Origin of the sequence: Pseudalkalibacillus sp. A8 (genome assembly GCF_045920555.1) — a bacterium.
Lineage (GTDB): Bacteria > Bacillota > Bacilli > Bacillales > Fictibacillaceae > Pseudalkalibacillus.
On sequence record NZ_CP174509.1, the window covers coordinates 1,786,798 to 2,709,543 of the forward strand.

The window sequence follows — 922,746 nt, forward strand, 5'->3', positions numbered from 1 at the left end:
AAATGTCATTCAAAATATCGATTGCCGACAAAGAGAATTAAAAGAGCTCCAAAGGCATTAGCCTAATCAATTGGAAAAGTATGTCATTTTAGGGTTAACACCGAAAATACTTCCTGAAATCCGTTCTATAATCCAATGTAATCTTAAATCGAATGAATGAAGAATCGTGGGGCAGTCCCAAATAAAGTGTACAAACCTCTCCGCCACACTGACTAAAACAGAGTCAGGCACTATAACACAACTACTTATGAGAATGTTTGTTAATAGAGTGCCGAGCCCGATCTAGTCTTTAGTGAAGAACAGAGGGACTCAGACACTATTGGGACAGCCCTTTTCTATATTCTGGGCAATACATAAATCCGATGGTGATCTCAATGTTTTTAGAGGAGTTCTGAAAGGTGGGCACGGAGATATTTGTTACGGTTAGTGATGTACTTCAAAATGAACTCAGGTTCACTGTAAAATTGCTTAATGGTCCCCTTCAGATGGGGGTCCTTTTTTACATATGGCTCGATTTCGCGAAACATCAGCCCGATTTTCTTTCCGAGATATTCGGGTGTAAACTGATGTTCAAGTATCTTTTTCAGAGTGAGGTAGTATTGACTCCTGAATGAAGGGACATCGAGAACACGTGCTGTCAAGGTGTTATAGCCTTGTATCGGAATGTAGTCGTATTCCATTTCTTCACCATGGATATCCCGGCCAAACGTCGCATCATAGTCCCAAGGGAGAATCTCGAATAAACCTGTGTCACTTCTTCGGTACAACGCATAGTTGTGGATGAAGCCGTCAAAGTTCTGGGTGCAGACGACGCCTGCAAGCCATCTTAAATATTTATCCACATCCAAGTAGCGGTAGATTTCAGTTTCAAAATCTTTTTGAGAAATTGTATTAATCTGATAAACGAAATTACCTAGCTCAGCTGTGTCCACTTCATCCCCTTCTTTAAGGCTGTACCCTGATTCAAACCGTTGCTTGATCCCCTTTCGGATCGGGCTCATCAAAGAGAAGTTTGCATTGTCATTTTCCGCATAAAAAATAGGCCCTTTTGGAAGCTTCCTTCTCTTCAAAAAAAAGCGATCAACAGATTCAAGCTGAAGGTAGATCCCTTGGAATTCATCATTGATCGTTAAAAGAACATGATTAGACTTTGGGGAGAGGACACCAATCGACGAAAAGAAATCAAGAGAAAGCTTGTTCCGCATCAGTGATTTATCGATGTATTCTGCATTCAGGTGAAGTTCTTTCATTCCCGAAGTTACCTTTGGGAAAATGAATTGGTATGACTTCTTGGTCACTTTACGGATATGAGCTCCACGGTAAAGAAAGTCGATATCATAAACATTATCGCCGACCATCAATTCGGCATGTACCGGCTCCTCAGCCCATACGTCCTCTCTAAAGTATTTGTAATCATCATCATCTATGTGTACTTTGTAGCTTTGAATGTCATTGTAACTGTTCATCCAATCTTCCTTTACACTTTTCTACTCCTACCACTATATGAGAAAGGTTTGAATACGTACCTGGTTTGTAATAAGACGCCAGGGGGTATCCATAGTGACAGATAAAACAACCCAAGCCGCGTCTCAATACAATTAGGAGGAAATTGGAAGGGCGATATTTGACTTAAACACACAATACTTGACGAACACATATAAAAATCACCTTCCTGTAAACTCTAATATCTGGTAGAATAAGGAAGGTTGTGGTTGCAAAATGAAACAAGCAATCTTTTTGAACGTTTAATAATGAACACAAAGGTGAATGAAACATGCAAACGATCTTGTTAACCGTAGCAATAGGATTGCTCCTTTTTCTGCTGTATGGTATCCTACCGACAGTCTTGTTAAGAATGCTTACAATAGGTATGGTCAAAAAAGGGGAACAAAAGAAGATGCTGGCTTTGACTTTCGATGATGGTCCCCATCCGATCTATACACCTCAAGTATTGGATTTATTGAAAAAATATGATGTGAAAGCGACATTCTTTGTCGTTGCGGAAAAAGCAGTGAAGCATTCTGAGCTCATCAGACGGATGCATCAGGAAGGGCATACGATCGGTATCCATCACTATAGCCATACGAACAGCTGGTTTCTGACACCATTGGCTACAAAACATGAGATTCATGAAACTGCGAAAATCATCACGAATCTCATCGGGATAAAACCGTCCTTTTATCGGCCCCCTTATGGACGGTTCAATGTGTTTACGATGTGGTTTGCAAGAAAGTATTCGATCGTCCTTTGGTCCGCTATTTTTCAAGATTGGAAACAGGGGACGGATTCGAAAACCTTGCAAAAGGATTTAGTGGAACAGATTGCGGACGGTCAAATCTATCTTCTCCATGATGATGGGGAGAATAAAGGGGCGGATTCAGATGCCCCTGAACAGATGATCGAAGCCTTGAAAGGGTTCCTTCCGCATTTACGGCGTCGCGGGTTTCGGGGCGTTTCCTTAGAAGAACACTTGAATCTGAACACTACAGAAGAACAGAAGAGGTCCGTATGAATCTTGAGAACATCATGGCTGCTATCGAAAACTATGGTTATTGGATTATCTTATTAACATTATTTTGCGGTATTGTCGGCATTCCATCACCAGAAGAGACTTTTCTTGTATTGATTGGGATGCTTACTGCACAGGATCACTTGCAATTAGTATGGACGGTGATCAGCGCTTTTAGCGGAAGCCTGTCTGGAATGCTGATCGCCTATATTGCCGGTCGTTTTCTCGGCCTCCCTTTCCTCAATAAATACGGTCGTTTTTTAAAAATTACACCTGAGCTTTGGGAGAAGGCAAGTACCCAATTCCGGCGATATGGAACCTTGACCATTTTATTCGGCTTGTTCATTCCAGGTGTAAGACAGCTTGCTCCATATATTGCAGGTACAAGCCGTTACCCATTTACGGTTTATATCTTCTTTTCGATCATCGGCAGTGCGCTTTGGGCAATCAGTTATATTTTTGTCGGTTTCTTTATCGGGGACCAAATCCCTTTACATTATCTGCCGTGGATTGGTGTTGTAGCCCTGGTGGTCTTCATCGGAACGGTTTTCATCAAGAATAAGAGCTTGAAAGGAGGGAGCAGAGCATGAAGAAAATATTGTTTTTACCTTTATTTCAGATGCCGTCTGGACACCATCGGGCAGCAGATGCGCTCATTGATTCCATTCAAAGTTCAGATGAAACGATCACTTGTAGGAAGATTGATTTTCTCAGCTATTGGAATGAGCCTTTGGAAAAGACGATTGGGAACATGTATTTGAAATGGATCAGCTCGCTCCCGAAAACGTACCATTGGGTATACAGGCGTTTCATGTATGAACCGAAGAATCAACAGAATACCATGTTGATCGACTATGTGCAGATGCTTGGATTTGAAACGAAAATGCTTGAGTTGTTAAAGGAAGAGAAACCCGATCTAATCGTCTGTACACATTGTTTTCCATCCGCTATCGTAAGCCGTTTGAAACGGAAGCACCAACTCTCGATTCCCGTAGTGAATGTATATACGGATTTTTTCGTCAATGGCATTTGGGGAAAGGAGCACATTGATCTTCATCTCGTAAATGATGAAACGATGAAAAGAGTGCTGTTGGAGAAGCATAATGTAGCTGAAGAACAAATCTCGATCACTGGAATCCCGACAAGTGACGAAATGGTATCTTTAACAACCCGTTATCTGTCAGATAAAAAGCATATACTTGTAGCCGGAGGAAGCAGCGGAATCGGGAATATCCTTCCTTATTTGAGAAGTATCCGGGAAAATGCGCGATATCAATATACAGTTTTATGTGGAAAAAATGATAAGCTGTTCAAAGAATTGGAGTCTTGGAATCTAGCGCATATCAAGCCGAAAGGATATATAGAATGCAGGGAAGAGATGAACATGCTTTATGAACAGGCTGATGCAATCATTACAAAGCCAGGCGGTATCACGATCAGTGAAGCTTTGAAAAAGCGTTTGCTCATTTTTGTGCACACTGCTTTGCCAGGACAGGAGCAATACAACTTAAGAGGTTTGAAGGAGAAGGGGCTGATTATGGAGCTTGATGATCAGCCATCTGAAAACGAAATTGCACTTATTCTTGAAAATGAATGGCGAAGGAAGCAGATCTTCAGCAGAATGGATGACTATCTGATGTCAACAGAAAGCTCAGCTATGAAAGAAATCGTCAAGTTGATGGATTCTCCCGCCATGCTCAACATGCAACCGGGGTAAACGGAATAGCTTCAGCCTTTAATACGCGAATTGATCTATTTAAAAAGCCGACAGTTTTTTGTCGGCTTTTTGTGTTAGGATAATGGTAGAATATAGTAAAAAAGCGGTAAAAGTACGTAGGGGGAGAGATTGTTGAAAAATCGATTAAGTATATCCGGAAGTACGATCATGTCTGATCCTGATCAATTTGAAAAGTTGTTTTGGGAGGGGATCGAGGACGTTGAAATCGGTGAATTTGATAATCAACCATCGTTTGATCGATTTTTGAATTTGTGCAGAAAAAAGAATGCAGTTTTTGGTGTCCATTCTCCTCTTTTCAGGAACGGAAGCAAATACGATTTGATCGAAAAAGTTCAAGTGGAGCCGGAATATGCTTGGGCACAATTAGAAAAAGAAGCCGAAAAACTATCCAGGCTTGGAGTAGAATATATTCTTGTCCATTTTCCTTATTTTAAAAGCAAAAAGACTGAAAAAGATCCGAATATGCTGATTGAATATGGGTTGAAAAGGCTGAACGTAATCCAGGAAAAATACCAGATTTCTATCGTGTGTGAACCAAAGCTTGGTTTTCAGCGTTCTCCTGATGGCATCCGTTACCTGCATCAGTTTCCTGAAAACACGTGGAAGAAGTATGGTTTGAAACTTTGCATCGATATCGGGGATTACTTGATCGCAACCGGAAAACATGCAATGGATTACATTTCGAAATGGGAAAAACATATTCATGTCGCCCATATACATAACGTGGCGTTCATAGGTGATAAATATATTTGGACCCCCGTCCATCCTTCCTATGAGGGAAACCTTGAGCATTACGAGCTAGAACCGATTCTTCGTTATCTGGCGGGGATAGGAGGCATCAGATTCGTATTCGAGTATACTCCACATTTGACCCCAAGTGATGAGTTCGTTGCAGAAGGGTATGAGTGGGTGAAAAGCATAGTAAAAGATGAGACGTGCCGGGCGAGGTAGATCTTTGTTTTTGTTTGGCGTGATTAAGTGGGAAATCGGCGCGATTCTACCTGATATCCGCGTGATAATCTTGAAACCCGCGCGATTATCCGGAAATCTGCGTGAATCCATCCAGAACCCCCGTGATTTAAGACGGCGTGATTCCTTACCCCTGAACCTAACGGAGAAGGACGACGATTTGTCGTCCTTCTTTAGCGGTTATCTTTAAAAACTGGCTCTCTATCTTTAAAATATAAAATTATCTTTAAAAAACATAAATTATCTTTAATCCGACGAAAATATCTTGAAAACGGCGTAATGGCGGGTGTTCCAGGTTGGGAAAAGTCGATGGAAAAATTAAATTTCGCTGTTGACACGTTTTTTCCGTCATGCTAAGATTCAAATCAAATAATTTAAAAATTAAATGATTTCAACTCTTATCAAGAGAGGCTGAGGGACTGGCCCGATGAAGCCCGGCAACCATCAAACTTCGGTTTGAAAGGTGCTAATTCCTGCGGAACGCACTGGCGTTTCGGAAGATGAGAGAGACAAATGTATTGATAATTTGGCCTCTCTGTCTTTTACAGAGAGGCTTTTTGATTTTCATGAAAAACAAACGGCATTAAAAATAACAAAGGAGGCCTGACATTGAGGAAGCCCAATTTTTATAAAACAGGAACGGTGCAAATTCCGAACTTTATATTGGAATCCGGGGAAAAACTTGATGAAGTGGAACTCGCTTATGAAAGATGTGGCCCTCGGAATGCACCAGCCATTCTGGTTTGTCATGCGTTGACGGGGAACCAATATACAGTCGGCACCTCAGATGAACCTGGTTGGTGGCACGGATTGATCAAGGAAGGCGGCTACATCGATACGAGGCGCTATCAAGTCATCACTTTCAATGTACTCGGTGGCTGTAACGGTTCAACTGGTCCGGCATCAGTCAATCCGCAAAGGGGGGAGCCCTATCACAATAATTTCCCCAGCTTGACAGTCCGGGACCTGGTAGAAGCTCAGTTCGTAGCACTGAATATCCTCAATATCAATCATTTAAGGGCAGTTATTGGGGGATCGCTCGGCGGGATGCAGGTCCTCGAATGGGGAGTCATGTATCCTGAATTCATCGATAGTATTTTCCCGATTGCTGTCACGCCTCAGTTTAGTGATTACGCGATTGCATTCAACCATATTTCAAGTCTTGCGATCCAGCAAGATCCTGCCTGGAGCGAAGGAAAGCTTCCGAAACAGGGACTGAGCCTTGCACGGATGATCGGGATGATCACTTACCGCTCAGATGTCCTTTTTGAAGAACGCTTTGAGCGGAACCATATCATATCGGAAGGGCTCCCAACGTACGATATTGAATCATACTTATCCTATCAAGGCCAGAAGCTTACCGAGCGCTTTGACGCCAACAGTTATCTTCGTCTGCTCGAGGTGATGAACAGCCATGATCTGGGACGTGACCGAGGCGGCATAGACCATGCGATCCAGCAACTGCAAGTTCCTGTATTTGCGATCAGTTTTACAAGGGACCTGCTTTACCCGCCTGAAAAATTGCATGAATTCGTGAAAACCATCCAACAATTCGGTGGCACTGCAGAATTTTATGAAGTCGATTCGAAATTCGGTCACGATGGATTCTTGGTAGAGTTCGAAAAATGGGGGTACTTCGTCGAGGAGCAGTTGGCAGAACTGGATGTAGAAGATGCGAGATTAGAAGCTTGAAGGATTAATGATAAATCACAATATATAAAATATAAAAAATGAGGAGTGAATGACATGAGTGAAGAAAAAAAATATCGTTTTGAAACAGTAGGGGTACATGGAGGACTGCAACCTGATCCTGCTACAGGTGCACGAGCGTTGCCGATCTATCAATCAAATGCTTACAAGTTTGATAATACAGAACATGCTGCAGACCTTTTTGGACTTAAGGAAGAAGGGTACATCTATTCACGAATCGGTAATCCGACGGTCAATGTTGTCGAAGAACGGGTGACCGAGCTTGAAGGAGGGCTTGGTGGATTAGCGTTCGCAAGTGGAATGGCTGCTATCTCAGCAGCGATCTTCAACATTGCCGAGACAGGTGATGAAATCGTCTCAGCTTCGACTTTATACGGTGGGACGTATAACTTGTTCTCGACCACACTCCCTAAACATGGGATCACAACTCATTTTGTCGATCCGCAGGACGCAGAAAATTTCCGCCGTGCAATCACCCCGAAAACGAAAGCGATCTTTGCGGAAACGATTGGAAATCCTGGGCTGCATGTGCTTGATATTGAAGCAATCGCGAAAATCGCACATGAAGCCGGTATTCCACTCATCGTCGACAACACGCTTGCTACCCCTTATTTGTTAAGGCCGATCGAGCATGGTGCAGATATCGTCGTCCATTCAGCTACGAAATGGCTTGGTGGTAATGGAACGACCATGGGGGGGGTCATTGTCGATGCAGGGAAGTTCGATTGGAATTCGCCGAAATTCCCTGGATTCACAGAACCGGACCATAGCTACAACGGTATCGTATATGCGGAAGCGCTGCCTGAAGCTGCCTTCATTGTGAAAGCACGTGTCCAGCTTTTACGGGATACAGGAGCATCGTTAAGTCCATTCAATGCTTTTCAGCTTGCGTTAGGATTGGAGACATTGCATGTGCGGGTGAAAGAGCATGTAGCAAACGCTAGGAAGATTGTTGAATACCTCGAGGGACATCCAGGCGTGGATTGGGTGCTCTATCCTGAACAAGAGAGCCATCCATCGAAACAGCTTGCGAATAAATACTTGCCTCAAGGCGCTGGATCAGTCGTCGTTTTCGGAATCAAAGGCGGCCGGGATGCAGGCGCATCAGTGATCAACAATGTTGAATTATGGTCACACCTCGCCAATGTAGGGGACGCTAAGAGCCTGATCATCCACCCGGCAAGCACGACCCACCAGCAGTTGAGACCGGAGGAACTGCCATCTACAGGTGTAACGGAAGATCTTGTCAGATTGTCAGTGGGAATTGAAAATGTAGAGGATCTTATAGAAGATTTAGAGCAAGCGATAGAAGCGGCGACAGGATTGGCGTCCAAGGTTGAACAAGTGAATTGAGTTACATTTAAAAAAGAATAATTGACTTCTTATCCAGAGCGGTGGAGGGGCTGGCCCGATGAAACCCGGCAACCATCAAGTTTTTGATTGAACTTGAAAAGGTGCTAATTCCTGCAGGAGCAATCCTGATAGATAAGAAGAGTGGTCGAAGCCCTCTTCTTCTTATCGAAGAGGGCTTTTTTAAATAGAGAACACAACCAATCAGGGGGACTAACAAATGACAGATACATTCAACACTTACGATATTGAAACCTTATCACTGCACGGCGGGCAGGCGCCTGACCCGACAACCGGATCACGTGCCGTTCCGATCTACCAGACCAGTTCTTATGTATTCCATGACACCGAGCATGCAGAAAGGCTCTTTGCATTAGATGAGCCTGGAAACATCTACTCGAGAATCGGGAATCCGACGGTCGATGTATTCGAAAAGAGGCTCGCGCTCGTGGAAGACGGAGTAGCGGCAGTTGCAACTTCCTCAGGTCAGGCGGCGATCACTCTATCAATCTTGAACTTAGCGAGTGCCGGAGATGAAATCGTAGCTGCTACGAATCTATACGGCGGTACGTATAACTTGTTCTCGACGACATTGCCGAGATACGGAATTACAGTACGTTTCGTAGACCCATCCAACCCGGACAATTTTAAAGAAGCGATCAACGATAAAACCAAAGCTGTGTTTGCTGAAATTATCGGGAATCCGAGTTTGAACGTGCTGGATGTCGAAGCGGTTGCTTCGGTTGCACATGAGACAGGGGTTCCGCTCATCATTGATAACACGTTTGCAACACCGTATGTTTGTAAACCTATAACGCTCGGAGCGGATATCGTCGTCCACTCTGCAACAAAATGGATCGGTGGCCACGGAACATCCATCGGGGGAATCGTCGTAGATGGAGGACGTTTCAACTGGAATTCTCCTAAGTTTCCGGGATTCACTGAACCGGATCCAAGCTATAACGGACTTGTTTATGCCAATGATTTCGGAACACTTGCGTTCAGCACGAAGCTGCGGGTACAGCTCTTACGGGATTTCGGTGCATGCTTGAGTCCTTTCAACGCATTCCTGTTGCTGCAAGGTCTTGAAACGCTGCACCTCCGAGTTGAAAAACATAACCAGAATGCGCAAGAACTTGCAGAATTACTCGAAAAGCATCCTGCAGTGGAATGGGTCTCCTATCCTGGGTTGGAAAGCCATCCATCACATGAACTCGGTAAAAAAGTGTTGAAGAAAGGTTTCGGGGCAGTCGTCAATTTCGGAATCAAAGGCGGAAAAGAGGCTGGAAGCAAGCTGATAAACAATGTTGCATTGTGGTCTCACCTGGCCAACGTTGGAGATGCGAAATCCTTGATCATCCACCCGGCTTCGACCACACATCAACAACTGTCTCGTGAAGAGTTGGAGGCGACCGGGGTAAAAGAGGAACTAGTCCGTTTATCAGTAGGGGTCGAATCTGTCCGTGATCTCATCAATGATCTTGATCAGGCATTGTTCAAAGCGACAGGGCAATCAGCGAATGGTAAAACAGAAATCGTAATCAACGATGAGGGAGTGATTCGCTGGGCACTATCCTCTCCATATGTCCGTGAAGAAATCAACGGGAAAGAGGTCCAACGACAAAAGACACTCGCAATCGTAGGTTTGAGCGGGAAAGAAGCTCGACCAAGCCACCGTCTGGCTCGGAAGATGCAGCGTCTAGGTTATAAGATCATCCCGGTCAACCCACGTGAAAAAGAGATCCTTGGAGAACCATCATACCCAGATCTTAAGAGCATTCCAGGTCCTGTAGATGTCGTCCAGGTTTTCCGGAGCCCAGAAGCAGCGATTGAAATAGCAGCAGAAGCGGCGATCACACAACCGAGAGTTTTCTGGTTGCAAGAGGGGGTCGTTTCTGAAAAAGCTGCACAGATTGCGAAGGATGCAGGACTCCAGGTGGTCCATAATCGTTGCACGTATAAAGAAGCACAGCGGCTCCGTGGAACAATTTCCACATATGCCTGTGATATTTGAGGTTTGAGGCGAGTTACGGAAATCGCGAAACCATTGGGAAGTATCTCGACAAAAAATCACGACAAACATAAAAAAAGAGGTTAGGGGAGCGAGGAAGCAAGACCACGAAACCGCGGAAGCCAGAGTATGTCAAACTATAAAACAGAATTCTCAACCGCTTGGATCTGACAATGCCGAGGCGGTCCATTCATAAATCAAGAGGCTAGGAGAAGTGGATATGGGAAAAAGAGAAATCGATACATTACCACCGTTGAAGGGTGAGTACAATCTTAAAAGCTATGAGAAAGTGAAGGATTCTTTTTCATGGGAAAAAGTGATTGCAGGTTTGCCGTTCAGTACTGATGGGAAGCTTAACGCAGCCTATGAAGTCATCGATCGTCATGTGGAGGACGGATACGGGGAAAAGATGGCGTTACATTATGTAAATGGACCTGAAGAACGGACACTCACTTTCCGACAGGTGAAAAATAAAACCGATCAGTATGCTGCTGTTTTAAAAGAAAACGGTGTCCATAAGGGTGATAGGGTTTTCGTCTTCTTACCGAAAACGCCTGAGTGCTATATCTCAATCCTTTCGATTATCAAAGTGGGAGCGATTGCCGCACCGTTGTTCGAAGCGTTCATGGAGGATGCCGTAAAAGATCGGATCAATGATTGTGATGGATCTCTTTTGATTACGGATTCTGAGCTCGTGAAGCGAGTTCAGACAGAGGAAATCCCTTCCTTGAAAACAATCCTGCTGGCAGAGGAGATTGAAGCGGCTGACGTCTTGATCCCGGATGATCTGGTCGAATGGGTCGACCTGGAAGATGGCATGCTCATCCACTACACGAGCGGTTCCACCGGAAAACCCAAAGGCGTCCTGCATGCTCATCGTTCGATCGCCCATCATTACCAGACCGGGAAATGGGTGCTGGATATAAAAGATGAAGATGTGTACTGGTGCACATCACATCCTGGTTGGGTGACAGGCAGTGTGTATGGTGTGTTCGCACCATGGCTGAATCGGGCGACGATCGTCATTCATGGCGGCCGCTTCCAGGCGGAAGACTGGTATGAACTGATCGAATCGAAACGCGTGAGCATCTGGTACAGTGCACCGACAGCGTTCCGGTTTCTGATGGCTAAGGGGGACCTTTATAAAAAGTATGATCTATCCTCGATCCGCCACGTGTTGAGTGTCGGTGAACCGTTGAATCCTGAAGTGATCCACTGGGCATATGAAAACTGGGGTGTACGTGTAAATGATACATGGTGGATGACCGAAACAGGAGGCCATCTCATCGTCAATTTTCCGTCTGAAAATATCAAGCCGGGTTCGATGGGGCGGGCATTCCCAGGGATTGAAGTCGGTATCCTTGATGAAGAAGGCAACAAGCTTCCTACTGGCGAGACTGGACAGCTTGCTGTACGTGCTCCATGGCCCGGAATCATGAAAGAGATCTGGAAGAACGAGGAGAAATATCAATCTTATTTTAAATATCCAGGGTGGTACGTATCTGGTGACCTTGCAAAAAAAGATGAAGAGGGCTTTGTATTTTTCCAGGGCAGAAGTGATGACATGATCAACTCTGCTGGAGAACGGATCGGCCCATTCGAAGTGGAAAGCAAACTGATTGAGCATGATGCGGTATCTGAAGCAGGCGTGATCGGGAAACCGGACCAAGCACGCGGTGAAATCGTCAAAGCCTTCATCACTTTGAACGATGGATACACCGATTCACCGGATTTGCTGGAAGACATCCGTTTGTTCGTCCGAAAAGAGTTGTCCGCACACGCTGCTCCGAGAGAAATCAAAGTGGTCGAGGAGCTTCCGAAAACGAAAATCAGCGGTAAAATTTTACGACGTGAATTGAAGCAAAGGGAACAATTGAAACTAAGCGTATAAACAGGAGGGAAGAGCTTGGGAACAGTAAAAGTCGCAATACTCGGATTTGGAACGGTCGGCAGCGGTGTCTATGAAATCATCAAAAACTATCAAGACCGGTTAAAATTACTTCTCGGCAAAAATGTAGAAATTGCAGGGATTCTGGTCAATGACAGTACAAAGGAAAGAGGCATTGATCCGGGCATCCTTGTCACTCCAGATTTTAATGAAATCCTCGCAATACCGGATTTGGATGTCGTAATAGAGGCGATTGTCGGAATCGAGCCTGGTTACACATACTTATCAAAAGCCATCGATAAAGGCTGCCATATCATTACGGCAAATAAAGAACTGTTTGCCCACAAAGGAAGGGAATTGAAGCAGAAATCTCAAGAAAAGAATGTTGAAATTTCCTATGAAGCATCTGTCGCTGGCGGGGTTCCGGTGATTGGGACACTGCACCAATTGCTTCAGGTGAATTCCGTCGTGAAGATCGAAGCGATTTTGAACGGGACCTCCAATTACATTTTAAGTGAAATACGAAATAAGCGAACGGCGTTTTTAGAAGCGTTGCAATCCGCACAGGTTAAAGGATATGCTGAAGCAGATCCGTCCAATGATGTGGATGGTTATGATGCCTTTTATAAAATCGTCATCCTAACGGAGTTGTTGTTCGGACAGCGTCCAGAGTGGAAATGGATCGAGCGGAAAGGGATACGGGAAATCTCATTGAACCATATCCGGCTTGCTGAAACGTTTGGTTTCCGTTTGAAGCATGTTGCTTCACTTGTATATAAAGACGGAGCACTGAAAATCGATGTTGAACCGAAAGTAGTTTCTGAAGACCATCCATTGTATTCTGTAGAGGGCGTTGATAATGCAGTGGTCATTACGGGAGATCTTGTCGGTCAGTTGAAGCTACAGGGTCCTGGGGCAGGGAAGCTTCCAACTGCGAGCGCAATCATCGAGGATCTTGTGAATGTTTTCAACTCCGTCCACCATGCCCCAGTTATAAAAGATGTGAAGCTCCTGCATGATGTCGATGATCAAGAACAGACTTGGTTCGTGATTGGCAATTCCACTGATCAATTTGATGGAGTAGCCCTTTTCGAAGAATCGATTAAAGATCAAAACGAACTTATTACAGGAAGACTCGTCCAGGCGACTGGGCGTGAAATCAAAAAGCTGAAGGCGAAAGACAATGCCCTCACCGTATACCCATTCTCAGGTACACCTGCACAACAAGTCAAAAAAGCATTCGTATCAGCCTGATTGGATAAAGAAACAGCCTGCTTATGTAGGCTGTTTTCCTTTGAAGAGATTTGATCAAATTTTAGTTATGAGGACCTTACAGAGCGAAAAAAGGAAGTTGAGTTCCTCATGAAGGTGTCATATAAAAATCCTCTAGTAAAAAAAGTAGTTGGTCTAGGAGCTTTTTAACTTGAAATTGTCATGGAAATAGTGGAATATGGAAAAGTGTTAAATTTTGCATAAAATTTTTTGGGGGATAATCATGGAACCAAAAATCAATACGAAAATCATTCTTGCCACCTTCATGATTGGTGCTTTTTTCGCCGTTTTGAACGAAACGCTTCTCAATATTGCATTGACCGAGTTGATGGATGTATTCCAGATCAAAGCGCCGACGGTCCAATGGATGGCGACTGGCTTCATGCTTGTGATGGGTGTCCTGATGCCAATATCTGCCTTACTGATCCAGTGGTTCACGACTCGGCAGATGTTCATCGGTGTCATGTCGATCTTTTTAGGAGGGACTGTCATTGCCGCGTGTGCATTGAATTTTCCGATGTTGTTGACGGGGCGGATGATCCAGGCGGTAGGAACGGGGCTTTTGATTCCTGTTATTATGAATGCATTACTATTGCTTTACCCTCCTGAGGTCCGTGGACGGATTATGGGTACTTTCGGGCTTGTTATCATGTTTGCTCCAGCCATAGGACCAACGCTCTCTGGAGTGATCGTCGATTTTTTAGGCTGGCGCTGGCTGTTCATCACCGTCATCCCGTTCGCACTGTTCTCGATTCTTTTTGCATATAAATACTTGCAGAATGTCGGGGAGATCACACGTCCTAAAGCTGATGTACTGTCCATCATTCTATCGTCGATCGGAATCGGAGGGATCGTCTTTGGATTCAGCAGTGCAGGGGAAAGTGGAGAAGGATTTTCATCGGTTAAAATCCTTGTGATCATTGCAATCAGTCTCATCAGTTTGCTTTTCTTCGTTTTACGACAATTGAAAATCGATGAGCCATTGCTGGATGTCCGGGTCTTCGCTTATAAAAATTATACGCTGGGTGTCACGATCTTCGTTGTCGTGATCATGGCCATGTTCGCATCTGAAATCGTCATGCCGATGTATTTGCAAGGACCGCTCGGATATTCGGCTAAAATTGCGGGCTTATTGCTTCTTCCAGGTGCTTTACTCAATGGATTGATGTCTCCGGTGATGGGGACCTTGTTCGATAAATTCGGTCCTAGAAAGCTGATTATCCCTGGGACGGTCGTATTAATAGGGGTGATGATCTTCTTCAGCAACATCAGTCCGGCGATCCAAATCTGGTCATTCGTCCTCGTCTATATCGTGTTGATGCTCTCCATTTCAGCGATTCTGATGCCATCACAGACGAATGCGTTGAATGAATTGCCGAAACATCTATATCCACATGGGACTGCCATTGCGAATACGTTGCAGCCTATCGGTGGGGCATTGGGGGTAGCGATTTTTGTCAGTATCATGAGTCAAGGACAAACGAGTTATCTGGAAAAACAGACCGGCCAAATAACTCAGGAACTATTGGATAAGGCGATGACAGCTGGAGTCCATCATGCTTATTGGTTTGCGCTTACGCTTTGTATCGGTACGTTCGTGGTCGCTTTGTTCATCCGTAAAGCGATCTCGCCTGACTTTAAGCCAGAAGAAATGAAATAAAGTTTTGGAAAGGGGACTGACCCATAAGTGTCTGAGTCTCTCCGTACTTAACAACATTTTGAGAAATGTTGAGTTGGAGGTCTCACACTTTCTTTTGGGTCAGCCCCTTTTTTTATGAAGGGGTACTGGCTTATGAAATATAAGTAAAACTTTCTTAAAAGTTTCTTTACATACTACATAATTTCATCCTTATTTATTTTTCAAAAATCCTTTATTTTCAAATAAATTACCCTATAATCTTCCAATTTACAGTACTAAAGTCCTCTAAAAGCGTTTGAATCTATCGTAGTCTTACCTTTATCACCTAATCTTCCGGATTTTTAAATTTACTAAACACCTCCTTAACAATCTAACTCTATTATTTGATTTGTAAGACAAAGATTAAGGAGTGGATAAGGTTGTCAACAAAAATGGATAGAAAAAAATTCCTCACATACCTAGGTACAGGAACGGTGGCATTAGCAGCTGCCAGTACTGGACTAGACGGAATTACAGATAGAGTGAATGCACAGCAAGGCCATTTCCACAGACCGAATAAAAAAATTCCGAAAATGGGTCCATTGAAATTCAAGCCGATTGAACCTACAAGCAAGGATGATCTCGTATTGCCAAAAGGTTATTCATATAAGGTTGTTGCTGCATACGGGGACAAAATCAATGCAAAAGGGGACACTTTCGGATTCAACAATGACTATACGTTATTTTTCCCGATTGAAGGTAAAGACGAGCGTGGGTTGCTATGGGTAAACCATGAATACGTCGATGACAAATTCGTATTTGGAAAAGAGATTGAAGGAGACTATTCAAAAGCCCAGATGGAGAAAATGCTTTACAATCAAGGCGGCTCGATCATCGAGGTCGTAAAAGGACAAGACGGATGGACAATGGATACTTCATCCCAATATGCCCGCCGTGTCACTGGGTTGACTCCGATCGCTCTGACTGGTCCTGCAAAGGGAGCTGAAGCTGTCAACGGCGCATCGAAAGTACAGGGAACATTCGCAAACTGCTCTGGTGGTGCGACGCTTTGGGGTACGTTGCTGACATGTGAAGAAAACTATGAATCTACTTCAAAAGCAGCTAAACTCGATGAAACGCATTACGGTTGGGTCGTTGAAGTAGATCCGTTCGATGAAAAGTTCCAAGTCCGTAAGCATACCTCTCTTGGCCGTTTCAATCATGAAAATACATGCATGGGACTCGCAAAAGATGGACGGGTCGTCGTCTACATGGGTGATGACAAAAAGGATGCATGCGTCTACAAATTCATCAGCGAAGGTAAATATGATCCGAAGGCTGGTAAAAAGAACGCGAAACTTTTAGAAACAGGAACACTTTATGTGGCAGATTTCAGTAAAGGTGCGTGGGTACCGCTCACAATGAAAGAAGTCAAAAAAGCTGCGGGGGATGACAAGGAAGCGTTGGACAAGTTCCAATCGCAAGCGGACATTGTCGTCAACTGCCATGATGCTGCGCTTCTAGTTGGCGGAACTCCGACAGATCGTCCAGAAGACGTGGAAATCAGTCCGTTCGACGGTACAATCTATATCGCGCACACGAACAATGACAACCACGGAAACATGCACGGTCATATTACGAGATTTTACGAAAAGAATGACGACCATGGATCCCTTGAATTCCAATTCTCGATCTTTGCTGCAGGTGGAATCCAGAGTGGTTTCAGTGCACCGGATAATCTTACATTTGATGAAGACGGTAACCTTTGGACGGTGACGGATATCTCCAGCAGCAAGCTGAACAGCACAATTTGGGAGCCATTCAGGAATAACGGCATGTTCGTCATCCCTACCCATGGCAAGGATGAAGGGGTGGCATTCCAATTCGCTTCTGCCCCTGTAGAAGCTGAGTTGACTGGGCCATCGTTCACTCCTGATGAGAAAACATTGTTCCTATCGGTTCAGCATCCGGGTGAAGAAACCGAAGACCTTTCGAATCCCACTAGTAAATGGCCGCATCGTGCCGGGGAATCTATGCCTCGACCTAGTGTCGTAGCAATCACAGGATTTTAATAGAAAGGAGAATGCATCATGCCATTTAATATCGGAATTCCAGGATTGATCTTGATCTTGATCATTGCCCTCGTCATTTTTGGACCAGCAAAACTGCCTGAAATCGGGCGAGCATTCGGAAACACATTGAAAGAATTTAAAAACGCAACGAAGGACCTTGTATCTTCGGATGACTCCAGCGCAAAAGAAAAGAAAAATTAATCAAACGGGAGAAAAGAGGGCATCCTCTTTTCTTCTTCTTTATAAAAGCAGTTGAATGAGGTTTTGAAGACTAAAATGAGCCGAATTTAAGATTTATAAGCGGAATTCCGAATTTATGAGCCGATTTCTAAAATAAATAAGCCGAACGTAATTTTATGAGAGGAAAAGGAGCTGAGAGGATGGCCCAAGAATTGGAGCTGGTCGATCACCTCGATGAGTTAAGGAAACGGATTCTCATCGTAGGGGCTAGTTTTCTAGCATTTTTCATAGTAGGATTCATTTTCGTAGAACAAATCTATCAATTCCTTGTAAAAGATTTGAACACTGAACTGGCACTTTTAGGTCCGACGGATATTCTATGGATCTATTTTAAAATCGCCGGGGTTGTAGCGATCAGCTTGACGATCCCGCTGGCCGCCTATCATACATGGCGGTTCGTCCTCCCAGCTTTAGAGGTGAAACAGCGGAAGGCGACTTTGATGCTGATCCCTGCCTTATTTTTATTATTCATTACCGGGCTTGGATTCGGTTATGCAATTGTTTTTCCGACAGTCCTCAGCTTTTTGCAGGGACTATCCAACGAAGGTTTCCAGATGTTTTATACGACGGAAAAGTACTTCAATTTCCTATTCCAAATGACGGTTCCTTTCGGGATTTTGTTTGAAATGCCAGTGGTGGTGCTCTTCCTGACTGCCTTAGGAATCTTGAATCCGGATCGCCTTAAAAAGTCAAGGAAGATCTGTTACTTCGTCTTTACCGTCTTGGCGGTCATTTTGACACCACCGGACTTTTTATCCGATATCCTTGTACTCGTCTGTTTGATCGTTTTATTCGAAATCAGCATTACGATTTCCGCTTTCGTGTATCGGAAAAGGCTTGAGCGCGAAGAAAAACTGAATTTGGATTACTAAGGAAAAACAACAGGGACTGCTCCTGCGTCGAGCCAGTCCCTGTTTCAATTACATTTCCAATTTTGAGAATGGGAGAAAGAGTTTCACGCCTCTTTTGTTGACAGGCAGGAATTTCATGTCTCCAACCAAATGGCTCGCATACCCCGCAAGACTGGCTATGAACATGCCCTCAATCCCGATTGAAGCTTCGAATTGATGAGCGATGACACCGAAAAACACAATCCCCAGTATCGAGTGTGTATAGCTTCTATGAGGGACGAAGGAAGCGACGATTATGTAAATGCCAAGCAGGAACAGCCAATTTTCCTGGAGCATGAAGCCACCGATCGAAACACCCGCCCCGGATACCGTAAGCATATGCCTCCTCGTTATGAATGAAGAAACAGCCATGATCCCGACGCCTGTCCCCATGCCATACCACTTTTCCATCCCAGTCCCTTCCACAAAGCTGTATACGATCAGTAAAATACCGATGATCTGGGCAAGTGTCTGGATGAATTTGTGCGTATTTGTGATCTTGTTGCTTAACGTCCCATCGACATCAATGTCTGGAGCAAGACCGGCAATACCTCCACACGCGATTAGAATACCTGTCGTTGTCGGATCAGTTTGAAGAGCATTGGAAGTGATCAATCCTGCAACCCCTCCAACAAGCAGATGTGATGTTCCTTTCATGATGTTCCACCTATCTCTCTATTTTTTTGTGAATGTGGCAGTATTTATCATTTTAAAGAAAAAGGTTGAAGGAAGAAATGCTAAAGGGTGTATTTGTGTCCTTGTACTCATCAGTAGTTAGGTAATCTGTCACATATCTATCAGGGAAAGATTGTCTGGTGATGCTATAATAGATTTAAATCTGGAACTCGTTTACACAATTCATTATAATAACAAGGAAAAAGGTTCATTTTGAGAGGTGTTTTCATGTATACAATTTTAACCGCCATTGTTATCTTGGTAGGGGTCATTTCACTGGTAGGCACTATAATGGTCGGGAGAAAAGTTGATAGAACAAGTAAAGAATATGAAATGGAAGCTGATCGAACAGCTGCTCAATTGAAACGGTCTCATGATTATGAATCCCGATCCCTGAAGGTCAATCTAAAAGTGTTGACTTTGATATATGTAGTGACCTTCATCCTCAGCCTGCTTGCATTAGCTGTTTATATCCTTTATTTTAGATAGGATTACAAAAGGACTTACTGAAATTGAAGTAAGTCCTATTTAGATTAGTTTCACATATAAATCCCCTTCAGCTTAATAAACCTTCCTAAGAATCTTTCAATAAGCTTGGAGACTGTCGTAAAAGAAATAACCCCACCTATAAAAGGCTCCAAAAGAGTACGATTTTTTACCCAGGAACTTTTCTATTGCTAAACCGTAAATCCTCCGGGTCTTGTTAGATCATGACCGCCAAACTTCTTGAATTGATCAATCATCAAATCACCACCCACCTTATTATAGAATTCACACAAATATAGTCCATGATATGGAAATAAATGAATTCTATTCTGTAAAATTAGTATTTTCGCCGTTACAAATTTATCTTCCCTTTAATATTATGTAGCATCTGATAGAGAAGGGAGGAATGTTTGTGAGCGAAAAGGACAACCTTATCGAAGTAAATTCTTGTGACTGTAAGAAATGTAAAAAGAGCAGCGGCAAGCGAAGCAGCGGTTGTAGCAGCGGAAAACGAAGCAGCGGTTGTAGCAGCGGAAAACGAAGTAGTGGTTGTAGTAGCGGCAAGCGAAGCAGCGGCAAACATGATGATCACAAGAAAAAGCGAAGCAGTGGAAAACATGATGATCACAAGAAAAAGCGAAGCAGTGGAAAACATGACGATCACAAGAAAAAGCGAAGCAGCTGTAAACATGATGATCACAAGAAAAAGCGAAGCAGTGGAAAACATGACGATCACAAGAAAAAGCGAAGCAGCTGCAAACATGATGACCATAAGAAGAAGCATAGTAGTGGAAAACTTAAATACAACTACAGTATTGATATAACAAGTGGTAAGAAGGATAGTAAAAAGAAGCATAGCTTTGGAAAGTTTGACGACTGCGACATGAAGCATAGCATTGGAAAGTTTGACGACTGTGACATGAAGCATAGCATTGGAAAGTTTGACGACTTTGACAAAAAGCATAGCTTTGGAAAGTTTGACGATTTTGACAAAAAGCATAGTTTCGGCAAGCATGATGACTGCAAGAAGAAAAGAAGCTGTGGCTGTACCCAGGTTTGGGAACTATTCTAAAATTTCATCTTATCTTTAAACAGCGAGTGTGGGTATCTACACTCGTTTTATTTATATTCAAAAACTTCAAATTTTCTATTGTGAAATTGTGGAAGTTAAGGTAATGTATATAGAAATCTCTTCGGAAGGTGTGATGGATTTGGGACAACAATTTATCATTCATGGAAAAAGAAATGGAAGTATCCGTCTTTACTTTTAGCGGGAATCGGCATCTCTAATCTGGGGGACTGGATCTACCTCATTGCTTTGAACCTTATGATATTGAATGTGTATGGATCTGCGGTGGCTGTTGCGGGGCTCTACATGTTAAAACCATTTGCTTCGATGCTGACCAGCTTCTGGTCAGGTAGTGTGACAGACCGTTTCGACAAACGGCGCATCATGATTATGCTTGATGTGATCCGTGCTGTGATTGTCGCCATCATCCCGTTTTTTTCCTCGATCCTGTTGATCTATCTTTGTGTACTTTTGGTCAATATGGCGAGTTCATTTTTCCACCCGACGGCAACAACATACATTACTAAGCTAGTACCTGTAGACCGGAGGAAGCGGTTCAATTCGTTACATAATCTGATGTCTTCCGGTGCTTTTGTCATCGGGCCGGCAATCGCCGGTGCACTTGTCTTCATCGGCTCAGTAGAGCTGGCAATCTATATGAATGCATTGTCGTTTCTACTATCTGGTTTGATCGTCGCCTTTTTGCCAGGTATGGACACTGAAGGTTTTTCTGCAGGTGAACGACTTGACTTACAAGTGATAAAAGAAGATTGGAAAGCAGTCATGTCGTTCAGTAAAAAAGCTGCATATGTTATGGGAGTTTACGCTCTTTTCGAGATTACGATGGTGTTCACCGCAGCGTTGGATTCAACAGAAGTCGTATTTACAAGAAGGGTGCTGGGGCTCTCAGAAGGGGCTTATGGGGTATTAGTCAGTATCGCTGGAATCGGATTCATCGCAGGTTCTCTGTTTGTCACGATTCTTGCTTATAAAATCCCATTGCGGCATCTGATCGGAATAGGTACCTTGATGACAGCAACTGGATATCTCATTTATGCATTCTCGACATCTTTTATTGGAGGTTCAGTCGGTTTTTTTATCCTATCATTTGCATTGGCAGGCGCAAACACAGGATTCATCACTTTTTATCAAAAAAATCTGCCTATTGGAATCATGGGTCGGGTTGTAAGTATCATCAGTTTGTTCCAATCGACTTTCCAAATACTCCTCATTATAGTCATCGGATTGGTCGTAGAGGTTTTCACAGTCCAAACTGCTGTGATTTCAGGGTCATTACTCATGTTGATGATGTTGGTGTGGCTGACAACACTACCGGCTAAAACAAAGTATTTCACAGAGTCTAATCTCGCAAGTGAAGTGAATTAAGGGGGGAAGAGAATGTCAGAGAAAACGGAAAAGCTTGAGCAATTGTTTACGCATGTGGAGAACAAAAAATTGATCAGTGGTGCGGTCTTAGCTGCGGAACAAGGAAGCCCCATTTTTATCAAAACGCTGGGTAAAGCTGATGTGGATACAAATGAGGATATTCACGAGGAAACGATTAAGATCGCATTGATTAAAAGGAGGGCTCTTCATGGGAAAACAATTTTCAGAGATACAGAGAGATCACATGGATTTCATCAGGAAACAGCATCTGTTTTTTATCAGTACGGCACCTTTATCAGCTGATGGCCACGTGAACGTTTCACCAAAAGGTTATGATACATTGCGCATTCTTTCTTCAACTGAAGCTGCGTATCTGGATCTGACGGGGAGTGGCAATGAAACGAGCGGCCATATCGAGGAGAACGGACGGATTACCTTCATGTTCTGTGCATTCGAAGGACCTCCACAGATTTTGAGACTGTATGGTACAGGGAACGTGATTCTGCCTGATTCTGAAGACTGGGATGAATACATCAAGCATTTCGACCTTCTTCCAGGTACCCGGCAGATCATCACAGCAAAAATCCATAGAGTCTCGACTTCCTGTGGATACAGCATTCCGTTCATGGATTATGCAGGAGAACGGGAAACTTTGAATATCTCCAATACGAAAAAAGCACCGATGCTCGAAAACTACCGACGAGAAAAAAACGCCAAAACGATCGATGGTATGGATACGACGATCGGGAAAAACATGAGGAGTTGATAGTGATGTGCGGGATTATATGCCAGGGATTCAGGGCTGCCCGAAAAAAGAAACAAGATCATCCAGAAAATCGAAGATGATTTGATCAATGATAAAGACGTGCTAGGTCTATTTTATGGAGGCTCTATCGGATCAGGGCAAACCGATGTTTATTCTGACATTGATGTCCGTGTAGTCATCAAAGATGAAATGAATCAAACGGTCCTCCCTTAAAAGAAGAAAGAGCTAAAGCATGGGGTGACGTATTGTTCTTTGAAAGAAGTCCTGGACAGACGAACTATACGGTTGCTCACTACCGTCCATTTTTAAAAGTGGATTGTTTTTACTACCGCATGAAGGATTTGAAGCCATCTGTATGGATGAAAGACATCAAGATTGCATATGATCCAGCTGGTATGTTGAAAAATTGTAAAAATCTATCTGCTCGTCATTCATATCGAATGACGGAAGAGGAGTTTTTTATCTGGCAGGGGAAATTATTCGCCTATTTTCATGAAGTCTACCGTAGAGCAATGCGTGATGAGGAGTCGTACGTTCATACCCTGATCATTGGTCTGAAATGGTTGATAGCTGCAGGCTGGTATATAGAAAAAGGGATTCAGCCCAATTCATTCGGTGACTGGTCAAAGATAGAAGGAGAAAGGAGCCCTTTAGAAGCGTTCCAATTGAAGCTTTTAGAAAATTGGAGGATAGGATCAAACGCAAGTGGGAATCTTGAGACGATCCGTAAAATGGTCCCGGCGGCAAGACGGGTTCATCGATCTTTATGTATGAGGATCAACCAACCAGGCCAGGTTCATAAAATAGACGAAGTCCTTGAATTGATTTTATAGAAAGAGGCAATAGATGGAGAGTTTACTAGACAATCGTATTTTTTTAAGAGAATTTGTGGAAGAAGATTGGAAGTCAGTACATGCATATGCATCCCTTGAAAAAGTTTGTCGATTCCAGCCTTGGGGACCGAATAGTGAAGCAGATACCAAACTATATGTGAGGGAAATCATTGAATCGTCTAAAAAAACGCCGAGAACAAGATTTTCTTTTGCCGTGATTGAAATCAGATAGAACCGACTTATTGGTGCTGCTGAACTAAATCATGTGGACGGTGAGCACAAGAGCATGAATTAGCCTATATCATTCATCCGGAATATTGGGGAAGAGGTTACGCTACTGACGCCAGTAACGTCTTATTAGATTTTGGATTTTCAACACTTAGTTTACACCGGATTGTTGCAACGTACGACCCTGACAATTCCAGATCTGCAAAAGTTCTAACGAAATTAGGGATGAGCTATGAAGGACGACTACTTAATCATCTACGGATAAAAAACATATGACGGGATTCATCAATTTATAGCTTGTTGGAGCATGAATGGAGAGAGAAAAACGAAGTCGTACATCCAAAGTTGTAGAAAAGTTGATACCATGACACGATTCGTAAACAATGTACAAACCATACAATTGAGGTAACAAATAGAGAGAGAAGGTATACTATGAGATTCAGAGACTTTCACAAAAATATCAAGATCCGTATCATTGAAACGTTTATGAGTCGTTTTGTCGGAAGCATGATCTTTCCGTTCATGTCGATTTATTTGGCGGTCCATTTTGGTGCCAAAATGGCAGGGCTTTTATTGTTGATCAATGTTTTCATTGGAATCGGAATCAATTTTATCGGCGGTTACTTCGCCGATCAGTTCGGTCGCAAAAAGATTATGTTGTTTGCGGAGACCTTGCGATTCGCCGCCTTTTTTATTATGATGATCTGCAACTCGCCGTGGTTCTTTTCACCAGCTGTTACTTTCATGATGATGACCGTGAACAGCATTTGCTGGGGACTGGCTGGTCCAGCGAACTCTGCCATGCTCATCGATGTCAGTACACCTCAGCAGCGTAAGTTGATGTATTCGATCACCTACTGGGCGAATAACTTATCGATCGCGATTGGCGGTATATTAGGAGCATTCCTTTTCAAAGATTACTTGTTCCAGTTGTTCCTGGCATTGACTGTAGTCACAGGAGTGGTGGTCTATCTTGTCGCTTTCTTCATCGACGAGAGCTATGCTCCGGTCAGCTCGGTTCTAAAGCCGAAAGAGCATGTTAAGCAGTTGTTTTCGAATTATAAAAAAGTCTTGCATGATCGACTGTTTGTTATGTACGTCATCGCAGGGGTCTTGATTTTATCGATGGAGTTCCAGTTGACGAACTATGTAGGAATCCGGTTGAGTGCGGAAATGCCAGTTCAACAGTTTTTATTCTGGGAAATTGACGGTGTACAAATGATGGGCTTCTTGAGGAGTGAAAATACCATCCTCGTAGCACTGATGGCATTGTTTGCAGCAAAACTGATTACGCCGTTCAGAGACAAATCCATCCTGGTCGGAAGCTGCTTCATTTTTACGATTGGATATGGTGTGATCGCCTACTCGAATAACATACTTCTTTTATTGATCATGATGGCAGTCTTGACAGTCGGGGAAGTTTGCCGGGTGCCAGTAGAACAGTCGTACATGGCAGCTATTCCACCGGATGATGCCAGAAGCTCATATATGGCTTTCAACGGGCTGCAATATAACCTGGCGATGTTGATCGTCTCCATCACCGTAACAGTTGGTGCAATTCTGCCTTCCGGGATTATGGCTATTGTGATTACGGCAATCGGCTTGACGGGGACGGTGATCTACTACTTGATCAGTCCTGGTCTCGATTCAAGAAAACAGGAAGTGGAAATGAAACAAGCAGTATAATTTAAAAGCTCCCGATTCTGGGAGCTTTTCTTATGAAGTTTTGAAAGTTACGGAACTTGTCGCATGACCCCTTACTCCTGATAATATGAATATAAAAGAGGACAGAATGTTGATGGAGGATGGATATGGCGATTCATACAGTCGTTTACGGGGATACATTATGGAGGATTTCAAGCATTTACAGGGTTCCTATTCCAACGATTCAACTGGTGAATGGACTGGTTTCGGATGCACTCGTGCCTGGATTGAACCTATATATCCCTGATCAAAGCATGCCCGAAAGGTTTTATCAGATCAGGGCGGGGGATACGTACTGGAAGCTGTCACAGCAATTCCAGACGACAGTCCAGGCAATCACCTCTGCAAATCCTGGTGTCGACCCGAACGCCCTGCAAGTTGGCCAACGGATCCGGATCCCGACACCGTTAAAATACCCCATGCAAACGCTTATCTTCATTGATGCCTGGGATCAGTCGCCTTATCAGGATATTTTAAGAGAGATCTCGGGAAGTATAACCTACCTTGGTATTTTCACCTACTCATTCACCCGTGAAGGGGCTCTTATCCAACCGAATGATGAAGCGATTATACAGTTTAGTAAACAATTGAATATCAAACCTTTGTTGGTCATCAGCAACTATGAACAAAATAATTTCAGTCCGGTATTGGCTGAGGTTGTTTTACAAAGCACAACTGCCAGGGGGACGCTGATCAAAAATTTAGTTACCGCAGTTACCAACAAAGGCTTTGCAGGAGTAAGCATTGATTTTGAATTTGTACCGCCGACAAGACGAAATGAGTTCACTACCTTTTTGCGGGAATTGAAAAGTGCTCTTGGAACAAGGATTTTGCAGGTCAACGCTCACGCAAAAAGCAGCGATATGCCGACGAACCGCTTAGTCGGATTCCTGGATTACAGGGCGATCGGGGAAGTAGCCGATATTGTTTCGATCATGACTATCGATTATGGGTATGCGATCGGGCCTCCTAATCCCATCGCCCCTATTTGGTGGGTCGAGCAAGTGTTGATATATGCAACTGGGCAGATCAACCGCCGTAAAGTCATGATGGCAATGGCACTGTATGGGTATGACTGGACGCTTCCTTATCAGGAGGGGGATGTTGCTCGAGCTATTACCGTGAATAATGCCCAAAACCTGGCGATAGCGAATTGGATTCCGATTACATTTGATCTGACAGCACAAGCTCCGGGATATATTTATAGAAGAGATGGTATTGAGCATGCGGTATGGTTTGAGGATATAAAAAGTTATGTCGCAAAGTACACCCAATCGGAAGTATATAACCTTCTCGGAGCGACATATTGGCGCCTGCGTTACCGGTTTCCTCAGAACTGGGCGTATTTAACTAAAAATGTGGAAGTTGGTTGAACGGTGAGGGAATGCCGGTTAATGAGAGAAACCCACGGAGAAAATGAAACTTTTTCGTGGGTTTTGTCTATCTGTTCGGTTAGTATAATCAAGTTGTTATGAAATCTTTTTGGAGAGAGGCGTAATGATCACTTAACGGGCACTTTGACGTAATCGATTTCAAAGCCGAGATCCTCTAACATTTCGTGATCCTTTGTACTGTCCTGACCTGCTGTAGTCAGGTAGTCACCGACAAAGATCGAGTTGGCTGCATATAAACCGAGTGGCTGAAGGCTTCGTAAATTCACTTCACGTCCGCCCGATATCCGGATTTCTTTCGTCGGGTTGATGAAGCGGAACAGCGCCAGCACCTTAAGGCAGTGTCTAGGATCGAGCTCGTGAGTGCCTTCCAAGGGGGTGCCATCAATCGCGTGCAAGAAGTTGACCGGAATGGAGTCTGCATCAAGAACTTTCAAGTTTCGGGCGACATCGACGACTTCTTGTTTCGTTTCTTTCATGCCCACGATCACACCTGAACATGGTGAGATGCCAGCTTCTTTCGCAATATTGACAGTAGAGACACGATCATCATATGTATGGGAAGTTGTGATGTTTTCGTGATTCGTTTCAGCTGTATTCAAGTTATGATTATAGCGATCTACCCCAGCCGCCTTCAATCTTGCCGCCTGCTCAGGTTTCAAAATACCAAGGCACGCACAAATTTTCAAATTGTAATTCTCTTTTATTTCTTCAACTGCGGATACGACGGTATCGACATCGCGGTTCGTCGGACCACGACCGCTGGCAACAATGCAATATGTCCCGACATTCATTTTATGAGCTTGTTCTGCCCCGTTCAGAAGGGTTTGTTTTTCGACCATCGGATAAGAGTCGATGGGTGCTTTTGAAACGATCGATTGAGCACAATATCCGCAGTTTTCAGGGCATAAGCCGGATTTAGCATTCATGATCATATTGAGCTTCACTTTATTCCCATAGTAGGTCTTCCGGATTTGATAAGCTGCATAGAGTAAAAGCAAAAGTTCTTCATCAGGTGCTTCCAAAATAGATAAAGCTTCATCATCGGTAATTTCTCCGCCACCGATTACACGGTCTGCAAGGTCATTCCACTTCGTTGTCATATTAACACTCCTCTTTTATGCCGCTGATTTTTTAATTGTACGAGTGGTCTTCGAAAGAGTACGGTTGAGTCTTGGTGCAATCAGTCCTGCACAAACTGATAAAATGATGTCTTTCGGAAGGGGTGCAAGCATCCATGCCCAAGCCATTTTGTACGTGAATCCTTCAGGAGCAGCCGTCCAAACCTTCATCGCTACATACATCCAGTTTGTACCGGCTATGTAGTTTATCGCCATACCGACCAAGGCTGCAACCATGTATCTCTGCTTGCTGGAATTCGATTCAACGATTTTGCCAGCTACATAGGCTACTAGAATAAAAGAAAGGATGAACCCGAACGTCGGTTTCAGGAGCATGCCGAATCCACCGCTGAATTGGGCGAATACTGGTGCTCCTACCAGTCCGAGCAAGGCGTAAACGGTCATCGAAATCGCACCAAGACGACTTCCTAGAATCAAGCCGGTCAAAACACTGAAAAAGGTTTGTAAGGTTATTGGTACACTCCCGATTACAAGTAAAGAGGTCAGGTTCGCTCCGACCGCCATGAGGGCCGCAAATACAGCAGCAAGTGTAATATCAATCGGTTTCAGTTTCATAAAAGTCTCCCCCAAATCATAGTTGTCTCTCTAGTAGAATATAAGGAAACCAAGAAAATATGTCAACTCAAAAATAATATAGGTTAACAATATAGTGGTGCATGGGTATTTGTAGAATAATTTCTATGGTGGAGGTGTTTTAATAGATGAACGAAAAGCGTAATAAGCGGATTTTTTGGGAAGTGGTTAATGAAAGGACTTAGACTTAGGTGGTTGACCCACCACCTAAGCCTTTTCAAGAAGGGACGACTTCTTCAACCAATTTGCCCTTTGTTCGATAATGTTGGATCATTTCAAAGACGAGATCGGATTTGGTGACAAAGTGGAGTGTTCTCTTAAGAGCAGCAGGCTCCAAGCGGCGGTAAACGACACCATGATGCTGGACATGTTCGGCCTGGATTTCCGGTATGAATGATAGTCCGATTCCTTCTGCCGTATAACCGAGGATCGTTTCATAAGGCGTTTCGAGTGCCAGTTGAAATGAAATTCCATTTTCCTTAAACATGTTTTCTATTTTTAGGCGTGTTTCACAAGGGATCAGCGGAAGGATGATTTTTTCCTCATCAAGGTCATCAAGGTTGATCAGAGGTTTGCGAGCGAATGGATGATCGCTAGGAATCGCCACTAAGTATTCTTCCTCAAAAAGTGTCAGAGCACGGATTCCATCCCCTTCTTCAAAATCCTGAATGAACGCACCATCAATTTCACCTTTTTGAAGGGACTCCAATAATTGGGTGCTTCTGCTTTCTAGCACCGTAAACAGTTGATGGGATTTCATCTGTTTTGCGATTTTCGGAAAATAATAGGATGCCAGGGTCGGCAAGGAACCGAATCGAAACGTAGTGGGATTGATGGTTTCGCAAATGACAGAATTGAGTTGTTCGACTAACGGCCCGATTTTCGTAAGAAAGAGCCTTCCTTGTTCAGTAAGCCTGATGCCTATATTCGTCCGGATCATCAGAGTTTGGTTCAATGATTTTTCAAGCTGTTTCAATTGTTTGCTCAGCGCTGGCTGCGAGATGAAGAGACTGTTTGCGGCCTTTGACATGCTGCCTTTTTCGGCAACTTCAATAAAAAAACGCAACTGTTGTAAGGTCATCTGAACCACCTTCCTGGTTATAACGATTTGTTATATCAATTATATCATAATGATTATTCCGAGAGTCGGAATTTTGAATTAATATGAGGTTAGATGGGGGTGATATGATGAAGGGACCAGAAACAATCAGTGAGCAAGGACAGCAAACAGCTTATAACAAAAGAATACATTACGCATGGATCATCCTTGCCCTGGCATTCCTGACACTTTTGACCATACAGGGGATCCGTTTATCATTCGGTGCTTTTATTGAACCTTGGGAATCTTTTTTCCAGTCGAACCGTGGATTGATATCCATGGTCGGGATGGTCAGCTATATCATATTCGGTATTTCCCAACCAGTGGTCGGAAGAATTATCGATCATGTCGGTCCTCGAACGATCTTTGTTGGCAGTGTGATATTCGTCGGGACGGCAATGTTCATGACGGCATTTGCACATCACCCTTGGCAATTATTCCTTTTATATGGAATCATCGCATCAATCGGTTTTGGCGGTGCCTCGCAAGTAGCTGGAACTGTCGTCATTTCAAACTGGTTTCAGAAAAAACGCGGCCTGGCACTAGGTATTTTGTCTGCTGGGACGGCTGCAGGACAGTTATTGATCGTCCCATCAACACTCAATTTCATCAGCTGGACCACGTGGCAGACGACCGTGTTATCGTATGGATTGTTCTTGATGCTGATTTTCCTGCCATTGCTCGTGTTTTTCATCAAAAACCGGCCAGCTGAAATGGACTTGCAACCCTATGGGTATACAGTCAAAAGACCTGCTAAAACCGTTCAAATGCCAATTCGTGCAACAGGGACGTTCGTTTTCCTCAAAGTGCTGAAAAAGAAGGAGTTTTGGTTTTTGATGCTCCCTTTCTTCGTTTGCGGTGTAACGACAAGCGGGTTGATCGATACCCACTTGATTCCATTTTCAAAGCATCATGGTGTCTCGAATGCGGTCATCAGTTGGACGATCGGGCTATTAGCTGCATTCAATTTTGCAGGGACGATCACGTCAGGGTATTTTTCGGATAAGTGGGATTGCAGGAAGATGCTAGGTTTCTTATATGGAATTCGTGGTATGACATTGGTGTTGCTTCTCATCATCGGAGGTTTTTCAGATTTAGCGGTATTCTTTCATCATAACCCGGCAATGTTGATGTTTTTTGGCATTTCGTTTGGAATCGTCGACTTTTCCACGGTTGCCCCGACGATCAAGCTTGCTACAGAGTATTTTAAAACCTACAGTATCGGTCTTGTGGTAGGTGGTTTGTTTCTCAGTCACCAGATTGGTGCAGCGCTCGGTTCTTACTTGCCAGGAATGTTATACGACATGATGGGGAATTACCAGCAATCAATCATATATGCGATCATCATTCTTGTCGCAGCTGCAGTAATGAGCTTCCTGCTGCCAAATCCTGAAAACAGTTGATGAATAAGGAAGGGGGCGTATGATTGGATAAAAACGCTCACATTGGAAAATTCGATAAGCAAGCCAAAAAATATGAAAAGCTGCAAAAGAAAGATCCTACAGCAAAATTCCGGAAAAGGATCATTCCTGATGCAGAGGGAAAGACCCTGGAGGTTGCGATCGGCACCGGGCTGAACCTCCCTTATTATAAAAATGTAACCGAATTGACAGGGGTCGATTTCAGTTCAGAAATGCTTAATGCAGCTAGTAAGGCCATTAATTCCTATCCATTCACGATAGATTTGAAACAGGCAGATGTCGAAACGATCAATTTTGAAGAGAACAGCTTCGATACGATTGTTTCTTCCTTATCATTCTGCTCCTATGAAAACCCGGTGGAAGTGTTGAACCGCTTTCAGAGATGGTGTAAGCCGGACGGAAAAGTCTTGATGCTCGAGCATGGGAAAAGTACGAATCGAATTTTAAGAGGGATCCAAAAAGGAATCGATCGGATAGCATATAAAATGATCGGTTGCCATCAGGCTCGTGATATTCTTGGGTTTGTGGAGGAATCTCCACTGGAAGTCATGAAAATGGAAAGAGCTCTGGCTGGTTTTATGTATTTCATATGGGCAAGACCACAAAAATAGGAGGGGCTGTCCCAAACATAGTGCCAGACACTATCAGCACAACATTTTGTGTTTTTTCTCAAAATGTTATTAGGAACAGTGAGAGTCAGACACTTTTGGGTCAGCCCTTTTCCATTACATACTTTTAATGCCTTTTTTGACTAAGAGCCAGTTTGCTGGGAAACTGGATGCTGTTCCAAGTATCATTGCGATCTGCATCATGAACCAATAGGTCACCGTATCTGGTTTAGGCGGTTCTGTGAATAAGTAAAAATGAACGATGGCCATCCATCCAAACATACCGACTTCAAATGCGAGCAAGGCAAATGTATCTGCTTTAATCGCTTTTATCAATCCTGTTTTCCAACTAATATCATGTCCCATCTTTCTGCTCATTGGTACGATTGAAAAGACTTGGAAGAAGATCCCGAAAAGATATGCGAGAATGAATTCAACGGTGTAATGTGAAAATAGCACTGAACCAGCAATCGTCAAACCGGTCATTGTTACAATCGGCACACCAATAGCATCACCGAAAGCACATCCACTGGAACAATGACTTGTTGAAACGAATACCCCTTGCCAACGAGGTTTATCCCCATGCATCTTTTCGTGATCATCCACATTATCGCTTTTCTTCCTGGAATCGTTTTGATGCTCCGTTTGTTTTACCCTGCCGATTTTCCAATAAGCATATACCCCAAGAGGACCCAGGTATAGCCCGTTGATTGGCCATACGATATTCATGATCCCCATCGGTTGAGGATTTTTGACTACATCAATAAGGATGAAGAGAGCAGACAAAATTCCTAAAGTAACTGCAAAATACGAAAATACGGTTAAAAAAATGACAGATCCCTCCAAGAAAGCATGTCTCATAAAAAATACCCCATATGAGTATTCGGTAAACGGATAAAATCTCAAGAGGTTCCGATCGGCCAAAAAAGAAACCTGCCTTCATCATCTGAAAGCAGATCTTAACTTTAGAGTTTATTGTGTTTGATCCTTGCTGTAATCATAATCTGAAGGGTCTACAGGCTTGAATCCTTTTGGTTTGTAAAAACGCAAGAGGTCACTATAGACAATGTTATCTGATAACTCCAGCTCTTTTCTTCCGAATTCAACAGCATCTTTACAATATTTATTCTCCACAGCTTTACCGCTCGGATTTTCATAGCATTTATCATTGACGGATGAATATTCCGGCGTCATCACGTCACCGTTACGGAACGGGACGATTTCCCGATGCTCTGGTGAGAGCAGGTCAGACCCGAATGATAAAAATGGTTCATCTTCTATTCCGAGTAGATGTAATACTGTCGGACGAACGTCGACTTGCCCGCCATATTCATGGACTTGTTTTCCTTTTACACCCGGAATGTGAATATAAAGCGGCACTCTTTGAAGCTGTGCATTTTTATATGGTGTGATCGGTTCTCCTATCAATTGTTCCATCGCTTTGTTATGGTTTGTAGAAATTCCATAATGGTCGCCATACATGACAATCATGGTGTTATCATACAATCCAGCTTCCTTCAGATCATTGAAAAACTGTTCAACAGCCTGGTCTGTATAATGTACGGTCTGATAATATCCGTTCACAACTTCATCTTCCGTCTCTGGCGTTGGAAAGTCGACATCTCCTTCATGCGTTTTAAATGGGAAATGGTTCGACAATGTGATCATTTTTGCATGGAAAGGTTGTTCCAGATTTTTAAGATAAGGAATAGACTCTTCGAAAAACGGTTTATCCTTCAATCCATAGTTGATGACATCTTCATTATTCATGTCATAATACGCAGAGTCGAAAAATTTCTCGATTCCATATGCTTTGTAGATCTGGTCCCGGTTCCAGAATGTTTTGGTATTTCCATGGAAGGACGACGTCGTGTATCCATGCTGGTTTAAAATGGCAGGTTGAGATTGGTACGTATTTTGCGCCTTCTCCATAGAAACGGCCCCACTCGGTAATGGGAAAAGGGAATTGGCCATCATGAATTCTGCGTCTGATGTTTTCCCTTGACCTACCTGGTGGAAGAAATTATCAAAATAGAACGTATTCGGATCCTTCGTAAGGTTATTCAGGAATGGTGTTACTTCCTGCCCGTTGATTTTTTCATCGATGACGAATGTCTGTAAAGATTCCAAAGAAATATAGATGACGTTCATATCTTTTGCTGCACCGAAATAATTTTCATTCGGTGGTGTCTGATTCGCCTTGATGAATTCCTTGGCTTCGGACAAATCATCACTGCTCGCCATCGCACGTTGCGTTGATGATTTTGCCGTTACGATTGCATCGTAGATTTGATAATTGTATTGTCCGATATATTTCACAAGATAGTTCCGGTCGAATGAACGTGTAAGCAATTGCGGCCGGTCAGTTTCTGCCAAACCAAGGTTTGCAGAGAAAATCAGAATAGCCGAAACGAAAACCAACCCGATTTTTTTCCTTGAAATAGGTGCTTGGTGTTCGATGATCTTGAAGAGTGCCAAACCTAGCAAAATGAATGTGTCTGTAAAATAAAGCACATCTGTAAACTTCATAAGCGCTAGAGCACTGTCACCTAATTCGCCAGTACTATTTGTGTGAAGCACAGTCGGAAGCGTAATGAAATCATTGAAAAATCGGTAATAAGCTACATTGGCGTACAAAAGGATCGACAATAGAAAATTGATTAGCAGGATCGCCCTTATTCTCTTTTTACCAGCCATCAATAAGGCGATTCCAAAGAAGAATAGGGCTGAGCTGATCGGATTTATGAACAATAGGAATGATTGCAGTGCATTTTTGATTTCCAGTTTAAATTCAATATGGTAAACGACATAGGTCTTTAGCCAAAATAGAATGACCGCGACGAAAAAGAATGAATAGGGTTTATTGAAAAAATCTTTCCAATTCTTATTCACTTGTATCATTAAATTCACCCACTAAGATGTTTTTCGAATGTAAATAAATAATACCCATTGATGATGGGGTATAAACAGGCTGTCGCCTTGCATTCAACATTGATCCCATCTTAAAGTTATTTCGTATGTACTGCTGGAAAAATGAGTGTATGGAAAAAAATGAAAAAAGAAGGACTGGAAGTGATCCTTCAGCAGCTGGTGGTCTTCAGTCCCATTTATCAATTGGCGTGACTTCCTGCTCATTCAACCGGTTTAATAGTATTTCAGCCTCTTCTTCAATGACAGTTTGCTCAAGGTGCTGCTTTTTGACGAAGCCTTCCTTATACATATGCTGAAGCATTTGATATAGTGGATCGTAATAATGGTCGATATTGAAGAGCCCAAGCGGCTTTAAGTGATAACCTAGCTGGTTCCACGTCATGACCTCGAACATTTCTTCCATCGTCCCGATTCCACCAGGAAGGGCAATGAACCCATCTGCGAGCTGATACATAAGAGCTTTCCGTTCATGCATCGTATCGACGACTTTCAGATCTGACAACTCCAAATGTTCAACTTGCTCATTTATTTTTCGCGGAATGATACCGGTCGCTTTTCCGCCGGTGCTCATTACAGCATGGGCGAGTTCTCCCATCAATCCTGAGTTGCCGCCTCCGTATACGAGCTCAATTCCGTTCTGTGCCAATAAGGTACCTAACTTTTCAACGTTCTCCTGATAAACCGGGCTCGTCCCGAAACTGGATCCACAAAATACACAAATAGATGAAAACTTGTACATATCGTTTGTACCCCCTTCGAACAGTTACAAATGATTATTCTATCATATAAAAAAATTGGCGTTATAAGAACAAGATTCGGAGTAGACCTTTGAAATTCCTCTAGATAACTTATATATTAGTTATAAGTGGGTTTTGACTAATCTTATTGGAGAGAGGGGCTTTTTAATGCAACTATTAGATGAAATTCTGAACTATAATGAATCTTTCGTAGAAGAAAAAGCTTATGAACCTTATCAAACATCAAACCTTCCAGACAAACGGATGGTTGTTGTTTCTTGTATGGATACAAGATTGGTTGAACTGTTGCCACGTTCGATGAACTTGCGCAATGGTGATTTCAAATTGATCAAGAACGCTGGGGCAATCATTTCCCATCCATTTGGAAGTGTAATGAGGAGTATACTCGTCGCCGTTTATGAATTGAATGCGGATGAAGTTTTTGTGATCGGTCACCACCAATGCGGTATGAGTAATATTGAACCCCAAAAAATGATCGGCCACTTCAAAGAACGTGGGATTTCGGATGACACCATCAATACTTTGAAGCATTCCGGTCTTGACCTTGAAAAATGGTTGAGTGGCTTCAGCAGTGTTGAAGAAAGTGTGAGAAATAGTGTGGAAATGGTACGCAATCACCCCCTGTTGCCTGATGACATTCCAGTGCACGGGCTAGTAATCGCACCAGACACCGGAAAATTGGATCTCGTCGTTGATGGATATGACAGATGATCAAGACTAAGGGCTGAACACCAATGTGTTCAGCCTTTTTAATGTATTATCCCGACGAATGAGCGTATAACGCTACAATTTCAAGATTATCCCGAAGACTCCGGAATTATCTTAAAAACGGAATCGATCAAATCAAACAAGGCTCATCTTGAATGATCGACCGTACGATATGTTTCGAGTCCCACTCATTTTTTGAGACTTCTTTAATCGGTGATTCCTTTGGATATAGCTGTTTATCAATTTCTTCGATGGAACAGCCTTTCTCATGGAGACGTTTGATGGTTTGACTCATCTCCATCAGGTAATCCAGCTTCAACTGCAGCATTTCTTTTCCGTTCGGGACATATCCTGCATGAGCACAATACATTTCTTTTACGTCATATGACAAAACAGTGCGGATCGAGTCCATCAAAGTCGGAACTGACTCTTGCCACATACACACTTTCGGTCTCGGCGTGACGAACAGATCCCCTGAAAAAAGGATGCCCGTCTCTTCGTTGAAGAAGGCGAGGTGGTCACGTGAATGTCCTGGAGTATGGATCGCTTCCCAGGTATAGCTATCTGACTGAACGCTCGTTCGTAAAGGTCTCGACTGAAATGCCCTTCTCGGCCCCCAGAATTCTTGGCGGTAATCAGGATAGACGCCATCTTTTTTACATAATTCAATTGACATTGGATGGATATACAATGGCACACCAAGTTCGCTCTCAACCCAGCTTGCATTCCCTGTGTGGTCTTCATGGAAATGAGTCAATACGACGGAACGTATATCTTTCGACTCCAGAAAAGGCAGTATTTCATCCTGACAGCTGTTTGGTCCGGTATCGACAAGCATCCCATCGAAATAGTAAAGGTGATAGTTCAAATACATATGACCAGCGGTTGCTTTTACATGCAGACTTTCTACGTCTCCGTGTGTTGATGTCTTCAAAAATCTTACCTTCTTTCCCTCTGTTATGATTAAAATACTTAAATGAGTTAACAGCTTCTTCTATACACTTCCATAGACATGAGGAAATTCCTTTAATCGAAAAGATCCAGCGGACGACATAACTCCATCATTCAACTATATATAGAGAGGAAATGAACGTTCCGGTTAGTAAATCAAAGTTATTTAAGATAAATAATTAAATATGAAGTGAAATGGCGGTATTTGGCCTTAAATGATCCTTTACAGCATATGTAAGACAGGAGTAATATAAGGGACATCTTAAATATAGTAGTTGATTTTAGCGAAATTCCCGAAACTCCAGCCGGAAAAGTGAGCCAGGCAAGACCACGCACTCTTTAAAAAGGCTCTTCGACTATAATAATGAACTTCGACTAAATACCACCACGTCCTATGGTGAACGTCGAAGTCAGTACATCCTGTACAAGTACGTCCTGCGCCTGCGGTTACTCGGCGCAAAACTACAAGGATGGAAATTAATCCATGGTCTTATGGTGAACGTCGAAGCCGGCATAAGGAAAGCTCCTAAGAATTCTCATCGTAGACATGAAAATGATTTCATTTTTGTGTTGAGTCCATGTGCAAGAGTGGGGACTTGCGGAAAGGCTAATTCAGAGAAGTAATGTCTAGCTCAGCGACCAGTCACTTGGATCACTTCAGAATTCCTGCGGCGGCAACTGCCTCCTCGTCAGTCTTCCATTGACCTACGTGACTAAGCGTGGTCGCTTCCGCTTTTTTAAGCCCGCGGAAAGGGAGGAAGATCGTAAATATCAACAATAAAGTTTAAAAGAGCTTAAAATAAAGTGTTTCTTATTCTTATCGCTGAATTCGTTAATGGAGCGGGGGACCCGATTTCACGTGGCGGACGTCACTTGGGGTGAATCCTTTGTTAGAAAGGTAGGGCGACTCTTTACGCCCGAATCCGACAGCTAACCTCGTAAGCGTGTGAAGAGAGGATGATGAACGTGATCAAAAACAATGACCACGGGTATTCTGCCTCTGTGGTTTTTTGTATGCATTAATTTCATCATAACACTTTGATAAATGTAGCATTATAAGGATAACAGCTATGAAGGGGAAATCGTATATGGCCAACACTCAAAAACAAATCGGTTTAATCGGACTAGGAAACTTTGGAGGAAGCTTATGTAAGGAATTTGCAGATTTGAATGCTGAAATTCTTGCGATCGACAGGAATGCCGATAAAGTGGACGCCTATTCTTCTATTGCGACACATACTGTAGTCGCTGATTCAACTGACGAAGGAGTCTTGAAATCTCTAGGTATCCGCAACTTCGATCTCGTCATCGTCTCACTTGGTGATGACATCCAGTCAAGTATTCTGACGACCCTCGTTTTAAAAGAGATTGGAGTCAAAACGGTTTGGGCCAAAGCTCAATCCAAATATCACCGGATGGTATTAGAAAAAATAGGAGCAGACCGGATCATCCATCCTGAGAGGGATATCGCCAAACGGCTAGCTCACCATGTTGTTTCAGAAAAAATCATCGACTACATCGAGTTATCACCTGATCATAGTATCGTAGAACTGAGCGCTACAAGAAAAGTGAACGGAAAATCCCTGGGTGAGCTAGGGATACGTTCTAAATATGGATGCAATATCGTCGGCATCAAAAAAGGAATCGAAATCATCGTTTCCCCGGCTGCAGATGTCCGGTTGGAAGAAGGGGATACGTTGATCGTCATAGGGTCTAATAAGAATTTAAACCGGTTTGAGGAGAAAGGTTTGTAGAAATGAGAAGATTTCTAACGAATGTCAAACTAACTCCACCTCAGTTTTTAGTCTTCGTATTTCTTGGATTCATCCTTTTAGGGACTTTCCTTTTGAAGATCCCGTTTGCTAGTACTGAACCTATAAGTTGGGTGGATGCTCTGTTTACATCGACATCCGCCATGACGGTGACAGGGCTGATTACTGTCGATACAGGAACTGCTTTTACTGTGTTCGGAGAATGCGTGATCATGTTGTTGATCCAAGTTGGCGGTCTTGGAATCATGTCTTTTGCGATTTTGATCTTCATGATGATTGGGAAAAAAATCGGTATGAGACAAAGGATGTATGTCCAACAAGCACTGAATCAGACAACGATTGGCGGAGTCATCCTGCTCGTCAAAAGGCTTTTTGTTTTTTCAATTATTAGTGAATTAATCGCCGTCATACTCTTGACGATCAGATGGGCTCCTGAAATGGGCTTGGGTCAAGGTTTATATGCAAGCGTATTCCATGCTATTTCTGCTTTCAATAACGCTGGCTTTTCAATCTGGTCTGATAGTTTGATGGGTTTTGTTGGAGATCCGGTGGTCAATCTCATTATCACATTCTTATTCATTACGGGTGGTATTGGATTTACGGTATTAACTGATTTATGGGCCGAGAAAGAATTCCGGCACTTGAGTCTCCATACGAGATTGATGCTCATCGGTTCATTGATCATCAATGTGTTTGCCTTCCTGATCATTTTCATTTTCGAGTACAATAACCCTGCAACCCTGGGGCCGTTATCATCAGGTGAAAAAATTCTCGCTTCTTATTTCCAAGCTGTCACACCACGAACGGCAGGATTCAACACGTTGGATATCGGAAGTATGGAAGACTCTTCAATCATACTCATGCTCCTACTAATGTTTGTTGGAGGTGGGAGTGCTTCTACTGCTGGGGGGATAAAGCTGACAACCTTCTTGATCATCTGTTTCGCTGTCTATACTTTTTTAAGAGGAAAATATGAAATCGTCATTTGGAAGAGAACCATCGATCCTCACCTTTTATTAAAGGCATTGGCAATTGCTACGATAGGCCTTGCGTTTATTTTTACAGCCATCCTGTTGTTAAGTATTACCGAAAGGCATACTTCAATGCTTCCACTGATATTTGAGGTATTTTCCGCTTTCGGAACGGTAGGGTTGTCAATGGGGGTGACAGGTGAGCTTACAGCCATCGGAAAGGTCATTATCATTTTGATCATGTTCATAGGCAAAATAGGTCCGCTGACATTAGCATTCTCATTGGCAAGACAAAGTACTGAAAAAATAAGATACCCTAGAGGAGATATTCTTGCAGGATAATTGATAAATTGATGGGTCTTTAGTCTTAGTTATGATATCTGATGAAAAAATTTGATACTGAGAAGTGATAAGCACTGTCCTGACGGGCAGTGCTTTTTTATGTTGTATGTTTCGTGTGTAGGTTAATTGGACCTTAAGAATCAATAAAACAAGTTTCAGAACCCCCGAACATAATGAGAATAGTTCTCAAGTATGATTGACGATGATAATCATTTTCAATTAGTGTGGGGTTATCGCAAATGAAAATCATTATCAATAAGATCAGAAAGGAAGATTTAGATGACAGTAATGGAAAAGACTTCAAATAGATTTTTATTAGAACAACAAGAACGTCGGGAATCGAATGCAAGATCCTACCCTCGAAGGATACCGATCGCCATTGAAGAAGCGGAGGGGATTTTCGTTACAGATGTTGAGGGGAAACGCTACTATGATTGCCTTGCAGGTGCAGGGACACTGGCCCTTGGGCATAATCACCCGATCGTAATTAAAGCGTTGGAACAGGTAATCCGGGATAAAAGACCTTTACATACTTTGGATCTCACTACTCCTGTTAAAGAAGAGTTTGTGAATGAGATCTTTTCATCTCTTCCGGACGATATGAGAGACAGAGCGAAGATCCAATTTTGCGGTCCAACTGGCGGAGATGCGATTGAAGCTGCATTGAAGCTTGTGAAAACCGCGACTGGAAGAAGTTCGATCCTTTCCTTCCATGGTGGATATCATGGTTCAACACATGGAACGATGGCGATCAGCGGGAACCTGGGGCCGAAAGAACATGTTCAAGGTTTAATGCCGAATGTACATTTTCTTCCTTACCCATACGTGTATCGTTGTCCATTCGGAGTAAAAGGCGAAGACGGACATAGAATCAGCAGTCAATATATCGAGAACCTCCTGGATGATCCTGAGAGCGGCATTTTGCCTCCAGCAGCGATGATCTTGGAAGTCGTCCAAGGGGAGGGCGGATCGGTTCCGGCACCTATAGAATGGCTTCAAGAAATGAGACGGATAACGAAAGAAAGGGGCATACCTTTGATCATCGATGAAATCCAAACCGGTATCGGGCGGACGGGTAAATTCTTTGCTTTCGAACATGCCGGAATCGTACCTGATGTCATCGTGCTATCGAAAGCGATCGGGGGGAGCCTGCCATTATCAGTCGTGATTTATGATAAAGATCTCGATCAATGGGGACCTGGCGCACATATCGGAACGTTCAGAGGGAACCAGATGGCAATGGCCGCCGGTACAGCAACCCTCCAATACATCAAAGAAAACAACCTCTCAGAACATGCAGATCGTATGGGGGACAAGCTCCAAGCTATGCTTAAAGAATTGCAGAAAAAGTACCCGGAAATCGGTGATGTTCGGGGACGCGGTTTGATGATAGGAGCCGAAATGGTCGACCCCGCAGAAACACAGGCATCGAATGGAAGTCACGCGGCCAACCCGGAACTGGCAAGCCGGATCCAACGTGAATGCTTCAACCGTGGTCTCATTCTCGAGGTCGGAGGCCGTCATGGATGTGTCGTCCGGATTTTACCGCCGCTGATCATTACAGAACAACAAGTCGATGAAGTGGCTGCAATTTTCAAGAATGCAGTAACAGCTGTACTTGGAGAACGGTGATTCGATGATTACAAAAGTAATGAAACCTACATCCTTTCAATTTGAAGATACAGACAACCTTACAAATGATTTCGATCCATTCTTTTTCCATGGGGAAGGAGCAGGGGTGGCTGCCTACAGCCATGCAAGCCAGCTGGTGACCGAGAAGTTGATCGAGGCGTTTACAGATCAATCAAAACCTTACATCGGAAAAGCACCTGAAGACATCAGGCGTGAGATCCAAAGGCTCCAACTTGTAAAGGAAAATGGAGAATCTTTATATGAACTACTGGAGGATATCCAAGAACCTCTTCTAAAAAGCAATATCAATATCAGCAATACTAAAAGTATCGCGCACTTGCACTGTCCGCCTTTACTGCCGGCCTTAGCAGCTGAAATGATCATCAGCGCGTTCAATCAGTCGATGGATTCCTGGGATCAGAGTACAGCCGCTACATATTTGGAACATGAGCTGATACGCTGGCTGCTTCCGAAGTTCGGGTTTGGAGGACAGGCTGATGGCACCTTTACGAGCGGAGGAACACAATCGAATTATATGGGATTGCTTCTTGCAAGGGACCATTATTGTTGGAAGCAATGGGGTCATCATGTTCAAAAGGAAGGACTGCCGGAACAGGCTAATCGATTGAGGATCCTATGCTCTGAGCATGCTCATTTTACGGTGAAAAAGTCAGCATCACAGCTTGGTTTAGGCGAAAATGCGGTTATCGTCATCAAAACGGATGATCTGCAGCAAATTTGTATGAACGATCTCGAAGAAAAATTAACAGCTCTTGAAGAAAACGGATTATTGCCTTTCGCACTCGTCGCAACATGTGGAACGACTGATTTCGGCAGTATCGATCCAATGATAGAGATGGGGCAGGTTGCTGAGCGATATGGGCTCTGGTTCCATGTGGATGCAGCATATGGCGGGGCTTTGATCCTCAGCCACAGTCATTTTCAAAAGCTGACTGGTATTGAACAGGCTGACTCGATCACCGTCGATTTTCACAAGCTTTTCTATCAACCGATCAGCTGTGGCGCATTCCTTGTCAAAGATAAGCGTTCATTCCAGTATATCCAGCACCATGCAGACTATTTGAATCCGAGTGAGGATGAAGAGAATGGTATTCTTCACCTAGTAACGAAATCAACTCAGACGACGAGACGATTCGATGCTCTGAAGCTGATGATGTCCTTACGGATGATTGGGACGAAAACATTCGGTGACATGATCGATCATACGTTCAAGCTTGCCAAACAGACTGCAGATGAGCTTTATCTTCGTCCTGGTTTCAGGATCCTTAACCGGAATCCAGTTTTGAACACAGTCGTATTCCGATATGAACCGCTTGATGGAAAAGGACTTGACTTGGATTTGCTCAATAAAAAAATTCAACAAACGCTGTTCGAGAGCGGTGAGGCAATCATGGCGAAAACCACTGTTGAGGGAGAGATCTTTTTGAAATTCACTTTGTTGAATCCTAGAACGACACTGAATGACATCAAGGATATTCTTACATTGATTGAACAATATGGACAAATGTACTCAAGTAAACGGGGGTTGAACCATTGAAAAATTATAAAACTATTGCAGAACAAGCCACGATGCAAAGTTTTCTGAATTGCTATCTGAGGGAGACGGGAAATTTTGAAGAAGTAGCTGACCAAACGATTCTCCAATCGATCGAAAAAGAAGCAGAGCGTACGATCAAATGTGTGCTCCAGCATCAAGCAGTAGAATTGATCATCCCGGTCAAATACTGGTCTCTTACAGGCCGGCACATATTCACTTTTCCAATCCATTACCGTCATGAAGGCAGTCAGACGCTTAGAATCATCGATTACATCACGCTTGTTTCATTGATCACAAAAGAATTGTTGATCGAACAGAACCGGGAGTATGCCGTAGATGAATTCATGCTGCGGGTCATTCTAAGCTGCCGCAATGTCACAAAATACGTGGAAGAACGTGCGTTGGATGCAGACCAATTGTCCGATGCGAATTTCAGCTATATTGAATCAGAACAGTCGTTGTTGTTCGGACATTTGCTGCATCCGTCATCAAAAAGCAAGCAGGGGATTTCAGAGAAAGAAGAGCATCTGTATTCCCCTGAGCTCAAGGGTGAGTTTCAACTGCATTACTTCCGGGCGGATCCATCGATTGTCGCACAGGACTCTAGTTTGGATGAAAGTGCCGCAGCCATTGTAAAACGGGAATTGAAGGAATCGGCTGAGTTACACCGACTTCAAGGGAAGGAAGACGATCTCTTCATCCCGACGCATCCGCTACAGGCGAAACATCTGATTGAAAAGGAAAATGTACAATCCCTCATGGATAGACGATTGCTCGAATATATCGGTCCGTTAGGAAAAAAGTATACGGCTACATCGTCTTTCCGGACAGTTTACAGTAAAGATTCGAAGTATATGTTCAAGTTTTCTGTCCCGATCAAAATCACGAATTCATTGCGTGTCAGCCAGAAGAAAGAGCTTGACCGCGGAGTTGAAGTTTCGAGAGTGCTAGCCACGAAAGTAGGTCAGGATTTACGGGAACGATTTGATCATTTCCATATCATTGAGGATCCAGCTTACTTGAATCTGGATCTGGAGGGGGATTCTACTGGCTTTGAAGTCATCATCCGGGAAAACCCCTTCTATGAAAAAGATCAAAACACGAGTTTGATAGCGGGATTATGTCAGGATCATGCCTATGGCGGCAAAATGAGGATCCAAGCCATCGTGGAGGAAATCGCGAGACGTGAAGACCGGAGCACGGAAGAAGTGAGCATGAATTGGTTCGACCGGTATCTATCAATTTCCTTGGATCCGATTCTCTGGCTCTATGAAACATACGGAATCGCATTGGAAGCCCATCAGCAGAATTCGGTCCTCCAATTGGACGACGGTTATCCTCGGACTTTCTATTATCGTGACAATCAGGGCTATTACTACAGCGAATCGAAGGCTGATCTACTAGTAGCACAGCTTCCTGATCTGAATCGTAAAAGCAATACCATCTGCTCGGATGAAGTGGCAGAAGAAAGGCTTCGCTACTATTTCCTCATCAATCACCTGTTCGGGCTTATCAACAGTTTTGGCGTCAGTGGCTTGATAGGCGAGGAAAAGCTTTTACAGATTCTAAGATCACGACTTGAAAAACATATTGAAAAAGGAACTGCTGTTGGGTTCATCGACAGTCTGATCAATGTGCCAGTCTTACCTTGCAAAGCGAATCTGTTGACGCGTTTCCACGATATGGATGAGCTTGTCGGTTCTCTGGAAACGCAATCCGTCTATACGATGATCGGAAATCCAATCGTACAGGAGGTTGAACTTGCTTATGAGAGGTAGCTACCACTACTTCGATTCAAGGATCGAAAAAGAAATCTCTTTTGAAAAGGTCGATTATGACCGGGATCTCGAACTCATTCACAAATGGATGAATGAACCGCATGTCATTCCGTTCTGGCAGCTTGATTATCCAATTGAAAAATTTTCACAGCATTTACAGGAAGCGTTGGCTGATGAGCATCAAATGCTGTTGTTAGGAAGTCTAGATGGGGTGCCGATGAGCTACTGGGAATCCTATTGGGCCAAAGGGGATGTCGTAGAAAAAAGTTATGAAGCGGATACATTTGATCAGGGCATCCACCTGTTGATCGGAGACCCTGATTATCTTGGGAAAGGTTATTCGTTACCGATGCTTGAAGCAATCATTGAATATCAGTTCCAAGTACCTGAGACGCCGAAGATCATCGCAGAGCCTGATATCCGGAATGAAAAAATGATCCATGTGTTTGAGCGATGCAGTTTCGAACGGGTAAAACCGATTGAACTTCCTGATAAAACAGGATTGTTGATGTTCTGTCATCGAGACGTGTTTGAAAGGAGGCGGCAACATGACCGTCACGACAAAAGACTCCAAGCCCATACATGATGCCATCGGTATCGGGATCGGACCGTTCAACCTTGGTATGGGTGCGCTTTTAGAAGAGGTTCCGGAGATTGATGCGTTGTTTTTTGAACGTAAGCATGAATTCGATTGGCATCCAGGGATGCTGCTCGATGGGACGACACTCCAGGTCCCATTCTTTGCTGACCTGGTGAGTATGGCGGATGTCCGGAGCAAATACAGCTTTCTCCATTATCTGCAGGAGCATGAACGGATGTACAATTTTTATTTCTTAGAAAAGTTCCATATCCCCCGGAAAGAGTACAACCATTATTGCAAGTGGGTGTCAAATCAACTCGATACATGCCGGTTCGGAAGGTCAGTTGAAAATGTTCAGGTCCTTGTAGAAAATGGTGAGCAGATTTACGAGGTGGAAGTCTTGAACATGAGTGACCATACGAAGGAGACTTACCGGGCCCGCCACCTGTTGATCGGGATCGGTACGTCACCATCAGTTCCATCTTTCATGAAGGAGCATCTCGGGGATACTGTCTTCCATTCCTCCCAGTTCCTGAATCATAAGGACCGGTGCCTAGAAGCGGAAGCCATAACGGTGATCGGTTCAGGCCAGAGTGCTGCAGAGGTATTTTATGATCTTGCGAAAGAACAGGGACATAAAGGATATTCGCTGGACTGGTTCACCCGTTCGAAAGGATTCTTCCCGATGGAGTATTCCAAGCTTGGACTTGAATATTTTTCACCGGATTACACTGATTTCTTCTACAAGCTGCCACAGTATAAGAAGGACAAGCTGATACAGGAACAGGATCTCCTCTATAAAGGAATCAGCACAGATACGATTGCGGAAATCTATGATCTGCTCTATGAGCGTACTGTAGGTGAAGAACAGCCTGACATCCGTTTGCAGGCGATGACGGAAGCATCAGACATCAAGCGTATAGGTGATCGGTGGGAGCTGGAGTTTATCCACAGGTTGACGGAAGAATCATTTGTAAAAAAATCAGATATCGTCATTCTCGGCACAGGTTATCAACCGACCGTGCCAGGATTTTTAGAGGGGCTTCACCATCTGATTGATTGGGATGAGCATGGACGCTATCAAATCCAACAAAATTACGAATTGAAAATGAACCAACCGATGAATAATAAAATCTTCATCCAGAACGGCGAATTGCATACTCATGGCGTCGGCGCACCGGATTTGGGATTAGGAGCTCATCGGAATGCGGTCATCATCAATTCGCTGGTTGGACGGGAAGTTTATCCAATAAGGACGAAAAATGTGTTCCAGACATTCGGATTGGAAGCGTCATGTATGCCGGCCAACGTTTAAATACTATCATCCTGTTCAGTTGTATCTTCCTGTTTGTCGGAACAGAGGTATTATTATCGCCATTCTATCCGCAATTCTTTGAAAAAGTATTCGGGATTGACGATTTGAGCTTCACAGGTATGTATGTTTTTTTATGCCGCCTGACCGTCGTATTGATTTCTCCGATTTGGGGACTGCTCGCAAAACGGTTTGATGCCAAAAGTTTGCTGCTGATCGGTCAGACCGGCACGGCATTAGCTTGCGTCCTTATGGCAATGTCACAGACAGAACAGCAATTTCTCATTTTTTCAATCTGCCTGTTGGTTTTTAAAAGCAGTTACTTATTGCTGTACACGATTCTGATCCAGCATGCTGGGAAGGCGAAAAAGCGTGTGACCGGGCTTTATCACGCTGTTTTCCAGTCGTCAGTGGTTGTGGCTACTCTGGCAAGCAGCTGGGTGATCCAATTGGATGATCCGCTCGTCGTCTTCTGGTGGGCAGCAGCATTGGATGCCATCCAAGCGATAGTTTGCTTTCTCGTTTTCAGTAGGATGAGTGCTTTCGTTGCTGTTGCGAAAGAGCCAGAAGCAATCAGAAAACGGGTAACTGGCTTCGGCTTTCTTATAAAAATGGCCATGATCATTTTTACGCTGCATTTTTCAGTCACCCTTGTACGACCATTTTTCACGTTATTTTCGGAGCAGGAGCTTCATACATCCGTGTTTTCAAGCAGCTTGCTGTTCCTTGTGCCGAGTATCATGGCGGTGGCGGCTGCACCGTTGATCATAAAATGCAGGACAGAAAAGCTGTCGTCCTTGTATAAAATTGCAGGGATTATACTCGCAGTCAGTCTCCTTTTCCAAGGGATCGTGACCAGTTTGCCGCTATTCGTGTTGTTCAGGTGTCTGTTCGGGTTGGCACTGGCAATATGCCAGGCAAGCTTGGAAATCGTCCTATTCCAACGAGGCGGCAATGTCCACTATCAATACGGGATCATGTCTGCCTTTCAAAATATAGGGCTGTTGCTTGCGCCGTTAGCTGCGACATTTCTAGTAAATAACTACACTTTACAACATCCGTTCCTATATGCAAGTGTGGCTATCGCGGTTCATTTAGCTCTTGTATTAATGACCATCTACAGTAAGACCGGAATACAAGAGGAGGAAAAGATCGTAGCTGAACAAGAGAAACAACGTTATGTTGGATAACAAATAAGAAAGTAGGGATAACATGTTATATAGCAAGGAAATAGATCAAGTCTTGAACGAAGGGGTATGGCTTGAGGCCAACCAAAATCTGCTTGCAAAAATGTTAGCGGAATATACGTATGAAGAGATGATTCACCCTAATGTCATAGGGGTTAGCGAGGATTCGAACGATTACGAGCTGACCGTAACTGGCCAGAAAAAATACCGATTCACAGCGAACCCCCGCATGTTTGATAGCTTGGATATTGATTCTCAATCGATTGAAGTTTTAATTGATGGGTCATGGGTAAAAGTGAAAAGTGCAATCGAATTTTTACTTGATATTCAACCGATGATCGGGATGTCCGCTGATACGGCAGGGCATCTGATCAAGGAACTGAACCATACGCTGCTTGCAGATGCGCACTTGCTCATGAAGGAGTCAAAAACATCCGATGAATTGGTCCATGAAGATTATAGCAAAATTGAAGGGGAGATGAGCGGCCATCCTTGGATTACATATAACAAAGGGCGGATCGGTTTCGGCTATGATGATTACCTTGCGTTTGCCCCTGAAAACCAGCAAGAGGTGAAACTATTATGGATTGCCGTCCATAAAGATCGTGCAAGCTTCCAATCTGTTGAAGGGCTTACCTTTGAAAAAGTGATAGAAGACGAATTGGACAAGGCAGAAGTGTCGCGGTTTGAAGCTGTTTTATCGGAAAAAGGATTGAAGAGTGCGGACTATTTCTTCATGCCGATCCATGAATGGCAATGGAAGAATGTCATCATCCAGATGTTTCCCGAGGACCTTGCAATGAACCGGATCGTCGCTCTTGGGGAAGGTGATGATCTTTATCTACCGCAGCAATCGATCCGCACCTTCGCCAATCAGACGGATAAGAAAAAGAATCATGTAAAAGTCCCGATGAGCATCCTGAACACGCTCGTCTATCGCGGACTTCCGTCTGAACGGACCTTGATTGCTCCTCGCATTACCGAGTTCATCAAGGGCATCTATGAAAAGGATCCATTTTTAAATGAGGAATGCAGGGTGATCTTACCTGGAGAGATAGCGAGCATCAACTACGGCCATCCTCAGTACGAGCAGTTGAAGCATGCGCCTTATCAATACCTGGAGATGCTCGGTGTCATATGGCGGGAAAGCATTTACACATATCTGGAAGACGGGGAACAGGCGATTACGTTGGCAGCACTCAACCATGTCGATAAAAACGGGAAACCATTTGTCCAAAGCTTGATCGTGCAATCTGGATTGACGGCAGAAGAGTGGATGCAGGATTTCTTTCAGACGGTCATGGACCCGCTTCTACATTACTTATACCAATATGGTACCGTCTTTTCACCGCACGGGCAAAATACGATCCTCGTGCTGAAAAATCATAAGCCTCACAGGCTGGCGGTCAAGGATTTCGTCGATGATGTCAATATCAGTGACCAGCCTTTTGAGGAGCTTTCTGAGCTGACGGACGATTTGAAGGCTGTTTTACGCAGTGAGCCGCCAGAAGGTTTGACGCAGTTCATTTTTACAGGTCTATTCATCTGTCACTTACGCTATTTATCAAATGTGCTCGAACGTAATGATTTGATGTATGAACAGACATTCTGGGGGCTTTTAGTTCAATCGATCCTGGATTATCAAGCGAAATTCCCTGAGTTGGAGGAACGCTTCAAACTGTTCGACTTCTTCAAACCGCAATTGACGAAGTTATGCTTGAACCGGAACCGCATGGTCGATTATGGATATACAGAAGGCGATGACCGCCCGCACGCGTCTGAGTTCGGCAAAGTGAATAACGGACTTGCGCAGTTCCAGTTGATTGAAAGATAAGCGAAAACCACCTTCCTTATGAGCGGAAGGTGGTTTTTGAACATCTGACAGTCAAAAAGTTAGGAATAGGAGTCCCAAAGTCAGGAATAGGAGGAGCAAAGTTAGGAAAGAATTACTCCAGAATTAGAAGATGAACGATTACTCGTGATTCTTCTTCAACACGATTTTCCGGTACATCCCGTTCATCATGACCGGTGAGTCTTCCATTTTGGACAACAGTCGGTTGTTTTTGCGGTACAACTCTCCAAAATCGATTCCGATATCCGTTCCTAGCACTGAAATAAGAGGGCGGATCAGTTTTTTACCTAACGTTAACTTTCCTTCACCAGGTGCGAACTTATCAAATATGATCAACTGGCCATCTTTTTTTAGCACACGTTCCATTTCTTTAAAACATACATCTGGGTTCGGTACGACAGATAAGATCAAACTTGCAACAATAAAATCAAAGGACTCATCTTCAAAAGATAGATTTTGTACATCCATTTTTAAAAATTGAATCGAAGAATCTCTGAATTTCACCTTAGCTTTTTCCAACATTTCTAGCGAATTATCGACCGCCGTGATTCCAAGGTTATCGCGGTGGATATACTCCAAATCAGCCCCTGTCCCTACCCCTGTATAAAGAACAGTTTTCCCTTTTGAAAAAGGAGCATCCTGGAATACCTTAAGCCGTGCCTTTCGAAACCTCCCTGTATTAAAGATATTGTCATAAAGAGGGGACCATACTTTGTATACGATCTTGTTCCACGAATTGTTCATCGTTATTCTCCTAATCTTAGTCTATATACTAATATACAATATATGTAAGTGACTAGTAAGATAATAGTAGAGGGTTTTCTAAAGGGAGGCGGAAAAAGTGGATAAGCGTGAACAATGGCTTTTAACTTTTGGAGAGATGTGTGAATGGGTCAGTACTCTACGAACAATTCAACGTGAATTATGGCTCCAACCAATTGCTGAAGGGAAATGGTCGATCGGTGAAATCATAAGTCACTTCTATTTTTGGGACCGTTTTATTTATAATGATAGACTTTTAAAATTAGAAAGTAGCGACTTTAATCAAGCTAACGTCGAGGTTATGAATAAAAATGCTTCTGATTATGCCAGGTCTGGTATAAGCAGGGAGGAGCTTATTTCGATGTTCATCCAATCCCGGAAAGAGATTTGTCATTTCATTCAAAGTCTTCCTGGCCAACGGTATGAGGAACCATTGAAAATCGGAGATAACACGATCACGATTGAAAAATACATCGTAGGAATGAATGAACACGACCACCATCATAAAAAGCAAGTCAAATCCTTTTTGAAAAATAAGGCTCTTGTCCAGGAATAAAATATTGCATTCCGTTGAATTTCGTCAAGATAATCCAGACTGATCCACCCCGTTATAGGATCAGTCTTTTCATTATATCATTTATGTAACAGTTGACCGAAGGCTTTACCATATTCAAGGCATTCTTGTTCATCGTCTTCGTCTGGTGTCAGTTCGACTTTCAACCCATCAAGAACAATATCAGCGCCTCGTTCAGACAGCTTGTCCCTTAAGATGTCTACAGCTGCACCGTAGTGAGGGTACATAGAGTCGCAGGAACCGAATGTTGCTGCACGAATACCTGTCAGCTTAACATCTCCGAGATCATCATAAAACTCTTCTAATTCATCAGGAAGATCACCATCTCCCCACGTATACGAGCCGAAAAGAATCCCATCCAATTCCTTCAATTCATCCACGGAAACGTTATCAATATCAATCTGTTTCTTCACAATATCAATGTTTTGGCCATCCATTCCACGTTCAATGAGATCGGCCATTTCTTCAGTATTCCCAGACATACTCGTAAACAAGACCAATACACGTTTCATCTATACCACTCCTTATGATCAACCTCAAATGAGAATGATTATCAATATCTATACTATAATTGAGAAACATTCTCACTGTCAACAATATTAAAAGAAAAAATAAAAAGCCCCCTAACGAGGTGTAAAGAAAGACTTTCATTCTGTAAGGGTCAAATTGTTTACTTCAGCTGCAGCACGTATGCCAGATTCGATCGCCCCCTCGATCCACCCATGAAAGGAAGAGGTGTGTTCACCAGCGAAATGGATCCGCCCATCTGGTTGTTTGATCACTTCATTGAACCGTGTAAATTGATAAGGTTTGAACAAGGTGAAACATCCACCGGAAAATTGATTTTGTCCCCAGCTGAAGGAGGTGCCATTGAGGAATTGTTCGAATACGACAGGTCCGTGTACATAGGAAAGGATTTTCAGTGCTTCATAAATCCGTCTGCCTTCAGGTAACGCATCCCACAATGCCGTATTATCACCCCATGAATAGCTGCCGAGCATGACACCTGGTCCTGGAACGCCGATATCATGGCTTGGATAATAGGCGAATTGCGTCGGGAGATCTGTGGTCAGGCTTCCGCCGAAAAGCTTTTCTTTTTCCCAGAATTTTGTTTTGAATTCAAGGCCGATTTTGGTCGAAGCGACATAATTCAGTTCGGCAATCGCCTGTCTTTTATAAAAAGACATGGATTCAAACGGTTCGACCCTGACGAATTGGAAGATGGAGAAAGGAATGGTCGTGATGACATAATCGCCTTTTACCTCTTGTCTTTGACCCGATAATGGATTTCGCCCAGAAACGATGACCCCATCCGGGTATTGTTTGATTTTTTCAATTAGGTGATGAAAGAAGACATTTCGTTTCAGCTCGGACATGAACGACCATGGCAGCCGATCGTTTCCACCCTTGATCTCAAAATATTTCAGATCGGCACTATACAGATTCGTGACGATGTCTGTGACGATATCGCTGAAAGATAGTTCAGGGAATCCTTCAATGCCTAAAAGAACCTGGATGAAACGGATTTCTTCTGCGTTCAAGGACCTCCCGAAAGGATTATTCATCAAAAATGTTTCAAACGAGTATTGATCGTATTCTTCTCTAAGTTTCTTCCGTTCGGCAGGGGTAGCTTTTTGATATAACTCGAAAAACGGTTCGACCGCTTCGGTAAAAATGGCAAATGCGGTTTGCTTTTTATAGGCCTCCTGCACCGGAAACTGGAGTATTCCAGGGTCTTCTTCATACAATTTTTTTCGTGTCAATATGTTGTTGACATAAATAAGATCGTACGGCGTGGTGTTGATGAACTCGTTGACCGGAAGCTTGAACTTCTCGATGTATTCAAGTACCAATGGTTGTGTATTCGGGATCCTCATCGCCCCTGCATCAAGGTAATTCCCTCTTGTGAAAGGTTCGCGTAGTGTATAGACCCTGCCGCCGACCCGGTCATTCCCTTCAAGGATGACGATCTGATGACCAGCTGTTTTCAAAAGCGAGCCAGCAACGAGTCCAGACATTCCAGCTCCAAGGATGATTATCCTTTTAGGGTTTGCTGTAGATGGCAGCCCTTCCCGGATGATGGATAACATTTCATCAGGGTAAGAGGGTTCTTCTCTTGTGACAGAGGATACATACCGTTTGGCCATTTGGACCCCCTCCTTATCTTTATCAGTTTATTTTCCATAAAATAGGAATATTACAATAGGACGTTATTCCAGGAGAATTTTGAAAAATATGTTTGAGACAAGCTCATTTCTGACATCCTAATTCATAAAGAGACAAAGTTGTGACTTGTTGACATGGTGATGAAGGTCAAAAATCGAAAGGGGATAGGTGTATGGAACCTGCGAAAGCGATCGGATTAATGCTTCAGTTCGGGATGTACACGATCGGGGTAATAACTGTCACAATTTTGATTTTGAACGCGATAACATGAGAATGCTAAACCTTTATGAGACCTGCTGCTGAGGTCTTTCTTTTTTTGTCTTTTTCGCATAGTGTCTTGTCGCAATTTTACTATCGATTATTAAAGGAACCGTAGGACCAGCAGAGAAATCGTAAGTAAACCAATATGAAAAGGGGATAGCTATGAGTAGAACACTGAACGTCTGGTCCTTTCTGATTATGTTTATCTCTGTCGGTCTGTTTTTGGCTCAATCGTTTGTCGTTCAAATAATGCAACCTTCAATCGGTTATCAGCTTATGCTTGCTTTGGCCATGCTGGCGTTCTTTTTAGGTGTGATCGGGATGTTTTCAATCGATAATTGGAAGGCAGCATTCCGGAGTATCCTCACGGTTTTCTTCAGTGCTTCATTGTCTGTCGTGTTGACCTTCATCGTATTTATCGGATTACTTTTTGATTGATGCTGGTGACACGTCTCAGTTCTCTTTCATAATATGTAAGAACGTTTTATGAGGAGGGCTCAGGCATGGCCAAGAAACCAGCAAAGAAAACGAACAAAAAAGCCTCAAGATACGAATCGAGTATAAATAAATATGAGCACACGATGAAAATGGTGACAAGTGAAACGTGCATAGCCTGCAAAACACAATGCGCAAGAGGGATCGATTACATGGAAAGGATGTCAAAGCCCGGAGCGGTCGGTAAAGGTGTTCCATGCCATCTCACCAAAGGAAAGGGCATGAAATAGAGGAATTTTCAAGGGGCTGGAAAACAGCTCCTTTTCTTATGAATGGGTTTGAAAAAGTGAAAAGGCCAGTCTAGAAAGTAAAGAAGTTTATAGGTAGAGATACATACGAGTAAATCAATGAAACCTTCGCCGAATATTAAACGTATAACATAATAAAATTCAGGAGTTGTGGTTATGAGAAGTTTTTTTACACTATTTGGTGTGGTTATTGATCGTGGTAATGGTATTCAGTGAGATATTCGCCTTCATCTATTTATATCCATTTTCAGGAGCGGATTATGTTTCTTTCATATTCGGTTTCCTTGGAATCATATCTTTAATTTATCTCACTATCTCTACTAAAAGTAGAGGGGAAGAATCCAGTAGTTGATGGAGATCACAATGCAACGGAAATGGAGTTTTCTTCTATGGACAACAGGTATATCAATATTAAATTCCGCTACCTGATATTATGGTATGCCTTGGCTTTAGGCATTTTGGCTTTTAGTGGAATCAGTTTATCGATCATGAACGGGGGAGGTTCCTTGACCTCTTTCATCACATTTTCTCAATTCACACTTTATGCAGTGGCGATCTTTTGGTTGAGAAGGGCATTCAATAAGAATGATATGAGTGTAGGAGGATTGTTTAAACCGATACGTAAATCAAATGGGCTGGGTAAAAAAACCCTGTTCACGATTTTCCACATCACCTTTTCGTTATCCGCTGTAACTTTTATTTTTTATTTGTTTTCATTTTTAGTGCCAGACTTTCTAATTGAAATGCTGGAGGATGGAGACTCTACTCAATCGTTCATATCTGAAACCTCTATACCTTCTTTTTTCTTGATTGTATTTATCGCTCCGATTGTTGAAGAATTGGTGTTCAGGGGGACACTCCTCCAAAAGCTTCGTTTCAAATATGGAAATACAGCAGGTATCCTTGTTTCTTCGGCAATTTTCAGTTTGATCCATATGAACAGCGGCATGATCGGGCATTTTACACTTGGTGTATTCTTAAGCATCTTTTACTTGCAGACGAAGAATATTTGGGTACCGATCATCTGTCATGCACTGAACAATTTCCTGGCGTTTTTCGGTTTTATGGTTGATGGAAGTTCTTCTGAAGCAAGTATAGGAGAGGCCATTACTGAAATTCAGCAAGTGGGTCATTACTTTGGGATATATGCTTTTTTCTGTTTGATCTTCTTAATATGGCTTGCAGTTTCGCAGATCAAAAAGCTTAATAAGCGTGAAAAGAGTGAAGTTGAAACTCCTGAAGGCATCAACTATTCAAGTTGAGTTAGGAGGCGGAAATATGAAAAAAGGCTTGATTTCTGTTTTGAGCGGTCTAATTATTGGAGGTATGTTGTCGTATTTGTTCCTTGAATATAACGGATGGACATACCATGAAGTAACTGCAGAGGGAACCACATTCAATACCCTGCATGAATTGGATTACAACCTTTTATTAAACACAGGGCTGGTCATTCTTTGTGTTGGAGTAGGGATTTACAGATTTTCCGAACGGGAAAGCCCATGCAGGGCATAGCCCGCCTTTAGGCATGGGATGAGAGTGAGAACGGATACGGAGCACCGCTAAAACCGTATCATTAATCAACTATCATTTCGTTTTTTGTCCTCGATACAGAAGGAAAATATTTCTCCGTACTGATGTAGAGGAACGATTTAAACAGTTAGTACAGGAAATATGTGAAGAATTAGAAATTGTCATTGTTGCTTTAGAGTGCGACAAAGACCATACCCACATGTTCCTAAACACACTACCAACACTTAGTCCTGCTGATATTATGGCAAAAATCAAAGGAGTGACTTCTAGAAAGTTAAGAGAGGAATTTCCTCATCTTCAACATCTGCCGAGTCTTTGGACACGTTCCTATTTTGTATCGACCGCAGGAAATGTATCGAGTGCAACCATTAAGCGTTATGTTGAACAACAAAAAACAAGGGGGTGAGCGTTTTGGATAAACAGGAAATCACACTTAATGGACTTGTTGCAAGACAAGTTTCATGAATGGAAACACGAACACTTCCAGCTATATGATGAAGATGGAAACGAATTAAACGAAGTTTTGGAAATCGAAATCGACCAAACTCTACATGACTTTATAGAAAATACATCTCATGAGATCTATTCCAACAAAATTTTAAATAGAGACTCGGAAATTAAATAACTAATTCTGGGTCTAACGGGGGATTAAACTCAGATTCAGGAAGGACATATTGGAATTTTCAAAGTCATTTTTAAAATAATGCATACCAAATAAACCACATGTTATGGATTTTTTGAAAAATGTATTTTAAGATGACTTATAAGGACAAAAGTGCCTTGATTGATGGGTAAAGATTTGAAAAATTATTCTTTTTTGCTTCCTTTACCCACGCATCGGCATGCTGGCACATGCCGATGCAATATGAACGAATATTCCAGTGCCTAGAACTACGTCCTCTCGAATCCTCTAAACGATAATCAACTTTTTGACGTTTAATACAACGTTCAACCCCTGTACGTAATGAATACCTTTTATACCATTCCTTACTGTCACGCTTTACACGTGGAAAAAGACGAGGATTGTCTTTTGTTGAAGTGTAAAATGTACGACCATATGTAGAGTTGGAACATGGTGTTGGACATTCCCATTTTCCGACCGCAGCTGGGCATCGCCATTTACGGCGAAATCGTTTCTTATCAACTCCCCAATCTAGCATTTCTCGACCAATGGGGCAAACAGGAACACCGTCTAGATTAATGTTCATTTCGTTATACACGAAATGTTTAGAACGCCTTGGATTCAGATCAATAATTGCAGAGACATCGTAGTGCTCTAACATTTCATAGATAGGATACGCGTCTAGAGCTGAATCTAAAATGCATTCTCCAATTTTCCAATTGGGATACCAATACAAAAGTTCATGGAATGTACTAATAAACAAAACCGAGTCATGTTTACTAGCTCGATACATTCTTGGATAAATTGGTAAGTCATAGGGACTATCTGACGCAGTGATCATGAAAAGACTTCGACCATAATAATACTTTTCTCTTGAACTATCCCAACCGTAATCGGCATCAGGATCTGAAAATAGGCGGTTATATTGGCACTTCCAGTGCCCTCGTTTCCGACAGTCACAAAGAAACTGACCGAAAGGTCGACCTCCGGTCACTACGGGAGTTCCATCACCTAGAATACTTAGGGACTTTGTGTTTCCTAGTAACCCATCTGATTCAGATTTGTTTACGAAAAGTGATTGAAAAAGCACTTGGAGTTGATCATGTGCCTTTGGCGTATATCGAACGTTTTTATTTTTTAAGACACGTTTCACCAGCTTCTCTACAATGTGTGGATTTTTAGGCTCTAGTTTCTGATTCTTTTTGCCTTTCTTTTTCGATTTCTTTAACTTTCGTTTCTTTCGATTGGAAAGGTGTGGGGTTGACCTCAGCCAAAGACGATTGAAAAAGTCGTAAAACGTACCAACCCCAGGAACGTTGTCTGGAGAAAAGCCACTTAGGATGGCCAAAATGGGAGTTGTTTTTAAGGTGAACACCCATTGATTCACACTTGTTACTTGTTGTTGATGCATAAGCAGTAGACTGCGAAGCATATCACAAGGATTTCGTGGTTTCCTGCCTCTAGGGTCAGAGGAATACCGATGTTTAAGGAGAGCTGCGGTATCCGTTAGGTTCATTAATGAACACCAGATGATAGGTTCAAAGAAGAAGTCCTTTAAGAAGGTTTTGTTCTTGTAGTGGATATCGAGCTGTTCAACCACAAAGTGTAGATAAGATTCATGAGAACGAACGTTTTGAAGCATTAAAATTCCCCTTTCGAGTATTTTTTAGATCTTCAACTCGATTTTTGGGGCGAAATTGATTTGTCAAGAGGAAGGTTTGTTCGTACCTCTGTTTGGGGGTGAAACAATAAAAAAGCCCTAGTCAAAAGACTAGAGCGATCAGGAAAAATTAATTTCCGAGAGACTATTTTAAAGAAATGGGGGTGAATATATGCCGACAATCACGCTACGCTTAGAGCTACATAAACCGACTCTTGCCAAACAACAGATGTATAAACGAATGGCAGAGACAAATACAGGATTTGCGAACTGGTTATTGCTTCATCCAGACATAAATCAGGCAACCAGTCGAATCTTTAAGGAGTTTTCAGCAGAGAAATTTCCATCCGCAGTCATTAATCAAACCATTAGAGAAGTAAAATTTCAAAAGAAAAATCAGAAAGCAAAGACCTTCCGTAAAATGTGGTGCTGCTTTAATAATCAAAACTTAAAAATAGAAAAGAAGAGTAAATTATACACCGTTTCTTTTCCTACACTTGCAAAACGTATAGGGGTTCCAGTAATAGCAAAACCATTTCAAATAAAGTGGCTTGATCAAATGATCAGTGGAAGCGTAAAGATAGGGACTGGAAAGCTTTATCAAAAGAAAAAGAAATGGTATCTTGCCATTTCAATCACTTGGAATGTGGAATCATCACAAGGTAAAAAAGTCATGGGGATTGACTTGGGACTTCGATATCTCGCAGTTGCCAGTATTGGAACAAAGTCTTTCTTCTTTAAAGGCTCAAAAGTCGCATATACTCGTAGACACTTCTCGGCAAGAAGAAGGAGACTAGGAAAAGCGAAAAAACTACAAGCCATTAAGAATTCCAAAGGCAAAGAGTCTCGTTGGATGAAAGACCAGAACCATAAAATCAGCCGTCAAATCGTTAACCTTGCACTCGCCAACGGTGTTGGAGTGATTCGCATGGAAGACTTGACGGATATTCGAAATACTACCAAATCAAAGAAAAACGACCAAGGTAGGAGCCTGCATTCATGGTCGTTCTACCAACTTAAAGAGTTCATCAAATACAAAGCTGAGATGATAGGGATCCGTTTTGAATTGGTGAATCCAGAATACACCAGTCAAACTTGCAAATGTGGTCATCAAGCGAAAGAAAATCGAAACGGTCTCCATTTTCAATGTAGAGAATGTGGCTACACCTGTCATGCTGACCTCAATGGAGCCATTAATATATCGAAAGCGATTTCGGGTTTAGTAGCCTAGCATACTGGTAATAGGTATGCCGCCCATGTGGGTACATTTTAACTGCATGGGACGGGGTAATGAGATACCCTCATCTTGGAGGCTGTTCAAAACAGAAATGGACTGCGAACGCTTAGTCATTCAAGAATCCCACCCCTCACACCGTAAGGTGTAGGGCTTGCGGCTTTAGCCGTGGGAGTCTCAATCAAGCTGAAGTTTGGACTTTTTCAAAATGTGATGGATCAAATCCATACAGTTGAGGATATGCTTGTAATTGTTGCAATTCGTTTATACGTAATGGTAATGGCGGATGAGTGCTCATGACATGGGAGAACCATACAAAAAATCCTTTTTCCTTTTGGTGTTGCTCAAGGTAATCGAAGACGTTCATATCATTGAACAATACCTTACCGATCGCTAATAAACATAAGCTGCGGATTCCAGCGTCAACATTACGGACGGTTACGGCTGCAATGCGATCACACGTGTGTTCACACGCCCGTGAATAGGCATTTCCTAAAAAAGGAGTCCAAAGTGCCGGTAATATGATCAGTTGTTTCATTATGTGGTTTCTTTGGATATGGGCTAATTCATGCGCAATGATAAAGTCCAGCTCTTTGCTGTTTTGACGAAGATGGAGTTCGAAAATATCAGAATATAATACTACGAAGTTCCTTCCGAAAAAACGGGTAGCGAATGCGTTCAGAATTCCATCCGACTGCATCACATATACATCTGGCACTTTATCGAGCCCCATTTGATCACATAATACAAGAGTTCTCTCATAGACTTCCGGATATTGATTTTTGGTAAGTCTTACTCCGTTATTAAGGATGTTTCCGACCATCAATCCATGTAAAAGCGTCGTGATGAGGAGACCTCCTAAGATATAGAGGATCCCGATAATGGAAAAGATGAGGACAAGATACGTCACAACGCTTAGAACGAGAGCAAAAATAAAATATCCTTTTTCTTTATCGTGTACTAAACGATTCATCATTTTATAGAGCTGCTTTCTGATTCACTTGCTTGATTTCTTGAAGTATGGTCGCCTCGATTTCTTCATTCTTTTTCTTCAACATCCCATTGATGAAAAATGCATCAATCAATGCCCAGATCCCTAAACCGCCAAGCGTTAACGTCATCGCAACTCCAGAACCAACTCTTCCTAAATAGCAGCGATGCCCACCGAACCCGCCGAGGAACAACCATAGTAACCAGGTTACTACTGTGGACTTCTTTCTTTTTTCCATTTCTGAGCCTAACAGATGAAGCTCATGGTTGCTCAACTCTTTTTTCAATATTAAGTTTTCCATTTACTCTTTCTCCTTCTGGTATAAATGTATTATAACGATATAATAATAAGTCAATTTCCATCTCTTGTACATATTTTTTTGAGGGGGCCAAAAGAAATGTTTATCGACATTTTATGCTAAAGCATCTACCAGGACATTTAAATGAAGGGTTTATTGAGTTGGAATCGAATGATATATGTGACAAAAGTAATAAAAAACGAGATGAGGTCGATTATATGTTGTTTCAAGGAGAAAAAGTTTCCCTACGGAAAATGACTGTGGAAGATGCACCTGCATACCATAAATGGCAAAATGATATGAAGATTGCTCCGCTTGTTAATCCTTTCATCGATCTGTATTCGCTGGATGAAGCTGAGGAGAGCTTGAAGAGGATGCTACAGCCTGATAACCGGAAGAATTATGTTATTGTAGATATTAAAGATAAAAAGCCGATTGGTTATACCGGTTTGTTCAACATTAATCATTACCACAAAAATGCGGAATGTTATATCGCCATATGTGAAGCTGAATATCGTGGAAAAGGTGCTGGTCCCGAAGCAATGGGATTGTTGATGGAATATGTGTTTAAGGAAATGAACATGCATCGTCTTGCACTCAGAGTCTTTGCTGAAAACGAACATGCAATTGGAATGTATAAACGAATCGGCTTCCAGGTTGAAGGACACCTGCGCGAAACAAGGTTTCATAATGGATCCTGGCAAGATTCCTATATCATGAGTATTTTACAAAAGGGCTACCTGACTTAAGTGAAACATCCGCATTATTTAAAAATTAGAACCATGCCTACCAGGCATTGGTTTTTATTTTTTGATAAGGAGTATTTATCAGTAACACCATACAATGGTATAAAATATTAAAATTATATATACAAAAAAACATATAATATATTTACATTATATGGTACTATAATCCTAACTAAAGGAAAGGGGATTGTAGTGTAAACCGTGTTTTGCACCTTAGACCTTCAAACATAATCATTATTTGGGGGGTATTTATTATGGGGAATATGAAAGGTGAAGTTTATTTGATTAGTGATGGTGATTTTGCCTCATTTTGATTCTTTCGGCAATCTTTATTCACTTGTGATTGAATCCGAGCGTGAGTTTATCGTGAAACGGAAGCCGATTGATATCATGAAAGACAGTTGTTTGTATTTTGGTTCAAGCTTGCAAGGAAGAGTCGAAGGGGCTATACATGTCAAGAAGTTCAGCAGAATGGTCCCGATCAGAGTGTGCTATCGTTCAGGAATCTTTTTCTTTCCGACACAGTCATCAAAGAGTGAGTCATGTATTTGGATCGCACACAGTCATGTGAAGGAAATCCTTCGAGTTGACCCGGAACATTGTGAGGTTGTGTTGACGAATAACAAAACGGTTCCTGTACATGCGACGAAAGCAGTGATGGAAGCAAAGGTCAACAGGGTAGCACAATATCGCCATCTCGTTATTCAACAGTTATTGGAGCAACAGACGAATTCAAATCCAGTTAGCAATTAGTCGCTCTAGAATCCACCGGTGCTTACACTTTTACACTAGATCAAGACATGACCCTCTCCTGATCTGAAACTTTTATGAAAACATCCGTACATATAAGTAAGATAAGTCGGCAAGGAGTGTGGGGAAGTTGATCATTGGCGGAGCGTTAATGATAGGAATCGGTCTTGGTTTTCTTTTTGACCAGGTGCCAGCAGGAACTTTGCTAGGATTAGGGGTCGGAATGCTAGTGGAAGGCAGCCTGAAGTATAGTAAGAAGCGTTCATGACAGCTGCATAAATGTGGCTGTCTTTTTTTCTTGAAAATTTGGCTTTTTTATATAGTAATGTTGATGTTTTGCAGCAAATTTTCTGAAGCTAAATTCCCGCCACTCCTGGAAAACGATCGAGGAGGCTTGCGGATCGCCTGTGGAAAGGGAGTAAATTTTGCATATATCAACAATGAATTTTAACAGAGCCAAAAATTCACGTCATTCAAACGTTAAAGAAAGTTATAGGATTCTTCATATATCGTTCATAAAGATGATTTAACCTTTAAGAAGTCAAGCCTTTGGTAATGTTCTATAACATTTGATGCCTAAATAGATTGTATGGTAAGGAAGGTGTTAAGTGGCAATGCAAAAGTATTCAGTCCAAGAGTGGGAATTGCACGGAATTCATTTATATGGTAAAGAAAAAAGATACTGGAACTTTCAATGTTCCAACTGCTATGGCGTTCAATCGGTGGAGGATATTTTGAAGGCAGGGTATCCCCCGAACTTGGCGTATTCATACTGTCAGAACTGTCATCACGACGCTAAACAAGGGACGGATGGAAAAGGGAAAATCATTAAAGTCAATCAAGATCTTCAGGTGGAAATTTTTGATTTTGCATAATAAAAACAGGACTAGACTAGGAAGGATGCAAGATTCCTTTTGGAAGCAAAACATCGTCATAGTCAGTCCTATTATTTTTTAAATTTCCCAGTTTCCGTCTTTGAACAGTTGAACCTTTTGGCCGTCACTTGTTTGTGCGACAATATCCAAGTCAGCAGATCCGATCATAAAGTCGGTATGACCTCGGCTTTGGTTGACGCCTCGTTCTTCTAACTCTTCTTTGGAAAGTTTGCCAACGTCTTTGACAGACATGGTAATGGCAGTTCCAATTGCCAGGTGACAGGAGGCATTTTCATCATAAAGTGTGTTGTTGAAAATGATCCCGCTGTTCGAAATCGGCGAGTCGTATGGTACTAAAGCAACCTCACCCAGGAATTTCATACCTTCATCAATCTCAAGCAATTGTTTAAGTGTGTCATAACCTGTTTCTGCACTGAAATCAACAACTTTACCATCTTCAAAAGTGATGCTGAAGTTATCGATTATATTTCCCATTGCAGATAAAGGCTTTTTACTAGAGACCGTTCCATTCACACCATTTTTATGTGGGGTTGTGAAAACTTCTTCAGTCGGAAGGTTCGGTATGTAAGACGAATTGAAAGTCGATTCATGACCACCCCCGATCCATAGATGATCCGGATGAAGGTCAATGGTCAGGTCAGTCCCTTCTGATTGATAATGGAGCGTCTTAAAGCGCTTCTCATTCAAGTAATCTACTTTTTCAGAAAGAGCTTTACCATGTTCCTCCCAGGCTGCGACAGGGTCTTCCTGATCGATACGGACAGTTTTGAAAATTGCTTCCCAAAGCGCCTCGATTGCTTCCTCTTCACTTTTATCAGGGAAAACACTTTTTGCCCAACCTACAGTAGGAACACCAGCGATCGCCCAGTGAATATCCCCATTCAGCTGTGCTTTTGAGAATGATTGGAGCTTTTCACCGCGATTTTTCTGTACCCACATGATACGCTCTGGAGGTACTCCCTTGTATGCATTCGGGTCGTCTCCCGTAATGTTTAACAAGCAATCATTGTTTTCTGCGAAACTATTATACTTGTCGATTTCCCACTGTGGCAGATCATCTTTCAAAGTTTCTTCAGAAGCTCCTTCAAAGTGGAAGCGGCTGGTTTCGGTATCTTTCCAGTCAACAAATACCCGTTTACAACCATTATCATAAGCGTGCTTCGTAACTTTGCGTGTAAACTCTTTTGCTTCGATCGGCGAAAGAATCAACAAGCGTTGTCCTTCTTGTATATTCAATCCGGTTTTTACAACGAGTTCAGCGTATTGATCCAACTTTTCCTCAAACGATTTCATCTTAAAATCCCTCCTCTAGAAAAATATTATCATAGTTCGATGAAAGGTGTTAGGGAAGAGGCAGTGAATTGGAAAATTTCTGATAGCAACCTATCAGAATGGTATAATATAGGAAAAGAAGTGGCTGAGCGATATAGAGTTATAGGGTTAGGATCTTGAGGAAAAAGTGGAGGGAAGGGATTACTGAAAAGAAAACCCGGTGATCGCAAAGACTGGAAAAGATTACGGAAAGGCGGTACGGGCAAACATTTTTGGACACAGAAGAGTTCGAAGGATACATAACGTTATTGTAATCTTGACGAAATAACACATCCGTTATATGTAAAATATGGAGGTATAGAGATTTGTATCGTTGGAGATAGGAGATACTTAGACGGTTTTGCAAACCCGGAGAATATTAAACAAATTAGATGGCTCTGAAGTGTTCTATCCCTTTTGAGTGTCAAAACCATTCCTTGGGTTAAATTATGCATTGCTTCCGAAATGTAACGGTTTTCAAATATAGATCATGGTAGGAGCGATTGAAATGCCTGTTTATAGTAAATTGGTTCGTGTTCGGATTCCTGAAATCATTGATGCTGGTGGAGATGATTACGAGACTCGTATCCTGGATGAAAAAGAATACTTAAAAGCTCTAGAGGAAAAGGCGGGAGAGGAGCTTAAGGAATACCAGGATGCTGAGGATAGCGATTCTGTGCTTGAAGAGTTAGCTGATCTGATGGAAGTAGTCTATGCGCTTGCAAAAGCCCGAGGATTTACAATTGAAGAGCTTGAGTCGATCCGGAACAGAAAAGCTGATGTACGCGGGGGGGTTCAAAGCGGATCTTTCTACTCGATGTAAAAGAAGGCAGGGATTAATCATGGGAGGATATTCGTATTACGATAAGGATGATTTCTTTCATCGGTATCAAGAGAGGCGTCATCGAGCAGAAAGCCCGAACAATGTCATTGGAGGGCCTGCATTGATGGTCTTACTCGGTGATGTTAAAGGAAAAGACGTACTCGACCTTGGTTGCGGTGATGGCCAGACTGGGGTCGAACTTTTCGCTGGTGGGGCATCAAGTTACCATGGTATAGATGGATCAGAGAAAATGATTGAACTAGCTGAAGGAAATTTAAAGGATACGAATGCTTTGTTGGAGCAAATGGATTTAAATAATTTGAAGACTGGGAACAAGAAGTATGATCTCATTATTTCTCGGTTCGTTTTTCATTATTTAGCAGATCTTTTTGCGCTTTTTCAAAAGATCCATCAAATGTTGAGAGATGATGGGAAGTTTGTATTCAGTGTACAGCACCCTATTATCACGGCTTCAATGAAGAGTGCTGAAGGAAAGCAACGTACAGATTGGATTGTAGATGATTATTTCGCTATCGGAGAACGACACGAGCCTTGGATCAACCAAACGGTGACAAAATATCATCTGACCATAGAACGATATGTACAAGAATTGCTAGATGCTGGATTCATGCTCATAGACCTGAAGGAAGGAACCCCAGAACGTCATCGTTTCAGTACGATTGAGGAGTACGAGCGACGTAAAAGAATTCCATTATCCCTTATTTTATCAGCTAAAAAAGTGCCAGGAACCGAAATAAGACCTTAGAGCCACAAGAACTTTCATCCGGTGCCTGGCACCGTTCTGGAAGCGAGGTGTATAAAGAGGTTTGAAAGGGTACCTGGTACACTATGGGATGTACTGATCTGATTTGCCTCTTGGGATGCTCAATGTGTTCCAGTCGCCTCCTTTCAGTTGTTTTCCGATGTAAATGATTTGGCCGATGTGGGAAGAGTAATGTGTAATTTGTCTTTGGATTGCATTGACCACGTTCAAGGGTTCCTTTCGGATATAGACCGTCTTCATCAAGTCTTCTTCATTTAGGGAATCTATCGTATTCACGAAGACGTCCCATCCGTTTTCCCACATAGCCATTAATTCGTCTCGTGTATCCATATTATCAATGAACTCAGTATCACGATGACGATCGGGTTTCTCTCCATCTGTGTTCAAAAAGTCAGTCCATCTCGAAACCATATTCCCGCTCAAATGTTTGACAATGATTGCGATACTGTTGGATTCTTTATTGGGTGTCCAAAATAGCTCTTCTGTAGATAATTGCAAAAATACACGCTCACCCTGCGTTTTCAATCCTTTGATATTCGACTTCACTTCTTCTAAATAGATTACAGCTATAGATTCCATCTACTTCATCTCCTAAAAAATATATCTGACAAATATATTCCAACATAACCTTAAGGATTCCTTCTCATATATGAACGAACATATGTCAGACTTGCAGGGATTTTATTTGTTTCTGGAGAATTAATTAGGTAAATTATCATCAATAAAGGGGTAAAGGATACATGAATCATACAGAACAGACAGACAGAGTCTTTTATGTTGCTGAAAAAATTATAGAAAATAAACAGAGGATCGCTGATAAAATAGCCCTGCTCCGATTAGAGGCGGTCAATGTGGATAATGATTTCTTGACAGAAGAAGCAATGAAAGAAAGGGCATTGAAGTTGATCGAAATGATCGGTACCAACTTGAAAAAAGATGACCATGCAAATTTTAACGAAGCGATCGATTGGGGGATCGAAAAAGGAAAAGAAGCAGTCGTAAAAGATGTACCGATAACTGAAGCGCTTCAAAATACACAATATTATCGAAAAGCCCTTTGGATTTTCATCGCTGAAATAGTGGAACAAGAAAGGCTTGGTGGGGAAGATATCATTAAAATAGCAAACGGATTAGACCCTGTACTGGATCAAGCTGTCTTTGGCTACAGCAAAAGCTATGTCGAATACAATCTGCAAATCGCACAAAGATATCAAGATACATTACTGGAATTATCTGTTCCAGTCGTACCTTTATTCACTGGATTAGCGGTTCTTCCAATCATCGGTGATATCGATACAAACCGCGCAAAAATGATACAAGAAAAAGCTTTAGAGCGGTGTCAGGATATGAAACTGGAGCGATTGATCATCGATTTGTCTGGTTTAACAATCGTTGATACTATGGTTGCGCATCATATTTTTCAGCTAGTCACAACGCTAAAGCTTTTGGGAGTTAAAGCGGTGATTACAGGGATCCGTTCAGCAGTTGCGATTACTGCAGTTAACCTGGGAATTGATCTACACAATTTAAATATCTATACTACATTACAACAAGCTTTGGAAGCTCTGGGTTATGGCCTGGTAAAAAAGGAAACGATCAAGTAATAAGGAAGGTAGGAGCGTTGTATCAAAAAGTACATCAATTTGACTCCGATCGGAATCAATTATCCTGAAGACCTGGTTTTGGAACGTGTCCTGGTCGGACTCATCATCTTTTTGACCTTATTAATGAATGGAAGAATCTTATTCAAACTAAAATGATGTTTGGACTCTATGCTTCATTTTATATTTTCTTCATTACTCGTCCTTATCCGTGGACTTGTTATTAAAGGGGTATCAGTCATTTGTCTCAGCAATATTCGGCATCGGGCTATCAATTTTGTATACACAGATTCAAAAGTATTCAAAATGGAAAAAGAATTTCAACAGACTTGAAAAAATTACTGTTGAAGATAATCGTCTGTGTAATCCTGCCCAAGGGTTACACGGCCGATTCCTTCTTCAGCTAATTTTTTCTGAAGTTGATCAAGTATGAATAAAGTCACCATCTCGTTCAACTCCTCATCAGATAGTTCTTCCAAATGTTCGAAAATTTCTTCCCGCGATTTTTCCACGAGCAATCCATATACAATTGGATACATATCTTCTTCATCAGCTGAAAAGTGGTATTTAAACGTATCATATATTTCATCGACCAATCTCATCAGTCATCACCTCAAGGTTAATTTACCCCTGTAAGCGTCCATCATTCACACTTGAAATTCTTGAAATTTTTTAGCATATTTTTTAAAATAATAATCAATAATAGAAGATGTGTTCAACATTAATGGGCTATAGCCAAGCGGTAAGGCAACGGACTTTGACTCCGTCATGCGCTGGTTCGAATCCAGCTAGCCCAGCCATACATAATGACACCCCTAGTGGGTGTTTTTTCTTTGAGCTTATATCTTGATTCCGTATATATGCCCTGTTACCTTAAACAATAACTTAATAAAGTATATCCACTAACATTATGAAAGGGAGTGCGAGGATAATGGATCCATTATACAATATAGGAAAACTGGGAAAAGTGGAATTGAAAAATCGTTATTTGGTGGCCCCGATGACCCGTGTAAGTGCGGAAACCGACGGACAAGCTAATGAACGGATGGAAAAGTATTATGAACGCTATGCTGAAGGTGGTTTCGGGGCAATTATAACAGAAGGAATTTATCTTGATAAATCCTACAGTCAAGGTTATCATAACCAGCCAGGAATTACAGACGTTAAACAAATGGAAGCATGGAAACCGATCGTAGAAACTGTTCATCAACATGGTACGAAAATGATTGCACAACTTATGCATGCCGGAAGTCAGGCACAAGGTAACCGTTTTACAGATGAAACGGTAGCACCATCTTCAATCCGTCCAAAAGGGGAGCAACTTCCGTTTTACGGTGGATCCGGTCCATATAAAGAGCCGAAAGAAATCACGGTGAACGAGATTGCCGATGTGAAAAAGGCATTTGCAAACGCAGCAATTCTTTCCAAAGAGGCTGGTTTTGACGGCATTGAGATTCATGGAGCCAATGGCTATTTACTAGACCAATTCTTGACTGATTATTTAAACCATCGACAGGATCAATATGGAGGATCGCTTGAAAATCGCCTTCAGTTCAGTCTTGAAATCATTGAAGCAGTTCGAGAAGCAGTTGGAGAGGATTTCATGGTCGGTATTCGTATTTCACAAGGGAAGGTCGCGGATCAGGAACATAAGTGGCCGAATGGTGAGAAGGATGCTTATACGATCTTTTCAATGCTTGGAAAAACCACTCTAGACTATATCCATGTAACCGATGGAGATGGCGCTGCTCCAAGTTTTGGAGTCGGAACGAAAACAATGGCTAAGGCAGCCAAAGATTTCAGCGGCCTTCCGGTCATTGCCAATGGTGGTTTAGGAGAGCCAGATAAAGCACGGAAGCTGATTAATCAAGGTGAAGCTGATTATATAAGTCTCGGCACAAGTGCATTGGCAAATCCGGATGCACCCAATCGCATCAGCAACCATATGCCTTTAAAAGAATTCAATGCAAAAGAAATCCTAATGCCCCAAGCACAAATTAAAGACATTGAATTGAAGGAATAAATCCTGACTGAATAGCAATTTTTGAAGGCTGTCCAGTGTGAAATGAAGGGGGCAGCTTTTCATTTTTTATGCAATTTGAAGTTCGGCTGCATCTCTCAACCTCTTGTACAAGGGATGCTTTCACTGTCACTAGTGTAAGCGTTTCCTGAAATAATTGACAAATCAACCTTAAATCCCACATAATACAATTAAGAAGTAAATATATGTGCGAATGAAGATTGTGGGAGAGTCGGAGGTTCAAATCCCGACACCGAAGGAGCAAGTTTCAGAAAACCATGGAACAAATCTCTCAGGTAAACGAACTGCGATTGGACGCATCTCTGGAGAGCGCGAAAGCCACCAAAGGGGTAACCAATAATCTCTCAGGTAAAAAGGACAGAGCAGGTGAATTCACCTTCTTTGTCCTTTTTATTTTTGGCAATAGATGGAGAAAGTTCCCTGTGTTAAGGAGGCGTTTATATGGTCTACAATAGTTGTTTTGATATTATAGGACCGATCATGGTCGGTCCTTCGAGTTCCCATACAGCAGGTGCAGTTTGGATTGGCCGCGTTGCCTATGAACTTATAGGTGGTGTACCTTGTCAGGCTGAAATCAAGCTATATGATTCTTTTGCAGAGACCTACCAGGGACATGGCACTGATAAAGCTATACTTGGCGGCTTGCTTGGTTTTGATACGGAAGACATGCGAATCAAACATTCTTATGAATTAGCGGCAGAAGCAAATTTGGAGTACGATTTTGTATTAAAAGAAACCAGTAGTGAATTCGATCATCCGAATGTTGCAATCCTGACGGTGAAACTCGGATCCCGAAAAATGATTGTCGGCGGTGCTTCAGTTGGTGGTGGGCTTGCCAAGATCTTTAGAATCAATGATGAAAATGTCGATTTGTCTATTAGCAGTCATGACGATTTGAAAAAGATTCTTCAACATGATGCCCAGTATATGGGTTGATAGGAGGTGAGAGGTATGGATATCCAATCGACAGCGGCCTTGATCGATTATTGTGAACGTGAAAATAAGACGATTGCAGAAGCGATGATCGATCAGGAGCAAATAAAATCCGGCAGATCAAAGCAAGAGATTATCGACATGATGAAAGAGCGCTTGATCAAGATGCAGAATGCAGTTACGGAAGGATTGAACGATGCAACCGTAGCACCGAGTGGAATCTCAGGTGGAGATGCTGTCAAAATGAAGGCGTATATTGAAGCGGGAGACGTCCTATCTGGTTCAATTATCAGTGATGCAATGGCTTGCTCGATGGCGACATCTGAAAGCAATGCCCGTATGGGAGTGATCGTAGCGACACCAACCGCCGGGGCAGCAGGAATCTTACCAGGCGTATTGTTTTCCCTTCATAAAAACACGGATCTCGACCTTGACGACCTTGTGATGGGATTGTTTACAGCCAGTATGCTCGGTTATGTTATTGCTAACCGATCGTTCATATCAGGAGCTGCAGGTGGGTGCCAGGCAGAGGTAGGTTCAGCTACGGCTATGGCTGCAGGTACGATTGTCGAGCTGAAGGGTGGTTCGCCGCGCCAAGCGGTCCACGCAACGGCTATGGCTATGAAATCTTTACTAGGGCTCGTCTGTGACCCTGTTGCGGGATTGGTTGAAGTACCTTGCATCAAACGGAATGTGATCGGAACTTCAATCGCTTTTTCTTCAGCGGATATGGCACTGGCTGGGGTAGAAAGCCGAATACCATGTGACGAAGTGATTGATACGATGTATGATATAGGTAAAAGCTTGCCGCGATCTTTGAAAGAGACCGCATTAGGTGGATTGGCGATCACACCGACTGGCCAAAAGGTCAAAGAGCGATTGTTCTCAAAAACCAGTCTTATAGATCGGTTGGGAGGAGGAAATGAAGATGAACCTCAAAATAACCGAAATGGCACTTCACGAACTAAAAAAGTTGAAGCTTGCACCAGATAAAATCCTGCGTATCGATGCGGAAATGCAAGGTGGTTGCGGTACGATGATGAAGTTCAAGTTGATTGAGGACGATTCAAGGAAAAGCGATTCAGTCATTCGAGCAGAAGGAATCGAGTTTTACATCGATCATTTTACAAAAAGGAACTTAGATGACGAACTGACATTGGATTTCCATCCAGAATCAGGTTTTGTTTTCGAGTCTGAATGGGGTCCGATGGGGCTTGAATGTCATCTTGCTTGAATGAGTTAGAGGCTGTCCAACATGTGCCTGACTCTCGATGACTTATGTCGAAGAGGGCTGGTACTCAGCAATTGGACAGCCTCATTTTTATTGTTCCTTTAAAGTTAGCGGACATCTGTTCCTCTATTTGTGACAAAAAGTGGTGTTACCAGAAATTAGTGGACATCTGATCAGTTAATCAGCAGAAAAGCAGCTGGATTTTAATGATTTTATACGAATAAGGTCTCTGGAGTCCGCTAAATCCATCGCGACACCTCTAAGTCCTTTTAGCCCATTTAAAGCTGAAAAAGTACTGACCCGATCCGAGTCAGTACTTAACCAGTTTCTACTACTGCATTTGGTTTGTTCCTTGGTTGGCTTGTGTGTTACCACCCATTCCACCCATGTTCGTCATACCGGGAATAACGTTTTGAAGTTGACCTGCTTGTCTTCCAGACATCATACTGTAAGCGGCGGCACCAATACCTACAGATGCAATGACAGGCAACCATTGAATATTTCTTCTGTTCATTTTGTAAATACCTCCCTTACTAAAGTGAACGAAAGACATACTTATTTTGTTCTTCCTCAACCACAACATGTTAGTAGAACAATCCCAATTTTTCATGTAAAAAGCATTAAGACGAAAAATAGGATAGAAACATCTGGGCACCATAAGAATAAATTGCTGAACAAGGGATGTTTAAAGTTATGGTAAAGCGTGGCGCGCTCGTTCTTCTTATCGTATTGATTGTTTTTTCAATATACGTTTTCGGGTTTGCTACATCACCGAAAGCCTACGACAATGATGCGGGTGGTCCATCATCAAAGCCAGTCGTGCTTTTACTTGTTGATTCATTGATGGACAAACCGTTGCAGCAAGCGATCCAAGAAGGTAAAGCACCTGCGTTGGAATTCTTGATTCAAAAAGGACAGCTGCATACTGAGGTTATTAGCTCGTATCCAACCATGTCGGTAACAATCGACAGCACCCTTATGACCGGAACGTATCCGGATGGACATCAAGTACCAGGACTGGTGTGGTTCAATAAAGAGGAAAGTCGGTTGATCAATTATGGCAGCGGGAAAGGCGAGATTTTACGTTTAGGTATGAACCAAGTCCTTCAAGACGGATTATTCAATTTGAATCAGAAGCATTTGAGTGAAAAGACACCAACCTTATATGAAGTACTGTCGGAATCCAATAGGGCATCTGCTTCGATAAATGGGCTGATTTTTCGAGGAAAACAAAAACATGTTTTAAACGTCCCCCAGTTAGCCCGAATGGCCAACATTTTGCCGGAAAACTCAACCGTTGATGGGCCGTCCATATTGTCTTTAGGTGCCATGTCATACCATAATCCAGAAAACAGAATGAATATCAATGCGTGGCAAAACATGGGCTATAATGATAAGTTTTCTGCTAAAGAACTGAAGCATCTGATTCAACAGGATCGACTCCCAGCTTTTACACTGGCTTATTTTTCAGATATGGACCATGATGTACACAAAAATGGGCCGATGGATCGTAAAGGAATTGAGAAATTGGATGAGCAAATACAATCTATATTGAATCTGTACGATTCATGGGACGATGCGATTAAAAGCGCAATTTGGATCGTCTACGGTGACAGCGGGCAGTCTTCGATAAAGGATGACAAGAGGAAGGCCCTGATTGATTTGCGTAAGCTTTTAAATAAGTACCATCTCTGGGAAATCGGTAGTTCTCTAGAGAAACAAGATCAGGTTGTTCTGGCTGTTAATGAACGGATGACGTATATTTATCTGTTGGATGATAATATTCCAGAAACGGATGTCGTTTCGGAATTAAAAGAGGATCCAAGAATAAACTTCATCGCTTGGAAAAACGGACAGCTAAATCATGTCGTATCTACAGAGTCGGATCGTGAACTTATTTTCAGCCCTGGTGATAGTTATAAAGATGATTACAAACAAAAATGGGATTTGGACGGCGATTTATCAGTGATGGATCTTAAAATAAATGAAGGAAACAAAATTGAATACGGGGATTACCCTGATGGGCTTGCAAGGTTGTATGGAGCATTGCATTCCCATGAAGGTCGTTTTGTGATCGTGGATGCAAAACCTGGATATGAATTTGTTGATTCGCACACTCCCACCCATATCGGTGGTGCGGGGCACGGCTCCTTACACAAAGATGATTCCATCACCCCATTGATTATTACAGGTACTGACGAGACACCAAGATATGAACGCGTTGTAGACTTTAAAGAGTGGATCATATCAATGACCAAATAAATGTTACTATATTTTGGTATGATTGTTTAAAATCGGGGAAAGATGATCAAAATATTGACATCCTTTCAATGCCTTGCATTGATTTAGCAAATATCGGGAGTGTTTGATTAAATGGGATTTAAGAAGAGGGAAACAGAACGATTGGCCTGAGGTTGGAGCCTTTGGGATTTAAACAATCGCCGTGTTCGGATTTGTCTATTATAAAAATGGCGAGATTCTTATGATTTTCGGCTTGATTATCGGAAAAAGTCGCGCGATTTTGGTATATCTGCGTGATTAATCGTAAATCGGCGAGAATTACCCAGTCCAAATGAATACTCCATATTTTTACAATTTAATAAAGGAATCTCCTGATGGATGCAGAATCTACGTAGTGGATTCTAAATTATGAGGAGGTTTTTTATGCAAGCCCAATCTTTGATAGAAGAAATCAATCAATTAGGTGAAGAACTCCTTAAGAAAAAGAAACAGCTGGCTGAACTTAGAAGAGAGCTTCCTGAGGAACGAGTGGAAAATTACAGGTTCGAAGAAATAAGGAAAATGAAGAAGTGACACTTCAAGAATTGTTCCTGGATAAAGATGAGTTGATCGTCATTCACAATATGGGGAAAGGATGTAACTATTGTACGTTATGGGCTGATGGATTCAATGGCGTCTATCACCATCTGATCGAGCGTGCGGAGTTCGTCGTAAGTACACCTGATGAACCGAACGTGCAAGAGGATATTGCAGCAGAACGCGGTTGGCGATTCCCGATGGTTTCTACTAAAGGGACGACTTTCAAATCGGACATGGGATTCGAAAAGGACGGCTCATATTACCCTGGCGTTTCAACCTTTCGAAAAGGCGAAAACGGTGAAATTTATCACTATGCTCATGCGCCGTTAGGACCAGGGGATGATTTCTGTTCAGTCTGGCCTTTATTCGAGATGTTGCCGGATCGGGAGGGAACATTCAAACCGAACCGGAAAATCAATCAGAGATCTACTCTCCAATTGACCAATAACATCGCAATCCAGGTCAAAGATTACGAAAAGATCATCGGCATGAAGCCTGAAAGGACCTATGAGGATGAAACAAGGATGTCCTTCAACGGTACCAATTTCTATTTGGAACAATTGGATGGTGGGAATGTATTTTTCGAGTTTTCCACAGATGATTTTGAAGACATGAAACAGCGGCTTCTGAAACAAGGGTGTAAAATTACAAAGGAACATCATGAGAAAAGCATCATGGTCGCCGATCCTTTCGGGATGAACTTCCACCTGTATGAAAGCAGGAATCGATAGTATAAAGGAGCGCAGGGAATTCTCCCTGCGCTTTTATCAAATTAATTTAATACAAATAAACTCGTGCTTCGTAAGGCTTCAACGTTACAACCTTTTCACCTTCATCTATTTTACTGTAATTGACAAGGATCAGTTCTTTGTTGGAGCCTGCTTTGACCTCATTAAAATCAATTCCAGCTTCATTACCGCATAAGTTGGTAATAATCAGAGCAGTCTGTTTCCCATAAGTTCGCGTATACACGTATAGCTGTGGATGGTCCAGCAGCAACAGCTCATATTTACCATAAACGAACACAGCGTTTTCCTTGCGTATACGGATCAATTCTTTGTAATAGGACAAAATCGATTCTGGATCATTCAGCTGAACATGAACATTGATCTTTTCATAATTCGTATTGACACCCATCCATGGTTTCGAGGTTGAAAAGCCTGCGTACTCATGATCATTCCATTGCATTGGCGTCCGGGAGTTATCACGGCCCTTCGTCCAGATGACTTCCATCAATTCCTCCTGGGTTTTTCCTTCACGAATCCCTTCTTCATAAAAGTTCAACATCCCGACATCATTGTAATCTTCGATAGAAGGGAACTTTACATTGGTCATCCCGATTTCTTGCCCTTGATAGATATACGGTGTACCTTGCATCAGGAAGTAACAGGTAGCTAACGCTTTTGCTGACTCCTTATGAAAGTTTTGTTCGTCACCGAAACGGGATACCGAACGTGTCTGATCATGATTTTCAAGATACAGTGCATTCCAGCCGTGATCTTCCAATCCTTTTTGCCACTCAGTCAAGATCCTCTTAAAATTGATGAGGTCGAAAGATGTATCGTCCCCTTTTTCCCAGAGACCCATATGTTCGAATTGGAAGATCATATCGAAGTAACCTTTTTCTTCACCGACCCATTCCTCAGCATTGTCAATATTGACGCCATTTGCTTCGCCGACAGTCATGATGTCGTATTTATCAAAAGTCTCTTGCTTCAATTCCTTCAATAAAACCTCGATGCCTTCACGGTTCATATGTCCTTCGAAGGAAGGAACGTATTTTTTACCTTCGGGGTTTGGCATATCCGGGAAACCAGGTACTTTTTTTATATGGCTGATCGCATCGACTCTGAAACCATCTATCCCTTTATCCAACCACCAATTGATCATACTGTAGACTTCTTCACGGACCTTCGGATTCTCCCAGTTCAAATCGGGTTGCTTCACATCGAATATGTGCATGTAATATTCATTTGTCTTTTCGTCATATTTCCATGCCGAGCCACCGAAAATCGATTCCCAATTGTTCGGTTCCCGGCCATCTTTTCCAGGGTGCCAAATATAGTAATCACGATATGGATTATCTTTTGATTTACAGGATTCGATGAACCAGGGATGCTCATCAGATGTATGGTTGACGACCAGGTCCATGATCAACTTCATTCCACGCTTGTGTGTTTCAGCCAATAATCGATCAAAGTCCTCCATCGTACCGAATTCATCCATGATATCCTTATAGTCGCTGATATCATAACCGTTGTCAGCATTAGGAGATTGATAGATCGGGGAGATCCAGATGACATCGATGCCGAGATCTCTCAGGTAATCCAATTCTGAAATCACACCTTGAATGTCACCGATCCCATCGCCATTGCTGTCTTTAAAGCTTCGTGGATAGATCTGGTACACGACGCTTTCTTTCCACCATTTTTTAGCCATTTCATTTCTCTCCTCTATAACCAGGACTTATTCTTTATCTAATGCCTTCATGCAGTGCAAGCGTTTGCATCATTTAATATCCTTATGATACATCTTTCCTTTTTGTATTGCAATGACTTCAGAACGGATAAAAATTTGCCGTTATAAAAAAGAGTAGGAATCATAAAATTTGTGGAAATAAGTGAAAGTTTAATGTTAAGGGATTTTAACAGAATTGAAGGTGAGTGCATGTCCGAGGAACAAAGGATAAAAGAATTAGAAGAACGTGTAAGTAAGCTCGAGCATCAATTAGAAGAAATACAGAAAAACAATGCGGCTGAACGTCATACGGAAGTCAGACAAATTCATGAAGATACTGGGATAGCTCAACCAATAGAGAGACCCCGGAAGGCCGTTGAAGATCTTCCACCATGGGAACCACCCAAAGAACCGGTCGATTGGGAACGGGTCATAGGGCAGATCTGGTTACCTAGAATATTTATTTTTGTATTGCTGTTAGGGTTCATATGGGGGTTCAAAGCCGCTTCAGAAGTCGGAATCATTAATGAAGGTGTACGTTGTATCATCGGATTTGTTGCAGGAATCACTCTGATTATCTTGGGCGAATTTCAGGTTATGAAGGACCGCAATGCGCTTGGGCAGGTGCTTTTGGGCGGATCCGTAACTGTTCTGGTTGTCACAACGTTTGCTGCCCACGTTTTATACGGGTTTATTGGACTGATGTTAGCATTCTGCCTGAATCTTATATGGATCGGTCTCGGAATCTTCTATGCGATCAGGCACCGATCTGAGGTTCTCGCTGTGCTAGCAACTGTCGGCGGTTATTTGGTTCCTTTCCTTTTGAACAGTGATAATGCCAACACGTGGTTCTTCGTAAGCTATGAATCGATCTTTTCGATTATCATGCTTGGATTCGCATTATGGAAGAAATATGCGAAGTTGCATGTAGTAGCGATGGTTCTCTTACCGGTCGTGTTTATGCTTTACAATTTGTTTGTAATCTTGCCGGTTTATCCAGTCGCAAAAGGCGACCTTGAGATTTTGAGCTATGGCATGTTTTTGCAGCATTTATTTTTATTAGGTGTGCTCCTTAGCTGCAAAGTGTACCCCAAAGTGCAGCAGTCTGTCTTGTTCATCAGTTTTCTGGCGACGATTGGATTCCTGTATCAAGGGTTCGACAAAAGCGATTGGGCATCGATCTTGCTCTGGATTACCCTGGTTTATGCGTTAGTGTATGGCTATATCCAGTTTGAAAAGATGGTTGACACATGTACAGTATTTTTTCCGATCCTTCTCCTTAGTTTGTTTTTTTATTTCATGGAGTTATTTACAGGACGTGAACTCGGAATGGTATTGTTGCTTCAAGGTACAGCAGCCATCTATATCGGTTTGACTAATAAACTGAAACTGCAGCTTTGGAGCGGGGCTTTTATCTATATCATCGGTTTATTACATACGATAATTGTTCAAATTGAACAATTGAACTCAGCACCGATGTACAGCTGGACAATACTTATCACCACATTATGGTTGTTGACGTACCTTTCGAAAAAGGATAACAAGGTCGTTCCGAACGAGACTAGGAGACTATTATTCGGGACGACGGCTGTCGCACTCTTAGCGTATATCAGTCAATTAAGCTATGTGTTCACGAAATATGAATCGATCAACACTCAATTTCTGACGATGACGATATGTTGGATCGTCTATGCGGTTTGCGGCATCACTTATGGCGTGATCCGGAATAATCAGGCGGTCCGTATTGTCGGAATCATACTGATCTTCTTATCCCTCGGCAAATTGATTTTCATTGACTTGCCGAATGTCTCCATTGTCGTGCGTGCTATTTTATTCATGATTGTCGGTGCAACTGGGATTGTCATTTCACGTTTCTTTTATACAAAAGACAAAAGTGATGCTACATAAAAAGTCCCCTCCAGTCTTCATGCTGGGGGATTTTTCAAATTAAAGTAGAAATTTTTATAAAGATTGATAGGAATGGAACGGTAACGGCATCAATATGGTGAGACACGAACAGAGTTGAGGATGTGAACCATAATGGTTTTAGAACAGACACAGGTCAATGTAAAACAAGATGAACTTTCAGATTCACAATTAATCGAGCGTGCCCAGCTTGGGGATGAAGAGGCGTTTGGTGAACTGGTGAGGAGGCACCGTGCAAGGGCTTATGGCTTTGCCATCTCTGCGAGCAAAAAACATGACCTTGCAGACGAAATTGTACAAGAGGCATTGATCCATGCTTTAGGGGAGGGCCTTATCGAAGAGAGCAGCCTGTCTCCAGTTTAGTGAAAGAGACAGAGATTGATAGCTTTGATTCGATACTCAGCCTGGTATCGGCTTGAAAGCAACGATGACCTTGAACCAGAGAAGAAGCTGATGAAAGAGGTGACGCTTGAAGGGATCAGAGATATGCTCACTTGTTTCTCTCCGACTGAAAGAAATATGTTCATTGCATTCTTTTTCAAAGAGCTTTCGCCACAAGAGATCGCAGCAATGTATGAAACGACGACAAGCAGTGTCTATAACCATCTATCCCGTTCGAAGCGCAAGCTCCGGAATGAACGCATTCGTGTCCGAATCGACGCGCATCTCCAAAAAAGGCGGGAGCAAGGTAAACCGCGACGGAAGGTGCTAGATTTCTATCACTAAAGGGAGTGTAACAATGGATAGTACAAAAGCAAAGTATCATGTGATCGTGGACGACGATGGCCTTTGCGATTCATCGTGCCATTCAATCGAATACGAAGCTGTCATTGGTGGAATTGATGGGTTACGCGGGTTATGCCTTCAGATTGAACATCAATGTGGAGAAAGTGGATGTCGCCGGACCGACAGCGTTCGATTGGAATGTGTATAACAGGAAAGCATTGGATAACATCGGCGTGCAGTTTAAAAGTTTCGGGACAGCAGATTTCACCCCGCCAACACCAGATGAACTAGCAGACGCTATCAACATGATACAGGAGAGTATTGATAAGGAACAGCCTGTGATTGCCTGGGATTTATTCATACCGGAGTTCGGGGTCATCTATGGATACGATGATGACAGGAAAGAGCTCTATGCATTGGACGGAACCGGAAAAAAGGAGCTATCCCTTATGACAAGCTAGGTAATGGAAAACTAAAAGAACTTTACCTTATGACGATAACTGATTATTGCGAAGTCGATCGGAAGGAACGATTGAAAGGTGCACTTGAAATCATTCTTGAGCATGCATCGGAAAAAGAAGAAGGTTGCCCTCCCAACATGTCCTTCTAAAATGGTTTAAAGGGTTACGATGCATGGGTGAAAGCTTTTGGAAAAGGAGAGGTGCATCCATTCGGAAATGTCTATAATATCGCCGTACTCTATGATGCCAGACGTTTTGCAGCGAAGTTTTTGACAGATATTCAGAGTGAATGGTTACATGAAGATGAGGAGATCGATAAGTTCGCTGGTATTGCTAGTAAGCATTATGAAGATGTTTCGAAACAGCTTTTGGAATTTCGTAATATGTTCCCGTTTCCTGTTGGCGGCGAACCGAATGATCCTGATAACCGAAAACGGGCGATTGGCATTTTGAAGAAAACAAAGAAATACGAGCAACGGGGAATTGAAACATTAGAAAAAATGCATGCTGCATTGAAATAATTATTTTGTGAGTGGGGGACAGCCTCCACTCTTTTTTATTCATTTCTGAATCAAGTGTCACGACAAATCTACTTAAACTTTTTAACCGGAGAGAGGAATGTTTCTTATTTTCACGTATATATCCATAATGGAATGTTTTTCGTTTCAACATATTTTCCGAACCAAGAATCTCACATCAAGGTGAATACCTCTATTAAAAATAGGTGTAAAAGGGTGGGGTTTCTATGTCAATCTTGGATATGGATGCGTCCGAAATATCTGTTTGGATCAAAGACGGGAATATGACCTCTGAACAGGCTGTTGAATCGTATATCAAGCACATCGAAGCAATCAATCCCAAATTGAACTGTTTGACGGAGGACCGGTTTGAGGCTGCGCGGAAAGAAGCACGGCAATCAGATGTCTTATTAAAAGAAGGATTTGCTAAAGGGAAGTTGTTCGGTGTCCCGGTGAGCATCAAGGAATCTTTTAATATCGAAGGGATGAAAACGACCGGGGGGCTTATGCATCGTAAGGACTTTGTGGCGAACGACGATGCAGAAGTCGTACGTCTTTTAAAAGAGGAAGGGGCGATCGTCCTTGGTAAGACCAATACACCATCATTATGTTTTTATCAGGAGACAGATAACCCTGTGTACGGGCGGACGAATAATCCCTGGGATTTAGAAGCGACTGCTGGAGGGTCAAGTGGTGGTGAAGGCTCCTTGATAGGAGCAGGGGGAGCTGCTGTCGGTCTTGGCGCTGACATCGGTGGTTCGCTCAGGTTCCCTTGTCACTTTAACGGTGTGATCGGTTTTAAATCAGGGAATGATCAGGTATCACAAGAGGGTAATTATCCATATGTAGAGTTTGAAGAACAGAAACGGATGCTTGGGATTGGAGCTATGGGGAAAAGCGTACGGGATACCCGGCTCATCAATTCAATCATCTCAAAAAAACAACCAGATGCTGTCGATTTAAGTTCGTTCGAGCTTGTCGTCCCTCAGTTCTACTCCTGTCCATTAGGGGTTGAAACGGGCAGGGTCATTCGAACGATAAAAGAAGATTTCGAGCAAGATTTTGTAATGCAGAAAGATATGCCTCCATTGTTCGATGAGTCGTCTCTAATATGGCAGCAGTTGATGTCGCTTGATGGCGCAAAAGCATTACGAAAACAGTTGATGGTAAATGATAAACAACCAAGCCTGTATGTTGAATTCTTGAAATCAAAGTATTTTCGATCAGATATTCATACCTTCTTATCTTGGGCAATGATCGGAGCAAGATTATTCAAGCCATCCGGTAAACGATTGAACACTCTCCGGGAGATTTTGAGAAAAGGGGATGATCGACTTCAAAAATATCTTGATCATCGTCTGATTGTAATGCCGGTCTATCATTCGCCAGCTCCGCCACATGGCCAGTTGTATAAAGAACTCTTTTCATTCCAGAAAACGTTCCTTCGCTTTATGCCTTATATCGCTTATGGAAATACGTGGGGGCTGCCGTCTTTAATTGTTCCGGTCGGTGAAAGCTCAAAAGGAATGCCAATTTCAGTCCAAGTGATGAGCCGTGTCGGGAATGAATCGGCATTATTCGAGTTTGGTGAATTACTAGAAAAAAGATATAGAGGTTATGTACGATGTGATATACATGACGCGGTGAAAAAGGAACAAGCGGCAGCGCATTTGGCATAAAAATACTGACCCTTCGTCGTCCCGCTGAATTATCTTAGCAGAGTGACATCTAGGGTCAGTTTTGTTTTACAGGAGGTTCAAAATCTCTTTACAACGGTTGATCGAGACTTCAGTGGATCTGACAAGACTGTAGTCTCCTTTTTCTTTTCGGACCTTCAAAGCAACTTGAAAGAGGGAGTAGGCAGCTTCATACTCACCTTCCTCAAACTTACACTTCCCATAGTGCTGATAAAGAAAGTCTTTATAAGGTTCATAACGTTGATCATTATGTAGCCGTTTTATCAATTCATTAAAAAGTACGTTTGCTTTCTCGAATTCTTGTTGCCATTGATAGGTATGAGCTATTCTTAACTGATTGATGAAAACCGATGTCAGATTATTTCTCTGGCTATGAAGTCTGATCGCTTGTTTCAAAAATTGCTCACTTTCATCCAGTTCGCCGAGAATCCGTAAATACACCCCTATTTCACCATGAAGCATAGCTTTTTTGTCAAGGTCCTCCAATGATTCCAGGCCATCAATCATATGTTGAACGCCGTTTCTCATTTCCTTTTGATTTATAGGTTTTTCACGTAAATCCTTATCAAATGTGAACTCCATGTTAAATGACGAACAATTATTAACCATAGGATGTTCTCCCTTCATACGTTTGGAAAACAGTGTTGAATCAGCTTCAAATCCGTTCACGAATCTTGGAAAATCTTCACACCCCGGTCTTCTAAAAATGACACAGCACTCAGTGACACGTCTTCTTCTATACCAAATACCTGGTACACATTAGATGCCCAGCTTTTTTGATCAGTAAACTTCGATACTTCCTTTGTGTACTCATTTTTTCTTGTGATAGTCTCATTGTTCAGGTAATAACAATACCTCGGTTTGAAGATGGTTGCACTCAGCCTTCTCATTACGATGTTGTCGGGTTCATCCATATGGGAATGTGCGATATCTGCTTCAAAGTCTTCCAAAGAGAGGGGAATCCAGTCGATTTCTTTTTTTACGAATGATTTACCGTCTGCATGCCTGTCTATTTCAAAAAGGGAGGGAGCAATCTTTTTTATAAAAATTTCTTCTCCTAACTTTTTGATTCGCAACCTTCCTTCCTCCGGTAATTTTAGAGGAGAAAATAGAGGAGCACCGTATCCCACATCGACGTAGTAACTTTCGTTATCAAAGTGGACCATTATTGCGACATGGCCGTTCCGAACCCGTACTAATGAGGAGTTGTATCCAAGGGCAGCCAGAAGTTTCGCGAAATGGATGTTCAATGGATAGCAAGTGCCTCCCCAGCCGATTTTGGCACGATCAATGAACGCCTCTGTATTATGTATGTACCGTATACTTACATCATTTTTTACATAATGATATTTGCTGAAGTTCTCGTAAGGAATTGTATGTAAATGAGACCGGATCAACGTTCTCAAGAAAGCTAAATCTATTTGAGAAACGTCCTTTACATTTAAAATATTCAAATATTGTTTTGTGGTTTCTATCGAAAGGGGATGTTGGGACGTTTTCACGACAACCTCCTTAATGTGGGTGATCTTGATGTTATAGAAATAATTGTTAGGACCAAACAGTTTACACCGTTACCTTCGCCTCTGATTCTGCAAGTTCCTTTAATCTTGTCATTTGTTTGTGAAGGATTCTCTTAGTCAGCCAACCAAACAAGAAGCCCATGATCTTGGTAAACGTATTGGCAGTACCCATTTCCGCACGATAGTTCAGACGTGTCCCATTTGTGGTTTCTGAGAGTTGATAATAGACACTTACAGCAAAACTTTGATTACCGATTTTGACAGCGATCGAATCAGGACGGTCATAAGCAATCACTTCACCGACATATTCCACCACACGCCCGCCTTCTTTTATTTTCTGTTTGAAGTGCGATCCTACAGGATTTTCTGCATCATAGACCCCAACATATTCCGTTTCCTGTAAACCTTCCATCCAAATCTTTTGTTTTTCATTGTCATTGATGCAATCAAATACAGTTTCTCTCTGGGCGTGGATGTCTATTGTATAGGTGAAATCGCTCATACTAAACCCTCCTTTTTTCTCTTTTCAGTCTATTTCTACAATAATAGAATGAATCCTTTATTGTCCATTCATTTTTAACGTTTGGATACAAGAAAATAAGAGGATGAAGTATTTGATAATAGAAGTATCCATAAATTAATGAATTTCAGCGTAAACAACTAGAGAAAAATCCAAACGTTAGGCATGTATCAGATCGATCAATAACGTTTCAGCCAGAGTTCAAAGTAAAAGCTGTGAAGGAGAACTTAGAAGGAAAAGGTCCTATGGACATCTTCAAAGAGGCTGGGTTTGACGTAGACATCATTGGTCACAAAAAGCCAAACCAATGTTTAAAGCGCTGGAGAAAAACCTATCAAGAATTAGGCGAAGAAAGGTTCTTGGAAGAACGCCGAGGAAAAGGGAGCACTGGCCGTCCATCTTCGAAGGAACTGACAGCTGAACAAAAGCTTAAGAATGCAGAAGCACGTATTAAATTCCTGGAAGCAGAGAATGACTTCTTAAAAAAGCTCGAAGAACTGGAGAGGCAGGCGAAGAAGAAGAAATAGTCCCAACATCTGTAAAGTTTGAACTCATTGAGGCCACAGTGCGCAAACATCAAATGAAAGAGATGATTAGCTACCTGTGTAAATTGGCATCTGTAAATCGGAACAGCTATTATGCATGGTTAAAAGCAGAGACAAATCGCATGGAAAGAGAACGGAAAGATGAAGCCGACTTCAAACTAATTAAGGATATCCATGATTCCAAACACGGAAAATCGGGTGGACGGGCTATCAGAATGATTCTTGAGAATGTATATGGTGTAGTCATGAACCTAAAGAAGATCTATCGGCTAATGAAAAAATTCAATCTTCAAACCAAGATTAGACGCGCTAACCCTTATACAAAGCGACACAGGAACATAATACGTGTCCGAACCTATTGAATCGTCAGTTTGTCCAAACGGATCCAGGAATGGTTTTACTAACGGATATTACCTATCTCTATCTCGAAAATGGAACACCTGTCTATTTGTCTTGTGTCAAAGATGGAACCACACGTGAAATCTTAGCCAACTACTTATCAACATCATTAGAAATGGGTATTGTTTATCGTACGCTTGAAAAGCACCTAGTTTAACCGTGTCTACTTGACAGGGGTAAGACCACAATTCCGGGGTCACCTCCTAGCTGCTTAGGTCCTTTTATTAACCTGTCTATTTTTAAGGGTACAGTTCAAGTCCTCATCGAGGGCTTTTTCTTTTGCGTTTTTTTTTGGAAGAAATTTTATCGGCGCAATTGAAGTGGTTATCGGCGATTCTGGAATTATAACGGCTATTTTTGAGAAATATAGGCCAAACGACAAAAAACGACCTTTATCACAAAAATTAAAACTGTCGATCAACCACCTTTCAAACTAGTAAATGATTCCTTTTGAATGAAATTGAGTGAAAATGATTGAAATATGAGCGAAAATGAATTACATTTATAAAAAAGGTGGTGTGAAAGTGCTTACAACGAAACGGCATGAAATCATTTTGACCTTATTAAAAAAACAGAAAACAGCATCTATACATGAACTCAGTGAGCATACGGGTGCTTCCATCTCTACAATCCGTCGTGATCTTGAGAAGCTGGAGCAGGAAGAGAAGCTTAAACGAGTCCATGGTGGTGCTTCACATATAAATAATAATCGGTATGAACCAGAATTAGAGGAAAAACAAGGTCTTAATGAGCCAGCAAAAGCTCAGATTGGAAAAGCTGCTGCAGAATTGATAGAGGAAGGAGATAGTCTCTTTATCGATGCAGGGACCACTACCCAACATATCCTATCGCATTTGGAAAATAAAAATGTCGTTGTGGTCACAAACGCCTATCATTTTGTAACCCCGCTTTTGGAAATCGGGGTAGAAGTCCATCTGACAGGCGGACGTGCAAAATCGAAAACCGGTGCTCTTATCGGTGTCCAGGCAGAGGATACCCTCCAGTCTTTCCGGTTCGATAAATCTTTCATCGGGATGAACGGCATCCACTCCAAGCACGGGTACACGACACCGGACCCTGAAGAAGCGCGGATCAAACGACTTACGATGAAACTGTCCAAGCAAGCATTTGTCCTCGTGGATGATTCTAAATTCCAACAGGTGTCTTTTTCAAAAGTCGGAGACATCGAAGACGCAGAAATCATCACCAACAGGGAAGAGGATTCAATATTACGAGAATTCCAAAATACAACAACAGTAAAAGTGGTGAAAATATGATTTATACAGTTACGCTCAATCCTTCTTTGGATTATATCGTCGGGCTTGAAAACTTAGAGCTCGGAAAAGTCAACAGGACCGAAGAAACCTATAAATTCCCAGGTGGTAAAGGGATCAACGTGTCCAGGGTCCTCAAGCGATTGGGACACTCATCCTGTGCGCTCGGTTTTATTGGCGGTTTTACCGGTGATTTCATCAAATCGGCAATCGAAACGGAAGAAATTGAGACAGATTTTGTACAGGTGGAAGGCGATTCACGCATCAACGTGAAACTAAGAGCTGATCTCGAAACTGAAGTCAACGGTCCATCGCCTGGTATTGCTCCTCAACACCTGGATTTGCTTAAAAAGAAGTTCCGCGCTATTCGCAAAGACGATATGGTCATATTGGCAGGAAGCTTGCCTGAGAAATTGGAGCCTTCTTTTTACAGAGAGCTGATTGAACTGGTGCCTCATGGAACAAAGGTCATCGTTGACACGAAAGGCGTTCCGTTGAACCAGGCGATATTAGCAAAACCGTTTCTGATCAAACCGAATCATCATGAATTAGGCGATTTATTCAATGTCGAAATCGAAAACAGAGAAGATGCAGAGAAATATGCACGAAAGCTAGTGGAGGAAGGCGCTGAAAATGTCATCGTTTCAATGGCGGGTAATGGCGCACTCCTCGTTACAGGCACAGGAAGCTATACTTGCAATGTGCCGAAAGGGACAGTGGTGAATTCCGTCGGTGCAGGAGATTCGGTAGTTGCAGGCTTCGTATCGAGCTACTTGAACAACGGAAGCATCCTGGAAGCTTTCCAGTATGGTGTAGCAGCTGGAAGTGCATCGGCTTTCTCAATTGAATTTTGTACGAAAAATGAAGTAGAAGAACTGTTCAAAACAATCCAAGTCCGTGAATTCGAAAAAGGAGGAGAATAGACATGGCTGTATCTGAATTACTGTCAAAAGTGCAGTTGAACCTGAAGGCGACAAGTAAAAAAGACGTGATTGACGAGCTGGCAAGCGCACTTCATCAAGCTGGAAAGATTTCAGACCTGAATATATTCAAGGAAGCAATATTAAAACGGGAAATGGAAAGTACGACCGGTATTGGTGAAGGCATTGCCATTCCGCATGCGAAAAGCAGTGCAGTAAACGAGCCAAGCATCGTATTCGGACGTTCTGCAGAAGGACTGGACTATGAAGCACTTGACGGACAACCCAGTCATCTGTTTTTCATGATCGCGGTACCTGAAGGGGCTAACAATGAGCATTTGGAGGCATTGTCGAAGTTATCTACTTACCTGATGAACCCTGGGTTTAAGGAAACGCTATTGAAAGCAGAGACCGAAGAGGATGTCGTCTCTGCATTCAAAGCAAAAGAGCAAGAAGAGGGCGATACTGATACGGAGGAAAATGTCGATCAAGCCCCAGTTGAAGAAACAGTATCCCGAAAACGAATCGTTGCTGTAACAGCGTGCCCTACCGGAATTGCCCACACCTTCATGGCTGCTGATAATCTGAAAGCAAAGGCGAAAGAGTTGGGTTATGACATTAAGGTGCAGACGAACGGATCAAGCGGTGTGAAAAATAAACTGACGGAAAAAGACATCGAGGAAGCAGATGGTGTTATCGTTGCGGCGAGTACGAAGGTCGACCTTGAACCATTTGTCGGGAAACCCCTCGTTCAAGCACCAGTGACTGATGGAATTCGTGAACCAGAGCGACTTTTGAAAAAAGCTGCAGAAGGGGAAGCCTCTGTTTACCACGGCGATCCTTCCTCAAGCCGAAAAGGGGATGATTCAGGAGGTACAGAAAGTAGAAGCGGTTTTTACAAGCACTTGATGAACGGTGTTTCGAACATGCTTCCTCTTGTCGTCGGTGGAGGAATATTGATTGCTTTATCGTTCCTGATTGATATTGATGGAAACAACCCTGTTTCTCAAATGTTCATGACAATAGGTGGAGAAAATGCGTTCTTCCTGCTCGTTCCGGTCTTATCAGGATTCATCGCAATGAGTATTGCTGATCGTCCTGGATTGGCGCCAGGTCTTGTCGGTGGTCTAATGGCCGCTAATGGAGGGGCTGGATTTTTAGGTGGATTGATTTCCGGATTTCTTGCTGGCTATGTAGTTGTACTATTGAAAAAGGCATTCCGAAACTTGCCTCAATCACTTGAAGGTTTGAAACCGGTCTTGCTGTATCCGTTATTCGGAATCTTGATCACTGGCGTAGTTATGAGTTTCATTGTTGGACCGCTTGGAGGATTTAATGAGTGGTTGAAAGACGCGCTCAGCAGCTTAGGAACTGGAAATGCTGTTCTGCTCGGCGTAATCATCGGAGGTATGATGGCGATTGACATGGGTGGACCGATCAATAAGGCTGCGTACACGTTCGGAATTGCACTTATTGAAGCAGGAACCTATGGACCGATGGCTGCGATCATGGCGGGTGGTATGGTTCCTCCACTTGGAATGGCGATTGCCACAACCGTCTTCAAAAATCGCTTCAACAAACAAGAACGTGAAGCGGGAAAAACCGCTTATGTACTGGGAGCATCATTCATAACAGAAGCAGCAATCCCATTTGCAGCAGCTGATCCGGTACGTGTCATTTCGGCTTCAGTCGCAGGTTCCGCATTAGCTGGCGGGCTTTCAATGCTGTTTGGAAACGCGACACCAGCACCACATGGCGGTTTGTTCGTCATCTTGACGGTTGAAAATGCAATTCTTTACATCGTAGCTATTCTTGCAGGTGCATTATTGACAGCCTTCCTGACTGGCATTCTTAAAAAAACAAAAACCGTACAATAAAAAACTTCTATTAAGGTGATCCTAAATCAAGGGTCACCTTTATTTTTTGTGCATTGCAAATTAGTGTTCAGTCTTCTTCATCTTCGTTTTCCTGTGCTGATAACCATGACAAGGCTTCCCTGATAAGGTTGTTCATTTTTCTATTGATGAAGTCCTCGCCATATTTTTCCTTCGCTTCTTCTAATTCGGCCAACACCTTATCATCCAGTCGGATGATCGGTTTATCTTCTTCCAGTTCATTGAAGAGTTCGATAATCGCATCCAAACCTTCTGACATTTTATCGATTGAACGGCTGAATTCATTATATTCCCGTTTGATTGCTTTCATGGAATTCCCTCCGACATTTTAGGAATGGCTTTTTTGGTATTTAGTGTTGATTTCTGTGCAATTCACTATTTAAACTCAACATTAATATTCAACAAAGCCTAAAAATAAAAAGCACCCAGCATGAAGCTGGATGCTCTTCCCGGGGTAATTATCTCATACCGCCCATTGATTGTTGAGCCATTTGTACTAGACGCTTCGTAATTTCTCCACCAACAGAACCGTTAGCACGTGAAGCTGTGTCTGGCCCAAGTTGTACACCGAACTCTCCAGCAATTTCGCTCTTCATGGCGTCGATTGCTGCTCTTGCACCTTGAACTACCAATTGGTTATTATTTCCTTGCTGTGCCATTTGAATAGCCTCCTTCAATTGACGTTCTAGATTACTAAAAGGTAATTATGTACCTTTCAATCTAAGTATTTGAGAAATTGGAAAAACCATTCAAGGGAATTTATGGTAATATCTATCCATTTTTCTTTATATCTACAAAGCAGTTGAAAAAAGTTGCCCCTTTTCCTATATCAGATAAGCCATCCGGGGTAAGGAAGTTGATGGAATGTCGTTCTTTTTCTTCATCATCCCACCATAAGCCTTGCGTGATCAATAAACCTTCTGAGACATCCTCAGTTACCTCTGCCTGTAGACGAACGTTGCCTAATTCATTGAAAAGCTCCACGAAATTACCGGTTCGAAGGTCACGGGCTTCGGCATCTGAGGGATGTATATAGACGACTGGTTTCTCAAGTGCCTGTAAGCTTTCTAAGTTTGAAAAGATCGAATTGAGAAATTGATGGTTTGGCCCTGAAATCAACTGCAAAGGGAAATGACGATTCTCAGATTGTTCCATCTCACGCAATTGATCGTCAATAGGAGAAACCAGCTCGATCTTTCCAGATGCTGTCGGGATAGTTGCAGGAAAAGTCGTTTCCTTTTCCAATTTCAATTTTGCCCAGCCATCTTTTTTCAATTGGTCCAAGGTGAGACCATTCAGGTATGGACTGCCCGGGTTATCCAAAGCGTCACGGATCATATCTTCTTCCGTATTTTGAAAACATTGTTCTGTAAATCCCATACTGGCAGCAAGCTCTTTAAACATAGTGAAATTAGATTTGCATTCACCAATCGGATCCATGACTGGTTCGTTCAATTGCACATAAAGATGCCAATATGATTTATACAGGTCCAAATTCTCGAAATGACTCGTTGCAGGGAGTACGATATCGGCATAACGACAGCTATCAGTTAAAAATAAATCATGTACGACGGTAAATAAATCGTCTCTCATCAATCCTTTACGGACCAATTTCTGGTTAGGAGCCACTTGAGCCGGATTGCTGTTATATATGAACAAAGCTTTGATCGGATCTTCCTTTTCATGTAGCGCAAATCCGATTTGATTCATGTTAGTGGAGCGTACATTTGGATCAGGACGCAGGTCTGGTCGTTGAACCTTTTGCATGTTCCATTCAGCATAACGGCTGTTCCCTTTCAATGCACCTCCGCCAGTTTTTCCCCATTGTCCTGTCAATGCAGGCAGGCAAGTAATCAACCGAGTAATCCTCCCGCCATTTTTATGATGTTGAAGCCCATTGCCGATCCGGATGAAGGACGGTGAAATCGTTCCATACATTTGGGCTAGTTCGTTTAATTGCTCTACACTCAAGCCTGTTTGTTGCGCAACTTTCTCGGGTGGATATGCCATTGCCCGCCACTTCAATCCTTCAAATCCATTTGAATATTGATCGATGAACTCCTGATCAATCCAATCATTTTTTATAAGAAGATGCATAATTCCTAGGGCGAGAGAATCATCTGAGCCAGGTTTGATTTGATAAAAGTGATCGGCCCACTTCGCTGTCCGGTTCCGATGTACGTCAATGACGACGATTTCAGCGCCATTTTTCCGAGCTTTATTGGCATATATGACCTGATGAAGATTAGTGCTGATCAAGTTACATCCCCAAATGACAATTAACTTGGAATGAACCGTCTTCTCAGGATCGATTCCGACTGCTTTTCCCATTGTAATCTGATAACCTTCAGCGCCAGCGGTATTGCAGATGGTGCGTTCAAGTTTCCGTGCACCGAGACGATGGAAGAAGCGCCTGTCCATACCTTCGCTGTTGATGATCCCCATATTCCCGTAAAAACTGTATGGAAGGATTGCTTCGGCACCATACTCCTTGATAATTTCTTTAAACCGAGAAGTGATCTCTTTGTACGCTTCCTCCCAAGTTATACGCTCAAAAGAAAAATCACCTTTTTTACCGATTCGTTTCATGGGATGAAGGAGCCGTTCTTGATGATGAGTACGCTCAGGCATCTTTCGCACTTTATGGCAAATCATCCCTTTTGTGACAGGGTGATCTGGATTTCCATCTACTTTCGTTATTTTCCCATTTTCCTTTTCTACCAAAAGACTGCAAGTATCAGGGCAGTCAAGCGGGCAGACTGAGCGATGATAGGTTTTCGTAGTCATGCATGTGCCCCTTCCTAAATGTGAACATGATTTTTATCAAGATTAACATTTTTATAAAAAAAATATAAGAGTTTAGCAGGAAGTTGCTATACCGATGTCTAATTAATATTGCGAACATACGTTCTAATAAAATTCAGGAGGGTTTTTGATGAATCGAGTCGTACACTTTGAAATGCAGGTGCCTCATCCAGAAAAGTCAGTCGAATTTTTTAAAAATGTATTTGGTTGGCGTGTCGAAAAATGGGATGGTCCGGAGGATTACTGGCTTTTCCAAACGGGGGAAGGATCAGATGGTATTGATGGAGGCTTGATGAAATCTCCAGATGGTGAAACTCGAACCGTGAATGTCATTCAAGTAGGTTCAGTGGATGAATATTCTTCAAAAATAGAAGGGGAGGGAGGGAAAATCGTCGTACCGAAGATGCCTATACCTGGTGTGGGTTATGTAGCATACGCAAATGATGATAACGGTTTTCTTTTCGGTTTCATGCATGAGGATCCAGAGGCGAAATAATAACTAAATGAAGGGCAGAGCATACATCTGCCCTTCATCATCTTAATTTGGCATCGGTCCTATATATAAAGATGATGGGCGGATGATCCGATTATTATCGTTTTGCTCAAAGACATTTGCGATCCATCCGACGACGCGGCTCATCGTAAAAATTGCCGTGAAAAGTTCTGTCGGCAAGGCCAGGGCTTTTAATATTGCTGCTGCATAAAATTCTACATTGGTATGAAGTTTTCTTCCTGGCTTATACTCCTTCAGAAGTTTGATCGCTATTCTTTCAACTTGGTTGGCAAGTTCGAACCACGGGTCATCTTCTGCAAGATCGGTTGTGATCTCTTTAAGGGCTCTCGCACGAGGGTCCACGGTTTTATACACCCTGTGTCCGAATCCCATCAGTTTTTCACCTTTTTCAAGCAAATGTCTTAAATGATTCTCAGCATTTTCTACGGTACCGATATTCTGCAGAAGGTCTATAACGCCTGAAGGTGCTCCTCCATGAAGAGGACCTTTCATTGCTCCTATGGCACCGGTAACTGCTGAAACCAAATCCGATTGCGTCGAAGAGATGACCCTTGCAGTAAAGGTCGAAGCGTTCATTCCATGCTCCATCGTCAACACCAGGTATGCAGTCAACGCTTTGACATGGGATTCTTTCGGTTCACGGCCATTTAACATGTAAAGATAGTTGGCTACATGATCATATTTCGGATCAGGTTTTACTGGATCAAGGCCATTTAAAGTGCGATGACGATAAGCAATGATGGTAGGAATGATAGAGGTGATTTTTATCCCTTGTTCAATGGTTGATGACCAATTGAAATGCTTGTTTCCTTTAGATGACAAAACGGTCCTGATGACACTCATCATATCCATGCTATCGGGTAGACTTCCAAGGATGGTTTCATCAGATGGAGTTAATATTCGTTGTTGTTTCATTTTTTTTTGGAAATCTGTCAGCTGTGCATTTGTCGGAAAATGATTATTCCAGAGCAGATAGGTGACTTCCTCAAATGTTTTTGTCTTAGCGGTTTCTTCTGCCCAATGTCCTCGATATACCAGTAATCCTTTTTCACCATCCACTAAGCTGATTGTGGACTGTGCTGTGACGATGCCATCTAATCCTTCTTTAATCATTAAGACCACTCCTCTGGTAAATATTGCTTTAGTTTATTGTAAGACGATTTTATGATTATTACTAATAAACAATTAGTCTATAATTGATTATGAATCGTAATGATTAGGAGTGGAAAAGGATGCAAATAAGGTGGTTGCAGACATTTGTCATTTCAGCAAAATATGAAAACTATAGGGTGGCTGCAGAAAAGTTATTCATTGCACAACCTACGATTACTGTACATATTCAACATCTTGAAGAGACATTAGGCTGTAAATTGTTCAAGAGAAATGGAAGGAACATTTCTCTTACTGAGTCTGGAAAGCATTATCTCCCGTATGCACAGCGCATTTTAGACTCCTATAATGACGGATTGGAATCATTATCAAGCTGGCAGCAAGGCTATAAAAGGAAGTTGACCCTTGCAGTTTCACCCTTGATTGCCGCGTCAATCCTTTCTTATGTCATAAAAGAATTCATGAAGGAACACCCGCATATAGAAGTAGGAATACAAGTCGCTGAATCGAATGAGATCAGTTCGCTTGTCTATGAACAGAAAGCGGACTTAGGTATATCCAGGATGAGTGCAATTCATCCTGGGCTTGATTGTAGAACACTCTATAAGGATCCCATCATTGCCGTAGCAGCTCATGATGGGGGAGACAGTGAAACCAGTCCCCCGATAGAATTGAAAGAATTGCTGCGAAATGAAGTGCTTCTTACACACAACCATCCGTTGTACTGGGATGATTTGATTTCAAGAGTCAGAATGGTTGAACCTGCAGTCAGGACGATGGTTGTCACTCAAGTAAATGTTACGAAGCGTTTTATCGAAGAAGGGATCGGCTTTTCATTTTTACCTCATTCATCCGTCAAGAGGGAACTTATAGAAGGACGGATACTAGAAATGCATACGGGCAGGCTGGAACTGCCGGTGGCATACACGTATCTGATACAAAAGGAAGCCACAGAAGAAATTGAACAATTCATCACATTCATAAACCGATATCATTTTGGATCCTGAAAACATGGAGGAACTGGAAATGAACTATTCACAAAAAGAATTACAATCATATATTAGACAAACATTCTTTTATACTTAATTGTTGGTTTTTGCGAAATTCATTCCCTTTCCGTGGGCGATCCGTAAGCCTCCTCACTTGCACATGGATGTGCTGGCTTCGACGTTCACCACAAGACCAAAGACTTATATTCCATCCTTGTAGTTTTGCGCCGAGTAACCGCAGGCGCAGGACGTGGTGGCTTTTAGTCGAAGATCCTTTTAAAGACTGCGGGGTCTCGCCTGGCTCGCTTTTCCCGCTGGAGTGTCGTGAATTTCGCTTGAAGCAATTTTCTTACAAATCAATATTACATTCATCAAAACAAAAAGAGAAAGTGTATTATGTCTGCGCACCGGCGAATATTTATGATGTGGATTTGGAAAAATGCATGGCATATAAGGAAAATCTGAACAATCTGAAATATTCACAACCAGAATAAAAATGGTGCAATTTAACGGCAACCGTTTTATAATATATACATATATTTAGAGACTCGAAATACTTTTTTCGAATCTTGTGAGAGGGGATAGAAAACCGTGTGGAGAAACCGTAATTTCTTATTGCTCATGTTCGGTTTAGCGGTTTCAAGTACAGGACTATGGGTTGGGATCATCGGAAACCTAGAGTTCTTACAAAAGAATGTTGAATCATCATTTTTACAGGCACTCATCATATTATCAGGATTTCTGGTTGGAATTTTTCTTGCTCCGATGGCAGGTCGGGTAATCGACCGGAGTGTTAAACGTAACATTTTGATCTACGCGGGGATAGCACGATGTATCGCCATATTGTTCATGTACCTGGCCATTGCGACGAATTCGGTGTGGTGGATGTTGGTCTATACGTTTATCATTGGAATCTCTGGGACATTTTCCAATCCAGCCATGCAAACCATGATCCCATTGATTGTATCGAAAGAGCAGCTGCTTGATGCAAACAGCGTGAACGTGAACATTTTCACTGGTGCAAGGATCGTTGGTACTGCACTTGGGGGGCTCATGCTTGTCGGAATGTCCCTTTTTTCTCTTTATACCGTGACACTTATATCCTATGTACTTCTGCTGATCGGCACCTTTTTCATCAAAGTGGATGAAGGACCGAAGAAAGTGGATAAAAAAGACAAGAAGGAAAACTTCATCAGTACATTGCGTGAGTTGTACCCGATTGTACGAAAACAACCAATGGTGGTCTATGGAATCTTTCTCTTGATGCCTGCATTCCTGTTTTTAGCTGGATTCAATTTGATTGTTATCGAAATCAGTGAGTTGCAAGACAATCCAGGTATCAAAGGGATCCTATATACGGTAGAAGGGCTTTGTGTATTTGTGGGAACATTCCTGGCAGGGAAGTTTTTCAAAGAAAATCCAAAGCTCACCTATATGTTTGCTATTACTTTTATCATTGCAACCGCACAGACTACGTTGTTCCTGGCTGATCATCCGATGATATCAATCTTTTCCTTCGGGCTATTCGGGTTAGCAGCTGGAACACTCTTTCCGGTGGTCATGACCATTTTCCAAACGGATGTGCCATCTGACTATCATGGCCGGTTCTTTTCCATCAAAGGAATGGTTGATAATATCCTATTTCAAGCATTGATGCTATTGACTGGTTTGTTCCTTGATACGATCGGTTTCAAATACATGGTCATAGCATTTGGCGTCACTTCATTCATATTTGTGATCATCATCATGGTGCGCTACCTGACAATCACATCACGAAAAAAGAAGAAAACTGTCGCATTAACAAGATAAACGACGAACGATTTTAAGATGCAAAAAAATATTTTTTGCATCTTTTTTCATGTATGTAAAACTGTTGATATAAAAGGATTTTCGGTTCATTTACCTATAAATGATCAAGCATTTTATTTGACAAAAATTACAAATGATTAAATTTTCTTTAAAATATAATTGATTGTTTATTGGGATAATTTTATAATGTTTTAAATTAATCCAAAAAGTGTGAAAATTCCGCCTTCTTTCATGGTGGACCATTTGTGTATGTAATAACTTCTACAATTTGTTCACCAATCGTCAAAACCGGGGTTGAGAGAGGTCATGGTTTCAGCAGGATTGTATAAGGACGGCACGGGCGAAAGGCTTTAAAGAAAAAGAGTCTTGTATAAACATGGTCTCCATAATGGTCTGATTCCGATCATCACGATTTTCGGTCTTTTGCTACCTTCATTTTTTGTTGGTACTGTCATTGTGGAGAAAATCTTCAACTGGCCTGGAATTGGATTGATTATATTAGTATTGATCATCCTGGCAGAATCGGCTCTCAGTTATTTAGGATTAGGGGTACAACCACCAACACCAAGTTGGGGGAACATGCTCCAGGACGCCCAAAACTTGACGATCATGTATACAGCTCCATGGTATCCGTTTTTCCCTGGAGTAATGATTCTGATTACTGTTTTAGCTTTTAACTTTGTTGGTGATGGATTACGGGATGCGTTCGACCCAAAAATGAAATCATAATAATTTCGAAGGAGGATGAAATATGGATCAATTACATGGTATTAAAATTGACGATCTATACAACTTGAAATTTGTCAGTGATCCACAATTGTCTCCCGATGGAAACCGCTTGGCCTATGTTGTAAAAGAAATTAATGATCAAAAGAAATATCAATCGAACCTTTATTTGTTGGATATCGGGACGAATAAAGCTGTTCGATGGACGAGAAGCAATTCCATGGATACTTTTCCGAGATGGTCTCCAGATGGTATGTCATTGCTGTTTTTGTCAAACCGATCTGGAAAAAATCAAGTATGGCTGATTTCAACGGAGGGCGGTGAGCCAGAGCAACTTACTGATGAAGAAAATGGTGTGTCCAGCCCATCATGGCATCCAGAAGGAAAATCAGTCCTATATCAATACACTCTTGAGAAGAAGGATAAAGAAGAACCTAAGCCGATCGTGGTTGAGAAACTGAAATACAAGGCTGACGGGAAGGCAACTTTAACCTATCAATCTTATGTTCATATCAGCGAAATATCGTTACAATATCGAAAAATCAATAGGTTGTCTAACGGGGATCATGATCATCTGAATGCCAACTTTACGCCTGACGGACAGGCAATCGTCTATTCGAAATTTGAAGAAGATGTTCCCGGTTCGTACCGTCGTTCGAATGTCTATTATTGTAAGCATGAAGGGGATCCTGTAAAAATAACAGAAATGGAGGGAACATTTTCTCATCCGGTGTGTTCACCAGACGGGAGATACATTGCATATGTCGGCCATGATCAGCATTATGGTGGAGCGACATATAATGAAATTTTCGTTTATGATCGGGAACACTCCACTACTCAATGCTTGACTGAAAAACTCGATCTCCAAGTCGGGGATATGATGATCAGTGATTTGCATGCTGTCGAACCATCACCGAACTTGCGTTGGAGCAGCAATAGTGAAATGCTCTATTTTTTAGCAAGCGAGTTTGGTAACACAGAGCTTTATTCCATCGATTTATTTGGAAATGTCGATAAGATTGTAGAAGGTGACCGTCATATCTTCCAGTATGCTGTTGATGACAATAGGAAAGACGTGTACCTTGCTGTCAGTACTCCGACACACCCTGGGGAGCTCGTCCGACATGATATCAATAGTTTGATGGAAGAACCTCTTACTTTCCATAATGAATCGCTGATGAATAATACCAAGTTATCCGTCCCGGAGCCCGTCCAGTTTCCAAGCCAGGATGGCACGGTGATTCATGGATGGATCCTCAAACCGCATAATTTTAAAAAAGAGAAGAAATATCCGCTGGTCCTGGAGATACATGGCGGGCCACATATGATGTACGGGAATACTTTTTTCCACGAGTTCCAGGTGTTGACGTCAAAGGAATATACGGTGTTGTACTTGAACCCTAGAGGAGGCCATGGGTATGGGCAAACCTTTGTCAATGCTTGTTGTGGCGATTATGGCGGTGGAGACTATGAAGACCTTATGGCAGGAGTCGATCATGCTTTAGAAAGTTATGAATGGATCGACCCAGAGCAGCTGTTTGTTACCGGTGGAAGTTACGGTGGATTCATGACCAACTGGATCGTCGGAAATACAAATCGATTCAAAGCTGCTGTCACACAGCGCTCTATTTGTAACTGGCATAGTTTTTATGGTGTAAGTGATATCGGGTATTTCTTTACCCAATGGGAGATAGGTGCTCATATGGAGGACGATCCTGAAAAGTTATGGCACCATTCACCGATAAGACTCGTCAAACAAATAGAAACGCCACTCCTCATTTTGCATGGGGAGAGGGATTACCGATGTCCAATTGAGCAAGCAGAGCAATTATTCGTTGCTTTGAAGCAACAAAACAAGACGACACGCTTTGTTCGTTTTCCTGATGCGGATCACAACTTATCTCGCTCCGGAGACCCGGTAATGAGGGTTGCAAGGCTGGAACAAATTTCAGGTTGGTTTGACGACTACAGAATTTCCGTAAAATCCTCGGATATGGTAAACACACAATAAAAAGACCTAAAGTCTGACATTTAGCGTAGCAAATTTAAATTTATTACGCATATGCCAGACTTTATTATTGTGGTGGAAGGAACACCATCCTATGAACAGAAATAGTAGAAGTGGTCAAAGGGAAAACAACATCAAGAGAGGTGATTTATATGGAAGAATGTCCATTTTGTAATCCGCGTAAAGATCCTGATCAAAATATTGTTTTTGAGAATGAATTTTGCTATTACTTACAAAATCCGAAACACCAAGATGTCCTTGAAGGCACAGGGGTAATTGTTCCGAAAGCCCATCGAAAAGATGCATTTGCACTTAGTAAGAAAGAGTGGGAGGCGACACAAAATCTCCTTCAGAAAGCCAAGAGATATATTGAAGAGACGTTCAACCCAGACGGTTATACATTAGGATGGAATGTCGGAGAGGTTTCCAATCAGTTCATCTTCCATGCTCATTTTCATATCATACCAAGATATAACGACGAACCATATGCCGGAAGAGGTATACGGTACTGGCTGAAACAGCCTGAAAACAAACGTACATAATCACATAAGAAAGTAGTGTCAGCTTATGAATAAGGAAGAAAAAATGGGATATGCAATGGAAAAGCTGAGAAGGACTGGTTTCTCAATATAGTCAGCAAGAGAATCGTTTTCTTACAGCTGCTTCTATGACAATTCTCTATGACTTGAAGGCGGTGCTATTGCAAGTGCCGAACTTACTATCGAGTCTCATCAAGATGAATTGATGTAGATTGAAGATGAAATTGAAAAAGAGGTGTATATTGGATTGAAGGAACATCGATTCATCATTTCCACAGAAAAAACGGTGTGATGAAAAGAAAGGGGATGGTCCTAAAAACAATAGTGTCAGACACCACCAACCAAATATTTTGTATCAAAACTAGCTTTTTCTTAAAATGTTGTTAGAATCGGTGAGAGTCAGACAATTATGGGAAAGCCTCTCGTCATCTTTTCGGTTTAAGAATTTTGGGAAGAATGCTGTGAAAAACCGATTGATTCCAAAGCCTTTTGTAGATTGCTGAATGTTAAAATGTCCTTAAAGTTAATTCCTAGCGATACGACTGTTTGTGTCAACTCTGCACGCATCCCCCTCATCACCGGAAAGTGCTTCTCCCAAATATGTAATGAAAGTCGCTGTGAATTCTTGTGCTTCCTCTTGTGTCATCAAGGTGATCTCTTGTGACATGATTTTTTTTGCCAGTTCTGGTTCTTCTTCCATTCTCATTTCCATAGAAGTTTTCAAGATTTCTAAACGGTTATCTATTATACTTTCACCTATTATTCTTAAATTCTCACTAATTATGGTTCCCCCACTATTTGTCATCAATCAACATCTGCTCCTGTTATACCTTAAAAACTTATTTTTAAAATTCCTTTATGAGACATCCTGTATGAATCATATGATGAAAGAACAAGATGAGAAGGGTGGAGGGGCTGGTGAAGGGGTTAGACTGGCAGCTGATTGCATTTATGACAGTATCTCTTTTTCATGACCATTGGGTATATTCGAGGTTCCCGAAACTCTATTATTATGATGCCGCTTTTTCTAGACGAAATGGTGAAACAAAGGAATAAGAAAGGATTCTTACAATGGAATGTAGAAAGACGTATGGACCGGCAATTTGAAAAAAGGAGACTTCGTGTATGAAATTTTCAGATTATAAGTATGAAAGGCCTGATATGGAAAAGTTTCAACAAGCGTTTTTTTCTTTATTGAAAGAATTCGCACAAGCTGATAGTTACAAAGAACAGAATCAGCAGCTTGATCATATTGTAGAGCTTCGCAATGAGTTCGAGTCGATGATGAATATCTGTCATGTACGGCATACGATTGATACGAATGATGAGTATTATAAAGAAGAGCATGATTTTTTTGATGAAAATTCCCCGATCTATGAAGGGTACATATCAAAGTTTTATAAAAAGCTTGTTGATTCCAAATTTCGATCCGAATTGGAAAAGGAATGGGGACCACAGCTTTTCAAAATTGCAGAGTTATCATTAAAAACCTTTTCAGATGAAATTGTTGACGATTTGAAAAAAGAAAATAAACTTGCTTCAGAATATTCGAAGTTGATTGCTTCTGCAAAGATCGAGTTTGAAGGGGAGGAGCGAACGTTAGCACAGTTAAGCCCTTTCATACAATCAAAGGACAGGAATTTGAGGAAACGGGCAAGTGAAGCTCGATATGGATTCTTCCTGGAAAATGAAGAAAAGCTTGATGATATTTACGATCAGCTTGTAAAAGTACGAACAGTGATTGCGAAGAAATTAGGTTATGATACCTTCGTACAGCTTGGATATGATCGATTGACCAGGACTGACTACACGGCAATAGAGGTAGGTGTATTCAGGGATCAAGTAAAGGATCATATAATCCCCATCACCCAGAAATTATATGAACGGCAGAAGAAGCGGATCGGCCTTGACAGGTTGACTTATTATGACTTGCCTTTCAGTTTTAAATCAGGCAACCCAACTCCAAAAGGAAATCCAGAATGGATCATTGAAAATGGTAAAAAGATGTATGCGGAGTTTTCTTCTGAAACGGATGAATTCTTTCAATTCATGAATGAGAATGAGCTTATGGATCTCGTCAGTAAACGCGGGAAACGTTCGGGTGGATATTGCACCTATATAAGCAAATATAAAGCACCGTTCATCTTTTCTAATTTCGTTGGTACTTCTCATGACATCGATGTTCTGACCCATGAAGCAGGACATGCGTTTCAGGTATTTTCCAGCCGGCATTTGTCTGTCCCGGAATATAGTTTTCCGACATATGAAGCTGCTGAGATCCATTCAATGAGCATGGAGTTTTTTACATGGCCATGGATGAAGTTATTTTTTAAAGAGGATACGGAAAAATACAAGTTCAGCCATTTAAGCGGGGCACTGACGTTCATTCCATACGGAGTTGCTGTAGATGAGTTTCAACATTACGTTTACGAGAATCCGGAAACATCACCTGCTGATCGGAAATCCTCTTGGAGGGAAATAGAGCGGAAGTATCTTCCACACCGTGATTATACAGAAAATGAATACTTGGAACGAGGTGGGTTCTGGCATCAACAGGGTCATATCTTCCGGACTCCATTTTATTATATCGACTATACATTGGCTCAAATCTGCGCACTGCAATTTTGGAGAAAAGCAAACGAAAACAAGGAGCAGGCATGGTCTGAATATCTTCATTTATGTAAACAGGGAGGAAGCAAATCGTTCACAGAGCTAGTGGAGCTTGCAAACCTTCAAGCTCCTTTCGAGGAAACCTGTGTACAATCTGTCGTTTCTGAAATCGAGCAGTGGCTTGATTCTGTAGATGACCAAGCACTATAATAATGTAGGATTGTATTGTTTGAGTACAGATACCCTAAAGAACAGCGACTACACCAATGACTGAGATTTTATAGGAGGAATGGTTTTATGAGTATTCATATCGGAGCTAAAGAAGGCGAAATTGCAGAGACGATATTGCTTCCAGGAGATCCGCTTAGAGCGAAGTATATTGCGGAAACATTTTTAGAGGACGTAACTTGTTATAACGAAGTCCGAGGAATGCTTGGATTCACTGGAACCTATAAAGGCAAGCGTATTTCTGTCCAAGGGACGGGGATGGGAGTCCCATCCATTTCAATCTATGCTCATGAGTTGATGGATAATTACGGTGTTAAGAATCTGATCCGAGTCGGGACATGCGGGGCTTTCCAAAAGGATGTAAAAGTTCGTGACCTCATCATTGCAATGACAGCATCAACTGATTCTTCATCCAATCAGCACCGTTTCGGGATCGATTACTCTCCAACGGCTAATTTCGATCTCCTCCACAGCGCATATAAAAACGCAGTGGAACGCGGATTAGAAGTGAAGGTCGGTAATGTCTTCACAAGTGATACATTCTACAATGACACATTAGATTTGGCGAAAAAATTAGCTGATTATCAAGTCCTTGCTGTAGAAATGGAAACATCAGCATTATATACATTGGCTAACAAATTCGGGGTAAGAGCATTGTCTATCCTTACAGTGAGTGATCACGTCTTTACAGGGGAGTCGACTTCTTCAGAAGAAAGACAAAAAACATTCAATGAAATGATCGAGGTTGCACTCGATACAGCAGTAGAAAATCAATAATCAGTAATCCAAAAGCACCCGTCAAAGCGGTGCTTTTTTGATTGCAGATTTCAGGAGGCTGTGAACGTTTTTTTAATGTTCTTCAAAATAAAACTCCTTTAATAAATGTATTATGAAAAGAGGAATAGCTAAATGAAGATCGAATAAAATAAAGTGAGTAATCACTCACTTTATTTTATTCGGAGAGGTGAATAAGACATGAACAATACAATGGTGGTCGAACTGAAGGACTTGACCAAAGCGTTTGGAAAAACGACTGTCATAAAGAAAACGTCATTGGAAGTACAAGGTGGGGAGATTTTTGGAATGTTAGGACCGTCAGGGGCAGGAAAGACGACTCTTGTAAAAATGATTGCTGGAATCGAAAAGCCCACCAGCGGCGAGCTCCGGCTATTTAAGGAAAAAATGCCCTCCCATAGGTTGATCCGCAAGATCGGATATATGGCGCAGACCGATGGCCTCTACCAGGACCTTACTGGAAGCGAAAACCTAAAGTTCTTTTCTGCAATGTATGGGATGAAAGGGAAGAAACAAAAAGAGCGGATTGCTGAAGTACTTGAGCTTGTCGATCTCACCGCTCATAAAAAGAAGGTGGTATGTAATTATTCGGGAGGAATGAAGAGGAGGTTATCCTTGGCAGTCGCCTTGTTGCATGAGCCGATGTTGATCGTTTTGGATGAACCGACAGTAGGAATCGATCCTGTTCTCAGACAATCGATCTGGGATGAACTTAATAATCTGAAAGAAAAGGGGATGACGATCCTCGTGACGACACATGTCATGGATGAAGCTGACAAGTGCGATCGATTAGCGATGATGAGAGAGGGATCCATCATAGCTGTAGGAAGTCCCGATTCATTAAAGGAAGAGACGAAATCCGAATCGATCGAGGAAGCCTTTTTATATTATGGAGGTGGGAAACATGAGGGTTAGAGCACTGACCATCCGTATCATCAAGCAATTCTTCCATGATAAAAGGACGCTGGCAATGATGCTGGTTGCACCGTTATTGATCTTGACGATCATTTCCCTTGTATTCAATGGGGAAGATGTTGTGCCGTCGATAGGAATCGAACAAGTTTCAGCACCGATGAAAGATCTGTTGGAAGCGCAGGAAATTACCGTGAGTGAAATGGACCAAGGAGATGCTGAACAAAAATTTAGGGAAGGCAGTTTGGATGCTTGGATTACGTTAGAAGATAATCAACCGAAAATTCTTCTTGAAGGTAGTGATCCTGGAACAAATCAGATGGTGTTGAATATTGTCCAACAGGCTATTCAGTCACCAGATCAAGATATGAAGCCTGATGTGGAATACTACTATGGTTCTGAAGATATGACAAGCTTTGATAACTTTGGTCCGGTACTGATCGGTTTCTTTGCATTCTTTTTCGTATTCCTGATCGCTGGTGTTTCTTTTTTGAGAGAAAGAACGGGAGGAACTTTAGAGAGGTTGATGGGAAGCCCAGTCAAAAAATCAGAGGTCGTTATCGGATATCTGTTGGGGTTCGGCTTTTTTACGTTGATCCAATCCACCCTCATCGTCATTTATTCGATCTATGTCCTTGACCTGCTGATGATTGGAGATTTCATCTGGGTCCTGTCAGTAACCTTGCTCTGTGCATTCACAGCATTGTCCCTCGGAACCCTTTTATCAGCCTTTGCCCAAAATGAATTGCAAATCATTCAATTTATTCCAATTGTGATTGTTCCACAAGTGTTCTTTTCAGGATTGTTCGATTTGGAGGCGATATCGGATTGGGTCAGCTGGATCGGACCGATCACTCCGCTCTACTATGCAGCAGATGCGCTGCGCGATGTTATGATTAGGGGACTTGGTTTTGAAGAAATAGCGATAAACCTGGCCGTTTTATTAGGATTTTCCTTGTTCTTTTCAGCAGCAAACATTCTTGCGTTACGAAAATACCGCAGCTTTTAAAAGTAACAGAGTGTTCCTCCGGATAATTTGACATAACTAATTTTGACATAAGCCTTTACTTTTTTTACAAAACCGAAGACTTTTTAATGAAACTAACTATATTTTAGTCAAACAATAAGTTCTATAAAAAGGAGTCACCTGTATGGATTTGAACAAATGGGCGGATGATTTTTTCTTATTGATGGATGAAGAAAAAATGACTGAAAAACAAAAGAGGATCCTGATGGCATCGATAGAAGTATTCGCAGAAAAAGGTTATGCTGCTTCCTCAACCTCAGAGATTGCAAAGAAAGCAGGTGTGGCGGAAGGAACGATCTTCCGTCACTATAAAACGAAAAAAGATCTGCTCCTATCAATTGTTGCTCCAGTGATGGCGAAGTTCTTGGCGCCCTTGATCATAAAGGATTTTCATAAGGTGTTCAAACAGGATTTCAACTCATACGAAGAATTTTTAAGAGCATTATTCAACAATCGGTTAGCTTTCATAAAAGAACATTTATCCGTGGTGAAAATCATGATCCAAGAAATACCTTTCCATCCTGAGTTAAGACAGCATTTTGGCGAAAAGGTCATGGACCAGGTTGTTTCAAGGATCGAAACGATCATAACTCCATTTCAGGAAAAGGGTGAACTGATCAACCTGCCGCCTAAGTCGATTATCCGATTTACAGCCACATCTATAATAGGCCTATTGTTCGGGAGGTTTATCCTATTCCCTGATGGTGACTGGGATGAGGAGCGGACGATCGAAGAGACCATTCAGATGATTTTGCATGGGGTAGAGAAAAAGGAAGAATAAGACACACTTGTTAGAGGTATGTAAGAGGTAGAGGTGACAAAATGAACAAAAAAGTAATCGTTCTATACATTCTATCTGTACTATCTTATCTATTGATTATCGGTGTAAATACCTATGCGAACATACTGCCATTGAACAGACAGACCACCGGGGAAATCTCTACCCGTTTCGATGTATTATTTACCCCCGCAGGGTATGTTTTTTCAATCTGGTCTGTCATTTATACTTTATTAACTATTTGGCTTGTTTATCTTTTGTTTCCGAAAAGTGTGAACCATAACGTTTTTCAAAAAACAGGCTTCTGGTTTGTATTAAGCTCGTTGTTGAACACAAGCTGGATTGTGCTATGGCATTATGAATACTTCAATTGGACGATTGTCGTCATGATTGGCCTGTTAATATCGCTGCTCATCCTTTATTCTATGATCCAAAATTCATCCGGACGCCGATTGATGGACCGATTGCCATTCTCTGTATACCTTGGGTAGGTTTCAGCAGCTACGATCTTTAATGCGAGCATTGTACTCGATTATACAACTGGGACAGATGGGGACTCTCTGAATTGACATGGACGGTCATCTTGTTGGTTGCCGGTGCTCTAATTGCCTTTTTCTTTTCCTTAAAAAACGAGGATTTGATCTATCCGCTTGTGTTTGTATGGGCGTATACCGGGATAGCAGTCGAGCAGGCAGATGTTTCTCTCGTTAAAAATACCGCTCTGTTATCAGCCATCTTGTTTGCAGCGTTCGTCATCTTCCGATTCTTCACACGAAACCGGTAAAAGCGATAATAGTCAGAAGATTCTAAAATATACATTGACTCGTTTAATATGCTGTGTGTAATATGGAAGTTAAGAACGTGATGGACGGGGGAATCAATATGACGGTCGTTCAAACGGAAGAGAAGAGGCCAAGAATGCCTTACGGTGAAAAGGATTTTGATATGACAGAAGTACTTTCTAGCTATCGAATCGACCTAAGGAACCCTGGAAATGAATTGCCCGACAGATTTTTCAACGGTGATCTCGTAAAAGATTGGTCTAAGCTGTCATGGAAAGAGGTTGGAAAGCCTTACGAAGTGAAGACAATGTCGGTCGATCGGACCAATTGGGAGAAAGAACACAAACAAACAATGCCGGTTAAAACGTCTTGGGAATATTTCAATCGTTCGTTTCATGAATGGTTTGTAAAGGATGTGCCTAAAGAACGTAGTGAGGCAAATGAAAATCTTATAAAACACCTTAAACAATTCAAACTACATGAAGTAAAAGAGGGCGTAGGAGACCTGATCCGCCTTTCCCTCTGGAATTATGCTCACCGCATCGAGGACGGCATTTGGGATCCGAGAGGGAAAAGAGCTTTGTTCGAAGGGCTTGATGTTGAGAAGCCGAACATTCTATTCCTAGGTGCCGCAGAGGGATATGAGGCGATGCAACTGCAAGCGATGTATCCCGGTGGACAAGTGGTCATGGTTGATTATGATCCTTTCTGTAAGACAAACCGTTTCGCAGAGTTCCCAGATACATATCCATTCTTAGGTGTGAATCCTCAGACTGGAAGCCCAAGAGTATGGTATAAACACCAGATGAACATCGAGTATGTCGTTGAGGATATCCGTAATCTAAAATATGGAAAGGAATTCGATATCGTCATCAGCGTCGGATTACTGGAGCATGTGCCGGATACATATAAAGAAGAGATCCTTGATTTCCATCGCCGGTTTTTGAAGCCGGGAGGATATGTGATCATGACGACACCGCGGAATCAATGGAAATCCCGCATGTATTATCGCGTCATGGCGGACGTGATGAACCACACTTACCGTGAGTTGATGGATATCCGGCAAATGGGGTTGTACCTTTACCAATCAGGATTTGATATCTTAAGGCATGGCTACATGAAAGTCCATAATGGAATTGTTGCTAAGCCAAGGTAAAAGAAACGGGTGGATGCCCGTTTCTTTTTTCTTAAGTGATTTTTACTTGTATGGTGCGGAATTCAGATAAATAGACGTTCAGCAGGAACATTTTCGGTTCTTTTTCGGATAAGATCACGCTTTGTCCTTTAATAAGGGCTCTTTCCGCATCTATCAAATCATCTGTTTCATTTAAATGTGCAGTCGTAACTGTGTCAGGGATCGATCCTTCCTGGGCTTCCAACATAGGTTTGATGACAAGCTTGTTGATCTTATCTTTGTCAACTAATCTATAGGATCGTATAGTTTTGATTATTGAATGTAATGCTACGGGAGCTGAAGTCATCCGAATTGAAAAAAGCATTTTTCAAATACTCGATATTCTGGTCTTTATTTTCTGACATTGGTTGCTCTTTTACATTCAAGTCAGTCTCGTAGGATTTCATTTCATTTTGTCCATTGTTTTTGCTGATGTACTTCCTGGCCCGTTTCCTTCTCACTATGACCACTCCATCTGTTAAGTAGACTAATTATTAATCTTCCCAGTCAAGTTAATATTATCCAAATTCACATACAAAACACTTGATTAATATACTGTAGGGGGGTATAGTAATAATTAAGAAAAGATGAAAGAAGGTGGAACGATGGAAGAGCATGACTCGCCAATCATTCCAAGAACGGAAAATGAAAAGATCAAAATACAAAATCGTCTTAAGCGGATTGAAGGCCAGGTCCGGGGATTGCACAAAATGGTGGAAGAAGATCGTTATTGTATGGATATCCTCGTCCAAATCTCAGCGATCAATTCTGCTCTCAAGCAGGTGGGTTTTTCTTTGATGGAACGCCATGCCAATACATGCGTAAAGCATTCCATCGAATCCGGTAATGGTGATGAATATATCGAAGAATTGATGAAGATTGTAAGGCAGTTTTCAAAGTCATAAATAAAAGAAGGTGTACACATGAGTGAAGCACTAGAAAGACAAAAGCCGTGGAAGGATGAAAAAATACCTATCACAGGTATGACTTGTGCTGCGTGTTCCAGCCGTATCGAGAAAGTATTGAATAAAATGGACGGGGTGAACGCAACCGTCAATTTGTCGACTGAAGAAGCCACAATCAAATATGATCCGGACACGGTGAAAACCGAAGACATTATTAAAAGGATACAAAAGCTTGGATACGATGTACCGACTGAAGGTCTTGAACTTGACATACAAGGGATGACATGCGCTGCTTGTTCCAGCCGTATCGAGAAAGTGATTGGTAAAATGGAAGGCGTCCAAAGCATAAACGTCAATTTGACGACAGAAACGGGTAAAATCGAAATACAACCCGGGCTTGTTACGGAGGAAGACATTCTTCAGAGGATCGAAAAGCTTGGATACAAGGCAGAAGTGAAGCAAGATAGAAGCGCGAAAGAAGAGAAGAAAGATAAGGAACTGAAGAATAGACAGAGGAAGCTACTACTCTCAATCCTGCTTTCAGCGCCATTATTGTATACGATGTTCGGGCATTTACCTTTTACTACAGGTATCCCTGTGCCTCATTTCTTGATGAATCCCTGGGTACAGTTTTTATTAGCCACCCCAGTCCAGTTCTATATCGGTGGCCCGTTTTATGTCGGTGCATACCGGGCACTCAAAAATAAAAGCGCTAATATGGATGTACTTGTGGCATTAGGTACTTCCGCGGCCTACTTTTATAGCTTGTTGGAAACGCTGAGGGGTGCATACTGGCCAGGTTACCAACCCCAATTGTATTTTGAAACTAGTGCGATTTTGATCACTTTGATCTTAGTAGGAAAGTACTTCGAATTTCTTGCAAAGGGCCGTACGACTTTGGCGATCAAATCACTGCTCAATCTCCAGGCGAAAGACGCTACCATCATTGAAAATGGGGTGGAAAGGAAAGTAGCTGTCGATCAAGTCCGTGTAGGGGATCATTTGCTTGTAAAACCTGGAGAAAAGATTCCGGTAGACGGAGAAATCGTCAAAGGGCGATCATCGATAGATGAATCGATGATCACTGGTGAGTCGATTCCTGTTGAAAAAAACACTGGCGATTCAGTAATCGGTTCGACCATCAACAAGAATGGCACGTTGACAATCGAAGCGACAAAGGTCGGGAAAGATACAGCGCTTGCGGGCATCATCAAAATCGTGGAGGACGCACAAGGGTCCAAGGCTCCGATCCAAAGGATGGCCGATGTCATTTCTGGCATTTTCGTGCCGATTGTCGTAGCAATCAGTGTTGTCGTGTTCTTCATCTGGTATCTATTTGCAGCACCTGGGCAACTTACAATGGCTCTTGAAGCATCCATCGCAGTACTCGTCATCGCTTGTCCTTGTGCGCTAGGTCTTGCAACTCCGACTTCGATCATGGTGGGAACAGGAAAAGGTGCCGAACAGGGAATCCTTTTCAAAGGCGGAGAGTTTTTAGAAGGTACCCATCGGATCGACACCGTATTGTTCGATAAGACTGGAACGATCACGAAAGGTAAACCAGAAGTGACAGAATGGATTCCTTTAAGAGAGGACAATCAATTGCTGAGTTTGCTCGTATCAGCTGAAAAAGGATCAGAGCATCCATTGGCAAGTGCAATTGTCGCTTATGGTGAGGAACATCAGGTTGAAAGTTTGGAAGCCGACCATTTTGAGGCCGTACCAGGACACGGGATTATGGCAGATATCTCGTATCGTAAGGTTCTGGTCGGAACCCGCAAGCTGATGGAACAACATCTCATCCAAACTTCAAAGTATGAAGACAAAATAAAAGATTTGGAGCATGAAGGAAAAACAGTCATGCTTATGGCGGTCAATCAAGACTTGGTTGCTCTCGTTGCGGTGGCAGATACAATCAAAGATACTTCTAAAACAGCGATCGAACAATTGAAGCGAATGGGAATCGATGTTTACATGATCACGGGTGACAATCAACGGACCGCAAAAGCGATTGCAGATCAGATCGGAATTGAAGGTGTTTTTGCTGAGGTGCTTCCAGAAGATAAATCTGAAAAGGTGCGTGAACTGCAATCCCAGGGGAAAAAAGTGATGATGGTGGGCGACGGAATCAATGATGCGCCTGCCCTGGCACTTTCCGATATCGGGGTTGCGATCGGTACCGGTACGGATGTTGCTATTGAAACAGCAGACATCACCCTGGTCGGCGGAGACCTGACCCTTCTGGCTAAAGCGATTGGCCTCAGTAAAAAGACGATGAGGAATATACGCCAAAACCTATTTTGGGCACTATTTTATAACTCAGCAGGCATTCCGGTAGCCGCACTCGGACTATTAGCGCCATGGGTGGCTGGGGCGGCAATGGCCTTCAGTTCAGTTTCAGTGGTAAGTAACTCTCTTCGATTGAAAAGAGTGAAATTATAAAAACAAATTTTATAGGAGGTTTTAAAATGGAAAAGACTCTCGATATAAAGGGAATGACTTGCAACCATTGCAAGCAGGCAATCACGACTGCGCTGCAAGACTTAAACGGCGTTAACTACGTAGTAGTAGACTTGAAACAAGGTAAGGCACATGTGAATTATGAAGAAGGTAAAGTTACAGAGGCACAAATGAAAGAAGCAGTAGAAGATCAAGGCTACGATGTGAATTAAGTGATGAATGAACCGTCCAACAGGGCGGTTTTTTTGTGATCTGGACAAAAACCTCTTATATCGGTGCAAATCCAAAACTTGGTGGAACATAATCAAAATTGATCGGTGAAATCAATGGCGGGCAGCTTCATCAGTTAGTCAATCAGAAACATGGATAACCTTGACTGAATAGATTGTGGTAAAAGGGCGGTGATTCACTTGTCTAATTCAGAGTGGGATTATTATGACGGCTATTCAGGTTGGGGAGAATGGGTACCTCGTCTTCCGATTTCGACCGATCCTGAAGACGTGACGAAATTGAAGCATTCTGCAAAAAGCTTCTTGCGGCCAGCAAACGAGCTCCATGGATTTCTGGAAGCTGTGGCTGAAAAGAAAGGATTTGCAGAACAACTGAAAAAAGCTGCAGAGTTGAATCAGAATAAAAAAGTACACGACTTGATCAAGTCAACAGGTGTGGTAACCGATTTCGCCACAAACATGAATCCAGACGGTATCCGCATCACATTTCAGCCTGAAGCGGTAGATGCTTGTTTTCAAATCACACTCTCTTTATGTTGGTAAAATGCAACTTTAGACCTCAACAACCAAAAAAAATTGGGAAAATCCATGATAAAATATGTGGTTTTTCTGCATGAAATTCCACTTACTTTCCCAATACAACAGTAGTCCAGGCTGTGGTAGGATAAAAGTACCTTAAAAATAATTGATAAAGGATGTGGGAAAATGTCTAGAATGATTGTAACCGTAAAAAGAGGAAAGAAGTGGGCAAATATTTTAGACGGGAATTACCGATCCTCTAGTACGCATCTTACGCAGCAGGATGCAATTGAAGTTGCTAAGCACAGAGCACAGCAAAAAGGATATGAACATGTCATTTACCGTAAAGACGGCACGATCCGTGAAATCAACAAGTACTTACCTTTAACAATTCAACAATAATGGAAAAGAACAAACGAATTCAATACAAAGATCAAAGGAATGATCCTAAGGTGAACAATCTTTAAAGATCATTCCTTTTTTTCATGGACTGAGGTGTCGATTCACCGTCAAACTCGTTGCCTTCGTCGATATAACTGAAATCAAAACTTCAACTATAATACCTTAAATTACAATAACGGAAAAGCAAGAAATAACAAGATATCGAAAACAAGATGTGAAAGTAGGGGAACCAGGATATTCTTCGTCTTTTCATACAGTATTGCCCATACGATACCTGCAAACAGCGCTGCTAATACAAGCAGGATGCTGCCGGATGCAAGATGGGCGAGAGCATACAATAACACGGATAAAACTAATCGGAAACGTACGGATCCGGATAATCGACTCTGCACGTAACCTCTCCAGAAGAATTCCTCAGCTGGAATAATGATTGTGAACACGATCAGAGTGTGCCACCATATTTTAGGAGAAATCAATCCATACAGATTTTCCAATTCTTCAAATAAACCAGACATGAACACGTTCACCAGCAGTTTTCCAAAGGCAAAAAGTCCATAAAGTACAATCCCGCTTCCTACACCTATTGCAATCTGCTTTTTGCTTGGGAGCTTCAACATCAGTTTTCCTAATAAAAGAGCGAAAAGCAGCAAGCCACCCTGCACAAGAGGGAATAGAAACCAAAAATTTTCGGATGATTGGAAGGCATATCCCAACATAATCCATGCAATCAACACAATCATAAAAGGGAAGACGTTCTTAGACATATTGCTTCATGCCACCCTCTGCTCTTGTTTTTGGGAGGCGCTTCCGTTTTAAGAAAACATAGATTCCGAAAAGGATGATAGCACCACCGGTTATTTGTTCAATTCGTACGGTTTCATTCAAAATGAAATAAGCAAGGATCGATGCCCCTACAGGCTCTCCTAATATCGACATGGAAACAACGTTTGCACTTACATATTTCAATGCCCAGTTGAAGAGGGTATGCCCTAGTAATGTAGGGAATAGCGCCAAAAGCAAGAAATACACCCAGTCTTCTTTCGGGAAAGGACCCAGCGAGTATCCTAGAGATAAATCATAAATGAAAAGGGTACCTGTCGCCATTCCATAAACTAAGAAAGTGTATGTCATCAGATGGAGTCGTTTTCGTACCGTCTGACCGAATAGATAATAGACAGTTACTGCAACCGCCCCTAACAATGCAAGTAGATCCCCAAACAACGCCATTCCGCTGATCTTGAAATCTCCCCAGCTGATCAGGATGCTTCCGCCTATGGCTAATCCCCCGCCGACAAATGCTTTTAAGGAAAGCTTCTCTTTAAAAAAGATATAGGTTCCTACAAAGGCGAATACCGGTTGTAAAGTGACAAGGACGACTGAGCTTGCCACTGATGTGTAGTTCAAAGATTCGAACCATAAGATAAAATGAAATGCTAGAAAAATCCCCGAGAACAAGCAGAAGAGAAGATCCCTTTTCTCAATCTTCTTGAAATCCTCTCTAAAATATAAAAAGATGAAAGGCAGCATCAACAACGTTGTAAACAATAAGCGATAAGTAGCGATTACAGGTGCAGGTGCTGTTGAAAGCTTGACGAGTATGGCGGAAGTAGAAACGGATAATACACCGATACCTATTGCGAAATATGGATTGATGACTGGTTCTTGTTTCAAGAGAATGACCCCCATACTATTTCTATTAATAGTTGTAGTTTATCACGCTCGGATTCCAAGAGAAATACACAATTCAAAATAATTACAAAATATGCTAAAGAGAAGTCGATAATTGTCGATATAATGCGTATAAGAAGAAACAAGCTCAATGTTGGGGGTATTCATTTATGACTCTGTCTCGTGTTCAGATCGGTGTTGGATCGCTCGTTATCTGCATATTGATGACTTATCTCCTTAGTAGAGAAACAACGCCGCTTTTTACAGACTTCATACTTGTTGATTCATTGGACGGGACGGTCTTACGAGAAAAATATCTTTTGCTTGATGGGCTAGGCATTTTTATCATTGTCTCCTCGTTTCATCAGAAATAAGACAATCTTCTCATTCGATATCAGGACAGATTTACGATATCTTACTCACACTGGGAAATCATCAGGCCGATCATCCAATATACCGGTGTTTTTATTCTGCTTTATGATTTATTATTCGTATATCAAAATAACAAAGTATTATTTGGAAGTCTGGTCGTAACCTTTGTATTAGTTATCTGCCGTGACATCATCAGTATCATTCAGAATCAATCCCTTGTAAAACATCTGAAGCTTTTCAATCAACATCTTGAAAAGAAGATTGGCGAACGTACCCAGGAGTTGACGGATTCCCATAAAGACTTGGAGGATGCATTCAAGCAGATCGAGTACATCGCACGTCATGATACATTCAGTCGTCTACCTAACCGTAGATATCTTGAACAAATGATAGAATGGAAAATTATTGATTCAAGTCAGTCGCGTACGATGGCATCTCTTATTCTCCTGGATGTCGACCGTTTAAAGCATGTGAACGATACACTCGGCCATTCATTAGGCGACCAGCTCTTATTACAAGTCATTAAAAGAATTAAAAGCTGCCTTCCAGAGGGTACCTTCATGGCCCGGCATGGAGGGGACGAATTTGCCATATTGATAGACGGTTTTTATTATGAAGATGAAATCAAAGAATTAACGACCAAAATTATCAATACGATTGAACATCCCTTTCATATCAATGATAAAGAATTGTCCATCACCTTGAGGGTAGGGGTGTCAATCTACCCGGAACATGGTGATTCTGTTGAAGAGTTGATGAAACATGCAGACCTTGCTATGTATAAGGCTAAAGAGGATAGAAAAAGTAAAGTCGTCTTCTATTCAACTGAAATGGACGAGGAACTTGTTGGCAGAATGGAACTTTTGAAAGTCGAAGATTTCGATGCTTTTGACGGAGACACTCTTTCCAGCAGATAAATTAGTGATCGAAATTACGGAGAGTGTAGCGATGAATAAAGAGGAATGCTTAACAGCTCAATTACAAGAAATAGCTGCGATGGGAGTCCAGGTTTCGATTGATGATTTCGGGACTGGTTATTCTTCCTTAAGCTATGTCAAAAAATATCCATTGAACCAACTGAAAATTGCACGGCCGTTCATAATGGACGTACCGGGTAACTTTAATGACACCGCTATGATCAAAGCGATCATCGATTTATCTCATCATTTCAATTTATCTGTTGTTGTAGAAGGAGTCGAAACTATTGAGCAGTTAAATTTCCTTCGATCCATCAATTGTGAAGAAGTCCAAGGCTTCTATTTTTAACCCTTAAGCAATACAGACTTGGAACATAGTTATTTACTACCATTGAAACAAAGTGTTCATGGAAGGATTGACTTAACGTCTGTCCTTTTTTATTTATAGGTTTTTTTAGATTTTAATGTTGTTTTTGAAAATTACAGTAAGCAAAATTTACGACACTTCTGCAGGAAAAGCGAACCAGGAGAGATCCCGCAGTTTGGATGCAGAGAGATGATGTCCAGCTCAGCGACCAGTCACTTGGATCACTTCAAACTTCCTGCGGCGGTCGACACATTGATTTACATGTATGAGCCCACGCAGAACCAAGTCTTTGTTGGTTCAAGCCTCCTCGTCAGTTTTCCAGTGACCTACGTGCCTAAGCGGGTCGCTTCCTCTTTTCTTCAGCCCGCGGAAAGGGAGTGAATTTTCGCAACAACATAACCTATCATAAAAGCAAAATTACACTGGAAACGGTTTCATTTGGGCTGACATTTGGACGGCTGTTGAATACGATATTAAAGGCAATGCAGCACTATTGGTGGTTTTCATCCTCTTTTTCACAACCAAGAGTAAATTGTCGAATTAAGGGAATAAAGGGAGTAACAAGGTATAAGAAGAGGAAGGATTTAGATGATGGAAAAATCAAAACTATACGATGTGTTGGAGACGATGAGGCTTCCGAATGGAGCCTATCTCGCAAGTCCATCTAAGCATTATTCCTATGTGTGGATTCGTGATGTATGTTATGCGGCACTTCCATTTCTATATAACAACGATGACAGGTTCGAAAAAGCGTATTATGCCCTTTTAGACTTATTCAAGACCTATGAATGGAAAATCGATATTCATCGGTACCAAAGACCTGTATACCGCTATGAATATATCCATGCCCGTTATTCTACTGATCTCAAAGAACTTCCTGTCGAGTGGGGGCATGCCCAGCATGATGCGATCGGCAGCTTCTTGTGGGGAATCGGTGCCGGTTTAGCACGTGGGAAGAAGATGATTCGAGAGGAAAAAGACCGGGAAATCATTCAGAAACTCGTGGATTATTTGAACTGTGTGCAGTATTGGTCTGATGAGGATAACGGAATGTGGGAAGAATATCAAGAGCTTCATGCATCCAGTGTCGGAGCGTGTGTTGCAGGATTGAAACAGGTGCGAATGCTGGTCGATGTACCAGATGAGTTGATAAAAAAGGGAGAAGAGACTCTCAGATTCTTACTTCCAAGAGAAAGTCAGACAAAAGAAACAGATCTTGCGTTATTGTCTTTGATATATCCTTATCAAATTGTGTCCCGAAAGACTGCACTTGAAATATTAGCGAATGTAACAGGCCAGCTAGAAAGAAAATATGGCTGCCTCCGTTATAAAGGGGATCAGTATTTTAATGAAGGTTCAGAAGCTGAGTGGTGTTTCGGTTTCCCGTGGCTAGGTCTATGCTATGGACAGTTAGGAGACATACGTAAAGTTGAAGAGTATTTAAAAAAGACCAAGTCCATTGTCCCTGCGGATGGAAAAGTACCGGAACTTTACATCGGCGGTACAGACAAAGCGAATGAAAATACACCTTTGGCCTGGGCTGTATCGATGAGTATCCTGCTATTCGAATATGCAGAGGCCCTAAACAATGAAAAAATCGAGAACACAGAGACTTCCCTTGGATAGGGGAAGTTTTTTTATGGATATCCCTATCTTCTATTCATGCACCTTGTCTTATTCATTGCCCAGATCTATTCGACAGTCTATATTTCTATTGGCTCCAAAGGGTTCCGTGTGGGGATTTTTTCTTATAAATGGGAAAAGGTTGCACGTGCGGATATTATAACGGGGTTTCATGAAGATAATCATAAATACCCTTCTGGAGGGGTTTTACGATTTTTTGTAAGAGAGAAAATCTACCGAGTTGAATTAAAAAATACCGAAATTGAAGAACTGATCACGTTTTTAGGAGAATATGTCGAAACAGACACACACTGACATAAAAATTCAATTGAAAGAATTTTTTAAAATATCTAAATTTATACTTTTTTCTTGGGTAGAATCTGTTACAATAGAGTCAATCCAAAATAGGAGGGAAGCAAGTTTGGAAAAAATAAAACTAGGTCAACCTCCCCACTGTCACAAGGTTTCTTTCGATGGTAAAGCATTTAAGATCAAAGGATTAGAAAACGTTGTTGTACCGTTATCCGAGACAGAAACTGCGCAAATCGATGTTTTGAATGAAGAAACAGGAAATTTGAAACTTGTCGGAAAAGACACTATTTTGGCCCAATTAGAACTGCCACTCAGGTACTGTGAAGTAGGTCAAGGGTGGGTACTGAACAAATTATCAAAAAAGAAAAGGAAATCAGGATAATAAAAATAACACCAGGGCTGACACTTTTCGTCAGCCTTTTTAAGTTATAAAGAACTACGCTCTATTATTCAAATTAAGTATGAAAATCAATAATTAAGTCAAGGTTAGTAATAGATCATCTATGTAAGCGTAAAAATAAGAGTAGCTATACCTGTTTGATGGAAAGCCATCTCGCTGTAACAAAAGGCAATAAATAAGGCTCTACTTTAAAAGGAGTGATAGCAATGAATAAAGATTTTAAGCGTGAAAAAAGGCAGCCGGAGTTACAGTCCGATTCTGCCCTTAATCCTGGCTTCGATACGATCGCCGCAAATGAAGCTGAGCAGTATTTCATGGATGGATCAATGGGAAATTCAATTGTAGACTTTGATGAAAGCGATACTACGGTGGATGATATTGACGACAGAGATATCATTCAGTATACGAAAGACGGAAAAAGGAGCTGAAATAGTGAAAGATCAAAATTATCCAGTAGCAAATGTTTCGAAGGAAATGTTAGACAAGATCCAGAACTATGAAAGAGAACTGAAGAAAGAAAGCAATGAAGATATCATACTCATCGCATACCAAAAAGAACGTAGCTAAAACATAAAATGACCTTGAAGGATATAAAAAGTCCTTTGAGGTCATTTTTACATTATTATTAAATTCATGACCTGATTCAGAAGTCTGTGTTAAGTTAGTATATTGTACTCACTTGAATGGAATCAGTAGACTCTTTGTAATACGATAAGAATTGTCTTTACATCGCGCGTATCTTCGGTGTAGGTACTGAAGGAGATAGCTCAAAGCAGAAAGGGCATTGTTGATAAGATTTATGGATCAACAAATGGACATGTTCTTCATCTGTACTGTCTTCGCGAATATCACTTTCATAATAAGGGATGCGACATGCGTCGCAAACATAAGAGGAAAGATGAACCACTTTTTTCTTGTGGTTGATAATGTATTTGGACACAGTACACCTCCTGAATGAATGTTTTATATATAGATTCGTCAAAATTGGTTATTTTTCGGGTATAGATAGTTAGAATTTGGAAGATGGGTAAAAGCCTGCACTCTAAAGTTTCAATTGACATATGATAGTCTGAAACCCATATTGAAGGGGGAGTATGTCTTTGAATAATCGGCAAAACCCACTTGCTTCCATATTGCAAAATATTCTAGGCGGAGGAGGCCCACAGCAATCCGGCCCGCCACCTGGTCCGCCTTTTCCTGACGGAGGTGGACCACCGCCAGGTCCACCTCCGAGTTTTATACCGAACCAGTCACCATCCGCATTACAAGCTAGTCCAGGAGCGGGTACTTATGCGGTAGACCCAGGCGCATTGAGGCCTTGTATACGAAGATATGTCTATATTTGGTTGCAAGGGGGATATTCTTTCTGGGCTTGGCTTACATTCGTCGGAAGGAATTCTGTAGCAGGCTATCGATGGACAGGACGGAGATGGGTGTACTTCGGGATCGACCGTCGGCAGATCGTTTCATTCGTGTGTTATTAAGAAAAGAGCTGATCAAATATTAGAGCAATACTTCGAGTTGGAACTTTTTTGATAGAAATTTGTCGGAATGTTCTTAGCGCGTCAAGTATGCTCTCTGATTTGGTCAGTTTTTTATTTAGTATGAAAAGCCTTCCTAGTGAAAAAATAAATAACACTAATAAGACACGAATCAAATGGAGGATTTCCTTTGATACATAAATTTATACTTGTCATGTCCGGAATGATGTTTTTGGTAGCTTGCGGAACTGCTGATGGGGCCGATGACGTGCCTATAGATTCACCGGTGACAGTTATTGAAGTGAAGGCCGAAAATTGGGAGTTCAATAAGAAAGTATATAAAGTATTTGCTGACCAACCCATCACGATCAATTTCAAAAGTGAGGAGGGTAAGCATGAGTTTGCAATAAAAGGAATGAAAAAGGTTAGGATTAAAGGTGAAGGGTCCATCAAAAAGATATTTGAGCCGGGGGAATACCAGATCTATTGTCACCCATGCGAAAGGGCACTCCGAAATGGTGGCCACACTGATTGCTGTCCAAAAAAATTAAGTACAGCAAAAGGGGCAGACTACAGTCAGCCCCTTTGGGGTTTTAGGATAATCAATTATTGCTGTACTTCTTTTTAAATTGCTCAGCAAGACGGTAAAACGACTCCTGGTCATTGCGTGCAAGTGCATCATCAATTTTCTCTCTGAGTTTTTGGCTCTGGTGTTGGAATAATGATTCGTCCAGTTGAAGTTGGGCGGCAAGGGAAACAAAATACTGTTCGGCTTTTCTCTGTCTCAATTGTGCCTGCTCTTTCATTTTAGCCTGAAAAGATGAGGTGTGCTTATTCATGAGGATTCCTCCCAAACCCTTTTAGTTATTATCTAAGATATGCAGTTCAATGTCAATTAGTTTTCAGAATATTACATTAATTTATTTTTTTCTTATGCTTGAACAGTTTTTTAATTGGAATGTATTCGAATAAAACTGTCCAACTTGTCCAAAATAAGATAAAACAATCGGACTGGGGGTAGATTGGGTTGGAACGAAAGCCGTATTATATAACTGTTCAAGTTGGTATGCAAAATGCGGAAATTCGGAACAGTAAAGGTGAGTCAAGCTATGATTTCGAAATAAATGCAACGGAAGACGAAGCTGCGTTATTGAAGGACTTGATGGTAGAGGCTGATAATACTGATCGGATCGGTTATTTCCACTCGCACTTTTTTGCAAATGTCATTGATACTGCAGACCGCGACCATATGATTTATGATCGTCTCCTAAATGAAATTTACCTGACCATTTATGATTTAGGGTCGGATCAGACGAAAAAGGACATTGAAGAGATGGGAATACTTGAACGTCTTAAGGAAGTGAAACCTAGTCATAATCCTACAGACCCAAATCTCCTTCAATAAAAACTGGCTCAATCGATTGTAATCGGTTGAGTTTTTTCTATTATCCGTGGTTTCGGATGTATTTGATTTTGTATCTGAAAAATCAGCTTTTTCATGTATACTTTATTTGAAATACTCAAGTAAAGGTTGATGAAGATGATCAAAGGATTGATGTTTGATTTGGATGGGACGCTGTTGGATCGAACCAAATCGTTACAAGAGTTTGTTTGTAAGCAATACGACCGGTATATAGACTCATTGGAAAAAGTGACTTTACAAAGTTATATGGACGACTTTTTAAACTATGACCAAAACGGCTACAAGCATAAAAAAAAAGTTTATCGCAGTATTGTTGAAAAATATAAACTGAATCAAGAGTGGTATGATCTTCTTTTAGACGATTATTATAAGGAGTTTCATAACCATTGCCTGCCGGTGGATGGGTTAGATGAGGTGATCTCCTATCTTCAAAGATCTTCCCTGACGATTGGCTTGATAACTAATGGGGAAACCATGTTCCAAACAAAAACGATCGAAGCTCTTTCGCTTGAGGATGTTTTCCATTGTATTTTGATTTCTGAGAAAGAAGGGATCAAAAAACCCTCGGCAGAATTTTTTCTTAGAGGATTGCGACTGTTGGACCTTCAACCAATTGAAACAGTCTTAGTCGGTGATCATCCGACCAATGATATTCATGCAGCAAAAAAATTGGGGATGTACACGATTTGGGTTAAGAATGCTCATTACGAAAAGCCCAGGGACACGGATTTCACGATAGATTCTTTATCTGAAATACCCGAAATCATTCAGTCTTTTAATAAAGGAGAATCAACATGAAAATAAGTAATGCATGGCTCGCACTGATTTTATTATTAGTAGGATTCATTTTCGGGTTAAGCTATTGGATTTCAAAGGGTTTGTTAGGATAATGGGATTTATATACATCACTTTTCAAGTTGTTAGGGGTTTTTGAGTATGGATAGGACCCGTGAACGAAATTCTAATATCGTAATTACTTTCATAACAGTGATTGGCTGGTTATTAGCCTTCTATAGTATTTTTAAATTACACACCATCAATGATCTTTGGTCATTTACACTGCTGATTGGTTTCTTATTTATTACAGAACTGTTCCCGATCCCGGTTTGGAAGAGTATCACATCATTAAGTTTTCCGCTAATCTATACGATCATTATTTTATATGGACCATGGATGGGCGTTGTCACATTAGTCCTTGTCAGTTTTGTAGTCAATTTGATTAAAAGGCGGCATATCCAGATTGTTTGGTTCAATCCGGCACAGCTTGCTTTGACACTTGTCCTTACTCATATGGTTACAAGCGCTATTCTTTATTTGACTTGGACGGGGGGAACCGGAATAGGGTATCACTATTATAAATTGCTGCTGTTCACTTTGCTTTTTTACATAATAAATAATTTGTTGATCGATACGATTTTTTGGCTACGACCACACACATATTCCTGGAAAGATTGGAAGCAGAAGATGGTTCAGGAGACCGTGATCGTTGTGATTTCCATCAGTTATCTGATGTTGATGTTCGTATTGGGAAATCAAAACAGGGGCGGCGTCGTAGATGTTTTTTCATTCCTGTTTTTCTTTTCTCCACTAGTGGCCGCTTCAATCATCAGTGCTATCATAAACCGGTTGAACCGGGAGAAAAATCGTTTCAAATCCCTGGTTTCTCTAACAAAAGAATTGAACAGGATACTCCCCTCAGATGATTGGGTTTCTTCAGTAGAAAGATGGATCGATGAATTCATTACGACAGATGTGGCTTTATTCATCGTTAAAGAAAATGATAAGTGGAAAGGGTCTTTTAAAAAAGGAGGCATCATCCAAGGAATAGAAAGTGCATTCGGGGAAGAGTGGTTTACTCAATTAGATGAAGCAGTACACTTTTCCTCTCGTAAGGAATTTCCAGAGGGATTGGATGCTTACCTGGATTCCTCCGTTCGCTCGGTTGTCATCACTCCTTTACGAATCGAGAATGAAACCGTCGGTGTTTTGCTTGTCGGAAAGGAAAACAATAAATTATATCAATTGACGGATATTCAATTTTTGTCTACTTTAGCGAATCAACTTGCTGTTATAATAAAGACAAGAAATCTATTTACAGAAAGAGAACAGCGTATCGTATTGGAAGAACGAAACCGTATTGCAAGGGAAATTCATGATGGGATTGCACAATCACTTGCTGGTGCTGTCTTGAAGCTTGAGACCTCTAAACGATTGAAAACAGGAGACAATGAAAAGATCAAGTTAGTAAATGAAAGCATCAAAAAACTGAGGGGAAGCCTTGGGGAAGTTAGAGAATCCATTTATGCTTTGAGACCTAATCCTAGTGATAAGTTTGGCATGGTTGAAGCGATCCGAGCAAAAGGTGAAGAGGTTACGGAAGACTTTGACCTGAATGTTTCGATCAACACTCGAGGTGTTGCGCTAGAGGTCACGCCCCATGTAGAGAAGAATGTATATGAAGTCGTCTCTGAAGCATTGCAAAATGCTGGGAAACATTCTGAGGCTTCCAAAGTAGATGTCATGATCAGGTACTGTAAGGAGCATGTAATTGTACGGGTTAAAGATGATGGCAAAGGTTTTCAATTATATAAAGCATTGATGAGAGCCAAATCGGAAGCTCATTATGGTATCTTGAATATGAATGAATTAGCAGAACAGATCGATGCGTCGTTGAAAATAAATAGTACATCAGGCCGGGGCACCGAGATTCTCATGATTGTACCAGTAACAAATTAAAGTGGAGGAGACTCAACAATGATAAAACTACTTTTAATCGATGACCATGCAATTCTGAGAGACGGAATGAAAAACATTATTGCTATTGAAGAGGACATTGCCGTTGTCGGAGAGTTGACCTCTGGGGAAGAAATTTTAGAAACGATTGAAACGACTGAGCCAGATGTGATTTTGATGGATATCAATCTTCCAGATAGAAATGGAATAGAACTTACTAGTTTAGTAAAGAAAAGTTTCCCGAAATGTAAAGTGTTGATTTTGACGATGTACAAGCATGATGAATACTTCATGGCAGCTTTGAAAGCTGGAGCAGATGGATATCTCCTGAAAGATGCACCTTCAGAAGAGGTTATTGAGGCAATCCATGCTGTAGCAGAAGGGAAATCGATACTACACCCGAGCATGGCTAAAAAACTAGTAGACTATCATCAAAAGAAAAATCAAATCAGCCAAAATGGAAACGACCTGACGGATCGGGAAAAAGACGTGTTGATCTGTCTCGTGGAGGGTCTGAGCAATAAAGATATCGCTGATCGGTTATTTATCAGTGATAAGACTGTCAAGATCCATGTAAGCAACATACTTAAAAAACTTCAAGTGAAAAGCCGTTCACAAGCCATCATCTATGCTGTACAAAATCAAATCGTCCCGTTGCCATAACGATTTATAACCTATTAGTTGAACCTGAGTGAAGATTCTTCCCTCAGGTTTTTTTTATAAAAAAGATTAGTTCGCCCTGTCCCTGGATGCCTTCAACAATACTTCTAAGGATCCTCGAATGAATAGGGGCTTTGACACCCTGATAATGCAAAAAACGGAGAACGAGGTACTCAAAGAGGTGTTTTGACACCCTGATAATGCAAAAACGGAAAACGAGGCACTCAAAGAGGGGCTTTGACACCCTGAAAAAGCGAAAAACGGAAAACGAGGTACTCAAAGAAGGGTTTTGACACCCTGAAAAAGCGAAAAACGGAAAACGAGGCACTCGAAGAGGGGCTTTGACACCCTGAAAAAGCGAAAAACGGAAAACGAGGCACTCAAAGAGGGGCTTTGACACCCTGATAATGCAAAAAACGGAGAACGAGGTACTCAAAGAGGTGTTTTGACACCCTGAAAAAGCGAAAAATCGAAATCGAGGTACTCATGAAGCAGTCATGAGATCAGGAAAACACGAAAGAGGGCTTGTAAGCGGCACTTAAAGGCTATATTTGTGACTATTGGAACAATTCTGATATTTATCTTGAAATCATATATGATTTTATATATCATGAATTTATGAAAGCGCTTAATTCTAAATCCATGAATAAACAACAATTTGCGTATAAGTTGCTTCGTGCCCGCATTCTAGACGGGACATATGGGCCAGGTTATCGAATCGTGATCGACCAGATTGCTAGGGAAATTGAGACTAGTGCGATTCCAATAAGAGAGGCACTCCGCCAGCTTGAATCAGATGGATTGATCCAGTTCAAACCGTACAGTGGTGCGATCGTTACCCCTATCAATGAAAACGAGTATCTAGAAACGTTATCGGTTCTCGCCGTAATTGAAGGTTATGCGACAGCCATCAGCGGTCAACATTTCCCGCTGGACCGTATTCCGGATCTTAAAGAAATCAACCAATCTATGAAGCAAGCTTTAGAGGAACTCGATTTTGTCTCTTTCGGGAAGCATAATCGATTATTCCACGGACTTACATATGAGTATTGTGAAAACAAATATCTCGTGGAAAATATCCGGTCCACATGGAAACGCCTCGATTCAATCAGAAGGGCAGGATCTGCATTCATGCCTGTCCGGGCCAAAGAATCCGTCTTGGAGCACGATGAAATCATACGCTTACTCGAACAGAGGGCAGCTCCAGAAAAGATTGAAGCCTTCGTTCGAGAACACAAATTGAATACTGTCAAATCGTTTTACCATCAAAGGCATTGACCAGCACTTTTAAAATGATGAAGAAAGGAGCTGTAACCGTCCGACATTTTGTATTGTTCTTACTGTTCGACCGACCTGCTTCATAAGGTCAAAATACATTCAAAAGGAGAGGTTGTAATGTCTAAGTTAGATGAGTTGAAACAGCAATTGAGAGGATCGATCGCACCGATCATCACTCCGTTCAAGGAAGATGATTCTCTTGATCTTGATACGTTGAAAAGTTTGATTGAATGGCACATCGAAAGCGGTTCCCATGGTATTTCTGTTACAGGGACGACAGGTGAGCCGAGCTCTTTGACTCTAGAGGAAAGAGTCCAGGTCATGGAGACAGCAGCAAAAACAGTAAATGGCAGAATCCCGTTCGTGCCAGGTACAGGTTCCACTAATCACCAAGAAACGTTATACCTCACCAAGAAAGCAAAAGAAATTGGAGCAGACGCAGCAATGGTCATTGTTCCATACTACAACAAGCCCTCACAACATGCGCTTTACAAACATTTCAAAACAATCGCAGACACGGTAGATATTCCGATCATCATCTATAACATTCCAGGACGAACCGCCGTTAATATGGACGTGAAAACAATCGCAAGACTGAATGAGGATTGCGGAAATATCATCGGAATAAAAGAATCGAATAAGGACTTTGAACATGTCAATCGTGTCCTCCTGAATTGCGGAAGAGACTTCTTGCTCTATTCTGGAATAGAGCTTCTGTGTTACCCGATGCTTGCAATCGGTGGAGCGGGCTATATCAGTGCAACAGCAAACATCATGCCTGGCAGGGTGGCCGATGTCTATAACTATTGGGCTAATGGTGATGTAGCAAAAGCACAAGAGCTCCATTATGACTTGATGCCTTTGAATGATGTCCTGTTCAAGGATACGAACCCTTCTCCGTTAAAAGCTGCACTGGGAATGATGGATCGAATCCACCCAAATCTGCGGCTGCCGATGGATTTACCAAGCGATGAACTACAGAGGGAAATCCGTTCAGTATTGGATCATTACGGTTTATTATCTAAAAATGTTGGGAGTCATGCGTAATGAAACATGCACGTTTTATTGTAGAAGGTAGAGAACAATCAGGAACAGTTGTCGATGGAAAAATCCAAGCATCATCTGGAAAGATATACGACGAAAGCGAAATCGATGTCTGGTTGGTACCGTTCAAGCCGAATAAAATGGTCGGACTCGCATTGAACTATGCTGACCACGCAGATGAATTGGGACTCGAAAAGCCGAAGGAGCCTGTCCTTTTCATCAAGCCGAATTCTTCTATCGTAGGCCATAAATCTCCAGTCTACTATCCTGACGGCGCCACGTATATGCACTATGAAAATGAATTGGCTGTCGTCATTGGAAAAGAAGGGCGCACCATCAAAAAAGATGATGCGATGAATTATGTCAAAGGTTACACGATTGCCAATGACGTAACGGTCAGGGACTTCGTCAATAATATGTACCGTCCACCAGTACGCGCCAAAGGGCACGACACGTTCGGACCGATGGGGCCTTATTTTGTCGATAAGGAAGATATCCCGGATGTGAACAATATTGAATTACGATCTTATGTAAATGGGGAGCTTCGCCAGCAAGGGAATACGAAAGATCTCATCTACGGAATCGAAGAGTTGATCGAATTCATCAGTTCCTTTATGACTTTGGGGGAAAATGACGTCATCTGGACGGGAACGCCTAAAGGGATCTCTCACGTATATCCTGGAGACCACGTACGTCTTGAAATCGATTATCTAGGTGCTCTGGAAAACGATATTTTAGACGGAAGAACTGATCAAGTTGCGGCAGGAGGTGCCGAGAATGCAAGAGCCAACAATTAAAGATCCCATTCAACTTTACATCAATGGCAAATTCCAAAATGCACGGAATGAACAGACCTTTGAAAATCTCAGTCCTGTTACCGGGGAAGCGTTGAACAATGTTGCTGAAGGCCAGAAGGAGGACATCGAATTCGCGGTCGACGCAGCGAAGGATGCGCTCCGCAATGGTCCATGGGGTTCTATGAAACTTAGCGAACGGCTAAAATACATCTATAAAATTGCAGACTTGATCGATGAGCATATCGAAGAGATTGCACACCTTGAATCACTCGATACAGGGCTGCCGATCAAGCAAACAAAAAAAATGACCTCTAGAGCAGCGTCAAACTTCAGATTTTATGCTGAGATGGTGAAGAACAGGATGGTCGGTGAAGCTTATCAGGTCGATGATGAATTTTTAAATTATACGGTCCAGAAACCAGTCGGTGTCGCTGGATTGATCACACCCTGGAATGCTCCATTCATGCTTGAAACCTGGAAGGTAGCACCAGCACTGGCTACTGGGAATACCGTTGTGTTGAAACCGGCTGAATGGTCACCACTCACAGCAAATAAATTAGCAGAAATCATTGATGAAGCAGGATTGCCGAACGGGGTGTTCAATGTTGTTCACGGGTTTGGTGAAACTGCTGGTGCGTCCCTGGTAGCACATCCTGATGTCCAATTGATCTCTTTTACTGGAGAAACGACAACTGGCTCTGAAATCATGCGCAACGGTGCGGCAAGCTTGAAGCGTTTTTCCATGGAGCTCGGCGGTAAATCACCGATCATCGTTTTTGAGGATGCGGACATGGAAAGGGCACTTGATGCTTGTGTATGGGGGATTTTCTCTTTCAACGGAGAACGCTGCACGGCGAACTCTCGCCTGTTCATCCAAGAATCAGCAGCCGAATCTTTCATCGAACGGTTGAAGGAGCGTGTATCCAATATCACTGTCGGTGATCCGATGGATATGGAGACTGAAGTCGGCCCGCTTATCCATAAAGAACATTACAACAGGGTGAAAAATTACCTTGCGATTGCAGCACAAGAAGGTGCCGAGCTTTATCATGGGAATATCCCGTCAGGACTAGAAAAAGGGAATTTCGTAGCACCGACCTTGCTTCTTGATGTGAAAAATAACATGCGTGTTGCTCAGGAAGAGATTTTCGGACCTGTCTTGTCCGTGATGACTTTCAAAACAGAAGATGAGGTCATCCAGCAGGCGAACGATATCCGTTATGGTCTCGCAGGATACGTATGGACGAATGATATGAAAAAAGGTCATCGGGTCGCGCAAGCTGTCGAAGCAGGGATGCTATGGGTGAATTCCCAGAATGTCCGTGATCTGCGTATCCCATTCGGCGGGTCGAAAAGCTCGGGTATCGGCCGTGAGGGCGGACATTACGCATTTGAATTTTATACGGAAATGAAAGTGATCCATGTGGCAATGGGTGAACATCATATTCCGCAATTCGGAAAGAAATCCTTGACGTCTTCATCATCACAGCAAAATTAATCAAACACCTCCGGCGGATGACATAAATGATTAGCAACCAGACTGATTTGTCGGTGTAAGTTTGGAAAACGGAAATGATCAATTATTCAGGAGGGATCGGATTGGGTGCACGTAATGGTAAACAATATATAGAAGGCTTGAAAGCCGCGAACAATAATGTATGGATTCATGGGGAGAAAGTTGATGATGTCACTGAGCATCCGGCATTGAAAAATGTCATTCAATCAATGGCGAAGCTTTTGGATCTCCAGCATGAGAAACCTGACAAGATGCTTTATACCTCACCAACATCTGGTGAAAAGGTAGGCTTATCCTTCATCGCCCCGAAAACGAAAGAGGATCTGATGAAACGGAGCGGTATGTTTACGGAGTGGGCCCGGTATACTGGCGGGATGATGGGCCGCACACCGGATTACTTGAATACGAGTGTGATGGCTTTCGGTACATCTGAACAATTTTTCGCTGAACAAGATCCGATGTTTGGTGAGAATGTCCGTAAATATTATGATTATTGCCGAGAAAACGACGTTACATTGACACACACATTGATCCATCCACAGGTCAACCGTTCGAAAATGCAGCATGAGCAGAAGGATCCTGGCATTTCAGCGCATATCGTGGAAAAGAACAAGGATGGTATCGTCGTCAATGGGGCCCGTCTTCTTGCTACCCAGGGCGGGATCACTGATGAAATCGTCGTTTTCCCATCGACCTTGAATAAAGCTTCAACTGATGACGATCCATATGCGATGGCTTTTGCAATTCCGAATAATACGAAAGGCTTGAAATACGTCTGCCGGGAATCCTTCGATATCGGTCGTAACCAGTGGGATCACCCATTGAGCAGCCGTTTCGAGGAAAGTGATGCTATCGTCATTTTTGAAAACGTTTTCGTTCCGTGGGAGCGTGTCTTTGTAGCAGGAAACTCTGAAATTTGTAACCGTACCTATGTCGAGACGAATGCAATGGTTCATATGACACACCAAGTCATTGCCAAGAACACAGCGAAGACGGAATTCGTCCTCGGCGTCATTTTAAGTATGATCGATGCAATCGGAATTGAACGGTTCCAGCATGTAAAAGAAAAAGCTTCGGAAGTTATGATAATCCTCGAAACGATGCGTTCACATATGTTCCGAGCTGAACAAAATGCAGCGATAGACAAGTACGGTAATATGACGCCTGATTTTGCTCCGTTGAATGCTGCGCGGAACTGGTATCCGAAAGTGTACCAACGGATGGTCGAAATCGTAAGGATCCTTGGTGCTTCCGGTTTGATGGGAACACCGACACAGGATGACTTCAGCAATGAAGATATTGGAAAGCTTGTGCATCGCTATACGCAAGGCGGACAAATCGACGGGTATGAAAAAGTCCAATTATTCCGCTTGGCATGGGATATTTCATTAAGCTCTTTCGGTGGTCGTCAAGCTTTATACGAATATTATTTCTTTGGAGACCCTGTACGGATGTCGAATGTCTATTATGACGTCTATAATAAAGAGCCATATAAAGAAATGGTCAAGTCATTCCTTGATCGAGTCAAGCCGACAACGACCGAGAATGTTAATGTTTAGGGGGCAGCGATATGGACTTTAACATCATACGGGTAGCAAGAGTCGTCATGAATGTGAAAGACCTCGATAAGGCAAAAGCCTTTTATGTGGATGCGCTTGGGTTTGTAGAGACTGAGCGGGATGATGAACATCTATATCTGCGGGGATTGGAAGAGCACGTCCATCATAGTCTGGTTCTTAAAAAAGCGGAAGAGCCAGGCGTCCATGCGATGTCTTACAAGGTGATGGAAGAAAGCGATTTAGACCACCTATATAAGCTTTTCGAATCAAAAGGGATGAAACCGAAGTGGTTCGAACAAGGTTCACAAAGAGCTGTAGGCAGAACATTACGGGTTAAAGATCCAGCCGGTCTGCCACTTGAATTCTTCGCAAAAATGGAAGGTGTCGAACGTTTGCTTCAAAGGTTCGACCTATACCGGGGAGCACGTGTCCAGCGAATCGATCATGTCAATTGCATGGTTCAAAATGTGGAAGCAGCCCAGAGCTTTTATATCAATGAATTAGGTTTCCGATGTTCAGAATATACTGCCACCGAAGATGATCGGGTATGGGCGGCATGGTTACATCGCAAACCTACTGTCCACGACCACGCATTCATGAACGGCAAAGGACCGAGACTTCACCATGTCGGTTTTACCCTTAGTGATCCGATGAGTGTCATCCATTGCTGTGATGTCTTAGCATCGATGGGATATGCGAATGCGATTGAACGCGGACCAGGCAGGCACGGGTTATCCAACGCTTTCTTCTTGTACTTGAGAGATCCTGATGGAAACAGGATTGAAATGTATACAGGAGACTATTTGACGAGCGACCCGGATTTCTTGCCGATCCGTTGGGACCTGAATGATCCGAGAAGAGCTACATTCTGGGGCCACGCTGCACCCGACAGCTGGTTTAACGAAGCGACGGCTGTGCTTGATGTCCATACCGGTACAGAAATGGCGCAATCCGAACCGATCTTGCAGCAGGGTAAGCCTGATTTCATAACATGATGGAAATAAACTGGAGGCTGACAATTCTTTTGAATGTCAGCTTCTTTCTTACAGGCGAATGAGATTAATCTTGCCAGAATAATATAAGTTTGCAGTCGTTTGAATTGGGAAATTAGAGACAAGATCAATGAAAGAACCGGAACTTTTCAGTAATTCAACTTTGCAGCTTTTTTGACAAATGATATATTTAATCTAGCAACAGGTTAACAATTGAAAGGAGTTTTTGACTTGGCAAAACAAGAAATACCTACAGAACTTTCACCTGAGCTTGTTGAATTCTTTCAAGGTGAGAAACTGGTGAATATTGCAACCGTGGACGCAGAAACCGGGACTCCTAATGTAAATGCGATTTCTTGGGTGAAGAGTTTCGATGAAAAGCGGATTCGTTTTTCAGTTACGAACAATTCAAGGATTGTAGATAACATCAAAGCGAATCCAGGGGTTGTCTTGAATGTTATCGGGCTGGAGACAGTATATTCAATCCAGGGGAAAGCTGAGATCCTTGAAGATATCATGGAAGGTGTAAATCTTAAACTTTCAAAAATCGAAATCACTGTGGAAGCCGTCTTTGAAAGCATGTTCTGGGGAGCGAAAATTACACAAGAACCTGAATATGAAAAGACATACAACCCAGTAAAGGCAAAAGAATTGGATGATTCCGTATACGCGGCGTTGATGAAGTAGAGATCAAGGGCTGACTCACAAGTGTCAGCTCTTTTTTAATAATTGAAATTAATCAGGTTAAAAACCTTTTCTTTTGCCGTATGATAAAATAAGGGCTATACATACAGGATGAAGGAGTACAGTCATGGGTGCTTACTGGGAACGATTGAAATACTTTTTAACAGAATTGACGCAAGAAGATATCCTTCGATGGTTGGATGAGTATCAGAACCTGGGACCATTTCCGGGAATTCTATTACCGATGCTTGAAGCATTCCTGCCGATTTTGCCTCTCGTGTTATTCGTAGCAGGAAATGCAGCAGCGTATGGTTTTTTCTGGGGTGTCTTGTTTTCGTGGATCGGAACTGTTTTTGGTTCGATCTTTGTCTATATGTTAGTCAGGAATTATGCGCAAGCAAGGTTTTTGAAGTTTCTCACCCGGCATGATAAAACGAAATCATTGCTCGAATGGGTTGAAAAGAAAGGGTTCGGACTCTTGTTCGTATTGTACTGTTTTCCATTCACGCCATCCGCTTTGATCAATGTCATTTGCGGGTTGTCCAAGGTGAGCACCTTGACCTTTGTACTTGCAGTCAGTCTAGGAAAGCTTGTGATGGTGTTTTTCATTTCCTATATCGGTCATGATTTCTTTTCCATCATCAAGGAACCGATTAAAATGATCATCATCAGCATCATTATTTTCGTACTATGGTTGATAGGCAAATTGCTGGAACGGAAATTGCATCGTCCATTAAAAAAAGTCTCTCAGTAACAAGAATGTTTTTGTGTTAATAAAATGAGGTAATTCCATTGAATTATCTCATTTCTTTTTTGCACTCAAAGAAGCAAGATTTCTTTTCTGGAAAATCACATATACACGTTAGAGAGGTGGTCGGATGATCGTTCTTAAAACGAAAGAAGAAATCGAAATGATGCATGAAGCTGGTCGGTTACTCAGTGACTGTCATCATGCAATCAGGAGACTGATCAAGCCTGGAGTTTCAACTGAAGAAATTGATGACTTTGTTGAACAATACTTAAGGAAGCATGGGGCAACCCCCGAGCAGAAAGGCTACCAGGGCTATCGTCATTCGACGTGCGCCTCTATAAATGATGTCGTCTGTCATGGTATCCCTTCATCTTCTAAATTGAAAGAGGGAGACATCATAACGATCGATTTTGTTGTGAATTTGAATGGATGGCTGGCTGATTCCGCATGGTCTTATCCGGTGGGAAAAATAAATGGAAAGGCCCAGGCTCTCTTAGAAACGACTGAACAAGCATTATACAAAGGAATTGAGCAGGCGAGGGCAGGGAACCGGATCGGCCATATCGCCCATGCCATTGAACAATATGCTTCGAAGAAAGGCTTTTCAGTCGTCAGGGACTTCCTGGGTCATGGGATTGGACGAGAAATGCATGAACCTCCGATCGTTCCTCACTATGGACCGGTTGAACAAGGACCTGAATTAAAGGAAGGCATGGTCATTACAATCGAACCAATGCTGAATTGCGGAAGCCACTTGGTATATGTAGAAGAGGATGGCTGGACAGCGAAAACGGTTGATGGCCTATTGTCTGCAATATGAACATACAATTGCGATCACTAAAAAAGGGCCAATCATACTAACGAATCAAAACAGGTAAACTGCCTTGAAAGGAGGCGGTTTTTTCTTTTATATATTTCTTAAATGTTGATTTTGCGAAATTCACTCCCTTTCCGCGGGCTGAAGAAAAGCGGAAGCGACCCGCTAAGTCACGTAGGTCACTGGAAAACTGACGAGGAAGCTCGAACCAAACAAAGACTTGGTTCTGCGTGGGCTCGCACATAAGATGTAAATCAATGTGTCGACCGCCGCAGGAAGTTTGAAGTGATCACCTCTCTGTATCCAAGCTGCGGGGTCTCGCTTGGCTCGCTTTTCCCTGAGGAGTATCGCGAATTTCGCTAAAAGCAAAATTCTATAAAAGAATTAACAAATCCGTATAACAGATCAATGAATTTTAAAAGGTAACTTGACAAAAGTAAGTGACTTATAATAATATACTTACATAAAGTAAGTTAAAACAACTAGAACAAAGGAGAGATAAAGATGGATATAGCACTACTATTGCTTCGTCTCGTATTTGGCTTGACTTTCGCCGCACACGGGACTCAAAAACTGTTTAGCTGGTTCGGTGGCCATGGACTGAAAGGAACGGCAGGATTTTTTGAATCGCTTGGATTGAAGCCGGGTCACACCATGGCTCTTATGGCTGGTTTAGGTGAATTGGTTGGAGGGTTGTTGATCGCATTCGGCCTGCTTACTGAGGTTGGGGCAGTACTGATGATTTTCCCTATGCTCGTAGCGATCTTCAAAGTTCATGGTAAAAACGGCTACTGGGTTACAGATGGTGGGTATGAATACAACCTTGCGATCATAACTGTAGCGGTCGCCTTCGTTCTTGCAGGACCAGGCGCATATTCTCTTGATGCATGGCTGCTTGGTTAAAATAATGATATGAAGATGAGCTGATTCTGAGAGTCAGCTCATTTTTCGTTATTGATGGCCGGTATCAGCCACAATGTCTAAAAATTTTGGGTTAAGTCTAAAAATTTCAGAATAAGTCCAAAACTCCTGGAATAAGTCTGAACCTTTAACCTACAAAAAAGTTTATTGAAGTCTATTATTCGTTGAACTTGAATAAGGTGTAAATGACATTGTTTATAGGGAGGTTTTAACCGTTATGAGTACCTATAGAAAATCTTGGCGTCCCTATATTGGACCGAATGATCCATGTCCGCCAATAGAAATTAAATACTACGAAACACCGCCAAATCTTTATTTAGGTTTTCAACCATATGGTCTGAAGCAATTCGATCCATCCACAGCCTTGATGAAAGGTACCTTATGGCCGGCATTATATGCACCATACAGCAATCCTTATAAGAAGAAAAGAGAGGAGGAGGAGTAGGTGGCGAAACCAAAACAGATGCCGAATGAGTTTTATCAATGGATGAAACAGCTGCAGGAAATTGATTTCGTCCTTGTCGAATTGACCCTTTATCTTGACACACATCCTGAGGATTATGATTCGATCAAGCAATTCAATGAATTTGCTGAAAAGGGGATGAAGTTAAGACAACAGATTGAAAAGAAATACGGTCCTTTGATGCAATACGGTCAAAGCTACTCCGGATATCCGTGGAATTGGGATGATCCTCCTTGGCCTTGGCAGATGTGACCAAACGACTACTACTTGAAGGAGGTATGCGCTGAATCATGTGGGTCTATGAGAAGAAACTACAATATCCTGTCAAGGTAAGTAAATGTAATCCTATGTTGGCGAAATTTCTGATTGAACAATATGGTGGTGCCGATGGAGAACTGGCAGCAGCGTTGAGATATTTGAATCAACGTTACTCGATTCCTGATAAAGTCGTTGGCTTGTTGACGGATATCGGAACTGAAGAGTTTGCACACTTAGAGATGATTGCAACGATGGTCTATAAACTTACAAAAGATGCTACCCCGGATGAAATGAGGGAAGCAGGGCTCGGTGATCATTATGCGAACCATGATAACGCCTTATTCTACCATAATGCCGCGGGGGTTCCTTGGACTGCAACCTATATTCAAGCCAAGGGAGATCCGATTGCTGATTTGTATGAAGACATTGCCGCTGAAGAAAAGGCAAGGGCTACATATCAGTGGCTCATCAATATGAGTGATGATCCGGATATTAATGATGGCCTCAGCTTTCTGAGAGAACGAGAAGTTGTCCACTCACAACGTTTTAGGGAAGCAGTGGAAATTTTGAAAGAAGAACGTGACCGCAAGAAGATTTTCTAACATCAAAGCTCTGTTAAAGTTCATTGTTGATATATGCAAAATTCACTCCCTTTCCGCGGGCGTTCCGCAAAGCCTCCTCAATCACTTGCACATTGATCTCAACACAAAAATGAAATCATTTTCGTGTCTGCGATGAGAATTCTTAGAAGCTTTCCTTATGGTGGCTTCGACGTTCACCACAAGACCCACGGACTTAAATTCCATCCTTATAGTTTTGCGCCGAGTAACCGCAGGCGCAGGGACGTGGTGGTTGTTAGTCGAAGATCCTTAAATCGCTGCGGTATCCTGCCTGGCTCGCTTATCCCGCCGGAGTGTCGCGAATTTCGCTTTAAAATCAACACCAGTGCTTAGCTTTTAAAAAACACGTTTTCCACCTTTAAAACGGGTAAAACATCATTTAAGCCGTTCAAGATTAAGCGTTTCCTGTTTGTTCCCTTGAACGTTTCTGTTTCGTTTCAGGCTCTTTTTTCTGTCCAGACAGGAACCATCCAGCAACAGCAATTGCGACTAATATGCTGTAGAATGTAAACTTCCATGGGACACTGTGCGCAAAGTGTTCTGGAATGATGCCTATTTTTTCATGGGATAGTGTGAGTACGACAAGCTTCACACCGACCCAGGTGACGATGAGGTATGCGGCTGTTTCAAGGCCAGGACGCTTTTTCAGCACCTTAGATATATAAGTGGCAGCCGTCCGTATGAGTAATAATCCGATCAACCCTCCTAGGAAAATGACAGCAAACTGTCCTCCATCCATTCCACCGATTTGTGGAAGCGGGGTTCCGGGAAGCGCAAGTGCTAACGCGACGGCAGCCAAAATGGAATCGACAGCAAAGGCGATGTCTGCTAACTCAACCTGGACGACGGTCTTCCAGAACCCTTTTGCACTGACTTTCTCTTCTGTTTTTTCCTCTATGTGTCCTTGATTTTTTATCCGGCGCTGCTTATAAATATGTCTTAGGCCGATAAACATAAGATATGCAGCACCTAGTGCTTGGATCTGCCACACATTGACGAGAAAAGATATTACGAACAAAGCAGAAAATCTGAAAACAAATGCACCTAAGATACCATAAAAGAGTGCTTTTTTACGTTGTTCTTTAGGGAGGTGTTTCACCATAACGGCCATAACTAAGGCATTATCAGCGGATAGTAAGCCTTCAAGCCCGATCAATATGAGTAAAGTCCAAGCATACTCCAACCAAAGTGAATCCATAAAATACTGACTCCTTTCATAAGAAAGACTTGAATCCCTAATGGTACGAGTCTTGACATACAAAAAAGACCCTTACCATTAGAGGCAAAGGTCTTGCTAACAACGTCGAGTTGCCAATAACGCCGAAAGGAAATTCCTCTGAATTGACGACGAAATTGTTAAAGCTACTCCCCTTTGAAATTCTAAGGTAATTATAAGAATGGACAAGCTTTCTTGCCAATGGACTGGTTTTCTTGGATGTATAAGCTTATCTCTAAATTACCCTATACATTGATGATTAAACACCGAATTTTTCATCTGTTCATGTCAATATTGGAAGTTTGATTTCTGCAATGGTTCCAACATCAACTTTGCTTTGGAATGAAATCTTTCCATGATGATTTTCAACAATCTTGTAACAGATCATCAGACCTAAACCTGTGCCGCGTTCCTTCGTTGTATAGAATGGCTGCCCTAACGTCGGCAGACGGTCCTTTTCAATTCCACATCCTTCGTCCTGGAAACAGATGCGTAGTTCTCGGTCATCTGTTTTTTCAACTTTGATGAATACATTTCCGCCTGAATCCATCGATTCGATTGCATTCTTTAATAGATTGATGAACACTTGTTTCAGCTGATTGCCTTCCCCTTGAATCAAAACCTCTTCGATCTGATAGTCCTCATGGATATTTACTTTGTTCATCGTTGCTTCTGAATATAAAAAGGAAACGACTTCTTTAATAAGTAAGACAGGATTTTGTGGAGACATGCTTGATACCTGAGGTTTCGACAGCATCAGAAATTCTCCAACGATATTATTGACCCTTTCAAGTTCTTCAAGCATGATATCGCAATATTCAGTATAGCGATGATCAATCACGGTTTGAAACAATTGAATGAACCCTTTTAGGGAGGTGAGCGGATTGCGGATTTCATGAGCAATCCCTGCCGCTAGTTCTCCAAGAACGGACAACTTGTCAGAACGGATCATGATTTCGTTCAGTCTCTTTTGTTGAGTAATATCCTTAATGACAAGAACAGTCCCTTTCCTTTCTTGATTTTCTGTAATCGGGGTGATCGTGATGTCGGCAAGAATCGGCTCCCCTTTTCTTCGATTGATATACTGTTCATGTTCTTGATGGATCGTTTGTTTTTTTATTGATCGATTGATTTTACTAAGGAAATTACAGTTTGTATCTGAGGATTCCTGAAAAAGGATCGAAACAGGCTTACCGATCAATTCCCCGCGTTCATATCCTAACAGCTGTAAAGCAGCATCATTAGCGAAACTGATATGACCGCTAGGTGACAGGCTTAAGAATTCGTCACCCGCTGTATTTAAAATCAATTCATTTTGACGGTTGACTGTATCAACCTCATTTTCTGTTTTTTTACGTTCCCTGATATCATTCAGCATCAGAAGGACCGCTTTTTGGTGTTCAAAATCGATCGGAATGGCAGTCATCTCTATATCCACAGTTTGTCCATCCACCCTTACCAATTTGCTTTCAGCCGTAAAGGAAGGGATATTTGAATTAGAAATCTTACGCAATTTATCTGAGAAGTCACTTAAAACTTCAGAGTGAAGTACATCATGAATCGATTGTCCCAGTACAGATTTCTTGGATTCGATCTCTAATAATTTCAAGTAAGAAGGATTAACATACTTCAGTTTGTTTTCAACAAGGACTGCTATTGCGATTGGTGAATTTTCAACAAGGATCCGATATCGTTCTTCACTTAGTTCCAAGTCTCTCTTATATTCAAGCTGTTTCGTGATATCACGGGCAACACCATATACCCCGGTTACTTTCCCATGGATGACAATAGGGACAGCAGTAACCTTCAATTCCTTCCGTTCTTTCCTTTCATTTACGATGGCACAATGGAAAGTTAAGGATTCACCGCGCATCACTTGCTGAAACTTATGTAAAGTATCGAGCTGATGATCATGCGTGATGTAAGGCAAGAAGGTACGCTGTTTCATTTGTTCCTCAGAGTGACCGGTAAGTTCTTTCGCAGCATTATTGACACTGGTGAAGTACCCGTTTTGATCCAAAGAGAAGACGGGGTCCGAATTGAAGAGGAACAAAGACTTGAAATGCTGTTCACTGGTTTCAAGCATAAGTTCTCTTTGTTTACGTTCACCAATGTCGATACAGGTTCCGATTACTTGAATGACATGATTATCTACAATAACTGGATTCAGTGAACCCAGGTAAGAAACATCGAATACAGTATCTTCGTAAGAGACGGTTTCTCCACCCCATGCTTTTTCATATAACATCGTCTTTCGGATCGCTTTCTCTTCCGGTAGGAAATCCTTTAATTTATAGCCGACGACTTGGTCGGGATCAAGGTTCATTTTTTTTAGAAGCTGACCCTCGCAAAACGTATGTATGAACCGCCCATTATCAATTTTTGTAAAGGTGAAGTTAAAACCGTTCTGTTGCTGGATGATCTGTTGTAGATGATGTTTGATCAAAGCGTCGAGATGTTGAATCGTCATGTTTCATTCACCTCTCTTATGGGATTCTCATCTTTTTAAAATTTCCACTTTTATGAATGAAATCCTCCATATCCATATGACCATGAACTCCAAATGAGTCAAAAGATGCCGTATTGCCAAAAATGAAAAAAGAGCATAACACTATGCTGTCAAGCTCTTTTTCATAAACCATGCCATCATACCTATTTTTATTTTTCCTTCACCCGAGCAATCGTCAATCCATCGCCAAGCGGAACTAAAAGGCTTTCCAGTTGAGGATGATCAGACACTTTCCGGTTAAAGGCTTGTATAGCATTCGTTTCTTTATCTTCTGTATCCTCATTAAGGACTTCACCGCCCCATAAAGTATTGTCTGCTATGATCAGTGCACCTGGTCTAGCCAGTTCAATGCAATAGTCCAAATAGTTCCGATAGTTTCCTTTGTCGGCGTCAATAAAGAAGAAGTCATACGTAGCATCGTCTATTTTAAGGTTTTCCAATGAATCGAGAGCAGGACCGATTTTATACTGTACACGTCCTTTAAAACCAGCTTCTTCTACATGTTGTTTCGCCACATCCGCATAGGTTTCATGCAGTTCAAGTGAAGTCAGACGGGCATTGTCATTCCCTCTCAGCAGACAAATCCCGCTATAACCACCTAAAGCGCCGATTTCAAGAAGATTTTGCGCACCTGAAATGTTGACGAGCAGAGTTAGTAATTTGCCGGACTCAGGTGAAACAGAAATGGTCGGCATCCCGACTTGAAGCAACTTGTCGGTGATCCTTTCAAGTTCTTCATCTTTCTTGACAAAAAGTGTTTGGATGTATTTCTGTATATTCATCACCCTACATCCTTTCTTGAATCTTCTTCTAACTGTTCTCTTTCATCAATGCTGTTAACGATCGTAAAGCCGAACACGATCCCCGCAAAGAAGTGGAGCTTTTCATTTCCATAAAGCAAATCAGCAAATGGAATCAAGTCGCCCCAGCCGAAAAGTGAAAAATAATAAGCAGGAAAAAGCAAGACAAGAAGCGAAGGAATCCCGAATATAAACAGCTTTTTCCAATTGATTTTTAAATTCCGGCTATTTTTCAATGAAAAATCGCTCAGCGGAAACGCCAGTAACATACCGACTAGTATTGGAAACAAGATGGAGTAATAAAAGACAGGGGTGAGCAGGAAATTCTCTGTTGCTTTGATATGGAGCAATTCTTCAATCTTAAACCCAGCAATTAGTAAGGCGCTGTATAAAATCAAGTATATAATATAACGCAGTGTAGTTGAACGATTCATATGAAAGACCTCCATTTAAACGTTCTTTTGTCCAGAAAGGTTGATGACAATGATTGAATCAGGAAACTTTTTCATACGGCCATTGGAAAAAGAGGATGCTGTACTGCTCGTCAAATGGCTGAATGATCCAGAAGTTCTGCAATGGTATGAAGGTCGTGACCGCCCACATGACCTCCATAAAGTCTATGAGCATTTTTATGAAAATGATAATCGTGTTTCAAGAAATTTGGTGATGTGGAACCAAACACCGATTGGTTATGTTCAATATTACCCTTTATCCGAAAAAGAGAAAAGAATTTATAGCTATAAACTTCATGAATCAATATATGGAATGGATCAATTCATTGGAGAGCTTGATTATCAGAATCGAGGCGTCGGAACGGATCTTGTCAATGCGGTCGTTGATTACCTGTTCCATGAATTAGAAGCAGAAAAAGTGGTCATGGATCCGCAGGTGCGGAATCATCGTACCCTCCGCTGTTATGAAAAATGTGGTTTCCACCCTGTCCGATGTTTGGATTCTCATGAATTACACGAAGGAAAAAAAGAAGACTGCCTATTGATTGAAAGGGTCAGGAGTTGAAAAAGGAATGAAGGATTTGAAGATATCGGTTGCAGAAGCAATAAAAATTCATGACTGGGAAGAAATTATCATTTTATTGGAAAAAGAGAAGACGAAGCATGCAGGTACAGCACCTGCACAAGTTAAGCGAAAGGTGACCAATTGGATTTTGAAACAACTAAATGAGGATACCACTATCCTTTGGAAGATTGCGAGTCATTTAGGGGAATCTGAAAGTCCATCTGCGAAAGAAGTTTGTGCCCATTTGATCCCTGAATTGTATGGGTATTTTCCTGAAGAAAGCGTCAAGCTGTTACATAAGTTTGCGGATGATGATAATTGGGAGGTAAGGGAATGGGCTGCCGGTGGCTGTGGTGAGGTCTTAGCAAGACACTATGATGATTTCTATCGTGTCATCGATTCATGGAAAAAGGATGAATCTGAGAACGTCCGACGAGCAACAGTCTTATCAATCATGTATGCGAGTAAATCACTTAACGAATCCCATGCGCCAGAGCTGTTACAAATTCTGGAACCACTCATGCATGATGAAGCGGAATATGTGAAGAAAAATCTAGGAGCGTTTGCAATCGGGGATGCGTTGTTGAAACGATATCCGAACCATGTCATTACTTGGTTGAGATCGCTTGTTGAATCAGAGAATGAGATTGTACGCTGGAATATTGCGATGGTATTCTCGGCCGCGGCTGCAAGACCATTCCATGAAGAGGGTGAAAGGCTGTTAGCGATGATGGAAACGGATAATAGGAAGACGATCCAGCGTGCAGTGAAAAAAGCCCGTCGAAATTTAGAGAAGGTGGTTGAGGAAACAACAAAGTAAATTCATTGAATTTCCAAAAAACAGTTGATTCCAGCCTCTGAATCTGTAAAATAGTCTTAATACGTTTGGGGGAGGGGATATACTTGATTAGAAAACTGACAAAAAATGATCACGAAAAGGTAATGGGATTTTTAAGTGAAGAACGAGCTTTGAATCTTTTCATCATCGGAGATATAGAAAACTTCGGTTATGAAACAAATTTTCAGGAAATTTGGGGTGAATGGAATAAGGATGGCCATATGATCGCAGTCCTTCTTCGCTATAAAGGTAATTTCATCCCATACGCAAAAGGTCCATTCGACGTGGAAGGATTCGCGAAAATCATTTCTTCGGTCGAAAACTTTCAAATTTTATCCGGTAAGGAGGACATTATTGACCAATTCTCAGACTACATATATTCAAACAAGAAAAAAGGGATGTATTTTGCGGAAATGATCGATGGCGAGGCATTAGGACTCAATCTCGATCGTGAGGATATACGCATTGCTGAAGATGAAGATGTGGATACGATATTTTCATTGCGTGAAAGAATTGAAGAGTTCTCAGGATCAATGGCTTCACGGGACAGCATGCTGCATTCAATCCAATCAAAAACTGGACGTACTTATTTCATTAAAGAAGGAGACATTGCAATCACGAGTGTTTCCACGACTGCAGAAAATTCGATGTCGGCAATGGTCGTAGGGGTCTGTACTGACACGGACCACCGAAACAAAGGTCTTGCCTCCAGATGCTTAAGTGCACTCTGTGATGACGTTTTGAAAGAGGGGAAGACATAGTGTCTGTTTTACGATAACCCGGCTGCTGGCTCGATTTATAAGCGTTTGGGCTTCAAAGATATCGGTCGCTGGACGATGTGGCACAAAGCGATATAAATAGGCTTGCTGAACTGGAATTTTTCCAGTAATATAAAATTATTACGATTGAAATTAGGAGGTGTAAGGAATGCTTACAGGATTGTTTCGTATTTTGGATTGGTTGACAGTCGAAGTCCGTTCTATTACGCATGATTTTGCGTTCGACGGGAGAAGTATGTCCATTTTTCCAAATGCGGAATTGATCAAAACGTAAGCAGAACCTTACCCCTTTCATCCTTATAAATGGACGGATACCATGGGCAGGTCAGCTTGCTCATGGTTTTTTGTTGTACTTAAAGAAAGTATAAATACTTTCTTCAGGGTAAGGTCAACTATGGCTCAGCCTGCCAAAGGCTTGGCTTTGCCAAGTTTTCTTTATCTGAAAAACAAAAGAAAAGTTCCAAAATTCGTTTATGACACTTTGGAATATCATATCAAAGGAGACTAATTTCATGATCGTAACATCAGTAAACAATATAGCTAAAATGTACGCAGGTACTTGGATTTTTGAAGATATATCGTTGCAAATATATGAGAAGGACCGAATTGCACTGGTTGGTCCGAATGGTTCAGGAAAATCTACGTTGATGAAATGCATTGCTGGAATAGAGCACGTCGACAAAGGTAATGTCTCTTATAAGAAAGAACTGACAATCGGCATGCTCGATCAAATTCCGAATATAGAGGAAGACTTGAGGGTGGAAGAGGTTTTGAAGCAAGCCTTCCACGAAGTTTATGAAATCGAAATACAATTAAAACAGGTCACTGAAAAAATGGCAGATCCTGATGAGCAAGACAATCTTGAGAAGCATTTCAAGAAATTCAGTAAGCTTCAGGATCGCTTGGAAGAAGTGAACGGATATGCAATCGATTCGAAAATCAAAGGGGTATTGCATGGCCTCGGGCTCGAGCATCTAAATGATCATCCGTTCCAATCTCTGAGCGGGGGCGAACAAACGAAAGTCGGACTCGCTGCAATCCTACTTGAAGAGCCGGATTTACTATTACTTGATGAACCGACGAACCATCTCGACATGGAGGCACTTGACTGGTTGGAGGAGTATATCAGGAATTATGATAGTGCGGTAGTTCTCATCTCACATGACCGTTATTTCCTTGATGCAGTCGCCACAAAGACGATAGAGATCGATTCAGGGGTCATTGAAGAATACAAAGGGAATTATTCGACCTTCGTAAAAGAAAAAGAAAAACGCCTGATGCTTGAATTCCAGGCTTATCAGGATCAACAGAAAAAAATCAAAAAGATGAAGGAAGCGATCAAACGGATGCGGGATTGGGCGATCCGTGCTGACAATCCAAAAATGCATAAACGCGCCCGTAACATGGAACGGGCATTGGAACGCATGAATCAAATCGAATGTCCGAAACTTGAACGGCAGACGGCGGCCCTGGAGTTCAATTCCTCTAAACGAAGCGGGAAAGATGTGGTCATTTTTGAAGGTGTGTCGAAGACGATGGAAGAGAGAACCCTGTTTAATGATTTGAGTATGCTCCTTCAATATAAGGAACGTGCTGCGATCATCGGGAAGAACGGAGTCGGCAAATCGACGCTCCTCCGTCTGATATTAGGTGAAATCACCGCAGATCAAGGGATTGTCCGGATCGGGGCTTCTGTAAAGATCGGTTATCTCTCCCAAAAAGGGCTGACAGGCTACGAAAACTGGTCCGTCCTCGATGCCTATCGGGATATCGCAAACGTGGACGAAGGAGAGGCCCGATATCGTCTAAGCCGGTTCCTATTCTTCGGAAAAGACGTGTTTCAAAAGGTGTACAATTTAAGTGGTGGCGAGCGGACACGGTTGCGATTGGCACAAATGATGTCAGAGAATTATAACCTGTTATTGCTGGATGAGCCGACGAACCATCTTGATATCGAATCACGAGAAGCTCTGGAAGAGGCATTGGAAGGATTCAAAGGTACAATCCTTGTCGTATCACATGACAGGTACTTTTTGAATAAACTGATGGACCGAACGTACTGGCTGGAAGATCAGCAGTTGAAAAGCTATATCGGCAATTATGAAGCCGCAAAAGAAAAAAGGATGCAATTGAGTTGAATTAGTGAGGACTGGCATGGTGCCAGTCCTTTTTTATGTGAGCGGATTGATCTCCAACTCATACGGTTAACCCGCCGAGCCGTATTCCATAGATTTGAACCCCTAATGAGCGAGATATAAAGCCCTTAAAACGCGAAAAATGGAAAACGAGGCACTCAAAGCAAGAGTATGACACCCTGGTTTTGCGAAAATTGGAAAACGAGGTACTCAAAGCAGGTTTATGACACCCCGGTTTTGCGAAAAATGGAAAATGAGGTACCCAAAGCAGCTTTATGACACCTTGGTTTTGCGAAAAACGGAAAACGAGGTACTCAAAGCAGCTTTATGACACCCTGGTTTTGCGAAAATCGAAAAATGACGTACTCAAAAAAGGACTTTAACTCCCTGGAAACGTCAATAACCCAAAACGAAGCACTCAAAGAGCTACACCTTCGCGGTCACAGAGCGGGCCCATGCGTTTTCCTACTGGAAAACTTTCTCATCCAGAAACAGTTGCATATAGAACTTACGTTCGCATATAATAATAAAAAATGGAGGGTTGAGCATGAGAAGGATGTTATATCGATCTTTCGAACAGAATAAGCCGATTGAAATCGTCTATCTGTCCAACGACGGTTCGATTACACAACGTGTTGTCTGGATTACGTCGCTTACAGAAACGACGATGACTGGTTATTGCTCGTTAAGAAAGGAAACACGGACCTTCAGTATCGGTCAAATCTTGTCTGCTCGAATGCTTCCATTACGTAAAAACAGAAATAACAGCGCGGGATAAGGAGGGGCATAGGCTCGATGTATGCGACAAAAGAGGAAAGCCTGCTTATCGATCGTTTCATCTTGTACCCGATGTTATTGACGATCCTCAATCGGGACTTGCAAATCTTCCAACGTGCGCCATTCAAATTCACCCAGCCATACGTCCTCTGGATTGAAAACAGAATGAGGGAAATTTCTCTTGAACTGCATCAAATCCGTAAAGAGATGAAAGCGAAAAACGTTAAAGTCTCTTTCCACCGCAGATACGAGGATACGTCAGAGTATAACATCATCGTCCGCGGCTATCATGAGGTCATCAAATATTCCAATCTTCATCTTCGCAATCAGGCAGAGCTAACACTTCAAAAATTATTCCTGGATCATGAATGGAAAGAATACAAAAGCGACATTTAAAGTGCGGTGTTCTGGTAAAAGGTAAAACCTACAAAAGCGAAGGAAAACATGAGATAATAGATATTACGATTTGAGGATTCGGAAAGGAGAAATATACATGTCGGTCCGATTTTTGGTCGGAAGATCCGGTAGCGGTAAGACGACGGTCTGTTTAGACGAAATCAGAAAACATTTACATAACAACCCGAGAGGGAAACCACTCGTCATGCTTGTGCCTGATCAAATGACTTTCCAAATGGAATATGAACTGGTTAAAACACCTGGACTAGGCGGAATGATTCGTGCACAGGTGTTTAGTTTTTCCCGTATAGCATTGAAAGTCCTCCAAGAAGTGGGAGGTCTGACCCGATATCACCTGAATTCGACGGGGATGAACATGCTATTGCGGAAAGTCGTCGAAAAGCAGAAAGATCAATTGATACTTTTCCATAAATCGTCTGAACAAAGCGGTTTCTACGAGCTATTAGAAGAAATGATAACAGAGTTCAAACGCTATTGTTTTGGGGCAAGTGACCTTGAAGAACTGGAAAGAAACCTTTTGGGTGAGAATGAGGATCGTACTTTATTGAAGGATAAACTCCATGACTTACATATCATTTACAATCAGTTGGAAGAGTTGCTGGCTGATAAATATGTAGATTCAGAGGACTATCTACGTTTATTGGAAGAACGGATACCGGAGTCATCGTTCTTCGATGGCTGCGATGTTTGGGTTGATGGATTCCATAGCTATACACCACAAGAACTAGGAGCGCTCCGTGCATTGATGAAAAAAGCGGACCGTATGACGATCACGATGACATTGGATGAAGCAAGAGACCATCCACCGTCAGACTTGGACCTGTTCCGTATGACGACGTTAACCTACCAAAAGCTGAAGAGAATAGCTGAGGAAGAGGGAGTGGAGATCGAAAAGGTCCAGAAACTTGGCCAAAAACCGCGCTTTGAGGAATCACCGTCCATCAGACACCTGGAAAATTACTTCCACGAGCGTCCGGTCGTCCCTTTAAACGGTGAAAAATGCAATGTCCAGATCAGTGGTGCAGTGAACAGACGGGCAGAAATCGAAGGGATTGCAAGGGACATTCAAGAGATTATTCAGAAAAAGGGATATCGATACCGGGATATTGCAGTCTTGGTCCGTGATATATCCTCCTATTCCGATTTATTGAATACATTATTTGAAGATTACGAGATTCCGTATTTCCTAGACCAAAAGCGTTCAATGCTTCATCATCCACTAATCGAATGTATCCGTTCAAGTCTCGATATCATCCTCCAAAACTGGCGGTATGAAGCTGTTTTCCGTTGTGTGAAAACGGATTTGTTGATGGATCAGGATAGCTCGACCCAGCAATTCCGTGAACAGGTCGACCTGTTGGAAAACTATGTTCTGGCTCACGGGATCCATGGAAAAAAGAAATGGACGGGCAGTGAGGATTGGATCTACCGCAAATTCCGTTCACTCGATTTCAGCTTCGGAAGTCAAACAGATGAAGAACTGACAAAACAGCGTCTGATCAATGACGCTAGACAGAAGGTGGCCGATCCGTTATCTCGCTTAGAGCGTGATCTGAAAGCGGCGAAGGATGGAAAAGGGTTATGTGAAGCATTGTTCCTTTATCTCGAGTATCTGCAGGTGCCGGCTAAGCTGGAGGAATGGCGTTATCAGGCTGAAGAAGCAGGTGATCTGGCCCTTGCGAGAGAGCATGATCAGGTTTGGAATGCGGTCATCGATTTATTAGAACAAATGGTTGAAATCGTCGGAAATGAAAAATTGAGTCTCGATCTGTTCAGCAAGATGCTTGATGCAGGTATTGAGTCGATGAGATTTTCCCTCGTTCCTCCGGCTATTGACCAAGTATTAATCGGGAGCCTCGACAGGTCGAGGTTTTACCAGGTGAAATGCACTTTCATCATTGGGGTGAACGATGGTGTTTTACCAGCTAAGCCTGCTGAGGACGGTATCCTATCAGAGGATGATCGTGAGACTCTGGCTTCTATTGGAGCAGAAATGGCTCCGACGGCACGCGAAAATTTGCTCGATGAAAACTTTCTCATTTACATGGCTTTATCCAGTGCATCCGATCGTTTATATGTATCCTACCCGTTAGCGGATGAAGAAGGGAAATCACTTGTACCGTCGATTCTGATCAATCAACTGAAGGAATTGCTGCCAAAGCAGTCTGAGCGTCTATTGATGCAAGAGCCGAGCGAGAGCGAGGAGTCAAATGCTCGATTCATCGTTCGTCCTGGCCGTACCCTGTCGTTTCTGACGGTACAATTGCGGCAGTGGCAGAAGGGGTATCCGATTGCGGAGGATTGGTGGCACGTTTACAACTGGTTTGTCGAGAGTGACGAGTGGAGGAGCAAGGCGAAACGGACGATTCACAGTCTCTTTTACCAAAATAAAACGGATAAACTTACAGGGGAAACAAGCAAAGAATTATACGGGGATCATTTGAAAACAAGTGTTTCCAGAATGGAGAAGCATCAGTCCTGTCCGTTCTCCCATTTTGCCAGTTATGGGTTGAAACTTGAAGAAAGACAGATGTTCAGACTAGAAGCCCCGGATATCGGCCAGCTGTTTCATGCTGCTCTGAAAGAAGTTGCTGACTTCCTTCAGCAGCGGGGGATTGATTGGCGAGAACTCTCAGCCGGTGACTGTTATCGTATCGCAGGGGAAATGGTCGAAAAACTTGCCCCACGTTTGCAGAGCCAGATCCTGCTAAGTTCGAACCGCTATCAATATATCAAACGGAAACTGAAAAATGTCGTCGGACGAGCATCCTATGTACTCAGCCAACAAGCAAAGGCGAGTGGATTTTCACCTGTCGGACTTGAACTTGGATTCGGTAATTCAGATAAAATTCCACCGCTAAAATATATTTTGCCTAACGGAACGACGATGGAAGTCATCGGTCGAATCGACAGGGTAGACGCTGCCACCAATAAGGACGGTTTGTTCCTTCGTGTCATCGATTACAAGTCAAGCCAAAGAGTCTTGAATCTATCGGAGGTTTATTACGGCATCGCTTTACAAATGCTCACCTACCTTGATGTCGTGATCACCCATTCTGATCGGTGGCTTGGAAAAAGTGCAGATCCTGCGGGTGTACTCTATTTCCATGTGCATGATCCTGTCCATTCATCGAAAAAGCTATTGACTCTTGATGAGATTGAAAAAGAACTATTCAAGAAGTTCAAGATGAAAGGGTATGTGCTTGAAGATGAAGACGTCGTCCAGTTAATGGATGAAGGCATTGATGGACATTCGGAAATCATACCTGTCGCTACGAAAAAAGATGGCAGTTTCCGAAAAGGCTCCTCAATCATGAATAAAGAACAGTTCAATGAAGTCCGTTCTTACGTCCGTTCGATGATCGGTTCGATCGGGACAGATATCACGAATGGTAATATTGATATAGCACCTTATGAAATGCAAAAACGTACGCCATGTACATTTTGCTCGTTCCGTTCAGTTTGTCAGTTCGATCACTCCTTGGAAGAGAACAACTATCGATTATTGAAAAATATAAAAGACGATGAATTATTTGAACAAATACGTAAGAAAGGAGGAAGCCAGGATGCGTGAAGTCATTCCAAAGCCTGAGGGGGCACAGTGGACAGACGAACAGTGGCAGGCGATCACTGCAAGGGGAGAGGACATCCTCGTTGCAGCAGCAGCAGGTTCTGGTAAAACAGCAGTTCTCGTGGAACGGATCATCCGCAGGTTGACAGATCAGGATGGTGTTGACGTCGACAGATTGTTGATCGTGACATTCACGAATGCAGCCGCCGCTGAAATGAGGAAACGGATCGGGATCGCGCTTGAGAAAGCGTTACAAGAAAGACCTGGTTCCCTCCACTTGCGGCGGCAGTTGACCCTGTTGAACAGAGCATCGATTTCTACACTCCATTCATTTTGTATCGAAGTTTTACGCAAGTATTATTATCAGTTGGACCTGGATCCGAATTTCAGGATTGCAGATGAAACAGAAGCGGAATTGATCCGTCAGGAAGTTCTAGAAGAACTTTTGGAAGAGGAGTATAGCTTGGAAGATAACGAACCATTTTTCGATTTGGTCGACCGTTTCAGTAACGACCGTGCCGATGATGAAATACAGAACATGATCATCCGTCTCTATGACTTTTCCCGTAGTTATCCATGGCCAGATCAATGGCTTGATCAAATGGTTGGAAAGTATGCGACGAGTGAAAGTATTGAGACAATCGAGGAACTTTCCTGGACAAATGAATTAGTCCAGGACGTCCAATTGCAGCTCCGAGGCATGATTGAATTAATAGATCAGGCAAAACAATGGGCCTTCTTGCCGGCCGGTCCTGCGCCTTATTACGATACATTGGTCAATGATGAGCAAATGATCAGGAACCTTATCGAGGCAGGTGCGGAATCATGGGAAAAAGTGTATGAAACGTTCCAGGAGTCGTTTTTCTCCCGTTTAAAGCCTTGTAAAGGTGATGAGTATGATGAAGCCTTGAAAGAACGGGTCAAATCAATCCGTGACCGTGTAAAAAAGCAAGTGGAAAGCCTTCAGGAGGAACTGTTCAGCCGGCCTCCGGAATCGTTCATCAATCATATACGTGAACTTTCCCCTGTGATGCATACCCTGATCAGGCTTGTAAAAAGCTTCTCAGCACGTTTTCAATCTGCAAAGAAAGAAAAAGACCTTGTAGATTTTTCTGATCTGGAGCATTTTTGCCTTGAAGTTCTCACGGGTGAAGGATCATCAGAAGAACGATTGGCTCCTTCCCAGGCAGCACGGGAATACCGCAATAAGTTCATTGAGGTTCTCGTAGATGAATATCAGGATACGAACCTTGTGCAGGAATCGATCGTCCAACTCGTCACGAAGGAACAAGAAGAAGGATCGAATCTCTTTATGGTCGGGGATGTCAAACAAAGCATTTATCGTTTCCGTCTAGCTGAACCGACTTTATTTTTAAATAAGTATAAGCGTTTCTATGATTCAGACCCGGGAGAGGGTGTACGGATCGACTTGTCCCGTAACTTCCGAAGCCGTAGAGATGTCATCGACAGCACCAACTTCCTGTTCAAACAGATCATGAATGAAACAGTCGGGGAAATCGAGTACGATGAGGCGGCGAAATTACGACTTGGCGCTGATTATCCGGAAAATGAGCAGGCGACGACAGAACTTGTGCTGATCGATCGGAGTGAAGAGGATGGCGAGGACGAAGATATCGAGGGCCTGGAATCGATCCAGCTGGAAGCACGGTGGATGGCCAGCCGGATCAAAGAGTTGATCGGTCATAATGAATACCAGCAGCCTTACCAGGTCTATGATGGGAAACTGAAGCAATATCGGCCGATTGAATACAGGGACATCGTCATTCTGTTGCGTTCGACTTCGACGAATGCTCCTATCCTTCAAGAGGAATTTAAAAAGCAAGGAATCCCGGCATATGCTGATCTGTCAACAGGATATTTTGAAGCTGTTGAAGTATCCGTCATGCTTTCGCTGCTTCAAGTCATCGACAATCCATACCAGGATATCCCTTTAGCGTCAGTACTCCGTTCTCCGATCATAGCTTTGAGTGGAGAGGAACTGGCAGAAGTACGTATCGCCGACAAAAAAGGGTCCTATTATGAAGCGGTCCTGGCCTTCTTAAAACAAGCAGAGTCCTCTGAGACTTATGAGAAGGTCAATCTCTTCTATAAAAAACTACAGCATTGGCGTACAAAAGCTCGTCAAGGTGATTTGTCAGATCTGATCTGGCAGATCTACCGGGAAACGGGGTATTACGATTACGTTGGTGGAATGCCGGGCGGGCAGCAGCGTCAGGCGAACTTGAGAGCTTTATATGATCGGGCACGACAATATGAAAATACGTCCTTCCGTGGTTTATTCCGTTTTCTCAGGTTCATAGAACGAATGCGGGATCAAGGGAAGGATCTAGGTACAGCTAGAGCACTCGGAGAGCAGGAAGATGTCGTCCGGATCATGACCATACACAAGAGTAAAGGTTTGGAATTTCCTGTCGTATTCCTTTCGAATCTGAACAAGCGCTTTAATGAAATGGATTTGAGAGGCGGTTTCCTTCTTCATAAGGAGATCGGGTTTGGTGCGAAGTTCATGAATCCGAAGCATCGGATCAGTTATCCGACACTGCCCCAGCTTGCTATCCAGAAGCGCCTCCGGATGGAGATGGTGGCTGAAGAGATGCGGATCCTCTATGTGGCCCTTACACGTGCCCAGGAGAAGTTGATCCTTGTCGGAGCAGTCCGGGATCTCGACAAACAAGTGAAGCAATGGGAGCACCTCGTGTCTCGGAAAGGCTGGTTATTGCCTGACTTCGAAAGGGCATCAGCGAAATCCTATTTGGAGTGGATTGGTCCAGCCGTCATCCGTCACCCGAGTATGGAATTGTTACGAAACCGGTTGGGAAGCGGAAATGTAATTGATGAGGATGTTACCCAGACCCAACACAAATGGGAGCTGGCAATTATACAATCGCGTGATATTGCCGTAATTGATGACGAGAAAAAGGCTGATAAGAGTGAACGGCTGGAACAGATCAAGTCGTGGGAGCCGGTAAGCACTGATGGAGAAAGTGAAGTGACGGGATCTCTCTCCTGGCGTTATCCATATCGGTTATCTGAGCGACACATGTCCAAACAATCCGTAACAGAGTTGAAAAGGGGCATGGAAACAAGGGATGAGTATGGCGACACGTCTTATATCAGACAATACCGGAGTCTGATCGGTGAACGACCGAACTTTATGCAGGAAAAATCATTGAATGCAGCTGAACGCGGAACAGCGATGCACCTTGTCATGCAGCATCTGACGAAACCTTCAGAGACCATTTCGAAGGAAACCATTGTAGAGACAGTGGCGAAGCTCGTCAACAATGAACTGATGACAGAAGAACAAGCGGAGGTAATCGATATCCATTCGATCGAGCAGTTTTTTAAAACAGAATTGGGAACACGGATCCAACACTGTTCAACGGTCCATCGCGAGGTACCTTTCAGTCTTGCATTACCAGCACGGGATGCCTATTCTGATTGGGACAGATCAGTTGATGAACATGTTCTCGTCCAGGGTGTGATCGACTGTGTAATCGAAGAAGAGGATGGATTCGTATTGTTGGATTATAAAACAGATGCCATCAAAAACCGTTTCGAGAATTTTGAACGCGCTCGTCCAGTCCTCGAAAGTCGTTACACTGTACAGCTTGATCTGTATTCCAAAGCATTAGAACAGATTTGGAAAAAATCGTGCAAAGAGAAATATTTATACTTTTTTGATGGTGGGCATCTATTAAGCCTACCATGTTAGGGGGAGCCTATGAGATTACTTCATACTGCTGATTGGCATCTTGGAAGGACGCTTGAGGGTAGGAACCGCCTTTCCGAGCAGGAACAATTTCTAGAGGAATTATGTGATATTGTCGAAGACCAGAAAGTGGATGTCGTCTTGATGGCAGGTGATGTGTTTGACACAGTCAATCCCCCAGCGGCGGCAGAACAATTATTTTATGAATCAATGGCAAAATTGACGAAAACACAAAAGTGTAAAGTCATCATCATTGCAGGGAACCATGATAATCCGGATCGGTTGAGTGCCTCTGGACCACTTGCAGCCCTTCACGGGATCAGTATTTTTGGATACCCGACCATTCAACCGATCAGTCTAGGGATAGAATCGACTGGTGAACGGTTGAAGCTCGGATGTCTCCCTTATCCATCCGAATCCCGATTGAAAGAAATATTGACGGAAGCCTTTGATGAAGAAGCATTACGGAATGCCTATGATGTCCGGATTGAGAAATTGTTTGAAGAACTTTGCTGTGATTTCGATGCATCCAGCGTAAACATTGCGATGAGCCATATTTATGTCGCTGGTGGTCGTGAGAGCGAATCGGAAAGGCCGATCCAGGTCGGTGGTGCATTCACGGTATCGGCGAACGCTTTACCATCCAAAGCCCAGTATATCGCCTTAGGGCATTTACATCGTCCACAATCGATCCATCAGGCAAGCAGCCTAGCCAGGTATTCTGGTTCTCCACTGTGTTACAGCTTTTCAGAAGCTGGCCAATCGAAATCGGTCACTATCCTTGATGTCGAACCAGGTTCAGAACCAAGCATGGAGGAAATCTATTTATCATGCGGTAAGCCCCTGGTACAGTGGAAAGCAGAAGAGGGCCTTGCACAGGTCCATCGCTGGTTGGATGAAAAAAAGGACCCAAATGCTTGGATTGATTTAGAAATACATTTGAAAGATACATTGAGTATGGAACAGATCCACCGTCTCCGGAACGCTCATGATGGCTTCATCCATATCAGGCCGGTGTTTGAGGAGATGAATGAGATGAATATCGAGAAACGATCCTCCGATCTTCCGATTGATGAGCTGTTCAAGCGGTTTTATGAACGACAGACGAATGGTGGAACTCCTGATGAAGCAACAGTGAAGCTTTTCATGGAGCTCCTCCACGAAAATGAAGGGGGCGTATAACATTGAGACCTATACACCTCTCTGTAACAGGTTTACATAGCTTTAGGGAAAGGCAAGATGTCGATTTCGAATCACTTTGTGAAGGCGGCGTATTCGGAATCTTCGGTCCTACTGGAAGTGGAAAGTCATCCCTATTGGATGCGGTCACATTAGCCCTTTATGGAAAGATTGAACGTGCAGCGAATACGATCCAGGGGATCATGAACCATGCGGAAGATCAGTTGCATGTAAGCTTCACATTTGAATTGGGGAGAGAACAGACAAGGAAAAGATATAAGGTTGAGCGGACCTATAAAAAAGGGAAGAATGAATCAATCCGGACAAGTACTTGCCGTCTTATCGAAATCATACTGGATGAAACAAATGTCCTTGCTGATAAAGAGCGAGATGTAACTTCGCAGGTTGAAAGCATTTTAGGGTTGACGGTCACTGACTTCACAAGGGCAGTCGTTTTACCCCAAGGAAAGTTTGCCGAATTCCTTTCATTGAAAGGCGCTGAAAGAAGGCAGATGCTGCAACGCCTTTTTCATTTAGAGAAGTATGGGGATCACCTTAATCATCGCTTGAAGTTAAGGGTTGAAGAAACCAACATGCATTTAAAAGAGATTGTAGCTGAGCAGCAAGGCTTAGGCAATGCCTCGAAGGAAGCGATCGATGAACTTCAAAATCAGCTGGAAGAAGCGATCCAAACTGTAAAACGGAAAAATCTTAATCTGGACAAGAAGGAAGTCCAGTTTGAGCATTACAGGCAAATCTGGAGTTGGCAGGAAGAATTGAATGAAGTGAAACGGAAGCTGGCCCAGCTGGAGGAAAAAGCCCCTGTAATCAAAGAACTTGAGGAGAAATTGAAACTTGCGGAAGAAGCTGATTCATTGTTCCCTTTTATCCAAGAGCTTGAATCGATCCATACTGAGCAGCAGACATGGAAGGGGAATAATGAAAAACTGGATCGTGCCAGTGAACAATCGAAACATCTGGTTGAAGAAACGCAAAATCTCGTTAATGCTATCAAAAGTGAACGATCTGAAAAAGAGCCAGTTTTGTATGAACGTCTTCAACAATTGAAACAGGCAAAAGAGATGGAAGTTGAGTTTGAAAAAGAAAAACGATCACTTTCTGATGAGACAGTGAAATTGACGAAAGCAAAAGAAGAACTGGAAGCTGTAGAAACGAAACTCATCAAACTTAAAAGGAAAAAACAGCAAGCAATCGAGCGGCAAGCGGAAATCAAAGCTGCCATTAAAAAGAAGTCGATACCGATTGAACACCGGAATCGATTGAGAGATGCACTTAGTCTCAAACAAGAAATCAGCCGGATCAACGGAACAAAAACAGAATTGATCGAGGAGCAAACAAAAATCACTTCGACGGAAAAGAAATTGAATGATGGAATCTCTAAGCTTAAAAAACAGAAGAAAAATGTGAAACAGAATATCGGCTATCTTCTGCAGCATACAGAAACATTGTATAACCGTGTTTGTGAACATGAACGTGTGATTGAACGTGCCGAATACTCGATCGATCAATACTTGAAAGAAACGGCCCAAAAGCAGAAAAATATTGAGCTACATGCACTTTCAGCACAAATCGCTAAGGAATTGAGAGATGGAGAAGCCTGTCCTGTTTGCGGTTCGAAGGAACATCCAGCTCCCGTAAATGAAGCCGTGGATGATGAAGATTATCAAGAAGTCGTTGCAGATTTGGAAGCGATTTTCAAATCGTTGAAAGAAGAGGAGATGGCTGTCCATTATAGTAAAAAAGATTTAGAACACCTTTTTGAAGCGATGCAGGATTATGTGCAAAAAGGGGAGTTCAATGAAGATGAAATTGCCGCCGCCACTTTCGAGCCAATCGAGAACTCGCTCCAATCGGTAAAAGACCTGAATAATTACTTGCAATTACTGAAAACGGAAACGAAAGGCTTCAAGCAAGATGTAATTGAACTGAAAGAAAAACGCAGCAAATTCACCTCATTATTCGCTGAGTATGACAAAAAGCTATTGGAGAAAACCACTACATTGAACACGTGCAAGAGCGATTCGATTAAAGTGGAAGAAAAGCTGAACGAAATCAATCATAAAGCAACTGAACTGGAAAAACTTTGGAGCGAATCATTCAAGTCCTATGAATTTGATAATCTCGAACAATTGCAAAAAGAGATGGATGAGACCGAAGAAGAGGTCATAGACTTGAATCAACGTTATGATAGAAGCGTAAACTATTTGGTAGAGGTAGACGGTACAATCACAAGTGCTTCAGAAGATTACCAGACACTTAAGCTAAATGTAGCAGAGCTCTCCTCTAAAGTAACGAATATGGAAAAACGATGTAGCCAGCTGCTTGAAAAGATTGAAGAGATCTGCGGGAATGATAAAGCGGAGAAGCTTTATAAGTACGTCCAACTACAATTAGACGAGTTGAAACAAAAAGAACAAACTGCTCTGCAGCAGGCAGAAATGGAAAGTAAAAAGTTGCAGAAGATCGAGCAGGAGCTTGAAGTAGCAAAATCTACACTGCAAAATATCGAAGCCCGTTTATCAAAGGCAAAAGAAAAGTGGAAGCAAAAAGCTGAGGAAACTTCTTTCGACTCGAAGGAACAAGTAAAAAAGGCTCTCATCCCCAACCAGAAGCAAAAAGCCTGGGAAGAGGAAATAGAGCGATACCATAAATGGAAACAGAATCATCAGCATGACCAGGAACGGTTACTTGCTCATTTGAACAACCAAGAGGTCAGTATGGATGAATGGGAACGGGTTCAGGAAGAATTGAAACAAGCTAAACATGAAAAAGAGAATGCGCTATCTTACAAAGCGAAAATCGAGACAGCTTTATCGGATATGCAAAACAGAGCTGAGAAATTTGCTTTATTAGAGGAAAAGCGACTGAAAAATGAGGAGCTATCAGAAAGGCTCGGAAAATTACAGGCTGTTTTCCGGGGGAACAGCTTTGTCGAGTTCATTGCAGAAGAACAGCTGAATCAAGTGGCAAGGGATGCCTCGCAAAGATTAGGTGAACTGACGAGACAACGCTATGCCCTAGAAGTAGATTCATCAGGTGGTTTTGTCATCCGGGATGATGCGAATGGCGGGGTACGGAGGCCAGTCACCTCATTATCCGGCGGGGAAACATTCTTGACGTCTCTAGCACTGGCTTTATCTTTATCGGCACAAATCCAGTTACAAGGGGAATATCCATTAGAGTTCTTCTTCTTGGATGAAGGGTTTGGCACTCTTGATCAGTCATTGCTGGATGCAGTGATCTCAGCCCTGGAACGATTGCAAATGCAGAGAGTTTCAGTCGGTGTGATTTCTCACGTGCCTGACCTGCGTGCTCGTTTACCAAGGAAATTGATCGTAACCCCAGCAACACCCTCAGGAAAAGGAAGCAGTGTCGCCATCGAGACATTGTGAGCGATTAGGATTGGCCATTCTGGTCAATCCTTTTTCATTATTTAAATTTTATAAATCAAACTATTTTTGGAGAGGATGGTTTTATACAGACAAACGAGGTGCATTTTATGATGGAGATATTCTATGATTCGGTCAAAGTGATCGGACGTATCATTACAATCTTGCCATTCATGTTGTTCGTCACACTTTATATGGGAAAACGGTCGATTGGTGAACTTCCGGTGTTCGATTTTCTCGTCATTTTAGTTTTAGGTGCCGTGGTGGGTGCCGATATTGCCGACCCGAAGATCAATCATATTCACACAATTGTCGCGATGACTGCAATAGCCCTGCTTCAAAAGTCGATTATTTATATTAAAATGAAAAATCGCAGTCTTGGAAAACTGATGACCTTCGAACCAGCTGTTGTTATCTATAAAGGACAATTTCTCTATGAAAAGATGAAAAAGGAAAAATACTCGATTGATAATGTCCTGCAGATGCTTCGGGAAAAGGAGGTGTATAACGTAGGAGATGTCGAGATAGCCATTATTGAAGCGAATGGTAATTTATCGGTGAAAATGATTCCTTCGAAAGAAGTTGTAACAAGAGAGGATTTGAAGCTCACAGGAGAACCGGTAAATTATGAAATTCCAATCATTTTGGATGGCGAAGTCCAGCTCGACTTATTGAGATGGCTGAAAAAAAATGAGGTTTGGCTGGATGATAAACTGGCAGAACAAAATATAACAGATGTAAGTTCGGTATTTTATGGCTCCTATAATCGAAATGGTGAATTATTTTTGTCCATGAAGGATGCCACAACCAAAGACGTGCCTCCTATTGAACACTAGTTTTCAGTTGATTTTATGAATTTTATGGTAGAAAAACAAGGATATTGCTAAAAAATATCGAAGTGTAGCAGAACAATATTGTAAGTGGAGGATATCAGTTGCGAAAACAAGAGGAAACTGTACGTCTGTTTAATGAATGGGCAAAATCCTATGAAGAATTTGTTCAAAACCCAAAGGGGCCGTTACTTGGTTATGACTCAAGTTTAAGTGAGGCGGCAAGCGAGTTACAGGGGTTAAAATTTTCCACCCTTTTAGATATAGGGATCGGAACAGGAGGATTTGCCAAAAGATTTAATGCTGAAACCGTACATGGAATTGATTTGTCCGGTAAAATGCTAGAGGAATGCAAAAAGTTGCATCCTGATTATATCCTTTCAAACGGTACTTTTACAAAAAATCATCAAGCATCGGCTGCCTTTGAGGTAGTCGTTTCCAGTTTTACTTTCCATGAAGTTATACCGGAAGAACGAGACGTTGCTTGTAAAGAAACTTATCGTGTCCTAAAAGAAGGAGGACTTTTCCTATTAGTAGATATCATGTTCGCTTCGGAAACCGCTAGGAACCATGCGAGAAAAATGATAGGGAAATATTGGGACGATTCGGAAGATTATCCATTGATACAGGAAATGGATGAGAGGATGAGAAACTCAGGTTTCCAGGATGTCCAATGGAAACAGACGGGACCCTATCATTGGGCGTTATTTGCGAGAAAATAAATTGAAAATATATTGGAAAAATATGATATATTCATAGAAATCTGGTACGATAGATTATGTCATCATGTTCGACATAGAAGAGGGGGATACCGGTTGGAACACCAGGTACAGGTTTGGAAAGGGCTGTTCAGGCCTGAGGAAACATTGCATACGTTAAGAGAATCCTCATCGATCCATGGGTATAGGTTCAAAGTTTTGATTTTGTTGCTTTGTAGCTCGCTTGTATTTGGTTTTCTTTTATATATAAGCGCTGCAGAATGGTTGAAACTGCCAGAAGCTATGTCGATGGAATTGACTACAGATCAAAAGCAAGCAGCTTCGATTTATATCGGAATCGGTGGAGCAATCAGCGGATTCGCATTGCCATTCATCCTTATAGGAGCATCAGCTTTATCGTTCTGGGGCTTTTTCCGAGATATCGGTTTCAGAAAGTTATTCGTTTTACATACGTATTTGTACGTCATCATTTTAATTGGTTTAGCGGTGAACATTCCATACATGCTTGCTTTCGGTTCCACTGAAATGCTGTCACCATTTGGTGTTGGACCATGGGTGAATGCGATTACCGATGATGTATTTCTGACTAGCTTTTTCGGATGGATTACAATCTTTTTCATCTGGCATATCTATGCATCAATCAAACTATTGATGGAAGCTTCGTTGAAGTCGAAACGATATGTGTGCACAGTATCTATCGGATTACATCTACTGTTCATCATTATCGTCGCTGTTATCAATACTATGTACCATTTGCCATTGAACGGATAGAATTGGAGGGCTCAGGTTGAACCGGCATATAAAAAGAGCATTGATAGGGCTACCGATCCTATTATTTATCATTTTGAATACGTACTTGTTCCTTTTGAATGAATCATTGTTTGCCAGTGAAAAGCCTTATGAAATAGCGAAAATAGAAAAACGGGACCTCCGGGAAACGATTAAGTCTACAGGAACGATCATTCCAATAGAAACCCAGGAATTTTATAATGAAGCTCATCGGGGCACATTAGAAGAAGTCCTTGTCCAAGAAGGGGATGAGGTTTCTGCAGGGTCAGAAATATTAAAGTATCAATCAACGGATATTGAAAACCAGATTACGGCATTGGAAAATGAAATCGATGAGCTTGAGACAGAACAGGAATATTATGAAGATCGTGAAACAGTCCTAGCTGGGCAAATCCGTACAGAATCTAATAAGGATGAAGAAGAGAAGAACGAGCCCAACATCTTTTTACTTGAGCAGCAGAAAGCGGATGCTTCCTATCAAGCAAAGCGTATTGATCGGTTAATCTCAAGCAAAGAAAGTGAAGTTACACAATTGGAATCCAAGCTGGACGAGAAAGTGGTTAAAAACAAGGTTGCAGGAACTGTCCAAAAGGTGAATGTGAATGCAGGATCAGATGAAGAACCGGTCGTCGTCATTTTGAGTGAGAATCAGGTTATGGTTAGAGCTTATCTTTCTGAAGAAGATGTATTGCTTTTAAGAGAGGGAGATGAGGTAGCAGTAAGCTCCTCTCGGGGAGAAGGTAGGAAAGGGCTCATAACGGAAATAGGTCTTCCAGATCAGAAAAAGGAAGATTTAAGGTTTCCGGTGGAAATAGAGCTTGATTCTGAAGGGGAAAACCAATTGCCCGTCGGCACCACGGTTGAGGTTTCCGTAAATCCGGTCGCTGTTGAAGATGCAGTAGCTGTGAAGCACGAATGGGTTCTCCAAGATGATGGTGAAGAGTATGTCTTGGTTGTGAAGAATGATTATATCGACAAACGGAAGGTCAGCTTCGGTTTTGAAAATGAAACCTATAAAGAAGTGACCAAAGGATTGAAGGCAGAGGAAACGATCATGACTGAGCCGAATATTCTCCTTGTAGAAGACATGGAGATTAAAACGAAGAGTACAGGTAAAAAGAAGAGCGAGTCAGATGGACAACAGAATCCTGAAGGTGGAGAACAAGAAGGTGTCGATCCTTCAGAAGAGGAACCAACAATAGACATTACAGATAGGAAAGATACTTTGGATACTGACCCGGAAGATGAAGGAACAGAATAGAAAAATCAGAAAGAGGAAGGTTCGTAAAGACAACCATCCTCTTTCTTTCGTTATTGGGTTCCACCGATATTTTTCTGGATTGCACCGATAAATGGTTCAGGCCATTTGAATCGGAAGGATGTATAGGAGTATGGCAAAAAAGTGTGCCGCAGAACCTGCCAAGACGAAAAGGTGCCAGACTGCATGGTGATAAGGGAAGCCGCGCCATACATAAAACACGGTCCCGACTGTGTATAATACTCCGCCGATGATGAAAAGCTGCATGCCAGTACTTGGCATCGTCGTCATCAACGGTTTCCAAGCAATTAAAGCCAACCATCCCATCACGATGTATATGATGGTTGAAATGAACAGGAACTTTTTAACGAAAAATGCTTTGAAGAAGACCCCAACGATCGCAATCCCCCAGACGACTCCGAACAATGTCCATCCCAGTGCGCCTTTGACGACGATGAATAAAAAAGGTGTATACGTGCCGGCAATGAAGATATAGATGGCCGCATGATCGAAAATCTCAAAAAGATCTTTCGTTTTTCCTTCTGGAAAGCTATGCACCAATGTTGAAGCGGTGTATAGCAAAAGCATGGATGCACCGTAAATCGAGAAGCTGACCACATGCCAGACCGATCCATCCAATGCTGACATGACCACGAGGAATACAAGTCCAACAATGCTGAACAGTGCCCCTATCCCATGTGTGATCGCATTGGCTATTTCTTCTTTCCGGGTATACGTATGAGTATTCGCCATTATAGACCTCCTAAGGTTTATACGATTTCAGTTGTTTTCGTTCGTTCATCGCCAAGAGTGAAAGAAGTGGCGGTTTTTGTTTTAGGATCGAAATAGACGATCAGCAGTGTCTCTTTTCTAACAAGATTGCCTTCTTTCAAAAATGTATCTAGATCAAAGGACAAGCGTTCGATCATGACATGCTTGTGCAATTCCTTTTCACTCAAGTTGAGTTTATTAAAATCCTCTGAAACTTTTTCAGGATGTTCAGCCATTAAACGCAGGTATGCAGTTTGTGTCGCCTTATCCATCGAAAAATCCCACCATGGCTTGCGAGGTTTGTGCTTTTGGCGGATGAAATAATCATACTTCATCAAGCCTTCTACGATTTCAAGCTGCGGGATGCTCCGATCACTTAAGAAAGAATAGAGACGTTTGAACAAGTCTTCAAGCTGATGTCCGATCCGTGACCATCCACGTGTCTCCCAATAGTCTCCGAACTGCTGGAAGAAATCGAAAGCCGAAGGAAAGACGTGATCGATCAAATAACTGACAGTCGTGTCCATACGGTGGTCATTCCAGAATTTCTCCAACACATCTTCAACCCGTTTGATCTTGATGATTTCATCAAAGCTCAATACATTGTTACCGAGAATCTCATATGGCGCTTTTTCCATATAGATGTAATCATGGTTTTCCGCACGTATCCGCATACCTGTTCCTCTCAGCATTTTCAAAAATCCAAGCTGGACTTCCTCAATTCGGAAAGCAAACACATCGTTGAACGTTTTACGGAAAGAGTCGTAGTTTTCCTCTGGCAAACCGGCAATCAAATCCAGGTGCTGGACGATCTTACCGCCGTCACGCACCGTGGTCACAGTCCTTGTTAGTTTTTCGAAATTCTGGCGACGTTCAACAAGTTCATTTGTATTGTCATTCGTCGATTGGACACCGATTTCGAAACGGAACAATCCAACAGGTGCATGCTCATTCAAGAATTCGATGACTTCCGGGCGCATGATATCCGCTGTGATTTCAAACTGGAAAATGGTGCTAGGAAGGTGCTCTTTTATCAAGAAATCAAACATTTCCAACGCGTAATCCCTTCGGATGTTGAACGTCCGATCGACAAACTTGATCGTTCGGGCTCCATTTTTCATCAAGAAACGGATCTCTTCCTTCATCATTTCGATGTCGAAGTATCGGACACCTACCTCAATTGAAGACAAGCAAAACGCACAGGAATACGGGCAGCCCCTGCTTGTCTCGATGTATGTCACCCGTTTCGATAGCTGAGGAAGATCTTCTTCAACACGAAAAGGGGAAGGGACTCTTTTCAGATCGAGCTTCGGCCTGGGAGCAGTCCGGAATGGTTTCCCGCCTTTCATGTAGGCGAGTCCGGCAACAGATTCGATGTCTTCGTTTTCTTCTATCGCGTATAATAGGTCCTTGAAGGTTTCTTCCCCTTCCCCGATGACGATGTAATCGACATGATCGAGGCGTTCGAGCCAATGAGGGACATCATAAGAAACTTCCGGCCCGCCAAGGACGATTTTGATGTCAGGTTTGATCTTTTTCAACATTTCGATGATCGGAATCGTTTCTTCAATGTTCCAAATATAACAACTGAAACCGATCACATCAGGGTTTCGTGAATACAAATCACTGACGATGTTCATGACCGGATCTTTGATCGTGTATTCAGCCATATCGATATCGAAGTCAGGCTCGCAATAAGTTTTCAAATACCTTAAGGCGAGGCATGTATGGATGTATTTAGCATTCAAGGTGCTTACAACTATGTTCATTTTTTTCACTCCACTTCGGTTAATAATAAATTGCGAATTTTCGACGTACAGGACGTACTAGTACCGGTGTGAACATTGGACGTGACGTTTTTAACCGGTGCTTGCTTCTAATTAACCGAAAAAATAAATTGTACTATATAACAACTCATTTTATCACATTTTGCCAGGTAACTTCACTATTATTGCGAAAAGAGGATTTTTAAAGGGAGAATGGAAGTATATACGTGAGCCCAAGCGAATGGTTTTACATAAGCAATCGGTTTGCACAAGATCAGGTAAATATTCAGTAAAAAGGAGGCCTTTTAATTGGAACGATTTACGGAAGATCAAATAAATGTGAGACTTCAAGAGCTTGATGGCTGGAAACTGACCGATGAAAAATGGATTACGAAGAAATATCGATTCAGTGACTATTTGGATGGGATCGATTTTGTCACACAAATCGCCAATCTTTCTGAAGAGGTCCAGCATCATCCGCTCATTTCGATCGACTATAAACTCGTAACGGTCAAACTATGCTCTTGGCAGGCAAATGGCTTGACTGATGTGGATTTTAAGCTTGCTGCTGACTATGACCGTATCCATAATCAATAGGAGGAAGATATGAAATTCATCTATGGAAATCATCAAAATGTACCGATCGTTGCTGTTATTTTAGAAAATGAACCTGAGAAAGCACTTGATCTAACAAGTGCGGCCTCTGTGTTAAACGTGGATTTTCCGAGCACTCTGCTTGAAGCAATCGAGCTTGGTGATCAATTCTTGCAGCTTGTAGCGGATGTACAAGAGCAATTACGGGAACAGGGCCAAACAGGCAACTACACTGTTGATGTCGAATCTTTCGAACTGCTTGCTCCGATTCCGCGTCCGACGAAAAACATTTTTTGTGTAGGGAAAAATTACCTCGATCATGCCCTGGAACTTGGCACAGAAGCGGACGTCCCGGAAGTGCCGATGATTTTTTCTAAAGCCCCGACAACGGTGACCGGTCCTAATCAGCCAATCATCATCCCGACAGAGGTGTCGACCGATATCGATTATGAGGGAGAACTTGCTGTCGTCATCGGCAAGAAAGGGAAAGCCATCTCCAGGGAAGAAGCGTATGATTATGTGTTTGGCTACACCCTCATCAATGATGTAACCGCAAGAGACCTTCAGAGCAAGCATAAACAATTTTTAATCGGAAAAAGCTTGGACACTAGCTGCCCGATGGGACCAGTTCTGGTTCATAAATCTGCAGTCCCTGATCCTCATGATTTACATATCACTACTTACGTTAATGGTGAGACACGCCAAAGTTCTTCTACAGCCAAAATGATTTTTTCAATACCGGAATTGATTGAAGTCCTGTCGAAAGCGATGACCCTTGAGCCTGGTGACATCATTGCGACTGGGACGCCTGCTGGAGTAGGGAAGGGATTCAAACCGCCTAAATATCTTAAAGCAGATGACATCGTCGAAGTTGAAGTGGAAAACATCGGTGTTCTTTCAAATCCAGTATGTACTGATGTTTAATCGTCCGCACCAAATGGAATTGTAAAGTAGATACGATCATATTAAATATGGAGGCGTTACGATGGATAAAGGCATTTTTATCAATAATGAATGGTCTGATTATGATCTGGAAAAAGTCAAAGTAGTGAATCCTGCAACAGGTGATCTCGTTGGTACAGTTCCAAAGGGCGGGAAAAAAGAAGCGAAAATGGCAATCGATGCAGCACATGACGCGTTTCCATCGTGGTCGAATTTGACAGCTTATGATCGCGCAGCCTATCTAGAAAAATTGCATGATTTGATGCATGAACATGAAGATGAGCTGGCCAAGCTCATGACTGAAGAAATGGGTAAGCCATTGAAAGAATCCAAAGGTGAAGTCCAGTATGCCGCATCCTTCCTTAAATGGTTTGCTGAAGAAGGAAAACGTATTTACGGCCGGACGATCCCTTCATCAAAAGAGAATAAAAGAATGCAAGTCATCAAGCAACCAGTCGGTGTTGTCGGTGCGATTACACCATGGAACTTCCCGGCAGCCATGATTACCCGGAAGCTAGGTCCTGCGTTAGCTGCAGGATGTACGTTTGTCGTCAAACCACCGAATGAAACACCGTTGACTGCTGTCCGTCTAGTAGAGCTTTGTCAAGAAGCGGGTATTCCGAAGGGTGTCGTCAACCTGGTATCCGGTAAATCCTCTGAAATCGGGGAAGAGCTTCTATCGAACCCGAAAGTCAGAAAAGTAACATTCACTGGCTCGACAGAAGTCGGAAAGCTATTGATGAAACAAGGTGCAGAGCAGGTTAAAAATATGTCCTTAGAACTTGGTGGACATGCACCGATCGTCGTTCTGGATGATGCGGATATCAAGTACGCAGCCCAACAGACGGTTGCCTCTAAGTTCCGTAATGGTGGACAGACGTGTATATGCGGTAACCGGATTTATGTCCAGGAAAAGATTTATGATGAATTCATCGAGGAAGTCGTTGCTGTAACGGAAAAACTGAAGGTCGGCAATGGCTTTGAGGATGATACTGATATCGGACCAATGATCAATAAGGACGCATATGAAAAGGTTGAAAAGCATGTGCAGAATGCAATTAAACAGGGGGCGAAGTGTGTCGTCGGCGGAAAAGGCCAAGAAGCCGAAAACGGAACATACTTCTATGAACCGACTGTACTCATTGATGTAGAGCCAAGCATGTTGATCATGAACGAAGAGACCTTCGGCCCTGTAGCACCGATCCAGAAGGTGAAAACCGATGAAGAAGCTGTGAAGTATGCGAACATGACACCGTATGGATTAGCCGCTTATGTGTTCAGTGAGCATTACAGCCGTGGGTTGAAAGTCGTCGAGGCCCTTGATTATGGTATTGTCGGATGGAATGATGGCGTCCCATCAGCTGCACAAGCACCATTCGGAGGCATGAAACAGAGTGGACTAGGACGAGAAGGCGGAATTGAAGGTATTGAGGAATACCTCGAAACGAAATATATCTCGATCGGGTTGAAAGAATAGGTATGAAGAAGGAAAAAGGGTTGGCTAATGGGTGAACAACGCCCGGGGTCAACCCTTTTTCTACTTGCTTGCGGTAGATTTTTGTTTTTCCCTAAGTACCTTAGAGAGCAGAAAAACGGGTGCAAGGTACTTATCGGATTATAAGTTCACTTCAACACTGCCCGGTTATGGACACGGATGGTATTTTCTTTTTTCCTGTGAAACAATGGCGATGCCACAAGCAGCAGGGAAACAATCAAGGTCATATAGAATCCGAATGTGACGATGGTTCCCGAATTGGAGAGGATGTACAGACAGCTCAACACGGCGATCACACCTGCCGTACAATCCAGGTAGATGTTTGCATTGTACTTCGATAACAAGCGGACCAAAACAAATACGGAAATGACAGGTGCCAGGAGCATCAAATATAACGAATACATTTGTTCATTGTTGATAGTGATCACACCCAGGCTGCTCAATTGATTTGCGAGCGCATTCGTTTTATAAGGGATAGAGTAACCCGCGACTGGTACGACAGTGACAATGATAGGGATCTTCAGCCAGGGGAGTGCAAAACTTCCGAGCAGAGCGATATGTAACCAGATTCGTACGTTTATCATATGCGGACCCTCCAAAAGATGAAAATAAGATAAGCTATCATAGACATATTCACCTTTTTCCGCAATAAGAACTGAAGATAGTCCTAAAACTTAAAAGAACAGACCCAAAAATTGGCCTGTTCTTCATTAATGCTTCTTTTATGCTTCAAGCACTTCTTTGATTTTTCCGATTGCCCACTCGAGATCTTTCTTTTCAATGACAAGCGGTGGTGCGAAACGGATCACAGTGTCATGCGTTTCCTTACAAAGCAATCCTTTTTCTTTCAACTGTTCACAATAAGGGCGTGCAGCTTCAGTCAGTTCAACACCGATGAATAATCCTCGTCCGCGAACCTCTTTGATCTTCGGATTGTTGATTTTCTTCAATTCTTCTTGGAAGTAGTTCCCTAATTCTAAGGAACGTTCTACCAATTTTTCCTCTTCTAAAACCTCGAGAGAAGCTATGGATACCGCACATCCTAATGGGTTTCCTCCAAATGTGGAACCGTGGGAGCCTGGGTTGAAAACACCTAAGATATCTTTGTTGGCAGCAACGCAGGAAATAGGGAATACTCCACCTCCAAGTGCTTTACCAAGAATATACACGTCTGGCTCAACGTTTTCCCAATCACATGCGAACGTTTTGCCTGAGCGTCCTAAGCCGGATTGGATTTCATCGGCAACCATCAATACATTTTCTGATGTACATAATTTACGTGCTTCTTTCAAGTACCCATCAGCAGGGATGTTGATCCCGGCTTCACCCTGGATCGGTTCGAACAAGAATGCTGCCGTATTTTCCGTGATGGCATTACGTAAAGCTTCAATGTCACCGTATGGGATGACCTTGATGCCAGGAAGCATCGGGCCGAAGCCACGTTTATATTCTTCCTCTGAAGAGAGGGAAACTGCTGTCATCGTCCGACCGTGGAAGTTGCCTTCGCATGCAATGATTTCAGCCTGGTTATCAGCAACCCCTTTTACATCATAAGCCCAGCGGCGGGCTGTTTTGATCGCTGTTTCAACAGCTTCAGCGCCCGTGTTCATTGGAAGGATCATGTCTTTATTCGTCAGTTTTGATACTTTTTCATAAAATGGAGCTAACTGATCATTGTGGAATGCACGTGATGTGAGTGTTACACGATCAGCCTGTTGTTTAAGAGCTTTGATGATCTTCGGGTGACGGTGACCTTGGTTGACTGCAGAATAGGCACTCAGCATATCCATATATTCATTACCCTCAGGGTCCTTAACCCATACACCTTCAGCTTCTGAAATTACGATAGGGAGTGGGAGATAGTTCTTTGCTCCATATTGTTCTGTCTTCGAAATGATTTCTTCTGTTCCATGTTGGTTTCTTACTTTACTCATGTGGCTCACTCCATTCTTTTCATTTGTTTTTGGCTCTTTTTCCATTATAAATGAAAACGCTATTGCAATACACCCTCAGCATCAGATTTCCATTTTAGAAGGGGTTCTGATATGATGAAATCGATGAGTTCTAGAGGAGGAATGCTGGATGCTTCATGCACATGTCACGTCATGGGCGATTGCGATCATCCTGTTTTTTGTAGCGTATTTCTTAATGAAAGCAGGTAAAGCAAAAGGCCATAAGATCACAAGCATGATATTGAGATTATTTTATGTATTCATTATTGTCACCGGCGGAATGAAGTTCATCCAATATTTATCAGGTGGTTATTATGCAATCAGTCTATTTGTCAAAGCGTTGGCTGGTATTTGGGTGATCGGGAGCATGGAAATGGTACTTGCGAAAGCGAAAAAAGGTGCTTCTGTCACCGGAATGTGGATCATGTTCTTCATTTCCCTTATCCTTGTTTTATATTTAGGCTATAGTGTATTGTAAAACTTAAATCAATTAAGAAAGAGCTTTATCCAGAGCGGCAGCATGAGAACCAACAAGTGTGGCACACATGTCTAAGCCGGACGGACAAGCTCTTTTTTCATTCATTCAGTAAAACCATCCTCAGCAATGATGGCCATAATCGCTCTTTCGATTGTTTCATCTGTTGGATTCGCTTCATAATAATGATCGATTTTTTCAATGATTTGCTTTGGAGTTTCGATATTGATGTCCCTTTCCTTCAGTCCTTTTGCTAGATGGATTGCAAATGTTAGGCGGTCGCGGTCTGTGAATGACTGCCATTCCTGGCCGGTCTGTTTCAATATTTTTTCAGGTGAATTTGAAGGATAATCGGCTTGCTTTCGGTCTTCTTGTCTCTGTTCCTTCATTTGGTCCATGCGTTCATCATCTATAAAAATATTCGTCAACTCAGGACTTACGGCTATAGAAGACACTCCAAACAAAACTGCGATCGTAAGTATAGCGAATAAAAAATTTTTCATATGTATCAAGCCTTTATCTTTTTGAATGTATTTATCAGTATAACACTTTAGGACAGAGTGGTTAATGCTCATTTTTACAAATAGGGGAATTTTATCAATTAAAAAGGTGTTTTGATAGAAAGTGAAGATGACCAGAACAAAAGACCTAGTTGTCATGTGTAAAAGTGGTAAAATAGGAGTTTATACACCCCGGTGAAGGATGAAGAGATTGACTGGAATGGTCGATAAAAGAGGTAGATGTGTCTTAAATAACGAACAGGTCATTTCAATCGATGCTGGGGAAGGGTGTAAAAATGAAGACAGTCAGCACGATTTATCATAATAGAAAACAACTAGAATCATTTATAGAATCGAAAAAAATACAATCAGACAAAAACGTGTTGATCCAGATTTATACAGCTGAGGGGAAAGTCCGTGTTTCCAGACTCTGGGAGTTGCTTTCCCAGTCATTACCCGAGGCTGCAATCATAGGTGCCACAGTGGACGCCACTTATTGCAGTGCAATTAAGACAAGCGGGACAGCTGTCTCCTTCACTGTATTCGATAAAGTACAGGTTAAAAGTATCGGCGTTTCATTTAAAGAAAGTGTATCGGGGTATGAATACGGAGTCGAAATCGGCGCCCAGATCATCAAACCAGATACGAAAGCAGTCATTCTCTTTGGGAGCAGCCACACACTTACTAACAGGGCTGTGCTGAAGGCGTTGGAGGAACGTTTCCCACATACGGTTATGGCAGGCGGGAACGCAGTTCCGGTTGGAGAAAAGAACGTAGAATTTTTGGTGACTAATGACGGATTGATCGATTCAGGTGTTACAGCTGTCAGTCTATCAGGTGATGAGTTGATCGCCTCTGTCCACGCTTATTCGGAATGGAATACGGTAGGTCGGTCATTTACAGATTTTCCGAACGGGAAAGCCCATGCAGGGCATAGCCCGCCTTTAGGGATGGGATGAGAGTGAGAACGGATACGGAGCACCGCTAAAATCGGAAAGGTTTTGTGGTACTTCAAGTATCCGAAAATTTCACTCTCTTTTTGTTGTTACTCCCCCTAAAATTCTTGTTTTTCGATATAAATCCCTTTACATTTAGTCATTTACACTTTAACATAAATGATTAGAATTTTACGACAATTACACTTAAACTTTTCCGTACAGGAGGTTATCAGTTTGGCTCGTTTTCAACAATCAGAATCCATCAAACGTTTACCCGAACAATTTTTTGCAAAACTTGTAAATAAAATTGAACCTTACTACCAAGCAGGTTATGACATGATCAATTTAGGGCAGGGAAATCCAGACCAGCCGACACCAGAACATATTATCGAGGCTCTCCAAATATCGGCAACCAATCCGATTCATCATAAATATCCGCCTTTCCGCGGCCACACCTTTCTTAAAAAAGCTATCGCAGACTACTATAAACGTGAATACGATGTGGATTTGGATCCGGAAAAAGAAGTCGCCGTCCTATTCGGAGCAAAGGCTGGTCTCGTAGAAGTAAGCCAATGCCTTCTGAATCAAGGAGATACTGTATTGGTACCTGACCCAGGTTATCCTGACTATGAGTCAGGTATCGCCATCGCTGGGGCAAAACAATACAGAATGCCTTTGAAAAAGGAAAATGACTTCCTTCCTGATTATGATTCAATTCCTCAAGAAGTCCTACAACAAGCGAAGTTGATGTTCTTGAACTATCCGAACAATCCGACAGCAGGGATCGCAACCTCTGAATTCTTCGAAGAAACGGTCAGGCTTGGGGAAAAAACAGGATGCTGTATCGTGCATGACTTCGCTTATGGCTCGATCGGTTTTGACGGTAAAAAACCAATCAGCTTCCTCCAGACAAAAGGGGCGAAAGAAGTAGGTGTCGAAATGTACACCCTCTCAAAGACATACAATATGGCTGGTTGGCGTGTCGGATTTGCGTTAGGGAATGAGGAAGTTGTTGAAGCAATCAACCTTATCCAGGATCACTATTATTGCGGAATGTTCGGAGGTATACAAGAAGCGGCGGCCACGGCATTGAACGGACCGCAGGACTGTGTGCACGAGCTTACTGCGATATATGAAGACCGTCGTAATGGCTTCATTTCAATACTGAAAGACAATGGCTGGGATGTTGATTATCCTAAAGGATCCTTCTTCTCATGGCTTCCTGTCCCTGAAGGATATACATCGGAGGAATATGCTGAACTTTTGATTGAAAAAGCCCATGTCATCGTCGCGCCAGGAAACGGATTCGGAGAGACTGGAGAAGGATTCGTGAGGGTTGGCTTGAATTGTGAAAAGGACCGTTTGCTTGAAGCGGCAGACCGGATGATCAACGTACATTCCAAACATCTCTGATTCTAAAAATCAGAAACCATCGTGTGGGCACATTTCACTTTTCTGCGCATAAAGTGTGTAGAGAGATGTGAGGATTATCGAATCCCTGGAAGGATGAGGTAACAAAATGTGTGGGATCACAGGATGGATCAATTTCAAAGAAAATTTGGCGAAAGAAACGACAACGATACAAAAGATGGCATCGACATTAGGGAAACGTGGACCAGATGCTACTGCGAATTGGACCGATCCTCAGGTTGCATTCGGGCATGCTCGCCTGATTGTTGTGGATCCAGCTGGTGGCGGACAACCGATGAAGAAAGTCCAAAACTCTAACCATTATACAATGGTGTATAACGGCGAATTATACAACACGGAAGACATTCGTAAAGTTTTGCTATCAAAGGGTCATCAATTCGATTCGCATAGCGATACGGAAGTCCTTCTGTCCAGCTACATCGAATGGGGAGAGAACTGTGTCGATCACCTAAATGGCATTTTCGCTTTTGCAATCTGGGATGAGAAAAAGAAGCAGGTTTTCATGGCTCGGGATCGACTCGGGGTAAAACCTTTATTTTACAGTGAGAATGGCGGTTCCTTGCTCTTTGGTTCAGAATTGAAGGCGATTATTGCTCATCCTCTCATGAAAGCTGAGGTAGATCGGGAGGGTTTGCAAGAAATTTTCGGATTGGGACCTTCGAGGACACCAGGCCACGGAGTATATCGAGGGATCAAGGAGTTAAGGGCAGGGCATGCGTTAAGATTCGACCAGAATGGTTTGAAAAGCTGGCGCTATTGGGATGTGAAAAGTGAAGATCATACAGATTCGTTTGATGAAACGGTTGAAAAAGTGCGGTGGCTGCTGCAAGATGCCGTTGAACGACAATTGGTGGCCGACGTACCGGTCTGCACTTTCCTTTCAGGCGGTGTAGATTCCAGTGCGATCAGTGCATTTGCCTCTCGTTATTTTCAACAAGAAGGGCGTGGGACCCTACACACTTACTCGATTGATTATGAAGAGAATGAGAGGTATTTCAAAAAAAGCACTTTCCAGCCGAATTCTGACGGACCATGGATCAATATCATGAGGGAATATTTGAAAACCGTCCATCACACCTCCGTAATCGATAATGCAAAATTAAAGCACTACCTGAAAGCGGCGGTTCATATGCGGGACTTACCAGGGATGGCAGATGTCGATTCATCCCTGCTCTGGTTCTGCGAGGAAATCAAACGGCAATTCACAGTAGGTTTGTCGGGAGAATGTGCAGATGAAATATTCGGAGGTTATCCGTGGTTTTATCGACCGGAATTGCTGGATAGGGCAGCTTTTCCTTGGATGCATTCCACTGATGAACGTGAATCGATTTTACGTCCTGACTTACGAAAAAAGCTTGCGCTGAAAAATTACGTTCAAGATCGTTATCAACAGACAGTGAATGAAACCCCTAAGCTTGATGGCGAAAAACCTGCTGAAGCGAGAAGAAGAGAGATGTTCTATCTAAATATGCATTGGTTCATGGCCACACTACTAGATCGAAAAGATCGCATGAGCATGGGCGCTAGTCTCGAAGTAAGGGTTCCGTTTGCTGATCATAGGATTGTTGAATACGCATGGAATATCCCTTGGGAGATGAAGATGCATGAAGGCAGGGAGAAAGGGATTTTGCGAAAAGCACTTGAAGGTATCCTTCCGCATGAAATTTTGTATCGGAAAAAAAGTCCATATCCGAAAACGCATCATCCGGAATATACACGTCTTGTAAAAGAGTGGCTCAGCTCCATTATTGAAAAGGATTCTTCACCGATTTTAGAGTTAGTCGATCGAAATAAAGTGAAGGAAATCATCGAATCAGACGGTGAAGCATTTAAAACACCTTGGTTCGGCCAGTTGATGACAGGACCTCAATTGATCGCCAATCTTGCACAAATAAATACATGGTTAGAAGATTATAATGTGGATATTGTAGATTGATAAAATTGTTAGAAGCGACTCTTTACGGAGTTGCTTTTTTGTTTGGAAACTTTTTGAACGCAAAATTTACCGAAAAGGAAAAATAGGACCGAAAAACATTAAATCCGCCGAACTGACCGGTTAACTGGTATCTTTACGTTCGTTATATAGGATATCTGTAGATAAATAAACTTAACTTCAACAATGCACTCTCTTTTTCGACATTTCCTCCTCCAATCGGATTAGAAAAATATGTAAAACCATCGCTTTTAATACTACAGTCCTATTAAATACTGAATAAGTACTAGTTACGGCAACCCTTTGGCACTAGTGAGGTTGCGTGACTTCAATCACGTTTCGCAGGAGAGTAAAGTCCCAAACGAAATTTATCGACTAAACATTACCAATTCTTCATTCTTAGAAAATTATGTTAATTATATTAATTTCTTCAAAAAATTCCTTTATGATGGATTCAACATCAAAGGATACAGTCATTTCGCATTCGACATGAAAGGGGGAAAGGTCTGTACGTTTTGGTCAAGTTATATAACTTTTAGGAGGGGAAAAATGGTGCATTATCGGAGATTTTTGCTGAATCGACGTGCATTTGCGATCGTGTCAGCGATCATTTTACTAGTTTCAACATTTCTAGCTCCAACGGTGAATGCTAGAACGATAGAAAAGCAAGAATCGAATTCTATTACAACATCCTTTAAACAGGAAGCCCAGTCCAATAAAGTGAGTAAATCGCTACAAAACCAGTTCAAGAATGAAGAACAGGTCACGTTCCTGATCAAATTCCATGAACAGGCAGACACAACAAAAGTTGCGAAAAATGCTGTTGAAAAAGCTGAAAAGCAAAAGCTTACACCTTATAAAAAAGAGCTTGCACAGCGTTCAGCAGTCGTATCATCATTACGTTCCACCGCAATTGAAACACAAGGGAACGTTAAAAAATTCTTAGAGAAACAGAAAGAAAAAAAGGCAGTGAAAGACTATCAATCTTTCTTCATTGTCAATGCGATGGCTGTAACAGCGAACAAGGAAGTCATGGAGCAATTAGCTGCGTTTCCTGAGGTAGCGAAAGTGTTGCCTAATGAGGTGAGGCAGCTTCAACCGATGCCTGAAGCGGCAAAAGCGTCCACTCAACCGAAGGCAGACGTGAAAAATGAAACAAATTCAGTTGAGTGGAATGTAGAGCGGGTTGGTGCTCCAGCAGTATGGGAAATGGGAATCGATGGTTCAGGCACAGTTGTAGCGAACATCGATACGGGTGTCCAATGGAACCACCCAGGAATAGTGGAACAATATCGTGGATACGATCCGGCAAATCCAGACTCTCCAAGCCATGATATGAACTGGTTCGATGCAACGGCTGGACAAGATACCCCATACGATGATCAAGGACATGGTACACATACGATGGGGACTATGGTAGGCGCCGAGCCTGATGGTTCGAACCAAGTCGGTGTTGCACCTGGTGCCAAGTGGATTGCAGTCAAAGCATTCACAGCTGCAGGTGGAACGGATGTCGACCTCCTTGAAGCAGGGGAGTGGATCATCGCTCCGACTGATGCGGATGGGAACTTACATCCGGAAATGGCCCCGGATGTCGTCAACAACTCTTGGGGCGGCGGACCGGGACTTGACGAATGGTATCGTCCGATGGTCCAGAACTGGCGTGCAGCAGACATTTTCCCGGAGTTTTCAGCAGGGAACACGACAATCTTCAACCCTGGTGGTCCTGGATCTGTAGCAACACCAGCGAACTACCCTGAATCTTTTGCGACAGGTGCAACAGACATCAACGACAATTTGGCAAGCTTCTCATTGGAAGGACCATCTCCTTATGATGAAATTAAGCCGGATGTCAGTGCACCGGGTGTCAATATCCGCTCTACTGTTCCAGGAAGCGCATATGAAGGCGGATGGAATGGAACTTCAATGGCTGGTCCGCACGTATCGGCAGTCGTTGCGCTCCTTCGTCAAGTCGACTCTTCTCTGACTGTAGATGAAATCGAAGAAATTTTACTTAGCACGGCTGAACCGATGACGAATGGTGAATATCCAGAATCTCCGAACAACGGATTTGGATATGGACTGGTCAATGCATTTGATGCTGTATCTTCTGTCATCAGCGGACTTGGAGTCGTAAAAGGAAGTGTAACGAAGGAAGGAGACGATACTGAAGCTCCGACTTTCGAACATGATGCTCCATCTGAAACCTATGCAGGATTGAACTTGCCGTTAACCCTTTCAGCTTCTGATAACATCAGCGTCACAAATGTCCGTGTCGAATATGAAATCTCAAGGAACAATTGGGAATCTGTTGAAGCAGTCAGAACAGATGGTGATTATCAATCTGGAACGTATGAAGCGGTCATTCCTGGTGATGCAATCGAGGAATCAGTATTGCATTACCGTTTGGTGATCGAGGACTTCGGTGGCAACAATGTCACTTCAGAAGAATATGAAGTGTCTGTTCTACCAGGAATCTCGACCGGTTATTCAACTGATTTCGAAAGCCAGCCGACGGGTTGGATTTCTTGGGGAGACAACAACTCCTGGGGTTGGGGTGCACCAACATCAGGGCCAGGTGAAGCAGCATCTGGTGAAAAGGTCTATGCGACTAATCTTGATGGTGACTATGACAACAATGCTAACATGACGTTGATGATGCCGCCGATCGACCTGGGTGAGGGAGAAGCATATCTTCAATTCAATAGCTGGTACAACCTAGAGCGAAACTATGATTATGGCCATGTAGTGGTATCGACTGACCAAGAAACTTGGGAGCAAGTAGCACAATTCAACAATACGAGTGATGGTTGGATTGATGAAGAAATCGACCTTTCCGAGTATGCGAACCAGCGTGTTTATGTCGGTTTTAACGTTGATACAGACGGAAGTGTTTTACGTGAAGGCTGGTACATTGATGATGTACGACTGAGTGATACAACAAATGACACGTCATCAAAAGCTTCTTTGTTCAGTTCAAATAAAAAAGCTGATAAAGCTGAACCTGTTGAAAAAGCTAAGGATAAAACAGCAAAGAAAGAAAAAGTGAACCCAGCTGAATTGCTGCCGACGAAACGTATCGATCTTGGTAAAAAGAAAGATAAAGGCAAAGATGCAGGACCATCAGCATTACCGCTTGAGTCCGAGGTGAGCATCCTTGAATCTGGACGCTCGACCACAACAAGCCCGGTGGATGGAAGCTACTCGATCACGCATGCAGCTGGAGACTTTACCGTCCTCGCTGAAGCGTATGGTTACCATCCTCAAGAACAATCTGTCTCCATCCCGGATGATGGGGAAGTGGAAGCAGACTTTACCCTGGAAGAGATGGCACAAGGTACGGTTTCTGGTACAGTGACGAATGAGCAGACTGGTGAACCGATTGAAGGTGCAACCGTATTGCTTGAGGAAGATGCTGCTGTAACACCTGTAGAAACCGATGCTGCCGGAAATTACTCGTTGAACACGTATGTAGGTGACTATACGTTGAAAGTCATGGCATCAGGTTATTATGGAGAAGAATTAAGCATTACAATCGATGATGAAGAAGCGACGGTCCAAGATGCTCAATTAAAACCATTCATCGGATATCCTGGAGAAATCGGGTATGACGATGGAACTGCAGAGAATGCACGTGCTTTCTATGATGCAGGCAATGGTTGGGGTGTAAGGATGTCATTACCGGAAGGGAAAGAACAAGCACTTGTCACAGGTGGAATGTTCAGATTCTGGACGACTGATTGGCCGAACCCGGGTGGAACAGACTTCCAAGTTGAGATTTGGGATGCGGAAGAAGATGGTTCCCCTGGTGAGAAACTGGCCGGACCTATTGATGCGACTGCTCTCCGTACAGGAGAATGGACACACGTAGACCTTGCTGACCAAGGTGTGACGGTAGAAGGCGACTTCTTCATGGTTTACATCCAAACGGACCCGAACCCATACGCACCAGGTCTTGGTACAGATGAAAACGGTCCGAATGCAGAACGAAGCTGGCAATTCGTGGGTGGCGCATGGTCTCAATCACCTACGGCAGAAGGGAACTACATGATCCGTGCAACTGTTGATTATGAAGTTACAGCGCCAGTCATCGCTTCTCCAGCAGACGGAACTCATTCAAATGGTGAGAACGTGACTGTTGAAGGACAATCAGCACCAGGTGTAGATGTTCATTTGGAAAACAACGGAGAAGAAATAGCTGTAGTGGCTACTAATGAAGATGGATCCTTCAACGCAGATATCACACTTGTCGATGGTGAAAACGTCCTGACCGCAACAGCTGCCAATGAACGAGGAAAGACCAATCCTTCCGAGCCGGTGACGGTTATTCTGGATCAAACAAAACCTGAATTGACAATCGAGAGTCCTGAGGACGGTATGAAGACAAATCGAATGGCTGTTAACGTCACAGGTACTGTGGATGACGAGCACCTCGATTGGGTGAAAGTGAATGGTCAAAAAGCGACGGTCAACGAAGATGGCACATACACACACCGAATGCTCCTTGATGAAGGTGAAAATGTCATCAAAGTTGTCGCAAAAGATCTTGCTGGGAACCGCAAAAACCAAACGGTGACGGTGGATGCGAAGTTCGGTCCGATTGAAGTTACCAACGTGAAACCAGATACGGATAAAAACCTGGAAGCAGGACAATCCGTGATGATCGAATTCGATAGCGAACCAGGACTTGAAGCGCGATTCCGAATCCATATGCCGCTTACAAATATGGGTATGGTACAAAACGCGAATGAATTGTCGATGATGGAGACATCTCCAGGTCATTATGTAGGCTACTATACCGCAACTTCGAACGTTGTAGCTGATGGAGCAGTTGTAGAAGTAGTCGCAAGAGACGATTATGGAAACGAAACAGAGGAAATTGCAGATGGTAAACTTTACATCAACGTAGAGGAATAAAGGAAAAGAGGCTGCCGATTTTGAACAGCCCCCTGTAAAGTAGACAGTGGAATAATAAAAACAGCTTTAAGCGGCTTTAGCCCTATACTCCACAGGACTAAGGCCGTTTCGCCTTTTTTGTAGTCGTTCATAATTGTAAAAGTGTATGTATTCATCTATCGCTGCAGAAAGTGCTTCAAACGTCTCATACTTGTTTAAATAGGTTGTGACGAATTTATTAGCAATCTATCTTAAGGAGTGTTGTTATGATAAAAAAGAACTACAAATTCCATACAGCTTGTTGCAATTGATCGCATTAAGACGGAGAATTCCAGCCGATCATCCTAAAAGACAGTTGATTGATAGTAACTATTATAAATTGAAGGCTGGATTTAGAGGAGAACAGGCGATAGACTATCATTTTAACTATTTAGATCATGAAAGATACTACATTTTCCACGATATCAGACTACCTCTTGGAAAAACCTACTTTTAAATTGACTTCCTCTTGTTATCACCTTACTTTTATACAATTGTCGAAGTAAAAAATATTATGGGTACTTTATATTTCGACCCTGTTTTCAATCAATTGATACGGAAAAAGACATATGGTTATGAAGTCGGTTTTCCTGATCCCACTTTTCAAGTGAAAAGGCAACAATCGCAATTTTTCAAATGGTTGAAGCAATATAATCTACCAACCGCTCCCGTCCGCTATTTAATTGGAATAGGGGATTCAAAAACAATTCTTAAAACCTCGATCAATAATCATTACATCTCTAAATGGATCGTCCACAAATGGGCCGCTGCTTTCAAAATCGAAAGCTTTTGAAAAAATCTATCCAAAGGCAAGAGTCCAATCTTCTGATCTCAAAAAGACTTGTCGTAATATATTAAAGTATCATACTCCTTTAATCCCCGATATCTTGGAAAAATACGATGTTTTAAAGGAGGATTTATTTTATGGAGTGGAATGCTTAGATTGTTCTAGATTCAGCATGGAAAAAAGGAAGGCAAATTGGGTATGTAAAACGTGCGGAAAAAAAGATAAAAATGCACATTATAAAGCCATGGCAGATTACGGATTATTGGTTAAACCAACATTCCACAACGCTCAAATAAAGGACTTTCTCCAAATACCTTCATCAAATTCCACGACTTATTTACTTAGAAAAGCGGAAGTGCCAAAAGAGGGAAGGACATACAATTTACCAGTAGAATTTCTTTACAAACACTCTTTAAAGAGGATTTAGATCAAACAGAAGATTTTTCCGAATTGTGGTAAATTGCACATCCTGGTTTTTTCTTGTTATTTCTCTCTATAAATCCTGAATCCGTATGCCTCTACCTTAACATGTCCTCCGTCCACAATAGCGTCAGAATCCCACAAATCCTCATATTGACCTTCTGGGAAAACGACCTCATTAATATGCTTTGAATTATTGACGACCACAAAGATTTTCTCATCTTCTATACTTCTTTCATAAAAAACGATATCCGTAGCATTGTCCACCGGAATGAACTTGAAGTGTGAATCACCTTGCAATGCAGCATGCGTCCGACGTAATTCAATCAAGCAGGAAACGAATGAACGCAAAGCAATATCCTGTTCTTTATCATTCCATTCCATACATTTGCGGCAGCCGGGATCTTGAGCGCCAGTAAGTCCGATTTCATCCCCATAATAAATGCAAGGGGAGCCCGTAAACGTAAGCTGGAATAAGAAAAGCAGCTTTACACGACGAATATCATTTTCACAAATGGTCAAAATCCGAGGTGTATCATGACTGCCGAGCAGATTGAAAGCCACATCATTCGCGTTTTTCGGATAGGAGACCATCCATTTTGTAATCTGCGCTTTGAACTCCTCTGCTCCAATATCACCTTTTGCGAAAAAATTTAGTGCTGCATTCGTAAACGGATAATTCATGACTGCGTCAAATTGATCGCCTTGAAGCCAAGGCATCGCATCGTGCCATATCTCTCCGAGGATATATACGTCAGATTTCACCTCTTTGACCTCCCGGCGGAAATCTCGCCAAAAAGCATGGTCCACTTCGTTCGCAACATCCAAACGCCAACCGTCGATATCGAATTCTTCAACCCAATATCGTCCTACATTCAACAAATACTCACGGACTTCTTGCTTCTCTGTATTCAACTTCGGCATGGAGGATACGAAAGCAAAGGCATCATAAGACGGGGTAGGTTCTTCGACAATCGGGAATTCCCGAATACGGAACCAGTCCCTGAACCGGGATTTTTCCTGGTGCTTCAGTACATCCTGGAAAGGCTTAAAGAAATATCCGCTATGGTTGAATACCGCGTCAAGCATCACCTTGATGTCTCGCTTATGGCATTCCATTACCAACTTCCTGAACGTTTCCTTATCACCAAATTGAGGATCGATTTCCAAGTAATCGATCGTGTCATATTTGTGGTTGGAGTGTGCTTTGAAAATAGGTGTGAAGTAGATTCCGCTAATCCCAAGGTCCGCCAGGTAGTCAAGATGGTCGATCACACCCTGGAAATCCCCACCGAAAAAGTTATCTTTTTCAGGCGGTTTGCTTCCCCAATCCAATGTCCCTGGAGGATTTATTGATGGATCGCTATTCGCGAAGCGTTCGGGAAAAATTTGATACCATACTGTCCCGCTGACCCATTCCGGGGCTTTAAACACATCAATCTCATTCAAAAAAGGGAAGGCGAAGTAAAAATCTGTGTCCCGAGGATCAGCCTCCACGAATCCTTTTTCACCATATACGAGGCTATCATGGCCGTCTTCCAATTGAAAACCGTATCGTAATCTCTTGAATTCTGGTTCTACTTCAGCGATCCAGTAGTCGAAAAGGTCATCTGAACCTTCAATCTGCATTGGTATTTTGTTGCTTTTCCAGCCATTTTCATCCCATACGTAGGGGTCACCATATATCAAAAGGATTTGCTCAATGTCATTTTTGGCAGAGCGTAATCGAATATGGATTTTTTCAGTCGTACGTGCGTATGCGTAGTTGTTTTTGGGACGATGATAGATTGCAGTTTTCTCCATCGGTTTACACCTCATTTTTTAGAAGTTTGAGAGTTTAATCTTAAATCCATCATAATTTAATAAAAAAAGTTATGCAAACGGTTGCAGGATGTTCTCGGGGTATGTATAATACAAATAAATCAGTGCAAACGTTTTCACGAAATCAAGCAATCACTTAGTCTATCGATTCATATTATGGGGGAGGTCTTTTAATGTTAAAGAAGTTTTTAAATGTATCACTAACAGCTGGATTGGCAGTTTCAATGCTTGCAGCTTGTGGTCCGCAAGATTCAGGGGAAGAGACAGGCGGTAATACTGACAGCAATGAAAAGCCTGAAAAGCTAGTTGTTTGGGAAGACAAAGAGAAAGGGGTAGCACTTGAGCCTGCTATCAAAAGTTTTGAAGAAAAATACGGTATCAAAGTAGAATTCAAAGAATTAGGGATGGCTGATGAAATCCGCGAGCAGCTTCCATTGGATGCTCCGGCTGGGACAGGTCCTGACGTACTGACATTGCCTCATGACCAGATCGGTGCATTGGCCACTCAAGGTTTATTAGCGCCAATCGAAGTTGATCAAGAGGTGATTGATACATTTACTGAATCATCCATTCAAGCGCAATCTTTCGAAGGCCAGCTTTATGGACTGCCAAAAGCGACAGAGACACCAGTATTCATTTATAACAAGGAACACATGGATGCAGCACCTGAATCTTTTGATGAGCTGTATGATTTCTCAAAAGATTTCACTAACAATGGTAACTATGGATTCTTAGCTTTATGGGATAATTTCTATTTTGCGAATGCAATCATGGCTGCACATGGTGGTTATGTATTCAAGCAAACGGATGAAGGTCTTGATGCAGATGACATCGGTTTGAATAATGATGGCGCAGTTGAAGGAGCTCAATACATCCAAAAATGGTATGAGGAAGGCTTGTTCCCTAAAGGAATCGTCGGTGAAAATGGTGGTTCTGCGATGGATGGATTGTTCAACGAAGGGAAAGTCGCTTCAGTCATGAACGGACCATGGGCATTCCAAGGGATGCAAGATGCTGGTATTGAAATTGGAGTAGCACCACTTCCGAAGCTTACGAATGGTGAGTATCCACAAACGTTCATCGGGGTAAAAGGATGGCATGTCTCAGCTTATTCTGAAAACAAAGAATGGGCTACGAAACTAGTTGAGTGGATTACGAATGAAGAGAATGCAAAAGTCCGTTATGAAAAGACACAAGAAATCCCACCAGTTAAATCATTGATTGAAGATCCTGTCATCGCAGACAATGAAGGTGCAGCCGCGGTTGCTGTCCAATCGCAACGTGGTGTTCCAATGCCGAACATTCCGGAAATGGGGCAGGTTTGGGAGCCGATGGCAAATGCGCTTCAGTTGATTGTAACTGGAAAACAAGAACCGCAACCGGCACTTGAAGATTCAACGAAAACAATTAAACAACAAATTGAAGCTTCCGGAGCTAAATAAGCCATTAAAGAAAGAGATAAGCGGTACCTCGTAACCGGGGTACTGCTTCTATCTTTCTACAGTTAATAAATATAGAAAGAAAGGACAGGGGGTATCAATGATCGACACGAACGCAACCAAGCCAACTCATCGGAAAATAGCCTTTTTATTATCCCTCATTCCAGGTTTAGGGCAGCTTTACAACCGTCAATATCTTAAAGCATTTACATTCATCGTTTTAACATTTTCTTTCATCATCGCGTTTAAAGATTTGCTGAACATAGGACTTTGGGGGCTGGTGACACTAGGTGAACAGCTGCCTCGGGATCACTCAATCTTTTTATTAGTTGAAGGAATCATCGCAGTACTCGTTCTTTTACTCGGTCTTTGTGTCTATGCGCTAAATCTATATGATGCGCATTTGAATGGGAAGAGACGTGATTTAGGAATTCAACTGAATTCCATTCGTGAACAATACCGCAATGTAATCGACACCGGATTTCCGTATCTCATGCTCTCGCCAGGGTTTTTCCTGCTTATTTTCGTGGTGATTTTTCCGATTCTGTTCGTCATTCTACTATCGTTCACCAACTATGACCTTTATCATTCACCACCAGCTAGATTAGTAGATTGGGTCGGATTTCAAAACTTTATCGATATTTTCAAATTGGATATTTGGCGCAGAACGTTCATCGGTGCATTATCCTGGACAGTAGTCTGGACATTCGTTGCTACCACGATTCAAATTGCAATCGGAATCTTCCTTGCTGTCCTAATGAACCAAAAAGACCTGAAATTCAAAAAACTTTTCCGAACGATCTTGATTCTGCCATGGGCGATTCCTGCATTCGTTTCAATCCTTGTTTTTGCTGGAATGTTCAACGAATCTTTCGGAGCAATCAATAATGATTTGCTTGCTCTCTTCGGGATTGATCCGATCCCATGGCTTACGAGTCCGTTCTGGGCGAAAGTGGCGTTGATCCTGATTCAATCGTGGCTTGGGTTCCCGTTCATTTTTGCAATGGTGACCGGGGTCCTTCAATCAATACCGGATGAATTGTATGAGGCTTCAACTGTGGATGGTGCAACCATGTTGCAGAAGTTCCGTTCGATCACATTACCGCTGATCCTTTATGCAATCGCACCAATATTGATTACGCAATATACGTTCAATTTCAATAACTTCAATGTCATCTTCTTATTCAACGGAGGAGGGCCGCCGATGCCGGGACAGACGGCTGGATCGACCGACATTTTGATTTCTTGGATTTACAGCTTGACGTTAGAGTCTAAGCAATATGCGAAGGCTGCTGCAGTTACGATGATCCTGTCATTGATCGTCATTTCAGTAGCTCTCTGGCAGTTCAGAAGAACGAAATCGTTTAAAGAGGAGGATATGATGTGATATGAATATGAAAAAACAAAAACTCATCCGCCTCACGTTATCCTATATCGCTATTTTCATTGCAGTCTCCATCGTCATCTATCCGGTCCTTTGGATTGTCGGTTCTTCTTTCAATCCAGGAAATAGTTTATCTGGATCGACCATCATACCGAAAAACGCTACTTTGAAGCATTATCAGGAGCTGTTTGACCTTTCGTCAAGCCAATACTTGATCTGGTATTGGAACACATTGAAAATCTGCACCATCACGATGATCCTATCCGTGACGATGATCGCCTTGATGGGTTATTCTTTTTCCAGATATCGATTCATCGGCCGTAAAAATGGATTGATGACGTTTCTGATTTTGCAAATGATCCCGAACTTCGCGGCATTGATCGCTATTTATGTACTTGCAGTACAGACGAAATTGATCGATACCCATTTAGCTCTGATCCTGCTATATACCGGTGGATTGCTGCCGATGAATACCTGGCTTGCCAAGGGATATTTTGATACGATTCCAAAAGAGCTTGATGAATCAGCAAGAATTGATGGGGCAGGGCATTTCAGGATCTTTTTGCAGATCATCCTGCCGCTTGCAAAACCGATTCTTGCCGTAATTGCGCTATTCAGTTTCATTACACCATTTGCTGATTTCATTCTTGCAAAAGTGATTTTGAGAAGTGAAGAAAAGTTTACATTAGCAGTGGGACTATATAATCTGGTAGCGAAGCAATTCGGTGCAGAATTCACCAAATTCGCGGCTGGGGCTGTTTTGATCGCGATTCCGATTTCCTTGTTATTCCTATCCCTGCAACGTTATCTTATTTCAGGGTTGACTGCCGGCGGAACGAAAGGATAATCGATTTTATTAAAATAGAGGCTTGTTATACTTCATTTTAGATATTTGCGAAATACTTTCTTACAGTAAAAGAAATCAACATTAACCTTTAACAACGGCATAATAAAATATCAGGATGTATTAACAAATGAGTCTATTGGCTTATAATGGTAATATAGAATCAGTTAGAAAAACGAACAGGGGGAAGCAGACTTGGCTGTAACGATTAAAGATGTAGCAAAACTAGCAAATGTTGCTCCCTCGACTGTATCCCGTGTGGTAGCGAACAACCCGAGGATAAGTGAGGAAACAAAAAGGAAAGTCCGTGAAGCGATGGATTATTTAGGCTACCATCCGAACTTTACTGCTCGGAGCCTTGCAAACCGTAGTTCACGAGCAATCGGTCTTGTGATGCCGAGTTCTGCAGAGAAGGCGTTCCAAAATCCTTTCTTTCCCGAGGTGTTGCGCGGAATCAGCACGAAGGCGCATGAACAGGAATATACCTTGCTCATGTCAACTGGAACCACAGAAGAGGAAATATATCGAGCTGTTGTCGGAATGGTCCAAGGAAGAAGAGTGGATGGGATCGTTCTCTTATATTCAAGAGTAGATGACCGCATCATGAACTATTTGTATGAGCAGAAGTTCCCGTTCACTGTTATCGGGAAGCCGTATAAGAACGACAATCACATCAATCATGTGGATAATGACAACTACCGTGCAGCGAAAGAGTTGACCGAATATCATATTGAAAACGGCCATGAACGGATCGGCTTTGTTGGGGGAAGCCTCAACCTCGTAGTGACGACTGACCGGTTACTCGGCTATGAAAAAGCGTTACACAATGCGAAGATCCCATATCGAAAAGACTATGTCATCAGTGCTGATTTTGCATTGGAGGATGGGCGGAAGGCTGTTTCCGAATTAATGTCTTTAGAAGACCCGCCTAGTGCATTAGTAGTCACAGATGATCTCATGGCACTTGGTGTGTTGAGGATGCTTGATGATATGGGGATCACCGTTCCGGACGATGTTGCGGTAGCGAGCTTCAACAATGCGATGATTGCGGAGTTGGCGACACCGGCATTGACATCGGTTGAAATCAATATTTATGAGTTGGGGTATCAAGCAGTAGACGGATTGCTCAAATCGCTCGAAAAACCTGATGCACAAGCAAGCAGGGTGAAAGTCGATCACCAGATCATCATCAGACAATCGAGCGGGGGAATGACGAAATAGAATTTCCTCAAGTTAGAAAAGAGTTCACAGAGTGAGCTCTTTTCCTTTTTTGGAAGGATTCAAACAGGCGATTATGGAATGTTTAAATAAGGGAAAAGGCTTGACGTACGGGGAGGTAATACAGTTGTCACGAATAAACGGGTTTCCATTTCCATTCACAAAAAATCAATATGCATATTCGAATGATTCCGTACTTTTGGATCCGTTGAAAACAATAACCGTTACGGATGATTATAAAAGCGAAATTGAGCTGAAAAGAAAGCTGCTGCACAAACACCATGACCGATGCTTCCGATCGCTGCCACTTTCGATCGAGTCGCAATGGGAGACGTTGCTGCTTATATTCAGTGAGCTAGCTTCTCGAAAGCCAGACTCCTTCATTTTTGAAAAAAAGGGAAATGAATGCTTCTTTCAAAATCATTTCTTTGAAGAGGAGGTCACGTTTTTATTTCGTGATGCGTCAACGATTGATCTGGAGCCGTTAGACTTGGTCGGTCGACATGTACAGGAAGATCTGATCATCATGGGCGACCGGCATGATGGGCTTTTTCTCGAAGCTGGACAGTTGTGTTTTCCGTCCAATTGGTCACTGGCTTTCGTTCAAGGAATGGAGTTCAAATCCATCCACAGCCCTGTGCCTGGTATACAGAGTGACGGGTTTATCCAAAAGGTGGAACGTTTCATTTCGAAAATCCGTCCTGGCACAGCATGGGAGAGAAAGAACTGGTCCATAACGGTCACCAATAAACTTGATACACCGCTCGAGACTTATTCTGAATGGGGGAAACATCGCAAGGAGGTCACTGCTGAAAATGCAGGTGACCTTATCCATCTGCGAGTAGAGGTACAGAGGCTTTTCAGGCTGCCGATGAATCATGATGTCCTTTTTACCATACACACCTATTTATTGCAACTGAACGACTTGATTCAAAATGAATCCTGGCTTAAAACCTTCTACCAAAACATCAAGACCCTTTCAGAAGACATTACGGAATACAAAGGCATTTCCACGTATAGGACGGAATTACTTCGCTTTCTGGAAAATCATATGGAAAAAGAGCGGATGGAACGATGAAATACATTCTGATCTTAACCGAGGTACAATTCAAAAAGGATGCTGAACTCAAAGAAAAAGATCTTCAAAGAGAGAACATCACCGTTGAAATAAAACTCCTTGATCCACCGGTTGACCGTATGGAAATCGACCGAATGCTTGAGGCCATGCCTCTTGGTGCCATGGTGATCATCTTTACCGCTGGTGAAACACGTCAACTGATCAGACAGGCAGCCAATACAGCAGGGTTCTCTGATGAGGATATAAGGATCGAAAGAATGGATACAGGAAACTACCGTATCTTTTGTTCGAAATGTCATTTGATTAATGATACAGCAAGTCTGGAAAAATCATTAATATGTAAGAAATGTGGTCAACATCTCGAACCCTCTGATCATTATTCAAGATATCATGACTCTTATCTTGGGTACTCGATACTGTAATAACTGCATAAAACCAGCTTGAAGGATGAACTGAATGGAGTACACATTACGATTAACTGTTAAAAAAATTGAAAATGAGACCAATACAATTAAAAAATTCACCCTCACATCGGATCAGATCCTACCTGCCTTTGGAGCGGGTGCTCATGTGACGCTTCATTTACCAATGGGAAATCGGCAATATTCTTTAGTGAATAATCCATTCGAAATGAAAAATGAGTACGTAATCGCTGTAAAAAAGATCAGTGATCATAACAGTGGTTCAGGGTACCTGCACGAATGCATCAATCAAGGGGATTCCATTACCGCTTCACCACCGGACAACTTCTTTCCGCTGCGGACTGAAGCGAAACATCATGTCTTTTTTGCAGCCGGGATTGGCATAACCCCTTTCATTTCAATGATGGAGTACTTGAAGGCGATCGGCCACAGTTTTGAATTACATTATGCTGCACCTGGAGAAAGAGAATGTGGATTTTATCATTACATTAAAACGCGTTTTTCGAATGAGTCGACTTTTTATTTCATGAAAAGAGAAGAAAAAATCGAAACACTGAAAAAAGCCCTTCAAAACAGAACGATGGGGACCCATATCTATTTATGCGGACCGCAAACGTTCATGGACATGTTAGGGGATTATTCGCATAATCTTCGGTATCCTGAAAAGTTCATACATGAAGAACGTTTTCAGCCAGCAGCCCAGATCGAGGACCCTCAGCCTTTTATAGTGACTCTTGTAAAATCCGAGGAAACCTTCAGGGTGAATTCCGGTCAAACCTTACTGGATGCTCTTCATGAAAAAGGTTTCGATATACCTTATACGTGCAGGATGGGGGTTTGCGGTACGTGTGAAGCAGGGGTTGAAGAAGGAGAAGTTCTCCATTGTGACTCTTTTCTGACAGATGAAGAAAAGAAAGAAAAGATGCTTACTTGTGTATCTAGAGGTATCGAGCACATCAAGCTTCGCCTCTAATGAGGTTCATTTTTTCTGATTCAATAAACCAGTCAGGATTCTTCCGAACGGTTGTTTTTTCCGAACGGAGTCCATTCTGGAAAACGGACAGTCCTGATTTTCAATACGTTCCAAAACAGCGTCCATCGTAAACATATCAGGAGTGAGTTGCTGATCGACTTCCTCCCATTCTATTGGCGTGGCAACCAGTGCATCCTCATTTCCTCTTAATGAATAAGGAGCGATGATCGTCTTACCTTCTGCATGCTGAAGAAAATCGATATAACACTTCGCACCGCGTTTGTTTTTCATGCGTTCGATCGTAAATGAATCAGGTGATTGATCGACTAGATAATCTGCGATGAATTTAGTGAAGACTCTCGTATCATCGTATGTGAACTGATTTTCATCCAATGGAATGTAAATTTGCAATCCTTTGTTTCCAGAGGTTTTTACAAATGAATGTAATTCAAGACGGTCAAGAATGGTTTTGATTTGTATAGCGGCTTTAACGGCCAATGAGAAATGCTCTCTTGAAGGAGGGTCGAGGTCGAATACGATCTCTGTCGGACAGACGGAAGTCACTTTGTTGAATGGGATATGGAACTCCAAGGCTAGTTGATTCCCCATCCACACAAGAGTAGAAAGGTCGTTACAAAGAATGTAGCGAATGTCATCGTGTTGGATTGTTTCCACAAAAGACGGAGCGTAGTCCGGACAGTTCTTTTGATAGAAAAAATCATCGAACATACCATGTGGATAGCGTTTGACAGTTAAACAACGATTCTTTAAAAATGGGAGCATCAACCTGTTGATTTCAATCAAATATTGGAGGTAGGCTTGTTTGTTGATGTCCATCTTTGGATAAAGAATCTTATCTAAGCTTGTAATTTGGATCGTGTTGCCTTTTATTTTCAGTTGCCCATCTTTTTTTGAAGAGCCTGCCATGTGCAATCCTCCCAATGTATGTCGAGTCTGAATTGTATGAATCTAGGTTGTCTTAATTGATGTTTGTATATTTCAAGAAATGCCAGCTCAACACATATCCGAGGAGCTATTTCAATCAGAGAACCAGTTTTATAGATCTGATTGTTTTTGACGATTTGAATGAGGGCTTCTCTATCTTTACCTTCCAGTCCATGCGAAACGACTCCCATGGGCAGCCATTCCGAACCATCTCTTACTGCTACATGTGCATAACCATTTTTCTCATCAAACCCTACAATGATGAAAAAGCCCCTGAATAGACTTTTCACCTTCAACCAATCTTTCGTCCTTTTCCCCGGAAGCCAGAAGCTTTTATCCCTTTTTGCCACAACACCTTCACCATGATGTTTTTTGACTTGTTGAAATAATGTATGGCCATCAGGGCTAAACGGAATCCATTGAATCCTATTTGTTGAATTTTTAGTTACTTTGGAAAATTGTTGAATATCCATCCATTCTTGAAGAAGCTTCTTTCGTTGTGTGTAGGAAACATTCATAAGATTTTTTCCGTTTTGAATCAATAGGTCAAAAATCAAAAGGGTAGCAGGGACTATCGTCTGCTGCTGTTGGATTTTCGCTTCGTTCTTCAATCTTCCACGCTGTTGGATGGCAGAGAAACTCGCTTTGAAGTCAGATTCCAATATACAGAGCTCTCCATCAAATAACAACGGGAGTTCATTACTGACGTGTTCTCGGATCCGCTCGGCTTCTGTGATGATTTCCGGAAAATTAGCGTTCAACGATTTTAAATTTCTGCTATAAAAATCGATACCTGTTTGATCGATATAAAGGAGACTGCGAAAGCCGTCATATTTGATTTCATAATACCAATCCTCTCCTCCTGGAAGTCGGGAGGAGAGGGTTGGCAGCATTGGTTTATGACGCATCATTCACTGCTCGCTTTTTTCTTGCGAGTCGTTTTCTTTTTCTTTTTCGGTTTTGTATCATCGATGCTTGCTTGTAGGGCATCCATAAGATCCACAACGTTCGCTTTCGGTCTTTCTTTAGAAACTTTGATTTGCTCGCCCTTGATCTTGCTCTCAATGGCACCCATCAATTCTTCTCGGTAATCATCATGGTATTTTTCTGGGTCGAACTCAGCTGTCAATTGCTCGATCAATTGGATAGCCATATCTAATTCTTTTTGATTCAAATCTACGTCTTCTGGTATCTCAGGGACTAGATCGATACTTCTGACTTCATCTGGATAATAGATCGTTTCGAGTACGAGACCTTTATCATAGACCCTTACTACTGCTAAGTGTTGTTTGGATCGGATCATCACTTTTGCTATAGCGATTTTACCCGACTCGTCCATCGCTTTTTTGAGCAAAGAATAGGGTTTGGATCCATTTTCCCCGGGACCGATGAAATAAGAGCGATCGAAATAAATGGGGTCAACCTCTGAAAGATGAACAAAGTCGACGATTTCGATTGATTTCGTCTGCTCTTTCGTAAGAGCTTCCAGTTCTTCTTTTTCAAGCTCAACGAACTTATTCGGTTCATATTCATAAGCTTTGATAATATCGTTCTGCTCTAGTGATTCTTCACAAACAGGGCACTTTTTATCATACTTGATCGGGTTATGGCACTCTTTATGGAGCTGCCTCATTTTGATGTCTTTGTTTTCTGTTGCCGAAAAAAGTTTGATTGGTATGGTGACCAGGCCGAAGCTGATGGAACCTTTCCACATTGTGTGCATATCAAGGCATTCCCTTCATCCTTTTATACATAATGTGGACGAAGAGTGCCATAACCATAAATGCCACTTTTTAACATTTCTTAATTATTGCTATATATGAAATTCACTCCCTTTCCACGGATGATCCGCAAGCCTCTTCGCTTGTTCCTCACTGGGGGGTCTTGCCTGCTTTTCCTGCTGGAGTCTCGCAAATATCGCTTAAAGCAAAAAACACAATTACGATGGTGTTTGGGTCATCAGCTGTTTACGATGACGCCGCCGTTGACGTGGATCATTTGGCCAGAAATGTATGATGAATCATCACTAGCTAGGAACACATAGCTTGGTGCAACTTCATCCGGTTGGCCGGGTCTTCCCATCGGTGTGTTTTTACCAAATTCACCAACATGTTCAGCATCAAATGTAGAAGGAATAAGTGGTGTCCATATTGGACCTGGTGCAACGCCGTTCACACGTATTCCTTTGGAGACAAGGGATTCTGATAAAGAACGAGTGAACGCCACGATGGCCCCTTTTGTAGCAGAGTAATCGATTAAGTGATCGTTTCCTTTATAGGCAACTACCGAGGCGGTATTGATGATGGAGCTCCCTTCCTTCAAATGAGGGAGAGCAGCCTTGACCATATAAAAACACGAGAAGATGTTCGTCCGGAAGGTACGTTCAATCTGTTCTTGTGTAATTTCTTCAATCCCATTCCGTGGATGTTGTTCAGCTGCATTGTTGATCAATACATCTAGCGATCCGAATTCAGAAACCACTTTTGATACGGCTTCCTCACAAAAAGATTGATCGCCGATATCCCCTGGAATAAGAAGACATTTTTGGCCTTCTTCCTCAACTTCCTTTTTCGTATCTTTCGCATCCTCATGTTCATTTAAGTAAATGATCGCTACACTAGCGCCTTCTTTCGCAAAGAGGATTGCTGTGGATTTTCCGATCCCGCTGTCTCCGCCAGTAATGATGGCTGTCTTTCCTTTGAGCTTGCCACTGCCTTTATAATACGAATCTTCGGTTTGTGGAGTGGGGACCATTTCTTTTTCTGTTCCCGGTTGTTTATTCTGATGCTGTGGTGGTTGTCCTGTCGGTTTTTCCTGATGAGGTGAATGGTATTTCAAGTTATACATGAATCAAAACTCCCTCCATTGATTGTATTTACTATAAATCCTTTCTCTACTATTACCTCATCAAAAAAAAGTTAATCGTCCTTAATTTGCGAAATTAGCAATAACGATCTTTGGAAGGGATATTCTTGTACGTGTATCCATTATTAGGGCAGGAAAAGTCTGTTATAATGTCAGTAATAGTGGAATCGAGGGAGATAATGAAAAAATGAAATTAAAGCATCAATTGAGTGATGATGAAAGGAAAACATTGATCGAATTATTCCATTCATACCATAATACGATTCTTTCTGAATGGCTGAAGGCAGCCTCCATTTCTGAGGACGACCCATTTCGCCGTGAAATAACGATCAACGGTGGCCATACAATCCGTCTGATCGTCGCATATATTGAAGACCCAGAAACCGAGCTCGTGCAACAATTGACAAAAAAGATTGCACACGAACGAGTAAAAGCGAAAGTGGGAATCGGTGAATTCATCTCGAATATCAATCTCGGACGCTCTATCATCTATCGTGTTCTTGAAATGACGGAAGTCCCTAAAGAAGCCCAATTGAAATACCTACTAGTCGTTAATGACTTTTTTGATTTATATATGTACCATGCGTTAACAGAGTATACGACGGTGAAAGATGCGATCATCCATAACAAAAACCGGTTCATCCAGGAGATGCACAGTGATCGTTTATCGATTCTAGGACAGGTTGCCGCAAGCTTTGCCCATGAATTTCGTAACCCTTTAACGTCAATCAAAGGATTCATCCAGATGATAGAAAAGCAATCTAAAACTGAAGAAAATTCCACGTATTTTGATATTATCAATCATGAAATGGAAAGCTTGCAGGAGAAAATCACTCAATTTCTCTATCTTTCAAAAATGAAAGGACTGGATGATCAATCTGAAATCTTTTCATTGGACCGTATTGTGATGGGAATGCTCGATTTCCTTTATCCCCGATTTTTGGACGAAAATATAAATGTCCTTCATGATCCTTTTCTGCAAGTAAAGGTATATGGAGTAGAAGGACAAATTAAACAGGTCCTTCTCAATATTCTTAACAATGCAGTTGAAGAGCTTTCAGAAGTGGAGGGGGAAAGAAACGTAAATGTCAGCCTATTTGAAGAAGAAGAGAGTATTCAGCTTAAGATTTCCAATAACGGCTCCATGATTCCCGAGCATTTATTAGAGGATATTTTCGAACCATTCATCTCGACAAAACAGCTTGGGACTGGATTGGGATTATCCGTTTGTAAGCAAATTGTCGAGAAACACAAAGGTACCATCAATGTCATGTCAACAGAAACGGAAACAACCTTTCACCTTACGTTTCCAAAGGTGAATTAGAAAGGAGAACCAAATGGAAATCAATAAGACGATACACTATAACGCAATTGAATTGAAGCATGCAATCGAGAGTAATGAATTGGTAAGACAAAAACAGCCGGTTTTGATCTGTAATGCCCACATTACCGGTTTAGCTGTAGCGAGAGGATTAGGACGGGAAGGAATCCCTGTCATCGCACTTGATAGGGAAGACCGAGGACTAGGCTTCGCTTCAAAATACGTTACCTTACGTGGCGTCTGTCCGAATCCAGTAATTGCCGAGAAAGCTTTTGTCCAGTATCTGCTTGATATTGGTCCTGCCTTTAAAGAGAAATGTATCCTGATTCCATCGATGGACGAGTGGGCACTCTCCCTGGCAAAATATGCAGATGAATTATCCGAGTATTATATATGGCCTTTTTCGGCCTATAAAACACTTGAACAGATACTGGATAAGTCCCAGTTATACGAGCGGGCAGCAGAGTTGAACGTTTCAGTACCGAAGTACGAAATCATCAATGGGTCAAACCGCAAAACGATCGCTGAGAAGCTTTCCTTTCCGATGGTCCTTAAACCGATTAATAAACGTACCTTTTATGATGAATTCCAAGAAGGTTTATTTATCGTAAAAGACCAAAGTGAGTTTGAGGAAAAGACATGTGCTGCAAAAAAAGCAGGCCTCGATTTGATTGCTCAGGAATTTGTGAACGTAAGCCGGGATGGTTATGTGACTGTGGTAGTTTATATGGACGGCAATCAGATCGTACGGGGAACGTTGGCTGGCCAAAGGCTGGAAATTTATCCACCGAAAGTAGGAACTACTTGTCTTGTCGAGTCGATTCAAGCACCTGAATTGACTGAACGGGCAGTATCTGTATTGAAGGCGTTTTCGTATGAAGGGATTGCCGAATGTGAATTCATATTCGATGAAAACGATGGGGAATACAAGCTGTTAGATATCAATACGAGGCCTTGGAAATGGATCGGCTTGCCAATCGATTGCGGGGTCAATTTACCTCATCTTCTCTATTCTTATATCAATGGTGAACCATATTCAAACCTTAATCCAGAAATCGGGAGGAAATGGGTCTATCTTAATGACTATCAAAAATTGAAAGCTTCTCATCAAGGGCTGTTTGAAGGGGATGTCCTTACAAAAGAAGAGTGGATGGAAATCATTCTTCGTCGTTATGACGACAGCAAATTGATCACAACAGCGGTAGAGTCTCTCGACGATCCCGAACCAACATATCAACAATTACAAAATTCTTTTGCTAAACGATCATACTACTGTCCATGTTAGGAATAAATCCGAATATCAGCTTATGATATGGACGATTAGAGGCCAGTCATCCAACTGGCTTCTTTTTTATGTTCTGAAGCAAACATCAAGCTAACAAAATTATGATTGAACACTTTTAAGAACTTAGAAAAGAACTTGTATTGCTGTCATAATGGATCTTATCAACAGCATCGGCACTACTAAATCAACATTACTGGATATGCAGCAAAACATCTGCTTCTAGTAAGATCGGAATACCGCGGAATTACTTAGAAAGCATGCTTTCAGGAATGGAGTTTTTCTTGAAAGAACCATTTGAAAAAGTACTTGTCAATTTCGATACACTGATCAAATCCATGATCAGAAAATATTCCAAAGCCCTAGAATTCGATGAAATGTATCAGGTTGGCCGTATTGCACTTTGGGAAGCCTATGAACGATTCGATATCGAAAAGGGGTATTTTCCTGCATATACGAGACGCTATGTCTCTGGGAGATTCCTGCAATTATTCAATCAGAAAGGATTGGAAATTGTCCATTTAGAGGATCACTTCCTAGCAGAGCACCATTTCTTTCATCGTTCCTTTCCTCGACAACCTTGTCATAAAAGAGTATGTAGAAATCTATCGGAACGGGAACGACTATATGTAAATGCAATTATTCTGAAGCAGGGAAGTATGAAGGAATTGGCCCGTAGGGAAGGAGTTTCATATGAGACTGTCCGCTCCTGGAGAAAGAGTGCGCTAGTCAAATTAAGGAGAAAAGGAGAGGCCATGAAAAAAGGGTGGTAAAGAGAAAATAGAGGCTGACCTTGAACAGGTCGCCTCTATATGAGTAAAGACTTATAAATGATCCGTTTTCTTCGAATATTGTCGTGTTCCTTTATTGATATTCGTTTGTTCCATTTTATTTTTCAGCTCTTGCTGTGCTTGATTATCACGCTTTTTCTTATCGTTGTCTTTGGTGTTAGACATGCTGATTCCTCCTTATGGACGTCGTCACCCATTAGGCTTGACGTTTAACCGAGGATTTATTCGACATCCGGGGACCCGTTCAAGAAGAAGACAGCCAGTGTTCCTGGACCAGCATGGGCTCCAATGGCACATCCGACCGTATTGACCATCACGTTTTTAACCTTGAAAGTATTTTCAATCATTTCTTTGAGTTCATTTGAACGTGTCAGATCATCGGCATGGGAGATTGCAACTGTCTGATTTTCAAGATCGTTGCTGCGCTCACCAATCAATTCAATCAATCTGGAGAGCACTTTCTTGCTGCCTCTTACTTTTTCAAGAGGGAAGAGCTTTCCATCTTCCATATGCAGAATCGGTTTGATTTTAAGTAAACCACCGACAAAACCAGCTGTTTTCGATACACGGCCACCACGAACTAAATACTCTAAATCATCTACAGTAAAGATGTGTTTGATCTTGTCGATTAGGGTATGTGTGTAAGTAACGAGAGCATCAAGATCCTCTGAGCCGTTATGGATCGCTTGGGCTACATAATAGGCAACTAGACCATAACCGAGCGAAGCACTTTTGGAGTCAATGATTGTTATGTTTGTTTTCACGCCATCATCATGTAATTGATCCCTGATGAGGCAGGCTGTTTGATATGTACCAGATAACTCAGATGACAATGTAATATAGATTGCTGGTTGTCCGTTTTCAGCAATCTTTTCGAATAGAGCTTTCATACGGTCAGGAGGAACTTGAGAGGTCTTTGGAGCTGCTCCGTCTCTCATCAAAGTGTAAAGCCTCGATGGTTGAATGGATTCTTTGTCATAATATTCTTCATCATTCACATGGACGACTAAAGGAAGAACTTCTATCCTCTGCTCATCAATCACGTGCTGAGGTAGGTCGCAACCAGTATCGACAATCAATTGAATAGCCATTTTTACACCTCACATAATCGTTACATTTTCGACTTTTCTCTAAGTGTAGCCTTGGCTAGGTTAAAAAGCAATGAAATGTTGATTTTTGTTGTAAAAAATCCATTGACAAATCGAAACATCATTTGATAAAAATAATACGTTCTACTAGGAGAAGAAAGAAGGGATGCACATGTCGTTCGTTACTGAAATTAAAAAAATAATATTCATATTAATGGGTGCCGCCCTCGGTGCTTTATCACTTAATTACTTCTTGATTCCAGCAAACGTCTATGCCAGCGGTTTCACTGGAATCGCCCAATTGCTTGCTGGTGTATTGCGAAATACGCCCATTCCAGCATCCACTGGTATCTTATTATTCATCTTGAATATTCCTGTCGCAATCTTAGGTTGGATGAAGGTGGGTAAATCATTCACCATCTACAGTGTCATAAGTGTTGTAGCCACAACTTTTTTCCTTGAAATCATACCTATAAAAGTCATTTCAGAGGATATTCTGTTGAATGCTGTTTTCGGTGGTGTCATTGCAGCGATCGGGATTGGATTCACCTTGAAATGGGGTGCTTCTACAGGGGGGATGGATATCATAGCGATGGTGCTTTCCCGCATGAAAGACCGGCCGATCGGTATCTATTTCTTCACACTTAATGCAGCGATCATTTTAACAGCTGGGTTATTATATGGATGGGAAAAAGCATTATATACACTGGTGACGCTCTACGTAACCTCGCGTGTCATCGATGTCATCCATACTCGACATGAAAAACTTACAGCAATGATCATTACAAAGAAGGGGAAGGAAATCCAGCAAGCGATCCATCAAAAAATGGTTCGCGGAATCACCAAAATTCCTGCCAAAGGTGGATTTACTGATGAGGATAAAGAGCTTCTGATCATTGTCGTAACCCGTTATGAATTGTATGATCTTGAGCAAGCCATCAAAGAAGTTGATCCACATGCATTCACGAATATCGTCAACACGACGGGTATCTTCGGATTCTTCAGGCAGGATTAGACTTTTTAATTGCCTATGCAAAAATGATAAAAATGGGGAGATCACTTTAGATCTCCCCATTGGTTTGTTCAATATGAATTTTGGAATACTTCTTGTACTTTAGGCACGATCTGATCCCAATCACCATCAAGCGTTTTGTTCACTGTGATGAAATCTTGGAATCCGAAGATAGATTCTACCCCTTCAATATTGAGAAGTGCAGAAGCAACTTTATCCTCAGGGTCATCACCTTGTCGATAGGAAAGTCTTCCGTCAAATAAAGGTTGATTTGCTGAGAATTTAAGTGCATTCGGATTTGGAGTAGGGTCAATTGTAAATTCAACTGCCATTGTTTCATTGCTCCCTTCATTAGTTAATTCAATTGTATCAAAATTGACGGACCTTTAAAAAGAAAAGCCATAGCGCTTTGATACAACTTCATAGAAACCAAGAGAATGGTAAATGTGTTTGGTGACGGCGTTATTGATTCCTGTTTCAAGTTCGATCGACTTGATTCCATTTCTTTCAGCCCAATAGATCACATGAAGCAATAGCTTGCGGGCGATCCCTTTGTTCCGTAGATCCTCTTGAACATAAAGCTCATTCAGCCACATGTAATGTCCTCCGCGGGCTAAGCTGACTCCAATGTTAAAAAAGGCGACACCGACAATTTCATCTTCAATTTCTGCGACAACAATGTAAGCAGTGTCTTTGCTTTCAAGCGCAAGGTGGATACCAGTCAATATTTGATCGTACGTTCCGGAATTTTCGTGACTGATCCGTTGCTGCGTTAATAGGTTTGCAATACTTTGTCTTGTAGCATGAGAAATTTTTTGATCTACTTCATAAATTTTCATGGTGTAACCCTCCTATGACCCACTTTCCTAATTCAAGGTCAACTGCTAAATTCCTGCAAAAAAGGTTCATTAAACATAACTTTTACTTTTTACCTGAAAAAGGAAACCTTTTCGGTTGAACAATCGTCTATATAGAAGGGTACACGAACAAGTCATGTACGGAAAGCGGGACATTCGTTCGAACATATATGTAAAGAGAATTTAGCAAAGCTTAGCCAATGGTGAAATCTACGGCTGAACTTTGTTTTAACTGCAAACCAAAATCTGAAAAAAATGGTTAACCGATCTGTCCTATTCTGGAGCGGTGGCAAGGACTGTATGATGGCTCTCGATAAAGTACTTGAGTCAAAACATGCCAATGTCGCTTACCTTTTTACGACTTATGATGAGATGACAAATAGAGTCCCTTTTCATGGCATTCACATAGATTTGATCAAAGCCCAAGCAAACTCTCTTCGAATTCCGCTATTGACGGTTCCCTTACCACATAAACCTTCAAACACTGAATATCAGGACATAATACATAAACGATTTGCTTCAATTATAGATGAGGGATTGAATTCAGTAATTTTCGGGGACATTTTTCTCGAAGATTTACATGTATACCGAGAATCACTTTTGAACAATACTCCATTGGAAGCTTCATTTCCATTGTGGGGGGAATCAACCAGTGAATTAACTTCAAATTTCCTGTCACTTGGGTATAAAGCTGTCATCTGTGGGATAGATACTGAGGCGCTGGATGAAAATTATCTTGGTAAAGATTTTGATGAGGAGTTTCTTCTGAATCTTCCGAGTTACGTCGATCCCTGTGGCGAAAATGGAGAATTCCATACATTCACATACACTGGTCCGCTATTCAAAGAAACGATCCATCATGAAGCAAATCTAAAACCACAAAGTTTGTTTGGAAAGTATAAGTACATTGACTTGGATTAAACTACGTTGAAGGAGGGTTCGAATATGCCTACATTAGTATGTTTTGGAGACAGTCATACTGCTAAGGAAGAAAGCATAGAGGGTTACGAAAGGCTGACACCACGATTAAGAAATAACCTTACAGACTGGACAATCGTAAATTCAGGGATTTCGGGTGAGACGACAAGGGCAGCACTTGCACGTCTGCAAGATGATGTATTACGGCATTCACCAGATCTTGTGACAGTCCTGTTCGGCTCGAACGATGCGAGTGAACATAGGCGGATCAACCTGCCAGAATATGAACGGAATCTGGAAATCATGATTGACCGGATAACAGCTGAAAAGACGATCATCATCAGTCCGCCGCCGATCATCGAATCTCATCAAAAGAAACGAAGCAATAAAGACATTGAAAAGTATGCAGAAGCCGCGAAAAAGATTACATCTAAACGAGGCTGTCACTACATTGATTTATGGACCTATTTTTCTAAAAATAAATTGTATGAAAAGATGCTCGTGCAGGATGGATTACATTTCAATGAAAGAGCGTATTTATTCTTATCTGAACTTATTTTAGATGAAGTGAGAAGCATTTATGCGAAAGCAGTATGAAAGGATAGAAAGGACTGACTGGATCATCGGGAGATTTTGATGGTTCAGGACAGTCCTTTTTTATTGACTTAATTGTTGATTTTTGGGAAATCCGCTCCCTTTCCGCGGGCGATCCGCAAGCCTCCTCACTTGCACATGGATGTCAACACAAAAATGAAATCATTTTCGTGTCTGCGATGAGAGTTCTTAGAAGCTTTCCTTTATTAGAATAAAAATGACCACAAAAGGCATTCATTGCCCTTTGGGCCATCTAAAATCACATTTAGCTATTCTCCGCCCCTTGAAAGGAGTTCGGATCGGTCCTTCTGCCGATTGCGGTCTGCTTCAGACATGGTCGTCTTGATTTCATATGCATCATTTCCTTGAACTCGTTCTGCACCTTGTTCAGTTACACGCTTTGATTGGTTTTTCTTGCTCATAGTTGTAAACCCCCTTCAGGATTTAGTATCCCGCAAAAGGAGGTTCTATACACTTTCCTTTAAAGACAGTAAATCTTCTAGGAAATAGGCTATTCCGTCATCTTCATTGGACTTTGTGATTCCATTGGCAATATTTTTTAGTTCAGGAATTGCATTTCCCATGGCAATCCCATGCCCAGCATATTCAAGCATCTCCAAATCGTTATCTTCATCTCCGAAAGCGACAATCCTTTCTTGTGGAACGTTCAACGATTCAGCTACCCTTTTCAAACCAACAGCTTTATTCAATCCTGCTCTTACGACTTCGATGATGTTCCATGGGGCACCCCACACTCTATGGTCGATGACTTCAGCATGCTTAGCCTTGAGCAGCTCTCTCAATTCTTTTACATGGTGGTCATGAGGACGAACCAAAATTGAAGTTGGGTTATGTGGCAAGGCTTGTGTCAGATGGCCTACATTTACGCTTTCTTTGTCAATTAAAAAAGAATCGATGATAAATTCATCTTCGTAATGCATATAGACATCGTCAAGCACTTCTGCGATCACGTTTTTCACATCGAATTCCAAACAGGTCTCAACAATGCTTTGTGCAACTTCCATGTCCATCGGTGAATGAAAGTAGCCCCATCCAGGATTTTTCGGGTGATGGATAAATGCGCCATTAAAATTAATAATAGGAGTAGATAGACCAAGCTCATGATAGTATTGTTCACTGCCACGGAATGGCCTTCCAGTTGAGATTACGACATGATGACCATGATCCATTGCTTGTTTCAAAACATTTTTCGTTTGCATGGACACTGTTTTATCATCTTTCAACAATGTACCGTCAAGATCAACGGCAATCAAGTAGGGTTGTGACATCCCCAATCCCCCTTCTATATATTGTCTTGCTTTAATCGACCAGCCACTGGGTCAAAATACTTTATCAGCTGACCAAGGAACTGTTTTTTTACAGCGTACGTTTAATTTTACCTAGCTTATCTTAAAAAGTCCAATAAATGTAAGCTCCTCGAAAACTGTCGAATATTAAGAAAATATGTTATCATAGTTGCGCATGTTTCTATGAAATGGAGGAAGGTTTATGGGAAATGAACATCATACGAGCGAAGTGAAAGAGGCGATCGGTAAGAAAAGCATTGAACGCCTTGAATTTCGTGGAGGAGTCTTTGCAGCTACTATTCCTCTCATATTTTTCATCGTATGGGCTATTACCTTAAGTGTTCTTGAATTAGTAACAGAAGAAGCTCTTGTACTTGGGATGGTCCTCGGAATTTTGATTGGATTATTTTTTTGTAAATCAAAATGGTCTGATTATGCGCAAACCCTATTTGCAGGTATGGCTCAACCGATAGGGGTCATCGCTGTCATCGCGTGGTTTTGGGCTGGGATGTTTGCGAAACTGCTCTCTGCAGGAGGTTTGGTTGATGGACTGATCTGGTTCGGTTTCCAAACTGGGCTTGAAGGCGGCTTTTTTGTCGGGCTCACCTTTCTACTGGCAGCATTATTTTCAACTGCCGTCGGAACAGGTTACGGAACCGTTGCAACCTTTGGGATTCTCATGTATCCAGCTGGCCTTGTCCTGGGAGCAGATCCAGTTGTTTTATTAGCAGCAATATTAAGTGGTGCTGTTTTTGGAGATAACCTGGCTCCGGTTTCTGATACGACGATTGTATCGGCGACTACCCAAGAAGCGGATGTGCCAGGCGTCGTTCGCTCCAGATTCAAGTATTCGATTGCTGCGGCAATACCGTCTTTGATCTTGTTTATCATTTTCGGTGGAGGAGGCAGCATTGGAAACGCAGATGCACTTGCCCAGCTTGAACAACAGGTAGATCCAGCGGGCTTATGGTTGTTGTTGCCTTTCGTCCTCGTCCTTTACTTAGCGTTGAGCGGACATCATTTACTTACTTCCCTGACATGGGGGATTGTTTCATCGATAGCAGTCATTTTCATAACTGGAACGCCTTTGAGCGAAGTCATCTCGATTCATAAAGAAAATGGGACCCCGGTAGTTGAAGGAGCATTGATGAGTGGAATCGGTGGATACTTCAACATGGCTATCTTGATCTTATTCATTCTATCTGCAGCACATTTACTTGAAGTAGCAGGCACGATGGAAGCGATTCGCAACTTCTTCATGAAACTCATCAATAACGTAGTTCGTAGGGCTGAATTATCGATTTTTGCAATTGTCGCGTCATTGAATGTCTTCATCACGATCAATACAGCAGCAGAGATTGCGGCAGCACCATTTGTAAGAAAGCTTGGAAAAGAGTTCAACATCCATCCGTATCGCCGAGCTAATTTTCTTGATACCGTTTCTTCATCATTAGGTTATATATTCCCTTGGAGCGGTGGTGTATTACTTGCATGGGCGACGATTAAAGGAGCAGCAGAAGATTATGATTTCCTGACGATCGTTGAGCCGACAGATGTGTTCCCGTACGTCTTCCAAGGGTGGGGATTGTTGATCGTCATGTTCATAGCAGCATTTACAGGATGGGGTCTCCGATATACAGGTAAAAGCGGGGAAGAAATCCATCCGAAGAATTACCAAAATGAACAATAAGCATGATTAGGGCATTCAAATAGGAAGAACTTGGGTGTTTATTGTCTTTTAGAAAGGGTAATTAAGGAATAATACTACCTGAGGAGGTTGACTAGAAATGAAATTCACACCAAAAACAGCTATCATGTCAGGGGTTGCAGCAAGTGTAGCAGGAGCGGCTACTTACTATCTAAAAGATCGTTCAAACCGAATCAAGGTAAAAGAAACCCTGACGGACTTTTCAACGAAAGTCAAAGACCGTGCAAGTAAGTTCAGAAATTCAAATGTACCTATTGAAAAAGCTGGAGATCCAAAGGATATGGAAGACAGTAAAATGGTCTCAGAAGGCGCTCAAACAAGCGTTGACTATTACAACAAAACCCAACAATAGACTTATTTGAAAAAGCATCCGCTATTGGCGGGTGCTTTTCTCGCTTTAAGTTCCTCCATTTTAAATCCCTATCAACAGTTTGGTAAAATAATAATAATTAATCGATAGAGCAGGTGAACCATGATCCATATCAGTACAGAATACATTCAAGGGATCCCCATACTGAATGCAGCAAAAGAAGATGCATTTTCAGAACAACTACCGACACTCGTTTTTCTTCATGGCTTTACAAGTTCGAAGGAGCAGAACCTTTCATATGCTTATTTACTTGCCAAGAATGGCTTTCGTGTAATTCTGCCAGACTTTCCGCTGCACGGTGAACGAACAGTCCCATTATCTTCAGAAGAAAGGCAATGGAAATTTTGGGATATCGTCATGCAGGGGATTGTAGAGCTAAAAGTGATCACTGATCATTTGGTGAAAACCAATCAAACCGATCCTGGACGGATTGGAGTAGCTGGTACTTCTATGGGAAGCATCACGATGTTCGGGGCGCTTACCCAGTATGACTGGATAAAAACCGCTATTTCACTTATGGGAACGCCGAGCTATGAGCAGTTTGCAAATATGATGGTGTACTCAATCCAGAAGGATGGTGGAAAGCTCCCGCTATCGACGTCAGAACTCGAATCGAAAGTCAGAAGTTTAAAGCCTTATGATTTATCTTTGAATCCAAAACTGTTAGGAGATCGATCATTATTGATCTGGCATGGGAAATCCGATAATGTCGTTCCGTACCAACTGACGAAAAGATTTTATAAAAATATAATGGAATCTGGGCTGTTTAAAGAGAATCAAATTCAAATGGTGACTGACCCGTCTTCTGGCCATAAGGTTACTCGCGAAGCCTGTCATCAAGCAGTAAATTGGATAATGGAAAAATTATAAGATAAACACAAGGAGACCTGCAGAAGGTCTCTTTTTTGTTTTTATGATGAGGTGTTGTACTGTTTTGAAGGAACGGCACTTATAGTTGCTCGACTAACCTGAAAAGTTGCTCAACCAAACCCAAAAGTTGATCGACCAGGCCACGAAATCAAAAAAATGAAAAATTTCAAATCCACCTCCCCCTTTTTTCTTTCGACTTTGTATTTATAGAGTGAAAGGGGGTGGGAAAATGGCAACAGCAATCCTCAACGACACAAGATTGACGATCACCTTTGATGCTGGCATGGACCTTGAAGGAAAGCCGGTTTACAAACGGAAGAGTTTCACGAACGTGAAAAAGCAGTGCGACACATGACCAGCTTTTCGCCATCGTCGAGGCACTGGCACCGCTTCAACAGTATCCAATCAACGATGTCGAACGTACGAACTCATTTGACCTTAGTGCTTAACCCGCTCAACTAATCTGAGAAAGGAGGAATCTTCATGGCGAAGCAAATTGAATTGTTATTTGAAAATGAAGAGGGAAAGACAGTCCGTATATCCCTTGATGAACCAGTAGAACCTGTTGACACAGTAGCATTGGAAACAGCTATGGATCCGATATTAGCTGAAAATGCATTCGTATCATCGGGTGGAGACTTGATTGCGAAAAAAGGGGCTCGCATGGTCGAACGTAATGTCATAGATATTCCATTATCATAAGTTGTTACAGGGATCGGCTTATCTTCAGTCGGTCCCTTTTTAACTTTCTATAAAAAATATGACCTGAAAGGGGTGAGGAGATGGAACAATGGATTTCGATGATGAGTGAGTTCGGTTTCCCTGTTGTAGTAACCCTATATCTACTGCACAGGATAGAGCCGAAGCTTGAATCATTGAACCAATCGATCAACAATCTTCCCAACCAATTAAGAGGTTGAAGCGGAACATTTTATGTCCTCCTGACAATGGGTTATACTATTAATAGAAACTCGAAATGGAAGGGGTTCATTATGGGAAACGAAGAAGTTAAAGAAAAGTTGATGGAAGCATTGGAAGAAGTGGAAGACCCCGAATTAGGCGTGGATATCGTCAATCTAGGGCTTGTATATGATGTTGAGCTGGATGAAGAAGGCATGGCAAAAGTGACAATGACCCTGACTGCTATGGGCTGTCCATTAGCCGGGACGATCGCTAATGATGTCCGAAACGCATTGATCGACTTTCCAGAAGTGAAGGACGTAGACGTCAATATCGTCTGGAATCCGCCATGGACGAAAGACAAAATGTCCCGTTACGCGAAAATCGCCCTCGGGATCCAATAAGAATCCTAGCATGTGTAATGGATTGGTCCATCATGGATCGGTCCATTTTTTTGAGGATTGTTTAACTAACAATTGAACTCGTGAAACCAGGTTAAGTATTTGCTAAAATGAAGGTGGAATGAATAAAGGCGGTGACTACAATGGTCGTTGAACGGAGAAAACCAATGGAAATTGGAGAGGGGGTAAAAAGGGTCCTGGCTCATCCCCTGGAATTACAAGCAGAGGAACTGAACATAGAAGATGTCTTGGATCGAGTTTTAGCAGAACCGATTATCGCGGATCACGATGTCCCACCATTCAACCGCTCTCCATATGATGGATTCGCATTAAGAGCGGAGGATACTGTGAAGGCTTCTACTGAAACACCTGTTCATCTTGAGGTCATTGAAGAAATCGGCGCTGGTCAAGTAGCCAAGTCTCATTTACGGCAAGGACAAGCGATCCGTATCATGACTGGAGCAGCAATTCCAGAGGGAGCTGATGCAGTTTCGATGTTTGAAGTTGTCAAAGAATATGAAAAAGACTCTAAACCGATGATCGAGGTTGGAAGAAAGTTTAGACCTGGTCAAAACATTGCCCAACAAGGTGAGGATACAGGAAAAGGGACTGTCCTCATTGAAAAAGGAACCCGGATAAAGCCAGGCGTAACAGCAATATTAGCGACATTCGGCTACAAAACAATCAAAGTTTACCGTAAACCGAAAATTGGAATCTATGCAACTGGCACAGAGCTGCTGGATATCGATGAACCGTTGCAGCCCGGTAAGATCCGTAATTCCAATGCATACATGATCTCAGCCCAGATCAGGAAAATGGGTGGTGAACCACTGTATTTAGGTAAGTTAGCTGATGATTTTGAGGCATGTTTTGAGGCCGTTTCTGCGGTGTTGAATGATGTTGATGCCCTCGTCACAACAGGGGGAGTGTCAGTGGGGGACTATGACTATCTTCCAGCCATTTATGAGAAACTCGGCGCGAATACGCTTTTCAATAAAATTGCGATGCGCCCTGGAAGTGTGACAACTGTGGCAGAACATCAAGGTAAGTTGTTATTCGGGTTATCGGGGAACCCTTCAGCGTGTTTTGTCGGCGGTGAACTTTTCCTGAGGCCTTTTATAAAGCAAGCTGTGGAGAGTACGCCATTCCTTGCAAAAATAAAAGCTGTGTTAGCAAAGGATTTCCCTAAACCGAATCCTTTCACCAGATTGGTACGCGGAAAAATCGAATACACTACCGAAGGTGTCCGTGTCGCTCCGACAGGACTGGATAAATCGAGCTCTGTCACTTCAATTGCAGAAGCGGATACATTCATTGTCCTTCCGGGCGGAACGAGAGGCTTTAAAACTGGGGATGAAGTGGAAGTTTTATTGTTGGACAATGAAAGTGACTTGAATCCATGGGAAAAGTAAGCCATGACATTCCAGTCCTGCAAATTGCAGGCTATAAAAATAGTGGCAAAACGACCTTTATTAAAGAGCTCGTAAAGCAGTTATCAAATGAAGGATACCGTGTAGGTGTCATAAAACACCATGGGCATGGCGGATCACTTGATTTTAATGAGCCTGGGAATACAGATACAGCCCAATTTCAAAATGAAGGTGCCTATATGACTGCAGTTGAAGGAGAAGGCGTTCTCCATTTAAAGGTTAATGGGACGGTATCAATTCCCCTTGAAAAAATTGTGATGATGTATAAGGTGATACAGCTGGATTTTATTTTAATAGAAGGATTTAAAAAGGCTCAATACCCGAAATTCCTCATTGCAAGAGACGATCAAGACCTTCTGAGTCTATTGAAGCAAAGCGAAAATGTGGTAGGGGTTATAACTGATCATTTGGAAGAAAGATCTGGACTCCTCATCTTTAAACCCAGTCAAGCTGCGGAATTTACAGAGTATATTAAAGAAAAACTCTTAAAACGGAGATGAATCCATGGCTAAACATTTTTACATCACAAAAGAACCAATTCAAATAAATGAAGTTGTTGAAAAAGTTATCCACCCGCATGCAGGGGCAATCAATACATTCATCGGCACAGTGAGGGAGTTGACCAACGGTAAGCGGACATTGTTTCTGGAATATGATGCCTATATACCAATGGCTGAAAAGAAGCTGGAGCAGATCGGTTCAGAAATAACCAATAGATGGAGGGAAGCGCGTGTTTCAATCGTCCATCGGATTGGTCAATTGGAGATATCAGATATCGCAGTTGTCATTGTTGTCTCGACACCACATCGGGCAGATTCTTACGAGGCTAGTCGTTATGCGATCGAACGGATTAAAGAAATCGTCCCAATCTGGAAAAAAGAGCATTGGGACGATGGCGAAGAGTGGATTGGAGACCAGCTTGAAAAAACGGAATATCCATCTGGAAAACCTGGAAAGGAGCACTTGGATGATTAACGTATTACTTTTTGCGGGGTTACAGGAAAAGGTCGGAAAGAGTGAAATTTTGGTCAAAAAAGACGTATTGACAGTAGACGAACTCGTTTCCCATCTTCGTGAAACAGAATCTCATCTTGATTTGACAAATGTTATGGTGGCTGTGAATGAGGAATTCGTAAATGACCCTGACCAAGTTATCAGAGCTGGTGATACGGTTGCATTGTTACCGCCAGTCAGTGGAGGTTAGGACGAAGATTTCCGCTTTTGTCCACAATCGAAACAAAAAAGTCCTTGTTCTGTTTTGACTCCATTGAAAAATCCATCCATACAGTAAATAGGCTTTTGACATAGGTCGCATTTTCCGATGTATTCTTTCAATTAATATCCTCCTAATGACTGAATCATCGTTCAGTCATTTTTTTATCTCTTCATACACGTTTAGCCTTATAATAGTCTTTTTCTTTGTTAGTGAATCGAATATTTGGAAGAGACCGGTTATAACAAAGAATGCGATGATCCATATCCATACTCCTGCCATCAGATCCCCATCCTTAATCTATTTAATTCTTGAGAAACCAATCAGTTCCTTTTAAATGCACAAAAAAACGCTGATTGAACAGCGTTTTAAAATAACATTATACAGTATATAAGTTCAATTCTGGCTTAACCTGCTTTAAACTTGGCTTCTACATGAACAGGATCACTAAAGGTCCTACGATGAAGCAATATATAGCAAAGTATTTCAAATTTCCTCTAGCCATGATCCCCATAAGCCATTTCAATGAAATATATGAGGCAATAAAAGAGATTAAAAAGGCTATAAGATAAGGGATCAATAATTGATCAAGAAGTGGATCATCTTTAAGGTCACTGAAACTTAAAATCATTGTCCCGATACTGACTGGTATATATAGTAGAAACGAATAGCGTAGTGCCGTTTCTTGTTTCATTCCACGCCCCATTGCGGCCACAATCGTGGCACCTGACCGGCTGATCCCAGGAATCAATGCTGCTGCCTGTGCGAGTCCGACAATGAGTGCATCTTTAATTGACAAGTCTTGATCATATTTACGCCCGCGCAGGTTTCGGATCAACCATAACGCGATACCGGTGATGATCAGGGATACCCCGACAACCTTGATGTTTTTCAAATTCTTAGAAATGAAATCCTCAGCTAATATTCCAATAACCGCAGCAGGGATCGTTCCGATGATCAGATAAATGATGAACATGAAATCTGATTTGAATTTTCGTTCTCTTGTCATTGCAAAATTCACACCGTTGGTTGTGAGCCTGACAAGGTCTTCCCGATAGATTACAAGGACTGCAAGTAGCGATGCGAAATTCATGAACACTTCAAAACTGAATCCTTCAATATGTATGTCCAAAATCTTTTCTGCAAAGACCATATGTCCACTTGACGAAATCGGTATCGGTTCAGTAATACCTTGTACAAAACCGAAAAAAGCATATTTAAGCAATAAGATAAAGTATTCCATTTGGTTCCTCCACAAGATCTCTAGTTTCTACTTTCAAGGCACATGTAGTCATTAAACAATAAAACAATCCACTAGTAAATAGATAATTCGTGACAATTGTATTTAACATGTCCTTACACATTTTCTGACCTGTGTGAATATCATGAAAATGTGAGGGGGGAAGATCGTGCCTTATCGTAAATATATGAAAGCCATAAACAAGCATAACCAACTGATGCAAAAACAATGTAAGCAGCATATAAATCAATATGTTCAGTGCCATGTGATGGACGGTGGAGTGTATGAGGGATATGTCGAAAAAGTTGATAAACAGAACCTATACTTAATAATAGAAGTAAAATACAAGAAAAAACCTGGGATTCAACCTCGACAATATATGGGTTTCCCTGAGCCTGGCTTAGGGTTTGAACGGATCGTCTTACCTCTGCATTTCCTCACAGCTATTTCACTTGTTTCTTATTGATGATGGAAAGTCACCATTTAAAGGTGGCTTTTTTTGTGTCTTTTTTACATACTTGACGGGAGCATATAACCGATAATTTATGAGTGATGGGGTAATCCTACCTAATAAAAAGGAGGGATTTTAATGGGACAGAATCATCAATTCAACCCAGGGCAAAAAGCACCAAACAATGGAGTATACGTGGAAATCGGTGAAACAGGAAGCATGGTGAAGGACCCGAAAGAAATCAAATTACATGCAGGGGATTCTTTTCCTGAAACAAGTAACCATAATCGAAAGTGGACCTACAAACGGAAACCATGAAAGACACAATCTGAATGCTTGTTCAATTTTTTTGTTGAAAAAAACGGACTTTAATACTAGAATTAAATTATTGAAAATTTAGAAAATTATTAAAAGGAGCGGGTATAAAGTCATTTGTAAGGCAGTACTGTTTTAATTAATTTGGGGGAGGATTAATAAGATGAAGGTCATTAAGGTTCCGTTTATTGTAATAATGATCGGTTTGCTCGCAATTTTAGCTGCATGTGGCGGCAACGGGGAAAGTTCAGGCGGGGATGATAAGGAATTGGAAGTTGTCACTGATGCTGCTTATGCACCTTTCGAGTATATGGAAGGTGATAAAATCGTTGGTTTCGATATCGATTTCCTGGATGCTGTAATGGAAGAAGCGGGTTTTAAACCTAACTATAAAAATATCGGCTGGGACCCGTTATTTGTGGAAATACAAGGAGAGAAGGCAGACCTTGCCATCTCAGCAATCACGATCAATGATGATCGAAAACAGTCCTATGATTTTTCAACGCCGTATTTTGAATCCAGAAATATGATATTAGTCCCAGAAGACAGTGATATCCAAAGTGCTGAAGATCTGGAAGGCAAGAAAGTCGCTGTGCAGAATGGTACGACAGGACAAGCTGCCGTTGAAAAAATCCTTGGAACGAATCATAAAGACATAAAAAAGTTCGATAATAATACATTGGCTATCATGGAACTGGTTCAGGGTGGAGTGGATGCGGTCGTTGCAGATAACAGCGTCGTCCTCGAATATGCAAAAAATAATCCGGATAAAAAGCTGAAAACGATCAGTGATGAAGAAAACTTTGAATCTGAATTTTATGGCCTCATGTTCCCTAAAGGAAGCGACTTGAAAACGGATTTCGATAAAGCTGTGAAAGTAGTCATCAATAATGGTACTTATTCTGAAATCTATAAAGAATGGTTCGGTGATGAACCGGAACTTGATGCATTGAAACAGCAGATGGAAAAGGAATAACAAGTTTATGGGCTGACGGAAGTGTTGGAGATGTCTGACACACTGATTGTCAGCCCTTTCTTCAGTATCAATGCAGCTATGGCTCAGCCTGTGCAAAAAAGTTAGGCTTTGCCAATTCTTTAAGGGGAGAGGACAATGAATTTCAGATATGATCTAATTTTAGATTACGCACCATATTTCTTAAGGGGAACTCTTTATACAATCGGCTTTTCGTTTGTTGGTATTCTAATCGGTACAGTGCTGGGATTATTGATTGGCTTAGGGAAGCTCTCTCCGTATCGGGCTCTCAGGTATCCACTTGACTGGTACATTACATTCTTCAGAGGCACTCCATTTTTTGTTCAGATCTTATTGATTTACTTTGGATTTGTTCCGCTATTGATCGGTGATTCAAATGCAATATTGGCCGGAGTTTTGGGTCTATCTTTGAATGCAGGTGCTTATATCGCAGAAATTTTCAGAGCTGGGATCCAGTCCATTGATAAAGGCCAAATGGAAGCCTCACGTTCATTAGGAATGAATTATTATGAATCGATGCGGTATGTGATTTTACCTCAAGCTATTAAACGAATGATTCCTCCGTTAGGAAATGAATTCATCGTTCTGATTAAGGAGTCATCGATACTTGCGATCATCGCTGCTCCCGAATTGATGTATTGGGGAAGAGCGATGCAAGGACAATATTACCGGGCTTGGGAACCTTATCTAACTGTTGCACTGATCTATCTCGTTTTAACACTATCAGTAAGTACTGTGTTAAACTACATTGAGAGGAGATGGGCTACAGAATGATTAAAGTACAGAATTTGAAAAAATCCTTCGGTTCACTTGAAGTATTGAAGGACATCAGTGCAGAAATAAAGCCGCAAGAAGTGGTCTGTGTAATTGGGCCTTCTGGCTCCGGTAAATCTACTTTTCTTAGATGTCTGAACCTGCTCGAATCGATCACCGACGGGAAGGTTTATATAAAAGGCATTGACATAACCGATAAATCCACGGATATCAACAAGCTGCGGACAGATGTCGGAATGGTGTTCCAACAGTTCAATCTGTTTCCACATAAAACCGTTTTAGAAAATATCATCTTGTCCCCAATGAAAGTAAGGAAGTGGAATCGTAATAAAGCAGTAGAAAAGGCGAATGAACTTCTTGCGAAAGTCGGGTTATCTGAAAAAGCTGATGCATATCCGGATTCCCTTTCTGGTGGTCAGAAGCAGCGTGTAGCCATAGCACGGGCCCTGGCGATGGAACCTGAGATCATGCTCTTTGACGAACCGACATCTGCATTAGATCCAGAGATGGTCGGTGAAGTATTGGAAGTCATGAAGCAATTAGCTAAAGAGGGGATGACCATGATCGTCGTCACACATGAAATGGGATTTGCAAGAGAAGTCGGAGATCGGGTCATTTTCATGGATGAAGGATATATAGTCGAGGAAAATGAACCGAAAATGCTGTTTTCAGATCCACAACATATTCGGACAAAATCGTTCTTAAGTAAAATATTATGAAGTATGACGGGACTGGCTTGGATCAGTCTCGTTTTCTTATTTTGACTCTTTTATTATTGCGAAATTCACTCCCTTTCCACGGGCGATCCGTAATCCACCTCGCTCACTTGCACAGGATGTCAACACAAAAATGAAATCATTTTCGTGTCTGCGATGAGAATTCTTAGAAGCTTTCCTTATGCTGGCATCGACGTTCACCACAGGAACGTGGTGGTTGTTAGTCGAAGATCCTTAAATTGCTAAGGGGTCTTGCCTGGCTCGCTTTCCCGCAGGAGTGTCGAGAATTTCGCTAAAATCAATTTTCCAAAAGAAATCACCCATTAACCTATAACAAACCATGATTTCAGGAAATTTATCTCAACAACTCTGAAATTATCTCGAAAACTAGCCTATTATCTCAAAAACAGCAGCAAGACCATTCTATGTAAAATAAATAAGAGTGACTCAAAAGCTTGAGCCACTCCATTTCAATCCGTTGTCTCGTCCTTTATTCCCGCATCACCTAATACAAATACGAATAAAGCAAAAACAAGTCCGATTCCAGATGCAAGTCCGAAGCTGTATTCTCCACCTTGCATTGAGCTTAATACATAGAAAGCCATATTGCTCAACAATAATGCCCAGATTATTGTCCAAATGTAACGCATACGATCACCTCTAGAATAATATGTAGCAATTTACACTTAAAAAGTATAAGTGCAACTATGGCTCAGCCTTCGCCAAGGCTATGCCAAGTTTTCTTTATCCCTTTCATATTGTAGCACAAGTTCCCCACGATCAAAACGATTTCGCGAAACTTCCAAAAAAAGTTCATCTTTTGCTCTTACTGGACAAAAGGATAAGAAAATTGGGCGAATAACCTGTTCTCTTTTACTTTTCTCGCATACATTAACTAAGAATGAAGAATAAGGTGTGATTCAATTTGAGTAATAACACCCACCGATTTTTTAAAATGAATGATCAGCATGGAATCATTCATCTCCCTGAACGACCGAATGGTTTTGCAATTTCCATCATCGGTGATACAAATCATTTTGTATCAGATCACACAAGCTCATGGATTCATCATCCTGAGCGGAGGAAATTCATAGAAGAACTGTGCCTGCACGGCTATACGGTTTATTACTCGAACCTTTATGGACGTCACTGGGGTAATGAACGCAGTGTTGAGCTACTGCATAGGCTATATCATACTATCATCAAGCAAGAAATCCTCAATTTTAAAATCCATGTATTCGCTGAAGGGATGGGAGCGTTATCGGCACTGAAATGGATGCACCGTCATGAAGGGATCATCCGTTCAGCAGCTTTTATGAATCCATGTTTCAGCTTGAAAACACATGGTGAAGCGGTTATGGAGCAAAAGCTTTTTTATAAGCAGTTCCGCCGGGAAATCAGCAAAGCATATGAACTGTCGGAAGATGAAGCAACGATGTTATTGGTGAAGGACAAAGGAATGTACGAATATCCTTCTACATTACCAGTGAAAATATGGCACAATATGCAAGGGACACCTTACTCCTTTATAAAACACAGCAGGGCATATGAAAAGTTCAGAGAAGAAATAGGCGCACCGATTTCTTTGACGCTCCAGCTACCTGGTGGGAAATATGATCTGGTCCAAAAAGTAAAAATCTTTTATCAACAAAATGAGACTGAATTATAGGGATCGACCAATGTAAATAGAATTCTTCCAGAAGGTTATAATTTAGGAAGAATTCTAATGGACTACTTGGTGATCCCTAATATACTTATATGGGCAATGTACATAATAATCTCTCCGAAAGTATGGATATTCATCTATTAAGGTAGTAGGATTTAGTTCATAATTTCATTTTCATAAATAAGATAGTATTATACTGAAAAAAATGGAGGGCCCTGTACTATGAAGAATATCCTGATTACAGGAGTTGCAGGGGAGCTGGGAATACTCCTTTGTAATGAGTTCATCAATAAGGAAATTGACGTGTACGGTATTGACCATATAGATAGAGATGGACATATTGGCCTTGATTTTATCGGGAGGAATGCATTTTTCCACTTTTACAATAAATCAATAGAAGAGGTTGACTGGGAGGAATTCGAAAAGGTTGGCTTTATCTTTCACCTCGCTCAAAACTTTCCTAAAACAAATGAATTATCAGAGGTGAAATCAGTGATCCAGAACCATCAACGAAATATGAAGCAGGTTGTACAATATGCAGCTGAACAAAATAGTAAAATAATCCTTGTTTCTACGATGGATGTATACGGAAATGAAGATGAGCCTTTCTTAACCGAACGAGTCCCAAGCCCTGCCAATTTGTATGGCACATTGATGCTGACAGAGGAAACATTACTCTCCCAAGCTGCTGATCATTATGAAGTAGAGTATCAAATTATGAGAATCCCTAAAATTTTGGGCTGCAGCAACCCGATCATGGAGAGATGTTACACAATTGATAAATTAGAAAAAGGAGGAGATTCGGACCAAACTAGAGAATTCAGTAATAACTTTACAATTACAAAAGAGAAGTTTATCATGTCGTGTAATCAATTATTAACGGGGACTCCATCCGAAAAGATTGTCACCTTTTATGAGAAGACATAAGAAGTCTTTGCTTTTATATCGAAATCTTTAAACGGTCGAATATAGTACTCTTGTTATTTTTCGTTCCCATTTGTAAATCGATTATACTAGTAGTAATAATGTCTTAGTAGTAAAGAGGAGAGGAAATAGAATGACAAAGATGATCCCTTTCCTGATTGCATTTTTCCTTCTTACTCTTACTGGGTGTCAGCAAGCATTGAATACAGGAGAGTTAGAGAGTGTTGGACTTTTGATTGAGGATACCATTACCGATAAAGGCTGGGGTACAAAAGGGTATAAGGGTTTACTTCAGATTAAGGAAGAACTCGGTAAAGAAGTATATTATCGTGAAGAAGTAAAATCAAAAGCACAGGTTCTATCAGCAGTCAGAGAATTTCAAAAGAACGATGTAAATCTTGTCTTCGGTCATGGGAAGCTTTATGCCCCATTATTTATGGAAATCAAGTCAGAATTCCCAGACATGCATTTTGTAAGCTTTAATGGTAAGGTTAGCGGGGAGCGAATCACAAGTATCCATTTCGACTCTTATGCGATGGGTTACTTTGCTGGAATCATCTCCGGTGCGATGACTGAATCAGGACATGTTGGTATGATTGCAGCATTCCCTTGGCAGCCTGAGGCCACTGGTTTCCGTGAAGGAGCCAATGTATATAATGAAGAGGTGGAAACACATATCGACTTCGTTGAGGACTGGGAGGACGAAAACCGGGCTTTCAATATTTTAAGGGAAATGACGGGACAAGGTGTTGACGTCTTTTATCCTGCAGGGGATGGTTATACAGTGCCAGTCATCGAACGAATCAAAGAACAAGGGCATTATGCAATCGGCTTTGTTTCGAATATGGCCGATCTCGGTGAACAAACAGTCTTGACAAGTACCGTTCAACATGTCGATCGCCTCTATGTCAGGATTGCCGAGAAGTATAATGAAGGGCAGCTCCGAACCGGAAACATCCATTACGATTTTCAAGAAGAGGTCATATCACTAGCCCCATTCAGTAACGTGGTCCCGAAAGATCTCCAGGGCAGAATCAACGCATTAGTCACAGAATATAAAGAAACCGGTAAACTCCCACAACCATAAATTTATTGGAGGAATCACAAAATGGACCAAGAAAGAAGTATGAAGTTCATGCAAATCGCGATGACTCATTTGCCGGAAGCAAAGCAAATGATGGAGGAAAAAGGTGTAGAATTATCAATGGAAGACATTCAACCTATCGTAAACATCCTTATGAATGTAATGAATGATGCCTACGAATTAGGAAGAATTGAAGCATCCGAAAATAAGTAAAAAGATTTTATATATAGTACAAGGTATACATAACCTAGAAAGAGCCTTCAGAATGGAAATTACAGAAGGTTCTTTTTTATGAAAAAAGTATTGTTTAACGATATGATATGGATAAAAATAAATGATAATAACTGGACAATATATAAATATTGGATTAAAATTAGTACCAAGTCATAATATAAGATACTAAGAAAGTCATACAAAAAGGGGAAATAAGATGAATGCAGGCGTAATCGGAATTGGCAGATATGTCCCGGAACGTGTGATGACCAATGCAGACCTTGAAAAAATGGTTGATACATCAGATGAATGGATCCGTACTAGAACCGGAATTGAAGAGAGAAGAATTGCTGAAAATGATATGGATACATCCCACATGGCAGAAAGAGCAGGGAAAGAAGCATTAAGAGATGCAGGACTGGATGCTAGTGATATTGATTTGATTTTGGTGGCGACGGTAACCGGGGATTATGGATTCCCGTCTGTAGCCTGCCTGATCCAAGAACGATTGGGAGCCACAAATGCGGTTGCCATGGATATCAGTGCTGCATGTGCAGGTTTCATTTATGGTATGATAACGGCAAAGCAATATATCGATACAGATACTTATAAGAACGTGCTCGTCATCGGAGTAGAAAAGCTGTCCAAAATAACGGATTGGGAAGATCGGAACACTGCTGTGTTATTTGGGGATGGAGCAGGTGCGGCAGTCATTGCACCAGTAGATGATGATAAAGGTATCTTATCATTTGATATGGGTTCTGATGGTTCAGGAGCGAAATATTTATATCAAAATGGTGACCATTTATACATGAATGGACGTGAAGTCTTTAAATTCGCTGTTAGGCAAATGCCGGAATCATCAATGAAGGTCGTGGAGAAAGCTGGCCTGAAAAAAGAAGACGTAGATTTCCTGATCCCGCACCAGGCAAATATCCGAATTATGGAAGCGGCACGGGAGCGCCTAGGATTACCTCAAGAAAAAATGGCTTCGACAGTAGCAAAATACGGAAACACATCATCTTCTTCTATTCCGATTGCCTTAGTCGAAGCACGGGAATCAGGAAAGGTAAAAGACGGAGACGTACTGGTACTCGTAGGTTTTGGTGGTGGACTGACCTGGGGTGCAGTAGCGTTAAGATGGGGAAAATAGTTTTTTAAGGAGCTGAATTAGACTATGAGTAAACGAGTTGTTATCACAGGACTCGGTACCGTCTCTCCACTCGGTAATGATACAGAGACAACTTGGACGAATATTATCAACGGGAAATCAGGTATCGGGGAACTGACAAGAAGGGATAAAGATCAATTCCCTGTAAAAGTTGCCGGTGAAGCGACTGAGTTCGATCCTACACAATTCATGGATAAAAAAGATGTACGTAAGATGGACCGGTTCACTCAGTTTGCTATCGCTGCAACACAAATGGCTGTAAAGGATGCAGATTTGACGATAACAGAAGAAATCGCTCCAAGAGTAGGGGTTTGGATCGGTTCAGGGATTGGCGGTATGGAAACCTACGAACAACAATTCCAGATTTTTATGGAAAAAGGACAGCGTCGTGTCAGTCCTTTCTTCGTGCCGATGATGATTCCGGATATGGCTTCAGGTCAAGTATCGATCATGCTTGGCGCAAAAGGAATCAATTCATGTACCGTCACAGCTTGTGCATCAGGAGCGAATTCGATCGGAGATGCCTTTAAAGCGATCCAGCGGGGTGATGCAGATGTCATGATTACTGGAGGAACCGAAGCGCCGATCACAAGCATGGCATTGGCTGGATTCTCATCTGCTAAAGCATTATCCACGAATACAGATCCTTCCTCAGCAAGCCGACCGTTCGATGCAAACCGCGATGGCTTTGTAATGGGAGAAGGTGCAGGGATTCTCATACTTGAATCGTTGGAATCAGCACAAAAACGCGGAGCTCGGATTTATGCTGAAATTGTTGGTTATGGTTCTACAGGGGATGCCCACCATATCACACAGCCGGCTCCTGGTGGAGAAGGCGGCGTACGTGCGATGAATATCGCTTTACAAGATGCAGGGATGTCCCCGAATGAAGTTGATTACCTGAACGCGCATGGTACTAGTACTGACTTCAATGATAAATATGAGACGATGGCTATCAAGTCAGTATTTCGAGATTATGCCCAAAAGCTTGCTATCAGTTCTACCAAATCGATGACTGGTCATTTGCTAGGTGCCGCAGGTGGTTTGGAAGCGGTCCTATCAATTAAAGCGATTGAAAACAATATCATGCCACCGACGATCAACTACGAAACTCCAGATCCTGAATGTGATTTAGATTATGTACCGAATGAAGCCAGAAAAGGTGAAGTCAATGCAGTCATGAGTAACTCATTAGGCTTTGGAGGGCATAACGTAGCGCTATTATTCAAACGATTTACTAATTAAAATAATAATGGTTTAAAGCTAATGAGAAATTTTGTTCTCATTAGCTTTTTTAATATGTATAACTTTGTTTTTAAAAGTAATTTGTTTTTGCATACATTATAATAGAAGAAACTTGGAAAATATGAATTGTTGTCATAACCTGAGTCCATGTCCCATATAGTGAATTAACACGTATGTACAAGCACTCTGACGGGGGATGAGGGCTTTGATATTTCGATTATTTTTATTATTGCTCGGCTTCAGCTTTGCTGTATCAGGAGGGGTCAGTTTAATCGCGTTTCTAAATTTGATTACAACGGGGCATGGCTTCGTTAACTATTTTTACTTTATATTGACACGTGTAGAATCCATACTCTTCATTCTCGGACTTGTCTTGGTTTGGGGAAGTATTTATTTGCCTTCCCTGAACAATCGAAACGATGAATAATGACGAAAAGGTACAATTGTCGACTAAAAAAAGCCTGATTCTCGAATAATTTTACGGACCTCTGACTATACTGATTTTAACAAAACAGTAAATCCTGTAAAGCGAGGGGTATACATGTTGTATTTAAGAGACGTATGGGTCAATTGGTTCGAAGGTGAAGAGAACGGCTATAATGTCTGTGAATTCCATGAATGGAGAAAAGAGGACTTCATCGAGCTTCTCGATCAAGTGCCGATCATCAAGATGGAATCACCTCTTTTAAACTACATAGAAAATGACCTGAGTGAATTACCTGAAGAACTGCTGCGTGAAGTGAAAAACAAAAGCTACATCCGTAAAAACAACCAGAGAGAGCAAATCGAGTATTGCATGATAGCGACAGACGGAAAAAAATGCCTTGTGATCGATACGATGGGATATAAGATTCCAATCCGTAAGAGCAGGATGATACCGCGACAGGAACAATTGGTATATGAGATGGCAGAAGAATTGGACCCGAAGCATTTTTCATTCAATGGTACCAGTGATCAGAAAAAGGAATACCATATCCTATCACCCGACCCTAAGGATATGAAAGGACTGACACGTCGCGAACGACAGCTGAAACAATTGTTGTTCATGGCCCTTGACCAGATATACACAAGTGGAAATACAGCAGAGGCAAGATATTGGTATACTGAATGGATTCCGGAGAAATATAGCGACATTCAAATGATGAGTTTTGATGAAGCGTGGAGGGCTTTATACCTCGAAGTATGTCAGGGATGGACGCCTAAGCATCAATCGATCTGTGAGCGGTTAATTAAAGGACAACCTTATTTCGAGAAAATATGGGAATTAGAAAAAGGTACACATGTAAATTGATTGAGGAGCTGATTTTGATCAGTTCCTTTAATTATTTACAGATTTTCCGAACGGGAAAGCCCATGCAGGGCATAGCCCGCCTTTAGGGATGGGATGAGAGTGAGAACGGATACGGAGCACCGCTAAAATCGGAAAGGTTTTGTGGTACTTCAAGTATCCGAAAATTTCACTCTCTTTTTGTTGTATAACTGTTGTAGTTTATAAACAAAACTGATACATTGTGAATATGAACGAATACAGAAGAACAAACAAAACCGTATCATTAATCAACTATCATTTCGTTTTTTGTCCTCGATACAGAAGGAAAATATTTCTCCGTACTGATGTAGAGGAACGATTTAAACAGTTAGTACAGGAAATATGTGAAGAATTAGAAATTGTCATTGTTGCTTTAGAGTGCGACAAAGACCATACCCACATGTTCCTAAACACACTACCAACACTTAGTCCTGCTGATATTATGGCAAAAATCAAAGGAGTGACTTCTAGAAAGTTAAGAGAGGAATTTCCTCATCTTCAACATCTGCCGAGTCTTTGGACACGTTCCTATTTTGTATCGACCGCAGGAAATGTATCGAGTGCAACCATTAAGCGTTATGTTGAACAACAAAAAACAAGGGGGTGAGCGTTTTGGATAAACAGGAAATCACACTTAATGGATCCTGTATTTGTCTCTGCCATTCGTTTATACATCTGTTGTTTGGCAAGAGTCGGTTTATGTAGCTCTAAGCGTAGCGTGATTGTCGGCATATATTCACCCCCATTTCTAAAATTTTGTTGGAAGATCTCATGAGATGTATTTCTATAAAGTCATGTAGAGTTTGGTCGATTTCGATTTCCAAATCTTCGTTTAATTCGTTTCCATCTTCATCATATAGCTGGAAGTGTTCGTGTTTCCATTCATGAAACTTGTCTTGCAACAAGCAAAAAGGAAAAAAGCCACAGAGAATTTTCATTTTCTCCGTGGCTTTTTCTCATTTAAAAGGGCTTTTGGGACAGTATCCCACGATAAATTGATTTTCGGTCCCAGCTTGCACGTTATATCCAGGTTTCAATTGACCATTCTTCATGTGATCTTCTTTCATTCGTATAAACGTGGCATCGGTGTCCGTTTTCGAATAGCTGTTTCGATCGCCAAAGGTCGCTTGTTGGGTCTCATACTTCTGAAGGCGCGGGAGAAAATCTTCCTTCAGCTTTTTATGTACTTTACGTTTGGCTCGGAGGACGGATTTCTTCTCTTTTTTCTTTTCCTTATCTTTATCCTCATCAGCTTCGGTTTCGGCTTGGATGACCTGCTTTTTCACGTGTTGCACGACTTTTTCTAACTGTTCGGAAGTCACACGTTGAACCGATTCTTCCTCCTCTGAGAGGATCTTTTCATCTAAACGGATGGCGTCTTCAATGTCTTGGAAGGTTTAATGAATGTTCTGTTGAAGCTTTTCTTCGTATCGATCCGTTGCTTTTTTCCATACAAACGTGTACTTATTCGCGTTCGCTTCCAGCTTCGTCCCATCCAAAAAGTAATTTTCCATTGATATGTATTTTCGATCTAATAAGAGCTTGATGAGTTCTGTAAATAGAGGTTCGATCATTTCTTTCATCCGTTCCGAACGGAAACGGTTGATTGTTCGAAAATCTGGTGTTTGTTGGCCGGCTAACCACATCATCGGAAGATGTTCTCGAAGAGACTTCGCGATTTCACGGCAGGAATAGATCTTTTGCGTATAGGCATAGAGGATCACTTTTGTCATCATTTTGGGATGATAGGAACTGCGCCCGCCTCCTGGAAAGTGAGAAAAGAAAAGGCCATCGTTTACCTGATTAACCATAGAATTGATAACTCGTACCACATGATCTTCAGGAATTAAATCACTGTGATCCATTGGTAGAACCAATTGTCCCATGTTATAATCAATAAAAGTAGCTGAAGAGTTACTCAAAAGAATCGCCTCCGATTTTGTTTAATTGTGGGTTTGGTCGCTTACATTATAACGAATCAGGCGATTTTTTTGTATACATAAGAGGGGCTGCCCACAAAAGTCTATTGTGTAGACTTTTGGGACAGCCCCTTTACATTTTACTTCTTTCTCTTTTTACGTTCCAATCCCATTGCTCTTTCAGCTTTAGCGAGCATTTTGTTCGCTACGGATCCAGCTTTTTCAGCCCCTTTATCAAGGATGGCATCGAGTTCTTCAGACGCCAATAGTTCGTAATATCGCTCTTGAATCGGTTTGAGTTGGGAAATCACCGCATCGGCAACACCTTCTTTAAAGTCGCCATATCCTTTCCCTTCATACTCTGCTTCTAATTCTTCAATCGATTTTCCAGAACAAAGTGAATAGATGGTGAGCAGGTTGGCTACCCCTGGTTTATTTTCTTTGTCGTATTTTACCTTTGCCTCAGAATCAGTAGTCGCTCGCTTGATTTTTTTAAGGATTGTTTTCTCATCATCGAGCATTGAAATATATCCGTTGGAGTTTTCGGCAGACTTACTCATCTTTTTCGTTGGTTCTCCGAGATCCATGATGCGTGCCCCAACTTTCGGGATATGGACGTCAGGGATTGTGAAGATGTCATTATACTGTTTATTGAATCTCTCAGCCAAATCCCTCGTCAATTCAAGATGCTGTTTTTGATCATCCCCAACAGGCACGATATTCGTCCCGTACAACAGAATGTCTGCTGCCATTAATGGAGGATAGGTGAGCAGTCCAGAAGATACAGCTACACGATTTTGTGCTTTATCCTTGAATTGGGTCATTCTTTCAAGTTCGCCGATATAAGAGATACACTGCATGATCCAACCCATCTTCGTGTGAGCAGGAACCTCAGATTGGATGAAAATCGTCGACTTCTTTGGATCAATACCAATCGCAAGATACAAAGCAGCTAATTTCCTAGTATTATCTCTTAACTCCAGCTTATCTTGCGGTACTGTGATCGCGTGCTGGTTCACTACACAGAAATAACAATCGTGCTCCTCTTGGTAGGTTACAAAGTGCTTCAGCGCTCCGAGGTAATTACCTAGTGTAGGAAACCCAGACGGCTGTACACCTGAAAATATAGTTGCCATGAACATCACTCCTTTAATAAAATAACCAAAATAAAAAACGCGACACAACCGTCCATTATGGGACGATTGCACCGCGTTGCCACCCAGTTTATTCATACAGAATCTCTCAATCCTCTGCGTTCAAGCAAAAGCTTTTTTACAGAGTGTCCAGGATAACGTCAGGACCTTCGTCAAAGCCTAATCCACAACAACAGGTGTTTCAGTTTGAATGCTCAGAAGCCCATTCCACTTATGCCCTTATCTGTTCACACCAGCCACAGACTCTCTTGAAAGGGGAAATAAGTGTACTTTTCTTCCTCATCGCAATGGTTAATGATGATCGATTGAATTATCGATAGTATATCCAATTCGTAATCTAATTGCAACTTCAAATATTGAAGGAAATCAACACTGTTGACAAGAACCCGATCAGTCCAGTAATCAACAGTGGTTCCGAATAAGAATACTCGAAGGCTTCTGAAGGTAATTGCATATTCTCGACATCATCCATCATTTCTCCCATCTTCGTACCTTTCTTCATAAATCTTCTGAAGCTATGGGTAAAAGCATCGAAGAATCCGCCTCTTGTAACAAACATAAGTCCGCCGATCATGATGTAGAGCATTGAAACTAAGAAAGTGGAGTTTATGAATGTAACAACTGTAAAATTTTCGTAGTAAAAATACGTGAAACCAAATCCAATAATCAGTAAAATTGCTAAAAGATATGATGATCGCTTAATCAATTGCATCCTGTCACCTCATATCGATGATACACGATAGGAGATTATAGAAGCAATATCTTTACATAGGTAAACTCGATGTAATATGTCAGAATATTTGATAATAATTGACAATTGAATAAAACATTCACCCTTTAAACCGCTAAACCCTTTAAAATCAATACTTATATGTGTTTTCTATACAATATTTTCAATTTTTAAGCACCCAATACCCAAAAATACCAAATATTAAATTAGTCAAATAGTCCTAAATATTGTTATGAAACCGTAATGAACAAAGGGTTTTTGTAAAATATATTAAAAAAGTGCATGCAAAATTTTGTGAAAACTTGTATAATACAAAATGTGAACGGAATTCCTTAAAAAATCTGACATTTTATGAGGAATACGTTTTCATAATTTCACCAATATTTAGGGGAGGTCATTAAGACATGAGAAAGTCAAAATGGTCATTGCTTTTAACACTTACTCTAGTGTTGAGCATGTTCTTAGCTGCTTGTAGCGGCGGTGGAGGAAACGAAGGCGGTTCTTCCAGCGGTAACGGCGGCGAAGATGGAAAGGATGGCGGAAATACTGATGTACCTCAAGTATTGAACATACTTGAATCTGCAGAGATCCCGACTATGGACTCTGTAATGGGAACTGACGCAGTAGCGTTCCAAGTTATGGCTGAGACTATGGAAGGTCTTTACCGTCTTGGAGAAAACATGGAGCCTGTCGAAGGTATGGCTGAAAGCCATGAATTAAGCGACGATGAGAAGACTTACACATTCCACCTTCGTGACGCACAATGGTCAAACGGAACTTCAGTAACGGCAGACGATTTCGTATATGCTTGGAGAAAAGCTGTAAATCCTGACACTGGATCTCAATATAACTTCATCCTTGGAGACCTTAAGAACGCTAACGCTATCATGGCTGGCGACATGGATCCAGAGGAGCTTGGCGTTGAAGCAGTAGATGAAAAAACGTTAAAGGTTGAGCTAGAGCAACCAGTACCATATTTCATTAGCTTGACTACGTTTGCAACATTCTTGCCGCAAAACCAAGAATTCGTTGAAGAACAAGGCGATCAATACGCACTTGAAGATGAGAACCTTATCTACAACGGACCATTCACCCTTACTGATTGGAAACATGAAGAAGGATGGGTACTTAAGAAGAATCCTGATTACTGGGATGCTGAAACTGTAAAATTAGATGAAATCAACGTTAAAGTTGTAAAGGAAACTTCTACTGGAGTTAACCTTTATGAAACTGGAAAGATCGATCGCGTAGGTCTATCTTCTGAGTACGTTAACAAGTATAAAGAAAATGAAGAATACAAAACATTCGAAGAGCCTGTAATGTTCTACCTTAAGATGAACCAAGAACGTGAAGATCTTGCGAATGTAAATATCCGTAAAGCGATTCAAGCAGCAATCAACAAGGAAGACCTTGTCAACGTTATCTTGAACAACGGATCTCTTGCAGCTAACTACTTCGTTCCAAAAGGATTCGTCACTCACCCTGAGACTGGTGAAGACTTCCGTGAAATCAATGGAGATTTGATCTCTAACGATGTTGAAAAAGCACAAGAATATTGGGAAAAAGGTTTAGAAGAGTTAGGTAAAGAAGAAATCACTTTAGAAATCCTTGGTGGAGATTCTGAAGTAGCTAAGAAAATGGATGAATACCTCAAGAACCAACTTGAAACGAACCTTCCTGGTTTGAAAATCGAGTTGAAAGGTGTTCCTTTCCAACAACGTCTAGAACTTGATGAAAACATGAATTATGATCTGCAAAATGCTGGTTGGGGACCTGACTATGCTGATGCTATGACATTCATTGACATGTGGGTTACTGACGGCGGACATAACAAGACTGGATTCTCTAATGAAAAGTATGACAAGCTTGTTAAAGACGCTAAGACTACATTGACTTCAGATCCTGCGAAGCGTTTTGAAGCAATGCTAGAAGCTGAAAAGATCTTGATTGAAGAAGAAGCAGTACTTGCACCACTTTATCAACGTGCTCGTGCTCAGCTTTGGAAGCCATACGTGAAGAACGTTTACCAAAACTCATTTGGGCCTGACTACAGCTATAAGTGGGCTTACATCGAAAAGTAAGTTCAACTTTAAAGTTTAGTCAGTAATGGGAGAGTATCAGGAGAGTATATGTCGCCTGAATGACGTATACTCTCTTTTTCCCTGTTAACGGATAGTTTTCAGAAAATAACAAAACTACTTGATGGACTTCTTCAATAGACAAATAGGCATACATGGAGGTGGAAGAGGATGAAAGGGTATATTATAAAGCGTGTCATCTATATGTTAATCACCCTGTTCCTCATTGCATCAGCCACTTTCTTCTTGATGAAGATCATGCCGGGTACCCCTTTAAGTAACGCGGCAAAATTAACGGCTGAGCAAGAAGCGATAATACTAGAAAAATATGGACTTAATGACCCCGTCCCTGTTCAATATGTAAAATATATGGCTAATGTAGCTACTGGAGATCTAGGTGTTTCATTTCAATTTGATGGTCGGAATGTAACAGGATTGATCATGGATCGGATTGGTCCATCTGCTCAATTAGGTATCCAATCTGTTTTATTCGGAACGATTTTTGGGATTTTACTCGGAATTGTTTCTGCTATACGTTATAACTCTATTTGGGATTATAGCGCTACGTTTATCGCAGTTATAGGTAAATCGATTCCTAGTTTCGTATTTGCAGCATTGCTACAGTATTATGTTGGAGTTAAATTGCAATGGTTCCCGGTCGCATTCTGGGAAGGGTGGGAATATTCGGTCCTGCCGACGATTGCATTGGCTGTATTCGTAGTAGCAGTCGCAGCACGTTTCACGAGAACTGAAATGCTTGAGGTCATGAATCAGGATTATATCACGACTGCAAGAGCAAAGGGTGTAAGTGGTTTTGCTGTTGTATTCAAGCATGGTATCCGAAATGCAATGATTCCTTTAATTACGATTTTAGGACCACTTGCAGTAAGTCTTATGACCGGTACTCTAGTTGTGGAACGAATTTTCTCTGTACCTGGTCTTGGAGAACAGTTTGTACGTTCAATCCAAACAAATGACTATCCAGTCATCATGGGTACGACGCTGTTCTTCTCATTCTTCTTGATTTTGGTGATTCTGATCGTCGATATCCTTTACGGAGTCATCGATCCACGAATCCGTCTAGCAGGGGGGAAAGATTGATGAGCAAACGTGAAAACTATGTGAATGATGAGCTTTTCCAACCTGCTCATATCAGCAGTGACAAAAGTGAAAAAATTGCTGGTCCAAGTCTGAGCTTCTGGCAAGATGCGTGGATGAGGTTGCGTAAAAATAAATCGGCAATCGTTGGTTGTATCATTTTACTTGCATTAACAGTTCTTGCCATTTTTGGACCGATGATGAATGATTATGGATTTGATGATCAACAATTGACACGTGCTAATCTTCCAGCGAAAGTACCAGGAATCGAAAAACTCGGTATCATGGATGGTACGGATGATATGGGTAACGACATGTATGAGATGAAAGGTTTGGAAGAAGGGACGTATTTCTGGTTCGGTACAGATGGACTGGGTCGTGACCTTTGGACTCGTGTATGGCAAGGGACTCGTATCTCTTTATATATCGCTTTATTAGCTGCAGCGATTGATATGGTAATTGGGGTTATCTACGGTGGTATCTCAGCATATTACGGAGGACGTGTCGATAACGTACTTCAGCGTATTGTGGAAATTTTAGTCGGTATTCCTAACTTGGTTGTTGTTATTTTGATGATCCTCGTATTAGACCCAGGGATCATATCGATAACTGTCGCCTTGACGATAACCGGATGGATAGGAATGTCGCGGATTGTCCGTGGTCAGATCCTTAAGCTGAAAGGTCAAGAATTCGTATTAGCTTCAAGAACGCTTGGTTCTTCAGATAACAAGATCATTTCGAAGCACTTGATTCCGAACGTTATGGGCGTAATCATCATCAATACGATGTTTACGATTCCATCTGCAATATTCTTCGAGGCATTCTTGAGCTTTATCGGACTAGGCTTACAACCGCCCTTGGCATCCTTAGGAACTTTGATTGAAGAAGGATATCGTAATATGCAGATTTTCCCTCATATGATGATTTATCCATCAATCATCATTAGTTTGGTCATGATTGCATTCAACGTAGTGGCTGATGGTTTACGAGATGCGCTCGATCCGAAAATGAGAGAATAGTAGAAGGTGGGTGAAGAGGATGGAACACATTTTAGAAGTCAAGAACTTACACGTATCATTCGACACTTTTGCGGGTGAAGTCCAAGCCGTACGTGGTGTTGATATAAAGCTTAAAAAAGGAGAAACCCTGGCGATTGTTGGTGAATCAGGTTCAGGTAAATCCGTTACTTCCAAAAGTATTATGCGATTGATCCCTAACCCGCCTGGTAGAATAAAAGAAGGACAAATTCTCTTCCAAGGCAAGGATCTAGCACAATACTCGGAACGTCAAATGCAAAGGATCAGAGGATCTGAAATCTCAATGATTTTCCAGGATCCAATGACTTCATTGAATCCCACAATGACTGTCGGGAAACAAATCATGGAAGGCCTTCGCATCCATCAAAAGATGTCGAAATCACAAGCGACAACACGTGCTCTTGAACTATTGAAATTAGTTGGAATTCCAAATGCAGAAGCACGAATGAAGCAATATCCCCACCAATTTTCCGGTGGTATGAGACAACGTGTAGTCATCGCGATTGCACTTGCTTGTAATCCTAAGATTTTGATTGCGGATGAGCCTACAACTGCGCTTGATGTAACAATCCAAGCTCAAATCCTTGATTTGATGCGTGATCTACAAGACAAAACGGGAACAGCAATCATCCTGATCACACATGATTTAGGTGTTGTTGCGAATGCGGCACAACGTGTAGCAGTCATGTATGGTGGACAAATTGTTGAGACTGGAACGGTCGATGAAATTTTCTATAAACCAAAACACCCATATACATGGGGATTGTTGGCTTCAATGCCGAAACTTGGTGCTTCAGGAAGCGAGCTTATCGCGATCCCAGGATCTCCGCCTGACTTGAGTGATCCACCGAAAGGTTGTCCTTTCGCAGCACGCTGTCCACATGCGATGAAGGTCTGTGTGGATAACATGCCAGATCATACTGAAGTTTCAGGTACGCATAAAGCGGCATGCTGGTTACTTGATGAAAGAGCACCTAAAGTTGAGAAGCCAGTTGAGGCCTCTGTTGGAGGTGCAAGATAATGGCAACTAGAGAGAAATTAGTAGAAGTGAAAAACCTTAAGAAATACTTCAACATGGGCAAAGGCCAAATGTTAAAGGCAGTCGACGATGTTTCATTCGATATATATAAAGGTGAGACGTTAGGTCTTGTGGGTGAATCCGGATGCGGTAAATCCACAACCGGAAGAACAATCATCCGTTTATACGGTGCAACAGATGGATCTGTTACGTTTAACGGAGAAGATGTCCATGGTAAGAAAAATAAAGCGAAGTTGAAAGAGTTCAACCGTAAGATGCAGATGATCTTTCAGGATCCATATGCATCATTGAACCCGAGAATGACTGTAAAAGATATCATTGCTGAAGGTATTGATATCCACGGTCTAGCAAAGACGAAAGAAGAAAGATTGCAACGTGTTCATGAACTTCTTGAAACAGTTGGTTTGAATAAAGAGCATGCTAATCGTTATCCCCACGAGTTTAGTGGTGGACAGCGTCAACGTATCGGGATTGCACGCGCACTTGCAGTAGATCCTGATTTCATCATTGCCGATGAGCCTATCTCAGCATTGGATGTATCTATTCAAGCTCAGGTAGTAAACCTTATGCAAAAGCTGCAGCGTGAGCGCGGTTTGACATATTTGTTCATAGCTCATGACCTGTCGATGGTCAAGCATATCAGTGATCGCGTTGGGGTAATGTACCTTGGTAATCTTGTAGAGCTTACCGAAAGTGATACGCTTTACAATGAGCCATTGCATCCTTACACGCAAGCACTTTTATCGGCGATTCCTGTTCCAGATCCGGAACTTGAACGGAGCCGTGAACGTATCATTCTTGAAGGTGATGTACCATCTCCTGTATCACCACCAAGCGGATGCCGATTCCGCACAAGATGTCCTCATGCGATGGATGTATGTGCGAAAGTGGTACCGAAGTGGCAGGAAGCACGAGAAGGCCACTATGTAGCATGTCACCTTTATGATGAGGAATTAAAAGAAAATTAAGCTAGTAATGAGAACGATCTCTGTAAAAGGAGGTCGTTTTTGTTTTTTAGCTGTATAGCATCTTACCTTTTATTTTCAACCTAAAATAGTTGTAATTTGCTTGAAAACGCAATACGATAGAGTGAGAAACTATGCGTAGTAAGACAGGAAATGAGGACAGAGTATGAAGATTGCTTTAGTAGTCGATAGTGCGAGTGATTATTTAGGACAAGAAGAAACCATTGAAATAATTACTCCTATAAGAGTGGTTCCGTTGAATGTTAATTTTAAAGGCGAAGACACTTACCTGGATGGCACAACCATTACCCATGAAGAATTCTATGAAAAAATGCGTCATTCAAAAGTGCTCCCAAAAACGAGCCAGCCAGCACCCCAAAAATTTTTCGACACATTTAAAGGTTTGCTTACAGAAGGATATTCAGTCATTTATCTAGGGATTGCGAGCAATTTAAGCGGCACGTTTCAAAGTGCTAATGTAGCCAGAGAAATGTTTAATGAAGAAGAGCAAAATAGACTTTATTTAGTTGATACTGAAACAGTTTCAGCAGGAGTCATTTATTTGCTGGAATTTGCAGATCAACTTATTCAGAAAGGTCATACGGTCGAGGAAGTGTTTCGAGATGTTGAAGAACGCAAGAAAGACGTGACGGGTATTATCTTACTCGAAACGTTGGAAAACTTGAGAAAGGGCGGCCGAATTTCAGCATTACAGGGTAAAGTCGCTAACTTTTTGAACATCAAACCGCTTCTTAAAATAAAAGAGGGTGCAGTAGAGACACTGGAGAATTTCCGTGGAAAAAAGAAAGGGATCAAAAAATTGGCCGAAATGATCCATGAATCGAGAGAAGATCACGAAGAATTATTAATTGTACACAGCTTTACCTCAAAACAGGTTGTCATCGAGACGTTTAAAGAACAATTCTCCTTGGACACTTTTAAAAAAATCCGATGTATCAAATTAGGAAGCGTCATTGGTACATATGCCAGTGAAAATTCGATCGGGATAATAAAGTATTAACCGTTAAAGGCACTGTAGTGAAAAGAGTCTTACTGTAAAACATGTCGACTCCTTTTCCTCAGTGCCTTTTTTTCGTTTGGGAACAAAGTAGCAGAATCATCCAAGGTATTTCCGGGTTCTATGAAAGTGAGATGCGGAGATTACAAAGTAAAAGAGATTAAGATGAAGGAAATCCGGTAAGCAGCGTATAATACATAATGAGACTTCGTATATATGAACGAGGAGGATAAGCGGTGATTTATTATCAGTTTGATCCTGAAACAGATCGTGAAATCCTGAAATTCATACATGAGAGTGGAAAACTCCCAGATTCTTTATCAAATTATTTGATCAATCAACATATCGATATGAAAGAAAACGAAGAAGCATTTATATTTTCAAATGACGATGTGGAGACAGGTTTTTTATGGTTGACGCTCAGTGAAGGAGATCGGCTTGAAGTTACGTGTTTGTATATTGCAGAACAATCATACTCTGAAAGGTTTCAAAAGAAGTTAATAGGCTTTGCTGTGAAAAGAGCGAAGTATTTAGGTTTACCAAGTGTAGTCCTTAATATAGATGGTATGTATGAAAGGACTGAACTCACCCAGCTGAGAGATGAACTGGGATGCATGCGATTGGAGTCTAATGGTCATTTGATCGAATGCATTCTTGATTGATTGTTCAGCTTGTTTGTTGTAGTGGAGAAGACAGTCCTTTTCCTTTAAGCAGCAAAGAGTCCAGTTTATTAATCAACGCCACCGCTTTGTCATAAGAAATTTCCCGATAGTGATGGAGACCTCCTGGTTCTTCATCAGCCTCATCAGCTAACCTGACGACTTTCTGCAATGGATTTAGTTCTAACTGCCCTCCAGGTAAATACGAATCAGTATGCAAGAGAATGGCTAATGAAATCGCTTTTGCATTTTCCCGGTCCTCTCCAAGTTCAACGAGTAGCTTGTGTGCTCTTTCTGCACCTTTTATAGCGTGAATATCATTTGCTTTATACTGTTCATAATCCCACTTACCATCTCTATACCACGTGTAATGACCGATATCATGTAGAAGGGCTGCCTTACAGGCTAGTATAGGATCCACACCATATTGTGCGGACAGCTTATAGGAATGATAACTGGAGGCAATGGCATGCACAACTCCAGAACGTTGTAAATATTTTTGGGTTTTAGGATGCTCGAATATTTCAAGTAACGACGGTTTATGCATGGAAATTCCTCCTTTTTTAATATATTGCTCTCAAATATAGCATGTCCCAACCTCGAATTCAAGTGAAAAAATGTTCAATCATTTTTCTTATATATGGTATATCCTTAATTAGTCTTATTGACACTCCCAAGGGCTTAAGCCGCAAGCTGACTAACGGCATTGGGATTCTTGAATGGCTAAGCGTTCGCAGTCCACTCACTTGCATCCTATCCCTAAAGGCGGTCTAAAGACCATTATGGGCTTTCTCGTTCGAAAAATCTGTACACATGGGAAATTAGTTGGGAAAATGATGAAATTTATGTCGAAAGTTACTTTTCATGAAATGATTGGTTTCCTATAATAGTATTTGTAAAGAGATACAAGGGGGAGGAACAAAACAATGGGGATGCTGAAGGTATTCATGTCGGTTTTTCTTTTGTCGTTTCCATCTTGGGAGATGGCAGACGAAACACAGGATTATCAAGTAGCGTTTCACAAGGAAATTGAGACACATGTAATGAAAAGGGAACTTCCGGATCAACTGCCGAGGTTCGTTTACGATTCAGGCTTGAAGTTCCAATATCCAGATGCAGTAAGAGGAATTTATGTTACGGGGCATTCAGCTGGGGGAGGCAGATTCGAGAAACTGGTCTCCATGCTGGATGATACTGAATTGAATGCAATGGTAATCGATATTAAGGATGATAATGGGTATATCACATACATACCTGAAGAGGATTCGCCATTACGCTCTGCTGGTCAACCGTTTATAAAAGACCCAAGAAAAATGTTGGAGACACTAGAAGAGCATCAAATTTATCCGATTGCGCGTGTAGTCGTGTTCAAGGATTCCGTTCTTGCAAAACAGAAACCGGAATTGTCGTTTAAGGATGGGGGTACTGTTTGGAAAAATGGCCGTGGAGAAGCATTTGTGAATCCGTTCAGGAAAGAAGTATGGGATTACAATGTTCAAGTGGCGATTGGAGCAGCGAAGTTGGGATTCCAGGAGATACAATTCGATTATGTCCGTTTCCCAGAGGGCTTTGAAAAACGAGATAAGACATTGACATACAGCCAGGGAGATTTTGCTGACCTTGATATTGACGAAGTCCAAAAGCGGGTAACCGCCGTAACAGAATTTGTCGAGTATGCCAAAAAGAAACTTGAACCATATGGTGTAAAAGTTTCTGTAGATATTTTCGGCTATACCGCTACATTACCTGAAGCACCAGGAATCGGCCAGAACTTCACCAAAATCTCAAGCCATGTGGATGTCATTTCTTCTATGATCTATCCAAGTCACTGGACTTCCTATTTTGGCATCGCGAAGCCAGATTTGGAGCCATATCGCTTAGTTACGGAATATGCGAAGATGGAAAACAAGAAGTTGGGTGAACTAGAAAATCCGCCAATTTCAAGACCATGGATTCAAGATTTTACCGCATCTTATTTAGGGAGAGGGAATTACATGAACTATGGCAAAGCTGAAGTGGAAGCACAGATCCGAGCACTCAATGAAAATGGAATCGATGAGTTCCTGCTTTGGGATGCAGGCAACTCCTACACTCCGAATGTTGACTATACACCATAAAAACAAAGACCCAAAAGGAAATTATCCTATTGGGTCTTTTCTTGTTTCAGGTTCTCCTTTGAACCTTTCGCCAACCTGTTTGGGTATCTTTGCTTTTATTTAAGAAAAACTTCGCTTTTCCTCTCCCGAATAGTTTTGACGCAGCACCATGTGTGATGATTCCCATGAAAGCAGTCAGCCCAATGACAAATAAACCAAGTAAAGTGAGATCAATAAAAAACTGCATCTGCTTTACCTCCCTTGTATGTAACATCCATTATTTCCTTATACTACAATTGTAAAAGAAGTTTGAAGGCTTTGGAAGAGGGGAAATAATAAACGGTTTATAACCAATTTCCCACTAAAAATACCCCCAGAATGAGCCTAATGCCTATCTTTATTATAGCTTAAATCGTATTCAGTAGATACAAACAATCTCTTGATCATTGAATGTGCTGTTCCGATGATTTTTTTCAATAATCAAAATCTAATTTAGAGCCAAATGGAGGTTATGTTATAATGGAAGTGAAGAATCAAAATGGAAAGGGTAGATCAATGAATTGGTATGAAAAACTGAATGAATATTTTCCTGTTGAAGAAATGAAGTCAAAGAAGCACATGGAGCTCTTATTGAAAGAGAAAGGCGATGTATATCATAAGGATGAAGGAAAACATCACGTTCTTATGTATGCCGAGTTCGAAGATTTTATTTTCATCGATTATATTTATGTATCTGGAGCCGCACGGGGACAAGGGATCGGCCACAAAATCTTAGAAAAGCTGAAGAAAAAGGGCAAACCGATCATCTTGGAAGTAGAACCTGTTGACTATGAGGATACAGATACAGAAAAAAGACAACGCTTTTATAAACGTGAAGGATTTGTCCATGCGAAGTCGATCGGTTACAGACGGCGTTCACTCGCGACAAATGAAATTAATGAAATGGAAATTCTTTTCTGGGCTCCTGAAAATGAATCAGAAGAAATGGTTTATGAAAGCATGAAAAAAATGTATGAAAAAATTCATACGTATAAGGATGTAGAGTTATACGGGAAAGCCTATCAGGATGTAGATGATGTACTCACATTTGAAGAGTGAGTGAATGAAAGGACGGTGAGATACATGAAACGCCGTACAAAAAATAAGAAGAAACGTGAATGGATCAAAGATCTTCTTAAAAATAAGCTGCCTGGCTGGACACCAAAGCCGACAAAAGGTCCAGCTCAGTCAAAAAGACACACAGCTTAGTATCTACACAAAGGTTTATCACTGACAACAGGGGGCTTAGTCATGAGTGTTCAACACTTATGACTAAGCCCCTTATCTATTGGTCTATATTTTTGGCATATCCTCTGATTCAGCTTTCTTTAATCTTCTTTTTTCTTTTATCCTGTCAAATTGGTTATAGATGACTGGAATGAAAATTAAACTGATCACCGTTCCGAAAAGGAGACCGAATACGATCACGATTGCCATCGGTTGTTGGATTTCTGTTCCTTCGCCAATACCGATTATAAGCGGGATCAACCCGAGAATCGTGGTCAAGGCTGTCATCATGATCGGACGTAGTCGAGCTTCACCAGCTTTTACAATCGCCCTCGGCGTAGAGAGTCCTCTCTGTTTAAGTTGGTTGATATAGTCTACAAGGACAATAGCGTTGTTCACAATAATCCCAGTCAGAATCAATATACCGACTAATGATCCGACCCCGAAAGGTTGCCTGGTGACTAACAAGCCTAAAAGGATTCCAATTGCAGTAAGTGGTATGGAAAACATGATGATGAATGGGTAGAAATAGGATTCAAATTGCCCGGCCATCACCATATATATCAAGACGATGGCAAGTGCTAATGCACCAGTCAGCTTAAAGAATGCATCTTTCATTTGTTGGTTTTGGCCTCCGAAAGAAATTTCATAACCGGAGGGCAAAGACACATTTTCTTTTAGTTGTTTTTTTACATCATCAATGACATTTCCTAAATCCCGATCCAGAATAGAAGCAGTGACACGGATTTCCCGTAAGCGGTCTGTCCGATTGATCTGACTAGGACCTGTTCCTTGCTTGATTTCAGCAATGGATTTCAAAGTCACCAATTCACCGGTAGGTGATTCGATTTGTAAATTTTCAAGGTCCTCAACATTCTCAAGCTTAGCCGGATCGACTTGTACGCGGACCTCTACCTGATCCCCGCTCCGATTGAATACTGTCGCAACCCTTCCGTTTGTTGCATTTTCAACTGCTTGTGACACTTGAACGCTGGTCAGGCCGAAACTAGATGCTTTCGTACGATCCACCTGAATCTCAAGCTGTGGATTACCAATTTCATAATTGGAATCGATTTCACGGATTCCATCTACTTTACTGATTTCTTCTTTTATATTTTCAGAAATGGTTTCAAGTGTTCCTAGATCCGGACCAGACACTTCCAAGGACACAGGTGATTCAGAAAATCCTGAATCACTTGCTTGAACAGAAATCTCGGCATCTTCAATTTTACCAACTTTCGTTCGGATTGCTTCTGCGACTTGAACATCTGACTGCTCGCGATCCGAAATTGGCTTCAGTAATATGCTGTACATCGCTGTATTACTATTGGATCCTGCTTGGATAGAGAAGTCGTTCGAGCCTCCAATTGTGACATAGTAGAGATCGATTTCTTCAATATCATCCAATCTTTCATTAATGATTTCGGTTGTTCTATAGGTTGTATCCGTCGCACTTCCAGGAGGTAATTCTACTTCTATGTTCACATAACTTTGATCTTGTGCGGGTAAAAACTCTGTTCCTATGAAAGGTATCGCTGATAAAGAGATCAATAACAGGACAAGTGTTCCTAAAATCACCCTTTTCGGGTATCGAAGTGCTTTTCTTAAAAAGTAGACATACCGCAAATTCAAAAACTTTCCTTTTTGGGTAACGGTCTTATGTTTTCGGGTCATCAAGTTTGATGAAAGTAAAGGTACGATGATCAGAGCTGTTATGAGGGAAGCAGCAAGCGCGTAAGTGACACTGAGCGCTAAAGGTTTGAAAAGCTGTGCGGCTAACCCATCTACAAAAATGATCGGCAGGAAGACGACCACCGTCGTCAACGTGGACGCTATGACAGCACCGCCAACTTCTTTTGTCCCGGTGATGGCCGCTTCTTTTAACGGAACCCCTTTTTCCCTTAGCCTGTAAATGCTCTCTAAAATGACGATGGAATTATCGACTATCATTCCAACGCCGAGGGCTAAACCACCCAATGTCAAAAGATTCAACGTTTGGCCGGAAAAATACATAAAGATGAATGCAGTCATCACGGAAATCGGTATGGAGAACCCAACGATCAACGTACTGCGTATATTTCTTAAGAATAGATACAGGATACCTGCAGCAAGCAAACTACCGATGATCATATTGATCAGAACGGCTTTAATCGATTGCTTGATGAATTTCGCTTGGTTGAAGATCATTTTCACTTTTACATCTTCAGTCAGCGAAAGCTCATTTAACTTCTTCTCAACACTATTGGCGACAGTAACTGTATTCTCTCCTGATTGTTTAAGAATCGAAATACCGATGCTAGGTTCACCGTTCAGGTAGCTTATCTGATCAGCATTTACCGTCGTTTCTTCAATCTCTACAAGCTGCTCGAGCGCAACAACTCCGCTTTTGGTCGGAATCGGAAGTTGTTTCAAGGATGTGATCGAATCGAATTCACCTACGACACGCAACGGGTATTTTAATCCTTTGTCACTGATTTCTCCACTGGGTAACGTAACATTTTCTCCAGCTAAAATCTGTCTGAGCTGGTCGATGGTGATGCCGAAATCATTTAAAGCTGCAGGGTCCACCGAAACATTCACAACTTTCTCTGAACCACCTTCAATGGTGACTGAGGCGACACCATCTATGGAGTCGAGCACAGGTTTGATTTCATTTTCAACAAGCTTTTTAGCGGCGACCAGGTCACCTTCAGGTGCTTGTATCCCTAACCGTACGATGGGAAGGTCATTAGGATTGAAGCGTAAGACCCTGGGCTGTGGCACGTCGTTTGGAAGTTGCTCACGAACAGCGTCCAGCTGTTCCCGCATTTTTAAAGCAGCAAAATCCATATCTGTACCCCAATCATAGGACACAATAATAAGTGCCCCGCCTGTTCTTGAAACAGATGAAACACTTTCTACATTAGGAATGGTCCCCATTATATTTTCAATTGGTTGTGAAAGGAGTTTTTCTACTTCCTCAGGACTTGCCCCTTCATATGTAACTGTGACGGCGGCAACGGGGAATGTAAGATCAGGGAATAAATCGACCGGGGTATTTCGGACACTTACTGCCCCGATGATAAGCATAAATAAAATGACCATTCCCATGGCGATCGGTCGAAACACGGAAAGTTCAGTAATTTTCATCAGGTCCACTCACTTTTTAAGACTGATTTTCGAACGGTTTATCAATTGATATTTTCCATCAGTGACTACAACGTCATCGTCAGCTAATCCTTTTGTGACATGGCTCGTATGTTTGCCTTCAGCTTCAATCTCGATCTTTCGCTTGATAGCACGATCATCTTGTACCACAAATACGTATGGTTTGTTCTGATCATAAAGGATTGCTTGATTAGGAATCGTCAGGGCATTTTCTTTAATCTCTGTATCGATCATTGCGGTTGCTATGGTTTCCGCTTTGATGTTTTCTTGGTTTTCAGGCAACTCGACCGAAACTGTATACGTATTTGTTTCAGAGTTCGGCTCAGATGATACTGTCTCGATGGTTCCGTTGATCGTTTCACCAACTTCATCGAAACTTAATTTTACAGGCATACCTTCGGACAGTTCTAGTACTTGAAACTTGTTTACACTGAACACTGCTTTCAAGTCCAGTTTGCTAGAAACGACTGCTAGAGGAGTAGAAGGTACTGCAGGTACTCCGACTTGTGCATTCACTTGATCGATCGTCCCATCGATCGGTGATGTTATTTTAGTTGCCTGTAATGCGCGTTCTGCTTCTTTCACACCTCTTCTTGCTTGCTCAAGCTGGCCATTGATGAGCGGGAGAGTGGAGGAGGTTAGAGATGAACCTGAAGAAGTCAGTCCTTTTAGTTGTTCAAGCGTTTCTGTGATGGTTGCTGTAATATCATTTGTTTCTGCTTGCTCAGGTAATGGAATTTCTTCCAATTGGTCGATCGTTTCATCAATGACAGTATTTACACGAGACTGGGTTGCTCTTTGTTGTTCAATTGCTGTATTCAGTTGATTCCTGGATTGTTCTAAGGTTGTCACGGCTGATTGAGCTTGTTCGAGCTGTTGTCGAAGTTGTTGGTCTTCCAATGAAAAAAGCAGATCTCCAGACTTTACTGTTTCTCCTTCTTTTATATGTACTTCCTTTACAGGAGAAGGAATGGAAGAGGTTACGGGGGCCTGCTGAGATGGAACCGTTTTTCCGACAAGCTCAATCGTCTTTTTGAAAGTGGTTTTCTCCACGCTTTCTGTTTTCACTGGGATAGCGTTATCTGAAGCATTGTCGCTTGTAATGATATCTTCGGAACACGCCGTTAAAAGGATTATGAAAATACTAAACAAGGCTAATGACTTTTTCAAGAATACTCACTCCATTATCATCTACAAGCAAATTTCTGAGAAGCAATCTAAGTTTTATTATAGTTTAGGTTTAGAAAAAATAAACAAGGGAACAGTGTTTTAGGGAAGGTTTAACAAGATGGTCACAGTTTCTGAAGGAAATCCATTTATACCCTATCATCCACATAGAAATTGTTGTATAATATGAAATATGATTAATAATCTTTTTAAAGTAAGACTTCTTATAAATATGATTTTTTAAATCCTGAAAGGAGACGATCCTTATGGTTACATTATATACTTCTCCAAGCTGCACATCATGCAGAAAGGCTAGAGCATGGTTGGAAGAACACGAAATTCCTTTCCAAGAGCGTAATATCTTTTCTGAGCCATTGTCAATCAATGAGCTTAAAGAGATTTTGCGAATGACAGAGGAAGGTACTGACGAAATCATTTCTAAGCGTTCAAAAACGTTCCAAGAGTTGAATGTCAACCTTGAGACAATGCCACTGCAAGATTTGTTCGAGCTGATGAGCGAAAATCCTGGATTATTGCGTCGGCCGATTTTGATTGATGAAAAACGTCTGCAAGTAGGATACAACGAAGATGAAATCCGTCGCTTCCTACCACGTAAAGTACGTACATTCCAACTGCTCGAAGCTCAAAAAATGGTCAACTAATAATAAAAAAGACTGCTGCCAGTGGGCAACAGTCTTTTTTTGTTTTTGGTGGGAATTTTTGCGTGTCAGGAGTGGGTAGATTTAACTATGTTGCAAAATAAATACAGATAGTTAGGAATTGGACCATAGGAGTTAGGAATAGACACCCAAAGGTTAGGAAAAGTCTCTTCGAACCACGAACAGGCTATACTTTGAAGGGATTCACACTTTAAATGTAGAAGGAAAGATTACAAATAAGAAAGGTGTGATTTTTTGGCGCAAAAAATCTATTTTAAATCTCATAAAAGCAAAAAGCTGGAAGCAATATTAAGAAGAATCCCTCCTAGTCATCCGGCAAAAGCGTAAGCAGAAAGTTGGTTATCAATAAGTACTGCTGGGGAAAGGGGAGAGCGATCATTAGATTACTATTTGAGTTTCATAAATGAGAAAGAATATACCTTTTTCAATGGAATCCGTTTATCAAGCGGGAAATTCTACTTCCAGATCGATACTCTCTTAATTAACCCTAATTTTATTCTTATTTTAGAAGTGAAAAATTTATCAGGTACACTAATTTTTGATACCGATCATACTCAACTTATTCAGCAATTTGAAAGCAAAGAAGTGATGCACAAAGATCCGATACAACAATTGGATAATCAATTATTTCAATTCCAAGAATGGTTGGATCGGCATGAATTCCCCAGTAATATTCCCATTTACTCTTATGTAGTCATAACAAATGATAAATGTAAAATAGTACCTACAAATAACAATAGCCTCCTTACAAAAAAATTGATAAGGAAGGACGTCCTCAGAAATACAATTAGAAACCTCAAAGAACTCCATAAAAAAGAATTTCTCTCAATTATAAATCTCACTAAACTAAGGAATCTTCTGATCAAACAACATATCCCCCTTAACCCTGATTTGCTTAAACATCTTCAAATATCAAGGGATGAGCTAATAACTGGAGTACAGTGTCCACGATGTTACATAATCCCAATGGAAAGAGTTTATGGGAAATGGATTTGCCTCGAATGCAAAACCAATTCAAAAAATGCCCACATAGATACCCTGCGTGATTACTGCCTCTTAATTCAACCCACCATTACCAACCAACAATTACGGAAATACCTACATATAAAATCTGTTTAAACTGCTAATTACCTATTACAAAAGTTAAACATCAAGCACCATGGTAATAACCGATACCGTACTTATGACCTCACCTCTCTTTGTCCAGATAAAATCATACAAGAATAACTCCTCCCATAAAAAAAGACCCACCTGCCAGTACAGGTAAGCCCTTCTAGATTTAATTCATGCTTTCGCGGGTTTTCATCTGTTTTGTCAACCAGCCTGTAAAAAGTACGCCGCCGATTATGAATAGGTATAATAAGAAGACCATGAATTCGCTGTGGCCGATCCAATTGTGGATGATTCTTTCTTCAATGATCATTTTGGCTGCTGTAAAAGCGAGAATTCCAGAACCGATGTAAACGAGTGCCGGAAAACGTTCCATAAAATGAAGAATCAACTTACTTCCCCAAATAATGATCGGAACCGAAACAAGCAATCCGATGATTACCAATAAAATGTTTCCGTGAGCTGCCCCTGCGATGGCAAGTACATTATCAAGCCCCATGACGATGTCTGCCACGACAATCGTTTTGACCGCCTCTCTTAAAGTCGTGCCGGCCTTGATATCTGCCCCACCACTATCTTCAGCTAACAAGTTATAGGCGATGTAAACAAGCAGGACTCCGCCAATCAGCATCAGGTATGGTATTTTTAATAAGTACACGGCAACAATAGTTAGTAAAACCCTTACTGCAATCGCTAAGCCTGTACCTAATAAAATCGCTTTATTCCGCTGGTGTACGGGTAAATTACGGCTGGCCAACGCAATGACGATTGCATTATCACCGCCCAGTACGATATCGATGGCAATAATTGATAAAAGTGCAATGATGAATTCTGATTCAAACAAAAAAGTAAGCCCCTTTCTATAATGAAAACACTTGACGTTGGCTGATAATCCACGTACAATCAATCAAAATAGTTATGTACATGAAATTGAACGTTGAAATTATAAGATAGTTCAGCAATAGCGTCAAGCCAGGCACTATCGGTTATCGGCCTATTTATGGCAAGAAAGTAAAAATGGTCATGCATTTTTATTTCATTCCTCACCTATTTATCATAGAATAGAAGTACAAGAAACTCCAACATTTTATTATGGATTCAGCAGCACACAAATCGGGAACACTATACGAAAGACAATTATCTTTAGCGTACAGGGGTTCAAAATCTCTTCCAGGTGAGCAATCTGGATCGAAGGGAGAGAAACACCATGGAAATAGAACGTGTAAATGAGTATACCATTAAGTTTTTTATAACTTATAGCGATATAGAGACAAGAGGATTTGATAAAGAAGAGATTTGGCAAAACCGTGAGCGAGGAGAAGAGCTGTTCTGGGAGATGATGGATGAAGCGCATCAACAGGAACAATTTTCATTAGAAGGTCCGCTTTGGATTCAAGTCCAAGCGTTGGATAAAGGCCTTGAAATTCTGGTCACACGAGCTTCTTTATCACAAGACGGTTCGAAATTGGAGCTTCCAATCTCGGATGACAAGCAGGTCGATATACCAGTAGATGACAATATTGAAAAGATGCTTGACCATCAATTCAATTCGCATGTAGATAACGAAGACCCTTCGGAAGAGGACGATGGTGAAGATTACTTATCCTTCATGATCCGTTTTGATGACATTGAGGATGTCATCTCATTAAGTCACAATATTAATTCAGAGTCATTTGAAGACACCCTTCATCATTATGAAAATAAGTACTATTTGTACGTTACTTTCTATGATACGTTCAGTGAATCTGAGCAGGATGATGTGTTGAGCAGATTGCTCGAATACGGTGATGAAACGGATCTTACAGTCCATCGGATCGAAGAATATGGAAAAGTGATTCTTTCAGAGAATGCACTCGAACAATTGAACGAGTATTTTCCTAAGAAATAGTGGAGCGCCGATCTTCGTCATGAATATCGGCGTTTTCCTTTTCATATCCTTTCCTATATCGAACAAATTAGGGTTCAGCCATCCATTCAGCTTTAGATCTGGGAATGCTTATTATTTAATTTCAAAAAGCCATTATGTATTCAGAGGGATGAAATCATGTTAAAAAAGACATTGCAGCTTATGATGTTTTTAGCAATCCTAATAAGTGTATTCATCATTTCGAAGCCATACTTGGAAAATTGGATTCTTGGGGCCAATTGGATTCTTGGTGCATTGAGTATCTTTTTTTCAGTTTCAGCATTATTCATCGGTATTGTCATCTTTTTGGAGAACCGCCATCCGTCTCAAACGTTGACCTGGTTCGTCGTCCTCGCTGCTTTTCCATTGGTAGGCTTCTTTTTCTATATGATGTTCGGCCGGAATTACCGTAAAAAGAAAATGTTTGATCAAAAAGCCCTTACCGATGAAGAGGCTTTTTCACGATTTGAACAGAACCGTGCGATCAATGATGACCAGATGAAAATGATGGGGGATCATCAACGGCTCTTGTTCCAGCTTGCCCAAAGGCTAGGGAAAAGCCCGATTTCCTTCAATACAGATACAAAGATCCTCACAAACGGAAAAGAAACCTATACTTGTATTCTTGAAGCTTTGCGGAATGCAAAAGAACACATACATATGGAGTATTACATCGTTCGGCATGATAATATTGGAAAACAGATTCAATCGATCCTTATGGAAAAAGCCCGAGAGGGGGTCGAAGTCCGTTTTTTATATGATTCAGTAGGAAGCTGGAACCTGTCCCGCGATTACATCAATCAGCTCCGTAAGGCTGGTGTTCAAGCAGTTCCTTTTTTACCCGTTAAACTCCCTTTGTTCAATAACAAAATCAACTATCGTAACCATCGGAAGATCGTTGTGATTGATGGGAATGTCGGGTTCGTCGGTGGTCTCAATATCGGGGATGAGTACTTAGGCTTGAATCCTAATTACGGGTACTGGCGTGATACCCATCTGATGGTAAAGGGGGAGGCGGTAAGAAGCTTGCAGATCATTTTCCTGCAGGATTGGTATTCAATGACAGGGGAAACCTTGTTGGAACCTAATTATTTATCGCCTGAAATTCCGGGCGGCACGGTGTATGGCGGGGTACAGATGATTGCCGGGGGTCCTGACCACCAGTGGGACATTATAAAAAAACTATTTTTCTCGATGATCATCTCCGCCAAGAAGTCGATCTGGATTACGTCACCTTATTTCATACCCGATGAGGATATTTTGAATGCGTTGAGGGTTGCTGCATTAAGTGGAATCGATGTCCGATTGTTATTCCCTGCAAAACCTGATAAGAAGCTGCCGTTTCATGCATCCAGATCGTATTTTCCAAGTCTTCTCGAAGCTGGTGTTAAGATTTATGAATATCGGAAGGGTTTTTTGCACAGCAAGATCATCATTGTCGATAATGAACTTGCCTCAATCGGAACAGCGAATATGGATATGCGGAGCTTCCATCTGAATTTTGAAGTGAACGCATTCCTGTATCGGACGAAGAGCACATTGAGGCTTGTTGATGACTATATTCAGGACCTCGAGGATTCGACACCGATCATTTACGAGGCTTTCAACAAACGGGCCTTTTACTATAAAATCATCGAATCAACATCAAGGCTGCTGTCTCCATTGCTTTGATGATTTTCAAGAATCTTTCTCAACAGAGAAGGGTTCTGTTTTTTTATATAGAAATTTATTCAGGTATAAAAATTCACAAAATTGAGGTCATTCAATGCTGTTAGCGACTTCCAGCAGCGGGCAGTGCATCAATCTGGCCGAGGACTGGAAAAAGCCCGACTTGGAAAGGATCAGAACCCTGAACACTTTTCAATGTCCTGTATGTAAAAATAACGTTACCCTGAAACTTGGTACGAAACGTATCTGGCACTTTTCCCATCTGAAAGATGCTTCATGCAGGGTGGAAACCGAACCAGAATCGACCTACCATTTGTTAGGGAAAAGACAGTTATACCGATGGTTATCCGTCCAAAAGCTTCACCCCGGAAATGGAAAGGTATTTCCCTCATATGAAGCAACGTCCAGATCTATTCCTCCCCAACCTGTCAACTGCCTTCGAATTTCAATGTTCCACAATCCCGACCGAGGCTTTCGCCAAACGAACCTGCTCTTACCGTAAAGCAAATATGGATCCTCTATGGATTTTAGGTGCTAAAAGGCTTACCCGAATCAAGAACTCTAATTTTTATAGATTGGATGAACTCGCATTTCAATCTCTTCGCTTCAACACTGACTGCAGCTTTTCTCCATATCTCATTTATTTTTGCCCGCTTCCTTCTTCCTTCACTTTTCTTCATTCCATCATCCCGTACTCCTCTAGAACAGTCCTTGCCGCAAACCAATCGATTCCACTGAAACATACTCATTTTCCATTTTACATGAACGAACTTAAATCGCCTGTTTTCAAAAATTTTTATAAAGAGTGGATTGAAAAAGTCATAACCACGCGTCTCTATCTGCATGTAAACAAAGACCCTGCAGTGATCATGATGAAAAAGCACCTGCTGAATAAAGGAGTATCGATCAGTCTTTTTCCAATCGAAGCGGTTATTCCTTCCAAACACCTCTTCTGGTTCCATTCTCCTGCCTATGTATGGCAAACATGTTTCCTAATGGAGATTCTTCAGCCGCTCCCAATCGGCGCTTCATTCCAATTTCGTGAGGTCTACCGAACATTCATTTCCACTATCAAGTTTTTTTTATAAAATTAAAACACGATCCACACTTTCAAATCAGAATAGCCATATATCTTATGCACTAATGGATTACTTGCAGTGGCAGGTTTGGGATATTGAAAAGAATCGATGTGAATCATTTTTCAAAAGAAAAGGGACTCGATTATCCCGAATCGATGACTGAAGTGAGACAAAGGATGAAGGAATATTTTAAAATATAAATAATATGGGATTATCTGAAAAACCTAGGAGAGAAAGAAAGGAAATCAGAGCTATCCCTAGAACTTTATACAGATGTAGGGAATGTTTTTCGATAAGGAAGAGAATCCCTGATCCAGTAATACTGTTTAAGGAGATAAGGAGGATTTGATATGGCAGAGCAAGCAGTAATGTCATTACCAAAAAGAGATGAAATACCGGTTGAAGATACCTGGGATTTAGAAGATATTTTCGAAACTGATGATGTATGGGAGCAAGAATTCAAACAAGTAAAAGAATTGATTCCGCAAATCGATCAGTATCAAGGAAAACTTGGAGAATCCTCAGCAACACTTTATGAAGCCTTGCAGCTTCAGGATGAAATCACAAAGCGGCTAGGAAAGTTGTATACATATGCCCATATGAGAAATGACCAAGATACAACGAATTCCTTCTATCAAGGCTTGAATGATCGGATAGGGACACTAGCAACTGAAACGAGCAGTCACCTATCGTATATCGTTCCGGAAATCTTAACCTTAGAGGAGAGCCAGATCAAATCATTTGTAGAGGAAAATGATGATCTGAAGCTGTACGAGCATTTCTTGGATGAGATCAACAGGAGCAGACCACATGTATTATCTCAAAAAGAGGAAGCGCTTCTTGCAGGTGTAAGTGAAGTGACCAACAATGCGAGTAATACGTTCGGTATGCTGAATAACGCAGATCTCAAGTTCCCGACTGTAAAAGATGAAAATGGGGAAGACGTAGAACTTACTCATGGGCGTTATATCCGCTTCCTGGAAAGTGATGACCAAGAGGTCCGTAAGAATGCTTTCAAAGCGATGTATGGGACATATGACAAGTTCAAAAATACATTTGCAAGCACGTTGAGCGGAACGGTAAAGAGAGATAATTTCAATGCCAGAGTAAGAAGGTATGATTCTGCACGTCAGGCGGCTCTGGATGCGAATAACATACCTGAAACGGTCTATGACAATCTTGTGAAGACGGTTAACGACAACCTACATCTGTTACACCGATATATAAAATTACGCAAGAAATCACTAGGCTTGGATGAGCTTCATATGTATGACCTTTATACACCGATCGTAAAAGATGTGAAAATGGAGATTCCTTACGATGAGGCGAAGGAACTTGTCCTGAAGAGTCTTGCTCCGATGGGTGAAGAATACGTCAATATCGTCCGTGAAGGTTATGAGAAGCGCTGGGTTGATGTTCGGGAAAACGTAGGAAAGCGCAGTGGTGCCTATTCATCAGGAGCATACGGGACCATGCCTTATATCCTGATGAACTGGCAAGACAATGTAAACAACCTATTTACCCTTACACACGAAATCGGTCACTCTGTCCATAGCTACTATACGCGTGAGACACAGCCATATCCATATGCGAACTATTCGATTTTCGTTGCTGAAGTGGCATCGACTTGTAATGAAGCTTTGCTTAATGATTATATGCTCAAAAATACAGAAGACAAAAAGAAAAAGTTGTATTTATTAAACCACCACCTTGAAGGGTTCAGAGGAACCGTCTTCCGCCAGACCATGTTTGCTGAATTCGAGCAGATGATCCATGAACGTGTAGCATCTGGAGAAGCTTTGACACCTGACCTGTTCACAAAGTTATACTATGAGCTTAATCAAAAGTACTTTGGTGAAGATATCGTCATTGATGAGGAAATCGGCCTTGAGTGGGCACGTATCCCTCACTTCTATTACAACTACTATGTTTATCAGTATGCAACAGGTTTCAGTGCGGCGGCTTCACTTTCTAAACAGATCCTGGAAGAGGGAGCACCTGCAGTTGAAAGATATCTGGAGTTCTTGCAAGCGGGAAGTTCCGATTATCCGATTGAAGTCTTGAAGAAGACTGGCGTGGATATGACGAGCAGCAAACCGATTGAAGAAGCGCTTTCTGTTTTCGAATCCGTATTGAGTGAAATGGAAGAATTGCTCTTCGAAACTGAATAAACAAATTCGGGCTGGCTGAGATGTCAGCCCGTTTAAATTTTGAACCCTTTAAAACGGTTTCTACTGTTTATTCGGACAAGAATGAAGAGGACTGATACAAAAAGCATAGGGGTAGCAATGTATAAGGGAAATATATTAAGGAAACCGAACACGACTAGTACGAAACTGATAATGACACTAATGATGCCAATCAATATACCAATTTGCATAATAGCAATCTCCTTTCGTTAACAGTTTATGAAAACAAGAAGGAAACATGCTATTTTTGAAATAAAAAAGAGATTGAATTTTGAGAGATAGCAGCAGAATTATCATTCTACAGTCAGGGCAGATTGCACTGATCAACGTATAAAAGGGATAATCTATTATGTCATCCCTGGCGGCTGGATAGAGGAAGATGATCGATTGAAGGCTTGGTTCATAGAGAAAAAGGGCCTGACTTATGAGTCAGCCCCGCCATTATATCTCCAGAAGGTACCATGCTTTACTGGCACCCGTTCGACTTTTTGCTGTAATACAAGTTTCTTAAGATGTTTTTCTACATCGCGTTCAGTCAGGTTATAAACTTCGGAAATTTCTTTTGTAGCCACGAATCTATATTTCTTAAGAAAATACTCCAACGGTGGTGGAGGACACTTTCTCGGTAACTCTCCAAGCAGTTCTTCTAAGATATGAACGTAGATCTCGTATGAGTACATTCCTGTTATTTTAATTCCCTCATCTGAAGTATCACTGAAAAAGACGAGAGAGGGCAGTTGATTGACTTCCATTTCTTGAGTTGTCTTCACGTCACATTGGAAGGCTTTGACTGCACTTTCTGATTGAAGATCTTTTTTAAATTCTTCTACATCCAAACCGGCTTCATCAGCACAACCTATTAATACGTCCAACTTCGTGATGTTCTGCTTTTGCAAGAACAATTCTTCTCTTAACTTTCTCAAGAAGCGTACACCGTTGGATTTACCCTGCAATTCAGCAGCTTTTACAGCAATCGAAGCGATATAAGGAGTTTGGATAGGGTCTTCATACCATACATCACCATCACAAGACATTCCGGATCGATTAGCGGTGATCTCCCATCTCTTGGCAACATCTTCTTTTGACGAAAAGCCCTTACGTTTTTGAAAAGAAGAATTCCAGTAATCAAGCGTTCCGCCCATTAAATGTCTCAGTCGGATGTGATTGCCGAATTCGATCTGCAACTTTTTTATGACAGGTTCTAAACCCCAGCATTCAGGACATAAGGGATCGACGAACGAGTATATTTCAATAGGGCGGTTCTTATACGAAGTTGGCAGTTCACACTCGCATTGGATCGGATTGTCAGCGTTAGGTAATTCAGTCTTATGTTTAGCCAATGGTTATTCTCCTTTCTATCGCTCTTATTCAGGATTGTTAACCATATGATAGGCCGTCATCGTCAAACGGCTGTAGATTTGTTCTTTATAGGGACTTTCCAGGTTGACTTCATCCATAGCTTCTTTCATACATGAAAGCCAGGCCTCGGCTCGACGTCTTGTAATCGGGAACGGCATATGTCTAGCGCGTAACATTGGATGCCCATGTTCTTCAGTATATAGTGGTGGTCCCCCTAAAAACTGACTCAGAAATTGTTTTTGCTTACGCATGGTTTCAGTTAAATCATCGGGAAAAATAGGGGCAAGCTCTGGATGGGCTTGTACACGAGGATAGAATGCCTCGACAAGCTTTTCAACCATCTCCTGGCCGCCGATCGCCTCAAACGGCGAAACATTATTTGAATTCATAAGTTGTTACCTACCTTATTTTGTACCATAAATAAAAAGTGTAATCACACATTCTACTTTCCAAGAAGTTATTACTTATTTTAGCAATGCCAAGATTGTTTCGGCAAACAATCTGATTTTCAGTTCATTTGAACTTGTATTGGGATTACTGGAATTAAGGAAAAATAAAAGAAACTCATAAAAAGATGAGTTTCTACTAATGATTATGGATATTTTCCTTTGCGTCAGACCCGTTGGTAGGTGGACATTACTTTGCTGACGTAATTTTTTGTTTCGGTAAACGGCGGAATTCCATTGTATCGATCGACATTCCCTGGTCCTGCATTATAAGCCGCTAGTGCATTTTGGATATTACCATCATAACGATCCAACATCTGTCTTAAATATTTGGCGCCACCCATGATGTTTTCTTCAGGATTATACGGATTCCTGACACCAAGACCTTCCGCGATTTTAGGCATCAGCTGCATCAGTCCCATCGCTCCTGCAGGGCTTGTACTTAAAGCATTGAAGTTCGATTCTTGTTTGATGACCGCTTCAATCAATTTAGGTTCGAGGTTATACCTTGCCGCGCTTAAGCCCGCGGAAAGGGAGTGAATTTCGCATATACCAACAATGAACTTTAAGTGAGCCTCCGATTAAAAAAGCGTTCGATCTTATTTGCAGTCTTCCGCTGAGGGATGTCATACGTTTCAAGGAGGTGCCAGAATTCTTTTTCACCTTGTTTTCGTTCACTGACTTCAAATTCCAACTCGAAATCTTCCGTTCCGAGATAAACGGAGTGATCGAACACAAGCAATCCAGACTTATACGTTTGCTCAGCTCTTGTTGTGACGAGTGAACCTAAACAACATAATTGGCCAGACTCGATTCCGAATGTTTCTTCAAGAAACTGAAGCATATCGCTAGATGTAACCGAATCACCATTTATTAGTCGTAGAGCATTTTCCTCACTGAGGTTTTCATGTGATTCCATCAATCCATCTTTATGGGGACGTTTCAGTGTAAATGTATAGGTGTCCTTTTTCTGCCGGATACGGAGGGCGCACCCCTTTTCTTTTAACGTAAATGTATCCGTATCAAAGTAATAGTTGGTTTGTTTTGTATAAGAGTCGTCTGTAATTGAAAAGGCGGAGGTCAGCTCCTTGAATTCTTCCTCAGTGACTAGATTCTTCAGTTCGATTTCAATTTCTTGTTTCATATATGGATCACCTCATACGAACATTGTTTTCGTGTCATTATCTCACAACTGGAATATGGCTACAATTTTAATATACTAATTAAAATATGGTACACTTAAAAAGGGTTCAACCAAGTCAACAAACGGTAAACGGCGAATTTCCAATGTCTAATTCGTTGACTACTTGAACTTTAAACAGTAAAGGATATATATCGATTCATTTTTAGGAGGATCATAATGACTACAAGATTAGAAGTTACATCAAGTGAAATTTTTGAAGATAAGGTAGAGTTTGTATGCAACAGTGAAAATATTGCAGGAGAGGTTGCATTAGAACCTTCAGAGCAAGTATTGGTCGATTCTGATTCTTTATCTTTCATCTATATCTTAGAAACTCCAGATAGCTTCATCTACGTATCTTTTCCAAAAGAGAGTTGGACTGACTTGAAAACGGTCATCACAAATGAGAAAGATGCAATTTTGAAATTGTCTAACCATGAACCGATCCTTTTGAAAGGAATTAAAGGGGAATTGGAGTATCTTATCGAAAACATTTCTGGCAATGCAAATTACGGAAACGAAATGATGACTAGCGTTGAGGAGATCTTCCAACCAATAAACGGATGACATAAAGAGCTTCCGAAAAAATAGATTCGGTGGTGGTTAGATGGAATGGGATGTATTCTTGAACCCTTATAAACAATCAGTCGAAGAACTGAAGGTGAAATTTAAGGGGGTCCGTGAACAATATATCATCGAAAATAAACACTCCCCGATTGAATTTGTGACAGGAAGGGTTAAACCTGTGGCAAGCATTTTAGATAAGACAAAGCGTAAGAACATTTCACTCGATGATATCGAAACTGAAATCCAAGACATCGCTGGTATCAGGATCATGTGCCAGTTTGTAGATGATATTAGTACAGTCATCAACATGCTTAAGAAACGGAAGGATCTAGAAGTGATCGAAGAGAGGGACTATGTCAATCATAAAAAACCAAGCGGATATCGTTCCTTCCACGTCGTCATTTCATATCCAGTCCAAACCGTAAACGGCGAAAAGAAAATCTTAGTGGAAATACAAATCCGGACCCTTGCCATGAACTTCTGGGCGACAATTGAACATTCTTTAAATTATAAATATGCTGGTGCGATCCCGACAAATATCCAACAACGATTACAACGAGCTGCCGAAGCAGCGTTCCGCTTGGACGAGGAAATGTCCCTTATAAAAGGGGAAATACAAGAAGCCCAGAAAATATTCGAGCAAAAAGAACAACGGTGATATACATAGAGTAGGAATTTTGAAGGTAAGGAAGCGATGTTCAATGAATTTTTCGATAATCTCAAAAGGTGACGAGAAATCAGCTAAACTTGAAAAGCGGATCAAATCTTATCTGCAAGACTTTGATCTGGTATGGAATGAGGAAGAGCCGGATATTGTCATCTCCATTGGAGGCGATGGAACACTCCTTCACGCTTTCCATCACTATATTGAACGCGTCGATCAGACTGCATTCGTAGGAGTGCATACAGGACATCTTGGATTTTATGCCGATTGGACGCCAAGTGAGGTAGAAAAGCTTGTCATCCATATTGCGAAGACACCTTTCCAAATCGTCGAATATCCTCTTCTTGAGGTGACGGTACGTTATCTAGACGAAGATAAAGAAAGCCGGTATTTAGCGATGAATGAGTGTACGGTCAAAAGTGTTGAGGGGTCCCTCGTCATGAATGTAGAAATTAAAGGAGAGGAATTTGAAACATTCAGAGGCGATGGGTTGTGTATCTCTACACCTTCGGGAAGTACAGCCTATAATAAAGCCTTAGGAGGAGCAATCATCCATCCTTCGCTTCCATCAATCCAGTTGGCAGAGATGGCTTCGATCAACAATCGGGTGTTCCGTACGGTCGGATCCCCACTCGTTTTGCCGCAGCATCATACATGTATGTTAAAGCCAGTGAATGATGTTGATTTCCATATTACGATCGACCATCTATTCTTACTCCATGAAAAAGTGAAATCGATCCAATGCCGTGTTGCTGAAGAAAAGGTAAGATTTGCGAGATTCCGTCCGTTTCCATTCTGGAAGCGTGTAAGGGAATCATTCGTCAAAGAATGATAAGACTTGTTAAATTGGTGTTTGCTAGAGGAGACGTAGCATCATGACACAATTACAATTCACTTGGACTGTTGGGAAATCGTCCAGCGGAAAGCTTCTAAGAGAGTATCTTCTCGGCGAAAAGTTCATATCAAGACAAGCGCTCACTGACATCAAGTATGCGGGTGGCGCTCTTTTTGTAAACGCTAAGCCAGTGACGGTCCGATATCCGCTTAAAGAAGGGGATCGGGTCACTGTATGTTTCCCGAATGAAGAAGTCAGCGAATCTATGGTCCCAGTCAATATCCCGCTTTCGATTATATATGAAGATGAGCACTTCTTAGCGGTGAACAAACCTCCTGAGATGCCGACGATTCCGTCAAAGTTCCGGAGTACAGACTCTCTCGCACAAGCGGTACTGTTCTATTATCAGCAAAAAGGCATATATTCTACGATTCATGCAGTCAATCGGCTTGACCGTAATACGTCTGGCATCGTTTTGTTCGCTAAACATCGCTACGGCCATTCCTTGTTATCACGGTTGCAAAAAAGCGGTGAAATGAAACGGACGTATATTGCTCTTTGTCATGGTGTTCCTGTAAAAACACAAGGAATGATTGAACAGCCAATCGGAAGAAAAGAAGGAAGTATCATCGAGCGATGTGTGCGCGAAGACGGTCAACATGCGAAAACGCATTTTGAAGTATTAAAATCCTTTGGGGAATACGCAATGGTCCGTTTGAAGCTTGAAACTGGACGAACCCACCAAATCAGGGTCCATATGTCATCTATCGGGCATCCATTATTGGGAGATGATCTCTATGGAGGCAATGATATCTTTATAAAGAGGCAGGCTCTTCATAGTCAAACTCTGCAATTCGGCCATCCTTTCCTGGAACATTTGATAGAGATAGAGGCGTCAATCCCGGATGACATGTCACGCTTGATAGATGAAGGGGAAAAATAATAGTAGAGATGTCCCCAAAGCCTTTACAACAACCTTTAGGGGACAACAGAGACCTTATTAACTGAAAAACATTGAAAATCGGCTTCCTTTTACCCGGATAACGGAACGGATGCCCTGTAATGTCCATAAATACCATATATTGTAATGGGTGCCGGAATAGATGTCCGGTAAAAACAAATTCATGCCCATCTTATAAAACAGTCGACCACTTTTCAAACGGCCTCTACTTTGTCTGTATTCGCCTGTTTTGACCCCCTTCATCAATCTTCAAACGACCTGAATTTCTCTTCCACATACGGCATTCCAGAAGGTACGGAAACTGTCTGATCCTCTGGATAACGATAGGCAGTGAGGGATCCGCCGAAAACGCAACCTGTATCGATATTGATCGTGTTCCCGATGCGTCTTGGTTTTGAAACTGGGGTATGGCCGTAAACGATGATCCTTTGCCCTTTATAACTTTGAGCCCAATCTCTACGTACAGGCATACCATTATCATGTCGTTCTCCTGTAATATCTCCGTATAGAACAAAGGTCCGTACCCGTTTATGTGTGTGGCCGATGAAATCCTCCTTAATACCTGCATGAGCAACAATCAGCTTGGTATCATCAAGCTGGAGATACAGAGGAGCCTCTTCAAACAATTCCTTGAACATGCTTGAAATTTCCGCCTTTTCACTCTGTGGCAATACCTTGAATTCAGCAACAGTGGTTTCAAGACCATGACGGATTTGTACATCTCTTCCTAAAAAATAACGATACAATTTATCACAATGGTTTCCAGGTGAATAGAGCGCGATACCTTGCATTACAAATCTATATACGAGACGGATTACTTTTATAGAATCAGGACCGCGATCAGTCAAATCACCAAGAAACACAAGCTGACGGTTATCAGGGGGAAGATGGTTCCCGTTTTCATCTTTTCTATAGCCCAATTCGTCAATCAGCTGGATCAATTCGCTATAACAACCATGGATATCTCCGATGACATCATACTTCATTCTTTTTCTCACTCCACCTAATTCGTTCTACTTCCTATTAGTATATTTTAAAATAACAAAAATAAATGAAAAAAGCACCTTGAGAAAGGTGCTTTTTAGTCAAACATATATTTTCTTGTCCTTGAACGAACATTTAATACGAGGCCGATGGCGATCATACTTGCTAAAATCGAACTTCCTCCATAACTGATGAATGGAAGGGGGATCCCGGTGATTGGAAGTAATCCGATGACCATTCCAATGTTCTGGAAAACCTGGAATGTAATCATACCGATGACCCCGGCACATAAATAACTTCCAAATGGATCATTGCTTTCTAAAGCAGCATGGATGATTCGATAAATCAATAAGAAGAACAGGGAGATGACAAAACTTGTGCCCATGAACCCAAACTCCTCACCAATTACAGAAAAGATGAAATCTGTCTGTGCTTCTGGGAAGTAGACATTACCTTCACCGAACCCTTTTCCATATAATTGGCCGGACCCGATCGCCAATAAAGATTTTACGAGCTGGAACCCGAATCCTTGCTCGAATTCATAGGGTTGAAGCCATCCATAAAAGCGGTTCAACTGATATTCATCATGTAAGATATATTCAATCAATAATTCAGGGTTATACATATAGATGGCAACTAATCCCCCGATGCCCATCAATGAAATCAGCAAAAGGAGAAGGATAATTCGCCATCTGATGCCGGAAACTAATAAAAGACTCGCAATTATTGCAAAAAAGACGAGTGTTGTTCCAAGGTCAGGCTGCAGCATTACTAAAAATACTGGTGGTATCGAAATTAAGATGATCTTTCCAAGCAATAAAAAGTCTTCTTGTATGGATCTATCGATATATCTTTCGTTATGAAGTGTAATCGCATTGGCAATTGAAATGATGAGCGCCACCTTCATCAGCTCTGATGGCTGGAAGGCGATTCCTCCATATCTATACCAACTTTGAGCACCGTTGATATAGGGAACGATCGCTTCCTTCGTCCCAGCATTCGGGTCAACTAATGGAATCAGTACAATTCCAAGCAATAATAAGATCCCAAATCCATAAATGTACCAAGACAGTTTAAGGAATTGATCAAAATCAAGGATCATGACGACCGCAATGGCCCCAAATCCTACCGCATACCAGACTAACTGCTTCACAACGAAGTTGCCTTCATATTGTCCTACAGCACTATATATCGCAATACAGCTTGAACAGATTAAAAGAAATAAGATGAAAAGTAAGTTATAATCAATTTGTTGAAATGGAGTTTCTCTCTCTGGATTCGTCATAAGCTTTCCCTGCCTTAAAAAACTAGTTCATTGAAAATAATAACATTTTTTATGATAACGAACTATAAATAGTTTGAAAATGAGTCTTTAATCGCTTTTAAAATTGACAATCTTGGAACGCTTTTTTACTATTAGTGAGTCGTGGAAAATATTTTTTGTCAAATAAGCGATAAAAGAAGCTTATACTTGGTTGAATCACCCTAACTGAGAGGGGGAGAAGGACATGGAACAAGAACTGAATAACGAATTCAAGCATGTGGTGGAAGCCTTGAAAAAAGAGGATATCGATCTTTTCAGGGGAAAATTCTTAGAGATGCACCCTTACGATCAAACTCGTTTGTTCTCAGATTTGGAAGACAATGAAAGGATGCGTCTTTATGGTTACCTTTCACCAGAAGAAATGGCTGATATATTTGAAAAAATAGATCTTGAAGATACAAAAAGCTATCTGTTTGAAATGGAGCCCTTCTATGCTGCAAAAATGCTTGGGGACATGTACGCTGATGACGCCGTAGACGTATTGAATGATCTGGAGGCTGAACAGTTAGCCAGCTACTTGACGATCATGGATAATGAAGCGGCTCAGGAGATCAAAGAGCTCTTACATTATGAAGAGAAAACTGCCGGTAGTATCATGACAACGGAGTTCGTAGCAATCGGAGCCAACCAGACGGTGACTCAGGCGATGCAAATTCTTAGAAAAGAAGCTCCCGATGCGGAAACGATTTACTATGTATTCGTAGTTGATGAAAATAAAAAACTGGTCGGGGTCATATCCTTAAGGGACTTGATCATCGCTGAAGAAGACACACTAGTAACCGACGTGATGAATGAACGCGTAGTAGCGATTTCTGTTGGAGAAGACCAGGAAGAAGCGGCTCGTATGATGAAAGACTATGACTTCCTTGCATTGCCGGTTGTCGATTTTCAAAATCATCTACTGGGGATTATTACAGTCGATGATATTGTCGATGTCATCGATGAAGAGGCTTCGGAAGACTATTCAAAATTAGCTGCAGTTTCCGATATGGATTCTGCTGACCGGAGTCCGATGCAGGCAGCAAAAAGACGATTACCTTGGCTTATCATATTATTGTTTCTCGGCATGATAACAGCAAGTCTGATCGGACAATTTGAAGAAACCTTGAATCAAGTTGCCATTTTAGCCGTATTCATCCCTTTGATCGCTGGTATGGCAGGGAATACAGGGACTCAAGCGTTAGCAGTTGCGGTAAGAGGGATTGCGACAGGGGATACGGATAAACAAGATGTTCGGAGCCTTGTTTTGAGGGAAGCAGGTACAGGTGTAATCACTGGTACTTCTTGTGGGTTGGTGATCATGATCGTCGTATTTTTGTGGAAAGATTCGATCTATTTAGGATTGCTCGTCGGTGCGTCAATCTTCCTTACTTTGATCATTGCCACTCTAGCTGGAGCTCTTATCCCGCTCCTCATGCACAAAATGAAAATTGATCCAGCAGTAGCATCTGGTCCTTTCATTACTACAATCAATGATATTATCAGTGTCTTGATCTATTTTGGCTTAGCTTCGACATTCATCAATTATTTTACGTAAACGAAACAGGAGGAAAGTATGGAAGAGCATGTATCATTTACTTCATTAATAGTCGTTATTTTAACCGCTTTTCTCACACCCATCCTATTGAAGAAATTGAGACTGTCGATCATTCCAGTGGTGGTAGCTGAAATCATTGCCGGTCTGATCATCGGAAAGACAGGTTTCAATTTAGTACAGCCTGATGAGTGGATCACCATCCTCTCAAGCCTTGGATTTATATTTCTCATGTTCTTAAGTGGATTGGAAATTGATTTCAGCGTATTTTCGAGTAATAAAAATCGAGTGACGTTACCTTCAGGGAAGGTGGAACCGAACCGTTTTCTCGTTTCAATCATCGTGTTCGGGTTCATTCTGATCCTATCGTTTGTATTGTCATGGTTGCTCGTGTTATTCGACTTTACAAGCAATGCCTATTTCATGTGCCTTGTCATTTCGACGATATCCCTTGGTGTTGTCGTCCCAACATTGAAAGAAACCGGGATCATGAAATCAGGAATCGGCCAAATCATCCTGATTGTCACAGTCATTGCTGATCTTGTGACGATGATCCTATTGGCGGTTTTCGTTTCTTTATATGAAGGCGGCGGAAACATGTGGCTGTTGTTATTGCTATTCTGTGCAGGAATTCTTCTCTATTTCATCGGCAAATTCTTTAAACAGAGCACCTTTTTTGAAACCTTGTCGACAGGCACTGTTCAGATTGGAATGAGAGCCGTATTCGCCTTGATTATCCTTTTGGTCGGGTTGTCTGAACAAGTCGGAGCAGAAAGTATTCTCGGCGCTTTCCTTGCCGGAGTGCTTGTATCCTTGTTAGCACCTAACCGTGAAATGGTAAGACAATTGGATTCATTCGGGTATGGGTTCTTGATTCCGATCTTTTTCGTTATGGTAGGGGTAGAGCTGGACCTCTGGGCTTTATTCAGTGATCCGAGGATCGTCATTCTGATTCCATTATTGTTCATTGCCTTATTGATTTCCAAGCTGGTTCCTGTCCTGTATCTGAAAAAGTGGTTTGACTGGAATACAATCATAGGTTCTGGCTTCTTGCTGACAGCGACTTTATCTCTAGTGGTCGCAGCTGCCAAGATCGGGGAGCGTATCGGGGTCATTGATAACCAAATGTCGTCAGCTCTGATCCTGCTTGCTGTCATCACTTGTATTGTTACGCCAATCGTGTTCAAAAAGGTATTCCCTTTGAAACAGGTTGCTTCGAAAACAAAGAAGGTCAACGTTATTGGGGCGAACCAATTGACATTAAGGCTGCCGTTGGAACTTGATCCGAACCTGTTCAACACAACACTATACCATACGAAACAAGAAAAGCTTGAGGAAGGTATAGGAACTAACTTTGAAGTGAACGAAGTGGATGATTATGAAATAGAAAGATTGCTTCAAGACGATGTATTCAATACAGATGTACTGGTTGTAACGACAGGTAACGATACGATCAACGCCAAGATCGCATCCTATGCAAAAGAAACTGGAATCGATCGTGTCATAACGAGGATTGAAACATCAAAGCTAAGCGCTGAACTGAAAGAAAAAGACGTTGAGGTGTTTTCATCACTATTATCCGCTAAGACCATCCTAAGGTCGATGATTGAGACTCCTGATGTCGCGAAACTGATCATCGGCCAAGAGAACCGGTTATATCAAGTGAACGTCCAAAACAATAAATATGTTGGAATGATGCTTCGGAACTTCCCATTCATGGGAAATGCGATTATCATCCGAATTTTCAGGGGGAATGAATCCATTGTCCCTCACGGAGATACAGAACTTCAACTGCATGATCATCTGATCGTGACAGGAAGCAAAGAAAGCATCCAGGAATTAAGGAATGCTTTATCGTAATATAGTCATAAGAGTGTCAGACGCCCTGGCTGAACCATCAAATGGAAGAGCAGGGTGCCGACACTTTTCTTTTTATAGAGTGACTGCTATACTCTAATTAGGACTAGGTCATAAGAACAAACGTTAATGTCAATAATGTAAATATGTAAAGGAGGACCATTCATGAATTTATCATTAGAAAACCGTACATATGTGGTCATGGGAGTAGCGAATAAGAGGAGTATCGCATGGGGAATCGCGCGATCATTGAGTAATGCTGGAGCACGCCTTGTTTTCACGTATGCTGGTGAACGTTTTGAAAAAGGAGTACGTGATCTTGCTGAGTCTCTTGATCGGAAGGATTCTCTTGTCATTCCCTGTGATGTTACAGATGATGAACAAATCAAAGGTGCTTTCGCACGGATCAAGGAAGAAGTCGGAGTCATCCATGGACTGGCCCATTGTATCGCATTCGCTAATGTTGATGAACTAAAGGGAGAATATTTGAACACGACGCGAGACGGGTTCCTTTTGGCTCACAATATCAGCTCTTACTCACTCACAGCTGTAGCTAAGGAAGCGCGCGGACTGATGACTGAAGGCGGATCGATCGTTACGATGACGTATCTTGGCGGTGAGCGTGTCGTATCGAACTATAACGTCATGGGTGTTGCCAAAGCTTCTCTTGATGCAAGCGTAAAGTATCTTGCCAATGATTTAGGTAAAGATGGAATAAGAGTCAACGCGATTTCCGCAGGTCCTATCCGTACACTTGCTGCTAAAGGAGTAGGTGATTTCAACAGTATATTGAAAGAAATCGAGGAAAGGGCTCCACTTCGGCGCACCACAACCACAGAAGAAGTCGGCGATACGGCTCTTTACTTGATGAGTGATCTATCCAGAGGACTAACTGGTGAAATCCTTCATATCGACAGCGGCTACCACCTCTTAGCTAGATAATTAAGATTAAAGGGTTGACCTAAAAGAATAGTGGCAGAAAACCTACCAGACGATGTTTTTTCAAAATGTTGTTTGTAACGGAGAGATTCAGGCACTTAAGGATCAACCCTTTTTTGATCTAAATGAGAGTAACAGCTTTTCCTTCCTAAATAGAATTACCAATCTCACTCATTCCCTTCCATTTAAGTTCCGCTTCAAGGGATATACCTGTTATGACGTCCCTCTCTATGACTATCTCCTCTACAAATAATAAAGTATACATATGCACAAATAAAATAAAGTCTAATATCTTAATTCTAAAGTGTGTTATAATTTTTATCTTTTAGGCGGTGAAGGTTGCGAAGGAATTTGTTTCACTAGCTGGTTTTCATTTCAAAAGAATTCCTGACTCTAACCTGATAAATTAACTTTTACTGCCAGGAAGGGGAAATATGGTATCAGTCATTACTTGTACGATGAGAGAATCCTGTCTTGAAAATGTATTCCGTAATTATGAAAGGCAGCAGTTGGATGAAAAAGAACTGATCATTGTATTGACCAAGAAAGAAATGGATATGAGGAAATGGGAGAAGGAAGCAAAGAAATATAAAAACGTCTCCGTTTTCCAAGTGACCGATGGTTCTTCCTTAGGGAAATGTCTGAACTTCGCTGTAAAGAAAGCAAAATATGATGTGATTGCAAACTTTGATGATGATGACTATTACACTTCTGATTACTTGAAGGCATCATTAATTACAATGATGGAAACGAATGCACAAGTCATTGGGAAGACGACAATTTACTTATATCTGCCGGAAAGAAAGGTTTTGGCTATATTCAATTCGAATAATGAACATCAATATGTAAACGATCAGGATAGTATAGGTAAACAGTATGTAGGGGGTGCGACATTAGTATTCAAACGTCATGTATTGAATAAGGTTCTGTTTCGGAATCAGACCCAGGAGGTTGACAGATTATTCTGTAAGGATTGTGTGAGGGAAGGATTCCGGGTATACTCTGCTGGCAGAGAGAATTTCGTCTATTTACGTAAAGAAGCCAGTGACACACATACCTGGAAAGTCCAGAACGACATTATCCTGAATGTTTGTAAGATTGTTGCCTACACGGATGACTTTAAACCCTATATCACTAGAAAAGAGGGGGGATAATTCGTTGATCAGCGTTATTACATGTACGAATAAAGAGGATTGTTTACCTACTATACTTGAAAACTATAAGAGACAAACATGGAAGGATAAGGAACTGATTATTGTCTTGAACAAAGATTCACTCAGCCTTTCAGAATGGAAAAAACAAATAGCCGATGACCCAACTATTAAAGTTTTTCAAATAGACGAGGATACTACACTTGGAGAATGTTTGAATGCAGCAGTGGTTGAATCCAGATACGAATTCATTGCAAAATTCGATGATGATGATTACTACACGGAAGATTACTTGACTCGTAGTATGGAAACATTAGAGAAAAGTAAAGCAAGGGTTGTCGGGAAAACCACCATTTATATGTACTTTGAAGAAGATCGAACACTACATGTTTTCAACCCATACAAATTTGCTAGAGAGGAAGATCGAAAGACAGAAAAGCAATTTAACCCAAAGGTATTGATGGGAGGAACACTTCTGTTCGAAAAGAGTGTAAATGCCATTATACCTTTCCAGGCTTGTAATACAGGTGAAGATTCGAAGTTTTGTGAAGACTGTATTGGACATGGTATTCCAATTTACTCAGGTACTAAAGATAATTACGTTTACATTCGGAAGTCTATGGATGCTCATACCTGGCAGATAGAAAACAAAAAGCTAAAAAAGTTTTGTACACCAATTATTGAAACAGAGGATTTCCGTTCATATGTGAATAATACAAAAGATAATTAACTTTAAGAAAAAACCTGATTTGTCAGCCAAATCAGGTTTTTCTGATCAAGGAATATGAGTTAGGTTAGGATCCGGATCGCGTCGACTTTACGACAATCGACAATGAAAGGATAATCATTATCTAAGAAAGTAGCACAGCAAGTTTTTTTATCAAAGCATGCAAAAGTCAATGCCAAAAACTCTTCTCCATCAATGATTAAGTCAACTTCTTCGCCGGCACGCAATTTTCTCAATTGATCACAGACACATCCATCGCATTTATCGTCTCTAATACCAGCAACGTCTTTACATCCGCAATCTTTATCAAATAAACTCATTTTTTTTCCTCCTTTTAAAAAAATGTGTATGCACCCCAAAATGCATATTAGAAAGGGTTACTATACTATATTGCACTGGATGTCCTTTTGAATGGGTCAAGACCTACTACTATCAAAAATGGTTGTTAGCCTTGTCCGCATGTGACTATTTGTTAATAGGTGTATGATTGTCCATAGCATCTCATCCTTTGGCTTCATACATATAAGTAACCATCTATGTATTTAGTAGATTTTGAAAAACAATACCTCAACTGAGTCATCTTCAATTCTAATTTGGGATGAGTGGATATGAAAAAAAGACTGAAAATTCTATTTATAACCTGTCATATGGAGTCTTATATTGAAAAAAGTACTTACTATTTAGGAGAAGAGCTAAAAAAATCATGCAATCTGACATATTGGTATAAAGATGGAAAGCTACCGGACATTATAAATCAACTGCAACAACCCCCGGACTTTATCTTATTCAATGATCAGAGACCGAATTATTGTCCTCGAATCCGAAACATTGATAGAGTCCTTATTCCCAAAGGAACACTTGTTCACGATATCCATTATCGTAAAGGTTGGAGAAAGAAGTTCTATCAAAAAAACCAAATCGAACACTTATTCGTCCAATATCGGTATGCATTCCTAAAATGGTATCCAGAATTTCAAAATCAGATGATCTGGTTGCCTCATCACGTACCAGGTCATATATTCAAAGATTTAAAATTACAAAAGGATATCAATCTATTGATGCTAGGAAGTCTCATTAAAGGTTTTTATCCATTAAGGGTTCAAATGTTCAACCAGCTCTCAAAGAGACCTGACTTCCGTTATTTCCAACACCCAGGTTATCGGAACATCCAATCCCAAAAGGCTATTATAGGTGAAAACTATGCAAAATTGATGAACCGTTCTAAAATCTTTCTTACATGTGATTCAGTGTATAAATACCCTCTTTTAAAATACTTTGAATCTCTAGGATGCGGTACGTTACTGCTTGCACCTGGTTCCAAGGAGCTTCAAGAATTGGGATTCGTAAATGGAGAAACATTTGTTGAAGTGAATGAAAAGGATTTCTTAGAGAAAGTGAACTTTTATTTGAGAAATGAAGATCTTCGTAATCAAATCATAACTAATGGGAAGAAATTGATACAACAAAGGCATACCACAGAAATACGGGCCAGGCAACTCCTCAGACATATTGAAAGGATCATTAAAAATAAGAAAGGAGGATGAATGAGATTACACCTAAAGTTTCAATCATCATTCCGTTTTATAATTGTAGGTATATTGATAGGGCTATTGAGAGTGCTTTACAACAAACATACGAAAACTGTGAAGTTGTTGTCGTTGACGATGGATCAACACAACATGTTGACCGGATCACTCCTTATAAGGGGAAAATCACTTATATACGCAAACAAAATGGGGGCACCGCAAGTGCATTGAACCAGGGAATCCTTCATGCCAAGGGAGATTATTTTTCTTGGCTAAGTTCTGATGATCTATACCACCCTGAAAAAGTTAAACAGCAACTTCAGTTCATGTTGAAGCATGATACAATAATTTCCTATGGAAATTATCATTTAATAGATGAAAGGGATCGGACTACTAGTGGTTCTGTTGGAGTCGGATTTACTGATAAGTGGCATTTCTTAAGAAGGATGATCTCTGGTTGTGTAATAAATGGATGTACGGTCATGGCAAAGATAGACGCTCTCAAAGCAGTTGGACTGTTCGATGAATCATTGTTTTATACGCATGATTATGAACTTTGGTTAAGGTTGATCCCGAAATATGATTTCCATTATTTCCCCGATCCGTTAGTATTTTACCGGATTCATGGAAATATGGGGTCAAAAATTCATAAAAAAGCCATCGGGTATGAAATTAACACTGTAAAGAGAAGATATCGTAAACAAATGCGTAAATTGATCAATGTCATTACAAAAGAAAAAAGAAATATGTTTAAAAAAACTAATTAAAGCTGACTTGAAGAGACTATATCTTCATAAAGTCAGCTTTATTTTTTTACATTAAAGAAAGTATAAAAATGTTGTTTCGATGAAGGAATGTCTAGCTCCGACGCCCAACCACTTGGATCACTTCAGTCCTCCTACGGCGGCTACAGCCTCCTCGTCGGACTTCCAGTGACCTTCGTGGTTGAACAGGGCGTTTTCTTAGAGCCTCCAATACATTTTCATAAATTCATCAGCATAATTTTCAAGTGAAAAAATACTTCTGATACGGTTATAACCATTCCTTGTAAGCCTTTTTCGTAAATTAGCATTCTTCATTATTCGCTCTGCTTTTAATATGGCATCTTCGATAGAACTCTGACTTATGATCATACCTGTAACATTGTTTTCTACAATACTCCTTATACCATCTGAATCAGTGGTGAGGATCGGACAACCACAACTCATCGCCTCAACAAGTGTATAGCCGAATCCCTCAATTCCAGAGGTGGAACACAACAACCCTCCTGAATCTGCTATTTGAGAATAATAACCGGGCATCAATTCATTTCTTATATTTTTATAGACAGTAAGGTTATGGGATAGATTCCATTTGTCAATCTTCCTTGTAAAAAGATTCTTCTGTGATAGTTCAAAAAGCGAATCATCGATGAACATCCAAAGTTTAATATTACCGTTCCGTTCAATCAATCTTTTACCGATTTCCAGGAAAAGATCCCATTTCTTATTTTTCTCAATACGGCCAACCCAACCGGCTATTGGAGATATCGTTTTTGCTACAGGAACATGATGAAAGCTGTTTACATCGAAGCAATTGTGAAATGAAAATAACGGAAGAGCAGAGAAGTATTTTTTTGCAAGTTGAATTAAGTGTGCTGTTTTTGGTATGAGGATCGCATCAGCTGCTTTTGTGATGGTCGTTTTATGCCTGATGAAGAATCGTTCGGTAAACCTGTAATCACCAAGGCCTTGCAATTCAAAAACAAGTTTTCCAACATATCCAGATCTTTTTATCGATCGAAGTAATTGATGATCCGTACAAACGACGATTAGATCATACTCTTCCTTTTTGACTAATGCTAATATTTCAGATGTTTTTTTCATTAGAAACGTCTTGATACCTGTAATGTTGGGATGACCTGATCCTTGTTCCTTGTATAACAAATGGCATTCGATTCCAGCTTGACTAAGCGCTTTGCTCCGATGCCGATTCAATGTTTCCATCCCGCCACTGGATATAAAGTAGGTAAATAATACTTTCATTCTTTTCTTCTCCCATCTGCTATTTGAATTATAAGTATATATATGAAAATATCATCTCGAATAATAACAGGTCTAAAAAGTGGATTATGGGAAGTTGTCCAATCATCTATTACTTTTGCCGCATATGATGTAAAAAATTTTCATGAATAAAAAAAGAAAGTAAGAAAGAAAGGAGAAAGATTGGGCATGACTGAGTCACAAGGGTTGCAGCCATTTATACTGAATTCCATCCCTAAAAGTGGAACCCATTTGTTAAAACAGATTTTACTTGGCATACCAGAAATGAAACATCACCCAGATAAAGGAATGTTCGGACATATCCATTATCAGACACCCTTACAGCTTAATAGGATGAAAGATCTATCAAAACATGAATTTGTCAATGGCCATTTATTTTACAGCAAAGATTGGGAGACGTTTTTCAACAAATTAAATATGAAACAAATCTTCGTCTACCGGGATCCACGAGATGTCATCGTTTCCTATGCATATTTCATCCCGACACTCAAAATTCATCCCCTTTATGACACCTTCCATCAAGAAGGATTTACACATCGCGACAGGGTTAAATTCTTAATTGAAGGTGGCCAGCCGACGGATCCAAGGAGAGCTTATCAACCTAATGTATTCGAGTGGTACAAAAGCTTTTCAGATTGGATAGGTAAAAAACACGTCCACTCTGTAAGGTTCGAGGATTTAACTTCATCGAAAACAAAAAGAGTACAGGAAGTCCATAAAATCGTTAGATTCTTATGGGGGGAGGAACCTGTTCCTTTAACAAGACAGAAGATGGTTGGTAAAATGATTAACAATATTAATCCTCAGACCTCTCCAACATTTCGGAAGGGGAAAATTGGAGGGTGGAAAAACGAACTGGATGATGAACTTCGAACGTTATTCAAGGAAATCGCTGGACAATTATTAATTGATCTGAACTATGAAAAAAATAAAAACTGGCGATAATCGATCAGTCTACCCAATTATATTTATTTTACCAATTCTAGGGTCATGTCTATGCTCGTCTCATGGATGCCTCATAGGTTAATAGAAGAAAGCCTGAGGATAATGAAAGGGGTTTGGTATGAAAGTCTTGACGATTCTGGGTACACGACCAGAGATCATACGTTTAAGTCTGATTTTGAAAAAATTAGATCAATGGGCTGATCAACATACATTGGTCCATACTGGTCAGAATTTTGTTTATAACCTAAGTGAAATATTCTTTAAAGAACTGGATTTGCGGATGCCTGATTACATTTTACAAACTAAGCAACAGTCATTAGGGAGTCAATTAGCATCCATGTTTGAACGAATTGAAGAAATCCTGTTACGGGAAAAACCTGATAAAGTTCTCGTTCTAGGTGATACAAATAGTGCACTGAGTGCGGTGCTTGCTGAACGCATGAGTATCCCTGTCATCCATATGGAAGCTGGTAACAGATGCTTCGATTTAGCTGTCCCAGAGGAGAAAAACAGGAAAGTGATCGATGCAATTTCCACCTATAATCTCCCTTATACACCGAATAGCAGGGATAACTTACTACGTGAAGGGATTCCGAGCAATCGGATCATGTTGTTTGGAAATCCAATCTATGAAGTGCTTAAACATTACGAAAAAACAATTGATAACAGCAATATCCTCAATAAATTGAATCTTAAGCCACAGGAGTATTTTCTTGTGACAACCCATCGTGCAGAAAATGTAGATAATCCTGGCCATCTGATTGAAATTTTCGAAGGACTTAACTCAATCGCTGAAACCTACAATAAACCTATCATATGCAGTATCCATCCCCGTACGAGATCTAAGTTAGAAAACCAAACACAGTTGACCCACCATCCGAACATACGATTCTTTGATCCTTTTGGTTTTTTCGATTTTGTCCAGCTTGAGAAACAAGCTCTGTGCGTATTGACTGACAGCGGGACAGTACAGGAGGAATGTTGCATCTTCAAAGTTCCTACCGTCACGATCCGAAACAGTACCGAACGTCCAGAAACCGTCGATTGTGGAAGTAATGTCGTGTCTGGATTGAACAGGAAGGGCATATTGGGTGCAGTAACCATCATGATAAACAAAGATTCGGATTGGGAATGTCCAATTGGTTATCTTGAAAAGCAAGTCTCACATAAAGTAGTTCAATTCTTATTAGGAGGTCGCTGACTATTGAGAAATAAAACGATTTTGATTACTGGAGGAACAGGTTCGTGGGGACATGAACTTGTCAAACAGCTGCTTGAAAAAAATCCGAAAGAAATCCGGATATTTTCACGTAACGAGGCAAGTCAAGTCCACATGCAACATGAATTTGAATATAATCCGAAGTTGAATTTCATCATCGGGGATATTCGTGAATACCAAGGATTGGCAAAAGCTTCAGAAGGGGTGGATTATATTTACCATCTGGCTGCATTGAAACATGTGCCGATTTGTGAACATCAACCTTATGAGGCGCTCAAAACGAATGTGTTAGGAACACAACATGTCATTGAGGCCGCTATCCAAAACAATGTCGAGAAAGTCATTTACATCTCGACAGATAAAGCTGCAAATCCTTCCAACTTTTATGGAATGACGAAAGCAATCGGTGAAAAACTTATCATTTATGCGAATGTGCTCAGCCCATCAACCAGATTTGTCTGTGTAAGAGGGGGTAACGTACTCGGGACGAATGGAAGTGTCATCCATGTCTTCAAGCGTCAGATCCAGCAGAAAGGTGAAATCGGGATAACTGACAAGCGGATGACCAGGTTCTTTCTGACCTTACACGATGCCATTAAGCTTTTATTCAAAGCTACTGACGAAAGCAAGGGTGGAGAGATTTTCGTAATGAAGATGCCTACATGCAGTATCATCGATTTAGCTGAAGTATTGATAGAGGCATCAGGTAAAGAAGGAGTCACTATCAAAGAGTCTGGCATTCGTCCAGGTGAAAAATTGCATGAAATCCTTCTTTCTGAATATGAAAGCAACACAACAGTCTATTTTGACGAAGAATATTTTGTCATCCTTCCGACCATCGATCTTAAAGAGCTGAAAGAGCATTACCAAAGCTACAAAAAGATTGATCTGCACAGTTATAGCTCACATGAGATGCTGATGTCCAAAGCCGAAATCAAAGAGATGCTGCTCAAAGGTGGGTTTCTGTCATGAGGGTGCTTGTCTTGGGAGGATATGGGATGGCGGGTCATATGATCGTCAAATATTTTACCAGTTTGAAAGAATATGACCTTTACTATACCCATCGGAATCCGAAAGCCTCTGAGGGAATATACCTGGATGTCCGAAATACGGCAGAACTTCAAGGTGTCATTCGAAATGTGAAGCCTGATATTGTCATCAATTGTGTAGGTATCCTGAATGAAAGTGCAGCAAAACACACTAGGGATGCCATAATGGTGAACAGCCTATTACCGCATATTCTTAAAGATGAATTGTCTACAATCGGATCCAAGTTAATCCACATAAGTACGGATTGTGTTTTCATCGGTCAAAAGGGCAACTATACTGAAACGGATCTCCCGGACAGTACAAGTATATACGGCAGATCCAAGGCATTAGGAGAGGTGTCGGAGGAGCCGCATCTTACGATCAGGACGTCGATCATCGGACCGGAATTGAAAGATGGAATCGGTTTATTCAATTGGTTCATGAAGCAAACAGGAGAGATCAATGGATTCATTAATGTCTTTTGGAATGGCGTCACTACCCTTGAATTGGCTAAAGCGGTGCATGCTCTCATCATCCAGAATGTATCAGGGCTTTATCACCTCACCGCTAAAGAACCCCTTTCCAAATATTCACTACTTACGAAGATCCAGGCAATTTTCGAGAAGGATGATGTGAGCATAAAGCCATACGAAAAGATGATTTGCGATCGTACGCTTTTGAATACAAGAGAAGATGTCGAGTACGAGACTCCCTCTTATGATGCAATGCTGAGGGAATTAAGAGAATGGATGGACTGAAATGCCAGTCTCTAAAAAGAGGATCCTGATAACTGGAGCTTCCGGTTTTACTGGGGTACACGCTGTAAGACTAGCTAATCAGTCGGAATTAAAGGTCATCTGCACCAGCAGGAGCACTCAACCTTCTTCACCCATACCCTTTAAGCAGTGTGATTTGACCGACTATGCTCAGATTGAAAGGATCATTAAGATCGCAAAACCACATTATATCCTCCATCTTGCAGGGTTCAATAATGCTCGCCGCTCTTGGGAAACACCGCATTCTTGTTTAGAGAATAACATATTTGGAACACTTAATCTTCTAGAAGCTGCCCGGCTGCATATTCCGAAGTCTAAAATATTGATCATTGGTTCCGCTCTACAATATTCTTTATGCTCTGGGGAAAAACCACCTCATCCCTATAGTTTCAGTAAAACCCTCCAGACACTCCTGTCGAAAGAGTGGAAGCATTTTTACGATATGAACATTGCTGTTGCAAAGCCATCCAATCTTATCGGACCCGGACATTCCCAAGGTATTTGCTCTAAAGTGGCAAAAGAGATCGTTATCGCCGAAAAAAATAATGGACCTGTCCGTGTCCATCTTAACAATAGTCTATCGGAATGTGATTTTGTAGATGTCCGGGATGCAGTCAAGGCATATCTATTGATCCTGATGAGTGAAAGTGAATTTGATCATTTTGATATCGGTTCAGGACAGAGCAGGACGCTGGAGAACTTGATGGACAATTTCCAGATATTGACCACACAACCTATCCGAATCACTAAGGATCATTCCCTTGCAACCCACCCGGTCGACTTGGATTTACAGCCGGTAAGATCACTTGGATGGAAGCGGGAATATAAACTCCAATCAACTTTGAACGATATTCTTTCTTTCTATAAGTCTATTGTCCAATAACATTCATTACAGATTGAAATGAGGAAAACCACCTTGGAAAATATGCCGAAAATAAGTATCATCATACCTTTTTATAATTGTCCGTATGTCGATCAAGCGATCAAAAGTGCCCTTAGGCAGACCTATCGAAATAGGGAAGTGATCCTGGTAGATGATGGCTCGACACAACATACATCATTGATCAATCCATTTTTGAATCAAATATTATATATAAAAAAAGAAAATGGCGGAACAGCTAGTGCATTGAATACCGGAATCCAATCTTCCACCGGAGAATTGATCGCATGGTTGAGCTCAGATGATATATTTCTAAGGGAGAAGCTGACTAAGCAGGTTAAGTTCATGCGGGAGACGAAGGCGGATATGGTGTATACCAATTTCAACCTGATCGATGAGCATAGTGTCGTTTTCAAAAAGGATGTTGGGTTGATTCTCACGAGTAAGCTTGATTTATTCAAGCAGCTCCAAAAAAGCTGCCCGGTTAATGGAAGTACGGTATTGGTAAAGAAAGATATTTTCTCGTCGATCGGTTGGTTTGATGATACGTTGAAGTATACACAGGATTACGATATGTGGATAAGGATGGCGGCTAAGTACGAACTGAAAGTCCTGGATGAATCCTTACTCAATTATCGCATCCATGACAATATGGGTTCGAAAAGGTTCGTGGAAGGGCAGTGGAAAGAAATTAAGACAGTACAAGAAAAATATAAAGGGATGCTGGCCAGACTTATTCATTGTGAGGAGTCTGGAATAGATAAGGATTGTTCCCGAGACGAGAATCTGGAGTGAAATTTTGAAATGAAAAACAGGAGAGAAAAAAAGATTGGAAATGATATTGAAATCAGTATCATCATCCCGACGTACAATAAATACCCCCAAAACCTGCTGACCCTATATTCTATTGAAAACCAACAATTCGATCTATCCAAAGTGGAAGTCATCATGATTGATGATGGATCTACAGATCAGACTAGAACCTTGATAGAGCATACATTTCCTTTTCACTTCAAGTTATTACGGAGGGGTCATAACATTGGCAGACCAGCAGCAAGAAATCTAGGAATAAAGAATGCAAATGGTAAAATCCTCATTTTCCTGGACGCTGAGATTATCGTTCAGCCCGATTTTCTATCCATCCACCATCACTATCATAATAAACATTCGCATATGGTCGTTACAGGAGTCATGACAATCAGGAAATTATATTCTATTTTGTATCCTGGATTTTCCAAAATCCAATTACAAGAATGCAGAGGAATCATCCAAGCTTTACCAGAGTTGAAGGCGAAAGTTGACGTTTTTGAAAAGAAACCTCAAAAATTCCTGTTGTTAAACAAGCAACATATCTTTTCGGAGGAATACAAAAGATTATCCACGATTACACCTTATGAGAAATTTTATAACCGCGTGATCATCGCGAATTACGGTTATGAATTAAAAGGTTATCGAATTCCATGGCAAATGTTCGGAACAGGTCACGTGTCGGTTTCTAAAGATGCGATTGAGCAAGCAGGACTATTTTTAGAATACCCAGGATATGGATGGGATGATTGTGAAATGGGCTACCGTCTTTATAAAAACGGAGCTGTATTCACCAGTGATGAACGTCTAGTCAGCTACCATCAGGAACACCCGATAGCCAAAACGATACGGGACGAATCAAAAGAAAATTATTTCAGATTCCAGGAAACCTACAAAGAGGTGGACCAAATGATCATCAGCCTCACGTTTTTACCTGAACCATTCAATCTGCATAAAACGAATCAAATCTTAATCAATTATCATGATTTTTGCAAACAATATCCTGGTTCCTATAAATCTATCAAACAATGTTTCCATGGGATGTTAAGTGAAATAGGCAGGCTTAGGAGCCGGAATGAACCGATTACCAATCTCTCTAAACAAAAAATTGACAAAAATGCCCTCTCCAATGAAAAACGGCAATTAAGGACACTTTGCCAATATCAACGTTTTCTAGAGTGCTTTGAACGGCTTGAAAATTTATAAAAATGAAGAAAGGTGGTGGTATATTTGAAGATAACGTTTACAGCGATCACCCTTTGTAAGGGAGGAGCACAAAGAATGCTAGTGGAGCTTGCAAATGGTCTTTCCCAAAAAGGGTATGACGTGGTAGTCGTAATGCCGCCTCAAGGGGTTATCGAATATCCGTTACATGTAAGTGTGATCCGGACGAAGGGACCGAACATTACTGCAAATGATATACCGGTCAGTAACATCATCGTTTCTAATTTTTATACATTGACGCCCATATGCGAGCAAGCCAGTCGTGCTGGCAGAGGGACACATGTAAGGATCAGTCTTTGCTATGAACCTGTGTTCCTGCCTGATCATGAAGCTTCTTTTAAGAGCTATCATAGTAGTAAAAACCTAGTCGTCCTTTCCAATTGGCAGCAGCAACTTATTAAATTGAATCATGGTATCGAAGGGTCGATTGTACCTGTAGGTGTAAGTAGAAACTTTTATAATTTAGGTAAAAGACGCTCAAAAAAACGGTTGGAAGTAAGCGGGATTGTAAGAATGCAAGAGGGTGGATATTCATGGCATAGGGAACAGGAATATCTAATTGAAACTTTTACAGCATTAAAGAAGAAATACCCGCGAGTAACCTTCAATTTAATTTCTCCCCCAAATGAAGTCATAGTTTCCCAGGCCCTCCACTCATACCATTCGAACCGTTTATTCCAATCATTAAGGCCTCGTGACGATGTCCAGCTTAACAAATTCCTGAATAAGACAGATATCTTTGTGAGCTCTTCAACTTATGATACAGCTTCACTACCTGGACTTGAAGCGATGAAATGCGGAGCTGCATTAGCAACCGTCTATTCAGGTGGAAACACGGATTATTGCCGTCATGGAGAAAACTGTTTATTATCTTATCGCCATGAAAATAAGTTGTTTGAACACATTTCTACTCTCATAGAGAACGCCGAGCTTTGTCAAAAGCTTGCCAGCGAGGGAGAAAAAGAAGCCTCAAAATGGACCTGGGATCGAAGTGTAAACCTTTTCGAGCTGGCCATAAAAAGATTCATGAACAGGAGGTAACAACATGACAAGTGTTCCACATGGTGGGAGACTCATCAATAGATTCGACTTTACCAGTACGGAAGAATTCAGAAACTTGAAGATAATTGATCTCACGAAGGGTCAATTGAATGACCTGGACTGTATTGCATCGGGTGTATACAGTCCTTTAGAAGGTTTCATGACGAAGGACGATTATGAAAATGTACTGGAATACATGCGGTTGAGAACAGGGGAAATCTGGCCGATCCCGATCACCCTTCCGATTGCCGAAACACGTATCCCTGAATTGAAGGACGAAAAGCGGGTCTTACTTGTGTATGACAGTGATGTTTACGGGGTTCTAGAGGTTGATGAAATCTATCATGTCGATCTAAAACGGGAGGCGGAACTCGTCTATGGCACAGTGGATCCGGACCATCCAGGGGTGGAAAAACTATATAAACGATCGTCTGTCAATATCGGCGGCCAAATAACGATGTTCCAAAGGATCCCAGCCTCATTTCCAAACCATACCTATACTCCGGAAGAAACAAGGCATCTTTTCCAACAAAAAGGCTGGAAGACGATCGTCGGCTTCCAAACACGGAATCCGATCCATAGAGCACATGAGTATATTCAAAAAACAGCATTGGAGCATGTGGATGGTTTGTTTCTCCATCCTCTCGTAGGTGAGACGAAATCAGACGATGTGCCGGCAGAAGTTCGGATGAAGTGCTATGAGGTGCTATTGGCGAATTATTATCCGGAAGATCGATTTCTCCTTGGTGTGTTCTCCAGCTCTATGCGGTATGCAGGCCCGAGAGAGGCTGTTTTCCATGCAATCGTTCGGAAGAACTTTGGATGTACCCATTTCATTGTCGGAAGGGATCATGCAGGTGTAGGGGATTATTATGGAACATATGACGCTCAACGATTAATAGATCGGTTCAACCAAGATGATTTAGGTATCATCCCAGTTTGCCTTGAGCATAGCTTCTATTGTAAAAAGTGTGATCAAATGACCTCATCGAAGACATGCCCGCATGACGTAGAACATCATATCCATCTATCTGGTACGAAGGTACGGAAAATGTTGCAAGAGGGCAAGGTTCCTCCGCTACATTTCAGCAGAAAAGAAGTCGTTGATATCTTGATTGAATATTATCAGAAATTGAAGGACTGACATGATTGATCATTTCAGATATATGGATCACATACATTATCATCGGCTTAATGTTCCTATTCCTGTTGACAAACTTATATAGTGCAGAAGTTATCGTCCTCAGTGCTGTTTTGATTTTGGTGTGGAGCGGCGTTCTCTCTCTTTCTGAGGCATTTGGGGGGTTCATAAATGAAGGGGTACTTACGATTGCTTCATTATTCATCATTATGAATTCGATTCAGAAGCATCCTTCCTTTTCTAATATAACAAGAATAGTATTTGGAGATAAACAGACACTGAGAAGCGGAATGTCGCGTATGATGTTCGTGACAGGTGGGTTATCAAGTTTCATGAACAATACACCTCTTGTCGTACTCTTTACACCAATTGTGAAAAAATGGGCGGAAAAGCAATCGATCTTCCCATCGAAGCTATTGATCCCACTTTCTTATGCTTCCATCATCGGTGGGATGTGTACCCTGATAGGGACATCGACAAACCTGGTCCTCCATACATTATTACAACGAGAAGGTTATAAGGGGTTTTCTTTATTCGAATTAGCTTATGTCGGTGTTCCTTTCTTTATTATCGCACTCTTATATATGCTGTTTTTTGGATATAGGCTGCTTCCAAAGCACGACACGAATTATTTACAGACAATAAGAAGTCCAAAGTTCATCGTCGAAGTTCAAGTTAATGAACGATTTTCTGGAATCGGTAAAACGCTTGAGGACGCAGGCTTACGTCATCTGAAAAAATGCTATGTAATGGCTATTTTAAGGCAAGGAGACTGGATTTTCCCTGTATCTCCTACACAGAAAGTCAATATTGGTGATCACTTGTTGTTTGTAGGAGATGAGAGTTGTTCTGAAGAAATCGAACAAATCATTGGGTTGACAATTGAACATTCACGATATGATTTTACTGATCATCATAATGATTTTAAATTAGTTGAAGCAACCGTACCACAGTATTCATCTTATGTATCAGAAAGGATCAGTGAAATCAAATTTCGTACCAGATACGGGGGTGTAGTGGTCGCCGTATATCGTAAGGGAAGACGGATCAACGAAAAGATCGGTTCCATACGTCTGAGAGCTGGCGATATGTTGGTGATCCTTACGACCAGTGATTCCGTGAAAAACGATCGTTCTTCAAAAAACTTACTTGTTTTAGATGTATATCCAACCGACAAAAATGGGACATTCAGAGATTGGATTCCTGTTTGCTTATTTGGATTGATGCTTCTGATGGTCACTTTTGGCATTATGCAAATAGCCCATGCGGCGATCACGACTGCCATCATTTTGATCCTTTTGAAAGTGACTACCTTTGATGAAGCGATGGATTCGATCAAATGGGACATTCTCTTTATCATTGGAGGGGCGTTTGGTATTGCCACAGCCATGACGAAAACAGGGGCTGCAGATTACATGGTCAATCTTGTTTTCTTAAACTTGGAATACATGACTCCGTTTCTTCTGTTGATAGGTGTTTATCTTGTGACCAATATATTGACTGAAATCATCACCAATAATGCTGCCGCAGTGATCATGTTCCCGATTGTCCTTTCTTTTGTTAACGAGTTGTCCTTGAATCCACATCCGTTTGCTGTGGTCCTTGCAATTGCTGCATCTGCCAGCTTTTCAACTCCAATAGGCTACCAGACGAATTTACTTGTATACAGTTCAGGGCAATATCGATTCACTGATTTTGTCAAAGTTGGTATACCGCTTAATATCATAGGCTTCATAATAACGATGATCATCGTTCCGATCGTATGGCCATTAAGTTAGGGAGGTGCAAAGAATGTCTTCGAATTTATTTTGGCATCAACAGGATGTACCTAAGAAGGCGAGGCAATTGCTGCACGGCCATAAAAGCTTCATCATTTGGTTCACAGGATTGTCAGGGTCTGGGAAGTCTACCATTGCAAACCGCCTGGATCGTACATTATACCGTCACAATATTTCCACTTATATACTTGATGGAGATAATATTAGGATGGGCCTTAACAAAGACCTCAGTTTCAATGAGAAAGACAGGGAAGAAAATATCCGTAGAGTTGGAGAAGTAGCACGGTTATTCGTTGATGCTGGGGTCATTCTCCTGGCAACCTTTGTATCTCCATTTCGGAAAGACAGGGATTTGGTCAGAAACTTAGTCAATAAAGATGAGTTCATCGAAGTTTACGTGAAATGTAATTTAGATACTTTGAAAGCCCGCGACCCAAAAGGGCTTTATAAAAAAGCTTTAAAGGGAGAAATAAAAAATTTCACAGGCATCTCGGATCCATATGAACATCCTGAAAATCCAGAAATAATTGTTGATACTACAATGATGTCTCCTAACGTGTGTGTAAAACAAATCATGAACTATTTATTCAAAAATGGATATTTGAAAAAATAAATAATAAAAACCAACTTCCTTTTGATAGGTGTTGGTTTTTAATGGTGATCATCGATTTGGTTTCCATGTTACTTTTCCACAAGATTTACAACCCGATGTTTTTTTGGTTTTTGTAAAAAGATGGGCATTATTTTCCTTAATTCTTTTCTTCTTCACATAATTAAATAGCTCGATAACATCCTCTTTTTTCAAGTCACTCACCCCGATAATCTGATAATGCATCTTATTCGTACAAGGAAGGGAAGGTGTTCTAATTTTTGAAAAATGGATTAATACCGTTTTTTTTCTTCCCATCAGCTTTTTGTTTAAATGGATTGATGGTTGTTGATGATGTTTTCGGTTTTTCTTTAAAAGGATTAATCTGTGTGGAAGGAACACTATTCTTCCCTTTGAAAGGGTTAATCGGTTCTCTGGATTGTAGTTCATTTAAATTACTCGATGTCGGAATTTCCGGCCAGTAATGTTTAAGCTGATAAGATGATAAAAATGGATTGATCGGTACCAGGATATTTCTCAAAAGCTTTTCATAGGTTTTTGAAGGAACGTCCTGCAGAATGTCAGTAGTTTCATTAGATTGTAAAATCAAATATGCCAGCCATTCAGTGATATCCATACAATTGACAGGGTTCCAATAAATTTTCGCTTCAGTAGAGATGTTTGGTTCGAATCGCTTGTAAATCATATCTGAAACCGATTGGTATGGTTTATTGGCAGTTTCGAATTTATACACTTTGTTATTGGATTCTATTTTTATAGTAAGCTCAGGTTCCGTTTCCTTAAATATTGACAGTGTCAGATCCGCATGGCATGGATGTGTTTTTAAGATGGCTTGTGTATGTTCTAGCGAGCGGTCCAATCGGTTAAGTTCCTTTCTATTCAATCCTATGATACGAATTGTATGGTCTGATAATCTACCAATCAATTCATTCTTTGTATCATCCCAGCTTAATCCCCAGAAAACAGCTATTTGTTTGAGTACTAGAAAATCCTCCAGTGGGAGTTTACATACTTCTTTTCTATTAAATGAAACGCTGTACACAGCATTCCCTCCTTTAAAAATAGGCATTAATCTTTGTGTCATTGGTTATCGTATTCCCATAGTATGTATTGAATCTTCAGTTCATGATGAAGAAAGGAAGGGAAACTATGAGTAAGAAAAAACACGACATACCTAAAGCTGCCAACAGCTTGCAGGATGAGTGTATTCGCGTACAGAAAGTGTACGACTGGGTAACCGATGCACTTACCGTCAAAAAGACGGTATTGTTCACTCAAGAACAGCTCAGAGAGATAGAAGAAGCGATGGATGACCCTAGTCGCCGCCCCTTGCGTCTCGTCTGTGAACCGCCGAAACAACCTCCATTATTCCCTCTTAGCGATGGAAATGAAAATCACGACCACGACGACCACGACCACAAACACGAACATGATTTAGGTTTCATTTGTGAACAAGTGGGGGAAAAGCGTGATGTAACGATTTCTACGAACGGTGGTTTCATTGATGCACAATTAGTGGAGCTTTTAATAAGTACTGATGTCAAGGTGCTTGTTGTAGATAGACATGGCTGTGTGGTGACGAAAGCCCTTGTCAATGCTTCAGTGTTTGAATCTTTTGTACTTTGCTTTCCTGATGGAACAGACCTTTTCTGTAAAGTATCAAAGATCTTCTGCCGAATTCCGACTGGGACGGTACTTCTTAACACTCCAGCGTCAGACCGTTTTGATTTAGAGATTACATTCTGTCTCGATATCCAAGTAGAAGCAGAAGTCAAGCTTGAAGTCTTAGCGAAATTCTGTTCACCAAGAGACAATGACCTTATAGCAGAAGAAGATGTAATCGATGACCGATGTCCTAAGGTACAATTTCCAGAACAATGTCCAGGTATCTTCCCGAGACCGAATTGTGATTGTACTGCAGAAGGTGAAGCGAGTGGGGAGACTGGACCTGAGGCGACAGAGCATGGTCGTTTATCCGTACTAGTGAATATCTGCCCTGACTGCAGTCTGGTTGACAGTGAATTGAAGGCTAGTTTCAGGGATTCTGATACCGACGATGGTTCACAAAGCTTCAACTTTATTGCAAAAACATTCGATCAAGAGACATTATGCTGCGAAGAAACAAAAGAAGGTTTGAAACTGATCGTCAGCGGTACAGGTAAAGTTGATGGAAGAACAGTTGATTTCAACTTTGCAGTCGTTGATAGTGACTCGGATACGTTGTTCCAGCTCCAATTGATCAACCATAAAGGCAAAATCATCTTTGATTCAGATGTAGTTTGTGCTGATGAAGGCGAAATCGAAGTAGAGGATTGTGTAACGTTCGACGATCTCAAATTTAAAAAAGTATAAAAAATGGAGCGAGTGACCTCGCTCCATTTTTTTATGCTTTGGAAAAGTATCATGTATATAAATATTAAAAGGCGGGAAATCCGCCTATTTGTTTTGACCCTTTCAGAATAAAAATCCCTGATCTAATGTCTGCCTAATGCTAAATACTTCAAACCAGCCGAGCGTAAGGCTGAAGGGTTCAAACAATTTCGTGCATCTAATATGGTCGCCCCGCACATCTGTTCCTTTACCTTTTTCCAATCTGCATCAATGAAATCCTTCCAATCTGTTGCTATGATGAGCACGTCTGAACCTTTTACAGACTCATACTGATTTTTTGAAAATGCTGTATGTTTTGAAGTGTTGGTTGCAGCAGGATCATAAGCTGTCAATACAGCCCCTTTTTCATACAATTTATCGATTAAGCGGTATGAAGGAGAATCTCTTGTATCATCTGTATTTGGCTTGAAAGCAAGTCCCCAAATCGAAATTTTACGATCTTTCAGATTACCTATATTTTTTTCAAGCATGTCAATATAATTATCCACTTGAGAATTATTCACCCGTTCGACAGCATGCAATAAACTTGGAACAACCCCTTTTTCAATTGCAGAATGGCTTAGAGACTGAATATCCTTTGGTAAACAATACCCTCCATAACCTAAACCAGCATTCAAGAAATGGGGACCGATCCTTGGATCACAACCGATTGCTTCAGCTACGATCGAGACATCACCTCTATACGCTTCACAAATTCTCTGTATTTCATTGATAAATGAAATTTTTGTTGCAAGAAATGCATTGGATGCATACTTGATGATTTCGGCAGTGATTGGTGTGGTGAAGAAGTATTGGGAAGGAAGGCAAGCATACATTTTACGTATCAATTCAAGATCTATGGGATCTGTGCCTCCAACCACTATCTTATCGGGATGTAATAGATCATATAGTGCTGAGCCTTCTCGTAAAAATTCCGGGTTGGATATCACCGAGAAACTCTCGCTGTCTCTTCCAGATTGGATTAATCTGTTTTGGACATATTCATTTGTTCCAGGTGGAACGGTACTTTTGATCACGATCGGCTGAACTTGGTGGTCAGGTTTTGTTGATGCAATCCTTTCTATAACCCGTTCGATATATTTCAAATCGGTTTGTCCTGTTTCGTTTGATGGAGTCCCTACTGCTATGATGATGACCTCGCTTTTTTGCATGTATTCGTCAATACTGGTTGAAAAGTTAAGTGTGCCACACTCAATTTGTCTTTGAAGCATTGATTCCAGGCCGTCTTCGTGAATTATACAGATCCCATTATTGAGCGACTCGATTTTTTTACTGTCTATATCTAAACCGGTAACATCATGCCCCAAATGGGAGAGGGCCGTGGCTGTTGTCAATCCTACATACCCACACCCTACAACACAAATGTTCAATTTATATCACCTCATGGTTTAACTACAATCATCTTATATTTTATTTGCTTCGTATGCTTTAGGTGAGGAAGGCAGAAGTGATTTTTGAGGTGACCAAGCCTTATTTTCAGTTCAACTCATGCTTTTACTTAAAGATGGATAAGCTGTTATATGAATCTTAAGCAGGGGCAAGCATTCAGCAATCAAGGATGGCTCAGGGTCAGATTCTTAAATTTTAGGTTCTTGTAAAGTCTCAGACTTGATATACATAAGATAGATGTAAATGCCCTGTCAGGAGGGAGTCGTAATGAATTCTCAAAAAGAACTAAGCTATGATCGCTTAGCTTCCAGAACGAAATTTTATCAGGAAAAATCATTAGAATTGGAAAAGAAACTATTGTTTGCTGAAGACAAGATAGACCAGCTTGAACAACAATTGAAAGAAGCGTTGGAAAACGATGATTTGGAACGCCAACTGGAAACTAAAGAAAATAAAGTAAACCAATTACAGAGTGAATTGGATCAATTAAAGATTGAGGTCTCTCAGTCTAATCTCCAGGCTATGGAAAAGAAAGTTCAAGGATTCGAAGAGTTGTTAGAAGCGATTGAGAAAGAATTGAATGAAAAGGAAAAACAAATCGAAAGCTACAAATCGAAAATCAAAAGTTTAGAAAAACGAGTGAAGGTACAGAAATATACACCCGAAGAGGTCGAGACCGAAACAGAAGAAAAGGAACAAGCAGATTATCAGCTATCTTCCTATTTCAATTATAGTGTGATTTGTAAAAATGATGAATCCTATGTGATTCATGGAAGTTTCCACATGACCAATACCGGAGAGAAACCATTAGAGAATCCGCTAGTATGTTTCAGATTCCAGCCTGCCGATTATACGAATTTGAAAGGAAAAATCAGTTCCTTGGAACAAAGCAATATTAATCCAGAAGCGCAAGAAAGCATCCAATGGGTTTATTTGGATAATGAGTGGGCTAAAGAAGCCAAATCCAGAGGGGAAATCTGGATTGCATCAATGTATGATTTCCAAATACCTGTCAATCATACCATTTCCTTGACTGACTTTCAGATTCCGATCCAAAAGCAATTCGAGGACAGTGTGGCAGTCGAAGCGTTCGTCTATTTTCAAAAAGAAGATTACAGGGCGAGAGCTATGAATCAAATTTCGATAAATTTCTGAAAGCTCTACCCATAAAACACTCTTAACCACGAAAATTTTGAATATTACAAAATCTTAAAAGGTTTCAGTGAACGAATGACCGGGTAATAAATTTAAGAATAAGTTTTCCGGAGTGATGGAAAGAAAAAGTAAAGCAGGTGAAAAGATGGGTTATGTACCACCTTACGTTCCAGATCAAAAACTGATTTACGGAAGCCGTACTGAATCTTCTTATACCACTACAAAATTACAGTTGTATCCAGTTGAGCGGATATCGTTTAAAAATGTGACCGATAAAAGCAAGGATTACTCCTAACAATTCCAGCATATCAGTGATCCCCATCGATCTTTTCAAAAAATCTTTTCTGAGTTAACAGGAAAAGGGCAAAATATAAACGAAGTAATATAGGAAATGGACTTGACTCATACTGAGTCATTTCTCATTTCCTATTTTATTTCTAAAAGCAATTTTCTAAAAGAACTCTATATTAACGTTTGACAACTCCTTTATTAAAAAAGATTGGTGCGATGGACAATGAAACTATGTCAAATTGATCACAGATGCTATTATTTTCAAGGCCCTGTCAATGTCGGTTATATCAATGAAGGCGATTTTGGAGTCCTGATTGATACTGGAATCGATAAACAAGTGATGAAACATATTATCAGGCAATTGGACGAAAAGTCGCTGCCAATCACCCATTTGTTTATAACACACGCTCATGCAGACCATTATGGTGGGGCAAAATTTCTCCAGACTAAAAAAAACATACTGACCTTGGCACCACAAATTGAAGAAACAATACTACGGAACCCTGTGTTGGAACCGATGTATCTCATGCAAGGGAATCGCCCGTTAGATGAGATGCGTAACAAATTTTTGGAGGCACCGCCTATTGAAATTGATCATATCGTTTCAGAGGGATTAATGTACTTCGGCTCTATTGAAGTTGAACTGATTGCATTACCGGGGCATAGTGTCAATCAACTCGGCGTCAGAGCTGGAAACATCCTGTACGCAGCAGATGGTTATTTTGGGGCTGATCAACTGGATAAACACCGGATTCCATTTATCATTGATGCGGATGCTACGTTGGCTACTATTGAAAAACTTTTATCACTGAACAATGTAGGGATGGTTCCAGGCCATGGTATATATGAAGCAAACCCTGCTCAAACCCTGATTCGGAATTATGACCATCACGTATCAATCGTTGCGACTATGTATGAAACCCTTCAAGAATATGAAGATGGGTGCAGTTTTGAGGTATTCATGAAAGATATGTGTGAAAAGTGGGAGGTAACATTACCATCATTATCGATATGGTCACTATACCGGACCGCCCTTTATGCCTATATCATCAAAGGTATTGAAGATAAACGGATAACCTATGAAATCAAGGATTATTCTCCATGTTTCATGTTACTAGAAGAATAATCCGTTCATAAAAAACAGTTCCGAGTCCTGTTGGCAATTCAGCCGGCAGGCTTTTTCATTTTGGTCATCCAGGAGCGTTTAACCCCTAATGAATACGTACATACTAAGAAAACATGCAATGAGGGGGGAAGGAACATATGGAAGGACATATGCATATTTTATCCACTACAACGGAACTAATAGTAGGTTTTATTGCTCTATTTCTTATGACAAAAATATTGGGAAAAGTATCCCTCGCTCAAATTACGATTTTCGATTTCATTTCAGCTGTCGTTCTCGGTGAACTAGTTGGGAATGCGATTTATGATGATGAAGTAAATGCCGGCTCCATTCTTTTTGCTATAGGGTTGTGGGGTTCTTTGATCTTTATCATGGAATTTTTCACTCAAAAGTTCCGTGGGTCAAGGAAACTTCTAGAAGGAAGTCCATCTATCGTCATAAGAGATGGTCATTGTGATAAAAAAGAAATGAAAAAAAACAAAATGGATGTGAATCAGCTGCAAAATTTACTGCGGCAAAAAGGTGTATTCTCTATCAGAGAGGTAGCCTTTGCCATAATCGAAACAGATGGCTCTGTCAGTGTCATGAAAAAACCGGAATACGAAAACCCGACGCTTTCGGATATGGGGCTGCCGCAAAAGCCCGTTTATCTGCCATTTACATTCATTAATGATGGAAAAGTCGACTGGGAGAACCTGAAGAAGGCAGGATTTGACGAAGCATGGTTGAAGAAGACCCTTCAAAAACATCACATTGACCATTATGAAGAAGTATTCCATCTAGAATGGAAACAAGATGAAGGTGTCCACATCAGTAAAATGCCTGCTGAGAGTTAAGAATAAGATATGTTTACAATAAAAAACGACCTTCCAAGGTCGTTTTAAATTTCTTTTTTCATCGCTACATGTGGTATTCCTGCATCCATGAAGATATCTGAGTATGTGTGATAACCTAAACGTCGATAGAACTTTTCGGCATGAGTCTGTGCATAAAGGACAAACTTTTTATAACCTCTATCAGATGCTGTATGCTCTAATTTCTGCATCAGCATTTTACCTGCTCCTGTACCTCTGAATTCCTTGAATATACAAACCCTTTCCACTTTTCCATAATCCTCTACAAACCGCAATCTTGCGGCGCCGATAGCCTCATGGTCCTCGCTGTAGAGGACGAAATGAATGGATTCTTGCTCGTAATCATCAATTTCTTCTTCCTCAGGCACGTTTTGTTCATCAACGAATACTTTCTTACGTACTGTGAAGGCATCCTCTAATTGTCGGTCGGATTTGACAACTTCAACTTTCAAATTGATCAGCGGACCTTTCCTAAATGGAAGGTTTCATATACCGTCCAAGAGCCGTTTTCAAGTTGATATAATAATTGGAAACGATCAACCTCTTCTGAATGGTCGATATCCATCATTTTGAGCGATTCCAGAACATCATGATGCTCTTCGTCTGAGAGCTTTTGAGCAAGTGTTATATGAGGAACGAAGCTATACGGACGTTCGCTGTACAGTTCTTCTTGATATAATTGTTCATGAAGCTTCATCAATCTTTCTTCTTCTTTGACTTTGAAATAAATGACATTATTCACTGGATGAAATGATCCTACCTTATATACATGTAGGGTGAACGGTTGGATATTATCAGAAATTTCATGGACTTGTTGAGCTAATTCTTTCAATTCGGTCTCGTCCTCGACATGAAATGGTTCTTTTAGGGTCAAGTGAGGAGCGATCAATGCATAGTGAGGATCATAACGTTTACGATATGAATTTACAAGGTCTTGTAGTTTTTTTGATGGAAAAATCGCAATGCCGTATTTCATAATTACCCTCCTCTTACTAAATAACAAGTATGAACTCAATCTATTATAGCAAATTTTCTTACTATTTCATACTATATACAATAACCTATACGCAGAATTACTCTGAAAACATATATCTTAAAGCTTTTGGAATATCCGGTTGCCAGTATTTCCAGCTATGGCCTCCATCAAATTCTTCATAATGATATTCCAAAGATCGTTCCGAAAAAAGCCTATTCAGTTCACGATTCGGTTCAATGAAGTTTTTGACCTCTCCATTCGTCGTTTCTACTTCGGTCTCTTGCTTTCCTGCAACATGATAAATGGAGAGAAGCGAAGAATCCTTGATTTCCGAAACCTCTTTCAAAATACTCTCATCTACGTATGGTGATTGAAGGATGACCTTCCCAAACGTCCGTGGATAGGCTGCAGCGGTTTTTAAAGAAACAGTAGCACCAAGGGAATCACCAACCAAAACTCTGGCACTTGCAAGTTCGAGGGTAGAGAATTCGGCTTCAATATATGGCACGAGTTCATTGACAAGGAAACGTACGTATTGAGTATTTTGTTCACCGGATGGATGGTATTTCCTCCTGCGGTCCTTTACACTTTTGTATGGAAGCCCGATAATGATGAATTCGTCAATTTCACCTTCTTCAAATAACTCTTCAGAAGTACGCGCTAACCTTCCTAATCTGAAATAGTCATCTCCATCCTGTGCAATCAACACAGGGTACCTCAATAAAGGTGTGTAGGATGGAGGAAGGTAGACGAGCATTTTGATTTCCTCATTCAATATTTCACTATTGATCATTCTGTCTTCAGTGGTACCTTTTTGTTTCATCTCTAAATCATCCTCCATAATGAAAAGCACACATTTTAATCTGAGATACATTCTATCATAAATGATATAATGAATTTAAGTGTAAGCAATGGAACTCGCAGAGAGAGGAGACATACAATGAATAAACGTATTCACAGCAGAGAAGTGAAAGCTGCAACAATGAACCTTTTGAAGGAACGCGGAGTCAGTATCATGGATGTTGCGGAAATCGTTTACGACATGCAAAGTCCTTACGCACCCACGTTGAAAATGGATGATTGTATTGAAAGTGTCGAAGCGGTTTTGGATAAGAGAGAAATGCAACATGCCTTGTTGGTTGGTATTGAACTGGATAAATTGGCTGAACAGAACAAGTTGTCTGAGCCGCTTCAATCGATTGTTGAAACAGATGAAGGCTTGTTCGGTATCGATGAAACGATTGCAATGGGTGCCGTTTATGGATATGGAAGCATCGCGATTACAACATTCGGCCATCTTGATAAGCAAAAAGTCGGTATCATTCAAAAGTTGGATACGAAACATGGCAAAGGCGTCCATACTTTTCTAGATGACCTTATTGCAAGTTTAGCTGCCAATGCTTCAAGCCGATTAGCTCACCGTATCCGAGATCGTGAAGAAAATCTAAAAGAGGAAGAGATCCGGAAACGAGACGAAGAAGAGAGAATCGGTTAATGCATAATGTAGGTTGGCCGAAGTCCATAAGGTCAACCTATTGCCAAATTTCTTTTAAAATAACGTTGACAATTTCGGTGTTTATAAGTATAGTAATACTTGTCCGCTAAAAATGATCCGTTAGCTCAGTTGGGAGAGCGCCACCTTGACAGGGTGGAGGTCACTGGTTCGAGCCCAGTACGGGTCACCATACATACTTTGAAGTAAATAAGCACAAAGCTCAGATGATGAGCTTCTCAAACCTCTTTTGTGTACGCTGTACGGTTACAAAACCAAGCAGATACATGAAGGAGGTTTTTTTATTTGTGTTAATTGAAATGATGGAAAAAGACTTCATCCAAGACAAGAAATATGAAGGGCTTACTGAGAGTAGTTTGGGGAGCTATGTTGATTTCTTCAAGCTATGGAATGAGTGGCTATCTGAGGAAGGTATTGAACACACTGAGGAGTTGTCTCCAAGGGTAGCCAAGAAGTTCCTTATCTGGTGTCAAGAAGAGAAAGAGAATAAGCCACAGACAGTCAACACCAAGCTGAAGCTCTTGAGGGTATTCGCTCGCTGGCTCAAGGATGAAGGGGTCACTGATGAGCTATTCACCAAAGGGGTCAAAGCTCAGAGACAGGATGACTCCCCAAAGATTATGAGAGAGGAGGACCTTCAACAAGCTCTCAGACACCTCAGAAGAACTAAGCGAAGAGAGGACAGCTTCACAGCTCGCAGAAATTACGCTCTATTGATGTTCCTCGCTGGAACTGGCTTGAGACTGTCAGAGCTTGAAAGAGCCACTTGGAGAGACATTGACCTAAAGGATTACCTTATCAATATTCCTACAAGCAAAAGCAGAAAAACACAATCAGTACCACTCTCAGAGTCCCTTGCAAGGGAAATGCTTGATTGGAGACTGTACCTTGAGAGGAAATTCCAAGACAGATTCCCAGAAGCACTGTTTGTGACTAGAGAAGGGAAACCACTGAGCAAGTCAGCTGTCCAGAACTTCTTCAAGCGACTCAAGAAGAAGCTGGGACTACAAGGAGACTTCTCACCGCATTGTATGAGGAATTTCTACATTAAGCAGTTACTCAAGGGAGGAGCAAACCTGAGAGAAGTTCAGCTGTTAGCAAGACATGGAGGTATCCATGTGACAAAACGCTACATTGGCTATTTCAATCATGAACTGAAAGAGACATTGGACAAGGCAAATCCCTTGAGGAGCTTACTATGAAATTCCATGCTCCAATAACACTCTGGAAACAAGGTAACAGAATCAACGTCAAGATAGAGGTGGCTGATGTGCTCTTATCAGTGTCAGCTACCAAACAACCAAAACAGTATGAACGACTGAGACAGATACTTGATGGAGAAGTAATGCCAAACTACATTGTTTACGATAACGAGGAGGAATAGAAATGCTACAGATTAACCGTATGGGAAACACTTTGCAAGCTGAGGTACTTGATAAGAACTTTATCGTGAGAGCCTTTAATATTGGTCTTGAAGTAACAGTTATGGAGGGCAATAGAGCAATTAATACTGAGACAGTCCATACTACCAGAGAACAACTAAAGGAAATAGCTCACTCTGTACTCCTTGAGAAGATTCTCAACATTGTCTTTGAGGATATTTCTGAGCAAACAGATGAACTTCTGGAAGCCTTGGAGGATGAGTTGTCAGAGCACCTTTCAGAGCTTGCCTTGGAAGGCTCAGGAGCACAGAGGTGGATACAGTGAAACACATAAATGAGGGCTGGATTCTACTTATGGTGGAAGCTAAACAGCTGGGACTATCTCACCAAGACATAAGAGCTTTTCTCCATGAAATATCACTAAGGAAGGGACAAGATGAGGGAACTCTGGATAAGGAGGTGTGGGTAGAACTATGACCAAGACTGAACTCCATGAAGCTGTAGCTGATTTGATTCTCAATAACTGGACTTTTGAAAACGATGATGAAGCACTGGCTCAAATTGATGATTTTTTGAACCAGCTACTAAGTGAATAAGGAAAGAAAAATAAAAAGGAAGCCCCTGTGAACTTTGGCGAGTCTAGGGACTTCCTTAACCAATTCCGAGGGATAACCCTCAGGGTCAAGTTTACCACACCAGAGGTAGGCTTGTTAAGGGTTGTTCTCTCATGCTATGGGAGGATACATATTAATGAGGGAACTGTTGAAGTACAGTCAATTTGATTCAGTTAAAGAGATGGATGAAGCAGTTAATGAAGCACTGGAGAACTTACCCCTTAAGGAAAACGAGAGAAGAGTACTCTGGAAACTAGCACAGTACAGCTGTGTCTATTTTGGTGTGTCTTATCTTAAGACCCAGAAGCTTGCTGATGAGCTGGAGCTATCCAAGAGAACCATACAACGCTGTCTCAAGCGTCTATCTGAAATGGGGGTCATAACAAGGATAAGCAAATTCAGACCACTCTCTGGAGGTTTTGGAGCTTCAGTGACGGTCATTAATCCTATTAGTTGTCACCTCGATTTGTCACTTCGGGAGGACGCTGAGAAACAAGCTACAGAGCATACTGAAGGGGATACTGAGAAGAAAGAAACCATTCCCTCTCAAGCTAATTCTGAAAAAGATAAATACAACGTTAATAAGGAGCCAGAACTAGACCACAGCTACCTAGATGGTTCCATAGTACCCTCATCATTCGTTATGGCTGTGAAACCGTTCATTAATTCAGCTAAAGAAATTTATTGCTTATGGAGAAAGGTTCTTCACGCTGGTAAACTTTATTGCCCTGATTTGATTGAATATGATGAGATTGGAGCTAGAGCTTTCAAGGCTACCGTATTCGCTAAGAAACTGAACAAGATTAAGAAGTCCTTCAAGAGATATTTTTGGGGAGTTCTTTCTCAGATGATGACCCAAGAGCAAAGAAAAATGGTTATGTATGAAAAGGATAATTTCCTACCGTACAACTGGCTTGATTCATGAACTAGTTGCTAATCAAGACGGAATACACCGAGATGGAAATAGCGGTAAGACTCAGGATTAGCCCTATTGTTTGCATACGAGAGTTATTAATACTAGCAAGTTTTCTGTCCCCAGTTTGACGTATTTTTGACTCAATTAAGTCAAGGTAACGAGTTTGTTCTTGGAGTATGTCTGAGTAGTCAGTGTTATTGTGAATTTGTGACGCGAGGATACACTGTTGAAATTCGCTACAATCTGCCCTGAAGTTGTTCAGCTCATCGGTAAGAGAATGCAAGGAATCAAAGTGGCTATTTATCTTCTTCGTCTTCCCGAATAAACCCATGAAATTGGTTTTTGCATTCTCCATATCATTGTTTATTTCTTGGAGTTTCTTTATTAGTAATTGGCTTGCTGAGAAGAGTTCTTGAAACCAAACCATATAGGGAACATAATGTATGAAATCCTTGAGTTTTTCTGGGTTCTTAGTGAAAAGCAATTCTCTCTCTCTGGTATCCCATTTATTGTGGTCTGGGTTTTCTAGAGCCACCTTATGAGCCCTCTCAAAGGCTTGGTTTTGTTTGTATGTTGTTTCCATTCAATCATCCCCCCATTTGTTTTCCAATTAATCGTACCATACAGACTGGGAAATGGTAGAATTAATGGTAAAAGACGTTAAGGGGTGTAGAGTATGACCAAGCCAGAGATTTTGACCTGTGAACACTGTGGGAATAAGACTCCAATGAGGTTACTAAATAAGTATGAGCATGTGACAACACTAGAGTTAAGAGATGATTATGATATTCATTATCGTGATATTTTTGAGGTCTTTCAGTGTCCAGTATGTGAGGGTATTCAGTTAGTTCATACTTATTGGCACAGTGAAGACGCATATCATGAGGGTTTTGATATTTATGAGGAACATGGCAGTGTTTTGTTTCCAGTTAATGAAAGGATTCGACTAGGTATGTTACCATCAAACATCAAAGGAGCTTATGAGTCAGCACTAAAAGTAAAGAGCATAGATAAAACTATCTGTGTTATGTCACTAAGAAGAACACTTGAAATGGTATGCAAAGATAAAGGGGCTGTCAATGGTCAGCTTCATCAAAAATTGAATGAATTGCAACAAAAGGGTATTTTACCTCCATTAATAGGTGACATTTCAACGTTAATTAAGGATTTTGGAAATATGGCTGCTCATGGAGATGATGTTGAGTTTGATAGGTTATTAGTTGAAAGTATGTTTGGTTTTACTAATAGGATTCTTGAATATGTTTATGTCCTCCCTAGAGAGATTAAGAGAGCAAAGTCTGAAATGGAGAGACTTACTGGAGAGGAACTTATTGAGACTAGCTCAAGTAGTGAATCATAAAACCTGCTTAAAAAGGTAATCAAGAAAATCGTTAAAAGGGGAAAAATTATGAGTTTACCTATCAAACAGCATATTGTTCCAAAAACATACTTAAAACATTTCTCTTCTAGAGATAATAACATTTGGTTGTTCCAAAAGGATACAAAGCATTTTAGGGAACAAAGTATTAGTAAAGTACCAATAATAAAAGACTTTTACACCGTAACTGACCAAGAAAAAGGGGAAAAGCTTTATGATTTTGAACTTTTTTTAGCTAAGGACATAGAACCCCACTATCAGCCATACATTGAGCACTTAAAAGAAAGGAAATCTCTAGAGGGTTTGATGAAACAACATTTTGGTTATTACGTATCATCTCAAAAGTTAAGAACTGTAGGAATGAAAGATAAGATAATAAAGGAAATAGAAGAAGCGTTTAAGCACAAAAAAGCAGGAGAATGGTTTGATAAGACCTCAATAAAACAATTCACACAAGACTTTTATGTGGGTGGCAAAGAAATTACATACGAAGAGTTCCTTGAAAAGTCTGAAGGTAAACTTGATGAGGTTTCAATGGACATTAGCAAGGATTGCTTTGTTCAATTCTTACCAGAAAAAATGGTGGAGTATGGGGAAACACTTGCTTCTCAGAATTGGAGTTATCTAATAGCTCCAAAGGGTAGATACTTTATTACTTCTGATAACCCAGTCATTTTAGATACTGAAATTGATGATTCTAGCTTTCCATTTGAAGGTGGATTTTTCCCGTTGACCACACAGTTAGCACTTAACATTAACTCAACAGAAGAAAGATTTAGGACGATAGGAGCAAAAGAGGTAAGAAAAGTGAATCAACAAATAGTAAAACATGCAGATAGATTTATTTTCTCCCATGATGAACGCTTTCTTAAAAACAATATTAGAAAATATTATGAACCAGCTCCAGAGGTGGTCTCCAGAGGTGACTAGGAAGGTGAAACCCTTGATATGACTGGGTTCAAAGCTCTTACCCCGCCATCCTCACGAGCTTTCCTTGAATTTACCCTTTCAGAGACATTTACTTGACCACTTCCCACCCTCAGAACCAGCCTTGGAGACCACTTCCCTAGCACCCCTCAGAGAGAACCCTTGATATGAAGGGATTCTGTTGACCACGTCCTCCATAGGGAAGGAGTCGCCACCCTTCTGAGTCCAGCTCCAGAGGTACTCCAGTGATACAACCAGAGAGCCAGCTCAGTTTGTCTCATTTGACTACACTCATTTGACACACTTTTGAAGTGTTGATATTATTGACCTCATAGAGTCTCATTTACGAGTCTCAAAAATGGGGAGGAGATACATAATGATTTATGGATATGCCAGAGTGTCCTCCAGAGGACAGAACTTGGAAGCCCAGCTTAAAGCAATTTCTGAATCTGGAGCTGAGAAGGTATTCCAAGAGAAGCAGTCTGGGAGAAAAGCTGATAATAGGAAGCAGTTCCAAGCACTTCTTGAGACGGTCAAAGAGGGAGATACTATTGTTGTCACCAAGCTAGATAGATTCGCTAGAAGTACCAAGGACGCTCTCTCAACAGTTGAGCTATTGAATGACAAGGGTGTTGGTCTCATCGTTCTTAACATGGGAGGAGACAAAGTAGACACCACCACAGCTATTGGAAAACTCATGATAACTGTCCTCAGTGGGATAGCTGAATTTGAAGCTGACATGATTAAGGAACGTCAGCTGGAAGGCATTGAGGAAGCAAAGAAGCGAGGAGCCTACAAAGGGAGACCAGCCAAGTGGACAGAGAGGAATCCAGCTATGAAGCACGCTCTGGAGCTTTGCTCTGATAGGGACAATAATGGAATGACAATAAAGGAGATATGCCAAATCACTGGAGTAAGTAAAGCTACATTGTATCGTAAGCTCAAAGAAAAAAATGAAGCTTCATGAGAGAATGGTATTACGATATGGTTGAATTAGGAGTTGGACCTTAGCTGGTTTAGCTTCTTTTTTATGCCATGATGTAGCCAGCACCAGAGGACACCACTCCAAACTAGCCATTGAAATGCACACAAGAGCTTCTCAGAGGTTCTATGATGATTAAGGTGTATTCCCCTCCAAGATGACATCTATTGATACAGGGTACGTGAGAGGGGTTCTCGTAAGTGTTGTTATTAGATTACCCTGAGGAATACACTAAAGAACCAGCTTATGCGGTCCTATGAGTCCATACAAGGCTCATACAGCGTCTCTGTGGTACTCTTGAGGAAACAGCTGAGAAGGCTTCTGTGGGCTTCCTGTGAGTGTCCTGTGATTGGCTAGCTCAGAAGGTACTCCTGTTGTGCTTGCTCGAAAAAATACGGATAGGGGGCTGTTTCACATACACATGGAGCCATTTGTACAAAATATTATTATGAGAAACCCTCTGGAATCTACTTCCAATTGCCCCCTTCCGAGTCCACTTCAAACGAACACCCAAAGAGTTCACCTCCAGAGACCAGCTTAAAAGGTTATTCTTTTTCCAGTGCTCTTTTGTAGCAAGCGTCACAGATAGCTATTTCTCGTTCTTCATATGTTCTCAGTACAGCATTACACTTCATGCACCTATCGAGGTGATTCCCTCTTTCTTCTCTTTCGATGTACTGTTCCTTTGCTCTCCCCATTAGTTCACCCCCTTTGGTCCTTTGGAATACATTCTCCAGAGCTTCTCACATTCCTTCTGAGAAGCCTTGTGAGGTGCTTGAGGTCTATTGCTCTTGTTGAGTGGTGAGCTGAGAAGGCTGGCTCAAGGGGAAAGCTCGAATGGGTCATCTATTGGTAAAACGCCAATAAACCAAGAACTGAAAGCACAGCCCATACACCGAGTGCCATGTAAATAATTTGCTTAGTTTTTGGCTTGAGTTCCAAAATATCGCCCCCTTACTTGAATAGCTCTAGTCCTGCTTTAACTAAAGGTGTGAATCCATTTGCTACAGATTGAAGTGAATCTAATTTCTCTAAGAATGTCCTTTTGTTCTCTTCAGTTGGATTCTCTTGGAGCTTTTCAAGTTCCATTTCTAAAGATAATATTTGACTCTTCAACTCATTAATTTGTTCTTTTACTGATTCTTTTGTGACAATCGTTGTTTCTTCTTTAAAATAGTTTTCTCCTTCTGGTTTAATTATTGCTCGTTTTATTTTCCCTCTAGGACCAGTTACCTCAATGAGGTTATTCTCAGCTAGAACAGCCAGCTCAACCTCTATTTTCCCTACATCTCTTTTTACTTTATTAGCAATTTGAGAGACACTCATCCCTCTTTCTTTTCTGCTTTCCCTAAGCCAGTACAATATGTCCCTTTGTAGTTGTTTCATATTAGTTTGCCCCCTTTGGTCCTTAAATAGATTCTTCAGACACCTCCTGTATTCCTTTTGTGTACTTCCATATGAGCCAGAGTCTATGGTCCTTGCTTTATGAGAAACCTGATAGGGCTTATGTGGGCTTCTCTGGAGTGCTGGATCAAGGGGTAACTTGGTGTGGTGCTTGCTGAAAAAAATACGGATAGGGGGTTGTTCCTCATCCTCATGGAACCATTTCTACAAAATATTATTTTCACACATTGTCAATGGAAGCACCTTCCAAGTCGCCTCCAAGAGCCACCTTCCAGAGTCCACTCCATTCACACAAAGACCCAGAGAGTTCACCCCCAAGGGACAGCTCCAAGAGTCCAGCTCAGAACACCCCCCCATGAGTTGAACTAGGGAGGGGAGCCAGTTCAAAGGTAACTATTTTTATTTTTAATAAAATATTTTTTCTCAAAACCCCCAGAGACACTTCATATTTTTATTTACAATTTAAGGAAGGACATGCTGATGTAGGTTACTAATGAATTGTACTTATCAAGCAAAAGTTTCAGAAGGAAAATATTCCTAGTTAAAGAATATCTATTTAAAAGGAGGGATTAAATGAACAAAGTAGTTACTTATCAAGAAGAATTGAGAGAAATACTACTCACCATGAATGAGCTGTTAAGCAAACACGTTGAAATACATGACAAGGTCTTTAAAAGAGGTTTACTCTCCATATTCAAAAGGATTCCCTTTCAGGAGTATGCTAGAGAAGGGTCTAGGATTCAAAGTGATATTAAGGTTTTGCAATCAAACTTATCATTAATTGAAATGGATGGAACTAAGGAAGACATTCGTATTGTCAATGTGATTAAGGATTACCTCAGTAGGTTTGCTGAATCAGTTAATAAACTAACACAGATTACTAAATCGTTAACTAATAAAGCTAATGGAGTTGATTTTTCATACAAGGAGTACAACGCTCTTACAGAAGAATACAACGAGTGTGAACAGTACCGTCTTTTACTTGGAGATAAGATGAATTCAGTAGGTAGAGAGCTGTTGAATTAGCTCTTGAGTTGAACTCTGGGGATGGCAGAACCCTTGATATGGTTAACTTCAGAGTTCTTTGAGGTGATTGAGTGAGTCGATACAGATTGATTAATATTCTTTTATCACTGGTATTCATGGCAGTTATGCTCTTTGGTATGACCATGAGTAATAAACAAACAGGATTTACTATCATAGCCATAACAGCAGTAGTATTTTCAGCTATCTCAATAACCAATCATATCAAGAACAAACCCAAAAATGGAAATAGTGTTTGATACAGATTCCCTCTGAGACCTCTCAGGGGTTTTCTTGTTTCTTCCCCTCAAATACACCTCAAAACAACCAAAATAAATAAAATAGAAGGTGTCAAAGTAGGTTCCAGCTCAATAGACACCTTATTTTCTCTTTTATGATATGGAATAGAAACTAGATTCAAAAGTGAGCAAAAAGCTAATAATATTATTTATTAGGAAATTGCACACTTTATGGAGTCATCTTATTTTATTTTGGATTCATCTCAAAGTGAGCAAAAAGCTAATAATAATATTTTATTAGGAAATTGCACACTTTTACCCTTGAGCCAGAGAACAAAGAGTAAAACTCAAGGAGCTGGACCAATAAGGTCTGGCTCTCTGGAGCTGACTCCATTACAATAAAACCAAGGAGAGATTCAAAAGGAGGTAAAGTAATGCACTATGTGTCACCATCCATGACGGAAAAAGAAGTCATTCGGGTTCTAAAATGGATGCTGGAAATGGGTTTTATTAACACCAAAGAATATACAGAATCATATCTAAACTACTTAAAAACTTCAAAGAGAATAATATCGTAAGGCTCTATCTTTTTAGATAGGGTCTTTTTTTTGTCCAGACTCTACACTTGAGTAAAGGTATTAGTGAGAGGGTAATTTTCTGTCTCATAAACACTCCTTATTTGAGACTAGACACTTGACTAAAGGTATTAGTGAACAGGGAAAATAATTTGATTCCCAGAAAGGTCAAAACTCATCAGTCACCTTTGGAGGTGACACCTTTCTACTAGCTCAATGAGCATAACAGTAATAAATCAGACTCCCCTATCTTTGGGGTGTCCACTCCCTTAGTGTTCTCCTCAGTTTACTTGGAGGTGGCTGAGGGGAACACACTACATATTCAAAGAGTTACTAAATCAGCACCTATGAGGTGCACCTCTTTGAATGTTCATACAGACCACTGGGGAGCTGGTCTAAAATGCTCTCCTACTAAATCATGTTTTATTTCCCTTAATTACTTAATCATTTTCAAGTTCATCTCTAGTGCTGGCTCATAAGCCAGTCTCTCTTTTTTTCATTAGAGATTGACTTGAAATTAATCTAAAACAACAAAGGAGGTGTTTAATTGTGAACGCTAAGGTAGTTAGATTTGAGTTAAAAAAAATATTAAAAAACAGAAACTTAACTTATGAAGAGTTTGGGAAATTGTGTGGGGGCATGGATAAGGGACATATTTCAAGGCTAACAAAAAGAAACACTATTTCATTGGATACCATTGAAAAAATAGTAAATGCCCTTGATTTGGAACCCTCTGAGATAGCAGAGCTAATTAAAGTGTATGAGTGACCATGAACTGGAAAGCCCAGCGGGCTTGTCGGAGACAAGACCAAGATAATGAAATAGCATAAAAAGTCACTTGATCCCTTGTGGCTGTAGGTATGAAGCCACTTTTAATATGGGACATTTGAAGTGCGCTTTTTAGCTAATAGGGGACATTTGAGGTGCAATTTTGAAATAGGGGACATTTCAAGTGCATTGTTTCAAAAGAAATAACAACAGAAGCTCCTAGAGGAGCAGGGGGAAAAGGAACGTGATTAAGTATTCTAGTCAAATAACGCCAGATACAAAGGTAGGCGATTTACAAGGGTGGAAGCTCGTTTCACCAGCCAAACAGGAACGTAACAAAACATACTATGAGGGAGAACGAAAAAAGCACAAAGAAAAGGAGTTTGTGTTTATGAAAAGAGATTTTTTCACTGAAGCCAAGCAAGGTTTAGTACTTGGTGAGATAGGGTTATTACTATTCTTAGCTCGATACATGAAATATGGTGATGAAGGCAAGATTACACACAACAAAGAGAGAATTGGAGTCTCAGAAATTGCTAAGTTAATAAACAAGAGTACCAAACAAGTGAGACGGGTTCTTGACGAACTGGAGAAGCGAAGCTTAATTTTCCGAGTGAAACAAGGTAGGAAAGTTTATGTAGAGCTTTCAGATGACCTATTTGTTTGTGGTCCTCTCGATAACAAAGAATTGAGGACCGTTAAGATTTACAAAGTACGTCTCGCTGAGGTAGCAAAAGAGCTTTCACTTAATGAGCTGGGACTCTTCATGCAAATGTTAGAGAATATGCACTGGAAAACACATGTGCTTTGCCATAACCCAGATGAGGATGAAACTAGCCAATTAATTCTCTGGAAACGTGCTGATGTATGTGAAGCTTTTGTGGTGAAAAGAAACTTTGTCTCCAGAACTTTGGGGAAGTTGATGGATTTAAGGGCTATTGGTGAAGTAAGAACAGTAAACCAAGGAATTGTTCTCCACCCAAGTGTTGTAAGTCGCAAGGATGGTGGTATTACTTGGGATGAGATTTGTGAAGCCATTGATAGTGGACTAACAAAAGAGAACTTCAAAAAGAAAAAGAGAAAGTAAGATAGTGAGGTGAACTTGAAAATGGTTAAGGACGAATTTGTGATAAAGACAAATAAAAGGGGAAGAAAGTTCTTCTTGTATTTGATAATTTAGTTTTGAGCCACTCATCAAGAGTTTGATCACATAAAAAGTGAGCCACCCAATTTCCAAATTCAATAACCTCTTCTATGATAGAAAGTGACCAAACCATCTACATAGAGAGAGGAAGAAAAGGATGATTGACGTGGCTCAATTCCATCGTATCAAATATTTGAACGAGGTAGAAGGACAATCCCAAAGACAAATTGCCCAAAAACTGGGGATTTCAAGAAATACAGTCAGTAAGTATCTTAAGAAATCAGAATCTCCGACAACGCTGTATCGACAGAAAGTCTATAAAACCAAGGAGTCTTCAGACGAGACGAAACGAGTTTTACCGATAATTGATCAGTGGCTTGAAGATGATCTAAAACGGTGGGGAAAACAAAAGCATACAGCTGCCAAAATCTATCGAAGATTAGTAGATGAATATGATTTTGGAGGATCAGCATCAAACATTCGAAAGGTTGTCGCTAAGCGAAAGAAAAAGATGCAAGAAGTCTTTATCCCACTTGAATTTCAACTCGGGCAACAGTTTCAATTTGATTGGGGAGAAGCCGATATTATCCTTCAGGGAAAAACCCGAAGGGTCTTCCTCTTTTGTATTCAATTATCAGCTAGCCGTTTACGGTTTGTAAGGGCGTATCTACATGAAAAGCAAGAAGCGTTCCTGGATGGTTTTGTCCATGCGTTTGAATTCTTTGGAGGCGTTCCAACAGAAGGACTTTTTGATAACTTAAAAACAGCTGTTCAAAAAATACTTAAAGGTCGGGATCGATTAGAACAGGAAGCCTTCATGGCCTTACAAGCCCATTATCTCTTTAAGGCAGAGTTCTGTAATGTAAGATCCGGTAATGAAAAAGGACGAATTGAGGGAACTGTCGGATATATCAGGAGAAATGCCCTGGTCCCATATCCAGAAATACAGTCTTTGGAAGAACTAAATGACTACCTAGAGAAATGGTGTCTGAAAGAAGCTGGTCGGACAAAGGTTCCCTATACCAAAGAAACGGTTGAACAGATGTGGGTACAAGAAAAAGAGCAGCTCTATTCTCTTCCGAATAATAAGTTCGAAGCATGTAAACTTGTTTCTTGTCAGGTAAGTAAAACGTCATTAATCACTATTGAGACGAATCAATATTCGGTTCCATGTAGCTATGTAGGACAAGCTGTATGGGCCAAAATTTTTGTCGACCGTGTGATCGTTGTGGCTCAAAACCAAGTGATCGCAGAACACACTCGTTCTTACGAACGGAATGAAATGACCACTGTTCTTAATCATTATTTAGAAGCGTTATTGAAGAAACCACGAGCGATCCGGGATGCCCATGCCTTTCAATCAGATGAGATTCCAAATGTCTTCAGACGTTTTCATCGTAAGATGAGGGAACAAGAAGGAGCCATAGGGGATCGGAAGTTTATACGTCTTCTCCTCCTTCATCGTGAGATTGGTATGAACACATTAACGCTAGCTTTAGAAGAAGCTGAGAAAACAGAAATTTACCGTTATGAAGTGGTCCATGATAGGATTCAGAAACTTATGAATCGATCCTTCCCCATTCACGATCTATCTAAAGAAAAAATGCCTACGAGTCTACTAGACTATAAAATCCAGAAATCGAATGTCGAACAATACGGACAGTTGACTGGAGGGCGTATGAAATGAACGTAGAATTATTAGTGGATCACATTACCAAACAACTTAGAACTCCAACTATCTCACAAAATTATCGTTCTCTCGCAAGAGAGGCGGAAGAGCGAAACCTGCGATATGAAGAATATCTCCTGGCACTCTTAGAGATTGAGCTACAGAAGAGAGAAGAAAACAAGAAACAAAGACGGCTGAAACAAGCTTCCTTTCCAGTCCCAAAAACATTAGATGCCTATGATTTTAGTTTAATGCCTAGTTTAAATCGAAATCGTTTTCTCACGTTATCAAAAGGAGAATTTGTAGAGAAGAATGAGAACATCATCTTTCTTGGGAATAGTGGTACCGGAAAGACTCACTTGGCAACCGGACTTGGAATCGAAATGATTCAGAATGGATATAAGGTGAAATTTATTACAGCTTCTGAACTAGTGGAAGAATTATTGATGGCCAAAGAAGAACATCAATTAAATACGCTAGAAAAGAAGTGGCTCAAATTAGATGTGATCATCGTAGATGAGCTTGGATACGTTCCCTTCTCCAGAGTGGGGGCTGAATTACTATTTCAATTTTTCTCGAGTAGATATGAACGTGCCAGTACGATCATTACGACCAACTTAGAATTCACTGAATGGACAAGCATCTTTGGGGACGAAAAAATGACGGCAGCTCTCCTAGATCGGCTAACCCACCGTTCGCATATTCATCTACTAAATGGGGAGTCGTATCGCTTTAGGCAAAGTATGAACCAGCAATCAAAGGAAGAAGAGTAATACGGACAACAAGGTATAGGGGTCTTGCCCCTCTCCGGGGCAAGACCCCTATACCTTCCATTCATTCCCTTTACTGGGAGCAAGGAATATCAAAGTGGCTCACTTTTAAAGTGATCGTTCTGGCTCAAATTAATATTGACAAAAACACTTCTTCCTTAATGGGAGTTTAAAGATGGTTGAGTGTCACCAGTGCAAAGAAATTTTACCACAAGAACAATTCAACTACTCAAAAACTGGAGCTTTCAATAAAAACTCTTATTGTACTAATTGTAACGGTAAAGCCAATAAGCGATGGTCCAAAGAGAATGGGTTTAGGGTATTGGCTAACAGACAAAACAAGAGAGCTATGAAGTTTGGCAACAAAGGAAACTTGACAGAGAAACAAGTGAGGTGGCTTTACGAGTCAAATAGACACCCAGAAGTTGGTTTTTACTGTGAGATTACTGGAGAGCGATACACTCAAACACCTCATTTATGTCACGCTGTCCCAGTGAACGAGAAAGGGGGAGACTCCTCTATGACAAATATTTTTCTTGGGTCCCCGATGGCGAACAGGTGGCAAGATAACAAAATACTCTTTGAGTGGATTATTGACCCAGATGGTGGTCGGTACTGGTCTACGAGTGAACGAGTCAAGAGGTTGATAAAAAGACTAGCAGAGCATAAAGGGTGCTCCATTAAAGAATTGGCAAAACCTTATTTAACAGAAAAACAGCTAGAGGACTTTTGCTTGATTTTTGAAACACAAAAGGAGGTAGTGCAATTCCCAGAATGGAAGGAAGATGAACTTGGAATAAGAATGATTGACGTTAAGGTTATTGAAAAAAGATAAAGAAGCTGTAGAACAGCAGGAGAGAACTAAGGGAGATGGATAGTAAGATTAACGTTTTACGAATAATGAGCTTTGTAGTGATTGACAATGAGAAGGACGAAAAGAGGAGACTCTTGATAACTCAAGAGCTACACAGGGAAAAGCAGATGAAAGGACACCGACTCACTATGATTCACAAGTCAAAAGTGAAGAGGTTCCAGAAGTGGATTGATGAGATGGTCTCACAGGGACTCATTGAGCCAGACTTCTTTGAGGGTCAAGTGATGGTCCAGAACGACTTCAAGTATTATGACCCCTCACAAGATGGCATGAAGGAGAAGCTGATTAAGGAAGCCCAGAATAACCGCTTCAGTCATTTACACACTGAGGAGCGTCTTATGGATTTGTCTGGAATGGTTCAACTGGAGTTTAGATTCTTCAACAAGAATGACAACGAGATGAACAAGAAAAGAAAGTTCGTTTCAGTGGACTTGGAGAAGGAGAAAACAGACAGCTACGCTTTTAATAAATTGCTGGTACTCGAAAAGCTCCAAGCTGGTGAGTGGGACCTTCCAGAACCACCAAAGACAGCTGAGAGGTATGAGTGTCGATTGCTTTTTGAATTTGCTCCAGACGCTAGAGGGAGACATGGAGCGATGATTGAATGGTATGAGCTTGAACTGGCAAAGGAAGGAGAGCCAATAAAGCAAATGCTAAGCTGAGAAGCCCACAGGGCTTCACTGACACGTTTTGAAAGATTGCTAGACTGATAACACAAGGCTTGTGAGGATTCTCAGAAGCTTATTTGATGTGCAAAAAACTAATGGGAGTGATTTGAATGGGTATTAAAGAATTTTTCACAGGTAAAAAGAAAACGGAACTAGAGAAAAACATTGAAGAGCGTAACCTTTGCGGAAGTAAGCTTCAAGAGCTTCAAGCTGATTTGAGAGCCTTCAATGAAGCAAAAAAGCACGTTGAGACGGAGTTAAGGATTGACCAGAAGAATAACACCTTGAAAGGTAGACTCAATAAATTAAACCAAGCTATTGAGGAGACCCAGAGGGAGATTGATGAGACAAACAAGAGAGCTGGAGAGCTTGCTAATGAGATTTCCAAACTCAACAAGGATAAGAAAACACAAGAGATTCACGATGTAGCTAAAAGGGATATTGAGGTATTCAAGAGACAGCACAGAGCTTCAATTCTAAATAAAAAACTTTACCCGATTAATTTGGAGATTGAGTCAAGAGCTGGGAGTGCTGGTGCTTTGAGTCCAAACCATTTGACTAAGTACGCTGGCAAACAACGATTAGACAGAGGGAACCCAGAAGATATTGAATACCTTGATGTATTTGATGAAATGAAAAACGAAGTAAGTAAGGAAGCTCAAAAAGAGCTTGAAGAGGTACTTGAGAAGGTAGATAGCTACCTCAATGGATAATGGCTGATGGGGGGATTCCTCCCCTCTCATAACAAAAGAAAGGAGAGATAAAACCAAGGGGAGGGAGTCTGATGAGATTATTCAAAAGAAGAGAGCCAGTCATAAGTTTTGAGGAGAAAATGGAGCAAATACGGAGAGATATTGAGTTCAAGAGGAAAGCTTGTGATATTGCTCAAAAACAAATGGCTGTTGAAGTGGCACTGAGAGAGGTTCACTCAAGAGTAATGAAAGGTAACAACCAATAAAAACTGAGGTGATTAGAATGGCAAAGGAAAAGAAGAATGTATTAACTGATAAAGAGAAGGCTAGATTGAATGATTTACTAGAGAAGGCTCACTCCAGAATAGAGGGGCTTAATAAAGATGAGATTAAGGAATTGCATAAGCTTTTTCAAAAGCTGACAAAGGAAAAGGAAGAGAGGATTAATGAAAATGAGTCACTTTCAGAGGTGCTGGAACGTTCCTCAATACTGTTTTCTTGCAAGAAAGTTTTAGAGCTGGCTCAAGTAAAAGAACGTGAGGAAAAACATGAGTGGTTCAACTCTTTGAGCCTACAGAAAAAACACGACTTCTTGGAGTCCAAAGTTAAGGAGCTTGAGAAGTCTCCAGCTTCAAAGAAAGCTCAGAAGTTGTCAGAGCAAAAGAAGCAACAAAGCTTTGATGAGTTCTATGAAGCACACGCTAAAAAGTACGGTTATTCAATTGGTGAAGCACCACAAACACCCAATGAGCACAACTTCAAGCCAAACTTTGAGGAGGAAACTACAGAGCCAGCTCCAGAGGTTGATATGGATTCACTCTACAAGGAGCACTCAAAGAAGTTTGGAGATGATGTTTATTCTGATATTCCTTCCAGCTCAAGTGAAGATATTCATGAAATGGACCAAGAGACTAAAGACTTCTATGAGGAACACGCTAAAAAGTTTGGAAATGATGTTTGGTAAGAAAGGGAGCCACTTCAGAGGTGGCTTTTTTGAGTGAAAACCAGTGAGGTGAAGGTGATGGGGAACATAAGAGAAAATTACAAAGCTCTACTAATGGAATACAAAGAAGCTTCAGATTTTTACCAGAAAACAGGTCTTACAAGGCTACTGGCTCATTCCATGGATAACTTGGAGAAGTTTGAACGGTCATTCTCTGAATGTTATTCGCTGGAGGAGCTACTGGAGCTAAAGGATGAATTGGAGGTGTAAAACAAATGGCAAAGAAACGAGGTGTAGGAAGACCAAAGAAAAACAGTCTCCCAGAGGAGCTACAAAGGAAAATTGAAGCTCTGGAGGGTGAAACTGATGAGAATAAAATTAAGAAATTGAAAAAAATGTTCAAAAAGGAGCCACAGATTTGTGGAGCCATTAAAGGCAACGGTCAAGTATGTGTAAGAAAACCATGGTTACTTGAAGATGGAACGATAAACAACGGAAGGTGTGCTATCCATAAAGGAAAGCCAAATTCCAGCATTTCAAAAGACCCAATAAGGAGGGAAAAACAATTGGCAAATTTAAACCCAAAAGCAAGGCTGATTCATGGAATGTATTCCAGTGAGCTCAAGGAGCAGTTCACCAAGGAGGAAGTGGAGTTCTACAATGACACCATTGATTGGTTCGCTGAGAACTACCCAGAGAATGTTGACCCAGTGAACATGAACTTGCTTCATAGATACGCAATTAACACCATTAAAACAATGAGACAGGAAGCAACAAACTTCCTTAAGGAGTCACGCTCTCAGAACAGCTTTGAGAAGCTTATGATGAGCTTTTCTAATGACCTTGGACTCAATAAGCGTTACAAGGATAGCAAAGAGAATAAAGCTAACAAGGATGAGTTTAGCTTGGCTATGCTCTTTGATATGGATGAAGAAGGAAAATAAAAAAGGGGGAGTAGCTGGCGAACGTGTTCTAGCACTTCTTGGATAATTATTGATAACTAATTTACTAGCTCACAAGGCTCCTTTCTCTAAACGAGAAAGGGGTCTTTTTGAGTTGTTCAGATAGATACCAAAAATAGATGGAGGTGAGAAAATGGCAAACGCCATAAATATTGTAGTTAATGCTCAAGACAGAGCCAGCAAGAAGATTAAAAACATTACCAAGACCTTTGATAACCTTGAAAGTAAAGCTAAAAAGGTCTCTGGTGTTATTACTGGTGTAGGTGCTGTAGCTGGAGTAGCTTTGGCTGGAGTAGCTGTAGCTGGTGCTCAGCAAAACTCAGTCCTAGAACAGTCTGAAGCACGCTGGACAACGCTCTTGAAGTCCTCTGAAAAGGCTGAGAAGCAAATGGCATGGATGAAGAACTTTGCAAAGCAAACACCTTTTGACTACAAAGCTATTGATGAGACAGCCACAGCCATGAATGGTATGGGTCTTTCAATGAAACAGGTCAACAAATGGCTACCAGCTCTGGGAGACGCTTCAGCAACCCTTGGAGGTGGCTCTGAGACGGTTCAAGGACTTGGTAGAGCACTAGGTCAGATGAACGCTAAAGGTAAGGTAAGTGCTGAAGAAATGCAACAATTAGCGGAAAGAGGAGTCAACGCATGGGGTATGCTTGCTGATGGAATGAACATGACTCAAGGGGAAGTTAGAAAGCTCTCTGAGGATGGCAAACTCTTAGCTAAGGACGCTCTACCACTCATTTACGAAGGGATGAATAAGACCTTTGGAGGTGGGACTAAGAACTTAATGAAGTCCACTACAGGGCAAGCCATGCTTGCTAGAGAGAACTTCTCAAAGCTTGCTGGTACGCTCACTCAAGGAGCTTTTGACTGGTTTGGGGCTACAGTGCTCCCACTCATTAACACTGGAATGGAGAAGCTCACAAGTGTCTTTGAAGGTGGTATTACAAGTGGATTCCAGAAGCTTGCTACTGGCTCAACTAAGGCTCAAGCTGGTTTGGCTATTCTAGCTGGTGCAATTACTACCTTTATGATTCCAGCTCTCATAAACTTGAAGCGACAAGTCATAATGAGTGTCATTCCAATGCTCACAGCATTCGCTCCATTCATAGCCATTGGAGCTGTAGTCGCTGGGCTTGCTCTGATAATTATGAAAAACTGGGAGTCATTCGCACCATACTTCCAAGGAATATTCAATGTGGTTAAAACCGCTGTAGCTGGCTTCAAAGATTCCTTCATGGTTGCCTTTCAGAACTTGCAAGCTGGGCTTACTCCAATATGGGAAGCTGTAAAGCACTTGTTCAACACTCTGAAGCCAGTGATTCTGGCAGTAGGAGCTATTGTGGGTACGGTTCTGGGAGCTATGATTGTGACAGCCATGGCAGTATTCAACGGAATAATAACAGCGATTGCTCCACTAGTTGAAGCGTTCGTATGGCTTGGTGATATGGTCGCTAATGTAATTGGAGCTGTTGTAGCACTCCTCACAGGTGATATGAATAAAGCTTCTAAGCTCTGGCAAAATGCCACTGATTCAGCGATTAAGTTCGTACAGAAGCTCTGGGAAGCATTTAAAGGGTTCTTCTCTGGGTTTATTAATACCATTGTTCAGATATTCTCCAGCTTTGGAGTGGACATTGTGAGCAAGGCTCAAAAGATATGGTCCAAGGTCAAAAGTAAGTTCGTTGATGGTCTCAACAATGCGAAGTCAGCTGTCTCAGATGGACTTAAAAACATTGTCTCAACGATTACTGGCTGGGCTGGTGATTTTGTTGACTCTGGTAAGGGTCTCCTTAATTCTTTCACGAAGGGGATTAAGAAAGGTATTTCCAAGGCTGTTGGAGCTGTTCAAGATGGTATGAGTAAGATTCGAGACTTCTTACCATTCTCCCCAGCTAAGAAGGGAGCTTTGAGTGACCTTGATAAGTCTGGTAAGTCGTTCTTTCCAACGTTCGCTGGAGGATTAAGCAAAGGATTGTCTCCAATGTTGAAAATGGCTGAGAGAGGAATGGGTGAGCTGAGTAGTATGCTCGCTGAGCCACAAACTCAATTGGAGTCCATGAACAATTTCAGCTTTGGGAGACAAAGAGTTTCCATGACAGTCAACCACAAAATTAAAGGTTCAGTTGAAGTTAACGGTGGCAAAGGTACAAGTGAGACAGTAAAACTCGCTAGTAAGAAGGTTCAAGAAACCTTTGAGGATGGAGATTTTCTTTCTGACTTCAGAAGGGCTTCGAGGTCACTGTAATTAAATGACGAGCTGGAACAACTAGAGAGACAGAACGCAGAAGCCAACTTGGTGGAGTTCACACTCTCTGGGGTTCTATCTCCAATCATACTGAGCTACTGGCTCAGAAAATAATTCTCTTGAGGTGGTTGTTTGTTTGAATCAGACTTCTTGATGGACCAGATAGTTTTTCGACTTAATAAAGGTGTAGCACTGGAACAAGTGAAGGGTGCAATAGAGGACATTATGAGGAGGGACCGTTCAAGTAAAGCTCTCATAGTCACTGGTGAGGGTAAGAGGATTTGCATACAACTGAGCTGGCTCAAGGCTACAGACAACTAATGGAACACACAGGGGGCTACACAGCAGACGCAAGAAGCAGAAAGAGCAAAGCCATTGGTAGGGAGAGCAGCAAGACAATGGGAAAATAAAGAGTAATGGAGGGGATGAGAATGAAAATAGAAAAGGAGTTGTATTTCAAAAGAGAGTACTCATACCGTGGACCTGATGGGGAGGTCTTTGAGAAAGCTGGCTGTTTCTTACTACCTCAGAGGGGTCAGCACTCTGATGAGGAGCTTTACCAGATGATGTACGAAAAAGCTTACTCAGTAACTAAGGAAGTACTAGAGAAACATGGAGGAAAGCTTCTGGAGTTCTCTATGGAGCAAATTTCAGAATTCGAGTTCAAGAGGTACGAGAAACAAAATAAGTATGATGTGTTCAAGCAAAGAAGTCAATTCAAGGGGGAACAATGAGCTAGTTTATTCGCTGGTCTTTTTTTGTCAAGGTATGATTGCTCAAAAGCGTGTTTCATATGACCTCTCAGACGTAATTATCTTTGGTGAACTGGGTAGTAGGTCACTTAATTGCAAATGAAAGCGATTCTATTTTTGTGATGATGGGGTATGATTTCTCAAGTCCCTACTGAGCTATTAACACTAGTTTCTACTATTGAATATGTCCCTCACCATGTTTTACCTGATGAGCTTGACAACTCTTTTATGAGTCCTGTACAATAAAGACTCAAGGTTTTCAATCGTACAGAGCACAAACTAGAGGAAAGCCTTCAAAGTATTGACCTCAGCCACTTACTGTGGGTTTTATCACCTTGACAGGGTGGAGGTCACTGGTTCGAGCCCAGTACGGGTCACCATACATATGATTAACGAAACCTCTTTCAACTATTGAAAGAGGTTTTTTAATACCCTCGACGATCCAATGTCATCAAGGATGGTTTCGGGGTTTTGTGAATGATCAATTCCAATATCCAGCCCAGATTCTAAAAAGGTTCCTATTCATTTGCATACCTTTATCCTTAAGAGCTTGAAGGATGCTGAGATATTGTAACCCTTCCAATTGGATGACTCCATCAATGATATTTTTCCGAAAAGCTGATGGATTGTTTCGGGAGTATCCGAATCCGTTGATTGTAGGTAACAATCCACTTTCAGTTGACTTATCCTGCAAACTTGCTTGAATTCCTTGCATGCATTTGAATTTCCTATTACAAGGAATACCGGATCACGTTCGTCATGATGTTGTTCCTTCACTATTTTCTTTATGTGTGTTGAAGCGACAACCCAGTCTTCATTATAGGGTTGTTTTTCCCTCCTTATGGATTCAGGATGTCTTCTGTATTGATATAATACTTTGTTGATTTTATGGATCGATCCTGCTTCAAACATCCTCATTCATAAATCGTAATCGTAACAAATCTTTTAAGATGGATCAAAGCCACCGACCTTTTCGTAAACATCCTTAGAAAAAAGGACAGAACCGTGACATAAAGGGTTGATGTAGAAACGATAGGAATTCATATGATCACCAGATACAAGATAGTTACCGAATTCTTCAGTTTCTTAATCTTCTTTCCGGCACCTCAGTTTTACCGCTGATACATTTCTTTAACGTTCCCACGGCAGCTATCCCAAGATGTTCTTCAACATAAGATATCTGGTCTTCTAATCTTGTTGGACAGCTTAAGTCATCTGCATCTTGGATCGCAATCCATTTTCCTTTTGCGTTTTGAATCCCCATATTCAACGCAGATGCAGCTCCTCCATTCTGAGGAAGGTGAATGAGACGGACTCGTGGATCTTGTATGTCATTTAGGATTTCGATTGTTTTATCCGTAGAACCATCGTTTACAATAATGAATTCGAAGTCACGGTAAGTTTGTTGTAAAATACTATCTATTGCTTGCTGTACGTAAAGTTTACCGTTGTATACGGCCATAACAACACTTATCTGCATTCAGAAGATCCCCCACTCATTTTTAATTATGTATATTCCTTGGCTGTCTCTATATGAGAGAAGGACGGGTAAAGAAAAAGAAACCCCTTCGATCTTTGATCAAAGAGGTTTTATGTAATACACGACATAATAGAAGTGTGTTATGGATTCATTTTGGGTATAGTTGTTTTTATAGTGCCGCCAGATATTTATCGGAATCATAAGTTTCAAGTTCATTTGACTGTATTCCAATATATTAATATCAGGAAATCTTGAGTATGTTCAAGTTTCGTTCACGTATGTTGTTTACTAAATGTAGTTGTAGAAGCTTGTCCAACTCTTGGCTGCATTTAATGGTTTCGTTAGATGACATGCCATAAATTTTCGCTGTTTCTAGCATCTGTTCTCTCTTTCGTTCGATTGTGTGAACTAACATTTTTTTACCTCCATACCTAAGTTTCGAGTTGACCTTGTACATTATCTTACAAAGGAAAGATCTTTGGAAGTCTTTCGTCGAAACTTCTAATGATTCGACAATAATAGAAAAAAATTCACACATATTAACGTATCAACTAGATAATAAGTCGTAAATGGATTCGGAGATGATCGAATGGGTAAACAAGAAGATTTGGAAAAGAAAAAAGGACTGCCGCCAGGGTCCCTGGTGTACGTTGGAGATGAAGAGGCCTCGGTTACGAAGATTTCTGTCATTGATTATAAAGGTAATGTCATTGAAGAAAAATCTGTCGATACGATCGAGGAAGCTTTATCATATACCAAATTAGACAGTGTAACGTGGATCAATATCGAGGGGCTCCATAATAAAGAGGTCTTCAAGGGAGTGCGTGATATTTTCGGGGTTCATCCTTTACTCATCGAAGACATATTGAATACTGAACATCGACCAAAAATCAACGTGCTGGACAATTATGTGCTGATGATTTTGAAGATGGTGTGGTTTGACCCCGAGGAAATCGATATTGACGAAGAACAGATTAGTCTGATCATCAAAGATCAAACGATCATCACGTTTCAGGAAAAAGAGGGTGATGTACTCGATCCGGTCCGCCAAATGATACGCCAAAATCTAGGGAATATCCGCAATATGAGTACCGGTTACCTGGTCTATTCCATGTTAGATGCAATCGTCGATCAGTACTTGATTGAGTCAGAGCGGATTGCTTCAGACATAGAGAAGATAGAAGAGGAGATGGTGTTACATCCCGATCAAACGGTCCTACAAAAGATTTATAATTACAAAAATGTCGGAATGTTTCTTCGTAAGCAAGTATGGCCTGTGAAGGAAATCATTACAGGCTTGGAAAAAACGAAAATCATCGATTTGAATACCGGTTTTTATTTGAAGGATGTTTCCGATCATGTCATACATGTCATGGATATGGTGGAGATGACTCATTCGATGTCAACTAACCTCTTGGATGTCTATTTCTCAAGTGTAAGTAACAAAATGAATGAGGTCATGAAGGTTTTGACGATCGTTTCTACAATATTCATACCCCTCACTTTCATTGCTGGAATTTATGGAATGAATTTTCAATATATGCCGGAGTTGGATGAACATTGGGCATATCCGGTTGTTTGGGGTATTATGATCGCGATGACGATGGGTATGCTTATCTTTTTCAAAGTAAAACGTTGGTTCTGAATGAATTGTCTAACAAATTGTGGAATAAAGTTGCTATAATGGGAGGGCATTATTCAAATCGTAAAAAAATGGAAGTGAACATATGACGAAAGAAGATATTTTGGTAGGTATAAAAGAGAAGACCACACTCAGGCCACTTGTCTTGGCTGCAGTCATTTTGGCGATGTTCATGGCGGCGATTGAAGGAACGATCGTTTCTACTGCAATGCCGAGCATTGTCGCTGATCTGGGTGGTTTTAGATTGTACAGCTGGGTATTTTCTGCTTATTTGCTTATGCAGGCTGTAACGATATTGATTTATGGGAAATTATCCGATTTGTTCGGCCGTAAGCCTGTTTTTACATTCGGTATTGTCATGTTCATGACCGGCTCATTGATGTGTGGTTTTGCTGACACTATGGAAATGCTTATCATCTACAGGCTTATTCAAGGACTTGGCGCGGGTGCGGTGATGCCGATCGCGACTACGATTGTCGGTGACATGTATACAATGGAGGAACGTGCAAAGATCCAGGGGTACTTAGCGAGTGTGTGGGGTATCTCTGCCATCCTCGGTCCAGCTTTTGGAGGCTTCATCGTCCTTTATTGGGACTGGGCATGGGTGTTCTGGCTCAATCTTCCTCTTGGTATCTTAGCGATTTTGGGAACTAATTTATTTTTGCACGAAGACATTGAAAGGAAAAAGCATGAGATTGATTACATAGGAGCATTACTGATTTTTATTTCTGTCAGCAGCTTGATGATTGCTTTGATTCAAGGTGGGGTTTCGCTCCCTTGGACCTCATGGCAGATCGTCGGATTGATCGCAACCTTTGCTGTAAGTTTCATGTTGTTCATCTTCCAGGAACGTCGTGCCTCAGAGCCGACTATGCCACTTGGCATATGGAAGGACAGATTGATTACGTTAGCAAACCTAGCGTCTTTGACTACCGGTGCGATTTTATTCGGTATCTCTTCGTTCTTGCCTGCTTATGTGCAAGGTGTTATGGAGGAGTCACCGCTTGTAGCGGGCTTCACCCTTACAACAATGTCCATTGGTTGGCCGATCGCATCCACATTAGCTGGGAGATTGATCATAAAATTAGGTTTTCGGACAGTCGCTCTTGGAGGGGGAGTAGCTCTCGTTTTAGGCTCGCTCTTTTTTGTGTTCCTTGACCCAGTGAAAGGACCGGTTTGGGCTGCAATCGGTTCATTCATCATTGGAGTCGGGATGGGACTTTCAACGACGACCTTCATCGTTTCCATTCAATCATCAGTAAACTGGGAGAAACGCGGAGTTGCGACAGCTTCTAATATGTTCATGAGGATTCTTGGAAGCGCCATCGGGGCGACCCTTCTAGGCGGGATTCTCAATAATCGGCTACAGAACTATTTGGAGGCTCATGGAGCTAATCTGGATGAATCGTTATCAATCGATGCTGCAAACATCCTTCTCGAAAAATCACAACGAGAAAAATTGGCACCTGAAACACTGGAAATTCTTCAAAAAGGGCTTACATTTTCTCTTGATAGTGTTTATATCGGAGTTTGTATATTAGCCATCTTAAGCTTTGTCTTGATCGCCTTTCTACCGAAAAAGGAAGATCAAACACCTGAACAGAAATGAACAACCTATATTCCTTAGTAAGGGTGCAGTCTCTCTCCGGCTTAACAACACTTTAAAAATGACACGTCGAGTTGGGGAGGCTGATCCTATTTTTGTGCGCAGCTCCATTTTATTGGTGATTTACATTAATTTAGAGGACAGCTGTTCCGTTATTTGTGACAAAATGGGGTGTTTCTAAAAATTAGAGGTCATCTGTTCCGCTGATTGGGTTAAAGGAGAAATATTTCCAATGATTTTCAGCAAATAAGTCTCTGGTGTCCACTAAAATCACATCTTGACATCTTTTTGTAAGCTAAGGAGAAATAACCTTCGATTTAACGCATTTCACCCTGTGCATAATTCAAAATCAAATTAACCCCTCGTTTTTTCTAGGAATTCGATTCGATTTTGAAAAGGATCGAAGAAGGAGAACCGTTTCATACCTGGAATCTGCGTTTCTTCTTTAATGGTTACATGATTTTCTAGTAGATGGCTTTTCACCGTATCGAGATCGGCTATTTCAAAGGCTGGATGTCTTTTGCTTTTTTCTGTATAAGGTTCTGTGCCGATATGCAGTTCGATGTCTCCAACCTGATACCATAAGCCTCCATTCTTTTTCAACGCCTCAGGTTTCTCGATTTCAGTCAAGCCTAAAACAATACTGTAAAAGGTACGAGCTTTTTCCTCTTCACCAGTCGGTATACAAATTTGGACATGATGGAGTCTTTTGAATATGATCTTCATCTTATAAGTTCCCTCCTAGAAATTGATAGACGAGTTGAATCAAGAGTAAAACAGTGATAAACCGCAATATCAGTTTTACGACCGATTTTGAAAGTTTGCCAGCAAGCCGGACGGCGACTTGGGCCCCTATCAATGAACCGATCGATAAAGGGATAGCAACGTCCCACCGGACATAGCCAGTTACATAGAAGCTGATAAAACCCCCGAAACAACTTAAAAAAGTATTGAATCGGGTGTAGGCGATGGTTCGGAGGTAAGAGATACCCTGATAGAAAAATAGATACATCTGGAACGTTGCCTGACCGGGTCCGAACATGCCGTCATATGTGCCAATTCCGAATAAACTTGGGTAACTCCACAATGATAATCTTTCATGTCCGTCATTCTGCTGTGGTGGTTTCTTGATGAAGGATGTAAGAAAGGCTATGCCCAATAAACTGATCCCGATAATGATCATGGTTCGTTCTGATAAAGAGGAAGCGATCAACCCACCCATAATCCCGCCAATAAAACTGAATGGGGCTATTTTTAATGCAGCTTTCAGCTTCACTTCTTTCCGTTTCAATAGAACGAAAAAGCTTGAAAAAGAACTTAGCATATTAGAAAATTTGTTTGAAGCGATTGCGTTGTGTACCGGAACACCAGCTAGGAGCATGGCTGGAAGATTGATCAGTCCGCCGCTTCCAGCAAGTGTACCGATAAAAGTTGCAGCAAAACCAATGAATATCAATAATAGAGTCATAATGGTACCTTCTTCCATTTCAGCTTCTGTTGTTATCGTATGCTATATTCAGCTATAATAAAATGACAATTATTTTATGTTCTATGATAAGGAAAACTTATCAACAAAGGTGTGAGGGATTATGCAGATGACCGAGTTTAAAGTGTTGAATGTATTGGCAGCTGAATTGAATATGCGCAAAGCTTCTGAACGGCTTTATGTCTCACAGCCAGCATTGAGCCAGCGGCTTCAATCCATCGAACAACGATGGGGGGCGAAGCTTTTCATCCGATCACAAAAAGGGTTGACACTCACACCGGCAGGAGAAAAGGTTATTGAATTTGTCAACAAGACCCTCCAGACCGAAGAGGACCTGCAGGATGAAATTTTATCACTAGGAGACGTCGTACATGGAACTTTGAAGATTGCTGTTGCATCGATCATAGGTCAATATTGGCTGCCGAAGGTATTGAAGGAATATGTGGAACAGTTTCCGAACGTGAAAATTTCACTAGTTACAGGGTGGAGCAGTGAAGTTCAGCGGCAATTGTTCAGCGATCATTACCATGTAGGGATCATAAGAGGTTATCCTGATTGGAAGGGACCAAAAGAGTATTTGATGAAAGATGAACTGAACCTTGTCGATACAAAAATCCAGTCTTTGGAGGAATTGAAGGAGACGACAAGACCTTTCATCCAATTCAGAAGCCATTCTACTTATTATCAGGAAATCCAGGACTGGTGGGTGAAGAAATTCAAATCCCCACCGAAAAGGACGATTGTCGTGGATCAGATCGAGACCTGTAAACAGATGGCGTTGAACGGTATCGGTTATGCAATATTGCCTTCCATAAGCTTGACTAGTCAAGACCGGAATATCCATACGATTCCGATTTTGAATGAGCGGAATGAGCCGCTCAGCAGGGACACATGGATCATAAACAGTGAGGCTTCGCTCCAGTTGAAACAGGTCAGTGCCTTTATTGAACTGATCAAGTCGATGAAACAAAGTACGTAACACTTAACATCTTGGTGAAAATACGATAAAATGAACGCGATTGAAATGAAATAGACGAACTAGAAGCTCAGAGTTCATGAAGTGGAATGGACTAAGCAGCTTGTAATTTGGTCATAGGAGGAATTGGACATGAAAATGATGGATGCAAATGAAATCATCTCGTTTATTCAAAATAGTGAGAAGTCAACACCTGTAAAAGTACATATCAAGGGAGATCTTGAGGGAATTGATTTCGGAGCTGACACGAAGTCTTTCATTACAGGCAGTACCGGCGTGCTTTTTGGTGAGTGGAAAGAGATAAAGGCTGCAATAGAACAAAATGAATCTTCCATTGAAGATTATGTGGTAGAAAACGATCGACGGAACTCAGCAATTCCTTTGCTGGATCTTAAAGGTGTACAAGCACGAATTGAGCCAGGGGCAATTATCCGTGACCAGGTTGAAATCGGGAAGAATGCAGTGATCATGATGGGTGCTATGATCAACATCGGGTCTGTCGTCGGTGAAGGTACGATGATCGATATGAATGTTGTGCTTGGCGGTCGTGCAACCGTCGGAAAGAACTGCCATATCGGTGCAGGTTCAGTGCTAGCGGGAGTCATCGAGCCTCCGTCAGCCAGCCCTGTAGTCGTTGAAGACGGCGTTGTTGTTGGTGCTAATGCTGTTATTTTAGAAGGTGTAAGAGTCGGTGAAGGATCTGTGGTAGCAGCAGGAGCAGTTGTTACGGAAGATGTACCTCCATTGTCAGTGGTTGCTGGGACACCAGCCCGTGTCATCAAGAAGATTGATGAAAAGACGAAAGGCAAGACTGAAATCAAGCAAGAACTTCGCCAATTGAAAGAAGATTAGAAAAGGAGAGAGCGACATATGATGCCTCTCGAACAACTTATAAAAGTCCGACGTTCCTTACATCGGATTCCTGAGCTGGGTTTTCAAGAGGTGAAAACCCAGCAATTTTTATTAAAATACATTGGTTCCCTTCCTCAAGATTTTCTAGAGGTGAAGGAGTGGCGGACGGGGTTGCTTGTGAAAGTGATCGGGGCAACTCCAATGAAGACAATTGGTTATCGTACGGATATTGATGGGTTGCCAATTGAAGAGGAAACCACTTATGATTTTCGTTCGGAACACAAAGGTATGATGCATGCTTGTGGCCATGATTTTCATATGACGATTGCTTTGGGCGTGTTGACTCACTTTGCGACGAACCAGCCGAACGACAATCTGTTGTTTATTTTCCAGCCTGCTGAAGAAGGTCCTGGCGGAGCATTGCCGATGCTTGAAAGCGAAGTGTTCAATGAAGAGCGTCCTGACATGATGGTCGCTTTACACATTGCACCCAATCTTCCTGTTGGCACAATCGGCATTAAGGAAGGTTTGCTGTTTGCCAACACCTCTGAACTTTTCATCGACTTGAAAGGCAGAGGGGGACATGCAGCCTATCCGCATGAAGCAAATGACATGGTTGTGGCAGCGAGCCATCTTGTCACCCAACTTCAAACGATCGTATCGAGAAATATGGATCCGCTCGATTCAGCAGTCGTCACCATAGGGAAGATCACGGGTGGTACGAAGCAGAATATCATTGCTGAAAACGCAAGGATCGAAGGAACCATACGGACATTATCCCCTCAAGCGATGAACATCGTGAAAAAAAGGATCGAAGCTCTCGTGAGCGGAATTGAAAAGGGGTTTGAATGCCAGGCTCAAATTGATTATGGTGCCAACTACTACCAAGTCAACAATGACGCTAAGCTCACTCATGAGTTTTGTGAATATGTGAAAAAAAATAAACCGCAATTTTCAGTTTTAAAGGTCGATAAAGCGATGACAGGGGAAGATTTCGGCTATTTCTTGAAAGAGATACCTGGCTTCATGTTCTGGCTGGGTGTTGAAACGGCATATGGCCTTCATCATTCGAAAATCGAACCGAAAGAAGAAGCATTGGAAGTAGCGACGAACGTACTGATCGATTATTTGACACATAAAACGACTTAGAGTCCCTTTGAAGGGGCTCTTTTAAGTTTTACATAGAAGAGGGAGGTCAATCACGCAGGTATATACGGATTTCATGGAAAATCACGCGGAATTACAAGGTAATGATCACTCTATTTTCAACGATATTCGGTTCACGACAATCGCACCGCCGTTGCATGGATTACATCAAAGCTTCCATAAAATGCATAACCCCTCCTTGATGAGGTTACATTAACAATATTCGCAAGGAGGTGGATGAAGTGCCAAGAATCGGAGTAGAACAATCATTGACAGATGTACAAGAGGCATTGCAAAGCAAAGGATACGAGGTCAAACAATTACAACAAGAGCAGGATGCGGAAGATTGTGATTGCTGTGTGATCACAGGACAGGATCAAAATGTGATGGGAATCCAAAACACGGTCACTCAAGGATCAGTTATCAACGCTCACGGCTACACAGCGGATGAGATTTGTCAACAGGTCGATCAACGTTTCAACCAACAATAGGGGATGGCAGTTGCTGTCCCTTTTTTAATTCATAAGGGGAGTTTATCGTCCAATGTACATATTGGTCATATTTGGGTATACTTATTTCTCTGGATAGTTTTGATGTAAGAGGAGTTTAGAGTACATATGAATCTTCAGAATATAGGTATTCCTGAACAATTTAAAAAAGTGGTTTTGACACCGCCAAGAATTTTAGCGTTTTCTTTTATCGCTTTGATTACGATAGGAACATTGTTGCTGAAATTACCTGTGGCCACCGAAGAAGAGATTACCTGGCTGACCGCCTTGTTTACAGCAACATCCGCTTCTACGATTACGGGACTTGTTGTGGTGGATACAGGCTCCGTTTACACGCTGTTCGGTGAAATCGTCATTTTATGCTTGATACAAGCAGGCGGCGTAGGAATCATGACCTTTGCGGTGTTGATTGTCCTGATGTTAAGTAAAAAAATAGGGATACGATTCATGCTTTTGATTCAGCAGGCACTCAACCAATCATCCTATGGGGGGATTCTCCGGTTGGTTAAAGTTTTGTTGATTTTTGCATTCGTTTCAGAAACGATTGGGGCACTGATTCTGATGTCTATTTGGGTACCTGAAATGGGTTGGAAACAGGGAACTTATGCAAGTATTTTTCATAGTATCTCAGGTTTCAACAGTGCTGGCTTTTCCATATGGTCCGACAGTTTGATTAGTCACAATGACAATCCTGTCATCTTAACGGTAATTTCCACTTTATTCGTATTAAGCGGGTTAGGATTTACAGTCATTCTAGATCTATACTACAGCAGGAAGTTCAGGGAACTTTCCCTGCATTCGAAACTGATGATCATCGGTACGGTGGTAATTAATTTTGTCGCATTAATTGTCATTTTTACACTCGAGTTTACTAATGTTAAAACGATCGGTCAGATGACACTCTCCGATAAATTGTTCAATTCTTATTTTCAGGCGGTGACTCCAAGATCGGCAGGGTTGAACTCCGTGGATGTAAGTAGTATGGAAGATGCTTCAGTCTTTTTCACAATCATCCTGATGTTCATCGGTGCAGGGAGTACCTCGACTGGAGGAGGAATCAAATTGACCACCTTTATCGCTTTATTGCTTTCAGTCGCGACCTTTTTAAGAGGAAAAAGTGAAGCAGTCATTCTCGGACGTACGATCAGTGACAGCACGATCATCCGTGCATTTGCTATAACTGTCATCTTGCTCGGTATATTGTTTACTACTGTTTTCATCATGATGATTACGGAAGACGCATCCTTCATCGAAATTTTGTTCGAAGCGGTCTCGGCTATCTCCACATGCGGCCTCTCGCTGGGGATCACAGGCGATCTATCCGTAATCGGCCAGATCGTCATCATCCTGTTGATGTATTTCGGGAAACTTGGACCTCTTACTCTTTTATTCATTCTTGCGAAACCTAGTCTTCGCCGTAAAGTCCGCTATCCCTACGGTGAAATCATCACAGGTTAAAATAGTGCCAGATACACTTTATAAACCCTTGAGGCTACTGAGGTTTGAAAGTGTACCTGGCACCGTTATTAGTTGTCTTTTTTCACCCAGTTGTCGTTTTCGTTCTTTTCATATTTTTCTTTTACCGCGTTCCAGGCGACTTTATGTGCGGTTTTTTCCTGGTCATACTGTTTACTTGCTGAGTTAAAGGATTCTTTATAAATTTCACGTGCATGCTCCGGAAGATTGTTCTTCACTTGATCAGGTAGTTCTTCTTGAGAATCATAAGACATAGGAAGTACCCTCCTTTTTTCAAGAAGGTACCCGGAGTAACGACTATATAAACATCATTGATTTTCGTTTTTGTGTACATACACTTGATGAGGGAACGGAATTTCGATTCCGTGTGCATCCAATGCTTCCTTAAGGGCTTTGCGAAGTTCGCGCTCAACACCCCATTGCATATCGTTCTTCGTTTTTGCAATGACACGCAATACGACATCCGATGAACCTAGAGATTGTACTCCAAGTACATTCGGCCCCTCGACTATATTGTCGTTCGTCGCCGCGATACGGTCACAAGCATCTTGCAGGACTCCGATTGCTTTATCAATATTATCATCATAAGAAATGCCGATATCGACGAGTGCTCTCATGTTCCCGCGAGTATGGTTGCTTATCGCGCTGATCTCACGGTTGGGGACATAGTGGAGAGTACCGTCAAACCCCCGAATATGAGTAGTTCTTAAACCAGTATCCTCAACGATACCGTCAAAGCCAGCCGTCGTAACGTAATCTCCTACGTCAAGCTGCTTTTCCAATAGAATGAAGAAACCTGTCACAACATCACTGACAAGCCCTTGGGCGCCAAAACCGATCGCTAATCCTATAATACCAGCTCCAGCTAATAGGCCTGTGACATCCAATTCAAAAGTCCCCATGACAGCAACCACTAATATAAAGATAAGTGCGTACGAAAAGACGCTTTTCGTTATGCTTTTCAGCGTAACGGCTCTTCCGGGAGACATGTCTTTCCGAGTTTGAATCTTTTCAAATGTAGATTGAATGATACGATTACCAATCGCTTTTACAATCATGAACGCGATCAATATGAATACCAATTTAAGAGTCAGTATTCCGGCATCTTTTAAAATTTCAGCCCAATCGATTTTTGCGAGTATTTGTTCCATACTATCAGCTCCTTGGCTCTTTAGGTCAGAATAATAATACTATAACGGACTAACGTATAAGGCCGCAATCGATATGGCCAGAGTATATCTTTTGAGAAGAGGGAGGAAACACGTTAGAATATATATGGACATGCTCAAAACGTTTACTACATGCCTTTTTTGGATATAGTAAACATGTCTAGTGCGCTATATTAAATTAATTCTCATTTAATATTGACTATCAATAAGGGAAAGATTATAATATAGTATGTACAATAATTGTGTGAAGAGATAGGTGTTATAGCCGATCTTACATGAAAAATCAATTTTTGGAGGGATTACGAATGGCAGAACGTATGGTAGCAAAACAAGCACCACGCTTTGAGATGGATGCAGTACTTCCAAACAAAGAATTCGGAAAAGTAAGCCTTGAAGAAAACATGAAGAATGACAAGTGGACAGTCCTTTTCTTCTATCCAATGGACTTCACATTTGTTTGCCCTACAGAAATCACTGCGATGAGCGACCGCTATGATGAATTTGAAGACCTTGACACTGAAGTGATCGGCGTTTCTACAGACACGATCCACACTCACTTGGCATGGATCAACACGAACCGTGATGATAACGGATTAGGTGAATTGAAATACCCATTAGCTGCAGACACGAACCATAAAGTCTCTGAAGACTATGGCGTGTTGATTGAAGAAGAAGGGGTTGCACTTCGTGGATTGTTCATCATCAGTCCAGAAGGCGAGCTAATGTACTCTGTGGTCAACCACAACAACATTGGCCGTGACGTAGACGAAACACTACGTGTCCTTCAAGCTCTTCAAACTGGCGGCCTTTGCCCTGCAAACTGGAAGCCAGGTCAAGAAACACTTAACGTTTAATGGAGATTTCAAGGTAGAGCCTAACGCAAGTTAGGCTCTATTTTTTTCTTCTATATAAATTCTGAAAATTAATGAAATTTTAAGCTTTGGTAAATTTTTAGACTGATTTAGGTAAAAAGGATCTTTGGGCGAAATTTGCGACACTCCTGCGAGAACAGCGAGCCAGGCGAGACCCCACAGCGAGGATACGGAGAAGTAATGTCCAGCTCAGCGACCAGTCACTTGGATCACTTCAAACTTCCTGCGGCGGCCACAGCCTCCTCGTCAGTCTTCCAGTGACCTACGTGAATATGCGGGTCGCTTCCGCTTTTCTTTTGCCCGCGGAAAGGGAGTGAATTTCGTAGAAATTTAATTAAAGATCCGGTACTATAATCCGATAGATAATAATATGGTTTTAAATATGTAAATTTTTCCTTAACAAACTTAACAAATTTAAGCAAAATTATGGTTATTTATTTCGGAGTCCGTTATATTATTTATATTATGACTTTTTAAACAATACATAAAAAGAAGGCAGGTGCTTTTGTGGATACTTTTAGACGTTTGAAAGAATTTTATTGGCCTTATCGTAAATATTTCTTACTCTCAGTATTTTCACTATTATTCGTATCAGGTATTACTGTCATATATCCAATGCTTCTGCAGTTCACAATTGATGAAGTCATCATCAATGAGCAATACCGATGGATACCTTATCTGGCGATCGGCTTCATAATCGTGATGACGATCAAAGGAACAGCAACATTCTTCCACCAGTATTTAGGCGATTTATTCGGTGTCACCGCAGTTTATAGACTGAGGGAGGCATTATATAAAAAGCTGCAGTTTTTACCGTTCAGATACTATGACAATGCTAAAACCGGAGACCTGATGTCACGTTTGACTGCTGATGTCGAGGGGTTTCGGTTCTTTTTATCCTTCGGGTTTGCACAGGTCATCAACTTCGTCTTGCTCGTATCATTCAGTTTAGGTGTAATGTTCTATTACTCAGTACCGCTTGCATTCGTCACGCTCGGCATGCTTCCGTTTTTGGCAGTTGCTGTTTACCGATTTGATAAGAAGGTACATCCGGCATTCAGAGGAATCCGGAAATCGATGGGCCGTTTGAATACTAAAGTACAAGAAAATGTAAGTGGAATCAATACGATCAAATCTCTTTCGCGGGAAGATTTCGAAATCGGAAAATTCGTTAACAATAACAAGGATTACAGGGATAATTACTTGAACACCTCTGACATCTGGGCAAAATACTTCCCGCTTATGGAAATGATCGGGAACCTATGTGTGGTATTCCTGCTCTCTTATGGTGGATTCCTTGTATTCAACAATCAATTGAAACCAGGTGAACTTGTCGCTTTCTTCAGTCTAGTTTGGTATATCATCTGGCCGATCATGAACCTTGGTTTCGTCATCAATACATTCTCACAATCAAAGGCTTCAGGTGAGCGTCTACTGGAAATTTTAGATGAACCAGAAGATATCCAAGACACGGAAGATCCACTGCATATTGATACGTTGAATGGTGATGTGGAGTTCGTCGAGGTTACACATAAGTATGCGAGTGAAGAAGAGTACGCGTTGAAAAACGTGTCCTTCAAGGCTCCGAAGGGAACGACCATTGGACTTCTAGGGGCTACTGGAGCGGGAAAAACAACCATCACACAATTGATTTCAAGATTCTATGAACCGAAGGAAGGCAGGGTCTTGATCGATGGTAGAGATATCAAGGAATATACCATCAAATCCCTCAGAAAAAATGTAGGTGTCGTTCTACAAGAAACGTTCTTGTTCTCTTCATCGATTAGAGACAACATCGCATATGGGGATGCAGACGTAGAGTTCGAAAAGATCGTTGATGCAGCAAAAAGGGCTCAAGCTCATGAGTTCATTAAGGAGCTGCCGGATGGCTACAATACTATTCTTGGTGAACGGGGTATGGGACTATCCGGAGGTCAAAAGCAGCGGATTGCAATTGCTCGTGCCATTCTAACAGATCCAAGTATTCTCATACTGGACGATGCGACGAGTGCAGTCGATATGGAGACCGAATTCAAAATTCAGAAAGCCTTCCAGGAAGTGATGAAAGGTAGGACTACATTCATCATCGCCCACCGTATCTCTTCCTTGAAGCATGCGGATGAAATCCTTGTATTGGAAGACGGGCGAATTGCACAACGCGGCACACATGAAGAATTAATCAATCAAGAAGGTATGTATCGTAGGGTCTACGACATCCAATACAAAGATAAAGAGGCAATAAAACAAAGACAGACAGGTTAAGTGAGGTGAGAGAATGAGCAGCAACACGAAAAAACGATTTCATTATTCACAGGATCAAGCAATAGAAAAACAATTCAACTGGAAACAGATGCTACGTCTTTTTGGTTACATGAAACCATATCAGTCGAATTTACTGCCAAAATCAATCATTGCAATGTTGATCTCAACTGCAGTAAGACTAGTCGTTCCGATCTTCATCGGGGTTCTGCTTTTCGACCATGCGATCAAGGATCAAAACGAGAGCTTGCTGATCCAATTGATCTTCGGAATTGCAGGCCTTTACATCATAGCTTGGATTGCAAATACATTTCGGATCAAATGGACGAATCAGCTGGGGCAATACATCATTTATGACATCCGCCAAGGATTGTTCAAACATATCCAGAGACTTTCGCATCGGTTTTTCGATCAAAGGTCGGCTGGATCGATTCTCGTAAGGATCATCAATGATGTCAATTCACTGCAGGAACTTTTTACAAACGGGGTTATCAATCTATTGATGGATTTCATCCTTCTGGTCGGAATTATCGTAATCATGTTCTTCTTAAGTCCTGAATTGACTTTAGCAATCATGATTGTCCTTCCGATCATGTTTTTCATCTCTACGAAATTACGCAGAAACATCCGCCGATCGTGGCAGATGGTCCGGATCAAGCAAGCGAAGCTCAATTCCCATCTTAATGAAAGCATTCAGGGAATCCGGGTGACCCAATCTTATACACAGGAAAAAGAAAACATGGGGTTCTTCGAGGGAGTAAACGGTGAGACATTTGAAAGCTGGAAGGACGCCACCCGGAAGAGTGCGGTCTTCCGTCCTTTCGTTGAAATGTCAAATGCCATCGGTACGGCCATCCTCATATGGTATGGTGTTCACTTGATCCAAAACGGAATGGACTATGGGGTTTTCGTAACCTTTGCATTCTATCTAGGTATGTTCTGGGAACCGATCTCACGAATGGGGCAGGTTTACAACCAATTACTGGTTGCCATGGCATCCAGTGAGCGAATCTTTGAATTTTTGGATGAACAGCCGAATGTATCAGAACGCAAAAATGCACTTACTTTTAATGAAATCGACGGGAAGATCGAATTCGATCAAGTGGAATTCTCATATGATGATAAACGTAAAGCATTAAATAGTATTGACTTGACGATAGAAGCTGGTGAGACTGTCGCTTTAGTCGGACATACAGGATCAGGTAAAACGACGATCGCCAATCTTATTAGCAGATTCTATGATCCAACGAAAGGGTCTGTCAAAATCGATGGCGTTGATTTGCGAGATGTTAAGCTTGATAGCTTAAGACAAAAAGTAAGTGTAGTATTACAGGATACATTCATTTTTTCGGGTACGATCATGGATAATATCCGGTTTGGACGCCCTGATGCAAGCGATGAGGAAGTCATCCAGGCTGCCGAAGCAGTCGGGGCAAGCACCTTCATCGAAAAACTCGAGAATCAATATGAGACAGAGGTTGAAGAGAGAGGAAATGTGTTATCTGTAGGGGAAAGGCAATTGATTTCGTTTGCACGTGCATTACTTGCAGATCCACGTATCTTGATATTGGATGAAGCGACAGCAAGTATTGACACAGAATCGGAAATGAAGATTCAAAATGCCTTGCAAACATTGCTTAAAGGCCGTACAGCGATCATCATCGCCCACAGGCTCTCAACTATCCGTGAAGCTGACAATATTTTTGTCCTCGATCATGGAAATCTCATTGAACAAGGAAACCATGATTCTCTGATGAAACAAAAAGGAGAATACTACGAGCTGATCGTATCTCAATTTAAAATGCTCGATGCAATGTAATGGTGAAGTGACCACAAATGGCTGGAAATGCCTTTTGTGGTCGCTTTTTGTTTTTTGCCGATTGAAAGACACGATGAATATTGGACGAACCACTGATATGTGGGTTATCAATATTCATATGCTCAATACTTCACAAACAAATCTAGACCTGATAGAATGATAGCTGTAATAATCTTTGTGATACTTGTCACAAAGTTTTCGCCTGATCAAAATGATTTTGTAACATCTGTTTTATGTTTTCTGTTTGTGGGGGATTACAATAAGGGTAAGATAATAGTAGCTGTATTTTGCATTTAATAGGGGGATCGTCAATGCCAGAACTCGATAGCGCTATGCTCAGTCGTTTGTTGACAAGTTTGACTTTAGGATTTCATATCATATTTGCGACCCTCGGAGTCGGAGTCCCGTTGTTGATCAGCGGAGCTGAATGGATCGGTATCAGGAGGAAGGACGATCATTTCAGGTTGCTTGCAAGACGGTGGACGAGAGGGTTTGTAGTGACGGTTGCCGTCGGTGTTGTCACTGGAACTTGTATCGGATTGCAGCTTTCCTTGTTGTGGCCAAGTTTTATGGAAGTAGCCGGACAAGTGATCGGGCTGCCGTTATTCCTAGAAACGTTTGCATTTTTCTTTGAAGCGATTTTCTTAGGGATTTATCTCTATACCTGGGATAGATTCAAAAATCCTTATCTCCACTGGCTGCTATCTGTACCGGTGGTGATCGGTGCATCATTGTCAGCTTTTTTCATATCTACTGTAAATGCGTTCATGAATGCGCCTAAAGGTTTCAAGCTGGAAAATGGGGAAATTACTGAAATTCAACCATTGATAGCAATGTTCAATCCAGCTACACCAACTAAGGCAACTCACGTCATTTCATCCGCTTATCTGACATCAGCTTTTGTTTTAGCAGCTATCACAGCCTTTATGATTTTGAAGAAAGGGAACAATGAGTACTATAAAAAAGCCTTGCATTTCACCATGGTATCAGGGTTCGTTTTTGCGATTGCAACCGCCATAATCGGGGATTTTTCTGGTAAGTATCTTGCGGAATACCAGCCAGAGAAATTAGCGGCGGCAGAATGGCACTTTGAAACAGAAGAAGGTGCGGACCTTATTGTAGGGGGAATTCTGGACGAGAATGGAGAAGTGAAGTATGCCTTAAGGATGCCGAATTTCTTGAGTATACTCGCCCATGGTAATCCTAATGCAGAGGTCATTGGCTTAGAAGAGTTTCCTGAAGATGAGACAGCACCGCTTTTCATTCATTACCTGTTCGATTTAATGGTCGGAATCGGCATGTTTCTCGTTGCCTTATCTGCTCAATATCTCTGGTTTTATAAATGGAAAAAAGGAAACCCATATTCAAAATATCTGCTGATGGCGATTGTTGCGTCAGGTCCGCTTGCAATGCTAGCCATCGAATTTGGTTGGATTTTCTCTGAAGTCGGACGTCAACCTTGGATCTTATGGCATGTGATGGAGACGAAAGATGGAGCGACCACAAGTGAACACGTCGGCTCGATGTTCATTTTATTCTTCGGACTTTACGCCGTGTTAGGATGGATCTGTACGACGGTACTATTGAAAATGTTCAGGGGTAACCCAGCAGAAACCGAATTTGAAGAAATGGACCGGTAAGGAGGGGATACGATGGAAATACAATTACTTGGAATCACGGTACTCTGGATCTTTCTTTATGGATACCTGATAGTCGCATCGATTGATTTCGGTGCAGGATTCTTCGCCTATTATGGGAAGATCACGAAACAGGACCATATCATCAATTCGATCATCAGCCGCTATCTATCCCCTGTATGGGAGGTTACGAATGTCTTCTTCGTATTCTTTTTCGTCGGACTGGTAGGCTTTTTCCCAAGCACAGCGTACTATTATGGAACTGCACTCTTGGTTCCAGGAAGTATCGCGTTAGTTTTGCTTGCGATCAGAGGGTCGTTTTATGCATTCGGAAATTACGGCGCCAAGGACAGTAATATCTATACGTTCTTATATGGGGCTACAGGATTGCTGATTCCAGCTTCATTATCTACAGCGCTCACCATATCAGAAGGTGGGTTCATAACAGAAGAAAACGGGACTGTCGTATTTCTTGTCAAAGAGTTGTTTACAAGCTTTTATTCCTGGTCCGTCGTTTTACTTGCCATTGTAAGTGTTTTGTACATCAGTGCGATGTTCCTCTGTTTTTATGCTAACAAAGCAAAGGACTGGCCTGCGCTTGAAATCTTGAGGAAGTTTGCTCTTTTCTGGAGCCCGCCGACAATCCTTGCAAGCTTTCTAGTGTTTTTGGCTTTACGTGATCATAACATCGAGCATTTCAATGACATGATCGATTATTCATATATGTTCATCCTATCATTCATTTGCTTTAACATCGCGGTGTGGCTGGTTTATAAGAACAAGCGTTATGGAACCGCATTCATTTTCGTCATGCTTCAATTCTTTTTCGCATTCTTCGGTTATGGGGTTTCTCATCTGCCATACATTTTGTATCCGTATATTACGTTGGATACTGGTTTTACAAACGAAACGATGGGAATCGCCCTTGTCATCGCATTCATTGCAGGATTGTTCTTATTGATCCCTTCGTTGATCTTATTGATGCGCATGTTTTTATTTGACGCTAATTATGTGCAAGGAAATCGAGAAAAATAATCTGAAAATATGGTACAATGTGGTGAGAGCGAACGTTTAAGGGGCAATTGGAGGAATGATTGTGAAAAAGCAATTTGCTGTAATTGGGTTAGGACGCTTCGGAGGAAGCATTTGCCGTTCATTAAGTAATAACGATATGGAAGTACTCGCAATTGACATTGATGAGGATCGAGTCAATGAATTTTCTTCGATCGCTACTCATGCTGTCATAGCGGATACAACAGATGAAAGTGTTCTTAAAAGCTTAGGCATCAGGAATTTCGATCATGTCATCGTTGCGATCGGTGACAATATCCAGGCAAGTATCCTGACCACCCTGATTTTAAAAGAGCTAGGGGTTTCTCATATCACTGTAAAAGCACAAAACGACTACCATGAAAAAGTGGTCCGTAAAATCGGGGCAGATCGTATCGTCCATCCAGAACGAGACATGGGGCAAAGGATCGCGCATAATATCATGTCAAACAACGTACTGGATTATTTGGAATTGTCCGATCAACATAGTATCGTCGAGTTGATCGCAAGTGAGAAAATGCATGACAAGACCTTGATCGAGTTGGATATCCGTGCGAACTATGGGTGTAACGTCGTTGCAATCAAGCGTGATGAGGAAATCATCGTATCACCACAGGCAACACAAACTATTGTGAAAGGCGATATATTGATCGTTATCGGAGCGGATAACGATGTCAATCGTCTTGAGAAAAACTTATTGATGGATTGAACAGGAATCTGATTTCAACACTTTGTTGAAGTCAGGTTTTTTATGTTCATTGGATTACCTACCCATGAGGTGGGATTGACACCCTGAAAAAGCGGAAAAAAGGAAAACGAGGTACTCAAAGAAGAATTTCTCGAAGCCAATGAGCTGCAAACAATGAAAATTCTAATCAAAAAGAACCTGGTATCTAACCAGGTTCTTTGCATTTATCAAATTTCCATGATGATCGGTAAAATCATCGGGCGACGTTTTGTCTTTTCATATAAGAAAGGAGCCAGTACGTCTGTAATTTCATTTTTGATTTCAGACCATTGTGTCGTTTTACGCTCCATCATCCCATGTAAGTGTTTGGACAGGATACCTTGAGCATCATTGATCAAGTCCTCGGATTCACGCATATACACGAATCCACGTGAAATGATGTCAGGTCCAGATACAATTTTGAACTCTTTCATATTGATGCTTACCACGACTACGACAAGACCTTCTTCGGATAGGATTTTTCTATCCCGTAAAACGATATTCCCGATATCTCCAATTCCGTTTCCATCAACATAGATAGAACCGGATGGAATTTTACCAGCAATTGATGCTTCATTTTCACTTAAAGCAAGTACTTCACCATTGTCCATAATGAAACAGTTCTTCTCTTCAACTTCACAATCGATGGCAAGTTTTGTATGCATTTTCAACATACGGAACTCACCGTGGATCGGCATGAAGTATTTCGGTTTCATTAGACGGAGCATGAGTTTTTGCTCTTGTTGGCCACCGTGTCCAGAAGTATGGATGTCATTCAATGAACCAGCGATGACATTCGCACCTGCTCGATGCAGTTGGTTGATGATACGGCTCACACTTAGCGTATTCCCAGGAATAGGGGAAGATGAGAAAACTACTGTGTCACCAGGGATGATTTGAATTTGGCGGTGTGTTCCATTAGCAATCCTGGATAAAGCCGCCATTGGCTCACCTTGACTTCCTGTACAAAGGATCGTCACTTCATTATCAGGTAAACGGTTGATTTGATTCGCATCAATGAACGTATCCTTTGGAGCACGGATATAGCCAAGCTCTTGGCCGATTGAAATGGCAGAATCCATGCTTCGTCCGAAAACGGCCACTTTACGGTTATACTGAACCGACGCTTCAACGACCTGTTGCAGACGGTGAATGTTCGAAGCGAATGTAGCAAAGATGATTCGTCCATCTTCTTTTCGGAAAATATCTTGAATGCTTTCTCCCACACGGCTTTCAGACATTGTAAAACCAGGAACTTCACTGTTCGTACTGTCTGAAAGAAGACATAGTACACCTTCTTGGCCGATTTGAGCCATTTTGTTCAAGTTTGCTGGCTCTCCGACAGGAGTGAAATCAAACTTGAAATCTCCAGTATGCACGATGTTTCCAGGTGGTGTTTTGACGACGATTCCATACGAATCAGGAATGGAGTGCGTCGTTCTGAAAAACGTTACGGATGTTTTTCGAAACTTGATGACGTCGTCTTCTTGAATTTCATGTAATTTGGCTCTGCGAAGAAGTCCATGTTCTTCCAACTTGTTTCTGATTAATCCGAGCGCAAGTTTTCCGCCATATATCGGGATGTTGATCTGGCGGAGTAGATAAGGGATTCCACCGATGTGGTCCTCATGTCCGTGAGTAATGAATAAACCTTTGATCTTATCGACATTCTTGACGAGGTATGTGTAATCCGGAATGACATAATCAATTCCTAAAAGCTCGTCTTCAGGGAATTTGATCCCCGCATCTACTAGAATGATTTCATCTTGAAACTGAATTCCATACGTGTTTTTACCGATTTCGTCCAGTCCGCCAAGCGCGAACACTGCTGTTTGATGATTTTTTACGAATTTCATGTGTTATCGTGTCTCCAATTCAAAATCTTCAGATTGTTGCTCATATTCCAGGTGAGATCCTGTAACTTCTTGAACGAATTCGATATTATAATTCCGATCTGCTAGAAATGAACGTACTGCTTGTACGGAGTCTGCTTCAACATAGAGGCTTTTCGTTTCTTCACGGACGGTTACCTCTTGAAGGTTCTCCTGATAAAATACTTTGTAAATCATGCTTAACTCTCCTTACCGTTTTCAATTAGAATCATCTTCGTTTATTATAAATGAATTCTATTGGTTTTTCATGTTTTTTTGATTCGATTATGCAATTAGGGTGAAGGTGCCTATGTAAAAGGTATCTGAAACAATAAGATACCAAATTAATACCGTCAAAACAAATATCGAAAAAATCAAACGATCGGTACACGTTGTTTTATACCGAATAAATCTTTCCATTTATGCTTGATTTGATCTCTCAATTTTCTTAACAATGTCTTTCTCTCCTTTCGAAAAAAGGGTTTTTTTGCTTTAAAAATCAAAAGGCTTGTAAGCAACTCGAACCAAATTTTCCATGTGTGATGTTATACTTAGTATGGAAACAGAAGCAATTAATTTTACGAGGTAATTAGTGGTATAGATCCGATGCAGGAGTGTACGGACTGCAAGAAAAGGTGGAAAAGATGAAATTATATGTAGCATTGATTACATTAAGCTTGATTTGGGGAATGTCTTTTTATTTTATCAAGGTGCTTGTTGAGGGCTTTGGTCCATGGGGGGTCGTGTTTGTAAGATGCTCCTTAGGGGCACTGACCTTGTTGTTCATTCTTCTTTTACAAAGAAAATGGCTTTCTTTAAAAGCACTTCCGTGGAAATCACTCTTGTTGGTCGGTTTTCTAAACGCTCTCATTCCATGGGGATTGATTGCAATAAGTGAGACCAGGATTTCAAGCAGTATGGCATCGATCGTGAATGCGACGACACCGATCTGGACGAGTATCATCGGTGTATTGTTATTTTCAATAACATTGAGATTCAAACAGTGGCTTGGTGTTGTAGTTGGTTTCATCGGAATATTGATATTGATCGATTTGAATGTCACCCAGCTGTTCAATGAAGACCTTATTGGAATGGGGACCATGATTGGTGCTACCCTTTGTTATGGATATGTCTCACAGTTTACAAAGAGACATCTGCAAGGGATTAGTGTTATGATGATCTCGTTGTTCACCTTGATAACAGGTGCGATCGGAAGTTTGGTGATCATGGGTGTTACTGGGTCCCTTTTTAGTCTTGAACATGCAGGATCAATGATTTCCGTGTTTGCGATGATTGGACTTGGCGTCTTCGGCTCAGGATTAGCGTATTTGTTATTTTATTATATGATACAAGAGGGAAGTGCTGAGTTCGCCACGTTTGTTACATACCTGGTCCCGATCACCGCAATGTTCTGGGGATGGTTCTTATTGGATGAACACATACCGGCACATGCGATTGTCGGCCTGGTATTGATTTTGGCAGGAGTATACCTGTCCACAAGAAAGACAGTCAAGGAGCAGCCAGTTGCAGCCAGTGCAATAAACAGCAAGAGTAAAGGGGTATTGTATGACAAATAAAATTGTATTTTTTGATATAGACGGCACATTATTGGATCATCAAAAAAGAATACCGGCAGGCACAAAGCTTGCGATAAAGGAACTGCAGGATCGAAAGGTTCCGATTGCGATTGCAACGGGCCGAGCACCTTTCATGTTCCATTATTTACTTGAAGAGCTTAGTATCAATGGGTTTGTAAGCTTCAATGGCCAGTATGTTTCCTACGAAAATCAAAGCATTTACGAAAATCCGCTTGAAGAGAAGTTCTTACAAGAATTGGTCCTCCAGTCTAAAGAACATGACCATCCGATGGTTTTCTTGAATACTGAAACAGGCAGGACCACTCATGATTCGCATCCGCATGTTCAAAAATCGATGGACGATTTGAAATTGATACACCCTGAGCATGATCCGGAATTTTATAGGGGCCGTTCGATTTATCAAGCATTGCTGTATTGTGAAAAAGGCGAAAAAGAGACACTTTATCGGAATACGTACAGTGACTTCAACTTCATAAGATGGCACCAATACTCAATGGATGTATTACCGAAAACAGGATCGAAAGCGATCGGGATAGAAAAAATGATTGCCCATCTCGGTTATCATCAAGAGGATGTCATTGCTTTCGGTGACGGTCTGAACGATCTTGAAATGTTGGAGTTCGCCGGAACAGGAATTGCCATGGGAAATAGTAAGGAAGCAGCTAAGCGATCCGCTGATTTTGTGACGCGGGCAGTAGATGACGATGGAATACGTCATGGATTGAGAAAAGTCGGACTAATAAGTTAGAGAGATGTAAAAGGCGAATCCGTTGTATCGTTTTAGTCGATGCGGATCCGCCTTTTCTTACATTGAAAGGAATGTCTAGCTCCAACGCCCAACTACTCGGGTCACGTCAGTCCTTCTGCGGCGGTCGACACATTGATTTACATCTTATGTGTGAGCCCACGCAGAACCAAATCTTTGTTTGGTTCGAGCCTCCTCGTCGGACTTCCATTGACCTTCGTGGCTGTTCAGGGCGTTTGCGCTTTTCATTATCTTCCGATTGAGATTCCATCTGGTCTTTCAAATGGCTCGTCTTTATTAATATGGTCATAGAACATGACGCCGTTTAGGTGATCGATTTCATGCTGAAAAACGATCGACGGAAGACCTTTCAGGCGAAGTTCAATTTCTTTACCGTTAATATCAAAAGCCTTTACTTTCACTTTGTAGTAACGGGGGACAAAGCCTGGAACGTCGCGATCAACCGATAGGCAACCTTCCCCGCCTTTTAAGTATGATTTTTGAACCGAATGGCTCATAATACGAGGGTTGAACAATGCATAATCATATAATTGACCATCTTCATCCTCCACCAAAACGGCGATCATCCGTTTGCTTACTCCGATTTGCGGTGCGGCAAGACCAATACCCGGGCGGAGGTTATATTTTACATTCAGCTCTGGATCTTGACTGTTAACAAGAAATTCGTGCATTTGCTTTAATGTATCTTTATCCTCTTCAGAAGGAGGTATAGCAACATTTTCAGCACGTTCCCGAAGGATCGGATCACCTTCTCTGACAACATCCTTCATTGTGATCATAATTCCCACTCCTTAATCTTGCTGTTTGATTCATTTGTAACGATCATAAAAGCATTGTGATTATTTTAACATAAGTTCATTTTTAAAAGAATATGTACTTAACCATGTTCTTGTTCTAAATCGATTGAACTGGTCATAATTTACTAATAAGTTTGTCCACTATAATTTATCTTGTATAGGTTTTCAGAAACGTATATCATAAATAACTAGAGAGAAAGGGATAGGGGGAGCTATGTTGTACGGCAAGAAATATTTGTTTTTCATAAGTTTCTGTATATTGATAATAGTCGCTTCAGGCTGTACGATTGGTGAATCACCAGCTGAAAAAATGTATGAGCATCTGGAGCAAACAGTTTCTTTAGAGTCTGGGTTCGCTGAAGTGCAAGAGCCGCTTATTGAGGCAGAACAAAAAGAACAAGAACTTTTCAATGAGATGCTGGGATTGAGCATGAAAGAAATAGATAAAATCAAAAAGTTGGCTGATGAGGCAATTGGACTTGCTGATTCCAGGGGAGAATTGATCACGAAAGAAAAGGAAAGTATCGATTCTGCATATGAAGAATTCAAATCTGTGAATGGTTTAGTGGACGAAATAGATGAAGACACCTTGAAGAAAAAAGCGAATGAACTGGTGGAAACGATGGAGAAACGATATAAAAGCTATGATGATTTGCACAATGTCTATATGGAAGCACTAAACATGGATCGCGAGTTGTATGAGATGATGAAAAAGGAAGATTTAGCGATCGAGGATTTGAAATCACGTACTGAAAAACTTAACAAAAAATATGAGGAAGTCCTGAAATCACAAGATGCGTTCAATAATTTGACTGATCAATACAATGAAAAGAAGAAGGCATTTTATAAAGAAGCAGGATTCAGTACTACTGATAAGAAGGAAGCTTCATAAATTTTTACTGTGAAACCAAAGAAATTTTGCAGGAAATCTAACTGAATAGCCAAGTGCAGCAGCTGGCCGAGTCAACGGTCAGCTTTTTATTTTGGGGAACTCACAACCACTGTCTCACGTACGGCTATCAACTTTTGACAATGTCATCTTATTTTTCTTCAATAATAATTATCCTTATTGTATTAGTACAGTGTACATTTCTATACTAATACAGATTTACTATTACAAGTATGAAGTTTTAATGCTAATCCCTTAATAACACAAGATAAATCAATAGGATTGACGTATTTTTGTATAGTAGTGTACACTAAGAAATATGTTGAGTTGTATCACTGTCGATCCATCCTTAACTAGTACAGTTTGTTACTTGTCTCTAACCGAAGTAGATTGAGAGGATTGACGATTATCTAACCTTGAATAAGGGTAAAACATGATGTAGTCATAATGTTAAAGCATAAAAAGATACTTCAATAAATAGACACGATTTGACATGCTTTATACCAAAAGTGGGCAATCTAAATATTGTTTATATAATTGTCTGGCTTAGGACTCTGACACATCATCTAATTTTCAAATAGGAAAGGAAGAGGTGACCTTCATGGGTACAAAAACCCTGACACAGATCGAAGAGGAATTTGAAACTTTTCAAATCCTGAACGAGGAAGGCGAAATCGTAAATGAGGATGCAATGCCTGACTTGTCAGATGAAGATTTACAAGAATTGATGACACGTATGGTCTATACAAGAATTTGGGACCAACGTGCGATTTCACTTAACAGACAAGGACGACTAGGGTTCTACGCACCAGTTGCTGGACAAGAAGCATCTATGCTAGGAAGCCAGTATGCTTTGGATAAGGAGGACTTCATTTTACCTGGTTACCGTGATGTTCCACAGATTGTATATCACGGACTCCCGTTATACCAAGCATTCTTGTTCTCCCGTGGACATTTCCAGGGCAACCAAATTCCAGAGGGTGTCAATGTGATTTCACCGCAAATCATCATCGGTGCACAAATCACACAGGCTGCAGGAGTTGCTCTTGGTCTCAAGAAGCGTGGAAAGAAAAATATCGCAATCACATATACCGGAGATGGCGGAGCTTCACAAGGTGACTTTTATGAAGGAATCAATTTTGCAGGTGCTTACAATGCTCCAGCAGTATTTGTTGTTCAAAACAACCGTTTTGCTATCTCGGTTCCTGTCGAAAAACAATCTGCTGCAAAAACAATCGCTCAAAAAGCAGTTGCTGCAGGAATTCATGGCGTTCAAGTAGATGGCATGGACGTACTTGCCGTCTACGCAGCTACACTACAAGCTCGTGAGCGTGCTACCAACGAGGAAGGCCCAACATTGATCGAGACACTTACTTACCGTTATGGACCACATACTATGGCTGGTGACGATCCGACAAGATACCGTACGGAAGATATGGATAACAAATGGGAAAAGAAAGATCCATTGGTACGTTTCCGCAAGTACCTTGAAAGCAATGATCTCTGGTCAGAAGAAAAAGAGAACGAAGTCGTCGATCAAGCGAAAGAAGACATCAAGGCTGCTATCAAGAAAGCAGATGAAGCACCGAAGCAAAAGGTGACAGATTTGATCGAAAACATGTATGAAGAGCTTCCGAAAAACTTACAGGAGCAAATGGAAGAATACAAAGAAAAGGAGTCGAAGTAAGCGATGGCCCAAATGACGATGATTCAAGCGATCACTGATGCGATGCGCATTGAACTTAAAAATGATGAAAATGTTCTGATCTTCGGGGAAGATGTCGGCAAAAATGGCGGCGTATTCCGTGCGACTGAAGGTCTGCAGAAAGAATTCGGGGAAGATCGCGTCTTTGATACCCCGCTTGCCGAGTCAGGGATTGGTGGTCTTTCAATCGGTCTAGCCTTGCAAGGATACCGTCCTGTTCCCGAAATCCAATTCTTCGGTTTTGTTTATGAAGTGATGGATGCTATTTCTGGACAAATGGCACGCTTGAGGTACCGTTCTGGGGGTGTTTATCATGCACCGATCACGGTTCGTTCTCCATTCGGCGGAGGGGTCAAAACACCAGAGCTGCACGCAGACAGCCTTGAAGGCCTAATGGCCCAACAGCCGGGGCTTAAGGTTGTGATCCCTTCAACACCATATGATGCGAAAGGTCTTTTGATTTCTGCAATCCGAGACAATGACCCGGTCATTTTCCTGGAACATATGAAACTATACCGTTCTTTCAGAGATGAAGTCCCTGAAGAAGAGTACACAGTTGAAATTGGTAAAGCAGATGTAAAGAGAGAAGGAAACGACATCACGATCATCACTTACGGTGCTATGGTCCATTCTTCTCTTAAAGCTGCTGAAGAACTAGAGAAAGAAGATATCCAAGCAGAAGTGATCGACTTGCGTACCGTAAGCCCGATTGATGTTGACACCATTATCGAATCTGTCAACAAGACCGGCCGTGCCATTGTCGTTCAAGAAGCACAAAAGCAAGCTGGTATTGCTGCAAGCGTCGTAGCAGAAATCAACGATAGAGCGATCCTTTCTTTAGAAGCACCAGTTCTACGTGTAACTGCACCAGATACTGTGTTCCCATTCTCTGCTGCTGAAGATGTGTGGCTTCCGGATTATAAAGATATCATGGAAAAGGCGAAGCAAGTAATCAACTTTTAATAGTACAGAAGAACACTCCAAACTCACTATATAGAAAACAAGGAGGCGAACCCTGTGGCGTTTGAATTTAAACTGCCTGATATCGGTGAAGGTATCCATGAAGGTGAAATCGTAAAATGGTTTGTCAAAAAAGGCGACGAAGTTAAAGAAGATGACATTCTTCTCGAAGTACAAAACGATAAAGCAGTTGTAGAAATCCCTTCACCTGTTGACGGAACGATAAACGATATTAAGGTTGACGAAGGTACAGTTGCAGTTGTCGGTGATGTGCTCGTAACGATCGATGCTGAAGGCTATGAAGGTGACAGTGAAGAGACCGAGGTTGAACAACCGCAAGCGGATGAAGATAAGAAGCCTGAAGCCGATGGAGCGAAAGAAGAAGACAAGAAAGAAGAGAAGGACTCTAAAGAAACAAAAGAGACCAAGAAAGAAGACGATTCTGAAGATGAAGATCCGACCAATCGTGTCAAAGCGATGCCGTCTGTTCGAAAATATGCTCGTGAAAAAGACGTCAACATCAAGAAGGTAAACGGTTCTGGTAAAGACGGCCGTATTTTGAAAGAAGATATCGATGCATATCTAGAGGGCGGTCAAGAAACTGCTGAAAGTGAAACAGAAAAACGAGCAGCTGCAGAAAAAGAAGAGCAAAAAGCAGACGGGAAAGCGAAACCTGCTGCTGCAGCACAAGAGCAAGCAGAAACGCGCGAAAAGCTTAAAGGTATGAGAAAAGCAATTGCCAAAGCGATGGTCAATTCCAAGCATACAGCTCCTCACGTAACTCATATGGATGAAGTGGTTGTTACTGACCTTGTGGCACACCGTAAGCAATTCAAAGAAATGGCTTCAGAAAAAGGCATTAAATTGACTTACTTGCCATACGTCGTTAAAGCTCTTGTTTCAGCACTTCGCGAATATCCGATCTTGAATGCGTCTCTTGATGATGAGAATGAAGAGATTGTGCATAAGCACTACTATAATATTGGAATTGCTGCTGATACAGAGGCTGGATTAGTTGTACCGGTCATTAAAGATGCAGACCGTAAGTCTATCTTCTCTTTATCGAATGAAATTAATGAACTTGCTAAGAAAGCAAGAGACGGTAAATTATCTTCGGATGAGATGAAGGGCAGCACTTGTACGATCTCTAATCTTGGTTCTGCTGGTGGACAATGGTTTACACCAATCATCAATCATCCAGATGCAGCGATCCTTGGTGTTGGACGTATTCAAGAAAAGCCAGTCGTTGAGAATGGTGAGATTGTAGCTGCACCGGTATTGGCACTTTCAATCAGTTATGACCACCGCTTAGTCGATGGTGTTACTGCACAAAATGCATTAAATCATGTCAAACGACTCTTGAACGACCCACAACTATTGATAATGGAGGCGTAAAAATGGTAGTAGGCGATTTTGCAGAAGAAATAGACACACTGGTCATTGGTTCAGGCCCGGGAGGATATGTTGCAGCAATCCGTGCTGCTCAAATGGGACAAAAAGTAACAATTGTTGAAAAAGGCGATATCGGTGGAGTTTGCCTCAACGTAGGTTGTATTCCATCTAAAGCGGTCATTCACGCAAGCCACAGATTCGAACATGCCCAACATTCAGATGACATGGGAATCACTGCTGAAAATGTAAAAGTGGACATGGGGAAAGTACAAGAATGGAAAGCAGGCATCGTCAAGAAGTTGACCGGTGGAGTAGAAGGTCTGCTTAAAGGGAATAAAGTCGAGATTGTAAAAGGTGAGGCTTATTTCTCTGATACGAATACGGTACGTGTAACGAAAGATGAATACACTTCACAAACGTATAAATTCAAAAACTGTATCTTAGCGACAGGTTCAAGCCCGATTGAGCTCCCATCATTTAAATGGAGTGACCGAGTCATTTCATCGACTGGTGCTTTAGCATTGACTGAAGTGCCGAAAAAGATGGTTGTCATCGGTGGAGGATACATCGGTATCGAACTAGGTACTGCATACGCAAACCTTGGTACTGAAGTGACGATCCTTGAAGGTGGTAAGACGATCCTTCCAGGTTTTGAAAAACAAATGAGCACGCTCGTATCCCGCCGTCTCAAGAAAAAAGGTGTTGAAATCATCACGAATGCAATGGCAAAAGGCACGGAAGAGTCAGGTGAGGGTGTTAAAGTCACTGCTGAAGTAAAAGGCGAAGAAAAATCCTTTGATGCGGATTATGTACTCGTGACAGTAGGACGTAAACCTAACACTGAAGAGCTTGGACTCGAGCAAATCGGTGTAAAACTTGACGATAAAGGGCTTATCGAAGTGGACAACCAATGTAAAACTTCTGTAGATGGATTATATGCGATTGGCGACATCGTTCCTGGTCCTGCACTCGCTCATAAGGCATCCTACGAAGGGAAAGTAGCAGCAGAAGCTATCTCTGGAGAAGCGGCGGAAATCGACTATCTAGCAATCCCGGCTGTCGTTTTCAGTGATCCTGAACTTGCAAGTGTAGGATATTCTGAATCCGAAGCGAAAGATGCTGGGTTCGATGTAATAGCTTCTAAGTTCCCATTCGGAGCAAACGGCCGGGCATTGTCATTGAACGATGCTGAAGGATTCATGAAGCTTATTACCCGTAAAGACGACGGTCTTGTGATCGGGGCACAAATTGCAGGCCCTAATGCTTCAGATATGATTGCTGAATTAGGGCTGGCAATTGAAGCAGGAATGACTGCTGAGGATATCGCATTGACAATCCATGCGCATCCAACGCTAGGTGAAATCACAATGGAAGCAGCGGAAGTTGCAATCGGTCTCCCTGTACACATTGTAAAATAACGCTATACTGAAAAAACTGCTGGGATCATTCCAGCAGTTTTTTTGTATGGATCTATATCGGACACCAGAGACCTTATTTCCATAGAATCATACGGACACTCCAGCTTGAAAAACAGGATGGAGTTGCTCTATGAACGTCCTCGTATATCCGCTATAAGTTTTTTGATTAGGATTTACTAAAAGTTTGTTATATATTCCTGTTGATTTTCTTATAGAAATTCCTTTAAGGAAATTCGCCTGGGTGAAAAGCGAACCAAGCGAGACCCCGTTAATGAATTATAACAGAGCCAGAAAATAAAAATAGACTGACGATTGCCAGCCCTATTAATTCGAATAGACTTCATCTAATTTTTTCTTGATGTCATCTACTTGCTTCTTACCTTCTAACCGAACGATCTCATCCTCGCCGTCAAGCACGATGACAGTGGGAAACGTATATACATTATAATAATTGACGGCCTGTTCATTTTTCTTTTTTATTATTTGGATGGAATTCAGTTTTTGAGGGTAATCCTTCTGCAATTGAAGAAGTGCATCATAATACGATTTTTCTTCTTCCTGGTTTGATCTTGATGAAAAAATGAGTGTATTGAGTTCCTCTGATTCCAAATCTACAGGAAGGTATCCATATTCAGGTTCGAATTGACAGCTGCTCAGGAATGCTAGGATCGAAATCAAGGGAATAGAAAGAAATCCAACAGATCGAACATTCATGGAGCTCACTTCTTTCATTAGTGATACGGCAGTTGACATATAAAACAACTTGAGTTGAGTTTATCATGAAAATCTGTCGAATCTTGAATCGTAAATGAATTGTTACAGAAATGATAAGTTGCGGGGACAAGGTATTTCAAGTCGTAATGTACTTGTAACCTACATAAGAATAATTGTAAGAAGTTGTCTAAGGAGGAGTGTCGATGTATACCATATTGATCCTCTCATCTGTGCAGATGATCATTTGGAGTTTTTATGCATTGGTTACTTATTTATCCCATCGAGATCCATCGATATTCGAATATATTTTACTCATCGTTTTTTGCTACTTTGGGTATTTATTTGGCGTGTTCCTTAAAAACCCAAAAGCCTATGCAGGTCTATCCAGTCTTTTAGGTGCGAGCACTTATCTTCTATTCAGATACTTTTCCATCGGTTTTTAAGGATCAAAAAATCAAAAGAATGACCCCAACAGGATTCATCCGTATTGAGGCCATCTGAATGTTAGTTATTTGTTTTTGAAGTTCGTTCGGTAATCTTCTTTCAAAGCTTTCACCGTTGCAAATATGATCGCAATTATAATGAAGGTGAATGGGAATGCGGCTATGATCGAAGCAGTCTGTAAGGCTTGTAATCCTCCAGAGTAAAGAAGGATTGCCGCGGAAGCTGCTACGACAGCGCCCCAGATGAATTTGATATAGTTTGAAGGGTTCAAGCTTCCGTTCGTCGTTTGCATGCCAAGGACGAAGGTTGCTGAGTCTGCTGAAGTTATAAAGAAAGTACTGATCAATAGGATTGCGATGATGGACATGATCCCACCAAGAGGGAGCTGCTCAAACAAGGCGAATAACGCAATCTCAGTACCGTTATCAGTCATGATCGAATATAACCCTGTACCTTCCATACGATCCTTGAATACAGCTGATCCACCGAATACAGAGAACCAAAGTGCACCGAAGATTGTTGGCACCAATAAGACGCCTAAGACGAACTCACGGATCGTACGGCCTTTAGACACCCTCGCGATGAACATGCCGACGAATGGTGCCCATGCGATCCACCAGGCCCAATAAAAGACAGTCCAAGCTTGCGTCCAATCTTGCGTCGTTTCGCTATAAGGTCCAAGTCTGAAACTCATGCCAGGCAAGTTCTGGGCATATGAACCAATCGTTTGAGTGAATACATCCATGATAAAGTTCGTCGGACCTGCAAACAAGAGGAAGAACATCAATCCTATTGCAAGAACGATATTGATGTTACTTAAGTATTTGATCCCTTTGTTGAGACCTGTAGACGCAGAAAGAATGAATAAAACTGTCACAATCGCAATAATTATCAGTTGAGTAAGTTGATTATTCGGGATGCCCTCAAAAACGTAAGAGAGCCCTCCGCTGATTTGGGCAGCACCGAAACCAAGTGATGTTGCTACTCCGAACACTGTTGCAAAAACAGCAATTACATCGATCAATATTCCGATTGGACCATTTACACGATCTCCGAGAAGTGGTCTGAAAATTGCACTGATAAGTCCAGGTGCACCTTTGCGGAATTTAAAGTAAGCTAATGCCAATCCGACTACCGTATAAATACCCCAAGGATGTAAGCCCCAGTGGAACATTGCGTATCTAAGGGAAGCATTTGCAGATTCTACTGTTTCCCCATTGCCTGTTGGAGGGTCGTAGTAATGGTATAAGGGTTCTGCAACACCCCAGAATACGAGGCCGATCCCCATACCGGCGCTGAACAACATTGCAAACCATGTAATAAGGTTATAGTCTGGTTCGTCATCGTCTTTTCCTAGTTTGATTTTCCCGTATTTACTGAAGATCAAGTAAATGGAAAAGATCAGGAATGCTGTAGCTGACAGGAGATAGAACCAGCCGAATTTCACTTGAAGGAAGTTCTGGATAGAACCCGTAGCTTGCTGCAATCCTTTAGGGAATATTACGCCCCAAGCAATGAATATGACTGAAATAACGAGTGAGATAATAAAGACTTTGGTGAATTTCATTATTCATTGTTCTCCTTTCGTAAAGTTTTATAACACCCTTCTCATTCTACTAGTAATCCTTTTTTGATTTCAAGGATTTTGTAGGAAGATCATACTACCCATGCTAATTCTTATACCCTATTTTTTACTCAGGACACAGATTTCATCCATATTTTAGTCGTTTTGACTCTTTAATAACCTTTCTGGACATTTTATATTAAATAAAGGATAAAAAGAGAGAAAAAAGGGGAGACATCATGAAAAAAACACTAATAGGTATATTGGTTTTGCTATTGGTTGGTTGTGGGGCTCAAGGTTCTCATCAGGATGGGCATGATCAAAAAGAAGGTACGCCGAATGCCTCAGAAGAAACGAATCAGTCAGGTGAAACGGATGCAGAGGAACCAGATCAGGATGGAAGCCAAGATGATGATAAAGAACAGGATGCTGAAGAGGAGCCTGCAGAAGAACCTGCAGAAGAACCTGCAGAAGAACCTGCAGAAGAACCTGAAGAAGATCCGGTTATTACATATACTATACACCCAGCAAATTGGACGCTGAAACCAGACATAGAGACCGAAGATAAAGTAGTGCTGTTGACGATCGATGACGCGCCTGATAAGCATGCATTGGAGATGGCAAAAAAGCTTAAAGATCTAAACGTTCCTGCCATCTTCTTCGTAAATGGACACTTCATGGACACTGACGAAGAAAAAGACATTGTAAAAGAGATTCACGAGATGGGATTTGAAATTGGAAACCACACGATGTCACATGCCAACCTTAGAAACAGTCCCGAAGAAAAACAGAGACACGAGATTGTGACATTATCAGAAGAAATTGAAGCACTCACGGGAAAAGCACCACGTTTTTTCAGAGCCCCATTTGGAATCAACACGGATTTCTCTAAAAAGCTGATGGAAGAACAAGGAATGCTCTTCATGAACTGGACATACGGGTACGATTGGGAAAAAGAGTACCAGACAGGGGAAAGCATTGCTGATATCATGGTGAATACACCGCTGCTCACTAATGGCTCAATCCTATTAATGCACGATCGAGACTGGACTAATGAAGGCCTTGTCGATATCGTTAAAGGATTACAGAATAAAGGATATATCTTCGTACATCCTGATCAAATTGTTGAATAACTGAATTAGAGCCCGCTGCAATTTGTTTATCGCAGCGGGCTTTTTTATATAATTAGCGATCAGCGTTTATAGTAATACATGATTCTGCCGTTGAATAAATGAAGTTCCCCATCCAATTTTTTTGCAAGGAATTTACTGAATTCATTCGCTTTTCCTTTATCACCATGTGTGGATCCTTCAGGTAAAACGATTTGTATGTATGTATTCTCTGAACCCTCATCATCACTTCCGGCTCCCACGAGCATGTAATTATATCCCTGAGTATTCCCTTTTAACAGATAATAAGCTTGTTCTCCGTTTTTTCGTTGTTCAATGGTATATGGAAAGGCAGCTGAGCCATATTCCCAATTTAATTGTTCACCTGTTTTGCTGGTGATTTCCATGTAATAGCGAATAAACTTTTCCACCTCATCTAAAGTGATCGTTTGTTGTTTGGATTTTGCAACAAGCTTTACATATGCACTACTTGACACTATCATTCACTCCTGACAGGAACACCTGAATTTATATTTAATTTTATCATTCAATGAGAAAAAATGACAGACTGTGTCACGAAGAATTGCGAATATTCACTAAGGTTTTTGCGCCAATTGACTCTTAAACTTTTATAGGACAGGTCTTCAACGCGATAAAAAGTATTTAAAAAAGAATGTCGAATAAGTTGTTTTTTAATTGCTAAGCAAGTATAATTAAATATAATATTCAAAAGATTCTGAAGGAGGGCGTGGTATGGATCTTTTTGACAAACTCTATGATGAAGACGAAACGGTTAAAGTGAGGTTTGTAGGATTTACCACGGAACATGTCCGCTACGATTTCGGCATTGTATATACCAACATGTTCTTCGGGAAGCCGCTCGTCGTTTGCATGCAAACCGGGCGCTCGACTTTAATGGATGCTGCTGATCTGAGAAACACTGATAATATCCAAAAAGCATTTAAAATTCAATCAAAGAAAGAAGCGGAAGAGCTTTTATCTTTCTTTGAAGAATCACTCCCTTACTCTCCAATCGCAGAACAATATGATTAATTAGGAAATAGAAATGAGGATTAACCTTTAATGGCGAGCCGTCGTTATCAAGGTTAATCCTTTTTTAAAATCTACATTTAGTTGAATTGGCATCATTGTGCACATAAAATAATTAATGTGTCATACAATTTAGCCTTGACATTATATATGTGACATCATATTATATATGTAACGAATATATAAAGCGCTTACAACAAGCGAAGGGAGAGGAAGAACGATGGGAACAGTAGTTTGTGTGCATTGTAACACCACAATTGAACATTATGATTTTGAGAAGGTAACCACGCTGTATTCCAACTGCCCTGATTGCAAAAACAAAAAGAGACAAGGGAAAAAGACTGCATAACATATAAATATTATGATGAAAGAGGTTGACTGCACATCACTAGTGCCGTCAACCTCTTCTGGTTTAAATCGTTTTATTTGATTGCTTTATATTCTTTGATCACTCGGATCGTTTCAAGCGTTTCATCTTCTGGTCCCTGTACAGGTAATCCAGCTTCAATGTTCTCAAATATATAATCGATATTTTCTTGAGTGATGATTTCGCCTGGGATGAAGATGGGAATACCGGGTGGATAGATCATAACAAATTCAGAAACAATTCGCCCTGTCGACTCTTCAAAAGGAACGCTTTCTGTATCTGCATAAAAAGCGTCACGTGGTGATAAGGAGAGTACTGGAATACTTGGGACACTAACCGGAACAGCTTTTGTGACCTGGCTACCGGTCGTACTGTGTATATTGGAGAGTTCCTTCAATGCCTCGATGAGTTGTTCTACTTCTTCTTCCCGATCTCCAGCAGTGATGATACATAGGATATTGTACAGGTCTGAAAGCTCGACTTCTATATTATGCTGGTCACGAAGCCAAACCTCTACATCGTAACCGGAAACATTCAATTCTTTTACAGATATGATCAGTTTGGTTGGATCGAAATCATAGGTTGCAGGTGTACCTATAATTTCTTTGCCAACGCAGTAAAGATCAGGAATCTCATTGATTTGCTTGCGGGCTTTTTCGGCAAGGTGAATCGACTGTTCCGCCAACTCATATCCTTGGGTAGCGAGCCTTTTACGCGCCACATCCAATGATGCAAGCAATATATAGGAAGTCGATGTAGTTGTCATCATGCTTAGTATCGATTGGACACGTTCTGGTGATACCAAGTTTCCTTTTACATTCAAAATGGAGCTTTGGGTCATGGAACCACCTAATTTATGAACGCTTGTGGCGGCCATATCCGCACCTGCCTGCATGGCAGACAAAGGCAATCTATCATGGAAATGAATGTGTACGCCATGCGCCTCATCTACAAGCACGGGAATATCATAAGAATGGGCTGAGTCTACGATTTCCTTTAAATCAGCACTGATCCCGAAGTACGTTGGATTGATGACGAATAACCCTTTTGCGTCTGGATGCTGAGCAAGGGCTCTTTTAACCGATTCAGTTGTTATTCCATGAGATATCCCTAAGTTCGGATCGATATCCGGATGTATGAAGACAGGCACTGCGCCTGAGAAAATGATCGCTGACATGACTGATTTATGGACATTTCTAGGGACAAGGATTTTGTTGCCTGGGTGGCAGACAGCCATGATCATCGCCATGATCGCACCGCTTGTTCCCTGTACGGAAAAGAATGTATGATCTGCGCCGAATGCCTCTGCCGCGAGCTGCTGGGCCTCTTTGATCATACCGTGTGGGTGATGTAGATCATCCAATGGACCGATGTTAATCAAATCGATGGCTAACGCATTTTCGCCGATGAAGTTACGGAATTCCGGGTCCATTCCGCGGCCTTTTTTATGTCCTGGGATATGGAATTGAATTGGATTGCGTTTGGCGTGGTTCACCAGACCAGTAAAAAGGGGTGTTTCGTTTTGAGACAATCATTACACCTCATTCAATTTATTTTAAATGTAAGCTAGGTAGTTTGTTATGCTAAACTAATATAAAACAAGGAAAAGTATATCAAATATACCACCGCTTGCAAGCTTTTTTTACAACCAGCATCATTTGTTATTCTAACATGTTTCATCAATTTCGAAATTTGTGTTGTTTGAATTACATAGGAACTAAATTTAGCTGATGGGGTGATTGTATGAAATGGGAAACTCGAGTAACAAAATTATTGGGGATTGAATATCCAATTATTCAAGGTGGTCTCGCTCACCTTGCTTATTCTGAATTAGCGTCAGCGGTTTCGAATGCGGGGGGATTGGGTCAAATAACCGCTATGTCCTTATCTACACCAGACAAATTGAGAGATGAAATCAGGAAAGTAAAGGAGAAAACGACAAAACCATTCGGAGTAAATTTTGCAATCGGACAGCACGGCAGGCCGTTTGAAGATATGCTTCAGGTAGCAATTGATGAGAAAGTGCCAGTCGTTTCGATGACAGGTGGAAATCCGAGTCCGGTTTTCAAACAACTAGAAGGTGTGGATGTAAAGAAACTCGTCCTTGTTGCAGCCAAAAGGCAAGCGGTCAAGGCTGAACAGCTAGGGGCAGATGCGGTAATGGTAGTTGGACAAGAAGGGGGTGGGCATATCGGAAAAGATGATATAAGTACGATGGTATTGACCCCGCAGGTAGTAGACGTGGTTTCTATTCCCGTCATCGCGTCCGGCGGAATAGGAGATGGAAAAGGTCTGATGGCAGCATTATCTTTGGGGGCTGAAGGGATTGAAATGGGGACAAGGTTCATTGCCACGAAAGAATGTACACATGCCCACCTTAAATATAAAGAAGCTTTGGTTGATGGGACTGAAACCGATACTTCTATCATTAAAAGGACTCTCGGAGCACCAGGCCGGGTGATCAATAACAAATGGGCAGAGGAAATCCTAGCGATAGAAAAAGTGAATCCGACTTATGAAGCCATCAAGGATCATATATCTGGACAAGCGAATCAAGCTTTTGCAAATCAAGGTCTGTTGAATGAAGGATTTGGCTGGGCTGGTCAGGTCATGGGGAGGATAAAGGATATCCCTTCTGTGGAAGAACTATTTGACAGGATGATTAAAGAAGCGGAAGGTATACGGAAAAAATGGTCTGTATAGCTTTAAAAAATGAATGAGCTGACTCCTTTGCGAGCCAGCTCAATTTCTTTACTGCTAAAGAGGTTTTTAACTATTTATCATTACAGCAGCAAAAAAATGAAAAATCTAATGATAAATACCTATACGTTCAATTTAAACCTGTAATATAATACAATAACTTTAATGGATTAACTAGATTCATGAACCTTACTTGCATAGTTGTATAAAGGGGTTAATGTATGAAATGTCTGATCCATTTTTGCAAGTAATGCTTTCCCATCTTGTAAGATTTCGTCATTGTTCGGGATGTGAATCCCACATAGTAATTCCGCTTTTTTGATATCTTTCAAACGGGTTGTCATTTTAGAAAACTTTTCTTGATCAACCTCAGAATGAGGAATCGCATCAGGTTTCGTATGATCCACTGACCAGACGTAGTCCGCGGGTATCTGTTTCAGAACCTCATCCTGATGTTCAGTAAGTATACGAGCAAAATCTTTTTTCACTGGAGATTCATAAATCACTGCAAACCAGACGAAGAGATGACTCTCAAATAAACCTATTTGAAAGTGCGGAAGTTTCTTATAACCACGTTTACTGTTTGCAAAAGCGACCCAAGTATCATCCGGAGGATTCACTGTTCTTCTAGCATGTTTTGCCGTATGATAAAACATTTCATCGCCTGTAGCTGCAGACAGTGTCGGCGCAAAATGCTCACCTAGTTTTTCAAGCTTTGGACGAATTTGATTTTGGATAGCTTCCATTCTCGCATCGAGCCCTTGGATTTTGAAAACATTAAAATCTTGTTCTGTAAAACCATTGAAATTCACGTGATTCACCTCGTTGTGTATGTAAAATGAGTGTACCATACGAATACTGTGTATCAAAATGTTAAACAGAATGACATAAATATATACGTCACAGAAGTGGGAAGCTAAGTATAACGTGATAGTAGAGTAAAATTTCAGAATAGTATGATAAAACAATCTTTGAAGTGTAAAAATGTTAAAAGAAAAGGAGTGTGAGTTACCATGAAACAAGTGATTCAAACGCTAAAATTGACAGAAGCTGAGCGTCGAATCCCAGTTCTTCGACTCGAAATCGATTATGAATTGGCAACTCTACACGAGGCACTCGTAGCAAAAAATACTGAACAAATCAAACGATCAAAGAAAAAATTAGAACGATTTAGACAAGAAATGTTACAATTAGAGGCATAATAATTGTAAACAGATAGAACGAACCTTTTAATTGCAGGGTTCGTTTTTTATGGGGAGTTAAAGAAAGCAAGAATACTTTCCTCCATATAAGAGTAACTATTGCTTTATCTTTGGAGAGATTTTCATAACAAATACATATTACCGACCGTTTGAAAGGAGTGGCGTTGTGGCGATCAATTGGGATGAAATTCGCGATCAGGCTGTTAAATGGGCAAATGAAGCCGGGGATGTGATACGCGAGTCGTTTGAAAAAGAATTGACTGTTGAAACAAAATCAAATGCCGATGACTTGGTAACGAACATGGATCGTGAAGTTGAAGAATATTTGATCAATCAAATCAAGGAAACTCATCCGGAGCATCAAATACTCGGAGAAGAAGGTGTGGGAGAGGAAGTAACGTCTTTGGAGGGCACCGTATGGATCATTGACCCGATTGACGGAACAATGAACTTTGTACACCAACAGACGAATTTTGCCATCTCTATTGGTGTCTACCATGAAGGGGTTGGGATGGTAGGCGTCATCTATAATGTGATCTACGACGAAATGTTCCATGCTGTAAAAGGAAAGGGAGCCTATTTGAATAATGTAAAGTTACCTGATCTAGAAGAGGTTCCAATTGAAAAATCCATTATTGCGATCAATGCCACATGGATCACGAGGAACAAACGAATTGACCCAGCTAGATTAATTCCTGTTGTCGATCGGTGCCGGGGTACACGATCTTATGGTTCGGCAGCTATTGAACTTGCTTTCGTTGCTGCAGGGCGACTGGACGCCTATATTACGATGCGTTTATCACCATGGGATTTTGCTGCTGGAAAGGTTTTAATCGAAGAAGTGGGTGGACGTGTAACAAACTTGGATGGTGATCCATTAGACATGCTTGGCAGAAACTCCATATTTGCTGGAAAAGCTGATCTCCATCAACTGATTTTAGACGAATATCTTAGCAATGATTGAACGGAATTTGAGGAAGGATGATCTGGGTATAATCTCAGAATGGTTTAAGCATTCATCAGATTGGATTAAAGAAGAAGGTTTGTTGAAGGAAGAGATTGACCCGCAAAGAATCGAGGTATGGATGGCCTTATATGACAGATACGAAGGTGTCTGGTTGGTTTGGGAGGATAATAAATCGATCAAAGGGATCAGTTATCATATTCTTGATTCACCTTCCAACAAGAAGCCCTGGATTGGCATGGTAATGGTAGATCCACAGGATAGAGGGCATGGATACGGTAGACGTATCATCCAGTTAGTATGTAGGAAACTTCAACAGGAGCCAGACAACATCGTATTTGCTGGATGTCCCTTTAGACAAGTGAAATGGCTCCGATTTCTTGCAGCCTGTGATTTCGAACAGATCGGATTAGACACTTTATCAGGAAAAAGATATATAAAACTAGCAAGGCTTTTATTACCGAACGACCAGTGACTATTTCTAAAATGATGGACCGGTGGAAAAATAAAAATAACAGGGAATCCTTAAACCAGAATCGAAACTTGGTTGATTCATGTTAAGAGGCATTCCCTGTTTTGCATTTCGCTATGTTCTTTCAATGATTCCTTTGGTTTTCTTCTCTAAATTTCTTTTTAAGTTTAAAACCAGTGCCCATAAGGATGAAAGTAGCAACAAGAGCGATGACAGCAAGCAGTATGCTCTGCTCTCCAATCGCTACTCCAATCAAAGCGATATTAAAAGTTACTAAAATAGAGATTAAAATAAAAATGATGGATTGTTTATTCATGGTCTACCTCCTAGATATAGTGTATCGAAAAATGATGGAAAGAAAAAGTTTATTATTTGTGTTATAATAGGAAAGTTGAAATTTATTTGGGTTACACCATCAAGAGGATGTTCGAAAAGCCATCATATAGCTGATCGGTTTTACAGTGTGATTCGTACTTTTTGAGCACATATATTAAGGAGAGATTGAAGTGAATCTTCGAGAAGAACTACGTAATATTGCGATTATTGCCCACGTAGACCACGGCAAAACGACGTTAGTCGACCAGATGCTCCACCAATCCGGAACGTTCAGAGATAACGAACAGGTCAGTGAGCGTGCAATGGATTCTAATGATCTGGAAAAAGAACGTGGAATTACGATTTTGGCTAAAAATACAGCGATCAATTATAAAGAAAAGCGAATAAACATTATGGACACGCCAGGACATGCTGACTTCGGTGGAGAAGTGGAACGTATCATGAAGATGGTAGATGGTGTGTTGCTGCTCGTCGATGCATATGAGGGTTGTATGCCTCAAACCCGTTTTGTATTGAAAAAAGCACTTGAACAAAAATTGACACCGGTAGTTGTCGTCAATAAAATTGACCGGCCATTTGCCCGTCCGGTTGAAGTAGTAGATGAAGTGCTTGACCTATTCATCGAGCTGGGTGCTGACGATGATCAGCTGGAATTCCCAGTGGTCTATGCTTCAGCTTTGAATGGAACTGCAAGCTTAGATCCTGAACAGCAAGATGAAGACATGACAGCCATTTTTGAAGCAATTTTAGAACATATCCCTGCTCCTGTGGATAACAGCGACGAACCGCTTCAATTCCAGGTATCATTGTTGGACTACAATGATTATTTAGGCCGTATCGGTATCGGCAGGGTGTTCAGAGGGACGATCAAAGTCGGCCAAAGCGTTGCTTTGATGAAATTGGATGGATCAGTCAAAAAGTTTCGGGTCACAAAGCTTTTCGGCTTCCTTGGATTAAAACGTGTCGAGATTGAAGAAGCCCGCTCAGGTGACCTAGTCGCGGTATCAGGTATGGAAGAAATAAACGTAGGTGAAACAATTTGTCCTGAGAACAACCAGGATCCGCTTCCAATTCTCCGAATCGATGAACCGACTATTCAAATGACGTTCCTTGTGAACAACAGTCCGTTTGCAGGCCGTGAAGGTAAATATCTCACAAGCCGGAAAATTGAAGAAAGACTGAATCAACAGCTTGAGACTGATGTAAGCTTACGTGTAGAAAACACGGATTCACCGGATGTTTGGACTGTTTCAGGACGCGGAGAGTTACATCTATCAATCTTGATTGAAAACATGCGGAGAGAAGGATATGAACTCCAAGTTTCTAAGCCTGAAGTTATCATCCGTGAAATCGATGGACAAAAATGTGAGCCTGTAGAGCGCGTCCAGATCGACGTTCCTGAAGAACATACTGGGGCGATCATGGAATCTCTAGGTGAGCGTAAAGGTGAAATGGTCAACATGGTCAATCATGGTAACGGTCAAGTAAGACTTGAGTTCCTGGTACCTGCACGTGGATTGATCGGTTATACGACAGAATTCTTAACTTTGACTCGTGGTTATGGTATCCTGAATCATTCTTTCGACAGTTATCAACCATACATCCAGGCAAAAATCGGTGGCCGTCGTGAAGGTGTTCTTGTTTCCATGGAATCCGGTAAAGCCTCTCAATATGGAATCATTAATGTTGAAGATCGTGGAACGATTTTTGTAGAGCCTGGAACTGAAATTTATGAAGGAATGATTGTCGGAGAACACAACCGTGAAAATGACATCACGGTGAACCTGACAAAAGTGAAGCAACTGACGAATATGCGTTCAGCGGGTAAGGATAACACAGTTTCAATGAAAAAGGCGCGTGTAATGACACTTGAGGAAGCCCTTGAATATTTGAACGATGATGAGTATTGTGAAGTTACACCTGAATCTATTCGCATGCGTAAGAAAATCCTTGATAAGAATGAACGTGAACGTATAGAGAAGAAGAAAAAATTGGCACAGCAAAATTCTTAATGAAAAAGGGAGACGGTACCTTTGGAAGTCGATATCAACGAACGTCTTCAGTTCTTTGCAAAGCTTTATAACGTCGATACGAATCCTGAAGTCGGTATGTGGTTCTTGTACTTGACCGTTCTTCTTTTATCTATCATCGTCTTCAAGTTGGGGTTTTCAAGGAAGTTACCGTTACTTAAAGCTGCGGTGGTCTATACATTCCTTGGGCTCGGCTGTACGATTCTGACTTTTTTCGCTGTATTTCTCCCCGTGACAGAAGGGTTGATGGTGGCAGCGGCAATTTTGATCATATATAAGGTAAGATTGCATCAATCCAAGAAAGAAGAACAAAGTGAATGAATAAAAGAAGGGGCTGACTTGATTTTTAGTCAGCCCCTTTTTAAACTTAGAACAACACTATTAATTTGCTGCTCATTTACATAAGTTTGTAATCGGAGGTATATGATGAATTTACAAGATGCTTTGTATAATTGGCTTACGATCAAGAAGGTTTCTGATGAAAGGGAAGAAGATCAAGCAGCAAAGGATACACTTGATTTTTTTGCAGAAATATTGAGAGATGACCATCAAGTTGCAGATCTTAAAACCGTAAAGAAACCTCCATTTTATTATATTCACTATAATATCGATGGTAAAGAATACAAAAAGCAGTTTCCGATTGAATTAATTGACGCATTATATGAATCAATCGAATCTGAACCTAAATATAACTGATCGGTTACCACGTTTCTTCCTGTGAGGAATCCCGATATGTCACAAAATTTCCGGAAATCTTACGCTCTTCTGTTCTTACTTTTATCCTTGAATGACAAGGTTGACACATGTATGTGTGAATGGGTCTATTCCTTAGTTTTTTAGCTAGAGGGCTCTGGTCTTCAATTTTTTCGATTTTATCACATAAAACACATTTGACACGCATTTTATCCACCTCTTTCTAAGACAAGTATACCATGAATGAATTAAAACGTATAAATAACAATGGTGAAGGGATTTAGCCTTGTCTTGTAGAAGGTATATGTATCATTGGAGGACCAACACTACAAATAGGTTGTTAATGACCATTCGTTCATGAGGAGACAGAGTTCGAGTGATTAGAGTTCCGACGTACGGTCCGTCTAAATGACCAGAGGAAAGAAACTGACAAAGAAATCCACCGCGCTTATCATGGAATAATGAAGTGTTTGATTAAAGGAGCTGGTAATGTTGGCAACGAAAAGTTTATCATCATTGAATGAAACGCAGTTTCGTCTTTTGCAGAAAGAGTGCTATGTAGTGGTGAATACTGTCGATCCTGTTGAACATACGCCATATGTCAATGCTATCTCCTGGGTGTATGCACCTGATGCCGAAACAATTGTTTTTGCTGTTGACTCACGTTCGAAAGCGGTCGCAAACATAAAAGTGAATGAAAATATTTCGATAACATTGATTGAAGATGAGACAACATCTGTTATCAACGGAACTGCTCAAGTTTTACAAGAACGTATGGATGCTGTACCAATCAAGCTGGCAAAGATAAAAGTCCATATATCAGAAATAAGAGATGCTATGTTTTACGGTGCAAAAATATCCCAGCCTCCACTTTATGAAAAGACCTATGACGCTCAAGCTGCAGCCAGGCTTGACAAGCAGGTCATGACTGCATTGAAAAGCAACTGAAACTTCTATAATTAGGCATTGAAATTTTCACGATTCAACAATTGAATATAACAGAGCCCATAAATTAATGGTTTGAGTAGAAAAGAAAAGCTGATCCCAGGTATATTCTGGGATCAGCTTTTGGATTAACGAGTTTCTTTGATTTTATTTGGGTCGCTAGGTGTGCTTTTACCTTGTTTTTGTTGTTGGTTTTGTAGGTTTTTCTCTTCCTGCTTTGGAATGCTCTTATCGTTTTTGCGTACAGGGTCTGGCTCTCTCTTATTGAGTTGGCCAGGCATCTCAGGCATAAGGCGGCCAGTGATCGCTGCTAATTCCTCGAAAATACCACCAACCGGTTTTCCAGCACCAATTTGTCTGCCCATTTCTTGTAAACGGGCATAAATATCAGGATCGGCTGTAATGACAGCACTGGCTCCATACGGATCATGCTGGAGAGCTTCAGCAACACTGTATTTGATGGACCCGACTCTTGAGCGATCGATATGATCATCTACATCGATCCCTACCACTGCATATTTTCCCAGCACAACAGCGGTCGCATCCTTTACATCAGGTTCCCTAGTCGCAATATCTACAAGACGTTTAGAAATTTGTCGGGAACTTTTTCTTTCATCTTTAGAGTATTCAACACTTTGTTTAACTTTGATAGGTTTTGAATCATTCCCAAAGCTCTGGTCATTATTATTATTTTGACAGGAAATTAACAGTACTACACATAGCGTAACCAAGAAATAAGGAAGTTTCCGCAACGTTGTTCATCCTTTCATATAACTCAAGTTACGCTTATTCTTCGTATAATCTTCTATCTTTATTCAAATGGACATAGGTTAGTAAGGAGTTGTAAACTGCAATAAAAAAGCCTGCATCCTTTTAGATACAAGCAGGCTGTTTAAATGGTTTATTTTACGATGATCCGGTTGATGTGTCGGATTGGCTCATTTTTGTTTGATCCATCGCCATAGTAGAAATGAACCGGTCCATCTTCAAGTGGTTTCCCGTTCAAAGAAAATCCGAGTATACACTTTTTAGCTTCATTAATCGAAAGGGATACAACCTCACCGGTGGATGTTTGTAATTCGATGTACTTCGCATCTTTCGGTTTTGCGTTTTCAAGGAAAGGATTCAACGGAATACCATAAGACTTCGTAAACAACTCTTCTTTATTATAGTGGATTTTGTTTTCGTTGGTATGCGTAGGAACTTTAGCACCTTCCGTCCGTTCCCGATCCCAATGCTCCGATACATCTTTCGTATAAGAATCTTCAGACTCGGTTTTTTCTTCATCAAAATATGTACTTAAATCAACTTTTCTATCATCAAAGATCCAGACACCTGGGTCCAGTGTGATTGGATAGACGACATTACCTTCGATCATTACGATGGATTCCATCATGCTCACTCCTTAAAAAAATTCAGTATTAAGTATAACGTTCCCTCTTCAATTTGTCACATTAGGGTATAGTACTACTAAATGAAGAAATGGCCATAATTAGTATAAACAGTACTTTGTGACAATCTTGGAGGTGCCTATACATGTATTGTGAAACAGATGAAGAACTGTTAGAACTATTGGAACGTGCCAGGAAGTATACGGAGCAAGGAAAAGTGGCCAGTTATATCCCTGCTCTGGAAAGGGCAGATCAAAATGATTTATCGCTTGCTCTTTATTACACCGATGATAAATGTGTAAAGGCAGGAGACGTAGAAAAAAAGTTCACCCTCCAAAGTGTGTCGAAAGTGTTGACCTTAGCTCTAGCAATCATGGACAGGGGAGAAGATGAAGTGTTCCAAAAAGTGGGGATGGAACCTACAGGAGATCCGTTCAACTCGATTGCGAAGCTTGAAACCCAAGTACCAGCAAAACCTTTGAATCCAATGATCAATGCTGGAGCTTTGGTCGTGTCGAGTATGATCTCGGGCATTTCTGTTCATGAAAAGCTTGGGCGGTTGTTAGCCTTAGTCCATGATATGACGAATAATGCAAGTATTGATATAGACCTGGAGGTGGCACAATCAGAATTTGAGACAGCTCATCTCAATCGTTCATTATGTTATTTCATGAAACAGCATGGCATTGTAGAAGGTGATGTCGAGGAGTTGATTGAGTTGTATACCAAGCAGTGCGCCATACAAGTGACTTGTTATGACCTGGCAAGGATTGGAATGATTTTAGCAAATAAAGGCGTTGATCCAAAGACCAATAGAAAGATTTTGCCAGAGCGTATCGCTACGATCGTCAAAACTTTCATGGTAACATGCGGGATGTATAATGCTTCAGGTGAATTTGCCATCCAGGTGGGAATACCATCAAAGAGCGGAGTGTCCGGGGCGATTCTAGGCCTTGTACCTCCATCAATAGGAATCGGTGTATACGGCCCAGCGCTCAATGAGAAAGGGAATAGTATCGGTGGAGTGAAATTACTTGAAATGCTTTCACAACGTTATGATTTGAGTATTTTTTAAAGGCAGGCAGGTTGATTTATGTTGCAATTTCAGCGTTAAGACGATAGTATTAGTAATAGAGAGAGGCACTTGGAACGGAGGGATTCGATTTGTCGACTGAGATGGTTACCGGTCATCGTGAAAAAGCATTTGCCTTACTTCAAGCAGATGCAGAAAAAATCCTTAAATTGATTGAAGTTCAAATGGAAAACTTAACGATGCCGCAATGCCCTCTCTATGAAGAAGTCCTTGATACCCAAATGTTCGGACTTTCTAGAGAGATAGATTTTGCAGTACGTTTGGATTTGATTGAAGCTGAGCAAGGAAAGGCGTTGCTAGAGTCACTTGAACGCCAACTGACAGCTTTACACGATGCTTGGTCTAAATGAAGCTAAAGTCCATGTCCTATATATAAAGCTCAAACTGTCGATTGATGGTTTGAGTTTTTTACTTAGGCTTGGTTAAATAGTAATGTTGATTTTTTAGGAAATTTTTAAAGCGAAATTCGCGACACTCCAGCCGGAAAAGCGAACCAGGCGAGACCCTACAGCGAGGTTGCGGATGTGATGTCCAGCTCAGCGACCAGTCACTTGGATCACTTCAAACTTCTGGCCACAGCCTCCTCGTCAGTCTTCCAGTGATCTACGTGCGGGTCGCTTCCGCTTTTCTTTTGCCCACGGAAAGGGAGTGAATTTTGCATTTATCAACAATGAACTTTAACAGAGCCTCTACTTATGAAAGAAAATCACTATCTACATTGCATGATACCAGGCACACTTCAAGATAAGCTTTCTTGAGCGCTTTTTGAAACTTGATAAAAGATTCACATATCAGAAAATAAGATGCTTATATCATATGGTACGATAGGAGGGAGAGATAAAGGGGGAAACGGGGATGACTTTCTTTCTGCTTGTTATTTTTGTGTTATTTCCATTAGCCACGTTCCTACACGAAGTGGGCCATTATCTTACCGCCCGTCTGACCGGGATCAAGAATGTCTGTATAAGAGTAGGCATAGGGCCGCCTATTTTACATATCAATAATCGGTTATTGAAGTTAGATTGTCGTTTGTTTTACTTTATCGGTGCCCATACCCTTTCTGGCAGGATCGGTGAGACTACATCTTTCAATCGGTTTCTCATCACCCTGAACGGTCCTTTGGTCAATGCAGTGGCAGCTACTTGTCTTTGGGGGCTTTATGGATCGGATAGCTTGCTTTTAGGTAATACAATCACTATATTTGCCTTCATCAATTTGTGGATCGCTATTGGAAATCTTCTGCCTATTAAAATCAACAACCGAAAATCAGACGGTTATATTTTATTAGAAAGCTTGTGGAGTTTTATTACAAGACCTAGACAAATCTAGGAATTGTTCTTTTTATGGAAGGAAAAAGGTTATTTTACTCGAATATTTTTGTTATATGAAATTTTATGTGAGGGTTGACCATCATGTTCAAAAAAATGTTTAAAAACTATGATTATACAATGATTGCGGTTGTTCTGGCTTTATGTACAATCGGTCTCGTGATGGTATACAGTGCCAGCATGATTGTGGCAGTTACTCATTATCAGGAATCAAGTGACTTTTTTTTCAAAAAACATCTTGTCTGGGTTCTCTTAGGGGTCATTACGTTCTTTGTGTTCATGATCTTACCTTATAAGATGTATCAGAAGTTGATCGTTCCAATCACACTCGGTATGTTAGGAACGTTGATATTAGTAAAATTCATTGGTACCGAGGTGAATGGTGCGAAAGCCTGGTTCTCAGTGGGTGGGTTTAGTATCCAACCCGCTGAGTATGCTAAAATCGGGATCATTATTTATTTGGCATCCGTCTTTTCTAAGAAACAGGACTACATATCAGATTTCAAGACAGGCGTGGTACCCCCTCTGATTGTATTATCCCTCGTCTGTTCACTTGTGTTCATTCAGCCTGACCTTGGAGGTATGTTAGTCATTGCAATGTCTGCTGCTGTGATCATTTTATGTTCCGGCATGAGATGGACACATCTATCGATGATGGTAGGCGGGATCGGATTACTTGGATTCATCGGTTATAAGTTTTTATTGAGTCAAGAACAGCTATCTAGATTTGCTGCAGCCTATCGTCCATTTGATGATCCTTCAGGTGATGGCATGCAACTGATCAACGGTTACCTCGCTTTAGGGACTGGCGGTTTATTTGGTAAAGGTCTGGGGCAGAGTATCCAAAAATATGGTTTTCTGCCCCACCCGCATACAGACTTCATTATTGCAATCATTGCAGAAGAACTAGGTTTTATCGGTGTACTGGCTATCATTTTGATGATCATGTTCATCGTATTCAAAGGGATTTATGTTGGCTTACATTGTAAAGATGCGTTCGGCAGCCTTTTGGCAATCGGGATATCCGGTATGGTCGGAATCCAGACGATCGTCAATTTAGGTGCGGCATCGGGAACACTCCCATTGACTGGTGTGACATTACCCTTCATTAGTTATGGTGGATCCTCACTTATCTTGCTGATGATTAGTATGGGTATACTGGTTAACATATCGATGTTTGTTAAATATCGGAAACAGAAAACCCCTCCAGCTGATCAGTCTAACTCTATATCGCAGCAACGAACGAAGTTGAAAGTCGTTTCACAGCAACGTTTATCACAATAAAGGAGGAATATCAATATGCAAAAGATCAACAAAATTCTTGTCGCAAACCGTGGTGAAATCGCAATTCGGATTTTTCGCGCCTGTACAGAACTGGATATCCGTACAGTCGCCGTTTATTCAAAGGAAGATTCCGGTTCCTTCCATCGATATAAAGCAGATGAAGCTTATTTGATCGGTGAAGGTAAGAAACCGATTGATGCATATCTCGATATCGAAGGGATTATCGAAGTCGCTAAGCGGTATGGTGTCGATGCAATTCACCCTGGATATGGATTCCTTTCAGAAAACACTCATCTTGCAAAAAGGTGTGAAGAAGAGGGGATCATCTTTATTGGCCCCAATACTGAGCATCTGGATATGTTCGGTGATAAAGTTAAAGCGAGAGAACAAGCGATCAATGCCGATATCCCAGTCATTCCAGGCAGCGACGGCCCTGTTGAAACACTCGATGAGGTACGCAGTTTCGCCAAAGAACATGGCTTTCCGATCATCATCAAAGCCACCCTTGGCGGTGGCGGAAGAGGGATGCGAATCGTACGGAATATGGCATCTTTAGCGGATGCATATGATCGTGCAAAGTCCGAAGCAAAAGCCGCTTTTGGAAAAGACGAAATCTATGTTGAGAAATTTGTTGAAAATCCTAAGCATATTGAAGTCCAAATCCTTGCTGATAATCATGGGAATGTCCTGCATTTGTATGATCGTGATTGTTCAGTCCAAAGGAGACACCAGAAGGTCGTCGAGGTAGCACCGAGTGTTTCATTGACAGAGGAAAAACGCAATGAAATTTGTGAAGCTGCTGTAAAATTGATGGAAAAAATAGATTATGTAAATGCTGGCACAGTGGAATTCCTTGTGTCTGAAGATGGGTCCTTTTACTTCATTGAGGTGAATCCGCGTGTTCAGGTTGAGCATACGATAACCGAATTGGTCACGGGTATCGATATCGTACAATCACAAATCATGATTGCGGAAGGCTATCAGTTGCACGATAAACCACTTGGGATTCCAGAACAAGACAAAATTCACTGTCACGGTGTGGCGATCCAATGCCGTGTTACAACTGAAGATCCTGCAAATAACTTCATGCCTGATACAGGAAAAATCATGGCTTATCGGACCGGTGGAGGATTCGGGGTACGTTTGGATGCTGGAAACGGGTTCCAAGGTGCAGAAATCACTCCTCACTATGATTCTCTGCTTGTTAAACTATCTACATGGGCGTTGTCCTTTGAACAGGCGGCTTCCAAAATGGTCCGGAACCTGAGAGAGTTCCGTATCAGGGGAATCAAGACAAACATTTCATTCTTGGAGAATGTAATTAAACACGAAAAATTCGTATCAGCTGAGTACAACACGTCGTTCATTGATTCAACTCCGGAATTGTTTGTGTTCCCGAAAAGGAAAGACCGTGGAACAAAAATGCTGACTTATATCGCAAATGTCGCCATCAACGGTTTTCCGGGACTTGGTGTCCAAAAGAAGCCTGCATTCAGTAAACCGAGAATTCCTTATGTAAACTATACGAAACCCATTCCAGATGGAACGAAACAAATTTTAGACAAGCAAGGTGTTGAAGGATTGACGGAATGGATCAAATCTCGAGAGGAAGTCCTTTTGACTGACACGACATTCAGAGATGCTCATCAGTCCTTGCTTGCTACACGAGTTAGGACACATGACTTGCTTCAGATAGCAGAACCGACTTCCCGACAAGTTCCAGAATTATTTTCATTGGAAATGTGGGGAGGAGCCACATTCGATGTTTCTTATCGATTTTTAAATGAAGATCCGTGGGAAAGACTGATCCAACTTCGGAAAAAATCTCCGAATGTGTTGTTCCAAATGCTTTTGAGAGCTTCGAATGCAGTTGGTTACAAAAACTATCCCGATAACATCATTCGGGAATTTGTCAATAAATCAGCTGATGCTGGAATCGATGTATTCCGTATATTTGATAGCCTGAACTGGCTTGATGGAATGAAAGTGGCAATCGATGCGGTAAGAGAGACAGGCAAAGTTGCAGAAGCTTCCATCTGTTACACAGGTGATATTCTTGATCCAAAAAGGCCGAAATACAACCTGGATTATTATGTAACAATGGCGAAGGAGCTTGAACAAGCTGGTGCACATATCCTAGGGATCAAAGATATGGCTGGATTGTTGAAACCGCAGGCAGCATATGAATTGATCTCTGCGTTGAAAGAAGCTGTCGATATACCGATCCATCTTCATACACACGATACAAGCGGAAACGGAATCATGACCTATGCCAAAGCAGTGGATGCTGGCGTGGATATTGTCGATGTAGCCATAAGCTCGATGGCAGGTATGGCGTCCCAACCTAGTGCCAACTCTTTATATTATGCTCTCGAGGGGAATGGAAGACAGCCTAAGGTTTCCATTCAGAACCTTGAAGAACTTTCCCATTATTGGGAAGATGTCCGTAAATACTACCAAGGATTTGAGAGCGGTTTGATCGCGCCACATACAGAAATCTATGATCATGAGATGCCTGGTGGACAATACAGTAACTTACAACAACAGGCTAAGGCGGTTGGACTCGGGGAGCGCTGGGATGAAGTGAAAAGCATGTACCGAAGGGTGAATGACCTGTTCGGAGACATCGTCAAAGTTACCCCATCTTCCAAAGTTGTCGGGGATATGGCTCTTTATATGGTGCAGAATGATCTGACCGAAGATGATATTTTTGAAAAAGGTCAATCGCTGGACTTCCCGGATTCAGTAGTAGAAATGTTCCAAGGATACTTAGGGCAGCCATATCAAGGTTTCCCTAGGGAATTGCAACAGATCATCTTGAAGGGAAGAGAACCGCTTACTGTCAGACCTGGTGAATTATTGGAACCGGTTGATTTCAAAGAGTTGCAGGAAACCCTATATCATAAGTTGAACCGGCCAGTAACAAGCCACGATCTCATTTCTTATGCGCTTTATCCGAAGGTGTATCTTGATAGAGAGCAGATGATCGAACAATTCGGTGATATCAGTGTACTGGATACCCCGACTTTCTTGTACGGCATGAGATTAGGGGAAGAAGTCGAAGTTGAAATTGAACAAGGTAAAACCTTGATTGTAAAACTCGTTTCCATTGGAGAACCTCAATTGGATGGTACCAGAACAGTTTATTTTGAATTGAATGGACAACCTCGTGAGGTTGTTGTGAAAGATGAGAATGTGAAAGCTGAAGTTGTAGCGAAACCGAAAGCTGATAAGAATAATGAGAAGCATATTGGAGCATCTATGCCTGGTACGGTGATAAAAGTTCTAGTAGATAAAGGTGAAAAAGTCAAGAAAGGCGATCATCTGATGATTACTGAGGCTATGAAAATGGAGACAACAATCCAAGCTCCTTACGATGCAGAAGTAAAGGATCTATTCGTGTCGAACGGAACAACGATACAACCAGGTGACCTATTGGTCGAATTAGCTTAATTGAATAATATATATCAAAAAAGGGGCTGACGATTGTGTCAGCCCCTTTGATCATGGTTATAATCAGGTTTTCCGTAATGCTACCATAACCAGATAGCTAAGTGCCGTAAATAATAGTGATACAAACAATCCGTGCATAAGACCGATGAACAGGTTCAAATTAGTGAAGATGATCAATGCTCCTGTAGTTACCTGCAGGGAAACCAAAATCAATAACACTACGAATGAATTGTGTAAAACTCTTACATCTTTATAATAAGCTCTGATCTGAATATAGCTTAGTAAGATCCATATGAATAATAAACCCGCCATGAAGCGGTGTGTATAATGGATCAGTTCCAATTCATTAGTCGGTGGGACGATCTGACCGTTACATAATGGCCAACCTGAGCATGCAAGACTGGCTTTTGTATGCCTTACTAAAGCTCCTGTATAAACGAGTGTGTATAAATAAATGAATAAAAGATAAATATTCCATTTCAATCTTTTATTTACCTTTAATATTATTCTTTCATTTTCACTCTCATAAATGACCATTGTCAATAGCACTACACTTGCAAAGGAAATCAACGAGAATCCGAAATGCAAAGCTAGTACAAAGGATGATTGGCCCCAAACAACGGCAGCAGCACCTAATAATCCTTGAAAAACGATAAAGAATACGGATAAGAATGCGAGCCATTTAACCTCACGGACCTGACTGAATTTGATCCAGGCCCAGACAGCTAGAATAACCACCATTAATCCGAGTGTAGCCGAAACGATCCTATGGCTGTATTCTATCATCGTTTCTACTTTAGGCTGAGAGGGAAGTACTTCGCCATAACATAATGGCCATGAATTTCCACAGCCTTCACCAGAGCCTGTAGTAGTTACGATGGCACCCATCAATAATACCAACAGCATTCCAAAACTGGTGAGAATGGCATAAAGCTTCAAAAAGCGATTCATTACTGACACCTTCTCTATATTAATTGAGAAAAAGTAACTATTTTTTGATATACAAAATTTCAATAGGTGTTTCATATTCCAAATTTCTTCTATAATAATAGGAATTTTAGTGAACCTTATCATTATGGATAGTTTAAAGCAAACAGTACCTGTCCACAAACATGCTAAGATCCCTTTTAGAACTCATGAAAACCGGGAGAACAGGGAATTAAGTGTAAACAGTGGCAAGTATACAAAACTTTTGAATTCGTTTATAATGTTAAAGGACAATTTCAATCGACAATATCGTATCATATGTGTTTGTATGAAATCATCGAAAATGTGAACAAGCATAGACAATTTACAAAAAGTTATTTTCAGAAACCCTTTTTACTGATAAATTAGAATAGGTGTTTTCCTTTCACTTATGTTTTAATGTAAGATATGGGAATAAGAGCTCTTAAAAGGAGGTGGAAGCATGAGCAAAATGAATACGACAACTTATGAAGCATCAAGCAGGGTTATGGAGCCTGGTCCATTGTCAGAGGCTAAACCTACTGGTACTTGGAAGGATTTTTTGACACTTGCGAAGATGGGCATCGTGATGTCTAACCTCATTACGACATTCGCTGGTTTTTGGATTGCCTTGAAGGTGACTGAAGCAAGTTTCATCGCTAATATCCCTACAGCATTGCTGACTCTCTTAGGTGCAGCACTCGTCATTGCAGGAGGTTGTTGTTTAAACAACTTTATCGATAGGGATATCGACCATTTGATGGAAAGGACACATGAAAGGCCTACTGTTACAGGTAAGATTGATGCAAACCAGGTACTCTGGGTAGGTATCATACTTTCTGCTCTCGGGACACTGTTGTTGATGTTTGCCTCCTTGATGGCAGCACTTCTAGGTGTGATAGGACTAGTTGTGTATGTCATCGTTTATACGATGTGGTTGAAACGGACCCACTCGATTAATACCGTAGTTGGGGGGATTTCAGGGGCGATACCTCCACTCATCGGCTGGGCAGCTGTCGATCCGAACCTGCATATAACAGCATGGCATTTGTTCTTGATTATGTTTTTATGGCAACCGCCTCACTTTTTGGCTTTAGCTATGAAACGGTGTGAAGAATACCGGAAAGCAGGAATTCCAATGCTTCCTGTTGTTTCAGGTTTCGATATGACAAAACGACAGATGGTGGTTTATGTTGCAGCGTTGCTTCCGGTAAGTTTATATCTATATCATTTTGGTATGGTATACTTTACTGTTGCCGCTGTACTAGGTTTAGGTTGGTTAGCCCTTGGCATAGCCGGATTCTTCATGAAAAATGACATCAAATGGGCAAGATTGATGTTCGTATACTCCCTGAACTACTTGACCATCATGTTCGTTGTAATGATCATCGTCAATCGCTAAAGGGATTTCCAATTCCCCTTAAGCGGTTACATATTTAAAAAATTGTTCTAAGCACAACAGAGAAAGCGGGGTTTGATGTAGTAATGAAACGATGGCTACGACTCGGGCGTCTTGTTCCGTTATTTGGAATTATGATGCTTGGTTTAATTGGTTGCGGAAATGAACAGATATCCGCACTTCAACCACAAGGTAAAGGTGCTAGCGCCCTTTTCGATCTAATGGTCTTGAGCCTTGCAATTATGGTTGTTGTACTTGTAGTTGTTTTTATTCTTTTTGGTTATGTATTGGTGAAATTCCGACATCGTAAAGGGGACGATTCCATCCCTGAACAAGTAGAAGGAAACCATTTGCTTGAAGTTCTTTGGACTGCGATTCCGATCGTGCTCTTATTAGTATTGGCGGTGCCGACAGTCATCACCACTTTTGACCTTGATGTAAGCGAAAAGAGTGCTCAAGCAACTGAAGAAGGCGAAGAAGCGAATGAGGGTCCGATGACGATCAAGGTTACCGGACACCAGTATTGGTGGGAATTCGAGTATCCTGATCAAGAAGTCGTAACAGCACAGGAACTCTATCTGCCAGTAGATGAAAGAGTAAATATCGAGTTAAGCTCTGCAGATGTCATCCACTCTTTCTGGATTCCAAGCATTGCTGGGAAAATGGATACGAATCCTGGAGATAAATTGACTAACAAAATGTGGCTCCACCCTGAAAAGACAGGAACTTTCCAAGGTGCTTGTGCTGAGCTTTGTGGTGATTCACATGCCTTGATGTACTTTAAAGTCAAAGTTGTCGAGCGTGATGAATTCGATGCGTGGATTGAAAGTATGAAAAATACGAAGTTCGATGACGCTCCATCTGAGGTAGCTCAAGGTCAGCAAATTTTTGAGCAGAACTGTCTGCAATGTCATGCAGTTGGAGATCAAGGCGGCAACGTAGGTCCGGCATTGACTGGTTTCGCTGACAACGATATGGTAGCAGGTATCGCTGAACACAATAAAGAGAACATCAAAAAGTGGGTTAATAATCCACAAGAGATGAAACCTGGTAACAATATGCCGGATTTCAACTTCAATGAAGAACAATTAGATGCACTAGCAGACTACTTAATGGAACTTGAAACCGCTGAATAAGCAAAGTTTCAATCGCTTTAAAAAGGAGGTACTATCGTGAGTAACGCACATGCAGCGAATAAAAGCGTGCTATGGGATTGGCTGACTACAGTCGACCATAAGAAAATTGGAATTCTATACCTCATATCCGGCGGATTCTTCTTCCTAGTCGGTGGTTTAGAGGCAGTATTGATTCGTATACAATTAATGAATCCTGAAATGACATTCTTAACAGGAAATCTCTATAATCAAGTACTTACCATGCATGGTACAACAATGATCTTCCTGGCCGCCATGCCGATAATTTTCGGGTTTATGAACGCGGTCGTACCTTTACAGATCGGTGCCAGGGACGTAGCCTTTCCTTTTGTAAACTCATTAGGATTTTGGCTGTTCTTCTTCGGTGGAGTCCTATTGAACTTAAGCTGGTTCTTAGGTGGGGCTCCTGATGCTGGTTGGACTGCCTATGCACCATTATCAACCACATCGACCGGACACGGTCTTGATTTCTATGTACTAGGATTACAGATAGCCGGTGCGGGTACATTAATGGGGGGGATCAACTTCCTCGTTACGATCATCAATATGAGAGCACCAGGAATGACTTTCATGCGTATGCCATTGTTCACATGGACAGCATTCGTAACATCTGGTCTTATCCTTTTTGCATTCCCTGCTTTGACAGTTGGATTCTTCCTGCTTATGTTCGATCGAGTGTTTGAAGCTAATTTCTTTGATGCGAACATGGGTGGTAATGCAATCATTTGGGAACATATTTTTTGGATTTTCGGGCACCCTGAAGTATATATTCTGATCTTGCCAGCATTCGGTATTATTTCAGAAGTTGTAGCTACATTCTCTAGAAAGCGACTATTCGGTTATAGCGCGATGGTCTTCGCGACAGTATTAATCGGCTTCTTAGGTTTCATGGTCTGGGCCCACCATATGTTCACGGTAGGACTGGGACCAGTAGCAAACTCTATTTTCGCTGTTGCCACAATGGCAATCGCTATCCCGACAGGAGTTAAGATCTTCAACTGGGTATTTACCATGTGGGGCGGAAAGATTCGTTTTACAACAGCCAATTTGTTTTCAGTTGGATTCATTCCAACATTCGTAATGGGTGGGGTGACAGGTGTCATGCTTGCTGCAGCACCTGCTGACTATCAATATCATGACAGCTATTTCGTTGTAGCCCACTTCCACTATGTCATTGTTGGTGGATTGATCCTTGGACTATTTTCTGGACTATATTATTGGTATCCTAGAATGTTCGGATTGATGTTGAATGAAGCACTTGGGAAATGGAACTTCTGGACGTTTTTCATCGGATTCCATCTTACATTCTTCCCGCAGCACTTCTTGGGTCTGATGGGAATGCCTCGTCGTTACTTTACGTACCCAGAGGAATTCGGACTAGGTACTATGAACTTCATCAGTACCATCGGAGCGATATTGATGACAGTGGGGACAATCATTTTCATCATCAACGTGATTGTCACACATGCAAATGGCAAGAAAGTCAGTGGTGATCCTTGGGATGGTCGTACACTTGAGTGGGCGATTCCAAACCCTACTCCACACTACAACTTCCTACAAACTCCTTTGGTCCGTGGATTGGATGCACTATGGATTGAAAAAATGGCAGGAAATAAGAAAATGACACCTGCAGAACCTGTTGGTGATATTCATATGCCTAACAACTCGATTCTTCCGTTTGTCATGTCGTTAGGATTCTTCATTGCAGGTTTTGGATTCATTTATTACAGTTCCGCTGGAGCACCAGCATTGATTGCCATCATTGTTGGACTCGGAATCGGCCTTGCATGTATGTTCCTAAGATCATGGATTGACGATCATGGTCATCATCTTCATAAGGAAGATTTACTGAAAGAGGATAAGGGGGTTGACGTATAATGGATGTAGGTGAACGCTTAACCGACCAAAACTTCCCTGAATCCCCCGAGAAAGCTACCCTGGAAGGTAAAAATAAGTTTTTAGGATTCTGGTTGTTTTTAGGTGGAGAAACTGTACTTTTCGCAACATTGTTCGGTACGTACCTAGGATTACGTAATTCTTTCGGAAAAGGACCGGAAGCATCAGAAATTTTCCAACTGCCAATGGTTTTCGCGGCGACAATCATCCTACTCACAAGTAGTTTGACGAGTGTATACGCTGTATTGGCACTGAAAGAAAATAGAGTCAAGCAAATGCGCAGATGGTTTTTCATCACGCTGTTGCTGGGGCTTGGATTCTTAGGACTTGAAATTTATGAGTTCCTACATTATGTACATGAAGGTCATACATTCACTTCAGGTGCATTCGGTTCGGCCTTCTATACACTAGTTGGATTTCATGGAGGTCACGTATTATTCGGATGTCTTTGGATCACAGCATTACTCGTACGTAATAGCGGACGTGGCTTGACCTTATATAATACTCCTAAATACTACCTGTTCGCACTATATTGGCACTTTGTCGATGTAGTTTGGGTATTCATCTTTACAGTCGTATATCTTATGGGAAAGGTGGGGTGATCGATGGCTAGTAATGAACAACCAAACTCTGTCCATCACCACTCGTCCTTACAGAAGAAAATTAAATTGAAACAAGAACGACGTCAGCATAACGTATCATTCGTCATGATGATCTTATTGACTATCGTTGCGTTTGCTGCGATTGCAAGTGACGCGATATCCAATTCTGTTGCAATCCTTTTCATTATTGTTCTCGCTGGTGTCCAGGTATTCTTCCAGCTTTACATTTGGATGCACCTGGGCCATAAAGGACATGAATTCCCAATGTGGGGAATTGCGAGTGGTTTGTTGATCGCTTTAATCACAGTTGGAACACTTGTAGGATTGATTTGGTAATTTGAATAAGGACTGACTCCTGGAGAGTCGGTCCTTTTTGCTAGGATTATCGTTTTAATGACACAAAATTGTTTTACTCCAAGCCGTAGCCGTCAATAATATTTGATATGATAGGAAGAGAGAACAGAGCAAGGAGTGAATTTGATGCACAACCAACATCAGACTTCTTTAAGCGATGTAAGTTTAATCGAATTATGGAATCCATTCTATTTATTGATTACCATCGCAGTAATTGGTATATATCTTTTTTATACAAAAAATGGCCCATGGAAAGGATCCGTAACCAGGGGACAAAAAATCTGGTTTGTCATTGCAGTGATCGGGTTTTATAGTGCCAAGGGCACTCCATTGAGTGTCATCGGCCATCATTACTCATTTTCTGCACATATGCTGCAGATGAGTCTGCTTTATTTCATCGTCCCGCCGCTGTTATTGATCGGTCTTCCGAAGGAACTTTATAGAAAGATTCTTGACATACGAAGCATAGGAAGAGTATTCCGATTTTTTACAAAGCCTTTAATTGCATTGATTTCTTTCAATATACTTATATCGTTGTATCACTTACCGATTATTTTCGATACCGTCATGACAAACGTTCTTTTGCATGAAGTGACACATCTCGTTTTGCTGACAAGTTCGTTCTTTATGTGGTGGCCTGTGATTGGTCCTCTACCTGAAAATGATACACTATCTGATCTACAAAAAGTCGGCTATATATTTGCTGATGGTGTTCTTTTAACACCGGCCTGTGCGTTGATCATTTTTGCGGATGATCTGATTTATCAAACCTATATGAATGCCCCACAAATTTTTTCTTTTCTCGCACCTCTCGATGATCAGCAAGCTGGCGGTGTCATCATGAAGATTGCACAGGAAATTATTTACGGTGGTATCCTGTTATATATCTTGATTCGTTGGGTACGGAAAGAACGTGCACAAGACAGGGAAGATGAGTTGAAAATCATGGAGGAAGCAAAGGCAAATGGAAAATTATCTTTGAATGAACAATGATTTATAGTGGATTGACTTTACTGGATAAGTCAATCCTTTTTCTTTTTATTGAAAGGATATAATAGAATCATCATGAATATTGTTAAGGACACTAATAGGATAGAGGGGGATATAGATGGAGTTACGTACGGTTACAGAAAAAGAATTTGATGATTTCCTAGCCATGGGAGAATTCGCCTTTCAATATGAACTATCAGATGAAGACAAAAGGAAAAGAAGAGAAATGAGTGACTTGGAAAATTGTTGGGCTCTTTTTGATGAAGGGAAAATGGCATCGAAATTATTGATCCATCCGATGGAAATATGGTTAGGTGGAAAGGTCATGGCTATGGGAGGTATTGCTGGTGTCGCCAGTTGGCCTGAATATCGGAGGAAAGGACATATAAAAGCGTTGATGAAAAAATCCCTGGAGGTAATGCGGGATAACGGGCAGTCGGTTTCGATGCTTCATCCGTTTTCCGTAGCCTTCTATAGAAAATATGGATGGGAATTGACACACAGTGTAAAAAAATATGAAATCAAACCTGAACAGTTAGCAACTGAGTATGAACATGCAATAGGACAGGTTATCCGGATAAACCATGATATCAAAAGGCTAGACAACATATATACCCAGTATGCTCAGAAATACGCTGGTATGTTGAAGAGGACGGAAAAATGGTGGAGCTACTCTGTGTTACATAATCCTCGAGATATTGTTGCAGTCTATCAGGATGAAGACGGAAATGATAAAGGTTATCTCGTTTATAGAGTGAAAAAGAACGTAATGGAAATAGAAGAATGGGTATCTCTGAATGAACAAGCCAAATTGACAATGCTCCAGTATGTAAGAAATCATGACTCGATGGTCGATTCGATCAAATTACATCCAGCTATCGATGAAAATTTCGAATTCTTGATGTTTGACCCTAAAATCAAGCAAGAAATCAGTTCTTATTTCATGAGTAGGATTGTTGATTTCAAGAAGTTCATTGAATCGTATCCTTTTCAAGCAATATTTGAAAAACCGTTGATCGTTCATTTGGATGATCCTTTTGCCGAGTGGAACAGAGGCACGTTTATCATCAAGAAGAGTGAGGGTGAAGAAGTTAAAGTCGATCACTTTCCTCCGAAAGAAGGAGCAAGATGCCAACACCCTCCTGAAAAGGGAATACAATGTGACATTAACACCCTAACTACGATGTTTTTCAATTACCAGACACCTAAGCAGCTAGCGGCACAAGGTCGATTAAGTGGAAAGGCTGAAGAAATAGATATGCTTGAAAGAAACCTCCCAGAGCAAACCCCATTCCTCTATGACTTTTTCTAAAACAGATGGTGCCAGGCACCATTTCAGAAGCGTTGGGGGAGTTGAGGTTGAAAATAGTACCTGGCACGCTGAAGGGCTGATCCAATATGATCAGCCCTTATACCTATCTTTATATTTTGAAGTTGGTTTTTACAATTCCTGCTTCACGTGCAGAATTGAAGATGATGAGGAGAAGCGGTCCGACAATGAAGCCAATCATCCCAAACAGCTTTAAACCTAAATACATGGCGATTAGGGTTGAAAGTGCGGATAAGCCGATATGATGGCCCATCACTTTTGGTTCTACCGTCCTCCGAATGATCAGCAAGATACCAGCCAGCACTGCGAGTTTCGTCCCTAATACCATGTTTCCGATCAAAAGATAATATAAAGCCCAGGGGCCCAGGATGACGATGGAACCGATTATAGGGATAAAATCAATTATCCAGATGATGAAGGCCATCAATAGAGCGGCCTTAGGGACGATCATATATAAACCGATCAATGCAGCAACAAAAATGACGATACTGACTAAGAATTGAGCTTTCATGAAACCGAAGATGACATAAGATAACCTTGTGCTCATAAAATGAACTTTTTCGGCGGTCTTTTCAGTCATATGGGAATATACCCTTCTTTTCAATCTAGGGATGTCCAAAAGGAAAAGGAATAAAGCCAGTAAATAAACGATAATACTTACTAAAAAAGTCGGAATGAAGGAGACGAGTGAAGTTAAGGATTCTACATAGTTCCGCTCAAGAAGCTTTGTCCTTATTGATTCCAAAAATCGATCCACTTGACTGTTGATTTCGATGACGATTTCTTCGGGTAAATCTTGTGCAGCCGTTTCAAAGTTCTTCTCTATATCATCCCATACATTGTTCATTTCTGATATATATGTAGGAGAATTTTCTACAAAATTGATTGCTGAAGTAACAACTTTAGTCACTAAAAGATAGCTTCCGATGCCTAGTAAAATGACGAAAAGAGAGAAAACAATGAATACAGACAAATTCCGTTTGAGAGAAAACCTTCTTTGGAACATTTTTACGGCCGGTTCTAGGAAAAGAGCGGAAAAAAGTGCGAAAACAATAGGTAACGCTAGTGGCAATACCCATATGAAACCTGCAGCGATTATAAGTGCGATTATAGTAAAAATGATCCAGCGTTTACGAGTTGAAAATTGATTCAACTTGGTCCTCCTTTCTCATTAGAAGATCGATATGTATTAGCTTTTCTAATGTATATCATCAATAATGAGTTCCTTACTTTATATTATATTGCTTTTGTGAAATTATGAACAGAGCCCTGGTCAGAAATGTATGGATTGTTAAACAATTTTCAAATAAGGAGTCTTTTCTTACTGGATAAACAAAAAAAGGGCGACTCAGTCAGCCCTTTTTATACTGTATGGTGCTTATCGATTTCTTCTTTCAATTGATTCAAAAGCTTTTTACAATTTGTAACGATATTCTTTGGGAAATCCTCATCATATTCGACTCCGTGAGGATAATAATGTTTTCCAAGGTAAGGTTCCATGATTTTAATCAATGCATGCGGAGATTCAACTTCTCCTTCTACTGCATAACAAGGAACACGTAAATAGAAAACATCGCCACTATCCATGCTTTCAAACTTATAGTCATATGTAATTCGTTCGTAATCCCATTGTCCCGCACGTACTAATCCAACATCGTGCATTAAATGTTCAAGTATTTCGAAATTAACTACTTTACCTGCTAGTCCGATTTCTTCAAATTTCATGTGTTATCCTCCACATCCTTCGATATGTTCTTCCTTCATAATAATAGTATGAAACAGCTGAAGATGCAATCTTTCAAAAGGTCATTCCCTATAATTATATATGATTTTTGAAAAGAAATCGAAAATTTGGCAAAACTAGATAAAATGAATAACACTTGATTAAGCAATGTACATTGTCGGTCAACCTCATGGTTAAACATGAAATACGTAGATTGCCAATCGTGGAACAGAGAAATATTCGGAAAGTAAAAAGCAATCGGGTATGGCATTGTAGGAAATTTCTGAAGCGGACCCGGATCAACAACTACATTGTTAAAAAACATGAAGTTGGCCCAGAAGTGAACTCTGCTCCTACTATCGTTTCTGGAGCCAAGTTTCATAAGAGGGCAACTTTTTTGAATTATGACCTATCGCGATTTTATTTACCCATACTGGAGGTATGGTAATGGGACAGCTTGAATATGATGTTAATTAATAGATTAAGTTCAAAGGATAGACAAGTATTCAGCTATAAGGTAATGTGAAAATAGGATTCGACAAATATCTCGTAAAAAGATTGGGGGAGGGGCATATGAGAAATATTGGAATGATCATTGTCATAGCGTTCATATTGTTTGGGTTTAGTATTTTTTACGATGACATTGCCCAGCCCCCGGAATTTACTGAGTCTCCAACCGAGCAAACTGATTCCAGTTCCTCTGAAAAACCAAAAGAAAACCTGAAATTGCCTGACTCAGGAATCCAGCAATTTCTTCAAATGAATCAGGAGGAGTTACTGACAAAAATCGGAGAGCCCGACCGAATTAATCCTACTCCTTATGGTTACCAGTGGTGGATATATGACGAGGATCCGGATCAGTATATTCAGCTTGGAGTTGACAAAGGTAGAGTAGTTACCATGTTTGTCCTTGGAAGAGATGTAGATGTTTCTCCATTAAAAATTGGCCAAAAACGTTCTGAAATAGAAAAACATATTGATTTGGATAATAAGGCGAAGCTGCAAGTTGACGGGAATGATTACCAATTCGAGTTGACTGAAGATGAAATGCAGACGAGGCCACTTGTGAAAATGAATGGAGAATGGGCCCAGCTATATATGGATAAATTCGAGAAAACACTTGTGGGAATTCGTTACGTGACACCTGAAATTTTGATTATGCAAAGACCTTATTCTCTTGAGTACCGGGGGAGACTCATCGAACAACCAGAATTAGCCGAAAAAGATTGGCAAGAGATTCAAAATGCGGAAGAACTTCAAATCTTCACAATGACAAATGTTATACGTGAGCAATACAATGTTCCTGCTCTTCAATGGCATGAAGAAACTTCACAAGTTGCATATGGCCATAGTAAGGAAATGAACGAAGAAAATTACTTCTCCCATGACTCACCAAACACCGGAAGTTTGTCTGATCGATTAGATCGTCAAGATATTAAATACAACCAGGCAGGCGAGAACATTGCTGCAAATTACATTGATGGAATCGAGGCTGTCATAGGTTGGTTGAATAGTGAAGGACACCGGAAAGCAATGTTGAATGAGGAATTCACACATCTTGGGGTAGGTGTTTATGAAAAATATTACACTCAGAACTTCATTGTCCCCTGGTAATGTAACCAATTAAATGAACGATTTCGCAAAATTTAAGGGTGAACTCAAAAAGCCGATAAAGCCTTTCGAGTCACCCTTTTTTCCTTGGAATTAAATAGAAGCTTCCTGTTGCAGCTGCGACAAGAGTGCCTTTTTCATTGTAGATTTTTGCTTCAGTTACGGATGTTTTCGTACCGAGGTGAAGGATTTCTGCTTTGCATATGAGGAATTCCCCTACCCCTGGAGCCGTATAGTTGATTTTTATTTCAGATGTCACAGCGACTTTGTCACTCGGTATCTTCCTGTTGACGAATGTACCCATTGCAGTGTCCGCAAGAGTAGCTGTAAAACCTCCATGGACAATATCTACCGAGTTATCTAAAAACGGAGTGATGGGGATTGTCATGACAAGTTGATTCTTATTTTCTTCAATTTCAGTTTTCATGAAGCTTGTTATGTAGGTATTGTAACTCCCGTTTTGCTTTTTATCGATGCCATATACTACTTGTTCTAACACCATTTTATCTTCATAAGAACCGTTTTCTAGTATGGTTTTTACTTTCTCAATAAGCTGATTTGTCGATTCCATTCATAGTCCTCTTTTCTTTTTTGCCTCTTTCAAGTGTACCAATGAAAAAATAACTCTTGCAACTATAAAATAGGCGAACATAATCAACTCTTGTGTTGTACTATATACTGTAGGCTTGAGTTGAACGTATGGGAGGCATTATAGTGAGTAAGCAAGCGAAAAATAATGAAAAGGTCGAACAATTCAAGATGTTTGTACGCTCACACCCTGGATTAATCGATCATGTAAAGAACGGAAACCAAACATGGCAAGATGTTTTTACAGAGTGGAATCTTCTAGGTGAGGATCACGAACAATGGGGTAATTATATAGAGCGAGACATTGGAGTTTCATCAACTACTGAAGCAAAACCCAAGAAGAAAGGGAAAAACGTAAATGACCTTTCAGTAGGTGAAATCCTAACGATGTTCAAGAATCTGGATATAGATGAAGTACGCCAATATACTTCACAAATCAGTTCTGCAATGGCAGGTATTCAAGATATGCTGCAGCAATTCCAAAAAGGTCCGGGAAAACGACCACCTTATCCAAATAGTCCATTCAACAAATTTTTTAAAGATTGATAAAGGGAGTAAATAGGATGCGTAAAGAAATCATCGATTACTTAGATCAGCGCCCAGACCTAAAGTTCATCGTTAGAGAACATCCTGATTGGTATAGGAAATTATCGCGTAACCCGGCAGCGATACAGGAGTTGGAAAATGAAGCAAAGTTTTTTTACGGCCAGACATTCGGGCAGAAGATCGACCGTTTACATGGACAGATAGAGACGCTATCAAGACTTTTCCAACTCTTTGGGAAACATTAATTCAGGTTGACTCGATACAGAGTGTGCGTAACCTCAAATAGCACTATTTGAAGGTTATACACCACTTATGAGTCAACCTTTTTATATTCAGTGAGGGACGAGCACTGGGAATCCCGCCACTTTTTTGTCAGTACTTTTAACCATTCGTCTCTATGGATATTTTATATAGCACCTGCAAAACCTATCAGGTGAGGAGGTGCATCCAATCGTGTCGAAAAAACGTTTATTTATTTTTGCATTAGCATTATGTTTCCTCTCTGGTTGTCAGGTTCAAGGGAGTGGGAAAATACAAAAAGTAACAATAGAAAAAGACCCTTCAATCTTCAAGGCAGTAGGAGTCACTAGCCCTGCAACCTCATTATCCATGACAGTAAGACATATGATTTCAAATAACAATGTGTTTGTGGAATGTTATGTCCCAGAATTTGAATTTACTGAGGAGAGCAGTCAAAATACACAAAAAAAAGGGCATTTGAGGATCTCAGTTGATCATCAAAAACCCTATCCTGTATATAAAGCTGCATTCATTGTAAAGGATCTTCCGAGAGGGAAGCATCATATAGATGTCACACTGGTAGATACTAAAGGTGAAGCGATTAAAGGATTGAATGAAGAATTTATGGTAACAATTCCTTGAAAAATTACGAAGGAACTTTCTCGGTCCTACCAAATGGATTTGGCGGATGTAACGGACTGAACTGTCGTAATAAATATTTGAAAATCTTTTCTTCGATGTTGATTTTCTGGCTTCTTAACGCATCATTTCCGAATAACGTGTTGAACTCTAGAAAGTATAATTTTCCATCGACTAACGCAAGATCGAATCCTGCATGGTTTATGTTCAATTGCTTTGCTGCCTCGATTGTAAGCTTTAAAGCTTCTTTTGGAATATCGAGGAATGAAATCTTCCCGCCTTGTGAGACATTATTGTGGAATTGACCTTCACCTGAGCGCCAGTACGCAGCAATTACTTCTTCTCCCACTATACAAACCCTTAAATCCCGGTCCATTTCTAAATATTCCTGCACGTAGAGAGTAGTATTGTTTCTTGCGTACTCCAGGAAGTCTTCTCTTGAATTGATTAGAAAAACACCACGCCCCATCGAGTTACGGGGTTCTTTTGCGACAAATGGAAAAGGAAATGTTTCAAGTATATAGTCGATGTTGCTCTTTGTATTTCCAAGAATCTCCGTGTATGGGACATGATCAGGACAAACAGTCCAAAGAGCTCTCGTCATTTCTACTTTATCATGACCTACGTGGATGGATTCGACACTAGGAAAGATGGGCTTCTTAAGGCCATATACGAGTGAATTGACCTGCCAATGTTCAGGAAATAAGATTACATCAGCATCCTTGATCGTTGCTTGTTCCCGAAACATGAGTTCTGGCTTGATATATCTTACCCCAGGCAAACCAATCGTTCGAAATGGATTGAATGTTACGATTTTCATTTTGCTATCCCCTAAATTATACTAAACGAGAAAATTATATAGCTATACAAGAGAACTGTCAATAAAATTTTTATGCTCCGAAATGAAGGAGAAGGGAATGGAATATCTTAGAATATAAGATTGGCAAAAAAGGGGTCACTTGTGGCATACTATACATAACCCATAATACAGGGTGGAGGTGTATATTTTCATATGTTAGCAACAGTTGAAGGTATAGAGATTCTAGACGGGGCAGATGAACTGGCATCCGTGATCGTCAATTCAGATATAGGACAAGATTACAAGGAAGCGAAGAAAAAGCTTCTGGAAGATAAAGAGGCTCAGAAGTTGATCTATGAGTTCTCAAAAATGAAGGAAAAGTACGAGGAAGTTCAAAGGTTCGGGAAATACCACCCAGATTACAAGACGGTTTCAACCGATATTAGGGTTTTGAAACGGGAAATCGATCTTAATGAGACTGTGGCAGCGTTCAAGAAAGCAGAGAAGGAACTAGAAGGGCTTTTAAATGAAATCTGCGGAGTTCTGGCAGGTAAAGTTTCGAAAAACATTAAGGTTCCAACAGGCAATCCATTCTTCGATAATATGTCTTGTGGCGGGGGATGTGGATCTGGAGGAGCTTGCGGCTGCGGATAAAATAGCACCAGAGTTGAAGAGGGATGGTCCAATTTGGATCATCCTCTTTTTTAGTTCAGCTTATATTATCGTACAATTGTTTTCAACGGAATCGGATGCAGTCGTGACATAGGTTCCCACAACAGAACATCTTTTGTTGTGGGACATAGAATCGGCTGCGGTAGACGAGCAGTTCATTTTCTTTTCGTACATAAACCGATTCGAAGTGAAGTCGTTTTCCCTTCATTGCTTTTACAGCTGCATTTTCAATGAGTGGTTCAATGGTTTTTCTCTCATTTGGAGAGGCTGATGTCAAATATAGAAACGGTATGCCTGCCCTTTTCGACATTGAAACTTCTTTGAATTTTGAGGTGCTGAGCAAATTTTCGATAAACGTATTCCAAACCATTTCAAGGTCCATTTGAGCAGCCCCCTCATATAAGTGATTGCGCGGTATTTACCTTCATGCTAGACTGAATAAAAACTGGTGAAAAGGAGTTCGCCCTATGCTGACGAATCGTACCGGATTAGCCGTCTGGCTTCATTCTTTAAAATATATTAAACAGCTTCGTAAGTTTGGCAATATCCATTATGTATCAAAACGGATGAAATATGCTGTGCTGTATTGTGATACGACACATAAAGACCGGGTCATCGAGAAGATCGAAAAACTCCATTTTGTTAAGAAAGTGGAACCTTCACATAAAGCTTATATAAAAACTGAATATCAAAATGCACGCCCTGATAAGGCCAAAGAATACGACTATAAAATCGGTCTATAAATCATAAGGATCAAACCCCTATTGCCAGGCAGGTATGATGTGCTGCATTCTGAGGATTCCTGTTAAATATTGATAGTATAGCTCTTTTTCGTTGAATTCGTTTGACGGTCTTACTTCAAGAACCTTTAATTCTTTATTATGCGCTGAGGCACAGCCTTAGAACAAATCCCATCGTTTCGAGTGTTCTGGCACACCCTCACGACAAATATAGATCGGTTGGAAGTTTGATTCACCTGCTGGCTGTAAAACAACACCAAGCGAACAAACTTCTTTTTCGTTGATTTTTGTCTTTAATGCAATGAACCTTGTTAGACGATTCGCATTCGTTTCAGCTATTTCGATCAGTTCATATAAATCCGAATAGCCCCCACCTAGTTCGATGAAGCGTTGAATCATGATGTTACCTCCTTGTTCTTACATCCAAACATAACTTTAGCATGAATAAGCCATGCTGTGAATCGTTTGCAATTTATCATTTATAAAAAAGCTCAGCTATACTTAATTGTTGATTTTTATGAGGGCGATCCGCAAGCCTCCTCGCTCACTTGCACAGGAAGTCAACACAAAAATGAAATCATTTTCGTGTCTGCGATGAGAATTCTTAGAAGCTTTCCTTATGCTGGCTTCGACGTTCACCACAAGACCACGGACTCATATTCCATCCTTGTAGTTTTGCGCCGAGTAACCGTAGGCGCAGGACTTACTTGTACAGGATGTACTGACTTCGACGTTCACCACAAGACCACGGACTTTTCATTTCATCCTTGTAGTTTTGCGCAGAGTAACCGCAGGCGCAGGACGTGGTGGTATTTAGTCGAAGTTCATTAAATAGTCGAAGTTCATTATTAAACTCGAAGATCCCTAAATTGTAAGTGGTTGGGGTCTCGCCTCGCTCGCGTTTCCCGCAGGAGTGTCGCGAATTTCGCTTATAGCAATTTTCAATATTTAACAAGGTCATAAAAAAAGCCCGCAGGAATTATCCTGCGGGCTGTTCCATACCCTTACATGCCTAGAAACATTACGGAAATGTTCATTTGCCGTAGGGACAGAACAATGGGAGAGGAGAAACCGGAGTTAAGCCTATGGGGAAATTAAGCTTACTCCGTGGTTCAACTTACAACACCCGTGAAGGTGCTGTAATCCTATTATTGTACAGTTCAGAAGCTTATATACGCTCTATTTAAGAATTGTCCGCTTTTATGGTAGGATAGTGGAGGTAAATAAAACTACGGTGAGGTATACATGATGAGAATAATATCAGGTGAATTTAAAGGCCGTAAGTTAAAGTCTGTACCTGGTTCAGGCACCAGACCTACCTCGGATAAAATACGTGAATCGATCTTCAATATCATCGGTCCCTATTTCGATGGAGGCATGTCTTTAGATCTTTACGGAGGTAGTGGCGCCTTGACAATAGAAGGCCTGAGCCGAGGGATAGATAGGGCGATCCTCGTTGATGTGGACCCTAAAGCGGTGGAAACAATAAAAGATAACCTTCAGAGTTTTGACATGTCTAGTAATAGAGTCGAGGTTTTTCGGAATGATTCATATCGTGCCTTGAAAGCGCTTCGAAAAAGAGGTATTCAGTTTAGATATGTGTTTTTGGATCCACCTTACAAAAAGCAAAAGATCAAAAAGGAAGTCGAGTTTTTAATGGAAAATGGATTGCTTGAACCTGCCGCGATGATAGTCTGTGAGCATGATGCGGTGCTCAAGCTTCCTGATGAAATCGGTACTTGTTATCGTTTGAAGCATGAGCAATATAATAGCACGACAGCGGTTACAATATATAGTAATGAGATAGAGGGGGAAGGATAAATATGAGTAAGAAACAGGCGATATGCCCAGGTAGCTTTGATCCGATCACGTACGGGCATCTTGATATCATTTCAAGAGGTGCAAGTGTTTTTGATCAGGTAATTGTGGTCGTAGCGAATAATCAAAGTAAAGAATCTCTCTTTACTGTCGAAGAGCGTATAAATCTGATAAAAGAAGCGACCAAGGACATACCGAACATTAAAGTCGACTGGTGTGAGGGCTTGCTTATGGACTACGTCCGTACGACCGGTGCGAAGGTCATCTTGAGAGGATTGCGAGCCGTTTCTGACTTTGAGTATGAAATGCAGATCACTTCGATCAACCGGAAGCTGGATGAATCGGTCGAAACCTTTTTCATGATGACGAATAATCAATATTCCTTCTTAAGTTCCAGCATTGTGAAAGAAGTTGCAAAATACCATTCTCCGGTTACCGACCTTGTACCCAAGGTAGTAGAAGAGGCTTTGAAGGAGAAGTTCGAAAAATAATTTCTCACAAACTTCTCTACATAATCTTTATTGCGCTAAGGAGCGTAAATGCATCACTATGAAAATGATCAGGCTTATAAACGTTACTAAAGCACCTAAACTCAATAGGTGGTTCCATGCCTCATACATCCACGATATTGATGGATGCGATGCAAATGTTTCAACAGCTGTTCCTTTTGTTTGGTTCAAATAAAGAGGTTTCCAAAGGATGATCGTCAAAATCGCTGCGATAAATCCGTGTAAAACTCTTGCAAATAGAAAGGGTTTGAACCGAATATCTGTTTCCGCTAAAATACTTGCGACTTGTGCTTGTACCGAAAAGCCATTGAAAGCAAGGACGAAACTAACCAGAACAGCTTGTTCCAGAAGTCCAGGCCCACTTGTTTCACTGATTAATTTGCTTCCAAGTGTGATTTCGAACATCCCTGAAAGAAAGGGAGGTATAAGCACTTGTGCAAAGCCTATTAAAGTCGTAAAGGTGGACAGGATGGCAGCCATAAACATAGTAATATGGAACTCTGTCAACATCCGATTCAATACTGAAAAAAGAAGGATGAATCCACCAATCATCAGTAAAGTCTGTATAGAGTGTTTGACGGCATCACCTAACTGTTGGCCGAATGGACGGGAATCCATCTGCCTAACTTGATGCATCCTGTTGAGTGCATGAATCAATCGGTTTTCTGGTCTAGGAGTAAAAATATGCCTTGGCCGGGGTTCAGGCGATCCATAAAATCGCATGGTGAATCCGACGAAGATGTTACCGATATAATGAGCTGCTGCTAGAAGGACACCCAGCTCGGCATTATGAAAAAAACCGACAGCTACAGCACCAAGTATGAATAACGGATTAGAACAATTCGTAAATGCGACTAGACGCTCTGCTTCAATTCGCGAAATTTCTTTCTCTTGCCTGAGTCTTGCAGTCAATTTCGCCCCAGCTGGAAACCCTGATGAGATCCCCATGGCCCACACAAATCCGCCTGAACCTGGTACCCTGAATAGAGGGCGCATGACCGGTTCCAGCAAAACACCGACGAATCGTACGACACCGAAGCAGATCAAGAGTTCGCTTATGATGAAAAATGGGAGCAAAGAGGGAAAAACGATTTCCCACCACATATTCAATCCGGTTAATGATGATTCAAATGCCGCCTTTGGGTATACCATTAAGGAGAATGCAAATAAGGAAGTTACTACTGCAAAAAGTATATTTTTCAAACGGGAATGGTACAATCCAAATCCTCCTTATGAATACGCTAATATATATACTGGACCATAGATAAGTTGTCCTCATTTATTTATACGTGAATATGCTAAGATTAGACCTTAATGAGAGGTTCTTACTGAAAGAGGAGGTCATCCTGTGAATCAGCCCAAGATCGGTTTAGCTCTAGGTTCAGGAGGAGCTAGAGGGTTTGCTCATATAGGTGTTTTGAAAGCTTTGTATGAAGCGGAAATTCCTATCCACATGATTGCAGGAAGCAGTATGGGTGCTCTGGTAGGGGCCTTTTATTGTACCGGCCATAAACCGGAAACGATGGTGAAGATGGCAAGGATGTTTCGCAGAAGGTATTATATGGATTATACTGTCCCGAAAATGGGTTTTGTTGCTGGAGAAAAGGTGAAGCAGCTTATATATGCTTTGACGAAAGGCCGTAAAATAGAAGAATTGGAACTGCCTTTTTCAATCATTGCTACCGATCTTTTAAAAGGTGAGAAGGTCGTCATCACAAAAGGGCTTATATCTGAAGCGGTCAGGGCTAGTATCGCTGTACCAGGTATTTTTGTACCTTATGAAAGGGATGGGCGGCTATTAGTCGACGGAGGTGTGATCGATAGGGTGCCGGTTTCCGTCGTAAAGCAAATGGGGGCGGATCTCGTCATTGCTGTTGATATTTCGCACATAAAAAAAGACCCGGAAATCAATACGATCTTTGATGTCATCTTGCAAAGTATCGATATCATGCAGCGTGAACTCGTAAAAGCGAACGATATTGCTACAGATGTACTGATCAGGCCTCTGGTGGAGGATTTCAGTTCTTCTGCATTTAAAGATATAGATGAAATCATTGCTATCGGTGAAGAAGAAACTAAAAATCGCATACAAGATATTGAAGCTGCGATTCGTGACTGGAGGAAGAACCATGAAAAGAATTAGATCCCAATGGCCCTGGGTTGTCATTTTATTAGCCCTTGTGATAGCTTTCCTGCCGCTTCCATATTATTTTACACAACCGGGTGATGCAAAAGTGCTGAGTCCTATTATCGAAGTAGAAGAAAGGAATAAGGCAGAAGGGTCCTTCATGCTGACGACAGTGTTGGTAGGAAAAGCGAATGCTGCTGAATATTTATGGGCTAAAGTCAGTGAATATCGTGAAGTGATTCCAGAAGACCAGATCCGGGGATCCGATGAAACGGAAGAGGAATATGAATCCAGGCAGCTTCAGTTGATGCAAAGTTCCCAGCACGCAGCAACTATAGTTGCTTTTAAAGAAGCGAATAAGTCGATTGAAATCATCAATAAGGGTGTTTTCATAACAGGAGTCATATCAGGCATGCCAGCAGCGGAAAAACTTAAGGTTGGAGATCTGATCACCTCCTTGAACGGGGAAGAAATCAAAACCGCTGAAGATCTCGTCAACAGATTGAAAAAGTTTGGAGCGAACGACAAAGTTCAACTTACAGTCAACAGAGATTCAAAAGAAAAGGAAATCACACTTTCTCTGAAAACTTTTCCAAAAGATATTGTCCAGAACAGTGAGGAAGAACGAGCCGGAATTGGTATTACTTATCCAGTCACCTATACCGAAATCGAGACAGATCCAAATTTAAAAATTGAAACCAATAAAATCGGAGGCCCCTCAGCAGGATTGATGTTCACCCTCGAAATTTATAACCAATTGACAGAAGAGGATTGGACGAAAGGGTACAAGATTGCTGGAACTGGGACGATGAATGAAAAGGGAGAGATTGGACCGATAGGCGGTATTAAACAAAAGGTAGTGGCAGCTGATAATGCAGGTGCTGAAGTCTTCTTCGCGCCGGTTAAAGCAGACAATTATAAACACGCAAAAGAAGCTGCTGAGGATATCAATACTGATATGAAAATCGTGCCGGTTGAAAAATTCTCTGATGCCTTGGAGTATTTGAAGGATTTAAAGAAAAAAGATTAGGAATAAGTGAGGCTGACCCAAATATGTGTCAGCCTTCTTCATCATTCAATACGGATTGGCGTGTTTGAATATTCCTGTCTCCAGAGCGTAGTGTGGTGCTTAACTGGAAAACCAAGAATGTATGTATTCGTCGCTTTGATGTCCAATTTTAAAAAGTCATCACTATATTTAGAAAGTGTACTGACGATTGGTAGTTCAACCTTCTTTTTGTTTGCGTTCAAGTATTGTTGTCCATTTTGATTCATTCCAAGCAAACGGATATAGGTCGGTTGCTCAGTCAATACTCTATACATCACTTCTTTTTTTGCGTTGGTCAGAAGATGTGTGCATATTCTCTGAAGCCGTGTCCACGTATATCTTTTCGTTTTGACAGCGTCAAGGAACCCGGTGAACGATTCCGAACGTATAATCTGATCCAGAAGTCGATGTTCAATACCTTCCACGCATTCGTATACCTGGGATAAATCCTCGGGAGAAGATGTAAGTAATCTAAGCTTCAAGAAATCAAAATAACGTTCCCAACTGATGAATGTGCTGAATACCTGTTGGTGCTGAATCAATCCGTTAAATGTCGTTGGCGGGACGAGCTCATTAATTTCAGAGAGCTCCCCATTGTCACTGAAGAGGATTTTCCTGATCCCAGTGGCGCTGGCAATCTTGTCTGTTCCGTGCCCTTCATCGTGATACCCTGCACCGGTACGTTGGACGGTATTTATCTTCATAGTTGAACCTATTTGACGAATTGAATTCACATAATGATACCCCAGGATATTATTCGGTTTTGTAAGATCGACAGTTTCCTCAGGCCTTCCTGATAGTTCGGAAAAAGCCAGTGAAGCTGCCATCGGGTAACTGACGCCTGATTGGACATGTTTTTGAATCCAATCGTTATATTCTTTTTCTTTTTCATTAAGGAAATGTACAGTATTTATGAAGGGGTCTATTTTTCCAGATTCACTACCAAAAATGATTTCATCGCATTTCAATGCATCAAGGATGGAGACTGCTCCATAAGCAAAGCGATCCGCCCGTTGGGTGGCATAAGCATATGGAAGTTCGACTACTAGATCGACTCCTGCTTCAAGCGCCATTTTTGCCCTTGTCCATTTTGAAACGAGGGCTGGTTCGCCTCTTTGCAGAAAGTTACCGCTCATTACAGCTATGACTACGTCTGCCTGTGATTGTTTCTTAGATTGTTGCAAATGATATAAATGTCCATTATGAAAAGGGTTATACTCAACGATCAATCCTAAAGATTTCATGATATTACTCCTTTTAATTTGGTAGTGGGAAAGGATATACGTTAAAATTGGAATACTTGGGTATGTATGATTGAAACTCAGCTTCCATGTTTGAGATTCCTTGACTTCATTATTGTACCAAATTGTGGAGAGTTAATAAAAACGACTGTAAAGAAAAAATGTTGACAATTTATTTTTTGAAAGCTATAATTACTACTGTTGCCTTGAGGTGATGACAAATGAAATGGTCCATACAACAACTGAGAAGTTTTCAACGTAAAGGACTAGAACTTGATGAAACAATCGAGCTTGACTCGATACGTGATTTTGATCCTGAAATCCGCGAGATAACACCTGTCCATGTTAAGGGTTATGCTGAAATCAATCAAAATCGAGCTGTATTTCATTTGACGATTGCTGGAAAAATGACTCTGCCTTGTGCAGTGACTCTTGAGGATGTACCTTTCCCTTTCAAAATCCGTTCTACTGAGATTTTCTTGTTTGAACCAGATTATGGGATGGATGCAGAAGAAGAGGACATCCATGTCGTTGAAGACAATACAGTTGACCTGATACCTTATATTCGGGAAAACATATTGTTGGAAAAGCCGTTGAAGGTCATCAGCTCTGAACCAACTGATAACCCTCCTGCTCCTCCATCAGGTAAAGGATGGGATGTAGTTGAGGAAGAAGAGGATCGACAAGATAAGGTTGATCCACGGATGGCCGACTTGGCCAAATTTTTTAATGATAGCGATAAAAAGTGAAGAAGCGTCAAACCAATTGACATTCTCTAGCTGAACAATTCCTTCAAGGAGGTGGAAAACCATGGCAGTACCTTTTAGAAGAACCTCTACAACTCGTAAAAACAAGCGTCGTACTCACTATAAGTTGAAAGTACCTGGAATGGTGAAATGCCCACAATGTGGCGAATACAAGCTTTCTCACCGCGTATGTCCAGAATGTGGAACATACAAAGGAAAAGAAGTAGTAGAAAAGTAAGACCTATAAAAGTGCCTGTTTAGGAGTGTAAATCCTGGCAGGCACTTTTTTATAACCAAAAAGCCCCTTTATGAGTGCGTCATTTTACGATTTTACATTTTCACGTTCTCAAACCCCCTCACTAAGTACATTCTTTATAAATTTTTCAAAGTGTTTCTGTTGTTGTTTACAAAGAAATATAAAAAACACATTTCTCTTTCAGCTATAATATAGAAAAACATACATAAGTCAGGTGATTACATGGAAAAAGTGAAAGTGGCTGTCGAAAACGGAATCGGCTGGATTATATTGAATCAGCCAGAGCGTTATAATGCGATCGATCATGACATGATTGATTTGTTAGATAGGTCATTAATAAAACTGAAAAACGATAAAGATGTAAAAGTCCTAGTTATACGAGGAGCTGGGGAAAAATCTTTCTGTTCAGGGGGAGACTTATCTGTATTCCACCAATTACATACACAGAAACAAGCCTATGAAATGCTTTCTAAAATGGGAAATGTCCTATACAAGGTTTTCTCATTTCCAAAACCTACGATTGCACTCCTGAATGGTGTTGCAGTTGGAGGAGGATGTGAAGTTGCTTCCGCATGCGATTTCAGAATCTCATATCCAAATGTAAAATTCGGATTCATTCAAGGGACGCTTGGCATTACAACAGGATGGGGTGGATCTACATTTATCTTTGAACGTATGAATCCTGAAAATGCTTTAGAAATCTTGATCAGTGCAAAGAAATTTACGGCAATAGAAGGATATGAAAAAGGGTTCATCCAGAAGGTGTTAGCTAAAGAAGATCCTCTGAAAGACTTTTACGAATGGATCCATCCTTTCACGACGAAAACTGCAAGTGTTCAAAAAGCGTACAAACAACGTCGTTTAGATCGTTATGATCTTGCAGATATTGAACATCGGATTGAAAAAGAAATAAGCGAATGTTCCCGGTTGTGGGAGACAGATGAACATCATCAGGCAGTCAGTATCTTCTTGAACCGGAACGGAAGTAAGTAGTAGTTATCTGATCTAAACATTTGGATAGAATCTTTTACTAGAACAAGAGTCTATCTTTTCTACCATCTGCATATGTTGTAAATAAAGTAGAAATGTTTGGAGGGATGCAGATGGGCTCAACACGCCAGGATGCTTGGAATCACGATGAAGATCTATTGCTAGCTGAAGTCGTTCTGCGACATATACGGGAGGGCGGAACTCAACTAGCAGCATTTGAAGAAGTTGGGAAAAAATTATCCCGGACATCAGCGGCATGTGGTTTTAGATGGAATTCCTTGATACGGAAAAAATACGATGCTGCCATAGCAATTGCCAAAAAGCAACGAAAACAGATGATGAAAGAGAAATCATTGAAACCACATTCTACTAGCAATTCTGTACAGCAATCACATACTACTCAAAATTATCAAGAAGAAATAAGGGTAATGAACAGAACAGGTGTTGACACAGGTTTAAGTATGGATGATGTAATCGACTATTTACAAAGCATCCGATCTACAGAACAAAATGCACATATGATCCAGGGAGAAAATGAACGATTGAAAGAAGAGCTCTTGAAGCTTGAGAAGGAAAATGAAGTATTGAACCACAAGCTTCAAAAATTACAAAATGACTATGAGCATGTTTATGAGGATTATAAGATCATGTTGAATTTCATGGAGCGGGCGAGGAAAATGGCAGTCACTGATGAAGATGAACAGGATTCGCAAGTAAAATTCCAAATGGACTGCAATGGGAATCTAGAAAAAGTGGAAAAGTAAAAAAAAGCTGACGAAAAAGTGTCAGGATTCCTCGAGTCGAAGGACCTGACACTTGATTTAAGTCAGCTTTTCGTTTTTACAATTACAATTCAGAAGAAGAAATGTCCGTTTCTTTGATCGGTCCATCTTCTGTTTCTGTATGTTCTTGCTCTGCAACACCTTCTGGATACCAAACATAAGGGTTTTCCCCGCGGTCACGGTTCGGATTATAGGTTACGGAAGAAAAGCCCATCTTTTCCCAAAACTCACTGGAACGTTGTCTCGCATTCGTCTTGGTAGGGAGGTTATACGTTTTTGCATAGTTGACGAGCGCACTTCCGAACCCTTTTCCATGATAATCTGGTAAGACTTCCAATTTCCAAAGTTCAAGGTAATCTTGAGGTGGATCGAAATAACGATCATAGGTCCCATCAATTCGATAAAGGCTCATTCTGGCAACCAATTTGTCCCCGTAGTAAATCCCGTAAAAAGGTGATTCACTATCGTTATCGATGATATTTTCCTGTAAATCTTCCAACATGGACAACTCTTGGATTCCATATTCCTTGAACTTCTTGAATTCTTCTAAAGTTTTATAATTAACGAGAAGCTTTTGTACTTTATACATAAATAGGCATCCCCCTTCATTTATTCTCCCTTTCTTTCAAATATTATTATATAATAAAGTTACGAAAATTTCTGCAAAAGTTAAAAAATTCTGCTGAATTCTACAGGAATTTAGCCGATTCTTGTTGAAAGTAGTAGATTGTAGCCCAGAGAAATAGGAGGAGATGGTTTGAAAAAGATACTGATCGCAAACAGAGGAGAAATTGCAGCTAGAATAGTCAGAACTTGCGAGAAATTAGGGATTGAACCAGTTATCGTATACTCACAAGCGGATAAAGATCTTCCCTATGTGAAAAATGCTAAGATAGCTCATGAAATCGGTGAGCCTCCAGTAGTTAAATCATATTTGAACAGTGAACGTGTTTTGGAGGTGGCACTTAATGAACAAGTTGATGCGATTCATCCTGGGTATGGGTTTCTTTCAGAGAATGCTGACTTTGTGCGAAAAGTTGAAAACGCTAACATTAAATTCATAGGACCTTCTGCAGATGTTGTAGAAGCTATGGGAGACAAGGTGAAAGCAAGGAAGACCATGCAGGATGCCGGTGTTCCTGTCGTACCCGGAAGTGACGGTCCACTCAATGATGTTGAAGCAGCCGTTCAACTTGCGGACGAAATAGGATATCCAGTCATGATCAAGGCAAGTGCAGGCGGTGGAGGTATCGGAATGCAACGTTGTGATGACGAGAAAGCGTTGCGTACGGCATTCGTATCGAGTCAAAACCGAGCAAAAGCTTATTTCGGTAATGATGAAATGTTCATGGAAAAGTTCATTTCCCACAGTCGCCATATCGAAGTGCAAATCTTCGGTGATGAGCAAGGAAATGTCGTCCATTTATTTGAAAGGGATTGCTCGATCCAGCGTAGACATCAGAAAGTCATCGAGGAGACGCCTTCGCCATTTTTAAGTGAAGAAGTCCGTCAACAGATTTGTGAAGCGGCTGTCCAAGCTGGTAAACATGTGAATTATACAAATGCTGGTACAGTTGAATTCATCGTTGATCAAAATGAGAATTATTATTTCTTAGAAATGAACACACGTTTACAGGTAGAACATCCAATCACAGAAATGATTACAGGCTTAGATCTGGTTGAATGGCAGATTAACGTCACTCAATCAAAACCATTGCCATATTCCCAGGGGGAGCTTACCAAATCAGGGCATAGCATAGAGTACAGGATTTATGCAGAAGATCCGAACACCTTCTTGCCGTCGCCAGGAAAGATCGAGAAGTTCCAGTACCCTACATCGGAATATGTGCGTGTAGATACTGGATTCAGTTCACAGACACAAGTGACTCCATTTTATGATCCAATGATTGCAAAAGTCATCATCTATGCAGAAAATCGCGAGAAGGCATTGGAAAGGTCCCGACAATTTTTTGGTGAGTGGACATTGAGTGGAATTAAGCACAATGGACCTTTATTCGATCAAGTATTAAATGAAGAATCGTTTCAAAATGGTAAATACACTACAGGTTATTTAAACGACACGATAACAAAAGTAAAAAATTAGGAGTGATCCAACATGAAAGAAATTACAGCATCAATGGCAGGTACAGTTTTGAACATATTGGTTTCAGATGGAGAAAGTGTATCAGCAGGACAACCAGTCCTTACACTGGAATCTATGAAAATGGAAATCCCAATTGAAGCAGCAGCAGAAGGTGAAGTGGAATCTGTAAACGTAAACGTGGGGGATTTCGTCAATGAAGGTGACGTGCTCGTTGTCTTGAAATGAAAATGAATGAGCGCTCGTTCTCTTACACAGCGATGAAGGAGGAATTGGATGTTGAAAACAATAAATGAAACATTGCATGAGACCACAACAAAAATAGAAGCTGGCGGTGCTGATAAGTATCATAAAAAGCTGAAGGCTCAAAATAAATTGTTTGTCAGAAAACGCCTCGAATTATTATTTGATGATGATTCTTATAAAATTGAAGACGGAAAATTTGCAAATAACCAGGCAGAAGGTTTACCAGCTGATGGTGTCGTAACTGCGATCGGAAAAGTGAACGGTCAGAAGGTATGCGTAATGGCGAATGATTCAACCGTAAAAGCTGGCTCCTGGGGTGCAAGGACGGTTGAAAAGATCATCCGGATCCAAGAAACAGCCATGAGACTCAAGGTGCCTCTCTTTTATCTTGTTGATTCGGCTGGTGCGCGGATTACAGACCAGATCGAAATGTTCCCGAATCGTCGTGGAGCAGGGAGGATCTTTTATAATCAAGTGAAGATGTCAGGCATGTTGCCTCAAGTCTGCATCCTATTCGGACCTTCAGCTGCTGGCGGTGCATACATTCCGGCATTTTGCGATACTGTCATCATGGTCGATCAGAATGCTTCGATGTACTTAGGATCTCCGAGAATGGCTGAAAAAGTAATTGGAGAAAAGGTGACACTTGAAGAGATGGGTGGAGCTAGAATGCATTGCAGCGTCAGCGGATGCGGTGACTATCTTGCAGCAACAGAAGAGGAAGCTATCGAATCGGCCCGGCATTATCTTTCTTACTTCCCATCTAATTATAAAGAGAAGCCGATTAAAATAGAGGGTAAATTACCTGGCCAAGGACGGAGTTTATCTGAAATCGTGCCTGAAAATCAAAATGTTCCTTTTGATATGTATGAATTCATCGATGGACTAGTTGATGAAGGTTCGTTTTATGAAATGAAGAAATTGTTCGCGCCTGAAATCGTGACCGGATTTGCACGGATTGATGGAAAAACGGTTGGGATCGTCGCGAACCAGCCGAAAGTTAAGGGTGGAGTATTGTTTGTGGACTCCGCTGACAAAGCTGCGAAGTTCATCACGTTATGTGATGCATTCTCGATTCCGTTACTGTTCCTTGCTGATGTGCCAGGTTTTATGATCGGTACAAAAGTCGAAAGAGCAGGAATTATCCGACATGGTGCAAAGTTGATCGCAGCTATGAGTGATGTAACAGTTCCGAAAATTTCGGTTGTTGTACGAAAAGCATACGGAGCTGGACTATACGCTATGGCAGGGCCTGCCTTTGAACCAGATTGCTGTATAGCGCTCCCAACTGCCCAAATTGCAGTAATGGGGCCGGAAGCAGCCGTCAATGCGGTATATTCTAATAAAATCAATGAAATTGAAGATCCGAAAGAGCGTATGAAATACGTTCAAGAAAAACATCAAGAATACAAGGAACATATCGATATTTATAAGCTTGCTTCCGAAATGATTGTCGATCAAATCGTTTCTGCTGATGATTTGCGTGATGAGTTGATCGATCGGTTCACAGCGTACGAATCTAAAGAAATGATCTTCAGTCAACGGAAGCATCCTGTGTATCCCGTTTAATACTTGTTTTCAGGTTGATCCATAGACCATCAATATCTGGCTCTATGGATCTTTTTTTATTAAGGCAACTTTTTACGTTGTAGAGATAATTCTCAAGTTGTAGAGATGATTTTATATATGTAGCGTTTCGGTTCTAAGTTGTAGAGATAAATATTAATTGGACTCTTAAAAAAACCTTCTTCAGCACATCTCAACTTCAAATTGATAATTTTCATTCGAATATCTCTAAAAAATAGAGAAACGACTTCAGCTTTTGACATTTATCCTTATTCAGAAGCAGATTTCTCCGATTTTACCCTTATGAGTATGGATCATTCATTTTCAATGGAAAGATTTATCAGCAGGCATTATTGTGCTACTATAATCTTAAAAATCAACGTTCAAAGGTTGGGGTTAACATGAAAATCGGGGTTATAGGCGGAGGCTCAATTGGATTACTATTTACTGCTTACCTTTCAAAAAGTCCTCATGAGGTAGTGCTTTTTGTTAGGAGGGAAGCCCAGCAACAAGCTATCGGGACAATGGGACTGACTTTGAAATATGGGAGTTCAGTGTACACGTGTCAACCTGGTGTTCGTTTATTATCCGGTGCAGATCATAATGACATTGATGTATTGATTGTCGCGGTGAAATCCTACAATATTGAACAAGTAATGCCTGAAATCGGTGAAAAGTTCAGTCGGACGCGTTCTATTTTATTTGTACAGAATGGCATGCAACATCTTCGTGTCTTGCCAAAGTTGCAAATGCATTCAATTTATATAGGGGTTGTGGAGCATGGTGCATTGAAAGAATCGGATCATTTAATCAGCCACACAGGCCTTGGACAAACCAAAATCGCCCCGTATTTGGACGGCCATTCAGGAATCAATTGGGAAAAACTCTCAAAAGAAAACTTTCCATTCACCTACCAAAATGATTGGTATGCCATGCTCAGTGAAAAATTGCATATCAACGCTGTCATCAATCCCCTTACCGCTATATTGAAGGTCACCAACGGAGCTCTCCTGACAAATCCATACTGGGTTTATCTGATGAAACAACTCAGTAAAGAAGCTTGTAAAGTTTTGAACATCAAAGATCATGAAGCTTGGAAGGATTTAGTAACAGTTTGCAAGAATACTTCTTTAAACAAATCTTCCATGTTAAGGGATATAGAGAATAATCGAAAAACAGAGATTGACGCAATTAATGGATTCCTTCTGAATTCTGCCCAACAGAAAAATATCGAAGTTCCTAATAATCGATTTGTATTCCAGGTCATCAAAGGTATGGAAGAAAGTATGGAAAGTAGGGGAAACAATGGTTGATTTTTTATTAGGTTCCTTGGCTGCATTAGTAACAGTACCTTTACTAGCTTGGATTATAGTTTACTGGTTAACACGGAAAATAACTCGTCATAAAAAGAGGTCTTTCCTGTTTGCTACGGACGTGACCACTTTTTTTCTGATTGTTTCAGTCATGTTCGCCCTGTATACCATTTGGGGGAATGCTTTTTTGTGGCCGATCATCATCATAATTTTATTAATGATTATAGGTATTACCTTCATATATTGGAAACAAGATAAAGACATCGGACTTCCCAAAATCATCAAGACAGCCTGGCGCTTGAATTTCTTGCTTTTTTCTTCCGGGTATTTGGTCCTTTGTGTATATGGTCTCATCTTTCGTGTGATTGACCTTTAAAATAATTCAGAAAGAATCCAAGTCCCCCTGTACCTGCATGACTCGCTACGTTGTAAGAGCTTCCTCGGTACAACTTGCAGCTTATATACAAGTAACTCTCGTCACTCCGGTCCTCATATCCTTCGTATCTTGACCTCCCGACGCACAAGATGTAGCTAGTACCGGTGTTATCACAGGACGTGATGCTTTTAACCGGTGATGTTTCTGGATCGCCTCCTTTTCGATTTTTTATTGAAATGAGGTTCAAAAAGCTGCGTATACATAATTTAATCAGAGGATCCTCGTTAGGAGGTTGAGCCTTTAGGAGACATAGGCAGATTTGTTGGGAGTGGCATCGGTAATTTGCTATACTCATATTCGCAAAGCGTCTGTCGTGTTTTTAAGAAAGGAAGAAATGTATGAAAGTGCTTGAGCTACCTTTTCAAAATAAAGATAACCTGTTTTCTGCGTATCTGAAGGGAAAGTCAGATGTAGAAAGTTTATTTGATTATAATCCTTTTGAGGAACAGAGCTATATCGATCGGTGGAAAGACCTTCAGGAAAGAACTTTTCCCAGAACCGCTCTTTATAAGCATCTAAATTCATATCATCAAACTTTGCCAGCTGGGAGCAAAACGTACGATAATATTGAAAAGTTGAAGGACCCCCAATCGACAGTGGTTGTGACAGGCCAACAAGCGGGGCTGTTGACAGGTCCTTTATATACGCTACATAAATGCCTTTCGACTATCCTTTTTGCACAGGAAAAAGAGCGTCAACTCGGTACTCCTGTCATTCCGGTGTTCTGGATAGCTGGAGAGGATCATGACTTTGATGAAATCAATCATATCCACATTCCTATAGATGGGAAACTTAAAAAACACAAATTGAATTTATATGAAGGGATGAGATCAGTTTCTCATATAGAGGCTGATAATAATCAGTTGTTCCCTTGGGCTGAGGAAGTGATTCGTTCATTTGGAGAGACGGAACACACACAGGAAGTCAAAGATTTGATCCAAAAAGCCATTAAAGAGAGCAACACATTGACTGAGTTTTTCGCTTACCTGATGATTACACTCTTCAGTGATTTCGGTTTAGTGATTCTTGATTCCCACCATCCGGATTTGCGAAAAATTGAAACGCCCTTTTTTGAAAACATGATCCGTAAAAACAGAAAAATTGATGATGCTTTTCAACAAGGTCTGACAGATGTTAATAATCTTGGATATGCATCGCCAATCGAATCTGAAGAGGATAATGCACATCTCTTTATTGAAGAGCGGGACACTAGAGTTTTGTTAATACGCGAGAATAGTTCATTTCGAGGAAAAAACAACGAATGCCTGTATTCTGAAGAAGAGTTATTGAATATCGCCCAAACAACTCCATCAAGGCTCAGTAATAATGTGGTCACTCGTCCGCTTATGCAGGAATTTCTCTTGCCTACGCTAGCCTTTGTAGGTGGTCCAGGGGAAATTAATTATTGGAGTGCCTTGAAATCTGTCTTCCATAATTTTGATATGAAAATGCCTCCTGTCCTGCCTAGATTGTCACTTGTGCTCTTGGACCCATATACGCAAAAGACGATTGAGGAGAAGAAAATGGATACCATACACATTGTTTTTGATGGAGTGTTAAACGAAAAGGAAAAATGGCTGGCTGAAAATACAGACCATGATCTTGGCGAAGAGATCGATCAAGTATTGAAAGTATTCAAAAAGGGGCATGAACGTTTGGGAACCACAGCTCATGAAATTGATAAAGGGCTGGATCGATTGACTGAAAAGAATTGGACGATCATCGAAGATCAAATCCTCTTTATGAAGCAAAGGATGGAAAAATCCATATATCAACGACATGAAGTTGAATTGAAAAAGTTCGATCATATACAAATGCACTTACTCCCAGGTGAACAGCCTCAAGAGAGAGTATTAAATGTCTTTTACTACATCAATAATATCGGATTTGATTTCATTTCTGAATTAGCAGCCCAAAATTATTTATGGAACGGGAATCCAAAAGCGATAAAACTCTAATTCGAACGCGATTGTTTTACGTCATTCAAACAAGATAGATCATTTTCGTGAAAAATCACCAGCATTAATAAAAACCTGGACGGAATAAAGGGAATCATCGCCGTTATGATGTCGTAATTCAGCTAACAATACTGTAAAAAAATAGCGATGAAAACATCGGGAAATCCTGCATTTACAAGCAGGATTTTTTTTTGTGCAAGAGAATTATTAAACAAGTGGTGTGAAGTGGGGAGTTGTGGTAGACTTAGGGGAGAAAGTGGGGAGGGGGACCCGTATATGTTTATGGGAGAGCATTTACATACCATTGACGATAAGGGAAGAATGATCATCCCCTCCAAGTTCCGTGATGAATTAGGAACCACTTTCGTACTTACAAGAGGACTAGATCAATGTATTTTTGGTTACCCTCTTGAGGAATGGAAGCAGCTTGAAGAAAAGCTGAAGGCACTCCCATTCACAAAAAAAGATGCACGTGCCTTCACCAGGTTCTTCTTCTCAGGAGCCGCAGAATGTCAGCTTGATAAACAAGGGCGTGTAAACATTGCATCTACACTACGTCAATATGCAAAGTTGGAAAAGGACTGTGTCGTAATTGGGGTAAGTAATCGGATCGAGATCTGGAACAAAGAGATCTGGGAAGATTACTTCAACAAGTCTGAGGACTCATTTGGAGAAATTGCAGAAAGTCTGATGGATTTTGACCTTTAAAGGGATCGTAGTTAGAGCAGGAAATTGAGGGACAGTTATGTTTGAGCATGAAACAGTATTGAAACAAGAAGCAATCGATGGACTGAACATTAAAGAAGATGGCATCTATGTGGATTGCACCCTTGGTGGAGCGGGCCATACAGAAGAGATTTTGAAACGGCTCACTTCAGGACATGTTTATGCATTTGATCAGGATCTTCACGCAATCAACCATGCCAAAGAAAGATTGGCAATGTACAAAGGTAAGTTCAGTATCATAAGATCTAATTTCAGGAATCTCAAGCAAGAACTCATCGAAAAAGGGATAAGTGGTGTTGACGGGATTTTGTTTGACCTTGGTGTTTCCTCTCCACAATTGGACGAGGCAGACCGAGGATTCAGTTATCATCAAGACGCCCCATTGGATATGAGAATGGATCAGACGAGCGAACTAACCGCGTTCCATGTAGTGAATGAATGGTCGTATGAACAGATTGTCTCAATATTATTCAAATATGGAGAAGAAAAATTCGCGAAATCAATTGCAAGGAAAATCGAGGCGCATCGGGAGCGAGAACCAATTCAAACGACTGGCGAATTGGTAGAAATCATAAAAGAAGCGATTCCCGCAAGAGCGCGGCGAAAAGGTGGACATCCTGCAAAAAGGACCTTTCAAGCCATTCGGATAGCTGTGAATGATGAGCTAAATGCTTTTGAAGAGGCTTTACGTGACGGAATCGAAATGCTGAATCCAGAAGGAAGAATCTGTGTCATCACATTCCATTCGCTTGAAGACCGTTTATGCAAGAAAGTCTTCAAGGAAGAGAGCAGTGAACCGGATTTGCCACCAGGGATGCCGGTCATCCCAGATGAATACCAACCAAATATGAAGTTGATCACACGGAAACCGATTATTCCAGACAGTGGAGAACAAGAGAAAAATAGAAGAGCGAGATCGTCCAAGTTACGAATCGCCGAAAAGAGAAAATAGAAAGGGGAATAGGGAGTATGAGTAATCTTGCCCATCAAGTACAGAGTAAACCGGACCATGTTCAAAATCCAAAAACACAGCCTAATGTCGTTACACGGAAAAGATCGAAAATCACAAAAGGGGAGAAAGTCCTTTGGACGTTCGCTGCGTTGATGTTAGCGGCAGCTTCGATCTTCATCATTTCAAACTATGCTGAAATGTACACCGTGAATAAAGAGATCCAAGTAATGGAACAGAGCATCGATCAACAAAGCAAGCAAGTAGATGATTTGGCACTCAAGAAATCAGAACTCAGTGAGCCTTTACGAATCATAAACTTTGCAGAGCAGAAGCTGGGCATGAAGTTCGATGATAAAAATATCAAAGTAGTAAACAATTAGTTTAGGTGTGGTATGAATGATAGAGAAAAAGAATTCGAATATTAATAAGGGAGCAGTGATTCTATCTTTGATATTTGTCCTGCTCTTTTTCTTATTGATCGGGCGTTTTTTTTATTTAGGTTGGACAGGTCAGGCGGAGGGTGTCAATCTTGAAAAAATGGCGGAAGAACAGTGGACAAAGAAAGCTTCACTTGATGCAAACAGAGGAACGATTTACGACCGGAACGGTAAAGCGATCGCTGAAGATATTCCTTCCTATACTGTAATAGCGATTCTGAATGAGGATTACAAGAACCATATCAAGGATCCAGCTGAAGCTGCTAGTAAACTTTCTCCTATACTAGGAATGTCGGAATCAAGATTGACAGATTTGATGAGCAGGGAAGCCTTCCAGGTCGAATTAGGACCGGGCGGCAGTAAAATCAGCCATTCTAAAATGGAAGAAATCAAAGCGTTGGAGATCAGTGGAATCGATTTCCAGCGGCATACGAAGCGGTATTATCCGAACCAGGATTTCGCTTCCCATATACTAGGTTATACTTCCAACAATGAGGAAGGGGTCAGGACCGGATTGATGGGATTGGAAAAGTCCTTGGATAAGTATTTGCAGGAAGAGGACGGCTCCCTGAAATATCAAAGTGACCGATATGGTTATAAATTACCTGATCCAAAAGAAGTCATTAAAGAGCCGAAACATGGTGCGAGTGTTTATCTCACTCTTGATGAAAAGATACAATTGTTCATGGAACAAGCGATGAATAACGTAGAAGAAGAATATCATCCGAAACGGATGATGGCGATCGTGGCAGATCCTAAAACGGGTCGAATCCTTGCGATGTCAAACCGGCCAAGCTTCAATCCGAATATAAGGGATATCACGAACTATACGAACTTCTCTATCAGTTCAGCCTTTGAACCTGGCTCGACGATGAAAATATTCACCCTTGCAGCGGCTATTGAAGAAGGCGTCTATAATGGGAATGATCAATTCAAATCTGGTGTATATAAGACAGAATATAGCAGGGTTAGGGATCATAACAATGGTGAAGGATGGGGAACGATTACGTATGATGAGGGCGTAAGAAGATCCTCAAATGCAGCCTTTTCGAAAATAGCAAAAGAGCAGCTAGGATTTGAAAAGTTGCAAGAATACTTGACAAATCGATGGGAATTTGATCAAAAGACGGGGATCAATATCCCTGGAGAAGCAGATTCCAAAATTCAGTTTAATAGAGAGATTGAAAAATTAGCTACTGCTTTTGGCCAAGGTACTGCAATTACACCAATTCAACAGATCCAGGCAGCGACAGCGATTGCAAATGGCGGGAAGATGATGAAACCGTTCGTCATCGATAAGATTGTCGATAAAAACAACGGGGAAGTGTTGAAAAGTTACGAGCCTGAAGTTGTCGGCAGTCCAATTTCTGCAGACACCTCCAAACACGTCCGTGAACTATTGAGATCAGTCGTAACGGATGGAACCGGGAAAAACTATAACCTTGAAGGATATGATGTGGCGGGTAAGACAGGGACAGCTCAGCTCTATGAAAACGGAGCATTAATGAGTGGACATGACAACTATATCTTCTCTTTCCTTGGTATGGCGCCAGCAGATGATCCGAAGTTATTGGTTTATGTTGCAATTGACCGTCCTGATCTGGACGATGAGGCTTATGAATCAGGATCTGTACCTGTATCTAAGGTTTTCAATCCAGTCATGCAGGGTGGGCTTCAATATTTGAACATCACTCCGGATGAGACCACTGTGGAAGAAACAACGGAGAAGACTTCAAACAATCTCCAACTTGAAGATTTTGAAGGGCAATCTTCTATCGAGGTAAAAAAAGAATTAGAGAAAAAAGGGATGAATGTACAAGTCCTCGGGGAAGGTGATCGCATCATCAGCCAAGCACCATATGCGGATACGATGATCCTTCAAGGTGAACAAGTCTTCCTAAGGACGGAAGGAAACGTGAAAATGCCTGATCTTACAGGGATGTCCCGCTCCGAAGTCCTGCGTCTCGCACAGGTTTTAGACTTGAAGACTCCTGAATTCACTGGAAACGGGTTCGTGTCGTTGCAAAGTATCAAAAAAGGCTCAGTTGTAAAGGCAGGTTCCGTACTCGTCGTTGAATTGAAGTCTCCTCAAGAAGGGCTGCAACAGGAGGAACAAGAAAGCGAGAATGATAGCGAAGAGGAAGAAATAAGAAATAACTGATTTGTTCTAGCTGTTTCTATACAGGCATATAAATGAAACGAGCTCATCTGCCGAGGAGGTTGGACAAGTGCGAGTTTCTAATGTGACTGTAAGGAGACGGCTTGTTTTTGTGTTTGTGGCCGGACTCTTATTTTTAGTAGTGATTATGGGCCGGTTAGGCTATGTCCAGTTTGTGAAAGGGGAATGGCTGACAGGATTGGCGCTTGACTCTTGGAGCCGGAATGTTCCTTTTGAACCGAAACGAGGGGAGATCCTTGACAGGAACGGGGTCCCGATTGCAAAGAATATCAGTGCTCCAACTGTGTATGTCGTACCGAAACAAGTAAGGGATCCAGCAGCGACTGCGCAAAAACTAGCAGCGGCATTGGACCTCAGCGAAACGGAAGTCTATAAGACGATCACCAAAAAGGAATCAATCGTCAATATTTATCCTGGAGGCAGAAAAATTAGTAATCAAAAGGCGAATGAAATAAGGGGATTCGATCTTCCAGGGGTTTTCATAGCAGAGGATAGTAAACGCCATTATCCATTTGGAAACTATTTATCCCACGTCTTGGGATTTGTAGGAATCGATAATCAGGGATTGACAGGGCTTGAGCTACAATATGATGATTATTTGAGCGGAGAAAAAGGACATGTATCTTTCTATACTGATGTCAGGGGCAATCGGATGCCTTCTTTGTCAGATGAATATGAACCACCAAAAGATGGACTGGATCTTAAACTTACCATCGACTCGAAAGTCCAGTCGATCATTGAACGTGAATTGGATATTGCAGAAGCAACGTATAACCCTGACGGCGTCGTTGCAATCGCAATGGACCCGAAAACCGGTGAAATACTTGGGATGTCCTCTAGGCCAGACTATAACCCATCTAATTTTCGGGAAGTCCCCCAGGAGATCTACAATCGGAATAAACCCGTGTGGAGTACCTATGAGCCAGGTTCCACTTTCAAGATTATTACGTTGGCAGCTGCTTTGGAAGAAAATAAAGTAGACCTCCAAAGGGACACCATACATGATCCAGGTTCGATTGAAGTGGCGGGCCGGAAGTTGAGATGCTGGAAAAGAGGCGGCCACGGGAGTGAAACCTTCTTAGAAGTGGTCCAAAATTCATGTAACCCAGGTTTTGTGGTATTAGGTCAGCGGTTAGGCAAAGAGAAGTTGTTTTCTTATATTAATGATTTTGGTTTTGGAGAGAAGACGGGCATCGACCTTCAAGGTGAAAGTAAGGGGATCTTATTCGACCTTGATCGAGTCGGTCCGCTTGAGCTTGCAACCACTGCTTTCGGACAAGGTGTATCTGTGACTCCGATCCAGCAGGTCTCAGCTGTCGCAGCTGCAGTAAACGGCGGATACTTATACACCCCCTATGTAGCCAAAGAATGGTTGGATCCTGAAACAGGGGAAACTGTAAATAAAACGACTCCGAACATGAAGCGGCACGTCATTTCAGCTGAAACATCCAAACAAGTTCGTGAAGCGCTGGAAACTGTCGTGGCACAAGGGACAGGGAAGGGCGCATTTGTAGACGGGTATCGTGTAGGAGGGAAGACTGGTACAGCACAGAAAGCTGTCAACGGCCAGTACTTGAAGGATAATCATATCGTTTCCTTCATTGGTTTCGCCCCTGCTGATGATCCGCAAATCGTAGTCTATGTAGCTGTGGATAATCCGAAAGGAACCTTGCAATTCGGGGGGATCGTAGCCGCTCCGATCGTTGGAAATATCATTGAGGACAGCTTACCTGCAATGGGTGTACCGAAAAGGAAAGACCAAATTGAAAAAAAATTGACCTGGCTTGACCAGCCTTTGATCCAAATTCCCGATTTAAAAGGAAAGACAAGACAAGATATTCATAAAGCATTTTATGAATTGAAAATCGAAACTGTCGGCACAGGGGATACTGTCATCGACCAGGCACCTGCTCCGGGAGTTAAAATGACTGTAGGTTCGACGATTCGTCTATATATGGGTGACAAAACATCCTCAGAGGATTAGAATGGAACCTAGAGTACTTACTGCATGAACAAGCATATGGATAGTTTTGAAGGATAGTAACAGTGTCAGACATTCTCTTGTTCAATCAACAGCCCTGAGTAGAGTACTCTATTAGTAAGACTGTTGATCGAGAGTGTTTGGCACTTTCTTTTGAAGGTATAGTAAAATGGAGAGGGACGAAAAGTTAAAGGATGGATTGTCAGATATGAAGAAATTAAATGAATTACTTGAGGACCTGTTTGTATATCAATTGAAGAATGAGGGGAATCCGGAAATTACCGGGATAGAAATGGATTCTCGCAATGTTGAAAAAGGAAACCTTTTTGTATGTATAAAAGGGGCGAATTTTGATGGCCATGAATATGTTGACGATGTGGTCAAAAGAGGAGCTTCGGCTATAGTAGCAGAAGAAATGATAGAAACGACTGTGCCTGTCATCCTTGTCAGAGACAGCCGCCATACCCTTGCTGTGCTGTCAGATCAATTTTATGATCACCCAACCCATCGATTACAATTGATTGGGGTTACTGGCACGAATGGAAAGACAACGATCACACACATCTTGGATAAAATGTTTCAAGATCAGAACCATCGTACTGGGGTAATCGGAACGATTGAAATGAGGATCAATAATCAAACGTATCCTGTCGCTAACACGACTCCTGAAGCCCCCTTCTTACAAAAAGCATTTGCAAAAATGGTCGATGAGAAGGTAGATGGAGCTTTCATGGAGGTCTCTTCACATGCCTTGGAAATGGGGAGGGTACGGGGCTGTGATTTTGATATTGCAGTATTTACCAACCTTTCACAGGACCATCTCGATTATCATAAGACGATGGAGCAGTATCTTCAGGCGAAAGGGCTTCTTTTTTCGCAACTTGGAAATACATATGGTAACAAGAAGAAAAAGGTTGCCGTATTGAATGAAGATGATGCAGCGACAGTGAAATACAAAAAACTTACCGCAGCTCAAATCATGACATATGGAATTGAGAATAAGAGTGATGTCATGGCAAAAGAGATTTCAATAACCGGTAGAGGGACAACGTTTCAATTGCATACATTGAGGGGTCCCTATAATATTCAGATGAAGCTTATCGGTAAATTCAGTGTATACAATGTCCTTGCTGCCATCACTGCGGGTATAGCAGCTGGTCTGGATGAACAAAAAATGGTCGAATCTGTCGAACAACTTGAAGGGGTTCCAGGCAGATTTGAGGTGGTGGATGGAGGACAACCATACACTGTCATTGTCGATTACGCCCATACGCCAGACAGTTTGGAAAACGTCCTGACAACCATCAATGAATTTGCTGAAGGGAAAGTAACTGTCATTGTCGGTTGTGGAGGAGACCGGGATCGAACGAAAAGGCCTATGATGGCTAAAATCGCAGTTGACCATTCAGATCTAGCGATATTCACTTCGGATAATCCTCGAACAGAAGATCCTGAAATTATCCTGAAAGATATGGAGGCCGGTGTTGGTGATGACTCTTACACTACCATCATCGATCGGAAAGCTGCAATAGAATACGCCATAGAAAATGCCGAAGAGAACGATGTGATTTTGATTGCAGGCAAAGGACACGAAACTTATCAGATCATTGGAAACAATACGATTGATTTCGATGACCGTGAAATTGCACGTGAAGCAATTAAAAAGCAAATATAATAGAAATCATAAAACCAATAACGTTATCTATTCAGAAACCATATTTACTGGGAGGGGTTAAAAAGAATGGTTACAGCATTAATTGTTACCCTTCTGGCTTCATTTCTTGTAGCTGTCGTCCTTTCGCCGATTTTCATACCATTTTTAAAGCGTCTTAAATTCGGCCAAAGCATACGTGAAGAAGGGCCCAAATCACATCAGAAAAAATCAGGGACACCTACTATGGGTGGTATTGTCATTATAGTTTCCTTAATATTATCGACATTAGTGATATCATGGTATTTTGGTCTTCTTACGATCGAAACGATGATTCTATTGTTTGTCACTTTAGGTTACGGGATCATTGGATTCATCGATGATTTCATCAAGGTCGTCATGAAGCGGAATCTAGGTTTGACATCCAAACAGAAGCTGCTTGGACAACTCGTTATTGCAATCATCTTTTATTTTGGCATGAGGGCAGCAGGGATATCGACTACACTTTCTCTACCTGGAACAGATTGGTCCATCGAATTAGGTTGGATCTACTTCATTCTGATCATCGTAATGCTTGTCGGTGCATCCAATGCTGTCAATTTGACAGATGGACTTGATGGTCTTTTAGCCGGAACAGCTGCAATTGCCTTTGGAGCTTTTGCGGTAGTGGCTTCAAGTAAATTTGAAATAGGTATTGCGTTGTTTTGTCTAGCGGTCGTCGGTTCTCTTCTAGGATTCCTTGTATTCAATGCCCATCCTGCAAAAGTATTTATGGGCGATACTGGATCTCTGGCTTTAGGAGGAGCGATCGCTGCAGTTGCGATCCTAACCAAAATGGAACTCCTACTTGTCCTTATCGGTGGAGTATTCGTCATTGAGACGTTGTCCGTCATGATTCAGGTCGTTTCATTTAAAGCAACAGGAAAGCGCGTGTTCAAGATGAGTCCACTGCATCACCATTATGAATTGAGCGGTTGGAGTGAATGGCGGATCGTTGTTACCTTCTGGGGCGTCGGACTGTTATTAGCTGCTCTTGGCGTTTATATCGAGGTGTTGAGCTAAATGGAGCGAAAAAATGAACTCAATAATAAAAATGTGCTTGTGATCGGGCTTGCAAAAAGTGGTTTTGCTGCAGCTAAGGTGTTAGTCAAGCATGGTGCCAATGTGGTCGTAAACGATATGAAAGAACTTGAAAAGAATAAGGAAGCGAAAGAACTTATGGCACAAGGAATCGAAGTCCATTGCGGAAGTCATCCCTTGTCGTTGTTGGACAAGCCAATCGATTTTATCGTGAAGAATCCAGGAATACCATATGAAAATAAATTAATTCAGGCTGCCATAGAAAAGCGGGTTCCGATCTATACGGAAGTTGAACTTGCATCGTATTTGACTGATGCTGAAATCATCGGAATTACGGGATCCAACGGGAAAACGACGACTACAACATTATTAGGCCTGATGCTGGAAGGCAGCCCGAAGAATCCTATTGTTGCTGGAAATATCGGCACGGTGCTTTCTGAAGTAGCAGACCAGGCGAATTTGGATGATATCCTCGTAGCAGAGCTTTCAAGCTTCCAATTGATGGGGATCGATTCTTTCAAGCCGCACATCGGTATACTTCTTAATATCTTTGATGCACACCTGGATTATCATGGAAGCCGTGATGAATATGGCAAGGCGAAAGCACGTCTTTTCAAGAATCAAACGGATGATGATTTCTGTATCTATAACGCAGATGATCACGAAGTCACCTCATTGATAAAAGAAGTTAAAAGTACTAAAGTACCGTTCAGCACAAAACAGATTTTGACTGAAGGAGCTTGCCTTAAAGATGGTTTTATCGTGTACAATAATGAACCGGTCATCGCAATCAAAGAAGTAGTCTTGCCAGGAAAACATAATTTTGAAAATGTTTTAGCTGCTACTGCTGCTGCAAAAATAGCAGGCGCTTCTGATAAGCAAATTCAGAACGTGTTAACATCATTCAGTGGGGTGAAGTATCGTCTTCAATATGTCGAGACAGTCGATGGGGTAAAATTCTATAACGATTCAAAGGCAACCAATATACTGGCTACTCAGAAAGCAATATCAGCATTTGAGGAACCAGTGATCTTGCTTGCAGGAGGGTTGGACCGCGGAAATGAATTTGATGAATTGATCCCTTATTTGAAGAATACGAAAGCGTTGATCACGTTCGGAGAAACAGCACCAAAATTGATGAAGACAGCTAAAGAAGCAGGAATAAAGGTGATTGAACATGTTGATAATGTTGAAAAAGCCGTTCCTGTTGCTTATAGATGTTCCGTCACGGGTGATGTTGTATTGTTGTCTCCAGCGTGTGCCAGCTGGGATCAATATCCTTCTTTCGAACAAAGAGGGGACATGTTTATCGAGGCGGTGCATAAACTTAGGTAAAAGAGGTTGTTCAAATTTGCGACTTTTTGGACACTCTCTTAACAGGACGTTTTAATCCTTTAGATTAGGGGTGTCTTGATTGCCTAAGGCTAAAAAAACACCAGACTTTGTTTTGGTTATTGTAACGATGACCCTGCTTGCAATAGGAATCATAACTGTATATAGTGCCAGTGCCCAATGGGCAGAGATCAGGTTTGAGGATTCCTTTTTCTTCGCCAAGCGCCAATTGCTTTTCGCTGGATTAGGCGTCATTGCCATGTTCCTAATCATGCAAGTCGATTATTGGAGCTGGTCGAACTGGTCAAAATTGCTTCTCATCGCATGCTTTATCCTTCTAGTTGCTGTTTTGATCCCTGGTATAGGAATGGTACGAGGAGGGGCTAGAAGCTGGATTGGTGTGGGAGCGTTTTCCATTCAACCTTCCGAGTTTACAAAACTTGCAATGATTGCATTCTTGGCACGCTATCTTTCTTTAAATCAAAAGAGAATCACTTCTTTTAAAAAAGGACTGGTACCTTCGCTAGGGGTTGTCCTCTTTGCTTTTGGAATGATCATGCTTCAGCCGGACCTAGGGACTGGGGCTGTATTAGTAGGAACCTGTATCGTAATGATCTATGTAGCTGGAGCGAGAGTAAGCCATTTTGTCGGTCTGGGCTTCATTGGTGTACTCGGACTTGTCGCATTGATCATTTCAGCACCATACCGGATCAAAAGGATCACCTCGTTTCTGGATCCTTGGAGCGATCCACTTGGTAGTGGTTTCCAAATTATCCAATCGTTATATGCGATTGGACCAGGTGGATTGTTAGGGTTAGGTCTTGGACAAAGCCGGCAAAAGTTCGGATATCTACCTGAACCGCAAACAGACTTCATTTTCGCTATTCTTGCAGAGGAGCTTGGATTTATAGGAGGCTCATTAGTACTCCTTTTGTTTGGTCTGTTACTTTGGAGAGGGATCCGTATTGCATTGGGAGCACCTGATTTGTTCGGCAGTCTTCTTGCGATCGGCATCATCGGAATGATTGCTATCCAGGTCATGATCAACATAGGGGTGGTTACGGGCTTGATGCCTGTAACAGGCATCACACTTCCGTTTCTAAGCTATGGTGGATCTTCCCTTACACTGATGCTTATGGCACTGGGTGTGTTATTGAATATAAGTCGCTATGCAAGGTATTAGGCTAGACAATAAATCATCGTTCCATTAGACTTTAAAATGGGACTTCAATCATTTTTTTAACGTGTGAACCAGCTTGGCAGATGCCAAGTTTCTTTTTTTGAAGTCTCGACTAAATATCGTTTTGTTTCAAATAGAAAATGAATGTTACTATGAACATGTTTAGCTATGTACATGTATAGTGCATATCATAGTATGGAGATATATAAGGTGGTGTAAGTAAAGTGGAGAATATTACAAAACAATTAGAACAAGCTGAAGTAGGTAAAGTATTAAAAAATGAACCACTTTCCAAACATACAACGATAAAAATCGGTGGTCCAGCCGATGTCCTCGTCGAACCAGATTCGATCGAGTCTTTAAAGAAGATTCTAAAAATCGTAAAAGAAAATGATGTCGCTTGGACGACCATTGGCCGCGGATCCAATCTGCTGGTTTCCGACCAAGGCATCGAGGGAGTTGTCATCAAGCTTGGAAAGGGTACGGACCATTTGGAAGAGAATGACGAAGAAATCCTTGTCGGCGGGGGTTATTCACTAGTAAAACTATCGACAATCATGAGTCGAAAAGGGATGGCTGGACTAGAATTTGCAAGTGGGATTCCAGGTTCAGTGGGTGGCGCCGTGTACATGAACGCAGGGGCACATGGGTCTGATATGTCGCAAATACTTAAAAAAGCCCATATTCTCTTCGATGATGGTTCAATAGAATGGTTGACTGCTGAAGAGATGGATTTCTCATATCGTACTTCGATCCTGCAGAAGAAACCCGGTATATGCATAGAAACGGTCTTGCAGCTTAAGCAAGGCGATCGTGAGAGCATAACAGACGTCATGCAAAAAAATAAAGATTATCGGAAAGATACTCAGCCATGGAATCACCCTTGCTGCGGAAGCGTATTCCGGAACCCATTACCAAGCTATGCTGGTCAATTGATTGAAAGTTCAGGATTGAAAGGTAAGGCGATCGGTGGTGCGCAGATCTCTGAAATGCACGCCAATTTCATCGTCAATACCGGAGATGCAAAAGCTCAAGACGTGATTGAACTGATTGACCTGGTGAAAAGGACAATCAAAGAAAAACACGATATCGACATGGAAACTGAAGTCGAAATGATAGGCCGATAGCCTATCAGGAAAACATTGTTGGTATTTTTGAAAAATTCTTGTCAGATGTAGAAAAGATGGATTAATGTACCATTTTAGTGTGCTATAATACAACTAAATAGATGTGTTCTGAAAGAGTGGACATATGAACGGGGTTGACTCCAAATGTTGGTCGATTAACCGTCCAGACACATATGGGTCATCCCCTTCACTCTTTCTAAGTCCTCGTCAGATGGGGGAAGCCTTTATGAACAATGAAAAGGTTACAACAATAGTAGACCGTATACCGAAACTAAAACAACAACGGAAGCAAAAAGCGAATCGTAGGATGATCTTCTATATTTCTTTTTTCTTCTTACTTATACTTATCATTGTCTACTTCCAGTCTCCATTAAGCAATGTAAGGACGATTGATATTAAAGGGAATCAATTGATACCAGAAGATACAATATTATCACAGCTTGATTTTTCAACAGATACGAGTTATTGGTCGGTGAATCCTAAAAATGTTGAATCTCAGGTTCGAAAAATTGTGCAAGTGGAATCGGTGGAAGTGGAGAAAGTTTTCCCAAATAAAGTAATCATTACTGTTACAGAGTACGATAAGGTCGCTTTTTTAGAAAATGACGGTAAATACTTGCCGTTGCTCCAAAATGGAGAATCTCTCCCGCAGGTTTCTGAAGATACTGTTCCATCAAATGCCCCGATCTTAGTGAAGTGGGAAGATGAAAATCTGATAAAAGCAATGGCTGAAGAGCTAACGAAGCTTTCGGAAAGTGTAAGGTTGAGAATTTCAGAAATTCATCATACTCCCCTTGAAAAGGACTTACAGCATATAACGTTGTATATGAATGACGGCTATGAGGTTCAATCGAGAATCCAAAGTTTTGCAGAATATATGCAATACTACCCTTCTATCGTGGACAAGCTCGATGGAAATACGGATGGTGTGATTTATATGTCAGAATCACCGAGATTCGAAGCTTTTGAAACTGAGGAGGAAGAAGGAGAGGAACAAACAGAGAATGAAGGTTAGAGGAAAGTATGCAATCTACTCATTGATCTTGCTCGTCACCGGATTCATGATTGCCTTTTCCTATCAATATACGAAAGAAGAAAGAATGCAACCTACCAATGATCAATGGAAACGGGAAGACCAATTGCGTTCTAGTATTCTTTCCATTCAAAGAGAAAACCGTAAATTACAGGGAGAGCTTGAAGCAGCCCAGAAGAAAGTAAGTAAAATGGAAGAAGAGATTGCCGATAAAGAAAAAAGGTCATTCAACTTTGTCGAGGAAATCAAAAAGCTAAGGAAAGTGGTAGGACAAGTATCGGTAGAAGGACAAGGCATATCTGTATCACTTGAAGACAGTTCATACATACCTGATGCGGAGAATCCAAATGATTACATCGTCCATGAGGAGCATATCAGGATGGTCATCCATGAGCTGTATGTAACAGGAGCTGAGGCTGTGGCTATCAATGGGCAACGAATCTCACATACCACACATATCGATTGTGTTGGCCCGGTTGTAAGTGTGGATGGAGTTAAACATCCAGCTCCATTTGTCATCACCGCTATAGGTGATTCGGATATCTTTTCGAATTCATTGAATTTGACGGGCAATATCACAGACCAATTGGTTAATGATGGCGTGCAAGTCCGTATCCAAAAAGAATCTTCGATCGAAATACCTCCTTTTATCGCCAAGGAAGGATGACAAACAGCCATGAAGAGACGCTTTAAATTCTTTATCATGACAATGATTGTCGGTTTTATGCTTGCAGTGCAGTTTCATACTAACGAAGAACCCATGGTACGGGATACAAGAGATATTTGGGAACTTAGGAATGACCTAGAGAGCCAAAAAAAGACCCAGCAAGAATTATATGCTGAAATATATAAGTATGAACAATTGATTGATGAATACTCCAAATCAGGTACAGGCGGACAATTGGAAACTTTAGAAGAAACACTTGCAGATCTGAAAAAAGATGCGGGATTAACAGAGGTTAGCGGACATGGAATCGAACTTACTATCGAACCCTTATTAAATGATAAAGATTTAGTCGGGAAACCTGCAATTTCTATCCATCCTGAATTATTAAGACGATTGATCAATGAACTTAATAGTTATGGGGCAGAAGAAATTGTAATTGATGGTGACCGGATCATCAGTACAACACCGATTCGGCAAGTCAATGGTAAGACATACATAAATGATAAGCCAATCTCTCCTTTACCATTCAAAGTTAAAGTTCTTTCTAGAGATGCTGATAAATTACACAAAGAAATGCTGACTTCTCAATCAGGTGACGATTTCGCTCGTGAAAATCTTCTCTTATCTTCTAAACTAGTTGATCAAGTTTCTTTACCGCCATACAGTCAACAAATTCGCGTTAAATTTATGGAAGAGAAGGGGGAGACGTAAAATGTGGCTGCCTGTTTTAGGTTTATTGATCGGTCTTCTTCTTGGGTTCATGTCGGATTTGAGGGTTCCCCCAGAATATACGAGCTACCTGTCTATTGCCGTATTGGCAGCATTGGACACCTTGTTTGGAGGAATACGTGCCCAATTGCAAAAAACCTTCGATGACAGAGTTTTTGTCTCAGGTTTTTTCTTTAATATTCTCCTTGCAGCAGGTTTGGCTTTTCTAGGTGTCCATCTTGGTGTAGACTTGTATTTAGCTGCGATTTTTGCTTTTGGAGTCAGACTTTTCAACAACATAGCGGTTATCCGTCGTCTGCTTCTCACGAAAAGCTCTAGAAATCAACAGGCAGAGAGAAATTAACTCAAAAAACTTTTAAAAAATAAAGGGAATGCTTGCTTGATGTTGAATACATTCCTTAAATACGGATTTTATCAGGTATTTTCGTTCTTTTTTCACACCGAATGATCCTGAAATCTTAAGGGGGGAACTACTATACACAATTGTAGAGTTTCCTTTCCATTTAGAGTGAAATCCCATTTTATTTATCGAATGAAATGAAATAACCTAAAAAAAACAATCAAGCAAGAGTCGATATTTCAAAGGAGGTGCCAAAGAATGAACAGCAGCGAAGTTATGATTAGCTTAGACATCGGTACATCCAATATTAAAGTAATCATTGGAGAAATGTCTGATGAGTCCTTTAATGTCATTGGTGTAGGGAATGCGAAATCAGAAGGAATCAAAAAAGGTTCTATAGTTGATATTGATGAAACTGTTCGTTCGATAAAAAAAGCTGTTGAACAAGCCGAAAGGATGGTAGGAGTCCAGATCAATTCGGTTATCGTCGGAATTACTGGAAACCATGTGCAGCTTCAGCCATGCCATGGGGTTGTTGCAGTATCAAGTGAAGACCGTGAAATACGTGATGAAGATATTACAAGAGTCATAGATGCAGCACAAGTAATGTCCATACCTCCTGAACGGGAAATCATTGATGTCATTCCAAGAGAATTTGTGGTAGATGGACTAGGAGAAATCAATGATCCAAGAGGGATGATCGGCGTTAGATTAGAAATGGAAGGTATTTTAATAACAGGATCGAAAACGATACTACATAATGTTCTCCGCTGTGTTGAACGTGCTGGTCTGGATATTGCAGATATTTGCCTTCAACCATTGGCAGCTGGAACAGTAGCCTTGAACAAGGATGAGCGTAACCTTGGAGTGGCTCTCGTTGACATGGGGGCGGGTTCAACTACTCTTACAGTCTTTGATCAGGGTTCGATTCAGTTCACGAAAGTACTGCCAATCGGGGGAGACTTTGTTACTAAAGATATATCAATTGGTCTTCGGACAACGACAGAAGATGCAGAACGTGTTAAGGTGAAACATGGACATGCTTTTATTGATCATGCTTCTGATGAAGAATCATTTGAAGTAGCACGAATCGGTTCATCTAATGAACAGCAATTCTCCCAATATGAACTCGCTCATATCATTGAACCACGAATGGAAGAGATCTTCGGCCTTATCATGGAGGAGCTCCATCGTAATGGATATAATGAATTGCCAGGCGGTTTTGTATTGACTGGTGGAGTGGTAGCGATGCCAGGCATCCTGGAACTGGCAAGAGAGGTGCTCGATCAGAATGTACGTATTTCGATGCCTGATTATATTGGTGTTCGTGAAGCGCAATATACTACAGGTGTCGGTCTGATCCAGTTTACATTCAAGAATGTGAAAATCCAGGGGAAAGAAGTTGCGGCTTCAATTTCAGAGGAAAATATCGTTGAAGAACAACCAACGAAAAAGCGTAGGAATACCGAACAACGGGTAGAGAAAGATAGGCCCGGTGTTAAAAATAAGATGAAGGAATGGTTTGGAACCTTCTTTGAATAATTCGTCGAGATCAGAAAATCAGTAAATTAGGAGGATCGCAAATGCTAGAGTTTGATATGAATATGGATGGACTCGCAAAAATTAAAGTAATCGGTGTAGGCGGTGGTGGAAGTAACGCTGTCAACCGAATGATCGAAAATAACGTTCAGGGTGTGGAGTTCATTGCAGTAAACACGGATGCACAAGCTTTGAATCTCTCTAGAGCAGAAAAGAAAATGCAGATTGGTGCAAAATTGACGAGAGGTCTAGGTGCAGGTGCTAATCCTGATATAGGTAAGAAAGCTGCTGAAGAAAGCAAGGAACAGATTGAAGAAGTCCTACAGGGTGCCGACATGGTGTTCGTCACTGCAGGAATGGGTGGAGGAACTGGAACTGGTGCTGCACCTGTTATTGCTGAAATCGCAAAGGAAATCGGAGCATTGACCGTAGGCGTAGTAACACGACCTTTCACTTTCGAAGGACGGAAGCGTTCAACTCAAGCAGTAGGCGGTATAGAAACATTTAAAGAAAAAGTAGATACATTGATTGTTATCCCTAACGACCGTTTGTTGGAAATTGTAGATAAAAACACACCGATGCTGGAAGCATTCAGAGAAGCAGATAATGTACTTCGACAAGGTGTACAAGGTATTTCCGACTTGATTGCGGTTCCAGGATTGATCAATCTCGACTTCGCTGATGTGAAGACAATCATGACATCCAAAGGTTCTGCACTGATGGGGATTGGTGTTGCAGCTGGTGAAAATCGTGCGACAGATGCAGCGAAAAAAGCGATCTCTAGTCCATTATTAGAAACATCTATTGATGGAGCTAAAGGTGTCCTCATGAACATCACAGGTGGATCGAACTTAAGCCTTTATGAAGTGAACGAAGCTGCAGATATTGTATCTTCTGCTTCGGACGAGGATGTAAATATGATCTTCGGTTCTGTCATCAATGAAGACTTGAAAGATGAAATCCTCGTAACAGTAATCGCGACTGGCTTTGATGACTCACAGCCTCAAGCAAAGTCACAGCCGCAACGACCGAAACAATCGATGAATAATCAACAACCAAGTCAGCCGTCTCCGCAAAAGAACAATCGGGAAGAGGCTCAACCTACTAGACAACAAGAAGGACAACGTACTTCAAGCACAAATCCACAAACGGATTTCAATGACACGTTGGATATTCCAGCGTTCCTCAGAAACCGGAACCGTCGCCGATAAATCGATTATTAATGAAGCTGTCTCTAAATATGGAGACAGCTTTTTTATTTTAGCTCTGTTATACTTAATTGTTTGTTTTCGCGAAATTCACTTCTTTTCCGCGGGCGATCCGCAAGCCTCCTCGCTCACTTGTACATGGATCTCAACACAAAAATGAAATCATTTTCGTGTCTGCGATGAGAATTCTTAGAAGCTTTCCTTATGCTGGCTTCGACGTTCACCACAGACGTGGTGGTATTTAGTCGAAGTTCATTATTATACTCGAAGATCCTTAAATCGCTGTGGGGTCTCGCCTGGCTCGCTTTTCCCGCAGGAGTGTCGCGAATTTCGCTTTAGAAAATGTCCTGCAAAAATCAACTTTACCATTTAACAAAGCCTTAATTTTTAACAACTCTATTGTTTCCCGTAAGGTTTTCATAAATCAATGTGAAATCTCTACCAATTAACAGGATAACTTTATATAGTACACCTCAACTTAACTCAGCGGTAGTCAGTGGTACTGACAGTTGTTTATGGCTATTAAAATGGTTTGATGATTATACCTGGTACTTATAATATAAGCACATGACCGATTTTCAAAATTGTCAGAAAGGAGAATAGGATATTCGATGATAACTGAAACAGTCGAGTCAATAGAAGAAGTTACACTTACAAAACCGACTTTAGAAGATGGAAAGTCAATGTGGAAAATAGTAAATGATACTAGTCTTGATCAAAACTCAACTTATAAATATATCATGATGAGTGAGTTCTTTTCTGAAACTTGTGTAATTGCAAAAATCAAAGATAAAACTGTTGGATTTGTAACAGCATTTATACCTCCGGAAGATCCTCAGGTGGTATTCGTCTGGCAAGTGGGCGTCGATCCTAATCAAAGAGGTAAAGGGATCGCCTCTAAAATGCTCACAGAACTTATTGAACGAGATAACTGCCAGAGTATCCAATACTTAGAAGCTACGGTAACCCCCTCGAATGAAGCTTCTCAATCACTATTTAAGGGCTTTGCGCGTTATCATGATACCAACTGTGAGATATCAGAGCGCTTCCCGTATGATCTATTCCCAAGTGATGATCATGAAGCAGAACTTAATTTCAGGATCGGTCCTTTTAATCGCGACCGTATATCTGGCTAATATTTAAATATTTAGACCAAATTCTAATCAAGGAGGAATTCAAGATGGAGAATGTTGAAGAATTGAAACTTTTTGAGGAATTGGAATCTGAAGTTCGCAGCTATTGCAGGAGTTTCCCTGTAGTGTTTGATAAAGCCAAAGGCTATAAATTATGGGATGAAAATGGTAACGAATATATCGATTTCTTTTCAGGGGCAGGGGCCTTGAATTACGGACATAATGATGAAAAGATGAAATCTGCATTGATCGATTACATTACAGAGGATGGAATTACCCATTCCCTTGACATGGCTTCAGTTGCAAAGAGAAAATTCATACAAAAATTCAATGAGACTATTTTGGAACCACGTGGATATGAGTACAAGATGATGTTCCCTGGACCGACTGGTACAAATACTGTAGAAAGTGCTCTGAAGTTAGCCAGGAAAGTGACAAGCCGTACAGATATCATCAGTTTCACAAACGGATTCCACGGGATGACAATCGGTTCCCTGTCTGTAACAGGAAATGCTGTTAAGAGAAAAGGGGCAGGGATTCCCTTACAAAATACAGTGACAATGCCATATGACAGTTTTGTCAACAATGGTACAGATAGCTTAGAGTATTTGGAGCGCTTCTTAGAGAATAATGGCAGCGGTGTGGAAACACCAGCAGCCATGATTTTTGAAACTGTCCAAGGTGAGGGTGGAATCAATGCTGCCAGCTATGAATGGATGAAAAAGATTGAAGAGATTTGTAAGAAATTTGATATCCTTCTGATTATAGATGACGTCCAGGCTGGAGTCGGACGTACAGGTACGTTCTTCAGTTTTGAAGAAGCTGGAATCAAGCCTGATATCGTCTGTATGTCCAAATCATTAAGTGGTTATGGATTGCCACTAGCCATCACCTTGATCCGTCCTGAACTCGATATTTGGACACCTGGTGAACATAATGGAACATTCCGTGGATTTAATCATGCGTTTGTAACAGCTGTAGCGGCTCTTGAGTATTGGGAGGATGAAAAATTCGAGAAAAGAATCCAAGAAAAATCAAGAGTTGTTCAGGAGTTCCTCATCAACCTTACTGATAAGTACCCTGAAATGGAAGGTGAAGTATGCGGCAGAGGACTGATGGTCGGGGTAGAAACAAAAAAAGAAGGACTATCTGCTGAAATAGCTGCTGAAGCCTTCAAACGAGGATTGATTATGGAGACTTCAGGACCTGAAGATGAAGTATTCAAACTTTTCCCACCGATCAATATTGATATGGAAGGTTTAGAAAAAGGGTTTGAAATCATAGAAGAAAGTGTAAAACATCTGGTGAAAGAACCAGTAACCAATTAATAGAAGAGAATCAACAAGGAGGCAGAAACATGAAAGTCGTCAAACTAAAAGATGTAGTCAATTCTGAACATTCCATTGATGGAGGAAACTGGGTAAGCAGAAGATTGATTTTAAAGGATGATAACATGGGCTATTCCGTCCATGACACAGTCATCAAGGCAGGTACAGAAACACACATTTGGTATCAAAACCATTTAGAGTCTGTCTATTGCATCGAGGGAGAAGGTGAGGTCATTACATTGAAAGATAATAAAGTATGGCCGATTGAAAAAGATACACTCTATGCTCTTGATGAAAATGATGAGCACCTGCTTCGTGCGAAGACTGATATGCGAATGGTATGTGTATTCAATCCCCCTATCACTGGGAAGGAAATCCATGATGAAAATGGAGTTTATCCAGTTTTAGAAGGTTGATGATAGGAAGGAAGGGCTGACTCAAAAAAGAGTTTGCTCTTCTTTTTTTGGTTGTTAAATTTTAATGTAATTTTTCACTATAAGAAAGTATAAATATTTTCTTTAGTATATGGGAACTAAGGCTCAACCTTCGCTAAAGCTCGGCTTTGCCAAGTTTTCCTTATTGAATTTCGCAATAATCAATCATTTAGAATAACAAAGCCTATTGATAATAAAGCATGAATCCCCGTTAATCCAACCGACAAAAACTCTGTAAATCTTTCAAAATTAATAGCTTGCCCCCCACATAAACCGACAGACAATTTTATCCCCCTTGCGCTATACTAAGTGCACAGTTTTACTAGGAAAGGAGCGGCCAATGACAATATATCTGGATGTCATTTGGTTTCTGAATTTCTGTATCGATTTTCTATTATTGTGGTTGACCGCGGTGATTCTTAAAAGGAATATCTCTAAGAAAAGGTTGACCTTGGGTGCATTTTTAGGCTCTTTATATGTTTTGTTTTTATTTCTAGACGCAGCTATCCTCTATCACCCGATTCTGAAATTCATTTATTCTGTCTTCATCGTCATTACTACGTTCGGTTACAAGCGCTTTGGTTATTTTGTACAAGGCTTATTCATGTTCTATTTTTCAACATTCATTACAGGAGGTGGAATTTTAGGGATTCATTATTTTTTAAAGAGTGATGCAGAAATAATGAACGGTGTTATCAAGACACAATCATCTGGAATGGGAGATCCGATCAGTTGGTTATTCGTCATTTTAATGATTCCGGTCATGCTTTATTTTACAAAGCGGAGAGTGGATCAAATCGAAGTTCGAAAGCTTCGCTATGATCAAATTATGAATTTTGAATTGAAAATAGACTCAATCACCTTGAAAGGAATCGGCCTCTTAGATAGTGGAAACCAGCTGCATGATCCGATTTCAAAGAACCCAGTCATGATTTTGGATATGACTGTTTTTTCGGACCAAGTGCCTGAAGCTGTAGTTCGGCAAGCAGAAAACCTTGAATCGATCGGTGAATTGATGGATGAACCGAATCCATGGCAAGACCGCATGCGTATCATTCCTTATAGGGCTGTGGGAAGCAATAATCAATTTCTGACTGGTTGCAAGGCAGATTCCCTTAATGTTTGGGAGAATGGTGTAAAGTACGAGACGTCCAATGTCATTGTGGGGTTATCGTTTACAAATATCTCAGGTGAAGGAGAGTATAACGCTATTCTTCATCCTAAGATGTTATCGAATGCAAAAGTAACTTCAACGGCATCATAGAATTCCACTAAATAAAACCGGGGGAGGATAATGAATGGGGAAGCTGAAACTGCGACTTACGTTGTTCTGGTACAAACTCTTGATCAAATTGGGTGTGAAAACGGAAGAAATATATTACATAGGCGGAAATGAAGCCCTTCCATCACCCCTTTCGAAAGATGAAGAAGCGTTATTGTTGAAAAAGCTGCCTAAAGGAGACAAAGCGGCAAGGGCAGTTTTGATCGAGAGGAATTTGCGTCTTGTCGTCTATATCGCCAGGAAATTTGAAAACACGGGGATCAATATCGAAGATCTGATCAGCATAGGTACAATCGGTCTTATAAAAGCTGTCAACACATTCAATCCTGAAAAAAAAATCAAACTAGCAACTTATGCTTCAAGATGTATTGAAAATGAAATATTGATGTATTTGCGACGCAATAACAAAACGCGTTCGGAAGTATCATTTGATGAACCATTGAATGTCGACTGGGATGGTAATGAATTGTTACTATCCGATGTGCTGGGAACTGAGGAGGATATCATTACGCGAGATATCGAAGCGAGTGTGGATCGGAAGTTATTGGTCAAAGCCCTATATACATTATCACCGAGGGAAAAACAAATCATGGAGCTCAGGTTCGGCCTTGCCGGTGGCGAAGAGAAAACACAAAAGGATGTTGCAGATTTATTGGGTATTTCGCAATCATATATCTCTAGGCTTGAAAAGCGCATCATCAAAAGGCTTCAAAAAGAATTCAACAAAATGATGTAGAAGTACGGAAGAGGACTTGCCGTGTTGTTCATACGGCATGTCCTTTTTTGCTTTATTCCCATTAACTCTGAGAAGTGTTTCCATGACTGGATTCTTTCAAAATCATTCCCATAATTTCCTGAAATCATCTTCAATAATTCAGGAGCTTGTGCATAAATTTTCCTCCTCAGGAGATACTTTAGTTTGACAGTAACTCCCAATTGGAGGGGAAGATATGACACGAAATAAAGTAGAAATTTGTGGTGTAGATACATCTAAGCTTCCAGTGTTGAAAAACCCTGAAATGAGAGTTTTATTCAAAGAAATGCAGAATGGAGATTTATCAGCAAGAGAAAAACTTGTGAATGGGAATCTGAGATTAGTCCTGAGTGTCATCCAACGATTTAATAACCGAGGTGAATATGTCGACGATTTATTCCAAGTCGGTTGCATCGGATTGATGAAATCGATCGATAATTTCGATCTAGGTCAAAATGTTAAGTTTTCTACCTATGCGGTCCCGATGATCATTGGTGAAATACGAAGGTACTTGCGTGATAATAATCCGATACGGGTTTCACGATCGTTACGGGATATTGCTTATAAAGCCTTACAGGTACGTGATAAAATCGTCAGTAAGGAATCCCGTGAGCCGAACCCGACGGAAATTGCACGTGAACTAGGAGTTACGAAAGAAGAAGTTGTTTTTGCACTTGATGCGATTCAAGATCCCGTTTCATTGTTTGAGCCAATCTACAATGATGGCGGAGAACCTATCTATGTGATGGATCAGATAAGTGATGATAAACAGAAGGATTATCAGTGGATTGAGGAAATTGCATTGAGAGAAGCAATGACGCGATTGAATCAAAGGGAAAAATTGATATTGACCATGAGGTTTTTCCAAGGAAAAACCCAGATGGAAGTGGCTGATGAAATCGGGATTTCCCAAGCACAAGTTTCCCGCTTGGAAAAAGCCGCTATCACTCAAATGAATAAAAGTATCCAAAGCAGTTGAATACCTGGAGAAGTCGATCATAAAAATGAGTCGGCTTCTTTTTTTTGTTCATTTTATATCACCTTGTCATATATTTTATAAAGAAACATTGTTGTACTTATTTTTTAAGAAGGTGTGACACTTTTCATTGTTAAAACCATCTTTTAAAAAAGTCAGGGGCGATTACTGTGATAAAAATTTCCGAATTTCAAGTCAAGGATGTTGTCAACGTATCAAACGGACGAAAACTAGGCCATATTGCTGATCTTGAGATCAATCTGAATTCCGGGAAGATAGAAGCGATCGTCATCCCCGGAGCAGGCAGGATGATGGGATTCATGCGAAAAGAAAATGATATCATCATCCCATGGAGGGATATCGTCAAAATCGGTAAAGATGTCATTCTCGTCAGGTTTGAAGATCAATCTGGAAGTGAGTTGGCTCCACAAGGATTCCATAATTCTTCAAAGAATTAAAATGAGCAACGTATTCTCCAACAATTCAACAACTTGTGATAAAATAGGAAGAGCTAAGCTTGTTATCGACAGAGATCCACGATGATGATTGTTGGAGGGTTGAAAAGTGGCTGATCCTTTTACACTTGAACACCGCACATATTACGGAATCGAAAAAACACTTGATAAGGTGACCGCAGGTTTTTCTACAAGACATGGCGGGGTGAGCCAAGAGCCATTTCGTACCTTGAATTTAGGATTGCATGTGAATGATGATGAGGTAAATGTCATTGAAAACAGGAAACGCTTGGCTGAAGCAATCGGTACTCAGCTAAACCAGTGGGTTTTTGCTCACCAAGTCCATGACAATCAGATACAGAAAGTCGGACAGAAGGACAAGGGAAAGGGTTCAAACTCCTATGATTCGGGAATGATGGGGATAGATGGATTGTTTACGAAGGAGAGAGACCTTGTTCTTGCCCTAGCATATGCAGACTGTGTACCGATTTATTTCTTTTCAAAAGAGGTCCATATCGTAGGCATCGCTCACGCAGGATGGAAAGGTTCTGTGAAAGGGATCGCTTCCCGTATGATTGAAACTTGGGTGAAAGAGGAAAATGTGCCTGTTGAATCGATCCATATTGTTGTTGGTCCATCAATCCAGCATTGTTGTTATGAGGTGGATCAACGTGTCATATCACAAGTTGATGGTGCTCTCGAAAGAGTGTACGATAGACCCTATACCTCGACAGAAAATTCGAAATTTCAATTGAATCTACAGCAATTGAATAAGCAGCTTCTCTTGAAATCCGGAGTTTTAGAAGAAAACATCCATATTACGGACCTTTGTACAAGCTGCAATGTAAATGAATTTTTTTCTCATAGAAAAGAAAAGGGATCAACTGGGAGAATGTTAGGGTTCATCAAGTTGGATCAATAGGAGGTGTACATAGAACGATTGACTATATCAGAAAACTTGCTTCAGATTAAAAATGACATAGCTCAAGCTTGTCAAAAGTCTAATAGAGACCAGGAAAAGGTATCAATCATTGCAGTGACAAAATACGTCAGTGTCGAAACTACCCAAGAAGCGGTTTCGGCAGGAATTGTCCATCTTGGTGAGAATCGAGATGATGGCTTTTTACATAAATATGAACAGGTCAATGGAGATGTCCAATGGCATTTCATTGGTACACTCCAATCCCGAAAAGTAAAATCGATCATTGAAAAGGTTGATTATATCCACTCATTGGACCGAATGTCACTTGCAAAGGAAATCAACAAAAGAACAAACCGCAAGATCAAATGTTTTGTCCAAGTTAATGTTTCTGAAGAAGAATCGAAGCACGGCTTAGATGCTGAAGAAGCTGTAGAGTTTATCAAAAAAGTATCACAGTATGAGCATATTGAAGTTGTAGGTTTGATGACGATGGCTCCATTCATATCAGATGAAGAAAGGCTGCGAAAGATCTTTCGGACGATGCGTTTGCTGAAAGAAAAAGTACAAGCATTGGGCCTTTCACACGCACCTTGTTCAGAGCTATCCATGGGAATGTCAAATGACTATAAGATTGCCGTAGAGGAAGGCGCTACTTTTGTCCGTATCGGTACATCATTAGTTGGAAAAGAAATATGAGGAGGGCTCTCCATGGGAATTAAATCAAGGTTGAAGAATTTTTTCGCATTTGATGACGATTTATATGATGAAGAAGATTATGAGGTAGAACAGCCAGAAGGTGAAGAAGTCGAACCAATGACTCGTTCACGCCGAGATCAGAAAAGTCAGAATATCGTCAGTTTACAAAGTGTTCAACAGCAAGTGAAAGTCGTTCTGATCGAGCCGAGGACATACTCTGAAGCACAAGAAATTGCAGATCAATTGAAGAACAGAAGAGCAGTCGTAATGAATCTGCAAAGAATCCCGCTTGACCAGGCAAAACGTATTGTCGATTTTCTTAGCGGAACAGTGTACGCCATCGGTGGAGATATCCAAAAACTTGGTCCGAACACTTTCATGTGCACACCAGATAATGTAGACGTTTCAGGTGCAATTTCTGAAATGACTGGTGAAGAATAGAAGCTTAAAAGGGTGGTTATAGAGAATGCTAGAAGATATCCTAATATTTGCAATAGGAGCTTATCGATGGTTGATCATCATTTATATTTTCATGTCCTGGGTACCTAATGCGAGAGAGTCATCCTTTGGTCAATTTTTAGGGTCGATTTGTGAACCGTTCCTCTCTCAATTCAGAAAAATCATACCACCGCTTGGAATGATTGATCTGTCACCAATCGCAGCATTGTTTGCACTGTTCTTTGCTGAGATCGGTGTCCGTGCATTATTTGATTATCTGTAGGTGTCGATATGTCGATATATGATCATTTCAGACCAGAAGAACAGCCATTTGTGGATCAAGTGTTGGAATGGCGGAAACTCGTACTGGATCAATACAGGGTCAAAGTTACAGATTTCCTGGATCCAAGAGAGCAGCAGATTGTAAAATCTCTTCTTGGTACGAATGATGAAGTCCGTTTTCAAATCTGGAAGGGGTACCAGGGCATTGAACGTTCAAGAGCCTTGCTGTACCCCATTTATTATGAACCTCAAGAGGAAGACTTTGAAATCGTATGTCTTGAGGCAGATTATCCATCAAAATTTGTCACCATCCATCATTCAGACGTCCTTGGTTCTTTAATGAGCCTCGGCTTGAAACGGAAGAAATTCGGTGATATTTTAATGGATGACTCCAAATTTCAACTCATTCTGGCAAGTGAGATTGCAGACTACGTCCGTTTGAATTTCAATTCGGTAGGGAAGACATCTGTAAGTACAAATGTGATTTCCCATGACAAATTGAACAGCAAGGACGAAGAATGGGCGACGGCAGCAAGTACAGTAAGTTCTTTGAGGTTAGATGTCGTATTGTCCGAAGTATTTCGTCTATCACGGTCAAAGGTGGTACCTTACATAACGAACAAAAAAGTAAAGCTGAATTGGAAGATTGTCGATCAGCCTTCAAGAATTTTAGAAGAAGGAGACCATCTTTCTGTACGAGGTATTGGAAGAGCGAAACTCATTTCTATTGATGGTAAAAGTAAAAAAGGGAAATGGAAAATTACGTATGGTACAAAAAATTCCAAATAAGAGAAGGATTTGGTATTGAATATGTCGAAAATGAAAGAAAGTAAAGACATCGATACGGGGGTGGCGTCATGCCTTTAACACCATTGGATATTCATAATAAAGAGTTCAATCGTGGGTTTCGAGGATATGATGAGGATGAAGTAAACGGATTTTTAGATCAAGTCATCAAAGATTATGAAGGTGTCATACGTGAAAAGAAAGACTTGCAGGAAAAGCTAGCGAAAATGGAAGAGAAGCTTTCCTACTTTACGAACATCGAAGAAACGTTGAACAAGTCGATCGTGGTGGCACAGGAAACGGGCGAAGAAGTAAAGCGCAATGCAAATAAAGAAGCCCGCTTGATTGTAAAAGAAGCAGAGAAAAACGCTGATCGAATCATAAATGAAGCACTGTCAAAATCCAGGAAAATCATGCTCGACATCGAAGAACTGAAGAAACAATCTTCCGTTTACCGTACACGTTTCCGAATGCTGATCGAAGCTCAACTGGAAATGCTGAAAAATGAAGATTGGGAGCATCTGATGCCTCCAAAAGATGAAAAAGAACAGGATCAACTTACAGAGTCGGATGCTGAAAAAGCAAACATAACTTGACGTAGTATTTTAAAATTCGGTATACTTTGATGACAGGAACATATACCTACTAAGATGGGGACAGTACGATTAGGTCATCTTTCAAAGCGAACCGGGATTGGTGGAAGCCCGGTAAAGATCCTAGTAAGGAAGATCACCCCGGAGTACCGCGCTGAATAACAATGAGTAAGCAGCGGCGCATCATTCACGTTAAGAATGCTGAGTGGTTTGTATGAAAAGGAATCATATAGACTATTAGGGTGGTACCGCGAGTCAACCTTCTCGTCCCTATTGGGGATGAGAAGGTTTTTTATTTCATTATAATAGATGGAAAATCTTTTTTGCAGTAAAAGTGAACGTTGGCTCAGCTTGTCATAAAGCTCGGATTCTCCACATTCACGTCAATCAATGAGTAAAGAAATTTTGGAAGGGCAGGAAAGACATATGAATTACAAAGACACGTTATTGATGCCGAAAACTGATTTCCCAATGCGGGGCGGTCTTCCGAACAAGGAGCCGAACATTCAAGAAACATGGGAGCAACAGAAAATTTATGAAAAAGTACTTGAGAAAACGAAAGGCCAACCGAAATTCATCTTGCACGATGGACCACCATATGCAAATGATAATATCCACCTCGGCCATGCTGAGAACAAGGTATTGAAAGATATCATTGTCCGTTATAAATCAATGAATGGCTTCAACGCGCCATACGTTCCTGGTTGGGATACACATGGATTACCGATCGAGACAGCTCTCGCTAAGAAAAAGAAGGTAGACCGAAAGAAACATACAATCGCTGATTTCCGTAGGATGTGTGCAGACTATGCGCTTGAGCAGGTTGAATTACAGAAAGAACAATTCAAGCGTCTAGGTGTACGAGGCGACTGGGATAACCCATACATCACATTGAATAAAGAATACGAAGCGGAACAAATCAAAGTATTCGGTGAAATGGCGAATAGAGGGTTGATCTATAAAGGGAAGAAACCTGTTTATTGGTCTCCATCATCTGAATCTGCATTTGCCGAAGCAGAAATCGAATATAAGGACAAACGGTCTCCATCCATCTATGTCGGATTCAAAGTCAAGGATGGCAAAGGCGTGGTTGAAGAAGATGTGTCTGTAGTCATCTGGACGACCACACCATGGACGATTCCCGCCAACCTCGGTATCGCAGTCCATCCAGATTACACCTATGTCGTCGTGGAAACTGCCGGAAACAAATATCTGGTGGCAGAAGATCTTCTCGAACAGTTGACAGAAGTATTGGAATGGGGAGATCCAAAAGTACTAAAACAGGTTAAAGGGACAGATCTTGATAAAGTGGTTGCAAAGCATCCGTTTTATGACCGAGATTCATTACTGATGCTGAGTGATCACGTTACGACTGATTCAGGTACTGGATGTGTCCATACTGCTCCTGGCCACGGTGAAGATGACTTTAAAGTCGGGAAACGTTATGGTATCGGCATCCTTTGCCCGGTTGATGACAAAGGCGTCATGACAGAGGCAGCACCAGGTTTTGAAGGAATGTTTTATGATGATGCTAATAAACCGATCACAGAAAAACTTCAAGAGTCAGACGCTTTGCTTAAATTGGAATTCATCACCCACTCCTATCCACATGACTGGAGAACAAAGAAACCGATTATTTTCCGAGTGACTGACCAGTGGTTTGCATCGATTGATAAAATCAAGGATCAGATCCTTTCAGAAATCAAAAATGTCAAATGGTATCCACACTGGGGTGAAACTCGTCTCCACAACATGGTTAAGGATCGAGAGGATTGGTGTATTTCGCGTCAAAGAGCTTGGGGTGTACCTATTCCGGTCTTTTATGGTGAAGATGGAGAGCCGATCATCACACAAGAAACGATCGAACATGTTTCGAACCTGTTCCGCGAGCATGGATCCAATGTCTGGTTTGAATGGGATGCGAAGGATCTTTTGCCTGAAGGTTTCCAATCAGAACATAGCCCGAATGGCGAATTCACCAAAGAAACAGATATCATGGATGTCTGGTTCGACTCAGGTTCTTCACATCAAAGTGTATTGAATGAACGTCCTGAATTACAACGACCTGCTGATGTATATTTGGAAGGAACTGACCAATACAGAGGTTGGTTCAACTCTTCTTTATCTACAAGTGTGGCTGTAACTGGAAAATCACCATACAAGACGATCATCACTCATGGGTTCGTACTTGATGGTGAAGGTAAAAAGATGAGCAAGTCGTTAGGCAATGTCATCGATCCGATGAAAGTCATGAAGCAACTAGGGGCAGACATCATCCGTCTATGGGTTTCTTCTGTAGATTATCAATCGGATGTACGTGTTTCTGATGAGATCCTGAAGCAAGTTTCTGAAGTATATCGTAAAATCCGTAATACACTCCGTTTCATGCTCGGGAACTTGAATGGCTTCGATCCAGCGAAGCATCGCGTGGCTTATGAGGATATGAACGAGCTTGATCAATACATGCTTGTCAAAATGAATGAGTTGGTTGGACGAGTGAAGGATGCATATGATGATTATCAATTTTCATCTGTATATAATGCGATCCACAATTTCTGTACAATCGAATTAAGTTCATTCTATCTTGATCTCGCAAAAGATACTCTGTATATTGAGGCAGAAGATGATCATAAACGTCGTTCAATGCAAACTGTTTTGTATGACAGTGTTGTTGCATTGACTCAGCTCGTCACACCGATCATCCCGCATACAGCGGATGAAGTATGGCAGTATATCCCTGGTGAAAAGGAAGAAAGCGTCCAACTGACGACCATTCCTGATGCCAAGGCTTATCCGAATGCTGAAGATCTTCTAACCAAATGGGATCAAATGTTGGATATCCGTGACGAAGTACTGAAAGCATTAGAAAATGCACGTAATAAAAAAGAAATCGGGAAATCACTTGCAGCATCGATTGAGCTTTATCCGAACACAAAAGCTAAAGAGCTCTTGAACAACGTAGGTGAACTTGATAAATGCTTCATTGTATCACATGCTGCAGTCGCTGGAGACAAAGAAAATGCTCCGGAACAAGCGGATGTGTATGAACAAGTAGGAGTTGTCGTAAAGGCAGCTGAGGGTGAAACTTGTGAGCGCTGCTGGACAGTTACACCGACTGTCGGTAAAGACGATGAACATCCTACCTTATGTACACGTTGTGCAACAGTCGTCACTGAGAATTATCAATAAAGGTACAATCATGAAAGCTGTTCTGTTTAGAGCAGCTTTTTTGTATTTACTTCTAGCTTCATGAGACCGTTCGAGTGCGAAAAACCGTGTGCAAAGTACTCATGAAAGCTTCATAAAAGCATAATGATACCCTGTTTTTAGGAAAACACGGAAACAAGGTACTCAATCGATGAATTTTGATTAACTTTGTGTTGTAAAATGAATCGCTCTGGTCAAACTATAACTACTATGCAATAGGAAGGAAGTATCGTCATGAAATATGAGCATCTGAAAAAGCAATTGGAAGAAAGAAAACAACAGATCTTGCATGAGTTTGATCAAAATGACCATTACGGATTGAACCGAGGCTTTGCTAGTGATACTTCATCAGGCGAGCTTTCACAATATGATAATCATCCAGCTGATTCAGGAACAGAGCTATATGAGCGTGAAAAAGACATCGCATTGAACGGCCACCTGAAGGAAGAACTGTCTGATATCGAATATTCATTGAATAAGATGAAGGAAGGGACATACGGGATTTGTGAAGTGACAGGAAAAGAAATTCCGATGGAACGATTAGAAGCCCTCCCTACTGTGCGTACTGTAAAAGAGGTCTCACCAAACCAAGAAATGTCCTCTGATCGTCCGATTGAAGAGGAAGTTTTAACAGAGATGGAAGATGAATATTATTCTGAACATGATAACAATGAATTCAATACGCCAAACGTTTATTACGAAGTGGCATCCTTCAATGAAAACAGCATGACATATGAGGATTCTTCTATCGTGGATGAAGAAGATAATACAGAATATGTTGAAGAGTATGAGCAATTCGTTTCAACTGATATCGAAGGCTATACTGGCGCTGACCATGTGAATTTTGAACGTAATGTTGAATACGATGAATTCATGGACGAACAGGATCTCATGGAGGATGAACAGTCTTAAAGCGAAAGGCTGTTCTTTTTTATCCTTGGCTTTGTTATTCTCCGTTGTTGATTGTTGAAACGGGCGATCGGTGATCCTCCTCGCTCACTTGCACAGGATGTCAACACAAAAATGAAATCATTTTTGTGTCTCCGATGAGAATTCTTAGAAGCTTTCCTTATGCTGGCTTCGACGTTCACCATAGGACGTGGTGGTACTTAGTCGAAGTTCATTATTATAGTCGAAGATCCTTAAATCACTGCGGAGTTTAGCCTGGCTCGCTTTTTCAGCAGGAGTGTAGCAAATTTCGCTTAAAGAAATGCGCTATTGAAAAATCCATTACAGGATTAAACAGCGCCTTATCTTTTATCAATTGTCCGGGGTTCACCGACCTTTTCGTAAAACGAGAAATCTAATTGTGAAAGCACCTTCTATATGCTAAAATTTAACGGGTAGAAACGAAGGTGGGATTAATATGCGCTATTATGCTTTGGCGATCTTTGTATTGATTATCGATCAAATTACCAAATGGTTTGTCGTAACGAAAATGGAGTTAGGGGAACAGGTTACAATTATCAACGATTTCTTCTATTTGCATTCACACCGGAACCGTGGAGCTGCGTTCGGTATTTTACAAGGGCAGATGTGGTTGTTCATCATTGTCACAATCATTGTCATTGCAGCGGTTGTTTATTATTTACATACTGAAGCAAAAGGAAATGTGTTATTAAGTACATCATTAGGTCTTATTCTTGGAGGTGCGATCGGAAACTTCCTTGATCGTTTATTTCGGGGCGAGGTTGTGGATTTCCTTGATTTTCATATCATCAACTACGATTTTCCAATTTTTAATATAGCGGATTCCTCCCTGGTGATCGGCGTCGGAATGATTGCACTTGCCTTTTTACTGGAAAGCAGAACGCAGAAGGAGAATTAAGATGGAGCTAGTTCATATAAAAGTAACAGATGAAAATACACGTGAACGAGTCGATAAAATCATTTCAACTGAACAAGAGGGGACTTCACGTTCACAGGTCCAACAATGGATCAAAGAAGAGCGCGTGAAAGTAAATGGTGAATCGGTCAAAGCGAATTATAAATGCCAAAACGGAGATGTCATCGTCATCGAAATTCCTGAACCAGAAGAGCTTGAGGTGATACCTGAGGAAATGGATCTGGATATCGTCTATGAGGATGGGGATCTCCTTGTCGTGAATAAACCAAGGGGAATGGTTGTACATCCAGCCCCAGGCCACATGTCAGGCACGCTCGTAAACGGTTTGATGGCTCATTGTAAAGATTTGTCTGGGATCAACGGTATCTTGCGCCCAGGAATTGTGCATCGGATCGATAAAGATACTTCCGGCCTTTTGGTTGTCGCCAAAAATGATTTGGCTCATAAACATTTAGGGGAGCAGATGAAAGCGAAAACGACGACCCGTAAATATGAGACCATCGTACACGGTGTGATTCCCCATAACAAAGGGACGATCGATGCACCAATCGGAAGGGACAAACATGATCGTCAAAAAATGACTGTGACGGATACGAACAGCAAGGATGCTGTCACCCATTTCAATGTGCTTGAACGGTTCAGCCGTTATACTTTTGTAGAATGTATATTAGAGACTGGCCGGACCCATCAGATCCGTGTCCATATGAATTATATCGATTTCCCTGTTGCGGGTGATCCGAAATATGGACCTAAGAAAACATTGCCGATTGATGGGCAAGCACTCCATGCAAAAACATTAGGGTTTGTGCATCCAAGAACTGAAGAGAAGATGGAGTTCACATCGGAACTTCCAGACGACATGCAAAGGTTATTGGACGAACTTCGTCGAAATAAAGCTTGACAGGTTCCGATCCCTTTGAGATAATCAGTTCAATAATAAAATAAGACCTTTAAAATCAGTCCCGTGAGGCTGAGAAGGTAACGGTTAGGTTTCAGGAGCCAGGAGTGTCTTCTGAATGATTTATGTCCAACTATACCCTCTCACCAAACGGTGAGAGGTTTTTTAATGAGAAAAGAACTAACCTTACCAGGCGCTTAGATAAGAATCAGGGGGTGTTGAGATGGAGCAAACCGTATTGCTGGATCAGCAAGCGATCAAAAGAGCACTTACGCGAATTGCCCATGAAATTTTAGAGCGAAATAAAGGGACGGAAAACCTTGTCCTTGTCGGTATCAAGACGAGAGGTGTCTACTTGGCGGAAAGGCTGAGTGAACGAATCGAACAAATCGAAGGTGAAAAGGTGAGTAAAGGGGAAATCGATATCACCTTATACCGGGATGACCTCTCGAAGAAAACAGAGAATGAAGAACCGATGCTCAAAGGAACAGACATACCGATCGATGTGACGAACAAGACGGTGATTTTAGTAGACGATGTCCTATATACTGGCCGGACTGTAAGAGCAGCAATGGATGCCCTTATGGACCTCGGCAGGCCATCACAAATCCAATTGGCTGTCCTGATTGACCGGGGCCACCGTGAATTACCGATTCGTCCAGATTATGTCGGGAAAAATGTACCGACATCCCGAGATGAAATCATAAGTGTCGATTTGACTGAAGTTGATAAAGTTGAGCAAGTAATCATACAAAAAAACTGAAAATGGCCCTTTTTAAGTCAGTCCCGTGAGGCTGGCAAAGGGGAATGAGATGACGTGGGAGAGGACATAGGAAGTCCTGTATCATGCCCTGCATTTCATCCAACCTCTTTGCGCCCGCAGAGAGGTTTTTTATCGGGCCTCAAATGTTGAGGAGGAAAATAACATGAATCAGAAAGAATCTGTAGGAATCAGAGAGATACCTAAGCCGGGTAAGTGGCTGACATTGAGTATACAGCATTTGTTCGCAATGTTCGGTGCGACAATTCTTGTTCCATTCTTGGTAGGATTAAGTCCCTCGGTCGCGCTCATTTCAAGTGGACTGGGTACCTTAGCGTATCTAATAATCACAAAAGGACAGATTCCTGCCTACCTTGGCTCATCATTCGCATTCATCATGCCGATCCTTCTAGCAAAGTCGCTCGGAGGTTTGGAAGCAGTCATGGTCGGGAGCTTTCTAGCAGGCCTTGTATACGGAGTCATCGCTCTGTTAATCCGTACGATGGGAATCAAGTGGCTGCTCCAGATTTTCCCGCCAATCGTCGTCGGTCCAGTCATCATCGTCATCGGACTTGGCCTCGCTACCACTGCAATCGATATGGCGATGTACATTCCAGGATCAGATCCGCAGGAGTATAGCTTGCTACACTTTTCAGCAGCACTTGTAACACTGGGAATCACGATTGTCGCTGCTATATTCCTCAGAGGATTTTTCAGCCTTATCCCTGTCCTTGTCGGAATTATAGGAGGTTACACGTACTCCTACTTCGTCGGACTGGTTGATCTCGCACCTGTCCGTGAAGCTCAATGGATTCAAATGCCGGAGCTGATGGTTCCGTTCGCAACTTATACACCCTCATTCTCATGGCAGATTGCTCTCATCATGGTGCCGATCGCTGCTGTGACTATCACAGAGCATATAGGGGATCAGATGGTCCTCAGTAAAGTCGTCGGTAAAAACTTTATCGAAAAGCCTGGACTTCACCGTTCGATCCTAGGGGATGGTGTAGCCACAATGATCGCTTCATTCCTGGGCGGTCCTCCGAATACGACCTATGGAGAAAACATCGGTGTCCTTGCTATCACAAAAGTATTCAGCGTGTTCGTTGTAGGTGGAGCGGCAGTACTTGCAATACTGTTCGGTTTTGTCGGTAAAATATCAGCACTGATCGGTACGATTCCAACTCCTGTAATGGGAGGCGTATCAATCCTCTTATTCGGTATCATCGCGTCTTCCGGTTTGAGAATGCTGATCGACAATAATATCAATCTTGGAGAAAAAAGAAACCTTGTCATTTCATCAGTCATCCTTGTCCTGGGTGTTGGTGGTGCGACAATCGAAGTGACTGAAGAGTTCCAGATCGCAAGCATGGCATTGGCGACCATTACAGGGATCATCCTTAACATTGCTATTCCGGGGCGTGATAAAGACGTTCATAATTCGAAGATATTTTCTGATATCAATGAAAACAATGCAACTAAAAAAGATTCTGTAGCTTAATCTCGAGTAACCATCTTTTAAAGATTGGTCCTGTGAGACCGAAAGGGTGGACGGCTAGGGATTGCATCCAAAACTGCACGGCATTTCACGTCTGCAGAATAGATGCATCCCTTCCAACACGCTTTTTAGAAAAAAGGCGTTTTTTTAAAAAAATAGCTTGTTAAATTTTAATGTTGAATTCTTTTAGAATTAGGTTTTAGCGAAATTCGTGCAAATAACAATAATTAAGTATAACTGAACCACAAAAAAGGATTGCAGAAATGAAAAATCAAGAGTTAGGGGCGTGTTTTGAGTGAACCACTTACTTACAATCAACGCTTTACAGACGAGTGATATCGATGACCTTCTACATAGGGCTCAATACTATGTAGACCATGAATTCAAAGGGATCAGCCAAAGGGAACCTAGATTTGTAGCGAATTTATTTTATGAACCGAGCACAAGAACGAAATTCAGCTTTGAAGTAGCGGAAAAGAGACTCGGTCTGCAAGTTCTGGACTTCGAATCACAATTTTCCAGTGTGCTGAAAGGTGAATCGTTATATGACACAGTACGGACACTCGAAGCAATTGGCGCAAACGCTGTTGTCATACGGCATCCTAAAGATCATTTTTACGAAGAATTGAAGGATATAAATATTCCGATTTTGAATGCAGGTGATGGATGTGGAAACCATCCGACCCAATCATTGTTAGACATGCTGACAATACAACAGGAATTTATCGTACTGCAAGGATTGACGGTCGCCATCATCGGAGATCTGAGACATAGTCGTGTAGCAAGGTCTAATGCAAGTTTGCTTTCGAAAATGGGTGCAAAGGTTCTTTTCTCAGGACCTGAACAGTGGTTTGATGGAGATTTGCCAAATGGAAAATATGTACCGATGGATCAAGCCGTGTCAGAAGCTGATGTGGTGATGATGCTCAGGATCCAGCACGAACGGCACGACCAGACGATGGATTTGACGAAAGGGGAGTATCATAATCTCTACGGCTTGACTGTAGAAAGAGAAAAATTGATGAAAGAGCAAAGTATCATCCTTCATCCAGCTCCTGTCAATCGTGGAGTCGAAATTGCGGATAAATTGGTTGAGGGTCCGCGTTCAAGGATATTCAAGCAGATGACGAATGGAGTCGCGACACGGATGGCAGCCCTGGAATGGGCACTACAAATAGAGGAGGAAGTAAGCTATGGGAATCTTACTTAAGAACGCTCGAATTTGGAATGGAGAAAGCCGTAAGTTGAAGGAAGTATTGATCTTAAATTCAAAGGTTGCAGAAATCGGATCCAATATCGATGTTGATGACCATGAAGTCATCGATGTCGAGGGGAATCTTTTGGCACCAGGTTTCGTTGACCTGCATGTACACCTCCGTGAGCCTGGTGGTGAGCATAAGGAAACGATAGAAACTGGAACGCAAGCTGCTGCTAAAGGGGGATTCACCACGATTGCTGCTATGCCGAATACCCGACCAGTGCCAGATAGCCCGACGACGATGATGAATCTGCAGAAACGGATAAAAGAAACAGCTAGTACAAGAGTGCTCCCATACGCCTCTATAACAGTCCGTCAAATCGGTGAGGAGCTAGTCGACTTTGAAACGTTGAAGGAAGAAGGTGCATTCGCTTTTACGGATGATGGTGTTGGGATCCAGAACGCTGATAAAATGCTCCAGGCAATGCATCGGGCGGCTGCATTGGATATGGCGATTGTAGCACATTGTGAGGAGAATTCCCTCATTCATAATGGTTGCGTCCATGAAGGGGAATTTTCGAAAGCGAACGGTCTAGATGGAATCCCTTCTGTTTGTGAAAGTGTCCAGATTGCAAGGGACGTCCTGCTTGCCGAAGCGACAGGTGTCCATTATCACGTATGCCACATCAGTACTAAGGAATCAGTACGAGTGGTCCGCGATGCGAAAAGAGCTGGAATCAATGTGACAGCAGAAGTAACGCCACATCATCTATTACTCTGTGAAGACGACATCGTTGATCGCTCTCCGGATTTCAAAATGAACCCTCCTCTTAGAAGCAAAGAAGATCGCGAAGCATTGATTGAAGGTTTGCTGGATGGGACGATCGATTTTATCGCAACTGATCATGCTCCCCATACTGACAAGGAAAAATCGGTAGGCATCGAACGGGCACCTTTCGGAATTGTAGGATTGGAAACAGCATTTCCGTTGTTATACACCTATCTAGTAAAACCAGGAATCTGCGACCTGGACTTCTTGATCAGCAGAATGACAAGCGAGCCTTCACGATGCTTCGGCTTACCTTACGGAAGAATTGAAGTTGGAGCGCCAGCCGATCTAGTTGTCCTCGATCTTGAACATGAGAGTCCGATCCAGGTTGAAAATTTTGCATCCAAGGGAAGGAATACTCCTTTCAAAGACAGGATTTGTAATGGATGGCCTATACTGACATTAGTGGCAGGAAATATAGCTTATAAGAATGGGAGTGTATTTGCATCATGAAAAGACAACTGATTTTAGAAGATGGAAGTACGTTTGAAGGTATTGGAATCGGGAGTTTGCGAGAATCGACTGGAGAAGTGGTTTTTACGACTGGGATGACAGGATATCAAGAAACACTCTCAGATCCATCATACTGTGATCAGATCATTACATTCACATATCCATTGATTGGAAACTACGGCATAAATCATGAAGACTTCGAATCAATCGATCCTGCAGCAGCAGGTGTAATCGTCAGTGAAGCGGCTGTAGAGCCTAATCATTGGCAATCGACAAGCACATTCGATGAGCTTCTGAAAGTGAAGGATATACCAGGAATAACAGGTATCGATACGCGTGCCTTAACGAGAAAAATCCGTATACACGGAACCTTAAAGGGGAAAATTGCAGCAATGGAAGCTGATGTTGGGGAAATTGCGGCTGATCTGTCTGAAAAAGCATTACCGAGAGATCAGGTGAAGAAAGTTTCGACGCATACCCCTTATACACTTCCGGGCAGAGGCAAAAGGGTTGTCCTGGTGGATTTCGGTGCGAAACGAGGCATTCTTAGAGAATTGATCGAGCGTGGCTGTAATGTTACCGTCGTGCCGTTTAACATCAGTGCCGAGGAAATCCTGCGACTACAACCTGACGGGGTGATGCTCAGCAATGGACCTGGAGATCCGACCGATGTACCAGAAGCTATTGAAATGGTTAAAAACATCTTTGGAAAAGTACCTGTATTTGGAATTTGCCTCGGGCACCAACTGCTTGGTCTGGCATGCGGTGTCAAGACCATCAAAATGAAATTCGGGCATAGAGGTGTGAATCATCCGGTCAAGGACCTTGAAACTGGTAAAGTAATGATCACTTCTCAAAATCATGGTTACACAGTAGACGTTTCTGGAATTGATGAAACGGACTTGGTTGTCACTCATGTAGCAATCAATGATGATACGATTGAAGGTTACCGTCATAAGCATCATCCAGCGTTCAGCGTGCAGTTCCATCCAGAAGCCTCACCAGGACCTACTGATTCGAATGATCTGTTTGAACAATTCATTGCATTGATGATGACATCTAAGAAAGCGGGGGATCAAGTATGCCAAAACGTATAGATATCCAAAAAATCCTAGTTATCGGTTCAGGACCTATCGTAATCGGTCAAGCAGCAGAGTTCGACTATGCAGGGACACAAGCATGCCAGGCATTGAAGGAAGAAGGATACGAAGTCATCCTCGTAAACTCGAATCCTGCGACCATAATGACCGACACGACGATGGCGGATAAAGTCTACATCGAGCCACTGACGGTTGAATTTGTTAGCCGGATCATCCGTAAAGAAAAACCTGACGGCGTCCTTGCCACATTAGGTGGACAGACCGGATTGAACCTTGCAGTCGAGCTTCATGATGCGGGTATTTTAGAAGAATATGACGTCGAGCTGCTCGGGACCAATCTACAATCGATCCAGCAAGCAGAAGACCGTGATCTATTCAGAACATTGATGAACGAACTGAATGAACCAATTCCAGAAAGTGAAATCATCCGTTCTCTACCTGAAGCAAAAGAGTTTGTTGAAAAGATCGGTTTCCCTGTCATCATCCGACCAGCCTATACACTTGGCGGTACCGGCGGAGGGATTGCAAGCAATGAAGCAGAACTGAATGAATTCATATCTAGCGGCTTGAAATACAGTCCTGTTTCTCAAGTGTTACTTGAAAAAAGCATCGCAGGCTACAAGGAAATCGAATATGAGGTTATGAGAGATGGGAACAACGGCGCAATTGTCGTTTGTAACATGGAAAACATTGATCCAGTTGGAGTCCACACTGGAGACTCGTTCGTCGTTGCTCCGAGTCAAACGCTTACTGATCGTGAATATCAGCTGCTTCGGAATGCAAGCTTAAAGATCATCCGTGCGCTTGAAATCCAGGGAGGATGCAATGTTCAACTCGCACTTGATCCGAACAGCTCAAATTATTACATCATCGAGGTGAACCCGCGTGTCAGCCGCTCGTCTGCATTAGCTTCGAAAGCGACCGGATACCCGATTGCAAAGTTAGCAGCGAAAATCGCTGTCGGCTATACACTTGATGAATTGAAAAACCCTGTGACTGGCCGGACCTATGCATCCTTCGAGCCTGCACTGGATTATGTCGTGACGAAGATTCCTAGATGGCCTTTTGACAAGTTTGAGGCAGCGAATCGGACCCTTGGTACACAAATGAAAGCCACAGGTGAAGTTATGGCGATCGGCAGAAACTTTGAAGAATCTTTACTGAAGGCTGTCCGTTCACTTGAAACGGATATTGATCATTTGCAAAGTTCGATTGATCCGACCAGAGTTGAGGACTGGGAAGCGATTCTAAAGACGACGGATGATCAAAGAATATACAACGTTACTGAAGCTCTTCGTTCTGGTGTTGCGATCGACTCCATTTACGAGTGGACGAAAATAGATCCTTTCTTCCTGTATAAATTGAAGAACATTACAGAAATCGAGAAAGAATTAACTTTTCATCCTGACGATATCGGACTTTTAAAAGAAGCAAAAAACAAAGGTATTTCAGACAAAACCATTGCAAAACTATGGAACACGACAGAACTCGCAGTCTACAATCTGCGGGAAGAGAATCAGGTAATGCCGATTTATAAGATGGTCGATACATGTGCAGCGGAGTTCGATTCAGCAACGCCTTATTATTACGGCACTTACGGCCAGGAAAATGAAGTGGAAGAAAGTAAGAAAAAGAGTGTGCTTGTATTAGGCTCTGGGCCTATCCGAATCGGACAAGGAATTGAATTCGATTATGCGACTGTGCACACTGTCTGGGCGATTCAAGAAGCAGGTTATGAAGCGATCATCATCAACAATAATCCTGAAACCGTTTCTACAGATTTCAGTACCTCAGACAAACTTTACTTTGAACCATTGACTGTAGAAGATGTAATGCATGTTGTCCGACAAGAAAATCCAATCGGAGTAGTTGTCCAATTCGGAGGACAAACAGCAATCAACCTTGCATCTGAACTAAGTAACAGAGGTGTACAGATCCTGGGAACAAGCTTGGAGGATATGGATCGGGCTGAAGACCGTGATAAATTTGAACGGACCTTACAAATGCTTGATATTCCACAGCCCCCTGGGAAAACCGCAACTTCCGTAGAAGGAGCGGTACGGGTTGCCAAAGAAATCGGTTATCCGGTCCTTGTCAGACCATCCTATGTACTTGGAGGACGTGCGATGGAAATCGTCTATCAAGAGAATGAACTCCTTCAATATATGGAAAATGCAGTGAAAATCAACCCGGAGCATCCAGTCTTGATCGACCGTTACCTATTCGGTAAAGAAATTGAAGTCGATGCGATTTCAGATGGGGAGACAGTCTACATCCCGGGAATCATGGAACATATCGAACGTGCAGGAGTACACTCGGGGGACTCGATCGCTGTCTATCCGCCTCAGACGATTTCTGAGGAAATGAAAGAACAGATCATCGAATGTACGACCAAATTAGCAAGGGGATTGAAAATCGTCGGGCTGCTAAACATTCAGTATGTCATCTGCAAGGAAGAACTTTATGTACTAGAGGTGAATCCGCGCTCAAGTAGAACGGTGCCATTCTTGAGTAAAATCACCGGAGTACCGATGGCGAACCTTGCAACAAAAGCGATCCTCGGGGAAAGTTTATCTCAATTAGGATATGAAACGGGATATCATCCGGAGCCGAAGGATGTATTTGTCAAAGTTCCAGTCTTCTCATTTGCGAAACTGCGCCGTGTAGACATCACACTAGGTCCCGAGATGAAATCGACAGGGGAAGTCATGGGGCGCGATCGAACATTGGAAAAAGCGCTCTATAAAGGGTTGATTGCATCAGGTATGAAGATTCCGACATTCGGATCCGTGCTGTTCACGATTGCAGATAAGGACAAAGAGGAAGGATTATCACTTGTACAGCGATTTTACGATATCGGATATCAAATCCTTGCAACAGAAGGAACAGCAAACTTCATCAGAGAGCACAATATTCCTGTTACGATTGTAAATAAGATCCAAGAAGGTAGCCCAAGCTTATTGGATCGCATCCAGCAAGGTGAAGTCCAGTTCGTCGTGAATACGTTGACGAAAGGGAAGCAGCCTGCAAGAGACGGATTCAGGATCCGAAGAGAAGCAGTCGAAAATGGTGCAGTTTGCTTGACTTCCTTCGATACAGTTAAAGCGATCTTGAATGTCGTCGAGTCGATGACATTCTCAGCAAATGAAATGCCAGCCTTTGAAAAAAGGAAGGCAGGTGTTCTTGCTTGAGAAAAGAGTTGACCAAAGTCGTCCATCATGAGCAAATTGCAGATAAAATTTATGAATTGACGTTTGAAGGTGAAATGGTCGCTGAGATGGTGGATCCTGGACAATTTTTGCACATCAGGATAGGGGACCAGTACATGCCGCTTCTAAGGAGACCGATCAGCATATGTGATGTCGACCTCGAGCGGAAGCAGTGTACCATCCTTTATCGAGCGGAAGGGGAAGGTACACATCTCCTTTCGCAAAAAAGAAAAGGAGATCGGTTGGATGTGCTCGGGCCATTAGGCAAAGGTTTTCCGTTGGATACAATAGACGAAGGTGAAACCGCGCTGCTTATCGGTGGAGGGATCGGGGTACCGCCCCTCTACTATTTATCCAAGAAACTGGTGGAGCGTAACGTGCGGGTCATCCACGTCCTCGGATTCGGATCAAAAAAAGATGCCTTTTATGTAGATGCCTTCGAACAACTCGGAACGACAGCGGTCACGACGATTGATGGAACACTCGGATACCAGGGGTTCGTAACTGATTATATAAAACAAAAAGGACCAGCTTACGATGTGCTATATTCATGCGGTCCGACTCCGATGTTGAAAGCGATCGAAGAACAGTTGAACCCCGACCGTGCGTACTTTTCTCTTGAAGAGCGAATGGGCTGCGGAATCGGTGCTTGCTTCGCTTGTGTCTGCAGTGTAAAGGATGATCCATCTGGCCACGAATATCGCAAAATATGTTCGGATGGACCGGTATTTCCACAAGGGGTGATCCAATTATGAGTAGATTTGATATCCAATTACCAGGATTGAATATGAAGAATCCAATTATGCCTGCTTCAGGTTGCTTCGGGTTTGGCCGCGAGTTTTCGAAGCTGTATGACCTGAGTCGATTAGGGGCGATCGCCATTAAAGCGACTACAGATGAACCTCGTTTCGGCAATCCGACTCCCCGGGTAGCAGAAACACCCGGTGGAATGCTTAATGCAATCGGTCTGCAAAACCCCGGCCTTGAAAAAGTGGTAACTGAAGAACTTCCTTTTTTAGCGGACTATGATGTTCCGATCCTTGCGAATATAGCGGGAACTACGACTGAAGACTATGTTGCTGTAGCCCGGACCGTTTCCAAAGCGCCGAATGTCACGGCCCTTGAGTTGAATATTTCATGCCCTAATGTAAAGGAAGGCGGCATTTCATTCGGCACAGATCCAAAGGTGGCTGCGGCACTGACGAACGCAGTGAAGGAAGTGTCCGAAGTACCGGTCTATGTGAAACTCTCTCCCAATGTGACAGATATCACTGAAATTGCTCAAGCTGTAGAAGCTGCTGGCGCCGATGGGTTAGCGATGATCAACACATTGTTGGGGATGCGAATCGACTTGAAATCAGAGAAACCTGTAATCGCAAACCGTACCGGAGGACTGTCCGGTCCTGCGATCAAGCCTGTTGCAATCAGGATGATTTATGAAGTCAGCCAACGTGTTTCCATACCTATCATCGGTATGGGAGGCGTAACTTCTGCGGATGATGTGCTTGAATACTTTTTGGCTGGTGCAAGTGCAGTTGCTGTCGGGACAGCCAACTTCGTGAACCCGTTTGTATGCCCTGAAATCATTACTGAACTGGAAGAAAAGTTGACTGAAAAGAAGATCGATCATATCAATGAGTTGATCGGAAGGAGCTGGAAGTCATGCTACAGCCCATCATTATCGCGCTAGATTTCGAATCCAAGGAAAAGGTCCAATCTTTCCTGGCCTCTTTTAGTGGGGAACGACTTTTTGTCAAAGTAGGAATGGAACTTTTTTATCAGGAAGGGCCAGACCTGATTCGGATGCTGAAAGAACAAGGACATGCCATTTTCTTGGATCTGAAGCTCCATGACATTCCGAATACGGTCCATAAGGCGATGGTTGGATTAGCGAAGCTCGATGTCGATCTGGTCAACGTCCATGCAATGGGTGGCATAGAGATGATGGAAAGGGCTGTACAGGGGTTAGAGGAAGGAAGCCGCGGTCAACGCCCTAAATGTATTGCTGTCACACAACTGACAAGCAGTTCGAAAAAGATCATGAATGAGGAAATCTCCATTCCAGGATCAATCGAACAATCGGTTGTGAATCTTGCTGAAAATACACGGACGGCCGGCCTTGAGGGTGTAGTCAGTTCACCATTGGAAGTTCCGCTTATCAAAGGGAACTGTGGTTCTGAATTTTTGACTGTAACACCCGGGATCCGATTGTTGTCCGATGAGAAAAATGATCAGAAACGAGTAACGACTCCTGGCAAGGCGAAGGAGTTAGGCAGTGATCATATCGTCGTCGGCCGGACGATCACCTGCTCGGAAAACCCGGTCCAGACATATCGTAATATTCAAAACGAATGGGGGATTACCTTTGAAACGACAGGTCGCTAAATATTTACTTGATATTGAAGCTGTAACTTTAAGTCCAGTGGATCCATACACCTGGTCTTCTGGTATGAAAGCACCGATTTATTGTGATAACCGCCTTATCATCTCTCATCCGGAAATCCGCTCGAAGATAGCTGATTCATTTGTAGCATTGATCGAAAAACATTTTCCGGATGTGGAAGTCATTGCCGGGACTGCCACAGCCGGGATTCCTCATGCAGCATTAATCGCTGACCGGATGAATCTGCCGATGGTTTATGTCCGTTCTAAAGCTAAAGCTCATGGAAAGGGTAAACAAATTGAAGGTGGGCTTTCAGCAGGGACAAATGTAGTGGTCGTTGAAGATCTGATCTCCACTGGCGGTAGTGTTCTCAATGCGGTTGATACACTGAATGACGGAGGAGCTAATATCCTAGGCTGTGCAGCCATCTTTACTTATGAGTTAGAAAAGGGAAAAGAAGCATTCTTAGAAAAATCATTGGGCGTGCACACCCTCTCTGATTTTAGTACATTGGTAGATGTAGCCGCAGAAGAGGGGAAGATATCAAACGACTCAATCAATGAGTTGAATGAATGGTGTAAAAATCCAGAATCCTGGTCGAACGTGGCTTCAAAATAATCGATCTGGGGTGAGATCTTTTGAGAAAGATGGAAGGTGAGGAATTTGATCAGCTTGTCTCTTTTTTCGATGGAATGGCAAGGACAGGCTGGTTAAGTTCTATCCATGAAAAATTGAAAATACAGTCAGGAAATTGGACCGGCGCAAATATTCTGGATGTAGGCTGTGGAACCGGACGGCTTTTACTACGTGGTGTTGATGAAGCGGAACATGTGACAGGTGTCGATCTCTCTTCTGAAATGATTAAGGCTAGTAAACAAAACTTTTTCTTACATAATCGTGATTACAAATCGACGTTTTTAGTAGCGGATGCTTACGAACTGCCTTTTGAAAATGATCGCTTTCAAGTCTCGCTCTCGACTTGTGTCATGTTTCTTCTGCCAGAACCGGATAAAGGGCTGAAAGAGTTGATCAGAGTAACAAGTCCTGGGGGTACCGTCACGATGTTGAACCCGAGCAAAAAAATGAATCAGTTGAATGCGTACGAATACAGCAAAAACAACAACCTCACTGGATTTGAACAGACAACATTATTGAAGTGGTCCAACGTATCGACTCACAGACATAGGTATAGCACTGAAGAACTGACGGCTTTGCTGAAAGTGCTGGGGGCAAAAGAAGTAGTCCATCAAGTAGTTTTGGATGGACTCGCTATGATCACTACCGCAAAAATCTAAATCTGAAAAGAGCTGACCTAACCGAAACGAATTCTGTTTTGAACATATAAAAACGCAAGTGGTTTCACATACGAAATCACTTGCGTTTTTTCATGTTATAGAAGTGTTTTAGTTAAAAAAATGGGCTAAATTCACAGGGTAAGAATTAAATTGTAGGGTTGTGAATTCAACTGCGATTTGTTGTGTGATTTTGTATGTGAATACCAAAGGACGCTAGAAAAATATGTTAAATTATAGATATGATCAATGGTGATCGTTATTCAACAATCGGGCAGTTTTATTGAATCGATTATTAAGGAAATTAGGCGTTTTCGATATAATGATTGGGTATTCAAGAGAGCAATCTGAAAGAAATCAATGCATTATTTATTTGCTATGATTGAAAAAAGGAGTTGATCAATGATAACTGCAAAAAAACTTATCCCTTATTTAAATTTGGAAAGGAACGCAAGGGAAGCTACTTAGTGATATAGGTTTCAACAAGTCAAAGTCAAATTCATTTTGGAGGGATGGACATGAACCAAAACAACCCAACAAACAAAATCGCAACGCAAGTAGGTGAACGCGAGATTGTGATAACCCGTGTATATGATGCTCCACGCGATCTTGTGTTTGATGCTTGGACGAAAGAGGAGCACCTGTCGAAGTGGTGGGGACCTCGAGGTTTTACGACGACTTTTCAGGAGTTTGATATGAAGCCGGGCGGTACATGGCAGTTTATCATGCACGGTCCTGATGGCGTTGATTATCCCAACACCAACGTCTTTGTCGAGGTCGTTAAACCCGAGCGAATCGTCATCAAACATGCTGTGTTTCCCCATTTTCTGGCGACAGCAATCTTTGAAGATCTGAATGGTAAGACCCAACTCACTTATAGCACAGTTTTTGAAGAAAATGCCGCTGTATTTGATAAGGTGAAATCATATGCCGTCCCAGGTGCCGAACAGACCCTGGATCGTCTTGAGGAGCATCTGGCAAGTATGTCTTAAAAGTAAGAGGCCAGCCTTGTATTGATCCTCCTCCGGTAACAGCTCGCTATAAAACGAAAGTTCCTTTATCTAAAAAGGATTTATTTAAAATAAACAATAGCAAATTAACATCTATCCAAAATCGACATTTGAAGGCTACTCAAAGTCTACTAGAGAATTATTGGTTATACGGGTTAAGGTTAATTAAAGAATATAAGTTATTCAAGAAAAGGGCGCATTCAGGAATAAGAATTACGCTCTTTCTTGGCTTATCGGGTCAAATTGTGAGTAACGAAAAAAAACTCAAAATATCTTGGAGGTATAAAATTGAGGGTCAAGCGAATTGTTACCAATATTGAGACGCAGGATATCTCCAAAGCAAAGCACTTCTATGAAGAAATACTAGGACTTGATCAATTAATGGATCTTGGATTTATTGCAACCTACGGTACACATGAGAAAATGCCCACTCAAATCAGTTTCCTTTCAGAGGGAGGATCCGGAACACCAGTACCTGATATGTCAATTGAAGTAGATGATCTTGACGATGCGTTCACTCGCATAAAAGAAGCAGGAATTCCAATTGAGTATGGACCAACTAAGGAACCATGGGGGGTTCGGCGTTTTTACGTTAGAGATCCGTTCGGGAAACTCGTCAATATTTTATCCCATCTATAAATGAATCCGTTTATTGGCACAATTTAAAATCTTCCACAATCGGGCGCAATTCTGGAATTGCGCTCTTTATTCATCTATAGGGCCATATCATTGGAATAACTCCTTGTGAAATTATGGAGGTTTGAAATAATTGTTAATGAATTTAAAAGTTCCGAATTGATAAGGGGTTTCTATTAGAGGAGTAAATTACGATAAATAATTTAAAGGAAGGATTGTATTGATATGTCAAAGTACATAAAGATTGTTTTATTTATTCTTATGATACCTGTTTTTACATATAGTTTCTTTTTAACAGCTGCTACGGGTTCTTATCTTCCAATTGAGGAGAATTAGAGAAATCATATTGTTTTACTCCTGAATCTGATAAAGACCCAAAACAAATCTATGAAATTGATAAAATTATCTACGCTTTTAACATTCAACCAATCCTATTGTTGGATCGGCTACACTTATTTAGACAGAAATTTCAGGGAGAAGTGAGGAGTGAGGAGTGAAGATTGGAAGAAGTATATTCAAGAAAAGGGCAATTACAAATTGTAAAATGAGTGCTTCTAACATACCAAAGGTGAAATTAAACTTTTCTCTATGTACATCTGTATGAACTGTCCCCAATAACCCTACTATTGTCATTATCTTTATTACCCCTTCTTACTAAATGTTCTCGTTCAACCTTTTATTCCACTAAAAAAGACACTTACCTGCTTACAGATAGTGCCAGCATTTTTTATACAAGTTTTAGTAACCAAAAATACTTCTCGGAATAATCTTCAATATAATTGTCGCAATTGGAACATTTCTTTCCTTCTGAAGCACCACTATTTTCTTTTTCATATTGTATTATATTGACTAAGTCCATTGGTTCATAACAATATGACAAACAGCTTGTCCATGAATTGTGGTAGGTAGGTCTTGATCTTCATCAGAAGGAACCAGAGGTTTTACTTTAATGAATCCACTTATCCAGTGAAGAAGGGGTTAGATCATACTCTCGAATGATTTCCTTAGTGAAAGAAGTAAAGCGATCCATGTTAAATTTTGATATACAGTTGGATTTGAACATAACTATTTTTACGTCAAAACGTTATCGAAGCTTAAAAACATCAATTTCAAATATCCGTTAATCTAACTTTAAAAAAGGCTTGTAAATAAGACTTGAAGGATAGGCAGACAGTAGAGGAGAACGAATATACCTTGCTGTTTTTTTGGTCTGGGAATACATGTAGGGGAATTGTGAAAGACCTTGATAATCATGAAAAATTGTGATAAGTTAATATGGATATAAGTAAATTTTGAAAAATTAAACATATTATCCCTATTTTAATTTTACATTATAATCAACCTCTAGTCAACCCCCTATTAATATTTTAAATTTTTATTAAATCGTCGAGATTCCAAAGAGAGGAGGCTTGTGGTCTGCTCGTGGAAAGGCGAGTGGCTTTTCCCAATACCAACATTAAAGGTTAACAGCGCTATTTTGAAAAGGAGTGCTTATATGAAAAAAGGACTTCATATGGAACAAGAAAGATTGGACAGTGTAATGGAAACGATCACGGAGCAGATCGGTAAGCTGGAAGATGAAAAAGATCTGCGTCAAGAAGAAGTGATCGATATTCGGAAGCACTTTTGGGAAGATGTCAAGGTTAACACCGATACCTTCGATGATTATCTTGAGACTATCATCAGTTTGAGGCAGCAGGCCCAAAACCTGTCTGTTAGGCAAAGTACTCATAAACAATCCGTCAAGCGCTTGTCCGCGTTACGACGTATGAAGGAGACACCATACTTCGGCCGGATTGATTTTAAAGAAGATGGAGAATCCACTGTAGAAAATATCTATATCGGAGTCTCAACCCTTACGGATGCAAATGGTGAAGACTTCCTGATTTATGATTGGAGGGCACCGATTTCAAGCGTTTACTATGATTACCCGCCTGGTCAGGCTGAATACGATACACCAGAAGGCATTATCAAGGGTTTTCTGGAAGGAAAGTGGCAATATATCATTCGTGACGGAGCCATTGAGTCGATGTTTGATACCAGTATCACCATTGGGGACGAGATTTTACAGAAGGTACTTGGTAAAGGTACAGACAAACATATGCATAGCATAGTAGCCACCATACAACAGGAACAAAACAGGATCATACGACACGACCGTGGGCGGCTTCTCATCGTTCAAGGTGCTGCTGGAAGTGGTAAGACATCAGCCGCTCTACAACGTATCGCTTACTTGCTTTATAAATATCGTGAGTGGCTGAAAGCTGATCAAATCATCCTATTCTCGCCCAATACTATGTTTAACAGCTATGTATCCACAGTTCTGCCCGAACTTGGCGAGGAAAATATGCAGCAGGTCACTTTCCAGGAATACCTGGACCATAGGTTAGGCCGTACATTTCAAGTCGAGGACCCTTACGAGCAATTGGAATATGTATTGACAACAGCTGATTCCGCTTCTTATCGGACTAGGACAGAAAGTATCCGATTCAAGGCATCGACCCGTTTTTTCGAGATGATCAAGACCTATAGGCAATCACTTGAATCAACCGGCATGGTCTTTAAAGGAATCAACTTCAGAGGAAAACCAATCATCTCAGTCAAAGAAATGACAGAAAGGTTTTACAACAATGATACCTCGCTCCGCTTTCACAATAGACTTGAAAAGTTGACAGAATGGCTGAACAAAAGACTCGATGAATCTGAAAAGCTCGAACGGAAAAAACCATGGGTAGAGGAAGCAATCGAGTTACTTAGCAATGACGAATACCAAAAGGCCCATGCCTACTTACGGAAAAAACGTGGCTTTAAGGAAGGGTCGTTTGACGAATATGAGATGGAAAGAAATGCGCTGGGCAAGTTGATTGTTCGAAAGAAATTCAAACCTCTGCGGAAACGGATCAAGACGCTACGTTTTATCAATATAACTGAAATTTATAAGCAGCTTTTCACTGATCAAACACGGGATAAAGCTTGGATGGAAGGAAAGGTACCTGATGGGTGGGCGGATATTTGCTCATTGACTGTGAACATGCTGGATGAACGCAAATTGTTACATGAGGATGCAACACCATTTTTACTTTTGAAAGAGCTGATTCAAGGCTTTCAGACGAACAGTTCGATTAAGCACGTACTTGTTGATGAAGCACAAGATTATTCTCCATTTCAATTTGAATTTTTGAAACGATTGTTTCCTTTTGCAAGGATGACAGTTCTCGGTGACTTTAACCAAGCGATATTCGCACATGCCAGTGAAAGAGTTGATTTCAATACGCTTACCGGTTTATACGGATATGAAAAAACAGACGTGATCAACCTGACGCGCAGCTATCGATCCACAAAACCGATCGTAGAATTTACAAGAGAACTCGTGCCAAATGGTGAACGTATTCATGCTTTTGAACGGGACGGAGAAAAGCCTGAGCTGACCAGATTGTCCGATCACGTCGAACTGCATAGCTCCATTACTTCCAAAATAGCAGACTTACAAAATCGTCGGTATAATACGATCGCGATTATATGCAAATCCGCTTCAGAATGCACTGCTGCATATGATGCCCTGAGCAGTATTGACGGGATCAAACTCGTCAAAAGTGGACTGATTGAATACGAGCAAGGAGTAGTCGTCATCCCTGCGTATTTAGCCAAAGGCATCGAATTCGATGCCGTCATCATTTATGACGCATCGGAACATATGTATGGAGATGAAAGCCTGCGCAGATTGTTTTACACTGCTTGCACACGAGCCATGCACTACCTGCAGATTTATACTGTAGGCGAACCGAGCCCTTTTTTACTCACTGTAGCTCCAGAGAGGCTTAGTTAGAAAAACGGAAGAGGAATTTAGCTTTATGAGAAAGGGTCTTTCTGATGTTGTTTTCAATACAGACTTTTTCTTCACTTGGCTTACTTTAAAAGTCTTACTGAATCGTTTGTAATAAAAAGGATTAAGGTGTTACCACTTATTTAAGTAACGGATGCTTTAGAAAAAATTGAGGAGTCTTTCGGCAGCTGTATCGCATTCTTCAATCCCAACAACGGGCGCGTTTTTGGAGTAATAAAAAAAGTCCGATTTCTCAATTTTATTACTGAGAAATTGGGCTTTTTCTATTGGAATTTCCTTAATGTTGAAAATCCGTATTTCCTGAAACTACACCTTTATGGAAAGGGAGCAAGTTTATTGTATTAAATTGGAAAGAGGAAAAACCATTGACCAATTTTAAGGTTAATAGTAGGGAACGAATGCTTGATTAAATGAGATGAACCAATTGGAATATATAGGGACTTTAGTCCTTTTATTATTGGTTGTATATTTTTTCTGTTCAAGATTCATGGAGGATCGTCTGAACCAAAATTTCATATTGGTCAAATTTCAATACAATATATAAAGGAAAATCAGAAGAGTATGCAGTAATCAATAGAAAACCATCATTTTATCATCCATTCGCTAAGGAGGTCGATACTATGTACGAATTGAAAACGAGAGAAAATGACAATAGTGTGATTGAATTCATTGAAAACGTCGACAGTGTTAAGAAGCGTGAAGATGCTTATAGGCTGCTAGATATCTTTACTGAGACGACAGGGTACAAGGCGAAGATGTGGGGACCGAGCATAATCGGATTTGGTTCTTATCATTATAAGTATGAATCCGGCCATGAAGGCGATGCACCACTAGTCGGTTTTTCACCAAGGAAAGCAAAGATCAGTTTATATTTGGCACCTGGTGATACAAAACGAGACGAGCTGTTAAAAAAGTTCGGTAAACATACGACAGGGAAAGCTTGTGTGTACATAAACAAAACAGAAGACATTGATGAGGCTGTATTGAAAGAACTGATCATACAATCTGTAACATTTTTACAAGAAACTTATCCTGAAAACAGAAGATAAAAAGAAGGGCAGTCCATATTGGGCTGCCCTTTACGGTTTTTTATTAATTTTAGGATGATGACGATCTTAGTTTGAGGTTAGAATAGCCAGTTGACAAGAAAACTGATGACAACGATTGCTCCAATGATCATTAAGATTGTACGTAGCATAAATAACTTCCTCTCTGGTTTCGAATTTTACTGAAACTTTTTGCAGTTTAATTGCTTAGTTGTATAATTCACTACTCTTGATAATATTAAACCTTTTGCATAAAGCTTTTAGAAAACCAGATTATTGTGGCTCCGATACATCACCGTTCAAATTAGATTTGCTGGCTTTCTCGGTTTAGAAGTAGTGCAAAGCTGTCAATAGACTTTTTAATGAAAGCTCTTTTATACTTAATTGTTGTTTTTGCGAAATTTACTCCCTTTCCGCGGGCTGAAGAAAAGCGGTTCGCTGAGCTGGACATCACTTCTCTACATCCAAACTGCGGGGTCTCGCCTGGCTCACTTTTCCCGCAGGAGTGTCGCGAATTTTTGCTAAAAGCAATTTTCTACATTACATTTACCAAAATGAAAAAAACCACAGAGAAAATGAAAATTCTCCATGGTTATATTTTTTATCTTTTTCTCAAACACCTGTTCTGTTCCGTCAGTGTCAATAAATTGTGGACAATGGTATGAAAATCCAAGATGTCCAAAAATTTAAGAGGACATCTATTCCGTTTAGTAGGTAAAAGGCGGCTGATTTTTAATGAATCTCACCAAATAAGGTCTCTGGTGTCCTGAATTTTTTGTATAGCTTGAGGTTTTTGGGAATTATGGTCTCCTGTGCTAAAAGTTGTTGTGAAAATTTTTGGGTTAGCCTCGCGTGAAAATCTTTCACACGAATGAGCTGAAAATCAACAATAATCTATATCAGAGCTTTTTTAAAATGGAAAAGAATTCACTCACGTACGGCCTTGCTGCAAGTGGTAGACTAAGCTTTCATCCGGAGTGACGTAAAGTGTTTTTTGATTATCGTAAGTTACAAAACCTGGTTTTGAACCGCTCGGTTTTTTTACATGTTTGATATATGTGTAATCAACAGGAACAGAACCGGAATGCTTTGCTTTACTGAAATAGGCTGCAATATTCGCTGCTTCCATCAAAGTCCTTTCATCTGGATTGTTGCTCCGGATGACGACATGGGATCCAGGGATATCTTTCGTATGAAGCCAGATGTCGTTTGGGTTTGCAAATTTATTGGTCAAGTAATCATTCTGCTTGTTGTTCTTACCGACCCAAATGTCGATGTCTGAAGAAGAACGATAATGCTCGATCGCCGGCTTTTGATTTTTCTTCTGTTTGGACCGCGCCTTTTTCTTTAAATAATGACCCTCTTCCAATTCTTCACGAATTTCCTCTACATCGCTTGCTGAAGCTGATTCCAGTTGTTGTAACAAAGACTCCAAATATTTGATTTCGTCATTTGTCTCTTCTATTTGTTCATGGACATATTGAATGGAATTTCTCAGTTTGTTATATCGCTTGAAGTAATGCTGGGCATTTTCCGAAGGAGTCTTTTGATTGTCAAGCGGAATCTTGACTGTCCCACCATCTTCATCATAATAATTCGGCAATTCTGCTTCTTTCATCCCTCTGCTGAGCTGGTAGATATTCGCGGTGATCAGTTCTCCATATAACTTGAATGTTTCTGCTTTTTCGGAATTGGATAAAGTTTCTTTCAGCTTCGGGAGTTTCTGTTGATTTTTCTTCAATTCATTCCTTAAGAACTTCTCTAAATCAGTCGCCTGTTGTTTGACCCGGTCTCTTTCTGCTTTCCCGAAAAAATATCGATCCAACAAACTGCTGATTGTTTCAAACCGAGTCTCTTCTCCACTTAGATGGGTCAATTCGATGACAGAGAAAAATTCCTTCTTGTCGGTGACAATCATCACCGGGTGATAGCCATGGTTTTTCACATCATTCATAACGGTGATGAAGGAAGAAGCTAATGAACTACGATCCCCCAATTTCGCCCTTGAAATGATTTCAGTTGCTGCAAGCGGTGAAATTCCTTCAAATTTTTGTACGATCTGTCGATCAAGCTTACCAGTGTTGAAATCGAGTTTACGTATGAAGGTATCTTCATCTGCGTCTAACGGATTTGTTTTGTTCTGTGCTGGTGGGAAGACGTATGGACTTCCTGGCAGCAGGGTACGATGTCTATTTTGTGATGGCGGGATATGCTTGACACAGTCCAGTATGATGTTCGAATCCGCGTCTACTAAAGAAATATTGCTATGTCTCCCCATGATTTCCACGATCAGAATTTTATGTGTAATATCACCGATTTCATTTCTTGATGCAATATGGAAGGTGACAATTCGCTCGAGGCTAGTTTGGTCGATACGGTCTATGACCCCGCCTTCCAGATGTTTACGGAGCAGCATGCAGAACATCGGAGGTACTTTCGGGTTTTCATATTGCTGTTCAGTGATATGGATTCTTGGAAAACTGGCATTTGCTGATAATAGAACCCGTTTTGATTTCCCTTTTGAACGTATGACAAAGATCAACTCTGTCGGGAACGGTTGATAGATTTTTGTGATTTTTCCTTGTGATAGATGTTCAGTGAGTTCGTGTGTAATAGCTCTGGTCATGATTCCGTCAAAAGACATATGCTTCACTCCAATTTATTTGAAAAACTATTTTACTCTTGGATGATAAGTTCGAACAAGAAAGAAACCCCCGTATTAGAAATTCTTCTTTTTCGATAGAAGGACTTTCAAATTCCCGTTCCATTATAGCATTTTTTAGGACAATCCTGAATATAGATGGCTTGTATAAGAAGGTTTAAACGGGGTGGAAGAATGAAATGGTATACGTTCTCAACTTCAGAAATTGAAAAAAAACTTCAGACGAGCATTACAACAGGTTTGACTGAAAAAGAAGCTAAAAAACGATTCGCGAAGGACGGCCCCAATGAACTCCATCAAGAAGAAAGAATGTCTGCCATCATCGTATTTTTAGCACAATTCAAAGATTTCATGGTGCTTGTATTATTGATAGCGACCTTGATCTCTGGAATTCTTGGGGAGTACATGGACGCCATTGCAATCATGTTGATTGTATTCGTCAATGGGATCTTAGGCTTCCTCCAAGAACGGAAGGCAGAACGCTCACTGCAAGCGTTGAAACAGCTTTCCAGCCCGAAAGTCCAGGTTTTACGGAATAAGGATTGGGTCACCATCCCTTCCCGAGAAGTCGTAATAGGTGATATCATCCGATTTTCTGCTGGTGACAGGATCGGGGCTGATGTCAGATTGATCGAAACGAAATCCTTATCAGTGGAAGAATCGGCACTTACTGGTGAATCAGTACCGTCTCAAAAAAATGGGGCAGCAAGTTTGCAAGGTGACCATGAACCTGGTGATCAAGAAAACATGTGTTTCATGGGCACGCTCGTGTCCAACGGGAGAGGGACAGGGATCGCCGTCGGTACTGGTATGAATACGGAAATGGGGAAGATCGCCCACCTGCTGAAAAGTGAAGAAGGAATGCAGACACCACTGCAACGGCGTCTTGAACAGCTTGGGAAAATTCTCATTTTAGTTGCCCTGTTACTGACCGCCCTTGTTGTCGCCATCGGAGTCATACAGGGCCATGATTTGTATACGATGTTCCTTGCTGGTGTCTCATTAGCGGTTGCTGCAATTCCTGAAGGACTCCCCGCTATCGTGACGATTGCGCTTGCATTAGGTGTCCAAAAAATGATCCGTCGGCGAGCGATCGTCCGTAAGCTCCCTTCAGTAGAAACGTTAGGTTGTGCTACTGTCATCTGTTCTGATAAAACAGGAACACTTACTCAAAATAAAATGACAGTGACGGATGTTTGGAGCAGCGGGAAGACTTGGCAGGTCACTGGAACAGGTTTCGAGTTGACAGGAGACTTTTTGAAGGGAAACCAACAGATCGAAGTCGATAAGTCTCCAGCATTAAAACAGCTTTTGACCTTCGGAGTACTTTGTAACAACGCTTCGATAAAATTTTCTGAAACGAAAGGTCGTAACGAATATCAGATCAATGGAGATCCTACCGAGATTGCTTTACTCATCGCTGGTCAAAAAGCGGGATTGAGTAAAGAGGCTTTACAAGGATCTTACCAGATCAGCGATGAGTACCCATTTGACTCTGAACGGAAGATGATGAGTGTCCTCGTACGAAATTCAGATAATCAGGAATTTATCGTGACGAAAGGAGCTCCAGATGTCGTTCTATCCAGATGTGGTAACATCTTATGGAATAACCGTCATGCGTACCTGGATGATTCGAGAAAAAATGGGGTCCATCAAGCAGTTGAAAGAATGGGCAGCCGAGCTCTGAGAACGATTGCTGTCGCCTATCGCCCCTTGAAAAAAGGAGAGAGGGTGATTTCATCATTCGAGGCAGAATCTAACCTGACTTTCATCGGTTTGCAAGGGATGATCGACCCTCCGAGACCAGAAGCGATCGAATCAATCCGCGATTGTCAGCAGGCCGGGATCAAGACTGTTATGATCACAGGGGATCATATTGTAACCGCAAAAGCAATTGCCCGCCAGCTTAATATGATCCCGGATCATGGAAAAGTGATGGAGGGTAAGGCATTGGCATCAATGTCTGTTGAAGAGTTGGAGGAAGTAGTGGATGATGTGTATGTGTTTGCCAGGGTCTCACCGGAACATAAACTGAAAATCGTCAAAGCACTGCAAAATAAAGGTCATGTTGTCGCGATGACTGGCGATGGTGTGAACGATGCGCCAGCCATCAAGGCAGCGAATATAGGGATCTCGATGGGAGAATCAGGAACGGATGTCGCCAGAGAAGCTTCCTCCCTAATCCTATCTGATGATAACTTTGCAACGATAAGGGCAGCTATTGAAGAAGGTCGCAATATCTATGAGAATATCAGGAAGTTCATAAGATATTTGCTTGCATCGAATGTTGGAGAAATCCTGGTCATGTTATTCGCGATGCTGCTTGCTTTACCTCTTCCCCTTGTTCCGATTCAAATTCTATGGGTGAACCTTGTTACGGATGGATTGCCTGCAATGGCGCTAGGGGTTGACAGCGCTGAAGAAAATGTCATGAAGCGGGTGCCGAGATCAACGAAGGAAGGGGTTTTCTCACGAGGGCTCGGCTGGAAGATCATCAGCCGCGGGTTCCTGATCGGCCTTGTCACGATCATCGCCTTCTGTATAGCCTATTTTGAAAACCCTGAGAATCTGGTAAGAGCCCAAACGATAGCATTTTCAACTCTCGTAATGGCTCAATTGATCCATGTCTTCGATTGCAGAAGTGAACGGTCGGTCTTTCACCGTAATCCGTTCGGCAACATTTATCTTGTGTGGGCGGTCATATCGTCTGTGGCATTGCTGGCCATCGTCGTCTATTATCCACCGTTGCAACCAATCTTCCATACTACTAGTCTTAATGTAAGGGAATGCCTATCAGTCCTTGGTATGGCGGCATTACCGACTTTTGCACTCGCTGGCTCACATCTATTCACTAAAAATAAATATAAAGACCAGGCAATCAGGCAATCGTAGTCCAAATAGTAATTCAGAACGGGCTGTCCCAAAACAATAGTGTCAGACACTTATGGGACAGTCCCTTTCTATTCCGGCTGAAGTGTCTGGAAATGATAAGAGTGTTAAATCTTTCATATTCTTGTCCACTGTTGTAAAATTGTATAGAATAGTACAATGGATGTGATAATGTGATTAAAAGCATGACCGGTTTTGGAAGAGCATGCATAGAGCATGAACAATACACGATCACTACAGAAATCAAATCCGTAAACCACCGTTTTACAGAGGTTCATGTACGGATGCCCAGGCAGCTGACGATCATAGAGGACAAAATCAAGCGTTGTGTGACAAAATACATAAAACGAGGCAAGGTTGATGTATGGATCAGTGTTGACGGTGAAACGGGTGTGGAAAGGGAATTGACAGTCGACTGGGCTTTGTTGCATCAGTATGTTTCTGCTCATGAGGCTTTAAATGAACGTTACAAGGTGGAAGAGCCAATTCGATATCACTCACTTCTCGCATTTTCAGATATCGTTTCCATTCATGAAAAAGAGAACGTGACCGATGAGTTTGCAGGTAAAGTTCTCAATGCTGTTGAAGAAGCGGCATCCCAATTGAGTGAAATGAGAGCAGAGGAAGGGAAGCATCTGGATAAAGATCTCAATCAACGATTAGATGTGATTGAAACGATCATCAAAGAAATCGAATCATTTGCTCCTGAAGTTCAGGAAGCTTATAAGGATCGACTATATAAAAGGATCAAAAGCCTTCATGATGGAACGGTCGAATTGGATGAAGACCGAATCCTTACAGAAGTTGCCATCTTTGCTGATAAATGCAGCATTGATGAAGAATTGATTCGGTTGAAAAGTCATCTTATCCAATTCAGGGACATCCTAAATGAAAGTGAATCTGTTGGTAGGAAACTGGATTTCCTTGTTCAAGAAATGAATCGTGAAAGCAACACGATTGGTTCAAAAGGAAATGATTATTCAATCAGTAAAAATGTTGTACAATTGAAAAGTGAAATAGAAAAAATCAAGGAACAGGTACAAAATGTTGAATAAGGTTTAACTATAACTATAGGGTTGTACGATAAGAAACTTGGATACGCTAGATATAGATAGCCAGGAGGGGTAACCTATGAACATAAAACTGATCAACATTGGATTTGGAAATATCGTCTCGGCAAATCGAATCATTTCAATCGTGAGTCCAGAGTCAGCTCCGATCAAGCGGATCATTACGGATTCCAGGACTCAGCATAAATTGATAGATGCGACTTATGGCAGAAGAACACGTGCGGTGATCATAACAGACAGTGATCATGTAATCCTTTCTGCTGTCCAACCCGAAACGGTAGCTCAAAGATTACTAAACAAAGAGGATTTAACTGAAGAATAGAGATTGACTGAGGTGTAAAGGTGAAGATGAAAAATGAGAGAGGAATTTTGTTCGTATTATCTGGTCCTTCAGGGGTAGGTAAAGGAACGGTAAACCGAGCATTGCGTCAACAATGGAATGGTTTGGAATTTTCGATTTCAGTTACGACTCGTAAACCTCGTGAAGGTGAGCAGAATGGGGTCGATTACTTTTTTAAATCACGAGAAGAATTTGAAAAGATGATTGAGCAGAATGAATTGCTTGAATGGGCAGAATATGTAGGAAACTACTATGGAACCCCCCTGCATTATGTAGAAAAGACGTTGGCTTCGGGTAAGGATGTACTCCTTGAGATCGAAGTTCAAGGCGCTCTACAGGTAAGAAACCTGGTACCTGAAGGTGTTTTCATCTTCCTTGTTCCACCTAGCCTTGCTGAGCTTCGAAATCGGATTGTAGGCCGAGGGACCGAAACAGAAGAGTTGATCAACAATCGGATGACCGTGGCTAAAGAAGAGCTTGAAATGATGGATCATTATGATTATGTAGTTGAAAATGATGAAATACAAGCTGCCTGTGATCGTATCAAAGCGATTGCGATTGCTGAACATTGCAAGAAAGATCGAATCAAAAAACAATACTTGAGATTACTGGAGGTTGATTAAATGCTTTATCCTTCAATCGATTCTTTGATGGAGAAATTAGATTCAAAATATACACTCGTTACAGTGTCATCTAAACGAGCGAGAATGATTCAACAGTCATCAAAACCGTTGGTAGATGATCCTAAATCAAGTAAATTCGTGGGCATAGCTCTTGAGGAAATTCTCGAAGGAAAGCTAAGCTATGACCTAAACAAGCTAAAAGATTAGAGGGTTGGACCCGTTAAGTGTCTGACGTACTCCATATGTACAACATCTTGTTTCAACTTGTTGCACGGGAGACGCTGGCACTTTTCTTATGGGTCAGCCTTTTTTTAAAATATAAGCTCTATATAAAGCACAGTGACGTTTTTTTGCGATTTAGCTCATTCATGAGAAAAGATATACAGTATGACAATCCGCCATAAAAATATTATGTCTACAATAACTAGGTAGGGGATGGTTTCAGTGTCGAGCGGTAAAAACATTTTACTATGCGTGACTGGGGGGATTGCAGTATTTAAAGCAGCCGCCCTGACGAGTCAGATCAGACAAGCTGGTTATGACGTCAAAGTGATGATGACGAAGTCGGCTATGGAATTCGTGACGCCATTGACTTTCCAAACGCTTTCAAGAAATCCTGTGTATCATGATACGTTTGAAGAAAAAGATCCGTCTGGTGTCGCTCATATCGATCTCGCAGACTGGGCTGACCTTGTTGTCATGGCACCTGCCACTGCCAACAGCATCGGGAAACTCGCAAATGGAATTGCAGATGATATGATCTCAACGACATTATTAGCGACGACTGCTCCGGTTATGATCGCACCTGCCATGAACGTCCATATGTATGCTCATCCCGCCGTATTTGAGAACATGGAAAAGCTGGCGGACTTCGGACACCGCTTCATCGAACCAGGAGAAGGGTTGTTGGCATGCGGATATGTAGGTAAAGGAAGACTTGCAGAACCGGAAGAGATTCTAGCAGCGATCAACCAGTTTTTCAAGGAAGCAGCCAACCAAATTTTACAGAATAGACATGTTCTGATTACTGCAGGACCAACAAGAGAGCATATCGATCCAGTAAGATATTTTTCGAACCGATCAACTGGCAAAATGGGTTATGCACTAGCTGAAGCGGCCTTTTCACTCGGGGCAAAGGTTACGCTTATCAGTGGTCCATCTGTCCTTAAGGCACCATATGGTGTAGAACTTCTACGAGTAGAAACAGCTGAAGAAATGTATGAAGCTGTAATTTCACGCTATGAGCAGGCTGATCTGGTCATTAAGTCAGCTGCTGTGGCGGATTATCGTCCAAAGCTCACATATGATTCAAAATTGAAAAAGAGTGAGGGTGACGTTGCGATTGAAATGGAAAGAACCACAGATATTCTCAAGGAACTCGGTCGTTATAAAAAACATCAAGTATTAGTCGGTTTTGCCGCTGAAACCCATGATGTATCACGATATGCGAAGGATAAACTTGAGCGGAAAAATCTGGACATGATTGTGGCCAATGATGTCTCCCAAAAAGGTTCAGGGTTCGAAGGAGATACGAATCAGGTCTATATTTATGGCAAGGACGGACATGAACGGAAAAGTTTTTTATTATCAAAAAAACAGGTCGCAGAAATCGTATTGAAAGATTCCCTTCGCTATATGAAAGGATTGAATGAAAGATGATTGCTGGGGTGATTGTCGATGTTCCGGCAATGGGTACTGACCGTACGTTCGACTATCGCATTCCTGAACATTTAGAAGGGGCTGTCAGAATCGGAATGCGTGTCATCGTACCATTCGGTCCCAGGAAATTGACCGGTTTCGTTATCAGTCTTAAAGAGTCGTCTGAACATAAAAGACTTAAAAAGATTGAAGATGTAGTCGATCCGTCTCCGGTCATCAATGAAGAACTGATCGACCTTGGCAAGTGGATTGCAGACAACACATTGTGTTTCCTCCATTCTGCTTATCAATCGATGTTGCCTGCTGCTATGAAAATGAATTACACGAAGCGTATCCATATGACGGAAGGGACTGAACTGGAACGTTTTCCGGAGGATATCCAAGAGGCGCTTCAATCTGAAAAAGGTTTAAGATGGGATGAAGTCTTGAAAAAGGGGAAAGAGTGTGTCCGCCTCATTCAAAAAGGTTTGAACGAGGGGGAACTCGATGTCAAATATGAAATACGCTCTAAAGGTAAAAAGAAGAAGCAAAAGGTGATTACAATCAACAAAACAACCGGTGAATTACTGGAAGCTCGGGATGACATAACGAAACGTGCTCCAAAGCAGGCGGCCGTTTTGAATTATATACTGGAATCTGAACTACAAGAGATGCCTACCCAAACATTGATTGAGAAGACGGATTCCACAAGGGCCACTGTAAAGGGATTGATAGATAAAAACCTCCTGGTTGAATCGGATAAGGAATTATATCGAGATCCCTATCAAAACCGTGCGTTTGAAAAGACGATGCCTTTAACGCTTACAAATGAACAGAAGAGAACAATCGAGCCGATTTTGGAAGATATTAATACAGAGGCGCATAAGACATTTCTGATCCATGGCGTTACTGGAAGTGGAAAGACGGAAATCTATTTACAAGCGATCGAACAAGTCCTCAACCTTGGCAAGGAAGCGATCATGCTTGTACCCGAAATATCACTTACACCACAGATGGTACAAAGGTTCAAAGGGCGCTTCGGTTCAGAAGTTGCGGTATTGCATAGCGGACTTTCCGTCGGAGAAAAGTATGACGAGTGGCGTAAAATCCACCGTAATGAAGCAAAGGTGGTTGTAGGAGCCCGTTCTGCGATTTTTGCGCCTTTTAAAAAACTCGGCATCATCATCATCGACGAAGAACATGAGTCCAGCTATAAACAAGAAGAGAATCCTCGATATCATGCCAGGGAAATTGCCATCCAGAGAGGGAAATTCCATCAGTGTCCGGTAGTATTGGGCAGTGCGACTCCAACCCTTGAATCTTATGCGCGGGCACAAAAGGGAGTTTATACAATCGGCACACTCAATGAAAGAGTGAACAATAAAGATCTACCAAAGGCAGAAATCGTCGATATGCGTGAGGAATTACGCTCAGGAAATCGATCCTTGTTTTCAGAGGCCCTATTCGAGCGGTTGAAGGATCGGAAAGAGAAGGGTGAACAAAGTGTATTACTGCTGAACCGGCGTGGCTATTCGACATTCATCAATTGTCGGGATTGTGGCTATGTCGCCCAATGTCCGCACTGTGACATTTCCCTTACTTTCCATAAACGCTACAGTTCCCTGAAATGCCATTATTGCGGTTATGAAACCCAACAGCCTTCTCAGTGCCCCGAGTGCAATTCAGAACACATCCGCTTTTTCGGGACCGGTACACAAAAAGTCGAGGAAGAACTGAACCGGTTGATGCCTGAAGCCCGGGTGATCCGGATGGATGTTGATACTACTAGCCGTAAAGGGATGCATGAAAAGTTACTGAACACGTTTGCCGAGAAAAAGGCGGATATTCTGTTAGGGACACAAATGATTGCAAAGGGCCTGGATTTCCCGAACGTGACCCTTGTTGGAGTGCTCGCAGCAGATTCAATGCTACACCTACCTGACTTCCGATCCTCTGAAAGGACATTCCAGCTTTTGACCCAGGTAGGGGGTAGGGCTGGAAGGCATGAGTTGTCGGGTGAGGTGGTCATCCAAAGCTATACACCTGAGCACTATAGTATCCAGCTTGCTCAACATCACGATTTCCTTACCTTTTACAATAAGGAAATGCAAATCCGAAAATTACATCAATATCCTCCTTTCTATTTCCTGGCTCTGGTGACGATTTCGCACGAAGAATTAATGTACGTTGTGGATATATGTGAGAAAATCGCTGCACGGTTGAAAGAATCCCTAAGTTCACATGCGGTCGTTCTTGGGCCTGTAGCCTCACCGATTCCTCGTATGAAAGATAGATATCGTTACCAATGCGTGATAAAATACAAAAATGAACCAAGTTTAAAAGAAACATTGAACGAAATTCTAGTCCATTATCAGAAAAGGATGCAGCAGGATGGGTTGTTGATCAGCATTGATATGCATCCACAGACGATCATGTGATGAGGTTCAAAATAGCGACAGAATGATAAACTACAGATTTCTTCGTTACTCGGTTTTACCGGTCCTCATGTATTAAAGACATACATTGCGGTCCTCTTAATATGGATAAATAAGATAGGTGATTATATGAAAGTCGTGTTTATGGGGACTCCTGATTTTTCAGTTCCGATTTTGAAAAGAATCATCCGAGATGGTTTTGAAGTTGTGGCTGTAGTTACACAACCAGACAAGCCGGTCGGCCGAAAGAAAGTAATTACGCCTCCTCCTGTAAAACGGGAGGCGCTTCGTCATGAAATCCCTGTTTTACAACCGAAAAAGGTGAGGACGGAGTATGAGGAAATCCTGAAGTACGATCCGGACCTCATTATAACAGCCGCGTATGGTCAAATTTTACCACGTGAATTGTTGACTTATCCTCAACTAGGCTGTATAAACGTACATGCATCTTTGCTCCCTGAATATCGTGGAGGCGCGCCCATCCATAAAGCGATCATTGATGGCAAGAAAGAGACAGGTGTCACGATCATGTATATGGTGGAAAAGTTGGATGCAGGAGATATGCTTAGTCAAGTGACGGTAGCAATTGATGATGATGACAATGTCGGAAGCCTTCATGATAAATTGAGCGAGGCAGGAGCGGAATTGCTTGGAGACACGATTCCAATGCTTGTGAATGATGAATTGCAACGTATCCCTCAGGATGAATCACGAGTCACGTATGCTCCCAACATTTCAAGAGAAATGGAAAAGATAGATTGGAAAGCGGACGGAGAAGACATCTATAACCAGATCCGAGGGTTGAACCCATGGCCCGTCGCTTACACAACGCTTGAGGGAAAGAATGTGAAAATCTGGTGGGGACAAAAGGAAACCGTTGAACAAATGGGTGAACCTGGCCAAATTCTTGCTTTTGATAACAAAGGAATTCTTGTTGCTACTGGAAATCAAACAGCAATAAGAATCACTGAGCTGCAGCCAGCAGGCAAAAAACACATGGATGTCGCCCAATACCTTGCTGGAGCGCAGCTTAATACGGAAATGAAATTCGGTGAATAAATATGAAAAATGTACGTGAAGTTGCGACAGACCTATTATTGAAGATAGACCGGTCGCAAGCTTACAGCAATCTATTATTGAACCAAGCGATCCAGAAAAACAACCTTTCAGGCAAAGATGCAGCCCTTTTGACTGAAATTGTATACGGCACGATTCAACGGAAGAATACACTTGATCATTACTTGAAAACCTTCATTAAGAAACCATTGAACAAGCTCGAAGATTGGGTCCTGGTCCTCTTGCGGCTCTCAGTTTATCAAATGGTGTACTTGGACCGTGTCCCAGATCACGCCATCATCAATGAAGCAGTTGTAATCGCAAAGAAGAGAGGGCACAAGGGTATTTCCGGACTTGTCAATGGCGTTCTTCGGAATGTCCAGCGGAAAGGGGTGCCGAGTGTTGGATCAATTGCAGATCACAGGTTACAATTGGCGATTGAGTGCAGCCATCCGGAATGGCTGGTTGGCCGTTGGATTGATCAGTTTGGAGAAGAGAGAACAAGAGAAATGTGTACAGTCAATAATACACCCCCCTCAGTAACGGCCAGGGTCAACCGCCTCAAGCATTCTGTCGAGGTGGCCATCGAAAGGTTGAAAAATGAATCAGTAGAAGCTGAACCAAGCAAGTTGGCGCCGGATGGGATACGAATTTTATCAGGAAATCTTCCTAAATCTAATGTCTATGAATCGGGAGCTCTTACGATACAAGATGAAAGCTCGATGCTTGTAGGCTATGCACTCGATCCTCAACCAGATGATCGCGTATTGGATGCCTGTGCGGCACCAGGAGGGAAAACGACGCACCTCGCTGAAAGGATGGGCAATCAAGGGGAAATAACAGCGATTGACATACATGAGCACAAAGTCAAGCTTATCGAAGAGCAGGTGGAAAGGCTCGGTTTGACGAATATAGAAACGATAGCGATGGATACTAGGAAGGCCGCTAAATTATTCAAGGAAGAAACCTTTGATCGAGTGCTTTTGGATGCTCCTTGTACAGGCTTCGGTGTCATTCGCAGAAAACCGGATATCAAATGGGGAAAACAATCTGAAGATATTGAACGTATCCAAAAAGTTCAAGAAGAATTATTAGAAGCCGTTTCCCGTGTCCTTAAGGTTGGTGGATTATTGGTTTACAGTACATGTACAATAGAAGCAGAGGAAAACAACAGCCAGATTGAACGGTTTTTAGATCGCCATCCAGAGTTTGAATGGGATGGATCATTTTCATCGAGGATGCCGGCTTCTGTAAAACCTTATATTTTAGGAACGAAAGATGAGCTTCAGATTCTTCCTCAATATTTCAATAGTGACGGATTTTATATTGCATGTTTACGTAAAACTTCTAAAAAAGGCGGTGATGAAACATGTTAAAACCGTTGACGGAAAAACAAACCAATCCGAACGTAGGTGCTTCGATTTTTTCATTGAAATACGACGACCTTCTGGATTGGCTGAAACAAGCAGGTGAACCATCGTTTCGTGCCAAGCAAATTTATGAATGGCTTTACAAAAAAAGAGTGACATCATTTGCAGAGATGACGAACCTATCGAAGGACCTGCGTGAAAAGCTGGACAACGCTTTTGTAATCACTCCCCTAAAGCAAGTCGTTCGGCAAGAATCGAAAGATGGGACAATCAAGTTCCTTTTTGAACTTGAAGATGGATATTCAATAGAAACCGTGTTGATGAGACATGAGTATGGGAACAGTGTCTGTGTAACAACTCAAGTCGGATGCAGATTAGGCTGTACCTTCTGTGCTTCGACGTTAGGTGGTTTGAAACGTAACTTGAAGGCTGGAGAAATTGTTGCACAAGTATTGGAAGTTCAGCGTGCAATGGATGAGACAGACGAACGGGTCAGTTCTGTTGTCATCATGGGGATCGGAGAACCTTTCGATAATTATGAAGACTTGATTTCTTTTCTGAAAATAATCAACCACGATGAAGGATTGAATATTGGAGCACGCCATATAACGGTATCTACGAGTGGTGTCGTGCCGAAGATCTATGATTTTGCAGATGAAGGCATGCAGATCAATTTTGCGATCTCCCTCCACGCACCCACAACAGAAATCCGCAGTCGCCTCATGCCGGTAAATCGTATGTATCCGCTTGATGATCTGATGGATTCCATCCGTTATTATATCCGGAAGACAGGGCGGCGTGTCACATTTGAATACGGATTGTTCGGAGGTGTAAATGATCAGGTTGAACAGGCTGAACTTTTGGCTGATCTGATCCAGGATATAAAGTGCCATGTTAACTTGATTCCTGTAAACTATGTACCAGAGAGAGATTACGTCCGTACCCCTAAAAATCAAATTTTCAAATTTGAGAGTACGTTAAAAGAGCGCGGTGTGAATGTTACCATTCGCAGGGAGCAGGGTCATGATATCGACGCTGCCTGTGGTCAGTTACGTGCGAAGGAGCGTAAGGACGAAACGAGGTGAAGAAGGTTGTTGAAGGCATCTTTTCAAACTGATCAAGGTAAAGTTCGTTCCCATAATGAAGACAGCGGGGCAGTGATCCAAGTCTCTGCCTCGGATGTTTTCGCTGTTGTTGCAGATGGAATGGGAGGGCATAACGCTGGGGATGTTGCAAGCCAAATGGCTGTCAATTACATCAAGGATCATCTTGATGCATACATAAACGAAAAGGTTGAAACAGCGAAAGTAATTCAATCATTGATCGAGGACGCCAACTCAAGTATTTATACGTATGCAAATGAGCACCCTGAGTGTCATGGCATGGGTACGACAGTCATCTTGTTAAGAGCGACAGAAGATGAAGTATCCTTAGGCCACGTTGGGGACAGTCGTTGTTATCATATACACGATCAATCAATCAGGATGCTTACGGATGACCATACACTTGTAAATGAACTCGTAAAATCGGGACAGATCACGGATGAAGAAGCGGAATACCATCCAAGGAAGCACGTTGTCATGAGGTCAGTCGGCACAGATCCAGAAGTGAGGATCGATAATCTGAACTACTCTTGGAATCCGGGAGATTATCTTCTTATTTGTTCAGACGGTCTTTCTAATAAAGTTCCGGCAAACTTGATATTGGAAGTTGTGACGGAGGATGGGTCTCTAGACGATAAGGCGAACCTCTTAGTCAAGATGGCGAATGATGCTGGTGGGGAAGATAATATCACCCTGATTCTCTTATATAATGATGTTGATCCAGAAGAAGGTGTGGCTACATGATCGGCAGACGTCTCAGTGATCGATACAAGATCCTAGAGGTCATTGGTGATGGCGGTATGGCTGTTGTCTATAAAGCGGAAGACTTGATACTCGATCGCATCGTTGCTGTGAAGGTATTGCGCTCAGAATACTCTACGGATGAGGACTTTATCAGGCGTTTTCGGCGTGAAGCCGAATCAGCGACGAGTTTGAACCACCCGAATGTCGTCAATATCGTCGATGTCGGAGAAGAAGAGCAGATTTATTTCATCGTCATGGAGTATGTGAAAGGCAAGACATTGAAACAGATTATACGGGAAAAAGGTCCGTTATCACCTGGCCGAGCTGTTGAAATCATGAAGCAGATTTCTTCTGCGATCGCTCATGCCCATGAACATCATATCGTTCATAGGGATATCAAGCCACATAATATTTTAATAGATGAGAATGGAAATGCTAAAGTGACAGATTTCGGTATCGCATTAGCAGCAACGTCAGCAACGATTACTCATACGCACTCTGTGCTGGGCAGCGTCCACTATTTCTCACCAGAACAAGCAAGAGGCGGTATTGCCAACAATAAGTCGGACATCTACTCATTAGGTGTAGTTCTCTATGAAATGGTGACTGGCAGACTACCATTTTCAGGTGAATCAGCTGTTTCTGTAGCGTTGAAACATCTTCAAGAAAAATTTCCAGAACCAAAGCTGATCAATCCGGATATACCACAGAGTGTTGAAAATATCATATTGAAGGCTATGGCAAAGAATCCGAATGAGCGATTTGAAAATGTCCAGGGAATGGAAGAAGATTTAAGCACTGCACTTCATCCCGACCGAATCGATGAACCGAAACATTCATTTGATGAAGATGAAGAAGCTACGAAGGTACTGACTCCGATCGGAAATATAACAGAGCAAATGAAAACTGCACCCGTCCCTCCAAACAAAGGTGAAAATGAAGAGGGACTAGAAAAAAGCGGGAAGCATAAGAAAGATAAGAAAGGTAAGACAGATAAGAAGAAAAAGAAAAATTGGGTCGCAATCATTTTGATGGTATTTCTCCTATTAGGGATTGCTGGTGTAGCAGCGGTCACCTTGTGGCCAGAAATTTTCCAGACAAAGGATGTCCCTGTACCGGATGTCATCAATCAACCATACACAACAGCTTACGAAAAAATAAAGGATGCTGGGCTCAATTCTGAAAAAGAGGAGCAGCCAAGCTCTGAGGTGGAAGAAGGGCATGTCATCAGGCAAACCCCGACACCAGGAACAGCCGTGAAGGAAAATGCGACGGTGAAACTAATTGTCAGTTCTGGCCCTGAAAAGTTTGAAGTAGAGAACTATGTAGGCCAAGGAGAAGACGATGTGAAGCGGACGAAGGTTGAGGATCTTTTCAAACGGGTCGATTATCCAACAAAAAGCAGTGAAGATGTTCCCGCTGGACAGATCATCGAACAAATTCCGGAAGCAGGGGAAATGGTCGTGCCGGGCCAAGAAGTTTTGATTTTATATGTCAGCAGTGGGCCTCCTCCATTTGATCTTGCAGACCTATCAGGAAAGTCACTTGAAGAAGCAAAAACGTATGCAAATGAAAATGGGCTCAACTTAAAAGAAGCTGAACGGGAGTATTCAGAGGATATTGACGAAGGGAACATCATAAGTACGAATCCGAATCCAGGTGAAACAGTGAGGGCTGGTGATGAAATTACCGTGACCGTTTCAAAAGGTGTACCAGAGCCAGTCACCATCAAAGATATGGTGGAGATAGAATTCAGCGATGATGATGCCGGTAGCGATGATGATGCCGGTAGCGGTGATGGTAATGGAAATGGAAATGGAAATGGAAATGGAAATGGAAATGGAAACGGAAACGATAAGGAACGAAAGAATGAACCGAAACAGGTCCGGATCGTGACGAATGACGCGAACGGGGAGCAAACGATTGTCGATAAAAAAATCTCTGAAACAGAAATGTTCGAAATCCCTTTGACCATAAAGTATAACGGTGAAGGTAGTTACAAAGTCTATGTAGACGATGAAGAGTATTATAATGAATCATATACGTATGAAGAAGCGAAAAACTTTCAGAATGGAGAGTAGATGAACTGCATGCCAAAAGGAACGATCATTAAAGCATTGAGCGGGTATTATTATGTGAAAAGTGAAGAAGAAAATGAAATCTATCAATGCCGAGGAAGAGGGAATTTTCGAAAACGAAAGTTGACACCTCTTGTTGGTGATGAAGTTGTATTTGAATCGACCAACCAGACAGACGGTTATGTTATGGAAATCTTCGAACGGAAGAATGAACTGATCAGACCACCTGTTGCAAATATTGACCAGGCACTTATCATTTTTTCCGCACGCCGGCCAAGCTTTAATTCGCTCCTTTTGGATCGGTTTTTAGTCCATATTGAAGCGAACGATATTCTTCCGGTTATTTGTGTTAGTAAACTTGATTTATTGACAGATGACAAGGAAATCGAAAAAGAGTTGGAGGTATACCGTAAGATCTGCTACCAAGTTATCGAAACTTCTTCTTTGGAACAAAGAGGATTAGGAGAGGTAAGAGCACTTTTTGAGGATAAGGTAACGGTCATTGCAGGCCAGTCAGGTGTCGGTAAGTCGACATTGTTGAATGCATTAAACCCTGAATTAAACCTGGAAACCAACGATATTTCTGATCATCTTGGAAGAGGGAAGCACACAACAAGACATGTCGAACTGATCCCTTTTGGAGAAGGGCTTGTAGCAGATACTCCTGGCTTCAGCTCACTGGATTTCATCGAAATCGAACCAGAGGACTTATCAATCTACTTTCCTGAAATGAGGGATCGCCGTCCGGATTGTAAATTTAGAGGGTGTACCCATATATCAGAACCGAAGTGTGCAGTAAAAGAAGCTTTGGGAAATAACGAAATCTCTCAATTCCGTTATGACCATTACGTACAATTTCTTCAAGAGATCAAAGACCAAAAACGGAGGTATTAGTCATGACTAAAATTGCACCATCGATCCTTTCAGCAGATTTCTCCCGGTTAGGAGAGGAAATAAAAGATGTTGAGGCAGGGGGAGCAGACTATATCCATGTCGATGTCATGGACGGACACTTTGTACCGAATATTACGATTGGACCGTTGATTGTCGATGCAATAAGACCTATCACGGATCTTCCACTGGATGTCCATCTGATGATTGAAAACCCTGACAAATACATTCCGGAATTTTCTAAAGCAGGTGCGGATATCATTTCTGTTCATGTGGAGGCTTGCCCGCATCTGCACCGTACAGTAAATTTGATCAAAGACCATGGTAAAAAAGCAGGAGTTGTTCTCAATCCTCACACACCAGTCAGTATGATTGAACATGTCATTGAAGATGTGGACCTTGTTTTGCTGATGACTGTGAACCCTGGATTCGGTGGTCAATCTTTCATAAACCGGGTTCTTCCGAAAATCAAGGAAGTTTCTGAGCTTTGTAAGGAAAAAGGATTGGAAATCGAAATTGAGGTTGATGGGGGTGTCAATCCAGAAACAGCTAAGTTATGCCGGGAATATGGTGCGAATGTGCTGGTGGCTGGATCTGCTATCTACAAAAAAGAAAACCGGAAGGATGCAATTGACGCCATCCGTGGTGTATAATGATTTAGAAATAAAAATATAGTAATGAAACCACTAGGGGAATCTCTTGAAGAGATTGAGAGTGGAGTGTATGCTCCTGACCCTGAGAACCTGAACAGGATCAAACCTGCGGAGGGAAGTTGGCTTTCAAGTGATTTATATTTGATGAAAGCAACTGTATCCCTATGCAGTTGCTTTTTAATTGTTCAGTCAAGGGTTCTTTACTGTAAGGGGAGAATAGAAATGAGAAATCGTAATTTATTGATTGCTGAAGTTGCAATTATGGCCGCTTTAGGGATTATACTAGGATTTATTAAATTGAGCGGTCCATGGGCTTTTGGAGGTTCAGTATCGTTGGAGATGGTACCTATTTTTATCATGGCTTTTCGTAGAGGGTTATTTGCTGGGGTATTGACTGGGATGTTGATCGGTCTATTGCAATTATTGATCAATCCGTATATCTATTATTTCTTACAGGTCATCCTAGATTACCCATTGGCATTTCTAGTCGTTGGATTGGCTGGCCTTGCAAGACCGAAGTGGAGCGATTCATTCGGTAAGAGAGTATTGTTGATCATTGCAGGTACCTTTATTGGAAGCATACTCCGCCTTACAAGCCATGTCATTTCTGGGGTGGCATTTTTCGCTGATCAGGCACCTGAAGGTACACCAGCATTTACCTATTCCTTCATGTATAATTTTTCTTATATTGCACCGACATTTATTCTGACAGTGATTCTATTAGTTCTTTTATCAAAAACAGCTCCTAAGTTGGTTCATGGAGAGTGACCTTATTGAAGACGATTTGTTTAGTTTCTGGAGGACCTGAATATCTTCTGCCCGATCGGCTCCAATTGGATGATGCATTGTTTATAGGGGTGGATGAAGGGGTCCTTTACCTTCAAAAAAGAGATATAAAGCCAATAGCCGCCTTCGGTGACTTTGATTCTATTTCAGGTGAAGAATTTACCAGACTTCAAGAAAAACAAATGGAACTCTATACATTCGAATGTGAAAAAGACATGACAGATCTGGAACTGGCACTAAGATGGACGATAGAACAAAGGCCAGAAAAAATCATTTTATATGGCGCAACAGGCGGCCGTTTGGATCATGAATTGATCAATATCCAACTCTTGAAGGTAGGTTTGGAACACAAGATAGAGGTGGAGATTGTAGACCGGGATAACATCATCGTGATGAGGAGTCCGGGGTCATATACAATTGAAGCGAGTCATGAATTTCCGTATGTTTCTTTCCTTCCATTTTCCCCGCTCGTAACAGGCATGACGCTTGTTGGTTTTCGTTATCCGTTGGAGGAGGCGAAGATAGAATGGGGATCGACCCTTTGCATTTCAAATGAGCTTGTAACAAAAAAAGGTACTTATTCATTTGATGACGGCATAATTATGATGATAAGAAGCAAAGATCGAGATGGAAAATTACAAACTCCGGGTACTATTTCTAAGTAGACGAATATACTTAAATAGAATGTTAAATTTCCGAAGGGGAGTCTTCTGGAAACTAACGTTGGAGGAGGCGGAATCATGAAATTTTATACCATCAAGCTGCCAAAGTTTTTAGGCGGATTCGTTAGGGCGATCTTAGGATCATTTAAAAAAGGGTAACAAAAAAGCACCAACTCAGGTGCTTTTTTGTTTCATCATTCATGGAACTGCGTTGGTACGGAAAACGGGAAGATACGTCGTCCATCCTGATTATCTTTAAAAATGAAAGAGAAAATGGAACAAATTAGAAAATATCTTTAAAAAATCAAAAATATCTTTAAAACAAGCAAATCATCTTTAAAACGCGCACTAAACTCGAATACCACCATAAAAAAGGACTGGCTCATCATAAGAATGAACCAGTCCTTTTTCTGCTTTTGATCAGACACGTTCTACTTTGCCTGACTTCAAGGCACGAGCAGATACATATACACGTTTCGGTTTACCGTCAACAAGAATACGAACTTTTTGAACGTTCGCTCCCCATTTACGTTTAGTAGTGTTCAACGCGTGAGAACGCTTGTTTCCAAAGTTTGTCTTCTTACCAGTAACAACACATTTTCTAGCCATGATTGGTACCTCCTTTATTGCAAATAAGAAAATTGAATAATCTCATTTAGTAAACTTTTACGAAAACACTACATTATAGTAGCATGAGATATAGAAGAATGCAACAATGTTTATCAAGTTTATTTACTTGACACACCTAATCTTGATTCCATGATATATTCTTTCAAAATGAAGGATATTATAGTAAAATGACACTAGCCATAGGTCATTATAATCCAAGGGAGGATTCTGCATGTCTATAGAAATGAAAACAAAGTACGGAGAAATTGATATTTCTAACGATGTTATTGCTACAATTGCAGGTGGAGCTGCGATAGATTGTTATGGTATTATCGGAATGGCCTCGCAAAAGCAAATTAAAGATGGCATAACTGAACTTCTAGGCAGAGACAATTTCAGCCGTGGAATTGTGGTGCGGCAAGAAGAGGATGAAGTACACATAGACATGTATATCATCGTCAGCTATGGAACGAAAATTTCTGAAGTAGCTCACAATGTACAAACAAAAGTGAAGTATACGCTTGATCAGATGCTCGGACTATCAGTAGATTCGGTCAACATTTTTGTTCAAGGCGTGAGGGTGACGAACCCGTAACGAGGAGGAAGGATTCGTGACAGTTAAGAAGGTAGGCGGGAATAAACTTTCCCAAATGTTCATTTTCGGAGCGGACAACCTGAACAAAAACGTAAAAATGGTAGACGCTCTAAATGTTTTCCCAGTCCCTGATGGGGATACTGGTACAAACATGAATTTGACTATTACGTCAGGTGTTAAGGAAATCAAAAATATTACAACTGATGATGCGAGCAAGGTTGCAACTTCTTTTTCAAAAGGATTGCTCATGGGGGCACGAGGTAATTCAGGTGTCATCCTGTCCCAGTTGTTCAGAGGCTTTTCAAAAGCGATCGAAGGTAACAGCGAAATTGACACGAAACTGTTTGCTGAAGCTTTTGAAGCTGGCGTAGGAACTGCTTATAAGGCAGTAATGAAACCGGTGGAAGGGACGATCTTGACCGTAGCTAAGGATGCTGCCAAAAAAGCGACGAAAGCTGCTCGTAAATCAGACGATATGGTTGAAGTCATGAAGCAAACATTAAAAGAGGCAAAAGAATCCCTGGAACGTACCCCGGACTTATTGCCAGTCCTGAAAGAGGTAGGAGTGGTCGATTCTGGAGGTCAAGGTCTCGTCACGATCTATGAAGGATTTTTAGCTGTACTTGAAGGGAAAGAGCTTCCAGAGGTCAGCAGCTCAGGTCCATCGATGGATGAACTTGTGAATGCAGAGCACCATAAGGCACAGAGCCATATGAAAACAGAAGATATCCATTATGGATACTGTACAGAATTCATGGTGAAATTCAAATCTGAAAAAACGAAGGAGAACCCTTTTTCTGAAGAGGAATTCAGAAACCGACTCAGTGAGCATGGTGATTCTCTACTCGTCGTTTCTGATGAGGATCTCGTCAAGGTTCATATACATACGGAAAAGCCAGGAGATATGCTGACTCTCGCTCAAACGTATGGTGACTTGATTAATATAAAAATTGAGAACATGCGGGAACAGCATACGGCTATTTTAGATAATGAAGACAAGCCTGGATCAACAAAGAATGTCGAATCTCAAGCTGCAAAAAAGGAATTCGGGATCATCACTGTTTCGATGGGATCTGGAATTGAAGAGTTGTTCAAAAGTTTGGGAGCCACCGTCGTCATTGCCGGAGGGCAAACGATGAATCCAAGTACAGAGGATATTGTCAAAGCCATCCGAGAGGCGAATGCTGAAAAATTGATCATCCTTCCGAATAATGGGAACATTGTCATGGCTGCTGAGCAGGCAGCAACAGTCGTGGATGAAGAAGTTGCAGTAGTAAAAACGAAAACGGTTCCACAAGGTATTTCTGCCCTGCTTGTATTCAATCCGAGCTCTTCACTTGACGACAATCAATCAGCGATGACTGAAGCGGTCAAACACGTGAAATCGGGACAAATCACCTTTGCAGTACGGGATACGAACATTGATGGTGTTGAAATCAAGGAAAACGATTTCATGGGAATCTTCGATGGGAAGATCGTTACGGCAAAAGGTACTCAAAAAGAAGCTGCCGAAGCGCTGTTATCAGAAATGATCAACGACAAAGATGAAATCGTCACCATCATTTTCGGCGAAGATGTCGATGAAGCTGAAGCAACTGCACTTGGTGACTGGATCGAGGGGAATTTTCCTGATGCTGAAGTTGAAATCCATCCAGGCAACCAGCCGATATATTCGTATATCATTTCTGTAGAATAAACGCATTGAATATTCCTACCATGATCAGACGGTTCCTGACAGGGTAGGAATATTCTTTATCTGTCAGCTCTGTTAACTTTAGTTCTCTATACAAATGGGGGAATCACAAATGAAGTATAAAAGCGTTTTTGATATCATCGGCCCAATCATGATCGGACCATCAAGCTCGCATACCGCGGGAGCGGCTCGGATCGGACGGGTTGCCCGGTCTTTGTTCGGTCGTAAACCTGAATGGGCTCATATTTCCTTTTACGGTTCTTTTGCGAAAACGTACCGGGGGCATGGTACGGATGTGGCGATCGTCGGCGGGATTTTGGATTTTGATACATTCGATGAACGGATTAGTGAATCGTTGAAAATCGCTAAACAAGAAAAGATAAAGATCAAAATGTCTGAAGAGGAAGCTTTGACCGATCATCCGAATACGGCGCGGATCCGGCTTGGAGATAAAGATGGGGATCTGGAAGTGGTTGGTATTTCCATCGGTGGCGGAAAAATTGAAATTGTCGAGATGAATGGATTCGAGTTAGGATTATCCGGGAATCACCCTGCATTATTGGTCGTGCACAACGATCACTATGGTGCCATTGCCGGCGTAGCCAATCTATTAGCCAAACACCAGATCAACATCGGACATATGGAAGTCGGTAGAAAAGAAGTCGGCAGTGAAGCATTGATGACAATTGAAGTCGATCAAAATATCGAACACGACGTTTTGGAAGATATCGAAAAACTTCCACACATAATTAAAGCGACACGTATTCATGATTAAAGAGAAGGGTGGTATGAGTTATGTTTAGGAATGTCAGTGAGTTGGTGGAACTTGCAGTTTCTAAAAATGTTCCGATATCAGAAGTGATGATCGAGCAGGAAATGGAAGTGACCGGCAGATCCAGGGAAAAAGTGATGGAACTTATGGAGAAAAATCTAGATGTCATGGAAAAGGCTGTGGAACGCGGAATCAGAGAAGGTGTGAAATCCCATTCTGGATTGACTGGCGGAGATGCTGTCCTTCTTCAAAAATATATCGCAAGCGGGAAAAGCCTTGCGGGTACGACCATTCTAGATGCAGTCAGTAAAGCTGTAGCCACGAATGAAGTGAATGCAGCGATGGGAACGATTTGTGCAACGCCTACAGCAGGTTCCGCAGGTGTTGTTCCTGGTACTCTTTTTGCACTCAGGGATAAGCTTCAACCAACCCGTGAACAAATGGTCCGTTATTTATTCACTTCAGGTGCTTTCGGATTTGTTGTAGCAAACAACGCATCCATTTCAGGGGCTGCAGGCGGTTGTCAAGCAGAAGTCGGTTCAGCGACAGGGATGGCAGCAGCTGCGATTGTCGAACTCGCTGGCGGGACCCCTGAACAATCTGCAGAAGCAATGGCGATCGCCCTCAAAAATATGCTCGGCCTGGTGTGTGACCCAGTGGCAGGGCTCGTCGAGGTTCCGTGTGTTAAACGAAATGCAATCGGGGCAAGCATTGCTATTACAGCAGCAGACATGTCCCTCGCAGGAATTACCAGCCGTATACCGTGTGACGAAGTGATCGATGCGATGTACAAGATCGGTGAAACGATGCCGACAGCGCTTAAGGAGACTGCACAAGGAGGATTAGCGGCTACTCCGACAGGCAGGGAGCTTGAAGCGAAGATTTATGGAGTGCCGCTAAAGAAAAAGTGATGGATTTATCATTACCTGTCACGCATGTCAAAGGAATTGGAGAAGCGCGGGCAGAGGAATTGGCTGATCTGAAAGTTTACACTGTATATGATCTTCTCATGTATTTTCCGTATCGTTACGAAGACTTCAAAGTGAGGGATTTGACGGAACTGAAGCATGATGAAAAAGCAACAATCGAAGGGAAGGTTCACAGTGAGCCTTCTCTCCGTTATTTTGGCCGGAAGAAATCAAGACTTACAGTAAGGGTGCTCGTCGGAAAGTATCTTGTCACTGCAGTGTTTTTCAACCGTGCCTTTTTAAAGAAACAGCTTGCAATAGGCCAACCTGTAACGATAACTGGGAAATGGGACCAAAACAGGCTGACGATCACTGCCCAGCATGTGACATTCGGTCATCCTGAAAGCGACGAGACGATCGAGCCGGTATATTCCATTAAAGGTGATTGGACGGTCAAGAGGCTCCGAAAAGTCATCCATTTATGTATGCTGCAATTTTTAGACTCAGTAGAAGACATTTTACCTGAAGAGTTGAGGAAGCAATACAAACTTATCGAGCGTAGAGAAGCGATCCAGTGGATCCATGCACCGGCAACCCATGATCATTTGAAGCATGCAAGAAGATACTTTGTCTATGAAGAATTGTTGATGTTCCAATTGAAAATGCAGTGGTGGCGTAAACAGGAAAAAGAAAAATCCGACGGGGAAGAGAGGATGTTCAACCAGTTTGAAATCGAGTCTTTCATCCGCTCACTTCCATTCCCTTTGACTGGTGCGCAGAACCGTGTAGTAGATGAGATTTTAAAAGATTTACGCTCGCCTTATCGCATGAATCGCTTGCTACAGGGGGATGTGGGATCTGGAAAGACGATCGTTGCTGCGATCAGCATGTATGCCCTCGTAACGACAAATATGCAATCCGCCTTGATGGTCCCTACCGAAATCCTAGCTGAACAACATTATGAATCCATGACCCAATTATTCAATGATTTCAGTATAAATATAGAGCTCCTGACAAGCTCAATCAAAGGAAAACGGCGCAGGGAAATTCTTGAACGTGTCAAAAGCGGAGATGTTGATATTCTGATAGGAACACATGCCTTGATCCAGGAAGAAGTTCAATTCCGCAACTTAGGCCTTGTAATCACTGATGAACAGCATCGGTTCGGAGTCGAGCAGAGGAAGGTATTGCGACAGAAAGGGATCACCCCCGATGTCCTTTTCATGACGGCTACCCCAATCCCCAGGACTTTAGCAATATCCGCTTTCGGTGATATGGATGTTTCCACCATTGATGAAATGCCTGCAGGTCGAAAACCGATCGAGACATATTGGGCGAAGCATGGGATGTTGGACCGTGTGCTCGGATTCATCGAGAAGGAATTGAAGCGGGGTAGACAAGCTTATGTGATCTGCCCGTTGATAGAGGAATCGGACAAACTCGATTTTCAGAATGCGGTTGATGTGCACGCACAGCTTGTCCACTATTTTACTAACTACAATGTAGGACTCATGCATGGTCGTCTTTCGTTTGATGAGAAAGAAGAAATCATGGGCAGGTTCAGTAAAAATGAGGTCCAAGTCCTTGTGTCGACAACCGTCGTCGAAGTGGGTGTGAATGTTCCAAATGCAACCGTCATGGTTGTTTATGATGCGGAGAGATTCGGGTTGTCCCAGTTACACCAATTACGGGGAAGGGTTGGCAGAGGAGATGCTCAATCCTATTGTATCCTTATCGCCGATCCGAAATCGGATGTCGGTAAAGAACGTATGCAGATCATGACGGAGACGAATGATGGATTCGAATTATCCCAGCGAGACTTGGAGCTGAGGGGCCCGGGGGATTTCTTCGGAAAAAAACAGAGTGGCCTGCCCGATTTTAAAGTCGCTGATCTTGTCCATGATTATCGGGCATTGGAAGTCGCAAGGAACGATGCTGCAAAAATGGTCAACTCTGAGGTTTTTTGGAAAGATCCGAGGTATGACGCTTTAAGAAATTGGTTGCTTGAACAGATAGATGCATGGGAAGAGCTCGATTAAGCCTTCTATTCCTTGAAAAGAATGACCAATCAATATATACTACTATTAGTACCTACTCATAAGAGTAAGGGATGGTGAAGGAATGAAAAGAAATAAAAAAGAACGTCAACAACTGTTGAAGGAGACGATTCTTTTAAATCCATTCATAACAGATGAAGATTTAGCAGATCAATTCCAGGTAAGTGTACAAACAATACGGCTTGATCGACTTGAACTGTCGATACCTGAGCTTCGGGAAAGAATCAAAAATGTTGCACAGCAGCAATTGGATGAAGTGAAGGCTCTTTCCATTGAAGATGTCATCGGTGAAATCATCGATCTCCAGCTTGATAAGTCTGCGATTTCGATTTTGGATATCAAACAAGAGCATGTTTTTTCAAGGCATAACATTGCTCGTGGCCATCACCTGTTTGCACAAGCGAATTCACTTGCCGTAGCGATCATAAACGATGAAATGGCTCTGACTGAAAAATCGGATCTCCGTTTTACAAGACAGGTTAAAGTTGGAGAACGAGTAGTGGCAAAAGCGAATGTAATTGACAATCAGAGTGATCGGTCCATCGTGGAAGTGAAGAGCTATGTTGAACAGGAACTTGTATTCGAAGGTATATTCACAATGTTCCGTTCGAACAAAAGCAAGAAAGAAAGGACGTAATTCATAAATGAGAATCGCGATTGATGCAATGGGCGGTGATCATGCACCTGAACAGATGGTACTCGGTGCTGTTAAAGCTGTCAATCAATATACCGATCTTGAGGTTGTTTTGGTCGGTGATGAAAATAAGATCAATCAATACATGACCGGATCAGACCGGATTTCGATTATACATACATCAGAAATGATCTCTAGTGAGGATGAACCAGTACGTGCTGTCCGTAGAAAGAAACAAGCTTCGATGGTGCTGTCTGCTGTTGAAGTTAAAGAAGCAAGAGCGGATGCCTGCATTTCTGCGGGAAACACTGGGGCGCTGATGACAACTGGACTTTTACATGTCGGCCGTATACCTGGAATCGACCGGCCAGCTTTGTCACCGACTCTCCCTACATTGGATGGACAAGGTTTCGTCTTGTTGGATGTAGGGTCTAATATGGATGCAAAACCTGAACATATCTTCCAATACGCTTTGATGGGAAGTGTATACAGCGAAAAAGTTAGAGGCATCAAAAAGCCCCGTGTAGGATTATTGAACGTCGGGACAGAGGACGGAAAAGGGAACGAGCTCTCTAAACAAACATTTCAATTGTTGAAAGAAACCGATCTTGTTCATTTTGTGGGTAACGTTGAATCAAGGGATCTTCTTGATGGGGTTGCTGATGTGGTGGTTTGTGATGGTTTCTCTGGTAATCTCGTTTTGAAAACAATTGAAGGAACTGCGATGTCGATCTTTAAGATGCTGAAGGAACAACTGATGAGTTCTGTAAGAAGCAAATTGGCTGCTGCTGTTTTGAAACCAGAGTTCAAAACCATCAAAGAAAAACTTGATTACAGTGAATACGGCGGAGCAGCGCTATTCGGCCTTCGGGCACCGGTTATAAAAGCCCATGGCTCTTCAGATGCGAATGCAGTATTGAATGCAATCCGTCAGGCACGCCACATGGTTGAACATGATATGGTAACGATCATTACGGAAAAAGCAGCTCGACTAGAAGGGAATGAATGACGAATGGGAAAAATTGCTTTTATTTTTCCGGGACAAGGATCTCAGCAAGTTGGTATGGGACAAGAATTTGTGGAAAATAACGAACAATCTGCTGCAGTGTTCAAGCAGGCAGATCAACGGTTAGGGTATTCTCTTTCTTCCATCATCGCAGAAGGTCCGGAAGAAGCCCTTACAAGGACAGAAAATACCCAGCCTGCATTATTGACGACAAGCATTGCAATTTTGAAAGCTTTGGAGCAATATGATATCCGACCCGGCTTTACAGCAGGGCATAGTCTAGGTGAATATACTGCGTTAGTAGCATCAAAAGCACTGACATTTGAAGATGCAGTTTATGCAGTTCGCAGACGCGGCATGTTCATGGAAGAAGCAGTTCCAGCCGGGAAAGGGGCGATGGCTGCAGTACTCGGCATGGATGCGGAGCAGCTGGAATCAATCACTAATCGTATAACAGCTGAAGGGGATTCCGTACAATTAGCGAATCTCAATTGCCCGGGACAAATTGTCATATCGGGTTCCAAGGAAGGTGTAGAGAAAGCATCAGAGGCGGCAAAGGAAGAAGGAGCGAAAAGAATCATCCCTCTTCAAGTAAGCGGACCTTTCCACTCTGAATTGATGAAGCCTGCTGCTGAAAAGATGGCTGATGTACTGGATGAATTGACGATTACTGATGCAGAAATACCTGTGGTAGCGAATGTTACTGCTGAGCCGGTGATTGGGGCAGATGAAATCCGCTCGAAACTGATTGAGCAAATCTATTCTCCGGTTCGTTGGGAAGAGACGGTTCGATACTTGTTGGATGAAGGTGTCGATATTTTTATTGAGATTGGTCCAGGGAAAGTGTTATCGGGTCTCGTGAAAAAAGTCAATAGACGGGCGACGACGGTTGCGATTTCAGATCCAGAATCGTTAGAAGCTGCTGTAAAGAAACTAAAGGAGGTATGATTTGATGCTTAATGGTAAAACTGCCTTAGTAACTGGGGCCTCTAGAGGAATCGGCCGTGCAATCGCAATTGAACTGGCCAAGCAGGGCGCTTCAGTTGCAGTGAATTACTCGGGAAGTGAAGAGAAAGCTAGGCAAGTGGTAGAAGAGATTCAAGAAAACGGTGGAAAAGCTTTCGCTATTCAATCCGATGTTTCAAGCATGGATTCTGTAACGGCGATGATCAAAGAAGTGATCACGACATATGGTTCTCTTGATATCCTTGTCAACAATGCGGGAATAACACGTGACAACCTTTTGATGCGGATGAAAGAAGAAGAATGGGATGCTGTCATCAACACAAATTTGAAAGGTGTATTCAACTGTACAAAAGTAGTTACGCGTCAAATGATGAAACAACGTGCAGGAAGAATCATCAACATCGCTTCAATTGTTGGTGTATCCGGAAACCCAGGACAAGCAAACTATGTTGCAGCAAAAGCAGGCGTGATCGGACTTACGAAAACCACTGCAAAAGAGCTTTCCAGCCGTGGAATTACAGTCAACGCTGTGGCACCTGGTTTCATTGAAACGGACATGACAGACGCCCTTGAAGGAAGCGTAAAAGATGAAATGCTGAAGCAAATCCCATTAGCGCGTCTTGGAAGACCAGAAGACATCGCAGCAGCGGTCAGGTTCTTGGCGAGTGATGAGAGTAGTTATATTACTGGGCAGACTATTCATGTAGATGGCGGCATGGTAATGTAGTAGAGGATAGTTCAGAATTCCGGGAAACAGTTCTATCGAACTTCTTCGTTACTCGCTAATCCGGTCCTCACGTATTATCAATACGATCCGGCCGTCGTAGCTTCCGTGCCTCGAATTTCTCGGCCCTGTTTGTCCTCATTCTGAACTTGGTTTAAGATGATGTTTAAAAGGCATCCAAATGATAAACGTCGAATTTCCGATGCAAAGGATGTTCTAATTCTGCCGTGTCACATAACGTAACGGTTTTAGGCAGTGATTGCTACGTCGAATACTCATGGCAAACGATGTACCTGCGTCTACAAGTGTACCTTCGAAGAAAGCTTCCTCGGTACAACTCGCAGTAGCACATACAAGTATCGCTCGTCACTCCTGCGGGAACAACGAGCCAGGCAAGACCCCGTAGCTTGGATGCAGAGAAGTGATGTCCAGCTCAGCGAACAGTCACTTGGATCACTTCAAACTTCCTGCGGCGGCCACAGCCTCCTCGTCAGTTTTCCAGTGACCTACGTGACTAAGCGGGTCGCTTCCGCTTTTCTTCAGCCCGCGGAAAGGGAGTGAATTTCGCGAAAGTAAAGCAGATTGTGAAGAGGTTTGCAAAAATGACTGAATTTCTAAAACTCGATTTTTTAAAACATCTTGCATATCTGAGATTTACTAGATGATGTACATTTCGTATAATACTTGAGAGGAGGTGAACGGACATGGCAGACATTCAAGAACGTATTACCAAAATCATCGTTGACCGTTTAGGGGTTGATGAGGAAGAAGTGAAACTTGAATCTTCATTTAAAGAGGATCTAGGAGCGGATTCTTTAGACGTTGTTGAACTCGTTATGGAACTTGAGGATGAGTTCGACATGGAGATTTCTGACGAAGATGCTGAAAAAATTGCTACTGTTGGCGATGTAGTAGATTACATAAACAGCCATCAATAGTATTTTTGTAAGTCCCGCATCAACACTTGATTGCGGGGCTTTATTTTACTAAAATTAATTGTGTGAAATGCGAGACAAGGATTATGGAGGTCACAATGTCCAACCGTACATCATCAAAGAGATATGCACGAACAAAACGCAGACCTTTTACAAGGGAAGAGCTTTCTGTTCGGTTCAAAGCATTCCGGGAAAAAATAGATATACAGTTTGAAAATGAAAAATTGCTCTTCCAGGCATTCACTCATTCCTCGTATGTCAATGAGCATCGTAAACGTCCGAGTGACGATAACGAACGCCTTGAATTTCTAGGAGATGCAGTCTTAGAACTGACTATTTCTCAATATTTATACAAAAAGTATCACAATATGTCCGAAGGTGAATTGACAAAATTGCGTGCAGCAATCGTATGTGAACCATCCTTGGTGACATTTGCGCTTCAATTGAATTTCGGAGATCTTGTATTACTAGGTAAAGGTGAAGAGAACACAGGTGGGCGTACGCGTCCTGCACTATTAGCGGATGTTTTTGAAGCTTTTATAGGTGCTCTATATCTTGACCAAGGTTTAGATGTTGTAGAACAGTTCTTAAGTAAATTTGTATATCCGAAAATTAATGAAGGGGCTTTTTCACATGTAATGGACTTCAAGAGCCAGCTTCAGGAATTCATACAAAGGGAAAACCATGGGACACTCGTTTATCGGATCGTTCAGGAATCTGGTCCAGCACATAATCGCCAGTTCACTTCTGAAGTGTATTTAAGCAGTGAACGGCTTGGAATTGGACATGGCCGCTCTAAGAAGGAAGCTGAGCAGCATGCTGCCCGTGAAGCACTTCAATATCTGAATAAGAAATAAAAAAGGTTGATCCATTCAAGAACGCTTCCTATGGCTAAGAGGGGAGACTTGTTCTGAATTGGATCAACCTTTTGCCTGTAAGAGATATCATGGGGGTACTGTCCAGCTCCAACACCCAGCCCCTTGGATCACTTCAGTCCTCCTGGGGCGCTTGAAGCCTCCTCGGCAGGCTTCAAGTTGACCTTGGTGGTTAACAGGGTGCTTTCACTTTGCACATCAACTCACTTTTTACGAAGTTCACTCAATTCCTGGATGATCCCTTCTGTTTCATTGACACTGAAATGTTCTTTTCTCATCACGTAATCATAGAGATCCTTCAATTCTTCGTACAGGTCAACATCGAAATCTTCTGGGCGCATGACTCCAGTATTCACTACTTGCAACTGTTTTTGCATCTGTTCTACCATATACGTTACATTCTCTTCGCTTTTTACTTCGAGATTCACCGAATCATCCTTTCTTCCATCCATTCTTCAATGTCATTGTAGCATGAATCGACAATAAATGCGGAATTTTACCGGGGTTCTTCTGCACCTTCCTTCTTTATGATAAAATAAATAGGTATGTATTCAAATGCAAGGGGTTGGATTCCCGAGCATATTGTGAAGATGAATATAATGAAGGGGGAATCTCAATGTTCCTCAAAAGATTGGATGTCGTCGGTTTCAAATCATTTGCTGAACGTATTGGTATTGAATTCGTACCAGGTGTGACAGCGGTGGTTGGTCCGAACGGCAGCGGTAAAAGCAACATTTCAGATGCGGTCCGATGGGTGTTAGGAGAACAATCCGCAAAATCCTTGCGGGGGGCCAAAATGGAAGATATCATTTTTGCCGGCAGTGATACACGTAAACCGTTGAATGTTGCGGAAGTTACTTTGACTTTAGATAATGAAGATCAGCATATACCGATTGAATATAACGAAATCAGTATTACGAGAAGGGTCTATCGTTCTGGTGATAGTGAATATCTCATCAATAAACAGCAATGCCGTCTCAAAGACATCATCGATTTGTTCATGGATTCGGGGCTTGGAAAAGAAGCGTATTCAATCATTGGACAAGGTAAGGTTGAAGAGATCCTGAGCAGCAAGCCTGAAGATAGAAGGAAAATCTTTGAAGAAGCTGCAGGTGTTTTGAAATATAAAACACGGAAAATAAAAGCTGAACAAAAGCTCCGTGAGACAGAAGAGAATCTGAACAGGGTGGAAGATATCCTGCATGAGCTTGAAGGACAGGTGGAACCATTGAAGATCCAAGCTTCGATTGCTCGTGATTACTTGGATAAAAAAAGTGAGCTTGAAGTGATCGAGTCTGCACTATTGGTCCATGAAATAGAAGATTTACATACAAGATGGGAAGCAAAATCCAAAGAAATCGAACAATTGAGAGTAGAAGAACTTAAACTTAAGGAACAGGTTCAACAAAAAGAGCAGGAGATCGGGGTCATCAGAGATGAATTGGCAGCATTGGACGAGTCCATAGATGAACTTCAAGACGTCCTTCTTAATGTTAGTGAAGAGCTCGAAAAGCATGAGGGAAAGCGAGAAGTTATGCGCGAGCGTAAAAAGAATTATCATCAAAACAAAGAACAGCTTACTCTAAAGATCGCACAGCAAAAAGAAAAGAAGAAATCCATTGAAGAAACTTTACAAATCGAACGCAATCAATTGCAGCAACACCAAGGTAAGCTTAAGAGTCTTCAAAACAAGCTGAAGGATCAGGAACAACAGTTGGAACTGGTCGATAAGAATATCGAAGAAGAGCTTGAACAGCTGAAAAGTGAATATTTCGATTGTCTTAACGATCAAACGTCGATCAAAAACGAAATCCGTTATTTAAGTGAACAGCTTGAGCAGCAATCTTCGAGATCGTCCAAGCTGCATGAACGTCACATACAGTACATTGAAGAGCGGGACCGGATTGCAGTACAGAAAGAAGAATTGAACAAAAAGTTAAAGGGTATCCAAACAGAGCTTGAAACTCAAGTCGATGCATTCATGAAGCTGAAAACAAAAATCGAAAAGGATGAAAAGACGCTAACTGACAAAGAATCTAAATTGTATAAAGCGTATCAATTCATCCAACAATTCCGTTCGAAAAAAGAAATGCTAGAGGAAATGCAAGAGGATTACAGTGGTTTCTTCCAGGGTGTCCGAGAAATTTTGAAAGAACGCGGTAAACGTCTGCCTGGGATTGAAGGTGCAGTGGCTGAATTGATCACTGTTTCAAAAAAAGAAGAGACAGCTATCGAAACGGCACTAGGCGCTGCCACTCAGAACATAGTCGTACACACAGAGGAAGACGCCAGGAAGGCGATTGGATTCTTAAAGAAAAAGCGGCTTGGACGAGCGACATTTTTACCGATGTCTGTCATGAAAAGCCGGAAGCTATCTCACCAAGAGGAAGAGAGAGTATCCAATCATCCCTCTTATGCCGGTATTGCTTCCAATCTGGTAGCTTTTGATGACAAGCATCGTAAGGTCATTGAAAACCTGTTAGGGAATGTCGTGATTGCTGAAAGCCTGGAGGGTGCCAATGCATTAGCCAAAATCCTCAACCACCGCTACCGAATCGTGACTTTAGAAGGGGATATTGTCAATCCGGGTGGATCGATGTCGGGAGGCAGTTTGAAGCAGAAGAATACCTCCTTATTATCCCGACAACGTGAATTAGATTCGCTTACGGAAAAGCTTGGGTCTATGGAAGAGCAGACAGGCCAGCTTGAAAAGGATGTCAAGCAAGGGAAGCAGAGATTGATCGATCAGAAAGAGAAGCTTGAAAGCCTGCGTGAAGATGGTGAAAGAAAGCGATTGGAAGAGCAACAGTTGAAAGGGGAGCTTCGAGAAATCGAGCTCCAGGATAAAAACATCAATGAACACTTATCGTTATACGACCGGGAGAAAGGTACTTATGATTCTGAAAGGGTAACGATGGATGAAAGAGTCGCTTCTCTCAAGAAATCGTTAAAAGCATCCGAAACAAAGGCAGTCGAGCTTGAAAAAGAAGTTGAACGATTGTCGAGTCAAAAGAAAAATCAGCAGACGACAAAAGATGATTTGAAAGAGGAAATTACTTCATTGAAGGTAAGCCTCGCCCAATCGGAAGAACAATTTTCTAACTCGAACAGTACCGTCCAACGTTTGCAAAATGAACTGGATGAAACGATGAAGATCATGCATGATGCGGAAGAAGAATTCTGGCTGCTCGAAGAAGCTGTGAATACGAGTACTTCTGATGAGGAAGCTTTGGATGAGAAAATCATCCAGCACCGTAAAGATAAAGATGCGACCGTCCAATTGATCGGTGACCGTCGTAAAGAACGTAGTCAACGACAAGAAAAAGTGGAAGACCAGGAGCTTGAACTTAAAGAACTTAAGCGTCTCCACCAGCAGATGTCAGATGGAATCCATCAGGAAGAAGTCAGGCTGAATCGATTGGATGTCGAGCTCGAAAACCGTTTGAACCATTTGAATGAGGAATATCAGCTTTCATATGAACGAGCTAAGGAAAAATATAGTTTGGAAATGAAACCTGAGGAGGCTCGGACGAAAGTGAAACTCATCAAAAGAGCCATCGACGAACTTGGGACGGTGAATCTTGGTGCCATCGAGGAGTATGAACGTGTATCAGAACGCTACAACTTTTTGATTGAACAGCGAGATGACCTGAATGAGGCGAAAGAGACTCTATATGGGATCATTACTGAAATGGACGAAGAAATGACGAAGAGGTTCAAGGAATCGTTTTTTGAGATCCGGGAACACTTCCGTGAGATATTCCGAGAATTATTCGGTGGAGGAAGAGCGGATCTTGAACTGACAGATCCTGAAGATTTATTGAATACAGGAGTCAATTTCCTCGCCCAGCCTCCAGGGAAGAAACTTCAACATCTCGCTTTGTTATCTGGTGGAGAACGGGCATTGACGGCTATTGCATTATTATTTGGAATTTTAAAAGTGCGGCCAGTCCCATTCTGTATACTGGACGAGGTTGAAGCAGCGCTTGATGAAGCTAATGTAAGCCGGTTTGCAAAGTTTTTGCGTGCCTTCAGTGAACAGACGCAATTCATCGTCGTCACCCACCGGAAAGGTACGATGGAAGAAGCGGATGTTTTATATGGTGTAACGATGCAGGAATCAGGGGTATCGAATCTTGTATCAGTCAAATTGGAAGAAACGAAACAAGAATTAGTGACGACATAGTAATGAGGTGAAGCGAATGAGTTTTTTTAAACGACTGAAAGATAAACTGACAACACAGAGCGATACGGTGACTGAAAAGTTCAAAGATGGCTTGACGAAAACACGGACGTCATTTTCAACCCGTATCAACGACCTTGTAAAGAACTATCGTAAAGTAGATGAAGAATTCTTTGAAGAATTAGAAGAAATCTTGATAGAGGCAGATGTCGGTGTAGCTACGGTGATGGACCTGATCGATGAATTGAAGGACGTGGCGAGGACTCAGAACATCAAGGAGACCGAGGAGCTGCAAGTCGTCATCTCAGAAAAGCTGGCGGAACTCCTTGATAAAGGTGATGATGATTCGAAGCTCAACATCCAGGAGAATGAGCTAACGGTCATCTTGTTCGTCGGTGTCAATGGAGTGGGGAAGACGACTTCTATTGGGAAGCTTGCACATAAACTTAAACAGGAAGGCAAATCCATCTTGATGGCAGCAGGAGATACTTTCCGTGCAGGGGCGATCGATCAACTTCAAGTATGGGGGGATCGTGTTGGCGTCGATGTCATCAAGCATAGTGAAGGTGCAGATCCGGCGGCAGTCGTATTCGATGCAGTGAAATCAGCCAAGTCCCGTGGTGTTGACGTACTGTTGTGTGATACAGCCGGAAGACTTCAAAACAAAGTCAACTTGATGAATGAGCTTGAGAAAATCAAGCGGGTCATCGGCAGGGAGCTGCCCGGCGCTCCACACGAGGTTTTGCTTGTGGTAGATGCCACGACTGGCCAGAACGCCATGAATCAGGCGAAAACGTTCAGCCAGGCGACAGATGTCAGCGGCATCGTATTGACAAAGCTTGATGGAACCGCAAAAGGCGGCATCGTACTCGCAATCCGCCACGAACTCGAGATTCCGGTCAAGCTTGTCGGTTTAGGTGAAAAAGTAGAAGACCTTTATGAATTCGATGCAGATCAATTCGTCTATGGACTCTTCTCCAATATCCTGCCAGATATGACGGAAGATGAAGCGATAGATCGCTATTAAAATAAAAATAGGGAGGAGCCTAACCATCTTTGATGGAAAGCTCCTCCCTGTTTTATGTTGGCCACGTCGCATTACGGACAAATTTTTATCAGCGGCGGAACTTCAGGAATTCGTGCTGAAATCAATGTTAAGAAAAAAACTTGACAAAGGTTTGCATGGGGTGTAGTATGATTAATCGTAAAGGCATTTCGCTTAACAAGGGGTGGAGAAAGTGCTTGAGAAAACGACACGGATCAATCTATTGTTTGATTTTTATCATGCGCTTCTAACTCCGAAACAGCGGAATTATATGGCGCTTTATTACCTTGATGATCTTTCCCTTGGAGAGATTGCTGAGCAGTATGAAGTGAGCCGCCAAGCAGTATACGACAACATCAAACGAACAGAGTCAATGCTCGAAGAATACGAAGATAAGCTTGAACTTCTCGGAAAGTATCAGACAAGGCAGCAGCTTTTGGCCGAATTGCGTCAACAGGTTGCTGAAGAAAAGAATCAGAAAGAGTTGCTCGATACGATCGATCGTGTCGAGAAATTGGATTAGGAGGCGGCATTCTATGGCATTTGAAGGTTTAGCCGACCGACTTCAACAAACACTTAAGAAGGTTCGCGGAAAAGGTAAAGTTACCGAAGCGGACGTTAAAGTCATGATGCGAGAGGTTCGACTGGCGTTATTAGAAGCTGATGTTAACTTCAAGGTCGTAAAGGAATTCGTTGCAAAGGTCAAAGAAAGAGCGATCGGACAAGAAGTACTTGAAAGTCTGACGCCAGGCCAACAAGTCGTTAAAGTCGTTAACGAGGAATTGACTGCGCTGATGGGTGGGGAGCAAAGCAAAATTGCAGTTGCCAACAAACCACCGACAGTCGTCATGATGGTTGGACTTCAAGGTGCAGGTAAGACGACGACAACAGGTAAACTGGCCAACCACTTGAGAAAGAAGAATAACCGGAAACCGTTGCTCGTTGCAGCCGACGTTTACAGACCAGCGGCGATCAATCAATTGCAAACACTAGGAAAACAGCTTAGTATGCCTGTATTCGATCTCGGTACAGATACAAGCCCTGTTGAAATCGCCAAGCAAGGAATTGCGAAAGCGAAAGAAGAGCATCACGATTATGTGATCATCGATACGGCAGGTCGATTGCATATTGACGAGGGATTGATGGATGAGCTTGCTCAAATCAAGGAAGTCGCGAAACCCGATGAAATCCTTTTGGTTGTCGATGCGATGACCGGTCAAGATGCAGTCAATGTTGCTGAGAGTTTCCATGAACAACTTGGACTCACCGGTGTCGTCCTGACAAAGCTTGATGGAGATACACGAGGCGGGGCTGCCCTGTCCATCAAATCTGTGACCGATACGCCGATCAAATTCGTCGGTTTGGGTGAGAAGCTGGATGCACTAGAGTCTTTCCATCCGGAACGAATGGCTTCAAGGATTCTAGGAATGGGAGATGTGCTGTCCCTCATAGAAAAAGCCCAAACGAACGTGGATGAGAAAAAGGCGAAAGAGCTTGAAGAGAAGATGCGGACGATGAGCTTTACGTTCGATGATTTTCTAGAACAGCTTACACAGGTAAGAAGCATGGGACCACTTGATGAGCTTCTAGGCATGTTACCGGGTGCAGGACAGATGAAGCAGTTGAAGAACGTAAAAGTCGACGAGAAACAGCTTAATCATGTTGAGGCGATCATCCAATCGATGACGAAGGGTGAAAAGCAGCATCCTGAAACGATCAACGCAAGTCGAAAGAAACGAATCGCAAAAGGAAGCGGTCGTTCCGTTCAAGAAGTCAATCGACTCTTGAAGCAGTTCGAGGACATGAAAAAGATGATGAAACAAATGTCCAATATGCAAAAAGGCAAGAAAAAAGGCGGAATGGGCGGTATGAAGTTCCCATTCATGTAATTCAGGATTTGACCGGTACACGTTACCGTGAAAATAAAAAACAACTTATAAAAATCTTTAGGAGGAATTATAGATATGGCAGTAAAAATTCGTTTAAAGCGTATGGGAGCAAAAAAATCTCCATTTTATCGTTTAGTAGTAGCAGATTCTCGTTCACCTCGTGATGGACGTTTCATCGAGGAAATTGGATACTACAATCCAATCACTCAACCAATTGATTTAAAAATCGACGAAGAGAAAGCTCTTGATTGGATGTTGAAAGGTGCAAAACCTTCTGACACAGTACGTACCCTTTTCTCTGACGCTGGTCTTATGGAAAAGCTTCACAATGCAAAAAATCAAAAATAAGTAGGGTGGGACTGATATGGAAGAGTTAATCGAAACGATTGTTAAGGCTCTTGTCGATCACCCAGAAGATGTACGCATAGAAGAAGTTGAAACGAGCAGCACGGTTACCTATCAGCTCAGTGTCCACAGTGAGGACATGGGTAAGGTGATCGGAAAGCAAGGTCGTATCGCTAAAGCGATCCGTACGGTGATCAATGCTGCCGGGACTAATGAACGTAAGAAGATAAACTTAGAGATTGTCTGACTTTATGTGAGAGGTGGGGGGAACCCTGCCTCTTCTTAATAGGAAATTCAAAATTTTACGATGGTAAACAGCGGATGTCCGACGCACAGGAAGTGCTAGTACTACCGTTGTCACAAGATTTCAGATTTGCTTAACTTCAAAGCAATTTTGCGCCGAGTAACCGCAGGCGCAGGACGTGACGTTGTTAGCCTGTGTTGTTTCTGATTCGGTTTCATTTTGAACATTCTATAAAATAGGAGTCCAATTTTCTTTGGAAGAAGTCATAAAGAATATCTTCGTTGTGAATGTTCCATGATAGTAAGAAAATACGCAATCGGGGGAAAGACAGATGAGCGAATGGTTTAATGTAGGGAAGATCGTAAACACACATGGAATCAGGGGCGAGGTGAGAGTAATCACGCGTTCGGATTTTTCTGAAGAGCGTTACCAGGAAGGCTCCAAGCTGTATTTATTCCATCCTGGGAAGAAAGAGCCGATTCCGTTGGTGGTTCGCTCACATCGGAAGCATAAACAATTCGATCTTGTCGCTTTTGATGGCTACCCGACCATTAATGATGTAGAGCCATTACGAGATGGCATCTTGAAGGTCTCTAAAGAACAACTGGAGGATCTTCCTGAAGGTGAATATTATTATTACGAAATCATCGGCTGTGAAGTCAAGACGACTGATGGGGAAAACCTTGGAAAGGTAACGGATATTTTATCTCCGGGGGCGAATGATGTGTGGGTGGTTTACTCTGGTGAAACGAAGAAAGAAGTTTTGATTCCGTATATAGAACCTGTGGTAAAAGAAGTTAATGTGCAGGGAAAACAAATCTTGATCGAACCGATGGAAGGGCTATTAGAATGAAAATCGATATTTTAACCCTTTTTCCTGAGATGTTTGATGGAGTCTTGAATAGTTCCATTTTGAAAAAAGCGCAGGAAAAAGACACTGTGAGCTATACGGTTACAGATTTCAGGGATTTCACAACCAACAAACACCGTAAAGTGGATGATTATCCTTACGGCGGCGGTGCGGGTATGGTACTGAAACCACAGCCTTTATTCGATGCGGTTGAAAGTTTGAAAGACGACCAGGAAAAGAAGCCAAGAGTCATTTTGATGTGCCCACAAGGCGAACGTTTGACACAAAAAAAGGCGGAAGAGCTTGCGGAGGAAGATCATTTAATATTCGTTTGTGGTCATTATGAGGGCTATGATGAACGTATCAGAGAGCATCTCGTCACGGATGAGATTTCGATCGGAGACTATGTCCTTACAGGTGGAGAACTGGCAGCTATGGTAGTCATAGACAGTGTGACAAGACTTTTACCAGAAGTTCTTGGTAATGAAGAGTCTTCTAAACTGGACTCATACTCTTCAGGACTGCTTGAGCACCCTCATTATACACGCCCAGCTGATTACAGAGGGATGAAAGTGCCTGATGTCCTTCTTTCAGGAGATCATGCAAGAATCCAAAAATGGCGTGATCGTGAATCTTTGAAAAGGACGTTCTTAAGACGTCCTGATCTGATAGATGAGAGTTCCTTATCTGATGAAAACCTTGAGTACCTGGAAAAATTAAAAAAGAACAGGAATACTGAATAAAATAGAGTCAAGATATTGCGTAGTAGCAACGTTTATGCTATGATATTCTTTGTGGCTTGTGTCACTTGATTACGATGTTCCGCTGTTATGATGTAAAAGCATAGACAAGAACATTTGTATGGAAGGAGGAAATACCTATGCAACAACTACTTAATGATATTACCAAAGAGCAGTTGAAAACAGATTTGCCAGAATTCCGTGCAGGGGATACTGTACGTGTTGACGTTAAAGTTGTCGAAGGAACACGTGAACGTATCCAGGTATTCGAAGGTGTTGTAATCAAACGCCGTGGATCTGGGATCAGCGAAACATTTACCGTACGTAAAATTTCTTATGGTGTTGGAGTTGAGCGTGCTTTCCCAGTACACTCTCCAAAAATCGCTAAAATCGAAGTTGTACGTCATGGTAAAGTACGTCGTGCTAAGCTTTACTATCTACGTGCACTACGTGGAAAAGCAGCGCGTATCAAAGAGATTCGCAGATAATTACACGCACTTGCGCGAAAAGGAGCTTGGAAACAAGCTCCTTTTTTATGTAGATTAGATGATACTTTAAACCATTTCGAATATAATGTAAATTAAAAATAAAGGTAAATAGTAAAACTGGGGTGGAGAAATGGCAAAGAGAAAGAATGAATCTTGGGAATGGTTGAAGGCTCTTGTTATTGCATTGGTGATCGCTGCAGGGATCCGATATTTCTTGTTTGCGCCGATCGTTGTAGATGGAGAGTCGATGATGCCTACACTTCATAATGGAGACCGGATGATCGTCAATAAATTCAGTTATGAAGTAGGAGAGCCAGATCGTTTTGATATAGTAGTGTTTCATGCTCCTGAAGGAAAAGATTACATCAAAAGGATAATCGGTTTACCTGGGGATAAAATCGAGTATAAAGATGACACACTATATGTGAATGATAAAGAAGTTCCAGAGCCATACTTGAATGAGTATAAACAAACACTCTCTGGAGGCAACTTGACCTATAATTTTGAATTAAGTGATGAAATAGGCTCTCAGACGGTTCCAGAAGGACATGTGTTTGTGCTTGGAGATAACAGGCAACATAGTAAAGACAGCCGGAATATCGGTGCCATCCCGATGGATGAAATTATCGGAAAAGCAAACGTCATCTTTTGGCCGGTTGCTCATTTTGAAGTATTAAAGTAGGTGAAATAAATGCAAATCCAATGGTTCCCAGGACATATGGCTAAAGCAAGACGGGAGATTACAGAGAAACTTAAAATGATCGATGTAGTCTTCGAGCTTGTGGACGCCCGTATCCCCTTATCCTCACGGAATCCGATGATCGATGAGATCGTTGAACATAAGCCGCGGCTGGTTCTATTGAACAAAACTGATATGGCGGATCGAGCCATCACAAAGGAATGGGAAGATTATTTTTCGGAACGTGATCTGAAGACTGTCACTGTCAATTCCAAAACTGGTCAAGGTCTCGAAAAAATTCCTGACATGGCTAGAGAACTTGTAAAGGGAAAGCTTGAGAAGATGATTGAAAAAGGAATAAAGCCTCGTGCGGTTCGAGCCTTGATTCTCGGCATCCCGAATGTCGGAAAATCGACGCTTATCAATCGTCTTGCCAACAAGAAAATCGCAAAGACAGGAGATCGACCTGGCATTACACAAAGACAGCAGTGGATCAAAGTCGGTAAAGAACTGGAATTACTAGATACACCTGGAATATTATGGCCGAAGTTTGAGGATCAGACAACAGGCTATCGATTAGCGGTGACAGGGGCAATTAAAGATGACATCCTCGATTTTGGGGATATCGCTTTTTTTGCGATTCAATATTTGAAGGAAGCGTACCCGGAGAAACTTATTGAACGTTACAATTTAACGGATACCTCTGCTCCACCACTTGAGGTTTTTGAAGAAATCGGGAAAAAGAGAGGCTGCCTGCTCAAAGGTGGAGAAGTCGACTATGAAAAGGCTGCTGAGATCATCTTAAGGGATATCCGATCCGTAAAGCTCGGTCCGATTTCTTTTGAAAGTCCAGCAGACTACGAATAAGAACTGGACAAGGGGTGGACTTAATACGAAACTATTGAGCCTGCCCCGTTTTGGTATTTTTACATAATCGTAACTATGGATGAAACACGACATAAAGGAGTTTCCGATGAAAGAGAAATCAATTAAAGAGATTCGTGGTTTATTAAAAAAGCACAGTGGAGAGCTTGAGCAAGAATTGATCCTTCAATTGAAGAGTGATTCAAGAAAGGGTGTACAAAAGCTTTATACTCAATGGTGCAAAAGGAACGAAGAGGATAAGAAACGTTTACATACATACATTCAGATGTCCGCATATGAAAATAAATGTTATTCAAATGGATATCGGTTGGTAGCAGGAATTGATGAGGTAGGACGTGGACCGCTAGCCGGTCCGGTTGTCGCGAGTGCGGTCATTTTGGACAAGAACGTGAAGATCATAGGTTTGAACGATTCGAAAAAGCTATCTGGACTAATGAGGGAAGACCTATACGAAAAGATCATCGAGAACGCTATTGCAATCGGTATAGGCAGTGTGACAGCAAAGGAAATTGACCGGATAAACATTTATGAAGCGAGTAAAGTGGCGATGTTGAAAGCTATCGAAGATTTACCAATTGCTCCTGATTATCTGCTGATCGATGCGATGACCCTCCCAACCACCCTGCCGCAAGAAAAAATCATCAAAGGAGATGCACAAAGCAATTCGATAGCTGCCTCCTCAATAGTGGCAAAAGTGACGAGGGATCGGCTGATGCAGGAAATAGACCGCAAGTACCCTCAATATTCCTTTAATTCAAATGTCGGTTATGCTACGCCACAGCATTTGGACGCGTTGCAGAAATATGGTATTACACCGGAACATAGAAAATCATTTACGCCAGTTTCAGAGTTAATACCAAACAAATGATATCCAGATGACGATATAAGAAAGGAACAGATTGTAATAGAGGGCGTGTTTTAATGAAGGCAATGCCGATCGAATCTATCATGCGTAACATAAGGCGGTTGAACCCTGCTATAGAATTGAAGCCAGGGCAGATTTTTTCTGGAAAGGTATTGGCCTTGTATCCGAAAGATCTGGCACAAGTTTAACATGCAGGTCAGAAAATAAACGCCCAGCTGTTGACTGGCTTGACCCTTGACGAAAATTATTGGTTTCAGGTAAAGCCGAATGCAAAAGGTGGAATTCCAGTCTTGGGAGTGTTGGAGCATAATAAAGTTCATCAGTTGACGACACAGGTTTTCGGTAGCTGGAAAAATCAGCCATATTTGCAACGTCTTATTACGATTCTCACTAGGGAACAGCTACCGATAACAAAGGAGTTGATAACCCAATCAGGAAAATGGTTAAGACAGGTTGATTCCATGGATAAGGGGATACAGGCTGTAAAGACGATGCTCATCAAAAATCTGCCTATTTCAGAACCTACTTTCAAAGCCCTTTATCATGTTCAGGATCGCACCCCTTTTACGACAGAACTACTGTCACTGGAAAAATCGTTGACTTCTATGGGATTGAATAGCTCCCAAAATACAGTGGGAAAGGCAATCACCCGGATTTTAGACACGACTACCCGTAACGCAGCTCTGGATATCGTCAAACAGCTTTTACAGTTATATTCTCGTCCGACAACTGGATCTGAGATGAAGCTGCAGATTGAAAGTATCTTCAAGTCGTTATCGATTAAAATACCCGATCCCTATTTATCTGAGAGCCGATCGCAAAAATCGCAACTTCCTATTTCAGATGAAGTGCTCTTGAAAGAATTGAAGGTCAATATGTCAACTCCGAAAGCTGAACTTTTTTTTCAACAGAAATTAAGCCAAGTCAGCAATACGCAAATGAACTGGATTAAGGAACAAGTGAACATGAAGACCGTACAAAAACCACAGCTTAATCTTATTGAAGCCTTACGTGGGCTTGGTTTGACGTTTGAAAATGATCTGGTGCATGGGCAGCTTGGTGAAATGAGAAATCAGCCTCAATTGAAAGCAGCTTTACTTGAACTTTTGGCTTACGATCTTCTCGAAAGCGTAAAGGAAAAAGCTGATGTATTGTTACATAGGCTTACAGGCCAGCAACTTTTACAGATTTTCCGAACGGGAAAGCCCATGTAGGGCATAGCCCGCCTTTAAGGATGGGATGAGAGTGAGAACGGATACGGAGCACCGCTAAAATCGGAAAGGTTTTGTGGTACTTCAAGTATCCGAAAATTTCACTCTCTTTTTGTTGTATAACCGTTGTAGTTTATAAACAAAACTGATACATTGTGAATATGAACGAATACAGAAGAACAAACAAAATTAGAAATTGTCATTGTTGCTTTAGAGTGCGACAAAGACCATACCCACATGTTCCTAAACACACTACCAACACTTAGTCCTGCTGATATTATGGCAAAAATCAAAGGAGTGACTTCTAGAAAGTTAAGAGAGGAATTTCCTCATCTTCAACATCTGCCGAGTCTTTGGACACGTTCCTATTTTGTATCGACCGCAACCATTAAGCGTTATGTTGAACAACAAAAAACAAGGGGGTGAGCGTTTTGGATAAACAGGAAATCACACTTAATGGACTTGTTGCAAGACAAGTTTCATGAATGGAAACACGAACACTTCCAGCTATATGATGAAGATGGAAACGAATTAAACGAAGATTTGGAAATCGAAATCGACCAAACTCTACATGACTTTATAGAAATACATCTCATGAGATCTTCCAACAAAATTTTAGAAATGGGGGTGAATATATGCCGACAATCACGCTACGCTTAGAGCTACATAAACCGACTCTTGCCAAACAACAGATGTATAAACGAATGGCAGAGACAAATACAGGATTTGCGAACTGGTTATTGCTTCATCCAGACATAAATCAGGCAACCAGTCGAATCTTTAAGGAGTTTTCAGCAGAGAAATTTCCATCCGCAGTCATTAATCAAACCATTAGAGAAGTAAAATTTCAAAAGAAAAATCAGAAAGCAAAGACCTTCCGTAAAATGTGGTGCTGCTTTAATAATCAAAACTTAAAAATAGAAAAGAAGAGTAAATTATACACCGTTTCTTTTCCTACACTTGCAAAACGTATAGGGGTTCCAGTAATAGCAAAACCATTTCAAATAAAGTGGCTTGATCAAATGATCAGTGGAAGCGTAAAGATAGGGACTGGAAAGCTTTATCAAAAGAAAAAGAAATGGTATCTTGCCATTTCAATCACTTGGAATGTGGAATCATCACAAGGTAAAAAAGTCATGGGGATTGACTTGGGACTTCGATATCTCGCAGTTGCCAGTATTGGAACAAAGTCTTTCTTCTTTAAAGGCTCAAAAGTCGCATATACTCGTAGACACTTCTCGGCAAGAAGAAGGAGACTAGGAAAAGCGAAAAAACTACAAGCCATTAAGAATTCCAAAGGCAAAGAGTCTCGTTGGATGAAAGACCAGAACCATAAAATCAGCCGTCAAATCGTTAACCTTGCACTCGCCAACGGTGTTGGAGTGATTCGCATGGAAGACTTGACGGATATTCGAAATACTACCAAATCAAAGAAAAACGACCAAGGTAGGAGCCTGCATTCATGGTCGTTCTACCAACTTAAAGAGTTCATCAAATACAAAGCTGAGATGATAGGGATCCGTTTTGAATTGGTGAATCCAGAATACACCAGTCAAACTTGCAAATGTGGTCATCAAGCGAAAGAAAATCGAAACGGTCTCCATTTTCAATGTAGAGAATGTGGCTACACCTGTCATGCTGACCTCAATGGAGCCATTAATATATCGAAAGCGATTTCGGGTTTAGTAGCCTAGCATACTGGTAATAGGTATGCCGCCCATGTGGGTACATTTTAACTGCATGGGACGGGGTAATGAGATACCCTCATCTTGGAGGCTGTTCAAAACAGAAATGGACTGCGAACGCTTAGTCATTCAAGAATCCCACCCCTCACACCGTAAGGTGTAGGGCTTGCGGCTTTAGCCGTGGGAGTCTCAAATATGAATGAAAATCAGTCCCTCACGTCCTTGTTTTATCAATTTCCCGTTCATTTCAATGAATGGAAGAGTGATATCACGATGCGCTGGGATATGAAACGGAATCACATGGGGGAGATTGACTAAGATTTTAGTCGTATTTTATTTTATCTTGATCTTCAATTTCTTAAAGAGACGGTTGTGGATATGAATGTGCAGAATAGGATCGTTTCTGTCAAAATCATAAATGGAAATGAATCAATAAGACATTTTGTCCCAAGTTTGAAAACTGAATTGAAAACACAGCTTGAAAAGATTGAATATAGGTTATCTACTGTCAAGATAGAGCTGCCTTCCAATCAGTCCTATCAGTTATTTGAAACTGAAGCGACAGATAAATCCTTTAGAGGAGTTGATCTATCGATATGACGGACAATCAACGTAAATCAGCAGTTGCACTCAAATATGATCAAGCTTTGAACAGTTCACCAAAAGTTGTAGCGAAAGGAATGGGAGTTACAGCTGAGGAGATTATAAAGTGCCGATCCAAGAAGATACTTCCCTGGTCCAGTTACTTTCAAAACTTGAGATTAATAATGAAATACCTCCGAACTTGTATCAGGCGGTAGCTGAGGTTTTTGCATTCATTTATCAACTCGATCAGGCATCCAAACCGAAGGGATGAATAAGAACTCATAAGGAAGTACAAATCACCACATACTATTGAAAAATAGTGAGGTGATATTTTTATGAAAAAGAATAAATTAGAAGTTCCTGGCTGTGAACAAGCTGTACAACAGTTCAGAGAAGAATTTGCTGAGGAATTCGGTGTTTACCGGCCGGCAGCTGAGCGTGAAAGCATAACGAAAAAAATTGTGGATGAGTCAGAAAAAAATAAAGAATGCTAAAGTTGCATGACCAATCGACAACACAAAGGCACTTTTGTGAAAGAAATCTCACAGAGTGCCTTTGTTGTGAATTGGATGAGGCCCTGATTCAACCGATTTTCAAATTTATGAGCGGATATAAAGTTTTATGCGCCGAAATATAATTTTATGTGCTGAATTAAAATTTTATGCGCCGATTACACAAATAAATGCGTATTTCCCTTTCTGGATTCTACTTGGATCCATACCCAATTTCTTGAAATTCGTCAGAAATTAGTCGCAATGGTGGACATGAGGGCGGTTTATTTATACAATAAAAACGGTGTTGCATAGATTAGACACATGATAGGAGGATGGAGAATGAATATCCACGAGTATCAAGGAAAAGAACTCTTGAGAAAGTACGGGGTATCAGTTCCTAATGGAAAGGTTGCATATACGATCAAAGAAGCAGTAGATGCAGCTAAAGAACTCGGTACTGAAATCAATGTAGTTAAAGCTCAAATTCACGCTGGTGGACGTGGGAAAGCCGGTGGTGTTAAGGTTGCTAAAAATCTTGATGAAGTACGTACATATGCTGAAGAGATTTTAGGCAAGACTCTCGTTACCCATCAAACAGGCCCAGAAGGTAAAGAAGTTAAGCGTTTACTTATTGAAGAGGGCTGTGACATCAAGCAAGAATACTATGTAGGATTAGTATTGGACCGTGCAACTTCTCGTGTCGTTATGATGGCTTCAGAAGAAGGCGGTACAGAAATTGAAGAAGTAGCGGAAAAGACACCTGAAAAAATCTTTAAAGAAGTGATCGATCCAGTAGTAGGTCTTAGTCCTTATCAAGCTCGCCGCTTAGCTTTCAATATCAACATTCCGAAAGAGCTCGTGAACAAAGCTGTCAAGTTCATGATGGGCTTGTATACTGTGTTTGTTGAGAAGGATTGCTCAATTGCTGAAATCAACCCTCTCGTTACAACAGGAGATGGGAATGTAATGGCTCTTGATGCGAAATTAAACTTTGATTCAAACGCATTATTCCGTCATAAAGATATTCTTGAATTGCGTGACCTGGATGAAGAAGATCCGAAGGAAATCGAAGCTTCTAAGTATGACCTCAGTTATATTTCTTTAGATGGGAATATCGGTTGTATGGTCAACGGAGCAGGACTTGCGATGTCCACAATGGATATCATCAAATATTACGGAGGAGACCCTGCGAACTTCCTCGATGTTGGGGGCGGTGCTACAGCAGATAAGGTTACAGAAGCCTTCAAAATCATCCTGTCTGATCAAAATGTTAAAGGGATCTTCGTAAACATCTTCGGTGGGATCATGAAATGTGATGTCATCGCTGAAGGTGTAATTGAAGCAACGAAACAAGTAGGTCTTGAACTTCCTTTGGTAGTACGTCTTGAAGGAACGAATGTTGACCTCGGTAAAAAACTTTTAAATGAATCCGGATTGAATATCACTGCAGCTGAATCAATGGCTGACGGTGCAGAAAAAATCGTTTCACTAGTGAAGTAGGAAGGTGGGGAAACTCGATGAGCGTTTATGTTAATAAAGATACGAAAGTAATCGTACAAGGGATCACTGGTTCTACAGCCCTTTTCCATACGAAACAAATGCTAGAGTACGGTACTAAAATCGTAGGTGGAGTGACACCTGGTAAAGGCGGAACAGAAGTTGAAGGAGTTCCTGTATTCAACACGGTTGAGGATGCAGTGAAAGAAACTGGAGCTACGGCTTCTGTCATTTACGTGCCTGCGCCGTTCGCTGCAGATGCGATTCTTGAAGCAGTAGATGCAGAGCTTGATCTTGCAATCTGTATTACAGAACATATTCCTGTACTGGACATGGTAAAAGTCAAGCGTTACATGGAAGGCAAGAAGACACGCTTGGTAGGGCCGAACTGCCCAGGTGTCATCACTCCGGATGAGTGTAAGATTGGAATCATGCCAGGATACATCCACACGAAAGGTCATGTCGGCGTTGTTTCTCGTTCTGGAACTTTGACTTATGAAGCGGTTCATCAGCTTTCACAAGCAGGGATCGGTCAATCTACAGCAGTAGGTATCGGTGGAGACCCGGTCAATGGTACAGACTTCATCGACGTTCTTAAAGCTTTTAACGAAGATGAAGATACTCACGCAGTCATTATGATTGGTGAAATCGGCGGTACTGCAGAAGAAGAAGCTGCAGAGTGGGTCAAGGCGAACATGACGAAGCCTGTCGTAGGATTCATCGGCGGTCAAACTGCACCTCCAGGAAAGCGCATGGGACATGCAGGTGCGATCATTTCAGGCGGTAAAGGAACTGCTGAAGAAAAGATCAAGACTATGAACGCATGTGGAATCAAGGTAGCTGAAACTCCATCTGTTATGGGAGAAACATTGATTTCTGTGTTGAAAGAAGAAAACTTGTTAGATCGTTGTACGACAGCTAACAAATAAATCAACTATGGGGCTGGCCCGGATGAATGGTGTCAGACATCCTAAAGACGGGGAGTCTGGCCGAATGGGCTGGCTCCTCTTTTATTTACATATATAAAATAAAGGTGAATCGGACATACATATCGAACCATTCGGGAAGAAGATTTTACCTGAATTGTATACATCATACCAGTAAGCAGCTATATAACATGCCAGTTTATAAATAGAGGAGATCGATGGATTGTTAGAAAGCAGGGAAACGCGCCTTTTATTTTTATCTCGGTGTCATGGTTTAGGGAATAAAACGTTGTCTAAAATGATAGAAGAAGACAGCTCGCTTGAAAAAGTCTTTCAGATGAGTAATCATCAATTAAAGGCAAAGTATCAACTATCCGAAGTGACTATACTCCAAATCAAAGCCAAAACGAAGCGAGAATACGTTCTGAAACAAATCGAAAGCGAGCTTGATACCGCCATTGTTCGGTATAGCGTATCAGAGGGTAATACAAGAATGAAAAGATCCATGTCATTACATTGTTCGATACTGAGTATTCTTCATTATTGAGGGAAATATTCGATCCTCCACTCGTACTCTATATTAAAGGAGATAAAGCCCTTTTAACTGGACGAAGAATATTGAGCGTAGTCGGAACGAGGGACGCTTCACTAAATGGACACCGAAGCTTAGAAAAGATCCTCACTCCTTTAATCGAAAAGGGGTGGACCATTGTCAGTGGATTAGCGTTTGGTATTGTTATTGCAGCGCATCGACAAGCAATAGCATCTGGCGGTAGTACGATTGCAGTTTTAGGAAGTGGATTTCATCATGTTTATCGACGTGAACATACGGATATTGCCCGTAATATCGCTTCAAGTCATCTGTTAGTATCTGAGTATCCACCTGACCGGAAGCCGGCAAAATGGCAATTTCCTATGCGAAATAGGATTATAAGCGGGCTTTCAAGGGGAACATTGATTATAGAAGCTCGTGAAAAGAGTGGATCTTTGATCACAGGCGATCAAGCTCTTCAACAGGGGAGAGAAGTTTTCGCTGTACCTGGGTCAATTTTAGAACCTCGCACAAGGGGGACCCATTACCTGATACAGCAAGGTGCAAAGCTCACGACAAGTGCCGAAGATATACTTGAGGAGATGTGTGACTTTGAATCTTAGGTTTGACAAACCATCCTTCTATATACAATAATAGGGAAGATTTTAAAATTAGAAAAAGGGGGAGACAGATAGATTTATGGCTGATTACTTAGTAATAGTAGAATCTCCCGCCAAAGCAAAAACGATTGAAAAATACTTAGGCAAAAAATATATCGTAAAAGCTTCAATGGGACATGTACGTGATTTACCGAAAAGCCAAATGGGTGTAGATGTAAAGAACTATTTTGAACCAAGATACATTACGATCAGAGGGAAAGGTCCTGTTCTGAAAGATTTGAAAGCTGCTGCGAAGAAAGTGAAAAAGATTTACCTCGCAGCCGACCCTGATCGTGAAGGAGAAGCGATTGCTTGGCATTTGGCACATAGTCTTGAAATGGACGATCAATCCGATTGCAGGGTTGTGTTCAATGAGATTACAAAACAAGCTATAAAAGATTCGTTCAAGAGACCACGTAAGATCAATATGGATCTTGTGGATGCTCAACAAGCTCGACGGATTTTAGATCGCCTGGTTGGTTACAATATCAGTCCTTTGCTATGGAAGAAAGTGAAAAAAGGTCTTAGTGCTGGTCGTGTCCAAACCGTGGCCTTACGCTTGATCGTTGAACGTGAAAAAGAAATCCAGAATTTCAAACCAGAGGAATATTGGAAAATCAAGGCTGTCTTCGATAAGAATGGAGAGCAATTTGAAGCTTCCTTCTTTGAACTGAATGGAGAAAAAGTAGAATTATCGAATGAAGAAACAGTAAAGGAAGTATTGAAACACATTAAAGGTGATTCATTTGATATCACTTCTGTGCAAAAGAAAGAGCGGAAGAGAAATCCTGCTGCTCCATTTACAACATCTTCATTGCAACAGGAAGCAGCAAGAAAACTGAATTTCCGTGCAAAGAAAACGATGATGATGGCACAGCAGCTGTACGAAGGAATTGATATCGGAAAAGAAGGTACTGTCGGTCTGATTACGTATATGAGAACCGACTCTACTCGTGTATCTGATGTTGCGAAAAATGAAGCAAAAGATTATATTACAGAGCAATATGGTTCAAATTTCACGAGCAATCGAACAAGCGGCAAAAAATCCAATAATGCGCAGGATGCTCACGAGGCTGTACGGCCAACGTCAACCCTGCGGGATCCGAAAACAGTCAAACCCTATTTGAGCCGTGACCAATATCGTCTTTACAAATTGATCTGGGAACGTTTCGTTGCAAGTCAAATGGCTCCAGCAATCATGGATACGATGGCCGTTAACTTGGATAACAATGGCGTACGTTTCCGTGCAAACGGTTCAAAAGTGAAATTTCCTGGGTTCATGAAGGTTTATGTCGAGGGTAATGATGATAACAAGAAGGATGATGATAAAATTCTTCCGGACTTAAGAGAAGGAGACTCAGTCAAAACCGAAGAGATCGAACCGAGCCAGCATTTCACTCAACCACCGCCAAGATATTCCGAGGCAAGGCTGGTAAAAACGATGGAAGAGCTTGGGATCGGTCGGCCATCGACTTATGCTCCGACTCTAGATACTATCCAGCGTCGAGGTTATGTTGCATTAGATGCAAGGAAGTTCGTCCCGACAGAGCTTGGGGAAATTGTTTTAGATCTGATTCTTGAGTTCTTCCCGGAAATCATTAATGTGGAATTTACTGCGGAGATGGAAACGAATCTTGACCATATTGAAGAAGGTACGGAAGAATGGAAGAAGATCATCGATGCCTTTTATAAGGAATTTGAAAAGAAATTGAAGGTAGCCGAAGAAGAAATGAAGGAAGTGGAGATCCAGGACGAGCCTGCCGGCGAGAAGTGCGAGAAGTGCGGAAGTGAAATGGTTTTTAAAATGGGCCGATACGGTAAGTTCATGGCTTGCTCTAATTTTCCGGACTGCAGGAATACGAAACCGATTGTGAAGGATATCGGAGTTAAATGTCCAAAATGCAATGAAGGAAATATCGTGGAGCGTAAGAGTAAGAAACGACGTATCTTCTATGGTTGTGATCGATTCCCTAAATGTGATTTTGTCTCTTGGGATAAACCAATCAACCGTCCTTGTCCGAAGTGCGATAGCATGCTCGTCGAAAAGAAATCGAAGAAAAGCACCACAATTCAATGTACGAATTGCGACTACAAAGAGAAACAAAATTAGGGTGATGGAAAGTGAATTTACAAGCAGTTAATGTCGTTGGAGCAGGACTAGCAGGAAGTGAAGCTGCTTGGCAGTTAGCGAAACGCGGGATAAAAGTCAATCTATATGAAATGAGACCGAAAAGACAGACACCTGCTCATCATACGGATAAGTTTGCAGAATTGGTCTGCAGTAATTCCTTGCGTTCAAATGCATTGACGAATGCAGTCGGCGTACTGAAAGAAGAAATGAGACACTTAGATTCTGTCATCATCCAAAGTGCTGATGATTGTTCTGTCCCTGCCGGCGGTGCCCTTGCAGTCGATCGTCATGAGTTTGCAGCCAAAGTGACGGAAAGAGTGAAAGGTCATCCGAACGTGACAGTCTATGAAGAAGAGATCCGTGAAATACCAGAGGGACCAACAATCATCGCTACAGGTCCGCTGACGTCCGAAGATCTATCTAAAGCATTATTATCATTGACTGGTGAAGAATATCTTTATTTCTATGATGCGGCAGCCCCGATAATCGAAGTGGATAGTGTCGATCGTGACAAAGTCTATTTGAAGTCCCGTTATGACAAAGGGGAAGCGGCTTATCTCAATTGTCCGATGACCGAAGAAGAGTTCGGTCGTTTTTATGAAGCGCTTATTTCAGCAGAAACGGTCCCTTTAAAAGAATTTGAGAAGGAAATATTCTTTGAAGGCTGTATGCCTGTCGAGGTCATGGCGAAAAGAGGGAAGAAGACATTGCTCTTCGGACCGATGAAACCAGTAGGATTGGAAGATCCGAAAACCGGGAAACAACCGTATGCGGTCGTTCAATTGAGGCAGGATAATAAGACTGGTACACTTTATAATATCGTTGGCTTCCAGACCCATCTGAAATGGGGCCCACAGAAAGAAGTCATTCGATTGATCCCTGGTTTGGAGAATGCTGAAATCGTCCGTTACGGTGTCATGCATCGAAATACGTTCATCAATTCACCGAACTTGCTTAATCCGACATACCAATATAAAGATCGGGATGACTTGTTCTTTGCTGGTCAAATGACTGGTGTGGAAGGCTATGTAGAAAGTGCAGCATCAGGATTGATAGCTGGAATCAATGCAGCTCGACTCGTGCAAGATCAGGAGCCGGTGATCTTTCCACTGGAAACAGCCTTAGGTGGTATGGCAGAATATATTACAACTGCGAATCCGGATAATTTCCAACCGATCAATGCAAATTTCGGACTCTTCCCTCCTCTTGAGAAAAAAATCAAGAATAAGAAGGAAAGATACGAAAAAATAGCTGACAGAGCATTGGAAACAATTCAGAATTTTTTAACAAAAGTGTGAATATATATTGTCAAGACCTCTAAGTTGTGTTACGATTTAGGGGTCTTTATGCTAATTGTTTCACTATTCAGAAAATAATAGGAAGTTGATTGTAATATGCAAGAAGACATCCGTCTTTTTATTGAGTATCTGCAAATTGAAAAGAACTGTTCGCAGCACACGGTCATTAACTATCAGCTTGACATCGACGATTTTGTTGAATTCATGAAGCAGCAAGGCTTGTACCAATTTGCTGCTGTTTCTTATGTACATGTCCGTCACTATTTGACGGTATTGCATGAAAAGAAATATGCCAGGAAAACTGTAGCTCGAAAAGTCTCAACATTAAGAAGCTTCTACCGCTTTTTGATCAGAGAAGAATGCTTAGAACAGAATCCTTTTAAAACAGCAAGCTTACCTAAACAAACCAGGCGACTCCCCAAATTCTTTTATGAAGAAGAACTTGAGGAGTTGTTTGAAGTTTCGGACTTAAACACACCGTTGGGTCAAAGGAATCAAACATTGCTCGAACTTCTTTACGGAACGGGAATTCGAGTCAGTGAATGTTGTGAGCTTTCTTTAAAAGACATCGACCTTACGATTGAGACTATCCTTGTTAGGGGGAAAGGTCGAAAGGAAAGGTATGTCCCGATCGGCAGCTTTGCAATCGAAGCCATTGAGCGCTATTTGCAATCTGGCAGGAAGACATTGATGAAAACAAAAGAGCACGATAAACTTTTCGTGAATTATAAAGGAGATCCCTTAACGGATCAGGGTGTGAGAAAAGTTTTGAAAAAAATGATTGAATCGACATCATTGACGATGAACATCACACCTCACATGATGCGACATACGTTTGCAACCCATCTATTGAATGAGGGCGCTGATCTGAGAGCTGTACAGGAACTATTGGGTCATTCTCAACTATCGACAACCCAAATATATACACATGTTACAAAAGATAAATTACAGCAGATGTATCGCAACTTTCATCCAAGAGCTTAACAAGGGTTAGGAGTCAATGAAGGGAGGAGGTCGAGAATGAATACATTCCATGCTACAACAATTTTTGCTGTACATCATAAAGGCAACTGTGCGATGGCAGGCGATGGGCAAGTGACTTTCGGAAATGCCGTAGTGATGAAACATACTGCAAGGAAGGTTCGTAAACTATATGATGGTAAAGTTCTTGCAGGATTTGCGGGTTCTGTAGCAGATGCATTCACGTTATTTGAAAAATTCGAAGCAAAACTCGAAGAATTCAACGGAAACTTACAACGTTCTGCTGTTGAACTTGCAAAAGAATGGCGTGGTGATAAAATGCTACGTAAATTGGAGGCGATGCTGATCGTCATGAACAAAGAGACGCTGTTACTCGTTTCTGGTACCGGCGAAGTCATTGAGCCTGATGATGGGATATTGGCGATCGGTTCAGGTGGAAATTATGCTTTGTCTGCGGGAAGGGCACTAATAAGGTATGGAGAACATCTAACTGCCGCTGATATTGCGAAAAGCGCTCTGGAGATCGCTGCAGAAATTTGTGTTTACACAAATGACCAGATCATTGTTGAACAATTAACTTGAAACGGGGGAGTTTGACACGATGAAAATGGATTATACACCAAGACAGATTGTTGAACGACTTGATCAGTTTATTGTTGGTCAGCATAGTGCGAAGAAAGCGGTCGCAATTGCGCTTCGTAATCGATATCGCAGAAGTTTGATCGATGAATCGATTCGAGATGAAGTCGTTCCAAAAAATATATTGATGATTGGTCCGACAGGTGTCGGGAAAACTGAAATCGCTAGAAGGCTGGCCAAGATAGTCGGAGCTCCATTTATAAAAATCGAGGCGACTAAATTCACTGAAGTTGGATATGTCGGCCGCGATGTCGAATCTATGGTACGTGACCTTGTAGAAACATCCATCCGTATCGTTAAAGAAGAAAAGATGGCTTCAGTTAAAGAACCAGCTGAACAGAATGCAAATAAGAGACTTGTAGAATTGCTTGTCCCTTCTAAGAAAACCGAACAAAATGCTTATAAAAACCCACTCGAAATGTTATTCGGAAATCAACAACAGCAAAACACGAATGACAATGCTGATAATGATAAAGATCAAATCGCTTCGAAAAGGAAGCAGATCGCCCATCAACTTGCTCTTGGTGAATTGGAAGACCACTATGTCACTGTCGAAGTAGAGGAGCAGAACCAAAATATGATGGATTTGTTCCAAGGTTCCGGTATGGAACAGATGGGCATGAATATGCAGGATATGCTCGGCAATCTGATGCCGAAGAAAAAGAAAAAACGGAAGCTTACCGTAAAGGAAGCAAGGAAAGTTTTAACCCATGAAGAAGCCCATAAACTAATCGATATGGACGAAGTTGGTCAAGAAGCTGTTACAAGAGCCGAACAAACGGGTATGATTTTTATAGATGAGATTGATAAGATTGCTGGGAAAGGAAATCAATCTGCTGACGTCTCACGTGAAGGGGTCCAAAGAGATATATTACCGATTGTAGAAGGATCGACTGTTGTCACGAAATATGGACCTGTGAAGACAGATCATGTGTTATTCGTATCCGCAGGTGCGTTCCATATTGCAAAACCTTCTGATTTGATTCCAGAGCTTCAAGGAAGGTTCCCGATCAGGGTCGAGCTCTCCAGTCTTACCATTGACGATTTTGTCTCGATACTGGTGGATCCTGACAATGCTTTGACAAAACAATATAAAGCTCTTTTGCAAACTGAAGGTATAAACATAGAATTTTCTGACGATGCTATTCGTAGAATTGCGACTATCGCAACTGAAGTGAATCAACATACTGACAATATTGGAGCAAGAAGACTTCATACGATTTTGGAAAGATTGCTGGAAGATTTATCTTTTGAAGCCCCAGATATTAATCTTGAGACTATTACAATTACTCCGGAATATGTCGATGAAAAACTAGGAGCGATTGCAAAAGATCGAGACTTGAGTCAGTATATCTTATAATACTTAGGAGGAGTTACAAATGAATTTATTAGAAAAAACAAGAAAAATCAATGCTTTACTTCAAGAGTCTGGTGGTAAACCAGTAAACTTTAAAGAAATGGCCGGTACATTGTGTGATGTGATCGAAGCGAATATTTTCGTAGTTAGCCGCCGTGGAAAACTACTTGGATTCTCTCTTGTACAGGAAATTGAAAATGAAAGAATGAAGAAGATGCTTGTAGATAGACAATTTCCTACTGAATATACGAAGAACCTTTTCAACATCACTGAAACTTCTTCAAACCTGGATATCAACAGTGAATATACTGCTTTTCCTGTTGAGAACAAAGATCTATTCGGTAAAGGACTTACAACGATCGTACCTATCGTAGGGGCTGGGGAACGTTTAGGGACTTTGATTCTTTCAAGATTAAATGAATCTTTCCAAGATGACGATCTGATCCTTGCTGAATACGGTGCAACGGTTGTAGGTACAGAAATTCTCCGTGAAAAATCTGAAGAGATCGAAGAGGAAGCTCGTAATAAAGCTGTTGTACAGATGGCGATCAGTTCATTATCTTATAGTGAACTAGAAGCGATTGAGCATATTTTCGAAGAATTGGATGGAAATGAAGGGCTTCTAGTTGCAAGTAAAATTGCTGACCGTGTGGGAATCACCCGTTCCGTAATTGTAAATGCGCTTCGTAAGTTGGAAAGCGCTGGTGTAATCGAGTCGCGTTCACTTGGAATGAAGGGTACTTATATTAAAGTGTTGAATGATAAGTTCTTACATGAGCTTTCTAAATTAAAAGCGATCTAATAAGGAGAAAGGGCTGACATTGATATGATCCCCACATAGTAGACAGAAAAAAGAAAGCACATTAATCTGTCTATTATGGAGGGGATTTTTCTATGGGGAAAATGAGACAATCATATGATGTTGCATTTAAGAAAAAAGTAGTGGATCTATATATTAAAGATGGTATGGGCTACGATACGGTTGCGAAGGAAGTAGGTATTTCTAGTTCAGTTGTACGTCGTTGGGTTCAACACTTTGAGGCAGAAGGAATAAAGGGTCTCGAGGAAAAGCGCGGGAAAGCAAAAGGACCTGGGAAAGGCAGACCAAGAACCCGTCCTGAGGATCCAGAAGAGAAAATCAAACGATTAGAAGCCGAGAATGAAATGTTAAAAAAGTTCTTAGGGAAGTAAAAGGGGGTATGGAAGCCGTATCAACAGGTACTAAGTATAAAGTGATTCAAGATATGTCCAAGAAACAATACCCTGTCCAACTTCTATGTGAACTTGCAGGGGTATCAAGGGGCGGATATTACAAGTGGTTAAAGCGTCAGGAAGCCCCCTCTTCTAAACAGTTAGAGGATGATAAAATCAAGAAGTTAATCATAAAGTGTCACACAAAGCTCAAGGGGATTTATGGTTATAGAAGGATACATGTCTGGCTTAAGTCGGTACACAATTTACATATGAATCATAAACGGGTTCAACGCTTGATGGGTGAATTGGGAATAAAAGCCATCATAAGAAGAAAACGGCCCTACTACGGAAAGAAGGAAGCTTATGCCATCTCAGAAAACCATTTGAACCGAGATTTTAAAGCCTCTAAGCCAAATGAAAAATGGGTAACAGACATTACATACTTAATTTTTAATGGACAAAGATTGTATTTATCGGCTATTAAAGACTTATACAATAACGAAATCATCGCATATAAAATCAGTCAAAGAAACGACCTTCAACTAGTAATGGATACAGTAAAAAAGGCAAGAAGAAAACGGAGTGTAAAAGGAATTATCCTTCATAGCGATCAGGGATTCCAGTACACCTCAAAACAATATAACCAACTGCTTAAAAAATACAAAATGAAAGCGAGTATGTCTCGAAAAGGAAACTGTTGGGATAATGCTTGTATGGAGAACTTTTTTAGCCATTTTAAAACAGAATGTTTTCACTTATACTCTTTCCGAACCTCTGAAGAGGTTAAGTTTGCCGTCCACCAATACATACGATTTTATAATCACCAGAGATTTCAAAAGAAATTAAACAACCTGAGTCCCTATAATTATAGAGCTCAGGCTGCTTAAAAATGCTTTTTAATTTCTGTCTACTTGACAGGGGTCACTTCACATCGAGTCGGTCTTTCTTTTTTGTTCCCCACAAAGGTACTGTAGAGAAAAGAGTCTTACATGTAAACATGACGACTTCTTTTCTGCAGTACCTTTGTTTCGCTGCGCTCAAAAATCAAGGTTTTTTGGAAAACGGCGTTCTAGATGGGCTTCATGATTTTTGTACCGTTTCTAGTCATTGATATGGTTGTCGCAAGTTATTGATGGCGATGGGGATGATGATGCTTCCTCCAGTCATGATTTCTTTGCCTTTTAAAATATTGCTTTTCGTCCTTGTTGATGGTTGGTATTTGATTGTGCAATCTCTATTGGAAAGTTACTAGAGATGAGAAGGTGTTTGTTCTATGGACTCACAATTCGTTATTTCCCTTGCTGAAAAAGGAGTTTACACGACGTTGATCATCAGTGGACCATTGCTTATATTGGCTCTTGCGGTCGGACTGTTCGTCAGCATTTTTCAAGCTACAACTCAAATTCAAGAGCAGACACTGGCGTTCATTCCGAAGATTGTCGCTGTACTCGTTTCCCTGATCTTCTTCGGACCATGGATGCTGATCCAAATGGTGGCATTCACTCATGAACTCTACAGCAATATCAATAATTATATAGGTTTATAGATTTTATGGCGGAATTTGTAAATAGTATACCAGCCTTTTTATTAGTCCAGGTAAGAATAACAGCATTCATGGCAACCGTACCGATCTTTTCATATCGAAATATACTAGTCATACATAAAATCGGATTCTCTGTGGTATTTTCTTTCTTTATCCTTACCACATTGCAGACACCGATGGTCGCCCTGAATGGAGAATATATCCTGCTGTTGATGAAGGAACTGATGATTGGGTTGAGCATCGGGTTCATCGCGTCGATACTCTTATATGGTTTACAAGTAGCTGGGGGGTTCATCGACTTACAGATGGGATTTGCAATTGCAAATGTATTCGACCCGCAAACTGGTATCCAGACACCACTCGTCGGTAGGTTTTTATATATTTTCGCGATTTTATTCTTACTTACGATTGATGCACATCATATGTTCCTGAATGGCAACTATCAAAGTTATCAATTTGCTTCGATCGAACGTTGGGCTTTCATGTTCGATGACGGGAATGTAGCGAGATTAGTAGCGGATACTGTTGTGAAGATGTTCTACATTGCATTCCAAATGGCGATTCCAGTGGTGGGATGTTTGTTCCTGGTCGATTTGGCTCTAGGAATCATTTCAAGGACTGTACCACAAGTGAACGTGTTCATTGTCGGTCTTCCGTTGAAAATCTTTGTCAGTTTCGTTGTATTAATGCTTGTCATACCAGTAATCTTCCAATTGGTCGGTTCGTTAAATATCGAAATGCAAGAGTCTATCCGGAAGCGATGAAAAAGATCAGAAGCGATCTAGGCAAGGATGCAATCATTTTAAATTCAAAAGAAATCCGTACGGGAGGTTTCCTAGGTTTTTTCACAAAACCATCTCTTGAAGTAATGGCCGCACTTGACCCTGACCCTGTTATAAACGAAAGAAGCAATGGCTACTATAGTCCGCAGAACAAAATACCAAAAATGACAAATAATACAACGAAACAATATGAAACCCAAAAGTTCACACATCAGTCAACCAAGCCAATTTTAGCGGATCAGAACATGAAACAAACATCACGACCAATCCCGTTTCCAGAAAAGATCACGAAAGTAATCAGACGTCTGGAGAACAAGGAGTACAAAGTGAGCTGAGAGCTGACTTATCAAAAAGATTGCTGAAAAAGTGGTATCGGGAGGAATCAGAAAAAGAAGCAGATGACTCGATTCATAAGTGGATGAGGGAAGAGATACTTAGGTGAGCCAGTTCCAGCTAAGCCAGGAAAGCCAATAAAGCTCAAAAAATGAAAAAATTCGATAATCGATCATCCCTCTGACGGTATCTATGCTACAGCAGATGGACAAGTCAGTTATCAAAAACGGGCTGTACACGTATTCCCTGTTTATGAAGTGAAAGGCGATTTGGATTTGAAAACAGGAAATCTTTCCTTTATAGGGAACATACACATTCATGGGGATGTGCCATCAGGCTATACGATTTCCGCATCCGGGTTTCCGGTATTGTAGAAGCCTCGACATTGAAAGCGGGTGGTTCTGTTTTCATTCAAAATGGAATCGCCGGTCAAGGGAAAGCCATCATTGAAGCCGGCTGCAACCTCTATACGGGATACATTAATCAAGGGATAGTGAAAATTGGCGGTGACTTGCATGTCAGGCTTATCAATTACAGTGAGGTAGTGGTCGACGGTTCGATTTTTTGCCAAAAAGGGAAGGGGATCATCTTTGGCGGACATATAAGTGCAGGTAAAGATATTTTCGTCAACCAAACAGGAACGAATCTTATGACAAAAACGTTTCTCTACATCGGAACTCCTGCACACTTTCTTGATAAATGCAGCCACTTATCGAGACAGATTTCAATAGAGGAGGAAAATTTGAAAAAGCTTAAAACTCTCCAAAAAACGCTTGAATCAAAAAATGAAGCAAACCTTAGTGGAAAAGAGATGCTCCACTTGTTGAAAGTGAAAAATACATTTGGGCAAACAGAAAGGTGATTGAACGGATTGAATAAGGAATTAGACGAATTGAAGGATGATCTAATACCGAATACTGATCAGGTGCTTGTAATCAATGGTGTACTCCATCCTTGGGTGGAAGTGACATTCGGAAAATATAAAAGGGTGCTGCTACACGAGTATAAAGCAGTTGAGCTCAAGTTGGCATCAAGTGAGATCGTCATCCAATTATAAGATAGGAGAATGAGTGATGAGTTTAAAGTTGATTGAGCTTCAGGTTGCAATACCGAGAACCCAGGATGCTGGGAAAGTTCAGGAAAAACTTCAACAACAATCACAAATCAATCAATCTCAAGCTGGTTCAATGAAAAAGAAAACGTGGAACGGAACCGCACTTCAGTGGAAAAGCAGGAACATATTGAAAAACAACAATTCAATGGCCGACAATCTAACCAACACCACCAACATCAAAAACGAGAAGAACATAACCAGGAAGAAGAAAAGGTCAAGCATCCATACAAAGGACAACGAATCGACTTTTCTGGTTAGGAGAGGAAATAATGACAGGATTTTTACTCGGGATAAGTTTTATCATCCACATCATTACTATTTTATCTATTATTATCGTATGGAAACGATCAGGTGCTGCCGAGCAACAGGATCTCAAAGCTATGAAATCGGAAATGGAAGATATCCTGATAGCTTATACGACTGAAATGAAAGAAGAGAACGATGCTTTCCTGAAGGAACTGGCTTCCCTTCAACATAAAAAGCCAGCTGGAAATCATTACAACGATAGACAGATTGATGCCACACTTGAAAAATCGAAGAAAAATCTGCAAACCAGGGATGTAACGGATCTGGAAAATGAGGATGCCTCCTATTCACCCCCTATAATTGAAGCAAAAGAAACATTCGGAGCTTCTTTATCATCACAAATTTTAGCCATGCAAAGACAAGGGTATTCCTTAGATGAAATCGCCAAGAAAGTTAATAAAGGCAAAGGCGAAGTAGTACTTATGTTAAAATTTTATCGAGATGGGCAATAGGTACTTGCTAGTTCCATCTGGTTTATGTTATATTTATTCTCGGTGTTTATGTACTATGTAAGTATACACACATCACACACGTTCGTGGATTCACCCACAGGTGCTGTAAAGTAGTTGAATTGTTCCGGTCAATATTACCGCCGGATTTCTTTGTTACGCGCCACTCAGGTCCACATGCAGGTCACACTGCATTCAGGACTTAGTGACTGCCGTGCCTCGAAATTCTTGGTCCTGTTGATTCACAAATTTAACTAATATGATACAGTTGTGGTTGATCAGAAGCGGGCGGAGGAAAAAACCATAGGAGGTGCCATTCATGGCAGTAATTTCAATGAAACAATTGTTAGAAGCTGGTGTTCACTTCGGTCACCAAACACGCCGTTGGAACCCAAAGATGGCACGTTACATCTTCACAGAGCGTAACGGCATCTACATCATCGACCTTCAAAAGACGGTCAAGAAGGTAGAAGAAGCGTATAATTACGTACGCGACATCGCAGCTGACGGAGGAAAGATCCTTTTTGTCGGTACAAAAAAACAAGCACAAGAATCTGTTAAAGTTGAAGCTCAACGTGCTGGTCAATACTACATCAACCAACGTTGGTTGGGTGGTACACTAACTAACTTCGACACGATCCGTAAGCGTATTAAGCGTTTGAAAGATCTTGAAAAAATGCAAGAAGACGGAACGTTCGATGTACTACCTAAGAAGGAAGTCATCCTACTTAAAAAGGAAATGGATCGTCTTGAGAAATTCTTAGGCGGAATCAAGGATATGAACAGTCTTCCAGATGTTCTTTTCGTCATCGATCCTCGTAAAGAGCGTATTGCGATTGCAGAAGCACGTAAGCTTAACATTCCAATCGTCGCTATCGTCGACACAAACTGTGATCCAGACGAAGTGGATGTTGTCATCCCAGGTAACGATGATGCAATCCGTGCTGTAAAACTTCTTACTTCTAAAATGGCAGACGCTGTTGTAGAAGCTAACCAAGGAAGTGCTGAAGAAGCTGCATCTACTGAAGAAGAAGCAGAAGTGAAAGCGTAAAATGAATGCTCATTTAAGGGTGATAGAGGGGAACTGACCCTTTATCACCTTTTTTAAAGAAGATTTTGTTGCGAAATTCGTGACACTCCTGCGGATCGCCCGCGGAAAGGGAGTGAATGTCGCAAAAATCTACAATTATGAATAACAAAGACTTAAACAAAGAAAATCAATGTTTTTAAGGCTACATATTTAAAGGAGGAATTCACTTATGGCAGTAACTGCACAAATGGTAAAAGAATTGCGTGAAAAGACTGGCGCAGGAATGATGGATTGTAAGAAAGCTCTTACAGAAAATGATGGAGATATGGAGAAAGCGATCGATTGGCTTCGTGAAAAAGGAATCTCAAAAGCAGCTAAGAAAGCTGACCGCATCGCTGCTGAAGGTTTGACTCATATCGCTACAAAGGGCAATGAAGCTGTAATTGTCGAAGTTAACTCTGAAACCGACTTCGTTGCAAAAAACGATTCTTTCAAAAACTTGATCCAAGAAATTTCTGCACACTTGCTTGAAGCAAAACCTGCTACTGTAGAAGATGCGCTTAAGCAGACAATGACTGGGCAAAGCATCTCTCTTGAAGAGTATATCAACAATGTAATTGCGAAAATCGGTGAGAAAATTTCCCTTCGTCGTTTTGCAATCCTTGAAAAAGAAGACAACGACGCATTTGGTGCATACCTTCACATGGGTGGCCGCATAGGAGTTCTATCTGTAATTGGCGGAACTACTGACGAAGACCTTGCTAAGGATATCTCAATGCACGTAGCTGCTGTAAATCCTCGTTATGTGAACCGTGAGCAAGTATCTGAAGAAGAGGTTGCACGTGAGAAAGAAGTTTTGACTCAGCAAGCACTTAACGAAGGTAAGCCTGAAAAGATCGTGGAAAAGATGGTCGCTGGCCGTATCAACAAGTTCTTCGAAGAAATTTGCCTTGTAGATCAAGGATTTGTTAAAGATCCAGATCAAAAAGTTGGGAAATATGTAGAAAGTAAAGGCGGTACCATTAAAGGATTTGTACGTTACGAAGTGGGCGAAGGTATGGAAAAGCGTGAAGAAAACTTCGCTGATGAAGTAATGTCACAAGTGAAGAAATAATTTCATTCAATAGTATTCTTGGAACTTGAACAAGGATGCGAATGTATAAGAATTATTTCTAAAACATCCACAGAAAAAGGGAACACAGGTGTGTTCCCTCTTTTTCAAGCAAACCCATATTATAATGCAGGAAACGCTGATGGAGGGAAAAAATGAGTACGCCTAAATACAACAGAGTAGTCTTAAAATTAAGCGGAGAAGCGCTATCAGGTCAGGTAGGGAATGGAATCGACCCGCATATCATCAATTCGATTGCAAAACAGGTGAAAGAACTTGTTGAAATGAATGTTGAAGTTGCTGTTGTGGTAGGCGGCGGTAACATCTGGAGAGGTAAAGCTGGCAGTGAAATGGGCATGGACCGTGCCACTGCGGATTACATGGGCATGTTAGCCACCGTAATGAATTCACTTGCACTGCAAGACAGCCTGGAGAATATCGACGTTGAAACAAGGGTCCAAACATCAATCGAAATGCGCCAGGTAGCTGAGCCTTATATCCGAAGAAAAGCAATCCGACACCTTGAGAAAAAACGTGTAGTCATTTTTGCAGCAGGAACTGGTAATCCATACTTCTCAACTGATACAACTGCAGCTCTTCGTGCAGCTGAAATCGAGGCAGAAGTTATCCTGATGGCGAAGAACAATGTTGATGGAGTTTACACAGCCGATCCAAAAACCGATGAAACAGCAACCAAATATAAGAGCCTCTCTTATTTGGAAGTTTTGAAAGAAGGTTTAGCTGTAATGGATTCAACCGCATCTTCTTTATGTATGGACAATGATATACCGCTTATCGTTTTCTCCATTATGGAAGAAGGAAATATTAAGCGTGTTATCGAAGGAGAAAATATAGGAACCGTTGTAAGGGGGAAATAATATGTCAGATACAATCATCAAACAAGCAGATGAAAAAATGCAAAAAGCAGTCACTGCCTTTCGTAGAGAACTTGCTACATTACGGGCAGGCCGTGCAAATCCGTCACTTTTAGATCGTGTCTCTGTCGAGTACTATGGTGCACTTACACCCTTGAACCAAATGGCGAACATCTCGGTACCGGAAGCACGTCTTCTTGTAATCCAGCCTTACGATAAATCGATTATCGGTGAAATTGAGAAAGCAATCCAGAAGGCTGAGCTAGGTCTTTCCCCATCAAATGATGGAGATGTGATCCGGATTGCTATACCTGCTTTGACTGAAGAGCGCCGTAAGGAACTGGTCAAATTGGTGAAAAAGTATTCAGAAGAAGGTAAAGTCGCAGTTCGTAATATCCGCCGTGACGCTAATGATGAGCTTAAAAAACTTGAAAAGGGCGGCGATATGACCGAAGACGACCTTCGTCATTACAGTGATGAAGTACAAAAGGTGACAGACCGTTTCGTTGCTGAAATCGACTCCATCGCGGCAGCAAAAGAAAAAGAAATCATGGAAGTATAACATAATTCAAGTTAAAATAAGATAGAAAAAGACCCTCTTTTTCAATAGAGGGTCTTTTGATACATAATCGTCTTTTTTCGTCTATAATGGAACATGACCATAAGATTGGACAATCCCTTTTGATTGTTTGATTTATTCTCTCTGGGGGAGACTATATGTTAAATAAGCTTACGAACTTAACGAAAACTAAAAAAGAAACGACTGAAAACCTCGAACTCGATTTATCTCGTGTACCAAGGCACATTGCAGTCATCATGGACGGCAATGGACGTTGGGCCAAAAAACGAGGCTTACCTAGAATCGCAGGTCATCGTGAAGGAATGAAAGTAGTCCGGAAGGTCGTTAAACGTGCAAATGAACTGGGTGTCAAAGCATTGACCATGTATGCTTTTTCAACAGAAAATTGGAAGCGGCCGAAACCCGAAGTGGAATTCATCATGAAACTCCCTGAACAGTTTCTCATGACCTACCTTCCTGAGTTGATTGAAGAAAATGTACGTGTCCGGATCATGGGAGTAAAAGAAGGAATCCCTTCCTATACTCTGAAAGCTGTAAACGAAGCAGTGGATAGGACGAAGGATAATGATGGACTTATTCTCAATTTCGCTTTGAATTATGGAAGCCGCTATGAAATCACTTCTGCTGTCCGACAGCTTGCGAAAGAGATTGAAGAAGGAAAGATTAAATCTGATGATGTAAATGAAGAAATGATCGGTTCTTACATGATGTCCAAAGAAGTAGGAGATCCAGAATTGTTGATTCGGACGAGCGGTGAGATCCGGCTGAGCAATTTCATGCTTTGGCAACTAGCTTATACAGAACTCTGGTTCACCAACGTGTATTGGCCAGACTTTTCCGCATCGGATTTAGACAAGGCAATTTATGATTTTCAAAATCGAGGCAGAAGGTTTGGTGGGGTATAACCCTAGGAGGCTTTTATGAAGGAACGTATTACTACAGGAGTTATTGCAGCGCTAGTTTTCTTACCTATCGTCTTTATTGGCGGAATATGGTTTTATAGTGTAATGGCTTTGTTAGCTGTTATTGGTCTTAGGGAATTATTGAGGATGAGAGGATTCAAGCTTAAACAGGTGCCAGGAATCATTTCATTGTTCATGGTATTGATCCTTGTCATCCCTGGAGGATTGTTGGATTTAACTTATGATCTAAATACTTTGAAAATATTTGGGATCATCATCGGCCTGTATTCGTTATTGACGTGGACTGTAATCACGAAAAACGAATTCACATTTCAAGATGTCAGCTTTATCTTGACGGCTACCTTATATATTGGAATAGGATTCCTTTATTTCAATGAGACGAGAGCCCTGGAAAATGGAATCCGAATGATATTCTTTGTCTTGTTTATCGTATGGGCGACAGACTCTGGAGCATATTTTTTCGGGAAATCAATCGGAAAACGTAAGCTTTGGCCGGTAATCAGTCCGAATAAGACGATAGAAGGATCATTAGGCGGCTTATTATGTGCAGTCATTGTTGCTGTCGTATTCCAACTAATCCTGCCGATCTATTCAACGATTATCCTTGCTGTGGTAGCAGCGGTCGTTATAGGGACCTTCGGACAAATTGGTGACTTGGTCGAATCAGCTTTCAAACGACATTACGAAGTGAAGGATTCAGGTACGTTATTACCTGGTCACGGAGGAATATTGGATCGATTCGACAGTATCTTGTTCGTACTCCCGATTTTACATATCGTTCAGTTATTGTCGTAGTTGTTTTGGAATGGAGGAAAGTATGAAATATATCAGCGTGCTAGGTGCTACTGGATCGATCGGTACTCAGACATTCGAGGTCGTGAGGGCGCACCCGGAACAATTTAAGATAACATCATTTTCTTTTGGTACTAACATTCAGCTCGGGGTTGAATTGATTGAAGAATTCCATCCTGACCGTGTTTCTGTAGCGACAAAAGAATTGGCTGAGGAATTAAAAAGGACTATCAACCATACTTGTCTCGTATACTATGGGGAAGAAGGATTATTAGAAATCGCAACCGATGCTGCTTCAGACATACTTGTAAACGCAGTGATGGGTAGCATCGGGCTTGAACCGACATTAGCAGCGATTGACAAAGGCAAGACGATCGCCCTCGCAAATAAAGAAACGCTTGTTACGGCTGGACATATCGTAACGGACCGTGCAAAAAATAAGAAAGTAGATATCCTTCCGGTTGATAGTGAACATTCTGCTATCTATCAATGTTTGAAAGGTGAAAAGAAAAGTGAGATGTCGAAGTTGATTCTCACCGCTTCAGGAGGGAGCTTCAGGGATAGGACCCGAGCTGACCTTCAGGGGGTGACGGTTGAAGAAGCACTCAATCATCCGAATTGGTCTATGGGGTCGAAAATAACAATTGATTCTGCGACTATGATGAATAAAGGACTAGAAGTGATCGAAGCTCATTGGCTGTTTGATACGGAATATGATGATATCGAGGTCGTCCTCCATCGTGAAAGTGTCATCCATTCTATGGTAGAATTTATAGACGGAAGCGTAATCGCCCATTTAGGAACACCTGACATGAAAGTTCCAATTCAATATGCTCTTTCCCATCCTAATAGACTTGAATTACCTAGTGGGAAAAGGTTAAACTTAGTAGATATTGGAACCTTGCATTTTGGAAAAATGGATTTAGAACGGTTTCCATGTTTGAGATTCGCTTTTGAAGCAGGTAAAACAGGTGGAACGACGCCAACTGTTTTAAATGCTGCCAATGAAGCTGCAGTCGAAGCATTCCTGAATGGTCGGATTGAGTTTTTAGAGATTGAATCCTTGATAGAAAAGGCTCTAAATCAACACGTATCCATCAATGAACCCTCGTTAGAAGAGATTCGTGATGTGGACGTCGCTTCCCGTCGATTTGTACAATCCCTTATAGTGTAAAGGTGGTCACGTAAATGAATACATTTATTTCGATCGTAATTATCTTTGGTGCTCTCGTATTCTTTCATGAATTAGGGCATCTGTTATTAGCAAAGAGAGCCGGAATATTATGCCGTGAGTTTGCAATCGGTTTTGGTCCTAAAATTTTTTCATCTAAAAAAGGGGAAACCTTGTATACGATCCGCTTGCTCCCACTTGGTGGGTTCGTACGCATGGCAGGGGAAGATCCCGAAGGAATCGAAATAAAGCCAGGCAAACAAGTCGGATTGATTTTTGATCCAGATGGAAAGGTCAAACAAATTATTGCCAATCAGCTTTCACGTTATCCTGATGCCAAGGTGGTCACCGTCGAAAAAGCGGATATTGAGCATGACTTGGTTTTAAGAGGGCATGTAAATGATGAATTGACTGAATCATATCTGGTACACCCTCAGGCAGAATTTGTACAGGATGGTTTGCCGGTACAAATCGCCCCTTACGATCGCCAATTCGGTTCTAAATCTTTAGTCGATCGATTTCTGGCGATTTTTGCGGGGCCTTTGATGAATTTCTTGCTCGCATTTGTATTATTAGCTGTCTATGCAATGACTCAAGGTATCCCTGTTGATGAAGCACAATTAGGTAAACTTGATAAAGATGGAGCAGCGTATGAAGCAGGACTTCAAGAGGGGGATCGTGTCCTCTCTGTTGATGGTGAGGCTGTAAATACCTGGGAAGAACTGGTCAGAGTCATTCAACAAAACCCGAATGAAGAACTGCAGTTCACAGTCCAGAGAGATGGACAAACAGAAAAAGTGACAGTCACCCCTGATGAACGTGAAGCGCAAAATGGGGAATCCTCTGAAGGTTATATCGGTGTCTATATGCCGACTGAAGTTTCATTCCTCGGTTCATTACAATATGGAGTCGAGAAAACAGGCGAACTCACAGTATTGATCGTACAGGCCTTAGGGCAACTTGTTACAGGCCAGATATCTTTTGACAACCTGTCAGGTCCTGTAGGGATTTATAATTACACCGATCAAGCTGCTGAGGGAGGCGTCTTCGTTTTATTGCAATGGGCTGCTTTCTTGAGTGTCAACCTCGGTATTTTCAACCTGTTGCCGCTACCGGCACTTGATGGTGGAAGATTGACTTTCTTAGCAATTGAAGCTGTCCGTGGAAAGCCGTTGGACCCACAAAAAGAAGGGTTAGTCCACTTCATAGGATTTGCGTTGTTAATGTTACTGATGATCGTAGTGACATGGAACGACATCCATAAATTTTTCGTCAATTAAGATCAATCTGCTCACTTCCATGGCCCACTAATACAAAACCTGGCTCATCCACATCAGATGAACCAGGTTTTTTCTTTCATTCTATCTTGAACTCTCTTGATTTTCAGCTCATTCGTGTGAAAAATCCTTTCACACGAATGAGCTGAAAATCAGTTACATTAATCCTTGTTTACTTATTTAACTTAAAACGGTTGATTTTTTAAGCTAGTACCTTTTAAATTATAGTAGTGTGTTTATCAAATCATCGAATGATCCAACGTAATTTATTAAATAAAGAAGGTGCTGTAATGAGACAAAGCAATCTATATATCCCTACTTTAAGGGAAGTCCCTTCAGATGCTGAAGCAATAAGCCACCAGCTGTTGGTACGTGCTGGCTTCATCCGCCAAAGTGTTTCTGGAGTCTATTCCTTTTTACCTTTAGGCCGTAAAGTCCTTAGGAAAGTGGAAACAATCATCCGAGAAGAAATGGATAGCATCGGTTCACAAGAAGTATTGATGCCGGCATTACAACCATCTGAACTTTGGGAAGAATCCGGGAGATGGAATACATATGGACCTGAATTGATGAGGTTGAATGACCGCCATGATCGCAAGTTCGCATTAGGCGCTACACATGAAGAATTGATCACAAGTTTACTACGTGATGAAGTGAAATCCTATAAACGCTTACCAATGGTCCTTTATCAAATACAAGCGAAGTTCCGTGATGAAAAACGCCCACGATTCGGTCTTTTAAGAGGCAGGGAGTTCATCATGAAAGATGCTTATTCATTCGATGTCGATTCGGACGGACTGGACCGTAATTATGATGCCATTTATAATGCCTATATGAATGTATTCAAGCGATGCGGCTTGAATTTCAGGGCTGTAATCGCTGATTCAGGTGCCATGGGAGGAAAGGATACTCATGAATTCATGGTGCTTGCCGATATCGGGGAGGATACGATCGCCTATTCCGATGAATCGGATTTCGCTGCGAATATTGAAATGGCTCCTGTTAAGGTGACTTATACGAAAGACTCGGTTCCTGTTGAAGAACTTAACAAGGTTAAGACAGAAAACAAGCGCACTATCGATGAAGTTGCCGAATATCTCAATGTAAAACCGCAAAACTGTATCAAATCACTTTTGTGGATGGTAGACGAGAAACCTGTTCTTGTACTCTCCCGTGGAGATCACGAGATAAATGATATCAAAATCAAAAATGTCCTCGATGCTGAAGTAGTACAGTTGGCAACGGAAGAACAGACGAAAGAAGTCATCGGTTGTGAAGTCGGTTATATCGGACCAGTAGATGTTCCAGAAGAAGTAAAAGTAATTGCCGATCATGCAGTAGCTTATATTGTCAATGGGGTATGCGGGGCCAATGAACCGCACATGCATTATCAAAACGTTAATCCTGAGACGGATTTTTGGGTAGATCTTTATGAAGACCTACGATTCATAGAGGAAGGTGATCCTTCTCCGGATGGAAAAGGAAAGATCGTTTTCGCAAAAGGTATCGAAGTTGGGCATGTGTTCAAGTTAGGGACAAGATACAGTGAATCGATGAATGCTACCATTCTTGATGAAAATGGTAAAGCAAAACCAATTACTATGGGCTCATACGGAATCGGTGTTTCCCGTGTAATGGCAGCTGTAGTTGAACAAATGCATGACGAAAACGGGATTGTCTGGCCTGAGACGTTATCTCCGTTCGACGTCCATCTCATTTGTGTCAATCCGAAAAATGAAACTCAAGCACAGCTCGGAGAAGAACTTTATACTCAACTGAAGAATGATCGTTTTGACGTCCTCTATGATGATCGAAAAGAACGTGCTGGTGTTAAATTCACTGATGCTGATCTGATCGGAATTCCGGTTCAGGTCATTGTCGGGAAGCGAGCAGAAGAGGGGATTGTCGAAGTGAAGAACCGACAGTCAGGTGAAAAAGCAGAAAAGCATATTTCTGAAATTGAAAGTTATATTTCACAGCTATAGAGATGTTCGACGGCCTGAAGGGACTGACGAGTATTTACCAGTCAGTCCTTTGCCTTTTTAACCTTACATATTGTGAAGATAAACAAATAGATTTACAAATATACTGACGCTGTGCCCGTATTCCCTATTAACCGTTTGAAAGGAGTCAAGATGAAATGGAAGACCTAGAAATTCGGAAACAACGATTGTCCTTGTTGCTTGAACAAATCGGTTTTCCTCCAGAGAAGCTATTCTTCTTTGAAGAAGGATATTTGAAAAAGCTCTCCATACAAAAGGAACAGAAAAAATGGACCTTCCATATTTTCATAACATCTCTTTTACCATATGAAGCCTACCAATTACTTGAGACACTCCTGCAAAAAGCGTTCCATGCGATCGCAAACACAAATTGTGTCATCCATTGTGGACAAAAAGAAGTCACCAATGATCTATTTGAGGGATATTGGAGCTCATGCATCGAACAATTACAAGCCCAAAACCTTCCTGTACTCGATATGCTTTCAGGGAAGAAGCCAACCCTTGAAGGAAATAAGGTGACAGTAAAGGTATCGAACGATGCCCAAGCAATGCTGTTTCAAAGAAAACTAGGTCCATCCCTTGGGACTGCCTTCAAAAGATATGGTTTCCCTCCATTAACATTTGAAACGAAAGTGGATCAGAATCAGGAAGATTATCAAAGATTCGTCGAGCAACGAGAGCAGGAAGATAAGACAAAAGTGATGGCTGCTTTGATGGAGAAAGAAAAAGCTGAGAAGAAACTTGAAAACGGCATCCGAGAGGAAAAACTGAAGATCGGTTATGGGATAAAAGATGAACCAGTCCAAATACAGTCAATTGTAGATGAAGAAAGAAAAATCACAGTTCAAGGTTATGTGTTTGACGCTGAGACACGAGAGTTGAGGAGCGGGCGTGTCTTACTGACGTTCAAAGTAACGGATTATACAGATTCCCTCCTTATAAAAATGTTCTCACGTGATAAGGAAGATATCCCAAAACTACAATCCCTGAAGAAAGGGATGTGGGTGAAAGCGCGCGGAGGAATACAAAATGATACGTTCGTAAGGGATCTTGTGATGATTGCGAATGATATCGAAGAGCTCTCGCCAGTGGTCAGGAAGGATGAAGCCCCAGAGGAAGAAAAACGGGTCGAACTCCACCTTCATACCCCGATGAGTCAGATGGATGCGATAAGCTCTACGTCTTTACTCGTTGAACAAGCAGCAAAATGGGGGCATCCTGCAGTGGCGATCACAGATCATGCAGTCGTCCAATCCTATCCAGAAGCTTATTCTGCCGGGAAAAAACATGGAATCAAAATCCTATATGGCCTGGAAGCGAATCTAGTAGATGATGGTGTTCCAATCGCTTACAATGACCAGCACAGACTCTTGCAAGACGAAACATATGTCGTTTTTGATGTGGAGACGACAGGTCTATCGGCTGTCTATAATAAAATCATAGAACTTGCAGCGGTGAAAATTAAAAACGGTGAAATCATCGATCGTTTTGAATCGTTCGCCAATCCACACCACCCACTTTCGGCAACAACGATTGAACTGACTGGGATTACCGATGATATGGTCAATAATGCTCCAGAGATCGAAGATGTGATGAAGGATTTCCATACGTTCATCGAAGACTCGATTTTAGTTGCCCATAATGCCAGCTTTGATATGGGATTCCTGAATGTCGGATTCCGAAATGTCGGCATCGGGGATGCGAACAATCCGGTCATCGATACACTCGAACTTGGTAGATTCTTATATCCAGAGTTCAAAAACCATAGGTTGAATACGCTTTGTAAAAAGTTTGATATTGAATTGACACAGCATCACCGGGCGATTTATGATGCTGAGGCGACTGGATATCTGTTACTGAAAATGATCAAGGATAGTATCGAGAAAGGGATCAACTATCATGATGAATTCAACGATCATATTGGGGAGACCGGATTCGAACGGACTCGCCCTTCCCATTGCATCATCCTTGCCAAAAACCAGGAAGGGCTGAAAAATATTTACAGACTTGTGACAGAGTCCCATATCAACTATTTCTATCGTACCCCGCGTATTCCGAGATCGAAATTGAAGAAATACCGTGAAGGGATCCTCATCGGATCGGGGTGCGACAAAGGTGAAGTCTTTGAGGGTATGATGCAGAAGTCACCTGAAGAAGTGGAAGAAATCGCCAAATTTTATGATTATCTTGAAGTGCAGCCGATAGGAAATTATGAACATCTCATAGAAAAAGAACTTGTCCAGAATGAGCTTGCATTGAAGGAAATCATAAAGAATATCGTCAAACTCGGAGAGAAGCTTAACAAGCCGGTAGTAGCGACTGGAAATGTTCATTACCTCAATGAAACAGATAAAATTTACAGGAAAATCCTCATCGGTAGTCAGGGGAATGCGAATCCGCTCAATCGCCAGAAACTTCCTGATGTACATTTTCGAACAACGGGTGAGATGCTCGAAGAATTCGACTTCCTTGGAGTAGACGTTGCAAAGAAAATTGTCGTAGAAGCAACACGAACGGTAGCCAGCCAAATCGAAGAAGTGAAACCGATCCCGGATGATCTATACACGCCTAAGATCGAAGGAGCAGATGATGAAATCCGTAATATGAGTTATGGGCGTGCACGAAGCATCTACGGAGAAGAGCTTCCGAAATTGGTGGAAGACCGGCTGGAAAAAGAGCTTAAAAGTATTATCGGTCACGGTTTTGCCGTCATCTATTTGATTTCTCAAAAACTTGTAAAGAAATCATTAAATGATGGCTATCTCGTTGGATCCCGAGGTTCAGTCGGTTCCTCATTCGTTGCGACGATGACGGAAATTACTGAGGTAAACCCTTTACCACCACATTATGTTTGTCCATCTTGTAAGCATTCTGTGTTTTTTGATGATGGTTCAGTAGGATCTGGATTCGACCTGCCGGACAAACAGTGTGAAAAATGCGGGGATGACTATACGAAGGATGGTCATGATATACCATTTGAAACCTTCTTAGGATTTAAAGGTGACAAGGTTCCAGATATCGACCTCAACTTCTCGGGGGAGTATCAACCACGGGCACACAATTATACGAAAGAGCTGTTCGGTGAGGATTATGTATACCGAGCAGGAACGATTGGTACAGTTGCTGACAAAACTGCATACGGTTATGTCAAAGGGTATGCATCTGACTATAATATCCATTACCGTTCAGCAGAGATCGATCGGCTTGTCAGTGGATGCACAGGTGTCAAACGGACGACAGGACAGCACCCTGGTGGAATTATCGTCGTACCGGATTACATGGATATTTTCGATTTTTGTCCGATCCAATTCCCAGCAGATGACAAGAACTCAGAATGGAAAACGACACACTTCGATTTCCACTCTATACATGATAACTTGTTGAAGCTAGATATCCTGGGGCACGATGATCCGACTGTCATCCGGATGCTCCAAGATTTGAGCGGTATCGATCCGAAGACGATCCCGACTGATGATGCAGAAGTCATGAAACTTTTCAGTGGGACAGAGTCATTAGGGGTCACAGAAGAACAGATCATGTGTAAGACAGGAACATACGGAATCCCTGAGTTCGGTACACGTTTCGTAAGGCAAATGCTTGAAGAAACGAAACCGAGCACTTTCTCGGAATTAGTTCAGATATCAGGGCTTTCCCACGGTACAGATGTATGGTTGAACAATGCGAACGAGTTGATTGCGAATGGGACATGTGAACTTAAAGATGTAATCGGCTGCCGTGACGATATCATGGTATATCTGATTTACAAAGGGCTTGAGCCTTCATTGGCATTCAAGATTATGGAATTCGTCCGTAAAGGGAAAGGCTTGCAGGATGAATGGATTGATGAAATGAAGAAGAACGGCGTACCGGATTGGTATATTGAATCTTGTAAAAAGATCAAATACATGTTCCCTAAAGCCCATGCCGCTGCCTACGTGTTGATGGCTGTCCGGATCGCTTATTTCAAAGTGCATCATCCAATCCTCTTCTACGCTGCATATTTCACTGTACGTGCAGATGACTTTGATTTGGAAGTGATGATAAGAGGTTCCGCCGCAATCCGTAATCGTATCGAGGAAATCAACCAAAAGGGTCTGGATGCATCCCCGAAAGAGAAAAGCTTGTTGACGGTCTTGGAATTGGCCCTTGAAATGTGTGAACGCGGATTTGGATTCCAAAAGGTTGATCTGTATCGTTCATCAGCTTCTGAATTCATCGTTGATGGGGATACGTTGATCCCACCGTTCAATGCGATTCCTGGACTTGGGACCAATGCTGCAATCAACATCGTGAAGGCTAGAGAGGACGGCGAATTCCTCTCGAAGGAAGATCTGCAGCAACGTAGTAAGATTTCCAAAACCGTGATTCAGTACTTAGAGGATCAAGGGTGCCTAGAAGGGCTTCCTGATGCAAACCAGCTCTCGTTGTTCTAAGTTCTTTAAAATTACGGAGAGACTCAGGCACTTATCGACAGCCCCGTGTGAAGGGGTTCATTCACACGACTGAACTGAAACATTGATAGGGGCATTCGCAGAGTCTGGTTCTAAGTTGCAATGCTGCTCACGTTTATGGTATATTGAAATTGGAAATACTAGTGAATAGGTCGTCGGAAGGAGTGGGTGCCAACCCACTCTTTCCTTTATGTTTGATATCTTTTTTCTAGAATATTCGGAAGTTATAAAGTTGAAGCAGAAAATGTCCCAATGATAAAGGAGGGCCACATATGAGTAAAAAGGTGACTGAGATAACGGAAGAACTTGTAACACCGATCTTAGAATCCATGGACCTTGAACTAGTAGACATTGAGTTTGTTAAAGAGGGAAAGAATTGGTTTCTAAGGGTATATATCGATAGTGAAGATGGTGTAGACATCGAAGAATGCGGCAAAGTAAGTGAACAATTGAGCGAGAAATTGGACGAAGTCGATCCGATCTCCCAGGCTTATTTCTTAGAGGTATCATCACCAGGTGTAGAACGTCCTTTGAAAAAGGATGCAGACTTTCATAAAGCGGTCGGGAAGCATTTGTATGTCAAGACATACGAGCAGATTGACGGCCAAAAAGAATTCGAAGGTACGCTCACCGCATTTGATGGGGAAGAGCTTTCTGTCGAAATTCGAATCAAGACAAGAACGAAGGAAATCAGGATACCGTATGACAAAGTGGCAAACGCTCGGTTAGCAGTATCATTCTAATCCTAAGGGGGAGAGTCCAATGAGCGATTTAATGGATGCGTTGACAGTACTTGAGAAAGAAAAGGGAATCAGTAAAGACGTAATTGTGGAAGCGATTGAAGCTGCTCTGATTTCGGCGTACAAACGAAACTTCCATCAAGCACAGAATGTCCGCGTTGATTTTAACCAGGACACGGGTAGTGTTAAAGTATTCGCAAGAAAGAATGTCGTGGACGAAGTCGAAGATAGCCGTTTGGAAATGTCAGTCGACCAAGCAAAGGAAATCAGTCCACAATATGAAGAAGGGGATGTCGTCGAACTTGAAGTGACACCGAAGGACTTCGGTCGTATTGCGGCCCAGACAGCAAAGCAAGTCGTGACACAAAGAGTTCGTGAAGCAGAACGCGGAATCATCTATTCTGAATTCATCGATCGAGAAGAAGATATCATTACAGGAGTGGTACAACGTCAAGATCATCGTTTCATGTATGTGGATCTAGGAAGAGTTGAAGCGTTGTTGCCTACTACTGAACAAATCCAATCAGAGTCGTATAAAACGAATGATCGGATCAAAGTGTTCATAACGAAAGTCGAGAAAACGACTAAAGGACCTCAGATCATGGTTTCCAGAACTCATCCAGGGTTATTGAAAAGATTATTCGAGCTAGAGGTACCTGAGATTTACGATGGAACAGTTGAAATCAAATCGATATCACGTGAAGCTGGAGATCGTTCCAAAATCTCTGTCCATGCAGAGGATCCTGAAGTAGACCCTGTCGGATCTTGTGTGGGACCAAGAGGTCAGCGGGTCCAAACAATTGTAAATGAGCTTCATGGAGAGAAGATCGACATTGTAAGATGGTCCAAGGATCCGGTAGAATATGTAGCTAATGCACTGAGCCCTTCAAAGGTGCTTGAAGTCCAAGTGAATGAAGAAGAGAAGATGACACGTGTCATCGTTCCTGACTATCAACTTTCACTTGCAATTGGTAAGCGAGGTCAGAATGCTAGATTAGCTGCGAAGCTGACAGGTTGGAAAATCGATATCAAGAGTGAGTCCGAAGCAGTTGAAAAGGGCCTATACGATCCAAACAAACAACCTGAAGAGCCGGATTATGATGAATATGATGAAGAGCTGGAAGATTAAAAGGAGAGAGAAACGATGAAAAAGCGGAAAATACCGATGCGAAAGTGTATAGCTTGTCAGGAAAACAAGCCGAAGAAAGAATTGATTCGCATTGTCCGTACTCCTGAGGGAGAAGTTTCGATAGATCTTACCGGTAAGAAGTCAGGCAGAGGAGCTTATATATGCAACGAGATCTCCTGTTTTGAATTGGCACAAAAAAAGAAAGCATTCCAGAACCAACTATCTGTCCAAGTTTCTGACTCTGTATACGAAGAATTGAAAAACCAGGTCAGGGAACCGGGGAACTAGATGAAATCATCATGGAAATCATTGTTGGGCTTAGCGAATAGAGCCGGGAAATGTGTCTCTGGGGAAGAGTTGGTTGTCAAAGAAATACGTCAACAACGTGCCAAAATGATCTTGCTTGCTGAAGATGCATCCGCCAATACAAGGAAAAAGCTGATAGATAAGTGTACTTACTATCAAGTTCCTTATTATATAGTTCCTGACCGAATCGAGTTAGGTAACGCAATTGGGAAAGAACAACGGGTGACCGTTGCTGTGATCGATAATGGCTTTGCGGAGAAGTTAAAGAAATTGATCGATCAATAATTTTGGGGGTGACCAAATGAGTAAGATGCGCGTTTATGAATATGCGAAGAAACACAACATTCAAAGTAAAGATGTAATTCAAAAGTTGAAGACTATGAATATAGAAGTTACGAATCATATGTCGACAATCGAAGATTCTACTGTAAGTAAATTGGATGAAACGTTCAGCTCTAATCCAGGGCAAAAGAAAGAACAGAAACCGAATAAATCATCCAATAAACCTGCGAAACAATCGGATAACAGACCACAGGGCAAAAACACGGATAACCGTAATCAGCAAAAAACTGGTGATCGTCCAAACAACCGCGATGGGAATAAGCCGAACAATAATCCGAATAAACCGAATCGTAACAACAACCCTAACGGCAATCGTGGCCAGAACCGCCCAGGTAGCCAGAACCGCCCAGGTAGCCAGAACCGCCCAGGTGGTCAGAACCGCCCAGGTAGCCAGAACCGCCCAGGTGGTCAGAACCGTCCAGGTGGCCAGAACCGTCCAAAAGGAAAAGGAAGGAACAACCGTCATGCTGGAAACCAACAACAACAGCAGCCGAAAAGAGAGCAACAGAAACCGAAGATGCCTGAAAAAATTACTTTTGAAGGCTCTTTGACGGTCGGTGAATTGGCGAAGAAGCTTCATCTTGAATCATCTGAAATCATCAAAAAGTTAATGGGATTAGGTGTAATGGCAACGATCAACCAGGAGCTTGATAAAGAAACAATCGAGCTGGTTGCAGCAGATTTCGATGTTGAAGTTGAAGAGGAAATTGTCATCGACGAAACAAACTTCGAAGAAATTGGAATCGAAGAGGATGAAAATAAACTGACTGTACGGCCGCCTGTTGTTACAATCATGGGGCACGTCGACCATGGTAAAACGACTTTGCTTGATTCAATCCGTAAAACGAAAGTGGCTGCGGGAGAAGCAGGTGGAATCACTCAGCATATCGGTGCTTATCAGATTGAAGAAAACGGTAAGCCGATCACGTTCCTTGATACACCAGGACACGCTGCATTCACGACTATGCGTGCCCGAGGTGCACAAGTAACGGATATTACGATTCTTGTAGTAGCTGCAGATGATGGTGTCATGCCTCAAACAGTGGAAGCGATTAACCATGCGAAAGCTGCAGAGGTACCGATCATCGTAGCAGTGAACAAAATGGACAAAGAAGGAGCAAATCCTGATCGTGTCATGCAGGAATTGACCGAACATGAATTGATTCCTGAAGATTGGGGCGGCGATACGATTTTTGTCAAGCTCTCTGCCATCAGTGGTGAAGGAATCGATGAACTGCTAGAAATGATCCTTCTCGTAGCAGAAGTTGAAGAGCACAAGTCAAATCCTGAACGTTTTGCAAATGGTACGGTCATTGAAGCACAGCTGGACAAAGGCCGCGGCCCAGTTGCGACCCTTCTTGTGCAAGGCGGGACACTCGAAATCGGAGATCCGATCGTTGTCGGTAATACGTATGGCCGTGTACGTGCGATGGTCAATGATCTTGGCCGCCGTGTCAAAAAGGTTGGGCCATCCACACCTGTAGAAATCACTGGTTTGAATGATGTACCGAACGCAGGTGATCAGTTCAGAGTGTATAAAGATGAGAAAAAAGCTCGAGCAATCGGTGAAGCCCGTGCGAAAAGACAAATCGAGCAACAGCGTAAAGAGAGTTCGAAACTCAACCTTGATGACCTTTTTGAACAAATCAAAGAGGGAGACATCAAAGAGATCAATGTCATCCTCAAAGCAGACGTCCAAGGTTCTGTAGAAGCCCTTGCAGGCTCATTGAGAAAGATAGATGTTGAAGGTGTCAAAGTGAAGATCATCCACACTGGTGTAGGTGCGATCGCTGAATCTGACATCATCTTGGCCTCTGCTTCCAATGCGATCATCATCGGATTCAATGTACGCCCGGATAATAATGCGAAACGTACAGCAGAAGCTGAGAAAGTAGATATCAGACTTCACCGGATCATCTATAACGTCATCGATGAAATCGAGTCTGCGATGAAAGGTATGCTCGATCCAGTTTACCAGGAGAAAGTGATTGGACAAGTGGAAGTACGTACGACATTCAAGGTTTCTAAAGTAGGAACAATTGCAGGTTGTTATGTGACAGAAGGAAAAATCACACGTGACTCTGGAGTGCGTCTTGTACGTGATGGTGTGGTCGTATTTGAAGGTGCTGTCGATACACTTAAACGTTTTAAAGACGATGCGAAGGAAGTGGCTGCTGGTTACGAGTGCGGTATAACTTTAGAGAAATTCAACGATATTAAAGAAGGCGATATAATTGAAGCCTATGTCATGGAAGAGGTAAAACCGAAATGATCGGGAGTTTGAAGTGTGAGTGTCATATCCATGATGCTCACTCTTTGAAAGAAAAACGTTCGGTAGTCAAAAAAGTGATCCAGCGGTTGAAACAGCAGTTCAATGTGGCCGTTGCAGAAACGGATTATCACGAACTCTGGCAACGATTTGAAATTGGAATTGTGACCATTTCAAAAGATAAGCAAATGGTCGAAAAGGAATTGCAGCAAGTCGTGAAATATCTGGATCGGTTTGATGAATTTGAAGTCACGAATTATGATACCGAACTATTATAAGAAACCTTCGTCTTTAAATTGACTTAATGAGGTGTTTTTTATGAGTAATGTACGTGCGAATCGCGTAGCAGAGCAGATGAAAAAAGAACTTGGTGAAATAATTGGCCAGAAGATCAAAGATCCAAGAGTAGGGTTTGTTACCGTCACTGCAGTTGAGGTGACCGGGGATCTTCAACAAGCGACAATCTTCATCTCTGTTTTCGGGGACGAAGAAGAAAAAGCGAATACCCTTGCAGGTCTTGCAAAAGCGACAGGGTTTATCCGCTCGGAAATCGGAAAACGGATCCGTTTAAGAAAAACGCCAGAAATACTGTTCCAGTTTGACCATTCAATCGAATATGGCAACCGGATCGAGACGCTTCTGGATGAAATCAATGAAAACAGAGAGTAAAGGTAAGAGGGATTGTCCCGGCATATTGGTTCAATGCTTCCGATTGAACGATCAGCATAAGGTTAATTGAGCTGGTTGTCCACCATTCGGGTGCGAACCGCTGGGACAATCCCATTTTCCCTTTTTGTACGTCATCGAAGCAGCTTTACAACAGAAACTATTCTACGTAGTAGAATAGTTTGCTGTATTCGATCAGATGAAACCTTTGGCTCTTTCGCTTCTAGCGGATACAGGAGGCCTTATTTCATAAAATCGTCATGTTCTATAAAAATAAAGGACACTAGAGACCCTATTTACTGAAAACCAGTGGAATTCAGCAGCATTTTACCCGGATAGCGGAACACATGTCCTCTGATTTTTAGAAACACCCTTATTTGTCACAAATAACGGAACACATGTCCGCTAAAAATTTTGGAGATTCAATATGAATGAGCAGAGTCGAATCTGTAAGAATTTTCCGTTTGATGATGAGCAGCAAGAAGCTCTAAAGGAAGCTAAAAATGGAATTCGACGTTGAACATTGGATAATTATGGTCTAGCTGCAGCACCCAACCACTTGTCGATATTAGGCAGGGTGCTTACGCTTTTCTAGTAAGGAAGTGTGAGTATGAAGATAACAGAAGATGGAATCATCCCTTTACATAAGCAAGCTGGAATGACTTCTCACGATTGTGTTGTGAAGCTTCGTAAAATGCTGCGTACAAAAAGGGTTGGTCATACTGGTACTCTTGACCCGGCTGTTTCAGGAGTTCTCCCGATCTGTATCAATCGGGCGACTAAAGTGGCTGAATATATGAGTGCCTATGACAAGACCTATGAAGCAACAGTCTCTTTAGGGACCTCAACGACAACCGAAGATCAAACTGGGGAAATCGTTGAGTCTGCTGATGTCGATCTTATAAGTACTGAGCAAGTCAGGTCCGTTTTGGAATCGTTTGAGGGTGAAATCGAACAAATTCCTCCGATGTACTCTGCCGTGAAGGTCAAGGGAAAAAGATTATATGAATATGCCCGCGAAGGAATCGAGGTCGAACGGCCGTCAAGAAAAGTCAGGATTATTGTTCTGGAGCTTTTGAGTAATCCTGAACGTAATCAAGATAACGGAAATATCGAGTTCAAAATACGAGTGACCTGCAGCAAGGGAACTTATATCCGGACATTGGCCGTTGATATTGGTAAAGCTCTTGGATATCCAGCACATATGGCATTCTTGAAAAGGACCCAGTCCGGACCGTTTTCAATAAAGCAAGCTATCACATTGGAAGAATTGGAACAAACGATCGAGGCTGATAAGTTGTCAGATGTATTGATGCCGATTGAAAAAGCTTTGATGATTTTTCCATCAGTAACCGTTCCAGACGAAGTTGAAAAAAAGATCCTGAATGGATCCTTACTTGAGAAGACAAAAGAACTTTCAAATCCAAGGACTGCCGTTTATAATGGACAAGGAGAGTGTCTCGCTATATATATTCCACATCCAGAACGCCCAGGATGGGTTAAACCTGAGAAAGTACTTAAAATTCAGAACAGAACTTAGGTGGTAATTTGAAAACGTATAAGATTGACCTTACCCAATTGGACCAATTGAAGGGTGCTCCACCAACTGCAATGGCTATCGGATATTTTGATGGAATCCATTTAGGTCACCAAAAAGTGATCAATGCTGCCAAACACATTGCAGATAATTCGGAATCGGAGTCGGCGGTCATGACGTTCGATCCTCACCCTTCTGTGGTCCTTGGCAGGGAACGGACGGAAAAAGCGCATATTACACCGATTGAAGATAAACGGTCTCTTATTCAAGCGATGGGAATCGATCGGCTTTATATCGTCAATTTCAGTAGATCATTCGCTTCCCTTACACCACAACAATTCGTTGATGATTTCATCATTGGCTTCAATGTCAAACATGTGATTGCCGGGTTTGACTTTTCATTTGGCAAAAAAGGTGAAGGAACGATGGAAACACTTCCGTTCCATTCTCGAAACCAATTCAAACACACAGTTGTCGATAAGGTATCCATTGATGGTGAAAAAGTTAGTTCCACATTGATCCGATCATTGATCGATTCAGGGAAAGTGGAGCAGATCCCAAAATATCTGGGTCGTAGTTATACGATCAAAGGAACTGTTGTCCATGGCGATCATCGAGGTCATACAATCGGTTTTCCGACTGCCAATATCCAGCCTTCAGACACTTACTTATTACCGCAGACAGGTGTTTATGCAGTTCGTATGCTGGTGAAAGGCGAGTGGTACGAAGGTGTTTGCAATGTTGGGTATAAACCAACTTTCAATGATGAAAAACCTGAGCTCCCAACCGTGGAAATCCATTTGTTTTCTTTTGATGCTTCCATTTATGGGGAAGACGTTGAAGTAGAATGGTGTCATCATATCAGGCAGGAAAAGAAATTTTCCTCAATCGAGGAATTGAAAGAACAAATTACAAACGATATCGAGGAAGTAACACAAATCTTTCATAAAACATGAACGGTCATGGCTTGCATTTAGACTTGAAAAGCGTTATTCTTGTAGTTGTACAATTTGTACAGAACCGCTTCTTGGCATAACGATTCACCGACGTTTGCTAGGGAGATTGGGGATTACTAGAAAAGGAGGTGAAAAGGATGGCTATTTCACAAGAACGTAAAAACGACTTGATCGCCGAGTACAAGACTCACGATAACGATACTGGGTCACCAGAAGTACAAATTGCTATCCTGACTGAGCAAATCAACGAATTGAACGATCACTTACGTACACACAAGAAAGATCATCACTCTCGTCGTGGTCTGTTGAAGATGGTTGGTAAGCGACGTAATTTGTTGACGTACTTACGTAAGAAAGATGTTACACGTTACCGTACACTTATTAACAAACTTGGTTTACGTCGATAGTTCATCAAAAAAGCGGGGGTTATACCCGCTTTTTTATTAGCTTTAAAAACCTATCGATACATATTCAAGTCCTACTTACATCTAGATAGATTTATTAGCTTTTTGAATATATATTTTTGGGTTATACTAGTACAAGACAACCAATAATTTTGTAAGTTTGAGAGGAGTTCTCTGAGAAATGGAGCAAAACAAGCATGTTTATTCTATCGATTGGGCCGGTCGCACGCTGACCCTTGAGATTGGAAACTTAGCTAAACAGGCTAACGGCGCAGTTATGGTCCGCTATGGTGACACAGCGGTTCTCTCGACAGCCACAGCCTCCAAAGAACCTAAAAACCTTAGCTTTTTTCCACTAACTGTCAATTACGAAGAAAGACTATACGCGGTCGGTAAAATTCCGGGTGGTTTCATCAAACGTGAAGGAAGACCAAGTGAGAAAGCGACCCTTGCTTCCCGACTGATTGACCGGCCGATCCGACCACTATTTGCTGATGGATTCAGAAATGAAGTTCAAGTCGTCAGTACAGTGATGAGTGTCGATCAGGATTGTTCTTCAGAAATGGCTGCAATGTTCGGTTCCTCACTTGCATTGACTATTTCAGATATTCCATTCGAAGGACCGATTGCCGGAGTAACAGTCGGAAGAATCGATGGCGACTTCATCATCAATCCTACTGTAGAGCAGAAGGAACAAAGCGATATCAATCTTGTCGTAGCAGGTACGAAATACGCAATCAACATGGTTGAAGCAGGAGCACAGGAAGTACCTGAAGAAGTGATGCTCGAAGGAATCATGTTCGGACATGAAGAAATCAAACGTCTGATCGCCTTTCAGGAAAGTATTGCTGAAGAAATTGGCAAAGAAAAGATGGAAGTACAACTGCATCAGCTTGATCAGGAACTTACCGAAGAAGTGAGTGCTCAATTTCTCGATGAAGTGAAAGAAGCTGTAAAAGTAGTTGAAAAACACGCTCGACAAGACGCACTTGATGCTGTCACTCAAAAAGTCCTCGCGCAATATGAGGAAGACGAAGAAAAAGCTGTTGAAGCGAAAGAAATCTTACATACGCTTATCAAACAAGAGGTTCGTCGTCTTATTTTGAAGGATAAAATGCGTCCAGATGGTCGTAAGATTGATGAAATCCGCCCACTCTCATCCGAGGTCGACCTATTACCAAGGACTCACGGATCCGGTTTGTTCACGCGTGGTCAGACACAAGCGCTCAGCATCTGTACATTGGGAGCACTAGGTGATGTTCAGGTTCTTGATGGACTTGACATGGAAGAATCTAAACGATTCATGCATCACTATAACTTCCCTCCATTCAGTGTAGGAGAGACTGGATTCATGCGGGGACCAGGTCGCCGTGAAATCGGTCATGGTGCATTAGGAGAACGTGCGCTTGAAGTTGTAGTTCCTTCTGAAGATGAATTTCCATATACGATCCGTCTTGTAAGTGAAGTATTGGAGTCCAATGGATCTACCTCACAAGCAAGCATTTGTGCGAGCACGCTGGCGATGATGGATGCTGGTATTCCAATCAAAGCACCTGTAGCAGGGATTGCAATGGGTCTGATCAGTGATGGGGAGGATGTCACTGTACTTACTGACATCCAGGGCATGGAAGACCATCTAGGCGATATGGACTTCAAGGTGGCTGGCACAAAACAAGGTGTCACGGCACTTCAAATGGATATAAAGATTTCTGGAATCAACCGAGAAATTTTGCAGGAAGCATTGTTACAGGCTAAAGTAGGCCGTATGAAGATTTTAGATTCTATGCTCAGCACATTGGCTGAACCGAGAACAGAACTTTCTTCATATGCACCTAAGATCCTAACCATGAAAATCAAGGCAGATAAAATCCGTGATGTCATCGGGCCAAGCGGTAAGATCATCAACAAGATCATTGAAGAGACTGGGGTCAAGATAGACATCGAGCAAGATGGTACCATTTTCATTGCTTCAACAGATGAAGCAATGAACCGAAAAGCGAAAGAAACGATTGAAGATATCGTACGCGAAGTTGAGGTTGGAGAAATCTATCTTGGAAAAGTCAAACGAATTGAAAAGTTTGGAGCATTTGTTGAACTGTTCAGCGGAAAAGATGGACTCGTTCATATTTCCGAGCTTGCAATGGAACGTATCCCGAAAGTGGAAGATGTCGTCAAGCTTGGGGATGAAATAATGGTCAAGGTCACCGAAATCGATAACCAGGGCCGGGTCAACCTTTCCAGAAAAGCTGTTTTGAAAGAGCAGAAGAAAGAACAAGAACAGAAGTAAGAGACGGATTCGATTGATCCGCCTCTTTTTTTTAACCCTCTTTTCACATCCTATCCAAAATCAACGCTTTTCATCTTTCAAACGTTCTACCCTGTCCTAGCCAATCATACGTTAACTATTGAAAGGGGTAGATCGCAGATGAAGGGATACAAGACAATCATCATTTCAGTTTCCATATTATTCATTACATATATGAGTGTCCAAAACCCGCTTTCACATCGTTATATCTCCACACTGAAGAATGAAGCTTTCTCTGCTGTAACAGTTTCAGAATCGAATACCGCTCCATTACTTGATCAGATCAAACTTTATTCGGGCGAACATAATATCAAGCCAGTAAATGCCCGAATTGATCCTGTATGGAAAGCGATCCCTGGTTATAACGGTCTATCAGTCGACATCGAGGCTTCATATGAACGAATGAAAAAAAGAAAGAAATTCGATGAATCCTTGATTGTATATAAACAGACAAAACCTAAAGTTTCATTGGAAGATCTCCCTCCCTCTCCGATTTATAAAGGAAATCCGAATAAACCTATGGTCACTTTACTGGTCAACGTCGCATGGGGAAATGAATATCTGCCTGAAATTCTTGCGACGATGAGAAAGCATAAAGTTCATACGACGTTTTTCCTGGATGGTTCATGGGTCAAGAAGAACCAGGATCTAGCCAAAGTCATTTTTGAGGAGGGGCATGAAATCGGAAATCATGCTTATTCACACCCAGATATGAAGACCCTGACAAATCAGAGGATCCGGGAGGAAATCCATAAAACGAATGAAATCATCCAAAGCACGTTGGATGTAACACCAACCTGGTTCGCACCTCCAAGTGGGAGTTTCCGGATGGATGTGGTCAACATTGCATCCTCTATGAATATGCACACCATACTTTGGTCAGTAGATACAGTAGATTGGAGAAAACCGGAGCCAAACGAAATGGCGAGCCATGTGGTGAATAAAATACACCCAGGTGCTATGGTACTAATGCATCCTACTTCATCAACGGCAAAAGGCCTAGAACAAATGATACAAGGAATACGGGCGAAAGGTTATTCGATTGGTACGGTATCACAGCTAATAAGCGAAAAGAGACTAGTAAAAGCAGATAAGCTGGGGGAGACTGACAAATAATTGTCGATTATAGGCTTAAATGGTATAGTGGTTTTATATAAAAGTAAGTACCAAAATACCTACATAATTTGCCTGTTTGACAATTTAGGAGGAAAGAGTTTGATAACAAAACATACGTGTAAGAATGGCGTACGAATTGTAACAGAAAACATTCCTAGTGTGAGATCGGTTGCAATCGGTATATGGATCGGCACAGGGTCCCGTTTTGAACACAAGGACAATAATGGTATTTCCCACTTCTTAGAGCATATGTTCTTCAAAGGGACGAAAACGAGGAATGCAAGAGAAATCGCAGAATCATTTGACAGCATAGGAGGGCAAGTGAACGCCTTTACTTCAAAAGAGTATACATGTTATTACGCCAAAGTATTGGACAATCACGCCTCACATGCACTAGAAACACTTTCGGATATGTTTTTCAATTCCACCTTCGATGAAGACGAACTTGTAAAAGAGAAGAACGTGGTGCTTGAGGAGATTAAAATGTACGAAGACACGCCTGATGATATTGTTCATGATTTATTGAGCCAGGCGACATATAGTCATCATCCCCTGGCATATCCGATCCTCGGAACCGAAGATACTTTGAATACATTCAACGGGGATATACTAAGAGCTTATATGAATGATTTCTATACCCCTGACAACGTTGTAATTTCAATTGCAGGGAATGTAGACGATTCATTCATCCAGGAAGTTGAAAGACATTTCGGCGGCTTCACCACCTCCAATAAGAAACCTGTTCCTCAAAAGCCTGCATTCTGTACGGAAAAGAAAGCACGGAAGAAGGATACGGAACAGGCGCATCTTTGCATCGGTTATGAAGGATTACCGGTAGGAGACCAAAGCATATTTGATTTGATCATCATCAACAATATATTCGGGGGCAGCATGAGCAGCCGATTGTTCCAAGAGGTGAGAGAGCAGCGAGGGCTTGCATACTCTGTATTTTCCTATCATTCAGCTCATTTGGATACGGGTGTATTCAATATTTATGCTGGAACGGCACCAGGACAGCTGGATGAAGTGTACAATACGATTTCCAATATCATTCATACATTGAAGGATGAAGGAGTTACTGAAAAAGAAGTTGCCAACAGTAAAGAGCAGATTAAAGGAAGTCTTATGCTGAGCTTGGAAAGTACGAACAGCCGTATGAGCAGGAATGGAAAACATGAATTGCTGTTACGGAAACATCGATCGTTAGATGAAATCTTACAGAGTATAGATGCCGTTACCAAGGTAAATGTCGATCGGCTCATCCAACAAATTTTCACAGACGATTTTTCAAGCTCACTCATCAGTCCGGGCGGGCAATTCCCGAAAAATTTTCCGAATTGATTTAAATGGGGGGACTCTAAACAGGGTCACCCATTTTTCTATTGGTATTGTTAGGGGATAATGTTGAGTTCTTTCACTGTAAGAATGTATTTAATACTGTCTTCACTTAAGGCTTGACTTCGCCAAGTTTTCTTTAGAGTGAATTTCCAAATATAAAGAATCCTCTCTATTAATTGTTAGCTGTACCATATTTCTGCATCAATTTTCTCCATATATTTGTGGATTGGTCTTTTATCGGAACATATATATAGAATGATAAGCAAATTAGGAGGGAAAGGGATATGAGGTTAAGTGAAATCTTGGGGAAAGAGATCATTGATTATACAAAAGGCGAGAAGCTTGGGGTTTTATCTTATGCAGAATTCATCATTGATGAGAAAGCAGGGTATATACATACGCTGGAAATTCCATTAACTGAATGGAACGGGTTGCGGAAAAGGAAATCAATCATACAATTTAAGTGGAATAAAATTTATCGAGTGGGTGAAGAAACAATTCTTGTGGACCCTTCACAAGCGGATGTCCAAACCGAATATAAATAATCACCATGAAAGTATATTCTTCATATGATGTTGAAGAATCAGCACTCAAGTATGATTATTCCTCCGTTATTAATGACGAATGAGAAAGGGGAGGAAGGATGTTAACAGGAATTAAAGCGGCGATCATAGGCGGCGATGCACGTCAGCTTGAAGTGATTAGAAAACTGACAGCATTGAACGCGAGTCTGTATTTAGTCGGGTTCGATCAACTGGACCATGGATTCACCGGCGCAACTAAAATGGATCTGGATGACTTGCCATTAGGTGAATTGGATGCTTTGATCCTCCCGGTCAGCGGCAGTGGACCGGGGGGAGAGATCGATACGATATTTTCGAACAAAAAAATATATTTCACAGAAGATATTCTACAAAAAACGAAACAGTCATGTACGGTTTTTTCTGGTATCACGAATCCTTATTTGACAAAATGTACATCGAATGCAAACAAAAAGCATATCAAGTTATTCGAGCGGGATGATGTCGCTATTTATAATGCTATCCCTACTGTCGAAGGTACCATCATGATGGTTATACAGCATACAGATTTTACGATCCACCAATCCAATCTTGTGGTATTAGGCTTCGGTCGTGTTGGATTCTCTGTAGCAAGGACATTTGCTAATTTAGGGGCCAACGTTTCTGTGGGAGCCAGGAGATCTGAACATATAGCTCGTATAACTGAGATGGGATTCAAACCATTCTATCTCGACGATTTAGAAAATGAAGTAGAATCGATCGATGTATGTATCAATACAATTCCAGCACCAATCATCACTTCCAATGTCATCTCAAAAATGCCATCTCACACTTTGATCATCGATCTAGCTTCCAAGCCTGGAGGTACGGATTTTCGTTTTGCTGAAAAAAGAGGGATCAAAGCATTGCTAGCTCCTGGGTTACCGGGTATCGTCGCTCCGAAGACAGCCGGTAAGATCATTGCGAACGTTTTGACACAATTACTTATGGATGAAAGCAATTAAGAGGAAGGGGCAAGTAGAATGAAACTGGAGGGTAAACATATAGGCTTCGGTTTGACTGGTTCACACTGTACCTATGAGGCAGTAGTCCCTCAAATCCAAAAGTTAGTGGATTCTGGTGCCAACGTCACTCCATTTGTTACTTTTACAGTTCAGAACACGACGACGAGGTTTGGAGAAGGTGAAGATTGGATCAAGAAGATTGAAGATATCACCGGGAATGAAGTAGTCGATTCCATTGTCAAAGCGGAACCATTTGGACCCAAAACACCTCTGGATTGTATGGTCATCGCTCCATTGACAGGAAATTCAATCAGTAAATTCGCAAATGCAATGACGGATTCGCCTGTATTGATGGCAGCAAAGGCTACGATGAGAAATTTAAATCCTGTCGTTTTAGGTATTTCAACAAACGACGGACTAGGATTGAATGGCGTCAATATCATGAGATTGATGGCAGCAAAAAATATCTATTTCATACCTTATGGGCAGGACTCACCGCAAAATAAACCGAATTCGTTGGTGGCTCATATGGATCTTTTGGCAGAAACTGTAGAGGCTGCGTTGGATGGTCACCAATTACAGCCTGTGTTACGAATATATTGATGAATGTAATTTTTTCCAGACAAAAGATCCTTCTTTTAAAAAAGAATTCTTACCTCTACAATCAATGATATGGTAAAATAAATGACAATATGACCATGAGATACAGGAGAAACCATGTTGTTTCTCCTTCTATCGTTTTTTGATAAGAGAATTCAGAATTATATTGTGTTTTCGTTTGATTGATCCTGTTGAATCAGCCCTGTTGTATAGCTTAATCAAGGCATTCATGTTATGATTTTTATTTATACTTAGGTTTTTGTAAACAGGTCCTGAGTAGCTGAAAATGGACGGGGCTTAGTATATATTGTAGAAATATAGAAAGATGAATTTTGAGGAGGGACATAACAATGGAATCTAACAAAGGATACCACGTTGCAGTTGTTGGGGCTACTGGAGCAGTAGGTCAGCAAATGCTCAAAACATTAGAAAAAAGAAACTTCCCAATCGCTTCTCTGAAGTTATTAGCAAGTAAGCGTTCTGCAGGAAAAACAATCAACTTCAAAGGTGAAGATTTCACGATTGAAGAAGCGACACCAGTTGCATTCGAAGGTGTTCAAATTGCCCTGTTTTCTGCTGGAGGATCAATTTCAAAAGATCTCGCACCAGAAGCAGCAAAACGAGGTGCTGTCGTCGTAGATAATACAAGTGCCTTCAGGATGGATCCGAATACTCCGCTTGTCGTTCCTGAGGTTAATGAAGAGGCGCTTCATGCCCATAACGGAATTATTGCTAACCCGAACTGTTCAACTATCCAAATGGTCGTTGCCCTTGAACCGATCCGCAAGAAGTATGGATTGAATAAAGTGATCGTTTCCACTTACCAGGCCGTTTCTGGTGCAGGTGCTAAGGCAATCAATGAGCTTAATGACCAAACCCGGGCAATTTTAGATGAGGAAGAATTCTCACCGGAAGTCCTGCCAGTAGCTGGAGATGAAAAGCACTATCAAATCGCCTTCAATGCTGTTCCGCAAATTGATAAATTCCAGGATAACGGTTTTACGTTCGAAGAAATGAAAATGATCAATGAAACGAAAAAAATCATGAGCATGCAAGAGCTTGAAGTTGCGGCTACGTGTGTCCGTCTGCCAGTAGAAACAGGACATTCGGAATCTGTCTATGTAGAAGTTGGTAATGACAATGTAACAGTCGAAGAATTGAAAGCATTGTTTTCAGATGCTCCAGGAGTATTGCTCCAGGATGATCCTTCACAACAGCTGTACCCGATGCCTGCCGATTGCGTCGGAAAAGATGATGTATTTGTAGGTCGTATACGTAAGGACCTTGACCGTCCGAATGGCTTTCATATGTGGGTCGTTTCTGATAACTTGCTGAAAGGTGCCGCATTGAATTCTGTACAAATCGCTGAAAGTCTCGTCAAACTTGATTTATTGAAATAAACTAGCGAGGTGCATCAATGAATATCGTTGTACAAAAATTCGGCGGGACTTCCTTAAAATCCGAAGATGGACGTAATCACGCCGTGCAACATGTATATAATACTGTTAAAGAAGGAAAAAAAGTCGTAGTAGTCGTGTCTGCAATGGGAAGAAATGGAGATCCCTATGCAACTGACACGCTCTTAAGTTTGATAACAGGAAATCCTGCATCGATCAGCCCAAAAGAAATAGACATTCTCATGTCTTGTGGAGAGGTGATTTCATCGGTTGTCTTTTCTAACTTGCTGAAGCAGAAGAACATCCAGTCATTAGCTTTTACTGGTGCAAAGGCAGGATTCAAAACGAATACAGAGCATACAAATGCTAAAATCGTAGAGATGGATTGCAAAAAAATCGTCCATGCGCTGGAAGAATTGGATGTGGTTGTAGTAGCGGGGTTCCAAGGACAATCTACGGAAGGGGACGTAACTACTCTTGGAAGAGGCGGAAGTGATACTTCTGCAGCGGCACTTGGTGCTGCATTGAAAGCTGAAGTGATTGATATCTTCACGGACGTAGAAGGTGTCATGACTGCTGATCCACGTATTGTCCAGGATGCACGCCATCTTGATGTGGTAACATATAATGAAATATGTAACATGGCTTATCAGGGGGCAAAAGTCATTCACCCCAGAGCAGTGGAGATCGCAATGCAATCAAAAGTACCGATCCGGATCCGTTCGACTTATTCTGACCATGAAGGAACGTTGGTTACATCCTCTGCTGGGGGTGGAGCAGGAAGAGACATAGAGGATCGTCTGATCACCGGGATCGCCCACGTATCGAACGTTACTCAGATCAAAGTCCAAGCTCCTGATGGAGATTATCATTTCCAATCTAAAATTTTCAAAGCGATGGCAGAGAGACAAATCAGTGTAGACTTCATCAATATCAGCCCGCGGGGAGTGATCTATACGATCAATTCTGATTTGACAGATGACGCGGTTACAATTTTGAACGAGTTAGGTTATGAGGCGGATGTCCAACGTAATTGTGCAAAAGTTTCGGCGGTAGGTGCAGGAATCGCAGGGGTTCCAGGGGTAACTGCGAAAATTGTCGGCGCCCTTTCAAAGCAAGGCATCAACATCCTGCAATCAGCTGACTCCCATACGACGATTTGGGTGCTTGTACAAGAAGAGGATATGATCAACGCTGTTAATGCGCTTCATCAAGTGTTCGAGCTTGATCAAGGCGATCGTATCTGATGCAGTTATAAGGAGGAGTATAGTAAGATGGATTTTGGAAAAGTATTGACCGCAATGGTCACTCCATTCGACCATAAAGGAAACATCGATTTCCAGCGGACTACAAAATTGGTCGAATACTTGATCAAGAATGGGTCGGATGGTCTCGTGGTTGCAGGAACTACTGGAGAATCCCCTACTTTGACGAAAGAAGAGAAGGTAGCATTATTCAAGCATGTCGTCAAAGTTGTTCAGAAGCGGGTTCCAGTCATTGCTGGTACTGGCAGCAATAACACTCATGCTTCGATTGAGCTGACCAAGCAAGCCGAAGAAGCCGGTGTAGATGGCATCATGCTAGTGGCGCCATACTACAATAAACCGAACCAGCAAGGGCTTTATCTACACTTTAAAACGATCGCTGAAGCAACAAAGCTTCCAATCATGTTATACAATGTTCCTGGCCGGACCGTCGTTAATATGACAACAGATACCATCGTCCGGTTATCAGAAATCGATAACATCGTTTGTGTCAAAGAAGCAAGCGGCGATTTTGATCAGATCACTGAAATCATTACGAGAACAAATGATGATTTCGCCCTATACAGCGGGGATGACGGTCTTACGTTACCAATAATGGCTATTGGCGGAAATGGAATCGTATCTGTCGCATCCCATGTGATCGGAAATGATATGCAAAAAATGATCGCTTCTTTCCTTGCTGGAAACATAAAAGAGGCAGCTGCCCTGCACGGAAAACTTTTACCGATCATGAAGGAAATGTTTGCTACGCCAAGCCCGACACCAGTTAAAACAGCCCTTCAGATTTCTGGAGTTGATGTTGGTGGTGTGAGACTTCCGCTGATTCCTCTGACGGAGCAGGAACGTGTCCGTTTGACATCATTATTGAACAATTATCATACTGTTTAAAAACAGAAAGAGGTTGACCTAATGAGCTGGTCGATCTCTTTTTTGTTTTTTCTGATTCCATTGGTAAGGATCCAAAATTTTCATCATTTTTCCCTCCACAGATGGTGACTTGCCAACGGAGAAACTTCTTTTTTATAATGGATAGAATGATTCCGAATAAGACAATACTAAAGGGAAAGTAATGAATGTTGTGAAAGGAGTCCGCCATGAACGAGCAGCTGAACAACGAAAACAAAGATGTAACTCCGACCCAGCCAACCCAACCACAAAAACCGAATAAACAAGATAAGAACAAAGATGATAGCTCATCAAGCCTGATCAATAAAATCCAGCAGATGGGGCAGACGAATGTACCGCAAATGGAGCAGTCTAATATCCATTGCATGACGATCGTCGGACAGATCGAAGGGCATGTTCAACTTCCTCCGAATAATAAGACAACAAAGTATGAACACATGATCCCCCAATTGGTTGCCATAGAACAGAATCCTAAAATAGAAGGTCTTTTAGTCATACTCAACACAGTGGGTGGGGATGTAGAGGCAGGCTTAGCGATTGCGGAAATGATTGCGTCTATATCCAAACCGAAAGTGTGCCTGGTACTTGGTGGTGGACATTCGATAGGAGTCCCGATCGCTGTAGCTGGGGATTATTCTTTCATCGCAGAAACGGCGACAATGACGATCCACCCTGTCCGATTGACTGGATTGGTGATCGGCGTGCCTCAAACATTCGAGTACCTTGATAAGATGCAAGAACGAGTGATCAATTTTGTTCTGAGGAATTCCAATATTTCTGAAGAGAAATTCAAAGAATTGATGTTATCGAAAGGAAATCTTACACGGGATATCGGTACGAACGTAGTTGGGGACGATGCTGTATCTTACGGATTGATCGATGAAGTCGGAGGACTCGGAAAAGCGATGAAGAAATTGTACGAATTTATAGAAGCTAAAAAACCATCTGATAAAGAACAGGATTTGATCCAATGATCCTTTATACTTCCATGCCTAACGAATTGGTTTTCAATATTGCCGCTGAAAATTATGACAAGCATTCTATGATTGAGATGAACGGTATATCGATGATGGTGGAACATCTTGATGAGAACCAATGCAGGATAGTGAATTTGCTAAGTACAGATCCTTATCACTACCTGGACCCAAGTCTGCAGCCAGGGACCGTTTTGAAAAAGAGCTACAACTACGATGAAAGTCCATCTAGTTCACAGTAGTCCAGTATGATATAATAACACTACTTATAGTGGGTTGACTCTTAAGTGTTCGACTCGTTTAACACGGTATCTTAAGTCCTTCGTGTGTTAACACAGTCTTACTCTTAAAACGGGTCAGCCCTTTTGCAATACATAACTATAGAAACTCATCACCACATACATCGAGAAAAGTATATGTCACGAGAGGTGAAAAAATGGCAAAACGTAAAAAAAAGAATAAAAAGTCGTCAGGCTGGAAATCCCAGCTTTCATTTGAAGTTTTCGGACTGTTGTTGCTTGCAATGACATTGATCGCCGCGGCTGAGTTCGGAAAAGTCGGTAATATGTTCTCTGGTTTATTCCGTCTGTTCGGAGGAGAATGGTACGGGATCCTGATGTTAGGAGTCTTTATTCTTTCCATTTATATTATTTGGAAACGGGCATGGCCTAGTTTTTTCACACGGCGACTGAGTGGTGTCTACCTGTTCGTTCTCGGTTTACTGCTTCAAAGTCACGTCAAGCTATTCGACCTTCTTTCACGTAATGGAGAGTGGGAAAATCCTTCTGTGATCCAGAATACGTGGGAATTGTTTTTACGCCAACATGGAGCAGATGTGGGTACTTATGATTTGGGTGGGGGTATGATCGGTGCCTTTGGTTTTGCATTCACTTATGTCTTATTCGCACCTGAGGGAACACAAGTCATCATTTTCTTCATGTGGGTCATCGCGGTCTTGTTGATCACAGGACTCTCCACGAATGATATTCTCGCAAAAGTTGTTGTACCGTTAAAAAAATTCATCTTGAATACATATAGTGATTGGAAAGAACACATTCAGAGCAAGAGGGAACAGAAGCAAGAAGAACGTAAAAAGGAGCGGAAGACACGGGGCAAACGGACAACGAAGAATAAAAATGAAGCTAAGCCAGCAGAAGAATTTGAGGGGGAACCATATTCTGAACCGATCATTGAAGATTTTACAGAAAACACATATCAAGAAGCATTCGAGTTTGAAGAATTAAAGCAAAAAGAACTTCAAAAGAATAATACTGAAAAAGAAAACCCTAAACCTTCCAAGGCCATTGATGAGCCGAATGCAGAGACTGGTGAAGTCGCCTCTGGATTTTCTATAGCAGAAATGGAAAATGAATCCTATGAACTGCCACCCTATGATTTGTTAAGCCGTCCTGTCAAGTCCGGACAGCATCGTGAAAGACAACATGTGTCAGAGAACACTAGAAAGCTTGAGCGGACGTTTGAAAGCTTCGGTGTCAAGGCTAAGGTAGTCAAAGTCCATTTAGGGCCTGCTGTTACAAAATATGAAGTACAACCGGCGATCGGTGTGAAGGTTAGTAAGATCGTCAACTTGACCGATGACCTTGCCCTGGCACTTGCTGCCAAGGATCTGCGTATTGAAGCCCCGATTCCCGGCAGATCAGCCATAGGTATTGAAGTGCCGAATCAGGAAGTGTCGATGGTTTCATTAAGGGAAGTCGTCGATACGAAGCGCAACGATCTGAATGCGAAGCTGAGCATCGGATTGGGCCGTGATATTTCTGGTGAACCGATACTCGCTGACCTTAGCAAAATGCCGCACTTATTGATTGCAGGTGCGACAGGCAGTGGTAAGAGTGTATGTGTAAACGGCATAATCACCAGCATATTGTTGAAAGCTAAACCGCATGAAGTGAAAATGATGATGATCGATCCAAAGATGGTCGAATTGAATGTTTACAACGGTATACCTCACCTTCTTGCGCCGGTAGTAACAGAACCGAAAAAAGCAGCTCAGGCCCTGAAACGGGTCGTCAATGAGATGGAACGTCGATATGAATTGTTCTCCCATAGTGGTACAAGGAACATTGAAGGTTTTAACAACATGATCAAACGGAAAAATGAAGAATCGGATGCAAAGCAGGCATTGTTGCCTTATGTCGTCGTCATCGTTGATGAATTAGCTGACCTGATGATGGTTGCTTCAGGGGATGTGGAAGATGCGATTACAAGACTGGCTCAGATGGCACGTGCTGCAGGAATCCATTTGATCATTGCGACACAAAGACCATCAGTGGATGTCATCACAGGGGTCATCAAGGCAAACATTCCGTCAAGGATTGCATTCAGCGTCTCGTCTTCTACGGATTCACGAACCATTCTCGATATGGGAGGAGCTGAAAAGCTGCTCGGTAAAGGGGACATGTTGTTCTTTCCGATTGGTGCCAATAAACCGACACGTGTTCAAGGTGCTTTTCTTTCGGATGAAGAAGTACAACAGGTTGTCGATTTCGTTATCGGCCAGCAAAAAGCGAAGTATCAAGAAGAAATGATCCCTACTGATGAGCCTGATAAAAAAGTCGAGGAAGTCGAGGACGAACTCTTTGATGATGCCGTCAACTTGATCGTTGATATGCAAACAGCTTCCGTCTCCATGCTGCAAAGACGTTTCCGGATCGGTTACACCCGTGCGGCAAGGTTGATCGATGCTATGGAGGCAAGAGGCATCGTTGGACCGTATGAAGGAAGTAAACCGCGGGAAGTGCTCGTTTCAAGCATGGATCAAGATGCTTCTTCCAGTTGATGCGAGTAATAAAGAACAAGCCGGAAAGTAAAGGATTCCGTTTTTGTGTGCTTAATGATTAAATGACATATGAAACGACCCGTTAAATCACACGGGTCGTTTTCGTTATGACATGACATACTCAAAGTAGGGCATTGAGACCATGAAAATGGAAAAAATTCAAAATGACGTACTCAAAGAGGGGTTTTGAGACCGTGAAAATGGAAAAAACCAAAATGACGTACTCAAAGAGGAGCATTGAGACCATTAAAACGCGAATATACAAAAAGAAAGTCCAATTGCGCAATCAAGCAGTATGTCAGATTGAAATATTATCGTAACATTTTTATATATAATGTAAAAATAGTATTTATTTATTGATGTAAAAATGATATAGTAATTGTCGAATATTGTTAAATAAATAGATTAAAATGCAATACACTTGGGGTGAAGACGTGTGACCATCAAAACGGACCATCGTCTATTATATTTACAAGTAATAGATCGATTGAAGAAAGATATTGAATCAGGTGTTTATGAGGAAGGGGAAAGACTTCCTAGCGAATTTGAACTATCAAAACTTCTAGGGATCAGTCGCGCGACGCTTAGGGAAGCGCTACGAATTCTTGAAGATGAAAATGTCGTTGTCAGGAGGCATGGTGTCGGCACATTCGTGCGTGCCCGAGCTATTTTTTCATCTGGAATTGAGGAGCTTTTCAGTCTCACTGATATGATTGAACGAGCTGATAAGACACCAGGGACTATATTTTTATCTTCTGAAACGAGAGAAGTGATGGACGAAGATATCCAGCGATTTGATTTAGAACCTTCGGATGAACTGGTGATTGTGGAACGTGTCCGTACTGCAGATGGACAACCCGTCATTTATTGTCTTGATCAGATTCCGGCTAAATTGATGCCTGCGAACTACAAATCCAAAGAAGAAGAGTCCCTTTTCAATATATTAGAAAAAGAGTCTAATAGCCGGGTCCTGTATGCAGTTACCCATATCGAACCTTTAGGCTACCACGATCGGGTTTCCGAGGTTTTGGAATGCCCCCCGGAATCTTCTCTTCTCGTCTTGAAACAGATGCACTATGATCAGAATGACACACCTGTCCTATATTCAGTGAATTACTTCAGGGCGGATAAGTTTGATTTTCATGTGGTCAGACGTCGGGTGTGATATGAGGTTCAAAATGGATCCAAATGATAAACGGCACTTAAAAAAATGAACATTGTTATGGGCGGTTTTTTTAAAAGCTTTATTAAATTTCGCGTAAAATCACCATTTAAATGCTTTTTAAAATAGAGATTTTAAGGAGGTGGTTCAGGGGGTTGTTGGAAGCGCTTAGCTTTTAGAATTTAGGAAAATTTGAAAATATAATAAGGGGGAATTGTACGGAATGAAAAAGCGTTATGGGTTATTGATGTCTATGGTATTAGCTGCTGGGACTTTGCTTTCAGCATGCGGAGGCGACGGAAGCAATGACGGTGCTTCAGGGGATAAAAAAGATGACGGTTTTAAAGTAGCAATGGTTACCGACACTGGCGGTGTTGACGATAAGTCATTCAACCAATCAGCTTGGGAAGGTCTTCAAGAATTCGGTAAAGAAAACGATCTTGAAGAAAAGAAGGGCTACAATTATTTGCAATCTGAAAATCAAAGTGATTACCGCCCGAATTTGAACAGCTTGGTGCGTCAAAACTTTGATATCATCTATGGAATTGGTTTCTTAATGCAGGAAGACATCCAGAAAGTAGCTGAACAACAGAAAGAGGCACAATTTGCACTCGTTGACAGCGTAGCAGTCGATGCAGACGGAAATCCGCTTGAAAATGTTGCAAGCATCACGTTTAAAGAACATCAAGGATCTTTCCTTGTAGGGCTTGTAGCAGGACTTCAATCCAAGTCTAATAAAATCGGATTCATCGGTGGTGTAGAAAGTGAATTGATCTCAAAGTTCGAAAATGGCTTCAAGGCGGGTGTCCTTACAGCTAATCCGGATGCTGAAGTAACTGTTCAATATGCTGGTGACTTCAATGACGCATCAAAAGGTGCTACAATCGCATCTGCTCTCTACGGACAGGGTGTTGATGTCATCTATCATGCTGCAGGCGGAACTGGAGCAGGGGTTTTCACAGAAGCAATCAACCGTAAGAAGAACGGTGAAGATGTATGGGTGATCGGAGTTGACCGTGACCAATTTGAAGAAGGAATCTACGATAAAGGCAACAACAAGAGTGTAACACTGACTTCAATGGTAAAACGTGTAGACACTGCGGTATTTGAAGTCTCTACTCAAACAATGGAAGGTAACTTCCCTGGTGGACAAATCGTGGAATTCGGTCTTGAAGAAGAGGGTGTCGGTATCGCTCCGACAGAGGATAACGTTTCAGAAGAATCACTGGAAATGGTTAAAGAATATAAAGAGAAAATTGTTGCCGGTGAGGTTGAAGTACCTAAGACAGCTGAAGAGTTCGAAACGTTCAAAAACGAAATGTAATCATTATAGCTCCATACAGAGGGGTTGACCCATAAGTTTGTGTCAACCCCTTTATTTATGCTCTTAAGTGTAACAAAGGCATGTCGAAGATCGAAGTAGACTCTCTTGTTACACTTAAGAGCACTCATGGGAAACAGCTGGGCGGGCGGTTCAGCAGCCTATGCAAACGGAACAACACAGTAGGAGTGATGACAGTTGGAATACGTCATTGAAATGCGGGATATCCGTAAAGAGTTTCCGGGCATTGTTGCCAATGACAACATTACATTACAGGTTCAAAAAGGGGAAATTCATGCATTGCTAGGGGAAAACGGTGCAGGAAAATCCACCTTGATGAACGTTCTTTTTGGTCTGTATCAGCCTGAAAGAGGTGAAATCCGTGTCCACGGTGAGAAAGTTGAAATCACGGATCCGAATATCGCCAACAAATTAGGAATTGGTATGGTCCATCAACATTTCATGCTTGTAGAGAATTTTACAGTAACAGAAAATATCGTACTTGGACAGGAGCCGAAACGCCGTTCACAGGTCGATATCAAATCCGCTGCAAAGAAAGTTGAAGAGATTTCAAGGCAGTATGGTTTGCGGGTCGACCCGCATGCCAAAATCGAGGATATTTCAGTCGGTATGCAGCAACGGGTGGAAATTTTAAAAACATTATATCGCGGTGCAGATATCCTGATTTTCGACGAACCGACCGCAGTACTGACGCCACAGGAAATCAAAGAACTGATTCAAATTATGAAGCGGCTCATTGCAGAGGGAAAATCGATCATCTTGATCACTCACAAATTGAAAGAGATCATGGAGGTTTGCCATCGTTGTACAGTCATCCGTCGAGGTAAAGGGATTGGAACTGTGAACGTTGCTGATACGAACCGCGAGGAGTTAGCATCTATGATGATCGGCCGCGATGTTTCCTTCACTACCCAGAAAGACAAAGGAAATCCACAACAAGAAGTCCTTGAGATCAAAAACCTTGTTGTGCGGGATTCTCGAGGCGTCTCAGCTGTCAATGGTCTCGATTTAACGATTCGGGCTGGAGAAATCATCGGTATTGCCGGAGTCGATGGGAATGGTCAGACCGAATTGATCGAAGCGATCACTGGCTTGCGTAAAACAGACAGCGGAGAAATCCATTTGAATGGAAAAGAGATTACCAACCTTAAACCCCGTAAAGTGACAGAATCAGGTGTAGGACATATCCCTCAAGATCGTCATAAACATGGATTGGTCCTTGATTTTTCCATTGGTGAAAATATGGTCCTGCAAACGTATTATCAGGAACCTTACTCAAAATACAAACAAATCAAGGCGCCGCAAATTTTCAAAAAGGCGAAGCAGTTGATTGACCAATTTGATGTCCGTACCCCTAGTGTGTATACCGAAGCCAGGGCTTTGTCAGGAGGGAATCAACAAAAGGCGATCATCGCTCGTGAAGTGGATCGAAGTCCGGATTTGTTGATAGCAGCACAGCCTACCCGGGGTCTTGACGTTGGTGCGATCGAATTCATTCATTCAAAACTTATTGAAGAACGTGATGCGAATAAGGCCGTTTTGCTTCTTTCATTCGAATTGGATGAAATCATGAATGTCAGTGACCGTATTGCTGTCATTTATGAAGGGAAAATCATTGCGATCGTCGATCCTCAAGAAGTGACGGAACAAGATCTAGGTTTATTGATGGCTGGATCAAAACGAACAGAGAAGGAGGAGAACTAAGTGAAATTGCAACAAATTTTATTCAAGCTCAGCGTTCCTGTGATTGCAGTTGCGCTTGGTCTCCTTGTCGGTGGAATCATCATGATATCAAGCGGTTATGATGCATTGTACGCCTATTCATCCTTGTTCAGTGTCATTTTTACGGACCCTTATTATATCGGTGAGACCGTAAGACAAATGACTCCATTGATTTTTTCTGGCTTAGCAGTTGCTTTTGCCTTCAGGACAGGTTTATTCAATATTGGTGTAGAGGGACAACTGTTAGTTGGTTGGTTGGCATCTGTCTATATCGGTATCACGGTAGAAGGGGTCCCTGCTTTCATCCATGTTCCGCTTGCCATCATTGCAGCGGCAGTAGCAGGAGCGTTATGGGGAGTTGTCCCTGGTTACTTGAAAGCGAAATTCAGAGTGCATGAAGTCATCACGACGATCATGATGAATTATATTGCTTTACATGTGACGAATTCTATCATTCGGAATCACTTGTTGGCTCCAGGGGAACGTACGGAGGACATCCAGTCTTCAGCGTCACTATCTTCATTGTTTTTACAAGAAATAACCGACTATTCTAGATTGCATTATGGAATCATTGTTGCCGTATTGGCAGCAGTGTTGATGTGGTACCTGTTATGGAAGACAACGACAGGGTACGAGCTGCGGGCAGTGGGCTTCAACCAGCATGCTTCCAACTATGCTGGTATCAACGTGTCGAAAAACATCATACTCTCTATGTGCATATCTGGTGGTTTTGCTGGTGTAGCAGGGGCGATGGAAGGTCTCGGCACTTATCAATATATGACAATCAACGCGGCCTTCACAGGAGTCGGTTTCGACGGAATCGCTGTAGCACTATTAGGGGCGAACAGTGCAATCGGTATCGTCCTCGCTGCAGGTCTATTCGGCGGACTTAAAATAGGAGCCCTGAATATGCAAGCGATGGCCCAGGTGCCGCCTGAGTTGATCACGATCGTCATTGCTCTCATCATCTTCTTCGTAGCTTCGAGTTATTTTGTTCACTGGCTGCGAAACCGCATTAACAAAAGGGGGAAAATCTAGATGGGTCTTATGCAAATATTAGAAATCATCATACCGACAGCCATCTTTGCTGCTGCCCCTTTGATATTGACCGCACTTGGTGGTGTTTTCAGTGAACGATCCGGTGTTGTCAACATCGGTTTGGAAGGACTTATGATGATGGGTGCCTTCATTGGAGCAGTTTTCACCTTTTATGGAGAGACGTGGGGATTCGGTGGTGCTTCACCATGGTTTTCGTTCTTGGTTGCAATCGTAATCGGTGCCGTTTTCTCCTTGTTACATGCAGTAGCCAGTATTTCGTTCCGAGCTGACCAGGTCGTCAGTGGGGTTGCCTTGAACTTTTTAGCAGCCGGTTTGACGATTTTCCTCGTAAAGAAAATATTTGATGCAGGTCAGACGCCTTATCTTAATGAGCGTATATTCAAGTCAGACGTACCGGTCCTTTCCGATATTCCGTTCATCGGACCATTGTTATTCGGTGATGCCTACATCACTTCATACGTGGCGGTTGCTTTAGCATTCATAGTCTGGTTCATTGTCTTTAAAACGCCGTTCGGACTTCGTTTGAGAGCTGTAGGTGAACATCCGATGGCCGCTGATACGATGGGGATCAATGTAGTGAAGATGCGCTATATAGCAGTCATGCTCAGCGGAGCGTTCGCGGGATTGGGAGGTGCAGTGTATACGACTTCAATCAGCGGAAACTTTACTCACTCGACAATCGCAGGACAAGGGTTCATGGCTCTCGCTGCGATGATTTTCGGAAAGTGGCACCCGCTTGGCGCATTAGGTGCAGCGTTGTTCTTCGGTTTCGCACAATCATTGAGTATTACTGGGCAACAGATCCCATTGCTGAAAGAAATACCACATGTCATCTTGCTCATATCACCGTATGTATTGACAATCCTTGCTCTTGCTGGATTTGTAGGCCGAGCGGATGCGCCGAAAGCAATTGGTAAGCCATACGAAAAAGGAAAACGATGATCTTTAGAGAACTTCTCATAGTATGAGGAGTTCTTTTTTAATTTAATCGTCGTTAAATCCTGTTGTCGATTATCCAAGAGCGGATGTTTTTAAGCGGAATTCGCGACACTCCTGGCGGGATAAGCAAGCCAGGCGAGATCTTCGAGCCCTTCGTTTTTCGATTTTTGTAAAATCAGGGTGTCAACACCTATTCAGTGAAGTAATGTCTAGCTCAGCGACCAGTCACTTGGATCACTTCAGAATTCCTGCGGCGGAAACACCCTGATTTAACATCTTATGTGTGAGCCCACGCAGAACCGAACTTTGTTTGGTTCGAGCCTCCTCGTCATTCTTCCAGTGACATACGTGACTAAGCGTGTCGCTCCGCTTTTCTTAAGCCCGCGGAAATGGAGTGAATTTCGCAGAAATCATGAAAAATACCAAAGCCATAGTAAATCATGGATATTTGGCTTGCCTATTGTTATGAAAATGGCATTGAAGAGTATTATAATGAAGAGTGTTTCATGTTTCAGAAACAAATAGGGTAAGCTATTGAGTGAAAACTTGACAAAGGAGAGGTTGAAATATGACAAGGACCAAAGAACCTCGAGTCATCCCTGCAGATGGGTATACGCTCCATCTCGTAGAAACGGAAAAATATAAGACAACGACGATTTCGATCCAAATAAAAAGGAAGATTGAAGAAGAAAACGTTACAAAACGGGCTTTATTGGCTCAAGTTTTAAAAGCTGGGACACAATCCTATCCTTCTTCACTACATATCCATCGACTATTAGAAGATATGTATGGGGCAGGATTCGTGACCTCGATCGCAAAAAAAGGTGATTATCAAATCATCACGATCCGAATGGATGTTTCAAATGAAAAATTCCTTCTGGACCACACACAATTACTTGATCAATCCCTTGATTTCTTAGCTGAAGTATTACTGCATCCTTTAAATGATGGTACAAAATTTGATGAAAGTAATGTAAAAAAAGAAAAGCGGGTACTGAAGCAAAAAATACAATCGATTTATGATGATAAAATGCGTTATGCGAATAAACGGCTTGTCGAAGAAATGTTCAAAGGCCAGCGGTATGCCCAGCATGCATTTGGAAAGGAAGAAGAGGTCGAGGCGATCACCTCTGAAGAATTGTTCCGATACTACCAGGATGTGATGAAAAAAGATGAGATCGATATCTATATTGTCGGAGATATTAATGGTGATGAAGTGGAACAAAAGGTTAAGTCCACCCTTCAACTTAATGAACGTATCAATACGGATGAGGCTCTATTTGAAGAGATCACTGACAGAGGCCAGGAGAATGTGGTTTTTGATGAACAGGATGTCAAGCAGGGTAAACTTCATATCGGATACAGGACTTCGATTACTTTTTCAGACCCTGAATATTACGCGATACAAGTATTCAATGGGATCTTCGGTGGCTTTTCCCATTCCAAATTGTTCATAAATGTTCGTGAGAAAGCGAGCCTTGCATACTATGCTGTTTCAAGGATCGAAAGTCATGTCGGTGCCCTCTTCGTCATGTCGGGAATCGAATTTAAAAATTACGAAAAAGCGGTATCGATCATCAAAGAACAAATGGAAAAGATGAAGAACGGTGATATAACGGATGCGGAATTATCACAAACAAAAGAAATGATCCGTAATCAACTCCTTGAGTCTGTCGACAACCCGAACAGTTGGGTCGATATGCTTTATAATTCCAGAGTTGCTGGTATCCAGCGTTCTATCGATGAGTGGATTGATGGGATCCAGGCTGTCACGATGGATGATATCCGGAATGTAGTGGATACAGTTTCATTGGATACGATCTATTTCCTTAAAGGGGAGGGTCAAAAATAATGAAAGAAACGTATTTTGATCAATTACAAGAAACCTTATACTCTGAGACGCTGGACAATGGCCTGCAAGTATATATTCTACCTAAAAAAGGCTTTAATAAAACGTATGCTACCTTTACGACGAAATATGGGTCGGTGGATAACCACTTCACACCATTGGGTTCAAATGAGCCAGTGAAGGTTCCTGATGGCATCGCACACTTTCTGGAGCATAAATTGTTCGAAAAGGAGCATGGGGACGTATTCCAGGACTTCAGTAAGCAAGGGGCTTCAGCCAATGCTTTCACGTCTTTTACACGGACTGCCTATCTCTTTTCCAGTACATCAAATGTGAAAGAGAATCTGAAGACGTTGATCGACTTCGTGCAAGCCCCTTATTTTACCGAGAAAACTGTAGAAAAAGAAAAGGGGATCATCGGCCAAGAAATCGAGATGTATGATGATAATCCTGATTGGCGTGTTTATTTCGGAGTGATTGAGAATATGTTTCACCATCATCCCGTCAAAATTGATATCGCTGGAACGGTTTCTTCGATTGCGAAAATCACGAAAGATTCCTTGTACACCTGCTATGAAACGTTTTACCATCCTGGCAATATGCTGTTGTTCGTTGTCGGGAATGTCGATGCCGAAGAAATTATGGGGCTTGTTAAAGAGAACCAGAGTGGAAAAGATTTTGCCCCACCAAAAAAAATAGAGCGTTTTTTTGAAGAAGAACCGCCGGAAGTCGCCAAAAAGAAATCAGTTATCAAAATGACTGTGCAAACCCCGAAATGTATGGTCGGATTCAAGCAGGCTACCCCTAAGCGCTTTGGGGATGAACGACTGAAATATGAATTGGGTATGAACCTTCTTCTTGATTATCTATTTGGCCAGAGCTCAGACAATTATGAAGAATTGTACACGGAAGGATTGATTGATCAATCGTTTTCCTTTGATTACACCGAAGAAGCCGAGTTTGGCTTTTCCCTTATCGGTGGGGAAACAAGTGATCCGGATCGATTGACTGATCGGATTTATGAAATGGTTGAAGCAACAAAATCCAAAGGGATCGATTCAGAAGCCATCGACCGTCTGAAAAAGAAAAAGATGGGAAGCTTCCTGAGATCAATGAACTCACCGGAATATATCGCAAACCAATTTACGCGTTTCCAATTTGGGGATATGAATTTGTTCAAAGTGGTCGAAATGTATGCCCAAATCACACCTGAAGACCTGCGGGCCATGTTGAATGACCATTTTAAAGAAAAAGCCTTTACGAGCTGCCAGGTGCGACCGAAAAGCAGCTGATGCATACTGTAGTTAAACGAGACTGGCTAAAAAGTCAGTCTCTGCTTTATGCAGCACGTAGGCTAAAGGTCAATTCGGAGCAAATCAGGAATTATTCGTAGCAAACTTCGAAACATTCATAGCAAACGACAAATAATTCGATGATTTACAGGTTTCAAGTGGGAGGGGATGCAGTATGAAAAGCTATGCATTGGTGACTGGTGCCAGTGGGGAGATCGGACAAGCTATTGCACGGGAATTGGCCGATCAAGGGTATAACCTTTATTTACATTATTATCAGAACAAACAAGCAGTCGAAAAGCTGCAAATCGAGTTTTCTTCTGCAGTCGACTGTAAACTGGTCAATGCAAACCTTGCTGATCCAGAGGGACCTCATTTATTAACAGAACAAATAAAAACGCCGATCGACGTATTTGTTTATAATTGCGGAAGTTCACATACAGGGCTGATCACGGATGTGTCCCAAAAGGAACTCGATGGAATGGTTCAACTGCAGTTGAAAAGTCCATTTCAGCTTATCCAACAACTTCTGCCCTCAATGATTGAACGGAAGCGAGGTTCAATTGTCATGATCACATCCATATGGGGACAGACGGGGGCTTCATGTGAAGTGCTTTATTCAATGGTAAAAGGCGGCATGAATACAATGGTCAAAGCTTTATCCAAAGAACTGGCTCCTAGCGGGATTCGGGTAAATGCAGTGGCTCCTGGAATCATTGCCACGAAAATGAATGACCACCTTTCTGGCGAAGAGCTAGAAGCAATTTCTGAAGAAATACCAATTGGAAGATTCGGCCTTCCAGAGGAGGTTTCGGATGCTGTCGGTTATTTGATATCAAAAAAGGCGTCTTACATCACTGGCCATATCCTACAGGTTAACGGTGCATGGTATTGTTAAAAATGAATGCATACTTTTCACCTTCTTGGGAGAAGATAAGGCTTGAACGATTTTATTTTCTAGGAGGGACTAGACATGTCTGTTCTTGATAACTGGAATGAATGGAAAGGTTTCCTCAGTGAGCGTTTGCGTCAAGCAGAGGAAAAAGGAATGAAAGATGGAGCGATTACTGAAATTGCGACTGAAATCGGGGGATACCTTGCTGATCAGGTTGAACCGAAAAATGCAGAAGAAAAAGTACTTTCAGACCTCTGGCATGTTGCCAATGAAGAAGAGCGTCATTCAATTGCTAGTATGATGGTCAAGCTAGTACAAGAGAGACAATAGGGGAAACAAGGCTGATCCGATAAGAATCTTGTACTCACTAACTATTATCAGGTAGTGAGCTGATTCTTTGAAGGATCAGTCTTTTTCATTTGAAAATTGGAATTGAGGCAATTCTTTTCACTTCGTTTAAGACTTGCCAAGTTTTCTTTAATTTTACTTTTCTTAAAGTTGAAAATCATTTATCATTAAGAAAGGATGCCGGATATTGGTGAATTTGCAAAGGAGATGAGCAATGGAACAGCAGGAATGGTATTTAGAATATGAAATACATAAAAACCGTCCCGGGCTCCTTGGAGATATTTCTTCATTGCTCGGTATGTTAGGAATAAATATTATTACAATCAATGGCGTTGACAATATGAGACGCGGATTGTTGTTGTTGGTTCATAATCCTGAACAAGTCGAACGTCTGAAGACTATCCTCGAGACGATGGACAACATCACGATCACAAAGATGAGGAAACCGAAACTCAGAGATATTTTAGCAGTCAGACATGGGCGTTACATACAAAGGGATGCAGATGATAAAAAGACGTTCCGCTTTGTCCGGGACGAGCTTGGATTGCTTGTCGACTTCATGGCAGAATTGTTCAAGATCGAGGGACACAAACTCATCGGGATCCGTGGAATGCCCCGTGTTGGGAAAACCGAATCGATCGTAGCTGCCAGCGTATGTGCAAACAAACGATGGGTTTTCGTTTCATCAACTCTTCTGAAACAAACGATACGCAGCCAATTAGCGGAGGATGAATACAGCAACGACCATGTGTTTTTAGTCGATGGGATCGTTTCATTAAAACGATCATCTGAAAGACACTGGCAGTTGATCCGAGAAGTCATGAGACTACCAGCAACCAAAATTGTTGAACACCCGGATATTTTTGTAAGGGATTCAGAGTATACGCTTGATGATTTTGATTATATTATTGAACTACGAAATGATCCTGATGAAGAAATTACCTATGATGTCGTTGATACGAGCACAACATCCTTTGGTTTTGATTTTGAATAGTGGCAGGTGGTAGCAAGTATGACAGAGCTTGGTCAGCGCTTGAAAGAAGCGCGAATGGAAAGACAGTTATCATACGAACAATTACAGGATAAGACGAAGATCCAAAAGAGATATCTCCGAGCGATCGAGGAAGGCCAATACTCCGTATTACCAGGAGCATTTTATGCACGGGCATTCATTAAAAATTATGCCGAAGCGGTCGGCCTGGATCCAGAAGTGCTTTTTGAAGAACATGCAAGTGAATTGCCCGCAACAAAGGAAGGCCAGTCAGAATTTACGCCTAGTGCCTCGAAACCCAAATCAAACATCCCGAAGGACAATAAGGTGGCAAAGGTGTTTCCTGTATTCCTGACAGTAGTTTTACTAGCAGCGTTATTAGTGGCTTTATACTGGGTGATACAAAATAATGCCGGTAACAACAGCTCTGAACCGAATACAGAAAATGTGGACAAATATGAAAGTGCTGAAGGTGATGAACCAGAAGAGTCTACAGAGACATCTGAGGATACAGATGGCAATGATGGAAAAAGCGACAGTTCAGAAGACGAAGACACCACTGAAACCGAATCTGAGCCTGAAGAAGAAACTCAGGTTCAGAATCTGGAAGAACTCTCTTCAGAAGGGAGCATAAAAACATACGCTTTATCCGGAACAGATCAATTCAATGTAGAATTAAAGATGAAGGGGAACTCCTATATTGATGTGAAGGAAGCTTCGGGAAAAAATATTCAACCAGGCGGGAAAGTGTTCAAAAAAGAGAACGGTATCCTGACTTATGATCTTGCTGATCAGACCCAAGTGACATTCAACATTGGTGTAAGCCAGAATGTAGAAGTCACAGTCAATGGTGAACCACTCACCTACGCAGTCGAACCATCTAAGAGACCGCATCAGAAAATCGTCATTCAATATCAAAAAGGAACGGAAGAGGCACAATAAATTCAGGATTGACTCAACAAGCACCTCAAATCAAGTTGGGTCGGTCCTCTTTTTTGTATTGCAGTTTCATTGATATTTAGTTTTTTATGAGAGTCACTTAAGAATTCAATCTTATAAAGCTTCTTTGTTTGCTTTTAGACCGTTTGTGGTAAAATATACATGCTCAAGCCCGATAACCGACAGGAGGCAGTTATGAACTTACCGAATAAAATCACGATATCCAGAGTAATTTTGATCCCTATTTTCATGGTATTTCTCCTTGTTCCATTTGAATGGGGAAGCCTTAAAATATTGAATGGGGATATACCCATCCACCATTTCATTGCAGCACTCATTTTTATCATTGCGTCATGTACAGATTGGATTGACGGCTATTACGCAAGGAAATTGAACCTGGTTACAAATCTGGGGAAATTTTTGGATCCACTGGCTGATAAGCTTTTGATCACAGCGGCTCTTATCGGACTCGTCGAACTTCAACTTGCACCAGCTTGGATGGTCATTTTGATTTTAAGCCGTGAATTTGCAGTTACAGGACTGCGGCTGATTGCAGCAGGTGATGGAGATGTCATTGCCGCAAGCAAGTTGGGTAAACTGAAAACATCGATTCAAATCATCGCAATATCAGTACTATTACTTCATAATGTTCCATTCACGATCGTTTCGTTCCCTTTTGCTGACATAGCACTGTGGGCAGCAACGATCATCACAGTCTATTCAGGATGGGATTATTTTATGAAAAACAAGCACATTATGCTAAAGTCAAAATAACAACGATGAATGGGCTGACTCAAATCCAAATGGAAAGTCAGCCCTGTTAATTTCGGAGAAAGAGGTGCAATTCATGAACGCAGAAATCATAGCAATAGGCTCAGAGTTACTTTTAGGCCAAATCGCCAATACGAATGGCCAATTCATTTCTAAACAGCTGGCAGATCAAGGCATCAATGTTTACCACCATTCGGTCGTCGGAGATAACAAACAACGGCTGATTTCAACGATCCAGATCGCTGAAGAACGCTCTGATCTATTGATTTTCACCGGTGGACTGGGACCTACAAAGGATGATCTCACGAAAGAAACGATTGCAGAGCACCTCGGTCTTCCTTTGATCGAAAATAAAGAAGCGATGGATTTCATTGAAGGATATTACGAGAAAATCCAGCAACCAATGTCTGAGAATAACCGCAGACAAGCCCTTGTGTTTGAAGGAGCTGCTGTACTGCCGAACAACAATGGGATGGCTCCGGGGATCGCTTTGCAAAAAGAAAACAAGATTTATATTCTTCTCCCTGGACCACCGAAGGAAATGAAACCGATGTTCACCGACTTTGCCATTCCATACATACAGCAATTGAGAGGGGAAGAAGTAGAGCTTATTCTTTCACGTGTACTCCGTTTCTACGGTATCGGTGAATCGACGCTTGAAACGAAATTGATGGATCTCATCGAGGGACAGACGAATCCGACGATTGCACCTCTAGCGGGTATTTTCGAGGTGACCTTGAGACTGACTGCCAAGTGTGATATTGAGGAACAAGGTGAAAGAATGATCGATGAACTTGAAAAGGAAATTTTTGATCGAGTCGGGCAATTTTTTTATGGCTATGATGACACCACACTTTCCTACGAAACCTTCGATATGTTGCAAGAAAAAGAACTTACAGTTTCTTGCGCTGAAAGTTTGACGGGTGGATTTTTCGGACATGAGCTGACGAAGCAGCCTGGAGCAGGGCAAGTCTTACAGGGCGGCATCATATGCTATCAGAATGAAATCAAGATGAATCAATTGAAAATCCCGGAAAAAGTGTTGGATGAAGATGGAGCGGTAAGTGAATTGTGTGCCGAACTGATGGCAGAAAATGTACGGGAGTTATTCAAAAGTGATTATGGGATCAGCTTCACTGGTGTAGCAGGACCGGATGAAATGGAAGGTAAGCCGCCCGGAACAGTATATATCGGAATCGCCTCTCCACAAGAGACGAAGGTATATCCGTTAAAACTTGCTGGTGACCGAAATGCTGTAAGAACACGTACAGTCAACTACGGATTGTTTTATTTACTGAAACAACTTGTGGGGTAGCCGATTTCACAAAAAGGCGAATAAATGTTCGTAAAAAGTATTGGCAAATGTTATAAAAAGAGGTATGATGAAGTTAGTTAATTTTAAGGAGTGATTGCATGAGTGATCGTAAAGCTGCATTAGATATGGCTTTAAGACAAATAGAGAAGCAATTTGGTAAAGGATCTGTCATGAAGTTAGGAGAACAGACGGAAAATCGCGTTTCTACAACTTCAAGCGGATCACTCGCTGTGGATATCGCACTTGGTGTAGGCGGTTATCCCCGCGGCAGGATCATTGAAGTTTACGGGCCTGAATCTTCTGGTAAAACGACTGTAGCCCTGCATGCGATTGCAGAATCACAACGGAATGGCGGACAGGCAGCGTTCATTGATGCGGAACATGCTCTCGACCCGGTTTACGCTGAAAAGCTTGGTGTGGATATCAACGAGTTATTGCTTTCCCAACCAGACACTGGTGAACAGGCTTTGGAAATCGCAGAAGCCCTTGTTCGTAGTGGAGCTGTAGACATCCTGGTCATCGACTCTGTCGCTGCTCTAGTACCGAAAGCTGAAATCGAAGGGGAAATGGGTGACTCGCACGTCGGACTTCAAGCACGTCTGATGTCACAGGCTCTTCGTAAACTATCAGGAGCCATCAGCAAATCAAAAACAACAGCGATCTTCATCAACCAGATCCGTGAGAAGGTCGGCGTCATGTTCGGAAATCAACGATTAGTTGCTTAATCCAAAACGGATTAAGGAGTTTACTATGGGTTTCCCATGCTAGTGATAGCATGTTTAAAAAACCTTGTGAACCTTATTGCCTAAGGGTGTGGCATATTAATGCTGCTAACGGTGAAGCCCTCCAAAAGATGGGTAATACCGTGCCAAGCCAATTATAGGAAGGTGTAGAGACTACCGAAAGGGGCTCTCCGAAGAGTTAACTTAGTAGGGTACGGCAGAAGATAGGCTCCTGCTGGAAGTGCAAGGCTCTCAATAATATATTGAGATGAAGATATAGTCCACACTATAGAGATGGAAAATCTATAGAGAATGCCAGAAACAACTCCTGGGGGACGCGCCCTCAAATTCTATTCTTCCGTACGTCTGGAAGTACGAAGAGCAGAAACCTTAAAGCAAGGTAACGACATGGTTGGAAACAAGACGCGTATCAAGGTCGTCAAGAACAAGGTTGCACCTCCGTTCAAAACAGCAGAAGTAGATATCATGTATGGAGAAGGGATTTCAAGACAGGGTGAAATCCTCGATATCGGGTCTGGAATCGATGTCGTACAGAAGAGTGGTGCTTGGTATTCCTTCAATGGCGACAGGCTCGGTCAAGGACGCGAAAACGCGAAGCAATTCTTGAAGGAAAACGAAGCGATCGAAAATGAAATCTATCAACAGATCCGCTCTTATTATCAAATGAACACTGAAACGGCGGCAGCCAAAGAAGACACAGAAGAACAAGATTCGTTAGTATAAAATATTTTGATGCAAGATGACCTGCAGAAAATTCGGGTCATCTTTTTTATGGCAACAGTTTTGCATGAAGGCTACAATACGCTTTACACTGCCAGGTTAACTCTGTATTGTCAGCTCTTGACATTAAAAATAGACAACTATACAATTGATGTATATTGTTTGATTACTTTTACAATTGTTAAACAATGAAACCGCTGTATGTGAATAGCTAGCTTGATGAAAAACTATTCAATTTTACAACCAACAATTAGATAGCAAGAGGAGGTGAAAGGTATGTATATTAATATTATCGTCCTCATCTCCATTTTGCTTGTCTCTGCAATCGTATTTGCAGTTGTTGGATATCTTGTTCGTAAATCAATTGCTGAAGCGAAAATTTCTAGTGCCGAGCATGCGGCAAAACAGATTATCGAAGATGGAAAACGAGAAGCTGAAGCTAGCAAAAAAGAGGCTTTGCTCGAAGCGAAGGATGAGATCCATCAGCAACGGGTAGAAGCCGAAAGTGAAATTCGCGAACGCAGATCAGAACTTCAAAAACAAGAACATCGATTGGTACAAAAAGAAGAGGTCCTTGACCGCAAAAGTGAAACCTTAGATAAGAAAGAGGAATCATTAGAAAAAAGGGAGGATACTCTCACCAAAAAACAACAACAAATTGAAGAGATGGAAAGCAAAGTGGAGCAGGTGTTGCAGCAACAGCAACTGGAACTCGAACGTCTATCTGGAGTTTCACGCGATGAAGCGAAGCAGATAATCATGGAACAAGCCCAGTCGGAAATTGACCATGAACTTGCAGCTATGATTAAGGATCGAGAAAACCGCGCGAAAGAAGAAGCAGACAAGAAGGCGAAGGAGATTTTATCCCTAGCCATCCAGCGTTGTGCTGCTGACCACGTGGCGGAAACGACTGTTTCTGTTGTAAATCTGCCGAACGATGAGATGAAAGGTAGAATCATCGGGCGTGAAGGGCGTAATATACGTACTCTTGAAACATTGACGGGGATCGATCTCATAATCGATGATACACCTGAAGCGGTCATTCTTTCCGGATTTGACCCGATCAGGAGAGAAATTGCAAGAATTGCTCTTGATAAACTGGTTTCTGATGGAAGGATCCATCCGGCTCGCATTGAAGAAATGGTGGATAAATCCAGAAGGGAAGTTGATGAGTATATCCGGGAAATCGGTGAACAGACTACCTTTGAAATCGGAGTACATGGTTTGCATCCTGACTTGATCAAGGTATTAGGCCGCTTGAAGTACCGTACAAGTTACGGTCAGAATGTACTCAAACATTCAATGGAGGTCGCACACTTGACCGGATTGATGGCTGCAGAACTTGGGGAAGATGTTACCGTCGCTCGCAGGGCTGGACTACTCCATGATATCGGTAAAGCGATCGACCACGAAGTGGAAGGAAGTCACGTTGAAATCGGTGTTGAACTTGCTCAGAAATACAAGGAACATCCGATTGTCATCAACAGTATTGCTTCTCACCATGGAGATACAGAACCAACGTCAATCATTGCAGTCCTTGTCGCCGCTGCAGATGCTTTATCTGCTGCTAGACCTGGTGCTCGGAGAGAGACACTTGAGACATATATCAAGAGGCTTGAGAAGCTTGAAGAGATTTCTGAATCCTTCGATGGGGTCGAGAAATCATTCGCCATCCAAGCAGGACGTGAAATCCGGATCATGGTACGACCTGACATGGTGGATGATGTTGCATCCCACCGATTGGCTCGTGACATCACCAAGAAAATTGAAGATGAACTCGATTATCCTGGCCATATTAAAGTTACAGTCATTCGAGAAACCAGAGCAGTTGAATATGCGAAATAAAGCGACGTAAAACGTCGCTTTATTTTTTTCGGAGTTGTAGAGAGAATTTTGGAGTTATAGAGATAGTTTCAAATTTGTAGCATTTCGGTCCGGCTTTGTAGAGATAAATAGTCATGGGACGCTTTAAAAAACATTTTCTAGGTCAAGATCGTGTAAATCATTGCTGCACAAATCTTAAAAATCATATCAAAGGCCAAGAAACACACTCGAAAAGTATAAAATTACTAAAATACTTCAATTATACAACAAGAGAGATTTCTGAATCGTCTCTTTCAGCTTTCTATATGATCATTGTTCTTCAGGAATAGTTACCTACCGATTGGACACTGTTTCTAGAACGTGGCATAGTTAAAAGTACATTGAGAAACTGCTCAACATAGTCATTTATAGTAGAAAGGGTTATTACAATGAGAATTTTATTTATTGGCGATATTGTCGGTTCCCCTGGTAGATCAATGGTCGAAACGTATCTCCCAAAATTGAAAAGTAAATATCAACCAACGTTGACCATAATCAATGGCGAAAACGCTGCACACGGGCGTGGGATAACGGAAAAAATCACGAAAAATTTGAAGCAATGGGGCGCTCATGCGATAACTATGGGAAACCATACGTGGGACAACAAGGAGATCTTTAATTTTATTGACGATGTTCCCCAGATGGTGCGTCCCGCAAACTTTCCAGAAGGTACACCTGGCCAGGGCTACACATTTGTAAAAATAAACGACATTGAAGTAGCTGTCGTTAATCTTCAAGGACGTACATTCATGCCTCCGCTGGATTGTCCTTTCCGTAAAGCGGATGAAATTCTTGATGAAGTGAAAAATAGGACACCATTCATATTTGTCGATTTCCATGCAGAGGCGACAAGCGAGAAACAAGCGCTTGCATGGTATTTAGATGGTAGGGTGTCCGCCATAGTAGGGACGCATACACACGTGCAAACTTCCGATAATCGCGTTCTCCCGGGAGGTACAGCTTACATTTCTGATGTCGGAATGACTGGCCCTTATGATGGAATTCTCGGGATGAGTAAGGAAGCGGTTCTTAAAAAATTCCTAACAAATTTACCAGTTAGGTTTGAAGTGGAAATTGGGCGGGAACAGTTAAGTGGAGTCATAATCGATCTCGATCGGGTAACTGGGCTGGCCAAATCGATTAAACGAATCCAAATCAACGATGATCATCCTTTCACGGAATAGTCTTCGCGAGGTTATGATTTAGGAGGAATACAAGCTCACATCGTGAATATAGTAAAAGTGGTAGGATATCAATAAGGAGGTACAAATCATGGAAATATTAAAAGTTTCAGCAAAGTCCAATCCAAATTCTGTAGCTGGCGCGTTAGCCGGAGTCCTCCGTGAACGAGGAGCAGCCGAAATACAGGCAATAGGTGCAGGCGCATTAAATCAAGCTGTGAAAGCAGTAGCTATTGCACGAGGATTTGTAGCACCGAGTGGAGTTGACCTCATTTGTATCCCTGCATTTACAGATATCTTGATTGACGGAGAAGAAAGAACCGCCATCAAGTTGATCGTCGAACCAAGATAATGATGTGTGCAAGCCTGTTTGTTCATTTTGAGCAAACAGGTTATTTATTTTCAAAGTTCTATAAAACAACTCTGCTGACTTGTCGCTCATCGGGCATGTAAGCTTTACACAAGAATAAGCTGAAAATCTTTTAGAATATGAATAAAACTTTCTTTAATCATCAGATAGATGTTTATGAGTATTAAGTATATCATTGTATTCAGAGGAGTAACCTTGCCCAAAATGTAATAATGGAACTCGCTTGGCACCTGATCAGGGATGTGACCAGGTTTTTTCTATTTATCTTTGGAAAGGTTCATAACTTACTAAAGAGGGGGTTCATAAATGAAAGTATTCGATGCCCATTGTGATGCGTTATTAAAGCTATGGCGGGATTCCACTTTGACGTTTGATGACTCTGACCACCTCCAAGTCTCTTATCCTGCATTGAAAGCTGCAGGGGCCAAGGTGCAGTGTTTCGCAGTCTATGTTCCAGAAGATGTGGTCGGAGATGGAAGATTCCAAGCAGCAATCGAAATGATTGACATATTTTACGAAAAAATCGTGAAGCCTTATCCAGATATCAAACTGATTCAAACCAGGGAAGACATCCAATTGCTAGGTGAAGAAGAAATCGGTGTCATGCTCACTCTGGAAGGCTGTGGACCGATTGCAAATGATTTATCCAGATTAAGGACACTAATCCAACTAGGTGTACGTTCAATAGGACTCACCTGGAATTTTGCCAACGATCTCGCGGACGGTGTACTCGAAAAAAGACAAGCTGGTCTATCAAACTTAGGAAAAGAAGCTGTAACCCTTTTAAATGAAGAAAAAATCTGGACAGATGTTTCCCATTTGACTGAAGCGAGCTTTTGGGATGTGATGGAGCTGACTGAACATGTCATCGCTTCCCATTCGAACGCGAAGAAGTTGTGCAACCATCCCAGGAATCTGAATGATCGACAAATCAGAGTGCTGATTGAAAAAGATGCGGTGATGGGAATAACGTTCGTCCCTTATTTTCTCAATAATCGGTCACCAGTCCGGATTACTGAAATCCTTAAGCATATCGATTATGTCGCTTCTCTGGGCGGAGTATACAATATCGGTTTCGGGTCTGACTTCGACGGAATTTCCGAAACAGTGATCGGATTGGATTCCTATTTCGGTTATGATCGATTACTCAACGAATTGCTGAAACATTTTTCTGAAGAATATGTGAAGGGGTTCTGTTTTGATAATTTCAATAAACGGATAAATTTTTAATTTTTTAACAATTGGTCAATGATTGAAAGGATTTTTCCGAAGAATACTTGCATTTTTATAGTGATAGGTCTATTATTGTAGACGTTATAAATCATTTTTCTTCCTAAAATCAAAGGGTTTTCTCACTCGGATGATTCGGTTGGAAAAATAACATACAATTGAAATTTTGATTGGAACAATAAAAGGGGTGGAGTTCTAAATGGTAGATCAACTTTCATGGAAAGTTGGCGGACAACAGGGTGAAGGAATCGACAGTACTGGTGAGGTTTTTTCACTTGCACAAAACCGATTAGGTTATTATCTCTATACATACCGTCACTTTTCTTCTCGTATTAAGGGAGGGCACACGAACAACAAAATTCGTGTTTCCACAAAGGAAATAGGTGCGGTTTCGGACGACTTAGATATCTTGGTGGCTTTCGATCAGGAAACGATCGATGTTAACTACCGCGAACTGCATGAAGAAGGATTGATCATTGCAGATGCAAAGTTCAACCCGACAGCTCCGGAAGACTGTAAAGCAAAGTTGTATGCGGTTCCATTTACAGAAATTGCGAATAAATTAGGCACCTCATTGATGAAGAACATGGTTGCCATCGGTGCGACGAGTGCGATACTTGGCCAATCGACAGAAGAATACCGTGAAATCGTTCAAGAAGTTTATGGCCGTAAAGGTGAAAAAGTGGTCGAGAAGAATATGGAGGCACTCCGTCAAGGTGCAGAGTACTTCAATGAGCAAGCAGGCGGTCCGATAGAGCGCCTGCAGCTGGAAAAAGCTGATGGTAAGAAGCGCATGTTCATGATCGGTAACGATGCGATTTCCCTCGGTTTCTTAGTCGGCGGCGTACGCTTCATGTCTGCTTATCCCATTACGCCAGCATCTGAAATCATGGAATACATGATCAAACACCTTCCTAAATATGGCGGGACCGTCATCCAAACGGAAGATGAAATTGCAGCTGCGACTATGGCGATCGGGGCTAACTATGCAGGAGTCCGTACGATCACCGCATCAGCAGGGCCTGGTTTATCCCTTATGATGGAAGCGATCGGTCTTTCAGGCATCACCGAAACCCCACTCGTCATCGTAGATACTCAACGTGGTGGTCCTTCCACAGGCTTGCCGACAAAACAGGAGCAATCTGATTTGATGGCGATGATTTACGGTACACATGGCGAGATTCCGAAAGTGGTTATCGCGCCAAGTACTGCAGAAGAAGCATTTTATGATGCAGTAGAAGCTTTGAACATTGCTGAAGAATATCAATGTCCAGTCATTGTGCTGTCAGACTTGCAGCTTTCCTTAGGTAAGCAAAGTGTCCAACCACTCGATTACAGTAAAACCGAGATCCGCCGTGGTAAGCTCCAGGTTGATGAATTGCCTGAGCTTGAAGCGAAAGAGTACTTCAAACGTTATGAAGTGACTGAAGATGGGGTTTCACCTCGTATACTTCCTGGTATGAAAAATGGAATTCACCATGTGACAGGGGTCGAGCATGACCAAACAGGTAAACCATCTGAAGTGGCAGCTAACCGCCAGGATCAAATGGATAAACGTAACCGGAAACTTCAGAATTTGAAGTTCAAAAATCCGGTTTTCAAAAATGCTAAGCATGATGAGGCTGATGTCCTTGTTGTCGGTTTCAATTCTACTCGCGGAGCAATTGAAGAAATGATCCCACACTTAGAGGAAGACGGAATCAAAGTCAATCACGCGCACGTACGATTGGTACATCCGTTCCCTACAAAAGAAATGAAGGAAATGGTCGATTCTGCAAAGAAGGTAATCGTCGTTGAGAATAACTCGACAGGTCAACTTGCAAATATCATGAAGATGAACCTTGGGAACCTTGATAAAATCAACAATGTATTGAAATACAACGGGAACCCATTCCTGCCTTCAGAAATCTACACAAAATGCAAGGAGCTGTTATAGATGGCAACATTCAAAGATTTTCGTAACCAAGTAAAGCCGAACTGGTGCCCAGGTTGTGGAGATTTCTCTGTTCAGGCGGCAATCCAGCGTGCAGCTGCGAATATCGGCTTAGAACCGGATGATTTGGCTGTCGTATCTGGAATCGGATGTTCCGGACGTATTTCAGGCTATATCAATTCTTATGGTTTCCATGGAATTCATGGCCGTTCATTGCCGATCGCCCAAGGGGTCAAAATGGCGAATCGTGATTTGACTGTCATTGCATCTGGCGGTGACGGGGATGGATTCGCAATCGGTATGGGGCATACAATCCATGCAATCCGTCGTAACATCGATGTGACTTACATCGTCATGGATAACCAGATCTATGGTTTGACAAAGGGGCAAACATCCCCTCGTTCAGAATTTGGATTCAAGACGAAGAGTACACCGGAAGGATCTGTTGAATCATCCATTTCAATCATGGAAACAGCTTTGACTGCTGGAGCGACATTCGTTGCCCAAAGCTTCTCCAGTGATTTGAAGGAATTGACATCGTTGATCGAACAAGGAATGCAGCATAAAGGGTTCTCACTCATCAACGTATTCAGCCCTTGTGTTACCTACAATAAGGTAAATACGTATGATTGGTTCAAAGAAAATCTAGTCAGCCTGGCTGAGGTCGAGAACTATGATTCATCAAACCGTATGATTGCAATGCAAACATTGATGGAGAATAATGGCCTTGTCAAAGGTTTGATCTACCAGGATAAGAACAAGAAATCGTATCAAGATCTTGCTCATGGCTACAGTGAAACGGCACTGTCTAAAGCAGACCTGAGCATCGATGACCAACAATTCAACGAACTGATTTCCGAGTTCATGTAAAAGTATTTTCATAAAAAACCTCATCTATAAAAGAGAGTCCTGCAAAATAGGGCGAAAAGATCTTTAGTAGAAAAAAATCCACCAGTAGATAAGTTGAACCTTAACTTTCTGGTGGATTTTTACATTATTTTAAAAAGTATGGGCTGGTGTTACACATTTTCCAGCTCATTTTGTGGTATTAATTTTGTCATTCTTTTAATGTTCGAACACCGAGAGATAGGTTTGTATTTTCATACCTAATAAACCACGGTATTTTGCCCTGGTTAACCCATGAAATCTTTTTAATTCCGCATTCTTATGCTCGATAGTTGAACGTACCTTTTTCCGTTCTTGATACTCTTCCGAGTCCAAGTACTTCATTTGTTGTTGATGTTCAGAAATGATACGGATTGAGTATGTTTTTGATTTTTTCCCCTCTTTGTAACACCCTTCTTTTAACGGACATTCTTTACATATATCAACGTCAAAGTAAAAAGTGTTCTTTTGATTTTTTCCAGTATCTTTTTTACCAGTTCTACGCGATTAGCACCTAAACATGGTTTCTAAATCAACTTAATTGTGTAGGATGGGGTAAAGAACTTTCAGGATTAATCGTAAAAACCACTTATAAGCTAAATGTAAATTGGCATCTTGAATGACCTGATCATCGGATAAATCATATAAGGTCTGGATGAGAAGAAGTCGAAGCAGTAATTCTGGTTCAGTCGCTGGTCGTCCGTACTACCTACAATATGATTCTTTCGTTAGGTCATATATAAATGAAAAATCAACCAACTTATCGATTTTTTTTAATAGGTGATCTTCTGGTATTAAGTTGTACAACTCGGCATGAAAGGAAAGAGTTTCTTGATAGTGATCTTTTAACATCTATCCAATTCCTTTGCCTTTTTCTTTCATCATATCAAAAAACGCCCCAAGGGAGATTTTTTCCAGTTACTGTATTCGTTTTGCAGGACTCTCATAAAAGGATGAGGTTTTTTGATTAAATAAAATTCTAGTGAAATCAAAAATAAGCTTCAAAGATTTTTATAAACAAAATAAGTATAGTTTAAGGGAAGGAATTGCAAAATGATATAGAGCGGTCTTTCCATCAGTAAAAACCGTATGTTCATATGGGGAGGACACGCCTTTACTGCTTTTTGTTGTCATGATACAATTTCAGAGGGTAGTCTATTGTGGAATTTAAAGGAGTGTTCATCGTGGAAGGAAAAATGAAAGCGATTCTAAAGCACCATCGCGATAAAGGCGCTAAGCTTGAGATGGTAGATATCCCTCAAATAAAAAAAGATGAAGTATTGATTAAAGTGAAGGCCACTTCGATTTGTGGTACCGACGTACATATTTATGCTTGGGACGAATGGTCAGCAAGCCGGGTTAATCCCCCGTATGTATTCGGGCATGAATTTGCAGGAGAAGTCGTGGAAATTGGAGATGATGTAACCAACGTCAAAATCGGTGACTCAGTTTCCGCTGAGACTCATATCGTTTGTGGAGAATGCCCGCAATGCTTAACAGGGAATGCCCATATATGCCGGAATACAAAAATCATCGGTGTCGATATCGATGGGTGTTTTGCTGAATATGTGGCACTTCCTGCGAAAAATTTATGGGTAAATGACCCTGACCTGCCTATGGCTGTCGGTTCTGTGCAGGAACCTATGGGAAATGCTGTCCATACTGTACTCGCTGGTGATGTGGTTGGCAGAACGGTAGCGGTTATTGGGTGCGGACCGATCGGGCTTATGGCAGTAGGTGTCGCAAAGGCAGCAGGTGCCTCCCAGGTGATCGCATATGACCTGAATGAATACCGCCTAGAGCTCGCAAAAGAAATGGGTGCTACAACGACAGTCAATTCAAAAAAACAAGACCCTGTTGAGATCGCCATGAACCTGACTGATGGAAACGGCGTTGAGGTTGTTTGTGAAATGTCTGGACACCCAGTAGCAATCGATCAGGGATTTAAAATGATTACCAATGGTGGGCGAATGTCTATTTTGAGTCTGCCTGTCAAACCTGTTGAAGTCGATATCACAAATGATATCGTCTTCAAGGGAATAACGGTCCAAGGGATCACAGGACGTAAAATGTTCGAAACGTGGCGCCAGGTAGCGGGACTCCTAGGCTCAGGGCAAGTGGATGTTGAAAAAATGATTACACATGAATTCCCATTAGAAGATTTTGAAAAAGGTTTTGAATTGATGCTGCAAGGAAAATGTGGAAAAGTGGTATTGAAACCTTAACAACAGGTTTTTATAAATGCGTGTATTGCACTTATAATAATGATAGGAGGAATTATCAATGAAAGGTTTTGAATATCTGCAGGAAGAACTTGATCAAATGAAGTCTGAAGGTGTATTCCGTGAATTGATCCCTTTGGAATCTGAACAAGGTGCACGTGTAGTTATCAAAGGAAAAGAAGTCATTCAACTATCATCTAACAATTATTTAGGCCTTACCGATCATCCGCGAATGAAGCAGGCTGCTCTGGAAGCCGTTGAAAAATACGGAGTAGGGACTGGATCTGTTCGTACCATTGCTGGTACGTTAGCTATGCACGAAGAATACGAGAAAAAGCTTGCAGAATTCAAGCATACAGAAGCGGCTCTCGTTTTCCAATCTGGCTTCACGACGAACCAGGGTGTTCTTTCATCAATCCTGACGAAGGAAGACGTCGTCATTTCAGATGAATTGAACCACGCTTCGATCATAGATGGAATCCGCCTGACAAAAGCAGATAGAAAGATCTACAATCATGTCGATGTGGAAGATCTGGAGCGCGCACTGAAAGAATCTTCGGATTACCGTGTCCGTCTCGTCGTTACGGATGGTGTATTTTCAATGGACGGAAACATCGCACCTCTTCCTGAAATCGTGGAGCTTTGTGAAAAATATGATGCGATTCTTATGGTGGACGATGCGCATTCAAGTGGTGTCCTTGGTCGTAACGGTCGCGGTTCAATCGATCACTTTGACTTGAATGGGCGTGTTCATATCCAAGTCGGGACGCTCAGTAAGGCAATCGGAGTATTAGGTGGATATGTAGCGAGCACTCAAGCATTGAGAGATTATCTCATCCATAAAGGACGTCCTTTCTTGTTCAGTACGTCCCATCCTCCTGCAGTTACAGCAGCATGCTCGGCTGCGATCGATGTACTCTTGGAAGAACCAGAACTTATTGAAAAACTATGGGATAATGCGAAATTCTTCAAAGAAGGTTTGAGAAAGCTCGGTTTTGATACAGGGAAGAGTGAAACCCCGATTACACCTGTAGTCGTGGGTGATGCTGCCCTTGCTCATAAGCTTTCAGATAAGCTATTCGAATATGGTGTGTTTGCCCAAGGGATCGGCTTCCCGACGGTGGCAAAGGGATCAGCACGGGTACGTACCATCGTGACTGCACAGCATACGAAGGAAGACTTGCAAGAGGCTCTTGACGCATTTGAAAAAGCGGGAAAAGAACTGAAAATCATCCAGTAATTGGTTAATGAAAAACTTGTTAGATTCAATGTTCCATTTTTAACGAAAATTTGCGACACTCCTTCGGGAAAAGCAATCCAGGCGAGACCACACAGCGATTAAGGATCTTCGACTAACAACCACCACGTCCTGTGGTGAACGTCGAAGCCAGCATAAGGAAAGCTCTAAGCTCTAAGAACTCATCGCAGACACGAAAATGATTTCATTTTTGTGTTGAGATCCCCGAGGAGGCTTGCGGATCGCCCGTGGAAAGGGAGTGAATTTCGTGAAATCAACACTACGTATATCAAAGCTTATAAAAAGGAAAGAAGGTTGCTGAAGTGACCCCTGTCAAGTAGACAGAAATTAAAAAGCATTTTTAAGCAGCCTGAGCTCTATAATTATAGGGACTCAGGTTGTTTAATTTCTTTTGAAATCTCTGGTGATTATAAAATCGTATGTATTGGTGGACGGCAAACTTAACCTCTTCAGAGGTTCGGAAAGAGTATAAGTGAAAACATTCTGTTTTAAAATGGCTAAAAAAGTTCTCCATACAAGCATTATCCCAACAGTTTCCTTTTCGAGACATACTCGCTTTCATTTTGTATTTTTTAAGCAGTTGGTTATATTGTTTTGAGGTGTACTGGAATCCCTGATCGCTATGAAGGATAATTCCTTTTACACTCCGTTTTCTTCTTGCCTTTTTTACTGTATCCATTACTAGTTGAAGGTCGTTTCTTTGACTGATTTTATATGCGATGATTTCGTTATTGTATAAGTCTTTAATAGCCGATAAATACAATCTTTGTCCATTAAAAATTAAGTATGTAATGTCTGTTACCCATTTTTCATTTGGCTTAGAGGCTTTAAAATCTCGGTTCAAATGGTTTTCTGAGATGGCATAAGCTTCCTTCTTTCCGTAGTAGGGCCGTTTTCTTCTTATGATGGCTTTTATTCCCAATTCACCCATCAAGCGTTGAACCCGTTTATGATTCATATGTAAATTGTGTACCGACTTAAGCCAGACATGTATCCTTCTATAACCATAAATCCCCTTGAGCTTTGTGTGACACTTTATGATTAACTTCTTGATTTTATCATCCTCTAACTGTTTAGAAGAGGGGGCTTCCTGACGCTTTAACCACTTGTAATATCCGCCCCTTGATACCCCTGCAAGTTCACATAGAAGTTGGACAGGGTATTGTTTCTTGGACATATCTTGAATCACTTTATACTTAGTACCTGTTGATACGGCTTCCATACCCCCTTTTACTTCCCTAAGAACTTTTTTAACATTTCATTCTCGGCTTCTAATCGTTTGATTTTCTCTTCTGGATCCTCAGGACGGGTTCTTGGTCTGCCTTTCCCAGGTCCTTTTGCTTTCCCGCGCTTTTCCTCGAGACCCTTTATTCCTTCTGCCTCAAAGTGTTGAACCCAACGACGTACAACTGAACTAGAAATACCTACTTCCTTCGCAACCGTATCGTAGCCCATACCATCTTTAATATATAGATCCACTACTTTTTTCTTAAATGCAACATCATATGATTGTCTCATTTTCCCCATAGAAAAATCCCCTCCATAATAGACAGATTAATGTGCTTTCTTTTTTCTGTCTACTATGTGGGGATCATATCATGCCATACCTTCTTTCTTTTTTCAGTAGGGAGAATTTATACTTATTTAGTGCCATGTATAAGCATACCCAACTTTTATGGTCAAGCGTACCTGAGTTTGTTATAATAAACTAGTTAACTACACAGATTATGACTTTTTATCATGTATATAGAGTTGATTTTGCAGTAAGGAGTGAGAATGTTGAAAAAAGATACCTCCGTAATCGAATCTCCAAAACAGAAGTCGGAAGAAAAAGATTACTCAAAGTATTTTCAAACAACGTATCAGCCCCCATCGCTGAAGGATGCGAAACGCAGGGGAAAGGAAAAGATCCAGTTTCATAAAGACTTTACGATAGATGACGACTTCAGAAATATCGGACAAGGGAAAAAGTTCTTGATCCGTACGTATGGCTGTCAAATGAATGAACATGACACCGAAGTCATGGCAGGGATTTTGACAGATATGGGGTTCGAATCGACTACAGACACGAAGGAAGCGGATGTCATTCTACTTAATACGTGTGCAATCCGTGAAAACGCTGAAAACAAAGTCTTTGGGGAAATTGGACATTTGAAGCCTCTTAAACTTGAAAAACCTGGTCTCATCCTCGGGGTTTGTGGGTGTATGTCTCAGGAAGAGTCTGTCGTCAATAAAATTATGCAAAAGCACCAGCATATCGATTTGATTTTCGGTACTCACAATATCCACAGACTTCCACAATTAATTAAAAACGCTGTCTTCAGTAAAGAGATGGTCATCGAAGTATGGTCGAAGGAAGGGGATATCGTTGAAAACCTTCCGAGAGTGCGCAAGGGCAATATCAAGGGATGGGTCAATATCATGTATGGCTGCGACAAATTCTGTACCTATTGTATCGTCCCTTATACAAGAGGAAAGGAACGGAGCCGTCGACCAGAAGATATCATTGAAGAAGTACGACATCTTGCAAGAAACGGATATCAAGAAATCACCTTACTCGGACAGAACGTGAATGCATATGGAAAAGATTTCGATGATATAGAGTATGGTCTTGGAGAATTGATGGATGAAATCCGTAAGATCGATATCCCGCGTGTCCGATTCACAACAAGCCACCCACGTGATTTTGACAATCATCTGATTGATGTCCTGGCAAAAGGCGGAAACCTTGTCGAGCACATCCACTTGCCTGTCCAACATGGAAGTTCTGATGTGTTGAAGTTGATGGCGCGTAAATATACGAGGGAACATTATATGGAGCTTGTCAAAAAGATCAAAGACAAGATTCCACAGGCTGTTTTTACAACAGATATCATCGTCGGATTCCCGAATGAAACTGAAGAACAATTTGAAGAAACCTTATCGCTTGTAAGAGAAGTCGAATACGATATGGCCTTCACGTTCATTTATTCGCCACGGGATGGGACGCCTGCAGCGAAAATGAAGGACAATGTACCGATGAAAGTGAAAAAAGAACGTCTTCAACGACTGAACAGCGTTATGAATGAGATTTTCCTGAAAAAGAACAAAGCCTTGGAAGGTCAGGTCGTGGAAGTATTGGTTGAAGGGGAAAGCAAGAAGGACCCTGATGTATTGGCAGGTTATACAAGAACGAACAAACTAGTGCATTTCCGGGGACCAAAATCCTTGATTGGTAAACTCGTCAACGTGAAAGTGACAGATCCTAAAACATGGAGTCTCAATGGTGAGCTTGTAGAAACGGCAGAGGTGAGAGTATAATGGCACAATATACTAGGAAACAAGTGATCGAAAAAGCTGAAGAGCTGGCAAAAATGATCTCTTCGACAGAAGAAGTGGATTTCTTCAAAAAGGCAGAAGAAAAAATCAACGAAAATGATAAAGTGCAAAAATTGATCGGTAAAATCAAAATGTATCAACAGGAAGCGGTTAACCTTCAGCACTACCAAAAGCACGAAGCGCTGAAAAAAGTGGAAGACAAGCTTGAGAGCCTGCATGCTGAAGTGGACGCTATTCCGATCGTAATGGAATTCAAGCAATCACAAACAGAAGTGAATGACCTTTTACAGTTGGTCACCTCAACGATTTCCAATACAGTAACGAATGAAATCATTCGTGAAACTGGCGGCGATCAGTTGAAGGGGATGACAGGGTCAGCAGTCAAACATAATCGATATTGATATACAGGACTGACCCATAAGTGTCTGAGTCTCTCCGAACTTAACAACATTTAAGAAAAATCGTGATTTTGATACAAAATGATGTTGTTTTGGAGGATCTAACACTTTTCTTTTGGGCCAGCCCTTTTTTTTGGATGGAATTAAGGTAAGGTGACACTCAGGAATCAGTAACGTATCGCTTCAAACGTTCAAACAGAAGCTTCAAGACGACTGCAATAAGGAAATAGATGATAAAAGAATTCATATGATTCCACCTCAGTGGCTCATATAATCCTATATGGATGAATATCGGTTCAATGATGAAAGCCCCTGTTCCTGAGAGTATGACACCGGCCAGGATATAATGCTTCCATGTACGGACAAATTGATAAGTGATCATATAGCCAACAGGAAGAGCAGCATAATCCATTGGTACAAAATGAGGCACTTGATTGAATAATTTTTCATGATACTTCCACCATCCTTGATATACCCCCATCGTATCGATAAAAACTACTATGCTCGATAATAACAATCCAAATGTCAAAACCTCGAATAGCCGGGATCGATCGCAAAATTTCCACCATATCAGCCAAGGAACAATCAATAATAGTAAACAGAATAATTTATGTAATAGGAAGTCCAAAAGATCACCTTCTGACCATCAGGATAAGGAAATATCGAAATATAATAATAAAAAAAGGATGATAAAAATTGAAACGAAATATGCCGTTAGAGGCTTTAAGTAATGTAAGCGCAACATCGGAAACATGATGCAAAGGAATACGAACGAGTAAAAAAAATTCCAACCATGGAAGTATTCTATTTTTTTGAATACATTCCCTAAAGCTTCGAAGCCGATGTAAATGCCGACCCATTTGGCATTATGGAAAAACTTCCTGCCTAGGGTCTTCGGATACCCAGTCAAAAATAGAATGACGGTTGCTGGAAAAACGATGAATAAATAGATTAGCTCGGAAACGGTGTAGGTTATGCCTGAATCAGGAACGAGACGCCACATCAATTGGTCCTTGCAAAGAAAGAAATAAAGTAAATTCATGCTGATCAAATAGAGGATGGTTGCATGATATTTTCTCCAATTCTTCCAGTCTCCCCATTTCCAAACTGCAAATATAGATAGTATACCTAGCGATAAATGCATGTAAGACACCTTCCTTTTTTACAATCAAAGCAAATCGTCAAGAGGAAATACCACTTTCAAGAATTTCAACATTAACGTCCACCTCGATTTCCGCTGATGGATAGATTTGTTTCCATTGATTGTAATCAAACCCACGCACTCGACTTTTCAGTACATTGCCAAAACCGAGCGGGTCGATATTATTTTCTTGAAACTCTTCAACCATATTCAGACAATCTTCTTCTAGATCCTTTTTGAGTTTATTTTCAAGCTTTGTTAGCAATTGCGGATCCGGAGGCAATTTGAATCTTGTTGTTTCATTCAATTTTCCATTGAGGCTGATTTCGACTCGGAACTTGGGGTTTTCCAGACCATCGATGGCGTGGTATTTTACTTTAGAGCCGATGTTTTCGATGATATAATCGTGTCCTTCATACTCTACTTTCCGATTTCCGTATTTGATGTTTTCGTTCATGAGTTTGAACAAGAAACTATCTGAAAAAGGGACAGAATGGACATATCTCCCATTTTTAAAGAAAGCGATCCCTTTGATATCTACATGATCCCCCTTTTTTTCCAGCAGAGGGAGGAATCCGTCCATCCCTTCAGCACTATAAGCATAGAGAAACTGATGTAGGTTTGTTGTCGGGAAATTTTCTTTGATGTTATTTCTTATTAAACCGTCGATATACCTGGCAGTCCGTTCACTTTCGGAGTAGTTCCCTTCAATCATTTCTTTCGAGGAACCATCCACTACAGCTAAGTAGATCTCTCTTCCGAGGGTTGCATCTCTGATCAAATTGTCAAGTAGAAAGGAAATGTCATTTTCGGCAAGTTCCTCATTATAAAGGTTGACAGTGACCTTTCCATGGATTAAAGGTTTAGACGACATTCCCTGTAACTTGGCGTGTATCTCTTTTAACATTTCACCTGTAGCAGTATAATACTTTTCGCCTGTAGTAGAACCCGCTTCAAATCGACTGTATTCTGGCACTGAAATGGTTCCCCTGGTCTTTTCCTCATCGATATAGTCATAACCGGCAACTTGTATGATCCCTACATCTTCTATGCTGTAAATTTCACAGCCTGAAAGTAAACAAATCGAAATAAATATGGGGACGAATCGGCATATTTTCCTAAGCATGACGTTTCCTCACTTTTTTCATGGCTTTTTGAATAATGAACAGGGTGGGAATATACATAAGAATATAGAAACCGATTTTACCAGCCCATTGATTCAACATATCGATCATCTGCCTGTCCTTTAATAGTCCGGAAGCGATGAACAGGATGAGGAAATAGAGAATGAGAATCCATCGCTGTCTGAAATTAAATACTCGCCGTGGCACTCTGCTTGCAGCCCATAAAGCCAAACATATATTGGGTAAAATCACATAAACCCACATCGCAATACCTACATATTCAAATCGTTCCACAAATGGGAACTCGACGATTTTCCATAACGTTATAGTCGGCCAGATGACATCCTCGATTCCTTTTTGACTATAATAGACGAATGATACCAGCGCAGTTGCCAGGTAGATAAGGGTTGTGAAAAAAACCCCATGATGCGCCCATTTTTTTGAGGATTTGGGTTTCTTGATGAATGGATAATAGATCAATAGCAATTCAATTCCTAAAAAACTCAAGGTTGTTGTTTTGGTCGCAGATAAAATTTCAAGGATGGTGTGGTCGATGACCGGAAACAGGTTTTCCAAATGTGCGTATTGAATGGGATAAAATTTCAATATAAGAATCGGTAAACCAAGGATGACACTGAATAGACACATACCGGTAACAATACGGAAGCCGCCCGCAGCAAAATAATACGCCAATAAAAGAAAAAAGAACGTAAACACCCAAACATTCAAACGGGGAAAAATCCACACCTGGATAACCTCAACGAACGTTCGGACAACAGTCAGTGTGAGCAGTAGATAATAGAAGCTGAAGATAATACTGAAAAACCCACCGAGATATTTACCGAAGATATTGTTATGGACAGATACAAGATCTCCGTCGCTATCTTCAAGGATTTGATAGATCATCCATAGTAAAATATGCATAATCACGCCTCCGATCAGAATCGAGATCCACGCATCAAATCCCGCATCTTTTGCTAAATAGCGTTCAAACCCTAAAATACCGACACCTACTTGCATCGAGTGGATCAAAAAGAAGACAAGTGTTGGCGAAACCATAACATTTTCCGGTATGGATCGAGTTCCTGATTGTTTTGGTCTAATCATCGATATCTCTCTTCTCGTGGACACGATTTGGGTTGAAACGTGTTGAATCATCAGCGCGTGTCTGCATTGGCCTTTTCGACTGTAAATTGAAAGGCAAACGGATGAAAGCATCTTTCAAATCCCGGAAACGGAGCGGGTACAGTGGTGCAAAAAATGGTCTTCCGATTGATTGAAGTCGGATCAGGTGACCGATGAAAAAAGCCATAGTCATCGATATTCCTACCAAACCCCAGAATTGGGCGGTCAGTAAAAACGGGAATCTGATCAGCCGGATTGTATTACCGATTTGATAAACGGGTGTTGTGAATGACGCTAATGCTGCAAGCGCAGTGATGATCAACAACACATTACTTGTCAAGCCAGCTTCGACTGCTGCAGTACCTATGACGATACCGCCAACGATACCGATCGTCTGGCCGACTTTTGCCGGCAGCCTGGCCCCTGCTTCACGAAGCAACTCAATGGTCAATTCCAGTACAACAACTTCGAGAATAGGTGGCAGAGGGATATCTGCTCGAGATGAAACGATTGTCGCCAGCATATCTTCAGGTACCATTTCCTGATGATGTGTCAGGACCGCTACATATAGGGATGTACTCAATACCGAGAATATGACTGCAAATAGACGGATCAGACGAAAGGCAGATGCTAGATGCCAGGGCAAGAAATAATCATCTGATGCGGAAAAAAATTCAACGATGGTCGTAGGGCATGTCAAAGCATGCGGGGACCCATCCACGATTATGGCTATCTTTCCTTCAACCAATACCTCAGCTACACGATCCGGTCTTTCCGTATCTAAAAATTGAGGGAAAGGGGAGTTTGAATTGTCCGCCATCATTTGTGTAAGGAATGAACTGTCGATAAGTTGGTCATATTCGATATTGTTCAAACGTTGAAGTACGGTATTCAAGTTTTCCTTATTTGCAATTCCCTCAATGGAAATGACAGCAACCCTGGTTTTCGTGAGTTTACCGATCATCACTTCACGAATGGTCAATTGCGGCAATGTCAGGCGTTTTCTCAAAAGGTTTATGTTCGTATCAAGCGATTCGACAAATGCTTCCTTCGGGCCTACAACACTGAATTCCACTTCAGGAATACTGACTTTTCTTGTCTCGACAGTAATCGCTGGAACTAAAAGCGCCCGGCTATCGGCTTCATTCATCCGAATCATGATATCTCCTTGCATTATCCTTATCCGGATTTCGTCTAAATCATCGGTGATCTTGGTGTTGTCAACTGGAACATGATGTTTAATATCTTCTAAATCTTTTAAATGATGTGACTTGAGGACTGGCAAAATGGATTTATGTAGAAATTTCGGTTCGATTATGGTCTTTATATAAGAAACCACACAATCAGTCGGACTCGTAAGATGATCGGAGGTGAAGTCTTTCGATTGTTTGAGAGTCTGGATCAATGAATGAATGGAAGCATTTTGTTGAACGTGTGGATCTTTGGGAATTCTTTTTTTATCCTTCCTCCATTTAAACATCTCATTTCCCCCCACTGAAGTTGAATATGCCGTTACTGATGATGATCGCAGTTCTTATCATTTTTTACTCCAGGATTATTATTTATACTTCTTTAGGAAAAGATATGGAAGGAAAGGAGGAGGTTTTATGATATTGGGGTATATCGTTCCATTGCTGTTTGTACTCGGCTTTTTTGTATCAGCTTATTTTCTTATGAATGGGATTGCAAAAATCTTTTTGGTCCTTTATCTCTTATACCTGATGGTTCTCCCTTTCCTCCTTCTATATAAACAGGAAGTCAAGGAATATCGTCAAGATACGGATAAAATATTGAATGATGAAGAGAGCGGTGCTTGATTGATATGATCCCCACATAGTAGACAGAAAAAAGAAAGCACATTAATCTGTCTATTATGGAGGGGATTTTTCTATGGGGAAAATGAGACAATCATATGATGTTGCATTTAAGAAAAAAGTAGTGGATCTATATATTAAAGATGGTATGGGCTACGATACGGTTGCGAAGGAAGTAGGTATTTCTAGTTCAGTTGTACGTCGTTGGGTTCAACACTTTGAGGCAGAAGGAATAAAGGGTCTCGAGGAAAAGCGCGGGAAAGCAAAAGGACCTGGGAAAGGCAGACCAAGAACCCGTCCTGAGGATCCAGAAGAGAAAATCAAACGATTAGAAGCCGAGAATGAAATGTTAAAAAAGTTCTTAGGGAAGTAAAAGGGGGTATGGAAGCCGTATCAACAGGTACTAAGTATAAAGTGATTCAAGATATGTCCAAGAAACAATACCCTGTCCAACTTCTATGTGAACTTGCAGGGGTATCAAGGGGCGGATATTACAAGTGGTTAAAGCGTCAGGAAGCCCCCTCTTCTAAACAGTTAGAGGATGATAAAATCAAGAAGTTAATCATAAAGTGTCACACAAAGCTCAAGGGGATTTATGGTTATAGAAGGATACATGTCTGGCTTAAGTCGGTACACAATTTACATATGAATCATAAACGGGTTCAACGCTTGATGGGTGAATTGGGAATAAAAGCCATCATAAGAAGAAAACGGCCCTACTACGGAAAGAAGGAAGCTTATGCCATCTCAGAAAACCATTTGAACCGAGATTTTAAAGCCTCTAAGCCAAATGAAAAATGGGTAACAGACATTACATACTTAATTTTTAATGGACAAAGATTGTATTTATCGGCTATTAAAGACTTATACAATAACGAAATCATCGCATATAAAATCAGTCAAAGAAACGACCTTCAACTAGTAATGGATACAGTAAAAAAGGCAAGAAGAAAACGGAGTGTAAAAGGAATTATCCTTCATAGCGATCAGGGATTCCAGTACACCTCAAAACAATATAACCAACTGCTTAAAAAATACAAAATGAAAGCGAGTATGTCTCGAAAAGGAAACTGTTGGGATAATGCTTGTATGGAGAACTTTTTTAGCCATTTTAAAACAGAATGTTTTCACTTATACTCTTTCCGAACCTCTGAAGAGGTTAAGTTTGCCGTCCACCAATACATACGATTTTATAATCACCAGAGATTTCAAAAGAAATTAAACAACCTGAGTCCCTATAATTATAGAGCTCAGGCTGCTTAAAAATGCTTTTTAATTTCTGTCTACTTGACAGGGGTCACTTCAGATTAGCACCGCCCTGCTTTTTCTCATTACTATTATACTTTGATTTCTTCTTCTTCTCTGTTTGCTATGAAATCCGGTCTTGGCTTTCCGCCTGAAAAAGGATCGACGAGCCGATTGTTGACACTGTTATAGACGAGGAAAAGATTGTTTCTGTCATATGGGGTGATGTTACTGTTCGAACCGTGCATCGTATTTGATTCGAATATGATCAATGATCCTGCTTTTCCGGTCGGAACCTCGATTCCGCCACCATCGACAAGCCATTTCATATGATCTTGGTCTGGAACACCTAATTCCTGACGCCTGAGGGATTGTTTGAAATGATCTTCAGGTGTTTCCCCTGCACAAGAGATATAGTATTGGTGTGATCCTGGCACCAGCATGAGCGGTCCATTGAATGAGTAATTGTCGGATAACGCTATGGATACACTGAGAGCACGCATTCGTGGCATTCCATCCTCCACATGCCATGTTTCAAAATCAGAATGCCAGTAGAACTCTTTTCCGGTGAAGCCTGGTTTATAATTGATGCGTGATTGGTGGATATACACATCATCACCCAGCAAATGGTTGACGATTTTGATCAACTGAGGGTCTCTAGTCAATTTTTCCAGATAGGAGTTGCTTTTATGAAAATCGAATATGGATCTGATTTCATCACTTTCCGGTTCCCTGATGATCTTCGGGGAATCTGTGTCACTGTTCTCATCACGTAAACCGAAAATTTCATTCTGTAATTTCTTCACCTCTTCTTCGGAAAAGAAGCCTTCCAACATGATGAAACCATTTTCTTCATAATAAGAAAGTTGTTCGTCCGATAATGGACAGTCCTTTCTTGTCGTATCATCTCCATGGATGACCGGATCTTTTCTCTGGAGAACCTCGAATTGATCATTGTTTCTTGACGGATATAAATCTTTCATATATTACACTCCTTCGATTAGAAATGGTCATTTATTGTTGTACCCTCTTGCTATTTCGCTAAACATCTAAATTTTTGAAAAAATGAAAAAGATTTAATTGAATTTCACGTACCGTATAGAAAGGCAATTTCAAAAAATAGAAAAAAATGAACAATAATTTCGTAAGAATCTCATAGACTGAACTAACGGGACATTATGAACGAGTTTATAAAATTTTTAGCACACTAGTCATTCGCCCTGCATAGGATGAATTGAAGATTGGAAGAGGAGGGATTGAGTTACATGGCCAATAACGATTTCAGTTACAGAGAAATTATAACTAAAGCGGTTTGCGGCAAGGGGAGAAAGTTCTCACAGGCCACCCACACGGTTACACCTGCTCATAAACCATCCAGTATTCTCGGTTGCTGGATCATTAACCACAATTATAAGGCGGTAGAGAACGGTAATGCAGTTGATGTTGAAGGCAGCTATGATATCAATGTATGGTACTCCTACAATAACAATACAAAAACAGAGGTCGTAACTGAGACGATCAAGTATAAAGATTGCTGTAACCTTTCAAAAAGAGATGAAAACTCATTGGGAGCACATACTCAAGTGAATGCCAGAGCTATTCAGGAGCCTAATACATTAGAAGCGACAATTTCTCCGAACGGCAACAAAATACTTGTTCAAGTAGAGAGGGAATTCATTGCTGAAGTGATCGGAGAAACGAAAGTTTGGGTCCATGTAAACCAGGATGGCGTTGAAGAAGATTTTGAAGACGATTCTTGGGAAGATGAAGTAGATGGAGAAGAATTTGAAGATCTAGATCCGAATTTCCTTCTAGGTGATTTAGAAGAGTAGGTGAACAAGGAAGAAGAAAACTTCTTCCTTGTTTTTTGTGTAATCTGATCAGAAGAGCTGTGTAACCAAAATTGAAACCATCAAGAAAAATCCGACCAGGCCATATGCAGGCCATAAAACAATCTTATGGTTCTCTTTTTGGCAATGTGGTATATAACAATTCATCTGATCGATCTTTTAGTGTTGGCAAATTTATAATTGAATTATGTTCATCGTTCTAATCAGAAAACCGAATTATGCTATAATGGGGTGTAGAAAATATGTAAGACGGAGGGCTAATATGGCTGAATACACTCCAATGATCCAGCAATATCTATCGATTAAGGCAAAATATGAAGATGCCTTTTTATTTTTTCGTTTAGGAGACTTTTATGAATTGTTCTTTGATGATGCCCTTAAAGCATCCCAAGAACTTGAAATAACATTGACAAGCCGAGATGGTGGAAAGGTGAACCGGATTCCGATGTGTGGCGTCCCTCACCATTCATCACAGAATTATATTGCTCAGCTGATTGAGAAAGGATTTAAAGTAGCAATATGTGAGCAAGTCGAAGATCCAAAAGTGGCAAAGGGGGTTGTGAAAAGGGATGTTGTCCAAGTTATCACGCCTGGTACGGTGATGGAAGGGGCTCTATTGGATGAAAAGGCGAATAATTTCATCGCTTCCGTAACCCCGTTTGAAGATGGGTTTGGAGTTGCGACGAGCGATCTTTCGACGGGTCAGAACGCGGTAAAATTTCTACAGGAAGATTGGAAAGCGGTGTGTCTCGAACTCCAGGCGATTTCCGCGAAGGAAATCATTGTTCCATCCACTTTAGCAGAAGACCAGTTGAAACTCTTGAAAGATGTCTATCAATTTACGGTTTCATTCGAAGACGGTAGCGAGCTGCCTGAACATTTACATAGTATTACAAATGAACTTGAAAATGAAAAGCTGCAATATACTGCCAACCAGTTGATCTCTTACCTTGTCCGTACCCAAAAACGGTCACTCGATCATCTGCAGAATTTCCAGTATGTCCAAACGACAGCTTATATGAAAATCGATCCAAATTCGAAACGCAATCTTGAACTAGTGGAAACGCTTCGTCAGAAACAGAAGAAGGGTTCTTTGCTCTGGCTGTTGGACAAGACCGTTACAGCCATGGGCGGCCGGATGTTGAAACAGTGGCTCGAACATCCATTGCTTGATCAGAAGGCGATTGAAGAACGACTTTCAATCGTCGAAACATTTATGAAGCAATTTTTCAATCGCGAACAGATCCGCGAACAACTGACGGAAGTATATGACCTTGAACGGTTGGCTGGTAAAGTGGCTTATGGAAATGTGAACGCAAGGGATCTCCTCCAGTTGAAACGTTCTCTCCAAAAGATCCCTTCTCTGAAAGATACGTTGATTGGTATGGATCATCCAGGTTTAGCCGAGCGGTCAGAACACATGGATCCCTGTACTGAACTTGCAGAGTTGCTTGAGTGTGCGATTCATGAAGAGGCACCCATTTCCATCAAAGAAGGGAATATCATAAAGAACGGCTATCATGATGGATTGGATGAATATCGAGATGCGAGTGTCAATGGGAAAGCATGGATCGCTTCCCTTGAACAGTCTGAACGTGAAAAAACCGGGATTAAATCATTAAAAATCCGTTATAACCGTGTGTTCGGGTATTATATCGAAGTGACGAAGAGCAACCTCCATTTGATTGATGAAGTACGATATGAACGAAAGCAGACGCTGGCGAATGCTGAACGGTTCATTACCCCTGAATTGAAGGAAAAAGAAGACATTATCCTTGAAGCTGAAGAAAAGTCGATCGAGTTGGAGTATGACCTATTCATCAAAATACGGGAAGAAGTAAAAGCGTTCATCCCTCAACTTCAGGTCCTTGCCAAACAAATCAGCGAGATCGATGTACTCCAATCATTTGCGGTAGTAAGTGAGGACGGGCAGTATTGCAAGCCTCGGATTTCTGAAGGCGGAACAATCCATATTGAAGCAGGCCGTCACCCGGTTGTCGAACAAATGATGGACCGCCAGGATTACGTCTCGAACAATGTTCGCATGGATGATGAGCGGGAGGTTCTGTTGATCACTGGACCGAATATGGCTGGTAAAAGTACGTACATGCGACAAGTTGCACTCTCCTCAGTCCTTTTACAGGTAGGGTGCTTTGTTCCTGCTGAAAGTGCAACATTGCCGATTTTCGATCAGATTTTCACTCGAATCGGTGCAGCCGATGATCTGGCCGGGGGACAGAGTACGTTCATGGTCGAGATGATGGAGACGCAATACGCATTGACACATGCAACGGACAGGAGTCTATTGTTGTTAGACGAAATCGGACGTGGCACTTCAACGTATGACGGGATGTCGCTTGCACAATCTATTATTGAATATATTCATGAAAATATTGGTGCCAAGACGTTATTTTCCACACATTATCATGAACTGACCGTGCTTGAAGATCAGCTTGAACGATTGCATAACATCCATGTGAAGGCGATTGAGGAGAATGGTAAAGTTGTATTCTTACATCGTGTTGAAGATGGAAAGGCTGATCGTAGTTATGGAATCCATGTCGCTGAACTTGCACAGCTTCCGGCTGAGTTGATTCATCGGGCGAATGAATTGCTGACAGACTTCGAATCTTCTAGATATGTAAAAAGTAATCCTGATGTTCCAGTAAAAGAAGATGAAGGGCAGTTGTCCTTTTTTGAGCCATGTGATGAATCGAAAAGAAAAGTTCGGAAGTCAAATGAGCTACACCCTGCTTTGGAAAAATTGAAGGGTATGGAATTGCTAACGATGACACCTCTTGAAGCGATGAATGCTCTCTATGAACTTCAAATGTCGATTAAACAGGAGAAGCAGGAGGGATCTAAATGGGCAAAATCCAACAATTAGATGATCTTTTATCCAATAAGATTGCAGCTGGTGAAGTTGTTGAACGCCCGGCCTCTATTGTAAAAGAATTGGTCGAGAACTCGATTGATGCAAACAGTACACGGATCGATATCGAAGTTGCAGAAGGCGGGCTTTCCAGGATCGAAATCGTCGATAATGGGGATGGGATCGAAAGTGATGACCTGCTAACGGCTTTTCAACGTCATGCTACTAGTAAAATCAAGCATGAAAACGATTTGTTCCACATTCGGACACTTGGCTTCCGAGGGGAAGCGCTGCCGAGTATCGCCTCTGTTTCAAAGGTCGAGGTAAAAACGTGCACGGGAACAGGAGCAGGTGACGAGCTTTCGATCCACTTCGGAAAGGTCGTCGATCAGAAGAAGTCAGACAGCCGAAAAGGGACATCGATTGAAGTGACCCAACTGTTTCATAACACACCTGCACGGTTAAAGCATCTGAAAACGGTCCATACTGAACTAGGGAATATCACAGATGTGATCAACCGTCAGGCGATGGCACACCCAAACGTCGCTTTCCACCTGAAGCATAACGGGAAGACCGTATTGCGTACTGTAGGAAACGGTGATCTCCTGCAAGTCATCGCGGGCATTTATGGAATATCAGTCGCGAAAAAGATGCTGAAAGTGGAAAAAGATACGTTGGATTACTCGATCAGCGGATTCGCGGCCAAGCCTGAAATTACAAGAGCAACCAGGCAATACGTATCTTTGTTCATCAATGGCAGGTACATCAAGAATTTCGCGATCTATAAAGCAATCGAACGGGCTTACCATACGTTGCTCCCGATTGGACGCCATCCGATCGTGATCCTTTCGATCGAGCTTGATCCGATTTTAGTGGATGTCAATGTACATCCAGGTAAATTGGAAGCACGGTTCAGTAAAGAGCAAGAACTGACGAAAGCGATTGAAGATGGGGTTGCTGAAGCGTTGAGGCGAACTGAACTGATTCCTTCTGTGACGAATCCGAAACAGCAATCAATCCCGAAACCGAAATCGGAACAACCTAGCTTTCAGTTTGATCCTTACACACCAGAAGCAGAGAAAAAAACGACTTTAAAGTTTGAAGAGAAAAATAGAAACGCAGGAAGAGATCCGGTTCAACAAGTCGAAGAGCCCAGGGTCGAGAATACAGTCAATTCTTCAGAGGAATCGATTTTCACAAGTGAAAGATATGAATACCGGCAGCAAAAACAACCAGAACGCCTGGAACAAGAACTGACACCTGACTTGGATCTGCAGGAAGAAGGGCATTTTTCACGCGTTCCGCCTATGTATCCCGTTGGGCAAGTGCATGGCACCTACATCGTTGCGCAAAACGAACAAGGAATGTACATCATAGATCAACATGCAGCTCAAGAAAGGATCAAGTATGAGTTTTACCGTGAAAAGGTCGGTGAGTTTGAATATGAAGTCCAGGAATTGTTAGTTCCTTTGACTTTCGAATTCACCCATACAGAAGCCCAGGTGATTGAGGCTCACCAGGATGAACTTGCCTCAATCGGGATCTTTTTAGAACCGTTCGGAGGCAATACATTCATCGTCAGGTCCCATCCTCAATGGTTCCCGAGTGGTGAAGAACAGGAAACGATCCAGGAAATCATCGACCAGGTCCTATCCGATAAAAAGACCAACCTGAAAAAACTTCGTGAGGATGCCGCCATCATGATGTCTTGTAAAGGATCGATCAAAGCGAACCACCATTTACGAAATGATGAAATGACCGCACTGATCGAATCATTGAGAAAAGCTGGTGATCCTTTTACCTGTCCGCATGGCAGGCCGATCATCATCAAATTCACAACCTATGAAATCGAGAAAATGTTCAAAAGGGTCATGTAACATACTTGGAGGTAAGCGATGAAACCAGCACTAGTTGTCATCGTCGGCCCGACAGCGGTCGGTAAAACGAAAACAAGCATCGAGATTGCCAAAGCGTTTGACGGAGAAATCATCAACAGTGATTCGATGCAAGTTTACAAAGGACTTGATATTGGTACGGCTAAAATCAAAGAACATGAAAAAGAAGGGATACCACATCACCTCTTTGATATAAGGACTCCCTTCGAAGATTATTCTGCAGTAGATTTTCAGCAAGATGTTCAACAGAAAATCAACCAATTACATGAGCAAGGGAGTCTTCCGATCATGGTGGGCGGTACAGGTCTTTATATCCGGTCCGTCACTCATGGCTACGAGTTCACGGATGTTGCCGCAGACCCCGAATATCGGAAAGAGCTGGAAGCCTATGTGGAAGAGCAAGGTCCTGAAGCACTTCATGAACGTCTGATGAAAATTGATGCTGAACGCGCTTCTCAAATTCATCCGAACAACTTCCGTCGTGTCATAAGGGCTTTGGAAATTCATCATGCCGCTGGAAGTCTTGAAAACCCGAAGAACCATAGTGAGGAAGAATCCCCATACAATCTGATCACTGTCGGATTGACCATGGATCGTGAGCAATTGTATGAACGGATCAACCTGAGGGTCGATCTCATGATGGAAGAAGGATTGTTAGAGGAAGTCCAATCCCTTTATGATAGTGGAGTCCGGAACACACAAGCCGTACAAGGAATCGGTTATAAAGAGCTTTATGCTTATTTTGAAGGAGAATGTAGCTTGGAAGAAGCCGTTGCAACCTTGAAACGGAACTCCAGAAGATATGCCAAAAGACAATTGACCTGGTTTCGCCATCAGATGGAGGTGGAATGGTTTGATGTGACAAATGGTTCAATAAATGAAAAAATTCCATCAATTTTGCGTTTTGTGGCAGGAAAGCTCAATTCTGAATCGAATTAGTGTATGAACGTTTATTGAGGAGGCCTATACACATGAAGCAATCCATTAATATTCAAGACCAATTCCTAAACACCTTAAGAAAAGAAAACATTTTCGTAACAGTATACTTATTGAATGGTTTCCAGCTTAAAGGGTTGGTTAAAGGATTTGATAATTTTACCGTCGTATTGGAATCTGATGGCAAGCAGCAACTCATCTACAAACATGCCATTTCAACTTTCACACCTCAGCGTCCGGTTGATTTTTCTTCTGAAAACAATAGCCAGAACGGTTAAATCAAATGCGGGTGTAATGAATCCCATTAACCAAATATAAAAGCCCCGGCAAAGGAACTTCCTGCTCGGGGCTTTCGTATGTTCATATGGATGAAACAGATCGTTTTTCTGTATAATCCAGATAACGATTCAATGTGAGAGGTGTTTTCATACCGAACTGATATTGGATCTGTTCGGTATCTTTTTTGTCTTGAATCGCTTTGAAGATTGCAGTCCTCCTGAAATGTTGTGCGGAGATTCCTTTTCGGAGTCCCGCTCTTTTGATTTCATGCCGGATCATTTTCTGGATCGCGATCTCAGTAAGCCTTTTCGGCCGATCTTCTTCATAACTCCATCTATAGGTCAACCGTTGGAAATCGAAGGCGACGAAAAAGGGATCTGCACTGTATTGTGCAGGCCGTACAGCCTCCGGAATCGACTGGTAATACTCGAATAGAATTTCATTCTCCTTGGGAGAGAGTTCGATTTTCCGTTTAGCTGTTTGTTCAGTAGTCGGTATGATCAACTCTTTCTTTATGAAGGATATATGCCGTACTTCAATCACACTGACCTCATGCAATGTTACTCCATGATCTGCCATAAGGGTGATGATTCCAAGATTCCGTTTTGATAATAGCTCATGGGCCTTCAACTGATTTTCAGTCAACCCTTGCTCAGATGGAATGACTTCCAATAGCTTCTCTAATTCTTTATCGGTTATGAACATATCATCCGTAAAGGAATCTTCCGTATCATTATGTAATTCAATGGAAGAAAGCGGATTATCAGATATGATTTTTCTGTGAATGAGGAAACGGTGATATTGGTTCAATACACTATAAACCCTTTTCAAGGTACGGAATGAATAGGACCGTTCAGTGATCAGAAAGTCAAAATACGTTTGGACGAATAGTGTTGTGAATGTTTCTCGATCACGATAAGACAGTTCGTTTACACGTATCCATGCTAGGTAATCCTCAAGGTCATATTGATACCTTCTGACAGTAGAAGGGCGCCTGCCCCTATTTTCAAGATCCAGGATAAAATCGATAGCTGTTTGAGGTGTTTCCTGGTTTTGCATGATCACTTCCACACCACCTTACTTTCCTGTTGGATTGATTATATCATGGTTTTTCTGTCTGTATGTATAACACCTATTGAAAAATCAAACGCTAATCAAAAATAGCGTGAGGTGGTATGTGTGTTTATGAAAGTCATAGCTGTCCTGTTAATCGCCAGTGTTCTCACTGCCTGTAACAATGGGGATGAAGCGCTCGATCAGGCTTGGGAAGAAAACTACACGAATCCTGGTAAAACGAGGGTAAGTCAAAATGAAAGCGGGTTAGAACATAGTCCGCTTGTAAAAGAACGGGACGGGGAGAGTGCTCAGGCTGAAGATCTGGTGAAAATGGCTGAACAAGTTGAGGGGGTAAAAAGTGCTGACGCAATCGTAACCGGGATGTATTCAATTGTCGGAGCGAAGTTAGAAGAAGGCGCAGACGAAAATGCGACAGTAGAAAAAATTTATGCTTCGTTAGATGATCTCAGCCAGGGGGCTAATGCCATGGTGACGACAGACCCTGATCACCTGAAAAAAATGAATGAATGGGGAAGAGAACTTGAAAACCGTAGACTCAATCATGGAATATATAATGAAGTAGGGACGATGATCGGACAGATTAAAGCGAGATACAATAGGGAAATAGATGAATCTAACCCTTCAAAAATGGATGTTGATCGAGAACACATCAAACATTTACCGAACACTCCAAGATAACTCTCATCAAGAGGGTTATTTTTTTAATCTCTGTGTTTTTCAACAGAGATTTGTTGCTTTCCAATTATTTCTCCATTGACAAACATGTATATACAAGTATAAAATGAAGCCTAACATGTATATACAAGTAAATTGAAAGCGGTTTTAATGGGTTGTTATAGGTTCATGTTGATTTCTTTCAGAAAATTGATTTTTTAGCGGAATTTGCGACACTCATGCTGGAAAAGCGAGCTAGAGGCCCCACAGCGAGGAGGCTTGCAGATCGCCCGCATAAATATCAACAATGAGGTATAACAGAGCCTGAAATATATGGAAATAGAAAGGATGACAAAAGTCTTCCTCTATTCCGTCAAATGTAATCGTTTTCGTATGAGGAGGAGAACATCATGAGCGTTAGTCGTGAAGTAGTAGAAGAAATAGTGGCTGCCCTGGGGGGGAAAGAAAACATTCACACTGCAACTCATTGTGTGACGCGTCTTAGGCTTGTCTTGAATGATGAAGGGAAGGTGGATCACGATAAGCTGAATGGCATCGACCTTGTCAAAGGATCATTCTCGACAAATGGACAGTTCCAGGTTGTCATTGGTCAAGGAACAGTAGATGAAGTGTATAAAAAAATGGTAGAAATCACTGGTATCGGGGAAGCTTCGAAAGACGATGTGAAAAGTGCTGCGGCAGAAAGGCTGAACCCTTTGCAAAAAGCGGTAAAAGTACTTGCGGATATCTTCATCCCGATTCTTCCTGCAATCGTAACCGCAGGGTTGTTGATGGGACTTAACAACATTCTTACAGGTCCCGGAATTTTTTATGATGGTAAATCAGTAATCGATGTGCATCCGCAATGGGCAGATCTTGCAAACATCATCAACCTTATTGCGAACACCGCTTTCGTATTCTTGCCTGCATTGATCGGTTGGTCAGCAGTCAAACGTTTTGAAGGAAGTCCATTACTAGGGATCGTGCTTGGACTGATGCTTGTCCATCCAGATCTGTTGAACGCCTGGGATTATGGAAAGGTAGTCGAAGAAGGCGGAAAAATTCCGACTTGGAATCTATTCGGAATGGATGTCGAAAAAGTAGGTTACCAGGGTCAAGTATTGCCTGTTCTTGTGGCAGCTTACGTGTTGGCAAGAATCGAGAGGTTCTTGAATTCCAAAATCCCTGATGCTTTCAAACTGTTGATCGTTGCACCAATTACGCTATTAGTCACTGGATTCTTAGCATTCATCGCCATCGGACCGATTACGTTTGCAATCGGGAACCTCATCACCGATGGATTTGTAAGCATTTTTGATAATTTTGCAGCTTTAGGTGGAATCATCTACGGTGGTCTTTATTCATTGCTTGTCATCACGGGAATGCATCATACATTCCTGGCGGTAGATTTACAGTTGATTTCTGCTACTGGCGGAACGTTCCTCTGGCCGATGCTTGCGTTATCGAACATCGCCCAAGGTTCAGCAGCACTTGCCATGATGTATGTGTCCAAGGATGAAAAACTGAAAGGGTTATCCTTGACCTCTGCTGTTTCAGCATACCTCGGTATCACTGAACCCGCGATGTTCGGGGTGAACATCCGATTCAAGTACCCGTTCATCGCAGCAATGATCAGCTCTGCGATTGCAGGTCTGATTGTGATGCTGAGCGGGGTCAAGGCTAACTCGATCGGTGTTGGAGGTGTTCCAGGATTCTTATCGATCGCAGAGGGATACTGGGGTGCGTTCTTCGTCGGAATGGGAGTCGTTTTGGTACTGCCATTTATCCTCACATATCTATACGGTAAATTGAAAAAGCAATAATCATGCAGGGATGGGGCTTCTGAACAGCTTCCTCCCTTTCATTCTTTATTCTATCTACATCTATGGAAGGAAGTCGTCTATGTATACAGAGTGGTGGAAGAAATCAGTTGTATATCAAATTTATCCGAAGAGCTTCAATGATACAACCGGAAATGGAGTCGGAGATCTCAAAGGGATAATAGCGAAATTGGATTATTTGAAAACACTTGGAATAGATGTCATCTGGCTGACCCCGGTTTATGACTCTCCGCAAAAGGATAATGGCTATGATATTCGTGAATATCATAAAATCCATGAGGAATATGGCACCATGGAAGATTTTGAATGCTTGTTGAATGAAGCACATGAACGAGGCATCAAGGTGATCATGGACCTTGTCGTCAACCATACATCGACGGAACATGAATGGTTCAAGCAGGCCCTAACAGACCCTGATAGCAAATACCGAGGCTATTATATATGGAAAGATGGGAAAGGAAACAACCCTCCGAACAATTGGCAATCGAAATTCGGAGGCTCTGCATGGGAATATGATCCTGATTCTGCTGAATATTACTTGCACCTTTTTGATGTGACGCAGGCTGATTTGAATTGGGAAAATGAAGAGCTTCGCCAAGAAGTTTATGAGATGATGCATTTTTGGTTTGAAAAGGGCATCGATGGTTTTAGACTCGATGTCATCAACCTTATTTCTAAAGATCAACGCTTCTTAGATGATGACGGAAGTGTGCCGCCTGGAGACGGAAGGAAGTATTATACGGATGGTCCAAAAGTTCATGAATATCTGAATGAAATGAACAGGAACGTTCTATCCGACTATGATGTCATGACAGTTGGGGAAATGTCTTCAACAACAGTGGACCACTGTATAAAATATACGCAGCCAGAACGGAATGAATTGAACATGACGTTCAATTTCCACCATTTGAAGGTTGATTATCCGAATGGGGAGAAATGGGCGAATGCTGATTTCGATTTCATCGAATTGAAAAAAATTCTGTCGAAATGGCAGGTCGATATGTTCGAAGGTGGGGGTTGGAATGCATTGTTCTGGTGTAACCATGATCAGCCGCGTATCGTATCCCGTTTTGGTGATGAGGGAACGTATCGGAATGAATCGGCAAAAATGCTTGCCACAACTATCCATATGATGCAAGGGACACCCTACATTTATCAGGGTGAAGAGCTCGGGATGACAAACCCTGGATTTGAGGACATTGCATCTTATCGAGATGTGGAGTCAATCAATGCTTTTAAAAGGATGAAAAACAAAGGGAAATCAGAGCAGGAAATCCTTGGAATTCTGAAGCAGAAATCAAGGGATAATTCCCGTACACCGATGCAATGGAGTGCTGAAGAAAATGCTGGATTCACTGAAGGGGACCCGTGGATCGATGTAGCTTCCAACTACATGGATATCAATGCGGAAAAAGCATTGGAGGATTCGGATTCAGTTTTTTACCATTATAAAAGGCTGATTGAACTACGAAAGGAATATGAAATCATCACAACTGGTGACTATCAATTGATTATGGAAGATGATCCGCAAATATTTTCATACATGCGGAAGCGGGATGACGAAAAACTACTTGTGATCAATAATTTTTATGATAACGACACAGAATTCATATTACCGGATCATATCGGAATAAGCGAGTCCCAATCGAAGGTATTGCTTTCTAATTATTCTGACTTGAAGGGAAATCATGGGAATTTAAAATTGCGGCCCTATGAATCCGTCGTGTTTTACTTTGGTAAGTCATGCTAAACTAGTAGTGGTGATAAAAGATGCAAAATAATAAATTTTTACCAATCTATCAGGACCTTCAAGAAAAAATACAGAATAACACATACCCTCCAGAATCCAAACTGCCATCGGAAAATGAACTGACGGAGCTCTACAACACCTCCAGGGAAACGGCCCGGAAAGCGTTACATCTTTTGGCTCAAAACGGCTATATCCAAAAGGTGAAAGGTAAAGGATCGATCGTGTTACCTTTTGATAAATTCAATTTCCCTGTTTCGGGGCTTGTCAGTTTTAAAGAGGTCTCTCAGAAGGTAGGGAAGAAAGTTGCGACTTACGTCCATGAACTTTCACTTTGTGAAGCGGATGAATTTATCAGGAACCAATTGAATGCAAAATCAGGGGAAAAAGCATGGAAACTCATTCGCTCCAGAGAAATTGATGGAGAGAGGATTATTCTGGATAAGGATTATCTGCTTCAGAACAAGATTCCTACACTGACAAAAGAGGTTGCCCAGAATTCAATCTACGAATATATCGAAGGGGAGCTGGGGCTTTCCATCAGTTTTGCGAAAAAAGAAATTACAGTTGAGGAAGTCGAGCAAGAAGATGTAGAATTGCTTGATCTCGAAGGGCATACGCATATTGTTGTCGTCAAGAACTATGTCTACTTGGAAGATACGAGCATCTTTCAATATACAGAGTCGAGACACAGGCTTGATAAATTCAGATTCGTCGATTTCGCAAGACGCGCTCATTTGTAACTCACAAGCTACCACAGATACAAGCTGTGGTAGTTTTTGTTTGGCCAAATAATCTTTGTTTCTAGAGCAATTGAATTAGCCTACATATTGATGCAGAAAAAAACACTTATAACGTGAGTCCACACTTATTTAACAGAAGCTGATTTATATCATGCAACCCTCTTTTTTCTGCTGAAGATCCCGCATGAACCCGCATGAAAAACCTAGCGGAGTCGTTACTCCCTCAACTGATCTATAGGCATTTGTCACACTTTGTGAATCTGGGCGTATAATATCGAAGAATCTGAAAGTGAGGTGAAGGTTCTTGCAACAGGCGATAAATCGAAATTCTAAAAGCCAGATCAACGTCGTTCTCAACTCGGGTTCTCCTTCATCTGCAACGAGAGACGATTGGCTTTTGGATTCGAAAGAGCGCGAGAAGCATGCGCCTCTGAAAAAAATCCAAAAAGAATTAGGTACATTAGTAGGAATGGAGGAATTAAAAGAGTTAATCAATGAAATCTATGCTTGGTTATATATAAATAAATGCAGAGAGTCAGCGAATTTGAAAACCAACAAGCAAGTGCTCCACATGATGTTCAAAGGGAATCCCGGAACAGGAAAAACGACCGTCGCACGGATGATCGGAAAGCTGTTCCATGAAATGAATGTCTTATCAAAAGGGCATCTTATCGAAGCTGAGCGAGCGGACCTTGTCGGGGAATACATCGGTCATACCGCTCAAAAAACAAGGGACCTTGTGAAAAAAGCGCTCGGCGGTGTCTTATTCGTTGATGAAGCATACTCGCTTGCACGTGGCGGCGAAAAGGATTTCGGGAAAGAAGCGATCGATACACTCGTGAAAGCGATGGAAGACCAGCAAAATGATTTCATCCTGATTCTTGCCGGTTATTCGAAAGAGATGGAAAACTTCCTTACCTTGAACCCAGGTCTGCCTTCACGTTTTCCGGTCGTTGTCAGCTTTCCGGATTATACCGTCGATCAACTGATGGATATCGCGAGGCGGATGATAAAAGACAGAGAATACAAATTATCCTTTGACGCTGAACGAAAACTGAAAAATCACCTGCAACAAGTGCGTTCAAGGGATGGCAGTACGTTTTCAAACGGCCGTTACATCCGAAATTTACTTGAAAAATCGATGCGGAAACAATCAATGCGACTTTTGAAAGAGGGAAAAGAAGATCGAGACTGCCTCTTATTGATTACTGAAAGGGACCTCAATCTAGCAGAAACCCCCTGAATCTGTTAAGATGTAGGCAGGATTTAAGACGAAAAGGAATCGGCTCAAAATAAACATTAAAGGAACTTAGTGAGCCAATTAATAAAGGCAGGGGAATAGATTGGCAACACCATCAAACATAAAAGAACGAACTTTACTGATAGGGTGTCAATTGCCAGACCGAAATGACACCCTTTTTGAATCTTCAATGAGTGAATTGGCTGAGCTGACACAAACAGCACAAGGTGAACCGGTAATGGAAGTGACACAGAAACGTGAACGGTACCACCCGGCAACGTTGATCGGAAAAGGAAAAGTCGAGGAAGTTCAAGCTCTTCTTGAAGAAATAGACGTAGATTTAGTCGTTGTGAATCATGAGTTGACACCGAGTCAAATCAGGAATCTGGCAGAGGCCCTGCAGGTGAAAGTCGTTGATCGCACGCAGCTGATCCTGGATATTTTCGCTCAACGGGCAAAGTCGCGAGAAGGTAAGCTTCAGGTAGAGCTTGCCCAATTGGAATACCTTCTCCCTCGTCTTTCTGGACAAGGCGCGCAGCTTTCCCGGCTTGGTGGGGGAATCGGTACGAGAGGACCAGGGGAAACGAAACTGGAAACAGATCGTCGTCATATCCGGAACCGAATCACCGATATTAAGAATCAGCTGAAAAATGTCGCTTCGCATCGTCAACGATATCGTGAAAGACGGAAAGCGAACCAGGTCTTTCAAATCGCCTTGGTAGGCTACACGAATGCCGGGAAATCAACCTGGTTCAACGCTTTGACGGATGCTGATGCCTATCAAGAAGATTTATTGTTTGCGACACTTGATCCGATGACAAGGAAGATGAAGCTTCCAGCCGGTATGATGACTCTTTTAACCGATACGGTCGGATTCATACAAGATCTTCCTACAGGATTGGTCGCTGCTTTCCGTTCAACCCTGGAAGAAGTGACAGAAGCCGATTTGATCATTCATATGGTGGATGCATCAGATCCTAATCGGGACAAGCATCAAGAAACTGTCATGTCTTTATTAAAGGATTTAGGTGCAGAAAAAATCCCCTTCTTGACAGTCTACAATAAAATCGATCGCGACCATGACCCGCTGCCGAACTATCAAGCCCTTTCCGTATCTGCTTTCAGTAAAGCGGATCGGAGACGGATGCTGGAAACGATTGAAACCCATATCAAGGCATCGATGGAGTCATATACAGTCCGTGTACCTTCAGATGAAGGGAAGCTTTTAAGCGATTTGCAAAGATTGACGATCCTTGAAAAAAGACAATGGGATGAAAAATTCGGAAAGTACATTTGCAAAGGCTATGTACATCCGACTTTGCCGATCCATGATAGGATTCAAACATTGAACAACTAGGAGATTATGAAATCGAATGAATGTTTTTAACCAAGACGAACAATTAGTCGAGCTTACAAAGATAATAGAAGAAAAAATCAGCCCTGTCCATGCGAAGATTGATGTGATTGAAGAGTTCAATCAAAAGAAAGTATTGTCCGCTTTCCGGGATAATCAGGTGAGCGATTTTCATTTTACCCCCTCTACAGGTTATGGGTACGACGATACAGGAAGAGATGTGCTTGAAAAAGTGTATGCAGAAGTGTTCGGTACAGAAGCGGCTATCGTCCGACCGCATATCATCTCTGGTACTCACGCGATTTCTATTGCACTCTCTGGGATCCTGCGCCCGAAAGATGAACTTTTGTATATCACAGGTAAGCCTTATGATACGCTTGAAGAAATCGTGGGGATACGTGGAGATGGGAAAGGGTCGTTAAAAGAGTTCGATATTTCATACCAGTCTGTCAATCTTCTCCAAGACGGAGGAATTGATTATGAAACAGTCAGATCAAAAATACATAACGGTACGAAAATGATCGGGATTCAACGTTCAAAAGGATATTCAGAACGTTCTTCTTTTACGATTCGTCAGATTAAAGAGATGATCGAGTTCGTCAAAAGTATTAAATCAGATGTGGTCGTTTTTGTCGACAATTGCTATGGTGAGTTTGTGGAGAAAGAAGAGCCAACAGATGTTGGAGCTGATTTGATCGCCGGTTCCCTTATTAAAAATCCAGGCGGGGGACTCGCTAAAATCGGCGGATATCTAGCAGGCCGGGAAGATTTGATTGAACTATGCGCTTATCGATTAACATCACCTGGGTTGGGAAGGGAAGCAGGTGCCTCTTTGGACACATTATTGGACATGTACCAAGGCTTTTTCCTTGCCCCGCATGTTGTCAGTCAATCATTGAAAGGTTCGGTTTTTACCGCAGCATTTTTAGAGGAAATAGGATTTGATACTTCTCCGCGATGGGACAGTGAGCGCACCGACCTCGTCCAATCGGTCAAATTCCATGATGCAAACTATATGATCCGTTTTTGCCAAGCAATCCAAAAGGCTTCCCCGGTCAACGCACATGTTGTACCGTATCCGAGCTATATGCCAGGTTACGAGGATGATGTGATCATGGCTGCAGGTACATTCATTCAAGGCGCGAGCATCGAATTGTCTGCTGACGGTCCGATCCGCCCTCCTTTTGAAGCGTATGTGCAAGGGGGATTGACGTATGCTCATGTCAAGCTTGCCATCTTATCAGCTGTAAAAGAATTGAAAAATTCTGGTTTAACATTAAAAGTATAGGGAATTAATTAAAGGGAGTGTGTGTCACTCTCTTGTTTATTTTGTCGAAAAAGAAATGTGAGGTTTTCTAACATTTATTTGACATAAATCCTGACATTGCATATACTATAAGTAGTTCTTAAGAGAGGAGGAGGCACAATGGGAGATCAAGTGAGAAGAAACATGCCCTTATTTCCCATGGGGATTGTTATGCAACTGACCGAGTTATCGGCACGGCAAATACGATATTACGAAGAAAACAAGTTGATAATGCCAGCTCGTTCAGAAGGGAATCGCAGAATGTTCTCTTTCAACGATGTTGACCGGTTGCTTGAAATCAAGTCTCTTCTGGAACGTGGGGTCAATTTAGCTGGAATCCGAGAGGTCTTTGAAATGAAGGAAAGGGGTATGCAGTCTATGCACCCTTACTATAAAAAGGAGCCTACTGAAGCAGATCTCCACAAGCATTTGAAAAAAGAACTCTATCAAGCAGGTCGTTATGGAAAGGCCTCATTGATTCAAGGGGAGTTGTCTCGATTCTTCAATTGAATTCAACCTCACATTGAATCTCTAGTAATTGCAAGTAGTAGACAAGTAGTAATGTAGTTTCAAATCAAATAGGGAGGAAACAAAATGAGCTCGAAGTATACGAAGGATCAAATTTTTAAAATGGTGAAAGAAGAAAATGTAAGATTCATCCGACTGCAATTCACGGATCTACTTGGTACTATCAAAAACGTAGAGATTCCTACAAGTCAGTTGGAAAAAGCCCTCGATAACAAAATGATGTTCGACGGTTCATCTATTGAAGGATTTGTCCGTATCGAAGAATCTGATATGTACCTCTACCCTGATCTAGATACATTCGTCGTATTCCCTTGGACATCTGAAAAAGGGAAAGTTGCACGTTTGATTTGTGACATTTATAATCCTGATGGCACGCCATTCGAAGGAGATCCTCGTGCAAACTTGAAGCGTATACTTAAGGAAATGGAAGATCTCGGTTTCACGGACTTCAATATCGGACCTGAGCCAGAATTCTTCTTATTCAAGAATGATGATAAAGGCGAACCTACACTTGAATTGAACGATAAAGGTGGTTACTTCGACCTTGCTCCAACGGACTTGGGTGAAAACTGCCGCCGTGATATCGTGTTGGAACTTGAGGACATGGGCTTTGAAATTGAAGCTTCTCACCATGAGGTTGCACCAGGTCAGCACGAAATCGATTTCAAATATGCAGATGCCGTCACGACATGTGATAACATCCAAACGTTTAAACTCGTGGTCAAGACAATCGCTCGTAAGCATGGATTACATGCGACCTTCATGCCGAAGCCGTTATTCGGTGTAAACGGATCCGGAATGCATGCGAATATGTCATTGTTCAAAGGCAAGGAAAATGCTTTCTATGATCCAAACACAGAAACACAATTGAGCGAGACTGCAATGCAGTTCTTGTCAGGTATTGTAAAGCATGCTGAATCGTTCACTGCCGTTACGAATCCGACTGTAAACTCTTATAAGCGTCTAGTACCTGGATATGAAGCACCATGTTACGTTGCATGGTCAATGCGCAACCGTAGCCCACTGATTCGTATCCCGGCATCACGAGGCATCAGTACTCGTATCGAAGTACGTAGTGTCGATCCATCTGCCAACCCTTATCTAGCAATGGCGGCAATGCTTGCTGCTGGACTTGATGGCATCAAGAATCAGATGGAAGCACCGAAACCTGTAGACCGCAATATCTACTCCATGGATAAAGTAGAACGTGAACAAGCGGGTATCCGTGACCTTCCAGCGACATTGAAGGATGCATTGGAAAACTTCAAATCAAATGAAGTCATGACTGCAGCTCTAGGTGAGCACGCAACAGAACACTTCATTGAGCTTAAAGAAATCGAATGGGATATGTTCCGCACACAAGTTCATCCTTGGGAACGTGAACAGTATATCCAACTATACTAATTCCTCTAAACCCTTGATACCATTGGTGTCAGGGGTTTTTGTTTTCGTGGGTGAATTTATATAAATTTAATTATTTGTCATTCCACCCACGAAACACCCACAAAAAGTTACTTAAGTATATCATTCATGTAGTTTTCAAAACGACTCATACTGGTTTGATCAATCTTTTTTGAAATATGGGAATAAACATCAGAAGTTATTTGAATGCTGCCGTGTCCTAAGCGTTCCTGAATATATTTCATATCAACTCCAGACTCTAACAAAAGAACTGCGTGGGTATGTCGAAGTGCGTGAATAGGTAGTGGAGGGAGGTTTGCTCTTTTTAAAATGCTAGAAAATGCATTAAATAAACTTGATTTCGGTATGAAATTACCGTTTTTCCTACACAAAACCAGATTTAAATCGTAATGATATAAATCTTGAAAGACTATTTTATTCTGATTTTGTTGTTTAATGTGAAATGAAAGATCACTTACTAATTCCTGACTTATTGTAATCGTCCGTTTAGAATTGTAGGTTTTAGGATCTCCAAATAGATCATCTGTATGGCTTGCATTAAAATCTAGTGTTTTACAAATTGTTATGGTTTTCTCCTTTAACCTCCACTGCATTGATTAGACACCAATTAACAGTAGAGGGACTTGGGGTGGCTGGCAAGTCCTTTTTAGTTTAAATAAAGTGCAGGACTCTGCATTTTTCCTTTGCAAAGCTCTGCACTTCTATTTTGCAATAAACAAGGGGATTAAAACTAATCTGAAGTAATTGATAAAAAATATATTATATTGCATTCAAATGTATGACTCTTAAGAGAAAAACGTGCCGATTGAGAGGGAAAATAGATAAATTGTTTTAAAAGCAGGATTCGATAAAGCTTACCTCCTGATCGTCAGTTTGTCCAGACGGATACAGGTATGGTTTTACTGACGGATATCACCTATCTCTATCTCGAAAACAGACACCGGTGTATTTATCGTGCGTAAAAGACGGGACAACACGAGAAATTATCGATGTCACGGAAAGGAAACTGTAGGATAATGCCTCTATGAATCATTCTTTGGCCATATGAAGGATGAACTGGATACATCCAGTTGTAAAACCGTAGAGGAATTAGGTAAGAAAGTAGAAGGTTTTATGGATTACTAATTCTTCAAGAAATCAATGCGAATTAAAAAAGATGACCCCGGAACCATGGTCTTACCCCTGTCAAGTAGACACGGTTAAACTAGGTGCTTTTCATTAAGCAACCTTAGTTCTAAATTCAATAGGACTAAGGTTGCTTAGTCTTTTTTGAAATCGTTTATTGTTGTAATATCTCATATATCTTCTTATGGCTTTAATAACTTGTTCTTTCTCGAGAAACTCATATCTATAAAAACATTCTGTCTTAAGGTGGCTAAAGAAGCTCTCTATACAAGCGTTATCATAACAATTACCCTTTCTAGACATACTTACATTCATCTTGTGTTTGTCTAGAAGCTGGTTATATTTTTTTGAAGTATATTGGTACCCTTGATCACTATGTAGTATTGTTCCCTGAACATTTCTTTTTCTTATGGCTTTCTTTATTGTGTCTAGTACTAATCTTAAGTTGTTTCTTTCACTTATTTTATAAGCTACAACTTCATTATTGTAAAGATCCATTATGGCAGACAGATATAAGCGCTTTCCGTTAAAAGTAAGATAGGTAATATCTGTAACCCATTTTTCATTTGGTTTATCCGTTGAGAATTCTCGGTTTAAATGATTATCTGATACAACACATTGTTCCTTTAAGCCAAAGTGTTTCCACTTTTTCTTCCGAATCTTAGCTTGTATCCCCATTTTCTTCATTAAACGATATACTCTTTTATGGTTGATCTGTAAACCATATGTTCTTATAAGCCATCTACGAACTCTCGGATAACCAAAACTACCATTAATATCGGAATCTTGTTCGCATTCCAGTATTTTAGACATAATAAATATGTCTTCCTTGTCCTTTTGAGATGGATTCCTTTTTCTTTTTTCCCATTTATAATATCCACTTCTTGACACCCCAGCAATTTCACATAGTAACACAATAGGGAAATTCTGCTTTAATGAATAAATAATACCAAACTCTATTGATCTGTCTCTTTTGACCTCATCTCCCTTTTCGCAGCTAAGAGCTTTTTTAAGTATTCGTTCTCCGCTTCTAATCGTTTTATTCTGTCGTCCTTATTAAGCTTATTTGAACCTGTATTTTGTCGTGATTTTCCTCGTTTTTCTTGTAGGCCTAGAATACCCTCATCCTTATAGTTTTTAATCCACCTATCAATTACGGAATACGTAACTCCTAATTCTCTTCCGATTAGTTTACTACCCATACCTTTGTGTAAATACATTTCAATAGCCTTCATTTTAAAATCAACAGTAAAAGTTCTTCTTTTTTTCCCCATAAAAAATCCCCTCCAGAATAAACAGTAAAGTAACTTTCTTTGTACTGTCTACTAGAAGGGGATAATACCACCATTCCGACGTCACCTCTTAGCTGCATAGGACTTTTTATTAAACTGTGTAATTTCAAGGGTACAGTCAAGCGTAGGAGAAAACGGCTTCTTGTTTCCAAAAAATGTATTATTGTGGGTTTTCAAAATGTTGGCGATACCCTGGGTTACCCCATTATGAAGTGTTTTTAAATATTTTTTAAACAGTTTAATTATTACATATTTTATAGTATTATAAAAAGAAATAAATAAAAAATCTGTATAATTACAATTTTTCTAATATATAAGTTTACATAAGTGTAAAGGGAGGATTTTGCTTGTTAGAATTATCAATTAAAGAAGCAGATAAATTGCGAAAGGTTGCTCATGCTTTGTCTTCAGATGTTCGCTTGAAGATCATTAACCTCTTAAATGTAGGAAATATGAATATCCACCAATTGGCTGATACTTTAGAAATACCTGTATCGACAGCAGCTTCACATGTTAAGGTTTTGGAACAGTCTGCACTAATACAGACAGAACTGAGACCTGCAAGGAGAGGTGCCATGAAGGTATGCACCAGAAACTTTGATGATATCCACATTCAATTAAATAATAAAGATAGCTTTTTTAATGAAAGTAAAAGCTATGAATTAGAAATGCCAATTGGACAGTATACTGATTTTCAAGTTGCCCCTACTTGTGGAATGGCAAACCAAGATAAAATTCTCATACCCGAGGATGAACCAGTTCATTTTTATAGTCCTGAACGCTCCAAAGCTCAACTAATATGGACTAGAAAAGGATATTTTGAGTATAAGTTCCCTATTGTTATCCCTTATAAGGCAGATGTGAATGCACTGCAAATTTCCATGGAGATTTGTTCTGAAGCACCGAACTATGATCACAATTGGCCTTCAGATATTACAGTATGGCTCAATGAAGTAGACATTGGTACATGGACAAGTCCTGGAGATTATGGGGACCGCCCCGGGAAGCTGAATCCTAGTTACTGGATTGAAACAACAGGTACACAATATGGTACGTTAAAGACGTGGAAGGTAACTAAAAAACATACGATGATTGATGATTTTCAGCTTTCTAATTGTAATATTAATGATCTAAAACTGTTAGAAAATGAGTTTTTGTCAATGAAAGTAGGTATAAAAGAAGATGCGGTTCATAAGGGTGGAATCAATTTGTTTGGTAAGGAGTTTGGAGATTATTCGCAGGATATCAAATTGAAGATTGATTTCACATAACAATGTTGATTTAATTTGAGAGTAAATTATTTAAGAAGGTTCGACTCTATGGAGTACGAACCTTTTTTATTTGGGAATAGAGTTTAGCAAAAAATTTCCCTCTGAATTTTATTGACTTTTCAGAAAATTAAGTGTACTATTTGTTTCAAACATACAATAAAACAGTATTAATACATAAAATATGTATTAAATAAAAAAGGAGGGATGCTTGATGAAAGGTAGGTTAAGTATATTTTTAAGTCTTATTTTAATTGTTATTCTCTTAACTGCGTGTTCCGGTATAAGTAAGCTTGTGAGTGGAAGTAGCGCAAATGTTCCAGAAGGAGCCACTGAAATTAAAATGTGGAACTTATTTGCAGGTGGAGATGCCGAATACATGCAAACGATTGTTGATGAATTCAACGAAAGTCAAGATGAATTCTATGTGAATAATATCCAGCAAGAGTTCGATGAATATTATACGAAGCTGATAACCAGTCTTGGCGCAGGTAAAGGACCAGATATTGCAATATCTCATTCACATACACTGCCAGAATTAGTCCATCTTGGGATTTTGCAAGATTTGGATGGCTATGCAGATGAAGTAGGTGTTCAATGGGATGAATTTAATACAAATATTTTAGAACAAACCGTCTTTGACAATCAACACTATGCGATCCCGATCGATACCCATCCACATATTATGTATTTTAATAACGATCTAATTGATGATGCTGGTTTATTAAATGATGATGGAACATTAAAGATGGAGAAGACGCCAGAGGGCTTTAGAGTATTCTTTCAAACATTAAAAAAGGAATTGCCTGAGGAGAATATTCCATTAGCCTTCCCAACGGTTGGAATGGATGGCTTTAGACAATGGTGGGCTTTTTATTCACAGCTTGGCGGGGAACATATTGTTACTGATGACTTGGAGAATCCAACCTATGCCTTAGATACAGAAAAAGCAATTAAAGTAGCGGAATACATGCAATCATTTTGGTACGAAGATAAAGTGATCCCATTAAATCTAGCAGATTTCTATACGGATTTCCAATCTGGTAAAGCAGCAACCATTGCTACTGGGGTTTGGTCTACAGGAATCTGGGAAAGCACCGAAGACTTTAACTTTACAGCGATGCCTCTCCCGAATATCTTCGGGCAAAAAGGAGCATGGGGTGGTTCGCATACATTTGTATTGCCTGCCTATGAAGATGCAGACCCAGAAGTTCAACGAGGTGCGGTCGCATTTATGGACTTTGCCACAGACCATGGAGCTAAATGGGCCCGAGCAGGCCATATCCCGGCCAAGGATACCGTAGTAGAATCAAAGGAATTTAAAGAAATGCCATATCGTGAAGATTATGCTCAAGTTGCCGATTATGTCAATTTCTCTGATCGAACCATTTATTATCGTGGCATAAACGATATTATGGTTCGTAATCTAGATCGGATCTGGACGAATGAAGCTACACCAGAAGAAGCCTTTCAAAGGATTGAAAAAGAAGTAAAAGAGCTTATTAATAATTAAGTGCACTACAAAATTGGATAAGAAAGGAGTTTAAGAGATGAATAAGAAAGGTTGGATCAAAGATGTGAAAGCGATACCATTCTTATTACCTTTCTTTATTGCTTATTTGTTATTTACGATCCTTCCAATTTTTAAAGGATTGCAAATGAGTTTATATGATTGGAATCTCGTAAGAAAAATGGATTTCGTCGGCTTGGAGAATTTTGTGGAAATGTTCAACGACCCTTATTTCTGGCAGACCTTATGGAACACCACCCTATTTGTTATCCTTACCACACCAACGATGGTACTTCTGGCATTAGGTCTAGCCCTGCTCGCTAATTTAAATACCAAACTAAAAACATTTTTTCGTGGCTCTTTCTTTCTCCCGAGTATCTTGTCTGTTGCGGTGATTTCCTTTTTAGCAATCTTTATGCTACAGCCGTATAGTGGTTTGGTAAACACAGTGATTCAGGCGTTAGGGATAAACGCAGAACCATTTTGGTTGGCTGATAAGACATTATCTTGGGTGAGTATCGTTGGCGTAACGTTATGGTGGTCGGTTGGCTTTAATATGATTCTCTTTCTTACTAGTTTGCAAGAAATTCCCGACACATATTATGAAGCGAGTGAAATTGACGGAGCTTCAAGATGGGTGCAATTTCGTTATATTACATTACCGCAACTGATTCCAATTGGGCGTGTGATTATCTTATTACAAATACTAGCCTCTTATAAAGTATTTGCCCAGATACTTTTAATTACAGGTGGGGGTCCAGGTGGAGCAACAAGACCGCTTATCCAATACATTTATGAAACAGGCTTCACGCAAAATAATTTAAGTTACGCAGCGACGATGTCCTATGCCTTATTCTTCATCCTACTTATCCTATCGATTATTCAATTGAAAAACCAACGATTGGAGGAAAGCTAGATGGCTACCATTAGTTTATCGAAAAGTAGAAAAGCTTTGGATCGCAATCGCGATCCGCTATTAAAGGTAAAGGTAATTGTTGGCATTATTATCGCTATATTGTTTATCGTCCCGATAATCTGGATGTTATTCGTGTCTATAAAGCCAAATGGTTTCTCAACTTCAAACCCGATTGAGTGGTTTCTACCACCATATACTATTTCGAATTATGTCAACATTATCATGGATAGTTTAATTCTTCGCTGGTTGTTTAATAGTTTCTTTGTTGCTTTTATCACGACAATATTGACATTAATTATTACTTCGTTCGCCGCCTTTGCAATCTCGCAAATGAAGTTTCGCTTCAAGAATTTAATATATATCTTTTTTTTGTTAGGACTAATGATCCCGGGAGAGGCAACGATTATCCCTCTGTATGAAATTGTAAAGAGCATGAATCTTATTGATAGTTACGCTGGTTTAATTTTGCCTATGATTGCTTCACCACTTGGGGTAATTATTTTGAAGAGTTTCTTTGACGGTGTACCGAAAGAAGTCATCGAAAGCGCCATTATTGATGGATGTTCTTATTTTAAGCTGTATTACAAGATTGTCTTACCTTTGGCGAAACCAGCGATTGCGGCGATTGGAATCTTTACATTTATTGGTTCATGGAATAATTTCTTATGGCCGTACCTATCCATTTTGTCGGAAACATTGTATACGTTGCCAGTCGGCTTGCCAGTGTTTAATTCAACCTATTCGCAGGCGTATGTATTACCAATGACCGCGAATGCAATTGCATCCATTCCAGTTATTATTGCATTTCTTATTTTTGAAAAACAAATAGTGAAAGGAATAAGTTTCACAGGAATTAAAGGTTAATAGAGGAGTGAATAAATATGAAAGAGACAATGACACAGGAAACTAATACGTATCAACGAACCGAGTACCCTCGTCCGCAGTTCCAACGGGAGGCATGGCTTAACTTAAATGGAACATGGGGATTCGCTTTTGATGATGCAAATGTTGGGGAGAGGGAACAATGGCAGGAGCTACCTAAATTCACAGAACAGATTGAAGTTCCATTTACGTATGAAACAAAAGCAAGTGGGATTGATGATGAGACATTCCATCCCAATATATGGTATCATCGTTTCTTTAGTATTCCAAAAGAAGATGCAGCTAAACGTACGATCTTAAGATTTCAGGCTTCTGATTATCTTACCAAAGTATGGGTGAATGGAGTTTATATTGGCTCGCATGCTGGAGGTTATGCTGCATTCTCTTTTGATATTACGCATACGATTGACATACATGAGGAGAATAAATTAGTCGTAAAAGTCGAGGATAGCCAAAGCTGTTATCAACCTCGTGGGAAGCAGCGTTGGATTAATGAGAATTTTGGATGTTGGTATGTCCAGCAAACAGGCATATGGCAAACGGTATGGCTTGAATTCTTACCAGAAACAACAATCGATCATGTGAAGATTACACCACAAATTGATACTAATTCGGTCGAATTGGAGTATCAATTGAATCAATTACCAAGTAAAACTTGTCATATTGTGACAACAATTAGTTTTAAAGGAAAACAGGTAACCCAATTTTCCATCACGCCAAACAGGATCAATGAACAAATTGAGGTAGCGTTAACCTCTGATATCCATGAATGGAAGATCATGCATTGGACACCAGATCATCCGCATTTGTATGATGTGACCTTTCGTTTATATGTGGATGATGCATTGATAGATGAAGTCAAATCTTATTTTGGTATGCGGAAGATCTCCATTAAAAATGGAACTGTATTATTGAACAATGTGCCGATTTACCAAAAACTACTTCTTGATCAAGGCTATTGGCCGGATACCATGCTCACCCCACCATCGGATGAAGCGATGATAGAAGATATTGATAAAACGTTGGCAATGGGATATAACGGCGTTCGGAAACACCAGAAAATCGAGGATGATCGCTTTCTGTACTGGTGTGACAGGAAAGGCCTCCTTGTCTGGTCGGAAATGGCTGCTACGTATGAGTTTTCTGATGAAGCAGTTGAAAATTTTACAAAAGAGTGGCTGGAAATCATAAAGCAGCATTATAATCATCCATCGATCATCACCTGGGTTCCATTTAATGAATCCTGGGGAGTTCCGCATATTATTAAGGATAAAAAGCAGCAGTCGTTTACAGAGACGATTTACTACTTGACGAAAACACTGGATGCCACTCGCCCGGTTATCGTAAATGATGGGTGGGAGCATACCATTTCTGATATTATAGCGCTACATGATTATGAAGAATCTGGAGCAGTATTTTATGACCGATATAAGGAGAAGGAACAAATTTTAAACAATAAAATCCCTCATAACAATCATAAGTATGCTTTTGCGGAAGGTTATCAATATAATGGTCAGCCTGTTATTTTGACGGAATATGGAGGAATAGCCTTTAAGGATGATACTGGCTGGGGATACGGAAAACAAGTATCCACAGAAGAAGAGTTTTTAGAACGTTATCGCGAAATTACGGATGCGGTTAAGGATATTCCATATATCAGTGGTTACTGTTACACCCAAACCACGGATGTGCAACAAGAGATCAATGGATTGTTGAAGGAAAACAGAGAACCGAAGATTGCCATGGAAAAGATAAAAGAAATTAATGACGCAACATAACACCTATGCTGGATTAGAGGGGAATATATCGTGAACTATAAACCTAATATTATTTTAATTTTGGCGGATGATTTAGGCTTCTCCGATCTTGGTTCATTCGGGAGTGAGATCAATACTCCGAACCTGGATCAGCTTGCAAAAGAAGGCTTGCGTTTTACCCAGTTTTATAATTCGGCCCGTTGCTGTCCGAGCAGAGCTTCCTTGCTAAGTGGACTCTATCCACATCAGGCCGGGGTTGGAGAAATGACAGAGGATCTGGAAACACCTGGTTATCGCGGATACTTAAAAAATCATTGTGTAACACTAGCAGAAGTTGTAAAAGAGGCTGGGTATCATACGTATTTATCAGGAAAATGGCATGTAGGTGAAATTGGTCCAATAGAACGTGGATTTGATGATTTCTATGGCTTGCTAGGTGGGTTTACCAGCTTCTGGGATGAGCGAGATTATACCCGCTTACCTGAAGGTCGGCCAGAGCGAAGTTATTCGGACGGTGAATTTTATGCTACCGATGCAATTACTGATCATGCATTGGATTTTATCGAAGACTCACGGCAGGACGAGCGGCCGTACTTTCTTTATCTGTCGTATAATGCGCCCCATTTTCCATTACAGGCACCAAAAAAGGAAATTGCTAAATACGAAAAGGTATACGAAAAAGGATGGGACAGAATTCGGGAAGAAAGGCTGGAACAGATGAAGGAACTGGATATTGTTCCGGAAGATATGCTCCTGACACCACGTTCAGAATACTGGAATAGGGACAGAAATATCCAAGGCGTTAATCCCGCCTGGGACTCCATTGATCCGGACCGGCAAAAGGATCTAGTAAAGAGAATGGCTATTTATGCCGCAATGATAGATCGTATGGATCAGAATATTGGCAGAGTGATTGACGATTTACGAGAAAAAAGTGAGCTGGAAAACACGTTAATTCTATTTTGTTCAGATAATGGTGCCTGTGCGGAGTGGGATCCATGGGGATTTGATGACTGGATTACAACCTCTAATTTTCTGCACCGAAAAGAGGATTTAGAATGGATGGGAGGCCCTGATTCCTATCATAGCTATGGTTCTGGCTGGGCAAATGCATGCAGTACACCACTCAGACTGTATAAGCATTACGGGCATGAAGGTGGGATTAGTACTCCTTTGATCGTTCATTGGCCTGAAAAAGTGGTGCGTAAGGGAGAAATTGATCATCGACCAGGGCATTTTATAGACTTTATGGCAACATTTGTGGAGATTACTGGCACTTCCTATCCGGAAAACTATAACGGATATCGCATCCTGCCAATGGAAGGGGAAAGTATGTTACCTGCCTTTCAAGGAAATGAAGCTGAAGAACGTATCTTTTGCTTTGAACATGAACAGCATTGTGGTGTGCGCCGAGGGAAATGGAAGCTCTCAAAAATAAAAGAAATGGATTGGGAACTGTATGATATGGAAAATGATCGGACAGAATTGCATAACCTGAAGGATATATACCCAGAACTTGTTGAGGAAATGAAGCAAACTTGGGAAGCTTGGGCCCAGCGAACAAATGTATATCCTCGCAGGAAATCGAATTGAATTCTATATTCAAATAGCCGGCAAGCACGCTGTCGGCTATTTTTTAAATCGGGAGAGATCCACTCCAATTCGTTGAATCAAGGGCTGTCACTCGAAACGGTTATTGTAAGGCGAAGCCCATTGACATTTCTACGGTTATCGGATGTGTTCTTTGTCATGTGTCTCAATACCAAAAATAAAGTTATTGCCGTTCATCGGTGCCATGTAGGCTCAATTAATGCAAGTATTGTGCATCCTAGAGAAGTATTCAAAAGTGCAATCCTGAATAACAGCGCAGCGATCATACTATGTCACCAGCATCCTTCTCAAGATACGAACCCGTCCAGAGAAGATATTGAGGTAACAAAAAGACTTGTAGAAGCTGGACGGATGATGGGGATAGAGGTTTTGGATCATCTCGTCGTCAATGCTAACGCTGGGTATACAAGTTTGAAAGAAAAAGGATATGTATAATAACTTGGAAGGAGCTAGCCTCCTTCCTTTTTTAAACTTTACCAATGAATGGATTTTTCAATTATGAGCTTCTTTTAAGTTATAGAATAAATTTACAGGAGTCCTTAGTAACCCCTTTTTGGTCCAATTTCGGAATTTTACCTTCGCAGGGATGCCCGGGTCCAGGTAAACCTTTTGTTGATCCTCATGGGTAATCAGTGATTTGGAAACTTGATAAAACGCCTTACGCTCATCAGGAGAAGCTCCATATTCAATTACACCGACTGATTTCATTCGATGGTCGTCCTCAATCGATGCTATCCAGCCGGTTTGATCTTTTTTATATCCTGTTATAAAGACATCAGTGTACTGCCAATTGATAATCTTTAACCATTGGTTGGACCGGATCGGTTGGTAGACACTGTTTTTATATTTAGCGACCATTCCTTCAAGGTTCGCTTTTTTTATTGCTTCAAAGTAAGATACGCCGTCTTCCTCAATAAACCTGATTTTGGAGAAGGCTTGGTTATCCTTTATAACTTCATCCAGAATAGCTTTTCGTTCCATCAAGGGGAGTTTTCGAAGATCTTCACCCTTATAAAATAAGATATCAAATGCTACGAAGATAACTGGTTGTACTATAGCTCTTTGTGTGATTTTTTGTTTGTTTTTTGTCAGGAAACGTTCCATAACGCCTTCAAAGTCTACCTGTTTTGTTAGTGGATTAAAGCAAACGACCTCTCCGTCAAGGAGATATCTTCTATGATAGGGACATTCAATAGTTCAGGTAATCGGTCTGTTACAATGTTATTGTGGCGTGTATATAAAGTAGGTGTTCCGTCGATTTGACTGAAGATACCTCGAAAACCATCCAATTTCATTTCAAAGATGTAATCCGAATCATTAAACGTATTTTTAGTTGTTTGTAGAAGCACATGAGTCTCACCTAAGCCAAGTTTAGCAAAGGACTCATAAAAGATGTTAGTGAATTGCTATTGGTAATTTTAGGGGAGATTTGTATAAAAACTTGGATCTTTCAACATAAATCTTAGATTCTAATTTCGTTTTTGTGTTCGGATCCACTTGAAGAGTGTATCTTCTTTTCCCTTCAAAGAAGAGGATAATATCTCACATGTTGAATACAAGTGAACGGAACCGCAATATTCACATTCTTCACACGCATGGGCTATGTAATGAATTTCCCAACTTTTCTCTTTCCTAATCTGGAATAAACAAGTGGTGTTATTAACAACACAAATAATAGATAAATGATAAGGTTTCCCATCAAAATTATGCTCCACACGTAACGACTCCCATTCAAGGTTTGAGAACTGCAAATTTAATTCACCTTACAGTTATGGATATTGTAGTCTAATTATAGGAACAAACGTTCGATAAATACAAACGAAAACTGGATCAAAAAGGTTTTTTATGGTTTGCAGAAAAGGGCCAGATCGTTGTGCGAAACGTTTCTAATTTAAATTGAGGATGGGACACATTACTCAGATAAAGGTTAGACAATTCCTTTCGGAATTGAAGGATTATATCGAAGAGTCAAATAATAGAGTAACGTCTTGAAGGGCTCTCTCTGCGTCGAATAGCACTGGATTTAATAATGATAGTGTTATAAGCTCGGCAAAAAGGCGTAAGAATTTACCGTATCAGCTCGGCTGACGAAAGCCTACCCGCGGGGGTGGTGTAAATCATGATGCTTGAGTTGAATGAATATGGTGAGAATGCAAAAGAACCTAAAATAAAAGGTTAAGCTGACGAACTTCTGAATGTACGGGTCTAGACTGGCAATACACAGAAATGTGTATATCACCTAATGTGAGGTTACAGTGGATGAGTAAGAATAACAATTATGAAAATCCATGATATGTTACAGGTATATGAACGGCTAACAGGCTTACAGGAAGCACCTAAGTTCATTCTATAATAGACATAATTCAACGTTGTAAGCTGATAACGTGGAGGGCTTACTCCCTATGAAGCGTTGGTAAGGAAAGCAATAGTGAGATTAGCTATTGTATAACTTATTTTTGTATCAGTGAAAGTGGTGGCACGTTTTCGGCCCCCAGAAACCTGGAAATTCCTACAATAAGGTAATTTTTGGGGTTCATTTTTATATATTTATGTTTAAAAACTTGTAATTTTCGTATGTTCTCTTTCCGCTGTTATTTAGAGGACATTGTTGATTCGGCCGTATTCCTCAAATCAGTACATCACAAGTGAACCACAAAACATTAATGATTCACTAACTTTATAGATTTTTACACCGAATCTATCATATACCACGAAAGCTATTTTTTCTTGATAATGGGGTTACTGTCCTTTCAAATCGGAATTTGTCATTATAAAATGTAAATATGTCACTATCTGTTATGATTGATTACTATTTAGCTTATTGGAAAAAGGAAGTCCAAAAAAATAGTAGGTGAGTATAGCCAACTGATATGGAGTTTTCAAAGCGTGTTATAGGTTTTACATTATTAAAAAAAACAATTTATTAGGCCGCTTTGTATGGCGGAATACAGAAAGTCTCTAAGAGAAAATTCATTTAAAACCAGCCTGATTAAGAAAAAGAAGGTTGGAGGATCACAAAAGGGGAGTGTTAAAAGTGAGAATGGTTGTATTTGGGGTTGCTTCTAGGATACTGAAGCTTACATTATTAGAAAATGGGATGATTGCTTCTTTTGCTGATGTGAAGCAGCTGATGCAGTCTGATACGACAATGGTTGCTCGGTAATGAAACGGTGGTTTCGTCGTTCACTGCAAAATCAACTAACGGTGTTCATACTGCTTGCAGTGCTGTTGCCGATTTGTTTACTTGGTCTGTTTTCTTATTTAACCGCGGTTCATCTATCAAAGGAGCGTGCTACGATTTCCGGTAATAGTTCGCTACAGCAGCTTGAAACTCAATTGGAATTTATTATTAATGATGTGGAAAATATGTCAGTCTTCTTGATTGGTAATGAAGATGTACAGCAATATTTACAGATGAATCAGGATACGATCCAGCAACGTCGTGCTATTTATGGCTTTATATCAAATTTAGCACTATCCAAACCATATATCGCTAATGTTTTAATTGAGCCGATCAATGATAACCCGACTATTTCGATCGTTCCGTCCTTGGCATCTATTAGAGAGTCTATGGGCTATTATAAGGCTGGTAAATGGTGGTCATCACACCATGACCACCAGACGTCACTTGGAACGCAAGAAATGATCACATTGTCGCGACCGATTCGCAGTACAGATGGCTACAATTTAATTGGTCACTTGTCTATTAGTTTGGATCAGCAAGTTATTGAGGAGCATTTGGAATCGATCAATTTTGAGTGGAATGGGTTTGTGTTGCTGATGTATAAGGGGAATGTGTTGGCAGGACAGTCCGAGAAACTCGGAGGTGCACGGGAGTTAAAGAGCATTTATTCACTGGTTGATAGAGGTACCGCAGGACATGCGTTTACGTATCAAAAGGATGGAGAAAAAAAGACGGTATTATCTACCACACTGTCAGATGTTGGTTGGAAGCTGATCGGCATTATTCCATTTCAAGAGTATAGTGCGAATAACCGCTACTTTTTGTGGTTAACGATAATGGCAGTGGTTATTGCTGGCCTCCTTGTTTCAGGACTTGTCTTATTTTTTGTTCGCAAAGTGATTGGTCCGCTTTCGTCATTAACAACAGTGATTCGCAGGTCGAATCCAGGTGATGGTGTTGAACAGTTGGTTCCACATTCGCATGATGAGGTCGGTCAGCTGATTGTAAACTATAATCATTTGAATGAGCGTATTCGATTGTTAATGGCACGCATCAAGAAAAATGAATCTATTAAGCGAGAGGTTGATTTACAGGCATTGCAAGCACAAATCAATCCACATTTCTTATATAATACACTCGCATCGGTTCATTGGATGGCGCTTGCTGCACGAGAGAAGAATATTTCGGAAATGGTCTCATCTCTTAGCAGCTTTTTACGATTTAGTTTAAATAAAGGTAATGAATGGTGTACGGTGGAACAGGAACTTGCCCATCTATCACATTACATGCACATTCAGAAGATCCGTTACCCCAATTCATTCCAATTAGACGTTCGTCTTCCGGATGATGTAAAGCAGATGTATATACTAAAGCTTGTGTTTCAACCACTTATTGAAAACAGTATTATTCACGGACTATTTCCAAATAGTGTGGATGACGGTGTCATTGAAGTCATAGGTGAGTGGGACCAAACGTATCTTCATGTTACAGTTAAAGATAATGGTGTCGGTATGTCAGAGGAAAAGGTACAACAGCTGCATAAGCAATTTGAATATGATGCAAATAGCGAGGTAGTTGTTGGTAAAGGCTACGGGCTTAGGAATGTGAATCTTCGTCTTCTATTACATTATGGCCCGTCTGCGGGGATGTGCATAACGAGTCGTTTAAACGTTGGTACGTCTGTACAGTTTTCGATTCCATTAGAGAGGAGGTAATTCTAATGAAAGTATTGATCGTTGATGATGAGATTATCATTCGAGAAGGGATGCGAAAGGTGGTTCCTTGGAGTGAGAACGGGTTCGAATTGCTAGAGACGGCATCATCAGCAGAAGAGGCGATAAAACGCATCAGTGAGGAAATGCCGGATATTCTTCTAACGGATATTCGAATGAAGGGGAAAAGTGGGCTCGACTTAGCAGCATATGTATACGACTGTAAGCTTGCGATCGAAGTGATTGTATTAACCGGATATGATGAATTTGCCTATGCTCAGGAGGCGCTACGTCAAGGTGTCTGTGACTATTTGTTAAAAACAAGTGCTCCTGATGATATTTTACGAGCGGTGCAGAAAGCAAAAGACAGGCTTGAGCATACGAAGGAGCATGTGCAGTGGAAGCAGGGAGAACGTGAGCGTATGATATCAGCGCTCATGAAGCGATTGTTGCACAAAATCGCTGATCCTGGAGATGTCAATCGGCTATGTGAACTCATACCGGAGCTTAACAAGGCACCGATTCAATTATTACTAATCGATCAACTGTTACAGCCAAGTCAGCTGGCATACTACGAGAAACTTTGGAAGACCTATGTTTTTGGTAAATGGGTCCCATACAACGAGAAAACCGTCATTATTGTTCAAAGAGATACCCGTTTAGAGGATGATTACCTATTACGTATGGCTACCAAGAAAATCACGCAACTGTTACACCAGCCTGTTTTTGCCGGAACGGTAGTGTCATCTTTAACAGAACTTTCATCATCTTTTGAGCAAGCAACTTCACTTATTTTATACAAATGGCTGTTGCCAGATCGTACATTGATCGGTGCAGAAGATATCAAGTCACGCGTAGGCATCCCACATATAGAACGACTACCGGATCATGAGGAAGAGCTGTTTAATTATATGAAGATTGGTAACCATGAGGATTTGAAGCGTTGGCTGATAGATCTTATTGGTTGGTTGTTTGCGCATCCTCAGGCGACACCAGGATCTATCCATCTATATGTACAAACCCTATTTATCGCAACGATTCGCTTCGTCAACCGGGTAGCACTTTCGAGTGGACAAGAGGCGTGTAACTATAAATCACTGCCCTCTGCTGCTGAATGGTTTCCGTCACCGGAACAAACACTCCCTCCCTTATTTTTACAGGTAATGGATGATTATCAAAAGCAAGCGAATCGTCAAAATAGTTACGTACAAACAGCCATTTATTATATCGAACAGAAGATTGGTGAATCACTAACTTTGTATAAAGTCGCTAACCACGTCCACATACACCCCAACTATTTAAGCAATATGATCCGTAAAGAAACCGGAAAATCATATGTTGAACTCCTCACAGAGCTTCGGATGAAAAAAGCAGAAGAACTACTCCTTCACTCTGATGCCAAAGTAAAGGACATTTCGAAATTAGTAGGGTATGCAGACTGGAAATATTTTACCAACCAGTTTAAAAAGCATACGGGTATGACACCATCTAAATACCGTCATCAGTACAAATAGGATGCTCAAGAAAAGGAGCCTCCTTTTTTAATACTCTAAAAAGTTCTAATATTCTAGTATTTTCTACCCTACGTCTGTGATTTGACCCCTTTAGCGAATGAAAACGTTAACATATAATGGGTCTATATTTGAAAAGGGGGGCTTATTTAAATGAGGAAATGGTTTGTAAGTGTCGTTCTTCTGTTATTACTTATGTTAGCTGCATGCAACGGTGAAGAAAGTGGTGGTTCAGTTGATACAAAAGATGGGATTACAATTTCGATTTGGCATAACTTTGCAGGCGATGATCTTCGTGCAAAAACGATTCGTGGAATGATTGAACAATTTCAGAAAGAACATCCGGAAATTCAAGTCGATGTACAAGCTATTCCGGTTGATGGCTACCGCCAGCGAATCAGTACGGTAGCGGCAGCTGATGAGCTTCCAGATATTTTCTTGACGTATACTGGAAGCTTTACGGATGAGTTTTATGAAGGTGATTTGATTCAGCCGATTACTCCACTGTTAGAGAAACATCCAGAATGGCGTGATTCATTTTTACCTGGTGGGCTTGAGGCGTTCGAGTATGGTGATGGCGAGATTTATTCAGCTCCAGTTGCGATGTCTGCTACTTCATTTTTGTACTACAATAAACAGTTGTTTGAAGAGAATAATCTAAAAGTTCCTAAAACATGGAATGAATTGATGCAGGTGATGGATGCGTTTAATGAAAAGGGGATTACTCCGATTGCGATTGGTAACAAGGCGCCATGGGTTGCTCAGTCAACTACATTTGGTGCGATTGCGGATCGTGTTACAGGTACGGAATGGTTTATGGATGCTATTGCGCAAGATGGAGCGTCTTTTACGGATCCCATTTTTATTGAAGCATTAGGATATTTTAAACAGTTAGTGGATGCAAATGCTTACCAGGATGGAGCAAACGCGATTGACAATACACAAGCAGAGCAGTATTTTGCTCAAGGAAATGCGGCGATGATGATTAATGGATCATGGACAATCAGTAGCTTAGCGGCTTCTGTATCGGAAGAAACTTTGCAAAATATAGGGGTATCTGTTGTTCCTGCCATTCCAGAAGGTGAAGGTCGGGCTAACACGATTACGGGCGGACCAGGTGGTGGCTTCTTACTTAACAGTAAAACAAAAGGTGAGGAGAAAGAGGCGGCTCTTGAACTCATTTATGCGTTAAGTAATGCGGAGGCGCAAAAAGCGATTGCGGAAAGTAGTTCCATGGTAATGTATGACGTGGAAATTAATCCAGAAAAAGTGAGTCCGCTATTTTATAATGCGTTTAAATTAGTACGTGAGGTTGAGTATGCACCAGTGTACGATTTGCATTTGTCAGCGGCAGCTGGTGAAGCGATCAATACCGGGCTGCAACAAATCATGTTAGGTGGAGATGAGAAAGCCGTAGCAAAAAAGTTACAGCAGGCACAGGCTCGAGCGGTTGATGAATAAAGTAAGTATGTCATAAGCAAAAGGGGGAGAAGAACATGCAGTCAGTACTAAAGGTAAAGGGCATGCTTGCAGTCACACTGCTTCCAGCCCTTTTGCTTTATACCTTTTTCGTTATTATTCCGATTTTTTGGTCTGCCTATTATGGATTCTTTAAGTGGTCTGGTGTTGGTGAACCATTATTTATTGGGTGGGCAAATTATTTAGAAGTGATTAAGGATCCGATCTTTTGGCGGGCGTTGAAAAATAACTTAATTATTGTTGGTGCCTCGGTGTTTGGTCAGGTGCCAATTGCACTAGGTCTTGCCCTTATGCTTCGCAAAAGCTCGTTGTTTCAACGGTTTGTACGTTCCGCTATCTTTTTACCAATGGTTATTTCTACCGTTGTGGTTGGTCTGATTTGGGGATATATTTATCATCCGCAATTTGGCATTATCAATACGCTGCTGACAGCGGTTGGCTTAGAATCGTGGACACGCCCATGGTTAGCGGATCCAAGCATTAATATGTATGCAGTGTCAATACCTATTATATGGAATTACATAGGTCCGTATCTCATTATCTTTATTGCTGCACTTCAGAATATACCGTCGGAATTAGATGATGCGGCCAAGATTGACGGCGCTTCAGGATTCAAAAAGCTCATTCATATAACATTGCCGATGATGTGGGTGACAATTATGGTCGCTGTTGTATTGTGTATTTCTGGAAGTTTGAAGGCCTTTGACCAAGTATTTGTCATGACGGGCGGCGGTCCAGCACAATCAACGGAACTGTTGGCTACCTATATGTACAATAATACGTTTATGGTCTATCGCTATGGATATGGTTCTGCTGTGTCAACTATGATTATTATTGTAAGCTTAATTTTAATTGTTATTAGTCAGCTGTTAATGAGGAGAAAACAGGAAGGAAGGGGCGTATGATGGAGCAAAAATTAGTACTCGAAAAGCAAGCACCTTCTGTGACATTTCAAATCAAACAGGTTGTGTTTCGTATACTGAAAAATGGTTTTTTAATTGTGTTTTCTTTATCAATGATTTATCCGCTGTATTGGCTGATGATTAGTGCGTTTAAAACAAATGAAGAGTTTTTCAATCATCCTTATTCTCTTCCAGAGGAGTGGACGTTCGATAATATTGTTCGTGCATGGCAGATTGCTGAAATGGGACGGGCGATGATGAACTCAGCCATCGTAACCGTTGCAGCTACGGTATTAACCGTGTTTCTCGGTGCGCTTACAGCATATGCATTGTCGCGATTTAAATTTCGTTTAAAAGGATTTTTGATGGTTTTCTTTTTACTCGGAATGCTGATTCCGATTCATAGTACACTCGTGCCACTTTTTACGTTAATGAATGAGGTTGGGCTGCTGAATACGTACTGGGCCCTTATTTTACCATATACCGCTTTTGAACTTCCCATTGCGATCTTTTTAACAGTCGCTTATATGTCGTCGATTCCGAAAGAGATTGAGGAAGCGGCTGTAATGGATGGATCAGGCTATTGGGGCATTTTTTTCCGGATAATTCTTCCGTTGTCTGTTCCGGCTTTGTCAACGGTGGCGATCCTGGCATTCTTACGATACTGGAATGAGTTCGTGTTTGCGCTTGTATTTATTAACGATTCGTCGTTAAAAACGTTACCGCTTAGTTTAGCTGTCTTTTCTAACGGATTTAGCACGGATTATGGATTAACGATGGCAGCAATGGCGATTGCCGTTATACCAACAATCTTGATGTATGTATTCTTCCAAGAGCAAATTATGAAAGGAATGGTAGCAGGATCAGTAAAAGGTTAGGAAGGTGTATGAAACAGTGTTAATCAACTGATTCTAATATCATAAGAGGAGGCGGTGAACCAATGGGAGATTTGCTAGTACCGCTGTATCGAATACCACAGCTAGAGTCAACCACACACCAGCCATGGACGATTCGGAAACCAATACCCCCTGAGAAGCATATCGTGGTCGCATGGGTGAGAGAGCATTTTTCGGAAAAATGGGCTAGTGAATGTGATGTCGCATGTACACAAACACCGGCTTCATGCCTCATTGCTGTTGAAGATGGCAAGCTAATAGGATTTGCTTGTTATAATGTCACCTCCCGTAATTTTTTTGGACCAACGGGAGTAGACAAAGCGGAACGTGGTAAAGGGATTGGACATGCGCTCCTAGTAGAAAGCTTGAATGAAATGAAGCATATGGGTTATGCGTATGCCATTATTGGAGGTGCCGGACCGGTGTCTTTTTACAAACAGACAGTTGGAGCGATGGACATCCCAGGATCCGAAAAAGGTGTGTACAAAGGAATGCTTGAAATAAAGGAGGAGTAGAAAATGAAACGTATTCGCGTAGGAATTATTGGAACAGGTTCGATTTCGCATGAGCATCTTGACGCTTATAGGAAGCAGTCAGATGCAGAAATTTTCGCGATTTGTGATCAACAAAAAGCGCGTGCGGAGCAGGTAGCTTCCCAATACAGTGTCCCGCACGTATTTGATAACTATGAAGAGATGTTAGAACTAGAGGACTTAAATGCCGTAAGCATCTGCACGTGGAATTATACACATGCAGATATTGCGATTGCTGCACTGCAGGCTGGAAAGCACGTATTAATAGAAAAGCCAATTGCTATTCGTGTAGAAGAGGCAGAGCGAATTCAAGAGGCTGCTAGAGAGGCGGGTACTGTCGTACAGGTAGGCGTTGTACGCCGCTTTGATCCGAATACACAAATGATGAAGCAATTTACTGATGGCGGAATGTTTGGTGAGTTCTACTACGCCAAAACCTCTTTCTTACGCCGAGCTGGTAATCCAGGAGGCTGGTTTGCAGATAAACAGAAGTCCGGTGGAGGCCCGCTGATTGATATCGGTATACATGTCATTGATTTATGTTGGTATTTAATGGGCAAGCCGAAGCCGATATCCATTAGTGCTAACACATACTATGAGCTAGGAAACCGATCGAACATTCAACATGTATCTTTTTATAAAGCAGCTGATTACGATCCAAATCAGAATAATGTCGAAGATTTAGCGAACGCAATCATTCGCTTTGAAAATGGTGCATCCCTAATGGTAGACGTGAGCTACACACTGCATGCATCCAAAGACGAGACAACAGTAAAGCTTTACGGTACAAAAGGTGGGCTAGAAATCGAGCCTGAGCTTAAAATGATGACCGAAAAGCACAATACAATGCTCAACGTCTTTCCGCAAACCGATTCACCAACATTAGATGTAAAACAAGCATTCACAAGAGAAATTGATCACTTTATTCAGTGCTGCCAAACAGGAGAGACACCGATTAGCTCACTGGACGATGGTGTTGAAATGATGAGAATACTGAATGGAATTTATGAATCGGCTGGAAAACGCCAAGAAATTACGTTTCAAAATCGAAAAAGGGAGTCTATCGTATGAAAATTGGTGTCAGCACCTACAGCTTATTACATGCGCTCCAGTCGAACGAAATAGCCGTCGAGGGGATGTTTCAATGGATCAAACAAATAGGAGCCACGCACGTAGAAATCGTACCACACGGCTTAGCGGTCACTTTAGATACCGCACCCATCATTCGTGAACAGGCGAACCAGGCAGGATTAGAAATTTCCAACTATGCAATCAGCGCTAACTTTGCAGTAGAGGATGAAAAGCAATACAGAGATGAAATTAAGAGAGTGAAAAATGAGGTCGATGTGGCAGCGGCACTTGGTGTTACACTTATGAGGCATGATGCAGCCACACGAGCGAACGCTACAATTACGACGTTTATTAATGAGCTTGATCAACTTGCCGTTGCATGCAAAGAAATTACCGAATATGCGTCATCCTACGGTATTGTGACATCTATTGAAAATCATGGATTCTATTTACAAGGTAGTGACCGAATCATCGCCTTGTTGGATCGAGTCGATCATCCTAATTTTCGCTTAACCCTAGACGTTGGCAATTTCGTTTGTACGGATGAGGACCCAGCAATTGCAGTGAAAAAGTGTTTGCCGTATGTTTCAATGGTACATATCAAAGACTTTTACATACGCGAAGCAAACCATCTGCTTCAGGGCGATTGGATTCAAACCGCAGGGGGTAAAAAAATAAGGGGCTCCATTATCGGACAAGGTGACCTGCCAATCAACGACATCCTGCATACCATTATAGAAAGTAGTTACGATGGCTTCTTGTCAATTGAATTTGAAGGAATCGAACCTTGTTTGTATGGTACGGAAAAAGGCTTCCAATATGTACAGAAAATAATAAACAAGGAGGGAAGGACGTATGCATAATCCAATAGGTGTTATTGCAGACGGTTTTCAACAAGGACTATGGGACGGTCTGCGTTTAGCTGGAGACCTAAATGTACAAGGGGTACAACTGTATGCTGTCTCTGGAGAAATGAATCCAAAAACGATCACCACTGACACAAAAAAGCGGTTGAAAGAAGAGCTGCAAGCCAATCGCTTAACCATTTCCGCACTATGCGGGGACTTAGGCGGCCACGGATTTCAAGATCGAAGTGTGAACGCTGAAAAGATTGATACGTCCAAACGTATATTAGAGCTTGCTGTTGAGCTTGGTGCACCAATCGTTACGACGCATATCGGCATTATCCCAGAAGAAGAAAATCACGTATACCAGACAATGCTAGAAGCATGCGAAGAGCTTGGAGTATTTGCCTCATCGTTAGATGCGTACTTTGCAGTAGAAACTGGGCCTGAACCTGTTGATCGGCTCAAATCGTTTCTCGACCAGCTGTCAACAAACGGTGTATCTGTCAACTTCGACCCAGCCAACATGGTGATGGTTACAGGCGATGATCCTGTACAGGGTGTCTATACGCTAAAGGATTATATCGTTCACACACACGTCAAAGACGGGAAAAAGCTCGGCTTTGTTGATCCACGGAATGTTTACGGTAAACTCGGATACGAGCCGATGAGCCACGCCGCTATTGCAGAAATGGTCGAAAATGGCACAGGGTTCAGAGAAACACCGCTCGGAAAAGGCTCTGTTCCATTTGATAAATACTTTCAAGCACTCCAAGATATTGGCTACGACGGTTACCTAATTGTTGAACGCGAAGCGGGCACAAATGCCCTCGGAAATATTAAGCAAGCAGTACAGTTCTTACAAGACCGTTAAACCGAACAGCACATCTAACAACGTGGTGGTGATCCTATGAATACCGTGTTAACCCAATATGCCAACCTTCTTCAAAAAATATATTGGTATGCATATGTACAAATACTATGGATACTCTTTACTCTGGCAGGATTAGTCATCTTTGGTTTATTTCCAGCAACATACGCACTCCTAAAAGTTACAAAACAACAGACTGACACATCAGCGACTGCGATCTTTCACGTTTTTCGCCAAGCATATCGTAACGCCTTCTTTCCTATTAATAAAGCATCGATCATATGGATCACCATGCTCATTCTCATGAGCTCCAACTTACTGATTCTTCCAGGCGCGCAGCCAATACTAAAGCTTGTCGTCATAAGCACGATATGCTTTTTACTGCTCTGTATCGTACACTTCTTCCACTTTTTTCAGACAGACAAATCGACGATGGCGCAAATCAAACGATCATTTGCACACGCCTGCCTACATCCAAAACAAAACGTAGGCTATGCCTGCATCTTTCTCTTGCTGGGAGCAGCCTTATGGTTCATCCCCGGTATTACATGCTTCTTCGGTGTAAGTATTACAGCGAAAGCAATCACATACATCGCGCAATAATCTTAACCTGACAGAGGGTACTTACACATATTGAAACTATTAGTCTAAAAAGGTTTTTAATTGGTATGAAGAGCAAACTTTTGCTTATGGAAGTATTTTCATCCTGAAACTAGATAAACAAGTACCCAAGCACGTCCTAAAGAATGCGCTTGGGTTTTTCGTGTCCCTCAATGATGCCGCCAGTAATGTATACATCTAGCCTGTTTACCATTTGGTAATATAAAGCCTTATCTTGCAATTCCTCATAATTTTTAGCTTATTAACAGATAACGTATTCATAGCTTCAATCTAATTCGATAAATGAATTAGGAGAGACTTTTCTATGTTCCTTCCTCCGAGGTTTGTATATCTATTTGTTCTGATTCATTGTTTTTTCTTTTTCTTAAAAGATCAAAATACTTAAAATAAGTCCTCAACTAATCCAGTTTGAAGTAAATTTAAACATTATAACGTTATATTGACCTGAATAATAAAAAGTGTTAATCTGTTTTTGAAAAGAGAAAATAATAAACGTAAACAAAACAATCAAGCGTTTACATTAATTAAGGTGATGATAAAAATGACATCTAGATTCGTTTTACGGAATGTAGAAACGACAGATGGAAATGGTGCAGACATTGTAGTTGAAAACAGGAAAATTGTAGACATTGCTCCGCCAGGAACCGGAGATGGAGAAAAAATATTGGATTTTAAAAACAAAGTTTACATTTCCAGCGGATGGATTGATATGCATGTACACGCTTTTCCGGAATTCGATCCGTACGGAGATGATATTGATGAGATTGGTTATAAAACAGGTGTAACAACCATTATTGATGCTGGAAGTACCGGGGCTGATCGAATTCATGACTTGGGTAGCAATTCGAAAAAATCCAAAACAAATGTGCTCGCCTTCTTGAATATTTCACGAATTGGCTTAAAGCAAATCGATGAACTATCCGATCTTACTTGGTTAAATAAAGAGGAATTAATAAAGTCTGTAACAGCAAATAAGGAATTTATTGTTGGACTTAAAGCTAGGATAAGCAAAAGCGTTGTTGGACCCAACGGTGTAGAACCTTTACAAATAGCTCGCAGGTTTTCGAAGGATAGTGATTTACCGCTCATGGTCCATATTGGATCGGGTCCGCCAGATATTAATGAAATCCTTGATTTATTAGTGAAAAATGATGTTATTACCCATTACTTAAATGGGAAAGCAAACAATTTATTCGAAGAATCTGGAAAACCTCTTCCTAGGCTTATTAAGGCAATTGAACGAGGGGTTCATTTGGATGTTGGCCATGGAAATGCAAGTTTCTCTTTTCGAACAGCAGAGCATGCAAAAGAACATAATATTCACTTTAATACGATTAGTACAGATATCTATCGGAAAAATCGGCTCCATGGACCGGTCTATAGCATGGCTAACGTCTTAACAAAGTTTTTATATTTGGGTTATCCCCTTAAAGAGGTTATTGATGCTGTTACAGTAAACGCTGCAAAGTGGTTAAAAAGACCAGCCCTTGGGAGAATTTTGGCAGGAGATGTTGCAAACCTCACATTATTTTCAGTTGAAAATGAATCGATTACATTAATTGATTCTGAAGGTGAAGAACGAAAAGCAGATCAAAGAATTGTTGTAAGAGGAGTGGTTATAAATGGAGAATACATTGAATGCTAAATATGGTTTGAAAAGGGTTATTAATGCAAGTGGAAGGATGAGTATTTTAGGCGTTTCGGCTCCCACGAATACGGTAATGGAAGCAATGAAAATCGGCGGACAAAATTATGTTGAAATTTCAGATTTAGTAGATAAAGCAGGAGAGCATATTGCAGGTCTGCTTCAATCTGAAGCAGCCGTTGTCGTAAACTCTGCGTCAAGTGGTATAGCTCTTTCTGTAGCGGCGATTGTTACGGAAGGAAACCGCCGGAAGAGTGAAAGACTCCACCAAGAAACGATTCAAAAAAATGAGATCATCATGTTAAAAGGCCAAAATGTACAATATGGTGCACCGGTCGAAACGATGGTTTTTCTAGGCGGCGGGAATCTAGTTGAAGTTGGTTACGCCAATGAAGGGAAAGCAGAGCATATCGCTGATGCGATAAATGAGAATACGGCTGCGATTTTATTTGTAAAATCTCATCATGCTGTACAAAAAAATATGATTTCGGTTGAAGAAGCCTGGAAGGTTGCACAAGCAAATCATATTCCGCTAATCGTTGATGCTGCAGCTGAAGAAGATTTGAAGAAATACGTTCAAGTTTCCGATTTAGCTATTTATAGCGGTTCTAAAGCCATTGAAGGGCCGACATCTGGAATTGTTGCCGGAAAGCAAAAATATATAGAACGGTTGAAAGTTCAGCTGCATTGTATTGGAAGAAGTATGAAGGTTGGGAAGGAAACCACCTTTGGCCTGTTGCAGGCATTGGATGAATATTTTGTCAAAAAGGACAATAGTGAAAAGGAAAAAGCCAGTCTTGAAGCTCTTAAATCACTAGATTCAATAGATGGTGTAAAAGTAACGATTGTACAAGATGAAGCGGGACGAGCCATTTTTAGAGCACGGATTCATATCGACCCTTCTGTTACCAAAACAACAGCGAAAAAAGTAAATGACAAGTTAAGAAATGGAGAAATTGCTATTTATACGCGGGATTACGGAATTCGCCAAGGCTTTTTTGATATTGATCCTCGGCCGTTGCAGGGTGATGACATCTATGTAATCGAAGCGAAATTAAAAGCAATTTTGGGAGGAGAAGAATGATGAACATTGAAAAACATTTTTATCAAAATCGAGTAGCCTTAAATGTTTTGGCTAATAGTATTGAAAATGCAAAGGAAGTTTTTGAAGCAGCAGAAGGACATGTTTTATTGGGTGTGCTTTCAAAGGATTATCCTTCTGTAGAAGCTGCTGTTACGGCCATGAAAGAATATGGAGCAGCAATAGATGATGCAGTTTCAATCGGATTAGGTGCTGGCGATAACAAGCAGGCTGCTGTTGTAGCAGAAATTGCTAAATATTATCCTGGAAGCCATATTAATCAAGTTTTTCCTGCTGTAGGGGCTACACGGGCAAATCTAGGAGAAAAAAAGAGCTGGATTAATTCTCTGGTTTCGCCGACTGATAAAGTGGGTTATGTAAATATTTCTACTGGCCCAATAAGTGCTGGAACCAAGGAAACCGCCATCGTACCAATAAAAGCCGCAATTGCGCTCGTTCGTGATATGGGGGGGAATGCATTGAAATACTTCCCGATGAAAGGATTAAAACATGAAGACGAATTTCGCGCAGTAGCAAAAGCGTGTGGTGAGGAAGGATTTGCTTTAGAACCAACCGGCGGCATTGATTTGGATAACTTTGGAACGATTCTAGAAATTGCATTAGATGCAAACGTGTCTAAAATTATTCCTCATGTGTATTCGTCTATTATTAATAAGAAGACTGGAAAAACTAATGAGGAAGATGTAAGAAAATTATTAGCAATTACAAAAGAACTGGTTGCTCAATATGTCTAAAAAAATCGTCGCATTTGGAGAAGTGATGATGCGTATGCAGGTACCAGGTTATGAACTGCTGACACAAGCGAACACATTAGAATACTCTTTTTCAGGCACGGGAGTAAATGTAGCTTCTGCAATGACAAAGCTTGGCTATGATGGATATCTTGTTACAAAATTACCGAATAACCCATTGGGAGATGCAGCAATTTCCTTTTTACACCGTTTAGGAATTGGGAGAGATTTCATTTCCAGAGGCGGTAAATATGTTGGTATGTATTTTTTAGAAAATGGATTTGGACAGCGTGCCAGCCGTGTTACTTATACGAATCGTTTGGAAAGTAGCTTTAATAAAGCTTCATTATCTGATTATGACATGGATTTGATTGCTGAAAATGCCGATATCATTCACTTTTGCGGTATTACGCTTGCCATGACAGATCAAGTTCGTGAGAATATAAAAATACTCGCCAATAAGGTTAAAGAAAAAGGCGGCCTCGTCTGTTTTGATTGTAATTACCGCCCATCCTTATGGGATGATGGATACACTCAAGCAAAACCACATTATGAAGATATGCTTGCTTTAGCCGATGTCGTATTGATGAATGAAAAAGATGCGATGTTTATTTTAGGAATGGAGACCGATAAAAAATCAAAAGAAGAACAACTGAAGAATCTTATTCCAAAGGTGGCAAAGAGGTTTGACATTCAAACGATAGCAGGAACCCATCGAGCGATTAACAACGATAATACTCATTCACTAAGAGGTTATATGTATAAAAACGGAACATTTGTTTTTTCCAAGAACAGTTCTTTTTCTGTATTAGATAGAATTGGTGCTGGCGATGCTTATACCAGCGGAATTTTACACGGTGAATTGGCTGGTTTTCCTTCTGAGAAAACAGTCCAGTTTGCAGCAGCAGCTGGTATGCTCGCATGTACGATTGTCGGGGATACCCCCATGTCAACAGAAACAGAAATCCTGTCGGCCATGGTAGGAACGATTGAAGATATAAAAAGATAAAGGCAGGAGATAGGGAATGAAAGTGAATAGAAGAAAAGGGCTATTGTATTTACAAATTAAAGAAATATTGAAAGATCGTATTTTACATGGTGTATACGCAATTAACAAAAACATTCCCTCCGAGCCTCAATTAGAAGAAGAATTTAATGTGAGCAAAATAACTGTTCGAAATGCGATTAAAGAACTTGTTCAAGAAGGATATCTTGAAAAAAGAAGCGGTAAGGGAACGAAGGTAATTGCAAATGTTACCAATGCAAAGCTTTCAAAAGGAAAGCGTTTTACAGAGATATTGGTAGAGGAAGGCCATCATATTACAAAAAAAGTACTAAGTATTAAGCAGGTTGAAATATCTTCGGAATCCGCTCTTCTTTCTATATTTGGGGATCATTGCATTCAAATTGATCGGATTTACTTATTGGACAATGAACCATATATTTACTTCACTCACTATATTCTACTGGACTTAAGTAAAGAAGAGTTAAAAGATGTTCAGATTAATTCTTTGTATCGCCTTTTGGAGGACCATAATGTTCGTCTTGAATCATTTCGAGATGAGTTCGCTGTATCCATTGCACCTGCTCATATTTGTAAAACATTAAAGCTCGAAAAGGACACAGCATTATTAAAAAGAATAAGACGTTCCAGCGATGGAGATGGGAATGTATTGGAATATAGTGAAGGCTACTATCACACAGAAAAACAAAATTATATTGTTACGTATAATGATTCGATACAGTAGCTAACTTTACGCAAAATGGAAGCGTTTACCCAGAGGAGAGGAAATTGATGGATTTATATTTACTAGGCATTACAGTAGTTGCAATCATCATTGTTATATTAGGAGTTTCGTGGAGGAAATGGCATGCATTCATAAGTTTAACAGTAGCAAGTTTATTTCTAGCGGTTTTTGCAGGGCTGCCAATGGACAAAATTGCCCACGCTTATGAAACAGGTGTCGGGGCTGTTCTCGGACATCTTGTTGGTATATTAGCTCTTGGTACCATCTTAGGAAAGATGATGTCTGATTCAGGAGCTGGAATGCAAGTAGCTGATTTCTTTATTAAAAGATTCAGTTTAAAGAAACTTCCTTGGGCTATGCTCTTATCAGGATTTATTATTGGGATTCCGGTATTTTTTGAAGTTGGTTTAGTGATCTTACTTCCCTTAGTTATTTCTATCCGAAAATCAACGAACCAAAATATTTTATTAATAGGTATTCCTGTTCTTGCCGGATTATCTATTGTACACGGTTTAGTCCCGCCACATCCAGGGGCGATGACAGCGATTAGTATTTATAATGCTAACATGGGACATGTTCTTCTTTATTCATTAATCATTGCTTTTCCAACAGCATTAATTGCTGGACCAATTTTTGCAAAATGGATTCATAAACGTGTAGTTCCTGTGGGAGAACCTGAACTAATTCGAGTAGAAACAAAGTCAAATCAATTGCCAAGTACTGGGGTCTCATTTTTTATAATCTTGTTGCCAGTACTATTAATGGTTCTAGCTATCGTAGCGCCATATGTTTCATTACCTGGATTCATTGAACAGTTCTTCTTATTAATTGGAAGCCCTGTCATTGCTCTATTAATCTCGTGTTTCGCTGCTTACTTCTTCCTGGGTTACCGCCAAGGAATGAATAAAAACCTATTGAAAAAATTAACAGACGAGTGTTTATTACCACTTTCTTCAATTATCCTTATCATCGGTGCCGGCGGAGGCTTTAAGCAAATTCTAATTGACAGTGGTGTTGGTAATGCCATTGCCACTATGGCTGAACAAATATCCTTATCACCAATTGTTCTTGCCTTCTTAGTAGCTGGACTGATCCGAATTGCAACTGGTTCCGCAACTGTTGCATTAACAACCGCTGCCGGAATCGTATCGCCAGTCGTGGCACATATGTCAGGAGTTAATTTAGAATTACTTGTTATTGCAACAGGTGCCGGATCTCTAATGTTTTCTCATGTAAATGACGCAGGTTTCTGGTTAGTAAAAGAATATTTAGGTTTAACTGTAAAAGAAACGTTCAAAACATGGACAGTGATGGAAACGATCCTATCGTTTGTCGCATTTGCATTTACCTTAATATTAGATGTATTTATCTAAAAAAATATATAACTATTATTCTATGACTGGTGTCCAAAGTATTATTGAGTACACCACTTTTTTAGGTGAAAAACAAAAAAGGCTTTCCTTGAAATTAAATAATCTCAGTGGAAGGGCTGATTACGAAAGTCATATGTTTAGATCCTTACAGACTTTCGCGTAAGTTGATGAATCAATTGATCATTACAGATGAAATTAAAAAACGTTGTGTTGCGTTTTCGTCAATAGGGAGTATACAAAGACCCCTGAAGGCAACCTTATCTATAGTATGCGGGGAGCTATCCTGAATTTGAAAAAGCAAAAACCACCATACTATCCACCACTGGTTCAAGAATAAAGGATAATTGTTCGAATGAGTTATTGCCGATCTCACAACAAAATAAAAACAATCATAAAGCTCCATGAAATCATGGAGTTTTTCATTGTTTTAAAAAGCTTAATCGTTCCTAGTCTTTAAATTTATTCGCTCCCGTATAGGGCATAAAGCCCTAAAGCTCGCTGAAACAATAACCGGGTATTTTTATGATACAATACTTTAGACCACATAAATTAAATGAATTATAAAGTCGGTATTTAACCTAATCTATTTCTTAAATGCTCTATAATCTCACTTGTTCGGTTAATGTCATCGATTGTTGTAGGGAAATAAAAGGAGAAACGGATACCTCCTACTCCTGCTATTGATCTAAGTGAGGTTTGGATATCGTGTTTTCTTAATGTAGCCAATAGCTTTTTTTCTTCTTCAAACCCTCCTGACAGACTTAGGGTTAAGATTCCTGATCTATGCTTTATACTTTTGTTACCTAGGATAAAGTTTTCTAGATTCATGGACCGAAGATTATCTCTAAATACTCGGTTTAATACTTTCACTTTTTCTTCAACCTGTTCCATATCTAAATTCTTTATAGCACAATTCAATCCTAGTGCTCCAGTAAAATTCGGCATACCTCCGGGCTCAAATTTTCTTGCTTCATTTTTAACAACATGGTTATCTAAGATATGCCGATTTCGACTTTGTAAATATCTCTCCCACCCCCCGATTGGTTCTTCCAAATTAAAATAACCATCATAGGCAGGGTCAACTTGGTTTATTAATCTTCGACTAAGGTACATAAATCCCAAACCGAATGGACTTCCCAGCCATTTATGGCCACCAACAATATAGGCATCTGCAGCCGACACGTTCACCTTATGCACACCACATTCTTGTATCCCATCAACAATAAGGAATATATCATTTTTTTTTGTAAATTGGCTGAACTGATCCAAATCTATACGGTGCCCACTCACTTCTTGTACAGCACTTAAAACAATTACTCGTGTATGTTCATCGGCGCGATCGAGAATATCTTTTATATCGATGGTACCCTTTCTAGTTGGGATCTCGCGAATTTTAAAACCTATCTTTTTCTGTAGTCTACGCCAGACTAAAGCTAAACTAATGAATTCAATATCAGGTACTAAAATATGATCGGTCTTTTTTAAAGAGAGGCTGGTAGCAATTAAACCCAACCCATGTGTTGTATTATTGATTAATGCAATTTGTTGTGAAGTTGTATCTAGAAATCTAGCAATTGTTTCTCGTGTTTCCTCATAAACGCCTAACAATTCAAATGTGCGATCTGTTCCTGTAATATTCCCCGAACTTAATACTAGCTTTCTCATCATTCGTTCGATCGTTTTGATTGTTTCATTTGAGGTGATCCCCATCGAAGCATAGTCTAAGTAGATTGATTTATTCATTGGAAACCGCAATCTCCTCTTTTAGGTTATTACCATAAATCTCTTCTGATTCTCTAAAATACTGTTCGTCCGTAATGGTATCGGAACCCCATCCTGTGAAAGCAGCATAAATAATAACAAGCATTAACGCCCAGCAGTAGAATACATATGGAACTACTCCTACTGGTGAAAAATTAATACCTGCTGCATTTTCAACCATACCTCCAACAAAGGCAAACGGAATAAGAACGGCTACACTATAAGGTAGGAATCCAATAATTGTTGTTGAACAAGCATCAAGTAGGTTTCCACGGCGCTCTGGGGAAATTTTAAACTTATGTCCTAACCTTCTCACAAAGGGTCCAAGCATAACCATACTTGGTGTACCCGCGGTAGTCAAAGCATTAACTACTAAAGAAGTAAATACAATCGTAATCTCCGCTCTTCTAGGTGTGGTAGCAAATTTTTCACTCTTCACCATAAGCCATTCTATAAAGTCACCTTTTTGCAAGGTACCAATCATCCCCATAAGAAAGACCGTAAATACAGCAACTCCTAACATACCATTGATCCCGTCAATCACTATACCACTAGCTGAAAATTGCTCCTTATTCACAAGTAAAATATCAGAAAGTCTAATTAACCCTGCAAGTAAAGCAACTACTAGGCCAGCAAATATGCTATATAAGAGAGCTGTTACTAAATGCTGACCTTTTATCATCATATACATCAACAATACTGGAACCACAAGCATAAGCAGACCAGCTGCCTTTAGATCTTCTGGTGTATTGGCGATACCTAGACCTCTATTGAAAAACAATGCAAAACCTATGTATAACGCAACAGTGAAAATTCCTGCAACCACAACATATTTAATCCTCGTTTTAACAACACGATCTACTTTAGTTCCTTGAGAATAAGCAGACACAATTGTTGTATCTGAGATGGGTGCTAAATTATCTCCAACGAACGAACCACCGATAATTGCACCTACGAGTAAAAGCGGATCAGCTCCTAATGAATAACCTACTGGAAAAAGGATGGGGCTTGCACCAATTAATGTTCCAACCGCTGTTCCTGTTGATACAGACATTAGTGCGGAAGCAAGGAAAGTAATAAGAGGAAACCAAGCTGCTGTCACTCCTAATCCCAGAAAGCCCCAAACAAGTCCCTCGATTAAGCCTGTTGTACTTAATAGTTTCGCCATAACTCCAGCTAAAAACCACGCTAAAAGCATAATCGCTAACATATTTGAGCTGATTCCTTGGATGAGTGCATCTACAAAGTCTTTTTTATTTTTTGCGAGTAACAAACCAACAAAGAGACCCAATAGAACCATTGGCCAAAAGGCTTCAGGAAGGGCTGTTCCATTTAAACCTAGCCATAGAATTCCTATGAACATGACACTAAAAGGAACTAATAAGACTGGAGTACCACCATAAAACTCTAAGTTCTTGCTTACAGTTTTTTCACTCACTCAAATTCCTCCTTTTATGTAATGAGCTTAGAATTATTAAAAATATCGGTTAATGAAATAAGCCCTTACTTCCCCATTAGACCACTTATCTCATTGTTATCTCTTTAAAGCAGTCAAGGGCTCCTATTATATCTTCCTTAGTGTTATAGAAGTGTGGAGCAATTCGGATTACATCGTTTCTGGCTGACACAATATAGCCTTCCTCTTTCATTTTTTGTTCAACATCATGTGCATTTTCGATAAGTAGTGCTGTATTGGATCCTTTTTGATTAGGATCTAGAGGACTTACTATCTTGATACCTTTTTCTTGTGCATAATCTAAAGTGTACTTTGAGAGATCAATAAGCCGTTTTTCAATGTTTTGGATACCTACTTCGTGCAATAGGTCAAGCGCTGCATTTGATGCATAGCCATTTAGCATGGGGAAAGTCCCTGTATCAAATCGTCTAGCTCCTCCAGCGTATTTAACAGATTGAACGTCAAAAGCAAATGGGTTTGCTTGACCAAACCACCCGGTAATTCCTGGTGTTAACTGCTCAGCCAGTTCATTTCTGACATACATAAATGCAATACCAGGAATCCCTAACATATACTTCTGCATCCCAGCGACTAGGATGTCAATACCATCTCGCTTTACGTCGATATCTACTTGACCGGCTGATTGATATGCATCCACAAAAAGATAACTTCCTTTTGCATGTACAACCTCCGAAATATTTTTAATATCCTGTCTAAACCCGTTATAGTACAAGATATGAGATATTGAAGTTAATAAAGTATTAGAGTATATAGCATTTTCGTATTGATCGATTGTATAGGCATTTTTTTTTGCTGGGATAAAATTAACCTGTATATCTGGTTGAGACAACCAGACGTGACCAATACATGGAAAATCCATATCTGTTATGATTACTTCATTACGGTCATTTATAGAAGGTAAGCTTGTTGCGATTGCTGACGTAGCATGGGAAACAGACGAAACAATAGCGATTTCTTTTATATCTGCATTAATAAGCTGAGCAAATTTTCCTCTTGCAGCTTCACATTGTTCCATCCATTCACCCCAATCCATTCCTCTTTCCTCCCATGATAAGAGATAAGATTGTATTGAACCTTTAACCTTTTGATGAAGAGCACTTTGTGAACAACTAGATAATTGAATGCTATGACTAAAAACGGGTATTTGGCTTCTGTATAACTCTACATTAATTGACAAATTTATCACTCCCTATGAGGTGTTGTGTATGATTATAGAATGTGAAGCTTTTCTATCCCATGGCTAGAATCTCTTGATTAACATTGGGATGAATTTGAAGATAAGAACAAAAATTTTAAAAAACATGACATGGGTTAATAAGGTTTTTCACGAAGAAGGTAATTAGCACAACACGTCTAACAGTTTCTAATCAAATAATCAATATAAGGAAAAAAGAACATACCTGAAAAAGTGGAAAGTGAGTAATTACCTAAGATACATGAAGCAATTATTAGATTGTACAACTTAGCATAGAAAGTTTTAGAAAGATAGTCTGTAAAACGTTTTACTTTTTTAGAATTTTTCTATAATTATTTTGGGAATAACAAATTAGAAACAATAGGTGGTATTTTTCTAATGAAGAAGAAGAGAGCGAAATAAAACAAGAGGTTAACTGCTAAAAGAAGGTGATAGGTGTAGTGATACCAAGAAGGTCAACAGTATCGTCTAACTCTAGGAGTAGCAAGCAATCCAAATGAATGATTTCAGGTAATGAACTCATCTTATTAGTCATATTAGGATGTTTCTTAGATTAGAGGGACGAGAAGCTATAGGGGTAATTCGCCTTAGATTAAGGTCACAATATACATCCATGCCTACCGGCGACTAGCCATAGAAAATGGGACTATCTCAAGCGTGCCCTAAAGGAGAACTGCTTTAATAATCCCGTCTTTAAATTCTTCCATTTCATCATACCCTCAAAAGAATTTTACTAAAAGAGTTTTTAGAAATTCTATTTTAGTGATTATTACACTCAAATATTACTTAAAAAAATCAAACTACCTGTACCCTATTGCATAGGGTACAGGTAGCATAACACGGACTTTTCCATGTCTTAAATAAGTATGTAAGTCCAAGAACTCCATGTTCATTTTAAATAACAACAATTATCACAATAATAAGACGTTAACTTTTTTATTCCAATAATAGAAAGGGCCGTCCTATAATAGCTTCAATACGAAAAAATCTATCTAGGCTTCTTTTTCGGAAAGCATGGGTCATATTAGTAACCGTCTGTAAATTTGGTACATCATACAAAAAGCAAGCATGCCACCCCAATTGACCTGCTCGACCTGACGAAAGTACATCTGCATCAATTGTACCAATTAAATGCGATCCATTCTTTTCCCACTCTTTGATAATTTTTTTTAGTTCAGGAATAATATGCAGTTCTTTTTCTTCTTTAGTGGTATCAAACCACCCTGTTGATTCAAACATAAAGATAACTCTTATTGGTGATGAAATTTTTGGGGTGAGTATATCTGACTCTTTTGCCATTCCATTTACCACCTCTCATTTATTGTTAATCCATTTTTCAAACTCATTAATATTTGTTAGATAATAATATCCATTTATTTTTTTTATAGTGCCAGATTGGGCTAAAAAACGCATAATATTTGAAACTGTTACTCTTGAGGTGCCAGATAAATCTGCCATTTCTTGGTGTGTGAATTTTATTGAAATCTTTCTTCCCATTTTTGTATCGGAACCATAATGAAGCGATAACTTGTAAAGGTGATTTATTACTATTTCGTGAGCATTCATGAAAGTTATTTCTCTTATATGATGTTTTAAAGCGATTAATTTTCTTGATAAATTAAAAACTAATTTTTCACATAAGTATGGGTTGTCAAAAACAGTAGCTAAAAATTTATCTCTATGTATATAAGATAGAGTGCAGTTAGTGTTTGCAGTGGTAGTTATCACTGTTGGTGTCTGATCAAACGCACAACTTTCTCCAAATATACTTCCTTCATTTAAGACAATCATTGATTTCTCATTGCCCTCCTTATCTAATAAAGAGGTCCTTACCCTACCTTTAATCACATAATAAATGAAGTGATTGATATCTCCTTGGTGATAAATTATTTCATTTTTATTGTAAAACTTTTGTAGCTGGTCTTTAAAAACTATTCTCCAATCATTTAAATCATTATGAAACCAAGGGGAATGTAGGATACCTTCAGAATAATTCCCTTTTCCATTATCTATCAAAATTATACACCTCACTTCTTAATAAATATTGTAAACTACTTTACAGAAAATTAAAAATATAAATAATAATATAAATTATGAATCATTAGTCACTAAAATACAGGATTAACCGAAATGAAAAAGAGGAGAGGAATTTGCAATAAAAAATGCTAACCATTATGAAATTGCAATTTCCTCCTATCTCATACAGTTTCTTTACTAGTGAAAAATTATATCTTCAATGTCAAAAATACTTTAATAGAATTAGTGTTACCAGTCATAGGGACATGTGATCTTGAACAAGTACCAATTACTGGTTCGTTCGGTTTTGGAATCTTTTTCATTTGAAGTGAAAAACTTTTATTTTGTTACAAAAAGTTTTTACAAGGCCTTAAAAATTTAATCAGCACTTAGGGGGGAAACGAGTGGGTACATAAAAGTCTTGAATAGGATTAAGAAATGCGAAATTCACTTTGAGAATGGGAACTAGTTAGATAATTAAAATTTATAACAAATAGGAGGTTTTTAAAAGTATGGAACCACAATTTGAGCTTAAAGAGGATTATCAAAAATATCAAAAAGAAGAAGTTGAAGAATTAATTAAGAAACATACGTATATCTTTCCAAGAACAAAACTTGGATGGGCTCTAACCCTTCTTGTAGTATTTTCCTTTATGATGATTTATCCTGGTTTAATTTGGGCAAATACGCCCTACCCTTTTATATTCGGTATGCCTTTTTCTTATGTATGGCTCACATTTTGGGTTCATATAATTATGTTCATTGGTATATATGCAGCAAAAAAACTTTGGATTTAGTAAGGAGATTATAAATGGATCAACCGATTATTTCAATAATAATAGTAGGTTTGTTTACATTTGTCGTTCTATCTATAGGAATATTTGGCTGGGCCAAGAAATTGGATACCTCTACACAAGATTATTTTGTTGCTAGCAGAACTTTAGGGTTCGTAGCTTTATATTTTACTTATACAGCAACTTATCATAGTGCATCTGCTTTTTTAGGTACAGGAGGCTTTCTATATGTCCATGGAATTGCCTATTGGGCAATAGGGCCGTATACCCAAGCACTGGGAGGGTTGCTTCTGTATATTTTCGGAAGTAGAATTTGGCTGCTTGGTAAAAAATATAACTTTTATACCCCAGGTGATCTACTAGGAGATTTTTATCAGAGTAAATTTTTAAAGATTTTAACAGGAATTGTTTTGGCTGCTTTTGTTATTCCTTATGTACAGCTCCAGTTGGCAGGAGCAGGATGGATAACTGAGTTTGTAACCTTTGGAACCGTTCCATATGTGTGGGGGGCTATATTACTTGGTTTTGTTGTATTAATATACGTATATCTTGGAGGAATGAGGTCGGTTGCTTGGACTGACATTTTTATGGGTGTATTTATGTTTTTTGCCATTGTGGTAGGTGGATGGTATCTAACAAATGTATTATTTGATGGACCAACTCAAGCTTGGTTAAAAATTGAAGAAACTACCCCCACACAACTAATTTTACCTGGAGAACCTGGCTACTTTACATTACCTATGGCCTTTTCTTGGACTGTTGTTATCACGATTGGATTAAGTGTAGCTGCTCCACATGTCATAATGAGAATGTTTTCAGCTACTTCGATTCGTACCCTTAAATGGGTAGCAGTACTTTCACCTATTTTCCTTGTATGGATTTATATTTCTTATATCTGGTTTGGAATGGGTACACGTGCTTTATTTCCAGATATAGAATATCCGGATGAGATTTTCCCTAGGTTTTTATTTGAACATACTCCCCTTGTTTTTGCTGCCTTAATCTGTGCAGGAGGTTTAGCAGCTATGTTATCTACTGCTAATTCACAACTTCATGCTTCTGGTGCCCTAATAACTAGGGATGTATATAACACTATTAAAAAAGATGCTAGTGAAAAACAATTACTTAATACTGGGAGGATAGCAATTTTAATAATATTTTTCTTCTCTGCCTATGCAGCTATACAAAAGCCACCATTATTAGCAATGCTAATAGCTCTAGCTACAGGAGGAATGGCACAAATTTTCCCTATGTTATTTGGGGCGTTATTTTGGCCTAGAGCAACTAAAGCAGGAGCAATAGCAGGTTTTATTGTAGGAACAATAATAATGATATGGTTCCAACTTGGTAACATCAATCTATTAGGGATGATGCCTGGAATATGGGCGTTAGGAATCAACTTTATTGTATTTATTATCGTAAGTCTATTTACCAATCCGCAACCAGTAGAAAAAATTAAGAAGTTTCATTGTTTTTTAGATTCAGAAGAAGCAAAAGTCATGTTAAAGCAATAGCAAGGGGAGGGGAGATGTTTGAATGAAATAATTAAGATTGAATGGCCGGATTTAGATATGGAAGTAAGAGTGAAATTATTGATGGATGTTAATCCTATTCTGTGTAAGGAAATTAAAGAAACTTTACCATTCAAAAGTATTCAAAGTCATGCTGTAGTAGCAGGAAAGCAAATGTATTTTCCATATCGCTTTATTTCAGAAAATAAGGAGTACAACTTTGAAAGGATGGATAAACAACCCGTTGGAAGAATTAACATAGAATTAGATTTTCAATATTTCTCTATAAATTACGGGTTAATGACAGAACCGATTCCTGCTCTTCCTATTGCACAAGTAATAGACGAAGATATTCAAACGTTAATTCAAGTTGGTGAAAAAGTTTGGCATAATTTATTGTTTTCAGATACTTATCTAATAGTTAAAGTAGCTTTAGGAGATGAGTCGGGTGCAAGATAACATAACCTCGTTAAAGCAAGAAATAGAAAAAGAAATTAATAAAATTTGGCTTAAAGAACCAGAAGATATATATGCACTTTCTAAAGGCTATTTACCTTCTGGGGCAGGGATTTATGATCAGTATTTTTCTGTATTAGTAATGGTAGCTGGGGAAGTGAGATCTTTAGCTATTCATACATTTGCAGATTTACTGGAGTTTGCTCGAGATGAAGAATTTCAAATGAGCCATCTAAAAAAAATGGTTAAACGAATGCTGAAAATTGATTGTGGAGTTATAGAATATTTCGGCCTTTCAATCTATGGAAGAATCCTTAACAGATATAATAATATAGTCGATGAATTTAATGATAAAGAACAATTCATTGAAATAACACAGTTAATGTTTACCTTAACGAATCGGTATCAAATGTGGTTACATCAAATATTCCCTTGGAGAGTTTCGGTATTTTATAAACAAATTCATCCTGAAGAATATAAGAAGATTTATGAAAATCTTAGAAGTCTCTAGGACGAGTTCTGGGTGTAACGAAAAGTCCGGTCTTTTGTAGAGTGCATTATGATTCCCTATGGACTTGGTGACACTATAAATCCTTCGCCTTAGATCTTAGATTAATCTTGTATTTTACTGAGTTCAACTTATGCCTAATTATCTACCATAATTAAGGCTGAAAGTTATTTAAGAAAACATATACCAAATTTATTATTTTAAAATTCGTGAAGATAGGAGGGGGAGAAATGTACACCACGGGTACAGCATTTTTAGAAGCCTTATATGAAGCAGGTATTTCCTATATTTTTGCTAACTTAGGAAGTGACCATCCGGCAATTATCGAAAGCTTAGCTAGAGCAAAAAAAGACAACAAGGAATTGCCGACAGTGATTACATGTCCTCATGAATTTGTCGCTTTAAGTGCTGCGCATGGATACGCACAGGCGACAGGTGAACCTCAAACCGTAATGGTTCACGTGGAGTGTGGTACCCAGAATCTTGGAGGGGCAATTCATAATGCATCGAGAAGCAGAGTCCCTGTTTTAATTTTTGCAGGGGCGTCGCCATACACCCAAGAAGGAGAAAAAATTGGTAGCCGAAATGAATTTATCCACTGGATTCAAGATGTACGTGATCAACGCGGCATTGTACGCGGATATACTAAATATGATAATGAAATTCGTACAGGAAGTAATGTAAAACAACTTGTGTATCGATCTTTACAAATCGCTAAAAGCGAACCCGCTGGACCAGTATATTTGATGGGCCCTCGAGAAGTTATGGAGGAAAAGACAGAACCGATAACTTTAAAAACTGATCTTTGGCAACCTATTTCTCCAGAAGCAATTGCGCCTCAACAGCTTAAACAATTAATAAATGACTTAACAGCTGCTAAGAATCCACTGATTGTCACGTCTTACTTGGGCAGAAATATAGAAGCTGTTAAGGAACTTGTTTATTTAAGCGAAAAATTATCTATTCCTGTTATTGAGTCTATCCCACATCACTTGAATTTTCCTCACAATCATCCAATGCATTGTGGCTCTCAGTGGAATGTTTCAGATCAGAACCCGATACTTGCAGAGGCGGATTTTGTCCTTGTTATTGACAGTGATGTTCCGTGGATTCAAATGTTAAATAAACCATCTGAGGAGGCCACAGTATATTACATCGATGTGGACCCGCTAAAGGAGGAAATGCCTCTTTGGTATATCCCATCAAAGAGATTTCTAAAAGCCAATTCCTATGTTGCGCTTCAGCAAATAAACGAATATATCAAACATCATTGCAAAATCGATCAAAAAGCAATTTTTAAGCGTAGGAAGAAATATTCTAAAATCCATATTGAACAAATGGAAGAAAAGCGACATAAAGAACAGTCTCGAACTGATGTTATTACTCCAGAATATGTAGTGGCATGTGTTAGGGAAGTCATTGATAAAGAGAATACCATTATTCTTAATGAGGCAATTACAAACTATCCGGCAGTCTCTAATCATATTCGATTAGACATTCCTGGATCATATTATGGAAGTGGTGCTGGGTCGTTGGGATGGAACGGTGGTGCCGCTATCGGAATAAAGTTAGCTAAGCCTGAGAAAACAATTGTTAGTTTGACCGGAGATGGTTCCTATTTATTTAGCGTTCCATCAACTGTTCATTGGATGGCTAACAAATATAAAACCCCATTTTTGACTGTGATTTTAAATAACGCTGGCTGGAAGGCTCCAAAAATGTCAACTTTAGGGGTACACCCAAGAGGGGTAGCTAGTGAAACAGGTGAGTATTGGGTAAACTTTGACCCGATTTCTGATCTGGCTAAGGTCGCTGAAGCTGCAGGCAATGCCTACCCTATAAATGTAGAAAAACATGAGGAAATGAAAGGTGCTTTACAAAAAGGCTTAAACATAGTTGAAGAAGGACGATCTGTAGTTATTAATGTAAAAATTCCCCACGTCTATGCTAAAGATGAAACTCACATTAAATGGGAGCAATACAACTATTTAACTGTAGATAATAAATGAAGGAGGCATTATGGTGAGTGTGAAAACAACCATTTTAGGAGAGTTATTAACTGGAATTGTTGAAGACAAACTGACTGTTGTGGATTTAACTCAAACCTTGAATGAAGAGACACCCGTAATTCATTTGCCACCACCTTTTAAAAATACAAATGGTTTTAAGTTTATCAAGCTATCAGAATATGATGAAAATGGACCAGTGTGTTATTGGAATGATTTTACTGCAGGGGAACATTGTGGGACCCATTTTGATGCTCCTATACATTGGGTTTCAGGAAAGGATGGTGATTCTGTAGATACCATGCCAATGAAAAATATGATTGGTGAAGCGTGTGTGATAAATATTACAAAAAAAGTAAATATAAACCCTGATTACTGTTTAAATGTAGAAGATATTAAAGAATTTGAAAATGAACATGGAAAAATTCCAAGCCATTCTTTTGTCATTGTCCATTCAGGTTGGGATAAATATAACCGTAATATTGAAAAATACTTTAATATTGGAAAAGATGGCCAACCTCATACCCCAGGAATATCAAAAGAGGCTTCTATCTTTCTGGTTGAGGAGAGGGATATCCTTGGAGTTGGAGTTGAGACAGTAGGAACGGATGCTGGTATCGCTGGTTCGTTTGATCCTCCTTTTCCAAATCATCATTATATGCACCAAGCAAATAAATATGGGATTGCACAGCTATCCAATATAGATAAACTACCTCCTAGAGGTGCCCTTTTAGTAGTTAATCCATTAAAAATTGAAAGAGGGAGTGGAAGTCCCTTACGTGTCCTAGCTTTAGTTGAGGGAAATTAAGCAAGGACATATTAGTCTGTCTATTATAAGTAACAAAGCTGTTACTGGATTGGTTATTTTTTGATTTTTCTGAAAAAGTTAAAATCCTATAAATCAATGAATATTCATAAAACCTTTTTATGAATAAAAATCAGAAGGTGGTATGAGTTATGAAAACAACGAGTCAAAAAAGTGCGGATAAGGTAATTTTAGATGAAATGTATGGTCCGTTTATTAACGGTGATATCCTAGAACCTGTTAATGGGTATATTGATGCTGTTAATGCAGCAAGTGGAAAAATAATCTCCAAAATAGGAAGAGGGGGAGGAGAAGATATTGACCGTGCTGTCAAAGCAGCTAGAAAAGCATTCCCAGGGTGGTCGAACACGAGTATCGAAGAGCGTTCAATGCTACTTCATAAAATGGCTGATGTATTGGAAGAACATCAGGACCGCCTAAAACTGATTGAGTGTATGGAAACAGGGAGAGCCATCCATGAGTTTGATTTGGACTATAAACTTGCCATTTATCAATTCCGTTATTTCGCTTCTGCTATCCTAACCTATGAAGGTACTTCAAGGCAAGTTCAAAACGGTCATTTAATAACAAAAAAGGAACCACTCGGCGTATGTGCTCAGATCATCCCTTGGAATGTACCCATGATTATGACTTCCTTTAAGCTGGCTCCAGCTCTCGCTACCGGAAACACAGTGGTATTAAAACCAGCTGAAGATGCGTGTCTTTCTATTATGGAATTCGTGAAGCTCATTGGAAAGATTCTACCAAAAGGGGTGCTTAATGTTGTACCAGGATACGGACAAGAAGCAGGGCAGTCTCTAATCGATCATCCTGATATAGACAAGCTTGCGTTTACTGGAAGCGTAGAAGTAGGACGTATTGTGGGGAAAACAGCTGGGGAAAGAATTCTTCCTGTAACTTTAGAACTTGGGGGGAAAGCACCACATATCGTCTTTCCAGATGTGGATATTGACCGTGCAGTAGAAAATGCAACTTTAGGATATACTTTTTTTAATGGAGAAAGCTGTATTCTTGGTACACGCCTTCTCATTCATAATGATATTTATGATGAATTTGTAGAGAAATTAATTAATAGAGCAAAAGAAGTAAAAATTGGTGAACCAACCGATCCGTCTACTAGATTAGCATCACTTATTAATGAGAAACAAGGTAAACGAGTACTAGGATATTTTGAAATCGCCAAAAAAGAAGGTGCTAAAATTCTTTATGGTGGGAATCGTGTTACAGTGCCTGGTTATGAACATGGCTACTTCATTGAACCAACAATTATTGAAGCTGAACCATACATGAAAATTGCACAGGAAGAGATTTTTGGGCCAGCGGCTACAGTAACTCGATGGAGAGATGTAGATGAAGTGATCAAGATTGCCAATGATGTTAAATATGGTTTAGCCGCCGGGATTATGACAGAAGACCTCGAGAAAGCTTTAGATACAGCAAACAAGCTTGAAGCAGGTAGTGTGTGGATTAATCAATACTTCAACTTCCAGTCTGGTGCACCATTTGGAGGATACAAGAATAGTGGAGTTGGTAGAGAATATAGCAAAGAAGCTCTAGATGCTTATTGTCAGTCGAAGACCATTGTGGTTAGCTATCAACTTCCACCAGCTGGATTTTTTAAATAATATTTAACATATTTGTTTGTAAATAAAACCCGAGTTCGACAGTCCCTAGGTAAACGAAATGGGCACAAACCCATGCCAAATAAGGGGTTATGCCCATTTTTTATTCAAAAACGTGTGTAACTAGGATTTCGGCTGGATATCAACGACCTTTGGAGGTGTCTCCAACCCAAGTGCCGCAAAGGTTTGACGTTGTTTTGATGTTAACGTTGTGCGCTGATATAGGTCTCCATCTTTTGTAGAAAAATGTCCTAAATGTAATCGATTCATTTCTTTCCGTAGTTGTTCCCAGGTTTCATCGGTTTCAACTTCGATAATCCGAACGAGTAAGAGTGCCAACCAACTGATTAGTACATGAGATCGAATTCGATCCTCTAGACGGTGATACATCGGTCGAAGCCGAAGGGTTGATTTCAAAGTTCGAAACGCATCTTCTACGTCTAAGAGTTGCTTGTAGCCCAGTGCGATATCTTCTAAGGAAAGCGTGTCATCCGATGTACGAATCAAATACTTCCCATCGTATTTCGCCGCATCTCGAACAGCTTGTTTGTTCAACTTCAAGGTACCATCTTTCAATTGGCGAATGTACTTCCCGTATGTGCCATGGGCATGAAGGCGGCAAGCTTCTTTTCGGTGGGCCTCATTCGGAAGTTGCTTGAGATCCGATAGCTTCATTTCAATCGTCTCTACAATCTTTTCCCGTTGAGCTTGATCTCGTTTCGCTTCTATCGGATTGTACGCAATGACATACCGTTTACGTGCCTCCCCGTTCCCAATAATAGCTTCTTTAACCTGAAGGTTCTGTCGGATCTTTTGAAATCGTCCGCGTTTACTAAGGGCTTCTTCAACGTCTTTCTTCCCTGAACGCATGCGTTCACCAATGATGTAATGACCGCCTGTTCGCTGGAGGATCCGGAGGTTTTCTTCTGAGGAAAATCCGCGATCAGCGACTTGTATGACTCGTCCAAGTTTCCAGCCTATCAAATCTTTTTTCACTTCTTCAATTACGGTCATATCCATCGTATTGCCAGGCCATGACCAAACACGAATCGGAATGCCTTCTCGGGTGACCGCAAGCCCGATTACGGTCTGCACAAGGTCTGAACGTTTATCTTTTGAGAATCCTTGTTTGCGGAATGTTTCATCTTCCGGCACCTCATCCGGTGCTACTTCGAAGTAGCTGGATGTGGTGTCAAAATAAAGAAGATCGACCTCCAAGTTCAATAGGTCCGAGACCGAATGGAAGACACGTTCTTCCAACTCAGACTGAACGGCTAGAAGTTCATCCATCGCACGATAAAGCTGGTGGCTGTGCACTTCTTTCACCCCAGGGATATACACATCTTCAGATACCCATTCTTCCATCGCCAGTTTACTCGAAGGAGAAAGACCACGGTTCGCTACCATTGTAAAGATCAGCCGTTCGAGATCGACAGTGTGTTGTCTCGAAGAGAACACTTCCTCGAGGATACTGTCCATGCCGATTTTCTTCCACAACTGATCAAATAGCCAGATGCCACCGATACTTTTCGACGACTGGAAGAGAAATTCTGCGACATCACTAATCTTTTCTTTCGACTTCAACGCAGCTTCAGGAGAAAGGAATCTCGAAATACTCTGTGCCAGACGTTCCAGGACGGCGGAATCGACTTGTTCTTCCCGACCGAAGGAATAAATCACCTTTGCTTTCGCATATTTGGCTTTCGGATCCCATTCATTATGAGCGAGTTGAAGGTACGCGGTTGTAGTTCCATTTTTATTTTTACGGGTTACGCGTCTTATGTACATACCTATACAATAAACTATTATCACCTATATGTAAAGGTAAATATCAGTAAACGTGTGCCTATGAAGAAATCGAAAAAAAAGCACAATTCCCCGGAATCCTTGATAGATAAAGAACGTCTATCATAGATTTCTGAAAATGTGCCTATTTACTGTCGAACTCGGGCTTAACAAGCCCACCAATTGAGAAAGCTACTCAAGGTGAATTAAGAAATTACCTTGTTAGGAAATTTGGGTTTCTTTACTTTGCAGAATACTATGGTGAAGGGTAATTGTTTTGTTCCAGATAAGGGGGCTTTTATGGTGGATCATAAGCCTAATTCCTTACTAAAAATAAGGAGGGATTAGGCTTTTTTAACTTTCCAAATCCTTCTTTAATATGAGAGTATCTTCTGTGGCTAATTTCCACATGATAGTCTATTATGCTGTAACCATTCGAAAATGCTATATCACGACTTCTGACATTCCAAGTCCAATTTGAAGGAGCTATTGAAATAATAGTAGATCCTGACATACAGCTCATGTGAACGATGGAGATATGGGCCCTTTATTAATGCGGTACCATGAGGACACTCTACTTTACCGGTGGCATGGGGACAGCGGAACTTTAAATACTTTTTATCGCATCCCCAATAAGCCTTACGGCTTAAGGGTTGAAAATTATGCAAAACGCTCAATTACTAAATTTCCATATTCCTGCCCAATTCTGATGAGTTTAAAATAGTAAATTTTACTGTTATTGCAAAAACTTAGAGGAACTCACTAATATGGAGTTGCCCTCTTTCTATAACGATTGAATCCCACTAGATACAGAGGGGTGAGTTAAAAAAAGAACTTCCGCAGCTTTACTCATGTTTTCCATTCTAGAAACACATATAAACGCTTCAATCCAGTGTTTATTCATAGGAACCCTACTCGTTTTCCAATATTTTTAAAATATCTTTCCCCATCACCTTATAGTAATTTTTTAAAAGGACCCATAGCTTTGGTCTAATATTTTTTCTGTATAAGTTACTATAGATGTTTTCTATTGCACATACAAAAGACAATTTTAAGTATTCTGAATTTAATAATATACTATCCACAACAAAGTATCTAGGAGGTTGGTTATGGTTAGTCAAAATATGCTAGTTACCGGTAAAAATTCCCTTTCCCACTGAAGAGAAATAAAATCACGAATTCCCAAAAAAATCTGAATCAATTTCATAATATGAAATAATCCTATTGTTACATCTTTTCGTTCCTTTATAGTAGTATCAGAATTTAATAAATTGGAGGTGTCTTTTCTTAGATGGATATTCGGGAATTGCGTAACTGTTTTGGGAGATTTGCAACGGGAGTCACAATTATAACATGGACAGGAGAAAATCAACAAAAACATGGTATTACTGTAAATTCATTTACGTCAGTTTCTTTGGATCCACCACTTGTACTTGTTTCCATTGATCGTAACGCAAAGGCATTTGAAGGTCTTAAAGGAAAGTCGTTTATCGTCAATATACTGTCAGAAGGACAGGAAGCATTGGCATGGCAATTTGCTGGCAAAGAGCGACAAGGGTTGGAAATACAATGGGAAGAATCACAATTCGGCCCTAAACTCAAAGGTGCAATAGCAAAGATTGAATGTACACCATGGAAAGAATTCGATGGCGGTGATCATGTATTATTTGTTGGTGAAGTAAAGGATTTTTCCTACTCAGATGGAGATGGATTAACCTTTTTTCAAGGGAAGTTCTCGACAACAAAGCAGATTGAAAACTATCAAAGCTAGCCTGTCGTATGAATGAACGTAAAGTAAATGGGGATTCGAACAGGTGAACAGTATATCAATGATTGAAATCTAGGAAACCAGAGGTATGGTTGGGTAGAAGGAAAATCAAAGACGTCTTTTACGGGGATGTAGTTCGTTAGCCAATCCATGGGATTGCAAAACTTTATGACAGCCGGATGACACCCAGCAGACTAGAAAAAATCACGCATATTAGCGAGAAAACAGGCGAACGGCTTACTTAAATATGGATAATGAAAATTTTAGTCCGAAAAGGAATTGAACTCCACTTATCTAATTTATCAATGGGACGAATGTATTGAACTCCTTGTCTCACATGATAATAACTTTCATGACAGGAGAGTGGATCTGTGATTTCGTCTATCCGAAAAATTACGAGGATTTTAAATTGTTTTACTGGTGATGAGCCCGCATTAAGTAATTTGGAAATTTCACAAAAACTGGATATGAATGTAAGCACTGTACACCATCTTATTAAAACGTTGTGTAATGAAGGAATTCTCATTCAGGATAGTCGGAAGAAATATCGTCTTGGGTGGAAGCTTCTTGAATGGAGCAATCATGTGATGTACCAACAGGATATCTACAGTGAGGCAATGCCAATCGTTGAAAGTTTGATTCGGAAGCATAACGGTACTGCTCATATCGGGATGTTTGATGCCGCGGAGGTTCGATTTGTATTAAGGATGGCATCAAAGGGCTCGGTTGTGGTCCCTACTCATATAGGTGCGGGAAAGCAAGCCTATTGTACAAGTACAGGAAAAGTGTTATTGGCTTTTAATCCGTCATTTGTACAACCGACAATTGCGAAGGGGCTATCGCAAATTGCACCGAATACGATTACTTGTGTCAATAAGTTGTTGGGTGAATTGGAACAAATCCGAAAACAAGGATATGCTACAAGCAACAACGAGAATAAACACGGACTGTATGGAATTGCTGCACCAATCAAGTCGTATACAGGACAAACCGTCGCCGCGTTGAACATGGTTGGACCGATTGACTATATGCAAGGAAGGGAAAGTACAACGATCATTCAGAGCGTTGTCAGGTCAGCAGAATCAATCTCCACAGAGTTGGGTTATATCAACGTTCTATAACGGCACTTACATCAGAAAATCATAAGTGAAAATTTGGAGTAATATGAATAGCGGTAAAGTCTGATACATCCAATTTGTAAGAACGAGCTTTGAACTTGATGAAAGTGATTGGGTAAAATGAGGATCTGCTGAATCCACCGGTAAACAATAAGGTATTATGGGAAGATACCGAGTTCATCGCAATGTTCATTGTGGTCCGAATAAGCAGAGGGATTTCCATGTCAATCCTTCAAATAGATCCTTCAATCAGGTAAAAGGAAATTGTTATATGTGAATAATTCAACGGATTAAGGAGAGTCTCAAGACCGATCGTTGATACCAGTAACGTCGGTCTTTGTACACTTTTTGTCATATTTTTACCCGAGTAGCTTAAATAAAGTCTAATCAATATAAAGAAAAGTTATTTATGTAAAGAGGATGATAGCTATGAATTCTTCAATAGAAAGAAATTTTAAGAGAATTCCCTATGGGGAAAATGAAAACCAATTTGGGGACTTAAGGTTGCCGAAAGGTGATGGCCCTTTTCCTGTTGCGATTGTTATTCACGGAGGTTTTTGGAGAGAAAAATTTGAGTTAGAGCATATGAATAAGTTTGTAGAAGCCTTAACTGCCAAAGGCATTGCAACATGGAACATAGAATACTGCCGGGTTGGTCAAGAAGGAGGGGGCTGGCCAGGTACGTTTCTAGATAGTGCAAAAGCGACGGATTTTGTTCGAACCCTCGCTAAATCTTATCCACTTGATGTAAATCGAGTGGTTACCATCGGACATTCGGCTGGAGGACATCTAGCATTATGGCTTGCTGCAAGACACAAACTTCCTCCAAATAGTACATTACAGACTTCTAAACATCCTTTGCATTTGAAAGGGGTCATTAGTCTTGCAGGTGTTAGTGATCTAGCACTTATGCATGACATCCATCAATGGAAAGAAACAATATTTGGAATCATTGATAATCCAACAAGGGACTTAATGGGTGGACTACCAAAAGACCTTCAAAGTCGTTATGAAGAAGGGTCGCCAATGGCCCTTTTACCGATCGGTGTTCCACTTGTTCTTATTCATGGTAGTCTGGATGTCAATGTGCCTATCGGGATAAGTGAGCACTTTGAAAAGGTAGCTAAATCAGCAGGAGATACAGTTAGCTTTATACCTATACCTGCTGCCGAACACTTTAAACTTATTGTGCCTGATTCAGAGGTATGGCCAGTTATCTTGGAATCATCTAGAAATCTATTAAATAATTAAAAGCAAAAGAGGGTGTGGACATTCTACAACCCTTTTTCATTTAAATCCTCACTTAGTAGAAGATAATCTAAATTATAAGGTAGAGCAGTATTCAATGATTGTATTTCCTTTAATCGTTGCAAATCTTTGATTTGTAAATTATTATCTACTATGTTTACAATTCCGTTTGTTTTCCACCTGTTTAATATCTTGTTTACACTGATACGAGAAACACCTATATATGTCGCTAAAGCACTCTGATTCAAAGAGATATTTCCTCCATTTTCGCTCACTAATTTTATTAGGAAATGAGCAATTTGCTGTTCCACTGGACTACCTGTAAACGAAACGACTTCAGCAAGTGTTCGGAATTTAAATAGGAGTGACTTAGTAAATAGGAGTGTTGCATCAGGAAAAGCATTACATATTTGCTTGAAGACACTATTAGAAAAAAAGTAAATATTACAAGAACTAACGGTGCACGCCGTGGTTAGATAAGGTTCATTATATAAGCCGTGTTCACCAAAAAGCATGCCGGTTGGAACATAATTGATGGTTCTTTCGATTCCCTCAGGAAAAGAGATTGATATTCTAATTTTTCCCTCGCTTAGATAATAAAAGCCTTTCCCTTCATCTTGTTGGTGATATATATAAGTATCTTTTTCTATTTCTAACTTTTGTCCAAAGTCTAGATATGGCTTCCAGGAGTACCGTAATTCCATTATTATTTCTCCTTTTTAAATATGGTGTTCCGTATATTTTTTTAGTGCTTTGTGGTTTTTTATGAATATAGATTTACTTGACGTTTCAATATAACCTTTTTCTTTCCACTTTTTAATAACTTTATAAACTGTAACCCGAGTAAGGCCAGTACACTTTGTAAGATCTTTTTGTGATAAATGGATTTCGTATTGTCTAAATTCATCATAAATATTTAATAGCAATTTTGCCAATTGGTTCTCAGATGGAAGTTTATTTAAGTGAATTGTATCTATAAGGCATCCCATTTGTCTGGTAACTGTTTTCAAAAATAAACGGTGGGCAATCGGTTGGGTGTGTATAATTTCTTTTACTGTGGCACAAGGAAAAAAGTAAAGTACGGAATCTTTAATTGCTTCAGTTGTCGAAAAATGCACAACATTATCCATTGCTTGAACACCTATCAACTGTTGTGGTAAAGAGATATTTACAAGTAGTTCCTCTCCTCTGGTATTAACTGTAGTTGCTTTTATTAATCCTTTCTCAATATAATATACCCCATCTCCCATCTCTCCCTGTTTATAAACAGTTGATTTTTCCTTAAAAAATAGTCTTTCTCCATACGAAACAAAATCCCCCCAATTACTAATATCGTCAAAAAGAACTGGCAATGTATTACCTCCTTCCTTAGTTTATAAAAGTGGTACTCCGAGATAGTGTAAAAATCAATATTAGATTTGGAATTGTAAGTAAACAGCTGTAACATCAGTGATTTGGAATGTCCTATAACTAGAGGAGGTACCCTCTGCTTATTAGTCTGATAAGGTGTTGAGGTAAAATGCATGTCCACTAAGGTTTTATCACTAAAATATCACTATTTGGTACGCTGAATGTAGATGCTAAAGGTATCTCGGACATGCTAATAAATAAGGTAATAGACTTCTTTATACTTACAAAAAATAATAATTTAATCTAGTTGATTATTTTTTTATGAAAGAAACTTTTTATTGAAAATGTTAAATCATTTACAACATTCAGAATAATTACACATTAAGATTAAAACATGAAATAAATAAAGTCAATTTCACCTCGATAACTAAAGGAGGGCTGGCCTGAAAAAACATTGGATAGTTTTTTCGAAAAAGAAATTGAAATCGCTTTCTTTATCTTACGACACTCAATTAACAAGAATGGAGATGATTTAATGTTCAATTCAGGAAAAAAAAGTAAACTTGAATCTGTCGCAATTAATGGCCAAGAGATAACTTATGATATACATGGTAATGCAGAGGGACCAGTATTACTATTATTATCTGGTTGGTGTCAGGATCACAGGCTTTTTGACCAAATAGTTTATCCGTTGGCCAAACACCATAAAGTAATGCGAATGAATTGGCGAGGGCATACTGATCCTTTAAGTAAACCGGAAGATTTTAGTGCTAAAGATCAGGCCGATGATGTAATCGGAGTTTTAAATGCGCTAGACATCAAACAAGTTATCCCTGTATCTACATCACATGGGGGATGGGCTAATATTGAGATCTGTGAACGACTAGGAACTAAGAGAGTACCTCAATCTGTGGTTATCGATTGGATCATGGTAGAGGCTGGAGAAGGGTTCATCAAAGACTTGCAGGATATGCAGGATCCTGAACGCTGGTTTTTTGGTCGACAAAGCATATTTAATCATTGGCTAGGCGTTAGTAATAATCGAACTGTAATAGATCACCTTAACATAGAAATGGCCAGTTTTGGCTATGACATGTGGGAACGGTCGTGCCGGGTAATCGAGAATGCATACCGAACCTGGGGGTCACCGCTTAAACGAATGGCTGCACTTGAACAGAAACGACCGATCGTGCACATCTATTCACAGGCAGCGACAGACGATTATGAAGAGGTACAAAGTAGATTTATAGCGCAGCACCCGTGGTTTGACTTTAAACGAATCCCTGGAGAGACGCACTTTCCTACTCTAGAATCACCAGAAGTAGTGGTTAAACATATTAGGGATTTTGTGTCTGCACCTATCTTAAATAGCTAACTAACATCCAAACATTAAAAACAGGGATCATTTTATTCTATGGAAGTAACACCCCTGAATGAACTTTTGAAATATTAGGAGGGTTTAGTATTGGCTAAAAAGAAAGCGATTATTGCTGGCGCTGGGCTATCAGGTTTAACCTTAGGAACAGCACTTGCTCAACGCGAGTGGGATGTTCAAATATTAGAAAGATCCTCAGAACTTAGAGAAATTGGTGCAGGCCTTTATTTGTGGGAAAACGGATTGAAAGTATTAGAATCAATTGATGTTTTTGATGAAGCATGCAAAGATGTAGAGTTTATCAATAGCTTAGACATGATCGACGAAAAGCGGGAAATGGTACATTCCACAAAATTTACTGCTGAGAATCGATTTTGTGTAATACCCCGTAAAGATATCCACAGTGCTCTGGCGAGAGCAGCTGAGGAAGCAGGAGCTCGAATAGAAACAAATATTCGAGCTGTATCCGCTGACTCATCCGGAACTATAACAATTGATAATGGAAAAACATTCAAGGCTGATCTAATTGTAGGAGCCGATGGCATCTATTCAAAAATTCGTGATTCACTCAATATTAAAAGCACTATTGAAAAAGTAAACAATGGGGCTTTAAGAGCTTTGATACCTAGAATAGACGCGGATGAGGTAGGAATTGCGATGGAATATTGGAGTGGCTATCGGCGGATTGGCATTGCGCCATCTACAGATCAATTCCGTTATATCTATTTAACTACACGATCTGAAGATAAAGAAGGACTTTCTGACCCAATCAATAAAGAGGCATGGCTATCCTCATTTCCTCATTTAGAGTCCGTCATAAAACGGATTAATTTTTCAAGGGCAGACCAACACTTTCATTATATTTATTTAAAATCCTGGTCAGCCGGAAGAACTGCATTAATCGGCGATGCAGCTCATGGCATGGAGCCAAACTTAGGACAAGGGGCAGGAGTAAGTATTTCAAGTGCATTAGAATTAGCTAACCAATTGTCGAATTTCGATATCGATACGGCACTTCAAAACTGGGAAGCTATTATGAGGCCCGTTGCAGAAAAAACGCAAATTTGGTCAAGGATATATGGAGCTTCTGCTTCAAATTGGCCAAAAGAATTATATAATATTCGATCCGAAGTTATTAAAAAGGCGATAGAATCTGAAAATATTGAATATATGATGAGTATAGCTGCAAGACATGTGGCAGGATCAAATGAAGTACCTGTTGGAACTTCATAATCCATTTATTTATTCTTTATAAGAGTAATATGATTTTTCCTTTAAAAATAGGAAGGAATCAAACACCTTCATTTAGTACCGAAATAAGAGCAAACATAAAGTTGAATCAGTTTCAAAAGCTATAAACTATTAATCTATAGTTAGAAAAAACAGAAACTAATTCAAATCACGGTATAAATGGAGTGTTACTGCGATTTGTAACGTTACATTCTCTTTTTTTAGTGCAAATAAACGTATATTTATATTGTGGTTGTGTGATGTCGAGTGAATTGATTCAAACCTTATAAAACCTAAACAAAGGTGGGCAATGTAATGGATAATAACGGAGTAAAGAAAATTACGATTCCCAATTTAAACTCCAAAAGACGTCAATTCACTGGTATATTAATTGTTCTATTTGCATCAGCACTCTTCTCAAGTCTTGGAACCTTGACTAACATTGCATATGAAGCCGGTGTAAGTCCAATTGCTTTTGGAGCTTGGAGAGAAGTATTTGGGGCACTTACCATGATTGTTCTTCTTATAATTGGAGTTGGACGACACTCACATACTCAACAGAAATCTTTGTCAAAGATTCCAGGATGGCAATGGCGTAACTTATCTATTGCTGCTGTTGCATTTATGTCTTATAGTCTCGCAATATTTTATGCATTCGTTCACTTAACGGTTGCATTAGCTTTACTCTTATTTTACATCTATCCAGCAATAGTAACATTGATTAGTGCTTTTACAGGACGTGAACTATTAAACAGACAAAAGATTGTTGCGCTGTTGTTTGCTCTAGTTGGAAGTAGCCTGGCTGTTGTTGGACAAATGTTTGGGGAAGAAATACGAGTTAATTGGATTGGTATAGGATTAGCACTTCTTGCCGCATTAGGTATTTCTGTTTACTTTCTTGTTGGTCGTAAGGGTTATCCTAGTATACCTGCATCTTATGCAACTACCATCTTCCTGTTAGCTGCAGGGACAGTATTTGCTACGGTAGGCTTTGCTTTTGGTGAAAAGGAGTCTTTGTTACAACCATTTCATAATGCTTCACTCTGGCCCATATTGTTATTCGCAGGTGTTGTTGCAGCAGCACTTCCTACCATGTTGTTATTAACAGGTATTAGAATGATCGGTGCATCTAAAGCTTCCATATTGGCAATATTCGAACCAGTTATGGGTTCCATACTAGCAGCTATTTTCTTGGGTCAGAATCTTTATTTCATACAAATAATCGGTGGAATTCTTATTCTCAGTGCTGCTTATATTTTACAACGCACTTCGGAATCCAAGGTTGTTGAATCCTCTTTAGAAAAATCGATAGATTTGGCTAACTAACTTAAGGGTCATTCCAAGATACGTGTAAACATAGAACTAAAAATGGGATTATTTCTTAACTATATCAATACATTTTTTTCTTTACCTCAAACAAGAAAGTAAAATTGGGAGAGAGAAGACATGATTAGATCTGTTCATAAAATTTGTGATATTCTAGATTGTTTTACCAATGACGAACCAGCGTTAGGTAATTCGGAAATTGCCGCAAAACTGAACATGAACACGAGTACTGTTCACCATTTGGTTAGTACATTGTATAAAGAAGGTATACTCATTAAGGACAACGAAAACAAATATCGGCTTGGCTGGAAATTACTTGAGTGGAGTAACAGCGTAATGTATCAGCAAGACATTTATAATGAAGCAATTCCTTTGGTTGGGGAATTAGTGAAAAGTTTTAACGGAGTTGTTCATATTGGGATGTTGGATGAAAAAGGGGATTTTATTTTTGTTTTGAAAGTTGGATCACGGCATGCGATTCAAATTCCAACTTACATCGGTGCTAGAAAACCAACCTACTGTTTTAGTACCGGTAAAACCCTGTTATCCTTTAATCCTTCGTTAGTTCAAACAACCATTGCAAGGGGATTATTGCAGCGGGGTCCGAATACAATTACGACTATTGATAGACTTAAGGCAGAGCTCTATGAAGTACGTGAAAATGGCTATGCGATAAGTAATAATGAGAATGAATTCGGGGTATATGGGATTGCTGCCCCTATTCGATCATATACAGGACAAACCGTTGCAGCCCTTAATATGGTCGGCCCGATTTCCTACATGCAGGGTAGAAATCGTCGTGTAATGATTCAAAGCGTTATTAATACCGCAGACGAAATTTCGAAGGAATTGGGTTATATTGCTATTTGATGAAAGCGTTATCAAAATAAGAAAAACTTTAGTACCGAAAGAGCTTGGAAATAAATTAAACTTAAGCGGAAAAATCATGCGAAGCTGCTGCAGGATTTTCTCGCTTTTTTGGTTGCAGGAAATAATAATTTTGTTAAGCCTCCGGATAGATGCCATCGGTTACCCACTGATTCATACTAGTCTAACTTCTCACTTTAGCTTCTGAACAAATTCGCATCAGTGATTTTGTACTGTATATTCCCCATTTTTCTTTTAAAAAAGAAGGAATACAAAAGCGTTAAAACACATCCATAATAAAAAAATTCCCAAAGTTTCATATTATGAAATAATTCTGCTCCTCAAAAAATGATACTCCTTAAAATAATAAATAAGAAATAAATAACCTTTTTCATTAATCAAAAAAGGAGGTAACGAAACAGAAAATGAACGACAAAAACTGCGAAATTGTTTTGGGCGATTTTAAACAGGTAGAAGGGGTAGTAATTTTCCAGGGCCATCTTCAAACCAGAAATCTTGTAAAAAACCAAAATTAGAGGGGGAACAGTTATGGGTATTCGAACAGGTGAACAGTATATCAATGCTTTAAAGTCCCGGCAGCCAGAAATCTGGCTGGGAGGAAGAAAGGTTACCGATATAGTTAATGAAGATAATTTTAAGCAACCGATTCGTGAAATTGCAAAGTTGTATGATATGCAACATGACTCTAAATATCGCGAGAAAATCACGAGTGTTTGTGAAGAAACAGGCGAAAGGATTTCGAACGCGTTTATCGTTCCAAAAAATTATGATGACTTAATGGCACGAAGAGCATTATTTGAAACCTGGGCAGAGTCTACGTTTGGTTTGATGGGGAGAACCCCAGATTTTCTAAATGTTACCGTCACTTCGATGGCCAGTAGTCCAGATTTCTTTGAACAATATAACCCTAAGTGGGCAGAAAATATTCAAAACTATCATAAATACATTCGAGATCAAGACCTGTTTTTAACACATGCTCTTATCAATCCTCAAAATGACAGGGGGAAACCATCTCATCAACAAAAAGACATGTATACGCACTTAGGAGTAGTTGAAGAAACATCTGAGGGACTTATTGTGCGAGGAACAAAAATGCTTGCGACACTTGCACCAATAACGGATGAGGTTATTATCTACTCTTTTCCTGGTTTTAAGCCGGGAGATGAGCGTTATGCATTGTCTTTCGCTATTCCGATTGATACACCAGGTCTTAGGATTTTATGCAGAGAACCTATGCAAAGCGGTACGAGGCCGTTGTTTGATCATCCTCTCGCGTCAAGATTTGAGGAAATGGATGCCGTTTTGGTATTTAATAACGTTCTTGTTCCTTGGGATCGAGTGTTTATGTACAACAATATCGATGCTGCAAACCAACTCTATTCAAAAACAGGTTTAGCTCAAAACACTCATCAAAACGGTGTCAGAGGGCTCGTGAAACTTAAATTTGCTGCTCAGGTGGCAGCAAGGGTGGCCGATGCAATCGGTGTAGATGGTTATCTAAATGTACAAACACAGCTCGGTGAATTGATGCAATCTGTGGAGACCATAAGAGCGTTGTTGCGAACTGCAGAAAACGAATATGAGATAAACTCCAGAGGTGAGGCAATTCCGGCACCTATACCACTAGAAACGATTCGCGGAATTTTACCGAAGGCATACCCACGTACGATTGAGGTCATTCAAACGATTGGAGCAGGCGGACTACTTATGTCTCCAACTGAAGGTGATTTCGATCATCCGGATTTAAGGGAGGATATAGATAAGTACTATGGTGGACGTTCTGGAGTATCGGCGTTCGAGCGTGTTCGTTTGTTTAAGCTCGCCTGGGATTTATGCGGTGAGGCTTTTGGTCAAAGATTAGTGCAGTATGAACGCTATTATTCGGGAGATCCAGTACGTAAGCTGGGCATGTTTTACAATAATTATAAACGCCATAACTCGTTCACGATGGTTGATGATGCATTGAATGGGGCGATTGAATCGAAAGTCGAACTTAGCCGATAAATTCGATTACGATACAGGAAAAGTCGTCGTTAGTGCTGTTTGTAGTCGATTACCTTTCTGTAAAGCAGAGGAAGCTACGAGATTTACGCAAAAGCATGTTTTTACTAGTTTATGAGACGTTTTCTTTTGCATCGTAGTCGGGACTGTATCCAGTGGAAAAAGTGGCGTTGACTATTAACTTATTAAAAAAGTGGAGATGTTATTAGTGTCTCGAAGCAGGTGGTAAGTATGAAAGTACATCTAGCAAAAACACCAACATTACAAGGGTCCGTCATCGCAATCGGTGCTTTTGACGGTGTTCATCGAGGGCATCAAGCTGTGATTCGTGAAACGGTGAAACAAGGGAGGATATACAAATTTCCGAGTGTCGTGTATACCTTTGATCCTCCACCGCGTTGTTACTTTCAGGGAGCACATATGTTAACACCGATAGACGAAAAGCTACATCGAATAGCCGAGTTAGAAATCGACCACATTGTTGTTGCTCGTTTTGATGAATCATATATCACACGTTCTTCTGCCAGTTTTATAAAAGAGTTAGCGAGACTGAATCCCGTGGAAATTATCGTCGGAAAGGATTTTCGTTTTGGACGAAATCGAGAAGGCGATACTAGACTTCTTTCAAAATATTTTCAGGTTCGAGTTATAGAACCCGTTTGCTGCTCAGGTGGAACAGTTATTTCATCGACTAGAATACGGAAACTGGTGTCACAAGGAGAAATTAAAGAATCTATTTCTCTTTTGGGATGGTCGCATGTCAATTCGTAGTTTCGGAAGTTCTACCAATTTTTGCTATTTTGCGAGACTCAGGCTTAGCCTCTATTAAAAATTTTGATTACTTGGAGGGATTTAAAATGACAGCAACTTTACAATCATTTAATTTGAAGAAATTTATTGACGAAAATAAGGAATTATTGAAACCGCCAGTCAACAACAAAGTGATCTGGGAAGACTCGGAATTTATTGCCATGATTCTCGGGGGGCCAAATCGGCGCCGTGATTTCCACGTCGATCCGTCTGACGAGTTCTTTTATCAAATTAAAGGCGATTGCTATGTTGAATGTATAAACAAAGAGGGAGAACGAGAAGTGGTAACGGTTAGAGAAGGCGATGTATTTATGCTCCCGGCAATGGTGCCGCATTCTCCACATCGGGTAGCAAATACTTACGGCCTTGTGATTGAACGAAAGCGAAAACAGGGTGAACTGGAAGATTTCGTTTGGTTCTGTGACAAATGCAATCACGAGATGCATCGTGTAACGGTTCAATTGAATGACATTGAGACACAGGTGAAGGAGGCCATTCATAGCTTTAACTCCAATAAACAACTTCGGGCATGTGTAAATTGTGGTCATGTTATGCCAGAAGAAGTGGAGGAGTGGAAATGCGAATAGATTTCCATACTCACATCATCCCGGAGAACTTTCCTGATTTTGAAGAGAAATTTGGCGGAGGACGCTGGCCGGTATTGAAACGTACTTGCACGTGCGGTGCGTCTATCATGGTAGGGGGAAAAAACTTTCGTGAGGTAACCGACCAGGTGTGGGATCCGGAAAAACGGATCGAAGACATGGACCGAGAAGGGGTTGACATTCAAGTGTTATCCCCGATTCCTGTGACATTTTCATATTGGGCATCTGCTCCTCAAGCAGCGGAAATGGCCCGTATCCAAAATGATTTTATTGTGGAAACCGTTGCCCACTATCCGGATCGGTTTGTTGGACTCGGAACTGTACCAATGCAAGACGGGCCGACAGCGGTTCAGGAAATGGATCGTTGTATGAAGGACTTACACCTTCATGGGATTGAAATTGGAACAAATGTCAACGGTAAAAATTTAGATGATCCATCATTTATAGAATTTTTCGAGATGGCTGAAAAGTGGGAAGTTCCGATTTTTGTCCATCCTTGGGAAACGCTTGGACGTGAAAGAATGCCGCACCATAATTTTATGTATACGGTTGGGATGCCAAGCGAAACTGCACTCGCAGCCGCGACTTTAGCATGGAGCGGCATTATGGAGAAGTTTCCCGGTTTGAAAATTTGTTTTGCGCATGGAGGTGGATCCTTCCCATACATCATTCCGCGTTTAGACCAGGGATGGAAAGTATGGCCTCATCTTCGTCTTACAACGCATCCGCCAAGCTATTATGCTAAAAAGTTTTATTTCGATTCCTTAAATTATGATCCTTTAAATATCAAATATATGATCGAACGTTTTGGACACGAGAAAATTTTTATGGGTTCAGATTATCCTTTCTTGCTTCGAGAAATTCAACCAGGAAAGGTGCTTGATGAATCATTGGAATTAACAGAAGAACAAAGAGAAGCAATGTTAGGCGGGAATGCTGCTCAATTCTTAAATATTGAAAAGAAGAAAAGAGGTATTGTCCATGCAGGGAGTACAAACGCTGGAGAATAAATTAAAAGGGCTTGACCTGGTATTGCCGGCTGTTCGTCCTGCTGCAGGAAACTATGTAACCTGTGTCAGGGTGGGTAATCTATTGTTTACTTCAGGACAGGGAGTCGATCAATTTCATGGCAAATTAGGACGAGACTTAACAGTTGAAGAAGGTTATAAGGCGGCCCAGCACTCGATGCTTAATTTATTAAGTGTGATTAAGCAGGAGTTAGGCGATTTAAGCAGAGTGAAACGTGTTGTCAAACTACTTGGTTTTGTGAATAGTACGGAAGAGTTTACGGATCAGCCGAAGGTAATGAACGGGGCTTCTGACTTAGTTGTCCAATTGTTTGACGAAAAAGGGAAACACGCCCGATCGGCAGTCGGTATGGCACAGCTACCGAATAATACGGCAATTGAAATTGAGATGATCCTGGAATTAACAGAATAGGGGGTGAAATTGTGAGCAAGGAAGCGTTAGTCGATAAAGTAACAGTAAAAGATGCCAAGCTGTTTATTGATGGGGAATATGTGGACGCGATGTCAGGTGAAACGTTTGATACCCTTGATCCCGCAACCAATAGAAAGCTAGCTGCGGTTGCCAACGGAAATGAGAACGATGCCAAACGTGCGATTGAAGTGGCACAACGTACGTTTGAAAGTGGTGTATGGCGTGGAATGTCGGTTGAGGAAAGGTCACGGATTCTATGTAAAATGTCTGATTTGATACTAGAACGTGTCGATGAACTAGCCTATGTTGAGACGGTTGATGTCGGAAAGCCAATCAAAGAGAGCCGCGGCTTTGACATTCCACGTGCCGCCTCCAATTTTCGCTTTTTTGCGGAAATGGCTAAGTATATAGTTCACGAGCATTATCCGAATCATCATATTATGTCTTATGCCCAATATGCGCCTGTCGGTGTGACAAGTCTGATTATCCCCTGGAACCTTCCTTTTATGCAATTGACCTGGAAAGCTTCAGCCGCATTAGCTGCTGGGAATACTGTCGTCGTAAAGCCGGCGTCTTATACTCCGTTGAGTGCGGTGATGCTTGGTGAAATTGCGAATGAGGCAGGACTGCCGCCTGGGGTGTTAAATATCCTTACAGGTCCGGGCAGTACCCTTGGGACAGCGATAACCACCCATCCAAATGTTCGTCGCATTTCATTTGTTGGGGAATCAAAAACTGGTAAAACTGTGATGAGAAATGCTGCTGATAACCTGATTCCTGTTTCATTGGAACTAGGTGGAAAGTCAGCCAATATTGTGTTTGAAGATGCAGATTTGGATGAAGCGGTTGAGGGATCGATTGATGCGATATATCGAAACCAGGGTGAAATTTGTTTGGCTGGATCACGATTGCTTGTTCAAGAGAGTATATATGATAAATTTTTAGAAAAATTTGTCGAAGCGGTCAAGAAAATCAAAGTTGGCGATCCGACCAACGAGACTACTGATATGGGTGCACTGGTATCAAAGGGTCATCTGGATACCGTTGATCAATATGTACATATTGGTCTTTCCGAAGGGGCGAAGCTTGCTTATGGAGGAAAGAAAGTAGCCGGACTCGAAAAAGGAAACTTTTATGAACCAACCGTTCTCTACGATGTTGATAACAGGATGCGTGTTGCCCAGGAGGAGATCTTCGGCCCAGTGCTCGCGGTTATTCCGTTTAAAACCGAAGAAGACGCGATACGGATTGCCAATGATTCCATCTATGGCTTGGCTGGCGTGGTTTGGACAAATGATCTAAGACGAGCCCAAAGAGTAACATCCGGTGTGAATTCTGGATTGTTGTGGGTCAACTGTTGGTATATTCGCGATTTAAGAACACCGTTTGGCGGAGCCAAAGCAAGCGGTATCGGTCGTGAAGGAGGCCGTCACAGTTTCGAATTTTATACGGAAGCGAAAACCGTGACAATGAAGCTGTAGACTGTATGAACCACGAACGGTGACTTGACATCACCATTCGTGGTTTTTAAAAAGAAAGGGTGAAGTAATCGATGAAGGAACTAGTAGAAAAACTTGCGGCAGAACTGTTGGAAGCAGAGCGTATGAATCAGCCGATCGCGCCACTCACGGACCGTTATGATCAGTTATCAACTGTTGATTCTTATCATATTCAGCTGGAAGCGGTGAAAAAGAAGCTTCTGGAAGGCCGGACTGTCATCGGTAAAAAAGTAGGCCTCACAAGCACCGCGATGCAGAACATGTTAGGTGTCAATGAGCCAGACTATGGTCACCTACTTGATGACATGAAAGTGGATAATGGTGGGACCGTTCAAATCAGTACAATGGTTGCGCCTAAAGTAGAGGCTGAGATTGGTTTTATTCTTGGGGAAGATTTGAAAGGGCCGAATGTCACCTATTTGGATGTGATGATGGCAACTAAATTTGTTGTTCCGACGATCGAAATTATTGACAGCCGGATTGCTGATTGGAAGATTAAGCTGATTGATACGGTCGCGGACAATGGTTCATCTGCAAAAGTCGTGGTAGGGGATCAATTCTCATTAATCGACCAAGTTGATTTACGCAGTACTAGTATGACGCTTTATAAAAATGATGACCTCATTGCCACCGGTGCAGGGGCGTCTGCTCTCGGACATCCGGCACATGCCATTGCTTGGCTTGTAAATAAACTTCACGAATATGGTATTCCGCTGAAGGCAGGCGAATTGATTTTGCCTGGCGCATTGTCGGCAGCATTAGTGGTATCCAGCGGAGACACCATTACGGCACAGTTCGGTTCACTCGGTTCGGTGTCTGTAAGCTTTCAGTAATCGCCAAGTTGATCAAATGAAATGAAGGGAGAATAGTCGTGAATAAAGTAAAAGCCGCTATCATCGGTTCTGGAAATATAGGGACAGACTTAATGTATAAGCTTGAAAGAAGTGAAGTACTAGGATTAACGACAATGATAGGAATTGAACCTGAATCAGAAGGGTTAAAAAGAGCAAAAAAAGCCGGGTATCAGATCTTTGATAACGGTATTCAGGGATTGATCGACCACCCCGATTCAGCGGAGATTGTTTTTGATGCGACTTCAGCTAAAGCACATATCAGACATGCCAAAATCTTGAAAGAATTAGGGAAGATGGCGATTGATTTAACGCCAGCAGCAAGAGGTCCTTTCGTCTGTCCGGCAGTGAATCTCGGTGATAATTTAGAAGCACAAAACGTCAATATGATCACGTGTGGGGGTCAAGCAACGATTCCAATTGTCCATGCGGTGAACCAGGTCGCCGATGTCACATATGGTGAAATTGTCGCTACGATCTCAAGTCTGAGTGCGGGGCCAGGTACGCGAGCGAACATTGATGAGTTTACAATTACGACCCGTCGTGGAATTGAAGAAGTTGGGGGAGCGGATCATGGAAAAGCACTCATTATCCTTAACCCGGCCGATCCGCCAATTCTGATGCGAGACACAGTGTATTGTGAAGTGAAGAAGATGGACCAGGAGGCAATACGACAGTCGATCGAAAAGATGGTTGCAAAAGTCCAAGAATATGTTCCAGGATACCGTTTAAAACAAGATCCACTGTTTGACGACAATTTCGTTACGGTTTTCCTGGAAGTAGAAGGAGCAGGTGATTATTTTCCTCCATATGCCGGTAATTTGGATATTATGACAGCCGCAGCTGTCCGGGTAGGCGAGGATTACGCTCTTCATATGATGGATTCTAACGTGGCGGCAGAAGGAAAAAGGAGGTTTATGGTTCATGAAACGAAATAGTGATCTGCCAATCAAGATGACCGAAGTTTGTTTACGAGATGGAAGTCATGTCATGGGGCATCAATTTACAGAAGAGCAAGTAACAAAGGTTGCCAAAGCCTTGGACGAGGCAGGAATGCATTACGTCGAAGTGAGTCATGGAGACGGATTAGGCGGATCGACGCTGCAGTATGGCCGATCACTTGTTGATGAAATGAAACTCATTGAGGCTGCGGTTAACGAATGTAAACAGGCGACGCTAGCTGTTCTTTTGTTGCCGGGGATCGGAACTATATATGAATTGAAGCAGGCTCGGGAATTGGGCGCCGGTTTAGTACGGGTCGCGACGCATGTCACAGAAGCGGATGTGTCGGCCCAACATATTCATTTGGCTCGTGAATTGGGAATGGAAGCGATCGGATTTTTAATGATGGCGCATTCAGCCCCTGTAAAAAAACTTGTCGAACAGGCCAAGCTAATGGAAAGTTATGGTGCAGAGGCGGTATATGTGACGGATTCTGCTGGAGCTCTTCTTCCTCATGAAGTTCGTGAACGTATCAGAGCCCTTCGCGAGTCATTGGATATCGAAGTCGGTTTCCATAGCCACAACAATTTGTCGGTTGCGGTAGCCAATACGATTACAGCTATTGAGGAAGGAGCTACAAGAATTGACGGAAGCGTACGCTGCTTAGGAGCAGGTGCGGGGAATACGCAGACAGAAGTATTGATTGCTGTGTTGGATAGGATGGGAGTGGATCTAGGAATTGACCTCTACAAGATGATCGATTTAGCGGAAGATATTGTCGATCCGATTTTGCCGCGTCCTCAAGAAATCCGGAAAGGAAGTCTTGTTATGGGTTATGCTGGCGTCTATTCGAGCTTTTTACTTCATGCCGAGAGAGCCGGAAAACGGTTCGGTCTTGATCCGCGTGATATTTTAATTGAATTAGGAAGACGAAAAGTGGTCGGAGGTCAGGAAGATATGATTCTTGATGTTGCCGCTGAATTGTCAAAAGAGAAAGTAGGGGTGTAGTAGATGACACTAACCAAGGGAGTAGATACAAAAATCGTGGACTATCTTTTATCCGCAGAACGGGATGTCCGGGAGATCACCAAAATTACAGACCAATATCCAGAGTTAAGTATAGAAGAGGCGTATGAATTACAAGAAAGGTTAATTAACAGAAAAATAGCGGAAGGTGCAAGAACAGTTGGTATAAAGTTAGGATTAACAAGTAAGGTGAAGCAGCAGATGATGGGGGTCCACGAAGCCATTTACGGTTTTCTGTTAAACGAAATGTTAGCTTATGAATGGGAACCGGTTGATTTCCATCAATTGATACATCCAAAAGCCGAACCGGAAATCGCGTTTCTGATGGGAGAAGATCTGAAAGGCGATAATGTCACGACGGAAGAGGTTTTGAACGCCACAAAATACATTGCGCCGGCAATCGAAATTATTGACAGCCGTTACAAGAATTTCAAGTTTACCTTGACCGATGTGGTAGCCGATAATTGTTCTTCTGCCCGGTTTATTGTTGGAAGCAAGTGGGTGACCCCTAATCAAACCGATTTAGCCAATATCGGGATGGTGATGTCCAAAAACGGAGAAGTTGCGACAGTAGGGGCCGGTGCTGCGGTATTGGGACACCCTGCTTCAGCTGTAGCATGGGCTATCAATAAGCTTACCGAAAAAGGGAAGGGTCTAAAAAAAGGTGATATTGTATTAAGTGGTGCCATTACGGAAGCCATTGCTTTTGAATCCGGTGATACTATCGTCGCCCAATTTGATGGACTAGGAAGTGTATCTTTTTCATGTAGTTGAAATAAATTTTGAGTTATAACAGAAATAGGAGTTTAAAATGCCAATTATTCAAGTTCAAGTACTTAAAGGTAGAGAAGAGGCGCAAATAAATACATTAATTTCAAATGTTACGGACGCTGTTGTAAAAAGCCTTGATGTAAACCCGGGGCAAGTAAGGGTATTGATTACAGAAATTGCTGACACACATTGGGGAGTTGGAGGGAAGTCAAAAAAAGACATGGAAGCTTATTAGAGTCTTCGATAAAGTTAGTTTTGAGTAATCGACAAAAAGTAAAACCTTAGCTGACAACGGTAGAAAAAGTTTTATACAGCTTTCGTAAATGTTGATTTTTCTTCCAGGGGTGTGAACAGCATTGTAAATTAAGTGAAACAAATACCTGTTTTCTGACGTTAAGAAAACAGGTGTTTGTTTTATCTAGGAAGTTTACAAGTTTAAGAGGTCCAAATAATGCTTCAGATACAACAAACTAAAAGGATGTTCTACTATTGTCGTCATTTTGAGGGAATCTGGTTGCAAATCCTTTAACAAATTTATTTGTACCATAATAAAAGCTTAGTTCTTCTGAGAAGTTCATAAAAGGTCACAGAATTCAAAAGCAATTATTACAGGCGGAATTATATAATCTATTGCTGAAACTATTCTCCATATTCATTAAATAATTACTTCAAGCCTGTTTTAATTTTATCTGTTGGATTTGATATCACTGATCCTTCGTCCACATTGATAAATTGGTTGAAACAGAAGGTCTGTCGTTTTCGCAAACGTATTGTCAAAATCCGGTTTGTACCCCAAGTCGTTGTTCATTTATGAGCGGGTGGTACCCTCATATTAAAGGAAATAGAACTATATTTCATATGATGCAGCCAGAGGATCCTGTATTGTTACGAACTTTAAAGGAATATAGTTATTTTGTCTGGTGAGGTAGAAAAATAACTTAATACCTAATGATGCAAACTTTGATGAGTATTGCAATGCACACCCGATGGCCTGGAAAATAACGCCAGGATTTAATGATAGATGGAGAGGTGAACTAGAAACCTCGGACTATTATTTCTTTTATGGGGAAAAATAGACGAAGGTCATGGTCTAACAGGGTTTGCAGATTATGACAGGGATATATAAATGGTGCAATAGAGCAAATTAAAAATGCTCCAATGGAGGAACCATATCTATTTACCCTTAATGTATCCGCATCCCCCATACGTTAATAGCTGCCCTTACTTGTCTCTCAGGGACACTGATCCCTGTACACATTGCCTTTATTCCAATATTAATTCCCCCACTTCTTCTTTTATTTAATAGGCTAAAGATTGATAGGCGTGCTGTTGCCAGTGCATTAACATTTGGATTGAAGGCACCATATATGGTAATTCCAATAGGGTATGGTCTGATCTACCATGGAATTATAGCTAGTGAAATGGGAAAATCGGAATGATGATTGCTATGTCTAAAATTCCTATTGCTATGAGTATACCTGTTATCGGTATGGTAGTTGGGCTTATTAAAAAATCCCGTGAGTATCAAAATGTTGATCTTAAAGATCATAGTGATGTAGCTGCGGAAGAAACTGCAGTTTCAACGGAAGAAAAAACAGGAGTTACTCCCACAGATAAAATATTGCACTTTTTTACATTGATTGCTATTGTTGTAGCCTTTGTACTGCAACTTACTTTTGGATCAATGGTGATTGGTGCGATCGGCGGAATAACGGTTATGTTTTTGTCCAGAGTAGTTTATTTAAAAGCCGGTGACAAGGTTGTACAAGAGGGTATGCTGATGATGGGCGCAATTGCATTCATTATGCTGATTGCTTCAGGGTTTGCAAACGTATTAACTGAAACAGACTCAATAAATGAATTCGTTTCCAGCGCAAGTGATTGGTTTGAAGGAAGTAGTCATCTGTTTTCAGCTTTCATGTTGTCTGTTAATAGGACTATTTATCACTATGGGTATTGGTCCATCTTTTGGAACAGTACCAATAATTGCTGCAGTGTATGTACCGTTATGTGCTGCTCTGGGATTTGGTACATTAGCAACTGCTGCTCTGATTGGAACCGCAGGGGCACTTGGGGACGCGGGATCCCCTGCTTCAGATAGTACACTGGGCCCAACATCAGGTCTTAGCGTAGATGGACAGCATGATCATATTTGGGATACCTGTGTACCAACATTCCTTCATTCCAATATACCATTGCTTATTTTTGGAACAATAGCTGCAGTGGTATTATAAAAGGTTTCCAAGCTTCAATTGATTTCAGTCAGTTGGGGCTTTTATTAGTATTTTAGTGGAAGTGTTGTGCTATTTAAAAGTGGCTTTAGATGCATAAAAAATTCTCTGAAATAGGGTAAGCCCTTTTCCTATGAAATTATATCATTGAGTTAGGTCTTATAATTTGGAATAATTGGTATTAAGTGAAGGGATTTCTTTTTATATTTCATATTCTCCAATCCTCCAATCCTTTAAATTTAGGATAAATAAGTTCAAATTTAATGCAGAAAACTTCTTCTATCTTCACTTAGCAGGTGAATCATCCAGTTCATCGAATTAGTACATAACATTGTTGTGAAAATCGATTGGAGGAATAGGCATAAAGAGAAGTATCCAGTTATGGAAGAAGCTCAACCTATTTTCTTAGAAGGAAATAAGGTAGGGATATTGGTTTCTCACGGTTTTACTGGTTCAACCCAAAGCACCGCTTTGTGAGGCATATGCAAAAGCAGGCTACACCGTTTGCGGCCCAAGGCTTAAGGGGCATGGAACTATGAAGAAATGGAAATGACAACACATGAAGATTGGATCGCTTCCATTGAAGAAGGCTATCAGTGGCTGAAAGAGCGTTGCGACACTATTTTTGTCACCGGTCTTTCCATGGGAGGAACACTTACGTTATATTTATCCCGACATCATGGCAATTATTCCGATAAACACAGCGATCGAAATTCCCGACATGGAAGCAATGCAACTATCCAACGACTGATTTTTGGATGCAATCGGCTCTGATATAAATCCGGAAGTAACTGAACTGGCGTACGAAAAGACCCCAGTCCGATCTGTGAAAGAAATTGTGAAGTTGATGAAAAATGTAAAAGACAATCTTCATTTATCACATGCCCAGCATTGATTTTGGTATCAACGGAGGATCATGTTGTCCAGTGATAACTCTCAAGTCATTTATGATCAAATTACATCCTCCGAAAAACAGATTGTACAATTGAAAAATAGCTATCATGTTGCAACACTTGATTACGATCAGCAGCTCATCATCGATGAAACACTAATATTTATCGAAAAGGTTCTTAACAAGACAAAAGTGTAACGCGTATTTGACTAGATTAATTTTCAAAAATCCTCTTGACAAAGTGGTAGAGTGCTTTACTATAACTTGTAATTTACTTGTCGTTGGTGTTCGCTTGCGTTTATTGTTGTGGTACGGTTGATTTGCAAATTCTTTAACATCTTTAGATTCCCCAGTATTCCTTATTTCATTTATTTCCTGAAGGAACGTATGACAGTCTCAAGTGTTCAATTCACTACAAAGTATTTTAGTTAAACGTGAAATACCCTCATTTAATTTTTTATCTATACTTCCACTATCGTCCATATCTCCACTTCCTTATAATGTAAATGTTCGCTTTTATATTCAATATTCCTATCTATATCAATTTATGGGGTACTGAAGAAAATTGGGACTAGTCCGAGAATAACACGAAGCTGATAAGGAATTGATAAAACTTAATCATACTCTGACCACGAATGTATCTTAAAGAAAAAACGTGCCGATTGAGATTGAAAATAGATAAATTGTTTTGAAAACAGGATTCGATAAAGCCTTGATATATTAACGTTTTTTCATGTGTTGAACAGTGTTTGAAAGTACTTTTTAATCAAATTTGAAATGGAAGGTTCAATTGGTTAATATCTAATAACCCTTGGTATAAGAACGATTATGCCAAGGATTATTTTTATGAAATTTTTGGCGTGCCAATTTCGTTCCAACTCAGATTTATTTTTATAATAGACTAACTTTCTAATTCGTCGTTTTCAAGATGTACAAAAGTATAAAAACCATAAGACCACAATCAAAGCCTATCTTTTAATTCACCCACGAATCCACCCACAAAACACCCACAAAAATTTGATTTGGATTGAAAGTATTTGATTCCCTTTTTAAAATAAACATTGATATATCAATGATCTTGAATAAAGATGATAGGGTTTATTCTTATAAAACATGTTCCGTACACAAGTCCACCCTTGGGAACGTGAACAATATATCCAACTATACTAAACTGTTAAACCCTTGGCACCATTGGTGTTGAGGGTTTTTTATTTTTTGGTCAAATCAATAATTTACTTCAAAAGTAATGCTTGACCAAAATATGACCAAAAAAATTAATTTATTGGTAAATAAAATGTTGTACTAAAATAAGAGTATAAAAAGTTCTTATTCAACAATACCAGCTAATAGAAGGTCAAGAGGTAGGACTAAAAAAGCTGAAAAAGTCATGTTACAATAAAATGAACATACCAAATAAACTTCATACGTAGTTACTTGAAGTTATTGTAATATCTGTATTTTCTTAAGAGTATTCTAGACTTTGAAAGCCTCTTTACGTTTTAATATTGCGTAAATCCAGTGAATTAACTTGTTTACACAAGCAATAATCACTACTTTATGTGGTTTGCCTTCTTCACGTTTTTTATCATAGTGAAATCTAAGTTTGGGATTTCGATCCTTTGTTATACTACATTGCACAGCTGTATAAAGTGATTGTCGAAGTCGAGACGATCCTCTTTTTGTAATCCGGTTGATGGTGGCTTTAAACTTCCCAGATTCATGAACACTTGGATCGATTCCAGCGTACGTAACCAATTTTTTTGGGTGAGTAAACTGATTGATTCCCCCTATTTCGGAAATGATTGTGGCGGCAATCTTTCCACCTATACCGGGGATCGATCGGATAATCTTATAATCTTCAAATTCATCAGCCAAGGCATATATCTCTTCAAGTAGTTTTGATAGGTGCCTTTGGTATTGAAGAAGAATTTCAATGTACATCGTTAGTGTGACAATATGACTCGTATATAAATTGCGTTTAAAAGGATCTCTATCCGCAGCTTCTTTAAGCTTATGTGCTTTCTCCAAAGCCCACTTGTAAGAGCGTTTAGCACCCTGTCCGTCAGCGATTTGTTCAACCGTTTCGTCTTTAACACCTTGGGGCGTCTGGTAGTGTAATAAGGTTGATAAAGAGGTTGCAGAATACAGGGCTCCAAATACCGTCTTATATTCCGGAAAAACTTGATCCAACATCGTCTGGAATTGAAGTTTGATTTGTACATAATTCTCAGTCAGTGAGTCGTGTTGACGTGTTAAATTTCGTAATTGTTTAATATTGCCGCGAAACAAATTGATGATATTGAACCTAAAGACAAACCTATTGATTTATTAGATAGTTATTCAGGGGTAAAGGACTCTTTAGAAGGGTTTAAGATTTATAGTGAAATGTTGGAGATAAAGTTAAAGTTGGAAGGTTTTTTCAAACAGGAGTTTTTAGAGGATATAGAAACTTTTAAAACAAGTTACAAAGAGTTGGAAGATTATTTCGAATAGGGATGAAAAAAATGTTCTACCAGTTGGGGGAAATTTGAAGATCGTATTCTATGTGATCTTCAGCTTTCTTTCATATTAGGGTACATACATAGAAGCAGAATTCAAGGTCGTGCTAACAAAAAAAGCGATAAAGACGTATCTATATTAAAAAATTTCCATACATTTATTCTTTTAACTTACGCCCCCCTTTTTGTTGAAATATGCATCAGAAGGAGTGATTCAGATTATGGACGAAAGATATAATCTTACAAATTTATTGTATGTCTATAATCAAGCAGAAGAAGAGACTAACACTATTATTTTTGAATCCCAAATTGGTAGAGGAAGATTTCTATTTATGAGCTTTTTTGCAGAAGATGATGAAAGTACAAAAGATAGAATATTCATATACCTAAGGAATACCAAAAGAATGGTCAATGTTAAAATGTATGGTAATCATTCAAAAGGAAACTTTTATATTTATCTAAGTCAGTTCCTTAAAGACAGGATAGTTGAGGAATTACAGCTTAATAAAGGAAGTGGAACTTTTAGTTTTAGGAGATTTATGGAGCAATTTAATGAGAGCATACCTGAATATCTCCCTTCAAAATTAAAAGTAGAACTGATAAAAGAGAATATGAGTATTGTGAATAAAACTGGGGCAATTGATGAGGCTGACAAAGTATACTTGCTTTCTGTAAAAAAATTGAGTATTGGTAAGCCTCAAGACAAAACTTTAAGAAAACTATATATGTACACAAAAAACAATCCTTCCGATATAGAATTGTTTATCAAAATACTTAAAAAGGTAAATTACACAACCGTTTGGGGGAAAACTCAACCAAATAATGATGTAAATATTCAAGAATGGATTAATAAGTTGTCCTAGAAAAAAGAAAGAAGGCTAGGCGGGAGTACGGAGGGATTATTACATCGAAAATCGCACTTTGGTAATTCAACAGACGAGTAGGGAGGAGATTTTTTGTTAAGGGAAGCGATCGAAGCCAAAACCAAAACAGTTGCATTAGGTTTATTCTTCAAATATCTTTTCCCTTTCCTGCTTGCTGCCGCCCTTTTGTTCAACCTTTTATTCATGATGTTGATGTTGGCTGATAATCTTGTAAACAATCAATCTACATCAGAAGAAGGGGCTGCGAATCTCTCCGAAGAAGTCCTGCAGCACAAACCGACTGTTGAAAATAAGGAGTATGGAATTGAAAAGCATGTGGGGATTCTCCTCGCTTTGATGATGCAGGAATCAGGCGGCCGAGGGAATGACCCCATGCAGGTTTCTGTTGCGACACGTTTCTCTATAAACGCTTTTGCGTGAAATGAGAGTGTTGCTTAAATTATTAATGCAACAACAACTAATATATCGAGAGTTGGAATGAAAACCGTCATGTTGAGTTGAAAACAACTTACGCCCCAAATAAGGTAGTTTTTCACCTGCAACGAAAGCCTTTGGTTTAATTTGGATTTTCATCTCTTCGAAATCAGAGAGTTGTTTTAATATCCAAGGCGCTTTTTGATTAAGGACTTGCTCTATTTTTTTCTGAGGAGTATCTTCAGGAGATGTAACCACAATCCCATCTCCACCAACCGAAATAGATAAAGTTTTCCTTCTGTTGCTTTCTTGAAGTTTATACTCAATTTGTTTATTACCATATATAAAAGTATTCATATTTTATCAACCCATTGTTTAAATATTTAAATCCTTATTATTGGTTTTTATTAGTTTTACATAAATATTTTATTCTTTTTAATACATCAAATAATAGATCAATCTCTCTAATCCTTCTTTTGTGGGAGTAATTATCTTCAATTTTAGCTTTCTTTAGATATAAATCAATCTTTTCACCAAAAATTTGACTATACTTCATATGTTTCTTATGTAATTGTTCATGTGCTTGAAGTTTTTCCTTTATTTGTTCTAATTCGGAGTTATTTTGGATTATTTTATTAATTATATCTTTTTGTTGTACTCTTGTTTCAATAAAATCATTTTTACGCCAAAAAAGTGAAATTCCAAAAATAAAGATAGTAATGGCTAATGAGACATATGTAAGGAAATTGAATATTCGTCCATCTAATTCTTCTTTTCTTTGTTGTTTTATCTTTTGAATATTGGATATTTTTTTTAGGTTTAATCCTCTTAATCTTGTATCAATTTCACGCTTAATTATTTCTTTTTCAGTTGGCTCATTTTTTAAACTAGATCTTAATTGTTCCACTCTAATTAAGAGTTTCTCAGATTGCAATGACATATTTACTAAAGAGAGCTTCATTTCGTATTCATTATTAATTTTTAACTCTTGTTGTTGATAATCATATAAACCAAAAAATAATACTACTATTGATAAACCACAAACAATAATACCTGATATGGATATTTTTTTCATGAAGTTCATATTATTTATCATTTTCACTCCTAAATCTATTGTTCTAAAATAAAATGTTTGAATTAATTTTATAAATAACTTTAAAGACTTTAATTTTACTATACCTATTATATCTGAATAAAAAAATATAAGTAAGTTAAGCCAAAATTAAGAGAGGGAGACTAATTGAGAATACGAACCTAAAGTACTAACGACGAAAAACAGTATATATTAGAAAATAATATAAACTAGGGAGTAAAGTCGATTTGTCCAAAAAGAGTAAGGTCATAATGGATACTTTAGGGTTGCGGAGTAATATAGATTTATAGTGTCCAAAATACAAGTCTAAAAAGAGGTGTTTATTAGGGGACAGACTAAGAAATATGCAGATAAAGATAAAAGCCAATTGTATGCCGTTCAATTATTTAAAGAACGGAATCAAAATGGTATGACGATCCAAGGGATTTGTATCACGAAAGTAGGGAGATATACGTTATACAAGTTTGTTAAAGAAAATAAAAGAATGAAGACAAGTATTTAAAAGCTTTTTAGATATTGAATCTTCAAGTTTTGGCGGTTAATCCCGTAAGTGAAATTTCACCGCCGCGTACTATCTCTGCTCTTTTACCTTCCTTTGTTCCTCTTAATTATAATTATTTGCTCATCACTCGGTAAAGGATCTGCGTGGTCGAACGGTCACATCCAAAACCAAGTAGGCTAAGCCACCGTACCAAAGATGGTAAACGCTGGCTAAGTCATTGGGTTTTGTCCTGTCCGTAACTTCCCACTTGATGATTATGTATACTTTAATATCCTTCTACACTCGTTTTCGCAAAAATTCCTTTCTTTTCAAACAAAGAAAGGAGCTGTTTCATGATGGAAACGATTTATGAGATTCAACGGATCAGACAGGTGATTTCAGAGGTGGAAGGAGGGGAAACACACATCATACGTTCTCCAGAAGATGGCGCAAGAGTGGCTGCTGGGTTTATCGGTGAGGATGATCGCGAAGTGTTCTTTGTCATGTGTCTAAATACGAAAAATAAAGTTATTGCCGTTCATCGGTGCCATGTAAGTTCCATCAATGCAAGTATCGTCCATCCTAGAGAAGTATTCAAATGTGCAATCCTGAATAACAGCGCAGCCATCATACTATGTCACCAGCATCCTTCTCAAGATACTAACCCGTCCAGAGAAGATATTGAAGTAACAAAAAGACTTGTAGAAGCTGGGCGGATAATGGGGATTGAGGTTCTGGATCATCTGATAGTTAATACGAATGCTGCATATACCAGCTTAAAAGAAAAAGGACATGTATAATAACTTGGAAGGAGCTAGCCTCCTTCCTTTTTTATTTAAATCAATATTCTACTCATGAATTAAAAATTCCATTATTCAAAATTTACTGAATTTATTGATTTTTATGTACAAACGTGGTTAAATGAAAGTGAGTATTGGTTGGGTCACTAGACCTAAGGGGGTAAATAGATTAATTTCATAAGTTGATAAGAAGGTATATATAACCAACTGATATTAATACAACCGAGCTTCCAATTTAATAACAGGTCAATGTTTTTTTACAAGATTTCAAATACTTTTTTTAAGAAGGAGGTTTATATTATGAAAGTGATAATAACTGAAATAATGTGGGAAGAAGGCTTAAAAGAATTAGAAAAACAAGGAATAGAAGTTTATTATGACCCATACCTATGGAAGGATCGAAAGGAAATACTTGATAAATTAGACGGGTATGATGCAGTTATTGTAAGAAATCAAACAAAAGTAGATCAAGAGTTTCTTGATGCAGGGGTCTCTTTAAAAGTGGTTGGTCGTCTTGGTGTTGGACTTGATAACATTGATATCGAAGCAACAAAAGAAAAAGATATTAGCGTAGTTTTCGCTCGACATGCAAATGCGACATCCGTTGCAGAGTACGTATTAGCTGCTATTTTAAGCGCTGTAAGACCTCTTCATCTTGCCAATCAGGATATCCGCCAGGGGAACTGGAAAAGGAAAGAACATACTGGTGAAGAACTGTTTCAAAAAACAATTGGATTAGTTGGATTAGGTGAAATCGCCCACCGTGTTACCAAAAGAGCACAGGCATTTGGTATGAAGATTATTGGTTTTGATCCATTTATTGCAAAATATGATCATATCGTTTCAGAAACCGGAGTAGAGCTAAAACATTCATTACATAATCTACTTGCTGAATCTGATTTTGTATCGTTACATGTCCCCTTGACTCCTGAAACAAAACACCTTATCTCAGGACCAGAACTCAAGGTAATGAAATCCAATGCTTACCTTATTAATACCTCAAGAGGGGGTATAATAAATGAAGAGAAACTCGCATTAGCATTGAATGATCATTTGATTGCCGGGGCATACTTAGATGTTCTTGAATCTGAACCTATCTCCCTAACCAATGACCTATTATCTTATGAAAATGTTGTTTTAACCCCCCATGTGGCTGGATTGACCAATGAGTCGCAAACTCGTACTTCTACTCTAATAGCGAAAGAAGTGGGAAAGGTTTTAAAAGGGGAGGTATCTCTTTGTAGTGTTTGATTTATGTAATTATAGATTCATAGATACAGATGACTATAACCTTTAATACTAAACCAAATGGGACATATAAAATTCTTATATTTTAAGGAAGGTGTAAAATGAATTTATTTACAAAAGAGCATTTAACAACATTCTCTGAAAATATTCTTCAAAAGTTAGGTGTAAATGGTATCAATGCTACCATCGTGTCAGACGCCCTGATTAAAGCAAATCTAGAAGGTGTTGATAGCCATGGTATTAGTAGGCTATCCATTTATTCAAAACGCCTTATGGAAAATCGAATTAATCCACAACCTAACATTTTATTCAATAGAACTGGTCCGTCTGTTTTGATGGTTAATGGCGATAATGGTTTAGGACAAGTTGTTAGTTATCATGCTTTAATAAAAGGTATCGAAATTGTAAAAGAATCTGGTGTAGTTGCAATCGGGATAAAAAATAGTAACCATTTCGGAACAGCTTCTTACTTCTGCCAGATTGCTTGTGAACATAACCTTGCTGCAATCGGGTTTACAAATTCACCTCCAGGAATCGCCCCTTGGGGTGGTAAACAAGCCTTTTTTGGTACGAATCCTATTGCTTTTGGATATCCAACTGGAAATGATACACCAGTAATCATTGATCTTTCAACGAGTGTAGTAGCAAGAGGGAAAATTATTTTAGCAGCTAAACAAGGGGAAAGTATACCAGACGGATGGGCAATAGATGAAGACGGACAAATGACAAATGATCCGAATAAAGCATTAAAGGGGGCAGTTTTACCTTTAGGGGGGCCAAAAGGTTCAGCTTTAGCACTAGCTGTTGAAATTTTAACGGGTATCTTATCGGGTGCTGCTTATGGCCCGCATGTCCAAAATATTTATACAGATGATACGGATAAGCCCGCGAATGTGGGACATTTTTTCGTTCTTTTTGATATTAAGAAGTTTATGCCGTATGAACAATTTGTTCAACACATGAATAATTTAATCTCTGAGATGCAAGATATTCCCAAAGTACCTGATGGCAAGGATATCCGTTATCCTGGAGAAAGGAGAAAAAAAGAATGGAAAAAGCGTTCTATAGAGGGTATTCCTTTATCAACTGATGTACAAAAAGAACTTATTCAATTATCAGATACTTTAAATGTACCCTTTCCAAATCCAATAGCTCAAAATACCAGAATTTAATTATCTTATATCAAATCTACCTTTCTTATAATTTGAAAGGTAGATTTTTAATGTTATTAAAATTTAGATTTGGGAGGGTAAACTGTGTTCTAGAAATTTCGTCAGTTTAAGATTCTTTGTTAGTATATTAAAAATCGACATGCGGATCACGTCGTTTAGAAAGATAAAACATTCTTAAGGATCATCAGTTTTGAAAAACTTGAGCATCTATATAGTAAAATAAGAGATAACTGACAACAATATTGAAGTGAGGGTCATTGCTAGCATCGGACGAAATGCTTTTGTTTTTATGGCTTCAAAACTTACGTTTAGTCCCAATCCGACCATCGCCATTGTAAGAATAAAGGTAGTTAGGTTTGAAATACCATCTGAAATAGTCGGAGGGATATGAAAATATCTTCTGTTTATGTAACTACCGAAGAGACTCATTATGATAAATCCTAATAAAAACCATAGAAAGCCGACCTTCGTTTTCCCTGAATCATGATTTCGTGTCTTCACCCAGTACATCAAGATAAAACATAAAGGAATTAATAAAAATACACGTCCTAATTTTGAGAGTAACGCAATTGCTAGAACATCTTCTCCTCCTGGTGCAGCTGCTAAAGCAACATGAGCAATTTCTTGTAAGCTGATGCCAGACCATATTCCATAATCCAAGCTCGAAATAGGTAATATAGGTCGGATTACGGTATAAATCAGGGCGAAAACGGTACCGATTAACGCATTTATTCCCACCCCTAAAGCAGTGGCCTCGTCTTTGGATTTAACAATAGGTGATACAGCTGCTATAGCAGCAGCACCACAAACGCCAGTACCTACAGCTAATAAAAGTGACATTATCGTATCTGCTTTCACCCATTTTGCAATAAGGAGTGTTATGACCATCGGCAAAGGCAATGGTTCCAATTCCCTCAATAGTAATGGCATACCTTGGTTGAAAATAACGTCTATATTTAATTTTAAACCATATAAGACGATAGCAACCGGAGCAGTTTTTTAGCTCAAAATTCTATTCCCGACCGGATCTTCTCGGGGTATTCCCATATTTACCGGCATATAATTGCGATAATAATTGCACAAGCTAAGGGGCCTACACGATTGAAGCCAGGTATTTCTGATAATCTAAATCCTAAAAGTGCTACGAAAAAGGTAAAACAAACCCCTCCTATCCACTTTAAGGAAAGGTAGGTTTTTTTGTTTCTTCTCCTCATTATGTGAGACGGTTTTCATTTCTTTTACAGGCTGTTGTTGCAACATTTTAATGCTCCCTTTCATTAATTTTCCGAAATTTCTTTATTATGCCGGTTTTATTTGATTAGAGTTTGTTTTAAAAGGTAAAGATTTAAGTATTATGCTACTCCAGTAAATCATTGTTTTTTGTTGTAATAAATGTTTTAATTAAGTTAATTGGTTGGTTCATTGAACCAGCCTCTCATTTGCCCCAAAAATTGTTTGATAATTATGCAGTAGGAGGAGAGCAAAATGGAAACATTTGATCTTGAAAGAAGAGGTATTTCAGAAAAAGTTGCTGACCACATAAAAAAATTAATCCTTGATAAAAAGTATGAAGTTAATCAGAAGCTTCCTGGAGAAAGAGAGATGGCAACAATCCTAAAGGTTAGCCGAAATACAGTCAGAGAGGCCTATAAAATATTGGAGGCCTATGGATATATTACGATTAAACATGGAATTGGTATTTTTGTTGCTTCTGAAGAACAACAAATCCGTAAAATGACTTCTTTCTTTTTTGTAAGTAGTGATCAGGTAAAAGACTTGTTTGCCATCCGAAAGATTCTTGAAAATAATGCAGTTGTATGGGCTATTGAAAATGCATCTAGTGTACAGGTTAAAGAATTAACAGAGATTATTGAAAAGGCAAAAAGTATTGCAAGTCAGGGAAAAGATTATTTAGAGCTGGCGCGTCTCGATCATAAATTCCATTTGACACTAGCACATATGTCTCAGAACTCAGTATTAATCCGAATCATGCATAATTTAATTGATCTATTAGAGGAATCACGAATGCAAGTTATTAAAATTCCGGGAAGACCAGTTAAATCAGTTGATGAACATGTAAATATTTTAAAGGCTATCAAGGGTAGGGATGTTGATGCTGCCAAACATTTTATGTCTATTCACTTAGAGAGTGTTGAAAAATCGATCATGGAAAATCTAAAAGAAAATTAATAGGTACTAATAAACTAGTTTTAATCGTTAACAATTTTAATACATTATAAGTTCAGGCATTTACAAAGGAAGCCTGAACTTTTTTAGTTGTGATTTTATTGTCATAGACTGGAACAATTCATAAAAATAAGGGATTAAGAAAAGGACTACTGACATATAGCCAGCAGCCTTATTTTCATTAAAATCCCTTAGTAATCATTCATTAAGCGCTACGATAAAGTTTCGTCATAACAAATTCACGATGACCTAACGCTTCTGCACTTGTTAAGCGTCCGTTTACTGTACGGTAAAGGTAATCCATTAAAGAATCTCCGGCCTGGGATAATGTCATTTCCCTTGACAGTAACCCTGTAACATCAACATCAATATGTTCACTCATTGTTTCAGCAGTAATCGGGTTAGCAGTAATTTTGATCACTGGTTCAATCGGATTTCCTATTATATTACCTTGACCAGTTGGGAAGAAATGGACTACAGCTCCTGCTGCAGCCATTAGAGTGATACATTCCGCAGCGGCAGATGAGGTATCCATATAGTACAATCCACTACCGGATTGAGGCGCTTCTGCAGGATCTAAAACACCGATTACTTCTTTTGTTCCCGTCTTAGCAATGTTCCCCAATGCTTTTTCTTCAATGGTTGAAAGCCCTCCAGCAATGTTTCCTTGGGTCGGTTGGGAACCTAACAAATCAACACCCTTGGATTCGATTTCACCTACGTAATCATTATAAATCCCCATGAATTTTTCTTTTAGTTCTGGTGTAGCCATCCGTTCTGCGATGAGATGCTCTCCACCCGTTAATTCCGAGGTCTCACCGAAAAATACGGTTGCACCTGCATCTACTAAAAGGTCGACTGCTTGCGATACAGTCGGACAAGAACCCATTCCAGTGGTGGTATCAGATTCTCCACATTTTATACTGACCGTTAATTCACTTAACTCAACTGGTTCACGTTGAAGTTCTGAAGCCCATTGTACATATTCTTTTGCCTTCCATGAAGCTTTTCGGACGGTTTCTAAATCTCCGTTTCGCTCGATATAGAAATGAGAGACAGGTTTACCAGTTTGGGCAATTCCATCTGCCACTTTTCTTGTCCAGTTGTCTTCGATTCCGATGACAACAACAGCAGCAACATTTGGATTTGAACCAATCCCAATTAGTGTCCTAAATAAAAGATCCAAATCTTCCCCATATTGAAGTCTTCCGTATGCATGGGGCAGGGCTAAAGTTCCTTTGACATTATTGGCGACAGCTTCACATGCAGCATTTGAAATATCATCGATAGGCAAAATTACGACATGATTTCTGATACCAACTTTTCCATTTTCTCTACGATAACCATATAATTTTTGTCCCATATTTTACCACCTCGCCGTTTTAATATTATGGGTATGGACATAGTCTCCAATTTCCCATCTACTTGTGGTCAATCCGATTTGAACCCCATATTTTAGGACCGGTTCATTAACATCTAACTTGAATAATGCAATTTTGTGCCCTAATGGAATATCATCTTTGGCAACGACTTTGGTGGTAGTATTATCATCCATAAATACACCGATTACTGTTTCACCTTTTGTAATATCACTAGTCGCTACACCAACATGATCCCCCTTATGATGAATCAAAAACTTGTGAACAGATACTTGCTGTTGATCCGGTTCACTGGTAGCTACTGCGGTACGATCATTTTGTCCCATTTACTTCAACTCCTTATTATGTAATTAATAGGTTAGGTGACCCAACCAATTTATCTATTAGTTTAAACACTTGCTATAAAAAAATCAACCACTTTTCAGAAAATTATAAAATTAGATTGTGTTTTTAAGATTAATATTCAAAAAATATTGAATTATATAATAAATAGTGTTTTAATGAATGTAGGTGTAAGTGGTTGGGTCACTGTACCATATTAAAGCTTTTTATAATATATACCAATTGGATAAAAACGGGAGGGAAAAGAGGAAAGTCTACATTTTTTGATTCATTATATTCAGAAGGAGTTGGACATCAAATTTAAAAAGGGGGCTAGTTATGAATACCGTTGATGTGAAAGTAATGCGTTTTGATCCTGAAAAAAATGAACAACCAAGGTATGATACTTTTCAAATTGAAGCTAAAAAAAATATGACTGTTTTGGACAGTTTGTTCTTGATCGTGGAAGATCAAGATCAAACACTATCCTTCCGTTGTGCGTGTAGACTTGGAATGTGTGGTTCTTGCGGAATGGTCATAAATGGTCGTGGAAGATTAGCCTGCCGTACAAAAATTGAACATTTAGGCGATAGTATTTTAGTACAGCCAATGAGAAATTTAGAAATCATTAAGGATTTGTCTGTCGATATGGAAAAGTTCTTTAGAAGCTGGGAAAAGGTAAAGCCCTACTTTGTACCAAAAGAGGATACAGATGAATTTAGTATTATTCCCCCATCATCAGGACGCCGAGAACTCATTGACGAAAATCAAGATTGCATAACTTGTGGGTTGTGTTTTCAATCTTGTGAAACCGTTTCCTTTAGAGGAGACGAATTCATTGGTCCTGCTGCTTTAAACAGGGCCTATAACTTAATTGCCGATGAGAGGGATGGAGCTAGAGCAGAGAGGTTAGATATGGTTACAGAAAGCAAAGGAGCATTTGGATGCCGTAGTTTCGGTGCTTGTGTTGAAGTTTGTCCAAAAGGGATTAAACCGATGGTAACCATTCAGAAAATAAAAACTAAAAAGTTACAAAAAGCGATAGGATTAAAATGGTAATGTTAAAAATTGAAGGAGATGATTATTAATTGGCTACTACTGGTTTACAAACAAAGAAAGTCCAAGAAGTTAAAATTAAACAACGCCCTTTTGTTGGTTATATCGCTTGGGTCGTACAAAGGGTCACAGCGTTACTATTATTTTTCTTGTTACCATTAAAAATTTATAGTGGCTATGTCATAGTAGGGAAGTTACCGGGGACAGGAATTATTTCAACTTTACATCTAAATTCTTTGTTAGATGCGACATTGATTTTTGCACTAATTTTCCATGCCTTATACGGTATGAGGGTTATTCTCATTGATGTAGGACTTGTAAAAGATAATCGAGATATCTTTATGGTTTTTACGATCATCGGTGCAATTTTATGTGCATTAACATTTTATTTCATAGTTTCTTAATAGCAGCTAGTATAAGGATAATTTTTTAATAACAACATAAGGAAGGTGTAAATATTAATGGAACATGTTAAAGCAGATATCCTTGTGCTAGGGAGTGGTGGAGCTGGGTTATTTGCAGCTCATCATGCAGCTGATCAGAATCCCAATTTGAAGATAATCGTTTCTTCTAAAGGACTTGTGGGAAAAAGCGGATGTACTCGTATGGTTCAAGGTGGATATAATGTTGTCATTCATCCCGATGATTCTATCGAAAAACACTTCAAGGATACCATAAAAGGTGGAGGCGGAATAAATGATCAAAAAATGGCTTGGACTCTTGTAAATGATGCGCCCAAAAGAATAAGAGAGTTAGAGACGAAGATGGGGGTTTTTTTTGATAGAAATGAAGATGGGACGGTACACCAAAAACCATTTGCAGGACAATCTTTTGATCGGACCGTACACAAAGGGGATCTTACTGGGATTGAAATCATTTCTAGATTGCGTGATCAGCTTTTTGCTAAACCAAGTGTTGTCTGTTGGGATGAAGTAAGAGCAATCGATTTGTTGATTGACGAAGAAAATTGTAGAGTTGTAGGCTGTCTAATGATAAATATGAGGTCTGGGGAATTCATTGTCATTCAGTGTAAGGCAGTGATTGTAGGAACTGGTGGAGCAGCAACCATGTATAAAATTGCTACTCCTAGCCTCGAAAAGGCTGGAGACGGCATGGCTATGTGTTATCGAGCAGGAACAGAATTTCTTGATATGGAGATGATGCAATTTCATCCTACAGGCTTATTGGCAGAGAATTCTCGATTAAATGGGGGTGTGTTGGAGGAAGGACTACGAGGTGCTGGAGGGTATCTAATCAACTCCCATGGTGAAAGATTTATGAAGAATTATGATCCAGATCGTATGGAGCGTTCTACCCGGGATAGGGTTTCGAGAGCAGCTTACATGGAAATTATGGAAGGACGCGGTACACCCCTAGAGGGGGTCTATATTGATGTTTCCCATTTAGGAAAGGAAAATGTTTTAAGAATGTTTCCAGGTATGGTCGAGCGTTGCCGTGATGTAGGGAAAGATTTAAGTATCGAACCTGTAGAAATTTCACCTGCTGCTCATTTTCAAATGGGGGGGGTTAAGGTGTCTGTAAATTGTGAATCGAATATTGAAGGGTTATACGTTGCAGGAGAGGATGCAGGTGGCGTCCACGGTGCAAACCGACTGGGTGGAAATGGGGTTTGCGATTCTACTGTATTTGGTGCAAGGGCTGGAGACGCTGCAGCATCTTATGTAAGTGAAAGGGATATTAACGCCAAAATATCTAATCAACAGGTACATTCCATCATAGAAGAAGTAATAGCCCCGTTTAGCCGGTTAGAAGGTGAAAACCCATTTTATATTCGTAATGATTTAAAAGAGTTAATGTGGAATAATGTTGGTTTGGTACGTAATGGTAAGGACTTAGAAACAGCAATCAATGAACTTTCGTTACTTGAAGAGCGTGTTAATTGTGTTTCGGTCAAAGGACCAAAAAAATATAATTTAACATGGCAAGAATTTTTAAATGTACGCAATCTTGTAACCGTTTCCAAAATGGTAGCTTCAGCTTCTTTGATACGTACCGAAAGTAGGGGGTCTCATTATCGACAAGATTATCCTGAAATTAATGATGAAGATTGGTTAAGTAATATTTACATAACAGAAAGCGAAACCGGGGAGCCGCACCTTAGAGTAGAAAAAACAAATCAAACACACATCGATGTTAGAGAAATTGAAGGATATCAAACCATTACAGTATCAAAATAATTTCTTTAAAGGGAAGGGATGAGCATGGCAGTAGCAGATTATGTTGCTAACTATAAAGATGTTTGGGAAGCGGATGAAATATTTTATCAGAGTGTAGAAGAAGCTTGTAAAACAATTTATATCGAATCTCTCAAAGACTTACCTCCTGATGTAAGAACAGCATTAGAAAGGGCTTATGAAAATGAAGAGTTGGAAAGTGGAAAGGAAATTTTAGCGACGCTAATAAAGACCGTTTCAACTGCTGATGATAAAAAGTTGTTAATTTGTCAAGATACAGGGATTCCTATTTATTTTGTTAAAGTTGGGAATCAAGTGAGGCTCGATGGTTTACGATTTGAAAAAGCGATTAAAGAAGGAACTAAACGTGCTACTTTAGAGCATCCTTTAAGAAGTAGTATAGTCAATACATTATCAAGAAAAAATCATGGTACATCAACTGGAAATCAGGTACCTGTTATTCATTATGAATTCGTTGAAGGAAAAGAAATAGAGATTCTTATTGTTCCTAAAGGTTCTGGTTCAGAAAATATGAGTTATCTTAAAATGTTGACACCAGCTGCTGGTATTGACGGTATTAAAAAGTATGTATTGGAGTGTGTTTTTGAATCAGGTGCAAATCCATGTCCACCAACAATAGTCGGAATCGGTATTGGAGGATCAGCAGATAAGTGTGCAGCTTTGGCTAAAAAGGCAGCCGCACGTGAAGTTGGTTCACCTAACCCAGATCCCGAAGTGAGGGAACTTGAAGAAGAATTGTATACCTTAATCAACAAGATGGGGATTGGTGCTCATGGACTGGGAGGAAGTACAACGGCGTTAGCGGTACACATCGAATCAGCAGATACTCATATGACACTGAATCCAGTCGCTGTAAACATGATGTGTTGGCCGGCAAGAAGAATGAGGGCAACTTTCAGACAGCAAGAATACCCGGAAATTACATATTAAGTAGAGGTGAGAGTAAAAGTGGCACATTATCGTTTGAAAGCACCTTTAACAGATAATGATATAAGTCAATTATATGCTGGGGATACTGTTACCATAGATGGTATTATTTTTGGAATACGTGATGCAAATTTAATCCGCCTTTTTGATAAAAAAGTTGATTTACCTGAAGACCTAAAACCTCAATTAAAAGGTGCTATAGGCCTGCATACAGCTCCAGGTGTAAAAAAACAGGAAGATGGAACATACGAAAAGGTGAGTATTGGAACAACAACTAGTTACCGAATGGATCGTTTTACAAGAGGATTAATGGAAGAGTATGGTGTTAAAGTAATTGTTGGAAAAGGAGGACTTCTTGAAGATGGATGCCAAGCACTTGTCGAACTAAAGGGTTGTTATTTTACCATTCTAGGGGGGGCTGCAGCATTAGAGACTACACAGGTAGAAAAAATTGAAGATGTATGGTGGGAAGACCTAATGCCTGAAGCTATCTGGAAGTTCAGGGTAAAGGATTTTGGCCCATTAATTGTTTCCATTGATTCGCACGGGAATAACAAATATAAAAATGTTAAAAAAATTGCACGAAAAAATCTTGATGAAATCCTAAATAAAATTTAGATAGACCGTTATATAAAAGTAAATAGTTGAAGTATTTTAAGGGAGTGAAAGTTCCAATTGAAAAAGAATTTTATAATCATATTATCCCTATTCGTATTTTTTATTGGTGGCTGTGGGGGAACCAATGACGAAGATACTAATAGTAATGGAGAAACTCTTAAATTAGTAGCAACCAACTGGGAATTTGATAAAGAAGAATATAAAGTTCCACATGGAGAAGTTTCCATTATACTTGAAAATAAAGAAGGACATCATGGAATTATTATTGAAAACACCGATATTGAAATTAAAGAAGAAGGTCAAGTTACAGCGAACCTTGAAGCAGGTGAATATACCGTATGATGTATAATTCCATGCGGAGAAGGCCATGAAGAAATGACAGCCAAACTAATAGTTGAATGATATAGAACCGGAATTTTATTTCCCGGTTCTTTTCATTGCCATAAGATTAAACTATGTTATTAGTAACCTGTTATTTGAAAACTTTATTAAAATAAATCAAAGAATAATTTAACACTAATTATTAATATTGAATAAGCTGCAATTCTTTTTAGCACAATAGAGTTTAATTGTTTCGTTATACGACCACCTATTTGTGCTCCTAAGATTCCCCCTATAATAAGCATAACCCCATATCCGAGAGGTAGGGACCCAACACTTAATATTGTTATAAAGCTTCCGGCTGATAAAAGAAAACACGTAATTAGACTTGATCCAATTGCTTTTTTTATAGGTAGTTTAAATACAAAAATCATTAATGGAACAAATATAAAACCTGCAGCTAATCCGACAAGCCCACCCAAAACCCCAATAATAAAGCTTGAAATTATTGTTAAAGTAATTGACAAATATGTAAATTCAAATGGTTTTAAACCCTCACCATCTTTTAATGGGATCTGCATGACAATAGAAGCCAAGATCGCAAGTGAAGCAAAAAATATTTGTAAAAAAATTTCTGGTGAATGAGACGCTAACATTACACCCATAATTCCTCCAAAAAATGCAGGAATCCCTATCATTAACACAATTTTTATATCAACAAGCTTTGTTCGAACATAATACAATCCTCCTGATAATGTAGAAAAAAAAGCTTGCATGATTGCTAGCCCAGCGATTACCTGCATAGGAAAATGAGTGTCAAAAATAAAAGGAAGGAGTATCATTAACGTAAAGATTAGAATGATACCCCCACCAATAGATAATAATCCTGTAATAGTCCCGGAAAACAAACCTAATAAAAACATAGTAATGTACATGGATTAACTCCTCAATGTGATATTTATATTTTTTAAATGATGCCACTTGGAATAGGGACTTTTAATAAAAGATCAAAAGTTACATAAAGTATCCCAACTACCATTATAGAAAGACATACTGGTTTTAAATATCCTTTCCAACCTTTGTTTTCATTTCTTAAATATACACTTAGTAAAATGAGGAAAAGAATACTCGTGATATAGAAACCTAGTATTGGCATTATAAAAATATAAATAATTAAACAAATAATACTGATCCATCTTCTCTTTGGATTAATATTGTCTTTTTCCTCATCATTTTTGGATGATGGATATTCATATTTTTTATAAAATAATGCTTTTAAAAGTAACAGTCCTCCTAAAAGGGCAAATGTACTAATTACCACTATCGGGAAAGTATCAGCCGGTGGTGTAAGTTCTTTTGTATTGATATAAAATAATAAACTGATTGCTAAGACTATTATAGAAACTACAATATCCTTAACTCTGTTCCTTACCATATCCATCTTCTCCTTCTTTTATAAGTGTTGCAGCAACTTGAAGGTTCTCAGTCTGTTGTTTGGTCCTTTTCTCAAGGTAATTCATGAATATAGGTGTTATGAGGGATAGTCCTGTTAAGATGATCAAAATAATACAAATTGGACTGGTAAAGAAAATTTGTAACATACTGGTCCCTGTTTGAGAAACAAAACTCGCTTGAACAAATCCATTTTCAGCAATAATTCCTAATACTAATCCAAGAACAATAGGGCCTGGTAAAATATCACATTTTATTGAAAAGTAACCAACAATACCACAAGCAATCATAACAAACACATCTAGCAAACTATTTCTAATAGAATAGGAACCTATTACCGCTAAGACAGCAATAATGGGAGCTAAATAATGAACAGGTATGGAAATTGCTTTTACAAAAAGTCTTGTTCCTAACAATCCAATAAACAAAAGTATTAAATTAGCCATTAGCAATCCCATGATAAAGGTATAGGCGATTCCACTTGACTCTACAAATAATTTGGACCCGGGAGTAAGACCATGTATTAATAACCCACCTAAAAGAACAGCTGCTACTGGACTTCCAGGGATCCCTAATGTAAGTAATGGAATGAGAGAAGAACTAACTGTTGCATTGTTTGCAGACTCACTAGTAGCGACCCCATCGATATTACCCTTACCAAATTCTTGCGGAGTTTTTGAAAATCTTTTTGATTCGTTATATGCAACGAAGCCTGCAACATTTCCTCCAGCACCAGGTAACATTCCGATTATTGTACCGATTATAGAACTTCTAATTAAAACAACCGGTTTCTTAATTGTTTCAATAATTGTATTTTTATAAACTCCTTTCCGTTCTTTATAGGTTGCAATATACTTATCATTACGTTCCATCATATTAAGTACTTGTGGTATGGAGAAAAAACCTATCATTGCCGGGAGAAGGGTTATCCCCTCAATCAGGCTGTACGAACCGAAAGTAAATCGGGGATATCCGGTAGCTGGATCCATTCCAATCAAAGCTAATAACAAGCCAAAGGAACCACCAATTAATCCTTTAAGAATCGATTTCCCTGCCAAGCTACCAATGATGGTAAGTCCAAATATAGCAAGCCAAAAGTTTTCTGCAGGCCCGAAACCCAATGCAAAATTAGCAAGAGGTGATGCTAAAAAGATCAAGGCCAGTGCCCCAACTATACCTCCAACCACAGAAGCTATCAGAGCAGTAATTAAGGCTCTATCTGCCTGTCCTTTCAACGTCAATGGATATCCATCAAAAGTAGTCGCAACTGCAGCTGGTGTTCCAGGTGTATTGATGAGTATGGCCGAGTTAGCCCCACCGAACATGGCTCCTGTATACAATGCCCCTAGTGCCAAAAGACCTGTAGCGGGGTTCATCCCAAACGTCAAAGGAACAAGCAAGGCAACTCCCATGGTTGCAGATAATCCTGGAAGAGTTCCTACTACAACACCTGCCGTAATAGCTAATGTCATTACTAATATATTTTCAATACTAAGGCTCTGTATTAAACCGTAGATAATTTCACTAATCATGGTAACCTCCTATTACTAGTTTGTGAGCAGTTTAATATTTACCTAATATTTTTTCTGGTTACCTTTTTGTTATTCCTCAACCCTAATTGTTTAATGGATAGATTGGTATATTTCTCACGTTTTGTTGATAATCCAGAAAGTGTACCTAAAAAAATCCCAACTGAAATTGATATAACCATTGTAAATAATTCTTTTTTTTTGGGACTTTGTAGTAATTCAAGGATTTCATTAATCATAGTATCTCCTTTTCTTCGGATGTAATGATTATAACTGTTCCTATTTATTCAAAAGTTCATATTTAGTGAGTATCTCCTTAGCCTCTGCTTTTTCTTCCTCTATTAAATCTGCCCATTCATCTCCAGTTATAAATCCATCAACTAAACCAGCATTTTTCATCATTTCCTTGTATTCAGGTAAACTTGTTATCTCTTGTAATGCCTTCAATAATTTCTCGTGGACTTCTTTAGGAGTGCCTTTCGGTAATGCTAAACCACGATCAATTGCTGCAACTAAATCAACACCCTGTTCTTTAAATGTAGGAACATCAGGCAACCATTCATGCCGCTCCTCTGTACCAATTGCTAGAATATTAAATTTATCTTGATCTTTGGTTACATCACCAACATTTCCTATAATAGCGTCAATATGGCCGCCTAATAATTGTTTGACTTGATCAGCAGAACCAGGAAGTGGCACAAGTGTAACTTCTACATCAGCAGCTTCCATAAATTTCAATGCTGTTAAATGGTCACCTGTTAATTTTCCTGTCAGTCCAACAGATAAACTCCCAGGATCCTCTTTCAATTTTTTAATAAAATCATCTAATGTTTTGTAGTCACTATCGGTACGTACAGCTAATACCTGAGGATCGTGTACTAGTCGTGCTAATATATAGAAACTATCCGTTTCAAATTGAGTTTCTTTCTTCCCTAGAGATTGTAAAACAATATGGGGCATATTGATTGAACCCATTGTATACCCGTCTGGTTTAGACTTTGCTAGTTCTGTAAATCCAACTTCCCCACCAGCTCCGGGTTTATATTCAATAACCATACTTTTAGGAAAATGATCTTTCCAGAACTTCTCAATAATTCTCTGATTAGTATCAGTGGTTCCACCTGCACTAAAAGGAACGATATTTCTTACATCTCTTACTGGATAGTCATCTGTGTTTGCATTACCACTACTCATATTTTCTAGAGTAGAACATGCAGTAACCATTAATAAAAGAATGAACGAAAGTAAAATAATAATAGTTTTTTTCATTTCTTTCTCCTCCTCAAAAATTAAAATTTTTCTCTTACAGAAAACAAAATCGGCTTTAATCCTCCTTTCGGGGAAACATCCTTAGATCATACTTACAATTATGTAAACGCTACCAAAAGAAAGTACATTAAATGGAATCTTGTTGTAAGTTTGTGGTTAAACAATTCTAAGGGGATTAGTTTTTATAAATGATGTGGTTTTTGACTCGGTGACCCAACCAATATATATAATTATTAAAACATTATTTGTTTAAATATTCAATATATTTTAAAAATTATTTTAGCATAATTAGCTTATAAATATTGATTCAAATAAACCCCGAGTTCGACAGTAAATAGGCACATTTTCAGAAATCTATGATAGACGTTCTTTATCTATCAAGGATTCCGGGGAATTGTGCTTTTTTTTCGATTTCTTCATAGGCACACGTTTACTGATATTTACCTTTACATATAGGTGATAATAGTTTATTGTATAGGTATGTACATAAGACGCGTAACCCGTAAAAATAAAAATGGAACTACAACCGCGTACCTTCAACTCGCTCATAATGAATGGGATCCGAAAGCCAAATATGCGAAAGCAAAGGTGATTTATTCCTTCGGTCGGGAAGAACAAGTCGATTCCGCCGTCCTGGAACGTCTGGCACAGAGTATTTCGAGATTCCTTTCTCCTGAAGCTGCGTTGAAGTCGAAAGAAAAGATTAGTGATGTCGCAGAATTTCTCTTCCAGTCGTCGAAAAGTATCGGTGGCATCTGGCTATTTGATCAGTTGTGGAAGAAAATCGGCATGGACAGTATCCTCGAGGAAGTGTTCTCTTCGAGACAACACACTGTCGATCTCGAACGGCTGATCTTTACAATGGTAGCGAACCGTGGTCTTTCTCCTTCGAGTAAACTGGCGATGGAAGAATGGGTATCTGAAGATGTGTATATCCCTGGGGTGAAAGAAGTGCACAGCCACCAGCTTTATCGTGCGATGGATGAACTTCTAGCCGTTCAGTCTGAGTTGGAAGAACGTGTCTTCCATTCGGTCTCGGACCTATTGAACTTGGAGGTCGATCTTCTTTATTTTGACACCACATCCAGCTACTTCGAAGTAGCACCGGATGAGGTGCCGGAAGATGAAACATTCCGCAAACAAGGATTCTCAAAAGATAAACGTTCAGACCTTGTGCAGACCGTAATCGGGCTTGCGGTCACCCGAGAAGGCATTCCGATTCGTGTTTGGTCATGGCCTGGCAATACGATGGATATGACCGTAATTGAAGAAGTGAAAAAAGATTTGATAGGCTGGAAACTTGGACGAGTCATACAAGTCGCTGATCGCGGATTTTCCTCAGAAGAAAACCTCCGGATCCTCCAGCGAACAGGCGGTCATTACATCATTGGTGAACGCATGCGTTCAGGGAAGAAAGACGTTGAAGAAGCCCTTAGTAAACGCGGACGATTTCAAAAGATCCGACAGAACCTTCAGGTTAAAGAAGCTATTATTGGGAACGGGGAGGCACGTAAACGGTATGTCATTGCGTACAATCCGATAGAAGCGAAACGAGATCAAGCTCAACGGGAAAAGATTGTAGAGACGATTGAAATGAAGCTATCGGATCTCAAGCAACTTCCGAATGAGGCCCACCGAAAAGAAGCTTGCCGCCTTCATGCCCATGGCACATACGGGAAGTACATTCGCCAATTGAAAGATGGTACCTTGAAGTTGAACAAACAAGCTGTTCGAGATGCGGCGAAATACGATGGGAAGTATTTGATTCGTACATCGGATGACACGCTTTCCTTAGAAGATATCGCACTGGGCTACAAGCAACTCTTAGACGTAGAAGATGCGTTTCGAACTTTGAAATCAACCCTTCGGCTTCGACCGATGTATCACCGTCTAGAGGATCGAATTCGATCTCATGTACTAATCAGTTGGTTGGCACTCTTACTCGTTCGGATTATCGAAGTTGAAACCGATGAAACCTGGGAACAACTACGGAAAGAAATGAATCGATTACATTTAGGACATTTTTCTACAAAAGATGGAGACCTATATCAGCGCACAACGTTAACATCAAAACAACGTCAAACCTTTGCGGCACTTGGGTTGGAGACACCTCCAAAGGTCGTTGATATCCAGCCGAAATCCTAGTTACACACGTTTTTGAATAAAAAATGGGCATAACCCCTTATTTGGCATGGGTTTGTGCCCATTTCGTTTACCTAGGGACTGTCGAACTCGGGTAAACTATATTTCTTTCTACAAATGAGATTTAAATAATTATATTCATTGTTGTAAACAGAGTGTTTTAAAAGTAAAAGAGGAAATGTTAAGAGGACTTTATAGGAATGTGTAATATTTATCTATGAATGGGGATTGAGGTTCTTGATCATCTCGTCGCAATGCTAACGCTGGGTATACAAGTTTGAAAGAAAAAGGATATGTATAGTAACTTGGAAGGAGCTAGTCTCCTTCCATTCTTTTGCATTTCCAATGGAAAATTTGATAAGGTTTTTTATTATGAGCTTTGTTGTTTAGAGAGGCTGCTTTGAAGTTAAATAATAAACTCTTCAAATACCGGAGTCCTTAGTAGCCCCTTTTTGGTCCAATTTCGGAATTTTACCTTCGCACGGATAGCGGGGTCCAGGTAAACCCTTTGGTGATCCTCATGGGTAATCAGTGATTTGGAAACTTGATAAAAAGCCTTACGCTCATCGGGTGAAGCTCCATATTCAATTACACCGACTGGTTTCATTCGATGGTCTTCTTCAATCGATGCAAGCCAGCCGGTTTGATCTTTTTTATATCCTGTTATAAAGACATCAGTGTACTGCCAATTGATAATCTTTAACCATTGGTTGGACCGGATCGGTTGGTAGACACTGTTTTTAAATTTAGCAACCATTCCTTCAAGGTTCGCTTTTTTTATTGCTTCAAAGTAAGATACGCCGTCTCCCTCAATAAACCTGATTTTGGTGAAGGTCTGGTTATCCTTTATAACTTCTTCCAGAATAGCTTTTCGTTCCATTAAGGGGAGCTTTTGAAGATCCTCCCCCTTATAAAATAAAATATCAAATGCTACAAAGTTAGCTGGTTGGGCTATCGCTCTTTGTGTGATTCTTTGTTTGTTTTTTGTCAGGAAACGTTCCATCACCGCTTCAAAGTCTACCTGTTTTGTTAGAGGATTGAAGCAAACGACTTCTCCGTCTAGGATGATATCTTCCTTGAAAGGGACATTCAATAATTCAGGGAATCGATCTGTTACAATGTTTTTGTGGCGTGTATATAAAGTGGGCGTTCCGTTGATTTGACTATAGATCCCTCGAAAACCATCCAGTTTCATTTCATAGATGTATTCAGGATCACTAAACGCATGTTTACTTGTTTGCAGAAGCATAGGGGTAATATACATGAGTCTCACCTAAGCCAAGTTTAACAAAGGACTCATAAAAGTTGTTAGTAAATTGCTATTGGTAATTTTAGGGGATTTTTGTATTAAAGCTTGAATCTTTAATCATAAATCTTAGATTCTAATTTCGTTTTTGTTTCGGATCCACTTAAAAAGTTGTTCTTCCTTCCCTTTCAAAGAAGATGATAACATCTCGCATGTGGAATACAAGTGAACGGAACCGCAATATTCACATTCTTCACATGCATGGGCTATGTAATGGATCTCCCAAGTTCTCTTTCCTAATCTGGAATAGACAAGAGGTGTTATTAACTATATAAATAAATGATAAATGGTACGGTTTCCCATCAAAATTACGCTCCACCCGTAACGATTCCCAATCAATCTTTGAAAACTGCATATTTAATTCACCTCACCGTTTTGTATATTACATTTTAATTATAAGAACAAAAGTTCGTAATACGCAAACGGAAACTGGATTAAAACAGGTTTTTTATTGTTAAATTGAATTTTAAGTTATTCCAGAAAAGGGCCATTTAATGGAGTATGGCCTCATATGCTAACCGAATTTAGTTTTAGGAAAGTAAAATAGAAAGTGTAATGATATACTTAAAAAATGGGGGATTTATGCTGTTAGAAACTGTTATACTCCAGGTTAAATCAAGGTATGAAGAAGCATTCGTAGTACATCAAGAATCATTTTCTTCATATCACATAAATTACAACTTTGTATGGAGTTAAGTGGAAATACCTACTGTTGTTTGCACAGGAAACATTGGAAGACCACACGTTGGATTTTAAGTATCTATAGTATTGACAGGAAATCTGCACCACCATAAAGAGAAGCGGAAGGAGAGAGGACCATGGATGAAAACGGACAACCGTCCGCTGAATCAAAAATTAACCATGCCGAGAAAGAAGTCATTAATGCCATTGCCGAAACAATGGATTTGTACGGTATAACCCCGTCAATTGGCCGACTTTATGCCACAATGTACTTTAAACAGCATCCGATGACCCTTGATGAAATGAAAGATGAGCTTGGCATGACTAAACCTAGTATGAGCACAGCGGTCCGCAATTTACAGGACATCAACATTGTCCGGAAAATATGGCAAAAAGGTTCAAGGAAGGACCATTTCGTGGCTGAGAAAAACTTTTTCAAATATTTCGGCCAATTTTTCGGAAGTAAATGGAAAAGGGAAGCCGAGTTAAACCTTTTCGCCATTAAACAGGCTGAATATTTACTGCAAGAAGTCATAGAAGATGAAAAAAACGAAGAAAGTTTAAAAGAAAGGGCTAGGCAAGACCTTGAACAGTTAGAAGAGTACAAGAAATACTGTTACTGGCTTCAACAACTTGCGGATTCAATCGAGTCTGGTGAAATTTTTTACTTTTTACCAGTGGACAATTCAAATTCGAAGACATAATTTCAAGTAGAGAAATTTTTGTAATAGGGCGTATTTCTGATAGAAGAATTGCGTCCTTTCTTAGCTTTTATTACAATCTATTGGAATCGTTAGTAAAAAAAGAAATATCAAGAGATCTTCATCAATAGGGCGCAATTCTGGAATAAAGAATTGTGCTCTTTCTTAATGAATAGGGCCATATTGTTTAGTAAGAAAAATGAAGTTTGTGAAGAAACGTACTAAACGCAGCAGTTTAGTTAAAGAAAGCCTATCTAATCATTCATTTTTAGGTGATTTGCTAATCCTTAAGATGAATTTTTAAAAATTATATAAAAAAATCTACATATTACTTTTTTATATAAAAAAATATATAATTGAATAGAAATTTAAAAAATGAGGTAGTTAGATATGGAAGAAATTAAGAAAGTATTAGAGAGTTTTATCCCTATAGCAAAATCTACTGCAAAAATGTTTGGACCAAACTGTGAAGTCGTTATTCATGATTTGACGAACCCTCAAGCATCTGTAATGTTTACAGTAAATAACCATGTTACAGGAAGAGAAATCGGTCAATCATTTGATCACCTAGTGAAGACTGTATTACAATCAGAAGATTTTAAAGAAGATTATCTTGCAGGTTATACATTTGTAACAGAAGATAAGCGTACTATTCGTTCTTCGACTTCATTAATACGTGATTCCAAGCAAAAAGTGATTGGTGCTTTCTGCATAAATTTTGATGTTGAAGCACTGAATCATATGCAACAATTTATGAATACTTTTCTTTCTACACAAGTTGAAGTTCAAGAGAATGAAACAAAATCAGATGATGATATTGAAAATGTTGAAGGAATAGTGGATCAATTGATTCAACAAATCATTCAAAACAGTGTTCATCCAGTCATGAAACGCCATGAAAAGATTGAATTAATAAGATTTATGGACGAAAAAGGCATTTTTTTAATGAAAGGATCTGTTGAGAAGGTCGCATCTTTGTTAGGCATTTCCAAAGTAACAGTTTATAGTTATTTGGATGAAATCAAAAATAAATCAAGTTAAGGAGAATCAAATGAAAAGCATCTTTGAAGTAGGAAATTTAAAATCAAATGGACACTATGCATTAGCAACAGTTCATCAGAACACTGTCTATGTATCAGGGCAATTTGCCATTAATCCAGAAACCTGTGAAAAGAAATTTGGCACCATCGAAGAAGAAACATTACAAGCACTTAAGAATGTGGAAATGATTGTAGAAGCAGCTGGAAGTAAAAAAGAGCAGATTTTGCGTATGACATTATATATTCCGGATGTAAAATTATGGGGTAAAGTAGATGCTGTTTATAAGAAATTTTTCGGTGAACATAAACCAGCTCGAACCGTTGTACCAACTAATGAATTACATTTTGGATTCAAAATTGAAATTGATGCCATTGCATATATTTAGTTATATTTTTTTACCTATTTTGTATAAAAAAGTCTAATTTATATAAAAAATTATTCGAAAGGATTGATAAATGATGAAACAATTTATTTGTAACAGTTGTGGCAAAAAGCATGATATTACACCAACTCTATGGAAATGTGAATGTGGCGGAGTATTAAACATAGTAAAAGATACCCCAAAAGTTGATATTGCAGCTTGGAATAACTATCCAAACTCATTATGGCGTTATTTTGAAACCATGCCATTCGCAAAGGATTCTAAGACATGGGAATCCGTGACAATGGGTGAAGGTCAATCACCTTTAATCGTTCTAGATCCTATGGAGCCAAATACGTATGTAAAAGTTGATTATATGATGCCTACATTATCCTTTAAAGATCGAGGAGTAGTTGTTTTGATGACAAAGGCAAAAGAATTAGGGGTATCAAAAGTAATTGCTGATAGTAGTGGTAATGCAGGAACGGCGATTGCAGCTTATGCAGCACGTTGTAGTATTGCCTGTGATATATATCTAAGTGATGAAACTTCACCGAAAAAGATCGCTCAAATAAAAGCCCATGGAGCAACGATTAAAGAGATTCGTGGTACACGAGAGGACATTGCAGCTGCGGCACAAAAAGCAGTAGACGAAGAAAAAGTTTTTTACGCAAGTCATGTGTATAATCCTTATTTTTATGAAGGAACGAAAACATATGCCTATGAAATTTATGAACAATTAAATGGTGCGCCTGATGCTTTAATTATTCCGGTTGGAAACGGTACGCTTCTCCTAGGTGCGTACTATGGCTTTAAAGAGTTATTTGAAAATGGATTAATTGATAAAATACCGAAAATCGTTGCCATTCAAGCGGAGAACTGTGCGCCTCTTGTGAAAGCTTACCAAACCGCGGAGGAATCAGCACAACCTGTTACGAATAGAGGTACTTTAGCGGAAGGGATAGCTATTGCTGCACCAGCGCGTTCCAAACAAATTTTAGAAGCTGTACGTAATACCAATGGTACGTTTATTGATATTGAAGAAGATGAGATTCTGAGTGCACGAGCTAAACTGAGTGAGAAAGGATTTTATGTGGAAGTGACATCAGCAGTAAACTATGCTGGCTACATCAAGTATAAAAAGGCACCAGAAGAAATAATAATCATACCTCTTTGTGGTGCAGGTATTAAATCAAAATAAACCCAGAAGGCCAGCTAGGTGAAAAAAGATGTAGGAGAGATAACATGAGAAACAAGTCAACGATAAAAATTATTGCAACTGGTGGAACAATTGCAGGGGCTGGTACTTCAAGTACAATGACTACGGGCTATCAACCTGGCGCTTTGTCTATTGATGAATTATTAAAAGAGGTTCCGGTTTTAGCAAATGTTGCGAATATAAAGGTTGAACAGTTGTTTAATATTGATAGTGTGGATATGACAACAGAACGACTATTAGCGTTAAGTAAATATATAAATGAAACTTTGTTACATGAAGAAGTAGATGGTGTTGTGATCACACATGGTACAGATACACTGGAAGAAACCGCCTATTTTTTACATTTAGTGATTAAAAGCCATAAACCAGTCGTGATTGTTGGAGCAGTCAGACCAGCAACAGCGATTAGTGCAGAAGGTCCGTTAAATATCTATAATGGTGTGAAAGTTGCTTGTGATAAAAAATCACATGGAAAAGGTGTGCTTGTTGTTCTCAATGATCGAATCGGCTCCGCACGTTTTATGACAAAAATGAATACTACAATGGTAGATTCGTTTAAAGCCCTAGAACAAGGTTACAGCGGCTCAATTGTTGGAGGAGAGGTTTACTATTTTTATAAAGATATTACCTATCGCCATACTACCGAAACAGCCTTTGACGTAAGGTTAATCAACGAGTTGTCTAAGGTTTCGATTATATATGCGCATCAAGGGGACGATCGGTATTTATATGACGCGGCGGTACAAGCAGGTGCAAAAGGAATTGTTGTAGCTACGGCTGGAGGCTATACTATTTCTAAACAAGCAGAGGCTGGAATTCATGATGAGTTAAACAAGGGAGTTATCGTCATACGGTCATCTCGACTCAATACGGGAATTGTTAGCCGTACTGATATGGATAATCAACACGGATATATCGTATCTGAATCATTAAATCCTCCAAAAGCACGGATTCTTCTTATGCTAGGATTAAGCTTAACAAATGATAAAAATGAGATTCAACAGTATTTTCATATATACTAAATTTTTTGAGTGTTCCTTAGAAGAATGAAAAATAGAATAGATTTTTCACGATTTCATGCAACGACTGATTTTAAGCTCTTAAATAAATTGAAGTAGAACTTGTTCCGCGATTCATTGAAAAATCTATCTTTTTCATGATTTTTTGTTGGAAAAGATAGATTTTCAATAGCAATATAATGATTGAGAAGGTGTAAGTCCATTTTATTTAAATCGTATGTTTAGGAACAAAACCGGATTAACTCCTCATATGTACTTAGAGAAAATTAGAATATACAAGTCGATGATCCTGTTATCAACGACCTCTTTAAAAAGCACAGAAATAGCCTATAAGGTAGGATATGAAACACTATCAAGCTTTTACAAGGCATTCAAAAGGGTTACCAATAGTTCACCTAAAGAATATAGATCAAATAATAGCAAATGAACCAAGATTAGAAAATCGATGTTCAACAAACGGGCCAATTCAGAAGTATTAGAGTATGTTCGTTATTCAAGAAAAGGGGCGACACTCAAGAAGAATTACGCCTTTTTTAGTTTAAATTAACAAAATGAGAAGGATTGTGAAGATAAAAATTGAAGGAATGGTAGGTCAGTTTTTAAAGAACTTCATAGGCAAACTTATACGATTCCACCTCTAGACGGATGTGAAATCTTTGAAGTACTTATAAAATAAAAGAGAGGTGATATCAATGGGCAAACAACCTGAAAATTTATTTGATTTAGTAAAAGTGAATAAAAATTATAAAGGCTTTATAGAGGTAAACTCAGACCAAAATTTATTATCCAAAGTAATCGAGCTCTTCCAAGAGGAAAGAGAACAAAACCATGAGTTAATAAACGTCATCAATAATTCTTTAATTTTAGGTCAATGTAGAGATAAACGGGACCTGGAGGAGAAATATAAAGAAGTGATTAGAACAATTGGCGAATTTGATGATATAGAGGTGTATAATACACTCACTGAGTGGAGTCGCTTATGTTGGGAGATATCACTAAATAAACTGAATGTTTAAATATGTACACTAAATGGGTGCTTTTTCTTAATTAGAATAGCGTCTTTTAAAAATGCAGTATTCAAGAAAATGGGCATATCCGAAGTAGGATACGCCTCTTTTTTTAATGAAAATAAATATTGTTTTAGATACTTCAATTTGAAATGATTAGTAATAAATAGGGTGATGGAAGAAGTTTTTCAAGAAATAGACGGTTCATCTTGGATCCGCAGCTTATATATAATGGTAAGTTATTATTAGTACCCTGAATAAAATCCTATCAATCATCCATAGTAGATAAGTTTCTTTTTCAATTTATTTTATTCAATTAAAGGGCCATTATCTTGAATAACCTACCAAGATTGTGAAAGGGTAAAGTTGAGTATTGGTTGTAGTTATCAATAAACAATTGAAACATAAATTTTCCTTGAACAAAGAAAAAACCTCTCTAAATTCCTGTTAATTTAGGAATTTCACGAGAGGTTTGTTTTATATGTTGCTCTTCGAAAAATATTTCCGAGTATCTTCACGTATTTGTTTGGGTAAGACACGATCAAGTTCTTCATTTAACCATGAAAGTGTTTTAATACGTAAGTCATCACGCATTTTTTCTTCTGCAGAGAGCATAACTAAATTGATGGTGCAAAAAGAGGGAGCTGTACAGCAGTTTCCTCTATACAAATAACCATTATCTTTAATATTTTTACATTGAAAAATAGGCTTAGGACCTTCAACTGCTTCAATTACATCCCAAAAGGAAATATCTTCTGGGGACTTAGATAACCTATATCCTCCCTTTACACCGGGGACAGAACTTACAATACCAGCCTTAGATAATTTACCGAAAACTTTTGAAAGAAATGTCTCAGAAAGTCCTTGGAACTCTGCCAAATCCTTTATCCCAACACTTTCATTAGAAGGAACATCAATTAAATAAACCAGACAATGTAAAGCATACTCAACTCCAACACTATATTGCATATAAACTCACCTACTTTGATTAAGGATTATCAAATTGTATCTTAGGAGTATTCAGAGATCTAGTCAAATAAAAGAAATCTCTTTTGGTAAATTTTATTCATTTGACAAAAATAATTATAGCATATATTATTGACTATGTTAATCGACGATTGATCCAGTCTTTAATTATTGCTTAAATTCATTTTTATAAGGAGAATACAAATGAACAAAACACACTATCATTAACGCACATCCAAAAGTAGATGATACTTCTTCATATAGTTTGCAGGTTTTTAACCACTTTTTGAAAACTTTTTTAAGGAATTAATTCCGGATAGCGAAGCAATTGAACAGATTAATCTGTACAGTGATATAGTGCCGATGATAGATAAAACGGTTTTAAGTGCTTGGGAAAAACAAGAAAAGGACAAGAACTAACTAGCCAAGAACAAAAAGTAACGGAGCGTATGTCTGAGATTTTAAAACAATTTAAAAGTGCAGATACGTATGTCATCGTTTTACCTTTGCATAATTTTAATATTCCATCAAAATTAAAAGATTATATGGATAATATCTTAATGGCACGTGAAACTTTTAAATATACTGAAAATGGTTCAGTGGGACTGCTTAAAGACGGACGGAGAATGCTTATCATACAAGCAAGTGGATCAATCTATACAAATGATGATTGGTATACAGAAGTTGATTACTCTCAAAAATACCTGAAGTCAATGTTCAATTTCATTGGTATTCAGGATTACCAAGTCATTCGGGCGCAAGGAACTGGCTTTATTGGAGCCGAATGAAGTATTACAAAAATAAAAATAAAGAAGCTGAAGAAGTTGCTTCAAGATTAGCATCTAAATTAATACTGTCTTAAAGGAAAAGAAAAAGGCATTTAAGGAGGTAATTAAATTGGAACAACGGATTGATTATTATAATGTGATACCAGAAGCACTTAAAATAATGATGGAAATGGAGAAGTATACGAAAACCACAGGTATAGACCGTAAACTACGTGAACTTATAAAAATTCGGGCTTCTCAAATGAATGGTTGTGCATATTGTATTAACATGCATACAGCTGATGCTAGAAAAATGGGAGAAACGGAACAACGTTTATATTGCATTAGTGCTTGGAGAGAGTGCACATTCTACACAGATGCTGAAAAAGTGGCTCTTGAGTTGACAGAGTACGTAACTTTAATCCCGACAAAACGTGTGCCAGACGAGCTTTATAAACGAGTACGTGAACATTATGACGAGAGACAATATGTTGACCTTGTTCTAATAATTAATCAAATCAACAGTTGGAATAGAATTTCTATTGCAGTGGGGAATACAGCAACGGAAAAATAATTATTCTAGGGCGAACATCTTATAGTGTTCGTCTTTAATTATGTTTTGTTTACCTTTTTCTTTTATCTTCATCGTAATCTCTTAAAAAAGGGCACACTTACAGAATTTTTGTATAACAGTTTTCTATGCTGCAGTCACGACTTTCCACCAAGGAATCTAGTTGGCCAGTAACACCCAACAATTTTTGGGGTTTAATGTTCCGTCAAATGGAAGAAAAACTCATGAGGTAAAACAAGTTGGTGTTCATTCGATTTATACATTAAAGTACCCTCCATGTGCACGGTTTTTATACAATCCGTTCAGATATCCTTGCACATGACTTCAAGATTCAGCATTCAGAACCCTTGTTACATCTAAATTTCTTTTTATTCAGCAAGCCCTACTTATTAACCCGCTAGTATATCTCCTCTTGGATATCTAATATTTTCCCCGTTTTCTGTTTAGCTAATGAAAATGCTAATGTCAACGGACCAAGTTTACCTATAAACATGATCAATATGAAAATGATTTTTCCAAACGATGTAAGGTCTCCAGTCAATCCCATCCAGTAATGTGGAGCAAAACTTTTGGACACCGCCGTCGTTTCGGTCACATCGATTGGTTTCTGTATACTTTCCATCATCCAAAGCAGCCTCTTTGTTTCTATTTGCTTCCCCTGCTCGAATCTGATAAGAGCTACCACGATATTCGAGCACTTTCACCTTGAAGACCTCCATCATTTTACCCCATTTCCCATCTTTTACCTCATTTTACCATAACAGCGAAAGTGTTAGGCACCTTTTAGGATTGTACGATTATCAATGCTTCTGAAACGATACCTGACTCTTTCTTAAAAATACTATCATTCGATTTTGAAGCCGGCAGTTTGTATTGGTCCTTGGGTGATGAGTTTGGAGAGCTGGTTGGCCATCTCTTCAGGTGTAGGCTTCTCCTCTTGGTTTAACCACCATTGGATGACAGCTACGAAGGCAGCGCTGATGAAATGGAGAAGGAGATCTTTCGGGATTTGGAATTGGGTTGGATCCTTCACGACTTCTTTTATGTGCCTGTCGAACTTATCACGAATCACTTCTTCTAAATTGTTCCTGAAACCATTGATTCCATTTTTACCGAACATGACTTGATAGAACATCTGATGTTTTTGTATACATTGGTAAACATTGGTGACACTGCCTTTTAACCTCTCAATATTCACTTCTTGATCTGCCTGGTCGAAAGGCGGATTGATGACGCTGATCAATTCCTGGATGACATCAGAACTCATTTTTTCCAGAAGGTCATACTTGTCATCATAGTGAAGATAGAAAGTTGCGCGGTTGATTAACGCTTCATCTGCGATCTCTTGAATGGTCATTGCGTCAAAGCCCTTCTCTTGGATAAACTTCAAGAATGCTTCGTTAATGAGTTTCCTCGTCCTTTTTACTCGTAGGTCTGTTTTCTTAGCCATTTTTTCATCCCTCTTTTATCAAATAAGCAACAAATTTAAATCAGGTGTCGTTTATCATACATATCGTAAAACATTGGTTATTGTATGTTTCTTGTATTCTTCTATAATGGCATTGTAAACAACATAGTGTTAATTAATCAAAAACTTGTCTATTAAGGGGGATGTATAGGATGAATTTCTTTAAGCAGGAGCTATTCTGGGGCGGGTTCGCTGGAATACTGATTGCTGTCATCATTTTTACATTTTCATTCATGGGTTCCACCGTCAATCCAACACCAAAAGACATGCCGTTAGCACTTGTCGTGGAAGATGAAGGTGTGACACCCCCAACAGGAGAGCAGTTGAACTTCGGTAAAATGTTAGAAGAGCAAATCAAACAGAATGACAATGAGAGTGTGGAATGGACCATTCTGGAAAGTCGCGAAAAAGCAATCAATGAGATGAATGACAAGAACTTCTATGCGTCTATCGTCATTCCGAACGATCTATCTCAAAAGATTCCTACTCTATTAGGTCCAAGTCCGAAAAATGCTGAAGTCGAGATTCTGATCAATGAGGGGTTGAACAAACCAGCTGCCGCAATCGGAGAGCAAGTGGCTAATGGAATCATCGCAAAGTTGAACCAACAAGTCCAAACCAATTTATATACGCAAGTGTCGGAGCGTCAGATGCCGTTAAGTTTAGAACAAGCCCAGCAGCTCGCACAACCCATCTATGTAAAAACGGAGAAACTGAACCCTGTTCCAAGTTATACCGCAAACGGTAACGCGCCAGCCGTATTCACCCAGATTATATGGCTGACGACGTTCATCAGTTCCATGATCCTTTTTACAGTGGTTAAAAAGATCGGCTTACGATGGACGTCTCTTGTCAGTCAACTGCTTGGCGGATTCATTTTCGTGAGCGGAATTACGGGTCTCGTATTCTGGTTGGCGAACAACGTGCTGGGGGTCACAATCCCTGACAAAGGCGGCATGTTGATCCTAATGCTTTTCGTCGGTCTCATGTTCTATTTCATTCAGGGAGCGTTCTTGAACTGGATTGGATATGCAGCAGCGCCGATTTTCATACTCTTGTTCTTCTTCTCGATGCCGGTCTTGACCCTGCCGCCTGAAATGTTGCCAGACATCACAAAGAGCTGGCTGTATGATTGGATTCCATTCCGTTTCAGCGTAGAGGCGTTCAAAGATATCCTGTTCTTCGATAAAAACCCTTTGAACGACGGCATTGGCATATTAGGCTATACCGGTCTCATCAGCCTGCTCGTAATGAGCTTGTCCGTTCTGAAACCTACTGCTAAAAAGTTAGAACAACCGAAAGTAAAAGAACCTGCTAGAGGGGCCGATTAAAGAAATATCATAAAAATCACGCAGGAATGAATTATGCAGTAAAGCTATATAAAGAAGGAGGGGTATGACTGTAAATCAAATTTATGAAATTACAAATGTGTCAAGAGCCTCATTATATAGAAAGCTATCGGAAGGGAACAGATAATCATTCCTTATTCTGAAATTGAAGATCTCTTAGTAGGGATTAATAAATTAATAACAAAACTTGCCCTTGAACTCCTAAGTTTTAGGGGGGAGGTAAAATTCGACCACAGATCATTTTCATAAAAAGGAACAATAAGGCTGGGATGACAAAATACAAGGAGGATTTCTACATGACAAATTCAGACAAAACCATTTTAGTGTTGGGTGCCACGGGAAAACAGGGAGGCGCAGTTGCCAGGAAGTTGTTAGCTGATGGATGGTCCGTGCGCGCGGTTTCGCGGCGCCCGGATCAACCGGCTGCACAAGAACTGCAAAAAAAGGGCGCCACAGTCGTTCAAGCGAACATGGATAATCAGCAATCTCTCTTGGAAGCTATGCGGGGGGTTTACGGTGTTTATAGTGTTCAACCTTTGTATTCAAAGGATCCCGAAAAAGAGATCCAACATGGGAAAACAGTAGCGGATGTTGCCAAACAGGTCGGCGTCTCACATTTTGTATATGGCTCGGCCGGCGGCGCTGAAAGAGATAGTGGGGTTCCCCATTTTGAAACAAAGTGGCAAGTTGAGAAATATGTACGTGCTATTGGTTTACCTTTTACGATTCTCCGTCCAACTGGTTTCATGGAAAACTTTATAGGATTTAGTCAAGCTCATGAACAAAAATTGATGGTACAGGGATTTATGGATGTGAATACGAAATTACAAATCATCTCGGTGCAAGATATTGGGGCGTTTGCTGCAATTGCCTTTAACAACCCGGAAAAATACAAGGGAATGGCCATTGAAATTGCCGGGGACGAAGTGACGCTTTCAGAAGTGGCAAAAGTGTTTAGTCAAGTATTTGATACGCCATGTGAAGTTTTGGAGTCTGCCAGGGAACAATTTCAGAAAAATAAAATGTTTGAATGGTTAGAAACTGATGGGTATCAAGCTGACATTCCTTCACTACGAAAAGTTCATCCCGATTTGCTTGATTTATCAACCTGGGTTAAAAATTCGGGATGGGATCCATTTGTTTAAGAAGAAAAAGGTGCTAATGTATAATGAATCGATAGTTGTGTGATTTTATTAAGCAACAGAAAGGGTATCTTATGAACAGACAAGAAATACATCAGATAACAAAGAAAATAAGGAATTGAGTGCGGCAGATCAGTATCCGGTTAGTGTTGCCATTTTGCTTTGGTACGTTCCCACCACGCATTGGCTGGACAAATGCTTCGTAAGATAGGATTGTTCGCAGGCTAAGAAATTCTAATTATGTAATTGTGGGATCAGGATGGTCAGTCACATAACCGCCTCGGCCGGACATTGGGTGTTGACCATTCAACCGTTGCGAAAATGGTACGAAGGTTGGAAGAACTTCTATCGCCCCTTGGGAAAGCCTATCTCGAGGGGCATTATGCCATTAACGGGCGCAAATGTTGAATAATTTAAGCCCAATTTCTCATTTATATCACTGAGAGATTGAGCTTTTTAATATTAGAATTTCCTTAACGTTGTAAATGCGGTTTCCTAGCGCTACCTCCAACAGGGCTCAGTCTTAACATTTAATTCCTGCTATTTGACGAAACCGTTTTTCCATGCTACATCGATCTCATATTACAAAAAGGTGTGGTGAAGTATGTCGGTAGTAGGTATCAACTAATTGTTATTAGTTGAATAAGGTGCTTATTTTCTGGTCAATGCCAGTTTATTAAGAATGCCTTATTTCAAACATGTTACTCTAACATTTTTGAATACCTGCTATCAGAATGCTTCCATTTCCATATATTCGTTTAGCGTAGAATGTAAGACATTAAGCTTTGAGAGTGGATTCTATCCTGTCATGCTTAATTTATTTAGGTCTTATTTATTCATGTCTGTTCGAGATATGACCTTGTTTTGTGACAAGGCAAGGTTATGCCCTCGGAAGCTTTCTGTCCAGTTAGGTTGTCTAAATTGGAAGGCAGAGAAGGCTTTAGCGGGCTTATTTTATTTGGAATGAGGAAGATAAAATGAATAATATGACCTTTGAAAAATTACAATACCACGAATTTAAAAATAAAGTTAAAAACCATTGCGTCAGCAGTTTAGGTAAAGAGTTAATTGAATGATTACAGCCAATCTCCAATATAAAAGTCGTTGGTACGATGCAGGACCAACTATAGAGATTTTTCAATATTACCAAGAAACCCCTGATAGGCATCCATCAAATATTAGCTATCAAGGGTTTGGACATATTGCATTAGTAGTGGATAACGTTGAAGAAGTTTTGAATAAGTTAATCGAATGCGGTGGAAAGAAATATGTGGCTTTAGAAAAAAAAGTACGAGTCCAGTTGTTTATGCAGAAGATCCCGAAGGGAATATTATAGAGATACAGAATTGGAAAAAAAGAATTGTGGTACTTTCCATCATTTATTCTACAATAGGGCGCATGTGCGGCCGAGCAAGGTCGTATCATATAACGGGTGGGATTCCCGTCGAGTAAGAACTAGCCATTCGCTCGTAGCGAGTCTTGGAGGACTAAAGGTAACTTTAGTCTTTAAGCGTGGACAGTGAGGTAGCGGGCCGAAAGCCAACTGGTTGAAGGGATTGAGCTCCATAATGATTGTAAATCGAGAGGGCTGATGCTTTATGCGCTGCAGAAAGCTACATTTTACCCTTCGATAAAGGCAAGAAGGGTAAAGCCTCTCTGGAGTCATAGACCTTGGCACGTTATACATTGATATGATACGGCAACTCGGGAGACCCTACCGGTCTTTTCTTTTTTTAGAAGAGTATGGTGTACAAGCGATAAAAAGCAAGGAAACCAAATGCCGATGTAGGGAGTCGGATAGCAGCGTAGTACCGATGAAGTTGGGTAATGCCGATGGAGGAAAGGCTGCTACCTAGTTATCACCCTTACTAGGGACACATTTACTACACACAGAGGTAGGTATACTAAATGGAAACAAAACTATTAAGGATAGCAGAATTAGCAAAGTCTGATCCTAAAATGAAATTTACATCTCTTGCACATTTACTAAATAAGTTAGCACTAGCTCAATGTCATCATGAACTACCCAATAGGAAAGCAACCGGGATTAACGGCACAACTAAAGAGCAATACAGTGAAAACTTAGAAGAAAACATAGAGGAGTTAGTAAGTAGGCTTAAAAGTAAAAGCTATCGACCTGTTCCAGTAAGAAGAATGTATATTCCTAAGCTCAATTCACACAAGAAAAGACCACTAGGAATTCCGGAACATGAGGACAAGATTGTTCAAAAAGGCATTACGAAGATACTGAATACCATCTATGAAAATGACTTTCTAGACTGTTCCTTTGGGTTTCGCCCAAACCGTAGTTGCCATGATGCTTTGAAAATACTGAACTTCTATATTGAAAAGAGGTCAGTAAACTATGTAGTAGATGTCGATATTAAAGGATTCTTTGACAATGTTGACCACAAATGGATGATGGAGTTCTTAAAACTGCGAATTACTGACCCCAACCTACTAAGAATAATGGGTAGGTTTCTTAAAGGTGGATACATGGAGGATGGGAAGAAATATAAAGCAGATAATGGCACACCGCAAGGCAGACCTCCGAAAAAAGATCCCAAAAATACCCCCCGGTAGTATATAATAATATTATAAGGAGTTTTCAGGGGGGATTTCAGTGCTTAGAAAGGCGAATTCTAAACAACTTTCAGCATTCGACCAGTATTATTATGACAAAACCGTTCCGCAAGATCATTTATTACGCCAAATCGATGAAACAGTGGATCTTTCTTTCATTCGTGAAATGCTTTTGGAGCGATATTCTGATAATCGTGGAAGGCCGGCAGAAGAGCCTGAATTTATGTTTAAAATTTGTCTTTTAGAGTATCTATATAATCTCTCCGACCCTCAAGTTATTGAACACATTCGTGTCAATTTAGCTTACCGTTGGTTTCTCGGGCTAAACCTTGATGATGAATTACCAGATGATACGACAATCAGTTATTTTCGTGTAAACCGTGTAGGACTTGATAAGTTCAATGAAATCTTTCAATGTCTTGTAGACCAATGTATTGAACAGGGTCTAATTGAAGCCCAACCGAAACGAGCTATCGTTGATTCCACCCATATTATTGCAGATGTAGCCATTCCGACATGGCTTACTTTAGTTCGTCAAGCTTTGGAAAAAGTAATTAGCGAAGTAAAAATGACCGATGAATCAAAAGCCAGCGATTTTCAACAGCGTTATAAACAGCTTTGGGAAGAGTTGAAAGGAAAAACCCGTGATGAAAAATTACCTCACGTTTTAGAGCTTGCCACAGAGCTTGTGGAATTTGCAGACCCCTTACTAACATCAGATAGTCAAGATTCGTCGGCTATTACGATGTTAAAAAAAATCATTTCAGATCGTAAGGATACGGCGAAAGATCGCATAATAAGTGTTGTTGATCCAGAAGCGAGAACCGGGCATAAATCCGATATGCGCAAAATACAAGGGTACAAAGATCATATTATGATTGATGAAGAAAGTGAAATTATCACCGCGGTGAAAGTCACCCCGGCCAATGCAGAAGATGGAGATCAGCTCGTTGACTTGGTTACCCAATTTCAAGAAAAACATCATGTGCTGCCTGCCGAGTTATCTGCAGATAAAGGGTATTGGTTTGGAAAAAACCTCCGGTTTTTACACGAAAACAATGTCCAGGCTCACATTAGTTGGATGAAAACGAAACAACATAATTCTGGTCTATTTAGCCCCGAAGACTTTGAATTTGATGTAGATAAAATGCAGGTAACCTGTCCAAACGGAATAGTCAGTACCAAGTATAGAGACCGTACAAAAAAGAGAGATAATAGAAAAGGATACGAATTTACATTCACAAAAACCCAGTGCCGAGATTGTCCATTGCGTTCTCAATGTACAAAGAGTAAAAGCGTGCGAAATGTATTTATCAGTGAATACTTTTTTGATTTGAAAAGAGGACGAGAACACTACCGGACTGATCAATATAAAGAAGCAAGGCAAAATCGGTGGTTGATTGAACGCCGCCATGCAGACAAGGTAAAAAATCATGGATTACGGCGTAGCCGGTATCGCGGTACAGAAAGAACCGGGATTCATTCACTGATGAGCACAATCGCCTCAAACATAAAAAGGATGAGTAAACTCATTGGACAAAAACAATCACGGGAGAAGTCTGCCTGTTTGACCACTTCATAAACAAAAAAGATCGAAAGCAAAGGAATGTTTGCCTTGAAAACGCTCAACTGAACCAACATTCAAGCCCTATGAGCTTCACGTCATCCATTTTATGTAAAATCCTATTTTTTTACTCCGTTTTTTCGGAGGTCTCCAAGGTGGAGTAATATCTCCGGTATTAGCCAATGTGTATCTCCATTATGTCCTTGATTTATGGTTTGAGAAAAGGGTCAAGAAGCAATGTAAGGGACAGGCATATTTAGTAAGATATGCAGATGATTTTGTGTGCTGTTTTCAATATCAGAGCGATGCCCAGGAATTCTTTCGATCATTAAAGTTTAGATTAAAGAAATTTTACTTGGAAATAGCCGAGGATAAAACCAAAATTATTCCCTTCGGACGGTTTGCGGAGAAAAGTGCAAAGCAAAAGGGGAATAGTAAACCAGCAACCTTTGATTTTCTAGGTTTTACTCACTATTGCAGTAAAAGTAAACAAGGGAAATTTAGGGTGAAACGGAAATCCAGTCGGAAGAAAGTCCAAGGTAAATTAAAAGAGTCTAAAGAATGGTTGAAGAAGAATAGGAACAAAGATATTCATATGATCATGGATAGATGTAGACGCTCGCTTATAGGTTACTACAACTATTATTGCATCACTGATAATATCCTAAATGTTAGCAACTTCAAAGACAAAATCGAGAACTTACTGTTTAAATGGCTCAATAGAAGAAGTCAAAGGAAATCCTTTATATGGGATAAATTCAGCCTATTTCTTGATAAATATCCACTGCCATCACCAAGAATTAAAGTGAATATATATGATTTAAGGAAAGAGATTACCTACATTCTGTAAACGATAACTAGGAGGAGCCGTGTGCGTTGGAGCAGCCGTCAAGGCTGAAAATCTTATGGAGTGAAAGCCTCCTGTTGTCAATTGACCGATTCAGACAACTAGCATATCCGATGCGTGAGGAGGTAACAAATCACGTTCTGCTCGGACGTAAAAGCCGTAGCTGCCTATATTACTCAGAGAATATAAGGTAGGAACAGTCAGTACGGCAAGCAAACCTAGAGGCCAGAAGGATTTAACGAATACTGCAGTCTCGAAATGGCTCCCCCTTCAGAAGCTGTTGAAGGGAATGTTGCGATTCGCCGACCTGTTGATGCATTGGGGAAGGCCGAAGCCCTATAGGAAGAAACGGTTATAAGCACTATAGGGGAAGCCGGGATATGGGCTCTAGCATCTAGGGAAAGATTTTCAGAGATAACGACGGGAAGGTCCTACTTCCAGCTGGGACGACAACAACCAGCAAAGACCCGTTATATAAGGTACCACCGAAATTGACAGGAGGATTTAGGACTGACGGATGAGGTCGTAGTAGCTAAGAGGAAAAGGTAATGCTTTTCTAAATATGTAGAAACATATTTCAACAATGGTAACACCAAAGTTGAGCAAAGGACCTCTGGGCACTTGGATGCCATGGGATGTGAAATAGGACACAGAGCCTTAAGAATAACAGTTATTTGTCCCGAATATGGCTAATTATGTAGTAAACCTTGTTATTGATTGGGGAACATGGGTGTCGCCATTTAATCCTAGGATAATAAGGGAAGGCTCATTTATTATATATCCAAGGTCAGAACCGGACTCGGGAAATCCGACCGTCCGGGATCGCAGGGGGGCTTCAGGAAACGTAGCTTTAATTAGTGTGCGCGCCTGAATTCTATCCAGACAATAGCGCAAGCACGGTTCTGGGAGGGGATGGAGTTCAATTTACCGTAAGGTAGAGAGGCTCCATTCTACTCGACTTCCTTTATAAGAAGGTGTTCTTTTTTAATAGGTCTATGTTCTTAAACGATCTTCACGTCAAATTTTAAATCAGAGGGTTAGTTGAAATGAGAAATGGGTAACACTCATGATACAATTTAAATGAGGAAGTAAAAAAAGTGAGAGGATTTTATTAGTGCTTAAAAATCGAAAAGTAATAATAACGGGTGGGGCTTATGGAATTGGAAAAGAAATTGTTAAACAATGTTTACTTGAAGGAGCTTCAGTAATTGCATGTGATATTAATGAATCCTCCCTACATGAGTTAAAACGGTCAACAGATGACCAGTATGTTCTGCATACATATCAGGTAGATGTAAGTGAGTATGAAGAGGTTGCCAAGTTTTTTGAATATGTTAGAACAGAACATTCTGATGTTGATAGTTTAGTAAATAATGCAGGGATTTATTTAGCAAAGAATATACTTGATTATAAGGTAGACGAAATTGATAAAGTCCTTGATATAAACGTTAAGGGATGTGTTTATTTCTCACAAATGTTCGGGAGGAAATTACTTCAAAACCAACGTAAGGGAGTGGTCGTGAATATGTCTTCAGTGTCAGGGATAGAAGGCAGTTCAGATGCAATTTATGGGATATCAAAAGCTGCCATACTTGGTTTAACTAAGAGTAATGCAATGAATTTCTCGCCTTACATCCGTGTTAATGCAGTTGCGCCTACCATGGTTAATACTGCGATGATGGGTACAATACCTGATTGGAGAAAAGAGGAATATTTAAATCACCAACTCATCGATACACCTGTAATGCCTAAAGATGTTGCTGATACAGTTATCTTCTTATTATCAGATAAATCTAAGCATTACACAGGGGCAACATTTGATTTGAATAATGGAGGATATATAAGATAGTTCTTGTTTTTGTTCAAATGTACCAGCTATTATATGCTAATTGTTTATTCAAGAATCGGTTTCTTCAGTAAAAATACCTCTTTTTCCTTCTAGAGGGCAGATAATTAGTATTATATATCAGCATTCGGACCCATTGTTGTGTAAAGGATACGTGGTATTTCACTATCGCTAATCTGCTTGTTCACCTTCGACCGAGTTCCGAATGAAAGTAGGTAGCTTCTTGAAAAAGGATTCTAACACAGACTGGGCTTGTGTTCAGGGTAAACTGCTCCCGATTTCATTGATCAACAACCTATTCTGAGCAATGAATCATGGGGGTCTTTTTTTCTGGTATATTGTTATCATCAAGATGATCCTTTCCCACTTCTGGTTAAGAATATGGTAAAATAATTAACTGGAATTTATTGAATGATACATTAAAGAAAATATAAAGGAGAATTCTACTTTGAAACCGAAAATTGAAGACGTTGCCAAAGTTGCTGGTGTTTCCCCAACCACTGTTTCTAGAGTACTGAATAATCGTGGGTACATCGGTGAAAAAACGAGAGAAAAAGTGTACAGAGCAATGGAACAAATAAATTATTATCCTAATGAAATCGCAAGATCACTTTTCATAAAAAAAACTTTCTTAATTGGTTTGATTTTCCCTACGACTAATAATCCTTTTTATGGGCAGCTTATTTTTCATTTAGAGAATATTGCTGCGTCTCTTGGATATAAGGTGTTACTATGTAATAGCCAAGGAAGAGAAGATAAAGAAAAGAGCTATTTGAAAATGCTTCAAAGAAATCAAGTAGATGGGATAATCGCTGGTGCACATAATAAAGGTATCAAAGAATATGAGGACCCCACGCTGCCTGTTGTGGGAATCGATCGTTATTTATCAGAAAAGATTCCTGTTGTTTCAAGTGATAATTACGATGGTGGAAAGCTGGCAACCCAATTGTTGATTGATAAAGGGTGCAAAAACATCATTCATATAAATGGACCGCTTTCTTTAGAGACTCCTGCAAACTTGAGAAGGAAAGCGTATGAAGATGTAATGAAAGCTAATCAATTGAAACCTCTTACTTATGAATATGTATTGGATAATAGTATTTTTCCTCGATTATTTGAAGAGAATCCTAATGTTGAAGGTATTTTTGCGAGTGACGATATAATCGCTTCCCATGTGATTAGAGAGGCTAAAAATAGGAATATTAAAATTCCGGAAAATCTCAAAATCATAGGTTATGACGGAACGGAGACAACGAAATTATTACTTCCGGAATTAAGTACAGTCGAACAACCTATAAAGGAAATTGCAACCAAGGCTTTGGAAATTCTAATGAATCAAATCAATAAGGAAGATGATGACATTCATCCAGAAACCATCTTACCTGTAAGATTAATCGAAAGTGAGACAACAAGAAAGTAAGTGGGTTATCACCCACAGCACTTTCTTTCATTCATATTTCAGGAGGGATATATTTTTTAAAAAATTATGTCAACCGGTTGACATATTAAGCCCATTGACATATCATCTTGAATATAGGCGGTTACATAACCGATGTTAATATTCTTAATTTTGAGAAATTTATTTTTTTTAGCTTTTCAACACACAAGACGCTTAAGAGACTTTTATTTTCGAGAGGGAGGAATTAGAAATATGAAAAAAATTATGCTTTTGATTGTTTGTACGTCCATGGTATTAGGAAGTGCAGCCTGCAGTAATGAAAAAGCATCTGGAGATCCCAATGAAGTATCGATTTGGGTGCATACCTCTAAAGAAACGGCTGAAGGTGAAGCAATGCAAAAAATTATCGATCGATTCAATGAGCAAAATGATGGAAACTATACAGCCAAAATTGAGTTTATTCCTAGGAGTGGAAGTGGCGGCGGGTATGAGGATAAGGTTAACGCCGCATTGACAACAAATACTTTACCGGACGTCTTAACTTTAGATGGACCGAATACTGCGGCATATGCAAAAGCTAGGATTATTGCTCCAATCGGTAAATATATAAGCAATAAAGATGATTTATTACCAAGTATTATCCAACAAGGGACATATAAGGACAAATTGTATGCTGTAGGATATTCAGAATCAAGTGTCGGTATTTTTTATAATAAGCAAATGTTAAAAGATGCGGGCATTGATTTATCTACTTTACCTACAGTTGATAAACCATGGGATTGGAATCAATTCATGGAGCTTTGTGAGATTCTTGTTAAAAAGTATGATCAACCTGCAATTGATATGGGCTTGAATGACCAAAGCGAGTGGTTAATGTATGCATTTTCTCCGTTTTTGTGGTCACAGGGAGGATCAATCGTTTCAGAAGATAAAACGAAAGCAACGGGTGTTTACAATGATGAAAACAGTGTAAAAACCATGACCTTCATCCAGGATATGGTGGAAAAAGGGTTTACCACAAAAACTCCTGTTGAAAAAGGGTTTCAAACTGGAAAATATCCTATGAAATTTACAGGCTCTTGGACTATTGCAGAAATGGAAAGCAGTTATCCAGATGTGGAATATGGTGTTATGCCTTATCCAACCTCCCCTGATACTAATAAACTTGTTTCACCATCAGGATCCTGGCAATATGCGATGTCATCTACTACAGATAAGAAGGAAGCAGCTGGGGCTTTGATCGATTTTATGACATCCACTGAACCGCTTAAGGAAATAGCATTAGCAAATAGTGTACTGCCAGCATCTAAATCCGTAATCAAAGAAGTGCAAGATGAAGTATCCCCTCAAATGAAGATACTTATCGAGCAAAACTCTAAAACCGCTCATGCTAGACCAGTTTTACCTGAATACCCAAAAGTAAGTAGGACATTCCAACAAACGATCAGTGATCTGACTTACTACGAAAAAAATAAAGATATACAAAAGTTGCTGGATACTAAGGCGTCACAAATTGACAAAGCTCTAAAATAAAAGAAGGGTAATCCGACTTGGAATATTTCCAAGTCGGATTAATTTTAAAAGGAGACATCAAGATGAGGAAATTCAATTTAAAAGAAAATCTTTCTGCCTACTCATTTTTAACTCCAGCTTTAATATTAATGGGTCTGTTTTTTATCCTACCTGCGTTGATGGCTATTTATTACGCGTTTACAGACTATTATCTATTGACTCCTGACGATAAACAGTTTATTGGTCTGGAAAATTTCATTCAAATATTTAACGATACAGTCTTTATGCAAAGCCTAAAGAATATCATTATATTTGTCGCCTGTGTCATACCTGTCCAAGTAGGTGCAGCACTTGGAATGGCTTTATTAATTAATAAACGAAGAAGAGGAAACATCTTCTTTAAAGTAGCCTTTTTTGCTCCAGTTGTGCTATCTCTAGTCGTCATTTCAGTTCTTTGGTTATATTTATTGAATCCATCTGAGGGTTTAATCAATGTCCTGTTAGCAAAAGTAGGGGTTGATCCACAGCCATTTTTAAAAAGTCCAGATCAAGCTATATATACGATTGTTTTCGTGTCCGCATGGCAAGGTGCGGGGTATCAAATGTTAATTTTTCTTGCTGGTTTACAAAACATACCTTCAAGTGTGTATGAAGCCAGTAAAATTGATGGTGCGAATAAATGGCAGAATTTTATTCATATTACGCTTCCCTTGTTGAAACCCACATCTATTTTAATTCTTATTACAACTTTTATTGCCGCTTTTAAATTGATCATTCAACCAATGGTCATGACCCAAGGTGGACCGATGAATTCTACTATGACTCCGGTCTATTATATTTATCAATCCGGATTTTCGGATCGGCTGATTGGATACGCAAGTGCTATGACTGTTGTTTTTGGAATCGTGATTGGGATTGTAACCTTGATTCAAAGTAAATTATCGAGGGAGGAAGCGTAATAATGAAAAAATCAATAAAGAAAATCGCGGAATATCTATTTTTGATTTTTTTAGCTAGTATTTTTATCTTTCCAATGATTTGGATGATTGCTTCTTCTATGAAGCCCGAAGCTGATATTTATATGGATATGGGAAGTATTCAATCTCTTCTCCCAGCTATGAATCTTTCAGAATGGTTTGAAACCTATCAAAAATTATTCTCAAGATTCAATGTCCTGAAATATGTGTTAAACAGCCTCATATACGCTGTAGTGGTAACAATTGGCTCTATTATTGTAAACGCTATGGCTGGATATGCCTTTGCAAAATTTAATTTTGTAGGCAAAAAGTTATTATTTGGTTTGCTAATAACTTTATTGATTGTTCCAGTTGAAACATTGATTATTACTCAGTTTACAGTCGCTTATGACTTAGGGATTGTAAACACCAGATTGGCAGTTGTACTTCCCATGATTGCAAATATGCTCTATATCTATTTGTTTAGAAACTTCTTCAAGGCAGTACCAGAAGAAGTCATAGAATCAGTCAAATTAGATGGCGCAAACTACTGGATAATCTTTTGGCGTATAATTCTCCCAATGTCAAAACCCGCTATTGCGACGGTTGGAACGTTATCTTTCATTGCCAGTTGGAATGATTACTTATGGCCTTTGATGGTTTTAACAGATACGGAAAAGTTTCCACTCCAAGTAGCTATTACCAACATCAATTCAACTCCACCTGTTTACACTAATCAGGTTATGGCGATTCTTACTCTATCCACAATACCATTGATTATCGTTTATATCGTGGCTCAGAAATACTTGCTTCAGGGATTAGGGGGATCAGGAACAGGAATTAAATAACAATAATGAGTTTAGGAAGCTATTGTAGTTATCTTATGAAACCATTGATTTCAATGTATATGAGGAAAAAAGAAGAATATAACATCTAGATATGTTTCATACAAATGGAGGACCCTAAATATGACAACTAATAATTTAAAGAAATACAGACCACATCTACACTTTGCACCAAAAAGAAATTGGATGAACGATCCGAATGGGTTAGTTTATTTCAAAGGAGAGTATCATTTATTTTTTCAATATCACCCAAATGACAGTGTATGGGGTCCAATGCATTGGGGCCACGCAGTCAGTAAAAATATGATTAAATGGGAAGAACTTGATATAGCCTTATATCCAGATGAATTTGGAATGATTTTCTCTGGGAGTGCAATTGTAGATTGGAATAATACAACCGGTTTTTTTCCAGATGAACCGGGGGTAGTAGCTATTTTTACACATCATCTTGAGAATGGCGAAGAACTACCGCCAGTTCAAACCCAAAGTTTAGCTTTTAGCCACGACCAAGGGAGAACATGGACGAAGTATGAAGGGAATCCAGTACTTATAAATGACACAAAAATAGATTTCAGGGATCCTAAGGTATTTTGGTATGAAGAAGCAGATAAGTGGATAATGGTTGTAGCTACTGGTCAGACTATCTCTTTTTATTCTTCACCGAATTTGATAGATTGGCAGTTTGAAAGTGAGTTTGGAAATAATATCGGTGTTCATGATGGGGTATGGGAATGTCCGGATCTATTTCCATTAAAAGTAGAAAACAGTAATGAACAAAGATGGGTATTGATTGTGAGTGTTGGAGACAACACTCAATATGATATAGGTTCTCAAACACAATACTTTATAGGTTCTTTTAATGGTTCTACATTTATTGCAGAGAATGAGTCAATTAATTGGCTGGATTTTGGAAAAGACAATTATGCAGGGGTTAGTTTTTCTGACATTCCTAAAGAAGATGGAAGACGTATTTACATTGGATGGATGAGTAATTGGCGCTATGCGAATCAAGTTCCAACAGAAGGGTGGAGAAGTCAAATGACGCTGCCCAGGCAACTTTCTCTTCGAAAAAGTGGAGATGTCTGTAAACTCATTCAACATCCAGTAAAGGAACTCGAATACTTTTTATCCAAAGAAATAGAAATCAACGGCATAATTGAAAATGAAGATGGATTGAAAACATATCAGGTTAATAAACCTTATATAGAAGTGGTACTGAATATTGAAATGCTGGATGCAAATCAATTTAGTCTTATCCTGCATCATACGAAAGAACATATGACGACCATTGACATCGACTCTATAGAGAAGATTTTGAAATTAGATCGTAGTAAATCAGGGATTGTTGATTTCTCGGATAATTTTTCCCATGACCAGATGGTGGCGCTGGAAAATACTGACGAAATACAATTGCGTATGGTATTAGACTCTTCCTCTATTGAACTGTTTATCAATAGAGGGGAATATGCTCTAACAAGCTTAATCTACCCTGATCAAGCTTGTGAAGCTATTTCCGTTTACTCTTCCAATGGAAAAGTCAGGTTTACAAATAGCTATATATCCACCCCGCTCAAGTAAAATATAGTAAATAAGGAGGCAGATAAATGAACTCAAACGCCTCAGTCATATGTATAGGGGAATTGTTAATCGACTTCTTTTGTACAAATGTCGGAACCGACCTAGTCAAGGGGACAACCTTCGAAAAACAGGCAGGAGGGGCACCTGCCAACGTATGTGCAACCATTGTAAAGTTAGGGGGCACTGCTGCATTCAGTGGGAAAGTTGGAGATGACCCTTTTGGTCTTTTTTTGAAAAACACACTCGCTGAATTAAAAATAGATACCTCTATGATTATATTTGATAATAAGAACCGAACTACATTAGCTTTTGTATCATTGAAAGAAAATGGCGAAAGGGATTTTGTATTCAAACGAGGGGCAGATGCTTTTTTAACTAAAGAAGAAATGAATCAAAACAAGTTGAAAAACGCACGTATTCTTCATTTTGGCTCTGCTACAGCTCTATTGGAAGATCCCTTTCAATCCACATATTTAGATATGATGAGGCAGTCAAAAAAAGATGGACGTTTTACTTCTTTCGACCCAAATTATCGTTCGGATCTTTGGAAAAATAGAGAATCAGATTTTGTAGAGCTCGCTCATCTAGGAATTTCTATGGCTGATTTCGTTAAAGTCAGTGAGGAAGAGCTTAGAATAATAACAGGGATGAGTAAATTAACCAAAGGTGTAACAGCACTCCATCAACTGGGAGTGGGTTTAGTAGCGGTAACATTAGGAAAACACGGAACATTGATATCGAATGGCTTTCAGCAAGAAACTATCCCCAGCATAGAAGTAGAATCAATAGATTCAACTGGTGCTGGAGATGCCTTTGTTGGTGCTATGCTTTATAAGTTAGCACACGAAGAAAAACTTGATCAATTTATCAGGGATTTAGAACAGATCAAAGAAATAACTACGTTTAGCAATAAAGTTGGGGCGAAGGTATGTACAAAAATAGGGGCTATTTCTGCAATCCCAACATATGAAGAAATATTATAATTATAAGTTTTTTTTGAAGTTATACAATATATAACTCAGTTGGGTGTATGTGATATCGATGACATTATTTTAAATATAATCGGAGCCTTTATTGGTTTGTTTTGGTTAAGGTCATACCACTAATTATTAAATATTTGTTCTCCATACGAGGGGGCACTTGCTGAATAAGCAACTAGATCCATATATACTAAAAGAGATGGCAGTATTCAGGAAGAAGGAACAGGGGGGTTGATATCAAGTTGAAGTATATAATAAAAAATACACAGAATGAACCCCATCCCACGTTATCGGAACTAATTACCACCACCAATAGGTGGTCCTTTTTTGCTATTAAAATAATATACAATATTTTGGTATTATGGTAATGGGGAGGGGAAAGTATGAGTGAAACTAAAGTACAAGAACGGCAATTTTCAAATGATATTAAAGAGTTTTTTAAATCGAGGGAGTTCCAATTTAGAAAGTATCCGAGTGAAAATATTGGGACTTATTCCAGTATAGATCGTTTGCTTGCCTTTATTAATAATGAGGTAGATTTCTGGACAGAAGTAGTTAACAATCTATCTGCTAATTTACGTCAACCACAACATGCACCCATTGTAATGACCAAGAGTACTTTTGAAAACTTTCGAAATACATTGGAAAGTACAAAGAATATAAGTAAAACAAATGAAAATGCCTATAATGATGCAATTAATAAAATCAGTAATATAATGGATCATCTAGCTTCAGAAAAATTTCCTGTAGTTTATTCTTCTAGTGAAGCGGGTGTACTTATAAAAGAACTGAGCCTTAAATACAATATCAACTTATTAAATGGATTTGTTAAAGGTTTTTTTGATAAAAGCCATAATTCACATCTTAATTATAACCAAAACGATTTGCAGAATAATGAATTTCTAGCAGGACTCACGATCGCGAATAAACTCCATTATCCTGAAATGGACCATGAGGTATATCAAAATCTTAAAGAAAACATTAATGATTTGGTTTCATCTTTAAATGAGAATTACAGAGAATTTATTGCTAGTACTAATGAGAATAAAAATACTTTTGAAAATGAGTTCAATGGGTTAAGCGATGAAATCAATAAAGAACGATCGGCTTATTCTGATCGTTTAGATGAATTAATAAATGAAAAGGAAAATACTTTTAAGCAATTAGAAGATACATACAAAGAACAATTAAAGTTACGGAAACCGGCAGACTATTGGAAAACAGCTGCAACAGAGTAGAGAAGAAAGGGGACAGATGGAAAAGTTGGGCTTTGGGAGTGGGGATAGGGTTTATCGCTATATTGTCTGCAATATTGATATTTGCCCAGACAGATAATAACTTAAGTCTCAGTTCCGTAAAGTTTACTGTCATTCTTACAGTAATTATCTCAATCTGCTTTCTCCTTGTGAACTTATTTATTAAGCTATCGACTTCCAATTATCACTTATCAAATGATGCATCAGAAAGGCATCATTTAACTTATGTTTATTTAGCCTTACTTGAGGAAAAAGACACAGGTATAAGCGGAGAAGAAAAGAATATTGTCCTCCAAGCATTATTTTCTAGATCTGAGAGTGGGCTTATCAGATCTGAAACGGGACCACAAATGCCTGGAAATCAAGCCATTAATGCCATTCTTAAGAGTCAAAAATAACCCTAAGCCTTTATTTTTCTATGAGAGTTATTACTGTGTTTGTGTTCAACTAAATGTAAGAAACAGTTTAGAGAAGCAGAGGTCTTTACTTTACAAAAACACATTAAAGACAAACAAACCTGTCGTTATTATTTAAAAGGAATTCATATAAATAGATAAAGTGTTATTCCGATCGTGGGCGATAATTTAATCGTCCTTATTTGTATTATTCTGGTAGGACTATTAACGGGAGTTGTTGAAGAAGGTATTTGTTTCGTCAATTAATAATAGGGAGAGGATTTAATTGACTTCAAAAATCATCTTTTCATCTAACAAATCAGGCGTAATAACCGATGATCAATTACAGGAAATGCTAGATAAATTTAATTTAGGAAAGCTTATCTCTTCAAGAAGTACAGAACAGGGTGTAATGAAACAAACAAGATTTGTTTTATCAACTGAAGGAGAGTTCGTCTTCAAAGGAAATCCTTTGTACCCTGGACAATTGATAGAAGAAAAGTTTTTTGTAGAAGAATTACATAAACGGACAAATGTTAACGTCCCTATTCCTTATCTTTTAGATGATTCAGATGATATTTTTGGCTGGAGTTATTCATTAATGCCTTGCCTACCAGGAGAACATTTAAATTCAAAGCGACTATCAAGTAATTTAAATCGACAAGACAAGTTTAAAATAGCTGGATTGATTGCTGAGACCCTACTTGAGTTTCATAGTTGGAAAGTAAGTCAATATGGAGATCTAGATACTAAGGATTTAACTATACGTCCTTTTGAAGGATCATATGCTACTTGGCTTTATAATAGGATTAGGTATTGGCTTAATGATGCCAAAAAGTACTCCCGAATAACTACTGAAGATGTTGAATGGGTTGAAGTTATATTGGAAAACGCTATATGTGCATTTGAAAGTCTATCTTCACCAACCTTTGTAAATGGGAGATTTCAAACCAGGAAACTTTTTAGTATTCGGTGAATCTAATGATCTTCATATAAGTGGGGTATTCGATTTTACCAACGCTTATTTTGGTGATCCGATTTCCGATTTGATCAAGATGATAACAATATATATTGATAAGGATAAAACAGAGGTAGCAAAGCATTTATTATCTCATTATTTGGATGGATCAGTGGAAAAAGAAGAATACAAACAAAGATTACAAGTACATATGCTCCACCAAAGACTCTTAGATTGGGGATGTGCAAAGGCAATAGGGAAGGTTACGTGGGATGAGAATCTTCCATTCTCTGACTGGGCAGCGAGATATACAGACACTGTGGAAATGCTGATCGATTAATCCATTTTTTAGTGTGAAAAAATCGGTGCACTTTATCGTTAAAGTGCACCTTTTAAATTTATTATTACTGTACTAAAGAATTAAACAGCAAGATAAGAAATGAAAGTAACAATATTAACTTGATAGAATGGTGGTGAAAGTTGGTGATCAAATGGAGAAAAAAACAATCGGATTATATGAAGCGGTTGCCTTGTATGTTGCTGCTATATTAGGTTCAGGGGTCCTTTTTTTGTCTGGTGTTACAGCTTTTATAGCAGGACCTGCGTCATTATTATCCTGGTTGATTGTAATCATTATCAGTTTTCCGCTGGCTTATTCATTTGCTTGTCTAGCACGTGAATTTCCTGATGCAGGAGGAGCAGCAACCTTTGTAAGAAAGTCATTTGGCTATCATATGGGGAATATTGTGGGATGGTCTTATTTTGTTACTGCTGCTGTTGGACAGACAATTGTGTCTTTAACAGGTGCTTTTTATATAAGCGATGCATTCGGGTTGTCTGGTTTAGAAAACACATTCATAGCGATTCTGATCCTTTTAATTGGCGGGATATCAAATTATTCTGGTGTTGAAGTTAGTGGTAAGGTAGCAGTGATTCTCAGCTCTTGTCTACTAGGTTTATTACTTATAACGGTGATTGTTTCCTTACCCAAAATCCAATTGGTAAATTTCACTCCATTTGTTCCAAATGGCTGGACTTCAATTGGGACAGCAATAACCGTAATTTTTTGGGCTTTTTTTGGATGGGAGGCAATATGTAACCTTGCCAATAATTTTAAAAAGCTAGAGAAGGATATTGTGAATAGCACCATTGTCAGTGCGATTATCATTGGAGTACTATTCATAGCCTTAAGTATTGTTACCATTGGAACAGAAACATATGGATTCGTAGAAGGCAATCTATCCCCAATCGGCGTTATAATTGGAAATGAATTGGGAATGGGCGCGAAGGTGATAACAGCGGTTTTAGCTTTCCTTATTTGTACAGGTACTTCTAATGCATTTGTTGCGAGTCTTTCACAACTAGGATTTTCATTAGGCAGAGATGGAGCTTTCCCGAAAAAGTTATCCCAGTTACACTCGACCACTCAGATTCCAAGGCGGATGATTATTTTTGTAATTTTCTTTGCTACAGCTGGTGTTATTACTACATCGCTTTTATCAATGACATTCAATGACATTTTGTTTATTCCTACTTCACTCGGTATTCTTGTTTACATTTTATCAATGGCTTCAGGAATAAAATTACTTAAAAAAGGATCAGTTCCTTGGATTTGTTCAATCATTGCTTTAATCCTATGTGTACTAGTGCTACCGTTTTTTAAACTTTATATTTTTGTTCCTATCATTATTATAGGCTTATATACAGGATACATGCTTCTGAAAAAACAAATTTTGTCCCGAAAAGGAAGGTTAACCCTTGATGGAGACACAAAAAAAACTTACGACCGAAAAAATGCTGGAAGCCACAATAGAGTGTGATGCAAACTATGATGGTACTTTTTTCTATGCAGTAAAAACTACTGGTATATTTTGTCGCCCTTCATGTAAATCTAAAGCACCGAAATTCGAAAACATTGTATTTTTTGAAAACGCCAATGATGCTTTAAGTAGTGGATTTCGACCGTGTAAAAGGTGTAGACCTAATGTTCCATCAAAGGACTATGATCCACAAAAAGAGATTGTTGAAAATTTACTTGATATTATTTATCAGAACTATGATCAAAAAATACAATTAAAAAATTTAGCAAAAAAAGTGGGAGTAAGTCCATTTTATTTAAATCGTATGTTTAGGAACAAAACCGGATTAACTCCTCATATGCACTTAGAGAAAATTAGAATATACAAGTCGATGATCCTGTTATCAACGACCTCTTTAAAAAGCACAGAAATAGCCTATAAGGTAGGATATGAAACGCTATCAAGCTTTTACAAGGCATTCAAAAAGGTTACCAATAGTTCACCTAAAGAATATAGATCAAATAATAGAAAATGAACCAAGATTAGAAAATTGATGTTCAACAAACGGGCCAATTCAGAAGTATTAGAATGTGTTCGTTATTCAATGTAGTGTAGTGCTTATTTAGTATACTAAAGCGTTGTTTAAGTGATTTTTATGCATGCTTTTCCCTTTTGAGCGTTCTAATGGCTTTAGGATAAAATAAGCTCTCAGATACGCATCAATGCGTCAAACCGTGCATGAATGCACGGTTCTTCGGTAAGAAGCTTAGTCGACCTCATGCTAATTTAATTCTGGTATTATTCATGCATAGAAACCTATGATTTTCGTACATTTTCCCATATTAAAATTCTTAAGCACTACAGAAAGAAAAGGGGGGATTTAATGGAACAAGCCCTTTGTCTATATTGACGTAAAAAAAAGAGCTCAAAAACGAGCTCTTTTTCTTGTGGATTCCTTTGCGAAACTGTCTGTGAAATTTCTTCGATTCGCCTTGCGATTTTGACTGCGAATTGCAATTTTGTACCTCAAAACGGAACCCGCCCCTTTAATGGGCTCTTTTTATTTGCAGAAAAGTTGTTGTTAGTTCTGGAGGGAATGAACTAGAAAAAAGAACTAACAAGTATAGATGCAATCCGAAGATACTGAGAAATCGGTCAACCTTTTTATTCTGGGGGAAGATGAATAGTAGTATGAAAAACACAAATAATGAAAGATGCTGAAGTGCATAATTGAAGGAAATATGTCTTATGATTGGACTACCCCAATAATAATTTCTTGATAATCAATAAGGTTAGAATTAGGTTTTTTATAAACTTAAATAACCTATCTATTTATCTAATATTGGTAGCTGATTTATAACAAAAGTTTTACCAATTTTTATAAAACCAACAATTTGATTAATTAGTTTAAATTATTATTAAATTGGGAATGAAACTTGTAATCCTATGTCTTGAAAATGAGGTTATACGATGATTCCCGAAAAAGAGGTCTCAAAGATGAATCCCGAAAAAGAAGTTTTAAAATGGATTGAAGAAAACTTTTCATATAATGAGGTGAAAATATATAATTATCCTGCATTAAATTCAGGAAAATGCATCATAGATTCTAAGGATGATTACTTGATTGTTTTCTATGATGAAAAAAATGAATTAATTTGTATTTTCTTTAAAGGTTCAGAGGATGACTTGTACTATCATCATATTTAACTTCATTATAAAATCAATAGTAAAGGTTCTTATGTTAACACCATAAAAATCCCCTCCGCAAATTTTTTCTACAGTCTAATAGAAGGGAATAATACCATTGTTCTGGGGTTATCTTTTGTAATCCAACGATACCTGAGGAATTGTATTAGTCCATAAAATCTTCTACTTTCTTTTTAATTCTCCTACAGTTCTTACCACTGGATGTATCCAGTTTATCCTTCATATGGTCAAAGAATGATCCCATACGGAAAATTATCCATACAGTATCCTTTCCGCGAAAAACACACACTCTGAGTTTCGACTTAAGGTCAAAGATAACTTACACCGTTTATCCTTAATACTTAATTCAGAGATGTAAACTCCTTAAATTTTATGGTGTTTCTAAGTTTCAGGCCGAACACCGATGTGTTTTTGTGGTCATTTATAACAAAAACTCCATACATATTGGATGGGTATATTTGGAACGGATAAGCAGAGTTCCTTTAAAACATCCTACAATTGCAACAACATAACAAGGAGGCTTCCATCATGACAGTAGCAAACAATTTAAAAACCACTCTTGCAGGATTAAAAAGTGCTCAAGCAAGTCTTGAAACATTTGCACTTGATACGGAGAATCAGCAAGCGAAGCAGTTGTACCAAAATGCCGCCCAACAAGCCCAGACCATAGTGGATTCATTAAATCCCCGTTTACAAGAAGTTGAACAGGAAGAGCCACAATATAGACAATGATCTTTTTGGATTGAAAAGGGTGAGTTATCATCCTTTTCGCATTTACATATCTTTACCTGAAAGGGTGAGCCGTATGGGAAAAACCCAGTTTAAGGTTATGGTATATCTCCTTTTATCATCTTTCATGATCCTATCTGCTGGATGCAATAACAAAAAAGAGGAAGAAGGAAATAAGAATCACGAATCAATGCAAACTTACTATGTTGAAAACAAACAAGCCGCTTCCAAAGAAGCACAGGACACCATTGATACTATGTCGGAAATAACAGATGTTAAAGTGGTTAACTCCGAAGAGGATATGATTGTAGCCGTAAAACCTAAGCATCTCGAGAGGTTTCAGCTAAAAAGCCTTAAAAAAAGGATCAAAAAGAAACTACAGAAACAAAATCCTGACATTAAAGTGATGGTCAGTACAGATCAAAAAATATTTATATTGGTTGATCAGTTAGAAAATAAATTAAATAAAAAAATGGACAGAAAAGACATTGATAAAGAAATTAAAAAGATAGAAAAAAAAGCGACGGATGAGGCTTAAAGTAAATCATTGAAGGGAGTCATTATATTGGCTAGCAAAAATAAAGAGTTAACACCGGTTCAACAACAATATCAACGATTACAGGATAAAAATGAACCAAAAAGACCACTGTTGACCAATTGCATAAAAGCTTTTTTTGTTGGAGGATTTATTTGTTTCGTGGGGCAGCTGATATCACTCATGTACGTAAATTACTTTAATTTCACAGAACAAAATGTGGGTAATCCTACCGTTGCTACTTTAATTTTCATTTCAATGTTGTTGACAGGATTTGGTGTTTACGACCGTATGGCGCAGTTCGGAGGTGCTGGAACAGCAGTCCCGGTGACTGGGTTTGGTAATTCGGTTATAGCCGCTGCAATCGAACACCGAACAGAAGGATTCGTATTAGGTGTTGGAGGCAATATGTTCAAATTAGCTGGACCGATTATCTTATTCGGTGTATTTTCTGCCTTTGTTATTGCAATCATTAAAACCATTGTTATCCAATATGGAGGTCTTTAACGTGTTACAGGGGCATCGAACGTGGGTGTTTGAAAATAAGCCGGTAATCATCTCAACAGGGACGGTCGGGGGACCTTTTGAAGCGAATGGACGAATTGCTGAGGACTTTGATCTTCTTCATGAAGATTTATGGCTAGGGGAGGATTCTTATGAAAAAGCTCAAAAAGTGTTGTTTGAAGAATCTTGTCAGAGAGCCATGGAAAAAGCAAACATTCAAAAAGAGGATGTACAATTTATCCTTGCAGGTGATCTCATCAATCAAATCACTTGTACAAGTTTTGCCTGTAGGACCTTGGAAGCCCCATATTTAGGATTATTCGGGGCGTGTTCGACCTCAATGGAAGGCCTTGCAATGGGCGCTTTTATTGTAAATGGAAATGGAGCGAAGTACTTATTGACTGGAACAGCTAGCCATAATGCAGCCGTTGAAAAGCAGTTCCGCTATCCGACGGAGTATGGAGGACAAAAACCGCCAACCACCCAGTGGACGGTAACAGGGGCTGGAAGTGCGTTACTAAGTGATCAGGGAGTCGGACCTAATGTAACATCTGCCACGATTGGAAAAGTGGTGGATATGGGACTAAGCGATCCATTTAATATGGGTGGAGCAATGGCACCAGCTGCTGTAGATACAATTGAGGCCCATCTACGTGACAGGGAAATCGATCCTTCCTATTATGATCTTATTGTAACAGGTGATCTAGGATCGATTGGACATCAAATCGCCTTGGACTTACTGGATAAACATGGTTTCTCAATAACCGCTGAACAATTCCAGGATTGCGGGATGATGATCTATAGAGAAGGACAACCTGTTCTGGCTGGAGCGAGCGGATGCGCTTGTTCCGCAACAGTTGTTTATGGACATCTCTTAAATCGAATGAAAAAAGGGGAATTTAAAAAAATGCTTGTTGTGGCTACTGGAGCACTTCTTTCTCCTCTAACTTTTCAACAGAATGAAACGATCCCTTGTATCGCTCATGCGGTGTCCATTGAATTTGGAGGTGCAGAATAAATTGGCAATCCTTTTTTGGGCTTTTGTGATTGGTGGAGCCATATGTGTAATCGGTCAAATTATGTTTGATGTTTTGAAATTAACCCCTGGACATACTATGACGGTTTTAGTAGTAGCAGGTGCCATTCTCGATGGGATTGGTCTATATGAGCCATTAATCGATTTTGCGGGGGCAGGGGCGACGGTTCCCATCACTAGCTTCGGCAACGCACTTGTAGACGGGGCGATGGCTGAAGCAGAAAAACATGGCATTATCGGCGTAATAACGGGTATGTTCAAAGTTACAAGTGCTGGTATCTCTGCAGCTATTATATTTGGATTTATAGGAGCATTACTATTCAAACCAAAAGGATAAGGTAGTGTTAACAATGACGGTAGCATCAAATGTTAAACAATGCTTGGCGAGTTTAAAAGGCGCAAAAGAAACACTAAGCAACTTAGCACTAAAATCTTCAGACGAACAAGCTAAACGAACGTTTCATGAAAGCATGTTAGAGGTTGAGGAGATCATTTCGGATCTTCAAAAGAGAATCGGACACCTAGAATTCGAGGAACCACAATATAAAGGAAAATAAATTTCTTAAGGTGATATTATGTTAGATTGGATAGAAATTATTGTACGCTCTTGTATTTTTTTGATCATACTCTTTTTAATGACAAAATGGCTGGGCAAGAAACAATTGGCCGAACTATCCTTCTTTGAATACGTGGTTGGAATTACAATCGGAGCTATCGCTGCGGAAGTGACGATGGGATTGGAACGTCAGATCATTCATGGAATTATAGCGATGTCTATATGGACGTTATTTCCTATTGTAATAGGTTTAATATCTCTAAAGAATAAGAATGTACGTAATTTTGTTGAAGGAAACACAACGATTGTCATTAAAGATGGGAAAGTGCTGGAAGATAATTTAAAAAAGGAACGATACTCCATTGATGAATTGCTTGAAGAACTTAGGAGCAAAGACGTGTTTCAGGTATCTGATGTTGAGTATGCTGTCATTGAGCCAAATGGTAACGTCAGCGTACTCTTAAAAAAGGAAAATCAGCCTCTTACTGCAAAGGATCTTCAATTAAATGTACCACCTATTAAAGAACCTCAAACCGTTATCATGGATGGGCAAGTTCTTGATGAACCACTATCAACCATTGCATTAAACCGGGGTTGGCTCTATGAAGAATTAGAGAAAATTGGGGTGTCTTTTGATAATGTTTTTTTAGGGCAAGTTGATTCATACGGACAGTTAACAGTAGACCTCTATGATGACAAGATAAAGGTCCCTTCACCTCAAGAAAAACCATTGCTTTTGGCATCATTAAAAAAGTGCCAGGCAGATTTGGAATTATTTTCTCTTCTCACCGAATCCAATGAAGCAAAGCAGATGTATAATCATAACAGTCAAAAGTTAGATGACATTCTTAATAAACTAACACCGATATTAAACGACAGTTAAAACATACATGTAAACACGAATTAAAAATCGCTTTCTTCAAAAATACAGAATTCTGTCATCGTATAAAGGATGATGTGAATTTATTAGGTGGTTTTTATGATTTCATTTATAGGTGAATTGGTATTGTTATTTGTCATTGTAACGAGCGCCATTCGATTCATGGGGAAAACGGCATTGGCCCAATTAAGTCCAATTGATTTGGCAGCTCTCGTTTTCCTTGTCACATTAGCTGTAACTCCGATAAAAGTTGACGGAATAATACAGGCAATCATCGGGATCATATTGTTGGTTACACTTTATATCCTTTTTTCCAAGTTAAGTTTATTTCAAGCGCTAAACCGTTTGTTTCTAGGCCAACCTTCCATTTTAGTAAAGCATGGGAAAATTTCAAAAAGAGAATTGGATAAATCTCGATTCAGCTTGATCGAACTCTTATCAGCAATTCGTATAGCAGGATATCCCAACATCGAAGAAATTGAATATGTCATCTTAGAGCCTAATGGTGAACTAAGTATTCTACCAAATCATAGTGTTGTAAATGTAACGCCTCAACATCTGAATATTGAAACAGAGTATAAAGGTATTCCGATCGCAGTTGTTATAGAAGGGAAAATCCAAAGACAAAACTTAAAGAAAATCAATAAAGATGAAAAATGGTTACATAATGAAATCAAAACAAGAGGGGTTGATTTAAAGGAAATTTTTTATGCCTCAGTTAATGATAAAGATTATTCATTTTATATTGATAAGGGAAAACCTTAATTCATTGGTAATCCCTTTTCAAAAACTCTAAAATAAAGAGGGCATAATAGCGCTGTAATGTTACACCTGCTCACCTAAAAATAGACACGGAGTATAAGGGTATACCCCTGGCAGTTGTTGTAGAAGGAAAATTACAAAAACAAAATTTATTGGGCAGGATATTTTGCATATTAAAGGGTTTAATTCGAAGGAAAAATGCTATGGCACTATATCGCTACTGTTTCCACCAATTGGATCGTTCCGCAAGGAGATGATTTCTGTTGCCATACACCATCAATCCCAGCATGTAATGCCGATAACCCATCCATGGCGATCATTGGACTTAAGCATAATGACTTGACCATTAAAAGACGTGATTAAATGATATCTAACTATCCAACAAAAACCGGTTCCCTTCACTTAGAGGGAACCAGTTAAATTATGTCCGAAATAAAAGGATTTGGGAAATCATCTGCCATATTGTGTTAAATATGGCTTGGATCATACCAATAATTACCTTGAAACCAGTAAATAAAAAATAAAGGTGATGAACAAAATGTAAAAGTAAAATTCTTTTTAAGATAAAATGGAGGATCAAATGGAAAATCAAGTTTTATATATTGCTCTAGGAGATTCTCTTACTAAAGGAGTAGGGGCCTCTGCACATGAACGATCGTTTACCGCCAGTTTTTTTCACGGTATCAAACAAACGAAAGATTGCAGGTATATAAATTTAGGTAAATCAGGACGGAGCAGCGGTGAATTGCTTCAATTACTCACTGATTCCAAGATATGTGATTTATTGAAGAGAGCAACCCATGTTACGATTACAATTGGTGGAAACGATATGATACGTGCTTATCAAAATAACTTTAATTTATCGGGAATCATAAGAACGATTCGAACATTAAAACAAAATTTGGAGTACATATTGCAAAGTATAACTGATTTGAATCCAGATACCCATATATTTCTTATGGGCCTTTATAATCCTGGCACGTCGGACCACAAATTATATAAGGTAGCCACTCAATTGATTCGAAGGATAAATAGAATTTATGAAGGAACTGCAACACAATTCGGTGTAAATATTATCATCCCGATGGACTCTTTTTTAAACAAACCTTACCTATTGGCAGACGAAGTCCATCCCAATGATCAAGGTTACAAGATCATCACTGATTTGTTTTTGGGTAATCAGAGGCTGCAGTACCTGCTTCCAACAAAAGATGACCGTGTTTGATTACTTTTATAATCCATTTAATAGTTGAAAGAATTTTGGTAAGGGTGCAAATTATGAACAAAAAAGTGTTGATACTATCAGAAGCCATTGGTACGGGCCATACAAAAGCTGCAGAAGCGTTAAAGCAAGGTATTTCCCATCTTGCTCCTCCTATCTATACACAGATCATAGAAGTGGGTCAGACACTTCATCCTCTTACCACCAAGCTGCTCATTGATTCTTACGTCAATATGATCGTCCTATCTCCTTCATTATGGAGAAAAATCTACCTTTACAAACAAAACAAACCTCTTTCCGATTGGAGGAAATTTGTCATTCATCAACTATTTCATCGTCAAATTGAAAATCTTCTTGACGAGGAAAACCCTCACCTTATTATCTGTACCCATCCGTTTACCAGCTCATCTGTATCCCGACTGAAGAAGCAGGGCTATACGTTTACTGTTTGCACGGTAGTGACCGATTTTCATCTTCATGGGGCATAGGTCCATTCTGAGGTTGATTATTATCTTGTATCGAATCAGGATATGTATGATCAATTAAGAAATATGGGGATTGAAAAAAATCGAATTGCCGTTACAGGCTTACCTATAAGAGAACGTTTCTGGTCCAAGAAAAGTAAACTGGAAATGCGAAAAAAATTAAAATTAAAAAATATGCCATCTGTTATGATCATGGGAGGAGGACTGGGGTTAGGTGGAATCCAACACCTGGCTGATGCTCTATTGAAATGGAAAGAAAAAATTCAGGTAATCATATGTACCGGGAGTAATGAAACACTTCGAAGTTCCCTTTTAGGAGATGAAAGGTTCTATCATCCCCATGTCTATGTGATCGGGTTTGTTGATATCATTGACGAGTGGATGGAGGCAACGGATTTACTTATTACAAAACCGGGTGGATTGACCTGTTTTGAAGCATTATCAAAGGGATTGCCTATCTATATCTATCACCCCATACCGGGTCATGAAGAAAGAAATTGCGAATTTTTAGTAAATAATCATTTGGCTGTAAAAATGGATGACATCAATCATATCGATACTTTAATCGAAAAATTACTCTTTTCCCCCCAAGAGATCGCGTCTTTGAATCATAGAATGAAACAATTTCAACAAACAATAGACCCGCTGGCAAGTGCCAAATTCATAGTTGATCTCCTAGGAGATGTTTAGGACAACGATTAGGATTCTTCGAATAAATAGCTTATGATATCAAAGCAATGATCGCTATTTCTCTATACTTTATGCAATTTCTCATCTATAACGAATATAAAATCGTTTTACGGATAAATTATTATTTGATGTTTTTCCCAATTTGTAGTAAGCAAGTATCCGCCTATAACCACGATATCTTCTGAAATAAAATAGGAGTGAAAATATGAAAACGACACTTGAACCGATTGACCCGGTTGCGATCGATTTCGGTCCGATCCAAATTTACTGGTATGCTGTTATCATCCTTTCTGGTGCACTTATTGGGCTGTACGAGAAAGCGAACGTCTCGGTCTATCGAAAGATACTTTTGTTGATCTCGTATTGATTGGGATTCCAATTTCAATCCTATTTGCACGAATCTATTATGTGACTTTCAAATGGGAATATTATGCCGAACATCCTGGTAAGATTATCGCTATCAGGGAAGGAGGGCTGGCTATACATGGTGTACTGATCGGTGCAGTGTTGACGCTGGTAGTGTTTGCCAAGGTACGAGACATCTCTTTTTGGAAACTTGCCGACATTTTGGCACCAAGCCTCATTTTGGCACAGGCAATCGGACGCTGGGGAAACTTTATCAACCAGGAAGCCCACGGAGGCCCGGTAACGCGGGAATTTCTTGAAAATCTGTATTTGCCCGATTTTATCATCAATCAGATGTACATAGACGGGGTGTATTATCATCCTACGTTCTTATACGAGTCTCTTTGGAATTTTGGCGGTTTTACCTTGTTGATGTTACTGCGTCGGGTAAATTTAAGGCGAGGGGAGTTGTTTTTGACATATATCATGTACTACTCGTTCGGTCGATTTTTTATTGAAGGAATGAGAACAGACAGCTTGATGCTTACAGAATATTTGCGTATAGCGCAAGTGATTTCCGTCGTACTTATCTTTGTAGCGATGCTGATGATCTTGTACCGCAGGAAAAAAGGATATGCTGACATTCGCTATTTCGATATGGCATACGATAACAACTGAATCACCCGATTACTCAATTACTCAACCGTTTCAACCAGAAGATTTTTATACTTATGGGTGTCCTTACGGTGAAATTCGTTTACGTTTATTCATATTTAATTCCCCGTTTTTCTCCATTTGTTTTGATTATAACGGGTTTCCTGTTTGAGTTAATACAAAAATCCTAAATAGTTGGTTTTTTAATAAGTATCTATTATTCGGGATATAGTTCAGTGGCTGCATTTAGTACTCTTTTTAACTTTCTTTGTTTTTTTCTAGTCCTTTTCATGAGATTTAACGGACTTTTTTATCTCATCATGACCTAGTATAATTAAGTAAAAAGGACTCAAAGAGACACTATTTCATTGTCTAGTTAAGTCCTTTAATAACTCTCATTTTTCTGGTAGAAGGTATTAAATATTAATGATTACAAAAGATAATTATTTTAATAGATCAAACAAGTACATCAAAATGTTTATCTCTGAGTATTTAGGGGTTCTTAAATATAGGGACAGTCTACCAAAAACACGATCTCGGTATTATTACAATTATAAAATAAATTTAGCTGAGTTTTAAAAATCCTTAAATCCCCTCTTCATTCATGAAATTCAATTTCCTTTATTACATAGTGTTTTTATACTGAGAGTAACAAAGTGGAAGTTCTCAGACTATGATCATGTCTCGTTGTTAACTAAGGTACGGGATAATTAAAGAAATTACTCCAAGTCCGATTGCCCACCATGCTAAGACTTTCTGTGGGCTAGCTAAACCAATTAATCCTAGGACAACACCAATACTGCCTAACCAGAGTGGGGCATAAAAGAATCCGATTACCGCTGAGAGGATACCTAACCACACAATCCATCTTCCTGTTATAACATTCATTCTTTAACAATTTCTCCTTTCTATTAGTTTGAAATTATATTAGATTCCTTTAATATTCCATTTGTAAATATTATGTTTATGAAATATGTTCCTTTCATTATATGATCCAACGGTTGTTTTGTTACCATTACATAATCAATCAATTATTGGCATATAGTGTATGGTGCTGAGTCATCCAGACTTAGATGATGATTCTTTTTAGCCCTCTTTGCACACTATTTCCCAATTATCTAGAATCTAAGGGCATTATTTTCCTCCAGAGTCCCTTTGGATTGATTGGTATGACTATACAGTTTAATGGATGAAAGAATAGACTTGCCTTTTGGTTCATAAAGACATGGCTTAAAGGAAGAAATCGAGCATTTCTCTAGAAGAAATAGCTGTTTTCTCTGTTTTTGGATGGTTAAAAGGATTATGGACACATAAACTGAAATTTTATCCTTATGAGGTGATTCTATTTGATTGAAATGAAAGAAGGTTTTTTCGCGATGAGTTGATCCGGTTTCGGTAATTTCCCTCTCTTGTAATACACGTTGAGTTTAATACCTTAGTTTGATAATAGGAGTTTTTGTTATTTCTGCAGGTTTAACATATTTTAAATAGAATTACTATTTAATGTTCAGTTTTCAATATTCCTTTGCAAGGCTTTACTGAAAATCTTCTTAAATAGAGAGGAGATTTCCTAATGTATCAGGTAAATGAATTAAAAAGACTGGTTGAATCCCCTTATGTGTACGATAATAATCATAACCTTGTTTTTAATAGGGTTCATATCTATTCAAACACAGCGATTAACCGTGAAGTTTTAGTACAGGCGACGGTGACTTTTAACTCAAATGAACGATATTTTCACGTAATTGTTAATGACCCCGGGTTTGATATGGGGATTTTCTCCAAATACTTTAAATTAAAAAATGTAGTCCAAACCAATAAATCCTATACGGTCTATTGTGTTTATTTGGATGATGACGTTATGGATTAATCAAATAAAAAAGCCATAAGCTGATGGCTAAATTCAAAGACAGATGACTCCTTAGACTTTTTGGTCCAATTCTCGAACTTTACCTTAAAACAGATATTTTGTTATTGCTGTAGGAGTTAATCGCATAGTTGTAGGGTGGGCGGTCAAAATCCCCTTTTAGAAAGGGGGTGGTCTGGCCGTGAGTAATAGTGATTTCGACTTAGACAAAGCAACATTTATGATTTTACTGATCACCTTGATGTTTACTTTACACAATTTCAATTAAAAGAATAATCCACCTTACGCCTGGTAAGCCCTAGTTGCGAATTTACATAAAAAAGTAAACCCGACCAATTTGGCGGGTATTTTTCTTGCATATCGACTTACTTTATATAAGTAAATATAAGGGTTAGCATAGCTTGGCCGGTATAAGAAATAAAAGAATAGAATAGTAAGGAAAGCTGCCATTACCTGCTTTTCATTTATTTTCGGCCTTTTGCATTCCGAATTGAATCCAAAATAGTTTCTGTTTTCCCAACCAAAGTTATTCGTATCACATACACTATCTTACCAATTAAAATAGAGAGGAAAACGATTTTGGCAAATTCAAATTTCGAACAATTCGTTACAGAATTACAACGTTTTATTGTTAGGATTGAACAAAATGATAAGAAAACGGAATCAATAAACCCTTATCTTTTAGATCTTAAAAAGATAATTCAAAAATACCTAAACGATTAAAAAGGATAATCCTAGCTTAAAAAAGAAAAAGTCTACCTTTATAAATCACCATCCCTTATAGGTAACTTACCTCTGTTTTGGCACCTCCAAAGTAATCCTTGCATAATTTTTCCCCCTATTCAACACCGATGATGACCACTTTTTTCCCTCTAAAGAAGAAACCATCGCATGTCGCACATAGTTCACGTGTCGATGGTAGTTTTTCTCCTGACCGTATGACTATGGTCAGCGCGGTGAAGTGCTGAGCATCACGAATGTACAACCAAAAGATAAAATGTGCGGTACCGTAAATGCTGCTTTCGAGAACCCGGGCACACCTGCGTCCCGGATTCCAATATTTCTAAATTTGCTTGGAGCCCTATTTCGGAATACCGCAATAAAGTGAAGAACGAGATTCAAGAGCAAAAACAGGCTAATGACCATACGGCGAAAAAAATATAAAATGGATGATTGTTAATTAAATTATGTTTTACAAACGCTTACCTATTGCTAACTTTAATGGAATAAGCCCTTCGTCATAAAAAAGTAAAAAAGAGCTCCAATCCGAGCTCTTTTTCTTGTGAATTCATACGAGAAACTGTCTGTGAAAAACATGTGATTTAGGCTTGGAATTCCGATTTTGTACCTCAAAACAGAACCCGTTACTTAGATTCAAGCTTTTTTTTTATTTTATGAGAAAATTTATATAACCCATAAACCTTTTGGAGCGGTTCCCCGTCTATTTAAATAGGTAGACACCGAAATGAGGTCATACAATGAATCGTAAGAATTTAAACCATCCAGACATTATGAATATACATACCAAAGAAGAGATGATGGAACATATTATGGATGAATATGGTGGAGCGATCCTAAAATTGATGTTCGTAATCGTACGGTCGCTGAAGATCTAACGCAGGAGATCTTTTTAAAATGTTACCAAAAAATTCATTCCTATCGGGGAGAAGCCAATTTCAAAACTTGGCTTTACAGAATTGCTTCAAATCACTGTAACGATTATGTAAGAAGTGCTCATTATCGCTATACGGTTTTGACTGAGAAAATAGCCAAATTCACAAAAGGGAAAGAGCCTTCGCCTGAAGAGGCTGCAATCCTAAATAGCCGCAAAAAGGAGTTGTCAGAACAAGTTTTATCGCTCCCTATAAAATACAGAGAGGTTATTTTTCTCTTCTATTTTGAGCTATTGTCACAAAAAGAGATCAGCCTGATGTTGGATATCAACCTAAATACAGTTAAATCGAGGTTGTCGCGAGCAAAATTTCTCCTGAAAAACATCTTGGAAGGAGGGGATGAAGATGCAAGATGAACTGAAAAAACTTAAAGAAACACTCGAACAAACGACATTTAAGGACTTTGATTTTGATGAGGAAAAACGGAAAAAAGTGCATGAAACATATAAGCGAAAACAAAGAAAACCGACCTTATTTGGTAAAGTCAACCCTACATTCAGCATGATTGCATGCTTTATGATCTTGCTGGGGATGGCCTTTTATACATTGAAGCAAGGTCCTGGTCCTTCGGAAAATGAACCAAGTACAAGCAAGCCTGTTGAAATTTCAGAGTCCACTGATAGCAGAAAATTTGCTATTGAAGCAAATGTTACAAAAGATAAATTAATCTCGAGAATGGAAAATCCGCTTGCATTTTTTGATTCTGTCCAAGGTTCATTCACCTATCATATAGGTTCCTACCATCATGATATTACGGAGAAAAAACACTACCAAATCCAAACAGGGAAGCATTCCGCTTCTTACATCAAAAGTATCCAGGAAGATGGGATATCTATTGAGAAAATTTCCGATCAACATGATTTTCAGGAGCTTTTCCTTGCTGGTGGTGTAAACCCTTCGATTGCACCGAAGGATTATGCATTATGGTTAAAAACATCGAAGATGACTGGGAAATCGCTGGCTATGAAGAAATGCATGGACTTAATGTGGTACGTATCGAAGGAAAGATGAGTCGGCATTCGGCCACATCATTCAAAGCCTGGGTTCATACTGGTACGGGTATTTTAATAAAACTGGAGGAGTATGCATCAAATGGAGATGTTGTGGATTATATAAAAACGCATTCCATTTCTTTTAACCAAAAGGATTTAACTAGCCTTCGGTCAAATGATCCAATGAGTGCAATTCCTGAGGAATTCAACGAATATCCAGCGTCCTTTAAAAAACATATTAAGGTTTTAAAGAGTGTTCCATACAAGATTATCGAGGCTAGGGTCTCGATAAATACGGACAAAATGACATTTTTCCAGCATTATAAAGGTGAAAACGGGAGTAGAAACGATATTCAATTAAGGATTCAACCAGACAGATTTGAAGAATGGAAAGCAAGTACTGGAGTAAAGGAAAATAACGGTAACTTATTGGATGGTACGGAAGCCGTCTTTATCCGCATAGGAAAACAAAAGCTCGCGGTCAGATGGGAAGACAAAGGGTATTATTACGAAGTGAGTAGTTTCTTATCAAAAGAGGAGCTTCTGGAAGTCATTGATTCCATGGGAAAGTTAAAACTTTAATAAAATAATAAGACTGACTCAAAAGGACATTTGGAATGCGCTATATCTGGTTAATAATAATATACGAGGGGGCGATTGCTGTAAAACGTGATCGCCCTTTACTTATTCATAAACTGAAGCTGGAATATGGTGGATTGGATTTTATTCCTTCTTTAGAAAAGGGCCAATTAACGGAATAAGAAGGAAATTACTCCTATTCATAGAATAGATGAATGAAATAGATGGAAGGGAGAAAAGTAATCATGTCTAACACAATTACTAAAAGTAAAGTAATAAAACGTAATGGATTTAGTTTCATTGGTAGTTCAATACGAACGAGTAATGAAGTAGAGATGAAAAGGAAAGGTAGTATCCCACAACTTTGGGAAAGTTTTTATGAGAATAAAGTATTGGATTCTATAACTAATAAAAAGGATTCAACTATTGTTGCCTTATATACTAATTATGAATCTGATGAAACTGGTATTTATACATATGCTATTGGTACAGAAATAACAGATAGTGAAAAGACTTCTGAAGGTCTGGAGTCTTTTGAAATCGCTGATGATAATTATATTGTTTTTACTACTCGAAAGGGATCTATTCCAGAAGTAGTCATTGAGGCCTGGCAGGAGATATGGGATTGGTCAGAAGATAGAGAAAGGGCTTTTAAAACAGATTTTGAAGTATATGGTGAAAAGGCAAAAGATCCTCAAAATAGTCAAGTTGATATTTATATTTCTGTTAAGTAGTACCAGTAAATATAGAGAAACGTTATTAAAGAAAAGGGCGCTTTTCTGTAATAAGGAAAAGTGCCCATATTACATATAAGGGCCATTTAAATGAGTAAGGGAAGGGGCAATTTATAAGGGCTGGACAATCCGAGTTATCAACAGCAACAGTAAAAATGGAGTGTAGGCTTAAAGGCAAGCACTCCATTTTATATTAAGTCTTTTTAAACCACGGGCTATGCCCGTGTGAAAATTAACCTTTAAGGGTTGTAATAGAAAAATCTCCTCTCGTTATAATAGAAACTGGCCGTCAAACCAATTTCAATTAACGAGAGGAGATCTGCTCATGTCGAGCGACAACAGTTTATCACATACCCGATGGAATTGTAAGTATCACATTGTGTTTATCCCAAAATATAGAAGAAAGATCATATTTGGGAAATTGAGAAAAGACATTGGTGCGATTCTAAGAAGATTATGCGATATGAAAGATGTTGAGATCATTGAAGCTCATGCAATGCCAGACCATATACACTTGTTGGTCAGAATACCACCCAAAATGTCTGTATCTTACTTCATGGGATACTTGAAAGGGAAAAGTTCTTTAATGATACATGACCGACATGCAAACCTGAAATATAATCATGGAAATCGTACGTTTTGGGCTAAAGGATACTATGTGAGTACAGTTGGACTCAATCAAAAGACCGTAGCGAAATATATTCGAGAACAAGAAGCTGAAGACCGTTTGCGAGATAACATGACTAAACGAGAATATGTAGACCCATTCAAAAAATAGGTAGAGAGATAAACGGTTGACGGTCAATTCAAAAGGCCCCTTTAGGGGTTTGTTGGTAAAGTGCCCTTATAGGGCGAAATTAAAACCGCCCGTTTTACGGGCGGATACTTACTTTTAATTTTGAATTTCAGTAAAAATTTGAAAGGTCACGCCGAATTTGTCCGTTACATCACCAAAAGCTGGGCTAAAAGGGGTTTCTCCAAACGGCATATTGATTTGACCGTTTTGCCGCAAGGCTTCAAAAATTCGTTTTGATTTTTCCACGTCGTTCGTTGAAATGCAAATTGTCACCTGTTTACCCTTTTCAATAGTCGAACCACCTGGAGCATCGGAAAACATGAGCTCCGCTTCACCCACTCGTAACTTTGCGTGTGCTACAAGATTCTTCAGATCATCGGTGAAAGTATTAGGCATTTCCGGCATATCTCCGTAAGTAATAATTGTGAGGACTTCAGCACCGATTGCTTGTTCATAAAACTGAATAGCTTCCCTTGCGTTCCCTTCCATATTTAAATAAGGGGTAATTTTTACTGTCATCATTGATCAACTCCTTAATTTATTATTCTTATCAATTGTAGCAAATGAATAATTCTTTGATTTCTTTTCGATTGCTATCTTGAACAACAAACAGCAAACGGTGCTTTTTTATGATCTTTATGTTATACCTTAAACGGAGCACTTCAGTTGATTAACAAATCAAACTGATTAGCATACAAAATTCCGAAATGTAGTAGGTACCAAAAAGAAGTTTGGATGTTCTGATTCTGAGGTTGTCTTTCCTCATTATCAACCTATGAGTATTTACTTAGCCTAATAAAAGGGCAACAGGAGGAGGAATCGTTTTGATAAAGGAAGAATTAATTATAAAGTAGTCAATGAAATAAAAATGTTTGGATGGAGGGGAAAGGAATAATGACTGACAGTTATCCAGAAATAGGTGAAGTGATTGGATATATTCATCAGCATATATACGAACCTTTGTCACTTTCCGAGTTAGCTCGTTATGCTTCTTATAGCCCGTACCATTTTACGCGCATTTTTAAAGAACAAATGGGTATCTCTCCAGTATATTATATTTCAGCTTTGCGTCTTCAAAAGGCAAAGGATTTGTTGCTGCACACGAATTTGAGAGTACGGGATATTGGACTGGAAATCGGTCAAAAAAGTTTAGGAACATTTACGACCCGATTTACTGAGCGGGTAGGCATGACACCTTCCGATTTTCGGGACTCTGTGCAGAGAGCGGAGAATCATTTTCGTTCTTTACAAAAGCTTAGCGACTGGTCTGATTCCCATATTTCCACAGATCAACAAGCAACCATAAAAGGAACCGTTAAAGCGACCGTTCCTTTTGAGGGATTGGTTCTAATCGGTTTATTTGCTAAACCAATACCTGAAGGGCTCCCGATCCATGGAACGCTCGTTTCTTCGTTGGGAGACTTTCACATAATAGATGTCAAACCAGGCGTTTATTACTTAATGGCTACCTCTGTCTCTTGGGGAATGCAGGCCATGGACTTTCTACTTCCTCAAAAAACCTTACGGACGCGATCGAAAAAGCCAATCATCGTAGAATCGTTTTCCTCAGTCCCACATCAAGAAGTAATTCTCTATCCTCCACGGCTCGACGATCCACCAATCCTTATCTCCTTGCCATTGTTAATGAATAATTTTCTACAAAAAATTCAAAAACATAGTAATCGATAAGAAATCCAGAAGGATAGGTGTACGATAACAAACAGTGGAGTAAACCCCCTTTAAAAAAGAGCACGATCTACTTCCATTAAAACAAGGCAGCTTCCTCAGTTCCAAATATTCTTGACAAAATTGACACGAAGTTATTCCGAAGGCTTTTTTAATCCCTTTTTATTAAAGGCTTTATTTAAAATTTTTTCTTTTCTTATTTCCATAGTTCCTCCATTAAACTACTCTTTTCTGGCATAACTTAAATTTCAAGATGCTCTAACTAATTACCTTCCTTATTCCACAATAGGCCCAATTCAAAAAGACGGACTTACTCAAGAAGTGCGCCCGATTACGGAAGATCACTATCCGTTTTGTTGATGGTATTGATTTTCAACTCTTATCTCAATTACTTGTGGAAAAAATTAAATAGAATTATGCTCCAGTAGTCCTTAAATACATTCCTGTAAGTATAATAAATCTTGGTGTTTAGTTTCTGAATGATAACCCATTTTCCTTCAAAGCAGACCTAAGTTTAGGTAAAGAAGCAGGTCCCATACCGTGAAATTGCAAAATCTCTTTTTCACTAAATTTTGATAGCTTATGTAAAGAAGTTATCCCATTGTTTTCCAATGCTCGTCTTGCTGGTGCCGAGAGTAGTGAAAGAAATCCGTTATCAGGTTTGCGTTCTTGCTCACAAGTCGGGCAGGTTGGACAATCGCTACTTTTATAGTACTTATGTCCTTTGTTGCAAGTCCTTAAATTTTTTTCTGAGTTTGTCATTTTAAAATGTCTCCTTTTCTTAAGAAATTTTTTTAACTTTCAACATTCTGCCAATTATTGAATGGATGACTTTTCAGGAGTATCTCTTTTCTAAGTTTGACGATTATGCTTTGATACATGTTTCGCTATCTCCTTTTCCTGCCCTTTAACTTAATAACAATTCTTTTAAATGATAAGATATTTTACAATCTCTTCCTCCTCTCCAAGAAAATGGACCTAAAAAGGAAAGGAGTGCTTATCCCTGAATAGCGCCCGATTGCGGAAGATCGTTATGTACGGTATAGACTTTACAGATATTCATGAAAAGTACCCGATATTTCAATAACATTTTTATGTAAAGATATCATTCATCTAGGGAAAATTTAGTTTCACTTAAGCCATTCTCTTAACTCTTCCGTCAATTGTTCGACTAACTCAGGTCTTCCATGTAACTGAGCTGGAATATTATGGAAAATCTGGATACGCCAATTTCTTTCGATATTTACGACAACTAGAGTGTGATGTGTATTGGCAGGATTGATATCTAATTGTCCACAAGGAACCATACATATTGGATATTTCTAGGACGCGGGACGCCGTCCAAAATAATTTCAGATTACCACCGATTATAGTATTACTTCGAAGCAGATTAAATGTCCGAATGACCAAGTAAGGGGCTGTATTCTCATTATCCCTTGTATGCTTTCTGCAATTCAGCAAGATCAAATTTCTTCATTTTAAGAAATGCCTGCGTTACGCGTGTAATTTGCTCTGGTGTACCCTTTCTCATCATCTCGTCCATCTCTCTCGGCACAATCTGCCAAGACACGCCATACTTATCTTTCAGCCAACCGCATTGCTCGCCTTCAGGAACCGCAGACAGCTTTTCCCAGTAGTAATCAATCTCTTCTTGTGTATTGCAATACACCATAAATGAGATTGCCTCGTTAAAACTGAATTTATGCTCTCGTGCGCTGTCCATTACGGCAAACCACTGATTTTCAAGCATGAAATCAGAGAACATGATTGTTCCTTCTTTGTCAGGTTCCATGCCTTTAGGGTAGCGGGCAATAAGTCCCTGTTTTGAGTTCTTAAATACTGATAGATAAAAATTAATCGCCTCTTCCGCTTTGCCGCATTTATCGCCGACAAACAAAATCGAGGGTACTATCGTAGGCCTCTCTTCACCTTCTGGATTGGTAAGAATTAACTGCCACGACAAACCATACTTATCCTGAATCCAGCCATACCTCTCACTGAACGGATACTTATCAAGCGGCATTAACGCTTTGCCACCTTCGGACAATTTGTTCCAAACCTCATTTATTTTTTCTCTCGCGTCTTTTTCTCTCGATGGGTCAAAATTAACTATGAAAGACACCGACGGATTGAACTTGAACAAAGGCCCTGCGCTGATTGCCATGAACTTCTGCCCCCAAAACTCAAAAGAGACTACATCACAGTTGCCTGATGGTGTGTCGTAGAGTGTTGTTATATTCGTAATTTGTGAGTCCGGGAATATGGAAGCGTAAAACTCGGCTGCTTCTTTTGCCTCCTTGTCATACCATAAATGCGGAACGATTTTTTGATTTGTTTTTGTCATAGTTATTCCTCCTTAATTTTCTGATAATTTTTTCTGCGACAAGAATGGTGACCAAAATTCCAGCGTAAAGAATTGCTAAAACCATCTGGAATAATATCCGCTTGTTCTACGGTAAAGAAATTAATTGACTCAATTGTTTGTTCCCTGTAGACATCATACAGATCATGGCGGTTTTTGCATCGATATACGCACCCTCATTAGTTATCATTCCAATTTATTTTACCATTTTCATTCTGTTGTAATTTCTTATAGATTGCTGAATAACAAAAAATACGTATTGTTAATCCACAAATTCTCTTTTTTATTGACTTTGAACTCTCTAACTGATTCTAGCAAACTGCCTGACTCTCTTTCACCAAGCTCTTCAAGAAAATCGATGAATTCTCTTCTCTGTTTTCATTACTAAAATCATACATTAAGTCATTAAGCTCCCATTCTATGATTTCTAACTCTTGCGATGTACAGGTTAAAGATTTGAACGGTATTGAAACCTTGATCTCAGACTTAATCCTGCAATTATTGAGTTACATGGCTTAAGATGAGCGTAAACGAATAAGGGAAAGGCAGGAAGAAGGGATCCCTTCGCACTCGTCTTCGTTGTAAGGAAATATGGATTGAGGGTGCCAATCGATACTGAAATCCTGATGAAGATCTTCCTCAAGGTTTTGAAGAAAACAAGGAAGAACATTTTCAAGCATTGAAAGTACCCCTCGATGCAGATCTGTTTATTTCGGAAATCATACAGCTAATGAAGGATCGGTTAAGCCTACTGAATCAAGGATTTGAAGATAAAAGTAATCAGCAAGTGAGCATTATAACGAAAAATAATAAAGGATGGATTCGAGTCTCTCCTTTAGATAAGCAGCTTGATCCTCCACATTTGGCTCAGATCAAACAGGAGATCAAGAACCGTTGGTCGGATATTAACTTGCTAGATTTGCTAAAAGAAACGGATTTTCATAAGGGATTTACGAAACATTTTAAGACGACAGCAGATCGAGAGATTTTAGATCGGAAAACCATTCAGCGCCGCCTTCTCATCAGTTTATTTGGATTGGGAACCAATACAGGTCTGAAAGCCGTTTCTGCTGGAAGCCATACAAATAATCGGGAGCTTCTTTATATCCGCAATAAATTTATACATAAAGATCACTTACGTAAAGCCAATGTGGTGGTTACTAATCATATCATCTACAATCGAATGAAAGAGGTATGGGGAGAAGCTACCACGGCCTGCGCTTCTGACTCGAAACATTTTGGGTCTTGGGATCAGAATCTGCTTACTGAACGGCATCCCCGTTACAAGAAATATGGGGTGATGATCTATTAGCATACAGATCGAAAGTCGGCATGCATTTATACCCAGCTCAAGTCCTGTCTTTCTTCAGAAGTAGCCGCCATGATAGAAGGAGTTCTTCGGCACTGTACGGACATGGAAATCGATCGGAACTATGTAGATACGCATGGGCAAAGTGTGGTTGCTTTTGCTTTTTGCCATTTGCTTGGTTTTAAACTGATGCCACGCTTCAAAAATATCGGTTCACAAAAGTTATATCGCCCCGAACCAGGGATGAACGAAGCCTATCCTCATTTACAAGAAGTTTTAAGTCGACCTATAAACTGAGATCTCATTCGTCAACAGTATGAACAGATTATTAAATATGCGACAGCTCTACGATTTGGGACTGCATCAGCAGAAGCCATTTTGAAGCGATTTTCGAGGGATACTCAACATCCAACTTATCGTGCTTTATGCGAATTAGGAAAAGCGATCAAAACCATTTTCTTGTGTGAATATTTACATTCTGAAGAGATTCGAAGAGAGATTCATGAAGGAATTAATACGGTTGAACATTGGAACTCCGTTAATACCTACATTTTTTATGGAAAAAACAGTGATGTCCGTTCTAATTCTATAGAGGATCAAGAAGTGGCTGCATTATCACTGCAGTTTCTCCAAAATTGCTTGGTTTATATAAATACCTTAATGGTTCAGGAGATTCTTTATGACAACAACCAATATTGGTTGAAGAAAAATGACTTCAGAGGATTTTAGAGGACTAACCCCTTTATTCTATAACCACGTGAGTTCATACGGTTCGTTTAAACTTAATATGGAGCAAAGAATTCCTATTAAGTTGAAAATATATTAATGGAAAGCTGCTGTTTAAAGAAAAACCAGTCATAAACATGAAAATAAAGTGTTAGACTGGTTTTCGTTAATTGACTATCGATCCCCGTTACTTCAATAACCTCCGATCAAGAACTTTTCTTTATCCGAACACATTCGCAATGCTTTCACATCGCTAATTGGAGGTAAGTCAAACATCCTAGAATATTCACGACTAAACTGTGACGGGCTCTCGTAACCCATCAAAAAACCGACTTCCGCCGCCTCAGATGACTCGGATAACAAGAGACGCCGCGCTTCTTGAAGTCGTAATTGTTTTTGATATTGCAGGGGGCTTAATCCCGTTACTTTTTTAAAGTGGTTATGGAAGGTTGAGGTTCAAGGAACAAAAGTTGTTACTTTGGCGCAAGAGAGCTTTCAGTATGGTCCTACCGACTTCTTGTGATTTCGGTTGATTTGCCAATTAGCGGACAAGTTATCCAAGCGACAGGGGATTCTCCATACCTGTGTCTCCGCTTAGATTTTGACCCTAAACATGTTTTCGACATGATAAGTGCTTGCATTCTAAAATCGATCATAATAAAGCTAGTTCCCAATACAATAGAGGAGGAATGGACAATGGCGAACAAACAAAATATAACACAACATCCTTATGTTGGCATGTGGGTCACTAATGACGGCTACATCCGACATGAAATCCTACCTAACGGGCGTTATGACGAGGCACGTGGAAATAAAAAAAGTGCCTATACAGGCAGTTATACCATTACAGGTAACCATATCGAGTATGTAGACGATACGGGGTTCACGGCTGATGGTGATTTTCGGGATGACATACTCTATCATGCCGGAATGATCCTTTATCGGGAAGAAAAATAAGCTAGACTCTTAGTTTTATACTAATTATAAATTGGAGGAGAATAATGTCTAACATAATTGGAAAAGTAGTTGTCATCACGGGGGCCAGTAGTGGTATCGGAGAAGCGACCGCAAGACTTCTTGCCCAAAAAGGGGCACGCGTCGTGTTGGGGGCGAGGCGTGTGGGAGCGGCTAGAAGCTCTTACATCCGCCATACGTGAGGAAGGCGGCACTGCTGAATTCATGCCATTGGATGTCACGAAGAGAGAGCAAATGGAGCAGATTGTCCACTTTGCGAAAGAAAAATTTGACCGTGTCGATGTTATTGTTAATAACGCGGGTGTCATGCCACTTTCTAAACTTGAAGAATTGAAAGTAGATGAATGGGATCGCATGATCGACGTAAATATCCGGGGAGTCCTGCACGGAATTGTGGCAGGACTGCCGATCATGAAAGAACAAGCGTTTTGCCAGTTCATTAACATTGCTTCTATCGGTGCTTACACCGTCTCCCCAACCGCAGCAGTGTATTGCGCAACCAAGTTTGCAGTTCGTGCTATTTCGGATGGATTGCGCCAAGAGGTAGGTGATGATATCAGGGTAACAGTCATATCGCCGGGAGTAACCGAATCGGAATTGGCTGACAGTATATCCGATGAACAGGCACAGCTGGTCATGAAGGAATACCGTAAAATATCGATTCCATCTTTCGCTATTGCTAATACTATTTTATTTACCATTGAACAGCCTGCTGAGGTTGATGTGAGTGAGATGATCGTAAGACCAACTGCGAGCCCAAATTAATTTTATTGTCTTTTCACTAACTTATGTTTCAATGCTCCAAAATAAGAATTGACATTGTGATATATAACTTGGATAAAGCAGGGTAATCTTTCAGACCCTGCTTTCGTGACTTGTAATGATAAGAGTTTAAAAGGTTAATTTTTTTACCCCATTTCAAAAATAAAAAAATATTTAAACCTGAATATCCCTTCAAATGACTCACTATATTTAGGAGGTTTTCTGCAATAAAGCTCATTTAAGTCTAATAACGATATTCAGCAAAACCAGCTAATAGTTTGTCAACATTTTTCAATAAAAAACTATATTTCTTCATGCTATACTAAAAATGTCCATGATAAATAACCTTCCATATCCACCTTTTTGGGGAGTATTCCCCCCTAATCAAAAGATTAAGGGGAAATACTATTTGCAGACACTAAATCCGTGATGAGCCCCTGGAGTGTGCCCGTCGTGACCCAATTCATGTGCTTGAGCAAGCGGAACGATATGATGCTGGGCATATTCTTGTCCAGACGGTTGTCCATCACCATTTGTATCATTACAAGGAGTTGCAGTGTGTGCTGACACAGTAGCAGCCATAAATACAAAGGTTGTTCCAGTCATAAAGACAGTAAACAGTTTTTTCATCATTAGAATCACCTCTTTCTATGTATTTTTCTTTCAATTAAGTTAACGAAAGAAAATGACAGACGGTTTGATGAAAATAAAAAATTTTTCCTGAAAATAATTCTAATATACGCCCTGTTCTTAAAAAGGCTTTTCCTTTGTTTTCCACGAAATGTCTCGATCATCCACTACTATGTCATTTAAATCTCCTTTATTTAGTGATTTATCTCGCATCCTTCACAAGACACAACTCCTTCTAGAGAAGATATCGAAGTGACGGAAGGTCTACTTGCAGTAGGTCTCAAAATGGGAATTGAGGTGTTGGATCATATTTCTTATTATGGCGAGCAGGGTATACCCAGCTTAAAAGAAAAAGGCAATGTATAACTGATTAGGAAGGATCTAGTCTCCTTCCTGTGTTTCTATAGAGGTAAATTACTAAACTAGATGTAAAAAACGGAAAGTAGCTTTTCCTAGGAAGAACAAATATTGGTAAAATTACAGGTTTAATAGTATAGGAGTCGGGTTATGTTTGGGTTTTAAATTGAATGAAAAGTTTTAGATAAAAAGGTAATAAATGATTCACTTGGTAATGAGAGATTTTCTGTATAGTAGACATAATATAGTTTTTTACGTAATTGAATCCCTTGAATGGATACTTCTCTGAGAATATTCAACTGGATTTCTTTTTAGATGGTAGATTTTGAAATAATTGATACTCCCATACCAGAAGCAACAGCAGATTTTAAAGACTCAGTGTTTTCGCTCCAAGATAATATTCAGATCCTTAAGATCTAACTGATGAGCACGTAAATGTTCTTCAATCACTTGTCTAGTACCTGACCCAGGCTCACGCATAATTACAGGTAAGGTTAAAAGTTCATCTGGAGTAATTTGTTTTTGCTGGCCTATCGGATTTGACGGTTCGTTCGAAGTAATAATAACTAGCTCATCTTCTAAAAAAGGAGTTTGGCAAAGGCCAGGATAGGAGTTCATTGATTCGATAAACCCTTTGGATCTTCAAGTACTAAATGTAACCGTTGAACTCCAAAAATTGGTCTAGAGATTCTAATTCAAGCTGACAGTACGTACATGTTTTAAGGTGGCGTTCAAATTGTTCAGATTTAGTGAGTTCATTGATGATATATAAAGACAGGATTTTCAAATTAGAAACAATTTATTTAAATTAAACGGATAAGTGTTTCGGTTTGAGGGAAGAGAATCGTACATTATTTGTTCAGATGATACTTCAAAGTTACTGCTAAGTTTATCGGGAGATGGCTGTGAAGCATTTTTGTCATATGTCTTAATTCATCGAGTTTCTTGCTATACATTGTTGTGATGGCGGTTCGATCAATTACCCCCAGCCAGTTTATTAATTCAAGGTAATGCAACTGAAAAAGAGGGTATATTGTACTAATAACAAGTGCCCCTTTAAACCATCTTTACTGAACATCTGACTTAATTGATAAAGGTTTCTTTTAGTAAAGTAAGAAAAGATTCTACAACAGGAGATTTATTGTCTTTATTTGATGCTACTGATGTCTTAATATTATTTGGAGAATCTTTAATTGAAACGTAAGTGACACGGTCGTTTTTTAAATGCTGGATTGATGAGGGAAGGAGTGCAACACCAATTCCTGAACCAACAAGAGAGACCACGGTTTGCAATTCTTTAGCCTCTTGTGTTGTATCAGGGCTAAAACCTGCTTTGTGACAAAGACTAATTATAGAATCGTAATACCCTGGACCAGCGTTTCTTGGAGGCATGATAAATTTATCATTAGCTAATTTCGATAAATTCATTGGTTTAGTTATTTTTGCTAAAGGATGAGACTTATTTAATGCAACGACAAAAGGTTCTTCCCTTATTACCTCTATATCAATCTCCCTATTGTCAATTGGTGGAATCAGAATTCCAACGTCAATTTCATTTTGCTGTAAAGCTTTAATTTGCTCGGTTGTTGTTAAATGATGTAATACAATTTTTACCTCTGGATACTTCATCTGAAATGTTTGTAAAACCAAAGGTAAAAGATCAAAAGTTACCAAACCAGCAAACCCCAATTTAAGTTGGCCTAATTCTCCTCGGTCAATTCTACGCACTTCCTCACATGTATCATTCACCTCTTTCAATATTTTATTTGCTCTATTTAAAAAAGCTTCACCTGCTCTTGTTAATTTTACTTGTCGTTTTGTTCTATAAAATAATACTACCCCTAATTCGGTTTCCAGGTTTTTGATTTGTTGGCTTAAAGGAGGCTGTGCCATTTTTAACTTTTCTGCTGCTCGTCCAAAATGCAATTCCTTAGCGACTGCGACAAAATATTTTATGTGCCGAAACTCCATATAATTCCCTCCATTAATATTAAATAAATATTAATAAGCAATAATATATATATTTCTCATTATACTATATTTATGGTAATTTATTTGTAGGAAATTTTTAAATTTTCAGTTTTTAGTTAAACGTTCTTTTTAAAGATACTAAATTAATTCTCTTCATTATTAGTGGACCATCAAAGGGGAGGGATACCTAAATTGTATTTAAAGAGATAGTGTTTTGGTATGATGTGCCGATGAGTAATGATTAAAAAGTTTAGAAAGGGAGTGTTTACAATATCTATCCATGCCATTGTGATATTAATCTATGCATTTTGTATGATCCTATTAGCGCTTTACTATAATAAGCGTGAAGTAAGTAGCGGGGATGATTTTATTATTGCAGGCCATCGGCTTCCATTGATTGTTGTAATTGGAACCTTAACCGCCTCATGGGTGGGATCAGGCTCCCTTGTTGGTGGGGCGAGCTTTGTTTATCAATATGGTCCCTTAGCGGCAATATTTTATTTCTTAGGTGCTCCATTAGGGATCATTGTAATGTATTTTATTGCGGCAAGAACTCGTGCATTAGCAAAAAGAACTGTACCGGAAATGCTTGAAGTTCGATTTGGAAAATATACACGCCTCTTTTCTACTATATTCATTCTGCTAACCTACCTCAGTGTTCTATCTTATCAATTCATTTCAGGTGGATATGTACTTAATATTACAACTGGATTGCCAGAATCCATAGGTTCTTTATTAACAGTCCTCTTTGTTATCGTATTAGCTGCGACTGGGGGGCTATTTTCAGTCTCATATACGGATATGTTTAGTGCGTTATTAATTATAGTTGGTTTTATCCTAGCTGTTCCACTCATTTTGGTGGAAGTTGACGGGATTTCAAATCTTGTCTCCAATTTACCAGAGGCTAAATTTACTTTCAGTGGAGGATTAACCCCACTACAATTAGTTGGATATTTCCTGCCTTTATTTGTATACATAATTGGAGACCAGAGTATGCTCCAGCGCTTTTCAGCTTCTAAAACGGAACAAGGTGCAAGTAGATCGACAATCGGATTTTTTATCGGAGTTGTAACAGTCTACAGTTTAATTACTTTCTTTGTAACCGCTTCCATTGTGCTTTTGCCAGATATAAAGCCTGACACAGCTCTCATTGAATTGGCAAATCAGAGTTTACCCATCCCGATTGGTGCGCTAATACTGGCTGCGTTCACAGCTTTACTCATTACCACTGCAAATTCCTTTTTATTGTCCATGTCAGGAAATATTGTTTATGACTTGTATGGGCAGTTTAAAGGAAAACTTCCCGAAAATAAATACCTGAAATTCAACCGAATTTCAGTAATCATTATTGGTATTATTGCCTACTTGATAGGTACCTTTTTCACTAGTGTGCTAAAACTGTCTATATTTGCTTATACAATGTATGGTGCTGCTGTTACTCCTGTCATTCTAGCAGGCTTTTTCTGGAAAAGAGCAACATCTCAGGGAGCATTAGCTTCCATTATTATAGGAGGCGGTTCTACGATCCTGATAGAAATGATCGGAAATCCGATTGGTGGCAACACCATATTATTGTCTTTACCTTTGTCAGTAATTGCTTTAGTAGGTGTGAGTTTATTAACGAAGGATAATTCTATCCCCCTATCAACCAATTCATCTATTAATCAATAAACAGCATTACTGTAAAAAATATTTTAAATAAAGGAGTTTTTTATATGTCACCTTTTCCGCATTTATTTAGTGAAATAAAAGTAGGGAATAGAAGAATCAAAAATAGGGTCGTTTCAAGTGCTCATGGGGAAGGACTTGCCAATGAAGGGATAATAAACGAAAAATTCATACGATATTATGAAAGAAAGGCAATGGGTGGGGCTGGAATGATTTTCACATGCGGTTCTGGAACCGTATATGGAAAGGCAGCACATCCAAAGTATGTCAGTCTTTGGGATTCAAAAAATGAAGAATATTTTCTTGAATTAACGAAACGGGTTCATTCACATGGGGCCATTATTTTAGCCCAGGCTACGCATAAAGGACGGAGGATTAGCTCAAAAGCGACCGGGTATCCTGTTCAAGCTCCATCCGCAATCCCAGAGAGCCTTAATGGGGAAATTCCAGCAGTTCTAAGTGTGGAAGAAATCCAAAAGATTATTCAAGCATATGCATCATCAGCCAAAAGACTTGAAAGATGCGGCTTTGACGGGATAGAAATCACTTCTTATGGAGGACATTTGATAGAGCAATTTTGGAGTCCTGTCATTAACAATAGGAAGGATGAGTATGGTGGAGATTTAACTGGTAGGATGCGATTTTCCGTTAAAGTTATAGAAGCAATTGCAAAAGTCGTGTCGGATAGCTTCATTATCAGCTTCCGAATGACAGGAGATCCGCAGACCGATACGATTGGATTGTCCCAAGATGATATGTTTGAAATCGCTAAGAAGTTGGATGAAATAGATAGGATTGACTTATTTAATATTAGTGGGAGCACTGGAAATACCTTAGAGTTGCAAGCAGGGACGATTCCACCAGATCCTTATCCCACTGGATGTTATAATCACTTAGCAAAAAGGATGAAGAATTTACTTTCTGTACCTGTCCTAGTAGCAGGGCGCATACTTGATCCTTATCAAGCTGAAAATGCCTTAATGGCGGGAGATTGTGATCTTGTTGCTATGACTAGAGCAATTATTGCGGATCCTAATATGCCAAACCATGCATATAGAGGTAATGTTTCGCGAATTCGTCCTTGTATAGGCACTAATCAGGGTTGTATTGGGAGGACATATGATGGGCTTTCGATTGGATGTGCTGTAAACCCGGGAATATCGGATGATGCGTTACATGATTTTACCTCGGTTTCTGAAGTACAAAAGGTTGTGGTAGTGGGGGGAGGACCAGCAGGAATGGAAGCAGCACGTGTAGCAGGAGAAAGAGGTCACGATGTAATCCTTTTTGAACGTTCCGATCGATTAGGCGGTCAAATCAATTATGGTGTAAAACAGCCGAACAGGAAGCATTATGGCCTACATATAGAATGGCTTAAAAATGAGTTAACGAGGCTTCACGTAGATATAAAACTAAAAACTGAGGCTAGTATTGAAAAAATATTACAAATTTCACCGGATACTGTGATCATCTCTACAGGCGCTGAGACGATTGTTCCAATCGAGGCTCATAAAGTTAAAATACCATGTGTAACGGATACTGATGTGCTGGAAGGAAAGGTAAAAAATATAAACGGGAAAAGCATCGTTGTATACGATAGGGGTGCAAAAAGAGGAGGTTATGTAGCAAACTTTATTGCGAAAGCCGGAGCTTCAAATGTTGAACTATTGACTCCGCTTCAAACTGTATGTGAAGAGTTGGATTCAACCAATAAGCCATCGATGTACCGCTCTCTTGCAAAAAATGGTGTAAAGTGGACAGCAAATCAAATATTACAAGGAGAAAGGAATGGAACTTTGGTTATTCGGGATGCATGGTCGGATGTTAAACATGTGATTGAAGATGTTGATTTAATAGTATTCGCAGGTTTCAGCAAATCGAATAATAACCTAGAAGAACAATTTATTAAAAGGAACCTTGGGATAGAAGTTTTTGTAATTGGTGATAGTATTGCTCCAAGAACGATAAGTGAAGCTGTAGCTGAAGGCGTCCGAATTGGAAACAAAATTGGATGTAGTGTTTTGGACACTTTGCAAAATCAGTTACGTTAAACATAAATGTTACACCTATCTAACCCCGGGTATGATTCTTAACGTGTTGAAAAGCACTTGTAAACACTGGCTAAGTCATTGGGTTTTATACAATCCGTAACTTCCCACTTGCATACTTTCTCATCCTTCTACACTCGTTTTCGCAAAAATTCCTTTCTTTTCAAACAAAGAAGCTGTTTTATGATAAACAATTTATGAGATTCAACGGATCAGACAGGTGATTTCAGAGGTAGAAGGAGGGCAAACACACATCATCCGTTCTCCAGAAGATGGTGCAAGAGTTGCAGCTGGGTTTATCGGCGAAGATGATCGTGAAGTGTTCTTTGTTATGTGCTAAACAGAGTAGTTGCCGTTCATCGTTGTCATGTAGGTTCAATCAATGCCAGCATTGTTCATCCCAGGGAAGTATTTAAAAGTGCAATCCTGAACAACAGTGCAGCTATCATCCTTTGTCACCAGCATCCTTCTCAAGATACTAATCCATCCCGAGAGGATATCGAAGTAACAAAACGGCTGGTTGAAGCAGGGCATTTAATTGGAGTTGAGGTGCTAGATCATCTGATTGTCAATGCAGTATTTGGATATAGCAGCTTAAAAGAAAAAGGTTATGTATGATTTTTGGAAGGAGCATCGCTCCTTCTTTTTTGTTATTTGCCTTTAGCTTAGATATATTTAAATTTCCCAATCCGCTTAGAAAGGTATTAACTATTTGTCTTTCTTTAAAAATATTCCACTTGTTCTCGGGAGGGGGTTCCCGCTCTTAAAACGAAAATTAGGTCACAAACGATTTAGTACCAATAAACAGAACCAAAAACAGGAATATTTATTCAGCCTTTAATAGGTTACTCTAATATTGATTGTTTTATTCGTACTGAATTCCGTACGGTATCACAGTCATGAAGAAGGAGGAAAGAGATGTGAATAAGCCACTCAACAATGATTTAGATGAACTAGCTCAAAAGAAAAATAATCAGAGTTTAATCCCTCAACCTCGCCAGGTTTGCTATACTGAGTCTTCAAATGGAGTAGTGTATGTTTGTTGTAATGACGACGACGGAGGAAATAAGCAGTGCACAGGTATTGCGTTACGAACTGCTAAAGAAAGTAAGTAAGTTGTTTTTAACAAACCCCAAACCACAAGCACTTGGCTGGTTGGGCACGCAATCGTGGGGCGACGAGGACGAGTACTACAGAAGACATTACGTCTCATCGGGATATCCTGGAACATTCGGAGGTAGACCAGCCGTTGAGCTTGGCATGGGTCTCAGAGATATAGACAACGACAGCCCTGGTAAAGAATTAGAATTCTCACACGCAGGTCACCCTGATATTAGGCATGGATGGTCTGGTGGACCACTTTGGTTGCCTATTGAGAGAAAGGTTGTTGGCATCTGTAGTGGCTCAGAGAAGGAAGGGTTAGACCCGCGATTTATCGTTTACTCTGGGGGCAATGGTATGGTCGACCTTGTGAAGTTCGGCCAAGATAACTGGCATCCCTGAATAACATCCTTTGTCATCAACATCCTTCTCAAGATACTAACTCATCTCGAGAAGATATCGAAGTAACAAAACGGCTGATTGAAGCAGGGCATATGATTGGAGTTGAGGTTCTGGATCATCTGATTATTAATGCAGAAGCCGGATATACCAGCTTAAAAGAAAAAGGATATGTATAAACAAAAAAGGAAGGAGCCAGTCTCCTTCCTTTATATCTTTTTAAGAAGAATAAAACTAAAAAATCTTGATAAGAAAATACTTAAAAAATTTAATAATTTTTTAAAGGGATTTTTATATCAATAAAGAAGTAAAGATTATAACATTATATTTTTATTTTATTAGAAGGCTACTAGAAGGAGCATACTATGAAAATAAATAAAAGTTTATCTTTACCCTTATATGAACAAGTAAAACAATATCTTGAAGAAAAAATATTATCGAGGGAATGGGACGAGGGATTTCGATTACCTACGGAAAAGGAATTAGCCCAGCAGTTTAATGTAAGTAACATTACAATAAAAAGGGCAATCCACGAACTGGTAAATATAGGGCTATTATATCGGCAAAGCGGAAAAGGGACTTTTGTTATAAGGAGGAATGAGCAAAACATATCTAAGTTGGTTACGTTACGGAATGAATCTTGGGAAGATTATCAACACCCTCATCGAACTTTAAGTTTTCATAAAGAGGAAGCTGGTAAGAACCTCAGTAATTTATTTAGAATCGGTCCTGAAGATGACGTTTATAAAATCAACAGGATAAAGTTACAGGATGATCAACCTGTTGCGATAGAATACTCGTTTATTCCAGCATCATTATTTCCGGATTTCCAAGTGAGTACGATTGAAAATGACCTACTATATAATATGTTCCAAGAAAAATACGATATGAAATTAGATAAAGCCAAAATCTATTTCAATACCATTCTAGCGGATGAGTATGAAGCAAATTTATTAAAGGTCCCAATTGGAGAGCAATTAATCGTTTTTGAACGTTTTACGTCTACAGTTGATCAATGGATAATTGAATATTCAAAGTTTATTTTAAAGCAAGAACAATCACGGTACTTCCTAGAAGTTCAGCTTTAATTATAAAGTTATAATATTATATTTTTTTAGGAGGGTTTCTATGTATATTGACCATCATCCGATATTAGAAAACCATGGTAGTGATCAAATCTTGTTTTTTTATAATGGAACACCTCTGAAAGCTAAACAAGGACAGACTATAGCTGCTGCATTAATGATGAATAACATCAAGAAATTCGGTAACAGCAGGAAACTACAACAATCAAGAGGGCTTTTTTGCGCAAATGGAAGATGTTGCAGTTGTTTTGTTACAGTAAATGGATTAGAACATGTCCTTAGCTGTATGACCCTTATAGAAGAGGGGATGGAAATAAAGCCGAATACTGGTGACCCCGATGTTAGGGGAGGAAACCATGAAAACTGACGTATTAATTATAGGTGGTGGTCCCGCTGGTTTAAATGCTGCCTTCGAGACTGCCTCAAGAGGTGTTAAAACGATAATAATAGAGGAATCTTATGCCCCAGGAGGACAACTGAAACAGCAGACTCAATTTTTCGATAACTTACCAAAACAATTTGATAGACAAAGAGGGATACACTTGATGAGGACTCTGATTGATCGACTTAGTCCTCTTCCAATAACCTGTTTATTGAAGCATAAGATGATTGGGGTTTATAAGGATGGACGGATAGGGATAGCGAATGATACTGAAACCTTTCCGATTGATGCAAAAAAGGTAATCGTTACTACAGGAGCTGCTGAAGAGGGGGATCTCTTCCCAGGCTGGACCTTACCGGGTGTAATGACTGTAGGTGCTGCCCAGATATTAATAAACCGAGAGCGTGTAATGCCAGGTAAGAATGCGCTGTTCGTAGGATTGAATTCTTTTTCAGCACAAGTGGCAAAACAGCTAAAGGCATGTGGAATCAATATTTTAGGCATCATAGATAAAAACGTTTCCGTAAATGATAAAAAGTTGGTGGATGGACTTGAGGATGAAAATATACGCGTGATGGTAAATACGACTATTGAGAGAGCAATGGGTGTAGGGGAAGTAGAGACAGTATGCATAAACCATGATGGGCAAAAGGAAGATATTGATATTGATTTGATCTGTATCGGGAAAGGCTTATCTCCGATTATTGAGACTTTTGAAATACTAGATTGCGAATTTAGTTATCAAGCAAAACTAGGAGGTTTTGTTCCAAAATATTACAGTACATTAGAGACGAGTAATCCTTCTGTTTATGTAGCTGGGAATGCTGCAGGCATAACTTGCATAGGTGGAATCTTATTGACCGCAGAGATTGCAGCATTGAATACACTAAAAAACCTTGGGGTCCTGAATGATAATGAAGCGAAAATAAAAAGTTCCTTTTTATGGGACGAACTCAGGAGTATGGAAAGTAAAGAATCCAATGAAACGTTTTTGGCTCGAATTGCCCATATAAGAGAATTCCATAAAGATTGTGAATTACCGTAACCAGGTTTATTTCATACAATTTTGGAGGGGTGCTAAATGGACAAGTCTACTATTGTATGTCGCTGTGAAGAAATAAATGTTGATGAAATAGAGACTGCTATTCGAATGGGTGCTTCTACTTTTGACGATATTAAAAGACTAACCAGGTGTGGGATGGGTCCATGTCAGTCAAAAATATGCATGAACCCTGTGAGGGAATTGATCGCGACTAATCTAGGCCTTTCAATAAATGAAATCCCCCCTCCACGCATGCGTATGCCATTAAAAATCACCAGATTAGGTATATTGGCTGGGAATACATCTTCATCCAATGTGGTGAGTGTTTTTGATGAAGCGTCTTTAGAGTCGGGGGATCGTCAAAATGACTGATCAATATGATATTGTCATTATTGGCTGTGGTGTGATAGGAAGCAGCATTGCCTATCATCTTTCTGAATATAAGCAAAAGAGGATTTTGGTAATAGACAAAGGATTTCCTTTATCCGGGACATCAGGTTCCACTCAAGCATGGGTATGGGTACATAATAAGGTGCCGTCATGGTATGGAGAATTAAGCATGTATAGCGCAGAGCTTTATCCTTTTCTAGAAAGGAAAATAGGGGATGTTGAATACAAAAGGACCGGTGGGATTGCACCGTTCTTTACTCAAACGGATCGGGATAAAGCTTTAAGGCTTGCTGAAGAGCAAGCAGAGGTAGGCATTAAGGTGGAGGTATTAACTAGAGATCAAGTGCTCGAAAAGGAGCCAGCCATTTCCCCCAATATAGCCGGTGCAACTTATAGTGATATGGATGGAAATGTTAATCCATTTAGGTTAGTGGAGCTTTACATTAGAGCTGCTAAAAGAAATGAGGTTGAATTTTCTTTTTATAATCCAGTTATCGAAATTGTAATGGAAAAAGACCACTATAATATTTACACAAAAAATAATAAGGATGCCATTACTACAGAAAAGGTGATATTAGCAGGGGGTCCATGGTCTAAAAAGATCGGCAAACTCTTGGGTTTAGATATACCTGTTAAACAGGTACGCGGACAAGTAATCATTACAGAACCATTGGCTCCTTTTCTAAAACATACGATTGGGGGCATGAGGCAGGCAGAAAATGGCGAAGTATTGATTGGTTTCTCCAAGGAAGAAGTAGGTTATGATCGGAGAACAACAATGGATGTGATACAAGAAACCGCTCAAATGGCGATCAATTACATTCCATCTTTAGCTAAAGCCAATATAGTCAGAAGCTTCTCTGGGGTAAGGGTTATTCCGGAAGACGGTTTCCCGATATTAGGAAAGATACCTGATAAAAAAAATGCTTATATCGCTGCGATGCATAGTGGTGTAACTTTATCTCCGCTGGTCGGCACATTGATGGCGGAATTAGTAATGGAAGGCGAAACTACGATCAGTCTGGAGCGATATGGCCTCAAACGTTTTTTGAACTATGCCTAACGATAGGAACCCGTATTATGTCAACTGTTACCTTGGTTAATCACACTGATATAAAACAGAATATTTAGACTACGTAGAAGGGAGGCGTCAGGATGTAGAAAAGAACCTCTTTGTTTTAAACCTGATGGTGAAACCTACTTAAACGCAGCCAGAAGTTCACATCATAGTACATTAAAAATGTTTGGAGGAAAATGATGAACTCTACATTGGTACTTGTGTTAAGTTCTGTTACTGTATTGTCTGCTGCTGCTATTTTTTCTTTTTGGATAGGAAGTAAGAATAAAAGTAGTGAGAATTGGATTGTTGGTGGGAGATCATTACCCGTATACGTAGTTGCAGGAAGTCAATTTGCAACTGGTATGGGTGGTGGGGTGCTAGTGGCTCATATTGGGATTGGTTATAGTGCTGGTTGGTCCGCTATAACTTATAATTTTCTTTATTCCGTAGGAATCATCATCTTGGTATTACTGGCGAATTGGCTTAAAAAACAAAACTTCTCTACGATGCCGGAAATATTCAAGAGGTTATACGGAGAAAATAAATTAATGATGAGTATGGTCACATTTATGGCCATAGTGGTACCTTTTGGATGGTTATGTACTCAGCTTGTGGCTTTCGGTAATTTATTCTCGAACATATCAGGTCTATCTTTTCCTTTATTAGTTTTTATTTTTGCTGTGATTAGTCTATTATTCGTTTTGCCAGGGGGGTTAACTTCCGTTGCGTGGACAGACTTTATATTTGGATGTGTCATGCTTATCATGTCATTGGTAAGTGGATTGTATATTTTAAATTTAGCTGGTGGTTGGAATGAAATAGCTGGCAGAGTACCTGAAACGATGATTGGCCTTCCAGAAGGTTTAGGAGCCGTAGGAATGGCGACAATCATTTTCTGGATATTAGCTATTTTTCCAGGAGCATTAACCAATCAAATGTCCTACCAACGTATTTACGCTTCCAAAAGCCCCCAGATAGCTAAAAAAGCGTTCGTGATTGCAGCATTGGTTGGTGTGATCAGCGGTATTTGGGCTTCATTCATGGGAATTTCTATTTTCTCGATGAACCCTGGCCTTGAAAATCCGGAATTGGCCTCAGGATGGTTCCTTACTCAAATCCCAAGTTGGTTCATGGCGATTTATTCCGCTTTCATAATAGCAACGATAATGTCTACTGTTAGTAGTGCTATACAATCTGTGGTGGTAAACATTACAAAGGATATTTATCACTCGTACATCAATCCAAATGTTAGTGATAGAAATCTATTGAAATTCTCAAGGTATATGGCTGTTGTCGTGATAGGATTAGCCGTCATATTAGCTTTATATTACCCGCAAGCTTTAGGATGGCTCGTTTCCACATATGCATATTCAGCATCTGGGTTACTTGTACCCATATTCGCAGGATTCTTGTTACGGAATAAGGCTTTTTTAACACCAAAGGGGGCTATTGGCAGTATGGTTTTGGGAATTCTCAGTGCTGCTGTTGCTCAAATCATAGGTACGCAAATTCCCTATGTAGCATTTGGAATACTCGGTTCATTAGTTGGATTTTTCATGCTTAACTACATGTTTAAAAATGTGGATAGAATCCATAATGAACCGAAAAAGGAAGAGATGGGCTAAAAAAATTCTGAATATTAATTAGATTTTGAATAAAGGATATGAGAGAGGTGTAAATATGCATGCAGATGTGGCAGTAATTGGAGTAGGTACAATGGGAAGTATGGCACTATGGCAACTTGCTAAAAGGGGAATTTCGGTTTTAGGTTTTGAACAGTACGGTATTGGAAATGATCGCTCTGCTGCAGGTGGTGAATCAAGACTTTTCAGAACTGCCTATATGGAAGGTCAGGAATATGTCCCCTTACTACAAGAAGCACGTCATCTTTGGAAAGAACTCGAATCTGAAGCCGGCACAACCCTACTGACATTAAATGGCGGTCTGATGATTGGAGATCCAAATACAGAAGTAATGAAGAATGTATTAAAAAGTATTGAAGCATTCAATCTGGAACATGAAATCCTCGCTGGAAAATATGCTGAACAACGTTACCCTCAACATCGATTATTTAGTGAAGACATTATGATATTAGACAAAAATGCTGGCTTTTTACGACCGGAACTTGCAGTCATTTCAGCAGCAGACCGGGCAGAAAATCTAGGTGCAAAAATACACCGCTATACAAAAGTTAAGGATATCCATTCTGATAAATTAGGTGTTACGATTACAACAGATAAGGAAGAATATCGAGTTGGAAAAGTACTTATCACAACTGGACCATGGACAGGAAAGTTTTTGTCTGGATTCAAAACGGTCTATGAAGCACGCCGTCTTGTATTAACTTGGTTTACTGCAAAAGATATCGATATGTTTAAACCCGATCGCTTCCCGATCTTTGCTCGTATGAGGAAAGGTTTTAGATTGACAGGAACACCGACACTTGATGGTACGATGGTAAAAGCCTCTAACACTAAGGACCCTGTTTACGTTAAAGAACCTGCAAATTTGAATAGGGATGTTAATGTCGATGAATTAAGAACAGTTAGTGATGCTGTCAGGGAATTGATACCTGGCCTAAAGCCTGATCCAGTCCGGGCAAGTGTTTATATGGATAGCTATTCACCCGACGATCATTCTGTTATAGGTTCTGTACCAGGTATGGAAAATGTTCTGATTGCAAGTGGATTCTCGGGACATGGGTTTAAAATGTCACCTGTTATCGGAAAAATTACCACAGAATTATTAATAGATGGAAAAACGAGTTACCCTATAAATCACTTAAGTCCGAATCGTTTTTTTCAAAATGTCTCATCAACTTAACTGCTATTTATTTGTTAAGTTAATTTGTTATAGTTTTACAAATAGTGCGAAGACGTTATCAATTTACGTGTAAAAGCTTCAATTAATAAAAGTGAACAGCCTATATGATCGGGATTGAAGTGTTAGATCACCTGATTGTCAGTGCAAATGCTACGTATACAAGCTTGAAAGAAAAAGGATACTTATAAAGCTTTGGAGGAGCTTGGCTCCTTCCCCTTTTTATTGTTTAGAAAACCCCCGGCATAGCCAGGGGTTTTCTAAACAATAATAAAAAACAGAACGCATTGGCGTTCTGTTAAATCGGTACCGTTATATCTTAACGTTTAAATTTTAATTACAGAATCTTGAATGATTTTAGAAGTTGGAATAAACGTTTTATGACTCGAAGTATTATTTTGTTTAATTTTGTTAAACAAAAGTTCAGTACCTGCATCCCCTAACTTTTTTACAGGTATTTCAATTCGTGTTAATGCAGGAAGCAAAAATGGAGAATAACTAGAATTACTGTAACCAACAATTGATAATTCATTGGGCATCTCAATCTTTTCTTCTGTGCAAACTCTATAGATACTCATAACCTTTAGATCATCAGTTGCAAAAACAGCAGTAGGACGGTGACTAGCAGTAAGAAGTAGTTTTTTTGCAGATTCATATGCTTTTTCAACTGTGTACCCACTATCAACTATAAATTCTTTCCGGAGTTCCAAACCATTTTCCTCCATACAATCTAAATACCCATTTAAACGATCGATCGACACATGATAATCGAGTGGGGAATGCATACAGGCTATTTCTCGATGGCCTTTTTCAATCAAGTACTTTGTAAGGTCATAGCTATCCTGATAATTATTCGTATCGACTGAAAAAATATTATTATAATTTCCTTCAACCTTTCCCACCACTACAACCGGAATATTAAACATATCTAATTGCTTGAAAAAAGTTTCATCTGCAGGTGAAGTCAGCATTATAATCCCTTTGATCATTTTTTCTCTAATTTTACTAACACATTTTGTAAGTTCATCTTGTGTATTTTTGGCTGTTTGCAAAATTACATCGAAATCTTCTTCTTCCGCCTTTCTTGAAATTGAGTGAAGGATTTCGGAGAAAAAAGGATTATCAGATGTTGTTTTTGTAGAGCGAGATATTACCATAATCGCATCAAAGCCTGATGAAAGCGCACGTGCTAACTTGTTTGGATGGTAATTTAATTTCTCGATTGCTTTTAAGACTCTGTTTCTTGCTTCCTCAGAAATATTTCTTTGGTTATTAAGCACCCTGGACACCGTAGATTTGGAAACATTCGCAACCTTGGCAATGTCATATATAGTGGGAATCAATTTTTGCTCCTCCTTTAATACATTTCACAGCTTATTAATGGCTTAATAAAAGCCCAAAATAGTAGACACGCTTTTATATGTTTACGCTATTAGCTTCTAATTTTTGGTAAGTTCTCTTTTTATCAAAAAATTGTAAAACATGGAGCGGTACAGGATAAATTATATGGCTGAAACCCAAAAAGTAGCAACCACTAAAAGTTCATCTCTACTTTCTTCTTTGTTTTTAGGTGCTTGAACGTATCGGAATACAGCCAGAAATAAAGGAATTGTCCCCTGTAATCTACCATTAACGAAGAACAAATAGTAGAAAATATTCAAACTATTTGTGTTGACAGAAAGCGCTTCCTATACTATATTAACTTATGGGAGCGGTCCCAACCACTCTTAGACTTTAAATGTTGTTTTTTCTTTTGTCAAAAATAATATTTCATAATTTTTTTATTATTTTTTGGGAGCGGTCCCAAAAGGGAGGAATCTATGGAAACGATAAAAAAAAGACTCGAATTCATTTATGAGGACCAAGATATAATAGACCCGGTTTGGACTGAAATTAAAAAACGCATCCATGAAATAAAGAAAAAGCCTATACGACAAAGGAAACAGAAATGGGATGAAAAAGATATTGTCCTAATTACATATGGGGATCAAGTTAAAGAGGAAGAAATCCCTGCATTAAAAACCTTTAAAAATATGTATGATCGGTTTCTGGCAAAGAACTTTGAAATCGTTCACATTCTTCCTTTTTACCCGTACTCATCGGATGATGGTTTTTCTGTTATTGATTATAAGAAGGTCAACCCGACCATTGGGGAATGGAAAGAGGTCAAAGATTTATCAAAATCCGCAAGGCTAATGTTTGATTATGTGTGTAATCATATTTCGTCTCAAAGTGACTGGTTCCAAAACTATTTAGAAGGTAATCCACACTATAAAGATTATTTCATTGAACTGGATCCTTCCGTTGATTTAAGTACCGTAACAAGACCTAGAGCATATCCTCTTTTAACTAAATTTAAACTTCTAAATGGAGAAGAAAGATATGTTTGGACGACATTTAGTGAAGATCAAATTGATTTAAATTTTTCTAATCCCCAAGTCCTTTTGGAAATGTTAGATGTTTTACTGTTTTACATTGAAGAAGGGGCAGAATATATCCGATTAGATGCAGTTGGATTTATATGGAAAGAGATTGGAACAACCTGTATTCATCATGAAAAAGCACATGAACTTGTTAAATTGTTTCGGGATGTGGTAGACGAAGTTGCCAATGGAACAGTTGTGATTACTGAAACAAATGTCCCGCACAAGGATAATATTTCCTATTTTGGAAACGGTCATGATGAGGCACATATGGTTTATCAATTCCCGCTTCCTCCTTTAGTCCTTTATTCCATAATGAGAGAGAATGGGAAAGTCCTCACCGATTGGGCCAAAACTCTCCATGATACAAGTCAGGATACAACCTATTTTAACTTTCTTGCTTCTCACGATGGAATCGGGATGAATCCAATACGAGGTATTATTCCAGAAGAGGAAATCCTTTCGATGGTTAAGGATCTACAAGAAGAAGTAGCTCTAGTTTCCTATAAGAGAAATCCAGATGGAAGTGAAAGTCCTTATGAAATTAATGTAACGTACCTTGATGCATTAAATAAGAAAACGGATAACGATGATCTCCGAGTTAAAAGATTCATAGTTGCCCATTCTATCTTGTTGACCCTACCGGGTGTTCCTGCTGTGTATATTCAAAGCATACTGGGTTCTCGAAACGATTACAAAGGGGTATCGAGAACAGGGATGAACCGCTCCATCAATCGGCAGAAATATAAATTGGAAGAGTTAGAAGAAGATTTGTTAAATCAAGGTACGTTAAGGCATAAAGTTTACAATCAATTATCCGACATGATTTCCGTACGTAAAGAGGAAAAACTCTTTCATCCTAATATAGCAATGGAAGTAATGGATTTGGGAGAAGCATTTTTCGCTTTTGACCGATTTAATAAGTATGGTGAAAAACTCACAGTTATCCATAACCTAAAAAATGAGGAAGTAGAGTGTAGCATTACAGGTAAATTTATCAATGTACTTACTCAAAATAAGATAGAAATTGATGATTCAATCGTGATAGGTCCATATCAGTTTCTTTGGTTGAAACCGATTAATTAGGAGGTAGGTCCAAATGACAAAAAAATTCTTAAGCCTCATTGTTGCGTTGATCATAACAACAGCAACCTTAACTGCATGCAACAATGACCAAAATGGTAATGAACAAACTACGATAGAGTTTATGCACTCTTCGGTAGAACAAGAACGCTTAGCAGTAATCAATAAATTAGTAGAAAAATTCGAGAAAGAAAATCCTGGTATTAAAATTAAACAGGTTCCAGTCGAAGAGGATTCCTATAATACAAAGATTGTTACCCTTGCAAGTGCAGGTGAGCTACCTGAAGTAATTGAGGTAGGACAGGATTATGCAAAAGTGATGGATAAAGATCAGCTTATCGATAAAGATTCTGTAAAAAAAGTAATTGATGAAGCTGGAGAAAGTAATTTTTATGAAGGTGCTCTAAAACTAATGAAAACCGAAGATGGTAAGAGTTATACAGGATTACCAATTAGTGGATGGGTCCAAGGTATTTGGTATAACAAAAAGATGCTTCAATCAAAAGGTTTTGAGGAACCTGAAAATTGGAATGAAGTCATGGAAATTGCAAAAGCGTTTACCGATCAGGGTAATAAAAAGTACGGTATTGCTTTGCCTACTGCAGAAAGCGGATTTTCAGAACAAGCATTTTCACAGTTCGCATTATCAAACAAAGCCAATGTACTAGAAGCTAACGGGGATTTAAACCTAAATACACCTGCAATGGAAGAATCGTTAACGTATTATAAAGAATTATCCCAATACACCATGCCAGGATCTAACGATGTAACTGAGGTAAAAGACGCCTTTATGAACGAGACAGTACCAATGACTGTTTATTCTACCTATATCCTGCCATCAGTTTTCGAGGAAGGAAATGCTGAAAATATTGGTTTTGCTATTCCTAATAAAAAGGAAAAAGCAGTTTTTGGTACAACGTCAGCACTTACGATTTCCTCTGGTTTAGATGATACAAATAAAAAAGCGGCAGAAAAATTTCTAGCATTTATGGCTGAACCGGAGAATATGACTGAATGGGTATTAATGTCCCCTGGAGGAGCACAACCTGTCAGTAAGAAGGTAACAGAGAATAAAGAGTATCAATCCAATGAAGTGGTAAATGCCTTTGGCGACCTTTCCGCTGAAATCGCGGATTCATTCAATGATATCCAGGTATTTGGTTTAGTAGATGATAAAAACTACTTGAAAATGGGAGACATAACAAGTTCTGGTGTAATCCCTAAAATGATCAATGAAGTAACCGTAGGTAAGAAAGAGGTCGAAAGTGAACTTAAACAAGCTGAAAAAGAAATCAAGGAAGTTCTAAAATAAGATAAAGTGAAGGGTATTGCCTTTTGGCAATCCCTTCAGCTTTTTAATCACCTACTAAAGAAGACTAATTAAAGTGAGTCGACTTAAGTAAGAAAAGAATGAAGTTCCATAGATTGGTCAGGGGGGTATCATGAAAACGAAGCCTAGAAAAAAAACAGACCTGAAACTTGCGTTGATATTACTTTTCCCGAGTATATTCTTGTTGTTGTTACTGGTCGCCTATCCTATGTTATCAAATATTCAAATAAGTTTTTTTCAACAACCCGTTAACCCGCGGCTTCCTTCGACATTTGTAGGTCTGGAAAACTATATAAGTATTTTGAAAGACCCGGAGTTCTTCAAAGCATTAGGAATTACAGTATTGTACACGATTCTAACAGTATTTGGAAGTACTGCTCTAGGGCTTGCGGTCGCAATCTTCTTTAATAGGCAGTTTAAATTCAGAAAAATGTCCCGATCCTTAATCATCTTATCTTATGTAACTCCATCTATTTCTTTGGTTTTTGCCTGGAGATACATGTTTAATAATGGGTACGGAATTGTGAACGTTTTAGGAGTGGATGTCCTCCATTTATTTGACCAGGCACCACTATGGTTTGATAGACCAGTCAGCAGCTTTTTTCTTGTTGTTTTATATGCGATCTGGCGATATTTCCCATACGCTTTCATTTCCTTTCTCGCGATTTTACAAACGATAGACAAAACTTTGTATGAAGCAGCTGAGATGGATGGTGCTTCGAATTGGGATAAATTCAAAATCGTTACTCTACCAGCGATTATGCCAGTATTAATAACGGTCATCACTTTGAGGGCTATTTGGATGTTCTACATGTTTGAGGATGTCTATCTATTGACAAACAAAGTTAACATTCTAGGTATTTATCTATATGAAACAGCTTTTGCGTTCAATGATCTTGGCAAGGCAGCATCTATTTCAGTTGTACTCTTCATTGTTCTGTTTACCGTTATTATGGTAACGAGAAAGAGGGTGAATTTTAATGGCAATGGCTAGTAGTAAAAAAGATAAGGCAATCAAAAAAATAGGGTTTTATAGTGGGTTATTCGTACTGTTGGGAGTTTCACTCTTTCCGTTTTTCATTATGTTGATGACATCATTTAAAAGCACTTCTGAAGCAATCTCTACGAGCCCGACACTCTTTCCGAAAGAGTGGACGTTTCAGCATTATGCCGATATCTTTAATCCAGTAATCTTTCCTTTTTTGTCCTACTTTACTAATAGTTTAATGGTGTCTTTAACTGCAGCTGGATTATCAGTAGCAATTGCGATCTTCGGTGCCTACGCCCTTTCAAAACTAAGATTTATGGGAAGAACAACAATTAATGCTAGTTTCTTCACGGTTTATATGTTTTCTGGTATTTTGCTCGTCGTACCGTTATTTAAAATCATATCTGGCCTTGGTTTATATGATACAAGAACAGCACTTATCATCACGATGATTGTACAGACTTTACCAACAGCCATCTATATGTTGAAAAGTTATTTTGACACTATTCCTGATGACCTGGAAAATGCCGCAATGATCGATGGTTTGAATCGTGTACAAATTATATTTTACATCATCATCCCATTATCCATTTCTGGGATCATCTCTGTCTTTGTGTACGCTTTCATGATAGCTTGGAACGATTATTTGTTTGCGTCAATATTCCTATCAGATACAGGGAATTTCACTTTGCCGATCGGCTTGTATGCATTATTTAGTACTCCAGATTATGTTTGGGGACGAATGATGGCGGCTTCATTAGTGACAGCATTACCTGTAGTTATTTTGTATGGTATTTCGGAACGTTTTATTAAAGGCGATTTGACCCAAGGCGGGGTCAAAGGATAAGCCTACCCTCATTTGAAAGGAAGTTGTATTAAATATGAAAAAATTAGTAGCTGTTAAGCCAAGGGTGGCAGCATTTATAGAATATGAAGATCATACTGTGAAACCACATGAAGTCAAAATTAAGGTTGAATTTGCTTCACCTAAACATGGAACCGAAGTCATCGACTTCCGTGGACATACCCCCTTTATGGATGAACATTTTTCTGAAGAGTGGCGGATGTTTATACCAAGGGAAGAGAATTCAGAAAAAGGAATTGTTTTTGGTGAATTTCAACTCGGAAACATGGTTGTAGGAAAAATCATCGAAATCGGACAAGATGTTACGGAATTCAAGATCGGAGAATCGGTATGTACGTATGGTCCTATAAGAGAAACCGTAATCGTCAATGGAGTCGATAATCCTCGATTACGGAGAATGCCCGAAGGAGCTAAATGGCAAAATGCAGTTTGTTATGACCCAGCACAATTTGCAATGAGTGGTGTGCGAGATGCACATGTCCGTGCCGGGGATTTTGTTGTGGTAGCGGGATTGGGGGCCATTGGTCAAATCGCAATCCAGCTTGCTAAAAAAGCAGGTGCCAGTAATGTAATCGGTGTTGATCCACTTGTTCATCGTCGGGAAATCGCACTAAAAAACGGTGCAGATGTTTGTCTGGACCCTGTAACGGAAGATGTCGGTTATGAAGTGAAAAAGCTCACCAACAAGATTGGAGCAGACTCCATTATTGAAACAAGTGGGAATTCAGCATCACTTCAATCTGCATTAAAAGGCATTGCTTATGGTGGGGTTATTTCATACGTTGCTTTCGGAAAGCCGTTTCCAGAGGGACTAAACTTTGGACGTGAGGCACACTTTAACAATGCAAAAATTGTATTTTCACGTGCCGCAAGTGAACCTAATCCGGATTACCCACGCTGGAATCGTAAGCGGATAGAGGATACTTGCTGGGAACTATTAATGAATGGTTATCTTAATTGTGAAGATATCATTGAACCAATTGTAACCTTTACAGACAGTGCTAAAGCCTATATGAAGTACGTTGATCAGCATCCTGAATTAAGTATAAAGATGGGAATTGAATTCAAGAAGTAAAATAGTCATCATCCATTAAAGAAAGTACTGTTTTCCAGTAGGAATACTTTTGCAGGAGGTTTGCTTAATGAAATTAGGTACACAGAATCAAAGTTTCTTCCCAACAGATATTAAAGAAAAGTTTCATTATATAAAAAAGATTGGATTTGAAGGCTTCGAGATCGATGGCCGCTTATTGGTTGAAAATTTAGATGAAGTTAAGGAAGCGATTGCTGAAACAGGTATACCTGTAACGACTGCATGCGGTGGTTACAATGGTTGGATTGGAGACTTTATTGAAGAACGGAGACTTAATGGATTAGCTGAAATTAAAAAAATCTTGGAAGCCTTACAGGTTGTTGGCGGAAAAGGAATTGTAGTACCGGCAGCCTGGGGAATGTTTACTCATCGTTTGCCGCCGATGGAATCTCCTCGAAGTGTTACAGGCGATAGGCAGTCGATTACAGCATCTCTTGTTTATCTAAACGGAGTTGCAGAAGAAACAGGTACTACCATATTTTTAGAGCCATTAAATCGTTATCAAGATCATATGATCAATACCTTGAGCGATGCTAGGACTTATATAGAAGAAAATAAACTGGATAATGTAAAAATCATTGCGGACTTTTATCATATGAACATTGAAGAGGATGATATTTCTGAAGCATTACATTATCATCGAGATGTTATTGAACATGTTCATATTGCAGATAATCATCGTTATCAGCCTGGTACTGGTTCAATTGATTTTGAAAAGCATTTTAAACAGTTAGAAGTAGATGGCTATGAGGGATTCCTAACGATTGAATGTCGTATCAGAGGGGATAACCCAGAAGATGAGTACTTAAAATCATTACAGTTTCTTAAAAACTTGTTATCCATCTAGAGAGGAGCTATAACGTGGTTAAAAAGAAAGTTGCTGTTATTGGAGGAGGAAACGTTGCAGAGAAAGTTCACGTTCCTTATTACCGCACAAGAGAAGAACTTGAGTTAGTAGCGGTTGTGAGTCCTAATACCGAGCGAGCGAAAAGTTTTGCTGAGCGTACCAACATTCCTCGTTTTTATTCAGATGCAAAGGAAATGTACGAAACAGAAAAGCCTGATATTGTCAGCGTATGTACGCCCAACCGCTTTCATTATGAACATGTGATTTACGCGTTGGAACATGGATGTGACGTATTGTGTGAAAAACCACCAGCAACTTCTGCTAAACAAGCAAAAGAAATGAAAGAGACTGCTGAGAAAAATCATTGCCTATTGGCTTATAATTTACATCATCGCTTTGCAGAAGATGTTCAAATTATTAAGGAAAAAGCATCAGACGGCCTTTTAGGGGATATTTACGTAACTAAAGTACAAGCTTTACGTCGATGTGGCATACCAGGATGGGGTCACTTTATTAATAAGGATATGCAGGGAGGCGGCCCACTTATCGATATCGGTATTCATATGCTAGATGCGGCATTATATGTATTAGAGTATCCAAAGGTCCAAATAGTAACAGCAAAAATGTATCAAAAAATTGGTTCGAAAAAGAATGAGGGAACTCTTGGTAACTGGGATCCTTCACAGTTTAAAGTAGAGGATTCCCTTTTTGGTTTTATTGAATTAGAGGGAGGGCGGCTACTTCAGCTTGAAACATCATTTGCCTTGAATATTAAAGAAACTTCTTTAATGAATGTAGAATTTTACGGGGATCAAGCAGGAGCTACTTTGTTCCCAGCTCACATTTATACAGATCAAAAAGGAGAGTTTTATTCGATTTTAGAAAAGGAATCAGCCGATTCAGACCGTAGCCAAAAAAGCTTAGCAGCATTTGTAGACAAGTGTTTAGGAAAAGACGTAATGGTCGCAGATGGTACCCAGGGATACCTTATCCAACAAATAATCGAAGCTCTCTATCAATCAGCAGAAAAGGGTGAAAGTGTGACCTTATGATAAATCAGCAGGTTATAAATGATGAAAAATTTGATTTGCGTTATTTAAATAAATTTGCCACCTTAATGACTCTAGGAAACGGTTATTTGGGTCTTCGTGGTACGTATGAAGAAGATTATCCAGGCCAAACCCGTGGTATGTACATTGCAGGAATCTACAATAAAATGACTCCAAACGAATCTTCGGATTTAGTGAATTTACCGGATCTGGTTGGTATACGTATCGAAATAGATGGATCTATTTTCTCGTTACAAAATGAGGGAATCCTATCTTATAAAAGGGAATTAGCTCTATCAAACGGTGAAATCAACCGTGAGATTCTATGGAGAAGTCCTACGGGTAATCATTTCCATCTTTCTTTTAAACGTTTTGTCTCTAAAGATGATCTACATACGTTTGCATCAAAGGTGACGATCAAAAGTCTAGAGAAAACAGCTAACGTGAAAATAGTGACAGGAATAGATGCCCAACAAACCAACTTTGGTAGACAGCATCTTATTGAGGATAAGATTCGTGTCCATAACGAACAAGTAATGCAGGGGGTTTATCGAACAACGGAATCTGGACATACCGTTGCGATCGCAACTTCTTGTGTTTCCTCCATCGAGAACGAAAAGACATTTACAGCAAAGAATAGGCAGCTTTTATCAACGATGAATTGCCAAATTCCCATGGAGGAACCATTAGTAATTGAGAAGATTGCGACCATCTATACTTCCCTTGACCAAGGAAAAGAGGCTGGTAGTCCTGAAAAGGTTTCTTTGTCTGCAATTCATCGTAATATAGCACAAGGATATGATGCATTACTTTCCCATTCTACCATAGAGTGGGAGAAGTTTTGGGAAAAAAAACGAGTAAAAATCACCTCGTCAAATAAATTCGATCAGTTAGCGCTTGACTTTGCGTTATATCATATTGAAATCATGACACCTTCACATGACGAACGTTTTAGTGTTGGCGCAAAGGGGTTGACCGGGGAGGGCTACAAAGGACACGTATTCTGGGATGCAGAGATGTTCATCGCACCTCACCATATGCTCACTGAACCTAGCACCGCTAGGAAACTATTAAGGTATCGTTATCTCAGATTGAAACAAGCAAAAGAGAAGGCTTCGAAAAATGGATTTAATGGTGCACTTTTTCCGTGGGAAAGTGCTTTTAGCGGAAAGGAAGAAACGCCAGAATTTGCAGCGATTAACATTAGGACTGGAGATCGGCAAAAAGTAGCTTCAGCAATAGCCGAACATCATATCGTCGCAGATATAGCATTTGCGGTAGTCCAATATTATCAATCTACAAATGATGATACTTTTATGAAAAAGGAAGGCCTTGCCTTACTAAAGGAAACCAGTCGTTTTTGGATTAGCCGTACAACAGAGAAAGATGGCAGACTTACACTAAAGGATGTAATCGGTCCGGATGAATATACAGAACATATTGATAACAATGCCTATACAAACTATATGGCATATCACAATGTAGAGAAAGCACTTTACTTTATGGGTAAGTATGGTGACCTGGATGTAGTACTGGTGAACCAATACAAGGATTTTCTAAACCGGTTATACTTGCCTAAGCCCAATGAAAAAGGCCTTATCCCACAGGATGACACGTTTTTAAGGAATCCTGAAATTAATCTATCTCCCTATAAAAAAAATCAAGGGAGCCAAAGTATTTTATTAGATTTTTCTAGAAAAGAAGTCAATGAAATGCAAATATTAAAGCAGGCAGATGTCGTGATGCTGTTATATCTTTTTCCAAACTTATTTCCGAGTGAAGTGGTTTTAAAAAATCTACATTATTATGAGGACCATACGATTCACGATTCTTCATTGAGTAAAGCGATTCATGCAATTGTTGCATCTCGAACGAACCAGGATGAAACAGCCTATCGATTTTTCCAGGAAGCGTGTTTAATTGACTTGGGGCCTAATCCCCATTCTTCTGATGAAGGTATTCATGCTGCTTCGCTTGGTGCACTTTGGTTGGCAGTAGTTTTTGGATTCGCAAATCTTTCTATAGAAAATGGTGTGAAAATTAATCCTAAACTACCTAAGAAATGGAACGAACTGGTTATTCCATTACACTATCGTGGACGAAGATTAAAAATAAAACTAACCCATCAAGATACTGAAGTTACAATGGAATCGGGAAACCCATTAAAAATTGAAATTAACGGTAAAGTGTTTTTGCTAACCGATAAAATCGTAATGAAGAAAAAAGATGAGAACAGCTTGAGCTAACTTAGCTGTTTCCATAGAAAGGATTTTTGCCATGGAAAGGAATACAATTGAAGCCGTAATTTTTGACCTTGATGGAGTCATTACGGATACGGCCCATTATCATTTTTTAGCATGGAAACAACTTGCGGATGAGCTTGATATTTCAATCGATGCGGAGTTTAATGAGCTGTTAAAAGGTGTCAGCCGCATTGAGTCTCTTGAGCTTATTTTACGGAAGGATAATCGGGAGAACGAATTTACTCCTTCTGAAAAGGAAAAAATGGCCGAAAGAAAGAACATCCTTTATCGAGAATTGTTGAGGGATTTATCATCTAAGGATGTATTACCAGGGATATCCGATTTGATTTCCAAAATCAAATTAGAAGGACTTCCGATAGGGATTGCTTCTGTTTCAAAAAATGCACAAACCGTATTAAAAGCACTAGAATTGGAAGAAACTTTTGATTATGTTGTAAATGCTTCCAACATAAAGAGATCCAAGCCTGACCCGGAAATCTTTTTGACAGCTTGTGAAAATTTGGGTGCAAATCCTAAAAAATCAATAGGAATTGAGGATGCAGCAGCAGGGATTGGAGCTATTCTTGCAAGTGGCATGTTCGCAGTAGGAGTAGGAGAAACCCTTCATCGAGCTCATTTTAAGGTTTCAACCACAGATGAACTTCAATGGGAATTGATTAAAGCAGCTTACAGGAATTCATTTGAGAGTTAAATTTAAGTGAGATATAGTTTGTGAGAAAGAGTTCAGTGTAATGGTACTGTTGTCCTAAGACAGATTAAACCAAAACCTTTAAAGAAAAATTAATTTGATATTTTTCCATAAAGTAAACTCCGACTGTTTTAATAAACTTAACGGGTTCTTTATCCTTCCTTTGTCCACCTCATTATAATTATTTGCTCATCACTCGGTAAAGGATCTGCGTGGTCGAACGGCCACAACCAAAACCAAATCGGCTAAGCCAGCGTAACTATGGCAAAAAAATGAACAACAACGCTGGCTAAGTTATTGGGTTTTGCATATGTCCGTTACCTCCCACTTGATGCTTCTGCATACTTTCGTATCCTTCTACACTCGTTTTCGCAAAAATTCCTTTCTTTTCAAACAAAGAAAGGAGCTGTTTCATGATGGAAACAATTTATGAAATTCAACGGATCAGACATGTGATTTCAGAGGTGGAAGGAGGGGAACTGTATATCATCCGTTCTCCAGAGGATGCTGCAAAAGTAGCTGCTGGCTTTATCGGGGAAGATGATCGCGAAGTGTTCTTTGTCATGTGCCTCAATACAAAAAAAAGGGTTGTTGCAGTCCACCGGTGTCATGTAGGTTCAATCAATGCAAGTATCGTTCATCCAAGAGAAGTATTCAAAAGTGCAATCCTTAATAACAGTGTAGCAATCATACTATGTCACCAGCATACTTCTCAAGATACGAACCCGTCCAGAGAAGATATTGAAGTAACAAAAAGACTTGTAGAAGCTGGACATATGATGGGGATTGAGGTTCTGGATCATCTGATAGTTAATGCGAATGCTGCATATACCAGTTTAAATGAAAAAGGATATGTTTAAGATTCAAGGAGGGAGTTGATCTCCTTCCTTTTCTTAAATGTTTCTTTTATATGGCCATCAAATCCCATAAAAGAGGAAACGAGAGGTTCTATGTTAATTATGGGCTTGTACCAATATGAAAAAGAGCTAGACCGAATTGCACGAGCGATGGCAAGTGGTGAAAAAGAAGTGGAAGCACAAAAAACGCTCATTTAATTAATCCCACGTTTCCTTTTTACGTGGTATACTTGAATTTGAGGTTCCAGAGGTTTCAGAGTCTGTGGGATCTCAATTTTTTATATTTAAGGAGGGTGCAAAATGAAATTTAAAATGAAATTATGCAAGGTGTATAGTCCAGAGAAGGGAGTTACTTTCCATGAGCCATGATTTTCTTCAATCATTGAAAAAAAGTTTAATAGAACAATTAACTTATATCGATGAAAATCGTCAGGAGCTTTTAGACTTATATTTAACAACAATAGATCATAAAAACAAGGATTTTCAATTCTTTGAAAGATATGCATCAGCATTAAAGGAATATTTGTTGACAATCGACAACACAGCTTCCTCCACACTGACCAAAGTTTTTATTGGGAGCCAGGTATCTGTATTGTATGAGGATGATAATGAGGTTGATCATTATACCATTTGTTTTCCGGGGGAAACAGATCCTGATAAGGGTTACATTTCATTTCATTCTCCTGTCGGGAGCCAACTATTATACCGTTGTTTAGGAGAGAAAATGGTATTAATAACTCCAAATGGAGAAACAAGTGTAGTGATTAAAGATATAAATTATTTTAATGGATACCACTTCTAATCGTTAGAACGAACTTTGTTGCTTGGTGAAAATGATGAGTTAAACAAAGGGATGATTCTACAGCTGCTGTGTTTATTGGGTAAGATGATCGCGAAGTGTTCTTTGTCATGTGTCTTAATACAAAAAATCGTGTTGTTGCGGTGCATCGTTGTCATGTCGGTTCAATCAATGCAAGTATCGTTCATCCCAGAGAAGTATTCAAAAGTGCAATTCTGAATAACAGCGCAGCCATCATTCTATGTCACCAACATCCTTCTCAAGATACAAACCCGTCCAGAGAAGATCTTGAAGTAACAAAATTAACTTGTAGAAGCTGGACGGATGATGGGGATTGAGGTTATCTCGTCGTCAATGCTAAAGCTGAATATACCAGCTTGAAAGAAAAAGGATATGTATGAATAACTTGGGGCTGTCCAGAAAGTCAGTGAAAACTGACCTTCTGGCAGCCCTTTTCTCGCTTTTTTTATGTGCAATCTTTCGATTACTACTGAAAATTATAACACGGAAATTACTCCATCTCCAGAGGAAAAGAAGGAAGAATTCAATCCGAAACGAACATTCCCACCTACTTTTAAGCCCTACAATAATCAACAAATCCAAATGATTTTTGATCTTCAAGAATTCATTCCCGAACATCATGTCGCTCGTGTCATCGACGAAATGGTCGAAGCCATCCCTGATGAGAATTTATTTTCGTACTACCCAGGCGGTGGTCGGAGCTCTTTTCACCCTAAAATGATACTTAAAGTAATTCTTTATGGTTATTCTCAGAAAGTGTATTCCTGTCGCGGGATAGAAAAACTCATCCATGAAAGCATCCCAGCGATGTGGCTAGCTGCGATGCAATCCCCCGATTGATTTCCGTACCCTTAATGAATTTCGCGGTGTTCGCATGAAAGCATTAATGGATGAACTGTTTGAAGCAATGATCCAAAAGTTGATAGAAGAAAACTACATCACCTTTGAAAACTACTTTTTGGATGGCACGAGATTGAAGCCAATGCCAATAAGTACTCTTTCGTATGGAAAAAATCCACTACAAAATTTGAAGAGAAATTAAAACAGAAAATCCAAGAAACCTTGCGTCACATTGAAGAAATGACACAGATGGAAGCCGATACGAAGGCAGATCACATCCTTGAAAACCCGGAAGGGGTTCCTGAGAAACTTGAGGAACCAAGTAGAACGAAAAACGCTACTTGGTCTTGTTTTATTTTAGGGGCTTATCAGACAACCCCTTTAATTCAATAAATACTTTTGGTAGCAAGTCATCTTATAACCTATTTTAAAATGTTGGACCTATCAATTGGATTGTTGAACGGTTGATTTAATTGATACTGTATCTTCTTGTTTGTATTGCCAAAAGAATACGATAATTAATAGTGTTAAACCAACTCCTTTAATTAACATAACAGGTATGAATAATGCTATGCTTGAAATGAATAAAAGTATTCTTTGTATGTTATTTAAATGTTTTACTAAATGACTTTCAAAAGATGATGTCAATGCTATAAATCCTGTTAAAGTAGATACAATAGTAATTACAATTTCGATTATAGAGCCATTTAACAAAAGTGGGTTATAAACGAATACAAATGGGAGTACTAAAATACCTATCGCATATTTTAACGATATCCATCCGGTTTTAATTGGATCTCCTTTGGCTATTGCAGATCCGGCATATGCAGCCAAACAAACTGGTGGTGTAACATTAGATAATTGAGTAAACCAAATGATGGACAAATGTGCAATCAGTAAATCTACTCCTAAATCTACTAAAGCAGGTGCAGCCATTACACTCATTACAATATAAGCTGCTACTACAGGCAACCCCATTCCGATAATAATACAAGAAATCGCTACCAATACGAGAGCTAAAAATAATTGTCCATTAGATATATTTATGATAAGTGATGAAAATTGCATTCCTAACCCCGTTAAAGAGAAGATACCAATTATAATTCCAGCACAGGCTGTAGCTGCAGCAATAATTAATGATGCTTTAGCCCCCTCGATAAGGGATTTGAAGATTGTTTCCATTTTCAGTCTTGTTCCTTTACGCAAAGAACAAACAATGATTACAGAAATAATACCCCATATTGCTGCGTTTACAGGCGTACGTCCTTCTATTAATAACCACACCAAGACACCTAAAGGAATAACCAGGTGCCATCCTTCTTTTAGTGTCTCTACAAGGTTTGGCAAACTTTCTGCTTTCTCTCCCTCAATATTGTTTTTTATGGCACTGAAATGTACCATTAAGAGTACACTCAAGAAGTAAATAATAGCTGGTATGATACTAACCAAAATGATATGGGCGAAAGGAATACCTGTGAATTCTGCCATTATTAATGCTGAGGCTCCCATTAATGGTGGCGTTATCTGTCCGCCAACAGAAGCTGCCGTTTCAATAGCTCCAGCATTATTAGGTTTATATCCTACTTTCTTCATTAAAGGAATAGTTAAAGAACCTGTTGTCACAACATTAGCTATAGCAGAACCAGATACAGATCCCATAAGACCACTTGCTACTACAGCTGATTTCGCAGGACCTCCTCTTGTTTTACCTGTTGTAGCAAAAGCAATATCCATATAAAACTTTCCAGCTTTTGTATTTTCTAAAAATGCCCCAAATAAAATGAAGAGGAATACAAAAGTTGCTGAAGTAGATAAAGCTACCCCAAATATCCCCTCTGTTGTTAGAAATAATTGATCGATAATCATTGGTAAACCATATCCTCTATGGCTTGCAATTCCCGGAAGATTTTGGCCATATAAGGCATATAAAATGAATGTGGTCGCGATAATTAACATTGGTACTCCCATAGTTCTTCTCGTAATCTCTAGAATTACAACTAATGCTAAACTACCAAAAATTAAATCATTTGTTGTAACAACGTCAGCTAATGGCCAGCGTTCAATTATTCTTGAATAATCATATATAATCCATAAAAAAGGACTACTGGCTAATATTGTTATTAACCAGTTTGTAATTATATATTTATTTGTTGGCTCTCTATTTTTGGTAATTGGGTACACTAAGAATATCAATATTATCGCAAATAATAAGTGAGTGTTTCGTTGTAACATCCCTTCGAGACTTCCCAAAATGGCAGTATATATATGAAAAGACGACATAGAAATCGCTACTATTATTATTAAATAATGATTAATATTTTTTAACTTCATTTTTGATTCACCTCTTTAGTAGGAGAAGTTTCAATTTATTCCATTACACCAATCTCTTCATAGTATTTTTGAGCTCCCGGATGTAAATCAATTCCAGTATCTTTCCATGCTGTCTCGATATCAAAGTTTTTGAATACTTGGTGTACAGTTGTTAAATATTCAGTCTCTTCATCTAATAATTTTGTGAAATGATAGATTACATCTTCTGATACATCCTCGTGAGCAAAAATTGTCATTGGCATTGTAACCGTCTTCACATCTTCATTTTGTCCTTCATAGGTACCGGCAGGTATCGTAGCTTCGACTAAACCATATTTTTCATTTAAGCTTTGAAGTACTTTGTCACTAATAGATAAGAAATTAGAATCAACCGACATGGTTGCTTCAATAAAAGATGACTGTGGTGGTAATGTATGAGCTGAATATAGATTTACATGTCCGTCCCTCCACAAGGAAAGTCCGTCTGAAATAGAAACAAAGTTCATTTTTCCACCCCATGATTCAATATCATCGTAATTAAACCCATATTCTTCTATCACTTTTGTGGTAATCCATTCATCCCCGGTTCCTTTCTTATTCGGAGCCCAATTTACTCTAATTTGGTTTTCAGCAATGTCTTCAAAAGACGTAATTCCTGAACTTTCTGGAGTTATTACATGCCAAGCCATATCATAAACTTTTGCTACTGCCTTTAAACCATCTAATTTCTTGTTATATGGATCCGTACCTTCTTGAGCAGAAACCAGTGTTGAATTATAACTAAACCCAATATCGGCCTTACCTGTGGCTACAGATTTGGGGTTAGATGTTCCACCTCCTGGTACAGAAGAAAAGGTCATTCCATCAATATTCTCATTCATTAATTCTGCTAATGCTCCCCCAATCGGATACCAACTACCGCCTTGTGCGCCTGTTGTAATTGTTAAGTCCTGAGAACTTCCTTGTGATCCAGATGACTCTTCTGAAGATCCACATGCTGCCAATATTAAAATAAGCGATACAAAAAAGATTATTCTCTTCATAGAAATCTCTCCCTTTTACTTAAGAATCATTTTGTTGTTTTCTTCTGTATTTTTCATAAAATATTTAATAACTGATACAATATCTTCATCTCCAAAGCCTTCGTCAACGGCTTTTTGGTAGAACTGATGGAGTATTTCTAGTAATTCTGTATTTAATTGTTCATTCTTAGCCCACTCTAACGCTAACTTTAAATCTTTTAAGCCTAGATTATTAGAAAATAGTGGTGAATAATCTGCATTAATTACTTTTGGAAAGCGCTTAACAAAATGATGTGAAGTTCCACCAGTTTGTGATAATACGTTATACATTAGTTGAGGGTCCATGCCAACTCTTAAACCTAGGGAAAAGGAAGATGAAGCTACCAGAACATTTCCTAAAGTCATGATATTATTCATTAATTTCATTGCTTTTGCTTCCCCAATTTTCTCTCCAATATAATGGACACTTTTCCCAAGGCATTCGAAAATGTGGAACTTATCTTTATACACTATTTCATCCGAAGATATAATAAAGCTTAATTCACCTTTTTTAACCTCATTAGGACCACCACTAATTGGCGCATCAATCACCTTGACATCGTATGAGTTACAAATAGCTTTTAATTTTTCCATTGTTAGTGGAAGGATGGTACTAATTTCAATAATGGTAATATTACTGGCTTCTTTAAAATTAATATTATTTATCGTTTGGAGAACAGATTCATCATGTGGGAGGCTCATAATAAGGGTTGAGACATGTTTCAATAATTCTTGTGGATTTTCAACAGTTTTTGCTCCTAGTTCCTTCATTGCTATTCTTTTATCTTCGATTAAATCATAGGCGTATACATTGTAATTTAGTTCTATTAATCTTCTTGTGACAGATCCACCAATCTGTCCAAGGCCGATGACACCTATATTTAAATCTGTCATCAAATCACTCCAATTTTTAATTCTGTATACTAAATGGGTCCCGTTGGTCATCCGATAAGTTAACCATTACATTCTTTACTTGTGTGTATTCATAAAGAGCTTCTACACCTCTTTCCTTTCCATAACCACTTGATTTGAATCCACCGAATGGAGCTTGTGCTGCAGTTGTTCTATATGTATTAACCCATATAGTTCCAGCTTGGATTCTATTTGCAACTCGATGAGCTTTTTTTACATTTTCTGTCCATATCCCTGCAGCTAGACCAAACTTAGTTTGATTCGCTTTTTGAACAGCATCGTTCTCGTCCTTAAAAGGAATAACACATAATACTGGTCCAAATATTTCATTTTGAGCAATTGTACTTTCATTATCTACTGGTGCAAGAATCGTAGGGGGGATAAAATATCCTTTCTTTAATTGGCCTAATTGATCTTCGAAATCTTTATAACCTAGAACAACTTTACCTCCATACTCTTTGATTAAATTTTGGATTATCTTAAATTGCTTTTCGTTTGCTACTGGCCCCATTTCTGTTTCTTTTTCTAATGGATTACCTAATTTTATATTGCTTGCCTTAGCTACTAATTGATCTAGAAATGATTCATAAATGGACTCTTGAACAAGAAGTCTTGATCCAGCAATGCATGTTTGTCCACTTGCTCCGAAAATTCCTGCCATAGCCCCTGCTAAAGCAGCGTTTAAGTTGGCATCTTCAAATATAATATTTGGCGATTTCCCCCCCAATTCCAATGTATTTTTAATTAAATTTGCACCGGAATTTTTAGCTATAATTTTTCCGGTTTCCGTACCACCTGTAAAACTTACTTTTTGAATTCTGTCTGTCTGAGTTAATTCATTACCCACTCTGTAATCACCGGTTACAACATTGACCACCCCTGATGGAAAACCTGCCTCATCAATTATTTTGGCTAATTCTAATGTGGTGACACTCGCCTGTTCAGAGGGCTTTATAACAACAGTGTTACCAGTAGCTAATGCCGGTGCTAATTTATTGGTCAATATAGAAATAGGAGAATTCCAAGATGTGATTAATGCTACTACACCAAGTGGTTCACGTTTCGTATAATTGAATAAATCATTATTATCCAACGGAATTGTTTTTCCATATATTTTGTCTGTATATCCGGCAAAAAATCGATAATTTCTAACTGCAAACTTCATTTGGGTTAACGTTTCTCTGATCACCTTTCCATTATCAAGCGATTCTAAGGTAGCTAACCTCTCTGAATTCTCTTCTAATAAATTTGCGAAGGTATTCAATAATTTTGCTCTTTCTTTTCCATTTACATTTCTCCATAATTCAAAAGCTTTGTCTGCAGCTTCTATTGCATCTTGTACATCTTCTGCTGATGCTTGTGTTATCTTTGCCCATTCTTTCTGGTTAAAAGGGTTTACAGAGGGAAAATATTCCTCTTTCTTCCCTTTTCTCCACTCTCCATTAATAAATAAATTATATGTGTCGATTATTATTACCCCCTTGAATACGTATACATTTCCAAATATATTGAATATTTTTGCTATTAAATAAAACCTATTATAAAATTTTTAATAGTGCAAATACATAATATCTATTAATCTTCATAAAAAAATTTTATGACTTTTTTAGGAGGCATTTATGAATTATAAAGATTTATATATGTTAAAAGTTTTAGCAAAAGAGAAAAATATCACAAAAACTGCTGAAAAACTATTTGTATCACAACCCTCGCTCACTTATAAAATTAAAATATTAGAAGAAGAATTAGATACCAAGATCTTATTAAGATCAAAAAAAGGGGTTAAGTTTACAGCTGAAGGTAGCTATCTTATTAAATATGCAGAGAAAGTTCTTTATGACTATCAAAAGCTAAAAGATCACTTACAAAATTTCAATAAATTTGAAGAAGGGATCATACGGCTTGGAGTTTCTCAAAATCTAGCTAGATATGAATTGCCAGATATTTTACAACAATTTTTAGATGTGTATAGTAAAGTTCAATTTAATGTAGTGACCTCATGGAGTCAATCAATTTTAAAAATGATTAAAAAGGATGAAATAGCTATTGCAATAATAAGAGGTAATATTATTTGGAAACATGAGAAGCATTTATTAAATAAAGAACCTATTTGTGTCATTCATAAAGAAGAATTAGATATCAATAATTTACCTAATTTACCACGAATAAACTTTAAGACTGATCCAGGATTACAACAAACAATTGATAACTGGTGGAAAGAAAATTTTGATGAACCTCCTTTTGTCACAATGGACATTGATAATGTGGAGACATGTATAGAATTGGTTGAGAAAGGGTTAGGTTACGCAATTATTCCAAGTATTGGGCTTAAAAAGCACAGAAACATCAAGCAATTTTCACTTCATAATGTAGATGGTCAACCTATTTTAAGAGAAACATGGCTACTATACAGAAAAGAAGATTTAGAATATCCAATCATTAATAAATTTATTGATTTCTTAAAAAATAACTATACTTCTATAGAATGAATCAAATTTTCTATCAAGATTGGTAAAAAGACTTAATAAAAATAAATTATTCATAAAAAATATTTATTGAACTATATAAAAATCAAGTATTTCAATTATATCTATTTGTGTTTTAATCTCAAATTATGAACTATTCAGAAAATGAAAGAGGAGATTAATTCATGGAAAAGTATGATGTAGTAGTAGTGGGAGCAGGAAATGCAGCATTAAGTGCAGCAATATCTGCAAGAGAAATTGGAAGTAAAGTACTTGTGTTAGAAAAAGGGCCAAAGAGTAAAAGAGGTGGTAACTCATTCTTTACTGATGGTGCAATTCGTTTTGCATACGGGGATATTAATGGTATTCAAACAGTTATCCCTGAATTAACAGAAAGAAAAATAAAAACAATTTCAATGCCAATTTACGAAAATCAAGATTTTTATAATGATATTATGCGCGTAACGAAAAATCAAAGTAATCCAGACCTAGTAAACCACTTAGTTAATAATTCTTTTGAAACTATATTGTGGATGAAAGAACAAGGAGTGGAATTTGAATTAAACGAAAATCAATGTTTTGAACGAAATGGAGTATTGAAGTTTTGGGGTGGCTTACCAATCAGAACGAAAAGAAAAGGGATTGGATTAATTGAAGCTTTATTAAAAAAGGCTGAAGAACAAAGTATAGACTTTAAATATGAGGCAAGGGCAGTAGAATTAGAAAAGTCATCTGATGGAATTAGTGGTATTTATTATAAAGATGTGAATAAAAAAAGGTATTTCATTGAAACTTCCTCCGTTGTACTAGCATGTGGTAGTTTTGAAGCAAGCAAAGAAGATCGTATTAAGTTTCTAGGAAAAGAATGGGCTAATGCAATTGTCAGAGGGACAGAATTTAATACAGGGGATGGAATTCGAATGGCAGTTGCTGTTGGAGCACAAAAAGCAGGTCATTATAGTGGATGTCATGCTCATACTACAGACTATAATGCTCCAAAAGTAGGTGATTTCTCGAAACCAGGAGATATCTACAAAAAATCTTCATATCCGTTAGGTCTTATTATCAATAATAAAGGAGAAAGATTTGTTGATGAGGGAGCAGATTTTAGAAACTACACGTATGCTAAATATGGTAAAGAGACATTAAAACAACCGGAGCAAAAGGCTTTCCAAATTTATGATTCTCAGGTGATATCCATGTTACGAAAAGAATATGAGTTAGATGAAGCTACCAAAATTTCTGCAAAAACTTTAGAAGAATTAGCTGACAAAATGGGAATAAATCCCTCCCGTTTTAAAGAAATGATCGACGAATATAATGCGAGCGTACAGGATGGGGATTATAATCCAAGTATTAAAGATGGAAAATCAACTAAAAATATTACTCCACCAAAATCAAACTGGGCATTAAAATTTGAAAAAGCTCCTTTCTATGCTTTCCCAGTTACTTGTGGTATTACTTTTTCATTTGGGGGAGTTGCTACCAATACAAATGGGGAAGTACTTGATTCCAATGGAGAAGCAATATCTGGACTTTATGCTGTTGGTGAGATGGTAGGTGGTTTATTCTATCATAACTATCCTGGTGGATCTGGGCTTATGTCAGGCTCTGTTTTCGGAAGAACAGCTGGTACTTCTGCAGCCAAATATACGCAAAATAAATCAGTAAATTTTATGAAATATTAAAGGGTGGGCCAATTTATTTGAAGGATAAATAGATCTTGCAAAATTTATATAAATTGAGGTTTTGAAGTGTAGTTGTTGGATCTTGTTAAAAGTGCATTATTGATCTACGTCTATTTAGGCGTCAGTGAGCTGTATAGTATCATTTTAATCTTATTTAATTATCAAAAATAAGTTAATTCCAATATTTTATCCTTCCTTTGTTCTCCTCATTATAATTATTTACTCATCACTCGGTAAAGGATCTGCGTGGTCGAACGGCCACATCCAAAACCAAGTTAGCTAAGCCAGCGTACCTGAGATGAGAAAATACCTGTAAACGCTGGCTAAGTCATTGGGTTTTGTACTGTCCGTAATTTCCCACTTGATGCTTACGCATACTTTCATATCCTTCTACACTCGTTTTCGCAAAAATTCCTTTCTTTTCAAACAAAGAAAGGAGCTGTTCTCAAGATGGAAACAATTTATGAAATTCAACGGATCAGACAGGTGATTTCAGAGGTAGAAGGAGGGCAAACACACATTATACTTTCTCCAGAAGATGGTGCAAGAGTGGCTGCTGGGTTTATCGGGGAGGATGATCGCGAAGTGTTCTTTGTCATGTGTCTCAATACCAAAAACCGGGTTGTTGCAGTACATCGTTGTCATGTAGGATCAATTAATGCAAGCATTGTCCATCCTAGAGAAGTATTTAAAAGTGCAATCCTGAATAACAGTGCAGCTATTATCCTTTGTCACCAGCACCCTTCTCAAGATACTAACCCGTCCAGAGAAGATATTGAAGTAACAAAAAGACTTGTAGAAGCTGGACGAATGATGGGGATTGAGGTTCTGGATCATCGCGTAGTCAATGCTAAAGCAGGGTATACCAGCTTGAAAGAAAAAGGATATGTATAAATAACTTGGAAGGAGCTAGCCTCCTTCCTTTTTATCTATTAAATCTTTATATAAAACTAGATTAAAATATTAAAACAAAAGATGTAGAAACAATACGAATTTTCAAAAAACATATTGTCAAAGCGTTTATAGTATGTTAAATTATTTTTAATAAATGGAATACCATTCCACAATGTGGGATGATCAAATGTATACTTAAATGTAAGCGCAAACAAAGGGGGTTAAAAAGTGGTTTATTGGAAAAATGTAAAGGACGTGGATGTGTATTCTCCCCCTGGGCATGAGGGGACGTATAATCGTCGTCTTGTAGGACCTAAAGAGGGTATCGAGAATATTGAAGTCATTTTGGGAGAAATGGAACCTGGTGGAGTAGCAGATCCTCATTTCCACGAAGAGATTGAACAAATCATGTACATATTGAGGGGAAAGGCCCAAGTGATTATTGAAGGAGAAGAGGCTGTATTAACAGTAGGGGATGTTATCTGGATACCAAAGAAGGCTATGCATGAAGTGAAAAATGGAGGGGATACAAACTTACAATTTGTGTTAATGTATTCTCCTCAAAAAGTAAATTCTTCTTTAGTAGATTGATATTTTATTAATATTAAATGGAGGGGGAATATCGTGAAAAGATCTTGGTTATTAATTGTATGTGTGTTATTGATGACTATTGTTACAGCCTGTGGGAATAATCCAACGTCAGGGACAAATGGAAGTGAAAAAGAAGTTATTAAGTTGAAAGTTGCAGATTCTTTCCCAACTTCAAATTACTTGTCTTCAGAAGGTATTGTGTTTTTTATGGATCGAGTGGAGGAGTTGACAGAAGGAAAAGTTGAATTTGAATATTATCCATCTGAACAAATTGGAAAGGCAAACAGTTATCTAGATTTAACTTTATCAAAAACAATTGACATTGGTTACACTTCGTATGCTACTGACCGTCTCCCATTGACAGAAGTTGCAACATTACCTGGTGCGTACAGTACCTCAAAAGAAGGATCTTCTATAATATGGAAGTTGATGAAAGGCTATCTTGCCGAAGAGGAATATTTAAAAAATGGTGTTCGTCCACTGTACGCAGTAGCTCTCCCTCAATATCAGTTTGTTACAACTAAGAAACCAGTTAAAAAGATTGAAGATTTTAAGGGTATGAAAGCACGTGTAACCGGTACTATGGAACTTGCTTTTGATGAACTTGGTGCATCACCTGTTTTCATGCCAGCGACAGAAGCCTATACTGCGATGGAACGTAATACAGTTGATGGGGTAACCTTCCCATTTACAAGCTTAGCTCCGTACCAGATTGATTCAATTGCAAAATATTCTACTAAAGGAGCTAATTTAGGAAGTTTTACAGTTGTGTACTCTATAAATGAAGATGTATATCAGTCACTCCCTGATGATGTAAAAAAATCATTTGCACAAGCTGGTGACGATACGGTTGAACATTTATCAAAATATCTTGATACCAAAAATAATGAATTAGCCAAGGAGTTTTCCGAAAACATTGAAATGTATGAGTTAAGTGAAGATGAATCTGCTAAATGGGATCAAGCCTTAGAACCTGTATGGGATCGATGGGCCGAGGATTTGGAAAATCGAGGCTTTAATGCAGATGAGACAATTAAAAAATATCAGGAAATAAGAGATAATCTAAATTAGGCTTATGTAGGGTAGCGGTCATTCTCATTGACCGCCTTTATTTTTCAAAGGATGGTGAAGGGGATGGATATCCTCGAACGAGGGTTTACAAAACTTGAAGTCTTTTTTTTAAGGCTATCTCAAGTAGCAGTCGTCGTCATGATGGTATTAACGTCTCTAGATGCACTTAGCCGCTATATTTTTAGTAAGTCTATTACCGGGGCTTATGAAGTGACTGAAATGTATCTGATGGTTATGCTCGTATTTCTTAGTATGAGCTATGTTCAAAAGGTGGATGGTCATATTCGTCTTGACATTATATTTGGAAGATTACCACGTAAAGTACAGAACCTTTTAAATATCTTTTTTTATTTGGTAGCTGCAGTATTGATGTATTTTATTAGTTATCAAGGTTATCATTTAACCTTAAATGCATGGCAAAACAACTTAATCGCATCAGGTCTCATCAACTTTCCGTTGTGGCTGTCTTATATTTGGGTACCGATTGGTTCCTTTTTAATAATGGTAAGACAAATTCTTTTAGCCATTATGATCCTGTTAGAGAAGGAACCTGAAGGTGAAACAACGGAAGAGGTGAAAAATAAATGACAATCATTTTTCCGTTGATTTGCCTTGTATTATTTCTTGCATTTGGGATGCCCATTGCATTTGCACTCGGGGTATCTGGTTCAATCGGCATACTAATGTTTAGTGGTTGGGATGCGTTTTTGGGAATCCTTCAGACTACACCCTATGACAGCGTTAAAAGTTTTTTGATGAGTGCGATTCCCATGTTTATTCTTATGGCTGCTTTTATGACCGTAAGTGGGATAATGAAGGACCTTTTCGAGACCGCTTACAAATGGCTAGGTAAATTACCTGGAGGGCTGGCTATTGCTACTGTTTTTGCCGGAGCGATGATGGGTGCAGTATCGGGGTCAAGCCAGGCATCAGCTGCAGCTATGGCAAAGGCAGTTACGCCAGAAATGAAAAAGTATAATTATAATACCGCTTTAACCATGGGAGTTATTAGTATTTCAGGAACGCTTGCTGTTATGATCCCTCCTAGTATCATTCTCATCCTTTACGGTATTTTGACAGAAACAGGAGTAGGTTCACTACTTATTGCAGGGATTATACCCGGTATTCTCACTGCTCTTGGTTACATCATAATCATTGTTTTCTGGGTCAAATTAAAGCCAGAAGTTGCACCTAAAATCCAGTTACAGTTAAGTATGAAAGAACGGTTTAAATCTTTAAAGAAAGTTTGGCCAATGCTTCTAATTATCATTGCGGTTATTGGAGGTATTTACAGTGGTATCGTAACAGCCACTGAAGCAGGTGCATTAGGTGCATTTATTACTTTTGTTGTGGTAATCCTTATGCGTCGAATGAATATAAAGAAATTCAGCATAGCTCTTAATGATACGATTCAATCGACAACAATGATTATGACGATCATTATCGGGGCCCATATTTTTAGCTATTTTTTGACCATGACTCAAATAACCCAAAACCTTGTCATGATGATAGAAGGGATGGAGATATCAAAGTATATAATTTTAACGTTCATTATCTTAATTTATCTAATCCTTGGTTTCTTTATGGATCAAATCGCCATACTTATTTTAACCTTGCCGTTAACTTTTCCTATTATAATATCCCTTGGCTTTAACCCGATCTGGTTTGGAATCCTTGTAACCAAAACAGTAGAAATAGGACTCGTGACACCACCAGTTGGGATGAATGTATTTGTTGCTACAGGTGCAGCTGGAGTTAAGACAACAGAAGGATTTAAAGGGGTAACGTGGTTTGTTTTAATGGATTTATTTATTCTTCTGCTATTAATTCTTATGCCGTTCCTAACATTATGGCTTCCTAGTTTAATGATAAAATAGATAGTCAGAAATAAAAATTGTAAAGGAACAGGAAGAAAAAAATGAAACAAAATGTTATTAATAAAACTTTTTCAGTTCTCCGTGCGTTTACAGATGAAAAAAATGAGTGGGGAGTAAATGAACTTTCAAGGTTTCTCGATATGCCTGTAAGCAGTGTTCACCGAATAATTTCGACCTTAAAAAGTGAGTATTTACTAGAGTATTCTGAGAGAACAGGTAAATATAAGGTTGGTTCTGATCTTATTCGTATGGCTTCCATTATTTCTACAAATGTAGATATAAAAAAATTGGCAAGACCTTATTTGAATGAGCTTTCAATGGATCTTCATCATTCAGTCTATTTGGGGCTTTATTATCCCCAATATCGAAAATTATCTTTTGTTGAAAGTGTCAAAAGTTCGCGTGCATTACAGTATGTACTTGAAATAGGGGTGCTACAACCAATTCATATAGCCGCAAGTGGTAAGAATATACTTGCACATTTAAGTCACTCGAACATTTTGGAAATTCTGAAGGAAGAAATAGATTCTGAGAGCGATAGAAAGAAATTTTTAGAGGAGCTTAAAATTATCAAAGATCAAGGTTATGCGATAACAGCTAATGAGCGGAAAAAAGGAGCTCTCAGTGTAGGAGCACCTGTTTTCGGGGCAAGTGAAGAAGTGATTGGAAGTATTATTTGTGTTATTCCTATTGCGGATTATGAAAAAAGCAAAGAATCGGATTATATAAAACGAGTAAAAAAGGCAGCACAGGATTTATCTTATTCATTAGGTTATAGAAAAATCGAGAGAGGATAGGTTGCATTATGGAAAAATATCGGACATTGCTATTTGTTCCAGGGATTAAAAAGAAATGGTTTAATAATCTTCCTTCTTCTAATGCAGATGCTATCATACTGGATCTCGAAGACAGCGTTCCTATCAATTTAAAGGACGAAGCCAGGCACAATGTTGCAAAGGCAATCCCTCTTTTAAATTCGAAAGGTATAAATCTCTTTGTCCGTATAAATATAAACGACCAAGGATTCGATCAGGAAGATTTGAACATGGTGGTTAAAAAGGGGCTAAAAGGAATAGTACTACCGAAAATTGAGGAACCTGATGAAATTTTATGTATATCTTCTTTCATAAAAGAACTCGAGATTCAAGAGGGGCTTAATATTGGAAGTATATCATTACTACCCATATTAGAGACTGCAAAGTCTATGCAACTATCGTATGAAATTGCTTGTGTTGATCGAGTAATGGGGATTGCAGGGCTTAGTGCAAAGAATGGGGATGTCGCAAGGGCACTTGGTTATCAATGGACACCTGAGGGGTTAGAGACTTTGTACATGCGATCTAGAGTAGTAATGGCTGCGCGTGCTGCTGGCGTCATCCCAATTGGAGGGCTTTGGCAAGATATACATCAGCTTGAAGGATTACGAAAAAGTGCAAAATTCAATCGGCAACTTGGATTTGAAGGTGAGCTTGTTCTTCATCCATCAAACGTTCCAATTGTAAATGAAATTTATTCCCCCTATGAAGAAGAGATTGCCTATTTTCAGGGAATGCTTGAAGCTTTTGAGAAAGCAGAGCGTGAAGGGGAAACCGCAATCACCTATAAAGGGGAACACATTGATTACGCACATGTGAAAACGGCGAAGAAAGTGCTTCAACACAACCAACAAAATTAATGGATAGAGGTGATTATATTTGTCTAGAGGTAAGTATTTTGAAGAGTTCTCTGTTGGAGACATTTATCCTCATCGTCCAAGTAGAACTGTTACTGAAACGGATAATTTATTATTTACGACCTTAACACATAATACACAATCGTTACATCTAGATGAAGAATATTCAAAAAAGACTATATTTGGTGGAATAATTGTCAATAGTCTATTCACCTTATCCTTTGTTGTAGGTGTTAGCGTCGGGGACTTAACAGAAGGAACAACTCTGGGCAACCTTGGATTTGACGAAACTACCTTTCCAGCTCCAGTTCGGGTTGGGGATACAATCAGAGCAGAAACGGAAATCGTTGGGAAACGAGAATCTAAATCCCGCCATGATTCAGGTATCATCTGGTTTGAACACCGTGGTTATAACCAGACGGGAGAGCTGGTTGTTAAAACAAAACGAGCAGGATTAATTTTAAGAAAATCAGTTGAAATATCATCTTAGGAGATTTCGAGATTAAAAAAGGGGGAATTAGAATGAGTGGTCCTTTGAAAGGAATCCGAGTAATTGATTTGACGTCTGTAGTAATGGGACCATACTGCACTTTGATGTTAGGAGATATGGGAGCAGATGTGATTAAAGTAGAGAGTCCTGCAGGAGATACCACACGTTATTTAGGACCATCGAAGAATGAGGGGATGGGGAGTCTCTTTTTACATTTAAATCGGAATAAACGTAGTATAACCCTCGACTTAAAAAGTGAAGAAGGGCGGGATATACTATATTCTCTTATAGAAGAAGCCGATGTTCTTGTCCATACTTTACGGCCAAAATCAATAGATCGGCTAGGGTTATCATATCAAGCCTTAAAACAAGTAAATAGTAGACTTATTTATTGTGGGATGTATGGGTTTAGTAAAGATGGCCCTTATGGTGACAAACCAGCATATGATGACATTATCCAGGGGGCTTCAGGGATGGCTGCGGCACAAGGTGAAATGACAGGGACACCACAATACCTAGCTACTGTATTAGGAGATAAAACAGCTGGATTAGTGGGGCTAAGTTCAATTCTTGCAGCCCTATTTAGTCGAGAAAAAAGTGGGGAGGGTCAAGAGATTGAGGTTCCGATGTTTGAAACAATGGTATCATACACAATGATTGAGCATATGTATGGTGAGACCTTTTCTCCTCCTATTGGAAGGACATATTATTCTAGGGTTACCTCTTCTTATCGTAAACCGTATAAGACAAAGAACGGCTATATTGGGGTCATGATTTATAATGACAAACAATGGGAATCATTTTTTAAGGTGTCTGGACGTAATGACCTTAAATTAGATAAAAGATTCAGTAATATATCAGTACGCTCAAAAAATATTGATTTCGTCTATCAGACAGTCGAAGAAATAATGCTTACCAAAACAACAGAAGAATGGATAGAAATACTTGAAAAAGGGGATATCCCATGTACAAGAATCAATACGCCAGAAGATCTATTAAATGATCCACATTTATCCCAAGTTGGATTCTTTGAGAAAGTCCGTCATCCAACCGAAGGAGAAATACGAAGCATCAAATTTCCAGTGAATTTTGGGAAAACAACTACTGAAGTTAAATGTTTTGCGCCTAACCTAGGGGAACATAATGAGGAGATTTTAAAAGAATTAGGTATTAAAGTTGGGGAGGAAAAGAATGCCAGTTTATAACTAGAATTATATTTTTATAAATTCATTTTTAAAACTGTCCGTTACTCCCATCTAAAGCTTATCCTTCTACACCCGTTTTCGTAATCGGAATGATGAGAAGGAGTGAAGTGCTGGATCACCTGAATGTAAATGCTAAAGCAGGATATAACAGCTTAAAAGAAAAAGGATATGTTTAAAACTCTAGGAAGGAGCTAGCCTCCTTCTTTTTTCTGCTTTTAAAATCCAATTGAAGGAATATCTTCTTTGCCTTTTAGTGATTTTTGTATCGAAATCAATATCTGGTATTAAAAAATATTAAAATTAATGTTGACAGAAAATTAAAATTATTTTAATGTTAAATTATCTTATAAATTTGTTGTGACAACATGATGACACAATATAATAAGATGATTTGTTATGACAACACTATAACACTACTATTAATAAATTAGAAAGTAGGAAAATAAATTGGCACTAATTAGTAGGCAAAACCCACTTCCTTTATACATTCAACTTAAAGAAGTCATTATTGAAAAGGTTGAAAAACAAGTTTGGAAACCAGGTGATACTTTACCTACCGAGATGGAGCTACAAAAGATGTATAACGTAAGTCGTACGACTGTAAGACAAGCATTAACGGAACTAGTAACTGAAGGAGTGTTGGAGAGGATTCAAGGTAAAGGAACTTATGTAGCTGAGCCCAAGTTGCAACCTATACGTCCAGAATTAACAGGCTTTACCCAAGATATGAGTGCCAAGGGCCATGAAGTTCATTCGATTGTTTTAGAAGCAGAAAATGTAGAATGTAGTGAAAAGCTTCAAAGAATCTTTAATTTAGCCCCTATGAGCAAAGTCTTTAAGTTAGTGAGACTTCGTCTGGTTGATAACACGGTTATTGGCTATCATGAAGCTTTTATTAATTATCATCTAACGCCTCATATTGACTTTAAAGATTATGACTTTGCGAAGGAATCATTATATTTAACGCTAGCAAAAGAAGGAATAACTTGGGGAGAGTCTGATGAAACGGTTGAGGCAAGTTTAGCAGGTGATGCTCAATCAAAATATTTAAAAATCCCTTCGACTGCTCCTGTTCTAAAGTTATCACGCGTTACCAGGTTACAAGATGGAAGGCCGTACGAATACACAAATATGACATATCGTGCAGATAGGTACAAGTACTCAATTAAATTACGATAAAAGGAGAGAATATTATGTCAAGCACAATTTTCCCATCTAAATCAAATTATATTGAAGAAATTTTCGGTAAAGATAAAGCGATTATCGGTATGATTCATCTAAAAGCTTTACCAGGAGCACCTCATTATAAAGGTGAATCTATGGAAAGTGTTTTTGAATTTGCACTGAATGACGTAAGAGCTTTTGAGGAAGGTGGAGTGGATGGCTTAATTATTGAAAATGCATGGGATATCCCTTTCTCTAAACCAGAAGATATTGGAATGGAAACGGTAGCAGCCTTAAGTACTCTTGCTGAAAAACTAAAAAGAGAAACAAATCTACCAATAGGTATTAACTGCTTGGCAAATGGAGCTATCCCTGGCTTAGCCGTAGCAAAAGCAAATGATCTTCCTTTTGTAAGGGTTAATCAATGGGTGAATGCGTACATAGCGAACGAAGGTTTTACTGAAGGGCAATCTGCCAAAGCTCTAAGATATAGATCAAATATCAAGGGTGAAGATATTAAAATTTTTGCTGATGTGCATGTTAAACACGGAAGTCACTCAATCGTGGCAGATAGGAGCCTTGCCGATCAAACACATGACGCTGTTTTCTTCGATGCAGATGTGTTGATTGCGACTGGTAACAGAACAGGTGATGAAACTGAAGTAGATGAGATTTCTGGAATCAAGAGTAATACTGATCTACCTGTAATTGTAGGAAGTGGAATGAATAAGGATAATGCTAGAAAAATTATGTCTATAGCAAATGGATGTATCGTTGGAAGCTCACTTAAAAAGGATGAATTATGGTGGAACCCAGTAGATACTGAAAGAGTGAAAGCGTTTATGGAAGAAGTAAATAAAGTGAGACACGAAGCAGGGATCTATGTTGAATAAACAACTTGATATTTTAGTGTATGGAAGTCTCAACATGGATTTTGTTGCCTTTCTTAATAATCTTCCCAAAAAGGGAGAAACACTTAGCGCAAAAGAATTCAGCATGATAGCGGGGGGGAAAGCTGCTAATCAAGCAGTTGCAGCGTCAAGGCTTGGTTCAAGTGTAGGGATGGTAGGACGAGTTGGTGCTGACTACCTTGGTGAACAATTGCTAATGGCTCTTAAACAAGAAGGAATTATAACCGATCAGGTAAAATCAACCCCTAATTGTAATACTGGAATTGCTATGGTTTCAGTAGATGAATTTGGAAATAACATGATTGTTACTGATAAAGGAGCAAATGCATTTCTTAGTAAGGAAGATATTAAGGATTCGGAGGAATTGCTTAGGGCTTCTAAAGCCGTGATACTTCAACTGGAGATGGAGCAAGATGTGGCGGAATATATCATCCGAAAAGCACGAAAAAATAAGAAATACATCGTTTTAAATCTTGCTCCTATCGTTCCGATAGATCCGGAAGTCCTTGCTATGGTTGATCTATTAGTTGTAAATGAAACGGAAGCTACACAACTATCCGGAATCTATGTGAATGAATTTAGTTCTGCTAAAGTGGCTGCTCAGGAAATTCATACAAAAGAAATTGAAAACGTTATCATAACTCTGGGAGAGAATGGAGCACTTTTAAGTTTTCCTTCAGCAATTGAGCATTATTTACCACCCAAAGTTACAGTTGTCGATTCAACAGCTGCAGGTGATTGTTTTGTAGCATCAGTTACGTCATTTTGGATTCGATATGGAGATCTAGGCAAAGCTGTCAAAAAAGCTGTTGAGGTATCAGCACTTTCAGTTACTAAGAAAGGAGCTCAATCCTCATTACCAACTTTACAGGAATATGAAAATTTTATTGTAAAGGAGACAACCCAATGACAGAGACTATTCTTAAGATGGAAAATATCACGAAAGAGTTTCCTGGAGTCAAAGCACTAAATGAAGTGGATTTTGAATTGTATCCAGGCGAGGTCCATGCATTAATGGGTGAAAACGGAGCAGGGAAGTCCACCTTAATGAAAGTTCTATCAGGTATATATAGTCACACATCAGGTGAGATATATCTAGAAGGTAACAAAGTGACGATAAACAATCCTACTGATGCCCAGGAGTTAGGTATCTCAATCATCCATCAAGAATTTAACCTATTCCCTAACTTATCTGCAGCCGAGAATATCTTTTTAGATCGAAATGGCACAACAAATAAATTCGGCAAATTAAAATGGGGATCAATCTACAAACAGGCGAATGAATTAATTAAATCTATAGGAGCAAATATTGATGTAAAAAAAGAGGTCCAATATTTAGGAGTGCATAGTCAACAAGTCATTGAAATTGCGAAAGCGCTCTCATTTAATGCCAAAATTTTAATTATGGACGAGCCATCTGCTGCACTCCCGGAGGACGAAGTTCAAAAAATGTTTGATGTCGTCAATCAACTTAAAAATAACGGAGTAGCGATTGTGTATGTGTCTCATAGAATGAAAGAAATTTTTGAAATTGCTGATAAAGTTACGGTTTTAAGAGATGGAAAAAAGGTATCAACACAAAAAATAGAAGAAACCAACGAAGATAAACTCATTAATGATATGGTTGGCCAGGAAGTTGGAAATCTATATCCACCAAAAACTAATACTATTTCCAGTGAGCCAATTCTTTCAGTAAAGAATTTCAGTTTAACAAAGGGACACGAGGTTTCTTTCGAATTATATAAAGGTGAAATATTGGGTTTTTTCGGTCTCGTTGGATCAGGAACCCATACATTGGCTGAAAGATTATTTGGTTTACAAAAAGGAAACGGAACCGTGAATATTGGTGGAAAAGAAGTATCGATCAATATACCTCGAAATGTAATGGGATATAACATTGCGTATTTACCACCAGATCGTCATCGCCAGGGATTAGTAAAAGAATTAAGTGTTAAGGATAACATGAGTTTACCTGTCTTAAGGAATATATCAAAAAATCTTGTTATCAATAACGAGGAAGAAAGAAAAATTACTGAAGATTATATTTCAAAGTTGAAAATCAAGACTCCAAATCAAACTCAAACTGTCAACCTTCTCAGTGGAGGAAACCAACAAAAAATTACATTAGGGAAATGGTTGGCTACTAATCCTGAGATATTGATTATGGAAGAACCGACCAGAGGGGTTGATGTTGGAGCGAAAGCCGAAATTTACAAACTTATAAACAACATGGCAGCAGAAGGGTTAAGTTTTATATTGATTTCTTCTGAAATGCCCGAGTTAATTGGTCTTAGTGATCGCATCCTGGTAATGAACGAGGGTAATATTACAAACGAATTTGGAAGAGGGGAAGCGACTCAACAATCTTTATTAAAAGAAGCTTCTGACTCTGAAAAAGCTTTGGTGGTGTAGAGGATGAATAAAATAATAGGTAGAAATGAGACACCAATTTTAATCTTTACCATCTTAATTTTCATTGCATTTTCTATCACATCTTCCAATTTTTTATCTATTGGTAACTTTTCATTAATTCTTACTCAAATAACAACAATTGGATTAATCGCAATTGGGATGTTAATGGTGATTTTGTTTGGAGGCATTGACCTTTCTGTTGGATCAGTACTAGCTGTAGTAGCAACTATTGTAGGCATGCTGGTGAACAGTGGGCTAAACCCAGCTTTAGCAGCTGTAATGGGAATTATGATTGGTGCATTGTGCGGTGCATTTAATGGGATTTTTATTACGAGATTTAACATACCAGATATCATAACTACTCTTGCAACAATGTTTATTTTTCGAGGGGTTGCAGTTGCCATAAGCGGTGGAGAATGGGTAACAAACTTCCCGCAAAGTTTTAATTACTTCGGGCAAGGTTCTATTTTAGGTATTCCAGTACCAGTAGCATTCTTGATCATAGCTGCTGTTACCTTCTGGTATATACTTAGTCAAACTCAGTTTGGTAGAAGAATTTATGCTATTGGGGGAAATCCAGAAGCTGCAAAATTGGCAGGAATGAGTACCAAAAAGACAAAATTCTTAGTCTATGTTTATAGTGGAATCCTTACTTCAATAGCGGCCATAACGTTTGCAGCAAATGTAGGAAGTGTTCAAGCTTCTACGGCTGGAAATGGAATCGAATTTACGGTGATCGCTGCTGTTCTAGTAGGTGGAGCAAGTATATTTGGTGGAGTTGGCACTTTAGCCGGAACTATGATTGGCGTGCTGTTAATGGGAATTATTAAGAATGGTCTCGTTTTAAGCCAGGCCTCTGCATATTGGATAGATGCGGCTACTGGATTCATTCTAATTCTTGCGATTGTAATGAATACAATACAGCGTAGCAGGAAAATTTCAAACAAGGGGGTAGAATTGGTATGAATTCGTCAGGTCAGCTTCAGCGAAGTAACCCAATTTTACCATCGTTTAGAATAAATACTATCTTTATTCTCACTATATTGTTAATTGGGTTGATTATATTTTTCAGTACGCAATCTCCCTACTTTTTAACAAAGCTGAATCTATTTAATATTTTAATACAGGTAACTACCATAGGGCTTATTGCGATCCCAATGACTTTTATAATTATTTCGGGTGCTATGGATTTATCTGTAGGTTCGATATTAGGACTTTCAGCAGTAGCACTTGGAGTGCTATTTCAAAGCGGGGTAAACATTTGGCTTAGTGTTCTTGTAGCCATAATAGTTGGGGCGCTAGCTGGTTCACTTAATGGATTATTGATTGCAAGATATAAAATGCAAGCAATCGTTGTAACTATCGGGACATTAGTAATGTTCCGGGGATTGGTTTATATCATTACAGAGGGAAAGCCAATCAGTGGTTATCCAGATGCCTTTTACTTCCTTGGACAAGGGACACTTTTTGGCCTTCCATTTAATGTGATCGTTATGGTTCTCTTGTTTGGACTTGCTTACTTTATCATTAGAAAAACAAGAATTGGTAGATATACTTACGCACTAGGAAATAATGAGGAAGCTGTTAGATACTCTGGAATAAATGTTACTAAAATTCGTTTTTTAACATTTTTAATGAGTGGTGTGTTCGCTGCAATTGCCGGGATATTCTATGTTTCGAGATACGCCAGTGCTCAAGCAAATGCTGGTGAGGGAATTGAGCTAGATGTCATAACTGCAGTTTTAATAGGTGGTACACATATTTTTGGCGGTAAAGGAAGCCTTGTAGGTACTTTTTTAGGTGTATTAATAATCGGTACCTTAAGAAATGGTTTGAATCTTATGGGAGTTTCAGTTCTGTTCCAAACTGTTATCTTAGGAGTATTGATTCTTATAGCTGTTAGTAGGCAAAATAAATAAACCTAGAAGGGGAGATTTAATTGAAAAATTTCACTAAATTTCTTTCAGTAGTTTTGATGGTGTTTTTGTTATTGTTAGTGGGTTGCAATACCCAGGGGCAAACAACGGGGAATAATGGCGGCGGTAATGAAGGAGATAGTGGCTCAAGCGAGGGAGAGACATCAAAAAGTTTCTTCATTAACCCTAAATCAATTGGCCCTGCTTACTGGTCTGCAGCCAAAAAAGGGGCAAACCAAGCTGGAGAAGATTTAGGTGTTGACGTTATTTTTAACGCTCCATCTACTACCGATTCTTCTCAACAAATTAATATGATTCAAGATATGCTTACAAGACAAGTGAGTGGGATTGCAGTTGCTCCAAACGATCCTGAGGCCGTAGCACCTGGGTTTGAAACAGCGCAAAGCCAAGATGTAAGCGTAATCACCTGGGATAGCGATGCACCTGAAACTAGTAGAGAATATTATATTGCAGCAGCAACAGATGAAGAGCTTGGAAAACAATTTGTAGAGATGACTGCTGAACAAATTGGTGGAGAAGGTAAAATTGCATTTATGGTAGCAAGTTTAGCTGCCCAAAACCAGACAGCAAAAGTTGAGGCAGCGAAAGAATTGCTGGCAGCTGAATATCCGGATATTGAAGTAGTGACAACTGTTTCCAGTGATGATGATCAACAAAAAGCATTTGAAAATGCTCAAAATCTACTCAGTACTTATCCGGATTTAAAGGGTATTGTTGGATTTGCAGGAGCTGAGGCACCAGCTGCAGCCCAGGCTGTAGAGCAAGCTGTAGCAGAAGGAAACATTGAAGAAGGACAAATCACCATTTCTGGATTTGCGGTTCCTAGTTTAGTAGAGAAGTATGTAAACAACGGTACTATTGAGCAATTAGTTACTTGGGATCCAACAAAATTAGGTTATGCTTCCGTACATGTCCTAAACATGCTATCAAATGGTGAGGAAGTGACTGATGGAATGGAGATCCCAACAGTAGGAGAAGTAAAAGTACAGGATGATAAAATTCTAACTGGTACAGAAGTTATTACGAAAGATAATGTTGGCGACTTTAGTTTCTAATAAAAAGGAAGGTATGAATGGAGACCCAAATTATCACTCTTACAAAAGAAAATTTCAAAGCTTTTGGTAGAATAGTAGATATTCCTGAATCCTCACCTACTAAGATGGGTGAGGGGTGGGAATGCTGGAATTACATCCAAATGATGGATGTAGATACCAAAGTTGGGATGGGACTAGTAAATTCCCATGAACGACCATTCGTAATCGATTCAATGGAACGTCATGACAGTCGTGAGGAACTATTAATTGCAATCGGCCAAGACATTATTCAGCCTGTAGCATCAACTGAAAACTTGAATGATCCTAATGAAAAGCCTAAAGCAGAGAATGTTCTATGTTTTCATCTAAAAAAGGGCCAAGGGATTATTCTTAACAAAGGTGTATGGCACAGCCCAGCCTATCCAGCAGATCAGAGCACGAGTTACTTTTTTGCGATAGAAAAAAAGCCAGATAAATATGGAGATGAAATAGTTAATCCATGGGTTGAATTTCATAATGCAGCAAAAGTAAGATTTTATTTTTAAAAATTTAAAAAAGATGAAAGAATTCAATTGACTCAATGCGATTTCTAAGAGGGATAAAACCTATTGTATTCCTGCCTATGATCTGATTATTCAATTAAGAAAGAACAATACAGAAGGAAAATGCTCAATTTCTACATTTATACCATGTCTTTATGGAAGGAAAATGCAATAAGAGATATTCCTCATATGCCAGTATTACAGGAAGCAGCTTAGATAACTTTGATTCAATAAATAGGTTACGAGTTCATTATTAGAAATTTGAAGCACGGATTAGTCAGTAGATCAGTTAAAATACGGACAATGATCCTGTCGGGCAGCATGGCTGACATCCACCTCATGGAAAGGTTGAACGAAGGAATTTTGGAGCAGTGACTCTGTGAGATATGGGAGGGTTGACCTCCATGAGAAATGTGGAGATCCATATGTGCGATCATATTTTCGCTCATTACCCACTTTCTGGAATTAGGTGGTTAGGTGGATAAGAATCTTTTTACTCCCAAACTCCATAATTGTCCATTAATTCAACTTAATGCCATGATCTAGATTCATTTTAATAATGAACTACTATAAAATCCTAAGAAAACTAGAGGAATCGAAAGATAACCCTTTCTCTATAGAGCGAGTTTTCTGGAATAACTATTTAAAAAATAAAGGGGATTTATTGTACATTGCTGAAGTGTTCACTTGAGCAAAAATAGATATATGGGGAAAATAGTACTTCAAAATAAATATCATCGTAAATTCATCGCGTTACTCCAACAGGAGAACCAAAAATAATTTTCCGAGCAATCTTCTAATCATCGATGGATAGAGTCTGAAATGTACATGATACAGGAACGAGCAAAGAAGTACTGAAAATGAATAGTGATTAAGATATCCGATTTGGGATAAGTGTCGTTTAACAATTGATCTCCCTATAATTAGCAAAAAATGATCGGTCCATAAAAACATTTCAAAAAATTGGGTTGACTAATAATCTGATAATTGCTACTATATTGAAAACAGTTGAATTAACCAACTCTTTTATATAAGATTAAAAGATATAATATTATAACAATAAATCGTGGTGATAACATGAAATTAAACAAAAATATACCGACTCCTTTTTACCATCAGGTAAAGGATTACTTGGAAGAGAAGATCACCCAAGAAATCTGGGAGCCAGGACATAAGTTACCTGCTGAACATGAACTAGCAAAGCAATTCAGCGTAAGCAGGATCACAGTGAAAAGAGCTATACATGACTTAGTGAACAAGGGTATCTTATACCGCCAACGAGGAAAAGGTACATTCGTCAGTAAAAGAGAGGATAAAGACATTTTTAAGCTCGTCACGTTGAGGAATGAGGCAGAAGATAAGACGCCCCATCCCCATAAAACCTTAAGCTTTAAAGAAAGAGAGGCTGGAATCAAAATAGGTGACGCCTTGGACATTGATCCGAAAGACAAAGTTTATCAGATTCATCGATTAAAAATCGAAGAAGATGTTCCCGTAGGGATTGAGTATACCTATATACCTGTGTCCTTGTTTCCCGGACTATCAAAAAAGGCGATAGATGATGATTTGATTTATAACATGTTTACAAACAAGTACGGGACGAACCTTGATCGAGCAAAAATCTACTTTTCAACCATAATCGCTGGAGAGTTGGAATCAAACCTCTTGAACGTACCAGAAGGAGAACAACTTTTTGTCATCGAAAGGCATACCTACTCCTTAGAGGAACAAGCGGTCGAATATTCTAAATTCGTGATAAAGCAAGATAAAACAAGATACTTTATCGAAGTAAGATTAAAATGACGATATTTAATCACCAAGGTTAGTTTTTTTATTAAAAGTATAAAGTTATAACTTTATATCTATATAACTTTTAGGGAGCTTTTATCCAATGAAAAAGGAGATGGAACGGGATGGACAAAGTTTTTCAATACATAGACGAACATGCAGAACAGTATCTAGATTGGCTTGTTGAAGCGTGCAACCAACCGAGCGTGTCGGCGCAAAACCTTGGGATGACTGAAATGAAGGAACTCGTCAAACGCTTTCTCTCTAAAGTCGGTGTCGAATCTGAAGAAATTGAAACTGAGAAATATCCAATTATTTATGGAGAATTAGACAACCAAAAAGAGAGGACACTTACATTCTACAACCATTATGATGTTCAGCCTGATGATCCCATCGAAGAATGGCTTAGCGATCCGTTCAAAGCTGATATTCGGGATGGGAAAGTATTTGCCCGCGGTGTGGCAGATAACAAAGGGAACTTAATCGCCAGGATCTGTGCTGTACATGCCTACCAACAGGTTTATGGTGAACTCCCTATCAATGTAAAATTTATATTCGAAGGAGAAGAGGAAGTAGGCAGTCCCCATCTGGCGCTTTTCGCAGATAAGTTTCCTGAGAAGCTAAAGACTGACGCCATCATCTGGGAGGGGGGAACCCGTGGAGTTGAGGATAAAAGACTAAATGTCGGTTTAGGGGTCAAAGGGATTTGTTATCTGGAACTCGTATGTAGGGGAGCTAGAACAGATCTGCATTCCTCTGAGGCAGCCATCATAGAGAACCCAGCCTGGAGGTTGATTTGGGCATTAAACACTTTGAAAGATAAAGAAGAGAATATTTTGATAGACGGCTTTTATGATGATATTAAACCATTAAGCGAAAAGGAAAGCGAATTTATTCGATCCATGCATGTCGACGAGGAAAGGATGAAAGAATTATACGGAATCAAAGCTTTCCTCAAAAATGTAACCGGAGACGAACTGAAGGAGGTATTGACCGCTGAACCGACGTGTACCATTTGTGGGATCTCATCGGGATATACAGGGGAAGGTTCTAAGACAGTACTTCCTTCCGTTGCAAAAGTCAAACTAGATTTCCGGTTGGTTCCGAACCAGACTCCTGAAAGAATAGCGAAGCTCCTTCGGGAACACCTAGACAAGCACGGGTTTGAAGATATTGAGATCATTCAATCACATGGGATTCATCCATTCAACACGGACCCTGAGGATATGTTCGTAAATGTAGTACTCGATAGTGTTGCTGAAGTGTACGATGAAAAACCGGTCGTCTTGAGAAACCTGGCCGGCTCAAGTCCGATGTACAAGATGCTTAAAAACACGGATATCCCAGCTGTTCAAATAGGGGTTGCCAACCAACAGTCCAACTATCACGCACCGAATGAAAACATCTTTATCGATGACTACATACAGGGTATAAAAGTTACTTCATCTGTGATTAAAAATTTCAGATAATTAACCATCTTTACAATAGTCTGGGATTTTTGATAAATTTTGATAAATTTTATATGGGGGGAAAAGCATGAAGAAAAAGTATCAGGCCCTATTGACCCTTTTACTAGCAACAGTGTTGTTAGTAGCTGGTTGTAGCGGTGGCAGCGATTCTTCTACATCAGGAGAAAGTGGCCAGGGAAGTGAGGGTGGCGGGGATAACACAACTTTGACGATCGCACAGAGTGCAGATCTAACAACGATGGATCCGCAAAACTCATTAAGTACGACAGGAGACCGCGTTTTTAGAAACATGTTCAGCCGATTGTTTTATCGTGACAGCAATATGGAGATTCAACCAGAGCTTGTCGATACTTACGAAAACATTGATGACGTCACATGGAACTTTAAGTTAAAGGATGGTGTTACCTTTCATAACGGTGATCCATTAACCGCTGAAGACGTAAAGTTTAGCCTTGAACGTGTCATGACTGATGACACTTTAAAAGAGTTTACCTACTTTCAACAGTTTACTGAAGTGAACGTTATCGATGACCTTACTGTAGAGATTAAAACAGATGGCCCGATGCCTACTATTCTACCATTGCTTGCAAAGAGTGGTTCCGATGTTTTACCGAAGAAATACTTTGAAGAAGTAGGATTAGAAGAATTCCAAAAGAATCCAATCGGTTCTGGTCCTTATAAGTACGTTGAATGGAAACGAGACGATAGGGTTGTTTTAGAAGCATACGATGATTATTTTGGAGATGCACCAAAATGGAAGAAAGTCATCGTAAGAGCGATTCCTGAAAGTTCCACACGTGTTGGCGAGTTGATGACAGGGGGAGTAGACCTTGCGACAGACGTTCCCCCAAATGAGTGGGACCGTGTGAACAGTGAAGAAGGGGTGTCGTTGATCAACGGTGATACAACACGTGTTATGTTGATTATGCTTCGTCACACCGATGGTTATGTAACATCAGACCCGAAAGTAAGAGAGGCGATCGATTTAGCTATCGATGACCAAGCGATTGTTGATTCTGTCCTAAAGGGTACTGCGGTGCCTGTTCGCTCACGCGTTCCTGAAGGAGTGATCGGAGCGAATCCAGATTTGTACAATACCTACGTATACGATGTGGAGAAAGCAAAAAAACTGTTAGCTGAAGCGGGTTATGAAAACGGCTTCGAACTAACATTTACGGCTCCGAAAGGAAGGTATCCGCTCGATGGTGAAGTGGCGCAGTTGATTGCGAGTATGCTGGGAGAAGTCGGTATTAAGGTAAACCTGGAATTACTAGAATCAAGTGCATTCCTAGACAAATATAATTCAAATTCTAACGAGGAAATGATCATGATCGGATTAGCGGACGGATTGTTAGACGCTTCCTATTCTTTGGTCCACTATACGAAGGAGCGTGCCGCTGGCCAAACAGACTACTACAACGAAGAGGTGGAAGAACTGTACAAAGCGGCGAATCAAAACTTGAACGCAGAAGAAAGGATCCAACAGTATCAGAAGATCACAGCGATTGTAGCAGAAGAAAGACCCCATATCTTCTTGTTCCAACAAGGAGCTAACTATGGGGTAGGCGATAATGTAAAATTTGCTCCTAGACTAGACGAAGTAATTAATTTCGATGATATTACTTTAAAAAAGTAAATCGTTAACTCAACTAGCGGGGTTCGAAATGATGTTCATTTCGTCCCGCTTATGTTTTAAGGAGGTTAGAAATTGAAGAAGTATCTTTTAAGAAGGTTACTACAAATCATCCCTACCCTGTTTATCATTACATTTGTAGTTTTTGTACTGGTCTATATGGCTGGAGATCCCGTGGCGCTGATGTTGCCGGAAGATGCTTCGGATGCTGACCGGGCAGCCCTGAGGGAGGCTTTGGGATTAAACGAACCATTCCTAGTACAATTCGGCACCTTTTTAACCAACCTGATAACCGGTAACTTCGGGACATCGTTCCGATATAGCCAAGATGCGTTACCTTTGGTTTTGGAACGACTTCCCGCTACATTCGAACTCGCCGTAGCTTCCATGGTCGTTGCCACGATAATTTCTATTCCTTTAGGAATCTATTCCGCGAGGAAAAGGAACAGCTTCGTGGACCTGTTTATCACTGGCGGATCGGTGCTAGGGAAAGCGATGCCAAACTTTTGGCTGGGTATCATGCTGATCTTGTTGTTGGCTGTCAGCTATCAGGTGTTCCCTGTCTCTGGGAGGGGTACGATTTCTCACCTGATCTTACCGGCAATCACTTTAGGGACCGGGATTGCAGCGGAGATGACGAGGTTGATCCGATCGAGCATGCTGGAAATCTTGAACCAAGACTATATCAGGACGGCAAAAAGTAAAGGGGTCAGTGACTCGAAAGTAGTGTACATCCATGCATTCCGAAACTCGTTGATCCCAGTTGTGACGATAATGGGGCTTCAAATCTCATCCCTTGTTAGCGGTGCTTTGATTACCGAAAGTGTGTTTTCATGGCCGGGTCTTGGATTACTTTTAGTACAAGCCGTAAACGGGCGGGATATGGCCATCGTGCAAGCGGCAGTGTTTGTCATCGCAGTGTTGGTTATTGTTATAAATCTAGTGACGGACCTAGTCTACAGGTTGTTAGATCCGAGGATCAACTATTCATAGGAGGTGGGAATCGTGGAAGCAAATGTAAAGGTGTGTCAGAAAAGTACGGTGAAGCCAATGTTGAAAGTAAACCCCTGGATACGTTGGATAAAGCTATTGTTACATAGTAAAACGGGCACGGTAGGGTTCTTCATCGTCTTTTCTGTCATACTCGTTGCAGTTTTTGCTGATGTACTGGCTCCCCACGACCCGGCAGCAAATAACTTAGGTGATATGCTGAAGCCTCCCGCCTGGTCAGATGGAGGTTCACTCTCCTATCTTCTTGGGACAGATAACCTGGGTCGGGACATACTCAGTAGAATCATATTCGGCGCACGTGTTTCATTGTTAGTAGGAATCTTTTCCGTCGTTTTAGCAGGGTTCATCGGCATTATCATTGGTCTTTTAGCTGGTTACTATGGTGGGATGATCGACAACGTGCTTATGAGAATCGTTGATTCGTTCATCGCAATTCCAAGCATCTTGTTTATCCTCGTTGTACTCTCTGTTTTCGATCCAAGCTTAATGGTCCTGATCATCGTCATCGGGTTCACGAACTGGGTCACATATGCTCGCGTTGTGAGAGGGGAAGTATTGAGTATCAAGGAAAGGGAATTCGTAAAGGCTTCTAGGTCAATCGGAACGAAAAACATCACAATAATGATTCAACATGTCTTGCCTAACATCCTGTCTTCGTTTATCGTCATTTCTACCTTAAGCGTGGCAACGACGATTGTTCTCGAAGCATCCTTGAGTTTTCTCGGTCTAGGGATTCAACCACCGGAGGTTTCTTGGGGCGGGATGTTAACTGATGGACGGAACTACTTAGCGACAAACTGGTGGCTGGCAACCTTCCCGGGTATCGCTATAACCGTAACGGTGCTTGGGATTATTTTCTTAGGTGATTGGCTCAGGGATGTGCTAGATCCTAGAATCCAAACGAGAAGATAGAGGGGGAGCTCAAAGAATGAGTCAAACAGAGACACTATTAGAAGTAAAGGATTTAAAGACATACTTTTATACGGAACATGGCGTTGTTCCCTCTGTCGACGGGGTCTCTTTTAACGTGAAAAAAGGAGAGACGATCGGGATTGTAGGGGAGTCAGGATGTGGAAAGAGTGTCACATCCTTATCCTTATTGCAGTTGGTAAGCGAACCAGGAAAAATCGTCGGGGGAGAGATTCTCTTTAACGGGGAAAGCCTAATCAACTATTCCAATAAACAGATGAGAAAGGTACGAGGGAACAAGATCTCTATGATATTTCAGGAACCGCTCACATCTCTCAATCCCGTTTTCACCGTTGGAAGACAAGTATCCGAATCCATTCGGTTGCACCAACATGTGGATAAGAAAAAGGCGAAGGAGTTAACCGTTGACATGCTTTCTAAAGTGGGAATCGTGAACGCTGAAAAAGTTTACTCTTCCTTTCCGCATCAACTCAGTGGCGGGATGCGTCAGCGGGTCATGATCGCGATGGCCTTGTCGTGTAACCCCCAACTACTGATTGCGGATGAGCCCACGACTGCATTGGATGTCACTATCCAAGCCCAGATCATCAAACTGATGAAAGACTTGAGCAAAGAACTGGACACCTCCATTATTATTATCACTCATGACTTAGGTGTCGTTGCGGAGATGGTCGACCGGGTGATTGTCATGTATGCAGGACAGATCGTCGAACAAAACAGTGTGTTTAAGTTATTTGAAAACCCTAAACACCCTTATACGAAAGGTTTGTTAAACAGCACTCCTAAGATCCACCATCTTGAGGACCAACTCGAATCGATCGAAGGCAACGTACCCAGTCCTCAAAACATGCCTAAGGGGTGTAAGTTTCATCCAAGATGTCCCTTTACGATGGACAGATGCAGAAACAGTGAGCCGCCTTTGTTCCGAGTAGACGAGGGATCAGAGGTAAGATGTTGGCTCAGCGAAGAAGAGGGGAGGACGGAACGGTGACGGGTCAAAACGCGATCAAGGATAAAAGTGACGATTATTTAATAAAGATCGAAGGTTTAAAGAAGTACTTTTCTAGCTCTTCTGGACTTTTTAGTAAAACTCAACACCAGGTCAAAGCGGTTGACGGTATCGATCTCTTCGTGAAAAAGGGAGAAACATTAGGCATCGTAGGTGAATCTGGATGCGGAAAGTCTACTACCGGCAATCTTATCCTAAAGTTGCTAGAACCGACCGACGGTAAGATCGTTTTTGAAGGTAAGGAACTAGCAACTCTACCGGAACGGGAGATGAAGAAGATCCGGAAAGATATCCAGATGGTATTCCAGGATCCTTTTTCGTCCCTGAACCCCAGGATGAGGGTGTTTGATATCATCGCCGAACCTTTAAGGACACATAAGATTTCAAGAGGAAAACAGTTGGAAAACGATGTGTATCAGTTAATGGAGACGGTCGGGTTGGACCGTTCCTTTTCCAAACGGTTCCCGCATGAGTTCAGTGGTGGGCAACGCCAAAGGATTGGTATCGCGAGAGCACTTGCTCTAAAACCAAAACTGATCGTCTGTGACGAACCTGTTTCTGCACTTGACGTTTCCATCCAAGCACAAATACTGAATTTGTTGATCGAACTTCAGAAAAAGTTTGATCTAACTTATATTTTTATCGCGCATGGTATACCTGCAGTTAAGTATATCAGTGACCGGATTGCGGTTATGTACATGGGAGAAGTGGTAGAGGTAGCTTCCAAGGAAGCATTATTTCGTCATACCCTCCACCCGTACACGAGCGGGTTGATCTCTGCGGTCCCTGTCCCTGACCCTGCGTTGAGGGAGAGAGAAGACCGTCTCATCCTGGAGGACGACTTACCGACGCAGACTGATGAATTGATCGGTTGCAGGTTTTATTCAAGATGTCCATTCAGACAAGAGAAGTGTAAAGAGGAACGTCCGGTTCTTACAGAGATTCGGAAAGACCATCATGCTGCATGTCATTTCCCTATTCCACAACAATAACAAATAGGGTTTCATGAAAAGACAGGGGGATTATATCGATGAAAGTCATTGTGATAGGTTCGGGAATAGTTGGATCAAGTACTGCTTACCACCTAGCAAGAAAGGGGATGGAAGTGGTGGTGGTTGACAAAGCACATCAAGGACAGGCTACAGCTGCCGGTGCGGGGATTGTTTGTCCCTGGATCACTAGCGTAGAAAATCCCGACTGGTATACGATTGCTAGAAACGGAGCCATCTACTACCCTGAGCTAGTCTCGGCTCTTCAGGAGGACGGGGAGGAAAACTTGGGCTACAAGACAGTAGGGGCGATGGCTGTGAGTTCAGATGATGAAATGCTAGACGTAATGGAAAAGAGAATACTCGAACGTAAGGAAGGAACACCTGAAATTGGTGTCGTGACGCGGTTATCGGCAGAGGTGGCCAAAAAACTATTCCCTCCTTTAAAAGATGACCTTAAGGCTGTCCATGTAACAGGTGGCGCTAGGGTCGACGGGAGATCATTAAGAGATGCGATGCAGCGCGCCGCGGAGAAACATGGTGTAGTCCGTCATACGGGAGAGGCAAGTTTAATGTTCTTCGACGGTAAGGTGGCAGGAGTAAACGTTAATGGAACAGAGATCTACGCTGATAAGGTGATCGCGACTGCCGGTGCATGGACCAAGCAATTGCTCGCTCCGTTAGGGGTCGATATACCGATCGAGCCACAAAGGGGACAAATCATACATTTTAAATTTCCGAACGAAGATACGGCCGAATGGCCGGTCATCCTTCCTCAAAGCAGTTATTATATGCTTGCTTTCGATGATTCAAGAGTAGTCGTTGGGGCGACGAGGGAAAGTGATACGGGGTTTGACTATCGACTTACGGCAGCTGGAGTAAAGGAAGTGATCGACGCGGGACTTGAAATAGCTCCAGGCCTTGCCGACTGCACGGTACATGAAATGCGTATCGGATTTAGACCGATGGGACCGGACATCTTACCGCTTCTAGGTATAATCCCCGATCTTGATGGGCTGATCCTTGCTACTGGCCTGGGAGCATCCGGCATAACGATGGGTCCTTATGTCGGTGTGTTAGCGGCCGAGCTTGCCCTTGAGAACGACGTAGGCATCGATCTAACCCCATATCATCCTTTAAGAGATACGCTAGAAGTGTAAACTGTTATCCTTACTAAGCCATAGGTAGGTGTGAAATGAATGCATATTGAGAACCATCCGGTGTTTAGCAATATGAAACTCGAACCGGTAACGATCTATTTTGAAGGTCTACCATTAAAAGCCTATAAACATCAGAGCATCGCTGCAGCCTTGATGGGAAACGAGATCAATAGGTTAGGAGCAAGCAGGAAAAACGTTCAAGCGAGGGGGCTGTTTTGTGCTCGCGGCCGTTGCTGCAGTTGTTACATGACGGTAAATGGAGAAGACCATGTGCAGGCGTGTATGAAAAGAGTAGAGAAAGGGATGGAGATTTTTACGAATAAAGAAGATCCAGCGATCAGGAGTGAAGGGGAATGAAGACTGATGTATTGATCATAGGAGGTGGCCCCGCCGGCCTCTCGGCTGCGATCGAACTTGGGGCTAGAGACCTCCATGTCACCATCTTAGATGAATCGAACGAGCTTGGTGGCCAACTACACCAGCAAACACAAGTTCTTAAACGTTTACCATCAACCTATAGGAACTTGAGGGGGTTCGAGTTGGCAGAACAACTAGTAAACGAAGTGAATCAACTTTCCGTTCATCAGTTACTGGGACATAGGGTCATCGGATTATACGAAGATGGAAGTGTCGGTATCTCAGACGACCTGAACGTCTTTCCCGTTCGTGCCAAGAAAATTATTGTTTCAACTGGAGCCTATGAGAGAGCTGTTCCCTTCTTAAAATGGACACTCCCTGGAATCATGACCATTGGTGCTGCACAAACCTTGATCAATCGCGATATGGTGCTACCAGGCAAAGAAACGTTTATCGTTGGCCTCAGCAACTTCTCGTTAGACGTTGCAGAGCAATTACGTAGTGTAGGGGTCCATGTGAAAGGGATACTGCAGCCAAAAGGACATGAACAAAAGTACTGCATCGGATCCTTAGAAGCTGTAAGATCTATGGGAATCCCCATCTATAAACAAGCGGAGGTCGTTGAGGCAAAAGGGAACGGAAAAGTAGAACAGTTAGTTTTCAAATATGTGAACCAACTACAAAGTGTTCAGGTGGATTCCGTGTGTATCGATGGAGGAAGGTCTCCCATCCTCGATATCTTCTATCAGTTAAACTGTTCGTTCGGATACCAGGAAGTACTAGGGGGGTGGCTTCCCCAGTACGATTCTAGTTTTAAGACCAGCAATGAAAACGTCTTCTTGGCTGGAAACGCTTCAGGGATCAGCGATCATGGTGCCTTATTACTAACTGGAAGATTAGCGGCTATCAGTGTTCTTGAAGACTTGCAAAAATTAGATAAACAAGACACACAAACCGTTAGAAACTTGTTGTGGAAAGAAATTGAAACACTGGAATCGTGGGACCATCCTGACGTTTGGACGGCGAGGAGGGAACACATCGAACAATTTTTACAGCCAAAGATAAAAGATCAATTCATCTCTTAAAGAAGAGATCGAACAAAAGAAGGTGTATTAATGGAAAAAGAAACCGTTATGTGTAGATGTGAAGAGATCACCTATGAAGAAATCGAAGAGGTGATCCACCATGGTGCAGTATCCTTTGATGATATCAAAAGACTGACCCGATGCGGCATGGGACCATGCCAGTCCAAGGTTTGCGCACATCTTGTTTTGCAAGCCATTCATGAGATAACGGGAAAGCCCTTAGTTGAGATCCCTATCCCACGAACGAGAATGCCCGTTTCTCCTATAAGAATCCAAACCCTAGCGACGAACAGCACACAATTCTCTACAGTCAAATCTGTTCTTGATGAACTAGAACTAGAGAACGGGAAGGTGAAATGAATGATCAGAGACTATGAGACTATCATCATTGGTGCCGGGGTGGTTGGAAATAGTATCGCGTATCACCTTTCTGAAAGAAGTAGAGAGGATATACTGGTTTTGGACAAGAATTTCCCGCTGTCCGGTACTTCAGGTTCGACACAGGCATGGGTGTGGGTACATAACAAAAATCCTTCATGGTACGCTGAATTCAGTATGTATAGCGCTGAGCTCTATCCCTTTTTATCGAAGAAAATTGGAGACGTGGAGTACAAGAGGACTGGCGGACTCTCCCCGTTTTTTAACGAATCTGACCGGGAGAAAGCGGAAAAACTTGCAGAAGCATATAGAGGAATAGGCATAAAAATAAAAGTGTTGACGAGAGAGGAGGTCCTTGAAAAAGAGCCTCACCTGAACCCGGCGGTAGCAGGAGCGACCTATAGCAAGATCGATGGAAACGTTAATCCGTCTCGTTTAGTGGACAGGCTCATGCGAGCAGCGAAGAACCAAGGAGTCGAGTACTCCTACTACACCACTGTATCGGGTGTCGATAAAAAGAACGACATGTATCTATTAGAAAGCAACAAAGGTACTTTCCGTTGCAAAAAGTTGATCCTAGCGAGTGGGACATGGTCCCGAGAAGTAGGGAAGATGTTGGGAATCAATATTCCGATCAACCAGTTAAGGGGACAAATTTTGGTAACCGAACCCTTGAAGCCATTCTTAAATTACACGATCAGCGGAATAAGACAAGCGAATAACGGCGAAGTATTAATTGGTTATTCGATGGAAAACTCTGGGTTTGATCGTTCCACCACATTGGATGTGATACAAGAAACCGCTAACCTAGCCCAGCATTATGTACCCGCTATAAAAAAGGCGAAGGTCGTAAGGGCCTTCTCAGGCATTAGGGCCATGCCGGAAGATGGTTTTCCAATCCTCGGAGAAATACCAGGAAACGAAAACCTATATGTCGCTGCAACACATAGCGGAGTCACGCTGTCACCATTAATCGGAACGTTGATCACCGAGTTGATCTTAGACCGGGAGACATCGATTCCAATCGACCGTTTTTCTATTCAAAGATTCGATTCCTTAAAGAAAACAGTATGAAGGGACATATATCAAGGTTGAGGCTGAGACAAAAGTATTTTGGCCAAAGAAAAATCCGAACTATAATTCATGATTCTACGACTAGAATATTGAATTCGTTCGGATTTTTTCTATTTAATTACTGTACTAACCAAAATTATTCGTCTCTAGTGTAAGGCATTTTAGTTGTGTCCCAGCCTCTTTTTGTAATATGGAAGGTTCAATCATATTTATTCTTTGTTGATTTAGGCTTAACAAGGAATGACAAGCTGAAGGCATAGCTGAAGCCAAAAAAAGAGGCGTTTATAAGGGCAGACCCAAGAAATTTACTGATAAAAACAAAAGTCTATTACATGCGGTCCGGTTGTTTGAAGAATGTGATCAGAACGGTATGACGGTCCTAAAAATCTGCGATATTACAAAAGTGAGTAGAAGTACGTTATATAAATTTATTAAAAGAAGGCATAAAAAATGAAATGCAAACAACTTAAAGCCTTTCGGATATCGAATACTCTGCTTATGGCGGTGGATCCCATCAGGGATATTCCACCGTTACTCACTATCTCTATAATTCACCTTCCTTTGTTTTCCTCATTGTAATTATTTGTTCATCACTCGGTAAAGGATCTGCGTGGTCGAACGGCCACATCCAAAACCAAGTCGGCTAAGCCAGCGTAAACTTGGTTAAAAAAGAACAGAAAACGCTGGCTAAGTCATTGGGTTTTGCGTATGGCCGTAATATCTCACTTGATGCTTACACATACTTACGTATCCTTCTACACTCGTTTTCGCAAAAATTCCTTTCTTTTCAAACAAAGAAAGGAGCTGTTTTCAAGATGGAAACAATTTATGAAATTCAACGGATCAGACAGGTGATTTCAGAGGTGGAAGGAGGTGAAACACACATCATCCGTTCTCCAGAAGACGCTGCAAAGGTTGCTGCTGGGTTTATCGGTGAGGATTATCGTGAAGTGTTCTTTGTCATGTGCCTCAATACGAAAAATAGAGTTGTTGCCGTTCATCGTTGTCATGTAGGTTCAATCAATGCAAGTATCGTTCATCCAAGAGAAGTATTCAAAAGTGCAATCCTGAATAATAGCGCAGCAATCATACTATGTCACCAGCATCCTTCTCAAGATACGAACCCGTCCAGAGAAGATATTGAAGTAACAAAAAGACTTGTAGAAGCTGGACGGATGATGGGTATAGAGGTTCTTGATCATCTCGTTGTCAATGCTAAAGCTGAATATACCAGCTTGAAAGAAAAAGGATATGTATAATAACTTGGAAGGAGCTAGCCTCCTTCCTTACTTATCAAAGTGATGAAAACCGAATGTGTATTGAGTTCAGGAACTTGTTCTACCGTTTCTAAAAAGTCCTTCGGCAAAGGCTTGAAATAACACCAAAATCTAAAATCAGTTTGAATTACTCCTTTCATTGAAATGGAGTTTTTTGTTTATTTTTGTAATAAACAAAAGTAGTTAACTATCTAAGAACGAATGACTACTAGGTTTAAATTTTAGATATTTGAGAAAATTTAAAAAATATATTGACAAGGTTATGTGCTGGTTGCTAACATAGATTTAAAGTTTTATACACAAAAATTTAATTTCATATATAAAACAAGGAGAGGTAGTTTATGTCATCTGATTACAAAGTTCCAGCTATTGATAATATGGTTAAAATTTTTCATACATTGAGTGTTAATGCTTCAAGCGGGTTAACGCAAAATGAAATTTCAAGACAAACGGGTTTAAACCGAAGCACCGTATTCCGATTACTAAAGGGTTTGCATCAATACAATTTAGTTTCCTATGACAGCTCCAAAAAAACGTATAATTTAGGTCATTTGCTTGTTTATTTAGGTGGTAAGGCATCAGAAGTTTTAAGCAATTTAGATAGGTTTCAGCCTTATCTATTAGAAATAGCAAAGCGGACAGGTCAGACAGCTATCTTGACACAGTTATATGGCCACAATGAATTAATTTACATTGCTAAACAAGAAAGTATGAATGACCATCGTATCAATGTCAACATCGGTCAAATTCGCCCACTTAATAGTACTGCAGCAGGTAAAGTGTTTTTGGCGGACAGAACCGATGAAGAAATAGACATGTATTTATCTGAAGATTTGAAAGCGTATACAAATAAGACGTTGGTTGAGAAAGGAGTGTTTATGGAGGAGATTAAAAAGATTAGAGAAAAGGGGTATGCGATCAGTAATGAAGAATTCAAATTAGGACTTAGCGGTATTGCGGTACCTATTTATGATCAGAATCAACAGTTGTTATTTGTTATGTTCATTTCTTGTTTTAGTGCTCAATTAACAGATGTAAAGGTAAATGAATATAGAGATATTTTAATTGAGACTGCTAATCGAATCAACGAGACTTTACTTAGTAATTAGACTAAATCTTTTTTGAAAGGATGGAAACTTTGAAAAAACTACTTACTCTTAGCGTGGTTGCTTTGTTGGTCTTAAGTCTAGTGGCTTGTCAAGACAGTAGCAAGGGAAGTGCCGGGTCAGGAGAAGGAAAGAGTCCTTATTCAGGAGCCATAACAACTGGAAGTGCGGGTGGGGTATGGAACGTGTTAGGCGGGGGAGTGGCAAAAGTTATTAATGAGAACACTGACTATATCAAACTAAATGCAACTACGCCTCCATCCGTAAGCCAGGTTCCTTTAATGCTAAATGATGAGCAGGCAGCATTTGGTATCGGAATGGCTGATATGGTGCACCGAGCCATTAATGGTGAGGATGAGTTTGATCAAAAACATGAGAACATACAAACAGTTATGGCCCTATATAACAATGTCATGTCTGCAATTGTCGCTGAAGATTCTGACTTGAATAATATCAGTGAATTAAAAGGGAAAAAAGTTGGTGTATCTTCTGAATCAACCCAACAAACTGTAGCTGCTATTTTTGAAGAAGCAGGAGTCCCGGAAGATGAAGTCAAATGGCAATACCTGTCATACAATGAGCAAGTTGCAGCTTTAAAAGACGGAGTAATTGATGTCGCTATTATTACAGCCTACCCAAAAAGTGGGTTGTTTGAAGAGATCCACACAACTCTAGGTGTGAAATTCCTAAATACAGATGAAAAAGTAAAAGAAAACTTTGATAAAAAATATCCATTGTGGGCGTTTTCAACCATTCCGGGTGGGACATATGAAGGAATTGAAGAAGATGCAGAGTTTTATACAGTTTATAGTGTTCTTTATACTCATAAGAATGTCCCGGATCAAGTAGTGCATGATGTTGTGAAAAATATCCTAGAACACAACGATATTGTTAAAAGTGTCCATCCGGCTGGGGAGATGATAACACCTGAAAGAACTGCAGAATACGTCGAAAAAAGAATCCTTGATACAAATCGTTTCCATCCAGGTGCACTAAAATACTTTGAAGAACAAGGTGTTCTAGAGAAATGATAATTTTCATTTCTTATGAGGGAACAACGGATTTTTTGAAAGAGAGAATAGAGGAAGGATGAGAGGAAGGTATGAACGATATCGCCACTGATTCGTTGAAACTTAAGCAAAAGCTACAGTATCACTTAATTACTAGTGTTGCGATTATATGGTGTTTGTTTCAACTATATACAGCATATAGTGGCATCCTTTCTGCTTTACTTCAAAGATCTATCCATCTACTTTTTGCATTAACCATGGTTTTTCTGGTTTATACATTTAAGAAAACAAAGAATGAGACATTTAAAATTTCTTCACTCTTATATTTTGGGCTCATTTGGTGGAGTGTAGGTTATATTGCATTAAATCATGTGAATGTTTGGATGCAAACGGGGGCCATCACCTTCCATCAGGAAATGATCAGTTTAATGATTATTCTTTTAATAATTGAAGCGACAAGAAGAACGATCGGGATGCCATTGGCTATTATATCGATTGTTTTCCTGCTATATGCATACTTCGGAAATTATCTTTCGGGTCCGCTGCAACATAAGGGGTACGATGTATCCGAAATCCTCAGATATCAAGTAATGGGATTAGAAGGGGTGTTCGGTGTAGCCTTAGGTGTAGCTGCTACCTTCATTTTTCTTTTCATCTTCTATGCTGGTGTGTTACAGGCATCCGGAGGGGGAGATTTTTTCATCAATATAGCCACAAGTTTATTTGGCAGGGTCAGGGGTGGTCCCGCTAAAATATCTGTTCTATCAAGTTCCCTTTTTGGATCCATATCCGGAAGTGCCGTTGCAAATGTTGCTGGTACAGGGACTTTTACTATTCCGTTGATGAAAAAAACCGGCTATTCCGCAAGGTTTTCAGGAGCGGTAGAAGCGGTATCATCATCAGGAGGGCAGTTCATGCCACCGATTATGGGAGCTTCAGCCTTTTTAATTGCTGAAATCTTGGAAATTTCCTTCTGGGAAGTAGCAATGGCGGCAGCTATTCCTGCGATACTTTATTACTTGTCCATTTTTATTATGGTGGACCTTGAGGCTTCTAAACGAAATATTCGAGGCATGGACAAAAAAGATGTTCCCAGCAAGCGTGAAACATTAAAACACGGCTGGCATTTTATAATTTCCCCAGTCGTACTCGTGTATTTACTTATGGTTGTTCAATGGTCTCCGACCAAGGCGGGGTTCTGGACAATAATCGTTACAATTCTATCCACCTTTATTAATCCAAAAAACCGGATGACGTTTTCACAAATCATCAACAGTATGCGCACAAGCGCTATTGGAACTCTGGAGACGACAGTTGCCTGTGCATGTGTTGGAATGGTTGTCGGCGTCATAATGCAAACTGGTTTAGGATTTTCTCTATCGAGTTTAATTATTCAATTTTCACAAGGAAATGTGATTCTGCTTCTCGTTTTAACGATGATCTGTTCTTTGATCCTGGGAATGGGTTTACCTACTGTTGCAGCCTATATCATTCTCAGTATTATGGTTGCACCTACTCTTATTTCCATGGGGATTAACCCTATTGCATCCCATTTGTTTATTTTCTATTTTGGTATTATTTCTGCCATTACCCCTCCAGTAGCTTTAGCATCCTATGTAGCCGCAGGTCTTTCTGGAGATAAACCATTAGGAACCAGTCTCGTATCCCTCAAATTAGGACTTCCAGCGTTTCTTTTACCTTTTATGTTTGTTCTGGGACCACAGTTGATTCTTGAAGGAAGTGCAATTGATGTCATTTTAAGTTTCCTAACTGCTGTCATTGGTATTTTTGCATTGGCGGTCGGTGTTCAGATGTACTTCACAAGAAAATTGAACTATTTAGAAAGTGGTCTCCTGATTATGGGAGCGTTATTGTCCCTTCATCCTAATTATATTACCGATATTATCGGGATTGGTATGAGTGTCGTTGTAATTTTATTCATTTACCTGGGAACAAAAACAAAACAACGAAACATAGAGGCAGATAAAGAAACTGAAAAACGAGGAGTTGCTATTAATGATTGATCAACGTTTAAAATCGAAGGTGAATCAAACTTTAACCTCACTCTTAAAACCTGAATCAATCGCCATTATTGGAGCCTCCCCAATTTCACAAAAAATTAACGGCCGGCCGATCGAGTACCTTAGAAGATATGGGTACAACAAGAACGTTTATCCGATTAACCCTAAATATAATGAGATTCAAGGGTATAAAGCTTATGGAAGTATCCATGACATAAAAGATGAAATTGATGTCGCCATCATTGCACTTGGAAAGAACCATGTTCTTGATGCTTTACATCAGTGTATCATCAAAAAAGTCAAAAACGTCATCATCTTTAGTTCTGGATTTGCTGAAATGGATGCAAAGGGTAAAGATGTTCAATTAAAAATCAAAGAAGCGATAAGAGGAACCGGTACAAGGGTAGTCGGCCCTAACTGTCAAGGAATGAATAACCTTAAATCAAAAAGTATGATTTCTTTTTCAACCTCTTTTACTGAAGGAGAATTACGGGAAGGAAATGCTGCGATTGTAAGTCAAAGCGGGGCGATCGCATCTATGTTCTATAACCTTTTATCTGAAAAATACGGAACAGGTGTGAATTACTGGTTTGCAACTGGAAATGAAGCCGATGTTAATGTCGTTGACCTAGTGGATGTACTTATTGATGAAAAAGATGTCGATGTTATTCATGTTTACTTAGAAGATATAAAAGACGGTGAAGCATTCAAAAAAGCTGCGTTAAAAGCTCAGCGTAATAAAAAACCTATTCTTGTTCTTAAATCAGGTCGTACTAGTGAAGGGAAAAAAGCAGCTCAATCCCATACCGGAGCACTTGCTGGGGAAGATGACGTATTCGATGTATTTTCTGAAAAATATGGCATCACAAGAGTAGACAATATAGAAGAACTAGCCGGGTATTCTCTCATGTTTCAACAACAGGAGAAGAGGTTCGGGAGAAATGTTGCTTTTCTAAGTAATTCAGGCGGTTTAGGAGTAATGATGGTTGATAAGGCAAAAGAGCTTGGACTTAACGTAACAGAATTTGATAAACAAACCATTGTTAGGTTAAAAGAGATCCTTCCGGTATTTGCCTCACTCACCAATCCGATCGATGTTACCGCTCAATTATTAAACGATCGCAATCTATTTTCAAAGACTCTTCCGGTATTGTTGGAAGATCAGAATGTTGATTCGATTGTAATTGGGCTTGGAACGATAGGCAAAGGGTATGATATTGAAGCCATCGTACAGGATATCGTTGAAGCCCAAAAATCAGATAAAATCGTTGCTGTGTCTTGGGTCGGGAGTAAAAACAATGTTGTTAAAGATTTCGGTCTTTATGGTGTACCGGTTTTTGAAGACACCACACTCTGTATAAAAGCCTTGAGAGCCTATATTTCCTACTGTGAATTCCTTTCTGAGTCTGACGATAATATCTCAACCATGAACCAGCCTTTATTAACCAATAAAAAGAACATTACTGCAACATCCAATATTCTAAGTGAATACGAAAGTAAACAGATTTTAAGGGAGCATCAGTTTCCGACAGTAAGAGAGTTATTTTGCCGAGATTATTCAGAAATATTCGAAAAATCAAGTTGTTTGAATTATCCGCTTGTATTAAAAATGTCGTCTCCCACCATAGCTCATAAAACAGAAATGCATGGAGTCATCCTCAATATCAAGGATGAAAAAATGCTCAGAGATGCTTATCAGACAATGAAAAAGAATATCAAGGATAAAGAAGCGGAAAAAGATATCGATGGATTTCTGATACAGGAGATGATTAATGGAGGATTGGAACTCTCTTTAGGGTTTAAAAGAGACCCTACTTTTGGTCCAGTCATTATGATTGCAGCAGGCGGTATTTATATCGAAGCCCTTAAAGATTTTACGTTGGCATTGCCGCCTATACAGTATGAAGAAGCGAAAAGAAAAGTCGAAGGATTGAAAATTTATCCGTTTTTAAAAGGTGTGAGGGGACAGCCCCCATTAGATGTGGAGGGATTATTTAATATGATCGTTAAATATAGTGAATTCATCCAGCGATATGAAGATGTCATTGAAGAAATGGACATGAATCCAATCATTATAAAAGAACAGGGAGTTCACATTGTGGATGCAATGATTAAGTTGAGGGATAAAGAATGAATAGCTTGTCATTTGAAAACCTGTTTGTAACAGACGAAAAATCCATCAGGACCATTTCTTTAAATCGTTCCTCATCTTTAAATTCTATCAATTATCATGTTTTGGATGAATTGGAAAAGGTAATTGAGGATTCGAGAATTAACAGGGATGTTAACGTCATTATTTTAAAAGGCGAGGGAAGAGCATTTTGTGCAGGAGATGATATCAACGGTATGGGTAATGATCAACTTCCTGTTCCAACTCACACACTTAGAAGAGCAGACTTTGGGTATCCCAGGTTTATTGAGAGATTAAGAGGATTAGAAAAGCCTGTTATTGCTCAGGTCCACGGCTATGCATTAGGGGCAGGATGTGATCTCGCACTATCTTGCGATTTGATTTATGCAGAAAAATCTGCAAAATTCGGACTGGTGTTTTCCAAACGAGGCATGGTTGCAGGAACAGCTATTCTTCCTCAATTGGTAGGCTATCACAAGGCATGTGAAATTCTTTTCACTGGAAACATGTATACGGCTGAACAATGGAAACAGTTGGGTATTATCAATGATGTATGGGATAGAAAGGAGTTAGAGGAAAAAGTCTTCGAAGTCGCTGAAAACCTTGCAGAAAATTCCATCGGAGCAATCGGATATATGAAAAGAGGTTTGAACCAAAGCATTGGGTCAAGTATGCATTCATCAGTCGAGATGCAAAAACATCTTATGGCGATCTCCTATAATACACATGATTTCAATGAAGGAAAAACCGCATTTGTTGAAAAACGACAACCCATTTTCAATAAGAATGTTTGAATAGAGGGAGGAGTCATGAATTTTTATCATTTTGACGATTTTAGTATCGGTGACGAATTCATAACAACATACACCATTTCTGAAGAGGTAGCAAGACCTTATGTTGAACTGGTCGGAGGAACCTATGTAGAGAATCAACCCGTATTGCCATCGGTTTTCCTGATTTATACGCCGCTGTTTGAAGCTATTGGCGGAAGATTTGTAAATGGAACCGTTCATCTTAAGCAAGAAGCTAGTTACTATAACAAACCGAAGGTAGGCGATCAATTTACAGTCAAAGTTACTGTAAAAAATAAATATGTTAAAAAAGATAAAAACTACTTAATCTATGAAACGACGTACTCACTAAAAGATAAGTTGTATTGCCGACTGCTTTCCACCCAATTGGTCGGGCTTACCAGTTAGATCGTAGATTAAAGGAGTGAGTTGCTTTGGTAGAAAACTATACAAGCAATACCTATTCTGTAGATCAATTAAGTCTAAATAAATATGCCGAACTAAGCGGGGGGACTGGGAAGATCCATACGAATCCCGATTACGTAAAAGGTACAGTTTTTAAGAGAACATTGGTACATGGGATCTATCTGTTGACGTTAGTCGAAAAAGAACTAAACGAATTCAACAAAGATGATCATAATAAAGAATTTATTGATTATCAGGTAAAAAGTACATTTATCAATCCAGTATTTGCCGATGAGGAATTTACAATACAACTTACTCGAGGAAATAACCAATACATTGACTTTAAAGTAATGAAAAGTGATGGATGTAAAGCGATAATCGGCCATTTCTCAACAAATTATTCATAGACTAATAATATTTCAGAGGTGAAGATAATGTTTAGATTTGAAGAAAAAGTAGCGGTTGTTACAGGAGCTGGTCAAGGAATTGGAGAGGCTTCAGCGAAACAGTTTGCCGATGAAGGTGCCAAAGTTGCCATTTTAGATATGAATAAAGAAGGAGCAGAACGGGTCGCTTCTAATATCCGAAATGATGGGGGGGAAGTAATTGCCCTGACGTGTGATGTTACTAATGGGGACGATGTAAAAAAATGCTTTGAAGTAATCGATCGGAAATTTGGTCGTATCGATATTTTAGTAAATAACGCAGGGATCACACGTGATTCGCTTCTTTTTAAAATGTCCGATAACGATTGGGATTCGGTCATTCAAACCCATTTAAAAGGCGCTTTCTTATGTTCAAGGGAAGCGCAAAAATACATGGTTCAGCAGAAATACGGAAAAATCGTAATGCTATCATCTAGATCTGCCCTTGGGAATCGAGGTCAAACCAATTATTCAGCTGCAAAAGCTGGTCTCCAGGGAATGACTAGAACGATGGCCATAGAACTTGGTCCTTTTGGAATTAATGTCAATGCGGTTGCTCCAGGCTTTATTGAGACGGACATGACCAAAGCGATCTCTGAAAAGACAGGCATTCCCTATGAGGAAATAAAAAATAACGCAATTGAGGCCAATTCTATCAAACGCGTAGGAACCCCACAAGATGTTTCAAATGCAATTGCCTTCTTAAGCTCCGATGAATCTAGCTTTATCACCGGCCAGATTTTATATGTTGCAGGAAAGACAACGGTTTAAAGATCGAGGAGGAATTTTTATGAGTCTATATCAGTCCGCAGCAATCGTCGGTGTAGGGGATGTGGATCTAGAGAATGGGTGTGTATTAAACAATGAATCGGTAATGCAGATCCAGGCAAGGGCTGCAAAGAATGCGCTAGACGATGCTGGCTTAAGTATAAAAGATGTTGATGGATTGTTTGTTTCCGGACTTTGGATACAGCCTGGTGGTGCCGGTGTTTTTCCAACATTGAGTGTTGCAGAATATTTAGGGATAGAGCCTAAATATTCAGACTCAACCCAAATTGGCGGCTCCTCCTTTGAGGCACACATCGGGCATGCTGCTGCAGCGATGAAAGCAGGATTGTGTAAAGTGGCACTTATTTTATATGGAAGTACCCAAAAGTCTGAGCAGTCCAGATCATTAGGCGGTAGGCCGTCCAATTTAAGCCAACAGTATGAAACTCCGTGGGGGATGCCTGCACCATTAGGAGCATATGCCATGGCAGCTACAAGACATATGTATCAATATGGGACAACATCTGAGGATTTGGCAGAAATAGCGGTATCGACTAGGAAATGGGCTAATTTAAATGAAAAAGCAACATTTAGAGAAGAAATTACAATCGAGGATGTTTTGAATTCCCCGACCATCAGTGATCCTTTACATTTAATGGACTGCTGCTTAGTAACTGATGGTGCTGGTGCAGTCGTGCTCGTGAGTCCGGAAGTTATAAAGGATTGTAAAAAGAAGCCCGTTTGGTTATTGGGGCATGGTGAAAGCCATACCCATTGGTCCATTCATTCTATGCCTGATTTTACGGTAACACCTGCGGCAAAGTCTGGGAAATCCGCATTCGAAATGGCTGGTGTTTCCCATGATGAAATTGATGTTGCAGAAATCTATGATTCTTTTACGATTACAGTTTTATTGACGCTTGAATCGTTAGGTTTTTGTAAACCAGGCGAAGGTGGAAGTTTTGTATTCAATCAGCGTACAGCTCCCGGAGGGGAATTTCCGTTAAACACCAACGGTGGGGGGCTGTCTTATTGCCATCCTGGTATGTATGGGATTTTTCTTTTAATTGAAGCAGTTAGGCAATTAAGAGGAGAGTGCGGGGTTAGACAGGTCTCGGATGCAAAAATAGCGTTAGTTAGTGGAACGGGTGGGCAATTGTCCTCCTCCGCTACTTGTATCTTAGGTGTATGAAGGGAGAATGATGATGAGCCTAAGCGAGATGAAAAAACCGACACCGGTTGTAGATGAGGACTCCAAGATCTTTTGGCAATCATGCAAGGATAAAAAATTGATGATACAGCAATGTGATGAATGCTATGAATATATCTTTTACCCTAGAATCATTTGCCCTTATTGTACATCGGAAAAAATCAGTTGGGTTGAAAGTCAAGGGATAGGTACAGTTTATTCCTACACTATTGTACGAAAACCGGTTAGCCCGGCGTTCACCAAGGATGTCCCATACGTTGTGGCTATGGTTGAGTTAAATGAAGGGGTACGGATGATGACACATATAATCAATGTCGATATAGAAAAAGTGCAATGTGGTATGAAGGTAAAAGTTACATTCGTCGATGAGGAAGGGTTTATTTACCCCAAATTTGAACCTCGATATGCATAGAAAGGAAGAATAACATGGGTGAGCAGCTAAAATATTTTGAGGATATCCAGATAGGTGAAAAATATGAAACCGGGGGTCGGACAATTACAGAAAGTGATATTATGACTTTTGCCGGATTGACCAGTGATTATAACCGCTTGCACATTGATGAGGAATATATGAAGGATAGTATCTTTGGTACTAGGATCGCTCATGGTGTTCTAGTTTTAGCGATGCAATCCGGTATGACCACAACAATTGTCCATCCAAGAATAGCAATTTTAGCCTTTTTAGGTATATCGGATTGGAAGTTTAAAAAACCGGTTTTTATTGGAGATACAATTCATGTTGAAATCGAAGTTGAGGATAAACGGGAAACGAGTAAAGAGGACCGTGGGATATTAGTGTGGAATAGAAAGGTTCTTAATCAAAACGATGAAATTGTACAGGAAGGCAAGCACTTAATTATGGTCTATAGAAAACAAATAGAAAAATCTTAGTTCTGATAAGAGGTGGAACATGAGCAGACATTATTTGTCCATTGGAGAAAGATTGGATCAGGTAGTTGAGGAAAACCTTGATAGCATCTGTTTATACTATCAGGACAAAGTGTATACATTTAAGTTATTTAATGAAATAGTCAATCAGTATGCCAATTTTTATTATAATCATGGTGTTCATAAAGGGGATAAAGTGGCATTACTGGTACCGAACAATGATATCTGTGCGATAAATTTAGTTGCGCTTATAAAACTAGGTGCAGTACCTGTTCCCGTTAACTATAACAAAATTAGTGAGGGTTTGAAGTATATTCTAAATCATTGTGATGCGAAACATCTACTTTTAGATGTTACGTTTAAAGAAAACTTTGCTGAAATTGCACGAAACCTTGAGAAGCTTACAAGTGTATTCACGATCAACTTTTCTGGGAAAGAGACAATCCATAATTCACAGCAGCAAACGTTCATTTCGGTCGAAAAGGCATTACCACATCAATCTGTTACTTTGGAATTCAGATACCCTCAAATTGATCCGCTGGATACTATGGAGATTATTTATACATCTGGTACAACCGGTCCACCAAAAGGGGTTATATGGACCCATAATAAATTTGATAATACACCAGCCAAAACAATTGGTTTTACCAAAGCTGATACAATGTATATCTGTTTACCATTATTTCATGGGTTAGCCCAAACGATGTTCTTCATGTGTCTTCTTGAAGGAGCGTCTTGCGTTCTAAGTCAAAAATTTTCTGCAAGTCGTTTTTGGGAGGATATCCAAAAATACGATGCAAATTGGTTTTGTTATATCGGGGCAATGATCTCCATTTTATTGAAAAAGCAGGAATCCTCTTTCGATAAAGACAATGCCGTTCAATATTGCTACGGGTGTGGAGCACCAAAAGATCCGAAGGTATGGATGGAGTTTGAAAAGCGATTTAACCTTCAAATTATCGAATATTATGGCGCTACTGAAGGCGGGACAGTGACCACAGGTACAAAACCTGGTTCTGTTGGGAAGGTAAAGACGAATTATGAAGTGAAAATCCTCAACGAAAAGGGCAATGAATGTACCAAAAACGCAATTGGTGAGCTATTATATCGAACAAAGGATCCTGAAGACTTCTTTAAAGGCTATTATAAAAATCCAGAAGCTACAAAAGAAAAAATTCAAGATGGATGGTTAAAAAGCGGGGACTTCGTGTATCAAGATGAGGAAGGTTATCTTTATTTTGAAGGCAGGAAAGTCGAATCAATAAGGAGAAAGGGTGAAAATATTTCACCATGGGAAGTTGAAAGTATTATTAATGGACACGAAGCCATCAAAGAGAGTGCAGCAGTTCCTGTTCCTTCTGAAGTAGGAGAAGACGAGGTAAAACTTTGTATTGTATTCAAACGAGGAAAAAAACTCAGTTACACCGAAATCATCACCTATTGTGTAGAGAATATGGCTCATTATCTTGTTCCCCGGTATATCGAATTATATGATGAGCTGCCTAAAACTCCGACTCAAAAAATCGAAAGATCTAAGCTGAAGTTGAGAGGGATCACCCAAAAAACATGGGATCGGGAAAATTCGATTTATAAGGAGTATGAGAAAAGGTAGTGTACGAAAATCAAAGATTTTAAAATCTAAGTCTCTTATCCAAATTTAAGGATAAGAGACTTTAGCATTTACTAATGTTCATCCCTATTTATTGTTATTTTATCATTTGGATACAATCCATTCATTTTTTTAGAGGCTTCGAATGTTTTTTAGATACACCTAATGTTTTTATTTCTTTTCTACTTATATAATCAAAATCATAAACCATGGAGGGAAGAAAATGCCAAATAAAATTGCCATTGTTACAGGAGCTACAAGTGGTATTGGTAAGGAAGTGACAAACCGGCTATCCGATAAAGGTTTTGATGTAATAGCAACTGGCCGAAATCAAGAGAAATTGCAGGAATTATATGCTAAGAATAAGCATGTTTTTTGTTTTGTATTAGATGTCACAGATAAGGATAATATTAAGCACTTTTATCATACGATAAAAGCGGACTTTAAAAGAGTTGATGTTCTTATCAATAATGCAGGGGTCATGTATCTATCAAAAGTGGAAGCAGGTGAAAAAGACGGCTGGGAGGAAATGATAAATGTAAATTTAAGAGGTTTAATTTATAATACCTATCAATTCATTGACTGGATAAAAGAATTTAATGAAGGTCATATCATCAATATCGCCTCATTAGCCGGGCTAAGAGTTTTACCTGAAAGAGTCGTCTACAGCGCCACAAAAAGCGCTGTGCGATCATTCTCTGAAGGGATACGACAAGAAATATCCGAATGGAATGTTAGGGTAACAACGATAAGTCCTGGGGTCGTCCAAACCAACATACTAAAACATGTTACTGAGAAATCAATCCAGGAAAAAATTAATCAAAGAAAGTTTAAGCCGTTATCACCAATAGACATAGCCAATGCTGTTATCTATGCAATACAACAACCAGATCATGTAAATGTGAGTGAAATTGTTATTCGTCCCGTTGGGCAAAAATATTGAATGGAAGAATTCATAAAGATGGGAAAGTTCGTTTAAACCCTAAAAATATAGGAGAAGGGATACCTTGTAAATTTAATTCATTTTATTTCTTTGTTATGTATCTCAATACGAAAAAAATGACATGTATAATAATTTGGAAGGAGCTAGTCTCCTTCCATTCTTTTTGCTTTTCCAATCTTTTTGGGTTGTGAGCTTTTGTTTTTTGTTTAGAGAGGCATCTATCAAACTATATAATAAATTCCTCAAATACTGGCGTCCTTAGTAACCCCTTTTTGGTCAATTTCGGAATTTCACCTTCGCACGGATGGCGGGGTCCAGGTAAACCCTTTGTTGATCCTCATGGGTAATCAGTGATTTGGAAACTTGATAAAAAGCCTTACGCTCATCGGGTGAAACTCCATATTCAATTACACCGACTGGTTTCATTCGATGGTCTTCTTCAATCGATGCAAGCCAGCCGGTTTGATCTTTTTTATAACCTGTTATAAAGACATCCGTGTACTGCCAATTGATAATCTTTAACCATTGGTTGGACCGGATCGGTTGGTAGACACTGTTTTTATATTTAGCGACCATTCCTTCAAGGTTCGCTTTTTTTATTGCTTCAAAGTAGGATACGCCGTCTCCCTCAATAAACCTGATTTTGGAAAAGGTTTGGTTATCCTTTATTACTTCATCCAGAATAACTTTTCGTTCTATTAAGGGGAGCTTTCGAAGTTCCTCGCCCTTATAAAATAAGATATCAAATACTACGAAGTTAGCTGGTTGGGCTATCGCTCTTTGTGTGATTTTCTGTTTGTTTTTTGTTAGGAAGCGTTCCATGACACCTTCAAAATCTATTTGTTTTGTTAGAGGATTGAAGCAAACGACCTCTCCGTCTAGGACGATATCTTCCTTAAATGGGACATTCCATAATTCAGGGAATCGGTCTGTCACAATGTTATTGTGACGTGTATATAAAGTAGGCGTTTCGTTGATTAGACTAAAGATACCTCTAAAACCATCCAGTTTCATTTCATAGATGAAATCCGAATCATTAAAAGCTTTTTTTCTTGTTTGTAGAAGCATTGGATTAATAAACATGATGTCTCACCTAGGCTATATTTTAGCAAAGGTTCCATAAATGTTGTTAGGAGAATGATGTTGGTAATTTTAGGGGGTTTTAAAATAAATCCTGATTATTTTTACTTAATCATAGATTCTAATTCCTTCTATGTATTCGTACCCACTTAAAAAGTTTTTCTTCCTTTCCTTTTAACGAAGATGAAAACATCTTGCATGTGGAATACATGGTAACCTGCCCACAATACTCACAATTTTCATATGCATGGGCTATGTAATGGATTTCCCAGCTTTTCTCTTTCCTAATCTAGAATAAACAAGGGGTGTTATTAACAACACAAATAAAAGATAAATGATAAGGTTTCCCGCTAAAATTACGCTCCACACGTAACGAGTCCCAATTGAATTTTGAAAACTGCATTTTAATTCACCTCACCGTTTTGTATAGTACATTTCAATCATAAGAACAAATGTTCGTAATATGCAAACGAAAACTGGATTAAAACAGGTTTTTTATTGTTAAATTGAATTTTAAGTTATTCCAGAAAAGGGCGTTTTAATGGAATAATGGATAATAAGAAATAGATTGAGTATGTGGGGCAAAAAAGATGGAATTTGAAATTAAAATGATTTTAGAAGGAACCGATGATTTAATTAACGGGGATTTGCAAGATTTATTTTTGGAGTACGAAGTAAAATAGGTAAGTTCCCTTTTAAGATTATCTTGAAATCGAGTCTTCCGTTAAACCAGCTAATAGTTTGTCAACATTTTTCAATGAAAACTTATAATACTTCATGTTACACTAGAAATGCGCATGCCAAATAACCTTCCATAACTAATGATTGGAAGGTTTTGTCATATTTAGATGGAAATCTTAATTAGGCTATATCTTGGAAAGTGGTTCTGTTTTTTAATATGGCATAAATCCAATGTAAGAGCTTATTTACACAAGCAATAACGGCTACTTTATAAAGTTTGCCTTCCTCACGCTTCTTATCGTAAAACGCTCTTAATCTTTTGTTTCTAGGGATGATTTCATCCGTTGTTTTCTGTTTACGACAGTCACGAATACCAGATCGAACTGCCATATATAAGGCGTGCCGCAACCTACTTGATCCACGTTTTGTAATCCGAACGAGAGTAGCTTTAAATTTTCCTGATTCAAACACTTCTGGATCAACTCCAGCGAATGCGACAAGCTTTTTTGGGTGATTAAACCGATCTATCTCACCAATTTCAGAAATGATCGTGGCAGCGATTTTTTCTCCGATACCAGGGATAGATTGGATTATCTTATATTCTTCAATTTCCTTTGCGAGAGTATCTATCTCAGCTTCCAAATCTGATAGATGCTCTTTGTATTGAAGAAGCATATTAATATACATACTAAGACTCAGTAAATGACTCTGATATAGTGTCTTTTGAAACGGATTCCGTGCTGCTGCTTCCTTAAGTTTTTGAGCTTTCTCTTCTGACCATTTCTTTGAACGACTTTTACAGAATTCCTTGATTTTATTTGCCAGCGTATCTTCGCTGACGGCTAAAATATCTACTGATGCTGGGAATTCTTTTAAAATAAGCAAAGACACAACCGAATATAAGTCACCAAAAACCCCTCTGTATTCAGGAAAGATTTGATCTAGTACTGCTTGAAATTGCAGCTTGTTTTGAACATATATTCCTGTCATATTCTCATGTTGCCTTGTAAGATTACGAAGGTTTAAGAGTTGAATACCACGTTTTTTATATGGCTCTAAATCCTCTTTGTAGTAAAGCTCACAAAGGCGATAGGCATCAATGGCATCGGTTTTAACTTTTCGTAAACTAGCACTTTTGGCTCTGTGAGAGATCAAAGGATTAACGATAATTAATAAATAGCGATGTTCATCTAGAAACTGAACAACTGGCGCATGGTAATGTCCAGTAGCTTCTAAAACAACCGAAGGTTGAATACCAGTTTTATCTTTTATACCATCCAGAAACTCAAGTAATGATCCTAGCCCATCAAGATCATGCTTGATACTAAAACTTTTACCGTAAGGTTTCCCCTTATCTAAAAAAGCCTGAACTTCACTTTCTCCTTTTGATACATCCAGACCAACGACTGGATTCATTCTCAATCTCCTCCTCAAATTGAACTTGCCAGTAACCCCTAATTCCTCCTAGTAGTATCATAGCTTCGCTTGTTATACGAGATCTAGGTCCCAACCAGCCTTAAACATGTTTCTACCAGTAGGGGGTGAACGGTTTAACAGACGGGATCTAAGTCCCACGGGCGCTTACGTTCTACCCTGGCTACTGTTATAATAAGACCATATAAAAAATGGTCAACCAGAAATATTTTCTGGCTGACCTTATAATACGAAGGGCGCTTTTGTTGAACAAGGTATTTTTCAACTAACCGCAGCAGGTTGAATATGATGCGATCAATAGTATATGCGAGCAGCCTAAATTCTTAGCAGTTGGAGACTATTTTTCTGAGGTAAGTCATTGTAAGATGAGAAAGGAGTGTGTGCCAATGTTTGCCGTCCTGAATTCCATACGGTTCGAAATACAACTGTAATCAGGGGGCGCTTATTAATGAACCTGCCCCCGTTTGTAAGAAATGGAGGAAAACAGTGTCGAGTATCAGTTCTCTTTTCTGTGGGCAATTGGTTCGCTTGTGTGCTTGCCGTCCCGAAGATTCTAAGACGTTGGCGTTATGGAGTGAAGATCCGGAATATCTAAGGAACTTAGATACCGACTTCGCTATGCCAAGATCGGTTGAATCATTCGAGAAATCGAGCGAGAAAACTTCAAATAGCATGGAATTTCGTTTGCGGACGCTCGAAAATGACATTCTTATTGGATTTGTTGCTTTGTTCAGTATCGAATGGAATAATCAATGTGGAAAAATGGCAATTGGTATTGGAGATCCAAACTTTCGGGACAAAGGCTACGGAACCGATGCGTTGCGGTTGATTTTAAGGTATGGGTTCTACGAACTGAATTTACATCGAATCGGACTAGATGTCATTAGTTACAACAAAAGAGCAATCCATGCTTACCAGAAAGTTGGATTCCAAGTAGAAGGTACGATGCGGGAGTCAGTGCTGCGGGACGGTCAGAAGTATGACCGCATCCTGATGAGTATCCTACGAAACGAATACCAGCAGCAGTAAAGATGAACCAAGGAGCCTGGCAATTGAGCTCCTTGGTTTCAATCTTAAGGTATTCTCTTTTTGAACAACAATTTTATATAAAGATACTAATGAAAACAGTATAATTATTAAAACAAAACGTATTAATCAATTTAGATACATGTTTCAACTACGGTTGCCTATCCTGATATTCCATAATCGGGCCAGATCGTATTATGAGGTCAACCAGTTATTTTCTGGTTGGCCATTTTTCATGGTTTAATATGAGTAGCCGGAGGAGAACGAACGGGCCAGTGGGACTTGAATGATCCCGTCCACAAAACTGTTCCCCTCTACTTGTAGAAACATGTGTGAGGCTGGTTGGGACGTTTCTGAACGATCTCGTATAACAAGCGAAGATATGAAACTACAAGGGGATAGAGGCACCGGCGAAATGGGAGAATTGGAGTGGTTCGAGAATGGATCCAGTCATCGGTCTGGATGTAGCGAAAGAAGAAAGCCAGATTCAGGCGTATTTACAAAGAAAGAAGCCTTATAAAAAGAGCTTTAAATTTAAGCATAATACGGATGGGTTTATGCAATTCCACGCTTTTTACAAAGAAGTAGAAAGAGAAGGACGTCAATCACCTACGGTGATTTTAGAATCGACAGGGCATTATCATGAACCTGTGACACAGTACTTTGATAAGCATGATATCGTGTATTATCTCGTGAATCCCATTGTATCTCATGGGGCAAAGCAAACGGGGATGAGAAAGGTCAAAACAGATGCTTTGGATGCGGCTCATTTATGTGAGTTGTACTATAAAGAAGATTTAGAACCTTATCAGAGAAAAAGTGTTCAAACCTTAAACCTACGTCATCTAACAAGACAACATGATGCGTTAACGGACTCTTATGTCCAAGTGAAATTAAAGTTTCAAACCGTATTAGACCAGCTATTTCCTGAGTACAAAAAGGTGTTTGGACATATCTATTCAAGGGTTTCGTTGACGCTCCTTTTGGATTTTCCTACACCAGAAAAGGTTTTGGCTGAGGATAGCGTGACATTAGGAGAACGTATTAAAACGCACTGTCATACGAGGTCTTATGCGTGGGCAATGACGAAGGCTGAACAGTTGAAAGAGGCAGCCAGGCAGGATCCATTTCAACGGACGCTCTACCAAAGCCAAATCATCAGTTTACAGATGTACATTCATCTTCTGTTGGAATACCAAAAGCATCTATCTGTATTAAAGGAAGAGATAGATGCCCAGGCTCAAGAATTGTATGAATATGATTTAATACGATCAATCCCAGGAATCGGGGACAAGATTGCGGCAACAATCCTGTCTGAAGTTGGGGAAATCGATCGCTTTCATCACCCAAAGAAGTTAGTTGCTTTTTCAGGGATTGACCCCAGAGTTCATGAATCAGGAAAATTTAAAGCAACCCAAAACCGAATGACCAAGCGTGGTTCAAGTAAGTTGCGTCAGGATTTGTATAGCGCTGTGCAATGCGGTTTACGCAAGTCTCGCAACCCAAAACTCATCGCTTATTACCAAAGGAAACGAGAAGAGGGGAAACCCCACAAGGTCGTTATGGGAGCCTGCATGAACAAACTCATCCATTGGTTATATTATATGCTTAAACGTAAAGAAACCTTTGTATAAGGTTAACACATAAACATATTTCCATAACCTTCCATTAGCATTAGGGAGGTTATTTGGTATGTCATTTTTTATTGTATCATGTTTATAAAAAGAATTTCACCTTAGCTATTGACCTCTTATTAGCTGGTATTGTTGAAGATCGGCATGAAAAAAAGCAATCTGGAAGAAACGGAAAAAAGTAGCAGATGGTATAGTAAAGATAAAAATAAAGGAGGTAGTCTGTTTGGAAATGACAAGGGGAGAATTCAAAGGTGGAAATAACATTGCTCTAAAGATTCCTAAATTCAAATACAGCGAGACGGTGCATTTTTATAAGGAAGTGATAAAGCTACCATATTTAGGCTTCATGTCTGAATCACATGCCTTTCAGTTTGGTGACGCCACACTGTGGTTGGATTGTATGGAAAATTATTCTCAACAAGATGTATGGCTGGAGATTCAGACAGACAATGTGAAGATAGCAGCAGAGTATTTACATAAGAATCACATTAATAGAAGAGACGAAGTGGAGGTACACGAGAACTCAGAGGGTTACTGGATTTCGGATCCCTGTGGAACGATCCTCAGAGTTAATCCACGAAAATAGGAATTAAATAAACCCAGCATGCAAGTTATTCCTGAAACAGGCGCGATTCTGAAGTGATATGCTCCCCTTAAAGTAGACAATGGTAAAATTAAAACAACCATCGTTGCTTGAGGGGAGCATTTTGTATGTCCAAAAGGTCTAAAAATAGTTTAGAAGATAAATTAGAAATCGTTATGAAAGTAAATTCTGGAGATGAATCCGTTCTGACTCTATCGAAAAAGTTAGGACTCTCCACTTCAGACATATATAAATGGGTCCATTTTTATAATAAATATGGTGTTGATGGATTGATGCCAAGAAAGAAGAACACACGATATTCTTTAGAAACACAAATTACAGCTGTTAATGAGTATTTAAATGGAGAAGGATCATACGATGAAATTGTTATAAAATATAATATTTCCTCTCGTTCCGTATTAATGCGGTGGGTTGAAGCCTATAAAAATGGTAGATTAAAAGTTAGAGCTCGCTCTTCTTCGCAGAAGAAACATAGAAAACAAAACACAAAAAGGTTTAATTTAGAGGAAAAGATTGAAATTGTACGATATTACCATGAATACAATAACGACTATCATCTGACTGCCGATAAGTTTGGGGCTAGTTACCAACAGGTTTATTCATGGGTGAAAAAATTTGATGAAGGTGGTATTGATGCACTCGAAGATAAAAGAGGGCAAAAAAAGGGAAAACCTCTCACAGAAGAAGAAAAGCTTAAGCAAAGAATAAAAGAACAAGAGATTAAAATGCGAAGACTGGAAGCTGAGAATGCCTTTTTAAAAAAGTTAGAAGAGCTCGAAGGCAAGGAAGAAATCAAGTGAAATACCGTACTATACGAGACTTATCACGTACATTCCCTGTTGTTTTACTATGTGAAATTGCAGGCGTTTCTAAAGCAGGATTTTATAAGTGGCTTAAAAGAGATGTTCCGGAAAGAGAAAAAGAAAACGAATATCTCATCTCCTTAATGAAACGAGAACATGAGAAACGGCAAGGAATTTATGGCTATAGGAGAATGACGATCTTCTTGAATAGAACGATAAAGAAAGCAATAAACAAAAAACGAGTCTTGCGACTCATGAAAATAGCACAAATCAAAAGCGTTATTCGAAGAAAGAAAGTCCATCGAAAATATAAACCTGAACAAATACATGAAAACGTATTAGATCGTGATTTTAAAACAACCAAGCTTAACGAAAAGTGGGTTACAGATGTGACGGAAATGATCTATGGTAATGGTCAAAAAGCCTATTTAAGTGCCATTTTAGATCTACACGAAAACATGATCATTCATTACGAAGTAGGAAAAAGCAACAATAACCAGCTAGTCTTTAAGACGATTCAGGGTGCCATTTTAAAAGAGAACCCTATTGGGACGATGATTCATAGTGATCGTGGGTTTCAATATACCTCTAAAATATTCGGGAAAATGATTCGTGAAGCTGGTATGATTCAAAGCATGTCTAGAGTGGGACGCTGTTTAGATAATGCCTGTATTGAAGGTTTCTTTGGAGCATTAAAATCGGAAAAATATCACCTTAATCGTTATGAAACATTTACAGAACTTAAAGAAGACATTGATGATTATATGTATTTTTACAATCATGAAAGGTTTCAGGAGAATTTAAACAACCTTACACCGATGGAATATCGAAGTAAGGCTGCTTAATATTTTTATTTATTTCGCCTGTCTACTTTACAGGGTGCAGTTCAGAAGTAGTGAATTGCGCTCTTTCTTCATGTATAGGCCATTTAATGGAGTACAGGGCAGGAATATTTTGTGGGGAAGTCGAAGTTGTTTTATCGAATAGCATCTACGGTATCGAATTTTTGAATTTGAACATGATGGCATTCACGAAATAAGGTTCGCAAATATTCCAATAGTAGAGGGTTTACGAAGTGTTGTTAACAAGATGTTATATGACATACCCGAAAACCCAATTTCACATTTTCCTATACTGTGACTTTTATTTGTTATCATGAACTGTGATAAGGTGTTTTTTGTTTGGAAGGAATTTGTAACAGAATAATTATGAAGATGATCAGATAATAAATTTTTACACATAAGGAGATAAAACTATGGCAAAAAACAAATTACTAAGAATGGACAATGTCGGCATCGTTGTAGAATCCCTTGATGACGCAATCTCTTTCTTCGAGGAGATTGGCTTGAACCTCGAAGGGCGAGCCACTGTCGAAGGTGAATGGGCTGGTCGCGTAACCGGATTGGGTTCTCAGTGCGTAGAGATTGCTATGATGGTTACCCCAGATGGCCACAGCCGACTTGAACTTTCGCGATTTCTCACCCCACCTACTATATCAGATCACCGGACTGCTCCTGTAAACGCCCTCGGTTATCTACGCGTCATGTTCACCGTTGAAGACATTGACGAAATGGTATCCAGACTCACTAAGTATGGTGCTCAGCTCGTTGGCGAAGTGGTTCAGTACGAGGACTCGTATCGGCTCTGCTACATTCGTGGAACCGAAGGACTTCTAATCGGTTTGGCGGAACAACTCGGTAACAAATAAGTAAGTGACGTTTTATAAAAAGCCTTTACTGAAATATACATTACTGAAGTAAAAATTGAAACAGAAAAGCAGTGTGAAAGTAACTCGAAGAAGTCGGGTACGTTATATAACACAGCATTCACGCAGCGGGACTCTCCGAGCCCCTTGGTCGCCAGGAGAAGAAGCAGGGTTCGTGAATGCGAAAACGTTATATGCCAATCCGTCTCGATTTTAAGAAAATTCTTATTCAATAAAAGGGCGCGATTGTTGAACATCAAAGGAAGAAAAGGATCAAATTTTTTTATTAAACCGAAACTTAAATCTCTTAGAAAAGAATCTATTTTGACCAATCTTGTTTCAAAATGGATTCTTTATGTTTAACGTAAAAGTGGGTTTGTGAGATTTTTTAATCAAACTAAATTCATTTAGGTGTCACCGAACTGCTCTAAATCAAACATGTCCTTTTCCATCCTTCCCAAGACACAACCCCTTCTAGAGAGGATATCGAAGTAACAAATCGAATGGTGGAATCAGGATGGATGGGATTGAGTTCTGGATCATCTCGTCGTCAATGCTAACGCTGGGTATACCAGCTTGAAAGAAAAAGGATATGTATAATAACTTGGAAGGAGCTAGTCTCCTTCCATTCTTTTTTATTTATCGTAAAATATGGATTTGCAAGGTATTTTTGATGCCTTAATTTATGGACAGTTTAATAAAAAGCCAGATCGCAGTGTAGCTTTGAAATAAACACATTAGATTTTTATTACCTCTAAAGGCTAGTACGCCTTAGTACACCTTTAATGATATCTAGAGCATTTCTATCCAATAATTTTAAAGGAGGTATTGGATCTCCAACGTCATATCCTTGAATTTCTAGTCCTGCTTTAATACAAGTAGCAAGATTATATTTCTGGAATATTTCGTTTGCACTCCATAATTGTTTTTGAGCCTCTAAAGCCTCCTCCCAACGGCCACAAGAAGCTAAGTTATATAAATGGACAGATTGTTCTGGGAATATACAAGCTGGACCTGCCATCCAACCTACACCTCCAAGCTGCATTACAAATACAGGAATATGTGCAGAGGCACTGAATATTTTAATTTGATCTCCAGCTTGATTAATGATGGATAATAAACGTCCTGTGTTACCAGTAGCATCCTTGAAATAACTAATATTCGGCTCTTGAGCAAGCTCAATAACAATTTCAGGAGTAAGATCGACACTACTAAATTTTGGATTGTTATATAAAACGATTGGGCATGATACAGACCTCGCGACTGTTTTAAAGAAATCAAGGATATCCCTCTTAGAAAGAGTGAAATACGTGTTTAAGATGATCACAACACCATCTACTCCGAGTTTCTCAAAATGATTAATTTGCTCAATTGCTTCTGCAGGCGTGTATGCAGTTACCCCAGGAATTACTGGTACTTTCCCCTCTGCTGCATCAACGACCGTCCGAACGATCTCAGATTTTTGATTCGACGTTAGATAATGTACCTCCCCCGTGCTCCCTAAGGGGCTAAGACCGTGAACACCTTTTGCTAATAAATCTTTTACTAGTTGGGTAAGTACTTTCTTTTTGACACTACCAGTACTTTGATCGATCGGGCTGACTAAATACGGAATTATTCCGTGAAAATTCATTGACATCCTTCTTACACTCCAATCAAATTATTATATTTACGAACAGTATCATCTGCCTTTTTAGACTGAATTGCAAAGCAACTAAATTATCATATGCTCCATGACCACTTGGGTTTTTTGGCAGGATCAAAAAACTATTACTTTTCCAAGGCTACCTTTTTTCGTTTAAAGGTCGGACCAATTAATGGTAATAAAATAAAGATTGCTGAAACGATTAATAAAACTAAGCTGATTGGTTGAGTTATGAAGATCATCCAACTTCCATCAGATAATACCATACTCTGTTGAAAGCTTTTTTCAATTAATGCACCAAGAACAACGGCTAAGACAAGGGCTGAGATTGGAATATTAATCTTGTTTAAGATATATCCAATAACACCAAATGCTATGGCAATCCAAATATCAAAGGTATTGTTTCGGTAAGCAAATACACCAGTAAAACATAGACATGATATCATGGCTGCTAATACAGGCTGAGGTAACTTCAAAATGGTTCCTGTTAAAAATCTAGCCATTACGATACCTAATGGGAAAATAAAGATATATGCTACCAAGAATCCACCCAATAATAAATAAGCAATCTGTGGATGTTCGGAAAATAAAGATGGTCCTGGTTGAAGACCATGAATCATTAAGGCACCGATAAACAAAGCAGAAACAGAGTTTCCTGGGATACCAAGTGATACTAATGGAACCATGGAACTGGCAACAACAGCATTATTTGCAGCTTCTGGAGCAGCAATCCCTTCAGGAACACCTGTTCCAAATTTACCTCTTTTATCTTTATAATGACGAGATGTTTGATCGTATGCCATATAAACGGCCATAATCATACCCGCACCTGGAAGAACCCCTATGACACTTCCGAATAAACCGGAAAAAGCTGTCGTAGGGAAAATTCGCTTAAATAACTTACGATCAGGTAAAATACGTGTTACTTTTGGTAATAGTCTTTTTTCGCCATTTTCTTTTACGTGTTTTTCTAGTATTTCAAAAACAGATGTAACCCCAAAAAGACCAATTAATAACGGGATCAAAGGAATTCCATCTAGTAAATTGTAGGAACCAAATGTAAACCGAACTGTACCTGTTTGTGGACTCATACCAATGACAGCAATCAGTAATCCGAGGATCACCGCGATTGAACTTTTAATAACGTTTCCTTTCGCCATTCCAACAACAGTACTTAATCCTAATAGAGTAAGAGCAGTGTATTCAACTGGACCAAATTTAAGAGCCTGTGCAGCTAAGACTGGTGCTAATGTTATTAGAATGATACCACTAATGAGTCCTCCAATTGTGGAAGCTACAGTGGAAATTCCAAGCGCTTTTCCTGGCTCTCCTCTTTTCGCCATTTCATAACCATCAAATGTGGTAACGATAGATGATGCAGTTCCAGGTATTTTTAATAAAATGGCTGGAAAGGAACCTCCAAAACATGTTGCACAGTATATTCCAACTAGAAGCATCATTCCTATTTGTGGATCCATTCCAAATGTTATTGGAATGAGGATCGCGATTGTAATATTATCATTCAACCCGGGTAAAGTACCAACTACAAGACCGATAGCAACACCAGCAAAAAGCGCAAATAAGTTCCCAAAAGTAAATATTTCGGACATTCCAATCGTTAATGCTTCCATTTTCTCCCCTCCTATATATCCATATTGCTTTATTGACAAACATAAAAAAAGCACGTATTATATTCAATTAATAAAAGAGACCTTCTGGTAGTGGAACATTTAGTGCTATTTTAAAAATAGCAAAAATTGCTACGACAATAATAACTCCTATTAAAACACCGAATGTTTTTTTTCTGTACCCAATGAGAAATAATATAGATAGAAATAGGAAAAGGGTGGATAATAAGTAACCTAAATAGGATAGAATAACGCTATAGATTAGCATCGCGATAATCCCTAAAAAGATGTATTGAATATTAGTATATTTAATCGACCCTGCATCTTGTTTCTTCTTTTTAAAGGAAGAGAATAATAGGAGGATAGATAGAATACCTAAAACAATCGATAGAAGAATAGGAAATTCTCCTGCATTAGTTGGCATTTTTAGTGATTTGGCATAAACAAAAACACTTAGAATGAGGAGAAATACAGATAATATTAGATCATTTTTCCAAGTAACCATAAGAACCTCCTTATAATGAGAATAGGGTAAAGTTATTTGATCTATTCTATTAATAAAATCAATGTATATCTTTAATTAATAGCTACTACTTACCCCCCATTCAAAGGTTGTAAGAAATAAACAGAAAACACACATATGTCCATCCCAATATGGGAACTGTCTACAATTGTAGAACTGCTGTTTGTTTGGGAAAACCTAGTTGTCATATCGTAATATGATGAACATATGTGTTTTATTAAATTTACATATTAGCTATCTCTTAGTGAAATTATTCTGCCTGTAATAACGGTAATGCTTTTTGAATGAAATCATATTCGTTACTAATCGTTTCCTGGAATTTTGCAGAATCACTGTAAGTTACTATATATCCAGCTGTAGCCATTTCTTTTACAAAACCTTCATCAGTAAGAATATTTTTATAGATTTCATCTAGAGCCTTTACAACATCTTCCGGAGTGTCTTTAGGAACAGCGATACCACGGAATGGTCCATAGACCATGTCGATTCCAACTTCTTTAAATGTCGGAACATCTGGCAGTGCTTCGCTTCTTTCTTCACCCATGACTCCTAGGATTCTTACAGAACCATCTTTATACTGGTTTTGAACCTCACCATAAGTCATCATCGCAACATCAACGTGATCACCTAAGATCTGTTGTAATTGCTCAGCTCCACCACCAGTGTGTACATATTTAAAGTTTAAACCTTGCTCATCTGCAAGAATTACTGCTGCTGTATGATGGGAAGTGGAGTGACCAGGCGTTACCATATCTAATGTTTCAGTTTTAGCACCTTCAATAAAGTCTTCTAATGTTTCAAATTTAGAATCGCTCTTGACAACTACGACTTCTGGGTCAAACATATACTGTGCAATTGGTGTAAAAGATTCATGTGTATAAGATGTCTCAGTTGTTAGTGGGTTACTTACAACAGAAGAAGTAAATCCAGTGATTGTGTATCCATCAGGGGCAGCATTTGCACCATATGTTTGTCCAACAACACCGCCACCGCCATCTTTATTCTCAATGATCATTTCATGTCCATTAATATAATCAGGCGCATATTTAGCAATTAGACGGTTTGTTACATCGACAGCTCCACCTGGAGAGAATGGAACAACAACTTTAAGGTCTTTCGTTGGGAATTCTACTACTTCGCTTTCTCCTGAAGCTGAATCAGATGAAGTTGAGTTACTTCCACAACCTGCTAAAATAAGAAGAATCGTTAGTAAAGAAACTAAAAATAAATATAACCTTTTCATAAAATTGCCTCCCTTTAAAATTAAATTGAATTGATTGCGCTTTCAGAGTTTATTCTTAAAAGTTGGTCCTCTATTGAGAATAAGGCTGGATTCCCACCTGTGTGTAGAAAGAGTACGCTATGATTTTCAGTGAAATATTTTTTTCTAACTAAATCAATTAAACCCGCCATCGCTTTACCAGTATAGTTTTGATCTACAAAAATGCTTTCTGTACTACTTAAAAGTTTAATTGCTTCAATTCCACTTTCAGAAGGGATTGCATAGCCTGGTCCAATATAGTCATCAAAAACAACAATTTCTTCGCGATCAATAGAAATATTTAAGTTGAAATGATTAACTACTAATTCAATTTGTTCCATTACGAGATCTTTTATTTCTTCAGCACCTCTAGAAACACTAATTCCGATGGGTTTGATACCAGTATTAAATAGTTTGCTTCCAATAAGGAGAGATCCCAATGTACTGGTTGAGCCAGTAGGGGTCACAATATAATCAATGTTTAATTGTTGATTAATTACTTGTTCATAGATTTCCAGAGTAGCAAGCAGATAGCCTAAAGTACCTTGAATAGATCTACCACCTCTTGGCACAACATAGCATTTTTTTCCTTTCTTCTCATAATACTCCCTGATTTCTTCAACTTTTTCATTTCCCTTCAGACGAGATTGCATCGCCCTTTCCACTTTCGGTAAGTTTGGGTCTCCATACACAAAGTGGAGTTCCGTACCTAATAAATAGTCAAGTAATAAATTTCCTTTATATTCGTCAGGCTCCATATCCGTTAAGACAATGACAGGCTTTAATCCAAGTTTCACAGCAGCCGCTGCGGTTAAGCGGCCGTGGTTTGTTTGGGCTCCACCTGAGGTAATAATGATTTCGGCCCCTTGTTGAATTGCATCGGCTAAAATAAACTCCAATTTGCGAACTTTATTACCGCCAAAGGCAAGACCAGTTTCATCATCTCTTTTGATATACAATTGAGGACCATTTAATTTTTCTGTTAGTTTATTCATTTCTTCTAGTTTCGTTGGTAAATTAGCCAACTTAACTCTAGGGATTTCTTTCCAATCAATGGTCACATTTAACACCTCATTTTTTTCAATTTGCAATTCCTTCAATTTCGACCAATGCCCCTTTTGGTAAAGCATTAATTCCTACGACAGCTCGAGCTGGTGGAGGACCATCAAGAACACCTGCATATACTTCATTAATGGCTTGGAAGTTTGCCATATCTGTACAATAAATGGTTACTTTTAATAGATTAGAATAATCCATTCCTTCACTATTCAGAATCGCTTTTAAATTTTCTAGGCATTGCTGAGTTTGTTCAACTACACCACCTTCTACAAGTTCATTCGTTTCGGGATCTATCGGAATTTGTCCCGAAATAAATAGTAGATCATTTTTACTTCTTATTTTGTGACTGTAGGGTCCAATAGCTGCTGGAATTTTATTTGATAACATATGTATGTCCTCCAAACGATTATCTAGACTTAATCAGTGGATTACTTAGTTTTGAATCTTTCACTTTATCTAAATAGTTATAGATAGTGTATTTCGATGTGCCAAATTTTTCTGCGATAATCTCAACCGCGCCTTTTACAAGGAATAATCCTCTTTCATTTAGTTCTCTAATAATATCAATTTTTTGTTCGCGACTGATTTTGTCAAAGTTAGCGTTTCTATCCTCGATGACTTCTTCTAAAATACTATTAACTACATCGTGGATAGTGTTATTGAATTTTTCATAGTTATGGGTTGTCTCTTCTTTTTCTTCTGGACTCAAAAAAAGCTCTGTAAGAGTTTTAATAGTCGAAGAAAAACCTTCAATTAAAAAATTGATGCAAAAGCAGCCAACAATAAAATTGTTATCATCTTTAATAATTGTAGTAGAAGATTTTAATTCCTTCCCATCCATCGTCGTAGTTTTGTATACATTAGATTCCTCACCGGGATTTTTTAATAGTTTTAATACATAGTTGGTTGTGGGGGCATACAGTTCCCGATCAGTAACATTCCCGATAATGGCAACAACTGATTGGTGTGGTTGTGTTAGATCATGAATTACAACTTCCAAATTAGAACCAAATTGTTTTACAAGTGTGATAGCTATTGGTATATAAGGCTTTAACCTAGGGCTAATATTTTCCGATACTTTTAAAATCTGAATCACCTCCTCCTAAATTTTGAAAACTATTTTAATTATTTTTTAAGTTATCACAATTTTCTAAACTAGTCTACAAATTTTTTTGAGACAATTAAAAATTTTTTGAAAATTTGATTGACTTTACTTTTTTGGATACTTATAATTCGAACTAGACAAAATCAAATCAAAAATATAGGAGGAAATATACATGGCATCAGCAGTATATGATTCTATTTTATTCAAACATCTATTTAGTACTGAAAAAATGAGGGAAATATTTTCAGAAAAAAATTTAGTTCAAAAATGGTTAGATGTAGAGGCAGCTCTTGCAAGAGCTGAAGCAAAGCTTGGAATAATTCCTCAAGAGGCTTCTGATGAAATTAATAGTAAAGCAAAAGTTGAATTAATGGATTTAGAGGAAATGGGTAAAGAAATCAAGGGCATTAGCCACCCAATTGTACCTTTAGTTCGTCAACTTACTAATCGTTGCGAAAACGGTCTTGGTCAATATGTTCACTGGGGTGCGACAACCCAAGATATTATGGATTCTGCAAATGTTCTTCAAATCCGAGAAGTTGTTGAAGTTGTTGAAGAAGATATTAAAGAAATCCAAGTAGCATTAGTCGAGTTAATTAAGAAGCATCGTAATACAGTGATGCCTGGTAGAACACATGGTCAACACGGCTTACCAATTACGTTTGGATATAAAGCAGCTGTTTGGTTAGAAGAAATGAACCGCAATGCTGAACGCTTAGAAGAAATAAAAGATAGATTATTTACTGGCCAATTTTCAGGGGCTGTTGGAACTTTTGCTTCTATTAAAGAAAAAGGCTTAGAATTACAAGAAGAAATTATGAAAGAATTGAAATTGAACAATCCACTTGTTTCATGGCATGCTTCAAGAGATACATTTACAGAGTTTGCTAGTTTCCTAGCAATTTTAACTCATACCCTTGCAAAAATTGCTAATGAGGTTGTACATCTTCAAAAGACAGAATTTGGTGAGTTAGAAGAACCATTCTCTAAAGGTAAGGTTGGAAGTAGTACAATGCCACATAAGAGAAATCCTTCTAAAACTCAAAATATCGTGACAATTTCCCGTACAATCCGTCAAAATGTTCCTGTTTTCCTTGAAGGGATGATCCATCAACATGAAAGAGATATGATTTCTTGGCAAACTGAATGGGAAACCCTTCCAGAAGTATGTATGTTAGCTGGATCTGCTCTTTCTTCTTCTATTGATGTATTAAGAGGATTAATTGTTAATGAAGATCGAATGAAACAGAACCTAGACCTAACAAACGGATTAATTATGTCAGAGTCTATCATGATCAGTCTTGGCGAAACACTTGGTAGACAAGTTGCACATGACTTAGTCTATGATGCATGTATGGAAGCTTTCGAACAAAATCGTCCACTTCAGGAACTATTAAGTGAAAAAGAAGAGATCAAACAAAACCTAAGTGAAGAAGCAGTACAGAAATTATTCGATTATGCATCTTATGTTGGATATTCTGTAGATTATGCTGATCGTGTTGTAGCAAAAACTGAAGAACTATTAAGTGCAGCCGCATGCTAAGTAAATGAAGTGAGGGTGACTCAACAGAGTGTCTGAATCCACAAAGCGATATACTGATTGACGGAGTATGTAGTTGTGAGTTCAGATCGCTTAAGGAGTTACCCTTTTTTTTAAAAAGAGCTTTTGAATGTAAACGGATAAATATATTTCTGAAAAAGTAAATAAATGCGATAGGAGAGTAACGTATATGTATATGGATCATATATGTCAGTTTATAGAAGAAACAAATTTTGATAATATTCCTGATAAAGCAAAGGAAGTGATTAAAAAGGCGTTTATCGATACCTTTGGGGTTACTGTCGCAGCCGATGGGGATGAAAACTCAGAGGTTGTGAAAAACATGCTTCCTGATTTATTTCAACAAGAAACATATCCTTCCTCACTCTATACAGCCTTTAAAAGTAGTCCGGTTGCTTTATCATTTCTCATTGGTACAATGTCCCACGTTTTGGATTACGATGATGTTAACTTTACTTTTCACGGACATCCATCTGTCGCTCTAATTCCAATTATTTTAGGGTTAGCTAAAGAGAAACAACTAAATGGAAAAGACATGATCGAAGCTTATGCGATTGGATTTGAGGTTCAAGGACGTATTGGGGAAGCGATTGGCCCTTCACAATACAAAAACGGATGGCATACAACATCAACAATCGGCATCTACGGCGCTATAGCAGCTGCAGCTAAAATTTTAAAATTAAATAGCCAACAAATTAAGTATGCTTTTGGGGTAGCTAGTTCATTATCAAGTGGTACTCGTAAAAACTTTGGTACGATGACTAAACCGATCCATACAGGATTTACTGCTATGCACGCTTATATGGCTACAAAGCTAGCAGCTAGTAATTTTACTGCTACAGACGATATTTTTAGTAATCCAATGGGAATCGATAGCATTATGAGCAGTAAAAAAGAAGATTTCTCTTCGATTCTCAAATTAGGAAAAGTTTGGGAATTGGTAGAGTTCGGCATTATAATTAAAAAGTATCCTTGTTGTGCATTTACGCACCGTTCTATTGATGCGGTGATCGAACTAGCAGATGAAAATAATTTGGATATAAGTGAAATCGAAAAAATTCATACAGATGTTCACTATAAAGTTCCTCCTGTTTTAATTTACCCAAATCCAAAAACCGGACTTGAGGCAAAATTTAGTATGCAATTTTGTCTGGCGGCAGGAATTACGATCAAAAATTTAAACTTAGGCACTTTTTCAGTGGATAATATACAAAATCCTCAAGTGCAAGAATTAAGTTCTAAAGTAGAAATGAGTATTCACCCTAAGCAGGTTGAAGGAACAGGAACTGATGAAAGATTCTCTGAAGTTCAGATCTTCACCAAGGATAAGGTATATAATAAAAAAGTAGAATATCCTATTGGACATCCAAATCGACCATTATCAGAGAAAGAACTGTACCAAAAGTTTTCCGATTGTACTTCCACGATGGTAAAAGAGGACCAGGAGCAGCTCTACCAATTATTATTAAACCTTGAAAGTACTGATTGGAGTCAAGTTGAGAGTATATTTCTTTCAAAATAATTTAATCGAAACCATATGTCCTAAAGGAGGAGTTCCCTTTGAACTATAGAATTGAAAAAGATACTCTTGGAGAAATGAAAGTACCTGCAGATAAGCTATGGGGGGCACAAACACAACGTAGTATTGAAAATTTTCCAATTGGTAAGGAAAAAATGCCCCTTGAATTAATATATGCATTTGCACATCTAAAAAAGGCGGCAGCGGTCACGAACGAAAATCTTAAAAAGTTTGATAGTAAAAAAGCTACGCCTATCATAAAAGTATGCGATGAGATCCTCCAAGGTAATTGGGATGATCAATTTCCATTAGTTGTTTGGCAGACGGGTAGCGGTACACAATCGAATATGAATGTAAATGAAGTGATTGCTAGACGCGGGTCTGAAATATCGGATGAGGAGAAGTTGATTCACCCTAATGATGATGTCAATATGTCGCAAAGTTCAAATGACACATTCCCAACTGCCATGCATATTGCGGCATACACAGCGATAGAAGAAAAGTTATTACCATCATTAAAGGCTTTTCTTGAGACTCTAATAGAAAAAGAGCAAAAATTTATGCCAATTATAAAAATTGGCAGGACTCATCTTCAAGACGCAACGCCGTTGACACTCGGGCAAGAAATTTCAGGTTGGCGGACCATGATACAAAGAAGTATTGAAATGATTGAAAAATCAAAGGAACATTTATTAAATTTAGCTATTGGAGGAACAGCAGTTGGTACAGGGATCAATGCTGATCCAGCTTTTGGGGAATTAGTATCTGAGCAATTAAGAAAACAAACGGGCTTTCCATTCCAATCATCCGACAATAAGTTTCATGCGTTAACAAGTCATGATGAATTAGTCTTTTTCCATGGTGCTCTTAAAGCTCTTGCAGCTGATGTTATGAAAATTGCAAATGATGTTCGTTGGCTTGCAAGTGGCCCTCGAAGTGGATTAGGGGAAATTACGATTCCTGCTAATGAACCAGGAAGTTCAATAATGCCAGGAAAAGTAAACCCGACCCAATCTGAAGCAATTACGATGATTGCCGCTCAAGTCTTCGGTAATGATGTAACGGTCAGTTTTGCAGCAAGTCAAGGGAACTTTGAACTAAATGTTTTCAAACCGGTTATCATTTATAACGTTCTGCAATCAATCCAGCTATTAGCAGACGGTGTCGATTCCTTTAACAAACGTTGTATTGAAGGAATAGAAGCCAATGAAGAAGTCATTAACAATTTAATGGAACGCTCTCTAATGCTTGTAACTGCTTTGAACCCTCATATCGGGTATACAAAAGCGGCTGAAATTGCCAAGCTTGCCCATCAAGAAGGATCCTCTCTCAAGGAAGCGGCTTTAAAAACAGGCTATTTGACAGAAGAGGAATATGATCAGTGGGTCGACCCAGCAAAAATGATCGGATGAGAGGTGATTCCTATGACACAATATGTGGTTTTCACTTCTCATTATACAGTCGTGTAACTAGTTATGCTAAATGTTTTTGCATAGAATTTTATTTGTACGTTCATTTTTCATGAACTTGTCCAGGTAAATCTCAGTTGTTCTTATACTTTCATGATCCAGTGTCCTTTGGATGTCATAAATCGATAATCCTTGTTGAGGGGAGTACAAGTTAAAAAAGTGACGAAAGAAGTGAGGTGTAATATTGTCTTCGCTGTGCTGCAGGCTTTCCTTTATTTGTGGTCAATAGGTAGCTTTGATCCGAGGGATTCAACTTCGTGCTCATTCCCTTACGTTCCCGTAACTTAATCAATAGATGAAAAGCTTTATGAAAAATCACAACTTCACATGGTTTATCGTTCTTCCCGATGACCATCAACCAATAGCGTTCAGTATAAGAATCGTCTAACTTCCACTATCGCCCATATCTCCACTCCTAATGATGTAAATATTCGCTTTTAAATTCAATATTCCTTTTTAAATCAATTTATGGGTACTGAAGAAAATTGGACTAGTCCGAGAATAACACGAAGCTGATAAGGAATTGATAAAACCTAATCATACTTCAGACAACGAATGTATCTTAAAAAAACGTGCCAATTTCGTGCCAAATATGTGCCAATTTTCTGAAGTAGGTGATGTATGATGAATGAACTGACTTTAACAGCAACCGGGGACACTTTTCTTACGAGAAGGCACCCCTCAACAGATCTTCTATCGTTTCAAAATGTGAAAAACATTATCAGCCAGGGAGATGTTCGGTTTACGAACCTGGAAGTGACCCTTCACAATCAAGAAGGTTTTCCGTCTGCATTCAGTGGTGGCACATGGGCGATGGCATCACCTTCTGTTTTAGAAGACCTAAAGGCATATGGATTCAATATACTGGCTTGGGCTAACAATCACACCATGGATTACTCCTATGGTGGTTTGTTTGCGACAAAACGGTATATCGAAGAATACGGTTTTCTCCATGCAGGAGTCGGGAAAAATTTGCATGAAGCTAGCCGACCCGTTTATCTAGAGACCCCAAATGGTAGGGTTGCATTAATTAGTGCCACTTCTACCTTTCATGAATCATGGAGGGCTGGTGAAAGCCGTCCAGATACGATAGGAAGACCAGGAATTAATCCTTTAAGGTTTGAATCACTCCATTATGTAAAGGAATCTGACATTGAAGTATTAAAAAATATTGCTTTAAGAACGGATGTCAATGCTAAACGAAACCTTGATATACAAGAGGGATTTGAAGTAGAAGAGAATGATTTTTTCTTTGGTTCATTACGGTTTGCAAAAGCCCAATCATATGCACAGGAAACAAATCCCTATAAAAAAGATTTATATAGGATTATCAAGCGAATAAAAGAAGCACGAAGACAAGCAGACTATGTTTTGGTAAGTATCCATTCCCACGAAATGAAAGGGGCAAATAAAGAGTTATCAGCGGATTTTTTTGAAAAAGCTGCCCGAAAGTTTATTGATGAAGGTGCAGATGTTATTCTTGGGCATGGTCCTCACATCTTAAGAGGGATTGAAATTTATAAAAATAGACCGATTTTTTATAGTTTAGGAAACTTTATATTCCAAAATGATAGTATAGAAACCCTTCCATCAGATTTTTATGAAAAATATCAGTTAACTAGTGATGCAAATGTAGCGGATGCAATAGATAAACGTAGTGAGAATAATACAATTGGTTTAGGAACGAACCCGAAGGTATGGAAGTCGATTATCCCTGTTTTGAAAATGGATGGAAAAGGATTGGTTGAGTTTAATATCTATCCTATTGAACTAGGCTATGGGCAAAAAAGATACAATCGGGGATGGCCTTCCTTATCTACTGACACAACTATAATTGAAGAATTACAGTTATTAAGCCTACCTTATGGAACTAAAATAAATATTGAAGATGGGAAGGGGAAATTTGTTTTAGAAAGTTAGTGAAAGCACGGAGTACTGGATGTGTTCAACCAAAGGGCATCGACCCGTTCCGTTAGCAAAACCGGCCTCCACCCCTTGGATAGGCATGACGAAGGAATGAGAGGGCTTAGACCCGTTGAGACATGGGAGGGATAGCCTCCAGGGGCGGCGTGGAGAATACGTGCATTATATGGTAAAAGTTGGAGTCTACTACTTACTCCTCTATTTCCGTACGCCTTCATGTAGCCAAAACTATTAAAACTCACTTCATTCATCCATTATTGTTCTATCAAGTGGTTTGAAATCCTGCGAATAAGTGAGCATTCGAGAGATAAATGTATCTAACTGAGGGAGTCATCAAAGCAGCGCCACACTTACACCATAGAGCATGAAAATATAATGCCTTGTCTTTAACTGTTTTAATGGCTTGCGAGGTAGGTCGATACACTATTATCTTTTCTATTATCATCTTTTTTATAATGAGTTACTTTTGAAACACATATTGAGTTTGAGTATAGAGGCTTTAGAACCCAAAAACTACATTGATTTGTTTCAGATGCTGCGTAATCCTTCACATTGAAATTAGGTGATTATTTTGATGAGTGGATTGGTATTTATACATCTCTACCTACAAAAGGGTAGGGAAATTTATGAAAATCTTAGAATCAGTTAGAATAAGGACACTCGGAAAAGTAAAATTTTACTGATCAAAGAAGAATAATATAGGGAAAGATAAAGACAAATAAATTGATGATAGAGTAGAGCGAATAGGCGTAACGAATAAAAATAGCTTAAGGGGTGGCATTATGAAGAAATTTCCTACTTGAAATTGGATTGATAACTAAAAGAGTTGCCATGTATTAGATGACTTTCTTTTTTCTGTCTACTATAAGGGAATCATATCATAATTCCGAGGTTACTTCTTAGCAGCATAACTATATAAAAGCTGTCTATTTTAGAGGAGGCTGTTTTAATGTTACTTTCCCTTTCGGAAGTAGCTTCTTGAATTTATGTTTTAAAAAAGGTTCATTTTTATTAGTACGTGTACTAAAAATTATCATATCTCTTTTTATTTTAAAATACGGTAAAGATCATCAAGTTTTTTATATCTGATTGGCCTATTTCTAATAGGTTATATTTTATCTGTAGCTAGGGTAGAACGTATGGGCGCTGGACATATGATCCCTTCCGTTAAACTGTTCACCCCTGGACCAGCTACAGTTAAATTATCAAAGGAGAATAAATTTTAAAAAGACTGAAAAGTATAAATAATTATGTTTTATTATAAATACATTTTCTTCTCTTAACTGTATTCTAAAGGGGAATAAAAAAGGGGGAGAAGAAAATGGCTCGAACGAAAAAGTTAAGGATGTTTTTATTCGCAACTTTGATGGTATTTTTTTTGTTAACAGGGTGTAATAGTGAATCCTCTGGTTCAGGCAATGAAGGCAGTAGTAGTGATAGTGGAGCTAAAGAAGACAAAATTGTTGTAGGGTTCTCACAAATTGGGGCGGAGAGTGGCTGGAGAACTGCAGAAACAGAATCAATTAAAGAAACATTAGGCAATGATCCTCAATATAAATTAAAATTCTCTGACGCTCAGCAAAAACAAGAAAATCAAATTAAAGCACTTAGAAGTTTTATCGCTCAAAAAGTAGACGTAATTGCATTAGCTCCTGTTGTTGAGTCCGGCTGGGAAACTGTACTACAGGAAGCTAAGAATTCTGGAATACCGGTTATTTTGTTAGACCGCGGTATCGATGTGGAAGATGAATCACTATATACAAGTTTTATCGGGTCTGATTTTATTGTTGAAGGTGAAAATGCTGCTAAGGAATTGATTAAACTAATGGGTAAAGATTCACAAGTAAATATTGTAGAGTTACAAGGAACAGTTGGAGCAAGTGCGGCGAATGACCGAATGGAAGGATTTGCAAATATAATTAAAGAACACCCGAATTATAAAATTATTAAATCTCAATCCGGCGATTTCACACGTTCGAAAGGTAAAGAAGTTATGGAAGCATTTTTGAAATCGGATGGAGAAAATATCGATGCGGTCTATGCGCATAATGATGATATGGCTTTAGGTGCTATTCAAGCAATTGAAGAATATGGACTAAAACCAGGGGAAGATATCAAAATTGTTTCTGTTGATGGTATTAAAGATATTTTTGAAGCTGTTATTGCAGGGAAATCAAATATTATCGTCGAATGTAATCCATTGTTAGGACCACAACTTGCCCAGGCGGCGAAAGATCTACATGCAGGAAAAGAAATTGAAAAATGGATTAAAACAGAAGAAGAGGTTTTTGTAGGGAAAGAAGAAGCAGAAGCAGCATTACCATCACGTAAATACTAATAGTCAATGTAAAAAAATCGAAATTGTTGATCAACAATTTCGATTTTCACATTGGATCTATTTTAAAAAAAATATATTTTACTTTATAAAACTTACTGAAATTCAGTATCGAATTGTTAATAGTACTAAAAAATATTACAGGGGAGAGGGAGAGTCAATTAATAGTTTAAAATTGATATCACATTTTAATAACACAAGTATTCGATTTAAACTATTATTCTATTTTTTTATTATTATTATTTTGTGTATCATAACATTAAGTTTTTTTGGGGGGGAAATATACAAAAAAGCAATTGAAGAAGAAGCGAATATGCACACGTATCAGATGATTGACCAGGTATGGAATAACATTGAGATACTTATTCAAGAGAATAAAAATATTATGTATTATTTAGCTAATGAAGACGTCATTGAACAATTTATGAAAGAAAAAAAACCATCAGAAAAGTTAAAGATGGCAGCAAATGAAAAAATCTATCTTTATAAAGAGCGGCATCAGGAAATTGCAGGAATCATACTGGTGAATCAGTACGACAAATATATTAGTAATGAAATGCATCGTTTCTCTAGAGATCCACTTACGAAAGAGTCCTGGTACATAAGGGCAATACAATCACCTGAAAAAATTCAGTTAATAAGTAAGCCAATTGGAAGAAATCTCAAAAATATATCGAATTATCCAGTTAATAACGTCTTATCACTTGCCAAAGCAGTGGAAAATCCTTCAACTAAAGAAGTTATAGGCGTAATCCTAGTTGATTTAAAACTTGATTTCATGAAAAACGTGATAGAACAAATCAAGCTTGGAAAAAGTGGATTTGTATTTATTATGGATAAAGAAGGCAAAGTTGTCTATTCACCGGTAAATCCGATCGTTTATCGCATCCATCCTAACTGGATACAAAAGAAAGTATCTCCGCCAATTGAAAAAGAAATTGACAATGACAATTTTCAAATTATTTATAATACAGTTCCTGATATAGGTTGGAAAATTGTCGGTGTGTTTTCAATAGATAAAACGACAGAGGTAGTTTCTAAAGTTCAAGGCTTTACATTAATCATTGCTATTATTACTTTAATAATCAGTTCGATTGTATCTTTGATTTTTGCAAGCACAATTACAAAGCCATTGAAAAAACTTAAGACTTTAATGGGGAATGTGGAAGAAGGACGGTTCGACTTACGTTTCCATTCAAAGTATAACGATGAAATTGGTCAATTAGGTAACAGTTATAATAGGATGATTCAGGAAATTGAAGGACTTATTGATTTAGTTTATAAAGAACAAAAAAGCAAAAAAGAAGCAGAGCTCAAAATATTACAAGCTCAAATTAAACCTCATTTTTTATACAATACATTAGATACCATTCAATGGATGGCAATGGAGTATAAAGCTAACAAAATTGTAGAAATGGTTAATGCACTTACAACCTTATTTAGAATTGGATTAAATAAAGGGAATGAATTTATAACGGTAGAAGAAGAGGTCGAACATATTAAAAGTTACCTTACAATTCAAATGACTCGGTATGAATCTAAAATAGAATATGAATTAGATGTTGACGAAACGGTAAAGAATTATCAAGTACTAAAGTTAATTTTACAGCCTTTAGTAGAAAATGCAATCTATCATGGAATTAGAAATAAACGAGGCAAAGGAAAGATCTCAATTAGTATTTGGAACAAAGATCATACGCTTATGTTGTCTGTTAAGGACACTGGAATTGGCATTAAGAAAGATGTCTTACATCGATTAAACCATTCATTAATAAACGTGAGTGGTGAACACAAAAAAGGTTATGGCTTATTTAATGTAAATGAGAGGATAAAGTTGTCGTATGGGTCCCAATATGGATTAGAAGTATATAGTGAATACAATATAGGGACAACCGTGATAGCGGTACTTCCGATTAAGAAAAAGTAAAGCGCATACAAATTCTTCTTCGTGGGGGGGGTAATTATGTGGAAGTTATTAATTGCGGAGGATGAAACAACGATCAGAAAAGGGCTAAGACATGCAGCTAATTGGGAAGATTACTCTATTCATATAATAGGTGAAGCGGAAGATGGGGAAATTGCATTGGAGATGGCAATGGAACAAAAGCCAGATATATTATTCGTTGATATCAACATGCCGTTTCTAAATGGATTAGATTTGATGAGCCATTTGCGAAAACATCTTCCAGACGCGATATTTATTGTCATAACGGGCTATGATGAATTTGGCTACGCTCAACAAGCGATAAAGATGGACGCGTTTGACTATTTATTAAAACCTGTTAAAAAAGAAGAACTAAAAAAAACAGTGAAAAAAGCAACGGAGCAATTGAAAAAAAACAGTAGAAGTAAGGAACGTGAATCGCAATTAGAAGGCAATAAACCATTACTAAAAGAAAAATTTTTACAAAAGTGGAGTTCAGGTCTAAGTACAAAAGAAGAAGTGAACAAGAAGTTCCAATTACTGGATATTAAACTAGAAGGTAATATTGGGATATCAGTTTTCAAAGTCGTAAGAGAGATTGGTAACAGTGGAGCAGAACAGTACTGGAGTGATAGTTTGGTAACATTTTCATTAAAAAATATTATCCGAGATATTTTGAAAGCGCACCCAAATGTTGAATGCTTTGAGGATAATATCGGCAATATTATTGTTCTTAAACCAAACGTTACGATAGAACAGCTAATGAATAGAAATAGAGAGATTAAAGAATATGCAGAAAAATTTTTAGGTAAGGTGATTGTTTGTGGGGAGAAAATGCTCAATCACTTCATGGATTTCCCTTATGAATATAATCGTTTAATAGAGGAAATAAAATCATATAATAGTTTATCCCCAATGGTCGTACTGGCTAAAGATTATATTGATCAACATTATTATAAGCATTCGCTTTCGTTAAAAGAAGTGGCTGATGTTGTACCAGTAAGTCCTACGTATTTAAGTAAACAAATTAAGAATGAACTAGGTGTATCTTTTGTACACTACCTTACAAAAGTCAGGATCAATAAAGCACTGATGCTAATAAAAGACCCCTATCTAAAAATCTATGAAGTAGCTGATATGGTTGGATATAGTACACAACATTACTTTTGCAGTGCCTTTAAGAAAGTAATTGGAATGTCACCTATGGTTTATAAGAGCGGTGTAAAGAGTAATGAGTAAAAAAATAGGTTATCGAACTGTAATTTTTGCGGCGAGTATCGGTTTTTTAATCCTTTTAATATACAATTACTCAATTACTGATGGAAAGGGTGAAGAAGAGCAAGAAATAGACTATGTTATTGGTGTATCACAACCAAACTTACTTGAACCATGGCAATTGCTAATGCATGAGGAATTAAGTACCGAAGCTGCGAAATATAACAATATACGAGTCATTTATACAGATGCTGCACAAAGCACGAAACAACAAATTGAAGATATTCATACATTAAAGGCCTATGGAATTGATCTCTTAATTGTATCTATCGATAATTCTACTGCATTAACGCCTGTGATCTCGAAGATATATGAAGAAATTCCTGTTATCGTTCTTGGAAGAGGAGTTAAGGGGTACAACTATACACTGTATATCGGTTCTGACCATTATTTCATTGGGGAAATGGCTGCAGAAGCGGCAATGGATTTATTAGGTGATAAAGGAGAAAATATTATTGAAATAAAAGGAGTAACGAGTGCTCAACAAGCGGAGAAGAGGAGTAAAGGTTTTCGAGAGACAATACTTAAAAAGTCAGAATATAAGATTACCGATTCAGTTGTTGCAGACTGGCAAAGGGATAAAGCCGAAGATAGGTTAAAGGAACTACTGCAATATCGGTTAAATCTCCCTAACTTGATTTATGCACATAACGATGCAATGGCATTAGGTGCATATAAAGCGATCAAAGCGTTGAACGTTAAAGATATTATCATTATCGGCAGTGATGGAGTAAATAAACCAAATGGCGGCTTACAACTAATAAAAGAGGAAAAAATTGATACAACCTTTATTACACCTACGGGTGGAAAAGAAGCTGTTCAGTATGCAATGGAAATTCTTAATCAAGAAACGGAGATTCCTAAAAAAATAATTTTAAGAAATCACCAAGTGACGAGAAAAAACGTAAATGAGTACCTACAAAAAAAAGATGAAGAGATCCATTTTCAAAAAAAGGAAAATATCGAGGTGACATTAGGTTTTGCACAAGTTGGTAACGAAAGTGAATTTCGAGCTGCCAATACGGATTCGATTATAACAGCAGCCGAAACTGAAGGTGTAAACCTTATTCTAGAAAATGCCTATAATAACCAAGAAAAGCAGATTGAAATTATAAGGGGATTTATTGAACAAGGAGTAGATGTCATTGCATTTTCTCCTAAGGTCGAACATGGCTGGGAAGAAGTATTGCAAGAAGCAAAGGATGCCGGAATTCCTGTAATTCTTTCCGATCGACAGATCAAAGTAAATGATTCTTCATTATGGACTTCGTTTATCGGTTCAGACTTTGTTGAGGAAGGAAGAAGAGCTGCTCGATGGCTAGTCAATGAAAATAATGAGACCGAAGATGTAACACATATTATTGAATTGGAGGGCACTAGAAATTCGGGTCCAGCAATCGGTAGAAAACTTGGATTTGAGGAAGTACTACAGGGTTACCCAACCTATCAAATTTTAGAATCTTTACAAGGAGATTTTACATTTGCAAAAGGAAAAGAAATGATGAACACTGCTTTGATTCGTTATGGTCATGTAATTGATGTAGTATATGCACATAATGATGATATGGCGATTGGTGCGATTGAAGCCATTGAAGAATTTGGACTGCAGCCTGGTACCGACATTAAAATTATTTCAATTGATGCAACCCAAAAAGCTTTTGCAGCCTTAAGTACAGGCAAACTAAATTTTTCTGTTGAATGTAATCCATTATTGGGGCCTCAACTAATGAAGGCTGCTAAAGATCTTAAGATGGGGAAAGAAATTCCAATGAAAATTATTACCTCTGAAGAAACATTTACCCAGGAAGAAGCAAAACAGGAAATGAAAAAGAGAAACTATTAAGGTCAGTGTGAAAAAACAGAGCCCTAGTATCGTGGACTGACATACTAATTTGAGACACAGAAAAAGCCCCGTGCTATATCTGTTCCCTATACTCAATAGTGGACAGGTAGTTTAGTTTTTTTCTGAAGTCGTATTTGATTGTAATAATTAATGAAATTTTCAACTCTTTCAACTACAATAGAATTTGTAACGAACTTTCTTGGCTGAAAGTAGAATGCTTCCGACTTTATGGTGGAGTGGAAGGATTCAATGAAGGCATTATCAAAGCAATTTCCCTTATGGACATGCTTATAGTAATGCCATTTTCTTTGGCTAAGTTCTGGAAGGCATAGGATGTATATTGTGATCCTTGATCACTATGGAGAATGACCACGGTATGACTGATGCGATAAGCAATGATTTCATTGTTGTACAAATCCATGATGCATGAGGTACATCATTGACCACCCTAATGGAAGATAAGTAATACCGTTACCCATTTTTCATTTGGTTTCTTCGCTTTGAACTCCTAGTTTAACCTATTGGCAACTCCTTTGGATTGCTTGGTACTTTTTTAAGATTTTTAATTGAGCTTTTAAATGTTTAACTTGTCTCTTTAGATGGTCAATCTCGGATAATTCCTCTGTTCCTTTCTTAACCCCATATGGTTTCCCAATTACTTGAGTTAGACAATACCGTTAACCTTCTGTAAACGCTAAACTAGAATTAACAGTTTTCCACAAATAAGAGTGAACAGTTTACGACAAATAAGAATAAACAGTTTACCCCTATCACCTTACTTTCAATATACTTAAGTTAGTCTATTGAAGGTGAGGAATTGGGAGAGTGGAAAGGTTTATGATATATAGTGAGATTCATAGGCTTCATAGCGATGGGTTCTCCAATAGTGCAATCGCAAGGAAGTTAAATATTTCGAGGAATAGAGTGATTAAATATTTAAAGATGAGTCCAGAAGAGTTTCACCAGTTTGTGTTATCCCTTCAAAGCAGAGGAAAGAAGTTAGATCCTTATCATCAGGAGATTGTGGAATGGGTTAAGAAACATCCTGATATCTCCGGAGCACAGATTTATGATTGGCTGGAAGAAAAACTAAATTTTAAGGGAGTTGCAGAAAATACAGTAAGAAACTATGTAAATGATATAAGAGATGCGTATTTTATACCTAAACAAACTGTTCAGCGTGATTATGGTACAGTCCTTGAAATACCTATGGGACAACAGATTCAGGTGGATTGTGGAGAACTCAGAGTACAGACTACCAAAGAGGATTGGAAACGACTTTATTTTATCGGATTCGTGCTTTCGCACTCTCGATATAAATATGTGGAATGGCTGGATCGGCCCTTCCGGGCAGCCGATGTGATTCACATGCATGAGAATGCCTTCCGTTATTTTGGAGGAATGTCTCAGGAAATTGTCTATGACCAAGATCGTCTACTGGCAGTCAGCGAAAATGCGGGAGACTTAATTATGACGGCTGAATTCACCAGGTACCAACAGACCAGGAAGTTTAAGGTTTACCTTTGCAGGAAGTCAGATCCTGAATCAAAGGGGAAAATTGAACAGGTAGTAAAGTACGTAAAGAACAATTTCGCAAAGAACCGAATCTTTGATAATCTGACAGACTGGCAGGAATCGTGTTTAAAATGGTTGAAACGGACGGCGAATTATAAAGTCCATCATAATACAAAGAAAAGACCCACTGAGGTGCACGCCCTGGAAAAGCAACACCTACAGAAGGTCCATGGTACTTACATTTTCGAAAATGTTTATGTGTCTAGTATAACAAGAACTATACATAAGGACAATGTGATCCGGTATAAAGGAAATCGCTATAGTGTCCCTCTCGGTACTTATCGAAGAGGAGCTTCCAACATTGCTTATATTCAAACGGATGAGGACTACTTATACATCCGGCTAGAACAGAATGGCAGTGTCTTGGCTAAGCACCTTCTTTCTAACGAGCGAGGACTTGTTATATCTGATCCCTCACACAAGAAGCGTAGTAAAACAAAAAGAGATCTCTTAATTCAGCAAACTGAGGATATGATCAATGACCAGGACACCGTTAGGTGGTTAATTGAGACACTAACCAGTCATTACCCTCGCCACCTGGTTGACCAGTTAAAGATCGTGCAGTCCGTTGGCCTCAAGTATCCAGCTTTTATCGTTCAGGCTGTACTTGAAATGAAACGCTTGAAATTAACCAGTGCCAATGATTTAAGGGATATTGCCATCTCTTTGGAGATTCAGAGACAAAAGAATAGTGACAGGGTTGGCCATTTAAATGAAAAATACAAAGACTTGGCAGCACCCGAACGTAAAGAAGATATTTACATTTCATTGCTTTCAGGAGGTGGGAGAAAATGAGCCACCCTTATATTGAATTACAGGAAAAATGCAGAACTCTGCGATTGGCGGAGACGGCAAAAGAGCTTCCCAATTTTCTTAGAGAAGCTGAGGCAAAAAGCTGGACCTACCATGAGTTTATCCATGAGGTACTTAGTTATGAAATGAGGTGCCGGGAAAGAAAAAACAGTGAGAAGCTGATGAAGTGGGCTGAGTTCCCTGAACTTCTTACATTTGAAGACTTCCGTTTAAACGAACAGTCGGCGATTGGAGAAAAGCAGCTTAACGTTCTAAAAGAACTGACTTGGGTGGATGAGTGTTTTACACTCATTATGATGGGCCCAACGGGCGTTGGTAAGACTCATCTTTCAACAGCTCTAGGTATTCATGCGATTGAGCATGGATACCAGACATCCTTTGTCTCTATGGAAAGACTTATTTATATCTTGAAGTCCAAGGAGTACATTAGTAAATCTAAAACCAGATATAAACGAATTACTTCATCTGATCTTATTATCATAGACGATGTCATGTATATGGCTTACGAGCCACAGGACGCTCATCTTTTCTTTCAGTTTATCTATGAAATGTATGATAAAGCAGCATTTATCCTTACTTCTAATAAAGGACCTAATGAATGGGGAAAGTTCCTAGGCGATCACACACTTACGACAGCGATCCTAGACCGCCTGCTTCACCGAAGCGAAATATTAATGTTTGACGAGAACCAGGACAGTATCAGAATGAAATATCGGAAAGTACTATTTGATGGGAAAACTGTTGAATCTTAATTGGTGGAAACTGTTGAAAATTAATTGTGGAAAACTGTTTATTTCTACTTGACGGTTACACCTTCACGGTACAACTGCATCCATCTTTTGATTTTAGTAACATTTTTAATACCATACTTGTCCATAATTTCACGATTTGAAAATCCTCCTTTTAATTTAAGTTGGATAACCTCTGGTTTTACTTCCTCTGAATACACTCTCTTTATCCCCATAAAAAAACACCACCTATAAACGTATTACTAAATACGACTACAAGGGTACTTTTTCCTCTGTCTCATTTAACTAGGTCTCTCCACCGTGATATGGCATTTTTTTTCATTGAAAAGGTGTTATTTTTAATTCCATTGACTGAAAATTATAAAAAAAGACCCTTTTTTTTAAATACATATAATAATCACTTATCTATACTAATTATAAGGCTTATTTCACGTTCGATTACATGCCCTTGTAAACCAGTGATAAAGAAGGTGTAATAAATGAGTTCAACTATTTTACTAAAGGCTGAAGGGATTTCTAAATCTTTTCCGGGTGTTAAAGCATTGTCTAACGTAAATTTTAATTTGCGAAGAGGAGAAATTCACTCTCTTATGGGAGAGAATGGAGCTGGCAAATCGACATTAATTAAGGTATTAACTGGCGTGCACGCAAAAGACGAAGGTACTTTTTATTTGAAAGGTCAAAAGTTTGAACCAACGTCTACCCAGGATGCACAGCGTTTAGGTATTAGTACCGTTTATCAAGAGATAAACTTGTGTGAAAACCTTTCTGTTGCTGAAAATATCTTCATTGGCAGAGAACCGAAAAAAAAGGGAAGAATTGACTGGAAAGAAATGAATCGAAGAGCTGAAAAGGTACTCTCCGAACGATTAAATATTAACATTGATGTTACCAAAATTTTATCTTCCTACTCCACTGCTATTCAACAAATGGTTGCGATCGCTAGGGCTGTTGATATTTCAAGTGGTGTATTAATACTTGATGAACCGACATCTAGTCTCGATAAAAATGAAGTGAAGCAGTTGTTTGAGGTTATGCGTCATTTAAAAAATGAAAGTATGGGTATTATTTTCGTTAGCCACTTTTTGGATCAGATATTTGAAATTACGGATCGAATCACGGTGTTAAGAAATGGTGAACGAGTTGGTGAATATGAGACAAAAAAAATTTCTAGAACAGAACTTGTTTCTAAGATGATTGGGAAAGAATGGGGAGAAGATTCTAATCAGGATAACAAGACATCAAGAGAAGTTAGTAAGGAAGTTTTTGTGAATGCCGATAATTTGGGAAGACAAGGAACGATTAATCCAATTAATTTAAGTGTGCGAAAAGGAGAAGTTTTAGGGTTAGCAGGATTGTTAGGTTCGGGAAGAACCGAGGTTGCTAAGCTGATTTTTGGAATAGAAAAAGCGGATGAAGGAATTATGTCTATTGATCATGAGACAATCCGGGCGATGAATCCAAAAGTTGCGATAGAAAAAGGCCTAAGTTTCTGTCCGGAAGATCGGAAAGTAGAGGGAATTGTGAACGATTTGACGATTCGAGAGAATATTGTCTTAGGTTTACAAGCAAAGAGAGGATTATTTAATTACATTCCGATGAAGGAACAAAAGGAAATCGCCCAAAAATTTATTGATTTACTAAGAATCAAAACACCTAGTATGGAACAAAAAATCGATAATTTGAGTGGAGGGAATCAGCAGAAGGTTATCCTTGCAAGGTGGTTAGCGACGGATCCTGAATTATTAATATTAGACGAACCAACGCGGGGAATTGATGTGGGGTCGAAGAGAGAAATCCGTAAGTTAATATTAGATTTAGCAGCTGAGGGAATAAGCATTTTGTTTATTTCTGCAGAGTTAGAAGAAGTGGTAGTTTGCTGTGATAGAGTTGTTGTGTTACGTGATCGTATGAAGATTGGAGAATTACAAGGCGATGAAGTGAGCGAATCTAGAATTATGGATATGATAGCGGAAGGAGATAGTGTAAATGAAACGAGTGCTGTTTAAGATTACTCAAACAAAAATATTTTGGCCGCTTGTTGCATTATTCGTACTTCTTCTGCTAAATTTCCTTTTCATTCCGGGTTTTTTTTCGATAGAGATTAAGAATGGGCATTTATTTGGAAGTCTAATCGATATTTTAAATCGTGTAATACCGTTATTAATTATTTCTATTGGTATGACTCTAGTTATTGCAAAAGAGGGAATTGATATATCGGTTGGATCTGTTTTGGCTATTTCAGGGGCATTGGCTGCTTATATGATGGAAAGCTACTCGGTTTGGGTTGCTCTAATTGCAGCAGTTTGCGTTGGTATTGTCTGTGGGCTGTGGAACGGTATATTGGTATCTGTTTTTGAAATACAGCCAATGGTTGCCACTTTAATTCTTCTAACGGTAGGTAGAGGGATCGCCCAATTAATAACTGGTGGACAAATATTAACCATTGATAATGATATTTACGGATATATTGGTTCTGGTTTTTTATTTGGACTGCCATTTCCGATTTTTATTGGTGCAGTCATTTTTCTCATTATGATTTACATGAAGAAAAGGACGGCAATGGGATTATTTCTTGAATCCATTGGTAATAACATCACTGCAAGTAAATTTGCAGGAATTCAACCAAAGAAAATTATCTTGCTCGTTTACACCATTTGCGGGGTGTGTGCAGCTATTGCAGGTATTATTGTTAGTGCAAATGTAAGTAGTGCTGATGCAAATAACGCTGGATTATGGATTGAGCTTGATGCCATTTTAGCAGTTGTTATTGGTGGTACTTCGATGCGTGGCGGAAGATACTTCCTTGGCGGAACAGTGATTGGGGCTTTATTCATTCAGACACTATCTACAACAATCTATTCTGTCGGAATAAATCCGGAAATTGTGATGGTCGTGAAAGCCTTTGTCGTTATCATTGTGTGTCTATTTCAGTCCGAAGAGTTCAGAAAACTATTTCTGCAGTTTAACAAAAAGAAGGTGTCATCTCATGAAGCATTTCAAGTTTAATATAAAAGAGAATCATATTTTTATAATTGCTACGATCGTATTAATTGTCTTGTTATACGGATATGGGTCCTTTTCCTTTCCCGGTTTTTTTAGTACACAGGTGTTTCTAAATCTATTTATCGATAATGCCTATTTAATAATAGTATCGACCGGTTTAGCCTTTGTTATTATTACTGGCGGTATTGACTTATCGGTTGGGGCATTAGTAGCCTTTATTAGCATGGTTTCCGCATCGTTGTTGCAACAAGGTTTAAATGCGTACCTAGTAATCTTTCTTACATTACTAATCGGAATCGCTTTCGGTACATTCCAAGGTTATTTTATTTATCGCTTCAATTTGCATCCTTGGATTGTAACACTGGCAGGAATGTTTTTAGCAAGAGGTGCAAGCTTCCTCATTAGTACGGATAGCATTGTCATTACGGATGAAACCTATAGCACTATTTCACAAGCGAAAGTCTATTTAATCGGAGATAGTTACATTTCAATAGGGGCAGTCATTGCAATCATTGTTGTAGCTTTTGCGATCTATATAGCCAAATTTACAAAATTTGGGCGAAATGTTTATGCTATTGGCGGTAATGTGAAATCAGCCGAATTAATGGGGTTACCCGTTAAACAAACAACTATTATGGTATATGTTTTTTCAGGGTTTTGTTCTGCTTTAGGTGGTGTAGTTTTTACATTATATATGCTATCGGGATATAGCCTGCACTTATTGGGTATGGAAATGGATGCGATTGCAGCCTGTGTGATTGGCGGCATTCTATTAACCGGTGGATTTGGTTATTTAATCGGACCAACACTTGGCGTAGTAAGTATGGGAATAATCCAGACTATTATTATGTTTCAGGGTACCCTTAGTTCTTGGTGGACAAAAATTGCAATCGGTTTCCTACTGTTTTTATTCATTCTCTTACAACGATTAATCGTTATACGAAGAGGAAAAAGGAAAGTCATTCGGCTTGAAAAAATGCCTGGTAATATACAGGTTCAGTCCCATTCTATGTCTACTGAATACAAATAGGTGTATGACCAATTTAAGGTATTAATTTTTTCTAAATAAGATTTGATCCTTGTACTCTAGGTTTACGTATTAGAAGTCTCAATTTAGCCCATTAATTGGGTCTTCTTTGCTTGATGGATTTTTTAAAAGCTATCCGTTTATTTAAGGGGGGTTGATTCAAAATGAAAGGGATTCGAATGTAAATCGTTATAGGTGATTTCTTAGGGTCTGTTCACAAGCGAATAGACTCTAGGAATGCAATACAGAGTACTGATCAACGGGGAAATGTTTTAGTAAATATTAAGCACTCTAGATGGTGTTTACAAACAATTCAATTTAATTAATGTGTGAAAAAAGTTTATATGCTTCCCTAATGGGAGTAAAATTAAATGAAGGAGGAAAAATTATGAAGAGATTGTTAGGATTACTGATGGTAATCTTCCTCTTTTCAGGTACGTTCAACATACCTACGAATGTTCAAGCTGCAGATCCAACGATGGATGGTCACGGATTAATGGGGGAATTTTTTAAGGTTGAACCAAATCCTGAGAATCGAGAAGATATTAGTGTATTTAAATTCGATGATTTTCGAGGAAAAAGAGCTGTTGCAAATTTAAATGGAGACTCCTTTGCAAGTATTTTTAATGAGTTTTCCGGTACACCCGACTATAATACTGCACGATTTACAGGTACTATAGTACCAGAATATACAGAAGATTACAGATTCTATATGGAAGGTGATGATGGCTTTAGACTTTGGATTAATGGAGAGCTGATCATTGACTTTTGGCAGCAAAAATGGGAAGTCCCACAAGTTAGTACTCCAGTTTCTTTGGAAGCAGGAAAACATTATAATATTAAAGTTGAATATTTACAAGGCTGGGGCGCTTCCTGGCTTCACATGGAATGGGAAAGTGCGAGCCAGAAAAGAGAAATCGTTCCAGAATCAGCACTTTATTTGCCGATAGATCATATTATTTCAACTAAAAAAGCTGATTTGACAGCGGAAATTCAAAAAATAGGTTATTTAACAGAAAACTTTGCAGACAAAGTAAATGAAAGCGTATTAAATAACTTAAATGAAACAAGAAAAACTGTGCAGGAATTGCTTGACACGATTGATGACAAAGAAATTAATGATAGAGACAAGGCACAATTATTAATAGAGGCGATTGAGACCGTATCTATTGCTCGTTCCGACTTTATGAAAGAAATGGGAGTCACAAGTTCCTCTGTATATAACAAATTTAACAATCCATTATATCAAGGACAGGATCCATTTGTAACGTATAAAGACGGATTTTATTACTTTGTATCTTCTAGTAACTTAGACTCTAACAATAAAATTTATGTATCCAAATCCCGTACCCTGACAGATCAGGGTGAAAAGGTTATGGTATATGATTCAAAAGGAACAGAAACCCGTATTTTTGCTCCGGAAATCTTCTACTTTGATGGCAAATGGTATATTTATTACTGTGCCGACATAAAAGATTATGGTTACAAACATATGGCAACTGTTTTGGAATCCGTTACTGATAATCCACAGGGGGAATATATCAATAAAGGTGTCTTATATACTGGTGAAAATGGGGAGTATAAAGAAGCAAACGACATTACGGTAATTGATTATAATGGACAACTTTATGCTGTTTGGGGTACCTTAGGCCACGGAGAACCAATCGGCCCGGCCATTGCTCCAATGGATAACCCTTATACGATTACAGCAGATCGTACGATCTTAGGTGGCGGTGGGGAAGGTCCTCGTATATTACAAAGAGATGGAAAAGTATTTATAACAGTGTCGGAAGGTGATTATGCATCCAATGGATATCGCTTATCTTATTTAATGAATACAAATGGAAATATTTTAAACCCGGATTCTTGGAGCCGTACAAATGATGTTTTCGTTTCGACCAGTGATGTATCCGGCCCTGGCAGAGCAGGTTTTGTAAAATCACCCGATGGTACGGAAGATTGGATGATTTATCATTCACGTGTATATCAAGATACTGAACGTAACTGGTGGCGTCAAGTAAATATTAAGAAATTCGGATGGAATGAAGATGGAACACCTGATTTTGGCAAACCTGTTTCTCCATATGAATGGCAACAATTGCCTTCTGGTGATTTAGGACAAGGTGATATGTATCAAGCAGAAGACGCCATTCTCTATGGTGATATTATAATAGACAACAGCCATACAAATTACCAGGGAACTGGTTATATTAATCTACCGGAAAAACCTGGTGCTGAAGCAAGTGTTGTTGTCAATGCACAAGAAGAAGGTGATTATATCGTAGGTGTAAGATATGCTTATGGTAAACAGGTGGATGGGGAATCTACAAATCATCCTACGACACAATTGCCGGCTCGAGCAAAAATCAATGTATATGTAAATGGCGTACATGTCAAAACCATTACACCAGATAAAACAGCAATCAGCTGGGATGAATGGTTTACGGCTTCTGAACGTTTGACCTTACAAGAAGGTAAAAATGTAATCAGTTATCGTTTTGATAGTGGTAGTATAGGTAATGTGAATTTGGATTATTTAACGATGTATAAGGCAGATGTACCAAATCCAACACCAGAAATGATGAGAATAGAAAAACTTAAGCAACTTATTTATGACTATGAAGCAGATGGGAAAATTGATCAACCTTTAGCAGCTCAATTAAACAATCGTCTTGATCAAGCAAAACAACAATTAGATAAAGGGAATAAACAACAAGCGACTAAGAAAATGAATGACTTCCTGCAACATTTAAACAATCAAGAGACAAATAAATTTATAACTGAGGATGCGAAAGAAAAACTTAATAGTATTGCTAAATCATTAATAGAGATGTTGGAAATAGAATCATAGTATTCAGAGTGTGGGTGCCCTTATAATTTCGGACATCCTCTTTTAACATTTTTTATTTTCTAGAGAATATAGAATTAGATAAAAGTATTTAACAAATAATGAGGATTATCCTCTACTCTATTAGGGATAGAACCAGCAGCTGAACGATGAAGCCTATTTTAGAAAAAATGGTAAATCAACCAATTCTAATGTCGGCTCATTCGTTTTAGGTCTAGTGAGACGGTCCTGCCCTAGTCCGTCAAATAAGTTAAATAACAAGGGCGAGTAACAGGTGATTAAGTGTGGAATCTAAAACAACGCATTACTCTCGATAATCTTCGACCACTTCGAGAGAGGAGATACAAACCAAAAACGAATAAACCAAACAACCGACTATTTAACGTGTAGGTAGTCGGTTTAATTGTGTCTAAACACGTTTTTCTCAAAATAATACGGTGACTCCAAAAGCGTGAGGATGAAGAAGCCAGCTACATCAAAACTGGAGAACAAAATCTATGTGACATACCTTTGGTGAAGGCGATAAACTAGCAATACGATCAGAATCATAAGCACAAGGTAAAGTACCGATTAACCGGACATTGAGCCTAATGCTTTATGATACGGCCCCTGCTATCCATAATTATTACCATTCAACTAACGACTGAAAATGACTTGCTTGTTTCAGGACTGTCAAGAGTGGGTACTTTTGTCCATATGCTTGTCCAGAATAGAATTTTGTAAATTCCTAAAAGATACTTATCCATTTATGAAGAAATCCAAAATGTGTACCCTTATGTTCTGAACCAGGATGTGAATTGGATCTTCCTCTTAGCGAGTCTCAAGCTTCAACATATGAGAACTACTATAAAGTTCCTGGTCTTTTCCTGGGTGAGGGGGAGAAGTCGGTATCAAAAAATGAACGGCACCCGTCCGATCTCGTATTTGTGTAGTATTATCGCAACTGTTCATGAAGGATCAATATACTAGCAAACTATAAAGAGGACTGGCACAGCAAATCACCGGGGTTCATTTCCATCAGGATCAACGTCTAGGGTATGGATCCCCCAGATGTATTAGCTCTTTCTGAAACTCTCAGACCAGAATATGAATCGTCAGGGTTGTCTTGTTTCATAATGCATAGTACTTTAATGAACTGAAAAAAGTGAAATAAATAATTGACTGAAAATTACAAAATGTAACCGGATATTATAAATCATTTTTTATAAATGCTTGGTATAGTAGTAACTGAAAATAGAATCATTGGAAAGGAGAAGATAAACGATGACGTAATTCTAATTTTTATTATTTGTGGAAGCTATTATTAAGAGATTTTGGAAGTAATAACAACATTTGTACTGGACCTTACTGTAGGGAGGTAATCTAAACAATATGAGGAAATTAGTATTGAGTTGTTTACTAGTAATACCTATGTTTCTAGCAACTATAAGCGGCTCGCTTACTTCAGCTGTTGAGGACACGAACAATCAAAATCATGGGTTAAAAGGAGAATATTACACATCAACTGGACCTGGAATATTTGACTTTAATCAATTAAAGACTACGATCATTGATTATAATATTAATTTTCCCGATCTTAATCCTGCATTTGATCTGTTTACCGGACAAAATGATTATGTTGCAGCAAAATGGACTGGTAAAATTGTCCCTGAGCATTCAGAAGATTACACGTTTTATATGATTGGTGACAATGGTTTTAGATTATGGATTGATGGGGAATTAGTGATCGATTTTTGGGAGGATAAATGGGACATTGAACAAAAAAGTATACCTATCTCTTTGGAGGCAGGCAAAGAGTATGATATTAAAGTAGAATATTTTGAACATTACGGTGGATCTAATTTAAAGCTATATTGGTCAAGTGAAAGCGTTCCAAAACAAATTATCCCTAGCAGTGCATTTTATTTGCCGGAAGGCTATGATTTTAACGGAGGACTTGAAAGGTTGCAGGTTCTCGAAGATGGCAAACATGTAGAGCTTACATTTGAACAATCTTTAGAAAAATTACCTCGTAATCTCGAAGACCACTTTTCTATCAACCTTAATGGGAGAGATTGGAAAGTTCGCAATGTTTCACTTAAACAGAAAAGAGAATCAACTCTTGTAATTGAAACAGAGCATCCAATTTATGAAAGATCAGGGAATCAAGTTCTCATCTCATATGATGGAAAAGGATCCTTGCGTACAAATGATGGAGGGAATGTACCAGAATTTGTAAATCGCGCCGAAAACTTTTCGCAATTTAATATTGAATCACCGTGGGCAGACAAAGTGAATAAGAAGAAAGTATTACCGGAATACCCTAGACCACAGTTAGTAAGGGATGAATGGCTCAACCTTAACGGTGAATGGGAATTTCAAAGCGTTTCTGAAGGAGATAAACTTCCAACAGGTAAAAAATTAAATGATACGATTTTAGTACCTTTCCCAGTCGAGTCTGCCTTATCTGGAATCGAAAGAATTGAAGATCATATGTGGTATAAGCGTGATTTTACAATTCCAGATAAATGGAACGGCGAGCGTATTAAATTAAACTTTGGTGCAGTTGACTATAAAACAACCGTGTATGTGAATGGAAAAGAAGTTGGCAATCATACTGGCGGTTATGATGCATTTAGCTATGATATTACTGACTTTTTAGTAAAAGGCAAAAATGAGCTAATTGTTGAAGTATATGATCCGACTAACGGCGGACAGGCAAAGGGGAAACAAACGTTAGTACCAGGAGGAATTTGGTACACTCCAACTTCAGGTATTTGGCAGACTGTATGGCTTGAACCTGTTCCAAGTGCAAATATTACTTCAATAAAAACTGTTCCAGAAATAGACTCTGAACAATTAAAATTAACTGTAAACGGTGATGGGATCACAAACGAAACAGTTGAAGCAATCGTATATAAAAAAGGTAAGCAAGTAAGTAAAGCAACTGGCAAGGTCGGAGTGGAAATTGCTATTCCTGTTCCAGATGCACGTTTATGGACGACAGAAGATCCATTCTTATATGACCTAAAAGTTCGATTAACAGATGATGTGAAAACAATTGATTACGTTGAAAGCTACTTTGGAATGAGAGAAATTACGTTAGGTAAAGTTGACGGCAAACTGCGTCCATTATTAAATGGGGAATTTATCTTCCAAATGGGACCGCTCGATCAAGGATATTGGCCAGATGGAAACTATACGGCACCTACTGATGACGCTTTAAAGTTCGACATTCAAAAGACAAAGGAACTCGGATTTAATATGATCCGTAAACATATTAAAGTGGAACCAGCTCGATGGTATTATTGGGCAGACAAGATGGGAATGATTGTATGGCAAGATATGCCGAGTATGGATGGTTCTGAGGAGTATCGAAAACAGTTTGAACATGAATTTAAAGAAATGATTCAAGAAAGGTACAATCATCCATCCATCATACAATGGACTGTCTTTAATGAAGGATGGGGGCAATATGATACTGTACGTTTAACGAATTGGGTAAAAGGATTAGATCCTACGCGCCTCGTAACGAATGCCAGCGGATGGACAGATTATCCAGTCGGAGATGTGATCGATTGGCACACATATCCTAATCCTAGATCCCCTCAAGTTGAAGAAAATCGCATCGCGGTTATTGGCGAATATGGCGGTTTAGGATTAGACGCACCGGGACATGAATGGGGCACAAGCGGCTGGAGCTATGCAATGCAGGCTAATAAAGAAGAGATTACAAATATGTATATTGAATATATTGAAACAATAAAAGGCTTTATTCATGAGAATGGACTAAGCGGAGCAGTTTATACTCAGACGACAGATGTAGAGGGAGAGCTAAATGGTTTGCTCACCTATGACAGAAAGGTGACAAAACTTGATGCAAAAAGAGTAACTGAGGCAAATCAATCTTTAATAAAATCTGCTTCACCAAAATACGTCTTGCATAAAGAAATAGTTGAAGCAAAAGAGGTATTAAAAAACGTTAAAATAGGCAACGAACCTGGTACTTATCCAAAATCAGCTGTAGAGAATTTAGAAAAATCAATTAATGCTGCAGAAGAGATCTATGAAAACGAACAATCTTTATCGGAGGAATTTTTAAATGAGGCAGACCATTTGAAAAATGATATTCAAAGCTTTAAAGACCAAGTAAACTGAACAATCGTAAAAAGCTTCTGTTGTAGGTAAAGTAACGTAAAAAAGTTCATTAACAAGTTAAAAAGGCTGCATAGCACTTCTAAATGCGTGCTTTGTAGCCTTTTTATGGTTCGAAACCTCATTTTATAACTGTACATTGAAAACCAAGAAGGTACCTTTATTACCAGCTCTAGGGCTGCTTCCTCAATTAAAGGACTAAAGTTCCTATCTCCTTAAAATTTAAATAGCGATCAAGGAGAAAGACATATTCGCCTTTCTCTGTGTCACGATAATAGTTTCGATCCATCTCGATTTCTCCAAAAAGGCTGACTATAGTTGGAACTACGCATCTCCTGTAGCCGAAAACGTTTTTTACTTGCTCGTCAATTTCCTCTAAGATACTCTTCATAATAGTGATAAAGCTTCTGTAATTACCTCCATACGATTTGCTCAATGATCCATTGTGATACAGGACACATAGGTAGATATGTGATTTGGGGGCGGGATAAATTTTAACTTAGAGGAGGAAAAAATGAATCAAAAAACGTCTTTACCCAAAGTAAGAACAGATAAAAAGGGAGGTTCAGCCACCATCCCTATATCTTTGCATGAGTGTATTGATCGGATTAGTTCTATACCGATGATACATCCATTAATTGGTCTTTTTGAGTTTCTCTATCCATTGAAAGGAAAGTGGTGAAACCATTTCATTGTTTTCAAAGGTCAGTGAGCTGCCAAAAATCTTACCTCAAAATTGACTGCTCGAGCAACATGGAGCTGCTGAGCAATATCTATACCTTCAATAAGATGTTGGGGAGAAATTCGTTCGATAAGTTAATTTTATCTGTCTTGTATTTTAAACTTCATAGTAGGGCTCCTCTTAGATGGTTGTTTTGGGATACATTCATCTTACAAATGTGCTCTTTTTATATCAAAGCCTAAAATTAACGCTCTACAGGAATGCTAAAAGGTGTAATTCTACAGCAAGAATTGTGCTCTTTTTTTGTTAAGGGCCAGATAGGTGGTATGTACTAAAGGAAAACAAGATTAAACCAAGAAATATTTAGAATGATTTTTTAAAGGGGAATTATGGAGCGACAGCCGATAAAGTTCGATGAATTGCCAGTTGAGATTCTAGATTATGTTGGAGTAAACAAACTTCGACCTCCAAGGCAGGGACACACCTTAGATGTAGGTATTATAGAAACTGGAAAAAGTAAGTATGTTTTAAAAAGAACAAAAGGAAAACAATTCTGTTCTTGGTTAACAAAAGAAGAGATTGTACTTAACTGTTTATCAAAAACTAATCTTCCAACACTTGTTAGTATCAGAATCAGAAACAATCATACAAGAACACAGAAACATTGAACAAGGATATAAAGCAGTTTGAAAATTAAATGAATCAAACAGCCACTGTGGTCAAACAATTGTCTAAAGGCATAACCAGACTATCAAATGGCTTCGATCAATAGGGCAAAGGATTTTCGTCTCTGCAGCACGGAAATCGTCAAATTGGCACATAGCGAAGAATGGAGCTGTCCAAATGACCAATGGTCTTATCCAACTGACTGAAGGGTCTGAAGAACTATCGACCCAATTAAATGAAGCAGCAAGGAAGTCGTCAGGAATCCACACCGATAGTCCCACAACGTCCATGTTTGCCAAGCCTGTTTGACTTATTGAATCACTTGTAAATTTTATAATCCTGACGCTACCCCATACCCATCAAGCTAACACCATTGCATTCCTAGAGTTGACCTGTTTCTCCAAGTTAACCCTTTAAATTACTAAATAATGGTATGCCAAATAAGCCCTAAACGGGGTTATTTTTTTACACTATGCTGCATTCTTGTATAAATGGATTTATACTTGCTCAGTTCTCGTTTTTTCCTGCTGAGTAGCAGCTGCCTCATTTGAAACATGGTAGAGGAGCAGAGGAGGATACCTATTAGTTGACCATATAGGTAACATTCTAATCGCTCTTTTTTGATTTCTTTACAATGAACCATTTCAAAAAAGGACTTCCATGTTTTAAAAAGTAACTCAATTTGCCAGCGAAGTGAATAAAGATCATGAACATGTCCGGTTGGGACGTCTTTCTGTGGCGTATTGGTTATGTATACATTAATGGCGCTCAACCGTTTACTTCGTTCTTTCATGACAACCCCTTTCTTTTTTTCCTTTATCGATTGATCTTTCAACCGTTTTTGGGTTTGTTCTTCCGTAAGTCGGTGGATAATCACTCTAGTCGGCAACTTTTGATACTTGCCAATATAAACATCTGAAATTTCATAGGTTTGGCCCGGTTTTAATTGATGCATGATCTCTTCCATATCTAATTAAATATACTCGGTTTGCTCTGACCGTTCCATTTTTGAAGTATTCGGGATCAGGATTTCTCCGATAAATTCGAGTGTTTAATTTTAAGCGAGAGATATAATAGGCTCCTTTTTCAGCCATTTGATGGAGATCATCCAGATCAAAATATCCTAAATCGCGTAAGCATAAATCACCTGTTTGTACCGTTTTTAAACAAGTGGAACCGTAGGTTCGATCATTTTGTTTCCCTGGTCCTGAATGAACGTGAAGGAATTGGCCACTGAGAAGATCATATTCTAATTGAACCTTTAACCCAGCTGTATGGCTACTGCCTCCAGAGCCTTGATACGTTGAGGCAAATATATCTGGGAGTTGAAAGGTCGTAGAATCCAAGATTCGTATTCGCTGAAACTGAGAACATAGTGATGAGGAAGAACCTGAGAGGAAAATAGATTTCGTGTAAGCAGGGAAGTTAATACATGTCGTAGGAGCCTTACAGCCGAAGGATTAAATCGTTGATTAAGTCCTTCAGGACTTATCAAGACTCCCGTCGAAGATTCTAAACGACTACATAACTGTGTTAGGGAAGTACTCGCTACTTTTTGACTTAACCACACGCACAACGCTATTAAATATTTGGCTTGTACTTACTACTCCTTTGGACAAAACCTACCTTTTGGCCCAGATGTTGGAGAGCTTGTGGAGAAAAAGAACGTTGTAATTCCTGTGAAAAGAGGTAAGTTCGTCTGAAACCATCAAAAACACTATCCTTTCCATCCTGTTACAGAAAGAATAGCGTTTTTTTCGGTTTGGGGGTAATAATTTGCATTAACTTGATGGGCATGGGGTACAGCCAACATTATGTGGTTATCTTAACTTCAATGTGAGAACTATTGGAATATCAATGGTTCTCACATCATTTACATGTATTCAATGTAACCTTGGTTTAAAAAGTTCAATCATTTTATGGCCATCTAGCTTCAGTAACGAATCCGTTTATTAAAAAAGAACGGTTAAAACATGCTAAGCCTGTGGCTACAATAATTAAATACGCATTGTCAATCAATAAAATTAGAAAGACCTGCGTACTAAAAAAACCAGTAAATGAAAAAGATCCATATCCGTACACCAAGAATATGATTCATTCGACTTACTCCAGATATGAGGGTCATCCTCTTATCCTTATTTTAAACTGCTTCTGTAGTTACTACTGCCTTTACTGCTCAGTAAATCCCTTATAGTCTGCACCTCTACCATGCAGACAAATCAAAGGCTGCCGAGAATTTTCGACAGCCTGAGAACTACTGACTGTTTTGTTTATTAAGAGCCTTTATTTTGCAACGGCCTGACCACAATATAATCCAGTTCATAAAATCCTTGATCCTTCATGAACATAATCGTATTGGTACCTTTTTTCAAAGGGACCTCTATTTTCGTGGCCATGAAACGCCCCCAGCCTTGTGTGCCTTGATATGTCAACGAGTGTACTTCGCCATTGACAATCATTTTGCCGGTCGAGGCATTGTATCCATTTCCATTGGCAAACCAAATATCAACATTATAATTTCCCGCTTTAGGAACAACAACTTGATTGAACTTCACATAGCTTTCGGCAAAATCAATTCCGCCTACATAGCTTCTCCCAGATGCATGGGGTGTGTTCGTTCTTACTTCTGCACGGGATATGTCGGCTTTTTCCGCTTCATATTTCGCTGCACCCGTATCTGCCAAGCTCTCCGTCACTTCAGGGAAATAGGTGATACGCAGGTTTTGCGCTCCATATGGAATCAATTCAATATTTTCAGTCGGCTCTGTTGAAAGAATTGGTCCAACAGGCGGTTCGGCTGCTTCTACGTTATTAGCTGCTTTACCCCATGTTGGGATTTTTTTCGCTTTAGCTACCAGCTTAACTGGTGTCGTTGCTTGTTCGAACGGATTCTCAGGCATTGGTCCTGTAATCACATCGATGGATTTCTCTGGATGCTCCCGGTCTATAAGCAAACCGTAGTTCCATGGATTTTCCGCCTTTACACTATACTCATTGAAGCCTAAAGTAGACGCATTGAATCCTGGCACTTCAGCAATCGGCTTGTTTTTAACCTGCCAACTCTCATCCATTTGCAGGGAATACACAAGCGGACCGCGTTCAATACCAATGGAATTATTGACCCATGTTGTCGTTTTCAGCTTCATCGGCACTTGAAGAACCACTTTGTCACCGCTCTTCCATTTTCTGTCGATGCTTACATACTCTCCTGCTTTCACAGCTTTCACAGGCTCTCCATTCACAGTTACGGTAGGATTAACCGACCATGCCGGAATACGGAGTTTAAGTGGAAACTGCACCTTTTTTGAAGCTGTTATGTCAAATTTGATTTGATCTTCAAACGGATAATTTGTGGTCTCATTAATCGTAACGTTTGCATCTTTCAGTTTCACTGATACCTTACTCGGACCGTAGGCAATTACCCCAATGCCTCCGTCTGCAGACGCTGCCCACATATTCTTCACTAAATATGGCCAGCCCATATGCATATTGAAGCGGCAGCACGGAAAACCAGAAGTTGGCGAAGGCATCATACCGTTGGAATAGTTTTGTTTAAAGCCATGATCTGCATAGTTGCTCTCTACTTGATTAGGTAAGGAATAATATTGATGGTTCTTGATTTGCTTATCCAAAGCTCCCGGAAGAGAGTTGAAGGCGATTTTTTCCAAGGCATCTCCAATCTGCGGATCGCCAAGAATCATCGCAGCTTCCTCATTACTTTGCATCCGCTCTGTAATGGCGTTCGACTCCCTGTGTGGAAGAAATTCCAGCTAGCATTTCGGTACCGGAGGGCATGCCGGTTATCTGATTATGATTAGATAGATTCTTCACTCCCGCCGCAAAAGCATCACGATCGTTTTTGGAATGCGAACGCTGGTAATAAATAGCAGGCATTTTAATAGCTTCATTTACATTAACCGTATGAGTAGGATGGAAATCATTTCCGAAATCCTGAAACTTATTATTGTTAAACAGGTCTGCAATTGGATAACCCTGTCCTGCCAGCAAATCTGCCAGGTCAAGCAAGAACTCGTCACCCGTATGGTTGTACAACCATAAGACAGTATCTATATTATCTCCAACCCGTATTTTCCCCCATTCCCTTAAAGGTTGGGTAGGCAAATGAGCGGCTTGATACTTAAAATAGTTTGTCATAAACGGAAGAACGCGTTCATCACCTGACGCTTCGTAATAATCTTTCATCGCATAAAGCGCTACCATGCGAGGCCACCAATCTTCATTCTTAGACGGACCGAAAAAACCATCCTCACGTTGACTCTCAAAAATGGCGTTAATCCATTTTTGAGAAGTGGCGATGAGATCCTTATCTTTCAACGTATAAGCAAGAGGAATCAAGCCTTTTAAATAATAAACAGGTCTTTCCCAATCAGATTCTGGTGCTGTGCCTCCAAGCCATGCTGCATCTGTTCCCAATTCGCTATACAGATCCTCCGCATAACCGGTAGCTCCGTCGCGTTGGAGCTCAAGTTGCTTGAGAAGCCAGCCTTTAGCTTCAACTGAACTAAGAGGCAGCGGAGTAAACGGTGTCTCAACGAGCGGACTTTTGTTTGCAACAGGTTCTTTGAAGGTTTTGTCAGGTATCACATACGCACTTGCAATTAAATCATCAAAGAAAGCTTGGGATTGGTGGATTTGCAATCCAACTCCACCTTTAACGTTATGGACTCGACTTTTATCACTATATTTGATGACTGGAGTGCGAGTATTGTTTACGTAGACCTTAATCGTATTTTTGCTGGTTACGACTTTCAGATGGTAAAACTTATTCGGATCGATACTATTAAACACTTTCGATGTTTTCAGGACATGCAGCTTGTTGTTTTTCATTTGATTAAGAGTTACTTTTCCATCGCCGCTTATTCCAGCATAAAAGCCGCGTACATTGGCTTTTTTCGGGGAAACGTTCTTCATTCCGAATAGAAGACCTGCGTCTCCATTTCCTGTATCCGCAGACAGTTTTACATTAGCTTCCAAAGTCAGGTCTTCGAACTGCATATCCTTAGCGAGAATTTTATGGTTCTCACCCTTATTGACCTTTAGGGAACCTGACACTAATCTCCAACTACCATCAACGATATTCCATGAGTCAATAGTCTGCTCTGGAGCAAAGTCGAACTTATCTAAGAATAAACTGCTGCCATCCATAGTATTAGCCATGAAGTTATCATAAGTTGGCTGGGAATTGTAAATTCTAACTCCGATATCCCCTTCTGTATAAGTACTATCGGTTTGTTCAAGCACCAGGTCATTATTCATATAGACTTGAATTTTGTCGCCAACAGCAGTCACCTTTAAATGATAGGAAGTATTTGGCTCTATTGTAACCGCAGACCGTTTCAATTCGTTCCAGTTGTTGTCCATACGCCCTAGAAACACAGACCCGGTTCCATTAGCTGTCACTCCAGCGTAGTAGCCTTTGACATTGTCAGTACCTGGTACAGCGCTATTAACCCGAAATAATACCCCTGCATCACCATTCTGGTCTGCAAGGCTGATATCGGTCTCCAAAGAAAAGTCTTTAACAGTTGTGTTATTTACGATAGCTTTAAATCCAGCTCCTTTACTTACAGTCAACTTTCCTGAATCGATTGACCACGGACCTTCGATCACATTCCATTTATCATTGATTACTGTTTTATCGAAATGATCCGAGAAATAATTGTGGATTTCTTTACTCTCGGCTCCTTGAGCAGAAAACGGGAAAACAATCGATACAAATAAAGTCAGAATAAGAAACTGAACAATCGTTACTTTGCCTTTCAATGAATTCACCTCTCTTTATTTGTTATTCAAATAAACACTATTACTCTTACAGGTATCAAAGCACCATTCTCTTAAATTGGCTCTTACGTTCCATCACCTCCCACCTCCATTCATAAAATTAAATTGAAAATACTTGTCTAAAAGATTAATAAGTTTACTGCTCAGCAAGACTACCAATCTTCTCAGCCAGCTTTAGCGGGTCCACCAAATGAAACGTATCGACAATATATCCTTCTTTATCGATTAAGAACATAGTAGGCAGCGAATGAAGTTCATAAAGATCAGCCGCGTGCTTATACTCATCTAGCAAAATCGGGTATTGTAGTTTGTTTTTCGTAATGAAAGCCTTAATATTTTCGGGCTGTTCTTCCGTTGTTACATTAATTCCATAGAAATCGATTTGATTCTTATACTTCTCATAGAGCTTTCTCAGCTCCAAAGCTTCGACCGAGCATGCATCACACCAGCTCGCCCAAAAATTCAAGACGATCGGTTTTGTACTTTTTCCTCCGATTGAAACATAGGAGGAATCATCAAGTGATTTCAATGTAAATGAAGGTGCTTTGACGCCAGTTGATTTCCGCACTTCGCTGGAATGCGCCTGACTTACGATTCTTTCCAAAGCTTTCGCATCTAAACTCTTAACCTCACCTATATCTGCCCTGTCGGCTGCTAATTTGTTTACGGCCTGGAAAGTGGCAAAGAATACAATGAGTAAGATGGCAATACATAGCCATATGTTTTTTTTCATAAAAAAACCTTCCTTTTCTTCTCTGAAATGCCAGCGCTATCAATTAATTATTTAGCGAATAATTCTATCGTAAATGATCTCACACTGTCTGTATTTCCAATATTCAAATATTTTTTGTGATTTTCGGCAGAGAATAAAAATTATCTTTTTGGGAGCCCCTATATTTCTAGTGACAGGGTAATTGCTCTAGCCCTCAGGATTCTTTCAATAAAAAAATAATTATTAGCCATTTTCTGATCGTCTTACGATCCCTCCCTAGTTCTTCGGCAATTAGCAGTGGAGAATCCTTCAACTAAAGAAGTTATAGGCGTAATCCTAGTTGATTTAAAACTTGATTCATGAAAAACGTGACCAGAACCACCTCACTTGAATTATGGCAATGATAGTAATGAACATTAAAATAATTATGGGAACGGCTAGTAGAATAAGAAAAATAATCTTCAACAATCGGGCGCAAGTGCGGCTGAGCTTAGGTCGTATCATATAACGGGTGGGATTCCCGTCGAGTAAGAACTAGCCATTCGCTCGTAGCGAGTCTTGGAGGACTAAAGGTAACTTTAGTCTTTAAGCGTAGACAGTGAGGTGGAGCAGCCGTCAAGGCTGAAAATCTGATGGAGTGAAAGTCTCCTGTCATCAATTGGTCGATTCAGATGACTAGCATATCCAATGCGTGGGGAGGTAACAAACCACGTTCTGCTTGGAAGTAGAAGTCACGGCGGCCTGTTCTACACAGAGAGAACAGGGTCGGAACAGTCTGCGTGGCGAGCAAACACAGAGGCCAGAAGGCTTTAACGAATACTGCAGTTCCGAAATCTACGCCCCTCATTAGAAGCTGTTGGAGGGATTATTGCTTAGCGTCGACCTTTGTCTTGCGAGGGAAGACCGATGTCCTACAGGAAGAAACGATCAAAAGCACTGTAGGAGCAGCCGGGATATGGGTTCTAGCATCTGTGGAAAGATTTTCAGAGATAACGACGGGAAGGTCCTACTTCAAATTGAGAAGGTACTTATCAATAAAGACTTTCCATATAAGAGGCAAAATAGAAAATGGAAAGATGATCTAGGACTGGCGCATGAGGTCGTAGTAGCTATGAGGGAAGAGTAATGTCTTCTTAAGTATAAGTAAATTATACTCCTAATCAAGGTAACACCTCTGATAGGGCAAAGGACCTCTGGGCACTTGGGAAGTTCGAACATTATAGACACTGAGCTATGCAGTATGTTCAGAACTAGCTTACTAGTAAACCTACAAACGATGGGGGAATATGTGTACCAACATTTAAGCCTGCGGTTGTATGGGAAGGCTTGTATGTGATTACCAAGGTCAGAACCGGACTCGGGAAATCCGACCGTCCGGGATCGTAGGGGGGCTATAGGAAACGTGATTCAACTTAATGCGCGCGCCTATTTTCTACCCGACAGCGGGCCGAAAGCCAACTGGTTGAAGGGATTGAGCTCCATAATGATTGTAAGTCGAGAGGGCTGATGCTTTTTGCGCTGCAGAAAGCTACATTTTACCTTTCGTTAAGGCAAGAAGGGTAAAACCTCTCTGGAGTCATAGACCTTGGCACGTTATACATTGATATGATACGGCAACTCAGGAGACCCTACCGGTCTTTTCTTTTTTTTAGAAGAGTATGGTGTACAAGCGATAAAAAGCAAGGAAACCAAATGCCGATGTAGGGAGTCGGATAGCAGCGTAGTACCAATGAAGTTGGGTAATGCCGATGGAGGAAAGGCTGCTACCTAGTTTTCACCCTTACTAGGGACACATTTACTACACACAGAGGTAGGTATTTTAAATGGAAACAAAACTACTAAGGATAGCAGAATTAGCAAAGTCTGATCCTAAAATGGAATTTAAATCGCTAGCACATCTATTAAATAAGCAAGCACTAGCTCAATGTCATCATGGATTACCCAATAGGAAAGCATCAGGGATCAACGGTACAACTAAAGAGCAATACAGTGAAAATTTAGAAGAAAACATAGAGGAGTTAGTAAGTAGACTTAAAAGTAAAAGTTATCGTCCTGTTCCAGTAAGGAGAATGTATATTCCCAAGCTCAATTCAAACAAGAAAAGACCATTAGGAATACCGGAACATGAGGACAAGGTTGTGCAAAAAGGCATTACGAAGATACTAAATACCCTCTATGAAAATGATTTTCTAGACTGTTCCTTTGGGTTTCGTCCAAACCGTAGTTGTCATGATGCTTTGAAAATACTGAACTTCTATATTGAAAAGAGATCTGTAAATTATGTAGTAGATGTCGATATTAAAGGATTCTTTGACAACGTTGACCACAAGTGGATGATGGAGTTCTTAAAACTGCGAATTGCTGACCCCAACCTACTAAGAATAATGGGTAGGTTTCTTAAAGGTGGATACATGGAGGAAGGGAAGAAATACAAAACAGACAATGGCACACCGCAAGGGAGACCTCCGAAAAAAGATCCCAAAAATACCCCCCGGTAGTATATAATAATATTATAAGGAGTTTTCAGGGGGGATTTCAGTGCTTAGAAAGGCGAATTCTAAACAACTTTCAGCATTCGACCAGTATTATTATGACAAAACCGTTCCGCAAGATCATTTATTACGCCAAATCGATGAAACAGTGGATCTTTCTTTCATTCGTGAAATGCTTTTGGAGCGATATTCTGATAATCGTGGAAGGCCGGCAGAAGAGCCTGAATTTATGTTTAAAATTTGTCTTTTAGAGTATCTATATAATCTCTCCGACCCTCAAGTTATTGAACACATTCGTGTCAATTTAGCTTACCGTTGGTTTCTCGGGCTAAACCTTGATGATGAATTACCAGATGATACGACAATCAGTTATTTTCGTGTAAACCGTGTAGGACTTGATAAGTTCAATGAAATCTTTCAATGTCTTGTAGACCAATGTATTGAACAGGGTCTAATTGAAGCCCAACCGAAACGAGCTATCGTTGATTCCACCCATATTATTGCAGATGTAGCCATTCCGACATGGCTTACTTTAGTTCGTCAAGCTTTGGAAAAAGTAATTAGCGAAGTAAAAATGACCGATGAATCAAAAGCCAGCGATTTTCAACAGCGTTATAAACAGCTTTGGGAAGAGTTGAAAGGAAAAACCCGTGATGAAAAATTACCTCACGTTTTAGAGCTTGCCACAGAGCTTGTGGAATTTGCAGACCCCTTACTAACATCAGATAGTCAAGATTCGTCGGCTATTACGATGTTAAAAAAAATCATTTCAGATCGTAAGGATACGGCGAAAGATCGCATAATAAGTGTTGTTGATCCAGAAGCGAGAACCGGGCATAAATCCGATATGCGCAAAATACAAGGGTACAAAGATCATATTATGATTGATGAAGAAAGTGAAATTATCACCGCGGTGAAAGTCACCCCGGCCAATGCAGAAGATGGAGATCAGCTCGTTGACTTGGTTACCCAATTTCAAGAAAAACATCATGTGCTGCCTGCCGAGTTATCTGCAGATAAAGGGTATTGGTTTGGAAAAAACCTCCGGTTTTTACACGAAAACAATGTCCAGGCTCACATTAGTTGGATGAAAACGAAACAACATAATTCTGGTCTATTTAGCCCCGAAGACTTTGAATTTGATGTAGATAAAATGCAGGTAACCTGTCCAAACGGAATAGTCAGTACCAAGTATAGAGACCGTACAAAAAAGAGAGATAATAGAAAAGGATACGAATTTACATTCACAAAAACCCAGTGCCGAGATTGTCCATTGCGTTCTCAATGTACAAAGAGTAAAAGCGTGCGAAATGTATTTATCAGTGAATACTTTTTTGATTTGAAAAGAGGACGAGAACACTACCGGACTGATCAATATAAAGAAGCAAGGCAAAATCGGTGGTTGATTGAACGCCGCCATGCAGACAAGGTAAAAAATCATGGATTACGGCGTAGCCGGTATCGCGGTACAGAAAGAACCGGGATTCATTCACTGATGAGCACAATCGCCTCAAACATAAAAAGGATGAGTAAACTCATTGGACAAAAACAATCACGGGAGAAGTCTGCCTGTTTGACCACTTCATAAACAAAAAAGATCGAAAGCAAAGGAATGTTTGCCTTGAAAACGCTCAACTGAACCAACATTCAAGCCCTATGAGCTTCACGTCATCCATTTTATGTAAAATCCTATTTTTTTACTCCGTTTTTTCGGAGGTCTCCAAGGTGGAGTAATATCTCCGGTATTAGCCAATGTATATCTTCATTATGTCCTTGACTTATGGTTTGAGAAAAAGGTCAAGAAACAATGCAAGGGACAGGCATATATAGTAAGGTATGCAGATGATTTTGTGTGCTGCTTCCAATATCAGAGCGAAGCTCAGGAATTCTTCCAATCATTAAAATGTAGATTAAAGAAATTTAACTTGGAAATTGCCGAGGATAAAACTAAAATTATCCCCTTCGGGCGGTTTGCGGAAAAAGATGCAAAACACAAGGGAAATAGTAAACCAGCAACCTTTGATTTCCTAGGTTTTACTCATTATTGCGGTAAAAGTAAAAAAGGGAAATTTCGGGTGAAACGGAAATCGAGTCGGAAGAAAGTCCAAGGTAAACTAAAAGAGTCTAAAGAATGGTTGAAGAAGAATAGAAATAAATCTATCCATATGATCATGGATAGATTTAGACGCTCGCTTATAGGTTATTACAACTATTATTGCATCACTGATAATATCCTAAGTGTCAGCAACTTCAAAGACAAAATCGAGAACTTACTGTTTAAATGGCTCAATAGAAGAAGTCAAAGGAAATCCTTTACATGGGATAAATTCAGACTATTTCTTGATAAATATCCACTACCTTCACCAAGAATTAAAGTGAATATATATGAATTAAGAAAAGAGATTAGCTATATTCTGTGAATGATGACTAGGAGGAGCCGTGTGCATTGGAGCAGCCGTCAAGGCTGAAAATCTTATGGAGTGAAAGCCTCCTGTTGTCAATTGACCGATTCAGACAACTAGCATATCCGATGCGTGAGGAGGTAACAAATCACGTTCTGCTCGGACGTAAAAGCCGTAGCTGCCTATATTACTCAGAGAATATAAGGTAGGAACAGTCAGTACGGCAAGCAAACCTAGAGGCCAGAAGGATTTAACGAATACTGCAGTCTCGAAATGGCTCCCCCTTCAGAAGCTGTTGAAGGGAATGTTGCGATTCGCCGACCTGTTGATGCATTGGGGAAGGCCGAAGCCCTATAGGAAGAAACGGTTATAAGCACTATAGGGGAAGCCGGGATATGGGCTCTAGCATCTAGGGAAAGATTTTCAGAGATAACGACGGGAAGGTCCTACTTCCAGCTGGGACGACAACAACCAGCAAAGACCCGTTATATAAGGTACCACCGAAATTGACAGGAGGATTTAGGACTGACGGATGAGGTCGTAGTAGCTAAGAGGAAAAGGTAATGCTTTTCTAAATATGTAGAAACATATTTCAACAATGGTAACACCAAAGTTGAGCAAAGGACCTCTGGGCACTTGGATGCCATGGGATGTGAAATAGGACACAGAGCCTTAAGAATAACAGTTATTTGTCCCGAATATGGCTAATTATGTAGTAAACCTTGTTATTGATTGGGGAACATGGGTGTCGCCATTTAATCCTAGGATAATAAGGGAAGGCTCATTTATTATATATCCAAGGTCAGAACCGGACTCGGGAAATCCGACCGTCCGGGATCGCAGGGGGGGCTTCAGGAAACGTAGCTTTAATTAGTGTGCGCGCCTGAATTCTATCCAGACAATAGTGCAAGCACGGTTCTGGGAGGGGGTGGAGTACAATTTACCGTAAGGTAGAAAGGCTCCATTCTACTCGACTTCAAGAATATGAACTGCACCCCAATTGTTAGACACAACTAATAATTGAAGGTGCAGGAACTTCCGTAAGTAGAGGGCTTATCGATAGTAAGTAGCTCGATAAACGGATGAAGAACTTCCGCACAAGTTAGTGTATTGCATGGGGAGGGGCTGACTTATAAGTTTAGTCAGCTTCTTTTTTTGATCAGGAAAGAAAAAGTTTTCTGTTAAATGAAAATTTTCAGTATTGACAAATGTATAAATGCGTTCATAATAAAAAGAAAACGTTTTCGTAAAACGTTTTCTTAAACGGTTTACGTTAACCATGATTCAAGGAGTCAAAGATGTCTGTAACAATAAAAGATATAGCTAAAAAGGCCAATGTTTCAATTACGACAGTGTCCCGAGTGTTAAACCACAAGACAGAAGGGATCGGACAAGCTACTCGTAAAAAAGTTTTAGACATAATTGAAGAGCTTGATTATCGGCCAAATACCATTGCGAGAAGCATGATTACGAAACAAACGAACACGATCGGGCTGATCATTCCCGACATAAGAAACCCCTTTTTCCCGGAGCTTGTGAGAGGGGTAGAGGATATCGCAAATCAATCTAAATACAGTGTTTTCTTGTGTAATACTGATGGGGACGTCGACAGAGAATCGGAGTCCTTAAGGTTAATGAAAGAAAAAAATGTTGACGGTATTGTTTTCACTTATGCTTACGCCTCACCAAGTAAACAATTAGAGGAATTGGCGGGTAACAGTAAAGTCCCATTTGTATTGCTGGACCGAGGATTAGATGATCAAAAATTTAGCGGGGTATATATCGATAACGAAAAAGCCGGTCATATGGCTACCAAACATTTGCTTGAGCTTTCCCATACAAAAATTGGATGTATCACCGGCCCGCGCGATATTCCAAACTCAAAGGATCGTCTTAAAGGATACTTGAAAGCGTTTGCTGAGTCTGGGATTCCTGCAGGTGAAAACCTTATTATAGAAGGCGATTACCAAATGGAAGGGGGATACCTTGCGGCTAAGACATTGTTAGGAAAAGAGAATGTGACAGCGATTTTTGCTTTTAACGATCTAATGGCATTTGGGGTATACCAGGCAGCTGCTGATTTAGGGATTAGGATCCCTGAAGATTTGTCAGTCGTCGGTTTTGACAACCTAAAATATAACCAGTTGTTAAAACCAAAGCTTACAACAATTGAACAATCAGCTTACAAAATGGGAGAGATTGCGACGGAGATGCTGCTAAAACAATTAAAAGAAGGGAGTAATGTTGAAAACAAAACCATTTACCTTGAGCCATCTATGATTGTTCGTGAAAGTACAAAAAAATTAGAAAAATAACTTTAGAGGAGGATTTAAATGTCTAAACCAATTATCATTGACTGTGATCCTGGAATTGATGACGCTATAGCACTTCTTCTTGCCATTGCTTCAGACGAGCTGGACGTTAAATTAATCACAACTTGCGCAGGGAATCAAACAATGGAAAAGATTACAACCAACGCATTAAAGCTGCTCAGTTTTATTGGTGAAGAAAAGATTGAAGTGGCAAAAGGAGCAACGAGGCCGTTATTTAAAGAATTGTGCATAGCTGATGATATACACGGTGAGTCCGGATTCGGGGAGGTAGAATTGGGAGAACCGAATTGTTCCGTAAGTGACCGTTCCGCATTGGAAGCGATGAGGGATGTTATCCTAAATTCGCCGGAAAAAGTAACAATTGTAGCAATTGGCCCATTAACCAATATAGCGATTTTAGTAAAATCATACCCTGAAATTGTTAACAACATTGAAGAGCTATCCATTATGGGTGGTGCTTGCTATGGTGGAAATTCGACACCAACTGCAGAATTTAACATCTTTGTAGATCCTGACGCGGCACAAATTGTGTTTAAATCAGGCATCCCGATCACAATGTTTGGGTTAGATGTCACCCATAAAGCTTTCTTGTCTAATGAAGATATCGAAAGAATTCGAAATACTGGTAGCAAAATTGGCGTTGCATCAGCAAGCATGCTGGACTTTTACGCAAGCAGGTTAACACGAGGAATTCATATGCATGATGCTTGTGCGGTAGCATATTTAGTAGATCCTTCGCTGTTTACAATTATACCTTGTAATGTTGAAGTTGAAACAAAAGGTGAATTTACAAACGGCCAAACTGTGGTAGATAAAAATGATCGAACAAACAAACCTAAAAATGCAAATGTTGCTTTTGATGTAGACAGAGAGAGATTTGCAGAAATGCTTTACCAAGCAATTGAAAAGTTTAACTAATTGAAATAATCAAAGGGGAGATTGATATGGCAAAGAAAGGGATTAAAAATCATTTTTCTTTAATGGCATTACTTCTAATTCCGATTGCGGTAGGAATCAATATTGTGGCTTATCAAATTGGACACCAAGTATTAAAGCTTCCAGTTTTTCTCGATACTATCGGGACAATAATGGTGGCAATACTAGCCGGACCTTGGGTGGGTTTAGTAACAGGCCTTGTCACGACTTTAGCCAATGCAATTGTTCATCCTACAATACTGCCATTTGGAATTGTGGCTATGGCAATTGGTGCTGGGGCAGGAATTTTGTCTAAATTAGGAATGTTTCAAAAGGCATGGAAAGTTGCGGTTTCAGGATTTGTCATTGCATCTATAGCAACAATTATTTCAGCGCCTATTCTTGTTTTTCTTTTCGGCGGTATAACAGGTTCTACAGGATCAGCGATTACAGCTGCGTTCCTTGCATCTGGCCAAAAAATCTGGACAGCGGTTTTCTCTTCACAGTTTATCATTGAAATCACAGATAAGGTCATATCTTGTTTTGCCGCTATTACCATCGTAAAGAGCATGTCAGCCAGACAGTTATCAAAGCTACATTATGGAAATCTTTATATAAAGAAGAAAAAATGATCTCCCATGAACTATCAAGCAGCTCTATATTTACCTTCTAAAAAGAAAGTCGGTGAAAATGTTGCAAAACATTAGAGAATTTATTTTAAATATATATCCTACAACGAAATTGTTGTTTGCCCTATTTCTTTCGATTTCCGTTTTTCTCATTCCGAGCTATATTTATGCATATAGTTTTGTCCCAATCCTCATGATAATTGCGTACTTAGCTGGGGAGTTAAAGGGATTTATTAACCAAGCGATCAAAGGGTTGCTCGTTTTCGTTATTTTACTTTTCATTATTCAAAGCCTTTTTTATCCAGGCAATACAATTTTGTGGGAATGGGGCATTTTTTCAATTAAGAAAGAAGGAATAGACTATAGTTTAATGCTATCTTCAAGAATATTGGCAATTGGTGCCTCATTTGTGCTCTTTTTCCTAACAACAGAGGTAAAAGATTTTGTCTATTCACTTGAAAAAATTGGTCTGCCGTCAAAAGCCGCTTTTGTTATGATATCCACACTTCAAATCATACCCGAAATTAAAAAACAGTCGCTCGTCATTATGGATGCTCAAAAAACACGGGGTGTTGAAACGGAAGGTAATTTGTTTGTAAGAGCAAAGGCATTTTTGCCAACACTTAGCCCGTTAATTTTATCATCGTTGGCAAGTACGGAAGAACGGGCGATTACTTTAGAATCTAGAGCATTTTCAGCACCGGTTAAAAAAACGAGCTTGCATCACATTGAAAAAACGAAAGCAGATACAATCGTTCGTGTGATGTTATTAGTTTTATTCATTCTATTACTCGTTTGGAGGGTATTTGTATGGATATCGTAAAAATCAAAGATTTAACTTATAAATACCCAATTGGCGATGAAAACGTATTGAAAGATGTTAATTTAACAATCGAAAAAGGAAAGCTGTATGCGTTAGTGGGCAGCAACGGCAGTGGAAAAACAACGCTTTGCAATGTAATTAGAGGGTTTATTCCACATTTTCATCATGGTGAATTAAAAGGAGAAGTTTTAATTTATGATAAAGATATACGTGAATATGAATTAGGTGAACTTGCCTTAAAAATCGGCTTCGTTTTCCAAAATCCCTATACTCAAATCAGCGGGGTAAAGGATACCGTCTTTGAAGAAATAGCCTATGGACTGGAGAATTTAGGGGTTGAAGTAGAAACCATTAGACAGAAAGTAGCGGAAGTCATTCAATTATTAGGGATTGAATATTTACAAGACAAGAATCCCCAAGAGCTTTCAGGTGGTCAGAAACAAAGAGTTGCATTAGCCTCCATCATTGTGATGGAGCCTGACATTCTCGTTATTGACGAGCCGACTTCACAACTAGACCCGCAAGGGACAGAGGAAGTCTTTAAAATCATTGAGATCATGAAACAAAAGGGAAAGACCATAATTTTAGTTGAGCATAAAATTGAGCTAATTGCAGAATACGCTGATCATGTCGTTCTTTTACAGGATGGAGAAATCGTCACACAAGGAAAAACAAAGGATATTCTGTCCGATGAACGAGCAATGAATTATGGTGTTCCATTACCTCAATATGCGATTTTAGGGATTGAAATGAAGAAAAAAGGCATTAATTTACAACAAATTCCTCTTACCGAAAATGAATCGGTTGCGGTGATGCGAAGTTGGTTAGCAACAAAGGGGGTAAAAGTGTGAGCTTTTTATCGTTGAACAATGTTACCTATTCTTATCCAAACGGGTTTAAAGCCGTTGAAGATATCACGATGTCCTTTGAAAAAGGAGAATCGGTTGCGATTGTTGGCCAAAACGGAGCCGGGAAAACGACCACCGTTAAATTAATGAATGGATTGTTAAAGCCGGCAGAAGGCGATGTAGTCGTAGATGGATGGAATACAAAAAACTATACGACAGCGCAAATATCGAGAAAAGTTGGCTATGTTTTTCAAAATCCTGACGATCAAATTTTTCATAGTGATGTCTATAGTGAGATTGAGTTTGGGCCGAAAAAGCTAGGCTTACCTCCTGAAAAAGTAAAAGAAAATGTGATGAAGTCCGCAGAACTTGCCGGGGTTGTTCCTTATTTGGAGGAAAACCCATATAACCTGCCTTACTCAATGAGAAAATTTGTTACGATCGCCTCTGTGCTTGCGATGGATTCCAGCGTCATCATACTGGATGAACCAACTGCCGGTCAGGATTTGCCTGCCATGGAGAGGTTAGGGTCAATTATCAAATCTTTAAATCAAAAAGGAAAAACCGTCATCACGATTACACATGATATGGAATTTGTCGTGAACAATTTTGAACGGGTGGTCGTTATGGCCAATCGGAAGAAAGTTTCAGACGAGAATAAAAGAGACATCTTTTGGAATTTTGAAGTATTGAAGCAAAGCATGTTAAAGCAGCCTCATATTAGTCGATTAAGTCATTCGTTACAACTTGGAGAGAAAATATTAAACATTGATGAAATGCTTCATCATTTGCAGAAAATAAAAAATGCATAGTTTTAGCAACTTGAGGTGGGTTACTTGAAAAAAATACTAATAATTGGAAGTTTGAATATGGATTTTGTATCACATGTTCCTCACCTTCCGAGAGCAGGAGAAACCATATCGAGTACAAAGTTTCAAAAGAATCCCGGAGGAAAAGGGGCCAATCAGGCAGTTGCCGCTGCGAAGCTGGGAGCAGATGTTGCCATGATCGGCAAAGTTGGCTCTGACGATTACGGTGCTCTTCTTTTAAATAGTTTGAAACAAGCTAGTGTTGATACAAAAGGAATACAACAAGAAGAGACAACCGGAATGGCATTTATTAATGTAAGTAGAGAGGGAGAAAATAATATTGTCTTAGTCCCTGGTGCCAATAGTAAAATGAAACGTTCAGATATCGATCAGTTGAGAAGTATTATTGAAGAGAGCGATATTATTATCATGCAGTTGGAGATTCCGTTTGAGGTAGTAGAATACGCTCTTCAACTAGCTATTAAACTGAAAAAAGAAGTGATTTTAAATCCGGCTCCGGCTCAAACAATGCCTGAAGAGCTGCTTCGTAGGGTTCATACGTTAATACCGAATGAAATAGAGCTGCAGCTTCTAACGGGAATGCCGACTTCAACGGAGCAAGAAATTGTGGAAGCAGCTCTTAATTTAAAATCATTAGGTGTTAAGAGAATCATCGTAACAATGGGAGAGAAAGGGTCCTATGTGATTAATGACGAAACACAGGCCCACATACCTGCCTATAAAGTAAACCCTGTTGATACAACCGCTGCGGGAGATTCGTATATTGCAGCTTTTGCGGTAGGTATCACAAAAGGAATGAGTGATCAAGAAGCAGCAAAATTTGCAAGCAAAGTATCAGCGATGGTTGTGACAAAAGAAGGGGCACAACCATCATTACCAACCTTGGAAGAAGTGGAGAAGTTTGTTTTTTAACTAAAAGAAGGAAAATAACATGCTGAACAAAAATCTTCTTATTCTGATGGGCGGCGTGCTTATTGCTGAAATGGGAATGTGGTTAGACCTGATAGGAAACCTACATTTTTTACAACAGCATGTGTCTTCTCGCTTTCTGCAGTCCGTCATTTTGATTGTAGGTACACTGGTCACTATTTTATTCTCTCCGGCAGCAGGACCCCTGATCGATCTAATGGAATAGAAAAAAATCCTGATGATCGCAAGTGTGATGCGAATGATCGGTGTACTCTGCATGTTTCCTGCGCTCCGGTTCGAGAACCATCAAAAATCGGGGCAGTTCACAGGTTCATCGAGGCTTTGATACTGACGTAGAGACATAAAGAGGAGGATTATAATGCATGTTGATTTACTAGTCACCGATGTTTACCTATACAACCATTCTTACAAAAAAATTATGAAAGGAAATGTTGCGATTTTAGATGGAAAGTTTGCCTATATAGGCGATAAAAATGAGGACACGTTTCGGGCGAATAGAGTGATTAATGGACAAAATCGTTTTATGATCCCTGGATTAATAGACATCCATTTGCATATCGAAAGTACAATGGTCACTCCTGATACGTTTTCGTATGGGTTAATTAAGAATGGTGTAACAACCGTGGTTGCGGACCCTCATGAAATGGCTAACGTTTTCGGGGTGAGGGGAATACAAGAGATGATTAAGATGGGCGAGAAATGTATAGCAGATATTTTGTTCGCTATTCCAAGTTCCGTTCCTGCTACGGCGCTCGAGACAACAGGCGGGGAAATAGATATCGAAGAAATAGATGAATTAGCTAAGGAAGAAAAAGTAATTTGCCTCGGTGAAATTATGGATTATGCAAAAGTCCTTTCAGAACCAAACGGCAAAACGAATAGAATAGTGAAGCATGTTAAGAACAACTACCCACATTTTCCGATTGAAGGCCATTGTCCAAAATTAATGGATGTTCAATTAAGTCAATTTATATATGCAGGAATTGACTCAGATCATACTCAACAAACAGTTGAAGGAATGGAAGAAAGAATAAAAATGGGCATGTTTATTGAAATACAAGAAAAATCGATGACGAAAGAATTAATGGACCATTTAATTGAGCATGATCGAAGTGAACATTTTTGTTTTGTTACCGATGATGTCATGCCTGATACATTTGTAGAAAAAGGACATCTAAATCACCTCGTAAAGAAAGCGATTATGATGGGAATGCAGCCTGAGGATGCCATTTATGCTAGTACCGTAACTCCCGCTAGAAGAATGAGAATGTATGATAGAGGCGCAATTGCACCCGGAAAAATAGCTGATTTTATTTTACTGGATGATCTCGATTCATTTAAAATCGATCAAGTGTATAAGAGCGGTACGAAGGTTTATGACCAAAAAGAAGTATATGAACAAGTAGTCCACCCGAAACAGTTCCCAAGCGATTTTTACAAAAGTGTTCAGTTAGAAAAATTAAAAAAACAAGATCTAACGATTTCGGCACCTGTTGAAAATGGCAGTCTCTCTAGCAGAGTTATGATGGTTTCGGACGGGACAACTTTTACGAAGGCATTAATCGCCCATGTGAAGGTTGAAAATCATCAACTGCAGTGGGAAACGAGCCCTTTTTGCTTAATAGGAGTATTTGAGCGTTACGGTAAAAACAGAAATAAGTCTTTTGGATTAATAGGGGGAGACACCATCAAAGGAGGCGCAATCGCATCGACGTATTCACATGATAATCATAACTTACTTGTAGTTGGAAAAAATCGAGAGGATGTACTGCTCGCAGCCAACACGATTATTGAAAATCAAGGGGGATTTTGTGTCGTAGAAAACGGAAAAGTTTTATCTCTTTTAAAGCTCCCGGTTGGAGGTATCTTGTCAGAAGAACCACTAGACGAAATTGCAAAAGAAATGAAGAACTTACGAAATGCCATGGAGAGCTTAGGGTACAAGCATTATAACCCAATTATGTCATTTAGCACACACTCACTCCCTGTAAGCCCAGAGTTAAAAATCACGGACTTTGGTTTAGTTAACGTGAATGAAGGTAAAGTTGTCAATTTATTTGTATAAGTGTGTGTTCGAAAAGGCAACAAATTAGAAGCAAGAAGGTCAAGAATAAGTGTTCTTCTTTTTCGAGGAACTCTAGGGTTCGCCGCTTATCCATTTGGTGACTTTTTGAACAACCTCTAATAACATATTGGCTCATTCGTTATTTTAGCTTTTGCCCTCTCGGGTGTAATGAAAAACGGATCAGAGCTTTTACTTATAATTTAGTCTTATTTTGCATTACAAAGAAAGTGGTGATTATATGAATAAAGAAATTACTCTGGAGTATATAGAAGCAAAGCTTGAACCTTATCTTCAAAATGTCTATAAACACCTTCATCAGTATCCTGAATTAAGTACAGAGGAATATGAAACACAGAAGTTTATCAAAAATGAACTGGACAAGCTAGACATTCCATACAAGGAAATGGCAGACACAGGGCTTTGTGCCGAAATTCACGGGGACCAATCGGGAAAAACGATTCTCTTACGTTCAGACATGGATGCTCTGCCAATTTCAGAACAAACGGATCTGGAGTATGCGTCTAAAAAGGAGGGGGCCATGCATGCTTGCGGTCATGATGCTCATATTACCGTAGGCTTAGGTGTAGCCTCTTTGCTGCAAGAAAGAAAAGCGAAATTAAGAGGAACGGTGAAGATCATGTTTCAACCATCTGAGGAAGTTCATCCAGGTGGAGCGAAACGAATGATCGAAGAGGGAATATTAGAAAATCCGAAAGTAGATGCAGCGATTGGCATTCATACGAATCCTTATATACTGCCGGGAAAATTTGAAATAAAAGAAGGCTATATGCTTGCGAATAGTGACCGAATTTATATTTCCTTGATTGGAAAAGGCGGTCACGCCGCAGCCCCACATCAAAGCATAGATGCGGTGGCGATGGCTGGTCAATTCATCTCCGGCATTCAAAACATTGCTGCAAGGCAAGTCTCTCCTCTTGATCATGCTGTCGTAACAATCGGTAAAATAAGCGGCGGGTACACATCAAATGCAATCGCCGACCGAGTGGATATGACCGGTACGGTAAGAACGATCAAAAAAGAGACACAAGATGCCATTGATGCAAAAATTGAAGCGTTGTTACAGTCTGTAACGAATTATTGGGGCGGATCTTACACGTACGAATACGAACGAGGCTATCCTTCGACTTGGAATGACAAGCAGATAACTCAGTTGGTGAAAAAGGCAGCGGATGCTTGCATTGGCAAAGATAGCATTGTTGAACTGGAACACCCTTATATGAGCGGGGATGATTTTGCCTACTTATCCCATTCGGTGCCTTCTGCGTTCATTTATTGGGGAACAGGAACAGGAACAGAAGTGGCAGAAAAATTCCCATGGCATCATCCAAAATTCCGTGTGAATTTATCGTCTTTGAAATACGGTGTTGCACTTGCAACACAGAGTATCTTAACTTTTTTAAATGAGGTAACAAGCTGACCAAATAGGAAAAAATAACATTATTAACGTATGTTCAAAAAGCACTGGGCGGGAAAGATCGAGGTGCGGCAATCTCGAGGGGGGGAGCAGCGCATTCAAGCAATGTTGTCCAGACTTTCTGAAACTTATCTTTCAATGAACAACATCGACGAGAAAGAAGGATTGTATCATGTCTAAGCTCTCTTCAGCAACGATCTGGTTAGCCGGGATTCAGTGGCTTTTTTTTATTTTTGCGAACACAGTCGTTGTACCGTTGTCTGTCGGAGCTGCTTTTGACTTGCAGCCGGAAGAGATCGCGGCGTCTCTCCAACGCTCGTTTATTTTCACAGGAGCGGCTTCTATTTTGCAAGCAGTCGCTGGTCATCGTTACGCGTTAATGGAAGGTCCTGCTGGTTTGTGGTGGGGGCTGATCCTAAGCCTTTGCGCATCAGCACCATCCGTTGGTATGAGCCTAACGACAATAGGAGGAGGTCTTGCTACAGGTATTCTCTTAGCTGGTTTGACCACTGTACTTTTAGGGGCGATGGGTTTTGCGAATATATTGAAAAAGGTGTTTACGCCGATCGTCATGAGTGTCTACCTTTTCCTGCTTTCCAGCCAACTAGTGATGATTTTTCTAAAAGGGATGCTAGGTCTGTCCAATGATAATGAACTTGATTTGCCGATAGCCGCGTTATCTATTGTTACAGCGATATTAGTAGGATTGCTAAGCATTAAAGGACGAGGGTTGATTGGTGATTTTTCCATTTTGATCGGTATGGTGATGGGGTGGATCGCTTACAACTTCCTTTTCCCTGTGGAAAAAGCCGTAACTATCAGCACTGAGTCGTCTATTTCATGGTTCCCATGGGGAACGCCCAACCTCGAATTAGGAATCATCATTACTGCTTTCTTGGCCGGGCTGATCAATATGACGAATACAATTGCAGCGGTTAGTGCAACAGAGAAGCTTTATCAAACTACGACAACAGATCAGCAGTATAAACGTACATTTTTGCTAACTGGAGTGTATACCATTGTAGCTGCTGTACTCGGTTTAGTCCCATATGGACCTTATACGTCGTCCATCGGTCTATTAGAAAGTACAAGGATTTTAGAACGATTGGCTTTGGTCATAGGAGGGGCGCTCTTTGTAATACTTGGATTAGTACCTGCTTTAGGCGCCTTGTTTACGATGATTCCGATCAGTATAGGGAGTGCCGTTTTATTCGTTGCATATTTACAACTATTCGGTACGGCACTGCGTACGATTGAAGGAATACATTTTAACTCCAAAACGATTTACCGTATTGCCGCTCCGACGCTTTTGGGGCTTTGTATTATGAACATTTCTCCGGAAGTGTTTGCAACAATTCCGATGTATATACGTCCTCTTGTCAGCAACGGTTTGTTAATGGGAGTACTTTTAGCTCTCGTTCTGGAATCTTTTGTGAATTGGTCAAAATATGAATTACTGGATTCAAGGAAAAATAAACAAAGTATTTAAAGTATAGTCAGCTGAATGTAAACCTTATAGTAGATTAACCGGTGTAGGAGCAGTACTCATTATGATCAAACTTTAAAAAGGAGGGAATTTATTTGTTTGAAAACTGGAAACATGATATTGAAAAATTTTATCCGAAAATGGTAGAAATTCGCCGTCACCTCCACCAATTTCCCGAGCTTTCTTTCAAGGAGGAAAAGACTCCTCGATTTATAGCCGAATATTTACAAAAGTTAGGAATAGAAGTACGTACAGGGGTTGGTGGTAGAGGGGTTGTTGGTATTTTACGCGGAGGTAAACCTGGAAAGACTATAGCTTTAAGGGCAGATTTCGATGCTTTACCAATAAACGACCAAAAAAATGTTCCTTATAAATCTAAAATACCCGGTGCGATGTATGCTTGCGGCCATGATGCACATACAGCCATTGTTTTAGGCGTTGCAACAGTCCTTGCCAAATATAAAAATGAACTGCAAGGGAATATCGTTTTTATTCACCAATTTGCTGAAGAACAACCTCCAGGCGGTGCGAAACCGATGATAGTAGACGGTTGTTTGGATGGTGTTGATGTCATATTTGGTACGCATCTTCAAAATATGGATCCAGTTGGAACGGTCTATTATCGTGAAGGATATATACAAGCAGCCGCAGATAGTTTTGAAATCGAAGTTATGGGAAAAGGGGGACATGGCGCACTCCCGCATGAAACGATTGATCCAATCATTATTTCTAGCCATATCGCTATTAATTTACAACAAATTGTGAGCAGAAGAGTAAATCCTCTAAAATCAGCAGTCGTTTCGATAGGTTCAATACAATCTGGAGAAGCTTATAACGTCATACCCGATCATGCGAAACTGATAGGGACAGTAAGAACGTTTGAAGCTGAGATTAGGGATATGATCGAACAATCTTTTAAAAAAATAATAGCTGGAATATGTTCGGCTCATGGCGCTAATTATAAGTTTAGCTATAAACGAGGGTATGATGCGGTTTGGAATCATAAAGACGAAACGCAATTTATTAAAAATAGAGCAGCAGAAGTGATAGGAGCTGAGAACGTAAGAGAGACACAACCCATAATGCCTGGAGAGGATTTCAGCTATTACTTGCAAAACGTTCCCGGTACCTACTTTTTTACGGGAGCAGGAAATGATTCCATTAAATATCCACATCACCATCCAAAGTTTGACATTGATGAAAAGGCTATGTTAATTGCAGCCAAAATATTTCTTAACGCAATTGCAAAATATAACAATTAAATCATATAGAAAAGGGTGTAAATGGACAAAAAGGTTGTTGTCATAACAGGTGCCGGGAGCGGCCTGGGAGCTTCTTTGGCGAAAAAATATTCGGAAATCTAGGTGCTATGTGTGCTTGCTTGGGAGGACGAGAACAAAGCTTGCCCGGACGGCAGAAACATTAGCTGACGGCTATTCGATCTACGACTTGGACGTTTTGTTACGATTTTCGCGTTTTGCCGGCGGTACCCCTAATAGATTTTAAAAATATAATCTTCAACTAAAAGGGACTTTAATCATAATGAACGAAACAGCTCCCATCGCTTAACGTAGGTTGCACTTGGTCATAATGTTACTACCTAAATAAATAACCAAGTGTAGAGCTACACACGAAAAGGAGCCGATATTATGAAGGATGTACAAAAATTTGTTGGTTTAGACGTATCTAAAGATACTATTGCTGTTGCGATTGCTGATTCTGGTCGTGGTGAACCTAGATTTCATGGAACTATTCAAAATAAACCAGAAGATATTCGTAAACTAATGAAAAAGTTAGGAAATCATGAAAATCTACTTGTTTGTTATGAGGCAGGACCTACTGGGTATGGAATTTATCGATTACTTCTATCTATGGACATTGAATGTATGGTTGTGGCACCCTCTCTTATACCAAAGCGTTCGGGTGATCGTGTGAAAACAGATAAAAGAGATTCTACTAGATTAGCTCAGTTGCTTCGTGCTGGAGAGCTTACTTCTGTATGGGTACCAGATGAAGATCATGAAGCACTTAGAGATTTAATCCGTGCTCGGCATGATGCCCGAGAGGATTTACAAAGTTCTCGTCAGAGACTTATGCACTTTTTACTTCGCCATGAAATACGTCCTCCGCAAGGAGTTCGAAATTGGTCCGTAAAACATCGTGAATGGTTGAAACGATTAACATTTGAAAGAGCTTCTCAACGTATTGTTTTTCAAGAATATCTCCATGCCATTTATGAAGTTGAGGAGCGTATGAAACGACTAGAAGCTCAAATACATGAAGAAGCGATTCAAAGTGAACATGCTCCCGTCATTCAAGCACTCCAAACATTAAGAGGAGTTGCAGAAGTAACTGCCGTTACTTTGGTAGCTGAAATTGGACAATTCTCTCGCTTTTCCAATCCAAGACAACTGATGTCATATGCAGGTCTCGTCCCTAAAGAATACTCGAGTGGGTCTAGTCGTTGGCAAGGTTCAATTACTAAAACCGGAAACTCCCAAATTCGTCGTTCCATAGTAGAAGTTTGTTGGTCTTATCGCCATCGACCATCTCTTAAAGGTGAATTGCTTAAACGTCAAGAAGGACAAGATCCAGAGGCAAAACGTATTGCTTGGAAGGCTCAACACCGTCTTCATATGAAATATCATCGCATCTCTGCTAAAGGAAAAGGTGGAAAAGTAGCTGTTGTTGCTGTCGCTAGAGAATTGCTTGGTTTTATCTGGGCTATCGGCTGTGCTATAGAGAATAAACAGGAAAGTAAATCAAGTGTTGCCTAAGGAAAGTAAAAGTAATTCAATATAAGTCGTAACTATTTGTCCTTAAATTTTATTGGTTAATTGAGATTGAAAATTTGGCTCGGAGGCAAATCTCCGGGAAGGAGAACCCTCATGTTCCATTATGCACTAGGTTCGAAGAACTGAACGTGCGCCTTTAGTCCGAGGCAGCTCCGTGACGGATGGAGTGAAATGTGGTACCCAACCCACGCATATCAGTTTGTATACCACCGTCAGCGTTTTTGCCTTCGTGCCAAGTTTTTAAGGTTATCCTTATTCAACTTTTAGGATTGTATCCATTTCGGATTTAGCTTATCAAGGGAAAGTGCGCACTTGACAAGCTAAATCCGAAAGGAAATTTGGTTTGTAAGTTGAACAAGGAATAACTCTATTCATTGCTGAATAAAACACCATTTAAAACATTTGTGTGTGGTGGGTTGACAGTTTCGTTCATATCAATGGAATAAATCTCTTCCAAGTAGAAAGTTAAAAGAGTTTGAGTCTTCTAAGTTCTTCTTGTATGAACGTTTATAATATAAAAATACTGAAGACAAAATTATCTACATAATACATTTGAAAAGGTTTAGTCCTTTCGAACGACAAATTTATAAGGTTGTCTATGCTATAATAAAATCGCAATAGTATAGGATTTCTCAAGGGTGGTCAGCATCACTCCCCAACTTATAACGGAAGGGGGTGTTGCTGTATGACAGTCTTTGAATCGATCGTGATCATGATTACGTTCGGAACCTTCGTGGTAGCGTTACTATCATTTCATAAAAAAAACTAAAACCGCCCTTGAGTTTTAGCTGGCTCTGGCGGTTTTAGTGTCCGTTATACCTGCTGATCCCCCTTCGAGGGAACCTGCTATTGCATGACCGACTGGTGTTACCAGCACTAACGGTCTTTTTTAATATATGTGAACTATCTTTATTATATCCGATACAACTAAAAAAGAAAACAATATTGTTTATATTAAACCTTTTTTCATTAGTTTATTTACCGCAAGACTGAAGTAATTGATAAAAAATCTAATATATATACATCCAAATGTATGACTTTTAAGAGATAAACGTGCCGATTTTGTGCCGACTTAGATTAAAAAAAGATAAATTGTTTTGAAAACAGGATTCGGTAATGCCTTGATATATCAACGTTTTTACATGAGTTAAAAAGCATTTGAAAATACTTTTTAATCAAGTTCGAGATGGAAGGTTCAACCGGATAAAGTCTAAAAGACCTTGATATTGATCTGAACCCAAAAAGTTAAACAAAAATAATAAGCTGCATCGTGGGCCTGAATTCGGAATTTAACCGGACTCAGGTCTTTTAATTTCGCCTTAATTCGTTTGTGATTGTATTTATACTGCTCAACCCCCATATTCAAAAATTGGGGATATAATTTGAACAAAATCTTTAAAGAAAATTGGATATTTATTTTGAATAAAGATGAGATTGTGAAGGATTATACTTAAACTATCTAGCAGGTTAATTAAGAAGGTTAAGAGGTGCAATCTAAACCTGGGTTTCTGTTTTTTTGTTGAAATTAAAAAAAATAGGGTACCGAGAAGTAGCTGACTACATAATTTTAACCATATTTCTCTAGGATTGCCTATTGCTTAATGGGAAAATCTAATGTTAGCGAAACTTTTACATGACATTTTAGTTATAGATAGGAGAGAAGTGGATGGATTCACTATGGCTAGAATATGCTTGGACATTGTTAATTCTAATTGGATTAGAAGGATTATTATCTGCTGACAATGCCCTTGTACTAGCGGTTATAGCTAAGCATTTACCCGAAGAACAGAAAAAAAGAGCTATAAATTACGGAATTATTATGGCCTTTGCTTTCCGATTTGCTGCACTTTTTGCAATTTCTTTTATTGCAAACGTCTGGCAGATACAGGCGATAGGAGCAGCTTATCTTCTTTACCTAGGATTAAAGCATGTCATTCAAGCACAGTTCGGGAAAGAAAATGAGAATATTCATAAGGACGATGAAAAGGAATCCGCTGGTAAAGGTTTCTGGCCCACAGTAGGGAAAATTGCATTAGCCGACCTCGCTTTTGCAATTGATTCGATTCTAGCTGCCGTTGCTCTTGCCCTTGGTCTTCCAGATTCACCATTAGAAGATTTCGGTGGAATGGATGGAGGTCAGTTTATCGTTGTTCTTCTTGGAGGAATTGCTGGCCTTGTCTTGATTAAGTTTGCAGCAACCTGGTTTGTGCAACTTCTTGAAAAACGTCCAGCATTGGAAACAACAGCATATGCAATTGTTGCCTGGGTCGGTGTCAAACTTGCTGTAATTACCCTTGCCCATGAGGATATTGGTATCTTAGATGATCATTTTCCTCATAGTACCGTTTGGACTCTGATCTTCTACGGAGTATTAGTTGGTATTGCTCTAATCGGTTGGTTTGCACCGGGTAAAAAGTCATTTCAAAAAGATAAATCCTAAAATGTAACAAAACCATTATCATCTATGTGGTGAAGCGCTAATTTTTACTTGATCGGTGGCTAAAGGGTGCGGTAATCCACGAAGGATTATCGCTTCTTTTTGTTGAAGTTATTAAGCTAAAGGGCAGTTTATGGAACTTAATTTTAACCAAATAAAGAGAAACTGAAGAAATAATTAAAAAATATGGAGCAAAAATTAACTCAAACTTACCTATAATCGATTACCAAGGTGTACGAAATAGAGATGAAATTATTAAAAGAGTAACCATAATGGCTGGTATGGTTTATATTGCACATCAAGCCACACCATCAGTAATTAGAGAATGGATTAAAGAACAGGGAGGCTTATCTCATTATGTTACAGAGTTTGAAAAGGGTATCTTAGAAAAAAGTGAGCTGAAAACAACGTCAAAAGAGATATTGAGGTTAAAATGGTATGTTGAAAGCCTGTGGGTTTTAGTTTGGGTGTTAGGTATAAACAATACCTTTTAGGTTAATGAACCAGTAGGTGATAACCTAATCCAAATGGTTCCTGATGTTAGAAAAAGGCAGGATTTTTCTACATTAGAAGCCAAAACCTTAATGCGAAACGAAAAGGAAATTTATGAACAAGTTGATTTATATTATAGACTTCATTGGCATTTAGTGGATGCAAGGCTAAAGGGGATAAAACACAGTGATTTTGATGAAGGCCCAATTATGGAAAGGCGAAAAGCACTTGACTGGATTGTTACCCTTGAAGCGGAATAGGATGAAATAGATTTGAGTACATAACCTTAGTTGTAGCACTAAGGGGGCGATTGCTGCACAAGGTGATCGCCTTTTTCTTTACTAGGAGAATAGTTTAAAAAATACGCCCATGAGATTATTAAGTGTATATAGTTAATTGAAGGTGATTCTATGATTTGGATTTGGTCAATTCCCGATAAATACCCGAACAAAAGAATTCGTGAATACATTAAGGATCTGGAACAGATCGGTTCGTTTTAAACAGGGTATAGCGATTAGCGAGGAGGTCATATCACCTAAAATCGTGTTTGAATGCTCGGAAAAATATTTATTAGATGTACTACCTAATAGTAGTTTATTAATAGTCGATTCAAAAAAAGTTTTAGATATATAAAGGGTGTTTGTCCAAAAGATATACAGGTTTACGATGCAAATGTTTTTGTTGGAGAAAAAAGAATCCCTAATTATTATTTAATAAATGTTGTTAATGCTGTTCAGGTAATAAACAAGGAGGAATCAAAATTTACAACGATAAAAGGAACTGATGCAATACTTAATTTTGAGAAAATAGTGTATAAAACAGACCATTTGATTTAGTTAGAAATGCTGATTATCGTTCACATGTTTTAGTTTCCGATTATTTAAAGGACAAGTTTGAAAAGGAAAAAATACAGGTAGTACAATTCAACTAAAAGGGGGCAATATACGAAGATCAATGTGCTGATCTTCTACTGTAATCTTGTTCATGAACTGGGCAGTTTAATGGAAGAAGGATGATTAGATAAGTCAGAAGAAAGGAGTCTAAAACGAGTCCCATTTAAAGTTTGAAAACTGCAATTTTTTCACCTCAACAGTTAAACATATTTTATCCTAATTATAAGAACAAATGTTCCATTTGCGAAATTTTAGACTGAAATCAAAAGTATCCGTTAATACATAGGTAGAAATCCTATGTGGGTTGACTTACCCTTTTCATTTCTTTATACTTTTAAGAAATGTTAACAGTTAACTTTTCAGAAAATTAAAAAGGGGTAACTTTTATTGAAGATTGAAAAGCAGAATATCAGTAATGGAGTACTCGATTATTTACGTAAGCAGATTATTCTAGGCCATTTACAGAGGGGAGATCATTTAGTAGAAGCAAAGCTTTCCAAACAACTGGAGGTCAGCCGTGGTCCTATAAGGGAGGCGATCGCCAAGTTGGAAGCGGAAAATTTGATTGAAAAGCATTCAAACGGCAGGGCAGTTGTGAAGCGGTTTGACATCATTGATATTAAAAACTTGTACGACAGCAGGATACTTTTAGAAACACACGCAATCAAACAAATCGATCCAGCCGTTTTAGAAAAGAACAAGCATTACCTTAATTTATTTATCGATCAAATGCAGAAGTCATATGAACAACAGCGTAGAGACATTGAATCGGATCTAGCCTTTCATGGCTGTCTAATGAAAATGACGGACAATCATACGCTAATCCAGCTGTGGACATCTTTACGAGAAATTTTCCAAACGTTAATTGACATTACGAGTGAGGTCACAGAGTCCAAGCAGCAGGAAATCATTGATGAACATGTACAAATCGTAGAGGCTCTTGTAGCTGGAAAAGTTGAAGAATCTAAGGAAATTCTGACTAAGCACTTGCAAGAAGCCTGCAATTATTGCTGTGAAGGAAAGAGATTAAATTTGGGGGAGAGATGAACATGTACAATCAGAATGTTAAATGTGCCATCATTGGCTCAGGTAATATCGGTACTGATCTCATGTATAAATTGCTGCGGAGCGATAAGCTTGAGCTAACAACAATGATCGGTATTGATCCTAATTCAAAAGGTTTGGCGCTAGCTAAGGAACATGGCGTAAAGCCGATCTATAACGGCATCGATGGTCTGATAGCGGAACCCGGGTTAGCGGAAATCGTCTTTGAGGCTACTTCTGCAACAGCTCATGCTCATAATGCTCCGATTATAAAAGAGTTGGGTATGAAAGCAATTGACCTAACACCGGCAGCAGTAGGGCCTTTTTTAGTTCCCTCAGTAAACCTGAAGGAAGAAGAGGTTGCTGAATTGGATAACGTAAATATGGTCACATGTGGCGGTCAGGCAACTATCCCTATTGTGAAAGCGATTTCTGATGTTGTGAAAGTGAACTATGCGGAAATCGTTGCTTCAATCTCCAGTAAAAGCGCAGGACCGGGTACACGCCAGAATATTGATGAGTTTACAGTAACAACAGCAAAAGCTTTACGAGAGGTAGGAGGTGCAGATGAATCAAAGGCCATCATTACATTGAATCCTGCAGAACCGCCAATTCTTATGAGAAATACTATCCATGTCCATACGAAAGAACCTGCTGAGTATTATCGGGAAGATATTTTGGCCTCATTGAATTCGATATTACAGACGGTGCAGAGCTATGTGAAAGGCTACCGTTTCAAGGCAGATCCGGTCATCAAAGGACATATCGTAACAGTAGCGGTCGAAGTGGAAGGCAACGGAGATTTTCTTCCTAAGTATGCGGGTAACCTTGATATCATTACCTCTGCAGCAGTAAAAACTGGAGAGGTCATGGCGGATCATTTAGCGAAGGAGGAAACTGCAAAATGAGCAAGTATTCAAAAGTAGTTTTTAATGATGTGACATTACGAGATGGGATGCATGCAATTTCTCATCAATATACAAAAGAACAAATTGCTGAACTGACACAGTTAATCGATGATTCGGGTGTAGATATTATTGAAGCCACTCATGGAGACGGTTTAGGCGGAAGTTCAATCCAGTATGGTTTTTCAAAAGAGACTGAGGAAGACATAATCACTACGGCCGTGAAAAATGCCAAGCGAGCGAAAATCGGTGTGCTTTTGCTTCCTGGCATCGGGACGATCGACCATTTAAAACGTGCAAGAGAATGGGGAGCATCTGTCGTTCGGATAGCAACGCATTGCAGTGAAGCTGATGTTTCTGAACAACATATCAAAAAAGCGGTTGAGATAGGAATGGACACAGTCGGTTTTCTAATGATGTCCCATCGTTCGACGCCGGAAGACTTACTGGAAGAGGCTAAAAAGATGGAGTCTTATGGAGCGGGGACAATCTATGTTGTAGATTCCGCCGGAGCCATGACCATGGATGATACTCGAAGAAGAATTTCCTTATTCAAAGAAAACTTGGGCACCGATATCGGATTTCATGGGCACAATAACCTGTCATTAGGGGTAGCCAACTCTATCGTTGCCTTGGAAGAAGGCGCGAGCCGAATTGATACGAGCTTGGCTGGTATGGGAGCCGGAGCAGGGAATACGGCTACCGAGCAACTCGTCGCTGTGATGAACAAAATGGGAATCCCTCATTCGGTAGATTTATATAAAGCGATGGATGCAGCTGAGAATGTAATGAAGCCGATAATGAAGCGCCCCGTCCAGATCGACCGGCTTAGCTTAACGCTCGGCTACACCGGTGTCTATTCCAGTTTTCTATTATTCGCGGAAAGAGCCGGTAAAGAATACGGAGTAGATCCACGTGATATCCTTACGAAAATTAGTGAAATGGGTGCTGTCGGCGGCCAGGAAGACTGGATCATCGGGGTGGCCCAGGATTTGGCAAAAGAGAAAAAAGTCAAGGTATAGCAAAACATTCAGGCAAGGAAGTTTATTCCTTGCCTGAATATCTTTCATGTATGGTTGCGCTTACATAATTTATATGCAAAGATTAACTATAATCATAATAGTGGGGGAGATGACTATGAGCGTTGTGGTAACAGATAAGAGCTTAAAGCAGTCTGTAGCAGTCGATGAACGGAATATTGTCA

910 protein-coding genes, 2 tRNA genes, 35 pseudogenes, 5 riboswitches and 2 other annotated features (2 of these 954 cut by a window edge) are annotated in these 922,746 nt (G+C 40.3%); of the genes and pseudogenes, 756 read left to right on the top strand and 191 right to left on the bottom strand.

The window, feature by feature from the left end; translation table 11 throughout:
- A protein-coding gene (locus ACJROX_RS09260; protein WP_408010466.1) for a hypothetical protein crosses the window boundary here: on the top strand, positions 1-66 show its end. 405 nt of this gene lie to the left of the window's left edge; the window shows 66 of its 471 coding nt (coding positions 406-471); its start codon lies off the left edge, out of view; the stop codon is at positions 64-66.
- 314 nt (positions 67-380) lie between these two features.
- On the opposite strand, the gene ACJROX_RS09265 is transcribed toward ACJROX_RS09260, so the two are convergent.
- Positions 381-1,466 (bottom strand): CotH kinase family protein, encoded by a 1,086-nt coding sequence (locus tag ACJROX_RS09265; protein WP_408010467.1) that lies wholly within the window; start codon positions 1,464-1,466, stop codon positions 381-383.
- Positions 1,467-1,774: 308 nt separating this feature from the next.
- Here ACJROX_RS09265 and ACJROX_RS09270 point away from each other — a divergent pair, with 308 nt between their 5' ends.
- The 13 genes from ACJROX_RS09270 (at position 1,775) to tatC (ending at position 18,249) form a co-directional block, all read left to right on the top strand.
- A complete protein-coding gene (locus ACJROX_RS09270; RefSeq protein WP_408010468.1) occupies positions 1,775-2,512 on the top strand; it encodes a polysaccharide deacetylase family protein in 738 nt (245 codons plus the stop codon).
- Positions 2,509-3,099: a DedA family protein gene (locus ACJROX_RS09275; RefSeq protein WP_408010469.1), complete on the top strand. Its 591-nt coding sequence runs from the start codon at positions 2,509-2,511 to the stop codon at positions 3,097-3,099. Before ACJROX_RS09270 ends, ACJROX_RS09275 begins: the two co-directional genes overlap by 4 nt.
- The gene (locus ACJROX_RS09280; protein WP_408010470.1) at positions 3,096-4,226 is read left to right on the top strand and encodes an MGDG synthase family glycosyltransferase; all 1,131 of its coding nucleotides are present in this window, start codon (positions 3,096-3,098) and stop codon (positions 4,224-4,226) included. Before ACJROX_RS09275 ends, ACJROX_RS09280 begins: the two co-directional genes overlap by 4 nt.
- A 132-nt stretch (positions 4,227-4,358) precedes the next feature.
- Positions 4,359-5,198 carry a TIM barrel protein gene (locus tag ACJROX_RS09285; protein WP_408010471.1) on the top strand — a complete coding sequence of 280 codons (840 nt, stop codon included), beginning with the start codon at positions 4,359-4,361 and terminating at the stop codon, positions 5,196-5,198.
- A gap of 413 nt (positions 5,199-5,611) precedes the next feature.
- Positions 5,612-5,723, top strand: a riboswitch (SAM riboswitch).
- Between the two features lie 102 nt (positions 5,724-5,825).
- Positions 5,826-6,908, top strand: a complete 1,083-nt coding sequence (locus ACJROX_RS09290) for a homoserine O-acetyltransferase (protein WP_408010472.1) — start codon at positions 5,826-5,828, stop codon at positions 6,906-6,908.
- 54 nt (positions 6,909-6,962) lie between these two features.
- A complete protein-coding gene (locus tag ACJROX_RS09295; protein WP_408010473.1) occupies positions 6,963-8,279 on the top strand; it encodes an O-acetylhomoserine aminocarboxypropyltransferase/cysteine synthase family protein in 1,317 nt (438 codons plus the stop codon).
- A 26-nt stretch (positions 8,280-8,305) separates the two neighbouring features.
- Positions 8,306-8,418: riboswitch (SAM riboswitch) on the top strand.
- A gap of 78 nt (positions 8,419-8,496) precedes the next feature.
- Complete coding sequence (locus ACJROX_RS09300; RefSeq protein WP_408010474.1) at positions 8,497-10,290, top strand: PLP-dependent aspartate aminotransferase family protein; 1,794 nt, start codon at positions 8,497-8,499, stop codon at positions 10,288-10,290.
- A gap of 217 nt (positions 10,291-10,507) precedes the next feature.
- A complete protein-coding gene (acsA, locus tag ACJROX_RS09305; RefSeq protein WP_408010475.1) occupies positions 10,508-12,178 on the top strand; it encodes an acetate--CoA ligase in 1,671 nt (556 codons plus the stop codon).
- A gap of 15 nt (positions 12,179-12,193) precedes the next feature.
- Positions 12,194-13,429 carry a homoserine dehydrogenase gene (locus tag ACJROX_RS09310; RefSeq protein WP_408010476.1) on the top strand — a complete coding sequence of 412 codons (1,236 nt, stop codon included), beginning with the start codon at positions 12,194-12,196 and terminating at the stop codon, positions 13,427-13,429.
- Between the two features lie 241 nt (positions 13,430-13,670).
- Entirely contained in the window at positions 13,671-15,107 is a 1,437-nt protein-coding gene (locus ACJROX_RS09315; protein WP_408010477.1) for an MDR family MFS transporter, read from the top strand.
- Between the two features lie 410 nt (positions 15,108-15,517).
- A complete protein-coding gene (locus ACJROX_RS09320; RefSeq protein WP_408010478.1) occupies positions 15,518-17,137 on the top strand; it encodes a PhoX family protein in 1,620 nt (539 codons plus the stop codon).
- Positions 17,138-17,155: 18 nt separating this feature from the next.
- The gene (gene tatA, locus ACJROX_RS09325) at positions 17,156-17,338 is read left to right on the top strand and encodes a twin-arginine translocase TatA/TatE family subunit (protein WP_221563447.1); all 183 of its coding nucleotides are present in this window, start codon (positions 17,156-17,158) and stop codon (positions 17,336-17,338) included.
- A 179-nt stretch (positions 17,339-17,517) separates the two neighbouring features.
- A complete protein-coding gene (tatC, locus tag ACJROX_RS09330) occupies positions 17,518-18,249 on the top strand; it encodes a twin-arginine translocase subunit TatC (protein ID WP_408010480.1) in 732 nt (243 codons plus the stop codon).
- Positions 18,250-18,297: 48 nt separating this feature from the next.
- Here tatC and ACJROX_RS09335 read toward each other — a convergent pair whose 3' ends face one another.
- Entirely contained in the window at positions 18,298-18,924 is a 627-nt protein-coding gene (locus ACJROX_RS09335; RefSeq protein ID WP_408010481.1) for a metal-dependent hydrolase, read from the bottom strand.
- Between the two features lie 246 nt (positions 18,925-19,170).
- On the opposite strand from ACJROX_RS09335, the gene ACJROX_RS09340 reads away from it, so the two are divergent.
- From ACJROX_RS09340 to ACJROX_RS09395, 12 genes are all read left to right on the top strand, one after another.
- The gene (locus tag ACJROX_RS09340; RefSeq protein ID WP_408010482.1) at positions 19,171-19,431 is read left to right on the top strand and encodes a hypothetical protein; all 261 of its coding nucleotides are present in this window, start codon (positions 19,171-19,173) and stop codon (positions 19,429-19,431) included.
- A 446-nt stretch (positions 19,432-19,877) separates the two neighbouring features.
- Positions 19,878-20,252 carry a hypothetical protein gene (locus tag ACJROX_RS09345; protein WP_408010483.1) on the top strand — a complete coding sequence of 125 codons (375 nt, stop codon included), beginning with the start codon at positions 19,878-19,880 and terminating at the stop codon, positions 20,250-20,252.
- A gap of 59 nt (positions 20,253-20,311) precedes the next feature.
- Positions 20,312-20,500 (top strand): hypothetical protein, encoded by a 189-nt coding sequence (locus ACJROX_RS09350; protein WP_408010484.1) that lies wholly within the window; start codon positions 20,312-20,314, stop codon positions 20,498-20,500.
- A gap of 150 nt (positions 20,501-20,650) precedes the next feature.
- The gene (locus ACJROX_RS09355) at positions 20,651-21,883 is read left to right on the top strand and encodes an MFS transporter (protein WP_408011618.1); all 1,233 of its coding nucleotides are present in this window, start codon (positions 20,651-20,653) and stop codon (positions 21,881-21,883) included.
- 12 nt (positions 21,884-21,895) lie between these two features.
- Positions 21,896-22,186, top strand: coding sequence for a hypothetical protein (locus ACJROX_RS09360; RefSeq protein ID WP_408010485.1), 291 nt, complete (start codon positions 21,896-21,898; stop codon positions 22,184-22,186).
- The gene (locus ACJROX_RS09365; protein ID WP_408010487.1) at positions 22,092-22,649 is read left to right on the top strand and encodes a pyridoxamine 5'-phosphate oxidase family protein; all 558 of its coding nucleotides are present in this window, start codon (positions 22,092-22,094) and stop codon (positions 22,647-22,649) included. Before ACJROX_RS09360 ends, ACJROX_RS09365 begins: the two co-directional genes overlap by 95 nt.
- A gap of 81 nt (positions 22,650-22,730) precedes the next feature.
- Positions 22,731-22,862, top strand: a complete 132-nt coding sequence (locus tag ACJROX_RS09370; RefSeq protein WP_408010488.1) for a hypothetical protein — start codon at positions 22,731-22,733, stop codon at positions 22,860-22,862.
- Positions 22,863-22,894: 32 nt separating this feature from the next.
- On the top strand, positions 22,895-23,482 hold the full coding sequence (locus ACJROX_RS09375; protein ID WP_408010489.1) for a hypothetical protein: 588 nt from the start codon (positions 22,895-22,897) through the stop codon (positions 23,480-23,482).
- A gap of 13 nt (positions 23,483-23,495) precedes the next feature.
- A complete protein-coding gene (locus ACJROX_RS09380; protein WP_408010490.1) occupies positions 23,496-23,714 on the top strand; it encodes a GNAT family N-acetyltransferase in 219 nt (72 codons plus the stop codon).
- Positions 23,715-23,785: 71 nt separating this feature from the next.
- The gene (locus ACJROX_RS09385; RefSeq protein WP_408011619.1) at positions 23,786-23,986 is read left to right on the top strand and encodes a GNAT family N-acetyltransferase; all 201 of its coding nucleotides are present in this window, start codon (positions 23,786-23,788) and stop codon (positions 23,984-23,986) included.
- Between the two features lie 156 nt (positions 23,987-24,142).
- Entirely contained in the window at positions 24,143-25,396 is a 1,254-nt protein-coding gene (locus ACJROX_RS09390; protein ID WP_408010492.1) for an MDR family MFS transporter, read from the top strand.
- Between the two features lie 125 nt (positions 25,397-25,521).
- On the top strand, positions 25,522-26,787 hold the full coding sequence (locus ACJROX_RS09395) for a LysM peptidoglycan-binding domain-containing protein (RefSeq protein WP_408010494.1): 1,266 nt from the start codon (positions 25,522-25,524) through the stop codon (positions 26,785-26,787).
- Positions 26,788-26,915: 128 nt separating this feature from the next.
- Here the strand turns inward: ACJROX_RS09395 and bioB are convergent, their stop codons facing one another.
- The 3 genes from bioB to ACJROX_RS09410 all read right to left on the bottom strand — a co-directional run bounded on the left by bioB (position 26,916) and on the right by ACJROX_RS09410 (position 29,601).
- The gene (bioB, locus tag ACJROX_RS09400) at positions 26,916-27,908 is read right to left on the bottom strand and encodes a biotin synthase BioB (protein WP_408010495.1); all 993 of its coding nucleotides are present in this window, start codon (positions 27,906-27,908) and stop codon (positions 26,916-26,918) included.
- A 15-nt stretch (positions 27,909-27,923) separates the two neighbouring features.
- Positions 27,924-28,502, bottom strand: a complete 579-nt coding sequence (locus ACJROX_RS09405) for a biotin transporter BioY (protein WP_408010496.1) — start codon at positions 28,500-28,502, stop codon at positions 27,924-27,926.
- A gap of 235 nt (positions 28,503-28,737) precedes the next feature.
- Positions 28,738-29,601, bottom strand: a complete 864-nt coding sequence (locus tag ACJROX_RS09410; RefSeq protein WP_408010497.1) for a LysR family transcriptional regulator — start codon at positions 29,599-29,601, stop codon at positions 28,738-28,740.
- Positions 29,602-29,708: 107 nt separating this feature from the next.
- On the opposite strand from ACJROX_RS09410, the gene ACJROX_RS09415 reads away from it, so the two are divergent.
- Both ACJROX_RS09415 and ACJROX_RS09420 read left to right on the top strand, forming a co-directional pair.
- The gene (locus ACJROX_RS09415; protein WP_408010498.1) at positions 29,709-31,022 is read left to right on the top strand and encodes an MFS transporter; all 1,314 of its coding nucleotides are present in this window, start codon (positions 29,709-29,711) and stop codon (positions 31,020-31,022) included.
- Positions 31,023-31,045: 23 nt separating this feature from the next.
- Complete coding sequence (locus ACJROX_RS09420) at positions 31,046-31,651, top strand: class I SAM-dependent methyltransferase (protein ID WP_408010499.1); 606 nt, start codon at positions 31,046-31,048, stop codon at positions 31,649-31,651.
- A gap of 114 nt (positions 31,652-31,765) precedes the next feature.
- Here the strand turns inward: ACJROX_RS09420 and ACJROX_RS09425 are convergent, their stop codons facing one another.
- The 3 genes from ACJROX_RS09425 to ACJROX_RS09435 form a co-directional block, all read right to left on the bottom strand.
- Positions 31,766-32,509, bottom strand: a complete 744-nt coding sequence (locus ACJROX_RS09425; RefSeq protein WP_408010500.1) for a DUF4396 domain-containing protein — start codon at positions 32,507-32,509, stop codon at positions 31,766-31,768.
- A gap of 111 nt (positions 32,510-32,620) precedes the next feature.
- Positions 32,621-34,549, bottom strand: a complete 1,929-nt coding sequence (locus ACJROX_RS09430; RefSeq protein ID WP_408010501.1) for an LTA synthase family protein — start codon at positions 34,547-34,549, stop codon at positions 32,621-32,623.
- A gap of 196 nt (positions 34,550-34,745) precedes the next feature.
- Positions 34,746-35,318, bottom strand: coding sequence for a TIGR00730 family Rossman fold protein (locus ACJROX_RS09435; protein ID WP_408010502.1), 573 nt, complete (start codon positions 35,316-35,318; stop codon positions 34,746-34,748).
- 166 nt (positions 35,319-35,484) lie between these two features.
- On the opposite strand from ACJROX_RS09435, the gene ACJROX_RS09440 reads away from it, so the two are divergent.
- Positions 35,485-36,048, top strand: coding sequence for a beta-class carbonic anhydrase (locus ACJROX_RS09440; RefSeq protein WP_408010503.1), 564 nt, complete (start codon positions 35,485-35,487; stop codon positions 36,046-36,048).
- Positions 36,049-36,175: 127 nt separating this feature from the next.
- Here the strand turns inward: ACJROX_RS09440 and ACJROX_RS09445 are convergent, their stop codons facing one another.
- The gene (locus tag ACJROX_RS09445) at positions 36,176-36,979 is read right to left on the bottom strand and encodes an MBL fold metallo-hydrolase (protein ID WP_408010504.1); all 804 of its coding nucleotides are present in this window, start codon (positions 36,977-36,979) and stop codon (positions 36,176-36,178) included.
- An 828-nt stretch (positions 36,980-37,807) separates the two neighbouring features.
- A riboswitch (cyclic di-AMP (ydaO/yuaA leader) is annotated at positions 37,808-37,957 on the top strand.
- Between the two features lie 127 nt (positions 37,958-38,084).
- On the opposite strand from ACJROX_RS09445, the gene ACJROX_RS09450 reads away from it, so the two are divergent.
- The 9 genes from ACJROX_RS09450 to ACJROX_RS09490 all read left to right on the top strand — a co-directional run bounded on the left by ACJROX_RS09450 (position 38,085) and on the right by ACJROX_RS09490 (position 49,962).
- Positions 38,085-38,750 (top strand): potassium channel family protein, encoded by a 666-nt coding sequence (locus ACJROX_RS09450; protein WP_408010505.1) that lies wholly within the window; start codon positions 38,085-38,087, stop codon positions 38,748-38,750.
- A gap of 2 nt (positions 38,751-38,752) precedes the next feature.
- Positions 38,753-40,081, top strand: coding sequence for a TrkH family potassium uptake protein (locus tag ACJROX_RS09455; RefSeq protein WP_408010506.1), 1,329 nt, complete (start codon positions 38,753-38,755; stop codon positions 40,079-40,081).
- 279 nt (positions 40,082-40,360) lie between these two features.
- Positions 40,361-41,713 (top strand): aspartate aminotransferase family protein, encoded by a 1,353-nt coding sequence (locus tag ACJROX_RS09460; protein ID WP_408010507.1) that lies wholly within the window; start codon positions 40,361-40,363, stop codon positions 41,711-41,713.
- 4 nt (positions 41,714-41,717) lie between these two features.
- On the top strand, positions 41,718-43,271 hold the full coding sequence (locus ACJROX_RS09465; protein ID WP_408010508.1) for a pyridoxal phosphate-dependent decarboxylase family protein: 1,554 nt from the start codon (positions 41,718-41,720) through the stop codon (positions 43,269-43,271).
- On the top strand, positions 43,268-45,049 hold the full coding sequence (locus tag ACJROX_RS09470) for an IucA/IucC family protein (RefSeq protein WP_408010509.1): 1,782 nt from the start codon (positions 43,268-43,270) through the stop codon (positions 45,047-45,049). The genes ACJROX_RS09465 and ACJROX_RS09470 overlap by 4 nt, the downstream gene beginning before the upstream one ends.
- 22 nt (positions 45,050-45,071) lie before the next feature.
- Positions 45,072-45,635 (top strand): GNAT family N-acetyltransferase, encoded by a 564-nt coding sequence (locus tag ACJROX_RS09475; RefSeq protein WP_408011620.1) that lies wholly within the window; start codon positions 45,072-45,074, stop codon positions 45,633-45,635.
- Complete coding sequence (locus ACJROX_RS09480) at positions 45,598-46,944, top strand: lysine N(6)-hydroxylase/L-ornithine N(5)-oxygenase family protein (RefSeq protein ID WP_408010510.1); 1,347 nt, start codon at positions 45,598-45,600, stop codon at positions 46,942-46,944. The genes ACJROX_RS09475 and ACJROX_RS09480 overlap by 38 nt, the downstream gene beginning before the upstream one ends.
- A complete protein-coding gene (locus tag ACJROX_RS09485) occupies positions 46,923-48,131 on the top strand; it encodes an MFS transporter (RefSeq protein ID WP_408010511.1) in 1,209 nt (402 codons plus the stop codon). Before ACJROX_RS09480 ends, ACJROX_RS09485 begins: the two co-directional genes overlap by 22 nt.
- A 22-nt stretch (positions 48,132-48,153) precedes the next feature.
- Positions 48,154-49,962, top strand: a complete 1,809-nt coding sequence (locus ACJROX_RS09490; RefSeq protein ID WP_408010512.1) for an IucA/IucC family protein — start codon at positions 48,154-48,156, stop codon at positions 49,960-49,962.
- A 138-nt stretch (positions 49,963-50,100) separates the two neighbouring features.
- On the opposite strand, the gene ACJROX_RS09495 is transcribed toward ACJROX_RS09490, so the two are convergent.
- The gene (locus tag ACJROX_RS09495) at positions 50,101-50,724 is read right to left on the bottom strand and encodes a class I SAM-dependent methyltransferase (protein WP_408010513.1); all 624 of its coding nucleotides are present in this window, start codon (positions 50,722-50,724) and stop codon (positions 50,101-50,103) included.
- A 97-nt stretch (positions 50,725-50,821) separates the two neighbouring features.
- On the opposite strand from ACJROX_RS09495, the gene ACJROX_RS09500 reads away from it, so the two are divergent.
- Positions 50,822-51,298, top strand: a complete 477-nt coding sequence (locus ACJROX_RS09500; RefSeq protein WP_408010514.1) for a DinB family protein — start codon at positions 50,822-50,824, stop codon at positions 51,296-51,298.
- 77 nt (positions 51,299-51,375) lie between these two features.
- Here ACJROX_RS09500 and ACJROX_RS09505 read toward each other — a convergent pair whose 3' ends face one another.
- Together ACJROX_RS09505 and ACJROX_RS09510 are read right to left on the bottom strand one after the other, a co-directional pair.
- Positions 51,376-51,828 carry a flavodoxin gene (locus ACJROX_RS09505; RefSeq protein WP_408010515.1) on the bottom strand — a complete coding sequence of 151 codons (453 nt, stop codon included), beginning with the start codon at positions 51,826-51,828 and terminating at the stop codon, positions 51,376-51,378.
- Positions 51,829-51,963: 135 nt separating this feature from the next.
- The gene (locus ACJROX_RS09510; RefSeq protein WP_408010517.1) at positions 51,964-53,463 is read right to left on the bottom strand and encodes a flavin monoamine oxidase family protein; all 1,500 of its coding nucleotides are present in this window, start codon (positions 53,461-53,463) and stop codon (positions 51,964-51,966) included.
- Positions 53,464-53,654: 191 nt separating this feature from the next.
- Here ACJROX_RS09510 and ACJROX_RS09515 point away from each other — a divergent pair, with 191 nt between their 5' ends.
- The 7 genes from ACJROX_RS09515 (at position 53,655) to ACJROX_RS09545 (ending at position 56,641) form a co-directional block, all read left to right on the top strand.
- On the top strand, positions 53,655-53,753 hold the full coding sequence (locus tag ACJROX_RS09515) for a putative holin-like toxin (RefSeq protein ID WP_408010518.1): 99 nt from the start codon (positions 53,655-53,657) through the stop codon (positions 53,751-53,753).
- Between the two features lie 152 nt (positions 53,754-53,905).
- A complete protein-coding gene (locus ACJROX_RS09520) occupies positions 53,906-54,181 on the top strand; it encodes a hypothetical protein (RefSeq protein WP_408010519.1) in 276 nt (91 codons plus the stop codon).
- 65 nt (positions 54,182-54,246) lie between these two features.
- A complete protein-coding gene (locus tag ACJROX_RS09525) occupies positions 54,247-54,468 on the top strand; it encodes a hypothetical protein (RefSeq protein WP_408010520.1) in 222 nt (73 codons plus the stop codon).
- 407 nt (positions 54,469-54,875) lie between these two features.
- Entirely contained in the window at positions 54,876-55,748 is an 873-nt protein-coding gene (locus ACJROX_RS09530) for a lysostaphin resistance A-like protein (protein ID WP_408010521.1), read from the top strand.
- A gap of 16 nt (positions 55,749-55,764) precedes the next feature.
- Entirely contained in the window at positions 55,765-55,998 is a 234-nt protein-coding gene (locus ACJROX_RS09535) for a hypothetical protein (RefSeq protein ID WP_408010522.1), read from the top strand.
- A 34-nt stretch (positions 55,999-56,032) separates the two neighbouring features.
- Positions 56,033-56,422, top strand: a complete 390-nt coding sequence (tnpA, locus tag ACJROX_RS09540; RefSeq protein ID WP_408011551.1) for an IS200/IS605 family transposase — start codon at positions 56,033-56,035, stop codon at positions 56,420-56,422.
- A 30-nt stretch (positions 56,423-56,452) separates the two neighbouring features.
- Entirely contained in the window at positions 56,453-56,641 is a 189-nt protein-coding gene (locus tag ACJROX_RS09545) for a hypothetical protein (protein ID WP_408010523.1), read from the top strand.
- Between the two features lie 136 nt (positions 56,642-56,777).
- Here the strand turns inward: ACJROX_RS09545 and ACJROX_RS09550 are convergent, their stop codons facing one another.
- On the bottom strand, positions 56,778-58,280 hold the full coding sequence (locus ACJROX_RS09550) for a DDE transposase (RefSeq protein ID WP_408010524.1): 1,503 nt from the start codon (positions 58,278-58,280) through the stop codon (positions 56,778-56,780).
- A gap of 190 nt (positions 58,281-58,470) precedes the next feature.
- Here ACJROX_RS09550 and ACJROX_RS09555 point away from each other — a divergent pair, with 190 nt between their 5' ends.
- Complete coding sequence (locus ACJROX_RS09555) at positions 58,471-59,529, top strand: RNA-guided endonuclease TnpB family protein (RefSeq protein WP_408006920.1); 1,059 nt, start codon at positions 58,471-58,473, stop codon at positions 59,527-59,529.
- 184 nt (positions 59,530-59,713) lie between these two features.
- Here ACJROX_RS09555 and ACJROX_RS09560 read toward each other — a convergent pair whose 3' ends face one another.
- Entirely contained in the window at positions 59,714-60,508 is a 795-nt protein-coding gene (locus tag ACJROX_RS09560) for a M48 family metallopeptidase (RefSeq protein WP_408010525.1), read from the bottom strand.
- 1 nt (position 60,509) lies between these two features.
- Positions 60,510-60,824: a TM2 domain-containing protein gene (locus ACJROX_RS09565; RefSeq protein ID WP_408010526.1), complete on the bottom strand. Its 315-nt coding sequence runs from the start codon at positions 60,822-60,824 to the stop codon at positions 60,510-60,512.
- Positions 60,825-60,937: 113 nt separating this feature from the next.
- On the opposite strand from ACJROX_RS09565, the gene ACJROX_RS09570 reads away from it, so the two are divergent.
- From ACJROX_RS09570 to ACJROX_RS09585, 4 genes are all read left to right on the top strand, one after another.
- Positions 60,938-61,570, top strand: a complete 633-nt coding sequence (locus tag ACJROX_RS09570) for a GNAT family N-acetyltransferase (RefSeq protein WP_408010527.1) — start codon at positions 60,938-60,940, stop codon at positions 61,568-61,570.
- A gap of 288 nt (positions 61,571-61,858) precedes the next feature.
- A complete protein-coding gene (locus ACJROX_RS09575; protein ID WP_408011621.1) occupies positions 61,859-62,320 on the top strand; it encodes a competence protein ComK in 462 nt (153 codons plus the stop codon).
- A 118-nt stretch (positions 62,321-62,438) separates the two neighbouring features.
- Positions 62,439-62,585 carry a hypothetical protein gene (locus tag ACJROX_RS09580; protein WP_408010528.1) on the top strand — a complete coding sequence of 49 codons (147 nt, stop codon included), beginning with the start codon at positions 62,439-62,441 and terminating at the stop codon, positions 62,583-62,585.
- 346 nt (positions 62,586-62,931) lie between these two features.
- Positions 62,932-63,192 carry a VVA0879 family protein gene (locus ACJROX_RS09585; RefSeq protein ID WP_408011622.1) on the top strand — a complete coding sequence of 87 codons (261 nt, stop codon included), beginning with the start codon at positions 62,932-62,934 and terminating at the stop codon, positions 63,190-63,192.
- Between the two features lie 78 nt (positions 63,193-63,270).
- Here the strand turns inward: ACJROX_RS09585 and ACJROX_RS09590 are convergent, their stop codons facing one another.
- Positions 63,271-64,506 (bottom strand): aminopeptidase, encoded by a 1,236-nt coding sequence (locus ACJROX_RS09590; protein WP_408010529.1) that lies wholly within the window; start codon positions 64,504-64,506, stop codon positions 63,271-63,273.
- 508 nt (positions 64,507-65,014) lie between these two features.
- On the opposite strand from ACJROX_RS09590, the gene ACJROX_RS09595 reads away from it, so the two are divergent.
- Both ACJROX_RS09595 and ACJROX_RS09600 read left to right on the top strand, forming a co-directional pair.
- A complete protein-coding gene (locus tag ACJROX_RS09595) occupies positions 65,015-65,347 on the top strand; it encodes a nucleoside triphosphate pyrophosphohydrolase (RefSeq protein ID WP_408010530.1) in 333 nt (110 codons plus the stop codon).
- 19 nt (positions 65,348-65,366) lie between these two features.
- On the top strand, positions 65,367-66,113 hold the full coding sequence (locus ACJROX_RS09600; RefSeq protein WP_408010531.1) for a class I SAM-dependent DNA methyltransferase: 747 nt from the start codon (positions 65,367-65,369) through the stop codon (positions 66,111-66,113).
- 81 nt (positions 66,114-66,194) lie between these two features.
- On the opposite strand, the gene ACJROX_RS09605 is transcribed toward ACJROX_RS09600, so the two are convergent.
- Positions 66,195-66,710 carry a DUF1572 family protein gene (locus ACJROX_RS09605; protein ID WP_408010532.1) on the bottom strand — a complete coding sequence of 172 codons (516 nt, stop codon included), beginning with the start codon at positions 66,708-66,710 and terminating at the stop codon, positions 66,195-66,197.
- A gap of 161 nt (positions 66,711-66,871) precedes the next feature.
- Between ACJROX_RS09605 and ACJROX_RS09610 the strand changes: the two genes are divergently transcribed.
- Positions 66,872-67,735, top strand: a complete 864-nt coding sequence (locus ACJROX_RS09610; RefSeq protein WP_408010534.1) for an STAS domain-containing protein — start codon at positions 66,872-66,874, stop codon at positions 67,733-67,735.
- 335 nt (positions 67,736-68,070) lie between these two features.
- On the opposite strand, the gene ACJROX_RS09615 is transcribed toward ACJROX_RS09610, so the two are convergent.
- The gene (locus tag ACJROX_RS09615) at positions 68,071-68,334 is read right to left on the bottom strand and encodes a DUF6154 family protein (protein WP_408010537.1); all 264 of its coding nucleotides are present in this window, start codon (positions 68,332-68,334) and stop codon (positions 68,071-68,073) included.
- Between the two features lie 123 nt (positions 68,335-68,457).
- Here ACJROX_RS09615 and ACJROX_RS09620 point away from each other — a divergent pair.
- The 5 genes from ACJROX_RS09620 to ACJROX_RS09640 all read left to right on the top strand — a co-directional run bounded on the left by ACJROX_RS09620 (position 68,458) and on the right by ACJROX_RS09640 (position 71,940).
- Positions 68,458-68,532 (top strand) — tRNA-Gln (locus ACJROX_RS09620).
- A 131-nt stretch (positions 68,533-68,663) separates the two neighbouring features.
- Complete coding sequence (locus tag ACJROX_RS09625) at positions 68,664-69,755, top strand: HisA/HisF-related TIM barrel protein (RefSeq protein WP_408010538.1); 1,092 nt, start codon at positions 68,664-68,666, stop codon at positions 69,753-69,755.
- A 211-nt stretch (positions 69,756-69,966) separates the two neighbouring features.
- A riboswitch (glycine riboswitch) is annotated at positions 69,967-70,070 on the top strand.
- A gap of 144 nt (positions 70,071-70,214) precedes the next feature.
- Positions 70,215-70,709, top strand: a complete 495-nt coding sequence (locus tag ACJROX_RS09630) for a serine dehydratase beta chain (protein WP_408010539.1) — start codon at positions 70,215-70,217, stop codon at positions 70,707-70,709.
- Between the two features lie 15 nt (positions 70,710-70,724).
- On the top strand, positions 70,725-71,699 hold the full coding sequence (gene sdaAA, locus ACJROX_RS09635; RefSeq protein WP_408010540.1) for an L-serine ammonia-lyase, iron-sulfur-dependent, subunit alpha: 975 nt from the start codon (positions 70,725-70,727) through the stop codon (positions 71,697-71,699).
- A complete protein-coding gene (locus tag ACJROX_RS09640; protein ID WP_408010541.1) occupies positions 71,635-71,940 on the top strand; it encodes an iron-sulfur cluster biosynthesis family protein in 306 nt (101 codons plus the stop codon). Before sdaAA (ACJROX_RS09635) ends, ACJROX_RS09640 begins: the two co-directional genes overlap by 65 nt.
- A 328-nt stretch (positions 71,941-72,268) precedes the next feature.
- On the opposite strand, the gene ACJROX_RS09645 is transcribed toward ACJROX_RS09640, so the two are convergent.
- On the bottom strand, positions 72,269-72,451 hold the full coding sequence (locus ACJROX_RS09645) for a hypothetical protein (RefSeq protein WP_408010542.1): 183 nt from the start codon (positions 72,449-72,451) through the stop codon (positions 72,269-72,271).
- 167 nt (positions 72,452-72,618) lie between these two features.
- Between ACJROX_RS09645 and ACJROX_RS09650 the strand changes: the two genes are divergently transcribed.
- The 3 genes from ACJROX_RS09650 (at position 72,619) to ACJROX_RS09660 (ending at position 75,488) form a co-directional block, all read left to right on the top strand.
- Positions 72,619-74,199 carry an alkaline phosphatase family protein gene (locus ACJROX_RS09650; protein WP_408010543.1) on the top strand — a complete coding sequence of 527 codons (1,581 nt, stop codon included), beginning with the start codon at positions 72,619-72,621 and terminating at the stop codon, positions 74,197-74,199.
- Between the two features lie 402 nt (positions 74,200-74,601).
- Positions 74,602-74,751 (top strand): hypothetical protein, encoded by a 150-nt coding sequence (locus ACJROX_RS09655; protein ID WP_408010544.1) that lies wholly within the window; start codon positions 74,602-74,604, stop codon positions 74,749-74,751.
- Entirely contained in the window at positions 74,748-75,488 is a 741-nt protein-coding gene (locus tag ACJROX_RS09660) for a DUF899 family protein (protein WP_408010545.1), read from the top strand. Before ACJROX_RS09655 ends, ACJROX_RS09660 begins: the two co-directional genes overlap by 4 nt.
- Before the next feature lie 46 nt (positions 75,489-75,534).
- On the opposite strand, the gene ACJROX_RS09665 is transcribed toward ACJROX_RS09660, so the two are convergent.
- The gene (locus ACJROX_RS09665; RefSeq protein WP_408010547.1) at positions 75,535-77,196 is read right to left on the bottom strand and encodes a glycoside hydrolase family 13 protein; all 1,662 of its coding nucleotides are present in this window, start codon (positions 77,194-77,196) and stop codon (positions 75,535-75,537) included.
- A 228-nt stretch (positions 77,197-77,424) separates the two neighbouring features.
- Here ACJROX_RS09665 and ACJROX_RS09670 point away from each other — a divergent pair, with 228 nt between their 5' ends.
- The 6 genes from ACJROX_RS09670 to ACJROX_RS09695 all read left to right on the top strand — a co-directional run bounded on the left by ACJROX_RS09670 (position 77,425) and on the right by ACJROX_RS09695 (position 82,524).
- On the top strand, positions 77,425-79,122 hold the full coding sequence (locus ACJROX_RS09670) for a DUF2339 domain-containing protein (protein WP_408010548.1): 1,698 nt from the start codon (positions 77,425-77,427) through the stop codon (positions 79,120-79,122).
- A 132-nt stretch (positions 79,123-79,254) separates the two neighbouring features.
- The gene (locus tag ACJROX_RS09675) at positions 79,255-79,503 is read left to right on the top strand and encodes an RNA polymerase sigma factor (protein WP_408010549.1); all 249 of its coding nucleotides are present in this window, start codon (positions 79,255-79,257) and stop codon (positions 79,501-79,503) included.
- 15 nt (positions 79,504-79,518) lie between these two features.
- Positions 79,519-79,866, top strand: coding sequence for a sigma-70 family RNA polymerase sigma factor (locus ACJROX_RS09680; RefSeq protein WP_408010550.1), 348 nt, complete (start codon positions 79,519-79,521; stop codon positions 79,864-79,866).
- 56 nt (positions 79,867-79,922) lie between these two features.
- Positions 79,923-80,327: a hypothetical protein gene (locus ACJROX_RS09685; RefSeq protein ID WP_408010551.1), complete on the top strand. Its 405-nt coding sequence runs from the start codon at positions 79,923-79,925 to the stop codon at positions 80,325-80,327.
- 176 nt (positions 80,328-80,503) lie between these two features.
- Positions 80,504-80,848, top strand: coding sequence for a hypothetical protein (locus tag ACJROX_RS09690; RefSeq protein ID WP_408010552.1), 345 nt, complete (start codon positions 80,504-80,506; stop codon positions 80,846-80,848).
- 224 nt (positions 80,849-81,072) lie between these two features.
- A complete protein-coding gene (locus ACJROX_RS09695; protein WP_408010553.1) occupies positions 81,073-82,524 on the top strand; it encodes an amidase in 1,452 nt (483 codons plus the stop codon).
- 66 nt (positions 82,525-82,590) lie between these two features.
- On the opposite strand, the gene ACJROX_RS09700 is transcribed toward ACJROX_RS09695, so the two are convergent.
- From ACJROX_RS09700 to ACJROX_RS09710, 3 genes are all read right to left on the bottom strand, one after another.
- Positions 82,591-83,151, bottom strand: coding sequence for a tetratricopeptide repeat protein (locus ACJROX_RS09700; RefSeq protein ID WP_408010554.1), 561 nt, complete (start codon positions 83,149-83,151; stop codon positions 82,591-82,593).
- A 56-nt stretch (positions 83,152-83,207) separates the two neighbouring features.
- Positions 83,208-84,044, bottom strand: a complete 837-nt coding sequence (locus ACJROX_RS09705; protein WP_408010555.1) for an arylamine N-acetyltransferase — start codon at positions 84,042-84,044, stop codon at positions 83,208-83,210.
- A gap of 61 nt (positions 84,045-84,105) precedes the next feature.
- On the bottom strand, positions 84,106-84,564 hold the full coding sequence (locus ACJROX_RS09710) for an SRPBCC family protein (protein WP_408010556.1): 459 nt from the start codon (positions 84,562-84,564) through the stop codon (positions 84,106-84,108).
- 134 nt (positions 84,565-84,698) lie between these two features.
- On the opposite strand from ACJROX_RS09710, the gene ACJROX_RS09715 reads away from it, so the two are divergent.
- From ACJROX_RS09715 to ACJROX_RS09740, 6 genes are all read left to right on the top strand, one after another.
- A complete protein-coding gene (locus ACJROX_RS09715; protein ID WP_408011623.1) occupies positions 84,699-85,109 on the top strand; it encodes an HTH domain-containing protein in 411 nt (136 codons plus the stop codon).
- A 53-nt stretch (positions 85,110-85,162) separates the two neighbouring features.
- The gene (locus tag ACJROX_RS09720) at positions 85,163-85,489 is read left to right on the top strand and encodes an IS3 family transposase (protein WP_408010557.1); all 327 of its coding nucleotides are present in this window, start codon (positions 85,163-85,165) and stop codon (positions 85,487-85,489) included.
- Positions 85,486-85,683, top strand: coding sequence for a hypothetical protein (locus ACJROX_RS09725; protein ID WP_408010558.1), 198 nt, complete (start codon positions 85,486-85,488; stop codon positions 85,681-85,683). Before ACJROX_RS09720 ends, ACJROX_RS09725 begins: the two co-directional genes overlap by 4 nt.
- Positions 85,684-86,017: 334 nt before the next feature.
- On the top strand, positions 86,018-86,803 hold the full coding sequence (locus ACJROX_RS09730) for a DeoR/GlpR family DNA-binding transcription regulator (protein ID WP_408010559.1): 786 nt from the start codon (positions 86,018-86,020) through the stop codon (positions 86,801-86,803).
- A complete protein-coding gene (gene pfkB / locus ACJROX_RS09735) occupies positions 86,800-87,723 on the top strand; it encodes a 1-phosphofructokinase (RefSeq protein ID WP_408010560.1) in 924 nt (307 codons plus the stop codon). Before ACJROX_RS09730 ends, pfkB begins: the two co-directional genes overlap by 4 nt.
- 2 nt (positions 87,724-87,725) lie before the next feature.
- Entirely contained in the window at positions 87,726-89,597 is a 1,872-nt protein-coding gene (locus ACJROX_RS09740; RefSeq protein WP_408010562.1) for a fructose-specific PTS transporter subunit EIIC, read from the top strand.
- Between the two features lie 67 nt (positions 89,598-89,664).
- Here ACJROX_RS09740 and ACJROX_RS09745 read toward each other — a convergent pair whose 3' ends face one another.
- The 3 genes from ACJROX_RS09745 to ACJROX_RS09755 form a co-directional block, all read right to left on the bottom strand.
- Entirely contained in the window at positions 89,665-89,925 is a 261-nt protein-coding gene (locus ACJROX_RS09745; protein WP_408010563.1) for an atypical membrane-integrating protein (Mistic protein), read from the bottom strand.
- A 148-nt stretch (positions 89,926-90,073) separates the two neighbouring features.
- Positions 90,074-90,274, bottom strand: coding sequence for a small, acid-soluble spore protein, alpha/beta type (locus tag ACJROX_RS09750; protein WP_408010564.1), 201 nt, complete (start codon positions 90,272-90,274; stop codon positions 90,074-90,076).
- Between the two features lie 112 nt (positions 90,275-90,386).
- Entirely contained in the window at positions 90,387-92,402 is a 2,016-nt protein-coding gene (locus tag ACJROX_RS09755) for a molybdopterin-dependent oxidoreductase (protein ID WP_408010565.1), read from the bottom strand.
- 148 nt (positions 92,403-92,550) lie between these two features.
- Here ACJROX_RS09755 and ACJROX_RS09760 point away from each other — a divergent pair, with 148 nt between their 5' ends.
- Positions 92,551-92,916, top strand: a complete 366-nt coding sequence (locus ACJROX_RS09760; protein ID WP_408010566.1) for a VOC family protein — start codon at positions 92,551-92,553, stop codon at positions 92,914-92,916.
- A gap of 42 nt (positions 92,917-92,958) precedes the next feature.
- On the opposite strand, the gene ACJROX_RS09765 is transcribed toward ACJROX_RS09760, so the two are convergent.
- Complete coding sequence (locus ACJROX_RS09765) at positions 92,959-94,047, bottom strand: citrate synthase/methylcitrate synthase (protein WP_408010567.1); 1,089 nt, start codon at positions 94,045-94,047, stop codon at positions 92,959-92,961.
- A gap of 119 nt (positions 94,048-94,166) precedes the next feature.
- Here ACJROX_RS09765 and ACJROX_RS09770 point away from each other — a divergent pair, with 119 nt between their 5' ends.
- From ACJROX_RS09770 to ACJROX_RS09790, 5 genes and pseudogenes are all read left to right on the top strand, one after another.
- Complete coding sequence (locus ACJROX_RS09770; RefSeq protein ID WP_408010568.1) at positions 94,167-95,051, top strand: LysR family transcriptional regulator; 885 nt, start codon at positions 94,167-94,169, stop codon at positions 95,049-95,051.
- Positions 95,052-95,624: 573 nt separating this feature from the next.
- The gene (locus ACJROX_RS09775) at positions 95,625-96,842 is read left to right on the top strand and encodes an MFS transporter (RefSeq protein WP_408010569.1); all 1,218 of its coding nucleotides are present in this window, start codon (positions 95,625-95,627) and stop codon (positions 96,840-96,842) included.
- Positions 96,843-97,349: 507 nt separating this feature from the next.
- Positions 97,350-97,571 (top strand): annotated as a pseudogene (locus ACJROX_RS09780) (ABC transporter permease); the annotation flags it as partial.
- Between the two features lie 22 nt (positions 97,572-97,593).
- Positions 97,594-99,579 carry a prolyl oligopeptidase family serine peptidase gene (locus tag ACJROX_RS09785; protein WP_408010570.1) on the top strand — a complete coding sequence of 662 codons (1,986 nt, stop codon included), beginning with the start codon at positions 97,594-97,596 and terminating at the stop codon, positions 99,577-99,579.
- Between the two features lie 149 nt (positions 99,580-99,728).
- A complete protein-coding gene (locus ACJROX_RS09790) occupies positions 99,729-100,118 on the top strand; it encodes an HIT family protein (RefSeq protein WP_408011624.1) in 390 nt (129 codons plus the stop codon).
- Between the two features lie 520 nt (positions 100,119-100,638).
- Here ACJROX_RS09790 and ACJROX_RS09795 read toward each other — a convergent pair.
- Positions 100,639-100,923: a hypothetical protein gene (locus tag ACJROX_RS09795; protein WP_408010571.1), complete on the bottom strand. Its 285-nt coding sequence runs from the start codon at positions 100,921-100,923 to the stop codon at positions 100,639-100,641.
- A gap of 317 nt (positions 100,924-101,240) precedes the next feature.
- Between ACJROX_RS09795 and ACJROX_RS09800 the strand changes: the two genes are divergently transcribed.
- The 8 genes from ACJROX_RS09800 to ACJROX_RS09835 all read left to right on the top strand — a co-directional run bounded on the left by ACJROX_RS09800 (position 101,241) and on the right by ACJROX_RS09835 (position 108,403).
- Entirely contained in the window at positions 101,241-102,935 is a 1,695-nt protein-coding gene (locus ACJROX_RS09800) for a M3 family oligoendopeptidase (protein ID WP_408010572.1), read from the top strand.
- A gap of 87 nt (positions 102,936-103,022) precedes the next feature.
- Entirely contained in the window at positions 103,023-103,730 is a 708-nt protein-coding gene (gene deoD, locus ACJROX_RS09805) for a purine-nucleoside phosphorylase (RefSeq protein ID WP_408010573.1), read from the top strand.
- 198 nt (positions 103,731-103,928) lie between these two features.
- Entirely contained in the window at positions 103,929-104,663 is a 735-nt protein-coding gene (locus ACJROX_RS09810) for an ABC transporter ATP-binding protein (protein ID WP_408010574.1), read from the top strand.
- Complete coding sequence (locus tag ACJROX_RS09815; protein WP_408010575.1) at positions 104,653-105,669, top strand: ABC transporter permease; 1,017 nt, start codon at positions 104,653-104,655, stop codon at positions 105,667-105,669. Before ACJROX_RS09810 ends, ACJROX_RS09815 begins: the two co-directional genes overlap by 11 nt.
- Positions 105,670-105,811: 142 nt before the next feature.
- Complete coding sequence (locus tag ACJROX_RS09820) at positions 105,812-106,468, top strand: TetR/AcrR family transcriptional regulator (RefSeq protein WP_408010576.1); 657 nt, start codon at positions 105,812-105,814, stop codon at positions 106,466-106,468.
- Between the two features lie 41 nt (positions 106,469-106,509).
- The gene (locus tag ACJROX_RS09825) at positions 106,510-106,956 is read left to right on the top strand and encodes a hypothetical protein (protein WP_408010577.1); all 447 of its coding nucleotides are present in this window, start codon (positions 106,510-106,512) and stop codon (positions 106,954-106,956) included.
- 74 nt (positions 106,957-107,030) lie between these two features.
- The gene (locus ACJROX_RS09830; RefSeq protein WP_408010578.1) at positions 107,031-107,249 is read left to right on the top strand and encodes a hypothetical protein; all 219 of its coding nucleotides are present in this window, start codon (positions 107,031-107,033) and stop codon (positions 107,247-107,249) included.
- Positions 107,250-107,311: 62 nt separating this feature from the next.
- Entirely contained in the window at positions 107,312-108,403 is a 1,092-nt protein-coding gene (locus tag ACJROX_RS09835) for a class I SAM-dependent methyltransferase (protein ID WP_408010579.1), read from the top strand.
- Positions 108,404-108,434: 31 nt separating this feature from the next.
- Here the strand turns inward: ACJROX_RS09835 and ACJROX_RS09840 are convergent, their stop codons facing one another.
- Both ACJROX_RS09840 and ACJROX_RS09845 read right to left on the bottom strand, forming a co-directional pair.
- Positions 108,435-108,629: a hypothetical protein gene (locus tag ACJROX_RS09840; protein WP_408010580.1), complete on the bottom strand. Its 195-nt coding sequence runs from the start codon at positions 108,627-108,629 to the stop codon at positions 108,435-108,437.
- Between the two features lie 43 nt (positions 108,630-108,672).
- Entirely contained in the window at positions 108,673-108,882 is a 210-nt protein-coding gene (locus ACJROX_RS09845; RefSeq protein WP_408010581.1) for a hypothetical protein, read from the bottom strand.
- Positions 108,883-109,008: 126 nt separating this feature from the next.
- On the opposite strand from ACJROX_RS09845, the gene ACJROX_RS09850 reads away from it, so the two are divergent.
- From ACJROX_RS09850 to ACJROX_RS09870, 5 genes are all read left to right on the top strand, one after another.
- Positions 109,009-109,326, top strand: a complete 318-nt coding sequence (locus ACJROX_RS09850; RefSeq protein WP_408010582.1) for a metal-sensing transcriptional repressor — start codon at positions 109,009-109,011, stop codon at positions 109,324-109,326.
- 18 nt (positions 109,327-109,344) lie between these two features.
- Positions 109,345-111,768 carry a heavy metal translocating P-type ATPase gene (locus tag ACJROX_RS09855; protein WP_408010583.1) on the top strand — a complete coding sequence of 808 codons (2,424 nt, stop codon included), beginning with the start codon at positions 109,345-109,347 and terminating at the stop codon, positions 111,766-111,768.
- Between the two features lie 26 nt (positions 111,769-111,794).
- Positions 111,795-111,998 (top strand): copper chaperone CopZ, encoded by a 204-nt coding sequence (gene copZ, locus ACJROX_RS09860; protein ID WP_408010584.1) that lies wholly within the window; start codon positions 111,795-111,797, stop codon positions 111,996-111,998.
- A gap of 198 nt (positions 111,999-112,196) precedes the next feature.
- Entirely contained in the window at positions 112,197-112,559 is a 363-nt protein-coding gene (locus ACJROX_RS09865) for a hypothetical protein (protein ID WP_408010585.1), read from the top strand.
- Positions 112,560-112,721: 162 nt separating this feature from the next.
- Complete coding sequence (locus tag ACJROX_RS09870) at positions 112,722-112,937, top strand: DUF2188 domain-containing protein (RefSeq protein WP_221563614.1); 216 nt, start codon at positions 112,722-112,724, stop codon at positions 112,935-112,937.
- Between the two features lie 167 nt (positions 112,938-113,104).
- Here the strand turns inward: ACJROX_RS09870 and ACJROX_RS09875 are convergent, their stop codons facing one another.
- Both ACJROX_RS09875 and ACJROX_RS09880 read right to left on the bottom strand, forming a co-directional pair.
- Positions 113,105-113,701 carry a lysostaphin resistance A-like protein gene (locus tag ACJROX_RS09875; protein ID WP_408010586.1) on the bottom strand — a complete coding sequence of 199 codons (597 nt, stop codon included), beginning with the start codon at positions 113,699-113,701 and terminating at the stop codon, positions 113,105-113,107.
- Positions 113,694-114,608, bottom strand: coding sequence for a DMT family transporter (locus ACJROX_RS09880; RefSeq protein ID WP_408010587.1), 915 nt, complete (start codon positions 114,606-114,608; stop codon positions 113,694-113,696). The genes ACJROX_RS09875 and ACJROX_RS09880 overlap by 8 nt, the downstream gene beginning before the upstream one ends.
- A gap of 167 nt (positions 114,609-114,775) precedes the next feature.
- Here ACJROX_RS09880 and ACJROX_RS09885 point away from each other — a divergent pair, with 167 nt between their 5' ends.
- A complete protein-coding gene (locus tag ACJROX_RS09885; protein ID WP_408010588.1) occupies positions 114,776-114,979 on the top strand; it encodes a hypothetical protein in 204 nt (67 codons plus the stop codon).
- Between the two features lie 168 nt (positions 114,980-115,147).
- On the opposite strand, the gene ACJROX_RS09890 is transcribed toward ACJROX_RS09885, so the two are convergent.
- Entirely contained in the window at positions 115,148-115,273 is a 126-nt protein-coding gene (locus ACJROX_RS09890; RefSeq protein ID WP_408010589.1) for a hypothetical protein, read from the bottom strand.
- Positions 115,274-115,279: 6 nt separating this feature from the next.
- On the opposite strand from ACJROX_RS09890, the gene ACJROX_RS09895 reads away from it, so the two are divergent.
- From ACJROX_RS09895 to ACJROX_RS09925, 7 genes are all read left to right on the top strand, one after another.
- A complete protein-coding gene (locus ACJROX_RS09895; RefSeq protein ID WP_408010590.1) occupies positions 115,280-115,894 on the top strand; it encodes a diguanylate cyclase domain-containing protein in 615 nt (204 codons plus the stop codon).
- Positions 115,895-115,898: 4 nt separating this feature from the next.
- A complete protein-coding gene (locus ACJROX_RS09900) occupies positions 115,899-116,243 on the top strand; it encodes an EAL domain-containing protein (protein WP_408010591.1) in 345 nt (114 codons plus the stop codon).
- Positions 116,244-116,852: 609 nt separating this feature from the next.
- Entirely contained in the window at positions 116,853-117,887 is a 1,035-nt protein-coding gene (locus tag ACJROX_RS09905; RefSeq protein ID WP_408011625.1) for a glycoside hydrolase family 15 protein, read from the top strand.
- A 36-nt stretch (positions 117,888-117,923) separates the two neighbouring features.
- A complete protein-coding gene (locus ACJROX_RS09910; RefSeq protein ID WP_408010592.1) occupies positions 117,924-118,199 on the top strand; it encodes a hypothetical protein in 276 nt (91 codons plus the stop codon).
- A 106-nt stretch (positions 118,200-118,305) separates the two neighbouring features.
- A complete protein-coding gene (locus ACJROX_RS09915; protein WP_408010593.1) occupies positions 118,306-118,578 on the top strand; it encodes a hypothetical protein in 273 nt (90 codons plus the stop codon).
- Positions 118,579-118,802: 224 nt separating this feature from the next.
- Positions 118,803-119,024, top strand: coding sequence for a hypothetical protein (locus tag ACJROX_RS09920; RefSeq protein WP_408010594.1), 222 nt, complete (start codon positions 118,803-118,805; stop codon positions 119,022-119,024).
- A gap of 4 nt (positions 119,025-119,028) precedes the next feature.
- Entirely contained in the window at positions 119,029-119,163 is a 135-nt protein-coding gene (locus ACJROX_RS09925) for a hypothetical protein (RefSeq protein ID WP_408010595.1), read from the top strand.
- 157 nt (positions 119,164-119,320) lie between these two features.
- On the opposite strand, the gene ACJROX_RS09930 is transcribed toward ACJROX_RS09925, so the two are convergent.
- Positions 119,321-119,536 carry a hypothetical protein gene (locus ACJROX_RS09930; RefSeq protein ID WP_408010597.1) on the bottom strand — a complete coding sequence of 72 codons (216 nt, stop codon included), beginning with the start codon at positions 119,534-119,536 and terminating at the stop codon, positions 119,321-119,323.
- Positions 119,537-119,696: 160 nt separating this feature from the next.
- Here ACJROX_RS09930 and ACJROX_RS09935 point away from each other — a divergent pair, with 160 nt between their 5' ends.
- Both ACJROX_RS09935 and ACJROX_RS09940 read left to right on the top strand, forming a co-directional pair.
- Positions 119,697-120,080: a transporter gene (locus ACJROX_RS09935; protein ID WP_408010598.1), complete on the top strand. Its 384-nt coding sequence runs from the start codon at positions 119,697-119,699 to the stop codon at positions 120,078-120,080.
- Between the two features lie 187 nt (positions 120,081-120,267).
- The gene (locus ACJROX_RS09940) at positions 120,268-120,705 is read left to right on the top strand and encodes a hypothetical protein (protein WP_408010599.1); all 438 of its coding nucleotides are present in this window, start codon (positions 120,268-120,270) and stop codon (positions 120,703-120,705) included.
- On the opposite strand, the gene ACJROX_RS09945 is transcribed toward ACJROX_RS09940, so the two are convergent.
- Positions 120,680-120,916, bottom strand: a complete 237-nt coding sequence (locus ACJROX_RS09945; RefSeq protein ID WP_408010600.1) for an IDEAL domain-containing protein — start codon at positions 120,914-120,916, stop codon at positions 120,680-120,682. The genes ACJROX_RS09940 and ACJROX_RS09945 overlap by 26 nt on opposite strands.
- Positions 120,917-121,104: 188 nt before the next feature.
- Between ACJROX_RS09945 and ACJROX_RS09950 the strand changes: the two genes are divergently transcribed.
- The 17 genes and pseudogenes from ACJROX_RS09950 (at position 121,105) to ACJROX_RS10030 (ending at position 136,575) form a co-directional block, all read left to right on the top strand.
- The gene (locus ACJROX_RS09950) at positions 121,105-121,482 is read left to right on the top strand and encodes a hypothetical protein (protein WP_408010601.1); all 378 of its coding nucleotides are present in this window, start codon (positions 121,105-121,107) and stop codon (positions 121,480-121,482) included.
- Between the two features lie 129 nt (positions 121,483-121,611).
- Positions 121,612-122,298 carry an HAD family hydrolase gene (locus ACJROX_RS09955; protein ID WP_408010602.1) on the top strand — a complete coding sequence of 229 codons (687 nt, stop codon included), beginning with the start codon at positions 121,612-121,614 and terminating at the stop codon, positions 122,296-122,298.
- Between the two features lie 138 nt (positions 122,299-122,436).
- Positions 122,437-124,236 (top strand): GAF domain-containing sensor histidine kinase, encoded by a 1,800-nt coding sequence (locus ACJROX_RS09960; RefSeq protein WP_408010603.1) that lies wholly within the window; start codon positions 122,437-122,439, stop codon positions 124,234-124,236.
- 18 nt (positions 124,237-124,254) lie between these two features.
- On the top strand, positions 124,255-124,896 hold the full coding sequence (locus tag ACJROX_RS09965; RefSeq protein ID WP_408010604.1) for a response regulator: 642 nt from the start codon (positions 124,255-124,257) through the stop codon (positions 124,894-124,896).
- A 639-nt stretch (positions 124,897-125,535) separates the two neighbouring features.
- A complete protein-coding gene (locus ACJROX_RS09970) occupies positions 125,536-126,171 on the top strand; it encodes a GntR family transcriptional regulator (protein ID WP_408010605.1) in 636 nt (211 codons plus the stop codon).
- Between the two features lie 117 nt (positions 126,172-126,288).
- Positions 126,289-127,218, top strand: coding sequence for a 2,4-dihydroxyhept-2-ene-1,7-dioic acid aldolase (gene hpaI, locus ACJROX_RS09975; protein WP_408010606.1), 930 nt, complete (start codon positions 126,289-126,291; stop codon positions 127,216-127,218).
- On the top strand, positions 127,218-128,012 hold the full coding sequence (locus tag ACJROX_RS09980) for a fumarylacetoacetate hydrolase family protein (protein ID WP_408010607.1): 795 nt from the start codon (positions 127,218-127,220) through the stop codon (positions 128,010-128,012). The genes hpaI and ACJROX_RS09980 overlap by 1 nt, the downstream gene beginning before the upstream one ends.
- Positions 127,993-129,510: a 5-carboxymethyl-2-hydroxymuconate semialdehyde dehydrogenase gene (gene hpaE / locus ACJROX_RS09985; RefSeq protein WP_408010608.1), complete on the top strand. Its 1,518-nt coding sequence runs from the start codon at positions 127,993-127,995 to the stop codon at positions 129,508-129,510. The genes ACJROX_RS09980 and hpaE overlap by 20 nt, the downstream gene beginning before the upstream one ends.
- Positions 129,511-129,611: 101 nt before the next feature.
- Complete coding sequence (gene hpaB, locus ACJROX_RS09990; RefSeq protein WP_408010609.1) at positions 129,612-131,087, top strand: 4-hydroxyphenylacetate 3-monooxygenase, oxygenase component; 1,476 nt, start codon at positions 129,612-129,614, stop codon at positions 131,085-131,087.
- A gap of 11 nt (positions 131,088-131,098) precedes the next feature.
- Positions 131,099-132,082 carry a 3,4-dihydroxyphenylacetate 2,3-dioxygenase gene (hpaD, locus tag ACJROX_RS09995; RefSeq protein WP_408010610.1) on the top strand — a complete coding sequence of 328 codons (984 nt, stop codon included), beginning with the start codon at positions 131,099-131,101 and terminating at the stop codon, positions 132,080-132,082.
- 228 nt (positions 132,083-132,310) lie between these two features.
- The gene (locus tag ACJROX_RS10000) at positions 132,311-132,766 is read left to right on the top strand and encodes a pyridoxamine 5'-phosphate oxidase family protein (protein ID WP_408010611.1); all 456 of its coding nucleotides are present in this window, start codon (positions 132,311-132,313) and stop codon (positions 132,764-132,766) included.
- A gap of 124 nt (positions 132,767-132,890) precedes the next feature.
- Positions 132,891-133,517 carry a TVP38/TMEM64 family protein gene (locus ACJROX_RS10005; protein ID WP_408010612.1) on the top strand — a complete coding sequence of 209 codons (627 nt, stop codon included), beginning with the start codon at positions 132,891-132,893 and terminating at the stop codon, positions 133,515-133,517.
- Positions 133,518-133,641: 124 nt separating this feature from the next.
- Positions 133,642-134,392: pseudogene (map, locus tag ACJROX_RS10010) on the top strand (type I methionyl aminopeptidase).
- Between the two features lie 443 nt (positions 134,393-134,835).
- Positions 134,836-135,234 (top strand): DoxX family protein, encoded by a 399-nt coding sequence (locus tag ACJROX_RS10015; RefSeq protein WP_408010613.1) that lies wholly within the window; start codon positions 134,836-134,838, stop codon positions 135,232-135,234.
- 235 nt (positions 135,235-135,469) lie between these two features.
- Positions 135,470-135,697 carry a spore coat associated protein CotJA gene (locus ACJROX_RS10020; RefSeq protein WP_408010614.1) on the top strand — a complete coding sequence of 76 codons (228 nt, stop codon included), beginning with the start codon at positions 135,470-135,472 and terminating at the stop codon, positions 135,695-135,697.
- An 18-nt stretch (positions 135,698-135,715) separates the two neighbouring features.
- The gene (locus tag ACJROX_RS10025) at positions 135,716-135,967 is read left to right on the top strand and encodes a spore coat protein CotJB (RefSeq protein WP_408011626.1); all 252 of its coding nucleotides are present in this window, start codon (positions 135,716-135,718) and stop codon (positions 135,965-135,967) included.
- Between the two features lie 38 nt (positions 135,968-136,005).
- Positions 136,006-136,575, top strand: a complete 570-nt coding sequence (locus tag ACJROX_RS10030) for a manganese catalase family protein (RefSeq protein ID WP_408010615.1) — start codon at positions 136,006-136,008, stop codon at positions 136,573-136,575.
- 412 nt (positions 136,576-136,987) lie between these two features.
- On the opposite strand, the gene ACJROX_RS10035 is transcribed toward ACJROX_RS10030, so the two are convergent.
- The 4 genes from ACJROX_RS10035 to ACJROX_RS10050 form a co-directional block, all read right to left on the bottom strand.
- The gene (locus ACJROX_RS10035) at positions 136,988-137,791 is read right to left on the bottom strand and encodes a TerC family protein (RefSeq protein WP_408010616.1); all 804 of its coding nucleotides are present in this window, start codon (positions 137,789-137,791) and stop codon (positions 136,988-136,990) included.
- Positions 137,792-138,092: 301 nt separating this feature from the next.
- Positions 138,093-140,279 (bottom strand): PAS domain S-box protein, encoded by a 2,187-nt coding sequence (locus ACJROX_RS10040; protein ID WP_408010617.1) that lies wholly within the window; start codon positions 140,277-140,279, stop codon positions 138,093-138,095.
- 188 nt (positions 140,280-140,467) lie between these two features.
- The gene (locus tag ACJROX_RS10045; protein ID WP_408010618.1) at positions 140,468-141,103 is read right to left on the bottom strand and encodes an O-methyltransferase; all 636 of its coding nucleotides are present in this window, start codon (positions 141,101-141,103) and stop codon (positions 140,468-140,470) included.
- Positions 141,100-141,552, bottom strand: coding sequence for a hypothetical protein (locus ACJROX_RS10050; RefSeq protein WP_408010619.1), 453 nt, complete (start codon positions 141,550-141,552; stop codon positions 141,100-141,102). The genes ACJROX_RS10045 and ACJROX_RS10050 overlap by 4 nt, the downstream gene beginning before the upstream one ends.
- Before the next feature lie 49 nt (positions 141,553-141,601).
- Here ACJROX_RS10050 and ACJROX_RS10055 point away from each other — a divergent pair, with 49 nt between their 5' ends.
- The 15 genes from ACJROX_RS10055 (at position 141,602) to ACJROX_RS10125 (ending at position 162,573) form a co-directional block, all read left to right on the top strand.
- Positions 141,602-142,135 (top strand): GNAT family N-acetyltransferase, encoded by a 534-nt coding sequence (locus ACJROX_RS10055; protein ID WP_408010620.1) that lies wholly within the window; start codon positions 141,602-141,604, stop codon positions 142,133-142,135.
- 7 nt (positions 142,136-142,142) lie between these two features.
- The gene (locus tag ACJROX_RS10060) at positions 142,143-142,955 is read left to right on the top strand and encodes a DNA alkylation repair protein (protein WP_408010621.1); all 813 of its coding nucleotides are present in this window, start codon (positions 142,143-142,145) and stop codon (positions 142,953-142,955) included.
- 83 nt (positions 142,956-143,038) lie between these two features.
- On the top strand, positions 143,039-143,734 hold the full coding sequence (locus tag ACJROX_RS10065) for a GNAT family N-acetyltransferase (RefSeq protein WP_408010622.1): 696 nt from the start codon (positions 143,039-143,041) through the stop codon (positions 143,732-143,734).
- Between the two features lie 166 nt (positions 143,735-143,900).
- Positions 143,901-144,026 carry an RAxF-45 family protein gene (locus ACJROX_RS10070; protein WP_408010623.1) on the top strand — a complete coding sequence of 42 codons (126 nt, stop codon included), beginning with the start codon at positions 143,901-143,903 and terminating at the stop codon, positions 144,024-144,026.
- A gap of 238 nt (positions 144,027-144,264) precedes the next feature.
- Entirely contained in the window at positions 144,265-145,890 is a 1,626-nt protein-coding gene (abc-f, locus tag ACJROX_RS10075) for a ribosomal protection-like ABC-F family protein (RefSeq protein ID WP_408010624.1), read from the top strand.
- A 544-nt stretch (positions 145,891-146,434) separates the two neighbouring features.
- Entirely contained in the window at positions 146,435-146,665 is a 231-nt protein-coding gene (locus ACJROX_RS10080; RefSeq protein WP_408010625.1) for a hypothetical protein, read from the top strand.
- 17 nt (positions 146,666-146,682) lie between these two features.
- The gene (locus ACJROX_RS10085; protein ID WP_408010626.1) at positions 146,683-147,060 is read left to right on the top strand and encodes a hypothetical protein; all 378 of its coding nucleotides are present in this window, start codon (positions 146,683-146,685) and stop codon (positions 147,058-147,060) included.
- Positions 147,061-147,157: 97 nt separating this feature from the next.
- The gene (gene addB / locus ACJROX_RS10090; protein ID WP_408010627.1) at positions 147,158-150,655 is read left to right on the top strand and encodes a helicase-exonuclease AddAB subunit AddB; all 3,498 of its coding nucleotides are present in this window, start codon (positions 147,158-147,160) and stop codon (positions 150,653-150,655) included.
- Positions 150,648-154,388, top strand: a complete 3,741-nt coding sequence (gene addA, locus ACJROX_RS10095; RefSeq protein ID WP_408010628.1) for a helicase-exonuclease AddAB subunit AddA — start codon at positions 150,648-150,650, stop codon at positions 154,386-154,388. Before addB ends, addA begins: the two co-directional genes overlap by 8 nt.
- Positions 154,389-154,397: 9 nt before the next feature.
- Positions 154,398-155,567: an exonuclease SbcCD subunit D gene (locus ACJROX_RS10100; RefSeq protein WP_408010629.1), complete on the top strand. Its 1,170-nt coding sequence runs from the start codon at positions 154,398-154,400 to the stop codon at positions 155,565-155,567.
- A gap of 2 nt (positions 155,568-155,569) precedes the next feature.
- A complete protein-coding gene (locus ACJROX_RS10105; protein ID WP_408010630.1) occupies positions 155,570-158,977 on the top strand; it encodes an AAA family ATPase in 3,408 nt (1,135 codons plus the stop codon).
- 107 nt (positions 158,978-159,084) lie between these two features.
- Entirely contained in the window at positions 159,085-159,810 is a 726-nt protein-coding gene (locus ACJROX_RS10110) for a DUF421 domain-containing protein (protein ID WP_408010631.1), read from the top strand.
- A 98-nt stretch (positions 159,811-159,908) separates the two neighbouring features.
- The gene (locus ACJROX_RS10115) at positions 159,909-160,526 is read left to right on the top strand and encodes a class I SAM-dependent DNA methyltransferase (protein WP_408010632.1); all 618 of its coding nucleotides are present in this window, start codon (positions 159,909-159,911) and stop codon (positions 160,524-160,526) included.
- A gap of 93 nt (positions 160,527-160,619) precedes the next feature.
- Positions 160,620-161,294, top strand: coding sequence for a hypothetical protein (locus tag ACJROX_RS10120; RefSeq protein WP_408010633.1), 675 nt, complete (start codon positions 160,620-160,622; stop codon positions 161,292-161,294).
- Between the two features lie 16 nt (positions 161,295-161,310).
- A complete protein-coding gene (locus ACJROX_RS10125; RefSeq protein WP_408010634.1) occupies positions 161,311-162,573 on the top strand; it encodes an efflux RND transporter periplasmic adaptor subunit in 1,263 nt (420 codons plus the stop codon).
- A 96-nt stretch (positions 162,574-162,669) separates the two neighbouring features.
- Here ACJROX_RS10125 and ACJROX_RS10130 read toward each other — a convergent pair whose 3' ends face one another.
- Together ACJROX_RS10130 and ACJROX_RS10135 are read right to left on the bottom strand one after the other, a co-directional pair.
- Complete coding sequence (locus tag ACJROX_RS10130) at positions 162,670-163,323, bottom strand: hemolysin III family protein (protein WP_408010635.1); 654 nt, start codon at positions 163,321-163,323, stop codon at positions 162,670-162,672.
- A gap of 17 nt (positions 163,324-163,340) precedes the next feature.
- The gene (locus ACJROX_RS10135; protein ID WP_408010636.1) at positions 163,341-165,110 is read right to left on the bottom strand and encodes a B12-binding domain-containing radical SAM protein; all 1,770 of its coding nucleotides are present in this window, start codon (positions 165,108-165,110) and stop codon (positions 163,341-163,343) included.
- Between the two features lie 306 nt (positions 165,111-165,416).
- Here ACJROX_RS10135 and ACJROX_RS10140 point away from each other — a divergent pair, with 306 nt between their 5' ends.
- The 3 genes from ACJROX_RS10140 (at position 165,417) to ACJROX_RS10150 (ending at position 168,120) form a co-directional block, all read left to right on the top strand.
- Positions 165,417-165,704: a 4a-hydroxytetrahydrobiopterin dehydratase gene (locus tag ACJROX_RS10140; protein WP_408010637.1), complete on the top strand. Its 288-nt coding sequence runs from the start codon at positions 165,417-165,419 to the stop codon at positions 165,702-165,704.
- Between the two features lie 9 nt (positions 165,705-165,713).
- The gene (locus tag ACJROX_RS10145) at positions 165,714-166,625 is read left to right on the top strand and encodes a fumarylacetoacetate hydrolase family protein (protein WP_408010638.1); all 912 of its coding nucleotides are present in this window, start codon (positions 165,714-165,716) and stop codon (positions 166,623-166,625) included.
- A gap of 61 nt (positions 166,626-166,686) precedes the next feature.
- Complete coding sequence (locus ACJROX_RS10150; protein ID WP_408010640.1) at positions 166,687-168,120, top strand: NAD-dependent succinate-semialdehyde dehydrogenase; 1,434 nt, start codon at positions 166,687-166,689, stop codon at positions 168,118-168,120.
- Positions 168,121-168,266: 146 nt separating this feature from the next.
- Here ACJROX_RS10150 and ACJROX_RS10155 read toward each other — a convergent pair whose 3' ends face one another.
- Together ACJROX_RS10155 and ACJROX_RS10160 are read right to left on the bottom strand one after the other, a co-directional pair.
- The gene (locus tag ACJROX_RS10155) at positions 168,267-168,722 is read right to left on the bottom strand and encodes a hypothetical protein (protein ID WP_408010641.1); all 456 of its coding nucleotides are present in this window, start codon (positions 168,720-168,722) and stop codon (positions 168,267-168,269) included.
- A gap of 138 nt (positions 168,723-168,860) precedes the next feature.
- The gene (locus tag ACJROX_RS10160) at positions 168,861-170,072 is read right to left on the bottom strand and encodes an ornithine--oxo-acid transaminase (protein ID WP_408010642.1); all 1,212 of its coding nucleotides are present in this window, start codon (positions 170,070-170,072) and stop codon (positions 168,861-168,863) included.
- A gap of 148 nt (positions 170,073-170,220) precedes the next feature.
- Here ACJROX_RS10160 and ACJROX_RS10165 point away from each other — a divergent pair, with 148 nt between their 5' ends.
- Complete coding sequence (locus ACJROX_RS10165; RefSeq protein WP_408010643.1) at positions 170,221-170,568, top strand: YisL family protein; 348 nt, start codon at positions 170,221-170,223, stop codon at positions 170,566-170,568.
- 101 nt (positions 170,569-170,669) lie between these two features.
- Here the strand turns inward: ACJROX_RS10165 and ACJROX_RS10170 are convergent, their stop codons facing one another.
- Positions 170,670-171,068 carry a hypothetical protein gene (locus ACJROX_RS10170; RefSeq protein ID WP_408010644.1) on the bottom strand — a complete coding sequence of 133 codons (399 nt, stop codon included), beginning with the start codon at positions 171,066-171,068 and terminating at the stop codon, positions 170,670-170,672.
- A 199-nt stretch (positions 171,069-171,267) separates the two neighbouring features.
- Between ACJROX_RS10170 and ACJROX_RS10175 the strand changes: the two genes are divergently transcribed.
- The 5 genes from ACJROX_RS10175 to ACJROX_RS10195 all read left to right on the top strand — a co-directional run bounded on the left by ACJROX_RS10175 (position 171,268) and on the right by ACJROX_RS10195 (position 180,284).
- On the top strand, positions 171,268-171,390 hold the full coding sequence (locus ACJROX_RS10175; RefSeq protein ID WP_408010645.1) for a hypothetical protein: 123 nt from the start codon (positions 171,268-171,270) through the stop codon (positions 171,388-171,390).
- Positions 171,362-172,024: an FIST N-terminal domain-containing protein gene (locus ACJROX_RS10180; RefSeq protein WP_408010646.1), complete on the top strand. Its 663-nt coding sequence runs from the start codon at positions 171,362-171,364 to the stop codon at positions 172,022-172,024. Before ACJROX_RS10175 ends, ACJROX_RS10180 begins: the two co-directional genes overlap by 29 nt.
- A 213-nt stretch (positions 172,025-172,237) precedes the next feature.
- Positions 172,238-173,416 (top strand): pyridoxal phosphate-dependent aminotransferase, encoded by a 1,179-nt coding sequence (locus ACJROX_RS10185; RefSeq protein ID WP_408010647.1) that lies wholly within the window; start codon positions 172,238-172,240, stop codon positions 173,414-173,416.
- A gap of 106 nt (positions 173,417-173,522) precedes the next feature.
- Entirely contained in the window at positions 173,523-175,370 is a 1,848-nt protein-coding gene (gene asnB, locus ACJROX_RS10190) for an asparagine synthase (glutamine-hydrolyzing) (protein ID WP_408010648.1), read from the top strand.
- A 546-nt stretch (positions 175,371-175,916) separates the two neighbouring features.
- A complete protein-coding gene (locus ACJROX_RS10195) occupies positions 175,917-180,284 on the top strand; it encodes a S8 family serine peptidase (RefSeq protein ID WP_408010649.1) in 4,368 nt (1,455 codons plus the stop codon).
- Positions 180,285-180,350: 66 nt separating this feature from the next.
- Here ACJROX_RS10195 and ACJROX_RS10200 read toward each other — a convergent pair whose 3' ends face one another.
- Complete coding sequence (locus ACJROX_RS10200; RefSeq protein WP_408011627.1) at positions 180,351-180,509, bottom strand: IS3 family transposase; 159 nt, start codon at positions 180,507-180,509, stop codon at positions 180,351-180,353.
- A 262-nt stretch (positions 180,510-180,771) separates the two neighbouring features.
- On the opposite strand from ACJROX_RS10200, the gene ACJROX_RS10205 reads away from it, so the two are divergent.
- Both ACJROX_RS10205 and ACJROX_RS10210 read left to right on the top strand, forming a co-directional pair.
- Positions 180,772-181,095 (top strand): nuclease-related domain-containing protein, encoded by a 324-nt coding sequence (locus ACJROX_RS10205; protein WP_408010650.1) that lies wholly within the window; start codon positions 180,772-180,774, stop codon positions 181,093-181,095.
- A 166-nt stretch (positions 181,096-181,261) separates the two neighbouring features.
- A complete protein-coding gene (locus ACJROX_RS10210) occupies positions 181,262-181,516 on the top strand; it encodes a hypothetical protein (protein WP_408010651.1) in 255 nt (84 codons plus the stop codon).
- A 56-nt stretch (positions 181,517-181,572) separates the two neighbouring features.
- Here ACJROX_RS10210 and ACJROX_RS10215 read toward each other — a convergent pair whose 3' ends face one another.
- The gene (locus ACJROX_RS10215; RefSeq protein WP_408010652.1) at positions 181,573-183,312 is read right to left on the bottom strand and encodes a glycoside hydrolase family 13 protein; all 1,740 of its coding nucleotides are present in this window, start codon (positions 183,310-183,312) and stop codon (positions 181,573-181,575) included.
- Between the two features lie 191 nt (positions 183,313-183,503).
- On the opposite strand from ACJROX_RS10215, the gene ACJROX_RS10220 reads away from it, so the two are divergent.
- The 7 genes from ACJROX_RS10220 to ACJROX_RS10250 all read left to right on the top strand — a co-directional run bounded on the left by ACJROX_RS10220 (position 183,504) and on the right by ACJROX_RS10250 (position 190,688).
- On the top strand, positions 183,504-184,772 hold the full coding sequence (locus tag ACJROX_RS10220; RefSeq protein WP_408010653.1) for an extracellular solute-binding protein: 1,269 nt from the start codon (positions 183,504-183,506) through the stop codon (positions 184,770-184,772).
- A 97-nt stretch (positions 184,773-184,869) separates the two neighbouring features.
- The gene (locus tag ACJROX_RS10225; protein ID WP_408010654.1) at positions 184,870-186,156 is read left to right on the top strand and encodes an ABC transporter permease subunit; all 1,287 of its coding nucleotides are present in this window, start codon (positions 184,870-184,872) and stop codon (positions 186,154-186,156) included.
- Between the two features lies 1 nt (position 186,157).
- Positions 186,158-187,000, top strand: coding sequence for a sugar ABC transporter permease (locus ACJROX_RS10230; RefSeq protein ID WP_408010655.1), 843 nt, complete (start codon positions 186,158-186,160; stop codon positions 186,998-187,000).
- A 192-nt stretch (positions 187,001-187,192) separates the two neighbouring features.
- The gene (locus ACJROX_RS10235; RefSeq protein ID WP_408010656.1) at positions 187,193-188,218 is read left to right on the top strand and encodes a LacI family DNA-binding transcriptional regulator; all 1,026 of its coding nucleotides are present in this window, start codon (positions 187,193-187,195) and stop codon (positions 188,216-188,218) included.
- A gap of 124 nt (positions 188,219-188,342) precedes the next feature.
- The gene (locus ACJROX_RS10240; RefSeq protein ID WP_408010657.1) at positions 188,343-189,293 is read left to right on the top strand and encodes a heme-dependent oxidative N-demethylase family protein; all 951 of its coding nucleotides are present in this window, start codon (positions 188,343-188,345) and stop codon (positions 189,291-189,293) included.
- A complete protein-coding gene (locus ACJROX_RS10245) occupies positions 189,290-189,715 on the top strand; it encodes a hypothetical protein (RefSeq protein ID WP_408010658.1) in 426 nt (141 codons plus the stop codon). The genes ACJROX_RS10240 and ACJROX_RS10245 overlap by 4 nt, the downstream gene beginning before the upstream one ends.
- Positions 189,716-189,749: 34 nt before the next feature.
- Positions 189,750-190,688, top strand: a complete 939-nt coding sequence (locus ACJROX_RS10250; RefSeq protein WP_408010659.1) for a PDR/VanB family oxidoreductase — start codon at positions 189,750-189,752, stop codon at positions 190,686-190,688.
- A 6-nt stretch (positions 190,689-190,694) separates the two neighbouring features.
- Here ACJROX_RS10250 and ligD (ACJROX_RS10255) read toward each other — a convergent pair whose 3' ends face one another.
- From ligD (ACJROX_RS10255) to ACJROX_RS10270, 4 genes are all read right to left on the bottom strand, one after another.
- Entirely contained in the window at positions 190,695-191,615 is a 921-nt protein-coding gene (gene ligD, locus ACJROX_RS10255) for a non-homologous end-joining DNA ligase (protein ID WP_408010660.1), read from the bottom strand.
- Positions 191,582-192,544, bottom strand: a complete 963-nt coding sequence (gene ligD, locus ACJROX_RS10260) for a non-homologous end-joining DNA ligase (protein ID WP_408010661.1) — start codon at positions 192,542-192,544, stop codon at positions 191,582-191,584. Before ligD (ACJROX_RS10260) ends, ligD (ACJROX_RS10255) begins: the two co-directional genes overlap by 34 nt.
- Positions 192,541-193,356: a Ku protein gene (locus ACJROX_RS10265; protein WP_408010662.1), complete on the bottom strand. Its 816-nt coding sequence runs from the start codon at positions 193,354-193,356 to the stop codon at positions 192,541-192,543. Before ACJROX_RS10265 ends, ligD (ACJROX_RS10260) begins: the two co-directional genes overlap by 4 nt.
- A 236-nt stretch (positions 193,357-193,592) precedes the next feature.
- Positions 193,593-194,480 (bottom strand): SDR family oxidoreductase, encoded by an 888-nt coding sequence (locus ACJROX_RS10270; protein WP_408010663.1) that lies wholly within the window; start codon positions 194,478-194,480, stop codon positions 193,593-193,595.
- 205 nt (positions 194,481-194,685) lie between these two features.
- Here ACJROX_RS10270 and ACJROX_RS10275 point away from each other — a divergent pair, with 205 nt between their 5' ends.
- The 3 genes from ACJROX_RS10275 (at position 194,686) to ACJROX_RS10285 (ending at position 197,874) form a co-directional block, all read left to right on the top strand.
- Complete coding sequence (locus ACJROX_RS10275) at positions 194,686-195,822, top strand: histidine kinase N-terminal domain-containing protein (RefSeq protein ID WP_408010664.1); 1,137 nt, start codon at positions 194,686-194,688, stop codon at positions 195,820-195,822.
- A gap of 13 nt (positions 195,823-195,835) precedes the next feature.
- Positions 195,836-197,104, top strand: coding sequence for a hypothetical protein (locus tag ACJROX_RS10280; protein ID WP_408010665.1), 1,269 nt, complete (start codon positions 195,836-195,838; stop codon positions 197,102-197,104).
- A gap of 257 nt (positions 197,105-197,361) precedes the next feature.
- A complete protein-coding gene (locus tag ACJROX_RS10285; RefSeq protein ID WP_408010666.1) occupies positions 197,362-197,874 on the top strand; it encodes a sigma-70 family RNA polymerase sigma factor in 513 nt (170 codons plus the stop codon).
- Positions 197,875-197,925: 51 nt separating this feature from the next.
- On the opposite strand, the gene ACJROX_RS10290 is transcribed toward ACJROX_RS10285, so the two are convergent.
- On the bottom strand, positions 197,926-198,057 hold the full coding sequence (locus ACJROX_RS10290; RefSeq protein WP_408010667.1) for a DUF3941 domain-containing protein: 132 nt from the start codon (positions 198,055-198,057) through the stop codon (positions 197,926-197,928).
- Positions 198,058-198,113: 56 nt separating this feature from the next.
- Positions 198,114-198,983, bottom strand: coding sequence for a DegV family protein (locus ACJROX_RS10295; protein WP_408010668.1), 870 nt, complete (start codon positions 198,981-198,983; stop codon positions 198,114-198,116).
- A gap of 169 nt (positions 198,984-199,152) precedes the next feature.
- Between ACJROX_RS10295 and ACJROX_RS10300 the strand changes: the two genes are divergently transcribed.
- Positions 199,153-199,995, top strand: coding sequence for a YitT family protein (locus ACJROX_RS10300; RefSeq protein WP_408010669.1), 843 nt, complete (start codon positions 199,153-199,155; stop codon positions 199,993-199,995).
- A 68-nt stretch (positions 199,996-200,063) separates the two neighbouring features.
- Here the strand turns inward: ACJROX_RS10300 and ACJROX_RS10305 are convergent, their stop codons facing one another.
- Both ACJROX_RS10305 and ACJROX_RS10310 read right to left on the bottom strand, forming a co-directional pair.
- Positions 200,064-200,324 (bottom strand): NifU N-terminal domain-containing protein, encoded by a 261-nt coding sequence (locus ACJROX_RS10305; protein WP_408010670.1) that lies wholly within the window; start codon positions 200,322-200,324, stop codon positions 200,064-200,066.
- Positions 200,325-200,378: 54 nt separating this feature from the next.
- Positions 200,379-200,831 (bottom strand): N-acetyltransferase family protein, encoded by a 453-nt coding sequence (locus tag ACJROX_RS10310; RefSeq protein WP_408010671.1) that lies wholly within the window; start codon positions 200,829-200,831, stop codon positions 200,379-200,381.
- Positions 200,832-201,104: 273 nt separating this feature from the next.
- Between ACJROX_RS10310 and ACJROX_RS10315 the strand changes: the two genes are divergently transcribed.
- Both ACJROX_RS10315 and ACJROX_RS10320 read left to right on the top strand, forming a co-directional pair.
- Positions 201,105-201,770, top strand: coding sequence for an ATP-binding protein (locus ACJROX_RS10315; protein ID WP_408010673.1), 666 nt, complete (start codon positions 201,105-201,107; stop codon positions 201,768-201,770).
- Positions 201,771-201,794: 24 nt separating this feature from the next.
- Complete coding sequence (locus tag ACJROX_RS10320) at positions 201,795-202,364, top strand: SGNH/GDSL hydrolase family protein (RefSeq protein WP_408010674.1); 570 nt, start codon at positions 201,795-201,797, stop codon at positions 202,362-202,364.
- Between the two features lie 266 nt (positions 202,365-202,630).
- Here ACJROX_RS10320 and ACJROX_RS10325 read toward each other — a convergent pair whose 3' ends face one another.
- Positions 202,631-202,783: a hypothetical protein gene (locus ACJROX_RS10325; RefSeq protein WP_408010675.1), complete on the bottom strand. Its 153-nt coding sequence runs from the start codon at positions 202,781-202,783 to the stop codon at positions 202,631-202,633.
- A 45-nt stretch (positions 202,784-202,828) separates the two neighbouring features.
- The gene (locus ACJROX_RS10330; protein WP_408010676.1) at positions 202,829-203,650 is read right to left on the bottom strand and encodes a Cof-type HAD-IIB family hydrolase; all 822 of its coding nucleotides are present in this window, start codon (positions 203,648-203,650) and stop codon (positions 202,829-202,831) included.
- A 220-nt stretch (positions 203,651-203,870) separates the two neighbouring features.
- Here ACJROX_RS10330 and ACJROX_RS10335 point away from each other — a divergent pair, with 220 nt between their 5' ends.
- The 11 genes from ACJROX_RS10335 (at position 203,871) to moaD (ending at position 210,551) form a co-directional block, all read left to right on the top strand.
- Positions 203,871-205,358, top strand: a complete 1,488-nt coding sequence (locus tag ACJROX_RS10335) for a Na+/H+ antiporter NhaC family protein (RefSeq protein WP_408010677.1) — start codon at positions 203,871-203,873, stop codon at positions 205,356-205,358.
- Between the two features lie 97 nt (positions 205,359-205,455).
- Positions 205,456-205,728 (top strand): hypothetical protein, encoded by a 273-nt coding sequence (locus ACJROX_RS10340; protein WP_408010678.1) that lies wholly within the window; start codon positions 205,456-205,458, stop codon positions 205,726-205,728.
- 120 nt (positions 205,729-205,848) lie between these two features.
- A complete protein-coding gene (locus ACJROX_RS10345) occupies positions 205,849-206,616 on the top strand; it encodes an alpha/beta fold hydrolase (RefSeq protein ID WP_408010679.1) in 768 nt (255 codons plus the stop codon).
- 229 nt (positions 206,617-206,845) lie between these two features.
- Positions 206,846-206,971: a DUF1659 domain-containing protein gene (locus tag ACJROX_RS10350; protein WP_408010680.1), complete on the top strand. Its 126-nt coding sequence runs from the start codon at positions 206,846-206,848 to the stop codon at positions 206,969-206,971.
- A gap of 128 nt (positions 206,972-207,099) precedes the next feature.
- Positions 207,100-207,318, top strand: a complete 219-nt coding sequence (locus ACJROX_RS10355) for a DUF2922 domain-containing protein (protein WP_408010681.1) — start codon at positions 207,100-207,102, stop codon at positions 207,316-207,318.
- Positions 207,319-207,398: 80 nt separating this feature from the next.
- Entirely contained in the window at positions 207,399-207,536 is a 138-nt protein-coding gene (locus tag ACJROX_RS10360; RefSeq protein ID WP_408010682.1) for a YvrJ family protein, read from the top strand.
- A 72-nt stretch (positions 207,537-207,608) separates the two neighbouring features.
- The gene (locus ACJROX_RS10365) at positions 207,609-207,920 is read left to right on the top strand and encodes a metal-sulfur cluster assembly factor (protein ID WP_408010683.1); all 312 of its coding nucleotides are present in this window, start codon (positions 207,609-207,611) and stop codon (positions 207,918-207,920) included.
- Positions 207,921-208,060: 140 nt separating this feature from the next.
- A complete protein-coding gene (glp, locus tag ACJROX_RS10370; protein ID WP_408010684.1) occupies positions 208,061-209,329 on the top strand; it encodes a gephyrin-like molybdotransferase Glp in 1,269 nt (422 codons plus the stop codon).
- Positions 209,317-209,847 (top strand): molybdopterin-guanine dinucleotide biosynthesis protein B, encoded by a 531-nt coding sequence (mobB, locus tag ACJROX_RS10375; protein ID WP_408010685.1) that lies wholly within the window; start codon positions 209,317-209,319, stop codon positions 209,845-209,847. The genes glp and mobB overlap by 13 nt, the downstream gene beginning before the upstream one ends.
- A gap of 4 nt (positions 209,848-209,851) precedes the next feature.
- Positions 209,852-210,322, top strand: a complete 471-nt coding sequence (locus ACJROX_RS10380; protein WP_408010686.1) for a molybdenum cofactor biosynthesis protein MoaE — start codon at positions 209,852-209,854, stop codon at positions 210,320-210,322.
- Positions 210,315-210,551 carry a molybdopterin converting factor subunit 1 gene (gene moaD, locus ACJROX_RS10385; protein WP_408010687.1) on the top strand — a complete coding sequence of 79 codons (237 nt, stop codon included), beginning with the start codon at positions 210,315-210,317 and terminating at the stop codon, positions 210,549-210,551. The genes ACJROX_RS10380 and moaD overlap by 8 nt, the downstream gene beginning before the upstream one ends.
- Before the next feature lie 439 nt (positions 210,552-210,990).
- Here the strand turns inward: moaD and ACJROX_RS10390 are convergent, their stop codons facing one another.
- The gene (locus ACJROX_RS10390) at positions 210,991-211,803 is read right to left on the bottom strand and encodes an undecaprenyl-diphosphate phosphatase (RefSeq protein WP_408010688.1); all 813 of its coding nucleotides are present in this window, start codon (positions 211,801-211,803) and stop codon (positions 210,991-210,993) included.
- A gap of 166 nt (positions 211,804-211,969) precedes the next feature.
- Between ACJROX_RS10390 and ACJROX_RS10395 the strand changes: the two genes are divergently transcribed.
- The 5 genes from ACJROX_RS10395 to ACJROX_RS10415 all read left to right on the top strand — a co-directional run bounded on the left by ACJROX_RS10395 (position 211,970) and on the right by ACJROX_RS10415 (position 215,053).
- On the top strand, positions 211,970-212,266 hold the full coding sequence (locus ACJROX_RS10395) for a hypothetical protein (RefSeq protein ID WP_408010689.1): 297 nt from the start codon (positions 211,970-211,972) through the stop codon (positions 212,264-212,266).
- Positions 212,267-212,389: 123 nt separating this feature from the next.
- Entirely contained in the window at positions 212,390-212,569 is a 180-nt protein-coding gene (locus ACJROX_RS10400) for a YjzC family protein (protein WP_408010690.1), read from the top strand.
- 160 nt (positions 212,570-212,729) lie between these two features.
- Positions 212,730-213,542 (top strand): basic amino acid ABC transporter substrate-binding protein, encoded by an 813-nt coding sequence (locus tag ACJROX_RS10405; protein WP_408010691.1) that lies wholly within the window; start codon positions 212,730-212,732, stop codon positions 213,540-213,542.
- Positions 213,543-213,677: 135 nt separating this feature from the next.
- A complete protein-coding gene (locus tag ACJROX_RS10410; protein WP_408010692.1) occupies positions 213,678-214,334 on the top strand; it encodes an amino acid ABC transporter permease in 657 nt (218 codons plus the stop codon).
- Positions 214,331-215,053: an amino acid ABC transporter ATP-binding protein gene (locus ACJROX_RS10415; protein WP_408010693.1), complete on the top strand. Its 723-nt coding sequence runs from the start codon at positions 214,331-214,333 to the stop codon at positions 215,051-215,053. Before ACJROX_RS10410 ends, ACJROX_RS10415 begins: the two co-directional genes overlap by 4 nt.
- Positions 215,054-215,520: 467 nt before the next feature.
- Here ACJROX_RS10415 and ACJROX_RS10420 read toward each other — a convergent pair whose 3' ends face one another.
- A complete protein-coding gene (locus ACJROX_RS10420) occupies positions 215,521-215,700 on the bottom strand; it encodes a YjzD family protein (protein WP_408010694.1) in 180 nt (59 codons plus the stop codon).
- Positions 215,701-215,975: 275 nt separating this feature from the next.
- On the opposite strand from ACJROX_RS10420, the gene ACJROX_RS10425 reads away from it, so the two are divergent.
- The 9 genes from ACJROX_RS10425 (at position 215,976) to tnpA (ACJROX_RS10465) (ending at position 223,269) form a co-directional block, all read left to right on the top strand.
- The gene (locus ACJROX_RS10425; protein ID WP_408010695.1) at positions 215,976-216,719 is read left to right on the top strand and encodes an alpha/beta hydrolase; all 744 of its coding nucleotides are present in this window, start codon (positions 215,976-215,978) and stop codon (positions 216,717-216,719) included.
- A 219-nt stretch (positions 216,720-216,938) separates the two neighbouring features.
- Positions 216,939-217,643 carry an NAD-dependent epimerase/dehydratase family protein gene (locus ACJROX_RS10430; RefSeq protein WP_408010696.1) on the top strand — a complete coding sequence of 235 codons (705 nt, stop codon included), beginning with the start codon at positions 216,939-216,941 and terminating at the stop codon, positions 217,641-217,643.
- A 130-nt stretch (positions 217,644-217,773) separates the two neighbouring features.
- Positions 217,774-218,727: a BMP family ABC transporter substrate-binding protein gene (locus tag ACJROX_RS10435; protein ID WP_408010697.1), complete on the top strand. Its 954-nt coding sequence runs from the start codon at positions 217,774-217,776 to the stop codon at positions 218,725-218,727.
- A gap of 21 nt (positions 218,728-218,748) precedes the next feature.
- The gene (locus tag ACJROX_RS10440) at positions 218,749-218,937 is read left to right on the top strand and encodes a ComZ family protein (RefSeq protein WP_408010698.1); all 189 of its coding nucleotides are present in this window, start codon (positions 218,749-218,751) and stop codon (positions 218,935-218,937) included.
- Positions 218,938-219,154: 217 nt separating this feature from the next.
- Positions 219,155-220,090: a beta-ketoacyl-ACP synthase III gene (locus ACJROX_RS10445; protein ID WP_408010699.1), complete on the top strand. Its 936-nt coding sequence runs from the start codon at positions 219,155-219,157 to the stop codon at positions 220,088-220,090.
- 24 nt (positions 220,091-220,114) lie between these two features.
- Positions 220,115-221,353: a beta-ketoacyl-ACP synthase II gene (gene fabF, locus ACJROX_RS10450; protein ID WP_408010700.1), complete on the top strand. Its 1,239-nt coding sequence runs from the start codon at positions 220,115-220,117 to the stop codon at positions 221,351-221,353.
- Positions 221,354-221,558: 205 nt separating this feature from the next.
- A complete protein-coding gene (locus ACJROX_RS10455) occupies positions 221,559-221,780 on the top strand; it encodes a hypothetical protein (RefSeq protein ID WP_408010701.1) in 222 nt (73 codons plus the stop codon).
- A 114-nt stretch (positions 221,781-221,894) separates the two neighbouring features.
- Positions 221,895-222,644: a YjbA family protein gene (locus tag ACJROX_RS10460; RefSeq protein WP_408010702.1), complete on the top strand. Its 750-nt coding sequence runs from the start codon at positions 221,895-221,897 to the stop codon at positions 222,642-222,644.
- Between the two features lie 226 nt (positions 222,645-222,870).
- Positions 222,871-223,269: an IS200/IS605 family transposase gene (gene tnpA / locus ACJROX_RS10465; RefSeq protein ID WP_408006922.1), complete on the top strand. Its 399-nt coding sequence runs from the start codon at positions 222,871-222,873 to the stop codon at positions 223,267-223,269.
- A 100-nt stretch (positions 223,270-223,369) separates the two neighbouring features.
- Here the strand turns inward: tnpA (ACJROX_RS10465) and ACJROX_RS10470 are convergent, their stop codons facing one another.
- From ACJROX_RS10470 to ACJROX_RS10490, 5 genes are all read right to left on the bottom strand, one after another.
- A complete protein-coding gene (locus ACJROX_RS10470; protein ID WP_408011849.1) occupies positions 223,370-223,564 on the bottom strand; it encodes a hypothetical protein in 195 nt (64 codons plus the stop codon).
- A 54-nt stretch (positions 223,565-223,618) separates the two neighbouring features.
- Complete coding sequence (locus ACJROX_RS10475) at positions 223,619-223,984, bottom strand: hypothetical protein (RefSeq protein WP_408010703.1); 366 nt, start codon at positions 223,982-223,984, stop codon at positions 223,619-223,621.
- A gap of 75 nt (positions 223,985-224,059) precedes the next feature.
- Positions 224,060-224,584: a transposase gene (locus tag ACJROX_RS10480; protein ID WP_408010704.1), complete on the bottom strand. Its 525-nt coding sequence runs from the start codon at positions 224,582-224,584 to the stop codon at positions 224,060-224,062.
- A gap of 137 nt (positions 224,585-224,721) precedes the next feature.
- Positions 224,722-225,717: a tryptophan--tRNA ligase gene (gene trpS, locus ACJROX_RS10485; protein WP_408010705.1), complete on the bottom strand. Its 996-nt coding sequence runs from the start codon at positions 225,715-225,717 to the stop codon at positions 224,722-224,724.
- 55 nt (positions 225,718-225,772) lie between these two features.
- Positions 225,773-226,027 (bottom strand) — a binding site (T-box leader).
- Positions 226,028-226,084: 57 nt separating this feature from the next.
- Complete coding sequence (locus ACJROX_RS10490) at positions 226,085-226,447, bottom strand: DUF3899 domain-containing protein (RefSeq protein ID WP_408010706.1); 363 nt, start codon at positions 226,445-226,447, stop codon at positions 226,085-226,087.
- Between the two features lie 422 nt (positions 226,448-226,869).
- Between ACJROX_RS10490 and ACJROX_RS10495 the strand changes: the two genes are divergently transcribed.
- From ACJROX_RS10495 to ACJROX_RS10525, 7 genes are all read left to right on the top strand, one after another.
- Complete coding sequence (locus ACJROX_RS10495) at positions 226,870-228,546, top strand: peptide ABC transporter substrate-binding protein (protein ID WP_408010707.1); 1,677 nt, start codon at positions 226,870-226,872, stop codon at positions 228,544-228,546.
- A gap of 168 nt (positions 228,547-228,714) precedes the next feature.
- Positions 228,715-229,644 carry an oligopeptide ABC transporter permease gene (gene opp3b / locus ACJROX_RS10500; protein ID WP_408010708.1) on the top strand — a complete coding sequence of 310 codons (930 nt, stop codon included), beginning with the start codon at positions 228,715-228,717 and terminating at the stop codon, positions 229,642-229,644.
- The gene (gene opp3C, locus ACJROX_RS10505) at positions 229,644-230,660 is read left to right on the top strand and encodes an oligopeptide ABC transporter permease (RefSeq protein WP_408010709.1); all 1,017 of its coding nucleotides are present in this window, start codon (positions 229,644-229,646) and stop codon (positions 230,658-230,660) included. The genes opp3b and opp3C overlap by 1 nt, the downstream gene beginning before the upstream one ends.
- A gap of 19 nt (positions 230,661-230,679) precedes the next feature.
- Entirely contained in the window at positions 230,680-231,699 is a 1,020-nt protein-coding gene (locus ACJROX_RS10510; protein WP_408010710.1) for an ABC transporter ATP-binding protein, read from the top strand.
- Positions 231,699-232,685 carry an ABC transporter ATP-binding protein gene (locus tag ACJROX_RS10515; protein WP_408010711.1) on the top strand — a complete coding sequence of 329 codons (987 nt, stop codon included), beginning with the start codon at positions 231,699-231,701 and terminating at the stop codon, positions 232,683-232,685. The genes ACJROX_RS10510 and ACJROX_RS10515 overlap by 1 nt, the downstream gene beginning before the upstream one ends.
- A 163-nt stretch (positions 232,686-232,848) precedes the next feature.
- Positions 232,849-233,703, top strand: a complete 855-nt coding sequence (locus tag ACJROX_RS10520) for a DegV family protein (RefSeq protein WP_408010712.1) — start codon at positions 232,849-232,851, stop codon at positions 233,701-233,703.
- Between the two features lie 233 nt (positions 233,704-233,936).
- The gene (locus ACJROX_RS10525; RefSeq protein WP_408010713.1) at positions 233,937-234,362 is read left to right on the top strand and encodes a hypothetical protein; all 426 of its coding nucleotides are present in this window, start codon (positions 233,937-233,939) and stop codon (positions 234,360-234,362) included.
- Between the two features lie 4 nt (positions 234,363-234,366).
- On the opposite strand, the gene ACJROX_RS10530 is transcribed toward ACJROX_RS10525, so the two are convergent.
- Entirely contained in the window at positions 234,367-234,906 is a 540-nt protein-coding gene (locus tag ACJROX_RS10530) for an HD domain-containing protein (protein ID WP_408010714.1), read from the bottom strand.
- Positions 234,907-235,285: 379 nt separating this feature from the next.
- Between ACJROX_RS10530 and ACJROX_RS10535 the strand changes: the two genes are divergently transcribed.
- The gene (locus ACJROX_RS10535) at positions 235,286-236,476 is read left to right on the top strand and encodes a putative glycoside hydrolase (RefSeq protein ID WP_408010715.1); all 1,191 of its coding nucleotides are present in this window, start codon (positions 235,286-235,288) and stop codon (positions 236,474-236,476) included.
- Positions 236,477-236,522: 46 nt separating this feature from the next.
- On the opposite strand, the gene ACJROX_RS10540 is transcribed toward ACJROX_RS10535, so the two are convergent.
- On the bottom strand, positions 236,523-236,702 hold the full coding sequence (locus ACJROX_RS10540; protein WP_408010716.1) for a hypothetical protein: 180 nt from the start codon (positions 236,700-236,702) through the stop codon (positions 236,523-236,525).
- 308 nt (positions 236,703-237,010) lie between these two features.
- Here ACJROX_RS10540 and ACJROX_RS10545 point away from each other — a divergent pair, with 308 nt between their 5' ends.
- A complete protein-coding gene (locus ACJROX_RS10545) occupies positions 237,011-237,553 on the top strand; it encodes a GNAT family N-acetyltransferase (RefSeq protein ID WP_408010717.1) in 543 nt (180 codons plus the stop codon).
- Positions 237,554-237,577: 24 nt separating this feature from the next.
- Positions 237,578-237,703 carry a hypothetical protein gene (locus ACJROX_RS10550; RefSeq protein ID WP_408010718.1) on the top strand — a complete coding sequence of 42 codons (126 nt, stop codon included), beginning with the start codon at positions 237,578-237,580 and terminating at the stop codon, positions 237,701-237,703.
- 84 nt (positions 237,704-237,787) lie between these two features.
- Here ACJROX_RS10550 and ACJROX_RS10555 read toward each other — a convergent pair whose 3' ends face one another.
- A complete protein-coding gene (locus ACJROX_RS10555; RefSeq protein WP_408010719.1) occupies positions 237,788-240,850 on the bottom strand; it encodes an efflux RND transporter permease subunit in 3,063 nt (1,020 codons plus the stop codon).
- Positions 240,851-240,859: 9 nt separating this feature from the next.
- A complete protein-coding gene (locus ACJROX_RS10560; protein ID WP_408010720.1) occupies positions 240,860-242,038 on the bottom strand; it encodes an efflux RND transporter periplasmic adaptor subunit in 1,179 nt (392 codons plus the stop codon).
- 263 nt (positions 242,039-242,301) lie between these two features.
- Here ACJROX_RS10560 and spxA point away from each other — a divergent pair, with 263 nt between their 5' ends.
- Positions 242,302-242,697: a transcriptional regulator SpxA gene (gene spxA / locus ACJROX_RS10565; RefSeq protein WP_221563850.1), complete on the top strand. Its 396-nt coding sequence runs from the start codon at positions 242,302-242,304 to the stop codon at positions 242,695-242,697.
- 363 nt (positions 242,698-243,060) lie between these two features.
- Entirely contained in the window at positions 243,061-243,834 is a 774-nt protein-coding gene (locus tag ACJROX_RS10570; RefSeq protein ID WP_408011628.1) for a nuclease-related domain-containing protein, read from the top strand.
- A 160-nt stretch (positions 243,835-243,994) separates the two neighbouring features.
- Here the strand turns inward: ACJROX_RS10570 and ACJROX_RS10575 are convergent, their stop codons facing one another.
- Entirely contained in the window at positions 243,995-244,669 is a 675-nt protein-coding gene (locus tag ACJROX_RS10575) for a TerC family protein (RefSeq protein WP_408010721.1), read from the bottom strand.
- Between the two features lie 363 nt (positions 244,670-245,032).
- On the opposite strand from ACJROX_RS10575, the gene mecA reads away from it, so the two are divergent.
- From mecA to pepF, 5 genes are all read left to right on the top strand, one after another.
- Positions 245,033-245,713, top strand: a complete 681-nt coding sequence (gene mecA / locus ACJROX_RS10580) for an adaptor protein MecA (RefSeq protein WP_408010722.1) — start codon at positions 245,033-245,035, stop codon at positions 245,711-245,713.
- Positions 245,714-245,869: 156 nt separating this feature from the next.
- Entirely contained in the window at positions 245,870-247,402 is a 1,533-nt protein-coding gene (cls, locus tag ACJROX_RS10585) for a cardiolipin synthase (protein ID WP_408010723.1), read from the top strand.
- 94 nt (positions 247,403-247,496) lie between these two features.
- A complete protein-coding gene (locus ACJROX_RS10590; protein WP_408010724.1) occupies positions 247,497-247,901 on the top strand; it encodes a competence protein CoiA family protein in 405 nt (134 codons plus the stop codon).
- Positions 247,792-248,487, top strand: a complete 696-nt coding sequence (locus tag ACJROX_RS10595) for a competence protein CoiA family protein (RefSeq protein WP_408010725.1) — start codon at positions 247,792-247,794, stop codon at positions 248,485-248,487. Before ACJROX_RS10590 ends, ACJROX_RS10595 begins: the two co-directional genes overlap by 110 nt.
- Before the next feature lie 341 nt (positions 248,488-248,828).
- The gene (gene pepF / locus ACJROX_RS10600) at positions 248,829-250,649 is read left to right on the top strand and encodes an oligoendopeptidase F (protein WP_408010726.1); all 1,821 of its coding nucleotides are present in this window, start codon (positions 248,829-248,831) and stop codon (positions 250,647-250,649) included.
- A 440-nt stretch (positions 250,650-251,089) separates the two neighbouring features.
- Here the strand turns inward: pepF and ACJROX_RS10605 are convergent, their stop codons facing one another.
- The 4 genes and pseudogenes from ACJROX_RS10605 to ACJROX_RS10620 all read right to left on the bottom strand — a co-directional run bounded on the left by ACJROX_RS10605 (position 251,090) and on the right by ACJROX_RS10620 (position 253,616).
- On the bottom strand, positions 251,090-251,965 hold the full coding sequence (locus ACJROX_RS10605) for a ClpXP adapter SpxH family protein (protein WP_408011629.1): 876 nt from the start codon (positions 251,963-251,965) through the stop codon (positions 251,090-251,092).
- 66 nt (positions 251,966-252,031) lie between these two features.
- Positions 252,032-252,415: a globin gene (locus ACJROX_RS10610; RefSeq protein WP_408010727.1), complete on the bottom strand. Its 384-nt coding sequence runs from the start codon at positions 252,413-252,415 to the stop codon at positions 252,032-252,034.
- Between the two features lie 224 nt (positions 252,416-252,639).
- Positions 252,640-252,978, bottom strand: a pseudogene (locus ACJROX_RS10615) (lytic transglycosylase domain-containing protein); the annotation flags it as partial.
- 59 nt (positions 252,979-253,037) lie between these two features.
- The gene (locus tag ACJROX_RS10620) at positions 253,038-253,616 is read right to left on the bottom strand and encodes a CYTH domain-containing protein (RefSeq protein ID WP_408010728.1); all 579 of its coding nucleotides are present in this window, start codon (positions 253,614-253,616) and stop codon (positions 253,038-253,040) included.
- A 216-nt stretch (positions 253,617-253,832) separates the two neighbouring features.
- Here ACJROX_RS10620 and ACJROX_RS10625 point away from each other — a divergent pair, with 216 nt between their 5' ends.
- Genes ACJROX_RS10625 through ACJROX_RS10640 form a run of 4 tightly spaced genes read left to right on the top strand, consistent with a single transcriptional unit; the run spans position 253,833 to position 256,664 of the window.
- Entirely contained in the window at positions 253,833-254,222 is a 390-nt protein-coding gene (locus ACJROX_RS10625; RefSeq protein WP_408010729.1) for a hypothetical protein, read from the top strand.
- 40 nt (positions 254,223-254,262) lie between these two features.
- A complete protein-coding gene (locus ACJROX_RS10630; RefSeq protein WP_408010730.1) occupies positions 254,263-254,880 on the top strand; it encodes a GTP pyrophosphokinase family protein in 618 nt (205 codons plus the stop codon).
- A gap of 43 nt (positions 254,881-254,923) precedes the next feature.
- Positions 254,924-255,718 carry an NAD kinase gene (locus ACJROX_RS10635; protein ID WP_408010731.1) on the top strand — a complete coding sequence of 265 codons (795 nt, stop codon included), beginning with the start codon at positions 254,924-254,926 and terminating at the stop codon, positions 255,716-255,718.
- 43 nt (positions 255,719-255,761) lie between these two features.
- Positions 255,762-256,664, top strand: coding sequence for an RluA family pseudouridine synthase (locus ACJROX_RS10640; protein ID WP_408010732.1), 903 nt, complete (start codon positions 255,762-255,764; stop codon positions 256,662-256,664).
- Positions 256,665-256,721: 57 nt separating this feature from the next.
- On the opposite strand, the gene ACJROX_RS10645 is transcribed toward ACJROX_RS10640, so the two are convergent.
- The 3 genes from ACJROX_RS10645 to ACJROX_RS10655 all read right to left on the bottom strand — a co-directional run bounded on the left by ACJROX_RS10645 (position 256,722) and on the right by ACJROX_RS10655 (position 258,951).
- Positions 256,722-256,925 (bottom strand): hypothetical protein, encoded by a 204-nt coding sequence (locus ACJROX_RS10645; protein WP_408010734.1) that lies wholly within the window; start codon positions 256,923-256,925, stop codon positions 256,722-256,724.
- Positions 256,925-257,668 (bottom strand): bis(5'-nucleosyl)-tetraphosphatase PrpE, encoded by a 744-nt coding sequence (gene prpE, locus ACJROX_RS10650; RefSeq protein WP_408010735.1) that lies wholly within the window; start codon positions 257,666-257,668, stop codon positions 256,925-256,927. The genes ACJROX_RS10645 and prpE overlap by 1 nt, the downstream gene beginning before the upstream one ends.
- Before the next feature lie 95 nt (positions 257,669-257,763).
- Positions 257,764-258,951: an FtsW/RodA/SpoVE family cell cycle protein gene (locus ACJROX_RS10655; RefSeq protein ID WP_408010736.1), complete on the bottom strand. Its 1,188-nt coding sequence runs from the start codon at positions 258,949-258,951 to the stop codon at positions 257,764-257,766.
- Between the two features lie 223 nt (positions 258,952-259,174).
- Between ACJROX_RS10655 and mgtE the strand changes: the two genes are divergently transcribed.
- The 5 genes from mgtE (at position 259,175) to ACJROX_RS10680 (ending at position 265,201) form a co-directional block, all read left to right on the top strand.
- Positions 259,175-260,527, top strand: coding sequence for a magnesium transporter (gene mgtE, locus ACJROX_RS10660; RefSeq protein WP_408010737.1), 1,353 nt, complete (start codon positions 259,175-259,177; stop codon positions 260,525-260,527).
- An 18-nt stretch (positions 260,528-260,545) separates the two neighbouring features.
- Complete coding sequence (locus ACJROX_RS10665) at positions 260,546-262,384, top strand: monovalent cation:proton antiporter family protein (protein ID WP_408010738.1); 1,839 nt, start codon at positions 260,546-260,548, stop codon at positions 262,382-262,384.
- Positions 262,385-262,546: 162 nt separating this feature from the next.
- A complete protein-coding gene (gene fabI / locus ACJROX_RS10670) occupies positions 262,547-263,323 on the top strand; it encodes an enoyl-ACP reductase FabI (RefSeq protein ID WP_408010739.1) in 777 nt (258 codons plus the stop codon).
- 431 nt (positions 263,324-263,754) lie between these two features.
- On the top strand, positions 263,755-264,474 hold the full coding sequence (locus tag ACJROX_RS10675; protein WP_408010741.1) for a glycosyltransferase: 720 nt from the start codon (positions 263,755-263,757) through the stop codon (positions 264,472-264,474).
- 4 nt (positions 264,475-264,478) lie between these two features.
- The gene (locus tag ACJROX_RS10680; RefSeq protein ID WP_408010742.1) at positions 264,479-265,201 is read left to right on the top strand and encodes a glycosyltransferase; all 723 of its coding nucleotides are present in this window, start codon (positions 264,479-264,481) and stop codon (positions 265,199-265,201) included.
- Positions 265,202-265,260: 59 nt separating this feature from the next.
- Here ACJROX_RS10680 and ACJROX_RS10685 read toward each other — a convergent pair whose 3' ends face one another.
- Positions 265,261-265,518: a hydrolase gene (locus ACJROX_RS10685; protein WP_408010743.1), complete on the bottom strand. Its 258-nt coding sequence runs from the start codon at positions 265,516-265,518 to the stop codon at positions 265,261-265,263.
- A gap of 288 nt (positions 265,519-265,806) precedes the next feature.
- Here ACJROX_RS10685 and ACJROX_RS10690 point away from each other — a divergent pair, with 288 nt between their 5' ends.
- Together ACJROX_RS10690 and ACJROX_RS10695 are read left to right on the top strand one after the other, a co-directional pair.
- Positions 265,807-266,742 (top strand): glycosyltransferase, encoded by a 936-nt coding sequence (locus tag ACJROX_RS10690; RefSeq protein WP_408010744.1) that lies wholly within the window; start codon positions 265,807-265,809, stop codon positions 266,740-266,742.
- Positions 266,739-267,491: a glycosyltransferase gene (locus ACJROX_RS10695; protein WP_408010745.1), complete on the top strand. Its 753-nt coding sequence runs from the start codon at positions 266,739-266,741 to the stop codon at positions 267,489-267,491. The genes ACJROX_RS10690 and ACJROX_RS10695 overlap by 4 nt, the downstream gene beginning before the upstream one ends.
- Before the next feature lie 195 nt (positions 267,492-267,686).
- Here ACJROX_RS10695 and ACJROX_RS10700 read toward each other — a convergent pair whose 3' ends face one another.
- Entirely contained in the window at positions 267,687-268,748 is a 1,062-nt protein-coding gene (locus ACJROX_RS10700; protein ID WP_408010746.1) for a glycosyltransferase family 4 protein, read from the bottom strand.
- 186 nt (positions 268,749-268,934) lie between these two features.
- On the opposite strand from ACJROX_RS10700, the gene ACJROX_RS10705 reads away from it, so the two are divergent.
- The 11 genes from ACJROX_RS10705 to cysC all read left to right on the top strand — a co-directional run bounded on the left by ACJROX_RS10705 (position 268,935) and on the right by cysC (position 280,219).
- A complete protein-coding gene (locus ACJROX_RS10705; protein ID WP_408010747.1) occupies positions 268,935-269,711 on the top strand; it encodes a sulfotransferase domain-containing protein in 777 nt (258 codons plus the stop codon).
- A 118-nt stretch (positions 269,712-269,829) separates the two neighbouring features.
- Positions 269,830-270,912, top strand: a complete 1,083-nt coding sequence (gene wecB / locus ACJROX_RS10710) for a non-hydrolyzing UDP-N-acetylglucosamine 2-epimerase (protein ID WP_408010748.1) — start codon at positions 269,830-269,832, stop codon at positions 270,910-270,912.
- A 3-nt stretch (positions 270,913-270,915) separates the two neighbouring features.
- Positions 270,916-271,902, top strand: a complete 987-nt coding sequence (locus ACJROX_RS10715; protein ID WP_408010749.1) for a polysaccharide biosynthesis protein — start codon at positions 270,916-270,918, stop codon at positions 271,900-271,902.
- The gene (locus ACJROX_RS10720) at positions 271,899-272,717 is read left to right on the top strand and encodes a dTDP-4-dehydrorhamnose reductase family protein (protein WP_408010750.1); all 819 of its coding nucleotides are present in this window, start codon (positions 271,899-271,901) and stop codon (positions 272,715-272,717) included. The genes ACJROX_RS10715 and ACJROX_RS10720 overlap by 4 nt, the downstream gene beginning before the upstream one ends.
- Position 272,718: 1 nt before the next feature.
- Positions 272,719-273,618, top strand: coding sequence for an NAD-dependent epimerase/dehydratase family protein (locus tag ACJROX_RS10725; RefSeq protein WP_408010751.1), 900 nt, complete (start codon positions 272,719-272,721; stop codon positions 273,616-273,618).
- Positions 273,619-273,660: 42 nt separating this feature from the next.
- Positions 273,661-274,410 carry a glycosyltransferase family 2 protein gene (locus ACJROX_RS10730; protein WP_408011630.1) on the top strand — a complete coding sequence of 250 codons (750 nt, stop codon included), beginning with the start codon at positions 273,661-273,663 and terminating at the stop codon, positions 274,408-274,410.
- A 9-nt stretch (positions 274,411-274,419) separates the two neighbouring features.
- Entirely contained in the window at positions 274,420-275,628 is a 1,209-nt protein-coding gene (locus ACJROX_RS10735; protein ID WP_408010752.1) for a glycosyltransferase family 2 protein, read from the top strand.
- Positions 275,629-275,652: 24 nt separating this feature from the next.
- Positions 275,653-276,687: a glycosyltransferase family 4 protein gene (locus ACJROX_RS10740; RefSeq protein ID WP_408010753.1), complete on the top strand. Its 1,035-nt coding sequence runs from the start codon at positions 275,653-275,655 to the stop codon at positions 276,685-276,687.
- Between the two features lie 4 nt (positions 276,688-276,691).
- Positions 276,692-277,831 carry a sulfate adenylyltransferase gene (sat, locus tag ACJROX_RS10745; protein ID WP_408010754.1) on the top strand — a complete coding sequence of 380 codons (1,140 nt, stop codon included), beginning with the start codon at positions 276,692-276,694 and terminating at the stop codon, positions 277,829-277,831.
- A 5-nt stretch (positions 277,832-277,836) separates the two neighbouring features.
- On the top strand, positions 277,837-279,606 hold the full coding sequence (locus ACJROX_RS10750; RefSeq protein WP_408010755.1) for an SLC13 family permease: 1,770 nt from the start codon (positions 277,837-277,839) through the stop codon (positions 279,604-279,606).
- A 13-nt stretch (positions 279,607-279,619) separates the two neighbouring features.
- A complete protein-coding gene (gene cysC, locus ACJROX_RS10755) occupies positions 279,620-280,219 on the top strand; it encodes an adenylyl-sulfate kinase (protein ID WP_408010756.1) in 600 nt (199 codons plus the stop codon).
- A 250-nt stretch (positions 280,220-280,469) separates the two neighbouring features.
- On the opposite strand, the gene ACJROX_RS10760 is transcribed toward cysC, so the two are convergent.
- The gene (locus ACJROX_RS10760; protein ID WP_408010757.1) at positions 280,470-281,258 is read right to left on the bottom strand and encodes a hypothetical protein; all 789 of its coding nucleotides are present in this window, start codon (positions 281,256-281,258) and stop codon (positions 280,470-280,472) included.
- 107 nt (positions 281,259-281,365) lie between these two features.
- Here ACJROX_RS10760 and ACJROX_RS10765 point away from each other — a divergent pair, with 107 nt between their 5' ends.
- Positions 281,366-282,568: a hypothetical protein gene (locus tag ACJROX_RS10765; RefSeq protein WP_408010758.1), complete on the top strand. Its 1,203-nt coding sequence runs from the start codon at positions 281,366-281,368 to the stop codon at positions 282,566-282,568.
- Positions 282,569-282,690: 122 nt separating this feature from the next.
- Here ACJROX_RS10765 and ACJROX_RS10770 read toward each other — a convergent pair whose 3' ends face one another.
- Positions 282,691-283,977 carry a UDP-glucose dehydrogenase family protein gene (locus ACJROX_RS10770; protein ID WP_408010759.1) on the bottom strand — a complete coding sequence of 429 codons (1,287 nt, stop codon included), beginning with the start codon at positions 283,975-283,977 and terminating at the stop codon, positions 282,691-282,693.
- A gap of 286 nt (positions 283,978-284,263) precedes the next feature.
- Here ACJROX_RS10770 and ACJROX_RS10775 point away from each other — a divergent pair, with 286 nt between their 5' ends.
- From ACJROX_RS10775 to ACJROX_RS10790, 4 genes are all read left to right on the top strand, one after another.
- Entirely contained in the window at positions 284,264-285,151 is an 888-nt protein-coding gene (locus tag ACJROX_RS10775) for a hypothetical protein (protein ID WP_408010760.1), read from the top strand.
- A 115-nt stretch (positions 285,152-285,266) separates the two neighbouring features.
- A complete protein-coding gene (locus ACJROX_RS10780; protein ID WP_408010761.1) occupies positions 285,267-285,446 on the top strand; it encodes a hypothetical protein in 180 nt (59 codons plus the stop codon).
- Between the two features lie 219 nt (positions 285,447-285,665).
- The gene (locus tag ACJROX_RS10785) at positions 285,666-286,568 is read left to right on the top strand and encodes an MBL fold metallo-hydrolase (RefSeq protein WP_408010762.1); all 903 of its coding nucleotides are present in this window, start codon (positions 285,666-285,668) and stop codon (positions 286,566-286,568) included.
- A gap of 149 nt (positions 286,569-286,717) precedes the next feature.
- Positions 286,718-287,404 carry a DUF421 domain-containing protein gene (locus ACJROX_RS10790; protein WP_408011631.1) on the top strand — a complete coding sequence of 229 codons (687 nt, stop codon included), beginning with the start codon at positions 286,718-286,720 and terminating at the stop codon, positions 287,402-287,404.
- Positions 287,405-287,448: 44 nt separating this feature from the next.
- Here the strand turns inward: ACJROX_RS10790 and ACJROX_RS10795 are convergent, their stop codons facing one another.
- The 3 genes from ACJROX_RS10795 to ACJROX_RS10805 all read right to left on the bottom strand — a co-directional run bounded on the left by ACJROX_RS10795 (position 287,449) and on the right by ACJROX_RS10805 (position 289,221).
- Positions 287,449-287,874, bottom strand: a complete 426-nt coding sequence (locus ACJROX_RS10795; RefSeq protein WP_408010763.1) for a GNAT family N-acetyltransferase — start codon at positions 287,872-287,874, stop codon at positions 287,449-287,451.
- Between the two features lie 5 nt (positions 287,875-287,879).
- On the bottom strand, positions 287,880-288,398 hold the full coding sequence (locus ACJROX_RS10800; protein WP_408010765.1) for a YjcG family protein: 519 nt from the start codon (positions 288,396-288,398) through the stop codon (positions 287,880-287,882).
- Positions 288,399-288,495: 97 nt separating this feature from the next.
- Positions 288,496-289,221 carry an alpha/beta hydrolase gene (locus ACJROX_RS10805; RefSeq protein WP_408010766.1) on the bottom strand — a complete coding sequence of 242 codons (726 nt, stop codon included), beginning with the start codon at positions 289,219-289,221 and terminating at the stop codon, positions 288,496-288,498.
- A gap of 117 nt (positions 289,222-289,338) precedes the next feature.
- Between ACJROX_RS10805 and ACJROX_RS10810 the strand changes: the two genes are divergently transcribed.
- The 7 genes from ACJROX_RS10810 (at position 289,339) to ACJROX_RS10840 (ending at position 292,832) form a co-directional block, all read left to right on the top strand.
- A complete protein-coding gene (locus ACJROX_RS10810) occupies positions 289,339-289,893 on the top strand; it encodes a phosphatidylglycerophosphatase A (RefSeq protein WP_408010767.1) in 555 nt (184 codons plus the stop codon).
- A 114-nt stretch (positions 289,894-290,007) separates the two neighbouring features.
- Positions 290,008-290,083 (top strand) — tRNA-Val (locus ACJROX_RS10815).
- 115 nt (positions 290,084-290,198) lie between these two features.
- Positions 290,199-291,113, top strand: coding sequence for a tyrosine-type recombinase/integrase (locus ACJROX_RS10820; RefSeq protein WP_408010769.1), 915 nt, complete (start codon positions 290,199-290,201; stop codon positions 291,111-291,113).
- Between the two features lie 184 nt (positions 291,114-291,297).
- Positions 291,298-291,618 (top strand): hypothetical protein, encoded by a 321-nt coding sequence (locus tag ACJROX_RS10825; RefSeq protein ID WP_408010770.1) that lies wholly within the window; start codon positions 291,298-291,300, stop codon positions 291,616-291,618.
- The gene (sinI, locus tag ACJROX_RS10830) at positions 291,615-291,770 is read left to right on the top strand and encodes a DNA-binding anti-repressor SinI (RefSeq protein ID WP_408011632.1); all 156 of its coding nucleotides are present in this window, start codon (positions 291,615-291,617) and stop codon (positions 291,768-291,770) included. Before ACJROX_RS10825 ends, sinI begins: the two co-directional genes overlap by 4 nt.
- Positions 291,767-291,889, top strand: coding sequence for a hypothetical protein (locus tag ACJROX_RS10835; protein WP_408010771.1), 123 nt, complete (start codon positions 291,767-291,769; stop codon positions 291,887-291,889). Before sinI ends, ACJROX_RS10835 begins: the two co-directional genes overlap by 4 nt.
- 154 nt (positions 291,890-292,043) lie before the next feature.
- Positions 292,044-292,832, top strand: a complete 789-nt coding sequence (locus ACJROX_RS10840) for a helix-turn-helix domain-containing protein (protein ID WP_408010772.1) — start codon at positions 292,044-292,046, stop codon at positions 292,830-292,832.
- 1 nt (position 292,833) lies between these two features.
- Here the strand turns inward: ACJROX_RS10840 and ACJROX_RS10845 are convergent, their stop codons facing one another.
- Positions 292,834-293,406 carry a hypothetical protein gene (locus tag ACJROX_RS10845; RefSeq protein ID WP_408010773.1) on the bottom strand — a complete coding sequence of 191 codons (573 nt, stop codon included), beginning with the start codon at positions 293,404-293,406 and terminating at the stop codon, positions 292,834-292,836.
- Positions 293,407-293,499: 93 nt separating this feature from the next.
- Between ACJROX_RS10845 and ACJROX_RS10850 the strand changes: the two genes are divergently transcribed.
- The 3 genes from ACJROX_RS10850 to ACJROX_RS10860 all read left to right on the top strand — a co-directional run bounded on the left by ACJROX_RS10850 (position 293,500) and on the right by ACJROX_RS10860 (position 296,095).
- A complete protein-coding gene (locus ACJROX_RS10850) occupies positions 293,500-294,183 on the top strand; it encodes a DUF4145 domain-containing protein (protein WP_408010774.1) in 684 nt (227 codons plus the stop codon).
- Between the two features lie 48 nt (positions 294,184-294,231).
- Positions 294,232-295,131: a DUF4238 domain-containing protein gene (locus ACJROX_RS10855; RefSeq protein ID WP_408010775.1), complete on the top strand. Its 900-nt coding sequence runs from the start codon at positions 294,232-294,234 to the stop codon at positions 295,129-295,131.
- 373 nt (positions 295,132-295,504) lie between these two features.
- Complete coding sequence (locus ACJROX_RS10860; RefSeq protein ID WP_408010776.1) at positions 295,505-296,095, top strand: recombinase family protein; 591 nt, start codon at positions 295,505-295,507, stop codon at positions 296,093-296,095.
- A gap of 560 nt (positions 296,096-296,655) precedes the next feature.
- On the opposite strand, the gene ACJROX_RS10865 is transcribed toward ACJROX_RS10860, so the two are convergent.
- The gene (locus ACJROX_RS10865; RefSeq protein ID WP_408010777.1) at positions 296,656-296,808 is read right to left on the bottom strand and encodes a hypothetical protein; all 153 of its coding nucleotides are present in this window, start codon (positions 296,806-296,808) and stop codon (positions 296,656-296,658) included.
- 256 nt (positions 296,809-297,064) lie between these two features.
- Positions 297,065-297,496, bottom strand: a complete 432-nt coding sequence (locus tag ACJROX_RS10870; protein ID WP_408010778.1) for a hypothetical protein — start codon at positions 297,494-297,496, stop codon at positions 297,065-297,067.
- Between the two features lie 591 nt (positions 297,497-298,087).
- Between ACJROX_RS10870 and ACJROX_RS10875 the strand changes: the two genes are divergently transcribed.
- From ACJROX_RS10875 to ACJROX_RS10940, 14 genes are all read left to right on the top strand, one after another.
- On the top strand, positions 298,088-298,540 hold the full coding sequence (locus ACJROX_RS10875; RefSeq protein WP_408010779.1) for a hypothetical protein: 453 nt from the start codon (positions 298,088-298,090) through the stop codon (positions 298,538-298,540).
- Between the two features lie 1,360 nt (positions 298,541-299,900).
- A complete protein-coding gene (locus tag ACJROX_RS10880; RefSeq protein WP_408010780.1) occupies positions 299,901-300,119 on the top strand; it encodes a helix-turn-helix domain-containing protein in 219 nt (72 codons plus the stop codon).
- A 244-nt stretch (positions 300,120-300,363) separates the two neighbouring features.
- Entirely contained in the window at positions 300,364-301,206 is an 843-nt protein-coding gene (locus ACJROX_RS10885) for a hypothetical protein (RefSeq protein WP_408010781.1), read from the top strand.
- Positions 301,207-301,420: 214 nt separating this feature from the next.
- Positions 301,421-302,950 (top strand): IS21 family transposase, encoded by a 1,530-nt coding sequence (gene istA / locus ACJROX_RS10890; protein ID WP_408008059.1) that lies wholly within the window; start codon positions 301,421-301,423, stop codon positions 302,948-302,950.
- A complete protein-coding gene (gene istB, locus ACJROX_RS10895) occupies positions 302,947-303,705 on the top strand; it encodes an IS21-like element helper ATPase IstB (protein WP_408008060.1) in 759 nt (252 codons plus the stop codon). Before istA (ACJROX_RS10890) ends, istB (ACJROX_RS10895) begins: the two co-directional genes overlap by 4 nt.
- Positions 303,706-304,075: 370 nt before the next feature.
- A complete protein-coding gene (locus tag ACJROX_RS10900; RefSeq protein WP_408010783.1) occupies positions 304,076-304,537 on the top strand; it encodes a hypothetical protein in 462 nt (153 codons plus the stop codon).
- A 35-nt stretch (positions 304,538-304,572) separates the two neighbouring features.
- Positions 304,573-305,238, top strand: a complete 666-nt coding sequence (locus tag ACJROX_RS10905) for a hypothetical protein (protein ID WP_408010785.1) — start codon at positions 304,573-304,575, stop codon at positions 305,236-305,238.
- A gap of 116 nt (positions 305,239-305,354) precedes the next feature.
- A complete protein-coding gene (locus tag ACJROX_RS10910) occupies positions 305,355-305,957 on the top strand; it encodes a hypothetical protein (protein ID WP_408010786.1) in 603 nt (200 codons plus the stop codon).
- Positions 305,958-306,028: 71 nt separating this feature from the next.
- Complete coding sequence (locus tag ACJROX_RS10915) at positions 306,029-306,202, top strand: hypothetical protein (RefSeq protein ID WP_408010787.1); 174 nt, start codon at positions 306,029-306,031, stop codon at positions 306,200-306,202.
- Positions 306,203-306,219: 17 nt separating this feature from the next.
- Positions 306,220-306,900, top strand: a complete 681-nt coding sequence (locus ACJROX_RS10920; protein WP_408010788.1) for a hypothetical protein — start codon at positions 306,220-306,222, stop codon at positions 306,898-306,900.
- A 33-nt stretch (positions 306,901-306,933) separates the two neighbouring features.
- Positions 306,934-307,149: a hypothetical protein gene (locus tag ACJROX_RS10925; protein WP_408010789.1), complete on the top strand. Its 216-nt coding sequence runs from the start codon at positions 306,934-306,936 to the stop codon at positions 307,147-307,149.
- 5 nt (positions 307,150-307,154) lie between these two features.
- Positions 307,155-307,823 carry a hypothetical protein gene (locus tag ACJROX_RS10930; protein WP_408010790.1) on the top strand — a complete coding sequence of 223 codons (669 nt, stop codon included), beginning with the start codon at positions 307,155-307,157 and terminating at the stop codon, positions 307,821-307,823.
- 151 nt (positions 307,824-307,974) lie between these two features.
- Entirely contained in the window at positions 307,975-310,095 is a 2,121-nt protein-coding gene (locus tag ACJROX_RS10935) for a tape measure protein (RefSeq protein ID WP_408010791.1), read from the top strand.
- Between the two features lie 431 nt (positions 310,096-310,526).
- On the top strand, positions 310,527-310,829 hold the full coding sequence (locus tag ACJROX_RS10940; protein ID WP_408010792.1) for a hypothetical protein: 303 nt from the start codon (positions 310,527-310,529) through the stop codon (positions 310,827-310,829).
- A 540-nt stretch (positions 310,830-311,369) separates the two neighbouring features.
- Here the strand turns inward: ACJROX_RS10940 and ACJROX_RS10945 are convergent.
- The 3 genes from ACJROX_RS10945 to ACJROX_RS10955 form a co-directional block, all read right to left on the bottom strand.
- Positions 311,370-311,759 (bottom strand): hypothetical protein, encoded by a 390-nt coding sequence (locus tag ACJROX_RS10945; protein ID WP_408010793.1) that lies wholly within the window; start codon positions 311,757-311,759, stop codon positions 311,370-311,372.
- A gap of 166 nt (positions 311,760-311,925) precedes the next feature.
- Positions 311,926-312,327, bottom strand: a complete 402-nt coding sequence (locus ACJROX_RS10950) for a glycosyltransferase family 2 protein (RefSeq protein WP_408010794.1) — start codon at positions 312,325-312,327, stop codon at positions 311,926-311,928.
- Between the two features lie 241 nt (positions 312,328-312,568).
- Entirely contained in the window at positions 312,569-312,742 is a 174-nt protein-coding gene (locus tag ACJROX_RS10955) for an aspartyl-phosphate phosphatase Spo0E family protein (protein WP_408010796.1), read from the bottom strand.
- 174 nt (positions 312,743-312,916) lie between these two features.
- On the opposite strand from ACJROX_RS10955, the gene corA reads away from it, so the two are divergent.
- Positions 312,917-313,972, top strand: a complete 1,056-nt coding sequence (gene corA / locus ACJROX_RS10960) for a magnesium/cobalt transporter CorA (RefSeq protein WP_408010797.1) — start codon at positions 312,917-312,919, stop codon at positions 313,970-313,972.
- An 82-nt stretch (positions 313,973-314,054) separates the two neighbouring features.
- Entirely contained in the window at positions 314,055-315,578 is a 1,524-nt protein-coding gene (locus ACJROX_RS10965; protein ID WP_408010798.1) for an MDR family MFS transporter, read from the top strand.
- 351 nt (positions 315,579-315,929) lie between these two features.
- Here ACJROX_RS10965 and ACJROX_RS10970 read toward each other — a convergent pair whose 3' ends face one another.
- Together ACJROX_RS10970 and ACJROX_RS10975 are read right to left on the bottom strand one after the other, a co-directional pair.
- Positions 315,930-316,301 (bottom strand): VOC family protein, encoded by a 372-nt coding sequence (locus tag ACJROX_RS10970; RefSeq protein WP_408010799.1) that lies wholly within the window; start codon positions 316,299-316,301, stop codon positions 315,930-315,932.
- A 1-nt stretch (position 316,302) separates the two neighbouring features.
- Positions 316,303-317,043, bottom strand: a complete 741-nt coding sequence (locus ACJROX_RS10975; RefSeq protein WP_408010800.1) for a sulfite exporter TauE/SafE family protein — start codon at positions 317,041-317,043, stop codon at positions 316,303-316,305.
- Positions 317,044-317,164: 121 nt separating this feature from the next.
- Here ACJROX_RS10975 and ACJROX_RS10980 point away from each other — a divergent pair, with 121 nt between their 5' ends.
- From ACJROX_RS10980 to ACJROX_RS11000, 5 genes are all read left to right on the top strand, one after another.
- On the top strand, positions 317,165-318,040 hold the full coding sequence (locus ACJROX_RS10980) for a LysR family transcriptional regulator (protein ID WP_408010801.1): 876 nt from the start codon (positions 317,165-317,167) through the stop codon (positions 318,038-318,040).
- Between the two features lie 129 nt (positions 318,041-318,169).
- Entirely contained in the window at positions 318,170-318,889 is a 720-nt protein-coding gene (gene dapD, locus ACJROX_RS10985) for a 2,3,4,5-tetrahydropyridine-2,6-dicarboxylate N-acetyltransferase (RefSeq protein WP_408010802.1), read from the top strand.
- 21 nt (positions 318,890-318,910) lie between these two features.
- Positions 318,911-320,038, top strand: a complete 1,128-nt coding sequence (locus tag ACJROX_RS10990; protein ID WP_408011633.1) for an N-acetyldiaminopimelate deacetylase — start codon at positions 318,911-318,913, stop codon at positions 320,036-320,038.
- A gap of 239 nt (positions 320,039-320,277) precedes the next feature.
- The gene (locus ACJROX_RS10995) at positions 320,278-320,526 is read left to right on the top strand and encodes a YkuS family protein (RefSeq protein WP_408010803.1); all 249 of its coding nucleotides are present in this window, start codon (positions 320,278-320,280) and stop codon (positions 320,524-320,526) included.
- Between the two features lie 126 nt (positions 320,527-320,652).
- A complete protein-coding gene (locus ACJROX_RS11000; protein ID WP_408010805.1) occupies positions 320,653-322,002 on the top strand; it encodes a TrkH family potassium uptake protein in 1,350 nt (449 codons plus the stop codon).
- Positions 322,003-322,070: 68 nt separating this feature from the next.
- On the opposite strand, the gene ACJROX_RS11005 is transcribed toward ACJROX_RS11000, so the two are convergent.
- Both ACJROX_RS11005 and ACJROX_RS11010 read right to left on the bottom strand, forming a co-directional pair.
- Entirely contained in the window at positions 322,071-322,274 is a 204-nt protein-coding gene (locus ACJROX_RS11005; RefSeq protein WP_408010806.1) for a ChaB family protein, read from the bottom strand.
- 54 nt (positions 322,275-322,328) lie between these two features.
- Positions 322,329-323,171 (bottom strand): mechanosensitive ion channel family protein, encoded by an 843-nt coding sequence (locus tag ACJROX_RS11010; RefSeq protein ID WP_408010807.1) that lies wholly within the window; start codon positions 323,169-323,171, stop codon positions 322,329-322,331.
- 323 nt (positions 323,172-323,494) lie between these two features.
- Here ACJROX_RS11010 and ACJROX_RS11015 point away from each other — a divergent pair, with 323 nt between their 5' ends.
- From ACJROX_RS11015 to ACJROX_RS11040, 6 genes are all read left to right on the top strand, one after another.
- A complete protein-coding gene (locus tag ACJROX_RS11015; protein ID WP_408010808.1) occupies positions 323,495-324,043 on the top strand; it encodes a peroxiredoxin in 549 nt (182 codons plus the stop codon).
- A 525-nt stretch (positions 324,044-324,568) separates the two neighbouring features.
- On the top strand, positions 324,569-326,323 hold the full coding sequence (locus ACJROX_RS11020; protein WP_408010810.1) for an ABC transporter ATP-binding protein: 1,755 nt from the start codon (positions 324,569-324,571) through the stop codon (positions 326,321-326,323).
- A 13-nt stretch (positions 326,324-326,336) separates the two neighbouring features.
- The gene (locus ACJROX_RS11025; protein ID WP_408010812.1) at positions 326,337-328,139 is read left to right on the top strand and encodes an ABC transporter ATP-binding protein; all 1,803 of its coding nucleotides are present in this window, start codon (positions 326,337-326,339) and stop codon (positions 328,137-328,139) included.
- Between the two features lie 311 nt (positions 328,140-328,450).
- Positions 328,451-329,779 (top strand): cytochrome ubiquinol oxidase subunit I, encoded by a 1,329-nt coding sequence (locus ACJROX_RS11030; protein ID WP_408010813.1) that lies wholly within the window; start codon positions 328,451-328,453, stop codon positions 329,777-329,779.
- Between the two features lie 12 nt (positions 329,780-329,791).
- Positions 329,792-330,811 carry a cytochrome d ubiquinol oxidase subunit II gene (locus ACJROX_RS11035; RefSeq protein ID WP_408010814.1) on the top strand — a complete coding sequence of 340 codons (1,020 nt, stop codon included), beginning with the start codon at positions 329,792-329,794 and terminating at the stop codon, positions 330,809-330,811.
- Between the two features lie 55 nt (positions 330,812-330,866).
- Positions 330,867-331,535 (top strand): potassium channel family protein, encoded by a 669-nt coding sequence (locus ACJROX_RS11040; protein ID WP_408010815.1) that lies wholly within the window; start codon positions 330,867-330,869, stop codon positions 331,533-331,535.
- Between the two features lie 206 nt (positions 331,536-331,741).
- On the opposite strand, the gene rnjA is transcribed toward ACJROX_RS11040, so the two are convergent.
- Both rnjA and ACJROX_RS11050 read right to left on the bottom strand, forming a co-directional pair.
- The gene (gene rnjA / locus ACJROX_RS11045) at positions 331,742-333,409 is read right to left on the bottom strand and encodes a ribonuclease J1 (protein WP_408010816.1); all 1,668 of its coding nucleotides are present in this window, start codon (positions 333,407-333,409) and stop codon (positions 331,742-331,744) included.
- Positions 333,410-333,412: 3 nt separating this feature from the next.
- Entirely contained in the window at positions 333,413-333,622 is a 210-nt protein-coding gene (locus tag ACJROX_RS11050; RefSeq protein WP_221563960.1) for a DNA-dependent RNA polymerase subunit epsilon, read from the bottom strand.
- Between the two features lie 446 nt (positions 333,623-334,068).
- On the opposite strand from ACJROX_RS11050, the gene ACJROX_RS11055 reads away from it, so the two are divergent.
- Both ACJROX_RS11055 and ACJROX_RS11060 read left to right on the top strand, forming a co-directional pair.
- The gene (locus ACJROX_RS11055) at positions 334,069-335,001 is read left to right on the top strand and encodes a DMT family transporter (protein ID WP_408010817.1); all 933 of its coding nucleotides are present in this window, start codon (positions 334,069-334,071) and stop codon (positions 334,999-335,001) included.
- A complete protein-coding gene (locus tag ACJROX_RS11060; protein WP_408010818.1) occupies positions 334,991-335,770 on the top strand; it encodes a Cof-type HAD-IIB family hydrolase in 780 nt (259 codons plus the stop codon). Before ACJROX_RS11055 ends, ACJROX_RS11060 begins: the two co-directional genes overlap by 11 nt.
- 245 nt (positions 335,771-336,015) lie before the next feature.
- On the opposite strand, the gene def is transcribed toward ACJROX_RS11060, so the two are convergent.
- A complete protein-coding gene (gene def, locus ACJROX_RS11065; protein WP_408010819.1) occupies positions 336,016-336,567 on the bottom strand; it encodes a peptide deformylase in 552 nt (183 codons plus the stop codon).
- 235 nt (positions 336,568-336,802) lie between these two features.
- On the opposite strand from def, the gene ACJROX_RS11070 reads away from it, so the two are divergent.
- The 5 genes from ACJROX_RS11070 (at position 336,803) to lpdA (ending at position 342,949) form a co-directional block, all read left to right on the top strand.
- Positions 336,803-337,477: a YkyA family protein gene (locus ACJROX_RS11070; RefSeq protein ID WP_408010820.1), complete on the top strand. Its 675-nt coding sequence runs from the start codon at positions 336,803-336,805 to the stop codon at positions 337,475-337,477.
- A 598-nt stretch (positions 337,478-338,075) separates the two neighbouring features.
- Positions 338,076-339,161, top strand: coding sequence for a pyruvate dehydrogenase (acetyl-transferring) E1 component subunit alpha (gene pdhA, locus ACJROX_RS11075; protein ID WP_408010821.1), 1,086 nt, complete (start codon positions 338,076-338,078; stop codon positions 339,159-339,161).
- A gap of 3 nt (positions 339,162-339,164) precedes the next feature.
- Entirely contained in the window at positions 339,165-340,142 is a 978-nt protein-coding gene (locus ACJROX_RS11080) for an alpha-ketoacid dehydrogenase subunit beta (RefSeq protein ID WP_408010822.1), read from the top strand.
- Between the two features lie 54 nt (positions 340,143-340,196).
- Entirely contained in the window at positions 340,197-341,534 is a 1,338-nt protein-coding gene (locus tag ACJROX_RS11085; RefSeq protein WP_408010823.1) for a dihydrolipoamide acetyltransferase family protein, read from the top strand.
- 2 nt (positions 341,535-341,536) lie between these two features.
- Positions 341,537-342,949 (top strand): dihydrolipoyl dehydrogenase, encoded by a 1,413-nt coding sequence (lpdA, locus tag ACJROX_RS11090; protein ID WP_408010824.1) that lies wholly within the window; start codon positions 341,537-341,539, stop codon positions 342,947-342,949.
- Positions 342,950-343,273: 324 nt separating this feature from the next.
- On the opposite strand, the gene ACJROX_RS11095 is transcribed toward lpdA, so the two are convergent.
- Entirely contained in the window at positions 343,274-343,663 is a 390-nt protein-coding gene (locus ACJROX_RS11095) for a hypothetical protein (RefSeq protein ID WP_408010825.1), read from the bottom strand.
- A gap of 203 nt (positions 343,664-343,866) precedes the next feature.
- Between ACJROX_RS11095 and ACJROX_RS11100 the strand changes: the two genes are divergently transcribed.
- Positions 343,867-344,106, top strand: a complete 240-nt coding sequence (locus ACJROX_RS11100; protein ID WP_408010826.1) for a hypothetical protein — start codon at positions 343,867-343,869, stop codon at positions 344,104-344,106.
- Positions 344,107-344,171: 65 nt separating this feature from the next.
- On the opposite strand, the gene ACJROX_RS11105 is transcribed toward ACJROX_RS11100, so the two are convergent.
- On the bottom strand, positions 344,172-345,677 hold the full coding sequence (locus ACJROX_RS11105) for a BCCT family transporter (RefSeq protein WP_408011634.1): 1,506 nt from the start codon (positions 345,675-345,677) through the stop codon (positions 344,172-344,174).
- 233 nt (positions 345,678-345,910) lie between these two features.
- On the opposite strand from ACJROX_RS11105, the gene ACJROX_RS11110 reads away from it, so the two are divergent.
- Positions 345,911-346,804, top strand: a complete 894-nt coding sequence (locus ACJROX_RS11110) for a polysaccharide deacetylase family protein (RefSeq protein ID WP_408010827.1) — start codon at positions 345,911-345,913, stop codon at positions 346,802-346,804.
- 59 nt (positions 346,805-346,863) lie between these two features.
- Here the strand turns inward: ACJROX_RS11110 and ACJROX_RS11115 are convergent, their stop codons facing one another.
- Positions 346,864-347,277: a DUF1885 family protein gene (locus tag ACJROX_RS11115; RefSeq protein ID WP_408010828.1), complete on the bottom strand. Its 414-nt coding sequence runs from the start codon at positions 347,275-347,277 to the stop codon at positions 346,864-346,866.
- Positions 347,278-347,533: 256 nt separating this feature from the next.
- Between ACJROX_RS11115 and ACJROX_RS11120 the strand changes: the two genes are divergently transcribed.
- Positions 347,534-347,833 (top strand): DUF3055 domain-containing protein, encoded by a 300-nt coding sequence (locus ACJROX_RS11120; protein ID WP_408010829.1) that lies wholly within the window; start codon positions 347,534-347,536, stop codon positions 347,831-347,833.
- 217 nt (positions 347,834-348,050) lie between these two features.
- A complete protein-coding gene (locus tag ACJROX_RS11125; protein ID WP_408010830.1) occupies positions 348,051-348,179 on the top strand; it encodes a GapA-binding peptide SR1P in 129 nt (42 codons plus the stop codon).
- Positions 348,180-348,252: 73 nt separating this feature from the next.
- Here the strand turns inward: ACJROX_RS11125 and ACJROX_RS11130 are convergent, their stop codons facing one another.
- Positions 348,253-349,728, bottom strand: coding sequence for an aminotransferase class I/II-fold pyridoxal phosphate-dependent enzyme (locus ACJROX_RS11130; RefSeq protein ID WP_408010831.1), 1,476 nt, complete (start codon positions 349,726-349,728; stop codon positions 348,253-348,255).
- A gap of 212 nt (positions 349,729-349,940) precedes the next feature.
- Here ACJROX_RS11130 and ACJROX_RS11135 point away from each other — a divergent pair, with 212 nt between their 5' ends.
- A complete protein-coding gene (locus ACJROX_RS11135; protein ID WP_408010832.1) occupies positions 349,941-350,900 on the top strand; it encodes an NAD(P)H-dependent flavin oxidoreductase in 960 nt (319 codons plus the stop codon).
- Positions 350,901-351,067: 167 nt separating this feature from the next.
- Here the strand turns inward: ACJROX_RS11135 and ACJROX_RS11140 are convergent, their stop codons facing one another.
- Positions 351,068-351,709, bottom strand: coding sequence for a YktB family protein (locus ACJROX_RS11140; protein ID WP_408010833.1), 642 nt, complete (start codon positions 351,707-351,709; stop codon positions 351,068-351,070).
- Between the two features lie 201 nt (positions 351,710-351,910).
- Here ACJROX_RS11140 and ACJROX_RS11145 point away from each other — a divergent pair, with 201 nt between their 5' ends.
- The 3 genes from ACJROX_RS11145 (at position 351,911) to ACJROX_RS11155 (ending at position 353,538) form a co-directional block, all read left to right on the top strand.
- Entirely contained in the window at positions 351,911-352,099 is a 189-nt protein-coding gene (locus ACJROX_RS11145) for a hypothetical protein (RefSeq protein WP_408010834.1), read from the top strand.
- A gap of 166 nt (positions 352,100-352,265) precedes the next feature.
- Positions 352,266-353,063, top strand: coding sequence for an inositol monophosphatase family protein (locus tag ACJROX_RS11150; protein WP_408010835.1), 798 nt, complete (start codon positions 352,266-352,268; stop codon positions 353,061-353,063).
- Positions 353,056-353,538: a GNAT family N-acetyltransferase gene (locus tag ACJROX_RS11155; protein WP_408010836.1), complete on the top strand. Its 483-nt coding sequence runs from the start codon at positions 353,056-353,058 to the stop codon at positions 353,536-353,538. The genes ACJROX_RS11150 and ACJROX_RS11155 overlap by 8 nt, the downstream gene beginning before the upstream one ends.
- Before the next feature lie 121 nt (positions 353,539-353,659).
- Here the strand turns inward: ACJROX_RS11155 and ACJROX_RS11160 are convergent, their stop codons facing one another.
- Positions 353,660-353,851, bottom strand: coding sequence for a DUF5325 family protein (locus ACJROX_RS11160; protein WP_408010837.1), 192 nt, complete (start codon positions 353,849-353,851; stop codon positions 353,660-353,662).
- A gap of 190 nt (positions 353,852-354,041) precedes the next feature.
- Here ACJROX_RS11160 and typA point away from each other — a divergent pair, with 190 nt between their 5' ends.
- The 3 genes from typA to ACJROX_RS11175 all read left to right on the top strand — a co-directional run bounded on the left by typA (position 354,042) and on the right by ACJROX_RS11175 (position 356,597).
- Entirely contained in the window at positions 354,042-355,883 is a 1,842-nt protein-coding gene (gene typA / locus ACJROX_RS11165) for a translational GTPase TypA (RefSeq protein WP_408010838.1), read from the top strand.
- A gap of 21 nt (positions 355,884-355,904) precedes the next feature.
- Complete coding sequence (locus tag ACJROX_RS11170; RefSeq protein ID WP_408010839.1) at positions 355,905-356,222, top strand: YlaH-like family protein; 318 nt, start codon at positions 355,905-355,907, stop codon at positions 356,220-356,222.
- A 105-nt stretch (positions 356,223-356,327) separates the two neighbouring features.
- Positions 356,328-356,597, top strand: coding sequence for a hypothetical protein (locus tag ACJROX_RS11175; RefSeq protein WP_408010840.1), 270 nt, complete (start codon positions 356,328-356,330; stop codon positions 356,595-356,597).
- Positions 356,598-356,601: 4 nt separating this feature from the next.
- Here ACJROX_RS11175 and ACJROX_RS11180 read toward each other — a convergent pair whose 3' ends face one another.
- Complete coding sequence (locus ACJROX_RS11180; protein WP_408010841.1) at positions 356,602-356,802, bottom strand: YlaI family protein; 201 nt, start codon at positions 356,800-356,802, stop codon at positions 356,602-356,604.
- Between the two features lie 284 nt (positions 356,803-357,086).
- Here ACJROX_RS11180 and ACJROX_RS11185 point away from each other — a divergent pair, with 284 nt between their 5' ends.
- Positions 357,087-357,542 carry a pyridoxamine 5'-phosphate oxidase family protein gene (locus ACJROX_RS11185; RefSeq protein ID WP_408010842.1) on the top strand — a complete coding sequence of 152 codons (456 nt, stop codon included), beginning with the start codon at positions 357,087-357,089 and terminating at the stop codon, positions 357,540-357,542.
- A gap of 125 nt (positions 357,543-357,667) precedes the next feature.
- Here the strand turns inward: ACJROX_RS11185 and ACJROX_RS11190 are convergent, their stop codons facing one another.
- Positions 357,668-358,291 carry a YhcN/YlaJ family sporulation lipoprotein gene (locus ACJROX_RS11190; protein WP_408010843.1) on the bottom strand — a complete coding sequence of 208 codons (624 nt, stop codon included), beginning with the start codon at positions 358,289-358,291 and terminating at the stop codon, positions 357,668-357,670.
- Between the two features lie 149 nt (positions 358,292-358,440).
- Positions 358,441-358,932 carry a peptidyl-prolyl cis-trans isomerase gene (locus ACJROX_RS11195; protein ID WP_408010844.1) on the bottom strand — a complete coding sequence of 164 codons (492 nt, stop codon included), beginning with the start codon at positions 358,930-358,932 and terminating at the stop codon, positions 358,441-358,443.
- A 143-nt stretch (positions 358,933-359,075) separates the two neighbouring features.
- Between ACJROX_RS11195 and glsA the strand changes: the two genes are divergently transcribed.
- The 5 genes from glsA to pyc all read left to right on the top strand — a co-directional run bounded on the left by glsA (position 359,076) and on the right by pyc (position 366,088).
- A complete protein-coding gene (glsA, locus tag ACJROX_RS11200; protein ID WP_408010845.1) occupies positions 359,076-360,005 on the top strand; it encodes a glutaminase A in 930 nt (309 codons plus the stop codon).
- Between the two features lie 101 nt (positions 360,006-360,106).
- Entirely contained in the window at positions 360,107-360,373 is a 267-nt protein-coding gene (locus tag ACJROX_RS11205; RefSeq protein WP_407681733.1) for a DUF1507 family protein, read from the top strand.
- A 505-nt stretch (positions 360,374-360,878) separates the two neighbouring features.
- On the top strand, positions 360,879-361,352 hold the full coding sequence (locus tag ACJROX_RS11210; RefSeq protein WP_408010846.1) for a site-2 protease family protein: 474 nt from the start codon (positions 360,879-360,881) through the stop codon (positions 361,350-361,352).
- A gap of 83 nt (positions 361,353-361,435) precedes the next feature.
- Positions 361,436-362,635, top strand: coding sequence for a putative lipid II flippase FtsW (gene ftsW / locus ACJROX_RS11215; RefSeq protein ID WP_408010847.1), 1,200 nt, complete (start codon positions 361,436-361,438; stop codon positions 362,633-362,635).
- A 15-nt stretch (positions 362,636-362,650) separates the two neighbouring features.
- Positions 362,651-366,088 carry a pyruvate carboxylase gene (gene pyc, locus ACJROX_RS11220; RefSeq protein ID WP_408010848.1) on the top strand — a complete coding sequence of 1,146 codons (3,438 nt, stop codon included), beginning with the start codon at positions 362,651-362,653 and terminating at the stop codon, positions 366,086-366,088.
- A 63-nt stretch (positions 366,089-366,151) separates the two neighbouring features.
- Here pyc and ACJROX_RS11225 read toward each other — a convergent pair whose 3' ends face one another.
- A complete protein-coding gene (locus tag ACJROX_RS11225) occupies positions 366,152-367,039 on the bottom strand; it encodes a COX15/CtaA family protein (RefSeq protein WP_408010849.1) in 888 nt (295 codons plus the stop codon).
- A 457-nt stretch (positions 367,040-367,496) separates the two neighbouring features.
- On the opposite strand from ACJROX_RS11225, the gene cyoE reads away from it, so the two are divergent.
- The 7 genes from cyoE (at position 367,497) to eis (ending at position 374,740) form a co-directional block, all read left to right on the top strand.
- Positions 367,497-368,435, top strand: a complete 939-nt coding sequence (gene cyoE / locus ACJROX_RS11230) for a heme o synthase (protein ID WP_408010850.1) — start codon at positions 367,497-367,499, stop codon at positions 368,433-368,435.
- Between the two features lie 83 nt (positions 368,436-368,518).
- Entirely contained in the window at positions 368,519-369,568 is a 1,050-nt protein-coding gene (gene coxB, locus ACJROX_RS11235) for a cytochrome c oxidase subunit II (protein WP_408010851.1), read from the top strand.
- Between the two features lie 36 nt (positions 369,569-369,604).
- The gene (ctaD, locus tag ACJROX_RS11240; protein WP_408010852.1) at positions 369,605-371,464 is read left to right on the top strand and encodes a cytochrome c oxidase subunit I; all 1,860 of its coding nucleotides are present in this window, start codon (positions 369,605-369,607) and stop codon (positions 371,462-371,464) included.
- Complete coding sequence (locus ACJROX_RS11245) at positions 371,464-372,084, top strand: cytochrome c oxidase subunit 3 (RefSeq protein ID WP_408010853.1); 621 nt, start codon at positions 371,464-371,466, stop codon at positions 372,082-372,084. The genes ctaD and ACJROX_RS11245 overlap by 1 nt, the downstream gene beginning before the upstream one ends.
- Positions 372,085-372,087: 3 nt before the next feature.
- Positions 372,088-372,420, top strand: a complete 333-nt coding sequence (locus tag ACJROX_RS11250; RefSeq protein ID WP_225065442.1) for a cytochrome C oxidase subunit IV family protein — start codon at positions 372,088-372,090, stop codon at positions 372,418-372,420.
- A gap of 144 nt (positions 372,421-372,564) precedes the next feature.
- Positions 372,565-373,431: a cytochrome c oxidase assembly protein gene (locus ACJROX_RS11255; RefSeq protein ID WP_408010854.1), complete on the top strand. Its 867-nt coding sequence runs from the start codon at positions 372,565-372,567 to the stop codon at positions 373,429-373,431.
- Between the two features lie 115 nt (positions 373,432-373,546).
- Positions 373,547-374,740, top strand: coding sequence for an enhanced intracellular survival protein Eis (eis, locus tag ACJROX_RS11260; RefSeq protein WP_408010855.1), 1,194 nt, complete (start codon positions 373,547-373,549; stop codon positions 374,738-374,740).
- A gap of 109 nt (positions 374,741-374,849) precedes the next feature.
- Here the strand turns inward: eis and ytvI are convergent, their stop codons facing one another.
- Positions 374,850-375,911, bottom strand: coding sequence for a sporulation integral membrane protein YtvI (gene ytvI, locus ACJROX_RS11265; RefSeq protein WP_408010856.1), 1,062 nt, complete (start codon positions 375,909-375,911; stop codon positions 374,850-374,852).
- A 209-nt stretch (positions 375,912-376,120) separates the two neighbouring features.
- The gene (locus ACJROX_RS11270) at positions 376,121-376,483 is read right to left on the bottom strand and encodes a YugN family protein (RefSeq protein ID WP_408010857.1); all 363 of its coding nucleotides are present in this window, start codon (positions 376,481-376,483) and stop codon (positions 376,121-376,123) included.
- A gap of 571 nt (positions 376,484-377,054) precedes the next feature.
- Here ACJROX_RS11270 and ACJROX_RS11275 point away from each other — a divergent pair.
- On the top strand, positions 377,055-378,095 hold the full coding sequence (locus tag ACJROX_RS11275) for a CAP domain-containing protein (protein WP_408010859.1): 1,041 nt from the start codon (positions 377,055-377,057) through the stop codon (positions 378,093-378,095).
- 70 nt (positions 378,096-378,165) lie between these two features.
- Here the strand turns inward: ACJROX_RS11275 and ACJROX_RS11280 are convergent, their stop codons facing one another.
- Positions 378,166-378,663 carry a PaaI family thioesterase gene (locus ACJROX_RS11280; protein WP_408010860.1) on the bottom strand — a complete coding sequence of 166 codons (498 nt, stop codon included), beginning with the start codon at positions 378,661-378,663 and terminating at the stop codon, positions 378,166-378,168.
- 143 nt (positions 378,664-378,806) lie between these two features.
- Between ACJROX_RS11280 and ylbD the strand changes: the two genes are divergently transcribed.
- From ylbD to ACJROX_RS11295, 3 genes are all read left to right on the top strand, one after another.
- A complete protein-coding gene (ylbD, locus tag ACJROX_RS11285) occupies positions 378,807-379,226 on the top strand; it encodes a spore coat protein YlbD (protein ID WP_408010861.1) in 420 nt (139 codons plus the stop codon).
- A gap of 17 nt (positions 379,227-379,243) precedes the next feature.
- Entirely contained in the window at positions 379,244-379,471 is a 228-nt protein-coding gene (locus tag ACJROX_RS11290; protein WP_408010862.1) for a YlbE-like family protein, read from the top strand.
- A gap of 208 nt (positions 379,472-379,679) precedes the next feature.
- Entirely contained in the window at positions 379,680-380,108 is a 429-nt protein-coding gene (locus ACJROX_RS11295; RefSeq protein WP_408010863.1) for a hypothetical protein, read from the top strand.
- A 4-nt stretch (positions 380,109-380,112) separates the two neighbouring features.
- Here ACJROX_RS11295 and ACJROX_RS11300 read toward each other — a convergent pair whose 3' ends face one another.
- Positions 380,113-380,925 (bottom strand): RimK family alpha-L-glutamate ligase, encoded by an 813-nt coding sequence (locus tag ACJROX_RS11300; protein ID WP_408010864.1) that lies wholly within the window; start codon positions 380,923-380,925, stop codon positions 380,113-380,115.
- A 192-nt stretch (positions 380,926-381,117) separates the two neighbouring features.
- Here ACJROX_RS11300 and ACJROX_RS11305 point away from each other — a divergent pair, with 192 nt between their 5' ends.
- On the top strand, positions 381,118-381,558 hold the full coding sequence (locus ACJROX_RS11305; protein WP_408010865.1) for a YlbF family regulator: 441 nt from the start codon (positions 381,118-381,120) through the stop codon (positions 381,556-381,558).
- Positions 381,559-381,640: 82 nt separating this feature from the next.
- Here the strand turns inward: ACJROX_RS11305 and ACJROX_RS11310 are convergent, their stop codons facing one another.
- On the bottom strand, positions 381,641-381,958 hold the full coding sequence (locus ACJROX_RS11310; protein WP_408010866.1) for a hypothetical protein: 318 nt from the start codon (positions 381,956-381,958) through the stop codon (positions 381,641-381,643).
- A gap of 85 nt (positions 381,959-382,043) precedes the next feature.
- Between ACJROX_RS11310 and ACJROX_RS11315 the strand changes: the two genes are divergently transcribed.
- Entirely contained in the window at positions 382,044-382,319 is a 276-nt protein-coding gene (locus tag ACJROX_RS11315) for a YlbG family protein (protein WP_408010867.1), read from the top strand.
- Positions 382,320-382,337: 18 nt separating this feature from the next.
- Here ACJROX_RS11315 and ACJROX_RS11320 read toward each other — a convergent pair.
- A pseudogene (locus ACJROX_RS11320) lies at positions 382,338-382,715 on the bottom strand (methylthioribose kinase).
- 849 nt (positions 382,716-383,564) lie between these two features.
- On the opposite strand from ACJROX_RS11320, the gene rsmD reads away from it, so the two are divergent.
- Both rsmD and coaD read left to right on the top strand, forming a co-directional pair.
- Positions 383,565-384,137 (top strand): 16S rRNA (guanine(966)-N(2))-methyltransferase RsmD, encoded by a 573-nt coding sequence (gene rsmD, locus ACJROX_RS11325; protein WP_408010868.1) that lies wholly within the window; start codon positions 383,565-383,567, stop codon positions 384,135-384,137.
- Positions 384,138-384,139: 2 nt separating this feature from the next.
- The gene (coaD, locus tag ACJROX_RS11330; RefSeq protein ID WP_408010869.1) at positions 384,140-384,625 is read left to right on the top strand and encodes a pantetheine-phosphate adenylyltransferase; all 486 of its coding nucleotides are present in this window, start codon (positions 384,140-384,142) and stop codon (positions 384,623-384,625) included.
- 27 nt (positions 384,626-384,652) lie between these two features.
- Here coaD and ylbJ read toward each other — a convergent pair whose 3' ends face one another.
- On the bottom strand, positions 384,653-385,861 hold the full coding sequence (gene ylbJ, locus ACJROX_RS11335; protein ID WP_408010870.1) for a sporulation integral membrane protein YlbJ: 1,209 nt from the start codon (positions 385,859-385,861) through the stop codon (positions 384,653-384,655).
- A gap of 130 nt (positions 385,862-385,991) precedes the next feature.
- Between ylbJ and ACJROX_RS11340 the strand changes: the two genes are divergently transcribed.
- Both ACJROX_RS11340 and ACJROX_RS11345 read left to right on the top strand, forming a co-directional pair.
- On the top strand, positions 385,992-386,786 hold the full coding sequence (locus ACJROX_RS11340; RefSeq protein WP_408010871.1) for a patatin-like phospholipase family protein: 795 nt from the start codon (positions 385,992-385,994) through the stop codon (positions 386,784-386,786).
- The gene (locus ACJROX_RS11345) at positions 386,773-387,801 is read left to right on the top strand and encodes a SepM family pheromone-processing serine protease (protein ID WP_408010872.1); all 1,029 of its coding nucleotides are present in this window, start codon (positions 386,773-386,775) and stop codon (positions 387,799-387,801) included. Before ACJROX_RS11340 ends, ACJROX_RS11345 begins: the two co-directional genes overlap by 14 nt.
- 41 nt (positions 387,802-387,842) lie before the next feature.
- Here the strand turns inward: ACJROX_RS11345 and ACJROX_RS11350 are convergent, their stop codons facing one another.
- Positions 387,843-389,063: a nucleotidyltransferase gene (locus ACJROX_RS11350; protein WP_408010873.1), complete on the bottom strand. Its 1,221-nt coding sequence runs from the start codon at positions 389,061-389,063 to the stop codon at positions 387,843-387,845.
- A gap of 218 nt (positions 389,064-389,281) precedes the next feature.
- Between ACJROX_RS11350 and ACJROX_RS11355 the strand changes: the two genes are divergently transcribed.
- The 4 genes from ACJROX_RS11355 to ACJROX_RS11370 all read left to right on the top strand — a co-directional run bounded on the left by ACJROX_RS11355 (position 389,282) and on the right by ACJROX_RS11370 (position 391,816).
- Positions 389,282-389,809, top strand: coding sequence for a YceD family protein (locus ACJROX_RS11355; protein ID WP_408010874.1), 528 nt, complete (start codon positions 389,282-389,284; stop codon positions 389,807-389,809).
- A 61-nt stretch (positions 389,810-389,870) separates the two neighbouring features.
- Positions 389,871-390,044, top strand: coding sequence for a 50S ribosomal protein L32 (gene rpmF / locus ACJROX_RS11360; protein WP_221564071.1), 174 nt, complete (start codon positions 389,871-389,873; stop codon positions 390,042-390,044).
- A gap of 240 nt (positions 390,045-390,284) precedes the next feature.
- Complete coding sequence (locus ACJROX_RS11365) at positions 390,285-391,055, top strand: enoyl-CoA hydratase/isomerase family protein (protein ID WP_408010875.1); 771 nt, start codon at positions 390,285-390,287, stop codon at positions 391,053-391,055.
- A 110-nt stretch (positions 391,056-391,165) separates the two neighbouring features.
- The gene (locus ACJROX_RS11370; RefSeq protein ID WP_408010876.1) at positions 391,166-391,816 is read left to right on the top strand and encodes an RsfA family transcriptional regulator; all 651 of its coding nucleotides are present in this window, start codon (positions 391,166-391,168) and stop codon (positions 391,814-391,816) included.
- 82 nt (positions 391,817-391,898) lie between these two features.
- On the opposite strand, the gene ACJROX_RS11375 is transcribed toward ACJROX_RS11370, so the two are convergent.
- Positions 391,899-392,423, bottom strand: coding sequence for an N-acetyltransferase (locus tag ACJROX_RS11375; RefSeq protein ID WP_408010877.1), 525 nt, complete (start codon positions 392,421-392,423; stop codon positions 391,899-391,901).
- 168 nt (positions 392,424-392,591) lie between these two features.
- On the opposite strand from ACJROX_RS11375, the gene ACJROX_RS11380 reads away from it, so the two are divergent.
- The 25 genes from ACJROX_RS11380 (at position 392,592) to ACJROX_RS11500 (ending at position 420,492) form a co-directional block, all read left to right on the top strand.
- Positions 392,592-393,938, top strand: coding sequence for an acetyl/propionyl/methylcrotonyl-CoA carboxylase subunit alpha (locus ACJROX_RS11380; RefSeq protein WP_408010878.1), 1,347 nt, complete (start codon positions 392,592-392,594; stop codon positions 393,936-393,938).
- A 12-nt stretch (positions 393,939-393,950) separates the two neighbouring features.
- Entirely contained in the window at positions 393,951-394,163 is a 213-nt protein-coding gene (locus ACJROX_RS11385; RefSeq protein WP_408010879.1) for an acetyl-CoA carboxylase biotin carboxyl carrier protein subunit, read from the top strand.
- A gap of 48 nt (positions 394,164-394,211) precedes the next feature.
- Positions 394,212-395,750 (top strand): acyl-CoA carboxylase subunit beta, encoded by a 1,539-nt coding sequence (locus ACJROX_RS11390; protein ID WP_408010880.1) that lies wholly within the window; start codon positions 394,212-394,214, stop codon positions 395,748-395,750.
- 398 nt (positions 395,751-396,148) lie between these two features.
- A complete protein-coding gene (locus tag ACJROX_RS11395) occupies positions 396,149-397,060 on the top strand; it encodes a 2-dehydropantoate 2-reductase (protein ID WP_408010881.1) in 912 nt (303 codons plus the stop codon).
- Positions 397,053-397,436, top strand: coding sequence for a DUF3397 domain-containing protein (locus ACJROX_RS11400; protein WP_408010882.1), 384 nt, complete (start codon positions 397,053-397,055; stop codon positions 397,434-397,436). The genes ACJROX_RS11395 and ACJROX_RS11400 overlap by 8 nt, the downstream gene beginning before the upstream one ends.
- A gap of 398 nt (positions 397,437-397,834) precedes the next feature.
- On the top strand, positions 397,835-399,454 hold the full coding sequence (bshC, locus tag ACJROX_RS11405) for a bacillithiol biosynthesis cysteine-adding enzyme BshC (RefSeq protein WP_408010883.1): 1,620 nt from the start codon (positions 397,835-397,837) through the stop codon (positions 399,452-399,454).
- Between the two features lie 276 nt (positions 399,455-399,730).
- Positions 399,731-400,162 (top strand): division/cell wall cluster transcriptional repressor MraZ, encoded by a 432-nt coding sequence (gene mraZ / locus ACJROX_RS11410; RefSeq protein ID WP_221564088.1) that lies wholly within the window; start codon positions 399,731-399,733, stop codon positions 400,160-400,162.
- Between the two features lie 37 nt (positions 400,163-400,199).
- Positions 400,200-401,132 (top strand): 16S rRNA (cytosine(1402)-N(4))-methyltransferase RsmH, encoded by a 933-nt coding sequence (gene rsmH, locus ACJROX_RS11415; RefSeq protein WP_408010884.1) that lies wholly within the window; start codon positions 400,200-400,202, stop codon positions 401,130-401,132.
- Between the two features lie 17 nt (positions 401,133-401,149).
- Positions 401,150-401,512 (top strand): cell division protein FtsL, encoded by a 363-nt coding sequence (gene ftsL, locus ACJROX_RS11420; protein ID WP_408010885.1) that lies wholly within the window; start codon positions 401,150-401,152, stop codon positions 401,510-401,512.
- Between the two features lie 16 nt (positions 401,513-401,528).
- Positions 401,529-403,730: a penicillin-binding protein gene (locus tag ACJROX_RS11425; RefSeq protein WP_408010886.1), complete on the top strand. Its 2,202-nt coding sequence runs from the start codon at positions 401,529-401,531 to the stop codon at positions 403,728-403,730.
- A gap of 67 nt (positions 403,731-403,797) precedes the next feature.
- Positions 403,798-405,732 (top strand): stage V sporulation protein D, encoded by a 1,935-nt coding sequence (locus ACJROX_RS11430; RefSeq protein WP_408010887.1) that lies wholly within the window; start codon positions 403,798-403,800, stop codon positions 405,730-405,732.
- A gap of 205 nt (positions 405,733-405,937) precedes the next feature.
- Entirely contained in the window at positions 405,938-407,404 is a 1,467-nt protein-coding gene (locus ACJROX_RS11435) for a UDP-N-acetylmuramoyl-L-alanyl-D-glutamate--2,6-diaminopimelate ligase (RefSeq protein ID WP_408010888.1), read from the top strand.
- Positions 407,405-407,470: 66 nt separating this feature from the next.
- Positions 407,471-408,442 (top strand): phospho-N-acetylmuramoyl-pentapeptide-transferase, encoded by a 972-nt coding sequence (gene mraY, locus ACJROX_RS11440; protein ID WP_408010889.1) that lies wholly within the window; start codon positions 407,471-407,473, stop codon positions 408,440-408,442.
- A complete protein-coding gene (gene murD / locus ACJROX_RS11445) occupies positions 408,443-409,795 on the top strand; it encodes a UDP-N-acetylmuramoyl-L-alanine--D-glutamate ligase (RefSeq protein ID WP_408010890.1) in 1,353 nt (450 codons plus the stop codon). It begins immediately after the preceding gene.
- A 79-nt stretch (positions 409,796-409,874) separates the two neighbouring features.
- Positions 409,875-410,975: a stage V sporulation protein E gene (gene spoVE, locus ACJROX_RS11450; RefSeq protein ID WP_408010891.1), complete on the top strand. Its 1,101-nt coding sequence runs from the start codon at positions 409,875-409,877 to the stop codon at positions 410,973-410,975.
- A 221-nt stretch (positions 410,976-411,196) separates the two neighbouring features.
- Positions 411,197-412,099 carry a UDP-N-acetylmuramate dehydrogenase gene (gene murB / locus ACJROX_RS11455; protein ID WP_408010892.1) on the top strand — a complete coding sequence of 301 codons (903 nt, stop codon included), beginning with the start codon at positions 411,197-411,199 and terminating at the stop codon, positions 412,097-412,099.
- Positions 412,100-412,325: 226 nt separating this feature from the next.
- Complete coding sequence (locus ACJROX_RS11460) at positions 412,326-413,114, top strand: cell division protein FtsQ/DivIB (RefSeq protein ID WP_408010893.1); 789 nt, start codon at positions 412,326-412,328, stop codon at positions 413,112-413,114.
- Positions 413,104-413,799 (top strand): DUF881 domain-containing protein, encoded by a 696-nt coding sequence (locus ACJROX_RS11465; protein WP_408010895.1) that lies wholly within the window; start codon positions 413,104-413,106, stop codon positions 413,797-413,799. Before ACJROX_RS11460 ends, ACJROX_RS11465 begins: the two co-directional genes overlap by 11 nt.
- Positions 413,800-413,808: 9 nt before the next feature.
- A complete protein-coding gene (locus ACJROX_RS11470; RefSeq protein WP_408010896.1) occupies positions 413,809-414,510 on the top strand; it encodes a DUF881 domain-containing protein in 702 nt (233 codons plus the stop codon).
- 1 nt (position 414,511) lies between these two features.
- On the top strand, positions 414,512-414,871 hold the full coding sequence (locus ACJROX_RS11475; protein ID WP_408010897.1) for a small basic family protein: 360 nt from the start codon (positions 414,512-414,514) through the stop codon (positions 414,869-414,871).
- Positions 414,872-415,126: 255 nt separating this feature from the next.
- Positions 415,127-416,410: a cell division protein FtsA gene (ftsA, locus tag ACJROX_RS11480; protein WP_408010898.1), complete on the top strand. Its 1,284-nt coding sequence runs from the start codon at positions 415,127-415,129 to the stop codon at positions 416,408-416,410.
- Positions 416,411-416,451: 41 nt separating this feature from the next.
- Positions 416,452-417,618: a cell division protein FtsZ gene (gene ftsZ / locus ACJROX_RS11485; RefSeq protein WP_408010899.1), complete on the top strand. Its 1,167-nt coding sequence runs from the start codon at positions 416,452-416,454 to the stop codon at positions 417,616-417,618.
- A gap of 608 nt (positions 417,619-418,226) precedes the next feature.
- Positions 418,227-418,751 carry a diaminobutyrate acetyltransferase gene (ectA, locus tag ACJROX_RS11490; protein WP_408010900.1) on the top strand — a complete coding sequence of 175 codons (525 nt, stop codon included), beginning with the start codon at positions 418,227-418,229 and terminating at the stop codon, positions 418,749-418,751.
- A gap of 44 nt (positions 418,752-418,795) precedes the next feature.
- Complete coding sequence (gene ectB, locus ACJROX_RS11495; protein WP_408010901.1) at positions 418,796-420,076, top strand: diaminobutyrate--2-oxoglutarate transaminase; 1,281 nt, start codon at positions 418,796-418,798, stop codon at positions 420,074-420,076.
- Between the two features lie 29 nt (positions 420,077-420,105).
- Positions 420,106-420,492, top strand: a complete 387-nt coding sequence (locus ACJROX_RS11500) for an ectoine synthase (protein WP_408010902.1) — start codon at positions 420,106-420,108, stop codon at positions 420,490-420,492.
- 179 nt (positions 420,493-420,671) lie between these two features.
- Here the strand turns inward: ACJROX_RS11500 and ACJROX_RS11505 are convergent, their stop codons facing one another.
- Positions 420,672-420,794 carry a hypothetical protein gene (locus ACJROX_RS11505; RefSeq protein WP_408010903.1) on the bottom strand — a complete coding sequence of 41 codons (123 nt, stop codon included), beginning with the start codon at positions 420,792-420,794 and terminating at the stop codon, positions 420,672-420,674.
- Between the two features lie 56 nt (positions 420,795-420,850).
- Between ACJROX_RS11505 and spoIIGA the strand changes: the two genes are divergently transcribed.
- From spoIIGA to ACJROX_RS11655, 30 genes are all read left to right on the top strand, one after another.
- Positions 420,851-421,774 (top strand): sigma-E processing peptidase SpoIIGA, encoded by a 924-nt coding sequence (gene spoIIGA, locus ACJROX_RS11510; RefSeq protein ID WP_408010904.1) that lies wholly within the window; start codon positions 420,851-420,853, stop codon positions 421,772-421,774.
- Positions 421,775-421,808: 34 nt separating this feature from the next.
- Positions 421,809-422,528, top strand: coding sequence for an RNA polymerase sporulation sigma factor SigE (sigE, locus tag ACJROX_RS11515; protein ID WP_261132702.1), 720 nt, complete (start codon positions 421,809-421,811; stop codon positions 422,526-422,528).
- 214 nt (positions 422,529-422,742) lie between these two features.
- Positions 422,743-423,525: an RNA polymerase sporulation sigma factor SigG gene (gene sigG / locus ACJROX_RS11520; RefSeq protein WP_225065492.1), complete on the top strand. Its 783-nt coding sequence runs from the start codon at positions 422,743-422,745 to the stop codon at positions 423,523-423,525.
- A 167-nt stretch (positions 423,526-423,692) separates the two neighbouring features.
- A complete protein-coding gene (locus tag ACJROX_RS11525; RefSeq protein WP_408010905.1) occupies positions 423,693-423,980 on the top strand; it encodes a YlmC/YmxH family sporulation protein in 288 nt (95 codons plus the stop codon).
- 106 nt (positions 423,981-424,086) lie between these two features.
- Positions 424,087-424,899: a peptidoglycan editing factor PgeF gene (gene pgeF / locus ACJROX_RS11530; RefSeq protein ID WP_408010906.1), complete on the top strand. Its 813-nt coding sequence runs from the start codon at positions 424,087-424,089 to the stop codon at positions 424,897-424,899.
- A gap of 18 nt (positions 424,900-424,917) precedes the next feature.
- Positions 424,918-425,595 carry a YggS family pyridoxal phosphate-dependent enzyme gene (locus tag ACJROX_RS11535; protein ID WP_408010907.1) on the top strand — a complete coding sequence of 226 codons (678 nt, stop codon included), beginning with the start codon at positions 424,918-424,920 and terminating at the stop codon, positions 425,593-425,595.
- Positions 425,596-425,607: 12 nt separating this feature from the next.
- Complete coding sequence (locus ACJROX_RS11540) at positions 425,608-426,036, top strand: cell division protein SepF (protein ID WP_408010908.1); 429 nt, start codon at positions 425,608-425,610, stop codon at positions 426,034-426,036.
- Between the two features lie 25 nt (positions 426,037-426,061).
- A complete protein-coding gene (locus ACJROX_RS11545) occupies positions 426,062-426,316 on the top strand; it encodes a YggT family protein (RefSeq protein WP_221564122.1) in 255 nt (84 codons plus the stop codon).
- Between the two features lie 8 nt (positions 426,317-426,324).
- Positions 426,325-427,104, top strand: coding sequence for an RNA-binding protein (locus ACJROX_RS11550; RefSeq protein WP_408010909.1), 780 nt, complete (start codon positions 426,325-426,327; stop codon positions 427,102-427,104).
- Between the two features lie 68 nt (positions 427,105-427,172).
- Positions 427,173-427,697: a DivIVA domain-containing protein gene (locus ACJROX_RS11555; RefSeq protein WP_408010910.1), complete on the top strand. Its 525-nt coding sequence runs from the start codon at positions 427,173-427,175 to the stop codon at positions 427,695-427,697.
- Between the two features lie 42 nt (positions 427,698-427,739).
- Positions 427,740-427,969 (top strand) — a binding site (T-box leader).
- Positions 427,970-428,120: 151 nt separating this feature from the next.
- The gene (gene ileS, locus ACJROX_RS11560; RefSeq protein WP_408011635.1) at positions 428,121-430,883 is read left to right on the top strand and encodes an isoleucine--tRNA ligase; all 2,763 of its coding nucleotides are present in this window, start codon (positions 428,121-428,123) and stop codon (positions 430,881-430,883) included.
- A gap of 252 nt (positions 430,884-431,135) precedes the next feature.
- Positions 431,136-431,813 (top strand): TraR/DksA C4-type zinc finger protein, encoded by a 678-nt coding sequence (locus ACJROX_RS11565; protein ID WP_408010911.1) that lies wholly within the window; start codon positions 431,136-431,138, stop codon positions 431,811-431,813.
- 454 nt (positions 431,814-432,267) lie between these two features.
- Positions 432,268-432,729 (top strand): signal peptidase II, encoded by a 462-nt coding sequence (gene lspA, locus ACJROX_RS11570; RefSeq protein ID WP_408010912.1) that lies wholly within the window; start codon positions 432,268-432,270, stop codon positions 432,727-432,729.
- 1 nt (position 432,730) lies between these two features.
- Positions 432,731-433,648, top strand: coding sequence for an RluA family pseudouridine synthase (locus ACJROX_RS11575; protein WP_408010913.1), 918 nt, complete (start codon positions 432,731-432,733; stop codon positions 433,646-433,648).
- A 220-nt stretch (positions 433,649-433,868) separates the two neighbouring features.
- A complete protein-coding gene (gene pyrR, locus ACJROX_RS11580) occupies positions 433,869-434,408 on the top strand; it encodes a bifunctional pyr operon transcriptional regulator/uracil phosphoribosyltransferase PyrR (RefSeq protein WP_408010914.1) in 540 nt (179 codons plus the stop codon).
- Positions 434,409-434,571: 163 nt separating this feature from the next.
- On the top strand, positions 434,572-435,906 hold the full coding sequence (locus tag ACJROX_RS11585) for a solute carrier family 23 protein (RefSeq protein ID WP_408010915.1): 1,335 nt from the start codon (positions 434,572-434,574) through the stop codon (positions 435,904-435,906).
- A 292-nt stretch (positions 435,907-436,198) separates the two neighbouring features.
- Positions 436,199-437,113, top strand: a complete 915-nt coding sequence (locus ACJROX_RS11590; protein WP_408010916.1) for an aspartate carbamoyltransferase catalytic subunit — start codon at positions 436,199-436,201, stop codon at positions 437,111-437,113.
- Positions 437,097-438,383, top strand: coding sequence for a dihydroorotase (locus tag ACJROX_RS11595; protein ID WP_408010917.1), 1,287 nt, complete (start codon positions 437,097-437,099; stop codon positions 438,381-438,383). Before ACJROX_RS11590 ends, ACJROX_RS11595 begins: the two co-directional genes overlap by 17 nt.
- A complete protein-coding gene (locus ACJROX_RS11600; protein ID WP_408010918.1) occupies positions 438,380-439,480 on the top strand; it encodes a carbamoyl phosphate synthase small subunit in 1,101 nt (366 codons plus the stop codon). The genes ACJROX_RS11595 and ACJROX_RS11600 overlap by 4 nt, the downstream gene beginning before the upstream one ends.
- Positions 439,465-442,674 (top strand): carbamoyl-phosphate synthase large subunit, encoded by a 3,210-nt coding sequence (carB, locus tag ACJROX_RS11605; protein ID WP_408010919.1) that lies wholly within the window; start codon positions 439,465-439,467, stop codon positions 442,672-442,674. The genes ACJROX_RS11600 and carB overlap by 16 nt, the downstream gene beginning before the upstream one ends.
- On the top strand, positions 442,671-443,447 hold the full coding sequence (locus tag ACJROX_RS11610) for a dihydroorotate dehydrogenase electron transfer subunit (RefSeq protein WP_408010920.1): 777 nt from the start codon (positions 442,671-442,673) through the stop codon (positions 443,445-443,447). Before carB ends, ACJROX_RS11610 begins: the two co-directional genes overlap by 4 nt.
- Positions 443,444-444,382 carry a dihydroorotate dehydrogenase gene (locus ACJROX_RS11615; RefSeq protein ID WP_408010921.1) on the top strand — a complete coding sequence of 313 codons (939 nt, stop codon included), beginning with the start codon at positions 443,444-443,446 and terminating at the stop codon, positions 444,380-444,382. Before ACJROX_RS11610 ends, ACJROX_RS11615 begins: the two co-directional genes overlap by 4 nt.
- A complete protein-coding gene (gene pyrF, locus ACJROX_RS11620) occupies positions 444,355-445,077 on the top strand; it encodes an orotidine-5'-phosphate decarboxylase (protein ID WP_408010922.1) in 723 nt (240 codons plus the stop codon). Before ACJROX_RS11615 ends, pyrF begins: the two co-directional genes overlap by 28 nt.
- The gene (gene pyrE / locus ACJROX_RS11625) at positions 445,058-445,693 is read left to right on the top strand and encodes an orotate phosphoribosyltransferase (protein ID WP_408010923.1); all 636 of its coding nucleotides are present in this window, start codon (positions 445,058-445,060) and stop codon (positions 445,691-445,693) included. Before pyrF ends, pyrE begins: the two co-directional genes overlap by 20 nt.
- A 29-nt stretch (positions 445,694-445,722) precedes the next feature.
- Positions 445,723-446,370 carry a class I SAM-dependent methyltransferase gene (locus ACJROX_RS11630; protein WP_408011636.1) on the top strand — a complete coding sequence of 216 codons (648 nt, stop codon included), beginning with the start codon at positions 445,723-445,725 and terminating at the stop codon, positions 446,368-446,370.
- A gap of 515 nt (positions 446,371-446,885) precedes the next feature.
- Entirely contained in the window at positions 446,886-447,359 is a 474-nt protein-coding gene (locus ACJROX_RS11635; RefSeq protein ID WP_408010924.1) for an SRPBCC family protein, read from the top strand.
- Between the two features lie 306 nt (positions 447,360-447,665).
- On the top strand, positions 447,666-448,016 hold the full coding sequence (locus ACJROX_RS11640; protein ID WP_408010925.1) for a VOC family protein: 351 nt from the start codon (positions 447,666-447,668) through the stop codon (positions 448,014-448,016).
- 1,492 nt (positions 448,017-449,508) lie between these two features.
- A complete protein-coding gene (gene helD / locus ACJROX_RS11645; RefSeq protein ID WP_408010926.1) occupies positions 449,509-451,839 on the top strand; it encodes an RNA polymerase recycling motor HelD in 2,331 nt (776 codons plus the stop codon).
- A 638-nt stretch (positions 451,840-452,477) separates the two neighbouring features.
- Positions 452,478-452,906 carry a DUF1801 domain-containing protein gene (locus ACJROX_RS11650; RefSeq protein WP_408010927.1) on the top strand — a complete coding sequence of 143 codons (429 nt, stop codon included), beginning with the start codon at positions 452,478-452,480 and terminating at the stop codon, positions 452,904-452,906.
- Between the two features lie 359 nt (positions 452,907-453,265).
- Entirely contained in the window at positions 453,266-453,568 is a 303-nt protein-coding gene (locus tag ACJROX_RS11655; protein WP_408010928.1) for a hypothetical protein, read from the top strand.
- Positions 453,569-453,834: 266 nt separating this feature from the next.
- On the opposite strand, the gene ACJROX_RS11660 is transcribed toward ACJROX_RS11655, so the two are convergent.
- Entirely contained in the window at positions 453,835-455,547 is a 1,713-nt protein-coding gene (locus tag ACJROX_RS11660) for an NFACT family protein (protein WP_408010929.1), read from the bottom strand.
- Between the two features lie 192 nt (positions 455,548-455,739).
- Between ACJROX_RS11660 and ACJROX_RS11665 the strand changes: the two genes are divergently transcribed.
- From ACJROX_RS11665 to spoVM, 17 genes are all read left to right on the top strand, one after another.
- Positions 455,740-458,457 carry a calcium-translocating P-type ATPase, SERCA-type gene (locus ACJROX_RS11665; RefSeq protein WP_408010930.1) on the top strand — a complete coding sequence of 906 codons (2,718 nt, stop codon included), beginning with the start codon at positions 455,740-455,742 and terminating at the stop codon, positions 458,455-458,457.
- A gap of 170 nt (positions 458,458-458,627) precedes the next feature.
- Positions 458,628-459,509 carry a YicC/YloC family endoribonuclease gene (locus ACJROX_RS11670; protein WP_408010931.1) on the top strand — a complete coding sequence of 294 codons (882 nt, stop codon included), beginning with the start codon at positions 458,628-458,630 and terminating at the stop codon, positions 459,507-459,509.
- A gap of 76 nt (positions 459,510-459,585) precedes the next feature.
- On the top strand, positions 459,586-459,846 hold the full coding sequence (gene remA / locus ACJROX_RS11675) for an extracellular matrix/biofilm regulator RemA (protein ID WP_225065642.1): 261 nt from the start codon (positions 459,586-459,588) through the stop codon (positions 459,844-459,846).
- Between the two features lie 26 nt (positions 459,847-459,872).
- On the top strand, positions 459,873-460,487 hold the full coding sequence (gmk, locus tag ACJROX_RS11680; protein WP_408010932.1) for a guanylate kinase: 615 nt from the start codon (positions 459,873-459,875) through the stop codon (positions 460,485-460,487).
- The gene (gene rpoZ, locus ACJROX_RS11685; protein WP_408010933.1) at positions 460,488-460,694 is read left to right on the top strand and encodes a DNA-directed RNA polymerase subunit omega; all 207 of its coding nucleotides are present in this window, start codon (positions 460,488-460,490) and stop codon (positions 460,692-460,694) included.
- A 237-nt stretch (positions 460,695-460,931) separates the two neighbouring features.
- Positions 460,932-462,146 carry a bifunctional phosphopantothenoylcysteine decarboxylase/phosphopantothenate--cysteine ligase CoaBC gene (gene coaBC / locus ACJROX_RS11690; protein ID WP_408010934.1) on the top strand — a complete coding sequence of 405 codons (1,215 nt, stop codon included), beginning with the start codon at positions 460,932-460,934 and terminating at the stop codon, positions 462,144-462,146.
- A complete protein-coding gene (gene priA / locus ACJROX_RS11695) occupies positions 462,143-464,563 on the top strand; it encodes a primosomal protein N' (protein WP_408010935.1) in 2,421 nt (806 codons plus the stop codon). Before coaBC ends, priA begins: the two co-directional genes overlap by 4 nt.
- A 126-nt stretch (positions 464,564-464,689) precedes the next feature.
- On the top strand, positions 464,690-465,619 hold the full coding sequence (fmt, locus tag ACJROX_RS11700) for a methionyl-tRNA formyltransferase (RefSeq protein ID WP_408010936.1): 930 nt from the start codon (positions 464,690-464,692) through the stop codon (positions 465,617-465,619).
- Positions 465,620-465,621: 2 nt separating this feature from the next.
- Entirely contained in the window at positions 465,622-466,992 is a 1,371-nt protein-coding gene (gene rsmB, locus ACJROX_RS11705; RefSeq protein WP_408010937.1) for a 16S rRNA (cytosine(967)-C(5))-methyltransferase RsmB, read from the top strand.
- Positions 466,986-468,071, top strand: coding sequence for a 23S rRNA (adenine(2503)-C(2))-methyltransferase RlmN (rlmN, locus tag ACJROX_RS11710; RefSeq protein ID WP_408010938.1), 1,086 nt, complete (start codon positions 466,986-466,988; stop codon positions 468,069-468,071). The genes rsmB and rlmN overlap by 7 nt, the downstream gene beginning before the upstream one ends.
- Before the next feature lie 9 nt (positions 468,072-468,080).
- A complete protein-coding gene (locus ACJROX_RS11715) occupies positions 468,081-468,833 on the top strand; it encodes a Stp1/IreP family PP2C-type Ser/Thr phosphatase (protein WP_408010939.1) in 753 nt (250 codons plus the stop codon).
- Complete coding sequence (gene pknB, locus ACJROX_RS11720) at positions 468,830-470,914, top strand: Stk1 family PASTA domain-containing Ser/Thr kinase (RefSeq protein ID WP_408010940.1); 2,085 nt, start codon at positions 468,830-468,832, stop codon at positions 470,912-470,914. The genes ACJROX_RS11715 and pknB overlap by 4 nt, the downstream gene beginning before the upstream one ends.
- 9 nt (positions 470,915-470,923) lie before the next feature.
- Positions 470,924-471,805 (top strand): ribosome small subunit-dependent GTPase A, encoded by an 882-nt coding sequence (gene rsgA, locus ACJROX_RS11725; RefSeq protein ID WP_408011637.1) that lies wholly within the window; start codon positions 470,924-470,926, stop codon positions 471,803-471,805.
- Between the two features lie 2 nt (positions 471,806-471,807).
- Positions 471,808-472,455 (top strand): ribulose-phosphate 3-epimerase, encoded by a 648-nt coding sequence (gene rpe / locus ACJROX_RS11730; RefSeq protein WP_408010941.1) that lies wholly within the window; start codon positions 471,808-471,810, stop codon positions 472,453-472,455.
- Positions 472,456-472,480: 25 nt separating this feature from the next.
- Positions 472,481-472,589, top strand: a riboswitch (TPP riboswitch).
- Positions 472,590-472,677: 88 nt separating this feature from the next.
- Complete coding sequence (gene thiT, locus ACJROX_RS11735; protein ID WP_408010942.1) at positions 472,678-473,223, top strand: energy-coupled thiamine transporter ThiT; 546 nt, start codon at positions 472,678-472,680, stop codon at positions 473,221-473,223.
- 5 nt (positions 473,224-473,228) lie between these two features.
- Entirely contained in the window at positions 473,229-473,906 is a 678-nt protein-coding gene (locus tag ACJROX_RS11740; RefSeq protein ID WP_408010943.1) for a thiamine diphosphokinase, read from the top strand.
- A gap of 75 nt (positions 473,907-473,981) precedes the next feature.
- The gene (gene spoVM / locus ACJROX_RS11745) at positions 473,982-474,062 is read left to right on the top strand and encodes a stage V sporulation protein SpoVM (RefSeq protein WP_096199318.1); all 81 of its coding nucleotides are present in this window, start codon (positions 473,982-473,984) and stop codon (positions 474,060-474,062) included.
- Positions 474,063-474,323: 261 nt separating this feature from the next.
- On the opposite strand, the gene rpmB is transcribed toward spoVM, so the two are convergent.
- Complete coding sequence (gene rpmB, locus ACJROX_RS11750; RefSeq protein ID WP_221564186.1) at positions 474,324-474,512, bottom strand: 50S ribosomal protein L28; 189 nt, start codon at positions 474,510-474,512, stop codon at positions 474,324-474,326.
- A 232-nt stretch (positions 474,513-474,744) separates the two neighbouring features.
- Here rpmB and ACJROX_RS11755 point away from each other — a divergent pair, with 232 nt between their 5' ends.
- The 11 genes from ACJROX_RS11755 (at position 474,745) to rnc (ending at position 485,659) form a co-directional block, all read left to right on the top strand.
- Complete coding sequence (locus ACJROX_RS11755; protein WP_225065629.1) at positions 474,745-475,107, top strand: Asp23/Gls24 family envelope stress response protein; 363 nt, start codon at positions 474,745-474,747, stop codon at positions 475,105-475,107.
- 16 nt (positions 475,108-475,123) lie between these two features.
- A complete protein-coding gene (locus ACJROX_RS11760; RefSeq protein WP_408010944.1) occupies positions 475,124-476,803 on the top strand; it encodes a DAK2 domain-containing protein in 1,680 nt (559 codons plus the stop codon).
- Between the two features lie 109 nt (positions 476,804-476,912).
- Positions 476,913-477,575: an L-serine ammonia-lyase, iron-sulfur-dependent subunit beta gene (gene sdaAB, locus ACJROX_RS11765; protein ID WP_408010945.1), complete on the top strand. Its 663-nt coding sequence runs from the start codon at positions 476,913-476,915 to the stop codon at positions 477,573-477,575.
- A 20-nt stretch (positions 477,576-477,595) separates the two neighbouring features.
- Positions 477,596-478,483, top strand: a complete 888-nt coding sequence (gene sdaAA / locus ACJROX_RS11770; RefSeq protein ID WP_408010946.1) for an L-serine ammonia-lyase, iron-sulfur-dependent, subunit alpha — start codon at positions 477,596-477,598, stop codon at positions 478,481-478,483.
- Positions 478,483-480,519 carry an ATP-dependent DNA helicase RecG gene (gene recG, locus ACJROX_RS11775; protein WP_408010947.1) on the top strand — a complete coding sequence of 679 codons (2,037 nt, stop codon included), beginning with the start codon at positions 478,483-478,485 and terminating at the stop codon, positions 480,517-480,519. The genes sdaAA (ACJROX_RS11770) and recG overlap by 1 nt, the downstream gene beginning before the upstream one ends.
- An 82-nt stretch (positions 480,520-480,601) precedes the next feature.
- Positions 480,602-481,174 (top strand): transcription factor FapR, encoded by a 573-nt coding sequence (gene fapR / locus ACJROX_RS11780; RefSeq protein WP_408010948.1) that lies wholly within the window; start codon positions 480,602-480,604, stop codon positions 481,172-481,174.
- A 7-nt stretch (positions 481,175-481,181) separates the two neighbouring features.
- A complete protein-coding gene (gene plsX, locus ACJROX_RS11785; protein ID WP_408010949.1) occupies positions 481,182-482,180 on the top strand; it encodes a phosphate acyltransferase PlsX in 999 nt (332 codons plus the stop codon).
- Between the two features lie 3 nt (positions 482,181-482,183).
- Positions 482,184-483,125 (top strand): ACP S-malonyltransferase, encoded by a 942-nt coding sequence (fabD, locus tag ACJROX_RS11790; protein WP_408010951.1) that lies wholly within the window; start codon positions 482,184-482,186, stop codon positions 483,123-483,125.
- Positions 483,126-483,129: 4 nt separating this feature from the next.
- Positions 483,130-483,870 (top strand): 3-oxoacyl-[acyl-carrier-protein] reductase, encoded by a 741-nt coding sequence (fabG, locus tag ACJROX_RS11795; protein WP_408010952.1) that lies wholly within the window; start codon positions 483,130-483,132, stop codon positions 483,868-483,870.
- Between the two features lie 701 nt (positions 483,871-484,571).
- On the top strand, positions 484,572-484,805 hold the full coding sequence (acpP, locus tag ACJROX_RS11800; RefSeq protein WP_225065620.1) for an acyl carrier protein: 234 nt from the start codon (positions 484,572-484,574) through the stop codon (positions 484,803-484,805).
- A gap of 95 nt (positions 484,806-484,900) precedes the next feature.
- On the top strand, positions 484,901-485,659 hold the full coding sequence (gene rnc / locus ACJROX_RS11805; RefSeq protein ID WP_408010954.1) for a ribonuclease III: 759 nt from the start codon (positions 484,901-484,903) through the stop codon (positions 485,657-485,659).
- Positions 485,660-485,880: 221 nt separating this feature from the next.
- On the opposite strand, the gene ACJROX_RS11810 is transcribed toward rnc, so the two are convergent.
- Positions 485,881-486,129: a DUF1128 domain-containing protein gene (locus ACJROX_RS11810; RefSeq protein WP_408010956.1), complete on the bottom strand. Its 249-nt coding sequence runs from the start codon at positions 486,127-486,129 to the stop codon at positions 485,881-485,883.
- A gap of 164 nt (positions 486,130-486,293) precedes the next feature.
- On the opposite strand from ACJROX_RS11810, the gene smc reads away from it, so the two are divergent.
- From smc to ACJROX_RS12275, 93 genes and pseudogenes are all read left to right on the top strand, one after another.
- Positions 486,294-489,863: a chromosome segregation protein SMC gene (gene smc / locus ACJROX_RS11815; RefSeq protein ID WP_408010957.1), complete on the top strand. Its 3,570-nt coding sequence runs from the start codon at positions 486,294-486,296 to the stop codon at positions 489,861-489,863.
- 16 nt (positions 489,864-489,879) lie between these two features.
- Positions 489,880-490,887: a signal recognition particle-docking protein FtsY gene (gene ftsY / locus ACJROX_RS11820; RefSeq protein ID WP_408010958.1), complete on the top strand. Its 1,008-nt coding sequence runs from the start codon at positions 489,880-489,882 to the stop codon at positions 490,885-490,887.
- A 211-nt stretch (positions 490,888-491,098) separates the two neighbouring features.
- Entirely contained in the window at positions 491,099-491,428 is a 330-nt protein-coding gene (locus ACJROX_RS11825; protein WP_408010960.1) for a putative DNA-binding protein, read from the top strand.
- 13 nt (positions 491,429-491,441) lie between these two features.
- Entirely contained in the window at positions 491,442-492,794 is a 1,353-nt protein-coding gene (gene ffh / locus ACJROX_RS11830) for a signal recognition particle protein (RefSeq protein WP_408010961.1), read from the top strand.
- Between the two features lie 75 nt (positions 492,795-492,869).
- Positions 492,870-493,142, top strand: a complete 273-nt coding sequence (rpsP, locus tag ACJROX_RS11835; RefSeq protein WP_408010962.1) for a 30S ribosomal protein S16 — start codon at positions 492,870-492,872, stop codon at positions 493,140-493,142.
- A 16-nt stretch (positions 493,143-493,158) separates the two neighbouring features.
- Entirely contained in the window at positions 493,159-493,386 is a 228-nt protein-coding gene (locus ACJROX_RS11840; protein WP_408010963.1) for a KH domain-containing protein, read from the top strand.
- Positions 493,387-493,714: 328 nt separating this feature from the next.
- Complete coding sequence (gene rimM / locus ACJROX_RS11845) at positions 493,715-494,236, top strand: ribosome maturation factor RimM (RefSeq protein ID WP_408010964.1); 522 nt, start codon at positions 493,715-493,717, stop codon at positions 494,234-494,236.
- Positions 494,233-494,976 (top strand): tRNA (guanosine(37)-N1)-methyltransferase TrmD, encoded by a 744-nt coding sequence (gene trmD, locus ACJROX_RS11850; RefSeq protein ID WP_408010965.1) that lies wholly within the window; start codon positions 494,233-494,235, stop codon positions 494,974-494,976. Before rimM ends, trmD begins: the two co-directional genes overlap by 4 nt.
- A 137-nt stretch (positions 494,977-495,113) precedes the next feature.
- Positions 495,114-495,461, top strand: coding sequence for a 50S ribosomal protein L19 (gene rplS / locus ACJROX_RS11855; RefSeq protein ID WP_408010966.1), 348 nt, complete (start codon positions 495,114-495,116; stop codon positions 495,459-495,461).
- A 130-nt stretch (positions 495,462-495,591) separates the two neighbouring features.
- On the top strand, positions 495,592-496,143 hold the full coding sequence (gene lepB, locus ACJROX_RS11860) for a signal peptidase I (protein ID WP_408010967.1): 552 nt from the start codon (positions 495,592-495,594) through the stop codon (positions 496,141-496,143).
- A 9-nt stretch (positions 496,144-496,152) separates the two neighbouring features.
- The gene (gene ylqF / locus ACJROX_RS11865) at positions 496,153-497,007 is read left to right on the top strand and encodes a ribosome biogenesis GTPase YlqF (RefSeq protein WP_408010968.1); all 855 of its coding nucleotides are present in this window, start codon (positions 496,153-496,155) and stop codon (positions 497,005-497,007) included.
- A 106-nt stretch (positions 497,008-497,113) separates the two neighbouring features.
- Entirely contained in the window at positions 497,114-497,893 is a 780-nt protein-coding gene (locus tag ACJROX_RS11870; RefSeq protein WP_408010969.1) for a ribonuclease HII, read from the top strand.
- 53 nt (positions 497,894-497,946) lie between these two features.
- Positions 497,947-498,078: a hypothetical protein gene (locus tag ACJROX_RS11875; RefSeq protein WP_408010970.1), complete on the top strand. Its 132-nt coding sequence runs from the start codon at positions 497,947-497,949 to the stop codon at positions 498,076-498,078.
- A 135-nt stretch (positions 498,079-498,213) separates the two neighbouring features.
- Positions 498,214-499,104 (top strand): hypothetical protein, encoded by an 891-nt coding sequence (locus tag ACJROX_RS11880; RefSeq protein ID WP_408010971.1) that lies wholly within the window; start codon positions 498,214-498,216, stop codon positions 499,102-499,104.
- Between the two features lie 186 nt (positions 499,105-499,290).
- Positions 499,291-499,527 (top strand): annotated as a pseudogene (tnpA, locus tag ACJROX_RS11885) (IS200/IS605 family transposase); the annotation flags it as partial.
- 30 nt (positions 499,528-499,557) lie between these two features.
- Entirely contained in the window at positions 499,558-499,761 is a 204-nt protein-coding gene (locus ACJROX_RS11890; RefSeq protein ID WP_408010972.1) for a hypothetical protein, read from the top strand.
- Entirely contained in the window at positions 499,737-500,795 is a 1,059-nt protein-coding gene (locus tag ACJROX_RS11895) for an RNA-guided endonuclease TnpB family protein (protein WP_408006920.1), read from the top strand. Before ACJROX_RS11890 ends, ACJROX_RS11895 begins: the two co-directional genes overlap by 25 nt.
- 186 nt (positions 500,796-500,981) lie before the next feature.
- Positions 500,982-501,104, top strand: a complete 123-nt coding sequence (locus tag ACJROX_RS11900) for a hypothetical protein (RefSeq protein WP_408010973.1) — start codon at positions 500,982-500,984, stop codon at positions 501,102-501,104.
- A 60-nt stretch (positions 501,105-501,164) separates the two neighbouring features.
- Positions 501,165-501,386: a hypothetical protein gene (locus ACJROX_RS11905; RefSeq protein ID WP_408010974.1), complete on the top strand. Its 222-nt coding sequence runs from the start codon at positions 501,165-501,167 to the stop codon at positions 501,384-501,386.
- Positions 501,383-501,642 (top strand): annotated as a pseudogene (locus ACJROX_RS11910) (EscU/YscU/HrcU family type III secretion system export apparatus switch protein). Before ACJROX_RS11905 ends, ACJROX_RS11910 begins: the two are co-directional and overlap by 4 nt.
- Before the next feature lie 64 nt (positions 501,643-501,706).
- A complete protein-coding gene (locus ACJROX_RS11915) occupies positions 501,707-501,865 on the top strand; it encodes a small, acid-soluble spore protein, alpha/beta type (protein ID WP_408010975.1) in 159 nt (52 codons plus the stop codon).
- Positions 501,866-502,204: 339 nt separating this feature from the next.
- Entirely contained in the window at positions 502,205-503,365 is a 1,161-nt protein-coding gene (gene sucC, locus ACJROX_RS11920; RefSeq protein ID WP_408010976.1) for an ADP-forming succinate--CoA ligase subunit beta, read from the top strand.
- Positions 503,366-503,382: 17 nt separating this feature from the next.
- The gene (gene sucD / locus ACJROX_RS11925; RefSeq protein WP_408010977.1) at positions 503,383-504,291 is read left to right on the top strand and encodes a succinate--CoA ligase subunit alpha; all 909 of its coding nucleotides are present in this window, start codon (positions 503,383-503,385) and stop codon (positions 504,289-504,291) included.
- Positions 504,292-504,804: 513 nt separating this feature from the next.
- Positions 504,805-505,443 carry a DNA-processing protein DprA gene (gene dprA, locus ACJROX_RS11930; RefSeq protein WP_408010978.1) on the top strand — a complete coding sequence of 213 codons (639 nt, stop codon included), beginning with the start codon at positions 504,805-504,807 and terminating at the stop codon, positions 505,441-505,443.
- Between the two features lie 76 nt (positions 505,444-505,519).
- Positions 505,520-507,589, top strand: a complete 2,070-nt coding sequence (gene topA / locus ACJROX_RS11935) for a type I DNA topoisomerase (RefSeq protein WP_408010979.1) — start codon at positions 505,520-505,522, stop codon at positions 507,587-507,589.
- A gap of 11 nt (positions 507,590-507,600) precedes the next feature.
- Positions 507,601-508,908, top strand: coding sequence for an FADH(2)-oxidizing methylenetetrahydrofolate--tRNA-(uracil(54)-C(5))-methyltransferase TrmFO (gene trmFO, locus ACJROX_RS11940; protein WP_408010980.1), 1,308 nt, complete (start codon positions 507,601-507,603; stop codon positions 508,906-508,908).
- Between the two features lie 96 nt (positions 508,909-509,004).
- The gene (gene xerC, locus ACJROX_RS11945; protein ID WP_408010982.1) at positions 509,005-509,892 is read left to right on the top strand and encodes a tyrosine recombinase XerC; all 888 of its coding nucleotides are present in this window, start codon (positions 509,005-509,007) and stop codon (positions 509,890-509,892) included.
- A gap of 36 nt (positions 509,893-509,928) precedes the next feature.
- Positions 509,929-510,471 carry an ATP-dependent protease subunit HslV gene (gene hslV, locus ACJROX_RS11950; RefSeq protein WP_408010983.1) on the top strand — a complete coding sequence of 181 codons (543 nt, stop codon included), beginning with the start codon at positions 509,929-509,931 and terminating at the stop codon, positions 510,469-510,471.
- A 19-nt stretch (positions 510,472-510,490) separates the two neighbouring features.
- Positions 510,491-511,888 (top strand): HslU--HslV peptidase ATPase subunit, encoded by a 1,398-nt coding sequence (hslU, locus tag ACJROX_RS11955; protein WP_408010984.1) that lies wholly within the window; start codon positions 510,491-510,493, stop codon positions 511,886-511,888.
- 19 nt (positions 511,889-511,907) lie between these two features.
- Positions 511,908-512,687, top strand: coding sequence for a GTP-sensing pleiotropic transcriptional regulator CodY (codY, locus tag ACJROX_RS11960; protein ID WP_408010985.1), 780 nt, complete (start codon positions 511,908-511,910; stop codon positions 512,685-512,687).
- A 92-nt stretch (positions 512,688-512,779) separates the two neighbouring features.
- Positions 512,780-513,076 carry a transposase gene (locus tag ACJROX_RS11965; RefSeq protein ID WP_408007393.1) on the top strand — a complete coding sequence of 99 codons (297 nt, stop codon included), beginning with the start codon at positions 512,780-512,782 and terminating at the stop codon, positions 513,074-513,076.
- A gap of 8 nt (positions 513,077-513,084) precedes the next feature.
- The gene (locus ACJROX_RS11970; protein ID WP_408007392.1) at positions 513,085-513,966 is read left to right on the top strand and encodes an IS3 family transposase; all 882 of its coding nucleotides are present in this window, start codon (positions 513,085-513,087) and stop codon (positions 513,964-513,966) included.
- A 186-nt stretch (positions 513,967-514,152) separates the two neighbouring features.
- Positions 514,153-514,331, top strand: a pseudogene (locus ACJROX_RS11975) (flagellar biosynthetic protein FliP); the annotation flags it as partial.
- Positions 514,332-514,352: 21 nt separating this feature from the next.
- Positions 514,353-514,625 (top strand): flagellar biosynthesis protein FliQ, encoded by a 273-nt coding sequence (fliQ, locus tag ACJROX_RS11980; RefSeq protein WP_408010986.1) that lies wholly within the window; start codon positions 514,353-514,355, stop codon positions 514,623-514,625.
- 5 nt (positions 514,626-514,630) lie between these two features.
- The gene (gene fliR, locus ACJROX_RS11985) at positions 514,631-515,386 is read left to right on the top strand and encodes a flagellar biosynthetic protein FliR (protein ID WP_408010987.1); all 756 of its coding nucleotides are present in this window, start codon (positions 514,631-514,633) and stop codon (positions 515,384-515,386) included.
- Positions 515,383-515,739 carry a hypothetical protein gene (locus ACJROX_RS11990; protein ID WP_408010988.1) on the top strand — a complete coding sequence of 119 codons (357 nt, stop codon included), beginning with the start codon at positions 515,383-515,385 and terminating at the stop codon, positions 515,737-515,739. Before fliR ends, ACJROX_RS11990 begins: the two co-directional genes overlap by 4 nt.
- 255 nt (positions 515,740-515,994) lie before the next feature.
- A pseudogene (locus ACJROX_RS11995) lies at positions 515,995-516,599 on the top strand (FapA family protein).
- Between the two features lie 9 nt (positions 516,600-516,608).
- Positions 516,609-516,794, top strand: coding sequence for a hypothetical protein (locus ACJROX_RS12000; protein WP_408010989.1), 186 nt, complete (start codon positions 516,609-516,611; stop codon positions 516,792-516,794).
- Positions 516,795-516,938: 144 nt separating this feature from the next.
- Entirely contained in the window at positions 516,939-517,109 is a 171-nt protein-coding gene (locus ACJROX_RS12005) for a hypothetical protein (protein ID WP_408010990.1), read from the top strand.
- 11 nt (positions 517,110-517,120) lie between these two features.
- Positions 517,121-517,609 (top strand): DUF6115 domain-containing protein, encoded by a 489-nt coding sequence (locus ACJROX_RS12010; protein ID WP_408010991.1) that lies wholly within the window; start codon positions 517,121-517,123, stop codon positions 517,607-517,609.
- A 316-nt stretch (positions 517,610-517,925) separates the two neighbouring features.
- Complete coding sequence (gene rpsB, locus ACJROX_RS12015) at positions 517,926-518,657, top strand: 30S ribosomal protein S2 (RefSeq protein ID WP_408010992.1); 732 nt, start codon at positions 517,926-517,928, stop codon at positions 518,655-518,657.
- A gap of 208 nt (positions 518,658-518,865) precedes the next feature.
- Positions 518,866-519,750, top strand: a complete 885-nt coding sequence (gene tsf / locus ACJROX_RS12020) for a translation elongation factor Ts (protein WP_408010993.1) — start codon at positions 518,866-518,868, stop codon at positions 519,748-519,750.
- Between the two features lie 152 nt (positions 519,751-519,902).
- Positions 519,903-520,625: a UMP kinase gene (gene pyrH / locus ACJROX_RS12025; RefSeq protein WP_408010994.1), complete on the top strand. Its 723-nt coding sequence runs from the start codon at positions 519,903-519,905 to the stop codon at positions 520,623-520,625.
- 1 nt (position 520,626) lies between these two features.
- Entirely contained in the window at positions 520,627-521,184 is a 558-nt protein-coding gene (frr, locus tag ACJROX_RS12030; RefSeq protein ID WP_408010995.1) for a ribosome recycling factor, read from the top strand.
- 155 nt (positions 521,185-521,339) lie between these two features.
- Positions 521,340-522,107, top strand: coding sequence for an isoprenyl transferase (locus ACJROX_RS12035; protein ID WP_408010996.1), 768 nt, complete (start codon positions 521,340-521,342; stop codon positions 522,105-522,107).
- Between the two features lie 15 nt (positions 522,108-522,122).
- The gene (locus ACJROX_RS12040) at positions 522,123-522,920 is read left to right on the top strand and encodes a phosphatidate cytidylyltransferase (RefSeq protein ID WP_408010997.1); all 798 of its coding nucleotides are present in this window, start codon (positions 522,123-522,125) and stop codon (positions 522,918-522,920) included.
- A 22-nt stretch (positions 522,921-522,942) separates the two neighbouring features.
- The gene (locus ACJROX_RS12045; RefSeq protein WP_408010998.1) at positions 522,943-524,091 is read left to right on the top strand and encodes a 1-deoxy-D-xylulose-5-phosphate reductoisomerase; all 1,149 of its coding nucleotides are present in this window, start codon (positions 522,943-522,945) and stop codon (positions 524,089-524,091) included.
- Positions 524,092-524,105: 14 nt separating this feature from the next.
- Complete coding sequence (rseP, locus tag ACJROX_RS12050; RefSeq protein ID WP_408010999.1) at positions 524,106-525,368, top strand: RIP metalloprotease RseP; 1,263 nt, start codon at positions 524,106-524,108, stop codon at positions 525,366-525,368.
- A gap of 287 nt (positions 525,369-525,655) precedes the next feature.
- A complete protein-coding gene (locus tag ACJROX_RS12055; protein ID WP_408011000.1) occupies positions 525,656-527,350 on the top strand; it encodes a proline--tRNA ligase in 1,695 nt (564 codons plus the stop codon).
- Positions 527,351-527,505: 155 nt separating this feature from the next.
- Positions 527,506-531,801, top strand: a complete 4,296-nt coding sequence (locus ACJROX_RS12060) for a PolC-type DNA polymerase III (protein WP_408011001.1) — start codon at positions 527,506-527,508, stop codon at positions 531,799-531,801.
- Between the two features lie 290 nt (positions 531,802-532,091).
- Complete coding sequence (rimP, locus tag ACJROX_RS12065) at positions 532,092-532,562, top strand: ribosome maturation factor RimP (RefSeq protein WP_408011002.1); 471 nt, start codon at positions 532,092-532,094, stop codon at positions 532,560-532,562.
- Between the two features lie 19 nt (positions 532,563-532,581).
- Complete coding sequence (gene nusA / locus ACJROX_RS12070) at positions 532,582-533,688, top strand: transcription termination factor NusA (RefSeq protein WP_408011003.1); 1,107 nt, start codon at positions 532,582-532,584, stop codon at positions 533,686-533,688.
- A gap of 15 nt (positions 533,689-533,703) precedes the next feature.
- Positions 533,704-533,976 carry an RNase P modulator RnpM gene (gene rnpM, locus ACJROX_RS12075; RefSeq protein WP_408011004.1) on the top strand — a complete coding sequence of 91 codons (273 nt, stop codon included), beginning with the start codon at positions 533,704-533,706 and terminating at the stop codon, positions 533,974-533,976.
- Positions 533,977-534,279, top strand: a complete 303-nt coding sequence (locus ACJROX_RS12080) for a YlxQ family RNA-binding protein (RefSeq protein WP_408011005.1) — start codon at positions 533,977-533,979, stop codon at positions 534,277-534,279. It begins immediately after the preceding gene.
- Positions 534,280-534,295: 16 nt separating this feature from the next.
- Positions 534,296-536,608, top strand: a complete 2,313-nt coding sequence (gene infB / locus ACJROX_RS12085; protein WP_408011006.1) for a translation initiation factor IF-2 — start codon at positions 534,296-534,298, stop codon at positions 536,606-536,608.
- A complete protein-coding gene (locus ACJROX_RS12090) occupies positions 536,605-536,883 on the top strand; it encodes a DUF503 domain-containing protein (protein ID WP_408011007.1) in 279 nt (92 codons plus the stop codon). The genes infB and ACJROX_RS12090 overlap by 4 nt, the downstream gene beginning before the upstream one ends.
- Positions 536,884-536,923: 40 nt before the next feature.
- Positions 536,924-537,274: a 30S ribosome-binding factor RbfA gene (rbfA, locus tag ACJROX_RS12095; RefSeq protein WP_408011008.1), complete on the top strand. Its 351-nt coding sequence runs from the start codon at positions 536,924-536,926 to the stop codon at positions 537,272-537,274.
- Positions 537,275-537,881: 607 nt separating this feature from the next.
- Complete coding sequence (gene truB / locus ACJROX_RS12100) at positions 537,882-538,811, top strand: tRNA pseudouridine(55) synthase TruB (RefSeq protein ID WP_408011009.1); 930 nt, start codon at positions 537,882-537,884, stop codon at positions 538,809-538,811.
- Positions 538,812-538,819: 8 nt separating this feature from the next.
- Complete coding sequence (ribF, locus tag ACJROX_RS12105; protein WP_408011010.1) at positions 538,820-539,764, top strand: bifunctional riboflavin kinase/FAD synthetase; 945 nt, start codon at positions 538,820-538,822, stop codon at positions 539,762-539,764.
- Between the two features lie 137 nt (positions 539,765-539,901).
- Positions 539,902-540,171, top strand: a complete 270-nt coding sequence (gene rpsO, locus ACJROX_RS12110; protein ID WP_221564435.1) for a 30S ribosomal protein S15 — start codon at positions 539,902-539,904, stop codon at positions 540,169-540,171.
- A gap of 178 nt (positions 540,172-540,349) precedes the next feature.
- Positions 540,350-542,455, top strand: coding sequence for a polyribonucleotide nucleotidyltransferase (pnp, locus tag ACJROX_RS12115; protein ID WP_408011011.1), 2,106 nt, complete (start codon positions 540,350-540,352; stop codon positions 542,453-542,455).
- Between the two features lie 138 nt (positions 542,456-542,593).
- A complete protein-coding gene (locus ACJROX_RS12120; RefSeq protein WP_408011012.1) occupies positions 542,594-543,589 on the top strand; it encodes a polysaccharide deacetylase family protein in 996 nt (331 codons plus the stop codon).
- Between the two features lie 99 nt (positions 543,590-543,688).
- On the top strand, positions 543,689-544,930 hold the full coding sequence (locus tag ACJROX_RS12125) for a M16 family metallopeptidase (RefSeq protein ID WP_408011013.1): 1,242 nt from the start codon (positions 543,689-543,691) through the stop codon (positions 544,928-544,930).
- Positions 544,931-545,211: 281 nt separating this feature from the next.
- Complete coding sequence (locus tag ACJROX_RS12130; protein WP_408011014.1) at positions 545,212-545,472, top strand: YlmC/YmxH family sporulation protein; 261 nt, start codon at positions 545,212-545,214, stop codon at positions 545,470-545,472.
- 98 nt (positions 545,473-545,570) lie between these two features.
- Positions 545,571-546,452, top strand: a complete 882-nt coding sequence (dpaA, locus tag ACJROX_RS12135) for a dipicolinic acid synthetase subunit A (protein ID WP_408011015.1) — start codon at positions 545,571-545,573, stop codon at positions 546,450-546,452.
- An 18-nt stretch (positions 546,453-546,470) separates the two neighbouring features.
- On the top strand, positions 546,471-547,055 hold the full coding sequence (dpaB, locus tag ACJROX_RS12140) for a dipicolinate synthase subunit B (RefSeq protein WP_408011016.1): 585 nt from the start codon (positions 546,471-546,473) through the stop codon (positions 547,053-547,055).
- Between the two features lie 347 nt (positions 547,056-547,402).
- Positions 547,403-548,452, top strand: coding sequence for an aspartate-semialdehyde dehydrogenase (gene asd / locus ACJROX_RS12145; RefSeq protein ID WP_408011017.1), 1,050 nt, complete (start codon positions 547,403-547,405; stop codon positions 548,450-548,452).
- A 17-nt stretch (positions 548,453-548,469) separates the two neighbouring features.
- Positions 548,470-549,696: an aspartate kinase gene (gene dapG, locus ACJROX_RS12150; protein ID WP_408011018.1), complete on the top strand. Its 1,227-nt coding sequence runs from the start codon at positions 548,470-548,472 to the stop codon at positions 549,694-549,696.
- 27 nt (positions 549,697-549,723) lie between these two features.
- A complete protein-coding gene (gene dapA / locus ACJROX_RS12155; protein ID WP_408011020.1) occupies positions 549,724-550,602 on the top strand; it encodes a 4-hydroxy-tetrahydrodipicolinate synthase in 879 nt (292 codons plus the stop codon).
- Between the two features lie 206 nt (positions 550,603-550,808).
- The gene (locus ACJROX_RS12160; RefSeq protein ID WP_408011022.1) at positions 550,809-551,594 is read left to right on the top strand and encodes a ClpP family protease; all 786 of its coding nucleotides are present in this window, start codon (positions 550,809-550,811) and stop codon (positions 551,592-551,594) included.
- Positions 551,595-551,608: 14 nt separating this feature from the next.
- The gene (locus ACJROX_RS12165; RefSeq protein WP_408011023.1) at positions 551,609-551,836 is read left to right on the top strand and encodes a YlzJ-like family protein; all 228 of its coding nucleotides are present in this window, start codon (positions 551,609-551,611) and stop codon (positions 551,834-551,836) included.
- A gap of 194 nt (positions 551,837-552,030) precedes the next feature.
- Positions 552,031-554,394: a DNA translocase FtsK gene (locus ACJROX_RS12170; RefSeq protein ID WP_408011024.1), complete on the top strand. Its 2,364-nt coding sequence runs from the start codon at positions 552,031-552,033 to the stop codon at positions 554,392-554,394.
- Between the two features lie 436 nt (positions 554,395-554,830).
- On the top strand, positions 554,831-555,559 hold the full coding sequence (locus ACJROX_RS12175) for a GntR family transcriptional regulator (protein WP_408011026.1): 729 nt from the start codon (positions 554,831-554,833) through the stop codon (positions 555,557-555,559).
- Between the two features lie 220 nt (positions 555,560-555,779).
- A complete protein-coding gene (locus ACJROX_RS12180) occupies positions 555,780-556,880 on the top strand; it encodes a BMP family ABC transporter substrate-binding protein (RefSeq protein ID WP_408011027.1) in 1,101 nt (366 codons plus the stop codon).
- Between the two features lie 195 nt (positions 556,881-557,075).
- Positions 557,076-558,602 (top strand): ABC transporter ATP-binding protein, encoded by a 1,527-nt coding sequence (locus tag ACJROX_RS12185; protein WP_408011028.1) that lies wholly within the window; start codon positions 557,076-557,078, stop codon positions 558,600-558,602.
- A gap of 6 nt (positions 558,603-558,608) precedes the next feature.
- Positions 558,609-559,658: an ABC transporter permease gene (locus tag ACJROX_RS12190; RefSeq protein ID WP_408011638.1), complete on the top strand. Its 1,050-nt coding sequence runs from the start codon at positions 558,609-558,611 to the stop codon at positions 559,656-559,658.
- A complete protein-coding gene (locus ACJROX_RS12195; RefSeq protein WP_408011029.1) occupies positions 559,659-560,621 on the top strand; it encodes an ABC transporter permease in 963 nt (320 codons plus the stop codon).
- 565 nt (positions 560,622-561,186) lie between these two features.
- The gene (yfmF, locus tag ACJROX_RS12200) at positions 561,187-562,470 is read left to right on the top strand and encodes an EF-P 5-aminopentanol modification-associated protein YfmF (protein ID WP_408011030.1); all 1,284 of its coding nucleotides are present in this window, start codon (positions 561,187-561,189) and stop codon (positions 562,468-562,470) included.
- Positions 562,470-563,759 (top strand): EF-P 5-aminopentanol modification-associated protein YfmH, encoded by a 1,290-nt coding sequence (yfmH, locus tag ACJROX_RS12205; protein WP_408011031.1) that lies wholly within the window; start codon positions 562,470-562,472, stop codon positions 563,757-563,759. The genes yfmF and yfmH overlap by 1 nt, the downstream gene beginning before the upstream one ends.
- Before the next feature lie 175 nt (positions 563,760-563,934).
- The gene (gene ymfI, locus ACJROX_RS12210; protein WP_408011032.1) at positions 563,935-564,657 is read left to right on the top strand and encodes an elongation factor P 5-aminopentanone reductase; all 723 of its coding nucleotides are present in this window, start codon (positions 563,935-563,937) and stop codon (positions 564,655-564,657) included.
- 75 nt (positions 564,658-564,732) lie between these two features.
- Complete coding sequence (locus ACJROX_RS12215) at positions 564,733-564,984, top strand: DUF3243 domain-containing protein (protein WP_408011033.1); 252 nt, start codon at positions 564,733-564,735, stop codon at positions 564,982-564,984.
- A 232-nt stretch (positions 564,985-565,216) separates the two neighbouring features.
- Positions 565,217-565,996 carry a DUF3388 domain-containing protein gene (locus tag ACJROX_RS12220; RefSeq protein ID WP_408011034.1) on the top strand — a complete coding sequence of 260 codons (780 nt, stop codon included), beginning with the start codon at positions 565,217-565,219 and terminating at the stop codon, positions 565,994-565,996.
- Positions 565,997-566,014: 18 nt separating this feature from the next.
- Complete coding sequence (locus ACJROX_RS12225; protein ID WP_408011035.1) at positions 566,015-566,935, top strand: helix-turn-helix domain-containing protein; 921 nt, start codon at positions 566,015-566,017, stop codon at positions 566,933-566,935.
- A gap of 192 nt (positions 566,936-567,127) precedes the next feature.
- Positions 567,128-567,706, top strand: a complete 579-nt coding sequence (pgsA, locus tag ACJROX_RS12230; protein ID WP_408011036.1) for a CDP-diacylglycerol--glycerol-3-phosphate 3-phosphatidyltransferase — start codon at positions 567,128-567,130, stop codon at positions 567,704-567,706.
- A 73-nt stretch (positions 567,707-567,779) separates the two neighbouring features.
- Entirely contained in the window at positions 567,780-569,018 is a 1,239-nt protein-coding gene (locus tag ACJROX_RS12235; protein WP_408011037.1) for a competence/damage-inducible protein A, read from the top strand.
- A 98-nt stretch (positions 569,019-569,116) separates the two neighbouring features.
- Positions 569,117-569,725, top strand: a pseudogene (recA, locus tag ACJROX_RS12240) (recombinase RecA); the annotation flags it as partial.
- A 327-nt stretch (positions 569,726-570,052) separates the two neighbouring features.
- The gene (locus ACJROX_RS12245) at positions 570,053-570,484 is read left to right on the top strand and encodes a hypothetical protein (protein ID WP_408011038.1); all 432 of its coding nucleotides are present in this window, start codon (positions 570,053-570,055) and stop codon (positions 570,482-570,484) included.
- A gap of 273 nt (positions 570,485-570,757) precedes the next feature.
- The gene (gene rny, locus ACJROX_RS12250) at positions 570,758-572,326 is read left to right on the top strand and encodes a ribonuclease Y (RefSeq protein WP_408011039.1); all 1,569 of its coding nucleotides are present in this window, start codon (positions 570,758-570,760) and stop codon (positions 572,324-572,326) included.
- Between the two features lie 407 nt (positions 572,327-572,733).
- Positions 572,734-573,528, top strand: a complete 795-nt coding sequence (locus ACJROX_RS12255) for a TIGR00282 family metallophosphoesterase (RefSeq protein WP_408011040.1) — start codon at positions 572,734-572,736, stop codon at positions 573,526-573,528.
- An 88-nt stretch (positions 573,529-573,616) separates the two neighbouring features.
- Positions 573,617-573,877: a stage V sporulation protein SpoVS gene (gene spoVS / locus ACJROX_RS12260; protein WP_003211281.1), complete on the top strand. Its 261-nt coding sequence runs from the start codon at positions 573,617-573,619 to the stop codon at positions 573,875-573,877.
- A gap of 324 nt (positions 573,878-574,201) precedes the next feature.
- Entirely contained in the window at positions 574,202-575,125 is a 924-nt protein-coding gene (locus ACJROX_RS12265; protein WP_408011041.1) for a dipeptidase, read from the top strand.
- A gap of 199 nt (positions 575,126-575,324) precedes the next feature.
- On the top strand, positions 575,325-577,061 hold the full coding sequence (locus ACJROX_RS12270) for a 2-oxoacid:acceptor oxidoreductase subunit alpha (RefSeq protein WP_408011042.1): 1,737 nt from the start codon (positions 575,325-575,327) through the stop codon (positions 577,059-577,061).
- The gene (locus ACJROX_RS12275; protein ID WP_408011043.1) at positions 577,062-577,928 is read left to right on the top strand and encodes a 2-oxoacid:ferredoxin oxidoreductase subunit beta; all 867 of its coding nucleotides are present in this window, start codon (positions 577,062-577,064) and stop codon (positions 577,926-577,928) included.
- Between the two features lie 195 nt (positions 577,929-578,123).
- On the opposite strand, the pseudogene ACJROX_RS12280 reads toward ACJROX_RS12275, so the two are convergent.
- Positions 578,124-578,420: pseudogene (locus ACJROX_RS12280) on the bottom strand (transposase); the annotation flags it as partial.
- Positions 578,421-578,480: 60 nt separating this feature from the next.
- A pseudogene (locus ACJROX_RS12285) lies at positions 578,481-578,633 on the bottom strand (transposase); the annotation flags it as partial.
- A gap of 494 nt (positions 578,634-579,127) precedes the next feature.
- Between ACJROX_RS12285 and tdh the strand changes: the two are divergent.
- Together tdh and ACJROX_RS12295 are read left to right on the top strand one after the other, a co-directional pair.
- Positions 579,128-580,168: an L-threonine 3-dehydrogenase gene (tdh, locus tag ACJROX_RS12290; protein ID WP_408011044.1), complete on the top strand. Its 1,041-nt coding sequence runs from the start codon at positions 579,128-579,130 to the stop codon at positions 580,166-580,168.
- A gap of 58 nt (positions 580,169-580,226) precedes the next feature.
- On the top strand, positions 580,227-581,405 hold the full coding sequence (locus ACJROX_RS12295) for a glycine C-acetyltransferase (RefSeq protein WP_408011045.1): 1,179 nt from the start codon (positions 580,227-580,229) through the stop codon (positions 581,403-581,405).
- A gap of 358 nt (positions 581,406-581,763) precedes the next feature.
- Here the strand turns inward: ACJROX_RS12295 and ACJROX_RS12300 are convergent, their stop codons facing one another.
- Both ACJROX_RS12300 and ACJROX_RS12305 read right to left on the bottom strand, forming a co-directional pair.
- Positions 581,764-582,645, bottom strand: a complete 882-nt coding sequence (locus tag ACJROX_RS12300) for an IS3 family transposase (protein ID WP_408007392.1) — start codon at positions 582,643-582,645, stop codon at positions 581,764-581,766.
- A gap of 8 nt (positions 582,646-582,653) precedes the next feature.
- A complete protein-coding gene (locus ACJROX_RS12305; RefSeq protein WP_408007393.1) occupies positions 582,654-582,950 on the bottom strand; it encodes a transposase in 297 nt (98 codons plus the stop codon).
- Between the two features lie 252 nt (positions 582,951-583,202).
- Between ACJROX_RS12305 and miaB the strand changes: the two genes are divergently transcribed.
- Both miaB and ACJROX_RS12315 read left to right on the top strand, forming a co-directional pair.
- The gene (gene miaB / locus ACJROX_RS12310; protein ID WP_408011046.1) at positions 583,203-584,723 is read left to right on the top strand and encodes a tRNA (N6-isopentenyl adenosine(37)-C2)-methylthiotransferase MiaB; all 1,521 of its coding nucleotides are present in this window, start codon (positions 583,203-583,205) and stop codon (positions 584,721-584,723) included.
- Positions 584,723-585,142 carry a RicAFT regulatory complex protein RicA family protein gene (locus ACJROX_RS12315; protein WP_408011047.1) on the top strand — a complete coding sequence of 140 codons (420 nt, stop codon included), beginning with the start codon at positions 584,723-584,725 and terminating at the stop codon, positions 585,140-585,142. The genes miaB and ACJROX_RS12315 overlap by 1 nt, the downstream gene beginning before the upstream one ends.
- A gap of 157 nt (positions 585,143-585,299) precedes the next feature.
- Here ACJROX_RS12315 and ACJROX_RS12320 read toward each other — a convergent pair whose 3' ends face one another.
- Genes ACJROX_RS12320 through ACJROX_RS12340 form a run of 5 tightly spaced genes read right to left on the bottom strand, consistent with a single transcriptional unit; the run spans position 585,300 to position 590,009 of the window.
- Positions 585,300-585,767, bottom strand: coding sequence for a CBO0543 family protein (locus tag ACJROX_RS12320; RefSeq protein ID WP_408011048.1), 468 nt, complete (start codon positions 585,765-585,767; stop codon positions 585,300-585,302).
- An 18-nt stretch (positions 585,768-585,785) separates the two neighbouring features.
- Complete coding sequence (locus tag ACJROX_RS12325; RefSeq protein ID WP_408011049.1) at positions 585,786-586,283, bottom strand: CBO0543 family protein; 498 nt, start codon at positions 586,281-586,283, stop codon at positions 585,786-585,788.
- A 37-nt stretch (positions 586,284-586,320) separates the two neighbouring features.
- Positions 586,321-587,406, bottom strand: coding sequence for a Ger(x)C family spore germination protein (locus ACJROX_RS12330; protein ID WP_408011050.1), 1,086 nt, complete (start codon positions 587,404-587,406; stop codon positions 586,321-586,323).
- A complete protein-coding gene (locus tag ACJROX_RS12335; protein WP_408011051.1) occupies positions 587,399-588,511 on the bottom strand; it encodes a GerAB/ArcD/ProY family transporter in 1,113 nt (370 codons plus the stop codon). The genes ACJROX_RS12330 and ACJROX_RS12335 overlap by 8 nt, the downstream gene beginning before the upstream one ends.
- Entirely contained in the window at positions 588,504-590,009 is a 1,506-nt protein-coding gene (locus ACJROX_RS12340) for a spore germination protein (RefSeq protein WP_408011052.1), read from the bottom strand. Before ACJROX_RS12340 ends, ACJROX_RS12335 begins: the two co-directional genes overlap by 8 nt.
- A gap of 127 nt (positions 590,010-590,136) precedes the next feature.
- Here ACJROX_RS12340 and ACJROX_RS12345 point away from each other — a divergent pair, with 127 nt between their 5' ends.
- The 3 genes from ACJROX_RS12345 to ACJROX_RS12355 all read left to right on the top strand — a co-directional run bounded on the left by ACJROX_RS12345 (position 590,137) and on the right by ACJROX_RS12355 (position 591,606).
- Positions 590,137-590,346, top strand: coding sequence for a hypothetical protein (locus tag ACJROX_RS12345; RefSeq protein ID WP_408011053.1), 210 nt, complete (start codon positions 590,137-590,139; stop codon positions 590,344-590,346).
- A gap of 73 nt (positions 590,347-590,419) precedes the next feature.
- Positions 590,420-590,716, top strand: a complete 297-nt coding sequence (locus tag ACJROX_RS12350) for a transposase (protein WP_408007393.1) — start codon at positions 590,420-590,422, stop codon at positions 590,714-590,716.
- A gap of 8 nt (positions 590,717-590,724) precedes the next feature.
- Entirely contained in the window at positions 590,725-591,606 is an 882-nt protein-coding gene (locus tag ACJROX_RS12355; protein WP_408007392.1) for an IS3 family transposase, read from the top strand.
- A 74-nt stretch (positions 591,607-591,680) separates the two neighbouring features.
- On the opposite strand, the gene thpD is transcribed toward ACJROX_RS12355, so the two are convergent.
- The gene (gene thpD / locus ACJROX_RS12360) at positions 591,681-592,571 is read right to left on the bottom strand and encodes an ectoine hydroxylase (protein ID WP_408011054.1); all 891 of its coding nucleotides are present in this window, start codon (positions 592,569-592,571) and stop codon (positions 591,681-591,683) included.
- 282 nt (positions 592,572-592,853) lie between these two features.
- Between thpD and ACJROX_RS12365 the strand changes: the two genes are divergently transcribed.
- From ACJROX_RS12365 to hfq, 5 genes are all read left to right on the top strand, one after another.
- Positions 592,854-593,420, top strand: coding sequence for an outer spore coat protein CotE (locus ACJROX_RS12365; RefSeq protein WP_408011055.1), 567 nt, complete (start codon positions 592,854-592,856; stop codon positions 593,418-593,420).
- 280 nt (positions 593,421-593,700) lie between these two features.
- Positions 593,701-596,325 carry a DNA mismatch repair protein MutS gene (mutS, locus tag ACJROX_RS12370; RefSeq protein WP_408011056.1) on the top strand — a complete coding sequence of 875 codons (2,625 nt, stop codon included), beginning with the start codon at positions 593,701-593,703 and terminating at the stop codon, positions 596,323-596,325.
- Positions 596,304-598,187 (top strand): DNA mismatch repair endonuclease MutL, encoded by a 1,884-nt coding sequence (gene mutL / locus ACJROX_RS12375; protein ID WP_408011057.1) that lies wholly within the window; start codon positions 596,304-596,306, stop codon positions 598,185-598,187. Before mutS ends, mutL begins: the two co-directional genes overlap by 22 nt.
- Positions 598,188-598,205: 18 nt before the next feature.
- The gene (miaA, locus tag ACJROX_RS12380; protein ID WP_408011058.1) at positions 598,206-599,144 is read left to right on the top strand and encodes a tRNA (adenosine(37)-N6)-dimethylallyltransferase MiaA; all 939 of its coding nucleotides are present in this window, start codon (positions 598,206-598,208) and stop codon (positions 599,142-599,144) included.
- Positions 599,145-599,176: 32 nt separating this feature from the next.
- Positions 599,177-599,419 carry an RNA chaperone Hfq gene (gene hfq / locus ACJROX_RS12385; RefSeq protein WP_225065529.1) on the top strand — a complete coding sequence of 81 codons (243 nt, stop codon included), beginning with the start codon at positions 599,177-599,179 and terminating at the stop codon, positions 599,417-599,419.
- A gap of 82 nt (positions 599,420-599,501) precedes the next feature.
- On the opposite strand, the gene ACJROX_RS12390 is transcribed toward hfq, so the two are convergent.
- A complete protein-coding gene (locus ACJROX_RS12390; protein WP_408011639.1) occupies positions 599,502-600,479 on the bottom strand; it encodes a tyrosine-type recombinase/integrase in 978 nt (325 codons plus the stop codon).
- Between the two features lie 126 nt (positions 600,480-600,605).
- On the opposite strand from ACJROX_RS12390, the gene ACJROX_RS12395 reads away from it, so the two are divergent.
- From ACJROX_RS12395 to glnA, 9 genes are all read left to right on the top strand, one after another.
- Positions 600,606-601,175: a YhcN/YlaJ family sporulation lipoprotein gene (locus ACJROX_RS12395; RefSeq protein WP_408011059.1), complete on the top strand. Its 570-nt coding sequence runs from the start codon at positions 600,606-600,608 to the stop codon at positions 601,173-601,175.
- 386 nt (positions 601,176-601,561) lie between these two features.
- The gene (gene treP / locus ACJROX_RS12400; protein ID WP_408011060.1) at positions 601,562-602,974 is read left to right on the top strand and encodes a PTS system trehalose-specific EIIBC component; all 1,413 of its coding nucleotides are present in this window, start codon (positions 601,562-601,564) and stop codon (positions 602,972-602,974) included.
- 79 nt (positions 602,975-603,053) lie between these two features.
- Entirely contained in the window at positions 603,054-604,742 is a 1,689-nt protein-coding gene (gene treC / locus ACJROX_RS12405) for an alpha,alpha-phosphotrehalase (protein ID WP_408011061.1), read from the top strand.
- Positions 604,743-604,762: 20 nt separating this feature from the next.
- Positions 604,763-605,482 carry a trehalose operon repressor gene (treR, locus tag ACJROX_RS12410; RefSeq protein WP_408011062.1) on the top strand — a complete coding sequence of 240 codons (720 nt, stop codon included), beginning with the start codon at positions 604,763-604,765 and terminating at the stop codon, positions 605,480-605,482.
- Positions 605,483-605,786: 304 nt separating this feature from the next.
- Positions 605,787-606,725: a stage V sporulation protein K gene (gene spoVK / locus ACJROX_RS12415; protein WP_408011063.1), complete on the top strand. Its 939-nt coding sequence runs from the start codon at positions 605,787-605,789 to the stop codon at positions 606,723-606,725.
- Between the two features lie 100 nt (positions 606,726-606,825).
- Positions 606,826-608,079: a GTPase HflX gene (gene hflX / locus ACJROX_RS12420; RefSeq protein ID WP_408011064.1), complete on the top strand. Its 1,254-nt coding sequence runs from the start codon at positions 606,826-606,828 to the stop codon at positions 608,077-608,079.
- Positions 608,080-608,095: 16 nt separating this feature from the next.
- Positions 608,096-609,364, top strand: a complete 1,269-nt coding sequence (locus tag ACJROX_RS12425) for an aminotransferase class I/II-fold pyridoxal phosphate-dependent enzyme (protein ID WP_408011065.1) — start codon at positions 608,096-608,098, stop codon at positions 609,362-609,364.
- Between the two features lie 138 nt (positions 609,365-609,502).
- Entirely contained in the window at positions 609,503-609,892 is a 390-nt protein-coding gene (locus ACJROX_RS12430) for a MerR family transcriptional regulator (RefSeq protein WP_408011066.1), read from the top strand.
- Positions 609,893-609,976: 84 nt separating this feature from the next.
- Positions 609,977-611,314: a type I glutamate--ammonia ligase gene (gene glnA / locus ACJROX_RS12435; protein ID WP_408011067.1), complete on the top strand. Its 1,338-nt coding sequence runs from the start codon at positions 609,977-609,979 to the stop codon at positions 611,312-611,314.
- 107 nt (positions 611,315-611,421) lie between these two features.
- On the opposite strand, the pseudogene ACJROX_RS12440 reads toward glnA, so the two are convergent.
- Positions 611,422-611,928 (bottom strand): annotated as a pseudogene (locus tag ACJROX_RS12440) (site-specific integrase); the annotation flags it as partial.
- Positions 611,929-612,376: 448 nt separating this feature from the next.
- Between ACJROX_RS12440 and ACJROX_RS12445 the strand changes: the two are divergent.
- Positions 612,377-612,457, top strand: coding sequence for a hypothetical protein (locus tag ACJROX_RS12445; protein ID WP_408011640.1), 81 nt, complete (start codon positions 612,377-612,379; stop codon positions 612,455-612,457).
- Positions 612,458-612,550: 93 nt separating this feature from the next.
- Here the strand turns inward: ACJROX_RS12445 and ACJROX_RS12450 are convergent, their stop codons facing one another.
- Together ACJROX_RS12450 and ACJROX_RS12455 are read right to left on the bottom strand one after the other, a co-directional pair.
- Complete coding sequence (locus ACJROX_RS12450) at positions 612,551-613,492, bottom strand: IS3 family transposase (protein ID WP_408011641.1); 942 nt, start codon at positions 613,490-613,492, stop codon at positions 612,551-612,553.
- Positions 613,414-613,731, bottom strand: coding sequence for a transposase (locus ACJROX_RS12455; RefSeq protein WP_408006964.1), 318 nt, complete (start codon positions 613,729-613,731; stop codon positions 613,414-613,416). Before ACJROX_RS12455 ends, ACJROX_RS12450 begins: the two co-directional genes overlap by 79 nt.
- A 365-nt stretch (positions 613,732-614,096) precedes the next feature.
- Here ACJROX_RS12455 and ACJROX_RS12460 point away from each other — a divergent pair, with 365 nt between their 5' ends.
- The 7 genes from ACJROX_RS12460 to ACJROX_RS12490 all read left to right on the top strand — a co-directional run bounded on the left by ACJROX_RS12460 (position 614,097) and on the right by ACJROX_RS12490 (position 622,128).
- Positions 614,097-615,020, top strand: a complete 924-nt coding sequence (locus tag ACJROX_RS12460) for an ArsR/SmtB family transcription factor (protein WP_408011068.1) — start codon at positions 614,097-614,099, stop codon at positions 615,018-615,020.
- 211 nt (positions 615,021-615,231) lie between these two features.
- Positions 615,232-616,530, top strand: a complete 1,299-nt coding sequence (locus ACJROX_RS12465) for an ABC transporter substrate-binding protein (protein WP_408011069.1) — start codon at positions 615,232-615,234, stop codon at positions 616,528-616,530.
- Positions 616,531-616,567: 37 nt separating this feature from the next.
- Complete coding sequence (locus tag ACJROX_RS12470; RefSeq protein WP_408011070.1) at positions 616,568-617,443, top strand: carbohydrate ABC transporter permease; 876 nt, start codon at positions 616,568-616,570, stop codon at positions 617,441-617,443.
- A complete protein-coding gene (locus ACJROX_RS12475) occupies positions 617,444-618,307 on the top strand; it encodes a carbohydrate ABC transporter permease (protein WP_408011071.1) in 864 nt (287 codons plus the stop codon).
- Between the two features lie 17 nt (positions 618,308-618,324).
- A complete protein-coding gene (locus ACJROX_RS12480; RefSeq protein WP_408011072.1) occupies positions 618,325-620,103 on the top strand; it encodes a glycoside hydrolase family 2 protein in 1,779 nt (592 codons plus the stop codon).
- Positions 620,104-620,133: 30 nt separating this feature from the next.
- The gene (locus ACJROX_RS12485) at positions 620,134-621,675 is read left to right on the top strand and encodes an arylsulfatase (protein ID WP_408011073.1); all 1,542 of its coding nucleotides are present in this window, start codon (positions 620,134-620,136) and stop codon (positions 621,673-621,675) included.
- Between the two features lie 102 nt (positions 621,676-621,777).
- A complete protein-coding gene (locus ACJROX_RS12490; RefSeq protein WP_408011642.1) occupies positions 621,778-622,128 on the top strand; it encodes a JAB domain-containing protein in 351 nt (116 codons plus the stop codon).
- Positions 622,129-622,185: 57 nt separating this feature from the next.
- Here the strand turns inward: ACJROX_RS12490 and ACJROX_RS12495 are convergent, their stop codons facing one another.
- Together ACJROX_RS12495 and ACJROX_RS12500 are read right to left on the bottom strand one after the other, a co-directional pair.
- Positions 622,186-622,887 (bottom strand): ATP-dependent DNA ligase, encoded by a 702-nt coding sequence (locus tag ACJROX_RS12495; RefSeq protein WP_408011643.1) that lies wholly within the window; start codon positions 622,885-622,887, stop codon positions 622,186-622,188.
- A complete protein-coding gene (locus tag ACJROX_RS12500) occupies positions 622,824-623,042 on the bottom strand; it encodes a hypothetical protein (protein ID WP_408011074.1) in 219 nt (72 codons plus the stop codon). Before ACJROX_RS12500 ends, ACJROX_RS12495 begins: the two co-directional genes overlap by 64 nt.
- 1,685 nt (positions 623,043-624,727) lie before the next feature.
- Here ACJROX_RS12500 and ACJROX_RS12505 point away from each other — a divergent pair.
- The 18 genes and pseudogenes from ACJROX_RS12505 to ACJROX_RS12590 form a co-directional block, all read left to right on the top strand.
- On the top strand, positions 624,728-624,856 hold the full coding sequence (locus ACJROX_RS12505) for a hypothetical protein (protein ID WP_408011075.1): 129 nt from the start codon (positions 624,728-624,730) through the stop codon (positions 624,854-624,856).
- Positions 624,856-626,592, top strand: coding sequence for a sensor histidine kinase (locus ACJROX_RS12510; protein ID WP_408011076.1), 1,737 nt, complete (start codon positions 624,856-624,858; stop codon positions 626,590-626,592). The genes ACJROX_RS12505 and ACJROX_RS12510 overlap by 1 nt, the downstream gene beginning before the upstream one ends.
- A 5-nt stretch (positions 626,593-626,597) precedes the next feature.
- Complete coding sequence (locus ACJROX_RS12515; RefSeq protein WP_408011077.1) at positions 626,598-628,103, top strand: helix-turn-helix domain-containing protein; 1,506 nt, start codon at positions 626,598-626,600, stop codon at positions 628,101-628,103.
- A gap of 150 nt (positions 628,104-628,253) precedes the next feature.
- On the top strand, positions 628,254-629,561 hold the full coding sequence (locus ACJROX_RS12520; protein ID WP_408011078.1) for an extracellular solute-binding protein: 1,308 nt from the start codon (positions 628,254-628,256) through the stop codon (positions 629,559-629,561).
- A 35-nt stretch (positions 629,562-629,596) separates the two neighbouring features.
- Positions 629,597-630,484, top strand: a complete 888-nt coding sequence (locus ACJROX_RS12525) for a carbohydrate ABC transporter permease (RefSeq protein WP_408011079.1) — start codon at positions 629,597-629,599, stop codon at positions 630,482-630,484.
- A complete protein-coding gene (locus ACJROX_RS12530; protein ID WP_408011080.1) occupies positions 630,484-631,359 on the top strand; it encodes a carbohydrate ABC transporter permease in 876 nt (291 codons plus the stop codon). The genes ACJROX_RS12525 and ACJROX_RS12530 overlap by 1 nt, the downstream gene beginning before the upstream one ends.
- A 62-nt stretch (positions 631,360-631,421) precedes the next feature.
- Entirely contained in the window at positions 631,422-631,892 is a 471-nt protein-coding gene (locus ACJROX_RS12535) for a GNAT family N-acetyltransferase (protein ID WP_408011081.1), read from the top strand.
- 3 nt (positions 631,893-631,895) lie between these two features.
- Positions 631,896-632,981 (top strand): Gfo/Idh/MocA family protein, encoded by a 1,086-nt coding sequence (locus ACJROX_RS12540; protein WP_408011082.1) that lies wholly within the window; start codon positions 631,896-631,898, stop codon positions 632,979-632,981.
- Complete coding sequence (locus tag ACJROX_RS12545; RefSeq protein WP_408011083.1) at positions 632,978-633,844, top strand: sugar phosphate isomerase/epimerase family protein; 867 nt, start codon at positions 632,978-632,980, stop codon at positions 633,842-633,844. The genes ACJROX_RS12540 and ACJROX_RS12545 overlap by 4 nt, the downstream gene beginning before the upstream one ends.
- Entirely contained in the window at positions 633,837-634,700 is an 864-nt protein-coding gene (locus ACJROX_RS12550) for a sugar phosphate isomerase/epimerase family protein (RefSeq protein ID WP_408011084.1), read from the top strand. Before ACJROX_RS12545 ends, ACJROX_RS12550 begins: the two co-directional genes overlap by 8 nt.
- Positions 634,701-634,736: 36 nt before the next feature.
- Complete coding sequence (locus ACJROX_RS12555; RefSeq protein ID WP_408011085.1) at positions 634,737-635,300, top strand: YesL family protein; 564 nt, start codon at positions 634,737-634,739, stop codon at positions 635,298-635,300.
- Between the two features lie 559 nt (positions 635,301-635,859).
- Positions 635,860-636,963 (top strand): amidohydrolase/deacetylase family metallohydrolase, encoded by a 1,104-nt coding sequence (locus ACJROX_RS12560; protein ID WP_408011086.1) that lies wholly within the window; start codon positions 635,860-635,862, stop codon positions 636,961-636,963.
- Positions 636,941-638,047: a DgaE family pyridoxal phosphate-dependent ammonia lyase gene (locus tag ACJROX_RS12565; protein ID WP_408011087.1), complete on the top strand. Its 1,107-nt coding sequence runs from the start codon at positions 636,941-636,943 to the stop codon at positions 638,045-638,047. The genes ACJROX_RS12560 and ACJROX_RS12565 overlap by 23 nt, the downstream gene beginning before the upstream one ends.
- Entirely contained in the window at positions 638,044-638,799 is a 756-nt protein-coding gene (gene dagF / locus ACJROX_RS12570; RefSeq protein ID WP_408011088.1) for a 2-dehydro-3-deoxy-phosphogluconate aldolase, read from the top strand. The genes ACJROX_RS12565 and dagF overlap by 4 nt, the downstream gene beginning before the upstream one ends.
- Positions 638,792-639,805 carry a sugar kinase gene (locus ACJROX_RS12575; protein ID WP_408011089.1) on the top strand — a complete coding sequence of 338 codons (1,014 nt, stop codon included), beginning with the start codon at positions 638,792-638,794 and terminating at the stop codon, positions 639,803-639,805. The genes dagF and ACJROX_RS12575 overlap by 8 nt, the downstream gene beginning before the upstream one ends.
- A 16-nt stretch (positions 639,806-639,821) precedes the next feature.
- Entirely contained in the window at positions 639,822-640,544 is a 723-nt protein-coding gene (locus ACJROX_RS12580) for a GntR family transcriptional regulator (protein WP_408011090.1), read from the top strand.
- A gap of 47 nt (positions 640,545-640,591) precedes the next feature.
- Positions 640,592-641,917: a gluconate:H+ symporter gene (locus ACJROX_RS12585; protein ID WP_408011091.1), complete on the top strand. Its 1,326-nt coding sequence runs from the start codon at positions 640,592-640,594 to the stop codon at positions 641,915-641,917.
- Positions 641,918-642,027: 110 nt separating this feature from the next.
- Positions 642,028-642,244: pseudogene (locus tag ACJROX_RS12590) on the top strand (recombinase family protein); the annotation flags it as partial.
- 246 nt (positions 642,245-642,490) lie between these two features.
- Here ACJROX_RS12590 and ACJROX_RS12595 read toward each other — a convergent pair.
- The 5 genes from ACJROX_RS12595 to ACJROX_RS12615 form a co-directional block, all read right to left on the bottom strand.
- Positions 642,491-643,660, bottom strand: coding sequence for an aminotransferase class V-fold PLP-dependent enzyme (locus ACJROX_RS12595; RefSeq protein WP_408011092.1), 1,170 nt, complete (start codon positions 643,658-643,660; stop codon positions 642,491-642,493).
- Positions 643,653-645,116 carry a Na+/H+ antiporter NhaC family protein gene (locus ACJROX_RS12600; RefSeq protein WP_408011093.1) on the bottom strand — a complete coding sequence of 488 codons (1,464 nt, stop codon included), beginning with the start codon at positions 645,114-645,116 and terminating at the stop codon, positions 643,653-643,655. Before ACJROX_RS12600 ends, ACJROX_RS12595 begins: the two co-directional genes overlap by 8 nt.
- A gap of 85 nt (positions 645,117-645,201) precedes the next feature.
- A complete protein-coding gene (locus ACJROX_RS12605; RefSeq protein ID WP_408011094.1) occupies positions 645,202-646,188 on the bottom strand; it encodes an aminotransferase class V-fold PLP-dependent enzyme in 987 nt (328 codons plus the stop codon).
- Positions 646,189-647,286: 1,098 nt separating this feature from the next.
- Positions 647,287-647,649, bottom strand: coding sequence for a hypothetical protein (locus ACJROX_RS12610; RefSeq protein WP_408011095.1), 363 nt, complete (start codon positions 647,647-647,649; stop codon positions 647,287-647,289).
- A 15-nt stretch (positions 647,650-647,664) separates the two neighbouring features.
- Complete coding sequence (locus tag ACJROX_RS12615; RefSeq protein WP_408011096.1) at positions 647,665-648,366, bottom strand: Crp/Fnr family transcriptional regulator; 702 nt, start codon at positions 648,364-648,366, stop codon at positions 647,665-647,667.
- A gap of 512 nt (positions 648,367-648,878) precedes the next feature.
- Here ACJROX_RS12615 and ACJROX_RS12620 point away from each other — a divergent pair.
- From ACJROX_RS12620 to ACJROX_RS12650, 7 genes are all read left to right on the top strand, one after another.
- Positions 648,879-649,163 (top strand): hypothetical protein, encoded by a 285-nt coding sequence (locus ACJROX_RS12620; RefSeq protein WP_408011097.1) that lies wholly within the window; start codon positions 648,879-648,881, stop codon positions 649,161-649,163.
- Positions 649,164-649,177: 14 nt separating this feature from the next.
- A complete protein-coding gene (locus ACJROX_RS12625) occupies positions 649,178-650,674 on the top strand; it encodes a sodium:solute symporter family protein (RefSeq protein WP_408011098.1) in 1,497 nt (498 codons plus the stop codon).
- A gap of 18 nt (positions 650,675-650,692) precedes the next feature.
- On the top strand, positions 650,693-651,130 hold the full coding sequence (locus ACJROX_RS12630; protein ID WP_408011099.1) for a hypothetical protein: 438 nt from the start codon (positions 650,693-650,695) through the stop codon (positions 651,128-651,130).
- Positions 651,120-651,638, top strand: a complete 519-nt coding sequence (locus ACJROX_RS12635; protein WP_408011100.1) for a hypothetical protein — start codon at positions 651,120-651,122, stop codon at positions 651,636-651,638. Before ACJROX_RS12630 ends, ACJROX_RS12635 begins: the two co-directional genes overlap by 11 nt.
- Positions 651,639-651,865: 227 nt before the next feature.
- Positions 651,866-653,644: a thiamine pyrophosphate-requiring protein gene (locus ACJROX_RS12640; RefSeq protein WP_408011101.1), complete on the top strand. Its 1,779-nt coding sequence runs from the start codon at positions 651,866-651,868 to the stop codon at positions 653,642-653,644.
- A gap of 10 nt (positions 653,645-653,654) precedes the next feature.
- A complete protein-coding gene (locus ACJROX_RS12645; protein WP_408011102.1) occupies positions 653,655-654,449 on the top strand; it encodes a cyclase family protein in 795 nt (264 codons plus the stop codon).
- Positions 654,450-654,598: 149 nt separating this feature from the next.
- Positions 654,599-656,092 (top strand): aldehyde dehydrogenase family protein, encoded by a 1,494-nt coding sequence (locus ACJROX_RS12650; protein WP_408011103.1) that lies wholly within the window; start codon positions 654,599-654,601, stop codon positions 656,090-656,092.
- A 120-nt stretch (positions 656,093-656,212) separates the two neighbouring features.
- Here the strand turns inward: ACJROX_RS12650 and ACJROX_RS12655 are convergent, their stop codons facing one another.
- Together ACJROX_RS12655 and ACJROX_RS12660 are read right to left on the bottom strand one after the other, a co-directional pair.
- Positions 656,213-657,877, bottom strand: a complete 1,665-nt coding sequence (locus ACJROX_RS12655; protein WP_408010354.1) for an IS1634 family transposase — start codon at positions 657,875-657,877, stop codon at positions 656,213-656,215.
- A gap of 781 nt (positions 657,878-658,658) precedes the next feature.
- Positions 658,659-658,778: a LysR family transcriptional regulator gene (locus ACJROX_RS12660; RefSeq protein WP_408011104.1), complete on the bottom strand. Its 120-nt coding sequence runs from the start codon at positions 658,776-658,778 to the stop codon at positions 658,659-658,661.
- A gap of 387 nt (positions 658,779-659,165) precedes the next feature.
- On the opposite strand from ACJROX_RS12660, the gene ACJROX_RS12665 reads away from it, so the two are divergent.
- The 4 genes and pseudogenes from ACJROX_RS12665 (at position 659,166) to ACJROX_RS12680 (ending at position 662,011) form a co-directional block, all read left to right on the top strand.
- A complete protein-coding gene (locus tag ACJROX_RS12665) occupies positions 659,166-659,645 on the top strand; it encodes a flavin reductase family protein (protein WP_408011105.1) in 480 nt (159 codons plus the stop codon).
- Between the two features lie 368 nt (positions 659,646-660,013).
- The gene (locus tag ACJROX_RS12670) at positions 660,014-660,763 is read left to right on the top strand and encodes an IclR family transcriptional regulator (protein ID WP_408011106.1); all 750 of its coding nucleotides are present in this window, start codon (positions 660,014-660,016) and stop codon (positions 660,761-660,763) included.
- 125 nt (positions 660,764-660,888) lie between these two features.
- Positions 660,889-661,034, top strand: a pseudogene (locus tag ACJROX_RS12675) (3-hydroxyanthranilate 3,4-dioxygenase); the annotation flags it as partial.
- A 155-nt stretch (positions 661,035-661,189) separates the two neighbouring features.
- Positions 661,190-662,011, top strand: coding sequence for an alpha/beta hydrolase family protein (locus ACJROX_RS12680; RefSeq protein WP_408011107.1), 822 nt, complete (start codon positions 661,190-661,192; stop codon positions 662,009-662,011).
- Positions 662,012-662,034: 23 nt separating this feature from the next.
- On the opposite strand, the gene ACJROX_RS12685 is transcribed toward ACJROX_RS12680, so the two are convergent.
- Both ACJROX_RS12685 and ACJROX_RS12690 read right to left on the bottom strand, forming a co-directional pair.
- Entirely contained in the window at positions 662,035-662,712 is a 678-nt protein-coding gene (locus ACJROX_RS12685; protein ID WP_408011108.1) for a Crp/Fnr family transcriptional regulator, read from the bottom strand.
- A gap of 15 nt (positions 662,713-662,727) precedes the next feature.
- Positions 662,728-663,360, bottom strand: a complete 633-nt coding sequence (locus ACJROX_RS12690; protein ID WP_408011109.1) for a Crp/Fnr family transcriptional regulator — start codon at positions 663,358-663,360, stop codon at positions 662,728-662,730.
- Between the two features lie 533 nt (positions 663,361-663,893).
- Between ACJROX_RS12690 and ACJROX_RS12695 the strand changes: the two genes are divergently transcribed.
- The 19 genes and pseudogenes from ACJROX_RS12695 to ACJROX_RS12785 all read left to right on the top strand — a co-directional run bounded on the left by ACJROX_RS12695 (position 663,894) and on the right by ACJROX_RS12785 (position 681,443).
- Positions 663,894-664,733, top strand: a complete 840-nt coding sequence (locus ACJROX_RS12695; RefSeq protein ID WP_408011644.1) for an alpha/beta fold hydrolase — start codon at positions 663,894-663,896, stop codon at positions 664,731-664,733.
- 90 nt (positions 664,734-664,823) lie between these two features.
- Positions 664,824-665,966 carry an FAD-dependent monooxygenase gene (locus tag ACJROX_RS12700; protein ID WP_408011110.1) on the top strand — a complete coding sequence of 381 codons (1,143 nt, stop codon included), beginning with the start codon at positions 664,824-664,826 and terminating at the stop codon, positions 665,964-665,966.
- A gap of 312 nt (positions 665,967-666,278) precedes the next feature.
- On the top strand, positions 666,279-667,289 hold the full coding sequence (locus ACJROX_RS12705; RefSeq protein WP_408011111.1) for a DMT family transporter: 1,011 nt from the start codon (positions 666,279-666,281) through the stop codon (positions 667,287-667,289).
- A gap of 120 nt (positions 667,290-667,409) precedes the next feature.
- Complete coding sequence (locus ACJROX_RS12710; RefSeq protein ID WP_408011112.1) at positions 667,410-668,159, top strand: IclR family transcriptional regulator; 750 nt, start codon at positions 667,410-667,412, stop codon at positions 668,157-668,159.
- A 546-nt stretch (positions 668,160-668,705) separates the two neighbouring features.
- Positions 668,706-670,181, top strand: a complete 1,476-nt coding sequence (locus ACJROX_RS12715; RefSeq protein WP_408011113.1) for a 4-hydroxyphenylacetate 3-hydroxylase family protein — start codon at positions 668,706-668,708, stop codon at positions 670,179-670,181.
- A 228-nt stretch (positions 670,182-670,409) separates the two neighbouring features.
- The gene (locus ACJROX_RS12720; protein WP_408011114.1) at positions 670,410-670,949 is read left to right on the top strand and encodes an FAD synthetase; all 540 of its coding nucleotides are present in this window, start codon (positions 670,410-670,412) and stop codon (positions 670,947-670,949) included.
- Positions 670,950-671,035: 86 nt separating this feature from the next.
- Positions 671,036-671,575, top strand: coding sequence for a 3-hydroxyanthranilate 3,4-dioxygenase (gene nbaC / locus ACJROX_RS12725; protein WP_408011115.1), 540 nt, complete (start codon positions 671,036-671,038; stop codon positions 671,573-671,575).
- On the top strand, positions 671,566-672,603 hold the full coding sequence (locus ACJROX_RS12730) for an amidohydrolase family protein (RefSeq protein ID WP_408011116.1): 1,038 nt from the start codon (positions 671,566-671,568) through the stop codon (positions 672,601-672,603). Before nbaC ends, ACJROX_RS12730 begins: the two co-directional genes overlap by 10 nt.
- Positions 672,575-673,033, top strand: coding sequence for a RidA family protein (locus ACJROX_RS12735; RefSeq protein WP_408011117.1), 459 nt, complete (start codon positions 672,575-672,577; stop codon positions 673,031-673,033). Before ACJROX_RS12730 ends, ACJROX_RS12735 begins: the two co-directional genes overlap by 29 nt.
- A gap of 11 nt (positions 673,034-673,044) precedes the next feature.
- Positions 673,045-674,514, top strand: coding sequence for an aldehyde dehydrogenase (locus ACJROX_RS12740; RefSeq protein WP_408011118.1), 1,470 nt, complete (start codon positions 673,045-673,047; stop codon positions 674,512-674,514).
- Positions 674,515-674,585: 71 nt separating this feature from the next.
- A complete protein-coding gene (locus ACJROX_RS12745; protein WP_408011119.1) occupies positions 674,586-675,365 on the top strand; it encodes a 2-keto-4-pentenoate hydratase in 780 nt (259 codons plus the stop codon).
- 38 nt (positions 675,366-675,403) lie between these two features.
- Complete coding sequence (locus ACJROX_RS12750) at positions 675,404-676,321, top strand: acetaldehyde dehydrogenase (acetylating) (protein WP_408011120.1); 918 nt, start codon at positions 675,404-675,406, stop codon at positions 676,319-676,321.
- Positions 676,308-677,333, top strand: coding sequence for a 4-hydroxy-2-oxovalerate aldolase (gene dmpG, locus ACJROX_RS12755; RefSeq protein ID WP_408011121.1), 1,026 nt, complete (start codon positions 676,308-676,310; stop codon positions 677,331-677,333). The genes ACJROX_RS12750 and dmpG (ACJROX_RS12755) overlap by 14 nt, the downstream gene beginning before the upstream one ends.
- Positions 677,334-677,336: 3 nt before the next feature.
- Positions 677,337-678,125: a 2-keto-4-pentenoate hydratase gene (locus tag ACJROX_RS12760; protein WP_408011122.1), complete on the top strand. Its 789-nt coding sequence runs from the start codon at positions 677,337-677,339 to the stop codon at positions 678,123-678,125.
- Between the two features lie 37 nt (positions 678,126-678,162).
- Positions 678,163-678,357, top strand: a complete 195-nt coding sequence (locus ACJROX_RS12765) for a 4-oxalocrotonate tautomerase (RefSeq protein ID WP_408011123.1) — start codon at positions 678,163-678,165, stop codon at positions 678,355-678,357.
- Between the two features lie 497 nt (positions 678,358-678,854).
- Entirely contained in the window at positions 678,855-679,046 is a 192-nt protein-coding gene (locus ACJROX_RS12770) for a hypothetical protein (protein ID WP_408011124.1), read from the top strand.
- Between the two features lie 511 nt (positions 679,047-679,557).
- On the top strand, positions 679,558-680,223 hold the full coding sequence (locus ACJROX_RS12775) for a Na+/H+ antiporter NhaC family protein (RefSeq protein WP_408011125.1): 666 nt from the start codon (positions 679,558-679,560) through the stop codon (positions 680,221-680,223).
- Positions 680,105-680,356, top strand: a complete 252-nt coding sequence (locus ACJROX_RS12780) for a Na+/H+ antiporter NhaC family protein (RefSeq protein WP_408011645.1) — start codon at positions 680,105-680,107, stop codon at positions 680,354-680,356. The genes ACJROX_RS12775 and ACJROX_RS12780 overlap by 119 nt, the downstream gene beginning before the upstream one ends.
- Positions 680,357-680,734: 378 nt before the next feature.
- A pseudogene (locus ACJROX_RS12785) lies at positions 680,735-681,443 on the top strand (alpha/beta hydrolase).
- A 1,275-nt stretch (positions 681,444-682,718) separates the two neighbouring features.
- Here the strand turns inward: ACJROX_RS12785 and ACJROX_RS12790 are convergent.
- Positions 682,719-683,510, bottom strand: a pseudogene (locus ACJROX_RS12790) (IS110 family transposase); the annotation flags it as partial.
- On the opposite strand from ACJROX_RS12790, the gene ACJROX_RS12795 reads away from it, so the two are divergent.
- The 3 genes from ACJROX_RS12795 to ACJROX_RS12805 all read left to right on the top strand — a co-directional run bounded on the left by ACJROX_RS12795 (position 683,511) and on the right by ACJROX_RS12805 (position 685,047).
- Positions 683,511-683,738 (top strand): hypothetical protein, encoded by a 228-nt coding sequence (locus tag ACJROX_RS12795; protein WP_408011126.1) that lies wholly within the window; start codon positions 683,511-683,513, stop codon positions 683,736-683,738.
- A 226-nt stretch (positions 683,739-683,964) separates the two neighbouring features.
- A complete protein-coding gene (locus ACJROX_RS12800; RefSeq protein ID WP_408011127.1) occupies positions 683,965-684,606 on the top strand; it encodes a hypothetical protein in 642 nt (213 codons plus the stop codon).
- A gap of 93 nt (positions 684,607-684,699) precedes the next feature.
- Positions 684,700-685,047 (top strand): lysozyme family protein, encoded by a 348-nt coding sequence (locus ACJROX_RS12805; RefSeq protein WP_408011128.1) that lies wholly within the window; start codon positions 684,700-684,702, stop codon positions 685,045-685,047.
- On the opposite strand, the gene ACJROX_RS12810 is transcribed toward ACJROX_RS12805, so the two are convergent.
- The gene (locus tag ACJROX_RS12810) at positions 684,976-685,398 is read right to left on the bottom strand and encodes a YgjP-like metallopeptidase domain-containing protein (protein WP_408011129.1); all 423 of its coding nucleotides are present in this window, start codon (positions 685,396-685,398) and stop codon (positions 684,976-684,978) included. The genes ACJROX_RS12805 and ACJROX_RS12810 overlap by 72 nt on opposite strands.
- Positions 685,399-685,435: 37 nt before the next feature.
- A complete protein-coding gene (locus ACJROX_RS12815) occupies positions 685,436-686,125 on the bottom strand; it encodes a hypothetical protein (RefSeq protein ID WP_408011130.1) in 690 nt (229 codons plus the stop codon).
- An 846-nt stretch (positions 686,126-686,971) separates the two neighbouring features.
- Between ACJROX_RS12815 and ACJROX_RS12820 the strand changes: the two genes are divergently transcribed.
- The 3 genes from ACJROX_RS12820 (at position 686,972) to ACJROX_RS12830 (ending at position 689,835) form a co-directional block, all read left to right on the top strand.
- On the top strand, positions 686,972-687,415 hold the full coding sequence (locus ACJROX_RS12820) for a RadC family protein (protein WP_408011646.1): 444 nt from the start codon (positions 686,972-686,974) through the stop codon (positions 687,413-687,415).
- 300 nt (positions 687,416-687,715) lie between these two features.
- Positions 687,716-688,666, top strand: a complete 951-nt coding sequence (locus ACJROX_RS12825; RefSeq protein ID WP_408011131.1) for a hydroxyacid dehydrogenase — start codon at positions 687,716-687,718, stop codon at positions 688,664-688,666.
- Positions 688,667-688,764: 98 nt separating this feature from the next.
- Entirely contained in the window at positions 688,765-689,835 is a 1,071-nt protein-coding gene (locus tag ACJROX_RS12830) for an Ldh family oxidoreductase (protein WP_408011132.1), read from the top strand.
- A 207-nt stretch (positions 689,836-690,042) separates the two neighbouring features.
- On the opposite strand, the pseudogene ACJROX_RS12835 reads toward ACJROX_RS12830, so the two are convergent.
- Positions 690,043-691,049 (bottom strand): annotated as a pseudogene (locus ACJROX_RS12835) (YeiH family protein).
- A 271-nt stretch (positions 691,050-691,320) separates the two neighbouring features.
- Here ACJROX_RS12835 and ACJROX_RS12840 point away from each other — a divergent pair.
- A complete protein-coding gene (locus tag ACJROX_RS12840; protein ID WP_408011133.1) occupies positions 691,321-692,025 on the top strand; it encodes a FadR/GntR family transcriptional regulator in 705 nt (234 codons plus the stop codon).
- Positions 692,026-692,227: 202 nt separating this feature from the next.
- On the opposite strand, the gene ACJROX_RS12845 is transcribed toward ACJROX_RS12840, so the two are convergent.
- Both ACJROX_RS12845 and ACJROX_RS12850 read right to left on the bottom strand, forming a co-directional pair.
- Positions 692,228-693,385, bottom strand: coding sequence for a UxaA family hydrolase (locus ACJROX_RS12845; RefSeq protein WP_408011134.1), 1,158 nt, complete (start codon positions 693,383-693,385; stop codon positions 692,228-692,230).
- 3 nt (positions 693,386-693,388) lie between these two features.
- Positions 693,389-693,727: a UxaA family hydrolase gene (locus ACJROX_RS12850; RefSeq protein WP_408011135.1), complete on the bottom strand. Its 339-nt coding sequence runs from the start codon at positions 693,725-693,727 to the stop codon at positions 693,389-693,391.
- Positions 693,728-694,061: 334 nt separating this feature from the next.
- Between ACJROX_RS12850 and ACJROX_RS12855 the strand changes: the two genes are divergently transcribed.
- Genes ACJROX_RS12855 through ACJROX_RS12880 form a run of 6 tightly spaced genes read left to right on the top strand, consistent with a single transcriptional unit; the run spans position 694,062 to position 698,881 of the window.
- Positions 694,062-694,781 (top strand): succinate dehydrogenase/fumarate reductase iron-sulfur subunit, encoded by a 720-nt coding sequence (locus ACJROX_RS12855; protein ID WP_408011136.1) that lies wholly within the window; start codon positions 694,062-694,064, stop codon positions 694,779-694,781.
- 29 nt (positions 694,782-694,810) lie between these two features.
- Positions 694,811-695,182, top strand: coding sequence for a hypothetical protein (locus ACJROX_RS12860; RefSeq protein WP_408011137.1), 372 nt, complete (start codon positions 694,811-694,813; stop codon positions 695,180-695,182).
- 57 nt (positions 695,183-695,239) lie between these two features.
- Positions 695,240-696,976 carry an FAD-binding protein gene (locus ACJROX_RS12865; protein WP_408011138.1) on the top strand — a complete coding sequence of 579 codons (1,737 nt, stop codon included), beginning with the start codon at positions 695,240-695,242 and terminating at the stop codon, positions 696,974-696,976.
- Positions 696,977-697,000: 24 nt separating this feature from the next.
- Positions 697,001-697,924 carry a fumarate hydratase gene (locus tag ACJROX_RS12870; protein ID WP_408011139.1) on the top strand — a complete coding sequence of 308 codons (924 nt, stop codon included), beginning with the start codon at positions 697,001-697,003 and terminating at the stop codon, positions 697,922-697,924.
- Between the two features lie 18 nt (positions 697,925-697,942).
- Positions 697,943-698,539, top strand: coding sequence for a FumA C-terminus/TtdB family hydratase beta subunit (locus tag ACJROX_RS12875; protein WP_408011140.1), 597 nt, complete (start codon positions 697,943-697,945; stop codon positions 698,537-698,539).
- A gap of 57 nt (positions 698,540-698,596) precedes the next feature.
- On the top strand, positions 698,597-698,881 hold the full coding sequence (locus ACJROX_RS12880; RefSeq protein ID WP_408011141.1) for a cytochrome C oxidase subunit II: 285 nt from the start codon (positions 698,597-698,599) through the stop codon (positions 698,879-698,881).
- A 146-nt stretch (positions 698,882-699,027) separates the two neighbouring features.
- Here the strand turns inward: ACJROX_RS12880 and ACJROX_RS12885 are convergent, their stop codons facing one another.
- The 5 genes from ACJROX_RS12885 to ACJROX_RS12905 are packed head-to-tail and all read right to left on the bottom strand — an operon-like array spanning position 699,028 to position 703,110.
- A complete protein-coding gene (locus ACJROX_RS12885; protein ID WP_408011142.1) occupies positions 699,028-699,795 on the bottom strand; it encodes a sulfite exporter TauE/SafE family protein in 768 nt (255 codons plus the stop codon).
- Between the two features lie 32 nt (positions 699,796-699,827).
- Positions 699,828-700,295 carry a tripartite tricarboxylate transporter TctB family protein gene (locus ACJROX_RS12890; protein ID WP_408011143.1) on the bottom strand — a complete coding sequence of 156 codons (468 nt, stop codon included), beginning with the start codon at positions 700,293-700,295 and terminating at the stop codon, positions 699,828-699,830.
- Complete coding sequence (locus tag ACJROX_RS12895; protein WP_408011144.1) at positions 700,276-701,844, bottom strand: tripartite tricarboxylate transporter permease; 1,569 nt, start codon at positions 701,842-701,844, stop codon at positions 700,276-700,278. Before ACJROX_RS12895 ends, ACJROX_RS12890 begins: the two co-directional genes overlap by 20 nt.
- Positions 701,845-701,882: 38 nt before the next feature.
- Entirely contained in the window at positions 701,883-702,080 is a 198-nt protein-coding gene (locus ACJROX_RS12900) for a hypothetical protein (RefSeq protein WP_408011145.1), read from the bottom strand.
- A 40-nt stretch (positions 702,081-702,120) separates the two neighbouring features.
- Positions 702,121-703,110, bottom strand: coding sequence for a tripartite tricarboxylate transporter substrate binding protein (locus ACJROX_RS12905; RefSeq protein ID WP_408011146.1), 990 nt, complete (start codon positions 703,108-703,110; stop codon positions 702,121-702,123).
- A 480-nt stretch (positions 703,111-703,590) separates the two neighbouring features.
- Here ACJROX_RS12905 and ACJROX_RS12910 point away from each other — a divergent pair, with 480 nt between their 5' ends.
- Entirely contained in the window at positions 703,591-705,255 is a 1,665-nt protein-coding gene (locus ACJROX_RS12910) for an IS1634 family transposase (RefSeq protein WP_408010354.1), read from the top strand.
- Between the two features lie 403 nt (positions 705,256-705,658).
- On the opposite strand, the gene ACJROX_RS12915 is transcribed toward ACJROX_RS12910, so the two are convergent.
- Entirely contained in the window at positions 705,659-706,516 is an 858-nt protein-coding gene (locus tag ACJROX_RS12915; RefSeq protein ID WP_408011147.1) for an ATP-dependent DNA ligase, read from the bottom strand.
- An 860-nt stretch (positions 706,517-707,376) separates the two neighbouring features.
- On the opposite strand from ACJROX_RS12915, the gene cudC reads away from it, so the two are divergent.
- From cudC to ACJROX_RS12950, 7 genes and pseudogenes are all read left to right on the top strand, one after another.
- On the top strand, positions 707,377-707,943 hold the full coding sequence (gene cudC / locus ACJROX_RS12920) for a choline uptake/conversion transcriptional regulator CudC (protein ID WP_408011148.1): 567 nt from the start codon (positions 707,377-707,379) through the stop codon (positions 707,941-707,943).
- A 387-nt stretch (positions 707,944-708,330) separates the two neighbouring features.
- Entirely contained in the window at positions 708,331-708,981 is a 651-nt protein-coding gene (locus ACJROX_RS12925) for a transcriptional regulator (protein WP_408011149.1), read from the top strand.
- Positions 708,982-708,991: 10 nt separating this feature from the next.
- Entirely contained in the window at positions 708,992-709,366 is a 375-nt protein-coding gene (locus ACJROX_RS12930) for a RidA family protein (protein WP_408011150.1), read from the top strand.
- A 73-nt stretch (positions 709,367-709,439) separates the two neighbouring features.
- The gene (locus ACJROX_RS12935; protein WP_408011151.1) at positions 709,440-710,543 is read left to right on the top strand and encodes a threonine synthase; all 1,104 of its coding nucleotides are present in this window, start codon (positions 709,440-709,442) and stop codon (positions 710,541-710,543) included.
- Positions 710,544-710,587: 44 nt separating this feature from the next.
- A complete protein-coding gene (locus tag ACJROX_RS12940; RefSeq protein WP_408011152.1) occupies positions 710,588-711,583 on the top strand; it encodes a type II asparaginase in 996 nt (331 codons plus the stop codon).
- Positions 711,584-711,782: 199 nt separating this feature from the next.
- Positions 711,783-712,007: pseudogene (locus ACJROX_RS12945) on the top strand (helix-turn-helix domain-containing protein); the annotation flags it as partial.
- A 265-nt stretch (positions 712,008-712,272) separates the two neighbouring features.
- Positions 712,273-712,596 carry a hypothetical protein gene (locus ACJROX_RS12950; protein WP_408011153.1) on the top strand — a complete coding sequence of 108 codons (324 nt, stop codon included), beginning with the start codon at positions 712,273-712,275 and terminating at the stop codon, positions 712,594-712,596.
- A gap of 468 nt (positions 712,597-713,064) precedes the next feature.
- Here the strand turns inward: ACJROX_RS12950 and ACJROX_RS12955 are convergent, their stop codons facing one another.
- Complete coding sequence (locus tag ACJROX_RS12955; protein ID WP_408011154.1) at positions 713,065-713,556, bottom strand: RrF2 family transcriptional regulator; 492 nt, start codon at positions 713,554-713,556, stop codon at positions 713,065-713,067.
- Positions 713,557-713,773: 217 nt separating this feature from the next.
- Between ACJROX_RS12955 and ACJROX_RS12960 the strand changes: the two are divergent.
- Positions 713,774-714,415, top strand: a pseudogene (locus ACJROX_RS12960) (FMN-dependent NADH-azoreductase).
- Positions 714,416-714,450: 35 nt separating this feature from the next.
- Positions 714,451-714,894: a carboxymuconolactone decarboxylase family protein gene (locus ACJROX_RS12965; RefSeq protein WP_408011155.1), complete on the top strand. Its 444-nt coding sequence runs from the start codon at positions 714,451-714,453 to the stop codon at positions 714,892-714,894.
- Positions 714,895-715,288: 394 nt separating this feature from the next.
- On the opposite strand, the gene ACJROX_RS12970 is transcribed toward ACJROX_RS12965, so the two are convergent.
- Both ACJROX_RS12970 and ACJROX_RS12975 read right to left on the bottom strand, forming a co-directional pair.
- Positions 715,289-715,516, bottom strand: coding sequence for a hypothetical protein (locus tag ACJROX_RS12970; RefSeq protein WP_408011156.1), 228 nt, complete (start codon positions 715,514-715,516; stop codon positions 715,289-715,291).
- A 219-nt stretch (positions 715,517-715,735) separates the two neighbouring features.
- Complete coding sequence (locus tag ACJROX_RS12975; protein ID WP_153789963.1) at positions 715,736-716,341, bottom strand: TetR/AcrR family transcriptional regulator; 606 nt, start codon at positions 716,339-716,341, stop codon at positions 715,736-715,738.
- 170 nt (positions 716,342-716,511) lie between these two features.
- Between ACJROX_RS12975 and ACJROX_RS12980 the strand changes: the two genes are divergently transcribed.
- From ACJROX_RS12980 to ACJROX_RS13120, 29 genes and pseudogenes are all read left to right on the top strand, one after another.
- The gene (locus tag ACJROX_RS12980) at positions 716,512-717,690 is read left to right on the top strand and encodes an ABC transporter permease (protein ID WP_408011157.1); all 1,179 of its coding nucleotides are present in this window, start codon (positions 716,512-716,514) and stop codon (positions 717,688-717,690) included.
- A pseudogene (locus ACJROX_RS12985) lies at positions 717,678-717,835 on the top strand (helix-turn-helix domain-containing protein); the annotation flags it as partial. The gene ACJROX_RS12980 and the pseudogene ACJROX_RS12985, both read left to right, overlap by 13 nt.
- Before the next feature lie 169 nt (positions 717,836-718,004).
- The gene (locus ACJROX_RS12990; protein WP_408011158.1) at positions 718,005-718,853 is read left to right on the top strand and encodes an NmrA/HSCARG family protein; all 849 of its coding nucleotides are present in this window, start codon (positions 718,005-718,007) and stop codon (positions 718,851-718,853) included.
- Positions 718,854-719,922: 1,069 nt separating this feature from the next.
- Positions 719,923-720,186 carry a VOC family protein gene (locus tag ACJROX_RS12995; RefSeq protein ID WP_408011159.1) on the top strand — a complete coding sequence of 88 codons (264 nt, stop codon included), beginning with the start codon at positions 719,923-719,925 and terminating at the stop codon, positions 720,184-720,186.
- A gap of 572 nt (positions 720,187-720,758) precedes the next feature.
- Positions 720,759-721,433, top strand: coding sequence for a reverse transcriptase domain-containing protein (locus tag ACJROX_RS13000; RefSeq protein ID WP_408008979.1), 675 nt, complete (start codon positions 720,759-720,761; stop codon positions 721,431-721,433).
- Between the two features lie 40 nt (positions 721,434-721,473).
- On the top strand, positions 721,474-723,015 hold the full coding sequence (locus ACJROX_RS13005) for an IS1182 family transposase (RefSeq protein WP_408008337.1): 1,542 nt from the start codon (positions 721,474-721,476) through the stop codon (positions 723,013-723,015).
- 145 nt (positions 723,016-723,160) lie between these two features.
- The gene (locus ACJROX_RS13010) at positions 723,161-723,847 is read left to right on the top strand and encodes a reverse transcriptase domain-containing protein (protein ID WP_408011550.1); all 687 of its coding nucleotides are present in this window, start codon (positions 723,161-723,163) and stop codon (positions 723,845-723,847) included.
- A 1,111-nt stretch (positions 723,848-724,958) separates the two neighbouring features.
- A complete protein-coding gene (locus tag ACJROX_RS13015; RefSeq protein ID WP_408011160.1) occupies positions 724,959-725,693 on the top strand; it encodes an SDR family NAD(P)-dependent oxidoreductase in 735 nt (244 codons plus the stop codon).
- A gap of 445 nt (positions 725,694-726,138) precedes the next feature.
- Positions 726,139-727,110: a LacI family DNA-binding transcriptional regulator gene (locus ACJROX_RS13020; RefSeq protein ID WP_221568234.1), complete on the top strand. Its 972-nt coding sequence runs from the start codon at positions 726,139-726,141 to the stop codon at positions 727,108-727,110.
- Between the two features lie 231 nt (positions 727,111-727,341).
- Positions 727,342-728,622: an ABC transporter substrate-binding protein gene (locus tag ACJROX_RS13025; protein WP_408011161.1), complete on the top strand. Its 1,281-nt coding sequence runs from the start codon at positions 727,342-727,344 to the stop codon at positions 728,620-728,622.
- A gap of 62 nt (positions 728,623-728,684) precedes the next feature.
- The gene (locus ACJROX_RS13030; protein WP_221568232.1) at positions 728,685-729,560 is read left to right on the top strand and encodes a carbohydrate ABC transporter permease; all 876 of its coding nucleotides are present in this window, start codon (positions 728,685-728,687) and stop codon (positions 729,558-729,560) included.
- 2 nt (positions 729,561-729,562) lie between these two features.
- A complete protein-coding gene (locus ACJROX_RS13035) occupies positions 729,563-730,405 on the top strand; it encodes a carbohydrate ABC transporter permease (protein WP_408011162.1) in 843 nt (280 codons plus the stop codon).
- Positions 730,406-730,525: 120 nt separating this feature from the next.
- Entirely contained in the window at positions 730,526-731,980 is a 1,455-nt protein-coding gene (locus tag ACJROX_RS13040; protein ID WP_408011163.1) for a glycoside hydrolase family 32 protein, read from the top strand.
- A 26-nt stretch (positions 731,981-732,006) separates the two neighbouring features.
- A complete protein-coding gene (locus tag ACJROX_RS13045) occupies positions 732,007-732,963 on the top strand; it encodes a carbohydrate kinase family protein (protein ID WP_408011164.1) in 957 nt (318 codons plus the stop codon).
- An 18-nt stretch (positions 732,964-732,981) separates the two neighbouring features.
- Positions 732,982-733,086: pseudogene (locus ACJROX_RS13050) on the top strand (VanZ family protein); the annotation flags it as partial.
- An 818-nt stretch (positions 733,087-733,904) separates the two neighbouring features.
- Positions 733,905-734,614: pseudogene (locus ACJROX_RS13055) on the top strand (DUF6161 domain-containing protein).
- Between the two features lie 283 nt (positions 734,615-734,897).
- Positions 734,898-735,587, top strand: coding sequence for a phosphotransferase (locus ACJROX_RS13060; protein WP_408011165.1), 690 nt, complete (start codon positions 734,898-734,900; stop codon positions 735,585-735,587).
- Positions 735,547-735,909 carry a phosphotransferase gene (locus ACJROX_RS13065; RefSeq protein WP_408011166.1) on the top strand — a complete coding sequence of 121 codons (363 nt, stop codon included), beginning with the start codon at positions 735,547-735,549 and terminating at the stop codon, positions 735,907-735,909. The genes ACJROX_RS13060 and ACJROX_RS13065 overlap by 41 nt, the downstream gene beginning before the upstream one ends.
- Positions 735,910-736,060: 151 nt before the next feature.
- Entirely contained in the window at positions 736,061-737,389 is a 1,329-nt protein-coding gene (locus ACJROX_RS13070) for an APC family permease (RefSeq protein WP_408011167.1), read from the top strand.
- Positions 737,331-737,903, top strand: coding sequence for a bifunctional transcriptional activator/DNA repair enzyme AdaA (locus ACJROX_RS13075; RefSeq protein ID WP_408011168.1), 573 nt, complete (start codon positions 737,331-737,333; stop codon positions 737,901-737,903). Before ACJROX_RS13070 ends, ACJROX_RS13075 begins: the two co-directional genes overlap by 59 nt.
- A gap of 935 nt (positions 737,904-738,838) precedes the next feature.
- Positions 738,839-739,075: a hypothetical protein gene (locus ACJROX_RS13080; protein WP_408011169.1), complete on the top strand. Its 237-nt coding sequence runs from the start codon at positions 738,839-738,841 to the stop codon at positions 739,073-739,075.
- 528 nt (positions 739,076-739,603) lie between these two features.
- Complete coding sequence (locus ACJROX_RS13085; RefSeq protein WP_408011170.1) at positions 739,604-739,807, top strand: DUF1657 domain-containing protein; 204 nt, start codon at positions 739,604-739,606, stop codon at positions 739,805-739,807.
- A gap of 73 nt (positions 739,808-739,880) precedes the next feature.
- Positions 739,881-740,342, top strand: coding sequence for a YhcN/YlaJ family sporulation lipoprotein (locus ACJROX_RS13090; protein WP_408011171.1), 462 nt, complete (start codon positions 739,881-739,883; stop codon positions 740,340-740,342).
- A gap of 27 nt (positions 740,343-740,369) precedes the next feature.
- Positions 740,370-740,846, top strand: coding sequence for a stage V sporulation protein AC (gene spoVAC / locus ACJROX_RS13095; protein ID WP_408011172.1), 477 nt, complete (start codon positions 740,370-740,372; stop codon positions 740,844-740,846).
- A 1-nt stretch (position 740,847) separates the two neighbouring features.
- Entirely contained in the window at positions 740,848-741,861 is a 1,014-nt protein-coding gene (spoVAD, locus tag ACJROX_RS13100) for a stage V sporulation protein AD (protein WP_408011173.1), read from the top strand.
- Positions 741,827-742,216 (top strand): stage V sporulation protein AE, encoded by a 390-nt coding sequence (spoVAE, locus tag ACJROX_RS13105; protein WP_408011647.1) that lies wholly within the window; start codon positions 741,827-741,829, stop codon positions 742,214-742,216. The genes spoVAD and spoVAE overlap by 35 nt, the downstream gene beginning before the upstream one ends.
- Before the next feature lie 13 nt (positions 742,217-742,229).
- Positions 742,230-742,436 (top strand): DUF1657 domain-containing protein, encoded by a 207-nt coding sequence (locus ACJROX_RS13110; protein WP_408011174.1) that lies wholly within the window; start codon positions 742,230-742,232, stop codon positions 742,434-742,436.
- Positions 742,437-742,454: 18 nt separating this feature from the next.
- Positions 742,455-743,318 carry a DUF421 domain-containing protein gene (locus tag ACJROX_RS13115; protein WP_408011175.1) on the top strand — a complete coding sequence of 288 codons (864 nt, stop codon included), beginning with the start codon at positions 742,455-742,457 and terminating at the stop codon, positions 743,316-743,318.
- Positions 743,319-743,414: 96 nt separating this feature from the next.
- Positions 743,415-744,080: a DUF421 domain-containing protein gene (locus ACJROX_RS13120; protein WP_408011176.1), complete on the top strand. Its 666-nt coding sequence runs from the start codon at positions 743,415-743,417 to the stop codon at positions 744,078-744,080.
- Positions 744,081-744,286: 206 nt separating this feature from the next.
- Here ACJROX_RS13120 and ACJROX_RS13125 read toward each other — a convergent pair whose 3' ends face one another.
- Positions 744,287-744,424, bottom strand: a complete 138-nt coding sequence (locus ACJROX_RS13125) for a hypothetical protein (protein ID WP_408011177.1) — start codon at positions 744,422-744,424, stop codon at positions 744,287-744,289.
- 233 nt (positions 744,425-744,657) lie between these two features.
- Here ACJROX_RS13125 and ACJROX_RS13130 point away from each other — a divergent pair, with 233 nt between their 5' ends.
- The 3 genes and pseudogenes from ACJROX_RS13130 to lgt all read left to right on the top strand — a co-directional run bounded on the left by ACJROX_RS13130 (position 744,658) and on the right by lgt (position 747,497).
- On the top strand, positions 744,658-745,302 hold the full coding sequence (locus ACJROX_RS13130) for a GDSL-type esterase/lipase family protein (protein ID WP_408011178.1): 645 nt from the start codon (positions 744,658-744,660) through the stop codon (positions 745,300-745,302).
- 53 nt (positions 745,303-745,355) lie between these two features.
- A pseudogene (locus tag ACJROX_RS13135) lies at positions 745,356-746,474 on the top strand (MGDG synthase family glycosyltransferase).
- Between the two features lie 205 nt (positions 746,475-746,679).
- Positions 746,680-747,497: pseudogene (gene lgt / locus ACJROX_RS13140) on the top strand (prolipoprotein diacylglyceryl transferase).
- A 666-nt stretch (positions 747,498-748,163) separates the two neighbouring features.
- Here the strand turns inward: lgt and ACJROX_RS13145 are convergent.
- Positions 748,164-748,361, bottom strand: a complete 198-nt coding sequence (locus ACJROX_RS13145) for a hypothetical protein (RefSeq protein ID WP_408011179.1) — start codon at positions 748,359-748,361, stop codon at positions 748,164-748,166.
- Positions 748,362-749,046: 685 nt separating this feature from the next.
- On the opposite strand from ACJROX_RS13145, the gene ACJROX_RS13150 reads away from it, so the two are divergent.
- From ACJROX_RS13150 to tnpA (ACJROX_RS13180), 7 genes are all read left to right on the top strand, one after another.
- Positions 749,047-749,343 (top strand): hypothetical protein, encoded by a 297-nt coding sequence (locus tag ACJROX_RS13150; protein WP_408011180.1) that lies wholly within the window; start codon positions 749,047-749,049, stop codon positions 749,341-749,343.
- 1,475 nt (positions 749,344-750,818) lie between these two features.
- On the top strand, positions 750,819-750,956 hold the full coding sequence (locus ACJROX_RS13155) for a hypothetical protein (RefSeq protein WP_408011181.1): 138 nt from the start codon (positions 750,819-750,821) through the stop codon (positions 750,954-750,956).
- 32 nt (positions 750,957-750,988) lie between these two features.
- Positions 750,989-751,369 (top strand): sigma-70 family RNA polymerase sigma factor, encoded by a 381-nt coding sequence (locus ACJROX_RS13160; RefSeq protein ID WP_408011648.1) that lies wholly within the window; start codon positions 750,989-750,991, stop codon positions 751,367-751,369.
- Positions 751,359-752,024: a hypothetical protein gene (locus ACJROX_RS13165; protein ID WP_408011182.1), complete on the top strand. Its 666-nt coding sequence runs from the start codon at positions 751,359-751,361 to the stop codon at positions 752,022-752,024. The genes ACJROX_RS13160 and ACJROX_RS13165 overlap by 11 nt, the downstream gene beginning before the upstream one ends.
- Positions 752,021-752,587, top strand: a complete 567-nt coding sequence (locus tag ACJROX_RS13170; RefSeq protein WP_408011183.1) for a DUF4367 domain-containing protein — start codon at positions 752,021-752,023, stop codon at positions 752,585-752,587. The genes ACJROX_RS13165 and ACJROX_RS13170 overlap by 4 nt, the downstream gene beginning before the upstream one ends.
- Positions 752,588-752,829: 242 nt before the next feature.
- On the top strand, positions 752,830-753,318 hold the full coding sequence (locus tag ACJROX_RS13175; RefSeq protein ID WP_408011184.1) for a GyrI-like domain-containing protein: 489 nt from the start codon (positions 752,830-752,832) through the stop codon (positions 753,316-753,318).
- A gap of 325 nt (positions 753,319-753,643) precedes the next feature.
- Positions 753,644-754,096 carry an IS200/IS605 family transposase gene (gene tnpA, locus ACJROX_RS13180; protein WP_408011185.1) on the top strand — a complete coding sequence of 151 codons (453 nt, stop codon included), beginning with the start codon at positions 753,644-753,646 and terminating at the stop codon, positions 754,094-754,096.
- Positions 754,097-754,210: 114 nt separating this feature from the next.
- Here the strand turns inward: tnpA (ACJROX_RS13180) and ACJROX_RS13185 are convergent, their stop codons facing one another.
- Complete coding sequence (locus tag ACJROX_RS13185) at positions 754,211-754,633, bottom strand: VOC family protein (protein WP_408011649.1); 423 nt, start codon at positions 754,631-754,633, stop codon at positions 754,211-754,213.
- A gap of 375 nt (positions 754,634-755,008) precedes the next feature.
- On the opposite strand from ACJROX_RS13185, the gene ACJROX_RS13190 reads away from it, so the two are divergent.
- Positions 755,009-755,803 (top strand): helix-turn-helix transcriptional regulator, encoded by a 795-nt coding sequence (locus ACJROX_RS13190; RefSeq protein WP_408011186.1) that lies wholly within the window; start codon positions 755,009-755,011, stop codon positions 755,801-755,803.
- A 465-nt stretch (positions 755,804-756,268) separates the two neighbouring features.
- On the opposite strand, the gene ACJROX_RS13195 is transcribed toward ACJROX_RS13190, so the two are convergent.
- From ACJROX_RS13195 to ACJROX_RS13205, 3 genes are all read right to left on the bottom strand, one after another.
- Positions 756,269-756,562: an RNA polymerase alpha subunit C-terminal domain-containing protein gene (locus ACJROX_RS13195; RefSeq protein ID WP_225065513.1), complete on the bottom strand. Its 294-nt coding sequence runs from the start codon at positions 756,560-756,562 to the stop codon at positions 756,269-756,271.
- A gap of 368 nt (positions 756,563-756,930) precedes the next feature.
- Positions 756,931-757,107, bottom strand: a complete 177-nt coding sequence (locus ACJROX_RS13200; protein ID WP_408011187.1) for a hypothetical protein — start codon at positions 757,105-757,107, stop codon at positions 756,931-756,933.
- A 122-nt stretch (positions 757,108-757,229) separates the two neighbouring features.
- Positions 757,230-758,144, bottom strand: a complete 915-nt coding sequence (locus ACJROX_RS13205) for a VOC family protein (RefSeq protein WP_408011188.1) — start codon at positions 758,142-758,144, stop codon at positions 757,230-757,232.
- A 459-nt stretch (positions 758,145-758,603) separates the two neighbouring features.
- On the opposite strand from ACJROX_RS13205, the pseudogene ACJROX_RS13210 reads away from it, so the two are divergent.
- Positions 758,604-758,678: pseudogene (locus tag ACJROX_RS13210) on the top strand (recombinase); the annotation flags it as partial.
- A 43-nt stretch (positions 758,679-758,721) separates the two neighbouring features.
- Positions 758,722-760,297: pseudogene (locus ACJROX_RS13215) on the top strand (transposase); the annotation flags it as partial.
- A gap of 92 nt (positions 760,298-760,389) precedes the next feature.
- Here the strand turns inward: ACJROX_RS13215 and ACJROX_RS13220 are convergent.
- Positions 760,390-760,650 (bottom strand): annotated as a pseudogene (locus tag ACJROX_RS13220) (helix-turn-helix domain-containing protein); the annotation flags it as partial.
- Positions 760,651-760,716: 66 nt separating this feature from the next.
- Here ACJROX_RS13220 and ACJROX_RS13225 point away from each other — a divergent pair.
- The 3 genes and pseudogenes from ACJROX_RS13225 to ACJROX_RS13235 all read left to right on the top strand — a co-directional run.
- Positions 760,717-760,770, top strand: a pseudogene (locus ACJROX_RS13225) (hypothetical protein); the annotation flags it as partial.
- 123 nt (positions 760,771-760,893) lie between these two features.
- On the top strand, positions 760,894-761,154 hold the full coding sequence (locus ACJROX_RS13230; protein ID WP_408011650.1) for an Atu4866 domain-containing protein: 261 nt from the start codon (positions 760,894-760,896) through the stop codon (positions 761,152-761,154).
- Positions 761,155-761,198: 44 nt separating this feature from the next.
- Positions 761,199-761,937: pseudogene (locus ACJROX_RS13235) on the top strand (SDR family oxidoreductase).
- A 402-nt stretch (positions 761,938-762,339) separates the two neighbouring features.
- Here the strand turns inward: ACJROX_RS13235 and ACJROX_RS13240 are convergent.
- Positions 762,340-762,540 (bottom strand): hypothetical protein, encoded by a 201-nt coding sequence (locus ACJROX_RS13240; RefSeq protein WP_408011189.1) that lies wholly within the window; start codon positions 762,538-762,540, stop codon positions 762,340-762,342.
- 231 nt (positions 762,541-762,771) lie between these two features.
- Between ACJROX_RS13240 and ACJROX_RS13245 the strand changes: the two are divergent.
- Positions 762,772-762,930: pseudogene (locus ACJROX_RS13245) on the top strand (JAB domain-containing protein); the annotation flags it as partial.
- A gap of 366 nt (positions 762,931-763,296) precedes the next feature.
- Here ACJROX_RS13245 and ACJROX_RS13250 read toward each other — a convergent pair.
- The gene (locus tag ACJROX_RS13250) at positions 763,297-763,539 is read right to left on the bottom strand and encodes a LysR substrate-binding domain-containing protein (protein WP_408011190.1); all 243 of its coding nucleotides are present in this window, start codon (positions 763,537-763,539) and stop codon (positions 763,297-763,299) included.
- Between the two features lie 465 nt (positions 763,540-764,004).
- On the bottom strand, positions 764,005-764,892 hold the full coding sequence (locus ACJROX_RS13255) for a LysR family transcriptional regulator (RefSeq protein WP_408011191.1): 888 nt from the start codon (positions 764,890-764,892) through the stop codon (positions 764,005-764,007).
- Between the two features lie 237 nt (positions 764,893-765,129).
- Between ACJROX_RS13255 and ACJROX_RS13260 the strand changes: the two genes are divergently transcribed.
- The 14 genes and pseudogenes from ACJROX_RS13260 (at position 765,130) to ACJROX_RS13325 (ending at position 777,078) form a co-directional block, all read left to right on the top strand.
- Complete coding sequence (locus ACJROX_RS13260; protein WP_408011192.1) at positions 765,130-766,563, top strand: sodium:solute symporter; 1,434 nt, start codon at positions 765,130-765,132, stop codon at positions 766,561-766,563.
- Positions 766,564-766,607: 44 nt separating this feature from the next.
- Entirely contained in the window at positions 766,608-768,611 is a 2,004-nt protein-coding gene (locus ACJROX_RS13265; protein ID WP_408011193.1) for an FAD-dependent oxidoreductase, read from the top strand.
- A gap of 199 nt (positions 768,612-768,810) precedes the next feature.
- Positions 768,811-769,226 (top strand): annotated as a pseudogene (locus tag ACJROX_RS13270) (JAB domain-containing protein).
- A gap of 302 nt (positions 769,227-769,528) precedes the next feature.
- Positions 769,529-769,723 (top strand): hypothetical protein, encoded by a 195-nt coding sequence (locus ACJROX_RS13275; RefSeq protein ID WP_408011194.1) that lies wholly within the window; start codon positions 769,529-769,531, stop codon positions 769,721-769,723.
- Positions 769,724-769,868: 145 nt separating this feature from the next.
- On the top strand, positions 769,869-770,111 hold the full coding sequence (locus ACJROX_RS13280; protein WP_408011195.1) for a hypothetical protein: 243 nt from the start codon (positions 769,869-769,871) through the stop codon (positions 770,109-770,111).
- 5 nt (positions 770,112-770,116) lie between these two features.
- Complete coding sequence (locus tag ACJROX_RS13285) at positions 770,117-770,287, top strand: JAB domain-containing protein (protein WP_408011651.1); 171 nt, start codon at positions 770,117-770,119, stop codon at positions 770,285-770,287.
- A 186-nt stretch (positions 770,288-770,473) separates the two neighbouring features.
- Complete coding sequence (locus tag ACJROX_RS13290; RefSeq protein WP_408011196.1) at positions 770,474-771,196, top strand: GntR family transcriptional regulator; 723 nt, start codon at positions 770,474-770,476, stop codon at positions 771,194-771,196.
- A 40-nt stretch (positions 771,197-771,236) separates the two neighbouring features.
- Complete coding sequence (locus ACJROX_RS13295; protein WP_408011197.1) at positions 771,237-771,560, top strand: (2Fe-2S)-binding protein; 324 nt, start codon at positions 771,237-771,239, stop codon at positions 771,558-771,560.
- Complete coding sequence (locus tag ACJROX_RS13300) at positions 771,550-772,620, top strand: NAD(P)/FAD-dependent oxidoreductase (protein WP_408011198.1); 1,071 nt, start codon at positions 771,550-771,552, stop codon at positions 772,618-772,620. Before ACJROX_RS13295 ends, ACJROX_RS13300 begins: the two co-directional genes overlap by 11 nt.
- 36 nt (positions 772,621-772,656) lie before the next feature.
- Positions 772,657-772,989 carry a (2Fe-2S)-binding protein gene (locus ACJROX_RS13305; RefSeq protein WP_408011199.1) on the top strand — a complete coding sequence of 111 codons (333 nt, stop codon included), beginning with the start codon at positions 772,657-772,659 and terminating at the stop codon, positions 772,987-772,989.
- Positions 772,982-774,070 (top strand): NAD(P)/FAD-dependent oxidoreductase, encoded by a 1,089-nt coding sequence (locus ACJROX_RS13310; protein ID WP_408011200.1) that lies wholly within the window; start codon positions 772,982-772,984, stop codon positions 774,068-774,070. Before ACJROX_RS13305 ends, ACJROX_RS13310 begins: the two co-directional genes overlap by 8 nt.
- Before the next feature lie 194 nt (positions 774,071-774,264).
- The gene (locus tag ACJROX_RS13315; RefSeq protein WP_408011201.1) at positions 774,265-775,692 is read left to right on the top strand and encodes a sodium:solute symporter; all 1,428 of its coding nucleotides are present in this window, start codon (positions 774,265-774,267) and stop codon (positions 775,690-775,692) included.
- A 25-nt stretch (positions 775,693-775,717) separates the two neighbouring features.
- The gene (gene solA, locus ACJROX_RS13320) at positions 775,718-776,890 is read left to right on the top strand and encodes an N-methyl-L-tryptophan oxidase (RefSeq protein WP_408011202.1); all 1,173 of its coding nucleotides are present in this window, start codon (positions 775,718-775,720) and stop codon (positions 776,888-776,890) included.
- A 104-nt stretch (positions 776,891-776,994) separates the two neighbouring features.
- Positions 776,995-777,078 carry a JAB domain-containing protein gene (locus ACJROX_RS13325; RefSeq protein ID WP_408011652.1) on the top strand — a complete coding sequence of 28 codons (84 nt, stop codon included), beginning with the start codon at positions 776,995-776,997 and terminating at the stop codon, positions 777,076-777,078.
- A 135-nt stretch (positions 777,079-777,213) separates the two neighbouring features.
- Here the strand turns inward: ACJROX_RS13325 and ACJROX_RS13330 are convergent, their stop codons facing one another.
- Complete coding sequence (locus tag ACJROX_RS13330; protein ID WP_408011203.1) at positions 777,214-778,230, bottom strand: LacI family DNA-binding transcriptional regulator; 1,017 nt, start codon at positions 778,228-778,230, stop codon at positions 777,214-777,216.
- 477 nt (positions 778,231-778,707) lie between these two features.
- On the opposite strand from ACJROX_RS13330, the gene ACJROX_RS13335 reads away from it, so the two are divergent.
- The 15 genes and pseudogenes from ACJROX_RS13335 (at position 778,708) to ACJROX_RS13405 (ending at position 792,427) form a co-directional block, all read left to right on the top strand.
- The gene (locus ACJROX_RS13335; protein WP_408011204.1) at positions 778,708-780,396 is read left to right on the top strand and encodes a sugar phosphorylase; all 1,689 of its coding nucleotides are present in this window, start codon (positions 778,708-778,710) and stop codon (positions 780,394-780,396) included.
- Between the two features lie 13 nt (positions 780,397-780,409).
- Positions 780,410-781,705, top strand: a complete 1,296-nt coding sequence (locus ACJROX_RS13340) for an ABC transporter substrate-binding protein (RefSeq protein WP_408011205.1) — start codon at positions 780,410-780,412, stop codon at positions 781,703-781,705.
- A gap of 130 nt (positions 781,706-781,835) precedes the next feature.
- Positions 781,836-782,717, top strand: coding sequence for a carbohydrate ABC transporter permease (locus ACJROX_RS13345; protein ID WP_408011206.1), 882 nt, complete (start codon positions 781,836-781,838; stop codon positions 782,715-782,717).
- The gene (locus ACJROX_RS13350) at positions 782,710-783,558 is read left to right on the top strand and encodes a carbohydrate ABC transporter permease (RefSeq protein ID WP_408011653.1); all 849 of its coding nucleotides are present in this window, start codon (positions 782,710-782,712) and stop codon (positions 783,556-783,558) included. The genes ACJROX_RS13345 and ACJROX_RS13350 overlap by 8 nt, the downstream gene beginning before the upstream one ends.
- 34 nt (positions 783,559-783,592) lie before the next feature.
- The gene (locus tag ACJROX_RS13355; protein ID WP_408011207.1) at positions 783,593-784,651 is read left to right on the top strand and encodes a zinc-dependent alcohol dehydrogenase; all 1,059 of its coding nucleotides are present in this window, start codon (positions 783,593-783,595) and stop codon (positions 784,649-784,651) included.
- A gap of 67 nt (positions 784,652-784,718) precedes the next feature.
- The gene (locus tag ACJROX_RS13360) at positions 784,719-785,516 is read left to right on the top strand and encodes a sugar phosphate isomerase/epimerase family protein (protein ID WP_408011208.1); all 798 of its coding nucleotides are present in this window, start codon (positions 784,719-784,721) and stop codon (positions 785,514-785,516) included.
- A 14-nt stretch (positions 785,517-785,530) separates the two neighbouring features.
- The gene (locus tag ACJROX_RS13365; protein ID WP_408011209.1) at positions 785,531-786,568 is read left to right on the top strand and encodes a Gfo/Idh/MocA family protein; all 1,038 of its coding nucleotides are present in this window, start codon (positions 785,531-785,533) and stop codon (positions 786,566-786,568) included.
- Positions 786,565-788,811 carry a glycoside hydrolase family 65 protein gene (locus tag ACJROX_RS13370; protein ID WP_408011210.1) on the top strand — a complete coding sequence of 749 codons (2,247 nt, stop codon included), beginning with the start codon at positions 786,565-786,567 and terminating at the stop codon, positions 788,809-788,811. Before ACJROX_RS13365 ends, ACJROX_RS13370 begins: the two co-directional genes overlap by 4 nt.
- A 31-nt stretch (positions 788,812-788,842) precedes the next feature.
- Positions 788,843-789,520 carry a beta-phosphoglucomutase gene (pgmB, locus tag ACJROX_RS13375; protein ID WP_408011211.1) on the top strand — a complete coding sequence of 226 codons (678 nt, stop codon included), beginning with the start codon at positions 788,843-788,845 and terminating at the stop codon, positions 789,518-789,520.
- 413 nt (positions 789,521-789,933) lie between these two features.
- A complete protein-coding gene (locus tag ACJROX_RS13380) occupies positions 789,934-790,377 on the top strand; it encodes a JAB domain-containing protein (protein WP_408011654.1) in 444 nt (147 codons plus the stop codon).
- 355 nt (positions 790,378-790,732) lie between these two features.
- Complete coding sequence (locus ACJROX_RS13385; RefSeq protein ID WP_408011212.1) at positions 790,733-791,176, top strand: GreA/GreB family elongation factor; 444 nt, start codon at positions 790,733-790,735, stop codon at positions 791,174-791,176.
- A gap of 83 nt (positions 791,177-791,259) precedes the next feature.
- Positions 791,260-791,574, top strand: a pseudogene (locus tag ACJROX_RS13390) (JAB domain-containing protein); the annotation flags it as partial.
- Between the two features lie 67 nt (positions 791,575-791,641).
- Positions 791,642-792,034, top strand: coding sequence for a transposase (locus ACJROX_RS13395; RefSeq protein WP_408011213.1), 393 nt, complete (start codon positions 791,642-791,644; stop codon positions 792,032-792,034).
- 34 nt (positions 792,035-792,068) lie between these two features.
- A complete protein-coding gene (locus ACJROX_RS13400) occupies positions 792,069-792,236 on the top strand; it encodes a hypothetical protein (protein ID WP_408011214.1) in 168 nt (55 codons plus the stop codon).
- A 20-nt stretch (positions 792,237-792,256) separates the two neighbouring features.
- Complete coding sequence (locus ACJROX_RS13405; protein WP_408011215.1) at positions 792,257-792,427, top strand: hypothetical protein; 171 nt, start codon at positions 792,257-792,259, stop codon at positions 792,425-792,427.
- Positions 792,428-792,478: 51 nt separating this feature from the next.
- On the opposite strand, the gene ACJROX_RS13410 is transcribed toward ACJROX_RS13405, so the two are convergent.
- From ACJROX_RS13410 to ACJROX_RS13425, 4 genes are read right to left on the bottom strand one after another with little or no spacing between them, the layout of a single operon-like run.
- Positions 792,479-794,365, bottom strand: coding sequence for a TRAP transporter permease (locus tag ACJROX_RS13410; RefSeq protein WP_408011216.1), 1,887 nt, complete (start codon positions 794,363-794,365; stop codon positions 792,479-792,481).
- 35 nt (positions 794,366-794,400) lie between these two features.
- The gene (locus ACJROX_RS13415) at positions 794,401-795,387 is read right to left on the bottom strand and encodes a TAXI family TRAP transporter solute-binding subunit (RefSeq protein ID WP_408011217.1); all 987 of its coding nucleotides are present in this window, start codon (positions 795,385-795,387) and stop codon (positions 794,401-794,403) included.
- A 15-nt stretch (positions 795,388-795,402) separates the two neighbouring features.
- On the bottom strand, positions 795,403-796,299 hold the full coding sequence (locus ACJROX_RS13420; RefSeq protein WP_408011218.1) for an NAD(P)-dependent oxidoreductase: 897 nt from the start codon (positions 796,297-796,299) through the stop codon (positions 795,403-795,405).
- A 16-nt stretch (positions 796,300-796,315) separates the two neighbouring features.
- Positions 796,316-797,842: an aldehyde dehydrogenase gene (locus ACJROX_RS13425; protein WP_408011655.1), complete on the bottom strand. Its 1,527-nt coding sequence runs from the start codon at positions 797,840-797,842 to the stop codon at positions 796,316-796,318.
- A 94-nt stretch (positions 797,843-797,936) separates the two neighbouring features.
- Between ACJROX_RS13425 and ACJROX_RS13430 the strand changes: the two genes are divergently transcribed.
- From ACJROX_RS13430 to ACJROX_RS13655, 46 genes are all read left to right on the top strand, one after another.
- A complete protein-coding gene (locus ACJROX_RS13430; protein ID WP_408011219.1) occupies positions 797,937-798,806 on the top strand; it encodes a LysR family transcriptional regulator in 870 nt (289 codons plus the stop codon).
- Between the two features lie 161 nt (positions 798,807-798,967).
- Positions 798,968-800,470, top strand: coding sequence for an FAD-dependent tricarballylate dehydrogenase TcuA (tcuA, locus tag ACJROX_RS13435; protein ID WP_408011220.1), 1,503 nt, complete (start codon positions 798,968-798,970; stop codon positions 800,468-800,470).
- Positions 800,471-800,920: 450 nt separating this feature from the next.
- The gene (locus ACJROX_RS13440; RefSeq protein WP_408011221.1) at positions 800,921-801,364 is read left to right on the top strand and encodes a JAB domain-containing protein; all 444 of its coding nucleotides are present in this window, start codon (positions 800,921-800,923) and stop codon (positions 801,362-801,364) included.
- Between the two features lie 228 nt (positions 801,365-801,592).
- Complete coding sequence (locus ACJROX_RS13445) at positions 801,593-801,955, top strand: cupin domain-containing protein (RefSeq protein ID WP_408011222.1); 363 nt, start codon at positions 801,593-801,595, stop codon at positions 801,953-801,955.
- 33 nt (positions 801,956-801,988) lie between these two features.
- On the top strand, positions 801,989-803,026 hold the full coding sequence (gene dctP / locus ACJROX_RS13450) for a TRAP transporter substrate-binding protein DctP (RefSeq protein ID WP_408011223.1): 1,038 nt from the start codon (positions 801,989-801,991) through the stop codon (positions 803,024-803,026).
- Between the two features lie 63 nt (positions 803,027-803,089).
- Positions 803,090-803,614, top strand: a complete 525-nt coding sequence (locus ACJROX_RS13455; RefSeq protein WP_408011224.1) for a TRAP transporter small permease — start codon at positions 803,090-803,092, stop codon at positions 803,612-803,614.
- Positions 803,611-804,903, top strand: a complete 1,293-nt coding sequence (locus tag ACJROX_RS13460) for a TRAP transporter large permease (protein WP_408011225.1) — start codon at positions 803,611-803,613, stop codon at positions 804,901-804,903. The genes ACJROX_RS13455 and ACJROX_RS13460 overlap by 4 nt, the downstream gene beginning before the upstream one ends.
- A 41-nt stretch (positions 804,904-804,944) precedes the next feature.
- Positions 804,945-805,700, top strand: coding sequence for an IclR family transcriptional regulator (locus ACJROX_RS13465; RefSeq protein ID WP_408011226.1), 756 nt, complete (start codon positions 804,945-804,947; stop codon positions 805,698-805,700).
- 8 nt (positions 805,701-805,708) lie between these two features.
- The gene (locus ACJROX_RS13470; RefSeq protein ID WP_408011227.1) at positions 805,709-806,578 is read left to right on the top strand and encodes an HpcH/HpaI aldolase/citrate lyase family protein; all 870 of its coding nucleotides are present in this window, start codon (positions 805,709-805,711) and stop codon (positions 806,576-806,578) included.
- 19 nt (positions 806,579-806,597) lie between these two features.
- On the top strand, positions 806,598-807,065 hold the full coding sequence (locus ACJROX_RS13475; RefSeq protein ID WP_408011228.1) for a MaoC family dehydratase: 468 nt from the start codon (positions 806,598-806,600) through the stop codon (positions 807,063-807,065).
- Between the two features lie 44 nt (positions 807,066-807,109).
- Positions 807,110-808,270 (top strand): CaiB/BaiF CoA transferase family protein, encoded by a 1,161-nt coding sequence (locus ACJROX_RS13480; RefSeq protein WP_408011229.1) that lies wholly within the window; start codon positions 807,110-807,112, stop codon positions 808,268-808,270.
- Between the two features lie 447 nt (positions 808,271-808,717).
- Positions 808,718-809,449 carry a GntR family transcriptional regulator gene (locus ACJROX_RS13485; RefSeq protein WP_408011230.1) on the top strand — a complete coding sequence of 244 codons (732 nt, stop codon included), beginning with the start codon at positions 808,718-808,720 and terminating at the stop codon, positions 809,447-809,449.
- A 14-nt stretch (positions 809,450-809,463) separates the two neighbouring features.
- Entirely contained in the window at positions 809,464-810,327 is an 864-nt protein-coding gene (locus ACJROX_RS13490) for a BtpA/SgcQ family protein (protein WP_408011231.1), read from the top strand.
- A complete protein-coding gene (gene rbsK, locus ACJROX_RS13495; RefSeq protein ID WP_408011232.1) occupies positions 810,320-811,255 on the top strand; it encodes a ribokinase in 936 nt (311 codons plus the stop codon). Before ACJROX_RS13490 ends, rbsK (ACJROX_RS13495) begins: the two co-directional genes overlap by 8 nt.
- Entirely contained in the window at positions 811,252-812,757 is a 1,506-nt protein-coding gene (locus tag ACJROX_RS13500) for a sugar ABC transporter ATP-binding protein (RefSeq protein WP_408011233.1), read from the top strand. The genes rbsK (ACJROX_RS13495) and ACJROX_RS13500 overlap by 4 nt, the downstream gene beginning before the upstream one ends.
- A 3-nt stretch (positions 812,758-812,760) precedes the next feature.
- Complete coding sequence (locus tag ACJROX_RS13505) at positions 812,761-813,723, top strand: ABC transporter permease (RefSeq protein ID WP_408011234.1); 963 nt, start codon at positions 812,761-812,763, stop codon at positions 813,721-813,723.
- Complete coding sequence (locus tag ACJROX_RS13510) at positions 813,720-814,676, top strand: ABC transporter permease (protein WP_408011235.1); 957 nt, start codon at positions 813,720-813,722, stop codon at positions 814,674-814,676. The genes ACJROX_RS13505 and ACJROX_RS13510 overlap by 4 nt, the downstream gene beginning before the upstream one ends.
- Positions 814,677-814,696: 20 nt before the next feature.
- Positions 814,697-815,749 carry an autoinducer 2 ABC transporter substrate-binding protein gene (locus ACJROX_RS13515; RefSeq protein WP_408011236.1) on the top strand — a complete coding sequence of 351 codons (1,053 nt, stop codon included), beginning with the start codon at positions 814,697-814,699 and terminating at the stop codon, positions 815,747-815,749.
- A gap of 17 nt (positions 815,750-815,766) precedes the next feature.
- Complete coding sequence (locus ACJROX_RS13520; RefSeq protein ID WP_408011237.1) at positions 815,767-816,273, top strand: ureidoglycolate lyase; 507 nt, start codon at positions 815,767-815,769, stop codon at positions 816,271-816,273.
- 1,074 nt (positions 816,274-817,347) lie between these two features.
- Positions 817,348-818,073, top strand: coding sequence for a GntR family transcriptional regulator (locus ACJROX_RS13525; protein WP_408011238.1), 726 nt, complete (start codon positions 817,348-817,350; stop codon positions 818,071-818,073).
- 110 nt (positions 818,074-818,183) lie between these two features.
- On the top strand, positions 818,184-819,527 hold the full coding sequence (locus ACJROX_RS13530; protein WP_408011239.1) for a M20 family metallopeptidase: 1,344 nt from the start codon (positions 818,184-818,186) through the stop codon (positions 819,525-819,527).
- 67 nt (positions 819,528-819,594) lie between these two features.
- Complete coding sequence (locus ACJROX_RS13535) at positions 819,595-821,163, top strand: ABC transporter substrate-binding protein (RefSeq protein ID WP_408011240.1); 1,569 nt, start codon at positions 819,595-819,597, stop codon at positions 821,161-821,163.
- A 72-nt stretch (positions 821,164-821,235) separates the two neighbouring features.
- Positions 821,236-822,153 carry an ABC transporter permease gene (locus tag ACJROX_RS13540; RefSeq protein ID WP_408011241.1) on the top strand — a complete coding sequence of 306 codons (918 nt, stop codon included), beginning with the start codon at positions 821,236-821,238 and terminating at the stop codon, positions 822,151-822,153.
- Between the two features lie 57 nt (positions 822,154-822,210).
- Positions 822,211-823,083 carry an ABC transporter permease gene (locus tag ACJROX_RS13545; RefSeq protein ID WP_408011656.1) on the top strand — a complete coding sequence of 291 codons (873 nt, stop codon included), beginning with the start codon at positions 822,211-822,213 and terminating at the stop codon, positions 823,081-823,083.
- A 16-nt stretch (positions 823,084-823,099) separates the two neighbouring features.
- Positions 823,100-824,092, top strand: a complete 993-nt coding sequence (locus ACJROX_RS13550) for an ABC transporter ATP-binding protein (protein WP_408011242.1) — start codon at positions 823,100-823,102, stop codon at positions 824,090-824,092.
- A complete protein-coding gene (locus tag ACJROX_RS13555) occupies positions 824,089-825,102 on the top strand; it encodes an ABC transporter ATP-binding protein (RefSeq protein WP_408011243.1) in 1,014 nt (337 codons plus the stop codon). Before ACJROX_RS13550 ends, ACJROX_RS13555 begins: the two co-directional genes overlap by 4 nt.
- 38 nt (positions 825,103-825,140) lie before the next feature.
- Entirely contained in the window at positions 825,141-826,259 is a 1,119-nt protein-coding gene (locus tag ACJROX_RS13560) for an NAD(P)/FAD-dependent oxidoreductase (protein WP_408011244.1), read from the top strand.
- A gap of 39 nt (positions 826,260-826,298) precedes the next feature.
- Positions 826,299-826,616: a (2Fe-2S)-binding protein gene (locus ACJROX_RS13565; protein WP_408011245.1), complete on the top strand. Its 318-nt coding sequence runs from the start codon at positions 826,299-826,301 to the stop codon at positions 826,614-826,616.
- Positions 826,613-827,701 (top strand): NAD(P)/FAD-dependent oxidoreductase, encoded by a 1,089-nt coding sequence (locus ACJROX_RS13570; protein WP_408011246.1) that lies wholly within the window; start codon positions 826,613-826,615, stop codon positions 827,699-827,701. Before ACJROX_RS13565 ends, ACJROX_RS13570 begins: the two co-directional genes overlap by 4 nt.
- 48 nt (positions 827,702-827,749) lie before the next feature.
- Complete coding sequence (locus ACJROX_RS13575) at positions 827,750-828,061, top strand: (2Fe-2S)-binding protein (protein WP_408011247.1); 312 nt, start codon at positions 827,750-827,752, stop codon at positions 828,059-828,061.
- Positions 828,062-829,153 (top strand): NAD(P)/FAD-dependent oxidoreductase, encoded by a 1,092-nt coding sequence (locus ACJROX_RS13580; RefSeq protein WP_408011248.1) that lies wholly within the window; start codon positions 828,062-828,064, stop codon positions 829,151-829,153.
- A 256-nt stretch (positions 829,154-829,409) separates the two neighbouring features.
- Positions 829,410-829,607: a helix-turn-helix domain-containing protein gene (locus tag ACJROX_RS13585; protein WP_408011657.1), complete on the top strand. Its 198-nt coding sequence runs from the start codon at positions 829,410-829,412 to the stop codon at positions 829,605-829,607.
- 295 nt (positions 829,608-829,902) lie between these two features.
- Positions 829,903-830,412 (top strand): DNA repair protein RadC, encoded by a 510-nt coding sequence (radC, locus tag ACJROX_RS13590; RefSeq protein WP_408011658.1) that lies wholly within the window; start codon positions 829,903-829,905, stop codon positions 830,410-830,412.
- 359 nt (positions 830,413-830,771) lie between these two features.
- Positions 830,772-831,539 (top strand): IclR family transcriptional regulator, encoded by a 768-nt coding sequence (locus ACJROX_RS13595; protein ID WP_408011249.1) that lies wholly within the window; start codon positions 830,772-830,774, stop codon positions 831,537-831,539.
- Between the two features lie 29 nt (positions 831,540-831,568).
- Positions 831,569-832,567, top strand: a complete 999-nt coding sequence (locus ACJROX_RS13600; RefSeq protein ID WP_408011250.1) for a TAXI family TRAP transporter solute-binding subunit — start codon at positions 831,569-831,571, stop codon at positions 832,565-832,567.
- Between the two features lie 71 nt (positions 832,568-832,638).
- Positions 832,639-834,570 (top strand): TRAP transporter permease, encoded by a 1,932-nt coding sequence (locus ACJROX_RS13605; RefSeq protein ID WP_408011251.1) that lies wholly within the window; start codon positions 832,639-832,641, stop codon positions 834,568-834,570.
- Entirely contained in the window at positions 834,563-836,701 is a 2,139-nt protein-coding gene (locus ACJROX_RS13610; protein ID WP_408011252.1) for an acetate--CoA ligase family protein, read from the top strand. The genes ACJROX_RS13605 and ACJROX_RS13610 overlap by 8 nt, the downstream gene beginning before the upstream one ends.
- Positions 836,698-837,492: an enoyl-CoA hydratase/isomerase family protein gene (locus tag ACJROX_RS13615; protein WP_408011253.1), complete on the top strand. Its 795-nt coding sequence runs from the start codon at positions 836,698-836,700 to the stop codon at positions 837,490-837,492. The genes ACJROX_RS13610 and ACJROX_RS13615 overlap by 4 nt, the downstream gene beginning before the upstream one ends.
- A gap of 15 nt (positions 837,493-837,507) precedes the next feature.
- Entirely contained in the window at positions 837,508-837,897 is a 390-nt protein-coding gene (locus ACJROX_RS13620) for a hypothetical protein (RefSeq protein WP_408011254.1), read from the top strand.
- A 26-nt stretch (positions 837,898-837,923) separates the two neighbouring features.
- Complete coding sequence (locus ACJROX_RS13625; RefSeq protein ID WP_408011255.1) at positions 837,924-838,301, top strand: MaoC/PaaZ C-terminal domain-containing protein; 378 nt, start codon at positions 837,924-837,926, stop codon at positions 838,299-838,301.
- Between the two features lie 24 nt (positions 838,302-838,325).
- Positions 838,326-839,090: an SDR family NAD(P)-dependent oxidoreductase gene (locus ACJROX_RS13630; RefSeq protein ID WP_408011659.1), complete on the top strand. Its 765-nt coding sequence runs from the start codon at positions 838,326-838,328 to the stop codon at positions 839,088-839,090.
- A gap of 19 nt (positions 839,091-839,109) precedes the next feature.
- A complete protein-coding gene (locus ACJROX_RS13635) occupies positions 839,110-840,279 on the top strand; it encodes an acetyl-CoA acetyltransferase (RefSeq protein ID WP_408011256.1) in 1,170 nt (389 codons plus the stop codon).
- A gap of 13 nt (positions 840,280-840,292) precedes the next feature.
- Positions 840,293-840,709 (top strand): Zn-ribbon domain-containing OB-fold protein, encoded by a 417-nt coding sequence (locus ACJROX_RS13640; RefSeq protein ID WP_408011257.1) that lies wholly within the window; start codon positions 840,293-840,295, stop codon positions 840,707-840,709.
- A gap of 14 nt (positions 840,710-840,723) precedes the next feature.
- Complete coding sequence (locus ACJROX_RS13645) at positions 840,724-841,188, top strand: MaoC/PaaZ C-terminal domain-containing protein (RefSeq protein WP_408011258.1); 465 nt, start codon at positions 840,724-840,726, stop codon at positions 841,186-841,188.
- A 19-nt stretch (positions 841,189-841,207) separates the two neighbouring features.
- Positions 841,208-842,797, top strand: coding sequence for an AMP-binding protein (locus ACJROX_RS13650; protein WP_408011259.1), 1,590 nt, complete (start codon positions 841,208-841,210; stop codon positions 842,795-842,797).
- 220 nt (positions 842,798-843,017) lie between these two features.
- Complete coding sequence (locus ACJROX_RS13655) at positions 843,018-843,737, top strand: SDR family oxidoreductase (protein WP_408011260.1); 720 nt, start codon at positions 843,018-843,020, stop codon at positions 843,735-843,737.
- A 276-nt stretch (positions 843,738-844,013) separates the two neighbouring features.
- Here ACJROX_RS13655 and ACJROX_RS13660 read toward each other — a convergent pair whose 3' ends face one another.
- Positions 844,014-844,820, bottom strand: coding sequence for an ATP-dependent DNA ligase (locus tag ACJROX_RS13660; protein WP_408011261.1), 807 nt, complete (start codon positions 844,818-844,820; stop codon positions 844,014-844,016).
- 858 nt (positions 844,821-845,678) lie between these two features.
- Complete coding sequence (locus ACJROX_RS13665) at positions 845,679-846,914, bottom strand: IS110 family transposase (RefSeq protein ID WP_408008343.1); 1,236 nt, start codon at positions 846,912-846,914, stop codon at positions 845,679-845,681.
- A 504-nt stretch (positions 846,915-847,418) separates the two neighbouring features.
- On the opposite strand from ACJROX_RS13665, the gene ACJROX_RS13670 reads away from it, so the two are divergent.
- The 7 genes from ACJROX_RS13670 to ACJROX_RS13700 all read left to right on the top strand — a co-directional run bounded on the left by ACJROX_RS13670 (position 847,419) and on the right by ACJROX_RS13700 (position 853,264).
- A complete protein-coding gene (locus ACJROX_RS13670) occupies positions 847,419-847,961 on the top strand; it encodes a GNAT family N-acetyltransferase (RefSeq protein WP_408011262.1) in 543 nt (180 codons plus the stop codon).
- A 437-nt stretch (positions 847,962-848,398) separates the two neighbouring features.
- Positions 848,399-849,592, top strand: a complete 1,194-nt coding sequence (locus ACJROX_RS13675; RefSeq protein WP_408011263.1) for an IS110 family transposase — start codon at positions 848,399-848,401, stop codon at positions 849,590-849,592.
- Between the two features lie 229 nt (positions 849,593-849,821).
- Positions 849,822-850,178 (top strand): hypothetical protein, encoded by a 357-nt coding sequence (locus ACJROX_RS13680; RefSeq protein WP_225068300.1) that lies wholly within the window; start codon positions 849,822-849,824, stop codon positions 850,176-850,178.
- 125 nt (positions 850,179-850,303) lie between these two features.
- A complete protein-coding gene (locus tag ACJROX_RS13685) occupies positions 850,304-850,996 on the top strand; it encodes a helix-turn-helix domain-containing protein (RefSeq protein WP_408011264.1) in 693 nt (230 codons plus the stop codon).
- The gene (locus ACJROX_RS13690; protein WP_408011265.1) at positions 850,993-851,844 is read left to right on the top strand and encodes an IS3 family transposase; all 852 of its coding nucleotides are present in this window, start codon (positions 850,993-850,995) and stop codon (positions 851,842-851,844) included. Before ACJROX_RS13685 ends, ACJROX_RS13690 begins: the two co-directional genes overlap by 4 nt.
- A 410-nt stretch (positions 851,845-852,254) precedes the next feature.
- Entirely contained in the window at positions 852,255-852,707 is a 453-nt protein-coding gene (locus tag ACJROX_RS13695) for a VOC family protein (RefSeq protein ID WP_026965279.1), read from the top strand.
- 428 nt (positions 852,708-853,135) lie between these two features.
- Positions 853,136-853,264: a JAB domain-containing protein gene (locus tag ACJROX_RS13700; RefSeq protein ID WP_408011660.1), complete on the top strand. Its 129-nt coding sequence runs from the start codon at positions 853,136-853,138 to the stop codon at positions 853,262-853,264.
- A gap of 194 nt (positions 853,265-853,458) precedes the next feature.
- On the opposite strand, the gene ACJROX_RS13705 is transcribed toward ACJROX_RS13700, so the two are convergent.
- The 7 genes from ACJROX_RS13705 to ACJROX_RS13735 form a co-directional block, all read right to left on the bottom strand.
- A complete protein-coding gene (locus ACJROX_RS13705) occupies positions 853,459-854,343 on the bottom strand; it encodes a dihydrodipicolinate synthase family protein (RefSeq protein WP_408011266.1) in 885 nt (294 codons plus the stop codon).
- 131 nt (positions 854,344-854,474) lie between these two features.
- Positions 854,475-855,980, bottom strand: coding sequence for a tripartite tricarboxylate transporter permease (locus tag ACJROX_RS13710; protein ID WP_408011267.1), 1,506 nt, complete (start codon positions 855,978-855,980; stop codon positions 854,475-854,477).
- Between the two features lie 67 nt (positions 855,981-856,047).
- Positions 856,048-856,482, bottom strand: a complete 435-nt coding sequence (locus ACJROX_RS13715; RefSeq protein WP_408011268.1) for a tripartite tricarboxylate transporter TctB family protein — start codon at positions 856,480-856,482, stop codon at positions 856,048-856,050.
- A gap of 268 nt (positions 856,483-856,750) precedes the next feature.
- On the bottom strand, positions 856,751-857,743 hold the full coding sequence (locus ACJROX_RS13720; RefSeq protein WP_408011269.1) for a tripartite tricarboxylate transporter substrate binding protein: 993 nt from the start codon (positions 857,741-857,743) through the stop codon (positions 856,751-856,753).
- 20 nt (positions 857,744-857,763) lie between these two features.
- Positions 857,764-858,861 carry a D-cysteine desulfhydrase family protein gene (locus tag ACJROX_RS13725; protein WP_408011270.1) on the bottom strand — a complete coding sequence of 366 codons (1,098 nt, stop codon included), beginning with the start codon at positions 858,859-858,861 and terminating at the stop codon, positions 857,764-857,766.
- Positions 858,842-859,207, bottom strand: coding sequence for a Rid family detoxifying hydrolase (locus tag ACJROX_RS13730; RefSeq protein WP_408011271.1), 366 nt, complete (start codon positions 859,205-859,207; stop codon positions 858,842-858,844). The genes ACJROX_RS13725 and ACJROX_RS13730 overlap by 20 nt, the downstream gene beginning before the upstream one ends.
- A gap of 19 nt (positions 859,208-859,226) precedes the next feature.
- Entirely contained in the window at positions 859,227-859,916 is a 690-nt protein-coding gene (locus tag ACJROX_RS13735) for a transcriptional regulator (RefSeq protein WP_408011272.1), read from the bottom strand.
- Positions 859,917-860,097: 181 nt separating this feature from the next.
- Between ACJROX_RS13735 and purB the strand changes: the two genes are divergently transcribed.
- From purB to fumC, 3 genes are all read left to right on the top strand, one after another.
- Positions 860,098-861,468 carry an adenylosuccinate lyase gene (gene purB / locus ACJROX_RS13740; RefSeq protein ID WP_408011273.1) on the top strand — a complete coding sequence of 457 codons (1,371 nt, stop codon included), beginning with the start codon at positions 860,098-860,100 and terminating at the stop codon, positions 861,466-861,468.
- Positions 861,469-861,655: 187 nt separating this feature from the next.
- Positions 861,656-863,008, top strand: a complete 1,353-nt coding sequence (locus ACJROX_RS13745) for an MmgE/PrpD family protein (protein ID WP_408011274.1) — start codon at positions 861,656-861,658, stop codon at positions 863,006-863,008.
- Positions 863,009-863,046: 38 nt separating this feature from the next.
- Entirely contained in the window at positions 863,047-864,417 is a 1,371-nt protein-coding gene (gene fumC / locus ACJROX_RS13750; protein WP_408011275.1) for a class II fumarate hydratase, read from the top strand.
- 66 nt (positions 864,418-864,483) lie between these two features.
- On the opposite strand, the gene ACJROX_RS13755 is transcribed toward fumC, so the two are convergent.
- Positions 864,484-864,690 carry a tyrosine-type recombinase/integrase gene (locus ACJROX_RS13755; protein ID WP_408011661.1) on the bottom strand — a complete coding sequence of 69 codons (207 nt, stop codon included), beginning with the start codon at positions 864,688-864,690 and terminating at the stop codon, positions 864,484-864,486.
- A 408-nt stretch (positions 864,691-865,098) separates the two neighbouring features.
- Here ACJROX_RS13755 and ACJROX_RS13760 point away from each other — a divergent pair, with 408 nt between their 5' ends.
- The 5 genes from ACJROX_RS13760 to ACJROX_RS13780 all read left to right on the top strand — a co-directional run bounded on the left by ACJROX_RS13760 (position 865,099) and on the right by ACJROX_RS13780 (position 873,774).
- Positions 865,099-866,394, top strand: a complete 1,296-nt coding sequence (locus ACJROX_RS13760; RefSeq protein WP_408011276.1) for a CapA family protein — start codon at positions 865,099-865,101, stop codon at positions 866,392-866,394.
- Between the two features lie 1,324 nt (positions 866,395-867,718).
- Positions 867,719-868,735 (top strand): ABC transporter substrate-binding protein, encoded by a 1,017-nt coding sequence (locus tag ACJROX_RS13765; protein WP_408011277.1) that lies wholly within the window; start codon positions 867,719-867,721, stop codon positions 868,733-868,735.
- Between the two features lie 241 nt (positions 868,736-868,976).
- On the top strand, positions 868,977-870,659 hold the full coding sequence (locus ACJROX_RS13770) for a sensor histidine kinase (protein WP_408011662.1): 1,683 nt from the start codon (positions 868,977-868,979) through the stop codon (positions 870,657-870,659).
- A gap of 36 nt (positions 870,660-870,695) precedes the next feature.
- Positions 870,696-871,895, top strand: coding sequence for a response regulator (locus ACJROX_RS13775; protein ID WP_408011278.1), 1,200 nt, complete (start codon positions 870,696-870,698; stop codon positions 871,893-871,895).
- Positions 871,888-873,774, top strand: a complete 1,887-nt coding sequence (locus ACJROX_RS13780) for a substrate-binding domain-containing protein (protein ID WP_408011279.1) — start codon at positions 871,888-871,890, stop codon at positions 873,772-873,774. The genes ACJROX_RS13775 and ACJROX_RS13780 overlap by 8 nt, the downstream gene beginning before the upstream one ends.
- A 92-nt stretch (positions 873,775-873,866) precedes the next feature.
- On the opposite strand, the pseudogene ACJROX_RS13785 reads toward ACJROX_RS13780, so the two are convergent.
- Positions 873,867-874,279 (bottom strand): annotated as a pseudogene (locus tag ACJROX_RS13785) (transposase); the annotation flags it as partial.
- 332 nt (positions 874,280-874,611) lie between these two features.
- On the opposite strand from ACJROX_RS13785, the gene istA (ACJROX_RS13790) reads away from it, so the two are divergent.
- A complete protein-coding gene (istA, locus tag ACJROX_RS13790) occupies positions 874,612-876,144 on the top strand; it encodes an IS21 family transposase (RefSeq protein WP_408010164.1) in 1,533 nt (510 codons plus the stop codon).
- The gene (gene istB, locus ACJROX_RS13795) at positions 876,141-876,914 is read left to right on the top strand and encodes an IS21-like element helper ATPase IstB (protein ID WP_408010163.1); all 774 of its coding nucleotides are present in this window, start codon (positions 876,141-876,143) and stop codon (positions 876,912-876,914) included. Before istA (ACJROX_RS13790) ends, istB (ACJROX_RS13795) begins: the two co-directional genes overlap by 4 nt.
- Before the next feature lie 44 nt (positions 876,915-876,958).
- Here the strand turns inward: istB (ACJROX_RS13795) and ACJROX_RS13800 are convergent, their stop codons facing one another.
- On the bottom strand, positions 876,959-877,126 hold the full coding sequence (locus ACJROX_RS13800) for a helix-turn-helix domain-containing protein (protein ID WP_408011280.1): 168 nt from the start codon (positions 877,124-877,126) through the stop codon (positions 876,959-876,961).
- Between the two features lie 264 nt (positions 877,127-877,390).
- Here ACJROX_RS13800 and ACJROX_RS13805 point away from each other — a divergent pair, with 264 nt between their 5' ends.
- From ACJROX_RS13805 to ACJROX_RS13825, 5 genes are all read left to right on the top strand, one after another.
- The gene (locus ACJROX_RS13805; RefSeq protein ID WP_408011281.1) at positions 877,391-878,920 is read left to right on the top strand and encodes a sugar ABC transporter ATP-binding protein; all 1,530 of its coding nucleotides are present in this window, start codon (positions 877,391-877,393) and stop codon (positions 878,918-878,920) included.
- Positions 878,901-879,920, top strand: a complete 1,020-nt coding sequence (locus ACJROX_RS13810; protein WP_408011282.1) for an ABC transporter permease — start codon at positions 878,901-878,903, stop codon at positions 879,918-879,920. Before ACJROX_RS13805 ends, ACJROX_RS13810 begins: the two co-directional genes overlap by 20 nt.
- Complete coding sequence (gene yjfF / locus ACJROX_RS13815; protein WP_408011283.1) at positions 879,901-880,947, top strand: galactofuranose ABC transporter, permease protein YjfF; 1,047 nt, start codon at positions 879,901-879,903, stop codon at positions 880,945-880,947. Before ACJROX_RS13810 ends, yjfF begins: the two co-directional genes overlap by 20 nt.
- A gap of 352 nt (positions 880,948-881,299) precedes the next feature.
- Entirely contained in the window at positions 881,300-883,795 is a 2,496-nt protein-coding gene (locus tag ACJROX_RS13820; protein ID WP_408011284.1) for a family 43 glycosylhydrolase, read from the top strand.
- 1,368 nt (positions 883,796-885,163) lie between these two features.
- Positions 885,164-887,929, top strand: a complete 2,766-nt coding sequence (locus ACJROX_RS13825; RefSeq protein ID WP_408011285.1) for a sugar-binding domain-containing protein — start codon at positions 885,164-885,166, stop codon at positions 887,927-887,929.
- A gap of 187 nt (positions 887,930-888,116) precedes the next feature.
- Here ACJROX_RS13825 and ACJROX_RS13830 read toward each other — a convergent pair whose 3' ends face one another.
- On the bottom strand, positions 888,117-888,317 hold the full coding sequence (locus ACJROX_RS13830) for a UPF0236 family transposase-like protein (protein WP_408011286.1): 201 nt from the start codon (positions 888,315-888,317) through the stop codon (positions 888,117-888,119).
- Positions 888,318-888,440: 123 nt separating this feature from the next.
- Here ACJROX_RS13830 and ACJROX_RS13835 point away from each other — a divergent pair, with 123 nt between their 5' ends.
- From ACJROX_RS13835 to ACJROX_RS13845, 3 genes are all read left to right on the top strand, one after another.
- Positions 888,441-888,608, top strand: a complete 168-nt coding sequence (locus ACJROX_RS13835) for a hypothetical protein (RefSeq protein WP_408011287.1) — start codon at positions 888,441-888,443, stop codon at positions 888,606-888,608.
- A gap of 389 nt (positions 888,609-888,997) precedes the next feature.
- Positions 888,998-889,276: a hypothetical protein gene (locus ACJROX_RS13840; RefSeq protein ID WP_408011288.1), complete on the top strand. Its 279-nt coding sequence runs from the start codon at positions 888,998-889,000 to the stop codon at positions 889,274-889,276.
- Positions 889,277-889,451: 175 nt separating this feature from the next.
- Positions 889,452-889,583: a hypothetical protein gene (locus tag ACJROX_RS13845; RefSeq protein WP_408011289.1), complete on the top strand. Its 132-nt coding sequence runs from the start codon at positions 889,452-889,454 to the stop codon at positions 889,581-889,583.
- Between the two features lie 178 nt (positions 889,584-889,761).
- Here ACJROX_RS13845 and ACJROX_RS13850 read toward each other — a convergent pair.
- The 4 genes and pseudogenes from ACJROX_RS13850 to ACJROX_RS13865 all read right to left on the bottom strand — a co-directional run.
- A pseudogene (locus ACJROX_RS13850) lies at positions 889,762-890,966 on the bottom strand (IS4 family transposase); the annotation flags it as partial.
- 581 nt (positions 890,967-891,547) lie between these two features.
- A complete protein-coding gene (locus tag ACJROX_RS13855) occupies positions 891,548-892,999 on the bottom strand; it encodes a CBM35 domain-containing protein (RefSeq protein ID WP_408011290.1) in 1,452 nt (483 codons plus the stop codon).
- Positions 892,989-895,058 (bottom strand): family 16 glycoside hydrolase, encoded by a 2,070-nt coding sequence (locus ACJROX_RS13860; RefSeq protein WP_408011291.1) that lies wholly within the window; start codon positions 895,056-895,058, stop codon positions 892,989-892,991. Before ACJROX_RS13860 ends, ACJROX_RS13855 begins: the two co-directional genes overlap by 11 nt.
- A 154-nt stretch (positions 895,059-895,212) precedes the next feature.
- On the bottom strand, positions 895,213-895,809 hold the full coding sequence (locus ACJROX_RS13865; protein WP_408011292.1) for a TlpA family protein disulfide reductase: 597 nt from the start codon (positions 895,807-895,809) through the stop codon (positions 895,213-895,215).
- Between the two features lie 934 nt (positions 895,810-896,743).
- Between ACJROX_RS13865 and ACJROX_RS13870 the strand changes: the two genes are divergently transcribed.
- From ACJROX_RS13870 to ACJROX_RS13955, 18 genes are all read left to right on the top strand, one after another.
- Entirely contained in the window at positions 896,744-896,914 is a 171-nt protein-coding gene (locus ACJROX_RS13870) for a hypothetical protein (RefSeq protein ID WP_408011293.1), read from the top strand.
- Between the two features lie 697 nt (positions 896,915-897,611).
- The gene (locus ACJROX_RS13875; RefSeq protein ID WP_408011294.1) at positions 897,612-898,286 is read left to right on the top strand and encodes a reverse transcriptase domain-containing protein; all 675 of its coding nucleotides are present in this window, start codon (positions 897,612-897,614) and stop codon (positions 898,284-898,286) included.
- Between the two features lie 40 nt (positions 898,287-898,326).
- Positions 898,327-899,868, top strand: coding sequence for an IS1182 family transposase (locus ACJROX_RS13880; protein ID WP_408008337.1), 1,542 nt, complete (start codon positions 898,327-898,329; stop codon positions 899,866-899,868).
- 145 nt (positions 899,869-900,013) lie between these two features.
- A complete protein-coding gene (locus tag ACJROX_RS13885) occupies positions 900,014-900,700 on the top strand; it encodes a reverse transcriptase domain-containing protein (RefSeq protein ID WP_408011663.1) in 687 nt (228 codons plus the stop codon).
- 1,280 nt (positions 900,701-901,980) lie between these two features.
- The gene (locus ACJROX_RS13890) at positions 901,981-902,997 is read left to right on the top strand and encodes a LacI family DNA-binding transcriptional regulator (RefSeq protein WP_408011295.1); all 1,017 of its coding nucleotides are present in this window, start codon (positions 901,981-901,983) and stop codon (positions 902,995-902,997) included.
- 18 nt (positions 902,998-903,015) lie between these two features.
- Complete coding sequence (locus ACJROX_RS13895; RefSeq protein ID WP_408011296.1) at positions 903,016-903,933, top strand: nucleoside hydrolase; 918 nt, start codon at positions 903,016-903,018, stop codon at positions 903,931-903,933.
- A 26-nt stretch (positions 903,934-903,959) separates the two neighbouring features.
- Positions 903,960-904,562 carry an ECF transporter S component gene (locus tag ACJROX_RS13900; RefSeq protein ID WP_408011297.1) on the top strand — a complete coding sequence of 201 codons (603 nt, stop codon included), beginning with the start codon at positions 903,960-903,962 and terminating at the stop codon, positions 904,560-904,562.
- Between the two features lie 58 nt (positions 904,563-904,620).
- Positions 904,621-905,382 carry an energy-coupling factor transporter transmembrane component T gene (locus ACJROX_RS13905; RefSeq protein WP_408011298.1) on the top strand — a complete coding sequence of 254 codons (762 nt, stop codon included), beginning with the start codon at positions 904,621-904,623 and terminating at the stop codon, positions 905,380-905,382.
- Entirely contained in the window at positions 905,370-906,233 is an 864-nt protein-coding gene (locus ACJROX_RS13910; protein WP_408011299.1) for an energy-coupling factor ABC transporter ATP-binding protein, read from the top strand. The genes ACJROX_RS13905 and ACJROX_RS13910 overlap by 13 nt, the downstream gene beginning before the upstream one ends.
- Positions 906,230-907,042, top strand: a complete 813-nt coding sequence (locus ACJROX_RS13915) for an energy-coupling factor ABC transporter ATP-binding protein (protein ID WP_408011300.1) — start codon at positions 906,230-906,232, stop codon at positions 907,040-907,042. Before ACJROX_RS13910 ends, ACJROX_RS13915 begins: the two co-directional genes overlap by 4 nt.
- A gap of 15 nt (positions 907,043-907,057) precedes the next feature.
- Positions 907,058-907,972, top strand: coding sequence for a ribokinase (rbsK, locus tag ACJROX_RS13920; RefSeq protein WP_408011301.1), 915 nt, complete (start codon positions 907,058-907,060; stop codon positions 907,970-907,972).
- Positions 907,973-907,991: 19 nt separating this feature from the next.
- The gene (locus ACJROX_RS13925) at positions 907,992-908,195 is read left to right on the top strand and encodes a hypothetical protein (RefSeq protein WP_408011302.1); all 204 of its coding nucleotides are present in this window, start codon (positions 907,992-907,994) and stop codon (positions 908,193-908,195) included.
- A 153-nt stretch (positions 908,196-908,348) separates the two neighbouring features.
- On the top strand, positions 908,349-910,055 hold the full coding sequence (locus tag ACJROX_RS13930; RefSeq protein WP_408011303.1) for an adenine deaminase: 1,707 nt from the start codon (positions 908,349-908,351) through the stop codon (positions 910,053-910,055).
- A gap of 238 nt (positions 910,056-910,293) precedes the next feature.
- Positions 910,294-911,493, top strand: a complete 1,200-nt coding sequence (locus ACJROX_RS13935; protein ID WP_408011304.1) for a M20 family metallopeptidase — start codon at positions 910,294-910,296, stop codon at positions 911,491-911,493.
- Between the two features lie 169 nt (positions 911,494-911,662).
- Entirely contained in the window at positions 911,663-912,979 is a 1,317-nt protein-coding gene (locus tag ACJROX_RS13940; RefSeq protein ID WP_408011305.1) for a uracil/xanthine transporter, read from the top strand.
- Positions 912,980-913,071: 92 nt separating this feature from the next.
- Positions 913,072-914,238, top strand: coding sequence for a M20 family metallopeptidase (locus tag ACJROX_RS13945; protein WP_408011306.1), 1,167 nt, complete (start codon positions 913,072-913,074; stop codon positions 914,236-914,238).
- A 387-nt stretch (positions 914,239-914,625) separates the two neighbouring features.
- Complete coding sequence (locus ACJROX_RS13950; protein WP_408006341.1) at positions 914,626-915,753, top strand: IS110 family transposase; 1,128 nt, start codon at positions 914,626-914,628, stop codon at positions 915,751-915,753.
- Positions 915,754-916,456: 703 nt separating this feature from the next.
- On the top strand, positions 916,457-916,540 hold the full coding sequence (locus ACJROX_RS13955) for a putative holin-like toxin (protein WP_408011664.1): 84 nt from the start codon (positions 916,457-916,459) through the stop codon (positions 916,538-916,540).
- Positions 916,541-916,981: 441 nt separating this feature from the next.
- Here ACJROX_RS13955 and ACJROX_RS13960 read toward each other — a convergent pair whose 3' ends face one another.
- Positions 916,982-917,131 carry an IS3 family transposase gene (locus tag ACJROX_RS13960; protein ID WP_408011307.1) on the bottom strand — a complete coding sequence of 50 codons (150 nt, stop codon included), beginning with the start codon at positions 917,129-917,131 and terminating at the stop codon, positions 916,982-916,984.
- A 306-nt stretch (positions 917,132-917,437) separates the two neighbouring features.
- Between ACJROX_RS13960 and ACJROX_RS13965 the strand changes: the two genes are divergently transcribed.
- From ACJROX_RS13965 to ACJROX_RS13990, 6 genes and pseudogenes are all read left to right on the top strand, one after another.
- A complete protein-coding gene (locus ACJROX_RS13965; RefSeq protein ID WP_408011308.1) occupies positions 917,438-918,211 on the top strand; it encodes a TerC family protein in 774 nt (257 codons plus the stop codon).
- Between the two features lie 170 nt (positions 918,212-918,381).
- Positions 918,382-918,960, top strand: a pseudogene (locus ACJROX_RS13970) (DUF4272 domain-containing protein).
- 1,020 nt (positions 918,961-919,980) lie between these two features.
- Positions 919,981-920,640, top strand: a complete 660-nt coding sequence (locus tag ACJROX_RS13975; protein ID WP_408011309.1) for a GntR family transcriptional regulator — start codon at positions 919,981-919,983, stop codon at positions 920,638-920,640.
- 2 nt (positions 920,641-920,642) lie between these two features.
- Positions 920,643-921,545 carry an acetaldehyde dehydrogenase (acetylating) gene (locus ACJROX_RS13980; protein WP_408011310.1) on the top strand — a complete coding sequence of 301 codons (903 nt, stop codon included), beginning with the start codon at positions 920,643-920,645 and terminating at the stop codon, positions 921,543-921,545.
- Entirely contained in the window at positions 921,542-922,564 is a 1,023-nt protein-coding gene (dmpG, locus tag ACJROX_RS13985; protein ID WP_408011311.1) for a 4-hydroxy-2-oxovalerate aldolase, read from the top strand. The genes ACJROX_RS13980 and dmpG (ACJROX_RS13985) overlap by 4 nt, the downstream gene beginning before the upstream one ends.
- Before the next feature lie 115 nt (positions 922,565-922,679).
- Positions 922,680-922,746: the start of a XylR N-terminal domain-containing protein gene (locus tag ACJROX_RS13990; RefSeq protein WP_408011312.1), read on the top strand. The gene runs 1,793 nt beyond the window's last position; the window shows 67 of its 1,860 coding nt (coding positions 1-67); it begins with the start codon at positions 922,680-922,682; the stop codon falls past the right edge of the window.

Bases quoted from the DNA above. Each gene is read 5' to 3' on its own strand.
- ACJROX_RS12365 (WP_408011055.1), top strand. From the start codon at position 592,854: ATGGCCAATAACGATTTCAGTTACAGAGAAATTATAACTAAAGCGGTT.
- ACJROX_RS09520 (WP_408010519.1), top strand. From the start codon at position 53,906: ATGAGTAGAACACTGAACGTCTGGTCCTTTCTGATTATGTTTATCTCT.
- ACJROX_RS12760 (WP_408011122.1), top strand. From the start codon at position 677,337: ATGACACTAACCAAGGGAGTAGATACAAAAATCGTGGACTATCTTTTA.
- opp3b (WP_408010708.1), top strand. From the start codon at position 228,715: ATGAAAGGGTATATTATAAAGCGTGTCATCTATATGTTAATCACCCTG.
- lpdA (WP_408010824.1), top strand. From the start codon at position 341,537: ATGGTAGTAGGCGATTTTGCAGAAGAAATAGACACACTGGTCATTGGT.
- trpS (WP_408010705.1), bottom strand. From the start codon at position 225,717: ATGGCAACTATATTTTCAGGTGTACAGCCGTCTGGGTTTCCTACACTA.
- ACJROX_RS12915 (WP_408011147.1), bottom strand. From the start codon at position 706,516: ATGTATATTACCCCTATGCTTCTGCAAACAAGTAAACATGCGTTTAGT.
- codY (WP_408010985.1), top strand. From the start codon at position 511,908: ATGAATTTATTAGAAAAAACAAGAAAAATCAATGCTTTACTTCAAGAG.
- rlmN (WP_408010938.1), top strand. From the start codon at position 466,986: ATGTTAAAACCGTTGACGGAAAAACAAACCAATCCGAACGTAGGTGCT.
- ACJROX_RS10665 (WP_408010738.1), top strand. From the start codon at position 260,546: ATGGAAGAGCATGTATCATTTACTTCATTAATAGTCGTTATTTTAACC.
- ACJROX_RS09760 (WP_408010566.1), top strand. From the start codon at position 92,551: ATGAATCGAGTCGTACACTTTGAAATGCAGGTGCCTCATCCAGAAAAG.
- ACJROX_RS12295 (WP_408011045.1), top strand. From the start codon at position 580,227: ATGAAAGGTTTTGAATATCTGCAGGAAGAACTTGATCAAATGAAGTCT.
- ACJROX_RS13040 (WP_408011163.1), top strand. From the start codon at position 730,526: ATGACAACTAATAATTTAAAGAAATACAGACCACATCTACACTTTGCA.
- sdaAB (WP_408010945.1), top strand. From the start codon at position 476,913: ATGAAGTATAAAAGCGTTTTTGATATCATCGGCCCAATCATGATCGGA.
- ACJROX_RS13660 (WP_408011261.1), bottom strand. From the start codon at position 844,820: ATGTTTATTAATCCAATGCTTCTACAAACAAGAAAAAAAGCTTTTAAT.
- ACJROX_RS11350 (WP_408010873.1), bottom strand. From the start codon at position 389,063: ATGAAATCTTTAGGATTGATCGTTGAGTATAACCCTTTTCATAATGGA.
- ACJROX_RS13615 (WP_408011253.1), top strand. From the start codon at position 836,698: ATGAATAGCTTGTCATTTGAAAACCTGTTTGTAACAGACGAAAAATCC.
- ACJROX_RS09740 (WP_408010562.1), top strand. From the start codon at position 87,726: ATGGCTGTATCTGAATTACTGTCAAAAGTGCAGTTGAACCTGAAGGCG.
- ACJROX_RS10410 (WP_408010692.1), top strand. From the start codon at position 213,678: ATGAATTTCAGATATGATCTAATTTTAGATTACGCACCATATTTCTTA.
- spoVAE (WP_408011647.1), top strand. From the start codon at position 741,827: ATGCGGTGTCCATTGAATTTGGAGGTGCAGAATAAATTGGCAATCCTT.
- mutS (WP_408011056.1), top strand. From the start codon at position 593,701: ATGGCTGAATACACTCCAATGATCCAGCAATATCTATCGATTAAGGCA.
- ACJROX_RS10855 (WP_408010775.1), top strand. From the start codon at position 294,232: ATGAGTTTACCTATCAAACAGCATATTGTTCCAAAAACATACTTAAAA.
- ACJROX_RS13035 (WP_408011162.1), top strand. From the start codon at position 729,563: ATGAAAAAATCAATAAAGAAAATCGCGGAATATCTATTTTTGATTTTT.
- ACJROX_RS13685 (WP_408011264.1), top strand. From the start codon at position 850,304: ATGTCCAAAAGGTCTAAAAATAGTTTAGAAGATAAATTAGAAATCGTT.
- ACJROX_RS12870 (WP_408011139.1), top strand. From the start codon at position 697,001: ATGGCAGTAGCAGATTATGTTGCTAACTATAAAGATGTTTGGGAAGCG.
- ACJROX_RS13760 (WP_408011276.1), top strand. From the start codon at position 865,099: ATGAATGAACTGACTTTAACAGCAACCGGGGACACTTTTCTTACGAGA.
- ACJROX_RS11555 (WP_408010910.1), top strand. From the start codon at position 427,173: ATGCCTTTAACACCATTGGATATTCATAATAAAGAGTTCAATCGTGGG.
- ACJROX_RS12035 (WP_408010996.1), top strand. From the start codon at position 521,340: ATGTTAAATAAGCTTACGAACTTAACGAAAACTAAAAAAGAAACGACT.
- ACJROX_RS11300 (WP_408010864.1), bottom strand. From the start codon at position 380,925: ATGAAAATCGTAACATTCAATCCATTTCGAACGATTGGTTTGCCTGGG.
- ACJROX_RS12810 (WP_408011129.1), bottom strand. From the start codon at position 685,398: ATGAATACTTTTATATATGGTAATAAACAAATTGAGTATAAACTTCAA.
- ACJROX_RS10540 (WP_408010716.1), bottom strand. From the start codon at position 236,702: ATGCAGTTTTTTATTGATCTCACTTTACTTGGTTTATTTGTCATTGGG.
- ACJROX_RS12325 (WP_408011049.1), bottom strand. From the start codon at position 586,283: ATGCATTTATCGCTAGGTATACTATCTATATTTGCAGTTTGGAAATGG.
- ACJROX_RS11110 (WP_408010827.1), top strand. From the start codon at position 345,911: ATGAAAAAAACACTAATAGGTATATTGGTTTTGCTATTGGTTGGTTGT.
- ACJROX_RS09710 (WP_408010556.1), bottom strand. From the start codon at position 84,564: ATGAGCGATTTCACCTATACAATAGACATCCACGCCCAGAGAGAAACT.
- ligD (WP_408010660.1), bottom strand. From the start codon at position 191,615: ATGGCAGGCTCTTCAAAAAAAGATGGGCAACTGAAAATAAAAGGCAAC.
- ACJROX_RS13335 (WP_408011204.1), top strand. From the start codon at position 778,708: ATGGAAACGATAAAAAAAAGACTCGAATTCATTTATGAGGACCAAGAT.
- ACJROX_RS13905 (WP_408011298.1), top strand. From the start codon at position 904,621: ATGTTGCAAAACATTAGAGAATTTATTTTAAATATATATCCTACAACG.
- ACJROX_RS10850 (WP_408010774.1), top strand. From the start codon at position 293,500: ATGACCAAGCCAGAGATTTTGACCTGTGAACACTGTGGGAATAAGACT.
- ACJROX_RS10620 (WP_408010728.1), bottom strand. From the start codon at position 253,616: ATGAAACAAGAAATTGAAATCGAACTGAAGAATCTAGTCACTGAGGAA.
- ACJROX_RS11990 (WP_408010988.1), top strand. From the start codon at position 515,383: ATGAAAAAGATCAGAAGCGATCTAGGCAAGGATGCAATCATTTTAAAT.
- ACJROX_RS13295 (WP_408011197.1), top strand. From the start codon at position 771,237: ATGTATATTGACCATCATCCGATATTAGAAAACCATGGTAGTGATCAA.
- ACJROX_RS13310 (WP_408011200.1), top strand. From the start codon at position 772,982: ATGACTGATCAATATGATATTGTCATTATTGGCTGTGGTGTGATAGGA.
- lepB (WP_408010967.1), top strand. From the start codon at position 495,592: ATGGCAAAGAGAAAGAATGAATCTTGGGAATGGTTGAAGGCTCTTGTT.
- ACJROX_RS09650 (WP_408010543.1), top strand. From the start codon at position 72,619: ATGTTTAAAGTTATGGTAAAGCGTGGCGCGCTCGTTCTTCTTATCGTA.
- ACJROX_RS13195 (WP_225065513.1), bottom strand. From the start codon at position 756,562: ATGACAAACTCAGAAAAAAATTTAAGGACTTGCAACAAAGGACATAAG.
- ACJROX_RS10055 (WP_408010620.1), top strand. From the start codon at position 141,602: ATGATTGAATCAGGAAACTTTTTCATACGGCCATTGGAAAAAGAGGAT.
- hfq (WP_225065529.1), top strand. From the start codon at position 599,177: ATGAAGCAATCCATTAATATTCAAGACCAATTCCTAAACACCTTAAGA.
- spoVS (WP_003211281.1), top strand. From the start codon at position 573,617: ATGGAAATATTAAAAGTTTCAGCAAAGTCCAATCCAAATTCTGTAGCT.
- ACJROX_RS13520 (WP_408011237.1), top strand. From the start codon at position 815,767: ATGGAGACCCAAATTATCACTCTTACAAAAGAAAATTTCAAAGCTTTT.
- ACJROX_RS11385 (WP_408010879.1), top strand. From the start codon at position 393,951: ATGAAAGAAATTACAGCATCAATGGCAGGTACAGTTTTGAACATATTG.
- ACJROX_RS12170 (WP_408011024.1), top strand. From the start codon at position 552,031: ATGGCAAAACGTAAAAAAAAGAATAAAAAGTCGTCAGGCTGGAAATCC.
- ACJROX_RS11500 (WP_408010902.1), top strand. From the start codon at position 420,106: ATGAAAGTCGTCAAACTAAAAGATGTAGTCAATTCTGAACATTCCATT.
- acpP (WP_225065620.1), top strand. From the start codon at position 484,572: ATGGCAGACATTCAAGAACGTATTACCAAAATCATCGTTGACCGTTTA.
- yjfF (WP_408011283.1), top strand. From the start codon at position 879,901: ATGAAGCATTTCAAGTTTAATATAAAAGAGAATCATATTTTTATAATT.
- ACJROX_RS12560 (WP_408011086.1), top strand. From the start codon at position 635,860: ATGACATCTAGATTCGTTTTACGGAATGTAGAAACGACAGATGGAAAT.
- ACJROX_RS10290 (WP_408010667.1), bottom strand. From the start codon at position 198,057: ATGTCTAACACCAAAGACAACGATAAGAAAAAGCGTGATAATCAAGCA.
- carB (WP_408010919.1), top strand. From the start codon at position 439,465: ATGCCAAAACGTATAGATATCCAAAAAATCCTAGTTATCGGTTCAGGA.
- dpaB (WP_408011016.1), top strand. From the start codon at position 546,471: ATGAAACTGGAGGGTAAACATATAGGCTTCGGTTTGACTGGTTCACAC.
- ACJROX_RS13530 (WP_408011239.1), top strand. From the start codon at position 818,184: ATGGACAAAGTTTTTCAATACATAGACGAACATGCAGAACAGTATCTA.
- rseP (WP_408010999.1), top strand. From the start codon at position 524,106: ATGAATACATTTATTTCGATCGTAATTATCTTTGGTGCTCTCGTATTC.
- ACJROX_RS10535 (WP_408010715.1), top strand. From the start codon at position 235,286: ATGGGGATGCTGAAGGTATTCATGTCGGTTTTTCTTTTGTCGTTTCCA.
- ACJROX_RS13620 (WP_408011254.1), top strand. From the start codon at position 837,508: ATGAATTTTTATCATTTTGACGATTTTAGTATCGGTGACGAATTCATA.
- ACJROX_RS10165 (WP_408010643.1), top strand. From the start codon at position 170,221: ATGCTTCATGCACATGTCACGTCATGGGCGATTGCGATCATCCTGTTT.
- ACJROX_RS11155 (WP_408010836.1), top strand. From the start codon at position 353,056: ATGATTGAACGGAATTTGAGGAAGGATGATCTGGGTATAATCTCAGAA.
- ACJROX_RS09360 (WP_408010485.1), top strand. From the start codon at position 21,896: ATGTCAGAGAAAACGGAAAAGCTTGAGCAATTGTTTACGCATGTGGAG.
- ACJROX_RS12220 (WP_408011034.1), top strand. From the start codon at position 565,217: ATGGAACAGCAGGAATGGTATTTAGAATATGAAATACATAAAAACCGT.
- ACJROX_RS11095 (WP_408010825.1), bottom strand. From the start codon at position 343,663: ATGAATGTTCGATCTGTTGGATTTCTTTCTATTCCCTTGATTTCGATC.
- ACJROX_RS09870 (WP_221563614.1), top strand. From the start codon at position 112,722: ATGTCTAGAATGATTGTAACCGTAAAAAGAGGAAAGAAGTGGGCAAAT.
- ACJROX_RS10445 (WP_408010699.1), top strand. From the start codon at position 219,155: ATGAATGCAGGCGTAATCGGAATTGGCAGATATGTCCCGGAACGTGTG.
- ACJROX_RS13780 (WP_408011279.1), top strand. From the start codon at position 871,888: ATGAGTAAAAAAATAGGTTATCGAACTGTAATTTTTGCGGCGAGTATC.
- ACJROX_RS10360 (WP_408010682.1), top strand. From the start codon at position 207,399: ATGGAACAATGGATTTCGATGATGAGTGAGTTCGGTTTCCCTGTTGTA.
- ACJROX_RS11315 (WP_408010867.1), top strand. From the start codon at position 382,044: ATGCTGACGAATCGTACCGGATTAGCCGTCTGGCTTCATTCTTTAAAA.
- sigG (WP_225065492.1), top strand. From the start codon at position 422,743: ATGACACGAAATAAAGTAGAAATTTGTGGTGTAGATACATCTAAGCTT.
- ACJROX_RS12800 (WP_408011127.1), top strand. From the start codon at position 683,965: ATGGACGAAAGATATAATCTTACAAATTTATTGTATGTCTATAATCAA.
- pknB (WP_408010940.1), top strand. From the start codon at position 468,830: ATGATCGGCAGACGTCTCAGTGATCGATACAAGATCCTAGAGGTCATT.
- ACJROX_RS13255 (WP_408011191.1), bottom strand. From the start codon at position 764,892: ATGGAGTTTCGGCACATAAAATATTTTGTCGCAGTCGCTAAGGAATTG.
- ACJROX_RS13170 (WP_408011183.1), top strand. From the start codon at position 752,021: ATGAGTCGGCATTCGGCCACATCATTCAAAGCCTGGGTTCATACTGGT.
- ACJROX_RS09435 (WP_408010502.1), bottom strand. From the start codon at position 35,318: ATGTACAAGTTTTCATCTATTTGTGTATTTTGTGGATCCAGTTTCGGG.
- pyrR (WP_408010914.1), top strand. From the start codon at position 433,869: ATGGAGCAAACCGTATTGCTGGATCAGCAAGCGATCAAAAGAGCACTT.
- ACJROX_RS10350 (WP_408010680.1), top strand. From the start codon at position 206,846: ATGGCAACAGCAATCCTCAACGACACAAGATTGACGATCACCTTTGAT.
- glsA (WP_408010845.1), top strand. From the start codon at position 359,076: ATGTATTGTGAAACAGATGAAGAACTGTTAGAACTATTGGAACGTGCC.
- ACJROX_RS11275 (WP_408010859.1), top strand. From the start codon at position 377,055: ATGAGAAATATTGGAATGATCATTGTCATAGCGTTCATATTGTTTGGG.
- ACJROX_RS12595 (WP_408011092.1), bottom strand. From the start codon at position 643,660: ATGAATAAATCAATCTACTTAGACTATGCTTCGATGGGGATCACCTCA.
- ACJROX_RS13350 (WP_408011653.1), top strand. From the start codon at position 782,710: ATGGCTAGTAGTAAAAAAGATAAGGCAATCAAAAAAATAGGGTTTTAT.
- ACJROX_RS12995 (WP_408011159.1), top strand. From the start codon at position 719,923: ATGATTACAGCCAATCTCCAATATAAAAGTCGTTGGTACGATGCAGGA.
- glp (WP_408010684.1), top strand. From the start codon at position 208,061: ATGGTCGTTGAACGGAGAAAACCAATGGAAATTGGAGAGGGGGTAAAA.
- ACJROX_RS09270 (WP_408010468.1), top strand. From the start codon at position 1,775: ATGCAAACGATCTTGTTAACCGTAGCAATAGGATTGCTCCTTTTTCTG.
- ACJROX_RS13575 (WP_408011247.1), top strand. From the start codon at position 827,750: ATGTGTAGATGTGAAGAGATCACCTATGAAGAAATCGAAGAGGTGATC.
- ACJROX_RS11565 (WP_408010911.1), top strand. From the start codon at position 431,136: ATGAAATATGAGCATCTGAAAAAGCAATTGGAAGAAAGAAAACAACAG.
- ACJROX_RS12645 (WP_408011102.1), top strand. From the start codon at position 653,655: ATGGTGAGTGTGAAAACAACCATTTTAGGAGAGTTATTAACTGGAATT.
- ACJROX_RS13910 (WP_408011299.1), top strand. From the start codon at position 905,370: ATGGATATCGTAAAAATCAAAGATTTAACTTATAAATACCCAATTGGC.
- yfmH (WP_408011031.1), top strand. From the start codon at position 562,470: ATGAAAGAAACGTATTTTGATCAATTACAAGAAACCTTATACTCTGAG.
- ACJROX_RS13705 (WP_408011266.1), bottom strand. From the start codon at position 854,343: ATGTCAATGAATTTTCACGGAATAATTCCGTATTTAGTCAGCCCGATC.
- ACJROX_RS13710 (WP_408011267.1), bottom strand. From the start codon at position 855,980: ATGGAAGCATTAACGATTGGAATGTCCGAAATATTTACTTTTGGGAAC.
- ACJROX_RS09395 (WP_408010494.1), top strand. From the start codon at position 25,522: ATGGCGATTCATACAGTCGTTTACGGGGATACATTATGGAGGATTTCA.
- ACJROX_RS10345 (WP_408010679.1), top strand. From the start codon at position 205,849: ATGATCCATATCAGTACAGAATACATTCAAGGGATCCCCATACTGAAT.
- ffh (WP_408010961.1), top strand. From the start codon at position 491,442: ATGGCATTTGAAGGTTTAGCCGACCGACTTCAACAAACACTTAAGAAG.
- ACJROX_RS10640 (WP_408010732.1), top strand. From the start codon at position 255,762: ATGACACAATTACAATTCACTTGGACTGTTGGGAAATCGTCCAGCGGA.
- ACJROX_RS13155 (WP_408011181.1), top strand. From the start codon at position 750,819: ATGAATCGTAAGAATTTAAACCATCCAGACATTATGAATATACATACC.
- ACJROX_RS10135 (WP_408010636.1), bottom strand. From the start codon at position 165,110: ATGAACATAGTTGTAAGCACCTTGAATGCTAAATACATCCATACATGC.
- ACJROX_RS13900 (WP_408011297.1), top strand. From the start codon at position 903,960: ATGGCAAAGAAAGGGATTAAAAATCATTTTTCTTTAATGGCATTACTT.
- ACJROX_RS11270 (WP_408010857.1), bottom strand. From the start codon at position 376,483: ATGAAATTTGAAGAAATCGGACTAGCAGGTAAAGTAGTTAATTTCGAA.
- istA (WP_408010164.1), top strand. From the start codon at position 874,612: ATGATATATAGTGAGATTCATAGGCTTCATAGCGATGGGTTCTCCAAT.
- ACJROX_RS13250 (WP_408011190.1), bottom strand. From the start codon at position 763,539: ATGAACTCCTATCCTGGCCTTTGCCAAACTCCTTTTTTAGAAGATGAG.
- ACJROX_RS13570 (WP_408011246.1), top strand. From the start codon at position 826,613: ATGAAGACTGATGTATTGATCATAGGAGGTGGCCCCGCCGGCCTCTCG.
- ACJROX_RS09515 (WP_408010518.1), top strand. From the start codon at position 53,655: ATGGAACCTGCGAAAGCGATCGGATTAATGCTTCAGTTCGGGATGTAC.
- ACJROX_RS10970 (WP_408010799.1), bottom strand. From the start codon at position 316,301: ATGAAGATCATATTCAAAAGACTCCATCATGTCCAAATTTGTATACCG.
- ACJROX_RS12340 (WP_408011052.1), bottom strand. From the start codon at position 590,009: ATGTTTAAATGGAGGAAGGATAAAAAAAGAATTCCCAAAGATCCACAC.
- ACJROX_RS10860 (WP_408010776.1), top strand. From the start codon at position 295,505: ATGATTTATGGATATGCCAGAGTGTCCTCCAGAGGACAGAACTTGGAA.
- ACJROX_RS10080 (WP_408010625.1), top strand. From the start codon at position 146,435: ATGAGAAGGATGTTATATCGATCTTTCGAACAGAATAAGCCGATTGAA.
- tatA (WP_221563447.1), top strand. From the start codon at position 17,156: ATGCCATTTAATATCGGAATTCCAGGATTGATCTTGATCTTGATCATT.
- ACJROX_RS12535 (WP_408011081.1), top strand. From the start codon at position 631,422: ATGGGAGATTTGCTAGTACCGCTGTATCGAATACCACAGCTAGAGTCA.
- ACJROX_RS12225 (WP_408011035.1), top strand. From the start codon at position 566,015: ATGACAGAGCTTGGTCAGCGCTTGAAAGAAGCGCGAATGGAAAGACAG.
- ACJROX_RS13165 (WP_408011182.1), top strand. From the start codon at position 751,359: ATGCAAGATGAACTGAAAAAACTTAAAGAAACACTCGAACAAACGACA.
- ACJROX_RS12990 (WP_408011158.1), top strand. From the start codon at position 718,005: ATGACAAATTCAGACAAAACCATTTTAGTGTTGGGTGCCACGGGAAAA.
- coxB (WP_408010851.1), top strand. From the start codon at position 368,519: ATGAAACGATGGCTACGACTCGGGCGTCTTGTTCCGTTATTTGGAATT.
- ACJROX_RS11425 (WP_408010886.1), top strand. From the start codon at position 401,529: ATGATAGAGAAAAAGAATTCGAATATTAATAAGGGAGCAGTGATTCTA.
- ACJROX_RS12315 (WP_408011047.1), top strand. From the start codon at position 584,723: ATGGCACAATATACTAGGAAACAAGTGATCGAAAAAGCTGAAGAGCTG.
- mobB (WP_408010685.1), top strand. From the start codon at position 209,317: ATGGGAAAAGTAAGCCATGACATTCCAGTCCTGCAAATTGCAGGCTAT.
- ACJROX_RS13125 (WP_408011177.1), bottom strand. From the start codon at position 744,424: ATGGTCAAGTCATTATGCTTAAGTCCAATGATCGCCATGGATGGGTTA.
- ACJROX_RS13490 (WP_408011231.1), top strand. From the start codon at position 809,464: ATGTCAAGCACAATTTTCCCATCTAAATCAAATTATATTGAAGAAATT.
- ACJROX_RS12745 (WP_408011119.1), top strand. From the start codon at position 674,586: ATGAAGGAACTAGTAGAAAAACTTGCGGCAGAACTGTTGGAAGCAGAG.
- rplS (WP_408010966.1), top strand. From the start codon at position 495,114: ATGCAACAACTACTTAATGATATTACCAAAGAGCAGTTGAAAACAGAT.
- ACJROX_RS09440 (WP_408010503.1), top strand. From the start codon at position 35,485: ATGCAACTATTAGATGAAATTCTGAACTATAATGAATCTTTCGTAGAA.
- ACJROX_RS12970 (WP_408011156.1), bottom strand. From the start codon at position 715,516: ATGATGGAAAGTATACAGAAACCAATCGATGTGACCGAAACGACGGCG.
- ACJROX_RS13000 (WP_408008979.1), top strand. From the start codon at position 720,759: ATGGAAACAAAACTATTAAGGATAGCAGAATTAGCAAAGTCTGATCCT.
- ACJROX_RS12350 (WP_408007393.1), top strand. From the start codon at position 590,420: ATGGGGAAAATGAGACAATCATATGATGTTGCATTTAAGAAAAAAGTA.
- ACJROX_RS09890 (WP_408010589.1), bottom strand. From the start codon at position 115,273: ATGGGAATCCGTCAACTCCTGGGTACGTTCGCCAATCTTCTTTTCAAG.
- ACJROX_RS13240 (WP_408011189.1), bottom strand. From the start codon at position 762,540: ATGACTGGAACAACCTTTGTATTTATGGCTGCTACTGTGTCAGCACAC.
- ACJROX_RS09585 (WP_408011622.1), top strand. From the start codon at position 62,932: ATGCAAAAGTATTCAGTCCAAGAGTGGGAATTGCACGGAATTCATTTA.
- istB (WP_408008060.1), top strand. From the start codon at position 302,947: ATGAACGTAGAATTATTAGTGGATCACATTACCAAACAACTTAGAACT.
- ACJROX_RS10550 (WP_408010718.1), top strand. From the start codon at position 237,578: ATGAAACGCCGTACAAAAAATAAGAAGAAACGTGAATGGATCAAAGAT.
- ACJROX_RS09530 (WP_408010521.1), top strand. From the start codon at position 54,876: ATGGACAACAGGTATATCAATATTAAATTCCGCTACCTGATATTATGG.
- ACJROX_RS09560 (WP_408010525.1), bottom strand. From the start codon at position 60,508: ATGATGAATCGTTTAGTACACGATAAAGAAAAAGGATATTTTATTTTT.
- ACJROX_RS09965 (WP_408010604.1), top strand. From the start codon at position 124,255: ATGATAAAACTACTTTTAATCGATGACCATGCAATTCTGAGAGACGGA.
- ACJROX_RS10780 (WP_408010761.1), top strand. From the start codon at position 285,267: ATGGAAAGAAAAAGTAAAGCAGGTGAAAAGATGGGTTATGTACCACCT.
- ACJROX_RS10265 (WP_408010662.1), bottom strand. From the start codon at position 193,356: ATGCACACAATGTGGAAAGGTTCCATCAGCTTCGGCCTGGTCACCATA.
- ACJROX_RS10405 (WP_408010691.1), top strand. From the start codon at position 212,730: ATGAAGGTCATTAAGGTTCCGTTTATTGTAATAATGATCGGTTTGCTC.
- ACJROX_RS11145 (WP_408010834.1), top strand. From the start codon at position 351,911: ATGAAACAAGTGATTCAAACGCTAAAATTGACAGAAGCTGAGCGTCGA.
- ACJROX_RS11250 (WP_225065442.1), top strand. From the start codon at position 372,088: ATGGCTAGTAATGAACAACCAAACTCTGTCCATCACCACTCGTCCTTA.
- thpD (WP_408011054.1), bottom strand. From the start codon at position 592,571: ATGAAAGATTTATATCCGTCAAGAAACAATGATCAATTCGAGGTTCTC.
- rnc (WP_408010954.1), top strand. From the start codon at position 484,901: ATGTCCAACCGTACATCATCAAAGAGATATGCACGAACAAAACGCAGA.
- ACJROX_RS11280 (WP_408010860.1), bottom strand. From the start codon at position 378,663: ATGGAATCGACAAATCAGCTTATTGAGAAAGTAAAAACCATACTAGAA.
- ACJROX_RS11125 (WP_408010830.1), top strand. From the start codon at position 348,051: ATGGGAACAGTAGTTTGTGTGCATTGTAACACCACAATTGAACATTAT.
- ACJROX_RS10030 (WP_408010615.1), top strand. From the start codon at position 136,006: ATGTGGGTCTATGAGAAGAAACTACAATATCCTGTCAAGGTAAGTAAA.
- ACJROX_RS09575 (WP_408011621.1), top strand. From the start codon at position 61,859: ATGGTGATTTTGCCTCATTTTGATTCTTTCGGCAATCTTTATTCACTT.
- ACJROX_RS10980 (WP_408010801.1), top strand. From the start codon at position 317,165: ATGCAGATGACCGAGTTTAAAGTGTTGAATGTATTGGCAGCTGAATTG.
- nusA (WP_408011003.1), top strand. From the start codon at position 532,582: ATGAGCGATTTAATGGATGCGTTGACAGTACTTGAGAAAGAAAAGGGA.
- pgsA (WP_408011036.1), top strand. From the start codon at position 567,128: ATGAACTTACCGAATAAAATCACGATATCCAGAGTAATTTTGATCCCT.
- ACJROX_RS09600 (WP_408010531.1), top strand. From the start codon at position 65,367: ATGGGAGGATATTCGTATTACGATAAGGATGATTTCTTTCATCGGTAT.
- rpsP (WP_408010962.1), top strand. From the start codon at position 492,870: ATGGCAGTAAAAATTCGTTTAAAGCGTATGGGAGCAAAAAAATCTCCA.
- ftsL (WP_408010885.1), top strand. From the start codon at position 401,150: ATGAGTAATCTTGCCCATCAAGTACAGAGTAAACCGGACCATGTTCAA.
- asnB (WP_408010648.1), top strand. From the start codon at position 173,523: ATGTGTGGGATCACAGGATGGATCAATTTCAAAGAAAATTTGGCGAAA.
- ACJROX_RS09945 (WP_408010600.1), bottom strand. From the start codon at position 120,916: ATGAATAAGCACACCTCATCTTTTCAGGCTAAAATGAAAGAGCAGGCA.
- ACJROX_RS09750 (WP_408010564.1), bottom strand. From the start codon at position 90,274: ATGGCACAGCAAGGAAATAATAACCAATTGGTAGTTCAAGGTGCAAGA.
- ACJROX_RS11475 (WP_408010897.1), top strand. From the start codon at position 414,512: ATGTGGCTGCCTGTTTTAGGTTTATTGATCGGTCTTCTTCTTGGGTTC.
- ACJROX_RS13455 (WP_408011224.1), top strand. From the start codon at position 803,090: ATGGATATCCTCGAACGAGGGTTTACAAAACTTGAAGTCTTTTTTTTA.
- ACJROX_RS13775 (WP_408011278.1), top strand. From the start codon at position 870,696: ATGTGGAAGTTATTAATTGCGGAGGATGAAACAACGATCAGAAAAGGG.
- ACJROX_RS09835 (WP_408010579.1), top strand. From the start codon at position 107,312: ATGGAAGTTAAGAACGTGATGGACGGGGGAATCAATATGACGGTCGTT.
- ACJROX_RS12215 (WP_408011033.1), top strand. From the start codon at position 564,733: ATGTCTGTTCTTGATAACTGGAATGAATGGAAAGGTTTCCTCAGTGAG.
- ACJROX_RS13940 (WP_408011305.1), top strand. From the start codon at position 911,663: ATGTCTAAGCTCTCTTCAGCAACGATCTGGTTAGCCGGGATTCAGTGG.
- ACJROX_RS11970 (WP_408007392.1), top strand. From the start codon at position 513,085: ATGGAAGCCGTATCAACAGGTACTAAGTATAAAGTGATTCAAGATATG.
- dagF (WP_408011088.1), top strand. From the start codon at position 638,044: ATGATGAACATTGAAAAACATTTTTATCAAAATCGAGTAGCCTTAAAT.
- ACJROX_RS10965 (WP_408010798.1), top strand. From the start codon at position 314,055: ATGACGAAAGAAGATATTTTGGTAGGTATAAAAGAGAAGACCACACTC.
- ACJROX_RS10765 (WP_408010758.1), top strand. From the start codon at position 281,366: ATGAGTAAGAAAAAACACGACATACCTAAAGCTGCCAACAGCTTGCAG.
- acsA (WP_408010475.1), top strand. From the start codon at position 10,508: ATGGGAAAAAGAGAAATCGATACATTACCACCGTTGAAGGGTGAGTAC.
- ACJROX_RS13680 (WP_225068300.1), top strand. From the start codon at position 849,822: ATGACAAGGGGAGAATTCAAAGGTGGAAATAACATTGCTCTAAAGATT.
- ACJROX_RS12695 (WP_408011644.1), top strand. From the start codon at position 663,894: ATGTTCAATTCAGGAAAAAAAAGTAAACTTGAATCTGTCGCAATTAAT.
- cyoE (WP_408010850.1), top strand. From the start codon at position 367,497: ATGAGCAAAATGAATACGACAACTTATGAAGCATCAAGCAGGGTTATG.
- ACJROX_RS13955 (WP_408011664.1), top strand. From the start codon at position 916,457: ATGACAGTCTTTGAATCGATCGTGATCATGATTACGTTCGGAACCTTC.
- rsgA (WP_408011637.1), top strand. From the start codon at position 470,924: ATGCCAAAAGGAACGATCATTAAAGCATTGAGCGGGTATTATTATGTG.
- ACJROX_RS10415 (WP_408010693.1), top strand. From the start codon at position 214,331: ATGATTAAAGTACAGAATTTGAAAAAATCCTTCGGTTCACTTGAAGTA.
- ACJROX_RS12555 (WP_408011085.1), top strand. From the start codon at position 634,737: ATGAATACCGTGTTAACCCAATATGCCAACCTTCTTCAAAAAATATAT.
- ACJROX_RS11650 (WP_408010927.1), top strand. From the start codon at position 452,478: ATGTACGAATTGAAAACGAGAGAAAATGACAATAGTGTGATTGAATTC.
- ACJROX_RS13075 (WP_408011168.1), top strand. From the start codon at position 737,331: ATGGAGACACAAAAAAAACTTACGACCGAAAAAATGCTGGAAGCCACA.
- ACJROX_RS10300 (WP_408010669.1), top strand. From the start codon at position 199,153: ATGTCGTTCGTTACTGAAATTAAAAAAATAATATTCATATTAATGGGT.
- ACJROX_RS12195 (WP_408011029.1), top strand. From the start codon at position 559,659: ATGGGTCTTATGCAAATATTAGAAATCATCATACCGACAGCCATCTTT.
- hpaI (WP_408010606.1), top strand. From the start codon at position 126,289: ATGTCTAAGTTAGATGAGTTGAAACAGCAATTGAGAGGATCGATCGCA.
- ectB (WP_408010901.1), top strand. From the start codon at position 418,796: ATGGAGAATGTTGAAGAATTGAAACTTTTTGAGGAATTGGAATCTGAA.
- cudC (WP_408011148.1), top strand. From the start codon at position 707,377: ATGGATGAAAACGGACAACCGTCCGCTGAATCAAAAATTAACCATGCC.
- pepF (WP_408010726.1), top strand. From the start codon at position 248,829: ATGGCAGAGCAAGCAGTAATGTCATTACCAAAAAGAGATGAAATACCG.
- gmk (WP_408010932.1), top strand. From the start codon at position 459,873: ATGAAAAATGAGAGAGGAATTTTGTTCGTATTATCTGGTCCTTCAGGG.
- ACJROX_RS11465 (WP_408010895.1), top strand. From the start codon at position 413,104: ATGAAGGTTAGAGGAAAGTATGCAATCTACTCATTGATCTTGCTCGTC.
- ACJROX_RS12520 (WP_408011078.1), top strand. From the start codon at position 628,254: ATGAGGAAATGGTTTGTAAGTGTCGTTCTTCTGTTATTACTTATGTTA.
- ACJROX_RS12525 (WP_408011079.1), top strand. From the start codon at position 629,597: ATGCAGTCAGTACTAAAGGTAAAGGGCATGCTTGCAGTCACACTGCTT.
- ACJROX_RS09505 (WP_408010515.1), bottom strand. From the start codon at position 51,828: ATGAAACGTGTATTGGTCTTGTTTACGAGTATGTCTGGGAATACTGAA.
- ACJROX_RS10790 (WP_408011631.1), top strand. From the start codon at position 286,718: ATGCATATTTTATCCACTACAACGGAACTAATAGTAGGTTTTATTGCT.
- ACJROX_RS09875 (WP_408010586.1), bottom strand. From the start codon at position 113,701: ATGTCTAAGAACGTCTTCCCTTTTATGATTGTGTTGATTGCATGGATT.
- xerC (WP_408010982.1), top strand. From the start codon at position 509,005: ATGCAAGAAGACATCCGTCTTTTTATTGAGTATCTGCAAATTGAAAAG.
- ACJROX_RS09570 (WP_408010527.1), top strand. From the start codon at position 60,938: ATGCTAAAGCATCTACCAGGACATTTAAATGAAGGGTTTATTGAGTTG.
- ACJROX_RS11635 (WP_408010924.1), top strand. From the start codon at position 446,886: ATGAACCAAAACAACCCAACAAACAAAATCGCAACGCAAGTAGGTGAA.
- opp3C (WP_408010709.1), top strand. From the start codon at position 229,644: ATGAGCAAACGTGAAAACTATGTGAATGATGAGCTTTTCCAACCTGCT.
- ACJROX_RS13150 (WP_408011180.1), top strand. From the start codon at position 749,047: ATGTATCAGGTAAATGAATTAAAAAGACTGGTTGAATCCCCTTATGTG.
- ACJROX_RS12330 (WP_408011050.1), bottom strand. From the start codon at position 587,406: ATGCTTAGGAAAATATGCCGATTCGTCCCCATATTTATTTCGATTTGT.
- hpaE (WP_408010608.1), top strand. From the start codon at position 127,993: ATGCAAGAGCCAACAATTAAAGATCCCATTCAACTTTACATCAATGGC.
- purB (WP_408011273.1), top strand. From the start codon at position 860,098: ATGGCATCAGCAGTATATGATTCTATTTTATTCAAACATCTATTTAGT.
- ACJROX_RS10335 (WP_408010677.1), top strand. From the start codon at position 203,871: ATGGGAAATGAACATCATACGAGCGAAGTGAAAGAGGCGATCGGTAAG.
- ACJROX_RS10430 (WP_408010696.1), top strand. From the start codon at position 216,939: ATGAAGAATATCCTGATTACAGGAGTTGCAGGGGAGCTGGGAATACTC.
- mgtE (WP_408010737.1), top strand. From the start codon at position 259,175: ATGGAACAAGAACTGAATAACGAATTCAAGCATGTGGTGGAAGCCTTG.
- ACJROX_RS13875 (WP_408011294.1), top strand. From the start codon at position 897,612: ATGGAAACAAAACTACTAAGGATAGCAGAATTAGCAAAGTCTGATCCT.
- ACJROX_RS11665 (WP_408010930.1), top strand. From the start codon at position 455,740: ATGAAATGGTATACGTTCTCAACTTCAGAAATTGAAAAAAAACTTCAG.
- ACJROX_RS11895 (WP_408006920.1), top strand. From the start codon at position 499,737: ATGCCGACAATCACGCTACGCTTAGAGCTACATAAACCGACTCTTGCC.
- prpE (WP_408010735.1), bottom strand. From the start codon at position 257,668: ATGAAGTATGATGTCATCGGAGATATCCATGGTTGTTATAGCGAATTG.
- ACJROX_RS09455 (WP_408010506.1), top strand. From the start codon at position 38,753: ATGAGAAGATTTCTAACGAATGTCAAACTAACTCCACCTCAGTTTTTA.
- ACJROX_RS12045 (WP_408010998.1), top strand. From the start codon at position 522,943: ATGAAATATATCAGCGTGCTAGGTGCTACTGGATCGATCGGTACTCAG.
- ACJROX_RS09265 (WP_408010467.1), bottom strand. From the start codon at position 1,466: ATGAACAGTTACAATGACATTCAAAGCTACAAAGTACACATAGATGAT.
- rimM (WP_408010964.1), top strand. From the start codon at position 493,715: ATGAGCGAATGGTTTAATGTAGGGAAGATCGTAAACACACATGGAATC.
- ACJROX_RS13560 (WP_408011244.1), top strand. From the start codon at position 825,141: ATGAAAGTCATTGTGATAGGTTCGGGAATAGTTGGATCAAGTACTGCT.
- ACJROX_RS13045 (WP_408011164.1), top strand. From the start codon at position 732,007: ATGAACTCAAACGCCTCAGTCATATGTATAGGGGAATTGTTAATCGAC.
- ACJROX_RS13030 (WP_221568232.1), top strand. From the start codon at position 728,685: ATGAGGAAATTCAATTTAAAAGAAAATCTTTCTGCCTACTCATTTTTA.
- ACJROX_RS13260 (WP_408011192.1), top strand. From the start codon at position 765,130: ATGATTAAAAAGTTTAGAAAGGGAGTGTTTACAATATCTATCCATGCC.
- ACJROX_RS12850 (WP_408011135.1), bottom strand. From the start codon at position 693,727: ATGGGACAAAATGATCGTACCGCAGTAGCTACCAGTGAACCGGATCAA.
- ACJROX_RS09765 (WP_408010567.1), bottom strand. From the start codon at position 94,047: ATGATTAAAGAAGGATTAGATGGCATCGTCACAGCACAGTCCACAATC.
- ACJROX_RS13640 (WP_408011257.1), top strand. From the start codon at position 840,293: ATGAGCCTAAGCGAGATGAAAAAACCGACACCGGTTGTAGATGAGGAC.
- ACJROX_RS13510 (WP_408011235.1), top strand. From the start codon at position 813,720: ATGAATTCGTCAGGTCAGCTTCAGCGAAGTAACCCAATTTTACCATCG.
- murD (WP_408010890.1), top strand. From the start codon at position 408,443: ATGGAGCGAAAAAATGAACTCAATAATAAAAATGTGCTTGTGATCGGG.
- ACJROX_RS12455 (WP_408006964.1), bottom strand. From the start codon at position 613,731: ATGGGGAAAAAAAGAAGAACTTTTACTGTTGATTTTAAAATGAAGGCT.
- ACJROX_RS10150 (WP_408010640.1), top strand. From the start codon at position 166,687: ATGGATAAAGGCATTTTTATCAATAATGAATGGTCTGATTATGATCTG.
- thiT (WP_408010942.1), top strand. From the start codon at position 472,678: ATGAGAAATCGTAATTTATTGATTGCTGAAGTTGCAATTATGGCCGCT.
- ACJROX_RS10645 (WP_408010734.1), bottom strand. From the start codon at position 256,925: ATGAAGGGGGTCAAAACAGGCGAATACAGACAAAGTAGAGGCCGTTTG.
- rpe (WP_408010941.1), top strand. From the start codon at position 471,808: ATGACTAAAATTGCACCATCGATCCTTTCAGCAGATTTCTCCCGGTTA.
- ACJROX_RS09645 (WP_408010542.1), bottom strand. From the start codon at position 72,451: ATGAACAGAAGAAATATTCAATGGTTGCCTGTCATTGCATCTGTAGGT.
- cls (WP_408010723.1), top strand. From the start codon at position 245,870: ATGTTAAAAAAGACATTGCAGCTTATGATGTTTTTAGCAATCCTAATA.
- rpmB (WP_221564186.1), bottom strand. From the start codon at position 474,512: ATGGCTAGAAAATGTGTTGTTACTGGTAAGAAGACAAACTTTGGAAAC.
- ACJROX_RS13025 (WP_408011161.1), top strand. From the start codon at position 727,342: ATGAAAAAAATTATGCTTTTGATTGTTTGTACGTCCATGGTATTAGGA.
- ACJROX_RS13145 (WP_408011179.1), bottom strand. From the start codon at position 748,361: ATGAATGTTATAACAGGAAGATGGATTGTGTGGTTAGGTATCCTCTCA.
- ACJROX_RS12265 (WP_408011041.1), top strand. From the start codon at position 574,202: ATGAAAGTATTCGATGCCCATTGTGATGCGTTATTAAAGCTATGGCGG.
- ACJROX_RS11375 (WP_408010877.1), bottom strand. From the start codon at position 392,423: ATGTATAAAGTACAAAAGCTTCTCGTTAATTATAAAACTTTAGAAGAA.
- ACJROX_RS09665 (WP_408010547.1), bottom strand. From the start codon at position 77,196: ATGGCTAAAAAATGGTGGAAAGAAAGCGTCGTGTACCAGATCTATCCA.
- ACJROX_RS09430 (WP_408010501.1), bottom strand. From the start codon at position 34,549: ATGATACAAGTGAATAAGAATTGGAAAGATTTTTTCAATAAACCCTAT.
- ACJROX_RS10945 (WP_408010793.1), bottom strand. From the start codon at position 311,759: ATGTTTGAAGCAGGATCGATCCATAAAATCAACAAAGTATTATATCAA.
- ACJROX_RS13980 (WP_408011310.1), top strand. From the start codon at position 920,643: ATGTACAATCAGAATGTTAAATGTGCCATCATTGGCTCAGGTAATATC.
- ACJROX_RS11655 (WP_408010928.1), top strand. From the start codon at position 453,266: ATGAAAGCTCTTTTATACTTAATTGTTGTTTTTGCGAAATTTACTCCC.
- ACJROX_RS09315 (WP_408010477.1), top strand. From the start codon at position 13,671: ATGGAACCAAAAATCAATACGAAAATCATTCTTGCCACCTTCATGATT.
- ACJROX_RS12625 (WP_408011098.1), top strand. From the start codon at position 649,178: ATGGATCAACCGATTATTTCAATAATAATAGTAGGTTTGTTTACATTT.
- ACJROX_RS11575 (WP_408010913.1), top strand. From the start codon at position 432,731: ATGGAGCTAGTTCATATAAAAGTAACAGATGAAAATACACGTGAACGA.
- ACJROX_RS12830 (WP_408011132.1), top strand. From the start codon at position 688,765: ATGAATTTATTTACAAAAGAGCATTTAACAACATTCTCTGAAAATATT.
- ACJROX_RS11370 (WP_408010876.1), top strand. From the start codon at position 391,166: ATGGGCTCAACACGCCAGGATGCTTGGAATCACGATGAAGATCTATTG.
- ACJROX_RS13765 (WP_408011277.1), top strand. From the start codon at position 867,719: ATGGCTCGAACGAAAAAGTTAAGGATGTTTTTATTCGCAACTTTGATG.
- ACJROX_RS12610 (WP_408011095.1), bottom strand. From the start codon at position 647,649: ATGGCAAAAGAGTCAGATATACTCACCCCAAAAATTTCATCACCAATA.
- ACJROX_RS12275 (WP_408011043.1), top strand. From the start codon at position 577,062: ATGGCAACATTCAAAGATTTTCGTAACCAAGTAAAGCCGAACTGGTGC.
- ACJROX_RS12815 (WP_408011130.1), bottom strand. From the start codon at position 686,125: ATGAACTTCATGAAAAAAATATCCATATCAGGTATTATTGTTTGTGGT.
- ACJROX_RS09350 (WP_408010484.1), top strand. From the start codon at position 20,312: ATGAAGCATAGCATTGGAAAGTTTGACGACTGTGACATGAAGCATAGC.
- ACJROX_RS10955 (WP_408010796.1), bottom strand. From the start codon at position 312,742: ATGTTAGTTCACACAATCGAACGAAAGAGAGAACAGATGCTAGAAACA.
- ACJROX_RS12585 (WP_408011091.1), top strand. From the start codon at position 640,592: ATGGATTTATATTTACTAGGCATTACAGTAGTTGCAATCATCATTGTT.
- ACJROX_RS12180 (WP_408011027.1), top strand. From the start codon at position 555,780: ATGAAAAAGCGTTATGGGTTATTGATGTCTATGGTATTAGCTGCTGGG.
- ACJROX_RS10700 (WP_408010746.1), bottom strand. From the start codon at position 268,748: ATGAAAGTATTATTTACCTACTTTATATCCAGTGGCGGGATGGAAACA.
- ACJROX_RS11210 (WP_408010846.1), top strand. From the start codon at position 360,879: ATGACTTTCTTTCTGCTTGTTATTTTTGTGTTATTTCCATTAGCCACG.
- sat (WP_408010754.1), top strand. From the start codon at position 276,692: ATGACAAGTGTTCCACATGGTGGGAGACTCATCAATAGATTCGACTTT.
- ACJROX_RS11255 (WP_408010854.1), top strand. From the start codon at position 372,565: ATGCACAACCAACATCAGACTTCTTTAAGCGATGTAAGTTTAATCGAA.
- ACJROX_RS10775 (WP_408010760.1), top strand. From the start codon at position 284,264: ATGAATTCTCAAAAAGAACTAAGCTATGATCGCTTAGCTTCCAGAACG.
- spoIIGA (WP_408010904.1), top strand. From the start codon at position 420,851: ATGACAATATATCTGGATGTCATTTGGTTTCTGAATTTCTGTATCGAT.
- ACJROX_RS10595 (WP_408010725.1), top strand. From the start codon at position 247,792: ATGAAGCAACGTCCAGATCTATTCCTCCCCAACCTGTCAACTGCCTTC.
- ACJROX_RS12055 (WP_408011000.1), top strand. From the start codon at position 525,656: ATGAGACAAAGCAATCTATATATCCCTACTTTAAGGGAAGTCCCTTCA.
- ACJROX_RS12665 (WP_408011105.1), top strand. From the start codon at position 659,166: ATGGATATTCGGGAATTGCGTAACTGTTTTGGGAGATTTGCAACGGGA.
- ACJROX_RS10805 (WP_408010766.1), bottom strand. From the start codon at position 289,221: ATGAAACAAAAAGGTACCACTGAAGACAGAATGATCAATAGTGAAATA.
- ACJROX_RS09970 (WP_408010605.1), top strand. From the start codon at position 125,536: ATGAATAAACAACAATTTGCGTATAAGTTGCTTCGTGCCCGCATTCTA.
- ACJROX_RS12465 (WP_408011069.1), top strand. From the start codon at position 615,232: ATGAAAGGTAGGTTAAGTATATTTTTAAGTCTTATTTTAATTGTTATT.
- ACJROX_RS12705 (WP_408011111.1), top strand. From the start codon at position 666,279: ATGGATAATAACGGAGTAAAGAAAATTACGATTCCCAATTTAAACTCC.
- fmt (WP_408010936.1), top strand. From the start codon at position 464,690: ATGAAAGTCGTGTTTATGGGGACTCCTGATTTTTCAGTTCCGATTTTG.
- ACJROX_RS12895 (WP_408011144.1), bottom strand. From the start codon at position 701,844: ATGATTAGTGAAATTATCTACGGTTTAATACAGAGCCTTAGTATTGAA.
- ACJROX_RS10085 (WP_408010626.1), top strand. From the start codon at position 146,683: ATGTATGCGACAAAAGAGGAAAGCCTGCTTATCGATCGTTTCATCTTG.
- ACJROX_RS10365 (WP_408010683.1), top strand. From the start codon at position 207,609: ATGGGAAACGAAGAAGTTAAAGAAAAGTTGATGGAAGCATTGGAAGAA.
- ACJROX_RS13695 (WP_026965279.1), top strand. From the start codon at position 852,255: ATGGCAAAAAACAAATTACTAAGAATGGACAATGTCGGCATCGTTGTA.
- ACJROX_RS13800 (WP_408011280.1), bottom strand. From the start codon at position 877,126: ATGGGGATAAAGAGAGTGTATTCAGAGGAAGTAAAACCAGAGGTTATC.
- ACJROX_RS09905 (WP_408011625.1), top strand. From the start codon at position 116,853: ATGGAAAAATCAAAACTATACGATGTGTTGGAGACGATGAGGCTTCCG.
- mutL (WP_408011057.1), top strand. From the start codon at position 596,304: ATGGGCAAAATCCAACAATTAGATGATCTTTTATCCAATAAGATTGCA.
- ftsZ (WP_408010899.1), top strand. From the start codon at position 416,452: ATGCTAGAGTTTGATATGAATATGGATGGACTCGCAAAAATTAAAGTA.
- ACJROX_RS10625 (WP_408010729.1), top strand. From the start codon at position 253,833: ATGACTACAAGATTAGAAGTTACATCAAGTGAAATTTTTGAAGATAAG.
- ACJROX_RS10355 (WP_408010681.1), top strand. From the start codon at position 207,100: ATGGCGAAGCAAATTGAATTGTTATTTGAAAATGAAGAGGGAAAGACA.
- ACJROX_RS09320 (WP_408010478.1), top strand. From the start codon at position 15,518: ATGGATAGAAAAAAATTCCTCACATACCTAGGTACAGGAACGGTGGCA.
- mecA (WP_408010722.1), top strand. From the start codon at position 245,033: ATGGAAATAGAACGTGTAAATGAGTATACCATTAAGTTTTTTATAACT.
- ACJROX_RS10440 (WP_408010698.1), top strand. From the start codon at position 218,749: ATGGACCAAGAAAGAAGTATGAAGTTCATGCAAATCGCGATGACTCAT.
- ymfI (WP_408011032.1), top strand. From the start codon at position 563,935: ATGAAAAGCTATGCATTGGTGACTGGTGCCAGTGGGGAGATCGGACAA.
- ACJROX_RS10530 (WP_408010714.1), bottom strand. From the start codon at position 234,906: ATGCATAAACCGTCGTTACTTGAAATATTCGAGCATCCTAAAACCCAA.
- ACJROX_RS09810 (WP_408010574.1), top strand. From the start codon at position 103,929: ATGAACAATACAATGGTGGTCGAACTGAAGGACTTGACCAAAGCGTTT.
- ACJROX_RS10635 (WP_408010731.1), top strand. From the start codon at position 254,924: ATGAATTTTTCGATAATCTCAAAAGGTGACGAGAAATCAGCTAAACTT.
- asd (WP_408011017.1), top strand. From the start codon at position 547,403: ATGGAATCTAACAAAGGATACCACGTTGCAGTTGTTGGGGCTACTGGA.
- ACJROX_RS13110 (WP_408011174.1), top strand. From the start codon at position 742,230: ATGACGGTAGCATCAAATGTTAAACAATGCTTGGCGAGTTTAAAAGGC.
- ACJROX_RS09490 (WP_408010512.1), top strand. From the start codon at position 48,154: ATGTTATATAGCAAGGAAATAGATCAAGTCTTGAACGAAGGGGTATGG.
- dapD (WP_408010802.1), top strand. From the start codon at position 318,170: ATGAAAATGATGGATGCAAATGAAATCATCTCGTTTATTCAAAATAGT.
- ACJROX_RS12475 (WP_408011071.1), top strand. From the start codon at position 617,444: ATGGCTACCATTAGTTTATCGAAAAGTAGAAAAGCTTTGGATCGCAAT.
- ACJROX_RS12975 (WP_153789963.1), bottom strand. From the start codon at position 716,341: ATGGCTAAGAAAACAGACCTACGAGTAAAAAGGACGAGGAAACTCATT.
- ACJROX_RS10100 (WP_408010629.1), top strand. From the start codon at position 154,398: ATGAGATTACTTCATACTGCTGATTGGCATCTTGGAAGGACGCTTGAG.
- ACJROX_RS13460 (WP_408011225.1), top strand. From the start codon at position 803,611: ATGACAATCATTTTTCCGTTGATTTGCCTTGTATTATTTCTTGCATTT.
- ACJROX_RS12680 (WP_408011107.1), top strand. From the start codon at position 661,190: ATGAATTCTTCAATAGAAAGAAATTTTAAGAGAATTCCCTATGGGGAA.
- ACJROX_RS13115 (WP_408011175.1), top strand. From the start codon at position 742,455: ATGTTAGATTGGATAGAAATTATTGTACGCTCTTGTATTTTTTTGATC.
- ACJROX_RS10035 (WP_408010616.1), bottom strand. From the start codon at position 137,791: ATGGATTCACTTTGGTTGGAGTATGCTTGGACTTTACTCATATTGATC.
- ACJROX_RS09295 (WP_408010473.1), top strand. From the start codon at position 6,963: ATGAGTGAAGAAAAAAAATATCGTTTTGAAACAGTAGGGGTACATGGA.
- ACJROX_RS13935 (WP_408011304.1), top strand. From the start codon at position 910,294: ATGAATAAAGAAATTACTCTGGAGTATATAGAAGCAAAGCTTGAACCT.
- ACJROX_RS13720 (WP_408011269.1), bottom strand. From the start codon at position 857,743: ATGAAAAGGTTATATTTATTTTTAGTTTCTTTACTAACGATTCTTCTT.
- ftsA (WP_408010898.1), top strand. From the start codon at position 415,127: ATGAACAGCAGCGAAGTTATGATTAGCTTAGACATCGGTACATCCAAT.
- ACJROX_RS13440 (WP_408011221.1), top strand. From the start codon at position 800,921: ATGGAAACAATTTATGAAATTCAACGGATCAGACAGGTGATTTCAGAG.
- dapG (WP_408011018.1), top strand. From the start codon at position 548,470: ATGAATATCGTTGTACAAAAATTCGGCGGGACTTCCTTAAAATCCGAA.
- istB (WP_408010163.1), top strand. From the start codon at position 876,141: ATGAGCCACCCTTATATTGAATTACAGGAAAAATGCAGAACTCTGCGA.
- ACJROX_RS10340 (WP_408010678.1), top strand. From the start codon at position 205,456: ATGAAATTCACACCAAAAACAGCTATCATGTCAGGGGTTGCAGCAAGT.
- ACJROX_RS13580 (WP_408011248.1), top strand. From the start codon at position 828,062: ATGATCAGAGACTATGAGACTATCATCATTGGTGCCGGGGTGGTTGGA.
- ACJROX_RS13825 (WP_408011285.1), top strand. From the start codon at position 885,164: ATGAGGAAATTAGTATTGAGTTGTTTACTAGTAATACCTATGTTTCTA.
- ACJROX_RS10175 (WP_408010645.1), top strand. From the start codon at position 171,268: ATGAAGAGATTGACTGGAATGGTCGATAAAAGAGGTAGATGTGTCTTA.
- ACJROX_RS11460 (WP_408010893.1), top strand. From the start codon at position 412,326: ATGAACAATGAAAAGGTTACAACAATAGTAGACCGTATACCGAAACTA.
- spxA (WP_221563850.1), top strand. From the start codon at position 242,302: ATGGTTACATTATATACTTCTCCAAGCTGCACATCATGCAGAAAGGCT.
- pdhA (WP_408010821.1), top strand. From the start codon at position 338,076: ATGGGTACAAAAACCCTGACACAGATCGAAGAGGAATTTGAAACTTTT.
- remA (WP_225065642.1), top strand. From the start codon at position 459,586: ATGAACATAAAACTGATCAACATTGGATTTGGAAATATCGTCTCGGCA.
- ACJROX_RS09820 (WP_408010576.1), top strand. From the start codon at position 105,812: ATGGATTTGAACAAATGGGCGGATGATTTTTTCTTATTGATGGATGAA.
- ACJROX_RS10005 (WP_408010612.1), top strand. From the start codon at position 132,891: ATGGGTGCTTACTGGGAACGATTGAAATACTTTTTAACAGAATTGACG.
- hslU (WP_408010984.1), top strand. From the start codon at position 510,491: ATGAAAATGGATTATACACCAAGACAGATTGTTGAACGACTTGATCAG.
- ACJROX_RS12720 (WP_408011114.1), top strand. From the start codon at position 670,410: ATGAAAGTACATCTAGCAAAAACACCAACATTACAAGGGTCCGTCATC.
- eis (WP_408010855.1), top strand. From the start codon at position 373,547: ATGGAGTTACGTACGGTTACAGAAAAAGAATTTGATGATTTCCTAGCC.
- ACJROX_RS09980 (WP_408010607.1), top strand. From the start codon at position 127,218: ATGAAACATGCACGTTTTATTGTAGAAGGTAGAGAACAATCAGGAACA.
- ACJROX_RS13820 (WP_408011284.1), top strand. From the start codon at position 881,300: ATGGGAGTAAAATTAAATGAAGGAGGAAAAATTATGAAGAGATTGTTA.
- rimP (WP_408011002.1), top strand. From the start codon at position 532,092: ATGAGTAAAAAGGTGACTGAGATAACGGAAGAACTTGTAACACCGATC.
- ACJROX_RS10020 (WP_408010614.1), top strand. From the start codon at position 135,470: ATGAGTACCTATAGAAAATCTTGGCGTCCCTATATTGGACCGAATGAT.
- ACJROX_RS10825 (WP_408010770.1), top strand. From the start codon at position 291,298: ATGCTACAGATTAACCGTATGGGAAACACTTTGCAAGCTGAGGTACTT.
- rpmF (WP_221564071.1), top strand. From the start codon at position 389,871: ATGGCAGTACCTTTTAGAAGAACCTCTACAACTCGTAAAAACAAGCGT.
- sigE (WP_261132702.1), top strand. From the start codon at position 421,809: ATGGGGAAGCTGAAACTGCGACTTACGTTGTTCTGGTACAAACTCTTG.
- ACJROX_RS12255 (WP_408011040.1), top strand. From the start codon at position 572,734: ATGAGAATTTTATTTATTGGCGATATTGTCGGTTCCCCTGGTAGATCA.
- ACJROX_RS09595 (WP_408010530.1), top strand. From the start codon at position 65,015: ATGGTAGGAGCGATTGAAATGCCTGTTTATAGTAAATTGGTTCGTGTT.
- rny (WP_408011039.1), top strand. From the start codon at position 570,758: ATGTATATTAATATTATCGTCCTCATCTCCATTTTGCTTGTCTCTGCA.
- ACJROX_RS09625 (WP_408010538.1), top strand. From the start codon at position 68,664: ATGGATCCATTATACAATATAGGAAAACTGGGAAAAGTGGAATTGAAA.
- dmpG (WP_408011311.1), top strand. From the start codon at position 921,542: ATGAGCAAGTATTCAAAAGTAGTTTTTAATGATGTGACATTACGAGAT.
- ACJROX_RS09720 (WP_408010557.1), top strand. From the start codon at position 85,163: ATGAAAGAGATGATTAGCTACCTGTGTAAATTGGCATCTGTAAATCGG.
- ACJROX_RS09850 (WP_408010582.1), top strand. From the start codon at position 109,009: ATGAAAGAAGGTGGAACGATGGAAGAGCATGACTCGCCAATCATTCCA.
- ACJROX_RS10155 (WP_408010641.1), bottom strand. From the start codon at position 168,722: ATGATAAACGTACGAATCTGGTTACATATCGCTCTGCTCGGAAGTTTT.
- ACJROX_RS09685 (WP_408010551.1), top strand. From the start codon at position 79,923: ATGGCCTTTGCGATTCATCGTGCCATTCAATCGAATACGAAGCTGTCA.
- ACJROX_RS11175 (WP_408010840.1), top strand. From the start codon at position 356,328: ATGAATTTACAAGATGCTTTGTATAATTGGCTTACGATCAAGAAGGTT.
- ACJROX_RS13805 (WP_408011281.1), top strand. From the start codon at position 877,391: ATGAGTTCAACTATTTTACTAAAGGCTGAAGGGATTTCTAAATCTTTT.
- ACJROX_RS11055 (WP_408010817.1), top strand. From the start codon at position 334,069: ATGAAATTATATGTAGCATTGATTACATTAAGCTTGATTTGGGGAATG.
- rpsO (WP_221564435.1), top strand. From the start codon at position 539,902: ATGGCTATTTCACAAGAACGTAAAAACGACTTGATCGCCGAGTACAAG.
- ACJROX_RS10725 (WP_408010751.1), top strand. From the start codon at position 272,719: ATGCCAGTCTCTAAAAAGAGGATCCTGATAACTGGAGCTTCCGGTTTT.
- ACJROX_RS12865 (WP_408011138.1), top strand. From the start codon at position 695,240: ATGGAACATGTTAAAGCAGATATCCTTGTGCTAGGGAGTGGTGGAGCT.
- ACJROX_RS12480 (WP_408011072.1), top strand. From the start codon at position 618,325: ATGAAAGAGACAATGACACAGGAAACTAATACGTATCAACGAACCGAG.
- spoVM (WP_096199318.1), top strand. From the start codon at position 473,982: ATGAAATTTTATACCATCAAGCTGCCAAAGTTTTTAGGCGGATTCGTT.
- ACJROX_RS10180 (WP_408010646.1), top strand. From the start codon at position 171,362: ATGAAGACAGTCAGCACGATTTATCATAATAGAAAACAACTAGAATCA.
- ACJROX_RS09425 (WP_408010500.1), bottom strand. From the start codon at position 32,509: ATGAGACATGCTTTCTTGGAGGGATCTGTCATTTTTTTAACCGTATTT.
- ACJROX_RS09365 (WP_408010487.1), top strand. From the start codon at position 22,092: ATGGGAAAACAATTTTCAGAGATACAGAGAGATCACATGGATTTCATC.
- ACJROX_RS13430 (WP_408011219.1), top strand. From the start codon at position 797,937: ATGAATTATAAAGATTTATATATGTTAAAAGTTTTAGCAAAAGAGAAA.
- rsmB (WP_408010937.1), top strand. From the start codon at position 465,622: ATGAAAAATGTACGTGAAGTTGCGACAGACCTATTATTGAAGATAGAC.
- ACJROX_RS10930 (WP_408010790.1), top strand. From the start codon at position 307,155: ATGGCAAAGAAACGAGGTGTAGGAAGACCAAAGAAAAACAGTCTCCCA.
- rpsB (WP_408010992.1), top strand. From the start codon at position 517,926: ATGGCAGTAATTTCAATGAAACAATTGTTAGAAGCTGGTGTTCACTTC.
- rsmD (WP_408010868.1), top strand. From the start codon at position 383,565: ATGAGAATAATATCAGGTGAATTTAAAGGCCGTAAGTTAAAGTCTGTA.
- ACJROX_RS12545 (WP_408011083.1), top strand. From the start codon at position 632,978: ATGAAAATTGGTGTCAGCACCTACAGCTTATTACATGCGCTCCAGTCG.
- ACJROX_RS10840 (WP_408010772.1), top strand. From the start codon at position 292,044: ATGAGGGAACTGTTGAAGTACAGTCAATTTGATTCAGTTAAAGAGATG.
- mraZ (WP_221564088.1), top strand. From the start codon at position 399,731: ATGTTTATGGGAGAGCATTTACATACCATTGACGATAAGGGAAGAATG.
- tsf (WP_408010993.1), top strand. From the start codon at position 518,866: ATGGCAGTAACTGCACAAATGGTAAAAGAATTGCGTGAAAAGACTGGC.
- priA (WP_408010935.1), top strand. From the start codon at position 462,143: ATGATTGCTGGGGTGATTGTCGATGTTCCGGCAATGGGTACTGACCGT.
- copZ (WP_408010584.1), top strand. From the start codon at position 111,795: ATGGAAAAGACTCTCGATATAAAGGGAATGACTTGCAACCATTGCAAG.
- ACJROX_RS09770 (WP_408010568.1), top strand. From the start codon at position 94,167: ATGCAAATAAGGTGGTTGCAGACATTTGTCATTTCAGCAAAATATGAA.
- helD (WP_408010926.1), top strand. From the start codon at position 449,509: ATGAAAAAAGGACTTCATATGGAACAAGAAAGATTGGACAGTGTAATG.
- ACJROX_RS09745 (WP_408010563.1), bottom strand. From the start codon at position 89,925: ATGAAAGCAATCAAACGGGAATATAATGAATTCAGCCGTTCAATCGAT.
- ACJROX_RS11365 (WP_408010875.1), top strand. From the start codon at position 390,285: ATGGAAAAAGTGAAAGTGGCTGTCGAAAACGGAATCGGCTGGATTATA.
- ACJROX_RS12245 (WP_408011038.1), top strand. From the start codon at position 570,053: ATGCCAGAAACAACTCCTGGGGGACGCGCCCTCAAATTCTATTCTTCC.
- fabI (WP_408010739.1), top strand. From the start codon at position 262,547: ATGAATTTATCATTAGAAAACCGTACATATGTGGTCATGGGAGTAGCG.
- ACJROX_RS13950 (WP_408006341.1), top strand. From the start codon at position 914,626: ATGAAGGATGTACAAAAATTTGTTGGTTTAGACGTATCTAAAGATACT.
- ACJROX_RS11615 (WP_408010921.1), top strand. From the start codon at position 443,444: ATGAGTAGATTTGATATCCAATTACCAGGATTGAATATGAAGAATCCA.
- ACJROX_RS11345 (WP_408010872.1), top strand. From the start codon at position 386,773: ATGAAAAGAATTAGATCCCAATGGCCCTGGGTTGTCATTTTATTAGCC.
- ACJROX_RS09700 (WP_408010554.1), bottom strand. From the start codon at position 83,151: ATGGTTAATAATTGTTCGTCATTTAACATGGAGTTCACATTTGATAAG.
- ACJROX_RS10545 (WP_408010717.1), top strand. From the start codon at position 237,011: ATGAATTGGTATGAAAAACTGAATGAATATTTTCCTGTTGAAGAAATG.
- ACJROX_RS12735 (WP_408011117.1), top strand. From the start codon at position 672,575: ATGCAGGGAGTACAAACGCTGGAGAATAAATTAAAAGGGCTTGACCTG.
- dmpG (WP_408011121.1), top strand. From the start codon at position 676,308: ATGAAACGAAATAGTGATCTGCCAATCAAGATGACCGAAGTTTGTTTA.
- rnpM (WP_408011004.1), top strand. From the start codon at position 533,704: ATGAAAAAGCGGAAAATACCGATGCGAAAGTGTATAGCTTGTCAGGAA.
- ACJROX_RS10720 (WP_408010750.1), top strand. From the start codon at position 271,899: ATGAGGGTGCTTGTCTTGGGAGGATATGGGATGGCGGGTCATATGATC.
- ACJROX_RS10810 (WP_408010767.1), top strand. From the start codon at position 289,339: ATGAATAAACGTATTCACAGCAGAGAAGTGAAAGCTGCAACAATGAAC.
- ACJROX_RS12650 (WP_408011103.1), top strand. From the start codon at position 654,599: ATGAAAACAACGAGTCAAAAAAGTGCGGATAAGGTAATTTTAGATGAA.
- ACJROX_RS11025 (WP_408010812.1), top strand. From the start codon at position 326,337: ATGAGCAGCAACACGAAAAAACGATTTCATTATTCACAGGATCAAGCA.
- cysC (WP_408010756.1), top strand. From the start codon at position 279,620: ATGTCTTCGAATTTATTTTGGCATCAACAGGATGTACCTAAGAAGGCG.
- ACJROX_RS13745 (WP_408011274.1), top strand. From the start codon at position 861,656: ATGTATATGGATCATATATGTCAGTTTATAGAAGAAACAAATTTTGAT.
- ACJROX_RS09480 (WP_408010510.1), top strand. From the start codon at position 45,598: ATGACCGTCACGACAAAAGACTCCAAGCCCATACATGATGCCATCGGT.
- pfkB (WP_408010560.1), top strand. From the start codon at position 86,800: ATGATTTATACAGTTACGCTCAATCCTTCTTTGGATTATATCGTCGGG.
- ACJROX_RS11840 (WP_408010963.1), top strand. From the start codon at position 493,159: ATGGAAGAGTTAATCGAAACGATTGTTAAGGCTCTTGTCGATCACCCA.
- ACJROX_RS13065 (WP_408011166.1), top strand. From the start codon at position 735,547: ATGGGAGATTTCAAACCAGGAAACTTTTTAGTATTCGGTGAATCTAAT.
- ACJROX_RS13895 (WP_408011296.1), top strand. From the start codon at position 903,016: ATGTCTAAACCAATTATCATTGACTGTGATCCTGGAATTGATGACGCT.
- ACJROX_RS12820 (WP_408011646.1), top strand. From the start codon at position 686,972: ATGGAAACGATTTATGAGATTCAACGGATCAGACAGGTGATTTCAGAG.
- ACJROX_RS10975 (WP_408010800.1), bottom strand. From the start codon at position 317,043: ATGACTCTATTATTGATATTCATTGGTTTTGCTGCAACTTTTATCGGT.
- ACJROX_RS10225 (WP_408010654.1), top strand. From the start codon at position 184,870: ATGATCGACACGAACGCAACCAAGCCAACTCATCGGAAAATAGCCTTT.
- ACJROX_RS10630 (WP_408010730.1), top strand. From the start codon at position 254,263: ATGGAATGGGATGTATTCTTGAACCCTTATAAACAATCAGTCGAAGAA.
- ACJROX_RS11135 (WP_408010832.1), top strand. From the start codon at position 349,941: ATGAAATGGGAAACTCGAGTAACAAAATTATTGGGGATTGAATATCCA.
- ACJROX_RS13205 (WP_408011188.1), bottom strand. From the start codon at position 758,144: ATGACAAAAACAAATCAAAAAATCGTTCCGCATTTATGGTATGACAAG.
- ACJROX_RS11390 (WP_408010880.1), top strand. From the start codon at position 394,212: ATGTTGAAAACAATAAATGAAACATTGCATGAGACCACAACAAAAATA.
- ACJROX_RS10285 (WP_408010666.1), top strand. From the start codon at position 197,362: ATGCTTTCAGGAATGGAGTTTTTCTTGAAAGAACCATTTGAAAAAGTA.
- ACJROX_RS09590 (WP_408010529.1), bottom strand. From the start codon at position 64,506: ATGAAATCGTTTGAGGAAAAGTTGGATCAATACGCTGAACTCGTTGTA.
- ACJROX_RS13890 (WP_408011295.1), top strand. From the start codon at position 901,981: ATGTCTGTAACAATAAAAGATATAGCTAAAAAGGCCAATGTTTCAATT.
- ACJROX_RS12950 (WP_408011153.1), top strand. From the start codon at position 712,273: ATGGGCAAACAACCTGAAAATTTATTTGATTTAGTAAAAGTGAATAAA.
- ACJROX_RS13655 (WP_408011260.1), top strand. From the start codon at position 843,018: ATGCCAAATAAAATTGCCATTGTTACAGGAGCTACAAGTGGTATTGGT.
- ACJROX_RS13595 (WP_408011249.1), top strand. From the start codon at position 830,772: ATGTCATCTGATTACAAAGTTCCAGCTATTGATAATATGGTTAAAATT.
- ACJROX_RS10865 (WP_408010777.1), bottom strand. From the start codon at position 296,808: ATGGGGAGAGCAAAGGAACAGTACATCGAAAGAGAAGAAAGAGGGAAT.
- pnp (WP_408011011.1), top strand. From the start codon at position 540,350: ATGGAGCAAAACAAGCATGTTTATTCTATCGATTGGGCCGGTCGCACG.
- ACJROX_RS13635 (WP_408011256.1), top strand. From the start codon at position 839,110: ATGAGTCTATATCAGTCCGCAGCAATCGTCGGTGTAGGGGATGTGGAT.
- ACJROX_RS13925 (WP_408011302.1), top strand. From the start codon at position 907,992: ATGCTGAACAAAAATCTTCTTATTCTGATGGGCGGCGTGCTTATTGCT.
- ACJROX_RS10870 (WP_408010778.1), bottom strand. From the start codon at position 297,496: ATGAAACAACTACAAAGGGACATATTGTACTGGCTTAGGGAAAGCAGA.
- ACJROX_RS13550 (WP_408011242.1), top strand. From the start codon at position 823,100: ATGAGTCAAACAGAGACACTATTAGAAGTAAAGGATTTAAAGACATAC.
- ACJROX_RS09615 (WP_408010537.1), bottom strand. From the start codon at position 68,334: ATGAGATTGGTCGATGAAATATATGATACGTTTAAATACCACTTTTCA.
- ACJROX_RS10280 (WP_408010665.1), top strand. From the start codon at position 195,836: ATGGAAATCAATAAGACGATACACTATAACGCAATTGAATTGAAGCAT.
- ACJROX_RS12060 (WP_408011001.1), top strand. From the start codon at position 527,506: ATGGAAGACCTAGAAATTCGGAAACAACGATTGTCCTTGTTGCTTGAA.
- corA (WP_408010797.1), top strand. From the start codon at position 312,917: ATGGGTAAACAAGAAGATTTGGAAAAGAAAAAAGGACTGCCGCCAGGG.
- ACJROX_RS11550 (WP_408010909.1), top strand. From the start codon at position 426,325: ATGTCGATATATGATCATTTCAGACCAGAAGAACAGCCATTTGTGGAT.
- ACJROX_RS12980 (WP_408011157.1), top strand. From the start codon at position 716,512: ATGAATTTCTTTAAGCAGGAGCTATTCTGGGGCGGGTTCGCTGGAATA.
- ACJROX_RS11900 (WP_408010973.1), top strand. From the start codon at position 500,982: ATGAATGAAAATCAGTCCCTCACGTCCTTGTTTTATCAATTTCCCGTT.
- ACJROX_RS13870 (WP_408011293.1), top strand. From the start codon at position 896,744: ATGGGTTCTAGCATCTGTGGAAAGATTTTCAGAGATAACGACGGGAAG.
- ACJROX_RS09730 (WP_408010559.1), top strand. From the start codon at position 86,018: ATGAATTACATTTATAAAAAAGGTGGTGTGAAAGTGCTTACAACGAAA.
- ACJROX_RS13200 (WP_408011187.1), bottom strand. From the start codon at position 757,107: ATGGTTCCTTGTGGACAATTAGATATCAATCCTGCCAATACACATCAC.
- ACJROX_RS11630 (WP_408011636.1), top strand. From the start codon at position 445,723: ATGGAAGGTGAGGAATTTGATCAGCTTGTCTCTTTTTTCGATGGAATG.
- ACJROX_RS12445 (WP_408011640.1), top strand. From the start codon at position 612,377: ATGAAGGATGAACTGGATACATCCAGTTGTAAAACCGTAGAGGAATTA.
- ACJROX_RS09605 (WP_408010532.1), bottom strand. From the start codon at position 66,710: ATGGAATCTATAGCTGTAATCTATTTAGAAGAAGTGAAGTCGAATATC.
- ACJROX_RS11120 (WP_408010829.1), top strand. From the start codon at position 347,534: ATGGATCTTTTTGACAAACTCTATGATGAAGACGAAACGGTTAAAGTG.
- ACJROX_RS12855 (WP_408011136.1), top strand. From the start codon at position 694,062: ATGAATACCGTTGATGTGAAAGTAATGCGTTTTGATCCTGAAAAAAAT.
- ileS (WP_408011635.1), top strand. From the start codon at position 428,121: ATGAATTACAAAGACACGTTATTGATGCCGAAAACTGATTTCCCAATG.
- pyrH (WP_408010994.1), top strand. From the start codon at position 519,903: ATGAGTACGCCTAAATACAACAGAGTAGTCTTAAAATTAAGCGGAGAA.
- ACJROX_RS12710 (WP_408011112.1), top strand. From the start codon at position 667,410: ATGATTAGATCTGTTCATAAAATTTGTGATATTCTAGATTGTTTTACC.
- plsX (WP_408010949.1), top strand. From the start codon at position 481,182: ATGAGAATCGCGATTGATGCAATGGGCGGTGATCATGCACCTGAACAG.
- ACJROX_RS11290 (WP_408010862.1), top strand. From the start codon at position 379,244: ATGCGTAAAGAAATCATCGATTACTTAGATCAGCGCCCAGACCTAAAG.
- ACJROX_RS10305 (WP_408010670.1), bottom strand. From the start codon at position 200,324: ATGGCAGTTGAATTTACAATTGACCCTACTCCAAATCCGAATGCACTT.
- treP (WP_408011060.1), top strand. From the start codon at position 601,562: ATGAGCGTTAGTCGTGAAGTAGTAGAAGAAATAGTGGCTGCCCTGGGG.
- sucD (WP_408010977.1), top strand. From the start codon at position 503,383: ATGAGCGTTTATGTTAATAAAGATACGAAAGTAATCGTACAAGGGATC.
- ACJROX_RS13855 (WP_408011290.1), bottom strand. From the start codon at position 892,999: ATGCAAAGTAATGAGGAAGCTGCGATGATTCTTGGCGATCCGCAGATT.
- ACJROX_RS13355 (WP_408011207.1), top strand. From the start codon at position 783,593: ATGAAAAAATTAGTAGCTGTTAAGCCAAGGGTGGCAGCATTTATAGAA.
- ACJROX_RS10735 (WP_408010752.1), top strand. From the start codon at position 274,420: ATGAAAAACAGGAGAGAAAAAAAGATTGGAAATGATATTGAAATCAGT.
- ACJROX_RS13965 (WP_408011308.1), top strand. From the start codon at position 917,438: ATGGATTCACTATGGCTAGAATATGCTTGGACATTGTTAATTCTAATT.
- ACJROX_RS09960 (WP_408010603.1), top strand. From the start codon at position 122,437: ATGGATAGGACCCGTGAACGAAATTCTAATATCGTAATTACTTTCATA.
- ACJROX_RS10875 (WP_408010779.1), top strand. From the start codon at position 298,088: ATGAACAAAGTAGTTACTTATCAAGAAGAATTGAGAGAAATACTACTC.
- ACJROX_RS11050 (WP_221563960.1), bottom strand. From the start codon at position 333,622: ATGATTTACAAAGTATTTTATCAGGAGAACCTTCAAGAGGTAACCGTC.
- ACJROX_RS09340 (WP_408010482.1), top strand. From the start codon at position 19,171: ATGTATACAATTTTAACCGCCATTGTTATCTTGGTAGGGGTCATTTCA.
- ACJROX_RS12900 (WP_408011145.1), bottom strand. From the start codon at position 702,080: ATGATTAATGAAATCCTTGAATTACTACAAAGTCCCAAAAAAAAAGAA.
- ACJROX_RS13395 (WP_408011213.1), top strand. From the start codon at position 791,642: ATGTGCAATCTTTCGATTACTACTGAAAATTATAACACGGAAATTACT.
- infB (WP_408011006.1), top strand. From the start codon at position 534,296: ATGAGTAAGATGCGCGTTTATGAATATGCGAAGAAACACAACATTCAA.
- ACJROX_RS09390 (WP_408010492.1), top strand. From the start codon at position 24,143: ATGAGATTCAGAGACTTTCACAAAAATATCAAGATCCGTATCATTGAA.
- ACJROX_RS12660 (WP_408011104.1), bottom strand. From the start codon at position 658,778: ATGAATAAACACTGGATTGAAGCGTTTATATGTGTTTCTAGAATGGAA.
- ACJROX_RS10905 (WP_408010785.1), top strand. From the start codon at position 304,573: ATGGATAGTAAGATTAACGTTTTACGAATAATGAGCTTTGTAGTGATT.
- ACJROX_RS09280 (WP_408010470.1), top strand. From the start codon at position 3,096: ATGAAGAAAATATTGTTTTTACCTTTATTTCAGATGCCGTCTGGACAC.
- ACJROX_RS09670 (WP_408010548.1), top strand. From the start codon at position 77,425: ATGTCCGAGGAACAAAGGATAAAAGAATTAGAAGAACGTGTAAGTAAG.
- rnjA (WP_408010816.1), bottom strand. From the start codon at position 333,409: ATGAAATTCGTAAAAAATCATCAAACAGCAGTGTTCGCGCTTGGCGGA.
- rpoZ (WP_408010933.1), top strand. From the start codon at position 460,488: ATGCTTTATCCTTCAATCGATTCTTTGATGGAGAAATTAGATTCAAAA.
- ACJROX_RS10215 (WP_408010652.1), bottom strand. From the start codon at position 183,312: ATGGAGAAAACTGCAATCTATCATCGTCCCAAAAACAACTACGCATAC.
- ACJROX_RS09695 (WP_408010553.1), top strand. From the start codon at position 81,073: ATGTCAATCTTGGATATGGATGCGTCCGAAATATCTGTTTGGATCAAA.
- ACJROX_RS10400 (WP_408010690.1), top strand. From the start codon at position 212,390: ATGGGACAGAATCATCAATTCAACCCAGGGCAAAAAGCACCAAACAAT.
- ACJROX_RS09460 (WP_408010507.1), top strand. From the start codon at position 40,361: ATGACAGTAATGGAAAAGACTTCAAATAGATTTTTATTAGAACAACAA.
- ACJROX_RS13505 (WP_408011234.1), top strand. From the start codon at position 812,761: ATGAATAAAATAATAGGTAGAAATGAGACACCAATTTTAATCTTTACC.
- dapA (WP_408011020.1), top strand. From the start codon at position 549,724: ATGGATTTTGGAAAAGTATTGACCGCAATGGTCACTCCATTCGACCAT.
- ACJROX_RS11585 (WP_408010915.1), top strand. From the start codon at position 434,572: ATGAATCAGAAAGAATCTGTAGGAATCAGAGAGATACCTAAGCCGGGT.
- ACJROX_RS12470 (WP_408011070.1), top strand. From the start codon at position 616,568: ATGAATAAGAAAGGTTGGATCAAAGATGTGAAAGCGATACCATTCTTA.
- tnpA (WP_408006922.1), top strand. From the start codon at position 222,871: ATGAACGAATACAGAAGAACAAACAAAACCGTATCATTAATCAACTAT.
- ACJROX_RS09955 (WP_408010602.1), top strand. From the start codon at position 121,612: ATGAAGATGATCAAAGGATTGATGTTTGATTTGGATGGGACGCTGTTG.
- ACJROX_RS10170 (WP_408010644.1), bottom strand. From the start codon at position 171,068: ATGAAAAATTTTTTATTCGCTATACTTACGATCGCAGTTTTGTTTGGA.
- ACJROX_RS10195 (WP_408010649.1), top strand. From the start codon at position 175,917: ATGGTGCATTATCGGAGATTTTTGCTGAATCGACGTGCATTTGCGATC.
- ACJROX_RS12130 (WP_408011014.1), top strand. From the start codon at position 545,212: ATGAGGTTAAGTGAAATCTTGGGGAAAGAGATCATTGATTATACAAAA.
- ACJROX_RS10210 (WP_408010651.1), top strand. From the start codon at position 181,262: ATGGAAAAAAGGAAGGCAAATTGGGTATGTAAAACGTGCGGAAAAAAA.
- coaD (WP_408010869.1), top strand. From the start codon at position 384,140: ATGAGTAAGAAACAGGCGATATGCCCAGGTAGCTTTGATCCGATCACG.
- bioB (WP_408010495.1), bottom strand. From the start codon at position 27,908: ATGACAACGAAGTGGAATGACCTTGCAGACCGTGTAATCGGTGGCGGA.
- ACJROX_RS11755 (WP_225065629.1), top strand. From the start codon at position 474,745: ATGTCTATAGAAATGAAAACAAAGTACGGAGAAATTGATATTTCTAAC.
- abc-f (WP_408010624.1), top strand. From the start codon at position 144,265: ATGATCGTAACATCAGTAAACAATATAGCTAAAATGTACGCAGGTACT.
- ACJROX_RS10325 (WP_408010675.1), bottom strand. From the start codon at position 202,783: ATGAGCAAGAAAAACCAATCAAAGCGTGTAACTGAACAAGGTGCAGAA.
- ACJROX_RS12090 (WP_408011007.1), top strand. From the start codon at position 536,605: ATGATCGGGAGTTTGAAGTGTGAGTGTCATATCCATGATGCTCACTCT.
- ACJROX_RS10705 (WP_408010747.1), top strand. From the start codon at position 268,935: ATGACTGAGTCACAAGGGTTGCAGCCATTTATACTGAATTCCATCCCT.
- ACJROX_RS13420 (WP_408011218.1), bottom strand. From the start codon at position 796,299: ATGACAGATTTAAATATAGGTGTCATCGGCCTTGGACAGATTGGTGGA.
- ACJROX_RS10315 (WP_408010673.1), top strand. From the start codon at position 201,105: ATGGTTAACCGATCTGTCCTATTCTGGAGCGGTGGCAAGGACTGTATG.
- ACJROX_RS13400 (WP_408011214.1), top strand. From the start codon at position 792,069: ATGAAAGCATTAATGGATGAACTGTTTGAAGCAATGATCCAAAAGTTG.
- ACJROX_RS13185 (WP_408011649.1), bottom strand. From the start codon at position 754,633: ATGACAGTAAAAATTACCCCTTATTTAAATATGGAAGGGAACGCAAGG.
- ACJROX_RS10040 (WP_408010617.1), bottom strand. From the start codon at position 140,279: ATGACGATTCAACATCTCGACGCTTTGATCAAACATCATCTACAACAG.
- ACJROX_RS10230 (WP_408010655.1), top strand. From the start codon at position 186,158: ATGAATATGAAAAAACAAAAACTCATCCGCCTCACGTTATCCTATATC.
- ACJROX_RS09800 (WP_408010572.1), top strand. From the start codon at position 101,241: ATGAAATTTTCAGATTATAAGTATGAAAGGCCTGATATGGAAAAGTTT.
- ACJROX_RS11060 (WP_408010818.1), top strand. From the start codon at position 334,991: ATGACAAATAAAATTGTATTTTTTGATATAGACGGCACATTATTGGAT.
- ACJROX_RS09785 (WP_408010570.1), top strand. From the start codon at position 97,594: ATGGATCAATTACATGGTATTAAAATTGACGATCTATACAACTTGAAA.
- ACJROX_RS09405 (WP_408010496.1), bottom strand. From the start codon at position 28,502: ATGAAACTGAAACCGATTGATATTACACTTGCTGCTGTATTTGCGGCC.
- ACJROX_RS13525 (WP_408011238.1), top strand. From the start codon at position 817,348: ATGAAATTAAACAAAAATATACCGACTCCTTTTTACCATCAGGTAAAG.
- ACJROX_RS10990 (WP_408011633.1), top strand. From the start codon at position 318,911: ATGCCTCTCGAACAACTTATAAAAGTCCGACGTTCCTTACATCGGATT.
- ACJROX_RS13345 (WP_408011206.1), top strand. From the start codon at position 781,836: ATGAAAACGAAGCCTAGAAAAAAAACAGACCTGAAACTTGCGTTGATA.
- ACJROX_RS10310 (WP_408010671.1), bottom strand. From the start codon at position 200,831: ATGAAAATTTATGAAGTAGATCAAAAAATTTCTCATGCTACAAGACAA.
- ACJROX_RS09510 (WP_408010517.1), bottom strand. From the start codon at position 53,463: ATGGCCAAACGGTATGTATCCTCTGTCACAAGAGAAGAACCCTCTTAC.
- ACJROX_RS11205 (WP_407681733.1), top strand. From the start codon at position 360,107: ATGGTTACCGGTCATCGTGAAAAAGCATTTGCCTTACTTCAAGCAGAT.
- ACJROX_RS13500 (WP_408011233.1), top strand. From the start codon at position 811,252: ATGACAGAGACTATTCTTAAGATGGAAAATATCACGAAAGAGTTTCCT.
- ACJROX_RS13835 (WP_408011287.1), top strand. From the start codon at position 888,441: ATGAATCAAAAAACGTCTTTACCCAAAGTAAGAACAGATAAAAAGGGA.
- ACJROX_RS11965 (WP_408007393.1), top strand. From the start codon at position 512,780: ATGGGGAAAATGAGACAATCATATGATGTTGCATTTAAGAAAAAAGTA.
- ACJROX_RS11600 (WP_408010918.1), top strand. From the start codon at position 438,380: ATGAAAAGACAACTGATTTTAGAAGATGGAAGTACGTTTGAAGGTATT.
- ACJROX_RS11470 (WP_408010896.1), top strand. From the start codon at position 413,809: ATGAAGAGACGCTTTAAATTCTTTATCATGACAATGATTGTCGGTTTT.
- ACJROX_RS09335 (WP_408010481.1), bottom strand. From the start codon at position 18,924: ATGAAAGGAACATCACATCTGCTTGTTGGAGGGGTTGCAGGATTGATC.
- ACJROX_RS11245 (WP_408010853.1), top strand. From the start codon at position 371,464: ATGGATGTAGGTGAACGCTTAACCGACCAAAACTTCCCTGAATCCCCC.
- ACJROX_RS13840 (WP_408011288.1), top strand. From the start codon at position 888,998: ATGGAGCGACAGCCGATAAAGTTCGATGAATTGCCAGTTGAGATTCTA.
- ACJROX_RS11100 (WP_408010826.1), top strand. From the start codon at position 343,867: ATGTATACCATATTGATCCTCTCATCTGTGCAGATGATCATTTGGAGT.
- pyc (WP_408010848.1), top strand. From the start codon at position 362,651: ATGCAAAAGATCAACAAAATTCTTGTCGCAAACCGTGGTGAAATCGCA.
- ylqF (WP_408010968.1), top strand. From the start codon at position 496,153: ATGCAAATCCAATGGTTCCCAGGACATATGGCTAAAGCAAGACGGGAG.
- fliR (WP_408010987.1), top strand. From the start codon at position 514,631: ATGGCGGAATTTGTAAATAGTATACCAGCCTTTTTATTAGTCCAGGTA.
- ACJROX_RS12655 (WP_408010354.1), bottom strand. From the start codon at position 657,877: ATGTACATAAGACGCGTAACCCGTAAAAATAAAAATGGAACTACAACC.
- ACJROX_RS11595 (WP_408010917.1), top strand. From the start codon at position 437,097: ATGGGAATCTTACTTAAGAACGCTCGAATTTGGAATGGAGAAAGCCGT.
- fabF (WP_408010700.1), top strand. From the start codon at position 220,115: ATGAGTAAACGAGTTGTTATCACAGGACTCGGTACCGTCTCTCCACTC.
- ACJROX_RS13865 (WP_408011292.1), bottom strand. From the start codon at position 895,809: ATGAAAAAAAACATATGGCTATGTATTGCCATCTTACTCATTGTATTC.
- ACJROX_RS11080 (WP_408010822.1), top strand. From the start codon at position 339,165: ATGGCCCAAATGACGATGATTCAAGCGATCACTGATGCGATGCGCATT.
- ACJROX_RS09825 (WP_408010577.1), top strand. From the start codon at position 106,510: ATGAACAAAAAAGTAATCGTTCTATACATTCTATCTGTACTATCTTAT.
- ACJROX_RS11915 (WP_408010975.1), top strand. From the start codon at position 501,707: ATGAAAAAGAATAAATTAGAAGTTCCTGGCTGTGAACAAGCTGTACAA.
- ACJROX_RS12390 (WP_408011639.1), bottom strand. From the start codon at position 600,479: ATGCAAAACCAGGAAACACCTCAAACAGCTATCGATTTTATCCTGGAT.
- ACJROX_RS10800 (WP_408010765.1), bottom strand. From the start codon at position 288,398: ATGAAATACGGCATTGCGATTTTTCCATCAAAAAAACTACAAGACCTT.
- ACJROX_RS11310 (WP_408010866.1), bottom strand. From the start codon at position 381,958: ATGGACCTTGAAATGGTTTGGAATACGTTTATCGAAAATTTGCTCAGC.
- ACJROX_RS13565 (WP_408011245.1), top strand. From the start codon at position 826,299: ATGCATATTGAGAACCATCCGGTGTTTAGCAATATGAAACTCGAACCG.
- ACJROX_RS12845 (WP_408011134.1), bottom strand. From the start codon at position 693,385: ATGGGACAAAAATTATATGGTTATCGTAGAGAAAATGGAAAAGTTGGT.
- ACJROX_RS09550 (WP_408010524.1), bottom strand. From the start codon at position 58,280: ATGCTTCAAAACGTTCGTTCTCATGAATCTTATCTACACTTTGTGGTT.
- ACJROX_RS10515 (WP_408010711.1), top strand. From the start codon at position 231,699: ATGGCAACTAGAGAGAAATTAGTAGAAGTGAAAAACCTTAAGAAATAC.
- ACJROX_RS11875 (WP_408010970.1), top strand. From the start codon at position 497,947: ATGAAGGCAATGCCGATCGAATCTATCATGCGTAACATAAGGCGGTTG.
- ACJROX_RS13070 (WP_408011167.1), top strand. From the start codon at position 736,061: ATGGAGAAAAAAACAATCGGATTATATGAAGCGGTTGCCTTGTATGTT.
- ACJROX_RS12840 (WP_408011133.1), top strand. From the start codon at position 691,321: ATGGAAACATTTGATCTTGAAAGAAGAGGTATTTCAGAAAAAGTTGCT.
- ACJROX_RS10785 (WP_408010762.1), top strand. From the start codon at position 285,666: ATGAAACTATGTCAAATTGATCACAGATGCTATTATTTTCAAGGCCCT.
- ACJROX_RS11195 (WP_408010844.1), bottom strand. From the start codon at position 358,932: ATGGAATCCATCGTAATGATCGAAGGTAATGTCGTCTATCCAATCACA.
- truB (WP_408011009.1), top strand. From the start codon at position 537,882: ATGAAGATAACAGAAGATGGAATCATCCCTTTACATAAGCAAGCTGGA.
- ACJROX_RS12335 (WP_408011051.1), bottom strand. From the start codon at position 588,511: ATGATTAGACCAAAACAATCAGGAACTCGATCCATACCGGAAAATGTT.
- ACJROX_RS13610 (WP_408011252.1), top strand. From the start codon at position 834,563: ATGATTGATCAACGTTTAAAATCGAAGGTGAATCAAACTTTAACCTCA.
- ACJROX_RS13845 (WP_408011289.1), top strand. From the start codon at position 889,452: ATGACCAATGGTCTTATCCAACTGACTGAAGGGTCTGAAGAACTATCG.
- ACJROX_RS09565 (WP_408010526.1), bottom strand. From the start codon at position 60,824: ATGGAAAACTTAATATTGAAAAAAGAGTTGAGCAACCATGAGCTTCAT.
- ACJROX_RS10685 (WP_408010743.1), bottom strand. From the start codon at position 265,518: ATGAGTTTATTTGATAAAGATTGCGGATGTAAAGACGTTGCTGGTATT.
- ACJROX_RS13300 (WP_408011198.1), top strand. From the start codon at position 771,550: ATGAAAACTGACGTATTAATTATAGGTGGTGGTCCCGCTGGTTTAAAT.
- pyrF (WP_408010922.1), top strand. From the start codon at position 444,355: ATGCTACAGCCCATCATTATCGCGCTAGATTTCGAATCCAAGGAAAAG.
- ACJROX_RS09410 (WP_408010497.1), bottom strand. From the start codon at position 29,601: ATGACCTTACAACAGTTGCGTTTTTTTATTGAAGTTGCCGAAAAAGGC.
- ACJROX_RS11870 (WP_408010969.1), top strand. From the start codon at position 497,114: ATGAAAGAGAAATCAATTAAAGAGATTCGTGGTTTATTAAAAAAGCAC.
- ACJROX_RS11005 (WP_408010806.1), bottom strand. From the start codon at position 322,274: ATGTCTTATGATTCTCAAGAAGAACTACCTGATCAAGTGAAGAACAAT.
- ACJROX_RS13190 (WP_408011186.1), top strand. From the start codon at position 755,009: ATGACTGACAGTTATCCAGAAATAGGTGAAGTGATTGGATATATTCAT.
- ACJROX_RS12120 (WP_408011012.1), top strand. From the start codon at position 542,594: ATGAAGGGATACAAGACAATCATCATTTCAGTTTCCATATTATTCATT.
- ACJROX_RS12925 (WP_408011149.1), top strand. From the start codon at position 708,331: ATGGAAGAAATTAAGAAAGTATTAGAGAGTTTTATCCCTATAGCAAAA.
- ACJROX_RS13415 (WP_408011217.1), bottom strand. From the start codon at position 795,387: ATGAAGAGAATAATCTTTTTTGTATCGCTTATTTTAATATTGGCAGCA.
- ACJROX_RS10390 (WP_408010688.1), bottom strand. From the start codon at position 211,803: ATGGAATACTTTATCTTATTGCTTAAATATGCTTTTTTCGGTTTTGTA.
- ACJROX_RS13665 (WP_408008343.1), bottom strand. From the start codon at position 846,914: ATGAATCCAGTCGTTGGTCTGGATGTATCAAAAGGAGAAAGTGAAGTT.
- ACJROX_RS10555 (WP_408010719.1), bottom strand. From the start codon at position 240,850: ATGAAAATTACTGAACTTTCCGTGTTTCGACCGATCGCCATGGGAATG.
- ACJROX_RS10940 (WP_408010792.1), top strand. From the start codon at position 310,527: ATGAAAATAGAAAAGGAGTTGTATTTCAAAAGAGAGTACTCATACCGT.
- sdaAA (WP_408010540.1), top strand. From the start codon at position 70,725: ATGGATATCCAATCGACAGCGGCCTTGATCGATTATTGTGAACGTGAA.
- tnpA (WP_408011185.1), top strand. From the start codon at position 753,644: ATGTCGAGCGACAACAGTTTATCACATACCCGATGGAATTGTAAGTAT.
- ACJROX_RS11000 (WP_408010805.1), top strand. From the start codon at position 320,653: ATGAATCTTCAGAATATAGGTATTCCTGAACAATTTAAAAAAGTGGTT.
- ACJROX_RS09655 (WP_408010544.1), top strand. From the start codon at position 74,602: ATGCAAGCCCAATCTTTGATAGAAGAAATCAATCAATTAGGTGAAGAA.
- ACJROX_RS13305 (WP_408011199.1), top strand. From the start codon at position 772,657: ATGGACAAGTCTACTATTGTATGTCGCTGTGAAGAAATAAATGTTGAT.
- ACJROX_RS12605 (WP_408011094.1), bottom strand. From the start codon at position 646,188: ATGGATTGGGGTGAATGGATGGAACAATGTGAAGCTGCAAGAGGAAAA.
- bshC (WP_408010883.1), top strand. From the start codon at position 397,835: ATGAAAGTGCTTGAGCTACCTTTTCAAAATAAAGATAACCTGTTTTCT.
- ACJROX_RS09535 (WP_408010522.1), top strand. From the start codon at position 55,765: ATGAAAAAAGGCTTGATTTCTGTTTTGAGCGGTCTAATTATTGGAGGT.
- yfmF (WP_408011030.1), top strand. From the start codon at position 561,187: ATGACAAGGACCAAAGAACCTCGAGTCATCCCTGCAGATGGGTATACG.
- ACJROX_RS09300 (WP_408010474.1), top strand. From the start codon at position 8,497: ATGACAGATACATTCAACACTTACGATATTGAAACCTTATCACTGCAC.
- ACJROX_RS12550 (WP_408011084.1), top strand. From the start codon at position 633,837: ATGCATAATCCAATAGGTGTTATTGCAGACGGTTTTCAACAAGGACTA.
- ACJROX_RS12885 (WP_408011142.1), bottom strand. From the start codon at position 699,795: ATGTACATTACTATGTTTTTATTAGGTTTGTTTTCCGGGACTATTACA.
- hslV (WP_408010983.1), top strand. From the start codon at position 509,929: ATGAATACATTCCATGCTACAACAATTTTTGCTGTACATCATAAAGGC.
- ACJROX_RS13085 (WP_408011170.1), top strand. From the start codon at position 739,604: ATGACAGTAGCAAACAATTTAAAAACCACTCTTGCAGGATTAAAAAGT.
- ACJROX_RS11040 (WP_408010815.1), top strand. From the start codon at position 330,867: ATGATTGTGAAAAAGCAATTTGCTGTAATTGGGTTAGGACGCTTCGGA.
- ACJROX_RS12730 (WP_408011116.1), top strand. From the start codon at position 671,566: ATGCGAATAGATTTCCATACTCACATCATCCCGGAGAACTTTCCTGAT.
- trmD (WP_408010965.1), top strand. From the start codon at position 494,233: ATGAAAATCGATATTTTAACCCTTTTTCCTGAGATGTTTGATGGAGTC.
- ACJROX_RS13130 (WP_408011178.1), top strand. From the start codon at position 744,658: ATGGAAAATCAAGTTTTATATATTGCTCTAGGAGATTCTCTTACTAAA.
- ACJROX_RS10460 (WP_408010702.1), top strand. From the start codon at position 221,895: ATGTTGTATTTAAGAGACGTATGGGTCAATTGGTTCGAAGGTGAAGAG.
- ACJROX_RS13325 (WP_408011652.1), top strand. From the start codon at position 776,995: ATGATCGGGATTGAAGTGTTAGATCACCTGATTGTCAGTGCAAATGCT.
- ACJROX_RS11395 (WP_408010881.1), top strand. From the start codon at position 396,149: ATGAAAATCGGGGTTATAGGCGGAGGCTCAATTGGATTACTATTTACT.
- ftsY (WP_408010958.1), top strand. From the start codon at position 489,880: ATGAGTTTTTTTAAACGACTGAAAGATAAACTGACAACACAGAGCGAT.
- rsmH (WP_408010884.1), top strand. From the start codon at position 400,200: ATGTTTGAGCATGAAACAGTATTGAAACAAGAAGCAATCGATGGACTG.
- ACJROX_RS13340 (WP_408011205.1), top strand. From the start codon at position 780,410: ATGACAAAAAAATTCTTAAGCCTCATTGTTGCGTTGATCATAACAACA.
- ACJROX_RS09495 (WP_408010513.1), bottom strand. From the start codon at position 50,724: ATGAACAATTCGTGGAACAAGATCGTATACAAAGTATGGTCCCCTCTT.
- ACJROX_RS13370 (WP_408011210.1), top strand. From the start codon at position 786,565: ATGATAAATCAGCAGGTTATAAATGATGAAAAATTTGATTTGCGTTAT.
- tcuA (WP_408011220.1), top strand. From the start codon at position 798,968: ATGGAAAAGTATGATGTAGTAGTAGTGGGAGCAGGAAATGCAGCATTA.
- ACJROX_RS13080 (WP_408011169.1), top strand. From the start codon at position 738,839: ATGATTCCCGAAAAAGAGGTCTCAAAGATGAATCCCGAAAAAGAAGTT.
- treC (WP_408011061.1), top strand. From the start codon at position 603,054: ATGTATACAGAGTGGTGGAAGAAATCAGTTGTATATCAAATTTATCCG.
- ACJROX_RS11540 (WP_408010908.1), top strand. From the start codon at position 425,608: ATGGGAATTAAATCAAGGTTGAAGAATTTTTTCGCATTTGATGACGAT.
- ACJROX_RS11180 (WP_408010841.1), bottom strand. From the start codon at position 356,802: ATGCGTGTCAAATGTGTTTTATGTGATAAAATCGAAAAAATTGAAGAC.
- addA (WP_408010628.1), top strand. From the start codon at position 150,648: ATGCGTGAAGTCATTCCAAAGCCTGAGGGGGCACAGTGGACAGACGAA.
- ACJROX_RS12565 (WP_408011087.1), top strand. From the start codon at position 636,941: ATGGAGAATACATTGAATGCTAAATATGGTTTGAAAAGGGTTATTAAT.
- istA (WP_408008059.1), top strand. From the start codon at position 301,421: ATGATTGACGTGGCTCAATTCCATCGTATCAAATATTTGAACGAGGTA.
- ACJROX_RS10610 (WP_408010727.1), bottom strand. From the start codon at position 252,415: ATGAATTCAAATAATGTTTCGCCGTTTGAGGCGATCGGCGGCCAGGAG.
- recG (WP_408010947.1), top strand. From the start codon at position 478,483: ATGGATTTATCATTACCTGTCACGCATGTCAAAGGAATTGGAGAAGCG.
- ACJROX_RS13675 (WP_408011263.1), top strand. From the start codon at position 848,399: ATGGATCCAGTCATCGGTCTGGATGTAGCGAAAGAAGAAAGCCAGATT.
- ACJROX_RS11015 (WP_408010808.1), top strand. From the start codon at position 323,495: ATGGCAGAACGTATGGTAGCAAAACAAGCACCACGCTTTGAGATGGAT.
- ACJROX_RS10245 (WP_408010658.1), top strand. From the start codon at position 189,290: ATGAAATACATTCTGATCTTAACCGAGGTACAATTCAAAAAGGATGCT.
- ACJROX_RS11355 (WP_408010874.1), top strand. From the start codon at position 389,282: ATGAAATGGTCCATACAACAACTGAGAAGTTTTCAACGTAAAGGACTA.
- ACJROX_RS10935 (WP_408010791.1), top strand. From the start codon at position 307,975: ATGGCAAACGCCATAAATATTGTAGTTAATGCTCAAGACAGAGCCAGC.
- ACJROX_RS12910 (WP_408010354.1), top strand. From the start codon at position 703,591: ATGTACATAAGACGCGTAACCCGTAAAAATAAAAATGGAACTACAACC.
- ACJROX_RS10330 (WP_408010676.1), bottom strand. From the start codon at position 203,650: ATGTCACAACCCTACTTGATTGCCGTTGATCTTGACGGTACATTGTTG.
- ACJROX_RS10050 (WP_408010619.1), bottom strand. From the start codon at position 141,552: ATGAATCGTTCAACTACACTGCGTTATATTATATACTTGATTTTATAC.
- ACJROX_RS09920 (WP_408010594.1), top strand. From the start codon at position 118,803: ATGAATAAAGATTTTAAGCGTGAAAAAAGGCAGCCGGAGTTACAGTCC.
- ACJROX_RS09755 (WP_408010565.1), bottom strand. From the start codon at position 92,402: ATGACTACGAAAACCTATCATCGCTCAGTCTGCCCGCTTGACTGCCCT.
- ACJROX_RS09640 (WP_408010541.1), top strand. From the start codon at position 71,635: ATGAACCTCAAAATAACCGAAATGGCACTTCACGAACTAAAAAAGTTG.
- fapR (WP_408010948.1), top strand. From the start codon at position 480,602: ATGAAAAGAAATAAAAAAGAACGTCAACAACTGTTGAAGGAGACGATT.
- ACJROX_RS12270 (WP_408011042.1), top strand. From the start codon at position 575,325: ATGGTAGATCAACTTTCATGGAAAGTTGGCGGACAACAGGGTGAAGGA.
- ACJROX_RS13715 (WP_408011268.1), bottom strand. From the start codon at position 856,482: ATGGTTACTTGGAAAAATGATCTAATATTATCTGTATTTCTCCTCATT.
- ACJROX_RS11225 (WP_408010849.1), bottom strand. From the start codon at position 367,039: ATGAATCGCTTTTTGAAGCTTTATGCCATTCTCACCAGTTTTGGAATG.
- ACJROX_RS10920 (WP_408010788.1), top strand. From the start codon at position 306,220: ATGGCAAAGGAAAAGAAGAATGTATTAACTGATAAAGAGAAGGCTAGA.
- ACJROX_RS09675 (WP_408010549.1), top strand. From the start codon at position 79,255: ATGGTTTTAGAACAGACACAGGTCAATGTAAAACAAGATGAACTTTCA.
- ACJROX_RS10130 (WP_408010635.1), bottom strand. From the start codon at position 163,323: ATGGCGAATACTCATACGTATACCCGGAAAGAAGAAATAGCCAATGCG.
- ACJROX_RS11160 (WP_408010837.1), bottom strand. From the start codon at position 353,851: ATGAATAAACAATCCATCATTTTTATTTTAATCTCTATTTTAGTAACT.
- ACJROX_RS11890 (WP_408010972.1), top strand. From the start codon at position 499,558: ATGGACTTGTTGCAAGACAAGTTTCATGAATGGAAACACGAACACTTC.
- ACJROX_RS12345 (WP_408011053.1), top strand. From the start codon at position 590,137: ATGATATTGGGGTATATCGTTCCATTGCTGTTTGTACTCGGCTTTTTT.
- dpaA (WP_408011015.1), top strand. From the start codon at position 545,571: ATGTTAACAGGAATTAAAGCGGCGATCATAGGCGGCGATGCACGTCAG.
- ACJROX_RS13280 (WP_408011195.1), top strand. From the start codon at position 769,869: ATGGGTCTCAGAGATATAGACAACGACAGCCCTGGTAAAGAATTAGAA.
- ACJROX_RS09380 (WP_408010490.1), top strand. From the start codon at position 23,496: ATGGAGAGTTTACTAGACAATCGTATTTTTTTAAGAGAATTTGTGGAA.
- ACJROX_RS11035 (WP_408010814.1), top strand. From the start codon at position 329,792: ATGGAAATACAATTACTTGGAATCACGGTACTCTGGATCTTTCTTTAT.
- ACJROX_RS10220 (WP_408010653.1), top strand. From the start codon at position 183,504: ATGTTAAAGAAGTTTTTAAATGTATCACTAACAGCTGGATTGGCAGTT.
- ACJROX_RS10295 (WP_408010668.1), bottom strand. From the start codon at position 198,983: ATGGCTATTCAATTGATTGTCGATACTGGTTGCGACCTACCTCAGCAC.
- ACJROX_RS11545 (WP_221564122.1), top strand. From the start codon at position 426,062: ATGCTAGAAGATATCCTAATATTTGCAATAGGAGCTTATCGATGGTTG.
- ACJROX_RS13605 (WP_408011251.1), top strand. From the start codon at position 832,639: ATGAACGATATCGCCACTGATTCGTTGAAACTTAAGCAAAAGCTACAG.
- fabG (WP_408010952.1), top strand. From the start codon at position 483,130: ATGCTTAATGGTAAAACTGCCTTAGTAACTGGGGCCTCTAGAGGAATC.
- ACJROX_RS10910 (WP_408010786.1), top strand. From the start codon at position 305,355: ATGGGTATTAAAGAATTTTTCACAGGTAAAAAGAAAACGGAACTAGAG.
- wecB (WP_408010748.1), top strand. From the start codon at position 269,830: ATGAAAGTCTTGACGATTCTGGGTACACGACCAGAGATCATACGTTTA.
- sucC (WP_408010976.1), top strand. From the start codon at position 502,205: ATGAATATCCACGAGTATCAAGGAAAAGAACTCTTGAGAAAGTACGGG.
- ACJROX_RS11400 (WP_408010882.1), top strand. From the start codon at position 397,053: ATGGTTGATTTTTTATTAGGTTCCTTGGCTGCATTAGTAACAGTACCT.
- ACJROX_RS13545 (WP_408011656.1), top strand. From the start codon at position 822,211: ATGTTGAAAGTAAACCCCTGGATACGTTGGATAAAGCTATTGTTACAT.
- ACJROX_RS10510 (WP_408010710.1), top strand. From the start codon at position 230,680: ATGGAACACATTTTAGAAGTCAAGAACTTACACGTATCATTCGACACT.
- ACJROX_RS10490 (WP_408010706.1), bottom strand. From the start codon at position 226,447: ATGCAATTGATTAAGCGATCATCATATCTTTTAGCAATTTTACTGATT.
- treR (WP_408011062.1), top strand. From the start codon at position 604,763: ATGCAAAATAATAAATTTTTACCAATCTATCAGGACCTTCAAGAAAAA.
- ACJROX_RS12935 (WP_408011151.1), top strand. From the start codon at position 709,440: ATGAAACAATTTATTTGTAACAGTTGTGGCAAAAAGCATGATATTACA.
- ACJROX_RS12235 (WP_408011037.1), top strand. From the start codon at position 567,780: ATGAACGCAGAAATCATAGCAATAGGCTCAGAGTTACTTTTAGGCCAA.
- ACJROX_RS10160 (WP_408010642.1), bottom strand. From the start codon at position 170,072: ATGAGTAAAGTAAGAAACCAACATGGAACAGAAGAAATCATTTCGAAG.
- ectA (WP_408010900.1), top strand. From the start codon at position 418,227: ATGATAACTGAAACAGTCGAGTCAATAGAAGAAGTTACACTTACAAAA.
- ACJROX_RS12580 (WP_408011090.1), top strand. From the start codon at position 639,822: ATGAAAGTGAATAGAAGAAAAGGGCTATTGTATTTACAAATTAAAGAA.
- ACJROX_RS11660 (WP_408010929.1), bottom strand. From the start codon at position 455,547: ATGTCTTTTGACGGAATCATGACCAGAGCTATTACACACGAACTCACT.
- ACJROX_RS12395 (WP_408011059.1), top strand. From the start codon at position 600,606: ATGAAAGTCATAGCTGTCCTGTTAATCGCCAGTGTTCTCACTGCCTGT.
- ACJROX_RS13830 (WP_408011286.1), bottom strand. From the start codon at position 888,317: ATGAAGAGTATCTTAGAGGAAATTGACGAGCAAGTAAAAAACGTTTTC.
- ACJROX_RS12765 (WP_408011123.1), top strand. From the start codon at position 678,163: ATGCCAATTATTCAAGTTCAAGTACTTAAAGGTAGAGAAGAGGCGCAA.
- ACJROX_RS11810 (WP_408010956.1), bottom strand. From the start codon at position 486,129: ATGGATGGAAGAAAGGATGATTCGGTGAATCTCGAAGTAAAAAGCGAA.
- ACJROX_RS10845 (WP_408010773.1), bottom strand. From the start codon at position 293,406: ATGGAAACAACATACAAACAAAACCAAGCCTTTGAGAGGGCTCATAAG.
- ACJROX_RS10590 (WP_408010724.1), top strand. From the start codon at position 247,497: ATGCTGTTAGCGACTTCCAGCAGCGGGCAGTGCATCAATCTGGCCGAG.
- ACJROX_RS09465 (WP_408010508.1), top strand. From the start codon at position 41,718: ATGATTACAAAAGTAATGAAACCTACATCCTTTCAATTTGAAGATACA.
- hpaD (WP_408010610.1), top strand. From the start codon at position 131,099: ATGGACTTTAACATCATACGGGTAGCAAGAGTCGTCATGAATGTGAAA.
- ACJROX_RS12640 (WP_408011101.1), top strand. From the start codon at position 651,866: ATGTACACCACGGGTACAGCATTTTTAGAAGCCTTATATGAAGCAGGT.
- ACJROX_RS12775 (WP_408011125.1), top strand. From the start codon at position 679,558: ATGATGATTGCTATGTCTAAAATTCCTATTGCTATGAGTATACCTGTT.
- ACJROX_RS09485 (WP_408010511.1), top strand. From the start codon at position 46,923: ATGTATGCCGGCCAACGTTTAAATACTATCATCCTGTTCAGTTGTATC.
- ACJROX_RS10915 (WP_408010787.1), top strand. From the start codon at position 306,029: ATGAGATTATTCAAAAGAAGAGAGCCAGTCATAAGTTTTGAGGAGAAA.
- ACJROX_RS13960 (WP_408011307.1), bottom strand. From the start codon at position 917,131: ATGGGGGTTGAGCAGTATAAATACAATCACAAACGAATTAAGGCGAAA.
- ACJROX_RS10730 (WP_408011630.1), top strand. From the start codon at position 273,661: ATGCCGAAAATAAGTATCATCATACCTTTTTATAATTGTCCGTATGTC.
- ACJROX_RS12530 (WP_408011080.1), top strand. From the start codon at position 630,484: ATGGAGCAAAAATTAGTACTCGAAAAGCAAGCACCTTCTGTGACATTT.
- ACJROX_RS10145 (WP_408010638.1), top strand. From the start codon at position 165,714: ATGAAATTCATCTATGGAAATCATCAAAATGTACCGATCGTTGCTGTT.
- ACJROX_RS10420 (WP_408010694.1), bottom strand. From the start codon at position 215,700: ATGCGTTACATTTGGACAATAATCTGGGCATTATTGTTGAGCAATATG.
- tatC (WP_408010480.1), top strand. From the start codon at position 17,518: ATGGCCCAAGAATTGGAGCTGGTCGATCACCTCGATGAGTTAAGGAAA.
- mraY (WP_408010889.1), top strand. From the start codon at position 407,471: ATGGTTACAGCATTAATTGTTACCCTTCTGGCTTCATTTCTTGTAGCT.
- ACJROX_RS13470 (WP_408011227.1), top strand. From the start codon at position 805,709: ATGGAAAAATATCGGACATTGCTATTTGTTCCAGGGATTAAAAAGAAA.
- ACJROX_RS12825 (WP_408011131.1), top strand. From the start codon at position 687,716: ATGAAAGTGATAATAACTGAAATAATGTGGGAAGAAGGCTTAAAAGAA.
- ACJROX_RS10110 (WP_408010631.1), top strand. From the start codon at position 159,085: ATGATGGAGATATTCTATGATTCGGTCAAAGTGATCGGACGTATCATT.
- ACJROX_RS12305 (WP_408007393.1), bottom strand. From the start codon at position 582,950: ATGGGGAAAATGAGACAATCATATGATGTTGCATTTAAGAAAAAAGTA.
- lspA (WP_408010912.1), top strand. From the start codon at position 432,268: ATGCGCTATTATGCTTTGGCGATCTTTGTATTGATTATCGATCAAATT.
- ACJROX_RS09630 (WP_408010539.1), top strand. From the start codon at position 70,215: ATGGTCTACAATAGTTGTTTTGATATTATAGGACCGATCATGGTCGGT.
- smc (WP_408010957.1), top strand. From the start codon at position 486,294: ATGTTCCTCAAAAGATTGGATGTCGTCGGTTTCAAATCATTTGCTGAA.
- ACJROX_RS10250 (WP_408010659.1), top strand. From the start codon at position 189,750: ATGGAGTACACATTACGATTAACTGTTAAAAAAATTGAAAATGAGACC.
- ACJROX_RS12715 (WP_408011113.1), top strand. From the start codon at position 668,706: ATGGGTATTCGAACAGGTGAACAGTATATCAATGCTTTAAAGTCCCGG.
- ACJROX_RS13290 (WP_408011196.1), top strand. From the start codon at position 770,474: ATGAAAATAAATAAAAGTTTATCTTTACCCTTATATGAACAAGTAAAA.
- ACJROX_RS09415 (WP_408010498.1), top strand. From the start codon at position 29,709: ATGAAGGGACCAGAAACAATCAGTGAGCAAGGACAGCAAACAGCTTAT.
- ACJROX_RS10380 (WP_408010686.1), top strand. From the start codon at position 209,852: ATGGCTAAACATTTTTACATCACAAAAGAACCAATTCAAATAAATGAA.
- ACJROX_RS12080 (WP_408011005.1), top strand. From the start codon at position 533,977: ATGAAATCATCATGGAAATCATTGTTGGGCTTAGCGAATAGAGCCGGG.
- ACJROX_RS13385 (WP_408011212.1), top strand. From the start codon at position 790,733: ATGAGCCATGATTTTCTTCAATCATTGAAAAAAAGTTTAATAGAACAA.
- ACJROX_RS10015 (WP_408010613.1), top strand. From the start codon at position 134,836: ATGGATATAGCACTACTATTGCTTCGTCTCGTATTTGGCTTGACTTTC.
- ACJROX_RS10695 (WP_408010745.1), top strand. From the start codon at position 266,739: ATGAATGAGATTACACCTAAAGTTTCAATCATCATTCCGTTTTATAAT.
- miaA (WP_408011058.1), top strand. From the start codon at position 598,206: ATGAAACCAGCACTAGTTGTCATCGTCGGCCCGACAGCGGTCGGTAAA.
- ACJROX_RS12425 (WP_408011065.1), top strand. From the start codon at position 608,096: ATGAATGTTTTTAACCAAGACGAACAATTAGTCGAGCTTACAAAGATA.
- sdaAA (WP_408010946.1), top strand. From the start codon at position 477,596: ATGTTTAGGAATGTCAGTGAGTTGGTGGAACTTGCAGTTTCTAAAAAT.
- ACJROX_RS10655 (WP_408010736.1), bottom strand. From the start codon at position 258,951: ATGACGAATCCAGAGAGAGAAACTCCATTTCAACAAATTGATTATAAC.
- ACJROX_RS10690 (WP_408010744.1), top strand. From the start codon at position 265,807: ATGAAAAAAAGACTGAAAATTCTATTTATAACCTGTCATATGGAGTCT.
- ACJROX_RS09610 (WP_408010534.1), top strand. From the start codon at position 66,872: ATGAATCATACAGAACAGACAGACAGAGTCTTTTATGTTGCTGAAAAA.
- topA (WP_408010979.1), top strand. From the start codon at position 505,520: ATGGCTGATTACTTAGTAATAGTAGAATCTCCCGCCAAAGCAAAAACG.
- rbfA (WP_408011008.1), top strand. From the start codon at position 536,924: ATGAGTAATGTACGTGCGAATCGCGTAGCAGAGCAGATGAAAAAAGAA.
- ACJROX_RS12355 (WP_408007392.1), top strand. From the start codon at position 590,725: ATGGAAGCCGTATCAACAGGTACTAAGTATAAAGTGATTCAAGATATG.
- ACJROX_RS09790 (WP_408011624.1), top strand. From the start codon at position 99,729: ATGGAAGAATGTCCATTTTGTAATCCGCGTAAAGATCCTGATCAAAAT.
- ACJROX_RS09815 (WP_408010575.1), top strand. From the start codon at position 104,653: ATGAGGGTTAGAGCACTGACCATCCGTATCATCAAGCAATTCTTCCAT.
- fabD (WP_408010951.1), top strand. From the start codon at position 482,184: ATGGGAAAAATTGCTTTTATTTTTCCGGGACAAGGATCTCAGCAAGTT.
- ACJROX_RS09885 (WP_408010588.1), top strand. From the start codon at position 114,776: ATGACTCTGTCTCGTGTTCAGATCGGTGTTGGATCGCTCGTTATCTGC.
- ACJROX_RS13810 (WP_408011282.1), top strand. From the start codon at position 878,901: ATGAAACGAGTGCTGTTTAAGATTACTCAAACAAAAATATTTTGGCCG.
- ACJROX_RS10950 (WP_408010794.1), bottom strand. From the start codon at position 312,327: ATGCAGATAAGTGTTGTTATGGCCGTATACAACGGTAAACTTTACGTA.
- ACJROX_RS13230 (WP_408011650.1), top strand. From the start codon at position 760,894: ATGGCGAACAAACAAAATATAACACAACATCCTTATGTTGGCATGTGG.
- ACJROX_RS11030 (WP_408010813.1), top strand. From the start codon at position 328,451: ATGCCAGAACTCGATAGCGCTATGCTCAGTCGTTTGTTGACAAGTTTG.
- ACJROX_RS12515 (WP_408011077.1), top strand. From the start codon at position 626,598: ATGAAAGTATTGATCGTTGATGATGAGATTATCATTCGAGAAGGGATG.
- ACJROX_RS12160 (WP_408011022.1), top strand. From the start codon at position 550,809: ATGAACGAGCAGCTGAACAACGAAAACAAAGATGTAACTCCGACCCAG.
- ACJROX_RS10060 (WP_408010621.1), top strand. From the start codon at position 142,143: ATGAAGGATTTGAAGATATCGGTTGCAGAAGCAATAAAAATTCATGAC.
- ACJROX_RS09840 (WP_408010580.1), bottom strand. From the start codon at position 108,629: ATGTTGGAAGCCCAGGAAGGATCGATCCCTGACACAGTTACGACTGCA.
- deoD (WP_408010573.1), top strand. From the start codon at position 103,023: ATGAGTATTCATATCGGAGCTAAAGAAGGCGAAATTGCAGAGACGATA.
- ACJROX_RS12955 (WP_408011154.1), bottom strand. From the start codon at position 713,556: ATGCAATATAGTGTTGGAGTTGAGTATGCTTTACATTGTCTGGTTTAT.
- ACJROX_RS13120 (WP_408011176.1), top strand. From the start codon at position 743,415: ATGATTTCATTTATAGGTGAATTGGTATTGTTATTTGTCATTGTAACG.
- ACJROX_RS13465 (WP_408011226.1), top strand. From the start codon at position 804,945: ATGAAACAAAATGTTATTAATAAAACTTTTTCAGTTCTCCGTGCGTTT.
- ACJROX_RS13175 (WP_408011184.1), top strand. From the start codon at position 752,830: ATGTCTAACACAATTACTAAAAGTAAAGTAATAAAACGTAATGGATTT.
- frr (WP_408010995.1), top strand. From the start codon at position 520,627: ATGTCAGATACAATCATCAAACAAGCAGATGAAAAAATGCAAAAAGCA.
- ACJROX_RS10270 (WP_408010663.1), bottom strand. From the start codon at position 194,480: ATGTATAACTTGAAATACCATTCACCTCATCAGGAAAAACCGACAGGA.
- ACJROX_RS11010 (WP_408010807.1), bottom strand. From the start codon at position 323,171: ATGGAACAAATACTCGCAAAAATCGATTGGGCTGAAATTTTAAAAGAT.
- ACJROX_RS13650 (WP_408011259.1), top strand. From the start codon at position 841,208: ATGAGCAGACATTATTTGTCCATTGGAGAAAGATTGGATCAGGTAGTT.
- ACJROX_RS10835 (WP_408010771.1), top strand. From the start codon at position 291,767: ATGACCAAGACTGAACTCCATGAAGCTGTAGCTGATTTGATTCTCAAT.
- ACJROX_RS10070 (WP_408010623.1), top strand. From the start codon at position 143,901: ATGCTTACAGGATTGTTTCGTATTTTGGATTGGTTGACAGTCGAAGTC.
- ACJROX_RS11435 (WP_408010888.1), top strand. From the start codon at position 405,938: ATGAAGAAATTAAATGAATTACTTGAGGACCTGTTTGTATATCAATTG.
- ACJROX_RS13645 (WP_408011258.1), top strand. From the start codon at position 840,724: ATGGGTGAGCAGCTAAAATATTTTGAGGATATCCAGATAGGTGAAAAA.
- ligD (WP_408010661.1), bottom strand. From the start codon at position 192,544: ATGATGCGTCATAAACCAATGCTGCCAACCCTCTCCTCCCGACTTCCA.
- ACJROX_RS09525 (WP_408010520.1), top strand. From the start codon at position 54,247: ATGGCCAAGAAACCAGCAAAGAAAACGAACAAAAAAGCCTCAAGATAC.
- ACJROX_RS12575 (WP_408011089.1), top strand. From the start codon at position 638,792: ATGTCTAAAAAAATCGTCGCATTTGGAGAAGTGATGATGCGTATGCAG.
- addB (WP_408010627.1), top strand. From the start codon at position 147,158: ATGTCGGTCCGATTTTTGGTCGGAAGATCCGGTAGCGGTAAGACGACG.
- glnA (WP_408011067.1), top strand. From the start codon at position 609,977: ATGAGCTCGAAGTATACGAAGGATCAAATTTTTAAAATGGTGAAAGAA.
- ACJROX_RS12890 (WP_408011143.1), bottom strand. From the start codon at position 700,295: ATGGTAAGGAACAGAGTTAAGGATATTGTAGTTTCTATAATAGTCTTA.
- ACJROX_RS09450 (WP_408010505.1), top strand. From the start codon at position 38,085: ATGGCCAACACTCAAAAACAAATCGGTTTAATCGGACTAGGAAACTTT.
- ftsW (WP_408010847.1), top strand. From the start codon at position 361,436: ATGTTCAAAAAAATGTTTAAAAACTATGATTATACAATGATTGCGGTT.
- ACJROX_RS09275 (WP_408010469.1), top strand. From the start codon at position 2,509: ATGAATCTTGAGAACATCATGGCTGCTATCGAAAACTATGGTTATTGG.
- ACJROX_RS10675 (WP_408010741.1), top strand. From the start codon at position 263,755: ATGGTATCAGTCATTACTTGTACGATGAGAGAATCCTGTCTTGAAAAT.
- ACJROX_RS12430 (WP_408011066.1), top strand. From the start codon at position 609,503: ATGGGAGATCAAGTGAGAAGAAACATGCCCTTATTTCCCATGGGGATT.
- ACJROX_RS13410 (WP_408011216.1), bottom strand. From the start codon at position 794,365: ATGAAGTTAAAAAATATTAATCATTATTTAATAATAATAGTAGCGATT.
- ACJROX_RS12040 (WP_408010997.1), top strand. From the start codon at position 522,123: ATGAAGGAACGTATTACTACAGGAGTTATTGCAGCGCTAGTTTTCTTA.
- ACJROX_RS12540 (WP_408011082.1), top strand. From the start codon at position 631,896: ATGAAACGTATTCGCGTAGGAATTATTGGAACAGGTTCGATTTCGCAT.
- ACJROX_RS10520 (WP_408010712.1), top strand. From the start codon at position 232,849: ATGAAGATTGCTTTAGTAGTCGATAGTGCGAGTGATTATTTAGGACAA.
- ACJROX_RS13730 (WP_408011271.1), bottom strand. From the start codon at position 859,207: ATGTTATCAAATAAAATTCCAGCAGCTATTGGACCCTACAGTCACAAA.
- ACJROX_RS12685 (WP_408011108.1), bottom strand. From the start codon at position 662,712: ATGGAATTACGGTACTCCTGGAAGCCATATCTAGACTTTGGACAAAAG.
- ACJROX_RS09545 (WP_408010523.1), top strand. From the start codon at position 56,453: ATGGACTTGTTGCAAGACAAGTTTCATGAATGGAAACACGAACACTTC.
- ACJROX_RS13265 (WP_408011193.1), top strand. From the start codon at position 766,608: ATGTCACCTTTTCCGCATTTATTTAGTGAAATAAAAGTAGGGAATAGA.
- ACJROX_RS12940 (WP_408011152.1), top strand. From the start codon at position 710,588: ATGAGAAACAAGTCAACGATAAAAATTATTGCAACTGGTGGAACAATT.
- ACJROX_RS09555 (WP_408006920.1), top strand. From the start codon at position 58,471: ATGCCGACAATCACGCTACGCTTAGAGCTACATAAACCGACTCTTGCC.
- ACJROX_RS10495 (WP_408010707.1), top strand. From the start codon at position 226,870: ATGAGAAAGTCAAAATGGTCATTGCTTTTAACACTTACTCTAGTGTTG.
- ACJROX_RS12905 (WP_408011146.1), bottom strand. From the start codon at position 703,110: ATGAAAAAAACTATTATTATTTTACTTTCGTTCATTCTTTTATTAATG.
- ACJROX_RS12510 (WP_408011076.1), top strand. From the start codon at position 624,856: ATGAAACGGTGGTTTCGTCGTTCACTGCAAAATCAACTAACGGTGTTC.
- ACJROX_RS13380 (WP_408011654.1), top strand. From the start codon at position 789,934: ATGGAAACAATTTATGAAATTCAACGGATCAGACATGTGATTTCAGAG.
- def (WP_408010819.1), bottom strand. From the start codon at position 336,567: ATGATCACAATGAAGGATGTTGTCAGAGAAGGTGATCCGATCCTTCGG.
- ACJROX_RS13930 (WP_408011303.1), top strand. From the start codon at position 908,349: ATGCATGTTGATTTACTAGTCACCGATGTTTACCTATACAACCATTCT.
- moaD (WP_408010687.1), top strand. From the start codon at position 210,315: ATGATTAACGTATTACTTTTTGCGGGGTTACAGGAAAAGGTCGGAAAG.
- ACJROX_RS13315 (WP_408011201.1), top strand. From the start codon at position 774,265: ATGAACTCTACATTGGTACTTGTGTTAAGTTCTGTTACTGTATTGTCT.
- ACJROX_RS13360 (WP_408011208.1), top strand. From the start codon at position 784,719: ATGAAATTAGGTACACAGAATCAAAGTTTCTTCCCAACAGATATTAAA.
- ACJROX_RS13535 (WP_408011240.1), top strand. From the start codon at position 819,595: ATGAAGAAAAAGTATCAGGCCCTATTGACCCTTTTACTAGCAACAGTG.
- ACJROX_RS12620 (WP_408011097.1), top strand. From the start codon at position 648,879: ATGGAACCACAATTTGAGCTTAAAGAGGATTATCAAAAATATCAAAAA.
- nbaC (WP_408011115.1), top strand. From the start codon at position 671,036: ATGACAGCAACTTTACAATCATTTAATTTGAAGAAATTTATTGACGAA.
- ACJROX_RS13090 (WP_408011171.1), top strand. From the start codon at position 739,881: ATGGGAAAAACCCAGTTTAAGGTTATGGTATATCTCCTTTTATCATCT.
- fliQ (WP_408010986.1), top strand. From the start codon at position 514,353: ATGGACTCACAATTCGTTATTTCCCTTGCTGAAAAAGGAGTTTACACG.
- ACJROX_RS10435 (WP_408010697.1), top strand. From the start codon at position 217,774: ATGACAAAGATGATCCCTTTCCTGATTGCATTTTTCCTTCTTACTCTT.
- pgmB (WP_408011211.1), top strand. From the start codon at position 788,843: ATGGAAAGGAATACAATTGAAGCCGTAATTTTTGACCTTGATGGAGTC.
- ACJROX_RS11905 (WP_408010974.1), top strand. From the start codon at position 501,165: ATGAATGTGCAGAATAGGATCGTTTCTGTCAAAATCATAAATGGAAAT.
- ACJROX_RS11305 (WP_408010865.1), top strand. From the start codon at position 381,118: ATGTTAGCAACAGTTGAAGGTATAGAGATTCTAGACGGGGCAGATGAA.
- ACJROX_RS10025 (WP_408011626.1), top strand. From the start codon at position 135,716: ATGCCGAATGAGTTTTATCAATGGATGAAACAGCTGCAGGAAATTGAT.
- ACJROX_RS12010 (WP_408010991.1), top strand. From the start codon at position 517,121: ATGACAGGATTTTTACTCGGGATAAGTTTTATCATCCACATCATTACT.
- ACJROX_RS09855 (WP_408010583.1), top strand. From the start codon at position 109,345: ATGAGTGAAGCACTAGAAAGACAAAAGCCGTGGAAGGATGAAAAAATA.
- ACJROX_RS12930 (WP_408011150.1), top strand. From the start codon at position 708,992: ATGAAAAGCATCTTTGAAGTAGGAAATTTAAAATCAAATGGACACTAT.
- ACJROX_RS12165 (WP_408011023.1), top strand. From the start codon at position 551,609: ATGCCTAACGAATTGGTTTTCAATATTGCCGCTGAAAATTATGACAAG.
- ACJROX_RS10320 (WP_408010674.1), top strand. From the start codon at position 201,795: ATGCCTACATTAGTATGTTTTGGAGACAGTCATACTGCTAAGGAAGAA.
- ACJROX_RS12300 (WP_408007392.1), bottom strand. From the start codon at position 582,645: ATGGAAGCCGTATCAACAGGTACTAAGTATAAAGTGATTCAAGATATG.
- ACJROX_RS09910 (WP_408010592.1), top strand. From the start codon at position 117,924: ATGCACCTTGTCTTATTCATTGCCCAGATCTATTCGACAGTCTATATT.
- ACJROX_RS10275 (WP_408010664.1), top strand. From the start codon at position 194,686: ATGAAATTAAAGCATCAATTGAGTGATGATGAAAGGAAAACATTGATC.